General features: G+C 65.2%; 840 protein-coding genes, 7 tRNA genes, 1 other RNA gene and 3 pseudogenes (1 of these 851 only partly in view). 433 read left to right on the top strand and 418 right to left on the bottom strand.

Features of this window, described 5'->3' with window-relative positions; all coding sequences use genetic code 11:
- Window positions 1-259: the beginning of a LysR family transcriptional regulator gene (locus AC1D09_RS04255; RefSeq protein ID WP_477664802.1), read on the bottom strand. The gene continues 674 nt to the left of window position 1, outside the view; only the first 259 of its 933 coding nucleotides appear in the window; its start codon is at window positions 257-259; the stop codon falls past the left edge of the window.
- A 69-nt stretch (window positions 260-328) separates the two neighbouring features.
- Here AC1D09_RS04255 and xdhA point away from each other — a divergent pair, with 69 nt between their 5' ends.
- From xdhA to AC1D09_RS04240, 3 genes are read left to right on the top strand one after another with little or no spacing between them, the layout of a single operon-like run.
- Window positions 329-1,795, top strand: coding sequence for a xanthine dehydrogenase small subunit (xdhA, locus tag AC1D09_RS04250; protein ID WP_477700943.1), 1,467 nt, complete (start codon window positions 329-331; stop codon window positions 1,793-1,795).
- Complete coding sequence (gene xdhB / locus AC1D09_RS04245; protein ID WP_477663540.1) at window positions 1,792-4,260, top strand: xanthine dehydrogenase molybdopterin binding subunit; 2,469 nt, start codon at window positions 1,792-1,794, stop codon at window positions 4,258-4,260. Before xdhA ends, xdhB begins: the two co-directional genes overlap by 4 nt.
- A 49-nt stretch (window positions 4,261-4,309) precedes the next feature.
- Entirely contained in the window at window positions 4,310-4,729 is a 420-nt protein-coding gene (locus tag AC1D09_RS04240) for a hypothetical protein (RefSeq protein WP_477663541.1), read from the top strand.
- Window positions 4,730-4,849: 120 nt separating this feature from the next.
- Here the strand turns inward: AC1D09_RS04240 and AC1D09_RS04235 are convergent, their stop codons facing one another.
- Complete coding sequence (locus AC1D09_RS04235; RefSeq protein ID WP_477663542.1) at window positions 4,850-5,200, bottom strand: antibiotic biosynthesis monooxygenase; 351 nt, start codon at window positions 5,198-5,200, stop codon at window positions 4,850-4,852.
- Between the two features lie 104 nt (window positions 5,201-5,304).
- Here AC1D09_RS04235 and soxR point away from each other — a divergent pair, with 104 nt between their 5' ends.
- The gene (gene soxR, locus AC1D09_RS04230; protein ID WP_477663543.1) at window positions 5,305-5,778 is read left to right on the top strand and encodes a redox-sensitive transcriptional activator SoxR; all 474 of its coding nucleotides are present in this window, start codon (window positions 5,305-5,307) and stop codon (window positions 5,776-5,778) included.
- A 38-nt stretch (window positions 5,779-5,816) separates the two neighbouring features.
- Here the strand turns inward: soxR and AC1D09_RS04225 are convergent, their stop codons facing one another.
- Window positions 5,817-6,719: a LysR family transcriptional regulator gene (locus AC1D09_RS04225; protein WP_477663544.1), complete on the bottom strand. Its 903-nt coding sequence runs from the start codon at window positions 6,717-6,719 to the stop codon at window positions 5,817-5,819.
- 98 nt (window positions 6,720-6,817) lie between these two features.
- Between AC1D09_RS04225 and AC1D09_RS04220 the strand changes: the two genes are divergently transcribed.
- Genes AC1D09_RS04220 through AC1D09_RS04205 form a run of 4 tightly spaced genes read left to right on the top strand, consistent with a single transcriptional unit; the run spans window position 6,818 to window position 12,079 of the window.
- Window positions 6,818-8,983 carry a thiamine pyrophosphate-dependent enzyme gene (locus AC1D09_RS04220; protein WP_477663545.1) on the top strand — a complete coding sequence of 722 codons (2,166 nt, stop codon included), beginning with the start codon at window positions 6,818-6,820 and terminating at the stop codon, window positions 8,981-8,983.
- A 2-nt stretch (window positions 8,984-8,985) separates the two neighbouring features.
- On the top strand, window positions 8,986-10,605 hold the full coding sequence (locus AC1D09_RS04215) for an indolepyruvate oxidoreductase subunit beta family protein (RefSeq protein WP_477663546.1): 1,620 nt from the start codon (window positions 8,986-8,988) through the stop codon (window positions 10,603-10,605).
- 35 nt (window positions 10,606-10,640) lie between these two features.
- Window positions 10,641-11,651, top strand: coding sequence for a Bug family tripartite tricarboxylate transporter substrate binding protein (locus AC1D09_RS04210; protein ID WP_477700942.1), 1,011 nt, complete (start codon window positions 10,641-10,643; stop codon window positions 11,649-11,651).
- Window positions 11,652-11,659: 8 nt separating this feature from the next.
- On the top strand, window positions 11,660-12,079 hold the full coding sequence (locus AC1D09_RS04205; protein WP_477663548.1) for an acyl-CoA thioesterase: 420 nt from the start codon (window positions 11,660-11,662) through the stop codon (window positions 12,077-12,079).
- A gap of 32 nt (window positions 12,080-12,111) precedes the next feature.
- On the opposite strand, the gene AC1D09_RS04200 is transcribed toward AC1D09_RS04205, so the two are convergent.
- Window positions 12,112-13,374: an NRAMP family divalent metal transporter gene (locus AC1D09_RS04200; protein WP_477663549.1), complete on the bottom strand. Its 1,263-nt coding sequence runs from the start codon at window positions 13,372-13,374 to the stop codon at window positions 12,112-12,114.
- A gap of 325 nt (window positions 13,375-13,699) precedes the next feature.
- Between AC1D09_RS04200 and AC1D09_RS04195 the strand changes: the two genes are divergently transcribed.
- Genes AC1D09_RS04195 through AC1D09_RS04175 form a run of 5 tightly spaced genes read left to right on the top strand, consistent with a single transcriptional unit; the run spans window position 13,700 to window position 17,858 of the window.
- On the top strand, window positions 13,700-15,364 hold the full coding sequence (locus tag AC1D09_RS04195; RefSeq protein WP_477663592.1) for a cbb3-type cytochrome c oxidase subunit I: 1,665 nt from the start codon (window positions 13,700-13,702) through the stop codon (window positions 15,362-15,364).
- A complete protein-coding gene (locus tag AC1D09_RS04190) occupies window positions 15,354-15,956 on the top strand; it encodes a cbb3-type cytochrome c oxidase subunit II (protein ID WP_477663550.1) in 603 nt (200 codons plus the stop codon). Before AC1D09_RS04195 ends, AC1D09_RS04190 begins: the two co-directional genes overlap by 11 nt.
- A gap of 17 nt (window positions 15,957-15,973) precedes the next feature.
- A complete protein-coding gene (locus AC1D09_RS04185; protein WP_477663551.1) occupies window positions 15,974-16,582 on the top strand; it encodes a c-type cytochrome in 609 nt (202 codons plus the stop codon).
- An 8-nt stretch (window positions 16,583-16,590) separates the two neighbouring features.
- The gene (locus AC1D09_RS04180) at window positions 16,591-17,220 is read left to right on the top strand and encodes an SCO family protein (protein ID WP_477663552.1); all 630 of its coding nucleotides are present in this window, start codon (window positions 16,591-16,593) and stop codon (window positions 17,218-17,220) included.
- Entirely contained in the window at window positions 17,217-17,858 is a 642-nt protein-coding gene (locus AC1D09_RS04175) for a hypothetical protein (RefSeq protein ID WP_477663553.1), read from the top strand. Before AC1D09_RS04180 ends, AC1D09_RS04175 begins: the two co-directional genes overlap by 4 nt.
- A gap of 17 nt (window positions 17,859-17,875) precedes the next feature.
- Here the strand turns inward: AC1D09_RS04175 and AC1D09_RS04170 are convergent, their stop codons facing one another.
- Window positions 17,876-18,490, bottom strand: a complete 615-nt coding sequence (locus tag AC1D09_RS04170; RefSeq protein ID WP_477663554.1) for a helix-turn-helix domain-containing protein — start codon at window positions 18,488-18,490, stop codon at window positions 17,876-17,878.
- 76 nt (window positions 18,491-18,566) lie between these two features.
- Here AC1D09_RS04170 and AC1D09_RS04165 point away from each other — a divergent pair, with 76 nt between their 5' ends.
- The 3 genes from AC1D09_RS04165 to AC1D09_RS04155 are packed head-to-tail and all read left to right on the top strand — an operon-like array spanning window position 18,567 to window position 22,281.
- Entirely contained in the window at window positions 18,567-19,700 is a 1,134-nt protein-coding gene (locus tag AC1D09_RS04165) for an NAD(P)/FAD-dependent oxidoreductase (RefSeq protein WP_477663555.1), read from the top strand.
- Between the two features lie 53 nt (window positions 19,701-19,753).
- Window positions 19,754-20,752, top strand: coding sequence for a Bug family tripartite tricarboxylate transporter substrate binding protein (locus tag AC1D09_RS04160; RefSeq protein WP_477663556.1), 999 nt, complete (start codon window positions 19,754-19,756; stop codon window positions 20,750-20,752).
- 11 nt (window positions 20,753-20,763) lie between these two features.
- Window positions 20,764-22,281: an amidase gene (locus AC1D09_RS04155; RefSeq protein ID WP_477663557.1), complete on the top strand. Its 1,518-nt coding sequence runs from the start codon at window positions 20,764-20,766 to the stop codon at window positions 22,279-22,281.
- A 6-nt stretch (window positions 22,282-22,287) separates the two neighbouring features.
- Here the strand turns inward: AC1D09_RS04155 and AC1D09_RS04150 are convergent, their stop codons facing one another.
- Window positions 22,288-23,250, bottom strand: a complete 963-nt coding sequence (locus AC1D09_RS04150; protein WP_477663558.1) for a hypothetical protein — start codon at window positions 23,248-23,250, stop codon at window positions 22,288-22,290.
- A gap of 57 nt (window positions 23,251-23,307) precedes the next feature.
- Complete coding sequence (locus AC1D09_RS04145; RefSeq protein ID WP_477663559.1) at window positions 23,308-24,657, bottom strand: glycerate kinase type-2 family protein; 1,350 nt, start codon at window positions 24,655-24,657, stop codon at window positions 23,308-23,310.
- 135 nt (window positions 24,658-24,792) lie between these two features.
- Between AC1D09_RS04145 and AC1D09_RS04140 the strand changes: the two genes are divergently transcribed.
- The gene (locus AC1D09_RS04140) at window positions 24,793-25,125 is read left to right on the top strand and encodes a DMT family transporter (RefSeq protein ID WP_477663560.1); all 333 of its coding nucleotides are present in this window, start codon (window positions 24,793-24,795) and stop codon (window positions 25,123-25,125) included.
- Window positions 25,126-25,152: 27 nt separating this feature from the next.
- Here the strand turns inward: AC1D09_RS04140 and AC1D09_RS04135 are convergent, their stop codons facing one another.
- Both AC1D09_RS04135 and AC1D09_RS04130 read right to left on the bottom strand, forming a co-directional pair.
- A complete protein-coding gene (locus AC1D09_RS04135) occupies window positions 25,153-26,160 on the bottom strand; it encodes a Bug family tripartite tricarboxylate transporter substrate binding protein (RefSeq protein WP_477663561.1) in 1,008 nt (335 codons plus the stop codon).
- Window positions 26,161-26,190: 30 nt separating this feature from the next.
- Window positions 26,191-27,270, bottom strand: a complete 1,080-nt coding sequence (locus AC1D09_RS04130; RefSeq protein WP_477663562.1) for a tartrate dehydrogenase — start codon at window positions 27,268-27,270, stop codon at window positions 26,191-26,193.
- Window positions 27,271-27,362: 92 nt separating this feature from the next.
- On the opposite strand from AC1D09_RS04130, the gene AC1D09_RS04125 reads away from it, so the two are divergent.
- Entirely contained in the window at window positions 27,363-28,298 is a 936-nt protein-coding gene (locus AC1D09_RS04125) for a LysR family transcriptional regulator (RefSeq protein WP_477663563.1), read from the top strand.
- Between the two features lie 3 nt (window positions 28,299-28,301).
- Here the strand turns inward: AC1D09_RS04125 and AC1D09_RS04120 are convergent, their stop codons facing one another.
- A complete protein-coding gene (locus AC1D09_RS04120) occupies window positions 28,302-29,507 on the bottom strand; it encodes a urate hydroxylase PuuD (protein WP_477663564.1) in 1,206 nt (401 codons plus the stop codon).
- Window positions 29,508-29,651: 144 nt separating this feature from the next.
- The gene (gene xdhC, locus AC1D09_RS04115; RefSeq protein ID WP_477663565.1) at window positions 29,652-30,515 is read right to left on the bottom strand and encodes a xanthine dehydrogenase accessory protein XdhC; all 864 of its coding nucleotides are present in this window, start codon (window positions 30,513-30,515) and stop codon (window positions 29,652-29,654) included.
- Window positions 30,516-30,648: 133 nt separating this feature from the next.
- Here xdhC and AC1D09_RS04110 point away from each other — a divergent pair, with 133 nt between their 5' ends.
- On the top strand, window positions 30,649-31,185 hold the full coding sequence (locus tag AC1D09_RS04110; RefSeq protein WP_477663566.1) for a hypothetical protein: 537 nt from the start codon (window positions 30,649-30,651) through the stop codon (window positions 31,183-31,185).
- 233 nt (window positions 31,186-31,418) lie between these two features.
- On the opposite strand, the gene AC1D09_RS04105 is transcribed toward AC1D09_RS04110, so the two are convergent.
- Together AC1D09_RS04105 and uraH are read right to left on the bottom strand one after the other, a co-directional pair.
- Window positions 31,419-32,426: a tripartite tricarboxylate transporter substrate binding protein gene (locus tag AC1D09_RS04105; RefSeq protein WP_477663567.1), complete on the bottom strand. Its 1,008-nt coding sequence runs from the start codon at window positions 32,424-32,426 to the stop codon at window positions 31,419-31,421.
- 108 nt (window positions 32,427-32,534) lie between these two features.
- Window positions 32,535-32,888 (bottom strand): hydroxyisourate hydrolase, encoded by a 354-nt coding sequence (gene uraH / locus AC1D09_RS04100; protein WP_477663568.1) that lies wholly within the window; start codon window positions 32,886-32,888, stop codon window positions 32,535-32,537.
- A 70-nt stretch (window positions 32,889-32,958) separates the two neighbouring features.
- On the opposite strand from uraH, the gene AC1D09_RS04095 reads away from it, so the two are divergent.
- The 6 genes from AC1D09_RS04095 to AC1D09_RS04070 all read left to right on the top strand — a co-directional run bounded on the left by AC1D09_RS04095 (window position 32,959) and on the right by AC1D09_RS04070 (window position 39,857).
- Entirely contained in the window at window positions 32,959-33,618 is a 660-nt protein-coding gene (locus tag AC1D09_RS04095) for a GntR family transcriptional regulator (protein ID WP_477663569.1), read from the top strand.
- The gene (gene puuE, locus AC1D09_RS04090; RefSeq protein ID WP_477663570.1) at window positions 33,615-34,550 is read left to right on the top strand and encodes an allantoinase PuuE; all 936 of its coding nucleotides are present in this window, start codon (window positions 33,615-33,617) and stop codon (window positions 34,548-34,550) included. The genes AC1D09_RS04095 and puuE overlap by 4 nt, the downstream gene beginning before the upstream one ends.
- A 2-nt stretch (window positions 34,551-34,552) precedes the next feature.
- The gene (uraD, locus tag AC1D09_RS04085) at window positions 34,553-36,319 is read left to right on the top strand and encodes a 2-oxo-4-hydroxy-4-carboxy-5-ureidoimidazoline decarboxylase (protein WP_477663571.1); all 1,767 of its coding nucleotides are present in this window, start codon (window positions 34,553-34,555) and stop codon (window positions 36,317-36,319) included.
- Window positions 36,320-36,324: 5 nt separating this feature from the next.
- Window positions 36,325-37,578, top strand: a complete 1,254-nt coding sequence (locus AC1D09_RS04080; RefSeq protein WP_477700941.1) for a M20 family metallopeptidase — start codon at window positions 36,325-36,327, stop codon at window positions 37,576-37,578.
- A gap of 211 nt (window positions 37,579-37,789) precedes the next feature.
- On the top strand, window positions 37,790-39,109 hold the full coding sequence (locus tag AC1D09_RS04075; protein ID WP_477663573.1) for a C4-dicarboxylate transporter DctA: 1,320 nt from the start codon (window positions 37,790-37,792) through the stop codon (window positions 39,107-39,109).
- Between the two features lie 46 nt (window positions 39,110-39,155).
- On the top strand, window positions 39,156-39,857 hold the full coding sequence (locus AC1D09_RS04070) for a GntR family transcriptional regulator (protein ID WP_477663574.1): 702 nt from the start codon (window positions 39,156-39,158) through the stop codon (window positions 39,855-39,857).
- Between the two features lie 25 nt (window positions 39,858-39,882).
- On the opposite strand, the gene AC1D09_RS04065 is transcribed toward AC1D09_RS04070, so the two are convergent.
- Window positions 39,883-40,797 carry a LysR family transcriptional regulator gene (locus AC1D09_RS04065; protein WP_477663575.1) on the bottom strand — a complete coding sequence of 305 codons (915 nt, stop codon included), beginning with the start codon at window positions 40,795-40,797 and terminating at the stop codon, window positions 39,883-39,885.
- Window positions 40,798-40,930: 133 nt separating this feature from the next.
- Between AC1D09_RS04065 and gcl the strand changes: the two genes are divergently transcribed.
- Genes gcl through AC1D09_RS04050 form a run of 3 tightly spaced genes read left to right on the top strand, consistent with a single transcriptional unit; the run spans window position 40,931 to window position 44,449 of the window.
- On the top strand, window positions 40,931-42,724 hold the full coding sequence (gcl, locus tag AC1D09_RS04060; RefSeq protein WP_477663576.1) for a glyoxylate carboligase: 1,794 nt from the start codon (window positions 40,931-40,933) through the stop codon (window positions 42,722-42,724).
- Window positions 42,725-42,751: 27 nt separating this feature from the next.
- On the top strand, window positions 42,752-43,531 hold the full coding sequence (gene hyi, locus AC1D09_RS04055) for a hydroxypyruvate isomerase (RefSeq protein WP_477663577.1): 780 nt from the start codon (window positions 42,752-42,754) through the stop codon (window positions 43,529-43,531).
- A gap of 12 nt (window positions 43,532-43,543) precedes the next feature.
- The gene (locus tag AC1D09_RS04050) at window positions 43,544-44,449 is read left to right on the top strand and encodes a 2-hydroxy-3-oxopropionate reductase (protein WP_477663578.1); all 906 of its coding nucleotides are present in this window, start codon (window positions 43,544-43,546) and stop codon (window positions 44,447-44,449) included.
- A 39-nt stretch (window positions 44,450-44,488) separates the two neighbouring features.
- Here the strand turns inward: AC1D09_RS04050 and AC1D09_RS04045 are convergent, their stop codons facing one another.
- The 3 genes from AC1D09_RS04045 to AC1D09_RS04035 are packed head-to-tail and all read right to left on the bottom strand — an operon-like array spanning window position 44,489 to window position 47,325.
- Complete coding sequence (locus AC1D09_RS04045; protein WP_477663579.1) at window positions 44,489-45,361, bottom strand: phosphate/phosphite/phosphonate ABC transporter substrate-binding protein; 873 nt, start codon at window positions 45,359-45,361, stop codon at window positions 44,489-44,491.
- Window positions 45,358-46,437 (bottom strand): hypothetical protein, encoded by a 1,080-nt coding sequence (locus AC1D09_RS04040; RefSeq protein WP_477700940.1) that lies wholly within the window; start codon window positions 46,435-46,437, stop codon window positions 45,358-45,360. The genes AC1D09_RS04045 and AC1D09_RS04040 overlap by 4 nt, the downstream gene beginning before the upstream one ends.
- A gap of 3 nt (window positions 46,438-46,440) precedes the next feature.
- Complete coding sequence (locus AC1D09_RS04035; RefSeq protein ID WP_477663581.1) at window positions 46,441-47,325, bottom strand: phosphate/phosphite/phosphonate ABC transporter substrate-binding protein; 885 nt, start codon at window positions 47,323-47,325, stop codon at window positions 46,441-46,443.
- Between the two features lie 745 nt (window positions 47,326-48,070).
- Here AC1D09_RS04035 and AC1D09_RS04030 point away from each other — a divergent pair.
- From AC1D09_RS04030 to AC1D09_RS04020, 3 genes are read left to right on the top strand one after another with little or no spacing between them, the layout of a single operon-like run.
- Complete coding sequence (locus tag AC1D09_RS04030; RefSeq protein ID WP_477663593.1) at window positions 48,071-49,078, top strand: ABC transporter substrate-binding protein; 1,008 nt, start codon at window positions 48,071-48,073, stop codon at window positions 49,076-49,078.
- Between the two features lie 2 nt (window positions 49,079-49,080).
- Entirely contained in the window at window positions 49,081-49,905 is an 825-nt protein-coding gene (locus AC1D09_RS04025) for an ABC transporter ATP-binding protein (RefSeq protein ID WP_477663582.1), read from the top strand.
- Window positions 49,902-50,669 carry an ABC transporter permease gene (locus AC1D09_RS04020; protein ID WP_477663583.1) on the top strand — a complete coding sequence of 256 codons (768 nt, stop codon included), beginning with the start codon at window positions 49,902-49,904 and terminating at the stop codon, window positions 50,667-50,669. The genes AC1D09_RS04025 and AC1D09_RS04020 overlap by 4 nt, the downstream gene beginning before the upstream one ends.
- A 735-nt stretch (window positions 50,670-51,404) precedes the next feature.
- Here AC1D09_RS04020 and cphA read toward each other — a convergent pair.
- Window positions 51,405-53,999, bottom strand: coding sequence for a cyanophycin synthetase (gene cphA / locus AC1D09_RS04015; protein ID WP_477664335.1), 2,595 nt, complete (start codon window positions 53,997-53,999; stop codon window positions 51,405-51,407).
- Window positions 53,999-56,212 carry a cyanophycin synthetase gene (locus tag AC1D09_RS04010; protein ID WP_477664334.1) on the bottom strand — a complete coding sequence of 738 codons (2,214 nt, stop codon included), beginning with the start codon at window positions 56,210-56,212 and terminating at the stop codon, window positions 53,999-54,001. The genes cphA and AC1D09_RS04010 overlap by 1 nt, the downstream gene beginning before the upstream one ends.
- A 333-nt stretch (window positions 56,213-56,545) precedes the next feature.
- Here AC1D09_RS04010 and AC1D09_RS04005 point away from each other — a divergent pair, with 333 nt between their 5' ends.
- The 6 genes from AC1D09_RS04005 (at window position 56,546) to AC1D09_RS03980 (ending at window position 62,743) form a co-directional block, all read left to right on the top strand.
- Window positions 56,546-58,888: a cyanophycin metabolism-associated ABC transporter gene (locus tag AC1D09_RS04005; RefSeq protein ID WP_477700939.1), complete on the top strand. Its 2,343-nt coding sequence runs from the start codon at window positions 56,546-56,548 to the stop codon at window positions 58,886-58,888.
- Window positions 58,889-58,902: 14 nt separating this feature from the next.
- Window positions 58,903-59,388 carry a cyanophycin metabolism-associated DUF1854 family protein gene (locus tag AC1D09_RS04000; RefSeq protein ID WP_477664332.1) on the top strand — a complete coding sequence of 162 codons (486 nt, stop codon included), beginning with the start codon at window positions 58,903-58,905 and terminating at the stop codon, window positions 59,386-59,388.
- Window positions 59,389-60,090: 702 nt separating this feature from the next.
- A complete protein-coding gene (locus tag AC1D09_RS03995) occupies window positions 60,091-60,921 on the top strand; it encodes an urease accessory protein UreD (RefSeq protein ID WP_477664331.1) in 831 nt (276 codons plus the stop codon).
- A gap of 152 nt (window positions 60,922-61,073) precedes the next feature.
- Window positions 61,074-61,553, top strand: coding sequence for a VOC family protein (locus AC1D09_RS03990; RefSeq protein WP_477664330.1), 480 nt, complete (start codon window positions 61,074-61,076; stop codon window positions 61,551-61,553).
- Between the two features lie 220 nt (window positions 61,554-61,773).
- Window positions 61,774-62,262 carry a hypothetical protein gene (locus AC1D09_RS03985; RefSeq protein ID WP_477664329.1) on the top strand — a complete coding sequence of 163 codons (489 nt, stop codon included), beginning with the start codon at window positions 61,774-61,776 and terminating at the stop codon, window positions 62,260-62,262.
- Between the two features lie 139 nt (window positions 62,263-62,401).
- A complete protein-coding gene (locus AC1D09_RS03980) occupies window positions 62,402-62,743 on the top strand; it encodes a hypothetical protein (RefSeq protein WP_477664328.1) in 342 nt (113 codons plus the stop codon).
- Here the strand turns inward: AC1D09_RS03980 and alaC are convergent.
- The 8 genes from alaC to urtA form a co-directional block, all read right to left on the bottom strand.
- Window positions 62,740-63,948 (bottom strand): alanine transaminase, encoded by a 1,209-nt coding sequence (gene alaC / locus AC1D09_RS03975; protein ID WP_477664327.1) that lies wholly within the window; start codon window positions 63,946-63,948, stop codon window positions 62,740-62,742. The two genes, AC1D09_RS03980 and alaC, sit on opposite strands and share 4 nt — an antisense overlap.
- A gap of 244 nt (window positions 63,949-64,192) precedes the next feature.
- Window positions 64,193-64,603 (bottom strand): ribosomal maturation YjgA family protein, encoded by a 411-nt coding sequence (locus AC1D09_RS03970; RefSeq protein ID WP_477664326.1) that lies wholly within the window; start codon window positions 64,601-64,603, stop codon window positions 64,193-64,195.
- 24 nt (window positions 64,604-64,627) lie between these two features.
- Window positions 64,628-65,473 (bottom strand): DUF817 domain-containing protein, encoded by an 846-nt coding sequence (locus tag AC1D09_RS03965; protein WP_477664336.1) that lies wholly within the window; start codon window positions 65,471-65,473, stop codon window positions 64,628-64,630.
- 163 nt (window positions 65,474-65,636) lie between these two features.
- Entirely contained in the window at window positions 65,637-66,329 is a 693-nt protein-coding gene (gene urtE, locus AC1D09_RS03960) for an urea ABC transporter ATP-binding subunit UrtE (RefSeq protein ID WP_477664325.1), read from the bottom strand.
- Between the two features lie 9 nt (window positions 66,330-66,338).
- Entirely contained in the window at window positions 66,339-67,223 is an 885-nt protein-coding gene (urtD, locus tag AC1D09_RS03955) for an urea ABC transporter ATP-binding protein UrtD (protein WP_477664324.1), read from the bottom strand.
- A complete protein-coding gene (gene urtC / locus AC1D09_RS03950) occupies window positions 67,220-68,359 on the bottom strand; it encodes an urea ABC transporter permease subunit UrtC (protein WP_413325012.1) in 1,140 nt (379 codons plus the stop codon). The genes urtD and urtC overlap by 4 nt, the downstream gene beginning before the upstream one ends.
- A 2-nt stretch (window positions 68,360-68,361) precedes the next feature.
- Window positions 68,362-69,939: an urea ABC transporter permease subunit UrtB gene (gene urtB, locus AC1D09_RS03945; RefSeq protein ID WP_477664322.1), complete on the bottom strand. Its 1,578-nt coding sequence runs from the start codon at window positions 69,937-69,939 to the stop codon at window positions 68,362-68,364.
- 228 nt (window positions 69,940-70,167) lie between these two features.
- Entirely contained in the window at window positions 70,168-71,430 is a 1,263-nt protein-coding gene (gene urtA / locus AC1D09_RS03940) for an urea ABC transporter substrate-binding protein (protein ID WP_477664321.1), read from the bottom strand.
- A 38-nt stretch (window positions 71,431-71,468) separates the two neighbouring features.
- Here urtA and AC1D09_RS03935 point away from each other — a divergent pair, with 38 nt between their 5' ends.
- From AC1D09_RS03935 to AC1D09_RS03925, 3 genes are read left to right on the top strand one after another with little or no spacing between them, the layout of a single operon-like run.
- Window positions 71,469-71,663 carry a hypothetical protein gene (locus AC1D09_RS03935; protein ID WP_477700938.1) on the top strand — a complete coding sequence of 65 codons (195 nt, stop codon included), beginning with the start codon at window positions 71,469-71,471 and terminating at the stop codon, window positions 71,661-71,663.
- Between the two features lie 28 nt (window positions 71,664-71,691).
- Entirely contained in the window at window positions 71,692-72,492 is an 801-nt protein-coding gene (locus tag AC1D09_RS03930; RefSeq protein ID WP_477664320.1) for a hypothetical protein, read from the top strand.
- Window positions 72,493-72,551: 59 nt separating this feature from the next.
- On the top strand, window positions 72,552-73,778 hold the full coding sequence (locus AC1D09_RS03925; protein ID WP_477664319.1) for a hypothetical protein: 1,227 nt from the start codon (window positions 72,552-72,554) through the stop codon (window positions 73,776-73,778).
- A 13-nt stretch (window positions 73,779-73,791) separates the two neighbouring features.
- On the opposite strand, the gene AC1D09_RS03920 is transcribed toward AC1D09_RS03925, so the two are convergent.
- Both AC1D09_RS03920 and AC1D09_RS03915 read right to left on the bottom strand, forming a co-directional pair.
- The gene (locus AC1D09_RS03920) at window positions 73,792-74,088 is read right to left on the bottom strand and encodes a hypothetical protein (protein WP_477664318.1); all 297 of its coding nucleotides are present in this window, start codon (window positions 74,086-74,088) and stop codon (window positions 73,792-73,794) included.
- Between the two features lie 37 nt (window positions 74,089-74,125).
- Window positions 74,126-74,947, bottom strand: coding sequence for a type I restriction enzyme HsdR N-terminal domain-containing protein (locus tag AC1D09_RS03915; protein WP_477700937.1), 822 nt, complete (start codon window positions 74,945-74,947; stop codon window positions 74,126-74,128).
- Between the two features lie 258 nt (window positions 74,948-75,205).
- Here AC1D09_RS03915 and AC1D09_RS03910 point away from each other — a divergent pair, with 258 nt between their 5' ends.
- A complete protein-coding gene (locus AC1D09_RS03910; RefSeq protein WP_477664316.1) occupies window positions 75,206-75,904 on the top strand; it encodes a hypothetical protein in 699 nt (232 codons plus the stop codon).
- A gap of 79 nt (window positions 75,905-75,983) precedes the next feature.
- Here the strand turns inward: AC1D09_RS03910 and AC1D09_RS03905 are convergent, their stop codons facing one another.
- Window positions 75,984-76,859, bottom strand: a complete 876-nt coding sequence (locus AC1D09_RS03905) for a LysR substrate-binding domain-containing protein (protein WP_477664315.1) — start codon at window positions 76,857-76,859, stop codon at window positions 75,984-75,986.
- Window positions 76,860-77,024: 165 nt separating this feature from the next.
- Here AC1D09_RS03905 and AC1D09_RS03900 point away from each other — a divergent pair, with 165 nt between their 5' ends.
- The 6 genes from AC1D09_RS03900 to AC1D09_RS03875 all read left to right on the top strand — a co-directional run bounded on the left by AC1D09_RS03900 (window position 77,025) and on the right by AC1D09_RS03875 (window position 80,927).
- A complete protein-coding gene (locus AC1D09_RS03900; protein ID WP_477664314.1) occupies window positions 77,025-77,441 on the top strand; it encodes a nuclear transport factor 2 family protein in 417 nt (138 codons plus the stop codon).
- Between the two features lie 37 nt (window positions 77,442-77,478).
- A complete protein-coding gene (locus AC1D09_RS03895) occupies window positions 77,479-77,895 on the top strand; it encodes a YciI family protein (RefSeq protein WP_477664313.1) in 417 nt (138 codons plus the stop codon).
- A 52-nt stretch (window positions 77,896-77,947) separates the two neighbouring features.
- Entirely contained in the window at window positions 77,948-78,361 is a 414-nt protein-coding gene (locus AC1D09_RS03890) for a VOC family protein (protein ID WP_477664312.1), read from the top strand.
- A 114-nt stretch (window positions 78,362-78,475) separates the two neighbouring features.
- Window positions 78,476-79,405 carry an alpha/beta fold hydrolase gene (locus AC1D09_RS03885; RefSeq protein ID WP_477664311.1) on the top strand — a complete coding sequence of 310 codons (930 nt, stop codon included), beginning with the start codon at window positions 78,476-78,478 and terminating at the stop codon, window positions 79,403-79,405.
- A gap of 219 nt (window positions 79,406-79,624) precedes the next feature.
- Window positions 79,625-80,305 carry a glutathione S-transferase family protein gene (locus tag AC1D09_RS03880; protein ID WP_477664310.1) on the top strand — a complete coding sequence of 227 codons (681 nt, stop codon included), beginning with the start codon at window positions 79,625-79,627 and terminating at the stop codon, window positions 80,303-80,305.
- A gap of 139 nt (window positions 80,306-80,444) precedes the next feature.
- Complete coding sequence (locus AC1D09_RS03875) at window positions 80,445-80,927, top strand: GreA/GreB family elongation factor (RefSeq protein WP_477664309.1); 483 nt, start codon at window positions 80,445-80,447, stop codon at window positions 80,925-80,927.
- A gap of 122 nt (window positions 80,928-81,049) precedes the next feature.
- On the opposite strand, the gene AC1D09_RS03870 is transcribed toward AC1D09_RS03875, so the two are convergent.
- The 10 genes and pseudogenes from AC1D09_RS03870 to AC1D09_RS03825 all read right to left on the bottom strand — a co-directional run bounded on the left by AC1D09_RS03870 (window position 81,050) and on the right by AC1D09_RS03825 (window position 86,444).
- Window positions 81,050-81,310: a hypothetical protein gene (locus AC1D09_RS03870; RefSeq protein WP_477664308.1), complete on the bottom strand. Its 261-nt coding sequence runs from the start codon at window positions 81,308-81,310 to the stop codon at window positions 81,050-81,052.
- Between the two features lie 186 nt (window positions 81,311-81,496).
- A pseudogene (locus tag AC1D09_RS03865) lies at window positions 81,497-81,766 on the bottom strand (LysR substrate-binding domain-containing protein); the annotation flags it as partial.
- A complete protein-coding gene (locus AC1D09_RS03860) occupies window positions 81,756-82,100 on the bottom strand; it encodes a hypothetical protein (RefSeq protein ID WP_477664337.1) in 345 nt (114 codons plus the stop codon). The pseudogene AC1D09_RS03865 and the gene AC1D09_RS03860, both read right to left, overlap by 11 nt.
- A gap of 10 nt (window positions 82,101-82,110) precedes the next feature.
- On the bottom strand, window positions 82,111-82,752 hold the full coding sequence (locus tag AC1D09_RS03855; protein WP_477664307.1) for a hypothetical protein: 642 nt from the start codon (window positions 82,750-82,752) through the stop codon (window positions 82,111-82,113).
- A complete protein-coding gene (locus tag AC1D09_RS03850) occupies window positions 82,749-83,408 on the bottom strand; it encodes a hypothetical protein (protein WP_477664306.1) in 660 nt (219 codons plus the stop codon). The genes AC1D09_RS03855 and AC1D09_RS03850 overlap by 4 nt, the downstream gene beginning before the upstream one ends.
- Before the next feature lie 196 nt (window positions 83,409-83,604).
- Window positions 83,605-83,814: a hypothetical protein gene (locus AC1D09_RS03845; protein ID WP_477664305.1), complete on the bottom strand. Its 210-nt coding sequence runs from the start codon at window positions 83,812-83,814 to the stop codon at window positions 83,605-83,607.
- 105 nt (window positions 83,815-83,919) lie between these two features.
- Window positions 83,920-84,495 (bottom strand): hypothetical protein, encoded by a 576-nt coding sequence (locus AC1D09_RS03840; RefSeq protein ID WP_477664304.1) that lies wholly within the window; start codon window positions 84,493-84,495, stop codon window positions 83,920-83,922.
- Window positions 84,496-84,598: 103 nt separating this feature from the next.
- Entirely contained in the window at window positions 84,599-85,087 is a 489-nt protein-coding gene (locus AC1D09_RS03835; protein WP_477664303.1) for a hypothetical protein, read from the bottom strand.
- Window positions 85,088-85,228: 141 nt separating this feature from the next.
- On the bottom strand, window positions 85,229-85,660 hold the full coding sequence (locus AC1D09_RS03830; RefSeq protein WP_477664302.1) for a hypothetical protein: 432 nt from the start codon (window positions 85,658-85,660) through the stop codon (window positions 85,229-85,231).
- A 52-nt stretch (window positions 85,661-85,712) separates the two neighbouring features.
- Window positions 85,713-86,444, bottom strand: coding sequence for a hypothetical protein (locus AC1D09_RS03825; RefSeq protein WP_477664301.1), 732 nt, complete (start codon window positions 86,442-86,444; stop codon window positions 85,713-85,715).
- A 499-nt stretch (window positions 86,445-86,943) separates the two neighbouring features.
- On the opposite strand from AC1D09_RS03825, the gene AC1D09_RS03820 reads away from it, so the two are divergent.
- Window positions 86,944-88,281 carry a sensor histidine kinase gene (locus tag AC1D09_RS03820; RefSeq protein ID WP_477664300.1) on the top strand — a complete coding sequence of 446 codons (1,338 nt, stop codon included), beginning with the start codon at window positions 86,944-86,946 and terminating at the stop codon, window positions 88,279-88,281.
- A 799-nt stretch (window positions 88,282-89,080) separates the two neighbouring features.
- Complete coding sequence (locus tag AC1D09_RS03815; RefSeq protein WP_477662281.1) at window positions 89,081-90,091, top strand: lysylphosphatidylglycerol synthase domain-containing protein; 1,011 nt, start codon at window positions 89,081-89,083, stop codon at window positions 90,089-90,091.
- Between the two features lie 328 nt (window positions 90,092-90,419).
- Here the strand turns inward: AC1D09_RS03815 and AC1D09_RS03810 are convergent, their stop codons facing one another.
- Window positions 90,420-91,136 (bottom strand): glutathione S-transferase N-terminal domain-containing protein, encoded by a 717-nt coding sequence (locus AC1D09_RS03810; protein WP_477662282.1) that lies wholly within the window; start codon window positions 91,134-91,136, stop codon window positions 90,420-90,422.
- Between the two features lie 116 nt (window positions 91,137-91,252).
- Here AC1D09_RS03810 and AC1D09_RS03805 point away from each other — a divergent pair, with 116 nt between their 5' ends.
- The gene (locus AC1D09_RS03805) at window positions 91,253-91,474 is read left to right on the top strand and encodes a SlyX family protein (RefSeq protein ID WP_477662376.1); all 222 of its coding nucleotides are present in this window, start codon (window positions 91,253-91,255) and stop codon (window positions 91,472-91,474) included.
- Window positions 91,475-91,487: 13 nt separating this feature from the next.
- On the opposite strand, the gene AC1D09_RS03800 is transcribed toward AC1D09_RS03805, so the two are convergent.
- From AC1D09_RS03800 to AC1D09_RS03780, 5 genes are all read right to left on the bottom strand, one after another.
- Window positions 91,488-91,667, bottom strand: a complete 180-nt coding sequence (locus AC1D09_RS03800) for a hypothetical protein (RefSeq protein ID WP_477662283.1) — start codon at window positions 91,665-91,667, stop codon at window positions 91,488-91,490.
- Between the two features lie 587 nt (window positions 91,668-92,254).
- The gene (locus AC1D09_RS03795; protein WP_477662284.1) at window positions 92,255-92,398 is read right to left on the bottom strand and encodes a GFA family protein; all 144 of its coding nucleotides are present in this window, start codon (window positions 92,396-92,398) and stop codon (window positions 92,255-92,257) included.
- Window positions 92,399-92,427: 29 nt separating this feature from the next.
- Window positions 92,428-92,892, bottom strand: coding sequence for a hemerythrin domain-containing protein (locus tag AC1D09_RS03790; RefSeq protein WP_477662285.1), 465 nt, complete (start codon window positions 92,890-92,892; stop codon window positions 92,428-92,430).
- Window positions 92,893-93,047: 155 nt separating this feature from the next.
- A complete protein-coding gene (locus AC1D09_RS03785; RefSeq protein WP_477662286.1) occupies window positions 93,048-94,499 on the bottom strand; it encodes a DHA2 family efflux MFS transporter permease subunit in 1,452 nt (483 codons plus the stop codon).
- 57 nt (window positions 94,500-94,556) lie between these two features.
- Entirely contained in the window at window positions 94,557-95,354 is a 798-nt protein-coding gene (locus tag AC1D09_RS03780) for an SDR family NAD(P)-dependent oxidoreductase (RefSeq protein WP_477662287.1), read from the bottom strand.
- Window positions 95,355-95,461: 107 nt separating this feature from the next.
- Here AC1D09_RS03780 and AC1D09_RS03775 point away from each other — a divergent pair, with 107 nt between their 5' ends.
- The gene (locus tag AC1D09_RS03775; protein ID WP_477662288.1) at window positions 95,462-95,596 is read left to right on the top strand and encodes a hypothetical protein; all 135 of its coding nucleotides are present in this window, start codon (window positions 95,462-95,464) and stop codon (window positions 95,594-95,596) included.
- 8 nt (window positions 95,597-95,604) lie between these two features.
- On the opposite strand, the gene AC1D09_RS03770 is transcribed toward AC1D09_RS03775, so the two are convergent.
- From AC1D09_RS03770 to AC1D09_RS03755, 4 genes are read right to left on the bottom strand one after another with little or no spacing between them, the layout of a single operon-like run.
- Window positions 95,605-96,384 carry a DUF899 domain-containing protein gene (locus tag AC1D09_RS03770; RefSeq protein WP_477662289.1) on the bottom strand — a complete coding sequence of 260 codons (780 nt, stop codon included), beginning with the start codon at window positions 96,382-96,384 and terminating at the stop codon, window positions 95,605-95,607.
- A 31-nt stretch (window positions 96,385-96,415) separates the two neighbouring features.
- A complete protein-coding gene (locus AC1D09_RS03765) occupies window positions 96,416-96,793 on the bottom strand; it encodes a VOC family protein (protein ID WP_477662290.1) in 378 nt (125 codons plus the stop codon).
- A 48-nt stretch (window positions 96,794-96,841) separates the two neighbouring features.
- On the bottom strand, window positions 96,842-97,297 hold the full coding sequence (locus AC1D09_RS03760; protein ID WP_477662291.1) for an SRPBCC family protein: 456 nt from the start codon (window positions 97,295-97,297) through the stop codon (window positions 96,842-96,844).
- Window positions 97,189-97,647, bottom strand: coding sequence for an ArsR/SmtB family transcription factor (locus AC1D09_RS03755; RefSeq protein ID WP_477662292.1), 459 nt, complete (start codon window positions 97,645-97,647; stop codon window positions 97,189-97,191). The genes AC1D09_RS03760 and AC1D09_RS03755 overlap by 109 nt, the downstream gene beginning before the upstream one ends.
- 214 nt (window positions 97,648-97,861) lie before the next feature.
- On the opposite strand from AC1D09_RS03755, the gene AC1D09_RS03750 reads away from it, so the two are divergent.
- Window positions 97,862-98,263 (top strand): EF-hand domain-containing protein, encoded by a 402-nt coding sequence (locus tag AC1D09_RS03750; RefSeq protein ID WP_477662293.1) that lies wholly within the window; start codon window positions 97,862-97,864, stop codon window positions 98,261-98,263.
- Between the two features lie 75 nt (window positions 98,264-98,338).
- Here AC1D09_RS03750 and AC1D09_RS03745 read toward each other — a convergent pair whose 3' ends face one another.
- Window positions 98,339-99,895 (bottom strand): ABC transporter substrate-binding protein, encoded by a 1,557-nt coding sequence (locus AC1D09_RS03745; protein WP_477662294.1) that lies wholly within the window; start codon window positions 99,893-99,895, stop codon window positions 98,339-98,341.
- A gap of 234 nt (window positions 99,896-100,129) precedes the next feature.
- Here AC1D09_RS03745 and AC1D09_RS03740 point away from each other — a divergent pair, with 234 nt between their 5' ends.
- Both AC1D09_RS03740 and AC1D09_RS03735 read left to right on the top strand, forming a co-directional pair.
- A complete protein-coding gene (locus AC1D09_RS03740; RefSeq protein ID WP_477662295.1) occupies window positions 100,130-101,017 on the top strand; it encodes a helix-turn-helix domain-containing protein in 888 nt (295 codons plus the stop codon).
- Between the two features lie 31 nt (window positions 101,018-101,048).
- Window positions 101,049-101,504: a VOC family protein gene (locus tag AC1D09_RS03735; protein WP_477662296.1), complete on the top strand. Its 456-nt coding sequence runs from the start codon at window positions 101,049-101,051 to the stop codon at window positions 101,502-101,504.
- 6 nt (window positions 101,505-101,510) lie between these two features.
- Here AC1D09_RS03735 and AC1D09_RS03730 read toward each other — a convergent pair whose 3' ends face one another.
- Window positions 101,511-106,682, bottom strand: coding sequence for a PAS domain S-box protein (locus tag AC1D09_RS03730; protein WP_477662297.1), 5,172 nt, complete (start codon window positions 106,680-106,682; stop codon window positions 101,511-101,513).
- 366 nt (window positions 106,683-107,048) lie between these two features.
- Complete coding sequence (locus AC1D09_RS03725; protein WP_477700936.1) at window positions 107,049-107,987, bottom strand: rhodanese-like domain-containing protein; 939 nt, start codon at window positions 107,985-107,987, stop codon at window positions 107,049-107,051.
- Between the two features lie 149 nt (window positions 107,988-108,136).
- Between AC1D09_RS03725 and AC1D09_RS03720 the strand changes: the two genes are divergently transcribed.
- The gene (locus AC1D09_RS03720; RefSeq protein ID WP_477700935.1) at window positions 108,137-110,473 is read left to right on the top strand and encodes an ATP-dependent DNA helicase; all 2,337 of its coding nucleotides are present in this window, start codon (window positions 108,137-108,139) and stop codon (window positions 110,471-110,473) included.
- A 320-nt stretch (window positions 110,474-110,793) separates the two neighbouring features.
- On the opposite strand, the gene AC1D09_RS03715 is transcribed toward AC1D09_RS03720, so the two are convergent.
- From AC1D09_RS03715 to AC1D09_RS03695, 5 genes are all read right to left on the bottom strand, one after another.
- Window positions 110,794-111,501 (bottom strand): hypothetical protein, encoded by a 708-nt coding sequence (locus AC1D09_RS03715; RefSeq protein WP_477662300.1) that lies wholly within the window; start codon window positions 111,499-111,501, stop codon window positions 110,794-110,796.
- 365 nt (window positions 111,502-111,866) lie between these two features.
- A complete protein-coding gene (locus tag AC1D09_RS03710) occupies window positions 111,867-112,682 on the bottom strand; it encodes a hypothetical protein (RefSeq protein ID WP_477662301.1) in 816 nt (271 codons plus the stop codon).
- A 97-nt stretch (window positions 112,683-112,779) separates the two neighbouring features.
- Entirely contained in the window at window positions 112,780-113,001 is a 222-nt protein-coding gene (locus AC1D09_RS03705; RefSeq protein WP_477662302.1) for a hypothetical protein, read from the bottom strand.
- A 221-nt stretch (window positions 113,002-113,222) separates the two neighbouring features.
- Complete coding sequence (locus AC1D09_RS03700) at window positions 113,223-113,396, bottom strand: hypothetical protein (RefSeq protein ID WP_477662303.1); 174 nt, start codon at window positions 113,394-113,396, stop codon at window positions 113,223-113,225.
- On the bottom strand, window positions 113,393-113,752 hold the full coding sequence (locus AC1D09_RS03695) for a hypothetical protein (RefSeq protein ID WP_074576691.1): 360 nt from the start codon (window positions 113,750-113,752) through the stop codon (window positions 113,393-113,395). The genes AC1D09_RS03700 and AC1D09_RS03695 overlap by 4 nt, the downstream gene beginning before the upstream one ends.
- A gap of 398 nt (window positions 113,753-114,150) precedes the next feature.
- On the opposite strand from AC1D09_RS03695, the gene AC1D09_RS03690 reads away from it, so the two are divergent.
- Both AC1D09_RS03690 and AC1D09_RS03685 read left to right on the top strand, forming a co-directional pair.
- Window positions 114,151-114,768 carry a DUF502 domain-containing protein gene (locus AC1D09_RS03690; protein ID WP_477662304.1) on the top strand — a complete coding sequence of 206 codons (618 nt, stop codon included), beginning with the start codon at window positions 114,151-114,153 and terminating at the stop codon, window positions 114,766-114,768.
- Between the two features lie 138 nt (window positions 114,769-114,906).
- On the top strand, window positions 114,907-116,262 hold the full coding sequence (locus tag AC1D09_RS03685; protein ID WP_477662305.1) for a dicarboxylate/amino acid:cation symporter: 1,356 nt from the start codon (window positions 114,907-114,909) through the stop codon (window positions 116,260-116,262).
- An 81-nt stretch (window positions 116,263-116,343) separates the two neighbouring features.
- Here the strand turns inward: AC1D09_RS03685 and infA (AC1D09_RS03680) are convergent, their stop codons facing one another.
- The 4 genes from infA (AC1D09_RS03680) to AC1D09_RS03665 form a co-directional block, all read right to left on the bottom strand.
- Complete coding sequence (gene infA, locus AC1D09_RS03680; RefSeq protein ID WP_007874777.1) at window positions 116,344-116,601, bottom strand: translation initiation factor IF-1; 258 nt, start codon at window positions 116,599-116,601, stop codon at window positions 116,344-116,346.
- Window positions 116,602-116,663: 62 nt separating this feature from the next.
- Complete coding sequence (locus AC1D09_RS03675; protein ID WP_074576687.1) at window positions 116,664-116,900, bottom strand: hypothetical protein; 237 nt, start codon at window positions 116,898-116,900, stop codon at window positions 116,664-116,666.
- 356 nt (window positions 116,901-117,256) lie between these two features.
- Window positions 117,257-118,318 (bottom strand): response regulator, encoded by a 1,062-nt coding sequence (locus AC1D09_RS03670; RefSeq protein WP_477662306.1) that lies wholly within the window; start codon window positions 118,316-118,318, stop codon window positions 117,257-117,259.
- Window positions 118,302-121,832: a hybrid sensor histidine kinase/response regulator gene (locus tag AC1D09_RS03665; protein ID WP_477662307.1), complete on the bottom strand. Its 3,531-nt coding sequence runs from the start codon at window positions 121,830-121,832 to the stop codon at window positions 118,302-118,304. The genes AC1D09_RS03670 and AC1D09_RS03665 overlap by 17 nt, the downstream gene beginning before the upstream one ends.
- A gap of 170 nt (window positions 121,833-122,002) precedes the next feature.
- Here AC1D09_RS03665 and AC1D09_RS03660 point away from each other — a divergent pair, with 170 nt between their 5' ends.
- Genes AC1D09_RS03660 through ureG form a run of 7 tightly spaced genes read left to right on the top strand, consistent with a single transcriptional unit; the run spans window position 122,003 to window position 127,120 of the window.
- Entirely contained in the window at window positions 122,003-122,305 is a 303-nt protein-coding gene (locus AC1D09_RS03660; protein ID WP_007874763.1) for an urease subunit gamma, read from the top strand.
- A 36-nt stretch (window positions 122,306-122,341) separates the two neighbouring features.
- A complete protein-coding gene (locus AC1D09_RS03655; protein WP_477662308.1) occupies window positions 122,342-122,959 on the top strand; it encodes a HupE/UreJ family protein in 618 nt (205 codons plus the stop codon).
- A gap of 9 nt (window positions 122,960-122,968) precedes the next feature.
- A complete protein-coding gene (locus AC1D09_RS03650) occupies window positions 122,969-123,274 on the top strand; it encodes an urease subunit beta (RefSeq protein WP_477662309.1) in 306 nt (101 codons plus the stop codon).
- Entirely contained in the window at window positions 123,274-124,992 is a 1,719-nt protein-coding gene (gene ureC / locus AC1D09_RS03645; protein WP_477662310.1) for an urease subunit alpha, read from the top strand. The genes AC1D09_RS03650 and ureC overlap by 1 nt, the downstream gene beginning before the upstream one ends.
- Before the next feature lie 32 nt (window positions 124,993-125,024).
- Complete coding sequence (gene ureE / locus AC1D09_RS03640; protein ID WP_477662311.1) at window positions 125,025-125,684, top strand: urease accessory protein UreE; 660 nt, start codon at window positions 125,025-125,027, stop codon at window positions 125,682-125,684.
- A gap of 7 nt (window positions 125,685-125,691) precedes the next feature.
- Window positions 125,692-126,408, top strand: a complete 717-nt coding sequence (locus AC1D09_RS03635) for an urease accessory protein UreF (protein WP_477662312.1) — start codon at window positions 125,692-125,694, stop codon at window positions 126,406-126,408.
- A 40-nt stretch (window positions 126,409-126,448) separates the two neighbouring features.
- Window positions 126,449-127,120, top strand: a complete 672-nt coding sequence (gene ureG, locus AC1D09_RS03630) for an urease accessory protein UreG (RefSeq protein ID WP_477662313.1) — start codon at window positions 126,449-126,451, stop codon at window positions 127,118-127,120.
- Between the two features lie 57 nt (window positions 127,121-127,177).
- Here ureG and AC1D09_RS03625 read toward each other — a convergent pair whose 3' ends face one another.
- Together AC1D09_RS03625 and AC1D09_RS03620 are read right to left on the bottom strand one after the other, a co-directional pair.
- Window positions 127,178-127,486 carry a hypothetical protein gene (locus AC1D09_RS03625; protein ID WP_007874756.1) on the bottom strand — a complete coding sequence of 103 codons (309 nt, stop codon included), beginning with the start codon at window positions 127,484-127,486 and terminating at the stop codon, window positions 127,178-127,180.
- Between the two features lie 440 nt (window positions 127,487-127,926).
- A tRNA-Ser gene (locus AC1D09_RS03620) sits at window positions 127,927-128,016 on the bottom strand.
- Between the two features lie 293 nt (window positions 128,017-128,309).
- Here AC1D09_RS03620 and AC1D09_RS03615 point away from each other — a divergent pair.
- Window positions 128,310-128,660, top strand: a complete 351-nt coding sequence (locus tag AC1D09_RS03615) for a lysozyme inhibitor LprI family protein (RefSeq protein WP_477662314.1) — start codon at window positions 128,310-128,312, stop codon at window positions 128,658-128,660.
- On the opposite strand, the gene AC1D09_RS03610 is transcribed toward AC1D09_RS03615, so the two are convergent.
- Window positions 128,637-128,831, bottom strand: a complete 195-nt coding sequence (locus AC1D09_RS03610) for a hypothetical protein (protein ID WP_477662315.1) — start codon at window positions 128,829-128,831, stop codon at window positions 128,637-128,639. The two genes, AC1D09_RS03615 and AC1D09_RS03610, sit on opposite strands and share 24 nt — an antisense overlap.
- Before the next feature lie 111 nt (window positions 128,832-128,942).
- Between AC1D09_RS03610 and AC1D09_RS03605 the strand changes: the two genes are divergently transcribed.
- Window positions 128,943-129,254 (top strand): I78 family peptidase inhibitor, encoded by a 312-nt coding sequence (locus AC1D09_RS03605; protein ID WP_477662316.1) that lies wholly within the window; start codon window positions 128,943-128,945, stop codon window positions 129,252-129,254.
- Between the two features lie 27 nt (window positions 129,255-129,281).
- Here AC1D09_RS03605 and AC1D09_RS03600 read toward each other — a convergent pair whose 3' ends face one another.
- From AC1D09_RS03600 to AC1D09_RS03575, 6 genes are all read right to left on the bottom strand, one after another.
- Window positions 129,282-129,494 carry a hypothetical protein gene (locus tag AC1D09_RS03600; protein WP_007874753.1) on the bottom strand — a complete coding sequence of 71 codons (213 nt, stop codon included), beginning with the start codon at window positions 129,492-129,494 and terminating at the stop codon, window positions 129,282-129,284.
- Between the two features lie 17 nt (window positions 129,495-129,511).
- Window positions 129,512-130,702: a radical SAM family heme chaperone HemW gene (hemW, locus tag AC1D09_RS03595; RefSeq protein WP_477700934.1), complete on the bottom strand. Its 1,191-nt coding sequence runs from the start codon at window positions 130,700-130,702 to the stop codon at window positions 129,512-129,514.
- Between the two features lie 8 nt (window positions 130,703-130,710).
- Window positions 130,711-131,331, bottom strand: coding sequence for an RdgB/HAM1 family non-canonical purine NTP pyrophosphatase (gene rdgB / locus AC1D09_RS03590; protein ID WP_477662318.1), 621 nt, complete (start codon window positions 131,329-131,331; stop codon window positions 130,711-130,713).
- Window positions 131,332-131,345: 14 nt separating this feature from the next.
- On the bottom strand, window positions 131,346-132,074 hold the full coding sequence (gene rph / locus AC1D09_RS03585; protein WP_477662319.1) for a ribonuclease PH: 729 nt from the start codon (window positions 132,072-132,074) through the stop codon (window positions 131,346-131,348).
- A gap of 99 nt (window positions 132,075-132,173) precedes the next feature.
- Window positions 132,174-133,076 (bottom strand): PP2C family protein-serine/threonine phosphatase, encoded by a 903-nt coding sequence (locus AC1D09_RS03580; RefSeq protein ID WP_007874749.1) that lies wholly within the window; start codon window positions 133,074-133,076, stop codon window positions 132,174-132,176.
- Window positions 133,073-134,080: a serine/threonine protein kinase gene (locus AC1D09_RS03575; RefSeq protein WP_007874747.1), complete on the bottom strand. Its 1,008-nt coding sequence runs from the start codon at window positions 134,078-134,080 to the stop codon at window positions 133,073-133,075. Before AC1D09_RS03575 ends, AC1D09_RS03580 begins: the two co-directional genes overlap by 4 nt.
- Before the next feature lie 77 nt (window positions 134,081-134,157).
- Here AC1D09_RS03575 and AC1D09_RS03570 point away from each other — a divergent pair, with 77 nt between their 5' ends.
- The 4 genes from AC1D09_RS03570 to AC1D09_RS03555 all read left to right on the top strand — a co-directional run bounded on the left by AC1D09_RS03570 (window position 134,158) and on the right by AC1D09_RS03555 (window position 138,344).
- On the top strand, window positions 134,158-135,075 hold the full coding sequence (locus AC1D09_RS03570) for a YicC/YloC family endoribonuclease (RefSeq protein WP_477662320.1): 918 nt from the start codon (window positions 134,158-134,160) through the stop codon (window positions 135,073-135,075).
- A gap of 47 nt (window positions 135,076-135,122) precedes the next feature.
- A complete protein-coding gene (gene gmk, locus AC1D09_RS03565) occupies window positions 135,123-135,743 on the top strand; it encodes a guanylate kinase (RefSeq protein ID WP_074576638.1) in 621 nt (206 codons plus the stop codon).
- A 41-nt stretch (window positions 135,744-135,784) separates the two neighbouring features.
- A complete protein-coding gene (gene rpoZ, locus AC1D09_RS03560) occupies window positions 135,785-135,988 on the top strand; it encodes a DNA-directed RNA polymerase subunit omega (protein WP_007874743.1) in 204 nt (67 codons plus the stop codon).
- A gap of 109 nt (window positions 135,989-136,097) precedes the next feature.
- Window positions 136,098-138,344, top strand: a complete 2,247-nt coding sequence (locus tag AC1D09_RS03555; protein ID WP_036840818.1) for a RelA/SpoT family protein — start codon at window positions 136,098-136,100, stop codon at window positions 138,342-138,344.
- Between the two features lie 18 nt (window positions 138,345-138,362).
- Here the strand turns inward: AC1D09_RS03555 and greB are convergent, their stop codons facing one another.
- From greB to hrcA, 5 genes are all read right to left on the bottom strand, one after another.
- Window positions 138,363-138,932, bottom strand: coding sequence for a transcription elongation factor GreB (greB, locus tag AC1D09_RS03550; protein WP_477662321.1), 570 nt, complete (start codon window positions 138,930-138,932; stop codon window positions 138,363-138,365).
- Between the two features lie 44 nt (window positions 138,933-138,976).
- A complete protein-coding gene (locus tag AC1D09_RS03545) occupies window positions 138,977-139,228 on the bottom strand; it encodes a hypothetical protein (RefSeq protein ID WP_477662322.1) in 252 nt (83 codons plus the stop codon).
- A gap of 158 nt (window positions 139,229-139,386) precedes the next feature.
- A tRNA-Arg gene (locus tag AC1D09_RS03540) sits at window positions 139,387-139,463 on the bottom strand.
- Window positions 139,464-139,490: 27 nt separating this feature from the next.
- Window positions 139,491-139,567: transfer RNA gene (locus AC1D09_RS03535), tRNA-Ile, on the bottom strand.
- Between the two features lie 45 nt (window positions 139,568-139,612).
- Entirely contained in the window at window positions 139,613-140,632 is a 1,020-nt protein-coding gene (gene hrcA, locus AC1D09_RS03530; RefSeq protein ID WP_477662323.1) for a heat-inducible transcriptional repressor HrcA, read from the bottom strand.
- A gap of 48 nt (window positions 140,633-140,680) precedes the next feature.
- On the opposite strand from hrcA, the gene AC1D09_RS03525 reads away from it, so the two are divergent.
- Genes AC1D09_RS03525 through rapZ form a run of 3 tightly spaced genes read left to right on the top strand, consistent with a single transcriptional unit; the run spans window position 140,681 to window position 144,084 of the window.
- Window positions 140,681-141,556, top strand: coding sequence for an NAD kinase (locus AC1D09_RS03525; RefSeq protein ID WP_477662324.1), 876 nt, complete (start codon window positions 140,681-140,683; stop codon window positions 141,554-141,556).
- A gap of 18 nt (window positions 141,557-141,574) precedes the next feature.
- The gene (recN, locus tag AC1D09_RS03520; protein ID WP_477662325.1) at window positions 141,575-143,218 is read left to right on the top strand and encodes a DNA repair protein RecN; all 1,644 of its coding nucleotides are present in this window, start codon (window positions 141,575-141,577) and stop codon (window positions 143,216-143,218) included.
- Entirely contained in the window at window positions 143,218-144,084 is an 867-nt protein-coding gene (rapZ, locus tag AC1D09_RS03515; RefSeq protein WP_477662326.1) for an RNase adapter RapZ, read from the top strand. The genes recN and rapZ overlap by 1 nt, the downstream gene beginning before the upstream one ends.
- 5 nt (window positions 144,085-144,089) lie before the next feature.
- Here the strand turns inward: rapZ and mutY are convergent, their stop codons facing one another.
- The 3 genes from mutY to mutM all read right to left on the bottom strand — a co-directional run bounded on the left by mutY (window position 144,090) and on the right by mutM (window position 148,025).
- Window positions 144,090-145,148: an A/G-specific adenine glycosylase gene (gene mutY, locus AC1D09_RS03510; RefSeq protein ID WP_477662327.1), complete on the bottom strand. Its 1,059-nt coding sequence runs from the start codon at window positions 145,146-145,148 to the stop codon at window positions 144,090-144,092.
- 3 nt (window positions 145,149-145,151) lie between these two features.
- Window positions 145,152-147,131, bottom strand: a complete 1,980-nt coding sequence (locus AC1D09_RS03505) for a dynamin family protein (protein ID WP_477662328.1) — start codon at window positions 147,129-147,131, stop codon at window positions 145,152-145,154.
- 78 nt (window positions 147,132-147,209) lie between these two features.
- Window positions 147,210-148,025 (bottom strand): bifunctional DNA-formamidopyrimidine glycosylase/DNA-(apurinic or apyrimidinic site) lyase, encoded by an 816-nt coding sequence (gene mutM / locus AC1D09_RS03500; RefSeq protein WP_477662329.1) that lies wholly within the window; start codon window positions 148,023-148,025, stop codon window positions 147,210-147,212.
- A 131-nt stretch (window positions 148,026-148,156) separates the two neighbouring features.
- Here mutM and AC1D09_RS03495 point away from each other — a divergent pair, with 131 nt between their 5' ends.
- From AC1D09_RS03495 to pth, 7 genes are all read left to right on the top strand, one after another.
- Complete coding sequence (locus tag AC1D09_RS03495; RefSeq protein WP_477662330.1) at window positions 148,157-149,938, top strand: tetratricopeptide repeat protein; 1,782 nt, start codon at window positions 148,157-148,159, stop codon at window positions 149,936-149,938.
- Window positions 149,939-149,953: 15 nt separating this feature from the next.
- A complete protein-coding gene (locus AC1D09_RS03490) occupies window positions 149,954-150,475 on the top strand; it encodes a lipoprotein insertase outer membrane protein LolB (RefSeq protein ID WP_477662331.1) in 522 nt (173 codons plus the stop codon).
- Between the two features lie 33 nt (window positions 150,476-150,508).
- Window positions 150,509-151,417 (top strand): 4-(cytidine 5'-diphospho)-2-C-methyl-D-erythritol kinase, encoded by a 909-nt coding sequence (locus tag AC1D09_RS03485; protein ID WP_477662332.1) that lies wholly within the window; start codon window positions 150,509-150,511, stop codon window positions 151,415-151,417.
- A gap of 85 nt (window positions 151,418-151,502) precedes the next feature.
- A tRNA-Gln gene (locus AC1D09_RS03480) sits at window positions 151,503-151,579 on the top strand.
- Window positions 151,580-151,811: 232 nt separating this feature from the next.
- A complete protein-coding gene (locus AC1D09_RS03475; RefSeq protein ID WP_007862847.1) occupies window positions 151,812-152,786 on the top strand; it encodes a ribose-phosphate pyrophosphokinase in 975 nt (324 codons plus the stop codon).
- 129 nt (window positions 152,787-152,915) lie between these two features.
- Entirely contained in the window at window positions 152,916-153,611 is a 696-nt protein-coding gene (locus tag AC1D09_RS03470; RefSeq protein WP_092132828.1) for a 50S ribosomal protein L25/general stress protein Ctc, read from the top strand.
- A gap of 233 nt (window positions 153,612-153,844) precedes the next feature.
- Entirely contained in the window at window positions 153,845-154,468 is a 624-nt protein-coding gene (pth, locus tag AC1D09_RS03465; RefSeq protein ID WP_477662333.1) for an aminoacyl-tRNA hydrolase, read from the top strand.
- Between the two features lie 25 nt (window positions 154,469-154,493).
- Here the strand turns inward: pth and AC1D09_RS03460 are convergent, their stop codons facing one another.
- The 5 genes from AC1D09_RS03460 to AC1D09_RS03440 form a co-directional block, all read right to left on the bottom strand.
- Window positions 154,494-154,763, bottom strand: a complete 270-nt coding sequence (locus tag AC1D09_RS03460; RefSeq protein WP_074576597.1) for a YfhL family 4Fe-4S dicluster ferredoxin — start codon at window positions 154,761-154,763, stop codon at window positions 154,494-154,496.
- A gap of 1 nt (window position 154,764) precedes the next feature.
- Complete coding sequence (gene coaD / locus AC1D09_RS03455; protein ID WP_477662335.1) at window positions 154,765-155,265, bottom strand: pantetheine-phosphate adenylyltransferase; 501 nt, start codon at window positions 155,263-155,265, stop codon at window positions 154,765-154,767.
- Window positions 155,266-155,345: 80 nt separating this feature from the next.
- A complete protein-coding gene (rsmD, locus tag AC1D09_RS03450) occupies window positions 155,346-155,993 on the bottom strand; it encodes a 16S rRNA (guanine(966)-N(2))-methyltransferase RsmD (RefSeq protein ID WP_477662336.1) in 648 nt (215 codons plus the stop codon).
- Window positions 155,990-157,354 (bottom strand): M16 family metallopeptidase, encoded by a 1,365-nt coding sequence (locus tag AC1D09_RS03445; protein WP_477662337.1) that lies wholly within the window; start codon window positions 157,352-157,354, stop codon window positions 155,990-155,992. The genes rsmD and AC1D09_RS03445 overlap by 4 nt, the downstream gene beginning before the upstream one ends.
- Window positions 157,355-157,374: 20 nt before the next feature.
- A complete protein-coding gene (locus AC1D09_RS03440; RefSeq protein ID WP_477662338.1) occupies window positions 157,375-158,877 on the bottom strand; it encodes a M16 family metallopeptidase in 1,503 nt (500 codons plus the stop codon).
- A 73-nt stretch (window positions 158,878-158,950) separates the two neighbouring features.
- Between AC1D09_RS03440 and ftsY the strand changes: the two genes are divergently transcribed.
- Entirely contained in the window at window positions 158,951-160,054 is a 1,104-nt protein-coding gene (gene ftsY, locus AC1D09_RS03435) for a signal recognition particle-docking protein FtsY (RefSeq protein ID WP_477662339.1), read from the top strand.
- Between the two features lie 9 nt (window positions 160,055-160,063).
- On the opposite strand, the gene AC1D09_RS03430 is transcribed toward ftsY, so the two are convergent.
- The 3 genes from AC1D09_RS03430 to AC1D09_RS03420 are packed head-to-tail and all read right to left on the bottom strand — an operon-like array spanning window position 160,064 to window position 162,730.
- Complete coding sequence (locus AC1D09_RS03430; RefSeq protein ID WP_477662340.1) at window positions 160,064-161,086, bottom strand: YeiH family protein; 1,023 nt, start codon at window positions 161,084-161,086, stop codon at window positions 160,064-160,066.
- 49 nt (window positions 161,087-161,135) lie between these two features.
- Window positions 161,136-161,927, bottom strand: a complete 792-nt coding sequence (locus AC1D09_RS03425) for an inositol monophosphatase family protein (RefSeq protein WP_477662341.1) — start codon at window positions 161,925-161,927, stop codon at window positions 161,136-161,138.
- A 2-nt stretch (window positions 161,928-161,929) separates the two neighbouring features.
- Window positions 161,930-162,730: a GntR family transcriptional regulator gene (locus tag AC1D09_RS03420; protein WP_477662342.1), complete on the bottom strand. Its 801-nt coding sequence runs from the start codon at window positions 162,728-162,730 to the stop codon at window positions 161,930-161,932.
- Window positions 162,731-162,842: 112 nt separating this feature from the next.
- Between AC1D09_RS03420 and AC1D09_RS03415 the strand changes: the two genes are divergently transcribed.
- The 7 genes from AC1D09_RS03415 to AC1D09_RS03385 all read left to right on the top strand — a co-directional run bounded on the left by AC1D09_RS03415 (window position 162,843) and on the right by AC1D09_RS03385 (window position 168,317).
- Entirely contained in the window at window positions 162,843-163,124 is a 282-nt protein-coding gene (locus AC1D09_RS03415) for a UxaA family hydrolase (protein WP_007862870.1), read from the top strand.
- Window positions 163,125-163,235: 111 nt separating this feature from the next.
- Complete coding sequence (locus AC1D09_RS03410) at window positions 163,236-164,411, top strand: UxaA family hydrolase (protein WP_007862871.1); 1,176 nt, start codon at window positions 163,236-163,238, stop codon at window positions 164,409-164,411.
- A gap of 12 nt (window positions 164,412-164,423) precedes the next feature.
- Window positions 164,424-165,350 (top strand): hydroxyacid dehydrogenase, encoded by a 927-nt coding sequence (locus AC1D09_RS03405; protein WP_477662343.1) that lies wholly within the window; start codon window positions 164,424-164,426, stop codon window positions 165,348-165,350.
- Complete coding sequence (locus AC1D09_RS03400; protein WP_477662344.1) at window positions 165,350-166,375, top strand: Ldh family oxidoreductase; 1,026 nt, start codon at window positions 165,350-165,352, stop codon at window positions 166,373-166,375. Before AC1D09_RS03405 ends, AC1D09_RS03400 begins: the two co-directional genes overlap by 1 nt.
- A 21-nt stretch (window positions 166,376-166,396) precedes the next feature.
- A complete protein-coding gene (locus AC1D09_RS03395) occupies window positions 166,397-167,371 on the top strand; it encodes a Bug family tripartite tricarboxylate transporter substrate binding protein (protein WP_074576576.1) in 975 nt (324 codons plus the stop codon).
- Window positions 167,372-167,471: 100 nt separating this feature from the next.
- A complete protein-coding gene (locus AC1D09_RS03390) occupies window positions 167,472-167,954 on the top strand; it encodes an Mpo1 family 2-hydroxy fatty acid dioxygenase (RefSeq protein ID WP_477662345.1) in 483 nt (160 codons plus the stop codon).
- 69 nt (window positions 167,955-168,023) lie between these two features.
- Window positions 168,024-168,317 (top strand): hypothetical protein, encoded by a 294-nt coding sequence (locus AC1D09_RS03385; RefSeq protein WP_477700933.1) that lies wholly within the window; start codon window positions 168,024-168,026, stop codon window positions 168,315-168,317.
- Window positions 168,318-168,327: 10 nt separating this feature from the next.
- Here the strand turns inward: AC1D09_RS03385 and AC1D09_RS03380 are convergent, their stop codons facing one another.
- The 3 genes from AC1D09_RS03380 to AC1D09_RS03370 are packed head-to-tail and all read right to left on the bottom strand — an operon-like array spanning window position 168,328 to window position 170,959.
- Window positions 168,328-169,263 (bottom strand): NAD(P)-dependent oxidoreductase, encoded by a 936-nt coding sequence (locus AC1D09_RS03380; protein ID WP_477662347.1) that lies wholly within the window; start codon window positions 169,261-169,263, stop codon window positions 168,328-168,330.
- Window positions 169,260-169,943, bottom strand: coding sequence for an RraA family protein (locus AC1D09_RS03375; RefSeq protein ID WP_477662348.1), 684 nt, complete (start codon window positions 169,941-169,943; stop codon window positions 169,260-169,262). Before AC1D09_RS03375 ends, AC1D09_RS03380 begins: the two co-directional genes overlap by 4 nt.
- A 44-nt stretch (window positions 169,944-169,987) precedes the next feature.
- The gene (locus AC1D09_RS03370) at window positions 169,988-170,959 is read right to left on the bottom strand and encodes a Bug family tripartite tricarboxylate transporter substrate binding protein (RefSeq protein WP_477662349.1); all 972 of its coding nucleotides are present in this window, start codon (window positions 170,957-170,959) and stop codon (window positions 169,988-169,990) included.
- A 95-nt stretch (window positions 170,960-171,054) separates the two neighbouring features.
- Here AC1D09_RS03370 and AC1D09_RS03365 point away from each other — a divergent pair, with 95 nt between their 5' ends.
- The 3 genes from AC1D09_RS03365 (at window position 171,055) to AC1D09_RS03355 (ending at window position 175,021) form a co-directional block, all read left to right on the top strand.
- Window positions 171,055-171,828, top strand: a complete 774-nt coding sequence (locus tag AC1D09_RS03365; protein WP_477662350.1) for an IclR family transcriptional regulator — start codon at window positions 171,055-171,057, stop codon at window positions 171,826-171,828.
- Between the two features lie 220 nt (window positions 171,829-172,048).
- The gene (gene rpoH / locus AC1D09_RS03360) at window positions 172,049-173,011 is read left to right on the top strand and encodes an RNA polymerase sigma factor RpoH (protein ID WP_007862907.1); all 963 of its coding nucleotides are present in this window, start codon (window positions 172,049-172,051) and stop codon (window positions 173,009-173,011) included.
- Window positions 173,012-173,338: 327 nt separating this feature from the next.
- Complete coding sequence (locus tag AC1D09_RS03355) at window positions 173,339-175,021, top strand: 7TM diverse intracellular signaling domain-containing protein (protein ID WP_477700932.1); 1,683 nt, start codon at window positions 173,339-173,341, stop codon at window positions 175,019-175,021.
- Between the two features lie 9 nt (window positions 175,022-175,030).
- Here the strand turns inward: AC1D09_RS03355 and AC1D09_RS03350 are convergent, their stop codons facing one another.
- The 5 genes from AC1D09_RS03350 to AC1D09_RS03330 all read right to left on the bottom strand — a co-directional run bounded on the left by AC1D09_RS03350 (window position 175,031) and on the right by AC1D09_RS03330 (window position 179,247).
- On the bottom strand, window positions 175,031-175,663 hold the full coding sequence (locus AC1D09_RS03350; RefSeq protein ID WP_477662352.1) for an SCO family protein: 633 nt from the start codon (window positions 175,661-175,663) through the stop codon (window positions 175,031-175,033).
- Between the two features lie 7 nt (window positions 175,664-175,670).
- Entirely contained in the window at window positions 175,671-176,591 is a 921-nt protein-coding gene (gene cyoE / locus AC1D09_RS03345) for a heme o synthase (protein ID WP_477662353.1), read from the bottom strand.
- Between the two features lie 17 nt (window positions 176,592-176,608).
- The gene (locus tag AC1D09_RS03340; RefSeq protein ID WP_477662354.1) at window positions 176,609-177,733 is read right to left on the bottom strand and encodes a COX15/CtaA family protein; all 1,125 of its coding nucleotides are present in this window, start codon (window positions 177,731-177,733) and stop codon (window positions 176,609-176,611) included.
- A 39-nt stretch (window positions 177,734-177,772) separates the two neighbouring features.
- Complete coding sequence (locus tag AC1D09_RS03335; RefSeq protein ID WP_477662377.1) at window positions 177,773-178,405, bottom strand: hypothetical protein; 633 nt, start codon at window positions 178,403-178,405, stop codon at window positions 177,773-177,775.
- Window positions 178,406-178,485: 80 nt separating this feature from the next.
- Window positions 178,486-179,247 (bottom strand): SURF1 family protein, encoded by a 762-nt coding sequence (locus tag AC1D09_RS03330; RefSeq protein WP_477662355.1) that lies wholly within the window; start codon window positions 179,245-179,247, stop codon window positions 178,486-178,488.
- A gap of 18 nt (window positions 179,248-179,265) precedes the next feature.
- Here AC1D09_RS03330 and AC1D09_RS03325 point away from each other — a divergent pair, with 18 nt between their 5' ends.
- Entirely contained in the window at window positions 179,266-179,499 is a 234-nt protein-coding gene (locus AC1D09_RS03325; protein ID WP_477662356.1) for a twin transmembrane helix small protein, read from the top strand.
- A gap of 352 nt (window positions 179,500-179,851) precedes the next feature.
- Here the strand turns inward: AC1D09_RS03325 and AC1D09_RS03320 are convergent, their stop codons facing one another.
- The 8 genes from AC1D09_RS03320 to AC1D09_RS03285 form a co-directional block, all read right to left on the bottom strand.
- Window positions 179,852-180,769, bottom strand: a complete 918-nt coding sequence (locus AC1D09_RS03320; RefSeq protein ID WP_413325275.1) for a cytochrome c oxidase subunit 3 — start codon at window positions 180,767-180,769, stop codon at window positions 179,852-179,854.
- A 75-nt stretch (window positions 180,770-180,844) separates the two neighbouring features.
- Window positions 180,845-181,060, bottom strand: a complete 216-nt coding sequence (locus AC1D09_RS03315; RefSeq protein ID WP_074576540.1) for a DUF2970 domain-containing protein — start codon at window positions 181,058-181,060, stop codon at window positions 180,845-180,847.
- A complete protein-coding gene (locus AC1D09_RS03310; RefSeq protein ID WP_477662357.1) occupies window positions 181,057-181,668 on the bottom strand; it encodes a cytochrome c oxidase assembly protein in 612 nt (203 codons plus the stop codon). The genes AC1D09_RS03315 and AC1D09_RS03310 overlap by 4 nt, the downstream gene beginning before the upstream one ends.
- 41 nt (window positions 181,669-181,709) lie before the next feature.
- A complete protein-coding gene (locus tag AC1D09_RS03305) occupies window positions 181,710-181,823 on the bottom strand; it encodes a cytochrome oxidase small assembly protein (protein ID WP_217631815.1) in 114 nt (37 codons plus the stop codon).
- Between the two features lie 26 nt (window positions 181,824-181,849).
- On the bottom strand, window positions 181,850-183,484 hold the full coding sequence (ctaD, locus tag AC1D09_RS03300; protein ID WP_477700931.1) for a cytochrome c oxidase subunit I: 1,635 nt from the start codon (window positions 183,482-183,484) through the stop codon (window positions 181,850-181,852).
- A gap of 91 nt (window positions 183,485-183,575) precedes the next feature.
- Window positions 183,576-184,751, bottom strand: coding sequence for a cytochrome c oxidase subunit II (coxB, locus tag AC1D09_RS03295; RefSeq protein ID WP_477662378.1), 1,176 nt, complete (start codon window positions 184,749-184,751; stop codon window positions 183,576-183,578).
- Window positions 184,752-184,888: 137 nt separating this feature from the next.
- The gene (locus tag AC1D09_RS03290; RefSeq protein WP_083336811.1) at window positions 184,889-185,389 is read right to left on the bottom strand and encodes a DUF2244 domain-containing protein; all 501 of its coding nucleotides are present in this window, start codon (window positions 185,387-185,389) and stop codon (window positions 184,889-184,891) included.
- 176 nt (window positions 185,390-185,565) lie between these two features.
- Window positions 185,566-186,468: a methyltransferase domain-containing protein gene (locus AC1D09_RS03285; protein ID WP_477662379.1), complete on the bottom strand. Its 903-nt coding sequence runs from the start codon at window positions 186,466-186,468 to the stop codon at window positions 185,566-185,568.
- Window positions 186,469-186,518: 50 nt separating this feature from the next.
- Between AC1D09_RS03285 and AC1D09_RS03280 the strand changes: the two genes are divergently transcribed.
- From AC1D09_RS03280 to AC1D09_RS03270, 3 genes are all read left to right on the top strand, one after another.
- Window positions 186,519-187,307: a ComF family protein gene (locus tag AC1D09_RS03280; protein ID WP_477662359.1), complete on the top strand. Its 789-nt coding sequence runs from the start codon at window positions 186,519-186,521 to the stop codon at window positions 187,305-187,307.
- Window positions 187,308-187,338: 31 nt separating this feature from the next.
- Window positions 187,339-187,815 carry a tRNA (cytidine(34)-2'-O)-methyltransferase gene (locus AC1D09_RS03275; protein WP_477662360.1) on the top strand — a complete coding sequence of 159 codons (477 nt, stop codon included), beginning with the start codon at window positions 187,339-187,341 and terminating at the stop codon, window positions 187,813-187,815.
- Between the two features lie 177 nt (window positions 187,816-187,992).
- Window positions 187,993-188,313 (top strand): hypothetical protein, encoded by a 321-nt coding sequence (locus tag AC1D09_RS03270; protein ID WP_477662361.1) that lies wholly within the window; start codon window positions 187,993-187,995, stop codon window positions 188,311-188,313.
- A gap of 21 nt (window positions 188,314-188,334) precedes the next feature.
- On the opposite strand, the gene AC1D09_RS03265 is transcribed toward AC1D09_RS03270, so the two are convergent.
- Together AC1D09_RS03265 and AC1D09_RS03260 are read right to left on the bottom strand one after the other, a co-directional pair.
- Window positions 188,335-188,790, bottom strand: coding sequence for a MaoC family dehydratase (locus tag AC1D09_RS03265; RefSeq protein WP_477662362.1), 456 nt, complete (start codon window positions 188,788-188,790; stop codon window positions 188,335-188,337).
- 63 nt (window positions 188,791-188,853) lie between these two features.
- Complete coding sequence (locus tag AC1D09_RS03260; RefSeq protein ID WP_477700930.1) at window positions 188,854-189,471, bottom strand: nucleotide-binding protein; 618 nt, start codon at window positions 189,469-189,471, stop codon at window positions 188,854-188,856.
- Between the two features lie 47 nt (window positions 189,472-189,518).
- Here AC1D09_RS03260 and kefF point away from each other — a divergent pair, with 47 nt between their 5' ends.
- Window positions 189,519-190,223 carry a glutathione-regulated potassium-efflux system oxidoreductase KefF gene (gene kefF / locus AC1D09_RS03255; RefSeq protein ID WP_477662364.1) on the top strand — a complete coding sequence of 235 codons (705 nt, stop codon included), beginning with the start codon at window positions 189,519-189,521 and terminating at the stop codon, window positions 190,221-190,223.
- Entirely contained in the window at window positions 190,223-192,073 is a 1,851-nt protein-coding gene (kefC, locus tag AC1D09_RS03250; RefSeq protein ID WP_477662365.1) for a glutathione-regulated potassium-efflux system protein KefC, read from the top strand. The genes kefF and kefC overlap by 1 nt, the downstream gene beginning before the upstream one ends.
- Before the next feature lie 39 nt (window positions 192,074-192,112).
- Here kefC and AC1D09_RS03245 read toward each other — a convergent pair whose 3' ends face one another.
- From AC1D09_RS03245 to AC1D09_RS03220, 6 genes are all read right to left on the bottom strand, one after another.
- The gene (locus AC1D09_RS03245; RefSeq protein ID WP_477700929.1) at window positions 192,113-194,413 is read right to left on the bottom strand and encodes a serine/threonine-protein kinase; all 2,301 of its coding nucleotides are present in this window, start codon (window positions 194,411-194,413) and stop codon (window positions 192,113-192,115) included.
- Window positions 194,414-194,612: 199 nt separating this feature from the next.
- Complete coding sequence (locus AC1D09_RS03240) at window positions 194,613-195,503, bottom strand: adenylate/guanylate cyclase domain-containing protein (RefSeq protein ID WP_477662367.1); 891 nt, start codon at window positions 195,501-195,503, stop codon at window positions 194,613-194,615.
- Between the two features lie 164 nt (window positions 195,504-195,667).
- Window positions 195,668-196,423, bottom strand: a complete 756-nt coding sequence (locus AC1D09_RS03235; RefSeq protein ID WP_477662368.1) for a sulfite exporter TauE/SafE family protein — start codon at window positions 196,421-196,423, stop codon at window positions 195,668-195,670.
- A gap of 106 nt (window positions 196,424-196,529) precedes the next feature.
- A complete protein-coding gene (gene pcaF / locus AC1D09_RS03230) occupies window positions 196,530-197,732 on the bottom strand; it encodes a 3-oxoadipyl-CoA thiolase (RefSeq protein WP_477662369.1) in 1,203 nt (400 codons plus the stop codon).
- A 34-nt stretch (window positions 197,733-197,766) separates the two neighbouring features.
- Window positions 197,767-198,414, bottom strand: coding sequence for a 3-oxoacid CoA-transferase subunit B (locus AC1D09_RS03225; protein WP_477662370.1), 648 nt, complete (start codon window positions 198,412-198,414; stop codon window positions 197,767-197,769).
- Complete coding sequence (locus tag AC1D09_RS03220) at window positions 198,411-199,127, bottom strand: 3-oxoacid CoA-transferase subunit A (RefSeq protein ID WP_477662371.1); 717 nt, start codon at window positions 199,125-199,127, stop codon at window positions 198,411-198,413. Before AC1D09_RS03220 ends, AC1D09_RS03225 begins: the two co-directional genes overlap by 4 nt.
- 113 nt (window positions 199,128-199,240) lie before the next feature.
- Here AC1D09_RS03220 and AC1D09_RS03215 point away from each other — a divergent pair, with 113 nt between their 5' ends.
- Entirely contained in the window at window positions 199,241-200,044 is an 804-nt protein-coding gene (locus AC1D09_RS03215; protein WP_477662372.1) for an IclR family transcriptional regulator, read from the top strand.
- 6 nt (window positions 200,045-200,050) lie between these two features.
- On the opposite strand, the gene AC1D09_RS03210 is transcribed toward AC1D09_RS03215, so the two are convergent.
- Window positions 200,051-200,272: a hypothetical protein gene (locus AC1D09_RS03210; protein WP_074576503.1), complete on the bottom strand. Its 222-nt coding sequence runs from the start codon at window positions 200,270-200,272 to the stop codon at window positions 200,051-200,053.
- A 191-nt stretch (window positions 200,273-200,463) separates the two neighbouring features.
- On the opposite strand from AC1D09_RS03210, the gene AC1D09_RS03205 reads away from it, so the two are divergent.
- A complete protein-coding gene (locus AC1D09_RS03205) occupies window positions 200,464-200,898 on the top strand; it encodes a DUF1841 family protein (RefSeq protein ID WP_092131785.1) in 435 nt (144 codons plus the stop codon).
- 55 nt (window positions 200,899-200,953) lie between these two features.
- On the opposite strand, the gene AC1D09_RS03200 is transcribed toward AC1D09_RS03205, so the two are convergent.
- Window positions 200,954-201,607: a c-type cytochrome gene (locus AC1D09_RS03200; protein WP_074576499.1), complete on the bottom strand. Its 654-nt coding sequence runs from the start codon at window positions 201,605-201,607 to the stop codon at window positions 200,954-200,956.
- 136 nt (window positions 201,608-201,743) lie between these two features.
- On the opposite strand from AC1D09_RS03200, the gene AC1D09_RS03195 reads away from it, so the two are divergent.
- The 7 genes from AC1D09_RS03195 to AC1D09_RS03165 all read left to right on the top strand — a co-directional run bounded on the left by AC1D09_RS03195 (window position 201,744) and on the right by AC1D09_RS03165 (window position 210,750).
- On the top strand, window positions 201,744-202,598 hold the full coding sequence (locus tag AC1D09_RS03195; protein ID WP_007863108.1) for an AAA family ATPase: 855 nt from the start codon (window positions 201,744-201,746) through the stop codon (window positions 202,596-202,598).
- Window positions 202,599-202,614: 16 nt separating this feature from the next.
- Window positions 202,615-202,842: a hypothetical protein gene (locus AC1D09_RS03190; protein WP_413325310.1), complete on the top strand. Its 228-nt coding sequence runs from the start codon at window positions 202,615-202,617 to the stop codon at window positions 202,840-202,842.
- A gap of 2 nt (window positions 202,843-202,844) precedes the next feature.
- Window positions 202,845-203,432 (top strand): GNAT family N-acetyltransferase, encoded by a 588-nt coding sequence (locus AC1D09_RS03185; RefSeq protein WP_477662373.1) that lies wholly within the window; start codon window positions 202,845-202,847, stop codon window positions 203,430-203,432.
- A 19-nt stretch (window positions 203,433-203,451) separates the two neighbouring features.
- Window positions 203,452-204,666 (top strand): vWA domain-containing protein, encoded by a 1,215-nt coding sequence (locus AC1D09_RS03180; protein ID WP_074576492.1) that lies wholly within the window; start codon window positions 203,452-203,454, stop codon window positions 204,664-204,666.
- Window positions 204,667-204,786: 120 nt separating this feature from the next.
- On the top strand, window positions 204,787-206,715 hold the full coding sequence (locus AC1D09_RS03175) for an autotransporter assembly complex protein TamA (RefSeq protein ID WP_477662374.1): 1,929 nt from the start codon (window positions 204,787-204,789) through the stop codon (window positions 206,713-206,715).
- Window positions 206,715-210,608, top strand: a complete 3,894-nt coding sequence (locus tag AC1D09_RS03170) for a translocation/assembly module TamB domain-containing protein (protein WP_477700928.1) — start codon at window positions 206,715-206,717, stop codon at window positions 210,606-210,608. The genes AC1D09_RS03175 and AC1D09_RS03170 overlap by 1 nt, the downstream gene beginning before the upstream one ends.
- 67 nt (window positions 210,609-210,675) lie before the next feature.
- A tRNA-Arg gene (locus AC1D09_RS03165) sits at window positions 210,676-210,750 on the top strand.
- 472 nt (window positions 210,751-211,222) lie between these two features.
- Here the strand turns inward: AC1D09_RS03165 and AC1D09_RS03160 are convergent.
- The 3 genes from AC1D09_RS03160 to AC1D09_RS03150 all read right to left on the bottom strand — a co-directional run bounded on the left by AC1D09_RS03160 (window position 211,223) and on the right by AC1D09_RS03150 (window position 212,906).
- Window positions 211,223-211,915: a hypothetical protein gene (locus AC1D09_RS03160; protein ID WP_477664419.1), complete on the bottom strand. Its 693-nt coding sequence runs from the start codon at window positions 211,913-211,915 to the stop codon at window positions 211,223-211,225.
- 83 nt (window positions 211,916-211,998) lie between these two features.
- Window positions 211,999-212,316: a hypothetical protein gene (locus AC1D09_RS03155; RefSeq protein WP_477664418.1), complete on the bottom strand. Its 318-nt coding sequence runs from the start codon at window positions 212,314-212,316 to the stop codon at window positions 211,999-212,001.
- Between the two features lie 80 nt (window positions 212,317-212,396).
- A complete protein-coding gene (locus AC1D09_RS03150) occupies window positions 212,397-212,906 on the bottom strand; it encodes an ankyrin repeat domain-containing protein (RefSeq protein ID WP_477664417.1) in 510 nt (169 codons plus the stop codon).
- A gap of 467 nt (window positions 212,907-213,373) precedes the next feature.
- Here AC1D09_RS03150 and AC1D09_RS03145 point away from each other — a divergent pair, with 467 nt between their 5' ends.
- The 25 genes from AC1D09_RS03145 to AC1D09_RS03025 all read left to right on the top strand — a co-directional run bounded on the left by AC1D09_RS03145 (window position 213,374) and on the right by AC1D09_RS03025 (window position 242,984).
- Entirely contained in the window at window positions 213,374-214,633 is a 1,260-nt protein-coding gene (locus tag AC1D09_RS03145; protein WP_477700927.1) for a sarcosine oxidase subunit beta family protein, read from the top strand.
- A 1-nt stretch (window position 214,634) separates the two neighbouring features.
- Window positions 214,635-214,943: a sarcosine oxidase subunit delta gene (locus AC1D09_RS03140; protein ID WP_413325329.1), complete on the top strand. Its 309-nt coding sequence runs from the start codon at window positions 214,635-214,637 to the stop codon at window positions 214,941-214,943.
- Window positions 214,940-217,936 (top strand): sarcosine oxidase subunit alpha family protein, encoded by a 2,997-nt coding sequence (locus AC1D09_RS03135; protein WP_477664415.1) that lies wholly within the window; start codon window positions 214,940-214,942, stop codon window positions 217,934-217,936. Before AC1D09_RS03140 ends, AC1D09_RS03135 begins: the two co-directional genes overlap by 4 nt.
- A complete protein-coding gene (locus AC1D09_RS03130; RefSeq protein ID WP_477664414.1) occupies window positions 217,929-218,582 on the top strand; it encodes a sarcosine oxidase subunit gamma in 654 nt (217 codons plus the stop codon). Before AC1D09_RS03135 ends, AC1D09_RS03130 begins: the two co-directional genes overlap by 8 nt.
- A gap of 12 nt (window positions 218,583-218,594) precedes the next feature.
- Window positions 218,595-219,869: a serine hydroxymethyltransferase gene (glyA, locus tag AC1D09_RS03125; RefSeq protein WP_477664413.1), complete on the top strand. Its 1,275-nt coding sequence runs from the start codon at window positions 218,595-218,597 to the stop codon at window positions 219,867-219,869.
- Between the two features lie 12 nt (window positions 219,870-219,881).
- Window positions 219,882-220,853, top strand: coding sequence for a dipeptidase (locus AC1D09_RS03120; RefSeq protein ID WP_477664412.1), 972 nt, complete (start codon window positions 219,882-219,884; stop codon window positions 220,851-220,853).
- An 86-nt stretch (window positions 220,854-220,939) separates the two neighbouring features.
- The gene (locus AC1D09_RS03115) at window positions 220,940-221,821 is read left to right on the top strand and encodes a glycine betaine ABC transporter substrate-binding protein (RefSeq protein WP_083336825.1); all 882 of its coding nucleotides are present in this window, start codon (window positions 220,940-220,942) and stop codon (window positions 221,819-221,821) included.
- Window positions 221,822-222,002: 181 nt separating this feature from the next.
- The gene (locus AC1D09_RS03110; protein ID WP_413325340.1) at window positions 222,003-222,536 is read left to right on the top strand and encodes a DUF5943 domain-containing protein; all 534 of its coding nucleotides are present in this window, start codon (window positions 222,003-222,005) and stop codon (window positions 222,534-222,536) included.
- Between the two features lie 9 nt (window positions 222,537-222,545).
- Window positions 222,546-224,606, top strand: coding sequence for an oxidoreductase (locus tag AC1D09_RS03105; protein ID WP_477664411.1), 2,061 nt, complete (start codon window positions 222,546-222,548; stop codon window positions 224,604-224,606).
- A 1-nt stretch (window position 224,607) separates the two neighbouring features.
- Window positions 224,608-226,491 (top strand): (Fe-S)-binding protein, encoded by a 1,884-nt coding sequence (locus AC1D09_RS03100; RefSeq protein ID WP_477664410.1) that lies wholly within the window; start codon window positions 224,608-224,610, stop codon window positions 226,489-226,491.
- Window positions 226,488-227,600, top strand: coding sequence for an electron transfer flavoprotein subunit alpha/FixB family protein (locus AC1D09_RS03095; protein WP_477664409.1), 1,113 nt, complete (start codon window positions 226,488-226,490; stop codon window positions 227,598-227,600). The genes AC1D09_RS03100 and AC1D09_RS03095 overlap by 4 nt, the downstream gene beginning before the upstream one ends.
- Window positions 227,597-228,364, top strand: a complete 768-nt coding sequence (locus tag AC1D09_RS03090; protein WP_477664408.1) for an electron transfer flavoprotein subunit beta/FixA family protein — start codon at window positions 227,597-227,599, stop codon at window positions 228,362-228,364. The genes AC1D09_RS03095 and AC1D09_RS03090 overlap by 4 nt, the downstream gene beginning before the upstream one ends.
- Window positions 228,365-228,377: 13 nt before the next feature.
- A complete protein-coding gene (locus AC1D09_RS03085) occupies window positions 228,378-229,634 on the top strand; it encodes an aromatic ring-hydroxylating oxygenase subunit alpha (protein ID WP_413325350.1) in 1,257 nt (418 codons plus the stop codon).
- A gap of 57 nt (window positions 229,635-229,691) precedes the next feature.
- Window positions 229,692-230,795 (top strand): FAD-binding oxidoreductase, encoded by a 1,104-nt coding sequence (locus tag AC1D09_RS03080; RefSeq protein ID WP_477664407.1) that lies wholly within the window; start codon window positions 229,692-229,694, stop codon window positions 230,793-230,795.
- A gap of 208 nt (window positions 230,796-231,003) precedes the next feature.
- On the top strand, window positions 231,004-232,041 hold the full coding sequence (locus tag AC1D09_RS03075) for a quaternary amine ABC transporter ATP-binding protein (RefSeq protein WP_477664406.1): 1,038 nt from the start codon (window positions 231,004-231,006) through the stop codon (window positions 232,039-232,041).
- Window positions 232,034-232,906, top strand: a complete 873-nt coding sequence (locus tag AC1D09_RS03070; RefSeq protein WP_477664405.1) for an ABC transporter permease — start codon at window positions 232,034-232,036, stop codon at window positions 232,904-232,906. Before AC1D09_RS03075 ends, AC1D09_RS03070 begins: the two co-directional genes overlap by 8 nt.
- Window positions 232,907-232,914: 8 nt before the next feature.
- A complete protein-coding gene (locus AC1D09_RS03065; RefSeq protein WP_477664404.1) occupies window positions 232,915-233,997 on the top strand; it encodes a GlxA family transcriptional regulator in 1,083 nt (360 codons plus the stop codon).
- Window positions 233,998-234,232: 235 nt separating this feature from the next.
- Window positions 234,233-235,435: a formaldehyde dehydrogenase, glutathione-independent gene (gene fdhA, locus AC1D09_RS03060; protein ID WP_477664403.1), complete on the top strand. Its 1,203-nt coding sequence runs from the start codon at window positions 234,233-234,235 to the stop codon at window positions 235,433-235,435.
- Between the two features lie 96 nt (window positions 235,436-235,531).
- Window positions 235,532-236,392 (top strand): formyltetrahydrofolate deformylase, encoded by an 861-nt coding sequence (purU, locus tag AC1D09_RS03055; RefSeq protein ID WP_477664402.1) that lies wholly within the window; start codon window positions 235,532-235,534, stop codon window positions 236,390-236,392.
- A gap of 103 nt (window positions 236,393-236,495) precedes the next feature.
- The gene (locus tag AC1D09_RS03050) at window positions 236,496-237,887 is read left to right on the top strand and encodes an L-serine ammonia-lyase (protein ID WP_477664401.1); all 1,392 of its coding nucleotides are present in this window, start codon (window positions 236,496-236,498) and stop codon (window positions 237,885-237,887) included.
- Window positions 237,888-237,901: 14 nt separating this feature from the next.
- The gene (locus AC1D09_RS03045; RefSeq protein ID WP_477664400.1) at window positions 237,902-238,324 is read left to right on the top strand and encodes a dihydroneopterin aldolase; all 423 of its coding nucleotides are present in this window, start codon (window positions 237,902-237,904) and stop codon (window positions 238,322-238,324) included.
- A 194-nt stretch (window positions 238,325-238,518) separates the two neighbouring features.
- On the top strand, window positions 238,519-239,298 hold the full coding sequence (locus AC1D09_RS03040; protein WP_477664399.1) for a substrate-binding periplasmic protein: 780 nt from the start codon (window positions 238,519-238,521) through the stop codon (window positions 239,296-239,298).
- A 332-nt stretch (window positions 239,299-239,630) separates the two neighbouring features.
- On the top strand, window positions 239,631-241,685 hold the full coding sequence (locus tag AC1D09_RS03035; protein ID WP_477664398.1) for a hypothetical protein: 2,055 nt from the start codon (window positions 239,631-239,633) through the stop codon (window positions 241,683-241,685).
- A 46-nt stretch (window positions 241,686-241,731) separates the two neighbouring features.
- Window positions 241,732-242,364, top strand: a complete 633-nt coding sequence (locus AC1D09_RS03030; protein ID WP_477700926.1) for a hypothetical protein — start codon at window positions 241,732-241,734, stop codon at window positions 242,362-242,364.
- 158 nt (window positions 242,365-242,522) lie between these two features.
- Window positions 242,523-242,984, top strand: a complete 462-nt coding sequence (locus tag AC1D09_RS03025; RefSeq protein ID WP_477661333.1) for a hypothetical protein — start codon at window positions 242,523-242,525, stop codon at window positions 242,982-242,984.
- A gap of 411 nt (window positions 242,985-243,395) precedes the next feature.
- Here the strand turns inward: AC1D09_RS03025 and phnD are convergent, their stop codons facing one another.
- The 3 genes from phnD to AC1D09_RS03010 all read right to left on the bottom strand — a co-directional run bounded on the left by phnD (window position 243,396) and on the right by AC1D09_RS03010 (window position 246,624).
- The gene (phnD, locus tag AC1D09_RS03020; protein ID WP_477661334.1) at window positions 243,396-244,406 is read right to left on the bottom strand and encodes a phosphate/phosphite/phosphonate ABC transporter substrate-binding protein; all 1,011 of its coding nucleotides are present in this window, start codon (window positions 244,404-244,406) and stop codon (window positions 243,396-243,398) included.
- An 87-nt stretch (window positions 244,407-244,493) separates the two neighbouring features.
- Window positions 244,494-245,570, bottom strand: coding sequence for an HAD family hydrolase (locus AC1D09_RS03015; protein ID WP_477661335.1), 1,077 nt, complete (start codon window positions 245,568-245,570; stop codon window positions 244,494-244,496).
- An 82-nt stretch (window positions 245,571-245,652) separates the two neighbouring features.
- On the bottom strand, window positions 245,653-246,624 hold the full coding sequence (locus AC1D09_RS03010; RefSeq protein WP_477661336.1) for a choline ABC transporter substrate-binding protein: 972 nt from the start codon (window positions 246,622-246,624) through the stop codon (window positions 245,653-245,655).
- 253 nt (window positions 246,625-246,877) lie between these two features.
- On the opposite strand from AC1D09_RS03010, the gene AC1D09_RS03005 reads away from it, so the two are divergent.
- From AC1D09_RS03005 to betA, 3 genes are all read left to right on the top strand, one after another.
- Window positions 246,878-247,912 (top strand): GlxA family transcriptional regulator, encoded by a 1,035-nt coding sequence (locus AC1D09_RS03005; RefSeq protein WP_477661337.1) that lies wholly within the window; start codon window positions 246,878-246,880, stop codon window positions 247,910-247,912.
- Window positions 247,913-248,093: 181 nt separating this feature from the next.
- Window positions 248,094-249,557: a betaine-aldehyde dehydrogenase gene (gene betB / locus AC1D09_RS03000; protein WP_477661338.1), complete on the top strand. Its 1,464-nt coding sequence runs from the start codon at window positions 248,094-248,096 to the stop codon at window positions 249,555-249,557.
- 45 nt (window positions 249,558-249,602) lie between these two features.
- Window positions 249,603-251,261 carry a choline dehydrogenase gene (gene betA / locus AC1D09_RS02995; RefSeq protein ID WP_477700925.1) on the top strand — a complete coding sequence of 553 codons (1,659 nt, stop codon included), beginning with the start codon at window positions 249,603-249,605 and terminating at the stop codon, window positions 251,259-251,261.
- 25 nt (window positions 251,262-251,286) lie between these two features.
- Here the strand turns inward: betA and AC1D09_RS02990 are convergent, their stop codons facing one another.
- Both AC1D09_RS02990 and AC1D09_RS02985 read right to left on the bottom strand, forming a co-directional pair.
- Window positions 251,287-252,711, bottom strand: a complete 1,425-nt coding sequence (locus AC1D09_RS02990; RefSeq protein WP_477661340.1) for an N-acyl-D-amino-acid deacylase family protein — start codon at window positions 252,709-252,711, stop codon at window positions 251,287-251,289.
- A gap of 6 nt (window positions 252,712-252,717) precedes the next feature.
- Window positions 252,718-253,698, bottom strand: coding sequence for a Bug family tripartite tricarboxylate transporter substrate binding protein (locus AC1D09_RS02985; protein ID WP_477661341.1), 981 nt, complete (start codon window positions 253,696-253,698; stop codon window positions 252,718-252,720).
- A 106-nt stretch (window positions 253,699-253,804) separates the two neighbouring features.
- Between AC1D09_RS02985 and AC1D09_RS02980 the strand changes: the two genes are divergently transcribed.
- The 3 genes from AC1D09_RS02980 (at window position 253,805) to AC1D09_RS02970 (ending at window position 257,079) form a co-directional block, all read left to right on the top strand.
- A complete protein-coding gene (locus AC1D09_RS02980) occupies window positions 253,805-254,713 on the top strand; it encodes a LysR substrate-binding domain-containing protein (protein ID WP_477700924.1) in 909 nt (302 codons plus the stop codon).
- 65 nt (window positions 254,714-254,778) lie between these two features.
- Complete coding sequence (locus tag AC1D09_RS02975; RefSeq protein ID WP_477700923.1) at window positions 254,779-255,831, top strand: DMT family transporter; 1,053 nt, start codon at window positions 254,779-254,781, stop codon at window positions 255,829-255,831.
- Between the two features lie 24 nt (window positions 255,832-255,855).
- Window positions 255,856-257,079 (top strand): MFS transporter, encoded by a 1,224-nt coding sequence (locus tag AC1D09_RS02970; RefSeq protein ID WP_477700922.1) that lies wholly within the window; start codon window positions 255,856-255,858, stop codon window positions 257,077-257,079.
- A 44-nt stretch (window positions 257,080-257,123) separates the two neighbouring features.
- Here AC1D09_RS02970 and AC1D09_RS02965 read toward each other — a convergent pair whose 3' ends face one another.
- Entirely contained in the window at window positions 257,124-257,510 is a 387-nt protein-coding gene (locus AC1D09_RS02965; RefSeq protein WP_477661345.1) for a YkvA family protein, read from the bottom strand.
- A 279-nt stretch (window positions 257,511-257,789) separates the two neighbouring features.
- Here AC1D09_RS02965 and AC1D09_RS02960 point away from each other — a divergent pair, with 279 nt between their 5' ends.
- Together AC1D09_RS02960 and AC1D09_RS02955 are read left to right on the top strand one after the other, a co-directional pair.
- Window positions 257,790-258,131 carry a helix-turn-helix domain-containing protein gene (locus AC1D09_RS02960; RefSeq protein WP_477661346.1) on the top strand — a complete coding sequence of 114 codons (342 nt, stop codon included), beginning with the start codon at window positions 257,790-257,792 and terminating at the stop codon, window positions 258,129-258,131.
- Window positions 258,132-258,186: 55 nt separating this feature from the next.
- The gene (locus AC1D09_RS02955; RefSeq protein ID WP_477661347.1) at window positions 258,187-259,530 is read left to right on the top strand and encodes a type II toxin-antitoxin system HipA family toxin; all 1,344 of its coding nucleotides are present in this window, start codon (window positions 258,187-258,189) and stop codon (window positions 259,528-259,530) included.
- Window positions 259,531-259,545: 15 nt separating this feature from the next.
- Here the strand turns inward: AC1D09_RS02955 and AC1D09_RS02950 are convergent, their stop codons facing one another.
- Together AC1D09_RS02950 and AC1D09_RS02945 are read right to left on the bottom strand one after the other, a co-directional pair.
- Entirely contained in the window at window positions 259,546-263,691 is a 4,146-nt protein-coding gene (locus AC1D09_RS02950; RefSeq protein WP_477661348.1) for an OmpA family protein, read from the bottom strand.
- Entirely contained in the window at window positions 263,688-271,295 is a 7,608-nt protein-coding gene (locus AC1D09_RS02945) for a DUF7933 domain-containing protein (RefSeq protein WP_477700921.1), read from the bottom strand. Before AC1D09_RS02945 ends, AC1D09_RS02950 begins: the two co-directional genes overlap by 4 nt.
- Window positions 271,296-271,643: 348 nt before the next feature.
- On the opposite strand from AC1D09_RS02945, the gene AC1D09_RS02940 reads away from it, so the two are divergent.
- The 3 genes from AC1D09_RS02940 (at window position 271,644) to AC1D09_RS02930 (ending at window position 276,030) form a co-directional block, all read left to right on the top strand.
- Window positions 271,644-272,351 (top strand): response regulator transcription factor, encoded by a 708-nt coding sequence (locus tag AC1D09_RS02940; RefSeq protein ID WP_477661350.1) that lies wholly within the window; start codon window positions 271,644-271,646, stop codon window positions 272,349-272,351.
- Between the two features lie 73 nt (window positions 272,352-272,424).
- Window positions 272,425-274,086 (top strand): FecR family protein, encoded by a 1,662-nt coding sequence (locus AC1D09_RS02935; RefSeq protein ID WP_477661351.1) that lies wholly within the window; start codon window positions 272,425-272,427, stop codon window positions 274,084-274,086.
- Window positions 274,087-274,092: 6 nt separating this feature from the next.
- Window positions 274,093-276,030 carry a CHASE2 domain-containing protein gene (locus AC1D09_RS02930; RefSeq protein ID WP_477700920.1) on the top strand — a complete coding sequence of 646 codons (1,938 nt, stop codon included), beginning with the start codon at window positions 274,093-274,095 and terminating at the stop codon, window positions 276,028-276,030.
- A gap of 15 nt (window positions 276,031-276,045) precedes the next feature.
- On the opposite strand, the gene AC1D09_RS02925 is transcribed toward AC1D09_RS02930, so the two are convergent.
- The 12 genes from AC1D09_RS02925 to hutC all read right to left on the bottom strand — a co-directional run bounded on the left by AC1D09_RS02925 (window position 276,046) and on the right by hutC (window position 287,056).
- Window positions 276,046-276,990 carry a M14 family metallopeptidase gene (locus AC1D09_RS02925; protein ID WP_477661353.1) on the bottom strand — a complete coding sequence of 315 codons (945 nt, stop codon included), beginning with the start codon at window positions 276,988-276,990 and terminating at the stop codon, window positions 276,046-276,048.
- Window positions 276,990-278,015 (bottom strand): Bug family tripartite tricarboxylate transporter substrate binding protein, encoded by a 1,026-nt coding sequence (locus AC1D09_RS02920; RefSeq protein WP_477661354.1) that lies wholly within the window; start codon window positions 278,013-278,015, stop codon window positions 276,990-276,992. Before AC1D09_RS02920 ends, AC1D09_RS02925 begins: the two co-directional genes overlap by 1 nt.
- An 87-nt stretch (window positions 278,016-278,102) precedes the next feature.
- Window positions 278,103-278,996 (bottom strand): LysR family transcriptional regulator, encoded by an 894-nt coding sequence (locus AC1D09_RS02915; protein WP_477661355.1) that lies wholly within the window; start codon window positions 278,994-278,996, stop codon window positions 278,103-278,105.
- Between the two features lie 123 nt (window positions 278,997-279,119).
- Window positions 279,120-280,508 (bottom strand): formimidoylglutamate deiminase, encoded by a 1,389-nt coding sequence (locus AC1D09_RS02910; RefSeq protein ID WP_477661356.1) that lies wholly within the window; start codon window positions 280,506-280,508, stop codon window positions 279,120-279,122.
- A gap of 6 nt (window positions 280,509-280,514) precedes the next feature.
- Window positions 280,515-281,336: an N-formylglutamate deformylase gene (gene hutG, locus AC1D09_RS02905; RefSeq protein ID WP_477661357.1), complete on the bottom strand. Its 822-nt coding sequence runs from the start codon at window positions 281,334-281,336 to the stop codon at window positions 280,515-280,517.
- A 51-nt stretch (window positions 281,337-281,387) separates the two neighbouring features.
- Entirely contained in the window at window positions 281,388-282,182 is a 795-nt protein-coding gene (locus AC1D09_RS02900; RefSeq protein WP_477661358.1) for an amino acid ABC transporter ATP-binding protein, read from the bottom strand.
- Window positions 282,179-282,847 carry an amino acid ABC transporter permease gene (locus AC1D09_RS02895; protein WP_074576377.1) on the bottom strand — a complete coding sequence of 223 codons (669 nt, stop codon included), beginning with the start codon at window positions 282,845-282,847 and terminating at the stop codon, window positions 282,179-282,181. The genes AC1D09_RS02900 and AC1D09_RS02895 overlap by 4 nt, the downstream gene beginning before the upstream one ends.
- A gap of 17 nt (window positions 282,848-282,864) precedes the next feature.
- Entirely contained in the window at window positions 282,865-283,614 is a 750-nt protein-coding gene (locus tag AC1D09_RS02890) for a transporter substrate-binding domain-containing protein (RefSeq protein ID WP_477661359.1), read from the bottom strand.
- Between the two features lie 59 nt (window positions 283,615-283,673).
- Entirely contained in the window at window positions 283,674-284,408 is a 735-nt protein-coding gene (locus tag AC1D09_RS02885) for an IclR family transcriptional regulator (protein ID WP_477661360.1), read from the bottom strand.
- Between the two features lie 172 nt (window positions 284,409-284,580).
- Window positions 284,581-285,795 (bottom strand): imidazolonepropionase, encoded by a 1,215-nt coding sequence (gene hutI / locus AC1D09_RS02880; RefSeq protein WP_477661361.1) that lies wholly within the window; start codon window positions 285,793-285,795, stop codon window positions 284,581-284,583.
- The gene (locus AC1D09_RS02875; RefSeq protein WP_477661362.1) at window positions 285,792-286,349 is read right to left on the bottom strand and encodes a HutD/Ves family protein; all 558 of its coding nucleotides are present in this window, start codon (window positions 286,347-286,349) and stop codon (window positions 285,792-285,794) included. Before AC1D09_RS02875 ends, hutI begins: the two co-directional genes overlap by 4 nt.
- A complete protein-coding gene (hutC, locus tag AC1D09_RS02870) occupies window positions 286,346-287,056 on the bottom strand; it encodes a histidine utilization repressor (protein ID WP_477661363.1) in 711 nt (236 codons plus the stop codon). Before hutC ends, AC1D09_RS02875 begins: the two co-directional genes overlap by 4 nt.
- A 197-nt stretch (window positions 287,057-287,253) precedes the next feature.
- Between hutC and hutU the strand changes: the two genes are divergently transcribed.
- Genes hutU through AC1D09_RS02830 form a run of 8 tightly spaced genes read left to right on the top strand, consistent with a single transcriptional unit; the run spans window position 287,254 to window position 295,975 of the window.
- Window positions 287,254-288,960, top strand: coding sequence for a urocanate hydratase (gene hutU / locus AC1D09_RS02865; protein WP_477661364.1), 1,707 nt, complete (start codon window positions 287,254-287,256; stop codon window positions 288,958-288,960).
- Between the two features lie 6 nt (window positions 288,961-288,966).
- Entirely contained in the window at window positions 288,967-289,980 is a 1,014-nt protein-coding gene (locus tag AC1D09_RS02860; protein WP_477661365.1) for an ornithine cyclodeaminase family protein, read from the top strand.
- Window positions 289,981-289,990: 10 nt separating this feature from the next.
- On the top strand, window positions 289,991-290,821 hold the full coding sequence (locus AC1D09_RS02855; protein ID WP_477661366.1) for a phosphate/phosphite/phosphonate ABC transporter substrate-binding protein: 831 nt from the start codon (window positions 289,991-289,993) through the stop codon (window positions 290,819-290,821).
- Window positions 290,821-291,789 (top strand): Bug family tripartite tricarboxylate transporter substrate binding protein, encoded by a 969-nt coding sequence (locus AC1D09_RS02850; RefSeq protein WP_477661367.1) that lies wholly within the window; start codon window positions 290,821-290,823, stop codon window positions 291,787-291,789. The genes AC1D09_RS02855 and AC1D09_RS02850 overlap by 1 nt, the downstream gene beginning before the upstream one ends.
- A 38-nt stretch (window positions 291,790-291,827) precedes the next feature.
- Window positions 291,828-293,372 carry a histidine ammonia-lyase gene (gene hutH, locus AC1D09_RS02845; protein WP_477661368.1) on the top strand — a complete coding sequence of 515 codons (1,545 nt, stop codon included), beginning with the start codon at window positions 291,828-291,830 and terminating at the stop codon, window positions 293,370-293,372.
- A 51-nt stretch (window positions 293,373-293,423) separates the two neighbouring features.
- Window positions 293,424-294,380 carry an ABC transporter substrate-binding protein gene (locus AC1D09_RS02840; RefSeq protein WP_477661369.1) on the top strand — a complete coding sequence of 319 codons (957 nt, stop codon included), beginning with the start codon at window positions 293,424-293,426 and terminating at the stop codon, window positions 294,378-294,380.
- A 12-nt stretch (window positions 294,381-294,392) separates the two neighbouring features.
- A complete protein-coding gene (locus AC1D09_RS02835) occupies window positions 294,393-295,172 on the top strand; it encodes an ABC transporter permease (protein WP_477661370.1) in 780 nt (259 codons plus the stop codon).
- Window positions 295,169-295,975: an ABC transporter ATP-binding protein gene (locus AC1D09_RS02830; RefSeq protein WP_477661371.1), complete on the top strand. Its 807-nt coding sequence runs from the start codon at window positions 295,169-295,171 to the stop codon at window positions 295,973-295,975. The genes AC1D09_RS02835 and AC1D09_RS02830 overlap by 4 nt, the downstream gene beginning before the upstream one ends.
- Before the next feature lie 9 nt (window positions 295,976-295,984).
- On the opposite strand, the gene AC1D09_RS02825 is transcribed toward AC1D09_RS02830, so the two are convergent.
- Window positions 295,985-296,947 carry a YeiH family protein gene (locus AC1D09_RS02825; RefSeq protein ID WP_413325675.1) on the bottom strand — a complete coding sequence of 321 codons (963 nt, stop codon included), beginning with the start codon at window positions 296,945-296,947 and terminating at the stop codon, window positions 295,985-295,987.
- 323 nt (window positions 296,948-297,270) lie between these two features.
- Here AC1D09_RS02825 and AC1D09_RS02820 point away from each other — a divergent pair, with 323 nt between their 5' ends.
- From AC1D09_RS02820 to AC1D09_RS02800, 5 genes are read left to right on the top strand one after another with little or no spacing between them, the layout of a single operon-like run.
- A complete protein-coding gene (locus tag AC1D09_RS02820; RefSeq protein WP_413325455.1) occupies window positions 297,271-298,152 on the top strand; it encodes a glycine betaine ABC transporter substrate-binding protein in 882 nt (293 codons plus the stop codon).
- A gap of 60 nt (window positions 298,153-298,212) precedes the next feature.
- Complete coding sequence (locus AC1D09_RS02815; protein ID WP_477661372.1) at window positions 298,213-299,733, top strand: HAL/PAL/TAL family ammonia-lyase; 1,521 nt, start codon at window positions 298,213-298,215, stop codon at window positions 299,731-299,733.
- Window positions 299,730-300,353: an ABC transporter permease gene (locus AC1D09_RS02810; protein ID WP_477661373.1), complete on the top strand. Its 624-nt coding sequence runs from the start codon at window positions 299,730-299,732 to the stop codon at window positions 300,351-300,353. Before AC1D09_RS02815 ends, AC1D09_RS02810 begins: the two co-directional genes overlap by 4 nt.
- A 16-nt stretch (window positions 300,354-300,369) precedes the next feature.
- Window positions 300,370-301,011 (top strand): ABC transporter permease, encoded by a 642-nt coding sequence (locus AC1D09_RS02805; RefSeq protein WP_477661374.1) that lies wholly within the window; start codon window positions 300,370-300,372, stop codon window positions 301,009-301,011.
- A complete protein-coding gene (locus AC1D09_RS02800; RefSeq protein WP_477661375.1) occupies window positions 301,008-301,958 on the top strand; it encodes an ABC transporter ATP-binding protein in 951 nt (316 codons plus the stop codon). The genes AC1D09_RS02805 and AC1D09_RS02800 overlap by 4 nt, the downstream gene beginning before the upstream one ends.
- Here AC1D09_RS02800 and AC1D09_RS02795 read toward each other — a convergent pair.
- The 3 genes from AC1D09_RS02795 to AC1D09_RS02785 all read right to left on the bottom strand — a co-directional run bounded on the left by AC1D09_RS02795 (window position 301,955) and on the right by AC1D09_RS02785 (window position 304,438).
- On the bottom strand, window positions 301,955-303,346 hold the full coding sequence (locus AC1D09_RS02795) for an MFS transporter (protein ID WP_477661376.1): 1,392 nt from the start codon (window positions 303,344-303,346) through the stop codon (window positions 301,955-301,957). The genes AC1D09_RS02800 and AC1D09_RS02795 overlap by 4 nt on opposite strands.
- 237 nt (window positions 303,347-303,583) lie before the next feature.
- Window positions 303,584-304,156 carry a hypothetical protein gene (locus tag AC1D09_RS02790; RefSeq protein WP_477661377.1) on the bottom strand — a complete coding sequence of 191 codons (573 nt, stop codon included), beginning with the start codon at window positions 304,154-304,156 and terminating at the stop codon, window positions 303,584-303,586.
- Between the two features lie 60 nt (window positions 304,157-304,216).
- Complete coding sequence (locus AC1D09_RS02785) at window positions 304,217-304,438, bottom strand: CsbD family protein (protein WP_413325469.1); 222 nt, start codon at window positions 304,436-304,438, stop codon at window positions 304,217-304,219.
- Between the two features lie 211 nt (window positions 304,439-304,649).
- Here AC1D09_RS02785 and AC1D09_RS02780 point away from each other — a divergent pair, with 211 nt between their 5' ends.
- On the top strand, window positions 304,650-305,066 hold the full coding sequence (locus tag AC1D09_RS02780; RefSeq protein ID WP_074576328.1) for a MarR family winged helix-turn-helix transcriptional regulator: 417 nt from the start codon (window positions 304,650-304,652) through the stop codon (window positions 305,064-305,066).
- A 79-nt stretch (window positions 305,067-305,145) separates the two neighbouring features.
- Window positions 305,146-305,544 carry a tautomerase family protein gene (locus AC1D09_RS02775; RefSeq protein WP_413325471.1) on the top strand — a complete coding sequence of 133 codons (399 nt, stop codon included), beginning with the start codon at window positions 305,146-305,148 and terminating at the stop codon, window positions 305,542-305,544.
- A 6-nt stretch (window positions 305,545-305,550) separates the two neighbouring features.
- Here the strand turns inward: AC1D09_RS02775 and AC1D09_RS02770 are convergent, their stop codons facing one another.
- Window positions 305,551-307,185 (bottom strand): ABC transporter permease, encoded by a 1,635-nt coding sequence (locus AC1D09_RS02770; RefSeq protein ID WP_477661378.1) that lies wholly within the window; start codon window positions 307,183-307,185, stop codon window positions 305,551-305,553.
- 119 nt (window positions 307,186-307,304) lie between these two features.
- On the opposite strand from AC1D09_RS02770, the gene AC1D09_RS02765 reads away from it, so the two are divergent.
- Window positions 307,305-308,378 carry an ABC transporter ATP-binding protein gene (locus AC1D09_RS02765; protein ID WP_477661379.1) on the top strand — a complete coding sequence of 358 codons (1,074 nt, stop codon included), beginning with the start codon at window positions 307,305-307,307 and terminating at the stop codon, window positions 308,376-308,378.
- Here the strand turns inward: AC1D09_RS02765 and AC1D09_RS02760 are convergent.
- The 6 genes from AC1D09_RS02760 to AC1D09_RS02735 all read right to left on the bottom strand — a co-directional run bounded on the left by AC1D09_RS02760 (window position 308,375) and on the right by AC1D09_RS02735 (window position 313,252).
- Window positions 308,375-309,115 (bottom strand): lysophospholipid acyltransferase family protein, encoded by a 741-nt coding sequence (locus AC1D09_RS02760; protein ID WP_477661380.1) that lies wholly within the window; start codon window positions 309,113-309,115, stop codon window positions 308,375-308,377. The two genes, AC1D09_RS02765 and AC1D09_RS02760, sit on opposite strands and share 4 nt — an antisense overlap.
- A gap of 15 nt (window positions 309,116-309,130) precedes the next feature.
- Window positions 309,131-310,429: a dihydroorotase gene (locus tag AC1D09_RS02755; RefSeq protein WP_477661381.1), complete on the bottom strand. Its 1,299-nt coding sequence runs from the start codon at window positions 310,427-310,429 to the stop codon at window positions 309,131-309,133.
- Between the two features lie 15 nt (window positions 310,430-310,444).
- Window positions 310,445-311,407, bottom strand: a complete 963-nt coding sequence (locus tag AC1D09_RS02750) for an aspartate carbamoyltransferase catalytic subunit (protein WP_477661382.1) — start codon at window positions 311,405-311,407, stop codon at window positions 310,445-310,447.
- 60 nt (window positions 311,408-311,467) lie between these two features.
- Window positions 311,468-311,980 carry a bifunctional pyr operon transcriptional regulator/uracil phosphoribosyltransferase PyrR gene (gene pyrR, locus AC1D09_RS02745; RefSeq protein ID WP_477661383.1) on the bottom strand — a complete coding sequence of 171 codons (513 nt, stop codon included), beginning with the start codon at window positions 311,978-311,980 and terminating at the stop codon, window positions 311,468-311,470.
- On the bottom strand, window positions 311,977-312,378 hold the full coding sequence (ruvX, locus tag AC1D09_RS02740; RefSeq protein WP_477661384.1) for a Holliday junction resolvase RuvX: 402 nt from the start codon (window positions 312,376-312,378) through the stop codon (window positions 311,977-311,979). Before ruvX ends, pyrR begins: the two co-directional genes overlap by 4 nt.
- Before the next feature lie 286 nt (window positions 312,379-312,664).
- A complete protein-coding gene (locus AC1D09_RS02735; protein WP_007864998.1) occupies window positions 312,665-313,252 on the bottom strand; it encodes a YqgE/AlgH family protein in 588 nt (195 codons plus the stop codon).
- 66 nt (window positions 313,253-313,318) lie between these two features.
- Here AC1D09_RS02735 and AC1D09_RS02730 point away from each other — a divergent pair, with 66 nt between their 5' ends.
- Window positions 313,319-314,791 carry a cryptochrome/photolyase family protein gene (locus AC1D09_RS02730; RefSeq protein ID WP_477661385.1) on the top strand — a complete coding sequence of 491 codons (1,473 nt, stop codon included), beginning with the start codon at window positions 313,319-313,321 and terminating at the stop codon, window positions 314,789-314,791.
- A gap of 42 nt (window positions 314,792-314,833) precedes the next feature.
- Here AC1D09_RS02730 and AC1D09_RS02725 read toward each other — a convergent pair whose 3' ends face one another.
- The 6 genes from AC1D09_RS02725 to AC1D09_RS02700 form a co-directional block, all read right to left on the bottom strand.
- Window positions 314,834-321,049 carry a hybrid sensor histidine kinase/response regulator gene (locus AC1D09_RS02725; protein ID WP_477700919.1) on the bottom strand — a complete coding sequence of 2,072 codons (6,216 nt, stop codon included), beginning with the start codon at window positions 321,047-321,049 and terminating at the stop codon, window positions 314,834-314,836.
- 78 nt (window positions 321,050-321,127) lie between these two features.
- Complete coding sequence (locus AC1D09_RS02720) at window positions 321,128-323,419, bottom strand: methyl-accepting chemotaxis protein (protein WP_477661387.1); 2,292 nt, start codon at window positions 323,417-323,419, stop codon at window positions 321,128-321,130.
- Window positions 323,420-323,449: 30 nt separating this feature from the next.
- A complete protein-coding gene (locus AC1D09_RS02715; protein ID WP_007864988.1) occupies window positions 323,450-323,980 on the bottom strand; it encodes a chemotaxis protein CheW in 531 nt (176 codons plus the stop codon).
- 21 nt (window positions 323,981-324,001) lie between these two features.
- On the bottom strand, window positions 324,002-324,367 hold the full coding sequence (locus AC1D09_RS02710) for a response regulator transcription factor (protein WP_007864987.1): 366 nt from the start codon (window positions 324,365-324,367) through the stop codon (window positions 324,002-324,004).
- Complete coding sequence (locus tag AC1D09_RS02705) at window positions 324,367-324,765, bottom strand: response regulator (protein WP_007864980.1); 399 nt, start codon at window positions 324,763-324,765, stop codon at window positions 324,367-324,369. Before AC1D09_RS02705 ends, AC1D09_RS02710 begins: the two co-directional genes overlap by 1 nt.
- A gap of 76 nt (window positions 324,766-324,841) precedes the next feature.
- On the bottom strand, window positions 324,842-325,015 hold the full coding sequence (locus AC1D09_RS02700) for a rubredoxin (protein ID WP_074576308.1): 174 nt from the start codon (window positions 325,013-325,015) through the stop codon (window positions 324,842-324,844).
- An 82-nt stretch (window positions 325,016-325,097) separates the two neighbouring features.
- On the opposite strand from AC1D09_RS02700, the gene thiD reads away from it, so the two are divergent.
- The 3 genes from thiD to AC1D09_RS02685 are packed head-to-tail and all read left to right on the top strand — an operon-like array spanning window position 325,098 to window position 328,623.
- Window positions 325,098-326,069 carry a bifunctional hydroxymethylpyrimidine kinase/phosphomethylpyrimidine kinase gene (gene thiD / locus AC1D09_RS02695; protein ID WP_074576306.1) on the top strand — a complete coding sequence of 324 codons (972 nt, stop codon included), beginning with the start codon at window positions 325,098-325,100 and terminating at the stop codon, window positions 326,067-326,069.
- Window positions 326,050-327,381 carry a glutamate-1-semialdehyde 2,1-aminomutase gene (gene hemL / locus AC1D09_RS02690; protein WP_477661389.1) on the top strand — a complete coding sequence of 444 codons (1,332 nt, stop codon included), beginning with the start codon at window positions 326,050-326,052 and terminating at the stop codon, window positions 327,379-327,381. Before thiD ends, hemL begins: the two co-directional genes overlap by 20 nt.
- Window positions 327,382-327,420: 39 nt before the next feature.
- The gene (locus AC1D09_RS02685) at window positions 327,421-328,623 is read left to right on the top strand and encodes a hypothetical protein (RefSeq protein WP_477661390.1); all 1,203 of its coding nucleotides are present in this window, start codon (window positions 327,421-327,423) and stop codon (window positions 328,621-328,623) included.
- A 33-nt stretch (window positions 328,624-328,656) separates the two neighbouring features.
- Here AC1D09_RS02685 and purH read toward each other — a convergent pair whose 3' ends face one another.
- The 3 genes from purH to dusB all read right to left on the bottom strand — a co-directional run bounded on the left by purH (window position 328,657) and on the right by dusB (window position 331,623).
- Window positions 328,657-330,240, bottom strand: coding sequence for a bifunctional phosphoribosylaminoimidazolecarboxamide formyltransferase/IMP cyclohydrolase (purH, locus tag AC1D09_RS02680; protein ID WP_477661391.1), 1,584 nt, complete (start codon window positions 330,238-330,240; stop codon window positions 328,657-328,659).
- Window positions 330,241-330,301: 61 nt separating this feature from the next.
- The gene (locus tag AC1D09_RS02675; RefSeq protein WP_007864972.1) at window positions 330,302-330,538 is read right to left on the bottom strand and encodes a Fis family transcriptional regulator; all 237 of its coding nucleotides are present in this window, start codon (window positions 330,536-330,538) and stop codon (window positions 330,302-330,304) included.
- Window positions 330,535-331,623 carry a tRNA dihydrouridine synthase DusB gene (dusB, locus tag AC1D09_RS02670; protein ID WP_477661392.1) on the bottom strand — a complete coding sequence of 363 codons (1,089 nt, stop codon included), beginning with the start codon at window positions 331,621-331,623 and terminating at the stop codon, window positions 330,535-330,537. Before dusB ends, AC1D09_RS02675 begins: the two co-directional genes overlap by 4 nt.
- A 142-nt stretch (window positions 331,624-331,765) precedes the next feature.
- On the opposite strand from dusB, the gene AC1D09_RS02665 reads away from it, so the two are divergent.
- Window positions 331,766-332,248 (top strand): YqaA family protein, encoded by a 483-nt coding sequence (locus AC1D09_RS02665; RefSeq protein ID WP_477661393.1) that lies wholly within the window; start codon window positions 331,766-331,768, stop codon window positions 332,246-332,248.
- A gap of 1 nt (window position 332,249) precedes the next feature.
- On the opposite strand, the gene AC1D09_RS02660 is transcribed toward AC1D09_RS02665, so the two are convergent.
- The 3 genes from AC1D09_RS02660 to ychF all read right to left on the bottom strand — a co-directional run bounded on the left by AC1D09_RS02660 (window position 332,250) and on the right by ychF (window position 334,653).
- Window positions 332,250-332,987, bottom strand: coding sequence for an rRNA pseudouridine synthase (locus AC1D09_RS02660; RefSeq protein WP_477661394.1), 738 nt, complete (start codon window positions 332,985-332,987; stop codon window positions 332,250-332,252).
- Window positions 332,988-333,019: 32 nt separating this feature from the next.
- Window positions 333,020-333,376, bottom strand: coding sequence for a RidA family protein (locus AC1D09_RS02655; RefSeq protein WP_074576817.1), 357 nt, complete (start codon window positions 333,374-333,376; stop codon window positions 333,020-333,022).
- Window positions 333,377-333,561: 185 nt separating this feature from the next.
- On the bottom strand, window positions 333,562-334,653 hold the full coding sequence (ychF, locus tag AC1D09_RS02650) for a redox-regulated ATPase YchF (RefSeq protein WP_074576293.1): 1,092 nt from the start codon (window positions 334,651-334,653) through the stop codon (window positions 333,562-333,564).
- Between ychF and AC1D09_RS02645 the strand changes: the two genes are divergently transcribed.
- Window positions 334,652-336,580, top strand: a complete 1,929-nt coding sequence (locus AC1D09_RS02645; RefSeq protein WP_477700918.1) for a sensor domain-containing diguanylate cyclase — start codon at window positions 334,652-334,654, stop codon at window positions 336,578-336,580. The two genes, ychF and AC1D09_RS02645, sit on opposite strands and share 2 nt — an antisense overlap.
- Here the strand turns inward: AC1D09_RS02645 and AC1D09_RS02640 are convergent.
- Window positions 336,565-337,449, bottom strand: a complete 885-nt coding sequence (locus AC1D09_RS02640; protein ID WP_477661468.1) for an MOSC domain-containing protein — start codon at window positions 337,447-337,449, stop codon at window positions 336,565-336,567. The genes AC1D09_RS02645 and AC1D09_RS02640 overlap by 16 nt on opposite strands.
- A gap of 123 nt (window positions 337,450-337,572) precedes the next feature.
- On the opposite strand from AC1D09_RS02640, the gene AC1D09_RS02635 reads away from it, so the two are divergent.
- From AC1D09_RS02635 to AC1D09_RS02625, 3 genes are read left to right on the top strand one after another with little or no spacing between them, the layout of a single operon-like run.
- Window positions 337,573-338,691 (top strand): FAD-dependent monooxygenase, encoded by a 1,119-nt coding sequence (locus tag AC1D09_RS02635; RefSeq protein ID WP_477661396.1) that lies wholly within the window; start codon window positions 337,573-337,575, stop codon window positions 338,689-338,691.
- Window positions 338,692-338,748: 57 nt separating this feature from the next.
- Window positions 338,749-339,468 carry a DsbC family protein gene (locus tag AC1D09_RS02630; protein WP_477661397.1) on the top strand — a complete coding sequence of 240 codons (720 nt, stop codon included), beginning with the start codon at window positions 338,749-338,751 and terminating at the stop codon, window positions 339,466-339,468.
- A gap of 38 nt (window positions 339,469-339,506) precedes the next feature.
- Window positions 339,507-341,321 carry a M61 family metallopeptidase gene (locus AC1D09_RS02625; protein WP_477661469.1) on the top strand — a complete coding sequence of 605 codons (1,815 nt, stop codon included), beginning with the start codon at window positions 339,507-339,509 and terminating at the stop codon, window positions 341,319-341,321.
- A 1-nt stretch (window position 341,322) separates the two neighbouring features.
- On the opposite strand, the gene AC1D09_RS02620 is transcribed toward AC1D09_RS02625, so the two are convergent.
- Window positions 341,323-342,135 (bottom strand): enoyl-CoA hydratase-related protein, encoded by an 813-nt coding sequence (locus AC1D09_RS02620; RefSeq protein ID WP_477661398.1) that lies wholly within the window; start codon window positions 342,133-342,135, stop codon window positions 341,323-341,325.
- A 111-nt stretch (window positions 342,136-342,246) separates the two neighbouring features.
- Between AC1D09_RS02620 and AC1D09_RS02615 the strand changes: the two genes are divergently transcribed.
- From AC1D09_RS02615 to mdoH, 9 genes are all read left to right on the top strand, one after another.
- Entirely contained in the window at window positions 342,247-343,035 is a 789-nt protein-coding gene (locus tag AC1D09_RS02615) for an enoyl-CoA hydratase (protein WP_477661399.1), read from the top strand.
- Between the two features lie 139 nt (window positions 343,036-343,174).
- A tRNA-Met gene (locus AC1D09_RS02610) sits at window positions 343,175-343,251 on the top strand.
- A 139-nt stretch (window positions 343,252-343,390) separates the two neighbouring features.
- On the top strand, window positions 343,391-343,879 hold the full coding sequence (locus AC1D09_RS02605) for a hypothetical protein (protein WP_477661400.1): 489 nt from the start codon (window positions 343,391-343,393) through the stop codon (window positions 343,877-343,879).
- A gap of 108 nt (window positions 343,880-343,987) precedes the next feature.
- Window positions 343,988-345,331, top strand: coding sequence for a tRNA (N6-isopentenyl adenosine(37)-C2)-methylthiotransferase MiaB (gene miaB, locus AC1D09_RS02600; RefSeq protein WP_477661401.1), 1,344 nt, complete (start codon window positions 343,988-343,990; stop codon window positions 345,329-345,331).
- Between the two features lie 29 nt (window positions 345,332-345,360).
- Window positions 345,361-346,782 carry a sensor histidine kinase gene (locus AC1D09_RS02595; protein ID WP_477661470.1) on the top strand — a complete coding sequence of 474 codons (1,422 nt, stop codon included), beginning with the start codon at window positions 345,361-345,363 and terminating at the stop codon, window positions 346,780-346,782.
- Entirely contained in the window at window positions 346,766-347,443 is a 678-nt protein-coding gene (locus AC1D09_RS02590) for a hypothetical protein (protein WP_477661402.1), read from the top strand. Before AC1D09_RS02595 ends, AC1D09_RS02590 begins: the two co-directional genes overlap by 17 nt.
- The gene (locus AC1D09_RS02585) at window positions 347,440-348,825 is read left to right on the top strand and encodes a sigma 54-interacting transcriptional regulator (protein WP_477661403.1); all 1,386 of its coding nucleotides are present in this window, start codon (window positions 347,440-347,442) and stop codon (window positions 348,823-348,825) included. Before AC1D09_RS02590 ends, AC1D09_RS02585 begins: the two co-directional genes overlap by 4 nt.
- A gap of 228 nt (window positions 348,826-349,053) precedes the next feature.
- The gene (locus tag AC1D09_RS02580) at window positions 349,054-349,410 is read left to right on the top strand and encodes a glucan biosynthesis protein (protein ID WP_477661404.1); all 357 of its coding nucleotides are present in this window, start codon (window positions 349,054-349,056) and stop codon (window positions 349,408-349,410) included.
- A 7-nt stretch (window positions 349,411-349,417) separates the two neighbouring features.
- Complete coding sequence (mdoH, locus tag AC1D09_RS02575) at window positions 349,418-351,418, top strand: glucans biosynthesis glucosyltransferase MdoH (protein ID WP_477661405.1); 2,001 nt, start codon at window positions 349,418-349,420, stop codon at window positions 351,416-351,418.
- A 59-nt stretch (window positions 351,419-351,477) separates the two neighbouring features.
- Here mdoH and ffh read toward each other — a convergent pair whose 3' ends face one another.
- Window positions 351,478-352,836, bottom strand: a complete 1,359-nt coding sequence (gene ffh, locus AC1D09_RS02570; RefSeq protein WP_413325546.1) for a signal recognition particle protein — start codon at window positions 352,834-352,836, stop codon at window positions 351,478-351,480.
- A 113-nt stretch (window positions 352,837-352,949) separates the two neighbouring features.
- On the opposite strand from ffh, the gene AC1D09_RS02565 reads away from it, so the two are divergent.
- The 9 genes from AC1D09_RS02565 (at window position 352,950) to AC1D09_RS02525 (ending at window position 363,580) form a co-directional block, all read left to right on the top strand.
- Complete coding sequence (locus tag AC1D09_RS02565) at window positions 352,950-353,750, top strand: cytochrome C assembly family protein (RefSeq protein WP_477661406.1); 801 nt, start codon at window positions 352,950-352,952, stop codon at window positions 353,748-353,750.
- Window positions 353,747-353,989 (top strand): PP0621 family protein, encoded by a 243-nt coding sequence (locus tag AC1D09_RS02560; protein ID WP_477661407.1) that lies wholly within the window; start codon window positions 353,747-353,749, stop codon window positions 353,987-353,989. The genes AC1D09_RS02565 and AC1D09_RS02560 overlap by 4 nt, the downstream gene beginning before the upstream one ends.
- Window positions 353,990-355,708, top strand: a complete 1,719-nt coding sequence (locus AC1D09_RS02555; RefSeq protein WP_477661408.1) for a sensor histidine kinase — start codon at window positions 353,990-353,992, stop codon at window positions 355,706-355,708. It begins immediately after the preceding gene.
- 4 nt (window positions 355,709-355,712) lie between these two features.
- Window positions 355,713-357,170 (top strand): sigma-54-dependent transcriptional regulator, encoded by a 1,458-nt coding sequence (locus AC1D09_RS02550; RefSeq protein WP_477700917.1) that lies wholly within the window; start codon window positions 355,713-355,715, stop codon window positions 357,168-357,170.
- Entirely contained in the window at window positions 357,157-357,756 is a 600-nt protein-coding gene (gene ampD / locus AC1D09_RS02545; RefSeq protein WP_477661410.1) for a 1,6-anhydro-N-acetylmuramyl-L-alanine amidase AmpD, read from the top strand. Before AC1D09_RS02550 ends, ampD begins: the two co-directional genes overlap by 14 nt.
- 443 nt (window positions 357,757-358,199) lie before the next feature.
- Complete coding sequence (locus AC1D09_RS02540) at window positions 358,200-361,109, top strand: ribonucleoside-diphosphate reductase subunit alpha (protein WP_477661411.1); 2,910 nt, start codon at window positions 358,200-358,202, stop codon at window positions 361,107-361,109.
- A 133-nt stretch (window positions 361,110-361,242) separates the two neighbouring features.
- A complete protein-coding gene (locus tag AC1D09_RS02535) occupies window positions 361,243-362,469 on the top strand; it encodes a ribonucleotide-diphosphate reductase subunit beta (protein WP_477661412.1) in 1,227 nt (408 codons plus the stop codon).
- Between the two features lie 196 nt (window positions 362,470-362,665).
- Complete coding sequence (locus tag AC1D09_RS02530; protein WP_036837576.1) at window positions 362,666-363,139, top strand: histone H1-like DNA-binding protein; 474 nt, start codon at window positions 362,666-362,668, stop codon at window positions 363,137-363,139.
- Between the two features lie 54 nt (window positions 363,140-363,193).
- A complete protein-coding gene (locus AC1D09_RS02525) occupies window positions 363,194-363,580 on the top strand; it encodes a DUF167 domain-containing protein (RefSeq protein ID WP_477661413.1) in 387 nt (128 codons plus the stop codon).
- A 10-nt stretch (window positions 363,581-363,590) separates the two neighbouring features.
- Here AC1D09_RS02525 and AC1D09_RS02520 read toward each other — a convergent pair whose 3' ends face one another.
- The 7 genes from AC1D09_RS02520 to AC1D09_RS02490 form a co-directional block, all read right to left on the bottom strand.
- Entirely contained in the window at window positions 363,591-364,493 is a 903-nt protein-coding gene (locus AC1D09_RS02520) for a carbohydrate kinase family protein (protein ID WP_477661414.1), read from the bottom strand.
- A 19-nt stretch (window positions 364,494-364,512) separates the two neighbouring features.
- Window positions 364,513-365,607: a zinc-ribbon and DUF3426 domain-containing protein gene (locus tag AC1D09_RS02515; RefSeq protein WP_477700988.1), complete on the bottom strand. Its 1,095-nt coding sequence runs from the start codon at window positions 365,605-365,607 to the stop codon at window positions 364,513-364,515.
- Between the two features lie 75 nt (window positions 365,608-365,682).
- The gene (gene prmA, locus AC1D09_RS02510; RefSeq protein ID WP_477661471.1) at window positions 365,683-366,567 is read right to left on the bottom strand and encodes a 50S ribosomal protein L11 methyltransferase; all 885 of its coding nucleotides are present in this window, start codon (window positions 366,565-366,567) and stop codon (window positions 365,683-365,685) included.
- A 24-nt stretch (window positions 366,568-366,591) separates the two neighbouring features.
- Window positions 366,592-367,941, bottom strand: a complete 1,350-nt coding sequence (gene accC / locus AC1D09_RS02505) for an acetyl-CoA carboxylase biotin carboxylase subunit (protein WP_074576243.1) — start codon at window positions 367,939-367,941, stop codon at window positions 366,592-366,594.
- A gap of 42 nt (window positions 367,942-367,983) precedes the next feature.
- On the bottom strand, window positions 367,984-368,439 hold the full coding sequence (accB, locus tag AC1D09_RS02500; RefSeq protein WP_477661417.1) for an acetyl-CoA carboxylase biotin carboxyl carrier protein: 456 nt from the start codon (window positions 368,437-368,439) through the stop codon (window positions 367,984-367,986).
- Window positions 368,440-368,774: 335 nt separating this feature from the next.
- Entirely contained in the window at window positions 368,775-369,332 is a 558-nt protein-coding gene (locus AC1D09_RS02495; protein ID WP_477661418.1) for a TlpA disulfide reductase family protein, read from the bottom strand.
- Window positions 369,329-369,940, bottom strand: a complete 612-nt coding sequence (locus AC1D09_RS02490; protein ID WP_477661419.1) for a hypothetical protein — start codon at window positions 369,938-369,940, stop codon at window positions 369,329-369,331. Before AC1D09_RS02490 ends, AC1D09_RS02495 begins: the two co-directional genes overlap by 4 nt.
- 163 nt (window positions 369,941-370,103) lie before the next feature.
- Here AC1D09_RS02490 and mpl point away from each other — a divergent pair, with 163 nt between their 5' ends.
- Window positions 370,104-371,531: a UDP-N-acetylmuramate:L-alanyl-gamma-D-glutamyl-meso-diaminopimelate ligase gene (mpl, locus tag AC1D09_RS02485; protein WP_477661420.1), complete on the top strand. Its 1,428-nt coding sequence runs from the start codon at window positions 370,104-370,106 to the stop codon at window positions 371,529-371,531.
- A 30-nt stretch (window positions 371,532-371,561) separates the two neighbouring features.
- Here mpl and AC1D09_RS02480 read toward each other — a convergent pair whose 3' ends face one another.
- The 5 genes from AC1D09_RS02480 to rodA form a co-directional block, all read right to left on the bottom strand.
- Window positions 371,562-371,873 (bottom strand): hypothetical protein, encoded by a 312-nt coding sequence (locus AC1D09_RS02480; protein WP_477661421.1) that lies wholly within the window; start codon window positions 371,871-371,873, stop codon window positions 371,562-371,564.
- 92 nt (window positions 371,874-371,965) lie between these two features.
- Window positions 371,966-373,090 (bottom strand): 3-deoxy-7-phosphoheptulonate synthase, encoded by a 1,125-nt coding sequence (locus tag AC1D09_RS02475; protein ID WP_477661422.1) that lies wholly within the window; start codon window positions 373,088-373,090, stop codon window positions 371,966-371,968.
- Between the two features lie 258 nt (window positions 373,091-373,348).
- A complete protein-coding gene (gene tldD, locus AC1D09_RS02470; RefSeq protein WP_477661423.1) occupies window positions 373,349-374,872 on the bottom strand; it encodes a metalloprotease TldD in 1,524 nt (507 codons plus the stop codon).
- A gap of 83 nt (window positions 374,873-374,955) precedes the next feature.
- Window positions 374,956-375,837, bottom strand: a complete 882-nt coding sequence (locus AC1D09_RS02465; protein WP_477661424.1) for an NAD(P)-dependent oxidoreductase — start codon at window positions 375,835-375,837, stop codon at window positions 374,956-374,958.
- A 10-nt stretch (window positions 375,838-375,847) separates the two neighbouring features.
- Window positions 375,848-377,002 carry a rod shape-determining protein RodA gene (gene rodA, locus AC1D09_RS02460; protein WP_477661425.1) on the bottom strand — a complete coding sequence of 385 codons (1,155 nt, stop codon included), beginning with the start codon at window positions 377,000-377,002 and terminating at the stop codon, window positions 375,848-375,850.
- 69 nt (window positions 377,003-377,071) lie between these two features.
- Here rodA and AC1D09_RS02455 point away from each other — a divergent pair, with 69 nt between their 5' ends.
- The 8 genes from AC1D09_RS02455 to ruvC all read left to right on the top strand — a co-directional run bounded on the left by AC1D09_RS02455 (window position 377,072) and on the right by ruvC (window position 384,472).
- The gene (locus AC1D09_RS02455) at window positions 377,072-377,668 is read left to right on the top strand and encodes a YqiA/YcfP family alpha/beta fold hydrolase (protein WP_477661426.1); all 597 of its coding nucleotides are present in this window, start codon (window positions 377,072-377,074) and stop codon (window positions 377,666-377,668) included.
- Window positions 377,669-377,734: 66 nt separating this feature from the next.
- A complete protein-coding gene (locus tag AC1D09_RS02450; RefSeq protein ID WP_477661427.1) occupies window positions 377,735-379,795 on the top strand; it encodes a ribonuclease catalytic domain-containing protein in 2,061 nt (686 codons plus the stop codon).
- Window positions 379,796-379,833: 38 nt separating this feature from the next.
- On the top strand, window positions 379,834-380,682 hold the full coding sequence (locus tag AC1D09_RS02445; RefSeq protein WP_477700916.1) for a TonB family protein: 849 nt from the start codon (window positions 379,834-379,836) through the stop codon (window positions 380,680-380,682).
- A 6-nt stretch (window positions 380,683-380,688) separates the two neighbouring features.
- Window positions 380,689-381,528: a shikimate dehydrogenase gene (aroE, locus tag AC1D09_RS02440; protein WP_477661429.1), complete on the top strand. Its 840-nt coding sequence runs from the start codon at window positions 380,689-380,691 to the stop codon at window positions 381,526-381,528.
- Complete coding sequence (locus AC1D09_RS02435; RefSeq protein WP_477661430.1) at window positions 381,525-382,274, top strand: transglycosylase domain-containing protein; 750 nt, start codon at window positions 381,525-381,527, stop codon at window positions 382,272-382,274. Before aroE ends, AC1D09_RS02435 begins: the two co-directional genes overlap by 4 nt.
- Window positions 382,275-382,296: 22 nt before the next feature.
- Window positions 382,297-382,929: a lysophospholipid acyltransferase family protein gene (locus AC1D09_RS02430; protein ID WP_477661431.1), complete on the top strand. Its 633-nt coding sequence runs from the start codon at window positions 382,297-382,299 to the stop codon at window positions 382,927-382,929.
- Entirely contained in the window at window positions 382,929-383,909 is a 981-nt protein-coding gene (locus tag AC1D09_RS02425; RefSeq protein ID WP_477661432.1) for a phosphatidate cytidylyltransferase, read from the top strand. Before AC1D09_RS02430 ends, AC1D09_RS02425 begins: the two co-directional genes overlap by 1 nt.
- A 14-nt stretch (window positions 383,910-383,923) precedes the next feature.
- Complete coding sequence (ruvC, locus tag AC1D09_RS02420; RefSeq protein ID WP_477661433.1) at window positions 383,924-384,472, top strand: crossover junction endodeoxyribonuclease RuvC; 549 nt, start codon at window positions 383,924-383,926, stop codon at window positions 384,470-384,472.
- A 9-nt stretch (window positions 384,473-384,481) separates the two neighbouring features.
- Here the strand turns inward: ruvC and AC1D09_RS02415 are convergent, their stop codons facing one another.
- From AC1D09_RS02415 to AC1D09_RS02315, 21 genes are all read right to left on the bottom strand, one after another.
- On the bottom strand, window positions 384,482-384,658 hold the full coding sequence (locus tag AC1D09_RS02415) for a hypothetical protein (protein WP_007864810.1): 177 nt from the start codon (window positions 384,656-384,658) through the stop codon (window positions 384,482-384,484).
- Window positions 384,659-384,682: 24 nt separating this feature from the next.
- Window positions 384,683-385,606, bottom strand: coding sequence for a UDP-3-O-acyl-N-acetylglucosamine deacetylase (gene lpxC, locus AC1D09_RS02410; RefSeq protein WP_007864807.1), 924 nt, complete (start codon window positions 385,604-385,606; stop codon window positions 384,683-384,685).
- 243 nt (window positions 385,607-385,849) lie between these two features.
- Complete coding sequence (gene ftsZ, locus AC1D09_RS02405; protein WP_477661434.1) at window positions 385,850-387,079, bottom strand: cell division protein FtsZ; 1,230 nt, start codon at window positions 387,077-387,079, stop codon at window positions 385,850-385,852.
- Window positions 387,080-387,228: 149 nt separating this feature from the next.
- Window positions 387,229-388,458 carry a cell division protein FtsA gene (gene ftsA, locus AC1D09_RS02400; RefSeq protein ID WP_007864797.1) on the bottom strand — a complete coding sequence of 410 codons (1,230 nt, stop codon included), beginning with the start codon at window positions 388,456-388,458 and terminating at the stop codon, window positions 387,229-387,231.
- A 4-nt stretch (window positions 388,459-388,462) separates the two neighbouring features.
- Window positions 388,463-389,248 (bottom strand): cell division protein FtsQ/DivIB, encoded by a 786-nt coding sequence (locus AC1D09_RS02395; RefSeq protein ID WP_477661435.1) that lies wholly within the window; start codon window positions 389,246-389,248, stop codon window positions 388,463-388,465.
- 14 nt (window positions 389,249-389,262) lie between these two features.
- A complete protein-coding gene (locus tag AC1D09_RS02390; RefSeq protein WP_477661436.1) occupies window positions 389,263-390,240 on the bottom strand; it encodes a D-alanine--D-alanine ligase in 978 nt (325 codons plus the stop codon).
- Window positions 390,237-391,646, bottom strand: coding sequence for a UDP-N-acetylmuramate--L-alanine ligase (gene murC, locus AC1D09_RS02385; RefSeq protein WP_477661437.1), 1,410 nt, complete (start codon window positions 391,644-391,646; stop codon window positions 390,237-390,239). Before murC ends, AC1D09_RS02390 begins: the two co-directional genes overlap by 4 nt.
- Window positions 391,643-392,725: an undecaprenyldiphospho-muramoylpentapeptide beta-N-acetylglucosaminyltransferase gene (gene murG, locus AC1D09_RS02380; protein WP_477661438.1), complete on the bottom strand. Its 1,083-nt coding sequence runs from the start codon at window positions 392,723-392,725 to the stop codon at window positions 391,643-391,645. The genes murC and murG overlap by 4 nt, the downstream gene beginning before the upstream one ends.
- Complete coding sequence (ftsW, locus tag AC1D09_RS02375) at window positions 392,722-393,990, bottom strand: putative lipid II flippase FtsW (protein ID WP_074576195.1); 1,269 nt, start codon at window positions 393,988-393,990, stop codon at window positions 392,722-392,724. The genes murG and ftsW overlap by 4 nt, the downstream gene beginning before the upstream one ends.
- Complete coding sequence (gene murD, locus AC1D09_RS02370) at window positions 393,987-395,807, bottom strand: UDP-N-acetylmuramoyl-L-alanine--D-glutamate ligase (RefSeq protein ID WP_477661439.1); 1,821 nt, start codon at window positions 395,805-395,807, stop codon at window positions 393,987-393,989. The genes ftsW and murD overlap by 4 nt, the downstream gene beginning before the upstream one ends.
- A gap of 6 nt (window positions 395,808-395,813) precedes the next feature.
- On the bottom strand, window positions 395,814-396,992 hold the full coding sequence (gene mraY / locus AC1D09_RS02365) for a phospho-N-acetylmuramoyl-pentapeptide-transferase (RefSeq protein ID WP_074576190.1): 1,179 nt from the start codon (window positions 396,990-396,992) through the stop codon (window positions 395,814-395,816).
- Complete coding sequence (locus AC1D09_RS02360) at window positions 396,982-398,382, bottom strand: UDP-N-acetylmuramoyl-tripeptide--D-alanyl-D-alanine ligase (protein ID WP_477661440.1); 1,401 nt, start codon at window positions 398,380-398,382, stop codon at window positions 396,982-396,984. The genes mraY and AC1D09_RS02360 overlap by 11 nt, the downstream gene beginning before the upstream one ends.
- Complete coding sequence (locus AC1D09_RS02355) at window positions 398,379-399,872, bottom strand: UDP-N-acetylmuramoyl-L-alanyl-D-glutamate--2,6-diaminopimelate ligase (protein ID WP_477700915.1); 1,494 nt, start codon at window positions 399,870-399,872, stop codon at window positions 398,379-398,381. Before AC1D09_RS02355 ends, AC1D09_RS02360 begins: the two co-directional genes overlap by 4 nt.
- Window positions 399,869-401,602, bottom strand: coding sequence for a peptidoglycan D,D-transpeptidase FtsI family protein (locus AC1D09_RS02350; RefSeq protein WP_477661442.1), 1,734 nt, complete (start codon window positions 401,600-401,602; stop codon window positions 399,869-399,871). Before AC1D09_RS02350 ends, AC1D09_RS02355 begins: the two co-directional genes overlap by 4 nt.
- Window positions 401,599-401,916 carry a cell division protein FtsL gene (gene ftsL, locus AC1D09_RS02345; RefSeq protein WP_477661443.1) on the bottom strand — a complete coding sequence of 106 codons (318 nt, stop codon included), beginning with the start codon at window positions 401,914-401,916 and terminating at the stop codon, window positions 401,599-401,601. The genes AC1D09_RS02350 and ftsL overlap by 4 nt, the downstream gene beginning before the upstream one ends.
- 16 nt (window positions 401,917-401,932) lie before the next feature.
- Window positions 401,933-402,850: a 16S rRNA (cytosine(1402)-N(4))-methyltransferase RsmH gene (gene rsmH, locus AC1D09_RS02340; RefSeq protein WP_477661444.1), complete on the bottom strand. Its 918-nt coding sequence runs from the start codon at window positions 402,848-402,850 to the stop codon at window positions 401,933-401,935.
- Window positions 402,851-402,859: 9 nt separating this feature from the next.
- Entirely contained in the window at window positions 402,860-403,288 is a 429-nt protein-coding gene (gene mraZ, locus AC1D09_RS02335) for a division/cell wall cluster transcriptional repressor MraZ (RefSeq protein ID WP_074576178.1), read from the bottom strand.
- 433 nt (window positions 403,289-403,721) lie between these two features.
- Window positions 403,722-405,593, bottom strand: a complete 1,872-nt coding sequence (locus tag AC1D09_RS02330) for an STAS domain-containing protein (protein ID WP_477661445.1) — start codon at window positions 405,591-405,593, stop codon at window positions 403,722-403,724.
- A 39-nt stretch (window positions 405,594-405,632) separates the two neighbouring features.
- The gene (dksA, locus tag AC1D09_RS02325; RefSeq protein WP_477661446.1) at window positions 405,633-406,682 is read right to left on the bottom strand and encodes an RNA polymerase-binding protein DksA; all 1,050 of its coding nucleotides are present in this window, start codon (window positions 406,680-406,682) and stop codon (window positions 405,633-405,635) included.
- A gap of 345 nt (window positions 406,683-407,027) precedes the next feature.
- A complete protein-coding gene (locus tag AC1D09_RS02320; protein WP_477661447.1) occupies window positions 407,028-408,095 on the bottom strand; it encodes a CobW family GTP-binding protein in 1,068 nt (355 codons plus the stop codon).
- 146 nt (window positions 408,096-408,241) lie between these two features.
- Entirely contained in the window at window positions 408,242-409,432 is a 1,191-nt protein-coding gene (locus tag AC1D09_RS02315) for a class I SAM-dependent rRNA methyltransferase (protein WP_477661448.1), read from the bottom strand.
- A gap of 234 nt (window positions 409,433-409,666) precedes the next feature.
- Between AC1D09_RS02315 and AC1D09_RS02310 the strand changes: the two genes are divergently transcribed.
- Complete coding sequence (locus AC1D09_RS02310) at window positions 409,667-411,397, top strand: sensor domain-containing diguanylate cyclase (protein WP_477700914.1); 1,731 nt, start codon at window positions 409,667-409,669, stop codon at window positions 411,395-411,397.
- A 9-nt stretch (window positions 411,398-411,406) separates the two neighbouring features.
- Here the strand turns inward: AC1D09_RS02310 and AC1D09_RS02305 are convergent, their stop codons facing one another.
- From AC1D09_RS02305 to dapF, 3 genes are all read right to left on the bottom strand, one after another.
- Window positions 411,407-412,483 carry a tyrosine recombinase XerC gene (locus tag AC1D09_RS02305; RefSeq protein WP_477661450.1) on the bottom strand — a complete coding sequence of 359 codons (1,077 nt, stop codon included), beginning with the start codon at window positions 412,481-412,483 and terminating at the stop codon, window positions 411,407-411,409.
- Window positions 412,484-412,494: 11 nt separating this feature from the next.
- Complete coding sequence (locus tag AC1D09_RS02300; protein ID WP_074576166.1) at window positions 412,495-413,190, bottom strand: DUF484 family protein; 696 nt, start codon at window positions 413,188-413,190, stop codon at window positions 412,495-412,497.
- Between the two features lie 82 nt (window positions 413,191-413,272).
- Window positions 413,273-414,151, bottom strand: coding sequence for a diaminopimelate epimerase (dapF, locus tag AC1D09_RS02295; RefSeq protein ID WP_477661451.1), 879 nt, complete (start codon window positions 414,149-414,151; stop codon window positions 413,273-413,275).
- Between the two features lie 78 nt (window positions 414,152-414,229).
- On the opposite strand from dapF, the gene AC1D09_RS02290 reads away from it, so the two are divergent.
- The 3 genes from AC1D09_RS02290 (at window position 414,230) to AC1D09_RS02280 (ending at window position 417,473) form a co-directional block, all read left to right on the top strand.
- The gene (locus AC1D09_RS02290; RefSeq protein WP_477661452.1) at window positions 414,230-415,882 is read left to right on the top strand and encodes an MBL fold metallo-hydrolase; all 1,653 of its coding nucleotides are present in this window, start codon (window positions 414,230-414,232) and stop codon (window positions 415,880-415,882) included.
- Window positions 415,883-416,057: 175 nt separating this feature from the next.
- A complete protein-coding gene (locus AC1D09_RS02285) occupies window positions 416,058-416,924 on the top strand; it encodes a basic amino acid ABC transporter substrate-binding protein (protein WP_074576160.1) in 867 nt (288 codons plus the stop codon).
- A 48-nt stretch (window positions 416,925-416,972) separates the two neighbouring features.
- Window positions 416,973-417,473, top strand: coding sequence for a DUF2127 domain-containing protein (locus tag AC1D09_RS02280; protein ID WP_477661453.1), 501 nt, complete (start codon window positions 416,973-416,975; stop codon window positions 417,471-417,473).
- On the opposite strand, the gene rnpB is transcribed toward AC1D09_RS02280, so the two are convergent.
- Window positions 417,468-417,808, bottom strand: an RNA gene (gene rnpB / locus AC1D09_RS02275) — RNase P RNA component class A. The genes AC1D09_RS02280 and rnpB overlap by 6 nt on opposite strands.
- Window positions 417,809-417,892: 84 nt before the next feature.
- Here rnpB and AC1D09_RS02270 point away from each other — a divergent pair.
- From AC1D09_RS02270 to AC1D09_RS02260, 3 genes are read left to right on the top strand one after another with little or no spacing between them, the layout of a single operon-like run.
- A complete protein-coding gene (locus AC1D09_RS02270) occupies window positions 417,893-419,563 on the top strand; it encodes an NAD(P)/FAD-dependent oxidoreductase (protein ID WP_477661454.1) in 1,671 nt (556 codons plus the stop codon).
- A complete protein-coding gene (locus tag AC1D09_RS02265; protein ID WP_477661455.1) occupies window positions 419,560-420,186 on the top strand; it encodes a flavin reductase family protein in 627 nt (208 codons plus the stop codon). The genes AC1D09_RS02270 and AC1D09_RS02265 overlap by 4 nt, the downstream gene beginning before the upstream one ends.
- Window positions 420,187-420,227: 41 nt before the next feature.
- Entirely contained in the window at window positions 420,228-420,920 is a 693-nt protein-coding gene (locus AC1D09_RS02260; protein ID WP_477661456.1) for a ProQ/FINO family protein, read from the top strand.
- A 7-nt stretch (window positions 420,921-420,927) separates the two neighbouring features.
- Here AC1D09_RS02260 and lepB read toward each other — a convergent pair whose 3' ends face one another.
- From lepB to AC1D09_RS02205, 11 genes are all read right to left on the bottom strand, one after another.
- Window positions 420,928-421,596 (bottom strand): signal peptidase I, encoded by a 669-nt coding sequence (lepB, locus tag AC1D09_RS02255; RefSeq protein ID WP_477661457.1) that lies wholly within the window; start codon window positions 421,594-421,596, stop codon window positions 420,928-420,930.
- A 60-nt stretch (window positions 421,597-421,656) separates the two neighbouring features.
- Window positions 421,657-422,532 carry a protease HtpX gene (gene htpX, locus AC1D09_RS02250; RefSeq protein ID WP_074576146.1) on the bottom strand — a complete coding sequence of 292 codons (876 nt, stop codon included), beginning with the start codon at window positions 422,530-422,532 and terminating at the stop codon, window positions 421,657-421,659.
- Between the two features lie 118 nt (window positions 422,533-422,650).
- Window positions 422,651-423,397: a DUF3025 domain-containing protein gene (locus tag AC1D09_RS02245; protein WP_477661458.1), complete on the bottom strand. Its 747-nt coding sequence runs from the start codon at window positions 423,395-423,397 to the stop codon at window positions 422,651-422,653.
- 31 nt (window positions 423,398-423,428) lie between these two features.
- On the bottom strand, window positions 423,429-424,493 hold the full coding sequence (gene pyrC / locus AC1D09_RS02240) for a dihydroorotase (RefSeq protein ID WP_477661459.1): 1,065 nt from the start codon (window positions 424,491-424,493) through the stop codon (window positions 423,429-423,431).
- Window positions 424,494-424,632: 139 nt separating this feature from the next.
- On the bottom strand, window positions 424,633-425,370 hold the full coding sequence (locus AC1D09_RS02235) for an amino acid ABC transporter ATP-binding protein (protein ID WP_074576141.1): 738 nt from the start codon (window positions 425,368-425,370) through the stop codon (window positions 424,633-424,635).
- A gap of 52 nt (window positions 425,371-425,422) precedes the next feature.
- Complete coding sequence (locus AC1D09_RS02230; protein ID WP_007864719.1) at window positions 425,423-426,109, bottom strand: amino acid ABC transporter permease; 687 nt, start codon at window positions 426,107-426,109, stop codon at window positions 425,423-425,425.
- A gap of 1 nt (window position 426,110) precedes the next feature.
- Window positions 426,111-426,833, bottom strand: coding sequence for an amino acid ABC transporter permease (locus AC1D09_RS02225; RefSeq protein WP_477661460.1), 723 nt, complete (start codon window positions 426,831-426,833; stop codon window positions 426,111-426,113).
- A 107-nt stretch (window positions 426,834-426,940) separates the two neighbouring features.
- Entirely contained in the window at window positions 426,941-427,831 is an 891-nt protein-coding gene (locus AC1D09_RS02220; protein ID WP_413330902.1) for a transporter substrate-binding domain-containing protein, read from the bottom strand.
- A gap of 226 nt (window positions 427,832-428,057) precedes the next feature.
- Window positions 428,058-429,515, bottom strand: coding sequence for an aspartate ammonia-lyase (locus AC1D09_RS02215; protein ID WP_477661461.1), 1,458 nt, complete (start codon window positions 429,513-429,515; stop codon window positions 428,058-428,060).
- A 131-nt stretch (window positions 429,516-429,646) separates the two neighbouring features.
- The gene (locus AC1D09_RS02210; RefSeq protein WP_477661462.1) at window positions 429,647-430,609 is read right to left on the bottom strand and encodes a LysR substrate-binding domain-containing protein; all 963 of its coding nucleotides are present in this window, start codon (window positions 430,607-430,609) and stop codon (window positions 429,647-429,649) included.
- A gap of 278 nt (window positions 430,610-430,887) precedes the next feature.
- Complete coding sequence (locus AC1D09_RS02205; RefSeq protein WP_477661463.1) at window positions 430,888-432,735, bottom strand: ABCB family ABC transporter ATP-binding protein/permease; 1,848 nt, start codon at window positions 432,733-432,735, stop codon at window positions 430,888-430,890.
- Window positions 432,736-432,789: 54 nt separating this feature from the next.
- Here AC1D09_RS02205 and AC1D09_RS02200 point away from each other — a divergent pair, with 54 nt between their 5' ends.
- On the top strand, window positions 432,790-433,227 hold the full coding sequence (locus tag AC1D09_RS02200; RefSeq protein ID WP_477661464.1) for an acyl-CoA thioesterase: 438 nt from the start codon (window positions 432,790-432,792) through the stop codon (window positions 433,225-433,227).
- Between the two features lie 3 nt (window positions 433,228-433,230).
- Here AC1D09_RS02200 and AC1D09_RS02195 read toward each other — a convergent pair whose 3' ends face one another.
- Genes AC1D09_RS02195 through AC1D09_RS02185 form a run of 3 tightly spaced genes read right to left on the bottom strand, consistent with a single transcriptional unit; the run spans window position 433,231 to window position 435,781 of the window.
- Window positions 433,231-434,028 carry a crotonase/enoyl-CoA hydratase family protein gene (locus AC1D09_RS02195; RefSeq protein ID WP_477661465.1) on the bottom strand — a complete coding sequence of 266 codons (798 nt, stop codon included), beginning with the start codon at window positions 434,026-434,028 and terminating at the stop codon, window positions 433,231-433,233.
- Window positions 434,025-434,399: an AtuA-related protein gene (locus AC1D09_RS02190; RefSeq protein WP_477661466.1), complete on the bottom strand. Its 375-nt coding sequence runs from the start codon at window positions 434,397-434,399 to the stop codon at window positions 434,025-434,027. Before AC1D09_RS02190 ends, AC1D09_RS02195 begins: the two co-directional genes overlap by 4 nt.
- A complete protein-coding gene (locus tag AC1D09_RS02185) occupies window positions 434,396-435,781 on the bottom strand; it encodes an acyclic terpene utilization AtuA family protein (protein ID WP_477700913.1) in 1,386 nt (461 codons plus the stop codon). The genes AC1D09_RS02190 and AC1D09_RS02185 overlap by 4 nt, the downstream gene beginning before the upstream one ends.
- A gap of 105 nt (window positions 435,782-435,886) precedes the next feature.
- Between AC1D09_RS02185 and AC1D09_RS02180 the strand changes: the two genes are divergently transcribed.
- The 7 genes from AC1D09_RS02180 to AC1D09_RS02150 all read left to right on the top strand — a co-directional run bounded on the left by AC1D09_RS02180 (window position 435,887) and on the right by AC1D09_RS02150 (window position 443,400).
- Complete coding sequence (locus tag AC1D09_RS02180; RefSeq protein ID WP_477664747.1) at window positions 435,887-436,762, top strand: branched-chain amino acid ABC transporter permease; 876 nt, start codon at window positions 435,887-435,889, stop codon at window positions 436,760-436,762.
- Window positions 436,763-436,768: 6 nt separating this feature from the next.
- Window positions 436,769-437,845, top strand: a complete 1,077-nt coding sequence (locus AC1D09_RS02175; RefSeq protein ID WP_477664746.1) for a branched-chain amino acid ABC transporter permease — start codon at window positions 436,769-436,771, stop codon at window positions 437,843-437,845.
- A gap of 82 nt (window positions 437,846-437,927) precedes the next feature.
- Window positions 437,928-438,725 (top strand): ABC transporter ATP-binding protein, encoded by a 798-nt coding sequence (locus AC1D09_RS02170; protein ID WP_477664745.1) that lies wholly within the window; start codon window positions 437,928-437,930, stop codon window positions 438,723-438,725.
- Entirely contained in the window at window positions 438,722-439,519 is a 798-nt protein-coding gene (locus tag AC1D09_RS02165; RefSeq protein WP_074576124.1) for an ABC transporter ATP-binding protein, read from the top strand. The genes AC1D09_RS02170 and AC1D09_RS02165 overlap by 4 nt, the downstream gene beginning before the upstream one ends.
- Window positions 439,520-439,646: 127 nt before the next feature.
- Window positions 439,647-441,500, top strand: a complete 1,854-nt coding sequence (locus AC1D09_RS02160) for an AMP-dependent synthetase/ligase (protein ID WP_477664744.1) — start codon at window positions 439,647-439,649, stop codon at window positions 441,498-441,500.
- Window positions 441,501-441,536: 36 nt separating this feature from the next.
- The gene (locus tag AC1D09_RS02155) at window positions 441,537-442,712 is read left to right on the top strand and encodes an ABC transporter substrate-binding protein (RefSeq protein ID WP_477664743.1); all 1,176 of its coding nucleotides are present in this window, start codon (window positions 441,537-441,539) and stop codon (window positions 442,710-442,712) included.
- 103 nt (window positions 442,713-442,815) lie between these two features.
- Window positions 442,816-443,400 (top strand): YdeI/OmpD-associated family protein, encoded by a 585-nt coding sequence (locus tag AC1D09_RS02150; RefSeq protein WP_477664742.1) that lies wholly within the window; start codon window positions 442,816-442,818, stop codon window positions 443,398-443,400.
- 53 nt (window positions 443,401-443,453) lie between these two features.
- Here AC1D09_RS02150 and AC1D09_RS02145 read toward each other — a convergent pair whose 3' ends face one another.
- A complete protein-coding gene (locus AC1D09_RS02145) occupies window positions 443,454-443,897 on the bottom strand; it encodes a hemerythrin domain-containing protein (protein ID WP_477664741.1) in 444 nt (147 codons plus the stop codon).
- 91 nt (window positions 443,898-443,988) lie between these two features.
- On the opposite strand from AC1D09_RS02145, the gene AC1D09_RS02140 reads away from it, so the two are divergent.
- Complete coding sequence (locus AC1D09_RS02140) at window positions 443,989-444,945, top strand: complex I NDUFA9 subunit family protein (protein ID WP_477664740.1); 957 nt, start codon at window positions 443,989-443,991, stop codon at window positions 444,943-444,945.
- On the opposite strand, the gene AC1D09_RS02135 is transcribed toward AC1D09_RS02140, so the two are convergent.
- Window positions 444,942-445,634, bottom strand: coding sequence for a TylF/MycF/NovP-related O-methyltransferase (locus AC1D09_RS02135; RefSeq protein WP_477700912.1), 693 nt, complete (start codon window positions 445,632-445,634; stop codon window positions 444,942-444,944). The two genes, AC1D09_RS02140 and AC1D09_RS02135, sit on opposite strands and share 4 nt — an antisense overlap.
- 389 nt (window positions 445,635-446,023) lie before the next feature.
- On the opposite strand from AC1D09_RS02135, the gene AC1D09_RS02130 reads away from it, so the two are divergent.
- The 6 genes from AC1D09_RS02130 (at window position 446,024) to otsA (ending at window position 452,717) form a co-directional block, all read left to right on the top strand.
- Window positions 446,024-446,707: a glutathione S-transferase family protein gene (locus tag AC1D09_RS02130; RefSeq protein ID WP_477700911.1), complete on the top strand. Its 684-nt coding sequence runs from the start codon at window positions 446,024-446,026 to the stop codon at window positions 446,705-446,707.
- A gap of 13 nt (window positions 446,708-446,720) precedes the next feature.
- Entirely contained in the window at window positions 446,721-447,026 is a 306-nt protein-coding gene (locus tag AC1D09_RS02125) for an NIPSNAP family protein (RefSeq protein ID WP_477664737.1), read from the top strand.
- Window positions 447,027-447,073: 47 nt separating this feature from the next.
- Entirely contained in the window at window positions 447,074-448,369 is a 1,296-nt protein-coding gene (locus AC1D09_RS02120) for a multifunctional CCA addition/repair protein (protein WP_477700910.1), read from the top strand.
- A 55-nt stretch (window positions 448,370-448,424) separates the two neighbouring features.
- A complete protein-coding gene (otsB, locus tag AC1D09_RS02115) occupies window positions 448,425-449,252 on the top strand; it encodes a trehalose-phosphatase (protein ID WP_477664735.1) in 828 nt (275 codons plus the stop codon).
- A complete protein-coding gene (locus AC1D09_RS02110) occupies window positions 449,249-451,108 on the top strand; it encodes a glycoside hydrolase family 15 protein (protein WP_477664734.1) in 1,860 nt (619 codons plus the stop codon). Before otsB ends, AC1D09_RS02110 begins: the two co-directional genes overlap by 4 nt.
- A 226-nt stretch (window positions 451,109-451,334) precedes the next feature.
- Complete coding sequence (otsA, locus tag AC1D09_RS02105) at window positions 451,335-452,717, top strand: alpha,alpha-trehalose-phosphate synthase (UDP-forming) (RefSeq protein ID WP_477664733.1); 1,383 nt, start codon at window positions 451,335-451,337, stop codon at window positions 452,715-452,717.
- A gap of 726 nt (window positions 452,718-453,443) precedes the next feature.
- Here the strand turns inward: otsA and AC1D09_RS02100 are convergent.
- The 8 genes from AC1D09_RS02100 to cadR all read right to left on the bottom strand — a co-directional run bounded on the left by AC1D09_RS02100 (window position 453,444) and on the right by cadR (window position 462,076).
- Window positions 453,444-453,935 carry a thioesterase family protein gene (locus tag AC1D09_RS02100; RefSeq protein ID WP_477663274.1) on the bottom strand — a complete coding sequence of 164 codons (492 nt, stop codon included), beginning with the start codon at window positions 453,933-453,935 and terminating at the stop codon, window positions 453,444-453,446.
- Window positions 453,932-455,107, bottom strand: coding sequence for an acyl-CoA dehydrogenase family protein (locus tag AC1D09_RS02095; protein ID WP_477663273.1), 1,176 nt, complete (start codon window positions 455,105-455,107; stop codon window positions 453,932-453,934). Before AC1D09_RS02095 ends, AC1D09_RS02100 begins: the two co-directional genes overlap by 4 nt.
- The gene (locus AC1D09_RS02090; protein ID WP_477663276.1) at window positions 455,104-457,038 is read right to left on the bottom strand and encodes an acetyl/propionyl/methylcrotonyl-CoA carboxylase subunit alpha; all 1,935 of its coding nucleotides are present in this window, start codon (window positions 457,036-457,038) and stop codon (window positions 455,104-455,106) included. The genes AC1D09_RS02095 and AC1D09_RS02090 overlap by 4 nt, the downstream gene beginning before the upstream one ends.
- A 25-nt stretch (window positions 457,039-457,063) precedes the next feature.
- Window positions 457,064-458,242 (bottom strand): acyl-CoA dehydrogenase family protein, encoded by a 1,179-nt coding sequence (locus AC1D09_RS02085; protein WP_477663272.1) that lies wholly within the window; start codon window positions 458,240-458,242, stop codon window positions 457,064-457,066.
- Between the two features lie 33 nt (window positions 458,243-458,275).
- Window positions 458,276-459,889: an acyl-CoA carboxylase subunit beta gene (locus tag AC1D09_RS02080; RefSeq protein ID WP_477663271.1), complete on the bottom strand. Its 1,614-nt coding sequence runs from the start codon at window positions 459,887-459,889 to the stop codon at window positions 458,276-458,278.
- Entirely contained in the window at window positions 459,886-460,770 is an 885-nt protein-coding gene (locus tag AC1D09_RS02075) for an SDR family oxidoreductase (protein ID WP_477663270.1), read from the bottom strand. Before AC1D09_RS02075 ends, AC1D09_RS02080 begins: the two co-directional genes overlap by 4 nt.
- A complete protein-coding gene (locus AC1D09_RS02070; protein WP_477663269.1) occupies window positions 460,767-461,492 on the bottom strand; it encodes a TetR/AcrR family transcriptional regulator in 726 nt (241 codons plus the stop codon). Before AC1D09_RS02070 ends, AC1D09_RS02075 begins: the two co-directional genes overlap by 4 nt.
- A 74-nt stretch (window positions 461,493-461,566) precedes the next feature.
- Complete coding sequence (gene cadR / locus AC1D09_RS02065; protein WP_477663268.1) at window positions 461,567-462,076, bottom strand: Cd(II)/Pb(II)-responsive transcriptional regulator; 510 nt, start codon at window positions 462,074-462,076, stop codon at window positions 461,567-461,569.
- A 79-nt stretch (window positions 462,077-462,155) separates the two neighbouring features.
- Here cadR and AC1D09_RS02060 point away from each other — a divergent pair, with 79 nt between their 5' ends.
- Window positions 462,156-464,396, top strand: a complete 2,241-nt coding sequence (locus AC1D09_RS02060) for a heavy metal translocating P-type ATPase (RefSeq protein ID WP_477663267.1) — start codon at window positions 462,156-462,158, stop codon at window positions 464,394-464,396.
- A 99-nt stretch (window positions 464,397-464,495) separates the two neighbouring features.
- On the opposite strand, the gene AC1D09_RS02055 is transcribed toward AC1D09_RS02060, so the two are convergent.
- The 7 genes from AC1D09_RS02055 to AC1D09_RS02025 are packed head-to-tail and all read right to left on the bottom strand — an operon-like array spanning window position 464,496 to window position 471,209.
- Entirely contained in the window at window positions 464,496-465,560 is a 1,065-nt protein-coding gene (locus AC1D09_RS02055; protein WP_477663266.1) for an ABC transporter substrate-binding protein, read from the bottom strand.
- 33 nt (window positions 465,561-465,593) lie between these two features.
- On the bottom strand, window positions 465,594-466,751 hold the full coding sequence (locus tag AC1D09_RS02050; protein WP_477663265.1) for an NAD(P)/FAD-dependent oxidoreductase: 1,158 nt from the start codon (window positions 466,749-466,751) through the stop codon (window positions 465,594-465,596).
- Window positions 466,748-468,130 (bottom strand): FAD/NAD(P)-dependent oxidoreductase, encoded by a 1,383-nt coding sequence (locus tag AC1D09_RS02045; protein WP_477663264.1) that lies wholly within the window; start codon window positions 468,128-468,130, stop codon window positions 466,748-466,750. Before AC1D09_RS02045 ends, AC1D09_RS02050 begins: the two co-directional genes overlap by 4 nt.
- A complete protein-coding gene (locus AC1D09_RS02040) occupies window positions 468,127-468,459 on the bottom strand; it encodes a (2Fe-2S)-binding protein (protein ID WP_477663263.1) in 333 nt (110 codons plus the stop codon). Before AC1D09_RS02040 ends, AC1D09_RS02045 begins: the two co-directional genes overlap by 4 nt.
- Complete coding sequence (locus AC1D09_RS02035; protein WP_477663262.1) at window positions 468,456-469,250, bottom strand: ABC transporter permease; 795 nt, start codon at window positions 469,248-469,250, stop codon at window positions 468,456-468,458. Before AC1D09_RS02035 ends, AC1D09_RS02040 begins: the two co-directional genes overlap by 4 nt.
- Window positions 469,251-469,260: 10 nt before the next feature.
- The gene (locus AC1D09_RS02030) at window positions 469,261-470,142 is read right to left on the bottom strand and encodes an ABC transporter permease (protein WP_477663261.1); all 882 of its coding nucleotides are present in this window, start codon (window positions 470,140-470,142) and stop codon (window positions 469,261-469,263) included.
- On the bottom strand, window positions 470,139-471,209 hold the full coding sequence (locus tag AC1D09_RS02025; RefSeq protein ID WP_477663260.1) for an ABC transporter ATP-binding protein: 1,071 nt from the start codon (window positions 471,207-471,209) through the stop codon (window positions 470,139-470,141). Before AC1D09_RS02025 ends, AC1D09_RS02030 begins: the two co-directional genes overlap by 4 nt.
- 208 nt (window positions 471,210-471,417) lie before the next feature.
- Here AC1D09_RS02025 and AC1D09_RS02020 point away from each other — a divergent pair, with 208 nt between their 5' ends.
- Both AC1D09_RS02020 and AC1D09_RS02015 read left to right on the top strand, forming a co-directional pair.
- On the top strand, window positions 471,418-472,239 hold the full coding sequence (locus AC1D09_RS02020; RefSeq protein WP_477663259.1) for an IclR family transcriptional regulator: 822 nt from the start codon (window positions 471,418-471,420) through the stop codon (window positions 472,237-472,239).
- A gap of 53 nt (window positions 472,240-472,292) precedes the next feature.
- Entirely contained in the window at window positions 472,293-472,577 is a 285-nt protein-coding gene (locus AC1D09_RS02015) for a hypothetical protein (RefSeq protein ID WP_477663258.1), read from the top strand.
- Between the two features lie 39 nt (window positions 472,578-472,616).
- Here the strand turns inward: AC1D09_RS02015 and AC1D09_RS02010 are convergent, their stop codons facing one another.
- On the bottom strand, window positions 472,617-473,513 hold the full coding sequence (locus AC1D09_RS02010) for a LysR family transcriptional regulator (RefSeq protein WP_477663257.1): 897 nt from the start codon (window positions 473,511-473,513) through the stop codon (window positions 472,617-472,619).
- 99 nt (window positions 473,514-473,612) lie between these two features.
- Between AC1D09_RS02010 and AC1D09_RS02005 the strand changes: the two genes are divergently transcribed.
- Genes AC1D09_RS02005 through amaB form a run of 3 tightly spaced genes read left to right on the top strand, consistent with a single transcriptional unit; the run spans window position 473,613 to window position 477,406 of the window.
- Window positions 473,613-474,641 (top strand): 2-oxoadipate dioxygenase/decarboxylase family protein, encoded by a 1,029-nt coding sequence (locus AC1D09_RS02005; RefSeq protein ID WP_477663256.1) that lies wholly within the window; start codon window positions 473,613-473,615, stop codon window positions 474,639-474,641.
- Complete coding sequence (locus tag AC1D09_RS02000; RefSeq protein WP_477663255.1) at window positions 474,638-475,864, top strand: aminotransferase-like domain-containing protein; 1,227 nt, start codon at window positions 474,638-474,640, stop codon at window positions 475,862-475,864. Before AC1D09_RS02005 ends, AC1D09_RS02000 begins: the two co-directional genes overlap by 4 nt.
- A gap of 30 nt (window positions 475,865-475,894) precedes the next feature.
- Complete coding sequence (gene amaB, locus AC1D09_RS01995) at window positions 475,895-477,406, top strand: L-piperidine-6-carboxylate dehydrogenase (protein ID WP_477663254.1); 1,512 nt, start codon at window positions 475,895-475,897, stop codon at window positions 477,404-477,406.
- Window positions 477,407-477,413: 7 nt separating this feature from the next.
- Here amaB and hpaI read toward each other — a convergent pair whose 3' ends face one another.
- The 5 genes from hpaI to AC1D09_RS01970 form a co-directional block, all read right to left on the bottom strand.
- On the bottom strand, window positions 477,414-478,217 hold the full coding sequence (gene hpaI, locus AC1D09_RS01990) for a 4-hydroxy-2-oxoheptanedioate aldolase (RefSeq protein ID WP_477663253.1): 804 nt from the start codon (window positions 478,215-478,217) through the stop codon (window positions 477,414-477,416).
- A 46-nt stretch (window positions 478,218-478,263) separates the two neighbouring features.
- Window positions 478,264-479,223 carry an NAD(P)-dependent oxidoreductase gene (locus AC1D09_RS01985; RefSeq protein WP_477663252.1) on the bottom strand — a complete coding sequence of 320 codons (960 nt, stop codon included), beginning with the start codon at window positions 479,221-479,223 and terminating at the stop codon, window positions 478,264-478,266.
- Between the two features lie 4 nt (window positions 479,224-479,227).
- The gene (locus AC1D09_RS01980) at window positions 479,228-480,229 is read right to left on the bottom strand and encodes a Bug family tripartite tricarboxylate transporter substrate binding protein (RefSeq protein WP_477663251.1); all 1,002 of its coding nucleotides are present in this window, start codon (window positions 480,227-480,229) and stop codon (window positions 479,228-479,230) included.
- A 156-nt stretch (window positions 480,230-480,385) separates the two neighbouring features.
- Window positions 480,386-481,945: a UxaA family hydrolase gene (locus AC1D09_RS01975; RefSeq protein ID WP_477663250.1), complete on the bottom strand. Its 1,560-nt coding sequence runs from the start codon at window positions 481,943-481,945 to the stop codon at window positions 480,386-480,388.
- A gap of 29 nt (window positions 481,946-481,974) precedes the next feature.
- A complete protein-coding gene (locus tag AC1D09_RS01970) occupies window positions 481,975-482,991 on the bottom strand; it encodes a tripartite tricarboxylate transporter substrate binding protein (RefSeq protein WP_477663249.1) in 1,017 nt (338 codons plus the stop codon).
- 156 nt (window positions 482,992-483,147) lie between these two features.
- Here AC1D09_RS01970 and AC1D09_RS01965 point away from each other — a divergent pair, with 156 nt between their 5' ends.
- Complete coding sequence (locus AC1D09_RS01965; protein ID WP_477663248.1) at window positions 483,148-484,164, top strand: LysR substrate-binding domain-containing protein; 1,017 nt, start codon at window positions 483,148-483,150, stop codon at window positions 484,162-484,164.
- Window positions 484,165-484,256: 92 nt separating this feature from the next.
- Here AC1D09_RS01965 and AC1D09_RS01960 read toward each other — a convergent pair whose 3' ends face one another.
- The 13 genes from AC1D09_RS01960 to AC1D09_RS01900 all read right to left on the bottom strand — a co-directional run bounded on the left by AC1D09_RS01960 (window position 484,257) and on the right by AC1D09_RS01900 (window position 497,607).
- Entirely contained in the window at window positions 484,257-485,039 is a 783-nt protein-coding gene (locus tag AC1D09_RS01960) for an enoyl-CoA hydratase (protein ID WP_477663247.1), read from the bottom strand.
- Between the two features lie 27 nt (window positions 485,040-485,066).
- Window positions 485,067-485,891 (bottom strand): acyl-CoA thioesterase, encoded by an 825-nt coding sequence (locus tag AC1D09_RS01955; protein WP_477663246.1) that lies wholly within the window; start codon window positions 485,889-485,891, stop codon window positions 485,067-485,069.
- Window positions 485,892-485,919: 28 nt separating this feature from the next.
- On the bottom strand, window positions 485,920-486,798 hold the full coding sequence (locus tag AC1D09_RS01950) for an alpha/beta hydrolase family protein (RefSeq protein WP_477663245.1): 879 nt from the start codon (window positions 486,796-486,798) through the stop codon (window positions 485,920-485,922).
- Window positions 486,799-486,988: 190 nt separating this feature from the next.
- Window positions 486,989-488,188: an acetyl-CoA C-acyltransferase gene (locus tag AC1D09_RS01945; protein ID WP_477663244.1), complete on the bottom strand. Its 1,200-nt coding sequence runs from the start codon at window positions 488,186-488,188 to the stop codon at window positions 486,989-486,991.
- Between the two features lie 23 nt (window positions 488,189-488,211).
- Window positions 488,212-488,718 carry a DUF4442 domain-containing protein gene (locus tag AC1D09_RS01940; RefSeq protein WP_477663243.1) on the bottom strand — a complete coding sequence of 169 codons (507 nt, stop codon included), beginning with the start codon at window positions 488,716-488,718 and terminating at the stop codon, window positions 488,212-488,214.
- Window positions 488,718-491,132 carry a 3-hydroxyacyl-CoA dehydrogenase/enoyl-CoA hydratase family protein gene (locus AC1D09_RS01935; RefSeq protein ID WP_477663242.1) on the bottom strand — a complete coding sequence of 805 codons (2,415 nt, stop codon included), beginning with the start codon at window positions 491,130-491,132 and terminating at the stop codon, window positions 488,718-488,720. Before AC1D09_RS01935 ends, AC1D09_RS01940 begins: the two co-directional genes overlap by 1 nt.
- Window positions 491,133-491,134: 2 nt before the next feature.
- Entirely contained in the window at window positions 491,135-492,019 is an 885-nt protein-coding gene (locus tag AC1D09_RS01930; RefSeq protein WP_477663241.1) for an alpha/beta hydrolase, read from the bottom strand.
- Between the two features lie 24 nt (window positions 492,020-492,043).
- Window positions 492,044-492,478 carry a DUF2147 domain-containing protein gene (locus AC1D09_RS01925; protein ID WP_477663240.1) on the bottom strand — a complete coding sequence of 145 codons (435 nt, stop codon included), beginning with the start codon at window positions 492,476-492,478 and terminating at the stop codon, window positions 492,044-492,046.
- A gap of 29 nt (window positions 492,479-492,507) precedes the next feature.
- On the bottom strand, window positions 492,508-494,304 hold the full coding sequence (locus AC1D09_RS01920) for an acyl-CoA dehydrogenase C-terminal domain-containing protein (RefSeq protein ID WP_477663239.1): 1,797 nt from the start codon (window positions 494,302-494,304) through the stop codon (window positions 492,508-492,510).
- Between the two features lie 20 nt (window positions 494,305-494,324).
- The gene (locus tag AC1D09_RS01915) at window positions 494,325-495,059 is read right to left on the bottom strand and encodes a TetR/AcrR family transcriptional regulator (protein ID WP_477663238.1); all 735 of its coding nucleotides are present in this window, start codon (window positions 495,057-495,059) and stop codon (window positions 494,325-494,327) included.
- A gap of 184 nt (window positions 495,060-495,243) precedes the next feature.
- Entirely contained in the window at window positions 495,244-496,098 is an 855-nt protein-coding gene (locus tag AC1D09_RS01910) for a fumarylacetoacetate hydrolase family protein (protein ID WP_477663237.1), read from the bottom strand.
- Window positions 496,099-496,129: 31 nt separating this feature from the next.
- Window positions 496,130-496,876 (bottom strand): SDR family NAD(P)-dependent oxidoreductase, encoded by a 747-nt coding sequence (locus AC1D09_RS01905; protein ID WP_477663236.1) that lies wholly within the window; start codon window positions 496,874-496,876, stop codon window positions 496,130-496,132.
- On the bottom strand, window positions 496,873-497,607 hold the full coding sequence (locus AC1D09_RS01900; RefSeq protein WP_477663235.1) for an SDR family oxidoreductase: 735 nt from the start codon (window positions 497,605-497,607) through the stop codon (window positions 496,873-496,875). Before AC1D09_RS01900 ends, AC1D09_RS01905 begins: the two co-directional genes overlap by 4 nt.
- 136 nt (window positions 497,608-497,743) lie before the next feature.
- Here AC1D09_RS01900 and AC1D09_RS01895 point away from each other — a divergent pair, with 136 nt between their 5' ends.
- From AC1D09_RS01895 to AC1D09_RS01865, 7 genes are all read left to right on the top strand, one after another.
- The gene (locus AC1D09_RS01895) at window positions 497,744-498,484 is read left to right on the top strand and encodes a FadR/GntR family transcriptional regulator (RefSeq protein WP_477663234.1); all 741 of its coding nucleotides are present in this window, start codon (window positions 497,744-497,746) and stop codon (window positions 498,482-498,484) included.
- A gap of 73 nt (window positions 498,485-498,557) precedes the next feature.
- Window positions 498,558-499,523 (top strand): tripartite tricarboxylate transporter substrate binding protein, encoded by a 966-nt coding sequence (locus AC1D09_RS01890; RefSeq protein ID WP_477663233.1) that lies wholly within the window; start codon window positions 498,558-498,560, stop codon window positions 499,521-499,523.
- An 82-nt stretch (window positions 499,524-499,605) separates the two neighbouring features.
- Window positions 499,606-500,610 (top strand): sialic acid TRAP transporter substrate-binding protein SiaP, encoded by a 1,005-nt coding sequence (locus AC1D09_RS01885; RefSeq protein ID WP_477663232.1) that lies wholly within the window; start codon window positions 499,606-499,608, stop codon window positions 500,608-500,610.
- 157 nt (window positions 500,611-500,767) lie between these two features.
- Window positions 500,768-501,322, top strand: coding sequence for a TRAP transporter small permease (locus tag AC1D09_RS01880; RefSeq protein WP_477663231.1), 555 nt, complete (start codon window positions 500,768-500,770; stop codon window positions 501,320-501,322).
- A 22-nt stretch (window positions 501,323-501,344) separates the two neighbouring features.
- Window positions 501,345-502,739, top strand: coding sequence for a TRAP transporter large permease (locus AC1D09_RS01875; protein ID WP_477663230.1), 1,395 nt, complete (start codon window positions 501,345-501,347; stop codon window positions 502,737-502,739).
- A 50-nt stretch (window positions 502,740-502,789) separates the two neighbouring features.
- Window positions 502,790-504,325, top strand: a complete 1,536-nt coding sequence (locus AC1D09_RS01870; RefSeq protein ID WP_477663229.1) for a UxaA family hydrolase — start codon at window positions 502,790-502,792, stop codon at window positions 504,323-504,325.
- A gap of 25 nt (window positions 504,326-504,350) precedes the next feature.
- Window positions 504,351-505,406, top strand: coding sequence for a malate/lactate/ureidoglycolate dehydrogenase (locus tag AC1D09_RS01865; protein WP_477663228.1), 1,056 nt, complete (start codon window positions 504,351-504,353; stop codon window positions 505,404-505,406).
- Here the strand turns inward: AC1D09_RS01865 and AC1D09_RS01860 are convergent.
- Together AC1D09_RS01860 and AC1D09_RS01855 are read right to left on the bottom strand one after the other, a co-directional pair.
- Window positions 505,403-506,158: an SDR family NAD(P)-dependent oxidoreductase gene (locus AC1D09_RS01860; RefSeq protein ID WP_477663227.1), complete on the bottom strand. Its 756-nt coding sequence runs from the start codon at window positions 506,156-506,158 to the stop codon at window positions 505,403-505,405. The genes AC1D09_RS01865 and AC1D09_RS01860 overlap by 4 nt on opposite strands.
- Window positions 506,159-506,161: 3 nt before the next feature.
- On the bottom strand, window positions 506,162-507,604 hold the full coding sequence (locus tag AC1D09_RS01855; RefSeq protein ID WP_477663226.1) for a mannitol dehydrogenase family protein: 1,443 nt from the start codon (window positions 507,602-507,604) through the stop codon (window positions 506,162-506,164).
- Window positions 507,605-507,732: 128 nt separating this feature from the next.
- On the opposite strand from AC1D09_RS01855, the gene AC1D09_RS01850 reads away from it, so the two are divergent.
- The 7 genes from AC1D09_RS01850 (at window position 507,733) to manD (ending at window position 513,730) form a co-directional block, all read left to right on the top strand.
- Window positions 507,733-508,473 carry a FadR/GntR family transcriptional regulator gene (locus tag AC1D09_RS01850; RefSeq protein WP_477663225.1) on the top strand — a complete coding sequence of 247 codons (741 nt, stop codon included), beginning with the start codon at window positions 507,733-507,735 and terminating at the stop codon, window positions 508,471-508,473.
- Between the two features lie 57 nt (window positions 508,474-508,530).
- Window positions 508,531-509,367: a substrate-binding periplasmic protein gene (locus AC1D09_RS01845; RefSeq protein WP_477663224.1), complete on the top strand. Its 837-nt coding sequence runs from the start codon at window positions 508,531-508,533 to the stop codon at window positions 509,365-509,367.
- Window positions 509,368-509,428: 61 nt separating this feature from the next.
- Window positions 509,429-510,277 carry a transporter substrate-binding domain-containing protein gene (locus AC1D09_RS01840; RefSeq protein WP_477663223.1) on the top strand — a complete coding sequence of 283 codons (849 nt, stop codon included), beginning with the start codon at window positions 509,429-509,431 and terminating at the stop codon, window positions 510,275-510,277.
- 79 nt (window positions 510,278-510,356) lie between these two features.
- Entirely contained in the window at window positions 510,357-511,022 is a 666-nt protein-coding gene (locus AC1D09_RS01835; protein ID WP_477663222.1) for an amino acid ABC transporter permease, read from the top strand.
- Entirely contained in the window at window positions 511,019-511,678 is a 660-nt protein-coding gene (locus AC1D09_RS01830) for an amino acid ABC transporter permease (protein WP_477663221.1), read from the top strand. The genes AC1D09_RS01835 and AC1D09_RS01830 overlap by 4 nt, the downstream gene beginning before the upstream one ends.
- A complete protein-coding gene (locus AC1D09_RS01825) occupies window positions 511,675-512,469 on the top strand; it encodes an amino acid ABC transporter ATP-binding protein (protein ID WP_477663220.1) in 795 nt (264 codons plus the stop codon). The genes AC1D09_RS01830 and AC1D09_RS01825 overlap by 4 nt, the downstream gene beginning before the upstream one ends.
- A gap of 49 nt (window positions 512,470-512,518) precedes the next feature.
- Window positions 512,519-513,730: a D-mannonate dehydratase ManD gene (gene manD, locus AC1D09_RS01820; RefSeq protein WP_477663219.1), complete on the top strand. Its 1,212-nt coding sequence runs from the start codon at window positions 512,519-512,521 to the stop codon at window positions 513,728-513,730.
- A gap of 195 nt (window positions 513,731-513,925) precedes the next feature.
- Here the strand turns inward: manD and slmA are convergent, their stop codons facing one another.
- The 9 genes from slmA to AC1D09_RS01775 form a co-directional block, all read right to left on the bottom strand.
- Window positions 513,926-514,576, bottom strand: a complete 651-nt coding sequence (slmA, locus tag AC1D09_RS01815; protein WP_477663218.1) for a nucleoid occlusion factor SlmA — start codon at window positions 514,574-514,576, stop codon at window positions 513,926-513,928.
- Between the two features lie 162 nt (window positions 514,577-514,738).
- The gene (locus AC1D09_RS01810) at window positions 514,739-516,178 is read right to left on the bottom strand and encodes an ATP-binding protein (RefSeq protein ID WP_477663275.1); all 1,440 of its coding nucleotides are present in this window, start codon (window positions 516,176-516,178) and stop codon (window positions 514,739-514,741) included.
- A 107-nt stretch (window positions 516,179-516,285) separates the two neighbouring features.
- Window positions 516,286-516,987 carry a response regulator gene (locus tag AC1D09_RS01805; protein WP_074575994.1) on the bottom strand — a complete coding sequence of 234 codons (702 nt, stop codon included), beginning with the start codon at window positions 516,985-516,987 and terminating at the stop codon, window positions 516,286-516,288.
- 117 nt (window positions 516,988-517,104) lie between these two features.
- Window positions 517,105-518,001 (bottom strand): acetylglutamate kinase, encoded by an 897-nt coding sequence (gene argB / locus AC1D09_RS01800; protein ID WP_074576764.1) that lies wholly within the window; start codon window positions 517,999-518,001, stop codon window positions 517,105-517,107.
- Window positions 518,002-518,091: 90 nt separating this feature from the next.
- The gene (locus tag AC1D09_RS01795; RefSeq protein ID WP_477663217.1) at window positions 518,092-518,880 is read right to left on the bottom strand and encodes an NAD-dependent epimerase/dehydratase family protein; all 789 of its coding nucleotides are present in this window, start codon (window positions 518,878-518,880) and stop codon (window positions 518,092-518,094) included.
- A gap of 101 nt (window positions 518,881-518,981) precedes the next feature.
- A complete protein-coding gene (locus tag AC1D09_RS01790; RefSeq protein WP_477663216.1) occupies window positions 518,982-520,874 on the bottom strand; it encodes an NAD-dependent epimerase/dehydratase family protein in 1,893 nt (630 codons plus the stop codon).
- Window positions 520,871-521,326 (bottom strand): serine O-acetyltransferase, encoded by a 456-nt coding sequence (locus AC1D09_RS01785; protein ID WP_477700909.1) that lies wholly within the window; start codon window positions 521,324-521,326, stop codon window positions 520,871-520,873. Before AC1D09_RS01785 ends, AC1D09_RS01790 begins: the two co-directional genes overlap by 4 nt.
- 98 nt (window positions 521,327-521,424) lie before the next feature.
- Window positions 521,425-522,876 (bottom strand): MATE family efflux transporter, encoded by a 1,452-nt coding sequence (locus tag AC1D09_RS01780; protein WP_477663214.1) that lies wholly within the window; start codon window positions 522,874-522,876, stop codon window positions 521,425-521,427.
- Window positions 522,877-522,891: 15 nt separating this feature from the next.
- On the bottom strand, window positions 522,892-524,145 hold the full coding sequence (locus AC1D09_RS01775; protein ID WP_477700908.1) for a hypothetical protein: 1,254 nt from the start codon (window positions 524,143-524,145) through the stop codon (window positions 522,892-522,894).
- A gap of 515 nt (window positions 524,146-524,660) precedes the next feature.
- On the opposite strand from AC1D09_RS01775, the gene tviB reads away from it, so the two are divergent.
- The 42 genes from tviB to AC1D09_RS01565 all read left to right on the top strand — a co-directional run bounded on the left by tviB (window position 524,661) and on the right by AC1D09_RS01565 (window position 571,675).
- On the top strand, window positions 524,661-525,953 hold the full coding sequence (gene tviB, locus AC1D09_RS01770; RefSeq protein ID WP_477663594.1) for a Vi polysaccharide biosynthesis UDP-N-acetylglucosamine C-6 dehydrogenase TviB: 1,293 nt from the start codon (window positions 524,661-524,663) through the stop codon (window positions 525,951-525,953).
- A gap of 1 nt (window position 525,954) precedes the next feature.
- Window positions 525,955-527,016: an NAD-dependent epimerase/dehydratase family protein gene (locus tag AC1D09_RS01765; protein ID WP_477663595.1), complete on the top strand. Its 1,062-nt coding sequence runs from the start codon at window positions 525,955-525,957 to the stop codon at window positions 527,014-527,016.
- 30 nt (window positions 527,017-527,046) lie between these two features.
- Window positions 527,047-527,877, top strand: coding sequence for an ABC transporter permease (locus AC1D09_RS01760; RefSeq protein WP_477663596.1), 831 nt, complete (start codon window positions 527,047-527,049; stop codon window positions 527,875-527,877).
- Between the two features lie 7 nt (window positions 527,878-527,884).
- A complete protein-coding gene (locus AC1D09_RS01755) occupies window positions 527,885-529,108 on the top strand; it encodes an ABC transporter ATP-binding protein (protein WP_477663597.1) in 1,224 nt (407 codons plus the stop codon).
- On the top strand, window positions 529,102-529,743 hold the full coding sequence (locus AC1D09_RS01750; RefSeq protein WP_477663598.1) for an acyltransferase: 642 nt from the start codon (window positions 529,102-529,104) through the stop codon (window positions 529,741-529,743). The genes AC1D09_RS01755 and AC1D09_RS01750 overlap by 7 nt, the downstream gene beginning before the upstream one ends.
- 56 nt (window positions 529,744-529,799) lie before the next feature.
- A complete protein-coding gene (locus tag AC1D09_RS01745; RefSeq protein ID WP_477663599.1) occupies window positions 529,800-530,615 on the top strand; it encodes a hypothetical protein in 816 nt (271 codons plus the stop codon).
- The gene (locus AC1D09_RS01740; protein WP_477663600.1) at window positions 530,608-532,398 is read left to right on the top strand and encodes a hypothetical protein; all 1,791 of its coding nucleotides are present in this window, start codon (window positions 530,608-530,610) and stop codon (window positions 532,396-532,398) included. Before AC1D09_RS01745 ends, AC1D09_RS01740 begins: the two co-directional genes overlap by 8 nt.
- A complete protein-coding gene (locus AC1D09_RS01735) occupies window positions 532,395-533,684 on the top strand; it encodes a hypothetical protein (protein WP_477663601.1) in 1,290 nt (429 codons plus the stop codon). Before AC1D09_RS01740 ends, AC1D09_RS01735 begins: the two co-directional genes overlap by 4 nt.
- 195 nt (window positions 533,685-533,879) lie before the next feature.
- Window positions 533,880-534,692, top strand: coding sequence for an acyltransferase family protein (locus AC1D09_RS01730; RefSeq protein WP_477700907.1), 813 nt, complete (start codon window positions 533,880-533,882; stop codon window positions 534,690-534,692).
- Window positions 534,693-535,250: 558 nt separating this feature from the next.
- The gene (locus tag AC1D09_RS01725; protein WP_477700906.1) at window positions 535,251-536,150 is read left to right on the top strand and encodes a phytanoyl-CoA dioxygenase family protein; all 900 of its coding nucleotides are present in this window, start codon (window positions 535,251-535,253) and stop codon (window positions 536,148-536,150) included.
- Between the two features lie 10 nt (window positions 536,151-536,160).
- Complete coding sequence (locus AC1D09_RS01720; RefSeq protein WP_477663604.1) at window positions 536,161-536,886, top strand: methyltransferase domain-containing protein; 726 nt, start codon at window positions 536,161-536,163, stop codon at window positions 536,884-536,886.
- A 5-nt stretch (window positions 536,887-536,891) separates the two neighbouring features.
- Window positions 536,892-538,442 carry a glycosyltransferase family protein gene (locus AC1D09_RS01715; RefSeq protein WP_477700905.1) on the top strand — a complete coding sequence of 517 codons (1,551 nt, stop codon included), beginning with the start codon at window positions 536,892-536,894 and terminating at the stop codon, window positions 538,440-538,442.
- Window positions 538,439-539,968 (top strand): capsular polysaccharide export protein, LipB/KpsS family, encoded by a 1,530-nt coding sequence (locus AC1D09_RS01710; protein WP_477663606.1) that lies wholly within the window; start codon window positions 538,439-538,441, stop codon window positions 539,966-539,968. The genes AC1D09_RS01715 and AC1D09_RS01710 overlap by 4 nt, the downstream gene beginning before the upstream one ends.
- A complete protein-coding gene (locus tag AC1D09_RS01705; protein WP_477663607.1) occupies window positions 539,965-541,395 on the top strand; it encodes a hypothetical protein in 1,431 nt (476 codons plus the stop codon). The genes AC1D09_RS01710 and AC1D09_RS01705 overlap by 4 nt, the downstream gene beginning before the upstream one ends.
- Window positions 541,396-541,405: 10 nt before the next feature.
- Window positions 541,406-542,719: a hypothetical protein gene (locus AC1D09_RS01700; RefSeq protein ID WP_477663608.1), complete on the top strand. Its 1,314-nt coding sequence runs from the start codon at window positions 541,406-541,408 to the stop codon at window positions 542,717-542,719.
- The gene (locus tag AC1D09_RS01695) at window positions 542,716-543,726 is read left to right on the top strand and encodes an N-acetylneuraminate synthase family protein (protein WP_477663609.1); all 1,011 of its coding nucleotides are present in this window, start codon (window positions 542,716-542,718) and stop codon (window positions 543,724-543,726) included. The genes AC1D09_RS01700 and AC1D09_RS01695 overlap by 4 nt, the downstream gene beginning before the upstream one ends.
- A 45-nt stretch (window positions 543,727-543,771) precedes the next feature.
- On the top strand, window positions 543,772-544,458 hold the full coding sequence (locus tag AC1D09_RS01690) for a glycosyltransferase (protein WP_477663610.1): 687 nt from the start codon (window positions 543,772-543,774) through the stop codon (window positions 544,456-544,458).
- 7 nt (window positions 544,459-544,465) lie between these two features.
- A complete protein-coding gene (gene neuC / locus AC1D09_RS01685; protein ID WP_477663611.1) occupies window positions 544,466-545,617 on the top strand; it encodes a UDP-N-acetylglucosamine 2-epimerase in 1,152 nt (383 codons plus the stop codon).
- A 29-nt stretch (window positions 545,618-545,646) separates the two neighbouring features.
- Complete coding sequence (locus AC1D09_RS01680) at window positions 545,647-546,675, top strand: class I SAM-dependent methyltransferase (RefSeq protein WP_477663612.1); 1,029 nt, start codon at window positions 545,647-545,649, stop codon at window positions 546,673-546,675.
- A gap of 67 nt (window positions 546,676-546,742) precedes the next feature.
- Entirely contained in the window at window positions 546,743-547,474 is a 732-nt protein-coding gene (locus tag AC1D09_RS01675) for an acylneuraminate cytidylyltransferase family protein (RefSeq protein WP_477663613.1), read from the top strand.
- Window positions 547,471-548,967, top strand: coding sequence for a flippase (locus tag AC1D09_RS01670; RefSeq protein WP_477663614.1), 1,497 nt, complete (start codon window positions 547,471-547,473; stop codon window positions 548,965-548,967). The genes AC1D09_RS01675 and AC1D09_RS01670 overlap by 4 nt, the downstream gene beginning before the upstream one ends.
- On the top strand, window positions 548,964-549,893 hold the full coding sequence (locus tag AC1D09_RS01665; protein WP_477663615.1) for a glycosyltransferase: 930 nt from the start codon (window positions 548,964-548,966) through the stop codon (window positions 549,891-549,893). The genes AC1D09_RS01670 and AC1D09_RS01665 overlap by 4 nt, the downstream gene beginning before the upstream one ends.
- A gap of 43 nt (window positions 549,894-549,936) precedes the next feature.
- Window positions 549,937-551,292: a hypothetical protein gene (locus tag AC1D09_RS01660; RefSeq protein WP_477663616.1), complete on the top strand. Its 1,356-nt coding sequence runs from the start codon at window positions 549,937-549,939 to the stop codon at window positions 551,290-551,292.
- The gene (locus tag AC1D09_RS01655; RefSeq protein ID WP_477663617.1) at window positions 551,289-552,710 is read left to right on the top strand and encodes a hypothetical protein; all 1,422 of its coding nucleotides are present in this window, start codon (window positions 551,289-551,291) and stop codon (window positions 552,708-552,710) included. The genes AC1D09_RS01660 and AC1D09_RS01655 overlap by 4 nt, the downstream gene beginning before the upstream one ends.
- Window positions 552,707-553,654 (top strand): NAD-dependent epimerase/dehydratase family protein, encoded by a 948-nt coding sequence (locus AC1D09_RS01650; RefSeq protein ID WP_477663618.1) that lies wholly within the window; start codon window positions 552,707-552,709, stop codon window positions 553,652-553,654. Before AC1D09_RS01655 ends, AC1D09_RS01650 begins: the two co-directional genes overlap by 4 nt.
- Window positions 553,651-554,799 carry a glycosyltransferase gene (locus AC1D09_RS01645; RefSeq protein WP_477663619.1) on the top strand — a complete coding sequence of 383 codons (1,149 nt, stop codon included), beginning with the start codon at window positions 553,651-553,653 and terminating at the stop codon, window positions 554,797-554,799. The genes AC1D09_RS01650 and AC1D09_RS01645 overlap by 4 nt, the downstream gene beginning before the upstream one ends.
- Entirely contained in the window at window positions 554,796-556,016 is a 1,221-nt protein-coding gene (locus AC1D09_RS01640) for a glycosyltransferase family 4 protein (RefSeq protein WP_477663620.1), read from the top strand. The genes AC1D09_RS01645 and AC1D09_RS01640 overlap by 4 nt, the downstream gene beginning before the upstream one ends.
- Window positions 556,017-556,261: 245 nt before the next feature.
- The gene (locus AC1D09_RS01635) at window positions 556,262-557,134 is read left to right on the top strand and encodes a dTDP-4-dehydrorhamnose reductase family protein (protein WP_477663621.1); all 873 of its coding nucleotides are present in this window, start codon (window positions 556,262-556,264) and stop codon (window positions 557,132-557,134) included.
- A complete protein-coding gene (locus tag AC1D09_RS01630) occupies window positions 557,127-558,137 on the top strand; it encodes a polysaccharide biosynthesis protein (RefSeq protein WP_477663622.1) in 1,011 nt (336 codons plus the stop codon). Before AC1D09_RS01635 ends, AC1D09_RS01630 begins: the two co-directional genes overlap by 8 nt.
- On the top strand, window positions 558,130-559,254 hold the full coding sequence (gene wecB, locus AC1D09_RS01625) for a non-hydrolyzing UDP-N-acetylglucosamine 2-epimerase (RefSeq protein ID WP_477663623.1): 1,125 nt from the start codon (window positions 558,130-558,132) through the stop codon (window positions 559,252-559,254). Before AC1D09_RS01630 ends, wecB begins: the two co-directional genes overlap by 8 nt.
- Before the next feature lie 81 nt (window positions 559,255-559,335).
- Window positions 559,336-560,655, top strand: coding sequence for an N-acetyl sugar amidotransferase (locus AC1D09_RS01620; protein WP_477663624.1), 1,320 nt, complete (start codon window positions 559,336-559,338; stop codon window positions 560,653-560,655).
- Window positions 560,648-561,415 (top strand): imidazole glycerol phosphate synthase subunit HisF, encoded by a 768-nt coding sequence (gene hisF, locus AC1D09_RS01615; protein ID WP_477663625.1) that lies wholly within the window; start codon window positions 560,648-560,650, stop codon window positions 561,413-561,415. Before AC1D09_RS01620 ends, hisF begins: the two co-directional genes overlap by 8 nt.
- Window positions 561,412-562,059, top strand: a complete 648-nt coding sequence (gene hisH / locus AC1D09_RS01610) for an imidazole glycerol phosphate synthase subunit HisH (protein ID WP_477663626.1) — start codon at window positions 561,412-561,414, stop codon at window positions 562,057-562,059. Before hisF ends, hisH begins: the two co-directional genes overlap by 4 nt.
- A gap of 1 nt (window position 562,060) precedes the next feature.
- On the top strand, window positions 562,061-563,110 hold the full coding sequence (locus AC1D09_RS01605; RefSeq protein ID WP_477700904.1) for a Gfo/Idh/MocA family protein: 1,050 nt from the start codon (window positions 562,061-562,063) through the stop codon (window positions 563,108-563,110).
- Window positions 563,070-563,825 carry an acylneuraminate cytidylyltransferase family protein gene (locus tag AC1D09_RS01600; protein WP_477663628.1) on the top strand — a complete coding sequence of 252 codons (756 nt, stop codon included), beginning with the start codon at window positions 563,070-563,072 and terminating at the stop codon, window positions 563,823-563,825. Before AC1D09_RS01605 ends, AC1D09_RS01600 begins: the two co-directional genes overlap by 41 nt.
- A 3-nt stretch (window positions 563,826-563,828) precedes the next feature.
- A complete protein-coding gene (locus AC1D09_RS01595) occupies window positions 563,829-564,647 on the top strand; it encodes an SDR family oxidoreductase (protein WP_477663629.1) in 819 nt (272 codons plus the stop codon).
- The gene (neuB, locus tag AC1D09_RS01590) at window positions 564,641-565,690 is read left to right on the top strand and encodes an N-acetylneuraminate synthase (RefSeq protein ID WP_477700903.1); all 1,050 of its coding nucleotides are present in this window, start codon (window positions 564,641-564,643) and stop codon (window positions 565,688-565,690) included. Before AC1D09_RS01595 ends, neuB begins: the two co-directional genes overlap by 7 nt.
- Window positions 565,687-566,820 (top strand): UDP-N-acetylglucosamine 2-epimerase, encoded by a 1,134-nt coding sequence (gene neuC / locus AC1D09_RS01585; RefSeq protein ID WP_477663631.1) that lies wholly within the window; start codon window positions 565,687-565,689, stop codon window positions 566,818-566,820. Before neuB ends, neuC (AC1D09_RS01585) begins: the two co-directional genes overlap by 4 nt.
- On the top strand, window positions 566,810-567,442 hold the full coding sequence (locus tag AC1D09_RS01580) for a NeuD/PglB/VioB family sugar acetyltransferase (RefSeq protein ID WP_477663632.1): 633 nt from the start codon (window positions 566,810-566,812) through the stop codon (window positions 567,440-567,442). The genes neuC (AC1D09_RS01585) and AC1D09_RS01580 overlap by 11 nt, the downstream gene beginning before the upstream one ends.
- A 1-nt stretch (window position 567,443) precedes the next feature.
- The gene (locus tag AC1D09_RS01575; RefSeq protein ID WP_477663633.1) at window positions 567,444-568,910 is read left to right on the top strand and encodes an aminotransferase class I/II-fold pyridoxal phosphate-dependent enzyme; all 1,467 of its coding nucleotides are present in this window, start codon (window positions 567,444-567,446) and stop codon (window positions 568,908-568,910) included.
- Window positions 568,911-569,128: 218 nt separating this feature from the next.
- Window positions 569,129-569,689, top strand: coding sequence for a sugar transferase (locus AC1D09_RS01570; RefSeq protein WP_477663634.1), 561 nt, complete (start codon window positions 569,129-569,131; stop codon window positions 569,687-569,689).
- 30 nt (window positions 569,690-569,719) lie between these two features.
- Window positions 569,720-571,675 carry a polysaccharide biosynthesis protein gene (locus AC1D09_RS01565; protein WP_477663635.1) on the top strand — a complete coding sequence of 652 codons (1,956 nt, stop codon included), beginning with the start codon at window positions 569,720-569,722 and terminating at the stop codon, window positions 571,673-571,675.
- Between the two features lie 18 nt (window positions 571,676-571,693).
- On the opposite strand, the gene rfbC is transcribed toward AC1D09_RS01565, so the two are convergent.
- From rfbC to AC1D09_RS01540, 5 genes are all read right to left on the bottom strand, one after another.
- The gene (gene rfbC, locus AC1D09_RS01560; RefSeq protein WP_477663636.1) at window positions 571,694-572,242 is read right to left on the bottom strand and encodes a dTDP-4-dehydrorhamnose 3,5-epimerase; all 549 of its coding nucleotides are present in this window, start codon (window positions 572,240-572,242) and stop codon (window positions 571,694-571,696) included.
- Window positions 572,239-573,126: a glucose-1-phosphate thymidylyltransferase RfbA gene (rfbA, locus tag AC1D09_RS01555; protein ID WP_477663637.1), complete on the bottom strand. Its 888-nt coding sequence runs from the start codon at window positions 573,124-573,126 to the stop codon at window positions 572,239-572,241. The genes rfbC and rfbA overlap by 4 nt, the downstream gene beginning before the upstream one ends.
- Window positions 573,127-573,136: 10 nt before the next feature.
- Entirely contained in the window at window positions 573,137-574,033 is an 897-nt protein-coding gene (rfbD, locus tag AC1D09_RS01550; RefSeq protein ID WP_477663638.1) for a dTDP-4-dehydrorhamnose reductase, read from the bottom strand.
- Window positions 574,034-574,041: 8 nt separating this feature from the next.
- Window positions 574,042-575,103: a dTDP-glucose 4,6-dehydratase gene (rfbB, locus tag AC1D09_RS01545; protein WP_477663639.1), complete on the bottom strand. Its 1,062-nt coding sequence runs from the start codon at window positions 575,101-575,103 to the stop codon at window positions 574,042-574,044.
- Between the two features lie 108 nt (window positions 575,104-575,211).
- Window positions 575,212-577,197 (bottom strand): SDR family oxidoreductase, encoded by a 1,986-nt coding sequence (locus AC1D09_RS01540; protein ID WP_477663640.1) that lies wholly within the window; start codon window positions 577,195-577,197, stop codon window positions 575,212-575,214.
- Between the two features lie 214 nt (window positions 577,198-577,411).
- Here AC1D09_RS01540 and AC1D09_RS01535 point away from each other — a divergent pair, with 214 nt between their 5' ends.
- The 4 genes from AC1D09_RS01535 to AC1D09_RS01520 all read left to right on the top strand — a co-directional run bounded on the left by AC1D09_RS01535 (window position 577,412) and on the right by AC1D09_RS01520 (window position 580,988).
- Entirely contained in the window at window positions 577,412-577,909 is a 498-nt protein-coding gene (locus AC1D09_RS01535; protein ID WP_074575938.1) for a phasin family protein, read from the top strand.
- A gap of 222 nt (window positions 577,910-578,131) precedes the next feature.
- Window positions 578,132-579,394, top strand: a complete 1,263-nt coding sequence (locus AC1D09_RS01530; protein WP_477663641.1) for a patatin-like phospholipase family protein — start codon at window positions 578,132-578,134, stop codon at window positions 579,392-579,394.
- A 102-nt stretch (window positions 579,395-579,496) separates the two neighbouring features.
- Window positions 579,497-580,156 (top strand): TetR/AcrR family transcriptional regulator, encoded by a 660-nt coding sequence (locus AC1D09_RS01525; RefSeq protein WP_477663642.1) that lies wholly within the window; start codon window positions 579,497-579,499, stop codon window positions 580,154-580,156.
- Between the two features lie 58 nt (window positions 580,157-580,214).
- Entirely contained in the window at window positions 580,215-580,988 is a 774-nt protein-coding gene (locus AC1D09_RS01520) for a tetratricopeptide repeat protein (protein WP_413328987.1), read from the top strand.
- Between the two features lie 726 nt (window positions 580,989-581,714).
- On the opposite strand, the gene AC1D09_RS01515 is transcribed toward AC1D09_RS01520, so the two are convergent.
- The 4 genes from AC1D09_RS01515 to AC1D09_RS01500 form a co-directional block, all read right to left on the bottom strand.
- Window positions 581,715-582,374 carry an HAD family hydrolase gene (locus tag AC1D09_RS01515; RefSeq protein ID WP_477664477.1) on the bottom strand — a complete coding sequence of 220 codons (660 nt, stop codon included), beginning with the start codon at window positions 582,372-582,374 and terminating at the stop codon, window positions 581,715-581,717.
- The gene (locus tag AC1D09_RS01510; RefSeq protein WP_477664476.1) at window positions 582,362-583,918 is read right to left on the bottom strand and encodes an ArnT family glycosyltransferase; all 1,557 of its coding nucleotides are present in this window, start codon (window positions 583,916-583,918) and stop codon (window positions 582,362-582,364) included. Before AC1D09_RS01510 ends, AC1D09_RS01515 begins: the two co-directional genes overlap by 13 nt.
- A 61-nt stretch (window positions 583,919-583,979) precedes the next feature.
- Entirely contained in the window at window positions 583,980-584,933 is a 954-nt protein-coding gene (locus tag AC1D09_RS01505) for a lysylphosphatidylglycerol synthase transmembrane domain-containing protein (RefSeq protein WP_477664475.1), read from the bottom strand.
- Window positions 584,930-585,796 (bottom strand): decaprenyl-phosphate phosphoribosyltransferase, encoded by an 867-nt coding sequence (locus tag AC1D09_RS01500; RefSeq protein ID WP_477664474.1) that lies wholly within the window; start codon window positions 585,794-585,796, stop codon window positions 584,930-584,932. The genes AC1D09_RS01505 and AC1D09_RS01500 overlap by 4 nt, the downstream gene beginning before the upstream one ends.
- 98 nt (window positions 585,797-585,894) lie before the next feature.
- Between AC1D09_RS01500 and argE the strand changes: the two genes are divergently transcribed.
- Complete coding sequence (gene argE, locus AC1D09_RS01495; protein WP_477664473.1) at window positions 585,895-587,106, top strand: acetylornithine deacetylase; 1,212 nt, start codon at window positions 585,895-585,897, stop codon at window positions 587,104-587,106.
- Window positions 587,107-587,121: 15 nt separating this feature from the next.
- On the opposite strand, the gene AC1D09_RS01490 is transcribed toward argE, so the two are convergent.
- Together AC1D09_RS01490 and AC1D09_RS01485 are read right to left on the bottom strand one after the other, a co-directional pair.
- Entirely contained in the window at window positions 587,122-587,913 is a 792-nt protein-coding gene (locus tag AC1D09_RS01490; protein WP_477664472.1) for a substrate-binding domain-containing protein, read from the bottom strand.
- Between the two features lie 79 nt (window positions 587,914-587,992).
- Window positions 587,993-588,955 (bottom strand): tripartite tricarboxylate transporter substrate binding protein, encoded by a 963-nt coding sequence (locus AC1D09_RS01485; protein WP_477664471.1) that lies wholly within the window; start codon window positions 588,953-588,955, stop codon window positions 587,993-587,995.
- Window positions 588,956-589,041: 86 nt separating this feature from the next.
- Between AC1D09_RS01485 and AC1D09_RS01480 the strand changes: the two genes are divergently transcribed.
- A complete protein-coding gene (locus AC1D09_RS01480) occupies window positions 589,042-589,935 on the top strand; it encodes a LysR family transcriptional regulator (RefSeq protein ID WP_477664470.1) in 894 nt (297 codons plus the stop codon).
- Window positions 589,936-590,028: 93 nt separating this feature from the next.
- Here AC1D09_RS01480 and AC1D09_RS01475 read toward each other — a convergent pair whose 3' ends face one another.
- Entirely contained in the window at window positions 590,029-591,159 is a 1,131-nt protein-coding gene (locus AC1D09_RS01475) for an ABC transporter substrate-binding protein (protein WP_477664469.1), read from the bottom strand.
- A gap of 161 nt (window positions 591,160-591,320) precedes the next feature.
- Complete coding sequence (locus AC1D09_RS01470; protein ID WP_477664468.1) at window positions 591,321-592,475, bottom strand: ABC transporter substrate-binding protein; 1,155 nt, start codon at window positions 592,473-592,475, stop codon at window positions 591,321-591,323.
- Between the two features lie 49 nt (window positions 592,476-592,524).
- On the opposite strand from AC1D09_RS01470, the gene AC1D09_RS01465 reads away from it, so the two are divergent.
- Genes AC1D09_RS01465 through AC1D09_RS01430 form a run of 8 tightly spaced genes read left to right on the top strand, consistent with a single transcriptional unit; the run spans window position 592,525 to window position 600,714 of the window.
- Window positions 592,525-594,654 (top strand): molybdopterin-containing oxidoreductase family protein, encoded by a 2,130-nt coding sequence (locus AC1D09_RS01465; protein ID WP_477664467.1) that lies wholly within the window; start codon window positions 592,525-592,527, stop codon window positions 594,652-594,654.
- Window positions 594,655-594,662: 8 nt separating this feature from the next.
- Window positions 594,663-595,778 (top strand): aminopeptidase, encoded by a 1,116-nt coding sequence (locus AC1D09_RS01460; protein WP_477664466.1) that lies wholly within the window; start codon window positions 594,663-594,665, stop codon window positions 595,776-595,778.
- Window positions 595,771-596,103, top strand: coding sequence for a polyhydroxyalkanoic acid system family protein (locus AC1D09_RS01455; RefSeq protein WP_477664465.1), 333 nt, complete (start codon window positions 595,771-595,773; stop codon window positions 596,101-596,103). Before AC1D09_RS01460 ends, AC1D09_RS01455 begins: the two co-directional genes overlap by 8 nt.
- A gap of 19 nt (window positions 596,104-596,122) precedes the next feature.
- Window positions 596,123-597,088 carry a LysR family transcriptional regulator gene (locus AC1D09_RS01450; protein WP_477664464.1) on the top strand — a complete coding sequence of 322 codons (966 nt, stop codon included), beginning with the start codon at window positions 596,123-596,125 and terminating at the stop codon, window positions 597,086-597,088.
- A 36-nt stretch (window positions 597,089-597,124) separates the two neighbouring features.
- Window positions 597,125-598,366, top strand: coding sequence for a CaiB/BaiF CoA transferase family protein (locus AC1D09_RS01445; protein WP_477664463.1), 1,242 nt, complete (start codon window positions 597,125-597,127; stop codon window positions 598,364-598,366).
- Window positions 598,363-599,313, top strand: coding sequence for a hydroxymethylglutaryl-CoA lyase (locus AC1D09_RS01440; protein ID WP_477664462.1), 951 nt, complete (start codon window positions 598,363-598,365; stop codon window positions 599,311-599,313). The genes AC1D09_RS01445 and AC1D09_RS01440 overlap by 4 nt, the downstream gene beginning before the upstream one ends.
- On the top strand, window positions 599,310-599,702 hold the full coding sequence (locus tag AC1D09_RS01435; protein ID WP_477664461.1) for a VOC family protein: 393 nt from the start codon (window positions 599,310-599,312) through the stop codon (window positions 599,700-599,702). The genes AC1D09_RS01440 and AC1D09_RS01435 overlap by 4 nt, the downstream gene beginning before the upstream one ends.
- A gap of 37 nt (window positions 599,703-599,739) precedes the next feature.
- On the top strand, window positions 599,740-600,714 hold the full coding sequence (locus AC1D09_RS01430) for a Bug family tripartite tricarboxylate transporter substrate binding protein (RefSeq protein ID WP_477664460.1): 975 nt from the start codon (window positions 599,740-599,742) through the stop codon (window positions 600,712-600,714).
- 89 nt (window positions 600,715-600,803) lie between these two features.
- Here AC1D09_RS01430 and AC1D09_RS01425 read toward each other — a convergent pair whose 3' ends face one another.
- Window positions 600,804-601,058, bottom strand: coding sequence for an acyl-CoA-binding protein (locus tag AC1D09_RS01425; protein ID WP_477664459.1), 255 nt, complete (start codon window positions 601,056-601,058; stop codon window positions 600,804-600,806).
- Window positions 601,059-601,201: 143 nt separating this feature from the next.
- On the opposite strand from AC1D09_RS01425, the gene AC1D09_RS01420 reads away from it, so the two are divergent.
- Together AC1D09_RS01420 and AC1D09_RS01415 are read left to right on the top strand one after the other, a co-directional pair.
- Window positions 601,202-602,731, top strand: a complete 1,530-nt coding sequence (locus tag AC1D09_RS01420) for a wax ester/triacylglycerol synthase family O-acyltransferase (RefSeq protein ID WP_477664458.1) — start codon at window positions 601,202-601,204, stop codon at window positions 602,729-602,731.
- 130 nt (window positions 602,732-602,861) lie between these two features.
- The gene (locus AC1D09_RS01415; RefSeq protein ID WP_477664457.1) at window positions 602,862-603,728 is read left to right on the top strand and encodes a HEAT repeat domain-containing protein; all 867 of its coding nucleotides are present in this window, start codon (window positions 602,862-602,864) and stop codon (window positions 603,726-603,728) included.
- Window positions 603,729-603,744: 16 nt separating this feature from the next.
- Here the strand turns inward: AC1D09_RS01415 and AC1D09_RS01410 are convergent, their stop codons facing one another.
- Both AC1D09_RS01410 and AC1D09_RS01405 read right to left on the bottom strand, forming a co-directional pair.
- Complete coding sequence (locus tag AC1D09_RS01410; protein WP_477664456.1) at window positions 603,745-604,512, bottom strand: type III pantothenate kinase; 768 nt, start codon at window positions 604,510-604,512, stop codon at window positions 603,745-603,747.
- Between the two features lie 83 nt (window positions 604,513-604,595).
- Window positions 604,596-605,264 (bottom strand): helix-turn-helix transcriptional regulator, encoded by a 669-nt coding sequence (locus AC1D09_RS01405; protein WP_074575918.1) that lies wholly within the window; start codon window positions 605,262-605,264, stop codon window positions 604,596-604,598.
- A 90-nt stretch (window positions 605,265-605,354) separates the two neighbouring features.
- Here AC1D09_RS01405 and AC1D09_RS01400 point away from each other — a divergent pair, with 90 nt between their 5' ends.
- Together AC1D09_RS01400 and AC1D09_RS01395 are read left to right on the top strand one after the other, a co-directional pair.
- Window positions 605,355-606,656 (top strand): sensor histidine kinase, encoded by a 1,302-nt coding sequence (locus AC1D09_RS01400; protein WP_477664455.1) that lies wholly within the window; start codon window positions 605,355-605,357, stop codon window positions 606,654-606,656.
- Window positions 606,657-606,722: 66 nt separating this feature from the next.
- Window positions 606,723-607,709, top strand: coding sequence for a response regulator (locus AC1D09_RS01395; protein WP_477664454.1), 987 nt, complete (start codon window positions 606,723-606,725; stop codon window positions 607,707-607,709).
- Here the strand turns inward: AC1D09_RS01395 and cqsA are convergent, their stop codons facing one another.
- Complete coding sequence (gene cqsA / locus AC1D09_RS01390; protein WP_477664453.1) at window positions 607,710-608,963, bottom strand: alpha-hydroxyketone-type quorum-sensing autoinducer synthase; 1,254 nt, start codon at window positions 608,961-608,963, stop codon at window positions 607,710-607,712.
- Window positions 608,964-609,189: 226 nt separating this feature from the next.
- Entirely contained in the window at window positions 609,190-609,633 is a 444-nt protein-coding gene (locus AC1D09_RS01385; protein ID WP_477664452.1) for a rhodanese-like domain-containing protein, read from the bottom strand.
- Between the two features lie 155 nt (window positions 609,634-609,788).
- Here AC1D09_RS01385 and AC1D09_RS01380 point away from each other — a divergent pair, with 155 nt between their 5' ends.
- The 5 genes from AC1D09_RS01380 (at window position 609,789) to icmF (ending at window position 618,142) form a co-directional block, all read left to right on the top strand.
- Window positions 609,789-610,712: a PPK2 family polyphosphate kinase gene (locus AC1D09_RS01380; protein ID WP_477664451.1), complete on the top strand. Its 924-nt coding sequence runs from the start codon at window positions 609,789-609,791 to the stop codon at window positions 610,710-610,712.
- 178 nt (window positions 610,713-610,890) lie between these two features.
- The gene (locus AC1D09_RS01375; RefSeq protein WP_477664450.1) at window positions 610,891-612,000 is read left to right on the top strand and encodes a TRAP transporter substrate-binding protein; all 1,110 of its coding nucleotides are present in this window, start codon (window positions 610,891-610,893) and stop codon (window positions 611,998-612,000) included.
- A 95-nt stretch (window positions 612,001-612,095) separates the two neighbouring features.
- Complete coding sequence (locus AC1D09_RS01370; RefSeq protein ID WP_477664449.1) at window positions 612,096-612,722, top strand: TRAP transporter small permease subunit; 627 nt, start codon at window positions 612,096-612,098, stop codon at window positions 612,720-612,722.
- A 3-nt stretch (window positions 612,723-612,725) separates the two neighbouring features.
- A complete protein-coding gene (locus AC1D09_RS01365; RefSeq protein ID WP_477700902.1) occupies window positions 612,726-614,669 on the top strand; it encodes a TRAP transporter large permease in 1,944 nt (647 codons plus the stop codon).
- Window positions 614,670-614,818: 149 nt separating this feature from the next.
- The gene (gene icmF, locus AC1D09_RS01360; RefSeq protein ID WP_477664697.1) at window positions 614,819-618,142 is read left to right on the top strand and encodes a fused isobutyryl-CoA mutase/GTPase IcmF; all 3,324 of its coding nucleotides are present in this window, start codon (window positions 614,819-614,821) and stop codon (window positions 618,140-618,142) included.
- Window positions 618,143-618,155: 13 nt separating this feature from the next.
- Here the strand turns inward: icmF and AC1D09_RS01355 are convergent, their stop codons facing one another.
- On the bottom strand, window positions 618,156-619,064 hold the full coding sequence (locus AC1D09_RS01355) for a hypothetical protein (RefSeq protein WP_477664696.1): 909 nt from the start codon (window positions 619,062-619,064) through the stop codon (window positions 618,156-618,158).
- 19 nt (window positions 619,065-619,083) lie between these two features.
- Window positions 619,084-619,389: a beta-barrel domain-containing protein gene (locus AC1D09_RS01350; RefSeq protein WP_477700901.1), complete on the bottom strand. Its 306-nt coding sequence runs from the start codon at window positions 619,387-619,389 to the stop codon at window positions 619,084-619,086.
- Between the two features lie 24 nt (window positions 619,390-619,413).
- Here AC1D09_RS01350 and AC1D09_RS01345 point away from each other — a divergent pair, with 24 nt between their 5' ends.
- On the top strand, window positions 619,414-619,983 hold the full coding sequence (locus AC1D09_RS01345) for a hypothetical protein (protein ID WP_477664694.1): 570 nt from the start codon (window positions 619,414-619,416) through the stop codon (window positions 619,981-619,983).
- Window positions 619,913-620,503, top strand: a pseudogene (locus AC1D09_RS01340) (PrpF domain-containing protein); the annotation flags it as partial. The gene AC1D09_RS01345 and the pseudogene AC1D09_RS01340, both read left to right, overlap by 71 nt.
- A gap of 91 nt (window positions 620,504-620,594) precedes the next feature.
- Here the strand turns inward: AC1D09_RS01340 and AC1D09_RS01335 are convergent.
- The 7 genes from AC1D09_RS01335 to speB form a co-directional block, all read right to left on the bottom strand.
- Window positions 620,595-621,539 carry a 2-hydroxyacid dehydrogenase gene (locus AC1D09_RS01335; protein ID WP_477664693.1) on the bottom strand — a complete coding sequence of 315 codons (945 nt, stop codon included), beginning with the start codon at window positions 621,537-621,539 and terminating at the stop codon, window positions 620,595-620,597.
- Between the two features lie 12 nt (window positions 621,540-621,551).
- Window positions 621,552-622,307: a class II aldolase/adducin family protein gene (locus tag AC1D09_RS01330; RefSeq protein ID WP_477664692.1), complete on the bottom strand. Its 756-nt coding sequence runs from the start codon at window positions 622,305-622,307 to the stop codon at window positions 621,552-621,554.
- Window position 622,308: 1 nt separating this feature from the next.
- A complete protein-coding gene (locus AC1D09_RS01325; RefSeq protein WP_477664691.1) occupies window positions 622,309-623,838 on the bottom strand; it encodes an amino acid ABC transporter permease/ATP-binding protein in 1,530 nt (509 codons plus the stop codon).
- 210 nt (window positions 623,839-624,048) lie between these two features.
- Window positions 624,049-624,858 (bottom strand): transporter substrate-binding domain-containing protein, encoded by an 810-nt coding sequence (locus AC1D09_RS01320; protein WP_477664690.1) that lies wholly within the window; start codon window positions 624,856-624,858, stop codon window positions 624,049-624,051.
- Between the two features lie 50 nt (window positions 624,859-624,908).
- On the bottom strand, window positions 624,909-625,973 hold the full coding sequence (locus tag AC1D09_RS01315; protein ID WP_477664689.1) for an isopenicillin N synthase family dioxygenase: 1,065 nt from the start codon (window positions 625,971-625,973) through the stop codon (window positions 624,909-624,911).
- Window positions 625,954-626,853: a sugar phosphate isomerase/epimerase family protein gene (locus AC1D09_RS01310; protein WP_477664688.1), complete on the bottom strand. Its 900-nt coding sequence runs from the start codon at window positions 626,851-626,853 to the stop codon at window positions 625,954-625,956. The genes AC1D09_RS01315 and AC1D09_RS01310 overlap by 20 nt, the downstream gene beginning before the upstream one ends.
- Before the next feature lie 13 nt (window positions 626,854-626,866).
- On the bottom strand, window positions 626,867-627,820 hold the full coding sequence (speB, locus tag AC1D09_RS01305; RefSeq protein ID WP_477664687.1) for an agmatinase: 954 nt from the start codon (window positions 627,818-627,820) through the stop codon (window positions 626,867-626,869).
- A 133-nt stretch (window positions 627,821-627,953) separates the two neighbouring features.
- Here speB and AC1D09_RS01300 point away from each other — a divergent pair, with 133 nt between their 5' ends.
- The 3 genes from AC1D09_RS01300 to AC1D09_RS01290 all read left to right on the top strand — a co-directional run bounded on the left by AC1D09_RS01300 (window position 627,954) and on the right by AC1D09_RS01290 (window position 630,156).
- The gene (locus AC1D09_RS01300; RefSeq protein WP_477664686.1) at window positions 627,954-628,832 is read left to right on the top strand and encodes a LysR family transcriptional regulator; all 879 of its coding nucleotides are present in this window, start codon (window positions 627,954-627,956) and stop codon (window positions 628,830-628,832) included.
- 135 nt (window positions 628,833-628,967) lie between these two features.
- The gene (locus AC1D09_RS01295) at window positions 628,968-629,309 is read left to right on the top strand and encodes a hypothetical protein (RefSeq protein WP_477664685.1); all 342 of its coding nucleotides are present in this window, start codon (window positions 628,968-628,970) and stop codon (window positions 629,307-629,309) included.
- Between the two features lie 112 nt (window positions 629,310-629,421).
- The gene (locus AC1D09_RS01290) at window positions 629,422-630,156 is read left to right on the top strand and encodes an ABC transporter substrate-binding protein (protein WP_477664684.1); all 735 of its coding nucleotides are present in this window, start codon (window positions 629,422-629,424) and stop codon (window positions 630,154-630,156) included.
- On the opposite strand, the gene AC1D09_RS01285 is transcribed toward AC1D09_RS01290, so the two are convergent.
- From AC1D09_RS01285 to AC1D09_RS01265, 5 genes are all read right to left on the bottom strand, one after another.
- The gene (locus AC1D09_RS01285; protein WP_477664699.1) at window positions 630,153-632,582 is read right to left on the bottom strand and encodes a glycoside hydrolase family 31 protein; all 2,430 of its coding nucleotides are present in this window, start codon (window positions 632,580-632,582) and stop codon (window positions 630,153-630,155) included. The genes AC1D09_RS01290 and AC1D09_RS01285 overlap by 4 nt on opposite strands.
- 32 nt (window positions 632,583-632,614) lie before the next feature.
- Window positions 632,615-633,616, bottom strand: a complete 1,002-nt coding sequence (locus AC1D09_RS01280) for an ABC transporter ATP-binding protein (protein ID WP_477664683.1) — start codon at window positions 633,614-633,616, stop codon at window positions 632,615-632,617.
- Between the two features lie 15 nt (window positions 633,617-633,631).
- Window positions 633,632-634,687 (bottom strand): carbohydrate ABC transporter permease, encoded by a 1,056-nt coding sequence (locus AC1D09_RS01275; protein WP_477664682.1) that lies wholly within the window; start codon window positions 634,685-634,687, stop codon window positions 633,632-633,634.
- A gap of 21 nt (window positions 634,688-634,708) precedes the next feature.
- Complete coding sequence (locus AC1D09_RS01270; protein ID WP_477661617.1) at window positions 634,709-635,698, bottom strand: carbohydrate ABC transporter permease; 990 nt, start codon at window positions 635,696-635,698, stop codon at window positions 634,709-634,711.
- Window positions 635,699-635,843: 145 nt separating this feature from the next.
- Window positions 635,844-637,139, bottom strand: coding sequence for an ABC transporter substrate-binding protein (locus AC1D09_RS01265; RefSeq protein ID WP_477661616.1), 1,296 nt, complete (start codon window positions 637,137-637,139; stop codon window positions 635,844-635,846).
- A gap of 397 nt (window positions 637,140-637,536) precedes the next feature.
- Here AC1D09_RS01265 and AC1D09_RS01260 point away from each other — a divergent pair, with 397 nt between their 5' ends.
- Window positions 637,537-638,565: a LacI family DNA-binding transcriptional regulator gene (locus AC1D09_RS01260; RefSeq protein ID WP_477661615.1), complete on the top strand. Its 1,029-nt coding sequence runs from the start codon at window positions 637,537-637,539 to the stop codon at window positions 638,563-638,565.
- A gap of 26 nt (window positions 638,566-638,591) precedes the next feature.
- On the opposite strand, the gene AC1D09_RS01255 is transcribed toward AC1D09_RS01260, so the two are convergent.
- From AC1D09_RS01255 to AC1D09_RS01220, 8 genes are all read right to left on the bottom strand, one after another.
- The gene (locus AC1D09_RS01255; RefSeq protein WP_477661614.1) at window positions 638,592-639,614 is read right to left on the bottom strand and encodes a hypothetical protein; all 1,023 of its coding nucleotides are present in this window, start codon (window positions 639,612-639,614) and stop codon (window positions 638,592-638,594) included.
- On the bottom strand, window positions 639,611-640,612 hold the full coding sequence (locus AC1D09_RS01250; protein ID WP_477700900.1) for a hypothetical protein: 1,002 nt from the start codon (window positions 640,610-640,612) through the stop codon (window positions 639,611-639,613). Before AC1D09_RS01250 ends, AC1D09_RS01255 begins: the two co-directional genes overlap by 4 nt.
- A gap of 192 nt (window positions 640,613-640,804) precedes the next feature.
- On the bottom strand, window positions 640,805-640,966 hold the full coding sequence (locus AC1D09_RS01245) for a hypothetical protein (RefSeq protein WP_007863796.1): 162 nt from the start codon (window positions 640,964-640,966) through the stop codon (window positions 640,805-640,807).
- Window positions 640,967-641,040: 74 nt separating this feature from the next.
- Entirely contained in the window at window positions 641,041-641,874 is an 834-nt protein-coding gene (locus AC1D09_RS01240) for an amidohydrolase family protein (RefSeq protein ID WP_477661612.1), read from the bottom strand.
- A gap of 3 nt (window positions 641,875-641,877) precedes the next feature.
- Window positions 641,878-642,906, bottom strand: a complete 1,029-nt coding sequence (locus AC1D09_RS01235; protein ID WP_477661611.1) for a tripartite tricarboxylate transporter substrate binding protein — start codon at window positions 642,904-642,906, stop codon at window positions 641,878-641,880.
- A 56-nt stretch (window positions 642,907-642,962) separates the two neighbouring features.
- On the bottom strand, window positions 642,963-643,703 hold the full coding sequence (locus AC1D09_RS01230) for a GntR family transcriptional regulator (RefSeq protein WP_477661610.1): 741 nt from the start codon (window positions 643,701-643,703) through the stop codon (window positions 642,963-642,965).
- Between the two features lie 152 nt (window positions 643,704-643,855).
- The gene (locus tag AC1D09_RS01225; protein WP_477661609.1) at window positions 643,856-644,818 is read right to left on the bottom strand and encodes a Bug family tripartite tricarboxylate transporter substrate binding protein; all 963 of its coding nucleotides are present in this window, start codon (window positions 644,816-644,818) and stop codon (window positions 643,856-643,858) included.
- A gap of 193 nt (window positions 644,819-645,011) precedes the next feature.
- Complete coding sequence (locus AC1D09_RS01220; protein ID WP_477661608.1) at window positions 645,012-645,602, bottom strand: TetR/AcrR family transcriptional regulator; 591 nt, start codon at window positions 645,600-645,602, stop codon at window positions 645,012-645,014.
- A gap of 102 nt (window positions 645,603-645,704) precedes the next feature.
- Between AC1D09_RS01220 and AC1D09_RS01215 the strand changes: the two genes are divergently transcribed.
- Window positions 645,705-646,214, top strand: coding sequence for a DinB family protein (locus AC1D09_RS01215; RefSeq protein WP_477661607.1), 510 nt, complete (start codon window positions 645,705-645,707; stop codon window positions 646,212-646,214).
- 32 nt (window positions 646,215-646,246) lie between these two features.
- Here the strand turns inward: AC1D09_RS01215 and AC1D09_RS01210 are convergent, their stop codons facing one another.
- Window positions 646,247-647,080, bottom strand: a complete 834-nt coding sequence (locus AC1D09_RS01210) for an aldo/keto reductase (RefSeq protein ID WP_477661606.1) — start codon at window positions 647,078-647,080, stop codon at window positions 646,247-646,249.
- A 144-nt stretch (window positions 647,081-647,224) separates the two neighbouring features.
- Between AC1D09_RS01210 and AC1D09_RS01205 the strand changes: the two genes are divergently transcribed.
- Window positions 647,225-647,536 (top strand): cupin domain-containing protein, encoded by a 312-nt coding sequence (locus tag AC1D09_RS01205; RefSeq protein WP_074575890.1) that lies wholly within the window; start codon window positions 647,225-647,227, stop codon window positions 647,534-647,536.
- 127 nt (window positions 647,537-647,663) lie between these two features.
- Here AC1D09_RS01205 and AC1D09_RS01200 read toward each other — a convergent pair whose 3' ends face one another.
- The gene (locus tag AC1D09_RS01200) at window positions 647,664-648,746 is read right to left on the bottom strand and encodes a DUF6352 family protein (protein ID WP_477661605.1); all 1,083 of its coding nucleotides are present in this window, start codon (window positions 648,744-648,746) and stop codon (window positions 647,664-647,666) included.
- Window positions 648,747-648,962: 216 nt separating this feature from the next.
- Between AC1D09_RS01200 and AC1D09_RS01195 the strand changes: the two genes are divergently transcribed.
- From AC1D09_RS01195 to AC1D09_RS01170, 6 genes are all read left to right on the top strand, one after another.
- Window positions 648,963-651,257 (top strand): DUF6600 domain-containing protein, encoded by a 2,295-nt coding sequence (locus AC1D09_RS01195; protein ID WP_477661604.1) that lies wholly within the window; start codon window positions 648,963-648,965, stop codon window positions 651,255-651,257.
- A 314-nt stretch (window positions 651,258-651,571) separates the two neighbouring features.
- A complete protein-coding gene (locus AC1D09_RS01190; RefSeq protein ID WP_074575888.1) occupies window positions 651,572-652,345 on the top strand; it encodes an ABC transporter ATP-binding protein in 774 nt (257 codons plus the stop codon).
- Window positions 652,346-653,050, top strand: coding sequence for an ABC transporter ATP-binding protein (locus tag AC1D09_RS01185; RefSeq protein ID WP_477661603.1), 705 nt, complete (start codon window positions 652,346-652,348; stop codon window positions 653,048-653,050).
- A 68-nt stretch (window positions 653,051-653,118) separates the two neighbouring features.
- The gene (locus tag AC1D09_RS01180) at window positions 653,119-654,312 is read left to right on the top strand and encodes an ABC transporter substrate-binding protein (protein ID WP_477661602.1); all 1,194 of its coding nucleotides are present in this window, start codon (window positions 653,119-653,121) and stop codon (window positions 654,310-654,312) included.
- A 154-nt stretch (window positions 654,313-654,466) separates the two neighbouring features.
- Window positions 654,467-655,351 (top strand): branched-chain amino acid ABC transporter permease, encoded by an 885-nt coding sequence (locus AC1D09_RS01175; protein WP_477661601.1) that lies wholly within the window; start codon window positions 654,467-654,469, stop codon window positions 655,349-655,351.
- 2 nt (window positions 655,352-655,353) lie between these two features.
- Window positions 655,354-656,334: a branched-chain amino acid ABC transporter permease gene (locus AC1D09_RS01170; RefSeq protein ID WP_477661600.1), complete on the top strand. Its 981-nt coding sequence runs from the start codon at window positions 655,354-655,356 to the stop codon at window positions 656,332-656,334.
- Window positions 656,335-656,407: 73 nt separating this feature from the next.
- Here the strand turns inward: AC1D09_RS01170 and AC1D09_RS01165 are convergent, their stop codons facing one another.
- Both AC1D09_RS01165 and AC1D09_RS01160 read right to left on the bottom strand, forming a co-directional pair.
- The gene (locus tag AC1D09_RS01165; RefSeq protein WP_477661599.1) at window positions 656,408-657,274 is read right to left on the bottom strand and encodes a transglutaminase-like domain-containing protein; all 867 of its coding nucleotides are present in this window, start codon (window positions 657,272-657,274) and stop codon (window positions 656,408-656,410) included.
- 185 nt (window positions 657,275-657,459) lie between these two features.
- Window positions 657,460-658,473, bottom strand: coding sequence for a GlxA family transcriptional regulator (locus tag AC1D09_RS01160; protein ID WP_477661598.1), 1,014 nt, complete (start codon window positions 658,471-658,473; stop codon window positions 657,460-657,462).
- 103 nt (window positions 658,474-658,576) lie between these two features.
- Between AC1D09_RS01160 and AC1D09_RS01155 the strand changes: the two are divergent.
- A pseudogene (locus AC1D09_RS01155) lies at window positions 658,577-659,059 on the top strand (cysteine hydrolase family protein); the annotation flags it as partial.
- A 342-nt stretch (window positions 659,060-659,401) separates the two neighbouring features.
- On the opposite strand, the gene dbpA reads toward AC1D09_RS01155, so the two are convergent.
- The 4 genes from dbpA to AC1D09_RS01135 all read right to left on the bottom strand — a co-directional run bounded on the left by dbpA (window position 659,402) and on the right by AC1D09_RS01135 (window position 664,831).
- Entirely contained in the window at window positions 659,402-660,832 is a 1,431-nt protein-coding gene (gene dbpA / locus AC1D09_RS01150; RefSeq protein ID WP_477661597.1) for an ATP-dependent RNA helicase DbpA, read from the bottom strand.
- A 34-nt stretch (window positions 660,833-660,866) separates the two neighbouring features.
- Window positions 660,867-662,768 (bottom strand): CocE/NonD family hydrolase, encoded by a 1,902-nt coding sequence (locus tag AC1D09_RS01145; protein WP_477661596.1) that lies wholly within the window; start codon window positions 662,766-662,768, stop codon window positions 660,867-660,869.
- Window positions 662,769-662,783: 15 nt separating this feature from the next.
- On the bottom strand, window positions 662,784-663,755 hold the full coding sequence (locus AC1D09_RS01140) for a Bug family tripartite tricarboxylate transporter substrate binding protein (protein WP_477661595.1): 972 nt from the start codon (window positions 663,753-663,755) through the stop codon (window positions 662,784-662,786).
- Window positions 663,756-663,823: 68 nt separating this feature from the next.
- Window positions 663,824-664,831 (bottom strand): porin, encoded by a 1,008-nt coding sequence (locus tag AC1D09_RS01135; RefSeq protein WP_477661594.1) that lies wholly within the window; start codon window positions 664,829-664,831, stop codon window positions 663,824-663,826.
- 187 nt (window positions 664,832-665,018) lie between these two features.
- Here AC1D09_RS01135 and AC1D09_RS01130 point away from each other — a divergent pair, with 187 nt between their 5' ends.
- The gene (locus AC1D09_RS01130) at window positions 665,019-665,939 is read left to right on the top strand and encodes a LysR family transcriptional regulator (RefSeq protein ID WP_477661593.1); all 921 of its coding nucleotides are present in this window, start codon (window positions 665,019-665,021) and stop codon (window positions 665,937-665,939) included.
- A 10-nt stretch (window positions 665,940-665,949) separates the two neighbouring features.
- Here AC1D09_RS01130 and AC1D09_RS01125 read toward each other — a convergent pair whose 3' ends face one another.
- Complete coding sequence (locus tag AC1D09_RS01125; protein WP_477661592.1) at window positions 665,950-666,735, bottom strand: crotonase/enoyl-CoA hydratase family protein; 786 nt, start codon at window positions 666,733-666,735, stop codon at window positions 665,950-665,952.
- Window positions 666,729-667,001: a DUF2917 domain-containing protein gene (locus AC1D09_RS01120; RefSeq protein WP_477661591.1), complete on the bottom strand. Its 273-nt coding sequence runs from the start codon at window positions 666,999-667,001 to the stop codon at window positions 666,729-666,731. Before AC1D09_RS01120 ends, AC1D09_RS01125 begins: the two co-directional genes overlap by 7 nt.
- Window positions 667,002-667,105: 104 nt before the next feature.
- On the opposite strand from AC1D09_RS01120, the gene AC1D09_RS01115 reads away from it, so the two are divergent.
- Entirely contained in the window at window positions 667,106-668,026 is a 921-nt protein-coding gene (locus AC1D09_RS01115) for a LysR substrate-binding domain-containing protein (protein ID WP_477661590.1), read from the top strand.
- Here AC1D09_RS01115 and AC1D09_RS01110 read toward each other — a convergent pair.
- Window positions 668,023-668,991 (bottom strand): pyridoxamine 5'-phosphate oxidase family protein, encoded by a 969-nt coding sequence (locus AC1D09_RS01110; protein ID WP_477661589.1) that lies wholly within the window; start codon window positions 668,989-668,991, stop codon window positions 668,023-668,025. The genes AC1D09_RS01115 and AC1D09_RS01110 overlap by 4 nt on opposite strands.
- Window positions 668,988-669,641, bottom strand: coding sequence for a glutathione S-transferase family protein (locus AC1D09_RS01105; protein WP_477661588.1), 654 nt, complete (start codon window positions 669,639-669,641; stop codon window positions 668,988-668,990). Before AC1D09_RS01105 ends, AC1D09_RS01110 begins: the two co-directional genes overlap by 4 nt.
- Window positions 669,642-669,780: 139 nt before the next feature.
- On the opposite strand from AC1D09_RS01105, the gene AC1D09_RS01100 reads away from it, so the two are divergent.
- Both AC1D09_RS01100 and gorA read left to right on the top strand, forming a co-directional pair.
- On the top strand, window positions 669,781-670,671 hold the full coding sequence (locus AC1D09_RS01100; protein WP_477661587.1) for a LysR family transcriptional regulator: 891 nt from the start codon (window positions 669,781-669,783) through the stop codon (window positions 670,669-670,671).
- A gap of 53 nt (window positions 670,672-670,724) precedes the next feature.
- Window positions 670,725-672,095 (top strand): glutathione-disulfide reductase, encoded by a 1,371-nt coding sequence (gene gorA / locus AC1D09_RS01095; protein WP_477661586.1) that lies wholly within the window; start codon window positions 670,725-670,727, stop codon window positions 672,093-672,095.
- Here the strand turns inward: gorA and AC1D09_RS01090 are convergent.
- Window positions 672,092-673,093, bottom strand: coding sequence for an FHA domain-containing protein (locus AC1D09_RS01090; protein ID WP_477661585.1), 1,002 nt, complete (start codon window positions 673,091-673,093; stop codon window positions 672,092-672,094). The two genes, gorA and AC1D09_RS01090, sit on opposite strands and share 4 nt — an antisense overlap.
- A complete protein-coding gene (locus tag AC1D09_RS01085) occupies window positions 673,090-674,367 on the bottom strand; it encodes a S1 family peptidase (protein WP_477661584.1) in 1,278 nt (425 codons plus the stop codon). Before AC1D09_RS01085 ends, AC1D09_RS01090 begins: the two co-directional genes overlap by 4 nt.
- Before the next feature lie 177 nt (window positions 674,368-674,544).
- On the opposite strand from AC1D09_RS01085, the gene AC1D09_RS01080 reads away from it, so the two are divergent.
- On the top strand, window positions 674,545-676,044 hold the full coding sequence (locus AC1D09_RS01080; protein WP_477661583.1) for an AMP nucleosidase: 1,500 nt from the start codon (window positions 674,545-674,547) through the stop codon (window positions 676,042-676,044).
- A gap of 6 nt (window positions 676,045-676,050) precedes the next feature.
- Here AC1D09_RS01080 and AC1D09_RS01075 read toward each other — a convergent pair whose 3' ends face one another.
- Together AC1D09_RS01075 and AC1D09_RS01070 are read right to left on the bottom strand one after the other, a co-directional pair.
- Window positions 676,051-676,710: a hypothetical protein gene (locus AC1D09_RS01075; protein WP_477661582.1), complete on the bottom strand. Its 660-nt coding sequence runs from the start codon at window positions 676,708-676,710 to the stop codon at window positions 676,051-676,053.
- Between the two features lie 11 nt (window positions 676,711-676,721).
- Entirely contained in the window at window positions 676,722-677,603 is an 882-nt protein-coding gene (locus AC1D09_RS01070) for a hypothetical protein (RefSeq protein WP_477661581.1), read from the bottom strand.
- A 164-nt stretch (window positions 677,604-677,767) separates the two neighbouring features.
- On the opposite strand from AC1D09_RS01070, the gene ddpX reads away from it, so the two are divergent.
- On the top strand, window positions 677,768-678,340 hold the full coding sequence (gene ddpX / locus AC1D09_RS01065) for a D-alanyl-D-alanine dipeptidase (protein ID WP_477661580.1): 573 nt from the start codon (window positions 677,768-677,770) through the stop codon (window positions 678,338-678,340).
- Window positions 678,341-678,358: 18 nt separating this feature from the next.
- Complete coding sequence (locus tag AC1D09_RS01060) at window positions 678,359-678,850, top strand: hypothetical protein (protein ID WP_477661579.1); 492 nt, start codon at window positions 678,359-678,361, stop codon at window positions 678,848-678,850.
- Between the two features lie 77 nt (window positions 678,851-678,927).
- On the opposite strand, the gene AC1D09_RS01055 is transcribed toward AC1D09_RS01060, so the two are convergent.
- Together AC1D09_RS01055 and purT are read right to left on the bottom strand one after the other, a co-directional pair.
- Window positions 678,928-680,031 carry a mechanosensitive ion channel family protein gene (locus AC1D09_RS01055; protein ID WP_477661578.1) on the bottom strand — a complete coding sequence of 368 codons (1,104 nt, stop codon included), beginning with the start codon at window positions 680,029-680,031 and terminating at the stop codon, window positions 678,928-678,930.
- A gap of 13 nt (window positions 680,032-680,044) precedes the next feature.
- Window positions 680,045-681,250 (bottom strand): formate-dependent phosphoribosylglycinamide formyltransferase, encoded by a 1,206-nt coding sequence (purT, locus tag AC1D09_RS01050; RefSeq protein ID WP_477661577.1) that lies wholly within the window; start codon window positions 681,248-681,250, stop codon window positions 680,045-680,047.
- A gap of 231 nt (window positions 681,251-681,481) precedes the next feature.
- Here purT and AC1D09_RS01045 point away from each other — a divergent pair, with 231 nt between their 5' ends.
- On the top strand, window positions 681,482-682,297 hold the full coding sequence (locus AC1D09_RS01045; protein ID WP_477661576.1) for a siderophore-interacting protein: 816 nt from the start codon (window positions 681,482-681,484) through the stop codon (window positions 682,295-682,297).
- Between the two features lie 6 nt (window positions 682,298-682,303).
- On the opposite strand, the gene AC1D09_RS01040 is transcribed toward AC1D09_RS01045, so the two are convergent.
- From AC1D09_RS01040 to pcaH, 3 genes are all read right to left on the bottom strand, one after another.
- Entirely contained in the window at window positions 682,304-682,687 is a 384-nt protein-coding gene (locus tag AC1D09_RS01040; RefSeq protein ID WP_477661575.1) for a VOC family protein, read from the bottom strand.
- 83 nt (window positions 682,688-682,770) lie between these two features.
- Entirely contained in the window at window positions 682,771-683,361 is a 591-nt protein-coding gene (pcaG, locus tag AC1D09_RS01035) for a protocatechuate 3,4-dioxygenase subunit alpha (protein ID WP_477661574.1), read from the bottom strand.
- A gap of 18 nt (window positions 683,362-683,379) precedes the next feature.
- Window positions 683,380-684,093, bottom strand: a complete 714-nt coding sequence (gene pcaH / locus AC1D09_RS01030) for a protocatechuate 3,4-dioxygenase subunit beta (protein WP_477661573.1) — start codon at window positions 684,091-684,093, stop codon at window positions 683,380-683,382.
- 154 nt (window positions 684,094-684,247) lie between these two features.
- On the opposite strand from pcaH, the gene pcaQ reads away from it, so the two are divergent.
- Entirely contained in the window at window positions 684,248-685,192 is a 945-nt protein-coding gene (pcaQ, locus tag AC1D09_RS01025; RefSeq protein ID WP_477661572.1) for a pca operon transcription factor PcaQ, read from the top strand.
- Window positions 685,193-685,194: 2 nt separating this feature from the next.
- Here the strand turns inward: pcaQ and AC1D09_RS01020 are convergent, their stop codons facing one another.
- The gene (locus AC1D09_RS01020; protein WP_477661571.1) at window positions 685,195-686,124 is read right to left on the bottom strand and encodes a class I SAM-dependent methyltransferase; all 930 of its coding nucleotides are present in this window, start codon (window positions 686,122-686,124) and stop codon (window positions 685,195-685,197) included.
- A 276-nt stretch (window positions 686,125-686,400) separates the two neighbouring features.
- On the opposite strand from AC1D09_RS01020, the gene AC1D09_RS01015 reads away from it, so the two are divergent.
- The 5 genes from AC1D09_RS01015 to AC1D09_RS00995 all read left to right on the top strand — a co-directional run bounded on the left by AC1D09_RS01015 (window position 686,401) and on the right by AC1D09_RS00995 (window position 690,224).
- On the top strand, window positions 686,401-686,805 hold the full coding sequence (locus AC1D09_RS01015; protein ID WP_477661570.1) for an RNA recognition motif domain-containing protein: 405 nt from the start codon (window positions 686,401-686,403) through the stop codon (window positions 686,803-686,805).
- Between the two features lie 171 nt (window positions 686,806-686,976).
- Window positions 686,977-687,426 carry a MarR family winged helix-turn-helix transcriptional regulator gene (locus AC1D09_RS01010; RefSeq protein ID WP_477661569.1) on the top strand — a complete coding sequence of 150 codons (450 nt, stop codon included), beginning with the start codon at window positions 686,977-686,979 and terminating at the stop codon, window positions 687,424-687,426.
- 65 nt (window positions 687,427-687,491) lie between these two features.
- Window positions 687,492-687,908 carry an organic hydroperoxide resistance protein gene (locus AC1D09_RS01005; protein WP_007865659.1) on the top strand — a complete coding sequence of 139 codons (417 nt, stop codon included), beginning with the start codon at window positions 687,492-687,494 and terminating at the stop codon, window positions 687,906-687,908.
- A gap of 88 nt (window positions 687,909-687,996) precedes the next feature.
- The gene (locus tag AC1D09_RS01000) at window positions 687,997-689,094 is read left to right on the top strand and encodes a DUF2855 family protein (protein WP_477661568.1); all 1,098 of its coding nucleotides are present in this window, start codon (window positions 687,997-687,999) and stop codon (window positions 689,092-689,094) included.
- Window positions 689,095-689,153: 59 nt separating this feature from the next.
- Window positions 689,154-690,224, top strand: coding sequence for a serine/threonine protein kinase (locus AC1D09_RS00995; RefSeq protein ID WP_477661567.1), 1,071 nt, complete (start codon window positions 689,154-689,156; stop codon window positions 690,222-690,224).
- Window positions 690,225-690,246: 22 nt separating this feature from the next.
- Here AC1D09_RS00995 and htpG read toward each other — a convergent pair whose 3' ends face one another.
- On the bottom strand, window positions 690,247-692,127 hold the full coding sequence (htpG, locus tag AC1D09_RS00990) for a molecular chaperone HtpG (RefSeq protein ID WP_477661621.1): 1,881 nt from the start codon (window positions 692,125-692,127) through the stop codon (window positions 690,247-690,249).
- A gap of 275 nt (window positions 692,128-692,402) precedes the next feature.
- Here htpG and AC1D09_RS00985 point away from each other — a divergent pair, with 275 nt between their 5' ends.
- The 7 genes from AC1D09_RS00985 (at window position 692,403) to AC1D09_RS00955 (ending at window position 699,239) form a co-directional block, all read left to right on the top strand.
- Window positions 692,403-692,855, top strand: a complete 453-nt coding sequence (locus AC1D09_RS00985; RefSeq protein WP_477661566.1) for a spore coat protein U domain-containing protein — start codon at window positions 692,403-692,405, stop codon at window positions 692,853-692,855.
- 28 nt (window positions 692,856-692,883) lie between these two features.
- A complete protein-coding gene (locus tag AC1D09_RS00980; RefSeq protein ID WP_477700899.1) occupies window positions 692,884-693,465 on the top strand; it encodes a hypothetical protein in 582 nt (193 codons plus the stop codon).
- Between the two features lie 2 nt (window positions 693,466-693,467).
- On the top strand, window positions 693,468-694,199 hold the full coding sequence (locus AC1D09_RS00975) for a fimbrial biogenesis chaperone (RefSeq protein ID WP_477661564.1): 732 nt from the start codon (window positions 693,468-693,470) through the stop codon (window positions 694,197-694,199).
- A gap of 99 nt (window positions 694,200-694,298) precedes the next feature.
- Window positions 694,299-696,614 (top strand): fimbria/pilus outer membrane usher protein, encoded by a 2,316-nt coding sequence (locus tag AC1D09_RS00970; protein WP_477700898.1) that lies wholly within the window; start codon window positions 694,299-694,301, stop codon window positions 696,612-696,614.
- 5 nt (window positions 696,615-696,619) lie between these two features.
- Entirely contained in the window at window positions 696,620-697,486 is an 867-nt protein-coding gene (locus AC1D09_RS00965; protein ID WP_477661620.1) for a spore coat protein U domain-containing protein, read from the top strand.
- Window positions 697,487-697,692: 206 nt separating this feature from the next.
- Window positions 697,693-698,592 (top strand): spore coat protein U domain-containing protein, encoded by a 900-nt coding sequence (locus AC1D09_RS00960; RefSeq protein WP_477661562.1) that lies wholly within the window; start codon window positions 697,693-697,695, stop codon window positions 698,590-698,592.
- 275 nt (window positions 698,593-698,867) lie between these two features.
- On the top strand, window positions 698,868-699,239 hold the full coding sequence (locus AC1D09_RS00955) for a hypothetical protein (protein ID WP_477661561.1): 372 nt from the start codon (window positions 698,868-698,870) through the stop codon (window positions 699,237-699,239).
- Window positions 699,240-699,287: 48 nt separating this feature from the next.
- Here AC1D09_RS00955 and AC1D09_RS00950 read toward each other — a convergent pair whose 3' ends face one another.
- From AC1D09_RS00950 to AC1D09_RS00900, 11 genes are all read right to left on the bottom strand, one after another.
- Window positions 699,288-700,634: an esterase/lipase family protein gene (locus tag AC1D09_RS00950; protein WP_477661560.1), complete on the bottom strand. Its 1,347-nt coding sequence runs from the start codon at window positions 700,632-700,634 to the stop codon at window positions 699,288-699,290.
- Between the two features lie 53 nt (window positions 700,635-700,687).
- Window positions 700,688-701,926, bottom strand: coding sequence for a serine hydrolase domain-containing protein (locus AC1D09_RS00945; protein ID WP_477700897.1), 1,239 nt, complete (start codon window positions 701,924-701,926; stop codon window positions 700,688-700,690).
- Window positions 701,927-702,022: 96 nt separating this feature from the next.
- A complete protein-coding gene (locus AC1D09_RS00940) occupies window positions 702,023-702,496 on the bottom strand; it encodes a response regulator (protein ID WP_477661558.1) in 474 nt (157 codons plus the stop codon).
- 110 nt (window positions 702,497-702,606) lie between these two features.
- Window positions 702,607-703,452, bottom strand: coding sequence for a pseudouridine synthase (locus AC1D09_RS00935; protein ID WP_477661557.1), 846 nt, complete (start codon window positions 703,450-703,452; stop codon window positions 702,607-702,609).
- A 56-nt stretch (window positions 703,453-703,508) separates the two neighbouring features.
- Complete coding sequence (kdpE, locus tag AC1D09_RS00930) at window positions 703,509-704,213, bottom strand: two-component system response regulator KdpE (protein WP_477661556.1); 705 nt, start codon at window positions 704,211-704,213, stop codon at window positions 703,509-703,511.
- A 7-nt stretch (window positions 704,214-704,220) separates the two neighbouring features.
- Window positions 704,221-706,938, bottom strand: coding sequence for a DUF4118 domain-containing protein (locus AC1D09_RS00925; RefSeq protein ID WP_477661555.1), 2,718 nt, complete (start codon window positions 706,936-706,938; stop codon window positions 704,221-704,223).
- A 23-nt stretch (window positions 706,939-706,961) separates the two neighbouring features.
- Window positions 706,962-707,534: a potassium-transporting ATPase subunit KdpC gene (gene kdpC / locus AC1D09_RS00920; RefSeq protein WP_477661554.1), complete on the bottom strand. Its 573-nt coding sequence runs from the start codon at window positions 707,532-707,534 to the stop codon at window positions 706,962-706,964.
- A gap of 9 nt (window positions 707,535-707,543) precedes the next feature.
- Window positions 707,544-709,631, bottom strand: a complete 2,088-nt coding sequence (gene kdpB, locus AC1D09_RS00915) for a potassium-transporting ATPase subunit KdpB (RefSeq protein WP_477661553.1) — start codon at window positions 709,629-709,631, stop codon at window positions 707,544-707,546.
- Between the two features lie 23 nt (window positions 709,632-709,654).
- Window positions 709,655-711,454, bottom strand: a complete 1,800-nt coding sequence (gene kdpA / locus AC1D09_RS00910) for a potassium-transporting ATPase subunit KdpA (protein WP_477661552.1) — start codon at window positions 711,452-711,454, stop codon at window positions 709,655-709,657.
- On the bottom strand, window positions 711,454-711,552 hold the full coding sequence (locus AC1D09_RS00905) for a potassium-transporting ATPase subunit F (RefSeq protein WP_413329491.1): 99 nt from the start codon (window positions 711,550-711,552) through the stop codon (window positions 711,454-711,456). Before AC1D09_RS00905 ends, kdpA begins: the two co-directional genes overlap by 1 nt.
- A 238-nt stretch (window positions 711,553-711,790) precedes the next feature.
- Window positions 711,791-712,585, bottom strand: coding sequence for a sulfite exporter TauE/SafE family protein (locus tag AC1D09_RS00900; RefSeq protein ID WP_477661551.1), 795 nt, complete (start codon window positions 712,583-712,585; stop codon window positions 711,791-711,793).
- A gap of 110 nt (window positions 712,586-712,695) precedes the next feature.
- Here AC1D09_RS00900 and AC1D09_RS00895 point away from each other — a divergent pair, with 110 nt between their 5' ends.
- Genes AC1D09_RS00895 through AC1D09_RS00885 form a run of 3 tightly spaced genes read left to right on the top strand, consistent with a single transcriptional unit; the run spans window position 712,696 to window position 714,874 of the window.
- The gene (locus tag AC1D09_RS00895; protein ID WP_477661619.1) at window positions 712,696-713,604 is read left to right on the top strand and encodes a LysR substrate-binding domain-containing protein; all 909 of its coding nucleotides are present in this window, start codon (window positions 712,696-712,698) and stop codon (window positions 713,602-713,604) included.
- Window positions 713,601-714,227 (top strand): pyridoxamine 5'-phosphate oxidase family protein, encoded by a 627-nt coding sequence (locus tag AC1D09_RS00890; RefSeq protein ID WP_477661550.1) that lies wholly within the window; start codon window positions 713,601-713,603, stop codon window positions 714,225-714,227. Before AC1D09_RS00895 ends, AC1D09_RS00890 begins: the two co-directional genes overlap by 4 nt.
- Window positions 714,227-714,874, top strand: a complete 648-nt coding sequence (locus AC1D09_RS00885; RefSeq protein ID WP_477661549.1) for an HD domain-containing protein — start codon at window positions 714,227-714,229, stop codon at window positions 714,872-714,874. Before AC1D09_RS00890 ends, AC1D09_RS00885 begins: the two co-directional genes overlap by 1 nt.
- 15 nt (window positions 714,875-714,889) lie before the next feature.
- Here the strand turns inward: AC1D09_RS00885 and AC1D09_RS00880 are convergent, their stop codons facing one another.
- Window positions 714,890-715,642 (bottom strand): Crp/Fnr family transcriptional regulator, encoded by a 753-nt coding sequence (locus AC1D09_RS00880; protein WP_477661548.1) that lies wholly within the window; start codon window positions 715,640-715,642, stop codon window positions 714,890-714,892.
- A 178-nt stretch (window positions 715,643-715,820) separates the two neighbouring features.
- On the opposite strand from AC1D09_RS00880, the gene AC1D09_RS00875 reads away from it, so the two are divergent.
- From AC1D09_RS00875 to AC1D09_RS00830, 10 genes are all read left to right on the top strand, one after another.
- Window positions 715,821-717,005: an ABC transporter substrate-binding protein gene (locus tag AC1D09_RS00875; RefSeq protein ID WP_477661547.1), complete on the top strand. Its 1,185-nt coding sequence runs from the start codon at window positions 715,821-715,823 to the stop codon at window positions 717,003-717,005.
- A 143-nt stretch (window positions 717,006-717,148) separates the two neighbouring features.
- Window positions 717,149-719,095, top strand: coding sequence for an AMP-dependent synthetase/ligase (locus AC1D09_RS00870; protein WP_477661546.1), 1,947 nt, complete (start codon window positions 717,149-717,151; stop codon window positions 719,093-719,095).
- Window positions 719,096-719,225: 130 nt separating this feature from the next.
- Window positions 719,226-720,008 (top strand): ABC transporter ATP-binding protein, encoded by a 783-nt coding sequence (locus AC1D09_RS00865; RefSeq protein ID WP_477661545.1) that lies wholly within the window; start codon window positions 719,226-719,228, stop codon window positions 720,006-720,008.
- A 78-nt stretch (window positions 720,009-720,086) separates the two neighbouring features.
- Complete coding sequence (locus AC1D09_RS00860; protein WP_477661544.1) at window positions 720,087-721,016, top strand: branched-chain amino acid ABC transporter permease; 930 nt, start codon at window positions 720,087-720,089, stop codon at window positions 721,014-721,016.
- Window positions 721,017-721,041: 25 nt separating this feature from the next.
- Complete coding sequence (locus tag AC1D09_RS00855; protein WP_007872989.1) at window positions 721,042-722,118, top strand: branched-chain amino acid ABC transporter permease; 1,077 nt, start codon at window positions 721,042-721,044, stop codon at window positions 722,116-722,118.
- Window positions 722,119-722,244: 126 nt separating this feature from the next.
- Complete coding sequence (locus tag AC1D09_RS00850; RefSeq protein ID WP_477661543.1) at window positions 722,245-723,579, top strand: ABC transporter substrate-binding protein; 1,335 nt, start codon at window positions 722,245-722,247, stop codon at window positions 723,577-723,579.
- Between the two features lie 150 nt (window positions 723,580-723,729).
- A complete protein-coding gene (locus AC1D09_RS00845; protein ID WP_477661542.1) occupies window positions 723,730-724,539 on the top strand; it encodes an ABC transporter ATP-binding protein in 810 nt (269 codons plus the stop codon).
- 122 nt (window positions 724,540-724,661) lie between these two features.
- Entirely contained in the window at window positions 724,662-725,915 is a 1,254-nt protein-coding gene (locus AC1D09_RS00840; RefSeq protein WP_477661541.1) for a phenylacetate--CoA ligase family protein, read from the top strand.
- Between the two features lie 314 nt (window positions 725,916-726,229).
- The gene (locus AC1D09_RS00835; protein ID WP_477661540.1) at window positions 726,230-727,225 is read left to right on the top strand and encodes a tripartite tricarboxylate transporter substrate-binding protein; all 996 of its coding nucleotides are present in this window, start codon (window positions 726,230-726,232) and stop codon (window positions 727,223-727,225) included.
- A gap of 235 nt (window positions 727,226-727,460) precedes the next feature.
- Window positions 727,461-728,414, top strand: coding sequence for a Bug family tripartite tricarboxylate transporter substrate binding protein (locus AC1D09_RS00830; protein WP_477661618.1), 954 nt, complete (start codon window positions 727,461-727,463; stop codon window positions 728,412-728,414).
- A gap of 139 nt (window positions 728,415-728,553) precedes the next feature.
- On the opposite strand, the gene AC1D09_RS00825 is transcribed toward AC1D09_RS00830, so the two are convergent.
- Both AC1D09_RS00825 and AC1D09_RS00820 read right to left on the bottom strand, forming a co-directional pair.
- Window positions 728,554-729,516: a lysozyme inhibitor LprI family protein gene (locus tag AC1D09_RS00825; RefSeq protein ID WP_477661539.1), complete on the bottom strand. Its 963-nt coding sequence runs from the start codon at window positions 729,514-729,516 to the stop codon at window positions 728,554-728,556.
- Between the two features lie 49 nt (window positions 729,517-729,565).
- Window positions 729,566-729,802 carry an RDD family protein gene (locus AC1D09_RS00820; RefSeq protein ID WP_477661538.1) on the bottom strand — a complete coding sequence of 79 codons (237 nt, stop codon included), beginning with the start codon at window positions 729,800-729,802 and terminating at the stop codon, window positions 729,566-729,568.
- 325 nt (window positions 729,803-730,127) lie between these two features.
- Here AC1D09_RS00820 and AC1D09_RS00815 point away from each other — a divergent pair, with 325 nt between their 5' ends.
- The gene (locus AC1D09_RS00815) at window positions 730,128-731,627 is read left to right on the top strand and encodes a tetratricopeptide repeat protein (RefSeq protein WP_477700896.1); all 1,500 of its coding nucleotides are present in this window, start codon (window positions 730,128-730,130) and stop codon (window positions 731,625-731,627) included.
- A 96-nt stretch (window positions 731,628-731,723) separates the two neighbouring features.
- Here AC1D09_RS00815 and AC1D09_RS00810 read toward each other — a convergent pair whose 3' ends face one another.
- A complete protein-coding gene (locus AC1D09_RS00810; RefSeq protein WP_074579319.1) occupies window positions 731,724-732,026 on the bottom strand; it encodes a DUF1840 domain-containing protein in 303 nt (100 codons plus the stop codon).
- 145 nt (window positions 732,027-732,171) lie between these two features.
- Here AC1D09_RS00810 and AC1D09_RS00805 point away from each other — a divergent pair, with 145 nt between their 5' ends.
- From AC1D09_RS00805 to AC1D09_RS00770, 8 genes are all read left to right on the top strand, one after another.
- Entirely contained in the window at window positions 732,172-732,918 is a 747-nt protein-coding gene (locus AC1D09_RS00805) for a 2OG-Fe dioxygenase family protein (protein WP_477661536.1), read from the top strand.
- A 126-nt stretch (window positions 732,919-733,044) separates the two neighbouring features.
- Window positions 733,045-735,369: a bifunctional salicylyl-CoA 5-hydroxylase/oxidoreductase gene (locus AC1D09_RS00800; RefSeq protein ID WP_477661535.1), complete on the top strand. Its 2,325-nt coding sequence runs from the start codon at window positions 733,045-733,047 to the stop codon at window positions 735,367-735,369.
- A gap of 33 nt (window positions 735,370-735,402) precedes the next feature.
- Window positions 735,403-735,888 (top strand): MarR family winged helix-turn-helix transcriptional regulator, encoded by a 486-nt coding sequence (locus AC1D09_RS00795; RefSeq protein WP_477661534.1) that lies wholly within the window; start codon window positions 735,403-735,405, stop codon window positions 735,886-735,888.
- On the top strand, window positions 735,885-736,739 hold the full coding sequence (locus AC1D09_RS00790; protein ID WP_477661533.1) for an enoyl-CoA hydratase family protein: 855 nt from the start codon (window positions 735,885-735,887) through the stop codon (window positions 736,737-736,739). Before AC1D09_RS00795 ends, AC1D09_RS00790 begins: the two co-directional genes overlap by 4 nt.
- Window positions 736,740-736,763: 24 nt before the next feature.
- Window positions 736,764-737,945: an acyl-CoA dehydrogenase family protein gene (locus AC1D09_RS00785; RefSeq protein ID WP_477661532.1), complete on the top strand. Its 1,182-nt coding sequence runs from the start codon at window positions 736,764-736,766 to the stop codon at window positions 737,943-737,945.
- Window positions 737,942-739,606: a benzoate-CoA ligase family protein gene (locus AC1D09_RS00780; RefSeq protein ID WP_477661531.1), complete on the top strand. Its 1,665-nt coding sequence runs from the start codon at window positions 737,942-737,944 to the stop codon at window positions 739,604-739,606. Before AC1D09_RS00785 ends, AC1D09_RS00780 begins: the two co-directional genes overlap by 4 nt.
- Window positions 739,603-740,052, top strand: a complete 450-nt coding sequence (locus AC1D09_RS00775) for an acyl-CoA thioesterase (RefSeq protein WP_477661530.1) — start codon at window positions 739,603-739,605, stop codon at window positions 740,050-740,052. Before AC1D09_RS00780 ends, AC1D09_RS00775 begins: the two co-directional genes overlap by 4 nt.
- Window positions 740,027-740,422 (top strand): RidA family protein, encoded by a 396-nt coding sequence (locus tag AC1D09_RS00770; RefSeq protein WP_074579335.1) that lies wholly within the window; start codon window positions 740,027-740,029, stop codon window positions 740,420-740,422. Before AC1D09_RS00775 ends, AC1D09_RS00770 begins: the two co-directional genes overlap by 26 nt.
- Before the next feature lie 80 nt (window positions 740,423-740,502).
- Here the strand turns inward: AC1D09_RS00770 and AC1D09_RS00765 are convergent.
- From AC1D09_RS00765 to AC1D09_RS00640, 26 genes are all read right to left on the bottom strand, one after another.
- Window positions 740,503-740,579: transfer RNA gene (locus AC1D09_RS00765), tRNA-Met, on the bottom strand.
- 18 nt (window positions 740,580-740,597) lie between these two features.
- A complete protein-coding gene (rplQ, locus tag AC1D09_RS00760; protein ID WP_007869297.1) occupies window positions 740,598-740,999 on the bottom strand; it encodes a 50S ribosomal protein L17 in 402 nt (133 codons plus the stop codon).
- A gap of 92 nt (window positions 741,000-741,091) precedes the next feature.
- A complete protein-coding gene (locus AC1D09_RS00755; protein WP_007869294.1) occupies window positions 741,092-742,081 on the bottom strand; it encodes a DNA-directed RNA polymerase subunit alpha in 990 nt (329 codons plus the stop codon).
- A 94-nt stretch (window positions 742,082-742,175) separates the two neighbouring features.
- The gene (gene rpsD / locus AC1D09_RS00750) at window positions 742,176-742,799 is read right to left on the bottom strand and encodes a 30S ribosomal protein S4 (protein ID WP_007869291.1); all 624 of its coding nucleotides are present in this window, start codon (window positions 742,797-742,799) and stop codon (window positions 742,176-742,178) included.
- A 132-nt stretch (window positions 742,800-742,931) separates the two neighbouring features.
- On the bottom strand, window positions 742,932-743,336 hold the full coding sequence (gene rpsK, locus AC1D09_RS00745; protein ID WP_007869288.1) for a 30S ribosomal protein S11: 405 nt from the start codon (window positions 743,334-743,336) through the stop codon (window positions 742,932-742,934).
- A gap of 13 nt (window positions 743,337-743,349) precedes the next feature.
- Window positions 743,350-743,715: a 30S ribosomal protein S13 gene (rpsM, locus tag AC1D09_RS00740; protein WP_074579313.1), complete on the bottom strand. Its 366-nt coding sequence runs from the start codon at window positions 743,713-743,715 to the stop codon at window positions 743,350-743,352.
- A gap of 24 nt (window positions 743,716-743,739) precedes the next feature.
- Window positions 743,740-743,853 carry a 50S ribosomal protein L36 gene (gene rpmJ, locus AC1D09_RS00735; RefSeq protein WP_028820150.1) on the bottom strand — a complete coding sequence of 38 codons (114 nt, stop codon included), beginning with the start codon at window positions 743,851-743,853 and terminating at the stop codon, window positions 743,740-743,742.
- 30 nt (window positions 743,854-743,883) lie between these two features.
- Entirely contained in the window at window positions 743,884-744,102 is a 219-nt protein-coding gene (gene infA, locus AC1D09_RS00730) for a translation initiation factor IF-1 (RefSeq protein ID WP_007869286.1), read from the bottom strand.
- Between the two features lie 18 nt (window positions 744,103-744,120).
- Entirely contained in the window at window positions 744,121-745,440 is a 1,320-nt protein-coding gene (secY, locus tag AC1D09_RS00725; protein WP_477661527.1) for a preprotein translocase subunit SecY, read from the bottom strand.
- Window positions 745,441-745,460: 20 nt separating this feature from the next.
- Window positions 745,461-745,892 (bottom strand): 50S ribosomal protein L15, encoded by a 432-nt coding sequence (rplO, locus tag AC1D09_RS00720; protein ID WP_007869279.1) that lies wholly within the window; start codon window positions 745,890-745,892, stop codon window positions 745,461-745,463.
- Window positions 745,893-745,905: 13 nt separating this feature from the next.
- Window positions 745,906-746,088, bottom strand: coding sequence for a 50S ribosomal protein L30 (gene rpmD / locus AC1D09_RS00715; RefSeq protein ID WP_007869277.1), 183 nt, complete (start codon window positions 746,086-746,088; stop codon window positions 745,906-745,908).
- Window positions 746,089-746,100: 12 nt separating this feature from the next.
- The gene (rpsE, locus tag AC1D09_RS00710; RefSeq protein ID WP_036838811.1) at window positions 746,101-746,619 is read right to left on the bottom strand and encodes a 30S ribosomal protein S5; all 519 of its coding nucleotides are present in this window, start codon (window positions 746,617-746,619) and stop codon (window positions 746,101-746,103) included.
- Between the two features lie 17 nt (window positions 746,620-746,636).
- Window positions 746,637-747,002: a 50S ribosomal protein L18 gene (rplR, locus tag AC1D09_RS00705; RefSeq protein WP_007869273.1), complete on the bottom strand. Its 366-nt coding sequence runs from the start codon at window positions 747,000-747,002 to the stop codon at window positions 746,637-746,639.
- Between the two features lie 11 nt (window positions 747,003-747,013).
- Window positions 747,014-747,547 carry a 50S ribosomal protein L6 gene (rplF, locus tag AC1D09_RS00700; RefSeq protein WP_007869269.1) on the bottom strand — a complete coding sequence of 178 codons (534 nt, stop codon included), beginning with the start codon at window positions 747,545-747,547 and terminating at the stop codon, window positions 747,014-747,016.
- A gap of 24 nt (window positions 747,548-747,571) precedes the next feature.
- Window positions 747,572-747,967, bottom strand: a complete 396-nt coding sequence (rpsH, locus tag AC1D09_RS00695) for a 30S ribosomal protein S8 (RefSeq protein ID WP_477661526.1) — start codon at window positions 747,965-747,967, stop codon at window positions 747,572-747,574.
- 18 nt (window positions 747,968-747,985) lie between these two features.
- Window positions 747,986-748,291: a 30S ribosomal protein S14 gene (rpsN, locus tag AC1D09_RS00690; protein WP_007869264.1), complete on the bottom strand. Its 306-nt coding sequence runs from the start codon at window positions 748,289-748,291 to the stop codon at window positions 747,986-747,988.
- A gap of 8 nt (window positions 748,292-748,299) precedes the next feature.
- Window positions 748,300-748,875, bottom strand: a complete 576-nt coding sequence (rplE, locus tag AC1D09_RS00685) for a 50S ribosomal protein L5 (protein WP_413326983.1) — start codon at window positions 748,873-748,875, stop codon at window positions 748,300-748,302.
- Window position 748,876: 1 nt separating this feature from the next.
- Window positions 748,877-749,197, bottom strand: a complete 321-nt coding sequence (rplX, locus tag AC1D09_RS00680) for a 50S ribosomal protein L24 (protein WP_007869250.1) — start codon at window positions 749,195-749,197, stop codon at window positions 748,877-748,879.
- A 9-nt stretch (window positions 749,198-749,206) separates the two neighbouring features.
- Entirely contained in the window at window positions 749,207-749,575 is a 369-nt protein-coding gene (gene rplN / locus AC1D09_RS00675; RefSeq protein ID WP_007869247.1) for a 50S ribosomal protein L14, read from the bottom strand.
- A gap of 352 nt (window positions 749,576-749,927) precedes the next feature.
- Window positions 749,928-751,517, bottom strand: coding sequence for a glycerol-3-phosphate dehydrogenase/oxidase (locus AC1D09_RS00670; RefSeq protein WP_477661525.1), 1,590 nt, complete (start codon window positions 751,515-751,517; stop codon window positions 749,928-749,930).
- A 136-nt stretch (window positions 751,518-751,653) separates the two neighbouring features.
- On the bottom strand, window positions 751,654-753,384 hold the full coding sequence (locus tag AC1D09_RS00665; RefSeq protein ID WP_413326977.1) for an ABC transporter substrate-binding protein: 1,731 nt from the start codon (window positions 753,382-753,384) through the stop codon (window positions 751,654-751,656).
- 108 nt (window positions 753,385-753,492) lie between these two features.
- Window positions 753,493-753,801: a DUF2160 domain-containing protein gene (locus AC1D09_RS00660; protein ID WP_477661524.1), complete on the bottom strand. Its 309-nt coding sequence runs from the start codon at window positions 753,799-753,801 to the stop codon at window positions 753,493-753,495.
- Between the two features lie 13 nt (window positions 753,802-753,814).
- Window positions 753,815-754,627 (bottom strand): carbohydrate ABC transporter permease, encoded by an 813-nt coding sequence (locus AC1D09_RS00655; RefSeq protein WP_074579302.1) that lies wholly within the window; start codon window positions 754,625-754,627, stop codon window positions 753,815-753,817.
- The gene (locus AC1D09_RS00650) at window positions 754,624-755,514 is read right to left on the bottom strand and encodes a carbohydrate ABC transporter permease (RefSeq protein WP_477661523.1); all 891 of its coding nucleotides are present in this window, start codon (window positions 755,512-755,514) and stop codon (window positions 754,624-754,626) included. The genes AC1D09_RS00655 and AC1D09_RS00650 overlap by 4 nt, the downstream gene beginning before the upstream one ends.
- Complete coding sequence (locus tag AC1D09_RS00645) at window positions 755,511-756,590, bottom strand: ABC transporter ATP-binding protein (protein ID WP_477661522.1); 1,080 nt, start codon at window positions 756,588-756,590, stop codon at window positions 755,511-755,513. The genes AC1D09_RS00650 and AC1D09_RS00645 overlap by 4 nt, the downstream gene beginning before the upstream one ends.
- Complete coding sequence (locus tag AC1D09_RS00640) at window positions 756,577-757,662, bottom strand: ABC transporter ATP-binding protein (protein ID WP_477661521.1); 1,086 nt, start codon at window positions 757,660-757,662, stop codon at window positions 756,577-756,579. Before AC1D09_RS00640 ends, AC1D09_RS00645 begins: the two co-directional genes overlap by 14 nt.
- A 300-nt stretch (window positions 757,663-757,962) precedes the next feature.
- Here AC1D09_RS00640 and AC1D09_RS00635 point away from each other — a divergent pair, with 300 nt between their 5' ends.
- From AC1D09_RS00635 to AC1D09_RS00615, 5 genes are all read left to right on the top strand, one after another.
- Complete coding sequence (locus tag AC1D09_RS00635; protein WP_477661520.1) at window positions 757,963-758,730, top strand: DeoR/GlpR family DNA-binding transcription regulator; 768 nt, start codon at window positions 757,963-757,965, stop codon at window positions 758,728-758,730.
- Window positions 758,731-758,766: 36 nt separating this feature from the next.
- On the top strand, window positions 758,767-760,260 hold the full coding sequence (gene glpK / locus AC1D09_RS00630) for a glycerol kinase GlpK (protein ID WP_477661519.1): 1,494 nt from the start codon (window positions 758,767-758,769) through the stop codon (window positions 760,258-760,260).
- Window positions 760,261-760,315: 55 nt separating this feature from the next.
- Window positions 760,316-761,488, top strand: a complete 1,173-nt coding sequence (locus AC1D09_RS00625; RefSeq protein ID WP_477661518.1) for an esterase-like activity of phytase family protein — start codon at window positions 760,316-760,318, stop codon at window positions 761,486-761,488.
- 6 nt (window positions 761,489-761,494) lie between these two features.
- Window positions 761,495-762,331: a pyrroline-5-carboxylate reductase gene (gene proC, locus AC1D09_RS00620; protein WP_477661517.1), complete on the top strand. Its 837-nt coding sequence runs from the start codon at window positions 761,495-761,497 to the stop codon at window positions 762,329-762,331.
- A 130-nt stretch (window positions 762,332-762,461) separates the two neighbouring features.
- Entirely contained in the window at window positions 762,462-762,680 is a 219-nt protein-coding gene (locus AC1D09_RS00615) for a hypothetical protein (protein ID WP_477661516.1), read from the top strand.
- Between the two features lie 72 nt (window positions 762,681-762,752).
- Here the strand turns inward: AC1D09_RS00615 and ubiA are convergent, their stop codons facing one another.
- The 4 genes from ubiA to recG all read right to left on the bottom strand — a co-directional run bounded on the left by ubiA (window position 762,753) and on the right by recG (window position 767,394).
- Window positions 762,753-763,646: a 4-hydroxybenzoate octaprenyltransferase gene (gene ubiA, locus AC1D09_RS00610; RefSeq protein ID WP_477661515.1), complete on the bottom strand. Its 894-nt coding sequence runs from the start codon at window positions 763,644-763,646 to the stop codon at window positions 762,753-762,755.
- The gene (locus AC1D09_RS00605; RefSeq protein WP_074579285.1) at window positions 763,603-764,115 is read right to left on the bottom strand and encodes a Dps family protein; all 513 of its coding nucleotides are present in this window, start codon (window positions 764,113-764,115) and stop codon (window positions 763,603-763,605) included. The genes ubiA and AC1D09_RS00605 overlap by 44 nt, the downstream gene beginning before the upstream one ends.
- Before the next feature lie 93 nt (window positions 764,116-764,208).
- Window positions 764,209-765,207, bottom strand: coding sequence for a LysR substrate-binding domain-containing protein (locus AC1D09_RS00600; protein WP_477661514.1), 999 nt, complete (start codon window positions 765,205-765,207; stop codon window positions 764,209-764,211).
- A 42-nt stretch (window positions 765,208-765,249) separates the two neighbouring features.
- Entirely contained in the window at window positions 765,250-767,394 is a 2,145-nt protein-coding gene (gene recG / locus AC1D09_RS00595; protein WP_477661513.1) for an ATP-dependent DNA helicase RecG, read from the bottom strand.
- Between the two features lie 17 nt (window positions 767,395-767,411).
- On the opposite strand from recG, the gene queA reads away from it, so the two are divergent.
- Genes queA through AC1D09_RS00565 form a run of 6 tightly spaced genes read left to right on the top strand, consistent with a single transcriptional unit; the run spans window position 767,412 to window position 774,067 of the window.
- A complete protein-coding gene (queA, locus tag AC1D09_RS00590; RefSeq protein ID WP_477661512.1) occupies window positions 767,412-768,473 on the top strand; it encodes a tRNA preQ1(34) S-adenosylmethionine ribosyltransferase-isomerase QueA in 1,062 nt (353 codons plus the stop codon).
- Between the two features lie 52 nt (window positions 768,474-768,525).
- Window positions 768,526-769,689 carry a tRNA guanosine(34) transglycosylase Tgt gene (gene tgt / locus AC1D09_RS00585; RefSeq protein ID WP_477661511.1) on the top strand — a complete coding sequence of 388 codons (1,164 nt, stop codon included), beginning with the start codon at window positions 768,526-768,528 and terminating at the stop codon, window positions 769,687-769,689.
- Window positions 769,689-770,933: a glycosyltransferase family 9 protein gene (locus AC1D09_RS00580; RefSeq protein WP_477661510.1), complete on the top strand. Its 1,245-nt coding sequence runs from the start codon at window positions 769,689-769,691 to the stop codon at window positions 770,931-770,933. The genes tgt and AC1D09_RS00580 overlap by 1 nt, the downstream gene beginning before the upstream one ends.
- A 14-nt stretch (window positions 770,934-770,947) precedes the next feature.
- On the top strand, window positions 770,948-771,481 hold the full coding sequence (locus tag AC1D09_RS00575; RefSeq protein ID WP_477661509.1) for a GtrA family protein: 534 nt from the start codon (window positions 770,948-770,950) through the stop codon (window positions 771,479-771,481).
- Complete coding sequence (locus AC1D09_RS00570) at window positions 771,468-773,231, top strand: ArnT family glycosyltransferase (RefSeq protein WP_477661508.1); 1,764 nt, start codon at window positions 771,468-771,470, stop codon at window positions 773,229-773,231. The genes AC1D09_RS00575 and AC1D09_RS00570 overlap by 14 nt, the downstream gene beginning before the upstream one ends.
- 47 nt (window positions 773,232-773,278) lie before the next feature.
- A complete protein-coding gene (locus tag AC1D09_RS00565) occupies window positions 773,279-774,067 on the top strand; it encodes a C40 family peptidase (RefSeq protein WP_477661507.1) in 789 nt (262 codons plus the stop codon).
- Window positions 774,068-774,085: 18 nt separating this feature from the next.
- Here the strand turns inward: AC1D09_RS00565 and AC1D09_RS00560 are convergent, their stop codons facing one another.
- Window positions 774,086-774,577 carry a hypothetical protein gene (locus AC1D09_RS00560; RefSeq protein WP_477661506.1) on the bottom strand — a complete coding sequence of 164 codons (492 nt, stop codon included), beginning with the start codon at window positions 774,575-774,577 and terminating at the stop codon, window positions 774,086-774,088.
- A 236-nt stretch (window positions 774,578-774,813) separates the two neighbouring features.
- Here AC1D09_RS00560 and AC1D09_RS00555 point away from each other — a divergent pair, with 236 nt between their 5' ends.
- The gene (locus tag AC1D09_RS00555) at window positions 774,814-775,815 is read left to right on the top strand and encodes an aldo/keto reductase (RefSeq protein WP_477661505.1); all 1,002 of its coding nucleotides are present in this window, start codon (window positions 774,814-774,816) and stop codon (window positions 775,813-775,815) included.
- A gap of 94 nt (window positions 775,816-775,909) precedes the next feature.
- Here the strand turns inward: AC1D09_RS00555 and AC1D09_RS00550 are convergent, their stop codons facing one another.
- From AC1D09_RS00550 to AC1D09_RS00520, 7 genes are all read right to left on the bottom strand, one after another.
- Window positions 775,910-777,256 carry a hypothetical protein gene (locus tag AC1D09_RS00550; protein WP_477661504.1) on the bottom strand — a complete coding sequence of 449 codons (1,347 nt, stop codon included), beginning with the start codon at window positions 777,254-777,256 and terminating at the stop codon, window positions 775,910-775,912.
- Between the two features lie 122 nt (window positions 777,257-777,378).
- Complete coding sequence (locus AC1D09_RS00545; RefSeq protein ID WP_477661503.1) at window positions 777,379-778,440, bottom strand: serine endopeptidase; 1,062 nt, start codon at window positions 778,438-778,440, stop codon at window positions 777,379-777,381.
- Between the two features lie 37 nt (window positions 778,441-778,477).
- The gene (locus tag AC1D09_RS00540) at window positions 778,478-779,287 is read right to left on the bottom strand and encodes a DUF2145 domain-containing protein (RefSeq protein ID WP_477661502.1); all 810 of its coding nucleotides are present in this window, start codon (window positions 779,285-779,287) and stop codon (window positions 778,478-778,480) included.
- A 14-nt stretch (window positions 779,288-779,301) separates the two neighbouring features.
- Window positions 779,302-779,757 (bottom strand): hypothetical protein, encoded by a 456-nt coding sequence (locus AC1D09_RS00535; RefSeq protein ID WP_477700895.1) that lies wholly within the window; start codon window positions 779,755-779,757, stop codon window positions 779,302-779,304.
- Window positions 779,758-779,782: 25 nt separating this feature from the next.
- Window positions 779,783-780,247, bottom strand: coding sequence for a YiaA/YiaB family inner membrane protein (locus tag AC1D09_RS00530; protein ID WP_477661500.1), 465 nt, complete (start codon window positions 780,245-780,247; stop codon window positions 779,783-779,785).
- Window positions 780,248-780,370: 123 nt separating this feature from the next.
- Window positions 780,371-782,320 carry an MFS transporter gene (locus tag AC1D09_RS00525; RefSeq protein ID WP_477661499.1) on the bottom strand — a complete coding sequence of 650 codons (1,950 nt, stop codon included), beginning with the start codon at window positions 782,318-782,320 and terminating at the stop codon, window positions 780,371-780,373.
- Window positions 782,317-783,228, bottom strand: a complete 912-nt coding sequence (locus AC1D09_RS00520; RefSeq protein ID WP_477661498.1) for a hypothetical protein — start codon at window positions 783,226-783,228, stop codon at window positions 782,317-782,319. The genes AC1D09_RS00525 and AC1D09_RS00520 overlap by 4 nt, the downstream gene beginning before the upstream one ends.
- 120 nt (window positions 783,229-783,348) lie before the next feature.
- Here AC1D09_RS00520 and AC1D09_RS00515 point away from each other — a divergent pair, with 120 nt between their 5' ends.
- Both AC1D09_RS00515 and AC1D09_RS00510 read left to right on the top strand, forming a co-directional pair.
- A complete protein-coding gene (locus AC1D09_RS00515; RefSeq protein WP_477700894.1) occupies window positions 783,349-784,080 on the top strand; it encodes a helix-turn-helix domain-containing protein in 732 nt (243 codons plus the stop codon).
- 222 nt (window positions 784,081-784,302) lie between these two features.
- Window positions 784,303-785,460, top strand: a complete 1,158-nt coding sequence (locus AC1D09_RS00510) for a hypothetical protein (RefSeq protein ID WP_477661496.1) — start codon at window positions 784,303-784,305, stop codon at window positions 785,458-785,460.
- Here the strand turns inward: AC1D09_RS00510 and AC1D09_RS00505 are convergent.
- Both AC1D09_RS00505 and AC1D09_RS00500 read right to left on the bottom strand, forming a co-directional pair.
- Window positions 785,457-786,749, bottom strand: a complete 1,293-nt coding sequence (locus tag AC1D09_RS00505; protein WP_477661495.1) for an FIST signal transduction protein — start codon at window positions 786,747-786,749, stop codon at window positions 785,457-785,459. The two genes, AC1D09_RS00510 and AC1D09_RS00505, sit on opposite strands and share 4 nt — an antisense overlap.
- A gap of 54 nt (window positions 786,750-786,803) precedes the next feature.
- Complete coding sequence (locus AC1D09_RS00500; RefSeq protein WP_477661494.1) at window positions 786,804-787,652, bottom strand: PhaM family polyhydroxyalkanoate granule multifunctional regulatory protein; 849 nt, start codon at window positions 787,650-787,652, stop codon at window positions 786,804-786,806.
- Window positions 787,653-787,807: 155 nt separating this feature from the next.
- Between AC1D09_RS00500 and AC1D09_RS00495 the strand changes: the two genes are divergently transcribed.
- Window positions 787,808-788,413, top strand: a complete 606-nt coding sequence (locus tag AC1D09_RS00495) for a MarC family protein (protein WP_074579245.1) — start codon at window positions 787,808-787,810, stop codon at window positions 788,411-788,413.
- Window positions 788,410-789,585, top strand: a complete 1,176-nt coding sequence (locus AC1D09_RS00490; RefSeq protein WP_477661493.1) for a toxin-antitoxin system YwqK family antitoxin — start codon at window positions 788,410-788,412, stop codon at window positions 789,583-789,585. Before AC1D09_RS00495 ends, AC1D09_RS00490 begins: the two co-directional genes overlap by 4 nt.
- Before the next feature lie 17 nt (window positions 789,586-789,602).
- Here the strand turns inward: AC1D09_RS00490 and AC1D09_RS00485 are convergent, their stop codons facing one another.
- Window positions 789,603-790,586, bottom strand: coding sequence for a fumarylacetoacetate hydrolase family protein (locus tag AC1D09_RS00485; protein WP_477661492.1), 984 nt, complete (start codon window positions 790,584-790,586; stop codon window positions 789,603-789,605).
- A gap of 141 nt (window positions 790,587-790,727) precedes the next feature.
- Here AC1D09_RS00485 and AC1D09_RS00480 point away from each other — a divergent pair, with 141 nt between their 5' ends.
- From AC1D09_RS00480 to AC1D09_RS00470, 3 genes are all read left to right on the top strand, one after another.
- The gene (locus tag AC1D09_RS00480) at window positions 790,728-791,579 is read left to right on the top strand and encodes an IclR family transcriptional regulator (protein ID WP_477661491.1); all 852 of its coding nucleotides are present in this window, start codon (window positions 790,728-790,730) and stop codon (window positions 791,577-791,579) included.
- Window positions 791,576-792,643, top strand: coding sequence for a DUF3108 domain-containing protein (locus AC1D09_RS00475; RefSeq protein ID WP_477661490.1), 1,068 nt, complete (start codon window positions 791,576-791,578; stop codon window positions 792,641-792,643). Before AC1D09_RS00480 ends, AC1D09_RS00475 begins: the two co-directional genes overlap by 4 nt.
- 179 nt (window positions 792,644-792,822) lie before the next feature.
- Window positions 792,823-793,104 carry a BTH_I0359 family protein gene (locus tag AC1D09_RS00470; protein WP_477661489.1) on the top strand — a complete coding sequence of 94 codons (282 nt, stop codon included), beginning with the start codon at window positions 792,823-792,825 and terminating at the stop codon, window positions 793,102-793,104.
- Between the two features lie 12 nt (window positions 793,105-793,116).
- Here AC1D09_RS00470 and AC1D09_RS00465 read toward each other — a convergent pair whose 3' ends face one another.
- Window positions 793,117-794,229, bottom strand: a complete 1,113-nt coding sequence (locus AC1D09_RS00465; protein WP_477661488.1) for an AbrB family transcriptional regulator — start codon at window positions 794,227-794,229, stop codon at window positions 793,117-793,119.
- A 50-nt stretch (window positions 794,230-794,279) separates the two neighbouring features.
- Here AC1D09_RS00465 and AC1D09_RS00460 point away from each other — a divergent pair, with 50 nt between their 5' ends.
- Window positions 794,280-795,140 (top strand): ChaN family lipoprotein, encoded by an 861-nt coding sequence (locus AC1D09_RS00460; protein WP_477661487.1) that lies wholly within the window; start codon window positions 794,280-794,282, stop codon window positions 795,138-795,140.
- A gap of 27 nt (window positions 795,141-795,167) precedes the next feature.
- Here AC1D09_RS00460 and aptA read toward each other — a convergent pair whose 3' ends face one another.
- Window positions 795,168-796,508 carry an omega-aminotransferase AptA gene (gene aptA, locus AC1D09_RS00455; RefSeq protein ID WP_477661486.1) on the bottom strand — a complete coding sequence of 447 codons (1,341 nt, stop codon included), beginning with the start codon at window positions 796,506-796,508 and terminating at the stop codon, window positions 795,168-795,170.
- Window positions 796,509-796,597: 89 nt separating this feature from the next.
- On the opposite strand from aptA, the gene purU (AC1D09_RS00450) reads away from it, so the two are divergent.
- The 10 genes from purU (AC1D09_RS00450) (at window position 796,598) to AC1D09_RS00405 (ending at window position 806,809) form a co-directional block, all read left to right on the top strand.
- Complete coding sequence (purU, locus tag AC1D09_RS00450) at window positions 796,598-797,446, top strand: formyltetrahydrofolate deformylase (protein WP_477661485.1); 849 nt, start codon at window positions 796,598-796,600, stop codon at window positions 797,444-797,446.
- Window positions 797,447-797,464: 18 nt separating this feature from the next.
- Window positions 797,465-798,574 carry a tetratricopeptide repeat protein gene (locus AC1D09_RS00445; protein WP_477661484.1) on the top strand — a complete coding sequence of 370 codons (1,110 nt, stop codon included), beginning with the start codon at window positions 797,465-797,467 and terminating at the stop codon, window positions 798,572-798,574.
- 11 nt (window positions 798,575-798,585) lie between these two features.
- A complete protein-coding gene (locus AC1D09_RS00440) occupies window positions 798,586-799,476 on the top strand; it encodes a LysR substrate-binding domain-containing protein (RefSeq protein ID WP_477661483.1) in 891 nt (296 codons plus the stop codon).
- A 282-nt stretch (window positions 799,477-799,758) separates the two neighbouring features.
- Entirely contained in the window at window positions 799,759-800,541 is a 783-nt protein-coding gene (locus AC1D09_RS00435; RefSeq protein WP_477661482.1) for a carbonic anhydrase family protein, read from the top strand.
- Window positions 800,542-800,734: 193 nt separating this feature from the next.
- Window positions 800,735-801,403, top strand: coding sequence for a DUF2846 domain-containing protein (locus tag AC1D09_RS00430; protein WP_477661481.1), 669 nt, complete (start codon window positions 800,735-800,737; stop codon window positions 801,401-801,403).
- Between the two features lie 39 nt (window positions 801,404-801,442).
- Window positions 801,443-802,657, top strand: a complete 1,215-nt coding sequence (locus AC1D09_RS00425; RefSeq protein WP_477700893.1) for a S1C family serine protease — start codon at window positions 801,443-801,445, stop codon at window positions 802,655-802,657.
- A 192-nt stretch (window positions 802,658-802,849) separates the two neighbouring features.
- The gene (locus AC1D09_RS00420; protein ID WP_477661479.1) at window positions 802,850-804,352 is read left to right on the top strand and encodes an FAD-linked oxidase C-terminal domain-containing protein; all 1,503 of its coding nucleotides are present in this window, start codon (window positions 802,850-802,852) and stop codon (window positions 804,350-804,352) included.
- A gap of 191 nt (window positions 804,353-804,543) precedes the next feature.
- Complete coding sequence (locus tag AC1D09_RS00415) at window positions 804,544-805,707, top strand: serine hydrolase domain-containing protein (RefSeq protein WP_477661478.1); 1,164 nt, start codon at window positions 804,544-804,546, stop codon at window positions 805,705-805,707.
- A gap of 12 nt (window positions 805,708-805,719) precedes the next feature.
- Complete coding sequence (locus AC1D09_RS00410; RefSeq protein WP_477661477.1) at window positions 805,720-806,091, top strand: CidA/LrgA family protein; 372 nt, start codon at window positions 805,720-805,722, stop codon at window positions 806,089-806,091.
- Window positions 806,084-806,809 (top strand): LrgB family protein, encoded by a 726-nt coding sequence (locus AC1D09_RS00405; protein ID WP_477661476.1) that lies wholly within the window; start codon window positions 806,084-806,086, stop codon window positions 806,807-806,809. Before AC1D09_RS00410 ends, AC1D09_RS00405 begins: the two co-directional genes overlap by 8 nt.
- 106 nt (window positions 806,810-806,915) lie before the next feature.
- Here AC1D09_RS00405 and AC1D09_RS00400 read toward each other — a convergent pair whose 3' ends face one another.
- Window positions 806,916-807,467 (bottom strand): bactofilin family protein, encoded by a 552-nt coding sequence (locus AC1D09_RS00400; protein ID WP_074579217.1) that lies wholly within the window; start codon window positions 807,465-807,467, stop codon window positions 806,916-806,918.
- A gap of 132 nt (window positions 807,468-807,599) precedes the next feature.
- Between AC1D09_RS00400 and AC1D09_RS00395 the strand changes: the two genes are divergently transcribed.
- From AC1D09_RS00395 to AC1D09_RS00365, 7 genes are all read left to right on the top strand, one after another.
- Window positions 807,600-808,190, top strand: coding sequence for a methylated-DNA--[protein]-cysteine S-methyltransferase (locus AC1D09_RS00395; RefSeq protein WP_477661475.1), 591 nt, complete (start codon window positions 807,600-807,602; stop codon window positions 808,188-808,190).
- Window positions 808,191-808,222: 32 nt separating this feature from the next.
- Window positions 808,223-808,933 (top strand): glutathione S-transferase family protein, encoded by a 711-nt coding sequence (locus AC1D09_RS00390; RefSeq protein WP_477661474.1) that lies wholly within the window; start codon window positions 808,223-808,225, stop codon window positions 808,931-808,933.
- 130 nt (window positions 808,934-809,063) lie between these two features.
- Window positions 809,064-811,172, top strand: coding sequence for an elongation factor G (gene fusA / locus AC1D09_RS00385; RefSeq protein WP_477661473.1), 2,109 nt, complete (start codon window positions 809,064-809,066; stop codon window positions 811,170-811,172).
- A 113-nt stretch (window positions 811,173-811,285) separates the two neighbouring features.
- On the top strand, window positions 811,286-811,651 hold the full coding sequence (locus AC1D09_RS00380) for an SPW repeat protein (protein ID WP_477661472.1): 366 nt from the start codon (window positions 811,286-811,288) through the stop codon (window positions 811,649-811,651).
- Between the two features lie 725 nt (window positions 811,652-812,376).
- On the top strand, window positions 812,377-813,624 hold the full coding sequence (locus tag AC1D09_RS00375) for a benzoate/H(+) symporter BenE family transporter (protein WP_477662855.1): 1,248 nt from the start codon (window positions 812,377-812,379) through the stop codon (window positions 813,622-813,624).
- Complete coding sequence (gene gshB, locus AC1D09_RS00370; RefSeq protein ID WP_477662856.1) at window positions 813,621-814,577, top strand: glutathione synthase; 957 nt, start codon at window positions 813,621-813,623, stop codon at window positions 814,575-814,577. The genes AC1D09_RS00375 and gshB overlap by 4 nt, the downstream gene beginning before the upstream one ends.
- Before the next feature lie 52 nt (window positions 814,578-814,629).
- The gene (locus AC1D09_RS00365; protein WP_477662857.1) at window positions 814,630-815,262 is read left to right on the top strand and encodes a histidine phosphatase family protein; all 633 of its coding nucleotides are present in this window, start codon (window positions 814,630-814,632) and stop codon (window positions 815,260-815,262) included.
- Between the two features lie 18 nt (window positions 815,263-815,280).
- Here AC1D09_RS00365 and AC1D09_RS00360 read toward each other — a convergent pair whose 3' ends face one another.
- The 4 genes from AC1D09_RS00360 to AC1D09_RS00345 form a co-directional block, all read right to left on the bottom strand.
- Complete coding sequence (locus AC1D09_RS00360) at window positions 815,281-816,075, bottom strand: class II glutamine amidotransferase (protein ID WP_477700892.1); 795 nt, start codon at window positions 816,073-816,075, stop codon at window positions 815,281-815,283.
- A 2-nt stretch (window positions 816,076-816,077) separates the two neighbouring features.
- On the bottom strand, window positions 816,078-817,556 hold the full coding sequence (locus tag AC1D09_RS00355; RefSeq protein WP_477662859.1) for an MFS transporter: 1,479 nt from the start codon (window positions 817,554-817,556) through the stop codon (window positions 816,078-816,080).
- Between the two features lie 16 nt (window positions 817,557-817,572).
- Window positions 817,573-817,764, bottom strand: a complete 192-nt coding sequence (locus AC1D09_RS00350) for a 4-oxalocrotonate tautomerase (protein WP_092132274.1) — start codon at window positions 817,762-817,764, stop codon at window positions 817,573-817,575.
- Window positions 817,765-817,976: 212 nt separating this feature from the next.
- Window positions 817,977-818,615, bottom strand: coding sequence for a hypothetical protein (locus AC1D09_RS00345; RefSeq protein ID WP_477662860.1), 639 nt, complete (start codon window positions 818,613-818,615; stop codon window positions 817,977-817,979).
- Window positions 818,616-818,875: 260 nt separating this feature from the next.
- Between AC1D09_RS00345 and AC1D09_RS00340 the strand changes: the two genes are divergently transcribed.
- Both AC1D09_RS00340 and AC1D09_RS00335 read left to right on the top strand, forming a co-directional pair.
- On the top strand, window positions 818,876-820,213 hold the full coding sequence (locus AC1D09_RS00340) for a zinc-binding metallopeptidase family protein (protein ID WP_477662861.1): 1,338 nt from the start codon (window positions 818,876-818,878) through the stop codon (window positions 820,211-820,213).
- Window positions 820,214-820,254: 41 nt separating this feature from the next.
- Entirely contained in the window at window positions 820,255-820,590 is a 336-nt protein-coding gene (locus AC1D09_RS00335; protein WP_477662862.1) for a hypothetical protein, read from the top strand.
- A 17-nt stretch (window positions 820,591-820,607) separates the two neighbouring features.
- On the opposite strand, the gene AC1D09_RS00330 is transcribed toward AC1D09_RS00335, so the two are convergent.
- The 3 genes from AC1D09_RS00330 to AC1D09_RS00320 all read right to left on the bottom strand — a co-directional run bounded on the left by AC1D09_RS00330 (window position 820,608) and on the right by AC1D09_RS00320 (window position 824,027).
- The gene (locus AC1D09_RS00330; protein ID WP_477662863.1) at window positions 820,608-820,886 is read right to left on the bottom strand and encodes a hypothetical protein; all 279 of its coding nucleotides are present in this window, start codon (window positions 820,884-820,886) and stop codon (window positions 820,608-820,610) included.
- A 26-nt stretch (window positions 820,887-820,912) separates the two neighbouring features.
- Window positions 820,913-821,350: an OsmC family protein gene (locus tag AC1D09_RS00325; protein ID WP_477662864.1), complete on the bottom strand. Its 438-nt coding sequence runs from the start codon at window positions 821,348-821,350 to the stop codon at window positions 820,913-820,915.
- Between the two features lie 115 nt (window positions 821,351-821,465).
- Window positions 821,466-824,027 (bottom strand): DUF1631 family protein, encoded by a 2,562-nt coding sequence (locus AC1D09_RS00320; RefSeq protein WP_477662865.1) that lies wholly within the window; start codon window positions 824,025-824,027, stop codon window positions 821,466-821,468.
- Between the two features lie 324 nt (window positions 824,028-824,351).
- On the opposite strand from AC1D09_RS00320, the gene AC1D09_RS00315 reads away from it, so the two are divergent.
- The gene (locus tag AC1D09_RS00315) at window positions 824,352-824,903 is read left to right on the top strand and encodes a hypothetical protein (RefSeq protein WP_477662866.1); all 552 of its coding nucleotides are present in this window, start codon (window positions 824,352-824,354) and stop codon (window positions 824,901-824,903) included.
- On the opposite strand, the gene AC1D09_RS00310 is transcribed toward AC1D09_RS00315, so the two are convergent.
- From AC1D09_RS00310 to AC1D09_RS00255, 12 genes are all read right to left on the bottom strand, one after another.
- On the bottom strand, window positions 824,900-827,140 hold the full coding sequence (locus AC1D09_RS00310; RefSeq protein ID WP_477700891.1) for a malate synthase G: 2,241 nt from the start codon (window positions 827,138-827,140) through the stop codon (window positions 824,900-824,902). The genes AC1D09_RS00315 and AC1D09_RS00310 overlap by 4 nt on opposite strands.
- Window positions 827,141-827,189: 49 nt before the next feature.
- Entirely contained in the window at window positions 827,190-827,897 is a 708-nt protein-coding gene (locus AC1D09_RS00305) for a haloacid dehalogenase type II (RefSeq protein ID WP_477662868.1), read from the bottom strand.
- A 149-nt stretch (window positions 827,898-828,046) separates the two neighbouring features.
- Window positions 828,047-828,976, bottom strand: coding sequence for a dihydrodipicolinate synthase family protein (locus tag AC1D09_RS00300; RefSeq protein ID WP_477662869.1), 930 nt, complete (start codon window positions 828,974-828,976; stop codon window positions 828,047-828,049).
- 52 nt (window positions 828,977-829,028) lie between these two features.
- A complete protein-coding gene (locus tag AC1D09_RS00295) occupies window positions 829,029-830,765 on the bottom strand; it encodes an IlvD/Edd family dehydratase (RefSeq protein ID WP_477700890.1) in 1,737 nt (578 codons plus the stop codon).
- Window positions 830,766-830,784: 19 nt separating this feature from the next.
- Window positions 830,785-831,819, bottom strand: a complete 1,035-nt coding sequence (gene yjfF, locus AC1D09_RS00290; RefSeq protein WP_477662871.1) for a galactofuranose ABC transporter, permease protein YjfF — start codon at window positions 831,817-831,819, stop codon at window positions 830,785-830,787.
- Window positions 831,816-832,859, bottom strand: a complete 1,044-nt coding sequence (locus AC1D09_RS00285) for an ABC transporter permease (protein ID WP_477662872.1) — start codon at window positions 832,857-832,859, stop codon at window positions 831,816-831,818. The genes yjfF and AC1D09_RS00285 overlap by 4 nt, the downstream gene beginning before the upstream one ends.
- Entirely contained in the window at window positions 832,852-834,390 is a 1,539-nt protein-coding gene (locus AC1D09_RS00280) for a sugar ABC transporter ATP-binding protein (protein ID WP_477662873.1), read from the bottom strand. Before AC1D09_RS00280 ends, AC1D09_RS00285 begins: the two co-directional genes overlap by 8 nt.
- A 55-nt stretch (window positions 834,391-834,445) precedes the next feature.
- Window positions 834,446-835,663, bottom strand: coding sequence for a multiple monosaccharide ABC transporter permease (gene mmsB, locus AC1D09_RS00275; protein WP_477662874.1), 1,218 nt, complete (start codon window positions 835,661-835,663; stop codon window positions 834,446-834,448).
- A gap of 1 nt (window position 835,664) precedes the next feature.
- The gene (gene mmsA / locus AC1D09_RS00270) at window positions 835,665-837,170 is read right to left on the bottom strand and encodes a multiple monosaccharide ABC transporter ATP-binding protein (protein ID WP_477662937.1); all 1,506 of its coding nucleotides are present in this window, start codon (window positions 837,168-837,170) and stop codon (window positions 835,665-835,667) included.
- 118 nt (window positions 837,171-837,288) lie between these two features.
- A complete protein-coding gene (gene chvE, locus AC1D09_RS00265; protein ID WP_477662875.1) occupies window positions 837,289-838,359 on the bottom strand; it encodes a multiple monosaccharide ABC transporter substrate-binding protein in 1,071 nt (356 codons plus the stop codon).
- Window positions 838,360-838,422: 63 nt separating this feature from the next.
- Window positions 838,423-839,388, bottom strand: a complete 966-nt coding sequence (locus AC1D09_RS00260) for an ABC transporter substrate-binding protein (RefSeq protein WP_074580101.1) — start codon at window positions 839,386-839,388, stop codon at window positions 838,423-838,425.
- A gap of 54 nt (window positions 839,389-839,442) precedes the next feature.
- On the bottom strand, window positions 839,443-840,894 hold the full coding sequence (locus AC1D09_RS00255; protein ID WP_477662876.1) for an aldehyde dehydrogenase family protein: 1,452 nt from the start codon (window positions 840,892-840,894) through the stop codon (window positions 839,443-839,445).
- A gap of 107 nt (window positions 840,895-841,001) precedes the next feature.
- Here AC1D09_RS00255 and AC1D09_RS00250 point away from each other — a divergent pair, with 107 nt between their 5' ends.
- Window positions 841,002-841,967, top strand: coding sequence for a LysR substrate-binding domain-containing protein (locus AC1D09_RS00250; protein WP_477662877.1), 966 nt, complete (start codon window positions 841,002-841,004; stop codon window positions 841,965-841,967).
- Between the two features lie 3 nt (window positions 841,968-841,970).
- On the opposite strand, the gene AC1D09_RS00245 is transcribed toward AC1D09_RS00250, so the two are convergent.
- Window positions 841,971-842,756, bottom strand: coding sequence for an SDR family NAD(P)-dependent oxidoreductase (locus AC1D09_RS00245; RefSeq protein WP_477662878.1), 786 nt, complete (start codon window positions 842,754-842,756; stop codon window positions 841,971-841,973).
- Between the two features lie 176 nt (window positions 842,757-842,932).
- Between AC1D09_RS00245 and AC1D09_RS00240 the strand changes: the two genes are divergently transcribed.
- Both AC1D09_RS00240 and AC1D09_RS00235 read left to right on the top strand, forming a co-directional pair.
- Window positions 842,933-843,844 carry an SMP-30/gluconolactonase/LRE family protein gene (locus tag AC1D09_RS00240; RefSeq protein WP_477662938.1) on the top strand — a complete coding sequence of 304 codons (912 nt, stop codon included), beginning with the start codon at window positions 842,933-842,935 and terminating at the stop codon, window positions 843,842-843,844.
- A gap of 68 nt (window positions 843,845-843,912) precedes the next feature.
- Window positions 843,913-844,839 carry an aldose 1-epimerase gene (locus tag AC1D09_RS00235; RefSeq protein ID WP_477662879.1) on the top strand — a complete coding sequence of 309 codons (927 nt, stop codon included), beginning with the start codon at window positions 843,913-843,915 and terminating at the stop codon, window positions 844,837-844,839.
- A 31-nt stretch (window positions 844,840-844,870) separates the two neighbouring features.
- On the opposite strand, the gene AC1D09_RS00230 is transcribed toward AC1D09_RS00235, so the two are convergent.
- Window positions 844,871-845,599, bottom strand: coding sequence for an IclR family transcriptional regulator (locus tag AC1D09_RS00230; protein WP_477662880.1), 729 nt, complete (start codon window positions 845,597-845,599; stop codon window positions 844,871-844,873).
- Between the two features lie 98 nt (window positions 845,600-845,697).
- Here AC1D09_RS00230 and AC1D09_RS00225 point away from each other — a divergent pair, with 98 nt between their 5' ends.
- The 7 genes from AC1D09_RS00225 to AC1D09_RS00195 all read left to right on the top strand — a co-directional run bounded on the left by AC1D09_RS00225 (window position 845,698) and on the right by AC1D09_RS00195 (window position 852,355).
- Window positions 845,698-846,663 (top strand): hydroxymethylglutaryl-CoA lyase, encoded by a 966-nt coding sequence (locus AC1D09_RS00225; RefSeq protein WP_477662881.1) that lies wholly within the window; start codon window positions 845,698-845,700, stop codon window positions 846,661-846,663.
- On the top strand, window positions 846,656-847,876 hold the full coding sequence (locus AC1D09_RS00220; protein ID WP_477662882.1) for a CaiB/BaiF CoA transferase family protein: 1,221 nt from the start codon (window positions 846,656-846,658) through the stop codon (window positions 847,874-847,876). Before AC1D09_RS00225 ends, AC1D09_RS00220 begins: the two co-directional genes overlap by 8 nt.
- Before the next feature lie 41 nt (window positions 847,877-847,917).
- Entirely contained in the window at window positions 847,918-848,898 is a 981-nt protein-coding gene (locus AC1D09_RS00215) for a Bug family tripartite tricarboxylate transporter substrate binding protein (protein WP_477662883.1), read from the top strand.
- A gap of 70 nt (window positions 848,899-848,968) precedes the next feature.
- Window positions 848,969-849,940 (top strand): Bug family tripartite tricarboxylate transporter substrate binding protein, encoded by a 972-nt coding sequence (locus AC1D09_RS00210; protein ID WP_477662884.1) that lies wholly within the window; start codon window positions 848,969-848,971, stop codon window positions 849,938-849,940.
- Between the two features lie 11 nt (window positions 849,941-849,951).
- The gene (locus tag AC1D09_RS00205; RefSeq protein WP_477662885.1) at window positions 849,952-850,881 is read left to right on the top strand and encodes an SMP-30/gluconolactonase/LRE family protein; all 930 of its coding nucleotides are present in this window, start codon (window positions 849,952-849,954) and stop codon (window positions 850,879-850,881) included.
- A gap of 61 nt (window positions 850,882-850,942) precedes the next feature.
- Window positions 850,943-851,875, top strand: a complete 933-nt coding sequence (locus AC1D09_RS00200) for a LysR family transcriptional regulator (RefSeq protein ID WP_477662886.1) — start codon at window positions 850,943-850,945, stop codon at window positions 851,873-851,875.
- A 30-nt stretch (window positions 851,876-851,905) separates the two neighbouring features.
- The gene (locus AC1D09_RS00195; RefSeq protein WP_007872710.1) at window positions 851,906-852,355 is read left to right on the top strand and encodes a DUF2214 family protein; all 450 of its coding nucleotides are present in this window, start codon (window positions 851,906-851,908) and stop codon (window positions 852,353-852,355) included.
- Here the strand turns inward: AC1D09_RS00195 and AC1D09_RS00190 are convergent.
- Window positions 852,352-852,984: a LysE/ArgO family amino acid transporter gene (locus tag AC1D09_RS00190; RefSeq protein WP_477662887.1), complete on the bottom strand. Its 633-nt coding sequence runs from the start codon at window positions 852,982-852,984 to the stop codon at window positions 852,352-852,354. The genes AC1D09_RS00195 and AC1D09_RS00190 overlap by 4 nt on opposite strands.
- Before the next feature lie 120 nt (window positions 852,985-853,104).
- On the opposite strand from AC1D09_RS00190, the gene AC1D09_RS00185 reads away from it, so the two are divergent.
- Window positions 853,105-854,028, top strand: a complete 924-nt coding sequence (locus AC1D09_RS00185) for an HTH-type transcriptional regulator ArgP (RefSeq protein WP_477662888.1) — start codon at window positions 853,105-853,107, stop codon at window positions 854,026-854,028.
- Window positions 854,029-854,099: 71 nt separating this feature from the next.
- Here AC1D09_RS00185 and AC1D09_RS00180 read toward each other — a convergent pair whose 3' ends face one another.
- Window positions 854,100-854,390: a PsiF family protein gene (locus AC1D09_RS00180; protein WP_477662889.1), complete on the bottom strand. Its 291-nt coding sequence runs from the start codon at window positions 854,388-854,390 to the stop codon at window positions 854,100-854,102.
- Between the two features lie 134 nt (window positions 854,391-854,524).
- Between AC1D09_RS00180 and argS the strand changes: the two genes are divergently transcribed.
- From argS to AC1D09_RS00140, 8 genes are all read left to right on the top strand, one after another.
- Window positions 854,525-856,210 (top strand): arginine--tRNA ligase, encoded by a 1,686-nt coding sequence (gene argS, locus AC1D09_RS00175; RefSeq protein WP_477662890.1) that lies wholly within the window; start codon window positions 854,525-854,527, stop codon window positions 856,208-856,210.
- Between the two features lie 54 nt (window positions 856,211-856,264).
- Entirely contained in the window at window positions 856,265-856,900 is a 636-nt protein-coding gene (locus tag AC1D09_RS00170) for an SPOR domain-containing protein (protein ID WP_477662891.1), read from the top strand.
- Between the two features lie 127 nt (window positions 856,901-857,027).
- Window positions 857,028-857,687: a thiol:disulfide interchange protein DsbA/DsbL gene (locus tag AC1D09_RS00165; protein ID WP_477662892.1), complete on the top strand. Its 660-nt coding sequence runs from the start codon at window positions 857,028-857,030 to the stop codon at window positions 857,685-857,687.
- Between the two features lie 159 nt (window positions 857,688-857,846).
- Complete coding sequence (gene lptA / locus AC1D09_RS00160) at window positions 857,847-858,476, top strand: lipopolysaccharide transport periplasmic protein LptA (RefSeq protein WP_477662893.1); 630 nt, start codon at window positions 857,847-857,849, stop codon at window positions 858,474-858,476.
- Window positions 858,477-858,491: 15 nt separating this feature from the next.
- A complete protein-coding gene (gene lptB, locus AC1D09_RS00155) occupies window positions 858,492-859,274 on the top strand; it encodes an LPS export ABC transporter ATP-binding protein (protein ID WP_007872691.1) in 783 nt (260 codons plus the stop codon).
- Window positions 859,275-859,409: 135 nt separating this feature from the next.
- Window positions 859,410-860,948: an RNA polymerase factor sigma-54 gene (locus AC1D09_RS00150; RefSeq protein ID WP_477662894.1), complete on the top strand. Its 1,539-nt coding sequence runs from the start codon at window positions 859,410-859,412 to the stop codon at window positions 860,946-860,948.
- An 8-nt stretch (window positions 860,949-860,956) separates the two neighbouring features.
- Window positions 860,957-862,354, top strand: coding sequence for a THUMP domain-containing class I SAM-dependent RNA methyltransferase (locus AC1D09_RS00145; protein WP_477662895.1), 1,398 nt, complete (start codon window positions 860,957-860,959; stop codon window positions 862,352-862,354).
- A gap of 5 nt (window positions 862,355-862,359) precedes the next feature.
- Window positions 862,360-862,776, top strand: coding sequence for a putative toxin-antitoxin system toxin component, PIN family (locus AC1D09_RS00140; protein WP_477662939.1), 417 nt, complete (start codon window positions 862,360-862,362; stop codon window positions 862,774-862,776).
- Window positions 862,777-862,791: 15 nt separating this feature from the next.
- On the opposite strand, the gene AC1D09_RS00135 is transcribed toward AC1D09_RS00140, so the two are convergent.
- The gene (locus AC1D09_RS00135) at window positions 862,792-864,519 is read right to left on the bottom strand and encodes an FMN-binding glutamate synthase family protein (protein WP_477662896.1); all 1,728 of its coding nucleotides are present in this window, start codon (window positions 864,517-864,519) and stop codon (window positions 862,792-862,794) included.
- Between the two features lie 95 nt (window positions 864,520-864,614).
- Here AC1D09_RS00135 and AC1D09_RS00130 point away from each other — a divergent pair, with 95 nt between their 5' ends.
- Complete coding sequence (locus AC1D09_RS00130) at window positions 864,615-865,445, top strand: YecA/YgfB family protein (RefSeq protein WP_477662897.1); 831 nt, start codon at window positions 864,615-864,617, stop codon at window positions 865,443-865,445.
- A gap of 16 nt (window positions 865,446-865,461) precedes the next feature.
- On the opposite strand, the gene AC1D09_RS00125 is transcribed toward AC1D09_RS00130, so the two are convergent.
- The 7 genes from AC1D09_RS00125 to AC1D09_RS00095 all read right to left on the bottom strand — a co-directional run bounded on the left by AC1D09_RS00125 (window position 865,462) and on the right by AC1D09_RS00095 (window position 873,517).
- Complete coding sequence (locus AC1D09_RS00125) at window positions 865,462-866,223, bottom strand: 5'-methylthioadenosine/adenosylhomocysteine nucleosidase (protein ID WP_477662898.1); 762 nt, start codon at window positions 866,221-866,223, stop codon at window positions 865,462-865,464.
- 96 nt (window positions 866,224-866,319) lie between these two features.
- Window positions 866,320-868,008 (bottom strand): long-chain-fatty-acid--CoA ligase, encoded by a 1,689-nt coding sequence (locus AC1D09_RS00120; protein ID WP_477662899.1) that lies wholly within the window; start codon window positions 868,006-868,008, stop codon window positions 866,320-866,322.
- A gap of 164 nt (window positions 868,009-868,172) precedes the next feature.
- Window positions 868,173-869,597: an NAD(P)(+) transhydrogenase (Re/Si-specific) subunit beta gene (locus tag AC1D09_RS00115; RefSeq protein WP_477662900.1), complete on the bottom strand. Its 1,425-nt coding sequence runs from the start codon at window positions 869,595-869,597 to the stop codon at window positions 868,173-868,175.
- A complete protein-coding gene (locus AC1D09_RS00110) occupies window positions 869,594-869,920 on the bottom strand; it encodes an NAD(P) transhydrogenase subunit alpha part 2 (RefSeq protein ID WP_074580127.1) in 327 nt (108 codons plus the stop codon). Before AC1D09_RS00110 ends, AC1D09_RS00115 begins: the two co-directional genes overlap by 4 nt.
- A 6-nt stretch (window positions 869,921-869,926) precedes the next feature.
- Window positions 869,927-870,637: a hypothetical protein gene (locus AC1D09_RS00105; protein WP_477662901.1), complete on the bottom strand. Its 711-nt coding sequence runs from the start codon at window positions 870,635-870,637 to the stop codon at window positions 869,927-869,929.
- Window positions 870,634-871,749: a Re/Si-specific NAD(P)(+) transhydrogenase subunit alpha gene (locus tag AC1D09_RS00100; RefSeq protein WP_477662902.1), complete on the bottom strand. Its 1,116-nt coding sequence runs from the start codon at window positions 871,747-871,749 to the stop codon at window positions 870,634-870,636. Before AC1D09_RS00100 ends, AC1D09_RS00105 begins: the two co-directional genes overlap by 4 nt.
- A gap of 235 nt (window positions 871,750-871,984) precedes the next feature.
- The gene (locus tag AC1D09_RS00095) at window positions 871,985-873,517 is read right to left on the bottom strand and encodes a CoA-acylating methylmalonate-semialdehyde dehydrogenase (protein WP_477662903.1); all 1,533 of its coding nucleotides are present in this window, start codon (window positions 873,515-873,517) and stop codon (window positions 871,985-871,987) included.
- Between the two features lie 162 nt (window positions 873,518-873,679).
- Here AC1D09_RS00095 and AC1D09_RS00090 point away from each other — a divergent pair, with 162 nt between their 5' ends.
- Both AC1D09_RS00090 and AC1D09_RS00085 read left to right on the top strand, forming a co-directional pair.
- Complete coding sequence (locus AC1D09_RS00090; protein WP_477662904.1) at window positions 873,680-874,705, top strand: LysR family transcriptional regulator; 1,026 nt, start codon at window positions 873,680-873,682, stop codon at window positions 874,703-874,705.
- Entirely contained in the window at window positions 874,702-875,226 is a 525-nt protein-coding gene (locus AC1D09_RS00085) for an NUDIX hydrolase (RefSeq protein WP_477662905.1), read from the top strand. Before AC1D09_RS00090 ends, AC1D09_RS00085 begins: the two co-directional genes overlap by 4 nt.
- Here AC1D09_RS00085 and AC1D09_RS00080 read toward each other — a convergent pair.
- Window positions 875,220-876,767, bottom strand: a complete 1,548-nt coding sequence (locus AC1D09_RS00080; protein ID WP_477662940.1) for an OpgD/OpgG family glucan biosynthesis protein — start codon at window positions 876,765-876,767, stop codon at window positions 875,220-875,222. The two genes, AC1D09_RS00085 and AC1D09_RS00080, sit on opposite strands and share 7 nt — an antisense overlap.
- A 261-nt stretch (window positions 876,768-877,028) precedes the next feature.
- Here AC1D09_RS00080 and mnmA point away from each other — a divergent pair, with 261 nt between their 5' ends.
- Window positions 877,029-878,267, top strand: a complete 1,239-nt coding sequence (mnmA, locus tag AC1D09_RS00075) for a tRNA 2-thiouridine(34) synthase MnmA (RefSeq protein WP_477662906.1) — start codon at window positions 877,029-877,031, stop codon at window positions 878,265-878,267.
- Here mnmA and AC1D09_RS00070 read toward each other — a convergent pair.
- Window positions 878,246-879,661 (bottom strand): MipA/OmpV family protein, encoded by a 1,416-nt coding sequence (locus tag AC1D09_RS00070; protein WP_477662907.1) that lies wholly within the window; start codon window positions 879,659-879,661, stop codon window positions 878,246-878,248. The two genes, mnmA and AC1D09_RS00070, sit on opposite strands and share 22 nt — an antisense overlap.
- Before the next feature lie 216 nt (window positions 879,662-879,877).
- On the opposite strand from AC1D09_RS00070, the gene AC1D09_RS00065 reads away from it, so the two are divergent.
- Genes AC1D09_RS00065 through AC1D09_RS00055 form a run of 3 tightly spaced genes read left to right on the top strand, consistent with a single transcriptional unit; the run spans window position 879,878 to window position 882,481 of the window.
- Complete coding sequence (locus tag AC1D09_RS00065; protein WP_477662908.1) at window positions 879,878-880,153, top strand: DUF4242 domain-containing protein; 276 nt, start codon at window positions 879,878-879,880, stop codon at window positions 880,151-880,153.
- Window positions 880,154-880,162: 9 nt separating this feature from the next.
- A complete protein-coding gene (locus tag AC1D09_RS00060; RefSeq protein WP_477662909.1) occupies window positions 880,163-881,989 on the top strand; it encodes an AfsR/SARP family transcriptional regulator in 1,827 nt (608 codons plus the stop codon).
- Between the two features lie 30 nt (window positions 881,990-882,019).
- Window positions 882,020-882,481, top strand: a complete 462-nt coding sequence (locus AC1D09_RS00055; protein ID WP_477662910.1) for a DUF2917 domain-containing protein — start codon at window positions 882,020-882,022, stop codon at window positions 882,479-882,481.
- A gap of 3 nt (window positions 882,482-882,484) precedes the next feature.
- On the opposite strand, the gene AC1D09_RS00050 is transcribed toward AC1D09_RS00055, so the two are convergent.
- On the bottom strand, window positions 882,485-883,444 hold the full coding sequence (locus AC1D09_RS00050; protein WP_477662911.1) for a LysR family transcriptional regulator: 960 nt from the start codon (window positions 883,442-883,444) through the stop codon (window positions 882,485-882,487).
- A 75-nt stretch (window positions 883,445-883,519) separates the two neighbouring features.
- On the opposite strand from AC1D09_RS00050, the gene AC1D09_RS00045 reads away from it, so the two are divergent.
- The 5 genes from AC1D09_RS00045 to AC1D09_RS00025 all read left to right on the top strand — a co-directional run bounded on the left by AC1D09_RS00045 (window position 883,520) and on the right by AC1D09_RS00025 (window position 887,347).
- Window positions 883,520-884,158 carry a DsbA family protein gene (locus AC1D09_RS00045; RefSeq protein ID WP_477662912.1) on the top strand — a complete coding sequence of 213 codons (639 nt, stop codon included), beginning with the start codon at window positions 883,520-883,522 and terminating at the stop codon, window positions 884,156-884,158.
- Window positions 884,159-884,221: 63 nt separating this feature from the next.
- Window positions 884,222-885,121 carry an MBL fold metallo-hydrolase gene (locus AC1D09_RS00040; protein WP_477662913.1) on the top strand — a complete coding sequence of 300 codons (900 nt, stop codon included), beginning with the start codon at window positions 884,222-884,224 and terminating at the stop codon, window positions 885,119-885,121.
- A gap of 4 nt (window positions 885,122-885,125) precedes the next feature.
- Complete coding sequence (locus tag AC1D09_RS00035; protein WP_477662914.1) at window positions 885,126-885,521, top strand: nuclear transport factor 2 family protein; 396 nt, start codon at window positions 885,126-885,128, stop codon at window positions 885,519-885,521.
- Between the two features lie 212 nt (window positions 885,522-885,733).
- The gene (locus AC1D09_RS00030; protein WP_477662915.1) at window positions 885,734-886,642 is read left to right on the top strand and encodes a helix-turn-helix domain-containing protein; all 909 of its coding nucleotides are present in this window, start codon (window positions 885,734-885,736) and stop codon (window positions 886,640-886,642) included.
- A 141-nt stretch (window positions 886,643-886,783) separates the two neighbouring features.
- Window positions 886,784-887,347, top strand: a complete 564-nt coding sequence (locus tag AC1D09_RS00025; RefSeq protein WP_477662916.1) for a DUF4124 domain-containing protein — start codon at window positions 886,784-886,786, stop codon at window positions 887,345-887,347.
- A gap of 157 nt (window positions 887,348-887,504) precedes the next feature.
- Here AC1D09_RS00025 and ssb read toward each other — a convergent pair whose 3' ends face one another.
- A complete protein-coding gene (gene ssb / locus AC1D09_RS00020; protein WP_074580455.1) occupies window positions 887,505-888,005 on the bottom strand; it encodes a single-stranded DNA-binding protein in 501 nt (166 codons plus the stop codon).
- Window positions 888,006-888,059: 54 nt separating this feature from the next.
- Window positions 888,060-889,292, bottom strand: a complete 1,233-nt coding sequence (locus tag AC1D09_RS00015; RefSeq protein ID WP_477662917.1) for an MFS transporter — start codon at window positions 889,290-889,292, stop codon at window positions 888,060-888,062.
- A gap of 200 nt (window positions 889,293-889,492) precedes the next feature.
- On the opposite strand from AC1D09_RS00015, the gene uvrA reads away from it, so the two are divergent.
- Window positions 889,493-892,561, top strand: coding sequence for an excinuclease ABC subunit UvrA (gene uvrA / locus AC1D09_RS00010; RefSeq protein WP_477700889.1), 3,069 nt, complete (start codon window positions 889,493-889,495; stop codon window positions 892,559-892,561).
- A 75-nt stretch (window positions 892,562-892,636) separates the two neighbouring features.
- On the top strand, window positions 892,637-893,563 hold the full coding sequence (locus tag AC1D09_RS00005) for a DMT family transporter (RefSeq protein WP_477662919.1): 927 nt from the start codon (window positions 892,637-892,639) through the stop codon (window positions 893,561-893,563).
- The last annotated feature ends 647 nt before the right edge of the window (window positions 893,564-894,210 follow it).

Raw genomic sequence — 894,210 nt, 5'->3', positions numbered from 1 at the left:
GCATGCCGGCCGCGCGCAAAATGCTGGCCGAGGGCTCGATCATGCGCAGGCCGGCATCGGTGGGCACCATGCCCGCGCCCGAGCGCACCAGGATGGGGTCGCCGGCCAGCACCCGCAGGCGCTTGAGCGCCGCGCTGACGGCGGGCTGGTACATACCCAGTCGGATGGCGGCGCGTGATACGCTGCGTTCAGTAAGCACGGTGTTCAAGACCCTGATGAGATGGAGGTCTATCTTGTCGAAAAGCGCCTGGTCTTTCATACCTTTTCACCCATGCGCTTGATATGGGCTTTGATATGCCGGGCACGGCGCGAGTGTTTAACCTGAAGCATGGCTGTTCCACTTTCTTCCAGACCCATCCGCTTCATCAGGCGGGGCGAGGTTGTTTCCGTCAGCAATGTACCACCCAGCCGCACCCTGCTGGACTTGCTGCGCGAGGACCTGGCCTGCACCGGCACCAAGGAAGGCTGCGGCGAAGGCGACTGCGGCGCCTGCACCGTGGTGCTGGGCGAGGCGGCCGGCGGGCAGGTCCAGTACCGCGCCATCAACAGCTGCATACGGCTGGCGCATTCAATTGACGGTTTGGCCTTGTGGACTGTGGAGGACCTGGCGCAAGACGGTGCCTTGCATCCGGCGCAACAGGCCATGGTGAATGAACACGGCTCCCAATGCGGCTTCTGCACCCCCGGTTTTGTCATGAGCCTGTTCGGCATGTACCAGAACCATGTCTGCAAGGGCGAGCCCATCAGCCGCGAGCTCGCGCAGGAAGAACTCTCGGGCAATCTCTGCCGCTGCACCGGCTACCGGCCCATCCTGGATGCCGCCCAGGCCATGGCCACGCTGCCGCCCGTGAAGGTTGATGAAACCGCGCTGCTGCGCAAGCTCCAGTCCCTGCGCTCGGAGCCCGGCGTGGCCGAAACAGCCTACCTGGCCCCGCGCACCCTGGCCGTCCTGCTGCAGGCCCGCGCCGACCGGCCCGGCGCCCAGCTGGTCGCCGGCTGCACCGACGTCGGCCTCTGGGTCACCAAGATGCATAGGGAATTCGGCCAGGTGATCGATGTCACCAAGGTGGAAGAGCTGCGGCGTGTTGAACACTACCCGCATCACATCGCCCTGGGCGCGGCCGTGACGCTGGCCGACGCCTATGCGGCGCTGGTGAAGGACCGCCCGCAGCTGCACAACTTCGCGGCCCGCTTTGCCGGCCTGCCGGTGCGCAACTCGGGCACCCTGGGCGGCAATGTCGCCAACGGTTCACCCATCGGCGACTCCATGCCCTTGCTCATCGCCTTGAACGCGAACGTCGTGCTGATGAGCGTGCGCGGCCACCGCGAGATGCCGCTGGAGAAGCTCTACACCGGCTACCGCAAGCATGTGATGGCCCCGGATGAGGTGCTGGCCTGGATCAAGGTGCCCAGGCCGCAGCCCGGGGAAGCGATGAAGGTCTACAAAATCTCCAAACGCTACGACGACGACATCTCCGCCGTCTGCCTGGCGATCAATTTGCAAATTGAAAATGGCAAGGTCATCGCCGCCTCAATTGGCGCGGGCGGCGTCGCCGCCACGCCCGTGCGCGCGGTGCAGACCGAGGCCGCGCTCCAAGGCCAGCCCTGGAGCCAGGCCACCGTGCGCCAGGCCATGGCCGCCTTGCGCGCCGAGTTCTCGCCCATCTCCGACATGCGGGCCTCGGCCGCCTACCGCAGCGAGGTGCTGGGCAATTTGCTGCAGCGCTACTGGCTCGAAAGCCAGGGCCTGCAGCAGATCAACCTGGCCTCCTTCCGGCTGGAGGAGGCCGCATGAATGCCAAGGACATGTCCGTAAGCCGCGACGTGGTAGCCGACCCCGGGGTGCGCGCGGCCAATGCGCGTGCCGACAGCATGCCGCCCGCCGACCCACCCCAAAAGCAGTCGCTGGCTCGCCAGCCCGCCGGCGCGCGCGCGGCCGGCCGCTCCACGCCGCATGAAAGCGCGCGCGCGCAGGTGGCCGGCGCCGCCACCTATGTCGACGACATTCCCGAGCTGCGCGGCACGCTGCATGCCGCACCCATCTTGTCGACGGTGGCGCACGGCAAGCTGCTGGGTGTGGACACCACCATCGCCCTGGCTATGCCCGGTGTGCGCGACGTGATCCTCGCGCGCGACATTCCCGGCGACCCCGTACTGGGCAATTTTTCGCACGACGAACCGGTGTTCGCGCAAGATACCGTGCAGCACATAGGCCAGGTCATAGGCGTGGTGGTGGCCGACACCGTGATGCAGGCGCGCCGCGCCGCGCGCAAGGTGGTGTGCCATATAGAACCCTTGCCGGCACTGCTCAAAGTGCAGGATGCGCTCAAGGCCCAAAGTTATGTGCTGCCGCCGGTATTCGTGAAACGCGGCGATGCGGCCGCCGCCCTCAAGAAAGCCGCGCACAGGCTAAAGGGCACACTGGAAGTCGGCGGCCAGGAACACTTCTACCTCGAGGGCCAGTTGGCCTATGTCGTGCCGCAGGAGCAACAGCAATGGCTGGTGTATTCCAGCACCCAGCACCCCGGCGAGATCCAGCACTGGGTCTCGCATGCGCTGGGCATTGCCAATCATGCGGTGCGTGTGGAGTGCAGGCGCATGGGCGGCGGCTTTGGCGGCAAGGAAACCCAATCGGGCCAGATGGCCGTCTGGGCCGCGATTGCCGCCCACAAGCTAAACGGCCCCGTCAAGCTGCGGCTGGACCGCGACGACGACTTTATGGTCACCGGCAAGCGCCATCCCTTTGCCTACGAATACGAGGTGGGTTTTGACGACAGCGGCCGGCTCACCGGCCTCAAGCTCATGATGGCCGTGAACTGCGGCTTCAGCGCCGATCTTTCAGGCCCGGTGGCCGACCGCGCGGTCTTCCACGCCGACAACGCCTATTTCCTCGAAGACGTGGAGATCGCCTCTTACCGCTGCAAGACCAACACCCAAAGCAACACCGCCTTCCGCGGCTTCGGCGGCCCGCAGGGCATGATCGTCATCGAAACCATCATGGGCGACATCGCGCGCAGCCTGGGCCTGGACCCGCTGGACGTGCGCAGGCGCAACTTATACAGCGACGAAGTCGTCGCAGCGGCGAACGTGACCGCGCCGGAACGGCGCCGCGATACCACGCACTACCAGATGAAGGTCGAGGACAACATCCTCGAACCGCTGCTGGCCAAGCTGGAACAGACCTCGCACTACCGCCAGCGCCGCCAGGCCATCGCTGCCTGGAATGCCAAAAGCGAAGTCATCCAGCGCGGCATCGCCCTCACCCCCGTCAAATTCGGCATCTCCTTCACCGCCACGCTCTTCAATCAGGCCGGCGCGCTGGTGCATGTCTATACCGACGGCAGCGTGCAGGTCAATCACGGCGGCACCGAAATGGGCCAGGGCCTGAACACCAAGGTCGCGCAAATCGTGGCCGACGAACTCGGCGTGCCCCTGGCCCAGGTGCTGGCCACGGCCAGCGACACCAGCAAGGTCCCCAACGCCTCGGCCACCGCCGCCTCGGCCGGCACCGACCTCAATGCGCGCGCCGCGCAGTACGCGGCCCGCAATGTGCGCGACAACCTCGCGCAGTTCGTCGCCGGCTTGGACCGATGCGGCGCGGGTGCCGTGCAATTTGAAAACGGCGAGATCATCACGCCGGCAGGCGCGCGGCCCTTCACCGGGGTCGTGAAACTGGCTTACGCCAACCGCATACAGCTGTGGAGCGACGGTTTTTACCGCACGCCCAAAATCCACTACGACAAGGCCACGCTGACCGGTCGGCCTTTCTATTACTTCGCTTACGGCGCGGCCTGCACCGAGGTCGCCATCGACACGCTGACCGGCGAAAGCCGGGTTCTCAAGGTCGACATCCTGCACGACGTGGGCACCAGCATCAACCCGGCCATAGACATAGGCCAGATCGAAGGCGGTTTTATCCAGGGCATGGGCTGGCTCACGACCGAACAACTGGTGTGGAACGACAAAGGCCTGCTCACCACCCACGCACCCAGCACCTACAAAATCCCCGCGACCGGCGACGTGCCCGAACACTTCAAGATAGCCTTGTGGCCCGAAGCCAACCGCGAAGACAACGTCTTCGGCAGCAAGGCCGTGGGTGAACCGCCGCTGATGCTGGCGATCAGTGTGTATGAGGCGATGCGGGATGCGGTGGGGGCCGTGAAGCCAAGGGATCAGCTTGTGGTGATGGATGCGCCGGCTACGGCGGAAAATGTGCTGAAGGCCATCGGCTATGGCAACTCGACAAAATTATCGACGTAAGCTCATGCTCCTGGACAGATCAAAATCAAGTCGTGCAAGAGAGTAACGCATGTGGCAATCCGCTCTATTGTTATGCGTTCTGGGGTTCACCATTTCAGGCGCAGAGGCGCAAGGCTCTCCCTCCCTCTGCTGGGTTCGTAGCACCTCGCTGTCCGACACAGGCGAAGCAGTCGTGAAATTCGATCCGGCTGCGCGTGGGTTTATGGGCATCACGTCCCCCGGCGTCCAACAACCGGATACGACCTTCTACCTGGTACCCGAAAGCGGCAACAAGAACGGGAGCAACTCTACCGTGCGTATCCCAAAAGACAAGGAAGCCTGGCTGCGCCAGGGCCACGAAGGCTGTGAGTTTCGATGGGCCCAGGAAGGCGCAAGCTCAGGCATACGCATCAGTGCGACCAGTTCCTACGTCCCCCAAGGAGCCGCGCCAACGACTGCGCACGCATTTGTTCCTTTCTCGAAAAAATGACCGTGCCTGGGTTCATCGGCGCGCCGTTGCCAGCGCTTCGCCCAGGCCTGGCTAAGCACAGCGGTAGCCTGCGGCGCCACAGCTGCAGCAGCGTTTTACCGCCTGATCCGAGAGAGAAAATCAAGCCTCCCGATACATCCCCGAATCGCCGCGAACACCCAGCTTTTTCCTGAATGCCTGGATGTCAAAGCCCTCGCTCGCGAGCCGCTTTTGCATCACGGCCTGGGCGGCGGCTACCGCATCGGCATTGGCCCATTCCACCACCGTCACCACATCGAACTCGCTGCTGTCGCCGGTCTGGGTCAGCACATGTTTTTGCAGGCAGCCCGGTTGCTCGCCCAGCATGCGCTGGACCTGGTGGATGCGCTCGACAAACGCGGAGATAGACTGCGAGGGCACGACAAATTTGTCGACGCGGAACACGGAGGCAGAGGCAGAAGAGGAAGCGGGGCTGGATGAATCGCTGGACATGGAAACAACTCCTTTTTGAAATAAGCGGGCCGGGTTGGCTCGCAAAAGCAGCAGTCTGGAACCTCAAGTAAAGTTGAGGTCAAGCACTTTTTTCAAGGAAAGCCATGGGCACGGAACTCGAACAGGCCGGCATCTTCCCCACGCTCTCGGTCGGCGACATGGCGCGCCGCAGCGGCGTGGCGGTGTCAACCCTGCATTTTTATGAAACCAAGGGGCTGATCAGCAGCACCCGCACCGAAGGCAACCAGCGCCGTTATGCGCGCGAGATGCTGCGCCGTGTGGCTTTTGTGCGTGTGGCGCAGCGGGTGGGCATTGCGCTGGCCGACATCGAGGCGGCCCTGTCCAGCCTGCCCGCGAAGGCCGCGCCCAGCCGCGCGGACTGGGAACGCCTGTCGGCCGCCTGGCGCGCCGACCTCGATGAACGCATGGCGCAGCTCAAAAAGCTGCGCGACACGCTGGACGACTGCATAGGCTGCGGCTGCCTCTCGATCGACAAATGCCGGCTGCGCAACCCGTATGACAAGCTGGGCGAACAGGGTGCGGGGCCGCAGCGCTTGTGGGTGAAGCTAAAGGCCTAAAGAACTAAAGGCCGCAGACTGAGCCGCCCCGCGCCGGCTCAGCTTTCGGAGAACAGCGCCACGATGGTCTGCCGCATCCACCGGTTGCCGGGATCCGACTCAAACCGTTTGCTCCAGTGCAGCGACACCGTGAAGTCGCGCAGGGGGAACGGCGGCTCGATGATCTCGTAGTTGTCCGTTGCCGCGAATATCCTGGCGATGTTGCGCGGCATGACCACCGCGAGGTCGGTGGCCTTGACGATGGAGGGCAGCACCATGAAGTGTTCCGTCGTCAGGCGCAGCCGGTCTTCGAGCTGCAGCATCTGCAGGATGCGCAGCGTGTCGGAGTGGGTGCGCACCGCCACAAACTCCAGCTGGCGCAGGGCGTCCAGCAGCGCCTGGCCGCCGCGCCGCGTGCCGGCAAAGGGGTGGCCCGCGCGCAGCAGCACCACATAACGGTCCTTGAGCAGCTGCACGCGCTGGGTGTCCTTGACCGTGGGCAGGAAGCCAAAGGCAAAGTCGATGCGTCCGCTGTCCAGCGAGGCGGCAATCTCGCCGCGGGCCACGGGTGAGGTCTCTATGCGCACGCCGGGTGCCTGCCGGCGCAGCGCCACCATCAGGTCCGGCAGGAAGCGGCCCTCGCCGATATCACTCATGTGGATACGGAACACCTTGCGTGACTGCAAGGGCTCAAACTGCGCCGATTCATTGAGCGCCTGCTCCAGCGTGGCCAGCGCGCTGCGCACCGCGTCGGCCAGCCGGTCGGCCTTGGGCGTGGGCTGCACGCCGCCGCCGGCGCGCACGAACAGCGGGTCCTTGATCAGCAGCCGCAGGCGCGTCAGGCCCTGGCTGGCGGCGGGCTGCGTCAGGTCCAGCAGCTCGGCCGCGCGGCTGACGTTACGGGTGCGGTAGACCGCGTCGAACAGCCTCAGCAGGTTCAGGTCTATGTCTTTGATATGCATTAAATGAATACTAGATAGTTTTCTTATTTTATTGATGAATGGTTTCCCGGGGCCCAAACTCCAGGCTTCCCACGACAACAAGGCATAAGGAGACACGCGTGGAAGTTTCATTCAGCAAGGAGATCGAGTCGCTGCGCATGGGTGCGGGCGAGACCTTCCGCGGCGAGGGCATTCTCGCGATCACCAAGGCGCTGCTGCAGTCCGGCGTGGCCTATGTGGGCGGCTACCAGGGCGCGCCGGTCTCGCACCTGCTGGACGTCATGGTGCAGGCCAAGCCTTATATGGACGAGCTGGGCGTGCATGTGGAGGCCTGCTCCAACGAGGCCTCGGCCGCGGCCATGCTGGGCGCCTCCATCCACTACCCGCTGCGCGGCGCGGTGACCTGGAAGTCCATCGTCGGCACCAACGTCGCCGCCGACGCGCTGTCCAACCTTTCCTCGCCCGGCGTGCTGGGCGGCGCGCTCATCGTGGTCGGTGAAGACTACGGCGAAGGCGCCAGCGTGATCCAGGAGCGCAGCCATGCCTATGCGCTGAAGTCCTCGATGTGCCTGCTGGACCCTCGCCCGGACCTGGAAAAAATGGTGGAGATGGTGGAGCACGGCTTTCGCCTGTCGGAAGCCTCGAACATGCCGGCCATCCTGGAGCTGCGCATACGCGCCTGCCACGTGCGCGGCAGCTTTGCCTGCAAGGACAACCGCCCGCCCGCGATATCGACCCGGCAGCTGATGGCGGAACCCGCCGCCTTCGACTACGCAAAGCTGGCCCACCCGCCTGTCACCTTCCGGCATGAAAAACTCAAAACCCATGAGCGCATCCCGGCCGCCCGCCGCTACATCGTGGAGCAGCGGCTCAACGAACTGATGGACGGCCCCCGCAAAAACCTCGGCCTCATCGTGCAGGGCGGCATCTACAACACGCTGGTCCGGTCGCTGCAGCAGTTCGGCCTGTGCGATGCCTTCGGCCAAACCGGTATTCCCATCCTGGTGCTCAACGTCACCTACCCGCTGGTGCCCGAGCAGGTGGCGGAATTCGCGCTGGGCAAAGATGCGGTGCTGGTGGTCGAGGAAGGCCAACCCGAGTACATCGAGCAGGAGATTGCCACCTTTTTGCGCCGGCGCGACATCAGCACGCGTTTGCACGGCAAGGACATGCTGCCCTCGGGCGGTGAATATTCGGTGGAGGTTGTGGCCGCCGGCCTGGCGGCGTTTGTCGCGCGCTACGCCCCCGACGTGGACACCGCAGCGGCCGCCGGCTGGCTGCAAGGCAATGCCGGTCGCCGCGAGGCCGTGGGCCGGCAGATCGAGGCGCAGCTGAACCAGCCCCTGCCGGCGCGCCCGCCCGGCTTTTGCATAGGCTGCCCGGAGCGGCCGGTGTTTTCCGCGCTCAAGCTCGCGCAGCAGGACGTGGGGCCGGTGCACATCGCGGCTGACATCGGCTGCCATGCTTTCGGCACTTTTGCGCCCTTTTCTTTCGGCCACTCCATCCTGGGCTACGGCATGAGCCTGGCCAGCCGCGCCGGCGTGTCGCCGATGATGGCGCGGCGCACGCTGTCCATCATGGGGGACGGCGGCTTCTGGCACAACGGCCTGCTGACCGGCGTGCAGTCGGCGCTGTTCAACGGCGACGACGCGGTGCTGCTGATCTTCAAGAACGGCTACACCTCGGCCACCGGCACGCAGGACATCATCTCCACGCCGGACATGGACGCCAAGTTCAACGCGGCCGACAAGCTGCAAAGCCTGACCGGCACCAACACCACCATCGAAAAAACCCTGCAGGGCCTGGGCGTCCAATGGCTGCGCACGGTGCACACCTACCACGTCGAGGAAATGCGCCAGACGCTCAACGAGGCCTTCACCACCGACTTCAACGGCCTGAAAGTCATCATCGCCGAGGGCGAATGCCAGCTCGAGCGCCAGCGCCGCATCAAGCCCTGGCTGGCCGGCCTGCTCAAGAAGGGCAAGCGTGTGGTGCGCGTGAAGTACGGCGTGGACGAAGACGTCTGCAACGGCGACCACGCCTGCATCCGGCTCTCGGGCTGCCCGACGCTGACGCTGAAAGACAACCCCGACCCGCTCAAGGTGGACCCGGTGGCCACGGTGATCGACGGCTGCGTCGGCTGCGGCCTGTGCGGCGCCAATGCGCATGCGGCCACCCTGTGCCCCTCGTTTTACCGGGCTGAAGTCATCCAGAACCCCAAGTGGCACGAACGCCTGCTGGACGGCGTGCGCGCCGTGCTGGTGCGAGCCATGCAGACAGCATGACCATGAATCACCAAAAACCCATCACCCTGCTGATCTGCGCCCTGGGCGGCGAAGGCGGCGGCGTGCTGACCGAATGGCTGGTCGACATCGCGCAGGCCAGCGGCTACGCGGCGCAAAGCACCTCCATCCCCGGCGTGGCGCAGCGCACCGGCGCCACCACCTATTACCTGGAGGTGTTTCCGGTGCCGCTGGCCGAGCTGCAAGGCAGGCGCCCGGTGTTCAGCCTCAACCCCGTGCCGGGCGCGCTCGACGGGCTGGTGTCATCCGAGTTGCTGGAAACCGCGCGCCAGGTCGGCAACGGCATGAGCTCGCCGCAGCGCACCCTGGTCATCACTTCCAGCAGCCGCACGCTGACCACGGCCGAACGTGTGGTGCCCGGCGACGGCCGCACCGCGGACGCGCCGCTGCTGCAGGCCATTGCGGCGCAAAGCCGGGCCAGCCAGGTGCTGGACATGGGCCGGATCGCCAAGGACTGCGGCACGGTGGTCAGCGCCGTGATGCTGGGCGCGATTGCCGGCAGCGGCCTGCTGCCCTTTGCGCGCAAGGCCTATGAAACCGTGATCCGCCACGGCGGCAAAGGCGCCGAGGCCAGCCTGCGCGGCTTTGATCGCGCGTTCACGCAAATCAATACCCAACAGGCGCAGACCGCGCTGGTCTCCAGTCTGCTGCCGGGACAGCAGCCCGAACAGCCGCTGCAGGCATCCCCCGGCAATGGGCTGGAAGCCGACCTGGCCCGCCTCTTTCCGCAGCCGGTGCATGAGATGCTGGCCCTGGGCCATGCACGCATGCTGGAGTACCAGGACCGAGGCTACGCCGACCTCTATGTGCGGCGCTTGCGGCAGGTGCTGGCAGCCGAACAGCTGGCCGACCCCGCCGCCGCGAATAGCTACGCCACCACGCGCGAGATGGCGCGCTGGCTGGCGCTGTGGATGGCGTTTGACGACATCGTGCGCGTGGCCGACCTGAAAAGCAGCGCCGGCCGCTGGCGGCGCGTCAGCGGCGAGGCCGGGGCGGGCGCGGCCGACCTGCTGCGGGTCTACGACCACTTCAAGCCCGGCGCGGCGGAGTTCGCCGCCTTGCTGCCCCGGGGCCTGGCGGCGCGCGTGACCCGCTGGGACCGCTCGCGCGTGGCCAGGGGCAAAGCGCCTTGGGCCATGCCCCTGAAGGTGGGCACGCATTCCGTCCTCGGCATGCTGTCGCTGCGCCTGCTGGCCGGCCTGAAATGGCTGCGCGTGCGCGGCAGCCGTTTTGCCGAAGAGCAGGCATTGATAGAGCAATGGCTGGCGGGTGTCGTGGAAGGCACCCGCCAACACTGGCAGCTGGGCCACGAGATCGCGCTGTGCGGCCGCCTGATCAAGGGCTACGGCAGCACCAACGAGCGCGGCAAGGACAACCTCATGCATGTGCTGGAACACCTGGCCGCCGGTGCGCCCTTTGCCTCGCACGACTTGCGTGCCGCCGCCATTGCCCAGGCGCGCGCCGCGGCCCTGGAGGACGAAGCCGGCAAGGCGCTGGACCAGGCGTTGGCGCAGCATGGCGCGCCGGCCCGCCCCGTCAAGGCGCAACCGATCCGGTGGGTGGACAACCCGCACCGCAAATCTCGCGCCGCCAAGGCGATTTGAAGCACCCCCGTTCAAACTAAAAAAGGAGACACCCCATGAAACTTCCCTTCCCACCCGGCCTGCGCGCATTACCCATGCTGGCGCTGGCCGCCGGCAGCATATGGTTTCCCGCCGTCCAGGCGCAAACCGCCTCAGCGCCGGCCGCGCATGCGTGGCCGGCCAAACCGGTCCGCCTCATCGTCAACTTCCCGCCGGGCGGCGCTGCCGACCAGCTGGCGCGCGCCATCGGCGTGCCGCTGGCCGATGTCCTGGGCCAGCCGGTGGTCATCGAAAACCGCGCGGGCGCCAACGGCAATATAGGCGGCGAGGTGGTCGCCAAAGCCCCGGCCGACGGCTACACGCTGCTGATGAGTTCGGGCGGCATGGTCTCCGTCAATCCGCACCTTTACCCCAAGATGGCGTTCGACCCGGCCAAGGACCTCACGCCCGTGGCAGCCGCGGCGCGCGTGCTGGTGTTTCTGGAGGTCAAGCCGGCGCTTCCGGCCAACAACATCAAGGAGTTCCTGGCCTACCTCAAGGCAAATCCCGGCAAGCTGTCTTTCGGTTCGCCGGGCAACGGCAGCTCGCCCCATCTCGCGGCCGAAATGATGAAAGCCCAGGCCAACCTCTACGCCGTGCATGTCCCCTACCGCGGCGCGGCCCCGGCCATGCAGGACCTGCTGGGCGGGCAGCTCGATTTCATGTTCGATCCGGGCATAGGCCTGCAGCATGTGAAAGCCGGCAAGCTCAAGCTGCTGGCCGTGGGCAGCGCCAAACGTTCGCCTCTCTTCCCCGACGTGCCCACGCTCGAGGAGGCCGGCCTCAAGGGTTTTGATGCCGACACCTGGTTCGGCTTCTACGCACCGGCCGGCACGCCGGCCGAGGTGGTCAACCGGCTGAACCGCGAGATCAACAAAATCCTCGGCACCCAGGCGGTTCGCGACCGCATCTCGGCGATTGGCGGTGTGCCGGCGCCCATGTCGCCGGCGGATTTCGGCAGCCGGGCCGCCATCGACGGCACGCGCTTCGGCGCTTTGATCCGGGCACGCAATATAAAAGGCGACTAGATCCACACATGAGCAAACAGATCACCCACACCGTGCGCGTGGAGTTTGGCGACTGCGATCCCGCCGGCATTGTGTGGTTTCCCAACTTCTTTCGCTGGATAGACGCCGCCTCGCGCCACTTTTTTGTGCAATGCGGCGTGCCCTCGTGGCAGGAAACCGAAAAAACGCTGGGCGTGATAGGCACGCCGCTGGTGGACACGCGTTCGCGTTTTGTCTGCGCCGCCACCTACGGCGACACGCTGGCCGTCCACACCAGCATTGCCGAATGGAGGAACAAAAGTTTTGTGCAGCGTTACCGCGTGATGCGCGCTGAACAGCTGGTCATGGAATGCGAGGAGGTGCGGATTTTCGCCGCGCGGCGCGAGGATGGCGCCGCCGGCATACGGGCTGTGCCGATACCGCCGGAAATCAGGAGCCTCTGCGGCTGACAACGGATGCCCGCACCGGTCCGCATTGCGCTCTAAAGCATCTGCAAAATCACATCCCGGAACATCATCAGCACCGCAAAGCCCATCACCACCACGCCGCCCCAGCCGAACCAGGTGGTCTTCAAGCCCGAGGTGAACTTGCCCATCACCGATTTGCGGCCGGCCAGCAGCATCAGGCCGGCCATGATGGGCACGGCCACCACGCCGTTGATCACGGCGCTCCAGTACAACGCTTTCATCGGGTCTATGCTGGTGAAGTCCATGCCGGTGCCGACCACCGTGGCGATGACGATGATGGCGTAAAAGCGCTTGGCCTCGTACCAGTGGCGCTCCAGGCCCTCGGGCCAGCCGAAGGCTTCGGCCACCGCGTAGGCGGCCGACGAGGCCAGCACCGGCACGGCCAGCAGGCCGGTGGCGATGATGCCGCCGGCAAACAGCGCAAAGGCAAAGTCGCCGGCCAGCGGCCGCAAGGCCTGCGCCGCCTGCGCGGCCGAGGTGACGTCGTGGATGCCGGCCGCATACAGCACCGCCCCACCGAGCACCATGATGAAGAAGGCGATGGCGTTGGAGAAAAACATGCCGATGTAGGTGTCGCGCTTGACGCGGCGCAGGTCGCGGCGCACTTCCTTTTCCGATCCAGGGCCGCCGCCCTTCAGGCGCAGCTCTTCGACTTCCTGCGAGGCCTGCCAGAAAAACAGGTAGGGCGAGATCGTGGTGCCCAGCAGCGCGACGATCATCATCCAGTAGCCCGAGGTCCATTGCAGCTTGGGAATCACCAGGTCGTGCAGCACCTGGGCCCACTGCACCTGCACCAGGAACACGGCGATCACATAGGCGAACAGGAACAGCGTCAGCCACTTGAGGATGGGCGCGAGCTTGCGGTAGGGCACAAAAACCTGCAGCAGCACCGTGATGACGCCGAAAGCCACCGCATGGAAGTGGTCGCCGCCGCCCACGGCCAGTTGCAGCGCCTCGCCCATGGCGGCGATGTCGGCCGCGATGTTGATGGTGTTGGCGACCACCAGCAAAAACACCATGGCCATCAGAAAGGCCCGCGGCGTGTGCTCCCTCAGGTTGGCCGCCACGCCCTTGCCGGTGACCCGCCCTATGCGAGCGCTCACCAACTGGATGGCGATCATGAAGGGCAGCGATAAAAACACCGTCCAGAGCAGCCCGGTGCCGAACTGCGCCCCCGCCTGCGTGTAAGTGGCGATGCCGGATGGGTCGTCGTCGGCGGCGCCGGTGACAACGCCGGGCCCGACATGGCGCAGGAAGGAGGGGATGCGGTTCAACATGCGGGCGAGGCTAACACGGCTTCATGAGGCGAAACTTAATTCGTACAAAAAACTCAGGCGCGCGCCCATGCCCGCCGCATCGAACGCAAAAAAGCTACAAAATTCATAGCAGACAGCGCATTCCCGGCTTTGCAGGCTGGCCTGCGAGGAGCCAAAGGCGTAGGATGGGCGCTCCGCACGCGGCCACTGCCGGCCTCGGCCCAAGGGCCCAAAAAAGGCTGTCGCCAGGCGCAAGCTTCCCTTCAACACACATAGCGGAGGAATGATTCATGACAGTTTCCCCCCGGAACAGCGGGCAGGCGGCACAGACAGAAGGGGCCGCATGATGGACAGCGCCGTCTTCAGCCTGCTGGGCGCCTTCCTGCTCTCCATCATCGGCCTGTTCGTATTCATCTGGTCGCTGCGCAAGGGGCTGCTGGTGGAGAACCCGACCGCCGCCTCGGTGATCTTCGCGCACGGCGAAGTCGGCCAGGTGGACGACCCGGCCCTGCAGGGCGCCGCCCAGGCGTCCATGCAGCAGGCGGCGAAGGAAGGCGGCCTCCAGCCGCACGCTGCGGACGCCGCCGAGCTGCTCGACCGCATCAGCTCCGACCGCTCCACCGCCTTCCCGGTGTTCATGTTCATCACCTTTGCCTGCATGTGGCTGGTGGTGGGCTCGGCGGCGGGTTTGATCTCGTCCATCAAGCTGCACGAACCCGACTGGCTCACCGACTATGCCTGGCTGACCTTCGGCCGCATACGCACGGTGCACCTGACCGGCGTGCTCTACGGCTGGATCACCAATGCCGCGCTGGGGATGATCGTGTGGCTGCTGCCGCGCCTGCTGCGCACCCGGCTGTACGGCGCCATCTGGGTCATGCTGGGCGGCGCGCTCATCAACATGGGCATCGCCGGCGGCATAGGCGCCATCGCCACCGGCTGGAACGACGGCATGGAATACCTGGAAATTCCGTGGCAGATCGCGATCTTCATGTTCGCCGGCTTTGCGCTGGTGATCCTGCCGGTGCTGTACACGCTGGTCAACCGCAAGGTTTCACACCTCTACGTCAGCGTCTGGTACATGACAGCGGCGCTGCTGTGGATCGCGCTGCTCTTCCTGGTCGGCAAGATGCCCGGTGTGCACACCGGGGTGCAGCAGGCCACCACCAACTGGTGGTACGGCCACAACGTGCTGGGCCTGTGGTTCACGCCGGTCAGCGTGGGCGCCATCTATTACTTCCTGCCCAAGGTCATAGGCCGGCCGATACGCTCCTACAACCTCTCGCTGCTCGGCTTCTGGACGCTGGCGTTTTTCTACGGGCAGGTGGGCGGCCACCACCTCATAGGCGGGCCGGTGCCGGGCTGGCTGATCACGCTGTCCATCGTGCAAAGCGTCATGATGGTGATTCCGGTGATCGCCTTCAGCATCAACATGGGCGCCACGCTGCGGGGGCGCATGCACCTGGCGCGCTATTCGCCCACGCTGCGCTTCATGATGTTCGGCGGGCTGATGTACCTGGCGTCCTCGCTGCAGGGCTCGCTGGAGGCGCTGCGCAGCGTCAACCAGATTACCCACTTCACCCATTTCACGGTGGCCCACGCCCACCTGGGCGCCTATGCCTTCGTCACCATGGTGCTGTTCGGCGCCATCTATTTCATGATGCCCCGGGTGCTGAACTGGGAGTGGCCCTATCCCAAACTGATCACCCTGCATTTCTGGCTGGCGGCCGTGGGGGCGATGATTTATTTCATCGGGCTCACCATAGGCGGCTGGCTCCAGGGTGTGGCCATGCTGGACGCCGCGCGGCCCTTTATGGCTTCGGTGGAGGTCACCCTGCCCTACCTCCAGTGGCGGTCCGTGGGAGGCAGCCTGATGGTGCTCAGCCACCTGGTGTTCGTCGGCCATTTCCTGGCCATGGCGCTGCGCTTCGGGCCGGGCCGCGCGGGCGCCGCCCTGTTCTGGCCCAACGAGCCGCAAAGCACGGAACTGGGGGCTGCACATGGAAAATGAAGTCAAGCTGGCCTCCGGCGCCATGGTGGCGCTGGGCATTGCCACGGCGGCCCTGGTCGTCATGCCCTATATGCAGGTGCGCGACATCAAGCCGCCGCCGCAGCTCAAGGGCTACACCAGCGCGCAGCTGCGCGGGCGCGAGGTCTATATCGCCAACGGCTGCGTGTACTGCCACAGCCAGCAGCCACGCGACCGCAATTTCGGCCCCGATGCGGAGCGCGGCTGGGGCCGGGCCTCGGTGCCCGGCGATTATTTCTACGACAAGCCGCACCTGCTGGGCAGCATGCGCACCGGTCCCGACCTGTTCAACATCGGGGTGCGCCAGCCCAGCAAGGACTGGCACCTGGGCCACCTGTACCAGCCGCGCGCCTATGTGCCCGGCTCCATCATGCCGTCCTACCCCTACCTCTTCGTCGTCAAGGACGCCAAAGACGCGGAAAGCGAAGGCGAGACGCCGCTGGCCCTGCCGCCCGCCTATGGGCCCAACGTGGGCCAGGTGGTGGTGCCCACGCCCCAGGCGCTGGACCTGGTCAAGTACCTGCAGGGCCTGAACCACACCTACCCGGTGCTGCCGCCCGCCCCCAAGCCCTGACCCCACAAGGTAACGCCATGCAGAACGACAAGACTTCCGAGAGCCGGGCACAGGAGCGCGAACAGGCCGAACCCTCCGAAAAAAGCCAGCCCATTCCACTGCTCTTCCTGGTCGGGGCGGCGGCATTGGTGCTGTGGGGTGCGGGCTACATCGCGCTGTCCGGCTCATTCGGCCGCGCCGACCTCGGCGACAAACGCACCCTGGCCGACCTGTCCGGCCCGGCCGCCCCCGCCGCGGGCGCATCCGCCAACGGCAAACAGCTGTTCACCGCCAACTGCGCGGCCTGCCACCAGGCCAGCGGCAAAGGGCTGCCGGGGGTGTTCCCGCCGCTGGACGGCTCCGAATGGGTGGCCGGCGATGAGCGCACCGTGGCCAACATCCTGCTGCATGGCGTCACGGGCGAGATCAGCGTCATGGGCAACAGCTTCAAGGGCGCCATGCCGGCCTTCCCGCAACTCAGTGACGCCGAGCTGGCCGCGGTGGCCAGCTATATCCGCTCCGAATGGTCCAACAAGGCGGGCGCCATCAAGCCTGAACTGTTCGAAGCCGAACGCAAGGTCGGCACGCGCACCACGCCCTTTAACGGCGGCGCCGAGCTCAAGACGCTGGCGGGCAAAGCCTCCTGAGCTTTCCCATGTTTCGCACCGCCTTGCTGAGCGCCATGCTGGCCCTGGGGGCTTATGCCGCCGCCGCGTGGCTGACGCACGATTTCCAGGTCTGGACCGCCGAGGGCGCGCGCCGGCTAGAGGTCGCCTTGCAACCGGTACCCAGCCCGGCGGTCGAAGTCGACGGGCCCGGCATAGGCCCGCAGGCGCTGTCGCAATATCTGGCGGACGGGCAGTCCGTCACCCTGGTGGATTTTGTCTACACACGATGCCAGACCGTCTGCCTCGCGATGGGCAGCAGTTTCCAGCAACTGCAGCGCGCGCTGCGGGAGGGCGGCGGCAAGGTCAAGCTGCTGTCGATCAGCTTCGACGGCAGCCAAGACACACCCGGCGTGCTGCAGGCCTATGCGGCGCGCTTGAGCGCCGACCCCGCGCTATGGCGTTTTGCGCGCATGCCGGACCCACGGGCCACCCAGCGCCTGCTGGCGGATTTCCAGGTCGTGGTGGTGCCCGACGGGCGCGGCGATTTTGAGCACAACGCGGCACTGCTGGTCGTCGACCAGAAAGGCCGGCTGGTTCGCATCTTTGACTATGCCGAGCAGCAGCTCGCGCTGGACTATGCGCGGCACCTCGCGGGCGCCGCCGCGCCGTTGCCATGAAGTCCGTGAAGGTGCCGGCCGCCCCTTCACGCGGCACCCAGGCAATGATGGCCGCCGCCCTGCTGTGCCTGCTGGCCTGGCCCGGTGCGCGGCACGGCCTGGAAGCCAGCATGACGCTTCACATGCTGGTGCAATACCCTTTGCTGGCGCTGGCCGGCTACCTGCTCTGTGCGGCGTTGCCGCGCCGCTGGACGGCGCGCCTGCACTTGTGGAATGCCCACGGCATCAGCGGCCTGTTCGCCGCCGCGCTGGTACTTGCGATCTTGATGATTCCCCGCGTGCTGGACCTGGCGCTGGTCGACAGCCGAATCGAAACCCTCAAATACCTGGCCCTGCTGGCCTGCGGCGCCGCGATCCGCCTGTCATGGCGGCCGGCGGGCCTGCTGGTGCAGGGATTCTTCCTGGGCAATGTGCTGCCCATGATGGCGGTGGTGGGCAATCTGTATGAGACTTCGCCGCTGCGCGTCTGCAACGCCTACCTGCTGGACGACCAGGCGCGGCTGGGGCAGATGCTGGTGTGGATGGCGGCGGCGATTGCCGCGGCATGGTTTGCCTGGCTGGTGCGCGCCTTGATGCAGAGAGACGCCGCGGCCCTGCCCGGCGATGCCGCCGCGGCGACCGACCCCACAGCGCACTGAGTCTTGCGCGAGCGCGGCTACTCGCTCATTACCACCAGTATCCGCGCATCGGCGCGGCCCAGCGAGGTATAGATGTGGCCGACGCCGCTGTTGAAATAAGCCGATTCATGGCGCCCGACTTCGACGATTTCACCGGTTTCAAACTCGATGCGCACCCGGCCTGAAAGCACCGTGACAAACTCCTGCCCGGGATGGCGGATGAAGTCGGGGAACTGTTCCCGCTGCCGCGCCATGACGCGGCCCAGCACGGGCGTCATGCGTTTTCCCGGAAAGCCGTTGGCCAGCGCGCGGTAGTCGTAGTGGCCCGAGCTATAGGTCGCCTCCCCGCCTGCTTCAGACCACACCACGACGGGTGCCGCAGCCCCCGCCGGCGCTGCACCACGCGCGTCTATCAGTTGCCCCACGTCGAGCGCCAGCGCCCGGGCCACGGCGGCCAGCTTTTCATAGCTGACCGATATCTGGCCCAGCTCCATCTTGGACAAGGTGGACAGCGCCACGCCGGAATGGCCGGACAAGTCCTTGAGCGTCAGCCGCCGGGCCTTGCGGTGCCCGCGCAGGCTCAAACCGAGTTGCACACGGTCGGCCTCGGGGGCGGCGGCGGGGGCGCGGGCGCGGGCGGAGCGTGCGGGCATGGTGTTTTCCCTTTGTTTGGGCTAAATCGGGTAAATCGGCTGGACAGGCACGATTCTCGCATGTGAGAATTCTCAAATGCGAGAATTTGACATACTGATCGTCGGCGCCGGCATTGCGGGCGCCTCCCTGGCCTGGCGCCTGGCCGGCTTGCGCAGCGTCGCGCTGCTCGAGCGCGAGTCCCAGCCGGGCTACCACTCCACAGGCCGCTCGGCCGCCATGTTCATGGAAACCTACGGGCCGCCCATGGTGCGGGCGCTCACACGCGCCAGCCGGGCCTTCTACGAGCGGCCGCCCGAGGGCTTTGCCCCGGACCTGATGCAGCCGCGCGGCGTGCTCTACCTGGCCACGCACGGCCAGGAACAGGAGCTGGCGAACACCCGCAAGGAATTGCTGACGAACTGTCCCGGCCTGCAGACGCTGGACGCCCGCACCACGCTGGCCCATGTGCCCTGTTTGCGGCCCGATCTGGTGCACGGCGCGCTCTACGACGCCGGCGCGCAGGACATGGATGTGCACGCCCTGCACCAGGGTTTTCTGCGCGGCTTTCGCCAGAAGGCGGGGGCAGACGGCGAACTGCGCACCAGCGCCGGCGTGACGCGAGCCGTGCATGACGGCCGCTGCTGGACCGTGGAGCTCAGCGACGGCCAAACCCTGCGCGCCCGCACCGTGGTGAATGCCGCGGGTGCATGGGCTGATGAGCTGGCCGCCGTGTTCGGCGTGCGGCCCATAGGCCTGGTGCCGCACCGGCGCAGTGCCTTCACCTTCAAGGGCCCCGAGGGCGTGGACGCTTCGCACTGGCCGGCCGTGGTCGGTGTCGATGAAAGTTATTACTTCAAGCCCGACGCGGGCCAGTTGCTGGGCTCGCCCGCCAATGCGGACCCCACGGTGCCGCACGACGTGGTGCCCGAGGAGCTGGACATCGCCATGGGCATACACCAGATTGAAAGCGTCACCACCCTGACCATACGCCGGCCCGCGAGCACCTGGGCCGGCCTGCGCTCCTTTGTGCCCGATGGCGAGATGGTGATAGGCCATGACGACGCCAGCCCCGGCTTTTTCTGGCTCGCGGCGCAAGGCGGCTACGGCATCCAGAGCGCGGCGGGCGCGAGCGCGCTGGCCGATGCGCTGCTGCGTGAGGCCGCGCTGCCCGAAGAACTGTTGCGGCAGGGCCTGGAGGCCCGCGCACTGTCGCCCGCCCGCCTGCGATGACCTTGACACCACCCCCGTCCCACTCTCGACCGAAACTTCAAAAGAGGCCTACCATGGATCACATGTCATTCAATGCACTGCGCCGCGCACTGATCGCCAGCGGCATCGTCTTCTGCGGGCTGGCAGCCGTGGGCGGGCCCGCCCAGGCCGCGGACTTTCCGGAGCGGCCCGTGACACTGGTCGCGCCCTTCCCGGCCGGCGGCGCAGCCGACGTGCTGGCGCGCATCCTGGGCAAGGCCCTGGGCGACCAGCTGGGCCAGCCCGTGGTGGTCGAAAACAAGCCGGGCGCCGGCACCGCCATAGGCGCGGCCGCGGTGGCAAGCGCCAAGCCCGACGGCTACACGCTGCTGGTGAGTTCCAACTCCACCTTCACGCTGAACCCTGCCCTGCAGCCCAAGCTGTCCTACGACCCGGCCAAGGGCTTTGAGGCCATCGGCCTGGTGGGCTCGGTGGCGCTGGCGATGCTGGTGAACCCTTCGGTCACCGCCACCGACGTGCACCAGTTTGTGGCCGCCGCCAAGGCCAACCCGGACAAATACCTGTACGGCAGCTTCGGCAACGGCACCAGTTCCAATTTCGCCGGTGCGATGTTCAACACGGCCACGGGCCTGAAGATGACGCATGTGCCTTACAAGGGTTCCGGCCCGCTGATGACCGACCTGATGGGCGGGCAGATCCCGGTGTCTTTTGACACCGTGGTCGCGGCCTCGCAGCAGCTCAAGTCCGGCAAGATCCGTGTGCTGGCCGTGGCCATGAACAAGCGCTCGGCCCTGCTGCCGAATGTGCCGACCATGGCCGAAGCCGGCTACCCCGCAGTCGACATGAACGCCTGGCTGGCCGTGGTGGTGCCCAAGGGTGTGCCGGCACCCGTCAAGGCGCGCCTCGAAAAAGCCCTGTCCACGGTCATGGCCAACCCTGAGATCATCGACAAGCTCAAGGGGGCCGGTTTTGAACCCGGCTACACCGCGGTTCCCGACTGGTCCGGCATGGTCACCGCCGAGATCGCGCGCATGAAGACGCTGGCCGAACGTTCGCAAATCAAAACCGACTGAACAAACACACCATGCCCTCCACGCTGCCAGACCTCTCCGCCATAGAACTCCGCCGCCTGATCGCCAGCCGCCAGGTGTCGCCGGTGGAGTTGATGGACGCCTGCATCAGCCGCATCGAAAACCTCAACCCGGCCATCAACGCGATCTGCGCGACCGACTTCACGCGCGCGCGCGAAGCCGCGCGCGAGGCCGAGGCGCAGGTGATGCGCGGCGGCCCGTTGGGGCCTTTGCACGGGCTGCCGCTGGGCGTGAAGGACCTGCAGGACACCGCGGGCCTGCTGACCACCTACGGCAACGTGGGGCTGCGCGGCAATGTGCCGACCAAGGACAATGCCCTCGTGGCCAAGCTGCGCGCGGCCGGCGCCATCGTCACGGCCAAGACCAATGTGCCCGACATGGGCGCGGGCGCCAACACCCGCAACCCGGTCTGGGGCGCGACCGGCAACCCCTTTAACCCCGCGCTCAATGCGGGCGGCTCCTCGGGCGGCTCGGCGGCGGCGCTGGCGGCCGGCATGCTGCCTATCTGCACCGGCTCGGACACCGGCGGCTCGCTGCGCATACCGGCCTCGCTCTGCGGTGTGGTCGGCCTGCGGCCCTCGCCGGGGCTGGTGGCCAATGACGCACGCCCGCTGGGCTGGTCGGTCATTTCGGTGTTGGGGCCCATGGGCCGCAATGTGGCAGACACGGCGCTGCTGATGTCCGCCAGCGTGGGGGCCGATGCGCGCGACCCGCTGTCCTACCCGGTGGATGCCTCCGCCTTCTGGCCGCTCAAGCCGGTGGACCTGTCCACACTGCGCATAGGCACCACGGAAGATTTCGGCATGTGCATCGTGGACCCGGAGATACGCCGCGTGTTCCGCCAGCGCGTGGAAGCCGTACGGCCGCTGGTGGCCAGCTGCGAACCGGTGGACCTGCAGCTGGGCGACGCCGACCGCGCCTTCGACACGCTGCGCGCCGAGAGTTTTGTCGCGGCCTTTGCCGACACCTACCGCAAGGCCCCGGAAACGCTGGGGCCGAATGTGCGCGACAACATGGAGATCGCCGCAGCCATCACGCTGGCCGACCGCGCCTGGGCGCACCTGGAGCAGACGCGCATCTCGCGCCGCTTTGCCAAAGCCTTCGAGCAGTACGACCTGATCCTGGCGCCGGTCACGCCGGTCACGCCCTTCCCCTGGACCGAACTGTTCGCCGGCCATATTGACGGCCAGGCCATGCGCAACTACTACCACTGGCTGGGCCTGACCTATGTGGTGACGCTGGCCACCAACCCGGCGCTGGCCCTGCCCTGCGGCAAGGACGAACACGGCATGCCCTTCGGCCTGCAGGTCATAGGGCGGCTGCATGGCGACGCGCAGTTGCTGGCCGCAAGCCAGGCGCTGGAACAGGTGTTTGCGGGCAGCGACAACCTGCGCAGGCCTGTGCCCGACCTCCAGGCCTTGCAGGCGGCCCGGCCTGAGCTCAAGTCCATCGTGACGCATCCGCCTGAAACGGCGGGCGTCCAGGGTGGAGGCGGCCTGACGGCGGTCTGATGCCGCTTACACGGCGCGGTTCAGGTCCACGTCCAGGCCCGCGCGCTTCATCTCACGCGCCAGCAACAGCTGCCACAAGCCCCCCTCGTCGACCGTCATGCTGGTCGCGCCCTTGAGGACATCCGGCAGAGTGTCGTCTCCGGACAGCAGGCAGGCAATGCGGCTGCGGCCTAGCGCGGCCAGCATGAAGCCTATGGCCAGCATGGCCGCGGGCGAATCAGGTTTGTTGCCCGGCAGGAGCAGCACAAACCCTAAATTGCGCAGCCCCTCAAGCTGGTCGATGGAAACGGCGTCGAGTACCGCCGCCTCCAGGCCCAGCCGCTCCACGAACTCGCACGCATCGCCCACGGCATCACCGCCCAGGCCCAGGATGGCCACACGGGTGCCGGGCGCCGTGGCGGAAGAGGGAGAAGGGAATTCGGTCTTGGACATGGGAATCCTCTCTGGAGTGGAAGATGAAAGCGCGGGGGCTGGTGCAGGGGGACGCTCAGGCTCAGGGGGTGCTGCTGCGGGTTCAGGCGGTGCCGGTGGCGGCGGTAGTGCCGATACCGGGGCCGCCTCCACAACCGGGGCCGCCTCCGGCGCGGCGCTGACCGAACCCTCAAGGCGCTCGGTCAGCAGTTTTTTGGCTTCAGTCACGCGAACCGTGGCGAGGTCGACGCCTTCCTTGACTTTTTGCTGGCGTTCGTCGTCCGAGAAGCGGTCACCAAAGGTTTTATCCAGCAGGAAATCCTGAATCGCAACGGCGAACTGCCGGTACTCGGGCGTGCCCGCACCAAAGCTGTCGGCCAAGGTGGTGTTGATTTTCTTTTGCAGTGACTCCACGCTCGAATCCCAGTCCGTTTGCGTCACCGATACCTTGAAGGCCCGCAGTATCTTGAGCTGCCGGTTGATCTTTTCGATCGCGCTCTCGATCGCCGCTTTGTCGCGGGCGTCAAGGGATGACGGTGTATTTTTGCCGTTGGACATGCAGACTCCTCATGCGAACCAGCCCACACTGTAACGTCCCTGCTTACATGCGTTTGGTTACAACACCAGCAGTGCCCGGAAGTCGTTGACGTTGGTGTGCGTAGGGCCGGTGATCACCAGCCCGCCCAGCGGCTCGAAATAGCCATAGGCGTCGTTGCGGTCCAGGTACTGGTCTATCTTCATCCCTTTGGCCAGCGCGCGCTGCAAGGTGTCGGGCGCCACAAAGGCGCCGGCATTGTCTTCCACGCCGTCTATGCCGTCGGTATCGGCCGCCAGCGCATACACACCGGGCTGGCCCTGCAAAGCCAGCGCCAGGCCCAGGCAGAACTCGCCGGCGCGCCCGCCCCGGCCGCGCGGCGTGCCTTCGGGCTGCTTGCGGACGGTGACCGTGGTCTCGCCGCCGCTCAAAATCACGCAGGGCCTGCTGAAGGGCTGGCCCTTGTGCGCCACGGCGCGCGCCAGCGCCGCATGCACCTTGCCGACCTCGCGCGATTCGCCTTCCATCTCGTCGCTCAGGATGTAGGCCTGCAAGCCGGCCGCGCGCGCCGCGGCGGCGGCGGCTTCCAGCGACTGCTGGGGCGTGGCGATCATGTGCACCTCATGGCCGGTGAAGACGGCGTCGCCGGGCTTGGGGGTTTCCAGCGCGCCCTGCTCGAGCAGGCTCATGATGGCGCCCGGCACTTCAATGCCGTAGCGCTGCAAAATCGCCACCGCCTCGGCGCAGCTGGTCGCGTCGGGCACCGTGGGGCCGCTGGCGATGATGGACGGGTCGTCGCCCGGCACGTCGCTGATGGTGAGGGTCACGACGCGCGCCGGCGCGCAGGCCGCGGCCAGGCGCCCGCCCTTGATGCGCGAGAGGTGCTTGCGCACGCAGTTCATCTCGGAAATATTCGCGCCGCTGTTGAGCAGCGCCTTGTTGATGCGCTGCTTGTCTTCCAGCGTCAGGCCCTCGGCCGGCAGGGTCAGCAGGGCCGAGCCGCCGCCCGAGATCAGGCACAGCACCAGGTCGTTTTCGGTCAGGCCCTGCACCATGGCCAGGATGCGCTGGGCGGCCGCCAGGCCGGCGGCGTCAGGCACCGGGTGCGCGGCCTCGACGATCTCTATGCGCTGCTTCAGGCCTTCGGGCCGCGGCGGGATGTGGTGGTAGCGCGTGACGACCAGGCCTTCGAGCGGCGCGTCAGCCGGCCACAAGGCCTCGACCGCCTGCGCCATGGAGCCGCCGGCCTTGCCCGCGCCTATCACGATGGTGCGGCCGCCGCTGGCTTGGGTGGGCGGCTGGGGCAGGTAGCGCGCGGTGTTCTCCAGCGGCAGCGCGCGCGTGACGGCGGCGCGGTACAGGTGCTCGAGGAACTCGCGCGGCTGGCGGGCGGCGTCGGGAATCGTGTGGGGTGTCTTGGCTGCGGTCATTGAAATGTCTCCACCCTCGATTGTGCCGTGGTAACCGGGCAGTAACCCGGCAAACCCACGGGGTTTGGGGGATAGGGCCAAAACACGCGCTGCCTAGAATGACCCTTCCTCTTCCAAAGCAGAAAGCAGACACGCATGAACGCCTATCTGGCCCTGGGCATTGCCATCGTTGCCGAAGTCATCGCCACCACGGCGCTCAAGTCCAGCGAGAGCTTCACCCGGCTGGTGCCTTCGCTGATCAGCATCGCGGGCTACGGCGTGGCGCTGTACCTGCTCACGGTCACCATGAAGTCCATCCCCACCGGCGTGACCTATGCGATCTGGTCCGGCCTGGGCATTGTGCTGATCAGCATCGCTGGCTTTTTTGTCCATCAGCAGAAGATAGACCTCTGGGGCATGGTGGGCATGGCGCTGATCATCGCGGGGGTGGTGGTGCTCAACCTGTTCTCGAAATCAACCACGGCGTGACGAGGGCCGGCACCACGGCCGGGCGCTCTACTCAATCGCGACTTTGGCGTCTTTCACCAGCTTCGCGAACCGTTCGGTGTCTTCCGCGATCTGCCGCGCCATCTGTTCGGGCGTATTGCCCACGGGCTCGGCGCCTATGTCGTCCATCTTCTTGCGAAACTCCGGCGAGTTGACGATCCTGGCCAGTTCAGTGCTCAGGCGCGCCACGATGTCCCTGGGCGTGGCCGCCGGCGCCAGCACGCCGAACCAGGTGCCGAGGTTAAAACCCTTCAGGCCGGCTTCGTCCAGCGTGGGCACATCGGGCAAGGCCGCAGACCGTTTGTTTGTCGTCACGGCCAGCGCGCGCAGCTTGCCCGCCTTGATGTGCGGCAGCACCGGCGTGATGGTGTCAAAGGACATGGTGATCTGCCCGCCCAGCAAATCGGTGGTGAGCGGCCCGCTGCCCTTGTAAGGCACGTGCAGCATCTGCACGCCGCCCATGCTTTCAAACTGCGCTCCTATGAGGTGCTGGCCCGTGCCGTTGCCGTTGGAGCCGTAGGTCAGCTTGCCGGGCTCCGCCTTGGCCAGCGCCAGCAGATCTTTCACATTCTTCGCCGGGACGGCCGGGTTCACCACCAGCACATTGGGCACCAGCGCCACAGTGCTGACGGGCGCGAAATCCTTCTGGAAGTCATAAGGCAGTTTTTTGTACACGCTGGTGGCGATGGTGTGGTGCACCGCGCCCATCAGCAAGGTGTAGCCGTCGGGTTTGGACTTGGCCACAAAATCCGCGCCCAGCGTCGCGCCGGCGCCGGGCCGGCTTTCCACCACCACCGGCTGGCCCAGGCTTTTCGACAGCTCCTGGCCCACGGCGCGTGCCAGCACGTCCGTCGTGCCGCCCGCCGGGAAAGGCACGATGAGGCTGATGGGCCGCGCGGGCCAGGCCTGCGCAAAAGCCGGGGCGCCCGTCAAGCTCGTTGCCGCCAAGGCACCCAGGGCCAGCGCGTGGGCCAGCCTTAAAAAATGCCCGCCGCGTCCTTGTTCTTGTGATCGCATGTCTTGTCTCCTTGTGTCTGTTTTCTGGAATCAGGCTGCCGCGGCCACGGCAAAGCAGCTGCAGACCGCCTTGGTGACCTGCGCCGTGGTGGCCTGGCCGCCCAGGTCGCGCGTGTGCAGGGAGGCGTTGGCCGTCACCGATTCGATGGCCTGCATCAGCTGGCCGGCGACGGCGTGCTCGCCCAGGTGCTCGAGCAGCATCACGCAGCTCCAGAAGGTGCCGACCGGGTTGGCCAGGCCCTTGCCCATGATGTCGAAGGCCGAGCCGTGGATGGGCTCGAACATGCTGGGGTAGCGGCGTTCGGGGTCGATATTGCCGGTGGGCGCGATGCCCAGGCTGCCGGCCAGCGCGGCGGCCAGGTCGCTCAGGATGTCAGCGTGCAGGTTGGTCGCGACCACGGTGTCCAGCGAGGCCGGGCGGTTCACCATGCGGGCCGTGCAGGCGTCGACCAGCTCCTTGTCCCAGCTGACGTCGGGGAACTCCTTGCTGATTTGCAGCGCAATTTCGTCCCACATCACCATGGCGTGGCGCTGGGCGTTGGACTTGGTGACCACCGTGAGCAGCTTGCGCGGCCGCGACTGCGCCAGCCTGAAGGCGTAGCGCATGATGCGCTCGACACCGGCGCGCGTCATCATGGAGACATCGGTCGCCACCTCGATCGGGTGGCCCTGGTGGGCGCGCCCGCCCACGCCCGCGTACTCGCCTTCGGAGTTTTCGCGCACGATGACCCAGTTGAGCTGCTCGGGCGCGCAGCGCTTGAGCGGCGCGTCTATGCCCGGCAGTATGCGCGTGGGCCGCACATTGGCGTACTGGTCAAAGCCCTGGCAGATCTTCAGGCGCAGGCCCCACAGCGTGATGTGGTCGGGGATGTGCGGGTCGCCGGCCGAGCCGAACAGGATGGCGTCCTTGTCGCGCAGCTCGTCCAGCCCCTTGTCGGGCATCATGACGCCGTGCTCGCGGTACCAGTCACCGCCCCAGCCATAGGACGTGAATTCGAAGCGGAAATTGGTTTGCGTGGCGGCCAGGGCCTGCAGCACCTGCTGGCCGGCCGGAATGACCTCCTTGCCGATGCCGTCGCCGGGGATGCAGGCGATCTTGTAAGTCTTCATGGGATTCCTCGGGTTGTGAGGCGTCCAATGTAGCGATTGGCGGGGACAACAAAATCTCGTAAAGTGAGGCCATTGTTAACTTCAAGTTACGAATGACTCCGTCCAACCCCGCCCCTTCCGAGATGGCTTTTTTCAGCCTGCTGGCGCGCTACGGCAGCCTGTCGGCCACGGCCCGCGAGCTGGGCGTCAGCACGGCGGCGGTCAGCAAGCGGCTGGCGCAGATGGAGGCCAGGCTGGGCGTGCAGCTGCTCAACCGCACGACGCGGCGCGCCAGCCTCACGCAGGAAGGCGAGATTTACCTCACGCACGCGCGCCGCATCCTGGCCGACATCGACGACATGGAGCAGCAGGTCTCCAGCGCCGTGGCGGCGCCCAAGGGCCTGCTGCGCGTGAACGCCACCCTGGGCTTTGGCCGCAGCCACGTGGCGCCGCTGATCTCGCGTTTTGTCAAAGCCCATCCCGAGATGGAGGTGCAGCTGCAGCTCACGGTCAACCCGCCGCCGCTGACCGAGGACGCCTTTGATGTCTGCATACGCTTTGGCGAGCCGCCCGACGCGCGTGTGGTGGCGCGTTTGATCGCGCCGAACCGCCGCCTGCTCTGCGCCTCACCGGCCTACCTGGCGCGCCACGGCAAGCCCAAGGTGCCGCACGACCTCGCGCGGCACAACTGCATAGGCATACGCCAGGGCGACGAGGCCTACGGCATCTGGCGCCTGGCATCGGGCAAACACACGCAAGCCGTCAAGGTGCACGGAAACCTCAGCACCAGCGACGGCGAGATCGCGGTGAACTGGGCGCTGGACGGCCACGGCATCCTGATGCGCGCCGAATGGGACATCGCCAAATACCTGCGCAGCGGCAGGCTGGTGCAGGTGCTGGAGAACTACCGCACGCCGGCGGCCGACATCCATGCGGTCTACCCGGCCCGCCACCAGCATTCGGCCCGGGTCAAGGCTTTTGTGGATTTCCTGGCGCGGCATTTCGAGAAGCCGTCGACACGGGCCGCGGGGCTTGCGACCGACTGGTAAGCGCTACTCTGTTTTGGCGCCGGCGTCGAACCAGCTTTTGATCACCTGCCGCTCCGCCTCGGTGATACCGGTCGCATTGTTCATGGGCATGAGCCGCGTGACCACAGCCTGCTGGTAGACCTGCGTCGCGTGCAGCTTGAGGGCCGCGGGCGAATCCAGGCGCACATTCTTCATCTGCACCTGCTCGCCGTGGCACTGGTAGCAGCGCTGCGCCAATATGGTTTGCACCTGGCCGTAGCCTGTTGCCGGCGGGGTGGCGGAAGCCGCAGCCACGGCGGTAGGCGCCGGCTTCATCCAGACAATGACACCCAGGATGACGGCCACACCGGCCAGCGCATAGGCCAGCGGATGCCGGTTGCGGCCCAGCTTGTAGCCGTGGCGCAGCACAAAAAACTGGCGTATCGCCGCGCCAGCCAGCATCATCAAAATCAGCACCAGCCAGTTCTGCGGATGGCTCCAGGTGAAGCTGTAGTGATTGCTCAGCATGGCGAACAGCACCGGCAGCGTGAAGTAGGTGTTGTGCACGCTGCGCTGCTTGCCGCGCTGGCCGTGCACCGGGTCCACAGGCTCGCCGGCCTTGATCGCGGCCACCACCTTGCGCTGGCCGGGGATGATCCAGAAAAACACATTGGCGCTCATGGCCGTGGCCATCATGGCGCCCACCAGCAAAAAGGCCGCGCGCCCGGCAAACCAATGGCAGGCCAGCCAGGAGGCGATGCAGACCAGCACCGCAACCAGCGCGCCGACGATGGCGTCCCCGTTCTTCCGCCCTCCGAACAGCTGGCAGATGCCGTCGTAGAGCATCCAGAACACCACAAAGAATGACAGCGCCACGGCCGCGGCCGCGCCGGGCGACCAGTTCATCAGCGATTTGTCGACCAGGTAGGTGCCTGCATGCCAGAGGTAGGACACCGTGAACAGCGCAAAGCCCGACAGCCAGGTGCTGTAGCTTTCCCAGTAGAACCAGTGCAGGTGGGCCGGCAGCTGCGGCGGCCTGACGGCGAATTTGACGGGGTGGTAAAAACCGCCGCCGTGCACGGCCCAGAGTTCGCCGCTCACGCCCTGCTTCTTCAAGTCCTCATCCACGGGCGGCGTGAGACTGCTGTCGAGGAAGACAAAATAAAACGAGGAACCGACCCAGGCGATGGCGGTGATGACGTGGACCCAGCGCAGCAGCAGGTTGGCCCAGTCGAGAAGGTAGTTTTCCATAGCGCTCAACTTGTGCAAGGCTGCTCACCACTGCGGGCGCTGTAAGCAGAAAACGGGTCACGAACAAGAGAAAGCTTGCGGCTTGGCCACCTGCTTTCCCGGCTCCGCTGCGACCTGGTGGTGCAAGTTTATCGGCTTTGACGCTCAGCGCAAAGCCTTCGCGGCCTTCTCCCGGTTTGCATCGATGGTCTGCAGCAACTGGGCAGCGACAGCAACGGCGATCACCTCGGGCTCCTTGCCCGTGATGCCCGGAACACCTATGGGGCAAGTGACATGCGCGAGCTCGGCCGGCGTGAAGCCTCTGGCCTCCAGCCGGTGGCGAAAGGCCGCCCATTTGCTCTTGCTGCCTATCAAGCCTATGTAGGGCAAATCGCCCTGCTCACGCTGGCGCTTCAGGCAGGCGGCCAGCACATCCAGGTCTTCGGCATGGCTGAAGCTCATGATCAGCACACGTGATTGCGGCGCCAGGCCCGGCACGGCGGCCTGCACCGGATCGGAATGTTCGCAGCTCACGCGCGGCGGCACGCTGTCCGGAAATATGCCGTCGCGGCTGTCTACCCAGCTCAGCTCAAACGGCAAAGGCGCGAGCACCCGCGCCAGCGCGTGCCCCACATGGCCGCCGCCGAACAGCGCCACCGGCGTAAGCCGCGGCGAACCCAGCCGTAACGCCAGCGCCGCCGCATCACCGGCCTGCACCGGCTCAAAGCGCAGTTGCACCACACCGCCGCAGCACTGGCCCAGCGAAGGGCCCAGCGCCACGCGCACCAGCGCCCCGGCATCCGCCGGGCTACCGCCGCCGAGCAGCGCGCGGGCCCGGGCTATGGCCTCGTATTCCAGGTGGCCGCCGCCTATGGTGCCCACGATGTCGTCGGCGAACACCGCCATCCAGGTGCCGGCCTCGCGCGGGACCGAGCCCTGGGTTTGGGCCACCTGCACCAGCACCGCCGGCGACGAAGCCAGGCGGGCCAGCAGGGACTCCAGTAACAAACCGGTGTTGCGGGAAACCATTGGTGACGTGTTTGCGCTGTAAGCGGATGGAATAGTGGGCTAAATTAGACCTTAGCACCACCCGGGCAGCGCGCGCTTCGCGCGCATGATGACGGGTATACACAAAATCCCATGAACCGCCGAAAGGCAAACCATGACAAGACCCGAAATGCCTTCTTCTTCCTCCACCGCCCCGCGCCGCTTCTGGCTGGTGGCCCTGCTGTCCGGCGTTGCGGCCGCCGTGGTCAGCGCCTGCAAGACGGCCCCCGAGGCCACGCCCGCCGGCCCAGCCGCGGCACCCGACTCACCGGTCATCGGGCCTATTGCGGGCCCGAAAGGCTCCGCCAGAAGCTCAGGGGCGACCACACCGCGCGCTTACCGGGAAGACGGCGCCACGCACATTTACGGCCTCAATCACGAGCGCGTCTACAAAGGCCGCATGCCGCCGCTGCTGTATGCGGTGGGCGTGCTCAATGTGGAAATCGACCGCAGCGGCCGCGTGACCCATATGGACTGGATGCGCGCCCCGCGCCACGCCCCCGAAGTGATGGCGGAAATCACCAAAATGATCCAGGAAGCTTCGCCCTTCCCGGCGCCCACCCGCATGGGCAAGGTGGTCTATACCGATACCTGGCTGTGGCACAAGAGCGGGAAATTCCAGCTGGACACGCTTACCGAAGGACAGGATTAGGGCCCCCACGGTCGTTCACTTCGTGTAGCTCCCGAGGCCTTGCAGGCCGCGGCTCGCGAGACGCTTCGCCTCTGTCGCCCGTCCAAGCCTGCGCAGGCAGGCTTGGAGCCGCGGGCTCCAGCCCCTCGGGGCCGCCCGCCTGCGGCCCGGCAAAGCCGGTTCCGCGGCTCATGCTGGCCTTGGGCGGCTCGCTTCGCATCGCCTTTTGGGGCTCTCCGTTTCAGGCGCGTCCCTTATTCAATCTGCAGATTTTGCGTCTTCACGACATTGCGCCAGGCGCGGTAGTCAGCCTCAATGAAGTGCCCCAGCAGCGCAGGTGAGCCGGGTGCGGCTTCGACGGCGTCGGCCTTGAAGCGGGTGACCACCTCGGGCATGACCACCACCTTGTTGATGGCGGCGTTGAGGGTGTTGACGATGGCCGGCGGGGTGCCGGTGGGGGCCATGAGCGCAAAGTAGTTGACCACGTCGATGCCGGGCAGGCCGGCTTCGGCCATGCTGGGCACGTCAGGCAGGGCGCTGGAGCGCTTGGCGCTGGTCACGGCCAGCGGCTTGACGCTGCCGTTCTTGATGAAGGGCAGCAGCGCCGGGATGGTGCCGGTGACAAGGTGGATCTGCCCGCCAATCATGTCCATGGTGGCGGGCGCCACGCCGCGGTAGGGGATGTGGGTGATGAAGGTACCGGTGCGGGCCTTGAGCAGCTCCAGCACCAGGTGGTTGACGCCGCCCGCGCCGGCTGAACCGTAATTGAGCGCGCCCGGCTTTTGCCTGGCCAGGCTCACCAGTTCCTTCATGTTGTTGGCCGGCAGCTTGGTGTTGGCGGCCCAGACCAGCGGGCCGCTGGCGATCATGCCGACCGGCGTGAAGTGGCGCAGCGGGTCGTAGTTGGCGCTGGGCAGCGAAGCCGCCACGGTAGTAAAGGGCGAGGCCACCAGCAGCAGGGTGTAGCCGTCGGCCGGTGACTGCGCCACAAACTGCGTGCCTATCGCGCCCGAAGCACCGGCGCGGTTGTCGACCACAAAGGTGGCGTTCAGCACCTCACCGAGTTTTTGCGCCACCAGCCGCGCCATCGCGTCGGTGCCGGCGCCGGGCGCGAAGGGCACCACGATTTTGACCGGGCGGTCCGGGTAAACGCCGGAAGGGCCTTGCGCCATGGCGGCGGGAAGCGCCAGGCTGGCGGCGGTGCCTGCGGACAGCAGCAGGGCTTGGCGGCGGCTCAGGGCGCCCATTGGCTTGACATTCATGGGGGAAGGGGAAGAAGTGACCAAAACCGTTGATTGTCGCCGCGCCCCATGACGCGGGGATGACACGGCGGCGACCGTGTTTTCCCTGAGGGCGCCGCCGGGGCCCGCTCAGCTCCCGCGGTAAGTCGAGTAGCTCCAGGGACTGACCAGCAGGGGCACGTGGTAATGGCTGCCGGTGTCGGCCACGCCAAAGTCCAGGCTGACCTGGTCCAGGAAGGCCGGCTCGGGCAACACCACGCCGCGCGCCTTGAAATAGGCCGCGACCTCGAACACCAGGCGGTAGGTGCCGGCTTTCAGGCTGGCGTTGTCATAAAGCGGCCCGTCCGGGTTGCGGCCGTCGGCGTTCAGGCTGAAGGCTTTTACCAGCGCGGCCTGCCCGCCCTGCGTGGTGAACAGCGACACCTTCATGCCGCCCGCCGGCACGCCGTGCATGGTGTCCAGTACATGTGTGCTCAAGCCCATGGCAGTCCCTTTGTGATTTCGGTTTACCAAAAGTGTATACAGTTTTTGAATATGCGGCTATCATGGCCCGATGGAATCATCCACCACCCACGCCATCGTCGAGGCGCTGACCAAGGCCATTGTGGAGCACAGGCTGCACCCGGGCACCAAGCTGGCGGAGCAAAAACTCGCCGACCATTTCGGCGTTTCGCGCACGCTGGTGCGGCAGGCGCTGTTCCAGCTGTCGAAAAACCGGCTGATACGCCTGGAGCCGGCGCGCGGCGCCTTTGTGGCCGCGCCCTCGGCGATGGAGGCGCGCCAGGTGTTCGCGGTGCGCCGCATGCTGGAAGCCGAAATGACGCGCGCCTTTGTGCGCGAGGTCACGCCCGCCAAGATCAAGGCGCTCAAGGAGCACGTGGCGCGCGAGAAATCCGCGCTGGACGACGTGCCCGGCCGCACCGAGCTGCTGGGCGACTTCCATGTGCGCATGGCCGAACTCATGGGCAACGAGGTGCTGGCGCAGATGCTGGGCGAGCTGATCTCGCGCTGCGCGCTGATCACGCTGATGTACCAGACGGCCACCGCCGCCGAACACTCCAACGACGAGCACGCCGAAATCGTCAAGGCCCTGGCCGCCCGGGACGAGGCGCTGGCCGTGCGCCTCATGAACGAACACCTGCTGCACGTCGAGGAAAACCTGGCCTTCGACCGCAAGGTACCGACCAACGATATTTCGATGGCGCTGTCATGAACTCAAAATACCCACGGGATTTGATTGGCTACGGCCGCAACCCACCGCATGCCAACTGGCCCGGCCAAGCCCGCATCGCCGTGCAGTTCGTGCTCAATTATGAAGAAGGCGGCGAGAACTCGGTGCTGCACGGCGACGCCGGCTCCGAGCAGTTTTTGTCCGAAATGGCCAACCCGCCCAGCTACGCCGACCGCCACCTGAGCATGGAAGGCATTTACGAATACGGATCGCGCGTGGGCGTGTGGCGCATCCTGCGCGAGTTTGAAAAGCGCGGCTTGCCGCTGACCGTCTTCGGCGTCGGCATGGCCTTGCAGCGCCACCCCGAGGTCGCCGCGGCCTTCACCGAACTGGGCCACGAAATCGCCTGCCACGGCTGGCGCTGGATCAATTACCAGCAGATCGACGAAGCCACCGAGCGCGAACACATGCGCCTGGGCCTGGACGCGATTGAAAAACTCACCGGTACACGCCCGCTGGGCTGGTACACCGGCCGCGACAGCCCCAATACGCGCCGGCTGGTGGCCGACGACGGACGGCTTGAATACGACAGCGACCACTACGGCGACGACCTGCCCTTCTGGACCGAGGTCACACGCACCGACGGCGCCGTCGTGCCGCGGCTGGTCGTGCCCTACACGCTGGACACCAACGACATGCGCTTTGCCCTGCCCCAGGGTTTTGCGCAGGCCGAGGACTTTTTCATCTACCTGCGCGACAGCTTTGACGCGCTGTATGCCGAAGGCGACGCGTCGCCCAAAATGCTCAGCATAGGCATGCACTGCCGGCTGCTGGGCCGGCCCGGCCGCATCGTGGCGCTGCAGCGTTTCCTGGACCATGTGCAAAAACACGACCGCGTCTGGGTCTGTCGCCGCATAGACATCGCCCGCCACTGGCGGGCCACCCACCCCTACATGCCCCGGCAGGAAAGCTGAACATGGCCATCCCCCTTGAACAGGTCAACACCGCGCCGCGCGAGCAGGCGCTGCAACTGCTGGACGGGCTTTACGAGCACTCCCCCTGGGTAGCCGAAAAAGCGCTGGACGCCCGCCCCTTCCGCTCGCTGGCGCATCTCAAGCACGCGATGGCCCAGGTGCTGCGGGGCGCCGGCAAGGACGCGCAGGTCAAACTCATACAGGCCCACCCCGAGCTTGCCGGCAAGGCCATGGTGAGCAAATCCCTCACTGCGGAGTCGACCAACGAGCAAGGCAAGGCCGGCCTCACGGATTGCACGCCCGAAGAATTCGCCACGCTGCAAAAGCTCAATGCCGACTACAACGCGAAATTCGGCTTCCCCTTCATCCTCGCGGTGCGCGGCCCGCGCGGCACCGGACTGAGCCGCCAGCAGATCATCGAGACCTTCGCGCGCCGCCTGCTCAACCACCCCGATTTCGAGCTGCAGGAAAACCTGCGCAACATCCACCGCGTGGTGGAACTCAGGCTCAACGACAAGTTCGCGGCCACGCCCGCGCTGGGCAACGATGTCTGGGACTGGCACGAAGCCCTGTCGCAGTACAGCGACCCGGGCTACCTTGAAAAAGGCCAGCTCACGGTGACCTACCTGACCGACGCACACCGCGCCTGCGCGGCCTACATCAGCAGCACCATGCGCGACTGCGGCTTTGACGAGGTCGGCATTGATGCCGTGGGCAATGTGGTGGGTGTTTACAAGGCCTCGGCGCCGGGTGCCAAGACCCTGCTGACCGGCAGCCACTACGACACCGTGCGCAACGGCGGCAAGTACGACGGCCGGCTCGGCATCTTCGCGCCCATGGCCTGCGTGCGCGAGCTGCACCGCCAGGGCAAGCGCCTGCCCTTCAACATCGAGGTCGTGGGCTTTGCCGAAGAGGAAGGCCAGCGCTACAAGGCCACCTTCCTGGGCTCGGGCGCACTGATAGGCGACTTCAAGCCCGAGTGGCTGGAGCAGAAGGACGCCGACGGCATCACCATGCGCGAGGCCATGCATCAAGCCGGCCTGAAGCCCGAGGACATCCCCCTTATCAAGCGCGACGCCGGCAATTACCTGGGTTTTGTCGAAGTGCACATCGAGCAGGGCCCGGTGCTCAACGAGCTGGACCTGCCGCTGGGCATCGTGACTTCGATCAATGGCAATGTGCGCTACCTCTGCGAAATCAGCGGCATGGCCAGCCACGCCGGCACCACGCCCATGAACCGCCGCCGCGACGCGGCCGCAGCCGCCGCCGAGCTGCTGCTGTATGTGGAGCGCCGCGCGGCGCAGGACGGCGACTCCGTCGGCACCGTGGGCATGCTGCAGGTGCCCAGCGGCTCCATCAACGTGGTGCCGGGGCGCTGCCTGTTTTCGCTGGACATGCGCGCGCCCGTCGATGCGCAGCGCGACGCGCTGGTGGCCGACGTGCTGGCCGAACTCAAGGCGATTTGCGAACGCCGCGGCGTGCATTTCACGACCGAGCTGACCGAACGCGCCGCCGCCGCGCCCAGCGCGCCGGCCTGGCAGCAGCGCTGGGAGCGCGCGGTCGACTCGCTGGGCGTGCCGCTGCATGCCATGCCCAGCGGCGCCGGCCACGACGCCATGAAGCTGCACAAGGTGATGCCGCAGGCCATGCTGTTTGTGCGCGGCCAGAACTCCGGCATCAGCCACAACCCGCTGGAAAGCAGCACCAGCGACGACATCGAGCTTGCGATCCAGGCTTTCACCCATCTGCTCACCCATCTCGCCCCCTGACCACCATGACCTTTTCCACAGACTACGCAAAGCTCGACAGCTGGATAGATGCCCACTTCGACGAGGAAACCGCATTCCTGCAGCAGCTCATACGCGTGCCCACCGACACGCCGCCGGGCAACAACGCGCCGCATGCCGAGCGCACCGCCGAACTCATCAAGGCCTTCGGCTTCGAAGCCGAAAAGCACCCCGTGCCCGAAGCCGAAGTGCGCGGCTATGGCATGGAGTCCATCACAAACCTGATCGTGCGGCGCAAATATGGCGGTAGCGGCGAAGGAAAGGGTGAGGGAAAAACCATTGCCTTGAACGCCCACGGGGACGTGGTGCCGCCCGGCGAGGGCTGGACCAAAGACCCCTACGGCGGCGAAATCGTGGACGGCAAGATCTACGGCCGCGCCTCCGCCGTCAGCAAATGCGATTTCGCCAGCTTCACCTTCGCGGTGCGCGCGCTTGAGGCGCTGGGCGCGCCGCTCAAGGGCGCTATCGAACTGCACTTCACCTACGACGAGGAATTCGGCGGCGAGATGGGCCCGGGCTGGCTGCTCAAACAAGGCCTGACAAAACCCGACCTGCTGATCGCGGCCGGCTTCTCTTATGAAGTCGTCACCGCCCACAACGGCTGCCTGCAGATGGAAGTCACGGTGCACGGCAAGATGGCGCATGCCGCGATTCCCGACACCGGCGTCGATGCGCTGCAGGGCGCGGTGCACATCCTGAATGCCCTCTATGCGCAGAACGCGCTTTACCAGCAGGTCACGTCCAGGGTCGAGGGCATCAAGCACCCCTACCTCAACGTGGGCCGCATCGAAGGCGGCACCAATACCAATGTGGTGCCCGGCAAGGTGACGTTCAAGCTGGACCGCCGCATGATCCCCGAAGAGAACCCGGCCGAGGTCGAAGCCAACATCCGCCAGGTGATCGCCGACGCTGCGGCTGAACGCAAGGGCATCACGGTGGACATCAAGCGCCTGCTGCTGGCCAACTCCATGCGGCCGCTGCCCGGCAACCAGCCGCTGGTCGAGGCCATCCAGAAGCACGGCGAGGCGCTGTTCGGCCAGAAAATCCCGGCCATGGGCACACCGCTGTACACCGACGTGCGCCTTTATGCCGAAGCCGGCATTCCCGGCGTGATCTACGGCGCCGGCCCGCGCACCGTGCTCGAATCGCATGCCAAGCGCGCCGACGAGCGCCTGGAGCTCGAAGACCTGCGCCGCGCCACCAAGGTGATCGCGCGCACGCTGCGCGACCTGCTGGCCTGAGCCAGGCCGCCCCGCCCCCATCAAACACCCGCCACGGCGGGTGTTTTGCTTTGCGGCACCCGCGCGAACGGTTGCGTCAGTGTTGACCGAATCAGCTGGAATCGCCCGGGATAACCCTGTGGTAGCGCCAAAACTACTTGTCTACATTTCTTGTATGCAAGTCTTGCCCGCAAGAACTTGCTACCCCGCAACGACTCTTCCGGAGACTGCCATGCCCAAGTTTTTCCGCTCACTGTTTGGCCAGGTGATCCTGGCCCTCATCGTCGGCGTGCTCGTCGGCTTTATCTGGCCGGAGACGGCCGTCAAGCTCAAACCGCTGGGCGACGGCTTTATCAAGCTGATCAAGATGCTGATTCCCATGATCGTCTTCTGCGTTGTCGTGCACGGCATCGCGGGCGCGGGCGACCTGCGGCGCGTCGGCCGCGTCGGCGTCAAGTCGCTGATCTACTTCGAGGTGGTGACCACCATCGCCCTGGTGATAGGCCTGGTGCTGGCCTTTGTGTTCCAGCCCGGCGCCGGCATGAATGTGGACCCCAAGCTGCTGGACCCCAAGGCCATGGGCGCCTATGTCGAAAACGCCGGCAAGCTCACCGGCGGCGGCACGGTGGAGTTCCTCATGAAGCTGATCCCCACCACTGCGGTCAGCGCCTTCGTCAACGGCGACGTGCTGCAGGTCTTGCTGTTCTCGGTGCTGTTCGGCTGCGCGCTGGCCATGCTGGGCGACAGGGGCCAGAAGGTGGTCGGCCTGGTCGACGACCTGGCCCACGTGCTGTTCAAGACCATGGGCATCATCATCAAGCTCGCGCCGCTGGGCGTGCTGGGCGCCATCGCTTTCACCGTCGGCAAGTACGGCATAGGCTCGCTCAAGCAGCTGGGCATGCTGGTGGTGCTGTTCTACGGCGCGGTGATCATCTTCGTGGCCGTGGTGCTGGGCACCATCATGCGGCTGTCGGGCTTCAGCCTGCTCAAGCTGCTCAAGTACCTGCGCGAGGAACTGATGGTGGTGTTTGCCACCACCTCGTCGGACAGCGTGCTGCCGCAGATCATGGCCAAGCTCAAGCGCATGGGCATACGCGATTCCACCGTCGGCCTGGTGATTCCCACGGGCTACTCCTTCAACCTCGACGCCTTCTCGATCTACATCACGCTGGCGGCCGTTTTCATCGCCCAGGCCACCAACACGCCCATCTCCATGGCCGACCTGCTGACCATCCTGGCGATCTCGCTGGTCACCTCCAAGGGCGCGCACGGCGTGCCCGGCTCGGCCATCGTGGTGCTGGCCGCCACGCTGCAGGCGATTCCCGCGATCCCGGCCATAGGCCTGGTGCTGGTGCTGTCGGTGGACTGGTTCATGGGCATCGCCCGGGCCCTGGGCAACCTGATCGGCAACTGCGTGGCCACCGTCGCGGTGGCGGCCTGGGAAGGCGACATAGACCGCGAACGCGCCCATGCGGTGCTCGACGGCCGCTATGTGCCGCCCACCGAGGACGACATGGACATCGAAGTCGGCGCCGTCCCGGCCAAGGCTTGACAAACCGCCACCCGCGCTGAACCCCAGCCGCTACACTCGCAGCACCATGAGCAGCAGCCAGGTCCAGATCGCCCAGCAGGTCGTCGAGTCCATACTCGCGCAGAAACTCTCGCCCGGCGAACGCCTGGGAGAGCAGGAGCTGGCCGAGCTCTTCGGCGTCAGCCGCACCCTGGTGCGCGAAGCGCTGATGCAGCTGCAGGCGCGCGGCTTTGTGGAGGTGCGCACGCGCAAGGGCTGGTATGTGGTCGAACCTTCGGTCGAGGAAGCGCGCGACGCCTTCTCGGCCCGGCGCATCATCGAGGGCGGCATTCTTCGCGAGGCCGGGCGGCCGCTGCAATCGGTGCTGCACAGGCTGCGTGATCACATTGCCCAGGAAGAGCAGGCCATCGAAGAGGCCGACGCCGCCACCCGGGCCTTTTTGCTGGCCGACTTCCACGTCTGCCTGGCCGAATGCCTGGGCCAGCGCCTGCTGTGCGACGTGCTGCGCGACCTGACCGCACGCACCACGCTGGCCGCCTCGCTCTACCAGTCCAAACATGACGCGGGCCAGTCCTGCGCCGAGCACGCGGCCATCGTGGCCGCGCTGGAGCAAGGCCAGCTGGAGTCGGCCCGTGAACTGATGCTCGCGCACATCGGCAGCGTCGAAGCCGCGCTGGGCTCGTCGGCACCCGATACCGCGGCCGGCGGCGAGCGCCTGCGCGCGGCGCTCACGCAGCTGGCGCGGCCGCCGTTGCGCAAGGCCGGCTAAAGGGCCAAAGCCACCTCAGGCCCTCTCAGGCCTTGGGCAGGGTCTCCCACCAGCGCTCGCCGAAGCGCCCCTGCAGGAAAGCCACAAAGGCCTGGACCTTGCCCGGCAGCAGCTTGGGCGAAGGGAACACCGCATGGATTTCCTGCTCGGGCAGGGCATGGTCCTTGAGCACTTCCACGATATGGCCCGAGGCCAGTGAATCGCCCGCCACATAACGCGGCAGCGCCGCGATGCCCAGGCCGCCGCGCGCCGCCGCCAGCACCGCCGAGAGGTTGTTTGAATGCAGGCGGCCGGTCACCGGCACCGTCACCGGCTCGCCTTTGGGCGTGAACAGCCGCCAGACGTCGTCGCCCTGCACGCTGCTGTAGACCAGCGCGTTGTGGCCGCTGAGATCGGCCGGCTTTTTCGGCGTGCCCGACTTCTTGAGGTAAGCCGGCGAGGCCACCAGCACCCAGGGGTTCATGCCCAGGAAGCGCGCGCCCAGCGTGGAATCGGCCAGCTTGCCCATGCGCACCGCCACGTCTATGCCCTGGGCCACCAGGTCCACATAACGGTCCTCAAAACTCAGGTCCAGCTGCACCTGCTTGTGCCTGGCCATGAACTCCAGCGCCAGCGGCACGATGACGCGGCGGCCGAAGGCCACCGAAGTGCCTATGCGCAGCAGGCCCTGGGCCTGCGTCTGGCGCAGCCGCGCCACGCTGTCGGCCTCTTCCACCTCGCGCACGATGGATTTGCATTTCTCGTAGTACAGCGCGCCCGACTCGGTAAGGCTGACGCCGCGCGTGTTGCGGTTGAGCAGCCGCACCTTCAGGCGCGCCTCGGTGGCCGCCACCTGCTTGGTCACCGTGGGCTGGGTGGTGGCGAATTCGCGCGCCGCTTTCGAGAAGCTGCCGGTCTCCACCACACGCACAAACATGTGCATTGCCTGCAATCTGTCCATGCTTTCATCATAGTGAGTTATCGGTGAATCCCGGGGCCGTTTATTCCTGGATGGAATAGCTTTTATGGCGGCCCGCCGCCTTCCGCGCGGCGCCATGCCTGCCTACAGTCGGCTCCATCCAAGGAGTTCAAGCATGGCAAAAATGACAGCCATCCAGGCCGCGGTCTGGGTGATGGAAAAAGAAGGCGTGACCCAGGCCTTCGGCATTCCCGGCGCGGCGATCAACCCGCTGTACGCGGCCTTGCGCAAGCAGGGAACCATCAGCCACATCCTGGCGCGCCACGTCGAAGGCGCCTCGCACATGGCCGAGGGCTACACCCGCGCCTGCCCCGGCAACATCGGCGTGTGCATAGGCACCTCGGGCCCGGCCGGCACCGACATGATCACCGGCCTTTACTCGGCGCAGGCCGACTCGATTCCCATCCTCTGCATCACCGGCCAGGCGCCGCGCGCGCGGCTGTACAAGGAAGACTTCCAGGCGGTCGACATCGAATCGATCTCCAAGCCCGTGACCAAGTGGAGCGTGACGGTGCGCGAACCCGCCCAGGTGCCGCGCGCCTTCCAGCAGGCCTTTCACCTGATGCGCTCGGGCCGGCCAGGGCCGGTGCTGATAGACCTGCCCTTTGACGTGCAGATGGGCGAGATCGAGTTCGACCCGGACACCTATTCGCCGCTGCCGGTCTACAAACCCTGCGCCACCCGCGCCCAGGTTGAAAAAGCGCTGGCCATGCTCAATGAAGCCGCCAGGCCGCTGATCGTGGCCGGCGGCGGTGTCATCAACGCCGACGCCTCGCCCCTGCTGGTGCAACTGGCCGAGATCACCGGCGTGCCCGTCATTCCCACCCTGATGGGCTGGGGCGCGATTCCCGACAGCCACCCGCTGATGGCCGGCATGTGCGGCCTGCAGACCAGCCACCGCTACGGCAACGCCACCCTGCTGGCCTCCGACTTCGTGCTGGGCATGGGCAACCGCTGGGCGAACCGCCACACCGGCTCGGTCGAGGTCTACACCCGGGGCCGCAAGTTCGTGCACGTGGACATAGAGCCCACGCAGATAGGCCGCGTCTTCGCACCCGACTACGGCATCGTCTCCGACGCCAAGCTGGCGCTCGAGCTCTTCGTGCAAGTGGCCGGCGAGATGAAGGCCGACGGCCGGCTCAAGGACCGCGGCCCATGGGCGGCCGAATGCCGGGAGCGCAAGCGCACCCTGCTGCGCAAGACCAATTTCGACAGCGTGCCCATGAAACCGCAGCGCGTCTACCAGTGCATGAACAATGCCTTCGGCGACGACGCCTGCTATGTCAGCACCATAGGCCTGTCGCAGATCGCCGCCGCGCAGTTCCTGCATGTGCACAAGCCGCGCCACTGGATCAACTGCGGCCAGGCCGGCCCGCTGGGCTGGACGGTGCCGGCCGCGCTGGGCGTGCGCGCCGCCGACCCCACGCGCAAGATCGTCGCGCTGTCGGGTGACTACGACTTCCAGTTCATGGTCGAGGAACTGGCCGTGGGCGCGCAGTTCAAGCTGCCCTACCTGCACATCGTGGTCAACAACTCCTACCTCGGGCTGATACGCCAGGCCCAGCGCGGCTTCGAGATGGACTACTGCGTGCAGCTGGGTTTTGACAACATCAACACGCCTGAAGAGGAAACGGCCGTCAGGGGCTACGGCGTGGACCACCTCAAGGTGGCCGAGGGCCTGGGCTGCAAGGCCTTGCGTGTGCTCAGGCAGGAGGAATTCGCGCCCGCCGTGCGCCAGGCCGAGGCCTGGATGAAGGAGTTCCAGGTGCCCGTGGTCATCGAGGTGATCCTGGAGCGCGTGACCAACATCGCCATGGGCACCGAGATCGACAACATCAACGAGTTCGAGGAACTCGCCCTGAAAAAATCCGACGCGCCCACCGCGATTGACTGCGCGCTGCTTGACTGAACCCGACCCGACCGAAAGATGACCCTTATGCCGAAATTCGCCGCCAACCTGAGCATGCTGTTCACCGAGCTCCCCTTCATGGAGCGCTTCGCGGCCGCCCGCGCCGCCGGCTTCGACGCCGTGGAATACCTGTTCCCCTATGCCTATCCCAAGCAGGCGCTGGCCGCCGCGCTCAGGGACAACGGCCTGACGCAAGTGCTGCACAACCTGCCGGCCGGCGACTGGGAAGCCGGCGAACGCGGCATCGCCTGCCACCCGGGCCGCGAGGCCGAATTCCGCGAAGGCCTGGCCCGCGCCATCGGCTACGCCACCGCGCTGGACTGCAAACAGCTCAACTGCCTGGCGGGCAAGCTGCCCGCCGGCGTGGCGCGGGAAGAGGCCCACGCCACCCTGGTCGCCAACCTGCGCCACGCGGCCGCCGCGCTCAAGCGGGCCGGCATACGCCTGCTGGTGGAGCCCATCAACCACTACGACATCCCCGGCTTCTTCCTGACCCGCACCGACGAGGCGCTGGCCATCGCCGACGAAGTCGGCTCGGACAACCTGTTTGTGCAGTACGACATCTACCATGCGCAGCGCATGGAGGGCGAGCTCGCCGCCACGCTCAGCAAACACCTGGGCCGCATAGGCCACATCCAGCTGGCCGACAACCCGGGCCGCCACGAACCCGGCACCGGCGAGATCAACTACCGCTGGCTGCTGCGCCACATCGACGCCATCGGCTACAGCGGTGCCATAGGCTGCGAATACCAACCGCAAACCACCACGGCCGCGGGCCTGGGCTGGCGCAGCGGGCTCACAGCATAAAGGCAGGCCGTCATGATCAAGTCAGGACTCAAACTCGGCTTCATAGGCCTGGGCATCATGGGCGCACCCATGGCCGGCCATTTGCTCAAGGCCGGCCACATGCTGTTCGTCAACACCCGCGGCACGGTGCCCGAGGCGCTGGCGGGCGGCGGCGCCACCCTCTGCACCACGGCCCAGGGCGTGGCCGAGCGGGCCGACATCATCTTCATCATGGTGCCCGACACGCCCGACGTAGAGGCCGTGCTCTTCGGCGAGCTGGGCGTGGCGGCCGGCCTCAAGGCCTCGGGCCGAGGCAAGGTGGTAGTCGACTGCAGCTCCATAGACCCCATCGCCACGCGCGGCTTCGCGGAAAAAATCCAGGCCTTGGGCGGCGACTACCTGGACGCGCCGGTCTCGGGCGGCGAGGTCGGCGCCAAGGCCGCCAGCCTGAGCATCATGGTGGGCGGCGAAGAGCAGGCTTTTGAACGCGTCAGGCCGCTGCTCGCGCTGATGGGCAAGAACGTCACGCGCGTAGGCGGCGCCGGCGACGGCCAGGTCTGCAAGGTGGCCAACCAGATCATCGTGGCGCTCAACATCGCCGCCGTCGGCGAGGCCCTGGTGTTCGCCTCCCGGGCCGGCGCCGACCCGGCCAAGGTGCGCGAAGCGCTGATGGGCGGCTTCGCGGCCTCGCGCATTCTTGAAGTGCATGGCGAGCGCATGATCAAACGCAGCTTCGCGCCGGGTTTTCGCATCGCGCTGCACCAGAAGGACTTGAACCTCGCGCTGCAGGGCGCGCGGGCCCTGGGCGTGGCGCTGCCGCAAACGGCCAATGCCGCGCAGCTGATGCAGTCCTGCGCGGCGCTGGGCCATGCACAGGCCGATCATTCAGCCCTGGTGCTGGCCCTGGAGGCCATGGCGAGGCATCCGGTCGCGCCCTGAATGTGCCCTGAACGCTCCTAGAGCCCGCGCCGATTCACCTCACTCGTGGGTGTAGTCCAGCAGGGCCAGGTATTCCTTGCGGTCGGCCTTGACCCACTGCTTGACGCCTATCTCCGACAGAATGCCGGCCGACTGGCTGTTCATGGCCAGCAGCGACTCCGTCAGCTTGCTGACCATGTCGGCCGGCACGCCGGGAGCGGCCAGCACCGACCAGTTCACCACAGGCTGGGTTTCCCCGATGATGCGGCCGCCGCCTTCCTGCCATTTCTTCGCCAGGGTCGGGTTGACCGCGCCCACTTCGGCAAGGCCTGCCGCCACCTGGGCCGAGACGGAATCCTGGTAGCGCGTGTAGGAAATATAGGGCTCGCGCACATTCATGCGGCGGATCTCGGCGCGCGCGACCGCCACCGTGGCGGAAGACTCATCGGGCATCAGGATTTTTTTGCCGCTGAGCTGGCCGATGCTGGTGATCGGCGAATTGTTGTTCACGATAAAGGCCGCCTTGTAAGGCTCGGGCCGGCGCACCAGGGGCTGGTAGCCCCCGTCGCGAACCAGCTTGGACAGCTGGTTGACGGATTTCCCGAAAATCATCAGCGGCTTTTGGTCCGACGATGCCTGCCGCACGAAATTCTGGATATCGATGACGGGATCGACCACCACCTGCTTGCTGCGGATCTGCCCGCCCAGGTAATCGGCCCAGCCGCGGTAGCGCAGGGCCAGCATGGAAATGCTGAGGTCCGCCGTGACCGCCTCGTTGATCAGCAGCCGCCAGCGCTCCGCGCCACCGGCCTGCTGCTGGCTCCAGCTGATCGAGGGAAAGCCCTGCCAGGCCACGGCAGCCGCGGCGGCGCCCACCACGCCGCGAAGAACCGCGCGGCGACCGGTTACGTGTGACAGCAATGCAGTATTCATTTGATCACCTTCAAAGGGTTGATAGCGGATTGCACGGTCTTCTTTGCTGCCTCGTCCTCCCATTGCCTGGCAGCGGTCAGGCTTGCCTTGAATGCCAGCGCACTCTCAAGCAGCCACTTCTTGTTGTCTTCGGACAGGGCGTAGCTCAACCTGAACTCGTCCATGGGCATGCGGTCCTCCCGCACGGCCTTGATCAAGCGGTCCACTTCGGCCGCGGCATGCGCGGGCGTCGACAGCAGCACCAGGCGGCTCATCTTGTCGGGGTTGTTGGGCACATGGCAGTTCACGCACTGCGACTCGCGCATCTGCGCCGCCAGGTCCCGGTAGCGCTTGTCCACGCTGCCCAGATAGGGGTTTTCCGGCCGGTACAGGCCGTCGAACAGGGTCACCGCCGGCTGGGTGTGGCCTTTTTCGTCGGTCCACAGCCAGGGGCCCTGGTATTTCTCATGCTGCACCGCCACCACCGGCTGCAGCAGCGGTGTGGGCGCCACGTCGGTGAACTGCGCCACCTTGATGGTCGCCGTCTCGGGGCTCATCCACAGCATCATGCTGCGGGCGTTCTCGTACATGGCCCACTTGGCCTCGTCGTGCCAGAACGGGTAGGGAAACTGGCCCGGCGCCAGGCGGTTGCGAAAAGCCGCTTCCAGCCGCACCAGGAACATCTTCTCGTCGGCCACCCATTCCACGGTATGCCGGCCGTTGAACATGAAGAGCGGCGCATACATGCCGGTCCAGGCGTCCGGCGCGAACTGCGTGAGGTTGGTCTGGCGCAGCGTGGCATTCTCTTTTTTGTTCTGCCGGCCCCACAGCATGATGGGCGCCACATGCGCGCGCAACTGGCTGGGGCCGAACAGGGCTTGCCGGCACTGGTTGTAGGCGCCGACATCGCCGGCCGGCGCCAGGGGGCAGTTGCTCGCGAGTTCCGCGGCGATTTCCGCCGCGGCCCGCTCGATGTTGGGCGGCACGGCCCTTTTGTCCTGGGCTTGTGCGCCGCAGGAAAGCGCGAGCACGGCGGCCAGCAACCCGGTTCGCCATGTCGACAACGAAAACTGACCCGTTCGAAGCAACACGTTCATTTTTTACTCCCTCGTGTAGTCCAACAAATCCAGGTAATCCTTTCTTTCGGCTTTGGCCCAGGCCTTCACGCCCATCGATGCCAGCACGGCGGCGCTTTCGGGACTGGCGGCCAGCAGCGCATCGCGCAGCTGCTGCACCGTGTCCGCGGCCACGCCGGGGCCGGCCAGAATCGACCAGTTCACCACCGGCTGCGTTTCAGCCACCACGCGCCCGCCGTCTTCCACCCACTTTTTGGCGATGGTGGGGTTGACCACGCCAATCTGGCCCATTCCGGATTTCACGAACTGCGCGACTTCCTCCTGGAAGCGCACATGCGTCACCCGGATCTGGCTGAGTTTTTGCCGCCGCAGTTCCGCCAGGGCCACCGCGCTGGTGGCCGCGAACTCGTCGGGCATGATGACCTTTGAATCGGCCGCATCCGTGAGGGTTTTGATCGGGGAGTCCTTGGCCACGATAAAGGCCGCCTTGTAGGGATCTGCGCGCCGCACCACCGGCTGGTAGCCGTTGTCGCGCACCAGCTTGGCCAGCTGGTTGACGGACTTGCCGAAGACGAACTCGGGCTTGCTGGCGCCCTGGGCCACCGCCATGAAGCGCTTGATGTCGACCATGGGCTCCACCACGATGGGCCGGCCCTTGAGCTGGGCGGTGATGAAATCGGCGACCGGCCGGTAGCGGTTGGTCAGCACAAAGGAGTTGGTATCGCCTCCCACGGCTTCATTGATCAGAAAGCGCCAGTTGCCTCCTCCCGCTCCCGTGGCCGCCGGTTTTTTGCCGGCTGCCGCGGCCTGGGCCCAGGCACTGCCTGCTGCCCCCATCCCCCCTGTCAGGACCCCCAGGCCCAGGATAGACAACATCTGGCGGCGCAGCAGCGAAAAAGGCGTTTTCATGAAATCCCTGTCTGAATACATCGTTGTTAGATCGCTTCAGCCGCCGCCCCAAGGCTTTGCAAAGGCTTGGGAAGCAGTGCGGCCTTGCGGCTTAATCCCTCTCACACAATGGCACTCTATGGACGGGCCGCGAAAATAGTCAAAGACTGCCTGGGGGTGCTTTCCTGTCAGGACTGACAGGTAAAAGCGGGTGGAGCCCACGCATGCAATCCCGCCGGCCCCGATCAAACGTAAACAGCTGTAACGACAGCTGTCATCCCCGGGGCCCCCTATCCCCCGACGGACAGCTTTCTTTTTTTTAAGCAGCCAAGGCTGCACCCCCGAGACCGCGTAGCGGCAGCAGGATCATTGAAGCGGAGATCCGGCAAGTGCATGCGCCAAAAATATGACAAATATGACAAGCGCAATCACCCAATTCCATTCGGTGAGAAATTACAAGCTGCGAGCATTGACAGCAGTCGAAGGGCATATCTGTTGCGCTTTAGCCAACGCGCGCCGCCAGCTTGCCAAGCCCGCCGGTCCGGAAGACAACAGCGGGCTCCTCGCGTCAAGCCGAAAGTTCTACTCCGCAGGCACGGCAGGCACTGTTTTTGCTGTATCGTTTTGGGGTTTGCCTTGCTTCACGGCCGCAGCCTCTTCCATGGAATCCGCCTGCCGCCCCTTTCGCTCCTCTTTTCGCCACCCCTATAAGAAATTTCCCGATATGAAAAACCGCGCTTTTGCCCTCCCCCGCCTGGCCGCCCTGATGACCGGGGCGGTACTTGCCCTGACGGCCCTGGGCGCGCAGGCGCAGAACACCCCCATCAAATTCCAGCTCGACTGGCGTTTTGAAGGCCCTTCCGCGCTCTTCCTCACGCCGGTGGCCAAGGGCTACTTCAAGGCCAACAAGCTGGACGTCACGGTGGACGCCGGCAACGGCTCCGGCGGCGCGGTCACGCGTGTGGCTTCTGGCACTTACGACATGGGTTTTGCCGACCTGGCCTCGGTCATGGAGTTCCACGCCAACAACCCCGACGCGCCCAACAAGCCGGTGGCGGTGATGATGGTCTACAACAACACGCCGGCCTCGGTGATGGCGCTCAAGAAGTCGGGCATCAAGACACCGGCCGACCTCAACGGCAAAAAAATGGGCGCGCCGGTGTTCGACGCCGGCCGCCGCGCCTTCCCGGTGTTTGCCAAGGCCAACAAGGTCACCGGCTTCCAGTGGGTCACCATGGACCCGCCGCTGCGCGAAACCATGCTGGCGCGCGGCGAGGTGGATGCCATCACCGGTTTTACCTTCACCTCGCTGCTCAATCTCGAGGCGCGCGGCGTCAAGGCCGAGGATGTGGTGGTGCTGCCCTATGCCGACTTCGGCGTGAAGCACTACGGCAACGTGGTGATCGCCTCGCCCAAGCTCATCAAGGAGCACCCGGAGGCCGTCAAGGCCTTCCTGCAGGCCTTCACCAAAGGCGTGAAAGACGTGGTGGCCGACCCGGCCGCCGCGATTGAATTCGTCAAGGCGCGCGACGGCATCATCAACGTGCCGCTGGAAGTGCGCCGCCTGCGCCTGGCCATAGACACCGTGGTCAACAGCCCCGACGCGCGCGCCGAAGGCTTCGGCCAGGTAAAAGCCCCGCGCCTCACGCTGATGGCCTCGCAGGTGTCCGACGCCTTCGGCACCAAGACCCGCGTTGACCCTGCGCTGGTGTGGAACGGCAGCTTCCTGCCTACGGCGGCTGAACTCAATGTATTGCCGGTGCCCAAGAAATAAGCATGTCCCTGGCTACAGTCGACTCCCATCACTTCGTTGATTTCAGCGACGTCTGGCTTGCGTATAACGACGAGCTGCTCGCACGCAAACAATTTTCCGTCGAGGCCATAGACCTGCAGGTGCGGCAAGGCGAATTCATCGCCATCGTCGGCCCTTCGGGCTGCGGCAAGTCCACTTTCATGAAACTGGCCACGGGCCTGAAGATGCCCTCCTCCGGCCGCATCCTGATCGACGGCCGGCCCGTGACCGGGCCGCTCAAAATTTCAGGCATGGCCTTCCAGGCACCCTCGCTGCTGCCCTGGCGCACCACGGTCGGCAATGTGCTGCTGCCGCTGGAGATCGTTGAACCCTATCGCAGCCAGTTCAAGGCCAGGCGCAAGGAGTTCGAGGAACGCGCGCGCCGCCTGCTGCAAAAGGTGGGCCTCGCCGGTTATGAAGACAAATTCCCCTGGCAGCTCTCGGGCGGCATGCAGCAACGCGCCAGCATTTGCCGTGCGCTGATCCACGAACCCAAGATGCTGCTGCTCGACGAACCCTTCGGCGCGCTGGACGCCTTCACGCGCGAGGAACTCTGGTGCATCTTGCGCGACCTCTGGACCGAGCAGCGCTTTAACGTGATCCTGGTCACGCATGATTTGCGCGAGTCGGTGTTTTTGGCCGACACGGTGTACGTGATGAGCAAAAGCCCGGGCCGTTTTGTCGTCAGGCGCGAAATCGACCTGCCGCGCCCGCGCGACCTGGAAGTCACTTACACCAGTCAATTCAGCGACATCGTGCACGAGCTGCGCGGCCACATAGGCGCGGTGCGCGGCGGGGCCGCGCCATGACCCTGAACAACAAACAGCTGGAACGCTGGGCGCCCTGGGCGCTGCTGGCGGCCGTGGTCTTGCTGTGGCAGCTGGTGTGCAGCATCTTCACGGTGCCTGAATTCATTTTTCCCGCGCCACTCGCGATTGCCCAGGCCATGGCCGAGTTCGCTACGCCGATCGCCGAAGCCGCCTGGAAAACCTTCTGGGTCACCCTGGTCGGTTTTGGCCTGTCCATCATCGTCGGCGTGCTGCTGGGTTTTCTGGTCGGCTCCTCGCGCCTGGCCTATGCGGCGGTGTACCCGCTGCTGGTGGCTTTCAACGCCGTGCCCAAGGCCGCGATTGTCCCCATCCTGATTGTCTGGTTCGGCATAGGCATAGGCCCCGGCATCCTGACGGCCTTCCTGATCTCGTTCTTCCCCATCACCGTCAACATGGCCACGGGCCTGGCCACACTCGAGCCCGAACTCGAGGACGTGCTGCGCGTGCTGGGCGCCAAGCGCTGGGACGTACTCGTCAAGGTCGGCCTGCCGCGCTCCATGCCCTACTTCTTTGCCTCGCTCAAGGTTTCCATCACCTTGGCCTTTGTCGGCACCGTGCTGGCCGAGATGACGGCTGGCGACTCAGGCATTGGCTACCTGATGCAGAGTGCCGGTTCGCAGCAGCGGCTGGCCTTGGCGTTTGCCGGGTTGGTGGTGATTGGGGCGATGGCGATGGCGATGTATGAGTTGTTTAGTTATGTTGAGAAACATACAACTGGGTGGGCTCATAGAGGTTCTCATTAACGCCCGGTCTTGTCTGGGCAATGCGCTCTTTGCATAGGCCTGCTGGCCGGGGTTGCCCGGCGGCAACTCACTTTTATCGAAACCCGCAAAGCGGGTTTTCTTTTGTTCGCCAAAAGGCGCGCTACGCGCGCGGGGTTTGCTCACTTCGCGCAGCGAAGTTACGCAAACACCAAAAGTAAGCAAAAGAAAGGCGACCCTGGTGTCTGCGTCCCTCCGCTGCGCTACGGGCAACCTGCGGTGCTCGGTTCAGGCGGGGTCTCGCTAAACTCGCTACGTTTCACTTCGCTCAGACAACGCGATCCCTGATCCGCCTGAACCTCCGCTCCTCGGCGCATACACAAGGGGGTGGGAGAAAAATACCAATACAAAAAAACAAGGACACGCCATGGCGTGTCCTTGTTTGTATTTGTCTTCTTTGTCTTTCGGTATTTGGTTCCCGCTCCCGATTGCCCCGTCCTGGCTGGGCCGAGGAGCGCAGACGTAGGCGGATCAGGGATCGCGCTTGTTTGAGCCGAAGGCGAGTTTGCGCGAGACCCCGCCGTAGTCGAGCACCGCAGGTTGCCCGCAGCGCAGCGGAGGGACCCAGACTGCGGGTCGCCTTTTCTTTGCCTACTTTCTTTTGGCGAAGCAAAAGAAAGTAGGTCGCCCGCCGGGGCGAGACCCGGCCAGCAGCTCACAGCAGAGGAAAGAGGAGGATGAAGAGGAAGAGCGCGAAGGCCGGAGCAAGCCCCGGCCTCAGTGCGCTACTTTTTCCTTGGCTTCCCTGACCCGAGCAGCCAAATGCTCAAGCGCTTCCTGCACCTGGTCCACCAGCACCAGGCAAAGATCGCCCGGTGACAGCCGCTCAAGCGCGGTGTCTATCGCCAGGAACTCACCACGTATCTCGTCGATGCGCCGGGTGCGGACGGCACCTTCCAGCCCCTGGCGCAGCAGAGCCATGACTTCGCCGTCGGCGCGGCCGCGCTGGGCGGCGTCCTGGTAGAGGATGACGTCGTCGAAGGCGCTGCCCAGGATGATGGTCTGGTCGCGGATGTCGCTGTCGCGGCGGTCGCCGGCGCCGCTGATGACGACGCTGCGGCGCTGGCCCGGCGTGGCGGGCATGGCGTCGACGGCGGCGACCAGGGCGCGCATGGCGTCCGGGTTGTGGCCGTAGTCGGCGATCACGGTGGCGCCCTTGTAGTCCATGACGTTGAAGCGGCCGGGGGCGTTGTGCGCGTCGTTGACGAAGCTGGCCAGGCCGCTCTTGATGGTGTCCCAGTTCAGGCCCGCGCCCCAGGCAGCGGCGACGGCCGCCATGACGTTCTCGACCTGGAAGCTGATGCTGCCGCCGCGCGTGACGGGCACACCCTGCAGCGGGATGCGCTCGACCCAGGCGCCTTCGGCGGCGACCAGCATGGGGCCGTCGATGTAGACGGTGCGTTTGCCCTGGGCACGGTGCGTGGCCATGAGCGGGTGGTGGCGGTCGGCCGCGAAGAAGATGATCTTGCCGGGGCAGGTGGCGGCCATGTCGGCGACGATGGGGTCGGCGGCATTGAGCACGGCATAGCCGGTGTTCGCGACGTTCTGCACGATGACGCGCTTGAGCACGGCCAGGTCTTCGACGGTGGTGATGTAGTTCAGGCCCAGGTGGTCGCCGCTGCCGATGTTGGTGACGACGGCAACCTGGCAGCGGTCAAAGCCCAGGCCTTCGCGCAGCACGCCGCCGCGCGCGATCTCGAACACCGCCGCGTCGACGTCGGGGTGCATGAGCACGTTGCGCGCGCTCTTGGGGCCGCTGCAGTCGCCGCTGTCGGTCTGCCGGCCGTTGATGTAGACGCCGTCGGTATTCGTCATGCCGGTGCGCAGGCCCTCTGCGGCCATCAGGTGGGCGATCAGGCGCGTGGTGGTGGTCTTGCCGTTGGTGCCGGTCACGGCAACGATCGGGATGCGGCCGTTGTCACCGGGAGGGAAGAGTTCGTCGACCATGGCCACGCCGACGGCGCGGCCCTTGCCGTAGGAGGGCGACAGGTGCATGCGCAAGCCGGGCGCGGCGTTGACTTCAACGACGCCGCCGTTTTGCGATTCCAGCGGGCGCAGCATGCTTTCGCAGACCACGTCGACGCCGCAGATGTGCAGGCCCACCATTTGCGCGGCGGCCACGGCGCGCGCGGCAACCGAGGGGTGCACGTCGTCGGTGACGTCGGTGGCGGTGCCGCCGGTGCTGAGGTTGGCGTTGTTGCGCAGGATGACGCGCCTGCCCTTGGCGGGAATCGATTCGGGCGTGAGCTCCTGCACTTCCAGGCGCGCGACGGCGATGTCGTCAAAGCGGATTTTGGTCAGCGAGGTGGCATGGCCTTCGCCGCGCCGCGGGTCCTGGTTGACGATGTCGACGAGTTCGCGCACGGTGTGCAGGCCGTCGCCCACCACCTGCGGCGGCTCGCGCCGCGAGGCGGCGACCAGCTTGTTGCCGACCACCAGCAGGCGGAAGTCGCTGCCGGGCAAAAATTTCTCGACCATGACCTCGCCGTGTTCGGCGGCGGCCTTGTAGGCGACCTCCAGGTGTTCGCGCGTGGTGATGTTGACGGTCACGCCCTTTCCCTGGTTGCCGTCCTGCGGCTTGACGACCACCGGCAGGCCGACCTGCCGGGCCGCGGCCCAGGCGTCGTCGACGTCGGTCACGGGCCGGCCCAGCGGCACGGGCACGCCAGCGGCGCGCAGCAGCTTTTTGGTGAGGTCCTTGTCCTGGGCGATGGATTCGGCCACCGCGCTGGTGGAATCGACCTCGGCGGCCTGGATGCGGCGCTGCTTGGCGCCCCAGCCGAATTGCACCATGCTGCCCTTGGTGAGGCGGCGATACGGAATGCCGCGCGCGACGGCGGCGTCGACAATCGCGCCGGTGCTGGGGCCCAGGCGCTCGTCTTCGTCGAGGTCGCGCAGCTGGGCGATGGCGGCTTCGAGGTCGAAGGCGGTGTCGCGCAGGGCCGCGTGGATCAGGGCCTGGGCCAGCTCAACGGCCAGGCGGCCGACGGCTTCCTCGCTGTATTCGACGACGACCTGGTAGGTGCCGGCTTCAACCGTGGCGGCCGTGTGGCTGAAGGTGATGGGGCAGCCCGCGGCGGTTTGCAGCGCCAGCGCGGCGGCTTCAAGCACATGGGCCAGCGAGACGGGGCCGGCGTGGCCGGTCTGGCGCAGCGCGCCCATGCCGGGAAACAGCGCGCGCACGCGCGGCTCGAAACCGGCCAGGCCGGAGATGTTGCATTCAACGGCGCCGCAGGCCACGATGGCTTCAAGCGCGGTGTGGCGGCTCCAGAGGTTGGGGCCGCGCAGGGCCCGGATGCGGGACACTTCCATTATTCGGCACTCCCGGCGGTTTTAGGGGTGGTTTCAAAGGCTTCCATGCCGGCGCCTATCAGGTTGAGCGGAATACCGAGGGCCCAGGCGGCGCCCACGGCCGCCAGCAGGGCCTCTTCGGTCAGGCCGCGGCGCTCGCGCCAGGCGCCCAGCTTGCCCAGGCCGGGCAAAAAGGCCTCGCTGGCGCCGGTGGCCAGCACCACCTGGTCCTGCCGCACATACAGCGCGCGGCCGCCCTGGGCGCAATGCGAGGCGATGGCCGCGGCCTTGGGGTCGGTGCTGTAGAAAATCACTTCGCCGTCGCAAAGCTCGGCCATCTCGGCAATGCGCGGGTCGCCGGCGTTGAGCACGGCGGCGCCGCTGGGCAGCACCACGTCGACCTGCGAGCGCATGACCTTGAACATCTGCTCGTCTTCGGTGATGTCGAACTCGGCCAGGCCCTGGGCGCCGCCCAGGTCGGTGACCACGCCGACCTGGCATTTGTCGTAAGGCAGGCCGGTGCGCAGGATGGTGTCGGCGCCGTTTTCAAACACGGCGGCCTGCACCGCGCGGTTGATCAAGAGGCGCTGGCCGGCTTCCCAGTTGGCGCAGTCGGAGGCGTCCACGCAGCGCTGGTCCAGGAAGAGGCCGGCCTGGCAGGCCAGGCCGGTGTGCCGGCCCGACAGGTGCAGCAGCCAGGCCACCAGCCGCGCGACGCGGTAGTTGCCGGCGGAGCCGGCGATGCCGACGATGGGGATGCGGCCGTCGTTGGGGTTGTCGCTGTCGGAAGAGTGCGGGAACAGGTGGTCGCAGATGGCGCGGCCCACCGGGCGCGGCGCGCCTTCGGCGGGCTTGAGGTGCATCAGGAGGCCCGGGCCGGCGTTGACTTCGACAATCGCGCCGCCCTGCTCGTGCAGCGGGCGCGAGATGTCCTGCGCGACCACGTCGACGCCGGCGATGTCCAGGCCCACCACGCGCGCGGCCAGCGAGACGATGTGGTCGACCTCGGGGTGGACGGCATCGGTGCAGTCCAGCGCCACATTGCCGTTGCGCTGTATCAGCACCTCGCGGCCGGCGGCCGGCACGGCATCGGGCGCCAGGCCCTGGCGCTGCAGGTCGAGGATGACGGCGCCGTCTTCGGCGGTGTTGATGCGGCCCAGCGGGAAGTCCTCGCCCACGCCGCGGCGCGGGTCGGTGTTGAGCTGGGCGTCGACGAGCTGCGACACCGTGGAGCTGCCGTCGCCGGTCACCCAGGCGGCTTCGCCGCGCGCGGCGGCGACGACGCGGCCGCCGACGACCAGCAGGCGGTGCTCATGGCCGCGCACAAAGCGCTCGACCATGACCTCGCTGCCATGGCGGGCGGCCACCGCGAAGGCGGCCTCGATCTCGGCGCGGGTTTTGAGGTCCAGCGAGACGCCGCGGCCGTGGTTGCCGTCGGAGGGCTTGATGACCACCGGCAGGCCAATGCCCTCGGCCGCTTCCCAGGCCTCTTCGGCCGTGGCGACGATTTCGCCCTCGGGCACGGGCACGCCGCAGGTGGCCAGCAGGCTTTTGGTGAGATCCTTGTCGTGGGCGATGCCCTCGGCGATGGCACTGGTCAGGTCGGTTTCGGCCGTCCAGATGCGGCGCTGGCTGGCGCCGTAGCCCAGTTGCACCAGGTTGCCCTCGTTCAGGCGGATGTGGGGGATGCGGCGGTCGGTGGCGGCGGCCACGATGGACGCGGTGCTGGGGCCGAGGTAGCAGTCGTCGACCTTGTCGCGTATCGCGTCGACGGCGGCCTGCACATCGGCGGGGCCGTAGGGCGTGGCGTTGATGGCCGCCATCAGCAGGCGGTGGCCCTCGGCCAGCGCGGTGCGGGCGACCTGCTCGTCGCGCGCGCGGAACACCATGCGGTAGACGCCGCGCTGCGAGGTGCTGCGCGTCTGGCCGAAGCCTGTGGGCATGTCGGCCAGGTTGAGCAGCTCGATCACCACGTGCTCCAGCACATGGCCGGACCAGGTGCCTTCGCGCAGGCGCTGGATGAAGCCGCCGCGCTCGCCCACGCCGCAGTGGTGCTCGAGCAGGGCCGGCAGCAGCGCGACCAGGCGGTCGTTGAAGCCCGGCAGCTCGTTGGAGGGGAAGTCCTCGAGTTTGCCGAGGTCCAGCCAGACCTCAAGCACGGCCCGGTAAGTCCAGATGTTGGGTCCGCGCAAGTAGTTGATGCGCAGCAGCTTGATGTCGTCCTGAGGGCTCATGGTTCGCAGCATGGTCGGCCAGGCAGGGCGGCCGCACCCGTCGGTGCAAAGCGGCGGTCCTGGCCGATGAATTTCAGTGTGAGGCCGGTGAAGGCCCCTGTGGATCCCTGTATGTCTCGTTATGTGCGTTGTGTCTTTGTTCTTATCGCGAACGAGCCTGGCTGGGGGTGGGGGCCGGCAGCCGGTTTCGCCATTTTCGGGGATTGAGGGTCAAATTTGTCGTTCCAGGCCGCATTCGGCGAAAATCCCCTGTTCGGGTTCCCCACGCGCGAAGACAAAACCTGCGAAAACCCAGCCGCGCCAGATGCGGGACGCCAAGAATTCACCAACACAATGCAACACAAACACCCGGCAGACGACTCCAGCCTAACCGACCCCGCCTTGGCGGGGCTTCGCTCACAACTTGCAACCCAGGAAAACGTTCTGTGTACGCTTACGGTTGACCTGGACAGTCAACTTCGTTTCGCCCCCGGCCTGCTGGCCCTGACGGACCGCCGCCTGCTGGCCCGCGGCCCCGGCGGTAAATGGGCGTCCTGGCCCACGGTGGACGCCACCGGCAAGGGCCTGGCCGGCCTGTCGCTGCGCCATTTCGACCATGCCGGCGTGGGCACGCTGGAGCTGCACCAGGGCGGCACCCGCCTGGCCGGCTGGCGCTTTACCCTGGGCGCCAATGTGCAGGCGCTGCGCCTGGTGCGGCTGTTCGTCCAGCAGCAGGCCGCCCAGGGCCTGGCCGAGCCCCCCCCGGCCGACGAGGCGGCCCTGTGCCCCGAATGCGACCTGCCGCTGCCGCCCGACAGCGAGGAATGCCCGGCCTGCGCCCGCGAGCTGCACACGCCGCCCTCCACCTGGGTGCTGCTGCGCCTCTGGCGCTTTGCCCACCCCTACCGCCACCAGCTGCTGGCCGGGTTTCTACTGACGCTGGCCTCCACGGCCGCCACGCTGGTGCCGCCCTACCTGACCATCCCGCTGATGGACGACGTGCTGATCCCCTTCCAGAACGGCCAGCAGATAGAGCCCTGGAAGGTCGGCGCCCTGCTGGGCGGCCTGCTGGGCGCGGCGCTGCTGGGCTGGGCGCTGAACTGGGCGCGCACCTATCTGCTGGCCCTGGTGTCCGAGCGCATAGGCGCCGACCTGCGCACCGCCACCTTCGACCACCTGCTGGAGCTCTCGCTGGACTACTTCGGCGGCAAGCGCACCGGCGACCTGATGTCGCGCATAGGCTCGGAAACCGACCGCATCTGCGTGTTTTTGTCGCTGCACGCGCTGGATTTCGCCACCGACGTGCTGATGATCGTGATGACCGCGGTCATCCTGTTTTCCATCAACCCCTGGCTGGCGGTGGTGACCCTGCTGCCGCTGCCCTTCATAGGCTGGATGATCCACGTGGTGCGCGACAAGCTGCGCACCGGTTTTGAAAAGATAGACCGCGTCTGGTCGGACGTGACCAATGTGCTGGCCGACACCATTCCCGGCATCCGCGTGGTGAAAGCCTTTGCCCAGGAAAAGCGCGAAGCCCAGCGTTTTCGCGAGGTCAACCAGCACAACCTGGCCGTCAACGACAAGCTCAACAAGACCTGGTCGCTGTTCACGCCCACGGTCTCGCTGCTGACCGAAGTGGGCCTGCTGGTGGTGTGGGCATTCGGCATCTGGCTGGTGTCCCGGCAGCAGATCACGGTCGGTGTGCTGACGGCGTTTATCGCCTACATAGGCCGCTTCTACGGCCGGCTCGACTCCATGAGCCGCATCGTCTCGGTCACGCAAAAGGCCGCGGCCGGCGCCAAACGCATCTTCGACATCCTGGACCATGTCTCCAACGTACCCGAGACCGCCAACCCGGTGAAGACCGGCGTGCTCGAGGGCCGCATCGACATGAAGAACCTGGGCTTTCGCTACGGCAACCGCTCGGTGATCCGCGGGCTGGACCTGCAGATACGGCCCGGCGAGATGATAGGCCTGGTGGGCCACAGCGGCTCCGGCAAAAGCACGCTGGTCAACCTGATCTGCCGCTTTTACGACGTGAGCGACGGCACCATCCAGGTCGACGGCACCGACATACGCCGCTTCGGCGTGGCCGACTACCGCCGCCACATCGGCCTGGTGCTGCAGGAGCCCTTCCTCTTCTTCGGCACGATTGCCGAGAACATCGCCTACGGCAAGCCCGGCGCCACGCGCGCCGAGATCGTCGCGGCCGCGCGCGCCGCCCATGCGCATGAATTCATCCTGCGCCTGCCGCAGGGTTACGACTCGCTGGTCGGCGAACGCGGCCAGGGCCTGTCGGGCGGCGAGCGCCAGCGCATCTCGATTGCGCGCGCGCTGCTGATAGACCCGCGCATCCTGATCCTCGACGAGGCCACGTCCTCGGTCGACACCGAGACCGAAAAAGAAATCCAGCGCGCCCTGGACAACCTGGTGCAGGGCCGCACCACGATTGCGATTGCCCACCGCCTGTCGACGCTGCGCAAGGCCGACCGCCTGGTCGTGATGGACCGCGGCCAGGTGGTCGAAGTCGGCCCGCACGACGAACTCATGGCCCAACAGGGCGCGTACTGGCGGCTGTATGAAGCCCAGGCGCGCCAGGTCGACAACGAAGAGGGCGGCCTGGAAGCCGAAGAGCGCCGCATCGCCGTGGCCACCTCGCAGATCGCCCATGCGGCCCAGCACGTCAACAACGCATAAGCCAGGAAATCGCCATGACTGATTCCACGACCCCGGGCTCATCCCTGCCGCTGGCGCGCGACGCCTCCGGCCGCCTGGTCTTTATCGACGCGGCCGGCCATCCCCATACCGGCGTGGTGCCGGTGCGCGCCTTCCCGATTGCCGCACCCGACGAAGGCATCTCGCTGGTCAACACCGAGGGCCACGAAGTTGCCTGGGTAGACAGCCTGCGGGCCGTGGCGCCGGCGGCGCGCGCGCTGCTCGAGGAAGAACTCGCGCTGCGCGATTTTGTGCCCGAGATCACGCGGCTCAAAAGCGTCTCCAGCTTCGGCACACCCAGCGTCTGGACGGTCGAGACCGACCGGGGCGAGACTTCGTTCATCCTCAAAGGTGAGGAGGACATACGGCGGCTGGCGCGGACCGGGCTTTTGATTGCCGGCAGCCAGGGGGTGCAGTACAGTGTCCGCGACATGACGGCTTTGGATCGCGCGTCACGCCGGCTACTGGAGAGGTTTCTTTAGCCGGGTCTTGCTCCGGCGGGTGCGCTTCAGTTCTCTTATCTCCCCGGTTCTCTTGCAGAGTGCGCTGGCCGGGGGTTGCCCGGCGGCAAGTAACTTTCTTTTGCTTCGCCAAAAGAAAGTCACCAAAGAAAAGGCGACCCGCAGTCTGGGTCCCTCCGCTGCGCTACGGGCAACCTGCGCTGCTCGACTGCGGAGGGGGTCTGGCTAAACTCGCTACGCTGCGCTTCGCTCAGACAACGCCAGCCCTGATCCCTCCTCCGTCTGCGCTGCTCGGCCCAGCCAGGACGGGGCAATCGGAATCGGGAGCCGAATACTGAAATACCACGAAGACAAATGCAAACAAGGACACGCCATGGCGTGTCCTTGTGGTTTTCGGTATTGGTATTTTTGTCTCCACCCCTTGTGTATGCGCCGAGGAGCGGAGGTTCAGGCGGATCAGGGATCGCGTTGTTTGAGCGAAGCGAGTTTAGCGAGACCCCGCCTGAACCGAGCACCGCAGGTTGCCCGTAGCGAAGCGAAGGGACGCAGACACCAGGGTCGCCTTTTCTTTGCTTACTTTCTTTTGGCGAAGCAAAAGAAAGTGAGTTGCCGCCGGGCAACCCCGGCCAGCAGGAGTCAGAGGGGAGGGCCCCGTCGGAGCAAGACCGGCCAACCCCTTCAACAGGGGGGAAACGGGGGCAAGCCCCAGTTAAACTCCTCCCCATGACCTGGACCGCGACCCTCGCACTCGACTACACCCACCAGGCCGGCAAAACCCTTGCCCATTTCCGCCACAGCGGGCCGCTGCGCATCCTGCAAAGCCTGTACCCCGAAGGCGACACCATCTGCCACAACGTCATCGTGCACCCGCCCGGCGGGCTGGTGGGCGGCGACACGCTGGAGCTGGCCTTTAGCGCCGCGGCCGGCTCGCATGGCCTCATCACCACGCCGGGGGCCACGCGTTTTTACCGCTCCACCGGCGAGCCCGCGCTGCAAAACACCGCACTCACGCTCGAGGCCGGCGCGCGCATGGAATGGCTGCCGCTGGAGGCCATCTGCTACAGCGGCTGCCTGGCCGAGAACCGGCTCACGATGGCGCTGGCGCCCGGCGCCGAGCTGATGGGCTGGGACGTCACCGCATTGGGCCTGCCGGCTGCCGGCCAGCCCTTTGAGGGCGGCAGCTTTCGCCAGCACATCGAAGTGCCCGGCGTCTGGCTGGAGCGCGCGCGCCTGGACGCGAGCGACAAGCTGCTGATGGACAGCCCCGTGGGCCTGGCCGGCCGGCGCTGCATGGCCACCTTATTTTTTGTGGCGGGCAGCAAGCTGGAGCGCGCCCGCCGCGAGCTCGCGCTGGACTGCGCGCGCGAAATCCTGCAGGCCCATTCGCTGGCGTCCAGCGCCGGCGCCACCAGTCCCGATGCGCAGGTCGTCGTGCTGCGCGTGCTCTCGCCCGTGGTCGAGCCCGCCATGGCGCTGCTCAGGCAGGTCTGGCAGGCCTGGCGCAAGGAGCTGTGGCAGTTGGCGCCGTCCACGCCGCGCATCTGGTCCATGTAAAGCGCCGTGCTGCGAATGGCGGCATAGGCGCGCACCTACAAGCGCATCAGCCCCCTCCGGCAGGCCGGGGCCTGGTAATACCTGGTAATAGCTACCATGGGGCCTGTCATTGCAAGGCTTCGCTTCACCACCCACGTCTCAGGAGACACGCCATGATCCCCAAGAACACCATCTGCCTCTGGTACGACGGCGCCGCGCTGGAGGCCGCGACCTTTTATGCCAAAACCTTCCCCGACAGCAAGGTCGGCGCCATCATGCGTGCGCCGGGCGACTACCCCGACGGCAAGCAGGGCGACATCCTGACGGTCGAGTTCACCGTCGCCGGCATCCCCTGCATGGGGCTCAACGGCGGCCCGCTTTTCAAGCACAGCGAAGCCTTCTCCTTTGTGATCGCGACCGAGGACCAGGCCGAAACCGACCGCCTGTGGAACGCCGTCGTCGGCAACGGCGGCCAGGAAAGCGAGTGCGGCTGGTGCAAGGACCGCTGGGGCCTGTCATGGCAGATCACCCCGCGCGTCCTGCTCGAAACGGTCTCCGGCCCGGACCGCGCGGCGGCCAAGCGCGCCTTCGACGCGATGATGACCATGAAAAAAATCGACGTCGCCGCGATAGAGGCGGCACGGCGGGGCTGATGCCGGCCGCGATGGCCGGCACGCCGCTCCCGCGGCACGTCACCCTCTGTATGTGAATCCAGTGTTCCGGCGGGCCTGCCGGGCCCATGAAAGACCCGTCCTACATGGGAACGGCCATAGCGCACGGGCGGCCCGCAGCTTTTCCTTTCACGCCGCGGCGCGCCACCGGCCCAGACTGCCTTCATCGACATCCGTCGAGTTCGAAGAAGGAGTTTTGACCATGACCGCATCCCCGTATTTCCGCCTTGCCCAAAGCGCAGCGGCCTTCGGCCTTGCCGCCCTGCTGTCGCTGGGCGCCTCGGCGCAAATCGCCTCCGGCACCACCGGCATCGATGCTTCCGGCGACGCCCGCAGCGAGATGAACGCCTGCCTCACCGGGCGCACGCAACAGGACCGTGAAACCTGCATGACCGAAGTGCGCAACGCCAACGCCGCCAAGCGTGCCGGCAAGGTCGACAACGCCAGCAACAACTTCCAGGCCAACGCCCTCAAGCGCTGCGACATCTTCAAGGGTGAAGATTTAATCGCCTGCCAGGCCCGCATCGTGGGCTACGGCAAGACAGAAGGCAGCGTCGCCGGCGGCGGCGCGATCCGCCAGGTGGAAACCGTGGTCGTTCCGGCCGACGCCACCAATGTGCGCGTACAGCCGCAGACCTCGTCCGAAAATATTGTGGTGATCCCGGGGCCTGCCGCCGCGCCATCGCAATAACAGTTGCCACTCGCTCCGCCGCGGTTTGATGAAAACCCCGGATGAAGCAGAAGCAAAGGTGGGCCGCAACGCGGCCCACTTCTTTTTTCATGACACGCGGCAACTTCGCCTTCCCCGACGCCCTCCACGAAAGCCCTCCATGCCCGACTCCTCACACACCTCCCCGGAAAAACCCCAGCTGGCGCGCGCGCTCGAGAAAAACGACGCGGTCCAGGACGCAGTGGAACAATCGGCCCAGGAACTCTTCGTGATCAACAACGTCCTGGAACAAGAGATCCCGGCCTCCGTCAAGACAGGCGACGTCGCCACGGCCCTGGTCAGGACCGCGGAACTGGAACACAAGATCCAGGAGTCGGCCGAAGAACTGGCCCACGTCAACGAGTTGCTGCAAAAAGAGATTTCGGAGCGCGCCGAGGTGGAGCAAAAGCTGCACACCGCCGAAACCCAAATCGCGAAAAACAGCCAGGCCGGCGGCCACTAGCCTTTCAGCACGCCGTCGGCCTTGAACATGGCCTTGATGCCGCGCACCGCCTGGCGTATGCGGGCCTCGTTCTCGATCAGCGCAAAGCGCACATGGTCGTCGCCGTGGTCGCCAAAGCCGATGCCCGGCGACACACACACCTTGGCTTTGTCGAGCAGCTGTTTGGCGAACTCCAGTGAGCCCAGCTTGCGATAGGCCTCGGGAATACGCGCCCAGATGTACATCGAGGCCTTGGGGCAGTCCACCGGCCAGCCGGCTTCGGTCAGGCCCTTGTAGAGCACGTCGCGCCTGGCCTGGTACTGGGCCGCGATGTCTTTCACGCATTGCTGGTCGCCTTCGAGTGCCGCGATGGCCGCCACCTGCAGCGGCGTGAAGGTGCCGTAGTCGTGGTAGCTCTTGATGCGCGCCAGCGCCGCCACCAGGTCGGGGTTGCCGACCATAAAGCCCACACGCCAGCCCGCCATGTTGTAGCTCTTGGACAGCGTGAAGAACTCCACCGCAATGTCCTTGGCGCCCGGCACCTGCATGATGGACGGCGCCTTCCAGCCGTCGAACACGATGTCGGCATAGGCCAGGTCGTGCACCACAAAGATGTCGTGCTTGCGCGCCAGCGCGATCACTTTTTCAAAAAATGCCAGCTCCACGCATTGCGCGGTCGGGTTCGACGGGAAACCCAGCACCATCATCTTGGGCTTGGGGTAGCTGCCGCGTATGGCTTTTTCGAGTTCGGCAAAAAAGTCGGTGTCCGGCGTCAGCGGCACCGAGCGTATGTCGGCTCCGGCGATCACCGCGCCGTAGATGTGGATGGGGTAGCTGGGGTCGGGCACCAGCACGGTGTCGCCGCGGTCCAGCGTGGCCAGCATCAAATGGGCCAGGCCTTCCTTGGAGCCTATGGTCACGATGGCCTCGCTGTCCGGGTCTATCGCCACCTGGTAACGGCTCTGGTACCAGTGGGCAATCGCGCGCCGCAGCCGCGGAATGCCCTTGCTGGCCGAGTAGCCGTGGGTGTCGGGCCGCTGCGCGACCTCGACCAGCTTGGCCACGATGTGCGCCGGCGTGGCGCCATCGGGGTTGCCCATGCTCATGTCGATGATGTCCTCGCCGCGCCTGCGCGCCGCGAGTTTGAGCTCGGCCGTGATGTTGAAAACGTAGGGGGGAAGGCGGTCAATGCGCGCAAAGCGGCGCTTGCCTGGGGAAGCGGACATAGGAATGACTTTCACGTAAGCGCCCGGAACCGTCCGAGCGACGTGGCCGGCAATGGGGCCGGCCCGAAAGCATCCTAACCGAAAAGCTGCTCAAAAACTCTCCTGGCGTCGTTGCGCCACCTTGCCGTGCTGGAGCACTGTCTGCGGCGACGCGCCTAGCCAGGACCGCTTCGCTGAGTTTTTGAGCAGCTTTTCGCTAGATAGCAACCAGGTGTTGTTGCGCCGCCATGCCTGGCCGGGGCATTTACGCCTGCTGCCCCCGCGAGAGGGAAAGGAAAAAACGCAGCCGCGCAAGAAACGATTCAAGACCCAGCACCAGCAGAAACCCGACTGCATAAGCCAGCACATCCATCCAGTCGGCCACCGAACCCAGCACAATCCTCAGCACCCGGTTCTCGACATGCCAGCCGTTCACGGCCGCCACATACTGGCCAAGCTCGACCCCGCAACCCACGGCAAACGCCAGCAGCGCAAGACTTAAGGTGTTGGCCTTGAGCACGGTCTTTAACAAAAAGTACACCCACACCACCGCCAGCACGTCGCCGACAAAACCGCGCAGCCAGCGGTGCTGCGACCACACGGTCGCGATCAGCACTTCAATGATGAAAATAAAGACGGCCCACAGCGCCGCCTCGCGGTCAAAACGCAGCTTCATGCGCGGAACCTCGTCTCACCCGCCTCAGTCCGGCACATGGATGCGCGCTTTCACATGCTTGAGGTTGGCCACGATGGTGAAAGTCATCACCACCAGCAGCGACCAGGAACTCCATTTGCCCACATGCACGAGGGACCAGGCGCCCAGCTGGTTGGGGTAGTGCCAGAGACTGAAGAAGGTGCTGATGTTCTCCGCCACCCAGATAAAAAACCCGATCAGCAAAAAGCCCAGCAGCAAGGGCATGCTGCGGTCCCGGTCATAAGGCCGGAAGATCACCGAAGACCTCGCGTACAAACCGGCCAGGCAGGCCGCGATGTACCAGCGGTAGTCGCCCCAGTAATGGTGGGTGAAAAAATTGGCGTAAACCAGCACCGCCATCACCACCGCCATCCAGTACGGCGGGTGATGCCGGATCCGCAGGTCAAACAAACGCCAGGCCTGGATGATGTAGCTGCCGACCGCCGCATACATAAACCCCGAAAACAGCGGCACACCGAACAGCTTGGTATAGGCAAAGTCCGGGTAGCTCCAGGACTGGATAGCCCCCGAGGTCTTGAAGACCTCCAGCGCAAAGCCCACCACGTGAAACAGGCAGATGGCTTTCAGCTCGTCCAGCGTTTCCAGTTTGGCCAGCACCATCCAGCCCTGGATCAGCAGCGCGATCACCAGCAGCAGGTCATAGCGCGGAATACCGGCCACCCCGGCCCGCGGCACCAGGAACACCGCCGCAAAGAACAGCCCGGCAAACAGGCAGGCCCTGGCCTCCTTCAAGCCAAAGCAGCCGAACTCCACCAGAAAGCGGCGAAACCCCGACAGGCCTTCATGCGATTTTTCCCGGATCAGCCAGTTGTCCAAGGCCAGCAAAGCCATCGGCATCTACCTTTTTATTTCTTGATTGATTGCCACAGCCGGCTTGTTGCGCCCCTGGGCTGTGACCCCCTCGCGGTCGCCAGCCGGCGACCGATGTGATTCTGGCACACAGAAAAAAGCCCGGACGAACCGGGCTTCGACACGGGGCGATGCGGCCTGCCAGTTAGATCGCCACCAGCTGCCGCACGCCGTTGGCTTCCATGTCCTTGCCCTGCCCGCGCGCAATAAACTCGCCGCGCTCCATCACCAGGTAGTCGTCGGCCAGTTCCTGCGCGAAGTCGTAGTACTGCTCCACCAGCAGGATGGCCATGTCGCCGCGGTCGGCCAGCATGCGTATCACCCGGCCTATGTCCTTGATGATGCTGGGCTGTATGCCCTCGGTCGGTTCGTCCAGGATCAAAAGCTTGGGCTTGGCCGCCAGCGCACGCGCAATCGCGAGCTGCTGCTGCTGCCCGCCCGAGAGGTCGCCGCCGCGGCGGCTCAGCATCTGCTTGAGCACCGGAAACAGCTCATACAGCTCGGCCGGGATCGGCGTCGCCGCACTCTTGTAGGCCAGGCCCATGCGCAGGTTCTCTTCCACCGTCAGGCGCGCAAAAATTTCGCGGCCTTGCGGCACAAAGCCTATGCCTGCTCTTGCCCGTTCATACGGTGTGCTGGATTGAATCTGTTTGCCGTCGAATTCAATCGTGCCGGTCTTGATGGGCACCAGGCCCATCAGCGATTTGAGCAGCGTGGTTTTGCCCACGCCGTTGCGGCCCAGCAGCACTGTGACCTTGCCCAGGTGGGCGTCCAGGCTCACATCGCGCAGGATGTGGGAGCCGCCGTAGTATTGGTTGATGTTTTTGACGTTCAGCATGGTGTGTCCTCAACGTCCGAGGTAGACCTCTATAACCCGCTCATCCGCCTGCACCTGGTCAAGAGTCCCTTGCGCCAAAACCGAGCCATCACAGAGCACGGTCACGATTTCAGAGATGGTCTTGATAAAACTCATATCGTGCTCCACTACCATCAGGGAGTGCTGGCCCTTGAGCTTGAGGAACAGCTCCGCCGTCCGCGCCGTTTCCTCGTCGGTCATGCCGGCGACCGGCTCGTCCAGCAGCAGCAGCTTGGGGTCCTGCATCAGCAGCATGCCGATTTCCAGCCACTGCTTTTGCCCGTGGCTCAGGTTGCCGGCCAGGCGGCCCACGCTGTCGGCCAGGTGGATCGTCACCAGGATTTCGGCCAGGCGGTCGCTTTGGGCCGAGTCCAGCCTGAAGAACATCGAGTGCTTCACGCCCTTGTTGGTCTTTAAGGCCAGCTCCAGGTTTTCAAAGACGGTGAGCTGCTCGAACACTGTCGGCTTCTGGAACTTGCGGCCTATGCCCAGCTGGGCGATCTCGGCTTCCTTGTGGCGCAGCAAATCGATCGTGCTGCCAAAAAACACCGTGCCCTCATCGGGCCGGGTCTTGCCGGTGATGATGTCCATCATCGTCGTCTTGCCGGCGCCGTTGGGGCCAATGATGCAGCGCAGCTCGCCGGGCGCGATGTCCAGGCTCAGCTTGTTGATGGCCTTGAAGCCGTCAAAACTCACGCTCACATCTTCGAGGTACAGGATACGGCCGTGGGTGACGTCGACCTCGCCCGTAGGGTGGGCCACACGGCTGCCGCTGGCGCTGCGGCCGCCCGATTCGGTATTGGTTTTGCCGGCATTCAGCGCGGCCAGGCGCTCTTCCACACGGCGCGCGCCTTGTTCAAGCAGGTCGGGTGTCATTTCGCACCTCCCTTGCGCAGCTTCTTCACCAGGCCCACCACCCCATCGGGCAGGAACAGCGTGACGCTGATAAACAGCAGGCCCAGAAAGTAGAGCCAGAACTCGGGATAAGCCACGGTCAGCCAGCTCTTGGCGCCGTTGACGATAAAAGCACCGACGATCGGGCCTATCAGGCTGGCACGCCCGCCAACCGCCGCCCAGATGGCGATTTCAATCGAGTTGGCCGGGCTCATCTCACTCGGGTTGATGATGCCGACCTGCGGCACGTACAGCGCACCGGCCACGCCGCACATCACGGCCGAGATCACCCAGATCGTGAGCTTGTAGCCCAGCGGGTTGTAGCCTGAGAACATCACACGCGTTTCCGCATCGCGTATGGCCTGCAGCACCCGGCCGAACTTGCTGCCCACCAGCCATTTGGCGAACAAAAAGAAGCCCAGCAGCGTGAGGCCCGTCAGCACAAACAGCGTCATGCGCATCGAAGGCGTGGCCAGCGGGATGTTCAAAATGCGCTTGAAATCGGTAAAACCGTTGTTGCCGCCAAAACCTGTCTCGTTGCGAAAGAACAGCAGCATGGCCGCAAAGGTCATGGCCTGGGTGATGATGGAAAAATACACGCCCTTGATGCGCGAGCGGAACGCAAAAAACCCAAACACAAAAGCCACCAGCCCAGGCACCGCCACAATCAAAATCAAGGTCGCCACAAAGCTGTCGCTCAAGGCCCAGTGCCAGGGCAGCGCCTTCCAGTCCAGGAAAACCATAAAGTCCGGCAAGTCGCTTTTGTAATTGCCGTCGCGGCCAATCTGGCGCATCAAATACATGCCCATGGTGTAGCCGCCCAGCGCAAAGAACACGCCATGGCCCAGCGACAGGATGCCGGTGTAGCCCCAGATCAAGTCCATGGCCAGCGCGCAGATGGCGTAACACATGATCTTGCCCAGCAGCGCCACCGCATAGGTGCTCATGTGGAACATGCTGCCTTCGGGCACCCAGAGATTGAGCACGGGCGCGATGGCGCAGACGGCGATCAGCGCCATCATGAAGGCGCTCCAGCCGCCGCGCGTCAGCAGCGGGCCTTTGGCGGGAAGTTGCACGCGGGAGGCCGCGGTGTTGGGGGTTGCCATGGGGGTGCTCATGATCAGGCTTCCGCGCTACGGCCCTTCATCGCAAAGATGCCCTGGGGCCGCTTCTGGATGAAGATGATGATGAAAACCAGCACGGCGATCTTGGCCAGCACGGCGCCCGTCCAGCCTTCGAGGAATTTGTTCAGGATGCCCAGGCCCAGCGCGGCATACACGGTGCCGGCCAGCTGGCCCACGCCGCCCAGCACCACCACCATGAAGGAGTCCACGATATAACCCTGGCCCAGGTCGGGTCCCACATTGCCCACCTGGCTCAGCGCGCAGCCGGCCAGGCCCGCGATGCCGGAGCCCAGCGCGAAAGCGTAGGTATCGACACGCGCGGTGTTCACGCCCATGCACGAGGCGATAGGCCGGTTCTGCGTGACGCCGCGCACAAACAGGCCCAGGCGCGTGCGGCTGATCAGCCAGGCCACGCCCAGCAGCACCGCAACGGCAAACACAATGATGATGAGCCGGTTGTAAGGCAGCGAAAGATTGCCCAGCACCTGCACGCCGCCGCTCATCCACACCGGGTTTTCCACACCGACGTTTTGCGCGCCGAAGATGGAGCGCACCAGCTGCTGCAGCATCAAGCTGATACCCCAGGTGGCCAGCAAAGTCTCCAGCGGCCGGCCGTAGAGGAAGCGAATCACCCCGCGCTCCAGCGCCGCGCCCATGAGCGCCGAAGCCATAAAGGCCACGGGCACCGCCGCCAGCAGGTACCAGTCAAACAGGCCCGGAAAGTACTTCTGGAACACACCCTGCACCACATAGGTGGCATAAGCGCCAATCATCATGAGCTCGCCATGGGCCATGTTGATCACGCCCATCAGGCCGTAAGTGATGGCCAAGCCCAGCGCCACCAGCAGCAAGATGCTGCCCAGGCTGATGCCGCTGAAAATCGCGCCCAGCTTGTTGCCCCATTCCAGCGAAGCCTCGACCTTGGCCAGCGCCGCCTGCAGCGCCACCTTGACGTCGGCATCGGCCTCGGTGCCCAGGCGTTCTATCAGCACGGTCTTGGTATTGGGGTTTTTGCTGCCGGCCAGCTGCGCGGCCGCGGCCAGGCGCTTGGCCTTGTCGCTGCTGCCCAGCAGGATGGCCGAGCGCATCAGTTCCAGCTGATTTTTCAGCTCAGGCACCGTCTCTGCCGCATAGGCTTTTTCAATCAGCGGCAGGCGGGCTTCGTCGTTGTCACCGCCCAGGGTCTTGATCGCATCGCGCCGCTGCTTTTCGTCTTTGGAGAACAGCTTCAAGGCCGCCAGCGCATTGTCAATCTCGCTGCGCATCAAATTGGGATTGATCACATCCTCGGCATCGGCCGGCAGCGGCGTCTCGGCGCCCGTGACCGGGTCATACGCCTTGTCGTCCTTCACGACAAACACCTTGTCGCCCTTGGTCTTCACCGCATCGTCAGACAGCGCCTGGATAAAGGCCGCCGTCTTGTCGTCCGCGACGGCCGCGGCCTTGGCCAGAGCCTCCACCCGCGCCTCGGTCTCGCCAATGGCCATGCCCTTGACCTCCTCAGCGGTCAAGGCATGGGCGTGGGCGGCTGTCAGGAGCGTGAGTATTGAGAAAAGTAGGTGGCGTAGCAGCATGTGGAAAGAACCTGTAGCTTGGGCGCGTGGACCGGATTTGTGAGTCGGTCTGGTGCCCAGGCTGCAGCTTCCTTGGGGTGTGGAGGCCGGTTGGCCCCATCCCAACCTTCCCCCAGCGGGGGAAGGAGCAAGAAAGAAGAAAAGAAACACTGAGGGGCCTTCATCCCCTCCCCCGCTGGGGGAGGGTTAGGGTGGGGGCCAACCGGCCCTCACCCACCCCACAGCCTCTTACTTCTTCACAGGCTCGTCGGGCTTGGATGCATTGCCTTCAATATAGGGAGACCATGGCTTGGCCTTCACAGGACCAGGCGTCTTCCACACCACATTGAACTGGCCGTCGGCCTTGATCTCGCCGATAAACACCGACTTGTGCAGGTGGTGGTTCTTCTCGTCCATCTTGCTCACGATGCCGGAAGGCGCGTTGAAGGTCTGGCCGGCCATGGCGGCGATCACCTTGTCGGTATCGGTGGACTTGGCCTTTTCAACGGCCTGCTTCCACATATTGATGCCGATGTAGGTGGCTTCCATCGGGTCGTTGGTCAGAGGCTTGTCGGAGCCCGGGAGCTTCTTGGCCTTGGCGTAAGCAGACCACTTCTTGATGAACTCGGTATTGGCCGGGCTCTTGATGGACTGGAAGTAGTTCCAGGCGGCCAGGTGGCCGACCAGGGGCTTGGTGTCCACGCCGCGCAGCTCTTCTTCACCGACCGAGAAGGCCACCACGGGCACGTCCTTGGCCTTGAGGCCGGCATTGCCCAGCTCTTTGTAGAAAGGCACATTCGAGTCGCCGTTGATGGTGGACACCACGGCCGTCTTGCCGCCTTGCGAGAATTTCTTCACGTCGGCCACGATGGTCTGGTAGTCGCTGTGGCCAAACGGGGTGTATTTCTCGTCGATGTCCTTGTCGGCCACGCCCTTGCTCTTCAAGTAAGCGCGCAGGATCTTGTTGGTGGTACGGGGATACACATAATCGGTACCCAGCAGCACCCAGCGCTTGGCACCGCCGCCAGCCTTGCTCATGAGGTAATCAACCGCGGGAATCGCCTGCTGGTTGGGCGCCGCACCCGTGTAGAACACGTTCTTGGACAGCTCTTCACCCTCGTACTGCACGGGGTAGAACAGCAGGCCGTTCATTTCTTCGACAACCGGCAGCACCGACTTGCGCGACACCGAGGTCCAGCAGCCGAAAATCACGGCCACTTTGTCCTGGCCCAGCAGCTGTTTGGTTTTTTCAGCAAAGAGGGGCCAGTTGGAGGCCGGGTCTACCACCACGGGCTCGAGCTTTTTGCCCATCACGCCGCCCTTGGCATTGATTTCTTCAATCGCCATCAGCACCGTGTCTTTGAGCGTGGTTTCCGAAATCGCCATGGTGCCCGACAGGCTGTGCAGCACGCCGACCTTGATCGTGTCCTGGGCAAAAGCGGGCACGGCGCCCAGGGCGGCCAGTGCGACGGCGGCGGTCATCGCCTTGAGGGTAAATCGACGTTCTTGCATGGTGGGATCCTCTCCGGTAGTAGATAGGTATGGGGTCTATGAATCGCGTTTCGCTGCGCAAAAGCCAGGAAAAACAAGGCTTTGGCGCAACGATGAGTGGATTCTGGGGACCGGAGGGGGATTGGGGAATACGCCGGGTGGCGTATGTGGGGTGGGCGATATGCTTTGGGGATTCGGCCTGCGGGCCGGCATTTTTCACCTCTTTTTTGCCGGAATTCCTGAGCGCCACCTGACCCGCCGCACACTACTATTTGCCCAGCCATGCTCTTTCGCCTGCATTTACTGCCATGCCTGCTCCTTGCGTTCACCTGCTGCACCGCGCGGGCGGCTGACGTGATGGAGCAAGCCCAACTGAAAGTGTTCTTCGTAGACGTCTACCTCTCCACAGCGGCAGATAGCTGCGCGCAGAAATACCCGGAGCTTCGTCAGCAACTGCTTGCGGCCCAGCAGGCCTTCCATCAACGCTTGCTACCCGACATTGAACGCGGAAGGGAAGCTGGCCGCGCGCTTGTCGCGCCGAGCGGAAAAGACGTTGACCAGATGGCTCAACGGATTGCGGACCAAAACCTGGCAACGTCCTTCCTGACAACGCCAAGCTCCGGCATTCAGCGCTTGTGTGAAGACCTGCTTGGCAAGGGGAAAAGCCCCATGCAGTGGTCCATCGATGACTTTCTTCGACAGGATTTCGAGTCGCTCAAGATGGAAGTCGGAAATCGTCAAGGCCTGCCCTGCGATTTCATCCCCATGTCGTTCGAGGATCTCGCCCGTCGTTTTCTCGAACTCCGGGGCCTGCCGCCCGATACGCTGGAACTTGCAAGCTTGAATCTGCGTCTGCAGCTTGGCGATTTGAAGAAGAAAGCCTCCAACTGCCTGGCAGTTCAAGCGCGAGCCGCGGAATACCGGGTTGCCCCCGACAAGGAACTGGGGACGGTTGCAGAGCTGCTCGGCTCAATGGAGGCTGTACTTATGCCAGCCTGGGATAGCCGTGCGAAGACGGTGGAGAGCACGACCACCGTGGGTAAGAAAGTTGAGGGATTTCTGGCTACGCGAGCGCAAAAATAAAACCGGCCGATCGGCGTTAAGGCTGCTCACCACAACAGGCGGAAGAAAGAGGGGCAACCGTGCCAGATCCAAACAATGAATCCGTAGCCGCCAGATGCAGCGCCAATATAGAAGCGCTCAAGAAGTCTGCGACCTTCGCCATGTCCTTGGGAGCGAAGGAGCTATTCCACACCAACTTTCTGGCCTTCCTTCTTGAATCGGAGGATCCGGAACTTGAGCAATTGCGCCGCGGCTTGCGCGTTGCCCTGAAATTTCCTGTCGAAGGCGACGAACTCTCCACATGTGCAGTCTGGCGGGAGAAAAAACATATGGACCTGATATTGGTCCCACTTTTGCGCGCTCCTGATGAGGCCACTGACCTTGTTCTGAACAACAAACGCGCGCACATCGTCGAAGCAAAGTTAAAGAGCATTCCGACCAGCGAGCAACTCCGCCGCTACGACACGGCCGTGGACGAGGGGTTTAAGTTGACGCTCGAAAGCGAAACGCCGTCAAAAACAGTATGGCTTGGCCCTGAAAACAAGAAGAAGGAACCTGACCAGGTCATCACCAAGACACTGCTGTCCACCTCCGATCATGTGGTCCAGCCCGGTTGGGAACCGGCAACCTGGGCCAAGGTATCCGCAGCGATCGCGACAAACCTGCCTCTGAATGACCCGTCCGAATTGACCACCATCCTGCGCGACTACAGCAAGTCCTTGGGGCAATTGGTCGCGGTGGTGACCGCAGCATCAACCAGGGCGGAAGAGCTTCTGGAAACCAACGCCCCTTTTGCGCAACTCCTGAGTGAGTCCGGAGCCCTCCAATTTTCCCGAATCCGCCTCAAGGACCTTGTGTCCAAGGTCATGTACGACACATGGCTGAAGGATGAGATTAAGAAGTTAAAAGATAAGAAATCGCTGTACGAAACCTACGTCGTCTATACAAACAGCAGTCCCGGAATTGGGTTGGAGCGTGAAATTCCGACAAGCAACAAAGACAACCCGCTGCGTATCGGTGTACAAGTTCAGGGCACCGAATTTCGTCACTATCTTGCTGCGGTAGATGACACATCCAATCTCCAGGTCATCGCGAAATCAGAGCCGCTATGGACAGAATGGCTGCACACGTCAACATCGCTGGGAAGTTTGGAAGGCAGGCGGAACCCGAGACCAGGCGATGCGACGGACCTTCGCGCCTACAACAAGAAGCGGTTTGTCTTTATGCTCCCATCTCGCTCTCCTCTAGCTGACGTTGTTGAGGCTCACAGAAATCTTTCAACCGTACACGAAATGGCGAAACAGTGAGATGTTCGGATATTTAAAACCCGAGAGCAGTTCGCAGGGTGTGCGGATACTGACAACCATACTGGACATGAGTCCGGTTCAGGAGCTCAATCACCAGCAGCTTGTCAGTTATCGCCGATAGCTTGCTGTGCATATAGAGATGCCCTCCGACGCTATCGGCAGTGCCGTTAGCCTGAAATACATAGACCGAGGAAGTCTCCTCCCACACGCCGTCCAGCGCCACGATATCAATCTGCTCTTTAAGAGAGTCATAGCGGTCTTGATATGTATCGTCGTAAGCAATTCTGAAGCTGACCAAAAAATTAGCCATGCTATGCCTCCGTAGGGGGTTTAAACCGTTAGTGAATCTACGTTTCTATCGCGGGTGAGACAATCTCGGAGATTCCAGAGAGCTTGCCTAACTGTTCTGCAATTGCTCTTTTTTCGCTCACTTTTGCCAGCTTGTTTGCGACTTTCCTGATCTTGGCCTGCGTATCTTTAGCCCTATCACCCTCGATAACTTCGCGTTTGAGAATTTCATTGCAAAGCATTTCAAGAATATGTTCTTGATCGACTTTAAGTTCAGGGAACAATCGTCGCATCTCCCGGCGTATGACTCCAACCACGGACTCCGATAAGACAATCTGAGCCACCACAAATTTGTTGAGGATTTGGGTGTGCTGGTGGTACACATCCATGGCATCCGTTGTGATGCCCTCGCGACATAGCAGGAATAGCTTCTTGCAGTCGTCTTCATTCTTGAGATTGATGTCGGGTACCTTGAAGGAAGAAATTTCTTCAAAGTCGATAGGCTGAGCGAACTTGATGCGATAGAGACGCCAGTCAATCGCGTTGGTTAGGACAACCCACTCAATGCCTTGGTGCGCGCCGTAGTTAACCGCCTGGCGAAGATGCGATTCATTCAGCTCGGTGCCCGCAGCCTTCACTTCAATTAGGTAGTTGATCTTGCCCTCGATCTTCACGGCCAGATCGCAGTACGTTCCGCGTATCTGGTGCTCACTCGTAAGCTCCTGATACTTGTCGAATCCGAATACGTCGGCGAGCATGTCCTTGACTAAGGTCACTGTGTCCGCCTCGGAAACATCACGCGCTCTGTGTGAAATGCCAATTGCCTGGAAGCCTTTCAGCGTTGCAGAGAAACGATCCAACACCTTCTTTGAAATCTTCATCCCATGCCCCTTTGGTTTACCTGTTACAGACTGTAGTGAGCGAAGAGACTTCTGAGAAGGAGCTCTTGGATGGGTAAACCCTGAGTACTCTGGCTATTGCTTAAAGTTTATCTTTTACGCCTCCTACAAATAGATGATGTTGAGCCGCTCCGTAACGGCGACGCTGGTTTCGGGCGCGTGGGCTAGACTTCGGAAATCGGCCATAGGCTGCCGCTCAAAGTCCCTCGCGCAAACTAAAAACCCGATATTGCCTTCACCATGAGCCCAGACGACACCCTGATTTTCTTCAGCGATTCCGCATCTCGTGCGGAAAAAGGTATCGAAGTCGCGCGGTCCTCCAGCAACCCGCAACTGCTGGCGCTAAACGTCCGCCAGCTATTCAAGAATCGACTCATTTCTGGACTGATTCAATGGCGACTAGGTCGAAATCCTATAGCCCAGCTCGCGGCCGCAATTGACGTAGTGGAGGCCAACCGTTCCGAATTGAACAGCCCCGCATACGCAATACCTTTCGCACGAGCAGCGCTCGTTGCATTCCTGATCGGACGGGAGTTCAAGCAACCAGTCCGAGAGGATAGTGAATTTTCCGACGAGGACAAATTGGACTTCGAGCTCGCTCGTGCAACCCCTATCAGTGGGATCAGCGCATCAGCAGACCGCGCGATAAATAAGTTGAACCATCGTGATCGGACGAAGCTCGTTGCCGAAAGCTACCGCGTTTACTTTGAGATCGCCACAAACTCTACGGGCGACTCAATACCAACGATCGTGCAGCGAGCGGAATCGAACTATGAGCGCCGTGCGCGCGACGAATATTTCCAAGGCGGAGACCAAATCGAAGGTGGCGGGCGGGACAACGGCCTCGTCGTAGACTTCCGTTTAGCAGTAGCGCTTCTCAAGGCCGGCATCCCCGCAAGGTCAATCCATGCTTGGACGTGGGGACGAACCAGCCTGTAAGGCACGCATCGCTAAACAGGGCGCCATCTCCGTCAGGCGGGAATCGGCCAGAACCGGTGCAGCCCAGCCAAAAAATCCCTCACCCCCGCAACACACCCAACATCCACTCCTCAAACAACCGAATACTCCTCTGCTCCCGCCGCTGAGGCGGATAAGTCAAAAAGTAGCCATTCCCGCTGTCGACCTCAATGTCAAAGGGCTTGACCACCTTGCCCGAGGCAATGAGGTCGGTAAACAAGGCAGCATCAGCAATCGCGACGCCCAGCCCGCGCTCGGCGCTCTGCACGCACATATCCACCGTGTCAAACAGCTGCTCGCGCGCGCCCTGCAGGTCCTGCACGCCGGCGCCGCGCAACCATGCCTGCCATTCGTGGCGGCTGGCCGTGGCATGTAAAAGGGTTGTGTTGGCCAGGTCGGCCGGCTCGCGCAGGCTGGCGGCCAGCTGCGGTGCGCACAGGGGCACCAGGCGCTCGCGCATCAGCGGCACCTCGACCAGCTGGGGCCAGCCGCCCTTGCCGTGGGCAATGATGACGTCGGCATCGGTGTTGCTGAAATCGGGCGCATCGGTCCAGTGGGTGGCCACGCGGATCTCCAGCCCTGGCAGCGCGGCCTGCAGCGCCGGCAGGCGCGGCAGAAACCACCTGACGGCCATGGTGGGCGGAAACTGGACTCTGAGCACATCTGCTGCGCCGCGCCGCACGCGCGCGCTGGCTTGGGCCAGGGTTTCCATCGCTTGGCGCACGGGCGCCAGCAGTTGCTGGCCTTCGGCGGTAAGCGTGAGGCCGCGGGCCACGCGCACAAACAGCGGGCAGCCGTAATACTCCTCCAGCAGTTGGACTTGCCGGCTTACCGCGCCCTGTGTCAGGTTGAGCCGGGTGGCCGCGCCTGTGAAGCTGCCGCAATCGGCGGCGGCCAGAAAGGCCTGCAGGGCATAGAGGGGCGGCAAGGCGGGCATGCGCGCAGTTTATCGTGGCGGCCCAGTGGCGACATGGTGGCGGCAGCCATGCGCGCCGCACATGGCTGACCCCAAAATCTTTCGATGGTGCTGCGGCGCGGGCGCTCCTACGATGGCGCCCTGTTTGTTCATTCATTCACTCATTCCAACAAGTCGTCCCCCACCATGGTCATCAGTTCGAACGCAATCGCCTATATCGACACCATCCACAACTACCTGGCCCTGCTGGCCGCGGGGGATGTGCGGGGCATTGTGTCGCTGTTCAGCCCGCGGGGGATGGTGAACTCGCCCTTTCTGGGTGTGCAGCCGGCGGGCGAGTTTTTTGACCAGCTCAAGGCGGCCACGCGGCGCAGCGTGCTGGAGGATGCCGAGGTGTTTGTGAGCGCGGCCGGCTCGCGCCGGGCTTCGGTCGCATTCACCTACCTGTGGGAGCTGGCCGACGGATCGCAGCTGAGCTTTCGCTGTGTCGACATTTTTGATTTTGACGAGCAGGGCCTCATAGCCAGCATGACCATCATCTACGACACGGCGCCCATACGCGCGGAAGTGGGCGACAAGTACCGCCGCGCGCAAACCCATTGATTCACCCACCCCCCAACCACCCAGCAGGAGAAGCCACATGAAATTTATGGTCCTGGTCAAAGCCACCGCCGACAGCGAAGCCGGCGTCATGCCCAGCGAGCAGTTGCTCGCGGAGATGGGCCAATACAACGAAGAGCTCGTCAAGGCGGGCATCATGCAGGCCGGTGAAGGCCTGCACCCGAGTGCCAAGGGCGCCCGCGTGCGCTTTTCTGGCAAGAACCGCACGGTGATTGACGGGCCGTTCAGCGAAACCAAGGAGCTGGTGGCCGGCTTCTGGATCTGGGAGTGCGAATCACTGCAGGAGGCGATAGCCTGGGTCAAGCGCTGCCCAAACCCGATGCCGGGCGATTCGGAACTCGAGATCCGGCAGGTCTTCACAGCGGACGACTTCGGCGATGCCTTCACGCCGGAGCTGCGCGAGCAGGAAGAACGGCTTCGCGCGCAGATTTCCTGATCCCCCCTGATTCACGCCTGATTCATTCACCCTAACCCCAAGGAGAGCCACCATGCCCAAGATGATTTTTGTGAACCTGCCCGTGAAGGACCTTGCCGCCGCGATACGTTTTTACAAGGCGATCGGCTGCGAGCAGAACATGCAGTTCAGCAACGAGCAGGCCGCGATGATGGTCTGGTCGGAGGCGATCAGCTTCATGCTGCTGACGCACGAGTACTTCGGGACCTTTACCGCCAAACGCATCGCCGACGCGCAGCAGAGCTGCGAAGTGCTGCTGGCCCTGTCGCGCGACAGCCGCGAAGAGGTGGACGCCATCACCCAGGCCGCGGCGGCCACCGGCGGCAAGGCCGACGTTCGCCCACCCCAGGACATGGGTTTTATGTATTCGCGCGCCTTCCAGGACCCGGACGGCCATGTATTCGAGCCGGTGTGGATGGACATGGCGGCGGCGCAAGCCGCTGCGTAGGCAAATACGTAGCCGGACTTTGTCGAATTCTCCGGGCCCGTTCGTCGTGCTTGTGTAAGCCACACGAACGGCCTTAGGGGCCAGTTCCTTATTTGTTTAACCAAGGAGAAATCGATGACGTTCCTGCGCACCCTTTTTGTACCGCTGCTGAGCGCCGCGGTAGCCCTTGCCACCCTCCTCCCTGTCGCGTCTCACGCCCAGGAAAGCAAGCCCGTCAAAAGCGGCTACCTCAGCGTCAACGGCGTCAACTACCACTACCAGGTGCACGGCAAGGGCGAGCCACTGCTGTTGCTGCATGGCGGCCTGGGCCAGTTCGAGATGTTCGGCCCGGTGCTGGCCGGGCTGGTGAAGACCCGCCAGGTGATAGGCGTGGACCTGTATGGGCACGGCCGCACGGCGCTGACCGACAGGCCCGTGAGCCTCATCGACATGGGCGAGGACATGGCGCAGATCATCCAGCAGCTGGGTTACGGCCAGGTGGATGTGATGGGCTATTCCATGGGCGGGGGTGTGGGCTTTCGCCTGGCGGTGCAACACCCCGAGCGCGTGCGGCGCCTGGTGCTGGTGTCGGCCGGCTATGCGCAGGACGGCTTCTTCCCGGAAATGCTGCCCATGCAGGCGCAGGTCGGCGCGGCCATGGCCGACATGATGAAGGAAACGCCCATGTACAAGTCTTATGTGGCGGTGGCGCCGCGCCCGCAGGATTTCCCCAGGCTGCTGGACCAGATGGGCGCCATGATGCGCAAGCCCTATGACTATTCAGAAGATGTCAAAAAACTCGCGATGCCGGTGATGCTGGTGTATGGCGACAGCGATATGTACCGCCCCGAGCACATCGTGAAGTTTTACCAGCTGCTGGGCGGCGGGCTGAAGGACGCGGGCTGGGGCCGCGAGAACATGGCGAAGAACCGGCTGGCGATATTGCCGGGGTACACACACTACGACCTGTTCCTGGCGCCCGCCCTTGTGCCTACGGTGCTGCCTTTCCTGGATGGGAAGAGCAATACGGCCAGCTGGGCGCAGCAGGTCAATGAGCGCAAGTAGCGACTAACCGGTGCGCCCCTCCTTCCCCCGCTGGGGGAAGCTTGGGATGGGGGCCTGCAGCGCTTGAGGCATAGTCGGCTTTAGATCGCAGGCCGAGAGCCCCCATCCCCGCCTTCCCCCAGCGGGGGAAGGAGCAAGAAAACTCGCAGGGGCGGCACAGCTTGTCGGTCACAACAAGCCCCGCCCCTCAACCAAACACCCAGCCGGGGAAACACCGCCATGATCCCAACGACAACCATCCCCACCCTCACCGCCTTTGAACGCTCGCCCGACCGCGGCCGGGGCCTGGCGCGCGACATGCGCGTGCGCTGGGCGCTGGAGGAAGTGGGCCAGGCTTACGAAGTGCGTTTGCTGTCTTTCGCGGAGATGAAGCAGCCCGCGCATCTGGCGCTGCACCCTTTCGGGCAGATCCCGACCTATGAAGAAGGCGGGCTTGCGCTGTTCGAATCGGGCGCCATCATCCTCCACATCGCGGAGCGCCATGCGGGCCTGTTGCCCGAGGATGCCAATGCCCGCGCCCGCGCAATTGCCTGGATGTTTGCCGCACTCAACACGGTGGAGCCGCCGATTGTGGAGCGCTCCATGGCCTTTATCTTCGAGCAGGACAAGCCCTGGTATGCGGAGCGCCAGCCCATGCTGGAGGAGCGCGTGCACGCGCGGCTGGGCGAGCTATCAAAGCACCTGGGTGATGCCGACTGTAATGCCGACTGGCTGGACGGCGATTTCAGCGCGGGCGACCTGCTGATGGTAACGGTGCTGCGCAGGCTGGAGAGCTCGGGCCTGCTGGATCAATACCCGACGCTGTCGGCCTATATCGCGCGGGCTGTGGCGCGGCCGGCTTACCGGCGGGCTTTTGCGGCGCAGCTGGCGGTGTTTACGGGTTCGTCAGCGGGCGGCTGACGAGATCGTGCAACCATGAGCGCTACATAATTCAACGCGTAGCTGAAGTTAAGCTGCAGCCGACAGAAGCGTCCAAGGCTGCTGGAGCCCTTCATAATCAAGACCTGCCCCCGCTTTTTCGAGATGCCCACCTTTCATCATGGATAAATTCTTGCTGCAGCAGCAGGTGCTGGAACGGCTCGCCGAAGACCTGCTGCAAGCCGAACAGGCAATGCGGGTGGCCCATGAAACGGCGACTCACGAAGAAAATATCGCCGAAAACAAATACGACACATTGGGACTCGAAGCCGCATACCTGGCCACCGGCCAAGCTCGGCGCGCCGAAGGCATCCGCCAGGCGATAACCAATTGGCGCCAATTCCGCCCGCGACCCTACGACTCCAGCAAAGGTATACAGCTCGGCGCGCTGGTCTGCCTGGTCGATTCCGACGACAAGCAGCAACAGCTCTTTCTCGGGCCGGATGGGGGCAGCATGAAGTTGGTCAGCGGCGCTCAGCTCGTTCAGGTCATCAGCAGCGAAGCCCCTTTGGGCAGGGCCATGCTGGGCAAATGCGAGGGAGACGAGGTGTGGATACAGGTCGCTCCAATCCGACAGCAGTTTGAGGTGCTGCGGGTTCATTGAGCCGCAAGCAAGCCCACTCCGAATTTCGACACGCAACGTGTGATCGATATTGAACGTCGCCACTGTCGCCGTAATACCTTTTTGAAATACCAGTCCGTTAGGGATACCCCTGGCGTTGCCTACTAACTTGAATGCGGACTGTGAATGCAACACACCCACGTATTCGCTTGCATATAAAAATACGCCTCCCAGCCCTTAGCGCAGGAAATGGGTGGCTCGCCGAGGGCCACGGTGCAGAACGGTGGGATCTTTTCCGCCGCGGGTTTGACGGCTTCTTTCTTGCCTTCCGTTTTAGGGGCGGCGATGGCCGGCGTCGTGGTTAACAGCGCGGCCAATGTGAGGGCAAGGGCGGTGGGCACGCGATGCAGGGTTTTGTGCGACATATTTTCTCCAAGGGTGAAGGGAAAACGGCAGTTTTGATCCGGTGGTAATCTGGACGAGCCAGTGGGCTAAATGTAGGCCAGCCAGGGCGTAAAAAAACCCTCCGATTAGGGGAGGGTTTGCTTAACATCACAAAGACCTTGGTGTTATCAATGGGTTTTATGAGACAGCAAGCTTGATTCAGCACATCACCGGATGTACGCAGCCAACTCATCCGGGCTTCCTTCGGGGAAAGCCTCTTTGAGAAAGTTCAGGAAGGCGGACACCCGGGCGCTCAGCAGGCGGCGCGAGGGATAGAGCGCCCACAGCGCAACCTCCGGCCCCGAGACGTCCCCCCATTGCACCAGCGTTCCGGCGGCCAGGTCGGGGATGACCAGCGACAGGGAGAGGCGCGCCGCACCGACATTCGCACGGACCGCGTCGCGAACCATGAACAGCGATGCCAGGCTAAGGACGGGCTGGACCGTCAGGCGCTTCTTCTTTCCCTTCTCCGTAAATTCCCAGACATCCGTCTGTTCGCCGATTGCGCCGCCCCGTTCCCCAACGCACCTCACGGTCACGCAGATTGACTCTCAGAACGATGGGGCCGTCCATCTCACGGCCATTGCGGAGATTCTGAAAGACGGCGACCCAATGGATCCGTATCTTGCCTTCTGTTTCTGAATAGAAGTCATCGGGCGCTACGTGCAGTAACTCGCCCTCCAGCCCATTAGAACGGGCAAAACTCACGGCAAGGCTTGCAACCTCTTTTAAGGCTTCCTGGGATGAAAGGCGGCGGATGGGGTCTTGCATCTGAAATTGATCAGTCGGCCTTAGGCGGAATGCAAGCTTCTAACGTAAAGGATGGATCGACTTTTTCCTCCGCCATTTGGCGAGTCGAATCGATTTTTGCAATCTCGACCGAACAGGTCGCTGGCTCATACCTGCTATACGAACTTTGGCCATGAAGTTTCATTGCATACGATCCATTTGCAGCAGGAACAAATGAAGCTGCCTGACCACAAAACGCACCATCAACGTGAACCATCGCTACAAAGTAAAAGCGTTCGCCTGCTGGAATCCAAAACCCCTCGCTATTCAAATCGGAGACAAGCGGATTCCGATGACTCACGGTCAATACTTTGCGCAGGCCGGGAAATTCTTTCCCGCAAGTTGCGGGTCCCGTCGTCGCTGACACGGTGGCTGCCCCCGCCACAATTTTTTCGGTGGTTACCACCGGCTTGACGAAGGCTCTTGCCAATCCTGAGGGCGGTTGCTGGTATAGGGGAATCGGAGTGCAGCCGCCTAACAGGAAAGCAATCCCGGGAAGCATTATCTTTATTGAATTGAACATTCTCGTATCCGTAGAAGTATGGTTCGAATGATTCTGGAAATGCATAAATTGGATTCTGGATGTCCGCTTCTGGCCGATAGCAACCTTTTTAGCTATTTTTCTAGAACTCATTGCCCGACGCTTTGCTTCTGTTCAGCCAAAGCGCGAAGCACCGCTTCATCGCTTATTTCGGTTCTGGGCATCAAGGCGGGTGTGCTGCTTGTCTCCTTGCTGTCCGCATACGCCATGAGGCCTCCCACAATTCCGCCGGCGACACCGGCCGCGCCTGGACTGATGCGTACGGGCTGACTCACGATAGTCTGGGCCAAAAGGCCGGATTCGGCCGTGCCCGTCCCGGAGCTTCCCGAAGCCGGTGGCTTATTTTGCAAGTCTTCGAGCGCACTGGCGAAAGTTGAATACTCAATCGGCGCGGACTTGCCGTAGATGTACAGCTGCGGCTTGGTCCCCGGAGCCTTGGGCACCCAGATACCTCCTGGGTATGCGCGAAATTTATCTCCAAACTGGAAAACTACTGGCGCGCCCACGCCGCGAAAGTAGGTGCCAACTGTATTCTCCTGGTCCGACGTGTAGACGCCCGGCTTGGCCCCGAATGCCTGCTTCCCATTGGGAGTCGTCGCGCTGTAGGCTGCGCCCAGCGTGACGGAGACCGGACTGGAAACCTTTGCGAGGTTTTCCCAGGCGCCTTCCGCGCTTGCAGATCCACAGAACATGTAGAGCGCAATAGCGAGCCCCGCGAAGGGCGATGAATATGAAAAATTCGGCACCATGAATGTTCCTGTAGGTTTTAGGGCGGCATGACTTCCAGCCCGACGGTTGTGCCCTGGCAGCTGTGGCAGCTGTGACAGGAGCGATTCCAGAGTGGTCATTCGAGGGGACGCTCAATCGGCGGTTTTCGGCTTGCCAAAGGCAGGTGCTCAAGAGGAAACGGCAGCACGGCTGAGATACCGACCGCATTCATGGCATCTACCAGGCTTCGATACTTTTAAGCAAAGCACCACGCGCGCCCCAATCCTCGGTTTCGTCCTCAAGGCTAAGGCCCGGGCTTAAGAAACTCGGATCTTCGCTGCCAATCATGGTGGCTGTGTAGTCCCAGTCATGGTGGAAGACGGTCTCGAAAGCGCCCACAAACTCCGCAAGAGCTTGTTGCAATGAGGATGTTGGTCGATCGTTCATGGGGTCTCCGCTACTGGCCGATGGCTGTCATCGTAACTGTTGACTGAAGCAGGCTCAAAGCAGCCTCTACTCTCCCGATCTAATCAGCGAGTTGCCGTCGCAAATTCAATCGACGGAAATGCGCACATGCGTGATGCAAGCGCGATCTGGCGCGTAGAACTTCGCATTGACATCGCGCCCCTGTTGGATGGGGCACGCCATTCCGTGCGGCCCGGGCGTACGCACCACAAGTGTGTTCGGCGCGGTATACGGCTCCGACTTCCCGCATGAAGCGTGCGCCGCTGCCTCGGCCAGGGAGACGCAGCCTCCGCCTTCCGCGATGGCGACGGTCAAGGAGGTCCGCCAGCCGCCATCGACAGGAATGCTGTAGAGGTAGGTCTCCCCACCCATCAGGGATGGCCCTTTTGCCAGCCGCGTCATCCGCGAGGAATAGCTGGCACTGCCAAGCTCGCGCTGCGGCTGCAGAACCATGCCGAGCTTGCGACTGAGCGAGGGATAGAGCGGACTTTCCTGCAAATCGGTCGCGGTGATGGTTAGCAAGCGGCGGGTGAGCTCCTTGCCCGAGACATTCTCCTGCGCATGGGGAATAAGCGGCGGGAAAGCGACGAGCGCTACGCACGCGATGCTAAACATCGTGAGCCTGTTTTTAGGCCGCGAGCGCTTGCTTGTTGCATCTTTCATCACATCCCTCCAGATCAAATCAAAGTCCCATCCATCCGCAACCAGTGTCAGCTTCCGGCCGAGTCCGTCACGATTGCCTTGGTGCAGGCACCTGCCTGGAAAATCATTGTGGCGGCCCGCGACGCATGGTCGCGATGTGTCCCGCAAATGATCCCTCCAAGTCCCATTGCGGCAAGCTGCTCATCTCACCGTATTTATTGCAATTGGCGCGGAACGTGGCCGCTCCCCCCGCCGCCAGTGCGCGTCTCTGGTTTGTTTTAAACGTGAGATTCCGGTTGTGCACATCGAGCTTGTATTGGGCACCCAGAACAGGGTGCTCCAGAATTTGGGTCCTGTGGCGCTCAACTTCCTCTAAAAGCGCCAGATGCCTGGTGCGCCAGGATTGGTAGTGCTTTTCAATTTCTTCCTGGGTCTCCGGAAACTCTTCCGAACATATGTCAGCGATGTCGCGAACGGCATCGATGACGCCAAAAATGACGCCCAGGTCACGGTAATACTGGCCGGTGGACCGGGGCCCCTGTTGCGCGGACAGATTGCCGTGCATGGCCAGCGCGGACAAGGCCATGCAGGCAAGTGCGATTATTTTTCTCATGATCCTCCTCCAATACTTGTGCCATCTTTCATTCCGCCCCGGGCTTGCGACCGATGCGGCGCCGACATATCAAGACAAACGCGGAGGCCAGCAAGGGACCCGACAGCGTGAGCATGACGATGGGCACCTCTCCCAATGGCGTCATTGATCCCCTCGGACTCGGAGGCAGGAGCTCTCCCCATACTCGGAATCAGTGAGTTGGACCTGCATGTATTGCCTGTACAGAAAAACCGTTGCGCTACTCAGGAGAATAGAAGACACAAAAAGGAGCACAACTGTTCTTGCGTACTGCCTGTAGCCAGTCGATGCAAACCAGGCCGCGACCAAAGGAAGGGCAACAAACAGATTACCCGCAAAGAAGAGCTTGATCGGGAAGTAGAACCACGGAGTGGGGTCTGCAACCGCGTAGAAGGTATTGCGTCCGGGAATCAACAGTTGGTTAAAAACCGCCAAGAGGATTTCTTTGTCAAAAAAGACAAGTGTTCCTCCGGCCAGGCAGGAAGTCGCAGCGATTGCGAAGACAAGCGTGAGGGGTAGTTGCGGGATCCCTTCCGGGTTTGCAGTTTGGAGCATAGAACCTTTCAGGCGGATCTGCGACTTGAAACAGGGCTGGCGCACTTCACATTCACGGCCGCCAAATCCCAAGCTCCCCATTGGGCTCCACCGAGGTCAGCAGCATCTGCCCGCGCCAGTCAACCAGAACCAGCTTGTATTGCGTGTACAGGCGGGTGAAGGCGGCGGTCAGGACACGTTCGTCGCCACCGCGCTCCACCATGGCCGCCAGCGAAGTGATGGTGGACCCATCGGCAACGCCGTAGAGAAACACGGAGCCGGCCAGCCGGATGGTGAAGCCGCCCTTGACCTGGCCTAAAGTGGCCGAGGTGGTGGTGAGAATCGGCGCCGGCGCAATAGTCCCTTGAAGCATGGCAGCGACTTCTTTGGGGCCTGGCGTGCCGGCAAGGGGTGTGCCCGCCATACGCCGGGCGTAGATGTTCTTCCAGCCCTGCGGAACCCGGTTTTGCTGCTCGAATGCCCTGAACTCTTTGAGCCGCGCCTGGAGCTCCGGCAGGCGGGCCGCGGGAAAGAACTCAATCTGGCGCCATTCGTCCTCGTGGAATTGCGGTGCGCCTGCAGAAGACTGCGCCGTGGGCGCTTCAAACTGCAGCTTGTCCGCCGCGATGGTGGCCATGGTGAAGCCGATGTTGCGGGGGTCCAGGGTGGTCACCGGCGGTGCGGCCATGGCGGCATGGCCGAGGCCGAGGACACAGAGGCCGGCGAGGAACAGGTTTTTAAGTTGCATGGTTTGGCCTTGATTCTGCCCGCATGGCAATGCCCGCTTCGGGTCGATAGCCGACATCTTAGTCAGGAGGCTCGAAACCCATTTAGTCCAGTCTCGAGCCGCTCTGCCGTCGCTGCCCCGCCTGGAATAACAACTGGCTTGTTTCCCGGGGCACAGCGATGAATAAAAAGGTATGCGTTCCACCCCCGCAAGCAGCGCCCAACGACAACCAAAGACGGCTCGCCCAAGCCCGCCAACACTGGCAAGATCGGCCTGGGGCCGGAGGGAGTCGCACGCCGGGCACGCACAAGGCAAAACTTCCGCGCCCCGGCTGCCGTTAAGCCTTTAAACAGCCGCACCGCGGCCAATTCACCAAACCCCGCAAAGAATGTCTGCATGCAGACCTTCCCGGCGCGAAAGCATGGTGGATTTCCCTAAGCTGGCTACGTAGGATCCCCATCCTTCCCTCTGATATGGTTGTTGTTATCGTCATCGTGTTCCCGCTTACGGAAAAAACCCTTTCTTCTTCTTTCTCCATGACGCCCATGCCGCCAGCCGCCACCGGAAGCGCCCACCGATGAGCCCACGCGAGTCCTGGGTCAACACACAACTGGCCCACGCCTTTATGCGGCATGCGCAGCCCACGCTGCATACGGCGGTGCTGGCGATCATGGCGACGGTGGCGATGCTGTACCGGCATGTGGACCCGCTGGACCTTGGGGTATGGGCGGTGGCGGCAAGCTCCATGACCTTGCTGCGTTATGCCATCCTGCACGCCTACCGCACGCGCCTGGCGGAGGCCGACGGGGTGGCGCTGCGGGAGTTCATGTCGCTGCACAGCTGGGCCTGGCCCTTGAGCGCGGTGGTCTGGGGCGCGCTGATGTTTGTGGTCTACCACCGGGCGCCCGTGGAGGAACAACTGATCTGCATGCTGATGCTGTCGGGCCTCGCGGCGACGGCGGTGTCTTCGTCGCCGCCGTGTTTGCGCACTTTCTCGGCGTACTGCAACGGCCTGGGCGCCTCGGTGCTGGCGGCCTTTGTCTGGCGCATGGACTTTAGGGGCGGCGTGCCCGCCGCGCTGGACACCGGCGCCGAAATGGCGGTGGTGCTGGTGTTCCTGGCGGTGGCGCATGTGACGGGCCGGCGCATGTTCCGGGCCCGGCACATCAGCCTGGAGCGGCAGTTCGACCGCCAGGAGCTGATCAAGGCGCTGGAGGAACGAAAACGCGCGGTGGCGGACGCGGAGGCGGTGCGCACGCGTTTTATCGCGAGCGCCGCGCATGAGCTGCGCCGGCCTGTGCATTCGCTGGGCCTGTATGCCGACTGGCTGACGCTGGAGCCGGAGTTCGCGACGCAGATCGCGCGCAAGATCGCCGATTCGACACGCAAGATCGACGACCTGTTTGATTCGCTGTTCAGCCTCGCGGGGCTGGACCCGGCTTCGCTGACGGTGCACACGCAGCCGGTGGATTTGGCCGCGCTGATCCACACGGTGGCCGAAGAGCATATGCCGCTGGCACGCGAAAAAGGCCTGCGCCTGCGCACAAGGGCGGCCTCGGGGCAGGCGCTGTCGGACCCGGTGCTGCTGGCGCGGCTGGTGGGCAGCCTGCTGTCGAACGCCCTGCGCAACACGCACGGCGGCGGCGTGCTGCTGGCGGCCAGGCCGCGCCGCGGCCAGTGGCGCATAGAACTCTGGGACACGGGCGCGGGCATCGCGCACGAACGCCAGCAAACTTTCCCGCAAGGCATTCCGCAACAAGGCACGGCCGAGGGCTTCGGGCTGGAACTGGCGGCGATCTACCGCCTGAGCCAGCTGCTGGGGCATCCGGTGGGGATGGCGGACCGGCAGGGGCGGGGGAGTGTTTTTTGGGTTGAGTTGGCTCGATATGAAGCTGGCCCGCTGGGCCGGGGGTGATGCCGGGTCTTGCTCCGGCGGTGCGCCCCTCCTCCCCCTTCCTTCTCTCTTCGTCTTCCTGTTCTCTCTGCTGAGGGTGGCTGGCCGGGTCTCGCCCCGGCGGGCGACCTACTTTCTTTTGCTTCGCCAAAAGAGAAGTAGGCAAAGAAAAGGCGACCCTGGTGTCTGCGTCCCTTCGCTTCGCTACGGGCAGCCTGCGGTGCTCGGTTCAGGCGGGGTCTCGCTAAACTCGCTACGCTGCGCTTCGCTCAGACAACGCGATCCCTTATCCGCCTGAACCTGCGCTCCTCGGCGCATCCACAAGGGGGTGGGAGAAAAATACCGAATACCTGAAGAAACAAGGACACGCCATGGCGTGTCCTTGTTTGTATTGGAGTTCGATATTGGTATTTGGTATTTCGGACTTCCCCGTCCTGGCTGGGCCGAGCAGCGCAGACGGAGGAGGGATAAGGGCTGGCGTTGTCTGAGCGAAGCGCAGCGTAGCGAGTTTAGCCAGACCCCCTCCGCAGTCGAGCAGCGCAGGTTGCCCGTAGCGCAGCGAAGGGACCCAGACTGCGGGTCGCCTTTTCTTTGGTGACTTTCTTTTGGCGAAGCAAAAGAAAGTTACTTGCCGCCGGGCAACCCCGGCCAGCCAGCCTCAGCAGAGAAACCAGAAAGACGAAGAGAGGAGAAGGAGAGAAGGGGGAGAGCGCGTCCGCCGGAGCAAGACCCGGCCCCCACCCCGTCGGTCTGCGCCTACAGAAAGCAGCGCCGCCGTGGTCTGGGCGCGGCAGGCGGTCAAAGGCAAGATGCAGCCATCATGGCCAGCACCGCGGCGCCCGCTTGCGCCGATACCAATCCCGGTACCAGCCCGTCTCCCGCCGCCGCGGCATCACTGTGGCCGCGCGTGCGGCGCTGGGTGTTTCCGGCGCTGGGGATATTGGTGCTGGGCCTGCTGGTGTCGCATGCGCACAAGGTGGACTGGGTCGGTGCCTGGCAGGCGCTGTGGCGTTATTCGCCCTGGCTGCTGCTGGGCGTGCTGGGCCTGGCCACGGCCAGCCATGCACTCTATGGCTGTTTTGACCTGATAGGCCGGCGCCACACGCGCCACATCTTGCCGCGCCTGCAGACCTGGGCGATCGCGGTAACGAGTTATGCCTTTAATCTGAACCTGGGCTCGCTGGTGGGCGGCGTGGCGCTGCGCGCGCGCCTGTACACCCGCGCGGGGCTGGACGAAGCAACCATCGCGCAAATCGTGGGCCTGAGCCTGGCGACCAACTGGCTGGGCTACGGCCTGGTGGCCGGCAGCCTGTTCGCCGCGGGCCTGATCGCCCCGCCCAGCCAGGCCCACATAGGCGCAACGGCATTGCGCGGACTGGGCGCGGCCATGGTATTGCTGGCCCTGGCCTATGTGGCGGCCTGCAAGTTTGCGCACGGACGCGAGTGGCGTGTGCGCGGCAAGCGGCTGACCCTGCCCTCGCCCGGCCTGGCGCTGGTGCAACTGCTGCTGTCCGCCACCAACTGGGCGCTGATGGGCGCGGCCATGTACGCGCTGCTGGGCGGCCAGGTGGAGTACGGCAAGGTGCTGGGAGTTCTGATGGCGGCCTCCATCGTGGGAGTGATCATGCCGATCCCGGGAGGCCTGGGGGTGCTGGAGGCGGTGTATCTGGCGCTGTTGTCGGGCAGTGTGAAGCAGGGCACTCTCATGGGAGCCGTATTGGCGTACAGGGCGCTGTACTACCTTTTGCCCTTGGCTGGGGGCTTGCTGTTGTATGTGTTGCTGGAGAAATATGCAGCCAGCCATGCAGGGGCCGCACCCGCTGCCGAATGAAAGCTTTTTTGTGGTTTCTGTATTTGGCTGTTGGTATTCCTATCCCCCCCTTGTGTATGCGCCGAGGAGCGCAGGGCCAGACGGATCAGGGCTGGCGTTGTCTGAGCGAAGCGCAGCGTAGCGAGTTTAGCCAGACCCCGGCTGGACCGAGCACCGCAGGTTGCCCGCAGCGAAGCGGAGGGACGCAGACACCAGGGTCGCCTTTTCTTTGCTTATTTTCTTTTGGCGAAGCAAAAGAAAGTGAGTTGCCGCCGGGCAACCCCGGCCAGCCGCCCTCCATAGAGGAAAGAGAGGTAAGAGAACGCACCCGCCGGAGCAAGACCCGGCATCAGCTCCGTTTGGGAATAGCCAACCCCTTCACCACCGCCGGCCGCACCACAAAAACCTCCAACACCCGCTTGACATTCGGAAAGCTGGCGAACTCCACCAGATCGCCGGCTTCATAAAACCCCACCAGATTCCTCACCCACGGGAAGATGGCGATATCGGCAATCGTGTACTCATCGCCCATGATCCAGGCCCGGCCTTCGAGGCGCTGCTCGAGCACGCCGAGCAGGCGTTTCGATTCGGCGACATAGCGGTCGCGCGGCCGCTTGTCTTCATAGGCCTTGCCGGCGAATTTATGGAAGAAGCCGAGCTGGCCGAACATGGGGCCTATGCCACCCATCTGGAACATCAGCCACTGGAGGGTTTCATAGCGGCCTGCGGCGTCCTGGGGGATGAACTTGCCGGTTTTTTCGGCCAGGTAGAGCAGGATGGCGCCGGACTCGAACAGCGGAAGCGGCTGGCCGCCGGGACCTTTGGGGTCGATGATGGCGGGGATCTTGTTGTTGGGGTTGAGCGAGAGAAAGGCCGGCGACATCTGGTCGTTGGTGTCGAAGCTCACCAGGTGCGGCTCGTACCCCAGGCCGGTCTCCTCGAGCATGATGGAGACCTTGACGCCGTTGGGCGTGGGCAGCGAGTACAGCTGGATTTGCTCAGGGTGCTGGGCGGGCCATTTCTGGGTGATGGGGAAGTCTTGGGGGAAGGCTTTGGATGGGGTCATGGTGTGTGTGCGGCAGGAAATAAACGACAGCCGCCAAGCGTAGCCCAAGCCGGGCAAACGCGCAGGGCGCCGGTTATTTCCCCGGCCCGGGCGGCCTGATGGTGTCCAATAGCGGCATGGAAGCCGAGAACCACACCGACAGCCGCCTGACCGAACTCGAGATCAAGGCCAGCTTTGCCGAAGACCTGCTGGAGCAGCTCGACAAAATCATCGTGCGCCAGCAGCAGCAAATCGACGCCCTGCTGCGCGAGGTGGCCGAACTCAAGGCCGCGCCTGTGCGTGACGGCGACATCACGACGGCACGCAGCCTGCGCGACGACTTGCCGCCGCATTTCTGAGCGCGCCCCCCCGCTACCAGAGGTTTTTGCCGTCTATCACGGCAACAGGCGCCTCGGCCGCGTCGAAATCATCGAACAGCCGCGCATTGACACCTATTCGGCGGGTGCTGCCGTCCCAGCTGCCGTCCATCTCGAAGGCCGGGCTGTCCGAGTAGGTGGAAACACCGCACTCGGCGCAGAAGTGGTGGTCCACCAGCTAGGGCCTATTAACGCTATTTATGCAAATGCGAATGGGGTGAAAACAGCCCCAATCAAGGCGCGCGACGACGCCCAGACCGGGCGTCTGCGCTAGGAGCGCAACGCGGAGTGGGGCTGTTTTCGCCCCATTCCCTCCGGGTTGCGATCAAAAAGGCCTTGCGCGGCGTTGCAAAGCCTTGACGGGGTTCGCCCCGCCTGCGTTTTGCGCCTTGCTCAAGGCCTTTTTGACTCGCAACGCATCTTGCATAAATAGCGTTAACAGGCCCTAGTCTGCCAGCGGTAGACCGCGTCGGCGTCCTTGGGTGTGGTGACGTGGAATTGTTCGGGTGTGTAAGAACCTGTTCACGGCCTAAACGGGGCCGCGCAAGCACCTTTTCGGGATGGGATGCAAGGCGCGGTGCGACGCCCATAGCCCAGCTATGGGCTAACGCCGCAACGCCGCAGACCGCCCGAAAAGGCGCTTGCCCTCCGGGTTGGGGTGAAATCGGGCGATTGAACCACCCAGGCCCTTGCATGGGCATTAGCCCATGCGGCGTGCCCGGTCGGCCCACTCATCCCGATTGCACCCCAACGCGGCCCCGTTTAGGCCGTGAACAGGTTCTCAGCCAGCAGCGCGCCGCGCTTGCTGCAGAACGAGCAAGTGCAGCGCGTGAGCTGGGCCGGCATTTCGCCGTCTATGCGAAAGGCGTTTTTGCCGCAATGGCAGCTTCCGGTGATGGTGGCCATGGGCCGTCTCCTGCCGTGAACCGGGCGCCTCAGGCGGCGGCCATGAGTTCCTGTTTGCGGGCGCTGATCTGCGCGCCCAGCTCGGTCATGTCCAGCCGGGTGGCGCGGGCCTTGGGGAAGATTTCGTTCTGCTCTTCCTTGACGTGGTGCTTGACGTATTCGGACATGACCTTGATCTTGGCATCAAACATTTCGCCGTCGGGCTCCAGGCCCTCGACCTGGGCGATCAGGTCCTTGAGGGTGGCGTGCTCGACGCTGGCCTCGGGAATCAGCTCATGGTCCTTGAGGGCGGCCTTGACGGCGGGGTAGAAAATTTCTTCCTCGACCTGCGCATGCACCGTGAGCTCCTTGCAGATCTGGGTGACCAGTTCCTTCTTTTTGGCGGGGGAGCGGCTTTTTTCGTACTGTTCAAAAAGCTCGCTGACCAGCTTGTGGTCGGCCCTGAGCATGGCGGTGGCTTCCTTGTGCACGGGTGTGGCCTTGGTGGTGGGCATGGTATTTCCTTTAATGGGGTGGTGCGGATGGGTCGCAACCCGGGGCGGGCTGTTACGCGATTCTTGGGAAGCGACCGCCGCCTCGGGGTAGGCCAAGCTTGCCAGCGCATGTAGGAAACCGCGCGCCACGGCGACGGCGGCCTTGGCCCTGCGGCCTAGCCCGGCGAATTGGCGGGCGAGGGTTCGCCGGCACCGCCCGGGGCCGCGCCGGGCCTGAGCAGCACGGCGCCCAGCACGGCGGCCACGGCCGCGAAGACCGCACCGATCACAAAGGCCAGCTGGTAGCCGCCGTTGAGCGCCGCGGTCGCGTCCAGCCCGGCACCGCCCAGCGAGGTGGTGCGCGCGGCCGCGAGGCTGGCCAGCACGGCCAGGCCCAGGGCGCCGCCCATCATGAAGGAGGTGTTGACCACGCCGGAGGCAATACCCGATTCGCTGGGGTCCACATCGCTCATGGCGGCCAGCAGCACGGGGTTGAAGGCCATGCCGGCCCCCAGGCCCAGCAGCAGCATGCCGGGCAGCACGTCGAGCGCGAAGCTGCCGGCCACGGGCGCGCGCGCGAACAGGGCCAGGCCCACGGCGGCCAGAAGCAGGCCGGCGGCCAGCGGCGCGCGTATGCCGAAGCGCATGACGATCTTGGCCGACAGGCCCAGCGAGAAGGCGGCCATGATGAGGTTGGCCGGCAAAAAGCCCAGGCCGACCTGCATAGCGCTGTAGCCCAGCACCAGCTGCATGTAGAGCGCCGAGATAAAAAACCAGGCGAACATGGCGGCCGCCCAGAGCACGCCCACGACATTGGCGGTGGCGACGTTGCGCAGGCGGAACAGGCCCAGCGGCATCAGCGGCGTCTGCACTTTGGATTCAATCGCCAGGAAGACGGCCATGAGCACCGCGGCCGCGCCCAGCAAGCCCAAAGTCTGGCCAGAGAGCCAGCCGGCCTCGTTGCCGTTGACGATGCCGTAGACGGCCAGCATCAGCGAACTCGTGACGGTGACGGCGCCGCTCACGTCAAGCCTGGCGCCGGTGGCCTGGCCCTTGCCGCCGGGCAGCAGCAAGAGGCACAGCGCGAAGACCGCGCCGCCTATGGGCAGGTTGACCAGAAAGATCCAGTGCCAGCTCAGCGCGTCGGTGAGCACGCCGCCCAGCAACACGCCTATGCTGCCCCCGCCGGCGCAGACAAAACCGTAGACGCCCATGGCCTTGGCGCGCTCGGCCGGCTCGATGAAGAGATTCATGATCAGCGAGAGCGAAATCGCCGACACCACAGCGCCGCCCAGGCCCTGCACCGCGCGCGCGACGATGAGCAGCGCCTGCGAGTTGGCGAGGCCGCAGGCCAGCGAGGCCAGGGTGAAGAGGCTGAGCCCCGCGAGGAAGAGCCGGCGGTGGCCGTACAAGTCACCGAGCCGGCCGCCCAGCAGCAAGAAGCCGCCGAAGGTCAGCATGTAGGCATTGACCACCCAGACCAGCGAGGTCTCGGTGAAATGCAGGTCGGTGCGTATGGAAGGCAGGGCCACGTTGACGATGGTGGTGTCGAGCACGATCATCAGCACCCCGAGGCACAGCACCATCAGGGCCCACCATCGCTTGCGGCTGTCCATGTGTTGTCTCATTTGCGCTTTCTCCTCTGCTTGAATGAATGCCTTACGTCAAAGTCACATCAATCCAGATCAATCCAGCACCGTGCCGCTGGTCAGGTTCACGACGGTGCCCGTCATCGCGCCGGCAGCCGCCGAGGCCATGAACACCGCCGTATCGGCCACCTGCGCCAGGGTGGGCAGGCGCTGCGTCAGCGTGCCCGCGGCGGCGCCGGCCAGCCAGTCGTCCATCGCCATGCCGGCGCTGCGGGCGTTGGACCTGAACACCTCGCCGGTGTAAGAGCCCATCTCCACCGCTTCGGGGATGGCGTGCGGCCTGAGACAGATGACGCGTATGCCGCCGGGCGCGAGCTCGGCGGCAAGCAGGCGCGAAAACCATTCCGTGGCCGCGGATGTTACGCCATTGCCGATAAAGCCGCTGCCCGTCATTTTGGCGCCGGGGGTGGACAGGGTGAGGATGACACCCGACTTGTGGCGGGCCATGTGCCGGGCCACGGCCTGGGCGGTGATGAAGTAGCTGCGCAGGTAGGCGTTGACGGGCAGCGCGAAGTCTTCCAGCGCGAGCTGGGCAAAAGGCGTGCCCTGCACATGCGGGATGCCGACGGCGTTGAGCGCGATGTCGATGCGGCCGGCGCGGGCCGCCACGGTGTCGGCATGGCGGTGCACGGCCTGCTCGTCAAGCGCGTCCAGCGGCGTGACCTCGGCCGCGCCGCCCGCCGCCGCGATGTCGCGCGCGACGGCTTCCAGCCGGGCCGGTGTGCGCCCGGCCAGGAACACATGGGCGCCCTCGCGCGCAAACGCGCGGGCGGTGGCACCCCCGATGGCACCGCCGGCGCCGTAAATGACCGCGACCTTGTCCTTGAGCTGCATGGGTCCTCCTTGTCTGTGATGGTCAATTGCTATTAATTTGGCAGCACCTCACAGGCATGCCTAATGGGCTGCAGCCCTTTCTCTCTTGATGGTATTTTGGATTGCCGATGGACCGGACGGTTGCCGGTGCGGTGCTGAGCTACGGCCTGACCGATACCGACCTGCGCTACGAGGACAACAGCAACGCGCGCTTTCGCGTCAAGCTCAAGGGGCCGTCGGCTTTCCTCAAGGTGCGTTTCTAGAGGGCCCTTCATGCAACGGGAGCCTCGGCGTGGCAACAGGCCGGGGCGGCCTGCGCCGTGGGCTCAGCCGCGCCGTATTTGTCGTGGTGGCGCACCCAGGCCATGGGAAAGGGCAGGCCGTCTTCGTCGCGTCCCTTGGGCGTGAGGTCCATGTAGTGGTAGCTGCCCACCAGGGCGTCCGCGCCGCGGGCGTAGCTTGAATAGGTGTGGAAAACGTTGCCCTGGCCGTCGCGCGCGAAGACGCTGAAGCCGTGCAGGTCCTCCATGCCGCCGACGTCTTCCATGCGGTAGTTGTAGGCTACCTTTGCGCCCGCGAGTGCTTCGGGCGTGAAGGAGACGCGGTAGTCGTAGTTGAAATCGCCGCCAAAGGATGACACCCACTTGAAGCGCCAACCCATGCGCCGCTTGAAGGCGGCAAGTTTGGCCTGCGGCGCGCGCGAGACCACGGCCAGCGTGATGCCGCGCGCGGCCAGGTGCGGCAGGGTGGCGTCGATGTGGTCCGCCAGAAACGAGCAGCTGGGGCAGCCCTCTTCCCAGTCCGGGCCGAACATGAAGTGGTAGACGATGAGCTGGCTGCGCCCGTCAAACAGCCCGGCCAGGCTTTCGCTACCGTTGGCGCCGTCGAACACATAGGGCTTGTCGACCGGCACCCAGGGTAGGCGGCGGCGCTCGGCGCTCACCAGGTCGCGCTGGGCGGTGAGTTCTTTTTCGCGGGCCAGCAGCAGGCGGCGGGCGGCGAGCCATTCCTCTCGGGACACGATGGCGTGCATGGCGGTGGGGGTGTTCATGGGCGGGACTCCATGGGAGGGATGGGAGGAATCAGCGGTTGAGGATGTGCAGGATGTTGCCGTCCGGGTCCTTGAACCAGGCGCCCTTGAAGTCACCGGCCACATGGGCATCGCCCTGCAGCGTCATGCCGGGCAGGTCGTAGTGCTCAAACACCACGCCCTTGGCCTTGAGTGCGTTCATGATGCCGTCGAACTCGTCACCCACGCTCCAGGTGCAGGCGGTGGCCTGGTTGGTGCCCGCGAACTGCGAGACATAAACCACGACGGTGGCGGTGCCGCTCTGGTAAGTGAGCACGCCCTCTTCGCTGCCTTGCAGCGGCGTGAGGGCCAGCTTGCCCTCATAAAACTTGCGGGCGGCGGCCAAGTCCTTGACGGCGATGGTGGGCATGGCGTTTCGGTTGGCGAGCATGGTGGACTCCTTTCTGGGTGATGCGCTCCAGGCGGCGGACGGCGCGGACTATGCAGCGGGGAAGAGCTTGTCGAGTTTGAGGAAGGCGCCGGCCCAGCCCTGGTTGTGGCTGTCGCGTGCGGCCTGGTCGAAGAATTTTTCGTGCACAAACACGAGTTCGGTGCCGCCGCCCGAGGGCCGCAGCGTGACAGTGACCCGCGACACACGTTCGGGCGTGCTCTGCCAGCCCCAGTCGAACACCAGCTTGTGGGGCGGCTCCACCTCCAGGTAGGTGCCGGCCACGTTGTGGGTCTCCTGGCCCGGCACGCCGAAGCGGATGTGATAACGCCCGCCCACGCGCACGTCCATCTCGGCCAAGGTCACCACGCCGGCCGGGTCGGGGCCGAACCACTGCGCTAGCGCTTGCGGGTCGGTCCACGCGCGCCAGACTTTTTCGCAGCTGGCGGGGTAGTGCCGGGTGAAGTGGACGGAGGCCGGCTTGCCTTGCGTTGCGCTGCTTTCCATGGCGGGTTCAACTCCTCTTGGTGGTACAGGTAGCGGCCCAGCGCGTCCAGGCGCTCGGACCAGAATTTCTCGTAACGGGACAGCCACATGGCGGCCTCCTGCATGGGCTCGGGCGACAGGGCCAGGTTGACGACACGCCCGTCCTTGGCGCGGGTCACCAGGCCGGCGTCCTCGAGCACGCGCAGGTGCTTCATGAAGCCGGGCAAGGACATGCCGTGCGGCTGGGCCAGCTCGCCGACGGAGAGATGGCCGCGCTCCAGGTCTTGCAGCACCTTGCGGCGCGTCGGGTCCGCCAGCGCGGCGAACACGGCGTTCAGGGCCTCATCGGCATTGTCTTTATACTTAACCATTTGGCTTAGTATTGAGCAAGCGGCCACCGCCTGTCAACCGGGGCCCGGAACAAAGATGTTTTTTTGTGTGATCGCACCCGCCGCCGGCCTGCAAAGAAGTGTGTCCCCGGTGCACGCTCAGGTAAAGCGGCGCAACACCCTGCAAGAACACTGGTATTGAGGGCGGGGGTAGCATCCAATGATGACCATGACCTATCACTCACAGAGGAAGCCCATGAAGCAGCCCACGGCAAAGACCCTCCCCATCCTCCGCGCGCCTTCCAGCCCGGCCCGCCCCCGCATGGTGATGCTGGGGTCTTTGCTGGCCCTGGCCGCCGCGGCCGCCCTGCTGGCCGCGCAGGCCCAGGCCCAGACGGCGGAGCCGGCGGCAGCGGCCTCCGCGCCTGCCGCGGCCCCCGCTGCCGCGCCGGCACCCGCGGTCGCCAAGTACGATCCCAAGGACCTGGAGCGCGCCTTCAAGTTCATGGACAAGAACGGCGACGGCAAGGTCAGCCGCGACGAGGCCTCGAACTTTCGCGGCGTCTCGAAACACTTTGACGAGGCCGACCTCAACAAGGACAACTTTCTCTCGCGCGAAGAATTCGACAACGCGATGAACCAGAGCCGGCAACCCTGAGGAATTCCTCGCCCATGAAAAAAGCCGTGCGGTTTGCAGCCGCACGGCTTTTGTTTTTCTGAACGCTGGTTGCGATCAGTTCTTGAGCTTCACGTTCCAGAAGAAGGGCCAGAGCGCAGGCTGGTAGTTTTCGAGCTTGGTGGACTTGGCCGACAGGCTGTTGAATTTGCCGATGTCGATGTAGGGCACTTCGTCGTACACCAGCTGCTGCACCTTGCCCCACAGCGGCCCGCGCTTGGCGGGAAGCGGGATGTGGTTGAACTCGAGCAGCGCGGCCTGTTTGGCCGGGGTGTTCCACCAGCCCGGCGCGCCGTCGCCGAGTTGCGGCGGCGAGAGCATGGGTTCGGGCAAGAGGCCTGAGTGCGTGACGTAGATGTCCCACGCGGAGGAGTCGTTGCGGCGCTGAACCAGGGTGGACCAGTCGACCACGGTGAGCTCGGCCTTGATGCCGGCGCGCTTGAGCTGCTCGGCCATGACCACGGCCATGTTGTAGTGGAAGTCGTACTGGCGGCTGGTGAGGATGCGCACGGTCTCGCCCTTGTAGCCGGCGGCTTCGGCCAGGCCCTTGGCCTTGGCGGGATCACGCTGGTTGTAGCTCTCGCTGCCGGCGGCGGAGTAATACGGCGAGCCCTGCGGGAAGTGGTTGGCCTCGGCCGTGAAGAAGCGCGTGTCGCCGAAACCGGCGGCCATCATTTCGCCGGGGCCTATGGCGGTCTGTATCGCCTGGCGCATGCCCTTGTTGGCGTTGATGCCCTCGCGGGTATTGAACACCAGGTACGGGAAACCGAAGGCCGGCGTGATCACCGGCGCGGCGCGGCCGCCGGATTTTTCGAGGCGGGCCAGCGCATCTATGGGCAGCAGGTCGGCGAAGTGGAACTGGCCGGACAAGGCGCCTTCCACGCGCGTGCCGGGCGTGGGCACGGGGATGAAACGCAGCTCCTCGATGAAGGCCTCGCGCTTGCCGCCGTAGCCGTTGGCCGGCTCCTTGCGCGCGCTGTAGCCGTCAAAGCGCGTGAGCACCACGAACTGGTCGGTGCGGCGCTCCTTGAACTTGTAGGGGCCCGTGCCTATGAAATTGCGCAGCGGAATCTGCACGGCCTCCTTGGCCATGATGGCGGCCATGCCGCTGGGAAGGGCCAGCTGCGCGAGCAGCGGCGCGTAAGGCCCCCTGAGCGTCAACTCCACCGTGAGCGGGCCGGCGGCCTTCAAATCGACGATTTCCTTGCCCACGGCCTTGCCGCGCGGCGCCTCCTTGATCCAGCGCTTGAGGCTGACGACCACGTCCTCGGCGTCGAGCGCGCGGCCCGAGTGCAGCTTCACGCCCTTGCGCAGCGTGATGGTGACGACCTTGCCGTCGGCCGAGAAACGCGGCATGCCGTCGGCCAGCATGGGCACGACATTCCATTTGGCGTCAAAGGTGTAGAGCGGCTCGTACACGTGCTGCATGATGGTGCCGACCAGGTCGGTGGTGGCCTGCATGGGATCCAGCGAGGGCGGCTCCCCCACCATGGCCAGGTTGGCCACGGAGGCCGGCGCCTGCGCCAGGGCGGGCGCGGCGCCCTGCAGGGCGGCCATCAGGCCAAAAACCAGGGCCGGCAGTAGCCGGCGCGTATGTAGGCGATGGTTAACCATAAAGCACTCCTAGATGAAAGTAATTTTCAGAATCCGTAGGATATTTGGCTAAATGTGACTTTATGTAAGTGAATACCCTGGGTGGTGTGCACTTATTCTGAAATTAAATTTCTCATCCAAGGTAAATAAGGCCTGCGGACCGGAAAGCCCGCAGGCCGGGCCGCCGCATGCCCGGCGGCATGGCGCAAGGGCCTGCCAGGGCCTAGACTGAAGGCCAACCATCGCTTCCAAGCCATGCAACGCGCACCTCATCCCCTGCTGGCCAACTTCGTCAAGACCGCGTGGGCCAGCCTGCCCGCCGCTGCCCAGGTGCAGCCGGCGCCGGCGCGTGAGCATGTGCTGCCTACCGGCCTGATGCACCTGGTGTTCCGCCTCTCGGGGCCGGGCGTGCGCATCTTCGACCACGCCGCGGACGGCAAGGGCCGGCCGCTGGGCCAGGCCCTGGTGGGCGGGCCGCGCGCGGGCTTTTATGCCAAGGAGGTGGGCGCGCCCTCGCATTCGGTGGGTGTGCAGTTGCTGCCCGGCGCGGCGCAGGCGCTGCTGGGCCTGCCGGCCGATGAGCTGGCCGGGCACCATGTGAGCCTGGAAGACCTCTGGGGAAACCATGCGGAGCTGGCGCGCGAGCAACTGCTGGCGGCCGCCACGCCGCAGCAGGCCTTGCGCCGCCTGGAGGCCCTGCTGCTGCGGCGCCTGCGCGCCGGCCCGGCGCAGCCGGCGCACCCGCTGGTCACGCAGGCCTTGCGGCAGTTCGAGGCGGGCATGGGCGTGGAGGATGCGGTGGCCCGCAGCGGCTATAGCCATCGGCAGTTCATACGCCTGTTTTCACAGGCCGTGGGCCTGGGGCCCAAGCTGTATTGCCGGCTGCGGCGCTTCCAGAAAGCCCTGCCGCTGCTGCAGGGCCCGCTGGGCCTGGCCGGCGTGGCGATGGAGGCCGGCTACAGCGACCAGCCGCATTTCAACCGCGAGTTCCGCGAATTCGCCGGACTCACGCCCGAGCAGTACCGGCTGGCGCGGCCCGTGTCGGCCAACCATGTGCTGGTGCCCAGGTCTTGCGCGTCCGTCTCATCCCCTTCACGGCCGCATGTCAATTTTGTTCAAGACCGCGGGGCCGCCGGCCTCTAGACTGGCCGTATTCCCTTTTTCAGGAGGCCGCATGGCGATTCACGAACTGTTTGCGTATATCCACGTCAAGGATGCTGAAAAAGCCTTGACGTTCTACACCTCGGTGTTTGGGGTGGCCGAAAAATTCCGCCTGACCGAACCCAGCGGACGCGTAGGCCACGCCGAGCTGGAGTTCGGCGGCACCACGCTGATGCTGTCGGACGAGTTCCCGGAATGCGGCACGGGCGCGCCCGCGAAGGGTACGCCGGTGAGTGTGACCCTGCACTTGCATGTCGACGATTGCGATGCGGTGATTGCACGGGCGCTGCAAGCCGGCGCGACGCTGGAGATGGCCACGCAGGACCAGTTTTACGGCGAGCGCTCGGGCAGTTTTCGCGACCCCTTCGGCCACCGCTGGAGCGTGGGCCACAGCATTGAGACGCTGACGCCCGAGGAGATGCAGCGCCGCTACACCGCGCTGCTGGAATCGGAATCGCCCGGCGCCTAGGCGGCGCTACTCGAGTTCTATTTCAGGCGGGCGCGCCAGGCCCAGCACCCGCCTCAGGGTGGCCAGCAGTTCCTCGTTGGAGGTCTTGGCCTTGACCAGCACAGCGGTGGCGCGCGCGGCCTGAGCCCGGGTGGCTTCCATCGCGGAGAACACCACCACGGGCGGCGGCGACTCCAGCGCCTCGATGTCGGTGAGCAGGTCCCAGCCCGAGCCTTCCTTGAGGTTGATGTCCAGCAGGACCAGGTCGAAGGGCTGGCTCTCCAGCCGCGCGCGGGCTTCCTGCAGGGTTGCCGCGAAGACGAAGGTCGCGAAGTCCTGCGCGATGGTGGCCGCGATGCGCTGGATGTCGGGATCGTCCTCGACGTGCAGGATGACGGGCTTGTTTTCGGCCGCGCCCTCGATGGCGCGGCGCACGCCCAGCACCAGCAGGTTTTCGTCTATGGGTTTTTCCAGCCAGTCCGAGACGGTCAGGGCCTGGTCGTTGAACTGCACCTTGCCTTCGCCGGCCCAGGCCGAGATGACGACCACCGGCACGTCGCGCGTGAGCAGCCGCCCGCGCAGCTGGCGTATCAGCGCGATGCCGTCCTGGCCGGGCAGCTTGAGGTCGACCGTGATGGCGTCGTAGTGCCGCCGCCCCAACTGGGCCAGTGCCTCCTCGGCGCTGTAGACCGGGTCGGAATCGAAGCCGCCCTTGTCCAGCATCATGCCGATCAGGCGGGAGATGTCGTGGTCGTCCTCGCAGACCAGCACGCAGGGCCTGTCGCCGGTCATCTCCACCGGGCGCGTGGGTGGCGGCTCCACCCATTCCGGCAGTTCGAAGTAGAAGGTGGTGCCTTCGTTGGTATGGGTTTCAAAGCCTATGCTGCCGCCCAGGCGCTCGATGATGGCCCGTGAAATGTTCAGGCCCAGCCCGGTGCCGCCCTTCTGGCGCGTGTCGGAGGAATCGGCCTGGGAAAATTTCTGGAAGATGCGCTTGCGGAACTCCTCGGGAATGCCGGGCCCGTGGTCGCGCACCTCGACGCGCACGCCCCCGCTCGCGCTGCGCCCCACATGGATTTCCACCACGCCGTCGGACGGGGAAAACTTCATCGCGTTGGACAGCAGGTTGGTGACGACCTGCATCAGGCGGTCGCCGTCGGCCCTGACCATCAGTTCCTCGTCGGGGAACTGCAGGCTCAGGCTCACGTTCTTGGCGGCGCCGTAGCCCTCGTTGGCGGCCAGCGCCTGCTCGAGCAGGGGCTTGAGTTCTATCACCTGCAGGTCCAGGGTCATCTTGCCGGACTCTATCTTCTCGATGTCCAGGATGTCGTTGATGAGCCGGATCAGGCGCTCGCAGTTGCTCTTGGCGATGCCCACCAGGGTCTTGACGGCCTCGGGCAGCTGGCCGGCGACACCGCCGGAGATCAGGCCCAGCGAGCCGCGTATCGAGGTGAGCGGCGTGCGCAGCTCGTGGCTGACCGTGGAGACGAATTCGCTCTTCATGCGGTCTATGCGCTTGAGCTCGGTAACGTCGTTGGCCAGGGTGTAAAAGCCGATCACCTTGCCCTCGTCCCTGCCTTCGCCGTAGCGCGGGAAGTAGTTGACCACGTAGTCGCGCGTTCCGCCGCGCGCGGTTTTCTGCGCGCGCTCGTAGACCACCGGGTAGCCCTGCAGCACCTCCTCAACCCGGGGCCTGATCAGCGCGTACATCTCCTCGCCCACAATTTCCCGTATGGTCTTGCCTTCGAGCTGCGCACTCGTCATGCCGAAGACTTCCTCGTAGGCGCGGTTGTGAAAACGCAGGTACTGGTCGGCGTCGGCGTAGGTGATCCAGGCCGGTATGGTGTCGGTGATTTCACGCAGTTGCGCTTCGCTGGTGCGCAGCGCCTCGGTGACGCGGCGCATCTCGGTGGTGTCGCGGCCGGTGCCGCGGTAGCCGGTGAATTTGCCATTGGCATCGAATTTGGGCACACCGCTGATGCTGAAGTAGCGAGTCCGGCCCTTGGAGTCGCGCCGCGTGGTTTCAATATCGCGGAAAACCTCGTGCCGCTGCACCACGCCTTTGTAGTGGGCCCACCCCTCGTCGCTCATCTGGATGTAGTTGAGCTCCCAGGGGGTCTTGCCATAGGCTGATTTCTGGACGCCCGAAGCGTTGGGGGCCTCGCCGGATACCTCGACAAAACGGAAGTTCTCGTCCTGCTCCCAGAACCAGTCGGAGGACAGCTCGGTGAGCGCGCGGAAGCGCTCCTCGCTTTCGCGCAGCACCTGTTCGGTCTGCTTGCGCTCGGTGATGTCCTGGATCTGCGCGATGAAGCGCAGCGGTTTGCGGTCCTCGTCGCGCACCAGGGAGCAGCTCATATAACCCCAGACGATGTGGCCGTCCTTGTGGATGTAGCGCTTTTCCGTGTGGAAGGATTCGATCTCGCCGGCCAGCGCGCGCTGGCGCTGCTTCAAGTCCCATTCGATGTCATCGGGGTGGGTCAGGTCGTGGATGGTGCGCGCCAGCATCTCGGCCTCGGAATAACCGAGCATCTGGCAGAAGGCAGTGTTGACCTTGAGGCGGCGCGAGTCTATGCCTATCAGCGTCATGCCGATCGCGGCATGCTCAAACGCGTTGCTGAACTGCTGGTCGTTGAGCATGAAGGCGTCGTTGTCGCTGCTCAGGGGCGCGCTGCTGGGCACCTCCAGCGTCGAGAAGCCCGATTCGTGCTCTGTTTCGGCGGCCTGGGCGCCCTGAGTCCCCCGCCCGTCCTGCCCGAGGCCGGTCTGGTCGCCGCCCAGCGAGAAATAAAAGGTGCTGCCTTCGCCGACCACCGACTGCGCCCAGATCTTGCCGCCGTGCCGGTCGATGATGCGCTTGGCCGTGGCCAGGCCTATGCCGCTGCCGGCGAATTCCTCGGGCGAGTGCAGGCGCTCGAAGTTTCCGAACAGCTTGTCGACGTAAGCCATGTCGAAGCCGGCGCCCGTGTCCTTCACGAAGAACACCGGCTGCCCGTCCTTGTCGCGCTGGCGCCCGATCTCGATTTCGACGCGCTCCTTCTTGGCGCTGAACTTCCAGGCGTTGGCGATCAGCTGCTCCAGCACCTGGCCCAGCATGGCCTGGTCGCCGCGCGCCGCCATGCCGGGCTCGATCGCGATGCGCGCCTCGCGCCCGGCCTCGGCGTCCTTGAGCCGCTTGGCCACGCGCAGCGCCTCGGCGCTGATGTCCACCGTGTCCCAGACCATGCTGGTGCGCGACAGGCGGGTGAGGGCCAGCAGCCCGTCGGTGAGCTCGCCCATGCGCCGCACGCTGCTGCGTATGCGCTCGAGGAAATGCAGGGCGCGCTCGCCGGCGGCCGGCGGCATGTGTTTTTCCATCAGCGCGCAAAAGCCGTCTATGGTGCTCAGCGGCGTGCGCAGGTCGTGCGCCACGGAATAGGAGAAGGCCTCCATCTCCTTGTTGGCGGCCTCGAGCTGCGCCGTCCTGCGCAGCACGCGGTTTTCCAGGTCGACATTGAGCCGCACGATTTCCACCTCGGCCTGCTTGCGTTTGGTGATGTCGGAAATGGAAGTGACAAAGCCGATGGGCTTGTCGCTCTTGCCGTCAAAGAGAGGCTGCACGTTAATGAGGCCCCAGAAGGTGCTGCCGTCGGGCCTGCGGTAACGCTGCACGACATTGCTCTGCGCCTGCCCGCTGCTGACGGCGCGCACGCTGGCCCATTCAACTTCGGGCATGTGGGTGCCGTCCTCGCGCAAGCGCTCCCAATCCGGCGCCGCCGAGGTCTGGCCCTTCATCTGCGCCATGGTCTTGCCGAAAATGCGTTCCGCGCTGGGGTTGCAGTCGATGATTTTGCCTTCGGCGTCACGCAGCATCACGCCTTCGGCAAGCGCCCCGACCACCGCCCGGAAACGCGCGTTGCTCGTGCGCAGCGCGGTTTCGGTCTGCTTGCGTTCGGTGATGTCGCTTCCCACGCCGCGGTAACCTTCAAAGGCTCCGTTGTCACCAAACACCGGCTCTCCGCTGACGCTGCGGTAAATGACACCGCCATCCGCCTTGGTCAGCTGGTACTCAAAATTGCGAAACGGCAAATGCGCCTGCAAGGCGGCCTTGTGCTCCTCCCACGTGCCGACAAGCGGCGCGGAGTTGGGCAGGTCCCATCGGCACAGCCCTTCCCCGATGACCTGGGTTCCCAGGGCAAAGCGCTGCGGATCGTTGGAGACAAAGACGTTGCGGAAGTTTTTGTCCTGTTCCCAGTACCAGTCGGACGAGAGCTGAGTGAGGCTTCTGAACCGCGCCTGGCTACTACGCAGGCGGTCCTCGGCGGCCAGGCGCTCGGTGATGTCCTCGGCCGTGATCAGGATGTGGGTGACCCTGCCGCCGCCGTCCTTGAGCGGCAGCTTGCGCATGTGCACGCGTATCCTGCCGCGGTCCCGCGTCATGATGACCCGGTCGGGGAAGTCCTGCATGACGCCGGTGTTCGCCACCTCCACGTCGGAGACATTGATGCGGTCCGCGTGGTCCTGCGGCCAGAGGTCGTGCACGGTGCGGCCCATGGCGTCCTCGCGCCGTATGCCGTAGAGGCTTTCGGCGGCCTTGTTCCAGGCCACGATGCGCAGGCCGTCCTGCACCGACTTCAGGTGCACGGCGACCGGCATGTTGTCGACGACGTCGTCGAGGAAGCGCGCGGCCTTGCGCTCTTTTTCCTCGATGCGCCTGGCCACCGTGGTGTCCCGCGTGATGCCGCGGTAACCGGCGAACTCCTGCTGCTTGTTGAACACCGGCACGCCGCTGGCGGAAAAATAGTGGGCCACGCCGTCGTCCAGCACGCGGATGTACTCGAAATCGCGGAAGGCCTGGCGCGCCTCCAGCACCGCGCGGTGGTGATCCCAGGACATGCTCAAGGGGTAAGCGCCCTCCAGCTCCCAGCGCTGCTTGCCGATGGCGCTGCTGAGGTCCGGGTCCGCACTGCTCCTGCCCGCGCTGCCCACGCTGCGCTCGGCGGCAAAGGCGGTGAAACGGAAATCGGCGTCCTGCTCCCAGTACCAGTCCGCTGAAATGGACGCCAGGCTGCGCAGGCTGTCCACGTCGTCCTGCAGCACCTCGGCGGCGCGGCGCTGCTCGGCAAGTTCCTGCGCCAGGGCCTTGTTGGCCTCAGCCAGCGCCAGTGCCTCGGCCTGCAGGCGTTCGTTGGCCTGGGCCAGGGTTTCGTCCCGCTTCACGGCCTTGCCCCGGTGAACGGGCCCACCAACGCGTTGCCGGTCCCTCCCGCCGCGCCATGCGGGCGGTGGGCTGCGGTCAATTCGCCTGGCGAAGAGGGCTTCATGCGCTGCTGTTTACTTTCTTGGCAAAGGCGAGGTGCCTTCATGCATTTTGCACGGCGTTTGCGAAACCGAGTGTGCTGCGCCGCTGGAAAATCCGCCATAGGACAACACCCTGTCTTCTTTTGGGTGCGGCAGTCATCGGCACATGCCAGATTTGAAAACTTAAGACCTCTTTTTTGGTGAGCCGGCTGAAACGGCCTGGGCACAAGAGCTTAGCGCCACCCTCCCCCGCAAGGCAAAGGTACTTTTACACATTCATCCCATTCACACGGCATGCGGGTACTCCAGCGACAGCCCGGCCGCCTGCCAGGCGTCTATGCCGCCATGCAGCGGCCGCACGTTCTTGAAGCCCGCCGCCATCAGTCGCCTGGCCACCTGGGCGGCCGAGGCATCGTTGGGACAGGCGCAGTACACCACCACCGGCACGTCGTGCGGCAGGTCCAGCGTGGCCATCTTGCGGTCCGGGTCCGACCACAGCAGGGCACCCGGGATGATGCCGCCCGCGCCGCGGCTCAGTTCGGTGCGCACGTCGAGGATCACGGCCGGCTGCTCGCCGCGCGTGAGCTGCAGCAGCTCCTGCGGGGTGATGCGCGCCATGCGCAGCTGGCGGTAAAAGCGCTGGCGCTGCCACCATTTGTGCGCCAGGAAGAGCGCGAAGGCGGCCAGCAGCACCATCAGGCCTATGCGGCCCATCTGCTCGAAGACGGCCAGCACGTCGGCCACCGCGTCATGGAACAGCATGCCTATGGCCAGCCCCACGCCGGCATACAAGGCCGCGCCTATCGCATCAAAGAACAGGAAGCGCCCGAAAGGCACGCCGGTGCGCCCCGCCAGCGCGGTGGCCAGCGAGGCGAAACCCGGAATGAACTTGGCCAGCACCAGCGACCTGGCGCCCCAGCGCGTGAAGATGGACTCGGTCTGCCGCACGCAGGAATCGGGCGACAGCGAAATCCGGCACAAGGTCTTGAGCACGCGGCTGCCGTATCGCTGGCCGGCCCAGTACCAGAGGCAATCGGCGATCAGGCAGGCCAGCACGGCCGTCGCGAGCAGGCCGCCGGCCGAATACCGGCCGCCATAGCTCAAGGCGCCGGTGAGTATCAGCACCGGGTAGGCCGGCACCGGCAGGCCGAGCTGCTCCAGCACGATGTTGAGGAAAACGGCAGCCAGGCCGTACTGCTCCAGCCACACAACAATTTGGTCCATGGGCGCCAATGTAGACGGCTGCGGCGCATCGGTAAATGGAGGGCGCGGTAATGTTCTGTTTCCACAGGGGGAACAATCTCCGCGAGGAGGCGGCTGCGCTACCATGAAGCCCTGCCCCCCATTCCCGACTTCCAGAGAGCGCACCCCGATTGAAATACCTTGTGGCCGTCAGGGCCCTGTGCGAGTTCACCGCCAAGCATGGCGACCTGGACCTACGCTTTACCCCCTCGCCTTCGGCCCAGGAAGGCATGGCCGGCCATGCGCTGGTCGCGTCGCGCCGTGGGGAAAGCTACCAGTCGGAAGTCAGCCTGGAGGGCGACTACAAGTCGCTGACCGTGCGCGGCCGCGCCGACGGCTACGACCCCGAGCAGAACCAGCTCGAAGAGGTCAAGACCTACCGGGGCGACCTGCATGCCATGGCCGACAACCGCCGCCACCTGCACTGGGCACAGCTGAAGGTCTACGGCTGGCTGCTGTGCCAGGACAGGAAGTTGCCCGACATCAACCTCAGCCTGGTCTATTTCGACGTGGCCAGCACGCAGGAAACGCCGCTGACCGAGCACTTCACGGCGGCCGCGCTCAAGGACTATTTTGAAGCGCAGTGCGAACGCTTCCTGGCCTGGGCCGAGCAGGAACTGGCGCACCGCCAGGCGCGCGATGCGGCGCTGACGGCGCTGGCGTTTCCGCACCCCACCTTCCGGCCCGGCCAGCGCGAACTGGCCGAGGCCGTCTACAAGACCGCGCAGGCCGGCAGCTGCCTGATGGCGCAGGCGCCCACGGGCATAGGCAAGACCATAGGCACGGTGTTCCCGCTGCTCAAGGCAGTGCCCAAAAAGCAGCTCGACAAATTGTTTTTCCTGGCCGCGAAAACCCCGGGCCGCAGGCTGGCGCTGGACGCGCTGGACCGCATCAAGGGCAGCACCCAGGCCCTGCCGCTGCGCGTGCTGGAACTGGTGGCGCGCGACAAGGCCTGCGAACACCCGGGCAAGGCCTGCCACGGCGATGCCTGCCCGCTGGCCAAGGGTTTTTACGACCGCCTGCCACAGGCGCGCAGCGCCGCCGTGAAGCACGCCGCCACGCACGGCCCGCTGGACAAGGCCGCGCTGCGCGAACTGGCGCTGGCCCACCATGTGTGCCCCTACTACCTGAGCCAGGAGCTGGTGACCTGGTCGGACGTGGTGGTGGGTGACTACAACTATTACTTCGACACCAGCGCGCTGCTGCACGGCCAGGCCCAGGGCAACCAGTGGCGCGTGGCGGTGCTGGTGGACGAGGCGCACAACCTGGTGGAACGCGCGCGGAAAATGTATTCGGCCACGCTGAGCCAGGCGCAGCTGCAGCAGGTGCACGCCGGCGCGCCGCGCGCCGTGCGCGGCGCGCTGGAGCGGCTCAACCGCGGCCTGCAGGAGCTGCAGCAGGCGCAAAGCGAGCCCTACGAGGTTCATGCCGAGCTGCCCGCGCCCTTCCTCAAGACCCTGGGCCAGGCCCTGACCCAGGTCACCGACTTCCTGCTGGCCAACCCGACGCGCATGGACGGCGAGCTGCAGGACTTTTATTTCGAGGCCCTGCATTTCTCGCGCATGGCCGAGGCCTTTGGCGAGCATTCGCTGTTTGACGTGACGCTGCAAACCGATACCGGGCCGGGCGCATTCGGCCAGGCGCTGGGCCAGCCGCTGGTGCTGCTCAATATCCGCAACGTCGTGCCCGCGCCCTTTCTGGCGCCACGCTTTGCGGCCGCGCAGTCGGCGGCGCTGTTTTCGGCCACGCTGAGCCCGCAGAACTACTACGCCGACACGCTGGGCCTGCCGGCCGGCACGGTGTGGACCGAGGTGGAGTCACCCTTTCTGGCCGAACAGCTGCAGGTCTCGGTGGTCAGCGACGTCTCCACGCGCCTGCAGCACCGGGGCGATTCGCTCTCGCCCATCATCGACCTGATGGCGCGGCAGTACGAGGACCGGCCCGGCAACTACCTGGCGTTCCTGAGCAGCTACGACTACCTGCAGCAACTCCTGGCGCTGTTCCGCCAGCGCTATCCGCAGATTCCGGTATGGGAGCAGACGCGCGGCATGGAGGAAGCCGCGCGCGACGCCTTCCTCGCGCGCTTCACGCCGGCCTCGCAAGGCATAGGTTTTGCCGTGCTGGGCGGCTCTTTCGCCGAGGGCATAGACCTGCCGGGTGAGCGCCTGATAGGCGCTTTTATCGCCACCCTGGGCCTGCCCCAGGTCAATGCGGTGAACGAGCAGATCCGCGAGCGCATGGGCGCCAACTTCGGCGCGGCCCAGAGTTATGACTACACCTACCTCTACCCCGGCCTGCAGAAAGTGGTGCAGGCGGCCGGCCGGGTGATACGCACGACCTCCGACCGCGGCGTCGTCTACCTCATAGACGACCGCTTTACCCGGCCCGAAATACAAAGCCTGCTGCCGGGCTGGTGGAAAGTGGCGCGCCTGCGCGCGCGGCGCAGGGAAGCCGCCGACGCGCTGTAAACAAAAAGCCCGCATTCGCGGGCTTTTTGTTGGAGCGGCCCTGAGGCCGCCTTGCGGGCCTAAAACACGCCCAGCAACATGAGGATCAGGATCACGCTGAGGGGGACACCCAGTAGCCAGGCAATGATGGGCATTTGTTTCTCCTAAAAAGTGGTCAGGGTTGAAGAGACAAATCCAATGTAGGCGGCGGGCCGCGCGCCCCATGCCAGCCTCCAGGCCCGCTGCAAGTAGGGCATGGCTGACGCGCGTGTAGTTGTGCAGGCAGCTGCTTGCAGGCCGGGGCCGTACCCAGGCAGTCAGGGGCTGCGGCCCGGGAAGGACTAGCGCTGGCTTAGCTGCAGCGCGCCCAGCATGCTGGCCAGCGGCTGGGTTTCGGGCAGCACGTAGACGATGCCGCGGCTTTTTCCGAGGACGGGGCCGACCACGGTTTCGTAAAAGCGGACCGGCACCACCACACAACCCATGGAGATGCGGTTGTCGTCGGGCGTTTCCGAGGCCAGGCGCTCGGCGCGGCGCTCGGCCGGTGGCGCGGGGCGCAGGCGATGTATGGCGAGCTTGGCCGCGTAGTCGATCCAGACAATGGCCTCGCCCTGCAGGTTGTGGCCGGGCTCGGAGACAAAGCGGCCGGCCGGTGTGGTGCGTTCATCCTCGCGCAGGCTGGCCACGCTGCGCTGCGCCATGCCGGGCACGCCGTGGTCGCCGGGCGCCAGGCCGGTCAGCGCGGGCGATGTGCCGCGCAGCTGCCCGCCCGCCTCGAACACAAAAATGCGCCCGCCTTTTTTGTCGACGATCACAAAAGGCAGGCCTTCGTTGTCGTGCGCCTGCACCACCCAGCGCAAGGCCTGGCGTGCATCGGAAGAGGCCGAGACCAGCACCATGCCGGCATCGGGACTTGCGGCCGGCGCTGCGGCACTGTCGGTGTAGGGGGCCAGCGGCGCGGCGACGGAAAACAAGGGCGCGGCGGCAAGAACGGCGAGGGCCGCCGTGCGGGCGATTTTTGCTGCGTGTTTCCTGCCTGCGAACAACATCCGGGGTCCTGTGCGTGGCACCAAAAAGTGCGCGAACGCACATCCAAAAAAACGGGGTCACTGTGTGTGGAGCGCACCCCGGCGCGGTTGCACCATGTTAACGATGCAAGCAATTGTGCTCAACGGAGAAACCCTGAACTGCCTCGGATACTCGCTATGACTTGTATAGCAATGAATCCTTTTGAAATGCCGAAGCGAAGCGGTTTTAGCAGACCAACGGAAGCACCCGCGGGGGCATGTAACAGTCGCCGGAGGCGGCATTTTTTGGCGCGGCAGATGCCTGCGCGCAACACCGGGCGGGACACCGCGCTGGTGCCCGTTACAAGTTACAAATCAGGAGAGAGAGAATTGGCCGAACGGAAACCTCAGCCGGCGGGCACCGTGCCCTGCTTCACCGCGAGTTCATGCGCCGCCGGAAACACCTCGGCCAGCGGCTTGACTTCGGGCAGCACATAGACCACGCCGTAACTCGCGTTGAAGGCGGGCTTGAGCACGTTTTCATAAAACTCCACCGGCATGTTGATGCAGCCGTAGGAGATGCGGTTGTCCTCGGTGGTCGGCGAGGCGAGGCGCTCGAGCCGGCGCTCCTTGGGCTCCAGCGTGCGCACGCGGTGCATGGAGACGGCCGCGTCGTAGTCGACCCAGACCACGTCCTCGCCCGTGGCGTTGCGCCCGGGTTCGGCGACGAAACGGCCCGCGGGCGTGGTGCGCTCCTGCGGCTGCACCTGGGCGATGGGCCGCCCGCCTATGCCGTCCACCGAGTCGTCGCCGCGCGCGGCGCCTATCAGCACCGGCGTGGCGCTGCGCAGCTTGCCGGAGGGCTCGAAGACAAACACCTTGGTGTTGATCTTGTCGAGGATCACAAAAAAGAGTTTGCGGTTGTCGCCGGAGCTGACCACCCAGTTGGCGACTTCGCGCGCTTCGTTCGAAGCCTCCTCGCCGCCGAAATCCGCCGTGCGCGGCGTCATGGGCGTGGGTGCCGTGGCTTGAAGGCCGGCGGCCGCCGGCGGGGCCACGGGATGGGGCCGGAAAAGCGGCAGGACCAGCACCGCGATGGCGGCGCCCCAGAGAACGCCCTGCTTGATGCCGTCAAGAATATCGGAATGCCGCGTGTCCACCAGCGCCGGGGTCGGTCCTTCAGCAGCGGGCCGCTGCTGAACATCAGGCGGGGAGGCGGCCATGGACAGGAATCAAAAAATACTGCGCCCCACATAAAACGCTCCGGGCCGCCGAGGCGATCCGGAGCGATTTCATGCGCAGATGCATGAGTGGCCTGGCTTAGTTGCGGTCAGCTTGTGCGGGACGCTCGGTCGGGGTGACGGCCATGTCCGTGCCGCTCGACGGCGAGGTGCTGGGGCTGGTGCTGCCCTGGTTCTGCAGGGTCTGGTCTGCCGGCGTGGCGGGCGTGGTGGTGCTGGTGTCCTGGGCATAAGCCAGGCCAATGGCGCCAACCACTGCGGCTGCGGCAACGGCGGAAGCCAGGGTTTTCGATGCTCTCATGGTGTACTCCTAAGGTCATGCCCATCACAGGCAATCGGGTTGGTAAATCGCCGGCCGTATTGCCGACTGGGTTCAATTTACGGTAGGGAGCGGAGCCTTTTTCGTCGGCCTGGTACAGCGCGCCATGTAGGACAAGCGAGGTCACAAAATGCTACGCGCCTCACAGGCGCATGCAGGATGGCACATGCGGGAACAGCTGCTTACCCCTGCAGCGCTCGCCGCTATTCGATGGGGTTGTTGCCGTGCAGGCCGTGTTCGGCCTTGATTGCGAGCTGGAGTTTTTCAAGCTCGTCGATGAGCTGGTCTATCTTCGCGAAATCCTTGACCGGGGCCGCCTGCAAGGCCTGCAGCCGGGCGCGCAGGTCCGCGTAGTCGGCCTCCAGGTCGCGCTTCATGCCGGCACCGGGCCGGGCTTGAAGCCGTTGACGGAGCCGCGCTTGTCGCTGCCGCCTTCGGCGGCCTTGGCTGCGGGCGCGACGAAGAGCTCGGCCTGCAAGTCTTCCTCGCTGCGCGGCCCGTATTGAAGGTCGGGGCCGACCAGGCGCTGCAGTTCGCCGTAGCCGGTGGCCAGGGCCGTGTCATAGGCCGCGAAGGTGATGTCGGAGCAGGAGATCGATTCAAACACCCGCGGGTCTTCGCGGCTTTCAAGAATGCGCCAGCAGAATTCGCCGGGGGCGGGCTCCTCGACGGTGAGGGCCAAAGAACGAAGAGGGACTTTGAGTTGTGCGTTGACCAATGTGGAGTGGCTCATGAAACAGGAATCCTCAAAAATATCCGGGCAGGCCGGACGTGGCCTTGCAGACGCAGCTTGGAGCGCCGCAAAAAAATATCAAGGGGTGCAAACGTAACTTTCGGCGCAGGGGCCGAAGGCCGCTGAAACGGCCGGCGCCGCAGGCATGAATCAAGCACAAGGGCAAAGGCGTGCCGGCCCGTGTCCGGTGTCGTCTCTGCAGCTGCGTGGGCGTTCATATCAGGTGTTCGCAATGACGCCAGTTTAAGCATGGAAATATGACAAGCTGCGGTGATTAGTACCCGAAAAACGTAGGAAAAGGCCGACAGGCGCCCAGCGGGCCGAGCGTCAACTGAAATGGTTATATTGCAGAGCATGGCCGGCCCCGCATCGTGCGTGCCGGCATACACCCAAAATCCATGAAAAGCCTTTACAAATATTTCTTTCGCGGCCTCATCACCATCCTGCCGGTAGCCCTGACGGTCTACCTGCTCTACATCTTCCTGGCCTGGATGGAGACCGCGGCGCTGTGGATTCTGCGGCCGCTGATCGGCAGCTTTTACATCCCGGGCCTGGGCCTGGTGTTCGGCGTGCTCAGCATCCTGGTGATCGGCTACCTGGTGTCCAAGCGGAGCGTGCGCAAGCTGCTGTCTTTCGCGGAAATGCCTTTCACCAATCTGCCGGTCGTCAAAAGCATTTACTCCTCGCTCAAAAGCTTCGCCGACTACTTTTCGCCTTCGGGCAAGCAGGGCGAGCAAAGCGTGGTGATACTGCGCATGCCCGGCCACGCGATGGAAATCGTGGGCCTGATCACGCGCCGCAGCTTCGCCGACCTGGGGCCAGGCTTCCTGCCCGGCGATCGCGTGGCGGTCTACCTGCCCATGGGTTACATGATAGGCGGCTACACGGTGTTCGTGCCGGCCGACTGGGTGCAGCCCATAGACATGTCGGTGGAGGAAGCCATGCGCTCCTCGCTGATCGCCTGGATGGCGCGCCCGCCGGCCACGGGCGGCGGCAGCGGCACGCCGGCCGGCTGAGTTTTCAGGCCGCGCAGCGGCTGGGTAAAGGGCCGCGTAAAGGTTTGTGATCTGTGGTTTCCCACATGGACAAATCGTGTGGCGGGGCTATATTTGGTGACCCGACCACCACTGCGCGCAGCCTGACGCGTCCCGGCCATGACAACAACGACAACAGAGACAACCAAGCGCAAGCCGCCCCTCTACAAATCGCTCTATTTCCAGGTGATCTGCGCGGTCATCGCCGGCGTGCTGCTGGGGCATTTTTACCCCGATGCCGGCAAGCTCATGAAGCCGCTGGGCGACGGCTTTATCAAGCTCATCAAGATGATGATCGCGCCCATCATCTTCTGCACCGTCGTGATCGGCATCGCCGGCATGGAGGACATGAAGAAGGTCGGCAAGACCGGCGGCCTGGCGCTGCTTTACTTTGAGATCGTCAGCACCTTCGCGCTGATCATAGGCCTGGTGCTGGTCAATGTGTTCAAGCCGGGCCAGGGCATGAATGTCGACGTGTCCACGCTGGACACCAAGGCCATTGCCGCCTATACCGGCCCCGGCAAGATGGTCGGCACCACCGACTTCATCATGAACATCATCCCGTCCACCGTGGTGGACGCCTTCGCCAAAGGCGAGATTTTGCAGGTGCTGCTGATCGCGGTGATGTTCGGCTTCGCGCTGCACCGTTTCGGCGGGCGCGGCACGCTGGTGTTCGACTTCGTCGAAAAAACCTCGCACGTGCTGTTCACCATCGTCGGTTTCATCATGAAGGTGGCGCCCATAGGCGCGTTCGGCGCCATGGCCTTCACCATAGGCGCTTACGGCGTGGACAGCCTGGTGTCGCTGGGCAAGCTGATGGCCGCCTTCTACGCGACCTGCCTGATCTTCATCTTTGTGGTACTGGGCGCCATCGCGCGCGTGCACGGCTTCAGCATCTGGAAGTTCATCAAGTACATCAAGGAAGAGCTGCTGATCGTGCTGGGCACCTCCTCGTCCGAATCGGTGCTGCCGCGCATGATGGAAAAGATGGAGAACCTGGGCGCGAAAAAGACCACCGTGGGCCTGGTGATTCCGACCGGCTACTCCTTCAACCTGGACGGCACGTCCATCTACCTCACGATGGCGGCGGTGTTCATCGCGCAGGCCACCAACACGCCCATGACGCTCACACAGGAGCTCACGCTGCTGGCGGTGCTGCTGCTGACCTCCAAGGGTGCGGCCGGCATCACGGGCAGCGGCTTCATCGTGCTGGCCGCCACGCTGTCGGCCGTGGGCACCGTGCCCGTGGCGGGGCTGGCGCTGATCCTGGGCATAGACCGTTTCATGTCGGAGGCGCGTGCGCTGACCAACCTGATAGGCAACGGCGTGGCCACCATCGTGGTCGCCAAATGGACGAATGACCTGGACACCGACAGGCTCAAGGCCGGGCTCAACAACGAGAGCTGGGTCGAGGCCCAGGAGCCCGAGGTGCTGATCAACAGGAAGACCGAGCACATGGCGGCCGGCCGCCACTGAAAACACACCGCAAATGACAAAGCCCGGCAGGCGGAGATTCCTCTCCACCTGCCGGGCTTTGTGTTTTTTGCGAAGGCCGGTTTAGCGGGCCTGGCGCGGCGCCGGGCCCGGGCCGCGGCCTGCGATGTGGCGGAAGGTGATCCGGCCCTTGCTCAGGTCGTAGGGCGAGAGCTCCAGCGACACCTGGTCGCCGGCCAGGATGCGGATATGGTTTTTGCGCATCTTGCCCGAGGTGTAAGCCACAAGCTTGTGGCCGTTCTCGAGCGTGACGCGAAAGCGCGAATCCGGCAACACTTCGTCGACCAGCCCATGCATTTCAATCAGTTCTTCTTTGGCCATGATGTAACTCCTAGGGAATTGAAAAAGTTGTCCGTGATATCTGTTGTCAGGGCTGGCAAGGCTTATGCGCAGGCCGGCGTTGAGCGCTCGTGGATCCAGCGCAGGGCGTGTTCCGTCGCGTATTGCACGGCCGAGGCCGCGCTGTCGAAGAGGCCGCTGAAGCGCAGCACGCGGTCGTGCGTGGCGCTGCCGCGGCCGGAGCGGATGGAAACCGATGCAGCGTAGCCTTCGCCTTGCTGCTTGGCCAGTGGTGAGACAAGGTACTTGCCCACCGCGATTTTGGTGTGATCTACGTTCATAAAAAAGTCCGTGCCGGGTTATGTGTCCCGGCTTGATAAATAAGGAGAATCGGCTTGCGAGCAAGCCGGCGGGTGTTCGGTGTCCACCCGCCTGGCCCTTGTCAGGGGCTGGGCTGGTTGAGCCATGCGTGGGCACTGTCGGGAAGAGTGCTCGCCGGAAAAACGGAACAGTGCTGAGAGGGTTCAGGGCTGTATGGGCACTGAAAACACTGTGGATTCGGGCTCTGGGAAGCGCCGCTATTGAGAAGGAAACCTGTTGGGAAAAGGTCTCGATGTAAAAAGCTGATGCTTTACCGAAGCTGCTATTGTAACCGCCCGGCGCAAATCGCGCCTTTCGCCCTGTTGGACCGGGTTTCTCAGCCCTCAAACTGCGGGTGCAATTGTCGGATCTTGTTCATGGCCATGCCCGCGGCGGCGGTGCGGGTTTCCACGCCCAGCTTGGCGTAGACCCGTTCCAGGTGCTTCTTCACGGTGGCCGGGCTGGAGCCCAGGATGTCGCCGATGTCGCGGTTGGTCTTGCCCTTGACCACCCAGTACAGCACCTCGGCCTCGCGGGCCGTGAGCTTGAAGCTCAGGCTCATGGCCTCGACCACCGCATCGTCGGAGATCTCGCGCATCACGATCAGCCAGTCGCCCCGGCCGGCGGCGTCGCCGCTTTCGCCTCCGTCGCCGGTCTGCTGGTGCAGCCGGAAGGTCAGCCGGCGCGGGCCCATTTCCACCGCCAGGCGCGGCGGCTCGACCTGGCGCTCGGCGTCCGCGAGGTGGCTGCGCAACCAGGCCAGCACCGGCTCGGGCGTTTGCGGCGCCGAGGTGCCGTAGTAGCGCATCAAAAGCTCGCGCGCCAGCGGCGTCTGCCAGATCAGCCGGCCGTCGGCCGCGCCGCCCATGCGCACCGCGATGCTGGCATAACCGAAGGCGTCCAGCGCATTGCGCGCCTGGCCGGCCTGGCGCGCCTCCTGGCGGGCACGGCGCGCGCCCTGCAGGTGCACGCCCATGCGCGCCATGACTTCCTTGGGCTTGATGGGCTTGTTCACGTAGTCGACGCCGCCGGCCTCCAGCGCGGCCACCAGGTGCTCGGTTTCGGTCAGGCCGGTCATGAAGATGATGGGGATGTGGGCGGTCTCGGCCATGGCCTTCAGGCGCTTGGCGACTTCAAAGCCGTCCATGCCGGGCATCATCGCGTCCAGCAGCACGATGTCGGGCCGGGCCTGCAGCGCGCGCTGCAGCGCGGCCTCGCCGCTGGTGGCCACCAGCACGGTGTAGCCCGACTCATCGAGCGCGTCGTGCAGCACCGAGAGGTTGTCGGGCACGTCGTCCACGATGAGCACGACGTCGCTGTTGGCCCGGTCCAGCGTGTGGTCCAGGCTGCGGTTGAGCCGGTTCAGTGTGGTGGGGGAATCTTCAAGCACGCTGCTCATGGCTGGCCTCCTGGTTGGCGAGCTGGCGGCCCATGGCCTCGAACTGGAACTGCCGCGCCAGCACGCGCATGTCTTCGACGAATGCGGTGGTGGCGGGCTGCTGCCGCTCTATCTCCGCCAGCATGTTCATGATGCCGCGGTAAAAACCGAGGCTGACCACCTCCTGCAGCGCGGCCAGTTGCGGGGCGTGCGGCAGCACGCGCCGCGGCGACGCGGCCGCGGGCACAAGCTCCTCAGCCGGCTCGTCATAACGCCAGGTGAGCGACAGGCGCCGCTCCAGCCAGGCGATCAGCTCGGTGTGGCGCACGGGCTTCAAGATGAAGTCTTCGGGAAGAATGCCCGCGTCGTTTTCCATGCCTTTGTCAAAGGCATTGGCCGAGACGACGGCCAGGTGTATGCCCTCATGGCCGGAGCCGCGCACGCGGCGCAGCGTCTCCCAGCCGTCTATGCCCGGCATGGCCAGGTCCATGAAGATCACGTCGGGCTGGTAGCCGGCGGCCAGCAGGTCCAGGCAGTCGTGGCCGCTGGCGGCGGTGCGCAGCTCAAAGCCCATGGGCTGCAGCAGCTGCACCAGCAGTTCGCGGTCGGGCTCTTCGTTGTCGACCACCAGCAGCTTGCGGCGCGCGCCCTCATAGCCGCGCGGCCGGCGCCGCGCCGGCACGGCGGCGGCCTCTTTGGCGGCACCCGCCGGCAGGTGCACCTCGGGCAGGAACAGCCGTATGCGGAAGATGGAACCCTGGCCCGGCGTGCTGACCACCGTCATCTCACCGCCCATCAGGTCGGTCAGCATCTTGGCAATCGTCAGGCCCAGGCCGGCGCCCGGCGTGCCTTCGGCGCTCTGGCCGGCCGCGGTGCCGCGCGCGAAGGGCTCAAAGATGCGCGCGAGTTCCGCCTCGCGCATGCCGGGGCCAGTGTCCTCGATGTCGATGTAGGCCATCTCGCGCGCATGGCGCAGCCGGAAAGTCACCTGCCCCTGCACCGTGAACTTGATGGCATTGCCCAGCAGGTTGATAAGGATCTGGCGCACGCGTTTTTCGTCGGCGCGCACCAGCTCGGGCAGGTTGCCGCTGGCCTCGAAGTGAAAGGCCAGGCCCTTGGCCGCGGCCTGCAGCTCGAACATGCCGGCCATCTCGTGCACACAATCGGCGAAATGCATGGGCTTGACGTTGAGCGTGAGTTTGCCCGCCTCGATGCGGGCGATGTCCAGCGTGCCTTCGATCAGCGACAGCAGGTGCTCGCCGCCGCGCTTGATGACGCTGACGGCCTGCTTGCGGTGCGGCGGTATCGCGCTGTCCTCGCCCATGAGCTGCGCATAGCCCAGGATGCTGTTGAGCGGCGTGCGCAGCTCGTGGCTGATGGCGCTGATGTAGCGGCTCTTGGCCTGGTTGGCCTGGTCGGCATGGTGGCGCGCCTCCTCGGCCACGCGCTTGGCCTGCTGCAGCGCCTCGTCGGTCTGGCGGTGCGACTCGATCTCGCGCATCAGCAAATGCGTCTGGCGGTTCGATTCCTCCTGCGCCACCTGGCGGCTCTTGTGCGCCAGCACCAGCCACCAGGCGACCAGGCCGGCGATCACCAACAGCGCCATATAGGCCTTCAGAAAGCCCGACTTCAGGGCCGGCTCCGAGGGCGTGAAGTCCGACAGCGCGCTGATTTCCTGGTGGTAAAGCAGGCCGAACACGCTGGCCAGCAGCGGCACGATGATCAGCATCAGCAGCAGGAAGTGGCCCAGGCCGGTGTCCAGGTACGGCCAGGCGCGGCGCGGCAACAACCAGCGCAGCGCGCCCGACCATTGCGCCGAGAGGCTGGCGTGCGGCTTGCACAGGTCGCCGCAGCGCGCATCCAGCGTGCAGCACAGTGAGCAGATGGGACCCTGGTAGGCCGGGCAGTGGGCCATGTCCGGGCCCTCGTAGGCGCGCTCGCAAATCACGCATTGCTGCAAGGCATAAGGTTTGTAGGCGCCCTCACCGGCCGCCACGGCCGGCCCACGCGCGATGTAGTAACGGCCCTTGGTGGCCCAGGCGATCAGCGGCGCCGCCACAAAGGCCGTTCCCATGGCGATCACCGCCGAGAAGGCCTGCGCCATCTCGCCGTACATCCCCAGGTGCGCCGTGATGGACAGCGCCGAGGCCAGGGCCATGGCGCCCACGCCGACCGGGTTGATGTCGTAGAGGTGGGCGCGCTTGAACTCTATGCCCGGCGGGCTCAGGCCCAGCGGCTTGTTGATGACCAGGTCGGCCACCACGGCCATGACCCAGGCGATGGCGATGTTGGAGTACAGGCCCAGCACGTCGCCCAGCGCCTGGAAGACGTTCATCTCCATCAGCATGAAGGCGATCAGCGTGTTGAACACCACCCAGACCACGCGGCCCGGATGGCTGTGCGTGATGCGCGAGAAAAAATTCGACCAGGCCAACGAACCGGCATAGGCGTTGGTGACGTTGATCTTGAGCTGCGACACGACCACGAAGAGCGCGGTGGCGGCCACGGCCATGCCGTAGTGCGGGAACACGTATTCATAGGCCGCCAGGTACATCTGGTTGGGGTCCACCGCGCGGTCCAGCGGCACCATATTGCTAATCGCCAGGTAGGCCAGGAAGGCCCCGCCCAGCATCTTCACCACGCCCAGAAAGACCCAGCCCGGCCCGCCGGCCAGCACGCCGCCCCACCAGCGCCAGCGCCTGGCCGGCGTCTGCACCGGCATGAAGCGCAAATAGTCGGCCTGCTCGCCCATCTGGGTGATCAGCGCGATGCCTACGGTCAATGCAGCACCAAACAGGTGCAAATCAAACTCACCACCCACGCCCTTCTCACCGCCATAGTGCAGCACGCCCGAAAAAGCACCAGGATCGCGCAGCAGCACAAACACAAAGGGCACGACCAGCATGACCAGCCACAGGGGTTGGGTCCAGACCTGCAGGCGCGAGATCACGGACACGCCGTGGGTGACCAGCGGGATCACCACCAGCGCGCAGACCAGATAGCCCCAACTGGGCGGAATGCCCAGGGCCAGGTCCAGCGCGTAGGCCATGACGGCCGCCTCCAGCGCAAAAAAGATAAAGGTAAAGGAGGCGTAGATCAGCGAGGTCAGCGTCGAGCCTATGTAGCCGAAGCCGGCGCCGCGCGTCAGCAGATCCATGTCCACGCCGTAGCGCGCCGCGTAAATGCTGATGGGCAGGCCGGCCAGGAAGATGATGAGGCCGGTGGCGACGATGGCCCAGAAGGCATTGGTAAAGCCGTACTTGACCAGCAAGGTGGCGCCCACCGCCTCGAGGATCAGAAAGGAGGCCGCGCCAAAGGCGGTGTTGGCGACCCGCCATTCCGACCACTTGCGAAAGCGCTGCGGCGTAAAGCGCAGCGCGTAGTCTTCCATGGTTTCGCTGGCGACCCAGCTGTTGTAGTCGCGCCTGACCTTGATGATGCGCTGCAGCGGCGCTGCTTCGCCGCCCGCCATGGGCGCGGCCGCTGCCGCTTCGGGCGGCAGGGGCGGCTGCAGGGGCGTGAGCGGGGCGTCCATGGGAGGGGCAGATGCGCCGGGCGCGTAGTGATTGAGCGTCTTCAGGTGCATGTTCTGTGCCATGCGACCCGCCGGCCCGCCCCAGGCTGGACCGTGGACGGCGTCTTATGGCACCATTCTTGCACCCCGGCAAGCATCCCCAAGCCGGCAGCCTGCCCTGAGAGAGCCCCATGGAATTGACGCCCCGCGAAAAAGACAAGCTGCTTATTTTTACGGCTGCCCTGCTGGCCGAAAGGCGCCGCGCCCGCGGCCTGAAGCTCAATTACCCCGAGTCCGTGGCGCTGATCAGCGCCGCCGTCATGGAAGGCGCGCGCGACGGCAAGTCCGTCGCCCAGCTCATGAGCGAGGGCCGCACCGTGCTGACCCGCGCCGACGTGATGGACGGCATTCCCGAGCTGATCCCCGACATCCAGGTCGAAGCGACCTTTCCCGACGGCACCAAGCTGGTCACCGTGCACCAGCCCATTGTCTGAACGCCGCCCACAACATCCACCCCACAGGAGATTGCCGTGAGTTTTTTTGCCCTGCCCTCGCCCCGCGCATTGCGCGCCTTGCTGGCCCTGGCGGCCGCGCTGCCCGCGGCGGCCTTCGCGCACACCGGCGTGGACGGCCACGCGCACCTGGATTTTTTCACCGGCTTTCTGCACCCGCTGACCGGCATGGACCATCTGGCGGCCATGGTGGCCGTGGGCCTGTGGAGCGCGCTGGCCGCGCGCCGCGCCGGCCCTGAACTGCTGTGGGGCCCGCTGGGCTTTGCCGGCATGCTGCTGGCGGGTGCGCTGCTGGGCCTGCAGGGTGTGCAGATCCCGGCGGTCGAGCCCATGATCGCGGCCTCGCTGCTGGTCACCGGCCTGCTGGTCGCCACGCGCTGGCATGTGCCCGGCATCGCGGCCGCGCTCATCGTCGGCGTGTTCGCCGTCTTTCACGGCCTGGCCCACGGTTATGAACTGGCCGGGGCGCCCAGCGCCTGGGCCACCCTCTCGGGCATGCTGGCCGCCACCGTGCTGCTGCACCTGGCGGGCCTGGGCGCCGGCTGGGCGCTGCGCAGCGCCAACGCCTGGCTGCCGCGCGCAGCCGGCGCAGTCGTCGCCGTCTTCGGCGTGACCCTGCTGGCCCAGCTGGCCTGAAGGCGCGCCATGATTCCCGGCGAACTCATCACCGACGGCCCCGACCATGTGCTCAACGCGGGTCGGCGCACGCTGACCGTGGTTGTGCAGAACACGGCCGACCGGCCCATACAGGTCGGCTCGCATTACCACTTCGCCGAAACCAACGGCGCGCTCGGCTTTGACCGCGACGCGGCGCGCGGCATGCGGCTGAACATCGCCTCGGGCACGGCCGTGCGTTTTGAGCCGGGCCAGCAGCGCACGGTGGAACTCGTGGAATTCGCGGGCGACCGCACGGTTTACGGCTTTCGCGGCCTCGTACAAGGAAAGCTCTGATGGCAACGATTGGACGCCGCGCCTACGCGGAAATGTTCGGCCCCACGGTCGGTGACCGCCTGCGCCTGGCCGATACCGAGCTGCTGGTCGAAGTCGAGGCCGACTACACCTTGCGCGCCGGCAGCTACGGCGAGGAAGTCAAGTTCGGCGGCGGCAAGACGATACGCGACGGCATGGCCCAGTCGCAAAAGACGCGGGCCGAAGGCGCCATGGACTGCGTGATGACGAATGCGCTCATCATCGACCACTGGGGCATCGTCAAGGCCGACATAGGCCTCAAGGGCGGGCGCATCGCCGCCATCGGCAAGGCCGGCAACCCCGACACCCAGCCCGGCGTCGACATGATCATAGGCCCGGGCACCGAGATCATCAGCTGCGAAGGCATGATAGTCACCGCCGGCGGCATCGATTCGCACATCCACTTCATCTGCCCGCAGCAGATCGAGGAGGCGCTGACCTCGGGCATCACCACCATGCTGGGCGGCGGCACGGGCCCTGCCACCGGCACCTTCGCCACCACCTGCACACCCGGCCCCTGGAACATCGAGCGCATGCTGCAGGCGGCCGACGCCTTCCCGATGAACCTGGGCTTTCTCGGCAAGGGCAATGCCAGCCTGCCCGCCGCGCTGCACGAGCAGATCAACGCCGGCGTGATTGGCCTGAAGCTGCACGAGGACTGGGGCACCACGCCCGCAGCCATCAGCAACTGCCTGGACGTGGCCGAAGCCACCGACACGCAAGTGGCCATCCACAGCGACACGCTCAACGAGTCGGGCTTCGTCGAGAACACGATTGCCGCGACCAAGGGCCGAAGCCTGTGCGCCTTCCACACCGAGGGCGCGGGCGGCGGCCATGCGCCCGACATCCTGCGCGTGGTGGGCGAGGAGAACTTCCTGCCCTCCTCCACCAACCCGACCATGCCCTACACCGTCAACACACTCGACGAACACGTCGACATGCTGATGGTGTGCCACCACCTGGACGCCGGCATCGCCGAGGACCTGGCTTTTGCCGAGAGCCGCATCCGCAAGGAAACCATCGCCGCCGAAGACGTGCTGCACGACCTGGGCGCGATCAGCATGTTCAGCTCCGACAGCCAGGCCATGGGCCGCGTCGGCGAGGTCATCATCCGCACCTGGCAGACCGCGCACAAGATGAAGCTGCAGCGCGGCAAGCTGCCCGGCGACAGCGAGCGCCACGACAACTTCCGCGCCAAGCGCTACATCAGCAAATACACCATCAACCCGGCGATCGCCCACGGCATCTCGCACGAGGTCGGCTCGGTCGAGCTGGGCAAGTGGGCCGACCTGGTGGTCTGGAAACCGGCCTTTTTCGGCATCAAGCCCTCAGTCATCCTCAAGGGCGGCTTTATCGCCATGGCGGCCATGGGCGACCCGAACGCCTCCATCCCCACGCCGCAGCCGGTGCATTACCGCCCGCAGTTCGGCGCCTTCGGCGGCGCCATCGCCAGGGGCTCCCTGACCTTTGTCTCGCAGGCCGGGCTGAATGCCGGCGTCAAGGAGCGCTTCGGCCTGGCCAAGACCCTGAGCGCGGTGAAGAACGTGCGCGGCGTGCGCAAGCAGCACATGGTCCACAATGCCTACCTGCCCAGGATGGAAGTTGATGCCCAGACCTACCTGGTGCGCGCCGACGGCCAGCTGCTGGGCTGCGAGCCGGCGACCAGCCTGCCGATGACGCAGCGGTATTTCCTGTTTTAAGTCTTGTTCCCAATCTTTGCTGTGAAGGCCTCATGCTTCAGGTTTCCAAAGTGATTTCTCAGGGCGCGGGCCTGGCCCCCGTGCTCGTCAAACGCGCCGCCACCGTCGAGCTCGACTGGGACGTGCGCCAGAAAAGCCGCTTTGACGCGACCGACTCGCAGGGCCGCCAGCTGGGCGTGTTCCTGCCGCGCGGCACGCTGGTGCGCGGCGGCGATGTGCTCCTGGCCGAGGACGGCTCCATGGTCAGGGTGATTGCCGCGCCGCAGCCGGTGCTGCGCATCACGGCCTGTGCCTCGCACGGCTCGCCTTTTGACCTGACGCGCGCGGCCTACCACCTGGGCAACCGGCACGTGCCGATAGAGCTCAAGCCCGACCACCTCAAGATAGAACCCGACCACGTGCTGGCCGACATGCTGCGCGCCATGCACCTGATCGTGAATGAGGCTGAAGAAGCCTTTGAACCCGAGGGCGGCGCCTACAGCTCTGCCGGCCATGGGCATGGGCACGACCATGGCCATGGCCACGGTGAACAGCAGCACAGCCAAGAAGCTGTTGCCGCGGCCGCCGCGCCGGCACCCCATGTGCACGGGCCAGGCTGCAACCATGGCCATGATGACCACGACCATGACCACGCGCATGGGGCCAAACCCGTGGCCGTCCAGGTCCACAAGCACAAACCCCATAGCCACTAGGCTTGCCGTGGACGCGCCCGCACCGCCCGCAGCCCCTACGGAACAGCTTGCGGCGTCCAGCCTGCTGCAGCTGATCTGGCTGGCCTCGCCCGCCTTGCCGGTGGGCGGCTTCTCGTATTCAGAAGGCCTGGAAGCTGCTGTCGAATGCGGCGAGGTCACGACGGAAAGCCAGGCCGCAAGCTGGCTCAGCGACCAGCTCCATTTGGCCCTGGCCCGCGGCGACCTGGCGGTGATTGCCCAGGCCATTCCAGCCTGGCGCGAAGGCAGGCTGGCGCGCATCGCAGGCCTGAATGCCTGGCTGCTGCAAACCCGCGAGACCAGCGAGCTGCGCGCCCAAACCGAACAAATGGGCCGCTCGCTGCTCGAATGGCTGCGCAACCATGAAGGGGCCAGCGCCACGCACATCGACGCCTGCGCCGCGCTGCAGCCGACCTACCCCGTGACCTTTGCGCTGGCGGCCTCACAGACCGAAGCCGGCGTGCGCGACTGCCTGCTGGCCTACGCTTTTGGCTGGGCCGAGAACATGATGCAGGCCGCGATCAAGTCCGTGCCCCTGGGCCAAAGCGCCGGCCAGCGCATACTGGCCAGGCTGAGCCGCGACATACCGCCCGCCGTGGAAGCGGCGCTGCGCCTGCCGGACAGCGAGCGCCAGGCTTTTTCCCCCATGCTGGCGATTTTGTCGGCCCGCCACGAAACCCAGTATTCACGGCTGTTCCGCTCCTGAGCCGATTGACACCGCCTATCTTCTTTTTCAAGGTATTCCCATGAGCTTGCACCATATCGCCAACCGCCGCAAAAAACTTCCGCCCCTGCGCGTGGGCATAGGCGGGCCGGTAGGTTCCGGCAAGACCACGCTGCTCGAAATGCTGTGCAAGGCCATGAAGGCCAAGTACGACCTGGTCGCGATCACCAACGACATTTACACCAAGGAAGACCAGCGCCTGCTGACCGTGAGCGGCGCGCTGGCGGCCGAACGCATCATGGGCGTGGAGACCGGCGGCTGCCCGCACACCGCGATTCGCGAGGACGCCTCCATCAACCTGGAGGCCATAGACCGCATGCTGGTGGATTTTCCCGATGCCGACGTCGTGTTCGTTGAATCCGGCGGCGACAACCTGGCCGCCACCTTCAGCCCCGAATTGAGCGATTTGACGATTTATGTGATCGACGTGGCGGCTGGCGAGAAGATTCCGCGCAAGGGCGGCCCCGGTATCACAAAAAGCGACTTGTTTGTGATCAACAAGACCGACCTGGCGCCTTATGTGGGCGCAGATCTCGAGGTCATGAAAAAAGACACCATCCGCATGCGCACCACGGCCAAGGGTTTGAAACCATTTGTAATGACAAACCTTAAAACCCAGGCCGGCCTGGCCGAGGTGATCAGCTTTATCGAAACCCGGGGCATGTTGCAGCAAAACCAGGCCGAAACCGCTTGAAGCGGGGGCGGCCGCCGCGGTGCCACCGGGGCGGCTTGAAGGCTCACGCCAGCGAACTCAGGTGTGGAATTCGCTGGGATGCACGGTTTCGTACATCTTGCCCTCGTGGAAAAACACCACCATCCAGTTGCCGAACTTTTGCGACGGATGAGAGGGAATGACCTCGTTGAGCGCCAGCGTGATCGACTCCTTGACCGGAAGCGCCACCTCCCGGACCTCGGGCGATACCGCATCGACGCTGATCAACATGAAAGTGCCCTTGTCCTGCATATCGACCCGCGGAAAGGACCAGCGGGCTCCGGTTGCCTTGACAAAAGCGGTAGCCACCTTCTCGGCGACTTCGGGGTGGAAAGCAGGAACTGTCATAGGATTTAGGGCGTCCTTCTACGCTGTAACGGAATGTTTCTATGATGGCCCTGCCCACGCTTCTCGTCACTGCCCTGAAAAAGGTTTTCAGAATTGGGCGGGAATAGTTCCAGGAAATAATTCCGTTTTTTCGGGTCTGTTTGTTGCATTGGAAACATAAGGCGTACTTTGCCCGTCCCAAGCGCTATTTGGTGAGGCTTTTTGGTTGCAAATCGTCCGTCGGACGCAGTCCTGCAAAAAAACCACGCAAATGAGGCGAAAGCGCCCGAAATGTCCCCACAAGCCACCAGGCCCCGGCAAAGACAGCCGCCGCGCGGGCCGTGAGCCTTGTTATCGAATCAGGGAATGTCTGCGCACCAGGGCTGCGGTTGCAGCCCCGAGAGGCCGAGTCGGCATGTGCGATTGGGGTGGCGTTAAAGCCGGTGCCACTTATTTGAAAGTGGCGGAAGCGGTGAGATTCGAACTCACGGAGGACTTGCATCCTCGGCAGTTTTCAAGACTGCTGCATTCAACCGCTCTGCCACGCTTCCGAGTCGGGTAGTTTAACCGCATCGTTATGGGCCACTGCACTAGGCCCACCTCTCAGCTACGGGCCGCTTCAGTTTTTCCACGACCATGGACGTCATTGCTGCCCCGACCGATCCGATGGCCAAACCTCCTCGGCATACACTCAGACGCGTCACATTCATTGACGCCCCCGCATCAACCAAATAACTTCATTGGACGCGAAATGTATAACTACATGAGGCTCTCAAAGTTCGTCACAGTGTTTGCTCTATGCGCATGTTCGGCAGTGCAGGCGGGAGTGGAGTCCTGTACAGACATGCTTGTCGGAACACCAGGCTCGGTTGAAGCGCGGGCGTGCTTTGCACGGGAATTGGCCGCGTTGAATGTTCAGATGACCACGGTTGTGAAAGCCATCGCACGCGAGGCTGAGTCGGGGCGCACCGCATTTAACGCGAAGGACCTTGCCGATTCCCAGACCAAATGGAAGCAGCACGTTGACAGCACCTGCTGGCTTGACGCCGCCGGCGCGGGCAACTCGGACGCGGTGCTTGACCACTGCGTATCGGTTTACACCCTTCAGAGGCTTGGACAACTCAAGAACCTACGCGCCGGCCTGGACGGCAAGCCGGCACTGTGGCCCATGTCAAATCTCGATCACGCGAAGTAAAACGCCCAGATCCTCAATAGGCGCAAGGGCAAGGGAGAGAACAATCGCTGAGGAGAAATTAGCGGGTCGTCGTTTGGCTCGTTCATGACGGCACTCGGAGCCTGCATCCTTGTGATACTTCAGCTCTTTGCCGGCGCATTTGGCGTAGCTTCCTGTTGGGGTGGCGGCCATGCCGCCTTGCCATCTCTGTTCATACTCAGCTAAGGAGCACACCCTTGCAAGTTTTGACAAACCAATCGCGCGGCATCGGCTCCAGCCGCTATCTTTCGAAAGAACTTCATCATGCGTCTGCCAATACTTGCGGCTTTTGCCGCCACCACCTTTCTGCTGCTATCTGCCTGCGGCAGCAGCCCCGCCACCGGCCAGTCCGCCGATCCCGCCCCCGTCTCAACCCGCTGCAACGCCGCCCCGGCCCAGTTCGCTGTGGGCCGCAATGCGGATGCCGCGCTTGAAAATGAGGCGCGCACACGCGCCGGCGCGAAGGCGGTGCGGGTGCTCAGGCCCAACCAGGTCGTGACCATGGAGTTCAGCGCCGAGCGGCTCAACCTCACGGTCGATGACGCGGGCCGTGTGACGCGGGTCAGCTGCGGTTGATGGGCCCCGCGCAACCGATGCGCTGAATCAGCGCTTGCCTTTGGCGGCTTGCTGAAGCTGCCGTTTGCGCTTGGCCTTGTTGAGGGATTCGGGTTCGGGCGGGCGGTTGCGCAGTGCCTGGGCTTCGCGCTCCTCGGCCGCCTTCTTGCGCTTCTTGTCGCGGAAATGCACAAAGAGCCGGCCCAGGCCGAAACTGATGGCGCAGCTGACAACCAGGAAGATAAGGGCGGGAGTTTCCATGCGATTCGGGCCTTGCGTTAGCCGGCCAGGAACAGTGACTGCAGGTCGTTCAAAAAATCAAAGCCGCGCTCGGTGGGCTTGACGCGCGCAAAGTCGCGTTCTATCAGCCCCTTGCGCTCGGCTTCTTCGAGGCCCTGCTGGATGGCGGTGATGGGCAGGCCGGTTTTTTCGGTGAAGTCCTGCAGCTTGAAGCCCTCGCGCAAGCGCAGCGCATTGAGCATGAACTCAAACGGCAGGTCGGCACGGCTGACTTCGGTCTCTTGCGTGACGGCTTCGCCGGCCAGGGCTTTTTCCATGTAGAGCCTGGGTTCGCGAAAGCGCACCTGGCGCACCACGCGATGCGCAAAACTGAGCTTGCTGTGGGCGCCCGCACCTATACCCAGATAGTCGCCGAACTGCCAGTAGTTGAGGTTGTGAAAGCATGGGTGGCCGGCCTTGGCATAGGCCGAGACTTCATAGCGCCGCAGGCCCGCGGCCTCGGTCAGCTCGGTGATTTTGTCGAGCATGGCGTAGGCCGTGTCTTCCTCGGGCACCACGGGCGGGAATTTCGCGAAGTAGGTGTTGGGCTCTATCGTGAGGTGGTAGATGGAGATATGGGGCGGCTGCAGGGCCAGGGCCTGGCGCATGTCGCGCTCCAGGCTTTCCATGGTCTGGCCGGGCAGCGCGTACATGATGTCGAGGTTGAAGGTGTCAAAGGCCTGCGCGGCCTCCTCGACCGCGGCGATGGCCTGGGCCCGGTCGTGCACGCGGCCCAGGGCCTTGAGGTGCTGGTCGTCAAAGCTTTGCACCCCGACGGACAGGCGCGTGACGCCGGCGGCGCGAAAGGCCCTGAAGCGGTCTTTCTCGAAGGTGCCGGGATTGGCTTCAAGCGTGATTTCGCAATCGGCTTCGAGCCTCAAGCGCGCGCGTATGTCGCCCAGCAGCCGGTCTATGGCCTGCGGCGAAAACAGGCTGGGCGTGCCGCCGCCTATGAAGATGCTGTGCACGGTGCGGCCCCAGACCAGGGGCAGCGCGGCCTCGAGGTCGGCAATGACCGCGTCTATATAGCGCTGCTCGGGCATTTCGCCCACCGCTTCGTGCGAATTGAAGTCGCAATAGGGGCACTTGCGTATGCACCAGGGCAGATGCACGTAGAGCGACAGCGGCGGCAGCGCGGCCAGCTGCAGCGTGCCGCTGCGCATGTAGTGCTGGATGTCTTGCTGCGCCATGGCGGGCCTCAGGATGTGGGTAACCACTGCTCGCGCATGAGTTCGATCATGCGGCGCGCGGCCTTGCCTCTATGGCTGTTGGCGTTCTTGACCTCAACGGGCAACTGCGCAAAGGTTTTGCCGAACTCGGGGATGAACATCACGGGGTCGAAGCCGAAACCGTTGTCACCCACGGGTGCCGGCGCGATCTGCCCGGCGACGCGGCCGGAGGCGATCAGCGGCTCGGGGTCTTTGTCGGAGCGAACGGCCACCAGCGTGCTGACCAGCGCGGCGCGGCGCTGGGCGGGTTGGACCAGGTGGGCCATCTGCTCAAGCAAGGCCTTGACGTTGTTGTCGTCGCCCTTGGTGTAGCCGAAGCGCGTGGCGTAAAAAGCGGTGTCGACGCCCGGCAGCCCGCCGAAGGCGTCGACGCACAGGCCCGCGTCGTCGGCCAGCGCGGGCAGGCCGCTCAAGCGGGAAGCCTGGCGGGCCTTGGCGAGGGCATTTTCGACAAAGGTGCGAAACGGCTCTTCGGCCTCGGGCAGGCCCAGCTCGGCCTGGCTCACGAGTTCCAGCCCCAGGGGCGCGAACATGGCCTTGAGCTCGGCGAGCTTGCCGGGGTTGTTGGAGGCCAGTACGATTTTTTTCATGGGCGGCGGGCGAATCAACCGGCCAGCGCCTGCTTTTGCAGGCCCACCAGCTCGGTGATGCCTTTTTCGGCGAGCACCAGCAGCGCGTCCATTTCCTTGCGCGAGAAGGCCGCTCCTTCGGCCGTGCCCTGCACTTCGACGTAATTGCCGGCGCCGGTCATGACGACGTTCATGTCGGTGTCGCAGGCGGAGTCTTCGGTGTATTCGAGGTCCAGCAGCGGCGTGCCCTGCACGATGCCGACCGAGATGGCGGCGACGTGGTCGATGATGGGGCTTTGCGTGAGCTTGCCGCCGGCGATCAGGGTGTTGACCGCATCCTGCGCGGCGACAAAGGCGCCGGTGATGCTGGCGGTGCGGGTACCGCCGTCAGCCTGGATGACGTCGCAGTCCAGGTGGATGGTGCGCTCACCGAGTTTCTTCAAGTCAAATACCGAACGCATGGAGCGGCCTATCAGGCGCTGGATTTCCTGCGTGCGGCCGCTTTGTTTGCCGCGGGCGGCTTCGCGGTCGCTGCGGGTGTGGGTGGCGCGGGGCAGCATGCCGTATTCGGCGGTGACCCAGCCTTCGCCGCTGCCTTTTTTGTGGCCGGGGACTTTTTCCTCGACGGAGGCGGTGCACAGCACCTTGGTGCCGCCGAACTCGATCAGCACCGAGCCTTCGGCGTAAGCGGTGTAGTGGCGGGTGATGCGCACGCTGCGCAGGGCATCGGCGGCGCGCGCGCCGCTTCGTTCAAACTGGCTCATGGGAATGGCTTTCTGGCAAAAACGCCGGGGGATCAGCGAAGTGAAAAAACAGGGAAAAAGCGGGATGGCCGGCCGGCACCTGAAAAAAGGCCGCCGGTATCAGGCTTTTCTGGCGGCCGAGCGGCGTATGGCTTCGTTGATCTCGGCGATGGAGCGCTCTATGGTGGCCTCGTCGAGGTCGTCGACCACCGAGTCGAGCACGCCGGCCTGGATGGTGGAGGCGAACACGCCGTCCATGATGCTGTCGGTGGAAACGCCGCGGGTGGACTCGAAGGCGTCGGGGGTTTCCCACTCCATGGCCAGCACGGTGACGTTGTCGCTGTGCTCGCCGCCGGTGCGCAGGGCGTTCTCGACCAGGTCGGGCACCGCGTCGGACACGCCCTTGCTGGCCAGCTGGCGCACGATCTCGGCGTCGCTGAGGCTGCCCCAGAGGCCGTCGGAGCACAGCAGCAGCTTGTCGCCCTGCTGCAGAGTGACGGGGCCGGCGACGTCGAAGACGGGCTTGGTCGGCGAGCCCAGGCAGGTGAAGAGGATGTTGCGGTTGATGCGCTCGAGCTTGATGACGCCGGCGCTTTGCTGCTCAAGGTAGGAATGGTCGCGTGTGCGCGTGAGCAGTTCGCCGTCGCGCACGACGTACAGGCGCGAATCGCCGCAGTGCACCCAGGTGGCGCCCGTGCCCTGCAGGATGGCGGCCACCAGTGTGGTGCGCGGCGTGTCCAGCATGCCTTTTTCGCTGGCGTAGCGGATGATCTGGTGGTGCGCCGCCATCAGGGCGGTGGAGAGGAATTCGGTGGTGTCCTCAATGACGGGGCGCGCTTCCTTCTGGTAGAGCGCCGAGATGGTCTGCAGGGCGAGCTGGGCCGCCACCTCGCCTTCAGGATGGCCGCCCATGCCGTCGGCCAGCACGAAAAGGCCCGATTCGCGCGTGTAGCAATAGCCCATGCGGTCTTCGTTCTTTTCGCGCCCGCCTTTGCGGCTGACCTGAAAGACTGAGAATTTCATTTGAATTTGGTCGCGTAGCCGGTGGCCTTGCGCGCGGATTTTTTGGTGTCGGACACCATGTTGTCAAACTGCAGGCGAACCTTTTCGCTGACGGTGAGCTTGGTGTAGCGGCGCTCGCCTTCCCGGCTCAGCTCTTTTTGCAGGGCGAAGACCGACTGGGGCCGTGACAGCGGATCGAGGGACATGCACCACTCTACAACCTCAATGAGGTTATCGGAATAGACGCCGCGCAGCCGGGACAGGGCAAGCGACAGACGGTCTTTTTCAAGGCGCTGGGGCGCGTCGTTGGGCGGGTAGCCCTGCATGGTGGCGTAAATGCAGGCGCCAATCGCGTAAATATCGGTCCAGGGGCCCATGGAGGAGTCGCGGCGGTACATCTCGGGCGCGGCGAAGCCGGGCGTGTACATGGGACGGATGAAGTTGCCTTCCTTGCTCAGCACCTCGCGGGCGGCGCCGAAATCGATCATGACGGCGCGGTTGTCGTCGGTGATGAAGATGTTGGCGGGCTTGATGTCCAGGTGCAGCATCTTGTGCTGGTGCACGATGCGAAGGCCGCGCAGGATCTCGTCGAACAGCGAGCGTATGGTCGATTCGCGAAAGACCTTCTGCTTTTTGAGCTCGCGGGCCGTGATGATGAAGTCCTGCAGGGTGCCGCCCTCCAGGTAGTTCATCACCATGTAGACGGTTTCGTTCTCGCGGAAGAAGTTCAGCACGCTGACCACGGAACCGTGCGAAATCTGGGCGAGGGAGCGGCCTTCTTCAAAAAAGCTCTTGAGGCCGAGGCGGTACAGCGAGAGTTTTTCGGGCTGGACCTGGGGAAGCAGCTCGCCCGGCGAGCGGCTGGCCAGGGAAGACGGCAGGTATTCCTTGATGGCGACCTGCTGGCCCTCGTTGTCGACGGCCAAGTAAACTACCCCGAAGCCCCCGGCCGAAAGCTTTCGCACAACACGATAGCCACCAATCACGGTGTCGGGCGGCAATGGTGCAGGCTTGACCTTTGACATAATTTGGGGTTGCCCAGACATGACAATGTCAACCTGGGTCTTGTTTCTCTCTCTAGTCTAGTAAAGCGTATCTAAAAATGTCAGTTTACAGCATGACGGGTTATGCGACCGTGCAATCAAGCATGGCGCAATCCGCCCCGGAAACTGAATCGGGCCCGGACGCCAGCTCCCGTCTGGGCGTCGAAATACGCTCCGTCAACAGCCGCTTCCTGGATCTGGCTTTCCGCCTGCCCGATGAGCTGCGGCAGGCCGAACCGGCGCTGCGCGAACTGCTGACCGGCAAACTCAAGCGCGGCAAGGTCGAGGTGCGGGTTTCGCTGGAAAGCGCCTCGTCGGGCAACCTGCGCGCGCCCTCCTCGGCCACCTTGCAGCGCCTGGGCTCGCTGGAGGACAGCATCAAGTCCTGGCTGCCGCAGGCCGGGGCGTTGAGCGTCGCAGATATTCTCAGAATTGCGACGAATGAAGACAAAAAACCACACGACTACAGCGAAGGGCTGCTCAAGCTGGCCAAAAAAGCCCTGAAAGAGCTGATGGCCGCCCGTGAACGCGAGGGTGCCCGCCTGGCCGAGATGCTGCTGGACCGCACCGCGCAGCTGCGCGCGCTGGCCGCGCTGGCGGTGCCCATGGTGCCCAAGCTGGTGGAGCAGCAGAAAAACCGCTTCCTGGAGCGCTGGAAAGAGGCCATGGCCCTGTCGGACGGCAGCACCTTGCCGGAAATCGCCCAGGACCGGGCCCTGACCGAGGCCACGGCCTTCGCCATACGCATAGACGTGGCCGAAGAAATCACCCGGCTGTCGTCGCACCTCGACGAAATCGACCGCCTGCTGGCCAGCGGCGGCGAGCTCGGCAAGCGCCTGGATTTCCTGATCCAGGAGCTGCACCGCGAAGCCAATACACTGGGTTCCAAATCCGCGTCGCTGGAGCTGACCCGTATTTCGGTGGACATGAAGGTGCTGATCGAGCAGATCCGCGAGCAGGTCCAGAACATCGAATAGCCCCCGGCCACCCCCTCATATATATAAGCACTCACCGCCCCGAACGCATGGACTATCCCGGAAACCTATTTGTCGTGGCCGCCCCCAGCGGGGCGGGCAAATCCAGCCTGGTCAAGGCCTTGATGGAACTGGATTCAGGTATCCAGCCCTCGGTGTCGCACACCACCCGCCCACCGCGCGGCCAGGAAAAACACGGCAGGGAGTACTTTTTCCTGTCACCCGAGGAATTCGACGGCATGGTGGCGCGCGACGCCTTCCTGGAATGGGCCCATGTGCACGGCCACCGCTACGGCACCTCGCGCCAGACCATTGAAGAGCGGGTGGCCCACGGCGCCGACGTGATCCTGGAAATCGACTTCCAGGGTGCCATCAACATCAAGCGGATTTTTTCCAATGCGGTGCTGATCTTCATCCTGCCGCCCAGCTGGGAAGAATTGCGCTCCCGCCTGCAGCGGCGCGGCGAGGACAGCCCTGAGGTCATCGAATTGCGGCTCAAGAATGCCGCCCTGGAGATGGCCCAGGCCCGGGAATTCGACTTCGTTATAATCAACGAGTTGTTTGAGCGGGCGGTTTTCGACCTGAAAACCATTGTGCATGCCCAGAGGCTCAAGTTTTCGGCCCAGCGGCGCGCCCGTGCCGAGACCTTCCAGGCCCTTCAAATTCCCTGATTTCAGCGCTTTTTCCCTTATCGATCACACCGGAGATCACCATGGCCCGCATTACCGTCGAAGATTGCCTCGAGAAAATCCCGAACCGCTTCCAGCTGGTGCTGGCCGCCACCTACCGCGCGCGCATGCTCAGCCAGGGCCATGCCCCCAAGATCGAAAGCAAGAACAAGCCCGGCGTGACCGCCCTGCGCGAAATCGCCGAAGGCAAGATCGGCCTGGAAATGCTGAAAAAAGTCCCCACCTGAGACACCATTCAGCTTCGCAAAAAGCACCGAATATCGGTGCTTTTTTCATTTTCAGGTCGTTAAAGTCCATTTTTTTCACGTTTTTTTCATGCCGCGATACATTTAAGGCATGAGCGCCATGCTTTCGCCTGTTGTTGCCAGCAAATCGACCCCGGCCGCCGCCAATGCCGCGGCCGCGAGTTTTGCCGCGCTCACGGCCAGGCTGGACTATATGAGCGCCGCCGACATCGACAATGTCCGCCGCGCCTACCGTTTTGCCGACGAGGCCCACCTGGGCCAGTTGCGCAACAGCGGCGAGCCCTACATCACCCATCCGATCGCCGTGGCGCAGCAGTGCGCCGAATGGAAGCTCGATGCGCAGGCCCTGATGGCGGCCCTGCTGCACGATGCGATTGAAGACTGCGGCGTCACCAAACCCGAGTTGATAGACCGCTTCGGCGCCCCGGTGGCCGAGCTGGTGGACGGGCTGACCAAGCTCGAAAAGCTGGAATTCAACACCCGCGAGGAAAACCAGGCCGAGTCCTTTCGCAAGATGCTGCTGGCCATGGCGCGCGACGTCCGGGTCATCCTGATCAAGCTGGCCGACCGCACCCACAACATGCGCACGCTGGGCGACGTGCCGCGCGCCAAGTGGACGCGCATCTCGCGTGAAACCCTGGACATCTACGCACCCATCGCCCACCGCTTGGGCCTGAACACGACCTACCGCGAACTGCAGGACCTCTCCTTCCAGCACCTGCACCCCTGGCGCTACGCCACCCTGACCAAGGCCCTGCAAAAGGCGCGCGGCCGCCGCCGCGACGTGATCAAGCGGGTGCAGGGCGAGGTCGAATCGGCCTTTTCCAATGCACAGGTGCCGGTGGTCATCTCGGGGCGCGAAAAGACGCTGTACTCCATCTACCGCAAGATGGACGAAAAACACCTGTCCTTCGCCCAGGTCACCGACCTCTACGGCTTTCGCGTGATCGTGAAGGACCTGACCGCCTGCTACACGGCCATGGGCGTGCTGCACCAGCTCTACAAGCCGCTGCCCGGCAAGTTCAAGGACTACATCGCGATTCCCAAGATCAACGGCTACCAGTCGCTGCACACAACGCTGGTCGGCCCTTTCGGCACCAACATCGAGTTCCAGATGCGCACCGAGGCCATGCATGTAGTGGCCGAGTCCGGCGTGGCGGCTCACTGGCTCTACAAGGCCACCGACCCGGACAGCGATGCCTCGCAGCGCCTGGGCACGCAGTGGCTGCAGTCGCTGCTCGATATCCAGCAGGAAACGCGCGATGCCGCCGAGTTCTGGGACCACGTCAAGATCGACCTGTTCCCCGAGGCGGTGTATGTGTTCACGCCGAAAAGCCAGATCATGGCCATGCCGCGCGGCGCCACCATCGTCGACTTCGCCTACGCCATCCACAGCGACGTGGGCCACCGCGCCGTGGCCGCCAAGGTCAACGGCGAGCAGGTGCCGCTGCGCTCCGAGCTGCACAACGGCGACGTGATCGAGATCATCACGGCCTCGGTTTCCAGCCCGAATCCGGGCTGGCTGGGCTTTGTGCGCACGGGCAAGGCGCGTTCCAAGATTCGCCACCACCTCAAGACCATGGCGCTGTCGGAGTCGCAGGACCTGGGCGAAAAAATGCTGGCCCAGGCGCTACGCGCCGAGGGCATAGAGCGCGAGCGCCTGCCCGAGGACGACGAGGCCCACCACGCCACCTGGGAAAAAATCCTGCGTTTTACCGGCAACCGCTCGCGCGCCGACCTGCTGACCGACATCGGCCTGGGCAAACGGATCGCCAGCATGGTCGCCAAGCGCATCGTGACCCTGCTGGCCGAGACCGGCGAAAAACCCAATGCGCTCTTGATGAGCCGCGAGCGCTACACCGCCCACGAGTCGGTGTCGCAAGGCGGCCTGGTGATAGACGGCAGCGAAGGCGCCTCGGTGCAGTTCGCGCCCTGCTGCCGGCCCATCCCGGGCGACGGCATCGTCGGCTACCTGGGCCGCGGCGAGGGCCTGGTGATACACACCGACGACTGCGCCGTCGCCAAGCGCCTGCAGCACCGCGACAGTGAGCGCTTCATCGCGGTCGACTGGTCGGACGAACCGGTGCGCACTTTTGAGACCAACCTGCTGGTGACGGTGTCCAACGGCAAGGGCGTGCTGGCCAGGGTGGCGGCCGCGCTGGCCAGCGCCGAAGCCGACATCACCCACGTCGACATGGAGCAGGAACCTTCGCACGACGCGACCGACCTGCGCTTTGGCGTGGCGGTGCGCGACCGCGTCCACCTGGCCTCGGCCTTGCGCAGCGTCAAGCGCACGCCCTCAGTCCTGAGGGTTCAGCGCGCCAAATCAACCGGTTAGAACGGCTCTTAGGGGCAGTTAGCCGGCCATGCGCCCATCGGGCGCCGGGTAGTCCACCTTGAGCACTTCCAGCGTCTGCACGCCTTGTGGCGTCACCAGGCTGACCTCATCGCCCACGCGCGACTTGAGCAGCGCCCTGGCTACGGGCGATATCCAGCTGATCTGCCCCAGGGCGCTGTTGGCCTCGTCGATCCCGAGTATGGTCACGACGCGCTCGACGCCCTCGTCATCGGCATAGGTCACGGTGGCACCGAAGAAGGCCTGGTCGCTGCCGTGGTGGATGGAGGGATTGCTGACTTCCGCGATTTCCAGCCTTTTTGTCAGGAAGCGGATGCGCCTGTCGATTTCGCGCAGGCGCTTTTTGCCGTAGTGGTAGTCGCCGTTCTCCGAGCGGTCGCCGTTGCTGGCGGCCCAGTGAACAATCTCGACCATCTTGGGTCGCTCGTTGTCTATCAGGTCCAGCAACTCGCCGCGCAGGCGCTCGTAGCCCTGCGGCGTGATGTAGTTTTTGCCCCCGCCGGGCAGGGGCGCGAGCGCGGGCTCGTCGTCCTCGGGCTCGTCGGTTTCTTTGGTAAAGGCTTTGTTCATGCTCCGGCCACCTTAGCATTCATGGCCGCCAGCCGCGAATGCCCCTAAAAATCTTCCATCCTCAGGACCAGGGGATTGTCAGGCGTGTAGCTCGTGCCCGCCACGACGAGGTCGGCGGCCCGGGCATGGATCATCTCGGCATCCAGCTCATAGGCTTTTTTCAGGGAGTCTCCCGGCGCGGCGCCGAAAAATTCCTGCATCACCTCGCGTGAAATTTTCACGGGAATCGCCTGGCCCGCATGCGAAATCCCAAAACTGAGCCACTCGCCGTGGTCCTCGACCTTCAGTGCTTCCATGTCTCTCCTCCGGAATGAGCATCCAGAATAGCGGAGCACCCGCCGGCCGTACAGCCCATACGGCGCCGCCCGGCCCCAGGAAAACCACTAAACCCCAGGCAGAAAGAAAAATAGCCTAGAGGGGTGAGCCTCTAAGCTATTGAAATCACTAATGAAAGTGGTGCGGCTGGCAGGAATTGAACCCACGACCCCTTGGTTCGTAGCCAAGTACTCTATCCAACTGAGCTACAGCCGCTAAGCCTCAAATTATAGCTTATTTAAATGGTAGGGCGTGAGTGACTTGAACACTCGACCAAAGGATTATGAGTCCTCTGCTCTAACCAACTGAGCTAACGCCCCACACAAGAGGGAGATTGTAAGGGCGTCCGGGGCCGGTTCCCGGGCCTACTTGCTGTGGCTGAGGGCGGTGCTGACCAGTTTGGAGGTGATATCGACAATCTGGATCATTTTTTCGTAGGGCATGCGCATGGGGCCTATGACGCCCAGCGTGCCCACGACCTGGCCGTCGACCTCATAGGGCGCTGTCACCACCGACAGCTCCTGGTAGGGAACGACCTGGCTTTCGCCGCCTATGTAGATGCGAACGCCTTCGGCGCGGCTGGACACGTCGAGCAGGCGCATCAGCTGCGCTTTTTGCTCGAAGAGGTCGAACAGCTTGCGCAGGTTGCCCATGTCGCCGGAGAAATCGCTGACGGCCAGCAGGTTGCGTTCGCCGGAGATCACGACCTCGTCGCGCGATTCGATGGCCTCGGAACTGACCTTGACCGCGGCCTGCATCAGGGTGGCGATCTCGCCGCGCAGCGCCTCGACTTCGTTTTTCAGGCGCTCGCGCACTTCCTCGATGGCCATGCCGGCGTAGTGCGAATTGAGGAAATTGGCCGCCTCCACGAGCTGCGACTGGGTGTAGTCGGCTTCGGTGAAGATGACCCGGTTCTGCACGTCGCCGTCGGGCGACACGATGATCACCAGGAAGCGTTTTTCCGACAGGCGCAAAAACTCGATATGGCGAAACACCGAGGTCCGGCGCGGCGCCATGACCACGCCGACGAACTGCGACAGGCTGGACAGCATGTGCGCCGCGTTGCTGAGCACCTTCTGCGGCTGGTCGGGCGCGAGCCGGGGCGCACCTATCTGGCCGGCGGCGGGGAACGGGTCGCGCTGCGTGGTCAGCATGGTGTCGACGAAGAGGCGGTAGCCGCGCGCCGTGGGAATACGGCCGGCCGAGGTGTGCGGGCTGACGATCAGGCCGAGCTCCTCAAGGTCGCTCATGACATTGCGGATGGTGGCGGGAGACAGCTCCAGACCCGAGGCCTTGGACAGCGTGCGCGAACCCACCGGTTGCCCGTCGGCAATGTAGCGCTCCACCAGCGCCTTGAGAAGCAACCGCGCACGATCATCAAGCATGCCGACATTCTACGAAGCCTGGGCCGGATGTTGTGATGTAATTTGCCGATGAAGTCGCAATTCCGCCATGTCGCCCTGATCGGCAAGTACCACGCGCAAGGTTCCCGGTCGGCGCTGGAGGATATCGCGCATTTCCTGGGCACCCAGGGCTGCGAGGTGGCGATAGAGCAGGACACCGCCAGCAACACCGGCCTCACGCAATTCCCGACGCTGGACGCGGCCGGCATAGGCGCCCAGTGCGACCTGGCCCTGGTGGTCGGCGGCGACGGCACCATGCTGGGCATAGGCCGGCTGCTGGCGCAGTTCGGCATCCCGCTGGTGGGCATCAACCAGGGCCGGCTCGGCTTCATCACGGACATCGCCTTTGAGGGCTACCAGGCCACGCTGATCCCCATGCTGCGCGGCGAGTACGAGGAAGACCGCCGCTGGATGATGCAGGCCAAGGTGGTGCGCGACGGCCGCTGCGTCTTCAGCGCCACCGCCATGAACGACGTGGTGGTCAACCGCGGGGCGACCGCCGGCATGGTGGAGCTTCGCGTGGAGGTGGACGGCCGCTTCGTGGCCAACCAGCGCGCCGACGGCCTGATCATCGCCTCGCCCACCGGCTCCACGGCCTATGCGCTGTCGGCCGGCGGCCCGCTGCTGCACCCCTCGATTGCCGGCTGGGTGTTGGCGCCGATTGCGCCGCACACCCTGTCGAACCGGCCCATCGTGCTGTCAGACTCGGGCGAGATCACGATTGAAATCGTCGCCGGCCGGGACGCCAGCGCCAATTTCGACATGCAGTCGCTGGCCAGCCTGCTGCACGGCGACCGCATCACCGTCAGGCGTTCGGAGCACCAGATGCGTTTTCTCCATCCCAAGGGCTGGAGCTACTTTGACACCTTGCGCAAAAAACTCCACTGGAATGAAGGCGGGGCCTGACCGGCCCGTATCCACCTTATGAGCCTCAAAAGCATCTCGCTTCGCGATTTTGTCATCGTCCACGAACTCGAACTGGACCTGTCCGGCGGATTCACGGTGCTCACCGGTGAAACCGGCGCCGGCAAATCCATCCTGATCGACGCGCTGCAACTGGCGCTGGGCGCGCGCGCCGATGCCGGCGTGGTGCGCGAAGGCGCGACGCGCTGCGAGATCAGCGCCGAATTCGACAGCCCCCACAGCCTGGCCCCCTGGCTGGAACAGGCCGGCTTCGACGGCGGCGACACCCTGCTGCTGCGCCGCACGGTAGACGCGCAGGGCAAAAGCCGCGCCTGGATCAACGGCAGCGCGGCCACCGCCACCCAGCTCAAGGAGATCGCCGACCAGCTGGTCGACATCCACGGCCAGCATGCCTGGCAAAGCCTGACGCGCCCCGACGCGGTGCGCGGCCTGCTGGACTCTTATGCGGACGTTTCCACGGACGAACTCTCGCGCCGCTGGCAGCAGTGGCGCCTGGCGCAAAAGATCTTGGTGGAAGCGCGCGACGCCCAGGACAGCCTGCAGCGTGAACGCGAGCGCCTGGCCTGGCAGATCGGCGAAGTGGACAAGCTCGCGCCCGGCGCCGAGGAGTGGGATGAACTCAATGCCCAGCACGGGCGCCTGTCGAATGCCCAGGCCCTGCGCGATGCGGTGCAGACCGCCGTCGACGCCCTGCAGGAGTCCGACGACAACGCCAACGCGCTGCTGGGCCGCGCGATCACCGCACTGCATAACCAGGAACACATAGAGCCCGAATTCAAGGCCATGATCGAGGTCCTGAACGGCGCGCTGGCGCAGATGGAAGACACCGTGCACTCGCTCAACGGCTATGCCCGCCATGCCGAACTCGAGCCGCAGCGCCTGGCCGAACTGGACGAGCGGCTGTCGCTGTGGGTCAGCCTGGCGCGCCGCTACAAACGCACGCCGGCCGAGCTGCCGGAATTGCTGGCCTCCTGGCAGGCCGAGCTGCAAAAACTCAATGCCGCGGCCGACCTGGCCCAGCTGGAAAAGAACGAGGCCCAGGCCAAGGCCGCCTACCTCGAGGAAGCCGGCCAGGTGTCCAAGGCCCGCGGCAAGGCCGCGCCCAAACTCGCCAAGGCCATCACCCAGGCCATGCAGGGGCTGGGCATGCAGGGCGGCAAATTCGACGTGGCGCTGGCCAAACTGGAGCAACCCGCCCAGCACGGCCTCGAACAGGCCGAGTTCCTGGTGGCCGGCCACGCCGGCAGCACGCCGCGCCCGGTCGGCAAGGTGGCCTCGGGCGGCGAGCTGTCGCGCATCGCGCTGGCCATTGCCGTCACCACCAGCCAGCTCGGGCAGGCCGAAACCCTGATTTTTGACGAGGTGGATTCGGGCGTGGGCGGCGCCGTCGCCGAAACCGTGGGCCGCCTGATGAAGCAGCTGGGCAAGGACCGCCAGGTCATGGCCGTCACCCATTTGCCCCAGGTGGCGGCCTGCGCCGACCAGCACCTGGTGGTGGCCAAGCGCGCCGAAAACGGCGTCACCCTGAGCGCCGTGGACCATGTCAACGGCGAACAGCGCGTGGCCGAAATCGCCCGCATGCTGGGCGGCGAGCGCCTCTCCGGCACCACGCTGGCCCATGCCAAGGAAATGCTGGGGCAGTGATGGCGGCGCTGGAAATGGTCCTCATCACCGGCATGTCGGGCTCGGGTAAATCCGTGGCCCTGCATGCGCTGGAGGACGCCGGTTATTACTGCGTCGACAACCTGCCCCCGGAACTGCTCACGCCCTTCGTCGCGCTGGAGCAGCAGCACGGCGCGCAAAAGGTGGCGATTGCCATGGACGTGCGCAGCGCCACCTCGCTGCCGCTGGTGCCCCAGCAGCTGCGCCAGCTGCGCGAATCCGGCGTGGTGGTGCAGTCGCTGTTCCTGGACGCCAACACCGAAACCCTGGTGCGCCGATTTTCGGAGACGCGCCGGCTGCATCCGCTGTCGCGCATAGACGCCTCCGACCAGCACCGCGCGCTGGTGGACGCCATCGAACTGGAGCGCGAGCTGCTCGGTGAAATGCGCGAGCAGGCCCATGTGCTGGACACCAGCATGATCCGGTCGTCGCAGCTGCAGGGTTACGTGAAATCGCTGATCTCCGCACCCATCACGCAGCTGACGCTGGTGTTTGAATCCTTCGCGTTCAAGCGCGGCGTGCCGCTGGACGCCGACTATGTGTTCGACGTGCGCATGCTGCCCAACCCGCACTATGAGTCAGGCCTGCGCGAGCTGACGGGACGGGACCAGCCGGTGGCGGACTACCTCAGGGGGCATGCCGAAGTCGGTGAAATGTTCAGCCACATCGAGCAATTCCTCAAGCACTGGCTGAATGCGCTGGTACGCGACCACCGCAGCTATGTGACGGTTGCCATAGGCTGCACCGGCGGCCAGCACCGCTCGGTCTACCTGGTTGAAGAACTGGCGGTGACCTTCAGCCCGCACTGGCGCACGCTGAAGCGGCACCGCGAACTGGACGCCGGCTAGGGGCGTCAGGCGTCCTGCGCGAGCAGCTTGCGTATGGGCGCGGGCAGGCCCAGGCCGGGCCAGGCATCGGGGCTGAACCAGGCGCCCGGCCGCTCCTCCGACACCATGGCCTTGGGCAGGGCCTGGCCGGCGCCAAAGCCCGCCACCCACGGCGACAAATACAAATCCTTGTGGGTCAGCACATGGACAAACTGCGGTAGCGGGTCGAGCCGGGATTGCAGCGAAGCCGGCAGCACCGCCTTGAGTTCGTCATCGCTGTCGAACACCGGCAGGCAATACAACCCGCCCCAGACACCCCGACCCGGGCGCCTTTCAAGCCAGACGGAACCGTCGGGCCGCTGCGCCCACAGCAGGCTCAGACCCTGGGCGCTGCGCTTGAGCTTGCGGGTCTTGACGGGGTATTTTCCGGGCTCACCCTCGGCAAAACCGCGGCACAGCTTCTGGACGGGGCACAGCAGGCACTGCGGCTGGCGCCCGGCGCAGATCGACGCGCCCAGATCCATCAGCCCCTGGGTGTAGCGCGGCATGGCTTCGGAAAGGTTTCGCTTGGGCAGCAGCTCCGTCGCCAGGTTCCACAGCGCTTTTTCATTGGCGCTTTGGGCCAGGTCGGCGGAAAAACCCAGCACCCGCGTGAGCACCCGCTTGACGTTGCCGTCCAGGATGGCGACACGCTCGCCGAAACAGAAGGAGGCAATCGCGGCCGCTGTCGAACGGCCTATGCCGGGCAGGGTCTGGAGCTGCTCCGCCGTGCCCGGAAATTGCCCGCCGTGCAGGGCCACCACGTCTTTTGCGCAGCGGTGCAGGTTGCGCGCGCGGCTGTAATAGCCCAGCCCGCTCCACAGGCCCAGTACTTCATCTTCGCTCGCGGCGGCCAATTGGGCGACCGTGGGGAAGCGCTGCAGGAATCGCGCGTAGTAATCGAGCACGGTCGCGACCTGGGTCTGCTGCAGCATGATTTCGGACAGCCATACGCGATAGGGATCGCGCGTGTTCTGCCAGGGCAGGCTGTTGCGCCCGTGAGTGCTTTGCCAGCGGACGATTTCCGCGGAAAAACCAGCAGGCAAGGCTCAGGCTGCCTCGGGCAGGGCCGCATTCCTGGCGGCCGCGGCGGCGCCCTGCGCCTTGTCCTGCGCCGAGGGGCCGCCCATCAGGTGCGCGGTCAGCTCGGTGAGCTTGGTGTCCAGCTCATTGAGCACGCCTTCCTGCTCGTCGATCTCGGCGATGCGCTCGTCCAGGCCCGATGCGGCCTGCTGGATGCGCTCAATCGCCTCCAGCCTGCGCCCGAAATTGCGGCGCCGCTCGCGCAGCTGGGCGTCCAGCTGTGACGCCGCCGATTTGTTCCAGAGCTCGACCTCGCCCAGCGCGGTTTCATAAACCACGCGCAGGCGCGTGGCCAGCGCGCGCACCAGGCGCTCGGAAAAGTCCGCTTGCGACAGCTTGATCACATTGCCGAGCCCGAGATACTGCAGATGGCTGCGCTCTATCTGCTCGAGGTCGTGTTCGTAGCGGATCAGCTCCGGCTCCTTGGGCGCCTGCAGCGAAAAGCTGAATTCGGAATTGAGCTGGCGAAAGGACGCGGTCAGCATGGACTGGATTTCGCCGCTCAGAACCTGGGACTTCTGCAGGCCCTCGCGCAGGCGCGAGAAGGTCTGCCCATAGGCTTTTTTGACGCCCAGCTTGATGCCCGGCTGTTTCAGCGCGTTCGTGAGCTCGGCCAGTTCAGCCTTGAGGGTAGGCGTGCTGAGCAGGTTGAACAGGTCGCGCAGCATCTTGAGGTGCACCGAGCGCACCGCGTGAATCTTGGAGCCGCTGGTGTCGAACTCGGCCTGCTCCTGCTCGATGCGGCTGCGCATGTGCTTGATCACCGACACGTTTTTGCCGCGCAGGCCGCGCAGCTCGATCATCTGCTCGGCCAGGTCGCGCCGGCGTATGTGCATGGCACGGCCGGCCTCCGTCCTGAGCTCGCCGATGCCGGCGGCCACCGCCGAGCGCAGGATTTTCTGGCGCTGCCCCATCACGCCCTGGCCCAGCGCCGCTTCAAGCGCCGGCAGGTGGCTGGCCTCCAGCAAGGCCTTGTCGCGGGTCACCTTGGCCACCAGGCCCTTCTGGGCCGAGACGGGAATGACCTGGGACTCGGGCAGGCCGAGGATTTCGGCCGAGGTCGCGCGTTGCCGGTCGATCTGCGCCTTGACCTGCTCAGGCGTGCTCAGCGCATCCCAGAGCGTGTCTATCTTGTTGAGCACCACCAGGCGGGCGTCGCTGCCTTCGCCCTCGGTGATCAGGTGCTCGCGCCAGATCGACAGGTCGGATTTGGTGACACCGGTGTCTGCTGCCAGGATGAACACCACGGCATGCGCCTGGGGAATCAGGCTCACGGTCAGTTCGGGTTCGGCGCCTATGGCGTTCAGGCCGGGGGTGTCGAGGATCACCAGGCCCTGCTTGAGCAGCGGATGCGCGATATTGATGAGCGCGTGGCGCCACTTGGGCACTTCGATCAGGCCGTCGGAGCCGGCCAGAGGGTTGTCGTCAGGGCTGTTGTCGTGCCAGAAGCCGAGCGCGCGCGCCTCGTCCTTGGTGACGTGCCGCACTTCGGCGACTTTTTCCAGTGCCTGGGCCAATTGCGCGGGGTCGTTGACGTCCAGGTCCAGCCGGGTCCACTTCTCGGGCGCCGAGCGCCATTCCATCAGCGCCTGTTTTTGCAGCCGCGTCTCTATGGGCAGCAGGCGCAGGCAGGGCGGCACGTCCGCGTCGTAACCGAGTTCGGTCGGGCACATGGTGGTGCGGCCGGCGCTTGCCGGCATGATGCGGCGGCCGTAGCCGGCGAAAAAGATCGCATTGATCAGTTCGGACTTGCCGCGCGAGAATTCCGCCACAAAAGCCACCATCACCTTGTCGGAACGCACCTGCGACTCCAGCCGCTGCAGGCGCTCCTCGACGGCAGCGTCGAGCAGGTCATGGTCTTTCATCCACTCAGCAAGCAGCTTCAGGCGAAGCGCAAATTCGCGCCGCCACTGGCCATGCTGGTCAAATTGTTCGTTAAAAGACATCGGTCTTCCGTTAAGTGTGGTCGGTCAATATAGCATCGCAGCCCCGAAAGGCCTATTGGCGCGACTACGGACCCAGGTTCAAGGTTTCTGGCAGGTCGCGCAATAAAAAGTGGAACGCTGGCCCTGGCGCATGCTTTTAATGGGCGCTGCGCAGACCCGGCAAGGCTGGCCGGCCCGGTCGTAAACCATGGCCTCCAGCTGGAAATAGCCCGATTCGCCCCAGGCATTCGAGAAGTCCCGCAAGGTACTGCCGCCCTTTGTAACAGCCTGCGCCAGCACCTGGCGTATGGCCGCGTGGAGCAACGCCGCGCGCGGCTTGCTGATGCGGCTGGCCCGCGTGGTGGGGCGTATGCCCGCCAGGAACAAGGCCTCCGAAGCGTAAATATTGCCGACGCCCACCACCGCCTCCCCGCCCAGCAGCAGCTGTTTGATGGGCGTCTGCCGCAGTTTGAGCGCCTGGTGAAAGCCGGCCGCGTCGAAAGCCTCGCTGAGCGGCTCCACGCCCAGGCGGCCCAGCAGCTTTTGGGCGGCCGGGGAATTTTCATCGCTGGCATAGACCACTGCACCAAAACGGCGCGGATCGTTAAGCCTCAGGGTTCCCAGGCTGGTGACCATCTCGAAGTGGTCGTGCTTGCCCGGCGCGGGAAAGCCGGTGCCAAAACTCACACTGCCGGACATGCCCAGGTGAATCAGCAGCAGGCCGTCGCTCAGGTCCACCAGCAGGTATTTGCCGCGCCGGCGAACCGCCAGCACCTGCCGGCCCACAAGCTGGCGCGGCTGGCAGCCAAGCGGCCAGCGCAGGGGTTTACCCATTTCGACGCGCTCTATGCACGCGCCCGCAATGCGGTCCGCAAAGCTCAGGCGGGTGACTTCGACTTCCGGCAGTTCAGGCATAGGTTTTGCAGCTGGGGGCGCCGGTCCGCAGGCGCAAGGTAATTGACAGCAACGCGGGGCCGGCACAAAAGCTTTCATGACAGCCGGGTAAAGCGGGAGCGCCGCGAGGGAGCATCAATTATCATGGTTCGATGAAGAAAAAAACTGGCCTTGCCGGCCTTGCCCTCAGCGGCCTGTGGTTTGTCGTCCCCTTGGCGCTGGCGCAGACCGACGACCCTGTGTCCGCGGCCCCCGCCACGCTGGGCGAGGCCAAGGCAGTGCAGGAGGCCGCACCGTCTTCCCTTCTGGACAGCGCGTTGTTCTACCAGTTGCTGGTCGGCGAAATGACCCTGCAGGACGGCGAGCCCGCCGCGGGTTTCGCCCTCATGCTGGACGCTGCCCGCAAAACCGGCGACGCGCAGCTTTACCAGCGCGCCACCGACATCGCCCTGCAGTCGCGCTCGGGCGACGCGGCCCTGCAATCGGCCCGCGCCTGGAAGCAGGACCAGCCGACCTCGCGCGAGGCCAACCGCTACGTCCTGCAGATCCTGGTGGCGCTCAACCGGATCGCCGACACGGTGGAGCCGCTGCAAACCGAAATCAAGCTGGCCCCGGATGTGGAACGGCCCGCCGTCCTGAGCGCGGTGCCGCGCGTCTATGCCCGCGTGGCGGACAAAAAACTGGCCAGCACCGTGGTGGAAGAAGCGCTTGCCGACTACCTGGGCACACCCGCCACCGCCGGCGCTGCCTGGACGGCGGTGGGCCGCATGCGCCTGGCCGCGGGGGACACCAACGGCGCGCTGGCCGCTGCCAGGCGAGGCCAGGCCGCCGCGCCGCGTGCCGAAGGCCCGGCCCTGGTGGCGCTCGAGTTGATGGACCCCAAGATGCCCGAAGCCGAAGGCGTGGTGCGCGGCTATTTCGAAGGCAACCCCAAGGCCCTGCCTGAAATCAGGATGGGTTATGCCCGCGCCCTGCTGGATGCCCAGCGTTATGCCGAGGCCTCCGCCCAGTTGCAAATCGTGACGCGCGACAAACCCGACATGCCCGAGGGCTGGCTGGTGCTCGGTTCCCTGCAACTGCAGGACAACCAGCTGGCGCAGGCGCAAAGCTCGCTCGAGCGCTACGTCGGCCTGGCTCAGCAGCAGACCTCCGAGGGCGAACGCAACCGCGGCCTGGCGCAGGCCTATTTGTCACTCTCGCAACTGGCGGAAAAACGCAAGGACTACGCTGCGGCGGAAAGCTGGCTCGCCAAGATCGACAATCCCTCCGACCTGGCGCTGGCGCAGACCCGGCGCGCGTCCATCCTGGCCAGCCAGGGCAAGCTCGAAGAAGGCCGCCAACTGATTCGCAAGCTGCCCGAGCGCAATGCGGCCGAGGCCAGGGTCAAGCTCAACGCCGAAGTGTCCCTGTTGCGCGAATTCAAGCAGTACCAGCTGGCCCACGAGGTGCTGGCGCAGGCCCTGGCCAAGACGCCAGACGAAACCGAGCTGCTCTACGACCAGGCCATGATGGCCGAAAAGCTGGGCAAGCTCGACGAAATGGAAAGCCTGCTGCGCAAGGTCATCCAGCTCAAGCCGGACTACCACCACGCCTACAACGCCCTGGGCTATTCGCTCGCCGATCGCAGCGTGCGGCTGCCCGAGGCGCGCGACTTGATCCGCAAGGCGCTGGAATTCGCCCCCTCCGACCCGTTTATCGGCGACAGCCTGGGCTGGGTGGAATTTCGCATGGGCAACAACGCCGAAGCCGTGAAGATCTTCGAGGCGGCCTACAAGGCCAAACCCGACGCCGAGATCGCGGCGCATTTCGGCGAAGTGCTATGGGCCATGGGCCAGCGCGACCGCGCCATCTCCATCTGGAAGGAAGGCCGGCTGCTCAACCCCGAGAACGAAACACTGCTAGAGACGCTCAAGCGCCTGCGCGTGAAGCTGTAATCCGGAACCCCGACCTTGCCGTCCACCCTCCCTACGCGCCGGCTCCGGCTGTTCCTTGTTTTTGCGGGCTTTTTCACGGCACTTTTTCTGGCCGGCTGCGCGCAAACGCCCCGGGCCACGGCCCAGGACGGGCTCAGGAACGAATTCTGGACCGGCCGCATCAGCCTGCAGGTACAAAGCGAGCCGGCACAGTCTTTTTCAGCCAGCTTCGAGCTCAGGGGCGGGGCCGAACACGGTGAGCTTTCGCTGGTCAGCCCCCTGGGCAATGTGCTGGGCGTGCTGCGCTGGGCGCCCGGCGAGGCGCTGCTGGATTCGGGCAATGGCAAGGTCCAGCGCTTTGCCTCCGTTGACGAGCTGATGGCCCAGGCCACGGGCGCGGCCGTGCCGCTGGGCGCGCTGTTTGCCTGGCTGCGGGGTGACAATGCCGCCGCCAGCGGCTGGTCGGCCGACCTCTCTCGCTACCAGGACGGCCGCATTTCGGCCAAAAGATCCCAGCCAATGCCGCAGGCCGACCTGCGTGTCGTGCTCGACCAGTAGCCACCGCGCCCTTGCACCGGCTTTTGTGTTTTTATGACTTCAAGCGTTTCCATGCCACCGCTCAAGGCCCTCTATGACGTGCCGGCGCCCGCCAAGCTCAACCTTTTTTTGCACATCACCGGCCGCAGGCCCGACGGCTACCACCTGCTGCAGTCTGTTTTCATGCTGATCGACTGGTGCGACACCCTGCACCTTGAACTGCGCACCGACGGCCGGATCAGCCGCGAGGATCTGGAAACCGACGGCCAGGCGGCAGAGGCCCTGCCCGCGGACGACCTGGCGGTGCGCGCCGCCAGGGCGCTGCAAGCCGCCTGCGGCACCTCGCTGGGCGTGCATATCGGCCTGCAAAAGCGAATTCCCTCGCAGGCCGGCATGGGCGGTGGCTCCTCGGATGCGGCCAGCTGCCTGCTGGCGCTGCAGCGGCTGTGGGGCGTGCGCCTGCCGCCCCAGGAACTGCAAGCCCTGGCCCTGTCGCTGGGCGCCGACGTGCCTTTTTTCCTCTCGGGCGGCCATGCCTGGGTGGAGGGCATAGGCGAAAAAATCACCCCGCTGGCCCTGCCGCCAGCCCATTTCCTGGTGGTCAAGCCGGCCGCCGGACTGCCCACCCAAGGTATTTTCAGCGCCCCGGGGCTCAAACGCGACACAGAAACTGCTACAATCCAAGGCTTTGCTGCAAATGCTGAAGGCCAGTTGAAATCCTTTGATTTCGGATTCGGCCGCAACGACTTGCAGCCGGTAGCGCAGGAGATGTGCCCGCAGATAGGCCAATCGCTCGATTGGCTCAAAAGCAGACATCTTCAAGGGCGCATGACCGGCTCCGGAAGTGCTGTATTTGCGCAACTGCCGCACGAAGCAGATTTGCCGGATACCTCAGGATTGCCCGAGGGCTGGAAAGTCCGCAAATGCGGTAATTTGGAAGCGCATCCCCTGGCCGGTTGGTAAAATAACCGCTCTCGAAATGTGTTTCCAAGCGACCATAAATGAATAAGTTATAGGTCTGTTGTTGGCAACAACAACTGTCCTGTGTAGGGGTGTCGCCAAGCTGGTTAAGGCACCGGATTTTGATTCCGGCATTCGCAGGTTCGAATCCTTCCACCCCTGCCAAATTTAAGACTGTGGGCCACAGCCCCGGTGTTGCGGACCCGCCCGGAGCGGGACCGCGTGACTCCTGACAGACCCGCATGATGTGTATCGGCGGGTCTGTGTGTTTTTGGAAACACGCCAGGCAAGCGGCGCTCACTGCCAAGCCCCTCTTGCAACGTGTTGTCCCCGTGCGTATTTTGCTTCGATCAGAAATTTCAGCCACGTTCAAGTCCTTGTAGCAGCTGGGCCCCACATGCAAACGCACCACCCCGATTTCATGGTTTTTACCGGCAATGCCAATCCGAGCATGGCCTCCGAGATTGCCCAGAACCTGGGTATTTCGCTGGGCGCGGCCCACGTGGGGCGTTTTTCGGATGGTGAAGTCACCGTCGAGATCCAGCAAAACGTGCGGGCCCGCGATGTGTTCGTGGTGCAGTCGACCTGCGCGCCGACCAACGACAACCTGATGGAATTGCTGATCATGGTCGACGCGCTGAAGCGGGCTTCGGCCGAGCGCATCGCCGCGGTGATCCCGTATTTCGGCTATGCGCGGCAAGACCGCCGCCCGCGTTCGGCGCGTGTGCCCATCACGGCCAAGGTGGTGGCCAACATGCTGCAGGCCGTGGGCGTGTCGCGTGTCCTGACGATGGACCTGCATGCCGACCAGATACAGGGCTTCTTCGACATTCCGGTCGACAACATTTATGCGTCGCCGGTGCTGCTGGGCGATTTGCGGCAGAAAAACTACGCCGACCTGATGGTCGTCTCGCCCGACGTGGGCGGCGTGGTGCGCGCCCGGGCGCTGGCCAAGCAGCTGGGCTGCGACATGGCCATCATCGACAAACGCCGCCCCAAGGCGAACGTGTCGGAAGTGATGCACGTGATCGGCGACATCGAAGGCCGCAACTGCGTGATCATGGACGACATGATCGACACGGCCGGCACGCTGGTCAAGGCGGCCGAGGTGCTCAAGGAGCGCGGCGCCAAGAAGGTTTACGCCTATTGCACGCACCCGATTTTTTCGGGCCCGGCCATAGACCGCATCGCCAAGGGCGACGCGCTCGATGAAGTGGTGATCACCAACACCATTCCGCTGAGCCCGAACGCCGAAGGCTGCAAGAAGATTCGCCAGCTCTCCGTGGCGCCGTTGATCGCTGAGACCATACAGCGCATCGCCAAGGGAGAGTCGGTCATGAGTTTGTTTTCGGACCAGGACAACCTGTTCTGATCTGAAACAAAAAGCGGCTGCCTTACCCGCGAACCCCGAAGTCCAGGGACTTCACCGGTTCATCGGCTCGAGGCAGCTTTTTAAAGCAGAACGAGACTGGTCGCGGTCCGTTCTTTATTGGAGTTGATTATGAAATTCGTCGCTTTTGAGCGCGCAAAGCAGGGCACGGGTGCGAGCCGCCGTCTCCGCATCACGGGCCGCACGCCCGGTATCGTCTATGGTGGCACCGGTGAACCCACGCTGATCGAAATCGATCACAACGCGCTGTTCCACGCCATCAAGAAAGAAGCATTCCATGCTTCCATCCTCGAGATGGAACTGGCCGGCAAAGAACACAAAGTTCTGCTGCGCGACCTGCAAATGCACCCCTACAAGCAGCAGATCCTGCACATCGACTTCCAGCGCGTGGAAGCCAAGACCAAGATGACCGTCAAAGTGCCCGTGCACTACAGCGGTGAAGAAGAGTCTCCAGCCGTCAAGACTGAGAACTGCCTGGTCAACCACGTGATCACCGAATTGACCGTGTCTTGCTTCCCGGCCGACATCCCCGAATTCATCGCCGTCGACCTGAAGGGCCTGAAGAAGGGTTCGCCGCTGCACATCAAGGACATCACGCTGCCAAAGGGCGTGAAGTTTGTCGCCAAGGGCCAGGACAACCCGGTTCTGGTGTCGGTGTCCGCAGTGTCCGAAGAAGCCGAGGCCGATGCCGCAGCAGCCGCTGCCGCCGCCGCACCGGTGGACCCGAAAGCCGCCAAGGCCGCTGCAGCCAAGGAAGCCAAAGCCGGCGCCAAGGCTGACGCCGCCAAGCCTGCCGCCAAGAAGTAATCCACTTCGCGCGCAGGCCTGAAAAGGCCCACGGCCCTTGTCCTCTCGCGGGACAAGGGCCGTTTTTCTTTGCCAGTCTTACCCCGAACGGAAACTTCCAGAAATTCAATTCTAGGGATGCAGGGCAAGGCGCACGGCGCACAGGACACCGGGATGCACTCCAGTGCATGAGGATTCCGAGCACCGTGCAACGCGGCCATGCGCCCTAGAATTGGATTTATGGAAATTTCCGAATGATCAAATTATTTGTCGGCCTGGGCAACCCCGGCCCTGAATACGAGGCCACGCGCCACAACGCCGGCTTCTGGTGGATAGACGCCCTCTCGCGCGAGCTCAAGGCGCCGCTCAGCCTGGACAAAAGCTACCACGGCCAGGTGGCCCGCATCACGGTGAACGGCCAGAACGTCTGGCTGCTCAAGCCGCTGACCTTTATGAATGTGTCGGGAAAATCGGTGGCGGCGCTGGCCCGTTTCTTCAAGGTCGCGCCCGAAGAGGTGCTGGTGGCGCACGACGAGATGGACATCGTGCCCGGCCAGGTCAAGCTCAAGTTCGGCGGCAGCCACGCCGGCCACAACGGCCTGCGCGACATCCATGCGCAGCTGGGCACGCCCGACTACTGGCGCCTGCGCATAGGCGTGGGCCACCCGGGCGTCAAGGCCGAAGTGGTCAACTGGGTGCTGAAAAAGCCCTCGGCCGAACACCGCATCGCCATTGAGGACTGCATCGCGCGCAGCCTCAAGGCCGTGCCGGAGCTGCTCAAGGGCGAGATGGAAAAGGCCACGATGATGATCCACACCAGCACGCCGCCGCGGCCCAAGCCGCCACGCAAACCCGTCGAGCCCGCCGCCGAAGACTGAGGGTCAATCCCCTGCCCTTACCGGCCTAGCGAGCCGTGATGATGGGAATGACGGCCTGCAGGCGCTGGTATTTTTCCCACAGGGTTTCCCGCGTTTCGATGTGTTGCGGGTTGATGGGAATGCAGGCCACGGGGCAGACCTGCACGCACTGCGGCTCGTCGAAATGGCCCACGCATTCGGTGCATTTGTGCGGGTCGATCTCGTAGATTTCCTTGCCCAGGTAGATCGCCTGGTTGGGGCATTCGGGCTCGCAGACGTCGCAGTTGATGCACTCGTCGGTGATCATCAAGGCCATGTCAGCCCCCTTTTGCCGATCGGTGCGCCGCCGCCAGGGCCGCCGCCACCGCCGGGCTCACCATCTGCGCGACGTCGCCGCCCAGCTTGCTGATCTCGCGCACCAGCGTGCTGCTGATGCATTGCAGGGACGCATCGGGCAGCAAAAACACGGTTTCCACTTCCGGCCGCAGCTTGCGGTTCATGGCCGCCATTTGCGCTTCGTAGTCAAAGTCGGTGATGTTGCGTATGCCGCGCACCACGGCCGAGGCCTTTTGCGCGGCGCAAAAATCCATGATCAGGCCGTCAAAGGGCAGCACGCTCACGCCAGCAATGCCTTCGGTCGCGGCCTTCACCTGGGCCACGCGCTGCTCCAGCGTGAACAGGGTTTTTTTGTGGTGGGCCACGGCCACGGCGATGACGACCTGGTCAAACAGCCCCGCGGCGCGGCGCACCACGTCATCATGGCCCAGTGTGAAGGGGTCAAACGTGCCGGAATAGACAGCAATGCGGGGGGTGGCCATGGCTGGAATTATGCCCGCCCCGCCGCCGAAACCTGCCTCTAGGCCCTTGTAACCACGAGGCAGGCAAGGCTGAGGCCTTCTCAGGCCGCCAGGGCGCCCAATCCCGCCAGCAAATGGAAATGCACGGCGCCAGCCTTGCCGCTGCGGTGCACCTGCAGGCCCAGGGACTGCAGTTCCTCGTCGCTCCAGGGCTTGGGCGCCTCCAGGTACACCAGTCCGGTCGGGCCTATGGCCCGCGCGGCGGCCTGCAGCGCGGATTCGAAAAGCGTGGATTCAAAGGGAGGGTCCAGCAGCACCAGCTGCAGACTGCCCGGGGCGACCCGCTTGAGCGCGCTGAGCCCATCGCCGCGCTCGATGCGGCACATATCGGCCTTGAGCCTGGCCTGCACCGCCTTGAGCTGCAGCGCCAGAGCCGGGTCCTGCTCGCACAGCAGCACGTCGGCCGCGCCGCGCGAGGCGGCCTCAAAGCCCAGCGCGCCGGTGCCGGCGAACACGTCCATGCAGCGCCAGCCCGTCAGGTCCTGGCCCAGCCAGTTGAACAGCGTTTCGCGCACACGATCGGGCGTGGGACGCAGGCCAGGCTTGCTGGGCACCGGCAGCTTGCTGCGTTTGTACAAGCCGCCGATGATGCGGATTTCGCCGGGGGGCACGGTCTTGCGGCCCACCACCTTGCCGCCTTTGGGTTTTGCCCCGGCGGTTTTGGCGGGGGTGGATGCGGTGTATTTCATGGCGCGGCGCCCAGGATCAAGGTCACCATTTTCTCGGGCTGCAGCTTGCGCGCGAAGGCCGCCTTGATGTCGGCCACCGTCACCTTGTCCACTTGCTGCGTCCAGGTGTCCAGATAATCGAGCGGCAGGCCGTTCCAGGCAATGCTGGCGATGTTGTCCAGCAGCTTGCGGTTGCTGTCGATGCGCAGCGCAAAGCCGCCTACCAGGTTGTCCTTGGCGTCCTTCAGTTCAGCCTCGGTGGGGCCCTTGGCGACAAAGTCCTTGACCACCTCACGCACCAGCGCCACCGCCTGGCCGGCCTGGTCGGGCCGCGTCTGCAGGCCCACGGTGAAGCTGCCGGCATGCAGGCCGGGCGAGAAATAGCTGTAGACGCCGTAAGTCAGCCCCCGCTTTTCACGCACTTCCCGCGTCAGGCGCGAGGCAAAACCACCGCCGCCCAGGATGTAGTTGCCCACGGTCAGCGCGAAATAATCGGGGTCGTCGCGCTTGAAGCCGGGCTGGCCCATCAGCACGTGGGCCTGCGCCGAATCAAAGGGAATGCGTTTTTCCTCGGCCTGGGCCAGCGGCGCCACCTCGGGCACCTGCGGCATGGGTGGCAGGCTGGCGCACGGCACCTGCGGCAGGCGCGACAGCAGGCGCGCCGCGATCGCATCGGCCTGCGCGCGCGTCACCGCGCCCACCATGCTGATGCGCGCGCGGCAGGCCACCACGCCGGCGCTGTAGAAAGCGCGCATGTCGGCGATGCTGATGCGCGCCAGCGTGGCTTCGGTCACCTCATAGCCGTAGGGATGCGTGCCGTACACCGCCTTCGCGTAGGCGCGGGCAATGATGCTGCCGGGCCGGGTGTAGGACTCTTTGAGCGATGCCACCATGCGCTCGCGTTCACGCTGCCAGATGGCGCCGGGAAAGGACGGCTGCGCGATCTGGCGAGCCGCGAGCGCCACGGCCTTGTCGAGCAGTTCGGGATCGGTCAGGGAGCGCAGCGAAAAACCCAGGCGCTCCCCCGTGGCGCTGACGCCGAACTGCGCGCCCAGGTCGGCCCAGGCCTCGCTGAGCGCATTCTCGTCCATGGCGGGTTCGCCGTTTTTGGCTTCCAGGCCTTTGTCCAGCATGGTCATGGTCATGCTCGCCAGGCCCGCCTGGGCGGCCGGGTCGCGCCGGGTGCCGGCGTCAAAATCGACCTGCACGTCGAGCATGGCGATGGCCGGGCTTTCGACCAGGTACACCTGCGCGCCGCCGGGCTGCGTCCACTGCTGGATGGGGATGGCCGCGCCGGCCGTTGCCTGCAGGCACAGGCCAATAAAGCCGGCAACCCAGTGGGTAAGAGAGCGCTTGGCCCTGTATTTCATGGCGATGGTCATGGGGATTCGGTTTATCGGGTTCAGGAGCCGTCGCCATGGCGAATGGGGAGCGCCGGCTTTCGGGGTTTGCGATTGGGGTCCGCGGGCTGGGGCAGCAAGGTGACCAGCGTCATCTGGTCGTCGCCGAAATATTTGGCCGCCACCGCCTGCACTTCGGCGGCCGTCACGCGGCGCAGGCCGGCGATCACGCGTTCGCTGCCGTCCAGCGGCAGGCCCTGTATCCAGTTGGAGCCCAGCTCGCGCGCCTGGCTGAACACGGAGTCGAGCTTGTAAATCTCGCCGGCCACCCACTGGGTCTTGACGCGCTTGAGTTCCGCTTCGCTCACGCCTTCGCGCGCCACCAGGGCAACTTCCCGGCGCAAAGCCTCGGCCACCTGCTGCGTGGTCTTGCCGTCCGCGGGAACGCCGTCCAGTACAAACAGCTGCGGCCCGCGACCCATCAGGCCGTTGGAAGCCCCGGCGCCGTCGGACAGCCGGTTGTCGCCCTGCCCCAGGGCGCGCTCCAGGCGCGCGCCGCCATAGCCGTCAAGCACCGCGGCCAGCACGGTCAAGGCCAGCGCGTCGCGGCTGCCCGCCGCCGTCGGCGAGGCCGGTGCGCCGGCGGCCGGGTCCATGAGATCGGCTGGCTCCAGCTTGGGCACCTTGAAGGACATGCTCACGTAAGCCTGGCTGGCCGGGGCCTTGTAATCCAGGCGGCGCGGGCCGTCCTGCTCAGGCTCGGTGCGGGGCTTGCGCTCGGGCACAGGCCGCGCGGGGATGCCGCCGTAGTATTTCTCGGCGAGTTTCCTGACCTGGGCGACTTCCACGTCACCCGCCACCACCACGGCCGCATTGGCCGGCACATACCAGCGCCGGTAGAAATCACGCACGTCGGCCGGCGTCATGGCGTCCAGGTCGCTCATCCAGCCGACGACGGAGCGCCGGTAAGGCGAGGCCAGGAAGGTCACGGCCGTGCCCTGCTCGTGGAGCATGGCGCGCGGCGAATCCTCGGTGCGCAGGCGGCGCTCCTCCTTGACCACCTCGATCTCGCGTTTGAATTCCTCGTCAGGCCACTGCATGTGGGCAAAGCGGTCGGCCTCCAGCCGCATCACCTCCTCCAGCTTGCCGGCCGGAATCTGCTGGTGATAGCCGGTGTAGTCGCGGGTGGTGAAGGCATTGTCGCGCCCGCCCAGCGCGGCAACCCGCTTGGCAAAATCACCGGGCTTTACCGTGGCTGTGCCCTTGAACATCATGTGTTCCAGCGCATGGGCCACGCCCGAGGTGCCGTCCACTTCGTCCATGGAGCCTACCCGCACCCACAGCATGTGGGCCGCCGTGGGCGCGCGGTGGTCGGGTTTGACAATCACCGTGAGGCCGTTGGCCAGCGTGAACTTCTCCACCACCGGCGCCGGGGCGGGTGCCTGGGCGAAAGCGGCGGCTCCCAGGCACAAGGCCAGCAGGGCGGCCGGGGCGCGGGGAAGGCGGAAAACGGGGCGGGAAAGGGGTACTGGCTGCGTCAAAAGGGCTTGTCTGGGGTGTTTCATAGAATAGATGGGTGGCGCCGCACGTTGCCCCGCAACGGTGCAACAGCCCACTAGGACTCCGCAAGCATACCCAATGTTCAGTTTTTTCAAGAAAAAATCCCCCCCTCCCGCCGCCGTGCCTTCCACGGCGTCGCCCGCGCCGGCGGCAGACGCCGTTCCCGCGCCGGCGCCCGCCGGGGGTGGATTGATAGGCAGCGCGCTGGTCACCCCCATCGCCATGCCGGCACCCGGCGCCGTCCCGCCGGAACGCGAGCGCTGGCTCAGCAAGCTGCAGGCCGGCCTGCGCAAGACCGGCTCCAGCATTTCAACGGTGTTCACCGGCAGCCGCATCGACGACGCGCTTTACGAAGACCTTGAAACCGCGCTGCTGATGGCCGACGCGGGCACCAAGGCCACCGAACACCTGCTGGCCGACGTCAAGCGCCGCGTACGCGAAGGCGGCATGACGCATCCCGTGGCCGTCAAGAACGCGCTGGTGGACGCCATCGCGCAATTGCTCAAGCCGCTGGAGCAGCCGCTGGTGATAGGCCAGTACCAGCCCACCGTGATCATGGTCACCGGCGTGAACGGCGCCGGCAAAACCACCTCCATCGGCAAGCTCACACGCCACCTGGCCACCGAGGGTGCCTCGGTGCTGCTCGCGGCGGCCGACACCTTTCGCGCGGCGGCGCGCGAGCAGCTCAGCGTCTGGGCCGACCGCAACACCGTCGAGATCGTGAGCCAGGAAGGGGGCGACCCGGCTGCCGTGAGCTTTGACGCCGTGAGCGCCGGCAAGGCGCGCGGCAAGGATGTGGTGCTGGTCGATACCGCCGGCCGCCTGCCCACGCAGCTGCACCTCATGGAAGAGCTGCGCAAGATCAAGCGCGTGGTGCAAAAGGCGGAGGCCACGGCCCCGCACGAAGTATTGCTGGTGATCGACGGCAACACCGGGCAAAACGCCCTGGCCCAGGTCAAGGCCTTTGACGACACTTTGCAACTGACCGGCCTTATCGTGACCAAGCTGGATGGCACGGCCAAGGGTGGCGTGCTGGCGGCCATTGCGCTGTGGGCCCGCGAACGCGCGCTGGCCTCGCCGGCGCTGCGCCCCGTGTCGGTGTATTTCATCGGCGTGGGCGAGCAGCTCGAAGACCTGGAAACCTTTAACGCACGCGAATTCGCGCAGGCCCTGCTGGGTTAGGCGCTTTCCTCAGGCGCCGCCCAGGCGCAACAGCAGCACCGCGGCCACCACAAAGGCCACGATAAACACGGTCTCGGTGACCAGCATGGCCACCGGCTTCCAGCCCAGCTTGAGCAGGTCCTCAAAACTGGTCTTGACACCCGCGGCAGCAATGGCAGTGACCAGCATCCAGCGCGAGGCATCGCCGGCCAGCTGAACCAGCGGCGGGCTGATGAGGCCGGCACTGGCCAGCATCACCAGCACGACAAAGGCCAGCAGAAAGCCGGGCACCAGCGGCACCTCGGTTTCCGGCACCTTCACGGCCGGATGCTTGCGGTACATCACGGCCACCGCCAGCACCACCGGCATCAGCATCATGACGCGGAACAGTTTGACCACCGTCGCCGTGTCGCCGGCCTGCGGCCCCAGCATCATGCCGGCCGCCACCACCTGCGCCACATCATGGATGGAGCCGCCCAGCACGATGCCGGCCTGCCCCGGCAGCAGGCCTATGGCCTGCAGGCTGAAGGGATAGACCACCATGGCCAGCGTCGACAGCACCGTGACGCCCACGACGGCCAGCAGCGTGAAGCGCTCGTTCTCTTTGGTTTGCGGCAGCACCGAAGACACCGCCAGCGCCGCCGACGCCCCGCAAATGGCCACGGCGCTGCCCGAGAGCAGGCCTTCGTCGCGCGAACACTTGAGCCAGCGCGCCAGCAGCACGCCCAGCCCTATCGTGAGCAACACCGCCAGCACGATGACCGCCGCGGTTCCCAGGCCCAACTGGGCCACCTGCGAAAAAGTGATGCGCGCGCCCAGCAGCGCCACGCCGACACGCAGCACCACACGCCCGCAAAAACCTATGCCCTTGGCCGCCTGCGGATGGCTGCTCAGAAAGTGAAAGGCCAGGCCTATCAGCAGCGCGTACAGCAGTTGCGGCCCGCCGTAATGCTCGGACACAAAGGTGGCCGCCAGTGCGATCACCATGCACACCAGCACACCCGGGAAATACGTGCTCAAGGAAGCCAGCTGCAAGCGCCATGTGTGAATCATCGGAACCCAATAAAAATGTCAAAAAAAGTGGTGGAGTGAGGCCCCCGCCTCATGAGCGCTTGTCATGGGGCTTGAGTACGCCCTCGAGCAGGGCGGCGCCTGCCGGGCTACCGGCTACCAGCATCCGGCTCTCCAGCAGCGGCAAGCCGTCCATCGCCTGCATCACGGCGCCGGCTTCGCGCAGCAGCACGGCGCCTGCCGCCGCGTCCCAGGCGCCCATGCCGCGCTCCCAGAAGGCGTCTACCCTGCCGGCCGCCACATAGGCCAGCTCCAGCGCCATCGCGCCGCTGCGGCGCACCTGGCCGAAGGTTTTCAACACGCGGCCGAATTCGGCAAGGTAGTCGTCCATGAAGGGCGCGCCGGGTTTGGGGAACACCGTAGCGACCAGGCACTGGCCCGGCAGGCGCGGGCCGGCGCAGGCGATGGGCCGCCCGTTCAGCCGGGCGCCCAGCCCAGTCGCGGCCGTGAAGACCTCATCGCGCGAAGGATCAACGATTACGCCCAGCACCGGCTCCCGGCCCACGCAGAGGGCGATAGCCACCGCGTACTGCGGGTAGCCGCGCGCGAAGTTCGCCGTGCCGTCTATCGGGTCCACCAGCCAGGTGGGGCCGTCCGTCAACTCGCCGCCGCCCTCCTCGCCGACAAAGCGGCCCTGCGGCAGCGCATGCTGCAGGGCTTCCTGCAGGTCCTCCTCCACTTCGCGGTCAAAGCGCGTGACCCAATCGCCGGGCGCTTTCTGGCTCACGTCGGCCGGTTTCAGGCCGGCCTGGGCTTGCTGGATGCGGGCGGCCGCTTCCATGCCGGCCAGCCTGGCCTTCTCCAGTAAAAAAACAAGGTCCATGCTCAAGCTCTCTTGGACAGCACACTGACGTAGTCGTGCGCCTGAGTGTTGATGGTCGACACGCGATACTCCACCGGCTTGTCGCCAAAGGTCAGCGCCAGCCGGTGCACCTCCATCACCGGCGCGCCGGCCGCCACGCCCAACACGCGGGCCGTGGTTTTGTCGGCCGCCGCCGCGCGCGCGCGCTCCTGCGCGCGCAGCACGGTGATGCCGAAGTCGGTCTGGTACAGCGCGTAAATCGTGCTGGGCCTTTCGACAAAACGCTTTTCGGTGAGATTGCGAAACAGCGCTGCCGAAATCGCCAGCCTGTCGTGCATCACCACGCGGCCGCGCAGCGCGAGCCGGTTCTCGGCCCTGAACACCGGCTCGCCGGCCTTGATGCGCAAGGCGCCGGCCTCGGCTTCCGTCGCCCGCTCGCGCGCGAAGGCGATGCAATCGATTTCGGGGTAGTCGCGCTCGCGCGCCTCATCGTCGTCGCCGAAATTCCAGCGCGGCTCCACATGGAAAAACTGGAACATGAAACGGGCATCGGTGTGCGGCGCCACAAACGTGCCCTTGCCTTGGCGGCGCAGTAGCACGTGCTCGTGCACCAGTTCGTCCACCGCATGGCGCAAGGTGCCCACACTGACCTGCAGGCCGGTGGCGATTTCAGCCTCGCTGGGCAGGGGTTTACCCGGACCGTAGTGGCCGGCTTCAATGAGTTTTTGCAGCTCGCGCTTGACCTGGCGGTACAGCGGCATGGTGTCCCCGCCCGCCAGCGGGCGCAGGGAGGTGGGTCTGGTTTTCGCGTTCACGGCGCCCATTGAAACACCGATGGGCGGGTCGTACAAGTCATATATATGAGTGAATTGACAAGGTGCGGGCCCTCCATAAAACTGGCGGCTCGATTCAACCCAGCCCCTTGATGGAGAACCCATGATTCATTTTGTATTGCATGACGCCAAAGACACCGTGGCCGTCGTGGTGGTGGAAGGTGTAAAGGCCGGAACCGCCATGACCGGCTGGATCATGGACGAGGACCGCATGATCAATGTGCAGGCCCAGCAGGACATCCCCATTGGCCACAAGGTGGCGCTCAAGGACATGGCCGTCGGCGATACGGTGCTCAAGTACGGCATCGACATGGGCAAGGTCGTCGCCAACATCAAGGCGGGCCAGCATGCGCACGTCCATAACATCAAAACAAAGAGGTGGTAACCCCCCGAAGCGGCCTGCGGCCGCCTCCCCCTAAGGGGGCATCGCCTGTGGCCTGGCAAAGCCAGATCCACGTCGATTGCTGGAACAAACAATTCATCTAGGAACATATCCATGTCAGTCATTAACAAAGACACCACATTTCTGGGCTATCGCCGCGAGAACGGCCGCGTCGGCGTGCGCAACCACGTCATCATCCTGCCGCTGGACGACCTGTCGAACGCGGCGGCCGAGGCCGTGGCCCACAACATCAAGGGCTGCATGGCGATCCCGCATCCCTACGGCCGGCTTCAGTTCGGCGCCGACCTGGAGCTGCACTTTCGCACGCTGATAGGCGCGGGCTGCAACCCCAACGTCGCGGCCGTGGTGGTGATAGGCATTGAAGACGGCTGGACCAAAAAAGTCGTCGACGGCATCGCCACCACCGGCAAACCGGTGGTCGGCTTCGGCATCGAGGGCCACGGCGACCACGAGACCATCATGAAGGCCTCCAGGGCGGCGCGTGAGTATGTGCAGTGGGCCAGCGAAAAGCAGCGCGAGGTCTGCGGCATCTCCGAACTCTGGGTCTCCACCAAATGCGGCGAGTCCGACACCACCTCGGGTTGCGGCGCCAATCCCACGGTGGGCAACGCTTTTGACAAGCTGCACCCGCTGGGCAACTACCTGTGCTTCGGCGAAACCTCGGAAATCACCGGCGGCGAAAAAATCGTGGCCGACCGCTGCGCCAACGACGCGGTGCGCGAGCGCTTCATGTTCATGTTCAACCGCTACCAGGACATGATCAACCGCCACAAGACCAGCGACCTGTCCGACTCGCAGCCCACCAAGGGCAACATCGCCGGGGGCCTGACGACCATCGAGGAAAAAGCCCTGGGCAATATCCAGAAGATAGGCAAGGTCTGCACGGTGGACGGCGTCATCGACAAGGCCGAGATGCCCACGCACCCAGGCCTGTGGTTCATGGATTCGTCCAGCGCCGCCGCCGAAATGGTGACCTTGTGCGCCGCCTCCGGTTACGCCGTGCACTTCTTCCCCACGGGCCAGGGCAACGTGATCGGCAACGCCATCGTCCCGGTGATCAAGATCTGCTCCAACCCGCGCACCGTGCGCCTGATGAGCGAGCACATTGACGTGGACACCTCGGGCCTGCTGCAGCGCGAGATCACGCTGGACCAGGCCGGCGACAAGCTGCTGGAGAACATGCTGCGCACGGCCAACGGCCGCCTGACCGCGGCCGAAGCCCTGGGCCACCGCGAGTTCGTGCTGACGCGTCTCTTCGAATCAGCCTAGAGCGGAGGACGCATGGCGCGCATAGTCATCTGTGAATTCATGGACGAGCGCGCCGTGGCGCGGCTTGCGGCGGCGCATGAGGTGCTCTACGACCCGCAGCTGGTGGGCGATGCGGCCCGCCTGCGGGCCGAGGCGGCGACGGCCGACGTGCTGGTCGTGCGCAACCTGACCCAGGTGCGCGGCGAACTGCTGGCCGCGCTCACGCGCTGCAAGGTGGTGGGCCGGCTGGGCGTGGGCCTGGACAACATCGATGTCCCGGCCTGCGAAGCCCGGGGCATCAAGGTCATCCCGGCCACCGGCGCCAATGCGCTCAGCGTGGCCGAATACGTGATCGCCAGCACCATGCTGCTGCTGCGCGGCGCCTTTGCCTCCAGCGCGGCGGTGGCCGCCGGCCAGTGGCCGCGCGCGGCGCTGGGCAACGGGCGCGAGACCGCCGGGCAAACGCTGGGCATCATAGGCTTCGGCTCCATAGGCCAGACCACGGCGCGCCTGGCGCGGGGCCTGGGCATGCAAGTGATCGCTTACGACGCCATGCTGGCGCCCGATGCGCCGGTCTTCGCGCAGGCCGGCGTGCGCTACGCCGCGCTCGATGAGCTCATCGCCGGCGCGGACGCCGTCACGCTGCATGTGCCGTTGGTGGACTCCACACGCGGCCTGTTCAACGCCGAGCGCATTGCCCGCATGAAAAAGGGCGCCGTGCTGGTCAACACCTCGCGCGGGCATATCGTGGACCTGGCAGCCGTGGCCGCAGCCCTCAGGGACGGCCGGCTGGGCGGCGCGGCCATCGATGTCTTCGATGTGGAGCCCCTGCCCGCGACGGCGTCGCTGCAGGATTGCCCCAACTTGGTGCTGACCCCGCATATTTCGGGCGTCAGCACACAATCGAATGAACGTGTATCGTTCATGGTCGCAGAAAAAGTTCTGGAGAGTCTGAGCTGATGGCCCATTTGTCCCTTGAAGAAGCCACCCGCCTCGGCGCGCAGGCCCTGCGCTGCGCGGGCGCGTCCGAAGAAATGGCGCTGAGCACCGCGAAGGCGCTGGTCCGCGCGGACGCGCAAGGCCTGGCCTCGCATGGCCTGAGCCGCGTGCCGCAATACGCCACCCACCTGAGCAACGGCCGCGCCGACGGCCAGGCCGTGCCCGTGGTGGCGCGGAAAAAAGGCGCGACGGTGCTGGTCGATGCCGGGCAAGGCCTGGCCTTTCCGGCCTGCGACCTGGCGATTGCCACGGCCATCACGACAGCGCGCGAGATGGGCGTGTGTTTTGTGGGCATCACCAACAGCCACCACTGCGGCGTATTGATAGACCATCTGCGCGCCGCGGCCGATGCCGGCCTTGTGGGCCTGGGTTTTGCCAACGCGCCGGCGGCCATGCCGGCGGCCGGCGGCAAACACCCGGTGTTCGGCACCAATCCCCTGGCCGCGATCTTTCCGCGCCGTGATGCCGACCCGCTGATGGTCGACCTCTCGCTCAGTGAGGTCGCGCGCGGCAAGGTCATGCTGGCCGCCAAGGAAGGCAAGCCGATTCCGCTGGGCTGGGCGCTGGACACCGAAGGCCGGCCCACCACCGACGCGCAGGCGGCACTCGAAGGCTCCATGCTGCCGCTGGGCGCGGTGAGCAGCCCCAAGGGCTCCATGCTGGCGCTGGTCGTGGAGCTGCTTGTCACCGCCGTGATAGGCGCGCGCTTTTCTTTTGAGGCATCCTCCTTTTTTGTCGATGAAGGCAACCAGCCGCGCATAGGCCAGGCCTTTATCCTGATAGACCCGGGCGCCCTGGCCGGCGCCGACAGCTACTTCGAGCGCATGGAAACCCTGATCGCCGAAATGCTGCAGGACGACGGCGTGCGCCTGGCCGGCGCGCGGCGCATCGCGCTCGAAGCCAAGGCACAGCAGGCGGGAATCACCATCCCCGACGCGCTCAAGTTTCAATTGGATCAGTTAGTCAGTGAGGGATCAGTTGTTTAGTTAAAACTCAAGGAGATTGGCATGAAGCGTCGTGACATCGTATTGGCATCAGCAGGTGCAGCCCTGACGGGCGTTCCGGGCCTGGGGCTGGCCCAGCAGACCTTTCCCAAACCGGGCAGCACCATCAAGTATGTGGTTCCGTTTACGCCCGGCGGCCTGACCGACATGATGGCCCGCACGGTTGCCCAAAAGCTCTCCGAAGCGTGGAAGACCTCCGTGATTGTCGAAAACAAGGCCGGCGGAAACGCGCAGATTGGCGCGGAACAGGTCGCCAAATCAGCGCCCGACGGCAATACGGTGCTCGCCATCACGTTGACGCATGCCGCTAACGTTTCTCTCTATCCCAACGCGCCCTACAGCTTGACCAAGGATTTGCGTCCCGTCGCCCTGCTGGCCAATTCGCCGATGCTGGTGGTTGTCCCCACCGCCAGCCCGATCAAGGACTTCAAGGACCTGATGGCGGTGTCCAAAACCAAGCAACTGAGCGCGGGCTCGAGCGGCAACGGCACACCGGCGCACCTGACCATGGCTTTGTTCAACGAACTGAACAAAACGAAGATGATCCATGTACCCTACCGTGGTGGCGCGCCATCGATGGTCGACCTGATTGGCGGCCAGCTGGACGTGGTCTTTTCCAACTATCCAGAATCGATCGCTCACGTCAAAGGCGGCAAGCTGCGCGCGATCGCCATCTGCAGCCTGGGCCGGCACCCGGGAGTTCCCGATGTTCCCACCGCCCTGGAAGCGGGCATGCCTGGCCTCTTTGTCGAAAACTGGACAGGCGCCATGCTCCCGGCCAAGACACCGGATGACATCGTGGACAAATTCTCGCGCGAGATGATCAAGATCATGTACAGCGCCGAAGTGGAAGAGCGCGCCAAGCAGCAAGGCTTTCGTGTCTCGCAAAAGGGCTCAGACGAGTTCGGCCGCTTCCTGAAAAGCGAAATAGACCGCTGGAGCCGGATTATCAAGACCGCGAAAATCACGCCCACCTGATGTCGCCCGGGCGCCGTGCCCGGCTTTGTAAAACACCGCGGCTGTATTAAAGTGGAAGAAAAAGGCGCTGATTGCGCCTTTTTTCCCAAAGGAGACAGACATGGACAACACGGCGGACACACACGACACCCCCAACACTGCCGGCGCACCGGCCGAAGCCCGCAAAGTCGACCAGTTGCTCGCGCATTACGGCGAAAGCCACCAGAACCCGCGCAACGAGCTGATTCACTTCATCGCCATTCCCCTCATCATGCTGAGCCTGGTCGGCATGCTGTTTGCGCTGCATCCCTATGTGGCCTATGCCTTTGTCGCGGCCAGCATGGTGTACTACGCCCGTCTGTCGGCGGTGTTCTTCATGACCATGGCGGTTTGGTCGGTGCTGTTCCTGGGCTTGGTGTTCGCCATGGGGCCGCTGGTACTGCCGCTCAGCATCGCCATTTTTGTGGGCGCCTGGATCTTGCAATTCATAGGCCACAAGATAGAAGGCAAAAAGCCCTCGTTTTTCGAAGACATCCAGTACCTCTGGGTCGGCCCGCTGTTCGTGCTGAGCAAGCTGTTCGGCAAGCTGGGCATACGCTGGTGATGCATCCAGCTTGAAAAAGCGCCTTTCGCCTCCATGTGGGAGGTTTAAACCTTTTCACAGGTGTTTCGCTTGATCAGCAAAATTCTGCGTTTTTTCCTCAAACTGGTGCTGGGCCTGTTTGCGGCGGTGTTTGCCCTCAGCCTGCTGGCGGCCGCGCTGATCGTCGTGGTGCTGAGCCTGCTGAAGTCCCTGGTCACCGGCCGCAAGCCGGCACCGGCCATGGTGTTTGGCCGCTTCCAGCGCTACTCGCCGCAGGGCATGTGGCCGGGCGGCGCAGGCCGTGAGGCCGGCAACACGGCGCGCACCGACGATGTCGTGGATGTCGAAGTACGCGAAGTGCGTAACGACAAGCGCCTGCCTTAAATCCCTGCCGTCAAGGCGCGCTGGGCTTTTGCCGCAGCACCGCCAGCGTGTTGTTCGCGGCGGCGACGCCCATGTTGACGTAAGCATCGCTGGTGACGCCGCCTATGTGCGGGCTCAGGATGAAACCGGGCTGATGGTGGAAGATGTGCGGCGCCGTCATGGGCTCCACCGCAAAACTGTCGAGCGCGGCCATGCCGACCTGGCCCGACTGCACGGCCGCCAGCAGCGCGGGCTCGTCAATCAGGCCGCCGCGCGCGGTGTTCACCACGATCACGCCTTTTTTGCACTGTGCCAGCGTGTTCGCGTTCAGCAACTGCTTGTTGTCGGCCGTCAGCGGACAGTGCAGGGAAATGGCATCGGACTCGCGCCAGAGCGTGTCCAGGTCAACGGGCTGAATATAGGCCGGCAGGTTTTTGGCAAAAGGATCAAACCCCAGAATGCGCATGCCCATGGCGTCGCACATCTTCGCGAAGCGTAGGCCTATGGCACCCAGGCCGATCAGGCCTATGCTGCGCCCGCCCAGCTCTACGCTCTTGTGCGTGGCCTTGTCCCAGTGGCCCGCGTGCATGCGGCTGTTGAGCTGGACCACCGACTTGGCGCAGGCCAGCAACAGGGCCAGCGCCTGCTCGGCCACCGCGGCCGCGTTGGCGCCCACGGCGGCGGTGACTTCAATGCCGCGCGCGGCGGCCGCCGCCTTGTCAATGGTGTCCGTGCCGCTGCCATGTTTGGAGATGACTTTCAGGGCCGGCGCGGCATCTATGACCTCGGGCGTGATGCTGCTGTAACGCACGATGATGGCCACCGGGTTGTGGCGCTGGCACAGGGCCACCAGGTCGGCCACCTGCGGCGCCCTGCCGGCGTAGACCACCTCAAAGTCCTCGAGCAAGGCCAGCGCCTGGGGGGCCAGGTCGGCGGCGGTGACCAGGATGGCGGGCTTGGCGCTCACAGGCTTTCCCCTGCCTGCAGCACGCCGGCGGCCACCAATGAATCATTCAGCCAGGGCGCGCTGGTTTTGCCTTCCTTGATCTGGGCAATACGCTTGGCCTCGGCCACCACCTTGTGCGCCGCCAGCGGCAGCAGCGATTCAATCTTTTCGCGCTCGACCACGACCACGCCGTCGCCGTCGCCGCAAATGAAGTCGCCGGGATTGACCGTTACACCGCCCACCGACACCGGATGGCCGATGCGGCCGCCCGCCTGCTTGGTCGGGCCGTTGGGATTGGTGCCGACCGAGAACACCGGGTAGTCCATCTCGTCGATCTCCAGGCTGTCGCGCACCGCGCCGTCGATCACCACAGCGGCCAGTCCCAGCTGCCGGCATGCCGTCATCATGATGGTGCCCATGAGCGCGCTGGTCTGGTCGCCTTTGCCGTCAATCACCAGCACATCGCCCGGCCGGGCCAGCGCCATGGCGGCATGGATCATGAGGTTGTCGCCCGGGCGGACCTCGACGGTGAAAGCCGTGCCGGCGAACTTCATGCGCGGGCGCAGGGCCTTGATGCGGCCGTGCAGCGCGCCGCGCCGGCCCGCCACATCGGCCAGGATGGCGGGCTGGTATTGCGCGGCCTGCGCGACGATGTCGGCGGATACGCGGTCGAAGTTTTTAATGATGTTGCGCTGGTTCATGGACGTGTTCAATAAGGAAGTGTTGGAAAACTTGCCTGGCGTTCTCAATCCAGCTTGGCGCCGGACTCTTTGACGACTGGTGCCCAGCGCGTGATTTCGGCCTTGATCAGCGCGCCCAACTGTTCAGGTGTTCCACCCAGCACGGCGGCGCCCTGGTCACCGAGTTTTTTCTTGACGTCGGCGGTTTGCAGCGCCTTGTTGAGTTCGGTGTTCAGGCGCAGCACGATGTCTTTGGGCACGGCCGCGGGCGCCACCACGCCGAACCAGGTCACAGCCTCGAAACCCCGGTAGCCCGACTCGGCCACCGTCGGCACCTGCGGCAGGTCGTCCACGCGCTTGAGGGACGTGACGGCGATGGCGCGCATCTTGCCGTTCTTGATGTGGCCCAGCAGCGTGGGCACCGATGACATATACAGCTGCACCTGGCCGCCTATGACGTCGGTCGCCGCCTGGGCCATGCCTTTGTAGGGCACGTGGATGAATTTGACCCCCGCCGTCTTCTGCAACAACTCGCTGGCCAGGTGGGCCACGGTGCCGTTGCCGGGGGATGCGAAGTTGAGGGACCCTGGTTTGGCCTTGCTGGCATTGACCACGTCGGCCAGCGTTTTGTAGGGTGAATCGGCGGCCACCACCAGCACCAGCGGCGCACTGGCCACCAGGCCGACCGGCGCCAGGTCCTTGACCGGGTCATAGGGCATCTTGCTGTAAAGCGCGGGGTTGATGGCCAGGTTGCTGGTTTGCCCCAGCGCCAGCGTGTAACCGTCGGGGGCCGCCTTGGCCGCGGTGTCCACACCCAGGTTGCCGCCGCTGCCCGGCCTGTTGTCGATCACAAAAGTCCAGCCCAGCGTGGTGGACAGCTTTTGGGCCACCTCCCGCGCAATGATGTCCGTGCCCCCGCCAGCCGGGAAAGGCACGACCAGGCGTATCGGTTTGTTGGGGTAGGCCTGCTGGGCCAGTGCGGGTATCGCCAGCATGGCAAGCAAGGCAGCCAGCAAGCTGCGGCGCAGAAAAATCATGAAATGTCTCCGTTGTTATGAACTCGCCCGCAAATTGTCATGCAGCGTTCCGTTTGTTAAAATACAGTTTCATCTGTCGCAACAAGGTTCATGTCATGAGCGCATCCCCGCCCAACACCCCTGGCCCGGCCGCAGAAGAAGAATCCACGGGTGTCAGCGCCGTCACCCGCGCGCTGCGGCTGCTGGAGGCCTTCGGCACCAGCGATGCCCAGCTGACCCTGGCCGAGTTGAGCCGCCGCACCGGCATGCACAAGACCACGGCGCTGCGCATCGCCCGCACGCTGGCGACGGACCATTACCTGGTGCAGAAGGAAGACGGCAGCTGGCGGCTGGGCCGGGCCGCCGGCTGGCTGGGCGCCTGCTACCAGGCGACCTTCAACGTGCATGAAGTGGTGGAACCCGTGCTGCGGGAACTCACCATAGAAACCGGCGAAAGCGCCTCGTTTTATGTGCGCGAAGGCAACCAGCGCACTTGCCTGGCCCGGGTTGACGGGCCGCGCACCATTCGCCACCACGTGCGTGTCGGCATCGGGCTGCCGCTGGACCTGGGCGCGCCGGGCCGGGTGATCCTGGCTTTTTCGGGTGAGCCCGGCGAGCCCTACGAAACGATCCGCCAGCGCGGCTACCACCTGTCGCTGGGCGAACGTGAGCCGGAGGTGTCCAGCGTGTCGGCGCCGGTGTTCAGCATGGGATGGCGGCTGCTGGGCTCGGTCTGTATTTCAGGGCCGACCTCGCGCCTGACGGAGCCGCGCCTGAAAGAGCTGGCCCAAACCGTGATCCGGGCGGCCAACCAGCTGTCCTATGCGCTGGCGGGAAGCCGCAAACCCGGTCCCGGGACGGCAGGGACCCCGGCCGCGTGGCATCCCTAGGATTGTTTGCTGCATCTGGCCCATCTGGTAATTGGAAGAATTACCCGCATTTACATCCCGGAAACCAAAGCGCCCGAACCAAACCCCGGGCATCGTGCTCATACTGGGGACCAAGGGTTTTCACTTATTAGCCTTGCGCTATCCGAGTCATTGAACCTATTGCTTAGCACTCTCTCTAACAGAGTGCTAATATTTAGCACTAGAGAAAAGGAGTTCTGCAGTGTCATATGCTCTTTCCCCCCAATCGCTGACCGCTGCCGTGGCCGTGCCCCAATCGGGCGCCGTCGCAGCCGTCAACCCTTGGTCGCTGGTTCCCCCACTGGGCAACCTGGACGCTTACATTTCCGCCGTCAATCGCCTGCCCATGCTCACCCTGGAGCAGGAGCAGGAATACGCCAAAAACCTCAAGGAAAACAACGATCTGGACTCGGCCGGTAAGTTGGTGCTCTCTCACTTGCGCCTGGTGGTGTCGATTTCGCGCAAATACCTGGGCTACGGCCTGCCGCACGGCGACCTGATCCAGGAAGGCAATATCGGCCTGATGAAGGCCGTCAAGCGCTTCGACCCGGACCAGAATGTGCGCCTGGTGAGCTATGCCATGCACTGGATCAAAGCCGAGATCCATGAGTACATCCTGAAGAACTGGCGCATGGTCAAGGTCGCCACGACCAAGGCCCAGCGCAAGCTGTTTTTCAACCTGCGCTCCATGAAGCAGGGTTTCAAGGACGACGCCGACGTGGCGACGCACCGCGACACGCTGACCGAAGGCCAGATCGACTCCATGGCCAAGACGCTGAACGTCAAGCGCGAGGAAGTCATAGAGATGGAGCAGCGCATGTCGGGCGGCGACGTGCTGCTGGACCCCAGTCCCGGTGATGACGGCGAGGACGCTTTCGGCCCCATCGCCTACCTGGCCGACGCGACGCAGGAGCCGACCGCGCTGATGGAATCGCGCCAGCGCGACAACCTGGCTTCGGACGGCATCACGGCCGCGCTGGAAGAACTGGATCCGCGCGCCCGCCGCATCGTGGAAGAGCGCTGGCTCAAGGTGAACGACGACGGTTCGGGCGGCATGACGCTGCACGACCTGGCCGCCGAGTACAAGGTCAGCGCCGAACGGATCCGCCAGATCGAAGTGGCGGCCATGAAGAAAATGAAGAAGGTGCTGGCCGCTTACGCCTAAAGCGCTTTCACCCACCGCGTTCTTCGCAAAGCCCGCAGCGTCAAAACTGCGGGCTTTTTTGTGGGCGCGTGTTGCCTGAAAACACTTTCGGCGCTCTCAATACGGCCTGCAGCGTGATTTGCTGCACTAAATTGCAGTTGCTCGCACGCACCAACGCAAATTTAAAACGCAATTTGTTACGCATAGTCGCACAATGAATTTGTGCTGATCCTTAACGCGCTTTCAGGCCTGCCAAGGCGTGTTCAGCGGTTCATGCGCGCCCTCTTCCCTGTTTTCTCCGTGGGTTGTTTCCGGGGAATGTTGGCGGCGTACCTGCTGGGTGCGGCCATGCCGGGATGGGCGCAGCCAGGCGCCGACGCGCGGCTGCCGGTGCTTCAGCTCAACGCGCCCGACGGCCAGATCGAACTGGCCGAACACAGCCAGTTCTGGATCGACGTGACCGGCAAGGCCGTGCTGGAACAGATGGAAGCCTGGGAGTACGACCTGCCGTTTGCGATGCGGCCGGCCGGCCACACCGCCATGCTGGAGGGCAAGGTGATGTGGGTACGCTTTAACGCCATGCAGCCCGACCTGTCGCAGCGCTGGGCGCTGGAAGTGAGCAGCGCCGGCGTGGACCGCGTGAGCCTGCATTACCGCGACGCCGCCGGGAACTGGGTCGAACAAAAGGCGGGCGACAAAATCCCGGTGAACCAGTGGCCGCGCCCCGACCGCTTTCCGGTCTTCGACCTGGACAGCGAGCAGACGCGGCCGGTCACCTATTTCATACGCATAGAGCAGGCGCGCAGGCCGTTTTCAGCGCCTCTTTACATCTACAAGCACCCTGCCCTGCTGGCGCAGCGCATGCAGGAGCAGTTTCTGCTGGGCGCCTACTTCGGCCTGGCGCTGCTGATGGCCCTGGTGGCCGCCGCCTATGCCGTGGCATTCAGGGACAGGAGTTTCGCCGCCTATGCCGTTTACATCGGCGCGCTGGCGGCGGCGCAGGCCGCGTTGCTGGGCATAGGCGGGCAATACCTCTGGCCGGACTGGCCGACCTGGAACGATCTTTCGGCCTTTTTGCTGCCGGTACTGGCAACCTGCAGCGGCCTCTGGTTTGCCCGTGTAGTAACCCGTCCGCGGCAATTCTCGGCGGTGCTGGACTGGCTGTCGCTCAGGCTGATCACCGTGCTGGCGCTGCTGACGCTGCTGGACACAGCGCTGCCGACACGCGCGGGCTTTATCGCCGTCACGGCCCTGATCGTCGCGGCCTTGGTGCTGATCTGCGTCATGGTGTTCATCGCCTGGCGAGGCGGCGAGCCCACCATGCGCTGGATCGCGCTGGGCTTTGTGCCGGTCGCGGTCGCGGTGCCCTTTCCCATACTGCGCGACCTGGGCCTGATCCCGATCAGCTTCCTCACCCAGTATGGCCTCACCCTGGGCGCGGCGCTGGAAACACCGCTGCTGTTTTACGGCCTGTTGCGGCGGGGCGCGCAGCGCCGCGAAGCCCGGGCGCGCGCCGCGGCGCTGGCGCAAACCGAGCCGCTCACCGGCCTGAGCAACCTGCACACCTTCGAGGCGCGGCTGCAGGAGGCCTTGCTGCGCTCCAGCCGCTACGGGCACCGCAGCGCGCTGCTGATGATTGAGCTCTCCAACCACGGCTGGTTCGCCAGGGAGCACGGGCGGCAGATTGCCGACTACGCGCTGGTGCTGGCAGGTTCCTGCCTGCGCAAACTCGCGCGCGACATCGACATCGCCGCGCGCGTCGGCGACAGCGAGTTTGCCTTGTTGATAGAAGGGCCGGTGACCGCCGCGCAGGCCGTGGCCGCGGCCACCCAGCTGGTGGCGCGCGCGCTGCAGCCATCCGATTTACTGCCCGTGGGCTCGCACCTGAAGCTGCACGTCGCGATCGCCATGGTGCCGGACGCGCAGTGCGGCGCGCAGCCGGACGCCGCGCTGCATGTGGCTTACATGCTCAAGTCCCTGCGCGAGATGCCGGCCAACACGCGCAAGTCCATCAAGACGGTGAATTTTTAACCGGGCTGCTCAGGAGTTCTTCAGCAGCAGGCGGATGTCGGACGCCAGCATTTCCGCGCCGCCGCCATAACGGTTGTACAGGCGTATGCGGCCCTTGCCGTCAAAGACATAGCTGCCCGCGGAGTGGTCCATGGTGTAGCTGCCGGGGGTCTTGCCGTCGACCTTTTTGTAATAGACCTTGAAGTCCTTGGCGACTTCCGGCAACTGGGCCATGGTGGGGCGCAGTGCCAGGAAGCCCGGGTCGAAGTTGCCCATATAGGCCTTGAGCAGCTCGGGCGTGTCGCGCTCGGGGTCGACGGTGATGAAGATGGCCTGCAGCTTGTCGCCGTCGGGGCCCAGCAGCTTCTTGACCTGGGCCAGCTCGGCCATGGAGGTCGGGCAGACGTCGGGGCACTGCGTGAAACCGAAGAAGACCACGACCACCTTGCCGGGGAAATCCTTGAGCGTGCGCACCTGGCCGTTGTGGTCGGCCAGCGTGAAGCCCTGCGCATAGTCGGCGCCGGTCAGGTCTATGCTTTTGAACTGCGGCTTGTCGGGCGCGCAGGCCGCCAGCAGGCAGGCCGTGGCCGCGAGCGCGGCGGCGCCGGCCAGGGTTCGAATCGCGCCGCGGCGCGTGGGCGGCAAGGTGTTGGGGGTTTTCATGCGGGGTTCAGACAAGGTAGTGGTCCAGCAGCAGTGCCGCGAACAAGGCCGAAAGATGAATCAGCGAAAAGCGGAATGTCTTGCGCGCCAGCGCATCGGAATAGTTGCGCCACAGGCGCCAGCCGTACCAGCTAAAGCCCATGCTCAGCGCCACGGCGGCCACCAGGTAAAGCCAGCCGCTCATCTTGAAGATGAAAGGCATCAGGCAGGCCGGAAACAGCACCAGCGTGTACAAAAATACCTGCAGGCGCGTGAAGGCGTTGCCGTGGGTGACGGGCAGCATGGGCAGGCCGGACTTGCGGTAATCCTCGACGCGGTACAGCGCCAGCGCCCAGAAATGCGGCGGCGTCCAGAGGAAGATGATCAGGAAGAGGATCAGCGCCTCGGGGCCGACCGAGCCCGTCATCGCGGCCCAGCCCAGCACCGGCGGCATGGCGCCCGAGGCACCGCCGATCACGATGTTCTGCGGCGTCATGGGCTTGAGGATCACGGTGTAGACCACCGCATAGCCGATGAAGGTGGCAAAGGTCAGCCACATGGTGAGCGGGTTCACCCACACGTACAGGATCCAGGAGCCCAGCGCGCACAGCGCGGCCGAAAAGGCCAGCGTGAGCGGGTTGCTGAGCTCGCCCTTGGCCGTGGGACGCCAGGCGGTGCGGCGCATGCGCGCGTCGATATGCTGCTCGACCAGGCAGTTAAAGGCCGCGGCGGCCCCGGCAACCAGCCAGATGCCGGCGCAGGCGATGAGCGCGAGCCTGACGTCGGGCCAGGTGGGAACGCCGGGAACGGCCAGCACCATGCCGATCAGCGCGCAGAACACAATGAGCTGCACCACACGCGGCTTGGTCAGCGCATAGAACTGCGCGAACTTCGACGGAACGTGGGGCGCGGCGGAAGCCGGGGCGGCGGACGGGGTACTGGGGTTCATGGGGAGTCGCTAGACCTTCAATTTTGACGCATGTGGCGCCGGGGCTCGCCGCGGCCGGAAAAGACCACGCCGCCGAGCACAATGACCAGGGCCGCGGCGCCACCGGTGTGCATGACGGCGGCCAGCAAAGGCCAGCCCAGCACGGCGTTGCTGATGCCGGTCACGGCCTGCAGCACGATGAGCCCGGCCAGCCAGCGCGCGGGCGCGCGAAACGCCGGCAGGCGGTGCAGAAAGAAAGCCAGCACGAGGAACACGGCAAACACCAGGTAGGCCGTGAGGCGGTGCACATAGTGGATGGCCGTGAGCGCCTGGAAGCTGATGTTGGCGCCGTCATGGCCCGCGCCCAGCTCGCGCCACAGCGTGAAACCCTGGCGAAAGTCCATGGCCGGCCACAGCGAGTTCTGGCAGCCCGGAAAGTCCGTGCAAGCCAGCACCGCGTAATTGGTGCTGACCCAGCCGCCCAGGGCGATCTGCAGCCACAGCAAGGCAAACGCGGCCAGCGCGGCCAGGCGCAGGCCCTTGCCCAAACCCTGGGCCGGCGGCGCCTGCAGCCCGGCATAACGCAGCGATTGCGCGCGCAGCAAAGCCAGCAGCACCAGGCCGCCCAGCAAATGCAGGGTGACGATGGCGGGGAACAATTTCATGGTGACGGTGAGCGCACCGAAAGCGCCTTGCAAACACACCCACACCAAGGTGACAGTGGGCCACCAGGGCGAGACGGCTATGCGCTTGCGCTCCAGCCAGCTGGTCACCGTGAGCGTGAGGATCAGCACACCGACGCCCGTCGCGAGATAGCGGTGGACCATCTCGATCCAGGCTTTCGAATGCGTGACCGGCCCGGTCGGCATCGCGGTCTGCGCGGCCTCGATATGCATTTGCGCGCCCACCGGGCTCGCGCTGCCGTAGCAGCCCGGCCAGTCGGGGCAACCGAGGCCCGAATCGGTGAGCCGGGTGAAGGCGCCGAAGATCACCAGATCAAAAGTGAGGAACAGCGTGACCAGCGTCAGCACGCGCAGGCGCTGCGCCACCGGCGCGTTCTTGTTGTGCGCCCAGACCCAGGCCAGCGGCCCGAGCGCGACCACCAGGCCCATGATCATCAGGCGCAGGGCGGGGCTCAGGTCGTAAAGGGCGGTACTGGACATGGTGTGATGTGAGACAGGCGTTAAGCCGGCTTCGCCGGTTTAACGACCCTCCTTGTCCCAGCTGCTCGAGGCGCGCAGCAGGCGCTCCAGGTCGCGCTTGGCCTTGGCCGCGGCGGCGGTATCCATGTCGGCCGGGAAACGCATCATCAAATTGCCGATGGGGTCGACCAGGTAGAGGTGGTCTTCCAGGCGCTTGCCGGCGGCGGGCTCCAGCCACTGCGCCAGTTCGGCCGGTGCCACGCGCAGCACGGCCGAGGAGGCCAGTGCCGGCAGCAGCGCATCGCGCACGGGCGCGTCGTCGGCGACCAGCCAGACGCGGTCCACGCGCTCTTTTTCCTTGCCCAGCGACTCGCGCAGCTGGCGCTGGAAATACAGGTTCTGTTCGCAGCGCGCATCACAGGCGCCGCCGGCCACGCTGATCAGCAGCCACTGGTTCTTGAGCGCCGTCAGCGTGCCGGTGCGGCCGTCAAGCGCGCGCGTGGCCAGCGGCGGCAGCGGACGCTGCGGGTCTATCAGTTCGCCGAAATTGCGGCGGCCTTCAGGCCGGACCACGTAGTAGGTGAAATAGGAGGCGACCACCGGGGCGGCGCACACCAGCAGCACGGCCAGCATCTTCCAGCGGCCGGCGACGGTGTTCGGCTCGCGCGTGCTGGACTGGTCCAGCACGGGCATGGTGTGCACGGTCAGGCCCAGGGGCTGGTCCTGTGAGGCGGGCACAGTGGCAGAGTTGGGGGAGGTGTCAGGCGTAGTGGTCACGGCAGTTGATCGCGGCTTGTTGGGCGGCGTGAGTGGATACGGGCACGGAAAGGAAGAACCAGCTGAAACCAGCCATAAAGAATGCTCACCAGGGCGCACAGGCCGAACCACTGGAAGGCATAACCGTAGTGCTTGTCGACGCCGAGATTCGGGGCAGCCCATTCGCGCAGAAGGCCTTCGCTGGCCGCGCCGGTCTGCAGCAGGGAAACCTCCAGCAGCGGCAGGCCGGTTTGCGCCCGGTAGGCCGGCAAGTCAAGATTTTGCCGTATCCGGCCGGTCTCTATGCCCTGGAACTCATAAAGTTTGGAAGGTGGCAAGGCGATACGGCCCTCCACGGTGACGCTGCCGGTGGGCGTCGCCACCTGCGGCAGGCGCGTGCGGTCGGCGAAATCGCGCGGCACCCAGCCGCGCTGGACCACGATGGCCTGGGCGCTGCCTTCCAGCACCAGCGGCGTGAGCACCACAAAACCGGTCTTGCCGGCCATGGGCCGGTTGTCGAGGTAGACCGTGTGTTCCGGCCGCCAGTTGCCCTTGAGCACGGCCGGCCGGTGTATCTCATCCGCCATGTTCGGGACCGCGAGCAGCGCGCGCGCATCGAGCGCGGGCAGGCGGCCCTTGGACTCGACGGCGGCCTGCAGGGCTTCCTTCTGCGCGGCACGGCGCAGCTGCCACTGCCCCAGCGAGAAGGTGGTGCCGGCCACCAGCACGGCGGCCGCGGTCAGCAGCCAGAAGCGCGGGGAATGCAAAGCCGGTGTCATGCGCCGATAATCCTGTTCATGAACTACCTCGTTGCACTGGCGTTTATCGCCATCCTGGCCAGCCTGGCTTCCGCGCTTTTTTTCATGCTCAGGGGCAGCAGCGGCGACAACAAGGACGGCAAGCGCAAAGCCAGCAATATGGCGCGCGCGCTGGCCTTCCGTATCGGGTTCTCTGTGCTGCTGTTCATCTGCATTCTGATTGCGTGGAAGCTCGGTTACATACAGCCCACCGGTATTCCCGCGGGCAAATAAACGTCACGCCAGGTGGCGAAATAAAGAACAAAGGCCGCATCAAGCGGCCTTTGGTTGAGCGGCCTGGGCCGCGATTGGTTCCAAAGAACCTGTTCACGACCTAAACGGGGCCGCGTTGGGGTGCAATCGGGATGAGTGGGCCGACCGGGAACGCCGCATGGGCTAATGCCCATGCAAGGGCTCGGGTGGCTCAATCGCCCGATTTCACCCCAACCCGGAGGGCAAGTGCCTTCTCGGGCGGTCTGCGGCGTTGCGGCGCTAGCCCATAGGTGAACTATGGGCGTCGCACCGCGCCTTGCATCCCATCCCGAGAAGGTACTTGCGCGGCCCCGTTTAGGCCGCGAACAGGTTCTTACAGCCAGTACACCAGGATGTACAGGCCCAGCCAAACGACGTCCACAAAGTGCCAGTACCAGGCGGCGCCTTCAAAGCCGAAGTGCTTTTCAGGCGTGAAATGGCCTTTTTGCAGGCGCAGCGTGATGAACAGCAGCATCAGCATGCCGACGAACACGTGAAAGCCGTGGAAACCCGTGAGCATGAAGAAGGTCGAGCCGTACACGCCGGACGACAGCTTCAGGTTCATCTCATGGTAGGCATGGAAGTACTCATAGCCCTGCACGAACAGGAAGACCACGCCGAGCAGAACCGTGGCCCACATAAAGGCGATGGTGCGGGCGCGCTTGCCTTCGATCAGCGCATGGTGGGCGATGGTGATGGTGACGCCGGAGCTCAGCAGCAGCGCGGTGTTGACCGTCGGCAGGGAGCCCATGATGCTGGCCCAGATGCCGCCGCCAATGGCCAGCGGCTTCATGGCGGTGAATGGCTCGATGATGTCAGCGGGGGAAGCGGTCACGCCGGCGGCCAGGCTGGGCCAGACGGCCTTGAAGTCGGGCCAGAGCAGCGCGTTGTCCAGGCTGCCCAGCGCGGGCAGCGAGTGCGCGCGGGCCCACCACAGGGCGGTGAAGAAGGCGCCGAAGAACATCACTTCCGAGAAGATGAACCAGCTCATGCTCCAGCGGAAGGACATGTCGATCTTGCGGCCGTACATGCCGCCTTCGCTTTCGGCGATGGACTGGCTGAACCAGCGGTACAGCGTCGTCAGCCACCAGATCATGCCGAAGGCCACCGACCATTTGCCCCAGTCGTGGCCGTTGATCCATTGGCTGGCACCGAGAATGACAAAAAACAGGCCGATAGACGCCATCACCGGATGGCTCGATGGGCTGGGAACGAAATAGTGGGGGGTAGACCCGTGGGTTGCTGATGACATCGCTGGACTCCTGTTTTTCTCTCGAATTTCCAATAATCTTTTAATTCACACCGTGATGCGCTGGCGGATGCGGCCTCAGCGCGCGACCATCCACTTCGCCAGCAGCACCAGGACTGCGACAAATACCACCACGGCGATCAGCCCGACCACAATGATGTGGAGGGGGTTCAAATTTTTCACGTCTTCCTCGTAATCGCCGCGCGCGCGCAGCCCCACGAAAGACCAGGCCACGGCCTTGACCGTGCGCCAGAAGGAAGGTTTTTTGGCGGGTGCGGCGGCCATGCTGCTCATGCGCCTGCCTGTTTTTCAGGTACCGCGGCGGCCGTCGTCGCCTTGGGCGTGGCCGGTGCGGCCGGCGTCTTGCCGCCGACTTCAAAAAAAGTATAGGACAGCGTGATGGTGCTCACGTCTTTCGACAGCTTCGGGTCGATGACAAAGGCCACCGGCCACTGCTTTTTCTCGCCGGGCGCCAGGGTGTACTGGCTGAAGCAGAAGCATTCCAGCTTGTTGAAGTGGGCGCCGGCCTGCGCGGGCGCGTAGCTGGGAATGGCCTGGGCTGACATGGTCCGGTTCTGCACGTTCTGGAATTCGTACATCACCGTGGTCAGCTCGCCGGGATGCACCTGCAGCGTGTTTGTCGCGGGCTTGAATTGCCAGGGGCCGCGCGAATTCGCGTCGAACTCGACGGTGATGGTGCGGCTGAAGTCCACCTGGGTATTGGCCGGCAGGCTGGAAGTCGCCCCGGGAATCTGACGGTCGGACAGGGCCAGCACGTTGATGCCGGTCATCTCGCAAATCGCCTTGTAAAGCGGCACCAGCGCATAACCGAAGGCGAACATGCCGAGCACGATCACGCCCAGCTTGCCCATCATCTTGAAGTTTTCGCGCTTGAGCCGCATCACAGTGGTATCGCTTTGAGCCTGGTGCCGGACGGACCGGTTCAGTGCGCCAGGAAAATCATCTTGGCCATGAAGCCCAGAAAAAAGACCAACGCGACCGAGGCCAGTATCAGGGCCAGCCTCAGGTTGCTTTTCTTTTGCTCAGGTGTCGTCATGGCGGTTGACCGATTAGGAGTTTGAATCAGCCGATCACGCGGGTTGCCGAGGCATCCAGCTTGGGCGGGGTTTCATAGGTGTGGAAAGGCGCGGGGGACGGGACTTCCCACTCCAGGCCTTCGGCGCCCTTGCCGCCTTCGTCGACCCAGGGGTTCTGCTTGGCCGGTGCGCCCTTGCCGCGCATCGTGGGCACCACGATGAACAGGAAGAAATAAAGCTGCGCGAAGCCGAAGAAGAAGGCGCCCACGCTGGCCACGGCATTGAAGTCGGCGAACTGCATGGGGTAGTCGGCATAACGGCGCGGCATGCCGGCCAGGCCCAGGAAGTGCATTGGGAAGAAGGTCACGTTGAAGGAAATCAGCGACCACCAGAAGTGGATCTTGCCGCGGGTTTCGTTGTACATCACGCCGGTCCATTTGGGCGACCAGTAGTAGTAGCCGGCAAACAGCGCGTAGAGCGAACCGGCCACCAGCACGTAGTGGAAGTGGGCCACCACGTAATACGTGTCCTGCAGCTGGATATCGATCGGCGCGACCGACAGAATCACGCCCGTCAGGCCGCCGATGGTGAACACGAAGATGAAGCCCACCGCGAACAGCATGGGGGTTTCAAAGGTCATGGAACCGCGCCACATGGTGGCGATCCAGTTGAACACCTTCACGCCCGTGGGCACGGCGATCAGCATGGTGGAGTACATGAAGAACAGCTGGCCCGTGACCGGCATGCCGGTGGTGAACATGTGGTGCGCCCACACGACGAAGCTCAGGATGGCGATGGAGCCGGTCGCGTACACCATGGAGGCGTAGCCGAACAGGCGCTTGCGCGAGAAGGCCGGAATGATCTGGCTGATGATGCCGAAAGCCGGCAAGATCATGATGTAGACCTCGGGGTGGCCGAAGAACCAGAAGATGTGCTGGTACATCACCGGGTCGCCGCCGCCGGCGGGGTTGAAGAAGCTGGTGCCGAAGTGACGGTCGGTCAGAGTCATGGTGATGGCGCCTGCCAGCACGGGCATCACGGCGATCAGCAGGTAGGCGGTGATCAGCCAGGTCCAGCAGAACATCGGCATCTTCATCAGCGTCATGCCGGGAGCGCGCATGTTCAGGATGGTCACGATGATGTTGATCGAGCCCATGATGGACGAGGCGCCCAGGATGTGCATCGCGAAAATACCGGCGTCCATGGACGGGCCCATTTGCAGCGTGAGCGGCGCGTAGAGCGTCCAGCCCGCGGCAGGCGCGCCGCCGGGCATGAAGAAGGAGCCGGCCAGCATGATGCCGGCGGGGATCATCAGCCAGAAGCTGAAGTTATTCATGCGGGCGAAAGCCATGTCGGCCGCGCCGATCTGCAGCGGAATCATCCAGTTCGCGAAGCCCACGAAGGCAGGCATGATGGCGCCGAACACCATGATCAGGCCGTGCATGGTGGTGAGCTGGTTGAACAGTTCGGGGTTGACCAGTTGCAGGCCGGGCTGGAACAGCTCGGCGCGGATCAGCAAGGCCAGCACGCCGCCGAACATCAACATGAAGAAACTGAACAGCAGGTAGAGCGTTCCGATGTCTTTATGGTTGGTCGCGAAGACCCAACGGCGCCAGCCCACCGGGGCGTGGTCGTGGTGGTCGTCGTGCGCGTGGTCGTGATGGTCTAGAACTGCACTCATCTTGGCTTCCTTTGGTGGCTTTGGCCTGTAGCTTTATCTTGGCGGCCGGCGCGCAAGGCGCCGGCGGATTCTGGTCGTGGGGCGGATCGGCTTACTTGCGGGCGGCCTGCACTTCGGCGGGCTGGACGATCTGGCCGGTCTGGTTGGACCAGTTGTTCTTGGTGTAGCTGATAACAGCCGCGAGATCGGTGTCGCTCAAAGCCTTCCACGACGGCATCGCGCCACCGGCGGCACCGTTGAGCACGGTGGCAATCTGTTTCTTGTGGTCGGCGTCGAGCACGATGGCCGAGCCGTCCAGGGGCTTGATCGGGCCGGCGCCCTTGCCGTTGGGCTGGTGGCAGGCGGCGCAGTTGGCGGCATAAACCTTTTCGCCGCGGGCCTTCAGGTCGACGAGGGTCCAGACCTTGGTCGGGTCATCGGCCTTGGCGGCGGCTTCCTTGGCCTTGACGGCGACCCAGGCGCTGTAGTCGGCGGCGGAGACGACCTTCACGTGGATGGGCATGTAGGCGTGTTCCTTGCCGCAGAGCTCCTGGCACTGGCCGTAGTAGTCGCCCGGCTTTTCGGCACGGAACCAGGTGTCGCGCACAAAACCGGGAATCGCATCCTGCTTGATGCCGAAGGCCGGCACCGCGAAGGCGTGGATCACGTCGCTGGCGGTGGTGATGATGCGGATTTTCTTGTTGACGGGAACAACCAGCGGGTTGTCGACCTTGAGCAGGTAGTTGTCGGGCGCCTCGCCGGCCTTGGGGCCGCCGTTGTCGGACATTTCGCGGTGGGTGTTGTCGAGCGTGGAGACAAAGCCTATGCCTTCGCCTTCGCCCTTGATGTAGTCATAGCCCCATTTCCACTGGATGCCGGTGGCCTTGATGGTCAGGTCGGCGCCGGTGGTGTCCTTCTGGGCGACCAGCACCTTGGTGGCGGGCAGCGCCATGCCGATCACGATGAGAAAGGGAACGATGGTCCAGGCGATTTCCACGGCGGTGGACTCATGGAAGTTGGCCGCTTTGTGGCCCACCGACTTGCGGTGCTTCAGGATGGAATAAAACATCACGCCGAACACCGCCACGAAGATCACGAGGCAGATGGCCATCATGAACCAGTGCAGCCACTGCTGTTCTTCGGCGATCTTGGTCACGGCCGGGTGCAGGTTCAGCTGGTTGACGGCGGGGCCGCCCTGAAGGTCATTGACGGCGTAAGCGGCGGTGCTGACCCAGGCGGCCGCAGATACCAGAATTGCGCCTGCATGCTGCATGCCAAGCCGTGTCATTTTGCTCATGGTGTTGCTTACGTTCATCGTGATCACTTTTTCTGCTTCAATTACCGACCAAATTAACCGGCTGATTATAAAGTTAGCGGCGGGTCCCCCCGCCGCACCTGAACTGACGCGAGACTTTCAGCGCCTCTTCAACCGCCCCGCAACGCCATCCGTATCTCGCGGGCCAGCGCGGGACGCAGCTCGGGCCGCACATGCCGCCCCACTTGCACCGACCGCCCCTGCCCCGACACTTCAATCAGCGAACCATCCCCATCCTTGGGTTCGATGCGCACCCATTCGCGGTTGAACTCCGCGCGCTCGGTGCGCCCCGCCGTTTCAAGCTCCACCACCAGCTGCCCGCCTTCGAGGACGATTTTTTCACCATCCCCCGCATGGCGGGCATACACCACAAAGGCCGCGCCCACCGCCAGCAATTCAGCCCAGGCAAAAGGCATCACCATGGTGGCGCCCTGGGCCCAGAAGAATGCCGCAATCCCCAGCGAAACGCCGCACAGCGACACGTAAAGCCACCCGAGCTGGGCCGGGGTGAGTGAACAGTGACGCTTGAGAAGCCACAGCACAGCATCGTGGCTGTGGGTACCCTGAGCGGGCGAGGTGGCAAAACGAAACGCTGGCGTTGGCTGCAGCATGCGGCAACCCCTCAAAAAAACAGCGGTCCATGCCGGGCACGGGCCGCGCGAGGCTTGGGAACATCCCCAAAATCTGTGTTGAATTGTAGCCGGTTTGCCCTGCCGTCCCCCTGAAAAAGCCCCCAAATCAGCCCTCGCGGCGGGCCGGATGGGCGCCCGCGCAACAGCCCCAGCGCTCAAGCGCCGGGCCGCCCGCCCTGCAGCATGCTGCGCATGTCGGCCACCGACACCGCGCTGAGCGCGCTGACCTTGACCTTGGGCGGCGCCTTCAGCGCGTGGCCGTAGATGACCTCAAAGGTCAGGGACAAACGCCCATCCTCGCCCTTGACGAGGTGGCGGGCCAGCGCCTCCTCCAGCCTGGCCTTCCAGGCACGCCCGCGCAGCGCGGGAAAACGCGCGGGGTGGAAGTTGCGGCCCAGCTCGGCCAGGTCCTGCAGCAGGCGCGCGGGCGTCGCATAGGTCAGCGTGATGCGCTCCATGTCCATCACCGGTTCGGCAAAACCGGTCTGTACCAGCATGTCGCCCCAATCGTGCATGTCGGTCAGCTCGTGGCCCGCGGGCGGCCAGCCCAGCTGCGCGTAGACCTCGCGCAGCTCCTTCGCGGTGTCCGGGCCCAGGCATGAAAACATCAGGAAGCCGTTGACCTTGAGCGCCTCGCGCCATTGCGCCAGCAAGGCCTGCGGGTCGGCCGATTCATGCAGCGCCATATTGGCCCACAGCATGTCGGCGCTGCCGGGCGGCGGCGCTTCAAAACGCACCGGGGCGGCCGTCCATCGCCGCGGCGTCCACCATGGCTGCACGAGGCCCTTCATCGCCTCGCGCGTGCGCTGCGGATTGTTCTCAAGCACAAAGGCCGTGGCGCCCGGGTAGGTCTTGGCCAGCTGCGCATGGGCCTGCAGCCCGCCGCGCAGCGCGCCCCAGTGCACCCAGCTCTGGGGCTGCAGCTTGATCCATTGCAGGCGGTCCATCATGCGGCGCGCCACTTCCTCATGCAGCCAGGGCGAGGCCAGGGGCGCGCTGCGCTCCCAGCGGCTGACGGCGATCGGGTCCAGCGTGGGCGGGCGCTCGGTGGGGGTCATGGAAGAAGGCAAGGCGTCTCGCTCAAAAGGTAGGCGAGTATATTGGCACGGTGTTCACACGCCTGCTTGCTCCTTCCGCATTCCTGCCCCGCTGGAGCGGCTTTGCTCGCGGCTTCAACACGGGAATCGCCAGCCAGTGCGCGGTCTGCCGCGGCTGGCCCGCACGCCAGGTGTGCGAGCCCTGCGTGGCCCGCTTCGCGCAAGCACAGGCGCGCTGCACCCGCTGCGCGCTGGCCTTGCCGGCCGACCTTTCCATGGGCTTGCGAGCCGGCCCGACCTTGTGCGGCGCCTGCGCCGTCGAGCCGCCGCCGCTGGACCGCGCCTTCGCCGGCGTTGATTACGCCTACCCCTGGTCCACGCTGGTCGCCGGCTACAAATTCGGCGAGCGGCACGGCTGGGCCGGCTTTTTTGCGGGCCTGCTGCTGCAGTCGCCTGGCCTGGCACACGTGTTGGCCGAACTGGGGCCCGAGGACTGGCTGCTGCCGATACCGCTGTCGGCCCAGCGCCTGCAGGCACGCGGCTTCAACCAGGCCTGGGAGCTGTGCGCGGCGCTGGCCCGGCAGACGCAGACCGCCGCCCGTACCGACGCCCAGCTGCTGCTGCGCGTGCGGCACACCCGCCCGCAAAGCCAGCTCAAGCGCCAGGAGCGGCTGGCCAACGTCAGGGGCGCCTTCCAGGTCGACCCGCTGCGCGCAGCGGAACTGCGAGGCCGGCGCGTGCTGCTGGTCGACGACGTGATGACCAGCGGTGCCTCGATGTACACCGCTGCCCAGGCTTTGCGCGATGCGGGCGCCGCGCATATCACCGCTGTGGTGTTTGCCAGAACCGCCCCCGCCTAGAATCCCCGGCTCCGCCTTACCGCTCTCCCGCATGTTCAATATCGTCCTGGTCGAACCCGAAATCCCGCCCAACACCGGCAATGTGATCCGGCTGGCGGCCAATACCGGCTGCCGGCTGCACCTGGTGGAGCCGCTGGGCTTTTCCATGGACGACAAACACATGCGCCGCGCCGGCCTGGACTACCACGAGTACGCGCAGCTGCTGCGCCATGCCAGCTGGCAGGCCCTGCTCGAAAGTGAGCAACCACCCGCAGACCGCCTGTTTGCCATGACCACCCGAGGGTCGGCCAGCCTGTATGAGACGCGCTTCCTGCCCGGCGACTGGCTGGTGTTTGGCGCGGAAACCCGCGGCCTGGCGCCCGAACTGCGGGAATCGTTCGCCCCGGGCCAGCGCCTGAAACTGCCCATGCGGCCCGGCCAGCGCAGCCTGAACCTGTCCAACAGCGTGGCCGTCACGGTGTTCGAGGCCTGGCGGCAAAACGGTTTTGGCGGCGCGGCGCAAGGCTGACGAAGGGCTGACGGCCTGACGCTGGCCAACCTGGGCCCGGCCCAAATTCCTTGCCAGAAACTAGGTAAAAACCCTATTATTCGTCCCTCAAACTTAAGCGAGCGGATGCCGATACCCGGCCATCCCAGCCTTACCCCTTCCCCATCGCCCAGTTCACAAGACTGGCAGGAGCCTTCTGTGAACACGGTTATCCAGCGTATTCTGGGCCTTGCGGCGCCCGCTTTTTCCGACTCGGGGCGGCCAGTCAACCGCGTGCCGGTGGAACAGATCCGCGAAAGCCTGCTGGCCTTGCTGCACGACTGCCGCGACATGCGCACCCAGCGGCTTATCTACAAAGTCAATGTTGCCAAGACGCCGGCCGAGCTGTGGCTGCTGCGCAGCGACCTGCACCAGTGCATCGCCCAGACGCACAGCCAGAGCGAGGCGGCAGAACGCATCAACAGCCTGATCGAGGTGTTTGAAGGCTGGCTGCCGGCTGGCCAGCTGCTGCGCATCTAGGCGCCCGAACTCCCCGACCGCTCAGGGATAGCGCCGCACCAGCGACTCGGCCACGCACACTGGCTTGGGCGAGCCCTCGCGCTCCACCGTCACTTCCCAGTTCATCTGCATGCCGGCGTTGTCTATCGCCTCGGCCGCCAGCAGCTTCATGCGCGCCCGCAGGCGGCTGCCCACCGGCACCGGCGCGGTAAAGCGCACCTTGTTGAGCCCGTAGTTCACGCCCATGCGCGAGCCGGTGATGTCAAAGGAGGACTCAAAAAAGCGCGGCAGCAGCGACAAGGTCAAAAAGCCGTGCGCGATAGGCCCGCCAAAGGGCCCGGCGGCGGCTTTTTCCACGTCGACGTGTATCCACTGGTGGTCGCCCGTGGCTTCGGCAAACAGGTTGACCTGCTGCTGGGTGATGGTGATCCAGTCGCTGACGGCGACTTCCTGGCCGGTGCAGGCGGCCAGCTCGGCCAATGTTGCGAAGATTCTCATGCCGCCACTGTAGCGGCCCGGCCGCCCGCCCCTTGTCGGCTCAGCGACAAGCGACAACGACTCTCAGCGCTCCAGCCACTCGCAGATGCCCTTCCACTGCTCCATGTCTTTTTCGACCCGGCTGGGCGCCACGTCGAACAGGGTCAGGCCGCGGGCCGCCAGGTGGATGTAGTTCTGCGTGTCGCGCAAATAGCCCAGCACCGGCAGCCCCAGGCCTTCGACGAAGCCGCGCAGCTTGTCGGCGGCGATGGTGCGCGCATCCACGCGCATGCCGACAATGCCGACCTGCATCTTGCCGGCATGTTTGTGTTCGGCGAGCTGGTCCAGGAAAGTGCGCGTGGCAAAGATGTCGAAGACGCTGGGCTGCAGCGGCACGATGACCTTGTCGGCCAGCTTGAGCACGTCGTTGAAGCGCCAGCCGTGCAGGCCGCCGGGGGTGTCCAGCACCACATGCGTCGTGCCCCTGGGCGGCTTGACGATCAGGTCGGCGTTGACGTCCCAGGTGGCGATCTGCCGGGCGGCCGGCGGGCGCAGGCCCAGCCACAGCCGCGAAGACTGCTGCCGGTCGGCATCCCCCAGCATGACCGTATGGCCCTGGCTGGCGAAAAATCCGGCAACGTTGGTGGCCAGCGTCGTCTTGCCGACGCCCCCCTTCGGATTGGCGATCACAACCACGGGCATGCGAATCTCCTTGTTATGGAAGCTTGCTTTTCCGCTATGGTAACGGCATGGACAGCCTTATCACAACCACTGACAAACCCACGGGCGGCGCGGCCAACACTGACATTTATGTCATTGCGGCCCATCCGGCCTGGCGCGAATCGCGGGTCAACCGCCCCTTGATGGAGGCCGCGCAGGCCCTGCCGCGGGTGCAGGTGCAAGACCTTTATTCAAGTTATCCCGACTACGCCATCGACGTTCCCAAGGAGCAGGCCGCCCTGGAACGCGCGCAGCTGGTGGTGCTGCTGCACCCCATCCAGTGGTATTCCATGCCCCCGCTGCAAAAGCTCTGGCTCGACGAAGTGTTCAGCTACGGCTGGGCTTACGGCGAAGGCGAGGCCGGCGATGAAGGCGGCCGGGGCCGGGCGCTGCAGGGCAAGGACTTGTGGCTGGTCGCCACCACGGGCGGCCCCGAGGCCTCCTACCACCCGCAAGGCTACAACCGCTATTTTTTCGATGCCTTCCTGCCGCCCTATGAACAAAGCGCGGCCCTGTGCGGCATGCGCTTTTTGCCGCCGCTGGTGCTGCACGGCGCCCACAGCGTAGGCCGGCAGGCCGTGGCCGAGCACATCGCCACCTTCAGCCAGCGCCTGCAAAGCTATCCCGACTGGCCCGAGCTCGAAGACCTGGAGCAATGCGCCGCCTGCGTCGTGCCCATGAGGGACCGGCTGGTCGAACATTCAGCGGCGGCCAATGCCGGGGGAACTGCCTGATGGAGCACGCGCCCACCTGGCTGGTCAACAGCTTTATCTATTTAGCGGCTGCCGTCATCTCGGTGCCCCTGGCCAAAAAACTCGGCCTGGGCTCCATCATCGGCTACCTGGCCGCCGGCATTGCCATAGGCCCCTGGGGCCTGGGCCTGGTCACCAATGTGCAGGACATCCTGCATTTCGCCGAGTTCGGCGTGGTGCTGATGCTGTTCCTGATCGGCCTGGAGCTGGAGCCCAAGCGCCTGTGGAATTTGCGCCGGCCCATCTTCGGCTGGGGCAGCGCGCAGGTGCTGGGCTGCGCCGCCCTGCTGACCGGCGCGGCCATGGCCTTCGGCGTGGGCTGGCAGACGGCGCTGGTCGCCGGCCTGGGCCTGGCGCTGTCGTCCACCGCGATCGCGCTGCAGGCCATGGGCGAGCGCCACCTGCTGCCGACCTCGAGCGGGCAGGCGGGCTTTTCCATCCTGTTGTTCCAGGACGTGGCGGCCATTCCCATCCTGGCGCTGCTGCCGCTGCTGGGCGCCATGGCCGGCGACAGCGAAGCCGCCAGCCACAGCGGCCGGGCACTGGAGGCGCTGAAAATCGTCGGCGCGATCGCCGCCATCATCCTGGGCGGCCGCCTGCTGTTGCGCCCGCTGCTGCGCTGGATCGCCAACAGCGGCACGCCCGAGATCTTCACGGCCGCCTCGCTGCTGCTGGTGGTCAGCATCGCCGCGCTGATGCAGTTCGTGGGCCTGTCCATGGCACTGGGCGCCTTCCTCGCCGGTGTGCTGCTGGCGGAAAGCGAATACCGGCGCGAACTGGAGACCGACATCGAGCCCTTCAAGGGCCTGCTGCTTGGCCTGTTTTTCATCGCCGTGGGCATGAGCATCGATTTCGGCGTGCTGTGGCGCTCGCCCGGCCTCATGGCCGTCATCCTGGTGGGTTTTCTGGGCCTGAAGCTCGCCGTGATCTACGGGCTGGCCAGGCTCATGAAGCTGCCCTTCCAGGAGCGCCCGGTGTTCGCGGTGCTGCTGGCGCAGGGCGGCGAATTCGCCTTCGTGGTGTTCCAGGCAGCCGCCGGGGCCCAGGTGTTTTCCGCCGAAACCGCCTCGCTGCTGATAGGCGCGGTGGCGCTGTCCATGCTGCTGAGCCCGCTGCTGCTGGTGGCCGTGGACAAGCTCTGGGTGCCGCGCTACGCCAATTGCAACCTGCCGCAGCTGGAGGAAATCTCCGAGCAGCAGGAAGCGCCCATCATCATCGCCGGCTTCGGCCGCTACGGCCAGATCGTCGGCCGCATGCTGCTGGCCCAGGGTGTCCAGGCCACGGTGCTGGACCACGACGCCGAGATGATAGAAACCGTGCGGGCATTCGGCTACCGCGTCTTCTACGGCGACGCGACGCGCCTGGACCTGCTGCGCACCGCCGGCGCGGCCACCGCCAAGATCCTGGTGCTGTCAGTGGACGACATGGAGCAGTCGCTCAAGATCGTCGACATCGCGCGCGAGAACTTCCCGCAGATGCAGATCGTGGCCCGCGCGCGCGACGTCACGCACTGGAACGCGCTGCGCGACCGCGGCGTGATGCTGGTCGAACGCGAGGTTTTCGAGTCCAGCCTGCGCAGCGCGCGCAGCGTGCTGGAACTGCTGGGCCAGCCGCCGCACGAGGCGCGCCAGGCCGCCATGCGTTTTCGCCGGCACAACCTCGAGCTGTTCGAGCGCATGTACCCGCACCGCAAGGACCGCACCAAGGTCATCGCCGTGGCCACGCAGGGCCGGCTGCAGCTTGAGGAGCAACTGGCCCAGGAACGCCAGCAGCAGGCGCAGCGCCGGCCCGCCGGCTGGTACGGCCAGCAGCAATCACCGGACGAAGAATAAACTGGAGGACGCCCGCCCTTTGCGGGCCGACGCCGCGGCTCAGCGCCTGAGCTGTTCGGCCTCGCGCCGGCGCTGCTCCATCGCGCGGCGGTCCACGCAGACCGGGTGGTTGGTGAAGGCCGGCTTGGCGCACTGCTCATTCATGCAGATCTGGAAGCCGATCAGCACGCGGTCTTCACAGGCCTGGCGCGGATTGCCGGCATTCGCGGATGGCGCCGGTGCCGGGGCATGATCGGCTGCCGCGGGCACGGCGGTGCTGCCGCCGGGTTTGGCCTGCGCCGCCTGCTGTTTGGCCAGACGCTCTTTCTCGAGGGCGGCCTTTTTGGCCGCGATGGCCTGCGCCGCCGCGGCCTTGGAGGCCGGAGACAGCGGCGCAGCCGCCGTCGATGCCGCCGCAGCCGGTGCGGATGCCGCGGCCGCCGCGGGCTGGGCCTGCGCGGCTTGTACCGCCGGCTGGGGAGCGGCCGGCGTCGCGGGCTTCGCCTGGCCGGCATCGGCCGCCAGGGCGGCCGGCTGGGCCGCCGCCAGTGCCGGCGCCTTCGGTTTCGAGAGTTGCCTGACGCCTACGCCCAGGATGACCAAAGCCACCAGGGCGACCCCGCCCCACACCAGGTAAGGAGGAGAGGCTGCGGACGCCTTCGCGGGCGCGCCCGGCTCGGCGCTGCGGCGCTTGCGCGAGGACTCCGGCTTGGCCTCGGGCACGGCGGCGCTCGCGGCTGTGACGGGCACTGCCTCGGCCTTGGCTTTTGCCTCGGCGGCCTCGAACTGGACCGTCACCGGGCCGGCATCGCTGAACACGGTTTCAGGCCATTCAGAGGGCTCGCTCTGCGGCTGCGGCTGCTGCTGCGGCACAACCGGTGCCGGTGGCACGGCCATGACCGGTGCGCCCAGTCGCGTGGCATCCGGGTCGTCGGCCGCGGGGGCGGCCGGCAAGGGCGGGGGGACCACCGGCGCCTGCGCCGCGGCTTCCTCGAGCGCCTTCCAGGCCAGGTCGGTCGCCGAGCCGGGATTTGTCACCCCTGGATTTGTCGCCCCGGGACTGCTCACCCCAGGATTGGTCACAGCGGGACGAGCGATCCCGGGGTTGGTGATCCCGGGGTTGGTGATCCCGGGGTTGGTCACACCGGGATTGGTCGCCCCCGGATGGGTCGCACCGGCGGCCGTGTCCTGGCCGGCCGGGCGCGGAACGATCAGTGTGCCGGTGCCCAGGCGCCTGCCGATGTCGGAATCCTCCCCACCCGGCACGCCCATTTTCTTGAGGCGGCGGCGGGCCAGGTCGGCATAGATGCCGGACGGGAACCTGGCGAGAAAGCCCTGGATGTCCTCGACGTCCATGGACTCCTTGATCTCTTTCCAGTAAACCAGCTCGAGCTCCTGCGTCACCATGGGGATGTCGGCGCTGGTGCCCGACTGCAGGCCGACCAGGGCTTCGCCGGCCAGCAGCGTGGAGGTCCAGGTCGAGTTGCTGCCCGGCCCCACCGGAATGGCCGGCGGCTGCACCGTGGTATCGGCCGCTTCGCGGGCCGCGGCCTGCAGCGCCGCGAGGAAGTCCTGCGCGCTGGCGTAACGCTGGTCGCGCGACTTGGCCAGGGCCTTGGCCACCACCGCGTCGATCGCGGCGGGCAGCATGAGGTTGAAGCTGCTGGGCGGCACGGGCGTGTGGCCCACGATCTGCTGGATGGTCGCGAAATCGGTGTCGCCGTCAAAAGGCCGCTTGCCCGTGAGCAGCTGGTACAGCACGATGCCGGCGGCGAACAGGTCGGCCCGGGCGTCAATCGGGCGGCCCTGCACCTGCTCGGGCGACATGTATTTGAGCGTGCCCACCATGGAGCCCTGCGTGCGCGTGGCCTCGCCCGAATCCTGGATGCGCGCCACGCCGAAGTCGGTCAGCTTGACCCGCCCGCTGGTCTCTATCAGCAAGTTGGCCGGCTTGATGTCGCGGTGCACGATGCTTTGCCGGTGCGCGTACTCCAGCGCAGACAGCAGGTCGCCCATGATGCCCAGGGTCTGCTCCAGCGTGTAGAGGTTGCCCTTGTCCAGGTGGTGCTTGAGGTCGTCGCCGTCAACGAACTCCATGACCAGGAAGGCGATGTCGCCGTCGCGGTCGGAGTCGTAGACGCTGACGATGTGCGGGTGCTGCAGGCGCGCGGCGGAGCGGGCCTCCGTGCGAAAGCGCACCTCGTATTCGGCGGCGGCCTCCTCGGAGAGGTTTTCCACCTTGATGGTCTTGATGGCGACGCGCCGGTCCAGGTTGGGGTCGCGCCCCTCGTACACCAGCCCCATCGCACCCTTGCCGAGGACGTTGATCAGATCGTATCGGCCAAGCTTCTTGAGACTCATGAGGAGGTGGAATTGGGCGAGATGGGCTGAAGAGGCAAAAAAGGCGGGATGGCCTGCGGGCTACCCAGCGGCCCGGCTACGTCTTGAAACAAAAATCGATTCTAGCCTGCATCGCCAGGCGGACAAGCCTTCGGAAAGCGTAACTTTTCCCGATGCGCCGCGCCTGTTGCGGCCCGCATACGCGGCCATGGGCAGGTTCTCAGCTGCGGATGGCAAACGCGACCAGCGGCGCGTTCTCGTCCGTGCGGTCGCAGCCCGGCACGATGTGGCCGCTGCCCACCAGGTAGCACTCGGTGCGGCGCAGCACCACGGCTTCGCTCTGGTTGCCCAGGTACACCCAGGTACCGTAGCTGGAGGCGTCGGTCAGCACGAATTGCCCGCCGCGCCACTCCAGCGTGGCATGCATGCGCGAGACCCGCGGGTCGTTCAGGTTCAGCGCGGCATCGGCGCCCCGGCCCAGCGCCAGCTTGCTGCTTTTGGCGTCCAGCCTCAGGGTCTGCCCGGCAAAACTCAGCTCGAGGAAAGCCTGGCTGGGCGAGGCGAACATGGAGCGGCCCGCCATGGTGGCGTCCTCGTCGCGCCCGGCCATCCATTCGACGCGGTAGACATGGCTGGCTTCGGCCCGGCCGCGCAGGTACATGGGCCCCATGCTGCGCAGGGCCGACCTTTGCACCGGCAACAGCGCGGTCCAGACGTTTTCGGTGGTGAGGATTTGCGCGGCGCCGGCCAGGTCGGCCAGGCGGGCGGCGGAATTCACGGTGTCGCCGAAGCAGTCGCCGTCGATCTCGACCACTTCGCCCGACTCGATACCCATCTGCATCTGCACCGGCGCGCCGCTGCCGCCGGGCTTGATGGGTTTTTCCTGCAGGCGCTTCTGGATGCTGATGCAGGCCGAGAGCGCGTCGCCCTCGTTGGGAAAGACCACGAACAGGCCGTCGCCCAGCAGCTTGACGACCCGGCCCTGGTGCTGCTCGAAGACCTGGCTGAGCACGCCTATGAGCTGCGTCACGAAACGCGACGCGGTCTCATCGCCCAGCCGTTCAAACATGCTGGTGCTGCCCACAAGATCGGCGAAAACAACAGTGGTCATGAAGGGGAGGTCAAACGCAATGTAAGCATATTGTTCTCATCCACGTGATTCTCACAGAAATTCGCGAAACGCAGGCCGGTAAAACTCCGGGTGCCCGCCCAAAACCCCACGCAGGCCAGGGGCCGTTCTGGACGCGAGTGGCGAATCGCGCTAGGGGCGAGTGCTCAGTGGAAGCCGTCCCAGAGCAACTTGCAGCCTGTCAGCAGCATGCCCAGATAGAGCAAACGGTAGAACAGCACCGGGCTGATGCTGCGCGCCATGCGCACGCCCATCCACACACCCAGCGGCGCCAGCGGCAGCAGGGCCAGCGAGGTCGCCATGTTGCGCAGGTCCAGCAGTCCCAGCCAGGCGTAGGGAATCCACTTGGAGAGGTTGATGACAAAAAAGAAGGCCGCCATGGTGGCGGTGAACTTCACCGGGGAGAGGCGCATGGGGATCACATAGGCGCTCAGCGGCGGCCCGCCGGCATGCGACACAAAGCTGGTGAAGCCCGAGGTCACCGTCAGGATCGCGCCCAGCCAGCGCGGCGGCGGCGGGCTGTCGGGCCGGGGCGGGAACAAGAGGCGCTGCGCCAAAAACAACAAGGTGAATATTCCCACCAGGGCTGCGACGACCTTGGCGTCCAGCAGTTTGAACAGCAAGGCCCCCACCAGCGTACCCAGCAGGCCGAAGGGAACCAGGAACTTCAGGAACTTGAAATCAAAGTCGCGGCGAAAGGCCGCCAGCCCCAGCAAGTCCATCAGCAGCAGCACCGGCATCAGGATGGCGGCGGCCTGCGGCACCGTGACGGCCAGCGCCATCACCGGCACCGCCAGCGAACCAAAGCCCGCGCCGAAGCCGCTCTTGCTGACGCCCAGCATCAGCACGGCGGGAATCGCCACGGCGTAGAAAAAAGGGTCGGTGATCAGCGGGAAGCTCACGGCATGTCTTTCGGTTTACCCAGGCCGTGGCGTGCAGGCGCAAGGAAAGAAAGGCGCCATGTTATCCGCCGGCCGGAAATCCGGCAGCAGCGCCTCATGCCGCCGCTCAGACGCGCTCGAGGATGACCGCGATGCCCTGCCCCACGCCTATGCACATGGTGGCCAGCGCATAACGCCCGCCGCTTTTATGCAGCTGGTTGACCGCCGTGGTGGCCAGCCGCGCGCCCGATGCGCCCAGCGGGTGGCCCAGCGCGATGGCGCCGCCATTGGGGTTGACGCGCGGGTCGTCGTCCCGCACGCCCAGCAGACGCAGCACGGCCAGGCCTTGCGCGGCAAAGGCTTCGTTCAGCTCGATCACGTCCATCTGCGCCATCGTGAGGCCGGTGAGCGCCAGCACTTTCTGCGTGGCGGGCGCAGGGCCTATGCCCATGATGCGCGGCGCGACGCCGGCAGTTGCCATGCCAACCACTCGCGCCTTCGGCGTGAGGCCATTCTTCGCGGCGGTGGCCTCATCGGCCAGCAGCAGCGCGCAGGCGCCGTCGTTCACGCCGCTGGCGTTACCGGCGGTCACCGTGCCGTCGGGCCGCACCACGCCCTTGAGCTTGGCCAGCGCCTCGAGCGAGGTCTCACGCGGGTGCTCGTCCTTGCCCACCACGATGGGGTCGCCCTTTTTCTGGGCAATCGTCACCGGCGTGATTTCGGCGTCGAAGTAGCCGGCCTTTTGCGCGGCCACGGCTTTGAGCTGGCTGGCCAGCGCCATCTTGTCCTGGTCTTCGCGGCTGATCTTGTAGTCGGTCGCCACGTTTTCGGCGGTTTCGGGCATGGCGTCGACGCCGTATTTTTCCTTCATCAGCTTGTTGATGAAGCGCCAGCCAATCGTCGTGTCGTAAACCGCGTTCGCGCGGCTGAAGGCGCTTTCGGCTTTGGGCATCACAAAGGGCGCGCGGCTCATGCTTTCCACGCCGCCGGCAATCATCAAGCTGGCCTCGCCCGACTTGATGGCGCGCGCGGCCGTGCCCAGCGCGTCCAGGCCGGAGCCGCACAGGCGGTTGATGGTGGCGCCCGGCACATCCATGGGCAGGCCGGCCAGCAAGGCTGCCATGCGCGCCACGTCGCGGTTGTCCTCGCCGGCCTGGTTGGCGCAGCCGTAGATCACATCGGTCACGGCCTGCCAGTCGACCTTGGGGTTGCGCGCCATCAGCGCCTTGAGCGGGATCGCGCCCAGGTCGTCGGTGCGCACGCTGCTGAGCGCGCCGCCGTAGCGGCCAAAGGGTGTGCGTATCGCGTCGCAGATAAAAGCTTGGGTCATGGTGTGTCTTTTCGAAGAGGGTGGAATTCAGGCGTCAAGCGGCGATCGGCAGGCCGACCAGTTTTTCAAGCTCGGCATGCGTGAGGCCGTCGACGGTGTCTATGAGCTTCAGGCCCTGCGGTGTGCATTCGAGTGTCGCCAGGTCTGAATACACGCGCTTGACGCAGCCTATGCCGGTCAGCGGGTAGGTGCATTGGCTCACCAGCTTGCTGGCGCCCTGCTTGGTCAACAAGTCCATCATGACCCAGGTCTGCCGCGCGCCTATGGCCAGGTCCATGGCGCCGCCCACGGCCGGAATCGCGCCGGGCTCGCCGGTGCTCCAGTTGGCCAGGTCGCCCGTGGCCGAAACCTGGAAGGCGCCCAGCACGCAGATGTCGAGGTGGCCGCCGCGCATCATCGCGAAGCTGTCGGCGTGGTGGAAAAAGGCGCCGCCCTTGAGCAGCGTCACCGGCTGCTTGCCGGCGTTGATCAGGTCGTAGTCTTCCTGGCCCTCGGCGGGCGCCGGCCCCATGCCCAGGATGCCGTTCTCGCTTTGCAGGATGACCTCGCGGCCGGCCGGCAAATGGTTGGCCACCAGCGTGGGCTGGCCTATGCCGAGATTCACGACGGCCCCGTCAAAAATATCCTGCGCGACGCGGGCGGCGAGCTGGTCCTTGCTGCGGCGTTGGTAAGTCATGGTCATGCCGCTTTCTTGAAACCGCCGGCCTGGGTGGCCGTGCGTTGAATCTTCACGATGTGGTGGACAAAGATACCCGGCGTCACGATGGTCTCGGGATCCAGCTCGCCAAGCTCGACGATCTCATGCACGGTGGCAACGGTTTTTTTCGCCGCCGTCGCCATCACCGGGCCGAAGTTGCGCGCTGCCATGCGGTAGGTCAGGTTGCCCCAGCGGTCGCCGCGCTCGGCCTTGATCAGCGCCACATCGCCGTGTATGGGCATCTCGAGCACATACTGCCGGCCGTTGATTTCGCGGGTTTCCTTGGCGCTGCCGTCGGCATTGCGCGCCAGCTCGGTGCCGTAGCCCGTGGGGCAGAAGAAGGCGCCTATGCCGGCGCCCGCCGCGCGAATGCGCTCGGCCAGGTTGCCCTGGGGCACCAGTTCGAGTTCCAGCTTGCCGCTGCGGTACAGGCCGTCAAACACCTGGCTGTCGGCCTGGCGCGGGAAGCTGCAGATGATCTTGCGCACGCGCCCGGCCTTGAGCAGCGCGGCCAGGCCGACTTCGGCATTGCCCGCGTTGTTGTTCACCACCGTGAGGTCTTTGGCGCCCTGCGCTATCAGGCCGTCGATCAGCTCATTGGGAATGCCCGCGGTGCCGAAGCCGCCTATCAGCACCGTGGCGCCGTCTTTCACGTCCGCCAGCGCGTCGGCGACGGAAGCGGCAATCTTGTTGATCATTCAATCGTCTCCAGGAACGGCGGCCAGGCCAATGAAGCATCGGCCAGCGCCAAAATATTGTTCGACATTAGAACAAGAGTTCGTATAATGAATTTTAGGAGATTTCGCCCACCATGGCAAACGCCGCATCCACGCCCACCACAGCCCACAAGCCGGGCGACGGCTATGTGCAGTCCTTCGCGCGCGGGCTGGAGGTCATACGCTCCTTCAGCGCCGACGCGCCGCGCCAGACGCTGACCGAAGTCGCCGGGCGCAGCGGCCTGAGCCGCGCGGGCGCGCGCCGCATCTTGCTGACGCTGGAAACACTGGGTTATGTCAGCAGCGACGGCAAGCTTTTCAGCCTCACGCCGCGCATCCTGGACCTGGGCTTTGCCTATCTGTCGTCCATGCCGATCTGGAACCTGGCCGAACCGGTGATGGAAGCGCTGGTCGCCGAGGTCAAGGAATCCTGCTCGGCCGCCGTGCTGGACGGCACGGACATCGTCTACGTGCTGCGCGTGCCCACACACAAGATCATGAGCATCAGCCTGGGCGTGGGCTCACGCCTGCCGGCTTTCTGCACCTCCATGGGCCGCATGCTGCTGTCGGCCCTGCCCGAGGCCGAACTCATGAAGTGCCTGCAGGCCTCCACGCTGGAGGCGCGCACAAAATACACCGTGACCGACGTGAAGGAACTCGCGGCCAAAATCTCCCAGGTGCGCAAGCAGGGCTGGTCGCTGGTCAACCAGGAACTCGAGGAAGGTTTGGTGTCCATGGCGGCGCCCATTACCAACCGCGCCGGCCAGACCGTGGCCGCCCTCAATATCAGCGGCCAGGCCAACCGCACCAGCGCCAAGGCCATGCAGGAGACCATGCTGCCGCAGCTGCTCGAAGCGGCCCAGGCGATCTCGCGCCTGCTAAGCGTTCAGCGCAGTTGAGGCGGGTCAGGACTTCTTGAAGCCAACGACCAGGACGACAGCACCCAGAACAATGGCACCCAGGCTCAGCCACTGCGGAATATTGACCGACTCTTTTTCTTTCACGGTCAGCTGTATCGGGCCTATCTTGGCGGCGGTGGTGTCCTTGGTGAAGCTGAAGCCGCCGGTGAAAAAGCCGGCCAGGCCCAAAACAATCAGGACGATGCCTGTGATGCGTGCTGCGTTCATGGTGTCGATCTCCTCGCCGGGCTGTGAATGGTGGGAGTGGCCCCGCCCCGGAACTGCGCCACTCGCTGGTAGCAGCGTAGGCAGGGACGCGCAAACTGTCTGTAGGACGCAGCCCGCGGCCCCTGTGGCCCAAGCGCTGAAAACAGGCACACGCCGGCAGTGGAAAACCCCTGCGTGATACGCTTTCGCCCATGTTCACGCCCTCGCAAGCCGACGTCCGGCGCTTCTTCTGTTCCGTCTATGCCAAGGCCCGCGCCGGCCAGCCCATGGAGGCGATTGAGACCATCGCCAGCCAGTGGATCGAAGAGCACCCCGAATACCACGCGGATTTCGCCGACGCCGATGCCGCACTCGAAAAAATGTACGACGTGGAAGCCGGCAAGACCAACCCGTTCCTGCACCTGTCCATGCACCTGTCCATCAGCGAGCAATGCTCCATAGACCAGCCGCGCGGCATACGCCAGGCCGTGGAACTGCTGACGGCCAGGCGCAACTCCCTGCATGACGCCCACCACGAAACCATGGACTGCCTGGGGCAGATGGTCTGGGAAAGCCAGCGCGCGGGGCGCCCGCCTGACGGTGCGGCCTATATCGATTGCGTGCAACGCAGGGCCACTAAAGACTAGACAATAAAAAAAGCCGCCTGGTGAAGCGGCTTTTTTGTGTGCGGGAGACTCCGGCTTAGCGGAATTTCTTCTGCGGAATGGTCTTCAGATCGCCGTCCACAGAGGCCAGGTAGTTGGCCAGCTGCTTGAGTTCGGCATTGGTGTACTGCTTGGCCATGCCGGCCATGATGGCGTTGCCGCGGCCGACCTTGGGGTTGTTTTCGGTCTTGTAGGCCTTGAGCGCCACGAACAGGTAGTCGGCGTGCTGGCCGCCGATCTTGGGGTAAGCCGGGTCAATCGGTTTGCTGAAGTTGTCGCCGTGGCAGGAGGCGCAATTGGCCTTGGCCAGCAGGGCCTTGACTTCGGTGCTGGGTTCCTTGGCGGCCTTGGCCGGCTCGCCCGCGCCGTCGGCGCTGTAGTGGGCGGCAAGGTCGGCGATGTCCTGGTCGGTCAGGGAGTCGGCGATGGCGCGCATCGTCGGGTGCTTGCGTTCGCCTTTTTTGTATTCATTGAGCGCGGCGGTGATGTATTTGGCGCCCTGGCCGGAAATCATGGGCACCTTGTAGACCTCGGGGAAAGAGGCCTGGTAGCCCTTGATGCCGTGGCAACCTATGCACATGGCATTCTTGGTTTCGCCGGCCTTGGCGTCGCCCTTGATCTCCTGGGCCAGGCTGGCAGCCGTCGCACAAGAGACAGCAACGGCGAATATCGTGGTGAACAGCTTATTCATTTTGCGCGCACAATCAGGTGGGGATTCATCGTATAAAACAACCCTGGATTATATCTGGGCCCGCCGCGGCCAGGCACCTGTTGCCGGCCAGGCCCCGCAAAAGCCCGCTCCACCATCACCTCCCTGACCCAAGAACATGAAATTTCAAGGCTCAAAAAACTACGTCGCTACCCAGGACCTGATGCTCGCCGTCAACGCCGCCGCCGCCCTGAAAAAGCCGCTGCTGGTCAAGGGCGAGCCCGGCACCGGCAAGACCATGCTGGCCGAGGAAGTGGCCCAGTCCCTGGGCCTGCCGCTGTTGCAATGGCACATCAAGTCCACCACCAAGGCGCAGCAGGGCCTCTATGAATACGACGCGGTGTCGCGCCTGCGCGACTCACAGCTGTCCACGGTGGACGGCGGCGAGAAGGTCAAGGACATCCACAACTACATCGTCAAGGGCGTGCTCTGGCAGGCCTTCACCTCGGAAACGCCGGTGGCGCTGCTGATCGACGAGATCGACAAGGCCGACATCGAATTCCCCAACGACCTGCTGCGTGAAATCGACCGCATGGAGTTCTATGTGTATGAAACACGCGAACTCATCAAGGCCAGGCACCGCCCGCTGGTGTTCATCACCTCCAACAACGAGAAAGAGCTGCCTGACGCGTTTTTGCGCCGCTGCTTTTTCCACTACATCAAGTTCCCCGACGCCGACACCATGAAGCAGATCGTGGACGTGCACTTCCCGGATCTCAAGAAGGAACTGCTGACGGCCGCGATGAAAACGTTTTACGACGTGCGCAACCTGCCCGGCCTCAAGAAGAAGCCCTCGACCAGCGAACTGCTGGACTGGCTCAAGCTGCTGGTCGCCGAGGACATCCCGCTGGACGCCCTGCAAAGCAAGGACGACAAGGTCGCCGTGCCGCCGCTGGTGGGCGCGCTGCTCAAGAACGAGCAGGACGTGACCCTGTTCGAGAAGCTGGTTTTCATGCAGCGCAACAACCGCTGAAGCACAGGGCCGATTCATGAACCAAAAATCCCTGCTGCTCGAAGGCCTGTCCGACGCGGTCGGTTTTGTTGGCGGCGCCTTGCTGGGCTTCTGGGCCGGCCGCCTGCTGGGCCTGGATATTTTTGCGGACGGCTACGGCAATGCCGCCATAGGCGGCATCGTGCTGGTGGGCCTGGGCGGCGGCCTGGGCCTGCAGCTGGCCAGGCGCTGGAGGAAGCGGCAAAAACCCGAAGGAGAAAACTGAGCATGGCTTTTGTCGAACCCGTGACACTGCAGGCGCGCGGCGTGCGCCTGGTGCCCCTCGCGCTGGAACACGAAGCCGGCCTGAAGGCCGCGGCCGCCGACGGCGAGCTCTGGAAGCTGCGCATCACCTCCGTGCCCGAGCCGCATGAAACCCGTGGCTACATCGAAACCGCCCTGGCCACAGAAAACCGCTTCGCCTTCGCGGTGACCGATGCGGCCAGCGGCGAGGTGCTGGGCTCCACGAGTTACCACGACATCGTGCCCAACCTCAAGCGCGTCGAGATCGGCTACACCTGGTACGCCGCGCGCTGCCAGCGCACCCATGTCAACACCACCTGCAAGCTCTTGATGCTCACCCATGCCTTCGAAACCCTGGGCTGCAACATCGTGGGCTGGCGCACCGACAACTTCAACCACGCCTCGCAGCGCGCCATCGAACGCCTGGGCGCGCGCAAGGACGGCGTGCTGCGCGGCCATGCGCTGCGCCGCGACGGCACCATACGCGACACCGTGATGTACAGCCTGGCCGCCGGCGAATGGCCAGAGGTCAAGGCACAACTGCTCTATTTACTGGACAAACCTCGAGCCTGAAGCGCACCAGGAGTTCTCCATGCTCATCGATTTTTTCTACACCCTGCGCTCGGCCAAGCTGCCGGTCTCCGTCAAGGAATACCTGATGCTGCTGGAAGCGCTGGAGGCCGGCGTGGTCGGGCCCAACAGCGACAAGCTCGAGGGGCAACAAGGTGAAGGCGCCTGGAAGATAGACGACTTCTATTACCTGAGCCGCACCGTGCTCGTGAAGGACGAAAAAAACTACGACAAATTCGACCGCGCCTTCGCCGCCTACTTCAAGGGCGTCGAGATGCTGGCCGACTTCACGAAAGACATCCCGCTCGAATGGCTGCGCAAAAACCTGGAGCTTGAGCTGAGCCCCGAGGAAAAGGCCAAGATCGAAAAAATGGGCTGGGACGAGCTCATGGAAACGCTCAAAAAGCGTTTTGAAGAGCAGAAAGAGCGCCACGAAGGCGGCAGCAAATGGATAGGCACGGGCGGCACCTCGCCCTTCGGCGCCAACGGCTTCAACCCGCAAGGCATACGCATAGGCCAGGAAAAAAGCCGCAACAAGAGCGCGGTGAAAGTCTGGGACCAGCGCGCCTACAAGGACTACGACGACACCCAGGAGCTGGGCACGCGCAACATCAAGGTCGCGCTGCGCCGGCTGCGCAAGTTCGCGCGCCAGGGCAATGCCGAGGAGCTGGACCTGGACGACACCATACGCTCCACCGCGGCCAATGCCGGCTGGCTGGACATCAAGATGGTGCCCGAGCGCCACAACAACGTGAAAGTGCTGCTGCTGATGGACGTGGGCGGCACCATGGACGAGCACATACACCGCGTCGAGGAAATGTTCTCGGCCGTGAAGGCCGAGTTCAAGCACCTGGAGTTTTATTACTTCCACAACTGCGTCTACGACTTCATGTGGAAGAACAACCGCCGCCGCTTCAGCGAAAAATTCCCGACCTGGGACATCATCCGCAAGTACAACAAGGACTACAAACTCATCTTCGTCGGCGACGCGACCATGAGCCCTTATGAAATCCTGCAGCCCGGCGGCAGTGTGGAATACAACAACGAGGAAGCCGGCGCCGAATGGATGCAGCGCCTGACCAACGCCTTCCCCAAGTTCGCCTGGATCAACCCCGAACCGCAAGGCGTCTGGCAATACCGGCAAAGCATTGGCGTGATCCAGCAGCTGGTCAACCAGCGCATGTACCCGCTGACCATCAAAGGGCTTGAGGAAGCCATGCGCATGCTCTCCAAATAAGAGACCGCCTCCTACGCTTGGGCACGGGAGCGCTCAAGTAAACTGCCTCCGTGACCCACCCCAGTACCCGTACCCACAGTACCCACTGCGCACGGACGGCCACCCCGGCAGGACTGAGCAATGCCTAGCGCCGGTTTCATCCCTGCTTTCGCCCTCTTTGCGATCCTGCTGGCGCCCTCGGCCGGCGCGCAGACGGCTGCGCCCCTGGACAACAGCACAACGCCGCCTTCCGGCGTCACGCAGACCGCGCCCGCCCCGCCACCGCCGCCTGCAAAGGTCTCGCCCGGGTCCACGCCGGAGGGCGCGACAGGGCCCACCAGCGCCCAGCCCGAGGTCACGGCCTTCGACATCACGGTGCGCGCGCCCCAGCCCCTCAAGGACCTGCTCGACAAACACCTGGAGCTGCAGCGCTACCGCGCGGTGACCGACCTCGACGAGGCCGAACTCGCGCGCCTCATCGTGCTGGCCGAGCGCAATGTGCGCAACCTGGCCGGCACGCTGGGCTACTTCAGCCCCAGCATCCACATCACGCGCGAAGGCGCGGCCGGCCAGAAGCCGACCATTGTGGTCGCCGTGGAGCCCGGCCAAGCCACCACCGTGGGCGGGGTCGCCATCGATTTCGCGGGCGACATCGCCGACTCCCCCGACCCGGCCGCCAAAGCCCAGCGCGCCGGGATAGAGCGCGACTGGCGCCTGCCCGCGGGCCAGCGCTTCACCCAGGACGCCTGGGACGGCGCCAAGACGCAAGCCCTGCGCGAGCTGGTGGCGCGACGCTACCCGGCCGGCAAGCTGTCCGACAGCCTCGCCGACGTGGATGCACCCACCAACAGCGCGGCGCTCAGCCTCAAGCTCGACTCCGGCCCACTCTACCGCCTGGGCCCGCTGCAGGTCAGCGGCGTGGAGCGCTACGACCCGGTGCTGGTGCCGCGCCTGGCGCGCCTGACCCCGGGCACGCCTTATGACCAGAACCAGCTGAACGAAGCGCAGCTGCGCCTGGCCTCCAGCGGCTACTTCGATTCGGCCTATATCTTTGTCGACCCCGAAAGCGACCCGAACGCCGCGCCCGTGCAGGTGCAGGTGCGCGAAGCCAGGCTGCAAAAAGTCATCCTGGGCGTGGGTGTGACCACCGACAGCGGCCCGCGCGCCTCCGTCGAGCACACCCACCAGCGCGTGCCGGGCACCAACTGGCGCGCCGTCACCAAGCTGCAGCTTGAAAAGAAGGCACCCTTTGCGCAGACCGAATGGACCTCCATTCCCGACGAATCCAACTGGCGCTGGGTGGCACTGGCGCGCACCGAGCGCGTCGACGACGACGACCTGGTCACGCGCTCCAGCCGCCTGCGCTTTGGCCGCACCCAGGCCGGCGATCGCATAGACCGCAATATGTATGTGCAGTACGACAGGGCCAGCGTCAGCGGCAGCGGCCAGCTCAACAGCAGCGCCGCCGACATCGGCGACGGCTCGGCCGTGTCGGTCAACTATGTCTGGACCGGCCGCTATTTCGACAGCCTGCCCTTCCCGAACAAGGGCTACGGCCTGGGCTTTGAACTCGGCGGCGGCAGCACCATGGGCACGCAGCACCTGCCCTTCACACGCGCCGTGGGCCGCTGGCTGGGCATTGTGCCGCTGGAGCGCGGCCGCATCGCGATGCGCGCCGAAGGCGGCGCCGTGATCGCCAAGGACTCGGCCCGCATTCCCGGCACCCTGCTGTTTCGCACCGGCGGCGACACCACCGTGCGCGGCTACGGCTACCGCGACATCGGCATCAAGCTGGACAACGGCGTCACAGGGCCGGGCCGCTACATGGCCGTGGGCAGCGTCGAATACCAGCGCCCCCTGCTGCGGGACGGCCGGCCCAGCGAGTGGGAGAACACTTTTTTCATCGACGCGGGCGCCGTCGCCGACAACCCCAAGGACATGAAACCCTCCGTCGGCATAGGCACGGGCATGCGCTGGCGAAGCCCCATAGGCCCGCTGCAGATGGATGTGGCCTATGGCGTCAAAGCCAAGCAGCTGCGCCTGCACGTCAGCGTGGGATTTGTTTTCTGATGGACGCCTCCACCACGCCCACCAAATCCGTTCGCCCTCCGCGGCGCTGGCTGCGCGCCACGGCCTGGGCCGCGGGCAGCGTCGTCGCACTGGCCGTGGCCGCGACGGGCGGCGCCTGGTGGTGGGCCGGCACCGACGGCTCGCTGGCCACCGCACTCGGCTGGATCGCGCGCTCGCAGCCGCTGAGCGCCGAAGGTGTCACAGGCTCGCTGCGCGCCGGCGGCCGCATTGAGCAACTCGTCTGGCAACAAAACGGCCTGCGTGTGGACCTGCGCGAACTCACGCTGGCCTGGCAGCCCTGGTCGCTGCTGCAGGGCACACTCCAGGTCAACCGCCTGGCAGCCGCCAGCGTGCGGGTCGACGACCAGCGGCCGCCCTCCACCGAGCCCTCGGTGCCGCCCTCGGCACTCGGGCTGCCGCTGCCGGTGCTGCTCGAAGGCTTTTCTGTCGGGCAATTCCAATGGCATGGCGGCGCGGATTTTTCCGCGTCGGGCATACGCGGAAACTATGCCTTCAACGGCTTTTCGCACCAGCTTGAACTGCTGGGCGCGCAGGTCGCGCAAGGCCGTTACAGCGGCAAGGCCACGCTCGCCGCGCACGGCAAGCTGCAGCTTGATGCGAGCCTCAACGGCGCGCTTGACGCAGCCCTGCCCGGAGGCAAGGCCAGGGTGCCGCTGGCCTTCAAGGCCACAGCCAAGGGCCCGCTCACCGAGCTGCTGCTCAAGGCCGAGCTGCAAATGCAAAACGCCGCCGCGCAAAAAAACCAGCCGCGACCCCAGGCCAACGCCACGGCCAGTGTCATGACCTGGGCCGCGCAGCCGCTGCCGCAGGCCGATGCGACATTTCGCGACCTTGACGTCGCCGCCTTCTGGCCCGACGGCCCGCAAACCCAGCTCACAGGCAGTGCCGGCGTGCGGCCGGCGGACAGCGCTCCGGTGTCATCCGTTTCCGCATGGGGGCTGCAACTACAGCTCGCCAACAGCCAGCCCGGCCCCTGGGACCAGCACAAGCTGCCGCTGGAACGCCTCGAGGCCCAGGGTGAATGGCGCGGCGGCGCGGCCCTGGTGCGCACGCTCAAGGCCAGGCTGGGCGGCGGCGAGCTGCTGGCCAACGGCGAATGGGCCGATGCACCAGCGGGGGCGGCTACAGCCAAAACCCCCGCCTGGAAAATGCAGGCCAGCCTGCAACAGGTCAACCCCGCCCTCTTGCACAGCCAGCTCGCCCCGCTGCCGCTGGACGGCAAAGCCCAGGCCCACAGCCAAGGCACCGCCATTGCGTTTGAGGCCAACCTGCAGGCGGCGCGCAACGATGCGGCAAGCGCGAAGAACAACCCCCTGGGCGCGCTGCGCCTGCGCGACGCCAGCGCCAGCGGCAGCTGGAATGGCGAACAGGCCGGCGGCACCTTGCTGCTCTCGGCCCTGCGTGTACGCAGCGACGATGCCGAACTGAACGGAAACCTTGAGGCCCAACCCGCAGCCCAAGGCGGCAAAGGCAAGCTCACACTCAGCACGCCCGGGCTGGACGCCCAGGTGCAAGGCGAGCTGCGCCCCGCGAGCGGCAAAGGCGAATTGAGCCTGCGCGGCCGCGACATGGCACAAGCCCTGCGCTGGCTGCAAAAGCTGCCCGGCATGCCAGACGCGCTGAAATCCGCCGCGGCCACCGGCAGCGCCGAGCTGCAGGCGAGCTGGCAAGGCGGCTGGCAGGACCCGGACTTGCAGGCGCGGCTGGAACTGCCCTCCCTCGACTGGCGCATGGCCGCGGCGGATACCGAGGCCTTCAAGGTCCGCGCCTTGCAAGCCACACTCTCGGGCCGCCTGAGCCAGGCCCAGCTCAACACCCAGGGCCGCCTGGAAGCCGGCACGCGCCGCTACACATTACAGCTCGCGGCCCAGGGCGGGCGCGGCGGTGCGGCGCGCAGCACGCCGCTGGCCGAATCACCCTGGCAAGGCCTGCTGCAGCAACTGAGCCTCGGCGTGCAGGATCCCGCGCTCGGCACAGGAGCCTGGCAGCTCAGGACGCGCGGCGCCGTTCCGCTCAAATGGACACCGGCACGCGCCGGCGGCGCGTTTGAAAGCGGCGCCGGCGAGGCGCTACTGATCGCGCCGGCCTCCGGCAACACGACACCCTCGCAAGCCACACTGGCCTGGCAGCCGCTGCGCTGGCGGCCGGGCCGCGAACTCGTCACCGCCGGCAAGCTCAGCGGCCTGCCCCTGGCCTGGATAGAACTGTTCGCCGGCCCGCAAATGGCCGGCGCCGGCCTGGGCGGCACCCTGCTGCTGGACGGCGACTGGGACGCCACGCTGGGCGACAGCCTGCGCCTCAAGGCCAGCCTCGCGCGCAGCAGCGGCGACATCACCGTGCAGGCCGAAACCGCGCAAGGCACCTCGGCGCGCGTCGCGGCCGGCGTCAAGGAAGCGCGGCTCTCGCTGGCCAGCGAAGGCGAGGCCGTCAGCCTGGCGCTGCGCTGGGACAGCGAACGCGCGGGCACCGCCGACGGCCAACTGCGCACACGCCTGGCGCGCGCGCCCGCCGCGGCCGGCGGCGGCTGGCTCTGGCCCGCGGATGCGCCCCTGGCCGGCCAGTTGCGCGCCCAGCTGCCGCGCATAGGCGTGTGGTCGGTGCTCGCGCCGCCCGGCTGGCGGCTGCGCGGCTCGCTGGGCGCCGACGTCGCCATCAGCGGCACACGCGCCGCGCCGCAACTGGCCGGCGACCTGCAGGCCGACGACCTGGCCTTGCGCTCGGTGGTCGACGGCATTGAATTCGGCAACGGCCGGCTGCGCGCCAAACTCGACGGCACGCGCATGCGCATCAACGAGTTCACGCTGCAGGGCGCGGGCGACAAGGGCACGGGCGGTATTCTCACGGCGCAGGGCGAAGCCGGCTGGGTCGACGGCAAACCGCAGGTTCAGCTCAGCGCCAAAATTGAACGCCTGCGCGCCAGCATACGCACAGATCGGCAGATCACCGTCTCCGGCGAGATACAGGCCGGCCTCAAGGGCCAGCAGAGCGAGCTCACCGGCAAGCTGCTGGTCGACCAGGCCCGCATCATCCTGCCCGACGAAGGCACGCCGCAGCTCGGCGACGACGTGGTGGTGCGCAGCACACGCGGCGCGGCGGCCGGCCAGAAGGCCCCCGCGCAGACCAGCGCCGACACCACAGACCGCGACGCAAGGCCCGTGAAGCTGGCCGTGGAGCTGGACCTGGGCCGCGACTTCCGCATCCAGGGCAAGGGCATAGACACGCGGGTGCGCGGCACCCTGGCCCTGAGCGGCGACAACCTGCGCGAGCCCCGGCTCAACGGCACCATCAACACCGCAGGCGGCCAGTACCGCGCCTACGGCCAGCGCCTGGACGTGGAGCAAGGCATGCTGCGCTTTACCGGCGCCATCGACAACCCCACGCTCGACATCCTGGCGATACGCCCCAACCTCACCCAGCGCGTGGGTGTGCAGATCACCGGCACCGCCTTGCTGCCACGCGTGCGCCTGTATGCCCAGCCCGAACTGCCCGACGCCGAAAAACTCTCCTGGCTGGTGGTGGGCCGCTCCTCCGCATCCGGCGGCGCCGAAGCCGCCATGCTGCAGCAGGCCGCGCTGGCCCTGCTGGGCAGCAAAGGCGGAGGCGGCATGTCGGGCGGCCTGGCAGCCTCGCTGGGCCTTGATGAGCTGTCTTACCGCGGTGCATCCAGCAACACCGACGGCAGCACCACCGAAAGCGCCCTGACCCTGGGCAAGCGCTTTTCCCGCAATTTTTATGCGGCCTACGAACGCACCATCTCGGGCGCGCTGGGCACTCTGTACGTGTTCTACGACCTGTCGCAACGCTTCACCGTGCGCGCCCAGGCCGGTCAGCAAAGCGCGGTGGATTTGATCTTCACCGTGCCTTACGACTAAGGCCGGTTCCGGTGGCCCGGAACTGGCGCCCGCCACCGAATACAATCACGGCTTCTCCCCGAGAAGTGCCGCCATAGTTCAATGGATAGAACGAGTGCCTCCTAAGCGCTAGATACAGGTTCGATTCCTGTTGGTGGTACCAAACCCTCAGCTTGGTCTTCCTCCCCTTGCTCGGGTCAGACTTCAGCGGAAGTCAAAACCCGGACCACAACCCTCGCGGCGAAGCCGCTTCCTGTAGTTGTGGGTCCGTGTGGAGCAACCAGTTAAAGCGGTTCATGCGAAAAACCCTGTGATTGAGCCAACGGCGCATACCAGCGCAAGAATGGTCCATAGCAAAACCGCCTGACTTAGATCTCCTAGGCCGTGGCGAGAATTCCAATTCTTTCGCCTTTCCTGCTCCTGCGCAAGGGCACACCGTCGACACTTTGCTCCAGACCTTTTGCTGTGACTGAATAAGGCACTTCTACTGCCCGGACTGCTATTTTCCATGCATCGTAGGCAAGCCATGCGAAGACTAAGGCGGCCGATAGGAGGAGCCAATTCATATGAGCTTTTAACGTTCGACATAAGGGGCGGCCTGCGGTTTGCCGCAGGACGTCCCTTTGATGGAGGGGTTAGGCAACGATTTCTTTGTAGCGGCCGAAGAGGATTCGATCAAAGTGGCCCCCTGTGATTTTGCTTGACTCGCACACTCCTTCAATCAGCTCTGTTTCAAGTGCCTTGTATTTTGGCTTGTTTGCTGCAAGGTCACTCGGCAGCTGCGCACCGAGGTGCACCAGAACTCCAATCAACCGTGTGTCGAATGCAATGGCGCGCTTGACAATGCCAAGCCCGATAAGAAGATCGCGAGCGCCTTTGTTTTTTACATACGAGAGATCGTCTGCTACCGCAGCGATGCGCCAGGCCTCATGCGGAATGGTTGCGACTTTTTGGAAGTATATTTTTGGCCCCTCATACGAGGCGAGTACCGAGAAGTTGTAGCTGGCAGCTGTGCTCTTCTTGCACTTTGTGATGTCTTCGGCAGCATAACGAACGCCTGCCTCTCGAAGTAATCGGTGTATCTCATGTAGACGCTGCTTTGCCTCCATTGCCACGAGACTTGCATACCAGCCATCTCTATCAGGTAGCGCTGCCTTAACTGCATCACCAGACGCTGCGCTGCCGACCACGGCAATCTGACCGAGTACAGATGCCCAGAGTTCTCCGTCTCCCATGGCTTTCCAATTGTCTGGTATTGGAGCCGGCACAACGTCTTTGTACTTTTCGACGATGGCATTCAGTTTCTTGATGACGGCGGAGGTGAGCATGGGTTTTCGGAGCTGTCTAACGTGAGAATTCACCGGACTGCGCGGCTTTTCGCGCAGCTCCGGTGGAATGAAAGGTTACGCGATTAGCCCGATGCAAACTGCGTTCCTTTTGGCCATTCGCCATTAGCATGAAATTCCTTGAGCACTTTCCATGCAGCCTTTTCAAACCTGTTGCCCGAATCATCGCCGGCCATTGGGAAAAGAAGCTCCGCACCGAGAGTTGACTTGTTGACGCGAAAGAGACCCCGGCATTCGCCAGCGAGCATGTAGCGGCTTTCGTAGCGAGGGTCTTTGCACCACAGATCCGCAACAAAAAAATAGTCGACAAATTGTTCAGTCTCTTTGTCTTTGAATATACCGATGGACTGTGCATCGACTCGTATATCTTCAGCTAGCTTCATATCTTGCGGCATAACGTTGGAGGTAAGCGGACCCGATGCAGGCGACAGCCTGCAGTAGAGGGTCCGCCTTGACTGACCTGTTAGGCAGCATTTTCCAAGGACCGCAGATAGTCAGCAATGGCGGTTTGTCCTCTCTCGATCGCAAACCGAAGGGCGTCCATATTAGTCATACGCGAGCCGCTGTACTTGATGCCTTTGTCGATCCCGCGTTCAACAAGGAGTTTCACGATGTCAATGCGCCCGCCATAGATGGCGCTGAACAATGGATTGCGCTCCGGCTCCGACGTATCCAGTATCGCACCAGACTCAAGCAGCTTGACCACTATGTGAATGTGCCCCCCGCCTGCAGCTACGTTGATAGCAGAGCCTCCGAACGTTCCTCCTCTCGCATTTGAGTCGAGACCGATCGATAGTAAGTACTCCGTGACTCGCCACGAGCCGGCTGACGCTGAGACGTGAAGCCAGGTGCCAAATGGAGTTTGCATATGGAGCGCCGAAGGCCGCTCTTGAAAAAGTCGCACAACCTGATCCACCGCGTCGACTCGACACGCTGAGAACACCGCATTGTTAAACCGCTGATCTTCGTCCATGCAGCCTAACGTAATGTATACCGCAGGGTCTGCGACATAACATCGCCCATGCGGTACAACCTGGCCACTGAAAACCCGGCCAAGTGCTTGTGATTAAAAGACTTATTGTCCATTTCGAGTTTCGCTCAGGTCGATAAAAAAAGGACCAAACCCCGCAAACCGATTCTAGGCGGACAGCGTGGTTGCCGCCTCCTCACTATGAACGAGCATAGGCCGTCGAATTCCGTCGAATCCTGTTTTCGTGCGAATACATGAACTGCCTCCTGGTAATCCAGGTTTTTGTCCGCCCCCCAGCGCAATTCAGCCCTCCCGGCCCGGCAATCCGTCGGCCTGGCCCGGTACCCCCGAAGATAAGCAAACCGACATCATGTCGGATTTGAGCAAGTGTGCGTCTGCCGGGCGCAAGTTCGCGCGACAGGGAAATCCAACAATGAGCGCAGATTCATTGGACCTCCCCACAAGCGACTATGCGCGGCCAAAACTACTCTCTCTGGAGCCTGCTCAAGCATGGCTTCAAAAACCACCAGACCTGGGAACCCGCCTGGGAACGGGTGGCCCTGAAGCCGTCCTACGACGTGGTGATCGTCGGCGGCGGCGGGCATGGCCTGGCTACCGCCTACTACCTGGCCAAAAACCATCCCCAGGTCGGGCGCATCGCAGTGCTGGAAAAGGGCTACCTGGGCGGCGGCAACACCGCGCGCAACACCACCATCGTGCGCTCCAACTACCTGTGGGACGAGTCGGCTGCCATTTATGAGCATTCGCTCAAGCTCTGGGAAGGCCTGACCGAGGACCTGAACTTCAATGTGATGTTCAGCCAGCGCGGCGTGTTCAACCTGGGCCACACCCTGCAGGACATGCGCGACATCGAGCGCCGGGTCAACGCCAATGCGCTGCAAGGCATAGACGCCCATGTGCTGAACGCGCGGGAGGTGAAAGAAAAGATTCCCCAGCTCGATTGCAGCCGCAGCCGCCGCTACCCGGTGCTGGGCGCCAGCTGGCAGCCGCGCGCCGGCATCGCCCACCACGATGCCGTGGCGCGCGGTTTTGCCCGCGCCGCCAGCCGGCTGGGCGTGGACCTGATCGAGGGCTGCGAAGTCACCGGCATGGATATTTCCGGCGGCAAGATCCGCGGCCTGCAAACCAACCTGGGCATGGTGAAAACCGAGCGCGTGGGCTGCGTGGCCGCCGGCCATTCATCGGTGCTGGCCAAAATGGCCGGCCTGCGCATGCCACTCGAAAGCCACCCGCTGCAGGCCTTTGTGTCTGAATCGATGCAGCGCGTGATCGACACCGTGATCATGTCCAACGCGGTCCACGGCTACCTGAGCCAGTCCGATAAAGGCGAGCTGGTGATAGGCGCCGGCATCGACAGCTACCTGGGCTACGGCCAGCGCGGCAGCCCGCATGTGATCGAGCACACGGCCGCCGCCATCATCGAGCTGTTTCCCCAGTTCTCCCGCGTGCGCATGAACCGCCAATGGGGCGGCATTGTGGATGTGACGCCCGACGCCTGCCCGATCATCTCCAAGACCGCGGTAGAGGGCCTGTTCTTCAACTGCGGATGGGGCACCGGCGGCTTCAAGGCCACGCCGGGTTCGGGCCATGTCTTTGCCGACATGCTGGCCCAGGGCGAGCCCAATGCGCTCGCCAGATCCTTCTCCGTGGACCGCTTCCACACCGGCCACCTCATCGACGAACACGGCGCCGCAGGCGTCGCCCACTGATATGTTTTTATTGCACTGCCCCCACTGCGGCGAAACGCGGGACGAAGAAGAGTTCAGCAACGCCGGTGAAGCCTATATTCCCCGCCCGCTCCAGCCCGAGGCTGTGGACGACGCCACCTGGGGCGACTATGTGTTCATGCGCAGGAACACCAAGGGCTGGTTCTGGGAGCAATGGCAGCACACCGCGGCCTGCCGCAAGGTATTTGCCGTGAAACGCAACACCGCCACCTATGAAATCGCCGGCACCTGGACCCTGGCCGAAGGCAAGGCCTTGTTTCTGGCCGACATGGCCAAGGAGCAAACCCAATGAGCGGCACCCGGGTTCCCCAGGCCGGCACGCGCATCGACAGCACGCGCACGGTCAACTTCACGTTTGACGGCCGCGACTACAGCGGCCACCCCGGCGACACGCTGGCTTCCGCCCTGCTGGCCCATGGCGTGCGCCGCATGGCGCGCAGCTTCAAGTACGGCCGTCCCCGCGGCATCATAGGCGCGGGCGCGGAAGAGCCGAACGCGCTGGTGCAACTGGGCACGGGTGCGCTGACCACGCCCAACGTCAAGGCCACCCAGGCCGAGCTTTACGAGGGCCTGAGCGCCCGCTCCACCTCGGGCTGGCCCTCGCTGGACTTCGACCTGAAGTCGGTGCTGGGCCAGGGCTCGCGCTTCATGCCGGCCGGTTTTTACAGCAAGACCTTCAAGTGGCCGCAAAAGCTCTGGCCGCTGTATGAAACCGTGATCCGCAAGTTCGCCGGCTTCGGCGACGCACCGGCCGAACCCGATCCCGAGGACTACGACCACCTGCACCACCATGTGGACGTGCTGGTCGTCGGCGGCGGCGCCTGCGGCCTGCTGGCCGCGCTGCAAGCCGGCCGCGCCGGGCTCAAGACCCTGCTGCTGGACGAGCAGAACGAACTCGGCGGCTGGCTGCTGTCCGACCCCAACGCGCAGATCGACGGCCGCAGCAGCGAGGCCTACATCCGCTCGGTGCAGGCCGCCCTGGCCGAGATGCCGCATGTGACGGTCCTGGTGCGTACCACCGCCTTCGGCATGTATGAGCAGAACCTGGTGCAGGCCGTGGAGCTGCTGCAGGACCACATCGCGCCCGGGCAGCGCCAGGCCCACCTGCCGCGCCACCGCATGCACAAGATCCGCGCCCACCAGGTGGTCCTGGCCACAGGCGCCATCGAGCGCCCCCTGGTGTTCGGCAACAACGACCTGCCGGGCGTGATGACGGTTTCCGCCGGCCAGACCTTTTTGCACCGCTACGGCGTGCGTGTCGGCCAGCGCGTGGTGATCTGCGGCACCAGCGACCTGATCCACGACTGCGCCGAAAGCCTGGCCAAGGCCGGCGCCCAGGTCACCGTGGCCGACGTGCGCCACAGCGCGGTGGCGCGCAACAGCAGCTACACGGTGATGGCCGGCCACTGCATTGCCGAAGCCACCGGTGGCGGCGAAGTCAAGGGCGTCAGGCTCGTGCCCCTGCATCCCACGCGCGACGAAGCGACCGGCGCCGGCAGCTTCATGGCCTGCGACGTGGTGCTGAGCTCCGGCGGCCTGTCGCCCACGGTGCACCTGTTTTGCCACGACGGCAGCCGCCCGCAGTGGGACGAGTCCCTCGCGGCCTTTGTGGCGCCGCACACGGGGCGCAAAGGTGTTGCCTGCGCCGGTTCGGTCACCGGCGCTTTCGAGCTGGCCGACGCACTGGCGCAAACCACCCAGGCGATGCAGAAGGTGCTGGCCGCCTGCGGCAAGACCGAAACCTTGCCGGTTCCGTCCTGCCCCCAGCCCCGGCGCCTGCAGCCACGTCCCATGTTCCGCCTGCCCGACGGCAAGGCCGAAGGCGCGGGCGCCAAGGCTTTTGTCGACTACCAGAACGACGTCAGCGCCGCCGACATCGAACTGGCGGTGCGCGAAAACTACCACTCGATCGAGCATGTCAAGCGCTACACCGCGCTGGGCTTCGGCACCGACCAGGGCAAGCTGTCCAACGTCAACGGCTTTGTCATCACGGCCCGTGCGCTCAAGCGCCCTGTGAGCGAGGTCGGCACCACCACCTACCGCCCGGCCTACACGCCGGTCAGCCTGGGCGCCCTGGCCGGCACCATGTCCGGCGAGCTGTTCGACCCGAATCGCTACGGTGCCATCCATGCCTCGCATGTGGCGCGCGGCGCGGCGCTGGAGCCGGTCGGCCAATGGCAGCGGCCCTGGTACTTTGCCAAGCCCGGTGAAGACCTGCATGCCGCGGTCGCCCGCGAATGCCTGGCCGCCCGCAACGGCGTGGCGGTGATGGACGCCTCCACCCTGGGCAAGATCCAGATCGACGGCCCGGACGCGCGCGAATTCCTGAACCGCATCTACGCCAATGCCTGGACCCAGCTGGCCGTCGGCAAATGCCGCTACGGCTTGATGCTGGACGAAAACGGCATGGTGATGGACGACGGCGTGACCGCCTGCATCGAGCAAAACCAGTTCTACATGACCACCACCACCGGCGGCGCGGCCCGGGTGCTGAACTGGCTGGAGCGCTGGCACCAGACCGAATGGCCGGAACTCAAGGTCTGGATGACTTCGGTGACCGACCATTGGTCCACCATCGCCCTGGTCGGGCCCAAATCACGCGCGGTGCTGGCCAAGCTCTGCGCCGACATCGACCTCTCGCCCGACAGTTTCAAGTTCATGGACTGGCGCGCGGGCACGGTGCACGGCCTGCCTGTGCGCGTGTTCCGCATCAGCTTCTCGGGCGAGCTGTCTTATGAGCTCAACGTCGAGTCCGGCTACGGCCGCGCGCTGTGGGAGGCGGTGATGGCCGCCGGCGCCGAGTTCGACATCACGCCTTACGGCACCGAAACCATGCACGTGCTGCGCGCCGAAAAGGGTTTCATCATCGTCGGCCAGGATACCGACGGCTCCATGAGCCCGATGGACCTGGACATGGCCTGGGCCGTCGGCATGAAAAAGCCCTTCAGCTTCCTGGGCAAGCGCTCGCTGTCGCGCAGCGACACGGCCCGCGAAGGCCGCAAGCAGCTGGTGGGGCTGTTGCCCGAAGACCCGGCCAGCGTGCTGGTGGAAGGCGCGCAAATCATGGAAAGCCCCACCGCCGGCGCAAGCAACCAGATGCTGGGCCATGTGACTTCCAGCTACCACAGCGCCTTCCTGGGCCGCTCCATCGCCATGGCCGTGGTCGCCGGCGGCCTGCAGCGCAAGGAGCAGACCCTGTATGTGCACGCCCACGGCAAGGTCACGCCCGCCAAGGTCAGCGGCAGCGTGTTCGTGGACCTGAAAGGCGACCGCCAAAATGTTTAACCCCCCCAACGTCATGCTGGAATCCCCCCTGCACGCCTTCGGCCTGCCCGCCCGCGCGGCGGCGCCCGCCCAAGAAAACCGCGTGACCATGAGCGAGCTGCCCCACCTGGGCTATATCGTGCTGCGCGGCAAGGCCGACGACACCGCCTTCATGCAAGGCGTGGCCGGCGTGCTGGGCCAGGCCTTGCCGACCCGGCCGATGTCGGTCGTGGCCACCACTGCCGGCGCGGTGCTGTGGGTCTCGCCCGACGAATGGCTGCTGGCCTGCAAGCGCTCGGCCCGCGATGCCCTGCTGGCCGCGCTGGCCGCTGCGCTGCAGGGCGTGTTCGCCCAGGTGGTGGACAACAGCGGCGGCCTGACGGCGCTGCGCATCAGCGGCCCCGACCACCTGCTGCTGCTGCGCCAGCTCGGCCCCTATGACTACGAAAGCCTGGCCGTGGGCCGCTGCGCCAGCACCGTGGCCTCCAAGACCGGCTTCACCGTGGTGCGCACCGATACCGAGGGTGTGGTCCTGGTGTTCCGCCGCAGCTTCGCCGACTACACCTGGCGCCTGCTGGAGCGCACCGCCAAACCTTACCGCCTGTGCATCACCAGCCCGGCGCACTGCGCCGACCCGATATTCACCCCCTTGTTAGAAATCGTTTGAAAGAGCGTCCCCATGCAAACTGAAGCTTTCTTTTCCACAGGCGTGGCGCAGGCCGACCCGGCCGTCAGCCTGGCCATGGACCACGAACTGCAGCGCCAGCGCGAGCAGATCGAGCTGATCGCCTCGGAAAACATCGTCTCCCAGGCCGTGCTGCAAGCCCAGGGCTCGGTGCTGACCAACAAATACGCCGAAGGCTATCCCGGCAAGCGCTACTACGGCGGCTGCGAACACGTGGACGTGGTCGAGGCCCTGGCGATTGAACGCCTGTGCAAGCTGTTCGGCTGCGAGTTCGCCAATGTGCAGCCCCACTCCGGCGCGCAGGCCAACACGGCGGTGATGCTGGCGCTGGTGCAGCCCGGCGACACGGTGCTGGGCATGTCGCTGTCGGCCGGCGGCCACCTCACGCACGGCGCCAAGCCGGCGCTCTCGGGCAAGTGGTTCAAGGCCGTGCAGTACGGCGTGCGCCGCGCCGATTCGCTGATCGACTATGACGAGGTCGAAGCCCTGGCCCTGGAGCACAAGCCCAAACTCATCATCGCGGGATTTTCCGCCTACCCGCGCACCATCGACTGGGCACGCTTTCGCGCGATTGCCGACAAGGTCGGCGCCTTCCTGATGGTGGACATGGCCCATGTCGCTGGCCTGGTCGCCACCGGCGTCTACCCCAGCCCGGTGCCGCACGCCCACGTGACGACCTCCACCACCCACAAAACCCTGCGCGGCCCGCGCGGCGGCGTGGTGCTGACCAACGACGCGGAGATCGCCAAGAAGATCAACTCCTCCGTCTTCCCCGGCTCGCAAGGCGGGCCGCTGATGCACGTCATCGCCGCCAAGGCCGTGGCCTTTGGCGAAGCGCTGCAACCGGGCTTCAAGGCCTACACACAGCAGGTCGTGGCCAACGCCAAAGCTTTGGGTGCAGTGCTCAAGGCCGGCGGCCTGGACCTGGTGACCGGCGGCACCGACAACCACCTGCTGCTGGTCGACCTGCGCCCCCTGGGCCTCAAAGGCAATACCACCGAGGTGGCGCTGGAGCGCGCCGGCATCACCTGCAACAAGAACGGCATTCCCTTCGACGACGAGAAACCGACCATCACCTCCGGCATACGCGTCGGCACGGCCGCGGGCACCACGCGCGGCTTCGGCGTGGCCGAGTTTGAAGAAGTCGGCCGGCTGATGCTGGAAGTCTTCAACAGCCTGAAGACCCACCCCGCCGGCGACGCCTCCGTAGAAGCCTCGGTCTATGCCCGCGTCAAAGCATTGACCACCCGTTTCCCTCTGTACGCCTAAAGGACAAACGCCATGAGCACGCTGCACCAAGACTCCCTCATCATCGATGGCCTGATCATCTCCAAGTGGAGCCGTGAGGTGTTCGAGGACATGAAAAAAGGCGGCCTCAGCGCCGCCAACTGCACCGTCTCGGTGTGGGACGACTTCAAGAGCACGGTGCACAACATCGCCGAGATGAAGAAGTCCATCCGCGAAAACAGCGACCTGCTGTCGCTGGTGCGCACCACGGCCGACATCGAGCAAGCCAAAAAAGACGGCAAGACCGGCATCATCCTGGGCTTCCAGAACGCCCACGCCTTTGAAGACCAGCTCGGCTATATCGAAGCCTTTGCCGACATGGGTGTGCGCGTGGTCCAGCTTTGCTACAACACGCAGAACCTGATCGGCACCGGCTGCTACGAGCGCGACGGCGGCCTCTCCGGTTACGGTCGCGAAGTCATCGGCGAGATGAACCGCGTCGGCATCATGGTGGACTTGTCACACGTAGGCGCCAAGACTTCGGAAGAAGCCATCCTCGAATCCAAGAAGCCCGTGACCTACAGCCACTGCCTGCCTGCCGGCCTGAAGGAACACCCGCGCAACAAGAGCGACGAGCAGCTCAAATTCATCGCCGACCGCGGCGGCTTTATCGGCGTGACCATGTTTCCTCCCTTTCTCAAGCGCGGCCCCGATGCCACGGTGGAGGACTACGTCGAAGCCTTGGACTATGTGATCAACATCGTGGGCGAAGACTGCGTAGGCGTGGGAACGGACCACACCCAGGGTTATGGCAAGGAATTCTTCGACATGCTGACCCACGACAAGGGGCAGTTCCGCCGCCTCACCAATTTCGGCACCGTGCAAAACCCGCTGGGCATACGCACCATCGGCGAAATGCCAAACCTGACAGCCGCCATGGAACGCGCGGGCTGGCCGGTGGCCAAGATCACAAAGGTCATGGGGCGCAACTGGCTCCGTGTTTTTGGTGAGGTGTGGGGCGTGTAGTTCACACTCCCGACAAGGTTAGGGTTGTTCTTGCTTTCTTTGCTTTCTTTGCCTTCTTCCAATCAATCAGGAGTGTTCGTACCATGATGAAACCGCAAAAAAATATTTCCCTCGGCCAGCGCCGCAAATTCCTGGCGCAGACCCTCGGTGCCTCGGCCCTGGCCGCCACGGGCATGGGCGCCTTTGCCCAGGCCAAGCCCACGATCAAGATCGGTTTTGTCGACGGCTGGTCCGACAGCGTGGCCACCACCAACCTTGCCGCGGCCATCATCCGCAGCAAGCTGGGCTACCCGGTTGAGCTGGTGCCGCTGGCGGCGGGCATCATGTGGCAAGGCGTGGCGCGCGGCGACCTGGACATGACGCTGTCGGCCTGGCTGCCGGTGACGCACGAAGCCTACTTGACCAGCTTCAAGGACAAGGTCCAGATCCTGGGCGCCAACTACCCCGGCGCCAAGATCGGCCTGATCGTGCCCGACTACGTCAAGGCCACCAGCCTGACCGACCTCAACAACTTCCGCGCCGATTTTGACAACCGCATTGTGGGCATAGACGCCGGCGCGGGTGTCATGCGCAAGACCGAAGAAGCCATCAAGGCCTACGGCCTGGACATGCGCCTGCTGCCCAGCTCCGGGCCGGCCATGGCCGCCGAACTCGACCGCTCCTACCGCGCCAACAAATCCATCGCCGTCACCGGCTGGATTCCGCACTGGATGTTCGCCAAGTACAAGCTGCGCTTCCTGGCCGACCCGAAAAACATCTACGGTGCTGAAGAGCACGTGGACAGCGTCATCAACCCGGCGCTGAACACCAAGGCGCCGGCTGTCGTGGCTTTCCTGAAGAAATTCTCGTGGAAGCCGGAAGAGATCGGCGCCGTGATGCTGGCCGTCGAAGGCGGCTCCAAGGCGGACGCGGCAGCCGAGAAGTGGATGAACGACAACGCCGCGCGTGTTTCAAGCTGGCTCGGCTAAAGCGCCGCAAACACCGGGCGCAGATAGCGGCCCGGTGGTCCCAGCCGGCCTGGGACCACCGGCCGCCATCGGATCGGGGGTGAAGCCTTCCCCTGCCCCGTGGTTTGACCTTTGCTTTCCGCCAGACACAAACAGGCCGTGTTCCAGGCCGTGTTCCGACATCCATAACGAGACTCCCAAGATGAACCCGCAACTCCCCATTGAAGTCGATGCACAGACCGGTATCTGGACCACCGACGGCCTGCCGATGATTTATGTGCCGCGGCACTTCTTTGTCAACAATCATGTCGAAACCGAGGCCGTGGTGGGCCGGGAGGTCTATGCGCCCGCGCTCTACAAGGCGGGGCATCGCTCGGCCTATTTCTGGTGCCAGAAAGAGGCGGCCACGCACGGGCTGTCCGGCATGGCGGTTTACGAGCACTACCTCAAGCGCCTGTCGCAACGCGGCTGGGGCCTGTTTTCCTTCATCGAATCGGACGCCGCCACCGGCCGCGCAAAGATCAAGCTCGAGCACTCGGTGTTCGTGCTCGCGCAAGGCATTGCCGGCGTGCCGGTGAACCACAGCAAGGTCTGCTACCTCTTCGCCGGCTGGTTCTCGGGCGCGATGGACTGGGTGCTGGAGACCAGCGGCTCGGCCGTGCGCACCACCAGCGCCGAAACCCAGTGCGCGGCCGAGGGCCACAGCCACTGCGTGTTCACCGTCAGCCCCCTCTAGAGATCCGCCATGCGCTACCCGCATTTGTTTGAGCCCATCCGCCTGAACCAGGTCCTGCTGCGCAACCGCATCGTCAGTACCGCGCATGCCGAGGTGTACGCCGAAGGCGGCAACCCGACCGAGCGCTACATCCGGTATTACGAGGAAAAAGCCAAGGGCGGCGTGGGCCTGGCGATTTGCGGCGGCTCCAGCCCGGTGTCGCGCGACAGCCCCTGGTCCTGGTGGAGTTCCGTCAACCTGGCGAAGAACTCGGTCATCGAGCCCCTGGCCAAGCTGGCCGAGACCATGCACAAGCACGGCGCCAAGCTGATGATCCAGGCCACCCACATGGGCAGGCGCAATGCCTGGCACGGCTTCGACTGGCCGCACCTGGTCAGCCCCTCGGGCATACGCGAGCCGGTGCACCGCGGCAACGCCAAGACCATAGAGATCGAAGAGATTCGCCGCATCGTGGCCGACTACGGCCGGGCCGCCAAACGCGTGAAGGACGCGGGCCTGGACGGCATCGAAATTTCCGCCGCGCACCAGCAGCTGGTCGACCAGTTCTGGAGCCCGCGCGTGAACCACCGCACCGACGAGTACGGCGGCAGCCTGGAAAACCGCCTGCGCTTCGGCATGGAAGTGCTGCAGGCCGTGCGCGAGCAGGTCGGCGCCGATTTCTGTGTCGGCATGCGCATGTGCGGCGACGAATTCCATGAAGACGGCATCAGCCACGAGATGGCCAAGGAGATTGCCCAGGCCATGTCGGAAAGCGGCCTGATCGACTTCCTGAGCGTGGTCGGCTCCGGCGCGGATACCCACAACACCCTGGTCAACTGCATGCCGCCCATGGCGCTGCCGCCCGAGCCCTTTGTGCACCTGGCCGCCGGCATCAAGTCGGTGTCCAAGGTGCCGGTCATGCACGCGCAAAGCATTCGCGACGCCTCGCAGGCCGAACGCATCCTGGCCACCGGCATGGTCGACATGGTGGGCATGACCCGCGCGCAGATCGCCGACCCGCACATGGTCATCAAGATCCGCGACGGCCGGGAAGACCAGATCAAACAATGCGTGGGCGCCAACTACTGCATAGACCGCCAGTACAACGGCCTGGACGTGCTGTGCATCCAGAACGCCGCCACCAGCCGCGAAGAAACCATGCCGCACACCATTGAAAAAACCACGGGTGTCCGCCGCAAGGTGGTGGTGGTCGGCGCCGGCCCGGCCGGCCTGGAAGCCGCGCGCGTGGCCCGCGAGCGCGGCCACGAGGTGGTACTGTTCGAGAAGAATACCGTCGTCGGCGGCCAGGTGAACCTGGCGGCCAAGCCGCCCAAGCGCGAGCAGATGGCCGGCATCATCCGCTGGTTCGACATGGAAACCCAGCGCCTGGGCGTGCAGCGCCGCCTGGGCGTGGCGGCCGACATGGCGATGATCCTGGCCGAGCAGCCCGACATCGTGGTGCTGGCCACCGGCGGCACACCGCACATGGGACAAACGCCCGCCTGGGGCGCGGACCAGGGCCTGTGCGTGAGCAGCTGGGACATCCTGTCGGGCGCGGTCGCGCCGGGCGAGAACGTCCTGGTGTACGACAGCATCAGCACCCATGCGGGCACCGGCGCGGCCGACTTCATCGCCGCGCGCGGCAAGCTGGTGGAGATCGTGACGCCCGACGTCAAGGTCGCCGACGACGTGGGCGGCACCACCTTCCCGATCTTCTACCGCCAGCTGTACGCCAGCGGCGTGATCCAGACGCCCAACTTCTGGCTGGAGCGTGTCTACCGCGAAGACGACAAACTGATCGCCGTGCTGAAGAACGAATACACCGAAGCGCTGGAAGAGCGCGCGGTGGACCAGGTGGTCATCGAAAACGGCATCCTGCCCAATGACGGCCTGTACTGGCAGCTCAAGCCGCTGTCGCTCAACAAGGGACAGACCGACATCGAGGCCCTGTACGACGCGCAGCCGCAACCCGGCTTGAGCCAGGCCACCGGCAAGGGGGACTTCCTGCTCTACCGCGTCGGCGACTGCGTCTCCATGCACAACATCCACGCCGCGATTTACGACTCGCTGCGCCTGTGCAAGGACTTTTGAAATGCTCCCCCAGCTTGTAAGCACCGTGTTCTGGCTGGCCGTCCTGGCCCTGGCCTGGGGCATGGGCAGGCGCGCGCTCATCTGGAAAACCGGCCGGCAGGCCAGCGCGGACCTGCGCGGGCTGTTGCAAATACCCAAGCGCTACTTTGTGGACTTGCACGACGTGGTGGCTCGCGAGCCCTTTGTGGCCCGCGCCCATGTCGGCGTGGCCGGCGGCGCCATCCTGGCCCTGACGCTGGTCGCGCTGAACTACGGCCTGGGCCTGTACTTGCGGGTACTGGACGCGGCGCTGCTGCTGGCCGGGCTGATGATGCTCGCCGGTGCCATCGCCATGGCTTCGCGCCGCCGCAACGCACCGGCGCGCCTGTCCAAAGGCCCATGGAGCCGCCTGCCCTATTCGCTGATGCTGTTCGCGGCCGCCGTGGCCCTGGTCGGTGCAGTGGCCTTCACCGGCACCGCCCTCGCGCCCTGGCTGGCCGGCGTGGTCAGCCTGGCCTTCGCCGCCGGCGCGGCGGAACTCGCCCTTGGTATAGGCCTGGGCGGCCCGATGAAACATGCGGTCGCCGGCCTGTTGCACCTGGGCCTGCATCCGCGGCCCGAGCGTTTTGGTGACAAACGTTTCGCCACCGCCCTCAAACCGCTGCGCCTCACCGCGGACGACATGGGCGTGGGCAAGCCCGCCGACTTCGCCTGGAACAAGCTGCTGTCCTTCGATGCCTGCGTGCAGTGCGGCAAATGCGAAGCCGCCTGCCCGGCCTTCGCGGCGGGCCAGCCGCTGAACCCGAAGAAGCTGATCCAGGACCTGGTCGTCGGCATGAGCACCAAAACCGACGCCGCTTATGCGGGCAGCCCTTATCCAGGCCAGCCCATAGGCCAGCACGGCGGGGCGCCCGGCCTGCCCATCGTGAACGGCTTGATCAACAGCGAGACGCTCTGGTCCTGCACCACCTGCCGGGCCTGCGTGCAGGAATGCCCCATGCTGATCGAACATGTGGACGCCATCGTCGACATGCGCCGCCACATGGCCCTGGTGGACGGCGTGGTGCCGAACAAGGGCATGGAAGTGCTGGAGCAGCTGCGCGACACCGACACCGCCGGCGGTTTCCCGCTCAGCGCCCGGCACCACTGGGCGGCCGACCTGAATGTGCCGGTGCTCGACGCCGGCGGCCGGACCGACTGGCTGGTGCTGGTGGGCGAAGGCGGCTTTGACATGCGCTACCAGCGCACCCTGCGCGCCTTCATCAAAACCCTGCAAAAAGCCGGCCTGCAGATCGCCCTGCTGGGCGCGGCGGAAACCGATTGCGGCGACCTGGCGCGCCGCCTGGGCGACGAGCATGGCTTCCAGCGCCTGTCGCGCCAGCTCATCGCCACGCTGAAGGCACGGGGCTTCCAGCACATCGTGACACCCGACCCGCATATCTTCCATTCGCTGAAAAACGAGTACCCGGCCATGGGCGGTGACTTCGACGTCTGGCACCACACCCAGCTGCTGGCCCGGCTGCTGGCCGAGGGCAAGCTCCAGCCCACGCGCGCCGGCAGCGTGGAGGCCGTGACCTACCACGATCCCTGCTACCTGGGCCGCTACGGCCGCGAAGTGGACGCGCCGCGCGCCGTGCTCAAGGGCATAGGCATCAAGGTCGTCGAGATGGAACGCAACCGCGAACGCGGCCGCTGCTGCGGCGGCGGGGGCGGCGCGCCCTTCACCGACATTCCCGGCACCACCCGCATTCCCGATATCCGCATCGCCGACGCCAAGCTTGCCGGCGCAGGCGTGGTGGCCGTGGCCTGCCCCAACTGCACCGCCATGCTCGAAGGCGTGGTCGGGCCGCGGCCCGAAGTGCTCGATGTGGCCGAACTGCTGGCCCATGCATTGGAGGTCGCATGAGCACCGCACACACCTCCCCGGGTTCAGTGCGCCGCGTGGACCCGCGCCGGCCCGCCATCATCACGCCCGCGCGCTTGCGCCGCATTGTGCTGGGCAGCAGCGAGGGCGAACGCATCAGCACAAACCGCCTCGATGCGCCGGTGGCCAAGGCCGCGCGCAGCGTCGGCCCCTTTCACCGCGCCACCATGGTGGTGGCCCGCGCGGAGCGCGGCGCGCTGGGCGACGCGGCACGCCAGGCGGTTGCGGCGGCGGCGATCCTGGCCTCGGCCGATACCGAAGTCATCCTCGCGGTGCTGGGGCCTTGCCATGACGATGTGGCCGCGCTGGGCGCGGACCGCTTGCTGGTGGCCGAAGATTTTGAGGCGAACCGCTACCAGCCCGCGGCCTGCGTGCAATGGCTGCAAGGCCTGCAGGCCGCCTGGGCGCCCCAACACTGGCTGTTTGCCGACACCGGCTTTGACGGCCAGCTGGGCCGGCGCTTTGCCGTCCAGGCCGGGCTGGGCCTGGCCTGCAGCGTGGTCGAGCTGGGGGCGGACAGCCTGCGCGTGCCCGCCGGCGCCGGCCAGGACTGGCTGCGCCCGCATGCCCAGGTCATGCTGCTGGCCAAGGGCGTGGCCAGCACCAAACTGCCTTTTGTCGGGCTCGGCGTGCGCGAACCTGCGCAGCCTGTGCCGGCTATTTCCGAGAACGGCATCGAGGACCTCGGTGTGCAGGCCGGGGACCCGAAAACGCTGGCGCTCGAGGAAGCCGACTTCATCCTGGCCGCGGGCAACGGCGTCACCGACCTGCCGCTGTTCCATTCGCTGGCGCTGGAAGTGGGCGCCGCCGTCGGCGCCTCGCGCGTCGCGGTGGACGACGGCCGCTTTGCGCGTGCCCAGCAAATCGGCGCCACGGGCAAAACCGTGTCCGCTTCCGCTTACCTGGCGCTGGGGATTTCAGGCGCGGTGCAGCACCTGCAAGGCATCAAGGATTGCCGCCACGTCATTGCGGTGAACCTCGACGCCTCAGCGCCCATCGCGCGCCGCGCCGACCTGACCGTGGTGGAAGACAGCGCGGCCCTGATGCGCGCGCTGCTGGAACTGGTGCGCCAACACAAGGAGGCCGCATGAGCGACATCACCGTACTCGTGGCAGCCCGCCACCATGCGGTCAGCGGCCGGCCCGTGCGCAGCCGCGCCGATGCGGCCGCTGCCGCCCTGGCCTTGGGCATGTCGGGCGCCGTGCGGCTGCTGACGGCAGGCCCGCTGCCCGATGCGGTCGCCCGCGATTACCTGGCCCTGGGCGCGCCGCTGCTGGAAGTCCTGGAATGCGGCGAAGACGCCGACATCGCGGCACGCCTGCTGCCGGCCTTGCGCGATGTGCCCTGGGTATTGGCGGGAACCCGCTCCGAAGCCGAACACGGCACCGGCGTTTTGCCGTATGCCCTGGCGGCCGCGCTGCAGCGCCCCGTGGTCGCCGATGTGCTGGGCATACAAGCCGAAGGTTCCGCCTGGATCGTGACCCAGGCCCTGCCCAAGGGTGCGCGGCGCCGCCTGCGCGTGCAGGCACCGGCCGTGCTGGTGGTCAGCGCCGCGGCATCACCCACATTGCGCCATTCGCTGGCGGACGCCATGGCGGGGCGCATCGTGCGCAAGCCGCTTCAGGCGACCAAGCCCGCATCCGCATCCCCATCAGCCCCCGTGGGCCAGCGGGTTGCCGGCAGCAAGCGCCGCAAGCTGCTGGAAGCGCGCACCCAGCAAAGCGGCCACGCTCGCATGCTGGGCGCGATCGAATCGCCCTCGACGGGCGGCGCCGTGCTGCAAGCAGGCGACCCGCACACCAAGGCGCAGGCGGTACTGGACTACCTGCGCACCCATTCTCTTGTTCATTTTTGACGAAACGCCCACTATGACAAAGACCCTTTCCGCGCAAACCCTGCTGACCCGTGAGTTGCTGGCCCGCCGCCGCCCAGGCTACAGCCTGGAGGCGCCGTTCTACCTCAGCGACACGGTGCTGCAGGCCGACATGGAGCACATCTTCGGCAAGCACTGGATCTTCGTCGCCGTCGAGCCGCAGATCGCCGAAGCCGGCGACTACATCACCGTGGACTTCGACAAGAACTCCATCCTGATCGTGCGCGACGACGACATGCAGGTGCGGGCCTTCCACAATGTCTGCCGCCACCGCGGCTCGCGCCTGTGCGCCAGCCGGCAAGGCGTGGTCGGCAACATCGTCTGCCCCTACCACCAATGGACTTACGACCTGACCGGCAAGCTGATCCACGCCAAGCACATGGGCGATGACTTCGACGCCTCGGGCCTGGGCCTCAAGCCGGTGCATGTGCGCAGCCTGGCAGGTTTGATCTTTATCTGCCTGGCCGAAAACCCGCCCGAAGACTTCGAGCAGATGGTGGCGGAGATGACGCCTTACCTGGCGCCCCACCAGCTGAGCCAGTGCAAGGTGGCGGCCCAGGTCGACATCGTGGAAGACTGCAACTGGAAGCTCACCATGGAAAACAACCGGGAGTGCTACCACTGCATGAGCAACCACCCCGAGCTGACCATCTCCCTGTACGAGTACGGATTCGGCTACAAACCGGACGAGCACAACGCCGCCGGGCAGCAACAGTTCCAGGACATCATGGACGCCAGCCACAAACGCTGGGAAGCCATGGGCCTGCCCTCGGCGGAGATCGACACCCTGGACGACAGGGTGACGGGCTTTCGCACCCAGCGCCTGCCGATAGACCGCTCCGGCCAGTCGCAAACCATGAACGCCGAGGTCGCCTCCAAAAAACTGCTGGCCGACTTTGTCGACCCGGCGCTGGGCGGCCTGTCGTTCTGGACCCAGCCCAACTCCTGGCACCACTTCATGAGCGACCACATCGTCAGCTTCTCGGTGCTGCCGATCTCCGCCACCAAAACCCTGGTCCGCACCACCTGGTGCGTGCACAAGGATGCGGTGGAGGGTGTGGACTACACCGTGGAAAACCTGACCGCCGTGTGGAATGCCACCAATGCCCAGGACCGCCGCCTGGTGGAGGAGTCGCAAATCGGCATCGCCACCGGCGCCTACCAGCCCGGGCCGTATTCACCGTACACCGAAGGCCTGGTCGAAAAATTCTGCAACTGGTATGTGAACCGCCTCAGTGCCCTGACCCGGTAGATCCCGGTAGATCCCGGTAAACACCCGACTACATTCCCAGCGTTCTGGCCCATCCCCATGTCCACCTCTCTTCACGCTCCTGACTTCGCGGCGCCCGCCTCCCCGCCCTGGTCTTCCGACCGGGACGAAACCCTGCGCTGCGTCCAGGTGCGCCAGGAAACGCACGACGTCAAAACCTTTGTGCTGGCAGCGGAAGGGCCGCGCAGTTTTCGCTACCTGCCGGGCCAGTTCATCACGCTGGAGCTGGACATCGCGGGCAGCAAAATCAACCGCTGCTACACGCTGTCCAGCACGCCCACCCGCCCCGACCTGGTGAGCATCACCGTCAAGCGCGTGCCGGGCGGGACCGTGTCCAACTGGCTGCACGACAACTTGCGCGCCGGCATGACGCTGGGCGTGATCGGGCCCTCCGGGGAGTTCAGCTGCTTCAAGGCGCCGGCACAGCGTTACCTGTTCCTCTCGGGCGGCAGCGGCATCACACCCCTGATGTCCATGACCCGCGCGCTGCACGACCTGGGCAGCGATGCCGACATCGTGTTCGCGCATTGCGCGCGCAGCCCCGTGGACGTGCTGTTCCCCGAAGAGTTGACCCTGATGGCGCGCAACATGGCGCAGCTGCGGCTGGCCACGGTGTGCGAACAGCACACGCCGGGCAGCGCCTATGCCGGGCATATCGGTCGCATGGACGCGGCGCGGCTGGCCCACATCGCGCCCGACTTCCTGCAGCGCGACGTCTACACCTGCGGCCCTGCGCCTTTCATGGCGGCGGTGCGCCAGCTGCTGGCGGCAGCGGGCTACGACATGCGGCGCTACCGCGAAGAGAGTTTTTCGTTTGCCGACCAGGCGCAGCCCGAGGCGCAAGCGCAGGCGCAGGGCGACGGCGATGGCGACGCCACAGCCACACACAGCATCCAGCTGCAGAAGATGGGCCAATCTTTTTCGTGCCGCGCCGACCAGACCATTTTGCAGGCGGCCACGGCCGCGGGCCTGCGCCTGCCGTCCTCCTGCAGCAGCGGTATCTGCGGCACCTGCAAAACCAAAAAAATCTCCGGCCAGGTCGAGATGAAACACGCCGGCGGCATTCGCCCGCGCGAGATCGACCAGGGCTGGATCCTGCCTTGCTGCAGCAAACCCGTGAGTGATGTCGCACTGGATCGGTGAGCTCAAAAACGTGCATGCACCGAATCAAGAATCGCTTTGAACACCCATTGGAAGTTATGCAAATTTTTTTGGCGTTTAACGGCAGAAATCGAGGCCCTCCATGGACAAACCCTATAGCTTGAAACCCCTGCGCCCGACAAAATCGTGGCACGCTGCTTGCTCATAAAAAGAACCGAAACATGCAGCGAAATTTCCCCGGAGACATACGATGACAAAACCCAAGATCAGCGTCCGAAATCTTTACAAGATTTTCGGAAGCAATATTTCAGAAGCCGTGAAGTTGCTGGGGGAAGGCCTGAGCAAGGACGAAGTGTTTGCCAGGACCGGGCATGTCGTCGGCGTCAACAAAGTCAGCTTCGACGTCATGCCGGGCGAGATTTACGTGCTCATGGGTTTGTCGGGCTCGGGCAAGTCCACCCTGATCCGGCTCATCAACCGCCTGGTCGAGCCGTCTTCAGGCTCCATCAACATCGACGGCGAAGACATCACCGCCCTGCCGCAGTGCGACCTGGTCAAGTGGCGGCGCAAGCGGGTGGCCATGGTGTTCCAGTCCTTCGCGCTCATGCCGCACCGCAACGTGCTGGACAACGCCGCCTTCGGCCTCGAAATGGCGGGTACGCCACGCAAGGCGCGCGAGGACCGGGCCATGCAGGTGCTGGCCCAGGTGGGCTTGCAGACCTACGCGGCGAAGTACCCTTCGCAGCTGTCGGGCGGCATGCAGCAGCGCGTGGGGCTGGCGCGCGCCCTGGCGGTGGACCCCGACATCCTGCTGATGGATGAAGCCTTCTCGGCGCTGGACCCGCTCAAGCGCGTCGAGATGCAAGGCCTGATGCTGGACTTGCAGCGCGAACAGCAGCGCACGGTGCTGTTCGTCTCGCACGACCTCGAAGAAGCCCTGCGCATAGGCACCCGCATCGCCATCATGGAAGGCGGCAACCTGGTGCAGGAAGGCACGCCCCACCAGATCATCACCCAGCCGGCCAACGACTATGTGCGGCGCTTTTTCGAAGGCGTGGACACCTCGCGCTACCTGACCGCGGCCGACCTGCTGGACCCCGGCCTGAACGGCCACTCCTACAACGGCGGGCCGCGCCTGCCGTCCCACACCACCTTGCCCGAAGCCATGAAGATTGTGCTGGGCATGGACCAACCGGTGGGCGTGTTCGACGCCACCGACCAATTACTGGGCTGCATCTCCGCGCGCAGCCTGCTCGTCCGAATGGCTCAAGAGGCCCGCCATGTCTAATCTGCTTTCTCAAATCACCCAGGCCTCGCATGACGTGCTGCCCCTGGGCAAGTGGGTCAACGCCGGGGTGAAACACCTGCTGGACAACGGCGCCGCCGTCTTCGACTCGATAGGCGTGGTGGTCGAACAATTCGCCACGTGGGTCGAGATGGGCATGCTGGCCCTGCCCTTCTGGCTGGTCATCCTGGTGGCCACGGCCGTGGGCGTGCGCCGGCTGGGCTGGAAGTTCGGGGCCTTTGTGGCGCTGTCCCTGGCGCTGATCGTGGTCACCGGTTTCTGGCTGCAAACCATGGTCACCCTGGCGCTCACGCTCTCGGCCACCCTGATCAGCCTGTTTTTCGGGATACCGCTGGGCATCTGGTGCGCGCGCGCGCCGCGTGTGAACGCCTCGATACGGCCCATGCTGGACTTCATGCAGACCATGCCCGCCTTTGTCTACCTGATCCCCGCCGCCATGCTGTTCGGCCTGGGCCGGGTGCCGGGCATCATCGCCACCGTGATCTTCGCCATGCCGCCGGTGGTGCGCCTGACCAGCCTGGGCATACGCCAGGTGAGCTCAGAACAGGTCGAAGCGGGCAACGCTTTCGGCTGCACCTCCACCCAGCTGCTGTTCAAGGTGCAGCTCCCGATTGCCCTGCCGACCATCATGGCCGGCGTCAACCAGACTATCATGATGGCGCTGTCCATGGTCATCATCGCCTCCATGGTGGGGGCGGGCGGCCTGGGCAACGACGTACTCGCCAGCATCCAGCGGCTGGACATCGGCCTGGGGTTCGAGAGCGGGCTGGCGGTGGTGTTGCTGGCCATCATCCTCGACCGCCTCACCGAGAGTTTTGGCGTGGCCCGCGAGAGTAGCGACAGCTAGGAGTACCCATGCCACGCGTTCCGGTTGAACCTCCCCCGCCCACAGCCGCAGCTGCCGGCGCCGGTGAGGGCAAGCCTAAAAAAGACGGCACCCATGTCGGCTTCATCCTGCTGCACGACTATTCGATGATCGCCTTTGCCAACGCCGTGGAAACGCTGCGCATGGCCAACTACATCAGCCGCCGGCCCCTGTACCGGTGGACCGTGGTGAACCCCGAACAAGCCAGCGCGGTGGCCAGCAACGGCCTGGCGCTGGCGACGACCGGGGAGCTGGCCGAGCTGGCCGGCTGCGACATGATTTTTGTCTGCGGCGGCGTCAACATCCGCAGCGTCACGAACGATGGTGTGCGCCAGCTGCTGCGCCGCTGCGCCGCCGGCGGCGCGGTCATGGGCGCGCTGTGCACGGGCTCTTTTGCCCTGGCCAGCGCCGGGCTGCTGGACGGCTACCGCTGCGCCATCCATTGGGAAAACCTGGCCGCCATCAGCGAGGAGTTTCCCAAGGTGCGCTTCGCGCCCGAGGTCTTCATCCTCGACCGCGACCGCATGACCTGCTCGGGCGGCACGGCCCCCTTGCACCTGATGCTGCACCTGATCCGCGGCGCCCACGGCGCCAAGCTGGTGATGGACATCTCCGAACAATTCATCGTGGAGCGGCTGCGCGCCAGCAACGACCGCCAGCGCATCCCGCAGCCCGAATGCATAGGCCCCGGCTACCAGCATCTGACGGAGGCCGCCGAAATCATGGCGGCCAACATTGAAGACCCCCTGCCCCTGGCCGAGCTGGCCGGCGCCGTCGGGCTTTCGTTGCGCCAGCTCGAGCGCCTGTTCCACCGCTACTTCAGCATCAACCCGGCGCAGTACTACATGAACCTGCGGCTGCGCCGCGCGCAGGAACTGCTGACGCACAGCAGCCACCCCATCATGCAGGTCACCGTGGCCTGCGGCTTCCAGTCGTCCTCGCATTTCTGCAAGGCCTACCGCAGCCTGTTCGGGCATGCGCCCAGCGAGGAGCGCCGCGGCAAGGTGGGCGAGAGCGAAGCGCGCGCCAGGGCCTCGCGCAAGCGCGTGGTGCCCCTCAAACGCGCCGCCTGAAGCGCGCGCCAGCGGCCACGCGCCTGCCGCTGCGGGACAACTCCGCGTCGCTCCCAGCAAAGTTGCGCAGCCTCAACCTGTAAAAGTGCAGTGGTGCCGTAGCACCGCGCGATTTCACGTTGACAAGGAACGGGGCATGAAGCTGCAAGCAAGGACGCCCTCCTGCCTTTGAGATGCGACGCGCCGGATGCGGCAGCCGGGCAAGCCAGTCCATACCAACACAAGGAGACCCAGAATGTCAGCTAATCGCGGTGTCGTCTACCTGCGCCAGGGCCAGGTTGAAGTCCAGTCCATCCCCTTTCCCAAACTGCTCAACCCGCTGGGCGGCAAGGCCGAACACGGCGTGATCCTGAAGGTGCTCACCACCAACATCTGCGGCTCCGACCAGCACATGGTGCGCGGCCGCACCACCGCGCCGGCCGGCCTGGTGCTGGGCCATGAGATCACGGGCGAGGTGCTCGAAGTCGGCCGCGACGTCGAAACGCTGCAGCGCGGCGACATCGTGTCGGTGCCCTTCAATGTGGCCTGCGGGCGCTGCCGTACCTGCAAGGAGCAGCACACCGGCGTGTGCCTCAGCGTGAATCCCTCGCGCGCGGGCGGCGCCTACGGCTACGTCGACATGGGCGGCTGGATAGGCGGTCAAGCCGAGTACGTGATGGTGCCCTATGCGGACTTCAATTTGCTGAAGTTCCCCGACCGCGCGCAGGCCGTCGAAAAAATTCGCGACCTGACTTGCCTGTCCGACATCCTGCCCACCGGCTACCACGGTGCGGTGACGGCGGGTGTCGGCCCGGGCAGCACGGTGTATGTGGCCGGTGCCGGCCCGGTCGGCCTGGCCGCCGCCGCATCGGCGCGATTGCTGGGGGCCGCCGTCGTCATCGTCGGGGACATCAACCCGTCTCGCCTCGAGCATGCGCGCAAGGTCGGTTTCGAGACCGTCGACCTGTCCAAGGATGCCGCCCTGGGCGAGCAGATCGCGCAGATCCTGGGCACGCCGGAAGTCGACTGCGCCGTCGATGCGGTGGGCTTTGAGGCGCGCGGCCACGGCCATGCGGGCTCGCAGACGGAAGCCCCGGCCGCGGTGCTCAATTCGCTGATGGAAGTCACGCGCGCGGCGGGCAAGATCGGCATTCCGGGCCTGTATGTCACCGAGGATCCCGGTGGCGTCGACAAGGCCGCCAAGACCGGCTCGCTCAGCCTTCGCCTGGGCCTGGGCTGGGCCAAATCGCACAGCTTCTTCACCGGCCAGACACCCGTCATGAAATACAACCGCGCGCTGATGCAGGCCATTTTGTGGGACCGCATCAAGATCGCCGATGTGGTGGGCGTGCAGGTGATTTCGCTGGACGAGGCGCCCTCGGGTTATGCCGCCTTCGATGCCGGTGCGCCGAAAAAATTCGTCATCGACCCGCACCAGCAACTGAAGAAAGCGGCCTGATGTTCACGGCGCCGGGGCAAGGCCCCGGTGCCGTGAATCCCGCCCTTCAGCCATATAGCCAGCCACAAACATCCTCTTGCCAACTTTCCCGCGCCCATGACCCCGGATACCAACACCCATTTCTGCCTGAACCTGGCCTGCGGCAGCGCCCAGGGCCAGGTCGCGGCCATCTCCGCCTTGTTAAACGAGCATGGGGCCTATATCGAGCAGTTTTCGGTGTTTGACGACCACACGACCGAGCGCTTTTTTGTGCGCAGCGTTTTCAGCCTGCGCAGCCCGGTGGAAGTGCTGCGCGGCGCCTTCGCCGAGCTGGCAAAGGGTTTCCCGCAAGCGCAGTGGCAGCTGCACGACCTGGCGCAGCCCACCCGCGTGCTGGTCATGGTGTCCAAGTTCGACCACTGCCTGCGCGAGCTGATTGCGCAGTGGCGGCGCGGTGAACTGAAGATGGACATCGTGGGCATCGCCTCCAACCATGCCGACCTGGCGCCCCTGGCCGAGGCCGAGGGCCTGCCCTTTCACCACCTGCCGATCAGCGCCGAAACCAAACCCGCGCAGGAAGAAAAACTGCGCCGGCTGATCGCCGACACCGGCGCCGAATTTGTGGTGCTGGCCCGCTACATGCAGGTCCTGTCGGAAGACTTGTGCCGGGAGCTGCACGGCCGGGTCATCAATATCCACCATTCCTTCCTGCCCGGCTTCAAGGGCGGCAAGCCCTACCAGCAGGCCCACGACCGCGGCGTCAAGCTGATAGGCGCGACCGCCCACTTCGCCACCACCGACCTGGACGAGGGCCCCATCATCGAGCAGTCGGTCGAGCGTGTGGACCACGCCGATACGCCCCAGCACCTGTCGCAGGCGGGCCGCCTGGTGGAAAGCCTGGTGCTGTCGCGGGCCCTGCGTTTTGTGCTGGACCGGCGGGTGTTCATCAACGGCATGAAAACCGTGGTGCTGCGTTAGGGCACTAAGGCACTAAGGCACACTGGCCCCACGCGGACGAATTGATTCATCCATTCCCTCTATTTTTTACCAAGGCGCGCAGCGCCAGACAAGATCCCCCACCATGGCTGTCAGTGTTTTTGATATTTTCAAGATTGGCATAGGCCCGAGCAGCTCGCACACCGTGGGCCCCATGCGGGCGGCCCATTTGTTCACCGAGCGCCTGGCGCATCAGGGCCTGCTGGCCTCCTGCGCGCGCGTGGAGGTCAAGCTCTACGGCTCCCTGGGCTCCACCGGCAAAGGCCACGGCACCGACAAGGCCGTGCTGCTGGGGCTGCAGGGGCATGACCCGGAAAACGTCGACGTGGAAGCCATTCCGGCGATGCTGGAGGCGATTCGCAGCACGGGCCAGCTGCAGCTGGGGGGCCGGCACCCGGTGGCCTTCCGCGAGAAAGATCACCTGGCGTTTTACCGCCGCGAGACCCTGCCCTTTCACCCCAACGGCATGCGTTGCATCGCGTATGACGCCGCGGGGGAGGAGCTGCTCAATCGCTGCTATTACTCGGTGGGCGGCGGTTTTGTGGTCAGCGATGAAGTGGCGGCCGACGGCAGCAAGCAGAAAGTGCTGGCACCCGACGTCACCGTGCTGCCCTACCCTTTCCACAGCGGCGACGAGCTGATGCAGCAATGCAAAAGCGCCGGCATCTCGATTGCCGAGCTCATGCGCCGCAATGAACGCCATTGGCGCAGCGATGCCGAGATCGACGCCGGCCTGCACAGGATCTGGGACGTGATGCAAGCCTGCGTGGAGCGCGGCTGCCGCACCCAGGGCGTCTTGCCCGGCGGCTTCAAGATCAAGCGCCGCGCCGCCGAGCTGCACCAGCGGCTGCGCTCCAACCCGGAGGCTTCGCTGCGCGACCCGCTGCAGGTGCTGGACTGGGTCAACCTCTATGCCCTGGCGGTGAACGAAGAGAACGCCGCGGGCGGCCGCGTCGTCACCGCGCCCACCAACGGCGCGGCGGGCATCGTGCCGGCCGTGCTGCACTACTACACGCGCTTTGTCGCCACGGCCACGCCCGGCGGCGTGATCGACTTCCTGCTGACCGCCGCCGCCATCGGCATGCTGTACAAGGAAAACGCCTCCATCTCGGGCGCCGAAGTGGGTTGCCAGGGCGAGGTCGGCGTGGCCTGCTCCATGGCGGCGGCGGCCTTGTGCGCCGTCATGGGCGGCACACCCGAGCAGGTCGAAAACGCGGCCGAAATCGGCATGGAGCACCACCTGGGGCTGACCTGCGACCCGGTCGGCGGGCTGGTCCAGATCCCCTGCATCGAACGCAACGCCATTGCCTCGGTCAAGGCCATCAACGCGGCCCGCATGGCCTTGCACGGCGACGGCACCCACCATGTGAGCCTGGACAAGGTCATCAAGACCATGCGCGAAACCGGCGCCGACATGATGACCAAGTACAAGGAGACCGCGCGCGGCGGGCTGGCGGTCAATATTGTTGAATGCTAGTGTTTGAGAAAAGCATGGGTGAACCGTCGATGGCGCCGCGCTCCCGATGGACGGCCCGTGTCGAGTCGCTGGAGACCCGGCTGCGCGTCGGTGTGTACGCGCATGAGCATGAACTCCAGCCGATTCTGGTGAGCCTGCGCATCAGCGGGCTGGCGGAGGCACATCCCTCCAGCCTGGCGCAATGCTTTGACTACGAGCCGATCTGCCGCTGGATGCTCGATGAGTGGCCGCTCAGCGCGCACACGCCTTTGCTCGAAACACGCCTCAACGAATTGGTGAGCCGCGTGTTTGCCGACAGCCGGATCACCGATGTCTGGGTGGGCTTGTACAAGACGCAAGCCATTCCCCAGGCCAGTCGTGTGGGGCTGGAGCGCGACATCACGCGGCTTCAATTCGAGGAACAGCAGCGCCTGCTGGCCCTGTTGGCCCGGGCTTAGCTGCACACACCCCCCATCAGTCGCCGCAGGTGCCATCACGCCGGCACGCTTCTTCTCTTTCCGCATCGCTGTCGGATCCGGACAAATCCGCGTCCACTTCATACCACCGCCCCTGCCGGGGTCGCCCAACAATGGGCGCAGGCTCATTATTTGTGGTCTTTTGTTTTCACAAAACTTGCAGTCAAGGAGATCGTATGAAAGTTATTTCGTATGTTTTGACGCTGGCCGCCATGGCCGCACTGAGCTGCCAGGCCCAGACGAGTTCTGCCACCGCCCCCGGCGCACCCACCGCCAAAGTGATGCGCCTGGCCACGCTTGAATGGCCGCCCTACAACGGCCAGCTGCTGCCGCAGGACGGGCTCTCGACCCGGGTTGCCACCGTGGTGGCAAAGAGCGCCGGCTACCGCTTGATGAGCGCCTCCTCGGATTGGGCCACCACCGTGGAAAGGGGCGAGAAAGATCCCAATTACGAGGGCTACTTTCCCGTCTACTTCAACACCAAGCGGGAGCAAGCCTGCCACCTGTCCCAATCCATAGGCACCAGCCTGCTGGGCGTGGCGACATTAAAAGGCGCGCCCATCACCTGGACCACCATCTCTGACCTTGAACCCTACAAGCTCGGTGTGGTGGAAGGCTATGTGAACGGCGAAGCCTTCGACAACGCGATCAAGGAAAAACGCCAGGCCGTCGAAGCCGGCGCCAGCGACGCGCAGAACGTGAAAAAGCTCAGGGAAGGCAAGATACGCGGCATCGTCATCGACAAGAACGTGCTGAACTACACCCTGTCACGCCTGGGTGGCGCAGAGCAGGTGGTCTTCAACCCCAGGCCCATCGCGCAGCTGACCCTCCATGTCTGCTTCAAGCGCAGCCCCGCGGGACTGGAGATGCGCGATGCATTTGATGCGGCCCTCAAGAAGCTGGACCCGGCGCAGCTGGAAGCGGAGTACTTTCGGACTTTTCCGTTGATACGGTAACGAGGTCTATATGTTCTAAGAGCTCTTGCAATGCCTCACCGTGGAACCCCATGAAGCAAAATTAGCGGCGAATCCGGCGGCACCGTAGCCGACGTCATCAATGGCAGGCTGTTGCTTTTTACTGCATCCGGGGCGTAAAGTGGGTCAACGAACACCTATGCAAGAGGGGGAGACCAATGCAGCTGCAGTCCGCTGAGTTCCGGCCATCGGCGGTAGCCCGCCATGCGCAGGTTGTCCCCAGTTTCATCCTACCCGCCCTATCTCGCACTTTAGAGTGCTGGGCAGGCACGGTGTCACCAGGCGAGTTGGTACGCTGGGAGCGACTAGGCGACTTGGCCGAGTCCGCCCGGCGTGATCTGCGCAATGCCGTCATAAAGCGCCTACGACCGAAGTCCGACTGGCTATGGGCGCAGACCCTCGGCGTCCGGCTGTCCAATGGCTGGCAGGACCGCTTGACGGCAACCGACACCCGTGGCATCGAGACCGTATTGACCAGATATCCTGACAGGCCCTTCGAGCAACTCACACTCGGGGAGTTTCGGCAGACTTTCCACGCCCCTCTCGAGCGGCAGCTGGCAGTGCTGGCACGACTCGAAGCCTTGTACTGGATTCCGCCGTCACGGCCCGCAAAACGGCCGCGAGTCTTAGCGGCGCCGCAATCTGCGGCGCCTGTACCGTTAAGCGAGCTACAGATCCTGGCAGACCGTGTGCTTGCCCTGCCTTGGCTCATCAAGGTAACGCCGCAGGATCTCCGATTTGGTTATAGCGGACCCGGCACCTTACCCGAGTGGATTCGCGAGCAGCTGCTTGAGAAGATGGTGCCTTCTTACACTGCAAGCTACCTTCAGAAACTCGACGATGCGGCCAAGATGTCAGCGGCCGAAGAGGCGCTCGCTTTGACGATGGCCGCTGGCGAGGAATGTCTTCCGCGGATGAACCCGGAAGCCGCCGAGCGCTGGCCAAGAATGTTCTTGGCTCGGCACATCTCATCGGAAGGTGCCGGCAAAACGCTTCTCGAGGTCGGTGAGGCGAACGGGCTGACGCGAGAGCGTGTCCGGCAAATCTGCGAGGCCTTCGAAGATGTTTTTCAGCGGTCTGAGGCCGTCACGCCGTCGCTGGACCGAGCCTTTGCAGCAATCGCCCGTATCGTGCCCTGCGGAGTTGACGAAATCAATCAGCAGTTGGCTCGTTTTATCGGGGAAGGGGCCGGCGTCGAGTGCCTGATTCCGTGGGCGAAGACTTTGGGCCAGGGGCACATCGGCGTTCAGTGCCACCGTGTGCACAGACGACTACGCGGCCGGATTGTGGACACCACTGTTGTCGAGCGGGAGGACACCGCACCGTGGGTGAAACCACTCATCAATCACGTCAGCCGGGACACCTCGATGTTCGGCTGTACCAACATCATCAGGATAGCCGGCCTACTCGCACTCAAGGAAGGCGTGGCACCTGGCCAGGAAGCTATTGAGGCTGTTTTGGAAGGAAGCGCCGTTTTCCGCTGGTTAGACAAGGAGACTGGATGGTTCACCTTAGGCGACACAGACGGGTGCTCCGTTGCCAACCGTGTTCGAAAAATCATGGCCGTTGCTCAGGACCACGTAGGCGCTGATGAGATCGCGGGCGCATTAGCAAGCGACGACATGCTCATATACCGTGAAACGCAGAGCCTGGGGCTCGCCATTCCCCCAGTGCACGTACTCCGTGAGCTGTTTCTTACCTGGCCTTGGCTAAAAGTGGTCCAGAAGGGCCGGTTCACGGCGCGTGAAGGCTTCGACCGCGTAGATGTTCTGGGGGAGGCAGAGAAGCTGACAGTTCGGGTCATCGAGCAACATGACGGCGTCGCCTGCCGGTTTGAACTGCGCGAGGCGATTGAAGAACAACTGCACCTCACGAATGTGGCTGTGAGCGCGATGCTGGGCAGTTCGCCCATCGTCGCCCGCCTGGAACACGGGTTGTACCGACTTATAGGTCGACGAGTTGGAGATACGGCAGTGAACGCAGCGAGGACCCGTATGCGGATGAAGACTGCCCAGCACACAGCCCAACACTTCCCAGACGCCAAGTCGAACGAGTTCATATTCCGTGTCACTGATGCCTCCCTGAGAAATGAGCAGTACAACGTGCCCACCCGCTTCCAAGTACAGTTTGGCGGCCAGCGTGTTGCGGTACAAGGCCTCATCGGCCAGCGGCTAGGTGAGGCACGAATCTCCCGGTCGGGTGCGTTGAGTGGACTTAATCGCCTTTTCACACCAATGCCAGGAGACTGGTTCCGCGTTGCCGTGATTGCTGAAGGCCTGCAGGTCGAACTGCTGCCAGGCGACCTACCGAGAGCGACGAAATCCGTCCCGTCGGCAATTCACACAATGACGCGGCTCCCACCGCCTTAGCCCTTCAATATGTTGCTGTGTTGGCAATGTGTGAGATATTGCACATATGAAGCACAACATCTACGCAGTTGTAGTATTTCTCACGCTAGCAGCGGCCTTTGCATTCAATATGCCCTCGAACTCGGGTGAATGGGCCTCCTGGGTCCAGGCCGTCGGTTCGGTTGCTGCGATTTTTGGCGTGATTTGGCTCGCTAGAGCTGATCAGCGTCGCATAGAAGATGAGCGTCTAATCCTCGCGGAGGTGACARCTGCCAACATCGTTTATCCGCTAGGTGCACTTAAGGGCTGTATGGGTGCACTCGCTACTGCCATGAGCAAGGATGCTATTGATCAATCGGAGTTTGCTACCAGAAGAAAGGACATCGAAAACCTGTATTTGCCCGATATCGAGCAGATCTCCAAATTGATTGCTATCGGCGGTGATGTATCCATAGATATTTCCCACGTCGTCATGACCGCCAGGCTTGCAGAAAGCCTTTGTGAACGATGCTCGCGGACTGCGATGTCGGTGGAGCAACGCAAAGCGCAGGGGAAAGAACTGGCAAAACTAGTCAGTGACGTACCAACACGAATTGACAACGCGCGAGAGAAACTTCTTAAGTTCCTCGTCGAAAGGGGTCATACCGTCGTCAAAAAAGATATCGGTATTGAAGAGCCGCCTGCTGCACCGGGCAGTTAGCGATATTGACCCGCCTTGGCGTTCACAGACGGCTAGAGCCGAGCATTACACCGGCTCAAAAATGGACCTAAGAGCACGGGTATGAAGCATGTCGAAACCTAGCCTCCCACTTGTTTTTTCTGCTTTCATCTATATCGTTCATTCATGGAGGCAAAGCTATGGGAAAAATTGAAGATCATGCTCGGCTGGTTGAACTAGAGGTCATGGCGCAGGCGATTGCAAAAGCATGGAGCGAGAAAATGATCAACGGAAAGGTAGCTTGTCCTCAGTGCGGCGACCCCGACCAGTACATGGTGCCTTCCGACGGCTTCGCCTGCGAGAAGTGCGACTATGAAGTCTCGGACGAGAGCGAGATATTTGACCTTCTTGACCAAAACATGGTTCGCGGCACGAAGGATGATCTTGATTCGGACACCCCCGCCAACTGCGATGAGTGCCAGGGCTACCACACAGTTTGCGAGTACGAGGGCGGATACCTCTGTACCAACTGCTTCGCCTACTTTAATTCAGTTGGTCAATGCCAGTGGTGCAACGATCCCATGACAGGTGACACCGAAGATACCTATGTCACTGGCTGCGAGCATTGCGAGGGATATGCCGGGCATCATGCGGACGACTGACCACTTGAGTCGAGTCGGAATTCCGCGCCGAGCAGTTGATGTGACAGCAGTTATGCGACCTATCCTTCGACTAGATGATGGCCGGCCTGCTGCGCTCCAAGTACTGAGCGACACGTGGAGCGCAGTCCCAACGGCGTTTTGGTGCACATATAGTTATGCAACGGAGGCCGATCTATTCAATCGTCACATGTGACCGGCAGGTGCACGGAAATTTCCACCCTCGACTCGAAACCGCGCTCTTTCAGCCGCAATGCTGGCCTGAACTCTTGCGCCATCGCGCTGAACGTCCAGTTCGGCTTTCTTGGCGTAGGCGGCGCTTCCGCTTCAGGTACTGTGCAACAAGGATGCGCGCAAGATCGCGGCAGGCCAAGCAGCCGGCCCACCGCTGAAATTCAGATTTCCCAGCCCCGGCTATTGACTCTCAATCCGCGTGGAATTGAGCAGCGTGTCCAGCCGGGCGGCCCGCTGGGTCAGCTGCTGTAGCGTTGCGCTGAAATCGCCGCCGTCCTGGGGGCTGCCCATTGCCTTGGTCAGCGCCTGGAACAATGACAGGTCGGCCACGGGCCGCAACTGGTAGTTCGACGAAGCCTTGAACGCCGACAGGTCATACATATTCTTCAGCGTGGCCCTTTCGGCCTCGTCGCGGCCGTAGGCCAGGAAGAACTTCCGGATGCGTTGCTGCGTTGCCGCCGGCAGGTCCTTGCGGTACAGGATGGGGTCGTTGGGAATCAGCGGGGACTCCCAGATCACTTTCACGCGCGCCATCTTGTCCGGGAACTCCACCTTGTAGCGCAGCATGTCTGCGGTGTTGTTGGTCGCCAGGTCCACCTGGCCGTCGGCTACCGCGAGAAAATTGTCGCGGTGGCTGGTGCGGTTGATCTTCTTGAAGTGTTTCTCGGGATCGATCTTGTTCTTGGCGAACACATAGTAGTTCGGCGCCAGGAAACCCGAAATCGACTCCTTGTTGCCGGCCCCCAGCGTGTAGCTGCCCGGGCGGCCTATTACCTCCGCCAGGGTCTGGGGCGCGGCGTCCTTGCGGGCCAGCAAGACCGAGCTGTAGCCGCGCGTTCCATCCAGCCCGACCATCTGCGCAAACACCAGCGCCTGGTCGGCTTCCACCAGTTCGATCGCCAGCTTGTTGTTGACCCAGGCCACCTGCACTTGCCCATTCTTCAGGGCACCGGAAATTTCAGCGAAGTCTTTCGACGCCAGAACCTGCACCGGCCGCTGCATCTCTTTGGCCAGCGCGTCGGTGAAAGGCTTCCAGTTCTCCACCATCTTCTCCACGGTATCGCCCGTGACGATGAGCCCCAGCGTCAAAGGCGCCGGGCTGTTGGCCGCGTGAACGGGGAACAGCCCCATCCCGGCCACGAAGGTCATGCACAAGGCCGCGCACAGGGCGCGCCGGACCCGGGAGGGCATCCCGGGGCAAAGACGATCAGGGTTCATTGAACACCTCCTGGCGGATGGACGGACGGGTGGGCGGGCAAACGAGCGGGTGGGGCCGGCTTACTTGTTGCCGGCAGGCAGCGGGTGAATGTCTTCCGGCTTGACGACAATCCAGTTCTTGTCGGCCGTGACCGGCAAGCCCAGCTCCTTCTGGCGCGCCGCGTTTTTAGTCCACATGTCGGTGATCTGCGTCATGTATTTGGCTTTGCGATTGACCCAGATGCGCACGCCGCCACGATCGATGTCCGTCCCGTGGAACAGCATGTAGCCGTCGCTGGTCGGTGTGTCGCCCGCGACCAGGATGGGTTTTTTCCACTGGTCGATGTAGGTCAGGATGGCCGCATACTTGCCCGCCATCCAGGTGTTGGGCGTCCACAGGTAGGGATGCATTTGCAGATCCATGTTTTTGGCGGGATCGTATTTCCCTTTCTGGATTTGCAGGCGGGACGAGGTGAGTTCCTGGGTCTTGCGGTCTTTCAGCATGGTCGCCACGCCGATCACGTTTTGCGGCTTGACGTTGTAGCCGTACCGGGGGTCGGACGCCACCATGCGCACCAGCTCTTCATGCGCGGCGGTCATGATGTAAACCTCGATGCCGTTTTCCATCAAATGGTTCATCAGTTCGCGCTGGCCCTGGTAGATGCGCGGCGGCTGGATGTCTATGGTCTTGACCACGTCGCCTTCGTAGTAGGTCGCCGGAATCGGTTTGCCGTAAGCCATCAATTCATCGACGAAGCCTTTCAACTCCTTGAGCGTGTAGCCCGAGAAAATTTGCGCCACCCAGGGGTAGCACACCATGTCGTCGATTTCGCAGAGCCGGTAGTAATAGCTGTTCAGGCTTTCCTTGTTGCCGTTGACATCCTTGAACGGGATCAGCTTGAGCGAAGGGTCCATGTTCTCGCGCGTCAGCAGGCCTTTCATTTCCATGTAAGGCAGGAGGGACTCTTCCAGGTCGAAGTTGTAGCTCGTGTTGTCCATATCGAACACGGCGTACTCCCCTTTGTTCGCATGGGTCTTGACCAGGGCATTGAGCTTGGCCGCGGCATCGGCGGGCCAGTGTTTCAATTCGACGGCTGAACAACCGAAAGCGACACCGGCCAGCAGCAGGCCGGACAACAGCTTTTTAACCAAATTCATACAAACCTCCAGAGTTTTTTTGACGAGACTTCCAACAACTTCAGACAACTTTCCAATAACTTTCTCTTCGATGGTGATGCGCTCAAAGACCCAGGTGCTTGCTGACCGCCGCCAGCCCATCCTTGCCGTCAAAGGTGCTGACATCGGCCAGCCACTTCTTGAGCACATCCGGGTTCTTCTTCAACCAATCGCGGGCCGCGTCGTTCGGCTTGACCTTGTTGGTGATGGGCACCATCACCTGGTTTTCCAGGTCGGTCGTGAATTGCAGGTTGCCGATCAGCCTGGCCGCGTTGGGGCAGCGCGCCTGGTAATCGGGGGTGGTGGCGGTGTACACCTTGGCTTCGCCGAAGTTCGGGCCGAACACGGTGTCGCCGCCTTCCAGGTATTTCATCTTGAGCTGCACATTCATCGGATGCGGCTCCCAGCCCAGGAACACGATCCATTTTTTCAGGCGCGACGCGCGCTGTATTTCGGACAGCATGCCGGCTTCGCTCGACTCGACCAGCTTGAAATCCTTCAGGCCGAATTCGTTCTTGTCGATCATGCGCTGGATCAGGAGGTTGCCGTCATTGCCGGCTTCGATGCCGTAGATCTTTCCATCGAGCTCTTTGCGAAATTTCGCGATGTCGGCAAAGGTCTTCAAGCCGCCTTCAAACGCGGTGCTGTTGGCGGCCAGCGTGTATTTGGCGCCGGCCAGGTTGGGCTGGTCCAGCACCTTGACCTGGCCCGCCTTGACGAAGGGCTCGATCATGGGCGTCATGCTCGGATTCCAGTAGCCCAGAAAAACGTCGATCTGTTTGCTCTTGATGCCCGCGAAGGTGATCGGCACCGAAGCCAGCGTCGTCTTCGGCTGGTAGCCCAGGCCTTCCAGGACCACCGATGCCAGCCCCGTGGTGGCGGCGATGTCGCTCCAGCCGACATCACCGAAACGCACGGTGCGGCAGCTTTCCGCCTCTTTGGCGCCAGCCGGCGATTTGCTTTGTGCGCTTGCGGGGCCGGCGCAAAGGGTGAGGGCAAGAACCGCAAGCGGGCCGAGTATGTGCAGAGACCTCATGTCACGTTTTCCTGGTTGGATAGCGCATTTACAGGGACTGAAACAGGCCTGCCCACCGCATGCTTTTCTTGCCGTTCCCGCCGCAAGGCGAGTGGTGCATGCCGGTCAGCAGTGCTCTTCCGTTGACGAACTATAGGTTTAGGAAAACGGCCGATATTGACGTAATACGACTAACATATGTCGTATTACGTCAACCGGCTAACAGCTGCCCCAAATACCTTATAGGCTGTTTGTCAACGCATGGCGGGTCTCTATGAAGGAAGAAAACCGGGAGCGCACTTCGCCCAAAGCCACACCCGCGGCGCGCAGGGTCGGCTTGCTGCTGATCCCGCAGTTTTCCAACCTGGGCCTGGCCCTGGTGATGGAACCGCTGGTGCTGGCCAACTGGCTGATGCAGCGCAAGCTGTTCGAATGGACCACGCTTTCGGTCGACGGCGCCCCGGTGATAGGGACACACGGCATGCAGGTGCCGGTGGATGCTGAGTTGTCCGATGACATGGAGTTCTCCGCGGTTTTTGTCATCGCCAGCTTCGAGGCCAAGAAGTATGCAAAGAACCGCAAGATCAAAAACTGGCTGAGGCGGCAGGCGGCCTTCGGCGCGGAACTCGCGGGCATAGAGACCGGCGCCGAAATCATGGCAGCCGCTGGTTTGCTCGATGGCTATAGCGCGGCGATTCATTGGGACAACCTGGAAGGCTTCCAGGAGCTGTACCCGAGCGTCAATGCGAAGGACCAGTTTTACACCATAGAAAGACGCCGCCTGACCTGTGCGGGCGCCACGTCGACGCTGGACATGATGCTGCAGTGGATAGGCGAGCGCGAAGGCGCCGACCTGGCGCACGAGGTTTCGCAGCACATGCAGTACACGCAGGTCCGATACCCGACGGACTCCTTGCTGAGCAGCGCCAACAAGCGCCCCGGCGAAGGCAGCAGGCATGTGCAAGCCGCGATCAATCTCATGCAGGAAACCGTGGGAGAGCCCGTGCCCTGCGACGAGATCGCAACCCGGGTCGGACTGTCGCGGCGCCAGCTGGAGCGCCTGTTCCAGCACTACACGTCGCTGCCGCCCCTGAAGTACTACATCAACCTGCGGTTGGCGCGCGCGCACAAGCTGCTGCAGCAAACCGACATGAGCGTGGCGCAAGTGGCTGTCGGCGCCGGCTATTCGTCGCTGGAACATTTCTCGCGCGTCTACCGGGACAAGTTCGGCTGCCCGCCCAGGGCGGACCGGCTGCAGTCCGTGCAGGCGCCGGTGATGCGGCGCGCCGTTTCACCGGCGCGCAAATAAGCTTCCCAGCGCTGCACACCGCTTGACGGATTTGATGGAGCCCCGAAATTTGCGCCATCGCGTGGTCGTAATACATCAAGAGCGCCGGGCACCCTGAACCTATAGTGAGCCGTCAAGGCAATCGGAGGCCATCGAAGGTCATCGACGATTGCACGGCGAAACATCGGAACAAGGTGAGCTCGTGACGACCCCCACACTACGCAACTACATAGGCGGTGCTTACCAGGCCAGCACCGCTTCGGAAACACTGGAAAACCTGAATCCGGCCACGGGCCAGGTCCTGTGCCGCGTCGAGCTGGCGCTTGCGCCGGAACTCGAGCGTGCGATCGAGGCGGCACAAGCCGGGCAGGCCACATGGTCGGCGATGAGCGGCGCGGAGCGCGGCCGCATCCTGTACCGGGCGGCGCAGCTGCTGCGCGCACGCAACCGCGAACTGGCCGAACTGGAGGTGGCGGATTGCGGCAAGCCGATCCAGGAAGCCGAAGTGGTCGATGTCGCCAGCGGCGCCGATTGCATTGAGTACTTTGCCGGCCTGGCGCCGACGATTCACGGCCACCATTACGGACTCAAGAACGCTTTTGCGTACACGCGGCGCGAACCCCTGGGCATTTGCGTCGGCATAGGCGCCTGGAACTATCCCTTGCAGATCGCCTGCTGGAAATCGGCGCCGGCCCTGGCCTGCGGCAATGCCATGATTTTCAAGCCTTCCGAATTGACGCCGCGCAGCGCCGCCAAGCTCGCGGAAATCTACACCGAGGCCGGTGTGCCGGACGGCGTGTTCAATGTGCTGCAGGGCGACGGCCGCACCGGCCGGCTGCTGGTGTCGCACCCGGCGGTGGCCAAGGTGTCGCTCACGGGTTCGGTGGGCACCGGCAAAGCCGTCATGGCGGAAGCCGCGAAAACCCTGAAGCGCGCGACCATGGAGCTGGGCGGAAAATCGGCGCTGCTGGTGTTCCCCGATGCCGACCTGAGGCAGGCGGTGTCCGCCGCGATGCTCGGCAATTTTTATACGCAGGGCGAGGTCTGCACCAACTGCACGCGCGTCTTTGTGCATGAGGACATCCACGATGCGTTTCTGGAACAGCTTGAGGCGCGCACCCGGAAACTGCGCATCGGCGACCCGATGGACCCGGCGACGCAGGTCGGCGCGCTGATTTCTCGCCCGCATATGCAGCGCGTGCTCGACTACATCGACAAAGGCATCGCCGAAGGCGCGCGGCTGGTCGCCGGGGGCAAGCAGCTCAAGACCGGCGCACTGGCCGAGGGAAATTTTGTTGAACCGACCATTTTTGCCGATTGCCGGGACGACATGAGCATCGTGCGTGAAGAGATTTTCGGTCCCGTGATGTCGGTGCTGCGATTCAGTGATGAGGCGGAAGCGGTGGCGCGCGCCAACGATACGCGCTTCGGCCTGGCGGCCGGCGTGTTCACCGGCGACCTGGCGCGCGGACACCGGGTAGCAGCGCAATTGCAGGCGGGCGTCTGCTGGATCAACAACTACAACATCACGCCCATCGAGATGCCCTTTGGCGGTATCCGCGAGTCGGGAATAGGCCATGAAAACAGCATGGTGACGATTGACTATTACACGCAGCTGAAGAGCGTGTACGTCGAACTGGGCGAAGTGGCTTGCCCTTATGAATAGAACTTCGCGGCAAGCCGACTCCCGATCAGGAACTCCGGAATTCACATGACACAAGAACAATACGATTACATCATCGTCGGCGCCGGCTCAGCCGGTTGCGTCCTGGCCAACCGCCTGGGCGAGGACGAAGGCGCGCGCGTCCTGCTGCTGGAAGCCGGCCCGGCGGACCACAGCATCTTCATCCATATGCCGTCGGCCTTCGCTTATCCGCTGGCCAACGACAAGTACAACTGGTTCTATGACACCGAACCGGAACCTTTCATGAACCAGCGCCGCATGCACTGCCCGCGCGGCCGCGTGCTCGGCGGCTCGTCGTCGATCAACGGCATGGTCTATATCCGCGGGCATGCGTTTGACTATGACGCCTGGGCCGGCATGCCCGGGCTGGCGCAATGGTCTTACGCGCACTGCCTGCCCTACTTCAAGAAATCCGAAACCCGGCTGAAAGGCGGCGACGCCTACCGGGGCAACGAGGGGCCCTTGTATGTCTCCACCGCTGCCTGCAGGAACCCGCTCTATCGCGCCTTCATCGAGGCAGGGCAACAAGCCGGCTACCCCTACACCGAGGACATGAACGGCTACCAGCAGGAAGGCCTCGGGCCTATGGACATGACGGTCTACAAGGGCCGCCGCTGGAGCACGGCGCAGGCCTACCTGCGCCCGGCGGCCAGGCGCGGCAACCTGCGTGTGGTGACGCGCGCGCGCGTCACGCGGGTCCTGTTCGAGGGCACACGCGCGACCGGCGTCGAATACGCGCAAGGCTCGCGCCTGCATCAGGCAGCTGCGGCGCGTGAGGTGATCCTGTCCGGCGGCGCGATCAATTCGCCGCAGCTTCTGATGCTGTCCGGCATCGGCAAGGCGGAGGAACTGCGCGCCCTGGGCATCCAGCCGCGGGTCGACCTCCCGGGTGTCGGCCAAAACCTGCAAGACCATCTCGAGGTCTACGTGCAGTACGCCAGCAAGCAGCCGATCACCCTGTACAGCGCGATGAACCCGCTGGCCAAACTGAAGATCGGCGTGCAATGGCTGTTCGCCGGAAAAGGCCTTGGCGCGACCAATCATTTCGAATCCGGCGGTTTTATCCGCAGCGCGGCGGGGGTGGTGCATCCGGACCTGCAATACCATTTTTTGCCGATGGCGGTCAGCTACGACGGCAGCGCGCCGGCCACACAGCACGGCTTTCAGGCACATGTCGGGCCGATGCGCGCGACCAGCCGCGGCCATATCACGTTGCGCTCGGCGGATCCCAAAGCGCATCCGCGCATCCTGTTCAACTACATGCAGACCGAGCAGGACCGCAAGGAAATGCGCGCGGGTGTGCGCCTGACGCGCGAGATATTTTCCCAAGCGGCCTTCGAGCCTTTCCGCAATGGCGAAATCTCGCCCGGCGCCAAGGTCCAGACCGATGCCGAGATCGACGCCTTCATCCGCGAAAAAGCCGAAAGCGCTTTTCATCCGTCCTGCAGTTGCCGCATGGGGACCGATCCGATGGCGGTGGTGGACGGCGCCGGCCGCGTGCACGGCATCCAGAACCTGCGCGTGGTGGACGCCTCCATCATGCCCAATGTCGTCAGCGGCAACCTGAATGCGCCGACCATCATGATCGCGGAAAAAATCGCGGACCTGATCCGAGGCAGGTCACCGTTGCCGGCGCAGGCGGCGCCGGTCTATGTGGCGGCAAACCACGCGACCCACCAGCGTTGAGCACGCCTGGCCGGCGCAAGCCGCCTCATCTGCGCAGCACCCGCCCGGCATCCACGCTGACGCTGTGGCCATCGCGGCAGGCGAGCCGGCCATTGACAAAGACGGCGTCAATTCCCGAACTGACTTCGGTGGGGCTTTCGTAGCTGGCGTTGGCGGTGACGCGGTGTTCGTCAAAAATGACGATGTCCGCGTGATTTCCGGGTGCCAGGACTCCCCGGCCGTCGAGGCCGAAACGCCTTGCGCTGAGTCCCGTCATTTTGTGGATGGCAAGCTCGAGCGGAAACAGCTTTCTCTCGCGCACGTAGTGCCCCAGCACGCGCGGAAAAGTCCCCCACAGGCGCGGATGCGGACGCACGTCATGCGCCAGGCCGTCCGAGCCGACCATGGCCATCGGATGGCTGAGGATGCGGCCGACGTCCTCCTCGCTCATCGCGAAGTAGATGGCCCCGGCCGGCTGCAAGGCCCGCGCCACCTCTTCCTCGCTTTGGCCTCTCTCGCGCGCAAGTTCTTTGAGGGAGCGGCCCGCAACCCCGGGCTCGGGCTGCGACCAGGTCACCAGCACGTCGCTGGACTGCTTGACGCGGGACGGCAGCAGCATGGTGGACGAGGCGTTGTAGGGATAGCAGTCAAAGCAGACCGGCTGCCCGCGCGCCGCCTGCTCCAGCATGGCCAGTGTCTGCACGGAGCGGCCGTGGTTGGCCGTGCCGACCAGCTTGTGGTGGGAAATGACGGTGCCCACGCCCAGTTCCCGGCCTATGTGCAGGGCCTCGCGCAGCGCCTCGTCGATGGCGTCGCCCTCATCGCGGATGTGCATGGCCACGATACCGCCGGCCGCTTTGAGATGCGCGCCCACGGCGATCACCTCTTCGGCCGTGGCGGCTTTCGCAGGCGGGTAGTACAAGCCGGTCGACAGGCCGATGGCGCCCGCGGCCAGTGCGTGGGCGAGTTCCGCCGCCATAGCGGCCGATTCCCCGGCGGTGGCCGGCCTTCCGAGGTCCGCCATGTGCTTGACGCGCAGCGTGGAATGGCCGACAAGGCAAGCGACATTGACGGCCAGGGGAGACCGGTCCAGCGCATCCAGGTAGGCCGCAAAATCCGGGTAGATCCAGCCGTCCGTTCCCAGGATATCCAGTGGCGGCGGTGGATGGCGGGTCTCCAGCGGGGCCAGGCTGACGCCGCAGTTGCCCGACACCACCGTCGTCACGCCCTGCGACAGCTTGGGGTGGGCGCCCGCGGCGGGCAAAAGCAGCAAGCGGTCATCGTGGGTGTGCACGTCGATGAAACCCGGCGCGACAATCCGCCCGTGCGCGCCGACGCGTTCGCCCGCCCGCGCGCCCGACAGGTCGCCGATGGAGAGAATTTTCCCGCGGGATACCCCGAGGTCGGCGCGCACCCGGGGGGCGCCCGTGCCGTCGATGAGCTCGCCGCCTTCAATGATGAGATCGAACATGTCCGCTCAATCCACCTGGACACCGGCGCGCTTGACGACCTCCGTCCACATCCGCGTCTCCCGCAGGGCGCGGTCAAACAGGCGGTCGGGCGAGCCTATGGTCGTCTCGAAGGAAATGGCGGCATAACGCTCGTTGACCGCGGCATTGCCCAGCACCTTGTTGATTTCGCCGTTGAGCCGCAGCACGATGTCGCGCGAGGTGCCGGCCGGCGCGACAATGCCGCCCCAGGCCGTCGTTTCATAGCCCTTGACGAATTCCCCAATGGTCGGCACCTCGGGAAACAGCGGGCTGCGCGCCCGCCCTGAAACGCCCAGAGCCTTGATGCGCCCATTCTTGATGTGCGGCGCGATGGACGACAGGTTGTCGAACATCAGGTCGACCTGGCCGCCCATCAGGTCCTGGATGGCCTGCGGGCTGCCGCGGTAAGGCACGTGGGTCATGAAGGTGCTGGTCATGCTCTTGAACAGCTCACCGCCCAGGTGGCCGGTGGTGCCGTTGCCGGGAGAGGCCATGCTGAGTTTGCCCGGCCTGGACCTGGCCAGCGCGATCAGCTCGGCCACATTCTTCACGCCCAGGTCATTCCTGACGACGAGCGCGTTCTGGACATACCCGAGCAGCGCCACGGGAACCAGCTGTTTTTCCGGGTCGTAGGGCAGTTTGGAGAAAAGCGATTTGTTGATCGCCAGCGTACCCACGTTGCCGTATCCCAGCGTGTAGCCGTCCGGCGCGGCGCGCACGATCTCCTGCATGCCGATGTTGCCGCTGGCGCCGGGCTTGTTGTCGATCACAAAAGGCTGTCCCAGGGCCTTCATCAACTCGGCGGTCAGGATGCGGCAGATGTTGTCGGGCGAGCCACCGGCGGCGGACGGAACAATCAGGCGAATGGGCCGGTCGGGCCAGGCGGCGCGCGCCAGCAGCGGCGCCGAGGCCATCGCCGCGGCCCCCAGTTTGAGGAGGGTTCGCCGCTTTGTCTGGTATTCGGTCATGGAGGTCACCTTGGGGTTCAGCAATGAGGAAACCGAATGATGCGTGGACAAACCTTTGGCTACAAACGACAATTTCTGCGTCTTCCATGTTTTTTTCTCATGCACCATGATGCTGCGCGCGCCCTCCACCATGTCCCTGGTATGCCTTGAGGCCAGCGCGCGCCTGCGCTCCTTCACCGCGGCCGCGCAGGAGCTGCACCTGACGCAAGGCGCGGTCAGCCGCCAGATCATGGCGCTTGAAAGCCGTCTTGACGTCAAGCTGTTCGTGCGGCGGCGGGATGCCGTCATCCTGACCGAAGCCGGCCGTTATTACCTGGACGAAGTCAGCGGCATTCTCCAGCGCCTTGAACGCGCGACGGCCAACGTAATGGCGCTCAAGGGGCGCGGGGGTTCGCTGGCACTGTCGGTAGGCGCGTCGCTGGGGAGCTATTGGCTGATTCCGCGCCTGCCGGACTTCACGCGCGCGCACGGCGAGATCACCCTGAATTTCGCGACCCGCGTGGGGTCGGTGGATTTCAAGAGCATGGCGGTGGATGCCTCGCTCGAATTCGGCGACGGAAAACGCGCCGGCCTGCACAACGATTTTGTTTTGCCCCTGGCGATGGCGCCGTATGCCGCCCCGGCATGGATCGCCAAAAATGGGAAATCGCTGACGTCCCGCACACCGAGGTCCGCGCTGGTGCACCACACCACCGTGCTGGACGCGTGGCAAAAATGGTTCGCCCATGCGGGCATCCAGATCAGCACCGGGCAAGACGGACCGCGCTACGAGTTGATGTCCATGGCCCTGAATGCCGCGGTGGCGGGCCTGGGTGCGGTGCTGCTGCCCGACTTCATGGCCAGCGACGCGCTGGCGACCGGCCGTTTACGCCGGCTGTCGAAGAAACAATGGGTTTCTCCCCGTGGCTACTACCTGGTGTATCCCGAGGAATCATCCAGGCTCGAAGCGCTCACGGTGTTCCGCGCCTGGCTGCTGGCGCAGGCAACAGCCGGGAGCGGTGGTGCTGACTTGTAAAACCGGCACCCAAACACTCGCGTAATATGGACAAGGCAAGCGCCCCTGGACCCCAAAAGAACGCCATGAACCCACTGTCCCAACCCGGCGTGCTGGCCACCCTCCTCGCGGCAACCCTGTTCGGCGCGGGCACGCCGCTGGCCAAGCTTTTGCTGGCGCAGGCCAGCCCCTGGCTGCTGGCGGCTTTGCTTTACCTGGGTTCGGGTGTTGGTTTGTTTTTGCTGCGGCGGCTGCGCCGGTCACCGCCTGTGCGCATGCCTCGCGCGGAATGGAAGTGGCTGGCCGGCGCCGTGATTGCGGGCGGCATGGTGGGCCCGGTCCTGCTGATGCTGGGGCTTTCGGGCATGCCGGCTTCGGGCGCTTCGCTGCTGCTGAATGCGGAAGGCGTATTGACCGCCCTGATCGCCTGGTTTGTTTTCAAGGAGAACTTTGACCGCCGCATCGCGCTGGGCATGCTGGCCATTGTGGCGGGCGGTGTGGTTCTTTCCTGGCCCGGTGAGGCGCGCTTTGGCGAGTTGTGGCCGGCCCTGGCCGTGGTGGGCGCCTGCCTGGCCTGGGGTGTGGACAACAACCTGACGCGCAAGGTGTCTCTGTCCGACGCTTCGTTCATCGCCATGGCCAAGGGCCTGGTGGCCGGTGCCACCAACCTGGTGCTGGCGTTGTCCCTAGGCGCTGCGTGGCCCGCGCTACCCGTGGTGCTGGCGGCGGCGCTGCTGGGGTTTGCGAGCTATGGCGCCAGCCTGGCGCTGTTTGTGCTCGGCTTGCGCCACCTCGGGACGGCGCGCACGGGCGCGTATTTTTCGATCGCGCCCTTTGTGGGCGCGGCCCTGGCGATTGCCGTCCTTGGCGAGCCCATCACCCCCTCTTTGCTCGTCGCGGCCTTGCTGATGGCCTGGGGCGTCTGGCTGCACCTGACCGAGAGCCACCAGCATTCGCACACCCATGAGCCGCTTGAGCACAGCCACGAACATGCGCACGGCCTGGGGGACGAGCACCACGACCATGCGCACGAAGCACCGGTGGCGCCCTGCACGCGCCACGCGCACGCGCACAAACACCTGCCGATCTCCCACAGCCATGCGCATTTCCCCGATGCCCATCACCGGCATTCGCATTAAGCGGCCTTGCGGACGCCAACGGCCGTGTTGAAATTCCAGCTCACAAGCCTGGATCGCCTGATTGCCGCCAAAGCGATACGGGGATTCGGCGACGGCTTTGTGAGCCTGTTGCTGCCGGTCTATTTGCTCAGCCTTGGCTTGACGCCCTTCCAGGTCGGGCTGATCGCGACCACGACCTTGCTGGGCTCCGGCATCCTGACCCTGCTGGTCGGCACGCATGCGGCGCACTACGACCACCGGCCCTTGCTGCTGGCCGCTTCGGCCTTGATGGTTTTCACGGGCCTGGGCGTGGCGTCGCTCAGCAGCTTCTGGCCGCTGATGCTGGTGGCCCTGGTGGGCACGCTGAATCCCTCGGGCGGCGATGTCAGCGTGTTTATGCCGGTGGAGCATGCGATGCTCGCGAACCATGTGGACGGCCCGTCCCGCACGGCGGTCTTTGCGCGCTACAGCCTGACGGGGACTTTGTGCGCGGCCTTCGGCTCGCTGGCGGCGGCCCTGCCCGCGCTGCTGGCGCCCACGGCGGGCATCACCCCACAAACCGCCATCCAGGGCATGTTCATCCTTTATGCCTTGCTGGCGCTGCTGATGGCCGCGCTGTACCGCGGCCTGCCGGCGCGGCCCGCGGCAGAGGCCCCGGCGCCCAAGTCCGCCCTGGGCCCTTCAAAAAAGCGGGTCTACCTGCTGGCCACGCTGTTCAGCCTGGATGCCTTTGGCGGCGGCTTTGTGGTGCAGTCGCTGGTGGCGCTGTGGCTGTACCAGCGCTTCGGCCTGTCGGTTGAGGTGGCCGGGACCATCTTCTTCTGGGCCGGCCTGCTGACCGCGTTTTCTTACCTTGTGGCGGCGCATATCGCCAGCCGCATCGGGCTGGTGAAGACCATGGTCTACACCCACCTGCCGTCCAGCCTGTGCCTGATCGCCATTCCTTTTTGCACGGAGCTCAGCCATGCCGTCGTCCTGTTGCTGGTCAGGAGCGCGCTGTCGCAGATGGATGTGCCCACGCGCAGCTCTTATGTGATGGCCATCGTGACGCCGCAGGAGCGGGCCGCCGCGGCCAGCGTGACCTCTGTGCCGCGCAGCCTGGCCGCGGCTGCCAGCCCCGCGCTGGCCGGCTACCTGCTGGGGGTCTCCACCTTCGGCTGGCCGCTGATGGTCGGCGGCGCATTAAAGATCATTTACGACATCCTGCTCCTGGCCATGTTCAGCCGGGTGCGGCCGCCCGAGGAAGTTTCCGGCGAGGAGCGCCGCTGAGCGTTCGCGGCCGAGGAGCCCGGGCGAAGCGGCGGCTCAAGACGTCAAGGCGCCAGCCAGACCCACAGGCCCCAGGCGGCGCAAATCCACACAAGGACCACCAATCCAGCGCCCCATAAGCTGCGCGGCCTGGCGCCTTCATTGGCCAGCCAGGCCTCGGCTTGCCGCCGGCAATCGGCGATGACCTCGGCAGGTGTCAAGGAGATGGCCAGCCAGATCAGGCCCGGCAGCAGGAGCAGGTCGTCCAGGTAGCCCAGCACCGGAATGAAGTCCGGGATCAGGTCTATGGGGCTCAGGGCATACGCCACGACAAAAAGACCCAGCGCCTTGGCATACCAGGGTGTGCGGGGATGTTGGCAGGCAAACCACAGCGTGACCCCGTCGCGCTTGAGCTTTCCGGCCCAGGCTCGCAAGGATTCCGACCATCTCATACGGGTCCTTCAAAAAATGCCTGGCCTGAGGCCGGGACCCCAGTATGCGGGATGGGCTATGGCCAGAGCGTCGACGACCATCGGGTGCGGCCCCACCCTCGCTCCGGACACCGCACAGCTCCATCAAGCCAATCACGCCGCATTTTGGAAAAAGATCGTTAAATCAATCATTAACTGAATAAAGCTTGATTTACCGAGCATAAGTTGACTGTGAATTTGTAGGCAGATAAAATGTTCGTTAAATCGATCTTTATAGTGATATTGAATGATTTAACGAACATGAAAGTACAACAGTCCGCAGTCCTCCGTCCACAGCTCGCGCAAGAGACGGCCCACCTCGGGCATCTTCTTGCGCGCCTGCGCCAGGCGCGCAAGGTCAAACAGGCCGATGCGGCGCTGCGCGCGGGCTTCTCGCGCAATACCGCCTACCGCCTGGAAAAGGGCGACCCGGGCCTGGCGATTGGGCAGGTGCTTCGCTACCTCGACGCCATCGCGCCCGGCACCACGCTGGCAGGTTTGTTGACGCAGGCCGACCCCGCGCTGGCCGCCCTGCAGGCCCGCGAATCGACAAAACGCGTTCGCGACCTGAGCGCGGCCGAGCTCAAGGACCTGGATTTCTGAACCCAGGCCCGCACCGGCAGCGCCTTTCATCTTCTTTATCCAGAGCAGAATTTTTATGGCGGCCAAAGACCTGAAGCTGATGACCTTCGCCTACCTGGGCGAAGCCTGGGCGCCTTGCGGGCAGCTCACGATGACCGAGCAGGGTTCCGATCTCCTGGCATCGCGCTTTGCCTACGGCCTGAAGTATCTGGCCCGTGGCGATGCCCTGGAGGTGGACCCGGTCAGCCTGGCCATCCGCGGGCCGGAGCCCGTCAAGGGCAAGCTACTGCTGCCGGTCAGCAATCTGGTGAGTTTCGGCGGCATACGCGACGCCGCGCCGGATTCCTGGGGGCGCCGGGTGATCGAGGCCAAGCTCAAGGTGCCCGCGAACAGCCTGGCCGAGTCGCAGTACCTGCTGCATGCGGGCAGCGAACGGGTAGGCGCGCTGGACATCCGCTCCGGCATGGCTGATGGGCCCACGAGCGCCGCCGGCGGCGTTCACGCGCTCGGCTACCTGATGGAGGCCGCGGAGCGCATCGAGGCGGGAGAGGACGTTCCCGCCAGGCTTGAACACATTTTTGAAGCCGGGACGGCACTCGGCGGTGCCCGGCCCAAAGCGTCTGTGCGTGATGAGGGCGGCGCCCTTTGGCTCGCGAAGTTCCAAAGCAAACATGACGCCTTCGACATCCCCGCGGTCGAATGTGCTTCGCTGGAGCTCGCGCGGGAGGCCGGCTTGAACGTGCCCCCCGTGGCCACGCGCCTTCTGGGCGGCCGCCGCATCATGATGATCCGGCGTTTCGACCGCTACTGGCTGGCACACGGAACACTGCCCACCGCCGCAACGGACTTGCTGCTGCCACCCGCCGACGGCCTGACCGAGCGCCGCATGGGTTTTGTGAGCGGCCTGACCCTGGTCGGATGTGACGAGACCGAGTCGCGAACAAAGTCCTACGCCGACCTGGCCGCCGCCGTGCGCCGGTATTGCCATCCGGACGTGATCCGCGCGGACAACGAAGAACTCTTCAAGCGCATGGTGTTCAACATCCTCGCCAGCAACGACGACGACCACCTGCGCAACCACGGCTTCCTGTGGGATCCCCGCCTGCCCGGCTGGCGGCTCAGTCCCCTGTACGACGTGCTGCCCCGGCCGAGCCACGCGACCGAGCGCCTTCTTCACCTGGGAGTCGGGCCCCAGGGTCGCCTCGCGACACTCGACAACGCGCTGGGCGGGCATCCGGCGTTCTCCTTGAGCCAGGCCCGCGCTTGCGACTTGATCGATGAGGTCTGGCGCGTCGTGCGGGAGTGGAAGGTGTCGTTCGCACGCTCAGGCGTTCCGGCAGACGACATGGCCAGGATCGCACCCGCGTTCAGGCACCTGGACGACATCAGCACGGCGGACACACGCAAGCTATTGCCTTGACGCGCCGCCCCACCCTCAATACGCCGCCAGCACGTTCAAGAACCACCCCCTGCTGCGGTAAGACAAGTCAGTCAGGTCGTCCGAGTACTTGGTGAAGTTGTAGCCCACACCCACTTTGACGCCCTTGCCGAGGTGCCGGTACACAGCCAGCAGCGCGCCGGCTTTGGCGTCTTGCGCTTCGGTGGCGCGCAGGTTGCGCAGCTCTACCATTGCGTCCCACTCCTTGACCAGGTGCAGGTCGGCGCGCAGGATCAGCAGGTCGGCGCGGCTGGAGAACCATTCGCCGCCGGCCACCGGGGACTTGAGCTCGCCGATGCGGAAGGCGTATTTGCCGCCTACCGACAGCCAGGGCTTGACGTCGTAAATCGTGTCGACCGAGAAGACCTGGCTGCGCTGCGCGTAGTCGGCGGCCTGGCCCGAGGGCGTGAGCTGGCCGGCGGTGGGCACGTTGTTGAGGTTGGTGTACTTGAACAAGGTGTTCCAGCGGTCATTGTCGACGGGGCGATACGCGCTGCCGAGCACAAACTCATGGTAGTTGCCGTCCACAAACGCGCCCTGGCTGTTGCTGGAGCGCGAGACGTTGAGCTTGCCGAGCAGGCGCCACGCCGGGTCCACCTGCAGGCCCACGGTGTTGCGCATCAGCCAGGTCGTGCGTTCGCCCGAGAGATTGCCTTTGTCGTGGCGCCACTCGATGTTGCCGCCGTATTTGAGGCCGTCTTTTTTGTAGCCGACCGAGCCGCCCAGCGCGCGGCGCTTGAGGTCACCGGCCAGCGGGTCGGACACGGTGCCGAACTCGACCTTGGCGCCAAAGTTCCAGCGGTCGTTGGGCGACCAGTCGGTGCCGAAGGCTTGCGTGAGGCTTTGCGGGCCCGCGCCGTTGACGGAGCGGCCTTCGCCGAAGACGCGCAGCTGGTCGGAGACGCGGGTGCTGGCGCCGGAGACCAGCGTGCCCTGGCGGCCGCGCCAGGCGACGTCGGGGCTTTCGGTTTCCACGGTATAGGCCAGGTAGGCATTGCTGCGGTCGGAGATGCGGTAGTCGGCGCCCAGCTTGCCGCCCACGCCCATGCTGCCATTGGAGGCTTCGCCGCTGAGCTTGACGCGCTCGCTGACCTGCAGCGCGCCGCCCAGGCCGACGCGGTTGTTGGGGTCGCGCGTGTCGTCGCGCTCCAGCGTGCCCTGCACGTAACCGTAGGCTTCCCAGTTTTCTTTTTCGCCGGGCTTGCCGCCTTCGCGGTCGGGGCGGTAGTCGGCGCGCAGCTGCGCATCGGTGCGGGAGCCGGTTTGCGAGAGCAAGGCGCTGGCATTGGGCGTGACCTTGGAGCGGTCGTCGGCGCGCACGCCGGCCGCGACTTCCCATTCGCTGCTGAGCGTCTGGCGCACGGCGAGCTCGGCGTTCTGGCTGTCCTGCAGGTCGCCCTCGCGCCTGTCGGCCTTGAGCAGCACGCGGGTGCCGGCGGCGACTTCGACGTCGGCCGACATGCCGGCCTGCTTGACGGCCTCGCCGCTGATGCCGATCTGACCGGGGGCGGAGTAGCCGCGGTCGCGGTTCTGAGCGTAAGCCGTGACCTTGCCCTTCATGCTGTCGGTCACCTCGGCCAGGTCCACCGAAGCTTCCAGGCGCTCGGCGCCGGCCGACTGGATGCCGCCGTTGTTCAGGGTGTTAAAGCCGAAGCCGCCGTCAATCGAGGTCTGCGCGCCGTTGCCCGGGCCCTTGGAGCGGGCCGCCTCGAACTTGAGCCAGGTGCCGGGTTTGTAGCGCAAGGTGCCGTCCACGCCCTTGAGCGTCTGGCTGGAGCCGGTCTCGCCCTGGTGGTAGGTGCTGGCGCCGAGCTGGACGTGGTCGTTCAGCCATTGGCTCGCGCGCAGGCCGGTCGAGAGGTTGTTGATGGCGGTGACGCCGGGCGCGAACTCGTAGGTCGTGACCAGGTAGACCGGCTGGCCGCCGACCGCCGAGGTCATGATCAGGCCCGCGCCGCCGCCGGTGGCGGACAGCGGCGACTGCAGCAGGATGCGGCCCTGCAGGTAGTTGATCTCGTAGTCCTGCGTGGGCGCAAGCTCGCGGCGCTCTATCACCATGCCGGAGTCCTTGTCGCGCACCTCTATCCAGACGCGCTCCGAGCCCTGGGTGATGTCCAGGTGGCGCAGGTAATAAATCGAGCCGCCGGTGCCGCGGAACTCCTCGCGCGAAGCCAGGGTGCCGGGGTCGGCCGCGAAGGCGTCGATCTGGGTTTGTTTCTCGCCGTAGGCCGTGGCCTCTTCCGAGCGGTAGCGCAGCTGTGCGCCGTAGAGGCCGCGCGAATACTGCATCAGCTCGGTGCCGCTCCAGGAGGTCTGGAAGTTGCCCCACATGATGTGCGAATCACCTTTTTGCAGCTTGACAAAAAACTTGCCCTGCGTGGGCGCGTCGTCCACCGTGGTGCTGTCGTCGCCGTAGACCGGGTAGTACAGGTTGGGGTCTATGCTGCGCAGCAAATACTTGGGGTCCTTGCTCGAAAAGTTGGAGAACAAGTCCTCGATGGGGCCTTCGCGCGTGTCGGCCGAGGCCGTGAGCAGCCACTCGCCCTTGATCTTGCCCTTGAGGTAAAACGCGGCGCGGCCGTCGACGTAGACCTTGTCTTCATAGTGGCTCAGGTCGCCGGTCACGAGCTTGGCGGGACCCGAGACATTGTTCTTGCCGACCGTCAGGTCGCCGAGCGCCAGGTAAAACCAGTCGTCGGCCGCGATGTTGAGGTTCCGGCGGAAGGTGCTGGCGCGGCCGTCGGCTTCCTTGAGCGTCACTTCGACCGACTGCGGGCCGGCCGGCATGATCTGCTTCATCGCGAACTTGCCTTGCGCGTCTATGGGCAGCTCCAGGCCCAGGGCTTCTATGCGCTGGCCGGGTTTAAGGTTTGTGCCGTTGACCGTGACCGTGCCGCCGCTGACCGGGATGTTGCGCAGGGCCAGGCTGTTCTCGCCATAACCCGTGAGGCGCTCGCGCTCCAGTTTGTCCTGGTCTTCATTGGCCGGCATGGCGCGCGCCAGCAGGTTCAGCTGCTTGAGGCTGGTTTCGTCAAAGCGGCCCTGCGCGTCGTAGACACGCAGCAGGTAAAACACCTGGTCGCCCGCGGTGTTGGCAGGCACCGTCCAGCGAGTCGCACCCGTCCAGCTGACGGGCACGATCTCAAACGGCTGCTCCTGGGTCTTTTGCCCAGGGCGGAAGAGGCGCAGCTCGGCCTTTTTGATCCACGGAATGTAGTTGGACCAGGCGCGGAACTCCACGGCCTCGCCCTTGACGGCCGTGGAGGGCGTGGCCCAGGCGTTCATCAGCGGCACGGCGGCCAGGCTGTCGTAGCGCACCTGGATGTCGGCCCGCTCGAGCGCGACGTCGGCGCAGCGCTGGCCGTCGGCCTCGTTGGGGATCTCGGCGGTGTTGATGGGCTCGCCGTCTATGGTGATGCGGAAAGGCACGGTCGACTGGCCGACCGATTGCGGCGTGCAGGGTGCCAGCGGAGCGGGCACGACCACAGGCGCCGCTGCCGGCGCCGCGGGCTGGAACCACACACGCAGCTCCACGCGGCGGTTGCGGCTCATGCCTTCGGGGGTCGCGTTGGACGCCAGCGGTTTGTTCTCGCCCTCGCCCTGTATGGAATAGCTGATGGCGGGGTTGCTCAGCAGCTGCTTGAGGTAGGCGGCCACGGCCAGCGCGCGCGCTTCAGACAGGCCCTGGTTGTCCTTGAAGATGCGTTTGGTGTCCGGCGCCAGGCGCTGGTTGTCGGTGTGGCCGACCACGGCAATGCGCATGCCGGCGGAGGCCGCGCCCTTGCTGCGGATTTCGCCGGCCAGCGATTCAATCGCGGCTTTGGCCGAAGGCGTGAGTTCAGCCTTGCCCGAGACAAACAGGCTGAGGCCGCCGGCTTCCTGGAGTGCCTTGTCGACTGAGGCAACCGCCTTGGGCGTCTGCGCCGCGCGGGCCTTCATGCCGGCCGCTTCTTCGCGTGTCACGCCCGAGGGCATGGGGTAGGCGATGTCGGGCTGCACTTCCGTCGGCGGTGGCGGCACGCTGAACAGGTCGATACGGCCGTTGTCGATTCGTTTGCCGCTGACTTCGGTCGCGGTCCAGGCCGGGGAGCCGGCGCAAAGCAGGCCGGCGGCGACGGCTATCGCATGTGTACGGAAATTCATTTCGCCGTCTCCAGCTCGGTTTCAATCATCAAGGGGTGCAGGGGTTCGCTGTCGGCGGCCTCATTCCCGTCGCTCTCTTTCTTCTTGCGCCTGGCCTTCCACAAGTCCTGTATTCGCTCGCTGATGGCGGCCACGCGTTTTTCGGCGAGGCCGGCCGCCTCTGCGCCGCGGCGGTAGGCGATGCGCAGCACGGAGGGCCGCGCGGCAAGCTGCTCGGGCAGCTTTTGCAGGGTGGCCAGATAGGCGGGCTGCAGTTCGGTGCCGTCGCCGTTGCCGGTGAAGGCCTCGCCCGAGAGCTCAAGCCGGACCACGCGGTGCACGGTGGCGCCGAAGTTGAGCTTGACCATCTTGCCGCGCGTGACGCGCACGTCGCGTGGGTTCTCGGTGGTCAGGCGATAACCGGAAGGCAGGGTGCGCTCATCCACCTTCATCACGAAGTTGGAGCCGCGGTCGGCATTCGGGATGGCCGCGCAGGCCACGTGGAAACGCCCGTCGTGGTCGCTGGTGACCAGCAGGCCGCGCGCCGTGGCGATGCGCACGTTGGCGATGCCGGGCTCGTCCTGGTCCTGGTAGCCGTTGGCGTTCTTGTCGTCGAAGACCTTGCCGATGATGTCGGAGCAGTCAAAGGTCGGGTCCGGCACCACACGCACGGCGGCCGTGGCGGTGTTGGAGACCTGCGCATTGACCAGGGCGTTGCGGGCCGCGACCTGGTTGATGTAAGTACCTTCGGACACACCGGTGCCGACCACCAGCAGCATGCGCCAGGTCTTGCGTTCACCGGCGGCGAACACCTGGTTGGCCCAGGTCAGGTTGCGGCCGCTGATGGTGGGCTCCAGCGCCGCGCCGTTGAGCGAGGCCGAGCCGGTGCGGTAACGGAAGCCCGCGGGGATCAGGTCCACCACGCTGATGTTGCCGAGCACGGCGTTCAGCGTGTTGGTGGCCGTGATGGTGTAGGGCACCAGGTCGCCGCGCACCACGTTGACCAGCGGCGTGCTTTTGGTCATCACGATGGCGCCGCCCAGAATCGGGTCCAGCGGGATGTGGTTGTTCAGCACATTGGCCGAGCCGGGAATCGCGGCAAAAGTAAACGTGAAGAAGTACTGCGTGGTGGCCGCGCCGCCCGCCAGGGCCAGCGTGCTGGTGGGGCAGGCCGCGGGGTTGTGCAGCGGCACGCCGGTGCCGGGCGCGAAGTTGCTGTTCTGCACCAGCGCCGGGTCCGGGCTGGGCGGGGCCAGGCCCACACCCAGAGTGGCCGTGCAGGCCGGGATCATGGCCGAGGGGCCCGGCAGGTAGCCGGCCGGCGAGGTCACGGTCAGCGTGTACAGGGTGCCGCCCACGGGTGCGCCGCCCAGCAGCAGGAACTGGTAGGCGCCGTCCGCGCCGGTGGTCTGCGTGAGGCTGCCGCCGATCACGTCGGCCGCCGTGAGGCCGGGCGCGGAGAGGGTCACCACGGCACCCGGCACGGGTTGCCGCGTCACAGCGTCGTAGACCACACCGCTGGGGTCCAGCGGCAGGCTTTGCGCCAGCGTGGTGGTGCCGGCGGCCAGGGTCAGGCCCTGCAGCGTGCCGTCGGTGTTGTTGGCGCCGGCGGGGTTCGAGTTCGCATTGACCGCGCCGTTGGTATAGGGCAAGCCCACTTCATTCGGGACCGGGCGGCCGTAGATGCGCCCGCTGGTCGGTTCGCGGAAACGGATCTGGTAGCCCGAGCCGGGCGCCACGCTCGGGAAGGCATAGGCGCCGCTCGCGTCGGAGGTGGTGGTGCCGACGACCACGCCGCCCAGCGTGAGCTCCACGATCCAGCCGGGCACCAGCGGCTCGCCGGGGTCCTTGATGCGGTCGTGGTTGAGGTCGCGCCACACCGTGCCGCGCACCGCGGCCACGTCGGAGATCACCGTGGGGTCGGTGGCGGTGTTGTTGCCGTTGAAGCCGGCGGGTTCATTGCCGCCGGAAACCACGGCCGTGTTCACCAGCACCTGGCCGGACAGGCCGGCGGCCACCGCCACGCGCACCGTGAAGACCGGCGCCGTGCCGCCCGCGGCGATCACGCTGTTGGTGGTGCAAGTCACCGTGGTGACGGCGCTGCTGCAGGACCAGGTGGCACCGCCGGCGACGGCGGCCACCGTCATGCCCGCAGGCAGGGTGTCGACCACCGTGATGGTGCCGGAGGTCGCGACCGTGCCGACGTTGGAGACGGTGATGGTGTAGAAGCCGGTGCTCGAGCCCTGCGCGAAGCTGACCGGCGAGTGGCTCTTGGCAATCGCCAGGTCGGGCGCGGCGCCGGGGATCTCGGCGAAATTGTTGTCGGCCGACACGGCGTTGGCGCTGGCCAGCGGAATCGCCGAGATGGACGAGACCGGGTTGGCCGGCAGGGTCGCCACGCCGCCGGTGCTGCCGGGGATGGTCTGGCCGTTGGTCGTGCCGGTTGCCTGCGGCAGCGGCTGCGTGACGGTGTAGTTGCCCTGGGCCAGGCCGGTGAAGCTGTAGCGCCCGTCGGCCGCCGTGGTGGTGGTCTTGGAGACGGCCAGGCCGTTGATGTCTGTGCCGGTCAGGTTGATGGTCTGCCCGCCTATGCCGTGGTCGCTGCCGTTGACCGCGCCGTTGTTGTCGTAATCCAGGAAAACCCGGCCGGAAATCGTTCCGCCGTTGGGCACTTCGGCGAAGTTGTTGCCGCTGGAGCTCGTGTTGGGCGGCAGCACGATGCTGCTGATGCGGCTCGGTGTGACGGCCGGCGTGGTGGCCGTGCCCGGCGTGCCGCCGTTGGGCACCGCGCCCGGGGTGGTGATGCCGTTGGAGGTGCCGGCAGGCTGGGTGGGTTCCACCACGGTGTAGGTGCCGGGCAGCAGACCGGCGAAGCTGTAGCCGCCCGCGGCGTCGGTGACCGTGGTTGCCATCAGCGCATTGGTGCCGGCATCGCGCAGCTCAACGGTCACGCCGGACAGCGGGTCGTCCGCGCCGTCCTGCACACCGTTGTTGTTGACGTCCTTGAAGACCTTGCCGCTGATGGACGAAGGCACGACTTCCGCGAAGTTGTTGCCGGCCGAACCCGAGATCTCGCCGCCCGCACCGTTGCCGTTGAGCGTGATGTTGGTGATCTGGCTGCTGCTGATGGTCGGGTTGGAGGCGGTGCCGGCCGTGCCGGTGCTGCCGTTGATGCCGCTGATGGTGCCGGCCGTGGTGATGCCGTTGGTGGTGCCCGAGGGCTGCGTGGGCTGGCACACCGAGTAGCTGCCGGCCGCCAGGGACGAGAACAGGTAGTTGCCCAGCGCGTCGGTCGTGCCGGTCGTCACCAGGGCGCCGCTGCAGTTCGCGCCGCTGCGCAGTTCAATGTTCACGCCGGCGATCGGCGTGTCGGTGCCGTTCTGGAAGGTGCCGTTGGGCGTGGGGTTGTTGTCCTTGAAGACCTTGCCCGAGATATAGCCCAGGGTGCTGATGGTCAGCGGCGCGTTGGCGGGCGACTGGTTGCTGCCCAGGTTGGTCTGCAGCGCGCCGGCCGGAATGTTGTTGGTGTGCACGCCGGCGGTGAGGCCGGTCACATTGACGTCAATCGTGCAGCCGCCCGCGGGAACGGTGCCGCCGCTGTTCAGGCGCACGCTGGTGGCATTGGCCGCGGCCACCACGGTGCCGCCGCAGGTGGTCGCCATGGCGGGCGTGGCGGTCAGCTGGATCTGGCCGGGCGCGGTGGGCAGCACGTCGTCGAAGTTCGCGCTCAGCGTCATCGCGCTGCTGTTGCTGTTGCCCAGGACGATGCTCAGGCGCGACACGCCGCCCGGCGGGATCACGGCCGGCGTGAACTGCTTGCCGACGGTGGGCGGGGTGGAGACGATCAGCTGCGCGCTGGTGGGCTCCTCGTTGCTCACGCCTTCATTGGTCGTGATGCTGGCGGTGGGAACGGTGTTGGTGTAAACGCCCGAGATGTTGCTGAGCACGTTGACCGTGACCGTGCAGGAGCCCGCGGCCGCCAGCGTCGCGCCGGTCAGGCGCACGCTGGTCGCCGAGGCGGCCGCGACGACGGTGCCGCCCGCGCAGGTGGTGGCCGCCGCCGGCGTGGGCGCGACCACCAGGCCCGCGGGCAAGGTGTCGGTCAGCACCAGGCCGGTCAGGGCCGTGTTGTTGGGGTTGTCAAAACGCAGGGTCAGCACGGCCGGCGCGCCGGGTGCCTTGCTGTCGGAACCGGTGGTGAAGCCGACCGGGTTGCCCGCGTCCAGCGTGCGGGCGCTGAAGGCCTTGTGCACGACGACCGGCGATTTGGCGCGCAGCGTGTCGCTGGTGGGCTGGGTGTTGGACAGCGGGTTGCCGCCGGCGCTGGCGGTCAGCGCGTTGGTGGGAATGGTGTTGACGTAGTCGCCCTGGGCCGCGGCCAGCACGTCGATCTCGGCCTGGCAGCTCGCCGGCACGTTGCCGGACGCGGCGGGAATGGTGCCGCCGGACACCTGCACGCTGTTGACGGTCGAGGACACGGTCGCGCCCTGGCAGGTCGTCGTCGGGTTGGCGCCGCTGGGCACGGTCACGCCGGCCGGCAGGGTGTCGGTCACGGCCAGCGCGCTGACGGGCTGCGACAGCGGGTTGTAAAAGGTGATGCGCAGGCGCGAACGCTGGCCGGGCTTGACCACATTGGGCGTGAACTGCTTGACCAGGCCGATGTTGGTGCTGATGGCCAGGCTGGTGGTGGCCGGGTTGTTGTTGCTGAGGTTCTGGTCGGTCGTGATGGCGCCGGCCGGAATGGTGTTGGTGTTGCCGCCGGTCACGGTGGAGGTCACGTTGACGCTGAGCTGGCAGCTGGCGTTGGCCGCGAGCGCGGCGCCGGCCAGGCTGACCTGGCGGGTGTTCGCCACCGCGCTCACCACACCACCTGGGCAGGTGGTGCTGGGCGCGGGGTTGGGTGTGAGTACCCAGCCGTTGTTGGTGCCGCCTGCCGTGCCGCCCACGGTGAAGTAGTCGGTGAAGCTCAGGTTGGTGACAGCCTGCGAGCCGTTGGCGATGTTGATGGTCAGGCGGCTGACCTCGCCCGGAAAGGTCAGCGAGCTGATGGAGGTGGCCTTGCTGATGGCGATCCCGTTGGGCGGGGTGAACAGCAAGGTGGCGCTGACCGGGGCGACGTTGCGCACACCGCCGTCGGCCAGGATGGAGTCGGGCGGGATGGTGTTGACCCAGTTGGCCGCGCCGGTGGCCACTACGTCGAACAGCAAGGCGCAGTTGCCGCTGCCGGCAACGCTGGCGCCCGTCATGGAAATGCTGCTGGCGCCGGCAGCGCCCGTGATGGAGGTCGCGCCGGCGCAAGTGGTATGCGCATTGGTCGGGCTGGCCAGCACCATGCCGGCCGGCAGCGGGTCGGTCACGCTGACATTGGTCAGGGCCAGCGCGCTGGTGTTGAGCAACTGCACCGTGACGGTGGAGCGGCCGCCCGTGGACACGCTGGCCGGGTTGAAGCTCTTGCTGGCGCTCAGGGCCGAGGTGTAGGTCAGCGTCGCCGTGTTGGTGGTCACGGGGGTGAGCGTTTGGGTCGTGCCGTTGCCGAAGGTCTGCGTGCCGCCCACGGTGGCGGTGTTGGGGTAGACGCCGGCCGGGCCGACCACGTCGACCTGCAGCACGCAGCTGCCATCGGCGCCCAGGCCGTTGCCGGCGCGCGCGGGCACGGTGCCGCCGTTCAGGCCCACCGAGGTGGCGCCGGCGACCGCGGTGATGACCGGGCTGCCGCAGGTGCTGGCCGCGTTGGCCGGGTTGGCGATACGCAGCTGCCCGCCGCCGCTGTTGGCCAGCTGCAGCGTGTCGGAGATCGACACGTTGGTCAGCGGGTTCGCCGACTTGTTCGTCAGCGTGATGGTCATGCGGACGATGGTGCCTTCGGCGAAAGTGCTGACGCCGGGGGACGATTGCGCGAAGGCCTTGCTGGCCGCCATCACGGCGGCGTTGGTCGTCACGCTGGTCGAGTTGGAAGCGCCGCCGTTGCAGGTCGCGCCGGCGTTGTAGCAGACGCCGCCCGCTGCGATGGTGTTGGCAGAGGAAGCCACCGCCGTGCTGGAGGCCATGGCCCACATCGTGATCACGCAGGCGCCGGGCACGCTGGGGCTGGCGCGGGCCGGCAGGGTGTCGACCGTGAGCACCGCCGTGCTGCTGCCGACGGCGCTCGCTGAATTGACGTTGCCGCAGGCCGCGGTGACGGTCGGCGTGTAGTTGATGCCGCCAATGGTGCCGGTCAGAAAAGTTTGGCCGTTGCTGAAGTTGTCGGTGACCGTGACGTTGTTGATCGCGGCCGCGCCGTAGTTCTGCACCGTGACCTGGTACTGGATGGGGTTGCCGGGCGCGACCGGGCTGGCCGGCAGCGCCGACTTGAGCACGCGCAGGTCGTCGGCCACCAGGATGGTGGCCGAGGCGCTCTGGCTCTTGATGGCCGCGTTGCCGACATCGACCGCGCCTTGCGGGATGTTGTTGGTGTAGGTCACCGGAACGCCGGAGGCCTGCACAAAGCCGTCGTAGTTGACGGTGACCGTGCAGCTGCCGTTGGCGGGAATGGTGCCGCCGGTGAGTCGAACGCCCTTGTTGCTGTTGATGGCGGCGGCCGCGCCGCCGGCGCAGCTGGTGGAGGCCGAAGTCACGTTCAGGCCGGTCGCCGGGTTGACGCCGCCCAGGCCGTCGATGGGGCTGTCGTCGAAAGTTGTGACGGTGAGCGGCGTGTTGCCGCTGTTGGTCAGCGTGATGGTCAGGCTGCCGGAGGAGCCGCTGGACAGCGAGCTGCCGGAGAAAGCCTTGGCCACGCTGAGCGGCGACCTGACGGTGATGTTGGCCTGCGCATTGGCCTGCGCGGGAATGCCCAGCGAATTGCTGAAGTCGCTGCTGCGGTTGATCAGGTTGCTCTGGGCGTTGGTGGTGTACTGGCCGTTGGTCTGCGACGCTTCCACCGCGACCACAAAGCTGCAGCTGCCGTTGGCGGGAATGTCGCCGGTGCCGGTCACGCTGGTGGCGCCGGCCAGCGGGGCCGGGTTGAAGGCGGGCGCGGGCCCGCTGGTGCAGCTGGCGCTGGCGCCGGGCACGGCCGCGACGCTGATGATGGCGCTGCCGCCCAGCTGCGGGAAGTTGTCGGTGATGCTGAAGCCTTCGATGGCCACCGGGTTCGGGTTGGTCAGCGTGATGGTGAGCGAGGTGGTCGCGCCGCCCAGCACCAGGGTGGAACTGCCGAAGGCCTTGGAGATTTGCGGCTGCTGCAGCGCGCGGATGTTGAAGGTCTGCGAGACGTCGCCGCTGTTGCTGCCGGCGCTGCTGGTCACCGCGCCGTTGAGGATCTGGTAAGCGTAAGAGGTCGCGTTGCCGGTCGAGCTGCCGGCGGTGACCGGGATGTCGATCACGCACTGGCCGTCGATGCCGCCGGCGGCGGCCGGAATGCCGCCGCCCGTGAGGCTCAGCGCTTGCGTTCCCAGCGCCGCGGTGAACGCGCCGCCGCAGCCGTTGGTGGCTGCGCCCGCCACCTTCAGGCCGTTGGGCAAAAGGCCCGGCAGGCTGTTGCTGAAGGCCACGTTGGTGGCGGGAACCGGGTCGCTGTTGGACAGCGCAATGCGCAAAGTGGCGATTTCACCCGGGTAAATGCCCTGTGCCGGGATGATGGCCGTCACCGAGGCTGTCAGGGCAAAAGCGGCCGCCGGCAGCAGCCCCAGACCGAGCAGAACGGACGCCGGGCGGACCAGGGAAACCGGGTTCGGCAGCTTGCATACAAGTTTCGCGCAGCGTCGGAAATGTTCGAGCATAGTTGTGACAGGAAGTAAAAGGTACTAGCGCGGCGGATCATATGGGGCCTCCCGGAAACAAAGGGTAAATCCTTGTTTACACTTACTAATTACCAACAGTCGAGGGGTGCAGGGGGTGGTCAGGCAGTTGTCAGACCACTAAACTCGGTTCGCCGAAGACGGCACAATATGTAACTACAGGTAACAAGCCTGTCCGACCCGATCCCCTGAACCCGTATGCCCCACACTTCCGCCCCCCGAATTGCCTACCTGGAGGACGAGCCCGAAACCGCTGAAGCCGTGTGTGGATGGATCAAGGAAGCCGGCCTGGAGGTGGACCTGTTCGATCGCGGCGCCGACTGCGCGCGGGCCGTGGAGAGGGGGCAGTACGCGGCCTGCCTGCTGGACTGGCTGGTGCCAGACATGTCCGGGCCCGAGGTGCTGGCGCGGCTGCGGCTGCAGCTCAAGGAGGCCTGCCCGCCGGTGATTTTTCTGACGGCGCGCGACAGCGAGGACGACGTGGTGCAGATGCTGTCGGCCGGCGCGGTCGACTACCTGGTCAAGCCGGTGTCCCGGCCCATCCTGCTGGCACGGCTCAATGTGGTGCTGCACCGCTCAGGCCTGAAACAGGAAACCCGGCGCAACGCCTGGGGAGGGCTGGAAGTGGATTTCGCCAACCGCCAGTTCTTTGTGGAAGGCCGGCGCGTGGAACTGACCGAGCTGGAAACCGATTTCGCGCTCTACCTGCTGCAAAACGTGGGACGGCTGCTGACGCGCGCCCATTTGCTGTCGACGGTCTGGGGGCACAACACCGATGTGGAGTCGCGCAAGGTGGACGTGCAGGCCAGCGCGCTGCGCAGAAAACTCAAGCTGTCTCCCGAATCGGGCTGGCGCCTGGTCTCGGTCTACGGCCAGGGCTACCGGCTTGAGTGGCTGCATGAGTGACCACTCACCGTTTTCTTGTTCACCCGGGCCGGCGTGGCAAGCCGCCAAGCCTGCACGTTCTGGAAAATCCCCCATGTACAAACGCATAGCCGCCGCCGGCCTCCTGTCGCTGGGCCTCGCCGCGCTGGCCCAGACCCCGCCCGCGGCCGGCCTGCCCGAGAAGGCCTCCGCCGTGCCGGCCTGGCTGTACAGCGTGCGCCCCGGGGACACGCTGATCAGCCTGGGCCAGCGCCACCTGATAGACCCGCAGCGCTGGGACGTGGTGCAAAAGCTCAACCGGATCGCCGACCCGCACCGCATCCCGCCCGGCACGGTGCTGCGCATTCCGGCCTCCATGCTGCGCAGCAGCCCCGGCCAGGCCCTGCTGAAAACCGTGCACGGCAGCGTGCGCTGGCGCGAAGCCGAGGGAAGCTGGAAAACCGCCGCCACGGGCCAGACCCTGCCCGTGGGCGCCGAACTCAGGACCGAGGCCCTGGCCAGCGCCACGCTGGAGCTGGCCAACGGCACGCAGCTGCGTGTGCACCCGGGCTCGACGCTGGTGCTGGACACCCTGAGCCTGTATGCCAACGGCCTGATGGCCGACACGCGGGTGCGCCTGCTGCAGGGCCAGACCGAAATCACCGACAACCCGGGACGGCGCACACAGCAAAACCTGCGCGTGCTCACGCCCAGCGCCCAGGCGGTGGTGCGCGGCACGGTGTTCCGCGTCGGGGTGGAGGACGGCCAGACGCGCGAGGAAACCCTGGAAGGCTCGGTTGGCGTGGACGCCACCGGCAAAACCGTGGTCGTGGGGCCGGGCTTCGGCACGCTGGCGCGCGCCGGCGAGGCGCCCATGCCGCCGCGCGCCCTGCCCGCCGCGCCCAATGTGTCTACCCTGCCGGCCCGCCTGGAGCAATTGCCGCTGCGCTTTTCACTGCCGCCCGCGCGCGCCGAACAAGGCGGCGTGCTCTGGGGCCAGGTGTCGCAGGACAGCAGCTTTGACGCCATCCACGCCGAAAGGACCTCGCAGTCCGGTGTGCTGAGTTTTGCCGACCTGCCCAACGGCCGCTATATCCTGCGCGTGCGGTCCCTGGATGCGTTGGGCCTGCAGGGCCTGGAAGCACGCCACAGCTTTACCGTGGCGGCGCGCCCCTTCGCGCCCGCGCTGCAGGCGCCGGGCCGGTCGGCCACGGTGCGCTCGCCGCGCCCCACCCTGCGCTGGACCCGTGCCGTCGACGCCGCCCGCTACCGGGTGCAGGCCTCCACGTCGGAGAACTTCGCGCAAGTGCTGCTGGACCAGCCGGTGGCGCAGACCGAGTGGCTGCCCGCGGACGACCTGCCCGAGGGCAAGCTGCACTGGCGCGTCGCCAGCATCACGGCCCAGGGTGAGCAGGGGCCGTGGTCGGCCGCATCGCCCTTTAGCTACAAGCCCGCGCCGGGCCAGCCCGACCTGGGCCAGGCCGCGCTGCGCTACGAAGCCGACGCGCTGCTGCTGGAGCTGCCCGCGCCGCCGCAAGACCACCACTACCGGGTCTCGGTGTCGGCCACGGCCGGCATGGCGCCCGAGGACCAGCAGCAGAACTCTTCCGATGGCAAGGTCCGCCTGCCCCGCCCCTCGGGCGGCGCGCAGTACCTCGGCGTGCGCCTGGTCGACAACCAGGACGGCACCGCGGGCCCGCCCATGCTGCAGAAGATAGACGTGCCCTCGCGCCATCCTTATATGTGGATGCTGGGCCTGCCCTTGCTGCTGCTCTAGGCCGCCATGCAAGACCAGCGCCCGCCCCGCAGCGCGCACAGCCTGCGTGAATTCCTGGGCATGGGCTTGCTGCTGGCCGCGCTGGCCGTGGGCGTGAGCGCCAGCGGCTGGCTCGCGCGCCTGGACTATTTTCTGTTCGACCTGTCGCAGCGCCTGGGCACGCAGCCCGCGCCGACCGGCGTGGTGATCGCGGCCATAGACCAGGCCAGCTTGCAGGAGCTGGGCCGCTGGCCCTGGCCGCGCCGCGTCCACGCCGATTTGCTGCAGCAGATCTGCCGGGCCTCGCCCAAAGCCGTGGCGGTGGACATTGCCTTCAACGAGATCGGCGACGACCCGGCCGGCAACCAGGCCCTGGCCAAGGCCTTGCGCGCCTGCGGCAATGTGTCGCTGCCCGTGGTGATGGAAAGCGCCCGCCAGGGCGGCCAGTTGCTGGAGTCGCCGCCCATCCCGCTGCTGGCGCGCTCGGCGGCCGGCTTGGGACGCGTGAGTGTGCGCCTGGACGAGGACGGCGTGGCGCGCGGCGTTGACCTCTGGGAAGGCGTGGGCAGCGCCGACTGGCCCTTGCTGGCGCAGACCGCGCTGCAGATCAGCGGCTGGCAACCCCCGGACGGCGCGGCCCCGCCGCAGCCCGGCGATACGGCGCGGCTTGTCACCGACGAGGCGCCCACGCTGCTGCGGCGCGAGCCCCGGCTGCTGCGTTTCGCCGGGCCGCCCGGCACCATCCCCAGCGTCTCGGCGGCCGAGCTCATGCGGCCCGGCGCGCCGGCCCAGGCGCTGCGCGGCAAGATTGTGTTTGTGGGCGCCACGGCGGCCGGCATGGGCGACATCCTGTCCACGCCGGTCACCACGCATGGCGCCGCCATGCCGGGCGTGGAAGTGCTGGCCAATGTGTTGCTGAACCTGCGCGATGAGCGTTTTATCGTGCCGCTGGGCAGGGCCTGGACGCTGGCGCTGAGCGCCCTGCTGGCGCTGGTGCCGCTGCTGTGGGGGACGCGCTTCATGCCGCTGCCGGGCCTGCTGGCCAACGCGGCCTGGCTGGCCGTGCTGGCCGGGCTGGCCCTGGCCCTGCCCCTGGTGTCCGGCATCTGGTTCGCGCCCTCGGGCGCCCTGGTCGCCGCGATCGCAGCCTACCCTTTGTGGAGCTGGCGCCGCCTTGAAGTCGCCAGGCGCTACCTGGACTGGCAACTCCATCAGCTGACGGGCGCGCCCGCGGACAGCCCGTTTTACCGGCTCAGGTTCGAGCAGCGCATCGACTATGTGAAACAGGCGCAGCAGCGCTTTCACGACCTGCACAAGGAACGCGAGGAGACTTTGGCCTTCCTGTCGCACGACATCCGCGTGCCCCTGGCCGCGGCCGTGCAGCAGCTGGGCGGCGGAACGCTGGACGAGACGAACCAGCACCGGCTATTCCAGCAGCTTCGCCGCGCGCACAAACTCGCGCAATCGTTTTTGTCGCTGGCCCGCGTGCAAAGCCTGGAGCAAAAAGACCTGCGCGAGATCGACCTCGGCAGCGTCGCGCACCAGGCCGTCGACGCGGTCTATGAATCGGCCCAGACCCGATCGGTGCGCCTGCTGCGCCACATCCCCGACGAGCCGGTGTGGATACGCGGCGACTTCCACTTGCTGGAGCGCGCACTGGACAACCTGCTGCACAACGCCCTGCGCTTCTCGCCGGCGGGCGCCACCGTCACCTTGGCGCTGACCCTCAAAGGCGGGCAGGCCGAGCTGTCGGTGGCCGACCAGGGGCCGGGCGTCAGCGCGGAAATGCTGCCCCATTTGTTTGAACGCTTCAGCACGCAGAAAGCCACGCAGCGCCCCGCTCACGGCACCGGCCTGGGCCTGTACTTTGTGCACAACGTGGCGGAGCGCCACGGCGGCCAGGCGGGTTATGAAGCGCTGGCGCCTGCCGGGGCGCGTTTGTGGATACGGCTTCCGCTGCTGTAGCCGAGCGCTGTCGGCTCAGGCCCGCCGGCCCAGCCGCACCGTGGTGACACCAGGGCGCAATTGCCGCAGCGAAGGCATGACCAGCACACAATCGTCATAAGGCGTGGTCACCTCGCGGCCCGCATCGGTCGCGATCACCGTGCCGGCCCTGGCAATCACTTCGCCGCCGCTGTAGCTGTCGCTGAAACGGAAATCCATGGATGCGGCGACCACGCGGTCCGTCACCACCACGGGCGCGGGCGGTTCCCGGTCAGGCAATAACCAGCCCATGGGCGCCTCGCTGCGTGCCAGCGCGCCGGCTTGCACCAGGAAACGCATCAAGGTGTCGCGCGCGGCGCTGACGGCGCGCGGGTCCCAGTGCTGGCCGGCTTCGAGCAGCAGCGCGATGCGCTCGCCGTGCGCGTCCGAAAACTCACCATAGTCGCGCATGCGCACGCCATCGGCATGGCCGCTGTCGACCACCACCTGCGACGCGGTGCGCAGGGCCTGGGCAAAGGCGATGTTGCGCGCCAGCGTGCCGGTGACCAGCAAGGGCACGCAGGGCTCGTGCATGGAGTGCAGGTCCAGCAAATGCGTGGCGCGGTCCACAAAAGGCCGCAGCTGGCGCGCGCGGTCCAGCTCGGCGCTGCGGCGCGGGCCGTCCAGCGTTTCGGCTGCCCAGACACGGTTGAAATCTTCATCGGCAAAACGCGAGTCATCGGGCCGCGCGGCATCGAAGCGTTCAAACGCGGCGACATTGCAAAACGCCAGCGTGACCCGGCCGCGCGCCGGCCGCCAGCCGGCGGCCAGCAGTTCGGCCAGCGCGATGGCGCCCGAGTATTCATTGCCGTGCACCAGGGCCGTCACCAGGATCTCGGGGCCGGATGCCGCGCCGCTGCGCTCATGCACATGGTCGACACCGGTGTTCGAGGCCGACCAGCGCGCCAGGTTGGGCGCCAGGGTATTGACCGGATGGTGCATCAGCTCGCCGCCCCGGTGCTGACGGCCTTGTTGACCACGGCGCGCACGCGCTGGGTTTCGGCGCGCACAAAGGCCGTGAGCGCCTGCGGCGTGCCGCCTTCGTTGGAAATGCCGGCCTTCTGCAGTTTTTGCCAGACGGCTTCGTCACGCAGGATCTCGTTGAGTTCGCGGTTGAGCCGCACGACCATGGGCGCGGGCAGCTTGGCCGGGCCGAAGAGGCCGAACCAGACGTTCATGTCATAGCCCTTGAGCCTGGGGTTCTCGGCCAGCGCGGGAATTTGCGGCGCGGCGCGCGAGCGTGTGGGCGTGGTGACGCCCAGCGGAACCATCTTGCCGGACTCGATGTGCGGCAGCGCCGAGGACAGCACCGAGACGCTGAACTCGATGTTGCCGCCCAGCAGGTCCTGCAGCTGCTGGCCCGCGCCGCGGTAGGGCACGTGGCGAAACGTGGTGCCGGCCATCAGGTTGATGAGCTCGCCCGACACGTGCAGCGGCGTGCCTATGCCCGAGGACGCAAAACTCAGCTGGTTGCGTTCGCGTTTGGACTTGGCGATGGCTTCTTCCATGGTCTTGACGCCGGTCTGGGTGTTGGTCACAAACACCATGGGCGTGACGCCTATCAGCCCCACCGGCGCCAGGTCGGTTTCGCCGTTGTACTTGATGGCGGCGTTGTAAAGCCTGGCGATGGACACCTCGCTGCCCGAGCCCAGCAGCAGCGTGTAGCCGTCGGGATTGGCGCTCACGACTTTCTGCGCGCCTATGGTGCCGCCGGCGCCGCCCATGTTCTCGATGACGACGGGCGTGCCCAGGCGCTTGGACAGCGGCTCGGCGATGATGCGCGCGACCAGGTCCACGCTGCCGCCGGCGGGGTAGCCCACCACCAGCGAGATCGGTTTGGCCGCGGGCCAGGCCTGGGCTTGCGCAGTGGAAAGCGCCGAAAAGGCGAGCAGCGCCAGCAAAGCCGACGCGGCCCCGCGCAAAGCGCGGGCCAGGGGAAATGGAAGGACGGGGGAATGTGTGGGCATGGCTGTCTCCTTGTGGGTGGAGGCAGTCTAGGAACCGGCGCCCGGCAAGCGCATGCGCATCACGCATGGGCGCATGCGTATGTCTGTTCAGGCGCTGGAGGCCGTCCAGATTTTTTGCACCAGCTCATTGCGCGGGCTGCGGTTGCGGTAAAGCCGTATCTCGAAGCGCACGGCAATGCCCTGCGGGTCGGCGGCCACCAGCCGGCCGCCGCGCAAATCATCGCCCACCAGGCCGCGCGGCAGCCAGGCCAGGCCCACGCCCTGCAGGGCCTGCTCATGCAGGGATTCGGCGAAGTCGGACTCGGTCACCGTGTGCAGAAAGAGTTCGCGCGCATCGCGGCTCAGCCCGTCCTGCAGGATCTGGCTCAGCGCCAGCGTGGGCGCGTAACCGAGCACGCGCGCCGGCTCGCGCGCGCTGCCGGGCAAGGCATGCAGCGCCCGGCCGTCGGGGCGCGGCGCGCTCACGGCCACGAGTTCGTCGGTGCCCAGGGTCTGTCCCTCGAAGGCCTGGCCGTCCAGCAGCATGGGCAGGCGCGGGTGCGTGAAGGACAGCAGGAAGTCGGCCGCGCCCTGCTCCAGCGCGGTCGCGCCTTCGTGGATGGAGCCCGTGAGTATGCGCAGGCGGAACTCGCCGGCGCCGCGCTTGACGCGCGCCAGCCAGCCGGGCACGGCGGTGCGCGACAAGGTGCGGCCGGTGGCCAGCGTGACCCAGTCCAGGCCGCCCTGCGCGTGCTGTATGCGGGCACGCACATCATTGAGACCCATCACGACGCGGCGCGCCACGGGCAACAGCTCCTCCCCGGCGGCCGTGAGCGCCAGCGGCACGACGGCACGGTTGACCAGGTCGGCACCGGCCCAGAGTTCCAGCGCGCGCACGCGGCGCGAGAACTGCGGCTGGGTCACATGGCGCAGCTCGGCCGCACGCGAAAAGCTGCGCTCGCGTGCCAGGGCAATGAAGTCTTCCAGCCATTTGTGGTCCATGGCAGCACCTTGTTGGGGAGATCAGGCGATGGTATCGCCTGCCGGGACACCCCTGCGGGGATTGGCCGTAGCTTTGTCGAATTCGCGTTTTATACGGCCAATTGATACGGCCAATAAATCAGCTCAGTCCGTCCACAGCTCCCGCATGGCACGCACGAAGGACTGCGCACGCTCCGGCGAAGGCGCGGCGACGCGCTGGCCGGCCACAAACACCTCGCCAAACGCCGCGCCCGGACTGGAGAACACCAGCGCGTCCAGCAGGTGGCCGGCCGGCACACCCAGCAGCGCGGGGGATTCCAGGTCCAGCGTGACGAAGTCGGCGCGATGGCCGGGTGCCAGGCCGGCTTGCATCTGGCCTGTGGCCGGCAAGCCCCCTGCAAGCGCGGCTTCAAACAAGCCGGCGGCACTGCTTTCGCTGCCCAGAACGCGCGCGGCGATATTGCGCTGGCGCAGCGTGAGGCGCTGGGAATATTCGAGCAGGCGCAGCTCTTCGGGCCAGCTGCGCGTGACGTGGCTGTCGGAGCCTATGGACCACTTGCCGCCCGCGGCGGCATAGGCCGGCAGGTCGAACACGCCGTCGCCCAGGTTGGCCTCGGTCGCGGGACAGATCACGATGGCCGCACCCTTGCCCTGCACGCCCTGCAGTTCGGCCGGCGTCGCATGGGTGGCATGCACCAGGTTCCAGCGGGCGTCGACTTCGGCATTGTTCAGCAGCCATTCAATCGGGCGCTGGCCGGTGTGCGCGATGCAGTCCTCGACCTCCTGGGTCTGCTCGGCGATGTGGATGTGCACCGGCAGGCCGGCTTGCTTGGCCGCGGCTGTGAGCTCCTTCAAGGCGGCCGGCTCGGCGGCGCGCAGCGAATGCACAGCCACGCCGACATGGATGCGCGCATCGCCTTGTGTTTGGCGCCGCACCTGCTCGACGACGCGCATCACACTCTCGGGTGTCGACGAGAAACGGCGCTGGTCTTCGCGCAGGCCCGCGGCCTTGAAGCCCGAGCGCATGTAGAGCGTGGGCAGCAGGGTCAGGCCTATGCCGGTGCGCTGCGCCGCGCGCACCAGGGCCAGCGACATCTCGGCCGGGTCGGCATAGGCCGCGCCACTCACATCGTTGTGCAGGTAGTGAAAGTCGCAAACCTCGGTGTAGCCGCCGGCCAGCAGCTCGGCATAGAGCTGGCCGGCAATTGCCTCGAGCTGGTCCGGCGTGATGCGGTTGGCCGCGCTGTACATGCGGTCGCGCCAGCTCCAGAAATCGTCGGAGGCATGGGCGCCCGCACTGCGGCGCTCGGTCAGGCCCGCCATGGCGCGCTGGAAGGCATGGCTGTGCGCATTGACCAGGCCGGGCAGCACCGGGCCGCCCAAACGTGTGGCGCCTTCCCGTTGCTGCGCCGTGGCGCCGGGCTGCACGCTGTGCCAGCTGCCATTGGCGGCTACCGTGAGCAGGACGTCCTTGGCCCACGCCCCCTGCACCCAGGCCTGGGGCGCGAAAAATGTTTTGGTATCGCTGCGCATGGCGGTTCAGGTGTACAGGTGGAGGGCGGCGTGCAGCGCGCCGGTCACCATCATCTTCAACAAGGGCTGCACCTGCCACGCCAGGGCTTCGTCATAAGCATAGGGCGGCACTTCCTGCATGTACAGGCTCTGGCACATCTCCAGCTGCACGGCATGCACGTCCTCGGCAGGCCGGCCGTAGTGGCGCGTGATGTAGCCGCCCTTGAAGCGGCCGTTGACGGCGAGGCTGATGTGAGGCGCGGCATCGCAGGCCTGCACCACCGCGTCGGTGATGGCCTCGTGCGCGCTGGCCCCGCCGGCCGTGCCGATGTTGAGGTCGGGAAGCTTGCCTTCGAACAGCCAGGGAATGTGCGAACGTATGCTGTGCGCGTCCCACAGCAGGGCAAAGCCGTGCTGCGCCTTCAGGCGCGCGAGTTCGGCGGCCAGCGCCGCATGATAAGGCTGCCAATAAGTTTCGCGCCGCCGCGCGCGCTCTTCGGGCCCGGGCTCATGGCCGGGCTTGTAAAGCGGCGCGCCGCTGAAAAAGCGCGTGGGGCACAGCTCGGTGTTGGACGCGCCCGGGTACATGGGTGCATCGTCGGGCGGACGGTTCAGGTCTATCACGTAGCGCGAGTAACGGGGCCGCAAAACGCTGGCGCCCGCAATGGGCAGGCACTTATAGAGCCGGTGCAGGTGCCAGTCGGTGTCTTCGACGCCCAGCGCCTCTTGCGTGTAGCCGGCCTTCAGCTCGGCCGGGATCTCCGTGCCTACGTGCGGCATGCTGACCAGCAGCGGCAGCGTGCCGCGCTGGAGGCTGAACACTTCGCTGTCGTCGCTGAAGTCACTCATGATATTCCCTGAAAAAAATGGGGCGCGAAAGCCCGGAAGATGGCGGCCCGGTCAGTTGCGGGACAACACGGCCTGCAGGAAGTCACGCGTGCGGGCCTGCGTGGGCCTGGTAAAAATGATATCGGGCGGCCCGGCTTCAATCAAGGCGCCGCCGTCCATCACCACCACGACGTCGGCGACCTCGCGCGCGAAATCCATTTCATGGGTCACGACCATCATGGTCATGCCTTCGCTCGCCAGCAGCTTCATGACCTGCAGTACTTCGCCGACCAGCTCGGGATCCAGCGCGGAGGTGGGCTCGTCAAACAGCATCAGCTGGGGCTGCATGGCCAGCGCGCGGGCAATCGCCACCCGCTGCTTCTGCCCGCCCGACAGGCTGGCCGGCATGGCATGGGCCTTTTGCCGCAGGCCCACCTTGTCGAGCAGGGCCAGGGCTTCGGCTTCGGTTTGCTGCCTGGACAAGCCGCGCACCTTGCGCGGGCCGACGGTGATGTTGTCGATGACCGACAGGTGCGGAAACAGGTTGAAGGACTGGAACACCATGCCGACGTCTTCGCGCAAATGGTTCAGCGCCTGGTCGTCCAGCATGCGGCCGGCGTCGGCCAGCAGGCTGCCGCAGATTTCAACCCGGCCGCTGTCGGGTTTCTCCAGCCCGTTGCAGCAGCGTAAAAACGTGCTCTTGCCGGAGCCGCTGGGGCCTATGACCACCACCACCTGCGAAGGCTGGACGTCAAAATCAATGCCGTGCAGCACCACGTGCTCGCCGAAGGACTTGCGCAGTCCCCGGATGTTGACGATGGGTTTACCGGCGGCCGGTGTGCCGTTGACGGGTTGCGGCATGTTCATTGCACCATGCCTCCGGCGCGCAGCCGCTGCTCGATGCGGCGCAGCGCGAGCGTCGTCAGGCCGGTCAATACAAAATACATGACGGCAATCACAAGATAGACCTCCAGTGAACGGTAGGAAACGCTGATGATTTTCTGTCCCTCATGCATCAGCTCATGGATGGTCAGCAGCGACACCAGCGCGGAGTTCTTGATCAGCGCGATGAACTCGTTGCCCAGTGGCGGGATCATGCGCACCAGGGCCTGCGGCAAGATGATGTTGCGCATGGCCGTGCCGTAAGACATGCCGATGGAGCGCGCGGCCTCCATCTGGCCCTTGTCGATGGACTGGATAGCGCCGCGCACGATCTCCGACACATAGGCGCCGGAATAAATGCCCAGGCCGATCACGCCGCAGACAAAGGCCGGCAGCATGATGCCGAACTGCGGCAAGCCGAAAAACAGGATGAAGAGCTGCACCAGCAGCGGCGTGCCGCGTATGGCCGCCACGTAGCCGGTGCACAGCGCGTAGACCACGCGCCGGGCCGGGTTGAGGCGCCCTATCCCCACCAGCAAACCCATGATGCAGCCGAGCACCAGGGCCACCGCGGTGATTTCCACGGTCACCAGCGCGCCCGAAAGAAGGCTGCGCCATCCCGCGAAAGCCGGGGAGAAATCGAGTTCCATCCGATGCGCTCCCGGTCTTATTTAGCGGCGGTGGTGTTGCTGAACCACTTCTTCACGATCTGCGCATAGGTGCCGTCGGCCTTGAGCTTGGCCAGTGCGCCGTTGACGGCCTTGGTCAGCTCGGGCGTGTCCTTGCGCAGCGCCATGCCGTACTCTTCGGTGGTGAGCTGCTGCTCCAGCACGCGCTGGCCGCCGCGGGTGCGCACATACTGGAAGGCGGCCGGCTTGCCGGTCACGGCCGCGTCGGCGCGGCCTATGTCGACCAGGTTGAACATCTCCTGGTTTTTCTCGACTTCCACCAGTTGCACCTGCGGGTAGTTGGAGGCCAGGTAGCTCACGGACTTGGTTCCGACCTGCACGGTCACCTTCTTGCCGTTCAGGTCGGCCAGCGTCTTGATGGCGGTATTGCCCTCTTTCACCATGGCCACCAGGCCGCCCGCATAGTAGGAGTCGGTGAAGTCCACGACCTTTTTGCGCTCGTCGGTGATGTAGATGGCCGACACCGCCATGTCAAAGCGCTTGGAGACCAGCCCGGGAATCAGGCCCTTGAAATCGATATCGACCCATTCGACACGTTTGTTCAAGGTCTTGGCAACGGCCTCCACCAGTTCGATGTCAAAGCCGGTGCGTTTGCCGCCTTCGACGAACTCCATGGGCGGGAAGGTGGCATCGGTCCCGACGCGAAGCACGTCCTGCGCGTGCGCGCCCAGGGTAGCCAGTCCGAGGACGGCAAAGCAGGAAGCAAGGAATTGGCGGCGAAAGTTCATGGGGTTTTCTCCAGGGGGTTAAGTCAATTCGACGGTTCAGGGACTCGGCTGCCGGGCTGTCAGCTGCTCAAGCTTCGGGAAATGCGGGCGGCGGTCACCACCGCCATCTGGATCAGGGGCGGGTGTTTGCCTTCAATGCGCACGCTGGGCGCCATCAGGGTCAGGGCGCCTACGGCTTGCTGCCCCAGGGCGAACAGCGGCGCGCTCACGCCCCAGACACCGGCATCCACCTCGCTGTCACTGACGGCAAAACCGGCCTTGCGGATTTCGGCCAGTTCAGCCAGCAATTCAGGGCTTTGGCGATCGGGGCCGAGCGCGGCGCTCAGTGCCGCGGCCGGCATGTGGGCCATCAGGCATTTCGCCGAAGCGCCTTTTTCCAGAGGCACACTGCGGCCTTTTTCAAAGGAGCAGCGCAAGGCCTGCCGGCTCTCGACCATGTCGATACACACGGCCTGGCCGTTGACCGCGACAACCAGGCCGACGCTTTCCTGTGACTGCTGCGCCAGCGCCAGCATTTCCTGGCGCGCCTGTTGGGCCAGATGGGAGGCCATGTCATAACCCAGGGCCAGTTGCAGGCTCAGGGGGCCGGGCGCATAACGGCCGTCCGTTTCAAGCACAAAGCCCCAGCGCTTGAGCGAATTGAGCTGGCGGTACAGCGTGCTCTGGCTCAAGCCCGTCCTGCCCAGCAGCTCCACCGCCGTCATGGGGCGGCCCTGCTGCGCCAGTGTGGCCAGCACCACCAGCGCGCGGTCCACGGCGGAAGGGGCGGAAACAGCGGGAGCATCGGGCGACATCGCGTCAGTATCCGGTTCTTGCCTGTACGCGCAAAGCACTATTTCTCATTGGCTGGGAATGCCTGTTTCTTTTTTGGCGTCCGGCAGGCGGGCGCCGCGCCATGGCCACCCGCTCAGGCGCCGGCGCGTGACGGTCCACATGCCGGCGCGGTGCACCGGCGTATGGCAACACTCATAGCAACCGGCCTTTGAAGACGGTCTGCAGGCGCGGGTTGGCGCCCAGGGCATAACTGAGTTCGGCCGGCCGCTGCACGCCCCACAGCACAAAGTCGGCCCGTTTGCCGGCCGCCAGCTGGCCGCGGTCGTGCAGGCCCAGGGCCGCCGCCGCATGGCGCGTGACGCCGGCCAGCGCCTCTTCGGGCGTGAGGCGAAACAGTGTGCAAGCCATGTTGAGCATCAGCAGCAAGGAGGTGCAGGGCGAGCTGCCCGGGTTGCAGTCGGTGGAAATCGCCATGGGCACGCGCTGCTCGCGCAGCAGGGCCACGGGCGGCAATCTGGTTTCGCGCAAAAAGTAGAACGCGCCGGGCAGCAGCACCGCCACCGTGCCGGCCGCCGCCATGGCTTGCGCGCCTTCGGGCGAGAGCCACTCAAGGTGGTCGCAGCTGAGCGCGCCATAACGCGCCGCGAGTTGCGCGCCGCCGCTGTCGCTGAGCTGTTCGGCATGCAGTTTGACCGGGATGTTCAGGGCCTTGGCCGCGGCGAAGACACGTTCGGTCTGCGCGGGGCTGAAGGCGATACGTTCGCAAAAGGCATCGACCGCATCGACCAGGCCCTCGGCCTGCAGCAGCGGCAACATCTCGAGCACGGCATCGACGTAGGCGTCGGTGCGGCCGGCGAATTCGGCGGGCACGGCATGCGCGCCCAGAAAGGTGGTGCGTATGTCCACCGCATGGGCCTGCCCCAGCGCGCGCGCGACCGAGAGCGTCTTGCGCTCATGCTCCAGCGCCAGGCCGTAGCCGGACTTGATCTCCAGCGTGGTCACGCCTTCGGCGATAAGCTGGTTGAGCCTGGGCGCGCTTTGTGCCTGCAACTGCTGCGCGCTGGCGGCGCGCGTGGCCTTGACAGTGGAGGCGATGCCGCCGCCGGCACGGGCGATTTCTTCGTAACTGACCCCGTTCAGGCGCAATTCGAATTCATAGGCACGGTCGCCGCCATAGACCAGGTGGGTGTGGCAATCGATCAGGCCGGGCGTCATCAGCGCCCCGCCCGCGTCATGCCGCACCGTGCAGCGCGCCAGCAAATCGGCCGGCACATCCGCGCGCGGGCCTATCCAGGCGATGGACTCGCCTTCCACCACCAGCGCGGCGTCCTCGATCAAGCCATAGGGCTGGTCGGCGCCGGCCTGCAGCGTGGCGGCATTGCAATGTGTCCAGAGTTGCAGGCTCATGTGGGAATCTCCATCCAGAGGGCTGGCCCTGCAACACGCACGGCAGCGCTGGCCGCCACCGTGCGCCAGGCCAGGCTGGCGGGGGCCAGCTGCAGCGTTTCCTCATCAAACAGCACGGTGGCGGCCGAGCTGTGGGCATAAACGGCGATGGTGGTGCCGGCATGCAGGGTTTCGGCAAACCGCCCTTCAACACGCCGCATGCGCGAGGGCTTTGGGCCCCTGCGCACCATGAGGTTGAAGTCGCGCGTCTTGCCGTCTATCAACTCACAGCCCGTCGCCGCGCCGCCGTCAAAGAACAAAGGCGCATCGGCGGTGGTCACACGGTGCGGCACACCCGCCACGTCCAGTTGCACACCCGCGCCTTCGAGTACCGCGAACCAGCGCTCTATGCCCTCGAACCTGGAAAAGGGGCCGCTTGCGTCCACGTCGGCCACCGACATGCGCCAGGCCCAGTCGCTGGCGTCGGGCCACATGGCGAGTTCGCGCGTGACGCCGCCGCCATTGCGCCAGGGCGTGGCGGGGATGTCGGCCAACTGCACAATATTCCAGCTCATGCTTGAAACTTCCCGGCAAAGCTGTAGCGCGAGCCCGGGTAGACCAGGCGCGCCACGCTGGCGATGTTGGCGCCGCTCACGGTGCGCCGCATCATGGCCAGGCAGGCCTCGCCCTGCTTGATTTCGAGGTGTTTGGCTTCCAGCGCGGAGGGCAGGCAGGCTTCTATCGAATAGCTGGCCTCGGTCAGCGGGGCCTCGGCCAGCAGGTGGTGCGTGGGCGAGGTTTCGCTGAAATCGGTCTCCAGGTAGCGAGGCGCCGCGGCCGGGTTGACGTAGCGGTCCTCGTACTGGATAGGCACGCCGTTTTCAAGGTGGATCAGGATGGTGTGGAACACCCGCCCGCCCGGCCTGAGGCCCAGGGTGCGCGCCAGGTCGGCGCTGGCTTTTTCGGATTCGGCCAGCAGCACGCGCGAGGTGTGCACATGGCCGCGCTCGGCCACTTCCTCGTGGATGTCACGAATGGTAAGCGTGGAGGAAATACGGTGCAGCTCGGCGACAAAAGTGCCGGATCCCTGGATGCGCGTGACCAGGCCCTCGCCCATGAGCTCGCGCAGCGCGCGGTTCACCGTCATGCGGCTCACGCCGAACTGCTCCATCAGCACGGCTTCGCTGGGCACCGGGTCGCCGGGCTTCCAGGTGCCGGCGCTGATGCGCTTTTTGATGAATGCCTTGACTTGGCCGTAAGCGGGCAGGGGTGTGGTGGCCATGGTTCAGCGCAATGTTCGCGGGTGTAAGAAAAAAACATTGTCACGCAAAAAGCCGCCGGGCAGGCCTTGCGCGCACAAACTGTAGCTTACGCCAGTTGACACAAGTTGTATAGACAACTACGATTTATACCAGTCGCTTATCCCGCCATGTTTTGAACACGCCCGAATTTTTTTGTTTTTATTTCCGGAGCAGCCCCATGTCCGACCTTTCCCAAACCCCGTTTCTCGACAGCAAGGCCCGCCCCGTGCGGGCGCCCCGCGGCAGCACGCTGAGCTGCGCCAACTGGCAGATCGAGGCGGCCTACCGCATGATCCAGAACAACCTGGACCCGGAAGTCGCCGAAAACCCCGACGAACTCGTGGTCTACGGCGGCATCGGCAAGGCCGCGCGCAGCTGGCCGGCCTTTGACGCCATCCTCGACTCCCTGCGCAAGCTCAAGGCCGATGAAACCCTGCTGGTGCAGTCGGGCAAGCCGGTGGGCGTGTTCCGCACCCACCCGGGCGCGCCGCGCGTGCTGATCGCCAATTCCAACCTGGTGCCCAAGTGGGCGACCTGGGAACACTTCAACGAGCTGGACCGCGCCGGCCTCATGATGTACGGCCAGATGACGGCCGGCAGCTGGATCTACATAGGCACCCAGGGCATCGTGCAGGGCACGTACGAAACCTTTGTGGAAGCGGGCCGCCAGCATTACAACGGCGACCTCGCGGGCCGCTGGGTGCTGACCGCCGGCCTGGGCGGCATGGGCGGCGCGCAGCCGCTGGCCGCCACCTTTGCCGGCGCCTGCTCGCTCAACATCGAATGCCAGCAGTCCAGCATCGACTTCCGCCTGCGCACCCGCTACGTCGACAAGCAGGCCAAGGATCTTGACGAAGCGCTGGAGATGATCAAGCACCACACCGCGCGCAAGGAGGCGGTCTCCATCGCGCTGTGCGGCAATGCGGCCGAGATCGTTCCCGAACTCGCCAAACGCGCCAAGGCCGGCGGCATACGCCCCGACATCGTGACCGACCAGACCTCGGCCCACGACATCATCAACGGCTACCTGCCGGCCGGCTGGACGGTCGCGCAATGGAAGGCCGCGCAAAAAGACCCGGCCCAGCATGCGGCGCTGACGCAGGCGGCCGGCGAGTCCTGCGCGGTGCACGTCAAGGCCATGCTGGCTTTCCATGAGATGGGCATTCCCACGGTGGACTACGGCAACAACCTGCGCCAGGTCGCCAAAGACTTCGGCGTGGCCCAGGCTTTTGACTACCCCGGTTTTGTGCCGGCCTATATCCGCCCGCTGTTCTGCCGCGGCGTCGGCCCCTTCCGCTGGGTGGCGCTTTCGGGCGACCCGGAAGACATCAAGAAGACCGACGCGAAGATGAAAGAGCTCTTCCCGGCCAACAAACACCTGCACCGCTGGCTGGACATGGCCGAAGAGCGCATCGCTTTCCAGGGCCTGCCGGCGCGCATCTGCTGGATAGGCCTGGGCGAGCGCCACCTCGCGGGCCTGGCTTTTAACGAGATGGTCAAAAGCGGCGAGCTCAAGGGCCCCATCGTGATAGGCCGCGACCACCTGGACAGCGGCTCCGTCGCCTCGCCGAACCGCGAGACCGAAGCCATGAAGGACGGCAGCGATGCGGTGAGCGACTGGCCGCTGCTCAATGCCCTGCTCAACACCGCCAGCGGCGCGACCTGGGTCAGCCTGCACCATGGCGGCGGCGTCGGCATGGGCTATTCGCAGCATTCGGGCGTGGTCATCGTCTGCGACGGAACGGCCGAGGCCTCTGAAAAGCTGAGCCGTGTGCTGTTCAACGACCCGGCGACCGGCGTGATGCGTCATGCCGATGCGGGCTACGACATCGCCAAGCAAAGCGCCAAAGACAACGGGCTGAACCTGCCCATGATGGGAAGCTGAACCGATATGTCCGACAGCACCGCCGAGATCCATCTCACCTATCTGAACCATCCCGACGTCCAGGCCCTGGCCCTGACCGATGCCGAGATCATCGCCGCCGTCGAGCAGGCCCTGCATGCGCAAGGCAACAAGCAGACGACCATAGAGCCGCGCATGCACCTGGTGCCGGAGAAAGACTACCCCGGCCATTTCAATGTGCTGCGCGGCTATATACGCCCGCTGGGCCTGGCCGGCGTGAAGGTGGTAGGCGATTTTTACAAGAACTATGAAATCGGCCTGCCCTCGGAGCTGGCCGTGCTCAACCTGTTCGACCCCAAGAACGGCTCGCCGATCGCCATCATCGATGCCTCGGACATCACCGACATGCGCACCGGCGCCATCACCGCGCTGGGCGCCAAACACCTGGCGCGCAAGAACTCCAAAATCCTGGGCCACATAGGCGCGCGCGGCACCTCCTACTGGAACGTGCGCCTGCTCGACTCGATTTACAACTTCGACGAGATCCGCGTGCATTCGCGCCGGCCGGAAAGCCGCAATGCCTTCGCCGCCAGACTCGAAAAAGACCTGGGCAAAAAAATCACCGTGACCGAGGACTGGGAGTCCTGCGTGCGCGGCGCCGACATCGTGGTCGAGGCCTCGCGCCTGGAAAAACCGACGCCCATGCTCAAGACCGAGTGGATCAAAAAAGGCGCTTGTGTGATTCCCTACGGCACCATGAGCGCGGTCGAGCTTTCGCTAACCGACATCATGGACAAGATGGTGATGGACGACTGGGGCCAGGCCAAGGCCGGGCCGCTGGGCGCGCTGCGCGCCCATGTGGACGCCGGCAAGCTGTCGGAGGCCACGCTGCATGCCGAACTCGGCCAGATCGTCGCGGGTCTTAAGCCCGGGCGCGAAAGCGATGACGAGACCAATCTGTTCTGGCACCGGGGCCTCTCGCTGTCGGACATCGCACTGGGCGCCTTCATGCTGGAAAAAGCCAAGCGCATGGGCCTGGGGCAAAAGCTGCGCTTCCGCTAAAGGAGCCGGCATGGTGCACGCCGTGAAATCCACGCAGGCTCTGGTCGCCAATGCCCGCATGTACTCGGCCACGCCGGCGGTCAAGGCCGACTGGAAGGCCTTGCTGGCCTGGGTGCTGGCGCACGCCGGCCTGCCCTGGGACCTGATCGACTACGACGCGCCGGCACCGCTCTCGGTGCTGTGGGCGCGCGGCGACCTGGGCCTGGCCATGATGTGCGGCCTGCCCTTTGCGCAGCGCGGCGAGCGGCCCACGCTGGTGGCCGCGCCGATTCCTTCGCCGGCGCGCTACGGCGGCAGGCCGGTGTACTTCACGGACATCGTGGTGCGCGCCGATGCGTCCTACCGCCAGCTCGAAGACACTTTCGGCGGCGTGATCGGCTACACCCTGGCCGATTCCATGTCGGGCGGCGTGGCGCTGCGCCACCACCTCGCTCCTTACCGCCAGGCCAAGGGTTCGCGCCTGTACCGCCAAGCCGTGGGCGAACTCATCAATGCGCGCGGCGTGATCGCGGCGCTGGCCGAAGGCCGCATAGACGCCGGCCCGCTGGACAGCTATTACCACGACCTGCTCAAGGCGCATGACCCGGCTTTCGCAGCGCAGGTGCGCACGCTTGCCAGCACGGCGGCCTTGCCGATTCCGCCGCTGGTGGCCACCGCCGATTTGCCGGCTGAAACACTGCAAGCCTTGCGCGCCGCCTTGCTGGCCAGCGCCACGGCGGCCGAGCTCGCGCCGCTGATGCAGCGCCTGCTGCTCGCGGGTTTTGCGTTTCCCGACCCGGACGACTACACGCCGCTGGCGGCTATGGACGGCGGGCCCGCGCCCGCGCTGGATGAGATCTGATGCCGCTGTTCACACGATCCGCATTTCTGGCCTTGCTGATGGCCGTTGCATCCTTTGGCGCCGCGGCACAGACTTACCCCTCCAAGCCGCTGCATGTCATCGCACCGTTTCCGCCCGGCGGCCCGGTCGACGCGCTGGGCCGCGTGCTGGCGCAAGGCCTCTCGGAAGCCATGGGCCAGCCGGCCGTGGTCGAGAACAAGGTGGGCGCCGCCGGCAATATCGGCATAGACCAAGCTGCCAAGGCCACGCCCGACGGCTACACCCTGGCCATAGTCCCTTTGGGCAATATCGCGGTCAACCCGGCGCTCTACCCCAACCTGCCCTACAAGGCCACCGACCTCGCGCCCGTCACCATGCTGGCCACGGTGGACAACGTGCTGGTGGTCAACAGCGCCGTGCCGGCACGCTCGCTCAAGGAGCTGCTCGCGCTGGCCGCGCAAAAACCCGGCGGCATCAGCTTTGCCTCGCCGGGCGCCGGCAGCCAGGCCCACCTGGCCGGGGAGCTGCTGGCGCTGAACGGCGGCGTACAGCTGCTGCATGTGCCCTACAAAGGCATAGGCCCGGCGCTCAATGATTTGCTGGGCGGCCAGGTCACCATGATGTTCGCGCAAATGTCCTCGGTGCTGCCGCACATCAAGAGCGGCAAGCTGCGCGCGCTCGGCGTCGCCAGCCTCAAGCGATCACCCGTGATGCCGGAGACACCGACGATTGCCGAGCAGGGCCTGCCGCGCTTTGAGGCCGTGTCCTGGTATGCGCTCATGGTGCCGGCCGGCACACCGCGCGCCGTCATCGACAAACTCAATGCGGAAACCGGCAAGCTCTTCGCAACGCCCGCGCTCAAGGAAAAACTGGCCGCGCTGGGCATGGATGCCGCACCCGGCAAGCCCGCCGAGCTGGCCGCCGCGATCCAGGCCGACACCCAGCGCTGGACCGAGGTGATACGGCAGAAAAACATCAAGCCCGAATAAGCGCGCCTCCCCCTCTCATTTTTTACCTTGGCAACACCATGACCCTCACCATCCAACCCGGCCGGCTGACCCTGGCCCAGCTGCGCGACATCCACACCCAGCCACAGACGCTCGCGATCGACCCTTCCGCCACGGCCGGCATACGCGCCAGCGCGGCCCTGGTGCAAAAAGCCGCGCATGGTGGCGATGCCGTCTACGGCGTGAACACCGGCTTCGGCAAGCTGGCCAACCAGCGCATCGCGCAGGCCGATCTGGAGACCCTGCAACTCAACCTGCTGCGCTCGCATGCCGTGGGTGTGGGTGAGCCCATGCCCGAGCGCGTGGTGCGCCTGGTGCTGCTGCTCAAGGCCGCGAGCCTGGCGCGTGGATTCTCGGGCGTGCGTGAGGTCGTCATCGACATGCTGATGGCGCTTTACAACAAGGGCCTGACACCTGTGATCCCCTGCCAGGGTTCGGTGGGTGCGTCCGGCGACCTCGCGCCACTGGCTCATCTCTGCCTGCCGCTGATTGGCGAAGGCGAAGTCTTCTACAAGGGCAAGCGGATTGCTGCCGCCGATGCGCTCAAGCAAGCCGCCATCACGCCGGTCAAGCTCTCGGCCAAGGAAGGCCTGGCGCTGATCAACGGCACGCAGGTCTCGACCGCGCTGGCGCTGGATGCGCTGCTGGCAACCGACCGGCTGTTTGAAGCGGCCGTGATCTCGGGCGCGGTCACGCTGGATGCCGCGCGCGGCAGCGACGGCCCCTTTGACCCGCGCATCCACGCGGTGCGCGGCCAGCCGGGCCAGATTGCCTGCGCCGCCGCTTACCGCGCCATCATGGTGGGCAGCGAGATACGCCGCTCGCACCTCGAAGGCGACGACCGTGTGCAGGACCCGTATTGCCTGCGCTGCCAGCCGCAGGTCATGGGCGCCTGCCTGGACCAGATGCGCTACGCCACCGAGGTGCTGATGCGCGAAGCCAATGCGGTGACCGATAACCCGCTGGTGTTTGCCGAGGACGAGACGCTTCTGTCCGGTGGCAACTTCCATGCGGAGCCCGTGGCGCTGGCCTGCGATGCGCTGGCCGTGGCGATCGCCGAAATCGGTGCCATCACCGAGCGCCGCATCGCCATGCTGGTGGACACCGTGGCCTCGCGCCTGCCGGCCTTTCTCACGCCCGAGCCCGGCCTCAATTCCGGCTTCATGATCGTGCACGTCACTGCCGCCGCGCTGGCCTCCGAAAACAAGTCGCTGGCCCACCCGGCCAGCGTGGACAGCCTGCCCACCTCGGCCAACCAGGAAGACCATGTGAGCATGGCCACCTTCGCGGCGCGCCGGCTGCAGCCCATGCTGCGCAACACCGAATACATCGTGGCGATTGAACTGCTGGCCGCGGCGCAGGGCATTGAATTTTTGCGCCCGCTGAAAAGCTCCGCCGTGCTCGAAGGCGTGCTGCAGCTGGTGCGCCAGGTCTCGCCGGCCATGATGCATGACCGCAGCCTGGCGCCCGACATCGAAAGCGTGCACCAATTGGTGGCGGGCGGGCGCATAGGCCTGGCCGGAGAGGCGCAAATCACCGAGTTAACCGCCTTGCGGCTGGCATGAAGCCTGCATACATTAGCGATACCTACACCGCTATCTAACAGGAGCCTTTTCATGAAGCAACAGCTTGCCCTTTCACTGATCGCCGCCGCAACCACCCTGGCCATGGGCGCCGCCCATGCACAGGAAACCAAGGTCGCCATCGGCATTTCGGGCTGGACGGGTTTCGCCCCGCTGACCCTGGCCAAGGAAGCCGGCATCTTCAAGAAGAACGGGCTGGATGTGTCCATCAAGAAGATCCCGCAAAAAGACCGGCACCTCGCGATTGCCTCGGGCGACGTGCAGTGCGCCGCGACCACGGTGGAAACCTGGGTGGTGTGGAACGCCAACGGCGTGGCCACCACGCAGATCTTCCAGCTCGACAAAAGCTACGGCGCCGATGGCATGGTGGTGAAACCCGCCATCGCCAAGATCAGCGACCTCAAGGGCAAGACCGTGGCCGCCAGCGCGCCCGGCACCTCGCCTTACTTCGCCCTGGCCTGGATGCTCAAGAAAAACGGCATGAGCACCAAGGATGTGAAGGTCGTCAACCTGGAGCCGCAGGCCGCGGCCAACGCCATGATCGCCGGCACCGACGGCATTGATGCCGCGATGACCTACGAGCCCTACCTGGGCGCGGTGCGCGCCAAGCCCGAAGCCGGCAAGATACTCGCCACCACACTCGACTACCCCATGGTGATGGACACCTTTGGCTGCACGCCCAAGTTCCTGAGCGAAAACCCCAAGGCCGCCAAGGCCCTGGCCGACAGCTACTTCGACGCCGTCGAGATGATCCAGAAAGAGCCCAAGAAAAGCTTCGAGATCATGGGCGCCGACGTGAAGCAGAGCGGCGAAGCCTTTGAGGCCTCTTCCAAATACCTGCGCTGGCAGGACCGCGCCGCCAACCAGAAGTTCTTTGCCGGCGAACACGCCGCCTTCAGCAAGGAAGCCGCCGAACTGCTGATGGAAGCGGGCATCATCAAGTCGTTGCCCGATATGGGCAAGCTGGCCGACACGCGATTCCTGAAATAAGCACGCGTACGCATGCGGCCCCTGCAACCCGTCTCCCCCGGCGCGCGCATCGCGCTGGGTGTGAGTTTTTTCGTTTTGTTCTTTGCCGTGTGGGCCGCCTTCACGCTGGGCGGCTATGTCTCCAAGACATTCCTGGCCGACCCCATCACCATGGTGAGGTCGGGCTACGAGCTGCTGGTGAACCAGGGTTTCATCAAGGACATAGGCATGACGGTCTGGCGCGTGCTGGGCGGTTTTGCGATTGCCGCACTGCTGGCCGTGCCGCTGGGCGTGATGATGGGCGCCTACAAACCGGTCGAGGCTTTTTTTGAACCCTTTGTGAGTTTTGCACGCTACCTGCCGGCGTCGGCTTTCATTCCGCTGCTGATCCTCTGGGCCGGCATTGGCGAGGCGCAAAAACTCTCGGTGATTTTTATCGGCTCCTTCTTCCAGCTGGTGCTGATGATTGCCGTGAGCGTGGGCAACACGCGGCGCGACCTGGTGGAGGCGGCCTACACCCTGGGCGCGGCCGACCGCGGCATCGTGGTGCGCGTGCTGCTGCCCAGCGCCGCGCCCGAAATCGCCGAAACCCTGCGCATGGTGCTGGGCTGGGCCTGGACTTATGTGATCGTCGCGGAGCTGATTGGCGCATCGAGCGGCATAGGCCACATGATCACCGATAGCCAGGCACTGCTGGCGACCGACCAGATCATCTTCGGCATCATCGTGATCGGTGTCTTCGGCCTGGTGACCGACCTGGCATTTAAAGCGCTCAATCGCAAACTCTTTCCGTGGGCACAGCTAGGCCGATGACTTCTTCCACACCGATACTGACCGTCACCCAGCTGTCGAAAACCTTCGCGGCCAGCAAGGGCCCGGGTACCGTGGCGTTGCAAGCAACGGACCTGAGCGTCGCCGAGAACGACTTCATCACCATCCTGGGCCCCTCGGGCTGCGGCAAGTCCACCCTGCTGCGCATGGTGGCCGGGCTGGACACGCCCAGCAGCGGCAGCATTGTGCTGGACGGCAAACCCATCACCGGCCCGGGCGCCGACCGTGGCATGGTGTTCCAGAGCTATACGCTGTTTCCCTGGCTCAGCATTTTGCAAAACGTCTGCTTCGGCCTGCGTGAAAAAGGCCTGGCGCTGGATGCGCAGATGGACATCGCCCACCAGTTCATCAAAAAGGTGGGGCTACAGGGTTTTGAGAACCATTTCCCCAAGCAGCTCTCGGGCGGCATGCAGCAGCGCACCGCGCTGGCACGGGCCCTGGCCAACAACCCGCGCATCCTGCTGATGGATGAGCCCTTTGGCGCGCTGGACCACCAGACACGCGAGCTGATGCAGGAGCTGCTGCAGGGCATCTGGGAGGCCGAACAGAAAACCGTGCTGTTTGTGACGCACGATATCGACGAAGCCATCTTCATGGGCAGCCGCGTGGTGGTGATGAGCGCGCGGCCCGGCCGCATCAAGTGCGACGTCGCCGTGCCGCTGGCGCATCCGCGCCACTACTCGGTCAAGACCACGCCGGTGTTCACCGAACTCAAGGCACGGCTCACCGAAGAAATCCGCGTCGAAGTGCACCGTGCGGCGGGCCTGCAGGCGCCGGACGCCTGAGGCGAGTTTTTAGAGCCCGAGCCGCAACGCCATTACCGCGCCCAGTACCAGCGCGGCGATAAAAATCGTCTCGCCCACCAGCATGGCCACGGGCTGCCAGCCCAGCTTCATGAGGTCTTCAAAACTGGTCTTGATGCCGGCCGCCGCGATGGCAGTGACCAGCAGCCAGCGCGAGGTGTCGCTGGCGGCCCGCGTCATGGCCGGCGTGAAAGCGCCTATGGTGGCCAGCAGCACCAGCACGATGAAGGCCAGCAGGAAACCGGGAACCAGCGGCACTTCTTCGTCCACCGCCTTGGCGTCGGGGTGCTTGCGGTAGCTGATGGCGATCAGCAGCACGATGGGCATCAGCAGCATCACGCGAAACAGCTTGACCACGGTGGCCGTGTCGCCAACCTCGGGGCCCAGCATCATGCCGGCCGCCACCACCTGCGCCACGTCGTGGATGGTGCCGCCCAGGAAGATGCCGCCCTGCGCGGGCGCCAGGCCTATGAGCTTCAAGGCAAAGGGGTACAGAATCATGCTCAGGGTGGAGAGCACCGTGACGCCGACCACGGCCAGCAGGGTGAAGCGCTCGTTCTCCTTGGTCTGCGGCAGCACTGAAGAAATCGCCAGCGCGGCGGAGGCGCCGCAGATGGCGACGGCGCCGCCCGAGAGCACGCCCTGCTCGCGCGGGCGCTTCAGCCATTTCGCCAGCAGCAGGCCGAAGGCGATGGTCAGCGCCACCGCCGCCACGATGACCAGCGCCGTTTCCACGCCCAGCTTGGCCACCTGCGTCAGCGTGATGCGCGCGCCCAGCAGGGCCACGCCGACGCGCAGCAGGGTGCGGCCGCAAAAATCCACACCCGTCTTGACCTTGGGGTTGCTGTTGAGAAAGTGGAAGGCCAGGCCTATCAGCAAGGCATACAGCAGCTGGGGCCCACCGTAATGCTCGGACAGAAAGGTCGCCGCCAGCGCGATGACCACACACACCATGGCGCCAGGCACGCTGGCTTTCAGAAGGGAGACGGAAGGAAGAAAGGACACTGGGGATGGAGCCGGGGCTGAGACCGGGAATGGGGCAAAAAAATGCCGGTGGCAGGGCTTCCGGCTGTTGTCTGGCTTATGCGGGAAACGGCTATCACCGGGTGATTTTCCGTCTTGCACGCACTATTTCCATATGCTACTATTATTAGGTTGTATATACAAGTTGAGGTGCTAATGGCACCAGAATGGCGTGCTTTTCAGGCACGGGATGTGCATGCAACAGGCCAGAAGATTCCTTGTTTCAGTTCGCCGCAACCTATCCGGAGACCTCCATGAAGATCAGCAAACTTTTGGCCTTGTCCGCGTTCGCGATGGCCGCCTTCGCGCCGCTCGCCTCCCACGCCCAGCAGGCCGTGCGCGTCGGCTCGAAGAACTTTACCGAGCAGTTCGTGCTGGCCGAAATCTATGCACAGGCGCTGGACGCCGCGGGCATCAAGACCGAGAAAAAACTCAACCTGGGCGGCACGCTGATCGCCCAGAAGGCGATGGAAGAAAAGCAGATCGACTTCTACCCTGAATACACCGGCACCATGCTGCTGGCCGTGCTCAAGCAGGAGCCCATGACGGACGCCAAAGCCGTGTACGACAAGGTCAAGGACGCCTATGCCAAGATGGGCTTCGTGGTACTGAACCAGTCCAACCTGAACAACGGCTATGTGATGGTGGTGCGCGCCGACACCGCGCAAAAACTCAAGCTTGAAACCCTGTCCGACCTGGCCAAGGCCGCCAAGGACCTGAAGGTCGGCGCCGGCCCCGAGTTCCGCGACCGCAAGGACGGCCTGCCGGGCCTGAAGGCCAAATACGACATGGTCTTCGGTGAAGACCTTCAGATGGCCATCGGCCTGCGCTACCAGGCACTCAAGAACGACCAGATCCAGGTCGTCAACGGCTACTCCACGGACGGCATGATCAGCGCGATGAAACTCAAGCGCCTGCGCGACGACAAGAGCCTGTGGCCGCCCTACTTCGTCGTGCCGGTGATCCGCAAGGAAGTGCTGGACGCCAACCCCAAGATAGGCGAAGTGTTGAACCGCGTGAGCGCCCTGCTCGACGAATCCTCCATGGCCCAGATGAATTACCAGGTCGACGGCGAGAAACTCGAACCCAAGGACGTGGCGCGCGACTTCCTGAAATCCAAGGGACTGGTCAAGTAAGCCTGCCGGCTCCCACACGCCCGCACCATTTCCTCGCATCACCGTGAAAGCTTGCACGCCATGACAGTAGCGGTCGGGGAACAATGGCTGGGTATTGCCGACCTGGTGCGCGTGGCGCGCAGCGGCGAGCCCGTGTCGCTGGCGCCCCAGGCGCGCGAACGTGTCGTCGCGGCGCGCGAACTGGTGATGCGCCTGGCTAGCTCGGGCCAGGCGATTTACGGCCTCAATTCCGCGCTGGGCGCCAATACCGGTGCCGTGCTGGCCGAAGGCGACCTCGAGGACTACCAGCGCCGCGCCGTGCGCGCCCGGGCCGTGGCCGTGGGACCGGCCTATGACAAGACTTCCGTGCGCGCGATGCAGTTCGCGCGCATCGCTGGCCTCTCACGCGGCGGCTCGGGTATCTCGCCGGCGGTGCTGGACGCCTGCATCAACTTGCTGAATTTCCAGGTGCATCCTGTGGTGCCGCGCTTCGGCTCCATAGGCGTGGCCGACCTGCCCCAGCTTTCGCACCTGGCCTTGCCGCTGTTCGGCGAAGGCCAGGCCGAGGTTCGCGGTGAAATCCTGGACGGCGCCGCCGCGCTGGAACGCGCGGGCCTGCAGCCCGTGACCCTCGGCGCCAAGGACGGCCTGGCGCTGATCAGCTCCAACGCGGCGACCACGGCACGCGCCGCGCTCGTGCTGCATGACGCCCAGGTGGCGCTGGACGCCTGGCTGGCTACCGTGACGCTCGGGTATGAAGGTTTCAGGGCCAACCTGTCGCCGCTGCACCCCGGAGCCGTGGCGGCTCGCCCCGCCGCCGGCCAGGTCGAGGTGGCGCGCCAGTTGCGCGAGCTGCTGAAGGGCAGTGCGCTGCTGGAGCCGGATGCCGCGCGCCGCGTGCAGGACCCGGTGTCCATGCGCGTGGTACCGCAGGTGCATGGTGCCGCGCGCGACATGGTGGACGCGGCCTGCGCGCAGGTGGAGATCGAACTCAATAGCGCGGCTGACAGCCCCCTGGTGCTCACCGAACAGGGTGTGATGCTGTCCAACGGCAACTTCCACGTGCCGGCGCTGGCACTGGCGTTGGACGCCTCGGCGATCGCTCTGGCGCAGGCGGCCAGCATGTCGGTCTCGCGCAGCCAGCGTTTCATGTCACCGGCGCTGACCGGCCTGCCGCTGCAGCTCACGCGCCACGGCCCTTCCCATTCGGGCTTTGCGACAGTGCAAAAAACCCTGACCGCGCTCTGGGCCGAGGTGCGGCTGCGCGCCAACCCGGGCTCGCTTGATTACCTGCCGGTGTCCGAAGCGCTGGAAGACCATGCCTGCATGGCGCTGGGCGTGGCGGAAAAACTCGGTGAGCTGGTGGAGCGCCTGCACTACCTGATCGCCATCGAGTTGCTGGTCGCGGCCCAGGCGGTGGACCTGCGCGAACTCAAGCCCGCCCAGATGGGCGAAGGCACACGGCGCACCTTTGAGCAGGTCCGCAAGCTGGTTCCCATGCTGGACGAAGACCGCCCGCTGGGCCCGGACATAGACCGCATTCGGAGCGCCGTCGCCGCAGGCGTGTTCGGCCCCGAAAGCGCCAAGGCAGCGGGCGCATGAACTGGTTTCTGCGCAACTGGCCCGACGTGCTGCACTCGCTATGGGAGCACGTCGCGATCTCGCTGACGGCCCTGGCCATCGCTTTTGCCATTTCGCTGGTGATCGGCATCGTGGCCGCTCGGCGTGAAAAGCTCTACGGCACGGTGATGACGGTCTCAGGTTTTCTGTACACGATTCCGACGCTGGCTTTCCTGGCCTTCCTGATTCCCGTGGTGGGCCTCGGCCGCGCCAACGCCATCATCACCATGGTGGCCTTTTCGCTGATGATCCTGATCCGCAGCGTGGCCACCGGCATACGCGAGGTGCCGGCCGACATCATCGACGCGGCGCGCGGCATGGGCATGAACAAGGCGCAGATCATGCGGCGCATAGAGCTGCCGCTGGCCCTGCCGCTGATCGTGGCCGGCCTGCGCGTCTCGGCCGTGACCGTGATCAGCGTGACGGTGGTGGCCGCCTACGTGAACGCGGGCGGGCTGGGCGCGCTGATCTTCAACGGCATCGCGAGCGACCACCCGGCCAAGATCTGGACCGGCGCGTTGACGGTCTGCCTGCTCTCCGTCATCGTTGACCTGAGCCTGGCCATGCTTGAGCGTCGGCTCAAAAACCGGCGCGCAGCCTGAACACCAAGAGGCCCCGATGCTTGCCGACGCCTGGAACTATGTCCTGTCCCATCCCGCGCAGTTTTACCGCGCACTGGGGGTGCACGTCGCGCTGTCGGCGTCGGCGCTGCTGATCGCCGCGCTGGTCTGCATTCCGGCCGGCATCGCCGTCGCGCGCAAACACGGCCTGTCGCTGGCCGTGGTGAACGCCGCCAATGTGGGGCGCACCCTGCCCTCCCTGGCCGTGCTGGCGCTGGTGATGCCGATACTGGGCACCGGCTTCGCGCCGGCGCTGTTCGCGCTGACGTTGATCGCCTTGCCGCCCATCGTGACGCACACCATTGTCGGCATGCGCGGCGTGGATGCGGACGCGGTGGACGCCGCCATCGGCATGGGCATGACGCGCGCCGCGCTGCTGTGGCGAGTCGAACTGCCCATGGCCATGCCGGTGATCTTTGCCGGCCTGCGTACGGCGGCCGTCCAAATCATTTCCGGCGCCGTGCTGGCGGCCTTTATTGGCGGCGGCGGGCTGGGCGACTTCATCACCGCCGGCATCGCGATGATGGCCGTTCCCCAGCTGCTGGTAGGCGCCATCCCGGTGGCGTTGCTGGCGCTGGGCACCGATTTTCTTTTTGGCGCGCTGCAGCGCCGCATGACTCCGCAAGGGCTTCGCGCATGATCACACTGGACCGCCTCACCAAGTCCTTCGGCGGCAGCGCCCAGTCGGCCGTCGACGGGCTGTCGCTGACCGTCAACACCGGCGAAATCTGCGTGCTGATTGGCCCATCCGGTTGCGGCAAGACCACGACCATGCGCATGATCAACCGCATGGTCGAGCCCGACTCGGGCCGCATCGAGGTCGGTGGGCGCGACGTCACCAAGATAGACGCGGTGGAACTGCGCCGCTCCATAGGCTACGTGATCCAGCAGGTGGGCCTGTTCCCGCACATGACTTTGGCCGAGAACGTGGCCACGGTGCCCCGGATGCTGGGCTGGGACTCCGCCCGCATCGCCAGGCGTGTGGACGAGCTGCTGGCGCTGGTCCATATGGACCCGGCGATTTACCGCAACCGTTTTCCGCGCGAGCTCTCGGGCGGGCAGAAGCAGCGCGTGGGCGTGGCGCGGGCGCTGGCGGCGGACCCACCGGTGATGCTGATGGACGAACCCTTCGGCGCCATAGACCCGATCACGCGCGCGCGCCTGCAGGACGAGTTTTTGCGCATACTGCGCGAGCTCGGCAAGACCATTGTGTTTGTCACGCATGACATTGACGAGGCCATTCGCATGGGCTCGCGCATTGCGATTTTGCGCAACGGCAAGGTGGTGCAGTACGACACGCCGGAGCGCATCCTCTCGCACCCGGCCGATGCCTTTGTCGAAGCCTTTGTGGGCGGTGACCGCTCGCTCAAGCGGCTGGCCCTGCTGACGGCCGGCCCCTATGTGGAAAGCGGCACGCCCGCCGCGGGCGCACCGCGCCTGCCGGCCGCCACGCCGCTGCGCGATGCCCTGTCGGCCATGCTGGATGCCGGCGCGAATGAGGCCGCGATTGTGGGCGACCAGGGCCAGCCCCTGGGGCGCGTCACGCTGCAAACCATTCAGCAGGCAGCCGCGGTCGCGCGCACTTAAACCTGACGCATTCTGAGGCCGCTGCAAACGCCGGCCAGCGCCGCGAAGCCGGCCGCCAGCCACAGCGCCACAAAGGAGCCATGGCCGCCCTGCGGGTCGAACATTGCAAAAATCATTGCCAGCAGGACCGCGCCCAGGGTCTGGCCGGTCAGGCGCGCCGTGCCCAGCATGCCGCTGGCGCCGCCGCTGCGGTGCGGTGGCGCCGAGGTGATGATGGTGTGGTTGTTGGGTGACTGGAACAGGGCGTAGCCCACGCCGCACAGCGCCATGCGCCAGACGATGTCGAGCTGTGACGGATGCGGCGGCAGCACCGCCAGCAGGGCCAGCCCCAGCGCCAGCAAAGCCATTCCCAGGCTGCCCAGCAGGCCGCCCGAATAGCGGCCTATCAGCCGCCCCACCACCGGCGACGTCGCCACAATGGCCAGCGGCCAGGCCGTGAGCAGCAGGCCGGCCTGCAAATGGCTGAAACCGTAGTTGCCCAGCAGCAGGAAAGGCAGGCTCACATAGGCCAAGGTCTGCGCGCAGAAAGCGCCAATCGAGGTGCCCATGGACAGCGCGAACACGGGAATGCGCAGCAAATCCAGCGGGAACAGCGGCAGGGGTTGGGCCAGCTGGCGCCGCACATAGATCACGCCGACCGCAATGCCGGCGGCCAGCTCGGCCAGCGGCAGCCACAGCGAAGCGGCGGGCGCGCCGCCCGGCACGGCCTCGACGCGCACGCCCAGGCCGTCTACGCCAAGGAACACGAGGCCGAACATCAGTGCATTGAGCAGCACGTCGAGCGGGAAAAGCCGCCCTTCGGACCTGGACAGGTTCTGCGGCAGGGCCTTGCGGCCCAGCCACACCGACAGCAGGCCGAAAGGCACGTTGAGCGCGAACAGCCAGGGCCAGGAAGCCACCGAAAGAATGCCCGCCGCGATCGAAGGCCCGGCCACCGAGGCCGTGGCCACCACCAGCGAATTGATCGCGATGCCGCGGCCCAGCAGGTGCTTGGGATAGATGAGGCGCACCAGCGCCGTGTTCACGCTCATGAGGCCTGCCGCGCCCAGGCCCTGCAGCACGCGAGCCAGCGCCAGCGTGGTCAGCGAATCGGCCATGGCGCAGGCGGCCGAGGCCAGCGTGAATACCGACAGGCCCACCAGATAGACGCGGCGGTAACCGACGATGTCGCCCAGCGAGGCCAGGGGCAGGAGCAATGCCAGCGTGGCGACCTGGTAGGCGTTGATGACCCAGATGGATTGCGCGGGTGTGGCGTGGAGCTCGCGCGTGATGTCGGGGAGCGCCAGGTTGACGATGGTGCCGTCAAGCACCGCCATGACGATGCCGAGAATGATGACCAGCAGCGCAGGCAATCGCTGGCCCGCGGGCAAACCATCCTGAACAAGCATTGAGGCCTTTGGTAGAGGGCGGGCGGCAAAGGGAACCCCCGGCCGCCGCGGAGCGCCTATTCTAGGAGCGCGGCCGAAAGCGGGACGGGGGCAGCGCCCTTGTCCCAGCGCCATGCTTGGGAAAGCCGCGGGCCTGGGCATCAAGGCGCGCCAGATGCGACAAATCCCGGCCTGCGGGGCAGGGCCGGGATTTGTCTGAGGGGCATGCCCCGCGAGTGCAGCTGACGCGGCCCCGGATTACTTCATGCCGTACTTGGCCTTGGCGTCATTCTGGCAGCCGTCTTTGGCCGCACCGGTCAGTGCGTCGCAACGCTCCTTGGCCGCCTTGTATTCGGCCTCGCGTTTTTCGGAGTTGGCCTCCTTGCGGGTGTCGGCCATTTTTTCGCTCTTGTCCTTGCTGGTATCCGCCGAGGTCTTCACCACCTTGGCGTCTTCCTTGGCTTTCACATGGGCGGCTTTGGCGTCCTTGATGCAGACGTCCTTGGCGTTGCCCTTCTGGTCGTCGCATTTTTCCTTGGCCGTGTCGTAAGCGGCATCGGCCTTGGCGAAGGCGACTTTTTCGGTGTTGCGCGGGCTGGGCTTGTACTGGGCTTCGAGTTCAGCCTTGGCGACCTTCTCAACGCCCTTGGCTTCCGAGACGCAGATGTCCTTGGCGTTGTCCTTCAGCGTGCCGCATTTGTCGCGGCTGGCCTTGTAGTCGGCCGAGATGCGGTCTTCCTGGGCCTTGTACTCTTGCTTGGTCAGCGCCATGGCGTTGCCGGCGAAAGCGCAGGACATCACGGCGGTCAGTATCAGCAGTCTGGTATTCATGGGTAGCTCCTTGGGATGGTGTGAATCGTTATGGTGGTTTCGGGTAAGGGGGAAGGCGGCTCAGTAGCGCTCGAAGAAGTCCGTCGGGTTGCGGTCTTTCCAGACGGCAACCTGCTTTTCGGCCTCCTCCTTGCTGATGCCGTGGCGCTCCTGGATCTTGCCGAGCAGCTGTTCGCGCTTGCCGGCGATCACCTCAAGGTCGTCATCGGTCAGCTTGCCCCACTGTTCCTTGACCTTGCCCTTGAACTGGCGCCAATTGCCTTGTATGCGTTCCTGGTTCATGGCTTTCTCCTCGAAAGGGTTGACGAATTCGCCCGGAATCCGCAAGCACGCTTGCAGGCAACGGGCGGCATGGATTCACCTTAGGAGTTATCCCGTCCGGCCGCCGTAGGCCCGCGTATTCGATGGGCGTAGGTTCATGCTTACAGCCCTGTTGCGGCGGTGGGTTTGCATGTAGTTGCATAGCTAATTAATTTCTGCTACGATGACTTCCATGTTTGACCACTGCCTTTATTTCAATACCACCGCGCTGGCCCGCCTGGTCGACAAGGAGTGGACGCTGGCCTTCAAGCCTTTCGGTGTCACGCCCTCCCAGGGTTTCATGCTGCGCCTGGTGCTCAAGCAGCCCGGCATGCCGCAGCACGAGATCGCCGACGAACTGACGATCTCGCGCCCCACGGCCACGCGCCTTCTCGACGGCCTGCAGGCGCTGGGCCTGGTGGAGCGCAGGAGCCTGGAATCCGACGGCCGCCACTGGGCGGTGTTTCCCACGGCGCAGGCCGAGGCCATGCATGCCGGCATCAACAAGGCCAGCGGCGAGGTGACGCGCCGCATCCAGCAACAGATCGGAAAGGAGAACTTCGATGAAACCGTAGCCCGCGTCAGGAGCGTGTCTTCAGCGCTCAAATAAACCGTCCCATCACGTTTCTTTTTTTTGCCCAAATAGTTGCATAGCTAACTAATTATTTTTAACCCACCGGAGAAATCACATGCCCATCCTCAACGTCAAAGTCAGCCAGCCCGCCAGCCCCCAACTGACGAACGCCATCGCCGAAACCCTGCTGGAGCTGACCACCCGCATCCTGCGCAAGAAACGCGAACTCACCGCCATCGCCATCGACTTCGTGCCGCCCGAGCACTGGATCGTGGGCGGCAGCACGCTGGCCAGCCAGGGCAAGAACAGTTTTTATTTCGACATCAAGGTGGTGGACGGCACCAACACCAAGGACGAGAAAGCGCAGTACGTGGCCGAGGCCTTTGCCGCCTTCAGCAAGCTGCTGGGCAATGTGCACGAGGAAAGCTACATCTACGTGCACGACGTGCGCGCGGAGGCCTACGGCTTTGGCGGCCTCACGCAGGAATACCGCTACATCAAGGCCAAGGCCTGAGTCCGCTCATTGTTTGGAGCGCAGCGTGCGGCTCAGCAGCGCGACGGGCAGCAGGCCCACCAGCACCAGGGCCAGTGCGGGCAAGGCGGCTTCGCCCAGGCGCTCGTCGCGCGCAAGCTGGTAGGTGACCACCGCCAAGGTATCGCTGTTGAAGGGCCGCAGCACCAGCGTGGCGGGCAGCTCCTTCATGACGTCGACAAACACCAGCAGGCCGGCCGCCGCGACCGAGCGCTTGAGCAGCGGCCAATGCACGCGCGCGAGTATGCCCAGGCCGGGCGTGCCCAGCATGCGCGCGCTGTCGTCAAAACTCGCGGGAATGCGCGAATAGCCGCTTTGCAGGCTTTGCAAGGCCACGGCACTGAAGCGCACCAGGTAGGCCCAGACAATGCCCAGCACGGTGGCCGTGACCCAATAGCCCACGCCGGTTTGCGGCGCGGCCGCCTGCAGCCAGCCCACGGGCAGCAGCAGGCCTACCACGATGACCGCGCCGGGCACCGCATAACCGAGGCTGGCCAGTTGCAGCGCCGCGCGCGCCAGCACATGCGGCTTGCGGCGCACCGCAAAGGCCAGGCCGAAGGCCAGGCCCGTGGCCAGCAGCGCACTCAGGCCCGCGAGCCAGACGCTGTTGAGGGCCCAGCCGAAGAATTTGTCCCACAGCAGGTTGTCCCAACCCAGGATGAGCGGGCGCAGCATGAAGAGCACGGGCAGCACAAAACCCAGCGCAATCGGCACGGCGCACACCAGCCAGGCCGACAGGGCGCGCCCGCCCTGCAGTTGCACCGGCGCCGCGTCCTGCGCGCCGGCGCGCGCGCCGCGGCCGGTGGCAAAACGCATGCGCTTTTGCGCGCCATGCTCCACCCACAGCAGCAGCGCGACAAAAAACAGCAGCACCGTGGCCAGCTGGGCGGCGGCGATACGGTTGTCCATGGACAGCCAGGCCTTGTAGATGCCGGCGGTAAAGGTCTGGATGCCGAAATAACTGGAGACACCAAAGTCGGCCAGGGTTTCCATCAGCGCCAGCGCAACGCCGGCGGCCACGGCTGGCCGCGCCAGCGGCAAGGCCACACCGCGAATGCGGCGCGACAGCGGCGCGCCCAGCAGCCGGGCCGCTTCCATCAGGTGCACGGCGCGCTCGGACAAGGCGGTACGCGCCAGCAGGTAGACGTAAGGGTAAAGCGCCACGGTGAACACCAGCACCGCGCCACCCAGGCTGCGCACTTCGGGCAGCAGCCGGCCCTGCAGGCCGAAAGACGCGCGCAGCCAGGATTGCAGCGGGCCGGCGTATTGCAGGAAGTCGGTGTACGCGTAGGCCAGCACATAGGCCGGCATGGCCAGCGGCAACAGCAGCGCCCATTCAAACACCTTGCGCCCCGGAAACTCGAACAGCGTCACCGCGCTGGCCGTTGCCATGCCCACCAGCGCCACGCCCAGGGCCACGCTGAGGCACAGCAGCAGGGAGGTGGCGGTGTAGTCGGGCAGCACCGTCTGCAGCATCTGGACCAGGATGGATTGCGCCTGCGCATCGAACTGCAGCCAGGACAGCCCCACGGCCACCACCGGCAGCGTGAGCAGGGCCACCAGCAGGAAAAGCACGGCGGAAGGCACGACGGAAGGAATGGCGGAAAAAAAGCGGCGCAGCATGGGGACCCGGAAAAAGGCCTCTGCAGAAAGAGGCCTGGCCTCCGGCTGCTTGCGCCGTGGTATTGCAGCGGTCACTGCAAATGAGAATTGTAAGCATCCAGGGCCCTACAATCGAGCCCATGTTTCTGGATATCTCCCAGCTGGGCGTGCACTATGCCGGCCGTTCAAAACCCGCGGTCGACGGCGTGTCCTTCAGCCTCCAGGCGGGGGAGATCGGTGTCCTGATCGGCCCCTCGGGCTGCGGCAAAACCACCCTGCTGCGGGCCGTCGCGGGCCTGGAGCGTGCCAATGCCGGCAGCATCACGCTGGCCCGGCAGCTGGTCAGCAGTGCTGGCGTCCATGTGCCGGCCGAATCGCGCCGCATCGGTATGGTGTTCCAGGACTACGCCCTGTTTCCGCACCTTGACGCGGCCCACAACGTGGCTTTCGGCCTCACCCACCTGCCGGCCGCCCAGCGCCAGCAGCGCGCCGGCGAGGTGCTGGAGCTCGTCGGCCTGGGCAATGTGCACAAGCGTTACCCGCATGAGCTCTCGGGCGGCCAGCAGCAGCGTGTGGCGCTGGCGCGGGCCCTGGCGCCGCAGCCGCGTTTGCTGCTGCTGGATGAGCCTTTTTCCAACCTGGACGTGGACCTGCGCGAGCGCCTGGCGCACGAGGTGCGCGGCATCCTCAAGGCCGCCGGGGCGACAGCGCTGTTCGTCACGCACGACCAGCTCGAGGCCTTCGCCATCGGCGACCGCATAGGCGTGATGCACCAGGGCAGCCTGCACCAGTGGGACGACGCTTATGCGCTGTACCACCGCCCCGCCACCCGCTTTGTGGCCGACTTCATAGGCCACGGCGTGTTCGCGCAGGCCCATATCGAGCAGCGCGGCGAGGACGTGGTCGTGCACACCGCGCTCGGCGACCTCACGGACATGCTGGAATGCCCCTTGCCGGGCGCTTATGCCGACGGCCTGTGCGACGTTCTGCTACGGGCCGACGACATCGTGCATGACGACAACGCGCCGGTCAAAGCGCAGATCCTGCGCAAGGCCTTTCGCGGCTCGGAATTTTTGTACACCCTCAAGCTGCAGACAGGCGAGACGGTGATGGCGCATGTGCCTTCACACCACAACCACGCAATCGGCGAATGGATAGGCATACGCGCCGAGGTCGACCATGTGGTGACCTTTCCGCGGGAAGAAAACGTCTAAGCCTGCTGCCGCAGAAGCTCTATGTCTTCGCGCAAGCTCTGCGCCCAGGCACGCCGGGTCTGCCCCTGCGGCGGCTGCGGTTCGCCGAAAACCACCACAGCCTTGATCGGCGGCGCCGTGAGCGTGCGCCAGATCGAGCCCGCCAGGGTTTCGTCGTCCACATAGCTGGGCGCAAAACTGACGGCGCCGCTGGCCGCGTCGATGAATTTCAGCGCGAGCGGCTGCACCGGCACCGAGGCTTCAATGGCCGCCTGGATCAGGTTGGCATGAAAGTGCTTGAGTGTGATGCCGTCACCCGTCGTGCCTTCGGGAAACACCGCCAGGATGTCGCCTGCCTGCAGGCGCTCGGCCATCTGCGTGACCACCCGGTGCGCGTCCCGGCGCGACTCGCGCTCTATGTACAGCGAGCCGGCGCCGTCGGACAGGGTGCGCACAAAAGGCCAGCTCCGCACATCCGACTTGGAGACAAAACGGCAGTGGCGCGAGGCATGCATCACCAGGATGTCCAGCCATGAAATATGGTTGGCCACCAGCAGCACCGGGCCGCCGGCGGGTGGCTTGCCCTTGACCACCAGTTCGATGCCGACGATGCGCAGCATGGCCCCGGCCCACACCTGCACACGAGCCTCCCGGTCGGCCTGCTCCAGCTTGGGAAACACGGTCTTGATCGTCCAGAAGCCTTGCACCGCGTGCCCAGTGGCGCGCAGCAGGGTCCAGCAGAACCTAAGCCATCTCATGGGCTTGCGCGTGCTTCAGTGCGAGGCTTCATAGGCGAGCTGCCCGCCCACCACCGTCCAGCGCACGCGCACCGGCATCTGGTGGCCGCTGAAGGGCGTGTGCTTGCCCTGGCTGCGCAGCGCGGCCGGCTCGACGGTCCATTCGCCCTTGGGGTCGAACACACAGATGTCGGCCACACCACCCTTGACGAGACGGCCCGAGCTGCCCTGCAAGGTGCCCAGCGCGTCGCCCAGCACGCGCGCGGGCTCGCTGGTCAGCACCGCCAGCGCGCGGACCAGGCCGGCCTGGCTGTCGGTGCCCCACTTGCAGGCCAGGCCCAGCAGCAGCTCCAACCCGGTGGCGCCGGGCTCGGCCTCTGCGAAAGGCAGGGTCTTGGCGTCTTCATCGACCGGCGTGTGGTCGGACACCAGCGCGTCTATGGTGCCGTCGGCCAGGCCCTGGCGTATGGCGTCGCGGTCGCGCTGCTGGCGCAGCGGCGGGTCCAGCCGCATGCGGCTGTCGAAGTAGCCGATGTCCACGTCGGTCAGGTGCAGGCTGTTGATGCTGACATCGCAGGTGACAGCCAGTCCTTCGGCCTTGGCCTTGGCGACCAGCGCCACGCCCGCCGCGCTGCTGATGCGGCACAGGTGCACGCGCGCGCCGGTGGCACGCATCAGTTCAAAAATCGTGTGCAGCGCGATCGTCTCGGCCGCGACGGACACGCCGCTCAGGCCCAGGCGCGTGGCCAGCGCGCCGCTGGCGGCCACGCCCTGGCCCAGGTAGAGCTCCTGCGGCCGCAGCCACACGGTGTAGCCGAAGGTGGCGGCGTATTGCAGCGCGCGCATCATGACCTGGGTGTTGGCCAGCGGCACCTCGGCCTGGCTGAAGCCCACGCAGCCGGCCTCGGTCAGCTCGACCATCTCGGTCAGCGTCTCGCCCTTGAGCGCGCGGGTCAAAGCGCCCAGCGGGAACACGCGCGACTGGTGCAGCTTCTCGGCGCGGAACTTGAGCATCTCCACCAGGCCGGGCTCGTCGAGCACCGGGTCGGTGTCGGGCGGGCAGACCAGGCTGGTCACACCGCCGGCCACAGCCGCGGCCAGTTCGCTTTCGAGCATGCCTTCATGCTCATGGCCGGGCTCGCGCAAACGGGCCGAAAGATCAACCAGGCCGGGAGCCACGATGCAGCCCGTGGCGTCAATCGTCTTGTTGGGCGCGAAATCGGCGGGCGTGCTTTTGAGCGAGACGATGCGGCCCGCGGCAATCGCCACGTCGCAGGTTTCGTCGAAGTTCGAGCCTGGGTCGATGACGCGGCCGTTCTTGATGAGTATCTTCATTCTTTTTTTCTCCGCTCAGGCTTCGTTTCCGGCGACTATGCTCATGACCGCCATGCGGACCGCGATGCCGAAAGTCACTTGCGGCAGGATCACGCTCTGCGTGCCGTCGACCACGGCCGAGTCGATCTCCACGCCGCGGTTGATGGGTCCGGGGTGCATCACGATGGCATCGGGTTTGGCCAGCAGCAGCTTCTCGGGGGTCAGGCCGAAGCTCTTGAAAAACTCCTGGCTGCTGGGCAGCAGCGCGCCCGACATACGTTCGTTCTGCAGGCGCAGCATGATGATCACGTCGGCGCCCTTGATGCCTTCTTCGAGCGTGTTGCAGACGCGCACGCCCATCTGCGCCATGTCGGCCGGCACCAGGGTCTTGGGGCCGACCACACGCACCTCGGGGCAGCCCAGCGTGGTCAGCGCGTGGATGTCGGAGCGCGCCACGCGCGAGTGCAGCACGTCGCCGACGATGGCGACCGTGAGCTTGCTGAAGTCCTTTTTGTAGTGCCGTATGGTGTACATGTCCAGCAGGCCCTGCGTGGGATGCGCGTGGCGGCCGTCGCCGGCGTTGATCACGTGCACATGCGGGGCCACATGCTGGGCGATCAGGTAGGGCGCGCCCGATTCGCTGTGGCGCACCACGAAGAGGTCGGCCGCCATGGCGCTCAGGTTGGCGATGGTGTCCAGCAGCGACTCGCCCTTGGAGGCCGAGGAGCGCGCGATGTCCAGGTTGATCACGTCGGCCGACAGCCGCGTCGCGGCGATCTCGAAGGTGGTGCGGGTGCGCGTGGAGTTTTCAAAGAACAGGTTGAAAACGCTCTTGCCGCGCAGCAGCGGAACCTTTTTGACCTCGCGGTTGTTGACGCTGACGAAGTTGGCGGCGGTGTCGAGGATTTGCGTCAGCGTGGCCTTGGGCAGGCCTTCGATGGACAGCAGGTGGATCAGCTCGCCGTTTTTATTGAGTTGCGGGTTTCGTCGGTACAGCACGGTGTGGACTCCTCTTGTTCTCTTATGGGTCTCGTATTTTTGGATGGCTTTTTGATGGGACTAGGCCTGGTGATCCTGCACCTGGAAGCTGAACTTGCCGTCTTCGGCGCGCGCCAGCTCCAGCGACTGCGAGGCCGGCAGGGCCACCCGCGCCACCGCGAGGTCGGGCTGCACCGGCAGCTCGCGCCCGCCGCGGTCCACCAGCACCACCAGCTTGACGCTGGCGGGGCGGCCGTAGTCGAACAGCTCGTTGAGCACCGCCCTGATGGTTCGGCCCGTGTAGAGCACGTCGTCGACCACGACCAGGTGGGCACCGTTGACGTCGAAGGGCAGCAGGGTCTGCCCGCTGGAGGCCAGGCCGCGCTGCGAAAAATCGTCGCGGTGCATGGAGGACGACAGGATGCCGGCCTCGCCGGCCAGACCCAGGTCTTTTTGCAGGCGCTGCGCCAGCCAGGCGCCGCCCGAGGCCACGCCGACCAGCATGGGCGGCTGGGGATACGATGCCAGCTGCTGGCGCATGCCGCGCAGCAGGTCGCTGTACAGCGCCTCGGCGTCCAGTGTCAGGCTGCTCATGGAAGACTCCTTAAAAATTGCTCGAGGATGATGCAGGCCGAAGCCGCGTCGGCGTCATGCGCACCGCCGGCCAGGGCCTCGGTGGTGCTGTAGCGCTCGTCGACCTCGAAGACCTGCAGGCCGAAGCGGCCGCGAAGCTGGCGGGCGAATTTCTGCGCGCGCACGGTATTTTCGTGGCTGGCGCCATCGGGATGAAAGGGAATGCCGACCACCAGCGCATCGGGCTGCCATTCCTTGATGCGCGCCTCAACCGCCTTGAGGCGGGCGTCGCTGCCCTCGGCCGCGATGGTCGCCTGCGGCGAGGCGGTGCGCGTGAGCACATTGCCGGTCGCCACGCCGGTACGCTTGAGACCGAAGTCGAAAGCCAGAAAGGTTTGGAGGTTAGGGCCTATTGCCATTGGAATCACCCCCGCGTGGCACCCGGAAAAGGTCGCAATCTAGGCGCAAAACGAAGCCGGGGTAGGCCCCCCGGTGAGGCTTTGCAACGACGAGTGCGGCCTTTTCCGGGTGCCACCCGCAGGGCTGGGGCTACAAGGGGCGCCCCGCGTTGTTGCAGCCCTTGGCCGGGGGACGACCCCGGCCGGCGGGCTGCGCCTAGCGCTGCACCCCTTGCAGCCCCAGCGCGGGGGTGATTCCAATGGCAATAGGCCCTAGTCGCCTGGGAGGAAGGCATGGCCGCCAGGCTCATGCGTGGCCGGCCTCGGGAGAGAGCATCCAGCTCTGCAGGCCCAGCAGCATCAGCGCCTTGTCGTAGCGCTGCTCAACGGGTGTGTCGAAGATCACGCCGACGTCGGCGGCGACGGTAAGCCAGCTGTTGTCAGAAATCTCGGATTCGAGCTGGCCTTCGCCCCAGGCCGAATAACCGAGTGAGACAAACACCCGGCGCGGGCCGGCGCCCGTGGACAGCGCCTCCAGCACGTCCTTGGAGGTGGTCATTTCAAGGCCGCCGGGAATCGTCATGGTCGAGGCATAGACCGACTCATTGCCGGGCATCATGGATTCGTGGAGCACAAAACCGCGCTCGGTCTGGACCGGGCCGCCCTGGAATACCGGGGCCTGCGTGAGGTCGTCGCGGCGCAGCGGCAGCTCGACCTTGTCGAACAGGTTTTTGAGGTTGATGTCGCTGGGCTTGTTGATGACCAGCCCCAGCGCGCCGCGGTCGCTGTGTTCGCACATGTAAACCACGCTCTTGGCAAACGCTTCGTCATCCATCCCCGGCATGGCGATGAGGAAGTGGTGCGTGAGGTTGATCGATGCGGAATCCGTGGCCATACGTGGATTTTACGCGCATGGAAGGCCGCGGCGGATACCTGGGGGCGCTTTCGCTACCATCCCATCATGCAAAAGAAATACCGCGCCGGCCTGATGTGGTTCAGGCGCGACCTGCGCGCCCAGGACAACGCCGCGCTGCACCACGCGCTGAAAGCTTGTAAGCAGGTGTTTTGTGTTTTTGTGTTTGACCGGGACATCCTGGAGGCCCTGCCCCGCGCCGACCGCCGCGTGGAGTTCATACGCGGATCCGTGCTGAGCCTGGACGGCCAGTTGCAGCGGCTGGGTGCGGCACACGGCAATCCGCAGGCGGGCCTCATCGTGGTGCATGGGCAGGCCGGCGAGGCCGTGCCCCGGCTGGCCGCCGAACTGGCGGTCGATGCGGTTTTTGCCAACCATGACGATGAACCCCAGTCCCTGGCGCGCGACGCCACGGTGCAGGCCGCGCTGGAAGGCCGGGGCGTGGCCTTTCACAGCTTCAAGGACCATGTCATCTTTGAGCGCCAGGAAGTCTTGACGCTGGCGGGCAAGCCCTACACCGTGTTCACACCCTACAAAAACGCCTGGCTCAAGAAGGTGGACGATTTTTACCTCAAGCCCTACTCTGTGGAGCGCTACGGCGCGGCGCTGGCGGCTGTGCCGGCGAGCAGGCGCGCCATACCCTCGCTGGCCGAACTCGGCTTTGAAAAAACCAACCTGTCCGCACTCAAGATAGCCACCGGCAGCGAAGGCGGAGAGCGGCTTTTTGAGGCGTTCAAAGGCCGCATGGCGAACTACAAGGCGGCACGCGACTTTCCGGCCGTCAAGGGCCCCAGCTACCTGGGCGTGCACCTGCGTTTTGGCACGCTGTCCATTCGGCAGATGGCCGCAGCGGCCCTGAGCCCCGAACATAGGGGCGGCGAAGGCGCGGCCACCTGGCTCAGCGAATTGATCTGGCGGGAGTTTTACGCGCAGATCCTCAGCAACTTCCCGCATGCGGTGCACGGCGCGTTCAAGCCCGAATACGACGCGATCGAGTGGGAAAGTGGTGCCAAGGCCGATTCGCTGTTCCTGGCCTGGTGCGAGGGCCGAACCGGCTATCCGCTGGTCGACGCCGCGATGGCGCAAATCAACCAGACCGGTTATATGCACAACCGCCTGCGCATGGTGACGGCGAGTTTCCTGGTGAAGGACCTGGGCATCGACTGGCGCCGGGGCGAGCGCTACTTCGCCGAAAAACTCAATGATTTCGACCTCTCGGCCAACAACGGCGGCTGGCAGTGGGCAGCCAGCACGGGCTGCGATGCGCAGCCCTATTTCCGTATCTTCAACCCGGTCAGCCAGAGCGAGAAATTCGATGCCGACGGCAGCTTCATCCGCCGCTATGTGCCGGCGCTGGCCAGGCTGCCCGCCTCCGCCATCCACAGCCCCTGGCTGGCCACACCGCTGGAGCTGGCAGCCGCTGGCGTGGTGATGGGCAAGGACTACCCCTGGCCCATCGTGCAGCACGACGAAGCCCGGGCGCTGACGCTGCAGCGTTATGCGGTGGTGAAAAAAGCCTAAGAACCTGTTCTCGCCGCTCTCACGCGGAGAGCGGCTGCAGGATCAGGCGGAGATCGCGGTCTCGGCGGCGCAGTAGTGCCGCACCAGGCTCATCAGTTCTTCTTCCGAGAACGGCTTGCCCAGGTAGTGGTCGACGCCGAGTTCCTTGGCATGTTCGCGGTGCTTTTCAGCGATGCGCGAAGTGATCATGATGATGGGCAGGTTGTTCAGGCGTACGTCGCCGCGGATGTTGCGCGCCAGGTCGAAGCCGTCCATGCGCGGCATTTCGATGTCCGACAGCACCACCGCCGGCCGCTCTTCCTGCAGGCGTTCAAGCGCTTGCAGGCCGTCGGCCGCCAGGGTGACGCGGTAGCCTTCACGCTGCAGCAGGCGCTGCGTGACGCGGCGAACCGTGATGGAATCGTCGACCACCAGAATCAGCGGAATCTGCGGTGCGGCAGGCATGGCGGCCGGTGCTTTCGCGACGCTGCCGGTGCCCGCGGCGGCGCTTGCCGCCGTGGCGCCCGATCCTTCGAGCATGTGCGGCTCGGCGCGGTCTGTGCTCCAGGCGCGGGCCTGCTGGCCGTACACCGAAGCCAGCGCCACCGGGTTGTAGATCAGCACCACCGCGCCGGAGGCCAGCACGGACATGCCGGCCAGGCCGGGCAGGCGCGACAGCTGCGGCCCGAGGTTCTTCACCACAACTTCCTGGTTGCCCAGAACTTCATCGACGTGCAGCGCGATACGCTGCGCGGCGCTTCGGAAAACCACGACAGGCGTGGTCTTGCCCTGGACTTCGCCGCTGTGCTGCGAAGCCTGCAGCAGCGCGCCCGACCAGAAGAAAGGCATGGTTTCGCCGGCGATCTCCAGCGCGCCGGTGTTGTAGGCCTGTTGCAACTCCTTGGCGGAGGCGCGGCGCACGGTTTCCACCACGTTGGCGGGCACGCCCACCGAGAGGTTGCCGGCGCGGATCATCACCACCTGCGTCACGGCCGTGGTCAGCGGCAGCACCAGCTTGAAGTGGGTGCCTTTGCCGGCCACGGTGGAGGTTTCAATCCGGCCGCCCAGCGCGTTGACCTCGGAGCGGACCACGTCCATGCCGATGCCGCGGCCGGCCAGTTCGGTCACCTGGGCCGCGGTGGAGAAACCGGGCATAAAAATCAGGTTGGCGGCGTCGCTGTCTTCAATGGCCTGGTCCGGCGCGATCATGCCGAGGCTGACGGCTTTTTCACGGATGCGGTGCAGGTTCAGGCCGGCGCCGTCATCGCTGAAATCGACCGACACGTCATTGCCTTCCTGGCGCAGGTGGACGGTGATCACACCGACCGGGTCCTTGCCGGCGCTGGTGCGAACCTCGGTGCTTTCAATGCCGTGGGCCACGCAGTTACGCAGCAGGTGTTCGAAGGCGGGCGTCATGCGGTCCAGCATGCCGCGGTCCATTTCGATGGTGCCGCCCAGCAGGTCCAGCTTCACCTGTTTGCCGGTTTCCTTGGAGGCCTGGCGCACCACGCGGTACAGGCGCTCGGAGATGCCTTCAAACTCCACCATGCGCGTGCGCAGCAGGTCGCGCTGCAGCTCACGGGTCTGGCGGGCCTGGGCGATCAAGTCGTCCTCGGTGGCTTCCACCGTGCGCTGCAAGGTGCGCTGCACGGTTGCCACGTCGTTCACGGATTCGGCCATCATGCGCGTCAGTTCCTGCACGCGCGTGAAACGGTCGAACTCGAGCGGGTCGAACCCGGCCTGGGCTTCTTTGGCCTGTGCCAGGCGCGACTGCATCTGGGTTTCGGCCTGCAGTTCGATGTCACGCAGCTGCTGGCGCAAGCGGTTCAAGTTACCGCTCATGTCGTTGAGCGAACCGCGCAGCTGGCTGAGCTCGGCCTCCAGGCGCGAGCGCGTGATCATGACCTCGCCGGCCTGGTTGACCATGCGGTCCAGCAGCTGGGAGCGCACGCGTATCGAGGCGTTGGCCGCTTGCCGCAAGGGCTGCATGGCCATGGCCTGCGGCGCCGGCACGGAGAGCTTGCGGGAACCGCCAGCGGCAGGAGCAGCAGCCGGCGCGGGGCTGTCCGCAGCCGCCTCGGGAGCGTCGGGCGTTGCGTCGGCTTGCGCCGGTGCGGAGACGGGCTCGGGCTGCGCGGCGGCGAGGGGGGCCAGCTGCACGGGCGCGGCGGCGGCCGCCGCATCGGCGTTGCGCAGCGCCTCGAACGCGGCTTCCATCGCGTCAAAACGGTTGATCAGGGCGTCGAACTCCGCCGAGGCCGCGGCGTCGGAGCCGAGGAACTCGATTTCGGATTCAATCCGGTGCGCCATTTCACCGAGGCGCAGGGCGCCGGCAAGCCGGGCGCTGCCCTTGAGCGTGTGAAGCGCGCGCAGCACCTCCATGCGCGCACCCTGGTTGTCGGGCCGCGCGGACCACTGCCGCAGCGCGCCACCCAGCTGGGGCATGAGCTCGGCGCCTTCTTCCTCAAAAATCGGGAACAGGTCGGGGTCGATGGCATCGACGGCGTCGATTTCCTCGTCCTCTTCGTCCTCGAAGTTCTGGGCCGTGGGCGCCGGCGTGGCCAAGCGCACCGGTGGGGTGACGGCCACGGGGGGAGCTACAAACGCGACAGGCGGCGGCACAGGCGCGGCCTGCACGGGCGCTGGTGCCGGTGCTGGAACCTCGATAAGCGGCGCTTCCTCGACGACCTGCATCACTACCGGTTCGGGCTCGGGTTCCGGCAACGGCTCGGGTTCCACGGCCGGCTCCTGCGGCAGGACGGACTCGGATTCGAAATCGTACTCAGAGAAGTCGGTGCCTGGCGGCAGGACCGAGTCGGAGAAATCAAGCTGCTTGAGGCGATCAAGAACGCCGGCGTCCGGCTCCTTGAGGAAACCGGCGGCAAACTGGTGCAGCAGCCGGCGAATATCTTCCGCCGCATCCACAAACACCTGGCCATACTTGGCGGCGCCATTGCGGTGATGCGCGCGGGATTGCTGCAAGGCCTGTTCCAGCGCGCGGGCCATTTCGGACAGGGCGTCGAACCCGACCGTGGCGGAGCTGCCGGCCAGGGAGTGCGCCAGGGCCACGGTGGAATCGCTGACGGGCTGGTTGCGCTCCAGCGACCATTCGGCCACTTCCGTGACCAGCCGGCGCGACCACTCGTCGGCCTCGTTGAGGTAGACGTTGTAGAGCGGGATGCTGATGCGCAAAGCGCCTATGACCTTGACCTGCTCATCGCCGCCCTCGGCCGACATCGCGCTGTCGGTGGCTTCGACGCGGTCCAGGGCATCAAGCGCTTCGACCTGCGGCAGGCTGGGAGCGGGCTCGCTCACGGCGGCTTGCGGCGGCGTAACCGGGAAATCGAAGTTCAGGTCGTCGGCCAGCTCGACTTTGGCGGGCTCGGCCGCTTCGGCGTGGAAGTGTTTCTCAAAATCCGCGTCGGACAGTTCGATATCTTCGACCCCGTTCAGTTCGAGCGCCGCTCCGGCGTCGGCTGCCGCAACGGGCTCCGCGGCGGCGGGGGCTGCCGGAACGCCGGCATCCACGGAAATCGCCGACAAGCTGTCGAAATCGATGCCCGCAATCTCCATCTCGGCCGCAGGCGCGTTTACCGGTTCAGCAGGCTTGGCCGGCGCGGCGGCATCGCCGAACACCAGGTCAAAGTCCAGGTCACCGGCGGGTGCGGCTGCTTCGGCGGTCGCCGGGCCGGCGGCCTCGGGCGCGCCGGCATCCAGTTCGAAGTCGGGCAGGGAAAAGGCTTCGGGGGCAGCCGGTTCAGCGGCGGGAGCTGCGACAGGCGCGGCAGCGGCCGCCCTGGCGCCCAGCACCAGCGGTACGTAGCGGCCTTCGGTGCGCATGGCATCGGCGCTGGCGCGGAAGACCGATGCGGACCAGGCGCCGTCCTTGTTGGCGGCGATGTCGGCGATCCAGTCGGCGAAACCGCTCATGGCCTCGCCGGACAGGGCCCTGAACTCGTCGGTGGTGGCCTTCTGGTCGGCCAGCCAGGTGTTGAGCATCTGCTCCAGCGACCAGGCGGCTTCGCCGAACTCGTTGAGCCCCACCATGCGCGAGCTGCCCTTGAGGGTGTGGAAAGCGCGCCGCAGCACAGTGAGCTGCGAAACATCGGCCGGATCGGAGGCCAGCGCGGCCAGGGCTTCCCGGCCGTTGCCTATCACCTCGCGCGCTTCCTCCAGGAAGATGTCGCGCAGGTCGTCTTCTTCAAAATCGTCGGACTCGGCCGCGGGTTCAGGCGCGGCCGGTGCCGGGGCCACGGTGAACGCCAGCGTCGTGAGTGCGGTGGCGGCGGCATCTGCATCACTTGCGGACACGGCCACGGCGGCCTCGCGGGCGGTTTGCGCCAGGGCCGGCTGTTCGGCCAGCGCCGCATGGGTCGCCAACGTGTCGAGCTTGATGGTAAGGCTGGCATCGGCTTCGCCCTGGCCGGCGTCCTGCACCACGGCAATGACTTCCTGGGACAGCATGTCGCTGTTGACGGTGACGGCCGAAGCGGCGCTCGCCGCATTCTGCGCACGTCCCATGAGCGGCCGGAGCTCGCCTTTCTGGTCGTCGTAGACAAACAGCTTCTTTGCCAGCGCGGGCTGGTAGTTCAGCATGTCGATCAGAAAGCTCAGGGCGCCCAGGTTGTTGCCCAGGTGCTCAAACGTGCCGGCGGCGCGCGCCTGCTGTTCGTCGATTTCGGTGACCAGCATCTGCTCGACGCTGTCGCGCATGCGCAGCACCGCGTGCGAGGCCTGGTCCAGGCCCAGCACGGACAGCACGCCGCGCATCTGCGACAGCTGCCCGGGAACCGCCTGCAGCGTCACCTTGTCCTGCGGATTGCGGAAGAACACGTCCAGCGATTTTTCGAGCTCGCCGAGGGAAACGCGCAATTCACCGACCACGCTGCCCATGGTCTGCTTGTCGCTGACGCGGCGGTACAGCTCTTCCATCCAGCCTTCCAGCGGCTGGGGTTGCCCGCCGGCCCGCACGCCCTCCAGGCGCTCCGCGAGATTGGCCGTGCGCACCGCCAGTTGCGGGTCGTTGGGGTCCAGGTCGTCAAACGCGGCCTCCAGGTACAGCACCGAGGTGGCCACTTCCATGGCCAGTTCAATGCCGGGGGCCTGGCCCGAGCGCACCACGGTCTCGACGGCCTTGCTCAGCGCCTGCGCCAGCGGCTCGCTGGGCGGATGGAGCTTGAGCAGGGAGTCGGTCACCAGGCTGAACTGGTCGCTGACCAACTTGAACTTGTTGGCATCGCCGGCGGACAGCGCCGACCAGGTTTCCTTGGCCGAGGTGATGCGCTTGCGCGCCTGGGCCAGCAGGGCCGGATCGAACCGCCCGAACTGGACGAGTTCGTAGTCGACAGGCTTGAAGCGGTTCAGGCCGTAGGCCGAGCGCACCGCCGACAGCACCGGCGTATCGCTGGCGCGCGCGGAGACCGCCTGCGAGCAGAAAAACAGCAAATCCTGCGCCAGGCGCTCGGAGACGGAGGTGTCGCCTTTGGCCAGCGAGGCGTACTGCATCAGGACGCGCGAAGCGGCGCGCTTGACGTACAGGTCCGAGCCGAGCAAGTCGTTGGCGACCGCTTCAAAGTAAGCCGCGGCTATCTTCCAGAAGATGCGGGGCTGGCGGTCGGCCTGCCGGGCCGCGAATCCCAGGCTGAGTTCCTTGAGGCTTTTGGCGGCTTGCGGCGCCTTGCCCTTCATGATCTGCAGCACCGACTGGTCCAGCACGGCGCGCGCGCTGTCGTCGTAGTTGCGCGGCTCGCTGGCGGCCGCCAGTTCGGGCTCCAGCCAGCGCCATTCGAAAGGCCAGAGGTCCGCGGGATGGATGCGGTCGGCGCGCAGCAATTCCTGCACGTCGCGGTATTGGGGGAACAGGGACACGGACGAGATCGGCTTGTCGGCCAGCACACCCTCGAGGTATTCGGTCAGGGCAAAGCTGGCCCGTTCGATCTTGCCGGCGGCTTCCTGGTTGCATTGCTCGGGCTGTTGCACGAACTTCTGCACCGCCGCTTCCATCGCGCGCAGCACCAGCGCGGGACCGGCCAGGCCCACCATCTCGAGCGCGCCCACCGCCTGGTGCAGCTGCTGGCGGGCAATCCGCAGCTGGCTGGCGTCCACCGCCGCGAGGTCGGAGCCGCGAGCGGCTTCGGCATCCCGCACGAAACGCTTGAGCGCCTTGGCAGCGCCATCGAGCGACTTGCGAAGTTCGTCAAGCACCCATGCGAGAGGGCCTAGGTCGTTGACGGCAAGATCGAGCTCGGCAGCGGTTGAGTTCGGGACGTTGGATTGCATAAATAGCGGGCCGGTTCTGGAATCGGTGTCAGAGGCTAAGGCGGCGGTCAGCGCATGACGGGCAAACAGGCATCAGCATCAGGCGATCTTGAATCGGGACACCGACTGGCGCAGCTCTTCAGCCATGCGGGAAAGATCGCGCACCTGCTGCGCCGTGGAACGGGTACCTTCTCCGGTTTGCTCCGTCACCGCGAAAATGTGCTGGATGTTGCCGGCCACCACGTTGGCCGAAGCGGCTTCGCGGGAGGCGGAGTTGGAAATCTGCTCAATCAGGTCGGCGAGGCGGCGTGACACCTGGTCAATCTCGGTCAGCGCGGTACCCGCGTTATCGGACAGTTTGGCCCCTTCCACCACACCCTGCGTGGAGCGTTCCATAGCGGCCACGGCATCCTGGGTGTCGGTCTGAATGGCTTTCACCAGGGCCGAAATCTGGCGCGTGGCGTCCGCGGAGCGTTCAGCCAGTCGCTGCACTTCTTCCGCAACCACCGAGAAGCCTCGTCCGGCTTCACCGGCTGACGCCGCCTGGATGGCCGCGTTCAGCGCCAGCACGTTGGTCTGTTCGGTAATGTCCGAGATCAGCTCGGTAATTTCACCAATCTCCTGGGACGATTCGCCCAGCCGTTTGATCCGTTTGGAGGTTTCCTGGATCTGGTCGCGGATGGAGTTCATACCGCCGATGGCGTTCTGCACGGCCTGCAGGCCGGATTCTGCGGCGGTCAGCGATTGGCGCGCCACCTGGGAAGATTCCTGCGCCTGCGTGGACACTTCATTGATTCGGGACGCCATGTCGAGCACCGACTGGCCGGTTTCGCGAATCTCGCGCAGCTGTTCGGTGGACGCCGCCAGCAGTTCGGTGGAAGTGCTTTCCACCTGGGCCGTCGTTTGCGCCACGCGTGTTGCCGTGTTCTGCACGTTACCCACCAGCTGTCGCAACTCTTCCACCGTGTAGTTCACCGAGTCGGCGATAGCGCCGGTGATGTCCTCGGTCACGGTTGCTTCCTGCGTCAAATCGCCTTCAGCCACTGTCTGCAACTCATTCATCAAACGCAAAATGGCGGCCTGGTTGGCGTCGTTGACGCGCTTGGCGTCCTGCTCCTGCCCTTTCGCTTCCTGCCGCTGGGTTTCAGCAACGGCCTGGCGCTGCTTGCTGTCCTCCACCTGCAGTTTGGCCAGTCCCGCGGCGCACAGCAGTGCAAAGACGGCGGCGACCACCAGGGTCGTCAGGGCGGTGGCGCCCAGGCCGGTCTGGGAGGACAGCTTGCTCTGCAGGTCTTCCAGGCCCCGGCGCAGCGGCTCACTGTCGGCAATGATGGAGGATTGCGCTTCACGGGCGGACACCAGGCCCTGCAAGTTGCCCAGAATGGCGCCGGCCTGCACACGCGTCTGCTCGTAGAGCGCCATCAGGGCCTCGAGGCGTTCGCGGGTTTGCGGATCCTTGGAGCCGGCCAGTCGCAGTTCGGGACTGCCTTCCTGCAGGCCCTGGGCGATTTCCTTGAAGGAGTTCAAGTCCTTACCCAACAGGAACACGGCTTCGGGGCTCACACCCTCCATGGTCAAGAACTCGTTGGCGGATTTACCGATACGCTGGGTCAACATCACCAGCTGGCCGGAGGCGGAAATTTCGGCAGGCGCCGCATTCTGCTGGAGCTTGAGCGAGGACACGGTTTCGGCGATTTCCAGCAGGTCCGAGGACTGGCGGTTAATCGTGCGCAGAGCGTTACCCACCTGGGTCAGGATGTTTTGCTGTCCCATCACGGTTTTGGCGTTCTTTTCGGCGCGCTCCATGAAGGGGGTGACTTTTTCGACGTCGGGCTGCAGGTCTTCGCTCACCGGCGCCAGGCGCAGGCTGTCTTCACCGGCCTTCAGGCCGCGCACGGTTTTGGCCAGCACGTCGGAGCTTTCGCGCACGTCGGGGAAGGCCTGGGCGCTACCCACCAGCGCCTGCGACACCGATTTCGCCAGACGCTGCGACTGCATCAGGGACTGGCCGGTTGCCGCCACCTGCTGAGCCACTTTGTCCGCCTGGTTCAGCGCCAGGAAGGTCACCGTACCCAGCACCGCTACCGACACCGCCAGGAAAAACACCAGAATCCGCTGGTGCTGGCCCATGGTCTTGCGGCCCAGCAGGGGCAGGCTCAGGAGCTCGGGATTGGCGACGGACGCCGATTCCTCGGCGCTCGCGATGCGGCTGGAGCCAAACGCATCATCATTGCCGTCCGCCTGCCGCACCGTGGCGGTCTGCAGGGAGGCCTCATCCATGGCGCCGGTCGCCAGGGGGTCCGGCGTGCCGACGGAAGCCATGTCCATGCTGTCCTCGGGCTGGACGGACTTTGTTTTAAACAGCTTCTGGATATTTTCAATTACAGACATGGTGAGCCTTCCGGGGAGAAACAGTGTGCGCTATGCGCCTATCGTCAAAAAATGCGCTTGCTGTGCAAGCAACTGAAGGTTGATTTCCTGCCAGGTCGCGCCGTTAAGGTCGACGTACTGGTTGCCAAAGAAATCGGGCGCGTCGGGCGCTTTTTCGGAGAAATCGCTGAAGGCGTCCTGGTTGCGCAGCCCGGAGAGCTTGTCGATCAGCAGCGCGCAGTTGACTTCCAGCGCGCTGTTGAGCGCCACAAGGCGGGAGTCGGTGCGCGCGAGTTCATTTTTGGGGGGAGGTGCCTGGCCGCTCACGTAGCTGGCGAGGTCCACCACGCCGAACAGGCCGCCCCGCAGATTGGCAACGCCGGCGAACCAGTTTTGCGTGTACGGAACAGGCTGCGTGTTGACCCAGGGGAAAATTTCACCGGACTGGCTCAGGGGAAACAGGTATTTTTTTCCGCCCGCTTCCACGGCCAGCCAGGACGCGGCAACGCCTTGCGTACGCGCAATCTGCAACCTGTCGGCCAGCCGGGTTTGTAGTTCTCTAAGGGCTTGTCTGTTCGCCATGCTTTGGTTTTACGCCGTAAATCAGCCGAGGGCCTTGATCTTGGCCATCAGCTCATCCGCATCCACCGGTTTGGTGATGTAGTCGCGGGCGCCCTGGCGCATGCCCCAGACCCGGTCGGTTTCCTGGTTCTTGCTGGTGCACATCATGATGGGGATATCGGAGTACAGCGGATCGCGCGTGATGGCACGCGTGAGCTGGAAGCCGTTCTGGCCCGGCATCACCACATCCATGAGGATCAGCTCGGGTTTGTCTTCTGCGAGGCGCCGGAACGCATCTTCCGCATTTTCAGCAGTTTTGACCGTGAAACCGTTCTTGACCAGCAGATCGGTCAGAAACATCAATTCGGTTTTGGAGTCGTCAACTACCAGTATTTTCTTGATTGCCATCACACTACTCCTTGTTTGGCGCTGCCCAGTTCCTGAACGGTCTGCAGCAGCTGATCTTTGGTAAAAGGCTTGGTCAGGTAGTCTTGAGAGCCCACCATGCGACCGCGCGCCTTGTCGAAAACGCCGTCCTTGGAGGACAGCATCACAATGGGAACGTTGGAAAACTTCACATTGCGCTTGATAATCGCACAGGTTTGATAGCCGTCGAGGCGGGGCATCAAGATGTCGCAGAAGATCAGGTGGGGCTCATAGTCGTTGACCTTGGAAAGGGCATCAAACCCATCTTCGGCCAACAGCACTTCATGCCCGCCCTGCTTCAGGAATATCTCGGCGCTACGCCGGATGGTGTTGCTGTCATCGATGACCAAAACCTTCAGTCCGGAACTGGGAATGCTCACTGCCTATGCTCCTCATGTTGCAGGCACCGGCGGCTGGCGCCGGTCTGCGATTGTCCAGGCTGGTATCCGGACATTTTTAGATCTGAACCATTTCAAAGTCTTCCTTGCGCGCGCCGCATTCGGGGCAGGTCCAGTTCATGGGCACTTGGGCCCATGGCGTCCCGGGAGCAATGCCATGTTCGGGCGCGCCGGCAGCTTCGTCGTAAATCCAGCCACAAATTAAACACATCCACGTCGTTGATTGAGTCACAGCTTAAGTTGCCTTCGAATAGAATGCAACAATTGTATCGAGGCGGCGTTGCTTATTCGCGTACAAGGCAAAATCGCAGCCTATGGCAAACCCCAAAACACCTCAACTGGACAGCCGACAGCTCCAAATCGAGGACACCGACGCATCACCGGCCTGCGTCATGACATTCAATGCCAACGACCCCAGCGGAGCCGGCGGGCTGACGGCGGATATCGCCTCCATCACCTCGGCCGGCGCGCATGCGCTGGCGGTTGTAACAGGCGCCTATGTGCGCGATACGGCCGAAATCTTCGACCACTTCGCCTTCGACGAAGAAGCTGTAACAGACCAGGCCCGCTCGGCGCTGGAAGACATGCCGGTGTCGGCCATCAAGGTCGGCTTTGTCGGCAGCCCCGAAAACATCTCCACCATCGCCGAAATCGCCTCGGATTATGCCGATGTGCCGCTGATTGCCTACATGCCCAACCTCTCCTGGTGGGAAGAAAGCGAAATCGACAGCTATTTGGACGCCTTTCGCGAGCTGATGCTGCCGCAAACCACGGTGTTGGTCGGCAACCACAGCAGCCTGTGGCGCTGGCTGCTGCCCGACTGGCCGGGCGAGCGCAATCCCACGGCCCGCGACATCGCCAAAGCCGCCGCCGACCTCGGCGTGCCCTATACCCTGGTCACCGGCGTTCCCATGCCCGACCAGTTCATCGATAACGTGCTGGCCACGCCGCAGGCGGTGCTTTACAGCGAAAAATTCGAGCGCTTCGAGGCCGTGTTCGCCGGCGCCGGCGACACCCTGTCCGCCGCGCTCTCGGCCCTGCTGGCTAACGGCCACGACCTGCAGGCGGCCACCGCCGAAGCCCTGACCTTCCTGGACCACAGCCTGGACGCCGGTTTTCACCCCGGCATGGGCAATATCGTGCCGGACCGCCTGTTCTGGGCGCAGGCCGACGTTGACCCCGAAGACGACGAATCCGGGGAGGAAGCGGGCGACGCCAATGACGACGTCGAGCTGACGTCCAAACCCTCTCTTGACCTGCCCCCCAATGGAACCACCAAACACTAAGCCCGCAACCCCCCAGGCAGCCTCCCGAAACGACGCCCTCTTTGAACGCGCCAAAAAGCTGATCCCCGGCGGGGTCAATTCCCCGGTCCGGGCCTTCAAGGCCGTGGGCGGCACGCCGCGCTTCGTGCAGCGCGCGCAGGGCGCCTACTTCTGGGATGCCGACGGCAAACGCTACATCGACTACATCGGTTCCTGGGGTCCCATGATCCTGGGCCACGGCCACCCGGCGGTGCTCGAGGCCGTGCAAAAAGCCGCGCTGGAGGGCTTTTCCTATGGCGCGCCCACCGAACGCGAGGTCGAGCTGGCCGAAGAAATCGTGCGGCTCGTGCCTTCGCTCGAAATGGTGCGGCTGGTCAGCTCGGGCACGGAAGCCGCCATGAGCGCCATCCGCCTGGCGCGCGGCGCCACCGGGCGCAGCAAGATCATCAAGTTCGAGGGCTGCTACCACGGCCATGCCGACGCCCTGCTGGTCAAGGCCGGCTCGGGCCTGGCCACCTTCGGCAACCCGACCAGCGCCGGCGTGCCGCCCGAAGTGGTGCAGCACACCCTGGTGCTCGAATACAACCACCTGGCCCAGCTTGAAGAAGCCTTTGCCCTGCACGGCAAGGACATCGCCTGCCTGATGATTGAACCCATCGCCGGCAACATGAACTTCGTGCGCGCCAGCCTGCCTTTCATGAAGCGCTGCCGCGAGCTGTGCACGCAGCACGGCGCGCTGCTGGTGTTCGACGAAGTCATGACCGGTTTTCGCGTGGCCCTGGGCGGCGCGCAAAGCGTCTACGCCCGCGGCATCCCCGGCTTCAAGCCCGACATGACGGTCATGGGCAAGGTCATAGGCGGCGGCATGCCGCTGGCCGCCTTTGGCGGCACCCGCGCCGTGATGGAGCAACTGGCTCCTCTGGGCCCGGTCTATCAGGCCGGGACCCTTTCAGGCAACCCGGTCGCCACTGCCTGCGGCCTGGCAACCCTGCGCGAAATCGCCAAGCCCGGTTTTTACGAAGCACTCAGCGAACGCACCCGCACCCTGGTCGCCGGCCTCACCCAAGCGGCCGCCAAGGCCGGCGTGCCGTTTTGCGGCGACAGCGAAGGCGGCATGTTCGGCTTTTTCCTGATGGGGCAATTGCCGCAGAACTACGCCACGGTGATGACCACCGATGGGCCGTCGTTCAACCGCTTCTTCCATGCGATGCTGGAGAGCGGGGTTTATTACGCGCCCGCGCTGTATGAAGCGGGTTTCGTCAGCTCGGCGCACACGGCGGCGGATATCGACGCCACGGTGGATGCCGCGGCGAAGTTCTTTGCCGGGAACTGAAAAAGGCGAGAGCTGTCAGCCAAGAGAAAAAAGCTATTCATGGCTTTTGAAGTTGACAATTGCCCACCCGGTGGGCCCACGGAGCTGGTTGCGGAACACCAGTGTTTAGTCGATCTTCTGCAGCGCCATCCGCACTGGGGATGCCTTGACTATCTGAACCAGCGCTTCATTGACAGAGCGCGCGGTGCGGCGCTGTACTACATCCAGGGATTCGGGATGGGGCACGGCCGAACATTTGCGCTTGTTCAAGACAAACAGATTGTCCGCTTCGATGTGACACGTGCCATGCGCGCGTCCGATTCAACCCAACAGACAATTGACATCACGACACTGACCATTCCGGAACAGCTTGATGCAAAACGCTCCGACATACAGAGCCTGATCAAAGATGCTCTGGTTGCCTACAACCAGGAAAAGCCATTCGCATTTTGGTATCTCGGAAAAACCGGCGTCAATTTTGAGAAAGCTCGCTGGATCCTCATTCCCCAACGGTACTCCAAACTCTACTGGCGGGAAAAAGCCACGACGTGGTGGGCCAAGCAAAAGCCCAAGCTTGCAAGACTGCGCGATTTTCTAACAAGCCCGCTGATTGCCCTGGTCGCGCTGGGCGGGCTCCTGGCGCGGGCATGGATGGAAGCAAACGTTCCTGTTTGGGCGCTTATCCTGTCAGGCACATGGCTTTGTTGGCGATTGAACCGGTACGACGGTGATTATGTTTTCAGGTTCTGGTTTATCGGGCAGGCAAGGTTCAAGAACGCCTTGCTGGCGTCTTCCCTTGTAATGCAACGAATCATGGAGCCCGTGCCGCTCAAAGCCATGGCGGTGGAGGTTCATTTCGCGCCGGACCATTTAAGAAGCTGCACAGTCAAAGTGGGGAACACCACTGTTTTCCCGGTTCCCTTTCTCTCCATCGGCGCGTACGACCTCGCGGACTTGCTGGCGCCTGGGTTCACAGACGCCCTACGCGCAAAGAATGGCGGCGCGATCAATGCCAAGGATATGGAAAGCGCGTTCCCTTGCCTGCAGCGCAAATGGCTCTTGCCCCGGCAAACCGTCACATGGCAAGTGCCTCTGTTGAACGATTACCCCCCGAAAGACCCGGGACCTGAGATCAACGCCATCGTCACCATTTCAAGGCTCGTCTCCGGCGAGTCGAAGCACGGTCCAAGAGTCTATTGTTTGCCTGTCACGACAAACATGTTCTCAAGGGCTCGCGAGAGGTTCAAGAGCAGCGGGCATTGACGACTTCATTGCCGCATCGCAGCAATGAGGATTTCAGTGCCGGAAGTGCCTGACTCCAGTCAACACCATCACCACCTCGCGCTCATTGGCGGCGGCAATGACCTCATCATCCCGCATGCTGCCGCCGGGCTGGATCACACAGGTCGCGCCGGCGTCCACCACCACGTCCAGGCCGTCGCGGAAGGGGAAAAAGGCGTCGCTCGCGACCGCCGAGCCCTGCAGGGTCAGGCCGCCATTGGCGGCTTTGATGGAGGCGATGCGGGCCGAGTCGATGCGGCTCATCTGGCCGGCGCCCACGCCTAACGTCATGCCGTCGGCGCAGAACACGATGGCGTTGGACTTGACGTACTTGGCGACCTTCCAGGCAAACAGCATGTCGTGCAGCTGTTCCTGCGTGGGCTGCAGCTTGCTGACGACCTTGAGGTCGCCTATGGCCAGTTCGTGGTTGTCGGCGGTCTGCATCAGCAGGCCCGAGCCCACGCGCTTGACGTCCATCAGGTTGCGGCCCTGTTTCCAGGCGGTGTCGCCGCCGGGCGGCAGGTCTATCTGCAGGATGCGCACATTGACCTTGCTCTTGAAGACTTCCAGCGCTTCCGGGCTGAAGGCGGGCGCCATCAGCACTTCGACAAACTGTTTGGAGATCTGCTGCGCGGCGCGCTCGTCGAGCGGGCAATTGAGGGCGATGATGCCGCCGAAGGCCGAGGTCGGGTCTGTCTTGAAGGCCTTGCTGTAGGCCTCCAGGCCGTCCTTGCCCACGGCCACGCCGCAGGGGTTGGCGTGCTTGACGATCACGCAGGCGGCGCCGTCCTTGATGAGGTCGAAGCTCTTGACGCATTCCCAGGCGGCATCGGCGTCGGCAATATTGTTGTACGAGAGCTCCTTGCCCTGCAGCTGTTTGGCCGTGACCAGCGAGCCGGGCGCGGGATACAGGTCGCGGTACAGCGCCGCCTGCTGGTGCGAGTTTTCACCGTAGCGCAGATCCTGCACCTTGATGAAGCGGCCGTTGGCCTGGCCGGGAAACATGCCGTGGCTGCCGTCGGCCTGGATGCCGGAGAGGTAGTCGCTGATGGCGCCGTCGTACTGGCTGATGCGGTTGAAGGCGGCCACCGAGAGGGCGAACTTGGTCTTGTCGCTGAGCTTGCCGCCGGCTTTCAGTTCGGCGAGCACGCCCGCATACTGCGAGGCGTCGGTCAGCACGCCGACGTCCTTCCAGTTCTTGGCGGCGGAGCGCACCATGGCCGGGCCGCCGATGTCGATGTTCTCGATCGCGTCTTCCAGCGTACAGCCGGGCTTGGCCACGGTGGACTCAAAGGGGTAGAGGTTGACCACCAGCAGGTCTATGGTGTCTATGCCGTGGGTTGCCAGCGCCGCCATGTGTTCGGGCACATCGCGCCGGGCCAGCAGGCCGCCGTGGATCTTGGGGTGCAAGGTCTTGACGCGGCCGTCCAGCATTTCCGGAAAGCCGGTGTGGTCGGCGACTTCGGTCACCGGCAGGCCGGCGTCGGCCAGCAGCTTGGCCGTGCCGCCTGTGGACAGCAGCTTGATGCCCAGGGCGTGCAGCGCCTGCGCGAATTCGAGGATGCCGGTTTTGTCGGAAACGGAAATCAGTGCGTTCATGGTGGTGTTCTCAAAAGGGAGCCGGTTCGAAAGCCCGGAAAGGTCCGGGCGGCGGGAATTGTTATTTGATGAGCTTGTGCTCGACCAGCTTCTTGCGCAGGGTGTTGCGGTTCAGGCCCAGCCATTCGGCGGCGCGCGACTGGTTTTGTTCGGCGTGCTGCATGACGACCTCCAGCAGGGGCTTTTCCACCACCTTGACCATCATGTCGTACATGCCGTCGGGCTCGGTGCCGCGCAGGTCCTTGAAATAGCCTTCCAGACTGGTGCGTACGCACTCTTCGATGTGTTTCTTGCTCATGCAGCAGCTTCTTCCTGATTTTTATCTTTGTTCGCCCGTGCCTGCCCTGGCACGCCCTCTTCAACATCTTCGCCGGCCCCGGCAGTAGCGGCCGGGATACGGTCCATCTGCGTGCCCAGGCCCTCAAAAAAACCACTGACCGCGCGCAGCTGGGCCTCGCAGTCTTCCAGCAAATTCATGCGCGCGCGAAAGGCCTCGCCGCCGGGCAAGGACTTCACGTACCAGCCGATGTGCTTGCGCGCGGTGCGCACGCCGGTGAACTCACCGTACAAATCGTAGTGGTCGCGCAAATGGTCGACCAGCAGGCGCTCCACTTCGGCCACCAAAGGCGGCGCAAGATGCGTGCCTGTGGCCAGGAAATGCGCCACCTCGCGGAAAATCCAGGGCCGGCCCTGGGCCGCGCGGCCAATCATCACGGCATCGGCGCCGGTGCGGGCCAGCACGTCGCGGGCTTTCTCGGGGCTGTTGATGTCGCCGTTGGCCACCACTGGAATGCGCAGCGCGGCCTTCACGGCGGCAATGGTGTCGTATTCGGCCGCGCCCTTGTATCCCTGCTCGCGCGTGCGGCCGTGCACGGTGACCATTTGCACACCGGCGTTCTCGGCGGCGCGGGCAATCGCCAGCGCGTTTTTTTCGGCCTGGCACCAACCGGTGCGCATCTTGAGCGTGACCGGGACCCCTTGCGGCGCGCATGCGGCGACCACGGCCTCCACGATCTGCAGCGCCAGGGTTTCGTCCTGCATCAAGGCCGAGCCGGCCCACTTGTTGCAGACTTTTTTGGCCGGGCAACCCATGTTGATGTCGATGATCTGCGCGCCGCGGTCTATGTTGTAGGCGGCAGCTTCAGCCATCATCTGCGCGTCGGTGCCGGCGATCTGCACGGCGATGGGAGCGGCCTCGCCTTCATGGTTGGCGCGGCGCGAGGTCTTCAGGCTGTCCCACAGGTCCTTGCGCGAGGTCACCATCTCGCTGACGGCGTAGCCCGCGCCCAGCTTCTTGCTGAGCTGGCGGAACGGCCGGTCCGTCACGCCGGCCATGGGCGCGACAAACAGGTTGTTTGCCAAAGCGTAGGGGCCGATGTTCATGGGATGAGGGACTGGGGCTTGCTGAAAAAGGAGGCACGATTGTACCTGCCCAAAATTTCAGCAATTGAAATTTCCGCGCGGACTTGTAAGTGTCTTCCCGACAAGCCGGGGCGTTCAGCTCTGCCTATACTCGAATGCATATATGGAAGCCTGGATTCACCGCCTGATAGAAATTTTGGCCTTGCCCGAGTACGGCCTGAGCACGGTCTTCGTGGTGTCTTTCATTTCAGCCACGCTGCTGCCGCTCGGTTCGGAGCCCGTGGTCTTCGGGCTCGTCAAACTCAATCCCGCCATGTTCTGGCCGGCGGTGCTGGTCGCCACTGCGGGCAACACGCTGGGCGGCGCGCTTGACTGGTGGATGGGCTACGGCGCCCACAAGGTGGTGGACAAGTACCAACATTCCTCGCACCACGGCCGCGCGATACGCTGGCTGGAGAAGCTGGGGCCGAAGGCCTGCCTGCTGGCCTGGCTGCCGGTGGTGGGCGACCCGCTGTGCGCGGTCGCGGGCTGGCTCAAATTTCCGTTCTGGCCTTGCCTGGCTTACATGGCGGTTGGAAAATTCGCGCGCTACTTGCTAATGACAGGCAGCCTGATCTGGGCGTTTCCGGGCGTGGTGACCGGATAAATCAGAAGCGCTCGTGCGCAAGCAAATAGCGCCACTGGCCGGGCTGCAATTGGCTCATCGCCACACGGCCTATGCGCAGCCGCTTCATGCCTTGCACCGTGAGGCCCACGCTTTCGCACATATAGGCGATCTGCCCCGGCACTTCGCCCTTGAGGGCAAAACGCAAGCGGGTTTCGCTTTGCCAGCTGACCTTGGCCGGTGGCAGCAGCGCGCCCTTGTAGGTGAAGCCGTGGTCCACGCGGTTGAGCCGCTCCAGGCCGCCGGGCTTGATATCGCCGGCGACATCGACGACGACTTCATGCTCCATCACACGGGCGTCTTCGCGCAGCTTGCGCGTCACGCGCCAGTCCTGCGTCAGCACCACCAGCCCGCTGGCCGGCGTGGCCAGCGGCGTCACCAGTTCCACCGACGAGAAATGTTTTTTGAGCGGACGGATGCCGGAACTGTCGCCGGGTGATTGCGTGGCAGGCGATAGCAAGGCAGCCAGGGAGGCCGCACTGCCGTCCTGCCCGGCCTCATAGCCCGCGGGTTTGTGCAGCAGCAAGGTCACGGGTGCCAGCGCCAGCAGGCTGGCGTCCTTGGCCAGCACAATCTGCTGGTCGAGCACGCGGAACTGCGGCTCCTCAACGATGACGCCGTCGACGCTGACCCAGCCGCCCTCGATGTACTGCTCGGCCTCGCGGCGCGAGCAGGACAGCATTTCGGCCAGGCGCTTGGCGAGGCGAACGGGTTCTGTCATCGCGGCGATGCCGTCATGGCGTGAAGGGGAAATCAGCCCTGCGCCGCCACCACACCGATTTCCACGTGGTACTTGGCCGCCGCCAGGCGCGGGCTCATGACCGTGGCGCGCGCCGGCGTGGCGCCCGGCACCACCCAGGCTTCCCAGGCGCGGTTCATGTCACCGAAGCTGTCCATGTCGGTCAGCCAGATGGTGGCGCTCAGCAGGCGCGACTTGTCGCTGCCGGCGGCCGCCAGCAGGCGGTCGATATTGGCGAGGATGCTGCGGGTCTGTTCGTAGACGCCGGGGCCGGCGTCATCACCGGCCACCTGGCCCGCGAGGTAAACGGTTTTGTTGTGGATGACGGCCTGGGACATGCGGGGGCCGGTTTCGATGCGTTGGATGGACATGGTGTTCTCTTTCAAAGCGAGTGTTTAACGGGACGGCTTGTTCAACAAGCCGGGGACGGCGCCGCCGGGCGCCCGATTTCAAACAGCCCTGGCGCGGGCCGTCTTGTGCATTGTGGCGCGACTTGCATCGCGCCGCCGGCCATGGGGCCTTATGCGCTGCCGGCGCACGCCGGCAGCCTCGCCGCTCAGCTGCTGAACAGGAAGTTCATCACGTCGCCGTCCTTGACGACGTATTCCTTGCCTTCGCTGCGCATCTTGCCGGCGTCCTTGGCGCCCTGCTCACCCTTGTAGGCAATGTAGTCGGCAAACGCGATGGTCTGGGCGCGGATATAGCCTTTCTCAAAATCGGTGTGGATCACGCCGGCCGCCTGCGGGCCGGTGTCGCCGACATGGATGGTCCAGGCGCGCACTTCCTTGACGCCCGCGGTGAAGTAGGTCTGCAGGCCCAGCAGCTTGTAGGCCGCCAGGATCAGGCGGTTCAGGCCCGGCTCGTCCTGGCCGATCTCGGCGAGGAACATTTTTTTGTCTTCCTCTTCCATGTCGGCCATTTCGGCCTCCATCTTGGCGCAGATCGCCACCACGGGCGCTTTCTGGGCTTCGGCGTAGGCTTTCAGGCGGTCCAGCAGCGGGTTGTTGTCAAAGCCGTCTTCGGCCACATTGGCCACAAACATGGCGGGCTTGGCGGTGATCAGGAAGAACTGCTTGAGCAGCGGCAGCTCTTCCTTGCTGAAGTCCAGGGTGCGCACCGGCTTGCCCTCGTTGAGAGCGGCCTGGCATTTTTCGAGAATGACGACCAGCTTGGCCGACTCCTTGTCGCCCGAGCGCGCGACCTTGGTCACGCGCTGCAGAGCTTTTTCGACGGCAGCCAGGTCGGCCAGGCACAACTCGGTCTGGATGACTTCGATGTCGGAGATCGGGTCCACCTTGCCCGCCACATGGATGACGTTGTCGTCTTCAAAGCAGCGCACCACATTGATGGTGGCATCGGTTTCCCGGATGTGGGCCAGGAATTTGTTGCCCAGGCCTTCGCCCGTGCTGGCGCCCGCCACCAGGCCGGCGATGTCCACAAACTCGACGATGGCCGGAACAATGCGTTCGGGCTTGACGATCTCCGCCAATTGGGCCAACCTCGGATCGGGCACTTCCACAATGCCGACATTCGGCTCTATGGTGCAAAAAGGGTAGTTCTCGGCCGCGATCCCCGCTTTGGTCAACGCGTTGAAAAGGGTGGATTTTCCGACGTTAGGCAAGCCTACAATGCCGCACTTCAAACTCATGAGAAACCTTCAAAAACAGGCTGAGAAGTGTATTCGATGCGCGTTCGGCCAGGGTTGGGGTGTTTTACGGCAGGCCTTCGCCACCCTTTTGCTGGGCGGGTCTTTGCTGCTGCAGGCCGGGCCGGCGCAGGCCCAGCCGGTCATGGCCCTGAACGACGCGAACCCGGTCATGGACGCGCGCACCAGCGGCCTCATGTGGATAGATGCCAGCGGCCAGGCCAGCATTGAACAAGTCGCCGGCGGGGGCAAGGCGGGCGCGGCCTTCGTGCCGCCGGCCGCGGACACCATTCATTCGCTGGGCCCACAGGCGGCGCTGTGGCTGCATTACCGCTTTGCCCGGTCTTCCGGCTCGCACCAGGACTGGCTGCTGGCCTTTCCCCTGCCCTTGCTGGACCTGGCGACCGTATACCAGCGTGCGAGCGCAACGGGCGGCTGGACTTCCCAGGCCGCCGGCGACACCCTGGCGGTCTCCAGCTGGCCCGAGCCCGGCCGCTACGGGCAGTTCGAGCTCAACCTGCCGAACGACGGCGTGTACGACGTCTACGTGCGCATACAGCACCAGACGGAAGTCAGCATCCCGGTCCAGGTCAGCACGCGCAGCAGCCTGGCGCAGCGGCTGCAGCTGGAATACCTGGCCATAGGCGTGGTATTCGGCGCGCTGGTACTGCTGATCGTCGCCTGCGTCGTCCAAAGCTGGGTCTACCGCGACAAGGCCTACGGCTGGTATGCCGTTTACGCATCCATCATGGCGCTGGTGGTGGCGGCCTGGACCGGTGTGGCCGGCCATTTGCTGTGGAGCAACTTCAGCGCCTGGAACAACATGGCACAGGGCTGCCTGGCCATCCTGGGCGGCGGCTCGGCGCTGCTGGTGGTGCATCACCTGTGCGGCGCGGGTTCGCGCCACAGGTGGTTTGAGCGCCTGGCCTACTGGACCGGCGCGGCCGGCGTGCCGCTGGCCCTGGTCTATCTCGTTCTGGAGCGCGGGCTGGGCGTACGCCTCATCAGCGCCTACCTGGTGGCGGTGGTGGTCATGGGGATCAGCCGCGCCTTCATGACGTGGCGGCGCCAGGACGTCGTCGGCTTCTGGGTGCTGGCGGCCTTTGTCCCGCTGGGGCTGGTGACGCTCATGACCGTCACCAGCATCCTCGGGCTGTTTTCGGTGTCGTGGCTGTCCCAATACGGCTTGATGGCGGCGCTGGCGATTGAAGTGCCCCTGCTGCTGGTGGCGCTGAACATGCGTTCGCGCGAACGCCACGCGGTGGAAGCGCGCGAGCAGGCCATGTCCAGCCAGGACGCGCTCACCGGCCTGCTGGCCGCCCACCTTTTCCACGACCGCTTCAAGCAGGTGGTGGGCCGGGCACAGCGCCACAAGGAGCCGGCCGCGGTGGTCTACATCGAACTGGTCAACTACCGCTACATCAAGAAGACCTGGGGCACGGCCGTGGCCGAGCAGAGCCTGCTGCGCAGCGTCATCAAGTTGCGCCGCATCCTGCGCGACGTCAACACGGTGGGGCGCATCGACGAAGCCCGCTTCGGCCTGATCCTCGAAGGCGTTTCATCGCGCGCGCCCGTCACCGACCTGGCGGCTCGCCTGATCGCCGCCGGCCTGATGCCGCTCAAGGGCCTGAAACCGGAGGTGGTGCTGCAGTTCCATGTCGCTGGCGTGCTCTTTAGCGAGCGCCTGGGCAGCCATGAAGAAATTTCCGCGGCCCTGGCCGACCTGCTGCACAGCATGGCCGCGCGTACCCGCCGGCCCATCCGGTTTCTGGAGCCGGAATCGACACATCCCATGCCGCTGGCGACCGACTCAGGCTTTGACGGCGCCGATTCCGGGCCGCAAGCGCCCGCAGCAGCCCCCGACACGCCCCATGCAGCCCACGCAGCCCATGCGCCGCTGCGGGCGGTCAAAAGTCACTCAAACCGGTAGCTGGCGCCCACGGCCTGGCCCACCTTGAGCTGGTGGTCAATGCCGGCCAGCACAATGGCGTTCATGCCGAAGGTCAGCGCGCCGTTGACGCGCGGGTCCTGCCGGTAGGTCTGCAGCATGTCGCCCACCTCGGGGCTGCTGGTCGCCGTGGCCGGGTCGATATTGGGAATCGGGCAGCGCGGGCAGGGCTTGACGGGCTTGAGCTGCGCCGGGCCCTGCTCCGTCGCGATCTGCAGCAGGTCGACGCGGTCCTCGTCATGCGGCGCCAGGCCTTGGTCGCCGGCCGCGTCGCCCAGCACGATGTTGGGACGAAAGCGCTCCATGCCCACGGCGGCCGCACCCGCGGCAACAAGCTTTTCATTGAACTGCGCGAGCGAGGCCTCGCTGAGCACCAGCAGCGAATAGCCGTCGCTGAACTGGTTGAGCGCCTCCAGGCCGCCGGTCCACTCGGTGTTGCAGACCCGCTTGTGTTCGGGATCGAAACGCACCAGGCGCGCCGTGCGGCCCAGGAAGTCGCTGAACCACTGGGCGGCGATGGGGCCCATGTCGTAGGCCTGGACCTCGTCCTTCCAGACCGTCACGCGCACCGGCTCCTCGACCTGGTCCAGGGCGATATGCAGGGCCAGCATGCCGGGCGCGCGCAGCACCATGTCGTGGTACCTGAGCTGCGGCTTGATCAGCGCCATGCGCGGCAGTTCGCGCTGCGTGAGGAAATGCCCTTTGTCGTCCACCACCATCCAGGCGCGGTCGAATTCCAGCCCGGTCTCGGTCAGCAAGGCCTCCTGCACCTGGACACCGGCGCAGGATTTGACCGGATACACATAGAGGCGCGAGATCACCGCGTTCAGGTCAAAAGCGGCATCGGCCATGGCGGGGCTTGCCGGTGTGTCGTTCAATGCGTGGCTCACGTCGTCAAATCCTTGTGAATGCGGGAAAGGAGGGAAAAGGGCTGGCCCGGAACGCCGATTTTGCCCTGCCTTCTAAAATGGGGCATGTCCAAGACTTTTGATGTCTGTATCCGCGGCGACGGCGTGGTAGGCCGCACGCTGGCCCTGCTGCTGGCGCGTGAGCGTTTGCGCGTTGCGCTGGTCGCCCGTCCTGAAAAAGCCGCGGGAGCGCAGCCCGCCGATGTACGCGCCTACGCCCTGAACAGCGCCTCGCGCGGCGTGCTGGAAGCCTTGCGCGCCTGGCCCGAGGCAGCCTTTGCCACGCCGGTGCTGGAAATGCAGGTCTGGGGCGACGACGGCGGCAAGCTCGATTTCACCGCGCGCAGCGTGGGCCAGGACGCGCTGGCCTGGATTGTGGACGTCCCGGCGCTGGAGCAGCAACTGGTGCAGGCGGTGCGCTACCAGCCGCAGATTGAAACCGTGGCCGAACCGGCCAAAGCCGCGCTGCAGGTCATCTGCGAAGGCCAGAAAAGCGCCAGCCGCGACGAATTCGGCCGGCTGCGGCCGGTCAACTGGACGGTCAAACCCTATCCGCAAAAAGCCATTGCCGCCCGGCTGGAGCTGGACATCCCCCACGGCGGCGTGGCACGCCAGTGGTTCGCCGGCGGCGATATCCTGGCTTTGCTGCCCTTATCCGGCGACCAGGGGAACTTGGCGGCGCTGGTGTGGTCAGTCCCTGTGGAGCGCGCCGGCGCGCTGGAAAAACTGTCGCCTGAAGAATTCTGCAAGGCCCTGGAGGCCGTGTGCGGCCAGGAAGCTGGCAAGCTTCGGCTGACCAGCGAGCGGGCCAGCTGGCCGCTGTCGCTGTCAAGTGCAGGGCATTGGGTAGGTCCGGGCTGGGCGCTGGCCGGCGATGCGGCGCACACGGTGCACCCGCTGGCGGGCCAGGGCCTGAACCTGGGCCTGGCCGACGCGGCCTGCCTGGCCGGTGTGCTGGCGCAGCGTGAGTACTGGCGCGGGCTGGGTGACGAAAAACTGCTGCGCCGCTATGAAAGGGCCCGCAAGGCCGACGTCGCGGCCATGGGCGCGGTGACCGATGGTTTGCACGGGCTTTTTGCGCAGACCGACGGGCGCTGGCAGGCTTTGCGCAATTGGGGTATGAAGGGCTTTGAACGCAGCGGTTTCCTGAAAAACTGGCTGACGCGGCAGGCTGCGGGTTTGTGAGTTATTGAATTTTGTGAAACAGGCCGGCCGAAAAATGCCGACACACCGGGAATGACCATGAGAATTCTGAAAACCATCACCGTCCTGGGCCTGCTGGCCTGCGGCTTGGGCTCCGCATTGGCGCAGGAAGCCGCGATCCGCAAAAACCTGGCGGAAAGAATGCCCGCCTTCGCCAAGATCGATGAAATCAGCAAGACGCCCATCAACGGCCTCTACGAAGTCCGGATCAACGACAGCGATATTTTTTACACCGACGCCGAGGGCAACTTCCTGATCCAGGGCAACCTCATCGACGTGCGGGCCAAACGCAACCTGACCGAAGAGCGCGTGGAAAAACTCAGCGCCATCGACTTTGCCGCCCTGCCCATCAAGGATGCCTTCACCATCGTGCGCGGCAACGGCAAGCGCAAGCTGGCGGTGTTTGAAGACCCCAACTGCGGTTATTGCAAACGTTTCGAGCGCGACCTGCAAAAGGTCAACGACGTCACCGTTTACATGTTTCTTTTTCCCATCCTGAGCCCGGACTCCACCGACAAGGCCAAAAACGTCTGGTGCGCCAAGGACCAGGGCAAGGCCTGGGTTGACCTGATGGTGCGCGACCAGCCGGTCGCCAAGGGCAGCTGCGACACCTCCGTGCTGGAGCGCAACCTGGCCCTGGGCAGGAAACACAAAATCACCGGCACGCCCACGCTGTTTTTTGAGGACGGTTCGCGCGTCCCCGGCGCCATCAACGCGCAGCAGGTCGAGCAGCAACTGGCCGCCGCCAAGACCCGCTAAGACCGGCGGGCCCGGACCTGGGGTATTCTGTGCACAAGATGCCAGGCCCCACACGAAATACCCGCCCCCCCGTTCACTACCGCGTCGAAATCGGCGACCTTCACGCCCATCTCTTTCGCGTCACCCTCACCATCGCCCAGCCCGATGCACTGCAGCGGGTTTCCTTGCCCGTCTGGATTCCCGGCAGCTACCTGGTGCGGGAATTCTCCAAAAATCTGCAAAAACTCGAGGCCCGGCAGGCCGGCAACACGCCGCTACCGGTGGAGCAGCTCGACAAATGCAGCTGGCAAGTTCAATGCTCGCCCGCCAAGCCGCTGGTGCTGCGCTACGAGGTGTATGCCAACGACAACTCGGTGCGCACCGCCTGGCTGGATGCGAACCGCGGTTTTTTCAACGGCACCAGCCTGTGCCTGAGGGTGCAGGGCCGGGAAAAGGCCGAACACCTGCTGGAGGTCCCGGCGCCCAAGTCACTCAAAGGCTGGTCGCTGGCCACCGGCCTGGCGCCGCGCGACACCAACAAACAGGGCTTTGGCAGCTATGCGGCGGCCGACTACGACGAGCTGGTCGATTGCCCGGTGGAAATGGGTGCCTTCTGGAGCGGCAGCTTCACGGCGCGCGGCGTGCCGCACCGCGTGGTGGTGGCGGGCGCCACGGCGAGTTTCGACGGCGCCAGGTTGCTGGCCGACACGCAGAAAATCTGCGAAACCGAAATCCGCTTCTGGCATGGCGCCAAAAAAGCGCCCTTCCGCCATTACCTGTTCATGCTCAATGCCGTCGACGACGGCTACGGCGGACTGGAGCACCGCAACTCCACCGCGCTGATCTGCAAGCGCCAGGACCTGCCGCGTGTGGGCGAGGCGCGCAGCACCGAGGGCTACACCACGCTGCGCGGCCTGATCAGCCACGAGTACTTCCACACCTGGAACGTCAAGCGCCTGCGTCCCGCGGAATTTGAAAGCTACGACTACACCGGGGAAAACTACACCCGGATGCTGTGGTTTTTCGAGGGCTTCACCAGCTACTACGACGACCTCTTCCTGCGCCGCGCAGGCCTGCTGGACAACGCCGGCTACTTGAAGCTGCTCAACAAGACCATCAACCAGGTCATGCAGACCCCGGGCCGGCTGGTGCAGTCGGTGGCCGAGGCCAGCTTCGACGCCTGGGTGAAGTACTACCGGCAGGATGAAAACACGCCCAACGCCACGGTGAGCTACTACACCAAGGGCTCATTGGTGGCGCTGTGCTTTGACCTCACGCTGCGCGCCGAGGCCAGGGAACACCGGCGCGCCAAGGCCGGCACGCTGGACGACGTGATGCGCGCCCTCTGGCTGCGCTGCGGGGCCGGCCCCATGCGCGAGGCCGATTTCGCGGAAGAACTCGCGGCGGCCGGGCACAGGCCGTACGCGGCGGAACTCGCCCGCTGGGTCCACGGGCGCGACGAGCTGCCGCTCAAGGCGCTGCTGCAGCAGCACGGCGTAGCGGTGCTGGAAGAGCCCGCACAGCTGGCCCACCGGCTGGGCCTGCGCGTGGGCGAAAGCCAGGGTGTGGTGCAGGTCAAGACGGTGCTGCGCGGCGGTGCGGCTGAGCGGGCCGGCTTTGCGGCCGGCGATGAATGGCTGGGGCTGGAACCCGCCACCAAGGCCGCGGCGCGGGGCATGGACGGCGGCTGGCGCATGAGCCGGCTCGACGACCTCACGCACTACGCCGGCGACGCCAAAAAAGTCATTGCCCTGGTGTCGCGCGACAAGCGCCTGATGCGGCTGGAGCTGGCCATGCCGCCGGCGCTGACCACCTGGCGCCTGGCGGTGCAGGACGCGGCGCTGATGGACCAGTGGCTGGGGCCCAAGGCCTGATCTATTCGCCTTTGAAAACCGCGGGCCGCTTTTCCAGGAAAGCGGCCACGCCCTCAAAATAATCGTGTGTGCGGCCCAGGGCCGACTGCATGTCGCGCTCCGCATCCAGCTGCTGGTGCAGGGTGCGCGTAAGGCCCTCGCGCATCAGCTGCCGGGTTGCCACCAGGGCCCGCGTCGGCAGCGCGGCCAGCCGCTGCGCCAGGGCCGTGGCGGCGGCCAGCGCGTCGTCCGCCACTTCCCAGACCAGCCCCCATTCCTTGGCCTGCGCCGCCGGCAGCTTATCGCCCGTGAGCGCCAGGCCCATGGCCCGGGCCAGCCCCAGCTTTTGCGCTAGCAGCCAGCTGCTGCCCGCATCGGGCACCAGGCCTATCTTGCTGAAAGCCTGGATAAAGCTGGCGCCGGGGGCGGCCACCGCCATGTCGCAAGTCATGGCCAGCGAAGCGCCCGCCCCCGCGGCCACGCCGTTCACGGCCGCCACCGTGGGCACGCGCAGCCCCAGCAGCCGGCGCGCCGTGGGGTTGAAGGCCTGGTCGATCAGCGGGCCCGGGTCGGCGCGTTCGACCAGGCTGGGGCCGGGCGCGAAATCAAATTCCGACAGGTCGGCGCCCGCGCAAAAGCCGCGGCCGGCACCGGTGACCACCAGCGCGCGCACTTGCGTGTCGGCCTCGGCCCGGTCCAGCGCGGCCCAGAGCTCGCGGTGCATTTGCCGCGTAAAACTGTTGAGCGCCTGCGGGCGGTTCAGCGTGACGACGGCCACGGCGCCTTGCGTGGCATACAGAACAACGGGGTCGGCGGTGGAAGCGATATCGGTCATGGCGGGGCTCTCCTGCCTCGAATCTAGCACCCGCGGCGGGGCGGGCAGGGTCCCGGCTCATGGCATCATTGCCCCAGCATTTTTCCGTATTCCCGGCAAAGGACCTCTTTCATGACCTACGAAACCATTGAAACCCGCACCGAAGGCCCGGACGGCCGCAAGGTCGCCATCGTCACGCTGAACCGGCCCAAGCAGCTCAACGCCCTGAACGACCAGCTGATGGACGAACTGGGCCAGGCGCTCAAGGGCTTTGACGCCGACGAGGGCATAGGCTGCATCATCCTGACCGGCAGCGAAAAGGCTTTTGCGGCCGGCGCCGACATAGGCGCCATGGCCACTTACACCTTTGCCGACGTCTACAACAAGGACTACATCAGCCGCAACTGGGAGCAGATCCGCAGCGTGCGCAAGCCGGTGATCGCGGCCGTCAGCGGCTTCGCCCTGGGCGGCGGCTGCGAGCTGGCCATGATGTGCGACTTCATCATCGCCGCCGACAACGCGCGCTTCGGCCAGCCCGAGATCAAGCTGGGCATCATCCCGGGCGCCGGCGGCACGCAGCGCCTGCCGCGCGCGGTGGGCAAGTCCAAGGCCATGGACCTGGCCCTGACCGGCCGCATGATGGACGCCCAGGAGGCCGAGCGTTCGGGCCTGGTGAGCCGCGTGGTGCCGCTGGACAAGCTGATGGACGAGGCCCTGGGCGCCGCCCTCATGATCTGCGGCTTCGGCCAGACCAGCCTCATGGCCGCCAAGGAGGCCGTCAACCGCGCCTTTGAAAGCGGCCTCAGCGACGGCGTGATGTTCGAGCGCCGCCTGTTCCACGCGCTGTTTTCGACCGAAGACCAGAAAGAAGGCATGGACGCCTTTGTGAACAAGCGCAAGCCGGTTTTTAAACACAAGTGAGCACCAACCAGTAGGGGCCGCGGGACTGGCTTTGCCAGACCGCAGGCGCCGCCCCCTCGAGGGGGGAACAAGCTACACGCAGTGAGCTTGGACGGGGGTGGATTTATACCCTCAGTTTTGGCTATAATATGAGGCTGTCGGTCGTATAGCTCAGTTGGTTAGAGCGCAGCATTCATAATGCTGATGTCGGTGGTTCAAGTCCACCTACGACCACCAAGAATACTTTCAAAGCCCCAGAGGGTCCCCTCCCCTGGGGCTTTGTTCTTTGTGTTCTTGGCCTTTGCGGGTCTTTTGTGGCGCGCTTCGGCCGTTCTTTGCTATCCTTTTGATATTCAACAGCCTCTGGACACATACCATGAACCGCTGCAACTTCCGTCCGACTCCCTTCCTCCTGGCACTGGCCGTCTCTGCCGCCCTGCCCGCCCTGGCCCAAACCGACCAGAGCCCCCAGGCCGTCCAGGCCACGTCTTCCACCGAAGCCGTCAAACCCAACGTCAGGCAGTTCCCCGCCAAGGCCGTACGCGGCGAAATGGTGGTGCTGGCGCCACCGGTGATTTCCATCGACGGCAAGCGGGAACGGCTCTCGGTGGGCGCGCGCATACGCGACACCAACAACCACTTCACGCTGTCCGCGCCCTTGCTGAACAAGCCCTTGCTGGTGAACTATGTGCGCGACAACACCGGCCTGGTGCATGAAGTCTGGATCCTCAACGCGGAAGAGGCCAAGGAAAAGCGGCCGGGCGGCACCGCCACGCTGTTCAACTTCACGACCGACAGCGCCAGCAAGGCGCCGGCGGACAACGGCAAGACGCCGTACGACCAGCTGCCCGCCTACAAGCGCTGAGTTCCCCGCCCGGGCATTCGCCGTTTCCACGGCATTTCCCCCTTCTTCACGGGGCCCGGGCCCCCTCCCCCTTTAACGGCGAATCCTACGGCCCAGCGCCAGCAGATCATGAGTAAAAAAGTCTTTATCAAAACCTTTGGTTGCCAGATGAACGAGTACGACTCGGACAAGATGTCCGACGTGCTGCACGCGGCCGAGGGCTACGAGCCCACGCAGGACATGGAGCAGGCCGACCTGATTTTGTTCAACACCTGTTCGGTGCGCGAAAAGGCGCAGGAAAAGGTCTTCAGCGACCTGGGCCGCGTCAAGCACCTGAAGGAAAAAGGCGTGCTGATCGGTGTGGGTGGTTGCGTGGCCAGCCAGGAAGGCGCGGCCATCATCCAGCGCGCGCCCTACGTCGACGTGGTCTTCGGCCCGCAAACCCTGCACCGCCTGCCGCAAATGCTGGCCAGCCGGGCCCGCTTGGGCAAGCCGCAGGTCGACATCAGCTTCCCCGAGATCGAAAAATTCGACCACCTGCCGCCGGCGCGCGTCGAGGGCGCCAGCGCCTTTGTGAGCATCATGGAAGGCTGCTCCAAATACTGCAGCTACTGCGTGGTGCCCTACACCCGCGGCGAAGAGGTGTCGCGGCCTTTTGAGGACGTGCTGGTGGAGGTCGCCGGCCTGGCCGACCAGGGCGTCAAGGAAGTCACCCTGCTCGGGCAAAACGTCAACGCCTACCGAGGTCCCATGGGCGGCACCGCCGAGATCGCCGATTTCGCGACGCTGCTTGAATACGTGTCCGACATCCCGGGAATCGAGCGCATCCGCTACGTGACCAGCCATCCCAACGAGTTCACGCAAAGCCTGATCGACGCCTACGCCAGGCTGCCCAAGCTGGTGAACCACCTGCACCTGCCGGTGCAGCACGGCTCCGACCGCATCCTGATGGCGATGAAGCGCGGCTACACCGCCATGGAATACAAGAGCACGGTGCGCAAGCTGCGCGCCATCCGCCCCGACCTGGCCATGAGCAGCGACTTCATCGTCGGCTTTCCCGGCGAAACCGAGGACGACTTCAACAAGCTCATGAAGCTGATCGACGAGATCGGCTACGACACCTCCTTCAGCTTCATCTACAGCCCGCGCCCCGGCACGCCCGCCGCCGCGCTGCACGACGACACGCCGCACGAGGTCAAGCTGCGGCGGCTGCAGCACCTGCAGGCCACCCTCGACGACAGCGTGCGCGCCATCAGCGCCAGCCGCCAGGGCACGGTGCAGCGCATTCTGGTCGAAGGCGCCTCACGCAAGGACCCGACCGAACTGATGGGCCGCACGGAATGCAACCGCGTGGTCAACTTCAAGGGCCAGCCGCGGCTGATCGGCCAGATGGTCGACATCACCATCACCCAGGCCACGCAGCGTTCGCTGCGCGGCGAAGTCCTGACGCGGGACGTCCCCGTGGCGGCCTGAAGCCGTCCTTGCTCCACTACCCGACGCGCATGCTGCAGCGATTTTCGTTCCGGCAACTGCTGGTCATCGCTTTCCTGCTGATTGCCGCGCTGCTGGGCGCCGCCTCGCTGCGGGCGCTGTTCACCCTGGAAGAGCTTTCGCTGCAAAGCCGCGACAATGCCGCCCGGGCGCTGGACCTCAGCCGCGCCGCGCAATCGCTCAGCGAGCGCAGCGTCTCCATGGAGCGCACTTCGCGGCAGTCGGTGGTGCTCGACGACCGGGTGCTCAGGGAGCGTTTTGCCGAAGAACTGAAGGAAGCCGGCGACATCCTGGCGGTGCTGGCGCGCGAGGACATCCCCGCCGTCAGGGCCCGGCAATGGCGCGCCCACCTGCAGACGATTGCCGGCCTGCTGACCGGCCCGTCCGACACCGCGCTGGACCGCGAGCGCCAGCTGGCGCAGGAGTTCCGTGAACTGGAGGGCATCAACGCCGCCATCGCGGTGCAGGTGCAGCAAGCCATCCAGCAGCGCAACAAATCACTGGAAGGCAAGCTGGAGGCCAGCCGGCAGCGCCTGACGCAGCAGGTGACCTGGGCCATCGTGCTGGCGGTCGCCATGGCCCTGGCTTTCGGTGTGTGGTTCACGCTGCCGCTGCGCCGCCTGGAAAACGCCATCGTGGGCCTGGGCGAAAACCGGCTCGGCCAGGTGATCGCCATCCAGGGCCCGGCCGACCTGGCGCTGGTCGGGCAGCGGCTGAACTGGCTGCGCCTGCGGCTGGTCGAGCTGGACGCCGACAAGTCGCGCTTTCTGCGCCACATCTCGCACGAGCTCAAGACGCCGCTGGCCTCGCTGCGCGAAGGCGTATCGCTGCTGGAAGACGGCGTGGCCGGCGCGCTGAGCAACGACCAGCGCGAGATCGCGCAAATCCTGAAGCACAACACAGGCGTCCTGCAAAGCCAGATCGAGGACCTGCTGCGCTTTAACACCGCGGCCTTCGAAGCGCGCCAGCTGCACCGGCAAAGCGTGGACCTGCTGCAGCTCACGGAAGAACAGGTCTATGCCCAGCGCCTGCAGTGGCGCGCGCGCGAGCTGACGGTCACCGTCGTGGGCGAGCCGCTGGTGATGGAAATAGACGCCGAAAAAATCGGCACCGCGCTGGCCAACCTGCTGTCCAACGCCATCCGCTACTCGCCGGCCAAAGGCATGATCCGGCTGGAGCTGAGCGCGATGCGGGGTTTTGTGCGCATCGACGTACACGACCAGGGCGTGGGCGTGGCGATGGCCGACCGGGAACGGATTTTCGAGCCCTTTTACCGCGGTGAACGCCAGCCGGCCGACGTGGTCCGCGGCAGCGGTATCGGCCTCTCAATCGTGCATGAATACATTGCCGCACACGGCGGAAGCATCACCCTGATGCCGGACCAGCCTGGTGCACACTTCAGAATAGAGCTTCCCCATGTTTCCAAGCAGTGATTTCTCCCCTTCCGCGCTGGCCGCCCGCCTCCCCGGCTGGCTGCCGGCCCTGATGGCATCGGCCTTACTCGCCGCGTGCGGCAGCGGCGGCCGCGCCCCTGAGCGCGGCGCCGACACCGCGGCCGTCCAGCCCACCCGGGCCGCGGCCTCCGCCGCCGACACCGCGCGCGCCGGCGCCGGCCAAAGCACGCCGCTTCCCGAAGCGGTGGTGTTTGCCAGCGGCATGACGCTGCGCATGCTGGCCTACGCCGAACGCGTGCGCGTCATGCCGCCGGCCGAACTCGGCCAGGAAGCCAGCCGGCTTGGCGACGCCGCCAGCCCCGAAGCCCAGCTGCAGCTCTCGCTGGTGCTGAGCCAGCTGCGCCAGCTGCCTGAGCTGATACGCGCCCAGGAACTGCTTGCGCGCGTGCTCGGCAATGCCGACGCCCAGGCGCTGCACCCGCTGGCCCGCCTGCTGGCGTCGCGCTACAGCGAGCAGCGCCGGCTCGAGGAACAGCTGGAAAAGCAGAACCAGCAACTGCGCGACGTGCAGCGCCGGCTGGACCAGACCAACGAACGGCTGGAAGCGCTCAAGGCGATTGAACGCAGCCTCACCAGCCGCCCGCCCGCGGCGCCGGCCTCGGCGCCCGCCGCCGGCAAGCCTCGCCCCGCTACGCCATGAACGACATCGGCAGCGCCATTTCGCCCCACCTGCTCGTCGTGGACGACGATGCGGACATGCTGCGCCTGCTCACCATGCGGCTCACCGCGGCGGGCTACCGCGTCACGGCCGCCACCTCGGCCGAAGCGGCCCTGACCCAGCTCCACATCGAGCGGCCGCAACTGGTGCTCAGCGACGTGCGCCTGCCCGGCAAGGACGGCCTGGCGCTGTTCGACGAAATCCGCCGGCAGCATCCGTCGCTGCCGGTGATCCTGCTGACCGCGCACGGCACGATTCCCGACGCGGTGGAGGCCACCGAGCGCGGCGTGTTCACCTACCTCACCAAGCCCTTTGACGGCAAGGGCCTGCTCGACAAGATCGCCCAGGCGCTGGCCTTGAGCGCCCCCGCCAGCCCGGCCAAACGCGGCAGCCCCGAAGCCTGGCAGAGCCAGATCATCAGCCGCTCCAGCCGCATGGCCGAGGCCCTGGCCGAGGCGCGCATGGTGGCGCAGTCTGACGCCAGCGTGCTGCTGCGCGGCGAGAGCGGCACCGGCAAGGAACTGCTGGCCCAGGCCATCCACCAGGCCGGCCCGCGCGCCAGCAAGCCCTTTGTCGCGGTGAACTGCGGCGCCATCCCCGAAGCCCTGCTCGAATCCGAGCTCTTCGGCCACGTCAAGGGCGCCTTCACCGACGCGGTGGCCAACCACAAGGGCCTGTTCCAGGCGGCGGACGGCGGCACCTTGCTGCTTGACGAAATCGGTGACATGCCGCCTGCCCTGCAGATCAAGCTGCTGCGCGTGCTGCAGGAACGCGTGGTGCGGCCGCTGGGCTCCAGCCAGTCGATTCCGGTGGACGTGCGCATCATCTCGGCCACCCACCGCGACCTGGACGCCGCCATGGCCGAGGGCCAGTTTCGCGCCGATCTCTATTACCGGCTCAACGTCGTCACGCTGACCCTGCCGCCGCTGTCGGAGCGCCGCGAGGACATTCCCCTGCTGGCCAACCACTTCCTGCTCAAGCTGGCCGCCAAATACGACAAGCGCCTGAGCGGCTTCGCACCCGAAGCCCTCAAGGCACTGAGCACGGCCGCCTGGCCGGGCAATGTGCGGCAGCTCTACAACGTGGTGGAGCAGGTCTGCGCGCTGTCGACCACGCCGCTGGTGCCGCTGGCGCTGGTGCAGCGGGCCCTGCGCTCACCCAGCGTGCAGGTGCTCACGTTTGCCGAAGCCAGGCAGCGTTTCGAGCGCGACTACCTGGTAGGCCTGCTCAAGCTGACCGACGGCAACGTGGCGGACGCGGCCCGATTGGCGGACCGCAACCGCACCGAGTTTTACCGGCTGATGCAAAAACACGGCCTCACGCCGGGCCACTTCAAGGCCGAGAATTCCGGCCCGGCAAGCTGAGCCTGTCGCAGCTCGCTGCGCGCCGTCGCTGGGCAGCGACACCCGTAAGCCCTTGATTTAAAACAAGTTAACCGAACCACCTCCGGAAGTTGTCGCTCACTGGCGACAAAAATGGCGATTCCGGGCGCTTTTGAGTCGGATTACATCTTGTTAAATGAGGTATCACACTCAAGCTGTTGATTTAAAACAGCTTTTCCAAACTGGCACAGGGTTTGCCCTAGTCATGGCATGCCAGCCTTTTTTCAGTCTCTCCAAAGCGGTTTCCCGGCCCTGCGCCTGGCCCGCCTGGCGGCCGGCGCCAGCCTTGCGGCGCTGCTGCTGGCGGCGGCGCAAGCGCAGGCTTTTGGCCTGGACGATGTGGCCGCAATGGCCCGCCAGCGCTCGTTAACGCCCTGGCGCGAAGCCTCCCACGCCGTGCCCGCCGAACTGGCCAGGATGGCCTACGACAACTACCGGGACATCCGCTTCAACGCCGCCAACACGCTGTGGCGCGCCGACAAACGGCCTTATGAGGCGAGCTTTTTCCGCGTCGACCGGCATGGCGATTCGGTACGCATTCACGAAATCACGACAACCACACCGTAAGCGAAACATGGACCAACCTGATCACACCCTGATACCGTCCGGCGCGCGCAGCCTGCTGCGCGAGGAACGTCATCCGAATTCGGTCACGGCGCCGCCGCTGAACCGCGGCTCCATGGTGCCGCGCCCCTGGCGCGGTTTCTGGAACAGCATGGCGACCGCGCTGTTGCTGCCCTTGATGTCCATGTTCAAGGCCGGCGACCCGGCGGCCTTGCGCCCCTTGCCCGCCGCGCGGCCCGAGCCCTGGCAGCGCGCGGCCAGGCGCCGCCGCGCGGTGTTCCTGCTGCTGACGCTGGTCAGCACGGTGCTGGCGACCAGCATCTTTGCCGACATGCAGCCCGACTACGACAACGCCTGGCTGCAATATGGCCAGATCAGCCTGTTTGCGCTGCTCTCGGCCTGGGTGGTGACCGGCTTCATGACCGCGATGATGGGTTTTTACGTCACTCTCTTCGGCGACAGGCACGCGCTGTCGGCGAAAAAAGTCCAGCACTACCCGCTGGATGCGTCCACGCGCACCGCCATCATCATGCCCATCTGCAATGAGGACGTGCGCACCGTGTTCGCCGGCCTGCGCGCCACCTGCGAGTCGGTGGCCATGACAGGCCACGTGCGGAGCTTCGACGTGTTCGTGCTGTCCGACAGCAACAACCCGGACATCATCCAGGCCGAGCGCGCCGCCTGGGAAGACCTGCGCGCCCAGCTGGCCGGCCACCCCGACCAGCCGCAGATCGAGGTCTATTACCGCCTGCGCAAGCGCCGCACCGACCGCAAGGCCGGCAACGTGGCCGACTTCTGCCGCCGCTGGGGCAAGGACTACCGCTACATGGTGGTGCTGGATGCCGACAGCGTGATGAGCGGCGACTGCCTGGTCTCCATGGTCAAGCTGATGGAAGCCAACCCCAGGGCCGGCATCATCCAGACCGCCACCCAGGCCATAGGCCATGTGACCCTGCATGCGCGCGCGCAGCAGTTCGCCTCGCGCGTGACGGGGCGCCTGTTCACCTTGGGCATGCAGTTCTGGCAGATGGGCGAGTCGCACTACTGGGGCCACAACGCCATCATCCGCATAGAACCCTTCATGAAACACTGCGCGCTGGCCCACATCCCGGGCACGGGCGGCATGGCCGGCAGCATCATGTCGCACGATTTTGTCGAAGCCGCGCTGATGCGCCGCGCCGGCTACCACGTCTGGCTGGTGGGCGACCTGGTCGGCAGCTATGAACAGCAGCCGCCCGACCTGCTGGCCGAGCTGCAGCGCGACCGCCGCTGGTGCCAAGGCAACCTGCAGAACTCGCGCCTGATCGCCGAGCCGGGCATACACCCGGTGCACCGCTCCATGTTCGGCACCGGCGCCATGGCCTACCTGTCGGCGCCGCTGTGGCTGTGCTTCCTGACCCTGGGCACCGCGCTGTGGCTGTCGGGCTCGCCCATGATCGCCGACTGGACCCTGCTGCCGGGTGAGCTGATGTCGCTGTGGGCCTGGACGCTGTGCATGCTGTTCCTGCCGCGCATCCTGGGCATCGCCGCCGTGCTGATCAACCGCCAGCAGCAGTCCTACGGCGGCACCGCCAGCCTGCTGCGCAGCGCGCTGCTGGAAACCCTGATCGCCCTGCTGCAGGCCCCCATCCGCATGCTGGCGCACTCGCTGTTCGTGGTGGTGGCGCTGACGGGCCTGAAGCTCGAATGGAAATCGCCCCCGCGCGAAGCGGCCGCCGTGCCCTGGCGCCATGCGCTGGCGCAGCTGGCACCCATGTCGGGCGTGATCGCGCTGCTGGCCGTCGGCATCGCCGTGATCGACGCGCGCGCGCTGGTCTGGCTGATCCCGGTGGGCCTGCCGCTGCTGCTGTCCATCCCGATGACGGTGCTCACCAGCAAGGTCGGCGTGGGCACGGCCCTGCGCGCGCAAAACTACCTGCTGATTCCGGAAGAGACCCGCTCCCCCGCGGTGCTGCGCCGCGCCTGGCTGCATGCCAGCCGGCTGGCCCAGCCGCGGCTGAAGGCGGCCTGAAATTCCCTTCCCAAATAAAAAGCCGCTTGATCAAGCGGCTTTTTTATGGTCCCGGTTTTTCAGAACTTGGGCATGCCTTTCATGCCACCCATGCGCTTCATCATCTTCATCATGCCGCTGCCCTTCATCTTCTTCATCATGCCCTGCATCTGCTCGAACTCGTTGAGCAGCCGGTTGACTTCCTGAACGTGCACGCCGGAGCCGGCCGCGATACGGCGCTTGCGCGTGGCCTTGATGAGTTCGGGCTTGCGTCGCTCCAGCGGCGTCATGCTCTGGATGATGCCTTCCTTGCGCTTGATGTCCCTCTCGGCCTTGTCCATGTCGACCTGGCCGGCCTTGGCGGTCATCTGCGCCGGCAGCTTGTCCAGCAGGCTGGACAGGCCGCCCATGTTCTTCATCTGCTGCAGCTGGCCCAGGAAGTCGTTGAGGTCAAAACCGTCGCCCGACTTGATCTTGGCGGCCAGCTTTTGCGCCGCCGCCACGTCCACGCCGGCGGCGACCTGCTCGACCAGCGCCACGATGTCGCCCATGCCCAGGATGCGTCCCGCATGGCGCTCGGCGTCGAACACCTCCAGGCCGTCGATCTTCTCGCTGGTGCCTGAAAACTTGATGGGCGCGCCGGTGATCTGCCGCACGCTGAGCGCCGCGCCGCCGCGCGAATCGCCGTCGGTCTTGGTCAGGATGATGCCGGTCAGCGGCAGCGCCTCCTTGAAGGCCTTGGCGGTATTGACCGCGTCCTGGCCCTGCATGGCGTCGACAACGAACAGGGTTTCGACCGGGTTCAGGATGGCGTGCAGTTCCTTGATTTCGGCCATCAGGGCTTCGTCAATGGCGAGCCGGCCGGCCGTGTCGACCAGCAGCACGTCAAAGAAGTGCTTGCGGGCGTAGTCGATGGCCGCGCGGGCGATGTCGGCCGGCTTCTGCTCGGGCGTGCTGGGAAACCATTCGGCGCCGGCCTGTTTGGTGACCGTCTTGAGCTGTTCGATGGCCGCTGGCCGGTAAACGTCGCCCGAGACCGTCAGGACTTTTTTCTTGCGCTTTTCGATCAGGTGCTTGGCCAGCTTGGCGGTGGTGGTCGTTTTACCCGCGCCCTGCAGGCCGGCCATCAGGATGACCGCCGGCGGCTGCGCCGCCAGGTTGATATCGCTCACGCCCTCGCCCATGGTGGCGGCGAGTTCCTTGTTGACGATACCGACCAGCGCCTGGCCCGGCGAGAGCGAACCCATCACTTCCTGGCCCAGCGCCTTTTCCTTGACCCGGGCGATGAAGTCGCGCACCACCGGCAGGGCCACGTCGGCCTCCAGCAGCGCCATGCGCACTTCGCGCAGCATGTCCTGCACATTGGATTCGGTGATGCGGGCCTGGCCTCGCATTTCCTTGACGAGGCGGGATAACTTGTCGGTGAGGGCTGAGGCCATGGGGAGGCGCCACGGGCGTGGGGCGGTTAGGTGGGAAAGGAAAGGCTGCCAAAAGCTGCCAAGAGGCCGGCGGGTAAAGCCGCCGGGAAAGCAGTAAAGGCTAAACTCTAGCCATGATTTTAGCTTTGAGCGACTGGTGGGGTCTTGCGGCGGCGGCAGGCGCCGCTGTCGCCTATGCCGTCCTGGCGCTGGCCGCGCCGCGCCTGGGTGCCGCCTCCGTACGCGGCCTGCTGCTGGCCGCCTGGCTGCTGCACGCGCTGGCGCTGGCTGACGGCCTGCTGGGCGAGCCGCCCCGTTTCGGCTTTGCGCCCGCGCTGTCCATGACCGTCTGGCTGGTGCTCACGGTGTACGCGATCGAAAGCCGCCTGTTTCCGCAGCTACATGCGCACTGGGCACTGGCGGGCCTGGGCAGCGTGGCGGTCATCCTGGCGGCCGTTTTCCCCGGCACCACCTACCATGCCATCGCATCGCCCTGGCTGCCGCTGCACTGGGCCCTGGGCATTGCGTCCTATGGGCTGTTTGCCGCGGCAGTCGTGCACGGCTGGCTCATGACGCGCTCGGAGCGCTCCATCCGGCTGGCCGCGCAAACCGACGCCGGCGTGCCGCTGATGACGCTGGAGCGCCTGACCTTTCGCTTCGTCGAAGCCGGCTTTGTGCTGCTGTCGGCCACGCTGTTCGTGGGCTGGCTGTTCGCCGAAACGCTTTACGGGCCGGGCCTGGCCTGGAAGTGGAACCACAAGACCGTGTTCTCGGTGCTGGCCTGGCTGACCTTTGCCGGCCTGCTGATCGGCCGGGCGCGCCTGGGCTGGCGCGGCCGCAAGGCGGTGCACGTGTTGTACCTGGGCTCCGGCCTGCTGCTGCTGGGCTATGCCGGTTCGCGCTTTGTGCTTGAAGTCATCCTGAGGCGGGCATGAAATACCTGCTGGTCATGGGCCTGGTGCTGGTGGTGTTCTGGATCTGGCGGCACAACCGTGAAACAGAACGAGGCGAGGCCGCGCCGGCCCGCCAGCCGGCCCCGCAAAAACCAGGGCCCGCCATCACTGAAATCGTCGCCTGCGAGGTTTGCGGCGTGCATTTACCGAAAACCGAAGCGCTGATCGGCAGCAAAGGCATTTACTGCAGCGATGCGCACCGGCGCCAGGCCGGAGGCTAGATGAGCACGCCGTCCCATTGGTTTGAAACCGGCGGCGACAAGGGCTCAGGCAGCTGGGAAATCACGTCCGGGCCCGGCTCCTTCGGCCGCCTCTGGCATGTTTTCATGACAGCGCGCGTCGCCATCGCCGCCGTGCTGGTCGTCCTTCAGGCCTTCATCTACGTACTGGGCAACACCACCAGCCACTGGTCCATCGCGACCTGTATCACCTACCTGTGCGCGACCCTGGCCGTGCGGGTCTGGTCGCGGCCGCGGCCGCCCGGCAGCACCTTTGACGCGCAGTGGGTGCTGACCATAGGCGTGGACGTCGTCGCCTTCTCGGCGCTGAACTTCCTGCAGTCAGGCGGCATCAATTACACCCCGCTGTTCGCACTGCCGGTGCTGCTGTCCTCCATCCTCGGCCCCATCCTGCTGGCCTTCGGGACCGCCTCGAGCGTGACGCTGCTGCTGCTGGCCGATGCCTGGTGGAACTCGCTACAAGGACCGGGCGACTCCAACGCGCGTTTCCTGCAGGCGGGCTTGAGCAGCTCCGGCTTCTTCCTTGTCGCGCTGCTTGCCAACCACCTGGCCCTGCGCCTGGCCAGGGAAGAGCAATTGGCCAAACGCAGCCAGTCGGCCGCGCGCATGCAAACCCAGGTGAATGAACTGGTCATTGAAGCCCTGGCCGACGGCGTGCTGGTGGTCGACGTCAACGGCATCGTGCGCTCGGCCAACCCGGCTTCGCGCCGCCTGCTGGCGGCCGGCGACGCGGTGCGCAGCGCCCCCTTCATCCTGGCCACGGAAGCCGCCTGGCAACCCCTTGCCGAACTGACGCACCGCACCTTCGCGGCGCAATCACCGCAGGAAGAGGACATCAGCCTGGGCAATGCGGGCGGCAACACCCGGCGGCTGCATGTGCGCACGCGGCTGGCCGCATCGCCGAACGGCACGCATGAGAGCCTGTGCGTGATGTTCCTGGAAGACCTGCGCGAAATGGAAGCGCGGGTGCGAACCGAAAAAATGGCGGCCATGGGCCGCATGTCGGCCGCGGTGGCCCATGAAATCCGCAACCCGCTGGCCGCCATTTCGCAAGCCAACGCACTGCTCGAGGAGGACTTGCAGGACGCGGGGCAGCGCCAGCTCACCGCCATGGTCAGGCAAAACGCGCAGCGGCTGGCGCGCATCGTCGACGAGGTGCTGAATATCTCGCGGGCCCAGGCGCAGCTGCCTTCACCGCAAACCACCACGCTGCCGCTGGATGACACCGTCCAGAAAATCACCTCCGACTGGGCGGGGCAGACCGCGGCCGCCGCGCGCACGCGCGTCACGACGGCCTCGGACAACGCCGTCGTGGTTTTTGAACCCGAGCATTTGCGTCGCCTGATGATCAACCTGCTGGACAATGCCTTGCGCTATGCCAGCAATTGCGCCGGCGCGATCGAAGTCGCGACCTTGAACGTGGCGCCGGGGCAGGCGCGCCTGTCCGTCTGGAGTGACGGCCAGCCGCTGGAGCAGACCGTGCAGACCCACCTGTTCGAGCCTTTTTTCTCATCGGAAAGCCGCTCCAGCGGGCTGGGCCTGTATATCTGCCGCGAGCTGTGCGAACGCTATGGCGCCATGATCGGCTACCAGCGCGTGTTGCGCGAAGGCACCGACGGCAACGAATTTTTCGTCATGTTCAGGCCCTCCACGCAATCCCCGAACACGCCCTCGCCTTCTTTTGCCACAATGCCCAGCTGACACCATGAGCATGCAAGCCCCCGTTCCCCAGCAAGCCCGCATCCTCGTCATCGACGACGAGCCGGACCTGCGCACCCTCTATGAGCTGACCCTGCTCAGGGAGGGTTACCGGGTGGAAGCCGCCGGCGATCTGCTGCAGGCCCGCCAGCAGCTCAGCGAAAACCGCTTTGACGCGGTCATCACCGACATGCGCCTGCCGGACGGCCTGGGCCTGGAGCTGCTGCGCGACATGGTGAGCCAGCAGCGCAGCGAGCGCTGCGTGGTCATCACCGCGCACGGCTCCGCCGAAAACGCGGTCGAGGCCCTGAAGGCCGGCGCCTTTGACTACCTCACCAAGCCGGTCGACCTCAAACAGTTCCGCAGCGTGGTGGCGTCGGCCGTGCAGGGTGCCAAACATCCGGCGCCGGCCGCCGAAAAAACCCAGCGCGGCACGCCAGACTCGGGCATCGCCCCTTTGTCGCTGCCCCTGCCGATGGCCGCCGAGACCCCGCTGATCCTGCAGAAGCTGGTCGGCGAATCAGCCGTCATGCGCGCCGTCAAGTCGCGCATCGTCAAGGTGGCCGGCAGCATGGCGCCCGTGCTGATCCAGGGCGAGTCGGGCACCGGCAAGGAACTGGTCGCGCGCGCCGTGCACGGCTGCAGCCACCGCTCGGCAGGCCCGTTTGTGGCTGTCAACTGCAGCGCCATCCCGGAAAACCTCCTGGAAGCGGAGTTCTTCGGCGCGCGCAAGGGCGCTTACACCGGCTCGGCCCAGGACCGGCAGGGCTACTTCCAGGCGGCCAAAGGCGGGACCCTGTTCCTCGACGAAATCGGCGACCTGCCGCTGGCCATGCAATCCAAGCTCTTGCGGGCCATCCAGGAGCGCACCGTGCGCCCGCTGGGCTCGGCGCAGGAGGACCCGGTGGACGTGCGCATCGTCAGCGCCACCCACAAGGACCTGGTGGCCGAAGTCCAGGCGGGGACTTTCCGCCAGGACCTGTATTACCGGCTCAATGTGATCGAGATCCACGTGCCGGCCCTGCGCGAGCGCCGCGAAGACCTGCCGGACCTGTGCAAGGCCTTGCTTGCAAGGATCTGCCAGGAGTCGGGCTTCCCCGTACCCGAGCTGACCGAGTCCGTGCTGGGCCAGTTGCGCGCCCTGCCCTTCAACGGCAACGTTCGCGAGCTTGAAAACACCCTGCACCGGGCGGTGGCGCTGGGCGACGGCAGCGAGCTGCATTTCGATGCGCCAGCCGAAGAGCAAGTCGCCGTTCCGGAAAACCTGCAGGATTACCTGGATCGGCAGGAGCGCAGCATCCTCACGAAAGTGCTGCTGGAAAACGGATTCAACCGCACCGCGGCGGCCGCCAGGCTGGGCCTGAGCCTGCGCCAGATCCGCTACCGCATCGCCCGCCTCAATATCGTCACGCCGGGCAGCGAAGACCCCGCCGATGGACTCGACGCCGCCGATGACCCCGCCTGAAAGCCGGGACGGCGCTCCGCAACCCTTGTGGCGGGATGGCTGGTACCGCTATGCACGCGCGCTGGCATCGCCCAATTTCGGCCCGCGGCCGGAAGGCGCGCAGATCGACCTCGTGGTGATTCACTCCATCAGCCTGCCGCCCGGCGAATTCGGCAACGGCAACGTGCAGCGGCTCTTTACCAACCAGCTCGACTGGGAAGCCCACGCTTACTTCCAGGGCATACGCGGCCTGCAGGTGTCGTCGCACTTCTTCATTGCCCGCACCGGCGCCCTGTGGCAGTTTGTCGGCTGCGGCGACCGCGCCTGGCATGCCGGGGAATCAAAGTACCGCGGACGCGGCAACTGCAACGACGACTCCATCGGCATTGAACTCGAAGGCCTGGAGGGCGGCGTTTTCGAAGCGCCGCAGTACGAGACCCTGGCCGGGCTGTGCGCCGCGCTACTCGAGGCCTATCCCATCGCCCACATCGCGGGGCATGAACACATCGCGCCGGGCCGCAAGCAGGACCCCGGTGCGGGTTTCGACTGGCCCTTGCTGCAAGACTCGCTGGCCTTGCCGGCTAGGTACTTTCCCGAAACTGTTTGAGCGGCGCGCGGCACAAAACCACACCAGTGTGGTGCGCTTTGCCGCGGAAAATTTTCCGTTATTTTTACCGCGCTAACATGGGCTTGTGTTGGCAGGCCAAAGCCCGCGACAAGGCGCGCCGCAGCGTCGCACAATGCCCGCAGGCCTGATGAAATCAGGCTTTGCGCGGGATGAGCGGCACGAATACAAAGGCCTTAGGCGAGGGGTCCGAAGTGGAATGAAAAAGCCACAAAACGTAACGGTCCATAAACTCGGCGGTACACTACCTGTAGTGGCTTGTATTCCCCCAATACCCTAGGTATAGTGCCTAAGCCCTAATTCAAGATTGATGTAATTCGGGCCCCGGCGGTGAGAAATTGGTTCATGTTTTTGAACCGCTCCCGCCAAACGGATTGCCCGCAACAGCACATCAGCCAGTCATAAAACAAAGCAAAGAGGAAGTCATGCAAACAGCACAACACGCAGTGCCCGCAACACCCGGTCTGGCCGCCGGCAACCCGGCAGCCAGCGAACCCAACACCCAGTCCAATCCGCTTGCCCACTACCAGATCATCCGCCGCAACGGCGGCGTGGTGCCGTTTGAGCCCAACAAGATCGCCGTGGCCATGATGAAAGCCTTCCTGGCCGTTCACGGAACGCAGGGCGCGGCCTCGGCCAGCGTGCGCGAAACGGTCGACGGCCTGACCCAGGCGGTGATCCGCGCGCTGATGCGCTCGCGCCCGGGCGGCGGCACCTTTCATATAGAAGACGTGCAGGACCAGGTCGAGCTCGGCCTGATGCGCGGCGGCCACCACGAGATCGCCCGCGCCTATGTGCTGTACCGCGAAAAACGCACGCAGGAGCGCGCACGCCAGCCCCAGACCCAGGCGCCTGCGGCCCCCCTGATCCACGTGACCGACCGCGGCAACCGCGTTGCCCTGGACATCCGCAACCTGCAGGCTCTGATCGAAGCGTCCTGCGCCAACCTGGGCGCCGACGTCAAGCCCGACCCCATCGTCGCGGAAACCATGCGCAACCTCTACGATGGCGTTCCCATCGACGAGGTCTACAAGGCCTCCATCCTGGCGGCGCGCACCCTGATTGAAAAAGACCCCGACTACACCTACGCCACCGCGCGCCTGCTGATGCACACCATCCGCCGCGAAGTGCTGGGCGAGGAAGTCACCCAGGCGGACATGGCGATCCGCTATGCCGAATATTTCCCGCAGTTCATCGCCAAGGGCGTGCAGAACGAGCTGCTCGACGAAAAACTACAGCAGTTCGACCTAGCCCGACTGGGCGCCGCGCTCAAGCCCGAACGCGACCTGAAGTTCGACTACCTCGGCCTGCAGACCCTGTTTGACCGCTATTTCCTGCACGTGCGCAAGCAGCGCATCGAGTTGCCCCAGGCTTTCTTCATGCGCGTGGCCATGGGCCTGTCGCTCAACGAAATCGACCGCGAAGAGCGCGCCATCGAGTTCTACGAAATCCTGTCGTCCTTCGACTTCATGTCGAGCACGCCCACCCTGTTCAACGCCGGCACCCTGCGCTCGCAGCTGTCGTCCTGCTACCTGACCACGGTCGCCGACGACCTGGGCGGCATCTACGATGCCATCAAGGAAAACGCCCTGCTGTCCAAATTCGCCGGCGGCCTGGGCAACGACTGGACGCCCGTGCGCGCCCTGGGCGCCCATATCAAGGGCACCAACGGCGAATCGCAGGGCGTAGTGCCTTTCCTGAAAGTCGTCAACGACACGGCGGTCGCCGTCAACCAGGGCGGCAAGCGCAAGGGCGCCGTCTGCGCCTACCTGGAAACCTGGCACCTGGACATCGAAGAGTTCCTGGAACTGCGCAAGAACACCGGCGACGACCGCCGCCGCACGCACGACATGAACACCGCCAACTGGATTCCCGACCTGTTCATGCGCCGCGTGATGGAAAAAGGCAGCTGGACCCTGTTCTCGCCGTCCGACACGCCCGACCTGCACGACAAGTTCGGCAAGGATTTCGAGAAGATCTACACCGCCTACGAGGCCAAGGCCGAGCGCGGCGAGATCAAGCCCTCCCGCAAGGTGCAGGCCACCGACATGTGGCGCAAGATGCTGTCCATGCTGTTTGAAACCGGCCATCCCTGGATCACCTTCAAGGACGCCTGCAACGTGCGCTCGCCGCAGCAGCACGCCGGCGTCGTGCACTCCTCCAACCTGTGCACCGAGATCACGCTCAACACCAGCGACACCGAAACCGCCGTCTGCAACCTCGGCTCCGTCAACCTGGTCCAGCACCTGAAGGACGGCGCGGTCGACCACGAGAAGCTCAAGAAGACCATCACCACGGCCATGCGCATGCTGGACAACGTGATCGATATCAATTACTACGCCGTCAAGAAGGCCCGCGACTCCAACATGCGCCACCGCCCCGTGGGCCTGGGCATCATGGGCTTCCAGGACTGCCTGTATGAGCTGCGCGTGCCTTACGCCTCCCAGGAAGCCGTCGAGTTCGCCGACAAGTCCATGGAAGCCGTCTGCTACCACGCCTACTGGGCCTCCACCGAGCTGGCCAAAGAGCGCGGCAAGTACGCCAGCTACAAGGGCTCGCTCTGGGACAAGGGCGTGCTGCCGCTGGACACGCTGGACATGCTGGCTGAGCAGCGCGGCGGCTATGTCGAGATCGACCGTTCCGCCACGCTGGACTGGGAAGCCCTGCGCAAGAAGATCGCCAAGGACGGCATGCGCAACTCCAACTGCGTCGCCATTGCCCCGACCGCCACCATCTCCAACATCATCGGCGTGGATGCCTGCATCGAGCCCTGCTTCGGCAACCTCTCGGTCAAGTCCAACCTGTCCGGCGAATTCACGGTCATCAACCACTACCTGGTGCGCGACCTCAAGCGCCTGAACCTGTGGGACGACGTGATGGTGGTGGACCTCAAGCACTTTGACGGCTCCCTGCGCCCCATCGACCGTGTGCCCCAGGACGTCAAGGCGCTGTACGCCACGGCCTTCGAAATCGAGACCTCCTGGATCGTCGAGGCGGCGGCGCGCCGCCAGAAATGGATAGACCAGGCGCAGTCGCTCAATATCTATATGGCGGGCGCCTCGGGCAAGAAGCTGGACGACACCTACAAGCTGGCCTGGTTGCGCGGCCTCAAGACCACTTACTACCTGCGCACCCAGAGTGCGACGCACGCCGAGAAATCGACCGTGACCGCGGGCAAGATGAACTCGGTGTCATCCGGCTCCGCGCCCGCGAGCAGCGGCATGAGCGCGCTCGAAGCGGCGGCCGCCGCGGCGCAGGCGCAGATGAATGCAACGCCCGCCACCGACATCAAGTTCTGCGCGATCGATGACCCGGGATGCGAGGCCTGCCAATAAAAAAACACCGGATCGCGCGGCCACCCGGCCGCACGATTCGATGTATATGAGCAACACAATTTTGTAGCGATGTGAATGAACACTTTTCATTTTGTATCGCTGCTTTCATAATCCCACAGTATTGGAAACCTCTATGTTGACCTGGGACGAAGAAGTCAAACCATCGTTGCAAACACCTCAGAACAGCGGCTCGCCCGAAGGCCGCTCGATGGAACTTCCGCCTCTTTCTTTTAACGCCGCCGAGCAACCCCAGGCGCAAGTGCGCATGCTCAACGACGGCGCCTTCGCACCTGCGCAAGCTGCGGCCCCTTCGGCTCCCGTCTCCGCCGAACCCGCCAAGGCGCAGCGCGTCAAAGCCTCCGACAAGCGCATCATCAACGGCCAGACCGACGTCAACCAGCTGGTGCCCTTCAAATACAAATGGGCCTGGGAAAAATACCTCGCCACCTGCGCCAACCACTGGATGCCGCAGGAAGTGAACATGACGCGCGACATCGCGCTCTGGAAAGACCCGAACGGCCTGACCGAGGACGAACGCCGCCTGGTCAAGCGCAACCTGGGTTTCTTCGTGACCGCCGACTCGCTGGCCGCCAACAACATCGTGCTGGGCACCTACCGCCACATCACGGCACCCGAGTGCCGCCAGTTCCTGCTGCGCCAGGCTTTCGAGGAAGCCATCCACACCCATGCCTACCAGTACATCACTGAGTCGCTGGGCCTGGACGAAAGCGAGATCTTCAACGCCTACAACGAAGTCCAGTCCATCAAGGACAAGGACCAGTTCCTGATCCCTTTCATTGAAGTCATCTCCAACCCGCACTTCAAGACCGGCACGCCCGAGGCCGACCAGACCCTGCTCAAGTCGCTGATCGTCTTCGCCTGCCTGATGGAGGGCCTCTTCTTCTACGTCGGCTTCACGCAGATCCTCGCCCTGGGCCGCCAGAACAAGATGACCGGCGCCGCCGAGCAGTACCAGTACATCCTGCGCGACGAGTCCATGCACTGCAATTTCGGCATCGACCTGATCAACCAGCTCAAGCTGGAGAACCCGCACCTCTGGACGGCGGAGTTCAAGGCCGAGATCAAGGCCCTGTTCATGAAGGCCGTCGAACTGGAATACCGCTACGCCGAGGACACCATGCCGCGCGGCGTGCTCGGCCTGAACGCCTCCATGTTCAAGGGCTACCTGCGCTACATCGCCAATCGCCGCGCCACGCAGATCGGACTTGAAACTCTCTTCCCCAACGAGGAGAATCCATTCCCGTGGATGAGCGAAATGATCGACCTGAAAAAAGAACGCAACTTCTTTGAAACCCGCGTGATCGAGTACCAGTCCGGTGGTGCCCTTTCCTGGGATTGATTGAACAAGACGCGCAACACAAGCCGACAATGATTTCTAGAATTGCAACGACCAACGACGACACCGCAGAGTGCGCGCTGGGCTTTGCTCCTGTGTTCGCGGCGCTGGGACCGGTTTATCCGGGGCCCAACGCCGTGAATCGCTTTACGTACTCCAACCGTGAAGTGCTCTTTGCAACGTGATCAAGGAGAAAACTATGGCAACTGCGAAAAAAACTGCGGCTAAAAAAGCTGCTCCGAAGAAGGCTCCTGCTAAAAAGGCAGCAGCTAAGAAGGCTCCTGCTAAAAAAGTAGCAGCGAAAAAAGCTCCGGCTAAAAAAGCTCCAGCGAAAAAAGTAGCGGCCAAGAAGCCAGCTGCGAAAAAATCGCCAGCGAAAAAGCCAGCAGCCAAGAAGGTAGCGGCCAAGAAGCCAGCGGCGAAGAAAGCCGCAGCGAAAAAGCCAGCAGCCAAGAAGGCCGCGAAAAAGGTAGCGAAGAAACCAGCGGCCAAGAAAGCCGCTGCGAAGAAGCCTGCCGCCAAGAAAGCAGCGAAAAAGCCCGCTGCGAAGAAAGCCGCGAAAAAACCTGCTGCCAAAGCTGCGAAAGCACCCGCTGCAGCGGCTGCCCCTGCGGCTCAGACTACTCTGAACCCGCAAGCTGCCTGGCCGTTTCCGACCGCCAGCAAGCCGTAAGCAGTAAGGTAATTCTGCTTAGAGCCCGATATCGAAAGATGTCGGGCTTTTTTCATGCCCGCCCCGCTCCCCACGCCCGCCATCATCCCGCCCATGCCACTGCCTGAGCTTGCCTTTCTGCGGATGGAAAAGAACGGCGACGTGCTGGTCGATGTGCACGTGGTGCCGAATGCCGCCAAAACCCAGGTCGTGGGCCTGCACGGCGAAGCCGGCCAGCTCGCGCTGCGCCTGCGGCTGCAGGCGCCGCCGGTGGACGGCAAGGCCAACCAGGCACTCGTGAAATGGCTGGCCGGCTGCCTCGGTGTGCCGCAGCAGGCGGTCACGCTGGCGCGCGGGGAGAGCTCCAGGCGCAAGCAGCTGCGCGTGAATGCCGCGGCGGCCGGCCGCGCCGCCTGGGATGAGCTGGTGAAAGCGGCGGGCCAGGACGGCCCACCCGCCTGAGGGGCGCTCTTTAAGCCGAGATTTGTTCGGCCGACAGTGTGTAGTTCTGGCCGCCGCGCGTCGCGATCTTGAGCGCGCCGACCCGGTTGCCCAGCGCGGCGCAGCGCGCCAGCGGCCAGCCTTGTTCCAGGCCGAACAGCAGCGCCCCGCGAAAGGCGTCGCCGCAGCCGGTCGGGTCCACCACAGCCTCGGCCTTCACGGGCGGCACCAGGGTTTTTTCGCCGTCTATCCAGACTTCGCAGCCTTCGGCGCCCAAGGTCACCACCAGGCCCTGCACGCGCCGCGACAATTCGGCGCAGGACAGGCCGGTGCGGTCGCAGAGCATTTTGGCTTCGTAGTCGTTGACCGTCACCCAGGTCGCCAGCTCGACGAAATGCGCGAGTTCCTTGCCGTCAAACATGGGCAGGCCCTGGCCCGGGTCGAACACAAAGGGGATGCCGGCGGCCTTGAACTGCTCGGCATGCTGCAGCATGGCATCGCGGCCGTCGGGCGAAATGATGCCCAGCTTGATGTCGCCGCGCGCCGCGATGCGGGTCACATGGGCCTGCATCATCGCGCCGGGATGGAAAGCCGTGATCTGGTTGTTGTCGCGGTCGGTCATGATCATGGCCTGCGCGGTGTAGGTGCCCTCGACCTGGCGCACGAACTCGGTGCTGATGCCCAGCGTCTTCATGCGATCCACATACTCGGCGCCGTCGCTGCCGACCGTCGCCATGGGCAGGGCCGTGCCGCCCAGCTGCCGCAGGCTGTAGGCGATGTTGCCGGCGCAGCCGCCGAATTCGCGGCGCAGCGCCGGCACCAGGAAGGACACATTGAGGATGTGCAGCTGGTCGGGCAGGATCTGCTCGGAAAAGCGCCCCTCGAAAGTCATGATGGTGTCAAACGCCAGGGAGCCACAGATAACAGCGGACATTGATTTTTTCTCGTTTCAATCAGGGATAAAAAGCCAGGACACGGTAGCCCGCCACCCGCAGGGGCGCGGCCGCGGAAGCGGAAGAAGATGAGGAGGAAGGGGGTGACCCGCCGGCCGCATCCCCCGAGACCTTCATGATGACCAGCCCCGCCAGCTCGGACTGGGCCGCCAGCGTCGCGGCCTTGGCGCCGAACTGGGCCGGCGCCAGGACGCGGCGCACCACGGCCTGGTCCTGGGTGTCGGTCAGGGTCACCTCCAGCGAGGGCATTTCCAGCGTCGCCACGCCGGTGTTCTTGAGGGTGAAGCTCAGGCGGTAGGCGTCGGGCGCGATGCGGTTGAAGGTGGAGCTGTCGATCACCAGCGCCTCGATATGGCGAGGCGGGCGGATTTCACAACGCAGCGGGCCGCACAAGGCCTGCAGCGCCGGAAGCAGCCGGGGCTCCAGCGCGGCCAGCATGTCCCTCTGCTGGACGGCCCACTGGGCCACCAGCGCGGCCAGCAGCAGCAGGGACAGCAGGGACAGCGACAGGCGCGTCAGCGGTTTTCGCCAGAAGGCCTTGCGCCGCGCATCCCGCACAAAGGACACATCGTGCTCCATCGGCCGCCCCGGCATGCCGGAATCCACGTCCGAATAGGCGAAGCTGGAATCGTCCTCGACGGCCTGGCGAACCATGGCCGGCTGGCGCGGCAAGGGTAGCTCGGCAGGCAGCGATTCGGCGGGCAGCTCCAGCGGATCGAGCTGGCGTTCCTGCTGCGCCTGCTTCCAGCGCACGGGGTCGAAGTCGGCGGCGCTGTCCTGGGCGTCGTCCCAGCCGGGGCTGGACGGCCGCAGCGGCATCCTGTCGGCAAACGAGCGGGCCGGCGCCCATTCCTGCCGGGACGGCTCCACCGGCGGGTCCGCAGCGGGCAGGCTTTGGGGCTCGGTGGGGCGGTCGAATTCCGGCGGGGGCTCTGGGGCGGCGGCCAGCGTGGCCGTTGCCAGGGGTGCAGGCGCGGTCAGCGCGGACATATCGCGCGGCAGCAGATGGGCCGACGCATCGAACACTTCAGCGCAATGGCCGCATCGCACCCAGCCTTGTGAGACTTTGAGTTGGTCGGTCACGACTTTGAACATCGTGCCGCATGCGGGACAGCGCGTAATCAGGCTCATTTAGCGCTGTATTGTAGGGGCCGCGCCCCGCGGGACGGCCTAGAAGCCGGCGGTCATCAGGATCCAGCCCTCTTGCGCATCGTGCACCTTGAGCTGGCAATAGGGGGCGTAGGCCTGCTTGAGCTCGTCGGCCTGGCGCTCCAGGATGCCGGCGAGCACCAGGTGCCCGCCTTTCTCGACATGGGAACACAGCAAGGGCGCCAGCACCTTGAGCGGCGTGGCCAGGATGTTGGCCAGCACGGTGCGGTACTGGCCGGACGCAGTCTCGGGCAGGCCGGCCTTGAGCGCCACATGGTTGGCCTCGGCATTGGCCAGCGTCGATTCGACCGCGGCCGGGTCGATGTCCACGGCGTCGATGTCGGCCGCGCCGAACTTGGCCGCACCGATGGCCAGGATGCCGGAGCCGCAGCCGTAGTCCAGCACACGGCCCAGGTCTTGCCCGCTACGGCCTGCGATCCAGCGCAGGCACATGCGGGTGGTCGGGTGCGTGCCCGTGCCGAAAGCCAGGCCCGGGTCCAGGCGAATCACCTGTTTGGCCTCGGCCGGCGGCTCGTGCCAGGTCGGTACGATCCAGAATTCGGGTGTGATGTCCACGGGCGAGAACTGCGACTGGGTCAGGCGCACCCAGTCCTGCTCGGGTACGGGCTGGACAGCGACGACGCGGCAACCCGTGAAAAAGTCCTGTGCCGCCAGCACATGGGCCGCGTCACGCGCCAGGGCTTCGGTGGCAAACAGCGACACGATGCGTGAGCGTTCCCAGCCCGCCTTGGGCGGCGGCATGTCGGGCTCGCCGAACAAGGCCTGCTCCGCCGGCGTCTGCGCGTCGGCATCTTCCACCGAAACGCTGAGCGCGTCGAGCGCGTCCAGCGCCTCGCTGAGCGTCTCAACCTCGTCGACGGGCGCCAGCAGGATCAGTTCAAACATGCTCATCGCGCGCCCCGGCAGCGGTCACCGTTCACGTTTGGACAGCCACTCTTCCAGGTAGTGGATGTTGGTGCCGCCGTCCATGAACTTGGCGTCCACCATCAGTTCGCGGTGCAGCGGGATGTTGGTGTTGATGCCTTCGACCACGGTCTCGGCCAGCGCCGTGCTCATGCGGGCCAGGGCCTGCTCGCGCGTGTCGCCGTGGACGATGATCTTGCCGATCATGGAGTCGTAGTTGGGCGGCACGAAGTAATTGGCGTAAATGTGGGAGTCCACCCGCACGCCCGGCCCGCCCGGCGTGTGCCAGGTCGTGATGCGGCCCGGCGAGGGAATGAACTTGTAGGGGTCTTCCGCGTTGATGCGGCATTCGATGGAATGGCCCTTGAGTTCGATGTCGCGCTGGGCGAAGGGCAGTTTTTCACCGGCCGCCACCATGATCTGGGTGCGCACGATGTCCACGCCGGTGATCCACTCGGTGACGGGGTGCTCCACCTGCACGCGGGTGTTCATCTCGATGAAATAGAACTCGCCGTTTTCGTAGAGAAACTCGAAAGTGCCCGCGCCGCGGTAGCCTATCTTCTTGACGGCCGCGACGCAGCGCTCGCCGATGCGCTCGATCAGCTTGCGCGGAATGCCGGGCGCCGGCGCCTCTTCCATGACTTTCTGGTGGCGCCGCTGCATGGAGCAGTCGCGCTCGCCCAGCCAGACCGCGTTCTTGTGCTGGTCGGCCAGGATCTGGATTTCGATGTGCCGCGGGTTCTGCAGGAATTTCTCCATGTAGACCTCGGGATTGCCGAAAGCCGCCCCGGCCTCGGCCTTGGTGGTCTGCACCGCATGCAGCAGGGCCGCCTCGGTGTGCACCACGCGCATGCCGCGCCCGCCGCCGCCGCCGGCCGCCTTGATGATGACGGGGTAGCCGATCTGCTTGGCGGTGCGCTTGATCAGGACCGGGTCGTCAGGCAGGGCGCCTTCCGAGCCGGGCACGCAGGGCACGCCGGCCTTGATCATGGTCTGCTTGGCCGACACCTTGTCGCCCATGATGCGGATGGATTCGGGCGAAGGGCCTATGAACTTGAAGCCGCTTTTCTCGACCCGCTCGGCAAAATCGGCGTTTTCGCTCAGGAAGCCGTAGCCGGGGTGTATGGCTTCGGCGTCCGTCACCTCGGCCGCCGAGATGATGGCCGGCATGTTGAGGTAGCTGTCCTTGGAGGGCGCCGGGCCTATGCAGACCGACTCGTCCGCCAGCTTGATGTATTTCGCTTCGCGGTCGGCCTCGGAATAGACCATCACGGCCTTCACGCCGAGTTCGCGGCAGGCGCGCTGGATGCGCAAAGCGATCTCCCCGCGGTTGGCGATCAGAATTTTTTTGAACATGCGTCGGTAAGCCTGGTTTGAAAAGGAGGCGCTGCGCCCCGCTTATTCAATGATGAAGAGGGGTTGGCCGTATTCGACAGCCTGGCCGTTTTCCGAAAGAATCTTGGTGACCGTGCCCGACTTGTCGGCTTCGATCTCGTTGAGGATCTTCATGGCCTCGATGATGCAGATGGTCTCACCTTCCTTGACCACGCTGCCGATTTCCACAAAGGGCTTGGCGCCGGGGCTGGCCGAGCGGTAGAAAGTGCCCACCATGGGCGACTTGACGGCATGGCCGGCCGGGGCGGTGGGCGCCGCCTCAGGGGCCGGAGCAGCCGGGGCGCCGGCGGCCGGGGCCGCCGCGGGAGCTGCTACCATGGCAACCGGCTGCTGCATCACGACGGGAGCGCCGCTGGATTTGACGATGCGTACCTTGCCCTCGGCTTCGGTGATTTCCAGTTCGGAGACGTTGGACTCCGAGACGAGGTCGATCAGGGTTTTGAGTTTTCTTAAATCCATGGGTTCTCTCCAACGACGGTAGATGCTGGCGCGGGATCTCGGCGCAGCTTTTGACTGAAAGGCCGGAAACAGGGCACACGGGGTGCGGCCACCGATCTTCCTTCTTTTTTCACTTACTTTCTGCTTTTACGCTTTAAAGCGCTTATCAGTTAACTACTGCGGGGAGGAGCCAGGCGGCTTTCCCCGGGAAAGCGCAGAGTGTACATCAAGCCGGAGGCCATTCCAAACCGTCTGGCGGTTGGCCTCGATTTCCCTAAATCCCCTTCAGACAATGCTGTTAGAAGCGTATTGCCGCAGGTTGGCCGGGTTTTCGTGCAAAACCCCGCATGGGCCTCTTAGACCAGCTTGGCCCACTGCGCGAGGTCTTCAGGCAGGACCTTGCCGATCTTGCGGTGCAGCAACTCTCCCGAGGCACTGAACACCGCCGTGAAGGGCAGGCTGCCGGCGAGGTTGCCCAGCGATTTGCTGAGCTCAGTCCCGCCAAGGCCGGCCATACCCACCGGAAAATGCAGGGGCTTGGTTTGCAGCCAGGTCCGTACCGCAGTGGGCTGATCGACGGCCAAACCCACTATTTGCAGGTTTTTATCGCGATTTTCCTGGTAGAAATAATCCAATAAAGGCAATTCCTCGACACAGGGCGGGCACCAGGTGGCCCAGAAATTGACCAGCAGGAGCTTGCCGCGAAAGCTGCTCATGGACAGGTTCTTGCCGTCCGGGGTGTCAAAACTGAGGCGCCAGAAGGCGTCGGAGGCACTGCCAGCCGCGCCTACCACCCCTGTTTCAGCCGGTCCGGGCGCGACCTGGTGCGGCTGGAACTTCCACCAGGCGACGCTGGCGCCGGCCAGCCCGGCTACGGCGGCCGCCGCGCCATAAAGCATGTTTCTGCGATTCACGTGTCTGAAGCTCCAGCTTGGGGTATTAACAATTTTTGCACGGCGGCGATATCGCCCCGGGGCGTGCGGCCCTTGGTATCGGGCCTCAAGGCGCCGCGCAGGTCGTCATGGTCGTAGACCATCAGGTGCACGCCCACGGTTTCATTCAAAGGTTTGCACACACTTCGCAAACTGAGCGCTTCCACGCTGTCGCCGGTAAAACCGGTCACGGTGCGCGGCTCGTAGTCCACATTGTGCTCAATCAGCGCGATTTCGGCCGATTTGGGGTCATCGCAGAAAAGCTGGATATAGATGTCGGACAGCCGCGTGGCCGTGCCGTGCCAGACCGCGCCGCCCAGATGGGGCCGGAACTGCGCCAGCCGCTCCATCCAGACCAGGGCCAGCTCGCGCAAGGCGGCCAGCTCGGCCGGCTGGGTGTCGGCGCAGAACAGCGCAATGTATTCGCGCACCGCGTCTTCGAGCTCGTCGTTGCCGGGCAGCTCGGTGCGGGCCGGCAGCGCCAGCTGTTTGACGGCGCGGCGCTTGGCGGGGCCGTATTCCAGCCCTTCCTCGACCACCAGCGCGGCGGCCGTGGCGGCAATTTCGGATTTGAGGGTGTGTGGGGTCAAGGTCGGCAGGCCCGGGAGCCAGAAGGGAGAAGAGAAGAAAAGAGCGGCGAAGCGATTGTGCCCCGGTTAGGTTCCCGATGTGGCCCAAAGTTCAGCGCCTGGCGCGGCCGGCCACCCTGGCGGGGCCGGGCCCGCGAAACCCGGCCTCCTAGAATACAGCCCCATGCACATACATATTCTGGGAATCTGCGGCACTTTCATGGGTGGCCTGGCCGCCCTGGCGCGGGAGGCGGGACACAAAGTCACGGGCTGCGACACGGGCGTTTACCCGCCCATGAGCGACCAGCTACGCGGCCTGGGCATCGAACTGATCGAGGGCTACGGCGCCGACCAGATGGCTTTCGAGCCCGATGTGTTCGTGGTCGGCAACGTGATCTCGCGCGCCCGGCTGGCCGACGGGACGCCCAAATACCCGCTCATGGAAGCCATCTTGAACAGCGGCAAGCCCTATACCAGCGGCCCGCAGTGGCTGTCGGGCCATGTGCTGCACCATCCCACCCACCACGCGACCGGACCGCGCCACGTGCTGGCCGTGGCCGGCACGCACGGCAAAACCACCACCACAGCCATGCTGGCCTGGATCCTGGAGCATGCCGGGCTGAAGCCGGGTTTCCTGGTCGGCGGCGTGCCGCTCAATTTCGGCGTCTCGGCCCGCCTGGGCGAGGGCAACACCTTTGTGATCGAGGCCGACGAATACGACACGGCGTTTTTCGACAAGCGCAGCAAGTTTGTGCACTACCGGCCGCGCACCGCCGTGCTGAACAACCTCGAGTTCGACCATGCCGACATCTTTGACGACCTGGCGGCCATAGAGCGGCAGTTCCACCACCTGGTGCGCACCGTGCCCTCGCAGGGCCGGGTGGTCGTCAATGCCGCCGAGGCTAGCCTGCAGCGCGTGCTGGCCCAGGGTTGCTGGAGTGAGCAGCTACTCTTTGGCAACGGCCTGCTGAACAAAGCCGGGTTTACCGCCCATGGCGAGCCGCATGACTTTCATGTGCTCAAGGCCGGCGAGGCCGTGGCCCATGTGAAGTGGGGCATCAGCGGCGTGCACAACCAGCTCAACGCCCTGGCGGCCATCGCGGCGGCCGAGCACGTGGGTGTGGCGCCCGAGGCCGCAGCGCGGGCGCTGGCGGAATTCCAGAACGTCAAGCGGCGCATGGAAGTGCGCGGCGTGATCCCGCGCAAGGGCGGCGACATCACGGTGTACGACGATTTCGCCCATCACCCCACGGCCATCCACACCACGGTGGACGGCCTGCGCCGCCAGCTGCAAAGCGCCGGCCGGGGCGGCGAACGCATACTCGCCATCTTCGAGCCGCGCAGCAACACCATGAAGCTGGGCGCCATGACGGCCCAGCTGCCCTGGAGCCTGGAGCAGGCCGACCTGGCCTTCTGCCACGCGGGCGGGCTGGACTGGGACGCGCGCGCCGCCTTGGCGCCCATGGGCGAGCGCGCCCAGGTCGCCGGCACCATTGACCAGCTGCTGGACCAGGTCAAGGCGGCGGCCCGGCCCGGCGACCACCTGCTGTGCATGAGCAACGGGGGCTTTGGCGGGATTCACGCCAAATTGCTGGCGGCGCTCAAGGCCTGACTTTGCCCAGAACGCCTGGGGCCCCACTAATTAATAGGTGATGCTCAGCGTCGCCACGTCGATGTGAACCACCGGCTTGGCCAGCGCCGCGCTGGCCGCGCGGGCAAACTCCTGCGCCCATTTGGCCTCGGCGAATTTCGCCGGCCCGGCGGCCTGGGCCACCACCACGACCTTGTCGGCGGTCAGCAGTTTGCCCGTCGGCCGCAGCGGCTCGCAGCCCATTTGCGTGAACTGGTCGTCCAGCCACCAACGCGCCACGTCGTGCGGCATGGGCTGCACTTCGTTGAGGTCCAGCCGCACGGGCGGGCCGTCCTTGAAGCTCACGGTGACTTCGCTGCGCATGATGTGCTCCTGGTCAGGCGCCCATGGTCGGCGACTTGCGGGTAGCGCGGCTATTCGCACAAACCCGCAAGCGGCCGATAGCGTTTATTCGCTTATTTATTGGCGCGGCGCTTGAGCACGGCGGCCGACAGGATTTCCAGCACGTCCGTCGAATCGTTCCAGCCCAGGCAGGCGTCGGTGATGCTCTTGCCGTAGTCCAGCGCTTTTGCGTCGTCCTTGCCGGGGGTGAATTTCTGCGCGCCGGCGTTCAGGTGGCTCTCCACCATCAGGCCGAACACATGGCGCGAACCGCCGGCCACCTGGCCCGCGATGTCGCGCGCCACTTCGACCTGCTTTTCGTGCTGCTTGGAACTGTTGGCGTGGCTGCAGTCCACCATCAGCGTGGCCGGCAGCTTGGAGGCTTCCAGTTCCTTGCAGGCCGCCGCGACGCTGGCCGCGTCGTAATTGGGGGTCTTGCCGCCGCGCAGGATCACATGGCAGTCCTTGTTGCCGTTGGTCTGCACGATCGCGACCTGGCCGTTTTTGTGCACCGACAGGAAATGGTGGCCGCGCGCCGCCGCCTGGATGGCGTCGGTGGCGATGCGGATATTGCCGTCGGTGCCGTTCTTGAAGCCTATGGGCGCCGACAGGCCCGAGGCCAGTTCGCGGTGCACCTGGCTTTCGGTGGTGCGCGCGCCTATCGCGCCCCAGGAGATCAGGTCGCCGATGTACTGGGGCGAGATCACGTCCAGGAATTCGCTGCCCGCCGGCAGGCCCAGGCGGTTGATGTCGATCAGCAGCTGGCGCGCAATGCGCAGGCCTTCGTCGATGCGGAAGGTTTCATCGAGGTAAGGGTCGTTGATCAGGCCCTTCCAGCCCACCGTGGTACGCGGCTTTTCGAAGTAGACGCGCATCACGATTTCCAGCGTGCCTTCGTATTTCTTGCGCTGCTCGACCAGCTTGCGGGCGTACTCCAGCGCCGCCGCGGGATCGTGGATGGAGCAGGGGCCGATGACCACCAGCAGGCGGTCGTCCTTGCCCTGGATGATGTTGTGGATGCCCTTGCGGGTCTTGCTGATCAGCGTCTCGACGGCGGTGCCGCGGATGGGGAAGAAGCGGATGAGATGCTCGGGAGGGGGTAGCACGGTGATGTCCTTGATGCGTTCGTCGTCGGTCTGGCTGGTCTTTTCGACGGTCGCATACCAGTTGTCGCTGGCGGAGGTGGCTTTGGCATTCATCGCAATCTTCCTTTTCTAGGGTGTCAGGTGTCAGTCGGGCAATTCAGGTTTCGGTACAAACATTCAGCAAACAAATCGGGCAAAAAAAAACCGCCGGGAGCCGGCGGTTTTTGGAGATTCGGTGCGTTTTATCGGGTCACGCCTTGATCTCTCTACCGCCGAAAGCGCTGGAGAACCAAAAGTAAGCAAAATAAAACTTGCCGAAATTCATAAGCTGGAATGTAGCACAGGTCCGCGAAAGCCCCGAAAACGGCCGGTTCAGGCCGTTCCGCCCACCGTCAGACCGTCGATGCGCAGGGTCGGCTGGCCGACGCCGACCGGCACGCTCTGGCCTTCCTTGCCGCAGGTACCGACGCCGCTGTCCAGGGCCATGTCGTTGCCCATCATGGTGACGCGGGTCAACGCGTCGGGGCCGTTGCCGACAATCGTCGCGCCCTTGACGGGATACAAAATCTTGCCGTTTTCGACCCAGAAGGCCTCGCTGGCCGAGAACACAAACTTGCCCGAGGTGATGTCGACCTGGCCGCCACCGAAGTTGGTGGCGTACAGGCCCTTCTTGATGCTGGCCACGATTTCCTCTGGCTGCTTGTCGCCGCCCAGCATGTAAGTGTTGGTCATGCGCGGCATGGGCACGTGGGCGTAGCTCTCGCGCCGCCCGTTGCCGGTGGGCTTGACCTTCATCAGGCGGGCGTTCAGCGAATCCTGGATGTAGCCCTTCAAGATGCCGTCCTCGATCAGGACGTTGCGCTGGCTGGCGTTGCCCTCGTCGTCGACGTTGAGCGAACCGCGGCGGTCGGCAATCGTGCCGTCATCCAGCACCGTGACTCCCTTGGCCGCCACACGCTGGCCTATGCGCCCGGAAAAGGCACTGGAGCCCTTGCGGTTGAAGTCGCCCTCCAGGCCGTGGCCTATGGCTTCGTGCAGCAGGATGCCGGGCCAGCCCGAACCCAGCACCACCGTCATCTCGCCGGCCGGCGCGGGGCGCGCGTCGAGGTTGGTCAGGGCGGCTTTTACCGCGTCATTGACGTATTCGGCGACCTGCGCATCGTCAAAATAGGCCAGGCCAAAACGGCCGCCGCCGCCGCCCGAGCCGACTTCGCGCCGGCCCTTCTGCTCGGCGATCACCGTCACGCTCAGGCGCACCAGCGGGCGCACGTCGGCGGCCAGCGTGCCGTCGGCGCGCGCCACCATGACCACGTCGTATTCGCTGGCGAGGCCCGCCATGACCTGCACGATGCGCGGATCCTTGGCCTTGGCGAGTTTTTCGACCTTTTCCAGCAGCTGGACCTTGGCGATGCTGTCCAGCGTGGCGATCGGGTCCAGCCCCTGGTAGAGCGAGCGGCTGCCGGCGATGCGGCCGGCCGGCGTCTTGACGCGGGCGCTTTTGCCGCCGGCGGCAATGCTGCGCACCGTGCGCGCCGCGTCCAGCAGCGAGGCTTCGGAAATGTCGTCGGAATAGGCAAAAGCGGTTTTCTCGCCGCTGACGGCACGCACGCCCACGCCCTGGTCGATGCTGAAGGAGCCGGTTTTCACGATGCCCTCTTCCAGGCTCCAGCCTTCACTGCGGGTGTACTGGAAATACAGGTCGGCGTCGTCCGCGCCATGGGAGGTGATTTCACCGAGCGCGCGGCCCAGGTGCGCCTGCGTGAGGCCGAAGGGCGCCAGCAACAGTTTCTGCGCGATCTCCAGCCGCCCCGAGGTCGACTCCACCGTAGGCCGGGCGGCCGAAGAGACCGTGGACTTGTTGGGGGCGGAGGCGGTGGTGGAGCGAAGTGAGGTCATGCGGCCATTGTAGGCAGTCTGCCTGTGGGCCGGGGGCGGCGGGGTTTTGCCCGCAGGCAAGGGAAAACCGGGCGAAAACCCGCTCAGCCGCCCTTGCCGCCCAGGTGCTTGAACAGCGCGGCATCGTCCTCGGCCGCCAGCCCGGCCCGGTGGGCCTCGGCAAAGACCCGGCTGGCGCGCTCGCCCAGCGGGCCTTCGAAGCCGGCCGCGCGGGCCGCCGCCATGGCCAGCCGCGTGTCTTTTTCAAGCAGCGTCACATGCGCGCGCGGCGCGTAGTCGCCGGCAATCGCGCGGCGCATGCGGTCCGAGCCTATCCAGCTCTGCCCGCTGGACTGCTCGATCACGTCCAGGGTTTTCGCCAGGTCCAGCCCCAGGCTCCCGGCCAGCGCCAGCGCCTCGGCCGCGCCCACCAGGTTGATGCCCGCCAGCAGGTTGTTGACCAGCTTGGTGCGGGCGCCGTCGCCGGGTTTTTCGCTGATGTGGAACACCTTGGCCGACAGGTCCCGCAGCAAGCCGGCCTGCCGGGCATACACCTCGCCGGTGCAGGCCAGCATCAGGCTCATGGAGCCGTCGCGCGCGCGGGCCGGGCCGCCCGACATGGGGGCGTCCAGCGTGTGCACGCCGCATTCGGCCAGCCGGGCGGCGAAGAATTCGACGTCCTGCGGAGAAATCGTGGGGCACAGCATCACGGCATGGCCGGGCCGCAGCACGCGGCCCAGGCCTTGCACGCCAAACAGCACCTCTTCGGTTTGCGCCGCGTCGACCACGCAGACGATAAAAGCCTGTGACTCCGCCGCGGCATCCGCGGGGCTGGCAATGGCCGTGGCACCCAGTTGCACCATGGCCGCGGCCTTGGCCGCATCGATGTCACAAACCTGGACATCCCAGCCTTTGGCCAGCAGGTTGGCCGCCATGCCGCCGCCCATATTGCCCACGCCGATCACGGTCACCCTGCGGGCGTTCACGCGGGCGGCCTCAGGTCTGCACCAGGCGCTTGGCCTTGGCAATGGACATCAGCATGCCTATGGCCAGGCCCAGGGTGACCATGGCGGTGCCGCCGTAGCTGATAAAGGGCAGGGGCACGCCCACCACCGGCAGGATGCCACTGACCATGCCCATGTTGACGAAGGCATAGGTGAAAAAGATCATGGTCAGCGCCCCCGCCAGCAGGCGCGCGAACAGGGTCGAAGCCTCCAGCGCGATGGCCAGCCCGCGCAGGATCAGGAAGATAAAACCAGCGATCAGCAGCAGGTTGCCCAGCAAGCCGAACTCCTCGGAATAGGCGGCGAAGATGAAGTCGGTGGTGCGCTCGGGAATGAACTCCAGGTGGGTTTGCGTGCCGGCCATGAAGCCCTTGCCGGTGATGCCGCCCGAACCGATCGCGATCATGCCCTGGATGATGTGAAAGCCCTTGCCCAGCGGGTCGCGCGACGGGTCTAGCAGGGTGCAGATGCGCTGCTGCTGGTAGTCGTGCAGTATGGGCCAGCGCACGCCGTCGGCGCAGATCTGCGGCTCAAACCAGACCACCAGGAACACGCCGACCAGGCCCAGCAGCACCGGCGGCAGGATCAGCTTCCAGCTCAGGCCCGCGAAAAAGATCACCGCCAGGCCGGCCGCCAGCACCAGCAGCGAGGTGCCCAGGTCGGGTTGCTTCATGATCAGGCCCACCGGCATGGCCAGCAGCAGCACGGCGGCCACGAAGTCCAGGGGCCGCAGTTGGCCCTCGCGCTTCTGGAACCACCAGGCCAGCATCAGCGGCATGGCGATCTTGAGGATTTCGCTGGGCTGAATCACCACGCCCACATTGAGCCAGCGCCTGGCGCCTTTTTTGGTCACACCGAACACCGCGACCGCCACCAGCAGGGTCACCCCCACGATGTAGAGCGGCACGGCAAAGGCCATCAGGCGCTGCGGCGGCACCTGTGCCACCACAAACATGATGGCCCCGGCGATCAGCATGTTGCGGCCGTGGTCGACAAAGCGGCTGCCGTGGTCATAGCCCGAGGAATACATGATCAAGAGGCCCGCGCAAGCCAGCAGGAAGACGGCAAACGCCAGCAGGCCGTCAAAGCCCTGCAGCAGGGGCAAAGTTCGCTGGTAAAGAGAGGGTTTGTCGAAAACGGCAGCCATGCCGGGGATTATCCGCCAGGGCCCGCGGCCCGGAGCCAAAGACCGTGGGCGCCCGTCTACCATGGCGGCATGCGCACCACCCACCTGCTCTACCTGCACGGCTTTCGCTCTTCGCCGCAGTCCATGAAGGCCCAGAAAATGGCGGCCATCGTGCGGCAGCGCCATCCCGCCGTCCACTGGTGGTGTCCGCAGCTGCCGCCTTCACCCGAGGCCGCGCTACGCGGGGTCATGGATGAAATCGCCGGCTGGCCACGGCAAGCCGGCTACCAGAGCCTGGCCGTGGTCGGCTCCTCACTGGGCGGTTTTTATGCCACCGCCGTGGCCGAACGCATGGGCTGCAAAGCCGTGCTGCTCAACCCGGCCGTGGAGCCGGCGCGCGACCTGGCCCGCTACATCGGCGAGCAAACCGCCTGGCACGACCCGGTCCAGCACTTTTTCTTCGAGCCGCGTTTTGTCGATGAACTCAAAGCCCAGCACGCCGGGCCGCTGAAAACGCCTGAAAACTACCTGGCCATCATCGCCAAGGGCGACGAGGTGCTGGACTGGCGTGAAATGGCGGCCCGCTATGCGGGCAGCCGGCTGCGCATCCTCGACGGTGGCGACCATGCGCTGAGCGACTTCGACACGCATGTGCCCGAAATCCTGGATTTCCTCGCCCTGGCCTGAAACTGCCCCTGGACGGGGCTGATTACACTAGCCCCAAGTCATCAAAGACACCAAAGGGATCCCGTTTTGTTTGTATTGTTTGAAGAAGCCGGCAAGTTTCTGGCCGGCCGCATTTTGTCCGAGAGCGACGCCTCGCTGCAGGTGGAGCTCGACTCGGGCAAGCGCGTCAAGGTCAAGGGCGTCAACGCCCTGCTGAAATTCGAGAAACCCTCACCCGCCGAGCTCATCGCCGCCGGGCAAAAACTGAGCGCCGACATCGAGCTGGACCTGGCCTGGGAATTCGCCGGCGAAGGCGAATTCGGCTTTGCCGACCTGGCCCGCGACTACTTCAGCGCCGACGGCAAACCCGCCACGCTGGAGCAGCAGGCCGCCGCGCTGTTCCGCCTTTACGATGCGCCGCACTACTTCCGCCGCGCCGGCAAGGGCCGCTTCAAGAAGGCGCCCGCCGACATCCTGCAGCAGGCGCTGGCCGCCATCGAGAAGAAAAAACAGGTGGCGGCGCAAATCACTGCCTGGGCCGAGGAACTGGGCCGCGGCGAATGCCCGGCGCCGGTGCGCGAGCAGCTCTACAAAATCCTGTTCAAGCCCGACAAAAACAGCGCCGAGTACAAGGCCGTGGTCGAGGCTTCGCGCGCCACGCACACCGCGCCGCTGGACCTGTTGCAGAAGGCCGGCGCCATCGCCTCGCCCTACCAGTTCCACTGGAAACGTTTCCTGTTCGAGAACTTTCCCAAGGGCACGGGCTTTCCTGCGCTGCAGGCGCCCGAAGTCAAGGACGAGCTGCCCCTGGCCGACGTCAAGGCCTTTTCCATCGACGACTCGGCCACCACCGAGATCGACGACGCGCTGTCGGTAGAGGGCCTGGGCAGCGGCACCGTCACCCTGGGCATACACATCGCCGCGCCGGGCCTGGCCGTGCTGCCCGGCAGCCCCATCGACGCGGTGGGCCGCGCGCGGCTGTCCACCGTCTACATGCCGGGCTACAAGCTGACCATGCTGCCCGACGAAATCGTCAAAAGCTACACGCTGCAGGAAGGCCGCAACTGCCCGGCCCTGTCGCTCTACCTCACGCTCGATGAAGCCACACTGGAGATCAAGGAAAGCGTCACGCGGCTGGAACAGGTGCCCATTGTCAGCAACCTGCGCCATGACATGCTGGACAGCACCTTCACCGAAGCCTTTTTTGAAACGGCGCAAAGCAGCCCGCCCACCGGCGTGCAGTGGGGCGTGGAGCTGACCTTTCTGCACCGGCTGGCCAAACACCTGAAGGCGCAGCGTGAAATCGTGCGCGGCAAGCCCGAGAACTTCAACCGGCCCGATTACAACTTCCGCCTGGACAACCCCACGGGCGGCGAACCCCAAGGCAACGAAACCGTCAGCATCAGCACACGCCAGCGCGGCGCGCCGCTGGATTTGATCGTGGCCGAGGCCATGATCCTGGCCAACAGCACCTGGGGCCAGTGGCTGGCCGAGCACGGCGTGCCCGGCATCTACCGCAGCCAGGCCAGCCTCGCGCCCGGCGTGAAGGTGCGCATGGGCACCAAGGCCTTGCCGCATGCGGGCATAGGCGTCAAGAGTTATGCCTGGAGCACCTCGCCGCTGCGCCGCTACACCGACCTGGTCAACCAGTGGCAGATCATCGCCTGCGCGCGCCACGGCCGCACGGCCGCGCTGGCCGCGCCCTTCAAGCCCAAGGACGCCGAGCTGTTTTCCATCATCTCGGGCTTTGACGCAGCCTACAGCGCCTACAACGGCTTCCAGGCCGGCATAGAGCGCTACTGGACACTCAAATACCTGCAGCAAAACGGCATCACCGAGCTGGTGGCCACCGCCTTCAAGGACAACCTGGTGCGCGCCGATGAGTTGCCGCTGGTGCTCGCGGCCGTGGGCGCGCAGGGCTTGCCGCGCGGCGCGAAAGTGCGCGTGCGGCTGGGCGAGATCGACGAGATCACGCTGGACGTGTCGGGCACGGTCACCGAGCGGCTGGACGTGGAACTTGACGAATCGCCCGACCCGCTCGGTGAGGACGACGGCGAGACCGAGATGGCCGCCGGCCCGATCTCCATCGCGGTCGATGTCAATGAGCCACAAACCGACGCCGCCGCCGCGGCTCCGGTGGCGGGTTGACACCGGATTTCGCGCATAAACCCCGATAATCTCTTTCTGTGAAGAACCCAAGCACACTGCAAATTGCCCTGGGCGTGTCCATCGCCGTGCACGCGGTGCTGCTGACGGTGCGTTTTGTCGACCCCGAGCGCTTTAACCGCGTGTTCCAGGACACCCCGCTGGAAGTGATCCTGGTCAACGCCAAGTCCAATGAAAAGCCCGACTTCGCCAAGGCGATCGCGCAGGCCTCGCTGGCCGGCGGCGGCGAGGCCGAAAAAGGCCGGGCCACCTCGCCCCTGCCGCCTTCGGCCCTGATGGAACTCGGCGACGCCACCGAAGACGCGCAGCGCAAGGTCGAGTCGCTGCAGGAGCAGCAAACCCAGCTGCTGGCGCAGATCAAAAAGCAGCTGGCCTCCATGCCGCCGCCCGACCTGACCCAACCCGCCAACAGCCCGGCCCAGGCCGAGCGCGAGGAAAAACGCAAGGCCCTGGTCAAGATCCTGGCTGAGATCGAACGCCGCATCAACGAAGAAAACGCGCGACCCAAAAAGCGCTACATCAGCCCGGCCACGCGAGAAGAGGTCTACGCCGTCTATTACGATGAGCTGCGCCGCAAGATCGAGGACAAGGGCACCGTCAACTTCCCCGAGCAGGCCGGCAAAAAACTGTACGGCGAGCTCACCATGATCGTCACCGTGAACTTCGACGGCACCGTGCTGGACACGGAAGTGGTGCAGACCTCTGGCAACCTGACATTGGACCGGCGCGCCCAAAGCATTGTGCGCGGCACCGGACCCTTCGGCCGCTTCAACGACGCCATGCGCCGCAAGGCCGACCAGATCGTCGTGGTGTCACGCTTCAAGTTCACGCGCGACGACACGCTGGAAACCAAACTCACAAGCCGCTAGGTTCCCATGGATCAGTACTACGTCCTGGGCAACCCGATCGCTCACAGCAAGTCGCCGCTGATCCACGCCCGCTTTGCCGAGCTGACCGGGCAGTCCCTGCGCTACGAGCGCCTGCTGGTGCCGCTGGAATCCTTCGCGGCCACCCTGGCACAGCTGCAGCGGGACGGCGTCAAGGGCTGCAACGTCACCGTGCCCTTCAAGCTTGATGCTTTTCAGGCCGCCACCACGCGCAGCGACAGGGCGCAGCTTGCGCAGGCCGCCAACACTTTGCTGCTGCAGGGCGGCGCCGTCCATGCCGACAACACCGACGGCGTGGGCCTGGTCAACGATATCCAGAACAACGCCGGCGTTTCGCTGGCCGGGCGCGACGTGCTGCTGATAGGCGCGGGCGGCGCGGGCGCCGGTGCACTGGCGCCGCTGCTGGCGGCCGCGCCGCGCCGGCTGGTGCTGGTCAACCGCACACGGGCCAAGGCCGATGCGCTGGTCCAGCGTCACCAGGCGCATGCGTCCCTGCAGCCCCTGCTGCAGGCCACCGAGCTGCTGGCCCAGGACCTGGAAGGCCTCCAAGGCGCGTTCGACGTGGTCATCAACGCCAGCGCCAGCAGCCTGGCGGGCGACGGCGTGCCGGTCGCCGCCGATGTGCTCAAACGCGGCGCGCTGGCCTGCGACATGATGTACGGCCCCGCGGCCGCCAGCTTCATGGCCTGGGCCCGCGACAACGGCGCCGTGCCACGCGACGGCCTGGGCATGCTGGTCGAGCAGGCCGCCGAGGCCTTCGAGCTGTGGCGCGGGGTACGCCCGCCTTCGGCGCAGGTGCTGCGGGAAATACGGGCATCGCTGGCATGAAGGCGCTGTTCAGGCTGATCGGGCTGGGCCTGCTGGCCGGCCTGGCCTTGCAGCTTTTTTTTGTGGCGCGCATCGCCTTGATGGCCGTAGTGGACCCGGAGTCCACCGCCTTCCAGCGCTCCGAGGCCTACCTGGTCGCGCGCAATACCGGCACCCTGAAATGGCGCCAGCAATGGGTGCCCTATAGCGAGCTGCCCGACAGCCTCAAGCGCGCGGTCATCGCCTCCGAAGACGCCAGCTTTGCCGAGCACGACGGCGTGGACATGGAGGCGCTGGAAAAAGCCTGGGACAAAAACGCCAAGGCCGAACAGCGCGCCGCGCAGTCGGCCAGCCGGCTGGCACCCGCCAGGGCGGCGGCCGCGCCGGCCAAACCCGTGAAGATCGTGGGCGGCTCCACCATCACGCAGCAACTGGCCAAAAACCTGTTTTTGTCGGGCGAGCGCACGCTGCTGCGCAAGGGCCAGGAACTGGTGCTGACCTTGCTGCTGGAAGCGCTGCTGGGCAAGGAGCGCATCCTGGAGATCTACCTCAACAGCGTGGAATGGGGCGAAGGCGTTTTCGGCGCCGAGGCGGCCGCCCAGCACTATTACCGCAAGCCCGCGGCCAGGCTGAGCGCCTACGAGGCCGCGCGCCTGGCCGTGATGCTGCCGCGGCCCAAGTACTTTGAGACCCGGCCCAACTCAGGCTACCTGGCCTCGCGGGCCGGCACCATCGTCGCCCGCATGGGCGGCGTGGAACTGCCTTGAGGCACCCCAAAGCAAGCAGCCCATGAACGACAAGCTTTCTCCCCTGCTCGCCAAGCTCATGGGCCTGTTCCTGCTGGGCCTGATCCGCACGCTGACCGGCGCGCAGGCACGCTGGCAAGGCTGCCCGCCCAAGGCCGAGCAGCGCATCTATTTCGCCAACCACCAGAGCCACGCCGACCTGGTGCTGATGTGGGCGGCCCTGCCCGAAGAACTGCGCAGCATCACGCGGCCTATCGCGGCCAAGGACTACTGGACCAAAACTCCGTTCAAGAAGTGGATCACCACGGCGGTGTTCAACGCGATTTATGTGGACCGCGCCAAGACCGGCGACCAGGACCCGCTGGAGCCGCTGGTGGAGGCGCTGACCCACGGCGACTCCATCATCCTGTTCCCGGAAGGCACGCGCGGCAACCACGAGGAGCCGCAAAAATTCAAGGCCGGCCTCTACAACCTGGCGCTCAAGTTCCCGGGCGTGGTGCTGGTGCCGGCCTGGATCAACAACGTGCAGCGCGTCATGCCCAAGGGCGAGGTCGTGCCGGTGCCCATCCTGTGCTCGGTCACCTTCGGCGCGCCGATTGCCCTGGGCGCCGGTGAGGACCGCGGCGAATTCCTGGCCCGCGCGCGCCAGGCGGTGATGGACCTGCGGGATTCCTGATGAATACCTTTCTGCGCAACCTCTCGCCCTCGCAGCAGGTCGGCCTGCTGTTCGTGCTGGTCTTCGGCATCCTGACCGCCATCAGCGTGGCCGCCTTCGTGATGTCGCTCAAGGACACGCACGAGGACGACCTGCACACCCAGAAGCTCAAGGAGTTCAACGGCGTCCTGCGCACTTCCTGGCTGATGTCCACGGTGTTCTGGATAGGCTGGACGCTGGGTGAAACCGTGGCCACCGTGCTGTTCGGGCTGGTCGCGTTTTTCGCGCTGCGCGAGTTCATCACGCTCTCGCCCACGCGCCAGGGCGACCACCGCAGCCTGGTGCTGGCCTTCTTTGTGGTGCTGCCGGTGCAGTTCGCACTCGTGATCACGCGGCGCTTCGACCTGGTCACCGTGTTCATCCCCGTCTACGTCTTCCTGGCGATTCCGGTGGTCAGCGCGCTGGCCGACGACCCGCAGCGCTTCCTGGAGCGCAACGCCAAGCTGCAATGGGGCATCATGGTCTGCGTCTACGGCATCAGCCACGTGCCGGCCCTGATGCTGCTGAAATTTCCCAACTATGAAGGCAAGAACGCCTTCCTGGTGTTCTTCCTGGTGTTCGTGGTGCAAAGCTGCATGATCGTGGAGTACCTGGTCGGCCGCAGACTGCAGCGCCCGCCCAGCGCGCCCAATGTGAGCAAGAGCTTCAACTGGACCAGCTGGCTGATCGCCGTGGTGGCGGCCAGCCTGCTGGGCGGCCTGCTCGCGGGCCTCACGCCCTTCAAGCCCGCGCAGGCCGTGGCCATGGCCTTTATCGCCTGCGTATCGGGCTCGCTGGGCCACCTCGTGATGAAGGCCCTCAAGCGCGACCGCGGCATTCCCAACTGGGGCAAACGCGGCGTGGGCGTGACCGGGGCCAGCGGCCTGCTGGACCGGGTCGACGCGCTGTGCTTCGGCGCGCCCATCTTCTTCCATTCGGTCCGCTGGTATTTCGGCCTCTAGGCCGGGCAATTGCCATGCGCATCCTAGGCATAGACCCAGGCCTTCAGACCTCCGGCTTCGGCGTGGTCGACGTGGACGGCCCGCATCTTCGCTATGTGGCCAGCGGCACCATCAAGACCACGCACCTGGAGCGCGCCGACCTGCCTGGCCGGCTCAAGGTGCTGTTCGAGGGCGTGTGTGAGGTGGTGGAGCGCTACAAGCCCGACGCGGCCTCGGTTGAAATCATCTTTGTCAACGTCAACCCGCAAGCCACCCTGCTGCTGGGCCAGGCGCGCGGCGCCTGCATCACCGCGCTGGTCTCGCGCGAATTGTCGGTGGCCGAATACACCGCCTTGCAGCTCAAGAAGGCCGTGGCCGGCTACGGCAAGGCCGGCAAGGCCGAGGTGCAGGAAATGGTCATGCGCCTGCTCAAGCTGCCTTCGCTGCCCGGCAAGGATGCGGCCGATGCGCTGGGCCTGGCCATCACCCATGCCCACGTGGGCAGCGCCATGGCGCGGCTGGCCCAGGCCGGCGGCACGGGCGCGAAGATGACGGGGAATTACCGCGGCGGGCGCAGCCGCTGAGGGGCTACGCTACGCGATGCGCTCAAGCACCAGCACCGCGAAAAAACCGAAGGCGGCAATCAGCGTCCACTTGAGGATGATGAGGCCAAAGCGCTTGTAGCGCGCCTGCCCGGTGCCCGCGTAAAACATGAAGGCCACCACGGCGGCCAGCAAAAACAGCAGGATGAGCCAGCGGAACAGCAGCATGAGCGGCCCTTGGCAGTGCCGCGCCTACCAGGCGCGCGCCAGTGTGGCGAAACCCCGGGGCGCTTTTTTCTCGTCTTCAAAGGTGACGACTTCGTAGGCGTCCTTGTGCGCCAGCAGCTCGCGCAGCAGCTTGTTGTTCATCGCATGGCCGGAGCGAAACGCGCTGTAGGCGGCCAGCAGCGGCTTGCCCAGCAGGTAGAGGTCGCCCATGGCGTCGAGGATCTTGTGCTTCACGAACTCGTCGTTGTAGCGCAGGCCGTCGCTGTTGAGCACCTTGTAGTCGTCCATCACGATGGCGTTGTCCAGCCCGCCGCCCAGGGCCAGGCCGTTGGCGCGCATCATCTCCACGTCCTTGGTGAAACCGAAGGTGCGGGCCCGCGCGATATCGCGCGAGTAGGCGCCCGAGCCCATGTCGAACTCCACGCGCTGGCCGGTGGAGTCCACCGCCGGGTGGTCAAAATCAATTTCAAAGCTGAGCTTGTAGCCTTCATAAGGCGACAGGCGCGCCCACTTGGTGCTGGCGCCCTCGCCTTCGCGCACTTCCACAGGCTTGATCACACGGATAAAACGCTTGGGCGCGGCCTGCAGCTCGATGCCGGCCGACTGCAGCAAAAACACAAAGGACGAGGCCGAGCCGTCCAGGATGGGCACTTCCTCGGCCGTGATGTCGACGTAGAGGTTGTCAATGCCCAGGCCCGCGCAGGCCGACATCAAATGCTCCACCGTATGTACCTTGGCGCTGCCGCTGGAGATGGTGGACGCCAGCCGCGTGTCCGTCACCGATTGCGCCGAAATCGCGATGTCCACCGGCTGCGGCAGATCCACACGGCGAAACACAATGCCCGTATCCGGCGCAGCGGGGCGCAAGGTCAATTCCACCCGCTGCCCGCTGTGCAGGCCCACGCCCACGGCTTTGGTCAGGGATTTAAGGGTTCTTTGGGCAAGCATTGGTGTATTTTAATTTGCGCAAGGCCATTTCGGGCGTAGGGGATAGCAATGCCGGGCATAGGCACAGTGCATTGGCCACGGCTCAGTGACCTCAGCGAAGCGCGCCCGGCCCACTACCCAAACGAGACTAATCGAATGGAAAGCGTAGCGAGCGGCCCGAGGTTGCGCTGAGGAGCGGAGCCGTACCCAGGTACGGCGAGCACCGCAAGCGCAAGATCGGTCCGCGCAGTAGCTTTACATCGATTAGTCGGCTTGTTTGCGGAGGAAGGCCGGGATCTCGAAGTCGTCCATGCCTCCCGAAGCAAGTGCATCCACCTTGGCCGCCGCCTGCGTCCGATTCGTACGCCACACGCTAGGCACAGCCATATTTCCGTAATCCGGCTGGGCCGCACCCGTGGCCATCTGCGGCGCGCCGGTAGCACCGGCCGCCGTGTTCAGCGTGGGCACGTTGAAAGGCACGTTGTCGGTGCCGGTGCGCAGCACCTGCAGCGGCGGCGCATGGCGGCGCATGCCCTGGCGCGACAGGCCCGTCGCGACCACGGTCACGCGGATCTCGTCGCCCAGCTCGTCGTCATAAGCCGTGCCGTAGATCACGTGCGCATCGGGCGAGGCGTAAGCGCGGATGGTGTTCATCGCGAGCTTGGATTCGCTCAGCTTGAGCGAACCCTTGGCCGCAGAGATCAGCACCAGCACGCCCTTGGCGCCCGACAGGTCAATGCCTTCGAGCAGCGGGCAGGCCACGGCCTGCTCGGCGGCGATGCGCGCGCGGTCAGGGCCGTTGGCCTTGGCCGTGCCCATCATGGCCTTGCCGGGCTCGCCCATCACGGTGCGCACGTCCTCGAAGTCGACGTTCACATGGCCGGGCACATTGATGATTTCGGCAATGCCGCCCACGGCGTTTTTGAGCACGTCGTTGGCATGCGCGAAAGCCTCGTCCTGCGTCACGTCGTCGCCCAGCACTTCGAGCAGCTTCTCATTGAGCACCACGATCAGCGAGTCGACGTTGGCCTCGAGCTCGGCCAGGCCCAGGTCGGCATTCGTCATGCGGCGGCCGCCTTCGAACTCGAAAGGCTTGGTCACCACGCCGACCGTCAGGATGCCCATCTCCTTGGCGATGCGCGCGATCACCGGCGCGGCACCGGTGCCCGTGCCGCCGCCCATGCCGGCGGTGATGAACAGCATGTGCGCGCCGTCGATCGCGCTGCGGATGTCGTCCGCCGCCACTTCGGCCGCGTCGCGGCCCTTGTCGGGCTTGCTGCCCGCGCCCAGGCCGCTGCTGCCCAGCTGGATGGTCTTGTGCGCGCTGCCGCGGCTGAGCGCCTGCGCGTCCGTGTTGGCGCAGATGAATTCGACGCCTTGCACGCCGCATTCGATCATGTGCCCGACGGCATTGCCGCCGCCGCCGCCCACACCGATCACCTTGATCTGTGTGCCCTGGTTGAATTCTTCGATTTCAATCATTTCGATGCTCATTGGGAGCCTCCTAATCAATAAACTGCAGTTGCCAATAATTGGAAATTTGTATTTATGGTTGACACGGCTGTCTCACGCAGGGGGATCCGCCCCGCCCGAATGCATGCAACGCGAGGGCCTGCCGATAAAAGTGGAATAGGTTTTCATGGTCAGAAGTTCCCCACAAACCAGTCTTTGACGCGGCCGAAGGCGTTGTGCACGCTGCCCGCCTTTTGCGACACCTTGTAGCCCCGCATGCGGGCCAGCCGGGCCTCTTCGAGCAGGCCCATGACGGTGGAGGCCCGCGCCTGCGCCACCATGTCCGACAGCGCGCTGGAGTAGCGCGGTATGCCGCGACGCACCGGCTTGAGGAAAATGTCCTCGCCGAGCTCCACCATGCCGGGCATGACGGCGCTGCCGCCGGTGATGACGATGCCGGAAGACAGCACCTCTTCATAGCCCGACTCGCGTATCACCTGCTGGACCAGCGAGAAAATCTCCTCGATGCGCGGCTCGATGACGCCGGCCAGCGCCTGCTTGCTCAGCATGCGCGGGCCGCGGTCGCCCAGGCCCGGGACTTCCACCTGGGTGTCCGGGTCGGCCAGCAGCTGTTTGGCGTAGCCGCTTTCCACCTTGATGTCCTCGGCGTCCTTGGTGGGCGTGCGCAGCGCCATGGCGATGTCGCTCGTGATCAGGTCGCCGGCGATCGGGATCACCGCGGTGTGCCGGATGGCGCCGCCGGTGAAAATCGCGACGTCGGTGGTGCCCGCGCCTATGTCGACCAGCGCGACGCCGAGCTCCTGCTCATCCTGCGTGAGCACCGCCAGGCTGGAGGCCAGCGGGTTGAGCATCAGCTGGTCCACTTCCAGGCCGCAGCGCCGCACACATTTGATGATGTTCTCGGCCGCGCTCTGCGCGCCGGTCACGATGTGCACCTTGGCCTCCAGGCGTATGCCGCTCATGCCTATGGGTTCGCGCACGTCCTGGCCGTCGATGACGAACTCCTGCGGCTCGACCAGCAGCAGGCGCTGGTCGGTCGAGATGTTGATGGCCTTGGCCGTCTCGATCACGCGCGCCACGTCGGCCTGGGTGACTTCCTTGTCCTTGACCGCCACCATACCGCTGGAGTTGATGCCGCGTATGTGGCTGCCGGTGATGCCGGTATAGACACGGGCGATCTTGCAGTCGGCCATCAGCTCGGCCTCCTTCAAGGCCTGCTGGATGCTCTGCACCGTGGCGTCGATGTTGACCACCACGCCGCGCTTCAAGCCGTTGCTGGACGCGATGCCCAGGCCCGCGAGTTTGAGCTCGCCGCCCGGCATGACCTCGGCCACCACGGCCATGACCTTGCTGGTGCCGATGTCCAGCCCAACCACCAGATCCTTGTATTCCTTGGCCATATGTTTACCTTTTTTTCTTTCCGTCTTCTTTGTCGGCGGGGTTGCCCGTGGTCACCCCCCTGAGCCTGATCGCATAACCGTTGGCGTAACGCAGGTCGGCGGACTCCAGGTCCCTTCCGTAGCGCGACGACACCTGCGTCACCGTGGCGATAAAGCGGCGCGTGCGCGCCTCGATTTCCGGCAGCGAGCCGTGGCCGAGTTCGATCACGGCGCCGCTGTCGAGCTGCGCACGCCAGCCGCCCTGGCCGCTGAGCTGCAGTTGCTCCAGCGTGGCGTCCGTCTCGTCGAACAAGGGCCCCAGCGTCTGGTAGGCCTGCAGCACCAAGGGCGCCTGTCCGGGCGGGCCGTTCAGCAACGGCAGGTCTTCCGACTCCACGTCGCCCTGGTTGGCTTCGAACACCTCGCCAAAATTGTTGACCAGCCGCGCGTCACCTTCGGCGCCCCAAAAGGCCACCGGCTTGTGTTCCTGCAGCACCACCTTGAGGCGGTTCGGGAATTCGCGCTGCACCAGCGCCCGCCGTACCCAGGGCACGGACTCGAACACCGCGCGCGTGGCGGCCAGGTCCACCGTGAAAAAGTTGCCGGCCAGCCGCGGCGCCACGTTGGCGCGCAGCGTGACCGCGTTGTTGTGCATCAGATCGCCCTGCACACGGATCGCGCTCAGGCTGAACAGCGACTGGCGCAGCACCCAGGCGACGCCCAGCGCCACGACCATGGCGGCAAACGCCAGGCCCAGGACCACCGAGAAGGTGTTCATGAGCTTGACGTCCAGCGGCATGGCGGTGGGCATAGGCGTTCTGCGCTTCAAGTGGCGCCTCCCCCCTGTTTCTGGTGGTCCAGCGTGGCGGTCTTGAGCACCTCGACGCACAGGTCTTCGTAAGAAATGCCGGCCGCGCGCGCGGACATGGGCACCAGCGAGTGGCCGGTCATGCCGGGCGAGGTGTTGATCTCCAGCAGGTAGGGCTTGCGCGTGGCCTTGTCTATCATCACGTCGGCACGCGCCCAGCCGCGGCAATTGAGGATGCGGAAAGCATCCAGCACCAGCTGCTGGATGACGGCCTCTTCACCCTCGGGAAGCCCGCAGGGCACCAGGTACTGCGTGGTGTCGGTGAAATACTTGTTCTGGTAGTCGTAGTTGCCGTCCGGCGCGACGATGCGTATCACCGGCAGCGCATGCGCGCCGGCGCCGGTGCCCAGTACCGGGCAGGTCACTTCGTCGCCGCTGATGAACTGCTCGCACAGCACGTCGGCATCGAGTTTTTCGGCCTGGGCCACGGCCTCGGCCATGCCTTCGCGGCGGGTGACCTTGGTCAGGCCTATGGAAGAACCCTCGCGCGCGGGTTTGACGATGAGCGGCAGCCCCAGCGCATCGGGCACGGCGGCGATATCGGCCGCGCCGTAAGCGCCGCGGCGCAGCAGACGGTACTGGGGCGTCGGCAAGCCCTCGGAAATCATCACGCGCTTGGTCATGACCTTGTCGATGGCCATGCTGGAGGCCATGACGCCCGAGCCGGTGTAGGGAATGCCCAGCAGTTCCAGCGCGCCCTGTACCGTGCCGTCTTCGCCGAAGCGGCCGTGCAGGGCGATGAAGCAGCGTTCAAAGCCTTCTTTTTTGAGCTCGGCGAGGTCGCGCTCCGCCGGATCGAAGGCATGGGCGTCCACGCCGCGCGAGCGCAGCGCCTTGAGCACGCCGCTGCCCGACATCAGCGAGACCTCGCGTTCGGCCGACTGGCCGCCCATGAGGACGGCGACCTTGCCGAAATTGGGGGAGTTCTGTTTCATGCCCGCGTTCCTTCCAGCATCTCGGCCACCCTGGCGGGCACCTGGCCTATGGAGCCGGCGCCCATGCACATCACGACGTCCCCGCCCAGGGCGTTGTCCACAATCGCCTGCGGCATGGCCTCGATCTCGTCCACAAAGACGGGCTCGACCTTGCCGGCTACGCGCAGCGCGCGCGCCAGCGAACGGCCGTCGGCCGCGACGATGGGCGGCTCGCCGGCGGCATACACCTCGGACAGCAGCACGGCGTCGGCTTGGCCTATGACCTTGACGAAATCCTCAAAACAGTCGCGCGTGCGCGTGTAGCGGTGCGGCTGGAAGGCCAGCACCAGGCGGCGGCCCGGAAAGGCGCCGCGCGCGGCGGCCAGCGTCGCGGCCATTTCCACCGGGTGGTGGCCGTAGTCCTCGATCACGGTGAACTGCCCGCCGCCTTTGGCCGGCATGTCGCCGTAGCTCTGGAAGCGCCGGCCCACGCCGCGAAAATCCGCCAGCGCTTTTTGCACCGCCGCGTCGGGCACATTGAGCTCGACCGCGATGGCAATCGCCGACAGCGCGTTGAGCACGTTGTGTTCGCCCGCCAGGTTGAGCACCACCTCCAGGTCGGGCAGGGTGACGCCGTTGCGCCGCTGCGCCGTGAAATGCATTTGCGCGCCCACGGGCCGCACGTTGACGGCGCGCACCTGCGCGTCCTCGCCGAAGCCGTAGCTGGTGATGGGGCAGGAGACCTGCGGCACGATGTCGCGCACGGCCGGGTCGTCGGTGCACAGGATGGCCGTGCCGTAAAACGGCATGCGGTGCAGGAAGTCGACAAAAGCCTTTTTGAGGTTGCCGAAGTCGTGGCCGTAGGTCTCCATGTGGTCGGCGTCGATGTTGGTGACGACGGCCATTACCGGCAGCAGATTCAGGAAGGAGGCGTCGGACTCGTCGGCCTCGACCACGATGTAGTCGCCCGAGCCTAGCTTGGCGTTGGCGCCCGCGCTGTTCAGGCGCCCGCCGATCACAAAGGTCGGGTCCAGGCCGCCTTCGGCCAGCACGCTGGCCACCAGGCTGGTGGTGGTGGTCTTGCCGTGCGTGCCCGCGATGGCGATGCCTTGCTTGAGGCGCATCAGCTCGGCCAGCATCAGCGCGCGCGGCACCACGGGAATGCGTTTTTCACGCGCCGCCAGCACCTCGGGGTTGTCGGGCTGCACCGCGGTGGAGGTCACCACCGCGTCGACCATGGCGAGGTTGCCCGCGGCATGGCCGACAAAGGTTTTGATGCCGAGTTTTGCCAGGCGCTGCAAGGTGGCGCTGTCCGACAGGTCGGAGCCGGAGATGGCGTAACCGAGGTTGTGTAGCACCTCGGCAATGCCGGACATGCCCGCGCCGCCCAGGCCGATGAAGTGGATGTTCTTGATAGCGTGTTTCATTTCGCCAGCTCCTCGCAGGCGGCCACTACGCGGTCGGTGGCATCGGTTTTTTGCATGGTCTTGGCCTGAAGGGCGCGTTCCAGAAGGGTGTAGCGCCCAGTGGTTTTGAGGATGTTGGCCAGCTTCTCCGGCGTGAGGTCACGCTGCTGGATCAGCCAGCCGCCGCCCTGATCCACCAGGAATTTGGCGTTGGCGGTCTGGTGGTCGTCAACGGCTGCCGGGAAAGGCACAAAGATCGCGGCCGCGCCCACGGCCGCGATCTCGGTCACCGTGCTGGCGCCGGCGCGGCAGATGATGAGGTCGGCATCGGCAAAAGCCTGCGCGGTGTCTTCAATAAAGGGCGTGAGTTCGGCCTGCACGCCGGCGGCCGCGTAATTGGCGCGCAACTCGTCGATCTGCTGGGCGCCGCTCTGGTGCGTGACCTGCGGGCGCTCACCGGCGGGAATCAGCGCCAGTGCCTTGGGCACGAGTTCATTGAGGCCGCGCGCGCCCAGGCTGCCGCCCACCACCAGCAGCTTGAGCGGGCCGCCCCGGTCGGTGAAACGCTGGACCGGGCCGGGCTGGCGCGTGAAGGCCGGCCGCAGCGGGTTGCCTATCCATTCGCCCTTGCGGAACACATTCGGGAAAGCCGTGAAGACGCGGTCGGCCACGCCGGCCAGCACCTTGTTGACCATGCCGGCGACCGAGTTCTGCTCATGCAGCACCAGCGGCTTGCCCAGCAACACGCTCATCATGCCGGCCGGGAAGCTGATGTAGCCGCCCAGGCCCACCACCACGTCGGGCTTGACCCGGCGCACCACCTGTATGCTTTGCCAGAAGGCCTTGAGCAGGCGCAGCGGCAGCAACACCAGCGTCGCCGGCCCTTTGCCGCGCACGCCGGAAAAATCGATGTGCTCGAACGCGAAGCCGCGCGGCGGCACCAGCTGGCTCTCCATGCTGGGCCGGCTTGCGCTGCCCAGGCCGCCCAGCCAGTGCACGCGCCAGCCGCGCTCGCGCAGGGCCTCGGCCACGGCCAGGCCCGGGAAGATGTGGCCGCCGGTTCCGCCGGCCATCACAAGAGCGCAGTGTTGCTTGCTCATGCGCGGCCTCCCCTCATGAGGGTGCGATTCTCGTAGTCAATCCTCAGCACCACCGCCAGCGCCACCAGGTTCATCAAAATGGCCGAACCGCCGTAACTCATCAAGGGCAGCGTCAAGCCCTTGGTCGGCAAGGCGCCCAGGTTCACGCCGATGTTGATAAAGGTCTGGAAACCCATCCAGATGCCCACGCCCTGCGCCACCAGGCCGGCGAAGAGGCGATCCAGCGCGATCGACTGGCGGCCTATGTGCATGATGCGGCGCGTCATCCACATGAAGAGGCCTATCACCGCCAGCACGCCGAGCAGGCCGAACTCCTCGCCGATGACGGCCATCAGGAAGTCGGTGTGGGCCTCGGGCAGCCAGTGCAGCTTTTCAATGCTGCCGCCCAGGCCCACGCCGAAGATCTCGCCGCGGCCGAAGGCGATCAGCGAGTGGGAGAGCTGGTAACCCTTGCCCATGGAATATTTATCACTCCAGGGATCGAGGTAGGCAAAAATCCGCTCGCGCCGCCATTCGCTGAGCATCACCATCAGGCTGAAGGCCACCACCACCACGGCCGCGATGACAAAAAACATGCGCGCATTGACGCCGCCCAGGAAGAGGATGCCCATGGCGATGACGGAGATCACCATGAAGGCGCCCATGTCGGGCTCGGCCAGCAGCAACAGGCCGACGATGGCGATGGCAATCGCCATGGGCATGACGGCGCGGAAGAAGCGCTCCTTGACTTCCATCTTGCGCACCATGTAGTCGGCCGCATAAAGCAGCACCGCGAACTTCGCGAGTTCCGAGGGCTGGAAATTCATGATGCCCAGCGAGATCCAGCGGCGGGCGCCGTTGACGCCCTTGCCGATGAAGGGCACCAGCACCAGGATCAGCAGCAGCAGGGAGACCACGAACAGCCAGGGCGCGAGCTTCTCCCAGGTCGCCAGCGGCACCTGGAAGGCCAGCACGGCGGCGATGAAGGCAACGACCAGCGACAGCATGTGGCGCACCACAAAATGGGTGTGGGCATAACGCGCGAACTTGGGGTTGTCGGGCATGGCCACGGAGGCCGAATACACCATGACCAGGCCCCACATCAGCAGGGCCACCGTGACCCAGAGCAGCGCCTGGTCAAAGCCGGCCATGCGCACGGGCGGCGCCGCCAGCGTGCGCGACAGGCTCTGCCCGCCCAGGCGCACCGGCAGCACGTCGGCCGCGGCCTTGCCGAAGCCGGAGAACCAGCCCGAAAACCGGCCGGAAAGGCGCGCGGCAGCCGTCACAGCACCTCCCCCTGGTCGCGGGCCAGCGCCTGCACCGCATCGCAAAAGACGCGCGCGCGGTGCTCGTAGTTGTCAAACATGTCGAAGCTGGCGCAGGCCGGCGACATCAGCACGGCGTCGCCGGTCTGGGCCTGCTGCGCCGCCAGGGTGACGGCCTCCTCCATCGACGCGGCATCGAACGTCGGGATGTTGCGCGGCAGGACGTCCTTGATCAGGGGCGCGTCGCGCCCTATCAGCACCACGGCGCGCACATGGCGCTGCACCGGGTCGGCCAGCGGCGAGAAATCCTGCCCCTTGCCTTCGCCGCCCAGGATAAGCACCAGCTTGCGTTCCAGGCCCAGCCCCGTGAGCGCCGCCACGGTGGCACCCACATTGGTGCCCTTGCTGTCGTCGAAGTACTCGACATCCTTGACCACGGCCACCGACTCCACGCGATGCGGCTCGCCGCGGTATTCGCGCAAGCCGTGCAGCATGGGCGCCAGGGTGCAGCCCGCGGCCACGGCCAGGCCCAGTGCCGCCAGGGCGTTGGTGGCGTTGTGCCGCCCGCGTATGCGCAGGGCCTCGATGGGCATCAGTCGCTGCACGTGCAGCTCCACCTCTTCGTCCTTGCGGCGCTTGATGGTTTCGTCGGCTTCGGCGGCACGTACCAGCCAGGTCATGCCGTTGACGGTCTCAATGCCGTAGTCGCCGGGGCGTTGCGGCTCGCCCGCGCCGAAGGTGGCATGGGGGCGTAGCTGCGGCGCTTTCAGGCGCACCTTGACGGGCGGCGGCAGCATGGCCATCACGCGCGGGTCGTCACGGTTGAGCAGCATGAAGGTGCTGTTGCCGAACACCTTGGCCTTGGCCGCGACGTAAGCATCCATGTCGCCGTGCCAGTCGAGGTGGTCCTGCGTGATATTGAGCACCACGGCGGCCGTGGGCTCGAAGCCCTGCACGTCGGCCAGCTGGAAACTGGACAGCTCTAGCACCCAGACCTGCGGCAGGGTTTGCGCATCCATGTGGGCCGACAGCGTGTCCAGCAGCGTCGGGCCTATATTGCCCGCCACGGCCACGGTCTTGCCGGCGCGCTGCACCAGCTGGCCCAGCAGCGAGGTCACGGTGGTCTTGCCGTTGGTGCCGGTGATGGCCAGCACCGCCGGCCGGTAACCCGGCTCGGGCTCAACCTGGGCCAATGCCAGCAGGGCGGGCAGCGCCGATTCTTCGCCGGCTTCATCGGGAGCCGGAACGGCATCCGCGGCAAGCGCCATGCTGGCTTCATGCGTGTCGCCCGAAACCTCGGCTGCCAGGGCGGCCTCGCCTTCAGGCTCATCCGCTACATCAGGAGCCTCAACCGGCGGGGCACTTTCGCCAACCGCCTCGGCCGCTTCGGGCATGGCAGCCACATCGGCTGCATCAGGCGAGGGAGCCTCGGCTGGCACCTCGGGGGATGCAGGCGATTCGGCGGGCGCTTCGGCCGCTTCGGCGGCCGGCGGCTCGCGCAAATCCGCCAAGGCCCGCGCGAACAAATCCAGCTCGCCGCCCACGGGCAGGCCCATGGCGCGCGCGGCATCGGCCACGGGGGCGATGGTCGCGGGCGCCAGCCCGGGCGAGCGGTAGACGGCGCGCACGGCCGTGCCCTGCACGAGTTCCGGCGTAAAGGCGCCGCCGACAAAAGCGACGCCCGGCAATTCCTCGCGCAGCGTGGCCAGCAAGGGCGGCGCTTCGCGCGTGTCGGCGACCGTCACATGCGCCCCATGGCGCGCGCACCAGCGCGCCATGGCCAGGCCGGACGCGCCCAGCCCCAGGATCAATACGGTTTGGTCTTGTAAATGCCGCATGCCTGTTTACCTGAGCTTCAAGGTGGAAAGGCCTATGAGGCACAGCAGCATGGTGATGATCCAGAAACGGACCACCACCTGGGTTTCTTTCCAGCCGCTTTTCTCGAAGTGATGGTGCAGCGGCGCCATCTTGAGGATGCGCCGGCCTTCGCCGTAGCGCTTCTTGGTGTACTTGAACCAGGTCACCTGCATCATCACGGAGAGCGCCTCCACGACGAAGATGCCACCCATGATGGCCAGCACGATTTCCTGGCGCACGATGACGGCAATGGTGCCCAGCGCGGCGCCCAGGGCCAGCGCGCCCACGTCGCCCATGAAGACCTGGGCCGGGTGCGTGTTGAACCACAGGAAGGCCAGGCCGGCGCCCGCCATGGCCGAGCAGAAGATCAGCAGTTCGCCGGAGCCGGGGATGTGCGGGAAGAACAGGTATTTGGAATAAACCGAGCTGCCGGTGACATAGGCGAACACGCCCAGCGCCGAGCCCACCATGACCACCGGCATGATGGCCAGGCCGTCCAGGCCGTCGGTCAGGTTGACGGCATTGCTGGAGCCCACGATCACCAGGTAGGTCAGGATCACAAAACCGAAAACGCCCAGCGGATAGCTGATTTCCTTGACAAAGGGCACCAGCAGGCCGGCCTTGGGGGGCAGGTTCACGTCAAAGCCCGACTGCACCCAGCTGAAGAACAGTTCGAGCACGCGCAGGTTGGAGCTCTCGGAAATGCTGAACACCAGGTACAGCGCAGCGACCAGGCCGATCAGGGACTGCCACAGGTATTTCTCGCGCGAGCGCATGCCTTCCGGGTCCTTGAGCACGACCTTGCGCCAGTCGTCCGCCCAGCCGATGGCGCCAAAACCCAGCGTGACGATGAGCACGATCCAGACAAAGCGGTTGGACAGGTCGAACCACAACAATGTGGAAATGCCTATGGCCAGCAGGATCAGCACACCGCCCATGGTGGGCGTGCCGCTTTTGCTCAGATGCGTCTGCATGGCGTACTGGCGTATGGGCTGGCCGATCTTGAGCGAAATCAGGCGCCGGATCACAAAGGGACCGGCGAGCAGGCCTATCAGCAGCGCCGTGAGCGCGGCCATGACGGCGCGGAAGGTCAGGTACTGGAACACCCGGAAGAACCCGAACTCGGGCGAAATCGACTGAAGCCATTGGGCCAGGCTAAGCAGCATGGGGCCCTCCCTTGTTTTGGTAATGTGTTTGATCTGCGTGGGCCGTGATGGCCTGGACCACACGCTCCATCTTCATGAAGCGCGAGCCCTTGACCAGCACGCTGCCGGTGTGGGGCAACTCAGCCAGCACGGCGGCGGCGAGTTCATCCATGCCGGCAAAAACCTGCGCGCCGCCGAAAGCGGCCGCGGCCTGCTTCGACTGCTCGCCCAGGGTGAAGAGTTTTTCAATGCCCAGCGCGCGCGCATGGCGCCCGGCTTCGTCGTGGAACTGCGGCCCCTGGTCGCCGACCTCGCCCATGTCGCCCATCACCATCAGGCGCGGGCCGGGCAGCTCGGCCAGGACTTCCAGCGCAGCGTGCATGGAATCGGGATTGGCGTTGTAGCTGTCGTCGACCAGCGTCAGCACCCGGCCCGGCAGGGCCACGGCAATCGCGCGCGAGCGGCCCTTGACCGGCACAAAGGCCGAGAGCCCCGCGCAGATGGCGGCCAGCGGCACACCGGCCGCCAGTGCGCAGGCCGTGGCGGCCAGCGCGTTCTTGACGTTGTGCCGGCCGGCGATGTGCAGCGAAAATTCCGCCGCGCCGGCCGGCGTGGCGGCGGCCACCTTCCAGCAGCCGTTTTCCCATTGCGCGCTGCCGGTGACGTCGGCCGGGCCCGAGAGCGCGAAGCTCAGCACCTTGCGCTGGCCCACGAGTTCGCGCCACAGCGGGGTGTAATCGTCGTCCGCCGGGAAGACCGCCGTGCCGGCCGCATCCAGCGACTGGAACACCGAGCCGTTTTCGCGCGCCACCGCTTCCACCGTGGCCATGAATTCCAGGTGTTCGCGCTGCGCGTTGTTGACCAGCGCGACGGTGGGCTTGCTGAGTTCGGCCAGGTAGGCGATCTCGCCGGGGTGGTTCATGCCGAGCTCGACCACGCCCGCCTCGTGCGCGGCAGTCAGGCGCAGCAGCGTGAGCGGCACGCCGATGTCGTTGTTAAGGTTGCCTTCGGTAGCGAAGGCCTTGTCGGCTTTCCAGGCACGCAGGATGGCCGCGATCATTTGCGTGACGGTGGTCTTGCCGTTGCTGCCGGTGACCGCCACCAGCGGCAGGCGGAACTGCGAGCGCCAGCCGGCCGCCAGTTGCCCCAGCGCCAGGCGCGTGTCGGCCACTTCAAGCCCGGGCAAGCCGGCCTGCGCCAGCCCATGGTGGGCGATGGCCGCGACAGCGCCTTGCGCCTTGGCCTGGGCGAGGAAGTCATGCGCGTCAAAACGTTCGCCCTTGAGCGCCACAAACAGGTCGCCGGCCTGCAGGCTGCGCGTATCGGTGTTGACGCGCAAGGCCTGCACGCCGGCATCGCCCACCAGCCGGGCACCGGGCAGCCAATCCAGGGCTTGCTGCAGGCGCATCATGGCCGGCCCCCTTGCGGCGCCGCGGCCAGGGCATCGAGCGCCGCCTGCGCATGTTCGCGGTCGGAGAATGGCAGCTTGGCGCCGCCGATTTCCTGGAAACTTTCGTGGCCTTTGCCCGCCAGCAGCACCACGTCGTCGGGACCGGCCAGGCTCAAGGCGTGCTTGATGGCTGCCGCCCGGTCGGCCTGCACATGCACGGCGTCGCGGTGGCTCAGGCCCAGCAGCACCTGGCAGATGATGGCCAGCGGGTTCTCGCTGCGCGGGTTGTCACTGGTGACCACCACCTGGTCGGCATTTTTTTCGGCCACGGCCGCCATCAGCGGGCGCTTGGTGGCATCGCGGTTGCCGCCGCAGCCGAACACGCACCAGAGCTGGCCGCCGCGGCGCGCCGCCGCCGGCCGCAGCGCCAGCAGCACTTTCTCGAGCGCGTCGGGCGTGTGGGCGTAATCGATGACCACAAGCGGCCGGCCTGGTACGGCCAGGGTCTCGGTGCGGCCGGGCACCGGCAGCAGGTCGGTGCAGGCCTTCACCGCGTCGGCCAGCGGCACCCCCATGGCGCGCAAGGCACCCAGCACGCCCAGCAGGTTGGACACGTTGTACTGGCCCACCAGCCGCGTGGCCAGCCTGTGGCTTTCGGCGCCCTCGGCCACTTCAAAGCTCAGGCCGTCGCTGCCGTGCGTTATCTTGCGCGCCTGCAGGCGGGCCGGCTCCGTGCAGGAGACGGTCCAGAGATCCAGGCCGCTGCCGGCCAGGGAATCCTTGAGTTCATCGCCCTTGGCGTCGTCGATGTTGATGACCGCCGCCTTCAGGCCGGGCCAGCCGAACAGCGCGGCCTTGGCCTCCCAATAGGCCTCCATGGAGGCGTGGTAGTCGAGGTGGTCCTGCGTGAAATTGGTGAAAATGGCGACCTCGATGGCGGTCGCGTCCAGGCGATGCTCCACCACACCTATGGAGGAGGCCTCCAGCGCGCAGGCAGCAAAACCCTGGTCGGCGAAACGCCGCAATTCCTGCTGCAGCAGCACCGGGTCGGGCGTGGTCAGGCCGTTGGAAACCATGGCGCCGGGCTCGCCCGTGCCCAGCGTGCCGATAAGGCCGCATTTGCGCCCCAGGCGGCCCTGGGCCTGCGCCAGCCACCAGGCGGTGGAGGTCTTGCCGTTGGTGCCGGTGACGGCGCAAATGCGCAGCTGACGGCTGGGCTCATTGAAATAAGCCGCGGCGATGGGACCGGTGGCGGCCTTGAGGCCGGCATATTCCGCGACCTTGGCGTCCTGGAAGCCGTAGGCCGCTGCACCCTCCTGCTCGACCAGGCAGGCAGCGGCGCCCGCTTCCAGCGCGGCGCCCACGAATTTTCGCCCGTCGGTGGCGGCGCCGGGCCAGGCGATAAAACCGTCGCCCCGGGCCAGCTTGCGGCTGTCTGTGCGCAGGCTGCCGCTCACGCGCTCGCGCAGCCAGCCGGCGGCCTGCTCAGGGGTGTGGAGCTGCGTGCTCAAAACGACTCCTCCACGGCCTGGGTGGTGATTTGCGGCTTGACGCTCATGTCGGGCTGCACGCCCATCATGCGCAGGGTCTGCTGCACGACCTCGCTGAAAACAGGCGCGGCGGCCACGCCGCCGAAGTAGTTGCCGTCGCTGGGCTCGTCGATCATCACGCCGACGATGATGCGCGGGGCCTCTATGGGCGCCATGCCGGTGAACCAGGCGCGGTATTTGTTGGTGGCATAACCTTTGCCGACTTGCTTGTGCGCGGTTCCCGACTTGCCGCCCACCGAATAGCCCACGGTTTGCGCCAGCGGGCCGGTGCCGCCGGGGGCGGCGGCCATCTGCAGCATGCGGCGAACGGCATGCGCATTCGCCGCAGAAAACACCTGCACGCCCACCGCGGGCTCGCTGCTCTTGAGCATGGTGACGGGAATGATCTGGCCGTCGTGCGCGAACGCGGTGTAAGAGTGCGCCATCTGGAACAGCGAGGCCGACAGCCCGTAGCCGTAGGCCATGGTCGCCTGCTCGACAGGACGCCAGGTTTTCCAGGGCCGCACACGCCCCGTGACCGCGCCGGGGAACTGGATCTGCGGTTTTTGTCCGTAACCCAGCGCCATATAGGTTTCCCACATTTCCTGCGGGCTCATCTTCTGGGCGATCTTCAGCGCCCCGACGTTGCTGGATTTCTGGATGACGCCCTCCACCGTCAGCGTCCCGTAGTTGTGGGTGTCGCTGATGGTGAAGCCGCCCAGGTTGTAGCGGCCGGGACCGGTTTCGATGATGGTTTGCGGCTTGATGCGCCCGGCTTCCAGCGCCATGGCCACCGTGATCGGTTTCATCGTGGAGCCGGGTTCGAAGGTGTCGGTGAGGGCCCGGTTGCGCAATTGCTCGCCGGTCAGGTTTTTCCGCCTGTCGGGCACGTAACTGGGATAGTTCACCAGCGCCAGCACCTCGCCGGTGGTGGAGTCCAGCACCACGACACTGCCGGCCTTGGCCTTGCGCGCGATGACCGCGTCGCGCAGCTTCTGGTAGGCGAAGAACTGCACCTTGCTGTCTATGCTGAGCTGGATGTCCTTGCCTTCGACGGGAGGCATCTGCTCGCCGACGTCCTCCACGACACGGCCCAGGCGGTCCTTGATCACGCGGCGCGAACCGGCCTTGCCCGCCAGGTCCTTGTTGAAGGCCAGCTCAATGCCTTCCTGGCCGCGGTCCTCGACGTTGGTAAAGCCCACCACGTGGGCCGTGGTTTCACCTTCGGGATACTGGCGCTTGTATTCCTTGCGCTGGTAAATGCCCTTGATGCCGATGGCGTGGATTTTTTGCGCCACCGGTTCGTCGACCTGGCGCTTGAGCCAGACAAAGGTCTTGTCCTCGTCGCCCAGCTTCTTGTTGACGTCCGCCAGCGGCATTTCCAGCAGCGTGGCGAGCTCGGCAAGCTGCGCCTTGCTGGCCTGGACGTCTTCGGGAATGGCCCAGATGCTGGAGGCCGGCACGCTGGACGCGAGGATCAGGCCGTTGCGGTCCAGGATGCGGCCGCGGTTGGCGGGCAGCTCCAGCGTGCGGGCAAAACGCACTTCACCCTGTTTCTGGAAGAACTCATTGCCGAAAATCTGGATGTAGGCCGCCCGGCCGGCCAGCCCGGCAAAGGCCAGCGCGATGCCGGCCACGATGAACTTGCTGCGCCAGACCGGTGTCTTGCTGGCCAGCAGGGGGCTGGACGAATAAAGCACGCTGCGGCTCATGGCTTGGTGCCTTCCGCTGCGGAGGCCGCCACGGCCGCAGCGGCCGGGGCGTCCTTGTAGGTCACGTACTGGGTGATGGCCGGCGTCACCGTGCGCATCTGCAGGCGCTCCTTGGCCAGCTTCTCGACCTTCAGGGGCGTGGCCTGGGCGCGCTTTTCCACCTGCAGGCGTTCGTTGTCCATTTCGATTTTCCGCGCCTCGGCCGTCGCCTTTTCAAGCTCGACATACAGGCGGCGCGACTCGTACTGGGTGCGCACGAGATACAGCGCGCTGGCCAGCACGGCAAGGAGCAGCACGAGGTTCAGCCTGGCCATGACTGTGCTCCGGCTTTCATGCGGCCACCTCGGTGCGTTCGGCAACGCGCATCACCGCGCTGCGCGAACGCGGGTTGCCTTCCACCTCTTGCTCGCTGGGCTTGGTGCGGCCCAGGGCCTTGAGCTGCATGGCCTTGGGTTCGGCGAAAGGCGCGCGGCGGTCGAACACCTCGCGCGAATGCGCGGCGATGAACTGTTTGACGATGCGGTCTTCGAGCGAATGAAAACTGATCACCACCAGACGGCCTCCCGGTCGGAGAACTTTCAGCGACGCGGCTAGCGCCTGTTGCAGCTCTTCAAGCTCGGCGTTGATGAAAATCCGAAGAGCCTGAAATGTGCGCGTTGCAGGGTCCTTGCCCGGCTCGCGGGTTTTGACCGCGCCAGCCACGACTTCGGCCAGCTCAGCGGTGGTTCGAAGAGGGCCCCGTTCCTGTCGGCGACGATCAATCGCCTTTGCAATCTGTTGAGCAAACCGTTCTTCGCCATATTCACGAATCACCTCCGCCATGGTTTCTATGGATGCATCCGCCAGCCACTCGGCCACGCTCTGGCCACGCGTGGTGTCCATGCGCATGTCCAGCGGCCCCTCCTGCCGAAACGAAAATCCGCGCTCCGGGTTGTCGATCTGCGGCGAGCTCACGCCCAGGTCCATCAGCACGCCGTCCGCGCTGGCGGCGGGCAACTGGCCCAGTTGCATGAAACCCTCGTGGCGGATGGAAAAGCGCGGGTCGGTGATGGTCTGCGCCTCGGCGATGGCGTCGAGGTCTTTGTCGAAGGCGGTGAGCCGCCCTTGGGGCGAGAGTTGCGACAGCAACAGCCGTGAATGGCCGCCGCGCCCGAAGGTCGCGTCGACGTAGTGGCCGTCCGGGTTGACAAGAAGCGCCGCTATGGCTTCGTTCAACAGGACGGTACGGTGTATCCATGTGCCGTTCACCGTCTTCTTTCAGAACGAAAAGTCTCTGAAGACATCGGGCATTTCGCCCTTCATCTGCTCGGCTTCCTGGGCCGCGTAGGTGGCGGCATCCCAGAGCTCGAAGTAGCTGCCCATGCCCAGCAGCACCGTATCCTTGCTGATGCCCGCCGCCGCGCGCAGTTCGGGCGACACCAGCACGCGGCCGGTGGCGTCCATGTCCACGTCCATGGCGTTGCCGAGAAAGATGCGCTTCCACCACTGTGCCTGCATCGGCAGCGAGGCGATACGCTCTCGGAATTTTTCCCACTCGTTGCGAGGGAAAATCATCAGGCAGCCGTGCGGATGTTTGGTGATGGTGAGCTGACCGGAAGCGGTGGCGCTCAGCACGTCACGATGCCGGGTCGGCACGGAGAGCCGACCCTTGGTATCGAGAGCTAACGATGAGGCGCCTTGAAACACTGCTACAAACCTTTGGAAAACACTTTTCACCACTAAATTGCACTTCTTCCCACTTTAGCAGGAAACCATTTGCAAACAAGGGATTTGAAACAAATTTTTTCAATGAAATCAAGGACTTAGAAGCTTCTTTGGATGCGAAGTCAAAATCAAAAAGTGTTCTAAATTAAGCACTTAGCCGATGCAATGAAAGTATTGCTTTAAGGCAGGAGTCCCCAGGCGGAGACAGCGGTGCGCAAAGCGGGACTATTTCCCTTTTTCGCGGCCATATAGCGCGCGACAGCCGCGGGCAAGCGCGAAAAAACACGGCGCGAGGCGCGCCATCAGGAGTGAAAGAGGGAAAGCCCGGGCAGCGCCAGGCTCACTGCGGGTGATTCGGGCCGTCAAAGCCGGTTGAACAGCCCCTGCGCGGGACTGCAGACAGAGTGGGACGGCGTCAGTCGACGCGGACCATGACCCTGGCGTGCTCGGTGATGCCGATCACATTGAAGAAAGCGGCCACGAGGCGGTTGACATCGGAAAACTGCACGGCGCGGTTCTCGGCTTCGCGGGCCGACACCCAGTTCAGCAGCGTCCCCGCCGCGGAAAAATCAACGCGGATCAGCTTGGAGCAGGAGATCAGCATCATGTCCGCGCCCATCAGCTTGGCCTCGAGCTTGTCGAGCACCGCGATCGCGTCGCCCTGCACCTGGCCGGACAACTCCACCGACAGCAGGTTGCTCATCTGCGAACTCGGCGCATCCATCTGAGTGTCGCCCTCGATGGCGCTGAGGCTGGAAGGCACCGAATCGCGGTAGACGTCGCCGATGATGGCCTGGCCGCTCAAAACGCCGCCCTGGGCGTCTATGGGCTTGTATTCGCAGCGTGCGCTGTCCCAGGCCGGCGGGGAGACTTCATAGGTGACGCAGAAGTCGAGCGCCGCGAGTTCGAAGTCGTCGGGCCGGTGCGTGACACGCAGCGCCTCCATGCGCAAAAGCCACCAAGCCTGGACCGTGTCGCGGCTGCCCGAGGGCGTGGCGTCCTGCAGCACCTTCTGCAGCTGCGCATCGCCCATGAAGCGCAGCTGGACGGGCTGGGCCGCCCAGCTGCTGAAAACCTTGTACAGCGGCTCCACCGCGGCAGCCTCGATGGTCTTGAGGTTTTTCCAGTCCAGCCGCCACGGCATGGGCGCCTTGGCCATGGCCGCCTTGAGCGTGGCCACCGTCTGTATGCCCAGTGTGGAAGGGCATACCCAGTCGGCGGCGGGGCCGTTGCTGGACTTGCCGCCTGCCGGTTCGGTGAGCTTTTTCACCATGTCGGGCATGGAAAACCACTGCGGCGCCGACCGGTCAAAACGCTCGACGAACTGGATGGCGGCTGTTTCGAACTTGTCTTGCTGGGCCGTCGCGCGGTACAGGTCGAACAGCGTCAGCCAGGTATCGGCATGGCCGGCGCGCGAACCGTTCGGGGCCAGGATTTCGAGCAGTCCGGCTTCGGCCCCGGCGTCGTCGCCATTGGCAAAGCGGATGGCCGCCTCTTCGAGTTCGGCGTCATGCTCGACCCCTTCATCGACATCGACGGCGCTGAATTTGGAATGCGAAAAACCGGAGCTGCCGTCGTCGCTGCGGGCGCTGATACCCGCCAGCCCACCGGGCAAGCCAACGGGCGCGGGAGGAGCGGCGGGGGCAGGAGCGGGGCTTGGGGCGGGCGGCCTGGCCGCTGGCGCACCGCCGGCACGCGCTTCCGCAAGCGCGATGGACAAGGAATCGGGCGCGGTGGGCGAAGCGTCCAGCGGCGCGGCTTCCGTCGGCTCGGGTTTTTTAAAGCCCGGGGTTTGCAGGCCCGCCGGGGCCGTGGCCCGATAAGCGGTCGGCAAGGCGTTGTCCAGCAGCGGCGCCTGCACCGAGGGGTTCCTGGCGCCCGTGGGCGAGGCATGCGGAGGAGTGCTGTCTGGAATCCCGCCATTCTTGGTTTTCCACCACTGCATGGACATCTGCGCTTCGATCTCGTCGATCTTCTTGAGCGTGGTGGCCCTGTCGTCCGGCTTGGACGGCATGCTGCTCTGAAAGAAGGAAGGCCGCCCGGTCGGATCCTGGCCCACGCCCACCATGGCCTCGCGCTTGCGCATCTTGCGCAGCATGTCGAATTCGCGTTTGCGCACGAAATCGTTCTGCCGCTTGCGCTCTATCATCTCCTTGAGCAGCTGCTTGCTCATGGCATCGTCCCGGTCCGTGGCCGCCGCGTCCAGGTCGGCCCAGTTCGTGGCCGGATTCCGGACGAACTTCACCATCTTGGACAGCAGGCCTGAAGCGGTATCTTCTTTGGACATGGTCGGACGACTAAAAATACTTCTATTGGTAGCCTGGCGTCAATCGCCAAACATCTTTTGCTTGAGTTCCCGGCGCTGCTGGGCTTCCAGGGACAGATTCGCCGTGGGGCGGGCGATCAGCCGGCCCACCCCGATGGGCTCGCCGGTCTCGTCACAGTAGCCATAGTCGCCGGAGTCGATGCGGGCGATGGATTGCTCGATTTTCTTGAGCAGCTTGCGCTCGCGGTCGCGGGTGCGCAATTCAAGGGCATGCTCTTCCTCGATGGTGGCGCGGTCGGCCGGGTCGGGCACCACGACGGTGTCTTCACGCAGGTGCTCGGTGGTTTCGCCGGCGCTGTTGTGGATGTCCTGCTTGAGCACCGACAGCTTGTGGCGGAAGAAGGCCAGCTGCTTTTCGTTCATGTACTCGGAGTCGGGCATGGCCTTGACTTCGTCGTCCGTCAGCTGCTCGGCGGATTTGGTCTTCCAGTTGTTGGCAAGCTTGGGGTCTTTTTTGGCCGCCGCCTGGGGTGGCGGCGCGATCACGCGTTCGGTCATTGTGGAGTAACTGGCTTTGGCTGCGTCGGGCGCATGGGTTGGCACCATGGGTGCGGGAGGGGGTGATTGGGTGGCAACCCGGGCCGAGCTGCGCCGCCCGGGTTTCAGGGGAGGCGGGGCCATGAGCCCGGACACCGCGGGAGCGGGAGCCGGCGCCGGCACGGGGGCAACCACGGCTGGCTTGGCCGCGGGTTTGGCGGCGGCTTTCACCACAGGGGGTTTGGCTACCGGTTTTGCGGCGGGTTTCGGTGTGGTTTTGAGCACTGGCTTTGCGGGTTTGGCGACGGCCTTGGCCTTGGAAGGCACAGGCTTGGCAGCGGTTTTCTTGGCGGCTGCGGCAGGTTTTTTGGGGGCTGCAGCCTTGGGCACCGGCTTGACGGCCTTCTTCGCGGCGGGTTTGGGCGCCGGCTTGGCTTTGGCGACAGGCTTGGCAACTTTTTTCACGGCCTTGGCGGCTGCTTTGGGCGCCGGCTTGGCTTTCACGGCTGTCTTGGCGGCCGGTTTGGCTGCAGCCTTGGCGGGTGTCTTGGTCTTCTTCGCTGGGGCTTTCACAATGTGTCTCCTCTGGAAAGCAGCCTTGGAACGGCCCTGAGGCCTCTAGGGCGGCTTCCTGGCCAGACTGCCGCAGTGCGGCAGTCCAACCCTAGCTGTAGCCAGATTTCCTGGTTTGTCTGCCGCCAGCCAGTCCTGAAAACCGCTAAATCGCGGCCCTCAACCCGCTTTTTAACCGGTTTTGTACCTGATTGGCCTCCCGATTCGATTTTTCGGGTATTTTGGTCGGCGCGCGATTGTAGCGGCTCGCCAGCGGCCTGTGACACCCAAAAAACAAATCGTTGGAGAATCGAGACAAACATGAAGCCCTCCGCCTTTTATTAGGCTACAGGCGGACAGCCTACCTCAAACCAGGCACTGCTCCAGGCCCTGCACAAAAATATCTTTGGGCAGGTCGATGCCGATGAACACCATCTTGCTGTTTTTCTTCTCGCCCTCGGCCCAGGCGGGCCCCAGGTCGCTGCCCATGAGCTGGTGCACGCCCTGGAAGATCACCTTGCGGTCGGTGCCCTCCATGTTCAGCACGCCCTTGTAGCGCAGCATGCGCGGGCCGTAGATATTGACCACCGCGCCCAGGAAATCCTCGAGCTTGGCCGGGCTGAAGGCCTTGTCCGAGCGGAAGACAAAACTCTTGACGTCGTCGTCATGGTGGTGATGGTGGCCGTGGCCCTCATGCCCGTCATGGGCATGGGAGGGGTGGTCGCAATGCTCGCCGTGTTCATGGTCGTGGTCGTGGTCGTGGCCGGCGTGCTCGTCTTCCTTGAGGAAATCGGGGTCTATGTCCAGCTTGGCGTTGAGGTTGAAGCCGCGCAGGTCGAACACGTCCTTGATCGCCACCTCGCCGAAATGCACCGCGGTCTGCGGGGCGCGCGGGTTCATGTGCTTGAGCCTGTGCATCAGCGCGTCGACTTCCTCCTTGGCGACCAGGTCCGATTTGCTGATGAAGATCTGGTCGGCGAAACCGACCTGGCGGCGGGCCTCCTGGCGGTCGTTGAGCTGGCCGGCGGCGTGCTTGGCGTCCACCAGGGTCAGGATGGAGTCCAGCAGGTACTGCTCGGCGACTTCCTCGTCCATAAAAAAGGTCTGCGCCACCGGGCCGGGGTCGGCCAGGCCCGTGGTTTCTATCACCACGCGGTCGAAGTCGAGCAGCCCCTTGCGCTTCTTGGCGGCCAGCAGTTGCAGCGTCTCCCGCAAGTCTTCGCGGATGGAGCAGCAGATGCAGCCGTTGTTCATCTGGATGATGTTTTCCGTGGTGTCGTTGACCAGGATGTCGTTGTCGATGTTTTCCTCGCCGAATTCATTCTCGATGACGGCGATCTTCTGGCCGTGCGCCTCGGTCAGCACGCGCTTGAGCAGCGTGGTCTTGCCGGAGCCCAGAAAGCCGGTGAGTATGGTGACGGGGATCAAGCTCATGGTGTCTACCTAAAACGGAAGGTTGCGGGAAGGCGGGCGGGCCGCGAAAACCCAAGCTGGGGAGTTTAGCGGTGGCTTCAAGCCCTTCACAGGGGCGCGGCGAATACCACCTCGGCTAACAGTTACTTTACAGAGGCTGTCAAGCCCTAGCCAGCCGCCCGTTTCACCAGCACCAGCCCCTTGAGGTATTCGCCCTCCGGGAAGGCCACCGTCATGGGGTGGTCGGGCGCGCCGCCCATGCGCTCCGAAATAAAGGCATCCACGCCGGCGTCCGTGCCCGCCGAGGCCACGATCTTGTGGAACAGGTCGGCGCTGATGCCACCCGAGCACGAATAGGTGAACAGCACGCCGCCCGGCGACAGGATGGACAGCGCCAGGCGGTTGATGTCCTTGTAGGCGCGTGCGGCGCGTTCGGCGTGCGTCACAGTGGGCGCGAACTTGGGCGGGTCCAGCACGATGGCGTCGAAGGTCCGGCCCTCCTTCTGGTACTGGCGCAGCGAGGCGTTCACGTCGGCGTCGAGCAAGGTGGTGCGGCCGGCGTCAAAGCCGTTGAGCGCCACATTGGCCCGGGCCCGCTCAATCGCCGGGGCTGACGAATCAATGGAAGTGACGTGCCCGGCGCCGCCGGCCAGCGCGGCCACGGTGAAGCCGCCGGTGTAGCAGTAGCAGTTGAGCACCTGGCCGAACTGCAGCCGGCGCGTATAGGCGGCGAACTTCTGCCGGCTGTCGCGCTGGTCCAGGTAAAAACCGGTTTTATGGCCTTCGGCGATGTCCAGGCTGAGTTTCCAGCCATGCTCGCTGATGGTGATGCCGGTTTCGCCCGAGCCCTTCAGCCAGCCGGTGACTTCCGGCAGGCCCTCCAGCGCGCGGGAACTCGCGTCGGAACGCTCATAGAGGCGGGTCAGCCCGGTCTGCGCCAGCAACGCGTCGACGATCACGCTTTTCCACTTTTCCGCGCCGCAACTGGAAAACTGGGCCACCAGGGTGTCGCCGTAGCGGTCCACCACCAGGCCCGGCAGGCCGTCGGATTCGCCATGGACCAGGCGCAGGCCGTCGCTCTGGATGTCGAAGCGCTCCCTGGCCTTCAGGGCCTGGGCAATGCGAGCCGCGAAAAACGCCGCGTCTATGCGCTGGGCCTCGTCAAAACTCCAGACCCGCGCGCGGATCTTGGAGGCCGGGCTGAAGGCCGCCCAGCCCAGGAACTGGCCGGCGTGGCTTTCCACCCGCACCGTTTCACCGGCATCGCCGCCGCCCTTGGCGATGGCGCCGTCAAAAATCCAGGGGTGGCGCCGCAGCAGGGAGCGCTCCTTGCCATCGCGCAATCGAAGTGTTTTCATGGTGCTATTGTCGCGGCAGGCTATACAAGCCCTGTGCGACCGCGCCATCCCTCGCACAAACAGCCGCCGAAACAACTCTCTAAACTCGTGGCGGTCGTTTTCCGGAAAGTTTGCGACAATCGTAAATTAATGATTTTTGATTACTTTTTTCTGCAACTCAAGAAAACCAGGCCATTTACGGGCGCTGTGGTTCGCAGGCCCGCGGCCCTACGCACCCTGTTGCTGGGCCTGGCAATGAGCCTGCTGATGGGTTCGCTGCTGGCGCTCACCAGCCTGGACGCCCGCTCGCGCACGGTGCTGGACCTGGACGCCCAGGTACAGCCGGTGGCGCTGCAGGACTGGGGCGACTACTGGATAGACAGCACGGGCAAGTTCACGCCCGAGCAGGTCGCCGCCGCGCCCGACATCCCCTGGAAGCCGACGCGCGCCGACGCGATCTACCCGGTCACCAGCGGTTCCTCGATGTGGGTGCGCTTCAACGTGCCGCCCGCGCCCGACAGCGAGCGCTGGTACCTCGAGGTGCCCTACCCGTCCATAGACCGCGCGTCGCTGTATACGCTGGACGGCGCCGGCCAGTGGAACGAGCAGCGCGCCGGCGACTTGGTGGCGGTCAACAAATGGCCGGTGCCGCACCGCCACCCGCTGCTGCCCATCGCGCTGTCGGCTGAAACCCCCTCCAATTACCTGCTGCGCCTGGAAAACGGCCACGCCTTCAGCGCCCCGCTGCAGTTCATCAGCGAAGGCCGGCTCAGCTACTCCGAGCAGCGTGTCTCGCTGATCCTGGGCATTTTCTTCGGCCTGGCCGGCTTGGCCGCGCTGATTTCCGCGCTGGGCGCCGTGTCGCTGCGCGACACCGCCTATGGCTTTTATGCCTTGTGCGTGACCCTGCTGGCGCTGACCCAGGCCACCGTCACCGGCATCGCCGGCCTGCACCTGTGGCCGGCCTGGCCCGGCTGGAGCGACGTCGCGACCTCGGTGCTGCCCATGCTGACGGTCTCGGCCACGCTGCTTTTCATATCGGCGGCCGTGGCCCTGCCTGAACGCTCGCCGCGCCTGCACTGGCTGATGGTGGGCCAGGCCGCGCTGGGCGCGCTGGTGGCGGTGCTGCTGGCGCTGCTGCCGGCCGCCTCCCGCATGGACGTGTTCATCCCCATCATGCTGATCCTGCAGTTCAGCGGCATGCTGGTCATGGGCTGGGCCTGGCGGCGCGGCGACCGCTTCGCGCCCTGGCTGATGCTGGCCTATGTGCCCGTGCTGGTCGCCGCCGGCTGGACCATGGCGCGCAACGCCGAGCTGGTGCCCATAGGCTTTCTGACCCAGCACGGCATGCAGCTGGGCGTGGCGCTGCACCTGCCCATCGTCATGCTGGTGCTGATGCTGCGCAGCCAGCAGCGCCGCGAAAACATACGCCGCATCCAAGGCCTGGACCGGGTCGACCCGGCCACCGGCCTGATCAACGGCCATGTGTTCGCCGAACGCCTGATCCGCATGATCGCGCGCTCCGAGCGGCTGCGCCACCAGAGCGCGGTGATGATCATCGACCTGGTCAACACCGAGCAGATCCAGCGCGACTTCGGGCGCAAGGCGGCCGAGGAACTGCCGCTGCGCGTGGCCGAGCGGCTGTTGTCCACCGCGCGCGAAATCGACAGCGCCGCGCGGCTGTCCGAGCGACGCTTCGGCATGCTGGTGGAAGGCCCGTTCAACGCCGAAGACGCCGGCACGCTGGGCCCGCGCATCGTGGCGCGCTGCCTGATGCCTTACAAGGGCCTGCATGTGGACTGCGTGGCGCAGGTGCACGTGGCCTATGCGCTGGTGCCCTACCAGGGCTCCAATGCGCAGGGCCTGCTGACGCAGCTTGAAGAGCGCCTGGCCGCCGCGCCCGCCGAGGGCAAGCGCGCGGTGTTCATGCTCGGGGAGCCGCAGCCCCTGCGGCCGGTGCGGCGCGACCGGCCCAAGGCGGCCTGAACGGCCCGCTCAGGTTTTGCCCTTGGCCGGGCTCGCGGCTTTTTGGGCCGCTGTCGGGGCATGGCCGGCTTCAACAGGCAGCGCCGGCGCCGGCATGCCCGTGCCGGCCTTGGACACCGCCCGCGGATGCGCCGCGTCATACACCTTGGCCAGGTGCTGGAAATCCAGCCGCGTGTAGACCTGCGTGGTCGTGATGTTGGCGTGGCCCAGCAATTCCTGCACCGCGCGCAGGTCGCCGCTGGATTGCAGTACGTGGCTGGCGAAGGAATGGCGCAGCATGTGCGGGTGCACCGGCGTGGCCAGCCCGGCCTTCAGCGAGCGCTGCTTCAGGCGCACGCGTATGTGCTGCGGCGTCAGGCGCGTCCCGCGCTGGTTGATGAACAGGGCGTGGTCCTCGCGCGCCCAGCCGGCGCGCGCCGTCAGCCACTGCCGCAGCACCTGCAAGGCCGCATGGCCCACCGGCACGCTGCGCCGCTTGGAACCCTTGCCGAGCACATGTGCCTCGGCCGCATCCAGGTCTACCCAGCCGCGCGCCTGGGCACTGGCCTGCACATCCAGCCCCACAAGCTCGGCGATGCGCAGCCCGCAGCCGTAGAGCAGCTCGGTGATGCACTGGTCACGCAGCGCCAGCATCGGGTCGCCTTGGGCAGCGTCGGCGTTGTAGGCGGCCAGCTGCACCGCCTCGTCCACGCTCAGCGCCTTGGGCAGGGGCTTGGCGGCCTTGGGGGCGCGCACGTCCTGCACCGGATTGCCCTTGATCAGACCCTCGCGGCCCAGCCAGGTATAAAAACCGCGCCAGCCCGAGAGGATGAGCGCGATGCCGCGGCCGCTGCGCCCGGCGCCGTGCATTTGCGCCACCCAGCGCCGCATATGGATGTTTTGCACCTCGGTCAGCACCACGCCGGCCTGGCGCGCGTTGGCCTCGAGTTTTTGCAGGTCCAGGGCGTAGAGCTCCACGGTGCGCGAGGCCAGGCGCTTTTCCACGCGCACATGCTCAAGGTAGCGCTCGACCAGCGGGTGTGAGGGCGGCACCGGGCCGCCGGCTTCGGACGCAATGTCCGGCGCGGGAGAGGGTGCCTGCGCCATGGCCGTGGTGTTTATTCGGCGGCCGCCGGCTGGGGCCGAAGCCGCGTCAGCGCCGCGCTGGCGAGTTCGCCCAGGCGCTCGAGGAAGTCGGTGCCCATGCCGCTGTGAAAGCGCTCGGGGTCGGGCGAGGCCAGCACCAGCAGGCCGGACGCATCCGCACCCGGCGCGGCGCGCAGCGGAATCATCGCCATCGACAGTGCCACCGCGGGCTCAGGCAGCCAGCCCGCGGCCTCAAAGCCCGAATTGACGCCGCAATAAGGCGCGCCCAGCGAGGAAGCAAAGGCCTTGGCATCCTCGCTCACGCCGGTGGCGAAACTTTCGTCCGAAAAAATGCCGTTCACGTCCCAGACCTTGATCGCGGCCTGCGGGATCAGGAACTCGGTGGTGATGCCCTCGACCACCGCGCCCGGCAGGTCGCGCGCCTGCGCGGCCTGCAGCAGCTTGCGCGTCCAGCGCTGCATCTTGTCGGCGATGCCGACGTTGTCCTGGCCGTGGCGGATCATCTCGACCATGCGTGTTTCCAGGCCCTTGATTTTTTCACGCAGCATCAGCGCCTGGCGCTCCTGCAGGCTGACGGCGCGGTTGCCGTGGCCGCTGGACAGCTGCACCGAAGCCAGCAACTCGGCATGGCGCTCGAAGAAATCGGGCGTGTTGGCCAGGAAATTGGCGATGTCGTCTTCGGTGATGGGATGTTCGGTTGGATTCATGTCGGGGATTGTCCTCAGTTTTGTGGCGAACGCAAAGGCGCAGGGTGCCCGCGTTACATCCGCTTTCGTGGAAAGACCGTTTTCAGACTCCGTCGGGAATGTCGATCTCGGACTCGAACACCGTGGTCGCCGGCCCCGTCATCATGACAGGCGCATCGAGCTTGCCCGGCCATTCGATGGTCAGCTGGCCGCCCCGCGTCATGACATCCACTTTCGCGTCCAGCAGACCCCAGCGTATGCCCGCCACCACGGCCGCACAGGCGCCCGTGCCGCAGGCCAGCGTCTCACCCACGCCGCGCTCAAACACCCGAAGGCGAATCTGCCCGCGCGAGACCACCTGCATAAAGCCGGCGTTCACGCGGCGCGGAAAGCGTGCATGGTTCTCGATCAGCGGGCCGGTCTGCAGCACCGGCGCGGTATCGACCTCATCCACCAGTTGCACCGCGTGCGGGTTGCCCATGGACAGCGCGCCTATGAAAAGCGGCGCCGCCTGCGCCTGCCCCGGCAATGCCAGCGGCCATTTCTCCCATGAACCTTGCGCCACGGGCGCCAGGCCGGCAGCGTCAAACGGGACGCGCACCGGCTCAAACACCGGCGCTCCCATGTCGACCGTGACGCGCCCATCGGCCTGCATACGCGGCTCGATGATGCCGCTCAGGGTCTTGACCCTCACGACGTCCTTGCTCGTCAGCCCCTGCTCGCGCACAAAACGCACAAAGCAGCGCGCGCCGTTGCCGCACTGCTCCACCTCGCCGCCGTCGGCGTTGTGGATCACATACTCGAAATCAATGCCTTCCGCGGGCGAAGGCCGCACCGTCAGGATCTGGTCGGCGCCCACGCCGAAATGGCGGTCGGCCAGGAAACGGTACTGGGCGGTGCTCAGGCCCAGCGGGCCCCGGGTTTCGTCGAGCATGACGAAATCGTTGCCCGCGCCTTGCATTTTGGTGAATCGGATTCGCATTCTCCAGATTATCTGTGCTTCTCTACCGGGAGCACCCCGCCACAGCAAGAACCACCTCCAAAAGCCATAATCCAAACCATGCCCCGCCCCTCTCAACAACTCCACCCCCACCGCGACCCCGCCCCGCTGCGCCCGGCCGCAACGGTCCTGCTGCTGCGCGACACGCCCCAGGGCATCGAGGTGCTGATGACGCGCCGCTCCATGACGGCCAGCTTCGCGCCGGGCGCCTATGTCTTCCCCGGCGGCGGTATTGATGCGGCGGACGCGCAGGCGCACGCCCAGTCGACGCGGCGGGCCACGCAAAGCGATCTGCACCTGACCCAGGCCATCGCGGCGATACGGGAAAGTTTTGAGGAACTGGGCGTGCTGCTGGCGCGCCATGCGGATGGCAGCCATGCCAGCACGGCGGACATCGCGGCCCTGGACCGCAAGGCGCCGTTTACGGCGCAATGCCGCGAGCGCGGCCTCACGCTGGCGGGTGACGAGGTGTTTGTGCTGGCGCACTGGATCACCGACCGCGACTTGCCGCGGCGTTTTGACGTGCCTTTTCTGGTGGCGCGCATGCCCGAGGGCCAGAGCCCGGTGGCCGACGAGGCCGAGCAGTTCGAGCCGGTCTGGGTGCGGCCGGCCGAGGCGCTGGCGCGGCACGCGGCGGGCGACTTTTTCATCATCTTTCCCACCATACGCACGCTGGAGAAGCTGCAGCACCATGCCGACGTCGACGCCGTGCTGGCCGCCTGCGCGTCTGAAATCCCGCTCTGGACCTCCTGCCCGCGCGCCGGCCTGCTGGCGGGCAAGGAAGCGCGCTATATGGAACACGAAGCGCCCTATGGCGAACTCGCGCTGACCTGCCCCGACGGGCAGATCGTGCACGCGCTGGACTGGCAAAGCGCGCAGCCGGTGGCGCTGCTGCGCAATGTGAGCCGCCTGACCGCCCCCAACCCGGGGGTGATGACCGGGCCGGGCACCAACAGCTACCTTGTCGGCGACCCAGGCAGCGGCTACATCGTGATCGACCCGGGCCCGGCCGACCACGAACACCTGCAGCGCCTCTGGCAGGCGGCCGGCGGCGATATCCGCATGATTGTCTGCACGCACTCGCACCCCGACCATTCCCCCGGGGCCAAACCGCTGCAGGCCTTGTGCCGCACGGCCCCGCCCATCCTGGGCCTGCCTTCGGCGCCCACCGCGCGCAGCGCCAGCGCCTTCACGCCGGACAGGGCGCTGCAACACCGGGAACGCCTCACGCTCTCAGGAAAAGGGCCGGACGGTGAAACAACCACCCACACGCTGAAAGCGCTGCATACGCCCGGCCATGCGGCCAACCATGTCTGCCTGGTGCTGGAGGAAGACGGCCTGCTGTTCAGCGGCGACCACATCCTCAACGGCAGCACCACCGTGATCGACCCGCCGGACGGCGACATGAACGCCTACCTCGAGTCGCTGGATGCGCTCAGCGCGGCCTGCGACGAACACCGGATTGAATTCATCGCCCCGGCGCACGGTTATGTGATCGGCGCGGCCAAAACCGCGATTGCCCAGCTCAAGGCGCACCGCCTCAAGCGCGAGGCCAAGATCATCGGCGTGATGCGGGCCCGGCCGGACGGCACGATGGACGACTGGGTCGCGGCCGCCTACGACGACGTGGACCCGCGCATCTGGCCGGTGGCCAAACGCTCGCTGCTCGCGCACGTGGAGCGCATTGAGGCGCAGGGCTTTGCCAATCTGTAGGTGTAGGCTGCGCGACCGCTCCCGCAAGCCTGCCAGTCGCCTCAGGCACACCAATTGCTTGGCTTTTGGCGGTCACGGTTTATACTTTTTTTCTCATACCTGCCGGGAACCGGGCCACCAGCCCGTCTTTCCGCGGGATTTGAACTCACATATTTCAACACTCAGCGAGGTTTTCATGTCTTCCATCTCGACCCGACATTTCCTTCAAAGCGCCGGCATTTTGCTGGCCGGCCTGGTCCTGGCAGCCTGCGGCAAGCAGGAACCCCCAGCGCCCGCCGCCGGCGCATCGGCGCCCGCAGCCTCCGCGCCCGCGCCGGCTGCCAAGGTCTACCTGGTGGGCACCGACGCCGCCTACGCACCCTTTGAATCGCAGAACGAAAAAGGCGAGATCGTCGGTTTCGACATCGAGGTCGTCAAGGCCGTGGCGCAAAAAGCCGGTATCGAAGTGAAATTCGTGAACACGCCGTGGGAAGGCATCTTCAACACCCTCGCCCAGGGCGACCGCGACCTGCTGGTGTCGTCCATCACCATCACGGCCGAGCGCAAGCAGACCATGGATTTTTCAACGCCCTACTTCGACGCGCAGCAACTGATCGCCGTGAAGAAGGATTCGAAGATCGCCAAGTTCAACGACCTGAAAAAACTCAAGGTCGGCGTGCAGAACGGCACCACGGGCGATGAAGTGGTGTCCAAGCTGCAAGGCAAGGACAGCGCCAACATCAAGCGTTTTGAATCGACGCCGCTGGCGCTGAAAGAACTCGAAGCCGGCGGCGTGGACGCCGTGGTGGCCGACAACGGCGTGGTGGTGCACTACGTCAACAACAACAGCGGCGCGAACTTCAAGACCATCAGCGATGCCAGCTTCGCCGCCGAGCAGTACGGCCTGGCCGTCAAGAAGGGCAATACCGAACTGCTGGAAAAACTCAACAAGGGCCTGGCCGACATCAAGACCGACGGCACCTACGACAAGATCTACACCCAGTACTTCGGCGCACCTGCCGCGGCAGCCGCCAAGGCCCCCGCGTCCGCCGCCTCGAAATAAGGCCACTCGCCTCAGGCGCCGCCGGTTTTACCCCTGCGCGGCGCCTGCATGACTCCCGGCAATACGATCCCGCCGTCCGGCCGCAGGCGCGCCCTGCGCGCCATTGCCGTTTTTGAGGCCGCCAAGGGCCTGGCCGCGCTGGCGGCCGGCATAGGCCTGCTGGAGCTGCTGCACCACGACATCCACCGGCTGGCTGTCGCACTGCTATGGCGCTTTCACCTCGACCCGGCGCTGCCCTACCCCACCCTGCTGCTGCACTACGCCGACCTGTTGAGTGCGATCAACCTGCGCACGCTCGCGCCGGTGGCGCTGGCGTATATCGCCGTGCGCTTCCTGGAAGCCTGGGGACTGTGGAAGGAAAAGACCTGGGCCGAATGGCTGGGCGCGCTGTCGGGCGCGCTTTACATCCCGCTCGAAGTGGCCCACCTGGCGCACCGGCCCGGCGCCATCAACGCCGGCGTGCTGCTGCTCAATGTGGGCGTTGTGGGTTTCCTGGCGTTCCAGCTCTGGATGCGCCGAGGCCGCCAAGGCCGTGCAAATAAAGTGTGAAGCCCGCCGATAAGCCGGATTCTGTGCACCGGACCCCCTTGGAGAAAGCCCGGCGTGACCGCCATTAATCTGGGCCGGGGGTCGCCCCCGCGGCTCAATGCTACCTACCCGCCAGCTCTGCGGAACCACATCAACGCTGGCCTACTTGGTATTGCTGCGCGTAGAGATTGCCCGTTTCACCCGGCCTGGGGTTACCCCAAGGCCGACTCGTCTCTGTTGCTCTGATCCTCACCTCACGGTGGAGAGGTGTTACCTCCTACGCTGTCCTGTGCAGTCCGGACGTTCCTCCAGTGCCTGGTTTCCCAGATTGCACCAGCGGCGGCCTGGCGTGCTTCACGGGGCCTATTATCCGCCAGCAAGACGCCATGGCGTGGCGCCCTTTAAAATGCGGGCTGCTTGATCAACACGAGCCCCTTGCCATGATTCGCCTGACCGAACTCAAACTTCCGCTGGACCACGCGGAAGATGCCCTGCCCACCCTGGTGGCCCAGACCCTGGGCGTCGCCGCGGCCGCCCTGCAGAACATCCACATCCACAAACGCAGCTTCGACGCCCGCAAGGCGGACCTGCTCAAGGTCTACATCGTCGACGTCACGCTGGCCGACGCCGCCCAGGAAAGCGCGCTGCTGGCAAAGTTTGCCGGCAACCCGCACATCCTGCCCACACCCGACATGGCCTACCGCACCGTGGGCCAGGCGCCCGCCGGCCTGCCGCTGCGCCCCGTTGTCGTCGGTTTCGGCCCCTGCGGCATGTTCGCGGCGCTGCTGCTGGCGCAAATGGGTTTCAAGCCCATCGTGCTGGAGCGCGGCAAGACGGTGCGCCAGCGCACCCGCGACACCTGGGGCCTGTGGCGCAAGAACGTGCTCAACCCGGAGTCCAACGTGCAGTTTGGTGAAGGCGGCGCCGGCACTTTTTCCGACGGCAAGCTCTACAGCCAGATCAAGGATCCGCGCCACCTGGGCCGCAAGGTGATGAACGAATTTGTCAAGGCCGGCGCGCCGGCCGACATCCTGTTCGAGGCGCATCCGCACATAGGTACCTTCAAGCTGGTGAAGGTGGTCGAAAACATGCGCGCGCAAATCGTCGCGCTGGGCGGCGAGATCCGTTTCGAGCAGCGCGTGACCGACGTGCTGATCGAGGACGGACCCGAGGGCAAACAGCTGCGCGGCCTCACGGTGCTGGACCAGGCCACGGGCCAGAGCCACGAAATGCGCGCCGACCAGGTGGTGATGGCGCTGGGCCACAGCTCGCGCGACACCTTCGCCATGCTGTATGCGCGCGGCGTGTACATCGAGGCCAAGCCCTTTTCCATCGGCTTTCGGGTGGAACACCCGCAGGGCATCATCGACCGCGCGCGCTGGGGCCGCCATGCCGGCCACCCTTCGCTGGGCGCGGCCGAATACAAGCTGGTGCACCACGCGAGCAACGGCCGATCGGTCTACAGCTTTTGCATGTGCCCGGGCGGCACGGTGGTGGCGGCCACTTCAGAGCCCGGCCGCGTGGTGACCAACGGCATGAGCCAGTACTCGCGCAACGAGCGCAACGCCAATGCCGGCATCGTGGTCGGCATAGACCCGCGCGACTACCCCGGCTTTGAGGCAGGCGACGCGCTGGCCGGCATCGCGCTGCAGCGCCGGCTCGAGTCGCACGCCTTTGTGCTGGGTGGCGGCGACTACCGCGCCCCCGGGCAGCTGGTCGGCGACTTCCTGGCCGGCCGCCCTTCGACCGCGCTGGGCAGCATCACGCCGTCTTACAAGCCGGGCGTGACCCTGGGCGACCTGTCGTCGGCACTGCCCGACTATGCGATTGCCGCCATGCGCGAAGCTTTTCCGGTGTTCGGCAAAAAGATCAAGGGCTTTGACACCCATGACGCGGTGCTGACCGGCGTGGAAACACGCACCTCCTCACCGATACGCATCAGCCGCGGCGACGACCTGCAAAGCATCAACGTGCGCGGCCTTTACCCGGCCGGCGAAGGCGCCAGCTACGCGGGTGGCATCCTGTCAGCCGGCGTGGACGGCATCAAGGTCGCCGAGGCGCTGGCGCGCAATGTGCTGCTGGATGCCGAGCGGCAGCGGGTGGCTGCATGACGGTCGTCGACGGCTTTCACTATTACGAGCCGGCCAAAGGCCACGGCCTGCCGCACGACCCCTTTAACGCCATGGTGGGGCCGCGGCCCATAGGCTGGATTTCCTCGCGCGATGCCAAGGGCCGGCTCAACCTGGCGCCCTACAGTTTTTTCAACGCCTTCAACTACACGCCGCCCATCATCGGTTTTGCCAGCATTGGCGCCAAGGACAGCCTGCGCAACATCCGCGAAACCGGCGAATTCGGCTGGAACCTGGCGACCCGGCCGCTGGCCGAGGCCATGAACCAGTCCTGCGCGATGGTGCCGCCCGAAGTCAATGAATTTGAACTGGCCGGCCTCACGCCCACAGCCTCGCAGCGCATCGCCGCGCCGCGCGTGCTGGAAAGCCCGGTGTCCTTCGAGTGCAAGCTGACCCAGATTTTGCAGCTGCAGGGCGCCGACGGCGTGCCTGTGCCCACCTGGCTGGTCCTGGGCGAAGTCGTGGGCGTGTACATTGCAAGGCAGCTGCTCAAGGACGGCATTTACGACACGGCGGCCGCCCAGCCCATTCTTCGCGGCGGCGGGCCGGCCGATTATTTCGCCGTCACCCCCGACAACCTCTTTCGCATGTTCAGGCCGCGCTAGCGGCCTGAACACCCGGCATTCCACCTTTTCATCCCACACACATGACCGACACCACCACACCCACCCCGCGCGCCAAGCGCCCCCGCAGCCAGCAGCAGCGCTCCCGGCCCGCCGCCTCGCCGCCGCAGCGCACGCGCGAAGTCCACCCGGTGCTGGAAAAGCTGTTCGAGCTCTATCCGAAAATGTTCGGCGCACAGTTCCTGCCGCTCAAGCTGGGCGCCTTCCAGGACCTGCTCGCCGAGAACCCGGACGCCTTCAAGCGCGACGAGCTGAAAATCGCGCTGGGCTTGCACGCGCGCTCCACCCGCTACCTCGAGTGCGTGGCGGCCGGCCTTCCGCGCCACAACCTGCAGGGTGAGCCCGTGGAGCCGGTGGCGCCCGAACATGTGCACCATGCCATCATGGAAGTGTTCCGGCGCCGCCAGGCGCGCTCCAAAGATGATTTGCGCCCCAAGGTGCGCGCCCGCCTGGTCGCCGCCATCGAGGCCTCGGGCCTGAGCCGCGAGGAATACGCCGAGCGCACCCGCACCCAGGATGAGGCCGCCAATGCGCTGCTCGATGAGGCCTTTGCCGAATTAGCGGTGCAGACGGCGAAACGTGAAGCGCTGATGCGCGCCTTCGAGGCCAGCGGCAAAACCGTGGAGCAGTTTGCCGAGATGTACGGCATGAACCCGGCCGACGTCGCCCAGGCCGTGGAGCGCACGCGGCGGGCCGGCGCGGCCCAGCCTCAATAAGGCCCGGTCAATACAGCGAGCGGCCGAAACGCTCGAAGCGGGGCTGCCACTTTTCAAGAATGTCGGCCGACACCAGGATGCGTTCGGCCCGGCCTATCAGCAGCTGGCGCGGCACCAGGCCTATGTAGCGCGAGTCGGCGCTGTTGTCGCGGTTGTCGCCCAGCATCAGGAACTGGTCGGGGGGAATGGTGATCGGGCCCCAGTCGTCCTTGGCTTTCACGCCGGCCAGCCACTGGATTTCATGCTGGCCCTGGGCCGTGGTCTCTTTGAGGTGCGTGGCCACCAGCACACCCACCGGGCCGGCCGGCTCCAGCGCCGTGTCCAGCGCCTCATAGCGCGCCGCCTGGCCGTTGATGATGAGCACCTTGGCGCGCATTTCCACGACGTCGCCCGGCACGGCGACCAGGCGCTTGATCAGGCGCACACCGTCCACCGGCGAGGAAAAGGTGACGACGTCGCCGCGCTTCGGGTCGGCGGTGCGCGCCAGCACCGTGTCGGTCAGCGGGATCTTGACGTTGTAGGCCAGCCGGTTGACGAAGACCACGTCGCCTTCGAGCAGGTTGGGCCGCATGGAGCCCGAGGGAATCGGGTTCCAGTCCGCGATCGCGGTGCGAAACAGCCCGAACAACAACAGCAACACCAGAAAACTGCGGTTCTGCCTGAGCCAGCTTTTCATGCTTTCACTCCTGTGAAGAAAAAAAGGGCGCCCTGTGCGGGGCGCCCTTTGACGTGATGTTCAAGCCTGGCTGTTTTGCAAGGCCGCGATGCGCTCTTCGATCGGCGGGTGCGTGGCAAACAGCTTGCCTATGCTGCCGGTGATGCCCATGGCCGCCACGGCCTTGGGCAGCTCGCCGGGCTGCATGCCGCCCAGGCGGGCCAGGGCGTTCATCATGGGCTGGCGCCGGCCCATCAGCTGCGCGGCGCCGGCATCGGCGCGGAACTCGCGCTGGCGCGAAAACCAGGCCACGACGATGGCCGCGGCAAAGCCCAGCACGATGTCCAGCACGATGGTGCTGACGTAGTAGCCGATACCGGGGCCGGAGTTGTTGTCGCTGCCGCGGCGCAAAAAGCTGTCGACGGCGTAGCCGATCACGCGCGAGAGGAAAACCACAAAGGTGTTCATCACACCCTGGATCAGGGTCATGGTGACCATATCGCCGTTGGCGACGTGGGCGATCTCGTGGCCCAGCACGGCTTCGATTTCTTCCTTGGTCATGCCTTGCAGCAGCCCGGTGGACACGGCCACCAGCGAGGAGTTCTTGAAGGCGCCGGTGGCAAAGGCGTTGGGTTCGCCCTCAAAAATGCCGACTTCGGGCATGCCGATCTGGGCCTTCTCGGCCAGCTTGCGCACGGTCTCGACGATCCAGGCTTCATCGGCGTTCTGCGGCTCGTTGATCAGGCGCACGCCGGCGCTCCATTTGGCGACCGGCTTGCTGATCAGCAGCGAGATGATGGCGCCGCCAAAGCCCATGACCAGCGCGAAGCCGAGCAGCGCCGTCAGGTTCAGGCCGTTGGCCGTGAGGTAGCGGTTCACGCCCAGCAGGCTGGCGACGATGCCCAGCACCGCCACGACGGCGATATTGGTCAGGACAAACAGGAAAATACGTTTCATGGGTTCTCCGTGGGGTCGGTAAAAAAGCCCGCCTTGCGCAGGATATGAGGGCCCGCGGGCCCGGTTCAAGCGGCGCCCGCGCCTAAGTCGCTGATTTTTATCTGTTATTTATGACAGCCTATGACGGCCGCGGTGGGCGGAATACAAGGGAGTCATCATAAAAGGAAAAGTTCTCGTTCTCGGGCCACCAGCCGGGCACGCCCAGCACCGGCAAGGGCACAAAAGGCTTGGCGGCCAGCCTGGCCGCGCTGAGGTCAGCCGCCACCCAGGCGTCCAGCTCGGCGAGGGTGCCCAGGGGCGGCTGCGCCAGGTAGACGTGGGCGGTGATGGCTTTGCGGGGAGTGAGCAGCTTTTCAAGCAGCGCGTGGCCGAACAGCACCAGCCTGGCCTGCAGCCACAGCGCCCTGTGGGTGATGAAAAGGCTGTGCCAGTCGCGGGCGAGCAGCGCGTCCCACAGCGGCTGCGGCGCCGACAGGAAGGCGGCGTTTTCGTCGAACACCGTGAGGGCGTCGCGCACCGGGCCGCGCACGGCCGCAATGCCCGCGGCATCGATCTCGGCGGCCTGCAGCTGGTTGAGTTTGCGTTTGGTGTCCGGAAAGCGCATCCAGCACAGGCCGTTGAAAAAATCGTGCGCGCCCTCGCGCGTCGGGCACAGCCGGGTCCTGGCGATAAAGCTCTCGTAGGCCTCGCCGGAAGGCAGGCTGCACTGGGGCGCGAAACATACAGGCGCCGGCTGCACCGCATTAAGCGCCTGGTGCAGCGCAACGCCCGCGGTGACCGCGCAGGCCGCGCGCTGGCCGGGTTCACGCCAGGCCTGCAACCAGGGCCGTTCCCAGTCGATAGGGGGCAGCGGCGGGCTTGCCATGGTGCTCAGGTCCTGACAGCTTGGCGGTCCATCATGCCCGCATCGGGGCATCCAGCTTCCAGGGCAGGCTTTCGCCCGAGCGCAGGGGCTTGAGTTCGGCCTCGCCGAAGGCATAGCTTTCGGGCGGATGCCAGCTTTCCTTCCTGAGGGTGATGCTGCCAGTATTGCGCGGCAGGCCGTAGAAGTCGGCGCCATTGAAACTCGCGAAGGCCTCGAGCTTGTCCAGCGCGCCGGCCGCATCGAAAGCCTCGGCGTACAGCTCCATCGCGGCATGGGCGGTGTAGCAGCCCGCGCAACCGGTGGCGTGCTCCTTCAGGTGGGCCGGGTGCGGCGCGCTGTCGGTGCCCAGGAAGAAGCGCGGGTTGCCGCTGGTGGCGGCCTCGACCAGCGCCAGGCGGTGGGTTTCGCGCTTGAGCACCGGCAGGCAGTAGTAGTGGGGGCGTATGCCGCCCGTGAAGATCGCGTTGCGGTTGTAGAGCAGGTGGTGGGCCGTGACGGTCGCCCCCGTGAACTTGCCCGCATCGCGCACATAATGCGCCGCTTCCCGGGTGGTGATGTGCTCGAACACGATCTTGAGTTCGGGGAAATCGCGGCGCAGCGGAATCAGCTGGGTGTCTATGAACACGGCCTCGCGGTCGAACAGGTCGATGTCGGATGAAGTCACCTCGCCGTGCACCAGCAGCAGCATGCCGGCTTTTTGCATGGCTTCCAGCGTTTTATAGGTCTTGCGCAAGTCGGTCACGCCGGCGTCGCTGTTGGTGGTGGCACCGGCCGGGTAGAGCTTGGCCGCAACCACGCCAGCGTCCCTGGCGCGGGCAATTTCCTCGGGCGGCAGGTTGTCGGTGAGGTACAGCGTCATCAGCGGCTCGAACTTCACACCGGCTGGCACGGCCGCCTGAATGCGCTCGCGGTAGGCCGCGGCCTGGGCCGCGGTGGTCACCGGCGGGCGCAGATTGGGCATGATGATGGCGCGGCCGAATTGCGCGGCAGTGTGCGGCACCACGGTCAGCAAGGCCTCGCCGTCGCGCACATGCAGGTGCCAGTCGTCGGGGCGGGTCAGGGTCAGGGTGGAAACGGGGGTACGGGCGGAGGTCATGGCCTGAATTGTCGCACCGCCCGGGGCCGCCAAAGCCGGTACGACTCGCCATGAAAAAAGCCCCGCATGCGGGGCTTTTTTGGTTTTTTCTTCTTTTTTGGCAGTTGCGGTGATCTTTCAGCGCGCCCCGTACTTTTTTTCAGTGGGACAGGATCTTGTTGAGGAAGTCCTTGGTGCGCGCCTTGCGGTTTTCAGGATGGTTGAAGAACTCGTCCTTGGAGCAGTCTTCCAGGATCTTGCCGCCCACGTCCATAAAAATCACGCGGCTGCCGACCTTGCGGGCAAAACCCATTTCGTGGGTCACCACCATCATGGTCATGCCTTCGACGGCCAGGCCCATCATGCAATCCAGCACCTCGCCGACCATTTCGGGGTCCAGTGCGGAAGTGGGTTCGTCAAACAGCATGGCGATAGGGTCCATGCTGAGCGCGCGGGCGATCGCCACGCGCTGCTGCTGGCCGCCCGAGAGCTGGCCGGGGAATTTGTCCTTGTGCGCCATCAGGCCCACGCGGTCAAGGTACTTGAGGCCGTGTTTTTTGGCCTCGTCGACCTTGCGGCCCAGCACCTTGACCTGCGCCAGCGTCAGGTTTTCCGTGACGCTCAGGTGCGGGAACAGCTCGAAGTTCTGGAACACCATGCCGACGCGGCTGCGCAGCTTGGGCAGGTCGGTCTTGGGATCGTGCACGGCCTTGCCGTCGACGAAGATCTGGCCCTTCTGGAAGGGTTCCAGCGCGTTGATGGTCTTGATCAGGGTGGACTTGCCTGAACCCGAAGGCCCGCAGACCACAACCACTTCACCCTTTTTGATGCTGGTGGTGCAGCTGTTGAGGACCTGCACGTCGCCATACCATTTGGAAACTTCTTTCAACTCAATCATGTTCTTCTCCGGTGTGCTCTTTGAGATTTGCGTGTCTTGACGAAGCGCGCTCTCAGCGAATGATGGCGATTCTGCTGTTCAGGCGCTTGACCATATAGGACAGCCCGAAGCAGATCACGAAATAAATCACGGCGGCCAGCAGGTAGGCCTCTTCAGGACGGCCGTAGATCTTGCCGGCGGTGCTGAAGCCCTTGAGCAGGTCGTAAGCGCCGATCGCGTAAACCAGCGAGGTGTCCTGGAACAGGATGATGGTCTGCGTCAGCAGGATGGGCACCATGTTGCGGAAAGCCTGCGGCAAGATGATCAGCTTCATGTTCTGCGCATAGGTCATGCCCAGGGCGCGCCCGGCGTTGACCTGGCCGCGCGAGATGGACTGTATGCCCGCGCGCATGATTTCGCTGAAATAAGCGGCCTCGAAAGCGACGAAGGTGATGATGGCCGAGATTTCGGCGCGATAGTTGCTGCCGCCGGGAATCAGACTGTAAAACGACGCCGGTACCAACAGGAAGAACCACAGGATCACCATGACCAGCGGAATCGAGCGCATGCCGTTGACGTAAAAGGTCGCGGGGATGGTCAGAAATTTTTTGCCGGAAAGGCGCATCAGGGCCAGCACGGTACCGAAGATGATGCCGCCTATGGTGGCGATCACGGTCAATTCAATGCTGAAAATAAAGCCCTTGACGACGAACTGGGAGATCATGTCCCAGTTCAGGAAGCTCATGTCGAGTCCAAGCATGTCAGTGACCTCCGCCCGTTGAGCCGGCGACGACGAAGCCCGGGATTTGCACCCGCTTCTCGACAAAGGCCATGACCCGGTTGACCGCGAAGGCCGAGACGGCGTACAGCGCCGTCACCGCCAGGTAGATTTCAATGCCGCGCGAGGTCTCTTCCTGCGCCTGCATGGCGAACATGGTGAGCTCCGCGATGGACACCGCGAAAGCCACGGAGGAATTCTTCAAAAGGTTCATCGACTCGCTGGTGAGCGGCGGAATGATGATGCGAAAAGCCATGGGCAGGATTACGTAGCGGTAGGTCTGCAGGGTCGTGAAACCCATGGCCATGCCGGCGTAACGCTGGCCGCGCGGCAGCGCCTGCACGCCGGCCCTGACCTGCTCGGCAATACGCGCCGAAGTGAAAAAGCCCAGGGCAAACACCACCAGGATGAAGCTGGGTAGCTCCTTCATGGCGGGGAAAATCTTGGGAACCACGAAGTACCAGATGAAAATCTGGACCAGCAGGGGAACGTTGCGGAACAGCTCGACCCAGGCATTGGCGAAACGCACAAGCCAGGGGCTGCTCGGCAAGGTGCGCAGCGTGCCGATGATCGCGCCAAACAGCATGGCGATCACCCAGGATGCGCCGGCGACGGACAGTGTCCAGCCCCAGGCATCAAACATCCACTGCAGGTAGGTTCGACCGCTACCGTCATCATTCAAAAATACCTGCCAATCCCAAGTCATCACGGCTCCAGCAAATGGTTGTTGTGTTGTTTTCCCTACGACGGTAAACGGGAAACCCCGCCAGTGCAAGGCGACCGGCGGGGTTGTTTCAATTTACCTGGCCAGAATTACTTCTGTGCGTATTCTTCCATGGGCTTGTCGTTCGGGTTGTCCCAAGCCGCCTTGGTGCTGGCGCTCAGGGCCAGGCCGACCTTGGTGTTCTTCGGAGGAATCGGCGACAGGAACCACTTGGTCCACAGCTTGTTCATTTCACCCGACTTGATCATGCCCTTGACGGTGTCGTCGGCCAGGCGCTTGAGCAGAGGGTCGTCCTTGCGGATCATGATGGCGATGGGCTCAACGCTCAGCACTTCACCGACGATCTTGAAGTCCGAAGGCTTCTTGGCGGTGGCGATGTTGCCGGCCAGGATGGATCCGTCCATCACGAAGGCATCGGCGCGGCCCGACTCGAGCAGCAGGAAGCTGTCGGAGTGGTCCTTGCCGAAAATTTCCTTGAACTCGACGCCGGTGGCGCGCTTGTTCTTGCGCAGCGTCTGCACGGAGGTGGTGCCGGTGGTGGTCGCCACGGTCTTGCCGCTCAGCTGGGCCACCGAGGTGATGCCGGAATTGGCCTTCACGGCGATGCGGACTTCCTCGACGAAGGTGGTCACGACGAAAGCCACGTCTTTCTGGCGGGTCGCGTTGTTGGTGGTGGAGCCGCACTCGATGTCGACCGTGCCGTTCTGCACGAGGGGGATGCGGTTCTGCGAGGTCACGGGCTGGTATTTGACTTCCAGCTTGCGTTCGGCGGCCTTCTCAAGGTTGGCCAGGATGCGCTGGCAGATCTCGACGTGGTAGCCGGTGTATTTGCCGTCACCCAGGGTATAGGACAGCGCGCCCGAAGAATCGCGAACGCCCATAGTGACAACGCCGGAAGCCTTGACTTTGGCAAGGGTGTCGGCAAATGCGGCGCCGGTGGCGAGCAAGGCGACGGACAGAGCGACAAGCTTGAGTTTCATGGAATCTCCTGTAATGAATGAAACGGTTAGCGAACTATTCTAGAGAGATGGTACCCGGGACTGGCCTAGGTTTACCCGGCCTCTCACACGGGGGAAAGCGGACTGCGCGGGCGGTGCTTGGCGGCAAACCCGCGCGAAGCGGCGATTCCCGGGTTTTTCCAAAGTGGTGCGCGCATAAGAAGTCCGGAACTATACGGCAGATACAAGCAGTCTTTGTGCCAGCCCCTCAGGCGACCAGCGGAAGGGGTTGCGTGAGCTTGTCGGGCACCAGCAGGGCTTCGACCTCGGCCTGCGTCATGATGCCCAGCGACTCCGCGATCTCGGCAATCGGCGCGCCGGTGGCGATGGCCGTCTTGGCGATGAGCGCGGCCTTTTCGTAGCCGATGATGGGGTTGAGCGCCGTGACCAGGGTCACCGATTCGCGCACGCGTTTGGCCAGCAGTTCGCGGTTGGCCTCTATGCCGGCCACGCAATGGGTCTGCAGCGTGAGGCAGGCCTGGCTCAGGTGTTCGATGCTCTTGAAAAGGCTCCATCCCATGATGGGCTCAAAGGCGTTGAGCTGCAGCTGGCCGGCCTCGGAGGCCATGGTCACGGTCATGTCGTTGCCTATCACTTCAAAGGCAACCTGGTTCATGACCTCGGGGATCACCGGGTTGACCTTGCCGGGCATGATGGACGAGCCCGCCTGGCGCGGCGGCAGCCGGATGTCGCCGAAGCCGGCCTGCGGACCGCTGGAGAGCAGGCGCAAGTCGTTGCAGATCTTGCTGAGCTTGGTGGCCACGCGCTTGAGCACGCCGGAAAGCTGCACGAAGGCGCCCGTGTCCTGCGTGGCCTCGATCAGGTTGGCGGCTTTTTCGACCGGCACGCCGCACTCTTCGGCGAGATGGCGGCAGACGATGTCGGCGTAGCCGGCCGGCGCGTTGATGCCGGTGCCTATGGCGGTGGCGCCCAGGTTGATTTCCTGGATCAGCGCGCGCGCTTCGCGCAGGCGGGCCTCGTCCTCGCCGATCATCACCGCATAGGTGAGGAATTCCTGGCCCAGCGTCATGGGCACGGCATCCTGCAATTGGGTGCGGCCGATTTTGAGCACGTCCCGGAACTCATGCGCCTTGGCCTCGAAGCCGCCGCGCAGGACGGCCATGGAGGCCAGCAGGCGCTCGATGGCAAACCACAGGGCGATGCGCACCGCCGTGGGGTAGACGTCATTGGTGCTTTGCGAGGCATTGACGTGGTCGTTGGGGTGCAGCACGTCGTAGCGGCCCTTTTCCACACCCAACTTTTCGAGCGCGAGGTTGGCGATGACCTCGTTGGCGTTCATGTTGGTGGACGTGCCGGCGCCGCCCTGGATCACGTCGACCACGAACTGGTCGTGGTACTGGCCGGCAATGAGCTTTTCACAAGCGCTCATGATGGCGGCGGCCCGCCTGGCGTCCAGCGTGCCCAGTTGCTGGTTGGTGCGCGCCGCGGCCTTCTTGACAAAGCCCAGCGCGCGTATCAGGTCGGGCATGGCCGAGATGCGGGTGCCGGAGATCGGGAAATTTTCGACCGCGCGGGCCGTGTGCACGCCCCAGTACGCGCTTACGGGGATCTGCTTTTCACCGAGGAAGTCGTGCTCGGTGCGCGTGGCCGCCGCGGGAGTGGGAGCGGGCTCGGCAAGCGGGGTGAGGGAGGAGTCTGGGGGCACGGGCAACCATCAAATTTTGAACGTCACGAACTGTAAATTTGCGGGTCTCAAAACACCAATGCTGTTTCAACGATCTTCCATGCATTTTTCTTATAACCACCTAGGGTTACTACTAGTGTATGTATCCAATGCTATCGGGCGACCGGTCCGGCGCCCCCTCGCGATGCGGCTTTTTCCCGGCTGCTGGTTTGCGCCTGCAGGTAGCTCCACAAGGCCTGGGCGTGGCTTTTGGCGGATTCCCGGGAGGTCGGCCGCTCGCGGTAAACGCGCACGTCCATGGTCATTTCGAGGTTGCCGCCGGCGCTCACGAGTTTTTTGGCCCGCAGCTCCTTTTTGACGGCGCTGAGCGGCAAAAACGCGATGCCGTGGCCTTCCAGGGCCATGGCCTTGAGGCCCTCGGCCATGTCGGTCTCATAGACGCGGTCCAGGTGGATGGCCGTGCTGGACTGCTTGAGCAGCATGTCCACCATGCGGCCCAGGTAGGCGCCGGGCGCATAACCCAGGTAAGGCAGCGGTTGGCCGGCGCGCCCCGGCAGGCTGTACTCGGGGTCGCCCGAGGCGGTGGCCCGCACAAAGGGCGCCAGCACTTCCTGGCCCAGCGACACCATCTCATAGCGGTCCGGGTCCAGCTGGAAGGGCTGGGAATCATGGTGGTAGGCGATCAGCAGGTCGCAGCTGCCTTCGACCAGGCGCAGCACCGCGTCGTGCACATTGAGCGCGATCAGCCGGCTCTTGATGGGGCCGAATTTCTCGCGCAGGCTGCTGACCCAGGCCGGAAAAAAGGTGAAAGCCAACGTGTGCGGCACGGCGAACTCGATGACGTCCTGCCCGGCCGAGGTGTGGCCGCGCAGCATGGCGCGGGTGGATTGCAGGCCCTGCAGCATTTCCAGCGACTGGCTGTACAGGGTTTCGCCGGCCGGCGTCAAGCGCGTGGGATAAGAGCTTCGATCCACCAGGTCGGTGCCGGCCCAGGCTTCCAGCGCCTGGATGCGCCGTGAAAACGCCGGCTGGGTGACGTGGCGCAGTTGGGCAGAGCGGCTGAAACTGCGGGTTTCAGCCAGACTGACGAAATCTTCCAGCCATTTGGTTTCCATAGACCTAAAGACCGCGGTTGGACGCGCCCGGGCGGGTCGTCATGGCGCGCGCCGGCAAAACGGGGCGCGGGCGTTCAAAGTCACTGGCGTGAAGGCTCATGCAGGCTCCAAAAGGCAAACCAAGCGGTCAACATCGGCCGCCGGGTCCTCCGATTATGCGAGCCCGTGAGGCATTTAGGCCTACGGGGAATCCCATGGCCGGGCGATGGAGCCGCATTCGCCGCAAATACCCGGCGCGAAATGTCCTCAGAAATACAAACCCGCTCGCGGCGCGCCGCTCAGGCCTCGGAAGAACTCTGCTGCAACGCCCACATGCGCGCATAAGCGCCTTCGGTTTCGAGCAGCTGCGCGTGCGTGCCGCGCTCGACGATGCGCCCGCCGTCCATCACCAGGATTTCATGCGCGTCGACCACGGTGGAAAGCCGGTGTGCGATCACCAGCGTGGTCTTGTTCTGCGCGGCGGCGCGCAGCTCGGTCTGGATGGCGCGCTCGTTGGCCGAGTCCAGCGCCGAGGTAGCCTCGTCAAAAATCACCACCGGCGGGTTTTTCAGCAGGGTGCGGGCAATGGCCACGCGCTGCTTCTCGCCGCCCGAAAGCTTGAGCCCGCGCTCGCCCACCATGGTCCGGTAGCCCAGCGGCGTGGAGGCGATGAAGCCGTGGATGCGCGCCGCGCGCGCGGCCTCCTCCACTTCTTCGTGGGTGGCGCCCGGCTTGCCGTAGGCGATGTTGTATTCCACCGTGTCGTTGAACAGCACCGTGTCCTGCGGGACTATGCCTATCGCCTGGCGCACGCTGGACTGCGTCACCTGCTTGATGTCCTGGCCGGCGATGGTGATGCGGCCCTGCTGCACGTCGTAGAAGCGGTAAAGCAGCCGCGCCAGCGTGGACTTGCCGGCGCCCGAGGAGCCCACCACCGCCACGGTCTTGCCCGGCGGGATCTCAAAACTCACGTTGTGCAGGATGGGGCGCGCCGGGTCGTAGGCGAAGTTCACGTTCTCAAAGCGCACCGCCGGCGAACCCTCGATGGCGATGGGCCGGGCGTTCGGCAGGTCGGCGATTTCGCGCTCTTTTTCCATCAGCACGAACATCTTGTCGAGGTCGGTCAGGCTTTGCTTGATCTCGCGGTAGATCACACCCAGGAAGCCCAGCGGGATGTAGAGCTGGATCATGAAGGCATTGACCATGACCAGGTCGCCCAGCGTCATGCGGCCGTCGACCACGCCTTGCGTGGCGCGCCACAGCATGGCGACCAGCCCGATGGCGATGATCAGCTGCTGCCCGGCGTTGAGCAGGCTCAGGGTGTTCTGGCTCTTGATGGCGGCGCGCCGGTAGCGCAGCAGGTTTTCGTCGTAGCGGGCGGCCTCGAACTCCTCGTTGTTGAAATACTTGACGGTTTCGTAGTTGAGCAGCGAGTCGATGGCGCGGCTGTGGGCCGACGAATCGAGCTCGTTCATGGTCTTGCGGAACTGCGTGCGCCATTCGGTCACCGTGACGGTGAAGAAGATATAGAACACCAGCGCGATGCCGGTGATGGCGGCGAACCAGACGTCGAACTTGACGGCCAGCAGGCTCAGCACCAGCGTCACCTCGATCAGCGTCGGGATGATGCTGTAAAGCGAGTATGAAATCAGCGAATGCACGCCGCGCGTGCCGCGCTCGATGTCGCGCGTCATGCCGCCGGTCTGCCGCTCCAGGTGAAAGCGCAGGCTGAGCGCGTGCAGATGGCGAAACACCTCCAGCGAGATCCGCCGCGCCGCGCCTTCGGTGGCCTTGGCGAACACCAGCTCGCGCAATTCGGTGAACAGCGTGGTCGACAGGCGCAGCAGGCCGTAAGCCAGCAGCAGCGCCACCGGTACCACCAGCACGGCCTGCACGTCGCCGGGCTTGAAGCTCATGGTGTCGACCAGGTTTTTCAGCAGCAGCGGCACACCCACGTTGGCCAGCTTGGCGCCCACCATGAAGCTCAGCGCCGCCAGCACCCGCCATTTGTAGTCCCAGAGGTAGGGAAACAGCCGTTTGAGGGTGTCCCAGTCGGACCGCCGGGGCACCGGCGCCTTGCCGTCGCCGGCCGTCGCGGCCACGGGCAGGGCAAGGGAAGAATCGGCGGCGGAAGCTCGGGAGCGCATAGGGGACAATCGTGAATGTTGTTGTAATAACTTTTGACTTTTTAGATTGTGCCTATGTCTACCGAATCAAGCACCCATACGGACATTCACGCCGAGGACGCCCTGAACGTCCAGTTGCCCACCGACAAGGAGCTGGTGCTCAAGGTCATCCCCATGCCGGCCGACTGCAACGCCAACGGCGACATCTTCGGCGGCTGGGTCATGGCCCAGGTCGATCTGGCCGGCTCCGTCGTGCCGGCACGCCATGTCGACGGCCGGCTGGCCACGGTGGCGGTCAACCAGTTCATCTTCAAGCAGCCGGTGCGTGTGGGCGACATCCTGTCGTTTTTCTCCAGCCTCACCCGCATAGGCACCACTTCCATCACGGTGCAGGTCGAGGTCTATGCCGAGCGCTTCCGGGCCCAGGGCCGCTACATCAAGGTCACCGAGGCCAGCCTGACCTATGTGGCGATTGATGACTTCGGGAGGCCCCGAAAAATCGCCAAGGATTGAGGCTTATTCAAACTCCCCGTGCCGCCCCTGCCCCGCGGCAAAACGGGCGGCGCCGGCAAAAGCATCGGGCAGGCGCCGCTTGCCGCGCTCCCACTCCTGGTGCAGGGCCTCCTCCAGTGGCAGGTCCCACTGCCTGCAGGCACTCAGGCGGTCGGCCCGCATCGTGGCCTGCGGAAAGCCGCTGAGCTGCTGCGCCAGCGCCAGCGCGGCATCGCGCGCACCGCCTGTGGGCACGACGCGGTTGGCCAAGCCCATTTGCAAAGCCTCGGCCGCCTCCACCTTGCGCCCGGTCAGGATCAGATCCATCGCATGGCCCATGCCGACAAGGCGCGGCAGGCGCACCGTGCCGCCGTCTATCAGCGGCACGCCGAAGCGGCGGCAATAGACGCCGAAGTAGGCGTCCTCCTCCATCACGCGCATGTCGCACCACAGCGCCAGCTCCATGCCGCCGGCCACCGCCGCGCCGCTGACGGCGGCAATCACCGGCTTGGACAACAACAGGCGCGACGGGCCCATGGGCGCCAGCGGCTTGTTGTCGCCGGGCGAAAAATCGAGCTGCCCCAGCACCTGGCCGGCGCCCGCCTGCCCGGCCAGGCGCGCGCCGGCCTGCAGGTCCCAGCCCGCGCAGAAATGGCCGTGGGCGCCGTGGAACACCGCCACGCGCGCTTCCTCATCCTCGTCAAAGGCGATGAAAGCCTCGTGCAGCGCGCGCGCCGTTTCGGCATCCACCGCGTTGCGCACCTCGGGCCGGTCCAGCGTGACCACGGTAACCGGCCCTTCCTTTGATATATGAATGCTCATGGCGCCTCCGGCCACCAGCCCACGCGCGGCGCGGCGCAGGCTTCGGCGAATTCGGCGGCGCTAACCTCGATCTCCATGCGCAGCAAGGCCGCCGCCATGGCCTTGCCGAGGTTGTCCATGCGCAGGTTGCGCGCCCCGCCGCCCTGCAGCGCGCCCTGAAGCACAAGTTTGAGCGCCAGGATGTTGGGCAGGGCCCAGCACTGCACCGTGCCGGGCAGCCAGGGTGCGAAATGCGCCTGCACGCGCTCGGCCGTGACTTCGCGCGCGATCAGGCGGTAGCCCGCCTCATTCCAGGCAAAGAGCCCAAAATCCACCCAGTCGGCCTTGTCGCCGCTGCGTGCATGCGCGAGTTTGACAAGCTGCACTTTCATGCGGACAGCAGCTCCACACGGACCGCCGCCTCGACCGCCTCGCGGTCCATCAGCGCGGGCCAGATGCCGAGCAGCTCGCTGCTGTTGCTCAGCCCGTGAAAGCCGCAGGTATAGGCCGGCCCGCTCAGTGCCATCCACGGAAACAGCCGGCCGAATCCGTCGGCGACCGTTTTGTCCGGCGTGCGTACCACCAGGCGCACCCAGACTTCGTTGAGCTCGGCCAGCGCCTCGGGCGCGGGCAGCGGCGCCAGCGGCCCGTGGGCGGAGTTGAGCCCCGGATATTCGACGAAAAGCTCGTCATGCGCCATGCGCCTGTCGGCCAGCTGGGCCTTCACCATGGCGACGGCCGCCTGTGCCTTGTCCCAGGCATCGGGCCAGCTGAAACCCCAGGTCACCTCGGCCTTGTAGCCCTCGCGAAAGCCGCCCACCAGCTTGAGCTGGGCCGGCCGCGGATGGCCGCGCGCGCCCGTCATGCGCACCCTGTCCTCACCCAGGTCCTCCAGCTTCAACGCCGTCAGGTCCAGCACCACGTCGGGCGACATGTAGCGTGTCGGGTCGTGAACCTCATAAAGAAGCTGCTGGCGCACGGTGTCGAAGTTGATGCGCCCGCCCGTGCCCGGCGCCTTGGTGATCAGCGCCGAGCCGTCCTCGCCGACCTCGGCGATGGGGTAGCCGATGTGGGCCAGGTCGGGAATCGACTTCCATGCGCCCTGGCTGCCGAAGTTGCCGCCGCTGCCCTGGCCCGAACATTCGAGCAAATGCCCGACCGCCAGCCCCTGGGCCAGGCGGTCCAGCTCGGGCTGCGTGGCGGCGTCCTCAAGCTTCCAGCCGAACTCATGCACCAGCGGCGCGAGAAACAGCGCCGCGTCGGCCACGCGGCCGGTGACCACGATGTCGGCGCCCTGCTGCAGCGCCGACACGATGGGCCGCGCGCCCAGGTAGGCGTTGGCAAACACCATGCGCTCGCGCACCGTCTCAAAAGGCTGCGCATTGAACATATGCGGCGGCGCCAGCGCCGCCAGCCGCGGCAGGACTTCATCGCCGGTGACCACCGCGATGCGCGCCTTCCAGCCTTTGGCTGTGAACGCCGCGCGCAGGGCCGCCGCCGCGCCGGCCGGGTTCAGGCCGCCGGCATTGCAGATGAATTTGACGCCGCGCACCTGCATCAAGGGCCACAGCCTCACCAGCATGGGGACCACGTCGCGCGCATAACCCAGCGCCGCGTCGCGCTGCCGGTCTTTCTGCAGGATGGCCAGCGTCAGTTCCGCGAGATGGTCGCTCGCGATGTAATGCACGCCGCCGCGCTCTATGCTCGCGGCCACGGGTTCCCACGCATCGCCGTAGAAACCCAGGCCCGCGCCGATTCGGACATTTGCTGGCATGCCTTGATTACGCTTGATCGCCAATGCGACACGTATTCGGAACAACCCCTAGCGACAGAGCTTTAGGTGACAGCTATAACCAAAGCTCATTACGGGGGACGCGATTTGCAACTTCTGCAGCTGATCATCAGCGGCATCGCCCAAGGCTGTATCTACGGGCTGATCGCGCTGGGCTTTGTATTGATCTACAAGGCCACCGAGACGGTCAGTTTTGCGCAGGGCGAGCTGATGATGCTGGGCGCTTTCGCGGGCCTGGCCTGCATGAGCCTGCTGGGGTTTCCCTTCTGGCTCGCGGTGCTCAGCGCGATCGCCGGCATGGCGCTGTTCGGCATGCTGCTGGAGCGCCTCGTGATACGCCCCATCCTCGGCCAGCCAGCTTTTTCCATCGTCATGCTGACCATAGGCGTGGGCTACACCGCTCGCGGCCTGATCACCATGATCCCCGGCATAGGCACCGAAACCTATGTGCTGCCCGTGCCCTACAAGGACCAGATCTGGAGCGCCGGTGCGCTGGTCATCAACGTCGAGCAGGTCGCCATCATCGCCAGCACCGCGGTGCTGTGCCTGGCGCTGTTCGCGCTCTTCAAGTACAGCAAGCTGGGCATCGCCATGCAGGCCTCTTCGCAAAACCAGCTGGCCGCCTACTACATGGGCATTCCCGTCAAGCGGCTCAACGGCCTGGTCTGGGGCCTGGCCTCGGCCGTGGCGGCGATTGCCGGCCTGCTGCTGGCGCCCATCACCTTTGTGCACGCCAACATGGGCTTTATCGGGCTCAAGGCCTTTCCGGCCGCGGTGGTCGGCGGTTTCGGCAGCCTGCCGGGCGCCATCGTCGGCGGCCTGGTCATAGGCCTGGTGGAATCGCTCTCGGGCTTTTACCTGCCGGACGGCTTCAAGGACGTCGCCGCCTATGTGGTGGTGCTCATCATGCTGATGGTCAAGCCCAGCGGCCTGTTCGGCGAAAAACTGCGCAAGAAAGTCTGACCCGTCATGCGCTTCATTTTTAAAACCGACTATGCGCAGGACATCAAGCTTGCCAAGCACCCGGGCCATGTGTTCTGGTACGGCGCGCTCATGCTGGCGCTGCTGGCCGCGCCCTGGCTGGTTGCCGAGTACTGGCTCGCGCAGCTGACCTTTGTGATGATTTACGCCATCGCCGGCCTGGGCCTGATGCTGCTGGCGGGTTTCACCGGCTTGTTCTCGCTGGGCCATGCGGCCTTCCTGGGCGTGGGCGCCTATACCCAGGCCGTGCTGACCAACGCGGGCCTGCCCTTTCCCATCGCGCTGGCCTGCGCCGCCGGCCTCTCGGCCGCCGTGGGCCTGGTCGTGGGCTTGCCGGCGCTGCGCGTCAAGGGCATCTACCTGGGCATGGCCACACTGTCCTTCGGCTTCATCGTCGAAGAGGTGTTCGCGCGCTGGGAAAGCGTGACGGGCGGCAATGCCGGCATCCACATCAAGGTGCCCGACATGTTCGGCTGGAAGCTCGCCAGCGGCGAGTCCTTTTATTTCCTCTGCCTCCTGATCACCGTAGCCGCCACGCTGGCCATCCTCAACCTGCTGCGCTCGCCCACGGGCCGGGCCTTTGTGGCGATACGCGATTCCGAAATCTCGGCGCAAAGCATGGGCATACACCTGGCGCGCTACAAGACCCTGTCCTTTGCGCTGTCGGCGGCGCTGGCCGGCATTGCCGGCGCGCTGTATGCGCACAAGCTGCAGTTCATCTCGCCCGACCAGTTCAACATCCTGCAGTCCATAGACCTGCTGCTCATGATCGTCATAGGCGGCGTGGGCTCGGTGCACGGCGCCTTCCTGGGCGCCATCTTCCTGATTTCCATGCCGCAGGTGATCGCCCTCAGCAAGGACCACCTGCCCGCCGCCATAGGCCAGGCGCCCGGCCTGCAGGCGGCCGTTTACGGCGTGGTGCTGATCGCCTTTGTGCTGTTCGAGCCGCTGGGACTTTACGGCCGCTGGCTCAAGGTGCGCACCTACTTCCAGCTGTTTCCTTTCTACCGCAAGGGCTTGTTCAAGCGGCAGAAATCCTTCCAGAAGTCGGACCGCCTGAAATGACCCCCACGCTTGTCACTTCGTGTACTACGCAGCCCCCCGAGGGGGCCCTCGCGACTTGGGGCGGCCCAGCGTCGCTCAATCTATGAGCACGACACTCCTCTCCGCCCAAAACCTCAGCGTGCGCTTTGGCGGCGTGCTGGCCGTCAACAAGGTGAGCTTTGACGTGAAAGAAGGCGAGGTCTTCACGCTGATAGGCCCCAACGGCGCGGGCAAGACCACGGTGTTCAACCTGATCAGCCGCATCTACACGCCGACCAGCGGCGAGATCGAATACCGCGGCGAAAAACTCACGGCCCAGCCGCCGCACAAAATCGCCGCGCTGGGCATCGCGCGTACCTTCCAGAACATCGAGCTGTTCGAGCACGCGACCGTGCTGCACAACCTGCTGATAGGCCGGCACACGCACCGCCAGACCGGCCTGCTGCATGACCTCTTTTTCACCGCCAAGGCGCGCGAGGCCGAACTGCAGGCGCGCGAAAAAGCCGAGCAGGTGATCGACTTCCTCGATTTGCAGCACCACCGCGATGCCATGGTGGCGGGCCTGCCTTATGGCGTGCGCAAGGTGGTGGAGCTGGCACGCGCGCTGTGCACCGAACCGCGGCTGCTGCTGCTCGACGAGCCCTCATCGGGCCTCAACGTGGAGGAAACCGGCGACATGGCTTTCTGGATACAGGACATCCAGCACGAGCTGGGCATCACGGTGCTGATGGTCGAGCACGACATGTCGCTGGTCTCGCGCGTCTCCGACCGTGTGCTGGCCATGAACCAGGGCGAGGTGCTGGCCGTGGGCACGCCGCGCGAGGTGCAGACCGACCCCGGCGTGATCGAGGCTTACCTGGGTTCGGTCGACGAAGTGTCTTCCCTGAGGAGAACAGCATGAGCGCGGTCCCGCCGCCCGTCAGCGACCAGCCGGTCCTCAAGCTGCTCAACGTCGAGAGCGCCTACGGCCCGATCAAGGCCATACGCGGCGTGAGCCTGCAGGTGCGGCGCAGCGAGATCGCCACCGTGCTGGGCTCCAACGGTGCGGGCAAGTCCACCATCCTTAAAACCATCTCGGGCATCCTTGACCCGCGCAAGGGCTCCATCGACTTCAAGGGCCAGGACATCACGGCGCAGGACCCGGCTTTCATCGTGCAGCAGGGCCTGAGCCATGTGCCCGAGGGCCGCGAGGTGTTCCCCCTGCTCAGCGTGCGCGACAACCTGCTGATGGGCGCCTACACCCGCAAGGACCGCGACGGTGTGGCGCTGGACATGGAAGCGGTCTACGGCTACTTTCCCATCCTCAGGGAGCGCGCGCTGCAGGACGCCGGCCTGCTCTCGGGCGGCCAGCAGCAGATGCTGGCGATCTCGCGCGCGCTGATGGCCTCGCCCGATTTGATCCTGCTCGACGAGCCCAGCCTGGGCCTGTCGCCCAAGCTCACCAAGGAGATCTTCGAGATCGTGGTGCGCATCAACCGCGAGCGCGGCACCACCATCCTGCTGGTCGAGCAGAACGCCAACATGGCGCTCAACGCCTCCGACTACGGCTATGTGCTCGAGAACGGCCGCATCGTGATGGAAGACACCTGCGCCCGCCTGCGAGAGAAGGACGACATCAAGGAGTTCTACCTCGGCATGAAGGAAGACGGGGTACGCGGGGAACGACGCTGGAAAAAGAAGAAAACCTGGCGATGATTACGACGCCCCCCCTAGCGGCCTTCGGCCGCCTCCCCCCACTGGGGGACGATGCTGGCGGCCCGGCAAAGCCGGTTCCGCGGCATCCTTGCACGCACTCAGTTGGGTCGCGGCAATGGAGGTTTGAATGAGCAACCTTTGGGATTTGAGCCATATCCAGCCCGAATATGACATCGTCATGCCGGGCGAGACGATCCCCGCGATTTTCTGGAACGCAGTGGAGCAGCGCGGCCCCAAGACCTGGATGCGGCAGAAAAAGCTGGGCATCTGGCGCAGCTGGAGCTGGACGCAGACCGGCGACGCCGTGCGCGAGATCGCGGCCGGCCTTCTGAGCCTGGGCTTTGCGCGCGGCGAGTGCGCCTCCATCCTCTCCAACACCGTGGTCGACTGGGTGCTGGCCGACCTCGCCGTGCTGAGCTGTGGCGGCGTCTGCAGCGGCATCTACCCGACCGACGCGGCTTCCCAGGTGCATTACCTCTGCGAGGACTCGCGCAGCACACTGCTGTTTGTCGAAGACGACGAGCAGCTCGACAAGGCGCTCGAAGTGCGGCCACAGCTGCCGCTGCTGCGCCAGGTGATCGTGTTCGACATGGAGGGCCTGCGCGAGCTGAACGACCCGGGCGTGATGAGCCTGGACGCGCTGCGCGCGCTGGGCCGCGCCTACCTGGCCGCGCACCCCGATGCGGTGGAAGAACGCGCCGCCGAGTGCCAGCCGGAAGACCTCGCCATCCTGGTCTATACCTCGGGCACCACCGGCAAGCCCAAGGGCGCCATGCACAGCCAGCGCGGCCTGGTGTTTACCGCGCGCGGCTACAACACGCTGGTGGCGCAGGACGAGAACGACGAACGCATGTGCTTTCTGCCGCTGTGCCACATCGCCGAGCGCATGGGTGGCGAGTATTTTTCGCTGTATGCGGGCGCCAAACTCAACTTCGTCGAGAACCCCGAGACCATTCCCGAGAACGTGCGCGAGATCGCGCCCACGGTGTTCACCGCCGTCCCCCGGGTGTGGGAAAAGTTTTATTCCGGCGTGATGATCGCACTCAAGGAAGCCAGCTGGCTGCAGCAGGCCGCTTACGCCTGGAGCATAGGCGTGGGCATGCGCATCACCGACACCGTGCTGGCGGGCAAGACCGTCGGCGCCGGGCTCAAGCTCCAATTCACGCTGGCGCGCTGGCTGGCGCTCAACAACACGCGAAAGCTGATCGGCATACACCGCGCGCGCTTTTGCGTGACGGGCGCGGCGCCGATTTCACCCGACCTGGTCAGGTGGTACATGGCGCTTGGCGTGCCCATGCTGGAGGTCTGGGGCATGACGGAAACCTGCGGCGCCGCCAGCGGCGTGCCGGCCAGCCGCATGAAGCCCGGCTCCATAGGCCCGGCGGCCGGCTACAACGAGATGCGCCTGGACCCGGCTACCGGCGAGATCCTGGTGCGCGGCGCCAACATCTTCATGGGCTACCTGAACCAGCCCGGAAAAACCGCCGAAACCCTGGATGCGGAGGGCTGGCTGCACACCGGCGACGTCGGCGTGGTGGACGAGGACGGCTATTTCAGGATCACCGACCGCATGAAGGACATCATCATCACGGCCGGCGGCAAGAACGTGACACCCAGCGAGCTTGAGAACGAGCTCAAGTTTTCGCCCTATGTCACCGACGCGGTGGTCATAGGCGACAAGCGGCCCTACCTCACCTGCATCATCATGATCGACCAGGAAAACGTCGAGAAATTCGCCCAGGATGCGGACATACCCTTCAGTAATTACGCCAGCTTGACGCGGGCGGTCGAAGTGCAAGAATTGATCCAGTCGGAGATCGACCGGGTCAACAAGAAGTTTGCGCGGGTCGAGCAGATCAAGAAATTTTTCCTGCTCGACACGCAGCTCACGGCGGAGGACGAAGAACTCACGCCGACCATGAAGCTCAAGCGCAAGCTCGTAGAACAAAAATACGCCCCGCACATCGAGGCCATGTATTGAGCACCGAGTGGATAAAAAACCTTTAAGGAGACAACCATGAAGCTGAAGTCAATCGCCGCCCTTTCCGCGCTGGCCTGCGCCGCCGCCCTGTCCGCGTCGCCGGCGCTGGCGCAAAGCCAGGGCGTGAGCAAAACCGAAATCACGCTGGGTTCCATCCAGGACCTGTCGGGGCCGCTGGCGGGCTTCGGCAAGCAGATACGCAACGGCATGACCTTGCGCGTGGACGAGCTCAACGAACAGGGCGGCATCAACGGCCGCAAGATCAAGCTCATCGTCGAAGACTCGGGCTACGACCCCAAGAAGGCGGTGCTGGCCGCGCAGAAGCTGGTGAACCAGGACAAGATCTTCGCCATGGTGGGCCACCTGGGCACGGCGCAAAACCTGGCGGCCATGCCGGTGCAGTTCGAGAAAAACGTCATCAACTTCTTCCCGGTGACGGCCGCCCGCGAGATGTACGAGCCCTTCCACAAGCTCAAGTATTCGTTTGCCGCCACCTACTACGACCAGATGAAGGCCGCCGTGCCCAAGCTGGTCAAGGAAAAGAACGCCAAGAAGGTCTGCTCCATGTACCAGGACGACGAGTTCGGCCTGGAAGTGCAGCGCGGCGCCGACGACGGCCTCAAGACCCTGGGCATGACCATGGTCGAGAAAACCTCCTTCAAGCGCGGCGCCACCGATTTTTCGTCGCAGGTCGCCAAGCTCAAGGCTTCCGAATGCGACCTGGTGGTGCTGGGCACCATCATCCGCGAAACCATAGGCGGCATAGGCACGGCGCGCAAGCTGGGCTACAACCCGGTCTTCCTGGGCTCCAGCGCCGCCTACACCGACCTGATCCACAAGCTGGGCGGCAAGGCCATGGACGGGCTCTACGCGACCATGACGGTGCAAAACCCCTACCTGGACGAGGCCTCGCAGCCGATACGCTTCTGGGCCAACAAGTACAAGACCGCCTTCAATGAAGACCCCACGGTGTTCTCGGTCTACGGCTACACGGTGGTCGACAGCTTTATCCGCGCCTCGCAAAAAGCCGGTGCCAACCTGAGCACCGACAGCTTCATCAAGGCCATGGACACCATGGTGATCCCGGCCGACATCTTCGGCAGCGCCGAAGGCAAGTTCGGCCCGCAAAAACGCCTGGGCAACAACCAGTCGCGCCTGTCCCTGCTGCAGGACGGGCGCTGGAAAGTGGTGTCGGACTACATCACGCATTAAGCGCCGTGACCGGCCTTCGCGGCCTCGCGCAAAACCGCCTTCAGGCGGTTTTTTCATGGACCCTGGGCTTGCCGCCGTGCGCACGCGTCACGCACAATGCCGCATGCCCGCCTCACCCGACACCCTCGCCACACTCCACTGCAAAACCACCAAAAGCTGGGAAACCTGGCTGGCCAGGCACCATGCCAGCAGCCCCGGCGTCTGGCTGCAGATCGCCAAAAAGGATTCGGGCATCGCCTCCACCACGCATGCCGAGGCGCTGGAGGCCGCGCTCTGCCAGGGCTGGATAGACGGCCAGCGCAACGCGATGGACGCCCAGTTCTTCCTGCAGAAATTCACGCCCCGCCGCGCGCGCAGCACCTGGTCCAAGATCAATTGCGACAAGGCCATGGCACTGATCGCGTCGGGCCGCATGCAGCCCGCGGGCCTGGCCGAAGTCGAACGCGCCAAGGCCGACGGCCGCTGGGACGCGGCCTATGACGCGCAGAGCAAGATCACCGTGCCCGAGGACCTGGCGGCCCTGCTGGCGAAAAAGCCCAAGGCCAGGGCGTTTTTTGAATCCCTGGACTCGCGCAACCGCTTCGCCATCCTGTTCAGGCTGCAGACCGCCAAAAAAGCCGAGACGCGCGAACGCCGGCTCGCGCTGTTTTTCGCCATGCTGCAGCGTGGTGAAAAAATCCATCCCTGAAAACGGCCGAAGCGGCAGCGCCGCAAGGGACGCGGCCTGCGTGCCATATCGCTTCAGCCCTTGGTGCGCTGCGAGACAAATTCGCCTTCGTAGCCCTTGGCCAGCGACAGCTTTTCGGCCTCGCTGAGCACCTTGCCCGCGAGCTGGAAGATGCCCTGCTCCTCATCCTCGAGATGATGGTGGATCTTGTGGTGCAGTTCCCTGGCCGTGGCCAGCCAGGCCGGCGAGCTGAAGTCGGTGCTCTCCAGCGTTTCCACCAGCTTGTCCATCTGGTGGTGTTCCGCGATGCCGTGCCGTGAAGGTTCCTGAGTCATGTCGTGCGCGATCAGGGGAACATAAAAAAACCGCTCCTCGGCCGCCGCATGCGCCGCCAGTTCGCGCTTGAGTTCCTTGAACAGGGATTTCCGGTCCTGGCTGTCGCCTTGTGTCTTCACCAGGTGGTCGGCCAGGGTGCGCTGGGTGTCATGGCTGGTTCGCAGTGCTTCAAAGATATTCATCGGCAAAGTATGCGGAGCCGGCCGTCCCGGGCGTGTAGGCCAAGACCGGATTTCAGCGCAAGGCAAGGCAAAAGCGCTAAATTAGGGGCCTATGAACAAAATCCTTCTTCTGGGCGGCACCGGCTTTGTCGGACGCCATGTGTGCGAAAAGCTCGCGCGGCTGCAATGCCGCGTCACCGTGGTCACGCGCCGGCAGGATAAGGCCCGCCACCTGCAGATGCTGCCACTGGTCGACGTGGTCGAAGCCGACGCCCACGACAGCAGCTCGCTGGCGCCGCTGCTGGCCGGCCACGATGCCGTTGTCAACCTGGTCGCCATCCTGCACGGCTCGCAGGCCGCCTTCGACAAGGCGCATGTGCAGCTGCCGCTGGAACTGGCCCGCGCCTGCGAGGCCAGCGGCCTGCGGCGCATTGTCCACATCAGCGCGCTTGGCGCCTCGCCCGGCTCGCCGTCCATGTACCAGCGCAGCAAGGCGCGCGGCGAGGCCGTGATGCTGAGCACCGGCCTGGACGTGACCGTGCTGCGGCCCAGCGTGATCTTCGGCGCCGAAGACAAATTCCTCAACACCTTCGCGCGGCTGCAGCAGGTATTCCCCATGATCCCGCTGGCCGCCGCCGATGCGCGCTTCCAGCCCGTCTGGGTGGAGGACGTGGCGGACGCCATCGTGCACTGCCTGCGGGATGCCGACACCGTGGGGCAGATTTACGAAGTCTGCGGGCCGGAGGTGTTCACGCTGCGGCAGCTCGTGAAGCTGGCGGGCCGCTACGCCGGCGTCAACGGCGGCAAGGGCCGGCCCGTGATCGCGCTGCCCGCGCCGCTGGCCCGGCTGCAGGCCGGCCTCATGGAACTAGCCCCCGGCGAACCCATGCTGAGCCGGGACAACCTCGATGCCATGGCCAGCGACAACGTGGCCACCGGCAAGCTGCCCGGCCTGCAGGCGCTGGGCATACACCCGGCGTCGCTGGACGCCATCGGGCCTTCTTACCTCGGCGAGCAGGGCCTGCGCAGCGGGCTGACGGCCAAGCGCAAGACGGCGGGCCGGTTCTAGCGTTTGATGACCAGCCCCTGCCCCGTGGGCAGCGGCATCACGCGGTACCGCCGTTCATCGAACCAGGCATCCTCGGCGATCTTCTGCCCGCGGTAGGCGCCGGCCCATTCGTAGTCGTCGAGGATCAGGATGCCGCCCGGGACCATACGGTCAAACAGCTGCTCCAGGGCCGCAATCTCGGCGGTCGCCTGGTTCAGATCGATGTGCAGGTAGGCGATTCGTTCCGGGCAACCTGTCGCAAACACCTCGGGGATTTTTCCCATCATGACCTGGACCTGGGGGTAGGGCATGAACTTCTCGCAGACTCGCGCATACAGGCCTTCGCCGTGCTCCGGCATGGCATGGTTGGCCATGCTGCCGTCATGCTCAAAGAGGTCGTAGCACCAGAAGGTTTTCGGGAATGCCGGGCCACCGAGGTAGTCGACCACTGTTTTGACCCCCACCCCGGTGTAGGCGCCGCACTCGACGAAATCCCCCTCGAGCTGCACGCAATGGTAGGCCGCGCAGGCCAGCACGTAGCGCCGCCACACGATGGCTTTGTCGGAGTCGCTCTCGATGTTGTCCTTCCAGGCCTCCAGAAACGGGCCGTCATCGAACATGGACAGGTTGCGCACCCAGGTCAACAGGTTGTCGGCAAAGAAATAGCCGCCCTCCAGCTTTTTGGTCACCGACTTCATGCTCTCGGTCACCGCGCGACCGTCGGTCGTGCCCCAAAAAACGGGGAAAAAGAAGCTGGGCACCTTGCTTTTCTCGGGTGCCGAAAGCTTGGGAAGAAAGGGAAGTACCCCCGAAACGGCCGGCTTCGAGGAAGCACCCCGGCGGCCGCCTCGGAACAAGCCACCCAGCAGCGCCCGCAGTACATCACCCAGAATCATGGCCCAACCTTTTTTTACCGCCGCTGCGGCTGCCGGCGATGTTGATAGTGGGCCCACTGTAGCGCTATTTGGCGGGCTTTCACCCCGCGCCAGGCGCGGGCAGCATCAATTTTCCATTTTTTTTGCATCAATGGCGCGCTGGCGGGGTTGTAGCATCAAAAGTCGTTTCATTTTGGCCTTCATCACCAGCAGACGGGGATTCCATGCTCAAGCTTTACATCGGCAATAAAAACTACTCCTCCTGGTCCATGCGCCCCTGGGTGCTGCTCAAGCAGGCCGGCATTCCCTTTGAAGAAATCAAGCTGCGCTTCGACTCCTTCGACGCCAACTCGAGCTTCAAGGAAAAAATCGGCGGCGTGAACCCGGCCGGCCGCGTGCCGGCGCTGGACGACGACGGTTTTGTGGTCTGGGACACGCTGGCCATCGCCGAATACCTGGCCGAGCGCTTTCCCGAGAAAAAACTCTGGCCGCAGGAGGCCAAGGCCCGCGCGCGGGCGCGCAGCATCTGCGCCGAGATGCACAGCGGCTTCAGCGCGCTGCGTTCGGCCTGCCCCATGAACATCGAGGCCGACCTGTCCGACATGGGCCAGCTGATCTGGCGCGACAAATCGGCCGTGCGCGCCGACGTTCAGCGCATCGTCGAGATGTGGACCGAGCTGCTGGAGCAGCACAAGGGGCCGATGCTGTTTGGCGAGTTCAGCATTGCCGATGCCTTCTTCGCACCTGTCTGCATGCGCCTGAGCCGCTATGCCCTCCCCGTTCCGCCGGCCATTGGCGCCTACATCCAGCGTGTCAGCGCGCTGCCCGGCGTCAAGGCCTGGATAGACGACGCGCTCGCCGAGAACGATTTCCGCGAATTTGAAGAGCCTTACCGCGTCAAGCGCTGAAGCCGGAGCTCCCATGGTCACGATTTACCTGCGCTACGTGCTCAACACCGCAAAACTCAAGGAGTTCGAGCACTACGGCAAACTGTGGATTCCACTGGTCGAAAAATTCGGCGGCAAGCACCACGGCTACTTCATGCCCAGCGAAGGCGCCAACAACATCGCGCTGGCTCTGTTCACCTTCGACAGCCTGGCGGCCTATGAGAGCTACCGCCAGCGTTCGTTTGCGGACCAGGAATGCCTGGCTGCCTTCAAGTACGCCGAAACCACAGGCTGCATCGTCAGCTACGAGCGCAGCTTCTTCCGGCCGGTGTTTTCCTGAAGGCAAGGGCCGGCTTCGATCCAGCCACTAGCCGCTAAACTGGCTTCATGGAAATATTCATGGTCGGCGGCGCGGTGCGCGATGCCTTGCTGGGCCTGCCGGTGCAGGACCACGACTGGGTGGTCGTGGGCGCCACGCCCGAGGAACTGGCGGCCCAGGGCTACCTGCCCGTCGGCAAGGACTTTCCGGTCTTCCTGCACCCCGAGACCCGCGAGGAATACGCGCTGGCCCGCACCGAGCGCAAGACAGCGCGTGGCTACCGCGGCTTTGCGGTGCATGCCGAGCCTGACGTGACGCTGGAGCAGGACCTGGCGCGGCGCGACCTGACCATCAATGCCATCGCCGCCCCGGCCCTCGGCGACGACACGCCCGGCCGCTTCGAGCCCGACTTTGCCGCGCTGATAGACCCCTTCGGCGGGCAAAAAGACCTGCAGGCCAAAGTCCTGCGCCATGTCACCGGCGCCTTCCGCGAAGACCCGGTGCGCATTTTGCGGCTGGCTCGCTTCGCCGCCCGCTTCTCCGACTTTTCGGTGGCGCCTGAAACCCTGGCGTTGATGCGGGACATGGTGGCCGAGGGCGAGGTCGATGCGCTGGTGCCCGAACGCGTGTGGCAGGAGCTCGCGCGCGGGCTGATGGAGGACAAGCCCTCGCGCATGTTCGAGGTGCTGCGCGACAGCGGTGCGCTCGAAAAACTGCTGCCCGAGGTGGCACGCCTCTGGGGCGTGCCCCAGCCCGCCGCCCATCACCCCGAGGTCGACACCGGCGTCCACCTGATGATGGTGCTGGACATGTCGGCGCAGCTCCAGGCGCCCCTGGCCGCGCGCTTTGCCTGCCTGTGCCACGACCTGGGCAAGGGCACGACGCCGGCCGACGTGCTGCCGCGCCACATCGGTCATGAAGAGCGCAGCGCACGCCTGTTGAAAGGCGTGTGCGAACGCCTGCGCGTTCCGGTGGACTGCCGCGAGATTGCCGACGTGGTGGCGCGCGAGCACGGCAATGTGCACCGCAGCGAAAGCCTGGGCGCCGCAGCCCTGGTGCGGCTGCTGGAGCGCTGCGATGCGTTTCGCAAGCCCCAGCGCTTCGCCGACATCCTGCTGGCCTGCGAATGCGATGCGCGCGGACGCCTGGGCCTGCACGATTCGCCCTACCCGCAGCGCCCGCGCCTGCTGGCGGCCCTGGCCGCGGCCCAGGCGGTGCAAACGCAGCCGCTGGCGCAAGCGGCGCAGGCCGCGGGGCACGGCGGCAAGCAGATTGGCGAGGTCATCCACAGGTCGCGCGTCAAAGCGGTGCAAGACAGCCTGGCCGGCACCGCGACACAGCAGCCACCAGCCCCCGGAAGCTGAAAAAGCGAAGCCGGCCTACAGCGATTTGACAGGGGCCCTGCTAAGGTGAATGGCGATGCAGTTATCACCTTCCCCATCGCCGGCCCCGCCTTCATCGTGTTCGGCGCCTCCCGGGCAGCTGCCGGCCATAGGCGCGCGGACCGCCCTCTTCCTGGACTTTGACGGAACACTGGCCGACCTGGCGCCCGAACCCGACGCGGTCCAGCTGGTGTCAGGCGTGATCCCGGCCCTGCTCAGGCTGTCGGGCCAGCTGGGCGGCGCCCTGGCGATTGTGTCGGGCCGCAGGCTGGCCGACCTGGATGGCTTTCTTGCGCCCCTGCAGCTACCGCTGGCCAGCGAGCATGGCGCGCAGCGCCGCGACATACAAGGCCGGATCGTCAGCCTCGCGGAGCCCGACCTGAGCGAACTCGCGCGCAGCGCCGCCGAATTCGCAGCCCAGCACGACGGGCTGCGCATTGAAATCAAGCAGGCCGCCGTCGCACTGCACTACCGCCATGCGCCCGAGCTGGAATCGCTGTGCCTGCGGGTCATGCAGGAAGCCGCCGACCGCACACCCGGCGTCGAGTTGCTGTGCGGCAAGTATGTGTTTGAAGTCAAACCGGCCAATGTCAGCAAGGGATTGGCGATCAAGGCCTTCATGCGCGAGTCCCCGTTCTCCGGCCGCCTGCCGCTGTTCGCCGGCGACGACACCACCGACGAAGCCGGCTTTGCCGCCGTGCAGTCGCTGGGCGGTGAAGGCATCAAGGTCGGCGAAGGCGCGACCGTGGCGCGCCACCGCTGCGCATCGCCCGACGCGCTGCGCGAATGGCTGCACGCGGCCTTTGGCGGCAGGTCGTTGGAAACTGATGATGCGCCGGCCGCCATGCCGGGAGGCCGCCCATGAACGTCGCCGCCGATTCCCTGCACTTCACATCACCCGCCAAGCCCTCCCTGGCCATGGGCGTGATCGGCAACTGCGGCTTCAGCGCCCTGATTGACGCGCGCGGGCGCATCGTCTGGTGCTGCCTGCCGCGCTTTGACAGCGACCCGGTCTTCAACGCGCTGCTCGAACCCCAGCCGGAGCAAGGCGAAACCACCATGCCCGGCATCCAGGACTCGCAGTCCAGCGCCTTCGCCATCGAGATCGAGGACTTCGCCGAAGCCAGGCAGTGGTATGAACCCAATACCGCCGTGCTGCGCACCCAGCTCTTCGACAAGCGCGGCCAGGGCATAGAGATCACCGACTTTGCGCCGCGGTTTTTCAGCCGCTCGCGCTTTTTCAGGCCCATGACGCTGGTGCGCCGGGTCAAGCCCATCAACGGCGCACCGCGCATACGCGTGGCGCTGGACATCCGTTTCGACTGGGGCCGGCGCAAGCCGCTGGTCACCCAGGGCAGCAACCACCTGCGCTACGTGGGCGATGAACTTACGCTGCGCCTGAACACCGATGCCTCGCTTTCGCACCTGCTGTCAAAACAGCCTTTTGTGCTGACGCGCGAGCACAATTTCCTGCTGGGCGCCGACGAATCGCTGACCGACGGCATTGCCGACACCGCGCGCCTGTTTGAGCAGGAGACCATTTCCTACTGGAAGAAATGGAGCCAGCGCCTGCACATTCCGCTGGAGTGGCAAGAGGCCGTGATACGCGCGGCCATCACGCTCAAGCTCTCGCTGTTTGAGGACACCGGCGCCATCGTCGCCGCCATGACCACCAGCATTCCCGAGGCGCCCGGCAGCCAGCGCAACTGGGACTACCGCTACTGCTGGCTGCGCGATGCTTTTTTTGTGGTGCGCGCGCTCAACAGCCTCTCGGAAGTCGGCACCATGGAGGACTACCTGCGCTGGCTCAGCAATGTGGTGGTGCAGTCCAAGGGCGGGCATATCCAGCCGCTCTACGGCATAGGCCTGGAGCGCGAGCTGCCCGAATCCATCATGGTGCACCTGGGCGGCTACCGCGGCATGGGCCCGGTGCGCGTCGGCAACCAGGCGCAGGAGCACTTCCAGCATGACGTCTACGGCAATGTGGTGCTGGGCGCGGCCCAGTCCTTCCACGACCACCGCCTGCTGCACCGCGCGGGCCTTGCCGAGTTCAAGCGGCTGGAGGACGTCGGCGAGCAGGCCGTGCGCAACTACGACAAGCCCGATGCCGGCATGTGGGAGTTGCGCACGCGCGCGCGCATCCACACTTCCTCGGCCCTGATGTGCTGGGCCGCCTGCGACCGGCTGGCCAAGATCGCGCTGGTGCTCAAGCAGCCGGAGCGCGCCGCCTACTGGCAGGGCCATGCCTCGGTCATGCAGGAACGCATACTGCGCGAGGCCTGGAGCGAGGAACGCCAGTCTTTTGCCGAAAGCTTCGGCGGGCGCGACCTGGACGCCAGCGTGCTGCTGATGATCGAGGTCGGTTTTATCGACCCGAAAGACCCGCGCTTCATCGCCACGGTGGACGCGCTGGAAACCCATTTGTGCGACGGCCCTTATATGCGCCGCTACGAGGCGCCCGACGACTTCGGCAAACCCGAAACCGCCTTCAACATCTGCACCTTCTGGCGCATAGACGCGCTGGCCCGCATAGGCCGCAAGGAGCAGGCCCGCGAAATCTTCAACACCATGCTGGCCGCGCGCAACCATGTGGGCCTGCTGTCGGAAGACACCCATCCCCTGACCGGCGAGATGTGGGGTAATTTTCCGCAGACTTATTCGATGGTTGGCATCATTAACGCGGCAGTGAGATTGTCCACACCCTGGGAATCCCAGGTATGAAGATGAACACCCCCGCCGGATGCTCACTTCGTGTAGCACCTCCCCCCCTTGCAGGGGGCCGGCGCCTGCGGCCCGGCAAAGCCGGTTCCGCGGCCCCTGCTGGGTTATTGGCTAACCCCCGTCGGCGGCTCACTTCGTGTAGCCCCTTCCCCCCTTCCAGGGGGCGGCGCCTGCGGCCCGGCGAAGCCGGTTCCGCGGCCCCTGCTTGTGGTGAAGGTTGCGTTTCATGAGCCGTTTGGTGGTCGTCTCGAACCGCGTGGCAGATCCGCGCAAAGCCGCCGCCGGCGGCCTGGCCGTCGCGCTGGGCGATGCGCTGAGCGCCACGGGGGGGCTCTGGTTCGGCTGGAGCGGCAACGTCGTCGAAGGCGGCGCGCCGGGGGAAGGCGAGCTGCATGTGCAGCAGGCCGGCAACGTCAAACTTGCCACGGTGGATTTGTCGGCCGAGGACCATGCCGGTTATTACCTGGGCTACAGCAACGGCGTGCTCTGGCCGGTGTTCCATTACCGGCTGGACCTGGCGCGTTTCGACACGGGTTTTATCGAGGCCTACCGCCGCGTGAACCGGCTGTTCGCGCACAAGCTGATGCCCCTGCTCAAGCCCGACGACATCATCTGGATCCACGACTACCACCTGATCCCCATGGCCGCCGAGCTGCGCGCCATGGGCTGCAACAACCGCATCGGTTTTTTCCTGCACATCCCGCTGCCGCCGCAGCAGATCCTGGCCGCCATTCCCCAGCACGAGTGGCTGATGCGCGCGCTGTTCGCCTACGACCTGGTGGGCTTCCAGAGCGAGAACGACCTGCTGCACTTCTCGCGTTATGTGCAGGCCGAGGCCGGCGCCGTGGCACTGGGCGGCAACCGCTTCAGGGCCTTTCACCGCACGGTGCGCGCGGGCGCCTTTCCCATAGGCATAGACGTGGACGAATTCGCCGCGCTCACGCATGCGCAGGACGCGCGCGACATGTACGAGCGCATGAAAGAGGAGTATTCACGCCGCAAGCTGCTGCTGGGCGTGGAGCGGCTCGACTATTCCAAGGGCCTGCCGCAACGCCTGAAAGCCTTTGAAGCCCTGCTGACGAAGTACCCGGAAAACATCCGCAGCGCCACCCTGATCCAGATCGCCGCCCCCAGCCGCGAAGACATGGGCACCTACACCGATCTGCTGCAGGAACTCGAAAGCCTGTGCGGCGCCACCAACGGCAATTTTGGCGAGCTCGACTGGATGCCGATACGCTACATCCACCGCAACGTGGCGCGCAAACGCCTGCCGGGCTTGTACCGCGTGGCCAGGGTCGCGCTGGTCACGCCGCTGCGCGACGGCATGAACCTGGTAGCCAAGGAATTCATCGCCGCCCAGGACCCGGCCGACCCGGGCGTGCTGGTGCTCTCGCGCTTCGCGGGCTCGGCCGAGCAGCTAGAGGACGCGCTGCTGGTGAATCCCTATGACATCGACGGCACGGCCGACACCATACAACGCGCGCTTCAGATGCCGCTGGAGGAACGCCAGGCGCGGCACCAGAAACTGCTCAAGAACATCCGTGAGCATGATGTGCATTGGTGGCGGAGGGAGTTTTTGAATGCGTTAGGTTTTGAGGGGCCGGCTTAGTTGATGCCGGGGTTTGAGCCGGGTCTTGCTCCGGCGGGCGCGCTCTCCCTCTTCTCTCCTTCTCCTCTCTTCGTCTTTCTGCCCGCTCTGCTGAGGGCGGCTGGCCGGGACTCGCCCCGGCGGGCGAGGTACTTTTCTTTGCTTCGCCAAAGAAAAGTACCCAAAAGAAAGGCGACCCGCAGTCTGGGTCCCCTACGCTTCGCTACGGGGCAACCTGCGGTGCTCGACTACGGCGGGGTCTCGCGCAAACTCGCCTTCGGCTCAGACAAGCGCGATCCCTGATCCGCCTACGTCTGCGCTCCTCGGCCCAGCCAGGACGGGGCAATCGGGTACGGGAACCGAATACCGAAATACCAAGAAGATAAATACAAACAAGGACACGCCGTGGCGTGTCCTTGTTGTTTTCGGTATTGGTATTTTTCTCCCACCCCTTGTGGATGCGCCGAGGAGCGCAGGGCCAGACGGATCAGGGCTGGCGTTGTCTGAGCGAAGCGCAGCGTAGCGAGTTTAGCCAGACCCCGGCTGGACCGAGCACCGCAGGTTGCCCGCAGCGAAGCGGAGGGACGCAGCAACCAGGGTCGCCTTTTCTTTTGCTTACTTTTCTTTTGGCGAAGCAAAAGAAAAGTGAGTTGCCGCCGGGCAACCCCCGGCCAGCAGGTCCGAGCAGAGGGCGGTGAAGGAAGAAAGGTGGGGAGGGGGAGGCGCACCCGCCGGAGCAAGACCCGGCTAAGAAACGATATAGGCCCCGGCGCCAGTCGAAAACAGCTTGCCGTCGGCCCCCAGAAACTCCATGCGCGTGCTCGCCACGCGCGATCCCAGCCGCATCACCTCAGCCCGCAGTTCAAAGTACTCGCTGATCCCCGGCCGCAGGTAGTCGATGCGCAAATCAATCGTCCCCAGCTTGGCAAAGCGATGCAGCCGCTGCAGCGGCGGCTCGTCCATGTGGCGCGCGCCTATGGCCGCCATCACGGCCAGCCCGCCCATGGCGTCCAGCCCGGCGCTGATCACGCCGCCGTGGATGCGGTTGTGGGCGTAGTGGCCTATCAGTTCGTTGCGCATGTCTATGCGGGCGCTCACCCTTTCGGCCGTCACGGAAGTGATCCTGAGTCCCAGCAGCTTGTTAAAAACGATTTTTTCCTCGAACAGGTCTTTCAGGCCGGCGACGAACTCCGGCTCGAACTCAATCGCGCCTGCGGGGGTGGGCTGTGTTTTGCTCATAGTCCCCATTGTCGTGCAGCGAGGTCCTTCATGATGTCCTCGGCGCCGCCGCCTATCATCATGACCTTGACCTCGCGGTAAATGCGTTCGCTTTTGGTGCCGCGCATATAACCCATGCCGCCCAGGATCTGCACCGCCTGGTCGGCGCAGAACTGCATGGTTTGTGTGGCGTGGTTCTTCAAGAGGCAGACCTGGGCCACCCAGTCAGGGTTGCCTGAGACCTCATCACCCGCATCGGCGCGCAGCGCCAGCGCGTCGGCCCAGGCGCGGGTGGAAGCGATGCGCATCTGCATGTCCACCAGCTTGTGGCGCACCGCCTGGCGCTCAACCAGGGCCGCGCCAAAAGTCTTGCGCTGGCGCGCCCAGTCCAGGGCCTCGTCATAACAAGCCTCAGCAAAACCCAGCGCGGCCACGGCCAGCGCCAGGCGCTCCCCGTTGAAGTTGCCCATGACCATGCGAAAGCCCGCGCCTTCCTCGCCGATCAGGTAGCGGGCCGGCACACGCACATTGTCAAAACGCAGCTGCGCCGTGTCCGAACACCACCAGCCCATTTTTTGCAAAAGGCTGCGCGACAGGCCCGCCGCATCGCCCGGCACCACCAGCAGGGAAATGCCGGCGGGGCCTTTGGCCTCACCGGTGCGCACGGCCACGGTCAGGAAGTCGGCGCGCACGCCCGAGGTGATAAAAACTTTTTCGCCTTCGATCACATAGTCACCGCCGTCGCGCCGCGCCGTGGTGCGCAGCGCGGCCACATCCGAGCCGCCGCCGGGTTCGGTAATCGCCAGGGCGGCGATTTTTTCGCCGCACAACACAGGTGTGATGATTTCCTGCTGCAGCGCCGGGCTGCCATGGCGAAGCACGGGCGGCAAGGCAATGTTGTGGGAGAACAGGCCGGCCATGACACCGCCGCTGCCGCCATAACGGCACAGCGCCAGCGTGACCGCATTGCGCAGCCGCCAGGAGGCCGGTGTGCCGCCCAGCGCCTCGGGATAGCCCAGGCCCAGCAATCCCAGGCCGGCCGCCCGCGTGTAAAGCGCGCGCGGAAACTCGCCGGCTTCGTCCCATGCCGCGGCATGCGGCGCGATCTCGCGTTCTGCAAAGCGCCGCACGGTGTCGGCCATGGCGGCGACAGCCTCATCATCTTCGCCATGGACGGCGTAAGGCGCGCTCATGCCTCAAACCTCAGCAAGACCTGGCCGGTCGCGGCCTGCTGGCCGGCCTCCACCATCACGGCCGCCAGCACCGCGTCATGCGGGGCGTTGATCGCGTGTTCAAGTTTCATGGACTCGATCACCAGCAAGGTGTCACCGCGCCGCACGGCCTGGCCGGATGCGGCATGCACCGTGATGACCTTGCCGTTAAAGGGCGCGCGCAGCTCCTGCAAGGCTGCCGCGCCGCCCGGGGCTGCGGTGTCAAAGCTCGCATCTTCCAGGAGCAGGTCGACACCGTCCGCCTGCACGTGCCAGCGCCTGGCGGCCTGTTCCACGGCGCCCTGAAGGCGCACGGCCGCCACGCGCTGCTGCGTTTGGCCCATACGCACCGTGGCTGCGTCGCCAGGCTCCATCGCCAGCGCCAGCTGCAGCATCCGGCCGCCGGCCTCGACTTCCAGGCGCCCCCGGCCCTGCTCGCGCACGCGCAGGTCCAGCAGCTCGCCGCGATGCCGCAGCCTGAGCGGTTTGGGAAAAGGGCAAGGCAAATCGGAGGCCGTCCCGTGGAAAAGCGCCGCCAGCCCCAGCGGCACCATCGCCTTCGCCTGTTCCTTTTGCAGCGCTTCCCGCAATCCGGCGCCCTGCTCGGCCAAAAAAGGAATCAGCGCATCGCCGGCACCAAACACCGGATGCTCCAGGCAGCGAGCCAGAAAGGCCCGGTTGGTCGGCAGGCCCAGCACTTCGGTGCGGCCCAGCGCCGCCACAAGCTTGTCCACGGCCTCACCCCGCGTCGCGGCATGCGCCACCAGCTTGCCCAGCATGGAGTCATAGTGCGGCGGCACCACCAGACCGTCAAACAGTGCATGGTCAAAGCGGATGCCGCCCGGCTCGCGAAAGCGCTGGACCACCCCGGTGTGGGGCCTGAAGTCCTCATCCTCGGCGCACAGGCGCACTTCAACGGCATGGCCGGTAAATACCACCTCGTCCTGCGCGAGCGGCAAGGCTTCGCCCTGCGCCACACGCAACTGCCACTCGACCAGGTCCAGCCCGGTCACCGCCTCGGTCACGGGATGCTCCACCTGCAGGCGCGTGTTCATTTCCATCAGGAAGAACTCCGAGCCCTCAACCAGAAACTCCACCGTCCCGGCGCCCACATAACCTGCCGCCTGGGCCAGCGCCACAGCAGCGCCGCACATGCGCGCGCGCAGGGCCGCGTCGACGGCGGGGCTTGGCGTTTCCTCAATGAGTTTCTGGTGGCGCCGCTGCACCGAGCAATCGCGCTCGCCCAGGTGGATGCAGCGGCCGTGTGCGTCGGCAAACACCTGCACCTCGACATGGCGGGGGTTCAGCAAGGCTTTTTCGATCAACAGCTCTTCACTGCCGAAAGCCGACGCGGCCTCCGAGCGCGCGCTGTGCAAAGCCGCTCGCAAGTCCCCGGCGGCCTCCACCAGCCGCATGCCGCGCCCGCCGCCGCCCGCCACGGCTTTGACCATGACGGGATAGCCTATGCGGCCCGCCTCAGCCTCAAAACGCGCGTCGGACTGGTCCGCCCCCTGGTAGCCCGGGAGGCAGGGAACACCTTGCGCCTGCGCCAGCTGCTTGGCGGCCGACTTGCTGCCCAGTTGCCGGATCGCGGCCGGCGGCGGCCCCACCCAGGTCAGCCCCGCCGCGACCACCGCTTCGGCAAAGGCCGCGTTCTCGCTGAGAAAACCGTAGCCGGGATGAACCGCGTCGGTGCCGCCGGCCTGCGCCGCGGCGATGAGTTTGTCGATGCGCAAATAGGTATCGACCGAGCTGTCACCGCCCAACGCACAGGCCGTACCGGCCTCGCGCACATGCAGGGCGCCGGCATCGGGGTCCGAATACACGGCCACCGTCCGCATGCCCATGGCGTGGGCAGTGCGCAGGATGCGGCGGGCAATCTCGCCGCGGTTGGCGACCAGCAGGGTCCTGATGCTTTTTGTCATGCGGCCGCCCGTTTCAGGCGGGTTTCTTGCCGGACTTGGCCACGCCCATGATCCTGGCGATGATGCCCATCATGACTTCGTCGGCGCCGCCGCCTATGGAAGCCAGCCGGCCGTCGCGGAACATGCGCGCCACCTTGTTCTCCCAGGTGTAGCCCATGCCGCCCCAGAACTGCAAACAGGTGTCGGGCACCAGGCGGTTGAGCCGCCCAGCCTTGAGTTTGGCCATGGAGGCGAGCTCGGTCACATCCTGGCCCTGCACATAGAGCTCACAGGCGCGGTAAGTCATGGCGCGCAGGCTTTCGACCTCGGTCTTCATCTCGGCCAACTTGAACTGCACCCATTGCTGGTCTGCCAGCGCGGCGCCGAAGAGCTTGCGCTCATGCGCCCACTCCACCGTCCATTCAATGCAGTTGGAGAGCGACTGGATGCAGCTGGCCGCGCACCAGAGGCGCTCTTCCTGGAACTGCATCATCTGGTAGACAAAACCCGAACCTTCGTTGCCTATCAGGTAACGCTGCGGCACGCGCACTTCGTCAAAGTAGATCAGACCGGTGTCGGACGAATTCATGCCGATCTTCTTGATCTTCTTCGCCGCTTCAATGCCTTTGCGCAGCTTGCCGTTCTCGCGCATGGGCACCATCACCAGGCTTTTGTTCTTGTGCGCGGGGCCCTCGCCGGTATTGACCAGCATGCACATCCAGTCGGCCTGCAGGCTGTTGGTGATCCACATCTTCTGGCCGCTGATCACATAGTCGCCGCCGTCCTTGCGCACCTGGCTTTTGATGGAGGCCACGTCGCTGCCCGCGCCGGGCTCGCTCACACCTATGCAGCCCACGGTGTCGCCGGCAATCGCGGGCGCCAGGAACTCGCGCTTGAGCTCGTCACTGCCGAAGCGCGCCAGCGCCGGCGTGCACATGTCGGTCTGCACGCCTATGGCCATGGGAACGCCGCCGCAGTCTATATGGCCCAGCGCTTCGGCCATGGCCATGCCGTAGGAGTAATCCAGGCCGGCACCGCCAAACGCCTCGGGTTTGGTCAAGCCCAGCAGGCCCAGGTTTCCGAGTTTCTTGAAAACCTCGTGCGCGGGAAATATCTCGGCCGCCTCCCATTCATCGACATGCGGATTGATCTCGGCATCTATAAAGCGCTTGAGGGTTTTCTGGATTTCCAGGTGTTCGTGGCTGTATTGCATTTTTTGTCTCCGTCTTTTTTTGTTTCGCGCGGCCTACATGCGCGCCACGCCGAACTGCATGGGCCTGGGTTGCCGCGCCTCGGCCCGGGCGCAGATGTCCAGGCATTGCGCCAGCACGGCGCGCGTGTCGCGCGGGTCTATCACGCCGTCGTCCAGCACCAGGCCCGAGGTGTAGAACACATCGGCCTGGGCCTCGAACATGGCGACGATCTTGTCGTACTGGGCCTGCGACTGGGCCGGGTCGGGCGCGATGCCTTTGCGCGCCATCGCCGCCTCGCCCACGATCTGCATGGTGCGCGCGGCCTGCTCGCCGCCCATCACGGCCGTTTTGGCGCTGGGCCAGCTGAAGAGAAAACGCGGCGCGTAGCCACGGCCGCACATGCCGTAGTTGCCCGCGCCGAAGGACGCGCCGCACTGGAGGGTGATCTGCGGCACCGTGGCGTTGGTGACCGCCTGGATCATCTTGGAGCCGTGCTTGATCATGCCGGCCTGCTCGCTTTCCTTGCCCACCATATAGCCCGTGGTGTTCTGCAGGTAGAGGATGGGGTGGCCCAGCTGGCACATCAGCTGGATGAAATGGGCGGCCTTGTTGGCACCGGCCACGTCGATGGGGCCGTTGTTGCTGAGGATGCCGACGGCATGCCCGTTGATGGACGCCTGCACGCAGACCGTGGCCGCGCCGTAAAGCGCCTTGAAGGGCAAAAAATCCGAACCGTCGACCAGCCGCGCGATCACTTCGTGCATGTCCAGCGGCTGGCGCAGGTCGTCGGGTACCAGGCCCAGCAATTCTTCAGCCGGGTACAGCGGGTCTGGCGCCCTGTCCCTGGCGGCGGCCTGCGCCCATCCGGTGCGTGCCACGACTTCGCGCGCCAGGCCCAGCGCCTCGCGATCGTCTTCAGCCAGTTGCTCGCCCAGGCCGGACACGGCGCTGTGCATCAGCGCGCCGCCCAGTTCCTCTTCCGTCGCCACTTCGCCTGTGGCCGCCATCAGCAGCGGTGGGCCGGCCAGGAAGGCGCGCGAACGGTTGCGCACCATGATGACCACGTCGCTCAGGCCCGGCATGTAGGCGCCGCCGGCCGTACCCGAGCCGTGCTGCACAGTGATGACGGGAATGCCGGCCGCCGACAGGCGCGCCAGGTTGCGAAACAGCGCACCGCCCTGCACAAAACCCTCGACCCGGTAGCGCATGAGGTTGGCGCCCGCGCTTTCCACCAGATGGACAAAGGGCAGCTTGCCCTGCAAGGCGATCTCCTGCACGCGCAGGATTTTTTCCAGGCCCATGGCCTGCACCGCACCGGCCTCTATGCCCGAGTCGCTGGCCACCACCATGCAGCGCACGCCGCTGACAAACCCTATGCCGGCCACCACACCGCCGCCCGGCACCGACTGCACCGCGTCCTTGTTGTCCTGCAGATAGCCCGCGAGCGAACACAGCGGCAGCCAGGGCGCGCCGGCGTCCAGCAGCAGCGCCACGCGCTCGCGCGGCAAGAGCTGGCCGCGCTTGTCGAAGGCGGGCCGCGACGTGGCCGAAGCGACGGCGCTGCGTTCTTCGAGCGCGCGCAGCGCCGCGATGCGCGCCAGCATGGCCTCACGCCGCCGCAAGGCCTGCGGCGACTGCGCATTCCACGCCGACTGGAACAGCGTCATGGCTGAAAGACTTTCGGCGTTTCGGCCAGGTGAAAGCCGTCAAAGGGCTTGACGGCATCGCGCTGAAGCGCCTGGGCATCGGGCCGCTGCATGGGCCAGCCCATGCGCACCTGCGGCCTGGCGCCGTCCACGCGCAGCGTTGTGCCGCTGATGAAATTCGCGGCCTTGCTGAGTAAAAACACCACGGCAGCCGAGGTTTCGCTTTCGGTGCCAAAGCGGCCCAGCGGCACGGTGTTTCGCATCTCGCGCAGCATGGGGCCAGCCTCGGGCGGGTAGTGGTCCATGCCGCTGGAAGCGATATAACCCGGTGCCACCGCATTCACGCGCACCCCGCTTTTGGCCCATTCGGCCGCCGCGGTTTCGGTGAAGCTCACCATGCCGGCGCGCGCCGCGCCGCTGTGGCCCATGCTGGGCATGGAGCCCCACATGTCGGCCACGATGTTGACGATGCTGCCGCCCTTGTCCTGCATGGCCTGCAGGTAACACTCGCGCGCCATCAGGAAGCCGCCCGTGAGGTTGGTGTTGATGACGGCCTCCCAGCCCTTGGCGCTGATGGCTTCCAGCGGCGTGATGTACTGGCCGCCGGCATTGTTGACCAGGCCGTCGATACGGCCCTGGGCCACCACGATGGCGGTGATGGTGGTCTTGACGGCTTCTTCCTGGCGTATGTCGCAGGGGTGAAAGCTGACCCGCCCGCCCTGCGCCACGATTTCGCCGGCGACGGCGTGCAGCTTGTCGATCTTGCGGCCTATCAGCACCACATGCGCGCCCAGCGCGGCAAGTTCGTGCGCGATGCAGCGGCCTATGCCCGAACCGCCGCCGGTGACGACGATGACCTGGCCGGCAAACAGGCCAGGCCGGAAAACGGATTGGTAGCTCATGCCAAAGCCTTTGAGGATTTTCCCTGCGCGGGAGCGTGGATAAAAAGCGCCATGGCCGCGTCGGTGAGGTCGTCCAGCGTGGCGGACTGCCTGGCGTCAAACCACTGCACCGACCAGTTGAGCGCGCCGAACATCAAGAGGCGCGCCAGCTTCACCGGGCCCTTGAGCTGCCCCGCCCGGGCCAGCGCCTGCAGCACGGGCTCCCAGACGGCTTCATAGTCGCCTTGCAGCTTGGTCAGCACGGCGCGCTGGCGGGCCGTGATGGAACGCGATTCATAGAGCATCACCGGGATGAAATCGCTGCCGGGGCCCAGCAGCACACCGAAGTGGTTGCGCACCAGCAGCCGCAGCAGCGCCGGCGCATCGCCATCGGGCAGCCCGGCCGATTGCAGCGCCTGGGCCTGGCGCTGCAGGGCTGAGCGCATGCCCTCCTCCATCACCGCATGGAGCAGCGCGCCCTTGCTTTTGAAATGGTAGAAGGGCGAACCGCTGTGCATGCCGACGGCGGCCGCGATGTCGCGCGTGCTGGTGGCGTCAAAGCCTTTTTTGCGGAACAGCCGGGCGGCGGCCGTGATGAGTTCGAGCCGGCGATTGCCGTCGTCGCGTTCGTCCAGGGTTTTGCGTGGGCGGCCGCGCGGGCGTTTTTCAGCGGCGGCAGCGGGCGTTTTTGAAGGGCGAGGGGCGCGTGCGGCGGTACGCGAACGCGCGGCGGGTTTGTCCATGAGGATGGACCATAGCAAAATCCGCTATTTTTAGCAAGCAAGCGCTTTGTAAAAATACCGCAGGCCGGCCCGGCTCACCTGTGTGAACCGCCCGCCTTGCCGCCGGCGGGCGCGCCCACCTGCGGGTGCGCGCCGTGGATGTGCGCCGCAGGGCCGCGTTCGGCCGGCGCGCGGTTCCGGCTTTGCTGCAGCGCGGCTTTTTCCAGGCCGCTGAGGATGCCGCAGTCGCCGGCGGCCTGGCCGCTGGCGCATTGCTCACGCAGCAGCTTGAGGTCTTTTTCCAGCGCCTTGAGCTCGCGTATGCGCGTGGCGACGTGGTGGATGTGCTCATCAAGCAAGGTGTTGACGTCGGTGCAGCTGCCGGCCGGTGCGTCCTTGAAGTTCAGCAGCGTGCGGATCTCGGCCAGCGTCATGTCCAGCGAGCGGCAGTGACGTATGAAGGCCAGGCGCTGCAGATGGCTTTCGTCGTAAATGCGGTAGTTCGAGCCGGTGCGCGCCGCTTCGGGCAGCAAGCCCTCGCGCTCGTAGTAGCGTATGGTTTCCGTCTGGGTTTGCGCGGTTTTGGCCAGTTCCCCGATTTTCATGGCGACCTCCTTCAATACCGTCCCACACGGCGTCAGGGTCACTTGACTCTAAGGCCGCTACAGGGTTTCCAATTAAGCCATGAAATCTGAAAAACACCTTGTTTCCACCCTGGATGCCCCTACCGGCGACTGCTGCGGCGGCACCCATGCCGCACATGCCCCGGCGCCCATGGCGGCCGGTGCCGCGGGCCGGCTATTTCGCATCGCCACCATGGACTGCAGCGCCGAGGAATCAGACATACGCCGCGCACTGGAGCCCATCGCCGGCATACGCTCGCTGGGCTTCCAGCTGGGCGCGCGCACACTGCGCATAGACGCCGGCGAAGAAGCCTATGCACCTGCCCTGGACGCGATCCGCAAAGCGGGCTTTGACCCGCAGCCGGCCCAGTCCACCGCCTCGCAAACGGGTAGCCATGAAGGCCATGACCACGGCCATGCGCACAGCCATGGCAGCCCCTTTGGCGGCGCGACCCGCCTGGTCGCGGCCCTGGTATTGGCCGCGGGCGCCGAGGCCTTGTCCTTTTTCGCCCCGGACCTGCTGGCCTGGAAAATCGCCGGCATGGCGGTGGCCGCCCTGGCCATTGCCCTGGCCGGCCTGGACACCTACAAAAAAGGCTTGGCCGCCCTGCTGCGCGGCAAGCTCAACATCAACGCGCTGATGTCAGTGGCCGTCACCGGTGCCTTCCTGATAGGGCAATGGCCGGAAGCCGCGATGGTGATGGCGCTCTATGCCATTGCCGAGCTGATCGAAGCACGCGCGGTGGACCGCGCCCGCAACGCCATCAAGGGCCTGCTGGACATGGCGCCCGAAGAGGCGCTGATGCAAAGCGAGGACGGCACGTGGACTGTCACGCCGGTGGCCGCCGTGCCATTGCAGGCAGTGCTGCGCATACGCCCTGGCGAGCGTGTGCCGCTGGACGGCGTGGTCACCCAGGGCAGCAGCGCCGTCAACCAAGCCCCCATCACCGGCGAAAGCATTCCCGTCGACAAGGATATCGGCGACGCGGTGTTTGCCGGCACCATCAATGAAACCGGCGAAATCAGCATCCGCGTCACCGCGGCGGCCGGCAACACCACGCTGGCGCGCATCATCCATGCCGTCGAGCAGGCCCAGGGCAGCCGCGCGCCCACGCAACGTTTTGTCGATCGCTTTGCAGCCGTTTACACACCCGCGGTGTTTGCCATCGCCGTCGCGGTTGCCCTGCTGATGCCGTTGCTCGCGGGCATCAACTGGCAGGAGTCGCTTTACAAGGCACTCGTGCTGCTGGTGATTGCCTGCCCCTGCGCGCTGGTGATTTCCACGCCGGTCACCGTCGTGAGCGGCCTGTCGGCCGCCGCGCGGCGCGGCATCCTGGTCAAGGGCGGCACCTATCTTGAGCAGGCGCGCCTGCTCAGGGCCGTCGCACTCGACAAGACCGGCACCATCACCGAAGGCAAACCACAGCTGGTGAACTGGCGCGCCTGGGGCAGCGCCGGCCCCGCGAACCTCACGCAGCTGGCCGCCGGCATGGCCGCGCGCTCCGACCACCCGGTGTCCAAAGCCATCGCGGCCGGTTTGAACAGCGAAGCCGCCGATGTGCAGGACTTCAAGGCCTTGCCGGGGCGCGGCACCTCGGGCGCAGCCGGCGGCCGGCGCCTGGTGCTGGGCAACCACCGGCTGATCCATGAAATGGGTTTGTGCGGCGCGGAGCTGGAAGCCGAACTGGCCCGCCACGAACAGCAGGGCCGCACCGTCACCCTGCTGGCCGACGAGAGCCGCGTGCTGGCCTTGTTCGCGGTGGCCGACACCCTCAAGGAAAGCTCGCGCCAGGCGATTGCCGAGCTCAAGGCGCTGGGCGTCACGCCCGTGATGCTGACCGGCGACAACAGCGCCACGGCACGCGCGATTGCAGCCCAGGCCGGCATCGAAGACGCCCGCGGCGACCTGCTGCCCGAAGCCAAGCTCGAGGCGATTCGCGAGATGCAGCAGCGCTACGGCGCCACCGGCATGGCGGGCGACGGCATCAACGACGCGCCCGCGCTGGCCCAGGCCGACATCGGCTTTGCCATGGGCGGGGCCGGCGCCGACACCGCCATGGAAGCGGCCGACGTGGTCATCATGAACGACAAGCTGGAGCGCGTGGCCGAAACCGTGCGCCTGTCGCAGCGCACGCACGCCATCCTGTGGCAGAACATCAGCCTGGCGCTGGGCATCAAAAGTATCTTCCTGGTCCTGGCCGTGTTCGGCACGGCCACCATGTGGATGGCAGTGTTCGCCGATATGGGCGCCAGCCTGCTGGTGGTGGGCAACGGCTTGCGGCTGCTGCGCCGGCGGGCTTAAAGAAGAAATAAAGAAAGAAGGGCCCAAAGAAAAACCCGGAGCGGCATGCCGCTCCGGGTTTTTCTTCACCTGTGAAACAGGCGGGTCCGGGCTGAAAGCTTAGCGCTCGACCGTCTTGTTCCAGCGCGCGTTCCAGGCCGGGCGGTTTTCATTGATCGCGTCCCAGTCCACCGTGGTCGCGGTCTTCATGTACTCGTTCATCTGCGCCACCAGCGCGCCGGCCTTGCCGCCGGCCTTGGTCTTGGGGTTGGACGGGATCTGGTCGCCGAACTCCAGCGCGGCGGCCTGGGCTTCGGGCGACAGCAGGTACTGAGCCAGCTTGTGGGCCAGCGCCGGTTCGCTGTTCTTGGCGATCACACATTCACCGACGGTCAGCACGGCCGAGCCTTCCTTGGGCTGCACGTATTCCACGGGCAGGCCCTTGTCCTTGAGCACGCCGACCGCGGTGGGCGTGAGCGGGAACATCGCGGCTTCGCCGGTCTGCACCATTTCGGCGAGCTTGGCCGAGCTCGGGATGTACTCCAGCACATTCGGGCCAATGGTGGTGGGCCAGGCCTTGAAGCCGGGCTCCACGTTCTTGTCGTTGCCCCCCTGGATGCGGTTGAACAGCAGGAAGCCGTGCAGGCCGAAGGTCGACGAGGACAGCGACTGGAACACCACCTTGCCCTTGTACTTGGGGTTGGCCATGTCCATCCACGAGGTGGGCGGCGCCCAGCCTTTTTCGCTGAACATCTTCTTGTTGTAGGCGATGCCGGTCATGCCGATGTTGACGCCGGCGGCCATGTCGCCCTTGAAGCGCGCGGTCGGGAACAGGTCGTTCAGCGCCGGGCTGGCCTGCATTTTTTCGCACAAGCCCATGCCGATGGCGCGGTACATGATGCCGTCGTCCAGGAACATCACGTGCATCTGCGGGTTGTCCTTGTTGGCCTGGGCCTTGGCCAGGATGTCCGAGGAGGTGCCGGGCACGACCACGACCTTGACGTTGTTGGCTTTCTCGAAGGCGCCGAAAACATGCTCGGTATAGGTTTTTTCCATGGTGCCGCCGTTCATGCCTATGTACAGCGTCTTGGTCTGGGCCATGGCGTTGCCGCCGGCCAGGCCGGCAAGAACGGCAAGCGACACGGCGGTGGCGCGGGCGGTCGGGAATCGCGGGAAGATGTTCATGGAAAACTCCTGGTAGCGTGGGTGAAGAAAAAACTAGACAACAGTGAAAGAGGCAGGCCCGGTGGTTGCCGCACGCGGGCTGGCGGAAAAACGTTGAATCGAAAAAGCGTCTATCGGCGTGGCGCTGCGGCCTTCGCAGACCAGGTCGGCCAGCACCGCACCAACCCCCGGCCCCAGCTGGAAGCCGCCGCCGGCAAAACCGAATGCATGAATCAGGCCCGGTGTGGTGGCGCTGGGGCCCAGCACCGGCAGGCGGTCCGGCAGGTAGCCTTCGGTGCCGCTCCAGGTGCGGATGATGTGGGCGTTCTTCAGCGCCGGCAGCAGCTCGACGGTCTGCTGCATCAGGCCGGCCAGGCCGCTGCGCTGCACGCGGGCGCGCTGGTCGTCCAGCGCATAACCCCGGCCGCCGCCTATGACGCAGTTGCCGCGCGCCACCTGGCGGGCGTAGACGCCGCCGCCTTCCACGCCCAGGCTCAGGTCCATGAAGACGGGCAGCGGCTCAGTCACCGCCATCTCGGGGTGGCCGGACTCCATGGGCACGGTCTCGCCGAATTGCGCGGCGATGCGGTCCGCCCAGGCGCCGGCGCAGTTGAGCAGATGTTTGGCGCGCACTTCCAGCGCATCGCCCGAGCGCAGCACAAAAACCTCCCCGTCGCGCGCGATCTCGTCCACACGGGTCTGCTCGCGGATGTGGGCGCCCAGCCTGTGCGCGGCCAGCGCGAAGGCCGGCGACACCAGGCGCGGGTTGGCCTGGCCGTCGCCCGGGCACAGCGAGGCGCCGACGGCGGCCCGGCCCAGCCAGGGGCAGCGCTCACGCAAGGCGCGCGTGGACAGCATGCGCAAATCCATGCCGAATTCCTGGGTGCGCTCGCGGTAGCTTTCCAGCGAAGCCAGATCGGCCTCGCTGCGTGCGATCTTCAGGTGGCCGGACTGGATGTATTCGCCGTCCGTGCCTATCAGTTCGGGCAGGCGCGCCCACAGGCCTTGCGCGCGCTGCGACAGCGGCAGCTGGCTGGCCGGCCGGCCCTGGCGGCGCACGCCGCCGTAGTTCACGCCGCTGGAGCGCGAGCCGCAAAGGTCGCGCTCGAGCAGCACCACCGTAAAACCCATGCGGCGCAAGAACAGCGCGGCCGACGCACCCATGATGCCGCCGCCCACAATCGCCACGTCAGCCGTGATGCGCTCCATCATGCGGCCTCCTGCCGGGGCGCCGGCGCGGCCATGGCCGAAAACGGCAAGGGCTTGATCGGTGACTGGCCGCGCAGGCGGCCCACGGCACCTGGCTGTGCGGCGCAAGCCTGCGCAAGAATCTCGGCGGCCGCGACACCACAGCTGCGGCCCTGGCAGCGGCCCATGCCGACGCGCGTCAGCGCCTTGAGGCGGTTCATCTCGCGCGCGCCGGTATCGGCCACGCAGCGGCGCAATTGCCCCGCCGTGATTTCCTCGCAGCGGCACACCACCAGCTCATTGGGCGCGGCCGCGGCCCAGCCGTCCGGAAAAGGAAAGGCGCGCTCCAGCCCCCGGCGAAACGCGGCGACGCGCGCCAGGCGCTGCTCCAGCCACAAGGCGCGCGAGTTGTCCATGAGCTGCCCGGTATCGGCCAGCAGGGCCAGCGCCGCGCGCTCGCCAGCCCACTCGGCCGCATCGGCGCCCATGATGCCGGCGCCGTCGCCGGCCAGGTAAACGCCGGCCACGCTGGAACGCCCGGCCGCATCGCGCTCGGGCAGCGCGCCGCGCTGCAGGTCGTCATAGGCAAAGCGGCAGCCCAGCAGGTCGGCCAGCTGTGTCTCCGAGCGCAGCGCGTAGCCAAAGCCCACGGCGTCGCAGGCGATGCGGTGCTCGCGGCCGGCCTTGCGCCAATGCATGGCCTGCACGCGCTCGCCGCCCTCGGCAGCGGCCAGCTCCACGCCCTGGTGCACCGCAATGCCGTGTGCGCGCAGCCAGCCCAGGTAATACAGGCCCTTGGCCAGCAGCGCCGGCTGGCGCAGCATGGCGGGCACGGCGGCGGCCTTGTCCGCGAAGCTTGCGGTATCGAGTACCGCCGCGACCTTGGCACCGGCCTTGGCATATTGGTAGGCGATCAGGTACAGCAGCGGTCCGGTGCCGGCAAAGACCACGCGCGAGCCGATGGCGCAGCCCTGGAACTTGAGCGCCACCTGCGCGGCGCCCAGCGTGTAGACACCGGGCAGCGTCCAGCCCGGAAAGGGCAGCACGCGGTCCGTCGCGCCGGTGGCGACGATGAGATGGCTATAGGGCAAGGTGCTCATCGCGCCCTGGTGCAACAGGTCCAGCTTGCCGCCTTCGGCGCTCCAGACCAGGGTGTCGGGCCGGTAGTCGACCTTGTCCAGGATGGCCGCCATCGCGCCGTGCAGCGCATGGGCGCGCCCGGCCTCAAAACCATAAAGCGCCTCTTTGGGCCGCGTGAACCCCTCGGGCGGCTGGCGGTAAATCTGCCCGCCCCAGCGCGGTGCTTCGTCCACCACCACCGGCCGCAGGCCGTGCGCCACCAGGGCCTGGGCCGCGCGCACGCCGGCCGGGCCGGCACCCACAATGACAGGCCGCACGCTCATGCCAGCCCCTCCGCGCCGGTCACCAGCCGCATGCCTTCTTCGATGAAGGTGCCGCAGGCGCGCAGGCGCTTGCCCGACTCGGTGGCGACCCAGCAGTCCTGGCAGGCGCCCATCAGGCAAAAGCCGGCGCGCGGCTCACCGCTGAATTCACTGAAACGCAGCCGCGCGCTGTGCGTGAGCACCGCCGTCAGCACCGTGTCGCCGGCCAGCGCCGTGAGCGGCTGGCCGTTGAGCACAAAGCCCACGGGCTTGCGGCCGCCTTCGGCCACGCGCTGCAGCAATGCCCTGGATTTCCCGGCCGCACCGGGGGTTTCGTCGGATGGCGTCATTTGTGTCCCACCAGAATCTTGTCAAGGCCATAGATGCGGTCCAGCACCAGCATGGCCACCGCGGTCAGCGCCACCATGAGCGCGGAGACCGCCGCCATCAGCGGGTCTATGGACTCGGTCGCGTACATATACATGCGCACCGGAAGCGTCACGGTGGAAGGCGCGGTGACGAAGATGGACATGGTCACCTCGTCAAAGCTGTTGATAAAGGCCAGCAGCCAGCCGCCGGTGACGCCGGGCAAAATCATGGGCAGCGTGACGCGGGTGAACACCGTGGCCTGGCTCGCGCCCAGCGAGAGGGCCGCCTGCTCGGCGCTGCGGTCGCTGCCCTCCACCGAGGCCAGCACCAGGCGCAGCACATAGGGCGTGATGATGACCACGTGCGCGAGCGCCAGCCAGAAGAAGCTGCCGGTCGCGCCTATCAGCGAGAAGGTGCGCAGCAGCGCCACACCCAGCACCAGGTGCGGAATGATGAGCGGCGAGAGGAACAGGCCGTTGAGGAAATCGCGGCCGGGGAAAGTATGGCGCGCGATCGCCAGCCCGGCCGGCACGGCCAGCACGGTCGCCAGCGTGGCCGAAATCCAGGCCAGCCAGAGGCTGTTCTTGAAGGACTGCACAAAGTCCGAATGCGCGAACACCGCGCGGAACCAGCGCAGGGAAAACTCCGTGGTCGGGATGGCCAGCGTGTTGCCCGGCGTGAAAGCCACCACGCAGACGATGACCAGCGGCGCCAGCATGAAGGCGATGACCAGCGCATTGAAGAGCAGCGCGAGGGGACCGTTTTTGGACATGGCGCGCTCCTTATCCGAGTGATTTTTTGTAGGAGCGCTCGAGCACGCGGTTGTAGCTCAGCATGATGGCCAGGTTGGCCAGCAGCAGGGTCAGCGCGATCGCCGCGCCCAGCGGCCAGTTGAGTTCGTGCAGGTATTCGTCATAGACCACGGTGGCCACCATCTTCAGGCGCCGCCCGCCCAGCAGGCCCGGAATCGCGAAGGCGCTGGCGCTCAGGCCGAAAACGATCAGGCTGCCCGAGAGCACGCCCGGCAGCACCTGCGGAAAGATGATGCGGCGCAAGGTGGTGAAGTGCGAGGCCTGCAGCGACAGCGCCGCGTCTTCCACGCCCGGGTCCAGCTTTTGCAGCGAGGTCCACACCGGGATCACCATAAAAGGCAGCATCACGTGCACCAGCGCGATGACCACGGCCCCTTCGGTGTAAAGGATGCGCATGGACGGCAGGCCGACGGCGCGCATGAGCTGGTTGACCACGCCCTCGGGGCCCAGCAGCATGCTCCAGCCGAAGGCACGCACCACCACCGAGACCAGCAGCGGCGCCAGCACCACCAGCAGCAAAATCGAGCGCCAGGGGCTGCGCATGCGGCTCAGCACATAGGCCTCGGGCGCGCCCACCAGAACGCAGATCAGCGTGGTCAGCGCCGAAATCCACAGCGTGCGCCAGAAGATGCCGTGGTAATAGTCGTCCGTCAGCACGGCGGCGTAATGCGCCAGCGTGAAGCTGTTCTTGACGCCGGTGGCGTGGTCGAAGACCTGGAAGGACAGCACCGCCGTGAGCGCCAGCGGCACCAGCAGCAGGCAGGCGAACAGCGTGAAAGCCGGCGCCGACAGCAGCCAGGGCGCGCGCGAGGCGCTTGCCCGGGGCGCAGCAGCCGCGGCGGCGCCGCTCATGCCGGCACCCCTTGCGCGCCGGGCAGCAGGCGCACCTGTTGCGCGGCCCAGTCCAGGCCCACGTTGGCGCCCTCTTCGGCCGGCGCAGTGCCGTCGTTGGGGCAGACCACCGCAAGCTGGCCGGCCGCGGTGGACACCTGGTAGAGCCACTGGCTGCCCAGGAAGAAGCGCTCCTTGACCGTGCCGCCTATGCGGCCCTGGGCCTCGTGCACCAGGCGGATTTTTTCGGGGCGCAGGCTCAGCACCACCGCATCGCCCTGCGACACGCCGGCGGCCTCGACTTCGACCGGCACATTGCCGCCCACATTCACCGTGGTCCAGGGGCCGGTGGCCGCTACGCGGCCTTCGAGCAAATTGGCCTTGCCGACAAAGTTCGAGATAAAGCGGGTCTGCGGGTGTTCATAGAGCCGGTGCGGCTGGTCGATCTGCGTGACGCGGCCGGCTTCCATGACGACCACACGGTCGCTGATGGACATGGCCTCGGTCTGGTCGTGCGTGACCATGATGGTGGTGGTGCCGACCTTGCGCTGGATCTGCCGCAGCTCGAACTGCATTTCCTCGCGCAGCTTGGCGTCCAGGTTGGACAGCGGCTCGTCGAGCAGCAACACGGGCGGCTGAATCACCAGGGCGCGCGCCAAGGCCACGCGCTGGCGCTGCCCGCCCGAAAGCTCGCGCGGGTAGCGATGAGCGTGCCCCTCCAGGTGCACCAGGGCCAGCGCGGCCTTCACGCGTTCGGTGCGCTCTTCCTTGGGAACCCGCCGCATCTCCAGGCCGAAGCTCACGTTGTCGTACACGCTCATGTGCGGGAACAGCGCATAACTCTGGAACACGATGCCCAGGCCGCGCGAATTGGGTTTGGCATGGGTGATGTCGCGGCCGTCCAGCGTGACCTGGCCGGACGTGACCTCGCAAAAGCCCGCGATCATCTGCAAGGTGGTGGTCTTGCCGCAGCCCGAGGGGCCCAGCAGCGAGACGAATTCGCCCTTGTCCACCGACAGGTTCATGTCGGCCACGGCACGCGTCGCGCCATAGGACTTGTTCACATTCGCCAGGGTCAAAAAGGACATGGGGAGCACCTCTGCAACAAGGGGGTGGCCAGCGCCGCACGTACCAAACGACGTACAAAACGGTGACACCTTGATGACTTCATGCTAGGGCATGTACGAAAAAATCGTCAATAGGTTATTCCGTATAGAGATATCTTTATTTGATTTATTCCGTTTAACGGAATTTATATACACTTGAGCCAATACGGATTCCGCCAAAGGAGAGGCTGTGAAAGACGAAGACAATAGCTCCAGCAGCGTGCAGCGCGCCTTTTCCATCATTCGCGCGCTGGCGGCGACCCAGGCCAAGGGCGGGCGCATCACCCACATCGCCAAGTCCACGGGCCTGACCCAGGCCACCACCCACCGCATCCTGCAAAGCCTGGTGGCCGAGCGTGTGGTGGAGCAGGAAGCCGGCTCCAAGCTCTACCGTTTGAGCATCGAATTTTTTGCGCTGGCCGCCCAGGCCGGCAACGCCATGGACCTGCGCGGCCTGTGCCGGCCGTCCATGCTGCGCCTGTGCGCCAGCCTGGGCGACACCATCTTTTTGCTGGTGCGCAGCGGCTTTGACGCGGTCTGCCTGGACCGCAGCGAGGGGCCCTTCCCGATACGCTCTTTCACCGGCGACATAGGCGGGCGTGTGGCCCTGGGCATGGGCCAGGGCAGCCTGGCCATCCTGGCCTTTCTGCCCGAAACCGAACGCGAGGAAGTGATCCGCTACAACCTGCCGCGCGTGCGCGAGTTCGGCGTGTATGACGAGGTCTACCTGCGCACCGAGATCGAGCGCGTGCGCGAGCTCGGCTACGCCGGGCGCAACACCAACCTGCTGGACGGCATGGCCGGCGTCGGCGTGCCGGTGCTGGACCGCGACGGCCGCGCCGTCGCCGCGCTCAGCGTGGGCACGATTTCCTCGCGCCTGAGCCCGGACCGCCTGCCCACGGTGGTGGAGTTGCTCAAGCGCGAGGCCACGGCCATAGGCGCGCAGATCAATCCGTTTGACAGCACCTTGCGGCGGCCCGCGCAGAGTTTGGCCCCGGCCGACAAGGCCTGAGACACTCTTGACGTTGCAATCCTTCTCCACGCCACTAAGAATGAAAAGGCCTCATGGATAACGACAACAAACTCGCCAAGAAGCAACGTGCGATCCTTTCAGTCAAAGAATGGGCAGTCTTCAAGCTGGGGCTTGCGGCGATCTCGTTTTGCCTGGCCTGGGCGGAATGGCTCACACCTTCCGTTCCGCCCTTTATGGGTAAATGGGCCTGGACACAAACCTGGACTTTCGAGGTGATGGGGCCGCGTGGACTTGTCGGGATCTGGATGGCCCTGGGAACGCTGCTGCTGATGCTCGGCCTCGTGCAGTTATGGACATCGGGAAAGAAAGCCGATTAAAGACCGGCCCAGGCACGCGGCGACCTGCTCGCCGTTCGTTCACTTCAACGAAGCCGATTGCTCGCGCAGCCATTCTCGCAACTGCACCAAGGGCCGCCAGCTGGTCTTTTGCGAAGGCCAGACCAGGTAGTAGGCGAAGTCCGAACTCAGCGAGAGCTCAAAGGGCACGGCCAGCGTGCCGTCGGCGATGTCGTCGGCCACCAGGAAGCGCGGCAGCACGGCCAGGCCCAGGCCGGCCTTGACGGCCTGCGCGATCATGGAGAACAGCTCGTACTTGGGGCCGGCACCGGCGCCCTGCGCGTCGTCAATGCCGGCCAGCTGGAACCAGTCGCGCCAGGCGTGCGGGCGCGTGCTCTGGTGGATCAGGGTGAAATTGAGCACGTCGGCCGGCTCGCGCAGCCGGCGCTCCTTGATCAATGCCGGGCTGCAGACCACCACGCTGTCCTCGCCCATCAGGTATTCCGATTCCGTGCCCGGCCAGTCGGGCCGGCCGTAGTGGATTGCGGCGTCCAGCCCCGTCAATGAAAAGTCGAAGGGCTGCAAGCGCGTGGCCAGGTTCAAGGTCACATGCGGATGCGCCTTCAGGAAGGACGGCATGCGCGGGATCAGCCACTTGGTCGCAAAAGTGGGCACCACGCCCAGCTCCAGCGTGCCGCCCTCGCCTTTGGACGAGACCAGGTCCAGCATCGCGGCTTCCAGCGCATCCAGCGCCGGGCTGACCCGCGCCAGCAGCGAGCGGCCGGCGTCGGTCAATTCCAGCTGGCGCGGCAGGCGGCGGAACAGGCTCACGTCCAGTTCCTGCTCCAGTCCCAGGATCTGGTGGCTGACCGCGCTCTGGCTGACCGACAGGTCTTGCGCCGCCAGGGTAAAGCTGCCGCGGTGGGCGGCTGCCTCAAAGGCCAGCAGGGCCTGGGTGGAGGGGATTTTTCGGCGCATGACATGAATATATCTCATGCATCCATCGAAATTGATCCTTTGTGCGCATGGTTGAAACTGCCGAAAATCCGGCTTTCACCCGCCATAAATACGCCTGACATGACCCTCCTCCAGAAGCTGCTCGCCGCCTGCCTTCCGCCCGAAGCCGTTCAAGCCATCCATGAACAGATGTACGTCCATCCCGGCCTGCAGCAAGCCGCGACGGGCAGCGTAAGCCGCGCGGAGCTGGCCCAGGCGCTGAATATGGCGCTGTTCCACGGCCTGGTGCAGCGGGTGCCGGCCGGGCAGGACTACATCGCCAGCGACGTGCTGGGCCAACAGCGCAAGGTGGTGTTCGACCACGGCGCGCTGCGCACCGTGCGCTGGCCCAGCGGCGCCCTGCCGGCCGGCGAGGCGGCCTTCACGCGCGTGCTGCGCCCGCTGGGTTTTGAGCTGCAGGGCACCTACCCGCTGCCGCGCCTGAAGATGACGGGCCGCGCCTACAGCCACCGCGATTTCCCCGAAGAGATCGCGCAGTTTTTTGTCTCCGAGCTGCATCCCGAGCAGTTCTCCGCGCCCTTCCAGTCCGCCGTCACGCGCGTGCTGTCGACCTCGCGCGACCCGCTGGACCCGCAGGACATTGCCGACCTGGAGCAGCTCACGCGCGACGGCGTGCTGCCGCTGGCGCAGGCGCTGCGCCTGCTGCCGCAGCTGCTGCAATGCTTTGACCGCCAGCACGGCGTGTTCGCGATGGACGACTACGAACTGCTGCTGGCCGAATCCGCCGAGATGGCCTGGATTTCCACCGAGGGCAATGCCTTCAACCACGCGACCGACCGCGTGGACGACGTGGACGCGGTGGCGGCACGCCAGCGCGCGCTGGGCCGGCCCATCAAGGACAAGGTCGAAGTCTCCGCCAGCGGCCGCGTGCGCCAGACGGCCTTTCGCGCCGCGGGCGTGCAGCGCGACTTCATCACGCCCGAAGGCCGCGTCTGGCGCGAAGTGCCCGGCTCGTTTTATGAATTCATCACGCGCGATACCTTACACACGGCCGGCGCGGCCAACGACCCGGTGCAGCCGCGCCTGGACCTGGCTTTTGACGCCGGCAATGCCACCGGCATTTTTGGCATGACGGCCGCCCGCGCATGACCGCCGCGCGCGGGCCGCTGCGCCCGCTCTACGCGCAGGCCAGCGGCTCGCCGATACGCGCCATGCTGGCGCTGGCCGGCCGTGAGGGCATGGTGTCGCTGGCCGGCGGCCACCCCGACCCGGCGCTGCTGCCGGCCGAGTGGCTGCGCGAATCGCTGCTGGAAGTAGCGGGCACGCTGCAAGGGCGCAGCCTGCAATACGGCGCGACCGAAGGCCTGCCCGCGCTGCGCGAAGCCAGCGCGGCGCTGCTGCAGGGACGCGGCCTCACGGCGCAAACGGAGGACGTGCTGATCACCAGCGGCTCGCAGCAGGCCATAGACCTGCTCGCGCGCGTGCTGGTCGAGCCCGGCGAAGGCGTGGCCGTGGAATCCTTTAACTATCCCGCCGCACTGCAGGCTTTTCGCTTCGCGGGCGCGCGCCTCGTGGAAGTGCCGACCGATGCGCAAGGCATGGACGTCGAAAAGCTCGAAGCCCTGCTGCGGGCCGAAAGCCCGCGCGTGCTGTATGTGGTTCCCAACTTCGCCAATCCGACCGGCGCCGTGATGCCGCTGGCGCGCCGCCTGCGCCTGCTGGAACTGGCCGCGCAATACGGCGTGACGCTGCTCGAGGACGATCCCTACGGAGAACTCTGGTTTGGCGCGGCGCCGCCGCCCTCACTCGCGCAACTGAACCAGCAGGCCGGCTCGCCCGCGCAGGTCGCTTACATGACCAGCTACTCCAAGGTGGTCGCCCCGGCCCTGCGCCTGGGTGTGCTGCTTGCGCCGACCGACATCGCGCGCGGCGTGGTGCTGGCCAAACAGGCGGCCGATGTGCACAGCGGATCGCTGGAGCAATTGACCTTGGCGCTCATGCTGGCTTCCGGACGCCTGGCATCGCACCTGGACATGCTGCGCCCGGCGTATGCCGCGAAAGGCGATACGCTGGACCAGGCCTTGCGCACGCATTGCGGCGGCTTGCTTGAATTTGACAAGCCGCAAGGCGGCATGTTCATATGGGCAAAGCTGCCCGCGAGCATGCCCTTGCTGTCCACCCAGGCCTGGGTGGACTTCGGCCTCGCCAACCAGGTGCTGGTGGTGCCGGGCGCGGCCTTCAGCATCAGCGGCGCCGCACAGCCCTGGCTGCGCCTGAGTTTTGCCAACCCCGCGCACCAGGCGCTGCGGCAGGGCGCCGAACGCCTGGGCCGCGGCCTGCGCGAGCTTGCCGCCAAAGCCGCGAACAACTGATTTCAAGACACACCAAGAAAGGACTTCATCATGAGTCACGCCAACGACGTTTCATCCCTCTTCAAAGCCCTGGGCCTCGCCGCTGAACTGAACAGCAAGGCGGCCTCGGCCATCACCGTGGCCACACCCATAGACGGCAGCCAGCTGGCCCGCGTGGCCGTGCACAGCGCCGCCGAGGTGGACAGCGCGCTCAACACCGCCCAGCAGCGTTTTCTCGAATGGCGCAACGTGCCCGCGCCCAAGCGCGGCGAGCTGGTGCGCGCCTTCGGCGAAACCGTGCGCCGCCACAAGGCCGAGCTGGGCCAGCTGATCTCGCTGGAAACCGGCAAGATCCTGCAGGAAGGCCTGGGCGAGGTGCAGGAGGTCATAGACATCTGCGAATTCGCGGTGGGCCTGTCGCGCCAGCTGTACGGCCTGACGATTGCCAGCGAGCGCCCCGACCACAAGCTGCTGGAAACCTGGCACCCCGTGGGCGTGGTCGGCATCATCTCGGCCTTTAACTTCCCGATGGCGGTATTCGCCTGGAATGCCGCGCTGGCCCTGGTCTGCGGCAACACCCTGGCCTGGAAACCTTCGGAAAAAACCCCGCTGTCGGCCATCGCGCTCAACGGCCTGCTGCTGCAGACGGCCAAAGACCTGGGCCTGGCCACCGAAGGCCTGAGCGAGTTGCTGATAGGCGAACGCGCCACCGGCGAGTCGCTGGTGAATCACCCGCACGTCAAGCTGGTCAGCGCCACCGGCTCCACCGCCATGGGCAAAAACGTGGCCATCACCTGCGCGGGCCTGTTCAAGCGCTCGCTGCTGGAACTGGGCGGCAACAACGCGGCCATCGTCGCCCCTTCGGCCAACCTGGAACTCGTGGTGCGCGGCGCAGCCTTCGCGGCCGCCGGCACCGCCGGCCAGCGCTGCACCAGCTTGCGCCGCCTCATCGTGCACCGCTCCATCTACCCGGAACTGGTCAAACGCCTGGTCGCCGTGTTTGAACGCCTGCCCATAGGCAACCCGCTCAAAGACGGCACGCTGGTCGGCCCGCTGATAGACGGCCGCGCGTTCGACGCCATGCAGTCTGCCCTGGCCGAAGCCAAAACGCTGGGCGCCCAGGTGCACTTCGGCGACAAGCAGCCCGGCGAGGGCACGGCCCACTATGTGCGCCCTGCGATTGTGGAACTGAAAGAGCAGGCCGGCCCCATGCTGCACGAGACCTTCGCGCCCATCCTCTACGTCGTGCCTTACGACAGCTTTGAGGACGCGATCGCGATGAACAACGCGGTGGCGCACGGCCTGTCATCGGCCGTCTTCACGCAGGACCTGCGCGAGGCCGAGCTCTTCACCTCGGCGCGCGGCTCGGACTGCGGCATCGCCAACGTCAACATAGGCACCAGCGGCGCCGAGATAGGCGGCGCCTTCGGCGGCGAGAAAGAAACCGGCGGCGGCCGCGAGTCGGGATCCGATTCGTGGAAGGCCTATATGCGCCGCGCGACGAATACCGTCAACTACGGCTCAAGCCTGCCGCTGGCCCAGGGCATACGCTTTGATATTTGATATCTAGTCAGTAGGCCGCGCCGGGCGCGGCCGGCTGCACGGCGCCGGATGGCACAAGGTCCGAAGCCAGGCGCCTGGCGGCGTTGGCATAGACCAGGACGTCGACGCCGACGGCCACAAACGTGCAGCCCAGCGCGAGATAACGCCTGGCCAGCGCCGGGTCCGAGGTCAGTGTGCCCGCCGCCTTGCCCGAAGCGATGATGATTTTCATGGCACCCTCGATCGCAGCCTGCACCTCGGGGTGGCCAGGCTTGCCGCGGTGGCCCATGGAGGCGGCCAGGTCGGCCGGTCCTATAAAAACGCCGTCCACGCCCTCCACCGCGCAAATCGCCTCCAGGTTGCCCAGGGCTGTCACGGTTTCCGCCTGCACCAGCAGGCAGACTTCGTCGTCCGCTGCGTCGAGGTAATCGGTGCGCGCGCTCCAGCGCGAAGCACGCCCCACGGCGCTGCCGACGCCGCGGATGCCCAGCGGCGGATAGCGTGTGGCGCTGACCATGGCGCGCGCCTGCTCGGCCGTGTCGACCATGGGAATCAGCAGGTTGTGTGCGCCTATGTCCAGCAATTGCTTGATCAGTGGCACCTCGCCGGCCACCGCGCGCACCACGGGCTGCGCGCGGTAGGGCGCCACGGCCTGCAGCGAAGCCAGTGTGCTGCGCACATCGTTGGGGGCATGTTCGCCGTCGATCAACAGCCAGTCGAAGCCGGCCGTGGCGCTGACCTCGGCGAGGTAGGGATCGGCCATGGAAAGCCACAGACCCACCTGGGGCCGGCGGGCAGCGAGAGCGGTTTTGAAGGGATTGTTGGCGGGCATGGAAGTGTCAGGTCGGGTCGGGAAATAAAGGAGCGGCCGGACCGGCTCAAGCCGCCACGAGGTGATGGGCGGGCAAGGTGCCGGTGGCCAGGTAATCCACGATGTTACGCGCGGTGATGTTCGCCACCTGCAGGGCCGCGTCGCGGGTGACGCCCGCGACATGCGGCGTGAGCAGCACATTGGGCAACGCCAGTAGCGGGTGGCCGGCCGGCAGCGGCTCGGTGTCAAAGGTATCCAGCCCGGCACCCTCCAGCTGGCCGGACTGCAAGGCCTCCAGCAGCGCCGCTTCGTCCACGACGGGGCCGCGCGCCGTATTGATGAGCAGGCCGCCGCGCCGCATGAGCGACAGCTCGCGCCGGCCTATCAGGCCGCGTGTGCGTTCGGTCAGCGGGCAGTGCAGGCTCAGGATGTCGACCTGTGCCAGAAAGCGGTCCAGGTCGGGCTCTGTGGCATGGCTGTCCGCCTGCCCATGGGGGCGCAACACCAGCACCCGGGCGCCCAGCGCGGCGGCAAGCCGCGCCGTGCTGCGGCCTATGCTGCCGTAGCCCACGATGCCAACCACGGCACCGCGGAAATCGCGCCCTTGCCAACTGCCGTCGGCCCAGCGACCGCCGCGCACCATGTTGTCGAGCAAAGGCAATTGCCGTGTGAGCGAGAGCATGAGCGCCAGCGCGTGCTCAGCCACGGCATCGGCATTCGCGGCGGGCGCCACGGCGACGGCGACGCCGCGTTGGCGGGCGGCGGCCAGGTCCACGCTGTCCACGCCCGCGCCGTTCTTGGCGACGATCTTCAGCGCCGGGGCGGCGGCCAGCACGCGCGCCGAAATGGGCTTGGAGCCCCGTAGCACCACAGCCTGCGCGCCTGTGGCCGCCAGCTGAGCCGCCAGTACGTCTTCAGTTACGGGATCGGGCAGAAAAGTGATCTGCCCGCCCGCGCCGCGCACGATGTCTTGCGCGGACGAGGCCCAGTGGGCAGCGGTGACGAGAACCTGGAAGTTGGAATCCATGGGCTCAGTCTATGCGGATGCCGCTGGCCGTAATGAGCTTGCCATAGCGGTCCCATTCGTCCTGGGTAAAGCGGGCCAGGTCTTGCGGCGCGCCGGGCTGGGTCCGCACGCCCAGGTTGCCGAATTTTTCCAGAACGTCGGGCTGCTTGAGCACGGCGACAAGCGTCGCGTTGAGGCGGCTGATGACTTCCTTGCTGGTCTTGGCGGGTGCGTACAGCGCATACCAGGCATTGACTTCAAAGCCGGGGTAGCCCGCCTCCGAAAAAGTGGGGACACCCGGCAGCTCGGGCAGGCGTGAGGGCGCCGCGACGGCCAGGGCCCGGACCTTGCCGCCCTTGATCAGCGGCGCGGCGCTGGTCAAGGTATCCAGGATCATGTCGAGCCGGCCGCCCAACAGGTCCATGGTGTGCGCGTTGCCGCCCTTGTAGGGCACATGGCTGATCTGGATATGCGCGCTCTGCTTGAACAGCTCGGCCGCCAGGTGCAGCGGCGAGCCGTTGCCGGCGGAACCATAGTTCAGCGTATTCGGCTGGCGCCGCGCGGCTTCGACCAGCGAGCGCAGGTCGGTGTAGGGCGACTCCTTGGCGACGATCAGCACCATGGGCACCACGCCTATGGTGCCCACGGGGGTGAAGTCGGCGATGGCGTCATAACCGGGCTTGGCATAGAGATGCGGGCTGACCGCGTGGCTCGCCAGCGAGCCCAGCACCAGCGTGTAGCCGTCGGGAGCGGCCTTGGCCGCCGCGGCGGTGCCGACGGTGGTGCCGGCACCGGGGCGGTTGTCGATGATGACCGGCTGCTTGAGGCTCTCGCCCATCTTTTGCCCCACCAGGCGTGCCACGGCATCGTTGGCACCGCCGGCGGGGTATGGCACCAGCAGGGTCAGCGGCTTGCTGGGATAGTCGCTTTGCGCGTGGGCCGCCGGGCTCAGCGCGCAGGCGGCCAGGGCCGCCAGCAGCAGCATGCGGCGGGCGATGCGCCGCACGGTGGGAGTAAGGCTTGGCATGGTCATTGTCTCCTTGTGTATTTTTCAAACGGTCTGGCGCTTCGAGGGCCTTTCAGGCGGATCGCCTCGGCCGGCCCTCCGGCCGCTTGCCATGTGCCGCCCGTCGGGCAGCCCCTGGCGGGATGCTTCAAGCGCAGTCGACAGCTGTTGCGCCGCTCAGCTGACGATGCCCAGGTGCCAGGGCACAAATTCGTGGTCGCCCAGGCCCAGCGCCTCGCTCTTGGTCGGCTCGCCCGAGGCGTGGCGCAGGATCTCCTCAAAAATCCGCCGGCCCATCTGCGCGACGTCGAGCTCGCCGTCCAGGATGGCGCCGCAGTTGATGTCCATGTCCTCCTCGAGGCGCTTGAACATGGCCGTGTTGCTGGCCAGCTTGATCGTGGGCGCCGGCTTGGAGCCGAACATGGAGCCCCGGCCGGTGGTAAAGCAGATCAGGTTGGCACCGCTGGCAATCTGGCCGGTCGAGGCCACCGGGTCGTAGCCGGGCGAGTCCATGAAGACAAAGCCGTTCTGGGTGATAGGCTCGGCATATTCATAGACCGCCTGCAGCGGCGTGGTGCCGCCCTTCATGGCCGAGCCCAGCGACTTCTCGAAAATATTGGCCAGCCCGCCGGCCTGGTTGCCGTGACCGACCACACCGTTGAACTGCGCGTTGTGGCCCGCCGTGTATTTTTCCCACCAGGCCAGCCGGTCCAGCAGCTTCTGCCCCACTTCGGGCGTGACGGCGCGGCGGGTGAGCATGTATTCGACGCCGTGGATTTCAGGGGTCTCCGACAGGATGGCGGTGCCGCCGTGGCGCACCAGGATGTCCATGGCCGCGCCCAGCGCCGGGTTGGCCGTGATGCCGGAAAAACCGTCCGAGCCGCCGCACTCCAGGCCTATCTTCAGGTGGCTCGCCGGCACAGGCTGGCGCCTGGCCGCATTCGCTTCAGGCAGCATCTCCAGAACGGCGGCGATACCGGCCTCTATCGTGGCGCGGGTGCCGCCGACCTCCTGCATCACCATCGTGCGCATCAGCTTGCTGGTCTCCAGGCCCTGCGACTCCACCAGCGACGACACCTGGTTGCGCTCGCAGCCCAGGCCGACGATCAGCACACCGGCCAGGTTGGGGTGGCGCGCATAGCCGGCCAGGGTGCGGCGCAGCACGTCGAAATGCTCGCTGGGGGACGACATGCCGCAGCCGCTGGTCTGCGCGAAGGCCGCCACGCCGTCCACATGGGGGAAGGCCGCCAGCCGCTCAGGCGTGAAGTGGGCCGCGATATTCTTGATGACGGTGGCCGAGCAATTGACCGAGGACAGGATGCCGATGAAATTACGGGTGCCGACGCGGCCGTCGGGGCGCACAAAACCCATGAAGCTGGCGCGCTCGGCCTGCGGCACATAGTCCACCGGCCGCACGTCCTGCCCGAAAGCGGGGTCGCGCTCAAAATCCACCAGCGCCATATTGTGCGAATGCACATAGTCGCCCGCCTCGATGTCGCGGGCGGCCACACCGATCACCGTGTCGTACTTCAGGATGCGCTCGCCCCGCGCGATGCGGCGGGCCGCGACCTTGTGCCCCGCCGGCACCTGCGCCCGCGCGCGCGCGCCGGCTTCCGGCAGTTCCTGGCCCAGCGACAGCGCGGTTTTGGCGACCAGCACGTTGTCGTTGGCGTGCAGGCGTATCAGCGGGCTGGCGGCGGGGGAGCCGGGGAAAGAAGCGGTCGTGGTGGTGGTCATGGTTTCTTTCGGCGCTCGGCGCCGGGCTTCTAGCTCTTCATCAATTCCTTGAGCTTGAGCTTGTCGATCAGGGTGGTTTCTTTCTGGTACATGGCGGCCACGTATTTTTCGTAATCGGGGCCGTCGAGATACAGCACGGGCGCATCTATCCTGTCGGCCACCTGCTTGAACTCGGGGCTGGCCACGGCCACGCGAAAGGCCTCGCGCAGCTTCATGGCCACGGTCGGGTCCAGGCCTTTGGGCGCGCCTATGCCGTTGGGCGCATCGACCACGACGTTGTAGCCCAACTCCTTGAGCGTGGGCGCGTCCTTGAAGCGCGAAGCGCGGCGTTCGCCCCAGGTGGCCAGCAGCCTGAGCTTGCCCGCCTCAACATGCGGCGCCCAGGAACTGGAATCGGCCAGCAGGTCCACATGCCCGCCGAGCACGGCCTGCAGGGCCTCGGCGCCGCCCTTGTAGGGGACATGGTTGAACTGGATGCCCGCGGCCAGCGCGAACTCTTCCATGCCCACGTGCGTGGCGCCGCCGACGCCCGCGTGGGCATAAGTCAGCTTGCCGGGGTTGGCCTTGGCAAAGGCGACGAGCTCCTGCAAGGACTTGAAGCGCGATTCCGCGGGGACGGCCATGCCGAAAGTCTGGCCCGAGGTGCGGGCCAGGTAGGTCAGGTCCTTGAGCGGGTCCAGCTGCAAGGTGCCCAGCTGCGAAAAGCGCGTGACGGAAATCGGGATCTGGCCGATGGTGTAGCCGTCGGGCTTGGCGGAGGCCATGGCCCGGGTACCGATCATGCCGGAAGCGCCCACCTTGTTTTCCACCGCGATGGCCTGGCCCAGCACGCGCGAAGCGACCTGGCACAGGGCGCGCATGGACTGGTCGGCGGTGCCGCCCGCGGGCCAGGGGCAGATGAAGGTGAGGGGCCGCTCGGGATAGCCCTGGGCTGCGGCGCCCAGGGGTTTGGCCAGCGCCGCGGCGCCGAGCGCGGCGCCGCCGACCAGCAGGCTGCGGCGCCTGGCGCTGAAGGGGAAAAGGGAATCCTGGGGAGAAATTGTCATGGGTTTGTCTGCCTCTGGGTGGATGCTGCGCGCGGTATGTGCGGCGGCGGTGGCTGCCGCTTTGCGCATTTCTTGTTCCCCGATTCTTGTCGGCTTCCTCATAACAATCTAATCGAATTTCAGAATCGCTTCATAGCCTTTCGGTTAACATGATTCATGACCCAGATAGACCGCGCCCTGCGTTCCAACATCAAGCTGCGCCATCTGCAGCTGCTGGTGGCGCTGGACCAGTTCCGCCACCTGGGCCGGACCGCCGAGTTCCTGTCGGTCAGCCAGCCCGCCGTCTCGAAAATGCTCTCCGAGGTCGAGAGCATGCTCGAGCTCACCCTGTTCGACCGCTCCACCCGAGGGACAGAACCGACCTCCAACGGCCAGGCGCTGATCCGGTTTGCCCGCTCGGTGCTGGCCGAATATGAGCGCACACGCGACGAGATTTCCGCGGTGGCCAGCGGCGCGGCCGGACGCACGCGTGTGGGCGCCATGGTGGTGGCCATGCCCGTTCTGCTGGCGGGCGCCGTCAAGCTGCTCAAGCAGCGTTCAACCCTGGCAACCGTGCTGGTCGAGGAAGGTGACCTGACGCGGCTGTTGCCGCGGCTGCGCATGGGCGAGCTGGACCTGTTCGTCGGCCGCCTGGAGCCAGGCTACGCCGCCCCCGACCTGGTGACGGAGGCGCTGTTCGACGAGCCCATGGTGGCCGTGGTCAAACACGGCCATGCGCTCATGCGCCAGAAAAAACCGGGCTGGAACGACCTGGCCGGCATGCCCTGTGTGCTGCCACCGCCCTGGGCATCGCTGCGCGTAAAGCTCGAACAGACTTTTTTTCGCCACGGCCTGAACCCGCCCAGCGACATCATCGAGACCTCGTCCTTCCTGGCGCTCAGCACCTTTGTGCAGCAGCGTGACGCGGCCGGATTCCTGGCGCGCTCGGTCGCCCTGCACTTCCAGCGGGAGGGTTTGTTCGACGTCCTGGCTATCGAGGTTCCGATCGAACTGCCGCCCATAGGGCTCATCACCGTGCGGGGCCGGCGCTTGACGCCCAGCAGCGAGCAGTTGATGGCCTGCCTGCGCCTGACCGCGGAGTCCATCCGGCAATCCGATCCGCGGGCCAAGGCTCGCGGGAACCGCAAACCGGTGCGGGTCCGTGTGACTCCTTCCCCCGCTGGGGGAAGGTAGGGATGGGGGCCTGCGGCGGATGATTCATCGCAGCCCCAAATAAGGCCGAGGCCCCCATCCCAGCCTTCCCCCAGCGGGGGAAGGAGCAAGATTCAGACTTCGCTGAAGTCCGGCTTGCGCTTGCCCAGGAAAGCCGAAAACGCCTCGCGCGCAGCCGGCTCACCCAGCATGCGGCCAAAACTCGCGCCTTCTTCGGCCATGCGCTCGGCCACCAGGGTGGCATTGCCCTTTTTCATGAGGCGCTTGGTTTCCATCAGCGCGCTCAGCGGCTTGGCGACCAGCTTTTGCGCCTGCCTTTGCGCCAGCGCATTGGCTTCGGTGGGCGGCACGATGCGGTTGATCAAGCCGATTTCGAGCGCGGTCTCCGCCATGAAGGGTTCGCCCAGCAATAGCGCCTCGGCCGCGCGCGGGTAACCCATGAGCTGGGGCACCAGCAGGCTGGACGCCGCCTCGGGGCACAGGCCCAGGTTCACAAAAGGCATGGAGAAAGCGGCATTGTCGCCCGCGTACACCAGGTCGCAATGCAGCAGCAGCGTGGTGCCTATGCCGACGGCCGGGCCGCACACCGAGGCCACCAGCGGCTTGGGAAAGCTGCTGATGCCGCGCAGGAAGCGGAACACCGGCGAGTCCTGCGTCGCGGGCGGCTTGTTCAGGAAGTCGGCAATGTCGTTGCCGGCCGAAAAAATCGTCTCATGGCCCTGGATCACCACGGCGCGCACCGCCGTGTCGTGGTTGGCGGCTTCCAGCGCGTCGGCCATGGCGCCGTACATGGCGGAGGTGATGGAGTTTTTCTTGTCCAGGCGGTTCAGCGTGATGGTCATCACGCCGGCGTCGACATGGCTCAGGATTTCGGGGATAGGGGTGGGAGTGTTCATGGTGTTTCCGTCAAGACCTCAAGTGTCTCATTCCTTGTAATAGACGACCTGCGTGCTGGTGGCCAGCAGCACGCCGGCTTCGCTCCACAGCTGCGCCGTCTGGTCGAAAAAGCCGTTGCGAAAGGCCTGGGCCTTGGCCTGGCCCAGCAAAAAGCCGTCGCCGCATTCGGCAAGCTGCCGGCTGTCCGCATGGAAGTAAGTCGTGATGGAGACCGTGCCGGCCGGCACGCGCGTGGCGCGGCGCAGCCAGACGCGCGGGTAGAACACATCGGACATGGCGGCCAGCGCCGGGAAATCCAGCGGGCGCGGCGGGTCGTCGCGCACCCACAACTGCGTGAGGCTGTCCACGCCGCTGCCGTCCCAGACCTGCGGAATCACGCCGCGCACCGGCCGCATGTCGTAGCGGTTGGTCCAGGCCGACGTGGCAAAACGCAAGCGGCCCGTCGCATCGGCCAGCGTCACCGCGGGCATGGGTGTGTCGTCAAGGCTCCAGGTTTCGCGGCGTACCGCCGTGACGGCCGTGGCCGTCATCACGGCGCCGGCGGCATCGCCGTCCTGCGACAGCTCTACCGTCCAGTGCTGGGTGGAGCGGTTGGTGCGCGCCGGCCTGGCCGTCACGCTGAAGGGCCCTTCGGCCATGGCCGCCGCATAGTTCACCGTCAGCGCCACCGGCTCGCCCAGCAAGGCCGGGTGCAGCAGGATGGCACGCAGGGCCGTGGCCGCCGTGGTGCCGCCGAAGGGCCCCACCATGTTCCAGTAGTCGGGGCTGCTGTGGCCCAGCCAGGTGTCCGGCCTGTCGGCGCCGGCGGCCGCCAGCCGCAACGCCTGGTCAAAAGAATGCATGCTTGTCATGCCCTCAAGTGTGCCCTGGCTTCGCGGCTCAGGCCGTCGTCCTGGCGACGCCGGCCATGCCTTCGATGATTTGCTGGGCGCGCGGCCACAGGCTGTTGTTGAATTGCTCGCGGAAGAATCCGAAATGGCCTATGCGCTTGACCTTCAGGTCCGCCGGCGCGATGCGCTCAAAGGTGCGCGGCGCGTTGGCATACAGGTTGATCAGGTTTTGTGTGCCGCGCCAGGTCATCAGTTCATCGTCGGCGATGGACAGCGCCGTGACCGGAAAGCTGACTTTGCCGTAACTCAGGCGCGCGCTTTCGCCCTCGGCGCCCACGCTGTACTGCGGGTTCAAACACCACTTGCGCCACTGCATCATCACGCCGGCCGGCAGGTCGCCGACCTTGCGCAGCGAGCGGCCCGGGAAATAGCCGAAAAGCCGCGTCGCCAGCGGCACCAGCACGTACCAGAAGTACAGAATCATGCGCCTGAGCTGGGGTGCGTTGTCGCGCCAGTAGCCGCTGCCCGCCGCGATGCTGACCATGCCGTCAATCTTGTGCTGGTTCTTGAGGAAGCCCGGCAGTTGCGCGCCCAGGCTGTGGCCCAAGAGGTAAAGCGGCGCATCGGGCAAGGCCGCCTTGGCGGCATCGACCACGGCCTCGTAGTCGCCGGCCCAGTCCAGCAGGTCGGCCTTGAAGCCGCGCAGGCTGCCACCGGCCGTGGCCGGCAGCGAGTCGCCCGAGCCGCGGTAGTCAAAGGTCGTGACCCGAAAACCCTGGCTGGACAGCCACTGCGCAAACGGCGCGTAGTAATGCTGCCGCACGCCCATGGCGCCGCCAATGACCACACTGGTGTGGGCGGCGAGCGTGACGTCATAAACCCGCAGCGAGAGCTGCGCGGTGCCGGTGGCCAGAGTCTGGATTTGCATCGATGTCTCCTGAAAGTATCAGCAATTACCGTCAACTAACTCGGCGCCACGCCCCCCGCAACAGCCTCAAGGGCGTAGCGAGCGGGATGCAGTGCGAGGCGCGGGTGCCCGAAGAAAACCGGAGCGACCTTCAGGGTCGTGAGGATTTTCTTTGGGCTGCAACAACGCAATGCGCCCGCGCAGTAGCCCCTCACACCCGCTCAAAAATTCCAGCGGCTCCCTGTCCCATCCCCACGCACATGGTCACCATGCCGTATCTCAGTTGATGCCTGTGCAAAGCATGAATCACGGTAGCCGCCCGGATCGCGCCCGTCGCGCCCAGCGGATGGCCCAGCGCAATCGCGCCGCCCATGCGGTTGACCTTGGCCGGGTCCAGCTTGAGCGTGTTGATCACGGCCAGCGACTGCGCGGCAAAGGCTTCGTTCAGCTCGATCCAGTCCATGTCGTCCTGCGTAAGGCCGGCATAACGCAGTGCGGCGGGAATCGCCTCAATCGGGCCAATGCCCATGATTTCAGGCGGCACGCCTTTGGCGGCGTAACTCACAAAACGCGCCAGCGGCTTGAGGCCGAACTGTTTGACGGCTTTTTCGCTGGCCAGCACCAGCGCGCCCGCGCCGTCGGAGGTCTGCGAGCTGTTGCCGGCGGTGACCGAACCGCGCGCGGCAAACACCGTCTTGAGCTTGGCCAGGCCTTCGAGCGAGGTGTCGGGGCGTGGACCCTCGTCCAGGCTCACGGTGCGGGTCTTGGCGACCACTTCACCAGTTTCCAGATTGGCCGTGCGGTCGGTCACTTCGACGGGCGTGATTTCATTGCTGAACTCGCCGGCCTGCTGGGCCTTGATGGCCTTGAGGTGCGATTCGAGCGCGAACTGGTCCTGCGCCTCGCGCGAGACCTTCCACTGCTGGGCCACCTTCTCGGCCGTCAGGCCCATGCCGTAGGCGATGCCGACGTTCTCATCGTTCATGAACATATTGGGCGACAGCGAAGGCGAGTTGCCCGACATGGGCACCATGCTCATGCTTTCGGTGCCGGCGGCAATCATCACGTCGGCTTCGCCCACGCGGATGCGGTCGGCCGCCATCTGGATGGCCGACAGGCCCGAGGCGCAGAAACGGTTGACGGTGATGCCGCCCACACTGGTCGGCAGGCCGGCCAGCACCGCGCCTATGCGCGCCACGTTCAAGCCCTGCGGGCCTTCGGGAATCGCGCAGCCGCAAATGATGTCTTCAATCGCTTTCGGGTCCAGCGAGGGCACTTGCGCGAGCGCGGCCTGCAGCGCCTTGACCAGCAGGTCGTCGGGCCGCGTGTTGCGGAAATAGCCCCTGTGCGAGCGCCCTATGGGCGTGCGCGTGGCGGCGACGATGTAGGCTTCCTGGACTTGTTTGGCCATGATGGTTTCCTTCAATTTCTCGGTTAACTTTTCCGCGGGCCGGAGGGAATCCAGGCCCAGACAAATTCGCATTCCACCGGGTTCACGCCGGCTTCATCGGTCACGATGACAGGCACCTTGACCTCACCCTTGTCGCTGGCCTGCATGGCCGCGCGCTGTTCGTCGCTCAGCGTGGCCACGGCGCGCAGGGCGCCGGTGGCGCGCTTTTTGAACGCCATCTTGAGTTCCTTGGCCAGCGGGATGCAGTCGTCGCGCACATTCATGCCCACCACCATGCCGGTGGCGGTTTCCGCCAGCAGGTTCATGGCCGAGGCGTGCACGCCGCCTATGTGGTTTTGCACCTTCTTCTCGTTCCTGATGCCGATCTCGACCCGGCCCGTGCCCATCTCGAGGAAGTCCAGGCCGGCGGTACCGGTGAACGGCACGGCGCGGCGCAGCACCACGCTGCGAAACCAGGGGCGGGCAAAAGCCGGCACTTCATCGAGCCGCTGCAGTTGCCGCGCCAGGCGGTTGGGTGATTGATCGTTCATCAGTTACGGACCGGTTTGCCGGTGCTCATCATTCCCATGATCCGCTCTTGCGTTTTCGGGTGTTCGAGCAAAGAGCAGAAAGCCTTGCGCTCCAGCGTCATCAAATACTCTTCCGTCACCAGGGTGCCGGCATCGACGTCGCCGCCGCAGACCACACCCGCGATCAGGCCGGCGATGTGGAAGTCATGGGCGCTGATAAAACCGCCGTCGCGCATATTGACCAGCTGGCCCTTGATGGTGGCCAGGCCGTTGCGGCCCACCACCGGGAACTGGCGTTTGTGCGGCGCGCGGTAGCCCGAGTTGAACAGCGCGCGCGCCTCGTTGAGCGCGACAAACAGCAATTCATCCTTGTTCGGCACGATCACGTCGCTGTCGAGCAGGTAGCCGATCTTGCGGCTTTCAATCGCGCTGGTGCCGACCTTGGCCATCGCGGCGGCCGTGAAGCCTTCGGTCAGGAAAGGCAGGATGTCCTTGTTGGTCGAAGTGCTGGCGTTTTCCGCGGCGCGGCGCGCGATGTAGGCCAGGCCGCCCGCGCCGGGCACCAGGCCCACGCCGACTTCCACCAGGCCGACGTAGCTTTCCATCGCGGCCACACGTTTGGCCGAGTGCACCGCCATTTCGCAGCCGCCGCCCAGCGCGATGCCGCGAATCGCCGACACCACGGGCACAGCCGCGTAGCGCAGCTTGAGCATCACGTTCTGCAGTTCGGCCTCGGCCCCTTCGATGGCCTTGGCCCCGCCCATCATGAAGGCCGGCAGCATGGCCTGCAGGTCGGCGCCGGCCGAGAACATCTCGTCGTTGGACCAGATGACCATGCCCTTGTAGCTTTTCTCGGCCAGGTCCACGCCCATGGCCAGGCCCTCGGCCACGTCGGGGCTGATGGCGTGCATCTTGGTCTTGATGCTGGCGATCAGCACATCATCGTTCGCACCGCCCAGCGTCCAGAGGCGTATCGCATCGTCTTCATGCAAGGTGGTGCCGGCGGTTTCGAACGCGGGCGCCTTCGAGCCCAGCACGTCCTCAGGGAAGAACTGGCGCTCGTACACCGGCAGCTTGCGGCGCGGGATGAATTTTTTGGCCGAGGCACTCCACGAGCCTTCCGCTGTGTGCACACCGCCGGCCTCGGCCACCGGGCCCTTGAACACCCACTCGGGCAGCGGCGCCGTGGACAGCGCCTTGCCGGCGTCAATGTCTTCCTGTATCCAGGTGGCGACCTGCTTCCAGCCGGCCTGCTGCCAGAGCTCAAACGGGCCCTGCTTGGAACCAAAGCCCCAGCGCATCGCGAAGTCGATGTCGCGCGCGGTTTCGGCAATGCTTTCGAGGTGCACTGCGGCGTAATGGAACTGGTCGCGCAGTATGGCCCAGAGGAAGCGCGCTTCGGCACCCTCTGCTTCGCGCAGCAGCTTCAGGCGTTCGCCCGCGGGCTTCTTGAGCATGCGGCCGACAACTTCATTGGCCTTGGCGCCGGCGGGCACGTACTCCATGCTCTCCGGGTCCAGGCGCAGGATGTCGCGGCCCTGTTTTTTGTAAAAGCCGGCGCCGGTCTTCTGGCCCAGGCTTTTGGATTCCAGCAGCTTGGCCAGCACGGGCGGCGTGCCGTAGATGTCCGAGAACGGGTCTTCGACCTTGCCGGGGCCCAGGTTGTCCTGCAGCGTCTTGATGACATGGGCCATGGTGTCCAGGCCCACCACGTCGGCGGTGCGGAAAGTGCCCGAGCTTGCGCGGCCCAGCTTCTTGCCGGTCAGGTCGTCGACCACATCGTAGGTGAGTTTGAAGGCTTCGGCTTCCTTGATGGTGGCCAGCATGCTGGCGATGCCCACGCGGTTGGCGATGAAGTTGGGGGTGTCGTGGGCGCGTATCACGCCCTTGCCCAGCGCGCTGGTGACAAAGGCTTCCAGGTCGTCCAGCACCTTGGGTTCGGTGGTCGGCGTGTTGATCAGTTCCACCAGCGTCATGTAGCGCGGCGGGTTGAAGAAGTGGATGCCGCAAAAACGCGGCTTGATGGATTGGGGCAGCGCCTCGCTGAGCTTGGTGATGGACAGGCCCGAGGTGTTGCTGGCGACGATGGCACCATCCGCGATGAAGGGCGCGATCTTGTGGTACAGGTCGGTCTTCCAGTCCATGCGCTCGGCAATCGCCTCGATGACGAGGTCGCATTCGCGCAGCAGTTCCATGTTTTCTTCGTAATTGGCCTGCTGGATCAGCGCCGCGTCCTCGGGCACGCCCAGCGGGGCCGGCTTGAGCTTTTTGAGGCCCTCGACCGCCTTGATGACGATGCCGTTCTTGGGGCCTTCCTTGGCGGGCAGGTCGAACAGGATCACCGGCACCTTGACGTTGACCAGGTGGGCGGCGATCTGCGCGCCCATGACGCCGGCGCCGAGCACGGCGACTTTTTTGACTTGGAATCGTGACATGGTTAAGACCTTGTTGGGGATGACTGGTTGAAAAATTCGAGCACCGCGCTCCAGTAGCGCTGCGGCTCGTCGCGCATGCCGTGGGTGTGCTCGGCCTTGTCGAGGATCACGCGCTGGATGCGCTCGGGCCTGGAGGCGGCCTGTTGCAGGGCGTCGCCGAAATGCACCGGCGTCCAGCGGTCGGCCCGGCTGTGGATCAGCAACACGTCCACGTCGCGCATATTGGCGAGGTGGTGCACGGGCCGCAGGCGCAGCTCGGCCTGCGGACTGATACGCCGGCTGATGTTGAGCACCGCGTGGGCAAAGGGGTAAGCTTTCCAGAAATCGGGCAGCGTGGGCGAGCAACCTTCAGCCACCACCTTGTCGTAGGGGAAATCCGCTTCGGCGATCGCGCTCAGCGTGTTCATCGCGCCGAAGGAGGCCGTCAGCGCATGCACCGGCAGGCCGGCAAACGCGCCGCGTGCCCAATTACCCACCGACAACGCATCGCCGGGAAAATCAAAATTGGTCGACGGGCTTTCGCCAAAGCCGTTGAAGTCGAAAGCCACCACATGAAAGCCGGCATCGAGCAGTGCCTGGGCATGGCCGTGGCGCAGCCAGAAACCCTTGCAGGCATAACCCATGGGATGGGCGCACACCACGACGCCGCGCGGAGGCAGCGGCGTGCGCGCCACGATGGCCTCGAGCCGGCTGCTGCTGCGGCTGGTGATGTGCACCCGCTCCCAGCCTTCCTGCGGCACATCGGCGGGCCAGCGCCAGGGTTTCATGAAGCGGCCGAAAAACGGCTTCTTGAGCAGGTAATGCCCATACCAGCGGCGCGCGGCGCGCGGGGTGCTTGCAGCGTCGCCAAAAGTCATGGACCGCAGGCGGGAAATTGCTTCACCCATGGCAGCCCCTCGCTTTTATGGCATTCATGGCAAACGCGTCCAGGTCTGGGTACGGCCGAAGGGACCGATGGACCCGCGCACTTCCATCTTTTTGCTGCCTTCAATCGGGGTCATCTTGAGGGAGTAGCTTTTTCCGCTGTCCGGATCCAGGATCTTGCCGCCTTCCCAGACGTCGCCGTCGGGCGACTTCCTGGCGCCGCGAATGATTTCCAGGCCCAGGCGTGGCTTGTCCTTGCGGTCATCGGTGCATTCGGTGCAAATGTCGTCGGGCTTGACGCCGGGGGACATGCGTTTTTCGACTTTGCCATTTAGCACACCGCCGGCTTCAGTGATACGGACCTCGAATTTGGGATCACCGGTTTTTTCGTCGAAGCCGCGCCACAAACCCACTGGCGTGTTCTGGGCCAAGGCCGGGATGGCCATCAGGCCCAGAACGATCATCAACAATTTTCTTTTCATGGTCTCTCCCGTCGATCTGTTCAAGAGGCTCAGGCCAGCGCTTCGTCGGTGTCCATCAGCGACTTGCTGCCGGCGCGCGCGGTGCGCATCAGCGTCGCGGTTTCGGGGAACAGCTTGGCGAAGTAAAAACGCGCGGTCTGCAGCTTGGCCACGTAGAACTTGTCGGTGTTGCCGGCGGCGATTTCGCGCAGCGCGGTCTGCGCCATCAGCGCCCAGAAGTAACCGAACACCAGGTGGCCGGCCACGCGCAGGTAGTCGACGGCGGCGGCACCCACTTCGTCGGGGTTCTGGAAGCCCTTGAAGCCCAGTTCGGTGGTGAACTTGGTCATCTGGTCGGCCAGGTAGGCCAGCGGGTTGATGAACTCGGCCATCTTCTCGTTGACACCTTCCTCGGCGATCAGCGCGGCGATCACCTTGCCGAACTTCTTCAGCGTGGCGCCGTTGTTGCCCAGGATCTTGCGGCCCAGCAGGTCCAGCGACTGGATGGTGTTGGTGCCTTCATAAATCATGTTGATGCGGTTGTCGCGCACAAACTGCTCCATGCCCCATTCCTTGATGAAGCCGTGGCCGCCGAAAACCTGCATGCAGGCATTGGTGGCAATGTGGCCGTTGTCGGTCAGGAAGGCTTTCACGATGGGCGTGAGCAGGGCGACGATCTCGCCGGAGTCCTTGCGCACCTTCTCGTCGGGATGGTGCAGTTCCTTGTCGAGCAGCAGCGTGCAGTAGATCGCCAGGGCCCGGCCGCCTTCGGCATAGGCCTTGGCGGTCAACAGCATCTTGCGCACATCGGGGTGCACGATGATGGGGTCGGCCGGCTTGTCCTTGGCCTTGACGCCGGACAGCGAACGCATCTGGATGCGGTCCTTGGCGTAGGCCAGCGCGTTCTGGTAAGCCACTTCGGTCAGGCCCAGCGACTGGTTACCCACGCCCAGGCGGGCGGCGTTCATCATCACAAACATCGCGGCCAGGCCCTTGTTGGGCGCGCCCACCATGGTGCCCACGGCGCCGTCCAGCACCATCTGCGCGGTGGCGTTGCCGTGGATGCCCATCTTGTGCTCCAGGCCACCGCAGTAGATGTCATTGCGCGAACCGATGGCGCCGTCCTTGCCGATGTTGAACTTGGGCACGGCGAACAGGCTGATGCCCTTGCTGCCCTGGGGCGCGTCCGGCAGGCGGGCCAGCACCAGGTGCACGATGTTGGCGGCCATGTCGTGTTCACCGGCGCTGATGAAGATCTTGTTGCCGGTCAGGCGATAGGTGCCGTCGGGCTGCGGCTCGGCCTTGGTGCGCAAGAGGCCCAGGTCGGTGCCGCAGTGCGGCTCGGTCAGGCACATGGTGCCTGTCCATTCGCCGCTGGTCAGCTTGGGCAGGTAGAGTTTTTTCTGCTCGTCGGTGCCGTGGGCATGCAGGGCTTCGTAGGCGCCGTGCGACAGACCCGGGTACATGGTCCAGGCCTGGTTGGCCGAGTTCAGCATTTCATACAGGCACTGGTTCACCACAAAAGGCAGGCCCTGGCCGCCGTATTCCGGGTCGCAGCTCAGCGCAGCCCAACCGCCTTCAACATACTTGGCATAGGCTTCCTTGAAACCCTTGGGCGGCGTGACTTCGTGGGTGGTCTTGTCGAGCTTGCAGCCCTCTTCGTCGCCGCTGATGTTCAGCGGGAAGGTCACTTCGGCGGCGAATTTGCCGGCTTCCTCGAGCACCGCGTTGATGGTGTCCGCATCGACCTCCGCATGCTTGGGGATGGCCTTGAATTCGTCGGTGACCTTGAGCACTTCGTGCATGACGAACTGCATGTCGCGCAAGGGTGGGTTGTACTGGGGCATGGTCGGTAGGTCCTTTAGCGTTAAACCGGTTTGGAAGGGGAGGCTTTGCCCGAAGCTTTTTTGGGCGAAGCGGTAGAAGGAGTGGAAGAAGCGGCCGTTGCGTCGCCGTAGCGGGCCAGGATGTTGGCAAAGCCCGTGTTGGCGCGGTCCATGGAGCCCGGCGTCTTCAGGAAGCGGGCCTCGTAATGCAGCGCCAGGATCAGGCCGTGGATTTCAAAAGCCATCTGGTGCTCGTCGGCGTCGGGGCGCAGATGGCCGGCTTCCTTGGCCTGCACCACCGCGCGGTACATGGCCGCCAGCCAGGTGCGCACCGAGCCGGCCAGCGCATCGCGCACCGGGCCCGGCCTGTCGTCAAACTCGACGGCGCCGCTGATGTAGAGGCAGCCTGAATCGATTTCCAGCGAGGTGCGCTTCATCCAGTTGTGGAACAGCGCCGCCAGGCGCGGCAGGCCGCGCGGCTGCTGCAAGGCCGGGAAGAAGACTTCTTCCTCGAAACGCACGTGGTACTCGCGGATCACCGAGATCTGCAATTCCTCGCGCGAGCCGAAATGGGCGAACACGCCGGACTTGCTCATGCGCATGACCTCGGCCAGCGCGCCTATGCTCAGGCCCTCCAGCCCGATCTGCGTGGCCAGGCCCAGGGCCGCATCCACAATGGCCGCCTTGGTCTGCTGGCCTTTTTGCTGGCTTTTGGCTACGGCGCTGCCCGCGACGGGGACGCGGGAGGCTTTGGCGGGAAGTTCTGTGACGGGCATGAGGTACTACAAAATAAAACGAACGGTCGTTCTATTTTGCAACACTTTGATGACCATGGGCAAGCCGGGGTTGTTGGGGCCCTGCTTATAGGGGCCCCGTACTAACCACGGCGCGGGTAAACCCTTGACTTGAAGTACCTTTCCCCAGGCCGGCCCGGAAGAGCCGCTGGGGTCAGGGGACTACTTATTTCGTGAGTTTGAAGGGGATCACGGTCTGGTGTTGCTCGCCCAGGCCTTCAATCCCCAGCGACATCGTGTCGCCCTTTTTCAGGAAAACCGGCGGCTTCATGCCCAGGCCCACGCCGGGCGGGGTGCCGGTGGTGATCACGTCGCCGGGCTCCAGGGTCATGAACTGGCTCACGTAGCTGATGATCTTGGCCACGCTGAAGATCATGGTTTTGGTAGAGCCGTTTTGCACGCGCTTGCCGTTGACTTCCAGCCACATGGACAACTTTTGCGGGTTCGGCACTTCGTCGCGCGTGACCAGCCAGGGGCCCAGGGGGCCGAAGGTGTCGCAGCCCTTGCCCTTGTCCCAGGTGCCGCCGCGCTCGATCTGGAATTCGCGTTCGCTGACGTCGTTGATGGTGCAGTAGCCGGCCACGTGGTTGAGCGCCTCTTTTTGCGAGACGTAACGCGCCTGCTTGCCGATGATCACGCCGAGCTCGACTTCCCAGTCGGTCTTGACCGAGTTCTTGGGCAGCATGATGGGATCGTTGGGGCCCTGGATGCAGCTGGTGGCCTTCATGAAGACGACGGGCTCGGCCGGAATCGGCAAGCCGGATTCGGCGGCGTGGTCGGCGTAGTTCAGGCCTATGGCGATGAATTTGCGCGTTCCGGTGATGGGGCTGCCGTAGCGCGGCGAGCCCTTGACCAGCGGCAGCTTGTCGGTCTTGAGTTTGGCCAGTTTGGCCAGCGCGGCGTCGCCGAGCTGGTCGGGGCCTATGTCCTTGATGACGCTGCTGAGGTCGCGCAGCTTGCCATTGGCATCGATGAGGCCGGGTTTTTCCTTGCCGGGGTTGCCATAACGAACGAGTTTCATGGTTTTTCCTTTGGATGAATCAGGTTAAAAGTTAATACGTTGAACGGCCGCCGGAGAGGTCAAACACCGCGCCTGTCGAAAAAGAACAATCCTCGGTGCACAGCCAGCTGACCATGGCCGCCACCTCATCGGGCGTGCCGAAGCGGCCCATGGGGATTTTCGAGAGCATGAACTGGATGAACTCGGGTGTCATCTGCTCAAAAATCGGGGTTTTCACCGCGGCCGGCGTCACGCAGTTGACGCGCACGCCGGTGTCGGCGAGCTCCTTGCCCAGCGATTTTGTCAGTGCGATCACCGCCGCCTTGCTGGCGCTGTAGGCGCTGGCATTGGGGTTGCCCTCCTTGCCGGCGACCGAGGCGATGTTGACGATGCGCCCGTAGTTGCGCGCGCGCATGTGCGGCAGGACTTCGCGGCAGCAGAAGAACAGGCCGTTGAGGTTGACCTGCTGCACCTGCATCCATAGCTCGGGCGGGTAGTCCCAGAGCTTGACGTTGGGGCCGGTGATGCCGGCCGAGTTGACCAGCGCGTCTATGACCGGATTGTGGGCGACCGTCTGTTTGACCGCCTCCACCACGCTCGCATGGCTGCCGACGTCAACCGCCACGGTGTGCACACCGGCGCCCAGGCCGGACTTCGCTTTTTCCAGCGCCTCGGGTTTGATATCCCACAAGGTGACGCTTGCGCCCGAGGCCAGCATGCGCTCTGCGATCGCAAAACCCAGGCCGACCGCGCCACCCGTGATCACCGCGTGCCGACCTTTCAGGTCGAGCTGGTTCATATGGTGATGCCGCCGTCGATGTTGTAGGCCTGGCCGGTCACAAAGGCGGATTCGTCGCTGGCCAGAAAGGTCACCAGCGGCGCGATTTCATGCGCCTGGGCCAGGCGTCCCAGCGGCTGGCGCGCGATAAAGGCCTTGCGCGCCTCCACCGGGTCGGCATTGGCGTTGATGCGGTCCTGCAGCGAGGGCGTGTCGACGGTGCCGGGGCAGATGGCGTTGCAGCGCACGCCGTCGGCCACAAAGTCCGCCGCCACGCTTTTGGTGAGGCCTATCACCGCGGCCTTGGTCGTGCCGTAGATAAAGCGGTTGGGCAGGCCCTTGATGCTGCCGCAGACGCTGGCCATGTTGATGATGCTGCCGCGTTTCTGGGCCTGCATTTTCGGCAGCACGGCCTGGATCATCCAGAACTGCGCGCGCACATTGAGCTGGAAGGCGAATTCCAGCTCTTCATCGGTGGCCTGCAGCGCCGTGCCGCCGTGCACAAAGCCCGCGCAGTTGAACAGCACGTCCAGCGCCGGCAGGCCGCCCACCAGCTTGTGGATGGCGGCCTTGTCGAGCACGTCCAGCGGCAGCGCGGTGATGTTAGCCACGCCTTTGTAGCTTTCCAGCAGCTTGGGGTTCAGGTCGGTGGCCCAGACCTGCGCACCTTCAGCCGCCAGCGCCAGCGCGCTGGCGCGCCCGATGCCCTGGCCGGCTGCGGTAATCAGTGCCTTCTTTCCTTCAAGTCTCATCAGTGCTCCTACAGGGTTTTGCCGGATGTTGTCCCGGGGGTTTCATGGGATTATCAATTGGTCTGACCACTTGTCCAATTCTGGCTTACCCTTAAGCCGCCCATTCTTCTCTTTACCCCCTTTCGCATCGCCTTCCATGCCCCTGCAGACCGTCGAACCGCAACGCCTGTACCGCCAGATCGCCGAGCAGCTGCGCACGCTGATCTCCGCCGGTGAGTGGGCCGTGGGCGCGCGCCTGCCGGCCGAGCGCGACCTGGCGCGCCAGCTGGGCGTGAGCCGGCCCTCGGTGCGCGAGGCGCTGATCGCGATGGAAGTCGAGGGCTGGGTCGAGGTGCGCACCGGCTCCGGCGTCTATGTGCTGGACCGCAGCGGCGCGCCCAGTACCGGCAACGGCCGGGCCGGCGAGATACCCCCCGACGAATGGGGCCCGCTGGAACTGATACGCGCGCGCCGCGTGGTGGAGGGCGAAGTCGCCGCCATGGCCGCCACCCAGGCCAAGCGCAAGCACATAGAGGCGATGGCCAAGGCCATCGCCAGCATGCAGGCCGACGCCGACCGGGGCGTGCTGCCGCTGGAAGGCGACCGGGCTTTCCACAGCGCCATCGTCGAGTCCTGCGGCAATGTGGTGCTGATCGAAACCGTACAGCGCTTCTGGGATTCGCGGCGCGGCCCGCTGTTCGAACGCCTGGGCGGCCATTTTGAAACCGTGGAATCCTGGCGATCGGCCATTGCGGAGCACCAGGCAATTTTTGAAGCCGTACGCGACCGCAACCCCGATGCCGCGCGCGCGGCCATGCATGAACACATGGACCATTCGCACAAACGCTTCAGCGTGAGCTGGCGCCGGACCAAGCACCAGAAGACCCCCAAAAAATAAGAAGAAGCATTCCCCCCCCGGAGATTTCCCTCAACCGCAACTTGGCACTACAACAAAAGAAAGCGAGACAAACATGAATTTCCTGACCCACACCAAGCGACTGGCCGCGGCGCTGCTGCTGTCCACGGGCCTGTGTGCCATCGCCACGGCCCAGCCCTACCCGAACAAGCCGATTGAAGTGATGGTGGCCTTCCAGCCCGGCGGCGGCACCGACTCGCTGGCGCGCGCCTATGCCGAAGCAGCCAAAAAATACACCACCCAGTCGCTGGTGGTCTACAACAAGCCCGGCGCCAGCGGCGCCATAGGCCTGGCCGATGTGGTGAACGCCAAGCCCGACGGCTACAAGATCGCCATGCTCTTCGTCGAGGTGACCATCCTCCCGCACATGGGCATCACCAAGATCACGCAGGACGACTTCATCCCGATCGCCCGACTCAATGCCGACCCGGCCGCCATCACGGTGCGCGCCGATTCGCCCTACAACACGATTGAGGATTTCCTCGCCGCCGCCAAAAAGACCGGCAGCGACGTGAAGGTCGGCAACGCCGGCAACGGCTCCATCTGGCACCTGGCCGCCGCCTCGCTCGAAGAAAAAACCGGCGCCAAGTTCAACCACATTCCCTTCCAGGGCGCGGGCCCCGCCGTGCTGGCCCTGCTGGGCGGCCATGTGGACGCCGTGGGCGTGAGCCCGGCCGAAGTCGCGGTGCACGTGGCCGCCGGCAAGCTCAAGATCCTGGGCGTGATGGCCGACCAGCGCGTCAAGGGCTTTGAGAACGTGCCCACGATGAAGGAACGCAAGATAGACCTGTCCATAGGCACCTGGCGCGGACTGGGCGTGGCCAAGGGCACGCCGCCGGAAGTGGTGGACTACATACGCGCCATGACCAAAAAGGCCGCCGACGAACCCATCATGAAAGAAGTCATGGACAAGCTCAACCTGGGTTATGCCTATGCCGACGGCCCCGCCTTCAAGGCGCAGATGGTGCGCGACAACGACACCTTCAAGCAACTGGTGACCAAGCTCAACCTGAAGAACTGAGGCAGCAGGCTTCACGGCCTGCGCGCTGGCGCGCACGGCCGGTTTTCCCTTTCATGCCAGCACACCCTTTGAGGAGACAACCATGAATACCTTCCACACCAAACGATTCGCCGTCAAAACCCTGGCCGCCTGCGCGCTGATGGCAGGCGCCCTGGGCTTTTCCGGCATGGCCTCGGCGCAAACGAAGCTGAAATGGGCGCACGTCTATGAAACTTCGGAGCCCTTCCACAAATGGTCGGTCTGGGCCGGTGACGAAATCAAGAAGCGCACCAACGGCAAGTACGAGATCCAGGTGTTCCCGGCTTCCACACTGGGCAAGGAGGCCGACATCAACCAGGGCCTGACCCTGGGCACGGTGGACATCATCCTCACGGGCGCGAGTTTTGCCGGCCGCACCTACCAGCCGCTGGCCATCGGTTACTTCCCCTTCATCTTCCGCGACGCCGAGCACCAGCTCAAGTTCGCCAAGAGCGACGTGTTCAAGGAGCTGGCCGCCGGCTACGACCAGAAAAGCGGCAACCACATCACCGCGCTCAATTATTACGGCGCGCGCCATGTGACCTCCAGCGCGGCCCGCCCCATCACCAAGCCTGAAGACATGAAAGGCCTGAAGATCCGCGTGCCCGACGCGCCGGCCTATATGGCTTTTCCCAAGGCGCTGGGCGCCAACCCGACGCCGATTGCCTTTGCCGAGGTCTACCTGGCGCTGCAAAACGGCACGGTGGACGCGCAGGAGAATCCGCTGCCGACCATAGAAGCCAAGAAGTTCTATGAGGTGCAAAAAAACATCTCGCTGACCGGCCATATCGTCGATTCGCTGCTGACCGTGGTCTCGGGCCAGCTCTGGGGCAAGCTCACCGCCGACGAGAAAAAGATCTTCAGCGACGTGATGCTGGAAGCCGCCGAAAAGACCGGCCGCGAGATCATCGCCTCCGAGGCCCGGCTGGTCGATGAGTTCAAAAAGAAGGGCAACAACGTGATCACGGTCGACAAGGACGCCTTCCGCGCGGCGGTGCTCAAGAGCACCACGCCTGCGGACCAGGGTTACCGCCAGGCAGACTACGACCGCATCATCAATCTGCGGTAGCCACCCGTAAAGCTACTGCGCGGCCAGATCTCGCGCCTGTGATGCTCGCCGTACGGAAGTACGGCTGCGCTTCTCGACGCGACCTCTGGCCGCTCGCTACGCTTTCCGGGTGACTACCGGCGCCCTGCTGCACAAAGAGAAAGATTAAGGAAACACGATGACCGAAAAAATCATCAGCGACGACGGGTCATTCCACACCGAGGACGAGGTGGTGGACCTGGCCACCACCACGACCGAGGGCTGGGTGGCCCTGGCATTTTTCTGGCTGCTGGGGGCCACGGTGCTGTACCAGTTCGTCACGCGTTATGTTTTCAACGACTCGGCCGCCTGGACCGAGGAGATCGCGCGTTACGAGCTGATCGCCGTGGTCTTCATAGGCGCGGCCATAGGCGTGGCCAAGAACAACCACATCCAGGTGGATTTTTTCTACCGCCACATGCCGGCAAAGATGGGCCGCGCCATGTCCACGCTGACGGACCTGCTGCGCATCGCCTTTTACGGCGCGGCGGTGTTCATGACCGGGCAGATGATGGCCAAGATCGGCAACCAGACCCGCATGACCATCGTGGACCTGCCCATGAACATCGTCTACGGCCTGTGCCTGCTGGGCTTTGCGGCCATGCTGGTCCGGTCACTGCAAGTGGCGCTGATCCATTACCGCCGCGGCTACAGCGTGCTGGAGCGCCCCGAATCCACCATGCAAGACCGCTGAACGCGACAGACCCCTCACCATCATGCTCAAAATATTTTTCCTGATCTTCATGGGCGCCGGCATCCCGGTCGCCGTCGCCATGGCGGGCGCCTCGCTGGTCTACATCCTGGTCACCGGCAACCTGCCGCCTTTTGTGGTGATACACCGCATGGTGTCGGGCATAGACAGCTTCCCCTTGCTGGCCGTGCCTTTCTTCATCCTGGCCGGCAACCTGATGAACAACGCCGGCATCACCACCCGCATCTACAACTTCGCGCTGGCGCTGGTGGGCTGGCTCAAGGGCGGCCTGGGCCACGTCAACGTGCTGGGCTCGGTGATCTTCGCCGGCATGAGCGGCACGGCGATCGCCGACGCGGCCGGCCTGGGCACCATCGAGATCAAGGCCATGAAGGAGCACGGCTACTCCTCGGAATTCGCGGTCGGCGTGACAGCCGCCTCGGCCACGCTGGGCCCCATCATCCCGCCCAGCCTGCCTTTTGTGATCTACGGAATGATGGCCAATGTGTCGATTGGCGCGCTGTTCCTGGCCGGCCTGCTGCCGGGCCTGTTGATGGCGGTGCTGATGATGCTGACGGTAGCCTACTTCGCCCACAAGAACAAATGGGGCGCCGACATCAAGTTCTCGGCCAGCCGGCTGGGCAAGGCCTTGATCGAGCTGGGTGTGGTGGCGGCCTGGCCGCTGGTGCTGTGGGCGCTGATCACCATGGCGGGCGCGCCCGCGCAAGCCACGGTGATTGCCGGGCTGGTCGCGTTGTTTGTGCTCGACAAGATTTTTAAATTCGAGGCCGTGCTGCCCATCATGACTCCGGTGCTGCTGATAGGCGGCATGACGACCGGCCTGTTCACGCCCACCGAAGGCGCGATCGCGGCCTGCGTCTGGGCCATGGTGCTGGGCTTCTTCTGGTACAAGGCGCTGAAGTTCAAGATGTTCGTCAAGGTCTGCCTGGACACGGTCGAGACCACCTCCACCGTGCTGTTCATCGTGGCGGCCGCGTCCATCTTCGGCTGGATGCTGACCGCCACCGGCGTGACCACCGCGATCGCCGCCTGGGTGCTGGGCTTTACCCAGAGCCCCTGGGTGTTTTTGCTGCTGGCCAACCTGCTGATGCTGTTTGTGGGCTGCTTCCTGGAGCCCACCGCCGCCATCACCATCCTGGTGCCCATCCTGCTGCCCATCACCGCGCAGCTGGGCATAGACCCTGTGCATTTCGGTCTGGTGATGGTGCTCAACCTCATGATCGGCCTGCTGCACCCGCCCATGGGCATGGTGCTGTTTGTGCTGGCGCGCGTGGCCAATCTTTCGGTGGAGCGCACCACCGTGGCCATATTGCCCTGGCTGGTGCCGCTGCTATTGAGCCTGGGCATCATCACCTACTTCCCCCGCTTGGTACTCTGGTTGCCGAAGATGTTTTACTGAATGCGATACAACCGGGGATACAACGCCCCATCACCTCCACGATGATTTCCATGACGACCACCACGCCCTTTATTCGCCTCCATCCCGCCGACGACGTCCTGATTGCCCGAGCCCAGCTGGTGGGCGGCACCCAGGTCGAAAACATCACCGTGCGCGGCCTGATCCCCTCCGGCCACAAGATCGCCACGCGCGCGCTGGCCGCGGGCGAGCCGGTGCGGCGCTACAACCAGATCATCGGTTTCGCGAGCAAGCCGATTGCGCCCGGCGAGCATGTGCACACGCACAACCTCGACATGGGGCCCGACAAAGGCGACTTCGCGCGCGACTACGCCTTCGGCGCCGACGTGAAGCCGGCGCCCGCCAGGCGCGAGGCGACCTTCATGGGCATCAAGCGGCCCGACGGCCGCGTGGCCACGCGCAATTACATCGGCATACTCTCCAGCGTCAACTGCTCGGCCACGGCGGCGCGCGCGATCGCCGACCATTTTTCGCGGCAGAACAACCCCTCGGCGCTGAAAGACTTTCCCAACGTCGACGGCGTGGTCGCGCTCACGCACGGCACGGGCTGCGGCATGGACTCCGACGGCCTGGGCCTGCAGATCCTGCAGCGCACGCTGACCGGTTATGCCACGCACCCCAACTTCGCGGGCGTGCTGGTGGTAGGCCTGGGCTGCGAGTCCAACCAGATCAACGCCTGGCTGGCCCACGGCAGCCTGCGCGAGGGTGAAACCCTGCGCGTCTTCAGCATCCAGGACACGGGCGGCACGGCCAAGACCGTGGCCAAGGGCATCGCCATGATCAAGGAGATGCTGCCGCAGGCCAACGCGGTGAAACGCGAACCCTGCAGCGCCGCCCACATCACCATAGGCCTGCAGTGCGGAGGCTCCGACGGCTATTCGGGCATCAGCGCCAACCCGGCGCTGGGCGCGGCGGTGGACCTGCTGGTGGCCCACGGCGGCACCGCCATCCTCAGCGAGACGCCCGAGATCTACGGCGCCGAGCATCTGCTCACGCGGCGCGCCGTGCGGCCCGAGATCGCCGAGAAGCTGATCTCGCGCATCAAGTGGTGGGAGCACTACACCGAGATCAACGATGGCGAGATGAACAACAACCCCTCGCCGGGCAACAAGGCCGGCGGGCTGACCACCATCCTCGAAAAATCGCTGGGCGCGGTGGCCAAAGGCGGCACCTCCAACCTCGAGGCGGTGTATGAATACGCCGAGCCCGTGAAAGACCACGGTTTTGTCTATATGGACACGCCGGGCTACGACCCGGTCAGCGCCACGGGCCAGGTGGCCGGCGGCGCCAACATCATCTGCTTTACCACCGGCCGCGGCTCGGCCTATGGCTGCGCGCCCTCGCCTTCGCTCAAGCTCGCCACCAACTCGGCGCTGTGGCAGCGGCAGGAAGAAGACATGGACATCAACTGCGGCGAAATCATCGACGGCGGCGTGTCGGTGCAGGAAATGGGGCAGCGCATCTTCGAGATGGTGCTGGCCACGGCCTCGGGCGAACCCAGCAAGAGCGAAAAACACGGCTACGGCCAGAACGAGTTCGTGCCCTGGCAAGTCGGCGCCGTGATGTAAACCTCACCCTCATCCCCCAAGGTCCATGCAAAAAAACATCCAAGCCCCAGCCCTGCGGGAGCACTGCGCCCGCATCCTCGCCGCGGCCGGCAGCTCGGCGCAAGAAGCCGACAAAGTCGCTTCCAACCTGGTCATGGCCAACCTCAGCGGCCACGACTCGCACGGCGTGGGCATGCTGCCGCGTTATGTGGATGCGGTGCTCGAAGGCGGGCTCACGCCCAATGCGCAGGTCAAGACCGTGCTGGACGCCGGCGCGCTGCTGAGCCTCAACGGCCAGCGCGGCTACGGCCAGGTGGTCGGCGAGCAGGCCATGCTGCTGGGCATGGCCCGCGCCAAAGAGCATGGCAGCTGCATCCTGGCGCTGGCCGAATCGCACCACCTCGGACGCATAGGCCATTTCGCCGAGATGGCGGTGGCCCAGGGCCTGGTGTCGCTGCATTTCGTCAACGTCATGACGCGGCCCGTGGTGGCGCCCTGGGGCGGTGCCGACGGCCGCTACGGCACGAATCCCTGCTGCATAGGGGTGCCGCTGAAGGACGCCCCGCCCTTTGTGTTGGACTTCGCCACCAGCCGCGTAGCCCAGGGCAAGATGCGCGTGGCGCACAACCAGGGCAAATCTGTCCAACCGGGTTTGCTGATTGACGAACACGGCCAGCCCACCACCGACCCCGGCGTGGTGGTGGTACCGCAAGCAAACGGTTTTTTTGGTGCGCTCATGCCCTTTGGCGAGCACAAGGGCTACGGCCTGGCGGTGGCGTGTGAACTGCTGGGCGGCGCGCTCACCGGCGGCGGCACCTGGCACCACCCCACTGTCAATACGCGTGCGGTCTACAACAGCATGCTCACCATCCTGATTGACCCCGGCAAACTGGGCACCCAGTCGGCCTTGGAAACCGAGGCGCTGGCTTTCGTCGAGTGGCTGCGCAAAAGCCCGCCGGCCGATGGCGAGCACGGCGTGCAGATTGCCGGCGAGCCCGAGCGCCGCGCGCGCGTGGAGCGCGAGCGTGACGGCATAGACATTGACGCCAGCACCTGGGAGGAAATTGTGGGTGCTGCTAACAAAGTAGGCCTGAACGTTTAATCGAACTGGAGGCCGCCGTTGAGGTCCAGCACCTCGCCGGTAATAAAGCCGCTCATGGGGTGGGCCAGAAACAGCACGCTGTGCGCCAGCTCCTCGAGCTCACAAAAGCGCCCCACCGGAATTTTTTGCCGCAGCTCGGCCTGCCGCTCGGCGCTGACCTGCTCGGTCAGCATCTGGGTTTTGACAAAAGTCGGAGCCAGCGCATTGCAGGTCACGCCGAAGGGCGCGTATTCACGCGCGAAGCTGAAGGTCAGGGAAGTAACGCCTCCCTTGCTGGCCGCGTAAGCGGGCAGCGGCGACAGGCCGCCGGTCTTCGCGCCAAAAGACGATATGTTGACGATGCGGCCGAAGCCGCGCGCCTTCATGCCCGGGGCGACGCGCTGGCTCACATAGAACACACCGTCCAGGTTGATCCTCAGTGTCTTGTGCCAGAGCTCGGGCGTGGTCTGCTCGCAATTGGCGTACTGCAAAAAGCCCGCGTTGTTGACGCAGACGTCGATGCGGTCGAAGTGTTTCTCAATGTCGTCGCAGGCCGATTGCACCTGGGCGTAGTCGCTCACGTCCATGACAAAACAGGCCAACCGGTCGCCGTAAGAGGCCAGCTCGCCGGCGACGGCTTCGGTGCGCAGGTCGGTGGCCGCGACGCGGTAGCCCGCGTCCAGCAATGCGCGCACGGTGGCCAGGCCCATGCCGGCGTTGGCGCCGGTCACAAGGGCGACCTGGTCTTGAATGGGGGGATGTTTGGGGATCATGGTTCAGGTGTTTCCGTGTTCAGTGTTGAGGTTGGTGGTATGCCCGGCCTTGAATTGGGCGAGCGCCGCGCCAAGGCCCAGGGCCTGGACGCGTTCCAGCCAGAAGCCCACGCGCGATGTCCAGCGCGGCTCGGCGGGCAAGGTGTCGCCCCAGATGGCTGGCTGCTGGAGCAAGGCGGCCACCGTGCCGGGCACATCGCCGCGGTGCTGTTGCGCGAGCATCTGCAGGCGCTCGCCGGCGGGGTCTGAAATCGCATAGGCCCGGCCCTGCTCGTCTTCGGCCAGCAGGTAACGCATCCAGACGGCCGCCCCGAAGGCCAGCGGCTCGACATCGGCGCCGGCGGCCAGCCGGGTCTGCAGCGTGGGCAGCCAGCGCAGCGGAATCTTCAGCGAGCTGTCCGAGGCGATCTGGTGTACCTTGTGGTACAGGTCCGGGTTGGCGAAGCGCGCGAGCAGCGCATCGCGGTAGGCCGGCAGGCCGGGGCGCTGCAGCTGCGGCATCACGGTGTCCGTCATCAGGTGGTGCACAAACCAGCGGATGTCAGCATTCGCCACGCAATCGGCCACCGTGGGCAAGCCCATGACGGCGCCCATCAATGCGATGGCGGTGTGGCTGCCGTTGAGCATGCGCAGCTTGGCTTCTTCAAACGGCCTGACGTCTTCCACCACCTGCACGCCCGCGGCCGCCAGGGCGGCGCCGTCGGCGGGGTCCACAAAGTGGCGCTCTATCACCCATTCCCAGAAGGCTTCGGTGCCCAGGGCGCAGGCATCGTCCAGGCCGGTCATGCGGGCGGCGTCATCACGGTGCTGCGCGGTGGCGGCGGGCACGATGCGGTCCACCATGCTGTCGGGAAAGGCGCACTGGCTTTCTATCCACTGCGCCAGCACGCTGTCCTGGGCCGCGGCCGTGTCCAGGCACAGCTGGCGCAGCTTGCCGCCGTTGCCGCTCAGGTTGTCGCAGGAAGCGATGGTCAGGCCACCCAGGCCGGCCGCATGGCGCGCGGCCAGGCCCGCCACAAGCTGCGCCGCGAGCGCGGGGCCATAGGCTTTTTCGGTCACCGTGAGCGTAAGCCAGCGCGTGGTGGGCGCGGCGATGGCGGCCGTCACATGCTCCGGCTCGCGCGCCGCGACGCAGGTGCCCAGGATCGAGCCGACCAGCTGCCAGCGCCGCCCCTCGGCACTGGCGATCTGCAGGGTGTAAAGCCCATCCTGGCGGGCCAGCGCGTCGGCCAGTCCGGTGCTGCGCATGGCCACGCCCAGCACGCCCCAGCGTGCATCGCCGGCTTGCAGCAGGGCGTCGAACACCACGGCCTGGTGGGCTCGGTGGAAGGCGCCCAGGCCCAGGTGCAGCACGCCGGGCGCCAGGGAGGCTCTTGGGTAGCCGGGGGGATGCAGGGAGGATGGAGCCGCTCGGTCGTCCAGAACGGTTTGGGAGAGTGCGCGCATGCCTGTGGTCTGCCGATGAAAGGACTTTATTGGACGATTGGACTGACCACTTATCCATAGTGGTAAACCACTATTGGCTATTTTGGGCGCCAAATTCGATAATTGGTCCAACCAATTTGGGATCCACCATGGCACTCCAACTCATCCAACCGGCCTCCCCCGACGACAGTTCAACGGCGCCCCGGGCGCTGTCCGACCGCTCTTACCAGCGCCTGGCCACGCAGTTGCTGGCGCTGATCGCCCAGGGCGAATTCAAGCTCGGCGAGCGGCTTCCGTCGGAGCGCGCGCTGGCCGAGCGTTTTGACGTGAGCCGTACCTCGGTGCGCGAAGCCATGATCGCGCTGGAACTGCAGGGCGTGGTGGAAGTACGCGGCGGCTCAGGCATTTATGTCACCCAGGTGCGCGGCAACGCGACCACCTCGCCCTTTATGTCAGAGACCGGCCCCGGCCCTTTTGAGCTGCTGCGCGCGCGCTGCCTGATCGAGTCGGAAATCGCCGCGGTCGCGGCGGAAACCCGCAAGGACGGCGACCTGGACCGCATCTTCACTGCCCTCAGCGACATGCGCGAGCACATCGACAACAAGGAAGAAAACGAGGCGGCCGACCAACTGTTCCACCTGCGCATCGCCGAATCCACCGGCAACAGCGTGCTGCTGCAGATGGTGAGCGCCATGTGGGCCCAGGCCAAGGGCCCGGTCTGGACCAAGATAGAACACCACTTCCACACGCCCGAGCTGCGCCTGGCCTCGCACGCCGATCACCAGCGCATCTTCAAGGCGCTGCTGGCGCGCGACCCGATTGCCGCGAGGGCTGCCATGCGCGCGCACCTGGAACGCGTCATTAGCGAATTCGCCCAAGCCTGGAGGTGAATGGTTCCACGCTTTTTTCCAGACAGTTCTTCCCCAAACAACACAACGAGAGACAAGATGAACACGCCCAAACTGAAACTCAAATCCACCCTGGCGGGCCTGGCGATGGGCCTGGCCAGCGCCGCGCTGTTCGCGCAGGCGCCGCCGGCGCCCGGCGCCAGCCCGCGCATAGACGCGATCAAAAAATCCGGCGAGCTGCGCGTGGGTGTTTTGCAAAACTCCCCCTGGCTGCTGGAGAACACCAGCGGCGGCCAGGCCTGGAGCGGCCCGGCCTGGACGTTGGCGACCGAATATGCGCGTCTCCTGAACGTCAAGCTGGTGCCAGTGGCGGTGTCGCATGAGACCAAGGTGCCGGTGCTGGCCGCCAACCAGGTCGACATGACCATCAGTCCGCTGGGCGAAACGCCGGAGCGGCTCAAGGTGGTGGACTTCGTGGTCTATTCGACCACCAGCGTCTGCATGTTCGGCCGCGCAGGCAACGACAAGCTGGCCAAGGTCAAGTCGGTGGACGACCTCAACAGCCCCGACATCACGATTGCCTACTTCACGGGCGGCGCCGAAGAGAACTGGGTCAAGGAACGTTTCCCCAAGGCCAGGTTCCGCGCCGTCGCCAGCTCGGGCGCGACCGCACCCGTGGAAGAAATCATGGCCAGGCGCGCCGATGCGGCACCCATCAACCGTGTGCCCTGGGTCAATCTGAACCAGAAGGTCAAGGGACTGACGGTGTTTCCTCAGGAAAACAACTGCCAGGGCAGCAAGGAAAAAGCCTCGCCCGTGGGCCTGGCCGTCGACAAAAACCAGCAAGCCTTCCTCGACTGGCTGCGCGCGGTGGAAAAAACGCTGGAACCCAAACTCGCGGCCGAAGAAAAGCGCGTGATCGAATCGCTCAAGTAAGCGCCAACGCCGCCCTCCATTCCCGGAATACCCACAAGACCCAAACAGAAAGAGACAAACCATGAACCGCTTCCGTTCTTCCCTGCGCCTGTGCCGCCATCTTGCGCTGGCCGCCGTTGCCGCCGGCATATCGGCCGCCGCCTTGGCCCAGACGCCGCCCGCGCCCGGCGCCAGCCAGCGCATTGATGCGATCCGCAAGGCCGGTGTGCTGCGTGTCGGTGTGGTCAACAACCCGCCCTGGCTGGCGCAGAACACCACCGGCGAGGGTGAGCCCTGGTCCGGCCCCTCCTGGCTGCTGGGCAAGGAGTTCGCCAAGCTGCTGGGCGTGAAGATCGTGCCTGTACCGGTCAGCCATGAAACCAAGGTGCCGGCGCTGATCGCCAACCAGATGGACATCATGATCGGCCCGCTGAACCAGAATGCCGAACGCGCCAAGATCATTGACTTTGTGACTTTCTCGAGCACCGGCGTGTGCATGTTCGGCCGCGCCGACAACCCGAAGTTCACCAATGCCAAGACGCTGGAAGACTTCAACAAGCCCGAGATCACCATGGCCTATTTCTCGGGCGCGGGAGAGGAGCCCCTGGTGCGCGAGCAATTCTCCAAGGCCAAGCTGCGCGGTGTGGCCAATTCAGGCTCGGTCGCGCCGATTGAGGAGGTGCTGGCCGGCCGCTCCGACGTGGCGCCGCTGAACCGCATGCTCTGGCCCAACATCAATAAAAAGGTCAAGGGCCTGGCGGTGTTCCCGAAAGAAAACAACTGCCAGGACAGCAAGATCTTCGAGATCAAGACCGGCATGGGCGTGAACAAGAACGAGCAGGTCTACCTGGACTGGCTGCGTGAGGTCGAAAAGCGCATGGAGCCGCAACTGCAGGCCGAAGAAGCGCGCATGACGCAGAACCTGAAGTAATCCGCCTCCTGTCACATCGCGGTCCGCTGCTTGGCCAGGCGGGCCGCGCCATCCCTATTTCACCCCGGACGGACCTTTCATGGACGTGGATTTTTCACCGATCATCGAGAACTGGCGTTTCTTCGCCGGCGGGCTGGGCATCACCGTGCTGCTCAGCGTGGTCAGCGCGGTGACCAGCATCCTGACCGGGCTGGTGATCGCGCTGCTGCGCCTGTACGGCCCGCGCTGGCTCAGCACCGTGCTGGTGTTTTACGTGGACACCATGCGCGCCATCCCCATCCTGGTGGTGCTGGTGTGGATTTACTTCGCGTTCCCGCTGCTGGCCGGCGTGACCTTTCCGCCCTTCTGGGCGGCGCTGGTGGGGTTGACGCTGCACATCGCGGCCTATGCCTCCGAGATCATCCGCGCCGGCATTGAATCGATACGCCCCGGGCAGACGCGCGCCGGCTTGGCGCTGGGCATGTCGCGCGCGCAGATCCTGCGCAAGATCATCCTGCCGCAGGCCACGATACGCATGCTGCCGGCCTTCGGCTCGGTGCTGACCATGGCGATCAAGGACACGGCCATCGCCACCGTGATCGCCGTGCCCGAGCTGATGCACCGCGCTGAAACCGTGGCCGGCCAGAGCTACCGGCCGGTCGAGGTGTTCACGGCCGTGATGGTGCTGTACTTCCTGGTGCTGTTCCCGGTGACCCGCGTCGTCGACCGCATGTACCAAAAACTCGCACACCTGGGGCGCTCATGAATTTCGACTGGAACGTCATCTGGACGCATCGCGGCGCGCTGTGGGACGGCGCGCTCATGACCGTGGGCCTGACGGTGCTGACCATGCTGCTGGCCGTGCCGGGCGGCATATTGCTGGCGCTGATGCGGCTGTCGTCCAACAAGCTGCTGGGCTCCGTCTCGCTGGCCTTTGTGGAGTTTTTCCGCAACCTGCCGCTGATCCTGGTGATCTACTGGGCCTTCTACGTGATGCCTATCGCCTTCGACGTGCAGTTCTCGGCGCTGACGACGGCGCTGGTCGCGCTGGTGCTCAACATCTCGGCCTACAACGCCGAGACCTTTCGCGCCGGCATCAACTCCATACGCAAGGGCCAGATGGAGGCGGCGCTGGCCATGGGCATGTCGCGCCGCCAGGCCATGTTCAAGGTGGTGATCCCGCAGGCGGCGCGCCGCATCCTGCCGGTGCTGGCCAGCACCTGGATCTCGCTGTTCAAGGACACCTCGCTGGTGTCGGTGATCGCCGTCAGCGAGCTGGCCTATACCTCCATGCAGATACGCGCCCAGACCTTCCGGGTGCTGGAAATGCTGACCGCCATGGCCGCGATTTACTGGCTGATGGGCTACCCCCAGGCAAAACTCGTGGACTGGATCCACAAAAAATACGGAGTCAAGGAATGACATCAGCTACCCGACAAGGCGGCGCCACCGCGGCGCGCAAGGGCGCGGAGCAGCCGCCCGTGCTGGTCTACGAGAACGTGCGCAAGCTCTACGGCGATTTTGTGGCGCTCAACGGCGTCTCGCTGCAAGTGAACAAGGGCGAGGTGATGTGTTTGATCGGACCATCCGGTTCGGGCAAGTCGACGCTGCTGCGCTGTACCAACGCGCTGGAAACCTTGAACGGCGGGCGCGTGCTGCTGGACGGCATCCCGCTGCCCACGCGGGAGACCGAGGTGCGCAAGGTGCGCCAGCGCATGGGCATGGTGTTCCAGAGTTTTGAGTTGTTCCCGCACAAGACGGCGCTGGACAACGTGGCCATGGGCCCCATCACCGTGCTGGGCATGAGCGAAGCCGACGCGCGCAAACGCGCCATGGCGCTGCTCGAGAAAGTGGGGCTGGAGTCCAAGGCCGGAAACTTCCCGGCCAACCTCTCGGGCGGCCAGCAACAGCGCGTGGCGATAGCCCGCGCGCTGGCCATGGAGCCTGAGGTGATGCTGTTCGACGAGCCGACCTCAGCGCTGGACCCGGAAACCGTGGGCGAGGTGCTCAATGTGATGAAAAAGCTGGCCCAGGAAGGCATGACCATGATCGTGGTCACGCACGAAATGAGTTTTGCGCAGCGCGTGGCGAACTGGGTGGTGGTGTTTGAAAACGGTGCCATCCTGGAAGAAGGCCCGCCCGCGCAGATTTTTGAGAACCCCACGGTGGCGCGCACGCGCGACTTCCTCGGCCACCTCGGCTGGAACGGCTGAAAGCCGCAGCCTCCCCGACTGTCATTCTTTTATTACCCCCTGACCTTTCATGAAAATCACCAACGCCCGCGTCATTGTCTGCAGCCCCGGCCGCAACTTCGTCACCCTCAAGATTGAAACCGACGAAGGCCTGAGCGGCATCGGCGACGCCACGCTCAACGGGCGCGAGCTGGCGGTCGTGAGCTACCTGACCGAACACGTCATTCCCTGCCTGATAGGCCGCGACGCGCACCAGATCGAGGACATCTGGCAATACCTCTACAAGGGCGCTTACTGGCGGCGCGGCCCGGTGACCATGAGCGCGATTGCCGCGGTGGACACCGCCCTCTGGGACATCAAGGCCAAGGCCGCCGGCCTGCCGCTGTACCAGTTGCTGGGCGGGCGCAGCCGCAACGGCGTGATGGTCTACGGCCATGCCAACGGCAGCGACATCGCCCACACGGTGGACGAGGTGCTGCGCTACAAGGAGATGGGCTACCAGGCGATACGCGCGCAAAGCGGCGTGCCGGGCCTGGAAAAAGTCTACGGCGTGGGCAAGGGCAGCATGTTTTACGAGCCGGCCGATGGCAACCTGCCCAGCGAGCACGACTGGAGCAGCGAAAAATACCTGCTTCACACACCCAAGCTGTTCGACGCGGTGCGCCAGGCCGTGGGGCCTGACATCCATCTGCTGCACGACGCGCACCATCGCCTGACGCCCATCGAAGCGGGCCGGCTGGGCAAGTCGCTGGAGCCTTTTCACCTGTTCTGGCTGGAGGACGCGACGCCGGCCGAAAACCAGGAGGCTTTCCGCCTGATACGCCAGCACACCACCACGCCGCTGGCCGTGGGCGAGATCTTCAACACTATCTGGGACTGCAAGGACCTGATCCAGAACCAGTTGATCGACTACATACGCGCCACCGTCGTGCACGCCGGCGGCATCACCCACCTGCGGCGCATCGCCGACTTCGCCTCCCTGCACCAGGTGCGCACCGGCTGCCACGGCGCGACCGATTTGTCACCGGTGTGCATGGGCGCGGCCCTGCACTTCGACACCTGGGTGCCCAACTTCGGCGTGCAGGAATACATGCGCCACACCGAGCAGACCGACGAGGTCTTCCCACACAGCTACCGCTTCGACAAGGGTTTTATGCACTGCGGCGAAACGCCGGGCCACGGCGTGGAAATCGACGAGAAGCTGGCCGCCAAATACCCCTACCAGCGCGCCTACCTGCCGGTGAACCGCTTGCAGCACGACGGCACGCTCTGGAACTGGTAGATAGGCCCCCCTGCTGGCGCTCACTTCGTGTAGCGCCCCCTCCCCTCAAGGGGACAGGCGCCTTGGGACCGGCAAAGCCGGATCCCGGCCCCTGCTGGGGAAGAATCGTCCCTATCGGACGCGCACTCCGTGTCGCGCCTTTTCCCCTTGCAGGGGACGGGCGCCTATGGCCCCCACTAGATAGGAGTCGTCTGTTTAGGCCAGGATTGTCGCCAGGCTGGCTTCTAGATGTTCCGATGGCAGGCGCTTGAAACCCGAGCGGGCAAAACGCTGCAAACGGCCGACCATAAAGGCCACGATGACCGAGGCACGTACCTGGGCGTCCACCGTGGGGGTGGCGGCGCCGCTGGCGGCTGCCGCGTCGCGCAGGCTTTGTTTGAGGCTGGATTCCAGTTTGTCGAAGAACTGGTTCATGCGTTCCTGCAGGCGCTCGTTTTCAAACACCAGGGCATCGCCGACCATGACGCGGGTCATGCCGGGGTTTTTCTCGGCGAACTGCAGCACCATGACCACCAGCTTGCGGGTGCGAATCGAGTGGTCGGGCTCGCGTTCGCCGATCTGGTTGATCAGGGTGAAGACGCTTTGCTCTATGAATTCGATCAGGCCTTCAAACATCTGGGCCTTGCTGGCGAAATGGCGGTAAAGCGCCGCTTCGCTGACTTCCAGCCTGGCCGCCAGGGCCGAGGTGGTGATGCGTTCGGCGCCCGGCTGCTCCAGCATGGTCGCCAGCGCCTGCAGGATCTGGACCCGGCGCTCCCCCGGTTTGGGGCGCTTGCGCACCGCAGGCTCGGCGGAGGCTGGCGTGCCCTGGGGGCTCAGTTCGGATTCAGGCGCAAGGTCGGACATAGGCGATCGAGTGGAGAATGTTTCAAAAAACCGGATATCGTTGCAATTCATTCTCGCACAGGGAAGTGACGGTTCAGGGCTTGAACAGCCCGGGTTTTAACGCGTGAGGCGTAGCTACAACGTTCTGTTTCATAACAGCGAGCGCTCACTGTGGCGGGCGGACTACAAACTCAGGCGCACCCGCAATCCGCGCGGTCCCGAGGCCTCTGTGCCGCCGTCGCCCAGCTCCAGCTGCGAATGGTGGACGCGGGCAATTTCGCTGGCGATGGCCAGGCCCAGGCCGTTGCCCTCGCCTTCCGTGCCCTGGACCCGGTAAAAGCGCTGCAAGGCCTTGGCGCGCTCATCGGGCGCAATGCCCGGGCCGTCGTCCTCGACCTCCAGGAACACGCCCCAGCGCGGATGCTCGGGGTCGCCGCCGGCGTCCGGCGGCGGCGAGCCGGCGCTGAGGCCGCAGCGCAGGGTGACAGTGCCGCCGGCCGGCGTGTACTTGACGGCGTTGTCGACCAGGTTGCCCAGCAGTTCGCGCAGCAGCCATTCATAACCCGTGGTCTGGGCGGGCTCGGCCTCCAGCCCCAGGTCTATGCCCTTGCGGGCGGCGGCGTCCAGGTGCAACGGCAGTATGGACTCACAAAGGTCCTTGAGGTCCACCCGCTGCATGGGCTGGGCGGCGGCGGCCGTGGCGTCGGCGCGCGACAGCGCCAGCAGCTGGTTGGCCAGCTGCGAAGTGCGCCGGGTCGCATTGCGCAGCTTGGTGATCTTCTCGGCCGACAGCGTGACGGCGCCGTCCGAACCCGCGGCCTGCGCCACCCGCGCCGCCTGGGCCCAGGCCTCGACCTGCGCCTGCAGCCCGGCCAGCGGCGTGCGCAGCTGGTGCGCGGCGTCGGCCACAAAACGGCGCTGGCCCTCGGCCTGGTCGTTGACCAGGCCGAACAGCCGGTTCAGCGCGCTGACCAGCGGCTGGACCTCGGCGGGCGTGGTCTGCGGGTCTATGGCGCTCAGGTCGCGCGGGCTGCGGCGCTCCACCGCGTCCTTGAGTTCGATCAGCGGCTTGAGCGCGCGCGTGACGGCCCAGTTGAGCGCAAAACCCGCGGCCATCACCAGGATGAGGTTGGGCAGTATGACCTTGAGCAGCACGGAGCGCACCCACTGCTGGCGCGGGTCTGAGCCGTCGGCCAGCTGCACGATCAACTCGCCCGCGGCCGTGTTGGCGCGCTGGGCCGCGATGCGGTAGGTCACGCCCTTGTGTTCGATGCTGTGGAACTCGGTCTCATGCGTGGCCGGCAGGAGTTCGGGGATCCATTCCTCCCCCGCCATGAATTCGCCCTGGACATCGGAAATCCGGAACCCGGCGAAGCCGATGCGGCCCTTGAGGAAGTCGTCCACGGGTGGCGCCAGCAATAGCAAGGGCTCACGCCCGCCGGGCGTGATGCCGGGCCCCACCACGGAATCGGCCAGCAAGGGGATCAGCCGCGCCAGCTGCTGGTCCTTTTGCAGCGCGACGTTGCCGGCGGTCTGGTAGTCGAAGTAAACGCTGACCAGCGCAAAAATCCCCAGCGGCACCAGCAGCAGCAAGAGCAGGCGGCGCTGCAGGCCGGACTTCATGGCCGGCGGCATCAGGCGGCTGCGGCCGGCTCGCGCGGCCAGGGCGGCCAGTCGGGCCTTGAGGCGGTCGGCCCAGGAACGGCCGGAAGCGTCCATGCGCGCGGCGCTTACTCGGCGCCCGCGCCGGGCAAGCCGGGCGCGGCTTCCGTCAGTTCCAGGCGGTAGCCAAAACCGCGGATGGAGCGCACGGCAATGCCGTGCGGCTCCAGCTTGCCGCGCAGGCGCGAGATATAGACCTCGATGGCGTTGGGCGTGATCTCCTTGTCCCAGCCGGTCATGGCCTGCAGGAGCTTGTCCTTGCTGGCCGGCTTGGGGGCGTTGATCAAGAGGTATTCCATCACCGTCCATTCGCGCGGGCCCAGCTCTATCAGCTGGCCGTTGGCGCGCGCCTCGCGGTTGGCGGTGTCGAGTTCCAGCGCGCCAAAGCTCAGGGTGGCGCTGGTGGCGGCCTGCGAGCGGCGCAGCAGCGCGCGCAGGCGCGCCAGCAGTTCGGGCAGCTCAAAGGGCTTGACCATGTAGTCGTCGGCGCCCAGGTCCAGGCCCTGGACCCGGTCCTGCAGGGCGTCGCGCGCGGTCAGGATCAGCACCGGCATGGCCAGGCCGCCGCGGCGCAGGCGCCGGGTCAGCTCCAGCCCGTCGATGCGCGGCAGGCCGATGTCGATGATGGCGGCGTCAAAGGTTTCGCCCTGCAGGACTTCCTCGGCCCGCTCGGCGCTGCCGACCCAGTCGACCGCATAACCGGCGTCGCTAAGCCCCAGCTTGATGCCGCTGGCCACCATCACGTCGTCTTCCACTAAAAGTAAACGCATTTCAAGGCCCTCAGCAATACGATGGGGTCTCCTACGAGTGCCAGCGCGGAACCGGCTTTGCCGGGCCGCAGGTGGCGCCCCCTCGGGGGGAGGCGCCGAAGGCGCTTCGGGGGGGTATCAATGACTTCGGATCATGGTGCCGTAGGCCTGGTCGGTCAGGATCTCCAGCAGCATGGCGTGCGGCACCCGGCCGTCGATGATGTGCACCGAGTTCACGCCGCTCTTGGCCGCATCCAGCGCGCCCTCGATCTTGGGCAGCATGCCGCCCGAGATCGTGCCGTCGGCGAACAGTTCGTCGATCTCGCGGGCGCTCAGGTCGGTGAGCAGCTCGCCGGCCTTGTTGAGCACGCCGGGCGTGTTGGTCAGCAGCACCAGCTTCTCGGCTTTGAGCACCGTGGCCAGCTTGCCGGCGACCACGTCGGCGTTGATGTTGTAGCTCTCGTTTTCCTCGCCGAAGCCTATAGGGCTGATCACCGGGATGAAAGCGTCGTCCTGCAGGGCCTTGACCACGCTGGGGTCAATGCTGACGATGTCGCCGACAAAACCGATGTCGTGCTCCTTGGAGGCGTCGTCCTTGTCCAGCATCTTGAGCTTTTGCGCGCGGATCAGGCCGCCGTCGCGCCCGGTCAGGCCCACGGCCTTGCCGCCGGCCTGGTTGATCAGGCCCACGATGTCCTGCTGCACCTGGCCGGCCAGCACCCATTCGACGACTTCCATGGTTTCCTCGTCGGTGACGCGCATGCCCTGGATGAAGTGGCCCTTTTTGCCCAGGCGGTTCAGCGCGGCCTCGATCTGCGGGCCGCCGCCGTGCACCACCACCGGGTTCATGCCCACCAGCTTGAGCAGCACCACGTCCTCGGCGAAGTCGGCTTGCAGGGCCGGGTCGGTCATGGCGTTGCCGCCGTATTTGATGACCAGGGTCTTGCCGTGGAACTTGCGGATGTAGGGCAGCGCCTGGGCCAGGATTTCGGCTTTGTCGCGCGGGCCGACGTGGGAGAGGTCAGGATCAGTCATGGAGGTGTCGCTCATGGCCAAAGGTCTAAAAAGGGAGGATGGCGCCATTGTGCAACATAGCCGGCGCCCCCACGGCACAGGGTGGCCGGGTCAGCGCAGCGTGGTCAGGTAGGCCGGATCGAAGCGGCCCGGGCGGTAGCCGAAGTCGCGCGTGGCGTCCTGGTGGTCGAACACCAGGTCGGCCTGCATGCGCAGCGCCATGTCGGCCGTCAGGTGCGAAAAGCGCGGATGCAGCCGCGCCAGCCGCACCGCGACACGGAAGGCCCAGATCGGGACGGGAATGAACACCGGCTTGCGGCCCAGGGTTTCAAAGATGCGCCGCACCATGTCGACATAGGCCAGGGTTTCGCCGCCGCTGAGGTTGTAGGCCTTGTTGAAACTGGCGGCCACGTCCAGGCTTTGCACGCAGGCCAGGGCCAGGTCGCGCGCATTCACAGGCTGGCGCCGGCCCAGGGCCTGGCCGAAACGCGGGAAAAAGCCGAAGCGGCGTACCAGGCGCGCGATGTCGGCCACGTTGCGGTCCCCGCCGGCGCCGCCGTAAATCAGCGTGGGCCGGAAAATCGTCCAGGCCATGCCCAGCCGCTCGCACTCGGCCGCCAGGTGCTCCTCGGCCGCGATCAGCTTGTTGACCACCTCCAGCTCATAAGGGCTGGCCGAGGCCAGCTTGGTGAAACGGCTGGTCGAGCTGAAGGCAATGACGCGCCGCACGCCGCGCGCGTGGAATTTTTCGAGCCAGCCCGGCAGCAGCCAGAGGCTTGCGGTGTGGATCAGGGCGCCGGCCTGGACCGGGGGCAGTTCCTGCGCGGGCGCGGCCAGGTCCGTCTTGAACCAGGCCAGGCCCGGTGCACGATCCTCCTCAGCCGGGGCTTGGCGTCCCAATGCCTGCACCTGAAGGCCTTGCTGCAGCAGCAAAGGAAGCAGCAGCGACCCGATAGTGCTGGTTCGTCCCGTCAAAAAAACGGCAGGCGGCGTTGTGTCTGTCATGTGCTGCCGTACCGATATTGCCGGGCGGTTTCTTTCAGCGCGTCGTCCACGTCCACGGGGGGGGCCCAGCCCAGGACCCGCTGTGTTTTCGAGATGTCCACCTGCAACGAATCACACAATCGCTGCATGACGGCCTCCTGGCCCGCCAGACGCGCAGCCCCCCTGAGTACCATGACCGGCACGGGAATCAGCTTGGCGGACTTGCCCAGCGCCACTCCGGTGCGGCGCAGCAGTCCCGAGATCGAAAGGTCCTCGCCATCACTGGCCAGAAAAACCTGGTTGGTGGCGGCTGGATGCTGCGCACAGACTGCAATCAGGTCCGTCAGGTTGCCCAAGGCCAAAAAACTGCGCCGGTTCGACAAAGCACCCAGCGGAAGGGGTAAGCCCTTGATCAGCCAACGCATCATGGAGTGGAAGTTGGCCTTCACGCCCGGCCCGTAAACCAGCACCGGCCGGATAATGACCACCTCCAGCCCGGTTTCAGCCGCAAGCGTCAACAAGCCCTGTTCGGCTTCAAGCTTGGAGATGCCGTAAGGATCGATAGGATGCGGCGCATCTTCTGCCGTAAAAGGCTGGCCCACCGGCGTCACCTCGCCATTGACCTTGATGGAGCTGATAAAGATAAAACGCCGCACGCCCGCGGCGGCGGCCTGGCGCGCGAGATTCAAGGTCAGGGCCACATTGGTCCGGCGAAATTCAGCAAGAGGGTCCGACGCGGTTTCGCGCATCAAATGAACACGTGCGGCAAGGTGAACAATGGTATCCACGCCATCCAGCGCACCCGACCAATCCGTATTCGCGTCAATTTCATCCATTGACAAGCACTCAAATTCGCCCTGCGAAACCGTGCGATGCGGATGCCGTACAACACCGCGCACGCGGTAGGCCCTTGACGCCAGGTCGGAACAAACGGCTCTCCCTATAAAACCGTTGGCGCCCGTCACCAGGACGGTCTTTCCCGCGCCCGCCGGAACGGCAGGCCGCGGCGTGCCCGTCTTCCCCGCCCGCACGCCACTTTCCGCGGCATTTTTTCCGGCCAGGCCAGCATCAGCCTTGCTGCTGAACACGCCACCCCACTTTCGCCAATAAAGCAAACCGGAGCGAACGGTCACCAGCCTCGATGCCCACGAGCGATGGGTGTCCCGCGCCCACTGGTGCACAACCTTGACGGAGGGAACATAGACGACCCCTGCCACCTGCAAAGTCCTGCGGCCTATGTCGGCGTCTTCGTAGTGCAGGAAATAATCCGGATCAAATCCCTTGATCCGCTGCAGCACGCTGGTCCGAAAGAACATGCAGGACCCCGTCGGGTACTCCACGCCAAAAATCGGTTTCTCATAGTCGCAATCCAGCATCTCAAATTCGGCAAGCGTCGGCCTGAACCACGATTGCAGCCATTTGGGGGAAAAACTGCGCAGAAACATGACGAGCAGGGTGGGATGGCGCTTGCACAGGTAGTGCCTCTCGCCGTCCTCGCCAAATACCGCCGGCGTCAACAGGCCGGTTTCGGGGTGGTCCTCCAGAAACCGCAATGCTTCCCGCAGCGCGTCGGGCGCCACGAACAGATCGGGGTTTACCACCAGGTGGTAGTCTGAACGGGCCGCTTCAATGACAAGGTTGTTGCCCCTGCCGTAGCCGATATTGCCGGGCGACAGCAGCAGGCTCACCGTCCAATCGGACATGGCGGCACGGCGTGCCTCAAGCCACTGGCCGAGATGCTCGTGCAGGGCGGCATCGCAGGAGTTGTCAACGAGGGTCAGCTCCAGAAGCAGTTCGCGATCCTGTTTGGCCACGCGAGCGGCTTCCTGCAAAGCGAGCAGTGTGCGTTCCAGCGTTGCCAGCTCCGGTTTGTAGATCACCAGTGAGGCGCTTAAAGAAAGGCGAGTCAATTTTTTTCCTGGACGTTTGCGGCTTCAGTGCGAAGAATGATTCTGGCGGGAACCCCGACCGCAACAGCATGGGGGGGAACGTCCTGCAGTACCACGGCATTGGCGCCGACTTTGGCGTGGTCGCCGACCGTGACGCGGCCGATCACTTTGGCCCCGGCGCCCAGAACCACGTCATTGCCTATGACTGGCCGCAGCGACACCGTGAACCCCTTGTCCGGCTCCGCCGTTCCCAGGGTCACCCCTTGCAGGATGGTGACATTGTCGCCAATCTTTTCGGCGCCCAGCACGGTACCCACGGTATGCGGCAAAAACAGCCCGCCGCCTATCTTGACCTGGGGGGATGATTCGATACCGAAGACGGCGACGTTTGCCATGGTGCACAGTTTGGCAAGCACGCCCAATCGCCGCTCAAAGAAAAACTCCGCCAGACGGATCAGGACCACGGGCGCCATGCGCGGGTTGAAGCAATTGGCGAGCAGCCTGAGGGTGGAAACCGGCCCGGCATGCCCCATGAATCGCTGGTAACGCTCGATATCCGCCCGTAGATTTTTCACAGCACCACCCTTTTGTAAGCGACCAGTGATGCGGCGGCCACCGCCGGGCCGGCAACCATGGCCAGCCATTGCCCAAGGGTCCAATCCGGCGCAGCCCCCGCACCCGTCAGCACCAGCATCAGCAGCGGAAGCGTTGCCACCAGCAAAAAGGGCCAGATATGCCTGCGCCGCATCAACGGATTTTTATATCCCGCATATTCCACCACAAACACCAGGTACAGAAAGTTCGGCAGCACGAAGGCCCACGCCAGCGCCGCCAGGGAAGAAAAGTTCACAAGCGCAACTTTGACAGTCGCAAGAAGGCCGAGGTTGAGTGCCAGGTCGGAGAGCAACAGGACGCGTGAATTCCTGGTGGCAAGAATCATGGTTCCATACACCCAGGAGATGCTGCGGAAAAGAACCGCGATCACCAGCACGACGAGGACCTGTCCCGACGGCTGGAACGCCGGGCTGTACAGCAGATTGATCAGCGGGCCTTTCAAAAGGACCATGCCATAACAAACCAGCACGCCGCCGGCCAAGACCAGATAGGCCGTTTTGAGCATGCAAGCCTTCTGGCTTTGCGCATCGGTGGCCCGGGTCAGCAGCGGAAGGTATATCGCGCTGCAGGCGGTCAGGAACAGCGTGGTGTAGTTGAAGGTCAATGTCCAGCCCGCATCGAACAGGCCGGCAAATGCCAGTCCGCGCGCCTCAATCACCCAGGACCGGATCAACAGCAATGCCAGGGTGGTGGAAAGCGCCGCTGCAAGGTTGGACAGCGCGAACCGGAGAAAGACACGGCTTTCGGCCTTGGCCAGCCGCGGCGCCGGCAATATGAGGGCGGGCCGGGGCAAACGCGAGACCCCGAACAGGCCCGCAAGACAGGTGATGCCGAAGCACACCACAAAAGACATGGACAGCACAAAAGGATCGGGCGGCAAGCGCCACCACCATGCGACCGCCAGCAGCATCACGAGCGCTGCGGGCCCGGCGATCTGCGCCAGGGCAAGATAGGGGTAGGAGCGATAGCCGTTGAGCACAGCCAGTGCATAAGTCCCGGCGACATTGAGCAGCACGGCCAGCGCAAGCCAGCGTACCGTCGCCACAAGCTCAGGCGCATTGGACGACAGGAAAAACTGGGTCAACACAGGCGCGGCGGCAAGTATTGCCATTACCACCATCACGCCGGATGCACCGACAAGGCGCGCCGCCGTCGCGCGAAATTGCCTGCGGGCTGCTTCTTCCGAACGCTCCGACAGTCCCTGAACGACGGAATTCGTGCCGCCAAACGTCGCGCCCACCGTGGCGGCTTGCGCCATCTGCCTGAGCTGCGAAAAAAGCCCGACGCCTTCCGGCCCCATCCACAGGGCAACGGCCTTGAAACTGAGCAGCCACAAAAAGGCCGAACCGAACACACCCGCCGTGCTGATCAGTATCCCGCCCCTAAGGTTTGCAGAGGGAGTGCTCATGGGGCCGCGCAAAACTCAGCCACGCTGCGACGGCACATGCAAACGCAAGCGTGTGAGCAACAAGCCCCAGAGAAAGTACGCAAAAATTCCCGGGTAAGGCTGCCTCAGCGTGACCTTGAAATTGCTGTCAACCAGCACCAAAAAGGCCACCAGCGCCGCAAGCCACCAGGTCTGGCCCGAAATGGATTTGCGCCGCCGCCAGACCAGGTGCGCGGTAAAGGCAATCAACCCGAACATCGGCAGGAGCGAAACCAGGCCGAAGCTGTACGTGAAATCGAGATACCAGTTGTGGGCGCTGGTCTTGACCGCGCGCGGCAGGGGCTCCACATGCCCGAACACCAGCGTGCGGGCGTTTTCGGTGATTCCGTTGCGAAACAGCGCCCAGTCGCCCAGGCGGTCCCGGATATTCACCGGCATCTTGCCCTCCACCAGCGTGTCGAACTTGCCCACGTACTGCCCGTTGTCGTCGGCAACGCTGGTGTTGGTTTTGGCAAGGCTGTAATACACGCCAACGGCCAGGACCGCCGCCACGATGCCCGCACCGAACACCACAAAACTGGTCAGGCGGGCCGTCCTGAGCCCCCACATTTTTTTGGAGAAAAACAGCAGCACAAAAGCGCTGTAAAGGCCCACGGTCAGGAAAGACGCGCTGGCGACGGCATACACCCCCATGACAACGGTCAGGCAGCGCAGCAAGGTCTTGTGGCGCTCCCAGAGGTGCACCACGGCCACGCAGAAGGCGGCGATGAAGATGACGGGCACAAACTGGAAATGCTGGTAAATGCTGAAGACATAGATGTGGTGCGTCAGCGTCAGCGTCTTCTGCCACCACCCAATGGCCAGTTGCACCGGGACCAGCAGAAGCAGCACCCACATAAAGGCCCGGGGAATCACATCCTCTTCATCACGCACCAGCTGGCCCAGCACCAGGCCCATGGTGGGCAGCAGGAACTGCGCCGCAAGCAGGGTCTTGCGCTTTTCAATGTCCAGGTTTTCCCCCGCGAACACCATGGACAACAGCATGGCCGCGGCGAGCACGGCGATAAAAACCGCCGCCGGCAAGGCCTGGCGGCGGTTCTGCGCAAGCGCGAGGATGCCGAAAACACAGGCGCCTATGGAGATCGGCAATGGCAAGGTGCTGAGCACGCCGCCGGAATCGACGACGTAGCGGGGGCTGTTGTAAATGCCGCCGGACAGCTGGATAAACAGCGGAAACAGGAGTGCCGCTCCGATCAGCCAAAGCGTTAAATTGCGGGTTCTGGGTTGCATGAGGTCTCTAGGGGGAGTTTCTGGCTCGGTCCGTTCGCTTCGCCCACGTCGCATCACATGTCGACGGCTGCGGCAAAGCCCGGATTGACGATTGTCGCGAGTATTTGGCTCGGCCAAATTGTGCCGCATCCGGGCACCCCCAAAATCCCGGCATGGCCGCATAAGCGAGCGCTTTTGCTGCGGCAGGCCGTTTTCCCCGGCAAACTGGCCGGGTTTTCCGCTTTTGCAAGCGAAATGCCGGATCGAAGCCAAATGCAGCTTAAACTTGGCGGCCGCCCTCCCGGGAACGCCGCCCGCCCCGCGAAACGGCATGCGGATGCCGCGTGGCACCCCATTCAGGACGCCGACGGGCCTTTCGACCCATTTTCAGCGAAGCAACGGCAAAAGCTAAACTGGCTGCCCAGGCGTCAAAATCCCCGACGGCCGGCACGGCAAAGCCGAGATAGAGCTATTAACAACGCGGACCGGAGTGGGCGGCAACGCCTCTTTCGAAAATCCGAAACAAGTCTTTTGATATGTCGCTGACTCACCCGAACACACTACCCGACATCCGGATCGCGATCATCGGCCTCGGCTATGTAGGCCTTCCGCTGGCGGTGGAGTTCGGAAAAAAAAGGGCCGTCATCGGCTTTGACATCAATGAAGCCCGGATCGCGGAGCTGAAATCGGGCCACGACCACACGCTGGAGACCGAGCCGCAAGAGCTCCAGGCCGCCAGCCACCTCACTTTTACCGCGAACGCGGCCGACCTTGCCGCGGCAAACTGCTTTATCGTCACGGTGCCCACGCCGATTGACGAACACAAGCGGCCGGACCTCACGCCGCTGGTGCGGGCCAGCGAACTGATCGGCAAGGTGCTCAAAGCCGGCGATATCGTCATTTACGAATCCACCGTCTATCCGGGCGCCACCGAAGAGGACTGCGTGCCGGTGCTCGAGAAATTTTCCGGCCTGGTTTTCAACCGGGATTTTTTCGCCGGCTACTCGCCCGAGCGGATCAACCCCGGTGACAAGCAGCATCGCCTGACCAATATCAAAAAAGTCACCTCCGGGTCGACCCCGGAAACCGCCGACCTGGTCGACCGCCTGTACAACGAAATCATCACAGCAGGAACGCACAAGGCGGCCAGCATCAAGGTCGCCGAGGCCGCAAAAGTCATCGAAAACACGCAGCGCGACCTCAACATCGCCCTGATCAACGAGCTGGCCATCATCTTCAACCGCATGGGCATAGACACCGAAGCGGTGTTGCAGGCGGCCGGCAGCAAATGGAATTTCCTGCCCTTCAGGCCCGGACTGGTGGGCGGCCACTGCATCGGGGTGGACCCGTATTACCTGACCCACAAGGCCCAGTCCATCGGCTACCACCCCGAAATCATCCTCGCGGGCAGGCGGCTCAACGACGGCATGGGCGCTTATGTGGTGGCCCAGCTCGTCAAGGCGATGACCAAGCGGCGCATCCACGTGGACGGCGCGAAAGTGCTGGTCATGGGCCTGACCTTCAAGGAAAACTGCCCCGACCTGCGCAACACCCGCGTGATCGACATGGTGGCCGAACTCAAGGACTACAACTGCGTGGTCGACATCTTTGACCCGTGGGCCGACGCGGACGAAGCCCGGCGGGAATACGGCATACCGCTCGTGGCGCAACCGAAGGCGGGCGCCTACGACGCCATCATCCTGGCCGTCGCCCATCACCAGTTCAAGGAAATGGGCGAAGCCGCCATACGGAAACTGGGCGCCGAAACCCATGTCCTGTATGACCTGAAATACCTTCTCCCCGCGCAGGCGTCGGACCTGCGGCTCTAACATGTCAAGCAGCAAGTACCAACAACTGCAGGCCCACCTCCCCGCCCACCCCGCCACCTGGCTGGTGACGGGGGTGGCCGGCTTCATCGGCAGCAACCTGCTGGAGCACCTCCTCAAGCTGGACCAGCGTGTCGTCGGCCTGGACAACTTCGCCACCGGCTACCAGCACAACCTGGACGCCGTGCAGGCCAGCGTCACGGCCGAGCAGTGGTCCAGGTTCAACTTCATCAAAGGCGACATCTGCGTGCTGGAGGATTGCCAGGCAGCCTGCGCCGGCGTGGACTACGTGCTGCACCAGGCGGCCCTGGGCAGCGTCCCGCGCAGCATCGACAACCCGATCGCCACCAACGCAACCAACATCAGCGGCTTCCTGAACATGCTGGTCGCCGGCCGGGACGCCAAGGTCAAGCGTTTTGTCTATGCCGCCAGCAGCTCGACGTACGGCGACCACCCGGCACTGCCCAAGGTCGAGGCCAACATCGGAAAGCCGCTGTCGCCCTATGCCGTCACCAAGTACGTCAACGAACTTTACGCCGCCGTTTTTGCCAAAACCTACGGTTTCAAGACCATAGGCCTGCGCTACTTCAACGTGTTCGGTCAACGGCAAAACCCGAACGGCGCTTACGCGGCGGTCATCCCCAAATGGACCGCATCCCTGTTGGCCGGCGAACCGGTGCTGATCAACGGCGACGGGGAAACCAGCCGCGATTTCTGCTTCATTGAAAATGCGGTGCAGGCGAACCTGCTGGCGGCCACCGCGGACAACCCCGATGCCAGCAATGAGGTCTACAACGTCGCGGTGGGCGACCAGACCACGCTCAACCAGCTGTACCGCTACCTGGTGACCTACTTGTCGCCGGACTTTCCCGCGGTGCGCAACGCCGCCCCGGTTTACCGGGACTTTCGTTCGGGCGATGTCAGGCACTCGCTGGCGGACATCAGCAAGGCCTCGCGGCTGCTGGGATACTCCCCGGCCTACCGGATCGAGGCCGGCCTGCAAAAAGCCACCGCGTGGTACGTGCGCAACCTGCAAGGCCAGGCGGCCGCCGCAGTTTCCCGTTAAACCCGCCACAAGACAGCCACAAGCCCGCACATGCATAAAGATCACACGACCGTTCTCATCACCAGCCGCAAAGGCTGGGGATTCCCGGATATCGGCGAGCTCTGGGGATTTCGCGAACTCATCTGGATACTGGTCACGCGCGACATCAAGATCCGCTACAAGCAGACCGCCATAGGCGTGCTGTGGGCCATTTTGCAACCGCTGCTGACCATGGTGGTGTTCACCGTCATCTTCGGCAAGCTGGGCGGCCTGCCGTCCGACAACCTGCCCTACCCGGTATTCGTCATGACGGCCCTGCTGCCCTGGCAGCTGTTTTCGAAGGCCTTGACGCAGGGCAGCACCAGCATGGTGACCATGGGCGGCATGATGGGGAAAATCTATTTCCCGCGGCTCATCGCACCCCTGTCGTCCATTCTCTCCGGCCTCGTCGACTTCGCCATTTCCTTCGGGATCCTGATCGCGCTGATGGTCTGGTACGGCGTCTATCCGGGCTGGGAGGTTTTGCTGGCGCCGGTTTTCATCCTGCTGGCGCTGGCCTCGGCCATGGCGGTTGCGCTGTGGCTGAGCGCCATCAACGCGAAATACCGCGACGTGCAGCAGGCCATGCCCTTTCTGACGCAGATCTGGATGTTCGTGACACCGGTGATCTACCCGACGTCGATGATCCCTGAAAACTGGAAGTGGCTATTCATGCTCAACCCGATGGTGAGCGTGATAGACGGCTTCAGGTGGTCCCTGCTGGGGGTCAAGCCCCCCGACATGCCCAGCCTGATCGTGTCCTCCCTTTCGATCGTGGTTCTGGCCATTGGCGGGCTGGTGTATTTCGCCCGCTTCGAAAAAGACTTTGTTGATCGGCTTTGAGATTCAGATGACTGCTCCGATACTGCGACTTGACGGCGTTGGCAAACAATACAGGCTGGGCGGCATGGCGCCCTACCAGACCCTGCGCGACAGCGTCGCCGGCCTTTTCTCGCGCAAGGGCGCGGCGGATGCGCAGGAAGACGACAAAGGCTTCTGGGCACTGCGCAACATCTCCTTTGAACTCAAGGAGGGGGAGGTGCTCGGCATCGTCGGCCGCAACGGCGCCGGCAAAAGCACGCTGCTCAAGCTGCTGAGCCGCATCACCACGCCCGACGAAGGTGAAATCAGGGTCCGCGGCCGTATCGGCTCACTGCTGGAAGTGGGGACCGGTTTCCACCCCGAGCTCACAGGCCGTGAAAACATCTACATGAACGGCGTGCTGCTGGGCATGACGCACCGCGAGGTCGGCCGCAAGTTCGACGAGATCGTCGCGTTCTCGGGCGTCGAGGAATTCCTGGACACCCCGGTCAAAAGATACTCCAGCGGCATGCGCGTGAGGCTCGGCTTCGCGGTGGCCGCGCACCTGGACCCGGAAATCCTGGTCATCGACGAAGTCCTCGCCGTGGGCGATGCCGAATTCCAGCGCAAATGCCTGGGAAGAATGAACACGGTCGCCTCCGAAGGGCGCACCGTGCTGTTCGTCAGCCACCAGATGGAGGCCATCCAGTCGCTTTGCACGCGGGCCATCTGGCTGGAGTCGGGCCGCATGAAGCTGGACGGACCCGCGTCGGAAGTGGTCTCCTCCTACCTGGCCTCGACCACGCAGGCCACCGTGTCGGGCATAGGCAGCAGGAAGGACCGTAGCGGCAAGGGCAATCTGCGCATCACGGACCTGACGATTGGCGACGATGCCGGCCGCCCGCCCTCCACGGGACGCCCGGCCAGCATCGTTTTTTCGATTGCCGCCAAAGAGCCGGTGAATGAAAAACTCGTGGCGCGCTTTTCGATCCGGGACAATATGGACCGCATCGTGGCCCTGCTGACCAACGAGTCCCCCGGCCAGGAGCTGGCATTCGAGGGAAGCACCGGCGAGGCCCGCTGCACCATCCCCAAGCTGGCCCTGATGTCCGGCGAATACACGGCCGACGTCTCGCTCTGGAGCAACGGCTACCTCGAAGACAAGGTCAACCAGGCCCTGGCTTTCACCGTCATGGCGGGCGACTACTTCGCCCACAAGACCTACCAGATCGGCTCATTCCACGTGGACCAGGACTGGAGCTCCAATTGCTGATACCCCGAAATTCCCGCCTCGGATTCTGGCTGCGGCGCATGCAATGGCTGTTCTGGCCCATGCGCGTGCCCCGCTGCGACGACAGCGTGCGCATCCACCCCACCGCCATCTTCACGGGTTTTCCTGAAAACGTGGAGTTCGGCCGCAACGTCATCATTGACGCCCACGCGATCATCCATTGCCACAAGAGCGGAAAAATCCGCATCGGCGACAGCTCCTACATCGGGCCCGGCGCCATGGTCCATACCGGTAAAAAGGGCGGCTTCGTCACGATCGGGCAAAACTGCACGGTGCAGGCCTATTCGCTGGTGCACGGCCACGGCGGCTGCGAAATCGGCAACGATGTCCGCATCGCCGGGCATACCGTCATCATCCCCGCCAACCACCGCTTTGAGGACACGACGGTCGCCATCCGGGAACAGGGCTTGACCAAGAGCGGGATCAAGATCGAGGATGACGTCTGGATGGGCGCGGGCTGCCGCATCCTGGACGGCGTCACAATCGGAAAAGGCTGCGTGCTGGGCGCGGGCACGGTGGTGCACAAGTCCCTGCCGCCCGGTTCGGTGGCGGTCGGCTCGCCCGCCCGCGTCGTCAGCAACCGCTTTGAATCGCAACCCGAGGCCGGCCAGGAATAGGGCAACTTGCCGCCGGCGCCGAATTTTCTCCACCCATTGACCCAGTGAGTGCTGTCATGAACCAAGAAATCAAAGACCATCTCTACGCCAATCTCGAAAAAGTGGCGATCGTCACCGACCCTTTCCCCTACTTCTACATGCGCGACGTGCTGCCCGCGCAGTACTACGAAACACTGATCGCGGCCCTGCCCCCCAACGAAAGCTACGACCGTTTTCCCGCGCCCTACGAATCGCGCCTGGGCCTGGACCTTTCCAGGAAAACCCTGGATAAATTCCCGGAAGGCGGCCGCGCGATCTGGCAGGAATTCGAAGCCTGGATCCACTCCCAGGAATTCCTGGACAGGATCACCGCCAAATTCCAGCCCTTCCTGGACGTCAACGCCGCCTACCGGAAAGAGCAGCTCAAGAAAGCGGCGATCGGGCCCTCCACGGTCCGCATCGAGCCCCGAAGCCTGTTGGTGCGCGACTACTCCAACTTCGCGATCTCGCCGCACACCGACTCGGGCAGCAAGACCATCGTGGGCGCGTTTTACCTGCCCAAGGATGAAGCCCAAAAGCCCTTCGGCACCAGTTTCTACCGGGCCCGCAACCCGGCTTTCACCGACTGGGACTCCGAACGCTTTGAGTACGCCGACTTCGAAGTCGCGTACACGGCCGAGTACGTGCCCAACTCCATGCTGTTTTTCATGAAGTGCGACCATTCCTTCCACGGCGTCGAGCAGCGCGAGTACTCCAACACCGGCCGCGACGTGCTGTTCTGGACGCCGGCGATCGCCGGAAAGCAGATCACCGACCAGCCGCTGTCCCTGCCCACCGAGCTGTTCGTGAAAAAAAGCGGCTTCCTCAACCAGGTCAAGAAACTCTTTGCCTGACACGGCCTTGCAGCAAGCCGTGGACCAGGCCGCCACCGTCGTTTTTTTCGACCGCGAGGACGTGCTGCTGGCGCCGCCCTTGCCGGCGGGCGCCGCGGCTGTGGCGCTGTCCCCTTCGGCGCTCTTCGCGGCACGTGAGGCGGGTATCGCGGTTCAGGGCACCATTGCCGCCTTTTCCCGCCAGGGACATGAAAAATGTGTCGCCGCGGCGGGCGCCGCACTGGCCGATTTTGACGGCGCCGCCGCTTCAGCCGCGCTGCCGCCTTCGGTGGCCCTGATGGCGAGGCAGTCCATCTGGGGACACGCCAGCCTCGTGCACCGGCTGCATGAAACCCTGCCGCCAGGGCCCTGGCGCGTCCGCAACCGCGCCGGCGCCTGGGTCGAGGCCGGGGACTGGGCCGCCCTTCACCAGGCCATGTTGCCCAGAATCTGGAGCTACGGCCAGGCCCATTTCATCGCGGGCGCCCGGCCGCCGTGGCCCGCGCTCTATGCGTTTTTAAGCGCAATCGCGGCCCGTATCACGGCCGGCCCCCGCGGGAAATGGGTGGCGGCCCCCACCCCCAAGCTCAAGAACGGCTTGCGCCAGGCGCTGAAGGACGAGGGCGCAAAAATAGCGGTGTTCCAGCCCACCAAAGGCTCATGGAGCGATTACGCCGATTTGTTCAGGGAGCTGCAAAACCAGGGCGCCGCGCGCACTTTCGCGATCCCGCCGCTGCACCGCGATGAAGCGCGCGTGCGGCAGGTTCTGGCAACACTCGAAGGCATGGGCCACACCCTCCGCGATGAGAAGGTCCGCTCGGCCTGGCGCCTTTACCAGCCGTATTTCGCACAGGTGGTCCCGGTCATGCTGGCCGTCATCACCGAAGGCGCCAGGCTGATGCGCATCCTCGCCGCGCCCAGCGCCACCAGCTATGAAGCCAATTCCTGGATCTCCGCCTCCCTGATGGACGCGGCGAAAAAAGCCGGCGCGGCCCGCGTCATCTTTAACCACAATTCCAACCCGCCTTCCGGCTCGCCGCCTGCCGCGGCGGTGCTCGATACCCTTTTCAGCCAGAGGACTTGCAACCGCCTGGTGGACGTGGCGGCGTTCTGGTCACCCGTGAGCGGCCAACGGGACCTGGGCGGCCTGGTGCGGAAATGCGATGTGCGCCTGGCCTACCCGGCCGCCCAAAACAGCCGCCAGCCCGGCCGGCCCCTGCGCATCCTGCATGCGGGCAACTACCAGAACTGGTCGGACTTTTTCCCATGGATCGCGGAAACCGCCGACGAATACATGGACGGCCTGTCGGCATTGGCCGATGCGGTGGAGCGGCTTGACGGCGTCGAGCTCACGATACGCGTCAGGCCCAAGCGCGAAGTCGACTCGCAAGTCGTCCTCTCCCGGCTGGGCCAGCGCCGCAATGTGGTGGTGTGCGGGGTTGAACAGGATTTTCTCGAGCAGCTCGCGGACAGCGACCTGCTGGTCGCCCATTTTTCCACCACGGTTGAACAGGCGCTGCAGATGGGCAAACACGTGCTGCTGTGGGGCAGCGCGGACCGCTATACCCAGTTCCCGGGCCAGGAGACCCCGCCCGCGCAAACATTGGACGACAGCGTTTACGCCGTCCGCGAGGCGGCTGCGCTTCCCGCCATGCTGGCGGGCCTTCGCGACGCCATGCGCGCCAGCGGCGACGGCGGGCGGCCAGCAGCGGCGTATGCTTTTGACGCGGCGACACCCGGGGTGGCGCAGCTTGCATCCTTCCTGATCAACCCAACAGCCCCGACCGAGGCGGTACACCCATGACCTTGCTATGGCTCCTGCCCATCCTCGCCGCCGTCTGCGGCATCCTGCTGGCCGCCGCCCTGCTGCGCCGCTGGCTGCCGCGCCTGCGCGCCGAATTCAGGCAGTTGCGCGCCGCCGCCCGTGCCGTGGAGGCCATGGCCATGGAGCGGGAGCTCGGCTACCAGTTGCAGATGGCGGGGCAAACGCCCGCTTTGCCCCAGGCGTCAGGAGCATCCCCCTTTGGCAAGGGCCGCTGGAGCGTGCTCGCCGGTGAGGGCGGCGGCCGCGGCTGGCCGGCGGATGCCTTTTACAAAGTGCGCGGCCTGGCCATGCACCGCGGCACCTTGCATGCGAGCCTGACCGGCCCCAAGGCCGACGGCCCCGGCGGCCAGGTCTGGCGCCTCTCCGATGAAACCTGCACACAGGTCGGCGGCGACCTGGCCGGATCCTGGCGTGCCGGCGACTCTTTTGTCGACCACCTGTTCAGCCTGGATGACAACACCCTGCTGGCCGCCGAAAAAACCGGCGTCTGGCGCCTGGCCGACGGCCAGTGGACGCACATCAGCGAAGGCCTGGCCCTGGGCGAGAAGTGCGGACCCTACAGCTTTGCATCCTGGAACGGCCGGGTCGTGATGGGCCAATGGGGTCATCCACGCGTCGCCCAGCTGGGGCCGGACAATCAATGGACTTACCTGCCCGACCCCGAAGGCGGCTGGGGCGCGGGGGTGCGCACGATTTACTGCCTGGTCGCCTTCAAGGGCGTGCTGTATGCGGGCACCGGCACCGGCAGGCTGACAGGCCCGGCCAGCGCGGTCTGGCGCTATGACGGGACATCCTGGGAAAAAGTCGGCGGCGCCGGCATCCGCGGCAGCTGGGCGCGCGAGGGCCTGCCTTTTGTGCTCAGCCTGGCCGTGTTCGGCGAGTGCCTGGTGGCCACGGTATCGCGCCCCGACAATACGCCCAAGGGTGCCTCCAGCGTGTGGGTGTTCGACGGCGACCGCTGGGGCCCCCTGGCAACAGGCGCAACACCGGCCTTGATGGCCGAGTCGCTCATCATGAACGACGCCATTGTCTACAAGGGCCGCCTGGTGGTGGCGACAGGACACGGTACACGCCGCCCCGCGCAAATCTGGATGCTGGACGGCGCGCAACACTGGCAAGCGGTGGGACCGACCGAACTGGGCAACCCCGGTTCCGGCGATGGAGGCTGGTGGGTTTACCGGCTGTGCACCGATGGCGAGAGGCTGTACGCATCGACCGCGGGGCACCGCGGGGCTGCGAAGGTTTTTTGTTTTGCTCCGGCGTGAGACGTAGAAATCAAGGTAACGCAGATCGCAGGTGCCGCCGCTGTAGAAATAGACAATGCCGTTAGAGCGTCAAGTCAGGCGCAAACGCTTTCCACGTGAAGGTGAGTGCTGGAGGTGTTAACGCACGTCTAACACTTGCTCTGTCTTAAGCTCCTTCTGGCCCGCCTGCAGAGGGATCAGCTACTATGTCGTCCCATGCTTGGCACCATCCGATTCCTGCTTGCTCTTGGCGTTGTGGCCTCCCACACACGGGGGTATCAATTCGATCTGTATCCAGATTCCGGAATCGTTGCCGTCTGTGCCTTCTTCGTGCTGTCTGGCTACCTCATGCCAGCCACGCTCGAGAAAAACTATAACGGCCAGGCGACCCCATATCTCATCAATCGGGGTCTGAGAATTTTCCCTATGTACTGGGTTGCGCTCGGCGTCGCGCTGGTGGTACTGCAATTGCTCCCCGCCTGGCGAGATGCCTATGATTTCGGCCTCCAGTCTGTACTACAAAACTTCATCCTTCTCGGGCTCAACCAGTGGCCAAACGACACTCTTTACATCGGCCCAGCCTGGACGCTGGATATTGAGCTGCAGTACTACCTCATGGTGCCGTTGCTAATGGCACTTCGCCCAAATCTTCGGTTGATCCTCATGGTGGTAATCGCGGGCGTCGGGGTGTACCTGCTTATTCACCCAACAGGCTTGCGGGCCGTTGACCGCTCATTTTTGCCCTGGTCTGTTTATTTCTTTTCCGGCATGCTGCTCTACATGAAGAAGCCCAAAGCGCGGTTCTTTGTCTCTGGGAGCCGTCTTGACAAAGAACTCGGCGAATTGGCTTACCCCTTGTTCATCTTCCACCCCATCGTCATTCAAGCATCCGGTCTTAAGCTGAGTTTCTGGCCATTGATGCTTTGCAACATGCTTCTTTCGGTGGGCGTTGCTTACGTCGCCCATGCCTTGCTGTCACCCACTGTGGCCAGGCTACGGCGGCGGACGGTAGCCCCAGTTGCGGCCTAAGTGTGTATTTCCACGCCACCGACTGAATGCCGTGTCGGATACCTGTGACGTTGTGCACCGTATTCCATTCGCCGAACGGCGCCGCGCGGATGTTGAACCGGCGATCCGCAGTGCCGTATGAAAAGAAGGTTGCGCGGCGTTGGCTCAGCACGGTAGTTCTGGCCGAACCCGACTACCAGTCCCCGCGCAAGCCGGGCATCACCTTCAGTGATCAGTCGTTTCGCGATATCGCAGAGCTGGCCAAGATTTGCAATGATGCAGGGACTGGGTCGCGGGCCTGCCTAGTGTGCAGGAAATTCCAAGCTCGCCTTGCAATGTGGGGTTGCCACCCAGGACCAGGCCGGCTCATGCTTTCGGCAAGAAGTAAGCACGGAGACTGGAAATGCATTCGCTATAGAGCTAAAGCCGCCCCTCTACGCCGGGTCGCCCGGGGAGGTAAATGAGGGATACTGGACGGCCTTTTGGGCCTCGGCTGTCCATCTAGACCCACGCCGCACGCTTTAAAATACACCTTCCCCTCCGACCACAGTCCCAGCGTTACCTGAAAGCCTGCCTGCGATGTTGAAATTCAATGTAGATAACGACAAGTTCTGGCGCGATGGCTACCTGATCCTCAAGAACATGTTTTCCGCCCAGGAGTTCGCCGCCATGCGGGAGGACGTGTTCGCCTCCCTCAAGGGCCGTGAAGAAGGCGGCGAAGCGGTGGTGGATGCGCTTGCCGATCGCCACCTGCAGCACTGGGTGTATGACGAGCGCTTTATCCAGGTGGCCAAAAAGCTTTTGGGCGGCGACAACCTGGCGTACTACGGAGACGGCGGTTACGCCGTCGTGGGCCATGGCTATACCCCCGGCAAGGACGTGGGGGGATGGCACAGGGACAACACGGACCGCTCCGACCTCGACGCCCCGGACTGGAAAAGCCGTTATTCCCTGGTGAGGTTCGGCCTTTACCTGCAGGACCATTCGTCGAGCTCGGGCGGCCTGATCGTCAGGCGTGACTCCCACAACCGGGTGCTTCGCGGCTGGAAAGCCCATTTGCATGACCGCTACCTGAACACCGGCATAGGCGACGCGGGGGTGTGGAGCATGCGCATCCAGCATGCAGGGCTGGGCCGCTGCATACGCGGTTTCCCGGGCCTGCCCCTGGGTCCTTACCTGCAGAACAAATTGCCCGAATTCATGCAGGCGCCGTTCCCGCCGGTCGAGAGGACCGGATTCTGGATTTCCTACGCGCTGGACGACCAGCACCTGCAGCGCCACTGTGAATACCTGCTGAACCGTTCCGAGCGGCTGGCCATGTGGGCCGAGGCCCGCTATTCGCCGGAAGTCATTGCGCATTGCAATGCCGCGGGCCTGAAGGTCATCGACATGCCGGCCCGGCTACGGGCGGCCATGGCCGCGGGCCAGCCGGTCGGCCAGCACAAACACCATTACCAATTGCCCTACGCGAAAGCCTGACCGGTCTCCCATGAACGATAACGATATTTCAGCCTCCCGCGCAAAGTACGCCCAATTGCACCAGGGCGCCGATGCCGTCGCGAGGTATGAGCGCAAACTCGGCAACCGGATCGATGTGCTGCGCGATGAAATCGAGGTACAGACGCTGGCGCCTTTGCTCAAGGGCACCCTGTTTGACTGCACCATCGGGATTGGCCGGCTGATCGGCAGGATGCCCGGGGTCACCCGCTACGACGGCATGGACCTGTCTGCCGAATTTGTGGAGCACGTGCGGCAAAAGTACCCCGCGTCGCATCTGCAGACCGGCGACCTGACGGCCGGCATCCCGGTGGAAACCGCCTCCTACGACAACGTGATGTGCCTGCGCAGCCTCTCGGGCATAGGCGGGCTGCCGAAAATCCTCCCGGACATGCTGCGCGTCGTGCGCCCCGGCGGGCTGATGGTGTTCGACTACGGCCGCAAACCGACCCTGACCATGGTCAAGGGTCAAAAAATGATTCTGGACGGCGATGACCTCGCCGCGGTGCTCAAGCAGCTGGACGCCTCCGTGGTCACCCGGGTTCGCCTGGATGCCGCGCTGACGCGGGCCAAGATTTACCTCAGGGTCTTCCGCTTTTTGACCGGCCCGCGCGGCGGCATGGTCTCTGACCAGATGCTGCTGAAAATCGAGCGGCTGACCGCCCCGCTGTTCTGGCAGCGCGAAATCATCGTGCTGCGCAAGCACGGCGCCCACTGACGTTCATGGCGCAGCAGCCTCCATCGCAAGCTGTTTTCGCGATCCTGGAGTACGGAGAGTTTCCCGAATTGCTCCGCATCGCGGAGGCCGGACGGAACGCCCTTGGCGCTCCGCCGCTGTTTTTTTTCGCCAAGCGCGGCTACCGCCGGCTGGCGGCCGACAGCGCCGAAGTGGTCGCTCGCGGCTTCCAGTGGATGGATGCGGACGGCCGTTTGCACGAGGCCGCCGCGCCTGCCGAGGCGCCTGTCGCGCCCGCCGGCACGGCCACGGTGGCCATAGCCGGCGCGCCCGCGCAATTGCCTGAAGGCAGGCCAGGCCGTTCCACGGCACGCTCGCTGCTGTCGGTGGGACTGGTCCCGCTGTTCGCGGCCGCCAGCTTCTTCGCGGACATGGCAAGCGCGGCCAGAAACCTGGCCCGGGAGCTCGCGAATTTTTGGCGCGATGGCCGCCGCTTTCGCCAGCGCTACCAGACGCTCTCGCGCATTCTTGAATCGCGCAAACCCTCGCTGCTGGTGGTGGGCCAGGATGGCGTGGGCAGCGACCTGTCCTTTTTGCTGATCGCAGCCGGCAAGCTGGGCATCCCCCGCCTGGTCGCGCCTTTCGCCATGTTTTCGCTGCAGGAAACCGCGGACTACGCCATGGCGCGGCCCGACCACGATGCGGCAAGGGGCGCGCTGAACCGCCTGGTGGCCAGGATGTACCCCCACTGGCTGCTGCGGCAGGATGGCCGCGAAGTGCTGCGGCTACCGGGCTACCGGGCGCTCGCGCTGGAAACCAGCGGACTGGTCCAGAGCATGCCCTGGACGCCCTTGTCGGAGCCTTCGGAGGCGGTGACCGCGGACTCAAAAGTCGCCGCCGACACCCTGGAACAGCTGGGGCTGGAGCGGTCGCGGCTGCACGTCATCGGCTCGCCGGTCCAGGACCTGCTGGCGCGCAAGCTCAATGCCCGCCGCGAGCTGCGCGAGCAGCTCGGCCAGGCCTACGGTTTCGATGCCGATAAACCGCTGCTCCTTTGCGGCTGGCCCGTCAACATGTTTGCCTGGCTGGGCGGCCGGCCGATTGCCTATGCCAGTTACGAGGAACTTGCGTCCTTCTGGGCCCAGGCGCTGAAGCAGGCGGCGGTGCGGCACGGTGTCAACGTCATCGTCAGCGTGCACCCCAAAACGCTGGATGAGGAATACCTGGCGCCCCGCGCCCAGGGGCTGGCCTGCCAGCGCGGCGGCGTTGAAGACCTGGTCGCCGCCTGCGACATGTTCACGACGCTCAACGGCTCATCCATCACCTCCTGGGCCATTGCCTGCGGCAAGCCGACCCTGCTGTTCGACTGCTTTTTGACGCGCTACCGTGATTTCCTGGAAGTGCCGGGCTGTATCAACGTGGAGTCGGGGCCGGACTTTTCAGCGGAGCTCCAGAGGATCTGCGGGGACACCGCGTGGCGTGAAAGCCTGGCGCAGAAAATGGCGGCTGTTTCCGCCGATTGGGGCCGGCTTGACGGCCAGGCCGGCGCCCGGCTGGAGAAGCTGCTGGCACAGATTGTTTCGCGAGGCCCCCTTTGAAGCGTGTTTTTTACATCGAGTGCGCCGGCGCCGTCTGGCGCTCCATCGCGGACCATTGCCGCCAGAAGGCAGCCTGGCAGCCCGTGCTCTGGACGGCGCCCGCCGACGACGGCCCGGCGGTTCTGGGCCTGGCCCCGCAGGCCGTGTTTATCGCCGGCCCCGATGCGGCGCTCGGCACGCCCGACCAGACCGCCGCCTGGCCCCTGCCCGCCCTGGACGCCGATTTGCTGGCCGCGCTCTCAAGCGCGGAAATCACGGCGCTGCACATGATGGACAGGATGGACATCGCCAGCGGCAAGGGTTTCACCCACGACCAGCGCCGCCGGCACTACTACCGCCTGCTTCGCTACTGGCTGGGCGCGCTGCAGGCCCTGAAGCCGGACTTGATTGTTTTCTCGATTTCACCCCACATTGTTTTTGACTATGTGCTGTTCGCGCTGGCCCGCCACCTGGGCATCGCGACTGTCATGTTCGAACGCCTGGGCATGCCGGGCTGGGTCTTCCCGATCGAAAGTTTCACGCAAGGCTCCGATGCCCTGCGTTCAGCGCTGAAGCAGCGTCCCGGCGCGGATGCCTCGGAACTGCCGGGGGACTTCCAGAAATGGTTTGTGAACTCGACCAAAGGCCAGGCCGACGTGCCGGCCAACTATAAGAAGAAGCTCGCCCGCTACGGCCTGCAGGGACGCGCGTCAACGCCCCCGCTGGGGCGGGCCATGTTCTATGAATTGCGGCGCGCGGTGAACCTGTGGCGCAAGTACGGCTTCGGCCCCATGCGCAACTCCTACATCCGGTCCGCGTCCTACCCGCACCAACGCGCCGGCTGGGGCGAAACACTGCTGGCCCGGCTGAGGGGCCTGCTCTTCAAGCGCCGCCTCATGCGGCGCTATGACGCGCTGTGCCGGCCCCTGGAACCCGAGCAGGACTACGTGTTCCTGGCACTGCACTACCAGCCGGAACGCGCCACGGTGCCCCTGGGCGGCGTGTTCGGCGACCAGACCCTGATCGTGGACATGCTGGCGAAAAACCTGCCCAAGGACTGGAAGCTCTATATCAAGGAACATCCCTGGCAGCTGCAGCCCTTCGGCTGGGGTGAAATGCAGCGCGCCGAGGAGTTCTACGACGCCATCGCCGGCTACCCGAATGTGGTGCTGGTGTCGCGCGACGTGGAGACCTCGGAGCTGGTTTCAGGCGCAAAAGCCGTCGCCACCGTCACCGGCAGCGTCGGCTGGGACGCCATGTGCAAAGGCATTCCCGTGTTGCTGTTTGGCGCGGCGTGGTACAGGGACGGCGCGGGTGTGCTGCCCATCGATTCCAGCGCATCACTGTCGCACGCCCTCCAGCGCATCGCGGCCGGCTGGAAGCCGCAGCTGGATGCCGTCGCGGCGCTTTGCCTGGCTTTCTCGCAAATCTGCCTGCAGGGCGTGCTGGAGCCGGAACTGGAACAGGCGGAGCATCTCGCGCACGACGATGCGGCGCAAGCGATGAGCGACGGCCTGATTGCCTTCGTGGAAGCGCGCCACCCATGAGCGCCGCGGGCACGCGTGTCTACCTGCTGTGCAGCCGCCGGCCGATAGTCGCGGAGTTCTGCCTGCTCGCGGAGAAGCTGTCGGCCCAGGGATACAAACCCGTTCTGGTGGTGCCCAACGGCCTCTGGCACCTGCTGCCCCGGCCTTTGCCGCCCGGCGCCGAATTGGTCGGCACGAATTCCCAAGCCTGGCGGCAGGCCGGCATGGTACCCCTGGCGATTTACGTCGCTTACGCCCTTGCGCGCAGGCTGGGGCGCCTGGCCAGGCAATCAGGCCTGCAACTGGCCGCGGATTTCCTGGACACCTCGGAGGCCATTGCCCGAGGCCGAAGCTTCGCCCGGCGCATCCTGAAGCTGGGCACCGAGGGTGCCGCGGTACTGACGGCCGACGACCGCGACATCCGGGTCGACCAAGGGGTGCTCTCCGAAGCGGCCCGCCTGGGCATGCGGACGCTGTCGGTGGCGTTCGGTAAATCCGACGTGGCCACCGATGCCTTCAGGCGTGCAGCCCCCGCCTACCAGCTTGCGAGTGGACCGTGGAAACGCCTGAAAGCCTCTATCGCGCGCAGCTACCCCCAGGGCGTTCGGTCGGATGAAAACGGGCGGCAGGTGCTGTTTTTCAGGCCCGGCGAATACCTGGCGCTGCGCCGCCACGGCCTTCTTTTTCCGGCGCCCTGGTCTTACGGCGGCGGGACAGCCGACAAAGTGAGCGCGACCGACGAAGCCGCCGCCGCGACGATGCGGCAGCTGGGCGTGCCCGCCGGCAAAATCGCCGTGACCGGGCAATGCAGCCATGACACCCTGTGGCGCGTGGGCCAGGATCGCCAGCGCATACGCGCGCAGCTGGACGAGAAGTACGGCTTTTCGCCTTCCCAGGCGCTGGTGCTGGTGGCCCTGCCCCCGCTCAGCGAGCACGGCTTGACCGACAACGAGCTCCAGCAAAACGAGACGGGTTTTCTGTTCGAAACCATGGCCAACCTGAATGGAAAAAACGTCCTGGTGTCCCTGCATCCCCGGCAGGAGCCGGCCAGTTACCAGGCCTTGGCCGCCCGCTTCGGCCTGACGATTGCCACCGAAGCCCTGCGCGAAATCCTGCCGGCCGCGCAATTGTTCGTGGCGTATTCCAGCACCATCTCATGGGCGCAGTTGTTAGGCATTCCTTCCGTCGCGCTTGAGTACTATGGCTTTGGATACACCCTGTTCGCGAACGAACCCGGTGTTGAGTCGGCCCTGACCCGTGAATCCCTCTATCCCTTGTGCGAGACCTGTTTGAAGGACGACAAGGCGCGCCAATCCATGGTGCAGGCCATGTCGCGAATGCCGGCACGCAGCCTTTTTGACGGAGAGGTCTGCACGCGCTTGATCCGCCTCATTGGGAGTGCCAAGGTGGTACCAGCCCATTCAGGCGCCGGCCTGAGCCATCCGTAAACAGGCTGACATGGCAAAGTGCGCCGTCCTCGTCTCCCGCCAGGCCATGCTCGAAGATGCCCGCGCCGTCATGGCCGCGGCCGTTCGCAATGCATGGCCTGAGCCGACGCTGGTCCTGGGAGGCGAACTCGCCGCCGGCGCCGGTTCCGAGGCGCTCCATGGCGGGCAGCCCGATCGCTCATACCGGCGGCGCAAAACCAGAAACCCGCTGCTGCGCATAGGCCTTCTGCGCAGCATCTTCACGCTGCTGGAAATCGCCCGGTGCCGCCGTGAAGTCGGCCGGCAGCTGGCGGCGCTGCGCCCCGATGTGCTGGTGGTTTTTGAAGACAGGGTGCTCCAGCCCGAGATGGTCTGGCTGGACGTGGCGGCCCGCCGCGGCATTCCGGCGCTGCTGGTCAGGTATGCCTCTTCCTCGGCCGAGAGCGATGCCTGGACCCGGCGCGGTAAAACCGCTTATTCCCTGGAGTCCGGGGTTCTGGCCTGGGCGCGTCGCTGCTTCGCGCATTTTTACCCCCGCCACGCACGGCAAACCCCCTGGGGCGGGCAGCTTTTTTATTCGCTGTGGGACAGCGCCGCCCTGGCGCTGGCAGGCATGGCCGATCTGCAGCCCTGGGTGGTGGGAGGCGGCAAGGTGGCCGCTGTGGCCGTCCAGGGCGAGGCGGACTTGCAGGAAGCCCTGTCGCTGTGCGACGCCGCGCCGCGCTTTCATGTCACGGGCCAGCCCTCCTGGGACGGCATGGCCGCCCGCCGCCTGCAGGCGCGCGCCGCGCAGGGCCTTGCCGCCGGCGGGCAGAAGCTGAAGCTGGTCTGTGCCCTGCCGCAATGGGGGGAGCACCTGCAGATGCCCTGGCCGCAGCACATGGCCAGGATCCAGTCCCTGTTTGAAATACTGCAGGCCACCCCATGTGAAGTTTCGCTGTCGCTGCATCCCAAGGCATCCCGGGAGGCCTATGAAAGCCTGGCGGCCCGGCACGGCCTGCGGATAGCCCCGCAGGCCTTGTCTACAATATTGCCGGAAGCGGATATTTTTGTGGCGTCGTGGTCTTCGACACTGCGCTGGTCGGCAATGCTGGGAATTGCCTCCGTGAACCTTGACTGGGCTGGCCAGAATTACGCACTTTTTTCCGCACTGCCCTCGTTGCGCCTGTCGCATGGCCCCTCGGATTTGCCGCCTATGCTGGCAGAACTCGTTCACACGGCACAAGAGCGCTCGGCCCTGGGTGCCCGGTTGCAGCAGGAGTCTCTGGTGTACGGGAAAATCGACGGACAAGCCGGGCAGCGGGTTTTCTCATTACTTTCAAATCTGACAAAAGGGCAGCCATGAGCAAAAAGGTATATGTAATCGCCGAGGTTGGCTCTGTCCATGATGGAAGTTTCGGCAATGCACAGCGCCTGATCGACGTGGCCGTCAGCTGCGGCGCCGACGCGGTCAAGTTCCAGACCCACCTCCCCGCGGCCGAAACCCTTCGCGATGCCCCCATGCCCTCCTATTTCAAGGGAGAGCCCCGCTTTGAGTACTTCGCCCGCACGGGCTTCAGCCTGGAGCAATGGAAAAAGCTCGCGCAGCACGCCGCGGCCGGCGGCATCGAATTCATGTCCTCCCCCTTTTCGGCGGAAGCCGTCGAGATGCTCGAAGACATAGGCATCAGCCGCTACAAGATTCCGTCGGGCGAAGTGTCCAACCTGCCCATGCTGGACGTCATCGCCAAAACCGGAAAACCGGTTTTCCTGTCTTCGGGCATGAGCTCCTGGGCTGAACTGGATGCCGCGGTGGCAACGATTCGCCGCCACCACAACAAGCTGTGGGTCATGCAGTGCACCTCTTCCTACCCCTGCCCGCCCGAGCACGTCGGCCTCAATGTGCTGGGCGAGATGAAGGCGCGCTGGGACGTGCCGGTCGGCTATTCCGACCACTCCATGGAAAACAATGCCTGCCTGGCCGCGGTGGCCCTGGGTGCCACCGTGGTGGAAAAACACCTCACCTTCAGCCGCGCGATGTACGGCTCGGATGCCAAGCACTCGGCGGAACCGGCGCAATTCACCTCGCTGGTCAAGGGCATACGCGAGATCACCGCCATGCTGGAGAACCCGGTGGACAAGAACGACTTGAGCGCCTTCCGCGAAATGAAAGAGATTTTCGAGAAAAGCGTGGTGTCGACCTGCCATATCGCGGCCGGAAGCGTGATCACCCTGGAGATGCTGGGTATCAAAAAGCCCGGCTCCGGCATCCCGGCCGCGCGCCTGAACGAGGTGGTCGGCAGCGTGGCCAAGGTGGACATCAAGAGCGACAGCCTGATCCGCGAAGCCGACCTGGTGGCGCGCCCGGCCTGAGCGCCCGGTGCGGCCTCCATCCCCTGCAAGAACAAGGAATACCGAATGATCCCGATTTTTATTGGATACGACCCCCGGGAAGCCGTTGCGTACCACGTGTGCAGCAACAGCATCGTGCGCCAGGTGTCGCAACCCGTGTCCTTGAATCCGCTGGCCCTGCGCAACCTGGGCTTTTATGTCGAGAAACACACCGACGGCAGCAACCACTTCATCTACAGCCGCTTCCTGGTCCCGCACCTGATGGAGCACCGCGGCTGGGCCATCTTCATGGACGGCGACATGCTGCTGCGCGACGACATCACCCGCCTGTGGGAGCTTCGCGACCCGACCAAGGCCGTGATGGTGGTCAAGCACGACTACAAGACCCGCATGACCGAGAAGTACCTGGGGTCGAAGAATGAAAACTATCCGCGCAAGAACTGGTCGAGCGTGGTGCTGTGGAATTGCGAGCACCCGGCCAACCGCGCCCTCACCCCGGAATTCGTGCAGGGCGCGACGGGTGCCCAGTTGCACCGCTTCACCTGGCTGGATGACGAGCTGATCGGCGAACTTCCCAAAGTCTGGAACTGGCTCCCCGATGAGTTCGGCGCCAATCCCGAGGCCAAGCTCCTTCATTTCACGCTGGGCACCCCCTGCTTCCACGAATTCGCCACCACGCCCATGGCGGACGAATGGCACAGGGAAAGAATGTTGATGGACTATTCACTTCAACGCGTTACCCCACAACCCTGAGTCAATCATGAAAAGAAAAATTTGTGTCGTTGTCGGCTCGCGGGCCAACTACAGCAGCATCAAGGCCGTCATGCGCGCGGTGGATGCGCACCCTGACCTCGAACTCCAGGTCGTCGCCGGGGCTTCCGCGCTTCTGGACCGCTATGGCGCGGTGGTCGACATCATGGAAAAAGACGGCTTCAAGATCGATGCCCGGTTGTTCATGCTCGTCGAGGGCGAAACGCCGGCCACCATGGCCAAGTCCACCGGGCTGGGGTTGATCGAGCTGCCGACCATCTTCGAGAGGCTGCAACCGGACGTGGTACTGACGGTCGGCGACCGTTTTGAAACCATGGCGACCACGCTGGCCGCGGCGTACATGAATATCCCGCTGGCGCACACCATGGGCGGCGAGGTGTCGGGCAACATCGACGAAAACATCCGCCACGCCATCACCAAGTTCGCGACCATTCACTTTCCCGCCTCCGAAGATGCCCGCAACCGCATCATCAAACTCGGGGAACAGCCGGACACCGTTCACAACGTCGGCTGCCCGCGTATGGACCTGGTGGCCGGCTTCCTGCGCAACGAAACCGAGGTCAGCAACCAGCTGCTGAGCGAAGGCGTCGGCAGCAGCTTTGACGTCAAGGGCGATTTCCTGCTGGTATCGCAGCATCCTGTCACCGGCGAATACGGCAGCGGCGAGCGGCAGGTCGCGGCGACGCTGGGCGCCTGCCTCGAGCTCGGCATGCAGACCCTGGTGCTGTGGCCCAACGCCGACGCCGGCTCCGAGGATGTCGCGCGCGGTATCCGCAAGTTCCGCGAGCAGCACCCGGACGCGCCATTCAGGTACGTGAAAAACCTCCCACCTGAAATCTACATGCCGCTCATGGCCCGCACGCGCTGCCTGATCGGGAACTCCTCGAGCGCCATCCGCGAAGGGGCGTTCATCGGGACACCCGCCGTCAACATCGGCTCGCGCCAGACGGCACGGGAGCGCGGGCAGAACGTGATCGACGCCGGCTACACCCAGGCCGAAATCCTGGCGGCCATCCGTGACCGCCTGAAGACGGGGCGTTTGCCCTCGAACCCCATTTATGGCGACGGCCATGCCGGGCCGCGCATCGCCGAGATTCTGGCGACCGCGACATTCAACATCAACAAAGTCATCACGTACTGAGCAGTACGGCAATGCAGAGGGAGCCGGTTATGCAAATGCTTGAGCAAGGCGCTGTCGCCGACGAGTCTTCGATCGCCGAAGGCGTGGAGCGCCTGAAGCCGTGGCGCTACGGCCACAGCAATGGCCGCAGCGCGCCCATCGAAGGGGATCCGAGCATCGCGGCCATCGAGCGGAATTTCGACTCGCGCGCGGAATTGACGGCGATGTTTGAATCGATCCTCGACGGGCGCAGCGCAAGCCAGCTGCGGGTGCTCGACATGGGCTGCCTGGAAGGCCACTACACGGCGCTCATCGCCGGGATGGGCTTCAAGGAAGTGGTCGGCATCGACATCAGCGACGAGCATTTGCGCCGGGCCGAGTTCCTGCTGGGCCAGTACCACGGCTTTAGCAACTACAAGCTGGTGCACTGCGCCGCCACCGACATCGAGGGAATCAGGGCGCTGGGAAAATTCGACATCATTCTTTGCCACGGCCTTTTGTACCACCTGAAAGACCCGCTGCTGGTGTTCGACATGTTCGAGGAACTGGCCGATCCCGCAAAGCCGCTGATTGTCTTGCTGAACACGCAGTTCAAGGGGGACTTCTTCAACCTGGTGACGCGTTCGCCGCTGGCCGAGCTTCAGGTGAAGTTCACCATGGATGCATCCAATTCGGTGGCCGCCAAATACCTGTATTCACCCAAGGACCAGTCCGTCTTCGAGCGCTTGTCCCTGCGCCTGAATCCGGCGGCGCTTCACGCGACGCTGCAGCAATATGGCTACCAGGAAGTCGCGTCGCTCGATACCCCGCGCGGCACGCGTTTCGGCTACTCAATGAACCTGATTTGCCGCAAAGCCCCGCGTGGCGACGCGCCTCGGGCCCTGTCCTGGCTGAGCACGGAAAAACTGCGCCCGGTGTCGGCCTCCGCCACAGCCTGGAGCGGCCGCTCGGTCGACGGGTTTCACTTCGACAAAAATTTCCTGATCCGCGCGTGGCTCGGCCTGGACTGGTTTTTCCGCAAGGCAATCCACGTCATCACGGTGCGCCAGAAAATACGCTACCGGGCCAAAATCCGGTGAAAACCCGCACCGGCCGGTGCCATCCACGCGAGCAGACAAGGACGATTGATTCGTTTCCCCCATGTCCATGAGCCCATTGCGCATCGCCGCCGTGATCCCGGCCCGGGGCGGGTCAAAAGGCATTCCCTATAAAAACCTCGCCGATCTCGGCGGGCGGCCGCTGATCGCCTGGACCATCGCCGCCGCGAAAGCCGCGCACGGACTGGATCGGGTCATCGTATCGACCGACGACGAGAAGATCGCGGCGGCCGCCGCGGAGCATGGCGCCGAGGTGCCCTTTCTGCGCCCGGCCGAGTTTTCCGGCGACAACGCGCCGGCGCTCGATGTGATCAGGCACGCGCTCCAGGCGCTCAGGGCGCGGGACGGCCAGCCCTACGATGCGATTGCCTACCTGCAGCCGACGTCCCCCTTTCGCAGCACCGCCCAGCTCACGGAAGCGATTGCCCTGTTCGCCCGGGAAAAACCCGACACCCTGGTGAGCGTGACGGCCGTTCCGCACAACATGGTGCCGGCATCCCTCATGCAGCCCCTGGGGCCGTCGGCGCCGCTGATGCTCCAGTCCCCGGCCGGGCAGAAACTGCGGCGCCAGGAAAAGGAAAAACTGTTCGCGCGAAACGGCCCGGCCATCCTGATTGTTTCGGCCGCCGACGCGCAATTGCACGGCCGGCTGTATGGGGAGCGTGTGCTGGGCTTTGAAATGGACCGCCTGTCATCGCTGGACATCGACGATCCGATCGACCTGGAGATGGCAAGGCACTTGCTTCCGCTGCTGCAACACCCATCCAGTCCCGCCCTGTGAGCAGTTCCCGCATGCTGACCAATACGGCCTGGAACCTGGCGGGGTTGGGCGTGCCCATTCTTGCGGCGGTCGTGGCCATGCCCTTGCTGATCAGCCAGCTGGGCGACGCGCGCTTCGGCATACTCGCGCTCGGCTGGATGGTCACCGGTTACTTCGCCCTGTTCGATTTCGGGGTCGGAAGGGCCACCACGCGCAGCATGGCGGCGCTGCGCGGGGCCGCGGCGGAGGGCGAACATGCCGCGGTCTTCTGGAATTCCCTCTATGCGCATGCCGTCCTGGCGGCGCTGGGGGGCCTGCTTTTTGCCGCCGCCGTGCCCTGGTTTGTCGACACCGCATTTGCCATCCCGCCGGTGCTGCGAAGCGAGGCTTACGCGGCCTTTTACTGGCTGGCGTTCTCGGTGCCGGCGCTGGTCCTGGCGTCGGCCCTGCGCGGCCCGCTGGAGGCGGAGCAGCGCTTTGACCTGGTCAATGCGGTGAAGATGCCGATCAGCGCGCTGAACTACCTGGCGCCCTTGCTGGCACTGCAATTCACGCAACGCATTGACGCCGTCATCGCCGTGATCGCCTTGTCGCGCTGGCTGGCGACGTTCGTCTACGCCGTGCTGTGCCGGCGGGCCGTCCGGCTGCGGCCGAGCCACCGGGCGCCGCGCCGGGGCACGATCACGGACTTGCTGAAGGACGGGGGTTGGCTGACCGTCACCAGCGTCGCCGTTCCGGCCATCATGATGCTGGACCGCGGCCTGATCGCGCGGCTGGTGTCCCTGGAAGCGGTCACCTACTATGTGGTGCCCTACGAAGTGGTCACGAAAATGTGGGTGCTCTCGGCCAGCCTGCTGGGGGCGGCCTACCCCCTGATGAGCGCCAGCAAGGGGCATGACCTGCACCGGCTTTGCGACCAGACCCTGCGCTGGCTGCTGGTCACGGCAACGCCGGCGACACTGGTGGCCGTCATATTCGCCGACGACCTGCTGCGCCTGTGGGTCGGCCCTCATATCGCGGCGCACGGCGCCCCGGTGATGCAGTGGCTGGCCGTCGGCGTCTGGGTCAACATCCTCGCGCAGGTCCCCCTGACCGCATTGCAGGCCTCGGGCCGCGCCAGCATCGTCGGCGGCATCCAGCTGCTCGAGCTGCCTGTTTATGCCGCGCTGGCCTGGTGCCTGATCCTGCGCTACGGCACCACGGGCGCCGCCGCGGCCTGGGCGATCAGGGCCGCGATCGAATGGCTGGCCCTGAGTTTTTCCCTGCACCGGACCGAGGCGCGCCCGGGCCGCTGGCCGGGCATCTCCGCGCTTCGCTTCTGCCTGCTCTGCGCAACGATAATTGCAAGCGGCCTGGCCGCCCGCGCAACGCCATTTGCCGTAAAGTGCCTGCTCGCCCTGGCCCTGGTCGCCGGCATGGCGGCCTGGCATTGGCGCTACCTGCTGACCGCCGAGGAACGCGGCAAGCTCCTGGGGCGTATCCGCGGCGCGCGGCCACACAATAACCAGCCATGAACAGCATGCCTCTTGTCTCCATCGTCGTGCCGGCCTACAACCACGCAGGCTATTTGAAGGAATGCATCGAGAGCGTCCTGGCCCAGGACTATCCGCAGGTGGAACTGATCGTGCTCGATGACGGTTCAACCGACGCGACGCCCGGCGTGCTGCGCGCTTACGGACAGCGCTTTCACTGGGAAAGCCAGGCCAACATGGGGCAATCGGCCACCCTCAACAAGGGCTGGGGCATGGCCCGGGGAGAGATCCTGGGCTACCTGAGCGCCGACGACGCCCTGCGGCCGCGGGCGGTATCCGAAGCCGTGGCCGTGCTCAATGCCAGGCCGGAGATCGTCGCGACCTACAGCGATTTCGACTTGATCGACGAGCAGTCGCGAGCCGTCAGGACCATCGCCGCGCGTGACTTCGACGCGCGGGACCTGGTGCTGGACCTGGTCTGCCAGCCCGGGCCCGGAGCCTTCTTCCGGCGTGACGCCTTCCTGCGGGCCGGGCCCTGGAATCCGGAATTGCGCCAGAATCCCGACCTGGATTTCTGGCTGAGGCTTTCCCTGGTCGGAAACTTCCTGAGGATACCCAAGGTACTGGCCGGGTTTCGTGTCCATGAAGGCTCCGCGACCTACCAGTCCACCAACGTCAGCAGGGCCGATGAACCCGTTTTGGTGACCCGCCGCTTCGTCGCCACCGCGGGCCTGCCTGACTGGATCGCCGCGGCAAGCCGTCGGGTCGTCGCAACAGGCTACATCGCCAGCGCGCAGTTGCATTTGCGCGCGGGCCGGCCCGTCATGGCCTTGCAGAGGATAGCTTGCGCCATGCGCGCGAGCATTGTGACGCTGCTCTCCGCACGCGCGGCGCATTTGTTGCTCAGCGCCGTGACAGGGCGGTTTTTCCACCGGGTCCGTTCCACCTGGGCGAGGTGGAGCGCATGATGCGCCGGCCCCCCAAACCCGTTTTTTCCGGCGGCGCCCCACGATGAAAATCACTGAAAGTTATCCCGGCCTGCTGTTTCTGCTGGTCCTCGCGGTTTACCTGCCGGGGCTGCTTGCCGCCGTGCGTCTTCCCAAGCTCGCGGCCATGCCCGTCGTGACCTTCACCTTCCTGGGGATGTTTCTTTTCACCGCGGCGGGAAGCTGGCAGGTCATGACGCAAACACACTATCTGCCTCGTTTGACAAGCGAGGGAGTCTGGATCTCCGTTGCCGCGGGCACGCTGGGAAGCGGCCAGTTCGTCGTCATGCTGCTGACGCAGGCCTTGTTGTTCTATGCGATAGCCGGCCCCTACGTCTACCTGAAGAGGGAGGTCGCGGTGGCGGCACCGGCGGCCGCGCCAGCGGACGAGGTGGTGCGGGCGCTTCTCGCGCTGGGAATGGTGATCGTCCTGTTCCTGTATTACCTCAAGGTCGGCCGGTTCTTGCTGTTTGACCTGCTCGCCGGCAAGATCAACCGGATCAACATCCTCGAGTTCCGGGCCCTGACTTACGGATTGAAGGAGTACCCCTTCTTTCGCCTGGGTTTCCTGGTCTTTCCCGCGCTGGTGGCGGCTTTGTCGATCGGCATCGCCTCCGCGCGGGGCCGCATGAAGTTTTCCGACCTCCTGTGGATCGCCGCCTGTCTCGTTCCGCCCTTGCTGCTGGCTGAAAAAGCGGCCATCCTGAACATGTCGGCCGTGCTGTTCATCGCCTACGGCATCCACCTGGGCCGGCATGGGCGCGCCCTGGGTTCCGCGCTGAACGGCAAAGCCCTTGCCGCCATTGCCCTGGCATTCGTGCCGACGGCGGCGACCTACTTCATTTACTTCAATACCGCGAGCGACAGCCTGCGCGAGATAGCCAGCCAGTTTCTTTTCCGGATAACAGGCGTCTATTCCCAGGCGCTGGCCGCCACCGTGGGATTCGTGGAGGCCCACGGCTACCTGCACGGGACAACACTGCCCAACCTCAAGGGGTTGCTCCCGCACGAGCGCTTCAACCTCGAGGCGGCGATGCAGCTTTTCCTCGGCGGCCTGGAGGTGAGTTCACAATCCGCGGTGGCGGGCGCCACACCCGTGCCTGCCACCGGCGAGGGTTATGTCAACTTCGGCTGGCCGGGCTTCGTGCTGTTCGGCGGCATCTCCTTCCTGTGCATGGTCCTGATACAGGAAGTGCTGTTGCGAATCCGCGCGGGCGCGACGGCCTGGGCACTCTCGGCCTGGTACGGCTATCTCGGCTTCACGCTTTTTACGACCAGCCTTTTCGCCACCTTCATTTCCTTGATCCACACCGTCGTCGCGGTGGGCGTCATTGCGCTATGGCATGTGGCCGGACGCGTTCTGGACCGCAAGCAGCCATGAGAAACGCCGGGACCGGAATCAACAGGAAGGTGCTGGTCGTGCTGCCTTCGCCGATCATGGCGCGCAATTTTCTGCGCACCGACATCCTGCGCCTCCTGGGCTCGGGCGAAGAGACCGAAATTACCGTGGTCTCACCGAACCCCGATGATCGCGAGCTGGTGGAAAAAAACGGGGCGACGTGGCATCCCTACTTTCATCCCCGGCGTTCAAAGATCGCCGGCGAGGAAGGGCTCCTGGCGCGGCTGTTGAGGGCGGGCCGCTACGCCCGCTACCTGGCAGGCCTCTTTCTGCACATGGGCCTGACCTACCGCATCAACACGCTATCGGGTTTTGAGGGATTCTCGGCGCGCCTGCGGCAATCCTTCGGCCTGCGCAAAACCTATCTGCGCGAAGGCCTGCCCATGTCCCGCGTGTTCGGCTTTCCTTTCCCGAAAAGCCTGCCGCTGTACCGCTTTCTCTACCGCTGCTACTACGGGCGCTGGCAGAGCTTCGGGCCGGTCGAGAACTTGATCGCGCAAGTCCAGCCCGACCTCATGATCCTGTCCATGGTGCAGACCCACATGGTCACGCCCTATGCCTTGGCGGCGCGCCATCTCAAGGTGAGGATACTGGGCATCAATGGAAGCTGGGACCAGCCCACCACCAAGGGGCCGGTGTGCCCCGGCATTGAACGCATCGTGGTCCAGAACGACATCGTGCGGGATGAGCTGGTTCGGTACCACCAGATCGCCCCCGGAAAAATAAAGCCCATAGGCTGGCTGCAGATGGACGCCTACTTCCACCAGTCGGAGGTGGCCCGCGAAGAAGTGCTGCGGCGCGCGGGCATACCCGCCGCGCACCGCTACATCCTGTTCGCGGCCAATGCGCCCAGGCTGGGCCTGCATGAGCCGGAAGTGTTCAAGCAGCTGGCCATGCAGGTCCAGGCGAACACATTCGGCGCGGACGTCACCCTCGTCTGCCGCTGCCACCCCCAGGACCGCGACTGGCGCGCGCGCTGGGGATGGGCCTTGGCCATGGAGCGGGTCGTGGTCGACCCGCCCGACCTCGGGCCTCTCGGCCATCTGGCCTCCATGGTCCGCCATGCGGGTGTGGTCATCGCATCGGCGGGGTCCATCAACCTGGACGCCGTGGCGCTGGACACACCGACCATAGGCCTGGCCTGGGAAGACCCGGGCCTGCCCTATTGGGACCGGCCGGCCCGCGCTTATGATCTTGAGCATTTGCGCGAATTGCGCCATGAATCGGGAATGATGTTTGCCCGCGACCTTGCTGAACTGCTTGCGGCCTGCGCACGCTATCTTGCCGACCGGGGGGCTGACGCCGAAGGAAGAGAGCGGCTCAGGCAGCGCTACCTGTACCGCCTCGATGGCGGCGCGGCGGCCCGCCTTGCCGGCGAGGTCAAGGAGATGCTGGCATGACACTTTTTGTGGTCACCGGGGCCAACGGTTTTATCGGCCGCCATCTGGTCGCCAGCCTGGTCTCGGACGGGGTGCGGGTCCGGGCCTTGACCCGCAAGCAGCCCGACGCCAAAGACAGGATTCCCGGCATCGAATGGGTTGTCGGCGACACGGCCGACCGCGAGACCTGGGAAAAGCTGGTGGAGAAGGACTGCATCGTGGTCAACCTCGCCTTCTCCAACACCCGGGCCGGCGCGGCCGCCGTGGACGCGACGGCCCAGATGATCGAAGTCTGCGCCAACGCCGGGATCGCCCACCTGATCCACTGCAGCACCGTGTCCGTTTACGGCCGGGCGGATGAAACCATCCTGACCGAAAACTCGCGCTGCACCCCGCTGGATGCCTACGGCCAGGTGAAGCTGCGCGTGGAGCAGGTGCTGGCCGACAAGGTCAGGGGAAGGTTCTCGGTCACCATCATCCGCCCCTCCGCGGTATTCGGGGAAGGCGGTGAAGCGCTGATCAAGCTGCTGGATGAGCTGCTCGAGGGAAGCCGGACCGTCAACTACCTGCGATCCTCCATGTTCGGCGGGCGCAAGACGCACCTTGTTCCCGTGGAAACCGTGGTCGCCGCGCTCAGGTTTATCGGCGCCAGGCCGGGACCGGACGGCATAGAAATGTTCATCGTGTCCGACGACGACGACCCCTTCAACAATTTCCGCGATGTCGAGCGGGTGCTCATGAATGAGCTGAAACTGCCGCCTTACCGCATCCCCCGCCTCCCGCTGCCCCGCATCCTGCTTGAGACATTGATGCGGATCATGGGCCGTGCGAACGTCAACACCCGCACCGAGTACCGCTGCGACAAGCTGTCCAACAGCGGATTCGTCAAGCCGGTGACGCTGAAAGCGGCGCTGCAACAATTCGCGGCGACGCACAAAGCCCTGCATGGCAACAACACGCCATGAGGGTCCTGAACGTCAACCACCTCCTGGATCCGGAAACGGGAGGAGGAACCGCCGAGCGGACTTTCCAGCTCAGCCGCTTTTTGCGCAAGGCGGGCGTCCAGACCAGCGTTCTGGCGCTCGACATCGGCCTGAGCCAGGCGCGGCGGGACACGCTTGAGGGCGTGAAGGTGGTGGCGCTGCCCTGCCTGAACCGGCGTTATTTTGTGCCGTGGACGTCACCGGGCGCCATCCACGCATTGGTCGCGGATGCGGACGTGGTTCATCTCTCGGGGCATTGGACCCTCTTGAATGCGTTCGTGCACAAGTCCTGCCGCCGGCAGGGCAAGCCCCTTGTTTTTTGCCCCGCCGGGGCGCTGACAAGCTTCGGCCGCTCCCTCAAGCTCAAGCGCGCCTACGATGCGTGGGTTGGCCGCGAACTGGCCCAGTCCGCGGCGGCCTGTGTGGCCATTACCGACCAGGAGCGCGCGGATTTCGCCGCATACGGAGTGGCACCCGGGCGGGTGACGGTGATTCCCAACGGCATCGATCCCGGGCAGTACACCGGCAACCCGGACGCGGAACGCCGGGTTCGCGAGCGCCTGGGGATCGGGGCGGCGCCCTATGTCCTGTTCCTGGGCAGGCTTAACGCGATCAAGGGGCCGGACCTGCTGCTCGAGGCATTTTCAAGGGTCGCGGGCCGCTTCCCCGAGTTCCACCTGGTCTTTGCCGGCCCGGATGGAGGATTGTTGGCTTCCTTGATGGAAAGCGCCGGGCAAAGCACCCTGAAAGACAGAATACATTTCCCCGGCTACCTGGCCGGGGCGGACAAGACGGCAGCCCTGAGGGCCGCGACGCTGATGGCAATTCCGTCGCGCCGTGAAGCCATGTCCATTGTTGTGCTTGAGGCCGGGATATGCGGCACGCCGACCTTGTTTACCGATGCCTGCGGCCTGGAGGGCATCGCGGCCGAGGGCGCCGGAACCATGGTGGGGCCCTCCGCGGAGGCGCTGGCCGCCGGGCTGGCGGCTTTGCTGGCCGACAAGGCCTCCATGCGCGCGGCGGCCGCTCGCCTGGAAGCCCTGGTGCGCGAAAAATACCTCTGGGACATGCAGGCGGCACGTTATGTGGCCTTGTATGAGCAAATCCTCGGCAAAGCGCGCGCATGAGGCTGCTCGTCATCAGCCAATACTTTTGGCCGGAAAACTTCAGGATCAACGATCTCGTTGAGGGATTGCTTGAGCGCTCGCACGAAGTCACCGTGCTCACAGGCCTTCCCAACTACCCTTCCGGCAAGCTGTCCCCGGGATTTGGCTTTGGCGGCCCGTACACGGGCCGGTTCGGCGGCGCGCAAGTCATCCGCGTTCCACTGGTACCCCGGGGCAATGGGCGCGCCGTCCGGCTGGTCCTCAACTACCTGTCGTTTGCCTTGACGGCCAGCCTGCTGGGCGGCTGGCGCTGCAAAGGGCCTTATGACGCCATTCTGGTTTTTGAGCCTTCGCCGGTGACGGTCGGCATACCGGCCCGCGTCATTTCAAGCTTAAAAGCCGCGCCCATCCTGTTTTGGGTTCAGGATTTGTGGCCCGAAAGCCTCTCCGCCACCGGAGCGGTCAAGTCGCCGCGGGCCCTGAACGCGGTCGCCGGCCTGGTGCGCTGGATTTACCGGGGCTGCGCGAAAGTACTCGTCCAATCCGAAGCCTTTGTGCAGCCGCTGCTGGACCTGGGCGTGGAGGCGGACAAAATCCGGTACTTTCCCAATAGCGCGGAGGCGATATACCAGGCACCGCCCGCCGGCCAGGCATGGACCGCCCCTGCCTTGCCCACCGGCTTTCGCGTCATGTTCGCGGGGAATATCGGAGCGGCGCAATCCATCGAAACCATGCTGGCGGCCGCGGAAATCCTGCGGGATCACGGGGATATCCACTGGATTGTCGTCGGGGACGGCCGCCTGGCGCCATGGCTCAAAGAGGAAGTGGCGCGGCGGGAACTCGGTGCCCGTATTCATCTGGTGGGGCACTTTCCGCTGGCCGCCATGCCGCAGTGGTTTGCACAGGCCGACCTGATGTTCGCAAGCCTGCGCCGGGACCCGGTCTTTGCCCTGACCATCCCCTCCAAAATCCAGTCCTACCTGGCGTGCGCCAAACCCATTGTCGCGGCCCTGGACGGCGAAGGCGCCCGTGTCGTCAATGTCTCCGGCGCAGGCGTGGCCGTGCCCGCCGAAGACGCCCGGGCACTTGCCGAGGCTGTGCTGAAAATCTATAAAATGGACCCTTCCGGACGCAAGGTATTAGGAGACAATGGCCGGAAGTACTACGAAAAGCACTTTGACCGTGAAAAGCTTCTTGACAAACTGGACGAGTGGCTTTCTGAAGTAACAAAGAAATGACTGCCGGCGTACGCGGCCGATCCGGGGTGGCCGGCGGCGGCGCACCATGTGGGCTTGGACCAAGCCACCGGGATCCATCTCTGAATTTCAGCTGAAAGCGTGCCGGAAGAAGCCGATCTTCAGGCGCGCGTTCAGTTCAAGGTGTAGTTAAACCCTCGTGGCGCCCCATTTGGATTCCCGTCTTACATGACAGAGCATATTCACCGCCCGCCTCATTTTTTGAAGCGGGAACACCCAATCAATCGATGAGCACAGTACTGATTCTTGGCGCAAGCGGAATGCTGGGTAGCGCCGCCTTGCGGGTTTTCGCAGAATCCGGCGCGCATCAGGTTGTCGGTGCCATCCGCTCCAATGCCAGCAAGGCCCTGTTCCCGCCGAACCTGCGCAAACACCTTGTGGTCGGGGGGGACGTTGAAAACCCCGACTCGCTGATCCAGCTGTTCCAGACCGTGCGGCCGCAGGTGGTGATCAACTGCATCGGCCTGATCAAACAGCTGTCGCATGCCGGTGATGCGCTCAGCGCCATTCCGGTCAACGCCCTGCTGCCGCACCGCATAGCGCGCCTGTGCGAGCTGGCGGGCGCGCGGCTGGTGCACGTCAGCACCGATTGCGTTTTTTCGGGAAAAAAAGGCGGCTACCTCGAGAGCGATGCGCCCGACGCGGAGGACTTGTACGGCCGCTCCAAGCTGCTGGGCGAGGTGGACTACCCGCACGCGATCACGTTGAGGACCTCCATCATCGGGCACGAGCTGGCCGGCGCCAACGGCCTGATCGGCTGGTTCCTGCAGCAGCAGGGCAGCTGCAAGGGCTATGACAAGGCGATTTTCTCTGGCCTGCCAACCGTGGAGCTGGCCCGCCTTGTCCGGGACGTCGTTCTGCCCAGGCCCGAGCTGCACGGCCTCTACCATGTGGCGTCGTCCCCCATCAACAAATATGAGCTCCTCACCATGGTTGCAGCCGCTTACGGAAAAAAAATCGAGATCACCCCGGACTCACGGCTGGTGATCGATCGTTCATTGAATGCGCAGCGTTTCAACGCGGCAACCGGCTACACCCCGCCGCCTTGGCCCGATCTCGTTGAGACCATGCACCGCTACGAGGTATCCCGCGATGTTTGACAACAAAGTCCTCTTGATCACGGGTGGAACCGGGTCCTTCGGCAATACGGTGCTCAAGCGCTTTCTCGCCACGGACGTGAAGGAAATCCGGGTCTTCAGCCGCGACGAAAAAAAGCAGGAGGACATGCGCATCGAGCTCGGCAACGACAAGGTGAAGTTCTACATCGGCGACGTGCGCTCATGCGAAAGCCTCACGCAGGCGATGGTCGGCGTTGACTATGTGTTTCACGCCGCGGCGCTCAAGCAGGTGCCCTCCTGCGAGTTTTACCCCATGGAGGCCGTGCGGACCAACGTGCTGGGCACCGAGAACGTCCTGAACGCCGCCATCGCCTCCGGTGTGAAACGGGTGGTGGTGCTGAGCACCGACAAGGCCGTGTATCCCATCAACGCGATGGGTATCTCCAAGGCCATGGCGGAAAAACTCATGGTGGCGCGCTCCCGCATGATTCCCGAATCGGGCCCGGTCATTTGCGCCACCCGCTACGGCAATGTGATGGCTTCGAGGGGTTCGGTCATCCCGCTGTTCGTGAACCAGCTCCGCGCCGGCCAGCCGCTGACCTTGACCGACCCGAAGATGACCCGCTTCCTGATGTCGCTCGAGGACTCCGTCGATCTCGTCCTGCATGCGTTTGAACACGCCCAGCAGGGCGACATCTTCATTCAGAAGTCCCCGGCCTCCACGGTCGCCGACCTGGCCCAGGCGCTGCAAGAGCTTTTCGGCCGCGAAGCGCCGGTGAACATCATCGGCACGCGCCACGGCGAAAAGCTCTACGAATCGCTGATTTCCAGAGAGGAAATGGCGAAGGCCGAAGACATGGGCCGCTATTACCGCATTCCGGCGGACAACCGCGACCTCAACTACAAGAAATATTTTGTCGAGGGAGAGCAAAACATCTCCGACCTGGACGACTACACCTCGCATAACACCGAGCGGCTTGACGTGCCGCAAATCAAATCGGTGCTGCTCAAGCTCAGCTACATCCAGGAGATGCTTGGTGCTTAAAGTCATGACGCTGGTCGGCACCCGGCCTGAACTGATCAAGATGAGCCGGGTCATCGCCGAGCTCGACAAGCAGGTCGCGCATGTCCTGGTGCATTCGGGGCAGAACTACGACTACGAGCTGAACCAGGTCTTTTTCGATGAGCTGGGCATCCGCAAGCCCGATCACTTTCTCGAGGCAAGCGGCGAGACGCCCGCGCAGATGATCTCGGAAATCATCGCCAAGGCGGACGCCGTCTTTGCCGCGGAGAAACCCGACGCGCTGCTTTTGTACGGCGACACCAACACCTGCCTTGCCGTGATCGCCGCCAAGCGCCGCAAGATCCCCGTGTTCCACATGGAGGCGGGCAACCGCTGTTTCGACCAGCGGGTGCCGGAAGAGCTCAATCGCAAGGTGCTCGACCACCTGAGCGACATCAACCTGGTGCTGACCGAGCACGCCCGCAGGTACCTGCTGGCGGAGGGCATCCGCCCGGAAACCATCATCAAGACCGGCTCCCACATGGAAGAGGTGCTGGCGCACTACATGCCCGGGATTCTGGCGTCCACCGTGCTGGCGCGCGAAAACCTCACGAAGAACCGGTTTTTCATCGTGAGCGCGCACCGCGAGGAGAACGTCGACACGGCGGAAAACCTCGTCGACTTTCTGGACACCCTGCATGCGCTCGCGGATGCCTACCAGTACCCGATCATCGTTTCCACCCATCCGCGTACGCGCAAGCGGCTTGAAGCCCTGGGCAAATCCCTGGATCATCCCCTGATCCGGTTTTCCAAGCCTTTCGGCCTGCTCGATTACATTCACCTGCAGATGGCGGCTTTCTGCGTCCTCTCGGACAGCGGAACCATCACCGAGGAAGCTTCCTTGCTGAATCTGCCGGCAATTACAATCCGGAACGCCCACGAGCGCCCCGAAGGCATGGACGAAGGCACCCTGGTCATGAGCGGCCTGAAGAAGGACCGCGTGCTGGACGCGATTCGTGTCGTGACGAACCAGCACGACCGCGAGAGCCGCGTGATGGCGGTGGTTCCCGACTATCAGGGTGGAGCGGTGTCCAAGCAGGTTGTCAGGATTGTGCTCAGCTATACCGACTATGTGAACCGGACGGTGTGGTCCCGGTGAACGCAAGCCCTTGGAACAGCCCCTCCGTCTGCGCCAGTAACGCAACGCAAGCAAGAATCAAATTTTCAAATTGAGAGAACCATGGAAAAAATTCCTTACCCCAAAGACATCGTCAAAGCGGACTTTACCGGCGAAGATGGTCACCTCAAGGCGAAATACGGGCTGCCCGAGGAGGTCGAGTTTTGCGTGAAATGCGTGATCTCCAACCAGCGGCCCAATTCGGCGGTCGAATACAGCCACACCAAGGATTCGAAGAAAAAAACCATTAACTTCGACGAGCATGGTGTTTGCGATGCATGCAACTTCGCCGAGAAAAAGAAGGCCACCATCGACTGGGAAGAGCGGGAACGCAACCTGATTGAGCTGTGCAATCGCCATCGCAGCACCGACGGCAGCTACGACTGCATCGTGCCGGGCTCGGGGGGCAAGGACAGTTTTTACGCCTCGCACATCCTGCGCACCAAATACGGCATGCACCCCCTGACGGTCACCTGGGCGCCGCACGTTTACACCGACTGGGGATGGAAGAACTTTCAAAGCTGGATCCACGCGGGCCATGACAACCTGCTGATGACGCCCAATGGCCGCGTGCACCGCCTGCTCACGCGCCTGGCGGTGGACAACCTGTTCCACCCTTTTCAGGCCTTCATGTTCGGCCAGAAGGCGCTTGCGCCGAAAATGGCATTGCTGCACAAGATTCCGCTGGTGTTCTACGGCGAAAACGAAGCCGAGTACGGCAACCCGATCGGCGATACCGAAACGGCCAAGCGCGACTGGTCTTACTTCACCGCGGCGGACCAGTCGAAAGTCAGCCTGGGCGGCGTCAGCGTGCCGGACTTGAAGCAACATTTCGGGGTGGAGCACCAGGACCTGCTGCCTTACCTGCCGGCCGACCCGAACCAGATCGAAGAGCAGAAGGTGGAAGTGCACTACCTGGGTTACTACCTTAAATGGCATCCCCAGAGCTGCTACTACTATGCGGTCGAGCACGGCGGCTTCGAAGCCTCCCCCGAGCGCACACCCGGCACCTACAGCAAATACAACAGCATCGACGATCGCATCGACGACTTCCACTATTACACGACCGGCGTGAAGTTCGGCCTGGGCCGCGCCACCTATGACGCCGCCCAGGAGATTCGCTCGGGCGACATCACGCGCGAGGAAGGGGTGGCGCTGGTCAAGCGCTTCGACCACGAATTCCCGGAGCGCTTTGCCGATGAAATATTCCGCTACCTCAGCATCCCGTCCAAGGAATTTGGGGAAGCCGCCAGCGCGATGTTCGAGCAGCCCGTGCTGGACAGGGAGTACTTCATGAAACTGGCGGACACCTTCCGCTCGCCCCACCTGTGGAAATGGGAAGACGGGCAGTGGAAACTACGGCACGCGGTGTGGCATGGGTAATGTACGCCTGATTCCCCGCCTGGATATCAAGGGCCCCAACCTGATCAAAGGGATCCGGCTGGAAGGCCTGCGGGTGATGGGCGACCCGCAGGAATTCGCCTTGCGTTACTACGAAGCCGGCGCCGACGAGCTCGTCTACATGGACATCGTGGCCAGCCTGTATGGGCGCAACAATCTCAGCGACATCATCCGCCGCGCCGCGGACCAGGTCTACATTCCGATCACGGTCGGCGGCGGCATCCGCTCCGTCGACGACGCCCGCCATATCCTGCGTTCGGGCGCCGACAAGGTCGCCATCAATACCGCCGCCGTGGCCGATCCCAGCCTGATCACCAAGGTCTCGCGCCGCTTCGGCTCGCAGGCCATGGTGCTTTCGATCGAGGCCAAGCTGACCGCCCCCGGCAAGTGGGAAGCCTATACCGACAACGGCCGTGAACGGACCGGCCTCGATGTCATCGAGTGGGCGCGCAAGGGCGTGGAACTCGGTGCCGGCGAGATTCTCCTGACCTCCGTGGACCGCGAAGGGACACGCAAAGGCTTCGAAGTCGACCTGATACGCCAGATCAGCCAGGCTGTTCCCATTCCCGTGATCGCCAGCGGCGGGATGGGAACGGTCGAGCACCTGATTGATGCGGCCAAATCGGGAGGAGCGGATGCGGTGGCCATGGCCGACGTGCTGCACTACAAGCGGCTGTCGCTGCCGGACATCCGCGCTGCGGCGCTGAAGGCGGGCCTGAACGTAAGGGACGTCCAAGCATGACCCCAAAGATCACCATCGCGGACTATGGCGTGGGCAATCTGCTCAATGTGGCCCGGGCATTCCAGCACTGCGGTGCCGACGTGCATATCACCGAAGACCCCAGTGAAATCGCCGGCGCGCAGCGCCTGGTGGTGCCGGGAGTCGGCGCGTTCGAGGACAGCATCAACGAACTGACGCGGCGCGGTTTCGCCGATGAAATCAAGCACTACGCCGGATCCGGCCGCCCCCTGTTCGGGATCTGTGTCGGCATGCAGATGCTGTTTGACGTGAGCGAGGAGTTCGGCGAGCACAAGGGGCTGGGCATACTGCCCGGCAGGGTCAAGGCCGTGCCCAACACCACAACGTCCGGCCAGATGCAACGCGTGCCCCATATCGGCTGGGGCCACCTGGTCCATCCCGAAACCGGCCGCAGCTGGCAAGGCACGTTTCTCGAGCCGTTCGAGGCCGCCCGCCCCGCCGTGTACTTTGTCCACTCATTTGCGGCCTACCCCGAGCAGGGCAGCGACCGGCTCGCCGACTGCCTGTACGGCGGACACCGCATTTGCGCGGCGGTCAAACGCGACAACATCGTCGCCACCCAATTTCATCCTGAGCGAAGCGGTGAAATCGGACTGGCGATGGTGCGCAGCTTTCTTGCCCTTTGATATGCCCGCGGCGCGCCCAGCCCTCGCCGGTGCTTGCGAAAAATACCTGATTGTCAGCCTTGGCAGCATAGGCCGGCGGCACCTGGCCAACTTGCGGCAGCTTTGCCCGCACGCCCAGATCGGTGTGCTGCGGCTGCACGCCACGGACAGCGGCAGCGCCGTGCCGGCAGGCGCCGATCACCAGTTTTTCTCCCTCCCGCAGGCCCTGGCATTCGCCCCCTCGGCGGCCATTGTCGCGGGGCCCGCTTCGACCCACCTCGATGTCGCGGCGGCGCTGGCGGCCGCCGGCATCGCCCTGCTGGTGGAAAAACCGATTGCGCACACCAGCGCGGGCCTGGCCTCCCTGCTGGCCACTTGCGCCCAGGCGGGCATACCGCTGATGGTCGGCTACAACCTGCGCTTCCTGCCCTCCCTGGTGGAATGCAAAAGGCTGCTGGATACCGGGGCCATCGGCCGGGTCCGCGGCGTGCGCGCGGAGGTCGGGCAATACCTTCCGGACTGGCGGCCGGGAACGCGTTACCAGGAAAATGTTTCCGCCCGGCGGGCGCTTGGCGGCGGCGCGCTGCTGGAGCTCAGCCACGAAATCGATTACCTGTACTGGATGTTCGGCATGCCGTCTCGCGTCAGCGCCCGCGGTGGCCGCTACAGCGAACTGGAAATCGACGTGGAGGACATGGTCGAGCTTTGCCTGGAATACGAGGACCCCGCCCGCCTGATCAATATCCACCTGGATTTCCTGCAGCGCTCGCCCTCCCGCAGCTGCAAGTTCATCGGCGACCAGGGGACCCTGGTCTGGAACGGCATCACCGACCGGATCGATGTATTTTCCGCCGAGGCGGGCGCCTGGCAACACATCGACGGCCACGCGCAAGCGGACCGCAACGGCATGTACCTCGCCGAACTGCGCCACTTCCTGGACTGCGCACACCGCCGGGAGCCGGCCCTGTGCGACGGCGCGCAGGGATATGATGTGCTGGCGATTGTGGAAGCAGCCAGGGCGTCCATGCAACATGGCGCGGCTGTACCTGTCCATGGATACACGGGAACCTGAATTGCGCACAATAGCCTTCATCTTCGCACGCGGCGGCTCCAAGGGTGTCCCCGGCAAGAACATCAAGATGCTCGACGGCAAACCGCTGCTCGCCCATTCGATCGCGGTCGCGCGATCATGCCCCGGCATAGAGACCGTGATCGTGTCCACCGACGACGCGGCGATTGCCGCCGTTGCCCGCGAGCACGGCGCCGAAGTGCCGTTCATCAGGCCGGCTGAACTGGCGGCCGATTCAAGCCCGGAATGGCTGGCCTGGCGCCATGCGATCGAATGGGTGCAAAAGGAAAGGGGCGCTTTCGACCTGTTCGTCAGCCTGCCGCCCACTTCGCCCTTTCGCAACCGGCAGGACGTTGAATCGTGCATCCACGCGCTGGCGGAAGATCCCGCGGCCGATATCGTGATCACGGTCAAGGATGCCGACCGCAGCCCTTATTTCAATATGGTCGCGCTCGACCCCGAAGGATATGCCGGCCTGGTGATCAAACCCCAGGCAAGCATTACCCGCAGGCAGGATGCGCCGGTGGTTTACGACATCACGACCGTCGCCTACGCCGCGAGGCCCTCATTCATCCTGAAGGCAAACGGGATTTTTGAAGGCCGCATCAAAACCGTGAAAGTGCCGCCTGAGCGGGCATTGGACATCGACACACCCTACGATTTCATGCTGGCAGAGGCCATTGCAAAAATCAGGGCCTCGCAAACCGGGAATGTTTAGACCATGGCAGCAGAAGAATCTCGCTCGATATCGACCCTGATGGACCTGTCGGGCCGCGTGGCCGTCATCACCGGCGGCGCGGGGCACCTCGGCGAAGCCGTGGCGTCCGCCTTGTCCGAGCTGGGCTGCTCGGTATGCCTGCTGGACCGCAATGCCGAGGCGCTGGAAAAAGCCGCGGGCCGGCTGCGCGCCAAATGGAACAGGCCCGTCGAACAGCTGCTGATCGACCTTGAATCAGAAGACGAGCGCAAAGACGTTTCGGCATGGGTGGCCCGGAAATTCGGACGCGCCGACATACTGGTCAACAACGCCGGTTTTGTGGGCGACAGCACATTGACCGGCTGGGTCGTGCCCTTCGAAGAGCAGGAGATCGGCACATGGCGCCGCGCGGTGGAGGTCAACCTCACCGCCGCATTCCATCTTTCGCAAGTGCTCTCCCCCTTGCTGAAAACCAGCGGCAAGGGCTCCATCATCAATGTGAGCTCCATCTACGGGGTTGTGGGGCCGGACCTGGCCCTGTACGAGGGAACCGCCATGGGCAACCCCGCGGCCTATGCCGCCAGCAAAGGCGGACTTGTCCAGATCACGCGCTGGCTTTCCACGGTGCTGGCCCCGGACATCCGGGTGAACTGCATCAGCCCCGGTGGAGTCGCGCGAAACCAGCCCGAAGCATTCCAGCAGCGTTATATCGAGCGAACGCCGATGCGCCGCATGGGCCGCGAAGAAGACTTCAAGGGAGCGGCCGCCTATTTCGCGAGCGACCTTTCGGCGTGGGTGACCGGGCAAAACCTGATGGTCGACGGCGGGTGGACAGCATGGTGAACATCGCCCCCCAGAAAACCTTCATCATTGCGGAAGCGGGCGTCAACCACAACGGCGACCCCAAACTGGCGATGGAGCTGGTGGACACGGCGGCGCGCTGCGGTGCGGACGCCGTCAAGTTCCAGAGCTTCTCGGCGGACAAGCTCGTCGCGCCCGGCGCCGAAAAGGCCGAGTACCAGAAACGGGAGACCGGGGACGGCGACCAGCATGCCATGCTGAAGGCGCTGGAGATGTCGGAGGAATTGCACCGCGGGCTTTTCTCGCGCTGTGCCGAGATGGGCATCGAATTCATGTCCACGCCTTTTGACGAGGCGGCGGCCGATTTCCTGCTGGCCTTGGGCATGCAGCGCATCAAGGTTCCCTCCGGGGAAATCACCAACGAGCCCTTCCTGGCTTTTCTGGCGGCCAAGGACGTGCCGCTGATTGTCTCCACCGGCATGGCGTCCATGGACGAAATCCGGCGTGTGGTCGAGGTGATTGAAGCCACGCGCAAGAGCAAGGGCTTCAGGCAACCCCTGGCGCAGGTGCTGACGATTCTGCACTGCACGTCCAACTACCCGGCCGAATGCAGCGATGTGAACCTGCGCGCCATGCAAAGCATCGCCCGCGATGTGGCGGTGCCGGTCGGCTATTCCGACCACACCCTCGGCCTGGCGGTGTCCACGGCGGCGGTGGCCATGGGTGCGACGGTCATTGAAAAACACTTCACGCTGGACCGTTCCATGCCCGGGCCCGACCACAAGGCATCGCTCTCGCCCGAAGAGCTCGGGCAACTGGTCAGGCAAATCCGTGATGTCGAGGCCGCCCTGGGTTCCCCGGTCAAACAGCCTACTGCCTCGGAGTTGCCGGTTCGCGCGCTGGTGCGGCGCAGCGTCACCGCGGCCAGGCCCATACGGGCCGGCCAGGCCATTACCGCGGAGGACCTTGTCTTGCTGCGGCCCGGCACAGGCATCCCACCGGGCGACCTTCCAAAGGTGCTCGGCAAGCAGGCCGCGCATGACATCGACGCGGGGGCCACGCTGGGCTGGCCGGACCTGCGATGAAACGCAAGGTTTGCTACATCACGGGCACCAGGGCCGACTTTGGCCTGATGCGCGGCACCCTGGCGACGCTGCGCGACTCGCAGGCCCTGGAACTGTCCATCGTCGTCACCGGCATGCATCTGTCGGACAAATACGGCAGCACGGCCGACGATATCAAAGCCGCGGGCCTGCCGGTCAATGCCGTAGTGGATGTCGACTTGGCGAGCGCGACCGGCGCCACCATGGCTCGAAACCTCGGGAAAATGGTGGCCGGCTTCGTCGATGCGTTCCTGGACATCAAACCGGACCTGGTCCTGGTTCTGGGCGACCGGGGTGAGATGCTTGCAGGCGCCATCTCGGCCGTGCACCTGAACATTCCCGTGGTGCATATTCACGGAGGCGAGCGGTCCGGCACCATCGACGAATCCATACGCCACGCGATTTCCAAGCTCTCGCACTTTCATTTCGTGTCGACCAGCGAATCGCGCGACCGGCTGGTGCGGATGGGGGAGCAGGCCGCCCATGTGTACCTGACCGGCGCACCGGGATTGGACGGCATAGAGGCACTGGCACTGCACAGCCGGGAAAAGCTGCTCCGGGATGCGGGGCTGGACCCGGCCCGGCCGGTTGCCTTGATGGTGTACCACCCCGTCGTGCAGGAAACGGAAAATGCCGGCGCCGGCACCACGGGGATCATCGACACCTTGCTGGCGCGCGGGCTCCAGCTGGTGGCCCTGAAGCCGAACTCGGACGCCGGCAGCGACCAGATTCGCGCCGCCCTCGACGCGCACGCGGCCCACGGCGACGTCCGGGTCGTGACGCATTTCCCCCGGGAACTGTTTGTTTCATGGATGGCCGCGGCGGACCTCATGGTAGGCAACTCGAGCGCGGGCATTATCGAGGCGGCCTCGTTCGGCACGCCCGTCGTCAACATCGGCTCACGGCAGAACCTGCGTGAACGCAACGCCAATGTCACGGATGTTGCCGTTGACCCGGCGGCCATAGGCAAAGCCGTGGAGCGGGCCCTGGCGCACGGCCGCTATGAGCGCCGCAACATTTACGGTGACGGCCGCAGCGTTGAACGCATCGCCCGGCTGATTGAGACCCTTCCACTCGACCCATCGGTGATGATGAAATCGAATGCCTACTAAATTGCTCTACCTGATAGGCGCCGGCGGGCACGCAAAGGTCGTGCTGGACGCGCTGCTGTCGTCCGATGCCCTGGCGTACGACGTCCGCGTGCGGGATGGCGCACAACAGCTGCAGGGGCAGCGGCTTCTGGGATACCCGATCGAGGTGCCGGCGGTCGCCGAGGAAATGCAAGGCCGGCCCTTTCACCTCGCCATCGGAAGCGGCCAGGCGCGCCGGCGGCTCTTCGCCGCCCTGCTCGACATCAAGGCGCTCCCGCTGTCCATCGTTCATCCGGCATCCAGCGTTTCGCGCTTCGCCCGTATCGGGGACGGCTCCTTCCTGGCCGCGCACTCCGTGGTCGCGGCGGCCGCCTCACTCGGGCACAGCGTTATCATCAACCACGGCGCGGTCGTGGACCACGACTGCGTGGTGGGCGACTTCTCGCATATCGCGCCCAACGCGGCGCTCAGCGGCGGCGTCGTGGTCGGCGCGGGCGTGTTGGTCGGCGCGGGCGCCAAAGTACTGCCGGGCCTGTCCATCGGCGACGGCGCGGTGGTCGGCGCGGGCGCGGTGGTCACCGCGAACATCAATGCGGGTGAAACATGGGTCGGAGTTCCGGCCCGGAATACGGCTAGGAGCTGAGGTGACGAATATCCAGAATGTGTCGATCACGCGTGATGCCAAGCTGCGTCAAGCCTTGTCAATCCTCGATCAGGCCGGCCTGGGCATACTGCTGCTGACCGACGGGAACGGCCTGTTTGAGCGAACCGTCACCGACGGCGACTTGCGCCGCCTGGTGCTTGCCGGCGCGCAACTGGAGGACACCATCGCCTCGCTGCCGTCCATCAAGTCGCAAGTCATCAATACGCGGGCCTCGAGGCGGGAGGCGCTCGACCTGATGAACCGCCATGCCATCAACCACCTCCCCGTGGTGGACGATTCCGGCAGGGTCGTCGAAATACTGGATCGCAAGGTGATCGACGAGCAGATCCTGCTTTCAACGCCCCACATGGGAAGCGCGGAAAGGGAGTTTGTCGAAGAAGCCTTCCGCACCAACTGGATTGCACCGCTGGGGCCCAATGTGGACGGGTTCGAGCAGGAACTGGCCGAGCTGGTCGGCGTCAAGTACGCGGCCGCGCTGTCCTCGGGAACTGCGGCGATTCATCTCGGCCTTATCCTGCTGGGGGTGCAAAAGGGCGACAAGGTCTTTTGCTCCACGCTGACTTTTTCGGCAAGCGCCAATCCCATTGTTTACCAGGGCGCCGAACCGGTCTTCATCGACTCCGATGAGGAGAGCTGGAACATGTCCCCGGCGGCGCTTGAAAGCGCCTTCCACACGGCCAAGCGCGAAGGCTGGATGCCCAAGGCGGTCATCGTGGTGAACCTGTACGGCCAAAGCGCCGACATGGACCGCCTGATCGACATCTGCAACGCGCACAACGTGCCCGTGCTCGAGGACGCGGCCGAATCGCTGGGCGCGCGCTACAAAGGCAGGGCCAGCGGCAGTTTCGGCAAGCTCGGCGTCTATTCATTCAACGGGAACAAGATCATCACCACCTCGGGTGGCGGCATGCTGGTCTCCGACGACAAGGAGCTCATCGCGAAGGCCCGCTTCCTGGCCACGCAGGCCCGCGACCCCGCGCCGCACTACCAGCACAGCCAGATCGGCTACAACTACCGCATGAGCAATATTCTTGCGGGCGTCGGGCGCGGGCAGCTCAAGGTGCTGGGTGAGCGCGTTGCGGCGCGCCGGGCGGTCTTCGAGGCCTACAAGAGCGCTTTTTCAGGCGTCTCCGAAATCCAGTGGATGCCGGAGCCGGAGTGGAGCTACTCGACCCACTGGTTGACCGCCTGTGTCATAGACCCCTCCGTCGGCATCAACAGCCAGGAACTCACCAAACGCCTGGCCGGGGAACTGATTGAAGCGCGCCCCCTGTGGAAACCCATGCACCTGCAGCCGGTTTTCGCCCATTGCCGCTACTTCCCGGAGCCGGAAAAATCGGTTTCGGACCGCCTGTTCGAGCACGGCATATGCCTGCCTTCAGGATCGAACATGAGTGAATCGCAGATTGCGCGCATCGTCGAGACGGTCCGAAAAATCCTGCGCTGAGCAAGAGGGGGGCTTGCCCTCGAAACGCACCCGGTGAAACAAGCATGGCGGCAGGGACTTTTCACCGATAATCCCTAGGCTGCTTCGCGAGCTGGTGCACGGCACCACGCCCGGTATCCGAGGCGCGAGGAGTATTTAACGCCCGAAGGCCCGCTGACGGGGGGATGAGCACTCATCGAAAAACGGCTTCGTGCAGAACTTTTTTTTGGATGTTTTTCTTGAAGCGAGTGTTTGACCTGGCGTTTGCCATATTTCTGGCTTGTATTCTGGCCTTGCCGATTCTGGCGGTGGCGGCCCTGGTTCGCCTGACATCGCCCGGCCCGGCCCTTTACTGGTCCGACCGTGTCGGTCGTCATAACAAGATCTTTCGGATGCCCAAGTTCCGCAGCATGCGCGTGGGCACGCCGGCCGTCGCCACGCATTTGCTGGCCGATCCACAAGCGCATTTAACGCCGATCGGGCCTTTTTTACGCAAAAGCAGCCTCGATGAGTTGCCCCAGCTGTGGAGCATTCTTACCGGCGACATGAGTTTCGTGGGGCCGAGGCCGGCGCTGTTCAACCAGGCCGACCTGATCGCCCTGCGCACGGCGCAAGGCATAGACGCGCTGGTGCCGGGGCTCACGGGCTGGGCGCAAATCAACGGCCGTGACGAGCTGCCGATACCTGAAAAAGTCGCGCTGGATGCCGAATACCTGCGTCGCCGGTCGCTGTGGCTCGATGTCCGCATCCTCTGGTTAACCGCCGTGAAAGTGCTTCGCCGCGAAGGTGTTTCGCACTGACGGTGCCATCCATGTTTTGAGTCAGATCCTATGATAAGAAATAAACTTCTGAGCCAGCCGCGGCGCGTCAAGCAGCTCGTTGTGCTATTGGCCGACGCGGTGATGGGTGTCGTGGCCGTATGGTGCGCCTACTCCCTGCGACTGGACACCTGGCACTGGCCCTACAGCGTTCACCAGTGGTGGCCGTATGCGCTGGCACCGGTTCTGGCGGCGCCGATTTTTTGGCGCAACGGCCTGTATCGGGCCGTGTTTCGCCACAGCGGTATGGCCGCCATGCGTGCCCTGGCCGTCGCTGTGCTGCTGTATGCCATCCTGTTCTTCGGCGTGCTGATCGTTGCGGGGTGGCCGGATGTCCCGCGCTCCATCGGACTCCTGCAGCCGCTGATCCTGGTTCTCATGGTGGGCGCAAGCCGCGCCGTCGCCCGGCAGTGGCTGAGCAGCCTTTCCGCCGGCCAGCGCCGCAGCATGCCGGTGAGCCATCTGCTGATCTATGGCGCGGGATCCGCCGGCGTTCAGATCGCCAATGCCATCGCCACTTCGCACGAATTCAAGCTGCTCGGGTTTGTGGATGACAGCCCTTCCTTGCAGGGACTGACCATCAACCGCGTTCCGGTTTATGCGCCGGCAAACCTGAGCGCCATAGTGAGTGCCCACGGCATCACCGACATATTGCTGGCCCTGCCATCCATCACCCGCACACGCCGCAACGAGATACTCAATGAGCTGCAGCCCCTGCCGGTGCACGTTCGCTCCCTTCCAGGCCTGACCGATCTGGCCCACGGCCGCGTGGCGCTGGCGGACATCAAGGATCTGGACGTTGAAGATTTGCTGGGACGGGATGCGGTGCCGCCGGATCGCGCCTTGCTGGCCCGCAACCTGCTCGGCAAGGTGGTGCTTGTCACGGGCGCGGCAGGCAGCATCGGCAGCGAGCTGTGCCGCCAGATCCTGCAGGAAAAGCCCGCCCGGCTGATTCTTGTCGAACACAGCGAGTTCGGGCTCTACAGCATCCACCAGGAGCTCCAGCACCTGTGCCAACGCATCGCGGACCGCGAGGGCGCCACCATAGAGCTGGCGCCCTTGCTGGCCAACGTCCGCGACTACGGCCGCATGCTCGAAATCTGCCGGGCCTACCAGCCGCATACCGTCTACCACGCGGCCGCCTACAAGCATGTGCCGCTCGTCGAACACAATCCCGCCGAAGGCGTCGCCAACAACGTGCTGGGCACGCTCAATGCGGCGCGCGCCGCGATAGAGACCGGCGTCAGCCACTTCGTCCTCGTATCCACCGACAAGGCCGTGCGGCCCACCAACGTCATGGGCGCCAGCAAACGCCTCGCCGAAATGGTGCTGCAAGCACTCTCGGCAACGCCGGCTCCGGGTTTCGGCCCCGGGGCCCCCGCCATCAGCAATCGCACGCGTTTTGCCATGGTCCGCTTCGGCAACGTGCTGGGCAGCAGCGGCAGCGTCGTGCCGCTGTTTCGGCGGCAGATTGAAGCCGGCGGCCCGATCACCCTGACGCACGCCGAGGTGACGCGCTATTTCATGACCATCCCGGAGGCCGCCCAGTTGGTGCTGCAGGCGGGCGCCATGGCCGAGGGCGGCGAGGTCTATGTGCTGGACATGGGCCAGCCGGTGCGCATCATCGACCTGGCCCGCCGCATGGTGAAGCTCTCGGGCTTCACGGTGCGCGACGAAAACCGCCCTGACGGCGACATCGCCATCGAGGTCACCGGTTTGCGTCCCGGTGAAAAACTGTATGAAGAGCTGCTGATCGGCGACAACCCCGTCGCAACGCTCCATCCCCGCATCCTGAAGGCGCATGAGGAGTTCGTGCCCTGGGCGGATTTCCGGGGAGACCTGGAGCTGCTCAAGCAGGCCGTGAAAGCCAACGATACCGCCACCTTGCGGACGCTGCTGCTCAAACACGTGAGCGGGTTCACGCCCGACGCCCAGGACAGCGACCTCGTCAGCCTGGCCAGCGTTTAAGAAGCTTCTGTCCGCGCGTCAGGGCGCGGACACCGCCGCCTTGAAAGCCAGCCCCGCGGCGTCCTTGCCCGAAAGCAAAGGGGAGCCGCCCTCCAAAGGCCAGGCGATCCCCAGCGTGGGGTCATTCCACACGATGCAGCGCTCCTGCTCGGGTGCGTAGTAGTCGGTTGTCTTGTATAAAAATTCCGCGCTGTCGCTCAACACCAGGAAGCCGTGCGCCAGGCCGGGCGGCACCCAGAGCTGACGGTGGTTCTCCTCGCTGAGCTCCAGGCCGAACCATTGGCCGAATGTCGGCGATGCCGGGCGGATATCGACAGCCACATCAAAGACCGCCCCCCTCACCACACGGACCAGCTTGCCTTGCGGCTGTCCGAGCTGGTAATGCAAGCCGCGCAGCACGTTTTTGGCCGACCGGCTGTGGTTGTCCTGGACAAAATTGAAATCGGTACCGGTCGCGGCATTGAACGCGCGCTGGTTGAAACTTTCCAGGAAAAAGCCCCGCGAGTCACCGAAAACCTTGGGCTCGATGATCAGCACATCGGCAATGGGCGTGGATGTGACTTTCATGAACGGCCGTTCTCTTTCAGGAGGTGCTGCAGGTACTGGCCGTAGCCGCTTTTTGCGAGCGGCTCCGCGAGTTTCTGCAGCTGGGCGTCATCAATAAACCCGTTGCGCCAGGAAATCTCCTCGGGGCAGGCGATCTTGAGCCCCTGGCGATGCTCGAGGGTCGCGATGAACTGGCTGGCGTCCAGCAGGCTGTCGTGGGTACCGGTGTCCAGCCAGGCATAGCCGCGCTGCATGATTTGCACCTTCAACTGGCCCTGTTCGAGGTAATGCTGGTTGACCGTGGTGATTTCAAGCTCGCCGCGGGCGCTGGGCTTGATCGCCTTGGCGATCTCCACGACCTGGGCATCATAAAAATACAGGCCCGTGACGGCGTAATTGCTTTTTGGCGCGGCCGGTTTTTCTTCAATGCTGCGAGCCCGTCCGGTGGCGTCAAACGCCACCACGCCGTAGCGCTCGGGATCCTTCACGTGATAGGCAAACACCGTCGCGCCCGACGTCTCGGCATCCGCTTCACCGAGCAGCCTGTGCAGGTCATGGCCGTAAAAAATGTTGTCCCCCAGCACCAGGGCGCTGGGCGCGCCGTCCAGGAATTTTTCCCCGATGATGAAGGCCTGGGCCAGCCCGTCGGGGCTGGGCTGCACGGCGTACTGAAGATTCATGCCCCACTGCGACCCATCCCCCAGAAGCTGCTGGAAGCGCGGCGTGTCCTGCGGCGTGCTGATGATCAGCACCTCGCGGATGCCTGCGATCATGAGCGTGCTGAGGGGGTAATACACCATGGGCTTGTCATACACCGGTAGCAGCTGTTTGCTGATGGCCAGTGTGGCCGGATGCAGGCGGGTGCCGGAGCCGCCGGCCAGGATGATGCCTTTGCGTTGAGTCATGTGGGTGTAATCAGGTAATTTCCGCCAGCATGCGGGCCACGCCTTGCTGCCATGCGGGAAGCCGCAGGCCAAAGGCACCGCGGAGTTTGCTGGTGTTCAAACGCGAATTATGCGGGCGTACGGCCGGCGTCGGGAAAGCCGATGTGGGGACAGGGTCCACGGCATCGGGTGACGCCCTGAGCGCCTTGCCGCCTTTCGCGGCGCATTCGAGGACAAAACGCGCATAACCGTGCCATGACGTCTCGCCCGCGGCCGCCACGTGGTAGGTGCCGGCAAATCCTGTGGCGGGGCCGGCCAGCGCACCGCGCAGCATGTGGGCCGTGACGTCGGCCAGCAGGTCGGCCCCAGTGGGCGCGCCGAACTGGTCGCTCACGACCGTCAGGCGATCGCGCTCCGCAGCCAGGCGCAGCATGGTTTTGGCGAAGTTGCCGCCCCGCGCCGCATAAACCCAGCTGGTGCGCAGAACCAGGTGCTGGGCACACCGGGCCGCGATGCGCTGCTCGCCTTCGAGCTTGGTGCGGCCGTAGACGCTGAGCGGGCCGGTCGGGTCGCCCTCTTCCCAGGGTTTGCTGCCGCTGCCGTCGAATACATAGTCGGTCGAGTAATGCAGCAGCCATGCGCCGGCTGCGCTGGCAGCCTCGGCCAGCACACCCGGGGCTTCGGCATTGATCACATGCGCGGTGGCGTTATCGCTTTCGGCCTTGTCGACGGCGGTGTAGGCGGCGGCATTGACGATGGCATCAGGCCGGACCTGGCGCACCGTCTCGCGTATGCCGTCCAGCCTGGCGAGGTCGCCGCAGAAATCCGTGCTGTGGCGGTCCAGCGCGACCAGCTCACCGAGCGGCGCCAGGCTGCGCTGCAATTCCCAGCCGACCTGGCCGTTCTTGCCGAAAAGCAGTATCTTCATGCGCGCGCTCAGGCCGCGGCCGCGTACTGGGCCTCGACCCAATCGCGGTAGGCGCCGCTTTGCACATGCGTGACCCACTCGGGGTTGTCCAGGTACCACTGCACGGTCTTGCGGATGCCGGTTTCAAAGGTCTCGGCGGGCTTCCAGCCCAGCTCCCGCATCATCTTGCTGGCATCGATCGCGTAGCGGCGGTCATGGCCGGGCCTGTCCTTGATGAAGGCGACCTGTTCGCGGTAGCTGCCGCCGGCGCGCGGGCGCAACTCGTCGAGCAGGGCGCACACCGCGTGGACGATGTCGATATTCGGCTTCTCGTTGTTGCCGCCTATGTTGTAGGTCTCGCCGGGTTTGCCGGCTTCGAGCACGCAGCGTATGCCGCTGCAGTGGTCCTTGACGTACAGCCAGTCGCGCACCTGCTGGCCGTCGCCGTAAACCGGCAGGGGCTTGCCGGCCAGGGCGTTGACGATCATCAGCGGGATCAGTTTTTCGGGGAAATGGTAGGGGCCGTAATTGTTGGAGCAATTGGTGGTGAGCACCGGCAGGCCGTAGGTGTGGTGGTAGGCCCGGGTCAGGTGGTCACTCGCCGCCTTGCTGGCTGAATAAGGGCTGTTCGGCTCGTAGCGGTTGGCCTCGCTGAAGGCGGGGTCGGCCGGCTGCAGCGAGCCGTACACCTCGTCCGTGGACACCTGCAGAAAGCGGAAGGCGGCTTTCTCGCCGGCCGGCAGCTCCGACCAGTAGCGGCGCGCGGCCTCCAGCAGGCGAAAAGTGCCGACGATGTTGGTCTGTATGAAGGCTTCCGGGTCCGAGATGGATCGGTCCACGTGCGACTCGGCCGCGAAATGCACGACGGCGCGCGGCTTGTGCCTGGCCAGCAGGTCCGCGACCAGGGTGCTGTCGCCGATGTCGCCCCGGACAAAAATATGCCGCGGGTCGCCCTTCAGGGGCGCCAGGGTTTCCATATTGCCGGCGTAAGTGAGCTTGTCCAGGTTGACGACCGGCTCGTCGCTGCCCGCCAGCCAGTCAAGAACAAAATTGGCGCCGATAAAACCGGCTCCCCCCGTAACCAAAATCATGAGCTCACCCTTCCTTGTGCCGCTGCAATGCGGCATCGGCTCATATTATGCCCCCGGCCTGCGGGCGGAAAGGCCGGAAAAGGCGGCCGGCGGCCGCAGCGGCCCCGGCTAGAAGTGGATGCCGCGCATCATCTGCTGCATGGCCACGGCCTCGGCGGACAGCTGCGGTTTGGCGCCCTTCTCACCCTTGGCGGCCGAGGAGTCGGGGAACATGCGGAAGCTGGTGTTCATGGCGATCTGCGCGATGCGCGGCACCAGCGCGTGCAGCAGCTGGCCGGTGATGCCCAGGCGCGTGGCGACACGCACCGGCTTGAAGATGCAGGCCTGCGCGATCATGTCGGCGGCTTCTTCCGGGGACAGCGTCGGCACGTTGTTGTACAGGTTGGTCGGCGCGATCATGGGCGTGCGCACCAGCGGCATGTTGATGGTGGTGAAGCTGATGCCGACGTCGGCGAACTCGCTCGAGGCGCAGCGCGTCCAGGCGTCCAGCGCGGCCTTGGAGGCCACATAGGCCGAAAAGCGCGGCGCGTTGGTCAGCACGCCGATGGAGCTGATGTTGACCACATGGCCCTTGCGCTTGGCCGCCATGCCGGGCAGCAGCCCCATGGTCACGCGCAGGCAGCCGAAGTAATTGAGCTGCATGGTGCGCTCGTAGTCGTGGAAGCGGTCGTAGCTGGCCTCGATCGCGCGGCGTATCGAGCGGCCGGCGTTGTTGATCAGGAAGTCGACGCCGCCGTGGTTGGCGATCAGCAGCTTGAGGAAGCGGTCGCAGTCGGCCATGTCGGCGATGTCGGCCGGGTAGGCCACGAACTGGTAGCCTTTGGCCTTGGCTTCCTTGCAGGCCTCGTCAAGCTTGTCCTGGTCGCGCCCGCAGATGATGGTGGTCGCGCCGGCTTCGGCGAACTTGTGCGCCGCGGCCAGGCCTATGCCGGAGGAGCCGCCGGTGACCAGCACCACCTTGCCGCCCACCGTGCCGCGCAGCGAGCGGTCTATGTGCAGGTCGGGGTCCAGGTGGCGCTCCCAGTAGTCCCACAGGCGCCAGGCGTAGTCCTTGAGGTTGGGGCACTCAATGCCGGCGCCCTTGAGCGCGGCCATGGTTTCGCGGCAGTCAAAACGCGTCGGGTAATTGACGAAAGTCAGCATGTCCTCGGGCAGGCCCAGGTCTGCCATCACCGCATTGCGCACGCGCCGCACCGGCGCCAGCGCCATCAGGCTCTTCTTGACGCCGCGCGGGATAAAGCCCAGCAGGGCGGCGTTCACGAACAGGTTCATCTTGGGCGCGTGGGCCGCGCGGCTGAAGATGTCCAGCACGTCGCCGACGCGGTAGCCCACCGGGTCCACCAGGTGGAAGCACTTCTTGGCGATGCCGGTCTTGTGGCTGATGTGGTCCAGCGCGTCGACGACGAAGTCGACGGGGACGATGTTGATGCGCCCGCCCTCCAGGCCCACGGCCGGCATCCAGGGCGGCAGCAGCTGGCGCATGCGCTGGATCAGCTTGAAGAAATAGTAGGGGCCGTCTATCTTGTCCATCTCGCCGGTAGTGCTGTCGCCGACCACCATGGCGGGACGAAACACCGTCCAGGGTACCTTGCATTCCTTGCGCACGATTTTTTCGCTCTCGTGCTTGGTCATGAAGTAGGGATGGTCGTAGTTCTCGGCCTCCTCGAACATGTCCTCGCGGAACACGCCTTCATAGAGGCCGGCCGCGGCGATGGAGCTCACATGGTGGAAGTGCCCGGCGTCTATGGCCTTGGCGAACTCCACCGCGCTGCGCGTGCCTTCGATGTTGACGGCGATCTGGCTTTGCTCATCGGCGCCCAGGTCATACACGGCGGCCAGGTGGTAAAAATGCCCGACCTGGCCCTTGAGCTTCTTGATGTCCTCGCTGCTGACGCCCAGCTTCTTGCTCGTCAGGTCGCCATGGATGGCGACAGCCCGCGCGGCGCCCACGCCCCAGTACTCCCGCAGCGCCGCGACCTTGCCGGCGCTTTCCTGGCGGATCAGGAAGTGGACGGTCGTGCCTTTTCGTTCCAGAAGTTTTTTGACCAGGCGTTTGCCGATGAAGCCTGTGGCCCCCGTGACGAAATAATGCATGTTGTGTTTTCTCCGCTGAACTGTCGATCAAAAAACTGATTCTTGCTTAAACCGCATGACTCCCTATTCAGCAGAAACCCGCGCTCAGCGGCGCGGGGCCTGCTTTTCCATAGAGCGGGGTACCTAAACACCGCCGCGGGGAAGGCTTATATTTTGCGGTCTATGCGGCATACTGTCCGCGCCAATCCACAACCCTCACCGTCTGGAGTCCATCATGGTCAAGAAACTGCAAAAAATGAGCGCCGACAAAAAATCCGGCCCCCAGCTCTCGGGCGCCGTCAAAGAGTCCGCGCAGCAAATCTGGCTGGCCGGCCTGGGCGCATTCTCCAAGGCGCAGGAAGAAGGCGGCAAGGTCTTTGAGACCCTGGTCAAGGAAGGCCTGTCCATCCAGCGCAAGACCCAGGCCGTCGCCGAGGAGAAGATCTCCGAAGCCACCAACAAGATGGCCACCATGGCCACCGACATCCAGTCCAAGGCCGGCCACCAGTGGGACAAACTCGAAAACATCTTCGAAGACCGCGTCGCCAAGGCCCTGAACAAGCTCGGCGTGCCTTCGGCCAAGGATGTGGACGCGCTGATCGCGCGCATTGACGAACTCAACCGCAATGTGCAAAAACTCAGCGGCAAGGCCCCCGCCGCCAAGAGCGCCGCAAAACCCGCCGCGAAAAAGGCCCCGGCCGCCAAGCGCCCGGCCGCGCGCAAGTCGGCCTAAGCACGGCGAGCTTCACCAAAAAGGGACATACCGTCCCTTTTTTTTCGCCTGTGCGCTTTGCTGCAAAGCAGCAAATATTCCCGGGGCCGCCGTCTACACTTTCTTCTCATGACTTCAGCCAAGCGTTCAAAAAGCAAGCCTTCCAGCAGCCAGCCGCGCATTGCCTTGGCACTGGCCGGCGGAGGTCGTCTAGCGGCTACGCAGCATGCCGACACGGGAAAAATGACAAAACGGGCCGCCACCGGGCCGCGCATTGCACTGGCACTGGCGGGTGGCGGCCCGTTGGGGGCCATTTACGAGATCGGCGCGCTTTGCGCCCTCGATGAATCCCTGCAGGGCATCTCCTTCACCGAACTGCACCATTACGTCGGCGTCTCGGCCGGCGGCTTTATCGCGGCGGGCCTGGCCAACGGCATGACGCCGCGCGAACTCTGCGCGGCCTTTATCGAAAACGACGACAAGGCCTCGGAGGTGTTCGACCCGGCCTGGCTGATGGTGCCCGCCTACGGCGAATTCCTGCGGCGCGGCATCACGCTGCCCGGCCTGGCCGCATCGGCCGCTTGGCGCGCCACCTTCGGGCGCAAGTCTTTCGTCCATGCGCTGGAAGCGCTGGGGCCGGCCTTGCCCACGGGCATTTTTGCCAACGACGAGGTCGACACGCAGCTCGAAAAACTGTTTTCCAAGCCTGGGCGCACCAATGACTTTCGCCAGCTCCGCACCCGCCTGACGCTGGTGGCGACCAACCTGGACAGCGGCGACGCCGCGCCCTTCGGCCGCCCCGGCTGGGACCATGTGCCGATTTCCAGGGCCGTGCAGGCCAGCTCAGCCCTGCCCGGCCTGTTCCCGCCGGTGGAGATCGACAACCATTACTACGTGGACGGCGCCCTCAAGAAGACCATGCACGCCGGCGTGGCCATGGACGAGGGCGTGGACCTGATGTTCTGCCTGAACCCGCTGGTGCCCTTCAACTCCACGCGCGCGCCCAGGCTGGCCATGGACCAGCGCGTCATGCGCCGAGGCCTGCCGCCCGAAAAACAGGCCATCCCACGCATCGTCAGCGGCGGCCTGCCCGCGGTCATGAGCCAGACTTTCCGCTCCATGATCCATTCGCGGCTGGAGCTGGGCATGAAGCACTATGAGCACGCTTACCCCGACACCGACATCGTGCTGCTGGAGCCCGACCACCGCGACGCCGAGATGTTCCTGGCCAATACCTTCAGCTACCGGCAGCGCCGCGAACTGGCCGAGCACGCCTACCAGAAGACCCGGCAGATGCTGCGCTCGCGCAAGACCACGCTGTCGGCCAAGCTCGCGCGGCACGGCGTGAGCCTGAACCTGGACGTGCTGGAGGACCCCAAGCGCCACCTGGTGGCCCCCAGGCCGGCCGCCACCCGCGTGGGCCGCGCCATCGCCTCGCTGGAGGAGGTGATGGAGGATTTAAGCCATGCGCTGCGATCGCCGTCCCGCACAGTGCTGGCCACGTAACCCAAAGGTTCTCCATGGGCGGACCCGGGTTTTGTGGACTTCCCTAGTTTCGCGCCGGCAGGCGCTGGGTTAGAGTTAAAGAACAATACAAGGTAGACAACTATGGCGAAAAAAGCGCCGCGCCGTACAGCAGAGCGGATCCTGGAGGTCACCCTGGACCTCTTCAACCGCTTTGGCGAGCCCAATGTGTCGACCACGCTGATCTCCGCCGAGCTCAACATCAGCCCCGGCAACCTCTACTACCACTATCCCGCCAAAGACGAGCTCATCAACTCGCTGTTCGACCGTTACGAAAAATCCCTGAGCGAGCTGCTCAATGCCAGCGACGGCGTGCGCGACGTGGAGGACGCCTGGTTCTTCATGCACACCCTGTTCGAGCTGATCTGGCAGTACCGCTTCCTGTACCGCGACCTCAACGACCTGCTCAGCAAGAACCGCCGGCTGGAGACCCACTTCCAGTGGGTGCTCAAGAACAAGACGCGCGCCGTCAAGGGCCTGCTCGACGGCATGAGCCGCGCCGGCGCCATGACCATCGATTCGCGCGAGGTCGAGGCCACGGCCACCAGCATGGTGGTGGTGCTCACCTACTGGCTCAGCTTCGAGTATGTGCGCGACCCTCGCAACGCGCTGGAGCCCGGCAACGCCCAGGCCGCGCTGCTGCGCGGCGCGCACCACGTGCTCAATTTGCTGATTCCCTACCTGGAGCAAAGCCAGCGCGCGCACCTGCAGGCCCTGGTCGGCGCTTACAGCAGCCCGGCTTGAGTTCCTTCAAACCGCCCTCATCCATAACACAACAATTTTTACCAAGGAGACAAGACACATGGCCAAATGGACTGCCTTTCCCCATGCCGGCGACTACGCATTCGATGCCGCCAGCCTGAAAAAGAGCTGGGCCCGCCTGCACCTGGGCGACTGCGAACCCCTGCCCAAGGACGCCGATGTGCTGCAGGCCTGGGTGCTGTTCCACAACGGTGAATTCCAGAAGGCGTCTGACGCGGGCCTCAAAGCCGGCGGCGACGGCATCACGGTGGCCAACAAGGCCGCCAGCATGTACGCCACCTACCTGGAAACCAAGGAAAAGGCCAAGCTGGACCTCTTCATGGAAGTCGCCGCCCGCGCCGAAGCCCAGCAAAAGGACGACCCGAAAAATGCCAATGCCTGGTACTGGCAGGCTTATGCGCTGGGCCGCTACAGCCAGGGCATCAGCGTGGCCAAGGCCCTGGCGCAAGGCCTGGGCACCAAGGTGAAAAACGCGCTGGAGCAAGCCATCAAGCTCTCGCCCAAACACGCCGACGCCCACATCGCGCTGGCCGCCTTCCACGCCGAGGTCATCGACAAGGTCGGCTCGCTGATAGGCGGCATGACCTACGGCGCCAAAAAGGACGTGGGCCTGTCGCTCTACAAGGACGCCCTGAAGCTGCACCCCGGCTCGGCCATCGGCATGATCGAATATGCCAACGGCATGGTCATGCTCGAAGGCGACAAGAAGATGAAGGAAGCCACCAGGCTTTATGAGCAGGCGGCGGCCAGCAAGCCGCTGGATGCGACGGAGAGGCTTGATGTGGAGATGGCGAAGGCGGAGTTGGAAGACTGAGCCGGGTCTTGCTCCGGCTGGGCGCGCTCTTCCTCCTCTTTCCTCCACTTAGTCCTGCTGGCCGGGTCTCGCCCCGGCGGGCGACTTACTTTCTTTTGCTTCGCCAAAAGAACGTAAGCAAAGAAAAGGCGACCCGCAGTCTGGGTCCCCTCCGCTGCGCTGCGGGGCAACCTGCGGTGCTCGAGCCAAGCGGGGTCTGGCTAAACTCGCTGCGTTTCACTCCGCTCAGACAACGCCAGCCCTGATCCGCTTGTCTCTGCGCTCCTCGGCCCAGCCAGGACGGGGCAATCGGGAACGGGGACAGAAGACAAAAACCCCAAGACAAATACAAACAAGGACACGCCATGGCGTGTCCTTGTGGTTTTCGGTATTGGTATTTTTCTCCCACCCCCTTGTGTATGCGCCGAGGAGCGCAGGTTCAGGCGGATAAGGGATCGCGTTGTTTGAGCGAAGCGAGTTTAGCGAGACCCCGCCTGAACCGAGCACCGCAGGTTGCCCCGGAGCGAAGCGCAGGGGACGCAAACACCAGGGTCGCCTTTTCTTTTGCTTACTTTTGGTGTTTGCGTAACTTCGCTGCGCGAAGTGAGCAAACCCCGCGCGCGTAGCGCGCCGTTTGGCGGACAAAAGAAAACCCGCTTTGCGGGTTTCGATAAAAGTGAGTAGCCGCCGGGCTACCCCCGGCCAACCGCCCTCGGCAGAGAACACAAGGACCAGAGCAGGAGCCGCTCACCCGCTCCAAGGCTCCCCCCGATACCACGCATGCCGCGCCAACCGCAGCATCGGTTTGTCGCCGGACGTATCCCCATAGGCATAGAGCGTCACCCCCTCCAGCCCGGCCGAGCCAAAGCGCCCGGCCGCCCACTCCCGTAGCCTGACAACCTTCTGCTCCCCATGGCAGTTGGGCGTCCGCATACGCCCCGTGAGGCGGCGGGCCTCGCCCTCGCCCGCCGTTTCCATTTCGGTGCAGAGCAACGCATCAAAGCCCAGCTGCCGCGCCACCTGCTTGAGGTAGATGTCGGGCGAGGCGCTGACCATCACGCAGCAGTGGCCGGCCTCGCGGTGCCGGGCCAGGTGTGCCATCGCATCCTCGCGCAGCTGGCCGGGGAAATCTTTTGCCAGCCATTGCGCGGTCCAGCCGTCGATCTCGGCAAGGCTACGGCCCGCCAGCGTGGCCTGCATGAGCTTGCCTTTGGCGACGTGGTTGGGCACGATGCGCAGCGCATAGCCGGCCAGCCAGGGCGAGCAGCGCAGCAGGGCCCACGCAAAACGCGGCCAGCCCAGGCCGCGCGCGAGGAAAACCGTGAAGGTGTCGCGCCGGGTCAGCGTGCCGTCGAAGTCAAAGGCGGCGACAACCGGGCCGGTGTCCTGGGCGCTTAGCTCGGGCATCGCACCTGGCCGCAATAGCGTTCGCAGAAAGGGCAGCCCGTCATGGGCAGCCATTTGGGAATATTGAAGTAGCGCTTGAACACCGTGCCCAGCACCCCTTCGCGATAAGCCTGGTAGTTAAAGCCCGTGCCTTCGAGGGCGTAAAAAGGCACGCCGTTTTGCTCGAAGCTGAGCACGCGCACCGAGGCGAAATAAGGCGCAAACTCCTCCAGGCGCGGTTTGTCGGCGAGGATGATGCGAATCGTCTTGCCCTGGTACAGCGAAAAATCGACCAGCATGTCGTCCTGGCGCGCATGGAACTTGCCGACACCGAAGACCGGCATGTACTGGCGCCGCTCAAAACCGAATATCGAGGCCGGTGTGTAGGCCTCGCCCATGAGCACCACGCCGGGCGCCGTGACCTGCTGGAGCATTTCGGCGGTCTTGTAGCTGCGGATGATTTGCGGATAAAGCTTGGTGCTGCGCCAGGTGTCCAGCGTGGTCATGTAAAGCCCCGCCACCACCAGCACATGCAGGCCGGCGAACGCGGCCAGCCCCTTGGCGCAGGCCTTGAGCTTGTCGGCCGGCAGGGCAAAGGCCAGGAAGGCAAACCCAAAGGGGTAAAACGACAGTACCCAGTGCAGGCCGATGATTTTTTTGGCCGACAGCAGCGCGAAGAACAGCAGCGGCACCACCACCAGGCAGGCCAGCAGGCGCTGCGAGCGCGCCGCGGCCAGCAGGGACTGGCGGTAGCGCACCGCCATCCACAGCGCGGCCGGCGTGACCAGGTAGGCCATCATGCCGATATAGGTCAGCGGCTTGCGCCACTCAAAATTGGCATCTTCATTGCGGTTGTACACATTGAACATGATGTTGGACCAGCCGTGCGACATGTTGTAGGCGATGTTGATCGCCGGCCCGGGCAAGGCGCACAACACCAGCAGGGCCAAACCGGCCAGGCGCTCGCGGCGGTACAGCACGAAGTACACGAGGTAGCTGAAGCCCAGCACCACCGAAAAATACTTGGACAAAAAGGCGCAGCCCAGGAAAACGCCGGACAGCGCATACAAACCCCAGGCGGCGCGGTCCATCAGGGCGCGGCGCTCGGCGCGCATCAGCGCGGCGACCGACAGCACCGACCAGAAGATCAGCGGCGTGTCGGTGGTGATCAGGGTGTTGAGCCAGTTCAGCGGCGCCAGCCAGAAAAACAGCACGGCCCAGGCGGCGCGCACCCGGTCCGCGCCCTTCAGCGCCCACCACAGTGCCGCGCCCAGCGCCAGCGGCAGCAGCACAATGGGCAGGCGTATGGACCAGAGGCTGTCGCCCAAGGTGGCGCGCATCAGCGCGATCAGCCAGCCCACCATGGGTGGGTGGTCCGAATAGCCCCAGTCGGGGTACACGCCCCACCAGTAGAAAAAGGCCTCGTCGCCGGTGACCGGGAAGCTCACGGAAATCCACAAGCGCAGCAGCAACGAGAGCAGGCCGGCGGCCAGCAGCCAGCGGCTCAGCGTGACGGGAAAGGCGGCTGAGGCGGCGGGGGTGGCGGAATCGTGGTTCTGGGACATGAAAGCTCAAAAAGGGGAGCGGCGCCGGCGGCAACGCGGCCGCGGGCAAGGCGGGAGCAGGCTAGCGGAAGCTGATTTCCTTGCGGATGGCCGCACTATAAAGCAAGGCCAGCACGCCTATGGCCACGGCCAGCCACAGCGTCAGCAGCCGCGCCAGCACGGTGACGGCCAGCGCCGCCGCGGGCGTCGCGCCATGCGCCACCAGCAGGCCCGTGAGCACGGCTTCGGTGCCGCCCAGGCCGGCGGGCAGCGCGGACAGGGCGCCGGCCACCATGGCGACGGCGTAAAAGCCCGTGGCCGTCAACAGCTCCAGTTGAACGCCCATGCCGCGGCAGACCAGCCAGACCGCGACACCCTGCGCCGCCCAGGCCGCCAGGGTCAGCCCCAGCCAAAGCCAGGGGCGCAGCGCCAGGCAGTGCCAGGCCTCCCGCAGCCAGGGCAGGCGCTCAAACAGCCGGTCGCGGTGTTTGAAGAGCAGGCCCAGCACCATCAACAACACCAGCGCCGCGGCCGCCAGCAGGCCACCGAGCAGCGTGGACGCGGCCTGCACCGCGGGATGCCGCAGCACCCAGCCGGCGGCCGGCAGGCACAGCAGCAGCAGGCACAGCAGGTCGGCCAGCCGTTCAGCGCCGAAGATGGCCAGGCTTTGCCCGGCGCCCAGGGGCTGGCGCGCCAGCATCAAGCCGCGCGCCGCCTCGCCGACATTGCCGGGCGTGGGGGTGAAGGCATAGCCCGCCAGGTAGAGGCGCAGGCCCTGCAGCCAGCCGAAATGGCGGCCGTAATGCGCCATCCAGAGCCGCCAGCGCAGGCCGCGCAGCAGGTAGTTGAGCAGGCACAGGCCGGCTGCCTGCGCGCCCGTCCAGGACCAGAGCAGCGCCAGCGAGGCTTTGGGGCTGTCGCCCCAGACCAGCAGCGCGGCCGCATAGGCCGTGGCCACCACGCCCAGCACCAGCAGCAGGCGCTTGAAGGGAAGGCCCGCCGCAACCGGCGCGGAAGAAGCGGGCGCGGGCTTCACAGCCAGCGGCTCAGGAAAATGGCCAGCCAGAGCGCGCCGGCCCCCAGTATCCAGGGGTCGCGCAGCATATCGCGCGCCACGTCTTCGCCGTGGCCGCGGTGCACCTGGTAGGTGTAGCGCAGCATGCCGAAGATCACCACCGGCACGGTGTAGAGCAGGCGCTCGCCGTGCTGCAGCTGCGCCTCGGGGCTGGTGGCGAACAGGCTGTAGGTGGTCAGCGTGGCGGTCATGGTCACGGCCATGAAGGTGTCCAGCAGGGCCGAGGGGTAGTGGGCCATCACCGCACGCTGGCTGGCCTCTTCATGGAAGCTTTCGGCCTTGCGCTTGGCAAAACCGAGGAACAGGGCCACAAAAATGCCGGTCAGCAGCAGCCAGCGCGAGGGCGGAATGCCGACGGCCACGGTGCCGGCCAGGAGGCGCAGCATGAAACCCGAGGCGATGATGGAGACGTCGACCACCGGCACCTGCTTGAGCCGCCATGAGTACGCCAGGTTGAGCAGCACATAGGCCGCCAGCAAAGCCAGCAAAGTGCGGTTGCCGGCCGCCAGCAGCAGGCCCGCCACCAGCAGCAGGCCGGCCAGCACCAGCGCCACGGGCACCGCCACCGCGCCGCTGGCCAGGGGCCGGTGGCGTTTGGTGGGGTGCAGGGCGTCGCTGGCGCGGTCATGCCAGTCGTTGATGATGTAAACCATGCTGGAGAGGCAGCAAAAAGCCGCAAAAGCATGGAAAACGCGCCAGTCCAGCGCCATGTCCTGCCAGTTCTGGCTGAACACCAGGCCGGCGAACACAAAAACGTTTTTCAGCCACTGGTGCGGCCGCATGAGGCGGACCAGGGCCAGCGGGAAAGAAGGGGAAGAGGGCATCGGAAAAGAGGGGTAACACCCCGGGACACCCCCGGGAAGAACGAGCTTGAAGCATAACTGAGCGCCGCCGATTCCCGAATACGGCCAAAATGGGGGCCATGGCTCTTGCACCCTCCCCCACCCTCGCCCCTTCCTCCCCCATCGCCCTGCCCGCCGTCTCGCCCCGCGCCCTGGAGCTGATCCAGGCCCTGGTGCGCATGAACACCGTCAGCGACAACAGCAACCTGGAACTGATCCATTTCGTGCGCGACGAGCTGGCCCGGCTGGGCGTGGCCAGCCGCATCACCACCAATGCCGGCAAGACCAAGGCCAACCTCTTCGCCACGCTGGGCGAAGGCAAGCCGGCCGGCATCATCCTGTCGGGCCATACCGACACCGTGCCCTGGGACGGCCAGGACTGGACGCTGGATCCGCTGTCGGCCGCCATCGAGGGCGGGCGGCTCTACGGGCGCGGCAGCTGCGACATGAAGGGCTTTATCGGCATGGCCCTGGCCCATGCCGGGGACTTCCTGAACAGCCAGGCGCCCTTTGCGCTGCACCTGGCGCTGAGCTACGACGAGGAAGTCGGCTGCCTGGGCGTGAGGGAGCTGATCGCCGACATGAAGGACGCCGGCATCGCGCCGCTGGCCTGCATCGTCGGCGAGCCGACCAACATGGTGCCGGCCACCGCGCACAAGGGCGTGTACCGCTACAAATGCTGCGTGCGCGGCAAAGAGGCGCACTCCTCGCTCACGCCGCAGTCGGTCAACGCCATCGAGATGGCGGCGCGCGTGGTCGGCAAGCTGCGCGACATGGCCGAGGGGTTTGAGGCCAGCGAGCCGCGCTACGAGGGTTTCGACGTGCCCTTCAGCACCGCCAGCGTCGGGCAGTTCCACGGCGGCATTGCCGACAACGTGGTGCCGCGCGACGCCGAGTTCCGCTATGAATTCCGCAACCTGCCCACGGCAGACGCGCATGCGATGCAAAAAGAGATTCTGGCCTATGCGCAGCGCGCCCAACCGGCGATGCAAAAAGTGGCGCCCGATGCGGGCTTCAGCTTCGAGACGATTTGTGAGGTGCCGGCCTTTCTGGGCTCGGCCGGCGACGACGTGACCCGGCTCGCGCAGCGCCTGGCCGGCACGCGGGAAACCACGCTGGTGGCCTTCGGCACCGAAGCGGGCATCTTCAAGGGCGCCGGCATTCCCACCGTGGTCTGCGGGCCCGGCAGCATCACCCAGGCGCACCAGCCCGACGAATTTGTGAGCCTGGAACAGCTGGCGCGCTGCCAGGACTTCATGAAAGGCCTGGTGAACACGCGCGAGCTGCGCTAGGCCTGTCTTTCAAGCTCAAGGCTTGGCGGCAACGGGCTCCATGCCAGTGCCGCGCACAATGAATGCGGCCGCCGGCGAAGCCAGGAAGCGGATCAGGTGTCGGGCCGCTTCGGGTTCCCTGGCGCCCGTCATGAGGCCCGCTGAAAAGAAGATGGTCTGCTGGACTTCATCGGGCAAGGGCCCCACAAAGTCCAGCTCCTTGAAGGGCAGCAATTCACTGACTTGCTGGAAGCCGATCTCGGCATCGCCCCGCGCCACCACCGTCCCAACCCGCTCACTGAAAATCTTGCGGGCCTTGTCCTTGATCTGGTCGGCCACGCCCAGGCGCTGAAAAAGCTCCGTCGACAGATAAGTGCCGCTGGCGCTCGCGGAATAGGCAATCGACTTCGCGTTCAGCAAGGTCTGGCGCAAGGCATCCACCGTGCTGATGTCCGGCTTGGGTGTGCCTTTGCGCACCGACATGCCGATCACGGAGCGCGCCAGATCGACGCGGCTGCCTGGAGTGACCTTGCCCTCCTTGACCAGCGTCTCCAGCCCGGCGTCGGCCAGGATCACGATGTCAAAGGTCTCGCCGCGCGCCAGCCGGCTGGGAATCGAGTCCGGCGCATTGCCAATGGAGGCGCCGTAGCTGGTGATGACCTTGTTCTGGCTGGCCTGCTCATAAAGGGGTATCAATTGCTGGTAGGCGGCGGTGAAGCCGCCCGAACTGATCACCCGGATATCGGCGGCCAGGGCATGGCCGGCAAGCAGCACGAGGCTGAAGGCGGCCAGGACGACGCGTCGTATCCGCTGGAATGTGAATGTCATGGCAAAGGTCTCCTTCTGTCGTTGGTTTGTCGGCACATGCGCCAGTGATGTAGCTGGATGCGTGGGTGGACCCGGGAATTCAGTCTTCCTTCATGTTGGCGGCCTTGGCGATCGGGCCGAGCCTGGCCTTCTCACCCGCCAGGAATTTGCTGAAGTCGGCGCGGCTGCCGTTGACCGGGTCTATGCCCTGCGGGATCAGGCGGGCGCGCAGTTCCGGGGACTTGAGCGCCGCATTGATCGCGCCATTCATTTTTTCCAGGATGTCTTCCGGCGTGCCGCGTGGGGCAAACACACCGGACCAGTGGCCGATGAACACATTGGGGTAGCCCTGCTCTTCGGCGGTCGGCAGATCCGGCAGTGCCGCAATGCGGCGGTTCCAGGTCGACGCGATGGCGCGCAGCTTGCCGCCCTTGACCTGCGGCAGGACCACCACGCTGGCTTCGGAGGTGGCGTCGACCTGCTTGCCGATCACGGCCACCATGCCCTCCGAGCCGCTCTTGTAGGGAATCACCTCAAGCTTCGCGCCGGACTTGAGCTTGAGCATCTCGGCGACGAAGTGCGGCGTGCTCCCGGTGCCGGCGGTTGAAAAGTTCAATCCGCGGCCCGTTTTTGCCGCGGCTAACAAGCCCTTGAGGTCCTTGATCGGCGAGTCGGCGGACACCACGATGACCGACGGGCTGACCGCCATCATGGCCACGGGCACCAGGTCTTCTTCCTTGTAGGGCATTTTGGTCTTGATCAGCGCATTGGTGATCACGCCGCCGGCAGGTGTCAGGAAGGTATAGCCATCGGGCAAGGCCTTGGCCACCAAGTCGGCGCCCAGCACCGAGCCCGCGCCCGGCTTGTTTTCCACAATGATGGGTTGGCCCAGTTGTTTCGACGCCGCCTCCGCCACGGCGCGGGCCACCAGATCGTTGGCGCCGCCTGGGCCGAAGGGCACGACGAAGCGGATGGGCCGGGACGGCCAGGTATCGGCCATTGCCGACAGTGCGGTGGCGGCCAGTGCAAGGGCCACGGCAAGACGGGGAAGTAGGTGTTTCATGGGCAACGGCAGCGTCGATTGAAGAGAAAGCGATGCTAGATGGGGCACAATCATTTGTACATTGCAACTTTCTGACCGATTAGTGCATGAAACGGATCAATTTCGGGCTGGACGAGCTCCAGGCTTTTGTGGCGGTCGCCGAAAAGGCCAGTTTCAGGGTGGCGGCAGAAGACCTGTCCATTTCTCCGCCGGCCCTCAGCCGCCGCATCGACAAGCTGGAGGCGACGCTCGGCAGCCGCCTGCTGGACCGCACCACCCGCCGCGTGTCCCTGACCAACGTGGGGCGGCAGTTCCTGGAGGAGGCGCGCGCCGCCCTCAACGGCCTCGAAGATGCCGTGCTCAGGCTGGCGGACAACGCCAGCTTGCGGCGCGGCCAGGTGACGGTTGCCTGCCTGCCGTCGGTGGCACACCACCTGCTGCCCGGCGTGCTCAAGCGCTTTGCCGACCGGTTTCCCAGCGTCCGGATCAAGGTGGTGGATGAGAGCGCCAATGCGGTGCTGACCAGCGTGCTGTCCGGCGATGCGGACTTCGGTGTGAATTTCGTGGGCGTGCAGGAGCCCGAGATCCGTTTTGAGGCCCTGCGGCAGGAAGACTACGTGCTGGTCATGCCGCGCGACCACCCCTGGGCGCTTCGTGAATCGATCACCTGGGAAGAGCTGGCTGATGAAAAGATGGTGGCTTTGTCGCGCCAAAGCGGCAACCGGCTGCTGCTGGACAGCGTCCTTTCAAGCCTGCGCCGGCCGCCCAGCGCCTTTTACGAAGTCAACCACGTGACGGGTGCACTCGCGCTGGTGGAAGCCGGGCTGGGGCTGGCGGCGCTGCCGGGCCTGTCATTGCCGCAAACACATGCCACGCTCAAGGGGGTTGCGCTGGTCGAGCCCGGCATCCACCGCCTGCTGGGGCTGATTGCGCGCAAAGACCGGCCTTTGCAGCCGGCTGCGGCCATGCTGTATGGGATGTTGAAAGAGCTGGCCAGATGAGAGCCGCTCACAATGCCCGCGCCCAAAAGAAAACGCCTGACAGAGTCAGGCGTTTTTCATGCGGGCCGCTGCGGGGCCGGGGAGTCAAATACTTCAGGTCCTCACGCGGCCGTCACCCGTCAGCATGGACAGCTCCACAAAGCTGGAGGCCACGTGATCCGTCGCCGAGAAGGTCACGGAGAAACCGCCCAGTGACTGGCTGCCCATACCCTCCAGGCCGGCGATCAGCGACTCGCGGCTGACCTTTGCGGCCCCGCCGCGCTTGAGCCCGTCCACAAAGACCTTGGCGGCCACATAACCCTCCATGCTGGAGAAATTGACCTGGGCATTGCCCGCCGTCTTGGCCGCATCGACGAACTCGCGCGCGATGAGGCGGGCCGTGTTGTAGGGCGAGGGCATGACCTGCGAGACCACCACGCCCGCGCCGTCCTTGCCGAGTTCGTCGGCCAGCGCCTGCGTGCCGACAAAGGACACGTTGTAAAAGGTGCCGCCGTAGCCGGCCTTGCGGGCCTCGCGGATAAAGGCCGCGCAGGCCTTGTAGGCGCCAATCTGCACCACCGCGTCGGGCCCGGCCGCGACCAGGGTCTTGACCGCGCCGGCCACATTCACCGTGTTGCGCTCCACCGTCGCCAGCGCCACCGGCTTGAGATTTTGCGCCGCCAGGGCCAGCGTGACGCCGTCCAGGCCGGCCTTGCCGTAGGCGTCGTTCTGGTAGAACACGGCGATTTTTTTCAGGCCCAGGCCGGTCAGCTGTTTGACGATGAGGCCGGTTTCGTCGTTGTACGAAGCGCGCACATGGAAGGCGTACTTGTTGAAGGGGTCGCGCAGCGCCATGGCGCCGGTGAAGGGGGCGAAAAACGGCATCTTGTCCTTGGTCGCCAGCGGCAGCGCGGCGATGCTGGTGGGCGTGCCTATGTAGCCGAACAGCGCGAACACGTCGTCGGCGATCAGCTTGCGGGTGTTTTCGGCGCAGCGCTCGGGCTCGTAGCCGTCGTCGAGATTGCGGATCTCAATGAGGCGCTTGCCGATGCCGCCCTGGGCGTTGACCTGGTCGAAATAGACCTTGGCACCCTGGTGGAACTGTATGCCCAGTTGCGCGGCCGGGCCGGTGAAGGCGGCGGACTGGCCCAGGATGATTTTGTCGGCCTGGGCATGGGCGACATTAAAGCCGGCCAGCGTGGAGGCGCCGGCCAGGATGGAAAATTTTCTGCGAGTGAGGTTCATCCCTCGATTCTCGCAACACAACTTACAGCCTGGTTACCCCCATTCGTAACAGTAGGAAAGCCTGTGCGATAGGTCACTACTTTGGGCTTACACGGAAGGCCGGCCGTCAGCAAATTGCCAGCTTTCCAAGGGAATAGCCCTATTCCCGGACCCGCCCGGCGCTATTCCCTGACCCGCCCCAACGCGTCGATCAGGCTGAGCTCGACCAGCTTGGAGCCCACGCGGTCGCCGTCGAAGTGGACACGAAAGCCGCCCAGGTTCAGGTCCTGCAGGCTGTCCAGCGCCTTGCGCAGCTTGGCCCGGGTCGGGTCCTTGCCGGCCCTGCGCAGGGCTTCGGTGTAAGTCCAGGCGGCGATATAGCCTTCCAGCATGTAGACATTGGACTTGCCGAGCTTGGCCGCCAGCGCATCGGCCTGCATTTCGCGCACCAGCACGCTTTTGGCGTTGTCCGACTTGGGCGTCACGCGCACCACCACCACGCCGGCACCGGCCGCGCCCAGCTGTTCGGCCAGCAGGCTTTCACCGGTGCTCGAAAAACCGTAGATAGGCCCGCGAAAGCCCTTGGCGCGCAGGTCGCGTATCGCATTGGCCGCGCCCGAGGCGTCGCTGATCACCAGCACCGATTCCGGTTTTTTGGCCAGCACCTGGTCCACGCTGGTGGCCACGCTGCCGCCCGAAAGCGCTGACTTGGCCACCAGGTTGGCACCCAGGCCGCCCATGGTGCGCTCGGCCGAATCCAGCGCCGCGAGCGACTCCGGGTCCTTGCCGTGCAGGATGGCCAGCTTGCGCATGCCCAGGGTCTCGGCGTGGCGCGTGATCATCGCGGCCTCTTCGGAATAGCCGGGCCGCACCGAATAGACATTCGGGTAGAGCGAGCCGCGCAGCTCGTCGGCGCCGGCCATGGGCGCGAACAGCAGGATGTCCGTGTCCTTGAGCAGCGGATTGACGGCGGTGACCTGCGGCGAGCCGTAGTAGCCGAATAAAGAGAACACCTTCTGGTCCAGCAGCTTCTTGGTGTTGGCCACCGTGGTGTCGGGGTTGCCCATGTCGTCCAGCGTGGTGAGCTCTATCTTGCGGCCGTTGACGCCGCCGCCCGCGTTGACCCGATCGAAATAAAGCCGCGCGCCCTGTGCGAAAGGCAGGGCCAGCGTGGCGCCGGGCCCGGTCATGGCCAGGGACTGGCCCAGGGTGACGGCGGTCTTGCTGACGCCGTCCTCGGCATTGACCCCTGCCGCGAGCAGGCCGGCCAGGGCCGCTACCATGGTGATTCTGGCGGCGGCGCGGAATGCCGGCATTCCGTTCATTGTTGTTGTCATGCTGTGTCTCCCCCGGGATGCGACGATCAAGCCAATATAAAGTTGAACCATGAGCAATACCATCAGCATCTCCCCTAGGACCGAGGCCAACCCTGACAACCGGCTGAAGCCGGGCGCCGTGCAGGTGCTGGGCGCCTGCCCGCACGACTGCCCCGACACCTGTTCGCTGCTGACCACGGTGGAGAACGGCATCGCCACCCGCGTGCAGGGCAACCCCGCGCATCCCCATACCGGCGGTGTGCTGTGCAACAAGGTTTCGCGCTACACCGAGCGCAGCTACCACCCCGAGCGCCTGCTGGGCCCGCTCAAGCGCAGCGGTCCCAAAGGCAGCGGGCAGTTCGAGCCGGTGAGTTGGGAGGCCGCGCTGGCCGACATCGCGGCGCGCCTCAAGGCCATCGCGGCGCGCGACCCCGAGGCCATCGTCCCCTACAGCTATGCCGGCACCATGGGCCAGGTGCAGGGCGAAAGCATGGCCGGGCGTTTCTTCAACCAGCTGGGCGCATCTTTCCTGGACCGCACCATCTGCTCCTCGGCCGGCGGCGAAGCCCTGGTGCAGACCCTGGGCGGCAAGGTCGGCATGCGGGTGGAGTTTTTCGCCGAATCCAAACTCATCATCATCTGGGGCAGCAACTCCATAGGCAGCAACCTGCATTTCTGGCGTTATGCGCAGCAGGCCAAGCGCGACGGCGCCAAACTCGTCTGCATAGACCCGCGCCGCAGCGAAACCGCCGAGAAATGCCATGAGCACATCGCGCTGCTGCCCGGCACCGACGCCGCGCTGGCGCTCGCGCTGATGCACGAACTCATCATCCACGACTGGCTGGACCACGACTACATCGCGCGCCACACCCTGGGCTGGGAAAGCCCGCAGGGCGGGCTGCGCGAACGTGCGCTGCAGTGGAGCCCCGAGCGCGCCGCCGCCGTCTGCGGCGTGCCGGCCGAGCAGATCCGATCGCTGGCCCGCGCCTGGGGTGAATGCATGGTGAACAGGCAACCGGCCGCCATACGCCTGAACTACGGCATGCAGCGCGTGCACGGCGGCGGCAACGCGGCCCGTGCCATCGCCTGCCTGCCCGCGCTCACGGGTGCCTGGCGGCACCGCGCCGGCGGCGTGCTGCTGAGCAGTTCGGGCCTGTTCCCGGTGGACAAGGCCGCGCTGCAGCGGCCCGAGCTGCTCAAGGGCCGGCAGCCGCGCACCATCAACATGAGCACCATAGGCAATGCGCTGCTGGCGCCTGCCTCGCCGCTGTTCGGCCCGAAGATCGAGGCCCTCATCGTCTACAACAGCAACCCGGTGGCGGTCGCCCCCGAGTCCGGCAAGGTGGTGCAGGGCTTTGCGCGCGAAGACCTGTTCACCGTGGTGCTCGAACACTTCCAGACCGACACCGCCGATTACGCCGACTACATCCTGCCGGCCACCACGCAGCTGGAGCACTGGGATGTGCACGGCGCCTACGGCCACACCGACGTGCTGCTGAACCGCCCGGCCATCGCGCCGCTGGGCCAGGCCAAACCCAACACCCAGATCTTTCGCGAGCTGGCGGCCCACATGGGATTTACCGATCCGTGTTTTTCCGACAGCGACGAGCAGTTGTGCCGCGCGGTGTTCGGCGACAAGGTCGACTTCCAGCAGCTGCTGGACAAGGGTTTTGCCACGCTGGACCTGCCAGACGCGCCCTTTGCCGAGGGCCGCTTCCCCACGGCCTCGGGCCGCTGCGAGTTTTTCAGCGCGCGGCTGGCGGCCGAAGGCGCCGACGGCCTGCCCGGCCATGTGCCCAACCATGAGGCGGCGGGCTCTTCCGCGCAGTTCCCGCTGGCCATGATCTCGCCGCCGGCGCGCAACTTCCTGAACTCCAGTTTCGTCAACGTCAAAAGCCTGCGCGACATCGAGGCCGAGCCGGTGCTGGAAATCCACGCCGACGATGCCGCTGCGCGCGGCATCACCACCGGCGCCATCGTCAAGGTGTTCAACCAGCGCGGCGAATACCGGGTCAAGGCCGAGGTCTCCGCGCGGGCCCGGCCCGGCGTGGTCAACGGCCTGGGCATCTGGTGGCGCAAGCTGGGCCTGGACGGCACCAACGTCAATGAACTCACCAGCCAGCAACTGACCGACATGGGCCGCGGCCCGGTGTTTTACGACTGCCTGGTGCAGGTGCAGCGCGAGGCGCAAGCCGCCTGAGCTTGCCCATGAAACGCGGCACGCTGAAGCGGACCCTGGCCGTGGCGCTGGCCGCGGCCCTGGGCCTGGCGGGCTGCGCCGACCTGGGCTACTACTGGCAGTCCGTCAGCGGCCATCTGCAGATGCTCAACGCGGCCCGGCCGGTGGACGAGTGGCTCAATGACACGCAGGCCTCCGGGCAGCTCAAAGACCGGCTGGCGCTGTCGCAGCGCATACGCAGCTTCGCCGTGAGCGAGCTCAAGCTGCCCGACAACCCCAGCTACCGGCGCTACGCCGACCTGCGCCGCAGCGCCGTGGTCTGGAACGTGGTGGCCGCGCCCGAGTTCTCGCTGACGCTCAAGACCTGGTGTTTCCCGGTCACGGGCTGCGTGGGCTACCGCGGCTACTTCAGCGAGGCCGAGGCGCGCGCCGAGGCCGACCGGCTGAAGGCGCAAGGACTGGAAACCAGCGTCTACGGCGTGCCCGCCTATTCCACGCTGGGCTGGATGAACTGGGCCGGCGGCGACCCGCTGCTCAACACCTTCATCGGCTACCCGGAAGGCGAACTCGCGCGACTGATCTTCCATGAACTCGCGCACCAGGTGGTCTACGCCAAAGACGACACCATGTTCAACGAGTCCTTCGCCACCGCCGTGGAGCGCATGGGCAGCCAGCGCTGGCTGGACAGCGAGGCCGCCCACGGCAACGATAAAGCCCGCCAGGATTACCTCCAGTTTGACGGCCGGCGCCGGCAGTTCCGCGCGCTGGCGCTGGCCACGCGGCTGGAACTGGCCGCAATCTACGAGCAGAAGCCGGCGACGGATGCCGACAAAGCCGTGCAGGCGGCCTCCAAAGCCCGGGCCTTCGCGCGCTTTCGCGAGGACTACGCCGCACTCAAGGCCTCCTGGGGCGGTTTCGCGGGCTACGACCCCTGGGCGGCGCGCGCCAACAACGCGGCTTTCGGCGCGCAGGCCGCCTATGATGAACTGGTGCCCGGCTTCGAGACACTGTTCGAGCGCGAGGGCCGCGACTGGCAACGGTTTTATGATGCGGTGAAAAGGCTGGCCGGCCTGCCCAAGGAAGAACGGCGCAAGGCGCTTAAGACGAACAACACGGACAACAACACGGAGACGATCAATGGCTGACATCCACATCCAGCGCGAACACAGCCTGGGCCTTGCCGAGGCACGCAAAATTGCCTTCAAGTGGGCCGAGCAGGTCGAAGAAAAGTTCGACATGGAATGCACCTACGAAGAGGGCAAGACCGAAGACCTCGTGAGCTTCACCCGCTCGGGCGTCAGCGGCACGCTGGTGGTCACCAAAGACAGCTTCGACCTGAACGCCAAGCTCGGCTTCCTGCTGGGCGCGTTCAAGGACAAGATCGAAGGCGAGATCGTGAAAAACCTGGACACGCTGATCGCGAAAAAGCCCGCTGCAAAAAAGGCGGCCGCCAAAAAGAAGGTCGCCTGAAAATCGAAGGGCGCGGCCCGTGAGCTACAACCTCGCCCGCTTCGACCTGGTGTCCGTGCGCCTGGCCGTGGCTTGCGCCCAGACCGGCAGCCTGACCGCGGCGGCGCGCGATTCGCACCTGGCGCTGGCCGCGGCCAGCCGGCGCATACGCGAACTCGAGGACGCCCTGGGCGAAGCCCTGTTCGAGCGCCACGCGCGCGGCCTGCTGCCCACGGCGGCCGGCCGCGTATTCGTCAAGCACGGCCTGACCCTGCTGCAGACCATGGAGCAGCTGGGCGGCGAGCTGGCCGACCTGAGGCGCGGCATCGCGCGCCACATACGCCTGTGCGCCAGCAGCGCCGCCATCAGCCAGTTCTTGCCACCGCTGCTCGCGCGCTACGGCGAGCTGCAACCGCAGGTGCACATAGACCTCGAAGAGCAGGTGTCCGAGGCCGTGGTGGCCACCCTGCGCGAAGGCCGGGCCGACGCGGCGGTGTTTGTCGAGGGGCCGGACACCACGGGGCTGGACACGCGCCTCTTTCGCGAGGACGAGCTGGTGCTGATACTGCCGGCCGGCCATGCGCTGGCGCGCAGCAAGGCGCCGCTGGCCTTTGCAGACACGCTCGACGAGGAATGGATCAGCCTGACGGCCGGTGCCGCCATGCTGCAAAAGCAGCAGCAGGCCGCGCTGGCCGCGAACCGGCCGCTGAAACTGCGCATGCAGGTGCGCAGCTTCGACGCGGTATGCCATATGGTGGCCTCGGGCCTGGGCGTGGCCGTGCTGCCCAAAGGTGCCACGCTGCCCCTCATCAAAAGCATGAAGCTGGGCTGGCGGCCGCTGGCCGATGCCTGGGCCAGGCGCCGCCTGCTCGCGGCCACCATGGCGGGCCAGCCCGACGCGGCCATCACGGCGCTGGTGGATTTCCTGGTGGCGCCTGTTGGGCCTGGGAGGTCGAAAGGCGCCCTGCCTTCGCAAAATGCGAAAGCCAGGGGCCCAAAGCGGTAATGGACGCGGCAGGCCCCGGGCGGCACACTGCCGGCCATGGCCTCCACTGAAACTTCCCCTCCCGCCCCCACCGCCGCCGGCCCGCTCGCCGGCCTCAAGGTACTGGAGCTGGGCCAGCTGATCGCCGGGCCCTTTGCCGCCAAGACACTGGCGGACTTCGGCGCCGACATCATCAAGATCGAAACCCCGGGCGCGGGCGACCCGCTGCGCAAATGGCGTTTGCTCAAGGATGGCACTTCCGTGTGGTGGCAGGTGCAGTCGCGCAACAAGCGCTCGGTGGCGCTGGACCTCAAAAGCCCCGAGGCGCAGGACATCGTGCGCCGGCTGGCGCTTGACGCCGACGTGCTGATCGAAAACTTCCGCCCCGGCGCCATGGAAGGCTGGGGCCTGGGCCCTGAAGAACTGCTGGCGCTGAACCCGCGCCTCATCATGCTGCGCATCAGCGGCTACGGCCAGACCGGCCCCTACCGCGACAAGCCGGGCTTCGGCGTGGTGGCCGAGGCCATGAGCGGCCTGCGCCACCTGACGGCCGAACCGGGCCGCGTGCCTGTGCGCGTCGGCGTGAGCATTGGCGACACGCTGGCCGCGCTGCACGGCGTGATCGGCATCCTGCTGGCCATGCAGGAGCGCCAGCGCTCCGGCAAGGGCCAGGTGATCGACGTGGCCCTCTACGAAGCGGTGTTCAACTGCATGGAAAGCCTGCTGCCCGAATACAGCGCGTTCGGCGCGGTGCGCGGTGCGGCCGGCAGCGCCCTGCCCGGCATCGCGCCCAGCAATGCCTACCTCTGCAAGGACGGGGGCTACGCGCTGGTGGCCGGTAACGGCGACAGCATTTTCAAGCGCCTCATGGCCACCATAGGCCGGGGCGACCTGGGCAGCGACCCGGCGCTGGCCGACAACGCCGGCCGTGTGGCGCGCGTGGAAGAAATCGACGCTGCCATAGGCCGGTGGACGGCAGGCCTCACGGTGGACGAGGTGCTGGCGGCGCTCGACAAGGTGTCGGTGCCCGCGGGCCGCATCTACACCGTGGCCGACATCGCGGCCGACCCGCACTACCAGGCGCGCGGCATGCTCGACGAAGTGCGCATGGACGACGGCAGCGTCCTGGCCGTACCCGGCATCGTGCCCAAGCTCTCGCGCACGCCGGGCGGCCACCGCCGCAATGCGCCGCAGGTGGGACAGGACACCGATGCGGTGCTGCGCGAAATGGGACTTTCTGCCGAGCAGATCCAGGCGCTCAAGGACAAGGGCATCGTGGCCGGGAAGGACGCAACATGAAAAAGCGCATCTTTTTTAACGAGGTTGCCACGCGCGATGGCTTCCAGATCGAACCCAACTTCATCGCGACCGACGACAAGGTCGCGCTGGTCGACGCGCTGAGCGGCTGCGGCTACGCCAAGATCGAGGTGACCTCTTTCACCTCGCCCAAGGCCATTCCCATGCTGCGCGACGCCGAGGAAGTGATGGGCCGCATACGCCGCGCGCCCGGCGTGGAATACACCGTGCTGGTGCCCAACCTGCGCGGGGCAGAACGCGCGCTGGAGTCGCGCGCCGACGAGCTCAACCTGGTGATGTCGGTCTCGGAAACCCACAACCTGGCCAATCTGCGCATGCCGCGCGAGAAAAGTTTTGCCGCGCTGTCCGACGTGATTCGCCACGTGGACGGCCGCACGCCCATCAATATCTCGCTCTCATGTTGTTTCGGCTGCCCCATGGAGGGCGAGGTGGCCGAGGAAGAGGTGCTGCGCTGGAGCGAGCGTTTTGCCGCTTTCGGCGCAGACCGCGTGCGCGGCCTCACGATTTGCGACACCACGGGCATGGCGCACCCGGCGCAAGTCAGCCGCATGGTCGAGGTGCTGCTGCAGCGTTTTGCCGGCCTGCAGCTGACGCTGCACTTTCACAACACGCGCGGCATGGGCCTGGCCAATGTGCTGGCCGCGGTGCAAGGCGGCATCACGCGCTTTGACGGCTCGCTGGGCGGCCTGGGCGGCTGCCCTTACGCGCCCGGCGCCAGCGGCAATATCAGCAGCGAGGACGCCATCCACATGCTGGACGCCATGGGCTACGACACCGGCATGGACATCTCACGGCTGCTGGAAGTGGCGCGGCAAATGCCGGCCATCGTCGGCCATGAAGTCCCCGGCCAGGTCGCCAAGGCCGGCCGCATCAGCGACCTGCATGCGCCGCCGCCCTATGTGGCGGAACTTCGGGAGGCATCCAGATGATCAGCCATCTCGACCACCTGGTGCTGACCACGTCGGACGAAGCGGCCTGCGTGGACTTCTACACCCGCGTGCTGGGCATGGCGCTGGAAACCTTCACCGGCGGCACGCCGCCCGTGGAGCGCAAGGCCTTTAAATTCGGCAGCCAGAAGATCAACCTGCACGTCAAGGGCCGTGAGTTCGAACCCAAGGCCCATTTGCCGGTGCCGGGTGCGCTGGACCTGTGTTTTCTGGCCGGCGTCCCCCTTGCCGAGGTGATCACCCGCCTTGAGCGCGAGCGCTGGCCAGTGATCGAAGGCCCCGTGCTGCGCACGGGCGCCACGCAAAAAATCCGCTCGGTCTATGTGCGCGATCCCGACCTCAATTTGATAGAGATTTCCGAACCTGCCTGAAAACGGCAAGCCTACAACTACGACTGGAGACAAGACCATGACTTTCATTTCCCGCAGGACACTGCTGACCGTCGCCGGGCTCAGCACCGCCGCCTGGCTGAATCCGGTGCGCGCGCAGCTCGCCGGCAAGCCCATCACGCTGGTGGTGCCCACGGCGGCCGGCGGCACCACCGACATCGCGGCGCGCATGCTGGCCGAACCGCTGGGCAAGATTTTGCAGACCTCGGTGGTGGTGGACAACCGCGGCGGCGGCAACGGCAACATCGCCGGCCAGCTGGTGGCGCGCGGCCCGGCCGACGGCAGCAGCCTGCTGGTGCAGTATTCGGGCTACCAGTGCATCACGCCGCTGATCCAGCCGGTGCCGGGTTTTGACCCGGCCACCAGCCTCAAGCCCCTGGGCCACCTGATCGACGCGCCGCAGCTGCTGGTGGTGCGCGGCAACTTCCCGGCCGACAACTTCGCGGACTTCCTCAAGTACGTCAAGGCCAACCCGGGCAAGGTCAACTACGCCTCCAGCGGCAACGGCTCGCTGCAGCACGTGACCACCGAGCTGCTCAAGGACCTGACCAAGACCTTTATGGTGCACATCCCCTACCGAGGCACCGGCCCGGCGCTGACCGACCTGCTGGCCGGCACGGTGGACTTCACCATCACCACGCCGCCGCCGCTGCTGCCGCACATACGCGCGGGCAAGCTCAAGGCGCTGATGGTGACCGGCCGCACACGCCTGGCCGCCCAGCCCAATGTGCCGACCGCCACCGAGGCCGGTGTGCCGCTGGTGGCCTCATCGTGGTTCGCGGTCTATGGGCCCACGGGCCTGTCCGCCGACCTGCAGGGCCGGCTCTCGCTGGCGATCAAGCAGGTGGTGGAATCGGAGAACTTCAAAAAGCGCGCCGAAGAGCAAGGCGCCAAGGCCGTGGTCATGAGCGGCGCCGAGCTGGCAGCCCTGGGTGACAGCGAACGCAAGATGTGGGGCCGCATTGTAAAGCTGGCCAATATCAAGGCAGACTGAAGCCGCCTACGGGCAACAAAAAAGCGGCACAGCCCCCACGCAGTTTGCGCCGGGGCTGTGCCGCTTTTTTCGTTCGAAACCGGAAGGCTTTAGCTCAGATCAGCAATCAGATCAATGTACTGCTGCATGGCATCGTCCTGCGAAGTGCCCTTAAGACTATTCCAGGCATCCCACTTGGCGCGCGCGACCATGTCGCCGAAGCCGGGTTTTTTGTCGGTGTTGTCGCCGCTGCTGCCTTGCTTGTAGAGCGCATAAATCTTCAGCAGCGTGGCGTTGTCAGGGCGCTCGCTGAGGTTTTTCGAATCGGCCATGGCTTTGTCGAATGCGGCTTTCAGGTCTGACATGAGGGATCTCCGTTTTTAGAAGTGGGTCACCAATGAGGTGCTTGGGGTAACTGCCCGGTATCTTAGCGAGGCCGTTCCCGCCAAAATAGGGAACTTACCCCATCCGGGGTGGATTCGCAGCAGTTTTGCATTTGGGAGTGTTCATGGTTACACGCGTTACCGCCCAGGCCGCCGGCCGGAAAGTGGCAAAAAACGTCCAGAAGAACGTCAAGCGGGCCGTCTCGGGAACCCTGGGCATTTCAGGGGAACGCATGAGCAAGGTCGACACGGCCTGGCTGCGCATGGACAACGATGCCAACCTCATGATGATCGTGGGCGTGTGGCAGCTGGCACCCGGCGTCAAGCACGCGGCGGTCTGCGAACGTATTGAAAACAGCCTGCTCAAGTACGACCGCTTCAAGCAGCGCGTAATGGAAGACGCGGCCGGCGCCACCTGGGTGATGGACCGCAATTTCGACCTGGCCAACCATGTGGTGGCCGAGAAACTGCCGAAATCGGCCAACCAGGAGCAGGCCCTGCAGGACCGTGTGGCCGAGCTGGCCACCCAGCGCCTGGACCCGAAACGCCCGCTGTGGCAGATCCACCTGATTGAGGACTACACCGGACCCGACGGCGTCAAGGGCAGCGCCATGATCGTGCGCATCCACCACTGCATCGCCGACGGCATCGCGCTGATTTCAGTGACCATGTCGCTGGTCGACGGCGGCGCGCCGCCGCCCGAGCGGCGCAAGAAGGCCGCCGCCGCGGGCCCGGAAGACTGGATCACCGATACCCTGCTCAAGCCCTTCACCGACATCACGGTCAAGGCGCTGGGTGCCGTGGGCGAAGGCGCGGCGCGTTCGCTGGGCATGCTGGGCGACCCGAAAAAAGGCATGGAGCAGGGCGTGAGCGGCTCTTTCGACATGGCCAAGGTGCTGTTCCAGCTGCTGTCCGACTCGGCCGCGCTGGCCCTGATGCCCGACGACTCCAAGACGCGGCTCAAGGGCAAGCCCGGCGGCGCCAAAAAAGTGGCCTGGTGCCAGCCGATTCCGCTGGACGAGGTCAAGGCCGTGGGCAAGGCGCTCAACTGCTCGATCAACGACGTGCTGCTCAGTTGCGTGGCCGGCGCCCTGGGCGAGTACCTGAAAACCTTTGGCGACGACGTGGCGGGCCAGGAAATCCGCGCCATGGTGCCGGTGAACCTGCGGCCCCTGGACCAGGCCCACAAGCTGGGCAACCGCTTCGGCCTGGTGCCGCTGGTGCTGCCCATAGGCATAGACAACCCGATCGAGCGCGTCTACGAGGTGCGCCGCCGCATGGCCGCGCTCAAGGGGAGCTACCAGCCGCTGCTGGCCTTCAGCCTGCTGGCGGTGGCAGGCCTGCTCATCAAGCCGGCGCAGGACATGATGCTCAACCTGTTCGCCAAAAAAACCACGGCGGTCATGACCAATGTGCCGGGCCCGCGCGAGAAGCTCAAGTTCTGCGGCTCCACGCTGGAACAAAGCATGTTCTGGGTGCCGCAGTCGGGCGACATGGGCCTGGGCGTTTCCATCCTGAGCTACGGCGGCGGCGTGCAGTTCGGCGTGATCACCGATAGCACGCTGTGCCCGGAGCCGCAGCGCATCATCGACGAGTTTGTGCCCGAGTTCGCCAAGCTTTCGATCGTGACGCTGATGCTGCCTTGGGGCGAGTAATATTCCGGGAGGCGGCGAGGGTCTGCGGTTCTCCGCTGCAAAACCTTCGCCACGGCCGCCGCGCCATTGCCGGAGATGCGGTCAGGGCCGGATTGCCATTTGAAATTCAATAACACCGAGGGAGAAGTACATGGGTTCGTCAGGTCGCGGCTTCAATCTGGCCATTTTTGCCTTCATCACCATTTTTACCTTGCCCTGCTGGGGACAGGCACCGGCCCCGGTTGAGCCGGCCAGCCCGCAACTGCTGGAGCATATTTATAAACAGATCGAGCAGCGTGAACGCCCCAGCCAGGTCTCGGGCTTCCCGGGCATATCGGCGGCGTCCAGTGCGGCGCTCGCTGCGATGGATTTCAGCACTACGCGCACCCAGCTGAGGAGACTTGGGCCCAAGGCGTATCCCCTGGCACCCCGCGTCGCGGATTTGCTGCTCAAGACCGAAAAAAACCAGTACGACCTGGCGTGGATACTGTTCGAGATGACTGTCCAGGAAGAGGACGTCCCAGCCACTGTCAACGGCGTTTTGGCCAGCTATCGGTCGGAATCAGGTGCCGGCAAGCTCGTCCAGCTCGCCAGGCTGGGCAAGATCCGGTCGGCCACGGTGGTGCCGGAGTTGCAGGCCGCCACAACGGATGCCTCTCCTCCTTCACGGCTCCTTGGCATCATCAGCCTGGGTTTCGCAGGCACTTCCTCACCCGACAAGGCCACCGGCACTTTGGCCAAAGCCCTGAGCGACACTGACAAGGTCAATCGCATGGCTGCAGCGAACTCCCTGAGATTGCTTGGCCCGCGCGCAGAAGCGGGCGCGCCTGCTCTCATCGAATACCTGAAAACCCGGGAGAACGTGTCCCTGGCGGCGGCTGCATTGAACCTGATGCCTATCGCCGCCGTCCGTCCGGCCAAAACCGAACTCGAAAACATACTGGGCGACGCCAGGCTGAGCGAATTCCAGAAAAGGGATGTGGCGAACCTGCTGGTGCGAATGGAAAACGAAAAATAGCAGAGGTCTGGGCGCTTTACGCCGCAAAGCGCCGCGAGGCAATCTCCAGCAGGCCGTCAAAAATCAGGCTGTCCACGAGTTCGAACTTCACCGACATGCTGGGCGCCATCTTCCAGCCCGCGCCGCCGGTCATGATGCACTCGGGCGTCTCGCCGCAGTGGCGCGTGATGTTTTCGACCATGCGCTGGACGGCGCCGGCAATCGCGAAGGTGCCGCCGCTGGTCAGCGCGTCGCTGGTGTTGGTGGGAAAGTCGCGCACCTCGCCGGTGGGCACATGCAGGCCGGCCGTGCCGGACTCGAGCGCGCGCAGCATGATGCCGTGGCCCGGCAGGATGATGCCGCCCAGAAATTTGCCGGAGGCGTCTATGGCCTCGACGGTGACCGCGGTGCCCACCATGACGACCACACAGGGCTTGTGCACGCCGCGCGCCAGCAGGCGGTGGCGCGCCCCAATGATGGCGACCCAGCGGTCGGCGCCCAGGCGGGCCGGGTGGTCGTAGCCGTTGCTCACGCCGGCCTCCTGCGGGCTGGAGACCACCCAGCGCGGCGCAACGTCCCAGAGTTCCATCTGCTCGGCCACACGCCGCTTGATGGCGTCGCCGGCGACGATGCAGCCCAGGGTGCGCGAAGGGATGGGCAGGCCGTTCCACTCCTCCTCCGCAAGCCTGTCGATGTTCTCCAGGAACACCGCCCCCTGTGCCAGCAGTTTGGCGCCGGCCGCGGGCGCCTCGTACTGGGCCCATTTCAGGCGGGTGTTACCCACATCAAGCGCTAGGAAGGTCATTTGGCGGATTATGAACAGGTTTGGCGCCGCGCCCCGGCCGGCGGCCTAGGGGTTTCCAGTAGGGCTCTGGGCGAAATACCCGCTCAAATGAGGCCGAACCAGCAGGCGCGCTGGATGGCGGCCAGCTTGTTGTCGACCCTGAGCTTGGTCATGGCATTGGAGAGGTGGAAATTGACGGTGCGCTCGCTGCAGGCCAGCAGCTCGCCGCTTTCACGCGCCGTCATGCCCTGGAAGGCCAGGCTCAGGCACTCGAGTTCGCGCGGGCTCAGCGGGCTGCGCGCCTCGGCCAGCGCGCGCTTGAGCAGCGGCCAGATGTTGAGCGCCGACCAGGCCAGCAGGGCCGCCTCGCTGCGGTCGTGCCACTGGCGCGGGCTGAACAGGTAGCACTCGAAGGCGCGGCCCACGGTGAGCGGAAAGGCGATGCGCACCACGCTTTGGTAGCCATGGGCCAGCCAGAGCCGGCGCCAGCGGCCCAGGCTCTCGAAAGCCGATTTGGAGATATCCTGCCAGGCCACCAGGGGCGCATCGGAGTCGCGCCAGGGAGCGCCGAAATCGCGGCTTTCGGCCAGGGCCTCGGCCGCCTCGAGCAGGCGCGGCGGGTGGATGGCCAGCACCAGCCGGTCCTCCTGGCCCGCAAAAGGGTCGGGGCCCAGCACCATCAGGGCCTCGACCGAAAATTCGCGCAGGGCGCACAGCCAGTCGCTGATGACGCCATCGAGGCTCACGCTGTCAAAGTTGGCAGGTAATAGCATTAGCTTGACGGAAAAAGAACCAGGACAATACAGTCACATGTCAAATGCATCATCAGTCAGGTTCCCTGTTGTGCTGGAGAGATCTTTAAAGTGAGGAGCGCCCGCTTCCACGCGTGGCTGGCGCAGCGCCCCTTGCTCCAGTGGCTGCGCGAGGAGCTGGTACTCGCCCCGCTGGAGCCCATTTTGCATCCATCGCCGCGGCGTCTGTGGTGGCTGGGACTTTCTTTTTTTTCGGGCAATGCCCTGTTCGCCTGGATCTGGTCGGCCTGGCTGCCCCAGCCCTATGAAAACCTGCCCCTGCGCGTGATGGCCAGCCTGCTGGGCTACAGCCTGATGACGCGGCGCGTGAACCACGACCCGAGCAGCCGCCTGGCGCAAAGGGTGTTCGGCCTGGTGTTCTGGGTGGAACTGCCGGTGCTGTTCAGCTGGATGTACCTGTGCAACAGCGGCAGCACGGTGTGGCTGGCCACCATGGCGGCCATGGTGCTGATCTACTACCACGTGACCGACTGGCGCCTGGCCACGCTGGGCACCATCACGGGGGGCCTGCTGGCCTTCGGGGCCTTCATGGCCATCGGGCCCGCGGTTCCCTTGCTGCCGCCGGAGCAGCGCGCCGTCCATGCCGTGGTCTTTGCCTTTGCCTGGTCGATCGCGCTGGTGCTCAACCTCTCTTCGGCCAACCTGCGGCGCGAGCAACTCTCCAGCACGCTGACCACCATAGGCATCATGGCCCATGAACTTCGCACACCGCTGTCGACGGCGGCCCTGCTGGGCGACGCGATCCAGCTGGAGGTGCAGCGCCAGCCCGACAACCCGCGCGCGCAGCAGCTGGACAAGCTGGCGCTGCGCCTGCACGCCCTGGTGCGCAACATGAACCACCAGATCGACACCCAGATTGCCAATGCCAAGCTGCTGCAGCTGCCGCGCTACACCGAGCGGGTATGGGCCAGCAAGGTGGTGCAGGACGTTGTGGTGGCCTATCCCTACCAGTCGAGCCGCCAGCGCGACTGTGTCAAGGTCATCATTCATGACGATTTCAGTTTCCGCTCTTCCGCCACCCAGTTTTCCCAGGTGCTGGACAACCTGATCAAGAACGCCCTGCACTCCCTGATGGCGGCCGACTCGAAATACCCGGCCGGCGCGCTGCGCATCGAGGTGGGCCATTCGCAGTATCGCGGCCGCATTATCGTGGCGGACGAGGGCATGGGCATAGACGCCGCCTTGCTGCCGCAGATTTTCAAGCCTTTTTTCTCCAGCAACCGCGGCACCGGCCACGGCCTGGGTTTGGCGTTTTGCCAGCAAGTGGTACAAAGTGCAGGCGGCAACATTCATGTGAAATCCGAGTTTGCCGTGGGCGCCGTTTTTACCATTGAACTGCCCATGGCGCCCTGATGCCCCTGAAAGCCTGTTTGCGACTTTGTACGACTGCTTTTGACAACCCACCCTAAAACGACAAACATGTCCTTTGCACTCTACCGCCGACCGGGAGGCGTGGTCTTTCTGGACGACGACCCGGACTATCTTGAAATGCTGGCCGAGGTCATGCCGCTGGACTGGTATGTGCGCCTGTTCCTGCGGCCCGTGGCCTGCATAGACCTGCTGCTCAAGGAGCCGGCGCGCTGGGAAGCCGACGCCTGGCGCCAGCAGGAAATCATCAACCGCTGGCGCGAGGGCGCGGCCCTGATCCCGCAAATCCTGCAGTACTGGCGCGAAGACGGCACGGCGCGCTTTGCGCTGACCCAGGTCTGCGTGGTCGACTACTCGATGCCGGCGATGAGCGGGCTGCGGGTGCTCAGCGAGCTGACGGGCTGGTCCGGCGCGCGCGTGCTGCTGACCGGGCGCGCCGACGAGCAGCTCGCCGTCTCGGCCTTCAACCGCGGGCTGATCGAGCAATTCATCCCCAAGCAGTCCCCCGAGATCCGGCTGCGCCTGACCGACGCCATCCAGGCGCTGCTGCGCCAGCCCGACGGGCGGCACCAGCAGACCTGGCGCTCCACGCTGTCGCGCGAGCAGCACGCCCTGCTGTGCGAGCCCACCATCGCCCAGGAACTCGAAAACCTGGCGCTGCGCCAGGGCTGGATAGAGCACGTGGTGATAGGTGCGCCTTTCGGCGTGCTGGCGCTGGACCGCAAGGGCAGCGCCAGCTGGCTGCAACTGGAGCCGGCGGCCAACCTGCGCGAACTCGCGGAGATCGCCGAGTCCCAGGGCTGGGACGCGGCCACCGTGCAGGATGTGGCCGCGGGCAGAAAACTCATAGACCTCGAACTGCAGCTGGCGCTGGGCGCCGGCCAGAAGCCGCAGCCGCGCCAGGCCTTCGCCATCGCCTCGGGCACGGCCGTGCTGCACGCCGCGCTGTTCAGCGTCGGCGAGGCCTTCAGCCCGGGCTTTATGACCAGCCACGAGCGCTTTATCGCCACCTCTGGCGAACGGCAGCTGCAAGACTAACTATGCCTCGGCCTGGCCGGCCCGGGCGCGCCGCGCGATCGGCCAGTCCCAGGGTTTGACGATGGGCGCGATCTCGCGGGCCACGGCCTCCACATGCTCCAGCTCCGACTCGGTCAGGCCGGCGTTCAGCGTCATGCGCATCATGGCGCGCTTGGCGCTGGTGGCCGGCGCGCAGAACATCGAGGAAAACACATTGCGCTCCTCCAGCCGGTCGCGCAGCACCATGGTGTCGCTTTCCGAGCCGACTTCCAGCGCGATGATCTGCTGGCTGCCCTGGTGAATGGGGTAGCCGAGCTCGCTCAGCGAGGCGCGCAGCCGGCGCGTGTTCGCGTGCAGGCGCTTGCGCGCGTCGTCGCTGCCCCGGATCAGCTCCAGCGTCGCGGCCAGGCCCGCGATCTCGTGCGGCAGCAGGCTGGAGCTGAAGATGTTGGGGAAACTCGAGCACAGGATGTAGTAGCGCATATGGGCCGGGGCGGTGAAAAAGCCGGCGCGGCCCGCGAAGGCCTTGGCCAGGCTGGCGGTGATGAAGTGCACCCGGTCCGTCAGGCCCAGTTCGGCGCACAGGCCCGCGCCCTGGGGGCCGTGCGTGCCCAGCGAGTGCGACTCGTCAACCAGCATCATGCAGCCGTGGGCCTCGGCCACGTCCACCATTTCCACCAGCGGGCTGACGGCGCCGGTGGTGCTGTAGACCGAATCCACCACCACGATGCCGGGACCGTTGCGCGCGATCATGCGCGCCAGGTGGGCCGGGTCGTTGTGGCGGAAGGCGAAGGCCGGCGCGCGCGCCGCGTGGGCGCCTTCCCACAGCGAGGCATGGGCCAGGGTGTCCAGGTAGACCGGTGTCTGCGCGTCGGCAATCGCCTGCAGCAGGCCGACGTTGGCCGCGTAGCCCGACTGGCAGATGAAACCGTCGTCCTTGCCGACCCAGGCGGCCAGGGCCGTCTCCAGGGCATGCGTGGGATGCTGGTTCAGGTGGAAGACGCCGGACTGCACCACGAACTCCTGCGCCTTGCGCAAGGACTCGACCTGAGCATGCACGATCTGCGGATGCCCCGTGATGCTCAGGTAGTCGTTGCCGTCCAGGCGTATGGCGTTGGAGTCGGGCGTGCGGCCATGGAGCATGAATTTCCCGCCCCATTGCTGGTCCCAGCGCGGCTTGAAGTCGCGCGCGATGCGCTGGCTCAGCTGGGCCCCCAGGGCGGGATTGATGGGTGCCTTGGCGGCAGGTGAAAGTTCGCGTTCGAGTACTTGCATGGGGAGCTCCGTTAGAAAGAGGAACCCCCATTGAAAGCGCTCAAACAAATTGATACGTGTTATCCCCTGTCAGAACTGACAGGGGTCACCCCCATACACCAATTTTCAGAAAAAGTAATGTGAACTATTCACTTCATTTTTTCCAAACTCTCACCTATTGCCTTACATGGCGAAGTTACAAAAGGTACGGCCACCCCGGGATTGCCGGGGATATTCCGGGCATTTTTTATCCCTGCTTCCACGGCAGGCCCTGCAAACGCCAGCCGCCCTTGTGGCCGCGCTGTCCCTGTTCGTCGGCCTCGCCCTCAAAGCCCTCCAGGATGTTGTAGGCCTCCAGGCCCAGCTCCGCCGCGCGCTTGGCGGCCGCCACCGAACGCACACCGCTGCGGCATAGCAGCACGGCCTTCTTGCCGGCGGGCACCGCCGCCTTCAGCCCCTCGTCAAAGCCCGCATTCATCGCCATGCCTGGCCATTGCTTCCAGGCCAGCGGCACGGCGCCGGGCACATAGCCCACCCATTCGCGCTCGGCATCGGTGCGCACGTCCACCAGCACGGCCTGGCCCGACTGCATCCATTCAAACGCCAGGCGCGCGGGGATGTCTCCGGCATAGCCGGCGGCCGGCCGGACTTGAAGCGGGGAGCCGGCGTTCGCTGCAGTGGAGCTGGTCATGTCATTGCCTGTCATATAAAAGAAGAGGAAAAAGCGGAAAAGTGAGAGCGTCCATGCAGTTTATTCCCGGGCCGCGGCCCGCGGCAACAGCAGGGAAAAAGCACGGCAGGCACAATCACAGCGGCAAGCCCGCCCACCGCTGACCGGAGACATCGATGCCGACCACCCGCACAGACCCGCCTCTTTTCCCCGACACCGCGGCCGGCAAGGCGGAGCTCAAGGCACTGGCCAGGCTGCTGGCCCGGTGGCAGCCACCGCCAACCGGCATGGACGGCCAGCCGCCCTCCGGCAAAAAATCCGGCAAACCCTGGGCGCTGGCCGACCTGGACCCGGCCGCCAAGCCCTTTTCCTGCGGCGACAAGCAGCGCGACAAGGCCCTGGTCGAGACCCTGGCGGCGGAACTCGACGAGTTGCAGAACCTGTTCTACGCCGACAAGCGCTTCAAGCTGCTGGTCATCCTGCAGGGCACCGACACCGCCGGCAAGGACGGCACCCTGCGCGGCGTGTTCGGCCGCATCAGCCCGCTGGGCGTGCATACCGTGAGCTGGCGCGCGCCCAATGAGGCCGAGCGCGCCCACGACTACCTGTGGCGCATCCACCAGCAGGTCCCGGCGGCCGGCGAGATCACCCTCTTCAACCGCAGCCACTATGAGGACGTGCTGGTGCCGCCCGTCAAGGGCTGGATCACGCCGGCGCAGACGGCCCAGCGCTACCGCCACATCAACGACTTCGAGCGCCTGCTTGCGCAGACCGGCACCGTGGTCCTCAAGTTCATGCTGCACATCGGCCGCAACGAGCAGCGTGAGCGCCTGCAGGCGCGGCTGGACGACCCGACCAAGCAGTGGAAGTTCAACCTCGACGACCTGGAGGCGCGCAAGCAGTGGAAGCAGTACCAGCAGGCTTACGAGGACCTGCTGCGAGCCACCAGCACGCCCTGGGCGCCGTGGACGGTGGTGCCCGCCGACTCCAAGACCCACCGCAACCTGATGATCGCCACCGTGGTCCGCGCCACCCTGGTGCAGCTGGGCCTGCGCTTTCCGCCCGGCGATCCCGCGCTCAAGGACGTGAAAGTCCGCTGAGATTGAAGCCTGCCGCGCGATTCCCGCCCGGACTGCAAAAACAGTTTCACCCGTATCGGGGGTAATCGAAGAGCCCTCCAGCCGTTGCGTTGGTGGAAACCCTCTTTGTAAGCCTTGGGCAAGGCGGAATGATGAGTGTTCTTAGTGTTCGTATGTTTTCCAACAACAGGAGACAGTCATGACCGAGAGCAAAAGCCCCCGCAGGCGCGGCCTGCTGAAAGGCGCCGCGATTGCCGCCGGCGCCCTGTCCGCCCCCATGGTCGCCATGGCGCAGACAACCTCCTTTCGCTTCCAGAGCACCTGGCCGGCCAAGGACATCTTCCACGAGTTTGCCAACGACTTCGCGAAAAAAGTCAACGACATGGCCGGCGGCCGCCTCAAGATAGAGGTGCTGCCCTCGGGCGCGGTCGTGCCGGCCTTCCAGCTGCTGGAAGCCGTGAACAAGGGCACGCTGGACGGCGGACATGGCGTGGTGGCCTACCACTACGGAAAAAATTCGGCGCTGGCCCTGTGGGGCTCCGGCCCCGGCTACGGCATGGACTCCAACATGGTGCTGGCCTGGCACAACTACGGCGGCGGCAAGGCCCTGCTCGAAGAAATCTACAAAGCCATCAACATGGACGTGGTGTCCTACCTCTACGGCCCCATGACCACCCAGCCGCTGGGCTGGTTCAAAAAACCCATTGCCAAGGCCGATGACCTCAAGGGCCTGAAGTACCGCACCGTGGGCCTGGCCGTGGACATGTTCACGCTGATGGGCGCCGCGGTCAACCCCCTGCCCGGCGGCGAAATCGTGCCGGCCCTGGACCGCGGCCTGATCGATGCGGCCGAGTTCAACAACGCCTCCTCAGACCGGGTCCTGGGTTTTCCGGACGTGGTGAAAAACTGCATGCTGCAGAGTTTTCACCAAAGCGGCGAGCAGTTCGAGATCCTGTTCAACAAGACCAAATACAACACCTTGCCGGCCGAACTCAAGGCCATCATCGACTATGCGGTGCAGGCGGCCAGTGCCGACATGAGCTGGAAGATGATAGACCGCAACTCCAGCGACTACATCGAGATGAAAAAGCAGGGGATCAAGTTCTACAAGACCTCGGACGCCGTGCTGCGCGCCCAGCTGGACGCCTGGGACAAGACCATCGCCAAGAAGGCCGGCGAGAACCCGCTGTTCCAGAAGGTGCTGGATTCGCAGAAGGCGTTCGCCCAGCGGGCCGTATCCTGGCACAACGACTATTCCGTCGACTTCAAGATGGCCTACAACCACTATTTCTCCGGCAAGAAAGCCTGACCGCCGGCGCTCGAGTTTGAGCCTGAAGCACAGCAGCCATCCGGTTCCACCTGGATGGCTGCTTTTCTTTGTCACCGCACGCCACCGGAACTGCCATGAACGTTCAACGTCTCCTGCACACCGCCGACGCCATCAGCACCTGGGTGGGCAAGGCTTTTGCCTGGCTCATCGTGGTGCTGATGCTGCTGGTCTGCGCCGAGGTCTTCAAGCGCTACGCGCTCAACGCGCCGACGGCCTGGATCTTCGATGCCAACAACATGCTCTACGGCACGCTGTTCATGATGGGCGGCGCCTACACCCTGGCCCATGACGGCCATGTGCGCGGGGACTTCCTGTACGGCAACATGAAGCCGCGCACCCAGGCCCTGCTGGACCTGGTGCTCTACGTCCTGTTCTTCCTGCCCGGCATCGCCGCGCTGACCTGGGCCGGCTGGACTTATTTCAACGACTCGTGGTCCATCCACGAGCAGACCTTCAACGCCGACCCGATCCCGCTTTACCCCTTCAAGTTCGTGATCCCGCTGGCCGGCGCCATCGTGCTGATGCAGGGAATCGCCGAGATGATCCGCTGCGTGGTCTGCCTCAGGACCGGCGCATGGACGCCCCGGCTCAAGGACGCCGAGGAAGCCGACGTGGTGGCCCAGCAACTGGCCGGCAGCGAATTCGTCGACGAGGACGCCAAGCGGCTTGCCATCGAAAAATCCAAGGGAATGAAGGGATAAATGATGAGCAATGCAGCACTCGGCATGACCATGCTCTGCCTCATCGTGGTCGTGATCATGCTGGGCTTTCCCACCGCCTTCACCCTGATGGGCCTGGGCATCATGTTCGGCTTCGTCGCCTTCTACGACCCGTCGGCGCACTGGCTGGACAACAAGATATTCGACCTCATGGTGCAGCGCGCCTTCGGGGCCATGACCAATGAGACCCTGTTGTCCATCCCGCTTTTTGTGCTGATGGGTTATGTGATGGAGCGCGGCGCGCTGGTGGACAAGATGTTCCACAGCGTGCAGCTGGCCTTTCGCAGCGTGCCGGGCTCGCTGGCCGTCACCACGCTGATCATCTGCACCTTCTGGGGCATCGCCAGCGGCCTGGTGGGCGCGGTCGTGGTGCTGATGGGCGTGATCGCCATGCGGCCCATGCTCAACGCCGGCTACGACACCCGGCTGGCGGCCGGCGTGATCACCGCCGGCGGCACACTGGGCATCCTGATCCCGCCCTCGGTGATGATCATCGTCTACGCCGCCGTCGCCGGCCAGTCGGTGGTCAAGCTGTACGCCGCCGCCATGTTTCCCGGCTTCTTCCTGGCCCTGCTCTACCTCGTCTACATCATCGTCTGGGTGTTGATCAATCCGAAGATCGCGCCCAAGCTGCCGCCCGAGCAGCAGCAGGTGCCGGTGCCGCCCTGGCTACACGCCGTTGCCGGCGCCTACTCGCGCCGCATGCTGCCCGCGCTGCTGGCCGCCACCGCCTCACCCGGCCGCGCCCTGAAGGCCGGCGTGGACGGCGTGAAGATCACGCGCGGCCTGCTGGCGCGCAGCCTGGGCCTGGCGCTGGTACCGCTGGCGCTGGCCGCCGTCACCCTGGGCGCCGTCTGGTGGTATGTGGTGATCCACTCCCAGGAAGACAACGTCGCCAGCGCCGCGGCGCAAGTCACCCAGCGGGCCCAGGCGCCCGCGGCGGCGGGCGCCGGCACCGGCCTGCAGGAAGCCCCCGGCGCCGAGGCGGTCCCCGCGCCGCCGTCCGCCAGCGGCGTGCAGGAACCGCCGGCCGAAACCAGCGGCCTGCAGGAGCTGTCGGCCCCGCCCGGCGCCGTCGGCGAACCGGCCGCCAGCCCCGCCAAGGACGAGCCCATGCAGCAGTTCGGCGACCCGGCGGCCGAAGGGCCGCGCACCGCCGCCGTTCCCGAGCTGTTCTTCACCGGCTTCTGGATCGCCTGCGCCATCACCTTGCTGCTGCTGGCCTGGTACTACTGGAAGTTCGACGCGGAGCAGTTCGAGATCCTGCGCCTGCTGGTCTCTTCCGTCATGCCGCTGGCCATACTCACCTTCGTCGTGCTGGCGGTGATCCTGTTCGGCATCACGACGGCCACCGAATCCGCGGCAGTCGGCGCGGCAGGCGCCTTCCTGATGGCCTGGCACGCCAAGACCCTGAACTTCCAGCGCATCAAGGAGGCGGTTTTCCTGACCGCCAAGACCACCTCCATGGTGTGCTGGCTGTTTGTCGGCTCGGCGCTGTTTTCGGCCGTGTTCGCCTTGCTGGGCGGGCAGGCCGTGATCGAGAGATGGGTGCTGTCGATGGAGCTCACGCCGCTGCAGTTCCTGCTGGTGTCGCAGGCCATCATCTTCATCCTCGGCTGGCCGCTCGAGTGGACCGAGATCATCGTGATCTTTGTGCCCATCTTCCTGCCGCTGCTGCAGCATTTCCAGATCGACCCCATCCTCTGGGGCGTGCTGGTCTTCGTCAACCTGCAGGCGGCCTTCCTGTCGCCACCCGTCGCGATGAGCGCCTTCTACCTCAAAGGCGTTTCGCCTTCGCACGTGACCCTGAACCAGATCTTCGCCGGCATGATGCCCTACATGCTGATCGTGATCCTGTGCATGGTCTTCATGTACATCTGGCCGGGCATGACGCTCTGGCTGCCCAAATTCCTGTACGGCGGCGGCTGAACGGCCGGTTCCGGCCCTGGGGGGGCCCCCAATTCCCCGCCCCGGGCGCGGGCGCTTGAACAGCCCCCGCTTACGGAGTAAGATTGACGTTTACGTAAACGTCAACTACAGTGGGCAGGGCAGCAATATGCCACCGCCCGGAGACAACCATGACCGACATGTCCGCTGAATACAAAGCGCTCGCCAGCTATCGCCCCACGCACAAGGTGCGCTTCATCACGGCGGCCAGCCTGTTCGACGGGCATGACGCGGCCATCAACATCATGCGGCGCATCCTGCAAAGCATGGGCGCCGAGGTCATCCACCTGGGCCACAACCGCAGCGTTGACGAAGTCGTCACGGCCGCCCTGCAGGAAGACGCCCAGGGCATCGCCATCAGCTCCTACCAGGGCGGGCATGTCGAATACTTCAAGTACATGGTCGACCTGCTCAAAAGCCGCGGCGGCGAGCACATCCAGGTTTTCGGCGGCGGCGGCGGCGTGATCGTGCCGCCCGAGATCCGCGAGCTGCATGCCTATGGCGTGACGCGCATCTACAGCCCCGAGGACGGCCAGAAGATGGGCCTGGCCGGCATGATCGGCGAGATGGTCATGCGCTGCGACAAGGACCTGACCGGCTTCGCGCCCAAGGACGTCAAGGCCATTGAAGGCCATGGCGAGATGAACTGGCGGGCCCTGGCCCAGCTGATCACTGCTTTGGAGAACGGCAAGGCAGATGCAGCACTCGTCGACACCGTCCGCAACCAGGCCGCCACCCGCAAGATTCCGGTGCTTGGTATCACCGGCACCGGCGGCGCCGGCAAGTCCTCGCTGACCGACGAACTGATACGCCGCCTGCGCCTGGACCAGAACGACAAGCTGCGCGTGGCCGTCATCAGCATCGACCCCTCGCGCCGCAAGAGCGGCGGCGCCCTGCTAGGCGACCGCATCCGCATGAACGCCATCAACCCGTGGACCGTGCCCGCAGCCGGGCAAAAGAACGCCGACAGCGGCCAGCGCGTCTTCATGCGCTCCCTGGCCACGCGCGACTTCGGCTCCGAAATCAGCCAGGCCTTGCCCGATGTGATTGCCGCCTGCAAATGCGCGGGCTTTGACCTCATCGTCGTCGAGACCTCGGGCATAGGCCAGGGCGATGCCGCCATCGTGCCGCATGTGGATGTGCCCATGTATGTGATGACGCCCGAGTTCGGCGCGGCCAGCCAGCTCGAAAAAATCGACATGCTGGACTTCGCCGAGTTCATCGCCATCAACAAGTTCGACCGCAAGGGCTCGCTCGATGCCTTGCGCGATGTCTCCAAGCAGGTGCAGCGCAACAAGGAAGCCTGGGGCACGCCGGCCGACAAGATGCCGGTCTTCGGCACCATGGCCGCGCGCTTTAACGACGACGGCGTGACCGCGCTGTACCAGGCGCTCAAGCCGCGCCTGGCCGCGCTGGGCCTGGCGCTCGAGGGCGGCGTGCTGCCCGCGGCCGGCGTGCGCCACAGCACCAACCAGACGCCGGTGGTGCCGGCCGCGCGCACGCGCTACCTGGCCGAGATCAGCGACACGGTGCGCGGCTACAAAAAGCGTGCCCGCGCCCAGGCCCAGCTGGCGCGCGAGGTGCAGCAGCTCAAGGCGGCCGCCGCCATGCTGAAAATCGACAAGCCTGACCGCGCACCGGCCGCCGAGGCCGCGCTGGACCTGGCCGGCCACCGCAAGGCCCGCATGGACGCCGACGCCCGCGCCCTGCTGGCCCAGTGGCCCGACATGCAGGCGGCCTATGCCGGCGACGAATACGTCGTGAAAATCCGCGACAAGGAAATCCGCACCGCGCTGACCACCAAGTCGCTCTCGGGCACCACCATACGCAAGGTGGCCCTGCCGCAGTACGAAGACCACGGCGAAATCCTCAAATGGCTGATGCTGGACAACGTGCCCGGCAGCTATCCCTATACCGCCGGCACCTTTGCCTTCAAGCGCGAGGGCGAGGACCCGACCCGCATGTTCGCCGGCGAGGGCGACCCCTTCCGCACCAACACCCGCTTCAAGCTGCTCAGCGAAGGCATGGCCGCCAAACGCCTGTCCACCGCCTTCGACTCGGTCACGCTCTACGGAAACGACCCGGCCCTGCGCCCCGACATTTACGGCAAGGTCGGCAACTCGGGCGTGTCCATCGCCACACTCGACGACATGAAGGTGCTGTACGACGGCTTTGACCTGTGCAACCCCTCGACCTCGGTCTCCATGACCATCAACGGCCCGGCGCCGACCATCCTCGCGATGTTCATGAACACGGCGATAGACCAGAATCTGGCCAAGTTCAAGAATGACAACGGCCGCGACCCAACCGCGACCGAAGCAGCCAAGATACGTGAATGGGTGCAGGAGAATGTGCGCGGTACCGTGCAGGCCGACATCCTGAAAGAAGACCAGGGCCAGAACACCTGCATCTTCTCCACCGAGTTCAGTCTGAAGGTCATGGGCGACATCGCCCAGTACTTTGTGCACAACCGGGTGCGCAACTTCTACAGCGTCTCCATCAGCGGCTACCACATCGCCGAAGCCGGCGCCAACCCCATCAGCCAGCTGGCCTTCACGCTGTCCAACGGTTTCACCTTTGTCGAAGCGTATCTCGCGCGCGGCATGCACATCGACGACTTCGCGCCCAACCTGAGCTTTTTCTTCAGCAACGGCATGGACCCGGAGTACACCGTGATGGGCCGCGTCGCGCGCCGCATCTGGGCCGTGGCCATGAAGGAAAAATACGGCGCCAACGAACGCAGCCAGAAGCTCAAATACCACATCCAGACCTCGGGCCGCAGCCTGCACGCGCAGGAAATCCAGTTCAACGACATACGCACCACGCTGCAGGCGCTGATCGCGATTTATGACAACTGCAACTCGCTGCACACCAACGCGTTCGACGAAGCCATCACCACACCCACCGAGGAATCGGTGCGCCGCGCCATGGCCATCCAGCTCATCATCAACCGCGAATGGGGCCTGGCCAAGAACGAAAACCCCTCGCAGGGCGCGTTCATCATCGAGGAGCTCACCGAACTGCTCGAGGAAGCGGTACTCAGCGAGTTCGAGCGCATCGCCGAGCGCGGCGGCGTGCTGGGCGCCATGGAAACCGGCTACCAGCGCGGCCGCATCCAGGACGAGTCCATGCACTACGAGATGCTCAAGCACACCGGCGAGCTGCCCATCATCGGCGTCAACACCTTCCGCAACCCGCACGGCGATGCGGTACAGGACAAGCTCGAACTGGCCCGCTCCACCGAGGAAGAAAAACAAAGCCAGCTCAAGCGCCTGGACGACTTCCACCACCGCCACGCCGCCGAATCACCGGCCATGCTCAAGCGCCTGCAGCAGGCCGTGATTGAAAATCTCAATGTCTTCGAGGTACTGATGGACGCCGTGCGCGTCTGCTCCCTGGGGCAGATCACCAATGCGCTGTTTGAGGTGGGTGGGCAGTACCGGCGGAATATGTAGGCTGGCCAGGACCTCAAGGCAACAATCGCCAGGCAGTAATTCGTGAAGTTTTGAGCTGATCACGCAATGCTTGCCGCCGTGCACGCGCGGAGTATGCGGGCAAATCCACGAGTTGTCCGATCTTGAAAAAACCTTTAGCCAATTTCGGGTCTTCATACTCGAGACCGAAGAATTCCTTCGCACCTCTCCGGTCGTAATAATCCCGCATGCGGGCCGCTAAACGGGTTTGGTCGCATGGTTCCGAGAACACCAGCCCGCAAGTTGCGTTGAATTCGTGCTGGGCGATGAAATGCCGGGGAATGCAATCCATGTCATTGGCGTCAACCAACTCCAAAAAATGGCGGCCGATGTGAATGTAGTGAAGATGCAAGTTCCCAAACGCCAACACGGGATCAAAATGACCCAACTCCTCCTCGGGAATTTTCGCCTTCAGGTTATATGCCGCAGGAAAGTGGTTGAAGTCCAGGTTGAAGATGTACTGGTCTTTGCCATCCAGCAGATCGGCCAGTTCGTATTCCAGCCAGTGAATGAGTAAATTTGTCTCATGGGCGGCCTGGAACCTCTCACGATCAAACTTCCCCTTGAAGAATTCAGGGAAGTTGATGTGCAGCCTGTTTAATTCTCCCTGCCAGTTCCGCCTGGTCAACGGTTCCAGGGGAAATCCCAGAAAAGTTGCGCTCTTCTTCAGCCTGGCCACCGCGGCCTGAATCTCCGGTTTTGTGGCAAAACCATGGCGATGGTTCACGTCTGTGCGCAGCAAGTAGCGACTATGCATCCTTGCGAGCTTCTCACACCATAGTGCCGCAGTTTTCGTGCTGTTGAGCTCGTACGTCAGCTGAGTCCCGCAAGAAAAAGTGAACTGAACCCGGCGCACTAAAAATCCCCGGCTCTTGGCTTGGTACTCAAACAGCGCTTCATTCAAACCCCGGGCCTCGCAATGATCAGCGCTCCCGTGCCGATTCCCTGAATGCCTTGGTCACAGGAGACAGCAAGTATTCGAGCACACTGCGCGTGCCCAGGTGAATCTCGGCCGAGACCTGCATGCCCGGCGCCAAACGATGCTTCGCACCGTCCGCCTCCAGGAACTGTCCCTTGAGGTCGATCATCGTCTTGTAGGTGAACCGGTCCACCCTCGCCTTCGCCTGGCCTTGCTGGCCGTCGTTTGCGCCTTGCTCGCTGGCGTCGGCGCTCACCTGCGCCACCTGACCCTGGATCATTCCGTACTTCTGGAAGGTGAAGGACGACACTTTCACTTTGGCGTTTTGGGATGGATGAATAAACCCGATACCCGCCGTGGCAACCATATAGCGGCAATTCGCGCTACCTTCGCCAACCACCGCCTGAAGAATGAAATGGCCGGCCGGGAAGGATCGCTCACACGCCTGCAGCCCGACAGTGTCGTGATGAGGCTTTTCGACGCCGCCGAGACCTATATGCAGCGGGGCCAGCCGCTCATCATCGTTGCCGGTAAAAACTACGGGTCGGGATCGTCACGGGACTGGGCCGCCAAGGGCGTTCGACTGATCGGCGTCAAGGTTGTGGTTTGCGAGAACTTCGAACGCATACACCGCACAAATCTTGTGGGCATGGGCGTACTGCCGCTTGAATTTCCCACTGGTGTGACGAGAAAGACCCTGGAGATTAACGGAACCGAAACATTCGACATCGAGGGAATTGAAGAGGCGTCTCCAGGCCCTGGCTCAGAGTTGACGCTGGTCATTCATCGCCTGGGAGGATCCGTCGCGCGCGTTCCCGTGGTGTGCAGGATAGATAGACATTCCCGGTGTCGGCACTGTAGAGGCAACCCTGATCAATGCCGGCAACCCCACCATCTTCATTGATGCCGCGACAGTGGGTTTAAAAGGCAATGAGTTGCAGGATGCAGTCAATTCGAACGCGGAATTCCTGGCCCGCTGCGAGGCCATCCGTGCTCATTGTGCGGTTCTCATGGGGCTGGCAAGCACCGCAGCAGAAGCGACCGAAAAGCGCTTCCATACACCCAAACTCGCTTTTGCGGCCAAGCCGTTGGACTACACATCATCGAATGGAAAGTTTGTTGCCGCGGCGGACATCGACATCCTGGTACGCATCATGTCCATGGGCAAGCTGCACCATGCAATGACGGGAACAGGTGCCGTAGCGATTGCTGTGGCCGGTGCCATTCCCGGAACACTTGTGAGCCGTCTTCTTCCTTCAGGTTCCAGCGCGGCCGTACGTTTCGGCCACCCCTCGGGTGCGCTCAGTGTCGGTGCGCTGGCTCAGGAGACACCTGATGGCTGGGTGGTGACCCAGGCTGTGATGAGCCGGAGTGCGCGCCGTCTGATGATGGGAGAAGTGCTCATTCCCCCGCCCCAGGCGTAGCACGGCACTTCGATGGCGCCGGTTAGCATCAGAGTAAAGCCATCATTGTCATTGCGGTTCTCCCAAACTCGCTTTTACAGATTACTCGCTGCTAATAACCCACACTACGGTCCACGGCATTTAGCACCGGCCGGCCGCTGCGCACGCGCTGCAGGTTGTCCAGGATCTGGCCAACGATGGCCGCCGGCTGCGCGGCCGAAGCCATGTGCGGCGTGACCACCACCCGTGGGTGCTTCCATAGCGGGTTCGATGCCGGCAACGGTTCCTGGGCAAATACATCGAGCACCGCACCGCGCAGATGGCCTTGGTCCAGCGCCTGCAGCAGGTCCTCGACCATCAAATGCTCGCCCCGGCCGCAATGCACCAGCGCCGCACCGGGTTTCATGGCCTGCAAGAACTCGCGGTTCAACAGCCCGCGGGTGGCGTCGGTCAGCGGCAGCAGGCAGACCAGCACATCGGGCTCGCGCAGGAAAGCCTTCAGCGTCTGCGGTCCCGCATAAGCAGTGACACCGTCGATGGCGTGCGCCGAGCGCGACCAGCCGCTGACGGCAAAACCCTGGGCCCGCAGCACCCGGGCCACGTGGCTGCCCAGTACACCCAGGCCCAGCAGGCCTACATGGGTTTGGCGGGCGGCTTTTTGTGCCGGCATCTTCCACAGGCGCTGCGCCTGCTGCTGCTGCGCCTGGTCCAGCGCCCGGTGGTAGTACAGCACGGCCCACAGCACGTACTCGGCCATGCCGGCGGCCAGGCCGGGGTCCACGATGCGGCAGACCGGCACCTCGGGACGCGGCTGGGCCGGGCCTAGAACATGGTCAACCCCGGCGGCAATCGACGAGGCCAGGCGCAGATTCGGCAGGCTGCGCATCAAACCGGCGGGCGGATACCAGCCGGCCACGGCCTCGACATCGGCGGGATCGGGCATGTCGGGCCACAGGCGTACCTGCAGGCCGGGCACGCAGCGCGCGGCCTCGTGCTGGAAGAGCGTGTGCAGGTCGCTCAGGTCATCGGTGGCACTACAGAGCAGCAGAGTCGGCATGCAGGTACAGGGTCAATCGCGGTAAGAGGGATCGATGCGGTCCAGCCGGCGCAGCCAGGCCTGCCAGAGGACCTGGCGCTCGTGCTCCACGCTCTGCAGTTGCTCGCAGGCGTGCTGGCTCAGCTGCGCGGGGATTGCGGTGACCGGGCCGGCGGTGGAGGCCATCTGGCTGGCCGCCATCTGGATCTCGCAGGCGCGGTTCAGGTAGAACATGATGCAGAACGCGTCGGCCACGGTACTACCCACCGACAACAGGCCATGGTGCCGCAGCAGCAAGGCAATGTTCGCGCCCAGCGACTGCTGGATGCGCTCGCGCTCGCCCAGGTCAAACGCCACGCCCTCGTAGGCATGCACGCCCACACGCTGGTAGAACTCGGCGCTGATCTGGTTCAGCTGCAGCAACCCGCCCTCGCAGGCCGCCACCGCCATGCCGGCCAGGGTGTGGGTGTGCAGCACGCAGTGCGCGTCGTCGCGCGCCATGTGCACGGCGCTGTGGATGGTGAAGCCGGCCACGTTGTAATCGGAGCCACCCGACACCACGCGGCCGCGCATGTCCACCACCAGCAGGTCGCTGGCGCGCACTTCCTCAAACAGCAGGCCGAAGGGGTTGATCAGGAAGCGGTCGTCTTGCGGCGCCGCGCCGTCCGCGCGCGGCAGCCGCACCGAGAAGTGGGTGTACAGCGTGTCGTCCCAGCCGAACAGTGCGGCCAGGCGATAAGCGGCCGCCAGGTCGCGGCGCAGAGTGGCTTCATCAGAGCTAGGGCTCATGTCAGGATTCCAATCCCATGAATCGACGCACGCGCTGCGTTGTACCATCCGGCGCGTCGGGTTGTTGTATCTGCCGCGGCGCGGCGTCGAGCTGGATCAGGCCGTTCTCCATGAACAGCACACGGTCGGAGATCGCCAGCGCGAAGTCCATTTCGTGGGTCACGATGACCATGGTCATGCCCTCTTGCGCCAGGTCCTGGATCACCTTCAGCACCTCGCCGACCAGTTCGGGGTCGAGGGCCGAGGTCGGCTCGTCGAACAGCATCACGTCGGGCGACATGGCCAGCGCACGGGCAATCGCCACGCGCTGCTGCTGGCCGCCGGACAGCTGGTGCGGGTATTTGTGCTGGTGCGCCAGCAGGCCCACCTTGTCAAGCAGCTGCTGGGCCCGGGCCTGGCGCTGCCCGGCATCCGCGGGCTGGCCGTGGTAGCACGGCGCCAGCAGCACGTTGCCCAGCACGCTCAGGTGCGGGAACAGGTTGAAGCTCTGGAAGGCCATGCCGATGCGGCGGATGCCCTTGCGCACCCGGCTGCTGTCCAGGGACTCGTGGGCGTGGATGTGGCTTTCGCCGAACAGGATGATCTCGCCCTGGTCGATCTTCTCCAGCGCGTTGATGGTGCGGATCAGCGAGGTTTTCCCCGAGCCGGACGGGCCGATGATGGAGATCACCTGGCCTGCGCCAACCTGCAAACTGACGCCCTTGAGCACCTGGTGCGCACCGTAGGCCTTGTGGATGTTGCGCAGCTCCAGCGCGGCCGGCTGGCCGGGCGCCGCAACCACCGGGCGTATCGCCGCCGGGCCGCCGAGACGGCTGCGCAGGCTGGCGCAGGTCGCATCGTCCAAAGTGGTGGGGCGGCGCAGCTGCAGGTCCAGGCGCTTTTCCAGCCAGCCCAGTAGCGTGCTGAATACGGTGACCAGCATCACGTAATACACCGCCACGCCCAGCAGGGTTTCCATCACCAGGAAATTTTGCGAATACAGCCGCAAGCCGGTCATCAGGAGCTCGGGCAGCGAAATCACCGAGACCAGCGAGGTCAGCTTGATGATGGTGACGAATTCGTTGATCAGCGTGGGCAGCGCAATGCGAAACGCCTGCGGCACCACGATCAGCCGCATCGCGCCAAAGCGACCCAGGGCCAACGCGCGGCCTGCCTCGCGCTGGCCGCGCGCCACCGACAGCAGGCCGCCGCGGTGAATTTCCGCCATGTAGGCCGCCTCGGTCAGCACCATGGCAACCAGGCCGGCAAAGAAGGGTTCGCCTATCACGCTGCGGCTTGCCGGAAATATCTGCGGCAGATTGAATACGAACACCACCACCACCAGCAAGGGCACGCTTCGGAACAACCAGATATAAACCCCCGCCAACGCACTGACCCAGCGGGTCGCAGAGATGCGCGCGCAGGCCAGGAAAAAACCCAGCACCAGGCCCAGCGTCCAGGCCAGTGAGCCCAGCTGCACCACGGTCACGCACGCCCGCCAGAAAACCTTCATGGAAAACAGCGAGAAAAAATACGACCAATCCAGTTCCATGCAAAGGCTCCAGGAGGCAAAACTATCGAAAAGGCGCGGCAGCGCCACGCCCTCGCGTGTTGACTTGCTTGACAACGGCTCCCCAGGCGCGGGCAGGCAGGATGCCCCCTCCCGCAGAAGCCGTGGAACCGGCTTCGCCGGGCCACGGGTATCGCTCCGTGCAAGAGGGCAGGCGAAAGATGCGCAGCACTGCAGCCTGGGGGTGAGACCTTACTTTGCCGCTATCGGCTCAAGGTCGTACTTCTTGACCAGGGCCGCGTACTCGCCGCTGGCTTTCACGGCAGCCAGGGCTTTCTCAAACGCCTGGTACAGGGCCGTGTTGCCCTTCTTCACGTAGATGCCCAGGGTTTGCGGATACACCAGGCCCGTCGAGCTGATGGCGATGCGGCCCTTGCTGCGCTCTGCAAGCATCTTCGCGGCGCCGGCAATCTCCAGCTGCGCCTGGACGTTCTTGGACAGCAGGGCTTGCGACACCTCGGGCGCGGTGGGGAACTCGCTCACCGCCACGGCGGGCTTGCCGTTCGGCACGCAGTATTCGGCGGACAGCTTTTTCAGCGCGGCAACCCAGCTGGTGCCCTGCTGCAAGCCCACTTTCAGGCCGCACAACTCCTGCTCGGTCTTGGGTGCGACGCCGCCGTCCTTGGCCACCATGATGGACGCGCCGGTGCGGGCATAGGCGATGGCATCGGCCTGGGCGGTGCGCTCCGGGGTGATGTACATGCCGGAGATCACCGTGTCGAACTGGCCGCTGCCCAGGCCGAGAATCAGGCTGGGAAACTTGGTGTCCACGAAGGCGGGCTTGGTCTTCATCTCGCGGCCCAGCATTTCGGCCATATCGGGGTCGAAGCCCACCACCTTGTCGCCTTGCCAGGATTCAAATGGAGGATAGGTGATCTCCATGCCGACCTTGATCTGGCCGGGCACGATGGTCTGGGCGAATGCGGCGGCCGGCAGCAAGGCCGCCAGTGCGACAGCCAGCAGGCGGCGGTTGAGGGACGCGGTACGGATGGTTTTCATCATGGTAGCTAACTCCTGGGGTGGGTGGACGAACAAGGGAAACGAAAAAGGGTTCAGGCGCCGGCCTGGGACTTCAGGTGGCCGAAGCTGTTCGGCTTCAGCGCGCCGTCGGGCAACGCAATCTCACCGGCCTGCAGCTTGCGTTTGAGGTAGGTGTAGGTCTGCTGGGCCTGTGAATACATGTGCTCGCCGATCGACAGCTCGCTGTAGCGGGTGGTCGCGGCGCCATTCGCAAACTGCGGCAGCGGCCGGATGCGGGTGTGGTAATCGCAGGCGAAGAACAGCGGGAAGGAATAGCGCTCATGCTGCACCTTGCGGACACGGTGCGAGGTGGCGGGGAACGCGCCGGCGGTCATCACTTCCAGCATGTCGCCGATGTTGATCACGAAAGCCTCTTCACCGTTTGGGCCGGCTTCGGCATACGGCGGCGCATCGATCCATGCGCCCTGGTCGTTCAGCACCTCCAGGCCCGGCTGGTCGGCCAGCAGCAGGGTGAAGCACTCGTAGTCGGTATGCGCGCCTATGCCGGGGGCGTCCACGGCCTCGGTGTCCACCGGGTAGTGGATCAGCCGCAACTTGGACGGCGGGCAGGTCACCAGGGCCTCGAACGCGTCTTCGGGCTGGCCCAGCGACAAGGCAAAACCACGGAACAGCTGGCGGCCGAGCGCGAACACGGCCGCGTAGTAGCCGGCCACGGCGGCTTTGAACCCGGGCAGGTCCGGCCACTTGTTGTTGCCGATCAGCGGTGTGCCGGCCAGTACCAGCGGGTGGTCATCCGGCGCCTCGAAGCCGATGTCAAACGCCTCCTTGTGGTCGGGCCGGCCTTTGGAATACACCTCTTCGCCCTCGGGCACATAGCCTTTATGGCCCCAGGATTCACCGATGTAGTAGCGCATCTTCCACTCCATCCGCTGCGCGAACAGGGTGCGGCTGGCCTGGCGCAGGCCGGCGATCAGCCCGGCATCGATGCCGTGGCCGACGACGTAGAAAAAGCCCACATCGCGGGCTGCCGCACCGAGTGCGTCGGCCACCGCCTGGCGTTGCGCCAGGCTGTCGCTAAAGAGGCCGCGGATGTTGATCACGGGCAAGGCCGTGAAATTACGTTGTCCGGGTTGCATGGTCAGGGTCCTGCCGTGGTGTGAGGTTGAGAGAGAGGTGGTGTTGCGACCAGCGTTCGAAATGCCGCCGTTCTTCCAGCGCCATCCAGCGATTCACCTGCCACAGGTCCGCCACCGGGCTGCGGGTGTAGGGCAGCAGATGCATGTAGCCGTCGGGGCCGAACTCGGGGGTCAGCGTGGTGGTGGCGTAGCCCTTGCGCAGCTGCAGCGCCCAGACCGACTCCCAGATGCGTTGGTGGAACGCCAGCTCGGCGGCGTATTCGGGCGCGGCCGGATCGGGCACCTGCGGGCCCTGGGCGTAGGCCACGCGGGCCTGAACATGGTGCACGCGCTCCAGGAACGGCGTCAGGTCGTCCAGCGGGTCGTCCAGCAGGCGCTCGCACACCACCACCCAGTGGCTGATGTCGGCCGTGTACTGCAGCTGCGGCAGCTGGCGAACGATGTCCAGCGTGACCCAGGGGCTGTACAGCGAGCTTGCGCGGTGGGTTTCAAAAGTGCAGGCGATGCCCGCGGCATCGGCCAGGGCCTGGGTCCGGCCCAGAAATTCCACCTGCGCCGCCAGCGGCCAGCGGTCGTTGCCGGCCAGCAGGTTGACGAAACGGGGAGCCAGTTCCGCCGCGGCATCGAAGGCCCGTGCCAGGTGCCGTAAATGCACCTGCGGCCCGTCTTGCTGGCGCGGAATCACATCGGCGCCGCTGAACACGGTGGCGATGTAGTCCAGCGCTTCGGCCTGCAGGCTGCCACGCAGCGCGCGCCGCGCCGGTGCATCCATCGGCAGGCGGGCTTCCAGGCCGGCGCAACCGGCTTCGCGCAGCTGGGCCACGCACGCGGCCATATCGCCTTGCGCACCCCAGGTAGAGCGGAATATCTTGAGTTCCATGGACAAAGAGCTGTTAGCGGTACGCCACGCCGGGCAGTACACACAGCATTTCGTAAAGCAAGTTCGCTGCCAGCTGGGAGGTATTGCCGCTGAGGTCATACGGCGGCGACACCTCGACCAGGTCACAGCCGACGATGTTCATGCCACGGCAGCCGCGCACGATTTCCAGCGCCTGGATGGCGGTCAGGCCGCCGACCTCGGGTGTACCGGTGCCGGGTGCCCAGGCGGGGTCTATGCCGTCGATGTCAAATGTGAGGTACACCGGCCTGTCGCCGATCTGGGCCCGCGCCTCGGCCATCAGCGGCGCCAGCGACTGGTACCAGCATTGCTCGGCCTGCACCAGGCGAAAGCCCTGGTCCACGCCCCACTGGAAGTCGCCGCTCGCATAGCCTTGCGCGCGCTGGCCGATCTGGACCACGCGGCCGCAGTCCAGCAAGCCCTCTTCCACCGCACGCCGGAAGGTGGTGCCGTGGGCGATTTTTTCACCGAACATGTCGTCGTTGGTGTCGGTATGGGCGTCCACATGCACCAGGGCCACGGGGCCGTGCTTGCGCGCGATGGCCCGCAGAATCGGCAGGGTGATGGTGTGGTCGCCGCCCAGGGTCATGGGCACCACCGGGTACTGCATCAGCCGGGTATAGCTGTCCTCGATGATGCGCACCGACTCCAGCAGGTTGTAGGTATTGATGGCCACGTCGCCGATGTCCGCCACGGCCAGGGAATCGAAGGGGGCGGCGCCCGTGGCCATGTTGTAGGGCCGGATCATCACGGACTCGGCCCGGATCTGGCGCGGCCCGAAGCGGGTGCCGGCGCGCAGCGAGGTACCAATGTCCAGGGGCACGCCGATAAAGGCCGCATCCAGGCCCTCGGCCGTCTCCATGGCGGGCAGCCGCATCATGGTGGCGCGGCCGGCAAACCGGGGCATCTCGTTGCCGCTTTGGGGTTGGTACAGAACTTTGGACACCATGCATCGGCCTTTTCATGTGGCAGCTCGCCTGCGTGCTGCGATGGGTCGAACTTTAGCCAGTCTGGGTTATGAAAAAATAGCAGTAACCAAATAATCAGTTTTAGAATTTCATAACTAAATACAAGGTTGTCCCATGGCACAAAGCGCTGACCTCAAGCTGTTGCGGATTTTTGCGGCCGTGGCCCGCCACCAGGGTTTTGCCCGGGCGCAGCAGGAGTTGAACCTCACCACCTCGGCCATCAGCACCTATATGGCCCAGCTGGAAAGTGATGTCGGCTTCTCGCTGTGCCGGCGCGGCCGTGGCGGCTTTGCGCTGACGGCCAAGGGTGAGCTGCTGCTGTCGGAAACCCTGCGCGTGCTGGGCGAACTGGACAGCTTTGAGCTCTACACCCGGTCGCTCAAGGGCGAGCTCGGCGGTACGCTGAAGATGGGCGTGCTCGACACCACGGTGACCGATGCCTCGCTGCCGCTGGCCCAGGCGATAGGGGTGTTTTCCGGCAAGTACCCGGGCATGCACCTGAGCCTGATGATCCGCAGCCCCTATGAGCTGCAGAAGGGCCTCCTCGACAACGAACTCGACATCGCCGTGGGCTTCTTCCCCGCCAAAGCCAATGGCCTCGTCTATCAGCCGCTCTACCGCGAGCAGCAATGGCTGTACTGCAGCGACCGGCATCCCTGCTTTACACAGAAGAAACTGCTGCCCGCGGTGGTTTCCGAACTCAACGTGGTGAGCCGCAGCTACTGGAGCCAGACCGAGCTGGGCCGGCATGGCTTCAAGCGCAGCGTGGCCACGGTGGAGAGCATGGAAGCCCAGCTGATCCTGATACTGTCGGGCGGTTACATCGGCTATCTGCCGGAGCACTATGCCCAGTCCTGGGTCGAGCAGGGCCGGCTGAAGGTGCTGCTGCCCGCCGAGTTTGGCTACCAGTCGCAGTTCTCTCTGGCCTTGCGCCGGGGCCGCAGCCGCGAACTGCCGCTGCAGGCCATGCGCGAGCTGCTGCAAAAGCTTTAGCTGCCTGCAGCGGTATATCGGCCCGATTGGACACGGCTTCGCCGGGCTCAAGGCCTCGATGCAAGACCCCTGGCGCGCTTTTGATGCAAAGATGGGGACAGACTTCAGCGCGAATCAACACCTATGCACAAAACCATGATTTCCATGATCGCCGCGTCCATCGCCGCTGCGGCGCTCCTGGCTTTCTGGATCAAGCGCGAGCACAAGCCGGAAGAGGCCATCGCCGCGACCCGAGCCTACATCGAAGGCGTGGACACCGCCCCCGGCTGGAAAGCCCGGCTGCGCGGCTGTATCAACCCGAGCTCGTTCACACCCTTCCAGACCTATGGCAACCGCCTTCGCCGCCTGGCGGGCAAGCAGGACCCGGACCCGCCAGAAGTCACCGTGGATTTTTTTGATTGCTCGGTTCGCTTCTACCTGCGCAAGCAGAGCTCAGGGGCCTGGCAGGTCTACAAGGTTCAGAGCCATGCGGGCTAGGGCCTGTGCCTTTTAATCCAGTCGACCTGCTGGCGTGCGGACACTCCTCCAGCACACGGCACAATCCGAAGAAAATCACCAACATCCTCGCCACCTGAAAAAGGAAACCTCGATGGCCACCAACGCCTCGCTTGCCAAGCTGTTCGCACCAACCGGAACGCTGCGCGCCTCCATCAACCTGGGCAACCCCATCCTGGCCAATGCTGACCCGGCCACGGGCGCGCCTTTCGGTGTGTCCATAGACCTGGCGAAAGCCTTTGCGCAGCGGCTGGGCGTGCCCCTGGAGCTGGTGGTGCTGGATACCGCGGCCAAGTCCGTGCAGGCGGTGAACGAGGAGCGTGCCGATTTCGGTTTTTTTGCGATCGACCCGGTGCGCGGCAAGGAGATCGCCTTCACCGCGCCCTATGTGCTGATCGAGGGCTGCTACCTGGTGCGCGAAGACTCACCGTTAAGCGCAAACGAAGAGGTGGACAACGCCGGCCGCCGCGTCGCGGTGGGCCTGGGCAGCGCTTACGACCTGTTCCTGACCCGGGAACTCAAGCACGCCGAAATCGTCAGGGCGCCAAGCTCACCGACCACAGTGGCCACTTTTGTGGAGCAGAACCTGGATGTCGCGGCCGGCGTCAAGCAACAGCTGGAAGCCGATGCCCGGCAGAGGGGTGGATTGCGTTTGCTGCCGGGCCACTTCATGGTGATACGGCAGGCCATGGGCGTGCCCAAGACGCGCGGCGAAGCGGCCGCCGATGCGCTGCGCGCTTTTGTCGAGCAAATGAAAGCCAGCGGTTTTGTGGCCGAGGCCCTGGCGCGCCATGGCATAGAAGGCGCCGCGGTCGCGCCACCGGGCTAGAGCTTTAGCGTCAGCCGCCGCCAGGCGCCTTCCAGTTGCTCCTGTGCGAGCGTTGCGCCGGCAAAGCTGAGCTTGCGTTGCTCGGCGGCGGGCAGCAACAAGACCAGGGTGTCCTGAGCCGGCGGCCGTTGGCCTTCGCGAGAGACCGTGACGTGCAGGCTTTGCGAGCCGGACTCAACACGCAAGCGCCACTGCCCATAAGCCCCGCTGCGCCAGGCCTGGCTATGGCCGTCGTCTTCAAAACAGCTGGCCTCAAAACTGCCCTCGCCTCGCTGCGGAAAGACCTGGAAGCCGCGCACATCCTGCGCGTTCGCGAAATGGACCTCGCCAAGGTTGAGCGGTATGGCGCAGCCTTCGCGCGCGAGCAAGGGGGGTGGACCGTCCAGCGGCGCCTCCAGCGTGATCGATTGGCCGGCATCAAAGCGCCGCGCCGTGTGCACTTCGTACCAGCCCCCGGTGCCTGGCAGCCACACGGGGCGCCGCGTCTGGCCGGGCTCGACCACCGAGGCCACCAGCAAGTTGGCGCCCAGCAGCATGTCGTCGTTTTCTTCCAGGCAGCGCGCGTCTTCGGGGAAGTCGTGGTAGGTCGGGCGGATGATGGGCTCGTAGGCGCTGTGGTAACGCCACACCAGGTCGTAAAGGTAGGGCATGAGCCGGTAGCGCAGGCCTATCAGCGCGCGCACCTGGGGCGTGGCCTCGGGGTACATCCAGGGTTCGTTGACGGTCTTGTCGTCGTTCCAGGAGTGGATGCTGAAGCGCGGCAAAAAGATGCCGTGCTGCACCCAGCGCAGCAGCAGCTCGGGCCCGGGCGCGGGTCCGGAGAAGCCGCCTATGTCATGCCCGGTGTTGGACACGCCCGACATCGCGAGACCCAGGCCCATGCGGATGTTGTAGCGCAGCGTCTCCCAGGCCGTGTAGTTGTCGCCCGACCAGGTCTGCACATAACGCTGCATGCCGGCGGCGCCTGAGCGCGACACCAGGTAGGGCCGCTCGGCGGGCGCGAACTCGGACTGCGCGGCGTGCGAGGCCTGCATCATCAGCAGGGTCTGCAGCGGACGCACCTCGCGCGCGGGCCGCGGCGCGCCAAAGCCGTGGGCCAGCGCCTTGTCGCTCCAGATCTCGTATTCGTTGTTGTCGTTCCAGGTGGCCGGAATGCCGTATTGCAGCAGCTGTTCGGTGACCTGTTTCTTCCACCAGGCAATCGTCTTGGGATTGGTGAAGTCGAGGTAGGCGCCGGTGCCGTCCCAGAACTGGATGGCGGTGGGCTGGCCGTCCGGGTCCTGCACCAGCAGGCCGGCCTGCCGGGCTTCCTCGAAGCGCGGGTGGTTGCCGAGCAGCGCGGGCTTGATGTTGGGCACCAGGCGCACGCCGCGGTCGAGGTAGCTCTGCACAAAGCGCGCGGGGTCGGGGAATTTGTCGCGGTTCCAGTGGAACACATAGCGCCCCCCGCCTATGGAGGTATAGCCCGAGGACAGGTGAAAGGAGTCGCAGGGAATGTCGTGTTCCTCGCAACGCTCGAGGAATTCGCCCATGCGCTCCTGCGCATTGGGCGCGTCGGTGTAGCTCATGGTCGAGCCCGAATAACCCAGCGCGTAGCGCGGCGGGAAGATGGGCCGGCCGGTGAGCCAGGTGTAGCGGCGCGTGATGGCGGCCGGGCCGTCGCCGGCGATGTAATACAGGTCGAGGTCGCCGTGGTCGGCCACGAAGTAGCGGTAGTGGCCGTGGTAGTTGTCCATCTCGCGGCCCATGTCGAAGCTGCAGTCGGACAAGGTGTCGTAAAACAGGCCGTAGCAAAGGCCCGCATCCTTCTCGCCGCCATCACCTGGTTTTCGCGTGATGTAGAAGGGGATGTGTTTGTACAGCGGGTCGGTGCTGCGCGCGCTGTAGCCCATGGGGTCCAGGTTGCACATGCGGTAGCGCTGGCCGGCGCGGTTGGCGTCGCCGGCGCGCTCGCCCAGGCCGAAGTAGGCCTCGCCGCGCTCGCGCTGCAAATAGTGGTAGACCTTCTCGTCCCACCAGCCGAAGTTGTAGCTCTGAGTCGGGCGGTCGGCGGCGCTGGCCTGCCAGCGGCCCTGGTGCCGGCTTTCCCAATTGCAGAAGAAGCCCTTGAGCGTGATGCTCAGGCGCACGGCGGCGGTGCTGATGCGCAGCTGCGTGCCGTACTGCTCAAGCTCGCACTCAAAGGCGGGCAACGAAAAGCCGCTCACGTCAAACCGGTCGCGGCCTTCGGCGGGCAGGTTCTCCAGGCCGGGCGCCACCGTCCAGCTGCGCGGCATTTGCAGTTGGCCTTGCGGCAGCAGCATCACGCGCACGATGTCTTCTTCAAGCACCCAGATGTGGGCCACGGCGGCGCCGTCGCTGCCCAGCACAAGGTGGTTACCGCTGCGGGATTGCAGGGCGAATACGGGGGGATGGTCCAGGCGCATGGCGGGCGTGTCGTGTGGGATGGGCATGGCGCTCACAGGCGCAGGCCGTTCTGGTCGAAATAATGCAGCTGCTCCGCGGGTGCGCTCACGCGCACGGTGTCGCCGCGCTTGATGCTTGTCTGGCCGCTCAGGATCAGCTCGAAAGGCGCGCCGTCCACCACCGTGCCGTGCAGGATGCTGGTGCTGCCCAGTTGCTCGACCTGCGACACCGCCAGTTGCAGCGGGCCGTCGTCCGCCAGTCGCGCGTGCTCGGGCCTGATGCCCACGGTCTGGGCGCCGGCCTTGGCGCCGGGCATTTCGGCCGCCGGCACGAAGTTCATGCGCGGGCTGCCGATAAAGCCGGCCACAAACTGGTTGCAGGGCCGGTTGTACAGTTCCAGCGGCGAGCCGACCTGCTCGATGCGGCCGGCGCGCAGCACCACGATCTTGTCGGCCATGGTCATGGCCTCGACCTGGTCGTGGGTCACATAAATCATGGTCGCGCCCAGGCGGGCGTGCAGGTCGCGGATTTCGGCGCGCATGGAGACGCGCAGCTCGGCATCAAGGTTGGACAGCGGCTCGTCAAACAAAAACAGCTTGGGCTCGCGCACGATGGAGCGGCCTATGGCCACGCGCTGGCGCTGGCCGCCGGAAAGCTGGGTCGGCTTGCGCTGCAGCAGCGGCGTGAGCTGCAGCAGGGCGGCGGCGGCGCTGACCTTGCTTTCGATGACTGGCTTGGCCACGCCCAGGTTCTCCAGGCCGAAGGCCATGTTGTCGTAAACGCTCATGTGCGGATATAGCGCATAGGACTGGAACACCATGGAGCAGCCGCGGTGGGCGGCGCTGACCTCGTTGACGCGCTGGCCGTCTATGCGGATGTCGCCGCTGCTGGCCGGCTCCAGCCCCGAGATGATGCGCAGCAGCGTGGATTTTCCGCAGCCCGAGGGGCCGACGAAGACCACAAATTCACCGTCGGAGACGGCCAGGTCCACACCATGGATGATGGTGGCTTTGTCGAAGGTTTTGACGACGTTGGCGAGTTCAAGAGTGGCCACGGGAGAGTCCTCGGTTTATTTGACGCCGGCGCTGGCAATGCCGGTCGCGATGTATTTCTGCAGGAAGGCAAAGACCAGGGTGATCGGAATCAGCGTGATCACGGTCATCGCCAGCAGGTAGTGCCACTGCGTGTTGAGTTCGCCCTGGAAGGCGTTGAGCGCGAGCTGCAGGGTGAAGTGCTCCGATTTGGACAGCACGATCAGCGGCCAGAGGAAATCGTTCCAGCGCCACATGAAGGAGAAGATGGCCAGCACTGCCATGGCCGGCGCGGCCAGCGGCAGGATGATCTTCCAGTAGATGCGCCATTCGCTGGCGTTGTCCATGCGCGCGGCCTCCAGCAGCTCGTCGGGAATGGTCAGCATGTACTGGCGCAGCAGGAACACGCCGGTGGGCGTGGCCACCGCGGGCAGGATCACGCCCCAGAGGTTGTTGAGCAGCTTGAGCTCCGAGATCACCAGGAAGGCCGGCACCAGGATGATGGTGGGCGGAATCATCAGCGTGGCGATGATCAGCACGAACACCGTTTTCTGCCCGGTGAACTGGTACTTGGACAGCGCAAAGGCCGCCATGGAGTTGAACAGCAGCGTGAGCAGGGTGGCCACCACGGTGATGAACACGCTGTTCCACAAATAGGTGCCGAAGGCGAACTTGCCGAAGATTTCGGTGTAGTTGCTGCCGGCGAATTTGAGTTCGTTGACCGGCTTGCGGTCGTTGATGTTGACGCGCAACTCGGTCTGCGGCGCCGCGGGGTCGACCATGGTGGCGACCAAGCCTATGCGCCGCACCTGGGCCAGCTCGCGGGTCTTGCCCTGCTCATCCTTAGCCTGATACAACGGCAGCGGTTTGTCGTAGCCGGCCACCACCACTTCCTTCTGGGTGTAGGGCAAAAAGGTGGGCGGGAACTGGCTCAGCGCGCTTTCGGTCTTGAAGGACGACATCACCAGCCAGAGCACCGGGCCGAACATCACGATCAGGCCGGCCAGCAGGTAGGCGTAGGAAACCCAGTCGGTCCAATGCAGGCTGGTGCCACCGTATTTATGGCCCTTGGTGCGGGTAAAGAAATTTGCCATGACCCTTGTCCTGTTCTCTGCTTATTTCTTTGTCTTGCCGGCTTCGCTGGCCTTGGACAGCCGCAGCTGCGCAAGCGTCAGGGCCATCAGGCCGGCGGCCAGGATCAGCGAGGCTGCTGCCGCCAGGCCGTAGAGGTGGATCTGCTCGGCAAAGCCGGTCTGGTAGATGTACTGCACGATGAAGGTGGTGGCCGAGCCCGGGCCGCCGCCGGTGAGCACAAAGACCTCGTCAAAGCTTTGCACCGCGCGGATCATCACCAGCACCAGCACCACGATCAGGTTGGGCATGAGCAGCGGCAGCGTGATGCGCCTGAGCACGCGCCAGGGCGGCGCGGCGTCCATCTCGGCGGCTTCATAGACATCCTTCGGAATGGCCTGCAGACCGGCCAGCAGGATCAGCGTGTAAAAACCCATGTGGGCCCAGATCGACACCACCACCACCCAGAAGAAGGCCCAGTGCCTGTCCAGCAGCCAGTCCATGGGCGAGCCGCCCATGGCCACCAGGCCCGCATTGAACACGCCCTGGCTTTGCAGCAGCCATTTCCAGATCAGCGCCACCACCACCGGCGACAACAACACCGGGTAGAAGAACACGCCACGCCAGAAACCGCGGCCTATGATTTTTCGGTTCAGCACCAGGGCCGTGGCCAGCGAAAAGAACACCATCAAGGCCACCTGGATCAGGCTGAACTTGACCGTGTTGGCAATGGATCGCCAGAAGATGTCGGTGCGGCAGGTCTGCAGGTCCGCATAGTCGCGGCATTCCAGCAGGATGGCGAAATTCTCCAGCCCGGTGAAGGGCCGCTGCGTGGGCAGCAGGTTCACCCCGCCGGTCACCGCATACACCAGGTTCACCACAATCGGCAAAAAGGTGAAGATGCTGATGATCACCAGGTTGGGCCCGACAAAAAGCCAGCCTATGCGCGATGCGCCCAGCCATTTCTGGCCCAGCCGGAAGACCGGCTCGAACAGGTTGAACAAAAAGCCCAGAAAGGCCGAAAAGATTGACATACCGACTCCGATCTACTGTCCCAAGGGCACTCGCTACGCCCCGGCCTTATGCCAGTGACAGCGCGGAACCGGCATTGCCGGGCCGCAGCTGTCGCCCCCCGCAAGGGGGGAGGCGCGCACGCAGTGCGCGCCACGGGGGTGTGCTCTACTTCTCGGCTTGTTTGACCGCCTCGGCCATGTCGGTGCCGATCTTGGTCACGGCTTCGTCCACGCTGATCTCCCCCACGATGGCCTGGGTGACGCGGGTCACGGTCGGCAGCATCAGGGCGCGGTTGTACTTGTAGCCTTGCAGCGCGTAGGCCGGGGCCGCGATGGTGCCGGTGCCGTTGGTAAAGACGGTGAGCGCCGCCTTGGCGGCCGGGCCCGCACTGGTGTACGCCAGGCCTCGCTTGGCCACCCCGGTGTGGGCTGGAATGGTATTGGTGCGCGATGCGAATTCAGCGACGTTGGCCTCCTGCGCCATGAAGTCCAGGAAACGGCCCACCTCTTTCGGGGACTTGGTGGTTTTCAGCGCCACCCAGGCCGCGCCGCCGGGCATGCCCGAGCAGGCGGCGGGACCGCAAGGGTTGGGCACGGCGACCCAGTCGAAGGCATTGCCGATTTCCTTTTGCATGCGGTTGATCTGCCAGGAACCCGACAGGATCATCACCACACGGCCGTTTTTGAATTCACCCACCGCATCGGCATAGCTGGAGCCGCCCGAGCCGCCCCAGACGTCCTTGAGCATGGTGCCGTCCTTGTGCCAGCCGACGAACTTGCCCACGGCGGTCTTGTAGCCCGCGTCAACCGTGAGGTTGCCCTTGGCGTCGAAGATCTTCGCGCCGTAGCTGACGGCGGGGCCCGCGAAGCGGTGGCCCGAGCGGTCCCAGGCCATGGCGGCCGGGGTCTGCGTGGCCTTGGCCACCTTGCGCGCCGCATCGGCCCACTCTTCCCAGGTGGCCTTGGGGCCGGGCATGGGCACCTTGGCCTGCTCGAACAAGGTCTTGTTGACGAAGGGGCCGGTCATGGTCATTTGCGACAGGAAACCGTAAATGCCCTTGTCGCCCGCCTTGTTGCGCATCCAGGGCAGGGTGCTGCCGAAGTTGTCTTCCCAGTACTTGCGGTCCTTCACATAGGCACTGATGTCGATGTAGTTCTTCGACAGGCCGCCGATCTCGGCGACACGCGCGATGTCGGGCCCCTGGCCGGCCGCGAGCTGCACCGGCAGCTGCTCAACCACGGTCTTGTAGGGCACCACGTCGAGGATCACCTTGGCGCCGGCGTTCTGGGCTTCATAACGCTTGATGAGGTCGGCCGTGACATCACATTCATTGCCGTCCTGGTAGCACATGACACGGATGTCGGCGAAAGCGCTGGTGGCCAGCGTGGCAACGGCGGCGCCCAGGAGGCCGGCGCGCATGGCGTGCCTGGCGAGGGAACGGAGCTGGAAGTTCATGGTCATGGTTGTCTCTTTCTGGAAAAAAAGAAGGTGGGCCGATCGGTCGTCGGCTTCAGGAATGCGCGTCGGCTGCCGGCGATGTGAAAACCATGTCGTCCTGTGCCGTGGGTTTGCGATTATTGGGAGCTTTGGAGTATTATGGCAAACGTTTGCCAACGCTTGGCAATCGTTTGCCATACTTGTCAGTCGCGGTTTTCTCGGTTATATGTTGTTGATGGCACGCACCGATCGCGCCGCCGGTCGGCCACCCGCCGTCGCCCCCTGTTTTCACACAATACGCCCCATCGATGCTTCGCTTTCCACTCGCCGGACTCCCGCCTCGCCATCCGCCTGTCCGGCCTTCGCGCCAACCTGACATTCGCTGCGGCGTCCAGACCCGGCAGGCCTGCCGCCCGCAGCGATGACCGACGACACCCCGCGCAGGCGCAAGGGCGTCGGCCCGGTTTCGCTGAGCGAAGTCGCCGTGCAAGCCGGCGTCTCCATCTCCACCGTCTCGCGCATCGTGAACGGCGAGACCCGGCGGGCCTCGCCGGAAACGCTGGCGCGCGTGCGCGAGGCGATCAAGACCGTGGGCTACCACCCGAACCAGCTGGGGCGCGCGCTACGCAGCCGTGAGAGCCGCCTGGTCGCGATGCTGGCCGCCAACCTCGACAACCCGGTGATGGCCACGCTGGCCGCCTCCACCGAGGCCGCGCTGCGCCAGGCCGGCTACACGATGATCCTGTGCGACACGCACGACCGGCCGGAGCTGCAGGACGACTATCTCAACGCCATGCGTTCGCAAGTCGTGCAGGGCTACGTGATGGTCGCGGCGCAGCCCAGTGACGGCCTGCGCGACTTCGTGGAGCGCGGTGCGCCCATGGTCTTCGTGAGCCGGCGCAGCCCGTTCGGCACCTGCGCCTTCGTGGGGCCGGACAACCTGGCGGCCGGCGCCGCCGCCGCAGACTATCTGCTCGACCGCGGCATCGACGCGCCGGCCGTGGTATTTCCGTCGCGCGGGTCGTCCACGACCCGGGAACGCGTGCAGGGCTTCTGCGAACGGGCCGTCGCCAGAGGCTTGTCGGCCGACCGGATCCGCCGGGTGGAGGCCCCGGGCATCTCGCACCTGGAAATCGGCTACGCCGCCGCGGCCCAGTTCGCGGCGCCCGGTACCTGGCCGCGTGGCGCGATGTGCATCAGCGACCAGGTCGCCTATGGGCTGCACCGCGTGGCCCGCGAGAGCGGGATCCGGGTGCCCGGCGACTGCGAGCTGGTCGGCATCGACGGCAACCCGATCAATGCCTGGCTCGCCCCGTGGCTCACCTCGGTCGAAATTCCGCACCAGGATTTCGGACCGGTCATCGTGGACCTGATGCTGAGCCTGTGGGGCGGTGCAGCGCCACGCGAACGCCTCATGCCGCACCGCATGGCGGCTGCGCTCGAGCGCTGAAACCGGCCAGGCCCGCGCCGGCTGCGTCACGCGCCGGGTTTAGGTCTTTTCCAGATCACGCCGTCCACCAGGTAGTGATGGAAATTCACGGTGAAATGCAGGATGAACACGGTGGGCAGGCCCAGCCAGACCAATTGCTGGCCGGCCACCGACAGCGCCTGGTACATCACGGCCCCCAGCACCAGGCATACGGCGAGATATTTGCCCGCGTTTTTCAAGGGCTTGACCAGGCGCTGAAGATCCTGGGTATCGATAGGCCCCTGCGCATTACGCCGGACATTTTGCAGCCAGACAAACAGCAGGTATTGCAGGTTGTGCCAGATATTGACCACCAGCCACCCCGACGTGATGTCCGTGACCCACAGGTAGGCCACGCTGATGACAAGCAGGTGCGATGCCACAAACAGGCTGTGTCCCACGTTAAGCCGCCCCGCCAGCGCAAGGCGTATCTGCCGATACGCCCACCATGCGGCGGCAAGGACCGCGACTATGCCTGTTGCGTCAGCCAGTGCGGCGTCAACGGCCGGAAGATAAATGGGGAACCCATAAAAAGACTCAGGGGCCGTTGCACACCGGTGCATCAAACCCCACAGGGGAAAGAGATAGATCAGGCTTTCCGACAAACGATCAGGGGCCGCCGCTTGCGGATCGGCCCTTCTGTACGCCCTTGAAATACCGAAGGACTGCCGGGTCACATGGTAGGTTTGGGCGATGAAATACACAGTGAACAGGCCACCCAGTTCATAGGCCAGCGCGACCATCGTGACCAGTACCAGCACGATGGGCGGCAAACCGAAGATCAGGAACCAGTGCTTTTTGATGTGAGCTTTGTCAAACCCGATCCGGGTATAGGTGGCAATGACGTGAGGGCTGGCGAACAACCAGATATCCACCAGCACCACCGCAACAAACATCGCCGGCGAGATCATGGCCAAAGCGCCCAGGACCAGCGCGATGCCTACTGTGCCGAAGAGGAACAGCCCGTCAAACCACGGCCCGTAGAGAAACGGGCCGCGACTGGCGAAGCCCATCGGCATGTACAGACTCATGTCGGAGGAGCTGGTGGTGGCCGCACAGAGCCCAGCGGAGCAGATTTTGGTGGCCGCATGAATTGGGTTCTAGGCCGAAGGTAGCGCTCCGTTGACACCCGGGTGTGCTCGTAGGCGCTGTCGAGGCCGGCCTCGAACCGCGAAGCCAGTGTCAGCCGGCTGGCCATGGCGGAGAGGCCCGCGGGCGGCAATGCTTGGTAAGGGTCATACACCGGCCTGATTTCGCAGGGGTAGCAAAAGCCATCGGCATCGAACTGGCTCTCGACCTGAATCGAATACACCACCCCGGCGGGTTTATCGCTGTCGACCGGAAATGAAAAGGCCAGAACGGAATCAGCCGCATCGGCGGCAGGATTGCTGTCACGCAGCAAAATGAATCCGGACTCCGTGAAGGCGCGGGCTACCTCCCGCTTCAGATCCGGCAGTTTGACCTTGACGTAGGAATTGTTGTAACCCGGACGATTACGCTCCCCGCTCCACATGGTTTTGTAATCAAACCCGTGCTGGGGATCGAGGTAATCCCGGGATTTGCTTTTGATTGACGCATACGCTTGGTCGATGTCAGGGTAGAGCCGGCTGCTGAGATCGTATTGGGCCATCCATGGCAGTTTCCCCATGTCCCTCTCGTTCAGTATTCGTCCCCTTCGCAAGAAGCAATTCATGCACTTGTTCTTGACAACGGTGCCGTCAACCTTGAATTCAAAAATCATGGTTCCGGATTTACCGTTCTTATCCATAGGATAGGAGAACTGGAAGACCGTGCTGTCATCCGCATCTTTTCTTTTAGCAAGCAGGGAAAAATTGAATTCGGAAAATGAATCAACCAGCATTTGATTCAAATGATCCGCCCTGATGTTGCGGTAGATCGCTATGGGAAATGCGTGCGGTACCCAGAGATCTATTGTTACGACGGGTTTTGCAACTGGCTGGCTGCTTGAAATGGAAAAACATCCAAGTCCCAGGATCAATGCCAGGCAAACTGCAATTCTGGACAACATTTTCGGTACCCCCCGTTGACGTTATTCATGGATTAAACATCATGGCCGTCTTCCATCAAGAGGAGTTTTTTATCTGGATTGGATACCGCATCGAACCCAATTCACTGAACGCCAGCCATTTGGACCATAAAAAAAGCGCCCCTCAGGGCGCTTTTTTTGGATGCAGCCTGTGGCCGCACCAGCAGAACCGGCTCAACCCTGATGGGGGCGCTTGCCAGGGTTCTTTTTGCTGCGGGTGTGCGAACCGCGCTCCAGGCTGATCTTCTGGCCGCGGCCGGTGGTGATGGTGTAGCCCTTGGGAGGGACTGGCTTTGGGGCGCAGATGTCGGCTTCGACTCTGATTTTCTTGGGCATGGAGAACTCCGGTTAAAAATGGCGTAGCCCGTGATTTTAAGCCACTCCGGGCTCCGGGCCGCCCCAGGGGGCGATCAGCCGTACAAGGCGGCCGGCGCCAGCTCCCGGGTGCACTGTTTCTGGACCGCCGTCAGCGCGCGCGACACGGGCTCCCAGGTGCTGGCATAGGCCGGCAGCGCATCGGGCGCGAAAGCGGTATGCGGCCAGTCGGAGCCCCAGACCAGGCGACGGCCGAACAGCGCCGCCATCCTGCGGATCACGTCATAAAGCGCCTCGTACGGCGCCTGCGCGCCCAGGCGGTACCAGCCCGAAAGCTTGACCCAGGCGTCCTGGGCCGTGAGCTGCTCCAGCGCGCGCCAGGCCGGGTGGCCGGGGGCAATCCCCGCATGCATGCCCGCGAGGTGGTCCAGCACCGCGGGCACCGGGTTGGCGGCATGCAAGGCGGCGATCGCCGGGAGGTCGTCGGGGGAGGCATACCACTGCACATGCCAGCCCAGGGCGCGCAGGCGCGGCGCCAGGGCCTGGAAGCTGTCCGCCGCGCCGCCCTGCGCCGCCTTCAGGCTGTCGCCGACGGGCGACACCAGGTTAAAGCGCACACCGCGCACGCCCAGCGCATGCATCGCAGCCAGCGCCGCGTCGTCCACCGAGGGCGGCAGCACCACCACGCCGCGGTGCCGCCCCCGGCCGGCGCGCAGCGCGTCGAGCAGCACGCTGTTGTCGGTGCCGTAGACGCTGGGCTGCACCAGCACCAGGTGGCCGAAGCCGTAGGCCTGGGCCAGTTGCTCAATGTCGGCCAGCGGCCGGTGCACAGGACGGTAATGGCCCGCGGCCACGGGCGCCTGGGCGTCGAACACATGGACATGGCTGTCCCAGCCGGGCGCCACCGGTGCTATCGCTGCATGCCGCATGTTTTATCCAGCGGTGATCTTGCGGTCTTTGATGATGCGGCCCCATTTGAGCTGCTGGGCCTTGAGAAAGGCCACGGTCAGCGCTTCGGGGCCGTCGGGGAAGACCTCACCGCTCAGGCTGCGGATGCGGCCCAGCACCTCGGGGTCGGCCATGGTCTTGCGGATGGCCGCGACCAGCGCGGCCTTGGACTTGGCGTCTATGCCGGCGGGCGCCAGCACCGGGTTCCATTCAAGCACCTCGTAGGCCGGCACGCCGGCTTCTTCCATGGTCGGCATGTCGGGCAGCGAGCGCGTGCGGCGCCGGCTGGTCACGGCCAGCGGGCGCAGCCGGCCCGACTGGATTTGCCCCAGCGACGAGGCCACGTTGGCGAAGAACAGCGGCACCTGGCCGGCCATCACGTCGTTCATGGCCGGGCCGCCGCCGCGGTACGGCACGTGCACCAGCTTGACGCCGGCCAGGTCCTCGAACAGCGCGCCGGCCAAATGCTGGGCCGAGCCGTTGCCCGAGGAGGCATAGGCGATCTGCCCGGGTTTGGCCTTGGCCAGGCGTATCAGGTCCTTGACGCTTTTGGCTTCAAAGCCGGGCGTGCAGACCAGCACATTGGGAAACTGCGCCAGCACGGCCAGCGGCGCGAAGGCCGTGTCGACGTCGTAAGGCAGCTTGGGATACAGCGCGGGATTGACCGCGAAGGACGAGGCATCGACCAGCAGTTGCGTGCCGTCGGGCGTGGCGCGCGCCACCTGGGTGGCGGCGATCTGGCCGCCGGCGCCGGGTTTGTTGTCCACCAGCACGGGCTGGCCCAGGAACTCCGCCAGGCGCGGCGCGATCAGGCGCGCCATCAGGTCGGCGCCGCCGCCCGCGGCATAAGACACGACCAGCGTGATCGGCTTGCCGCCGGCGATCTGGCCGGCCGCGCTGGCGGCAAAAGCCCAGGGTGCGGCGACGGCCGCGCCGGTGGCCTGCAGCATGAGGCGGCGCGAGCGGTTCAGCGGCCAGGCCGCGGTTGCGGGGTGATGGGGTTTGGCTGGCATGGTTTCTCCGGTTTCAGGGATGGTTCAGGGACGTGCAAGGACGTGCAAGCAGGTGTTCAGGTGATGGTGACGGTGTAGTGAAAGGCATGGGCATCGCCGCGCGTGTGGCGCACTTCCACGCAGCGGCCGGCCAGGTCGTAGGCGCTGCGCGTGACCAGCGCGCAGGGGTGGCCGGCCGACAGGGCCAGGTGCCTGGCCTGCGCCGCGGTCAGCACGCCGAAGGCAATTTCATCGACCGCACGGGCCACGTGCACGCCGCAGCGCTCGGCGAACATCGGGTAGAGCAAATCGCCCCAGGCGGCGGTATCGCCCTCGGCGAGCCCGGCGAACAAAGCCAGCGGCAGCCAGATTTCCTCATAAACACAGGGCTGGCCCGACAGCGAACGCACACGCTGCAGGCGCAGCGCGGTGTCGCCGCGCGCCAGGCCCAGGCGGCGCGCCACCTCGGCGGGCGCGAGCAGCAGCTGGCGCGACACGATGCGCGAGACCGGCACCTCGCCCGTGCCCTCGCCGAAGCGAAAGAAACGCATCATGGTGCCGCCCGTCAAGCCGGCGCGCACAAAAGTGCCGCGGCCGTGGATGCGTTCAATCAGGCCCTGGCCGGCCAGCAGTTCCAGCGCGCGGCGCAGTGTGCCCAGCGCCACGCCGTGCTCGGCGGCCAGGGTCTGCTCGGCCGGCAGCGCGCTGCCCGGCGGCCATTCGCCCGCCACCACGCGCGCTCGCAAGGCGGCGGCCAGCGCGGCATAGCGGCTTTGGCCCGGCTCGGCGGGCACCACGGTCAGGAGAGGTGCGCTCATGATTGATCTAGTCCTATAGATGACTAGATCATGTCATGCGCCTTGGCTTTCGCCTCCTAGGGTTTTCACGTAGCGATTGGGGCCTGCCCGAAAAAAAAGCGGCGCCCTGATGGACGCCGCCTTATGCAGGAAGCAAGCCTTGAAAAAAGCGCTTATTCGATGGTCGCGCCGGAAGCCTGCACGATGCTCTTCCATTTCACATAGTCGGTCTTGAGCAGGCTGGAGAACTGCTCGGGCGTCATGTTCTGCACCTCGGCGCCCTGGGCGTGGATGGCGGCCTTCATGTCGGCCGTGGCCAGCAGCTTGTTGACCTCGGCATTGACGGTGGCCACGATGTCCTTGGGCGTGCCGGCCGGCATGAAGAGGCCGTACCAGGTGCTGACGTCAAAGTCCTTGTAGCCCAGCTCGGCCACGGTGGGCACCTCGGGCAGCGAGGTGCTGCGGCGCGCCGAGGTGACGGCCAGCGGGCGCAGCTTGCCCGACTTGATCTGGGCGATGGCCGAGGGCAGCGAGGACACCATCAGGTCCACATTGCCGGCCAGCACGTCCATCATGGCCGGGTTGGAGCCCTTGTAGGGCACGTGGCGCAGCTTGATGTTGGCGGCGCTGTTGAAAATTTCGCCGGCCAGGTGGATGGTGGTGCCGTTGCCGGGCGAGCCGTAGGTGACGCTGTCGGGCGCGGCCTTGGCGGCAGCCACCACGTCGGCCAGGGTCTTGAAGCGCGACTGCACGCCCGTGACGATGACCACCGGCGTGTAGGCCACGTGGGCCACGGCCACGAGGTCCTTGGTCGGGTCGTAGCTCAGGTTTTTGTAGAGCCAGGGCGCGACGACCAGGTTGTCCTTCTGGCCCATGACCATGTCGTAGCCCGTGGGCGCGGCGCGCACGGCTTCGGCAATGCCTATGGTGCCGCCCGCGCCGCCGCGGTTGTCGGGAATCACCGTCCACTTGCTGGCCTCCGTGAGTTTGGTGGCCACCAGGCGCGACAGGATGTCGGTGCCGCCGCCGGGCGGGAAAGGCACGATCAGGCGGATGGGCTTGGTGGGATAACTCTGGGCCTGCGCGGCACAGAGCACGAACGCGAGGGCAAGAAAGGACAGGATTTTGCGAAGCATGGGGGAAGGTCTCCAGATGGGGCTTGCAAGCATAAGGCCAATGATGGGCGCCCCGCGTGCAGCCGGTTTTTGACCCTCGATTTTATTCGCCGACCTGTCTATACAAGGCCTGGATGGGCCGTGATCCGCGGGGGCCGGCCTCGCGGCCGGCGATGGGCCCGTGGCAATTCGCCGTTTCCAGTGCAACAGCGGCCTATGTCACATGACCTTGCGGGATCAGGTATGAGCGAATCATGGCCACGATTTCGCGCTTCAGCTCCGGTGATTTCAATGCCCCCCTGCGGGCAGCGTTGTGGATCACGCCTTCCACCGCCGAGGAAAGCACCTGCACCATGACCTCGGTCACCAAGCCCTCCCCGCGGCCGGACATGGCAACAATCGCTCGATAGCGCTCCAGGTACTCGGACTCGAACGCGCGATGCGCGGCTCCTCCGGCGTCGCCGGGCACCTCGTCCAGCAACACCCGATGGAGCGCCGGATGAAGACTGTGCGCCGCAACCATGCCGTCAACAAGATCATCAATCAGCTGGTCCAGCGACACGCCCTGCCCGGCCTTTCGCAGCACCCCCAGCACGTCGTCCAGGTGATGGCGCCGGATGGCATCTACCAACACCAGTTTGTCGGGGAAATATTGGTAAATGGAGCCAATGCTGACGCCGGCGACTTCGGCAACCTCATTCGTCGTGAAGCCGGCCCAGCCCCGGTCGGCCAGAACGCGAGCCCCGGCCCGAACGATGACCTCCACCGTAGCCCGGGAACGCGCTTGGCGCGGCTCTTTGCGCATCGATGACCGTGCCGCTGAAATGCGAGTAGACACGTGACCCCATTCCCATGAATATGTGTACATGGTACTCACATTTCTCGAACGACAAAGGACACCTTCAACATGAGCGCTATCGCATTGCTGCGGACCCTTTTTAGCTACCGCGCCTGGGCCAATGCCGAGTTCCTGGACAAGATGAAGGGCTTCGATGCCAAGCTGCATGCCGAAGACCAGCAGGCCGCCCTGCGGCTGCTCAACCACAACTACATCGTTGACCGGATATTCGCGGCGCATCTCGTCGGTGCTCCGCACAACTTTGCCGCAGACAACACGCCGGACACACCCACACTCGAAGACCTGCGCCAGGCGCTGACGGCTTCCGACCGCTGGTACCTGAACTACCTGGAAACCGCCACGCCTGAACTGTTGTCCGAATCCGTGCCCTTTGTGTTCACCGACGGGGACCAAGGGTGCATGTCGCGCGAGGAAATTCTGACCCACCTTGTCATCCATGGTGGCTACCATCGCGGCGAGATCGGACGCATCATGTCGCGGCTCGCAATCAGCATCCCATGGGACACCTTCGCGGTATACCTGCACCAGACCGACCCGTCGCGCCGGTTGAAGGCGTAAGACGAGCCGATCAAGCGGCGCAGCGCACTGGGCTAGATCATCTCCAGCGGAACCGGTTTTGTCGGCGGCAGGAACAGCGCGTCCAGTTCAGCCAGCTGACCGGCACTGAGCTCAATGCCGGCCGCCGCGACGTTCTCACGCAAGCGATCCGGGTGGCTGGTCTTGGGGATCGCGATCACGCCTTGCTGCGCCAGCAGCCAGGCCAGCGCAGCCTGGGAAGGCGTCATGCCGTGGTTTTTGGCGAAGCGGGCCAGGCCCGCATGGCGCAAGAGGCGCGCCTGCTCAATCGGTGAATAGGCCATTACCGGCACGCGGCGCTCGCGCAGCCAAGGCAGCAAGTCCCACTCGATGCCGCGCCGCGTGAGGTTGTAGAGCAGCTGGTTGGCCTGCACGCCCTGCCCACCCGGCAAAGCCCACAGCTCCTTCATATCCGCGATATCCAGGTTGCTGATGCCGTAGTGCCTGATCTTGCCGGCCTTTTGCAGCGCCATGAAAGCCTGCAGGGTTTCGGCCAGCGGCACCGAACCGCGCCAATGCAACAAATAGAGGTCAAGGCGGTCGGTGCGCAAGCGGCGCAGGCTGCGCTCGCAGGCCGCCACCATGCCGGCCTTCGACGCATTGTGCGGATAGACCTTGCTCACGACAAAGGCCTCATCGCGCCGGCCTTGCAGCGCTTCGCCGACCAGTTCCTCGGACAGGCCTTCGCCATACATTTCCGCAGTATCGACCAGCGTGCAGCCCAGGTCCAGGCCCAGCCGCAAGGTCGCAAGTTCATCAGCGCGCCGCGAGCGCGCATCGCCCATGTTCCAGGTGCCCATGCCGAGGGCGGGAACGGCTTCGCCACCGGGCAGCAATACGGTTTTCATGCGGTCATCTTAGCCCTCGGCCGCTCATGTCAGTGATGCGGATACGGAATCAATCCACACCGAAGAATTCATGTTTGCGGCGGCCCCGCGACGTAGCATGGCGTGGCTTTCATTGCGCCACGCGCTCACCTGTTGGAGACCCACATGAAGATCATTCGAAGCAAGGATTTCACCGCGACACGCGCCTGGGGCGCGATGACGGTGGCCAATATGCAGGGCATCACCACCCGGCTGCACTGGACCGACAAGCCCTACAAGTGGCACATCAACGAAGGCGAGGAAGTGTTTGCCGTGCTCGACGGCCGCGTCGAGATGCGCTACCGCGACAACTGCGGCCAATGCTCGGTGATGCTGGAAACCGGCGACATCTTTTTCGCGAGCGCCGGCACCGAGCATGTCGCCTCGCCGGTCGGTGAGGCCCGCGTATTGGTGGTGGAGGTGGAGGGCAGCGACTGAGAGCCGTTCACAAAACCCTCCTGGCGTTGTTGCGCCGCCTTGCCGTGCTGGTGCACTGTCTGCGGCGACGCGCCTAGCCAGGACCGCTTCGCTGGATTTTCTGAACGGCTCTTACCCCAGCACGCGATCAGGAGGCCGCGTCCGGCAGCGGCAGGTTGACCAGCAGGTTTTGCGGCTTGAGCCTGAGCACGCCGCCGGCGTCCATCGTCATTCCCAGGTAGACCGGCTTGCCCGCCACGTCGGCGCGCATCTCGCGCGGGTCGGCAAACTCCAGCCGGAACAGGCTGACCAGCCGCTGCAGGCGCGCCGGCTCCACCTCGCGGCCTTCATACAAATCATTGAGCAGCGCTGTGGCCCCGGCGTCCAGGCCCACATGCCAGCGCCAGGCTTCATCGTCCACCTTTTGCACTGGCCGAATGGAGACGGCCACGCCCAGCAAATGGGCAATCCATTTCTGCAGCACGGCGGCCAGCGCTTTCAGGCCCGAGTGCGCGCGCACCACGGTCAGCACCAGGCCGTGGCCCAGCTCATTGTTGAGCTCATGCGTGAGGTCCAGCAGAAAACGGTGGCCGCCCGCCCCTTCGGTCTCTTGCCAATAGGCGGCCGCATTGTCCTCAGCCAGCACCCGCAGTTCAATGGCGGGCACAGGCGCGCCGGCCTCGGCCAGGAAGCGGCCGAAGTCACCCACGCCGCCGGTGTCATGGAGCATGTCCAGCACCGCCAGGTCGCCGCTGAGCACCCGCCCGCCTTCGGTGCTGATGCGCTGCGGGCGAAACAGCATTTCGGCCGCGCGCACTTCATAGGCATCGGTGCAATCGTCCAGCAGGCTGCGCAGCATGGCCTGCACCATCAGGTCGATAAAGAGCGGCGGAACGTCCACGCGGCCCGTGCCGTCGCGCGGAAACAGGCCCAGGTAGTAGGCCTCCAGCGTGCCCGCGGCCAGCAGGCCGTCGCGAAAGCGCAGGAAATGCGCATAGTTGTCCCGCGCGTCGGCGTCCTCCAGCGCTTGCAGTTCGGCTGGCGCCACCGGCTTTGAAGGCGCAGCCGCCAGCGCGGCATGCAGGGCACGCTCGGCTTCGCAGGACTCCGGCACCAGGGCCAGTTCGGGCCGCGCGAGGAACAGCCGCAGGTAGTCGTCGGTGGGCTGCAGCCAGCCGCGCGGGCTGCGGCGCAATTGTTTGAAGCCGCTGGAAGGCCAGAAATCTTGCATGGGCGACATCGTCGCACATCGTTTCGGTGCCCGTGCCTTACATCCTGTTTCATCGCCCCCGCGAATGGCGCAATCTTTACCGCCTGTTAGCACTCCATCCATCTTCAGGCGCGTTGTCATGGGTATGGTGGTCCTCATAGGGCCACAGCCTCCATACGGACTATCCATCGGCCTCATCCGCGATGAGCCCGCAACGACAGGAAGAGAGCGTGCACCATGACCCGCACCGACATCGAACCATTGCGCGACGACACCGGCCATGATTTCCGGGGCTTTCGCTTTTCCGACCTCTACTGGTACCTCGTGCTGCTGGCGGTTGCCTTTGTGCTGGCGCTGCTGCAGCCCGTGGCCTGGGCCCAGCAGCCCGCGCCGCAGGCCGATGCGCTGGACCCGCCCGGCCGCGTGGCCCGGCTCAACCTGGCCGAAGGCGCCGTGAGTTTTGCGCCCGCCGACGCCAGCGATGCCTGGACACCCGCCGCGCTGAACCGCCCGCTGACCGCCGGCGACAGGCTGTGGACGGGCCCGCAGGCCCGCGCCGAACTCCATGCCGGCTCCACCGCCGTGCGCATGAACCACCAGACCAGCCTGGACCTGCTCGCGCTGGACGACAACACCACCCAGCTGCGCCTGGCCCAGGGCACGCTCAAGCTGCGCGTGCGCCAGCTGTTTGACGGCCAGCGCCTGGAAATCGACACACCCAACCTGGCTTTTGTGGTCTCGCAGCCCGGCGACTACCGCCTCGACGTGGACCCGGCCGGCAACACCACGCGCGTCATCGCGCAAACGGGCGGCGGCGTGATTTACGGCGACAACTCGGCCTCGGTCAACCTGGGTGCCGGCCAGCAGGCCAACTTCAGCGGCACGCAGCTGGTGCCGGCCGGGCCGGGCGCCTCGCGCCAGGATGACTTCGACCAATGGGCCGCGAACCGCGACCGGCTCGAGGACCAGTCGGTGTCCGCGCGTTATGTGCCGCGCGAAACCGTGGGCTACCAGCAGCTCGACAGCTACGGCAGCTGGAGCCAGGACCCGAGCTATGGCGCCATCTGGATACCGCGCGCCGTGCCCGTCAACTGGGCGCCCTACCGCATGGGCCACTGGGCCTGGGTCTCGCCCTGGGGTTGGACCTGGGTGGACGACGCGCCCTGGGGCTTCGCGCCCTTTCACTATGGCCGCTGGGCGCAGATAGGCCCGCGCTGGGCCTGGGTGCCGGGGCGTCTCGCGCCGCGCCCGGTATACGCGCCTGCGCTGGTCGCTTTTGTGGGCGGCAGCAGCGGTGGCGTGAGCTGGAACATCTCAGTAGGCGGCGCGCCGCGCCCCGGCGTGGGCTGGTTCCCGCTGGCGCCCGGCGAGGCCTTCCGCCCGGCCTACCGCGTGAGCCCACGCTACGTCACGCAGGTGAACAACAACATCGTGGTCAACAAGACCGTCAACGTGACCAACAACGTCACCAATGTGTACCGCTACCAGCGCCAGCCCGCCGCCGTGACGGCTGTCAGCCGCGAAGACTTCGAGCGCGGCCGGCCGGTACGCGTGCAGCAGGCGCTGAGCCGTGCCGACCTGGGCCGCGCGCAACTCGTGGCGGACCGCGGCGCGCTGCCGCAACGCCCCAACCCCGCGGAGCTTCGTGAACGGCAGCGCCCTGCAGCCGCCGTGCCGCCACCGGCAGTGGCCGCACGGCCCGTGCCCGTGGTCAGCAGCCGCGACGACAGGCGTGATGAGCGCCGTGATGGCCGGGACGGCCGCCGCGATGACAACAACCGCGATGAGCGGCGCGCCGGCCCCGCCGCGCCAGTCACCGCGGGAGCCGCACGTCCTGCACCCGCACCGGAACGCAGCCCCCCCGAAGCCAGCCAGCACGCGCAGCGCGAACTGCAACGCCAGCAACGAGAGCAGAAGGAACAGCTGCAGGCCCCCCAGCTGGAGCAGCAGCGCCGCTCGGGTGAAGAGCCCATAGGCCAGCGCGCACTGCGCGAGCAGGCCCAGCGCGACGCGCGGGCCCGCAACGAGGCGCAGGAACGCGCCCAGGCAGCCAATGCCGGCGCGCAAGCCCGCGCCGAGGCCGAGCGCCATGCCGCCGAACAGGCCCAGCGCAGCCAGCAGCAAGCCCAGCGCGAACAGCAGCGGCAGCAGAGAGAACAGCGGGAACAAAGGGAAAAGCTGCAAGCCCCCCAGCTGGAACAGCAGCGCCGCTCGGGTGAAGAAGCCATAGGCCAGCGCGCCCTGCGCGAACAGGCCCAGCGCGACCAGGAAAACGCGCGCCAGCAGCAGGCCGCGCAACGGCAGCAACAACAGCAGCAACAGCAACAACAGCTGCGCGCCCAGCAGGAGCAGCAACGCCAGCACCAGGCCCAAGCGCAGGCTCAAGCCCAGGAACAGCAACAGCGGCGGCAACAGCAATTGCAACAGCAACAGGCGCAGCGCGAAGCCGCCCAGGCCAGGGAGGCCACCGCCGACAAACCCACCCGCCAGGCGCGCGGCGAAGGAAACCCCAACCGAAACCGCGAGCAATAAAAAACGCAAAAGGCCAGTGGCAGGCAACGGTTTTTACCGGGATGCGGCACTCTTCCTCAAGCAGGGGCCGCGGAACCGGCTTTGCCGGGCCGCAGGCGCAGCGCCCCCTCGGGGGGCAGCGAACCACACGAAGTGGGGAGCGTGGGGGCTTTAGATCACGCAAAACTACCTAAGGGTCTGACCGGGTACCGCCTGCGGAGGTGGGTGGCTAGGATGACCAGCTGTGTTTCACGGGCCTATGCCCGCGGCTGCATACCCGCCGCGGCCGCCCTGGCGCCCCGTGATGTCCAACCCCTTACCTGCCGGAGAGCGATTTGTCCGTGGAGTTCATTCTCGAAACACGAGGGCTGACCAAGGAATTCAAGGGATTCGTGGCCGTCAACAACGTGGACCTCAAGGTCCAGCGCGGGCATATCCACGCGCTGATCGGGCCCAACGGCGCCGGCAAGACCACCTTCTTCAACCTGCTCACCAAATTCCTGACGCCCACGCGCGGCAGCATCGTCTACAACGGCAGCGACATCACCTTCGAGCAGCCCGCGCAGACCGCGCGGCGCGGCATCGTGCGCTCTTTCCAGATCTCGGCCGTGTTCCCGCACATGACGGTGCTGGAAAACGTGCGCGCGGCGCTGCAGCGCAACCTGGGTACCTCCTTCCATTTCTGGAAAGCCGAGGACAGCTTGTTCCACCTGCACGGCCGCGCCCGCGAGCTGCTGGCCGAGGTCGACCTCAGCGCTTTCGCCGACGAGCTGACCGTGAACCTGCCCTATGGCCGCAAGCGCGCGCTGGAACTCGCCACCACGCTGGCGCTGGAGCCCGAGCTGATGCTGCTGGACGAACCCACCCAGGGCATGGGCCACGAAGACGTGGACCGCGTGACGCAGCTGATCAAAAAAGTCTCGGCCGGCCGCACCATCCTGATGGTGGAGCACAACATGAACGTGGTGTCGTCGATTGCCGACCGCATCACCGTGCTGCAGCGCGGCGCCATCATCGCCGACGGCCCCTATGCCGAAGTGGCCAAAAACCCGCTGGTGATCGAAGCCTATATGGGCACGGCGAACACCGAACTGCAGGGAGCCCACTAGATGACCAAAGAGCTCCTCAAGATAGAAGACCTGCACGCCTGGTACGGCGAATCGCACATCCTGCACGGCGTGAACCTCACAGTCAACGAAGGCGAAGTGGTGACCCTGCTGGGCCGCAACGGCGCCGGGCGCACCACCACCATGCGAGCCATCGTCGGCATGACCGGCGCGCGCAAGGGTTCCATCAGGATCAACGGCGAGGAAGCCATCAAGCTCGCGCCGCACAAGGTGGCCCGGCTGGGCGTGGGCTACTGCCCCGAAGAGCGCGGCATTTTTGCCAGCCTCACGGCCGAGGAAAACCTGATGCTGCCGCCCACCATAGGCCCGGGCGGCATGAGCCTGGATGAGATCTACACGATGTTCCCCAACCTCAAGGAGCGCGCGGGCAGCCCCGGCACGCGGCTGTCGGGCGGTGAGCAGCAGATGCTGGCCGTCGCGCGCATCCTGCGCACCGGCGCGCGCCTCCTGCTGCTTGATGAAATCTCCGAAGGCCTGGCGCCCGTCATCGTGCAAAAACTCGCCGAGATGATCCTCACGCTCAAGGCCAAGGGCTACACCATCGTGCTGGTGGAGCAGAACTTCCGTTTCGCCGCGCCCCTGGCCGACCGCTTCTACGTCATGGAGCACGGCCGCATCGTCAAGCAGTTCGCCCAGGCCGAGCTGGCCGGCAACATGGGCATGCTGCAGGAATACCTCGGCGTCTGAGGCCGCCGCGCCTGCCCTTGTTAAATCCTTTCGATCCCCCGTTCACCCCATCCATCACAGGAGACACCATGAAACTCAAAACACTTGCTGCCGCGCTCGCCCTGGGCCTGACCGGCGCCGCCTTTGCGCAAAACACCGGCCCGATCAAGATCGGCATCATCACCGACATGTCCAGCCTGTACGCCGACATCGACGGCCCCGCCGGCGCCGAAATGCTCAGGTGGGCAGCGCAGGATTTCGGCGGCAAGGTGCTGAACCGCCCCATCGAGGTGCTGAGCGCCGACCACCAGAACAAGGCCGACGTCGCCTCGTCCAAGGCACGTGAGTGGATAGACAAGGACGGCCTGCAGATGCTGATAGGCGGCACCAATTCCGGCACGGCGCTGGCCATGTCCAAGGTCACCACCGAAAAGAAAAAGCCCTTCCTCGTCATCGGCGCCGGCTCGGCCCGCCTGACCAATGAGGACTGCTCGCCCTACACCGTCCACTACGCCTACGACACGGTCTCGCTGGCCAAGGTGGCCGGCTCCGCCCTGGTCAAGGCCGGCAACAAGAGCTGGTACTTCCTGACCGCCGACTATGCCTTCGGCTACTCGCTCGAAGGCGACGCCTCCAATGTGGTCAAGGCCAACGGCGGCACCGTCGCCGGCACCGTGCGCCACCCGCTGAACGCTTCCGACTTTTCGTCCTTCCTGCTGCAGGCGCAGTCTTCCAAGGCGCAGATCCTGGCCCTGGCCAATGCCGGCGGTGACTTCACCAACGCCATGAAGGCCGCCAAGGAATTCGGCATCGGCAAGACCATGAAGGTGGCCGGCCTGCTGGTGTTCATCAACGACGTGCACTCCCTGGGCCTGGCCAACACCGAAGGCCTGCAGCTGGCCGACAGCTGGTACTGGAACCAGGACGACGCCTCGCGCAAGTTCGCCAAGCGCTTCTTCGACAAATACAAACGCATGCCTTCGAGCCTGCAGGCCGCCGACTACTCGGCCACCATGAGCTACCTGAAGGCCGTGCAGGCCGCCGGCACCACCGACTCCGACAAGGTCATGAGCACGCTCAAGGGCATGAAGATCGATGACTTCTACAACAAGGGCCAGATCCGCGCCGACGGCCGCATGATCCACGACATGTATTTGTTCCAGGTCAAGGGCTCCAAGGAGTCCACCACGCCCTGGGACTACTACAAGACCGTGGCCAAGGTGCCGGGCGAGCAGGCCTTCACCACGGTGGCCGAATCCAAGTGCGCGGCCGTGAAGAAGTAATGGCGCAAGCCTTGAACTGACAAGAAAAGAGAAAACGGAGAAGAACGAGGGGTTTGGTCCAGCCGGTCATTTCGCAGAAATGACCGGCTGCTTCCTTCAAAGCCCCTACGGCTTTCGCCACGACTAACGGCAATCGGTGTCCTGACAGGTTCCCATGGAAATTTTCGGTATTCCCCTGCAAGCATTTATGGGCCAGCTGATGCTGGGCCTGGTCAATGGCGCCTTCTACGCCATGCTGAGCCTGGGGCTCGCGGTGATTTTCGGGCTGCTGGGCATCGTCAACTTCGCGCACGGCGCGCTTTACATGCTGGGCGCCTTCGCCGCCTGGATCATGCTGGACCAGTTCGGCATGAATTACTGGTTCGCGCTGGTGCTGGCGCCGCTGGTGGTCGGCATCCTCGGCGTGGTTATCGAACGGCTTTTCCTCAAACATCTGTACAAGCTGGACCCGCTCTACGGCCTGCTGCTGACCTTCGGCCTGGCCCTGGTGTTTGAAGGCGTGTTCCGTGAAATCTACGGCGTCTCGGGCCAGAACTACAACGTGCCCGACCTGCTGGCCGGCGCGATGGACCTGGGCTTTATGCGCCTGCCGATTTACCGCGCCTGGGTGGTGGCGGTCTCGCTGGTGGTCTGCCTGGGCACCTGGTTCCTGATCGAGCGCACCCGGCTGGGCGCCTACCTGCGCGCCGGCACCGAAAACGCACCGCTGGTGCAGGCCTTCGGCGTCAACGTGCCCATGATGGTGATGCTGACCTACGGCGCGGGCGCCGGGCTGGCGGCCCTGGCCGGCGTGCTGGCCGCGCCCATCATCCAGGTCAACCCGCTGATGGGCTCCAACCTGATCATCGTGGTCTTCGCCGTCGTCGTGATTGGCGGCATGGGCTCCATACTGGGCTCGGTCATCACCGGCTTGGGCCTGGGCATTGTCGAAGGACTGACCCGCGTGTTTTACCCCGAAGCCTCCAACATCGTGGTGTTCGTCATCATGGTCATCGTGCTGATGTTCCGGCCCGCCGGCCTCTTCGGGAAAGAAGTCTGAGCATGAGCGCCCTCTCCACCAAAGCCACCAACATGCTGCGCATCACCTACCTCGTCCTGCTGGCGCTTGCACTGGCCGCGCCTTCCCTGGGCCTGTATCCGGTGTTTGTGATGAAGCTGCTGTGCTTCGCGCTGTTCGCCTGCGCCTTCAACCTGCTGCTGGGTTTTACCGGCCTGCTGTCTTTCGGCCATGCGGCCTTCTTCGGTTCGGCCGCTTATGTCACCGGCTGGTTCATCAAGTCGCAAAACTGGACGCCCGAGCTGGCCCTGCTGGCCGGCGCGGTGGCGGCCGGGCTGATAGGCCTGCTGGTCGGCCTGGTGGCGATACGCCGCCAGGGCATTTATTTCGCGATGATCACGCTGGCGATTGCGCAGATGGTTTATTTCGTCTGCCTGCAGGCGAGTTTTACCGGCGGCGAAGACGGCCTGCAGGGCGTGCCGCGCGGCAAGCTCTTCGGCCTGTTGCCGCTCGAATCCGACATCAACCTCTATTACGTGGTGGTGGCGATTTTTGTGGCATGCTTTCTGTTCATCTCGCGCATCGTGCATTCGCCTTTCGGCCAGGTGCTCAAGATGATCCGCGAGAACGAGCCACGCGCCATCTCGCTGGGCTACAACGTGGACCGCTACAAGCTGCTGGCCTTTGTGCTGTCGGCCGCGCTGGCCGGTTTGGCCGGCTCGATGAAAACCCTGGTCATGGGTTTTGCCACGCTGTCCGACGTGCACTGGTCCATGTCGGGCGAGGTCATCCTGATGACGCTGCTGGGCGGTGTCGGCACCTTCTTCGGCCCGGTCATGGGCTCGGGCATCGTGATCGCGCTGCAAAACCTGCTGGCCGACAAGGTCGGCTCCTGGGTCACCGTCATCATCGGCGTGATCTTTGTGATCTGCGTGCTGGCCTTCCGCAAGGGCGTGATCGGCGAGCTGCAGGCCTTTCTGGAACGCCGCCGCAACGCCGCCAAGGCGGCATCGCAGCACACCTGAGCGGCACACGACCCACCCACAAAAGCGCGCAATGCCTGCGCGCTTTTTTAATTGGGCAGCCCGCTTCAGGCGATCAGGGCCCGTCGGTCGACAGCGCGTAGTTCACATGCTGGGGCAGCACCAGCTGGCCCAGGCTGTTGGGCACGGCCTCGATGCGGACCTGCGGCTGCGCCGCGCGCACGCTGCCGAAAATCGTGGCAAAGGCAATGTCGGCCGCGTCACGCCCCGTGGCAAAGCGCACAAAACCCATGGGAATCGCCGTGCCCGAGGGATCGAAGAGGTACCAGCGGTCGCCCAGGTAGACCTCCACATAGGCATGGAAATCCGGCGGGCCCAGCGCGGGGTCGGCCCCGTAGTCCATGCCGCTGGCCATGCGCGCCGGCAGGCTGGCCGCGCGGCACAGCGCGATCATCAAATGCGCGAAGTCGCGGCACACGCCCACCCGCTCTATCAGGGTGTCTATGGCCGAGGTCGTGCTGTTGCTGGTATTGCCCTGGAAACTCACATGCTGCTGCACCCAGTCGCAGATCGCCCGCGCCCGGCCGTAGCCCAGCGGCAGGTGGCCGAACTGGCTGTTGGCCAGGGTCAGCAGGCGGTCCGACTGGCAATAGCGGCTGGGATACAGATAAGGCAGCACCTCGCCGGGCAGGGCCAGCGGGCTCAGCTCGGGCAGCGAGCCCGGCTGCGCCTCGTAGTGAACCAAGTCCACCACCGCCGTATAGCTCAGCGTGAAGTGGCCGGGTTCGGCGTGCAGGCGCAGAAAGCGGCTTTGCGTGGCGGGGTCGGTATAGCTGCTGGTGGCCACCGGCTGGCTCAGGCCCAGCGATTCATGCATCACCAGCTGCCGCGGTGTGTAGGCGGCCTGGATGTTGAAGATGAAATCGCAGCCGGGTGCCATCACCTCGTAATCCAGCACGGCGGAAAATTCAAGCCTGACCATAGGGTGTCTTGTGCCTTGGAGATTGGCTCCGCAAAAGGAGCCGGTAGTTGCGCAGCAACGGGAACCCGCCACCATCGCTACCCATTAGGCGCGCAAAAAAGGCCGCTATTCGCGCCTGGCGATATTTGCCGGGAAACCCTGGCCGCCAAGGCCGACACCGCGGCGTCGCCCGCGCCTACAACACATCAGGCGGAGCGAAACTCGCGCCGGTAGGCCGAGGGCGAAGTCCCCAGCGTTGCCGCGAAATGCTGGCGCAGCGACACCGCCGAGCCAAAACCCGCATCGAGCGCGATCTGCTCCATGGAGCGGTCCGTCGATTCAAGCCGGCGCTGCGCCAGGCCCAGGCGCTGGCTGGTGAGCCACTGGCCCACCGTGGTGCCCGTGACCTGCCGGAAATGCCGCGTGAAGCTGCGCCGGCTCATCAGCGCACGCGACGCCAGGGCATCCAGGCTGTGCGGCTGGTCCAGGTTTTTCTGCACCCAGGCCAGGATGGCCGACAGCCGATGGCCCGCGCCCGTGGCCGGCAAGGGCTGCTCCACATACTGCGCCTGCCCGCCCTGGCGCTGCGGCGCCACCACCATGCGGCGCGCCACGCGGTTCGCCACCTCGGCGCCATAGTCCAGGCGCAACACATGCAGGCAGCAGTCTATGCCCGCCGCCGTGCCGGCCGAGGTCAGCACGTCACCGTCGTCCACATACAGCACATCGGGCTGCAGCCGCACCTGCGGATAGCGCGCGGCAAATTCACCAGCCAGCGCCCAGTGCGTGGTCGCCGGCCGGCCATCGAGCAGGCCGGCCTCGGCCAGCACAAACGCGCCCAGGCACAGGCCCACAATGCGCGCGCCGCGTTGGTGCGCGGCCTGCAAAGCCTTGAGCAAGGCCTCGGGCGGGCGCTCCATCGGGTCGCGCCAGGAGGGCACCACGATGGTCTGCGCCTTCGCGAGCGCAGCCAGGCCTTTTTGCACGCTGATGCCGAAGCCCGAGGTGGTGCTCAGGGTGCCCGGCTCTTCAGCGCAGACCACCAGCTTGAAGCGCGGCAGGTCGGCCCCCGAAAAATCGTTGCCGAACACCATGCAGGGCACCGACAGATGAAAAAGGCTGATGCCGTCGAACGCGACCACGGCCACACTGCCGTCCTGTTTTGCGGGCCTGGCAGGTTTGGCGGCTTTTTGGCGTGGTTTCAGGGTGCGTGGTGACATGGCCCGATTCTATCGAGTATTGGCATTTGGGCCACTGTCAGCAAATCGGGCGCCGGCCAACAATCCCTCCATCAACCACCGCTTTCAACACAGGAAACTTTTCATGACCGCAAGCAACACCCCCAAAGCCCCACGCCGCGCCCTCGTTGTCATTGACGTGCAAATGGAGTACTTCAACGGCGGCCTGCTGATCGAGTACCCGCCCGTGGCCCAGACATTACCCAACATAGGCCGCGCCATGGACGCCGCCCGCGCGGCCGGCATTCCGGTCGTCGTGGTGCAGCACAGCGAGTCCGCCGCCGCGCCGGTCTTCGCCAAGGGCTCCGCCACCTGGGCACTGCACGAAGCCGTGGCCAGCCGCCCGCGCGACCACTACATCGAAAAAGCCTGGCCCAGCGTCTACACCGGCACCGACTTTGCCGCCTGGCTGGAACAACACGGCATAGACACCCTGACCGTGGTCGGCTACATGACGCACAACTGCGACGCCTCGACCATCTTTGAAGCCACGCACCGCGGCCTGCACGTCGAGTTTTTGAGCGACGCCACCGGTGCCCTGCCCTACGCCAACGAAGCCGGCAGCGCCATCTTTCTTTGCAATCCATCAGTCGCTGGACTGTAAAGACATGCTGCCAAACACGCCAATAGTGTTTAAACATCCGCGCATACGCTTCCCTCATAGAGAGAATGGACACAAACTGCGGCGTGGACACAGACCCAGACGGGCGCGCGCCTGCCTGCGCAGCTCATGCTTGCGAGTGAAAAAAAAACAGGACTGAATACGGAGGGCGCGGATGTCCCTCGGAGATTTTTCGTTAGCGAAAATCAGGCGAAGCGAAAGCTCGCATCAGAGGCGCGGCAGGATGCCGGCATTCAAACGGACTCAGGAGAAAGGGCGTGCCACGCGAGTCGGTGAACGCCGCAGCCCTTAATCTTCCAGCAAGCGTACCTTCACGCTCTTGCCCTTGACCCGGCCGGTGGAGAGCTTGTTCAGCGCTTCATTCGCAATGCGGCGGTCCACCGCGACATAGGTCGAGAACTCATTGACGTTGATCTTGCCGACCTGCTCGCGCGTGAAGCCGGCCTCGCCGGTCAGCGCGCCCAGCACGTCGCCGGCGCGGATTTTTTCTTTTCGGCCACCGACGATCTGCAGGGTCACCATGGGCGGCAGCAGCGGCTCATTGCTGGCGGGCGTCAGCTCGGCCAGCTTGTGCCATTCTGATTCGGCTTTCTGCAGCACTTCGATTTTTCCGACGTGGCCCATCTCGTCCATGCTGGCCAGGCTGATGGCCCAGCCTTCTTCGTCGGCGCGGCCGGTGCGGCCTATGCGGTGGATGTGCACCTCGGCGTCGGGTGTGACGTCGACGTTGATGACCATCGCGAGTTGCGCGATGTCCAGGCCGCGCGCGGCGACGTCGGTGGCGACCAGCACCGAGCAGCTGCGGTTGGCGAACTGCACCAGCACCTGGTCGCGCTCGCGCTGCTCGAGTTCACCGAACAGGGCCAGCGCACTGAAACCCTGGTCTTTCAGATAGGCCACCAGGGCGCGGCACTGCGACTTGGTGTTGCAAAAGGCCAGCGTGCTGGCCGGGCGGAAGTGCCGCAGCACCTGCGCGACGGCGCCCAGGCGGGCTTCGTCATGGTCGCTGTCGGGCACCTGGTACCAGCGCTGCTGTATCTTGGTTTTTTCATGCTGGGCCTGGACCGTGATGGTTTGCGGCGCCTTCATGAACTGCTGGCTGAGCTTGGCGATGCCTTCGGGATAGGTGGCCGAGAACAGCAGGGTCTGCCGCTCCTTGGGGCATTGTTTGGCGACGGTGACGATGTCCTCAAAGAAACCCATGTCCAGCATGCGGTCGGCTTCGTCGAGCACCAGGGTGTTGAGCGCCTCGAGCGTGAGGTTGCCGCGCGCCAGGTGGTCCATGATGCGGCCGGGCGTGCCGACCACGATGTGGGCGCCGTTTTCCAGGCTGGCTGTCTGGTTGCGCAGCGGCACACCGCCGCACAGCACCACGACTTTGGTGTTTTCTTCGGCGCGCGCCAGGCGGCGGATTTCGGTGGCCACCTGGTCGGCCAGTTCGCGCGTGGGGCACAGCACCATGGCCTGCACCGCGAAGCGGCGCGCATTGAGGTTGGCCAGCAGCGGAATCGCAAAAGCGGCGGTCTTGCCGCTGCCGGTCTTCGCCTGGGCGATCAGGTCCTTGCCGAGCAGGGCCACCGGCAGGCTGGCCGCCTGGATAGGTGTCATGCTGAGGTAGCCCAGCTGCTGCAGGTTGGCCAGCATGGCGGGGTTCAGCGAAAGGCTCGCGAAATCAGTGTTTGCCGCGCCGGATGCGGGTGTCTTGGAAGGAATGCTCATGCACCGATTATCGGCGCATGGGTATTCAGGGCCTTCAGGCGCCGGTTTGCGCCACGATGGGCAGGAGCAGCTGCGAGGGGTATTTCGCCGACAGATGCACCCGGTTGACGGCTGACTGCCTGTGCTGCGCCTGGCCTTCGGGCTCGCCTGAGTTGGGGTTCACATCAAAGCGCGGGAAGTTGCTGCTGGAGATGTCGAGGCGGATGCGATGCCCTTTTTTGAACAAGTTGGAGGTGGGCATGGGCTCGATGGTGATCTCGGCCACCTCACCGGGCGCCAGCAGTTCGGGGTTTTCCCAAGACCGCCGGTAACGGCAGCGCAGGATGCCGTCGGTGAGGTTCATGGCATAACCCTGCGGGTAGTCGGCATTGGGCGGGTGCACATCGATCAGCTTGGCGGTGAAGTCGGTATCGGGCGCGCTCGAGGAAACCCACAGCCTGATGACAACGGGCCCCGTCACTTCGAGGTCGTCCTCGAGCACGGGGGTCTCAAACACCAGAATATCCGGCCTTGCCGCGAGCGGCAGGTAAGGCGGCTTCGCGCCGAAAATCCCGCTGTGCGTGCGCTGGTCGTAGGCACCGGCCGTCATCAGGGGCTCGCCTGAGGTGATGGAGCCGCCTATGGTCGGGACCGGGCAGGCCGGATCGAACTCAAACGCCATCGCGGCGTCCCGCAGCGGGGGCTGGGCTTGCAAGCTGCCGTCTTGCTGCAGGTAATAAGGCCGGAACTCGGTGCCGGGAACCGGCCAATCACCGGCCGTGCACCAGCGGCCGCCGTGGTCCAGCCGTCCGCTCGCGGTGCGGCGCCCCGAGCCACCGCCCATGCGGAAATAGCGCACCGCCGGATCATCCGCGACGTGATCGGCGCCCTCCGGCGCATCGCCCTTGAGCCAGCGGTCAAACCAGGCCAGCCGAAAAGCCAGGTGGTCCCGGGCGAGGTTTCCATCGAGCGTGGCTTGCGGGCCAAAGTCGACGTCCCCGGCGAAGGTGACGCTGCGCTCACCGTGGGTCCACGGCCCGAGCACCAGGCGCGCCATGCCCTTGGCGCGGCGCGAAATGCCGAGGTAGTTGTCCGTGGTGGTCTGCGCGTAGGGGTCCCACCAGCCGCACATCAGCAGAGTGGGGATGCCGTCAAAGCTGTCGTAGTGCCCCGCGGCGTATAGCTCCGGCTGGCGCCAGTAGGCGTCGAAGCGGCCGTGCTCCCATTGCTCGAACAGGTAGTTCTCATATTCGGGCACCCATTTCAGCGGTGAATGCCCGCGCTTCCAGGGCATGGCGGCGAACCAGGCGGCGATGTCCTCGGCAGCCAGTGCCGCCCGGATGACGGGGTCGCGCAGCGCGGGGCCGGTCCGCTGGGCATTGGTATAGGCCCAGGTCGCCTGCTTGAGTTCAAAGGCGCCGCCGTGGCGGATGCCGCCGCGATAGGCGTTGGCAAAGCCGCCGGCCTCCAGGAACATCGCCGCTAGGCCGGCCGGGCGCTGGCTCACCAGCGCGGTCTGTGTGTGCGCCGCATAGGACAGGCCCAGTGTGCCGATGCGGCCGTTGCACCAGGGCTGCGCGGCAACCCAGGCCAGCGTGTCATGGCCGTCGTTGGCCTCTCCCAGGTATTTGGTGAAGACCCCTTCCGACGCGAAGCGCCCCCGGCAGTCCTGCAAGACCACGGCATAGCCGCGGCGCGCGAACCTCGCCGCCACCTCGGCGCGGGAGACGGGGCGCGGATCGCGCGCCGTGCGCTCGCGGACGGTTTCGTTGGTTTTGCCGTAGGGCGTGCGCTCCACCAGCACCGGGAACGGCCCCGGCAGGGCCCGGCCATCGCAAGCCGGCAGGTACACGTCGGTCGCCAGCTGTATGCCGTCGCGCATCACTACCATGACATCGCTTTGGACAGCCACCTCATGCGCCAGGGCCGCTTGCGGCCTTTGCTTCAGATCGTTCATAGCGCGCCTTCCCGGTCAATCGATCTTGAGCTTGCGCTCGGCGATCAGCTGGGTCCAGCGCGCCGTGTCTTCCCGGATGTAACGGGCCAGGTCCTGCACGCTGCCGGGTGCCGGCTCGCTACCCTGCGCCACCAGTTGCCTGGCCACCTCGGGGTCGCGCAGCGCCCGCTGCAAGTCCGCGCTGACCTTGTCCACCAGCGCGGCCGGCGTGCGGGCCGGCGCAAACAGGCCATACCAGATGTCGTACTCAAAACCCGGCACGCCCGCTTCAGCCATGGTGGGAAGCCGCGGCAGCAAGGGGGAGCGCCTGGCGCTGGCCACAGCCAGGGCCGTGAGCTTGCCGGCACTGATCTGGTGGGCCACGCTGGGCACCGCATTGATGCCCAGTTGCACATGCCCGCCTACCAGCTCATTGACGGAAGGCGCAGCGCCTTTGTAGGGCACGTGGACCATCTCGGTCCCCGTCATCGCCAGGAACATTTCCATGGCCAGGTGGTTGGGGCCGCCCGTGCCGCTGGAGCTGTAATTCAGTTGCCCCGGCCTGCTTTTTGCCAGCGCGATGAGTTCCTTGACGGTTTTCACGCCGACCGAAGGATGGGTGGTCAGCACCGGGGTGTTGGTCAGCACCTTGCCCACGGGTGTGAAATCGCGGGAGGGGTTGTAGGGCAGTTTGCTGTTCAGGAGCGGCGTGGTCACGATGCCGGAGCCGGCGCCCAGCAACAAGGTGTAGCCGTCGGCAGGCGCCGCCGCTGCGGCCTGCATGCCCGGAACGCCGGCGCGGTTGTCGACAATGACGGGCTGGCCCCAGTACTCCGAGAGCTTGCGCGTGACCACACGCATGGCGTTGTCCGCCGCGGCCCCCGGTGGAAACGGGATGATGATGCGCACGGGCTTGTCGGGGTAGCCGGCGGCCCGGGCGGCACCGGCCGCGGCCAGTCCGGCGAAGGTGCAGAAAGCGGCGGTCAGCAGGAAGAGGCGTCTGCGCATGGAAGTATTCTCCGGGAGAAGGGATGTATGGTGCTGTCGGGGATGTCGGTGCTCATCAAGCCCCGGCATCAAAAATCGTGGCGGATGCCGGCGCCCACCGAGCGGATGGCGGCGCCGGCCTTGCTTGAGTCCACACCGTCGCGGTCATAAAAGGCCTGCAGTTCGGTGCGCTTGGACAGCGCGTAGGTGTAGGCCAGCTGCTGGCGCCTGCGAATGCCGTTCGGTGAAGCCTGCACATCCCTGCGCAACAGGTTCAGCACGAGGGCATGGGCACCCTGGCTGTATTTGGCGCCCGCGATCCAGTAATTCACATAGCGGCGTGTGAGCGCGGTGTTCTGGTATTTGTCCTGCCCGGCCAGCACATAGGGCTCCACCGCGCCGAAGGCGTAGCGCACACCGGCCTGCCACTTGCCCGAAAACTCGTTGGCCAGCAAGCCGGACGGACGCGTGTCTTTCCCGAACCCGATCCCGGCCTTGATCGGCCCGGCGGCGTAGTTGAGCCCCAGGTCCAGCGATTTGGAGCCATCCTCGACATCGGGCGTGGCGACCGCGCCGCGCAGGTAATAACGGGCCCGGACGTCAAAGCCCGACAGAGTGGGACTGGCGTATCCCACGGCATTGGAGGTGCGGTTGCGCGCGTTCAGCATGGACGTGCCGATGGCGGTGGCGCCGGCATCGTTCGCGGCGAAACTGGTGATGGCGGTCACCTGCGAATAAAGGGGCGAGCCGGTGGGGTTGGCGGAATCCAGGCGTCCCAGCGCCAGGGCGCCCCAGTCGCCGCGCAGCCCGACATAGCTGTTGCGATAGGCCGGAACGGTGGCGGCCCCGGTATCCGCGTCGATGCCCATCTCCATCCCGAACAAGGCCGCCAGGCCCCCGCCCAGGTCTTCGCTGCCGCGAATCCCCAGGCGCGACGCGTTGTCGCGCATTTCCGTCATTTCTCCCGCGGGAGCAGCCTTGGTGCTGTTGAGCGTCAGGCGTATCTGCCCATAAATGACGTTCTGGCCGGCCGCCGGCACAGCGGCCGCGGCGAGCAGGAGGCCGCCGAGAAGGATTGCGCACGCATGAAGGTTCATGAAAAAGGTCTCCCGTCGTTGGTTGGATGGATGGCAGAGGGCTGCTGCGACGGGATTCTGGTGCGCGGGTTCGGGGCCCGCAACGCTATGATGAATCCGCATTGGGCTATGCGATTCGCAAACAAGTGGCGGTGCGCCCGCAGCTGCAATAGCATGGCCCGGACAGCACGAACGGACGGCGGGCGACATGAATTTCAAGCAACTCGAAGTTTTCCAGGCGGTCATGGCCTCGGGCTCGACCACGGGCGCGGCGCAGCGGCTGGACTTGTCGCAGTCGGCAGTCAGCCGCCTGCTGGCCCAGTTTGAGGAAGACCTGGGCCTGCGCCTTTTTGTGCGTGAAAAGGGACGGCTGCTTCCCACGCGCGAAGCCCAGGCCCTGCTGCAGGACACCCAGGGGCTGGTCGACGCCGCACAATGCTTTCGCCGCCATACCGAACAGCTGCGCCTGGGCGGGTTCAATCGCCAGCTGCTGAAGGTCGCGGTGCCCGGCACCCTGTCCCAGCAGCTCATGCCGTCCGTGGTGGACAGCTTTGTGCGGCTGCATCCGGGCGTGGTGCTTGAGGTGCTGTCCGGTTCCTATTCGGACGCCGAACGGGCCGTGTTGAGCCGCGAGGCCGATATGGGGCTGGTCAGGCTGCCGGTGGAAATCGCCGGCCTCCAGGCAAAGGCCTGCCTCGAAGCGGAGGCCGTCTGCATCATGCCCCGGGGCCACCCTTTGGAGAAACTGGAAACCGTCGGCGTGCTGGACCTGGCCGATGTGTCGCTGGTCCTGCTGGGCCGCCAGCGGCTGATCCGCCACGAGATCGACATGGCGTTCCGGCAGGCTCGTGTGATGCCGCGCATAGGCGCCGAAGTGCACTCCGTGGGCGTGGCCTGCGCTTTCGTGGCGCAGGGCCTGGGGGTGTCCATCGTCAACGCGCTGTTGGCCAGCTATTGCCGCGACATGAATTTCAGCAGCCGCCCGTTTCGCCCCCGCATTGCCTACCAGCTGGGTATCGCCTCGCTGGAAAAGTCACCGCTGTCCGCGCTGGGGGAGGCGTTCTCGCGGCACCTGGTCGACGCCATCATGGCGGCGGTGCGGCCTGAAGACTGCACGCGCCGGATCTGAAAAAAGGGCTTCAGCGGTGGCAAAACACCGCCGGCCGCTTCTCCACGAACGCAGCCGTTCCCTCGCGCGCATCCCGCGAGGCCGCTGCAACCATGAACTGCGTGGCCTCCATCGCCAGGCCTTCGTCGATGGGGACATTGAGCCCGCGCGTGACGGCGCGCAGCGAGGCCGCCACGGCGACGGCGGAGTTCTCGGCGATGCGGTCGGCCATGCGCAAACAGGCCGGCAGCAGCTCGTGGGCCGGGACCACATGGTTGATGAGGCCTATGAGCAGGGCTTCTTCGGCGCTGATGGCGTCGCCGGTGAGGATCATTTCATTGGCGCGCTTGCGGCCTATGTGGCGCGGCAGGCGCTGTGTGCCGCCAAAGGGCGGCGGAAAGCCCAGGCGTATCTCGGGTTTGGCAAAGCTGGCGTGCTCGGCCGCGATGGCGATGCTGCAGGCCTCCATGGTTTCGCAGCCGCCGCCGAAGGCGATGCCGTTGACGGCCGCGATGATGGGCTTGGGGTAGTTTTCGACACGCCGTGTCATGGCCTGGCCGCGCATGACGAAATTCCGGTACGCGGTTTCGGGTGACGCAGCAATATCAGGTGCAAAGCCCGCAATATCAGCGCCGGCACTAAAAGCCTTGTCGCCCTGCCCCGTCAGCACCAGGCAGCGCACGCTGTCGTCGCGCTCCAGGGCGTTAAGCCTGTCCATGAGTTCGTCGATCAAGGCATAGCTCAGCGCGTTGAGTTTTTCGGGCCGGTTCAAGGTGAGCACTACATGCTGGCCGCGACGTTCGGTTTCTATCAGCATGCGGTCTCCGTGCCTTGGGGGGCGGGTGAAAAATCCAGCACGCCGCAACCGCGCGGCGCGCCCACAAAATAGGTGGCGGCTTGCGGCGTGACAAAGGACTGGCCGCTTTCCAGCACGATGTCGCTGTCGCGGCGGCCGGCCAGCGCATCGCTGGTGATCCAGAGGCAGCCGCCGGTGCAGGTCAGGACTTCGCCGCGCGGCAGGCGAAAGCGTTCCGGGACGGGCCCGAGCTTGAGCGGGGTTTGCGGGATTTGTGAGGCATGCATGGCGGACTCCTTGGAAAGTGTGGTTTGATTCTTCTTTGGAACCGGCCCCAGCGGCCGGATGGTTTGTCATCCGGGGTATTCCTCCTGCTCATACCGCTCATGCCATGCTGAACCCTTCTTCCTCCCACGCGCTGCGCGCCATGTCGCTGGACGCGATACGCGGTTTTGAATCGGCGGCACGGCACCTGAGCTTCACCGCCGCGGCCGAGGAGCTGTGCATCACGCAGTCGGCGGTCAGCAAGCAGGTCAAAAGCCTGGAGGACGCGCTGGGCGCGCCGCTGTTCCTGCGCGGCGGCAAAGGGCTGAGCCTCACGCCCCAGGGCCGGGAGCTCTATGAGGCGGCGCGCGCCGCGCTGTCGCAACTGGCCTCGGCCGTGGACCGCCTGCTGGCGGTGGACAGGGCCTCGGTGGCGGTCACCACCACGCCCTCTTTCGCCGCGCTGTGGCTGGCGCCCAAGCTGGCGAAATTCCAGCAGCGGGAGCCGGCCATCGACGTGCGGGTCGACGCCTCGGAAGCGCGTGTCAACCTCGAGCGTGAAGGCATGGACCTGGCCGTGCGGCTCTATCCGGTGCAGCCTGGTGACGAGAGCCCGCCGCTTCTGCAGGAGCAGGCCCTGCTGGTGGCGGCGCCGGCCGTCGCGGCGCGCATCCATTCGGCGGCCGATATCGCGCACATGCCGCTGCTGGTGTATTACGACCCGGCCACACGTTTCCCCTGGATGTCGTGGCCGGACTGGTATGAGCGCCTGGGCTTAAAACAATCTGCGCAGCAGCCCTGTTTGTATTTTTCGCAGTACGAGCATGTGCTGAACGCGGCCGTGCAGGGCGGCGGCATTGCCATAGGCCGCACACCGCTGGTGCTGCCGCTGCTGCGCGGCGGCCAGCTCACGGTGGTCCTGCCGGGCCAGACGGTGGACGGCCTGGGCTACCGCATCATCACCTCGGCCCACAGCGCGGACAGGCCGGCGGTGCAGAAATTCCGAGCCTGGCTGGAGCGCGAACTGGCGCTCGAAGCGATAGGCTAAGGTTGCCTGGTCCAGGTACCTGTGGCTTCCAGCACCGGCGACAGTTCCGCCTCGCCCCAGCGCAGCGGCAAGGAAGACTCCACCAGGCGCATGGACTGCACCTTGAAACGCATCAGGCGCTGCGCGCCGGCAAAAGCATCCACCTCAGGGCCGTCCCAGACGATGTCGGCCGTGACGGCCAGGTAGAGCAAATCGCCGGTGTCGAAATCGATGAACAGCAGGCCGGCGCGCGGGTTCACCACCAGGTTGCCCAGGGTGTTGAAAAAGTAGTTGCCGACAAAGTCCGGCACGGTCAGCGTGCCGTCGGCTTCCACGCGCACAAAGCCGGGCTTGCCGCCGCGGTGCGAGACGTCCACGCCGCCGGCGCGGCCGGCCCGCGTTTCGTCGCCCGCGTAGGCCGTGGCGATAAACAGGGTGTCGGCCTGCTCCATCATGCGGCGCGCTGCATCATGGAGTTGCGCCGAGTCGTGCACCACCGGCCCGGCCGTTGAGGCGGGCCGGTCCGCATAGACCGGCTCGCGCGCCTGGATGTATTTGGGGCAATTCCCGAAACTCTGGCTCAGCTCCACCGCAAAGCCCTCGGCATGGAGGCCGCGGACTATGCCGTTCATGCGGTTGCGCCTGCGTGTGTGCGGCTCTATCCCCAGCAGGCCTATCGCGGCGCCGTCGGCCAGCGTGGCTTGCAGAGGGTCGCCGGCCAGCGGCCGGGCCCGCACAGTCAGGTGGCGGGCATCAGGCGAATGGATAAAACCCGGAGGCTGGGCCAGCACCGAGGCCCAGGGCTGGCCGCCAGCGTCCACCGTGCCGGCAATGACAAAAGGCAGTTGCTCAAAAAACTCGCGGTGCTGGTCGGGCATGAAGTCGCGTATCACGCGCGGACCGATTTCTTCCATGCGCTCGCGCACGGCCGCACCGACGCGCGCTTGCGCCGCGCGCTCGCCTTCATGAAAAGCCGGGGCGTTCATGCGGCCAGTCCTATGGGCGTGCGCACCATGGGCACAAAACGCGGCAAGGCTTCTATGCGGGCCAGCCAGGCGCGCAGGCGCGGATAGGCCTCAAGCGAGACATTGCCCTCGGGCGCATGGGCCGCGTAGCTGTAGTTGGCGATGTCGGCCAGCGTGGGCGTGCTGCCCGCGAGGAACGCGGTCTGGCCCAGCTGCTGCTCCATCACCGCGAACAGCGCGTGCGCGCGCTCAATGGCTTCGGGGTTTTCCGGGCGCTTGAACAATTGCACGACGCGCGCGGCCGCCGGGCCGAAAGCCAGCTGGCCGGCCGCCACCGAGAACCAGCGCTGCACCGCCGCGGCGGCCAGCGGGTCGCGCGGCAGCCACTGCTCGGCATCCGGCGCGTAGCGCGCATTGAGGTAGACCAGGATGGCGTTGGAGTCGGCCAGCGTGACGTCGCCGTCCTGGATCACCGGCACCTGGCCGAAGGCATTCATGGCCAGGAAGGCCGGCGTCTTGTGCGCCTTGGCGGCCAGGTCGATTTCGATGCGCTCAAAAGGCAGGCCCAGCAGCGAGAGGAACAGCTCCACCCGGTGTGAATGGCCTGAAATGGCGAAACGGTAAAAGCGTATGGGCTGGGCAGGCGGGGCTTTGGCGGCGGGTGTGCTCATGGCGGACTTTCGGTGGGTTGCAATGAAGAATCTCTGTGATGGATTCTGTTTGAACCGATATCCTGAATAAATGGTTCGACCTGCATTTAACTAATCCACTAACTGGATTAATTGCCGCCACAGGCGTAGCATTCAGCCCATGGACAAACTCAAAGCCATGCAGGCCTTTATCCACATTGCCGAGCAAGGCAGCCTCACGGCCGCGGCCCAGGTCATGGAGTCCTCCTTGCCGGCCATGGTGCGCACGCTGGCGGGTTTTGAGGCGCAGCTGGGCGTGCGGCTTTTCAACCGCACGACACGGCGCATCTCGCTGACCGAGGAAGGCCGGCGCCACCTGGAGAGCTGCCGCCAGCTGCTGGCCGCGCTGGCCGATGCCGAGTCGGCGCTTTCGGCCGACGCGGCCGAACCCGCGGGCCAGCTGACCATCACCGCGCCCATGCTGTTCGGGCAAATGCATGTGGCGCCCGCCGTCACGCGTTTTGTGCAGCAGCACGAGAAGATGCGCTGCTCCATGGTGCTGCTGGACCGCGTGGTCAACCTGCTGGAAGAAGGCATAGACGTGGGCATACGCATAGGCGAACCCGAGGACTCCAGCCTGGTGGCGCAGCAAGTGGGCCAGATACGCCGCCTGGTGGTGGCCAGCCCGGCCTGGCTGCGCCGCCACGGCGTGCCCAAACACCCGAAAGACCTGCTCAAGGCCAACTGCGTGCGCGTGACCGACCATTCCCCCACATGGGGCCCGTTCATGGACCAGGGCAAGCCGCTGCGCCTGGCGGTCAGTGGTAATCTGGAGTTCAACCAGATCGCGCCGGCCGTGGCGGCCTGCGCGGCGGGTGCGGGTTTCGGCTCGTTCCTCTCTTACCAGGTGGCGCCGTTCCTGCAAACAAAGCAGCTGCGCACCGTGCTGGAGGAGTTCGAGCCGCCGCCCCGGCCCATCAACATTGTTTACCCGCACGCCCGGCTGCTGCCCATGCGCACCCGGGTGTTTATTGAGTGGATGAAACAGGAACTCAAGGAGTTCCAGCCTTGAGGGCCGGCATTCAGGCACCAGATAAGAGAAGACGATAAGAAGGAACACAGCGCATGCAGACATTTGACTTTGACCTCTTTGTGATCGGCGGCGGCAGCGGCGGCGTGCGCGCCGCGCGCATGTCGGCCCAGCGCGGCGCACGCGTGGGCCTGGCCGAGGTCGCGGCCATGGGCGGCACCTGCGTGAACGTGGGCTGCATCCCGAAAAAACTCTACAGCTACGCCGCGCACTACGGCGACAGCTTTGAGGAGTCGCACGGCTTCGGCTGGGTCGGCGAGAAGCCGGTGTTCGACTGGGACATTCTCAAGGCCAACCGCGCGCGCGAAATCTCGCGGCTCAATGGCGTGTATGTGCAGTTGCTCGAAAGCGCGGGCGTGAAGATCATCAAGGGCTGGGCGCGGCTGCTCGATGAACACACCATAGAAGTCGACGACCAGAAATTCACCGCCAGACACATCCTGGTCTCCACCGGCGGCACCGCCACCGTGCCGGCGCTGCCGGGCCGCGAGCATGTGCTGACCTCGGACCATATGTTCGACCTCAGCCCTTTTCCCAAACGCCTGATGGTGGTGGGCGGCGGCTACATCGCCTGCGAGTTCGCTTCCATCTTCAACGGCCTGGGCTCGGAAGTGACGCAGGTGCACCGCCGCGACATGCTGCTCACGGGTTTTGACGAGGATGTGCGCCGCTTTATCGCCGCCGAGATGGGCAAGACCGGCATCACGCTGCGGCTGGGCACCGAAGTGAGCGGCATCAGCAAGACCGATAGCGGCCTGCAGGTCGAGTTCAAGGGCGGCGGCGCGGGCCTGGAAGTGGACGCGGTGCTTTACGCCACGGGCCGCGTGCCGAATGCGAGCGGCATAGGCCTGGAAACCGCGGGCGTGGCGGTCAACGCGGCCGGCGCGATCCAGGTCAACGAGCACTACCAGACCTCCGTGCCCTCGATCTACGCGCTGGGCGACGTGACGGCGCGCCTGCAGCTCACGCCGGTGGCACTGGGCGAGGCCATGGTGGTGGTGGACCAGCTTTTCGGGCCGGCCGCGGGCAAGAAGCCGCGCAACATGAGTTATGAGTTCGTGCCGACCGCCGTCTTCACCCACCCCAACATCGGCACCGTCGGTTATTCAGAAGCCGACGCGCGCGCCAAATTCGGCAAGGTCACGGTGTTCCGCGCCGACTTCAAGGCGCTCAAGCACACGCTGAGCGGCAGCACCGAGCGCACGCTGATGAAGCTGCTGGTCGAGGACGCCACCGACCGCGTGGTGGGCCTGCACATGGTGGGCCCGGACGCCGGCGAGATCGTCCAGGGTTTTGCCGTGGCCATGAAGGCCGGCGCAACCAAGGCGGTTTTTGACAGCACCATCGGAATACATCCGACGGTGGCGGAGGAATTCGTCACCATGCGAGAGCCGGTGAAATCCTAGTCAGCATCCGGATCTTCTGGCGTGTCGGCATCCGGCTCACGATCCTTGAGGCGCTCATCCAGCCGCTTGCGGATAGACCCGGCCTCATCCAGAAACTGCGCCACCGGCACGGCAGGTGCCATGCGCAATGAGGGCGGGTACAGCGTGGACAGGTAAAGCTTGTTGGACAGGCGCTTGTTCTGCAGCCAGTTGCTGCCCAGCAAGGCCACCGTGGCCAGCACGGCGATGCCGGCCACCAGCGCGGCCAGGCCGCGGCGGCGCTGCGGCGCGATGACGGTGAGATGCACATAGATGCCGGCCGCGGCGCCCAGCAGCAGCATCAGGCCCTCAAAGCGCGCCAGGCTTTCGAGCGAGAACATAAAGGCCAGCAGGCCGGCCAGGGTGGACACCGCCTGTACCGCGAGCGAGCTGAAGCAGGCGATGCGCACATGGCGCCAGAACTGCAGGTGGCCGGTGAACAGCTTGGTGGCCAGCGCCCACAGGCCGGCCCAGACGCTGACCGCCAGGACCACCCCGCCCAGCACGCCGGGCAATTGCCGCGCGAGCTGCGAGGGCTCGGTCAGCGTGAGCCAGGACTGGCCCAGCACCAGGGCCAGCATGCCGGCCAGGGCCAGCAAGGTCCAGCCGGTGGTGCGCCAGGGGAAATGCGGCAACAACTCCTCGGCCGCCACCGGCGCCTCGGCCAGGCGCAGGCCCAGCTTGAGGCGGCCCAGGGCCAGCGCCTCGCCGGCCGGCCAGTCGAACTGCGCACCCTGGCCATGCCGGGCGCGGCCCAGGGTCACGCCGTTGACGCTGTCCAGCACCTGCACGCTGACGCCGCCCTCGGGCCTGCGGTCTATGCGCAAATGCTCGCCGGCCACGTGGCTGTCGTCCAGCACCAGGTCGGCCGTGAGCGCGCGCCCCACGGTGACAGGCCAGTGCCGCACCTCGAGGCGGGCGACCAGGGCGCCGGTTCGGTCGGTGGCCTGCAGCAGGCCCAGGATAGGGGTGGCGCTCATTTGGCGGCCTCCCACTTGAAGCCGGCGAGGTAATGCGCGACCAGCTTGAGGCCGTTCTCGAAACTCACGCCCTGCGCATCCATGCGGCCCTGCACGCCGCGCGTGGACTGGTTGACCGACATGGTCAGCACCGACACGTCGTAAAGGCCGGCCAGCTTGCGGTAGGCGCTCATGCAGACCACGGCGCGCATGGGCATGCCGCCGGTCTCGATAAAGCGTTCCGAGCATTCGGCCGGCGTGGCCTTGCGCGAGCCGCGCGTGGCGAAAAATTCATTGGCAAAGCTTTGCGAGTACATCGCGGAAAAGCGCAGGGGCCCGAGCTTGGGCGCGTTGTAGGCCTCGTAGCGCAGGCGTATGTAGCCGGTGTTGAAGTCGCCGGCGAACACGTGGCTGTCGATCTGGCAGTCGGTGCGCTCCAGGTCAAAAGCCTTGAAGTCGGGTTCGCGCCCGCGGCCCCAGCAGCGGGCCAGCGCGTCGTCGGGCACGGGCACGCTGTAGCCGCCGTGCTTTTGCGCGGTCAGCGGCTGGGCGGTGAAGCGCTTGGTCAACAGGGCCTGGTGCTCGCCGAGCTGGCGCGCGACCTCGGCATGCGCGGGTTTGGTGATGGGCTGGGCCGTGGTCGCCCTGGCCAGCAGGGCCTGGGCGAATTCGGCGGGAATCAAAAAGCTCAGCAGATCGCCGTCCAGCCGCTTGGAGACGTTGACGCCGACCACCTGGCCCGCGTCGTCAAGCGCGGGGCCGCCGCTCATGCCGGGATTGAGCGCGCCGCCGAAAAAGATGCGCGGGTAAAAACTGCGCTGCACCAGGCCGTTGTACGTGCCTTCGGTGACGGCAAAGCCTATATCCAGCGGGTTGCCCAGCGAATAGATGCGTTCGCCGCGCGCCAGCGGGCGATCGGCGCCGCGAAAGGCCAGCTGCGGCGTCGCGCCCGCGGCCGGCGCCTTCACGCGCAGCAGGGCCAGGTCGTTGCGCACGTCAAAGGCCAGCAGTTCGACCTCGGCCTCCTTGCCGTCCACCGGTACATAGACGCCGCGGTAGCGCTCTGGCTCCAGCGCGAGCTGGCTGGCCACGTGGAAGTTGGTGATGATCAGGCCGTTGGCCGAGACAAAAAAGCCCGAGCCCACGCTGGCCTGGGTGTTGGAGTTGCGCAGCAGGGTGCGAATCTGCACCAGCTTGTCGCGCGTGGTTTCATAGGCGCGCTGGGCGTCGCGGGAAATCTGGGCCGGCGCCGCGGCCGGCGCGGGGGCCTGGGCATGGGCGGCCTGAAGGCACAAGGCCCCCAGAAGAACGAGGGCGCCCCGCATCGCGCGCAACGGCCCAAAGAGTTGCCCAAAGGGCCTGGATGGATTCATCGACGCATTCTAGGGTCTGAAGATGAAGCACGGCTTCCGGGGAGTTGCCGCACAATGGCAACATACACAGTACACAGCAGAAAGACAGGCCCGCCCTTCATGCCCTATCTCCCTCCCTTTATCGCCCCCACCCGTTACAGCGACCCGGCCGCCGCGCTGGCCCAGGTCCGCGCGATTTACGACCAGCAGATCGCCCATTTGCGCGACGCGATGCAGCGTTACGTGGCCGGCGAAACCCTTCCCGGCCATGTGCGCGCCTGCTACCCCTTTGTGCGCATACACACCGACACGGTGGCGCGCGCCATCCTGGAGACGCCCGACATCGCGCAGTTGAGCTTCGGTTTTGTCGCCGGCCCCGGCCGCTTTGAAACCACGCTGACGCGGCCCGACCTCTTCGGCAACTACTACCTTGAGCAGTTCCGCCTCTTGATGCAGAACCACGACGTGGAGCTGGAAGTCGGCACCAGCGCGCAACCGATACCCATCCACTTCTCCTTCGCGGAGAACGACCACATCGAAGGCAGTATGACGGCGGCGCGCCGCATGCTGATGCGCGATGTCTTCGACTTACCCGACCTGAGCGCCATGGACGACGGCATCGCCAACGGCACTTACGAGCCCCTGCCCGGCGAACCGCAACCGCTGGCGCTGTTCACCGCGGCGCGCGTCGATTATTCGCTGCAGCGCCTGCGCCACTACACCGGCACCTCGCCGCACTGGTTCCAGAACTTCGTGCTGTTCACCAACTACCAGTTCTATATCGACGAGTTCGTGCGCCTGGGCCATGAAGCCATGGCCGACCCGGACAGCGAGTACATCGCCTTCATCGAGCCCGGCAACGTGGTGACCCGGCGCACCGGCCTGCCCGCCGCCGAGGGCGACGATCTCGGCGTGCCGCCGCCGCGCCTGCCGCAGATGCCGGGCTACCACCTGCTGCGCGCCGACCACAGCGGCATCACCATGGTCAACATCGGTGTGGGCCCTGCCAATGCCAAGAACATCACCGACCACATCGCGGTGCTGCGCCCGCACGCCTGGGTCATGCTGGGCCACTGCGCGGGCCTGCGCAACAGCCAGCAGCTGGGCGACTACGTGCTGGCCCACGGTTATGTGCGCGAAGACCACGTGCTGGACGAGGAGCTGCCTTTGTGGGTGCCTATCCCGGCGCTGGCCGAAATCCAGGTCGCGCTGGAAAAAGCCGTGGCCGACGTGACCCATGCGGTCGGGCCCGACCTCAAGCGCATCATGCGCACCGGCACCGTGGCCTCCACCGACAACCGCAACTGGGAACTGCTGCCCGGCAACCAGCCGCAGCGCCGCTTCAGCCAGAGCCGCGCGGTGGCGTTGGACATGGAAAGCGCGACCATCGCAGCCAACGGTTTTCGCTTTCGCGTGCCCTACGGCACCCTGCTGTGCGTGAGCGACAAGCCGCTGCACGGCGAGATCAAGCTGCCGGGCATGGCCAACCACTTCTACCGCGAGCGCGTGGACCAGCACCTGCGCATAGGCATACGCGCCATCGAGCTGCTGCGCGCCGAGGGCATCACGCAGCTGCACAGCCGCAAGCTGCGCAGTTTTTCGGAAGTGGCTTTCCAGTAAGCCGGCTCAGGGCGAGGCGGCGACGGACTTGCCCTCGCAGGCGCTGCGCAGGTCGGCGGCATAGGCCTTCAGCGCCTCGGCCATGCCGAGGTTCAGGGTCGCCATGTACTCGGCGTTGCCGTTGGCGAAGTTCATCTTGGTGCCGAAGCCGTGGTAGCGCTTTTTGACCTCGCCCGCGGGCGTGGGCACGGTGGCCTGCAGCATCACGTAGGAATGCATGTTCAGGCCTGAAGTCCAGGCCTGCGCCAGGCGCAGGGCGACTTCCGCCGAACGGTTCCCGGCCGCCGCCTCGCTCGCCTCGGTCTGCACGCCGGAGGCCTTGAGCGAGGGAAGCGCGCTGGTGGTCCACTTCAGGCCGTCGCCGCTGAGCAGCGACGCACCGCCCAGCGGCACTCCGGTCGCGCCGGGCATCATGAAAATCGAGCTCCCCACGGTTTCGGTGTTCAGGCGCAAATCCTCCACCTTGCGAACATGGATGCGGCAGCCGCGCGGATATTGAACCGGCGCGGGGGCTGCCTGGGTCGGCCTGCCGAAGCTGTTGGGGGCCGGCTCTTCAAACACCATGCTGAGGGCTTCGGTGTCGGTCAGCGCATGGGCCGCCGGCGGCAGGCCGCAGGCAAGGGCCACCAGGGCGGGGACGGCGCGGAGAAGGTGATGTGCGTTCATGGGAAATCCTTTTACTTCTGCACCGAGAACAGGATGCCGCCCTTGTCGCGCAGGACCACGCGGTCGCCCTCCCTGGCGACGAGGTCGCCGGCCAGGGGCACACGCGTGCCGCCCATGGCAAACGTGTACTGGGGCTTGGCATCGGCCTTGCGGGGCGCGGCAGACGTAGCGGACGTGGCTGGCGTGGCGGGCGCCGGCTGGTTGATATCCAGGCTGGCCATGCGCAGGGTCTGCAGCACGGCGCGCCGCATCATCTCGCGCACCGCGGCGGCTTCCGCGCCGGGCGCGGCGCCTGCCAGCGCGGCCGGTGCCGCCTCCTGGTAAATAAAGCTGCCGGCGTAGCTGCGCTCCGCCGCGCCGTCCTGCCACATCTGCGCATGGCTGCGGGTGGTCAGGGTGAGGGATTTCGGGTCCAGCGTGTAATAGACCAACAGGCGCATGAAAGCGCTGCCGCCTTTTGTCCTGGCGATGCGCGCGTCGAGGGCGCTCTTGGTCGGGATGCGGGCCAGCACTTCGGCGTTGCTCACCTTGAGTGCGAAGCCGGACGTGCCGTCGGCCAGCGCCGCCTTGCTCTCGCCGCGAAAGTCGATGTCGGCCAGGCGGTCCAGGAAAACGCCCATTTCGCCGCTCATCGCCTCCTGGCGGGACTTCTGCACCGACGCGTCAATGAGCGCGCCTATCAGGCCGCCGCCCAGGGCCGCGGAGACGTTGGGCGAATCGGCGCTGAAGATCACGGTTTCCTGCGGCATCAGCACCTGCACGTCGACATCGCGCACACGGTTGCGGTTTTCGGTGGTCAGCGCCTTGTTGAACATGGGCGCGCAGCCCTGCAACACGCCGCAAAAAGCCAGCAGCAGGCACGGGCGCAGCAGCGCCGACAAGGATGGACTCATGGGGGACGGCTCCTCGATAGTGCCCCCCTGCGGGGGTCGGTTGTTATGGATTTCGGGGCAGTATAAGTTGGCACCCCGGCTAAACTGTCCCAGGGCCAATAATCTTGTAGCACTTTTGTAGCAAGCCCACCACAAGTCCTTCCCTGTCACGATTGCGCCGCACCATGCCGCCTTCCAGTCCCCTCGTCCAGATCCGGGAAGCCACGCACGATGTCGTGATCGACATGATGTATGCACGGCCCGACAACTTCACCGGCCAGGTGATCTACGGCCACACACTCTGCTTTCTGCACCCCGAGGCCGAGGCCTGCCTGCGGCGCGCGGTGGCGGGCGCGCGCGCCTTTGGTTTCAAGCTCAAGATTTTTGACGCCTTCCGCCCGCATGAGGCGCAGGAAGCGCTCTGGGCGGTGCTGCCCGTGCCCGGTTATGTGGCCGACCCGGCCAAGGGCTCCAACCACACGCGCGGCGTGGCGGTGGACCTGACCCTGCTGGACGAGCAGGGCCATGAGCTGGACATGGGCACGCCGGTGGACACCATGACGGCGGCCTCGCACCACTTTTACCCCGACCTGCCGGCCGCCGTGCAGCTCAACCGCATGAAGCTGCTGACCATCATGCTGGAGGCCGGCTTTGTGCACCACCCCATGGAGTGGTGGCACTACCAGCTGCCCGAGGCCAAGGAGTTTGAGCTGGTCAGCAGCGCGGTGTTTGCCGGCTGCCTGGACGCCGCGGCCTGACGGACGGAGGAACGCCGGATGGGCTTTCTGGGGCAACAGGCAAAAGAGCAGCAGGATATCTCTGCGGAGCAGGACCGGTATCCACGGCAGCCTGGCGAGCGTAAAAAGCTGCGTCGCCGAGGGTTCGTCTGGCTGGTGATTGGCTGCACCGCGCTGGTATTGGTCGGGCTTTTCTTCCTGGGCGCTGGCTGGATAGGCTGGACCAGCGGCGAAGTCAGGATTCAGATGAAAGGGCAAGCTTCCTATGCGGCAAAGGAGCACGGCCTTCACGAACTGGATTTTTATCTCTACACATGGGGTGCCATGGTGGGGGGCGCCGTCGCCGCGTTGGCGGGACTGTTCGCGCTGGTATCTCTTCCCTTCCGCCCGGCAGTCGAACGCGACATTCTTCTGGAGGAACTGGGGCGACCGCCCGCGAGGTCAAGGGACTCGGAGGTGCCGGGATGGGCAGTTGTCATGGTGCTGGCTGGATTTTTTGCCACGCTGATCTGGATACTCCTTCGCCACTAGCACCATTGGCACCCCAGCGGCCCGCACTCAGGTCGTACGGATGGCCTGCGAATCCGGCATCGTGGAAGCCCGGGGCCTTAAACCTGCGGCGGCAGCTGCCCGGTCGGCTCCGCGCCCTGGGGGCCTTCAACGCCGCCGGTGACCTCGGCGCGCATCATAGGCAGGAACTGCGGGTACTCGCGCTGCAAAAAATCCACCAGGGCCTCGCGCACCTTGCAGCGCAAATCCCAGTTCAGGCCCGAGTTGCCCGAGGTCACCAGCACGCGCAGCTGCATGCTGCGCTCGCCGGCTTCCACCACCTGCAGCAGGCACAAACGCTTGTCCCATTCGGGCGCCGCCTCGCAGGCGCGGCGCGCGGCCTGGCGCAGCGGCTCCAGCGGCATGCGGTAGTCCACCCACAGGAAGACCGTGCCTATGATCTGCGCGCTGTTGCGCGTCCAGTTCTGGAAAGGGTTTTCGATGAACCACTGCAGCGGGATGACCATGCGCCGCTCGTCCCAGATCTTGAGCACCACATAGGTGCCGGTGATTTCCTCGACGCGGCCCCACTCGCCCTGCACGATAAGCACGTCGTCGATGCGCAGCGGCTGGGCCAGCGCCAGCTGCAGGCCGGCGATCAGGTTGCTGAACACCGGCCGGGCCGCGATACCGGCGACGATGCCGATCACGCCGGCCGAGGCCAGCAGGCTGGCGCCCAGCTGGCGCGCGCCCGGGAAGGTCATCAGCATCAGCGACAGTCCCGCCACCAGCACCATGAAGCCGGCGGTGCGCGCGAGCAGCCGCGTCTGGGTATGGATGCGGCGCGCATTGAGGTTGTCTTCGACCTCGACCGAATGCTGGCCGATCACGCCCTGGGCCACGCCGTCGATGGCGCGCAATGCCAGCCAGGTCAGGGTGGCCAGCAGCAGCAGGGCATTACCGTGGCGCACCTGGGAGATCAGCGGCAGCGCATCGGGCGCGGCCTGCCAGACGGCCTGCAGCGCGACCAGGGGCAGGGCGAAGCGTGTGGGCCGCCAGCTGCGGCGCGCCACCGCGCTGGAGATGGGCAGGTTACGGGTGAGGCGCCAGATCACCGCGGCGCCCACGCGGTGCACCACCAGGGCCAGCACCACGGCCACGACGGCCGAGATCAACACCCGCCAGGCGGAATCCTCCAGCAGGTGAAGATCGGCGAAATTCATCGCGAAGAGCTTCTCATCCGGCCTTGCGCGGGCGCACCAGCGCGGCCGCCGTCTTGGCGTTGATGCGCGCGGTTTCGACGTCGGCATCGAAGGCCAGCGCCACGCCCATGCGGCGTTTCACAAAACTCTCGGGCTTGCCGAAGAGGCGGATATCGGAATTGGGCACGCGCAGCGCCTCGGCCACGCCGTCGAAGACGATGCCCTGGGCATCGACGCCGCCGTAAATCACGGCGCTGGCGCCCGGGCTCTTGAGCGCGGTGTTGACCGGCAGGCCCAGGATGGCGCGCGCATGCAGTTCGAACTCGTTCTGCCACTGCGTGCACATCGTCACCATGCCGGTGTCGTGCGGGCGCGGGCTCACTTCGCTGAACCAGACGTCCTCGCCCTTGACGAACAGCTCGACGCCGAACAGGCCCTGGCCGCCCAGGTTGTCGGTCACGGCCTTGCAGATGTCGCGGCATTTTTGCAGCGCGGCCGGCCGCATGGGGTGCGGCTGCCAGCTTTCCACATAGTCGCCGCTGACCTGCACATGGCCTATGGGCTCACAAAAGTGGGTTTCCACCTTGCCGTCGGCGCCCAGGGCGCGCACGGTGAGCTGGGTGATCTCGTAGTCGAAGTCGATAAAACCCTCGACGATCACGCGGCCGTGGCTCACGCGGCCACCGGCCATGGCGTAGTCCCAGGCTTTTTTCACGTCGGCGGGGCCGGAAATCTTGCTCTGGCCCTTGCCTGAGGAGCTCATCACCGGCTTGACGACGCAGGGGTAGCCGGTGGTCGAATCAATCGCGGCCTGCAGCTCTTCCAGCGAATCGCAGAACACATAGGGGCTGGTCGGCAGGCCTAAAGTTTCGGCGGCCAGGCGGCGTATGCCTTCGCGGTCCATGGTCAGGCGCGCGGCGCGGGCCGTGGGGATCACGCGCACCGTGCCGGCGGCCTCGAGCTCTTCGAGCATGGCCGTGGCAATGGCCTCGATCTCGGGCACGACCAGGTCGGGTTTTTCCTTTTCGATCAGGGCCTTGAGCTGGGCCGGGTCGCTCATGGTGATGGTGCGCGCATGGTGGGCCACCTGCTGGCCCGGCGCGTTTTCATAACGGTCGGTGGCAATCGTCTCCACGCCCAGGCGCTGCAGCGCGATCAGCACCTCCTTGCCCAGCTCGCCGGAGCCGAGCAGCATGACTTTGGTGGCGTGGGGGGACAAGGGGGTTCCGAAAGTTGTCATAGATATAGGTATAGGTAAGCGCTGAGGGGGAAGTGGGGAAATGGCGGCCGCAGGAGCAAGCACCTGGGCCGCCTGGGCTTACTTTACTGCACCCATCCCGCCCGTTTGGGTAGGACGTCTGCTTGCTTAGCCCCTACCCAGCACCGGATATTGCCGTCAGATGATAATTATTCTCAACTAGAACACTTCCCCCAAGGCTGCGCATGAAGCGCAGCCCTTTTGAAAGACCTCATGTCCACCTTACCCGCTTCCGCTTCCCCATCCACTCCCGAGGCCGCACCCCGCAAACGCCGTCCGCCGCGCCGCGTGCAGGTCACCCGCGTGCAGACCTTGAGCCCGCTGATGCGCCGCATCACTTTGCAGGGCGCGGAGCTTGAAGGCTTTGAGGTCAACGACCCGGCCTGCTACATGAAGCTGATTTTTCCCGAGCCCGGCCAGGCCGAGCCCGAGCGCCCGCTGCCCGATGGCCCCAGGCCCAAGTCCATGCGCACTTACACGCCGCTGGCCGTGCGCGCGGACGCGCACGAAGTCGACGTCGACTTTGTGCTGCACGGCGACGGCCCCGCATCCACCTGGGCCGCGCAGGCACAGGTGGGACAGGTGTTGTTCCTGATGGGGCCGGGCCCGGGCTACAAACTCGCGCTGGACGCGCCGGTTCACCTGTTGATCGGTGACGACAGCGCCCTGCCCGCGTTTGAAACCATCCTGGCCGCCTTGCCCGCAAGCGCACAGGCGCAGGTGCTGGTCGAAGTGGTGGACGCTGGCGAAGAACGCCCGCTGCACAGCGCTGCAAAAGTGCAGACCCGCTGGGTGGCGCGCGGCGCCGACAACAGCAAGGCCGGCACCGCGCTGGAAGCCGCCTTGCGCCAGGCCGGCGCGCCCGCGGCCGACGTCCGCATTTACCTGGCCTGCGAAGCTGCGGCTATGCGGCGCCTACGCCAGTTGCTGATAGAAGAGCTCGGTGTGGAGCGCAGCCGCATTGTGGGTCGGGGCTACTGGAAGCTTGGCACCGTCAATCACCCGGACCACGATTACGGCGAGGATTAAGCCCCCTCATTGCCGTGCGTAGCTGACCGTCAGCATCTCCCACTGGTGCCCCTCAGGCTCGTTCCAGTAAACACCCTTGCCACCAAACTGCGTGTCGACCTGATGGTCCATGGGGCCGCGCACCGTGCTGCGGTAAGGAATGCCGGCCGCCTGGATGCGCGCCAGGATGGCGTCGAACTCCTGCGGGCTCACCCGAAAACAGAAGTGCTGGACGGGGAAGTCCTCGTCCGTGTCAATGAAATCCAGCGTCAGGCCTTCATTGACATAGACGGCGGAGAAAGGCCCCAGCGCCGTGGGCGCCCAGGGCACGCCCAGCAACTCCGCAAGCTGCCGGGCCGCGGCCACCTTGTCGCGGGCCGAAACGATGGAATGGTCGAGTTCAATGGTCATGCAGGCCTCCCGTTGGGGAAACTGCTTTTATAGACCTTTAACACCCGGCCCGTCACACGCGGGCGTCACAAGCCCCCACGCGCTCACAGGTCGAAAAACACCGTTTCCTTGTCACCCTGCATATGGATGTCAAAGCGGTACTGCGGCCCGGCGCCCGTCATTTCGCGCTTGGCGACCAGGGTGGCGCGCCGCGCGGCCGGCACGCTGGCCAGCACCGCGTCCTTGGCATTCGCCGCGGCTTCATCCTCAAAGTAGATGCGCGTAAAGGTGTGCACCAGCAAGCCGCGCATGGTCACGCAGACGTTGATGAAGGGCGCCTGCCCCGCCGCGGCCACGCCGGGCTTGACGGTGAAGAACTCGTAGTGGCTTTGCGGCAGGGTGCCGGTGCCGCAGCGGCCGAAGCCGGTGAAGCCGCGCGCTTCGGCATCCTCCACCGAGGTGATGGGCTGGCCGCTGCCGTCGGGCTGGGCGATCTCGACCATGGCGTCCATGATGGCGTTGCCGGCGCCGTCAAAGACCTGGCCGGTGATGCGTATGTGTTCGCCTTGGGCATTCGGCTGGGCCAGCACGGGCGTGAACAGGCTTTTGAGGTCGTAGCCGTACTGCGTGGGCGTGAGGCCGTAGGCGAAGAAGGGGCCGACGGTCTGGGAAGGGGTTTGTTTGAGCTGGCTCATGGGGTGTCTTTCCGCCGCTTATTCAAAACGCGTGGCCTTGGGGCCGCGCAGCACGATGTCGAACACATAACCGAGCGCGTAGTCGGGCTGGGTCACGTCCAGGCTGAATTTGGAGACCATCAGCTCGCGCACGCTGTCGGGCGCGCCCATGTACATGGGGTCGTAGCTCAGCAGCGGGTCGCCGGGGAAATACATCTGCGTGACCAGGCGGCTGGCGAAGTAGTCGCCGAACAGCGAGAAGTGGATATGCTGCGGCCGCCAGGCGTTGGGGTGGTTGCCCCAGGGATAGGCGCCTGGCTTGATGGTCTTGAAGCTGTAGCGGCCCTGGTCGTCGGTCATGCAGCGGCCGGCACCCAGGAAGTTGGGGTCCAGCGGCGCGTCGTGCTGGTCGACCTTGTGCACATAACGGCCGGCGGCGTTGGCCTGCCAGACTTCGACCAGGGTGTTGCGCACCGGCCGGCCGTCTTCGTCCGTCACCCTGCCGGTGACGATGATGCGCTCGCCCAGCGGGTCGCCGTTCATGACGGCGTTTTTGGTGAGGTCGTTGTCCAGCGGGCCGAACTGTTCTATGCCGTAGACCGGCGCGTTGAGCTGGGCCAGCGCCTGCTTGATAGGCACCAGGGGCTGCTTGGGGCCGCGCAGCAGTGTGGATTTGTAGCCGGGGTAGATATGCGGCGAATGGCTGGTCCAGTCGCGCGGGGCGAGAAAGCTGTTGTTCAGGTCGGGTTTCATGCTGGGTGTCTCCGTGGGTCAGATGGGCAGCCTGGACGCTTTTTGAGGCGAATTCCGGCGCTGGAATGACTTTAATCGCACTGAATGGTTATGTATATTGAGATTTTTTCGCTTTATCCATAACCAAATAGGCCGATGATGGTTAAATCACGCCATGGTCGATGAACGTATCAAGTACCGGCATTTGCAGTGCTTCCTGGCGGTGGCGCAGCACGGCAGCCTGCAAAAAGCGGCCGACGTGCTGGCCGTCACCCAGCCGGCCGTTTCCAAAACCCTGAAAGAGCTCGAAGACCTGCTGGCCGTGCGCCTGTTTGAGCGCGGACGCCGGGGCGCGGTGCCCACGCGTGAGGGCGAGGCTTTTTTGCGCCATGCCGGCGCCAGCGTGAGCGCGCTGCGCGAGGCCGTGGCCAGCGTGGCGCAGACGCGGCGCCAGGGCAATGCCGTGGTCGCGATCGGCGTGCTGCCCACGGTGGCGCCCTGGCTGCTGCCGCAACTGCTGCTGCGCCAGGATGCCGAAGCCGGGGAAGGCGCGCACACCAGCCTGCGCATACACACAGGCGCCAACCCCGAATTGCTGGCGCGCCTGCGGCAGCGCGAGCTGGACCTGGTCATAGGCCGCTTTGCCGAGCCGGCCCATATGCTGGGCCTGAGTTTTGAGCACCTGTATGCCGACCCGCTGGTGCTGGCGGTGCGGCCCGGCCACCCGCTGCTGGAACACGCCGCGCTGAAGGCCGACGTGCTGGCCGGCCTGCAGGCCTTCACGGTGGTACTGCCCACCCAGGGCACGGCGATCCGCCACACGGCGGACGGCTTTTTCCTCTCGCGCGGCCTGGCCCTGCCGGCGCGCACGATTGAAACGCTGTCGGTGTCGATCGCGCGCGGCTACACGCTGAAAAGCGATGCGGTCTGGGTCTCGCCGCTGGGCGCGGTGCGGCCCGAGCTGGACAGCGGTGCACTGCTGCAGTTGCCCGTCAGCATGGCGGGCACCGAGGAACTGGTGGGGCTCACGCTGCGCGCCGACATGGCGCCCACGCCGGCGCAGCAGGGGCTGATCGCGAATATCCGGCAATTGGCCGCGGAGCGACGCGGCCAGGCCTAGGCCTAGGCGGTCTCAGCCTGGACGGCAAAACGCGCCGTCAACTCGCCCAGGCCCAGCTCATCGAGCACCTCGCGCAAGCGCGCTTGCGCCGCGCGGGTCTTGCCGGCCTGGGGCTGGGCCGGGCGGCTGGCCAGAATCAACTCGTTCTTCATCGAGTGCTCCCAGCCCACGAGTTCGGTCACGGTGACCTGGTAGCCGTTGGCTTCGAGCTGCAGGCAGCGCAGCACATTGGTGATCTGGCTGCCGAATTCGCGCGTGTGCAGCGGGTGGCGCCAGAGTTCGGCCAGCGGGGTTTTGGCCAGTGACAGGGCCCGGCTTTTCTTGAGCACGCCGGCCACCTCGGCCTGGCAGCAGGGCACCAACACCATGTGGCGCGCGCCTTTGGCCAGGCCGAAAGCAATCGCGTCGTCGGTGGCGGTGTCGCAGGCATGCAGCGCGGTGACGATGTCGACGGCGGGCGGCAGCTGGTCCGAGGTGGTGGCCTCCTGCACCGTCAGATTCAGGAAGGACATGCGCGCAAAGCCCAGTCGCGCGGCCAGGCTGCGGGATTTTTCGACGAGTTCGGCGCGCGTTTCTATGCCGTAGACATGGCCGGCCACGGGCTCGCCCGCATGCGCCACGTTGAAGAACAGGTCGTACAGGATGAAACCCAGGTAGGACTTGCCGGCGCCGTGGTCGGCCAGGGTGAAGCCGGCTTTCTGCGCAGCGGCATCCTTGAGCAAAGGCTCTATGAACTGGTAGAGGTGGTAAACCTGCTTGAGCTTGCGCCGCGTGTCCTGGTTGAGCTTGCCCTCGCGCGTGAGGATGTGCAGTTCCTTGAGCAGCTCAATCGACTGCCCGGGGCGCAGCTCTTCAATGACCTGCGCGGCGGGCGCGGGCCTGGTATTGCCCTTGTGTGGTTTTGCGGCGCGCGCGCTGCTGGGGGTTTGCATGGCCCCGAGTTTAGTGGGAGGGCCTGGAGCCTGGCCCCAGCCGGTGCAAAGCCCTTTTCGTCACGCTCTCTTCCAGGGGGAAAGGGAGCAGAACCAGCGAAAGAAAAACTAAAAGAGGGCTTTTGGCACTTATGGGCGCATAATCGAGCAGTACGGGTTGCAAAACACCCGCACAAGTTGGTGATCGGTCAGTTTCGCGCGCTACGGCGTTACTTTTGAGTTTGTTGTGCTTTCGGGACCCCATCGCTTTGTTTTTATGTGTTTTTAGGAGTCCCCATGGGCAATAAACTTTACGTCGGCAATCTGCCATACACGGTCCGCGACGAAGACCTGCAACAATCTTTCGGCGCCTTCGGCTCCATTACCAGCGCCAAAGTCATGATGGAGCGCGACACCGGCCGCTCCAAGGGTTTTGGTTTCGTCGAAATGGGCAGCGATGCCGAAGCACAAGCCGCAATCGCCGGCATGAACGGCCAGTCCCTGGGCGGCCGTAGCATCACCGTGAACGAAGCCCGTCCGATGGAGGCACGTCCTCCCCGTACCGGCGGCTTCGGCGGCGGTGGTGGCGGTTACGGTGGTGGCGGCGATCGCTCCGGCGGTGGCGGCTACGGCGGCGGCGGTGGCGGCCGTTCCGGTGGCGGCGGCTACGGCGGTGGTGGTGGCGGCCGCGGCGGCTACTAAGCCCTGCGAACCCGCTGACTCAGCCCCGCGCTGAGCAAAGCCTGAAAGGCTTCAAAACTTCGGTTTTGAAGCCTTTTTCTTTTGGCGCATGCCCCGGTAGCTCGGAAGCCTGGAAACATCTCCCAACCAATTAACTTGCACACAATTTAATTGTGAGATACAATCCATTCCATGCCAAACAAAACCGACTCCGTGGACGCCATGCTGCAGCTGGACAACCAGCTGTGTTTTGCGCTGTATTCCACCTCGCTGGCCATGACCAAGCTCTACAAGCCCCTGCTCGAGGATCTGGGCCTGACCTACCCGCAATACCTCGCGATGCTGGTGCTGTGGGAGCAGGACGGCCTCACGGTGTCCGAGCTCGGCGAGCGGCTGTACCTCGATTCGGGCACGCTGACGCCTTTGCTCAAGCGCATGGAAACGGCCGGGCTGGTCTCGCGCCTGCGCGCCGTGCAGGATGAGCGCCGCGTGCACATCACATTGACGGCCGCTGGCCGCAAGCTCAAGGACAAGGCCGCGAAGATCCCGGGCTGCATCCTGAGCGCCACGCAGTGCTCGATTCCCGAACTGGTGTCGCTGACGCAGCAAGTCCAGTCTTTCCGCAAGCGCCTCACGGCCTGACCCCTTTTACTTTTCACCGATTTTTAACCCGCCCCTGACCGGGGTATTTTTCAAAGGAAGCCACCATGACCACGCTCGAAAAAGTTCTCTACACCGCCCACGCCCACACCACCGGCGGCCGTGACGGCAAGTCCAAGACCGACGACGGCCGCCTGGACGTCACCCTGAGCTCGCCCGGCACCTCGGGCACCGGCACCAACCCCGAGCAGCTGTTCGCGGCCGGCTACGCAGCCTGCTTCATCGGCGCCATGAAGGCCGTGGGCGGCATGAAGAAGATCGACGTCCCCGCCGACGTGTCGATTGACTCCAGCGTCGACCTGGGCAAGATCCCCAACGGCTACGGCATCGCCGTGCGCCTGGACGTGACCCTGCCCGGCATGGACCGCGCCGCCGCCCAGGCCCTGGTCGACGCAGCCCACCAGGTTTGCCCGTACTCCAACGCAACCCGCGGCAATATCGACGTGACGATTACCCTGAAGTAATCAAACGAACAGCAAGCTAGCGAGCTTGCTGTCACCAAGGCGGCCCGCCGGTGTTGAACCGGCGGGCCGTTTCATTTACGGTGCGGTGATGAACATCGCCACCTTCCAGGTCCGCAAGGACTCCCTTACCGAAACCCGCTGGCAAACCGCAGCCCCGCTTGCGCTGGCCCCCGGCCAGGTGCGGCTGGCCATCGAGTCCTTCGCACTCACGTCCAACAACATCACCTACGCGGCCTTTGGCGAGGCCATGAATTACTGGCAGTTCTTCCCGACCGGCGACGACGCATGGGGCTGCATCCCGGTCTGGGGTTTCGCCGTGGTGACGCAATCGCAGTGCGAGGGTGTCGCCGTGGGCGAGAAGTTTTACGGCTACTACCCCATGGGCAGCGAGCTGGTGGCGCAGCCCGCGCGCGTGACATCCGCGGGCTTTTTTGACGGCGCTGCTCACCGGCAGGCGCTGCCGGTGGTCTACAACCAGTACATGCGCTGCGCCACCGACCCGTTTTACGACGCCGCCACCGAGGATGTGCAGTCGCTGCTGCGGCCGCTGTTCATCACCTCCTTCCTGATCGACGATTTCCTGGCCGACAACGATTTTTTCGGCGGAGGCACCACCCTGCTGCTGTCCAGCGCATCGAGCAAGACCGCTTACGGCACGGCCTTCCAGCTCGCCAGGCGCGCGGGCCTGGCGGTCGTGGGCCTGACCTCGCCGGGCAATAGGGCTTTTTGTGAAAGTCTGGGCTGCTACAGCCGCGTGCTGGGCTACGAACAACTGGACAGCCTGGCCGCCGATACGCCCTGCATCTACGTCGATTTCGCGGGCAGCGCCCCCTTGCGCCAGCGCATCCACGACCGCTTCGGCCAGCTGCGCTACAACTGCTCCATAGGCGGCACCCATGTCGACGAACTCGCGGCCAAGGGCGGCAGCCGGGATTTGCCGGGTCCCAGGCCGGTGCTGTTTTTCGCGCCGGCCCAGGTCAAAAAGCGCGTCGCCGATTGGGGCGCGGAAGCCTTCGGCCGCAAGCTCGCGCAAGCCTGGCAGGACTTCACCGGGCAGGTGGGCAGCGCCCAGCCGCCCTGGCTCAGCCCCCAGCGGCATGCCGGCCGGGCGGCCGTGCAGACGGTGTACCAGGAGGTGCTCGCCGGCAAAGGCGACCCGCGCACCGGCCATATCCTGCGGCCCTAAGAACAGCCGTTTACACGCCCCCGCTGGCTGGGCCCGGCAACTGCGCCGACAATCGGTGCATGACCGAGAAAAGCCAAGCCCCCGCCAGCGCCGCGCTGCATGCGTACGAGACGCTGACCCCTGACCGCGTGCTGGACGCGCTGGCCAGCGTGGGCCTGCTGGGCGACGGCCGCCTGATGGCGCTGTCCAGCTACGAAAACCGGGTCTACCAGGTGCATCTCGAAAGCCCGGTCGGCGAAGCCGAGCTGGCGGGCGACGTGGTGGTCGCCAAGTTCTACCGGCCGGACCGCTGGAGCGACGCGCAAATCATCGAAGAGCACGCCTTCGCCGCCGAGCTGATGGCCGCCGAGATCCCGGTGGTCGGCCCGCTGCTGCTGGAAGGCGCCACGCTGCACCACTTCGGCGGCTTCAGCTTCAGCGTCTCGCCCAGCCGCGGCGGGCGCCGGCCCGAGCTCGACAACCTCGAGGTGCTGGAATGGATAGGCCGCTTCCTGGCGCGCATCCACACCGTGGGCAGCGCAAAACCCTTTGTCCATCGCCCCGCGCTCAACCTGCAGACCTTCGGCTTTGCCCCGCGCGACATCCTGCTGGGCGGCGATCATGGTGCGAAAGGCGCCCACGGCTACATCCCGCTGGACATGGAGTCGCGCTGGCGCAAGGCCTTTGACGAAGCCATGCTGGTGGCGCAAACCGTGTTCGAGAGCGTGGGCGACGTGCGCACCCTGCGCCTGCACGGCGACTGCCACCCCGGCAATATCTTGTGGACGCCCGAAGGCCTGCCGCTGGCGGGGCCGCATTTTGTCGACCTCGACGACGCCCGCAGCGGCCCGGCCGTGCAGGATTTGTGGATGCTGGTCTCCGGCGACCGGGCCCAGAGCACCCGGCAGCTGGGCGCGCTGGTCGACGGCTATGAGGAGTTCCGCGAATTCGACCGGCGCGAACTCGCGCTGATCGAGCCGCTGCGCACCCTGCGCCTGGTGCACTACAGCGCCTGGCTGGCGCAGCGCTGGCACGACCCCATCTTCCCCATCAACTTCCCGTGGTTCGGCTCCAGCGACTACTGGAAGGGCCAGGTCGACATGCTCGAAGAGCAGACCGAGGCCATGCAGGAAGCGCCGCTGGTCGTCTAGCCGGGAGACGGCGCGGCGACGCTCAGGCTAGCAGGGCATTGACCCGCCGCACATAGGCTGCCGGGTCGTTCGGCATGCCGCCTTCGGCCAGCAGGGCCTGGTCGAACAGGATGTGGGCGAGGTCGTCGAAGTGTTCGCCGCTTTCGAGCTTTTTGACCAGCGGATGCTGGGCGTTGACTTCCAGGATGGGCTTGACCTCGGGCACGGCCTGGCCGGCCTGTTTGAGCATACGGGCCAGCTGGGTCGACATGTCGCCGTCCTGCACCACCAGGCAGGCCGGTGAGTCGACCAGGCGCGTGGTGGCGCGCACGTCCTTGGCCTTGTCCTTGAGGGCTTCCTTGAGCTTGTCGAGGACGGGCTTGAACTGGGTCTGCGCCTCTTCGGCGGCCTTTTTCTCGTCCTCGTCCTGCAGCTTGCCCAGATCCACCGCGCCCTTGGCGACCGACTGCAGCGGCGTGCCGTCAAATTCGTGCAGGTAGTTCAGCGCCCACTCGTCGACGCGGTCGGCCATCAGCAGCACTTCTATGCCCTTTTTGCGGAAGATCTCGAGCTGCGGGCTGTTCTTCGCGGCGGCCAGCGTGTCGGCGGTGATGTAGTAGATCGCGTCCTGGCCTTCCTTCATGCGCGCCTTGTAGTCGGCAAAACCCACGCTCACCGTGTCGGTGGTCGAGGAGGCGAAGCGCAGCAGTTTGGCCAGGCGCTCGCGGTTCGCGAAATCCTCGCCCAGGCCTTCCTTGAGCACGGCGCCGAACTCGGCGTAAAAGGTCTTGAACTTTTCGGCATCGTTGGCGGCCAGGTCTTCGATCATGCCCAGCACGCGCTTGGTGCAGCCTTCGCGTATGGCCTTGACGGCGCGGCTTTCCTGCAGCAGTTCACGCGAGACGTTGAGCGGCAAGTCGGACGAGTCCACCACACCCTTGACGAAGCGCAGGTAGGTCGGCATCAGCGCCTGGGCGTCGTCCATGATGAAGACGCGTTTGACGTAGAGCTTCACGCCCGCGGCCTTGTCGCGGTTGAACATGTCCATGGGCGCCTTGGCCGGGATGAACAGCAGCTGCGTGTACTCGGTCGCGCCCTCCACGCGGTTGTGCGTGGTGGCCAGCGGCGCCTCGCTGTCGTAGCTGAGCTGGCGATAGAACTCGTCGTACTGGTCCTGGGTGATGTCCTTCTTGGCGCGCGTCCACAGGGCCGCGGCCTGGTTCACGGTTTCCCACTCGCCGGTCGTCACCATCTCGCCGGGCTGGTCGTTTTCGCCCTCTTTCCATTCCTCTTTCTGCATCAGGATGGGCAGCGAGATGTGGTCGGAGTATTTGTTGATGATGCCCTTGAGCTTCCAGGCATTGAGGTAGTCGAGCGAGTCCTCCTTGAGGTGCAGGATGATGCTGGTGCCGCGCCCGGCGCGCTCGATCTCGCTGACCTCGAACTCGCCGGTGCCGTCGCTGGCCCAGCGCACGCCCTGGCCCGCCGGCAAGCCCGCGCGGCGGCTTTCCACCGTGATCTTGTCCGCCACGATAAAACCCGAATAAAAGCCCACGCCGAACTGGCCTATCAGCTGCGCGTCGTTCTTCTGGTCGCCCGAGAGTTTGGCCATGAAGTCGCGCGTGCCGCTCTTGGCGATGGTGCCCAGGTTGTCGATGGCTTCCTGCTGTGACAGGCCTATGCCGTTGTCGGTGATGGTCAGCGTGCTCGCGGCCTTGTCGAAGCTCACGCGCACCTTGAGCTCGGCATCGTTCTCGTAGAGCGAAGCGTCGTTGAGCGCCTCGAAGCGCAGCTTGTCACAGGCATCCGACGCATTGGAAATCAGCTCGCGCAGGAATATCTCTGGGTTCGAGTACAGCGAGTGGGTGACCAGCTTGAGCAGCTGCGCCACCTCGGCCTGGAAGGAAAGGGTTTGTTTTTGCATGGTCTGGGTCATGGTTGTTTCAAATCTGTTACTAACTCGCTATTTGGACGGGAAATAACCACCCTTATTGGTGGTATTTACCTTTGTTACGTGTAATTCTTTTGGGTTCATTTACGAATAAATCCAATCTTTTCAACGATCTGACGTGATAAATTCCCCACTCCGGCGCTCTGTTACGGTTACAAATGTGCGTTTTTCTGAAATACCTAGTTACAGTTCACTCACCTTCACATTTTGTCCCCCCGTTAACTCGCTCACTCAACCGGAGACCCGTCATGAAAAAGCTTATTTTAGTAATCGCCCTCGGCCTTGCCGCTATCGCCGCCGTGCCCGCCCAGGCAGCCACGGCCACTGGACAGTTCGATGTCACCATCAACCTGACCAGCGCCTGCAAATACGTCAAGACCTCGGACGTGGTGTTCAACTACACCTCGTTCCAGGCCGGCGCCCAGGCACACACCACCGCCGGTGCGTTCACGATCCAGTGCACAAAAACCCTGCCTTACACCCTGGCGCTCGACTCCACCGCCGTAACCGACGATGCCGTTGACCTTGCCTACACCCTGGCACTGAGCGCAGCAGGCGGCACCGGCAACGGTAACACCCAGGCTTACACCGTGACCGGTTCCATGGCTGCTGGCCAGGCCGGCAAGTGCGCCACCGCCGGCGGCGCCTGCTCGAACACCGCAGCGACCAACAAAACCCGCACGCTGACGATCACGTACTAAACGGATCTTGACGTTCGCGGCCCCGATCATGGCAACACCGATGCGCTCGCTCGCAAAGCTGGCTCTCGGTGTGTCCCTGCTTTCGGCGAGCGTTTTCTGTTTTTCCGGTACCGCCGGCGGCCAGTTCGGCGTACAGATCCACCTGAACGGCGGCGACCCCGCCGGCAACGCCTGCACCAGCGCTACGGGCTCGGGCAGCGGCGGCGCCTCGGTGCAGGTCAGCTGCAACTCCAACGTCTTTGTCAATATCGCACAGGTCCGCAGCGTCAGCGCCCAGGGGAATTCTCTGAGCAACTCCCGGTTCATGCCCGGCTACCGCCCCACCCGCGACTCCCTGCTGCCCGATTACTGCCGCAGCGAGGCATCCCGCAACGACCCGGGTCCCCGCATGGCTTGCCGGCTGGATGACCAGCGCCAGGCCTCGGCCGGTGATGAAGCCGACGATGGCTGGGAATTTGAAAGCCGGCGCTACGCCATGGGCCCGGAAGCCGCCGAGATCGAAAAACAGGCCCGCTTGCGCTTTCAGGACATCCGGGGAACGCTCACGGCCGTGCGCCTGGCCCACGCTGGTAATCAGCCGAAATCTATCGAGATGCTGGTATCCTTCTAGGGATGAACGTCCCAAAGCGCCGAAGCAGCCTCGTCACCTATGCTCTCCTGCTGAGTCTGCTTGCGTCCTGGGGTCCCGCCACGGCCGGCGTGTTTTCCGTGACACCCGTGCGCCTTTACATGACGCCGCGCGATCGCGCCATCGCCGTCACCCTGACCAACGAAGCGGACACCGAGGTCGTCCTGCAAGCCGACATCAACACCTGGAGCCAGAAGCCGGACGGCACGGACGAACTGGTGCTGACGGAAGACCTGATCCTGGCGCCGCCCATCATCAAGCTCGCGCCCAAGGCACGGCAGGTGGTCCGCCTGGCCTTGCTCAAACCCGCCGATGCAAGCCGGCAGCTGACCTACCGCATGATCATCCGCGAGGTGCCGGAAGCCCTGCCCGCGTCCGGCATTCAGGTTCCCATCGCGCTGGCCCTGAGCATGCCGGTATTCATCACCCCGCCGGCGGCCAAGCGCGAGGTCAGTTGCACCAACCAGGCGGCAGACGCCAAGACCCTCACCCTGCAGTGCAGCAACACCGGCTCGGCCTACGCGCAAATACGGGAAGCCGTCGTGACGCGGGGCCCGCAGACGCTGGCCCGCTTTGAAGGCGGCAGCTACATCCTCCCGGGCGCCCGTAAAACCGTCAGCCTCAAAGGCGAGCAAGCCTTGACCGCAGGCCAGGCCCAGCTGGTGGTGACCTTTGACGACGGACAAAGCCTGACGACCAGTATCGCGCTGCCCTGACGGGCGCCCTATCCCATGAGGTGTAGACGGGCTCTACGAAAGCATCCCCTCGCAATAGGCATTGCCGTCCTCTGCTATGGCCTGCCGGCCCAGGCGCAGGTGGCGGCTTCCTCCAATGCGCCGCCCGCTGCCCGCGCCGCCAATGACCGCCTGCTTCCGCTGGAAGTCTTCATCAACAGCACCAAGGGCGGCGTCTGGACGCTGCTGGAGCGCAACGGCATTCTGTATGCGCCCGAGGACGCTTTCGAGGAATGGCGGCTGAACCGCCGCCCCAGCGCGCAGGACATTGATTTCCAGGGCCAGCGCTGGTATGCCCTCTCATCCATCCCGGGCTTCGAGGCGCGCCTGAATTTTGCCGAGCAGTCGGTCGACCTGGTGTTTTCCCCCTCGGCCTTCAATGCCGTGCGCCTAACGCAGGAGTCGGCCATGCGGCCTCCGCTGTCGCCGTCGATCCCGGCGTTCTTTGCCAACTACGACCTCAACTACCTCACCAGCCGCAACCGCGACTCTATCGGCGGCAACACCGTGGCCCGCGACCTGGGCGCCCTGACCGAATTCGGGTTCTCAGGGCAGTGGGGGCTGCTGACCAGCAGCTATGTGGGCCGCAACCTCGTGAGCCAGGACCCGACGCTCAAGGCCTCCTGGCGGCGGCTGGAAACCACCTATACGCGCAATTTCCTGGAGTCCAACAGCACCCTGCGCCTGGGCGACAGCAGCACGCGCACCGGCATCTCTGGGCGGTCGGTCTATTTCGGTGGCGTGCAGTTTGCGAAAAATTTCTCCCTGCAGCCCGGCTTCGTCACCCAGCCCATCCCGACCGTCACCGGGCTGTCGGCCGCTCCCAGCACCGTGGAGCTCTACGTCAACGACGCGTTGCGGCAGACCTCCAAGGTGCCTTCCGGCCCCTTCAGCATCGACAACTTCCCCGCCTTGACGGGCGCCGGCGAGGCGCGGGTGGTGGTGCGCGACATCCTGGGCCGCGAGACCGTCATCACCCAGTCCTTTTTCAGCAATGCCAACCTGCTGGAGGAAAACCTCAGCGACTGGAGCTTCGAGCTGGGCGCCATACGCAACCAGCTGGGCATCGAGAACGCCGACTACGGCCCGCGCTTTGTGTCGGGCCTGTGGCGCCAGGGCCTGACCAAAAGCATCACCGTCGAGGCCAACGGCGAATGGTCCCGGCCGCTGGCGCGCGTGGGCGCGGGCGCCAGCTATGAGCTGCCCTTCCAGATGCTGGGCCAGACCGCGGTCTCCTTCAGCCGCAGCGACACCGCCGGCCGCGGCCACAACTGGCTGGTCGGCATAGAGCGCACCGGCTTGCGCCACGGCGTCTCGCTGAGCGCCGAAGGCGCCTCGCGCGGCTACCGGCAACTGGGCATAGACACGGCAAACCCGATGCCGCGGCTGCAGACCACCGCCAGCTACAGTTACAGCACCGACAAGTTCGGGGCCTTCAACATCAGCTATGCGGGCTTTGACAACTATGACCTGGGCAAACTCGACACCCTCAGCGTCAACTACACCATGCGGCTCGGGCCGCACAGCGCGCTGACGCTCAGCGCCACACGGCTCAGCGGAATCTCCACCGGCACCTCGGTGGGCGCGACCCTGATCGTGCCGCTGGAAAACCGCGTCACGATTGCCTCAGGCGTCACCCGCCGCAGCGGCACCACCGAAAGTTACGTGAATGCCAGCCGGGCCCTGAGCGCAGAGACCGGCTGGGGCTGGCGCACGGCGCTGGGTTCGCGCGCCGACGGCGGCTACACCGAGGGCGGCGCCTACTACCAGGGCAGCAAAGGCCTGTTTTCAGCCGACGTCAGCGCGGGGCAGACCCAGCAGAACCTGCGCCTGGGCCTGATTGGGGGATTGGTGATGGCCGAAGGCCAGGCGTTCGCCACACGCCGGGTACAGGACAGTTTCGCCATTGTCGAAGTGCCGGGCTACGCCAATGTCGGCGTGGGCTTTCAGGGCAGCACGCTGACCCGCACCGACGAGAAGGGCATCGCGCTGCTGCCGCGCTTGCTGCCCTTCCAGCGCAACAGCGTGCGGCTGGACCCGACCGAACTGCCCATCAGCGCCGAGCTCGACTCCATCGAGCGTGAGGCCGTGCCGGCCCTGCGCGGCGCGGTCAAGATCAGCTTCCCCGTGCGCTCGGGCCGCGGCGCCCTGATACGCATCGTGCTTGACAATGGCGAGCCCGCGCCGGCCGGCGCCGAAATCGAGCTGGTCGGGGACAAGAAGGAATTTTTCGTCGCCCGGCGCGGCGAAGCCTTCGTCACCGGCCTGCAAACCACCAACAGCCTGCGCCTGAAATGGAATGGCGCGAGCTGCACCTTTAGCGTCGAGCTGCCGCCCGGCAGCCTCGAAGACATCACCCGCGTGGGCCCGGTCCACTGCCCAGGAGTCAAACCTTGAATCTCATGAAAACCTGGCGCCTTGGCGCCGCGGCGGCAGGCCTGTCCCTGCTGGGTGCGGCGCCGGCCATGGCCGCGCTGGTCTGCAACGCCACGGCGACACCCGTGCAGATGGTGTACTTTGAGAACGACCCCAACCCCACCGATGGCGCATGGACCGTGACCATCAATTGCTCGCGCGGCCCCGCGGACCCGACCACCTCGGCCTACACGCTGCGGGCAGACGACGGCTTCAACCCGGGCGCCGGAAGCAGCAACCAGGCGGTGAACGGCACCGGCACGGCCAACCAGATGGCCTACGACCTCTTCAGGACGGCGCCGGGCAACGGGGAATGGGGCTATACCAATGCCACGGACTTCGCGGGCACCATCAACTTCGGCACGGCCCTGACGGCCAGCGTCACGCACGTCTTTTACAGCCGCATCGCGGCCGGGCTCAACAAGAACGCCAAGCTCTTCACCGACACCGTGACCATGCGGCTGCGCTACGACAACGGGCCCGGCAATACGGACGTCTTTCCGACTTTCCCCGTGAGCATCAACAACCAGTCCGTCTGCCTTCTCAGCACGCCGCCCGGCAACATCCAGTTCAACTACACCTCGTTCCAGGTGGCCGCGGCCACGGCCAGCACGGCTTATGCCGTGCGCTGTACCCAGGGCGAAACCTATACCATGGCCCTGGACGCAACGACGGGAACCCTGCTCACGCTCACTTACACCCTGGCCTTGAGCACCCTCGCCGGGCAGACCGGGACGGGCTTTCCGCAGAATTTCACGATCAACGGCAGCATCCCGGGCGGCCAGTCCGGCACCTGCGGCATGGGCCAATGCACCAGCGCGCCACAGACACGAACCCTGACCATCACCTATTGAGCGGCCACCGCTTCACGGCCTCGCGCCCACACTTGGGCAGCGCATCAGCCCGCACAGTGTGACTTTTGTCACGAATTTGCAGCACCTGCGCTCTCGAAAACGGCGCAAAACAACACCATTCGCGATACTGCTACAAGACGTTACTATCACGGGATAACAGCCATCGCACTTGCACAGATCTGGGCGATGCAACGGAGTCGTCATCGATGAGTGTCTCTTACGTCATGCGCCTCGCCTTGGCCGCCCTGCTGTGCACCTGTGCACTGCAGGCCGAGGCTGCCATTACCTGCACGCTCACCACCACGTCGGTCAGCCTCAATTACACCAATGGGCAGGGGACCAATGCCAATGCCAGCGGCACCATCACCGTGAACTGCACGCGGCTGTCGACGGACCCGACCAGCACGACCTACTGGGTCAGCATTGACTACGGCAGCCGCACAGGCCTCACCCGCCGGGTTTTCCGCCATGGCGGAGGAACCATCAACGCCGACCGGCTCGATGTCAGCGTCTACAAGAATGGGACCACGACCGACTGGATCAATACCGGCACCGGGCGCGTGAACGGGACATTGAATTTCGGCGCCGCGCTGAGCGCCAGCGTGCCTTTGACCTACGACTTCCGGGTGGGCGCGGGGCAAACCGGCAACACCGCAGGGATCTTTGACGAGACCTTCATCACCAGCCTTCAGCTCACGACCGCCGGGGCCGTTGTCGCAACCGGGAGCTTTACGCCGACGGTCAGCATCACCGCCCAGTGCTTCGTGGGCCAGGTCGCTTCGGGCAACGCGGCGCCCGGCGCGATTTCACCTTCCACGCTGACCTTGAACTACACCTCTTTTGTGGCCACACCGCAGACCGCCACCATGAATTTCACGGTGGACTGCACGCGCGGCACCAGTTACACCCTGGCACTTTCGCCGACCTCGGGCACGCTGCTGGGCCTGAACTACACCCTGGCGCTCAGCAGCGCGGGTGCCACAGGCGATGGCTTCGCCCAGCCCTACACGGTCACAGGCAGCATCGCGGCCGACCAGGCAGGCACCTGTTCGACGGGCGCCTGCACGGCCACCCAGACCGGGGTCACGGTCACCATCACTTACTAGGTGGGGCGCCCGCCCGGGCCTCCATCAAGCCCACCGGCCGCCGCCCAGACGCGGCATTTTTGCCGCCTTTCGCTGCCGCAAAATTGATAAAACGCCTGTTTTATTGCCAAAACCCCTGCAAAAACTATTAATTTGAAGAAGAAATCAAATTAAGCCGGTGATTTGTGTGAAAAATCACAAATTAACAGTTTTATTGTTAATTTTACCAATTGCTTCAAATTATCAGATTCGCTAGCATGGACCGCAACAGCTCATCCTCTTGAAGGAGTTGCGCCATGAAGACCGTCAAATTTGCCTTTGTCCTTGCCCTGTCCATCCAGTCCCTGCTGGGGCTTCACGGCGCGGCCCAGGCGCAGACGGCTTCCGGCTCCTTTGACGTGACCATCGTGCTGCGCACTTTCAGTGAAGCCGTGACGGCAGACCATCGCTGCACCCATCGCGGGCAGCCCGACGGCAATGCCGGAACCCTGCGTATCAGCTGCCCGGCCACGGTGGACGTCAAGGCCATTGCCAGCGCTTCAGCCAGCAGAAGCGGCCAAACGCAACGCATGAACACCCTGCCCGATTCCGCCGGCAAACGCCTGGCCGTGGTGGCGGGCAAGCCCATGCATTCCCTGGAGCCGGTGGAACTGACGATTTCGTGGTGAGCACTCGCTAGCGGCACCCAGCTGCCCTGCGCTCGTCCGCAACAAAGGCTAGGAGGGCCGGCCACCCAGCCAGGACACCAGCTGCCGCGTCACCTCCGGCCGCCTCAGCAGCTCCAGGTGGTTCATGCCCTGCGCAATCCACTGGTTCTCGGGCGGAAAGGCCAGGCAGCGGTCCGGCTCCGCATGCAGGCCCAGCGCGCTGTCCAGCGACACCAGGCCGTCGCCGACCATCTTGCGCGCCAGCGCCTCCCGCACCGCCACCATGGCGCCCTTGCCGGGCGCCAGCGTGGTGGCCGCCACGGTGTAGCAGGCCACGCCGGCCGGCAAAGGCACGGGCTGGCGCGTGTCCGGCCTGCGCTCGAAGCGCGCCGCATCGTGCCAGTCGGCACGCAGCAGGTTGCCGTGGCGCAAATCGGTGATGCCGGCGCTGCGCAGCTGGCCGATCTTCGCGAAGGGTTTGGTCACGATGTTGCCGCCCAGCACGCCATCCACCCAGCTACCCAGGCGCTCCAGCGGCGCGCCGTGGTGCGGCGTTCCCAGGAACACCAGGGCCTTGAGCTGCGCCAGCCAGCTGTAGCCGGCCGCGGCCGCCTGGTGGCAAGCGCTGCGCGCGACCAGGCCGCCCATGCTGTGCGCCAGCAGCGTGATGTCCTCCACCGGCCGCGGCCAGGCTTTGGCCAGTTGCTGCAGCAGGCCGGCCAGTTGCTCGCCGTTGTCCGAGGTGTGCAGGCCGGTGTTGTAGTGCAAATAAAGCGGGGTGTAGCCCAGTTCGCGCGCCAGCTGTTCCCCGTGGCCACCGGCAGGCGCATCGCTGTTCCACTGCAGGTCGTTCATGCACAGGCCGTGCAGCATCACCAGCAGCTTGCCGCCCGCGCCCGGCAAGCGCCCGGCCAGCGCCTGCGGCTCCAGCAGCAGCGGCTGGCCCGCTGAGCGCAAACGCATGGGAATCACGAGCGGGTTGGCCGTCTCCAGCAGGCGGTCGCCGAGCACACCATTGAGCGCCGACAGCATGGCCTCGCGCTGCGGCGTCGAGGGGCGCTGGTCCGCCGGCACCGCGGCGCGCGACAGCAATGCGTTGGCCGCGCCGCCGGCCAGCCGCGTCACGCCTTTGATGCCGCCGTAGACCAGGCCGGTGATGCCCCGCGCGCGCACGCCGCTGCCGCCCGGCATGCGGTCTATGAACTTCGCGCCCAGCGGCCCGAAGGGCTTGGCGACGGCTTTGTAGACATTGCCCTGCACACTTTCGGCCAGGCCCGTGACGCCCAGGGTGGCCTGGGTGGCGAGCTGCGCCAGCCCCTGGATGTCGGAGACATGCAGCCAGGTGGGCAGCAGCCCGCCGGGGAAAGAAGGTGGCGCGGAAGCCGGCGCGCTGCCGGGCTGCTCGGGTGTAGACATGCCCGATTGTGGGGGCAGGGCCCCGCACGCACCAGCGAATGTTGCGGCGCGCTTTATTTGCAGAGGCTGAACAGCTCCGCCGGCGCGGCCGGCTCGACGATGCCGCCGCTGGGCGGCAGCACCGGCACGGGCTCGGGCGCGCCCGGGTTGAGCACATTGTGGATGCGCGCGGCCAGCACAAAACGCGGGTAGGCCGCGTCGCCAATGGTGTTGCTGCCGTTGGCCAGCAACACCACGTCATAGCCGCTGCCGTAGCTCGCGTTGGCCGCGGCGAAGCTGACCGTCTGCCCGGCCGCGCCGTAGCTGCCCGGCCCGCCCAGCGCCGCCAGCCCCATGCCTATGGGCGCGAACTTGCCGCCGCCCAGCGCGGCCGGCGTGCGCATGCGCGCCAGGCTGGCCGCCGAGACCACGGCGCCGCTCTTGAGCGCGCCGTTCCAGCGCACCATGTCCGAGGCGGTGGAGACCACGCCGCCGGTCGCGTCAAAACCCGAGTTGAGGTCGGGGCAGACGCGCCAGGCGTCGCCGGGCTTGACGCGGTAGTGGCCGACGGCGACGCCGGGCCGCGGCTGCGGGCCCAGCAGGTAGGAGGCCGACATGCCCGCGGGCTTGAACAGCAGCTGCGCGTAAGCCGCCTCCAGCGGCAGCCCGCTGGCGCGTTCGATCACGCGGCCCAGCACGACGTAGCCGGCATTCGAATAGTCGTAGGCCGTGCCCGGCGCGGCGAACAGGCCCGTCGCCTGCATGTTGGCGAACAGCCGCGCGCGGCTGAGGGGCGGTTCCTGCAGCACGGCCGGCATGCCGTCCAGCAGCAGGTCGTCGGGGTCTTTCTCGGCGCCGGGAATGCCGGCCACCATGCCCATGACCTGGGCAATCGTCGGGTCCGGCTGGTAACGCAGTTCGGGTATCCAGCGCGACAGCGGGTCCGCCAGCGAGAGCTTGCCCAGCTCCTGCAGCCTGAGCAGCGCGGCCGCCGTGAGCTGCTTGGTGACCGAGCCTATCTTCACCGGCGTGCTGGGCGTCATGGGCACACCGGCGCGCACATCGGCCGCGCCATAGCCGCGCGTGTACAGCACGGCGCCGCCCCTGCCGACCGCGAGCTGCAGGCCCGGCAAGGCGCCGGGCACGTATTCGGCGACCAGCGCGTCGATCTGCGCGGCCACGGCCGGCGTGATCGGAGGCGGCGCTTCGGTCTGGGCCTGCACGGCGCCGGCCGCCAGCGCCAGACTGCAGGCCGCCGCCACGCGGGCCAGCGAGTAAGTGAAGCTCCCCTCGGCAGGATGGTAAGCGCGCATCGGTGATCCCTCCATGGTTGTGGGCGCGAGCTTACTGTCTTTGCAGCCGGTTCCGCAACAGCTGCAGGGCGCCGCGCCGCCCGCCAAGCCTGCCGCTCAACCCCGTGACGGCGTCCTGTGCGGCGCCGGGGCGGCGACCGCCGCGCGCAGGCGCGACACCGCCAGGAGCTGGGCCTGCCGGTTTTCCGGCTCCGCTTCATGGGAGGTCTGTTCCGCGCAGTAGGCGAACAAGTCGTCCAGCTCGCTGGATTTGTCGAACACCGCGTCGGCGCCCAGATCCGCGGCACGGCGGCGGATTTCTTCCGTGGCGTAGTTGGTGAGCACCACCACCTTCTGGTAGGGCTCGCGCTTGCGGCAGCCCGCCAGCACACCCAGGCCGTTGCCTTCCTTGAGGAACAGGTCGACGATGGCCAGGTGCCACTCGCCGTCGTGCGAACTCAGCCACTGGCTGGCCTCGGCCTGGGTGGCCCCATGGCCCGTGACCTGGACAGCGGCGATTTCCTGGAGCGCCTCCATCAGGTTTTCCAGGACGATCTCGTTGTCTTCGACCAGGTAAGTAATCAGTGCCATGAAGCCCACTTTAGGCCGCTGCCGGGCAAACGCTGCCGTCCGTTGGCGCACGTCCGGGTAGGACAGGGCACTACCTGCCGACCCTGCGCCGCGCAAGGTTTAAGAGGCCCCTAGAAGTGCTCGTGCGGCGCCAGATAGCGCCACTGGCCCACCGGCAAATGCCCCAGGTTGACCCGGCCTATGCGCACGCGCTTGAGCCCGGTCACAAACAGCCCCACCTGCTCGCACATGCGGCGTATCTGGCGTTTTTTGCCCTCCTTGAGCACAAAACGCAGCTGCTCGGGGTTTTGCCAGGAGACCTGGGCCGGCCGCAGCGCCTGGCCGTCCAGGCTCAGGCCGTGGTTCAGCAGCGCCAGTTTCTCGGGCGGGAACAAGGCCTGCACATTGACGGTTTCCGGCCCGTAGCTGACCCGCACCAGGTACTCTTTTTCAATCTCGGAGTCTTCGCCTATCAGCTGGCGCGCCACGCGGCCGTCCTGCGTCAGCACCAAGAGGCCTATGGAGTCGATGTCCAGCCGGCCGGCCGGCGCCAGGCCGCGCAGTTGTTCATGGCCCCAGCGCATGCGACTGTTGCATTCGCGCCAGCGGTTTTGCGGCTGCACCAGCGCCACGGCCGGCTCATGGCCGTCCTCGGCCTGGCCGCTGACATAGCCGACCGGCTTGTTGATCAGGATGGTGACCTGCAGGCGCTGCTGCTGCTCGGCCTGGCGGTCGACCTCGATGCGCGCGTCCACGGCCACGGGCTGGCCCATCACGGCGGGCGCGCCGTTCACGCGCACCCAGCCGCGCGCGATCCAGTCGTCGGCCTCGCGGCGCGAGCACAGGCCCAGTTCGGCCATGCGCTTGTTCAGCCGCACGGTGGCCGCGGGCACGCCCGGCGCGGCGGCTTGTTTGGGGATGCGAACGGCGGCGCCCACGGGTTTGGGGCCGGCGCCGGGTTTGAGGGGGTTTTGCATTTGCTGGGTACTTTAGGGGCCGGCCTGGGCGGCCGGATCGCCGCTTATTGTCCCACTCAGCCCACCCAGAGCCGGTAACCCACCGCCGTTTCCGTCAGCAGGTGTTTGGGCTGGGCCGGGTCGGCCTCGAGCTTCTGGCGCAAATGGCCCATATAGATGCGTAAATAATGGTTTTGCCCCGCATGCGAGGGGCCCCAGACCTCGCGCAGCAGCTGCCGGTGCGTCAGCACCCGGCCGGCATGGCTGACCAGCACCGTGAGCAGGCGGTACTCGATGGGCGTCAGGTGCACCTCCACGCCCGCGCGCCGCACCAGGCGCGCCTGGCGGTCCACCTGCACGTCGCCGAAGCTGAACAGCGGCTCCTCGGGCGTGCCGTCGGCGCCGGCGCCGCGCGGTCGGCGCAGGTTGGCGCGCACCCGGGCCAGTAGCTCGCCCACGCCAAAAGGTTTGGTCAGGTAGTCGTCGGCCCCGGCATCCAGCGCGGCGATCTTGTCGGCCTCGTCGGTGCGCGCCGAAAGTACCACGATGGGCACGGCCGACCAGCCGCGCACGTCGCGAATCACCTCCAGGCCGTCGCCGTCGGGCAGGCCCAGGTCCAGCACCAGCAGGTCGGGCTTGCGCGTGCCGGCCTCGGTCAACCCGCGCTGGGCGGTGTCGGCCTCAAAGACCTGCCAGCCTTCGGCCTCCAGCGCCGCGCGCACAAAACGGCGTATCTGCGGCTCGTCTTCAATGACGACGGCGACGGGCAGGGGATGCGACATGGTGTGCTCAGGCGGTTTCGGGCAGGCCCTGGGGCGGCGGGCGCCGCGGCAAGGTGATGCTGAATTCTGCACCACCGCCGGCCGCCTGCGGCAGGCTCGTGGCCGCGATCTGCCCGCGGTGCGCCTGCACCACCGCCTGGCAAATCGCCAGGCCCAGGCCCACACCCGGCGTGGCCGACTCGGCTTCGCCGCGCGTGAATTTCTCGAACAGCTCCTGCTCACGGCCCTTGAGCGCCGCGGGCAGTCCCGGCCCATGGTCGCGCACCGTCAATAGCAAGGCCGTGTCCGTCACCTCCGCGCGAACCTCTATGGGCGGCTTGCCGTACTTGGCGGCGTTTTCCAGCAGGTTGACCAGCACGCGCTCCATCAGCGCCGCGTCAAACTCCACCAGCGGCAGGTCGGCCGGCAACGCCGTCACCACGGCCCGGCCGGCCAGCGCGTGCTGCGCCTGGCGTATCGCCGAGCCGACGATTTCCTCGACCGACTGCCAGTCGCTGCGCAGGTTCACCGCGCCGCTTTGCAGCCGCGCCATGTCCAGCAGGTTGTTGACCAGCGCGCTCAAGTGGCGCGCCTCGCCGGCAATCGCGCGCGCCGCCTGCGACTGTTCTTCACTGAGCGGCGGTGCCGTGCGCTGCAGGGAATCGGCCAGGCCTATCAGGGCGGTGAGCGGCGTGCGCACGTCGTGCGAGATCGCCGCGAGCAGCATGTTGCGCAGCTTTTCGGACTCCATCTGCACCACCGCCTGCTGGGCCACGTCCACGTAATGCACACGTTCCAGCGCGATCGCGACCTGGCGCGCCAGCGTTTCGAGCTGCTGCACCTGCTCGGGAATCAGCAGCCAGCGCGCCTGCGCGGGCTTGACGGCCAACACGCCGCGCACCCGCATCGGGGCCTTGAGCGGCAGGTAATGCCAGGCCTGGGCCGACAGCGTGGCGGTGGCAAGCCCGGCCGGCTGCTCGTTGCGAAACACCCAGTCGGCCACACTGGCGTCGAAGTCGGCCGGCGGCTTCGCGGGCGGCAGCAACTGGTCATGGCCGTCGGTCGCCAGCACCAGCGCCTGCCCGCCGAAGTTGCGCTGCGCGGCCGCTTCGCCGAGTTCCACGACCTGCTCGCTCAGCAAGGCCGCCGACAAGTCGCGCGTGAGCTCGAACAGCGACTGCGCGCGGCGCTCGCGGCTGGCCGCGATGCGCGCCTGGAAACGCAGGCCCGCCGTGAGCTGGCCGGTCAGCAGGCCCACCACCAGCATCACGCCGAAGGTCACCAGGTATTGCACGTCGCTGACGGCAAACGACAGGCGCGGCGCCACAAAAAAATAATCAAAGGCCGCGACGTTGAGGAAGGCCGCCAGCGCCGCCGGCCCGCGCCCGAACTTCAGCGCCACCAGCACCGTGCCCAGCAGGAAGAGCATCACGATGTTGGCCAGGTCAAAAAAATTCAGCAGGGGATGGGCCAGAACGGTGATGGCCGCGCTGGCGGCCGCCGCCCAGGCGTAACCGGCCAGCTTGCCGCGCCAGGCCGCGGCTTCGTCTTCCTCGGCCGAGCGCTGCACCGCGCGCGCCAGCCGCCGCGCGCTGTCGGCATGGCCCACCTCCACAATGTCCAGGGTGGGCGCCAGCACCGCCAGCCGGCGCGTCATGCTGGGGCCGCTCCACAGGGCGCGCCAGCCCGGCAGCTGCGGCCGCCCCACCACCAGCGTGGCGCAATTGAGCTGCTGCGCCTGCGCCACCAGCGCCGCGGCGGCATCGCCGCCCGTCAGCACCGCCGTGGCCGCGCCCAGCTCTTCGGCCAGCTGGATCACGGCCAGGATGCGGTCGCGGCTGGCGACCTCCAGCAGCTGCAGGCGCGGCGTTTCCACATACGCCGCATGCCAGCGCACATTGAGCTGGCCGGCCAGGCGCGCCGCCGTGCGCACCGTCTGCTCGGCGCCCTCGCGCGGCCCTATGCAGGCCAGGATGGCGCCTTCGGTGTTCCAGACCGGGGTGATGGATTTTTCGACGCGGTAGCTGCGCACGTCGTCTTCCACATGCTCGGCCGTGCGCCTGAGCGCGATCTCGCGCAGCGCGATCAAATTGCCCTTGCGGAAAAAATTCTGCGCCGCGCGCTCGGCCTGCTGCGGCATGTAGACCTTGCCGGCCTTGAGCCGCGCCATCAGCTCGTCGGGCGTGACGTCGACCAAAATGATTTCATCGGCGCCGTCCAGCACCGTGTCCGGCACGGTTTCATGCACGCGTATGCCGGTGATGGCGCCCACCGTGCCGTTGAGGCTTTCCAGGTGCTGCACATTGACGGCCGACCAGACGTCGATGCCGGCCTCCAGCAGCTCATGCACATCCTGCCAGCGCTTGGCGTGGCGCGAGCCCTCCACGTTGCTGTGCGCGAGCTCGTCGACCAGCAGCACCGCCGGCTTGCGCGCCAGCGCCGCGTCCAGGTCGAACTCTTTCAGCGTGCGCCCGCGGTAGGCCACTTCGCGCAAGGGCAGCTGTTCCAGCCCGGCCAGCAGCTCCAGGGTTTCGCTGCGGCCATGGGTTTCCACCACACCGACCAGCACATCGCGGCCGGCCTTGCGCTCGCGCTGCGCGGCGCTCAGCATGGCGTAGGTCTTGCCCACGCCGGCGCTGGCGCCGAAGTAAATGCGCAGGCGGCCCCGGCGCGCTTTTTCCTCCTCGCCGCGCAGGCGGTCCAGGAGCTCGTCGGGGTCGGGGCGGGAGTCGGGGAAGCTGGCCATGGTCAGTGCCTCATGGTATCGGCTTAGCGCAAAGCCTCCAGCGCCAGGTTCAGCCGCAGCACATGGACCTGGGGCTCGCCCAGAAAGCCCAGCAAAGGCTGCTCGGTGTGCTGCCCGACCAGGGCCCGCACTTTTTCCAGCGGCAGATTGCGCGCCTTGGCCACGCGGGCCGCCTGGTAAAGCGCCGCGGCCGGGCTGATGTGCGGGTCCAGCCCGCTGGCCGAGGCCGTGACCAGGTCCACCGGCACAGGGGCGCTGTTGCCGGGATCGGCCGCCTTGAGCGCTGCGATGCGGCCCTTGACGGCATCGACCAGCGCGGGATTGAGCGGTCCCTGGTTGGCGCCGCTGGAGGCTGCGGCGTTGTAGGGCATGGGGCCCGTGGCCGAGGGTCGGCCCCAGAAGTGGCCGGGGTCGCTGAAGTTCTGGCCTATCAGCGCGGAACCCACCGGCTTGCCATCACGAATGACAAGGCTGCCGCCGGCCTGTTTCGGAAACAGGGTCTGGGCCGTGCCAGTCACCACCAGCGGGTAGGCCACGCCGGTGGCCAGGGTCAGCACGGCAAACAGCACGAGTGCGGGACGAAGAATGTTTTTCATGGGTTTTCCTTAAACAAGATTCATGGCCACCAGCAGCAAGTCAATCGCCTTGATGCCGATAAAAGGCACAACCAGGCCGCCCAATCCGTAAATCAACAGGTTGCGGCGCAACAGCGTGGCGGCGCCCACAGCGCGGTACTTCACGCCCTTGAGCGCCAGCGGGATCAAAAACATGATGACCAGCGCGTTGAAGATCACCGCCGACAGGATCGCCGTCGAAGGGCTGCCCAGGCGCATCACATTGAGCGCGGCCAGCTGCGGGTAGGTGCTCACAAAAATCGCCGGGATGATGGCGAAATACTTGGCCACGTCGTTGGCAATCGAAAACGTGGTCAGCGAGCCGCGCGTCATCAGCAAGGCCTTGCCGGTTTCCACGATCTCCAGCAGCTTGGTGGGGTTGGAGTCCAGGTCCACCATGTTGCCGGCCTCCTTGGCGGCCTGGGTGCCGCTGTTCATGGCCACCGCCACGTCGGCCTGGGCCAGGGCCGGCGCGTCGTTGGTGCCGTCGCCGGTCATCGCCACCAGGCGGCCTTCGGCCTGGTACCCGCGTATCAGTTTCAGCTTGTCTTCGGGTGTGGCCTCGGCCAGGAAATCGTCGACACCGGCCTCGGCGGCGATCGCCGCGGCCGTGAGCTTGTTGTCGCCGGTGATCATCACCGTCTTGATGCCCATGCGGCGCAGCTCGCCGAAACGCTGCTTGATGCCGGCCTTGACGATGTCCTTGAGCTCCACAATACCCAGCACCATGGCGCCGTCGGCCACCGCCAGCGGCGTGCTGCCGCGGCGCGAGACTTCATCCGACGCGCGCATCACCTCGGCCGGCACGCTGCCGCCCAGCGCCTCCACATGTTTGCGTACCGCATCGACCGCGCCCTTGCGCAGCTGGCGCGTGCTGCCGTCGGGGCGCAACTGGTCCATGCCGCTCATGCGCGTTTGAGCGGTAAACGGAACCTCGTGGCTGTTGCCCGCCAGGGCTTCACTCGCACCCATGCGCTGGGCCAGCGCCACAATGCTGCGGCCCTCGGGCGTTTCGTCGGCCATGGAGGCCTGCATCGCGGCGGTGGCCAGTTTGGCGCCGGTCATGCCGGGCGCCGGCAAAAAACTCGATGCCTGGCGGTTGCCGTGGGTAATGGTGCCGGTCTTGTCCAGCAGCAGCACATCCACGTCGCCGGCGGCCTCCACCGCGCGGCCCGAGGTGGCGATCACATTGGCCTGCATCATGCGGCTCATGCCGGCCACGCCCACGGCCGACAGCAGGCCGCCTATGGTGGTGGGGATCAGGCAGACCAGCAAGGCCACCAGCGCGGTGATGCTGACCACGGTGCCCGAGCCCGCGGCCTGCACGCTGAACACCGAATAAGGCAGCAGCGTGACCGTGACCACCAGGAAGACGATGGTCAGCGCCACCAGCAGAATCGTCAGTGCGATCTCATTGGGCGTCTTCTGGCGTTTGGCACCCTCGACCATGCTGATCATGCGGTCCAGGAAGGACTCGCCGGGGTTGACCACAATGCGCACCACCAGCCAGTCGGACAGCACACGCGTGCCGCCGGTCACGGCCGAGAAGTCGCCGCCCGACTCGCGCACCACCGGCGCCGATTCGCCGGTGATGGCGCTTTCATCGACCGAGGCCACGCCTTCGATGACCTCGCCGTCCAGCGGAATCATGTCTCCGGCTTCGACCAGCACCACTGCGCCCTTGCGCAGGTTTTCGGCCTGCTCGGGCAGCCAGGCCGTGCCGTGGAAAACCTTGCTGCTGGTTTCCTTGAACTTCTTGGCCCAGGTGCTTTTCTTGAGGCTGCGCAAAGAGGCAGCCTGGGCTTTGCTGCGGCCTTCAGCCAGCGCCTCGGCGAAGTTGGCGAACAGCACGGTGAACCACAGCCAGATCGCCACGGCAAAGATAAAACCGGCCGGCGCCTCGCCCTGCCCCTGCAAGGCCTGCAGGCCCAGCAAGGTGGTCAGTATGCTGCCGATGTAGACGACAAACATCACGGGGTTGCGCCATTGCACGCGCGGGCTCAGCTTGGTGAAGGAGGCCGCGATGGCGGGTTTGAGCAGCGCGGGGTCCAGCAGCACAAAAGGTTTTTGGGTAGTCATATCGGTGTGTCTTTCGCGGCGGTTCAATGGGCGGGCCAGAGCATCAAATGCTCGACCACGGGGCCCAGCGCCAGGGCCGGCACGTAATTGAGCAGGCCCGCCAGCAACACGGTGCCTATCAGCAGCAGCACAAACAACGGGCCGTGCGTGGGCATGGTGCCGGCCGTGACCGGCAGGCGCTTCTTGGCGGCCAGCGCGCCGGCAATCGCCAGCACCGGCACGATGACGCCGAAGCGGCCCAGCCACATCACCACGCCCAGCAGCGTGTTGTAGAAGGGCGTGTTGGCCGACAGGCCCGCGAAGGCGCTGCCGTTGTTGTTGCCGGCCGAAGTCAGCGCGTAAAGGATTTCCGAAAAACCATGCGCGCCGGGATTCGCGATACCGGCCTTGCCGGCGCCGGCCAGCACCGCCACCGCCGTGCCGGCCAACACCAGGATGGGCGTGACCAGGATGACGATGGAAGTCAGCTTCATCTCGTGCGACTCGATCTTCTTGCCCAGGTATTCGGGCGTGCGGCCAATCATGAGGCCGGCGATGAACACCGCGAGGATGGCAAAAATCAGCATGCCGTAAAGCCCGGTGCCGACGCCGCCGAACACCACCTCGCCCAGCTGCATCATCACCATGGGCACCATGCCGCCCAGCGGCGTGAAGGAGTCGTGCATGGCATTGACCGCGCCGCACGACGCCGCCGTGGTGATGACGGCAAACAGGCTGGAGGCATTGATGCCGAAGCGGGTTTCCTTGCCTTCCATATTGCCGCCGGCCTGCAGCGCGCTGGCCGCCTGGTCCACGCCCAGGGGCGGCAGCAGCGGGTTGCCGGCCTGTTCGGCCGGGGTGATTGCCGCCACCGCGACCACAAAGATCAGCGTCATCGCGGCCAGCACGGCCCAGCCCTGGCGCGTATCGCCCACCGCGCGGCCAAAGGCAAAACACAGGGCCGCGGGAATCAGGAAGATGGACAGCATCTGGAAGAAGTTGCTCAGCGCCGTCGGGTTTTCATAGGGATGGGCCGAGTTGGCGTTGAAGAAGCCGCCGCCGTTGGTGCCCAGCATCTTGATGGCCTCCTGCGAGGCGACAGGGCCCATGGCCAGGGTCTGCTTGTCGGTCCTGGCGTCTTCCATGACGGGATTGCCCTTGTCGTCTTTCAGCGCCTGGCCGTCAGGGCCGTTTTTCGGCTGCTGGTAGCTGGTGACTTCGAGCGTGCTCACGTCCTTGTAAGCGTCAAAGTTCTGGATCACACCCTGCCCTACCAGGAAAATCGCGAACACCAGCGACAGCGGCAGCAGCAGCCAGGCCGTGACGCGTGTGATGTCCACCCAGAAATTGCCGATGGCGCCGGTGGCGCGCGCGGCAAAACCGCGAAACAGCGCAAAGACCACGGCAATACCGGTGGCGGCCGAGAAAAAATTCTGCACGGCCAGCACCAGCATCTGCGTGAGGTAGCTCATGGTCGACTCACCGGCATAACCCTGCCAGTTGGTGTTGGAGACAAAGCTGATGGCGGTGTTAAAGGCCGAGTCGGGCGAGATGGCGGCCATGCCGGCCGGGTTCAGCGGCAGCCCGGCCTGCAGGCGCTGCAGGGCATAGACAGCGACCACGCCCAGCGCATTAAAGGCCAGCAGCGCCAGCGCGTACTGCGACCATTTCATGTTGGTATCGGTCGAGGTGCCGGCCAGGCGGTACAACGGCGCTTCCACCCTGTGCATCCAGCCGGGCAGCCGGCCCGCATACAGGCGCGCCAGCCACAGGCCCAGCGGCCAGGCGGTGGCCAGCAGCGCGGCCAGGAAAAGGGCCAGCAGGCCCCAGCTTGAGGCGTTCATCAAAACTCCTCGGCGCAGATCAGCGCATACACGAGGTAGGTCAGCAGCAGGATGGCGCAGACGCCGCCAAAGCCGTACAAAACGTCAAGGGGGATCATGAGCGGCCCCCTTCGGGTTTTTCGAGCTTCTCAAAGCCCCAGACCAGCAGGACCGTCACACCCCAAAGGGCGGCGGCGCCAACCATAAACGCAAGATCCATGATCTTTCTCCAAACAACAACGATGGAGAAAGTGTCGGAGCCGGCGTGTAAAAACGGGGATGAAAGACGGGCGGCGGGTATAAAGAAAGCGTAAAAACCGGCCCCAAAACCGCGCCAGCGCCTGGGTCTGCAGGCCTTTAGCCTGCAAGCCAGCGTATGGCGCTGCCAATCACCATATAAAGGCCTATGGCCAGCAAGCCCGCAAAAAACAGGCGCTTGAAGGTTTTTTCATCCAGCCGGCCGCGCAGCACCTGGCCCGCCGCCATCCCCAGCAAGGCCGCGGGCAAGGCCACCAGCCAGCCCCAGCCGCCGGGCAGGGCAGCCGCCGAGAACGACCCTTCAAGCACCAGGCGCCCAAAAAGCGCGACCGTGGAAACGGTGAAGGACAGGCCCAGCGCCTGCACGAGTTCATCCTTCCTGAAAGCCAGGGCCTGCAGGTAAGGCACCGCCGGAAACACAAACACACCGGTGGCCGAAGTGATGGCGCCGGTGATCAGTCCAATGGCCAACGAAGAGACCCGCTCGCCGCGACGAGGCACGGCCAGCGGAACGGCCACCAGCCCCAGCACGGCATAGGCCATCAAGGCAGCCCCCAAGCCCGCCGATGCCGCATTGGCATTGAGGGTGACCAGGCTCACCGGCGCCCACAGCGTTCCGGCGACCACGCCCAGTTGCAGCGGCCAGAGGCGCCTGAGCAGCCGGCCCAGCGCGGCCCCGTCCCACATCTGCCAGGCATTCGTCAAAAACGAAGGCAGTATCAAAATTACCGCCGCCTGCGCGGGCGGCATCACGCCGGCCAGCAGGCCCATGGACAGCGTCGGCAAGCCCAGGCCGACCACGCCCTTGACCAGGCCGGCCAGCAAAAATACGGCAGCGACGATGGCGACCAGCAGGGTATCGGGCCCCATGCCCGCGAAATTGTGCAAGTTCATGAGGCCGATTCTGCGCAGCGACGCGCCCCGCGCTCAAGCGGTAATATGCGCTGGCAGCCTTAGCCATTTCCGAAGGCTCAACAGGCTCCCTCACTGCCATGCCCGCCAACATCCGCTTTGACTTGGTCGACCTCCGGCTGTTTCTGCATGTGGTCGACACCGGCAGCATCACGGCCGGCAGCAGGCTTTCGCACCTGGCGCTGGCTTCGGCCAGCGCGCGCATACGCGGCATGGAGGACGCCCTGGGCGTGCCGCTGCTGGATCGCCTGCGCGGCGGCGTCAAGCCGACCAAGGCCGGCCTCGCCGTGGCCCACCATGCGCGCCTGGTGCTGCAGCAGGTAGAGCGCATGCAGGGCGAAATCGCCGACTACGCGGGCGGCCTGGCGGGCCGGGTGCGCCTGCTGTCCAACACCGCCGCCATCACCGACTACCTGCCGCAGGCGCTTGCGGCCTTCCTCAATACCCATCCCGGCATCGACGTCGATCTTGAGGAGCGCCCCAGCCATGTGATCGTCTCGCAGCTGCTGGCCCAGGCGGCCGAGCTCGGCATCGTGGCCGACTCCGCCGACGTCTCCAGCCTGGAATCCAGGCCCTTCCGGCGCGACCGGCTGGTGCTGGTGGTGCCCGCACGCAGTGATTTCGGCCGCCGGCGGCAGGTCCTCTTTGAACAAGCCCTGGCCCATGACTTTGTCGGCTTGGGCGAGGACAGCGCGCTGCAGCAGCACCTGGCACTGCAGGCCGAACGCCTGGGGCTGCGCATGCGCACGCGCATACGGCTGCGCAGCTTTGAGGCCGTCTGCCGCATGGTGGAGGCCGGCGTCGGCGTGGCCGTGGTGCCGGCCGTCGCGGCCGAAGGCCATGCGGGCGCGGGCAAGCTGCGCGCGCTCAAGCTCTCCGACGCCTGGGCCGACCGGCAGCTGCTGATTTGCGCGCGCCGCTTTGAGCAGCTGTCGCTGCCGGCGGCCAGGCTGGTGGAAGCGCTGTGCGCACCCGCCCAAAGCGATAAAGTCAGGTCATGAACACCCAAGCCGACCCGCATACCATCACCAGCCTGCCGCAATTGGAAGCACTGTTCGGCACCGTCGGCGAAGCTTCCTTCAAGAAAGAAGTGGACTATTTGCACCCGGCCTACCAGGCGCTGATCCAGGCCTCGCCTTTCGCCGTGCTGGCCACCGCGGGGCCGGGCGGGCTCGATGCCTCGCCGCGCGGAGACCCGCCGGGCTTTGTCGCCATCCAGGACGACAAGACCCTGCTGCTGCCCGAGCGCCGCGGCAACAACCGCATCGACAGCCTGCGCAACCTGCTGATCGACTCTCGGGTGGCCTTGCTGTTCCTGGTGCCCGGCGTCGGCGAGACGCTGCGCGTGAACGGCCGCGCCCGCATCACGGTCGCGCCCGAGATGCTGCAGCGCTTTTCCATGGAGGGAAAGCCGCCGCACTGCGTGCTGGTGATCAGCGTGGAATCGGTGTTCTTCCAGTGCGCGCGGGCCCTGCAGCGCTCCAAGCTCTGGCAGGCCGCGCCGCCAAGCCGGCCCGATGTGCCCACGCCGGGCGCCATGCTGCAGGCGCTGACGGCGGCGGCCATCGACGGCGAAACATACGACCGCGAACTGCCCGCGCGGCAAAAGTCCACACTCTACTGATGGCACATCCCACGCCCGAATCCATGGACCTGCTGGCCCGCTCCTGGCGGCGCTGTACCAGCGCGCTCGTGCCGAGGACCATCACCGGCAGCGTGTTTGACGAATTGCTGGCGCGCTATTCGGAGCCGCACCGCCAGTACCACACGCTGCAGCACCTTGCGGAATGCCTTGCACATGTCGAGGCCGTCCGCCACCTGGCCGAACAACCGGGCGAAGTCGAGTTCGCGCTGTGGTTCCATGACGGTATTTACGACACACAGCGCCATGACAACGAGCGCCAAAGCGCCGACTGGGCACGCGCCGTATTGCAGGGCCATGGTGCGGTGCCGGCCGCCGTGCAGCGGGTGGACGAACTCATCATGGCCACCTGCCACAGCGCGCTGCCGGTAACGCCCGACGCGCAGCTGCTGGTGGATGTGGACCTGTCCATTCTGGGCGCCTTGCCCGCGCGTTTTGCCGAATATGAGGAGCAGATACGGCAGGAATATGCCTTTGTGCCCGAGGACCTCTTTCGCCAGAAACGCGGCGAGATTCTGCGCGCCTTCCTCGCCCGGCCAGCGATTTACAGCACACCGCATTTCCAGGCCGCGCTGGAAGCCCGCGCCCGGGGCAACCTGCGCCTGGCCATCGCCGGCCTCGGCGGCTAGGTCACCGGCCAGGCCTTAGCGGCCCGGGTTGGTGCGCGCGGCCAGGCCCTCATCTTTGGCCGCGAACACGCTGGAGCGCAGCGCCTCCAGGTCCAGCACGCGCAGGCCGCCGTATTCGATGCGGATAAAACCCTGGTCCTGCAGGGCGCTGAGCGCCTCGTTCACGCGCTGGCGCGACAGGCCCACCAGGTAGGCCATCTCCTGCTGCGTGATGCGCAGCATCTGGCCCACGCCCGGGTACAGCACCGGGTTGAACAGCGCGGCCAGGCTGCGCGCCACGCGGATGTCGGGGTTGTTCATGCGGTCGATTTCGCGCGCGGCGATGAACTGGCCCAGGCGCTCGTTGAGCTGGTTCATCACAAAGCGGTTGAAACCGATGGAGTGGTCCAGCAGCCAGTGGAAGGTGTCTATCGGCAAACCGGCCACCACACTTTTGCGCAGCGCCTGAATGTTGTAGCGGTAGGGCTCGCGCTTGAGCGCCGTGCCTTCGCCGAACCAGCCACCGGGCGGCAGGCCGGCAAATGTCATGGTCATGCCCTGGGCGTTGTCGCTGCTCATCTTGAGCAGGCCTTCCACCACGCCGAACCAGTAAGTCACCGGCCTGCTGACACGGCAGACATAGTCGCCCGGCGCGGCGTCACCGACCTGCAGCACCGCGACCGCGCGTGCGCGCTCATCCGGCAGCAGCAGGGGCAGCCAGGGAATGCCGCGCAGCTCGTCCGGCGTGGGCGCCCTGCGGCGCAGGTGAAGGGGTGACTCAGTGGCCATGCTCGCAATGTTCAAGCAAGAAAGCGGGTGGGTAGATCAGGGAAAGCCCGGGCGGGCGCAACCCTTGGATTGTCGTTGGGCAGACAGTTGGCCGCGCCTCCAAAGCATAGCATCGGCCTCGCGTAGACAGGCCGTCAAGAGCCCACCGCAATCCCATCACGACCAGGAGACACCCGCCATGACAAGCCTTTTCACCGCCTCAAAAGCCGGTTTACCGCCGCCCGCTGATCACCTGACACGCCGCCGCATGCTGGGCGCCCTCGCGGCTGTGCCGGCCGCCCTGTACGGTCCCGCGCACGCGCAAGACAGCAGCCCGGTGCGCATCGCGCAATCCATCGCACTGAGCGGGCCGCTGGGCGAGCTGGGCCAGGCCATGCACCAGGGCGCCAAGGCCTGCTTTGCCGGCATCAACGCCAGGGGCGGCGTGAACGGCCGGCCCATAGAGCTCACGGTGGCCGACGACGGCTACGACGTCAAGCGCGCGCTGGGCAACGTCAAGGGCTTTATCGACGACAAAAGCACATTCGCGCTCTTCAACTGCATGGGCACGCCCATGATAGAAGCCATGCTGCCGCAGGTGATCGATTCGGGCATGCCGTTTTTCGCGCCGTTTTCGGGCGCGCTATCGGCGCGGCCGGCCAACGCGCGCAACGTCTTCAACATACGCGCCAGCTATGCCGACGAGGCCGAACAGCTGGTGCAGCACCTGGCGACCATCGGCATACGGCGCATCGCCATCGTCTACCAGAACAACTCCTTCGGCAAGGAAGTCTTCGACGCCACCCAGCGCTCCATGGCCAAACACAAGCTGGAAGCGACCGCGACGGTCACCGTGGAAAACAACGCCTCGGACGCCGGCCCGGCAGCCGAAAAAATCGCGGCCTCCAACCCCGAAGCCGTGCTGGTGGGCCTGGCCGGCAAGCCGACCATCGATTTCGTGAAAGCCATACGCACGCAGCGCAAGGGGCTGTCGCTGTATGCGCTGTCCATCATGGGCGCGGCCGCCACGCTCAAGGCCATGGGCGAGGACGCCACCGGCATCGCGGTCTCGCAGGTGGTGCCGCTGCCGGGCAACACCGTGGTGCCCATGGTGCGTGAATTCCAGCAGGCCTGGAAGGCCGCCGGCGTGGCGCTGGAGCCTTCGCACCTGGCGCTGGAAGGCTATATCAATGCCCGCGTGTTCGCCGAAGCACTGCGCCGCGCCGGCAAAAACCCGACGCGCGCAGCCTTCATCGACAGCACCTGGAATTTGAAGCGCTACGACCTGGGCGGCTTTGAAGTGAGCTTCAGCGATTCGGCCCGCAACGCTTCGCGCTTCGTGGAACTGACCATGGTTTCGCGCGACGGGCGCTTTATCCGATAAACCGGCCGGACCCCGGGGACACCCCAGTAGGACTTACCCGGAAATTGTCGTCGTAATGACACCATAGCGTCAAAGCCGGTCCTACTATTCGCCCATACCAGCGGTTTTCCTGAAAAACCGCGCAAAACGGAGACAAGAAGCGAATGCAGACCACGTTCCCACGATTGCTGCTCAAACATGCGGCCGAGCGCCCCGGCGCCCCGGCCATGCGCGAAAAAGAGTACGGCATCTGGCAGGCGCACAGCTGGGCCGGCATGGCGCAGCTCGTGGAGCACATTGCCTGCGGCCTGCACCAGTTGGGCCTGCAACGCGGCGAGCACATGGTCATCATCGGCGCCAACCGGCCGCGCCTCTACGCCACCATGCTGGCCGCGCAGTCACTGGGCGCCATACCGATTCCGCTGTACCAGGACGCCGTGGGCGCCGAATGCATTTTCCCGGTCAACAATGCCGACGTGCGCTTTGCGCTGGTGGAAGACCAGGAGCAGGTCGACAAGCTGCTGGAGATACGCGGCCAGTGCCCGCAGCTGGCGCACATTGTTTACGACGACCCGCGCGGCCTGCGCAACTATGCCGAGGACGGCCTGCAGTCGCTGGACGCGCTGCTGGACGCGGGCCGCGGTTTTGCCGCCGGCCAGCCGGGCTTCTTCCAGGCCGAGGTCGAAAGAGCCCGCCCCGACGACGTGGCCGCGATGTTTTTCACCTCGGGCACCACGGGCAACCCCAAGGGCGTGGTCCACACCCACAACACCTTGCTGGACCGCGCCAAGGCCGGCGCCGATTTCGACAGGCTGACCTCAAGCGAGGAAGTGCTGGCCTACCTGCCGCCGGCCTGGGTCGGCCAGAACATCTTCAGCTACGCGCAGTGGCTGGCCTGCGGTTATGTGGTCAATTGCCCCGAAAGCGCGAGCACGGTGACGATTGACCTGAAAGAAGTCGGCCCGACCTACTACTTTGCGCCGCCGCGCATTTTTGAAGGCCTGCTGACCACGGTGATGATCCGCATGGAGGACGCGGGCCGCATCAAGCGCGGCATGTTCCATTACTTCATGGGCGTGGCCAAGCGCGCCGGCCCGGCGCTGATGGACGGCAAGCCCGTGGGCGCGCTGGACCGCGTGCTGTACGCGCTGGGCGGCCTGCTGGTCTACGGCCCGCTGCGCAACACCCTGGGCTTTTCGCGCGTGCGCGTGGCCTACACCGCCGGCGAGGCAATCGGCCCCGACCTCTTTACCTTTTACCGCTCCATCGGCATCAACCTCAAGCAGCTTTACGGCTCGACCGAGACCGCCGTGTTCGTCTGCCTGCAGCCCGACAACCAGGCGCGCGCCGACACCGTGGGCGTGCCCATCCAGGGCGTGCAGATCAAGGTGGCCGAGAACGGCGAGATCCTGGTGAAGTCGGCCGGCCTGCTCAAGGAATACTACAAAAACCCCACCGCCACCGCCGAGGTGCTGAACGCCGACGGCTGGTACCACACCAGCGACGCGGGCTTTATCGACGCCAGCGGCCACCTCAAGATCATCGACCGCGTGAAAGACGTGGGCCGCATCAAGGGCGGCGCCAACGACGGCGCCATGTTCGCGCCCAAGTATGTGGAGAACAAGCTCAAGTTCTTCCCGCACATCAAGGAAGCCGTGGCCTACGGCGACGGCCGCGAGAAAGTCTGCGTGATGCTCAACATCGACTTCGACGCCGTGGGCAACTGGGCCGAGCGCCGCAACCTGCCCTATGCCGGCTACACCGACCTGGCGCAAAAGCCCGAGGTCTACCAGCTCATCAAGGAATGCGTGGAAAAGGTCAACGCCGACCTCAGCGTGGATGCCCTGCTGGCCGGCTCGCAGATCAGCCGCTTCCTGGTGCTGCACAAGGAACTGGACGCCGACGACGGTGAACTCACGCGCACCAACAAGGTCAGGCGCGGTTTTATCGCCGAGAAATACCAGCCGCTGATCGACGCGCTCTACGGCGGCAAGGCCGAGCAGTTCATTGAAACCGTGGTGAAGTTTGAAGACGGCCGCAGCGGCAGCGTGAGCGCGACGCTCAAGATCAGCGACACCCAGACCTTTGAGCCAGTCAAGGCAGCAGCATGAACAACAAGTGGCAGCAAATTCCCCAAATACCAGCTCGAGCCGCGGAACCGGCTTTGCCGGGCCGCAGGCGGGCGGCCCCCTCGGGGGGCAGCGCAGTACACGCAGTGACAAGCGTGGGGGTCCACATCCCATGACCAAGAAAATCGGCGACGTCATCCTGGACGTCAAGAACATCTCCCTGAGCTTCGGCGGTGTGAAGGCGCTGTCGGATATTTCCTTCAATGTGAAGGAGCACGAGATACGCGCCATCATCGGCCCCAACGGCGCCGGCAAAAGCTCCATGCTCAACTGCATCAACGGCGTCTATGCGCCGCAGCAAGGCTCCATCACCTTTCGCGGCCAGACCTTCAAGCACATGAACAGCCACCAGGTGGCCGTGATGGGCGTGGCGCGCACCTTCCAGAACCTGGCGCTGTTCAAGGGCATGAGCGTGCTCGACAACATCATGTCGGGCCGCAACCTCAAGATCAAGAGCAACCTGCTGCTGCAGGCGCTGCGCATAGGCCCGGCCGAAAAAGAAGAAATCAGGCACCGCGAGGCGGTCGAAAAAATCATCGACTTCCTGGAGATCCAGGCCTACCGCAAGACGCCCGTAGGGCAGCTGCCCTACGGCCTGCAAAAACGTGTGGACCTGGGCCGCGCCCTGGCCATGGAGCCGCAGGTGCTGCTGCTCGACGAACCCATGGCCGGCATGAACGTCGAGGAAAAACAGGACATGTGCCGCTTTGTGCTCGACGTCAACGACGAGTTCGGCACCACCGTGGTCCTGATCGAGCACGACATGGGCGTGGTCATGGACATCTCCGACCGCGTGGTGGTGCTCGACTACGGCAAAAAAATCGGCGACGGCACCCCCGACGAAGTCCGCAACAACGAAGACGTGATCCGGGCCTACCTCGGAACCAGCCACTGACATGGATGAGAACACCAAGATGAAATCACAGCGCTTCCCCCAACCCACGATGTCCGCATCCAGCGAGGGAGGCCAGTGATGGGTTCGTTCCTGGAAACCATCATCGGCGGCCTGATGTCGGGCATGCTGTATTCGCTGGTCGCGCTGGGCTTTGTGCTGATCTACAAGGCCTCGGGCGTCTTTAATTTCGCGCAGGGCGCCATGGTGCTGTTCGCGGCGCTGGCCATGGCGCGCTTTTCCGAATGGATCCCGCAGTGGACCGGCCTGGACAGCAAATTCATCAACAACGCGCTGGCCTTCGCGGCCGCGCTGGCCATCATGGTGGTGGTCGCCTGGCTGATCGAAAAACTGGTGCTCGGGAAACTGGTGAACCAGGAAGGCGTCGCGCTGCTGATGGCGACCCTGGGCATTTCCTACTTCCTCGACGGCTTCGGCCAGACCATCTTCGGCTCCAGCATCTACAAGATCGACGTGGGCATGCCCAAGGACCCGATGTTCCTGCTTGACAGCGTCTTCCAGGGCGGCCTGCTGGTGAACCAGGAAGACCTGGTCGCCGCGCTGATCGCCACCGCCCTGGTGGCGGCGCTGGCCGCCTTCTTCCAGTACACCGGCACCGGCCGCGCACTGCGGGCCGTGGCCGACGACCACCAGGCCGCGCAGTCCATAGGCATACCGCTGAACCGCATCTGGGTCATCGTGTGGAGCGTCGCGGGTTTTGTGGCCCTGGTGTCCGGCGTGATCTGGGGCAGCAAGCTGGGCGTGCAGTTTTCGCTGTCGGTGCTGGCGCTCAAGGCGCTGCCGCTGGTGATCCTGGGCGGCCTGACCTCGGTGCCCGGCGCCATCGTGGGCGGCCTGATCCTGGGCGTGGGCGAAAAACTCGCCGAAGTGTTTATCGGGCCGTATGTGGGCGGCGGTATTGAAATCTGGTTTGCCTATGTCCTCGCACTGTGTGTCCTTCTGGTCCGGCCGCAAGGATTGTTTGGCGAGAAAATTATTGATCGTGTTTAAAGCCGCTTCTACCTAAAGAAAAATCATGTTCTACAGAGAAAACGGCCAATTCAAAACCAGCTACCGGTCCGACCAGCAGATCTTCCCCATCCTGCAGGACCGCATCGCCATAGGCCTGCTGCTGGCCTTTGCCTTTGTCGCCGTGCCCCTGCTGGCCAGCGACTATTTGTTCCGCGCCATCCTGATCCCTTTCCTGATCTTTTCGCTGGCGGCCGTCGGGGTCAACATCCTGGTGGGCTACTGCGGGCAGATCTCGCTGGGCTCGGGCGCCTTTATGGCGGTGGGCGCTTATGGCGCCTACAACTTTTTTGTGCGCATTCCCGGCATGCCGCTGATCCCCGCGCTGATCCTGGGCGGCCTGTGCGCCATGCTGTTCGGCATTTTGTTCGGCCTGCCCAGCCTGCGCGTCAAGGGCCTGTACCTGGCGGTGACCACGCTGGCCGCGCAATTCTTCAGCGACTGGATGTTCCTGCGCATCAAGTGGTTCACCATGGACACGCCCTCGGGTTCGGTGTCGGTGTCCAACCTGCAGGTCTTCGGCCTGCCGATTGAAAGCGCCGTCAGCAAATACCTGTTCTGCCTGGCCATCGTGGTGGTGATCACCCTGCTGGCCAAAAACCTGGTGCGCAGCGCCATAGGCCGCGAGTGGATGGCGATTCGCGACATGGACGTGGCCGCTGCGGTGATCGGCATACGCCCCATGTACGCCAAGCTCAGCGCCTTCGCGGTCAGCTCCTTCATCATCGGCATCGCCGGCGGCCTGTGGGCTTTTATCTACCTGGGCGCCTGGGAGCCGGCGGCCTTCTCGGTGGACTATTCCTTCCGCCTGCTGTTCATGGTGATCATCGGCGGCATGGGCGCCATCATGGGCAGCTTCTTCGGCGCGGCTTTTATCGTGGTGCTGCCGATTGTGCTGAGCCAGCTGCTGCCGGTGCTGGCGGGCTGGTTGGGTATCTCGATTTCCACCGCCGGCATCTCGCATGCGGAGCTGATGATTTTCGGCGGGCTGATTGTGTGGTTTTTGATCGTCGAGCCGCACGGCTTGGCCAAGCTGTGGGCCGTGGGCAAACAAAAACTCAGGCTATGGCCATTTCCCCACTAAGGCCTTGTGGTGCGCCGGCCCTAGGGTTAAGGATTACTCGAAATCACCGATGCGCGGTGGATGGTTAGGTCGTTTACTGAGGTGCCCCTTTTTTCGCGGTGTTTATAAATTTTCCAGGAGACAACAATGAAGATTCGTAATGTGATGTTGGCGGTGGCAATCCTCGCCACCGGCGCTTCGTCCCTTGTGACGACCAGCGCATTCGCCCAGGCCAAGGAGCAGTTCTTCCCGGTGCTGTCCTACCGCACCGGGCCTTACGCGCCCAACGGCGTGCCCTGGGCCAACGGCTATGTGGACTACCTCAAGCTGGTCAACGCGCGCGGCGGCATCAACGGCGTGAAGATCTCGTTCGAGGAATGCGAAACCGGCTACGACACCGCGCGCAGCGTGGAATGTTATGAACGCCTGAAGGGCAAGAACGGCGGCGCCACCCTGGTGCAGCCGCTGTCCACCGGCGCCACCTTCGCCATCACCGAAAAAGCCCCGGTCGACAAGATCCCGGTGGTGACCGTGGGTTACGGCCGCAGCGAAAGCGCCGACGGCTCCATCTTCAAATGGAACTTCCCGATCGCCGGCACCTACTGGGTCGCCGCCGACGCCATCCTGCAGGCCATCGCCAAGAAGGAAGGCGGCTTCGACAAGCTCAAAGGCAAGCGCATCGCGCTGGTCTACCACGACTCGCCCTTCGGCAAGGAGCCCATCCCGCTGATGCAGGAACGCGCCGCCATGCACGGCTTCACGCTGCAGCTGCTGCCCGTGACCGCGCCCGGCGTCGAGCAAAAAGCCACCTGGCTGCAGATCCGCCAGTCGCGCCCCGACTATGTGGCGCTCTGGGGCTGGGGCATCATGAACACCACCGCCATCAAGGAAGCGCAAGCCACCGGCTACCCGCGCGAGAAGATGTACGGCGTGTGGTGGGCCGGCGCCGAGCCTGACGTGAAAGACGTGGCCGAAGGCGCCAAGGGCTACAACGCCGTGACCATGCAGCACGGCGCCGAGCCCAACTCCAAGCTGGCCAAAGACATGCTGACCCTGGTGCACGGCAAAGGCCAGGGCACGGGCCCGAAAGAAGAAGTCGGCCAGGTGCTGTACATGCGCGGCGCCATGAGCGCCATGCTGGGCGTGGAAGGCCTGCGCGCCGCGCAGGAGCGCTTCGGCAAGGGAAAAATCATGACGGGTGAACAAGTCCGCTGGGGCCTGGAGAACCTGAACCTGACCCAGGCCAAGCTGGACGCACTCGGCTTTGCCGGCGTGATGCGGCCTATCAGCACCTCTTGCACCGACCACATGGGCTCGGCCTGGGCGCGCATCCACACCTGGGACGGCAAGGAGTGGAAGTTCACCTCCGACTGGCTGCAGGCCGATGAACAGGTGATCAAGCCCCTGGTCAAGAGCACCGCCGCCAAGTACGCCACCGAGAAAAAACTGACGGCGCGCACACCGGCCGACTGCCAGTCTTGAGCGGCGTAGCCGCTCAGCTGGCTTTGCCATGTACTGACGGCACCCACCCCAACCCCTCCCGCCAGGCGGGAGGGGCGCGGCTCTCGCGAGCCGCCAGCCTTGAGGGCTGATCGCCTTGCCGGCAGCCCTCAAGATTGGTCAGGAAAAAATATGGACACACCTAACATCGTTCTCAACGTCAACGGCATCGAGGTTATCTACAACCACGTGATCCTGGTGCTCAAGGGCGTCTCGCTGCAAGTGCCGCAGGGCCGCATCGTCGCCATCCTGGGCGGCAACGGCGCGGGCAAGACCACCACGCTGCGCGCGATTTCCAACCTGCTCAAGGGCGAGCGCGGCGAGGTCACCAAGGGCTCCATCGAGCTGCGCGGCGAGCGCATTGAAAACCTCTCGCCGGCCGACCTGGTCAAGCGCGGCGTGGTGCAGGTCATGGAAGGGCGGCACTGCTTTGCCCACCTGACCATCGAAGAAAACCTGCTGACCGGCGCCTACACCCGCGCCAGCAAGGCCGAAGTCGCGGCCAACCTCGAGAAGGTCTACAACTACTTTCCGCGCCTCAAGACCCGGCGCACGTCGCAGGCGGCCTATACCTCGGGCGGCGAGCAGCAGATGTGCGCCATTGGCCGCGCGCTGATGGCCAATCCCTCGATGGTGTTGCTCGACGAGCCCTCCATGGGCCTGGCGCCGCAAATCGTCGAGGAGGTCTTCAACATCGTGCAGGACCTGAACCAGAAAGAGAAGGTCACTTTTTTGCTGGCCGAGCAGAACACCAATATGGCGCTCAAGTACGCCGACTACGGCTACATCATGGAAAGCGGCCGCGTGGTGATGGACGGGGCGGCCGCCGACCTGGCCAACAACGAGGACGTGAAAGAGTTTTACCTCGGCGTGGGCGGCGGCGAGCGCAAGAGTTTTAAAGACGTGAAAAGTTATAAACGCCGCAAACGCTGGCTGGCATAGAGCCCCCACGCTCCGCCGCTGCGCGGGTCGCTGCCCCCCGAGGGGGTGCTGCGCCTGCGGCCCTTGCTGGCTTGAAGTCTTTGCAGCGCACTGAGGTATTGACAGGATTTGGACGATATCGAATGACAACACATTACGACACCCTGGAACACAGGCCGCATGCCGAGCGCGAAGCCGCCCAGTTCGCCACGCTGCCGCAGCAGGTCGCGCACGCGCAGTCCCATGCCCCGGCTTTTGCCGGCATTCTTAAAAACGTGGACGCCTCGGCCGTCACCTCGCGCGCCGCGCTGGCGCGCCTGCCGGTCACGCGCAAGTACGAGCTGCTGGCACTGCAACAGGCCTCGCGCGAAGCGGGCGGCGACCCATTCGGCGGTTTCAGTGCGCTGCGTTATGGCGCCGCCATGCCGCGCGTCTTCGCCAGCCCCGGCACGATTTACGAACCCGACAGCACACGCAAGGACTACTGGCGCATGGCACGGGCCCTGCACGCCGCGGGCTTCAGGGCCGGGCAGCTGGTGCACAACTGCTTCAGCTACCACTTCGTGCCGGCCGGCACCATGATGGAAAGCGGCGCCCATGCGCTGGGCTGCACCGTCTTCCCGGGCGGCACCGGGCAGACCGAGCAGCAGGTACAGGCCATGGCCGAGCTCAAGCCCGCCGGTTATGTCGGCACGCCCAGCTTCCTCAAGATCATTGTCGACAAGGCCGCCGAAATGAAGATCGGGCTGCCCAGCGTGACGCGCGCCATGGTCTCGGGCGAGGCCTGCCCGCCCAGCCTGCGCGACTGGTTCGCTGAACGCGGCATCGCTGCCTACCAGTGTTATGCCTCGGCCGACCTGGGCCTGATCGCCTATGAAACCGAGGCCCGCGAAGGCCTGGTGCTGGACGAAGGCGTGATTGTGGAAATCGTGCGCCCCGGCACCGGCGACCCGGTCGCCGAGGGCGAGGTCGGCGAACTGGTGGTCACCACGCTGAACCCCGACTACCCACTGGTCCGTTTCGGCACCGGCGACCTCTCAGCCGTGCTGCCCGGCAGTTGCCCCACCGGCCGCAGCAACACGCGCATCAAGGGCTGGATGGGCCGGGCCGACCAGACCGTCAAGGTGCGCGGCATGTTTGTGCATCCGGGCCAGGTCGCCGACATCGCCAGGCGTTTTCCCGAAGTGCTCAAGGCCAGGCTGGTGGTGAGCGGCGAGATGGCCAACGACAGCATGCACTTCCAGGCCGAGGCGGCTTCCATGCCCGAGGGGCTGGACCAGCGCATCAGCGAAGCGATACGCGACGTCACCAAGCTGCGCGGTACCGTGCAGTTGCTGGCGCCCGGCAGTCTCCCCAACGACGGCAAGGTTATTGAGGACGCACGAAGTTACAAGTAGAGCCCCCACGGTCGCTCACTGCGTGTAGCTTCCGAGGCCTTGCAGGCCGCGGCTCGCGAGACGCTTCGCCTCTGTCGCCCGTCCAAGCCTGCGCAGGCAGGCTTGGAGCCGCGGGCTCCAGCCCCTCGGGGGCGCTGCGCCTGCGGTCTGGCAAAGCCAGTCCCGCAGCCCCGGCTGGCCTGAACTCCCGAAGCCCGCCGTCTCTAACGCGTGTAAACCCTCTGCATGAACGGGATAGCCCTTACGTAGTTCCCGCGATGTTCGCGCGGTAAGGGGACCGTAAACTTGGCGCCTTCAGATACAAGGAGACGCTCATGAAACGCCTGTTAGTCCTCGCCGCCGCCGCAACGGCCATGTTTGCCGCCCATGCGCAAGCCCCCGCCTTCCCCGGCTCCAAGCCCATCAGCCTGGTGGTGCCTTTCGCCGCCGGCGGCCCGACCGACCGCGTCGCGCGCGACCTGGCCGAGGCCATGCGCAAGGCCATGGGCGGCAGCGCCAACTTCGTCGTGGAGAACGTCAACGGTGCCGGCGGCACCATCGGCGCGGCCAAGGTGGCACGCGCCACGCCCGACGGCCACACCCTGCTGGTCCACCACATCGGCATGGCTGCGGCGACAGGCCTGTACCGCAAGCTGCCTTACAAGGTGCCTGAAGATTTTGAGTTCCTGGGCATGATCAATGAAGTGCCCATGACCATCATCGGCAAGCCGCAGCTGCCCGCCAACAACTACCGCGACTTCGAGAACTACATACGCGCCAATTCCGGCAAGCTCAACATCGCCCACGCCGGCCTGGGTTCGGCCTCGCACCTGTGCGGCCTGATGTGGCAAGCGGCCATCAACGCCAAGGACGCGATGACCACCATCCCCTTCGGCGGCACCGCGCCGGCCATGAATGCGCTGGTCGGCGGCCAGGTCGACATGATGTGCGACCAGACCACCAACACCACCGGCCAGATCGAAGCCGGCCGCGTCAAGGCTTTTGCCGTGACCACCGCCAAGCCGCTGAGCAGCAACAAGCTGCTCAAGGACTACCCCACGCTGCAGGAAATGGGCCTCAAAGGCTTTGACCTGACCGTCTGGCACGGCATCTACGCACCCAAGGGCACGCCCCCGGCCGTGCTGACCCAGCTCAACAACGCCCTGAAGGTCGCACTCAAAGACCCCGACTTCATCAAGAAGCAGGAAGGCCTGGGCGCCGTGGTGGTCACCGACAACCGCGTCGAACCCGCCGCCCACAGGGCGTTTGTGGTCGGCCAGATCGCCAAGCTCAAGCCCGTGATCGAAGCCGCCGGCAAGTTTGCCGACTGATTGATTCCACGCTGACCTGATTGCCAAGCCGCCCGGTGAACGCCGGGCGGCTTTTTCTTTTTCAGGCGCCCGGGTTTAACCCCCTTGAAGCGCCTGCCCACGGACGTTATGTTCGTGTGGTCCCCGGCCGCGTGCCGGCCATCCCCTGGAGAGCCTCTTGAATTACAAACCACCTTTTCTTTCGCACCGCTATACAGGCCTGGTGGCCACCGCGATCGCCGCCCTCAGCACCTTTATGGCCACGCCCTCGGCCTGGGCGCAAACCGCGAACTGGCCCGCCAAGCCCGTGAAGATCGTCGTGCCCTTCGCGCCCGGCGGCACCACCGACATCCTGGCCCGCGCCATGGCGCCTGAACTCTCCAAGGCTTTCGGCCAGCCCTTTGTCGTCGAGAACCGCGCCGGCGCCGGCGGCAACATAGGCGCCGACATCGTCGCCAAATCCGCGCCCGACGGCTACACCCTGCTCATGGGCACCGTGGGCACCCACGGTATCAACAAGTCCCTCTACACAAAGATGGCCTTCGACCCGCAAAAAGACTTCGCGCCCATCACCCTGGTCGCGGGCGTGCCCAACGTCATGGTCGTCAACACCGAGAAAGCCAAGGCCGCCGGCATCAACAACGTGACCGACTTCATACGCGCGGCCAAGGCCAAGCCCGGCACCTTCAACATGGCCTCCAGCGGCAACGGCACCTCCATCCACCTGGCCGGCGAGCTGTTCAAGACCATGAGCGGCACCTATATGACCCACTTCCCCTACAGCGGCTCCGGCCCTGCGCTGCTCGCGCTGGTGGGCGGCGACATGGACGTCATGTTCGACAACCTGCCCTCTTCCATGGCCCTCATCAAGTCCGGCAAGCTCAAAGCATTAGCAGTAACCAGCTCAGAACGCTCAGCCGCCCTGCCGGACATTCCCACCATAGAACAAGCCGGCGGCCCGGCCCTGAAAGGCTACGACGCCAGCTCCTGGTTCGGCCTGCTGGCCCCCGCCGGCACACCGCCCGACATCGTCAACCGTATCCAGCAGGAAGCATCGAAGGCATTGGGCACGCCGGCGATGAAAGAGAAGTTGCTCGCGCAGGGCGCGATTCCTTCGGGCAATACGCCGGCACAGTTCACGGCGTTTATCAATGCCGAGCACAAGAAGTGGGCGCAGGTGGTGAAGGCTTCGGGGGCGAAGGTGGATTAGGGGGGTTAGGCCGCATGAGCATTTCCACTGCACCGCAGCCCAACGTCATGACTGGGGTTTGTGCGTAATCGCCCCACCAAGTTAGCCGGCCCCGAGAACGCAAGGGCTACGGCACGGCGGAACGGGTAGGCTGCGCAGTCTACTGATGCGCAAGATTCCAAAAGTGCCAAATGCGATTTTGATAGGCCGTCGTGATGCATTCGACCGATTTGCATTCATCTCTGACAGTCTTGCGCCAATGATTCTGATCTGAGTCCATGGCCGCCCCGAACTTTGCGCGCAATAGGCCCAAATCTTGAAGCACACGAAGCTCTAAGGCAGCAATGCCCGAATCACCGCAAATTTGCTTCTCAACCCAGGTCTTGGCACCAGAACACCAAGCCGGCATATCGGCGCTAGCAAAGGCAACTGGCTCGCCACCCTGGCGACGCAAAATCAACTTTCCTTTGGGACTGATGGAGGCCACGCCATCCACAACACCGACCCACCCATAGGCAACAAGAATCCTGTTAAAAACAGTGTCAAATGAGTCTGCACCCTGAAGCCTTGCGCTCCAGCGTTCGTTAAACGCGGTCACACCCACACGATAATTTCTCAGAGCGGAAAGATCCCTGAGCATTTCCGCGGACTGTGGAAGTCTTTGCTCAAAGTACAAAAACTGCCACGCCGCCAAATCCGCCTCGATCTGCCCCAATTTTTGATTGGCATCCTGAAGCGAGGTCGCCTGCTCATAAATTCTGACAGCCTGGTTCTCAACCCTGGCCAGCAAAAGGGGATCTGATTTGGATGATTCGTTGTACACACGAGCGTCAATACTGAAAGGCGGGAGCGCAGTGCTGGCAGGCATGTCAATGCGAATCTGGCCCGTACCGCTATCGACTGAAACACTTTGCCGGCCCGCGTAATACCAGGCGCCCAAAGCGGCAAGCCCCAGCGTAAGGCTGATAACCAGAAACCACTTCAAGAGCGACGGCGCGTGCACTTTCGATACAAGAGGGACTTTTTCAAGCATCACCTTTGAAACACCGTACATCACCAAAAAAAGTATTGCACCTGCAGAACCTGCAACGCTCACCGCCTTAAGCACTACTTGACTGTCCATTTATCGCTCTCCTGCAACGTTGCGAAAGATTTGACCGAAGGTATCCATACTAATCAGTCAAATCCAGTCGAGCCACCTTGGTAGAAGCCAGAAAGTCGCCTAGCCTGCGCCTTTGCTTCCCAAAAATGAAGACAGCGTCCAGGATGCTCAGCGCCATTAACGATGCGTTTCGAAGTACGGACTGCGAGTACTTGCACGGCTGGTTTGTACGGACGTCAACGACCGTTGGCAGCAAAATCATGTAGGTCCAGGCCAGCGCGAGCGCTTCCTGCAGAAACTTGTTCATGAATTTTTACGCATCCAGGCCGACAAAAATTCCGTGCCAGGTTTCGTGCGCCCCCGACAGGCGTTGGATTGGCCTCGCAAAACCACTTGAGCTCCCTGCGGTTTTTTCAGCAGTAACCATACGTGGGCTCAGCGAGTGTTTTCGGGCAGATTGTCCGCAGCCGGATACTCATTGTTTGATTCATGGAAATACGCGGGGAGGTGTTCTTCTCCCTTGCAGATAAACTCCCGAGCACAAAGGGAGGATGATTTTCATGATCAAAAAAACGGTGCGACAACGCGCCACTGACTTTTCAAGCGCCTGCATCCTGGCAGTCGCACTTCAGATGGCCCACCCACTCGTGTTTGCGCAAGCAAGCGCAGCGCCCAATGCTCAACTCGCGTCCCGCCTCGACCAGGTCAGCAAAATGCTCGCGGGCGCCGCATCCCGCGATGCCAATGCGGTGTGGGATGCCAAAACAGAGATTGAGGAGCTGCCCTACCCCGCGCGCGGAGACCGCAAGCTGGCGCGCCGGCTGAACACCACGGCGCTGGAGAAGTTCAAGGCCGACCAGATTCCCGATTCGATGGCCGACTTTGAGAAGGCGCGGCGGGCCGACCCGTCTGACCAGGAGATTGCCAACAACTACGGTTATGTGTTGTACCGCGCGGGCAAGCTGACGGAGGCGGAAGCGCAGCTGCGCTACACGCTCGCGCTGGCGCCGGCACGGGCTGCTGCCTGGGCCAATTTAGCCGAAGTGTTGGGCGCGCAAGGTCAGGCGCCGCGTGCGGCCGATGCCTTTGTGGTGTCGCACCGCTTTTCTCGCAACCCGGACACGACGCGCCAGTACATTGAAAAATTCGCCGCTTCGACGACAGACCCGGCGGGCCTGAAGCAGGGTGCGGCGCAGGCGCTTTCGCGTTTGTTCCCGGTTGCCAGCGCGAGCGGTGGTACTGCGGCAGCCGCCGCTGCTGCCGCGCAGCCGCTGGCCGGCACGGCGGCTGAGCGCAACGCTGCCGCGCAGACCGAGATGGCCGCGGCCGCCGGCGCTGCTGCAACAACTCCTGCGGCAGCAGCCGCTGTTCGCGCGCCGGTCGCTGGCGATGCGGCCAAGGCCGCGCCGGTGTCGCTGGCCGATCCTTTTGCGCGGTTGCTGTCGCAACTACCCAATCCTGAAGTCGCGGCGCTGTTCCAGGCGGCGGCCAAGGGTAACGCCGGCCCGCGCGAAGAGCTGCTGCGCCTTGCCAATGGCGGCAATGCGCGCGCGCAGCACGCCGTGGCGATGATTTACACCCAGGGTCGGGGTGTGGAGGTGAACCATGAGCTGGCCAACACCTGGTACCGCAAGTCGGCGGAGGCGGGTTTTGTGCTGGCCCAGGCCAACCTGGGCTGGAACCAGCTTCATGGCATCGGCATGGCCGCCGAGCCGGCACTGGCCCTTGACAACTACCGCCGTGCCGCAGAGCAGGGCCACCCTTATGCGATGAACAACCTGGCGGTGATGTATTACCGCGGCCAGGGTACGCGGCCGGACATCAAGGCATCGTTTGACTGGTTTGTGCGCGCGGCGGAAGCCGGCCTGGCGCGCGGCGCGCACAACGTGGCCTCGCAGCTTGAAAATGGCACGGGCCAGCCGGCTGACCCGCGCAAGGCTTTTGCCTATTACCTGTCGGCCGCGACGGCGGGTTTTGCGCAGTCGCAGTACAAAGTGGGCCACGCTTATGAATATGGATGGGGCGGAACGCAGGACAAGGCAGCCGCGACCGAGTGGTACAAAAAAGCGGCGCTGCAGGGCCTGGAGCCTGCCAAGGATGCCTTGAAGCGGCTGGGCGTGAGCGATTTCTAAGTCCTAAGGCGCCCCATTAAAAAAGCCCTGTCACCAGGGCTTTTTTTATTCCTACCTATATAAAGAGAGTCAGGCCGCCCCAGCGGCCGGGAGCGCCTACACCCCCCAAACCACCTCATGCCCCGCCTTGAGGTTGCGCTGCAGCATGTCAATAAAGGGCACGGCGCGCTGGCGCAGGCCCAGGCCGTCGCCGGGGACCACGCCGTCTTCGGCATTGGCGTCGTGAGCTTCCTCGTGCGCGATGGCTTCCTTCAGGGCGGCGATGGCGGCGGGCATCTGCTCGGGCAGGATGATGCCTTTGGGGGCGGGGTCTTTGCCGATGATTTCGAGGACCTTGCGGCCGTTGGCTTCGAGCATGATCACATCGCCGGCGTCTTTGGATTTGAATTTGTAAAGCATGGATGGCTCCTCAGGTTGTGCAGACAGACCATTATGGAAAGGTTTGAGCGGCCTGCGTGTAGGTAAGTTTCACCTTTTTAGCCGCCAAGGGGTTTCCGCCGGCGGGCGTCGGGTAGCCCGCCGGGCTCAAGCAAAATAGCAGCCTATGTTCAATATCGCCACTGTCCCCAAGTCGGCCCGCCAGGCGCTCAGCCAGGACGGCCTGAGCCTGCTGAACCCGGCCGAGCTGACGGCCACACTGGAGCTGGGCGATGCCTGGGCGCCGGCCTGGAATGCCCTGGTGCCCTCCTGGGACCGGTTGCCGCCCGACGCCCACCTGAAGGACGGCGGGCATTACCGCAAGCGCCGGCACTCGTGTTTTGTGCAGGAGCTTGCCACGGGCACGCTCACGCAGACGCCGCACCGCGCGCACTGGCAGCCGACCGACTACAACGCGCTGCACGGCGGTTTTGAGCGCTGGTTCGAGCCGGTGGAGCCTGCCGTGGCCTCGGCCGCGGCCTGGACGAACTTGATCGCCGGCCTGGGCCGGCTGTTTGCCCAGGTGCAGCCGGCCCCGCGCTGGCACATCGAGGCGCACCAGTTCCGCATCGACACGGCCGGCGGCGTGGGCCGGCCCACGCCCGAGGGCGCGCACCGCGACGGCGTGGACTTTGTGGTGGTGATGATGGTGGGCCGCCACGGCGTGAAGGGCGGCGAAACCCGGGTGTTTGACGCCAACGGCCCGCACGGCGTGCGTTTTGTGATGCGGGAGCCGCTCACGGCGCTGCTGCTGGACGATGCCCGGGTGATTCACGAGACCACGCCCATCCTGCCGGCCGACGACCAGCCCGGCCCCGGATTCCGCGACACGCTGGTGCTCACTTACCGCGCAGCGGCCTTCCAGTCTCCCTGAGGGCTGGCGCGCCGGGGCCAGGCGCCCCGGCAAACATCTGCTTTCCAACCGGCGGAAAACCCTGCTTGACGGATTTACTTTAAACCTAAACAATTAAGGCAAGATTAATCCAGAGAGTACGCTTTCATGCACATTCTTTGCCTGGGCGGTGGTCCCGCAGGTTTGTATTTCGCCCTGCTGATGAAGCTGCAGAACCCGGCCCACCAGGTGACGGTGGTCGAGCGCAATCGGCCTTTCGACACCTTCGGCTGGGGCGTGGTGCTGTCGGACCAGACCCTGGGCAACCTGCGCGCGGCCGACCCGGTCAGCGCGCAGCTGATAGGCGATGCCTTCAACCACTGGGATGACGTGGAGGTCTTCTTCAAGGGACGCTCGGTGCGCTCGGGCGGCCACGGCTTTTGCGGCATAGGCCGCAAGCGCCTGCTCAACATCCTGCAGGAGCGCTGCATGGCGCTGGGCGTGTCGCTGGTGTTTGAAACCGACGTGCAGGACGACCAGGCCATTGCGGCGCAGTACGGCGCCGACCTGGTGGTCGCCAGCGACGGCCTGAACAGCCGCATCCGCAACCGCTACGCGGACACCTTCAAGCCCGACGTGGAGCTGCGCGCCTGCCGTTTTGTCTGGCTGGGCACACGCAAGACCTTTGACGCCTTCACCTTCGCGTTTGAGCAGACTGAGCACGGCTGGTTTGCCGCGCATGCCTACAAGTTTGACGAGAACACCTCGACCTTTATCGTCGAGACGCCCGAGGCGGTATGGAAGGCGCACGGCCTGGACCAGATGAGCCAGGAGGACGGCATCGCCTTCTGCGAGCGCCTGTTCGCCAAATACCTGGACGGCAACGCGCTGATGAACAACGCCACCCATGTGCGCGGCTCGGCGATCTGGATACGTTTCCCGCGTGTGGTCTGCGAGCGCTGGGTGCATGAAGCCGCCATCAACGGCAAGCAGGTGCCCATCGTGCTGATGGGCGATGCGGCGCATACCGCGCATTTCTCCATCGGCAGCGGCACCAAGCTGGCGCTGGAAGACGCGATTGAGCTGAGCCACTGCTTCGCCCAGCACGGCGATGCCACGGCGGCGCTGCAGGCTTATGAAGCGCTGCGTTCCGTCGAGGTGCTGAAGATCCAGAACGCGGCGCGCAACTCCACCGAGTGGTTCGAGAACGTGGACCGCTACAGCGGCATGGAGGCCGAACAATTCTTTTATTCGCTGCTGACCCGCTCGCAGCGCATCAGCCATGAAAACCTGCGCGTGCGCGACGCGGCCTGGCTGCAAGGCTATGAGCAGTGGCTGGCCAAAAGCAATGCGCCGCATGCGCCGCCGCCCATGCTGCTGCCGCTCAAGGTGCGCGAGCTTTCACTGAAGAACCGCATCGTCGTGTCGCCCATGGCGACCTACAGCGCGGTGGACGGCATGCCGCAGGACTTTCACCTGGTGCACCTGGGCGCGCGCGCCCTGGGCGGCGCCGGCCTGGTGTTTGTGGAAATGACCTCGCCCTGCCCCGAAGGCCGCATCACGCCGGGCTGCCCGGGTTTGTGGAACGAGGCGCAGGCCAAGGGCTTCAAGCGCATTGTGGATTTTGTGCATGCCTCGGGCGCGGGCGCCAAGATCGGCATGCAGCTGGGCCACAGCGGGCCCAAGGGCTCGACCCAAGTGGGCTGGGAAGCGCCCGACGAGCCGCTGCCGGCTGGCAACTGGCCGCTGCTGGCAGCCAGTGCCGTGGCCTACGGCCCGAGCAACCAGCTGCCCCAGGCCATGACGCGTACCGACATGGACCGCGTGAAAGCTGAGTTTGTGCAGTCCACGCGTTACGCGGCCGAGGCCGGCTTTGACTGGCTGGAGCTGCATTGCGCGCACGGCTATTTGCTGTCGAGCTTTATCACGCCGCTGACCAACCAGCGCAGCGACGAATACGGCGGCAGCCTGGAAAACCGCTGCCGCTTCCCGTTGGAAGTCTTCGCCGCCATGCGCGCCGTGTGGCCGGCCCACCTGCCCATGAGCGTGCGCATCTCGGCGCACGACTGGGCGCCGGGCGGCAATACGGCCGACGACGCGGTGGCGATTGCGCGTCTGTTCAAGGCCGCGGGTTGCGACTTCATCGACGTGTCCTCCGGCCAGACCACGCGCGCGGCCAAACCGGTGTATGGCCGCATGTACCAGACGCCGTTTGCCGACCGCATACGCAACGAGGTGGGCATACAGACCATTGCCGTGGGCGCGATCTCGGAAGTCGACCACGTCAACAGCATCATCGCGGCCGGCCGCGCCGACCTGTGCGCGATTGCCCGCCCGCATCTGGCCGACCCGGCCTGGACGCTGCACGAAGCCGCCAAGCTGCAAAGCCGCCATGTGAACTGGCCCAAGCCTTACCTGAGCGGGCGCGACCAGCTGTACCGCGAAATCGCCAAGCAGCAGGCACTCGCGGCGCAGCCCGCGGCCGGCAAATAAAAAAACAAAAACCAATACATCAAGGAGACCCGCATGGACATGGAAGCACGAGGCCACAGCGAACACCCCGAGGCATTGCGCCTCTGGCTGCGCATGCTGACCTGCACGCAGCTGGTGGAAAAACAGGTGCGCACCCAGCTGCGCGAGCAGTTCGACACCACGCTGCCGCGCTTCGACCTGATGGCACAGCTCGAGCGCAGCCCCGAGGGCCTGAAGATGAACGAGCTGTCGCGCCGCATGATGGTGACGGGCGGCAACGTCACCGGCATCACCGACCAGCTGGTGGCCGAAGGCCTGGTGGAGCGCGTGGACGTGGAGGGCGACCGGCGCGCCTACCGCGTGCGCCTGACGACCCGCGGGCGCAAGCTGTTTGACGAAATGGCGGCCGAGCACGAGGCCTGGATCGTCTCGGCCTTTGAGGCCTTGTCGCCGCGCGAAGTCGAATCTCTGCACAAGCTGCTGGGCAAGGTCAAGCAGCACCACAACCAACTCGCCGACGCAAAACTGGAAACCCCATGAAACACTACATAGGCCTGGCCAACCCCATGCACGCGCATTTCGATGCGATGGCCCACTACCAGGCGGAGCATTTCGCGTATTCGTTCGAGGACGGCGTCGCAACGCTGACCCTGAACCGCCCCGAACGCAAAAACCCGCTGACCTTTGACTCCTACGCGGAGCTGCGCGATCTGTTCCGCACGCTGAACAGCGCGACCGACGTGAAAACGGTGGTCATCACCGGCGCGGGCGGCAATTTCTGCTCGGGCGGCGACGTGCACGAGATCATCGGGCCGCTCACCAAGATGAGCATGCCCGAGCTGCTGGAGTTCACGCGCATGACGGGCGACCTGATCAAGGCCATGCGCCTGTGCCCGCAGCCCATCATCGCGGCCATCGACGGCATCTGTGCCGGCGCGGGCGCCATGATGGCGCTGGCGGCCGACATGCGCCTGGGAACGGCCCAGGCCAAGACGGCGTTTTTGTTCACGCGCGTGGGCCTGGCCGGCGCCGACATGGGCGCCTGCGCGCTGCTGCCGCGCCTGATAGGCCAGGGCCGCGCCTCGGAGCTGCTGTTCACCGGCCGCGCCATGAGCGCGCAGGAAGGCCTGGCCTGGGGCTTTTTCAACGCGCTGCATGAGCCGCAAGAGCTGCTGGCCCAGGCGCAAAAACTGGCGCGCGAACTGGCCGAGGGCCCAACCTTCGCGCACGGCATGACCAAGACCATGCTGCACCAGGAATGGGCCATGACGCTGGACCAGGCCATAGAGGCCGAGGCGCAGGCCCAGGCCATCTGCATGCAGACCAAGGACTTCACGCGCGCCTACGAGGCCTTCGCGGCCAGACAGAAACCGGTGTTTCGCGGCGACTGAGCACAGCACAACAAGGATTCAGGCATGAAATCGAGCACCGCCCACCTGGCTTTGCCTTTTTTTGACGAGGTTCACCGCGAGCTGGGCCGGCGCCTGGCCGACTGGGCGCCCCAGCAGCAGGTCGACGAGAGCGACGACCGCAAGGCCTGCAAGGAATGGGTGGCGCTGCTGGGCGAGCAGGGCTGGCTGCGCTACTGCGTGCCGGCCGGCAAGGACGGCGCGCTGGGCGGCGCGCTGGAGAAACTGGACTCGCGTGCGCTGGTGATCCTGCGCGAGACCCTGGCCTTTCATTCGCCTTTGGCCGATTTTTCGTTCGCGATGCAGGGCCTGGGCAGCGGCGCCATCACGCTGGCGGGCACGCCGGCGCAGCAGGCGGCCTACCTGCCGCTGGTGGCCAGCGGCAAAAAAATCGCGGCCTTTGCCCTGAGCGAGCCCGACGCGGGCTCGGACGCCGGCGCCATGGCGACCTCGGCCACCGACACGGGCGAAGGCTGGACGCTGAACGGCAGCAAGACCTGGATCAGCAACGGCGGCATCGCGGATTTTTATGTGACCTTTGCCAAGACCGACCCGCAGGCCGGCACGCGCGGCATCACGGCCTTTATCGTCGATGCGGACAGCACGGGCCTGGACAGCAGCGAGCACATCGCCGTGATGGCGCCGCACCCGCTGGCCACGCTGAAGTTCGCGCACTGCAAGCTGCCGCTTGATGCGCAGCTGGGCGCGCTGCATGGCGGCTTCAAGCTGGCCATGCAGACGCTGGACATCTTCCGCGCCTCGGTGGCGGCCGCCGCGCTGGGCATGGCGCGCCGCGCGCTGGCCGAGGCGGTGCGCTTTTCGAAAGAACGAAAAATGTTCGGCCAGACCCTGGCCGACTTCCAGCTGACCCAAGCCAAGCTCGGTGAAATGGCGGCCTTGGTTGACGCGGCCGCGCTGCTGACCTACCGCGCCGCCTGGATGCGCGACGAAAGCGAACGCCTGGGCAGCGGCGCGCGCATCACCGCCGAGGCCGCCATGGCCAAGATGGCGGCCACCGAAAACGCGCAGAAAGTCATCGACATGGCGCTGCAAATGCACGGCGGCCTGGGCGTGAAGGTGGGCACCAAGGTGGAAAGCCTGTACCGCGACATACGCTCGCTGCGCATTTATGAAGGCGCGACCGAAGTGCAGCAACTCATTATTGGAAAGGCCCAATTGCAATCATGAGCACCTCCGTCTCCGACACTCTCGAAAGCCTTGCCGCGGCGCCCTCCGCCCCTTCCGCGCAGCCGGACCGTTTTGTGCACGAGCGCCTGCCGGCGCCCGAGCAGTTGCCGCGCATGGAATACGCGCTGCCCGAGCTGCGCATCCCGGCGCAGGCCAACCTGGTGCAGTCCCTGTTCGACAAGGCGATTCGCGAGGGCCGCGGCGACAAGCCGCTGCTGCGCTCGGACAAGATCACGCTGACATATACCGAAGCCCTGGAGCGCGTGAACCGCATCGCGCAGGTGCTGACCGAGGACTTCGGCCTCAAGCCCGGCAACCGCGTGCTGCTGCGCGGCGGCAATTCCATAGGCATGGCACTGGCCTGGCTGGGTGTGGTGCAGGCCGGGCTGGTGGCGGTGGCGACCATGCCGCTGCTGCGCGCCAAGGAGCTCGGCGAGATCGTCGAAAAAGCCCGGCCCGCGCTGGCCCTGTGCGACGCGACCCTGCTCGATGAGCTGCAGGCGGCCCAGGCGCCCAGCGCCGCGCTGCCCACCATCGTGCCTTTTAATGTGATGGATGCGCCGGGCTCGCTGGCCGTGCTGTCTGCGCAGAAGGACGGCCGGTTCAAGCCCTGCCCGGTATCGGCCGACGACATCGCGCTGATGGCTTTTACCTCGGGCACCACGGGCAAGCCCAAGGCCGCGGTGCACACGCACCGCGACGTGCTGGCCGCCTGCGAAGCCTGGCCGCGCCACGTGCTCAAGGCCAGGCCCGACGACATCGTGGTCGGTTCGCCACCGCTGGCTTTCACCTTCGGCCTGGGCGGCATGCTGATTTTCCCGATGTGGGCCGGCGCCTCGGTGTATTACCCCTCCATAGGCTACACGCCGGAGGCCATGGTCAAGCTGATCAAACAGGTGGGCGCCACCGTCTGCTACACCGCGCCCACGTTTTACCGGCAGATGGCACCCTTTGCCAGACAGCACGGCGTGCCCGGCCTGCGCCTGTGCGTGAGCGCCGGCGAAAGCCTGCCGGACGCCACGCGCCAGCTGTGGAAGGACGCCACCGGCATCGAAATGATTGACGGCATAGGCGCGACCGAGATGTTCCACATCTTTATCTCGGCGGCCGGCGCCGACGTGCGCCGCGGCGCCATCGGCAAGGTCGTGCCTGGTTATACCGCCAAGGTGGTGGATGACAGCGGCGCCGAGGTGCCGCGCGGCACCATAGGCAAGCTGGCCGTGGTCGGGCCCACGGGCTGCCGCTACCTCGAGGACGTGCGCCAGGGCAACTATGTGAAGAACGGCTGGAACTACCCGGGCGACGCCTTCATGCAGGACGCCGACGGTTATTTCTTCTACCAGGCGCGCGCCGACGACATGATCATCACCGCCGGCTACAACGTGGCCGGCCCCGAGGTGGAAGACGCGCTGCTCAAGCACCCGGCCGTGGCCGAGTGCGGCGTGGTGGGCCTGCCCGACGAGGAGCGCGGCATGGTCGTGAAGGCCTTTATCGTGCTCAAGCCTGGCGAAGCGGCCGGTGACGCCACGGCCAAGGCCTTGCAGGACCATGTGAAAGCGACGCTGGCGCCCTTTAAATATCCGCGCCAGGTCGAGTTCGTCGACAAGCTGCCGCGCACCGAAACCGGCAAGCTGCAACGCTTCAAGCTGCGCCAGCCATGAAATTCAGCGTTCCCAAGCGCGTGCGCTTTCACCACTGCGACCCGGCCGGTATTGTTTTTTACCCGCAATTTTTTTACCTGCTGCATGAGGTGCAGGAAGACTTCCTGGAACACATAGGCTTTCCCGAGCACAAACTGATCGCCAGCGGCGTCGGTGTGCCCATCGTCGACCTCAAGACCGAATTCCTGGGCATGTGTCGCAACGGCGACGCGCTCACCATCACGCTGGAGCTCACGCGCATAGGTGGGTCCAGCATAGGCATGCAGTACGAGATCCGCGGCGAGGCCGGCGACACCCGGCTCAAGGCCCACGGCGTGATCGTGTATTCCGAAGTTCCCAACGGCAAGCCCATGCGCATTCCCGATGCACTGCGCGAGGCTTTGCTGCCCTATTTAAAAACATCCCCTGGAGACCCGCCCCATGATCAAAAAAATTCAACCCCCTGACTGGGCCGAACCCAAGGGCTATGCCAACGGCATGCTCGCGCGCGGCGCACTGCTTTTTGTCGGCGGCCAGATCGGCTGGAACGCGAAACAGGAATTCGAGAGCGACGACTTCGTCGCGCAGACCAAACAGGCGCTGCAAAACATCGCGGCCGTGCTCAAAGCCGGCGGCGCCGGGCCCGAACACATGGTGCGCATGACCTGGTATGTGGTGGACCGCGTCGAGTACGTGGCCAGGCTCAAGGAACTGGGCGCCGCCTACCGAGAAGTCATGGGAAAAAACTTCCCGGCCATGACCTGCGTTGAAGTGGCGGGCCTCGTCGAGGACCGCGCGCAGGTGGAGATTGAAGTTACGGCGGTGGTGCCGGACTAAAGCTGAAGACCCTGTCGCGGCGCGCATGATGAATGCAAGCCGGAAAGCAAAACGCCTGCATGATGCAGGCGTTTTGGGTTTGGTTGCGCGGGCAAGATTTGAACTTACGACCTTTGGGTTATGAGCCCAACGAGCTACCAGGCTGCTCCACCGCGCGGTATATCTGTATTGTAGCTTACTCTGCCTTGGCCGCGTCAGCGGTAGTGTCTTCCGACACTTCAGGGCGGTCCACCAGTTCGACCAGGGCCATGGGCGCATTGTCGCCAACGCGGAAACCCATCTTCAGAATGCGGGTGTAGCCGCCGGGACGGGCCTTGTAGCGAGGGCCGATTTCAGCGAACAGCTTGACGACCATGTCACGGTCGCGCAGGCGGTCGAATGCCAGGCGCTTGTTGGCCAGGGTGGGTTCCTTGCCCAGGGTGATCATGGGCTCGACCACGCGGCGCAATTCCTTGGCCTTGGGCAGGGTGGTCTTGATGACTTCGTGCTGCAGCAGCGAGTTCATCATGTTGCGCAGCATGGCGAGGCGGTGCTCGCTGGTGCGGTTGAGTTTACGTAGTCCGTGTCCGTGGCGCATGATCAATTTCCTTTTTTAAAATCCGGACAGCCGTGTCAGGTACTGCCCGTGCGAGACCCCTTTGAGGCGGGTCTTGTGGGTTCAACAACTAATTAACGCTTGTCCAGGCCGGCGGGAGGCCAGCTTTCCAGGCGCATTCCGAGGGTGAGGCCACGGGAGGCCAGCACTTCCTTGATCTCATTGAGGGATTTACGTCCCAGATTGGGGGTCTTGAGCAGCTCGTTTTCAGTGCGCTGGATCAGGTCGCCAATGTAGTAAATGTTTTCGGCCTTGAGGCAGTTGGCCGAACGCACGGTGAGTTCGAGCTCGTCGACGGGGCGCAGCAGGATGGGGTCGAACTGCTGCGAGCTGCGCTGAACGGGCGCGTCGAACGCGGCCAGTTCATTGCCTTCGAGCTGCGCGAACACCGCGAGCTGTTCAACCAGGATCTTGGCCGAGGCACGGACTGCGTCTTCCGCGGTCACGGCGCCGTTGGTTTCGATTTCCAGCACGAGCTTGTCGAGGTCGGTGCGCTGCTCGACGCGGGCGCTTTCGACGGTGTAGCTCACGCGCTTGACGGGCGAGAACGAGGCGTCCAGCACGATGCGGCCGATGGATTTCGGCGACTCGTCGCCATAGCGGCGCTGGTTGCCGGGCACATAGCCGCGGCCGTTTTCAACCTTGATCTGCATGTCGATCTTGCCGCCGTGCGACAGGTTCACGATGACGTGTTCAGGGTTGATGATTTCCACGTCGTGCGGCGTCTGGATGTCGGCGGCGGTGACGGGGCCTTCGCCGTCCTTGCGCAGGCTCAGCGTGACTTCATCGCGGTTGTGGAGCTTGAACACCACGCCCTTGAGGTTCAACAGGATGTTGACGACGTCTTCCTGCACACCGTCGATGGACGAGTACTCGTGCAGGACACCCGCGATGGTGACTTCGGTGGCGGCGTGGCCGACCATGGACGACAACAGTACGCGGCGCAGTGCGTTGCCCAGCGTGTGGCCGTAGCCGCGCTCGAAGGGCTCCAGAGTCACCTTGGCGCGGTTGGCGCCAAGCTGCTCAACATTGATGGTTTTTGGTTTCAACAAATTGGTCTGCATGCAGTCTTCCTCTCAATACCCTCGGTTCGTTACACCGATAAGGCCGGCGAAGCACACCCTGGCGGCACGGTGCCCCGTGCCGCAGGAACGAAAATTAGCGTGAGTACAACTCGACGATCAACGATTCGTTGATGTCGGCGGCGAACTCATCGCGGTCAGGAACCTTCTTGAAGGTGCCTTCGCCCTTGTCGGCGTTCACATCGACCCAGGCGGGCAGGCCGACCTGTTTTGCGAGCTCGAGGGCTTCGGTGATGCGGGTCTGCTTCTTCGACTTTTCGCGCACGGCGATGACGTCGCCGGTCTTGACCATGTACGAAGGAATGTTGACCGTGCCGCCGTTGACCGTGATGGCCTTGTGCGACACCAGCTGGCGTGCTTCAGCGCGGGTCGAGCCGAAGCCCATGCGGTACACCACGTTGTCCAGGCGGCATTCCAGGATGAACAACAGGTTGGCGCCGGTGTTGCCCTTGCGGCGATCGGCTTCTTCGAAGTAGCGGCGGAATTGCTTCTCGAGCACGCCGTACATGCGCTTGACTTTTTGCTTTTCGCGCAGTTGCAGGCCGAAGTCGGAAGTACGGGTACCGGAGGTACGGCCGTGCTGGCCCGGCTTGGAGTCGAATTTGGCCTTGTCGCTGATGGCGCGGCGGGCGCTCTTCAGGAACAGGTCGGTGCCTTCACGGCGGGATAGTTTGGCCTTGGGGCCGAGATAACGTGCCACTTGAGTGTCCTTTTTTCATCTGCTGCATTTACATGCAGGAGCCGGAGGTCGTGACCTGCCGGCGGTGGGCTTGGTAAAAATGCCTGGTATCTGACGGGCTATAACGCCCGCCGGACAGCCAGGCACGGGGGATTAAATGCGGCGGCGCTTTTGCGGGCGGCAGCCGTTGTGCGGAACCGGGGTCACGTCGGCAATGGAATTGATCCGGATGCCCAGTGCGCCCAATGCGCGAACAGACGATTCACGGCCGGGACCAGGACCCTTGATTTCAACGTCAAGGTTCTTGATGCCCTGCTCAATGGCGGCGCGGCCGGCGACTTCCGAAGCGACCTGCGCTGCGAAAGGCGTGGATTTGCGCGAGCCCTTGAAGCCCTGGCCACCGGAGGAGGCCCAGGACAAGGCATTGCCCTGGCGATCCGTGATGGTGATGATCGTGTTGTTGAAAGAAGCGTGCACGTGGGCGATGCCATCGGCCACGTTCTTGCGAACTTTCTTGCGAACGCGCTGTGCGGCGTTATTGCTTGGTGATTTTGCCATGACGACCTCTCAATTATTTCTTCAAAGCTGCAGCGGCCTTGCGCGGACCCTTGCGGGTGCGGGCGTTGGTCCGGGTGCGCTGGCCGCGCATGGGCAGGCCACGACGGTGGCGGAAGCCGCGGTAGCAGCCGATGTCCATCAGGCGCTTGATGTTCATCGTGGTTTCACGACGCAAGTCACCTTCGATGGTGAACAGGGCGATCTGCTCACGGATTTTTTCCAGGTCGCCGTCGGTCAGGTCTTTGACCTTCTTGGCGTAGGCGATGTCGCATGCTTCGCAAATCTTGCGAGCGCGCGTGCGACCGATGCCAAAGATAGCAGTCAAGCCGATTTCGGCGTGCTGCTGCGGCGGAATATTGATACCAGCGATACGAGCCATGTTCGTCCTCTAAAACTCTTGAAATCAGCCTTGACGCTGTTTGTGGCGCGGGTCCGTGCAGATCACACGGACAACGCCCTTGCGACGGATAACCTTGCAGTTGCGGCAAATCTTCTTGACCGAAGCTGAAACTCTCATTTCTATTACTCCTAAACTTTCACTCTGTGCCTACTTGGCACGGAAAACAATGCGTGCCCGCGATAAATCGTAAGGCGTCAATTCAACCGTCACCTTGTCACCGGGAAGGATGCGGATGTAGTGCATACGCATTTTTCCCGAGATGTGCCCCAGTACTACATGTCCATTTTCAAGCTTCACCCTGAAAGTTGCATTGGGGAGGTTTTCTACAACCTCGCCTTGCATCTGGATCACATCGTCTTTAGACATATCCCATCAAATACCCAGTTAACCGCCCAGTGACGTCTTGAAGTTCGCCTTTTTAAGCAACGACTCATACTGTTGCGACATCATGTAGTTCTGCACCTGGGCCATGAAATCCATGGTCACCACGACAATAATCATCAACGACGTGCCGCCGAAATAGAAAGGCACGTTGTATTTCAAAATCAGAAACTCCGGCAGCAGACACACGAATGTGATGTACACCGCACCTGCCAACGTCAAGCGCACCAGGATTTTGTCAATGTAGCGGGCCGTCTGGTCACCAGGCCGGATGCCGGGAATGAAGGCGCCGCTCTTTTTCAGGTTGTCCGCCGTTTCACGGCTGTTGAACACCAGGGCCGTGTAGAAGAAGCAGAAAAACACAATCGCGCTGGCATACAGCATCACGTAGATCGGCTGGCCGGGTGTCAGCGTGCTGGCGATGTCTTTCAACCAGCTCATGCTGTCACCGGCGCTGAACCAGCCCACCACCGTCGCCGGCAACAGGATGATCGACGAGGCGAAGATCGGAGGGATCACGCCCGCCATGTTCAGCTTCAGCGGCAAGTGCGACGACTGGCCGCCGTAGACCTTGTTGCCCACCTGGCGCCGCGCGTAATTCACGAGAATCTTGCGCTGCCCGCGTTCAACGAACACCACGAAATAGGTCACCAGCACGACGACCAGGACAATGATGATCGCCACAATAATGCTCATGGCGCCGGTACGCACCAGCTCCAGCAAACCGCCCATCGCGTTCGGCAAACCGGCCGCGATACCCGCAAAGATCAGGATCGAGATACCGTTGCCCAGGCCGCGCTCGGTGATCTGCTCACCCAGCCACATCAGGAACATGGTGCCGGCCGTCAGGCTGAAAACCGCCGTCATGCGGAACCCGAAACCAGGCGCCAGCACCAGACCCGGCGAGCTTTCCAGTGCCACGGCAATGCCCATGGACTGGAACAACGCCAGGGCCAGCGTGCCGTAGCGCGTGTACTGGGTAATCTTGCGGCGGCCGCTTTCACCCTCTTTTTTCATCTGCTCGAACGTCGGAACGACGTAGGTCATCAGTTGCATGATGATCGAGGCCGAGATGTAGGGCATGATGCCCAGGGCAAACACGGTGAATCGCGACAGGGCACCACCCGAGAACATATTGAACAGGTTCAATATGCCGCCTTGCTGGCCCTTGAAAAGCTCTTTCAGCTGGCCAGGGTCTATCCCAGGCACCGGGATGTGCGCGCCAATGCGGTACACCACCAGGGCCAGCAGCAAAAACACAAGCCTGTTGCGCAGGTCACCGTACTTGCCGGTTTTCGCAATTTGAGCCGAGTTGGTTGCCACTGATTTGTCCAGTCAGGTATTTAAGCGATGGAGCCGCCGGCGGCTTCGATCACGGCCTTGGCAGCCGCCGTGGCGGAAATGCCGTTCAGCTTCACAGCCTTGGTCAGTTCGCCGGTCTTGATGACCTTGACGTTCTTGGCCAGCTGGCCCACCAGGCCGGCCGTCTTCAGCGCCAGCAGATCCACTTCGGCCAGGCCGAGCTGCTCCAGCGCGCCGAGGGTGACCTCTGCGTTGAACTTCAGCAGGTGCGACTTGAAGCCGCGCTTGGGCAGGCGACGCTGCATGGGCATTTGACCGCCCTCGAAGCCCACCTTGTGGTAGCCGCCCGCACGGGACTTCTGGCCCTTGTGGCCGCGACCCGACGTTTTGCCCAGGCCGGAGCCGATGCCGCGGCCGACACGGCGCTTGGCATGTTTGGCACCTTGGCCAGGCTTGATTCCGTTCAATTCCATGATGAGTCTCCGCTCAGACAATCTTGACCAGATAGCTGATCTTGTTGATCATGCCGCGCACTGCGGGCGTGTCCTGCAGTTCGCTGACGCTATTGACGCCACGCAGGCCCAGACCGCGCACGGTGGCGCGATGCGATTCCTTGGTGCCAATCGGGCTGCGAACCAGCTGGACTTTGAGTTTGGTTTCTTTGGTCATTTCAATGCCGCCTTAACCGAAGATTTCTTCGACAGACTTGCCACGCTTGGCCGCGATTTCCGAGGCGGTCGTGGAGTTGTTCAGTGCATCCATGGTGGCACGCACCATGTTGTAGGGATTGCTCGAACCATGGCTCTTGGCCACGATGTCGGTAATGCCCATGACTTCAAAAACAGCGCGCATCGGGCCGCCGGCAATGATGCCGGTACCCTTGGGAGCCGGCGCCATCATGACGCTGGCCGCACCGTGGTGGCCGAACACATTGTGGTGAAGGGTACCGTTCTTCAACGAGACCTTGGTCATGTTGCGGCGCGCTTCTTCCATGGCCTTTTGCACGGCTGCTGGCACTTCTTTCGACTTGCCCTTGCCCATGCCGACGCGGCCGTCACCGTCACCAACCACCGTGAGTGCGGCGAAACCGAGGATACGGCCGCCCTTCACGACTTTGGTCACGCGGTTGACCGCGATCATTTTTTCCTTCAGACCATCGTCTGGAGCGTCGTTGTTCGATTTTGCTTGAAACTTAGCCATACTTAATTCCAGTCTGCTTAGAACTGCAAACCAGCTTCGCGAGCCGCATCAGCCAGCGCTTTGACGCGGCCGTGGTACGCAAAACCGGCGCGATCAAACGCCACTTTTTCTACACCTGCTGCTTTTGCCTTCTCGGCAATGCGCTTGCCAATGGCTTGCGCGGCAGCAACGTTTCCGCCTTTACCCGAGGCGCCGATTTCCTTGCGCACTTCGACTTCCGCGGTGGAAGCGGCAGCCAGAACCTTGGTGCCGTCGCCAGAGATAACGCTGGCGTAGATGTGCAGATTGGTGCGGTTGACGGTCAGACGGGCAACGCCTTGCGTGGCAATGCGGATGCGGGTCTGGCGTGAACGACGAAGGCGCTGCTCTTTTTTGGTCAACATGATGCAGCTCCTTATTTCTTCTTGGTTTCTTTGATCGTGATTTTCTCATCCGCATAACGGATGCCCTTGCCCTTGTAAGGCTCGGGAGGACGGACGGCGCGCACTTCGGCGGCGATCTGTCCCACACGCTGGCGATCGGAACCCTTGATCACGACTTCGGTCGGGGTGGGCGTTTCGACCTTGATACCGGCCGGCATGTCCATCACCACCGGATGGGAGTAACCCACCGTCAGGTTCAGCTTGGCGCCTTGGGCCTGGGCTTTGTAACCCACGCCGATCAGGCTGAGCTTCTTCTCGAAGCCCTTGGTCACGCCCGTCACCATGTTGTTCACGAGCTGGCGCATCGTGCCGCTCATGGCGTTGGCTTCACGCGAGTCGTTGGCCGGCGCAAAGGTCAGCTTGCCGGCATCGTTCTTGATGGTGACAAGCGCGTTCTGGGCCAGCGCCAGGGTGCCGAGGGCGCCCTTGACGTTGATCTGGTCGTCTTTCATGGCCACGTCCACGCCCTGGGGGACGGAGACCGGCATTTTTCCTACACGAGACATTTCAGTTTCTCCTCAATGCCGCCGTTAGGCCACGTAGCAAAGCACTTCACCACCGATACCGGTAGCGCGGGCTTTACGATCGGTCATGACGCCTTTCGGGGTCGTGACAATTGCCACACCAAGGCCGTTCATGACCTGGGGGATGGCGCCATGGCCTTTGTAGACGCGGAGACCGGGGCGGCTGACGCGCTCGATGCGCTCAATCACGGGGCGGCCTGCGTAATACTTCAGGGCGATTTCCAGCTGGGACTTGCCGTCGTCGGTCTTGACGGAGAAGCCATCGATGTAGCCCTCATCCTTCAGTACCTGCGCGATGGCAACTTTGACTTTCGACGACGGCACCAGCACAACGGCTTTTTCAACCATTTGTGCATTGCGGATGCGGGTCAACATGTCGGCGATAGGATCACTCATGCTCATTTTGCGGTTCTCCTATGCTTACCAGCTTGCCTTGGTGATACCAGGGATATCACCAGCAAAAGCCAACTCGCGAATCTTGGCGCGAGCCAGGCCGAATTGACGGAACGTACCGCGCGGGCGACCCGTGATCTCGCAGCGGTTGCGCTGGCGAGTCGGGTTGGCGTTGCGGGGCAACTTTTGCAGCTCAAGGCGAGCCAGGGCGCGCTCTTCATCGGAGCGCTTGGCGTCGTTGGACGCAGCCTTGAGTTCAGCGTATTTTTTGGCGAACTTGGCGGCGAGTTTCTCGCGCTTCAGTTCACGTTGCAGTAAAGCTTGTTTTGCCATGTCCCGCCTCAGTTCTTGAACGGAAAACGGAAAGCGGTGAGGAGCGCCTTGCACTCTTCATCGGTCTTTGCCGTGGTGGTGATGCTGATATTGAGACCGCGCAGGGCGTCAACCTTGTCGTACTCGATCTCAGGGAAAATGATCTGCTCTTTCACGCCGATGTTGTAGTTTCCGCGGCCGTCGAAGGCCCGGCCGGAAATACCGCGGAAGTCGCGCACGCGGGGCAGAGCCACGGTGACAAAACGATCGAGGAACTCATACATCTTCACGCCGCGCAGGGTCACCATGCAGCCGATGGGCAGGTCTTCGCGGATCTTGAAACCGGCGATAGCCTTCTTGGCCTTGGTCACGACGGGCTTCTGGCCGGCGATCTTGGTCATGTCGCCGACGGCGTTGTCCATGACCTTCTTGTCGGCGACAGCCTCGCTCACGCCCATGTTGAGCGTGATCTTGGTGATGCGGGGAACCTGCATCGGCGAGGTGTAGCCGAATTTTTCAACCAGGCTGGGGGCGATTTTTTCGCGGTACTGGGTTTGCAGGCGGGCCTGCAAAGCAGCTTGTGCTGCGGGTGCGGTCTTTGCCATGTTATGCAACCTTGATTTCTTCGCCGCTGGACTTGAAGACGCGCACTTTCTTGCCGTCAGCCAGGAGCTTGATGCCAACGCGATCCGCCTTGCCGGTTGCGGCATTGAAGATTGCCACGTTCGACTGGTGAATCGGCATGCTTTTTTCGACGATGCCGCCGGTGGTGCCCTTCAGAGGGTTGGGCTTGGTGTGTTTTTTCACCAGGTTAATGCCCTCAACCACGACATGGCTGTCGTCTTTGCGCAGCGAAATCTTGCCGCGCTTGCCTTTGTCGCGACCGGCGATCACGATGATCTCGTCGCCCTTACGAATCTTGTTCATGGCGCGTCCTTACAGAACTTCAGGAGCCAGGGACACGATCTTCATGAACTTTTCAGTGCGCAGTTCGCGCGTCACTGGTCCGAAGATGCGGGTGCCGATAGGCTCCAGCTTGGCGTTAAGCAACACGGCTGCGTTGCCATCGAATTTGACGAGGGAGCCGTCACCGCGGCGGATGCCCTTGGCGGTGCGAACGACCACAGCGCTGTAAACCTCGCCTTTTTTGACGCGGCCACGCGGAGCGGCTTCTTTGATGCTCACCTTGATGACGTCACCAACGCTGGCGTACCGGCGCTTGGAGCCGCCCAGAACCTTGATGCACATCACGGACTTGGCACCCGTGTTGTCAGCAACATCGAGCTTGGATTGCGTTTGAATCATTTAAATGTGTTCCCAACTTGCACCGGAAGACAATCCCTTGAGATCGCCAGCCAATCAGTCTTGGGCCTGTCGTCCACACCACAAACCACTTGTGATGCTTCCGTTAGGCAGAATTCCTCGCCTTTTTAGAGCGAAGCCCACGATTATCACTGAATCGCCTGGCAGTGTCAACCGGCTGGTGTGAAAATATCCCAACAGCGCTTTTGCATGCGGGCCTGGCGGCCCAGGAACCGCAAAGCCGCGGCTGGAACCGGTGCCCCCGAGGGAGTGAATTTCAGGGATGAAATCTAGCCTGGCATCAATACCAGAAAGAAAAGTCCGCTATAAAAAGCGGAGCGATTCAGGGCAGTACTCAGTCGGGCAGGCTCAGGTATTGGCCGCAGAGCGCCAAAAATGCGTCGAGCTGCGGATCCACCCCGTTTTCCTGCTGCAGCAGGGCCGCCACTTCCGGCCCCAGGGTCCGGGCCAGCGCGGCGTCCAGGAACAGCAGCCGCGAACGCCGCGCCAGCACGTCTTCCACCGTGCGCGCATATTCATGGCGGGCGGCAAAGCGCACCATGGCCTCGGTCAGGCCGCCGCCCAGCTCGTGGCCGGCGCCCGGCAGGCTGTCCAGGGAAGCCGCCTCGCTGCCATATAGATGAGGGCCGGGGGCCTCGCTGATCTTATGACCCGAGTTGTGAGCGCCAACTAACTTCAAATGCGCGGTGGTGCTGGCGGCCCGCGCGGGCAGCAGGGCCGCGCCAAAACATTTGTCCAGCACGTCCTCCGCCATGGCGCGGTAAGTGGTCCATTTGCCGCCGGTCACCGTGACCAGGCCGCTTTTGCTGACCAGCACCGTGTGCTCGCGCGACAGGGCCTGGGTGCTGCCGGCATCCTCGTCCGGCGGCTTGACCAGCGGCCGCAGACCCACCCAAATGCTTTTGATGTCAGCCGGGCCCGGGGCGCGGCTCAGGTAACGCGCCGACTCGCGCAGGATGAAATCGACCTCTTCCCGGAAAGGCAGCGGCTCGCGGGCCAGGTCGTGGCGCGGCGTGTCGGTGGTGCCCAAAATGGTTTTGCCCAGCCAGGGCACGGCAAACAGCACCCGGCCGTCGGCCGTCTTGGGCACCAGCAGGGCATGGTCGGTGGGCAAAAACGAGCGGTCCACCACGATATGGACACCCTGGCTGGGCGCCACCATGGGCTTGGTGTCGCGGCCTATGGCCTGGCCGTCCTGCAGGCGCAGCTGGTCCACCCAGACGCCGGCCGCGTTCACCACGCAGCTCGCGCGGATCTCAAATGTGCGGCCGGTTTCCTGGTCGCGCGCATGCAGGCCGGCCAGCTTGCCGCCTTCATGGATCAGGCCGGTGGCCTCACAGTAATTGACCAGCAGCGCTCCCTGGCGCGCGGCTGTGCGGGCCAGCGCCAGCGCCAGCCGCGCGTCGTCGAACTGGCCGTCCCAGTACTTGACGCCGCCCTTGAGGTCGCGCGGCTGCACCGTCGGCAAATACGCCAGGGTTTCCTGGCGATTGAGGAATTCGGTCGCGCCCAGGCCGGCCTTGCCGGCCAGCGCGTCGTACATCTTGAGCCCTATGCCGTAGAACGGCGCCTCCCAGAATTTGTAGGAAGGCATGACAAAAGGCAGCGGCTGCGCCAGATGCGGTGCATTGGCCAGCAAGGTGGTGCGCTCCAGCAAGGCCTCGCGCACCAGTGAAATATTGCCCTGCGCGAGGTAGCGCACGCCGCCGTGCACCAGCTTGGTGGCGCGCGAGGAGGTGCCCTTGGCAAAGTCGTGCGACTCCACCAGCACCACGGAAAACCCGCGCGCGGCGGCGTCAAGCGCCACGCCCAGGCCGGTGGCGCCGCCGCCGATGATGGCGATGTCGTAGTGGCGAGGCGCGGCCAGGCTGTCCATCAAGTCCTGGCGCCGCGTGGCGGCAGCAGGTGCGAATTCAGTCGACATGGGCTTTGATTCCCGTTCCATACAAACCCATTTTTTTAAAGTGGCGACGAGCTTACCCCAGCGCCGTGGCGGCAAGCGCCGCCCTCATCCGCAAAAAAGGGCCGTGCGGCACCCAAGCGCCGCACGGCCCCGCGGTTTAACGCACCTTGCCGTCTTTCCAGGCCTGCAGCAACTTGTCGTAGTTGATGGTTTCGCCCTTGGGCTTTTCATTGGCCAGCTTGGCCCATGGCGCGCCCTTGTCGCTCAGCCATTTGGCCGGGTCGCTCTTGGGGTTGAGCTTGGGCGCGCAGTGGGCCATGCCGGCGCGCTCCAGGCGTCCCATCACCTGGTCCATCTCGTCGGCCAGGTTGTCCATCGCGCCTTGCGGCGTTTTTTCACCCGTCACAGCCTGCGCCACGTTCTTCCACCAGAGCTGCGCCAGCTTGGGGTAGTCGGGCACGTTGTTGCCGGTCGGCGTCCAGGCCACACGGGCCGGGCTGCGGTAGAACTCGATCAGGCCGCCGTAGTTGGCGGCGTTCTTGGTGAAGTACTCGTGGTGGATGTCGCTGTCGCGGATGAAGGTCAGGCCCACCACCGATTTTTTGGCCGAAACGGTCTTGGAGGTGATGAACTGCGCATACAGCCAGGCGGCGGCGACCTTGTTGGCATCATGGTCCTTGAAGAAGGTCCAGGAGCCCACGTCCTGGTAGCCGTTTTGCATGCCCTGCTTCCAGTAGGGGCCGTTGGGGCCGGGCGCCATGCGCCACTTCGGCGTGCCGTCGGCGTTCACGACCGGCAGGCCCTTCTTGGTCATGTCGGCGGTAAAGGCCGTGTACCAGAAGATCTGCTGGGCGATCTGACCCTGGGCCGGCACCGGGCCGGCCTCGCCGAAGGTCATGCCGCTGGCTTCCTTGGGTGCGTACTTCTTCATCCAGTCCACATACTTGGTCAGCGCGTACACCGCGGCCGGCGAATTGGTGGCGCCGCCGCGCGCCACCGAGGCGCCCACCGGCGTGCACTTGTCGGCCGCCACGCGGATACCCCACTCGTCCACCGGCATGCCGTTGGGAATGCCCTTGTCGGCGGTCCCGGCCATGGACAGCCAGGCGTCGGTAAAGCGCCAGCCCAGCGACGGATCCTTTTTGCCGTAGTCCATGTGGCCGTAAATGGGCTTGCCGTCTATGGTCTTCACGTCGTTGGTGAAGAACTCGGCGATGTCTTCATAGGCGCTCCAGTTCAGCGGCACGCCCAAGTCGTAGCCGTATTTGGCCTTGAACTTGTCCTGCAGGTCCTTGCGCGCGAACAGGTCGGCGCGGAACCAGTAAAGGTTGGCGAACTGCTGGTCGGGCAGCTGGTAGAGCTTGCCATCGGGCGCCGTCGTGAAGCTGGTGCCGATGAAGTCCTTGAGGTCCAGGCCCGGGTTGGTGTATTCCTTGCCCGCGCCGGCCATGTAGTCGGACAGCGCCAGGATCTTGCCGTAGCGGTAGTGGGTGCCTATCAGGTCGGAGTCGGAGATCCAGCCGTCGTAAATCGACTTGCCCGATTGCATGGAGGTCTGCAGTTTTTCAACCACGTCGCCTTCCTGGATGATGTCGTGCTTGACCTTGATACCGGTGATTTCCTCAAAGGCCTTGGCCAGCGTCTTGGATTCGTACTCGTGGGTGGTGATGGTCTCGGACACCACCGAGATTTCCTTCACGCCCTTGGCCTGCAGCTTCTTGGCCGCGTCGATGAACCACTTCATCTCCGCCTGCTGCTTGTCCTTGGACAGCGTGGAAGGCTGGAATTCGCTGTCGATCCATTTCTTCGCTTCGGCCTCGCCGGCCCAGCCGGGGCTGGCCATGGCACACACCGCGGCCACTGCCAGTGCCGTATAACGCATCTTCATGACTTGTCTCCTCATTGGTTCACTCCCCGTGGTTGAAGGCTTGTTCGGCTCCGGGGAATATGAGCCGGGTTCCTTTTTCTGCGCACTTCTTTTTTCCTCACGTCCTGCCTAGCCCTTGCGCATGATCCATGCGAGCAAGACCATGGACAGCACAAAACTGATCCAGATGGAGGGGTCCGCCTCCAGCCCCAGCCAGCCGGCCAGCTTGCCGCTGATGCCGACAAAAATCAGGTTCACATAGGCCGCGCTGAGCAGGCCTATGAACAATCGGTCGCCGCGCGTGGTTTCCAGCGGCAGGAAGCCGCGCCGCATCGTCGTCGGCGACTTGATCTCCCACACCGTCATGCCCACCAGCATCAGCACGATGCAGCTGAAAAAAACCGCCACCGGCGTCGTCCAGGCCATCCACTCAAACATCTGTCATCTCCTTCTAGACCCTGCCCATCGCGAAACCCTTCGCGATGTAGTTGCGCACAAACCAGATCACGATGGCGCCCGGGACTATGGTCAGCACGCCGGCCGCCGCCAGCGTGGCCCAGTCCATGCCCGAGGCCGACACCGTGCGCGTCATGGTCGCGACGATGGGCTTGGCGTTGACGCTGGTCAGCGTGCGCGCCAGCAGCAGCTCCACCCAGCTGAACATGAAGCAGAAAAACGCCGCCACGCCCACGCCGGCCTTGATCAGCGGCAGGAAGATGCGCGTGAAAAAGCGCGGGAAGGAATAACCGTCGATGTAGGCGGTCTCGTCGATCTCGCGCGGAATGCCGCTCATGAAGCCCTCCAGGATCCACACCGCCAGCGGCACGTTGAACAGCAGGTGGGCCAGCGCCACCGCGATGTGGGTGTCCATCAGGCCCACCGTGGTGTAGAGCTGGAAGAAGGGCAGCAAAAACACCGCGGGCGGGGTCATGCGGTTGGTCAGCAGCCAGAAGAACACATGCTTGTCGCCCAGGAAGCTGTAGCGCGAGAACGCATAGGCGGCCGGCAAGGCCACGGTGATGGAGATCACCGTGTTGATGGCGACGTAGATCAGGCTGTTGATGTAGCCCGAATACCAGGACGGATCGGTGAAGATGGTCTTGTAGTTGTCCCAGGTGAATTGCTGGGGAAAGAAGGAAAAGCTCGACAGGATCTCGCTGTTGGTCTTGAAGCTCATGTTGACCATCCAGTAGATGGGCAGCAGCGCGAACAGGATGTAGGCGATGAGGAACAGCGTGCGAGCCTGGAATTTCGGTGTGTTCATTCCACGCCCTCCTTCTCCTGCGTACCCACCCGCTGCATCCAGTTGTAGAGGATGAAGCACAGCAGCAGGATGATCAAAAAGTAAATCAGCGAGAAAGCCGCCGCCGGGCCCAGGTCGAACTGGCCGACGGCTTTTTGCGTGAGGTATTGCGACAGGAAGGTCGTGGCATTGCCCGGCCCGCCGCCCGTGAGCACAAAAGGCTCGGTGTAGATCATGAAGCTGTCCATGAAGCGCAGCAGCACGGCGATCATCAGCACGCCGCGCATTTTCGGCAGCTGTATGTAGCGGAACACCGCGAACTTGCTGGCGCCGTCTATGCGCGCGGCCTGGTAGTAGGCGTCGGGAATCGAGCGCAGGCCGGCGTAACCCAGCAAGGCCACCAGCGGCGTCCAGTGCCAGACATCCATCATCAGCACCGTGATCCAGGCGTGCGTGGCATTGCCGGTGTAGCTGTAGTCAAAGCCCACCTTCTGCAGCATCGCGCCCAGCAGGCCTATGTCGGCCCGGCCGTAGATCTGCCAGATGGTGCCGACCACATTCCAGGGGATCAGCAGCGACAGGGCGACCAGCACCAGCACCAGCGAGGCTTTCCAGCCCTGCGCCGGCATGGACAGCGCCAGCGCGATGCCCAGCGGGATCTCGACCGCCAGCACCGCCAGCGAGAACGTGAGCTGCCGCCACAGCGCCGCATGCAAATCCTCGTCACGCATGACGGACGCAAACCACTCGGTGCCGACAAACACGCGGCGCTCGGGCGAGATGATGTCCTGCACCGAATAGTTGACCACCGTCATCAGCGGCAGGATGGCGGAAAAGGCCACGCAGATGATGACCGGCAGCACCAGCAGCCAGGCCTTCTGGTTAACAGGCTTCGTCGTCGTGCTCATGCTTCCACCAGTTCATCGTTGAGGTACAGGCAGGTGTGCGTGCCCATGACCTGCAGCCAGATCTCTTCGCCGACCTGCGGTGCGCGTGAGGCGGGGTTCAGGCGGGCTTTCAGGGTGTGCTCGCCGATGCGCGCCGTCAGCATCCAGTGCGTGCCTATGTCCTGCACCAGCGTGACGGTAAAGGGCAGCGCCGCCGGGTCGCCGGGCGCGGTCTTCACCACATACTCGGGGCGCACGCCCAGCTTGAGCTCGCCGTCGGGCATGGCGCGCCCGGGCGGCAGCGCCAGCGGCCGGTCCGCGACGCGCAGCGCGCCGCCGGACACCGTGGCCGGCAGGAAGTTCATGCCGGGCGAGCCGATGAAGTGGCCGACAAAGGTATGGCGGGGCCGCTCGAACAGCGCGTCGGCCGAGCCGGTCTGCACCGCGCGGCCGCGCGTCATCACCACCACCTCTTCGGCAAAGGTCAGCGCCTCGACCTGGTCGTGCGTGACGTAGATCAGCGTGAGCTTGAGCTCGTGGTGGATCTGCTTGAGCTTGCGTCGCAGCTGCCATTTGAGGTGCGGGTCGATCACGGTGAGCGGCTCGTCGAACAGCACGGCCGACACGTCGGGCCGCACCAGGCCGCGGCCCAGCGAGATCTTCTGCTTGGCGTCCGCCGCCAGCCCGGCCGCGCGCTGGTTGAGCTGGCCGCTCATGTCCAGCATCTCGGCGATTTCGCCCACGCGTTTTTTGATCTGCTCTTCGGGCACCTTGCGGTTGCGCAGCGGAAAGGCCAGGTTCTCGGCCACCGTCATGGTGTCGTAGATCACCGGGAACTGGAAAACCTGCGCGATGTTGCGCTGCTGCGGCGTCGCGCGCGTCACGTCCACGCCGTCGAACTTGACGCTGCCCTGCGAGGGCACCAGCAGGCCGGACATGATGTTGAGCATGGTGGTTTTACCGCAGCCCGAGGGGCCCAGCAGCGCGTAGGCGCCGCCGTCGCGAAAGCTCATGTTCAGCGGCAGCAGCGCGTAGTCGCTATCCTCGCGCGGGTTGGGCCGGTAGGCATGGGCCAGGTCCAGGTCAATGCGCGCCATGCGACCTCCGTGGAGCCAAAAGCAACGCGCCTTCGGCGTCGAAAACATAAACCTGCGCCGGGTCCAGGTACAGGGTGACGGGCGCGCCCAGATCGAAGTAGTGCACACCCGTGAGCTGCGCCACCAGCTCGCCCACGGTCGTCGCCACGTGGACAAAGGTGTCGGAGCCCGAGATCTCGGCCAGCTCGACCTTGCCGAGCAGTGCCACGTCGCCTTCGCGGGCCGTGATACGCAGGGCGCTGCCGCGAATCCCTGCCGTGAAAGAGGCCAGGCGCTGCGCCGGCGCGTCCGGCAGTTTCAGCGCCAGCGCCGGGCCGCCCGTCAGCTGCAGGCCCTGGGCGGCGGGCAGCGCCGCGACCAGATTCATGGGCGGGTCGCTGAAGGCCCTTGCCACGCGCAGCGACTGCGGCGCGTGGAAAACCTCGGCCGTCGGGCCATACTGCAGCAGCTCGCCGCCGTCCATCACGGCGGTGTAGCCGCCCAGCAGCAGGGCTTCGCCGGGCTCGGTGGTGGCGTAAATGACCGTGGAGTCGCCCGCGGCGAAGAGCTGGGTCAGTTCCTCGCGCAATTCCTCGCGCAGCTTGTAGTCGAGGTTGACCAGCGGCTCGTCCAGCAGCATCAGCGGCGCGCCCTTGGCCAGCGCACGCGCCAGGGCCACGCGCTGCTGCTGCCCGCCCGAGAGTTCAGCCGGGTAGCGGTCCAGAAACATGTCGATGTGCAGGCGCTCGGCCAGGCCGCGCACCTTGCGCTCTATGTCTTTTTCGCCGCGCAGCTTGAGCGGCGAGGCGATGTTGTCGGCCACGCGCAGCGAGGGGTAGTTGATGAACTGCTGGTAGACCATGGCAACGTTGCGCTCGCGCACCGGCATGCCGGTCACGTCGGCCTGGTTGACCAGGACCTTGCCGTGCGTGGGGACGTCCAGGCCGGCCATGATGCGCATCAGGCTGGTCTTGCCGGCCTGCGTGGCGCCCAGCAAGACCGTGACTTCGCCGCTGCGCGGCGCCAGGCTCATGTCGTACAGCCATTGCTCGGCGCCGACCTTTTTGCTGATCTGGTCCAGGGACAGCTGCATCACGCCGCTCCCCCGCCCCGCTGGGGCCGGAACAGGTCGCCACACACCCCGGCCGGCGCCGGGACAGGCAAGAAATTTGAAACAGTCAACAAGAAAGCGTCTCCCGAGGATTTGCAGACGGAACTTGATAAGTTCGGTTTTTTTCTATTTTTCTTCCTTTCTGATTGTTTTATCTAATTGTTTTCCCTTATCTGTTTCCTTTTGTTTCGATATAAAGTTTCCCCAAGGCCATACAGCTGTCATTCTTAGGTCCTTTTAATTCCCCGATTTCCCCTTAGATCCCCCCAGACTTGGACCCGCGTGAACTCCAATCCCAGGCAAATCAAGCTTCTTGACGTGGTCCGCGCCCACGGCTCGGCCTCCGTCGAGCAGCTTGCCGACAAGCTCAACGTCACCCTGCAGACCGTCAGGCGGGACGTGCAGCGCCTGTCCGAAGCCGGCTTGCTGACGCGCTTTCACGGCGGCGTGCGGGTGCCCACGTCGACCATTGAAAACATCGCGCACCGCCAGCGCGAAAGCCTGAATGCCGAAGGCAAGGCGCGTATCGCCGAGGCTGTTGCCAGGCGCATCCCCAACGACTGCTCGCTGATCCTGAACATAGGCACCACCACCGAAGCCGTCGCCAAGGCCTTGCTGAACCACAAGGGACTGCGCGTCATCACCAACAACCTCAATGTGGCGGCCATCCTGTGCGGCAACACCGACTGCGAGGTCATCGTGGCCGGCGGCGTGGTGCGCGCGCGCGACCGCGGCATCGTGGGCGAGGCGGCGGTGGACTTCATGCGCCAGTTCCGCGTCGACATCGCCGTCATCGGCATTTCCGGCATAGAGCCCGACGGCTCGCTGCGCGACTTCGACTACCGCGAGGTCAAGGTCGCGCAGACCATCATCGAGCACGCCCGCGAGGTCTGGCTGGCCGCCGACAGCAGCAAATTCAACCGCCCGGCCATGGTCGAGCTGGCCAGGCTTTCACAGATTGACCGGCTGTTCACCGACATGCCGCCGCCCGAGCCCTTCCCGGCCCTGCTGGAGGAAGCGGACGTGAGCTGCGAAGTGGCCCATTCCTGAGCGCCGGGCAACAGCGGTTTTCATACACTCCAGCGCATGACCTACCTCCTTGCCCTCGACCAGGGAACCTCGAGTTCCCGCAGCATCGTGTTTGACGAACACGGCCACATCGTGGCCCTGGCGCAGCAGGAGCTGCCGCAGATCTACCCCCGGCCCGGCTGGGTCGAGCACGACTTGAATGAAATCTGGCGCACCCAGCTGGCCACGGCGCGCGAGGTGCTGGCCAAAGCGAACATCAAGGCCGGCGACATACGCGCGCTGGGCATCACCAACCAGCGCGAAACCACCGCCCTCTGGAACCGCAAGACCGGCCAGCCGGTGCACCACGCCATCGTCTGGCAGGACAGGCGCGCCGAAGCCACCTGCGCCGAACTGCGCGAGCAGGGCAAGGAAAAACTGATCCAGTCCAAAACCGGCCTGCTGGTTGATGCTTATTTTTCAGGCACCAAGCTCAAGTGGCTGCTCGACAACGTGCCCGGCGCGCGCGCGCAGGCCGAGCGCGGCGAACTGGCCTTCGGCACCATAGACAGCTGGCTGATGTGGCAGCTCACGGGCGGCGCGCTACACGCCACCGACGTCAGCAACGCCTCGCGCACCATGCTGTTCAATGTGCACAACAACCAGTGGGACACGGAACTGCTGGACCTGCTGGGCATCCCGGCCTCGCTGATGCCCCAGGTGCTGCCCTCCAGCGCGCATTACGGCGAGGTGCGGCCCGAGCTGCTGGGCCATGCGATTGCCATCGGCGGCGTCGCCGGCGACCAGCAAAGCGCCCTCTTCGGGCAGGCCTGCTTCAAGGCCGGCATGGCGAAAAACACCTACGGCACGGGCTGCTTCATGCTGATGCACACGGGCGGGCAGTTCCAGACTTCCCACAACGGGCTGCTGACCACCAGTGCGGCCCAGCCAAGCGCACAAACCCAGTTCGCCATCGAGGGCAGCGTGTTTGTGGGCGGCGCCGTGGTGCAATGGCTGCGCGACGGCCTGCATGCCATCAAGGGCAGCGCCGAAGTGCAGGCGCTGGCCGAAAGCGTGCCCGACTCGGGCGGCGTGATGATGGTGCCGGCCTTCACCGGCCTGGGCGCGCCCTACTGGAAACCCGACGCGCGCGGCACCATCACCGGGCTCACACGCGGCACCACCGTCGCCCACATCGCGCGCGCCGCGCTGGAAAGCATCGCCTACCAGAGCGCGGCCTTGCTGCAGGCCATGAGCCGCGACGCGGTCGGCGCCGGCGCCGCGCCCGTGGCCGAGCTGCGCGTGGACGGCGGCGCCTGCGTCAACGACCTGCTGATGCAGTTCCAGGCCGACCTGCTGGGCATCCCGGTGATACGCCCGGCCGTGATTGAAACCACCGCGCTGGGCGCCGCCTACCTGGCGGGGCTTTCCAGCGGCGTGTACCGCAGCACCGAAGAACTCTCGGGCATGTGGCGCGCCGAGCGCAAGTTTTTGCCCACCCTGGGCGCGGACCGGGCGGCCGAGCTGATGGCGCGCTGGGAGCAGGCGGTGCGGCAGACCGTGCTGCAGTGAACGCTGCCTGCGCCGCTGTCACATTTCCCACAGGGGCGGCCGCTAGACTGGCCGCATGAACACCCCCGCCACGTCTCTTTCGAAGCGCCGGCTCATCCTCGGCGCCGGCGCGGCCGCCGTGCTGGGCCTGGCCGGCTGCGCGGCACCGCCGTTGCCGCCCGCGGCGGGCCAGCCGCCCCGCGCACGCCTGCGCCTGATCGGCGAATCCCGTTTTGCGCACCGCCTGCAATTCCAGGGCAGCACCGTGGGCGGGCTGTCGGGCATGGACTACGACCCGGCCGGCGACCTCTATTACCTGATCAGCGACGACAGCTCCAGCATCAACCCGGCGCGCTTTTACACCGCGCGCATCGCGCTGGGCATGGACAGCCTGGGCGCGCCCGAGCTGCTGGGCGTGGCCACGCTGCGCCAGGCTGACGGTAGCCCCTATCCTTCGGCGCTGCGGGGCGGGCCGGTGCCCGACCCGGAAGCGATTCGCTGGCGCGCGGCCAGCAACACCCTGCTGTGGACCAGCGAAGGCCATGCGCCCAGCGGCACCGCGCCCTGGCTGCGCGAAGCGCGTCCCGACGGCGGCTTTGTGCGCGAATTCGCCCTGCCGGCGATGTTCAATTTCCAGGCCGGCGCGGGGCCGCGCGGCAACCTGACGCTCGAAGGCCTGGCGCTGGCGCCCGACGGCCGCACGGCCTGGATCGCCATGGAAAACGCCTTGCTGCAGGACGGCCCCGTGCCCAGCGTAGAGGCGCCGGGCGGCCCCTGCCGCTTCACCCAGATAGACCTGGCCAGCGGCAAGGCCCTGCGGCAGATTGCCTATGTACCCGACGCCATCCCGCGCGCGCCCGTGCCGCCCACCGCCTTTGCCGACAACGGCGTGGCGGAAATCCTGATGCTGGACGCCGAGCGCATGCTGGTGCTGGAGCGGGCCTACGTGACGGGCTCGGGCAATTCGCTGCGCCTTTACCTGATCGATACCCGCCAGGCCGGCGACACGCTGGAGCTTCCCACCCTGCGGCCGGGCGCTTACCGGCCGGCCGGCAAAACCCTGCTGGCGGATTTTTCGGCCTTTACCGGCCCTGGCGCCGGCCCGCGGCTCAAACAGCTGGACAATAGCGAGAGCATGAGCTGGGGCCCGGTGCTTCCCAACGGGCGCCGCAGCCTGATGTTCATCAGCGACGACAACTTCAGCCCCCGGCAAATCAGCCAGTGGCTGGCCTTTGAATTTTTGGACTGACAACGCATGACATCCACCTCCCGCGCAAACACCGAACACATCGCCTTCATAGGCGGCGGCAACATGGCCAGCGCCATCATCGGCGGCCTGCTCAAGCAGGGCCTGCCGGCCGGCCAGATCCAGGTGGTCGAGCCTTTCGCCGAGCAGCGCGCCAAGCTCGCGCAGCAATTCGGCATTCAGGTTCACGAAGGCCCGGGCGCCTGGCTGGCCGCCGCCGGCCTGGTCGTCTGGGCGGTCAAGCCGCAGGTCTTCAAGGATGCGGCCCTGCAAACGCGCTTTCACACCAAAACCGCCCTGCACCTGAGCGTGGCGGCCGGCGTGCGCTCCGGCAGCATTGCGCACTGGCTGGGCACCGAGCGCGTGGTGCGCGCCATGCCCAACACACCGGCGCTGGTCGGCAAGGGCATGACGGCGCTGTTCGCCCGCGAGGCCGCCACCGGCGCCGACAGGCAGGCGATCGAAAAAGTACTCAAGCCCACGGGCGACTACCTGTGGCTGGCCGAGGAAGCCCAGCTGGACGCGGTGACCGCGCTGTCCGGCTCAGGCCCGGCCTATGTGTTTTATTTCATCGAGGCCATGATCGAGGCCGGCACTGACATGGGCCTGCCCCTGGCGCAGGCGCGCCAGCTCGCGATCGGCACCTTTGTGGGCGCCTCCGCGCTGGCACAGGCCTCCGATGAGCCGCCGCAGGAGCTGCGCGCGCGGGTCACCTCCAAAGGCGGCACGACTTACGCTGCGCTGACATCGATGGAGCAGGACCGCGTCAAGATGCAGTTCATGCGCGCCATCCACGCCGCCCGGCAACGCGCCGCCGAGCTGGGCGACGAGTTCGGCGGCGCCTGAAAGACGCGTCAACCGCCCGGCGGCGGCAAACGTTGAACAGGAGCGTACGTGCAGCTTGTCTTGATCCACACCCTGTGGGACACCCCGGCAGCATCCGCGTTACAACTTTTCCCAACATCCGGAGCTTCACATGAACAAACTTCTGTCCACCCTCATCAGCGCAGCCGTCCTCGCCATGCCCCTGGCCGTGATTTCCACATCCGCATCGGCCCAGGCTCCCGCCGCAGCACCTGCAGCAGCCCCCGCTGCCGCGCCTGCCGCAGCACCCGCCCAAAAAGCAGCCCCCGCCACCAAGGCAAAGGCCAAGAAAGCCAAGCGCAAGGCAAAGGCCAAGAAGGCCGCCGTCTGACCAGCTCAGGCTGACGCAAAAAAGCCCGCTTCACGCGGGCTTTTTTATGGGCGCCTTCCGGGCCTTGCGCGGTCAGCGGCCCAGGTAAGACAGGGCGATGCCCGCAAAAACCGCAAAACCCAGCCAGTGGTTGAGGCGAAAGGCCTTGAAGCAGTCCTCGCGCCCGCGCTTGCGAATCAGCCAGCCATGCCACAAGGCCTGCAGCAGGGCTACGCCCATGGCGACCCAAAAAACGGGCGATTGGCGCACCATGTCCGGCAGGACCCAGGCCCAGACCACCAGGTAGGCGGCGTAGCACACCATCACCGCCGCCACGTCAAAACGGCCCAGCGTGATGGCCGAGGTTTTCATGCCTATCTTGAGGTCGTCGTCGCGGTCCACCATGGCGTATTCGGTGTCGTAAGCCACCACCCAGAACAGGTTGCCCAGCAGCAGCACCCAGGCCAGCAGCGGCACGCGCGACTGCACGGCGGCAAAAGCCATGGGAATGCCGAAACTGAAGGCCACGCCCAGCACGGCCTGCGGCATGGACACATAACGCTTGGCAAAAGGGTAGGCCAGCGCGATCGCCAGCGCCGCGAACGACCAGGCGATGGTGGCGGTATTGGTGGTGAGCACCAGGCCGAAGGCCAGCAGCGCGAGCACCGCGCCGACGATGAGCGCTTCGCGCACCGACAGCGCGCCGCTGGTGACCGGCCGCTGGGCCGTGCGTTTGACGTGGCGGTCAAAGTCCCGGTCGGCCACGTCGTTGACGCAGCAGCCCGCGCTGCGCATCAGGATGGTCCCCAGCGTGAACACCGCCACCAGGTGCCAGCCCGGAAAGCCGTGCGAAGCCACCCACAGCGCCGACAGCGTAGGCCACAGCAGCAGCAGCCAGCCCGCCGGGCGGTTCCAGCGGATCAGCTGAAGATAGAGGGCGAGCTTATTCTTCAAGCAGCGAGCGCAGCATCCACGCGGTCTGCTCATGCACCGTCAGGCGCTGGGTCAGCAAATCGGCCGTCGGTTCGTCATGGGCCTTGTCGGCCAGCGGGAACAGCTCGCGCGCGGTGCGCGCCACGGCTTCATGGCCCTGCACCAGGATGCGCACCATCTCGAGCGCCTTGGGCGGCAGCACCGGCACATCGGGAATCGACGCCAGCTTGCTGAACTGCGCATAAGAGCCCGGCGCGGGATGGCCCAGCGAGCGTATGCGTTCGGCGACGGGGTCGACCGCGGCCCAGAGTTCGGTGTACTGCGTCATGAACATCAGGTGCAGTGTATTGAACATGGGGCCCGTCACATTCCAGTGGAAGTTGTGGGTGGTGAGGTAAAGCGTGTAGGTGTCGGCCAGCAGGCGGCTCAGGCCCTTGGCGATGGCCGCGCGGTCTTTTTCGCTGATGCCGATGTTGATGGAGGGTGCGGCTTTTCCATTGGGTTTGGCGGAAGGCTTGGCCATTGGGTTTCCTTTTTTTGAAAATTCAGGGGCAACTTTAACGAAATCGGGATGGCGGCCGCAACAGCCGCCGTCAATGCGCGCCATAGGCGGGCTTCAAGACAGGCGGATGACGCCGGGCAGCTCGCAGGCGTAGATGGCGTTGCGCAGCGCGGCGATGGCTTCATAACGCGTGAAGCTGCGCCGCCAGGCCAGTACCACGCGCCGGCTCGGCACGTCGCCCTCGAAGGGCAGGTATTTGATGAACGAAGGTTGCTCTGCGGCCACCTTGCCGCGGGCCGGGGCGGTTTTTCCTTTCCCCGCCTTTTTGGCGGCGGCCTGCTCGGCCAGCGCTTCCTTGGGCACGCCCAAACGGGGTACCAGCGTAATGCCCATGCCGGCCGCCACCATGTGCTTGATGGTCTCCAGCGAGGAGCCCTCAAAGCTTTTGCTGATACCTTCGGCGCTGCTGGAAAAGCGCGCGAACTCGGGGCAGACCTCCAGCACATGGTCGCGAAAGCAGTGGCCGGTACCCAGCAGCAGCATGGTTTCCTTCTTGAGCTCCTCGGCCGTCACGCCGCCGCGCGCGGCCAGCGCATGCGCGCTGGGCACGGCCGCCATGAAGGGCTCGTCATAGAGCGGCGCGATCGCCAGGTTGGCGTCCGGGAAGGGCTCGGCCAGGATGGCGCAGTCGATTTCGCCGGTGCGCAGTTCCTCGAGCAGCTTGACGGTGAAATTCTCCTGCAGCATCAGCGGCATCTGCGGCGTCATCGCGATGGCCTGGCGCACCAGGTCGGGCAGCAGGTAAGGGCCTATGGTGTAAATGACGCCCAGGCGCAGCGGGCCGGACAGCGGGTCCTTGCCGCGCTTGGCGATTTCACGGATGTTGTCGGCCTGCTCGAGCACGCTCTGGGCCTGGCGCACGATCTCCTCGCCCAGCGGGGTGACCGTGATTTCATTGGCATTGCGCTCAAACAGCTTGACCTGCAACTCCTCTTCCAGCTTCTTGATGGCCACGCTGAGCGTGGGCTGGGAAACGTGGCAGGCATCGGCGCCCTTGCCGAAATGCTTTTCCCGGGCAACGGCGACGATGTATTTGAGTTCGGTCAGCGTCATGGGCTTATTGTCCTGCTTTTCTCGCCTGCCGTATCGCGGTGTTCAGGCCTTGAGGTACTCCGCCTTGCCGCCCAGCCAGCGCAGGATGTGCCGGTGCGCGAGTTCCGCATGCCGGTCCAGCATGGTGGGCGCCAGGCCGCGCGCCCAGGCCAGCAATTCCGTGTCGGTGGCGAGGTCGGCAAAACGCAGCAGCGGCGCGCCCGACTGCCGCGCGCCCAGGAATTCGCCCGGCCCGCGGATTTCCAGGTCGCGCCGGGCGATCTCGAAGCCGTCATTGGTCTGCGCCATGGCCTTGAGGCGCTCGCGCGCCATCTCGCCGAGCCGGGGCGCATCGCCGGTGGAATACAGCAGCACGCAGGCCGAAGCCGCCGCCCCGCGCCCGACCCGGCCGCGCAGCTGGTGCAGCTGGCTCAGGCCGAAACGCTCGGCGTGCTCTATCACCATCAGCGAGGCATTGGGCACGTCCACGCCCACCTCTATCACCGTGGTGCTGACCAGCACACCCATCTGCCCGCCGGTGAACAGCGCCATGACCGCCTTTTTTTCAGCCATCGGCATGCGCGAATGCAGCAGGCCGACCATCACGCCCGGCAAGGCCGCGCTCAAGGCTTCATGGGTCTGGGTCGCGTTGACGAGGTCGATGGACTCGCTTTCCTCGATCAGCGGGCAGACCCAGTAAATCTGGCGCCCCTCGGCGAGCTGGCCGCGTATGCGAGTGATCACCTCGTCGCGCCGTGCGTCGCTGACCACCTTGGTCACGATGGGCGTGCGGCCGGGCGGCAGCTCGTCGATGGTGGAGACGTCGAGGTCGGCGTAATAACTCATGGCCAGAGTGCGCGGAATCGGGGTGGCGGTCATCATGAGCAAATGAGGTTCTTCGCCGCCTTCAGTCATCTTGCTGCGCAGGGCCAGGCGCTGCGCCACGCCGAAGCGGTGCTGCTCGTCGATGATGGCCAGCGCCAGGTTCTTGAACTTCACCTTGTCCTGGATCACCGCATGCGTGCCCACCACCAGGCCGGCGTCGCCGCTTTCTATCATCGCCAGCATCTCGCGCCGCTCCTTGGCCTTCTGGCTACCGGTCAGCCAGGCGGTCTTGATGCCCAGGGGCTCCAGCCAGCCAATGAGCTTGCGGAAATGCTGCTCGGCCAGGATTTCGGTGGGCGCCATCAGCGCGCATTGCCAGCCCGCGTCCATGCAGCGGGCCGCGGCCAGCGCCGCCACCACGGTCTTGCCGGCGCCCACATCGCCCTGCAGCAGGCGGTGCATGGGGATGTTTTTCTTCAGGTCCGCCTCGATTTCGCCGCACACGCGCTGCTGGGCCGCGGTGAGCCGGAAGGGCAGGCGTTCCAGCAATTGTTCTTCCAGCGTGCATTGCGGGCCGCGCATGGCCGGGCCCGTGAGCGCCGGCGCGCGCATGGCCGCGCGTATGCGCCTGGCCTGCAGCTGCGACAGCTGCTGGGCCAGCAGCTCCTCGGCTTTCAGGCGCTGCCAGGCCGGGTGGCTGCGGTCTTCCAGCGTGGCCAGCGACACGTCAGGCGTCGGGTGGTGCAGGAACTGCAGCGCCTCGCGCAGGCTCCACAGGGCTTGCGGCAAGCCCTTGCCCAGCACTTCCTGGGGAAGTGTCTCGCGCAGGTCGGCGCGGAACAGCCCGCTGAGCACCGCCTTGCGCAAATAGTTCTGCGGCAGGCCGGCCACCGTGGGATAGACCGGCGTCAGCGCGCCCGGCAGCTCGCCTTCGGCCAGCCTGAAACTGGGGTGGATCATCTCGCGGCCGACAAAGCCTCCGCGTAGCTCGCCGCGCACGCGCACGCGCGCGCCCACGCTGAGCGTCTTCTGGTGGGCGGGGTAAAAATTGATGAAACGCAGCACGCAGGTGTCGCTGCCGTCGTCCACCGTCACGCGCAGCTGGCGGCGCGGCCGGAAGGCGACGTCGCTGTGCGTCACCACGCCCTCGATCTGCACCAGGTCGCCGTCGCGGGCGTCGGCCAGGCGCACGATGCGGGTTTCGTCCTCGTAGCGCAGGGGTAAATGCAGGGCCAGATCGATGTCGCGGCGCAGGCCCAGTTTTTCCAGGGCTTTTTGCGCCGGCGACTTGGCCGGGGCTTTTTCAGGCCTGGCCTGGGCCGCAGCCAGTTCCCCGGCCTCGGGCGGGGCGGTTTTGCGGGCGGGAGCACCGGGTGGCGACATGGGACAATTGTGCCTTCATGAAAACGCATTTCAGCCTAGGCGATTTTGATTTCGCACTGCCCGAAGAACTCATAGCCCAACACCCCGCCGCCCAGCGCAGCGCCTCGCGCCTGCTCGACGGGCGCGAAAGCCCGCCGGTGGACCGGCGTTTCACCGAACTCCCCGGCCTGCTGCAACCCGGCGACCTGCTGGTTTTCAACGACACCAAGGTGGTCAAGGCCCGCCTCTTCGGCCAGAAAGCCAGCGGCGGCAAGCTGGAGCTGCTGATAGAGCGGGTGCTCTCGCCCCATGCGGACCAGGGCCATGAAGTCGCCGCCCACATGAAGGTCAGCAAAAAACCGCTGCCGGGCGCGGTGCTGCAAATGGACGGCGGCTTCACCGCCACCTTGCTGGGCCGCTGGCCCGAGGACAGCGGGCCGCTGTACCGCTTTCGCCTGAGCAGCGACCCCTACGCGCTGATGGCGCAGCACGGCCATGTGCCGCTGCCGCCTTACATCACGCATACCGATTCCGCCGAGGACGAGCAGCGTTACCAGACGGTGTTCGCCAAAAACCCGGGCGCCGTGGCGGCGCCCACGGCCGCCCTGCATTTTGACGAGGCCGTGCTGGCCGAGCTGGAGGCGCGCGGCATCCGGCGGGCCAGCGTGACCCTGCATGTGGGCGCGGGCACCTTCCAGCCCGTCAAGGCCGAAAACATCGCCGAACACACCATGCACTTTGAGCGCTTTGAGGTGCCCCCGGCCACGCGCGAGGCCGTCGCCGCCTGCAAGGCGCGCAGCGGCCGCGTGGTGGCCGTGGGCACGACCACGGTGCGCGCGCTGGAGTCCTACGCCAAGTTCGGCCCCGAGTGCAATGACACCAACATCTTCATCACGCCGGGCTTCGAGTTCGCCGTGGTCGACCTGTTGCTGACCAACTTCCACCTGCCCAAAAGCACCTTGATGATGCTGGTCAGCGCGTTTTCGGGCTATGAGCACATCATGGCGCTGTACCGGCATGCGATCGCCCAGCGTTACCGCTTTTTCAGCTATGGCGACGCCATGCTGCTGGCGCGCAAAACCCCTCTGGCCCGCAACTGACGGGGCCTGAGGGCGCCTGAATCTCCCCGCGTACACCTGCGACAATCCCAAGATGCTCGAATTTGAAGTTCTGAAGACCGACGCGCCGGCCGGCGAAGGCGCCGGCGCCTATCTCGGCAGCTACGCCCGCCGCGGCAAGCTGACGCTCAACCACGGCGTGGTGCAAACCCCCATCTTCATGCCGGTCGGCACCTACGGCACGGTCAAGGGCGTGATGCCGCAATCGCTGCACGATATGGGTGCGCAAATCATCCTGGGCAACACCTTCCACCTCTGGATGCGGCCCGGCCTGGACGTGATGCAGCAATTCGGCGGCCTGCACAAGTTTGAAAGCTGGAACAAGCCGATACTGACCGACAGCGGCGGCTTCCAGGTCTGGTCGCTGGGCGAGATGCGCAAGATTTCCGAAGAGGGCGTGAAGTTCGCCTCGCCCGTCAACGGCGACAAGCTGTTCCTGACGCCCGAAATCTCCATGCAGATCCAGACCGTGCTCAACAGCGACATCGTGATGCAGTTCGACGAATGCACGCCTTACGACACCAAGGGCCACATCACCACCGAAAGCGAAGCGCGCCATTCCATGGAACTGAGCCTGCGCTGGGCCGGCCGCTGCATCGCCGAGTTCAACAAGCTGGAGAACCCCAACGCGCTGTTCGGCATCGTGCAGGGCGGCATGTTTGAAAACCTGCGCCAGGAATCGCTGGACGCGCTGGTCCAGCTGGACCTGCCGGGCTATGCCGTGGGCGGCGTCAGCGTGGGCGAGCCCAAGGAAGAGATGCAGCGCATCATGGCGCACACGCCGCACCGCCTGCCCGCCAAAAAGCCGCGCTACCTGATGGGCGTGGGCACACCCGAAGACCTGGTCGAGGGCGTGGCCGCCGGCGTCGACATGTTCGACTGCGTGATGCCCACGCGCAATGCGCGCAACGGCCATATGTTCACGCGCTTCGGCGACCTGAAGATACGCAACGCGCGCTACAAGACCGAAGACCAGCCGGTGGATGCGACCTGCAGCTGCTACACCTGCAAAAACTTCTCGCGCGCCTATATGCACCACCTGGACCGCTGCGGCGAAATGCTGGGCCCCATGCTGTCCAGCATCCACAACCTGCATTACTACCTCAACCTCATGCAGGAAGTGCGCGATGCGCTGGACGCCGGCCGCTTCGGCGAATTCAGCGCGCGGTTCCGTGCCGACAGGCAGCGGGGGGTGTAATGAACATCAACTTGCAACGCTGGATAGACCGCTGGGCAGGCATTCCGCTGTGCGCGGCCGTCTCCGCGGTGGACGCCGTGGCGCGGCGCTTTCGCAAGGACGGCAAGATTGACCAGGCGCCGCGCGCCATCGTGGTGATCTTGCTGTCGGAAATGGGCAGCCTGGTGCTGGCCCATGAGATGTTCGCGCAGCTCAAGCAACGCTACCCCGATGCGCCGCTGCATGCCCTGCTGTTCGGCAAGAACCGCGAGATTCTGGACCTCATGCAGGTGGTGGACCCGGCCAACGTGCATACGGTGGACGACAAGTCGCTGGGCGGCCTGCTGTCCAGCCTGTGGAAGGCGATCGGCGAGCTGCGCCGCGCGCATGTCGACGTGGCGATTGACTGCGAGCTGTTCTCGCGCATCAGCAGCCTGCTGTCGTACGCCAGCGGCGCGCGCATCCGCGTGGGCTTTCACCGCCACACGCAGGAAGGCCTGTACCGCGGCTCGCACATCAACCGGCCGGTGCCCTACAACCCCTACCACCACATCAGCGCGCAGTTCCTGACGCTGGCGCGAGCGATTGATTCGACCGCCGTGCCCAAGTCCAAGCTGCCGGCCAATCTGGCGGCGGCAAGCGGCAAAGCGCCGCCGCACGTGCAGCTGGACCCGGCGCTGGTGCCGGGCATTGAGGCCCGCCTGGCGCAGGACTTTCCCGCGATCGCCGGCAAGCCCCTGGTGCTGGTCTATCCGGGCGGCGGCATCCTGCCGATACGCGCCTGGCCGCTGGATTCCTACACCGCGCTGTGCCGGGGCCTGGTGGCCGACGGTTGCGCCGTGGCGGTGATAGGCCTGAAGGACGACCAGGCTCTGGCGCGGCAACTGGTGGCCGATGTGCAGGCCGCCTTTCCGGCCAACCCGACCAGCTCCGTCATAGACCTGACCGGCTACACGCGCTCGATCTCCGAGCTGCTGGCGCTGTTCCATGTGGCGCGCCTCTTGGTCACCAACGACGGCGGGCCTGGCCAGTTCGCGGCGCTCACGCCGATCTGGACGCTGATGCTGTTCGGCCCCGAGACACCGGGCCTGTATGCGCCGCTCACGCCGCAGTGCCATTCCTTTTACAGCCAGTGGCCCTGCTCGCCCTGCCTGACCGCCTACAACCACCGCTCATCCTATTGCGACGGCGACAACCAGTGCCTGAAGGTCATCGCACCGGACACCGTATTGGCCAAGGCGCGCGAGTGCCTGGCGGCGCCCTGAACCCATACCCCCTGATGTCCACACTCCGATCTTTTGCCGAGGCCGTGATCCGGCGCCTGCCCGCGCGCCTGCAGCCCATGGTGCGCTGGCGCTTCATCAAGTTCGGCGTGGTGGGTGCCAGCGGTACGGTGGTCAACCTCGCGGTGCTCTACCTCGCGCAGGAGTTTTTGTTCAACTGGATCGCGGACTTCCATGACCGGCTCAACTACTCCATCGCGCTGGCCATCACCGTCGCCACCATCAGCAACTTCTACTGGAACCGGCGCCTGACCTGGCGCGACCGCAAGCACGAAGTCCACCATTCGGCGCTGTTCCTCTTCTCCAAGTACGTGATGGCCGCCGGCCTGGCCATCGTGCTGCAGTCGCTGCTGACCAAATGGCTGGCCCTGTATATGCACTACCTGCTGGCCAATGTGCTGGCCATCGTACTGTCCAGCGTCTGCAATTTTGTGGCCAACGACCGCATGACTTTCCGCCGCCGCCGCGCCAAAATTGCAGCCGATGCCGCCGCGCACCCACCGCCCGCCGATGTCCATGACAAGCCCTGAGTCCCTGAAAACACGCTTTCCCGCCCACCGCATCTGGATAGGGCTGGCCCTGCTGGTCGCCCTGGGCTATTTGTTCGGCCTGGCCGGCGACCACATCCCGCGCAACGGCGACGAGCTGGTCTACGCTCACATCGCGCGGCTCACGGCGCAAACCGGCCACTGGCTGCCGCTGGTGAGTTCCTACGACTTCATGCGCAACACCAAGCCGCCGGTGCTGTTCTGGCAGGCCATGGTGGCCGGCGGCTGGGGTGAGCACTGGACGCTGCTCAACCTGCGCCTGCCCAGTATTGCCTATACCTGGGCCATCGCCCTGATGACAGCGCTGCTGGCCTGGAAGGTCGTCCACGGTGAAACCGCGCCGGCCGACCGCCGCCGCCACGCGCTGGCCATGGGCGCCATCGCCGCCATCGTCTACCTGTCCTTCTTCAGCACCTACCGCTACGGCCGGCCCTACCTGACGAGCGCACCCGAAACCTTCTGGCTGTTCGGCGTGTTGTTTGCGATTGCCTGGTCGCCCGCAAAGCTGCTGGCCTCGCGCTGGCAGTTTCCGCTGCTGGCGGGCATCGCCATCGGCATAGGCTGCCTTTACAAGTCTTTTGTCATGGTGGTGCCGGTGGGCTTTGCGCTGGCGCTGTGCTACCAGCTGCTGGGTGCGCGCAAGCCGGCCTGGGAAGTCTTGCGGCCCGGCATCGTCGGCGACGGCCTCAAGGTGGCGGCCATCTGCGCGCTGGCCCTGGCGATTTTCGGCCTGTGGTTTGCCATAGACCCGCAGCCGGGCGAGGTCTGGCGCGAATTCGTCGTCGGCGAGAACGCCGGCAAGATGAACTCGTCCAAAGGCTACTTCGCCATTGCCTTTAGCGGCAGCAGCGGCATCCTGACCATCCTGACGGGCTATTACTCCAACGCGCTGTTCCTGCTGCCTGTCGCGGTGGGCTGTACCTGGGCGGCATGGAAAGCCTGGCGCCAGCGCAAAGCCACGGGCCAGTCCATCAGCGATACCGAAAAAGCGCTGTGGATATGGCTGCTGGCCTTCGCACTGGTGTTCATGGTGCCCACGCAGCGCTCCACGCGTTACCTGATTCCCGCCATGCCGGCGCTGGCCGTGCTGATCGCGCTCTACTGGGAGCGCATCGCGCGGATCTGGTTCAGCCTGACCCTGGTGATCTGCCTCATAGGCGCGCTGGCCATGGGCCTGATCGGCTATGGCGGCGTGCGCGCCACGCAGGACACCTGGCTGTTCTCGCCGCTGTACTGGATCTTCCTGGCCGTGCTGGCCGCCGCCTGCATTGCGGGCATGGCCAAACCCCGATGGACCCGGCCCGTCGCCGCGCTCAGCAGTTTTGCGGTGCTGTTCGCGCTGGCCTGGGTCACCGCGCCCTTCAACGGCGACATGGGCCGCTTCCGCGCGGAAACCAATGCGCTGCTCAAAGGCCAGGCGGTATCGGTGCCCAGCAACTTCAATGGGCATTTCGAGCGCTACGAGTTCATCATCCCCGGCGCCAAAATCGTGCCCTACTTCGCCGCGCAACCGGTGGATTACCAGGACATGGACGCGCTCTTCAAGAACACGCGCTACGCCCTGGTGCAGCGCCGCCCCGGGGAAAAGCCCTGCGAGCCATGCCGCGTCATTGACGAGCGCTGGGACCTGCGTTCGCGCCAGGACGAAAAAGAAGGTACGCTGGGCGCCTTCAAGTCGCCGGAAACCTTCTGGTACGCCAAAGAGTACCTGGTCGAGCGGGCCGCGCCGTAATCCCTTGCGGCTCCACCCCTGCAAACAAACAACAACGAGGAAACACCATGCTCCGACTCACCCGATTTGCAGGGATGTTGGCCCTGGCGGCCATGCTGGGGCTGGGCGGCTGCGCCACGGCCATCAAGCCGCATGAAACCAGCGGCGCGCCTACATTGGGCTTCCAGAACATGGCGCTCAACCCGGGCAACGGGGGGGAACTGGTCAACGCCGACACGCTGCGCCCGGGCGACATCATCCTCACCGCCGAAAACGGGCTGAACTCGGTCGGCATACGCCTGATCACGCTGTCGCCCGTGAGCCATGCCGCGGTCTACATGGGCAACCGGCAGATCGCCGAAGCCGTGGGTTCGGGCATACGCATCCGCAGCGTGGACGCGATGCTGGAAGACGAAGCGACGGTGGTGGCCTTTCGCCACCCCGACCTCACGGCTGGGCAGGCCGTGAAGATCAACAGCTTTGTGGCCCGCCACGAAGGCCAGAAATACAACTACGTCGGTGTGATGCTGCAGGCCCCGTTCGCGCTGGAGCGGCGCATGTGCGAATTGCCGCTGGTGCCGTCCATGGTGCGCGACTTCTGCATACGCGGCATCGCGGCCGTGCAGCTGGGCCTGGGACGCAACGACCAGTTCTTCTGCTCGCAGTTCATCCTGGAGGCCTACCGCAGCGCCGGCCTGCCGCTCACCGACGCCGATCCGCGCCTGATCAACCCCGGCGACCTGCTGCACATGAGGGAGGGCGACGTGCCCTCCATCCGGATTCACAAGCCGCTGCAGTATGTGGGCCACCTCAAGGCGGCGCCGCAGGTCGCAGCGGCGGAGCAGTTCGGGCAGTAAGCCCGTTCCGCGCCAGGTTCAGCCGCCCACATGCATGGTGAACTCGGCGCCGTTGGACAGCCTGCACTGCCCGGTGCCCAGGGTGGACGAGTTCATCTGATAGCGGCAGCTGATGTAGTTGCCCCGGCTGCCCGAACCATTGGCCACGCCTTCACGCGTCGATGAACCCGCGATGCGCGTGGCCTCTCCGGTAAAGCTCTCGCCGTTGATGTTGGTGGTGAACGTCCCGCGCCCGTTCATGTCGTTGGTCACCACCGCCCCCACCATGCCGTAGGCACGGGCCATGTCGTTGGCCGGGTAGAGCCGCGCCGCAAAGGTCGTGCTGGCCGGGACAGCCGGCGTGACGTAGACCGTGGAAGTGACCGGCGGATGTGCAGGCTGCACCGGCACAACATAGCAGCCCGTCAGGGCCGTGGCGCCCAGCACCGCGGCGGCCAGAGCCGTGCGACGCGACAACCGTGAGAGGCGTGACAGGGGGAACAGGGAAGACAAGGAAGAAGCGATCTTCATAAATAACCCGAAGGCCCAAGCACATGCTTGTGGGCGCAGTGTGCGGGGGGGCGTTCAAAAGGTTGCATTTAAAGATACAAGATCATCTGATTTGTACGATAAGCATCAAATTCAGATACTTCACCGAAATTCCGGACGCCGGCCACCCGCGAAATAGCCGACCCACAGCGCAAGACAACAAGCTGAGGCAACATCAGGCCCTTCCCCTTTATTGTTTTTTTGCCGCAAAGATGACCATGCAATACCGCCGCCTTGGAAACAGCAACCTCAAAGTCTCCGTCCTGTGCCTGGGCACCATGATGTTCGGCAAGCAGACGCCTTTTGAAGAAGCGGCACGCATCGTGGCCTCGGCGCGCGAGCACGGCCTCAACTTCATAGACACCGCCGACGTCTACAACCAGGGCCAGTCCGAAAAAGACGTGGGCAAGCTGCTGGCCGGCCAGCGGCAGCACTGGGTGCTGGCCAGCAAGCTGGGCAATGCGGTCAGCGACAGCATCAATGAAAGCCATTACTCGCGCCGCTGGCTGGTGCAGCAGACCGACGCCATCCTCGCGCGGCTGCAGACCGACTACCTGGACATCCTCTACCTGCACCGCGACTACCACGAGGAAAACCTCGAGGAAGCGGTGCGCGCGCTGGGCGATTTGATACGCGCGGGCAAGCTGCGCAGCTTCGGCCTGTCCAACTTCCGCGGCTGGCGCATCGCCGAGGTGGTGCGCCTGTGCAAGGAACTGGGCGTGCCGCAACCCGCCGTGTGCCAGCCTTACTACAACCTGCTCAATCGCGGCCCGGAAGTCGAAATCCTGCCGGCCTGCGGCCACTACGGCCTGGGTGTGGTGCCCTACAGCCCGCTGGCGCGCGGCGTGCTCACCGGCAAATACCCGCCCGGCCAGCCGCCGGCCGAAGGCACGCGCGCCGGCAGCGGCGACAAACGCATCCTGGAAACCGAGTTTCGCGAAGAATCACTGCTGATCGCGCAGAAGATCAAGACCCGTTGCGAAGGCAAAGGCCAGGTTCCCGGCCAGTTCGCCGCAGCCTGGGTGCTGGCCAACCCGCTGGTCAGCTCGGTCATCGTCGGCCCGCGCACCCTGCCCCACCTGGAGGACGTCTACGGCGCGGTGGACCTGGTGCTGGACAAGGACGACGAAGCCTTTGTCAACGAACTGGTGGTGCCCGGCCACGCGTCCAGCCACGGCTATAACGACCCGGGCTATCCCTTCTTCGGCCGTCCAGTCTGACTGGCGATATACCCTTTCCACGGCCTTCGGTATGTCATCAATAACAACTTGCGCCGGCGAGACGAGGGTAACCCGCGCAACAGGCCCGGAGTGCCTAGTTCTGTTTCTGGAACAGCTCCAGCCGAGACTCGGTGGCGAGCTCCGCTTTACGCGCGGTCATGGCAATTTCATAACGAGTACCAGGCAGGGGCAGGCGCGGTGAAAAACTGAAGGAGAAGTTTCCTGCGCCGTCCGCCTGGACCCGCTCGGAAAGCACATCCTGCGCCACACCGAACAGACCGGCAACCGGTGCAATGGCATGGACCTTGACGTCGACCGTGGCGCCTGGCGCAGTCTTTCCGCGCACTGTGGTGGAATTGCCCTCCACAGCGGTATTGTTGGCATGGCTGGTGACCTGCAGCGGCACCGTGGTGAGGACGGCGGCAGCAGCCCCGCCCACGTCAAAGACCCAGACCTTGTTCATCGTATTGCCCACCAGGTCTTTGGCTGACACGTCCACCGTATAGCGTCCGGGCGGCAGGTCGCCGCGGTAGCTGAAGAACTGCGCTGTGATGTTGCTCTCGGCAGTCACGTTGCGGCCGGACAGCAGAATGCGAACACTCTTCGGGTCTACACCAACACCGCCCGCATCGTCAAAAGATGCCGACACCGAAGTGGCGGCGTTGCTCGCCACGACTTCGCCTTCACGAGGGGACAGGTTGCGCAGCACGGGTGCCTTGGCATCCATCGTCAAGGGCTGGGCCAGGGTGGAAGTGACAACCTTGTCGCCCATGCGCAGCCGGGCCACGATAGGCCGGGACGGCGCCAGGTTGTCGAGCCGCCGGACGGTGTAGTTGCCTTCATAGACGCCGGGGCGGGTTTCGCGCATGGCAACGTTGTCCATGACGCCGGGGATGTCAAAAGTAGCGGTCGCGCCAGGCATGCCATTGAGCATAAATCGTAGTTCGGCGCCTGGCTCTATCTTCTCGACAGGCGCCACGGCAAAGCGATCAATTTTCAGCACTGCGGGTGGCGGTCCTGCCACCACGGGCGGTGCTGCAGCGACCGGGTTACCCGAAAATCCGGCGGGAAAACTGTAGTCGGCAGCAGCGCTACGGTTGCGTACTTTGATGGTCGCACGGATCAGGCTGGTCTCGGCAATTCGGTCCTGGCGCCTGACGGTGTATTCGCCGCGGTAAACGCCCCGCGAAACTTCCTTGAGCGGAATGTTGCGCTGGACCCCGCGAATACGCAAGCTGGCTTGTCCGCGCGGTGTCGCTTCAACGGTGAATTCAAGGTCAGCACCCGAGCTCAAACCTCCATCGGAATTAACCTGCAGGGAGCGGACTTCGGGCATGGCAGCCTGGGCCATCACCGTGGCTGGCATCAGCGCGCCGACAGCGGCAACAACCGGCAAGAGAAAAAACAGCGATGCCACCTGATGACGAATATGTGTTTTCACGATGGAACCTTTTGTAAGTTAGATGACTGAATGTGCGCGCATCCACAGACTTCGTCTGTAGGCAAAGGGAGGCGCCCCGAGTAGTCATAGAACGTCCTGCGCCAGTCATGTTCTGCCCAAACTCAAGGTATGGCGGCGTCCTGCTGCGAACCAGCTGCGGTTGCACCGCAGGCATGGCAAAACTTCGCAAAAGCGCTCTTGCGCGTGGCGCATTGGAGGCAATGGTCAAACAGGCCTATGCCGCAGTGCGGGCAAAAATCGATCTCCGTGTTCTTGAGGTCCACGGCCCGCTCGCAGCCGGGGCACACGCTTTTTGACAGGCGCTTGAGTGCCGTGTCGTAGCTCAGTTCCTCGCGGCGCTGCGCATCGGGCAACTGCTCGGCCAGTTTCTGCTTTTCGAGGTAGCGGTTCAGCGCGACGATGGCCTGACGGCCGACCAGTGCCGTGACAACAATGCCCACGATGTAGCGCACATAGCCACCGTAGCTGGGCAGGTAGGGCACCAGCTCGACGAAGAAGGCGAACAGCGCAAAGAAGATAAAGCCCCAGACAAAAGGCCAGTAAGTGCTTTTGCGTTTTTTCGCGAACAGCCAGCCGGCCGCCGCCAGCAGCGGAAGCGTCAGGGCCAGGCGGTACAAAAACACGCGCAATTCCACACGCCGGTATTCGGCGTTGAGCTGCACTTGCGCGGCTTCTTCCATCTCGCGGAGCTTGCGGCGTTCGCGCGCGGCGCCCTGGCGCGCATCGAGCGCGGCCTGCTGCTGGGCCTCGACGGCCGCACCGGCCGCGCGCTCGCGCTCCTTGAGCGCATCCAGCGCCCGCGTGCGCGAGACCAGCTCCGGGTCCTGCTCGGCCAGCTGCGTGGCGTGCCGCGTGGACAGCCAGTTGTTAAAGGTTTCGCGCGCGGCCGCCGAATCAGCCTGGGCCGCCCGGCGCTTGAGCTGCGCCTGTTCCAGCGCGGCCTGGGCATCCTGCCCTGCGCGCTCGGCGGCCTTGATGGCATTGCGCAGCGCGGTGCTGGCGTTGGCATCCATGTAATCGTCGAGCGAGAGCTGTTTCTCGACCTTGGGGAGGTCACCCACCACGGTGCCGCCCAAGCCTATCAGGAAGCCGGCGAACACAAAAGCCACCAGCCAGAGGCCGCGGTGCATCCATTTTTCCGTCAATCGCAGGGTATTGGCCATGCTTGTCTCCAGTTTCCGAACATCACAAACGCATCACTCACAGCCCGACCACCACCATAGGCTTGCCGTCCGTCATGCGGGCCCGTTGCAGCCAGGCGAAGACCGAGTCCACCGTGACGGTTTCAATGCGGTCGGCAAAACGCTTGTCGTTGGGGTGGTCGTCGAACGCGACGTTCGCGGCCGTCATGCGGCCGCCCAGCCGGGTCAAAGGGCCCAGCTTGAGCACCGTGGGCTCGTAGCCCTTGAACTGCAGCCAGGCCTGCGCCTGCTCGCGCGTGGCCACGCCGGGCTCCGCGGCGGCAGCCATGGTTTCAATGGCCCACTGGTTGGACTGCTGGTATTTGCGGCCCCAGACATAACTGACGATGCTGTAGGGCTTGTGGTGCATGGCCGTGATCCGTGCCGGGTCCTGCAACAGCGCCAGCAGCTGCGCCTGGGCTTGCGGCGATGGCGCGACCCAGGCCGCTTCGAAGCGCCACAAGTCGTCAAGAAAGAACTCGCCCAGCCCCTGGCGGTAAATCGCCGAGTCGCTGGTGCCACAGCTGTTGAGCTTGTGCACCACGCGCCAGGTCATGCCACCCTGCCCGTCCGGTAACTGGTAGGCCAGGCCGAGGTGCGAATAGCGCAACCCGTATTTGCCGAGATCCTGGCCGGCCCGCGCCAGCAGCACGACTTTTTCGCCGCTGGCGTTGAGCGAAGCCAGGGTCTTTTCGGCGAGCACCATGGCCCGCTCCACGGTCTGGGGGGTGGTCTTGCGCGCTTCGCAGGAGCGCCCGGCATGGGCGGCAGGTGCCGCACCTAACGCGACGGCCAGCAGCAGCGGCAAAAGGGCTTTGAAGATTTTCATGGGATGGCTCCGGCTTATTGGGTCAGGCGTTCGTTGTGCAGCAAGGCGCGCCCCAGCGCATTGGGGATAAAGGCAATCGCCTCCCCGGCCGCCGACAGCACCACACCCGCGCCCACCACGCTGACGACCACGGCCGTCCCGGCCACCACGGACACGCCGGCCACACCCCGGCCCACCACCTCTATGCTGGCGCGGGCGCCGTCGGAGGCGCGCTCCAGCACATACAGCGTTCCGCGGGCCGTGCTCTCGACGGTCTTGACCACCAGCACAGTGCCCGCCGTGGACAACACCACCGGAATGGCCACGACGGAACCCGCGGCGGCACTGGCGCCGACCACCACGGAAGCCACCGGCAGGGCCGACACGGCGCTCAGGGCCGAGGCTTCCGACTGGGCTTGCGCGTTGAACGCGGCGCTTCCCGCCAGGGCGATGCAGACAGCGGACAGATAAGTGGCAAGTCGATTTTTCATGATGTTTCCTTGGTGTGTGCGGTGCTTATTCATTGGCCGCGTGGCTGCGGGCGGCACGGCCCATGCGGGCTTCGCTGAGGTCGGCTTCATGGCTGTCGCGCAAGGTCTTGGCCAAGGTGAAGCTGCAGGTGATCAGGTAGAGCCAGCTCACGCCCAGGAAAGCCTTGTAGGTTTCGTTGATCTCCATGCGCCACAGGCCCCAGCCGGTCAGCGACATGGCCAGGAAGAAGCCGCCCCACACCACCAGCCTGAACATGGGCGTGTCGGCCAGCTTGCCTTCGGCCCTGCTTTGCTGCTGGTCGCGCACATACTTGGCCAGCACAAAGGCCGCCGACAGGCAGAAGAAATAACCCATGACCATGAAAGCGCGGTCCAGGTCCCGGCCGGGCAGGTAGGACAAGCCCACGGCGCAGAGGAAAACAGCGATCAGGAAAGAAGCCCAGACCTGCAGTTGCCAGGGTTTGGAGTCACGGTGTATCAGCGTCTGCATAAAAAACCTTGCGGTTGTTGAGGTGCCGCTAATGTGCGGCCGCCTCACGCCAAAGTCATGCAGATAGCGATACAGTTTCCTTGAAATGGCCGACAAGCATCGAATTTCGATACTTTTTTCGCTTCAGGCTTCCAACAATGCGGCGACCCGCGCGCGCAAGGCCTCGGGCTGTACTTCGGCCGGCGTGAGCGCCGGCCCTGCGTTCAAGCCCACCCGGCTGAAAACCCCTCGCCGGAAAGGCCTGACCATGGCCGTGCCTTTTTCCACGCGGCTGAAGAACGATCCCCAGAGGTTGGTCAGCGCCATGGGCACGACCGGCACCTGCAGGCCGTCGCGCTCGGCGTTTTCCAGGATCTTCATGATGCCGCCCTTGAAAGCCTGGAGCTCGCCGTTCTTGGTGATGCCGCCCTCCGGGAAGATGGCCAGCAGGTCGCCATCGCGCAGCACCTTGGCAGCCGCTTCGAAGGCCGCTTCGTAGAGCGCCGGGTCTTCGGTGCGCGGCGCGATGGGGATGGCCTTGGCCAGGCGGAACAGCCAGCCCAGCACCGGCATTTTGAAGATGCGGTGGTCCATCACGAAGTAAATGGGGCGCGGGCTGGCCGCCATCAACAGCACCGGGTCGACAAAACTCACGTGGTTGCAGGTCAGCACGGCCGCGCCCTGCGCCGGGATGTTGTCGTCGCCGGTGATCTTGAAGCGGTAAACCAGGCGCGAGGAAATCAGCGCGATGAAGCGCAGCAGGTACTCGGGCACCAGCATGAAGATGTAGAAGGCCACCACCGCATTGGCCAAGCCCACGAACAGGAAGATCTGCGGGATGCTGAAGCCGGACTTGAGCAGGGCGCCGGCCAGGACGGCGCTGACGATCATGAACAGGGCGTTCAGAATGTTGTTGGCCGCGATGATGCGAGCCCGGTGCGTGGGCTGGCTGCGCAGCTGGATCAAGGCATACATAGGCACGCTGTACAGGCCCGCGAACAGGCTCAGCAGCGCGAGGTCAATCATCACGCGCCAGTGGGCATGCTGCGCCATGAATTCGCCCACGCTCATGATGGGCACGGCGGGCAGGCCGCGCGAGGCGAAATACAGGTCCACCGCGAACACGCTCATGCCGATGGCACCCACCGGCACCAGGCCGATTTCAACGTGGCGCTTGCTGAGCACCTCGCAGAGCAGCGAGCCGGTCGCGATGCCGACGGAGAACACCACCAGCAGCAGGGACGCCACCTGCTCGTTGCCGTGCAGCACTTCCTTGGCAAAGCTCGGGAACTGGCTCAGGAACACGGCGCCGAAAAACCACATCCAGCTGATGCCCAGCATGGAGCGGAACACCACCAGGTTGTCGCTGGCAAGTTTGAGGTTGCGCCAGGTTTCCGTCACCGGGTTCCAGTTGATCTTCAGGCCCGGGTCGGTCGCCGGCGTGAGCGGAATGAACTGCGACACCAGCCGGCCCACCAGGGCCAGGCCCACGCAGGCCATGGCCACATAGTCGGGCCCGACCTGCGGCACGGCCACCATCAGCCCGCCTACGACCTGGCCCAGCAGGATGGCCACAAACGTGCCCATCTCGACCATGCCGTTGCCGCCCGTGAGTTCACGCTCGTTAAGCGCCTGCGGCAGGTAGGCGAACTTGACCGGGCCGAAGATCGTGGAGTGCAGCCCCATCAGAAAGGTGCAGCCCAGCAGCACTGGCACCTGCACGTTGGCGTTGCCGCTCATAAAACCGACGGCCGCGATCAGCATGATCACGACTTCGAGGTTTTTGACGAAACGGATCACGCGCGTTTTTTCGAACTTGTCGGTGAGCTGGCCACTGGTGGCCGAGAACAGCAGGAAGGGCAGGATGAACAGCGCGCCTATGGCCAGCCCGGCCAGCGCCGGAGGCAGCCAGCTCACACTGAGCTGGTAGGTCACCATCACGGTGAAGGCGAACTTGAAGAGGTTGTCGTTGGCCGCGCCGGAAAACTGCGTCCAGAAAAAAGGCGCGAAGCGGCGCTGCTTGAGCAGCGCGAACTGGTTCGGGTGCCCCTGGACAGGCGGCGGCGACACCGGTATGGCCCTATCAACACTCATGCTTGACTCCTCGTTTCGGTGGTTGTGCGGCGGGCTGCGCGCCTAAGCGACGGACCCACTCTGTTTCTGGACGGTGCACTGGATTCTGCCTTGATTTCGCGCGCGGCCAGCAGGGCCGACACCACGGGCCAGGCGGCGCAGGCGGCCACCATGTGTTTGAGGCTGTGGCCCGACACCAGCTGGCCGGTCCATTCGTAGACTGCGTGGTCGCCCAGCTCCAGCAGCTTGGCCAGTGCATAGATGGCGATCACCAGACCCCAGCGCACCGGCAGTTCCCAGGCCTGCGCTGGACGCAGGCAGGCAAAGCCCAGGATCAGCGCCATGCCGCCTCCCTGCAAGACCGCCCAGGGCAGCACATTGCCGCCCAGCGACCAGGCGTAGACGGAAAGCGGCCCCAGCACCAGCACGGCCGTGGCAAGCGCCATGCCGGCGCGCGTGCTGACGGCCCGCATCGCCGCCAGGCCCATCAGCCCGGCAAAAGCCAGCACCATGCCGCCGCGGTCCCAGGCCAGGCCGGCGTCACCGGGCTGCAGGTGGTAGGCCGCGGACACCGCCGCCGTCGCCCACAGGCCGCCGAAAAAAAGCCCGGCCATGGCCGCCGCCGCGGCGCTGACGGCGCGCTCGCGGACAGCCCGCAGCAGCGCCCAGATACCCAGCATGCCCCATAGCGCGAAGGGCAGGTTGCTGATGACGTCCATCGCGTGCGGCAGCCAGCCCCAACTGCGCTGGTCGGCAAAGTCATGGTAGTGGGCGGGCTGGGCCACCGAAGGCCCCAGCAGCGCGGCCGCCAGCAACAGCAAGAAGACAGCAGCAAGGATGCATTCACGGCGCCAGGCCAGGGCAGCCGGGCGCGCGTGCCAGAGGAGCGGCTCAACCCGGCGGTGAAGAATGGAGGGGATGGTCTGCATGCGGAAAGCTCCTGTCTATATATGTGAGTGAGCCGCACTGTGGGGGCGGAAAGGGCCGCAAGCATCAAAATTCAGCGCGGTGGAGCCTCTTCAACCCCAAAGTACCGATAATCGATACCCATGAGCACCACCGCCGACCTCGTCACCGTCCTCAAAAAAGAACTCAAGGCCGCGCGCATGACTTATGCGGACCTGGCCGCCAAACTGGGCATGGCCGAATCCAGCGTCAAACGCATGCTGGCCAAGGGGGACATGCCGCTGTCGCGCATAGATGCGATCTGCCGCGCGCTCAAGCTGGACTTTGCCGACCTCGCCAGGCGCATCGCCGACACCCAGCCGCTGCTGGCCGAACTGACCGAGGCGCAGGAGAAAGCCGTGGTCGCCGATAAAAAGCTGCTGCTGACCGCGATTTGTGTGCTCTCGCAATGGACACTGGAGCAGATCACCAGCAGCTACCGGCTCTCGGAGGCCGAGTGCATCAAATACCTGGCGCAGCTGGACCGCATAGGCATCATCGAACTCAAGCCCCTGAACCGCTACCGGCTCAAACTCGCCAAGACCTTTCGCTGGCGCCCGCATGGGCCGGTGATGGATTACTTCCGTGAAAACGCCCTGCTCGACTATTTTTCAGGCGGCTTCGACGGCAACGGCGAGGGCCTGCTGCTGGTGCACGGCGCCATCAGCCGCGGCCTGGCACCCTCCTTCCTGGAGCGCATGCAGCGCGTGGCCCAGGATTTTGCCCAGCAGCACCAGACGGACCAGAAGCTGGGCGACAAGGACCGCGAGGGTTTTACGCTGCTGCTGGCCATGCGGAGCTGGGAGTTTGAGGCTTTCGCCGCATTGAGGAGGTAACACCCCCGTCCAGGTTCACTGCGTGTAGCCTGTTCCCCCTCAAGGGGGCGGCGCCTTGGGCCGGCGAAGCCGGACCCTTGGCCCCCGCTGGTTGGGTAGGCGTGACGTCAATTGCATGCAATTATATTAGTCAACTAATAAAATATCGCGTTTACTGGTAATATTCAGCCGTTTTAAGCCGAAAACACGAATTTTGTGCATGCAATTCTTAACGGAACCGCGATGACCCCAAGCTCCACCTACGTCGGCCTGCCCATCCCCGTGGCGGCCAACCTGACCGACACCAAATACTTTTTCCAGGCGCTGGACAATTTTTCACGCGTGATGGCGATACGCCCGGGGGACAGGGTGTTGATGTTGGCCGACCCGCTGCTGGATCCGCGGGTGATCGACGCGGTGATCGGCATCGCCAAATCGCGCGGCGCCGAGGTGCGCATCTACATGGAGCCCAGCACCCAGGTGACGGCGGTGCCGGAAGAAGTGCATGCCATGCTCCAGAAAGCCACTTTTGTGGTGTCGACCTGGTTCTGCTCCATCCTGGATCCGCTTTGCATCAAGCTGCGCCGCGCCGGCCAGCGCTGGGTCAAGATCACCTACTTTCGCAACCTCGATTTGCTGCACACGCCGCAGGCGCGCTTTCCGGTCGACCTGATCGGCGAGATCATCCGCGGCACAGCCGCCCGCTATCCGACCGAAGGCGGCTTCGACCTGCGCTTTACCGACCCGCGCGGCAGCGACTTCCGCATCAGCTTCACGCAGGAAATGCGCGCCAACCAGCTGGCCACCAACCGCTGGCGCGGCCAGATGACGGCCGAGGAGGACGGCTGTTATGTGCACTACCTGCCGACGCACGGCCCCAACCTCTGGGACCACAACTCGGTCAAAAACGACTTCAAGGCCGTGGTGCCCATGGCCGGCGTGCTGTACCCGCAGTGGGCCGTCGGTTTTGCCAAACCCTTTGAGGAAAAAATCGCCGTGCATTTTGAGGGCGACACGATTGCCGCGGTCGAGGGCATTTCGGAAGAGGCGGTGATCCTGCGCGAAATGCTGGTGGGCGGCCGCATGATCGAAGGCGGCGGCTGCGGCTTCAACCCCAAGGCGCCGCGCCACACGGTCTACCCGGCCGGCTCCAACGCGCCGGGCGCGCTGCACTTCGGCATAGACCTGGCCCAGCCCAGCGACTACATACGCCGCGTCATGCCCGACTGGGAAGAGCCGCCGGTGCACATGGACCTGATCACGCTGGATGCGACGGTGACCGCGGGCGGCAACACCTTGATCAAGGACGGTTTTTTGTGCGCACTGCGCGACCCGGCCGTGGTGGCGCTGGCCGCGCGTTACGGCGACCCTGTGGAGTTGCTGGAAGCGCAGGTGCTCTAAGCGGGCGCCGTAAATACGGTCAGCACGCCGGTGTAACCGTAGAGGTGATGGCGAGCGATTTCGCCGCCGGCAAAAAAACCCACCAGCGGCACATCGCCCAGCGCGCGGCGCACGATCTGCATCTCGGCGCTGGGCGCGCCGAAGTGCGGCCCGCCCCGGCCTGAGCAGCTCACATAAACCGCGCCGGCAATGCGCCGCGCGGCATGCGGTGCCGATTCGGCTTCCGATGCGCTCAGGGCGCTGGCGACTTCCAGCGTGACTTCCTCGGGCTCCAGCTCTTCGCGGATTTCAGCGCAAACGCGGATCAGGTCGGCGCGCGCGGCTTCCATATTGCGTTCGCAAAAGGCCAGCTTCATGCCCACGGCCGGCACCTCGGCAATCGCGATGCCCCGGCGCGACGGGTCCAGCCCTATCAGGTGGCGCACCCGCACCTCGGCACCAAACTGCCCCGCGCGCCGGCCCGCGGCATGGGCCGCGCCGTCATCGGGAATGTCGGCCGGCCGGCTCAGGCCGACCAGGGTGGTGCGCACCTTGGCCAGCGCCTCGCGCGGCTGGTCCAGCGACACGGCCAGGTCCGCCAGCATGACATCCAGCGCGGGCTTGCCGTCAAGCTCCGTCACCACATTGGACTCACAGGCGGTGATTTCATGGTCGGCCGACACCGGCCGGCAGCCCTGGGTGATGCGCGACATCAGCGCCGCGCCCCGGCCGAAAGCCACGCCGCTCAGGCCACCGCTGAACACGCCGCCGGCGGCCCCCTGCCCCTTGACGTTGCCATGCCCGCTGAGCGCGAACTGCACCGTGCCTGAGCGGCTGGACGCCAGGCCGCCGAACACATAACCGCTGTCGGTGCGCTCGGCCATTTCGGCGATCAGTTCGGCCACATCGGGCGTGCCAGCATCGGCGTGCACCAGCGCGGTATGCGCCTTGAAGCGGCCGCTGCTGGCCGGCGGCAGCGGCGACACGCCGGAAAACACCCGGTACTGGTCGTGCGGCAGCTCGCACAGCATCACCGTGAGGGCCGGCTCGTCGAAGTACTCGACATTGTTGGAGGCGATGCCCACGCCCACCGTGCCGCTCCAGTCGGTGATGTCGGGCAACTCGGCGCTCAGGTGGTCGAGGATGTCCTGCGCATGGGCCGCGTAATGGTCGGTGATGTAAAGCAACGCCAGCGTGGGCGACTTGGCGTAGCCGGGCAGCGCCTGGTAGGCGCGCAGCTGCGCCAGCACCAGGCCGGCCGCCATCTGCCATTGCGGATGGGTGGCGTGGCCGTAGGGGAAAAGCTTCATGGGGTCCTGGTGAAATTCAGTGGAGGTGGAAGTCGGGGGTGAATCCGGCGCGGTTCAGCGTGCGGTTTTGCGCGCAGCCGCCTTGCGCGCCGGCGCCTTGGCCCTGGTTTTGGCGGCGGGTTTGGCGGGCGCCTTGCCGGCGGCCGGCGTGGGCCATCCCTGGCTGCTGCGCAGCGCGGTGTTCATGGCCGCGCGCGCGCCGCCCGCCATGGTTTTGCCCGCCGTTTCGGCCATGTTGCGGGCCATGCCCGTGGCCATGCCGGTGGCGGTTTTCACCGCGTCCTTGGCCAGGCCCGCGGCCAGGTTCTTGGTCGTGTCCATCGCGGCTTTTTTGGCCGCATCCTTCATGGCGTCGGTCGCGATCGCCTGGAACTGCTGGGTCAGCGCGCCCCACCACTGCATGGGGTCGACCACCCCGGCCGGCGCGGCGGCGGCCTTGCCCGCGGCAGGGGTTTTGGCCTTTGCGGCGGGCTTGCCCGTCCCAAAACTCGAGGGAGGCACTTCCAGCCCCGAAAACGTCCTGGCCTTGTCGGCCACACGCTGCACGCCGCCGGCCACGCTGTCGGCGACCTTGAGCTTGAAGGCGTTGGCCACATCGCCCATGTTGAAGTTCATGCCCTTGAGCGTGGCCAGCGTCATCTTCTGCACTTCCAGCGCCTGGATGGTGGCCTTGAGCGCCGTGGCGTTCTGGTCCAGCCAGAACTGCACGGCCTTGAGCTCCTCGATGCGCTTGTCGAGCTCCTCGACGTTGAGCGTGGGCGCCACCCAGTTCCCGAGGTTGGGCAGCTGCGGGATGCTTTGCGTGGCGCTGCCGGCCGCCTGTTTGGCCAGGTTCTGCAGAAAATCAAAGCCGGGCACCAGCTTGCCGAAACCGGGGAAAGAAGGGTTGTCTGCGTCACTCATGAATGTGTCTCCTGGCATGTTGTGCATGATGGCATTGAAGGGCGGGGCGGCAGGGCATCCCGGCTCGCGCCCTTGTCTTCATTGTGCAGCGCCGTGGCGGGACGTCAACCGGTTTTTGGCCCTCGCCCGCGGGCACGGCCTGATAAGCTTGCGCCATGGCCTATACCTTCGCCTCCGCCACGGTGCTCCTGCTGCTGATCACCGACCCTTTCGGCAACATCCCGATTTTTGCCAATGCCCTCAAAGGCGTGGCGCCCGAACGGCGCATGTTCGTCATCCTGCGCGAGGTGCTGATCGCCTTTTTGCTGCTGCTGGCCTTCATGTTCGTCGGCGACGGGTTTCTGCGCCTGATGAACCTCAGCGACCTGTCGCTGCAGATCGCCGGCGCCGTCGTGATGTTTTTGATCGCGCTGCGCATGATTTTCCCCTCGGACCAGCCCGAGGCCGCGCCCCTGCTGGGCGAGCCGCTGATCGTGCCGCTGGCCATTCCCGCGCTGGCCGGCCCCTCGGCGCTGGCCACCGTGATGCTGCTGGTGTCGCAGGCGCCGGAGCGCCGGCTTGAATGGGTTGCCGCGCTCTGCGTCACCATGGCCGTCTGCGCCGTGGTGCTGGTGCTGTCCGAGCGCATACAGCGCGTGGCCGGCGACCGCGTCATGATGGCGTTCGAGCGGCTCATGGGCCTGATCCTGGTGGCGATTTCGGTCGAGATGTTCCTGCGCGGCATACGCCTGTTCATCACCCAGACCGGGGCCGCCGCATGAAAACATCCTTGCAACGCCTGGTCCTTCTTGCTGCGTGCGCACTGGCCTCGCCCTGGGCGCATGCCGTGCAGGACTGTGAAATCAACGGCGAAAGCGTCAACCCCAACAACGGAAACACCACCGCCGGCAAGACCGGCATCATGCGCTGCAAGGACCGGGACTCGGGCCAGCTGATGCGTGAGCAGGAACTGCAGGGCGGCAAGTTCATGGGCCTGGTGCGCTTCTACCAGAACGGCAAGCTGCAGCGCGAATACAGCGAAAACGAGCGCGGCAACCGGCACGGCCGCGCGCGCGAATTCGCAGCGGACGGCCAGGTGCTGCGCGACGCCGTGTACGACAACGGCACCGAGGCCGGCCTGGCGCGCAGCTTTCACGCCAATGGGCAACTGCGGCGCATTGTGTTTTACGGGCCGCGCGCGGGCGGCAGCGTCGAGCAGGCCTATGCCGAATTCAACGATCGCGGCCAGCTCCAGGCCTTGCGCTGCGGCGACAAGCCGCTGCTGGCGGCGCCGGCCGACGACACCCGCTGGTGCGGTTTTTCGGGCGGCGCCTCCAAGGTCGAACTGTTCGGCAGCAAGGGCGTGCTGAACGGCAGCAGCAGTTACCTGGCCGGAAAACGCATACGCCATGAAACACTGGGCGAGGGCGGCAAGCCCGATTACCTGGACGAGGTATCGGGCAGCACCCGCATTGAGCGCCATTTCAACAACGCCGGTGTCAAGCGGCGCGAAATCCAGTGGAAGCTGGACAGTGAAGCGCCCAGGAATTCGCTCAAGGAGCGGGAGCAAGAGTTTGCCGACAGCGGCACCCTGACACGCGACAGGAAATGGTCCGAAGGCAAACTGGTGAGCGACCAGTCTTATTACCTCAACGGCCAGCCGCGCAGCAAAACCGAATTCGGCGGCGATGGCGACAGCGCCTGGCTGCAAGCCACCGATTTTTTCGACAACGGGAAAATCGCCAGGACAGGCCGCTACAGCAATTCCAGCCGCTACCGGCAATTACCCCTGGGCACACACCAGCGCTTCAACGAGGCCGGAAAGCTGGTGGCCGAATCAAGCTACGACGACCGCGGCCGCATCACGCGCGAAAAAACCTGGGACAACGAAGGCAAATTGCTGAGCGACGATGCGGTCTTTGAAGACGGCTCGCGGAAAACTTACGCTAAATAGCCCTCACACAGGGTGGCTCAGACAGCCTCGACCACTTTTTGGTCGATGGCACCGAAGACCGATTGCCCATCCTTGCCCTTGGCCTCGATGCGAATCGTGTCGCCGTATTTCATGAACTCGGTCTTGGGCTTGCCGTCTTCTATGGTCTCAATCGCGCGTTTTTCGGCGATGCAGCTGTAGCCGTGGCTCCAGTCCTTGTTGCTGACGGTGCCCGAGCCCACGATGCTGCCGGCGCGCACATTGCGGGTCTTGCAGATGTGAGCAATCAGCTGGCCGAAGTGGAAGGTCATTTCGGGGCCGGCCTCGCACATGCCGACCTTGCGGCCGTTCCAGGTGCTTTGCAGGGTCAGGTGCAAACGGCCCTTGTCCCAGGCATCGCCCACCTCGTCGGGCGTCACCGCCACCGGGCTGAAGGCCGTGGCCGGCTTGCTCTGGAAGAAGCCAAAGCCCTTGGCCAGCTCGTTGGGGATCAGGTTGCGCAGCGAAACGTCATTGGCCAGCATCAGGAGGCGCACGCCTTCGAGCGCCTGGGCCGGCGTGGCGCCCATGGGCACGTCGCCCGTGATCACGGCGACCTCAGCCTCGAAGTCGATGCCGAAATCCTCGCTGGCCACCACCACGTCATCGCAGGGGCCTATGAAGTCGTCGCTGCCGCCCTGGTACATCAGCGGGTCGCTGTAAAAGCTTTCCGGCACTTCGGCGTTGCGGGCCTTGCGCACCAGCTCCACATGGTTGATGTAGGCCGAGCCGTCAGCCCACTGGTAGGCGCGCGGCAGCGGCGCCATGCAGCGCGAGGGCTCGAAGGGAAAGGCGTGGCGCGCCTTGCCGTTGTTCAGCGTTTCATAGAGGTCCTGCAGCTGCGGCGACATGAAGTTCCAGTCGTCCAGCACCTGCTGCAGTTTGCCCGCAATGCCGGTCGCATAATGGGCCGTGGAGAGATCGCGCGACACCACGACGAGCTGGCCGTCGCGTGAAGAGTCTTTGTAAGTGGCGAGTTTCATCGATATCCTGGTGGGTGGCTGCCGGCTTTCGCCGCAGGCCTTGATTGTGCCGTGTATGCCGCGGCCGGCGGTGGGGTCCGGACCCGCGTTACGATCCATGCATCCACAGCCCCACGGCAACCTGAAATTCTAGTCAAGCCCATGAAAGCAAGCCCCGGCGCCACCGCCCCCGCACGCCGCAGCACGGCGCCGCAGCGCGCGGGCATACAGTCGCTCGAGGTCGGGTTTGCCCTGCTGGAAGTGCTCTCCACCTCGCCCGGCGCCCTGATGCTGCGCGACCTGGCGGCGGCGGCCGGCATGAGCGCAGCCAAGGCCCACCGCTACCTGGTGAGCTTCCAGCGGCTGGGACTGGTGGTCCAGGACCCGGCCACCACGCTGTACGACCTGGGCCCGGCGGCGCTCAAGCTGGGGCTGGCTTCCCTTTCCAGGCTGGACAGCGTGAAACTGGCCCGGCAGCGCCTGCAGCCCCTGATGGCGCAGACCGGCCAGACCCTGGCCCTGGCCGTCTGGGGCAACCAGGGACCCACGCTGGTGCACTGGGAAGAATCGCCGCGGGCGGTGACGGTCAACCTGCGGCTGGGCGACGTGATGCCGCTGCTGTCTTCGGCCACCGGCCTGTGCTTTACCGCGTTTTCATCGCCGCGCCTGCTGGCCGCCGGCAAGCCGCAGGGCCGGCTGGCGCTGCTGGTCAAGGAGGAACTGGCACGCAACCAGAAGCTGGCGCGCCAGGACGTCCCCACCACCATGGCCGGCCTGGCCGAGGTGCTGGAGGACGTGCGCCGCCGCGGCATGGCGCGCGCCGTCAATACATTGCTGCCGGGCGTGGCCGGTTTTTGCGCCCCGGTCTTCGACGCCGACGGCCACCTGGCCCTGGGCATGGTGGCGCTGGGCTCGCTGGCCACCTTTGACGCCGACTGGGACGGCGTAGTGGCCCGGCCCCTGGCGGCGGCGGCCCGGCAACTTTCCCGCGACCTGGGCTTCAAAGCGGCATGAGCACGCTGGCCGCCTCTTCCTATCCCGCGCCGCCCCGGCGCGCGCTGGCCTTGCTGGCCGTGCTGGTGCTGATCGTGCACACGCTGGTGCTGACCTTTGTGCCGGCGCACTTCGGCCTGGGGCGGGACAGCGCGCCGCTGCCCGCGCGGCCCTTTGAGACGCGCAGCATTGCGCCGCCGCCACCGGCCCCGCAGCCCGAGGCCGCGCCCGCGAGGAAAACGCCGGTGGCGGCCAGGGCAGAACCCGCGCAGGAGGACAACGAGGCCGAGCCGGTCCGGGTGCCCAAGCAGCGGCCGGCCGACTACGTGCCCGATGCGCCCACGCCCTCAGACCTGCTCGCGGAAGCAGCCGCCAGGGCCGAAGCCCCCGCCGCGAGCGCATCCGAAGCGGCGCCCGCCATCCCCGCCGAGGCACCGGTGGCCGCCATGGCCTTGCCCGCCAGCATGGTGCTCGACTACAAAATGACTGGCAGCGCCAAGGGCTTGAACTACCACGCGAACGCCGAGCTGCGCTGGCAGAACAGCGGCGACGCCTACGACGTCCTGATGCGCGTCAGCGCCCTGTTCCTCGGTTCGCGCAGCATGGCCAGCACCGGACAGCTCAGCCCCGAGGGCCTGGCACCCGCGCGTTTTTCCGACAAATCCCGAACCGAAGTGGCCGCGCATTTTGAGCCCGAGAAAAACCAGATCAGCTTCAGCGCCAACACGCCCACGCTGCCCTGGGTCAAGGGCGCACAGGACCGGGTCAGCGTGTTCATGCAGCTGGGCGGCATGCTGGCGGGCAACCCGGCCGGCTTCCCGGCGGGGTCGACGATCTCGATCTATACCGTGGGCCCGCGCGATGCCGAAACCTGGACCTTCCTGGTGGAAGCCGAGGAAAAAATCTCCCTGCCCTTCGGCGAACTGGCCGCGGTCAAGCTCACGCGCCAGCCGCGGCGCGAATTCGACCAGAAGGTGGAGATCTGGTACGCGCCCTCGCTGGGTTATCTGCCCGTGCGCAACAAGATCACCCAGTCCAATGGGGATTTCATCGACCAGCAGCTTAGCGCCCTTAGCAAAGGTTGAGGGCCCCTTTATCCCGCGCTGGGCCGCGCTAAGCCGCGTTGCGAATGCCGCACGCTGGCGCCCGCTTTATGTGCGGTTTCACACGATGTCGCGCGTCTTTACCGAACACTTGCATACCGGATGGTGCGGACTCTTGAACTTGGCCTCATCGTAGCTATCTGACGAGAAAGGACTTCACCATGCACATGCTTTACGACTCCGACTCCTTTGCCGTGCTGCAGATTCACGCGAACGCGCCGGAAGAATCCGCGCCCGCTCCCGCCATTCCCCAGCTGGCCCGCCACGGCTTTGAAATCGTGGACAAGCGCTCGGGCAAAGAGGTCTACCTGGACGGCTCCTGGGCCGAAATGTTCCAGCAACGTTTGAGCGCATGGGCACAGAACACGCCCACGCAGGAAGAAATCGAAGACACGCTGGAAAGTTATAGCGGGCTGGCAAACACGCCCATGTCGATGCACTGAGCCCACGGTTGCTCATTCCGCCGGCGGGATTTCGGCTTGCGCTGCTGAGCGCTTCTCGTAGATCCACCGGTACATGGGTTCGGCCAGCAGCAGCACGGCCGCCAGCCTGGTGACGTGAAAGGCCGTGACCACCGGCACCCCCAGTTGCAGGACCTTGGCCGTGATGGCCATTTCGGCGATGCCGCCCGGTGAGGTGCCCAGCAGCAGCGTGGCCCAGTGCAGGCTGGTGAACTGCGCCAGCGACCACGCAAACCCCGCGCACAGCGCGATCATTCCCACCGTGGCCAGCGCCACCGAACCCAGCCAGCGCGGTGCCATGTGCACAAAGCCGCTGGTAAAACGCACACCCAGGCTGATGCCTATGACCAGCTGCGCGGCATTGGTCATCCACTGCGGCAGGGCTGAGAGCGTGAAACCAAAGGCCGTCAGCAGCAGCGACACCACCAAGGCACCTATAAACCAGGGGTTGGTGCGCTCCAGCTTGAGCATGACCCAGCAGCCTGCGCCGGTCAGCACGGCCAGCAGGGCCAAGCCCGGCCACTGCACCACGCGCGCGCCCGGCAGGGTGGCGTCCAGCCCGTGCAGGCCCGCCCACTGGAAACCGAAGGGAATGACCAGCGTGACCAGCAGCACGCGCAGGCTGTGCGCCGAGGCCACCAGGTCGGTCTGCGCGCCGTGGCGCTCGGCCATCAGCGTCATTTCCGAGGCCGCGCCTATGGGCGCGGCAAAGTAGGTTGTGATGCGAGAAAGCCCTTTGACCTGCAGCGGCCCCGGCCCATGGTGCACCCGGTAAAGCCAGGCCCCAAAAGCCAGCCCCAGGGCCAATGCCCAGACAATGTTCAGCGCAATCGCCCACCACAGGCCGGCGAGCAGGGTGACGACCTGCGGCGTGAAGTACAGCCCCAGCGCGCAGCCGATCACCCATTGCCCGGTGTTGCGCAGCGGCGTCCAGCTGGCCGTCGGGCCGCCCAGCATGGAGGCCACGGCGGTCGCCAGCAGCGGGCCAATCATCCACGGTAAAGGCGTGCGCAGCCAGACGCACAGGGAGGCGGCGGCCCAGGCCATGAGCAGCGTCAGGACAACGCGCACGGGAAAAGCGCGGGCAGGGAGCGAAAAGGACGGCATGGCTTAGGGCGTGGCCGACAAAAACCGGCTGGAGGCAGTAGTATCCATCGATGCCTTATTTTGCCGCCCCTCGTCCTTTGGCATGGCTGCTGTGCACCGCCGCGATGGCCCTGGCCGCCGGCTGCGCGGGCCGGCCCGAGGCGCCCATGCTGCAGGCGCCCGGCGGCGACAGCGCGCAAACCTCGGCTCGCCTGGAAGCCGTGCTTCCGGCGGAGATTCTTATCCTCGGCGAACAGCACGATGCGGCCGAACACCAGCAGATCCAGCAGCAGGTCGTCGCCCTGCTGGCGGCGCGCGGCACATTGGCCGCGCTGGCGCTGGAAATGGCCGATACCGGCGCCAGCACCTCGGCGCTCAAGCCCAGCGCCACCGAGCAGCAGGTGCGCAACGCCCTGGCCTGGAACGACAAGGGCTGGCCTTGGGCCGCCTACGGCCCCGCCGTGATGACGGCCGTGCGCGCCGGCGTGCCGGTGCTGGGCGCCAACCTGCCGCGTGCGCTGATGCCGGCCCGCATGGCCGACAGCCGGCTCGACCTGCAGTTGCCGGGCCCGGCCCTGAAGGCGCAGCAGCAATTGATGCGCAGCGGCCACTGCAACCTGCTGCCCGAGAGCCAGGTCACGCCCATGGCGCGCCTGCAGATCGCCAAGGACGTCACCATGGCCAATACCCTGGCCCAGGCCGCCTTGCCGGGAAAAACCGTGCTGCTGCTGGCCGGCAGCGGCCACGCGGACCGCCAGCTGGGCGTGCCGCAGCACCTGCCTGCCGATGTGAAGGCCAAAGCCGTCCGCCTGCGCGCCGGCGGCGCCGCGGCCAGTGACAAGGCAGAGGCTTTCGATGCGGTGTGGGAAACGCCCGCGCTGCCCGAAAAAGACTACTGCGCGGGACTGGACAAGCTAATGCCCAAGCCCTGAGCGCAGGCTTCAGCCGCGCCTGATGCTTCAGGCGTGTTTGCGGATCGCGTCGGCCACCACGTTGACGATACGGTCTATGTGCGCTTTCTCGACGATATAGGGCGGGCAGACCACGATGTTGTCGGCCGCCGGCCGCACCAGCACGCCGTGGTGAAAGCACTCCATGAAGACGTCATAAGCGCGCTTGCCGGGCGCGCCGGCCACGGGCGCCAGTTCCACCGCGCCGGCCAGGCCCAAGGCGCGGATGCCGATCACATTGGGCAGGCCCTTGAGGCCGCTGTGCATGGCATCGCCCAGCACCTTGCCCATTTGCCCGGCGCGCTCGTAGAGCTTTTCTTCCTTGAACAGGTTGAGCGTCGCGATCGCCGCCGCGCAGGCCACCGGGTGGCCCGAATAGGTGTAGCCGTGGAAAAACTCGATGGCATGCTCGGGCGCACCGCTGTTGGCGTTCATCATGCCGTCGTAAATGCGGTCCGAGCAGATCACGCCGCCCAGCGGGATCACGCCGTTGGTCACGCACTTGGCGAAATTCAGCATGTCGGGCACCACGCCGTAGTAGTCGGCGCCGAAGCCGGTGCCCAGGCGGCCGAAGCCGGTGATGACCTCATCAAAAATCAGCAGGATGCCGTGCTTGTCGCAGATCTCGCGCAGGCGCTTGAGGTAGCCCTTGGGCGGCAGATACCAGCCGGCGCTGCCGGCCACCGGCTCCACGATGACGGCGGCCACATTGCTGGGGTCGTGCAGCGGCAGGATGCGGTTTTCGAGTTCCAGCAGCAGGTCTTCTTCCCACACGGGTTCGGCGCCGTTGATATAGGCGTGCTTGACCGGGTCGTGGATGAAGCGCATGTGGTCCACGCGCGGCAGCAGGGCGGCGCCGTAGACCTTGCGGTTGGCCGGAATGCCGCCCACGCTCATGCCGCCAAAGCCGACGCCGTGGTAGCCCTTTTCACGGCCTATGAAGATGTTGCGGTGGCCTTCGCCGCGCGCGCGGTGGTAGGCCAGCGCGACCTTGAGCGAGGTGTCGGCCGCCTCCGAGCCCGAGTTGCAGAACAGCACCTTGTTGAGGTCGCCGGGCGCCATGCCCGCGATGACTTCGGCAGCCTTGAAGGCCTGGTCGTTGCTGGCCTGGAAGGCGGTCGCGTAGTCCAGCGTGTCCAGCTGCTTCTTGATGGCGTCGTTGATGGGTTTGCGGTTGTGGCCGGCGCCGACGCACCACAGGCTGGAGATCCCGTCTATGACCTGGCGGCCGTCGTGCGTGGTGAAGTGCATGCCGTCGGCGGCCACGAACACACGCGGGTCCTTCTTGAAGCTGCGGTTGGGCGTGAAAGGGAGCCAGTGGTGCTCCATGTTGAAGTCCTGATAGGCCATGGCGTGTTTCCTGCGTCTGAAAAGGGGGTGTTCCGGCATTCTGGCACTTCCGGGCGGGTACCGGCCTCACCTGCGACAATTCATCCCCTATGAATCACGCTTATATCCTCACCCTGTCCTGCCCGGACCGTATGGGCATTGTTCATGCCGTGTCCGGCTTCCTGCTGGACAACGGCGGCAATATCGAAGAAGCCGCGCAGTACAACGACCACGACACGGGCCTGTTTTTCATGCGGGTGCAGTTCGCCTGCGACAGGCTGAGCCATGAGGAGCTCTCCGGCCAGCTCAAGGCCTTTGCCCAGCCCTTCGGCATGAGCTGGAAGCTGCATGCCACCACCCAGCCCATGCGCACCGTCATCATGGTCAGCAAGGAAGGCCACTGCCTCAACGACCTGCTGTTTCGCTGCAAATCGGGCCTCTTGCCGGTCGACGTGCGCGCCATCGTCTCCAACCACCGCGAGTTCTACCAGCTGGCGGCCAGCTACAACATTCCTTTCCACCACATCCCCGTCACGGCGGCCACCAAGGCCCAGGCCGAGGCAAAGCAGCTGGAAATCATCGAGTCCGAAGGCGCCGAACTCGTGGTGCTGGCGCGCTACATGCAGGTGCTCTCCAACGAGCTGTGCCAGAAGCTCTCGGGCCGCGCCATCAACATCCACCACTCCTTCCTGCCCAGCTTCAAGGGCGCCAAGCCTTACTACCAGGCGCATGACCGCGGCGTGAAGCTGATAGGCGCGACCGCCCACTATGTGACGGCCGACCTCGACGAAGGCCCCATCATCGAGCAGGACGTGGCACGCGCCGACCACAGCAAGACCGTGGAAGACCTGACCGCCATGGGCCGCGACACCGAAAGCCAGGTGCTGGCCCGCGCCGTCAAATGGCACAGCGAGCATCGCGTGCTGCTCAACGGCCACAAGACCGTCATCTTCAAGTAAGCCCACAGCTCACGCCCCATGACAACGCGATTGCGGCGCCTCCTGTTCAGCAGCGTGCTGCTGTGCCTTTGCCTGGGCACGGCGCACGCCGACAAACTCGACGATGACTTGCAAACGGTTTGGGAAAGCTTGTGGGACGAGCGAGGCACGCCGTGGCAGCTGATGCGCTGGGAGCACCAGGTCCGGTATCGCATCTTTGGCGCCGACGCGCCCCGACACCGGGAACACATCATTCGCGCCCTGGAAGCCGCCGGCCAGGCAACGCGCTTGCGAATGATCAATGTTTCGGACGATGCCGATGGAGAAAAAACCGCCGCATTGCAGATTGAAGTGGCCGATGACAACGACCCAGGCCTGCCGGACCATCAAGCGTGCTTTATGCGCCCTCTCCAGTGGACGAATCGTATCTTCAGCAAAGTGCAGATCAGAATGCGATCCCGGTCCACATGGGGCTGCACCTTTCATGAAGTCATGCATGCCATGGGCATACCAGGCCATCCATCCGGCAAAACCGTCTTGAGCTATTTTCCCTACCGCCGCGACACCTTGATGGATCTGGACAAACTGATGCTGGCCGCGTGGTACTCCCCGGCAATGCCACGTGAGGCCACTCCCTTTGAGGCATTGGCGGTGCTCAGCGAAGCGGTGGCGCGGCAAGCCGATCTCGGCCTGCCGCCAGAGGACGCGCAAAAGAAGGCAGCGGCCTTTACCCTCGCCATCTTCAAGGAAATGGAAGCCTTCGCCTCGGGTCAAGGCGACATCCCCACCATCATCAAACGCTCAGGCAAAGCCAGCGGCACGCATATGGACACTGCCCGGCAGCAAATTGGCCTTTTTGTCGGCCGGGCCTACCTGCAGGGAACCATCGTTGCCAAAGACACGTCCCTGGCCGCGCAATGGTTCAAGCGAACGGCTGAGCAAGGGTATGCCCCTGCGCAGATCATGTGGGGCCTGACCCTGGCTCGCGGAACAGGCGTTGAGAGAGACCCGCAAGCTGCCTGTACGTGGTACACCCGGGCGGCTCCGTCGTACAGCACCATGAAAAAAACCGAGCTGCGCAGGCTTGAACTCACCCTGTGTCCCCCACGCATTGAGCCGGAGATCGCCCAGACCTCCCCGTCGCAATAGGAGGCTGAATCATGAGCAGAATCCCGCCCATTCAATGCCTTCTGACGTTTGAAGCGCTGGCACGCCTGCGCAGCGTGACGCAGGCGGCCGAGGAGTTGTGCGTCACGCCCAGCGCGGTCAGCCACCGGGTCAAGCAGCTCGAGCAGATCATTGGCACCAAGCTCTTCGGGCGCGCCGATTTTTCACTGACCACCGAAGGCAGCGAATACCTGGCCCATGTGCGCGAAGGCCTGGCCACCTTGCAGAAATTCCCGGGCGCGGCCGGCCAGAGCAGCGCGCCCGGCAAGCGCAAGCTGCGCCTGGCGGTCACGCCGACCTTTGCGCGCTCCATCCTGATTCCGCGCCTGCGCCAGTTCACCGACGCCTATCCCGAAATCGACCTGACCCTGCAGGTGTCGATTCCGCTGCTGGACGTGGTGGCCGAGGATGCCGACCTGATCGTGCGCTTCGGCACCGGCCGCTATGCGGACCTCGAACACGTCTGCCTGAGCAAGGACGAAGTCGCGCCGCTGGCCTCGCCCGCCTTTGTGCGCGAGCACGGCCCTTTTGAAGCGGCCGAAGACCTGGAGGGCGAAAGCCTGCTGCGTTCGCCGCTGGAGCCCTGGCGCACCTGGTTTGCCGCCCATAAACTCGATTGGCCCGAGCCCGCCGACGGCTCCCAGTTCAACGACATAGGTCTGATGTGCGACGCCGCCGCGGCCGGCATGGGCATCGCGCTGATACGCCTCAAGCTGGGCGCGCCCTGGCTGGAAAACGGCTCGCTGGTGCGCCTGGGCAGCAACGCGGTGTTTGCCGGCAATGTCCCCAGCCCGCATGCGCACTACCTGTGCTGGCGCACCGGCACCATGGATCGCTGGGAATGCGCCGCTTTTGCCGACTGGCTGCGGAAAAGCCTGGGCTAGCAGTACTAGGGCCCCCAAGCGCGTGAATGGGAACGCCTCTACCCGGCGTGCAAAGCCTTAACGAGCGCTCACCCTGCCGGGGCTTTGCATCCTGTTCAAGGCCTTTTTGACTTGTAGCGCATTTTGCGTACGCCGATAGCGTTAACGCATCCCATGCGTCCGACAAGTGGTTTTGCGCTCATACCGCCATCATGCCTATGATGGGCTGGCCGTGGCACCCTACGAGGACCCGGCCAGCGGCGCATGGTCAAAAAATCAACTTGTTCAACGAGGGGAATTCTCATGAGAAAAAATCAATTAGCCGCCGGTCTGGCCGGCATCCTGCTCTCCATGCTGGCCATTTCACCCCTGGCTCACGCCGAGGGCAAAGCGGCCGGCAAATCCGTCAAACCCGGCACCTTCTGCACCATCCAGGACGCCAAGGCCTGCCAGGACGCGGTCACGCCCGCGCAAATCCTGTCGCGCTTCAAGGCCGGCAATACGCGCTTTGTCTCGGGCAAGCCGCGCCACCAGAACTACCTCAAGGAAATGAAGGCCACGGCGGACGGCCAGTTCCCGCTGGCCAGCGTGGTGTCCTGCATAGACTCGCGCGCACCGGCCGAAATCGTGTTCGACCAGGGCATAGGCGACCTTTTCAATGCGCGCGTGGCCGGCAACATCGTCAACGAAGACATCCTGGGCAGCCTGGAATTCGCGCACAAGGTCGTGGGCGCCAAACTGCTGGTGGTGATGGGCCACACCAGTTGCGGCGCCATCAAGGGCGCGTGTGACGATGCCCAGTTGGGCAACCTGACCGGCCTGATCGGCAAGATCAAACCGGCCGCAAATCTGGTCTCCGCCGACGTCAAGGACCGCACCTCCAAAAACTACGCCTTTGTCGAGATGGTGGCCGAGAGCAATGTACGCCTCACGGTCGAGACCATCCGAGAAAAGAGCCCCATCCTGCGCGAGATGGAACAAAAGGGCGAGATCATGATCGTGGGCGCCATGTACGACGTGAAGACCGGCAAGGTGAAGTTCTACGACACGCCGGGCGCCAGCAAGGCACCGGGCACGAAGTCCTGAGAACCTCTTGAAGGGCTGAACGGGTTCCTGGCTCAGCGCCAGTTCACCGTCGCCTTGATGCTGCAGGCGCCCATCCCGCTGCCCGGCGCAGCCGGCATGGGCGGGGCGTTGGACCGCCTCAAGCTGAGGCACTTCACAGCCGTAACTGAATGTTAGACTCGCGCGATTCCAACAAATAAGCCGGGGGGAATTGATGCGGATTTTTCGACTGCTTGTCATTGCTGTCGCCATTTTTCTGACCGGCTGTGCGGCCACTGGCCCCCGTTATGCCGAAGTCGAGGCCAGCTTCCCTACCCTGCGCCCGGGTGACGGGCGTCTGGTGGTCTACCGCTCAGGCGGTCTCGGGCCGGTAGTCCAGCCGGACATCAAACTCAATGGCGAAGTTGTCGGCAAGTCTCAACCCGACGGTTTTTTCTTTGTTGACCGCGCGGCAGGCAAATACACGGTCAGTGCCCGCACTGAAATCGAGACGAGCCTGGACGTTGACCTGGAGGACGGTCGCACGACCTATGTGCAGACCGGCATCACGATGGGCCTCTTTGTGGGTCACCCCGTTTTCGGCCTTCAAAGCGAAAGCACGGCCGTAAAACACCTGCCTCACCTGGCTTATACCGGCGCAATTCCGCTCGCGCCCGGCGCACCGCGCGCCCTTGCCGCGAACAACACCACGGCGCGCAGCACCAATGAACGAACCCGCGCACCCAGTCCCGTGACGCTCGACGACCTCAACGGCCTGTTGCCAGTCGCACCGCGCCCCGGCGCCGTGAACGACACCGCAGGGCGCAGCACCCAAGAACGAAACCGCGCATCCGGCCCAGCGACGCTCGACGACCTGAGCGGCCTGTTACCTCCAGCACGATAAACCGAACGCTCAATAAGGCGCACAGTGATATTTCAGTTCATGCTTCGCGGCATAGGCCTGTTTCTGGTTGGCTGCAATGTTCTTGCCCAAAATGCAACACCGAGCGCGGAACAGCTCTTTGAGCGCCTGTCACCCAGTATCTGGGTCGTCAAGACCTTTGATGATGCGGGAAGGCCGATCGCTTCAGGCAGCGCGGTTGTCATTCGAGCCGGCTCGCTCATCACAAACTGCCATGTGCTGGCCAAGGCGCGCAAGGTTTCGGTGACACGCGACAACGTCGCTTACGGCGCCACCCTCGAACACGCAGACACCGCGCGCGACCTGTGCCAGCTCAAGGTGGCCAATTTCAACGCGCCGCCGGTCACCATAGCCTCCACGGAAACGCTGAAAATCGGCGCCCGGGTCTATGCCATCGGCAATCCACGCGGGCTGGAAATGACGATCAGCGATGGTCTTCTGTCCGGCATCCGCCGTGCCGACAACGATGAGTTCGTCGCGCTGCAAATCACGGTTCCCATTTCGCCGGGTTCCAGCGGCGGTGGCCTTTTCGACGCGCAAGGCCGTCTGATTGGCATCACCACCTTTATCTTGCGCGATGCGCAAAACCTGAATTTCGCCGTGCCGGCCGCCTGGATTGCCGAGGTACCCGCGCGCTCGGCGGCAGCGCTGGCTGCGCGCAGTGAGCGCAGCAAACCTACTGCGGCCACCCAGGCAGGAAATGCGCAAGTTTTCGAGTACCGGCTGCGTGATCGAACCACCGGATTGACACAGAACATCAGGTACCGGCTGGACCGCATGGATGGAGACCAACTGATCTTCAACCAGGGAAGCCGGGTGGAGCGGGCCGGCGGCGAGGTTGTCACGCTCACCAGCGCCATTGCCGGGGAGTATGAGTTAGCCATGCCGCCGGGCGGTTGGATCACCAAGACACCGGAACGCGGGCAGACATGGCAGCTTCAGTACGAAACCAAGATGCAAAACCAGCGAATCGGAATGAACGTCACGGCCCGCGCAACCGATGAATCGACCATGCGCATTGGCGAGCGCGAGTTTCGCATCATGCGGGTCGAATTCACCGGGTTTACAGAACGGGGAACTTTTGCCAAGACTAACGCGGTATACGCCGCCAATGCATGGTACGCGCCTGAACTTGGCCGCATAGTGCGATTTGATGCAAAAACGCGCGGCGGAAGCGGCACCAGTTTCTTTCTTGTCGACGAAGCTCTGGAACTGTTCGACATCCGCAAGGAGTGACCGAAAGCGAAATGCAGCGCATTGGCATGACGGGCCGCTGAAAAAGAAAAACCTTGGCCGAGAGGCTGAAAAAAACTGGTCCAGCAAGCGTTTTCACAAAACACCCTCATTTTCTTCACGCCGCCGACCCCAGCTTTGCATTAAAGTGCCTTCGTCACCGGCGAGAACCGGTTTTATCCCCGAAGGCCACCCATGAACGCACCCGCTGAAGCCTGGCAACAGCACCCGCTTGAACGCCGTGAACGCCAGGTCCAGGTGGTCGGCGCGCTGCAGGCCGTGCTGCCGGCCCACGCGCTGCTCTGGAACAACGAAGACACCACCCCTTACGAATGCGACGGCCTGACCGCCTACCGCCAGCGGCCGCTGGTGGTGGCCCTGCCTGAAACCTATGCGCAGGTGCAAGCCGTGCTCAGGGCCTGCCATGCGCTGGACGTGCCGGTGGTCGCGCGCGGCGCCGGCACCGGGCTTTCCGGCGGCGCCATGCCGCACAAGCTGGGTGTCACGCTCTCGCTGGCCAAATTCAACAAAATCCTCAAACTCGATGCCGCCAGCCGCACGGCCGTGGTGCAGGGCGGCGTGCGCAACCTTGCAATCTCCGAGGCGGCCGCGCCGCTGGGCCTGTATTACGCACCCGACCCTTCCAGCCAGATCGCCTGCACCATAGGCGGCAACGTCGCCGAGAACTCGGGCGGCGTGCACTGCCTCAAGTACGGCCTGACGGTGCACAACGTGCTCAAGGTCAAGGGCTTCACGATTGAAGGCGAGGAGGTCGAGTTCGGCGGCGAGGCGCTTGACGCCCCCGGCTTCGACCTGCTGAGCATCATCATCGGCAGCGAAGGCATGCTGGCCGTGACCACCGAAGTCACCGTGAAGCTGGTGCCCAAACCCCGGCTGGCGCGCTGCATCATGGCCAGCTTTGACGACCTGCGCAAGGCCGGCGACGCCGTGGCCGCGGTGATTGCCGCCGGCATCATCCCGGCCGGGCTGGAAATGATGGACAAGCCCATGACGGCTGCCGTGGAGGATTTTGTGCATGCCGGCTACGACCTCAGCGCCGAAGCGATCTTGCTGTGCGAAAGCGACGGCACGCCCGAGGAGGTCGAAGAAGAAGTCGGCCGCATGAGCGAGGTGCTGCGCCGCTGCGGCGCGACCGCCATCGCGGTGAGCCGCGACGAAGCCGAACGCCTGCGCTTCTGGAGCGGCCGCAAGAACGCCTTCCCGGCCTCGGGCCGCATCAGCCCCGACTACATGTGCATGGACTCCACGATCCCGCGCAAGCGCCTGGCCGACATCCTGCTCGCAATCGCCGGGATGGAAAAGAAGTACCAGTTGCGCTGCGCCAATGTGTTCCACGCGGGCGACGGCAATCTGCACCCCTTGATTTTGTTTGATGCCAACGACCCCGACCAGTTGCACCGCTGCGAACTCTTCGGCGCCGACATCCTGGAGACCAGCGTCGCCATGGGCGGCACGGTGACGGGCGAGCACGGCGTGGGCGTGGAAAAACTCAACTCCATGTGCGTGCAATTTTCGGCCGAGGAAAACGAGCAGATGTTCGGCGTCAAACGCGCCTTCGACAGCAAGGGCCTGCTCAACCCCGGCAAGGTGATCCCCACCTTGAACCGCTGCGCCGAGTACGGAAAAATGCTGGTGCGGGCCGGGCAGATCAAACATCCTGACTTGCCGCGGTTCTAAACAAAGGCCGGGGCACGGCCGGATCGGGATCACGTAGACTGCGCAAAAAAACCCGAGGCAAGGTCATGCACACAACACGGTCCAGCGGCGCCAGCACTTCCCTCACCACACCTGGACGGCTTCTTTGCGCCCTCGCAGGCGTCTTGCTCGCATGGCTTCCGCAATCGGGGCTCTGCCAACAAGGCTCTTCATTGCCCAACCTCGAGCCCTTCGACAAGGCCGTGCTGGAGGTCATGAAGAAACACGACATCCCCGGCGCCAGCCTGGCCGTGGCCAAGGACGGCAGGCTGCTGCTTGCCAAGGGCTATGGGTATGCCGACAAGGGCAAACAGGAGGCCATGACGCCGCAAACCCTCACCCGCATGGGCAGCATCAACAAGACCTTGACGGCGGTCATGGTGCTCAAGCTTGCGGAGGACGGGAAACTGAAGCTGGACGACGCGGTGCTGCCCCTGTTCGAGAAAGCAGGGATAACGTCCAAGCCGCCCGCCGACTCACGTGCCGGGGACATCCGCATACGCCACCTGCTGCAGCATTCGGGCGGGTTTGACCGGGAGCGCTCGGGTGACCCCTTCTTCCAGCCGCGGCTCAGGGAGATTGCCCGCCGGCAAGGCGCGTCGCCCGTCAGCTGCGACGCCATCATCCGCGATTCGCTGCAGGAGAAACTGGACTTCACGCCCGGCGAGCGCTTTGCCTATTCCAACACCGGCTATTGCATGCTGGGGAGAGTGGTGGAGATCGTCAGCGGCGAGTCCTATCGGGCTTTTAGCAGCCGGGAGTTTCTGCAGCCCGTCATCGGCAAAGGCTTTCAGGCCGCCAGCAGCACCGAAAGCCGGCCCGGCGAGACCAAGTACTACCCGTTTCCCGGCGAACCGCTGCAGCGCGGCGCGCCCGGCGTCTCGAATGCGAATGTGCCCAGCCCCTACGGTTCCTATTCGGTCGAAAACATGGACGCGCTGGGCGCATGGATCGCGACGCCGACGGAGGTCCTGAAATTTTTCCTGGCGATAGACGGCACACGGGGAAAGCGCCTGCTCAACGAGGAATCGTTGCGGGCCATGCGCAGCGAACCCGTACTGGCCAAGGAAGGCAATCCGCGCGCCTTCTACGGGGCGGGCATCCATGTGGTCAGAAGCGACAAGGGCGACAACTGGTGGCACACCGGCAGCCAGCCGGGCCTGCAAACCCTGGCGCTCAGGACCCGGCAAGGTTATGCCTGGGTGGTGGCTTTCAATTCCAGGCCCGAGCATGCCGAGCGCCGCGCCTTCTTCAAGGACATAGACCAGGCGCTGTGGGGCGCGGCCAATGCGGTCAAGGAATGGCCGCAAGGAGACCTGTTTGCCAACAACCCCTAAAGGCTTGACGCGATGACGGCGCTGCGCGGATTGGCCTGGTTACTGGTTTTTCAATCGATGGGGGAACTGCTGTCGCGCGGCTTTTCCCTGCCGTTTCCGGGGCCGGTGATAGGCATGGTTTTGCTGCTCTTGGCCCTGCGTTCAGAGCTGGTGCGAGGCCCTGTGTCAGTGTGCGCAGACTTTCTGCTCTCGCACCTTTCGTTACTCTTTGTGCCCGTCGGCGTGGGGGTCATGACCCATCTTTCGCTGGTCAGCCAGTATGGCGCGCGCATTTTGCTGGCCGTGGTGGTGTCGACTTTGGCGGGTTTGGCGGTCACCGTGCTGACGCTGCATTTGCTGCGGGACCGCGGCGAAGCGAAGCCGCAGGAGCCGCCGCATGCCTAAATTTGTCGAACTCTGGGTCTACCTGTCGGCCACACCGTTGTTCGGCCTGACGGCCACGCTGGTGGTGTATGTGCTGGCGCAGGCGGTGTATGCCCGCCTGGAGCAAGCGCCCTGGGCCAACCCGGTGCTCTGGACGGTAGTCTGCCTGGCCGGCGCACTGCTGGCCACCGGCGTGCCTTATCCCACCTACTTCGCGGGCGCGCAGTTCATCCATTTCCTGCTGGGCCCCGCGGTGGTGGCGCTGGCCTGGCCGCTGTGGCTGCGCCGCGAGGAGCTGCGGCGGCGCTGGGGCCGGCTCTTGTTGGCCGCGCTGGCCGGCGGCATCGCGGCCGGCGGCTCGGCGCTGCTGATGGGCTGGGCGCTGGGCCTGCCTTCGGAAGTGACTTTGTCGCTGGTCCCCAAATCGGTCACCGCGCCCGTGGCCATGGGCATTGCCGAAAAAATAGGCGGAATTCCGGCGCTGGCGGCCGTGTTCGCGGTGATCACCGGCCTGGTGGGCGCGCTCAGCGGCAAATACCTGTTTGACGCCCTTCGTATCCCGCGCGACGCTTCTGGTTGGGCCGCGCGCGGCTTCGCATTGGGCACGGTGTCACACGGATTGGGCGCGGCGCGCGCGCTCCAGGTCAACGCCGACGCGGGCGCCTACGCCGGACTCGCGCTGGGCCTTCAGGTGGTGTTGGCCTCCGCGCTGATACCGCTAGTCTTTCGCTTCCTGTAGGCAAACGCGAAGACGCCGCATCACCTTCCTGCCGCGAACGGCGGGGAAGTGATGTGGCTTGTTCGTTGGGGCGGCTGGACCGCGCCCTTTTTTTGCTTTAAGTCTCCTACACCGCCTGCAGTCCTGGTTTCACAGCGGCCGGCTTGGCAGCGGCCAGCGCGCCAAACAGGATCTCGCCCGAAAGCTGGCCGCCTTCTTCAATCACCAGCTTGCCGTAGCGGATGATGCCCGTGACCTTGCCGGTCGAGTAAATCACCAGCTTCTGGCGCACCGTGAGGTTGCCGTTGAACTCGCCGCGGATCTCCGCCACGTCGATTTCCGCCGAGCCCTTGAAGGCGCCCTGCTCGGAGATCTGGATCACGCGCGAATCCATGGTGGCTTCCACGAGGCCTTCGACGACCAGGGTGTCGCAGTCGGTGATCTCCACGCCCTTGAGCTTGATGTTGGGCCCCACCGTGAGCTTGCTGCCGCCTTCCTTGGTCGCGGTGGTGGAAGGCGAGGCTTCGTTCACGGCTTTGGCGGCATTGTTCTGCTGGCCGGACAGCGGGGCCGAATGCAGCGTGCTGGCGGAGCCGGTGTTGCTGTAGCCGTTTCCGGGGCTGTTGCGCAGGCCCGTCGGTGTCTCGTTTTCTCGCTTGCCAAAGAACGGTGTTGCCATGTGAGTTCCTTCAAAAAAGAAGGCATGGTACGTCTGCGAAAAATTAAAAGCTTGAGCAGCATGCAAGAGAGGTAACGAAATTAATTCTTACATTCCCCCTCAGATGTCCTGGGAACAGCCTACGCGTGTAGCATGTGGCGCACCATGATTGCCGACAGCGAACCTCACGGCTTCACGCTTTTTGCCACCGCCATAGGGCAGTGCGCGCTGGTGTGGAACGAACACGGCATCGCCGCCGTGCGCCTGCCCGAGCAAACCGAAGGCCGCATGCTGTCGCGACTGCACCGGCGATTCCCGCTGCTGGAGGCCGCCGCGCCGCCGCCCGCCATGCAGCAAGCCATAGACGCCATGGTGGCCCTGTTCGAAGGCCAGGCCCGCGACCTGCGCTTTTGCGCGCTGGACCTGCGCCACGAGACGCCCTTCCACCGGCGCGTTTATGCGGCCGCGCAGGACATCCCGCCGGGCAAGACCAAGACCTATGGCGAGATCGCCACCCTGCTGGGCGAGCCCGGTGCGTCGCGCGCCGTGGGCCAGGCGCTGGGCCACAACCCTTTTCCGGTCATCGTGCCCTGCCACCGCGTGCTGGCTTCGGGCGCGCGCTCGGGCGGCTTTTCGGCGCCCGGCGGCGTGTCGACCAAGCTGCGCATGCTGCTGATCGAGGGCGCCGAGATAGGCGGCGCGCCCGGCCTGTTTGACCGTGAGCCGCCGCCTTCCTCACATTGAATTTTTTGGCTTCATACGAAACACCCACACCCATGGCCTCCACACCCAATTCCGCATCGCCATCCCTACGCCTGTACTCGGCCCGCCTCAGCATGTTCGGCGCCAAGGTGCAGATCGCCGCCATCGAAAAAGGCATAAACCTGGAGGTCGTCATGGTGCCTTTCTCGCAGGCCCAAGGCTATTCGCCCAAAGACCCCGAGGTGGTGCGCATCAACCCCAAGAAGCAGGTGCCGGTGCTGGTGCACGGCGACGTGGAGGTCTTCGACTCGACGCAGATCCTGGAATACCTTGAAGACCTCAAGCCCGAGCCGGCACTGTGGCTCACCGGCATCCACAAGCGCGCACTGGCCCGCCAGCTGGAGCACCGCTCGGACGAGGTCTACTTTCCGCACGTCATCAAACTCATGGGCCTGCAGGACAGGCTGGACGACCCGCAGGCCGTCGCGGCGCTGCAGGGCGCGCGGGATTTTTACCGCTACCTCGAAGCGCTGCTGGGCGAGCAGGACTACATGCTCGGGGAGTTTTCCAATGCCGACATCGCCCTCTACATGGCCATGGTGTTCGGCGAGCGCATGAGCGCCCCTCTCACCGCCGAAACGCCGCGGCTGCTGGCCTGGCGGGGCAGGATGAGCGCGCGCGCCTCGGTGCGGCAGGTGCTGCGGCCTATGGCCGAATACCTGCTGCACGACGGCCATGGCCGGCCTCTGCCTGCCTTTATGGCGGCCATGCTGCACGGCGACTGAGTTTCAGGCCTGCCACCAGCATGGCTGCTGCAAATGAGCCATGCAAAAAGCGCCGCTTTGGCGCAAACTGGCGGGCCCGGCCACGCCAACAACTCCAAGACGCGCAGGCCGGGTCATAAAGGAGTTCAGCATGCCCCGCCATACCCCCATAGAGCGCTACCGCAATATCGGCATCAGCGCGCACATCGACGCCGGCAAGACCACCACGACCGAGCGCATCCTGTTTTACACCGGTGTGAACTACAAGATAGGCGAGGTGCATGAGGGCACGGCCACCATGGACTGGATGGAGCAGGAGCAGGAGCGCGGCATCACCATCACCTCGGCTGCGACCACGGCTTTCTGGAAAGGCATGGCGGGCAACTATCCCGAGCACCGCATCAACATCATCGACACACCGGGCCACGTGGACTTCACCATCGAGGTGGAGCGCTCCATGCGCGTGCTCGACGGCGCCGTCATGGTCTACGACGCCGTGGGCGGCGTGCAGCCGCAGTCGGAGACCGTCTGGCGCCAGGCCAACAAGTACAAGGTGCCGCGCCTGGCCTTCGTCAACAAGATGGACCGCGTGGGCGCCGATTTTTTCCGCGTGCAGCGCCAGATCAGCGAGCGCCTCAAGGGCGTGGCCGTGCCGGTGCAGATCCCGGTGGGCGCGGAAGAGCACTTCCAGGGCGTGGTGGACCTCGTCAAGATGAAGGCCATCATCTGGGACGACACCAGCCAGGGCGTGCACTTCGAGTACGGCGACATTCCGGCAGAGCTGCTGGAAACCGCCAATGAATGGCGCACCAAAATGATTGAGGCTGCCGCCGAGGCCAATGACGAGCTGCTCAACAAATACCTGGCGGGCGAGCCCCTGAGCGAGGATGAAATCAAACAAGGCCTGCGCCAGCGCACCATCGCCAACGAGATCGTGCCCATGCTCTGCGGCAGCGCCTTCAAGAACAAGGGCGTGCAGGCCATGCTGGACGCGGTGATCGACTACATGCCTTCGCCAGTGGACGTGCCCGCCATCCTGGGCCACACCGAGGATGACGTGGGCGAGGCCGAGCGCCACCCGAACGACGACGAGCCCTTCTCGGCGCTGGCCTTCAAGATCATGACCGACCCTTACGTCGGGCAGCTGATTTTCTTTCGCGTGTATTCGGGCGTGGTCAAAGCCGGCGATACGGTCTACAACCCCGTCAAGGGCAAGCGCGAGCGGCTGGGCCGCATCCTGCAAATGCACGCCAATGAACGCAACGAGGTCAAGGAAGTGCGCGCGGGCGACATCGCCGCGGCCGTGGGCTTGAAGGACGCGACCACCGGCGACACCCTGTGCGACCCGGCCCACGTGATCATCCTTGAGAAGATGGTGTTCCCCGAACCGGTGATCTCGCAGGCGGTGGAACCCAAGACCCAGGCCGACCAGGAAAAAATGGGCATCGCGCTGAACCGCCTGGCGCAGGAGGACCCGTCCTTCCGTGTGCACACCGACGAGGAGTCGGGCCAGACCATCATCTCGGGCATGGGCGAGCTGCACCTGGAAATTCTGGTGGACCGCATGAAGCGCGAGTTCAGCGTCGAGGCCAATGTCGGCAAGCCGCAGGTGGCTTACCGCGAAACCATCAGGCAGGCGGTGAACGACGTCGAGGGCAAGTTCATCAAGCAGTCGGGCGGGCGCGGCCAGTACGGCCACGCGGTCATCAACCTGGAGCCGCAGCCTTCAGGCAAGGGCTATGAGTTCGTCGACGCCATCAAGGGCGGCGTGATCCCGCGCGAGTACATTCCCGCCGTCAACAAGGGCATCCTGGAGACGCTCAAGGCCGGCGTGCTCGCGGGCTACCCGGTGGTCGACGTGAAGGCCACGCTGGTGTTCGGCTCCTACCATGACGTGGACTCCAACGAAAACGCCTTCCGCATGGCCGGCTCGCTGGCCTTCAAGGAAGCCATGCGCCGTGCCAAGCCGGTGCTACTGGAGCCGGTGATGGCGGTGGAGGTGGAAACACCCGAGGACTTCATGGGCAATGTGATGGGCGACCTCTCCTCGCGGCGCGGCATGGTGCAGGGCATGGAAGACATCGCGGGCGGCGGCGGCAAGCTGGTGCGCGCCGAGGTGCCGCTGTCGGAAATGTTCGGCTACTCCACCACCCTGCGCTCACTCACCCAGGGCCGCGCGACCTACACCATGGAATTCAAGCGTTATGCCGAAACCACGCCCGACGTGGCCGCGGCCATCATGCGCGGCAAGGGCGGTTGAGGAAGCGCCCGAAGCCGAAAGACATCTACGCCCTCAGGGTCTGTGGGCCTTCGTTGCGTATTTCTGCCGGAGTTCTACACTGAAATTCCCTTGGCTTCACTACGGAGGTTGTCATGGATACCCTCAATCGTTGGCAAGACAGGCTGGAGATTTTCGCGGGGCTCTGGCTGTGCATCGCGCCATGGGCGCTGGCGCTGCCCGCGGCGGCGGCATGGTGCTCGGTGGTCGTGGGCGTTGCCGTCATCGTCCTCGCATCGCAAGACCTTTTTCTTCCCAACCACATGGACGACTGGGCCAATGTCCTGCTGGGCATGGGCCTGATGATCTCGCCCTGGGTCTGGGGCTACAGCGGGCACGACAACGCCCTGCTCAATGCGCTGCTCATGGGCTTGCTGGTGGCACTGACCTCGGGCTGGGCCCTGGAGCGGGTGCTTTATGACAAGTTCAAGGTCTGGAGAGAACATCATCACGCGCATTGAGGCCGGGTCTTGCGCCGGCGGGCGCGGGCTCTTCTTCTGCTCTCTCTGCTGAGGGCTGCTGGCCGGGTCTCGCCCCGGCGGGCGACCTACTTTCTTTTGCTTCGCCAAAAGAAAGTAGGCAAAGAAAAGGCGACCCGCAGTCTGGGTCCCTCCGCTGCGCTTCGGGCAACCTGCGCTGCTCGACTGCGGAGGGGGTCTGGCTAAACTCGCTACGCTGCGCTTCGCTCAGACAACGCCAGCCCTTATCCCTCCTCCGTCTGCGCTGCTCGGCCCAGCCAGGACGGGGCAATCGGGAGCGGGGACAGAAGACAAAGAAACCAAGACAAATACGAACAAGGACACGCCATGGCGTGTCCTTGTTTCTTCGGGTATTCGGCTGTTTGGTATTCCTGTCCCCACCCCTTGTGGATGCGCCGAGGAGCGCAGGGCCAGACGGATCAGGGCAAAAACTTGTTTGAGCCGAAGGCGAGTTGTTTTTGACCCCGTCTGGACCGAGCACCGCAGGTTGCCCGTAGCGAAGCGTAGGGACGCAGCAACCAGGGTCGCCTTTCTTTTGCTTACTTTTCTTTGGCGAAGCAAAGAAAAGTGAGTTGCCGCCGGGCAACCCCGGCCAGCAAGCCTCAGCAGAGAAAGCAAAAAGACGAAGAGAGGAGACGGAGAGAAGGGGAAGAGCGCGTCCAGCCGGAGCAAGACCCGGCCCTCCAACCCCTGCCAAAATCCCCCAAATGCAATTCTTCAAAGACCTTAACCTCTCCGCCTTCACCGCCGGCTTTGTGGCCGTACTGGTCGGCTTCACCAGTTCGGTCGCCATCGTGTTCCAGGCCGCGCAGGCCTTCCATGCCACGCCGGCTGAAATCGCCTCGTGGATGTGGGCGCTGGGCATGGGCATGGGGCTGTGCTCGGTGATTCCCTCGCTGTGGCTCAAAAAGCCGGTGATGGTGGCCTGGTCCACGCCGGGTGCCGCGGTGCTGGCCACGGCCGGGCTGGCCGGCGGGTTTTCGATGGGGGAGGCGGTGGCGGCTTTTATGGTCAGCGCCGCGCTGATCACGCTATTCGGTATCACCGGCTGGTTTGAAAAAGCCATGAACCGGATTCCCGTGGCGATTGCGTCGGCGCTGCTGGCCGGCGTGCTGGCGCGTTTCGGCATCCAGGCTTTTTCGGCGGCGCAGACGGCCCTGCCGCTGGTGCTGCTGATGCTGGCCATCTATCTGCTCGGCAAACGCCTGTTGCCACGTTATGCCGTGGTGCTGACGCTGGTCGGCGCAGTGGTGTTTGTGGCCGCGCGCGGGCAGCTGGCCTGGTCGGAAATGGCATTTTCTTTCGCCATGCCGGTGTTCGTGATGCCGAAGTTCAGCTTCGCGGCCATCGTGAGCCTGGCGATTCCGCTGTTTGTGGTGACCATGGCCTCGCAAAACCTGCCGGGGGTGGCGGCCATTTACTCGGCGGGCTACGGGCCGGACAGCGCGGACGGCGGCATTCCGATCTCCAAAGTCATCACGCTGAGCGGCATTGCCACGCTGGTGCTGGCACCCTTCGGCGCCTTTGCGCTCAACCTGGGCGCCATCACGGCCGCCATCTGCATGGGCCGGGAAGCGCATGAGGACCCGGCCAGGCGCTACACGGCGGCGGTATCCTGCGGCGCAATGTACATCGTGATCGGCATTTTCGGCGCGGCCATCACCGGCCTGCTCACGGCCTTCCCCAAGGAGCTGGTGGTGGCCATCGCGGGGCTGGCGCTGCTGGGCTCCATAGGCAGCGGGCTGGCGGCGGCGGTGAAGGACGAATCGCACCGGGAAGCCGCACTTATCACGTTTCTTGTCACCTTGTCGGGCGTGGTAATAGCCGGTGTGGGTTCGGCCTTTTGGGGGGTGGTCGCGGGCGCGCTGGCGCTGTTTGTACAACAATACGGCCAGCAAGGCCGTGAATCCCTGTCCGCCCCGGCGCCGGACGCCCGAACCATTTCCAAACCATGAACCTTCTTTTTGTCGCCGATCCGCTTGAATCCTTCAAGATCTACAAGGACACCACCTTCGCGATGATGCGCGAGGCGCAAAAGCGCGGCCACCGCATCAGCGCCTGCCTGCCGGCCGACATGAACTGGCAGACCGGCGCCAAGGTCACGGCCCAGGTGCGCCACATCCGGCTGACAGGCGACGCCGACACCTGGTTCACGGCGGACGCGTCACGCCCCGATGGGCGCGAAGCCGTCGCCGGTTTTGACGCGGTGGTGATGCGCAAGGACCCGCCCTTCGACAGCGAGTATTTCTACAGCACCCACCTGCTGGAACAGGCCGAGCGCGAGGGCGCCAAGGTCTTCAACAAGCCGCGCGCGCTGCGCGACCATCCGGAAAAACTCGCCATCCTCGAATTCGCGCAATTCAGCGGCCCGACGCTGGTCACGCGCAGCGCGGCCGACATCAAACGTTTTCATGCCGAGCACAAGGACATCATCCTCAAGCCGCTGGACGGCATGGGCGGCATGGGCATCTTTCGTGTCAAGGAAGACGGCCTGAACCTGGGCAGCATCACCGAGACGCTGAACCGTGACGGCGCGCAAAGCGTGATGGTGCAGAAGTTCCTGCCCGAGATCGCCAAGGGCGACAAGCGCGTGCTGGTCATAGGCGGCAAGCCCGTGCCTTTCAGCCTGGCGCGCATCCCGCAAGGCAGCGAGGTGCGCGGCAACCTGGCGGCCGGCGGCCTGGGCGTGGCGCAGCCGCTGTCCAAACGCGACGTTGAAATCGCCGAGGCGCTGGGCCCGGTGCTGGCCGCGCGCGGCCTGCTGCTGGCCGGCGTCGACGTGATCGGCGACTACGTGACCGAGATCAACGTCACCAGCCCGACCTGTTTCCAGGAAATCCACGACCAGGCCGGCTTTGACGTGGCGGCCATGTTCATCGATGCGCTGGAGGCGGCGCTGAAGGCTTGACGCCGCCGGCGCGCCGGTTAAGCTGGCAGGCCCCATCCACGAGGCCTGAGCCATGAAACCCGCCCGCCGATTCCCTTCATTGCGCCGCGCGCTGCGCCCGCTCGCCCTGATCGCCTGCACCGCACTGCCGCTGCTGGCGCAGGCGGCCGAGCAAAAAATCATCTTTATCCGCCACGCGGAAAAACCCGACCAAGGCCTGGGCCAGCTCAACTGCCAGGGCCTGAACCGCGCGCTGGCGCTGCCGGCCGTGCTGCTGGGGAAATTCGGCAAACCGGATTTTGTGTTCGCGTCCGACCCGCACGAGAAAAAACCCGACGGCGGCCAGCTGTACAACTATGTGCGGCCTCTGCTGACCGTCGCGCCCACGGCCGTGCAGGCCGGCTTGCCGATCAACACCTCTTTCGGCTTCGAGGACATCAAGGGGCTGCAGCGGGAGCTGGCGGCGCCGCGCTACCAGAACGCGGTGGTGCTGGTCGCCTGGGAGCATAAAAAGCTCGAGGACATGGTCAAGGCCATGCTGGCGGGCATGGGCGGCCAGCCCGACGCCGTGCCGCACTGGAAGGGCAGCGACTTCGACAGCATTTATGTGCTGACCGTGCAGCGCGACGGGGGCAAGACCGTCGCGAGTTTTCGCCATGAGCAGCAGCAGCTTGATGGGCAGGCTGCGGCATGCCCCAAGCCCTAGTCCAAACCTTAGGAAAAGCTAGGCGGCCGCCAGCGCGCCGTCCTCAAACACCTTGAGTTCGCCCGGCGCGAAGGCCGTCCACTGCTCGTTCGTGGTCAGCGGCGCCGTGACGACCACGGCCACCTTGTCGGTGGGCCGGGTGTGCTCGGCGAAGTTCACGCTCACGTCTTCATCGCTCAGCGTGGCATGGGCAAAGGGATGCTTGCGCTCTACGTAATACAGGTTCGTGGAGGCATGGGCCCACAGCGCCTGGCCGTTGCTGAGCAAAAAGTTGAAAGTGCCGTGGCCGGCAACCTGCGCCGCAAGTTCGCGCAGCGTGATGCTGAGCTCCCGCACGCTGGGAACACCGGCGTGCGATTTGGCCATCTCCTGCATGATCCAGCAAAAGGCGCGCTCGCTGTCGGTGCTGCCCACGGGCCGGAAGCTGCCGTGCAGGCGCGGCGCAAAATCCTTCAGGTCGCCGTTGTGCGCGAACACCCAGTAGCGGCCCCAGAGCTCGCGCACAAAGGGGTGGCAGTTCTCCAGCGCCACGCGGCCTTGCGTGGCCTTGCGGATGTGCGAGATCACGTTGCGGCTTTTGATGGGGTAGCGGCTGATCAGCTCGGCCACCGGTGAACTGCTGGCCGGCTGGTGGTCGACGAAATGGCGCAGGCCCTTGTCGCTGGCGCCGGCCACGCTGTCGTCACCCTCAAAAAATGCGATGCCCCAGCCGTCGGCATGGTGGTCGGTATGGCCGCCGCGCTGCGCAAAGCCGCGAAAGCTGAAGGTCACGTCGGTGGGGGCGTTGCAGTTCATGCCCAGGAGTTGGCACATGGTCAGCCTGCTTTCTGTGGGTCGGTGGGAAGGCTGTTCACGGGCAGGCGGAGCTGCCAGGCCGCCACCATGGCCAGCAGGCACAGCGCGGCCAGCATCAAAAACGCTTCGTTGAAGGCTGCCAGCCGCGCCGGGCTGCTGGTGCTGTTGGCCAAAGAGTCGCCATGGGCGGCCAGCCGCCATTCGAGCACGATGCCGCACAGGCTCACGCCGATGGCGCCGCCCAGCATGCGCAAAAAGTTGATCGCGCTCGCCCCCTGCGAGATCAAATGCTCGTGCAGCGGCCGCAGCGACCCGAGGTTCAGCGAAGGCAGGATAAAGCCCAGGCCTATGCGGCCCAGCGTGGCCCAGGCCACCAGCATCCACAGGCCGGAGGCCAGGCTCACCGTGAGCATCAAGGCGAAGGAGGCGGCCAGCAGCGCCAGGCCCGTGCTGACCAGCAGCCAGGTCGGGTGCTTGTCGGCCAGGCGGCCCACGCCGGCAATCGTGGCGGCCAGCACCAGCCCGGCCGGCAGCAGTATGGTGCCCACATGCGAGGCCGAGAGCTTCAGGCCCAGCTGCAAATAGACCGGCAGCAGGTAGGTCGAGCCGAACAGGGCCGTGCCGTAAATAAAGGCGACGATGCTGCCCATGGCGAAAGGCCGGTAGCCGAAAAGCGCCAGGTTCATCAACGGTGCGCCGCCATTGGCGGCCAGGCGGCGCTGCCACCAGACAAAAGCCGCGAGCGCGGCCGCCGCGCCGCCAAGCAGGGCAAAAGCCTGAGCGCCGCCGCCCGCGCCATGCAGCTGGACCATGCCGTTGAGCAGGCACAGCGTGCCCAGCGCGCCCAGCAGCAGGCCGCGCCAGTCGATCATGGCCGTGTTGCGATTGGCCGCCACGCCGCCGGGCGCGGTGTCGGGCACATAGCGGTAGGCCATCCACAGCGAGACGAGGCACAGCGGGATGACCATGAAAAAAATCGAACGCCAGCCGAACAAATCCACCAGCACGCCGCCTATGCTGGGCCCGACCGCCGGCGCCAGCACCACGCCCATGCCGAAGAGGCCGCTGGCACGGCCCTGCTCGTGCGGGCCGAAGGCGCGCATGATGATGATGGCGGGAATCGGCTGCACCACGCCGGCCGCCAGGCCCTCGGCCACGCGCGCGCCCAGCACCAGGCTGAAATGGTTGGACAGGCCGCCGACGATGCCGCCGGCCATGAGCAGCAGCATGGTGCCCGCATAAGTGCGGCGGTAGCCGTAGCGCGCCAGCAGCCAGGGCGTGGTGAGCATGGAGACCGTCATGGCCACCATAAAACCCGAACTGACCCATTGCGCGCGCTCCTGCCCCAGCGTGAAGTGCTGGCTCATGTCGGGGATCGCCACGTTGACGATGGTCGACGACATGATGGAGGCCATCGTGCCTATCATGACCGACAGCAGGAGCAGCCAGCGGTAACGCGGGCCGTGGCGCGCCTGCAGGTCGGCGAGTGAAGCGGACATGCGGCTGGCCTGGTCTTTAATCCCTGGGTTCGGACCAGAGCTTGCCGCCGGTGGCCCAGTTCTCGCGCTTGATGTCAGTGATCAGGATGTCCACCGACTCGGGCTGGCCGCCCAGGATTTCAACGCTGACGCGGGTAATGGCTTCAACGAGCTTTTTCTTCTGCTCGATGGTGCGGCCTTCCATCATTTCGACGTGGTAAGTGGGCATGGTTTCCTCTGGAATGAAGTGCCTGCGGCGGGATTGCCGCGGGGCGTGTGAATACCCGATGATAAAAGCAAGCGCCGCGGGCGGTTTTGTCGGCCTGCGGGGACGGCGATGAAGTACGGGCGGTAACGTCGATTGCCGAGTCGACTGGGCCGATGACCTTTCATTTGGCCTGCGGACCGGCTGGTTGGCACAACGCCGACCCGACGGCAAGGTTATCGAACCCGATTGGGCCCCGCCTCTTCGAGCATCTTGGGCACGCCCAGCTGGTGGGCGCAGTGCACGACCGCCTCTCGAAGGGCCGCCTGCCAGGCGCTGCCGATACTGTCGCCGTAGAAGGTGGCCATCGCCTTGCAGGCGATGGGGCGACCCTGGTGGTCCAGGGTCAAATCGACGTAGAGCGGGAGAGGACCGTCGTGACTGACCATGGCGGGCACAGCTCGGGAAGCGATGAGACCGCCAATCAAGCCGCCGATGGCAAAGGGCGCGTATTCAGCACGGGTGGCGGGTCGGCCCAGCCGTTCGCCAACTGCGACGTTCAGAGCGGTCAACCGCAACTGCCCGCTGAGCTTTACCCGCAATTGCTCGTCCAGTTGTTCAGCCAACGCACCTCTGAGTGCTTCGATCGGCATCTGTTCAAAAGCGCTGTCTTCCAGCCGCTCGGCTTCGCCTTGGGGCGTGACGACCTTGCGTGCCAACTGGCCGGCGGGAGGGCGACCGTCGATCATGATCAATTCGGCGCTTCCAGGCGCATCGAGCGAGCCGGTGACGGTGTACGGTGCAGCGCCCATCACTGAAAAAGACCAAGCGGCACCGATTGCCGCGACGAGTATTCCGCGCGAATTCAACTTCATCGGGCCTCCCTGGCCATTGTGTCGCTGTAATTTAAGTCACTACGGGTGTTCGGCGGGCAGGCCCGCACACACGTCTGACACCCGATGATAAAAGCAAGCGGCCCGCGTTGTTTTGTCGGCCTGCACTGACAGCATGACAGGCGTTGCCGCCGGGCCCCGAAACGCCTTGCCGGCGATATCCTGTACCTTCGCCTTAGATTTCCCGTCGAGTGCTTGCGCTTTCCAGCTGTGCAGGCCCATAACCTATCCGGGCAAGCTACTTGTTTCTCACCACCTCCGCCCCTTCCACCGACCCCCCTCTTCCCCTGCTGGCGGGCCGCAACTACCGCTGCCAGTGCGGGCAGCCGGTATTCTTTCGCAACAGCAAATGCCTGGCCTGCAACACGCCGCTGGGCTATGACTGCGAGCGCGGCCTGCTGCTGCCCCTGATGCCGGGACCGCACAAAGGCAGCTGGCGCGAGTGGCAGGCGGGCGCCGCACCGGCCACGCCGCCGCCCGACGACACGCAGCCCCCCTCGCTGGATGAGATTCCCGGCCAGGAGTCCGCACCCGACGCCGCGCCAGCGCTGTCCGCCGAACCGGATGGCGAGGCCGGCGATGACGACGGTATCCCGACCTACAAACGCTGCCTCAACCTCTCCACCCCCGCCTCCTGCAACTGGCTTGTGGCCTGGCACGACCCCGCGGACATGTGCCGGGCCTGCCGGCTGAACCGCACGATTCCCGACCTGACGAACCCGGAACAGCCCGACAACGGCTACCTCTGGGGGCGCATAGAGCTGGCCAAGCGGCGGCTGGTGTCCTCGCTGATCCTGCTGGGACTGCCGGTGGCCTCGCGCATGAGCGAAGACCCGGAGCGCGGCCTGATGTTCGATTTCCTGCGCTCGCCCGTCAACGGGCCGCACATCATGACCGGGCACAACACCGGCCTGATCACGCTCAACATCGACGAGGCCGACGACGCCAAGCGCGAGGCGGTGCGCAAGGCCATGCGCGAGCCCTACCGCACCCTGCTGGGCCACTTGCGCCACGAGGTAGGCCACTATTACTGGGACCGGCTGGTGGCCGGCACGCCGTGGCTGGAGGGCTTTCACGAACTCTTCGGCGACGAAACGCAGGACTACGCGGCCGCCCTGCAGCGCAACTACGACGAAGGCCCGCCCTCCGACTGGCCGCAGCATTTCGTGAGCGCCTATGCCAGCACCCACCCCTGGGAAGACTGGGCCGAATGTTGGGCGCACTACATGCACATGCGTGACGCCATAGACACCGCGCTGAGCTTCGGCCTGAGCGTGGACCGCTTCGACCTCGAATTCACACCCTTCACGCTGGACGCGCTGTACCAGCCGGAGCATCCCGATGCGGCGCAGTTCCTGGCCTTCATCAACCACTGGACCCGGCTGACCACCATGCTCAACGAGATGTCGCGCAGCATGGGCCAGCCCGACTTTTATCCTTTTGTGCTGCCCCTGGACGCGGTGGGCAAGCTGCAATTCATCCACCTGCTGGTGGTCTCGGGCAGCTGGCGCGAGCCGGAGGCAAGCCAGGCGGGACAGGCGCAGACACAAGAGGCGCCGCAAGCGCAGCCGGCGGGGTAAACGCGGGCCGGGCGCGGCACGTGCGCTACAGTGGTGGCGCCATGCCGCGCCGCCCCAAAAGCCATCACTACAGCGTCTATGTGATCGAGCTCGCGCCCGAGGTCTGGGACCTGCCGCGCTTTCGCCGCGCCAACCCGGACTACCAGCTGGGCAAACCTTTTGTCTATGTGGGCATGACCGGGCTGGACCCGGATGTGCGCTTTGACAAGCACAAGGCCGGCATACAGTCCAACCGCTTCGCGCGCGATTTCGGCCTGCGCCTGCTGCCCCGGCTCTACGAGATGTACAACCCCATGCCCTACGATGCGGCGCGCGACATGGAGGTCGAGCTGGGCATCGCCCTGCGCGAGGCGGGCTACGGGGTCTGGCAGGCCTGAAGCCGGCCTGCCGGCGCTTATTCCAGCGCGCTCACGCGGACGCCGTGCTGGCCGGAGAACGCCAGCAGGATGCCGGCGATCTCGCCATCCTGCAGCGTGGTGGTCAGCTCCACGAGCTTGTTGCCGCCGCCTTTGTGGCTGTCGCTCACCGTCACGGTGGCCGCGGGGTCGCCCGCGGCGAACAGCTTTTGAAGCGACGGGCCCAACGAGGCCATCACGCCGTCGCGCTCGTCCTTGCCGGCGTTCGTACCTTCCTCGTACTGCACTTCAAATGAAAAATTGGTCTTGGGGCTCATGGGAATGTGCTCCAGTGCAAGGTCACTTATTTGAGCAGGGTGGCCGCAAGGGTGATTTCGGGCACGCTGGCCAGGGCTTTTGACAGCGGGCAGGCTTTCTTGGCCCCCTCGGCGATTTCCTGGAACTTGGCCTCGTCGATGCCGGGGATGCTGGCCTCCAGCGTCAGCGCGATGCGATCGATCAGAAAACCGTCGCCCTGAGGTACCAAGCGGACCTTGGCACGGGTGTCGGCCGAGGCGGTGGTAAAACCGGCCTTGTCGCAGGCAAAGGAAAACGCCATGGTGAAACAGGCCGCATGCGCAGCACCCAGCAACTCTTCCGGGTTGGTGCCGCTGCGGTCATCTTCGAACCGGCTGCCGAAGCCATAGGGATAACTCTTGAGCGCGCCGGTGTCGGTGCTGATGCGGCCCTGGCCTTTTTTGCCGGCGCCTTCCCAGTGAACGGAAGCATTTTTTTCAATCATGGAAGCCCCTTGAAGGTGAAAGCGAATTCACCAATGTGCGCGCCGGCGGCGAGCGCGGATGTCGGACAGCGCCGCGTGCGGCGCGCCGCGCGCTGCCTACAAGGGCTAGGGGGTGTTACGCGGTTTCCGGCTCGGCCTGGGTGGCCGGAGAAACGACTTCCGAGGCGACCGCGTCCAGTGCCTGTGCCACCACGCCCTGGCTGTCCACCGGCCTGAGCAGGCGTTCCCGGATCAGGCGTTCACAGCTGCGTTTGGTCATGGAGTGCGGCTGCCCACCATGGCTCACGAACATGAACAGCGTGCCCTTGGTGCTGGCCCAGATCAGCTGGGCGCGCAGCCAGCGGCGGCGCGAGTACAAATCGACCCAGTGGCCGGCCCGCAAGCTCATCAGCAGGCGCTCGGCTTCGCCCTGGGCCAGGGCCGGCGCGGCGTTGGGCGAAGCCTCCTGCTCGGCGAGCAGCTCGGCATGGGAGGAGTCGACCTCTTCCCCCACAGAGTCCGCGGTCTCCATGCCCGAGGATGTTGCGTGTTCTTCCTCCAGCGGCATGAGCTCGCCCGGCGCCGTCGGCAGCGTGTCTTCAAAGCCGGCGGCATCGAGTTCGTCGCGCGCCAGCCAGGGGTGGGCGGCCGCTTTGGCCAGGCGCTGCTCGGGCGTGGCCGGCAGCTCCTCGGGCTCCAGCGGCATGGCGCCCGACTCTTCGGCGTCGCGCTGGCTTTTGAGGCGGCGCAGCTTGAGCACCGGCCGGTGCAGCTTCATCAGGCCCTCAAAAAAGGGCTCGCTCTCGCGCGGATCCTGTCCCAGCAGTTCCAACCCTTCGTGCAGCTTGGCCAGCAGGCTGGGGATCATCTCGATCAGCTTGGCCGGCCGCTTGAGGGTGACTTCCCGCTTGACGCTCCAGAGCAGGTCGGGCACCACCGAGCCGAAGCCCATGGGGTCTATCTGGTTGCGCGTGTCGACGAGCTTGGCGTGGGCCATGGCCAGCGCCCAGGGGCCGAACAGGAAATCGAGCACCAGGCCGGGCACCTTGTCCAGGTCGGAGCGCGTGCTGAGCTCAAAGGCGATCTGGTCGGCCTGCGTCTGGCGCTCTTCGGCAAAACGCAGTGCCTGCAGCACGTTGTTGCGGTTTTCCGCCTCGAGCTGGTCCTGTTCGTCCCAGCCGTACTCCAGTTTGGCCAGCGCCATGCCGAAGGGCTGGGCGTCCTCAATCGTGAGGCTGTTGAGTTCGTTGAAGGCGCGGGTGACCGGTTCGAAGAAGGCTAGGAACTCGGGGCTGAATTCATCGTTGTACTTGAAGCTGCGCTGCGCCACCCGCTCCATGACGCGGCGCCCGGCATGGCCTTCATCGCTGAAAAAGCGCGGGTCCACCATGGCCAGCCGCAGCAGCGAAGGCTCCAGCGCCACGATGGCCTCGCGCACCGGCACCAGGAGGCGCGGGTCCTGCGCCACCTGGTTGACCAGCTTGCGCACCACCTCCAGGCCCAGCACCTGGCCGACCTGGCGGGCTTCCTTCTTGAGCTGGGTGCGCACGATGGCGCGCTCCCGGGGTTTGGCATACGAGCCCCAGACCTGGGGGCTGAGCTGGCTGCGCTCGTCGACCAGGCGCTGCGGCCGATCCACGGCCGGCATGCCCTCATAGTCAGACATGTAGCCGGGGCGTGACTCGGCCAGCGGCGCGGAACCGGAGTCTGGCGTGGCGTGGAGGGCGGCGAGCTCCTCCTCGACGGTCTCGTAATAAGAGGGCGCCAGGCCGTGGTGGGCATTGCTGCCGCCGTTGAACAAAAAGTCCTGGAACAGCTCGTCCCGGATCTCGTAGTTGGACAGGTCGGCGTATTGCGGCACCGGCTGGCCACCGCCCTCGCCAAATCCGCCTTCGCCGCCACCTCCACCGCCGCCGTTTGCGTCACCTTCGACAGCGCCGCCGGGGCCCGTCGGGCTGGAACCGTTTCCGCCGCGGCCGCGCCCGCGTCCGACGCTGGCCGGCGTGGGCAGCACGCGGTAGCTGGCGCCCTGGACGTTGGCGAGTTCGAGCTGGTTGACCAGCCGCTCATACAGCCGCTTGAGCTCACGGCCCAGCGGGTCGGCCATGTACTTGAGCCACAGCGAGACCACCGCCGGCTCGGCCTTGCTCGCCACCGCCATTTCGCGCAGGGTTTGCGCAAAGACTTCGGGGCGCAGCGGGTTGAGTTCGGGCCTCACATTGGGCAGGCCCTGCACCGTGCTGATCAGCTTGTTGAGTTCGGCCAGAACGTGGTCCACGGCCGGCAACACCTGCTGGAGCAGCCGGGAGGATTCAATCGCCTTGGAGACGTCCTGGTCGTCGACCAGCGAGAAGCTCGCATGGCTCAGGGCGGCGAAGGCGCTGGACGAGGCCGCGGCCGAAGCGGCCAGTTGCTCGCTTGAAGCTTCGGGGGCTCGCGCCGCCTGGGCCGCGGCGGCCACATTGGCCTTGAAATGGACCAGCAGGTCGGCGGGGTATTGCACGCTCCAGGCGGTCTTGTTTTTGAGCAGTTCGCGCCAGGCCGTGGCCAGTTCGTCGCGTTCGGCCACCTTCATGCTTTGGGTTTCGGCCACCTGCAGGCCCGCCACGGCATCTTCCACGCACTTTTCCAGAGCAGACCGCGCCGCTGTGGCCGCCGACTGGAGACAGGATTGAAGAACGTCAGGTTGCGAAGCCATCTGGAGCCAGGATTTCCGGAAATAAAAGGTGAGAGCGCTCAGCCAGCCAGCTTGCAACCATACGTGCCGGGGGCCAGACAGATGTCAAGGGTAAAGGCCAACCGTGTTTCCTTTGAGATGCTTGCAAAGTGTTTCATTTGGTTTCTCCTGTACACATACGATTTCTGCCGCGCTCTTGGGGCAACTCGGCGCAAGCTGCCGCTTAAATCCCCCGAACGCACGGCTGGAGGAGGGTTTTTTGTAAGATCGGCGCTTCTTTGTAAAGGTCGGTTCGGCGCAACACTTTCGGCGCCGCGGCGGCCCCAAACCTCCACGGAGCCTGTTTTGGCGTCATTTAGGCCTGTTTTCGCCGGTTTCCGGCTTCCCTGGCTGGCGGCCGGCGCGCTCTGGATGTGTGCCAGCGCCTGGTCCCACACCGTGCTGGACAACGCCGCCCTGCTGGGCATGAGCGCCGAACAGGTCACCGCCGCCCTGCCTGGCGCCCAGCCGGTGCGGTCCCCGCGGCGTTTGCCCTCGGGCGCGCTGGGCTCGCTGCGTGTGCCCGACGCGCTCTGCGAGGGCGCCCATTTCGAGCAGACCTTGTTTTTCGCGCACCAGAAGCTCGCGCAGGTGGACTTGGTGCTGCTCAACCCCGCCTCCGGCCCGGGCGCCGAAGAAGCGCTGGCCAAAGCCCAGGCGGCCTTGCTGCAGTCGCTGCGCGCGAAGCTGGGCCCGGAACTGGCCGCCTTCGGCGCCGTGCCGGGCGCCGCGGCCGACAGCGCATCATGGGCCGGTGCGGACGCCGAGGTGATGCTGTTCCGCTCGGGCAGGCCGGGCCATCCCAGCCTGCGCGTTGTCATCCGCCAGCGGCAGCTGGTGGATGCGGGCGAGCTTTAAGCTGTCCCGGCCTTCACCTTCAAGCGCCAGGCGTGCAGCAAGGGCTCGGTGTAGCCGCTGGGCTGCTCCAGGCCCTTGAAGACCAGGTCGCAGGCCGCCTTGTAGGCCGCCGAGCTGCCAAAGTGCCCGGCCATGGGCTGGTACAGCGGGTCGCCGGCGTTTTGCCTGTCGACGACGGCGGCCATGCGTTCAAAGGTTTCCGTCACCTGCGCCTTGCTCACCACACCGTGCAGCAGCCAGTTGGCCATGTGCTGGCTTGAGATGCGCAGCGTGGCGCGGTCTTCCATCAGGCCCACGTTGTGGATGTCGGGCACCTTGGAGCAGCCCACGCCCTGGTCTATCCAGCGCACCACGTAGCCGAGGATGCCCTGGGCGTTGTTGTCCAGCTCCTGCTGTTTGGCTTCGGCGCTCCAGGCCGGCGTGCGTGTCACGGGGATTTGCAGCAAGCCGTTAAGCAGCGCGTCGCGCTCCTTGTTGGCGTCCACCCTCTCCAGCTCTCTTTGCACCTTGCCGACCTTGACCTGGTGGTAGTGCAGCGCGTGCAGCGTGGCGCCCGTGGGGCTGGGCACCCAGGCGGTGTTGGCGCCGGCTTTGGGGTGGGCGATCTTCTGCTCCATCATGGCCTTCATGAGGTCGGGCATGGCCCACATGCCCTTGCCGATCTGCGCCTTGCCGCGCAGGCCGCAGGACAAGCCCACCAGCACGTTGTTTTTCTCATAGGCCGCGATCCAGGCGCTGGTCTTCATGTCGCCCTTGCGGATCATGGGGCCGGCATGCATGGCGGTATGCATCTCGTCGCCGGTGCGGTCCAGGAAGCCGGTGTTGATGAAGGCCACCCGGCTGGAAGCGGCGGCGATGCAGGCCTTGAGGTTGACGCTGGTGCGGCGCTCCTCGTCCATGATGCCGAGCTTGACGGTGCTGCCCGGCAGGCCCAGCATTTTTTCAACGCGGCTGAAGAGTTCGGCGGCAAACGCGACCTCGGCCGGGCCGTGCATCTTGGGCTTGACGATGTAGACCGAGCCTTTGCGCGAATTCTTGATGCCGGGCTTGCCCTTGCGCTTGAGGTCGTGGATGGCGATCGTGGTCGTGACCACGGCGTCCAGGATGCCCTCGGGGATTTCGCGCGTGGCGCCGTCCGCCCCGGTGTACAGCACCGCCGGGTTGGTCATCAGGTGGCCGACGTTGCGCACGAACATCAGCGAGCGGCCGTGCAAGGTGACGGGCTGGCCCTTGGGCGAGGTGTATTCGCGGTCCGGGTTCAGGCCGCGGGTGAAGGTCTTGCCGTCCTTGGTCACGCTTTCGGTCAGCGTGCCCTGCAAAATGCCGAGCCAGTTGCGGTAGGCCAGCACCTTGTCCTGCGCATCGACCACGGCGACCGAGTCCTCCAGGTCCAGAATCGTCGACAGCGCCGCTTCGACAACCAGGTCGCTCACGCCGGCCGCATCCGTGCGGCCTATGGGCGTGTCGCGGTCCATGCGGATGTCAAGGTGCAGGCCGTTGTGCTGCAGCAGCACCGACGTGGGCTCCGAGGCCTTGCCCTGGTAGCCCACGAACTGGCTGCTGTCCTTGAGCGTGGTGGTCTTCTCGCCCTTCTTGCCGTCCTTGAGCGTGACGACCAGCTCGCCGCCCCTGACCGCGTAGCCGGTCGAGTCGATGTGGGAGCCTTTTTTCAGCGGCACGGTACGGTCCAGCACGTAACGCGCGTATTCAATCACCTTGGCGCCGCGCACCGGGTTGTAGCCCTTGCCTTTTTCCGCGCCGTCGGTTTCGGCGATCACATCGGTGCCGTAGAGCGCGTCATAAAGGCTGCCCCAGCGCGCGTTGGCCGCGTTGAGCGCGTAGCGCGCGTTCAGGATGGGCACCACAAGCTGGGGGCCGGCCTGCAGCGCCAGCTCGTCGTCCACCTTGGCCGTCGTGATGCCGATTTTTTTGGGCTGCGGCACCAGGTAGCCGATCTTTTCCAGGAAGCCGCGGTAGGCCGCCATGTCGGCGATGGGGCCGGGGTTGGCCTTGTGCCAGGCGTCGAGTTCTGCTTGCAGGCGGTCGCGCTCGGCCAGCAGGGCGATGTTTTTCGGGGCCAGGTCGGCGACGATGCCGTCAAAGCCTTTCCAGAACGCGCTGCTGGCCACGCCGGTGCCGGGCAGCACATGGTCCTCGATGAAGCGGTAAAGCTCCGTCGCGACCTGCAGGCGGTAGCTGGCGGTGCGCGCGGTGTTGCTGGCGGAGTTGGTGCTCATGGTGTTGTCCCTTTTTTCAATAAACCAAGAATAAAACGTAAAACGGGTGTCAATGGAAAGGCAGCGCCAGCACGTCGCGCAGGCTGCTGCCGGTGTACACGGGTTGCGTGCCGAGCTCTTCAAACGGCAGCTGGTAGCGGTTGACCCACAGCGTGCGGTAGCCGTACCAGGTGGCGGCCAGCGCGTCCCAGCCGTTGCAGCTCACGAAAGCGATCTGCCTGGCCTCCAGCCCGGTGGCCTCAAGCCCCAGCGCATAGGCCTCGGGAGCGGTCTTGTATTTGCGGATACCGTCCACGCTGATCACATGGTCCAGCAGGCCCTCGAGCCCGGCGGAGCGCACGGCCACGCCCAGCATGGACGGGTCGCCGTTGGACAGGATGCCGGTGACCACGCCGCGCGCCTTCAGCGCCTGCAGGACCTCCCGGTTTTCCGGAAAGGCCGACAGGTGGCGGTACTGGTTCATGAGCTGGTCTTCCTGGCCCGGCCCCAGGTCCAGCCCCAGGCGCTTGCAGGCATAACGCAGGCCGGCGCGCGTGAGCTCCCAGAACGGCTGGTAGTGCGCGCCGCCGTTGCTGGTGGTCACCAGCCGCGTGTATTCAATCTGTTTGTCGCGCCACAGCAGGCCCAGCGCCTGGCCTTTTCCGGGGAACAGCTGCTCGGCCAGCAGGCCCACGCTGTAGACGTCGAATAGCGTGCCGTAGGCGTCGAACAGCACCGCGCGTAGCGCGGCGGGCGGATGGGAACGGGGCTTTTCCATGGCCCTCTACTGTATTTGATACAAGGACCGCGATTAATTAACGTGAAATCGCTTAATCCATGACATTTACAGCCGTAATTTCGCCAACAAGCCATTGGCCGGTAGCGACGGCGCAGGTCTGGACCTCGCACCCGGGGCGGCCCCGGCGCCTAGCGCCCCCAGCGCAGCACCAGCGGATCCAGCCGCCTGGCGGTGGCCAGCAGCCCGGCGCGCGTGTCCGGATGCATGGCCGGGAAAGGATGGCGCGGCGCCTCGCAGGCGATCACGCCGCCTTCCTTCATCAAGGCCTTGGCGGCCAGCAGCCCGGCCTGGCGGTTTTCGAAATTGATCAGGGGCAGCCACTGCTGGTACAGGGCGTAAGCCTTGTCGTGGTCGCCGGCGCGGTGCGCCTCGATGATGGGACGAATGCCGTCGGGGTAGCCGCCGCCGGTCATGGAGCCGGTCGCGCCGGCGTCGAGGTCGGGCAGCAGCGTGATGGCCTCCTCGCCGTCCCAAGGACCCTCCACCGCGCGGCCGCCCAGGCGGATCAGCTCGCGCAGTTTGGACGCCGCACCGGCGGTCTCGATCTTGAAATAGGCGACATGTTCGATCTCGCGGGCCATGCGCGCGAGGAAGCAGGCCGACAGCACGGTGCCGCTGGCGGGCGCATCCTGGATCATGATGGGGATGTTCACCGCATCCGACAGGCGCGCATAAAACTCGTAGATCTGCGGCTCGCTGACGCGAAAGGTGGCGCCGTGGTAGGGCGGCATGACCATCAGCATGGCGGCGCCCATGTCCTGCGCGCGGCGGCTGCGTTCGGCGCAGATCTTGGTGCCAAAGTGGGTGGTGGTCACGATCACCGGTACGCGCCCGGCCACATGTTCAAGGACGGTGCGGGTCAGGGTTTCGCGCTCTTCGTCCGACAGCACAAACTGCTCGGAGAAATTGGCCAGGATGCAGATGCCGTCGGAGCCGGCGTCGATCATGAAGTCGATGCAGCGCTTCTGGCTTTCCAGGTCCAGCTCACCGGTTTCGGTGAAGGTGGTGGGAGCGACGGGGAAGATGCCGCGGTAGCGCGGCTGGCGGGGCGTGGTCATAGAGGTAGGGAGTCAGGTTGGAGGAAGCTTCACGGGTTCGCAGACCGGCTGCCTAGTGGGAATGGCGGGGAACTTCGGAGCCGCGGCAGCCGACCAGGAAATCAAAATCGCAGCCCTCGTCGGCTTGCAGCACATGATCGACGTACAGGCGCTGGTAGCCGCCGCGCATGCCCGCGGCGGCCTTGCCCTGCAGCGCCGCAAGGCGTTCGGCGAGTTCGGCATCGCTGATGTCCAGGTGCAGGCGGCCCTGGTCGCAATCGAGTTCTATCCAGTCGCCGTCGCGCACGGCGGCCAGCGGCCCGCCGGCCGCGGCTTCGGGCGCCACGTGCAGCACCACGGTGCCGTAGGCGGTGCCGCTCATGCGCGCGTCGGAGATCCGCACCATGTCCTTGACGCCCTGGCGCAGCAGCTTGGGCGGCAGGCCCATGTTGCCGACCTCGGCCATGCCGGGGTAGCCCTTGGGACCGCAGTTTTTCATGACCATGACGCAGCTGGCGTCAATGTCGAGGTTTTCGTCGACGATGCGCTCCTTGTAGTGCTCCAGGTTCTCGAACACGACCGCGCGGCCGCGGTGCTTGAGCAGCTCCGGCGAAGCCGCGGAGGGTTTGAGCACCGCGCCGCGCGGCGCCAGGTTGCCGCGCAAGATGCAGATGCCGCCGTCGGCAATCAAGGGATTGTCGAGCGGGCGAATCACCTCGTCGTTGTACTGCGGGGCCTCGCGCACGTTGTCCCATAGAGCCCGGCCGTTGACGGTGAGTGCATTGGGGTGCGGCAGCAGGCCGTTCTCCCCCAGGCGGCGCAGCACGGCGGGCAGGCCGCCGGCGTAGTAAAACTCTTCCATCAGGAAACGGCCGGAAGGCTGCAGGTCGACCAGGGTGGGCGTGTTGCGGCCTATGCGCGTCCAGTCTTCCAGGTCCAGCTGCACGCCGATGCGGCCGGCGATGGCCTTGAGGTGAATCACCGCGTTGGTGGAGCCGCCTATGGCGGCGTTGACGCGGATCGCATTTTCGAAAGCTTCGCGCGTGAGGATTTTCGACAGCGTCAGCCCTTCGCGCGCCATCTCGACGGCGCGCGCGCCCGACATCTGCGCCAGCACGTAGCGGCGCGCATCGACCGCGGGAATCGCCGCGTTGTGCGGCAGGGAAGTGCCCAGCGCCTCGGCCATGCAGGCCATGGTGGAGGCCGTGCCCATGGTGTTGCAGGTGCCGGCGGAACGCGACATGCCGCCCTCGGCCGCCAGGAACTGGTGCAGCTGGATTTCGCCCGCCTTCAGCGACTCGTGCAGCTGCCACACCGCCGTGCCGGAGCCGATGTTTTTGCCTTCAAGCTTGCCGTTGAGCATGGGCCCGCCGGTCACCACAATGGCCGGGATGTCGCAGCTCGCCGCGCCCATCAGCAATGCGGGCGTGGTCTTGTCGCAACCGGTGAGCAGCACCACGGCATCAATCGGGTTGCCGCGAATCGCCTCTTCCACATCCATGCTGGCCAGGTTGCGCGTGAGCATGGCGGTGGGCCGCAGGTTGGACTCGCCGTTGGAGAACACCGGGAACTCCACCGGGAAGCCTCCCGCCTCCGAGATGCCGCGCTTCACATGCTCGGCGATCTTGCGGAAGTGCGCATTGCAGGGCGTGAGTTCCGACCAGGTGTTGCAGATGCCGATGATGGGCCGGCCGTCGAACTCGTGGTCGGGAATGCCCTGGTTCTTCATCCAGCTGCGGTACATAAAGCCGTTTTTGTCGGCCGAGCCGAACCATTCGGTGGAACGTAATTTTTTCTTGGTGCTTGTCATGGGGTGGTGTAGGGTCGTTTCAGGAAGAGGTGGGTGTGCGCTTCACCAGCAGCCGTTGCAGCAGGCAAAAAACAAACAGCAGGACGCCGACGACAATGCGCGTCCACCAGGAACTCAGGCTGCCGTCGAAAGAAATCAGGGTCTGGATGATGCCCAGCATCAACACGCCGAACAGGGTGCCGGCCACATAACCCACGCCGCCGCTGAGCAGGGTGCCGCCTATCACCACGGCGGCAATGGCGTCCAGCTCCAGGCCGGTGGCGTGCAGGCCGTAACCCGACAGCATGTAGAAAGTAAAAACCACGCCGGCCAGCGCCGAGCAGAAGCCGGAAAGCGTGTAAACCCCCACCAGCGTGCGGCGCACCGGCAAGCCCATCAGCAGCGCGGACTGCTCATTGCCGCCGACGGCATAGACGGTGCGGCCGAAAGGCGTGCAGTGCGCGATGAACACCGCCGCCAGCAGCACCGCGACTGCAATCAGGGCGCTGATCGAGAGCGAGGCGTCTTCCCACAGGGGAATGCGCAACTGCGAGACCTCCGAATAAAACTCGTTGGTGATGCTGATGGAGTCGACGCTGATCAGGTAGCACAGGCCGCGCGCCAGAAACATCCCGGCCAGCGTCACGATAAAGGGCTGCAGGCGAAAACGCTCAATCAGAAAACCCATGAAGGCGCCGAAGGCCGTGCCCATGAGCAGCACCAGGGGGATCACCGCGGCCGGGCTCCAGCCGTGGTGCTCCACCAGCGCGGCCGACACCATGGTGGTCAGCGCCACCACGGAACCGACGGACAGGTCTATGCCGCCCGAAAGAATCACAAAGGTCATGCCCACGGCGACGATGACCAGGAAGGCGTTGTCCACCAGCAGGTTGAGGAAGACCTGCGCCGAAAAAAAGCCGGTGTAGAGCACCGAGCCCAGGCTCGCCATGGCGACAAACAGCGAAATGGTGGCCGCCAGCGGCAGGTACTTGGGATTGAAGCGCGAAGCCGGCGCGGCCGGCAGCTGTGGCCGGGGCGCGATTTTTTCGATGGGTGCTTTCAGCGTCGCGCTCATGGCCGCATCCCCCGCACGGCCGGCCGCCGTACCCAGATGGCGACCTCGGCCCGGAACTCCGGCGACTGCAGCAGCATCACGGCAAACACCACCACGGCCTTGACCACCAGGTTGATCTCGGGCGGCACGCCCAGCGAATAAATGGCATAGGTCAGGGTCTGGATGATCAGCGCGCCTATCACGCTGCCCACCAGGCTGAAGCGCCCGCCGGTGAGCGCGGTGCCGCCCAGCGTGACCGCCAGGATGGCGTCAAGCTCGAGCAGCTGGCCCGCATTGTTGCCGTCGGCGCTTTTGACGTTGGAGCTGATCAGCAGGCCCGCAATGCCCGCGCACAGGCCGCAGAAAGCGTAGGCCGCGACGATCAGGCGCCGCGCCTGCACGCCGGCAACGCGCGCCGCGGTCGGGTTGATGCCCACGGCCTGGATGAACAGCCCGAGTGCGGTGCGCGTCACCGCCAGGTACAGCAGGACAAACACCGCCACCACGATAAACAGCGAGAAAGGCAGGCCCAGCAGGTAGCCGCTGCCCAGGAAGAAAAACGGCGCGTAATAAATGGTGATGATCTGCCCGCCGGTGATGAGCTGCGCGATGCCGCGGCCCGCCACCATGAGGATCAGCGTCGCGATGATGGGCTGCATGCCCACCCTGGCGACCAGCAGCCCGTTCCACAGCCCGCACAGCAGCGCGATGCCCAGCGCCGCCAGAATCGCCAGCGGCATCGGGAAGCGGCTCACGCCCGCCGCCACCGAGCCGCCTATCATCCAGGCGGCCAGCGCGGCGGCGATGGCCACCACGGCGCCCACGGAAATGTCGATGCCGCGGGTGGCGATCACCATGGTCATGCCCAGCGACACCAGCACCAGCGGCGCTGCGCGGTTGAGGATGTCCACCAGGCTGCCGTAGAGGTGGCCGTCGCGCCACTCGACGTGCAGAAAGCTGGCATTGAACACCGTGTTCACCACCAGCAGCAGGAGCAGCGTGAGCAGCGGCCAGGCCAGCCGGTGCCGCATGACACTGGGGGAGTGATTTTTTTCAAGCATGCTCGGCCGCAATCAGTTCATAGACGGCGTCTTCGCTGCTGCCCGCCGGCAGCTCGCCCACCTTGCGGCGGTCGCGCAGCACCACGATGCGGTGCGCCACACGAACCACCTCGCTCATTTCGGAGGAGATGAAGATCACGGCCATGCCGGCCTGCGCCAGGCGCAGGATCTGCTCCATGATTTCCTGCTTGGCGGCCACGTCGATGCCACGCGTCGGCTCGTCCAGGATCAAGAGGCGCGGCTCGGTCGCGAGCCAGCGCGCGATCATGGCTTTTTGCTGGTTGCCGCCCGACAGCAAGCCTATGGGCGTGTCCACACTCGCGGTCTTGATGCCCATGGCCTGGACAAAACGTTCGGCCAGCGCGGTCTGCTCGGCCCGCGACAAAAAGCGGCGCATGCCCATGCGGGCTTGCAGCGCCAGCGCGATGTTTTCGCGCAGCGACAGCTCGGCCACGATGCCGTCGGTCTTGCGCTCCTCGGGGCACAGGGCCAGGCCGTGGCGGATCGCGTCGGCGGGGCTGGAGAAAGCCACTGTCTCGCCGTCTATCCTGAGCACCCCGCGGTCCGGCGCCTCCAGCCCGAACAGCAGGCGCGCCAGCTCCGTGCGGCCCGCGCCCAGCAGGCCGGCAAGGCCCAGCACCTCGCCGGCACGCACGCGCAGGTCCACGGGCTGCAACTGGCCGCTTTGGCCCAGGCCTTCGGCCTGCAATAGCGCCGGCTGCGCGTCATCAAACGCAGACGTTGCCGGGGCGCTTGCGGATTGCGCGGCCAGCTCCCGGCCCAGCATGGCCGCGATCAATGCCTGCGGCCCCAGTTCGCCGGCCCGCCACTCCCCGACCCAGCCGCCGTTGCGCAGCACCGTGATGCGGTCGGACACCGCATAGACCTGGTTCAGGAAATGGGTCACAAAAACAATGGCCAGGCCCTCGCCGCGCAGGCGGCGCAAGACCTCAAAGAGTTTTTGCACTTCGTCGTCGTCAAGGCTGGAAGTGGGTTCGTCCAGGATCAGCACCTTGGCTTCGATGCTGATGGCGCGCGCGATGGCCACCAGCTGCTGCACCGCGACCGGGTAGCTGGACAGAAGGCGCGTGACGTCGATGTCCAGGCCGACGCGCGCGACGAGTTCGCGCGCGCGCCGGTTCAGCTCGGCCCAGGCGATGCCGTATCCCTGCGCAAAGCCGCGCCGCGGGTAGCGGCCCGCGAAAATGTTTTCCGCCACGGACAAGTTGGGGCAGAGATTGACTTCCTGGTAGACCGTGCTGATGCCCAGGCGCTGCGCGGCCAGGGGAGAAGCCGGCCACACCGGCTGGCCGGCCAGTTCCATCCGGCCGCCGCTGGCTTCCAGCACGCCGGTCAGGACCTTGATGAGCGTGGACTTGCCCGCGCCGTTTTGCCCCATCAGGGCATGGATTTCACCGGGATACAGGCGCAGGCGCACATCGCGCAGCGCATCGATGCCGGCAAACTGCTTGTGGATGCCCGAGAGCTCCAGCACGGGAGCGATATCGGCGGGGGTATCGGCCGGGGTCATGGGGCAAGCCCGGCGCCGTGCGCCGCGGTATTCGCCTTGGGGACGGCCGCAGGGTTCATGCCTTGTTTTTGTTATAGACGTCGACAAACACGGCGGCCAGCAGCACCACGCCCTTGATGACCTGCTGGTAGTCGATGCCGACGCCCAGGATGGACATGCCGTTGTTCATCACGCCCATCACGAACGCGCCTATCACCGCGCCCATGACTTTGCCGACGCCGCCCGAGGCCGATGCCCCGCCGATAAAGCAGGCGGCAATCACGTCGAGCTCAAAACCCAGGCCGGCCTTGGGCGTGGCGGTATTCAGGCGCGCGGCGAACACCAGCCCCGCCAGCGCCGCCAGCACGCCCATGTTGACGAAGGTGTAGAAAGACAGGCGCTCGGTCTTGATGCCCGAGAGCTTGGCCGCCTTTTCGTTGCCGCCCAGCGCATAGACACGCCGCCCTATGGTGGTGTGCCCGGTGATGAAGTGGAACAGGAAGATCAGCACGGCCATCACGATGAGCACATTGGGCAAGCCCTGGTAGGAAGCCAGCAGGTAGCTGAAATAAATCAGCAGCGCGGCGAACACCGCGGTTTTGACAAAGAAGAACATGGCGGGCTCGGCCTGGATGCCGTGCTTGATCTGGCGGGCCCGCGCGCGCAAGCCGGCGGCCGCCAGCACGGCGGCAAGGACCACGCCCAGCAGCAGTGACGTCATGCGCAGGCCCTCGCTGCTCAGCAGGTCCGGCATGAAGCCGGAGCTGAGCTTCTGGAAGGACTCGGGGAAGGGCCCCACCGACTGGCCCTGCAGCAGCGCCAGCGCAAGTCCCTTGAACACCAGCATGCCCGCCAGCGTGACGATAAAGGAGGGAATCCGGAAGAAGGCGACGAACCATCCCTGCACCGCGCCTATCAGCGCGCCGCAAGCCAGGCACAGCAGCGAGGCCGGCACGAAGTTCCAGTCGTACTGCACCATCAGCACGGCGGCCAATGCGCCTATGAAGCCGCAGACCGAGCCCACCGACAGGTCGATATGCCCCGCCACGATGACCAGCAGCATGCCCAGGGCCATGATGACGATGTAGCTGTTTTGCAGCACCAGGTTGGTCAGGTTGAGGGGCTGCATCAGCGTGCCCTCGGTCATGTACTGGAAGAAGGCCATGATGGCCACCAGCGTGACCAGCATGCCGTATTCGCGGAAGTTGTGCTTCAGGTAGTCCAGCGGTGATTTGTCGCCCGCGGACGCGGCTTTGGCCGGCGGCATGGTGGCGTTGGAGGATTCGTTCTTCATTTCAGCTTGCTTTCACGATCGCGCGCATGATTTTTTCCTGGGAGGCTTCGGCCGTCGGCATCTCGGCGATGAAGCGGCCTTCGTTCATGACGTAGATGCGATCCGTCATACCCAGCAGTTCCGGCATTTCCGAAGAAATGACGATGATGCATTTCCCCTCGGCCGCAAGCTGGGCCATCAGGGTGTAAATCTCGTACTTGGCGCCCACGTCGATGCCGCGCGTGGGCTCGTCGAGGATGAGCACCTCGGGGCTGGTGAACAGCCACTTCCCGAGCACCACCTTTTGCTGGTTCCCGCCCGAGAGGTTGAGGACTTTCTGGCCGACGCCGGAGCAGCGTATGCGCAGTTTTTCCCGGTAGCGCTGCGCCACCTGGTATTCGCTGCCGCTGTCGATCACGGTCGCGGTCGACACGCCCTTGAGATTGGCCAGCGACACATTGAACTGGATGTCTTCGTTCAGCACCAGCCCGTTGCCCTTGCGGTCCTCGGTCACATAAGCCAGGCCGTGGCGAACGGCTTTTTCCACCGTGCCGACGTCGATGGGCTTGCCGTTCAGCAGGACCTGGCCGCTGATACGGCGGCCCCACGATCGGCCGAAGATGCTCATGGCAAGCTCCGTGCGCCCCGCGCCCATCAGCCCGGCAATGCCGACGATTTCACCGCGCCGCACCTGCAGGCTCACGTCCTTGATGAATTTCCTGTCCGTGTGCAGCGGGTGGTAAACATTCCAGTCGCGCACCTCAAACACGGTTTCGCCGATTTCCGGCTGGCGCGGCGGGTAGCGGTCTGCCATCTCGCGGCCCACCATGCCGCGGATGACGCGGTCCTCGCTGACGGCCTCTTCGCGGCAGTCCAGCGTTTCCACGGTGCTGCCGTCGCGCAGGATAGTGATGGCGTCCGCCACGCGGGAGATCTCATTGAGCTTGTGCGAAATAAGGATGCAGGTGATGCCATGGCCCTTGAGTTCGAGCAACAGGTCGAGCAGCGCCTGGCTGTCGTTTTCGTTGAGGCTGGCCGTGGGCTCGTCGAGGATGAGCAGCTTGACCTGCCTGGACAGGGCCTTGGCGATTTCCACCAGCTGTTGCTTGCCCACGCCGATGTCCGTGATCAGCGTGGCGGGTGATTCCTTGAGGCCGACTTTTTTCAGCAGGGCCTGCGTCTTGCTGTGCGCGGCCATCCAGTCGATCACGCCGTGCTGCGCGGTCTCGTTGCCCAGGAAGATGTTCTCGGCGATGGACAGCAGCGGAACCAGGGCCAGTTCCTGGTGGATGATGATGACGCCCAGTTGCTCGCTGTCGTGGATGCCGAGGAAGCGGCGCTCCTGCCCTTCGTAGACGATGTCGCCGCTGTAAGAGCCATGCGGGTAGACACCGGAGAGGACCTTCATCAAGGTCGATTTTCCGGCGCCGTTCTCGCCGACGATGGCATGGATCTCACCGGCGCGCACGCGCAGGTTGACCTTGTTCAGCGCGACAACACCGGGGAAGGTCTTGCGGATGTCGCGCATCTCCAGAATCGTTTCCAATGCCTGTCCTTTGATGCAAGGTGATTGCCACCTCTTGGCGTTGACGGCCCCGCGCCTTGCGGCGTGGGGCCGTTTGTTCCGTTTTGTTTTCAGCGAATGCTTACTTGATCTGGGATTCTTTGTAGTAACCGCTGCCAATCAGCACCTGGTTCCAGTTCGACGCATCGACGGCCACGGGTTTGAGCAGATAGGAGGGCACCACTTTCACGCCGTTGTTGTAAGTCTTGGTGTCGTTGATCTCCGGCTGTTTGCCGGACAGCATGGCGTCCACCATGTTGGCCGTGACCTTGGCGAGTTCACGCGTGTCCTTGAAGATGGTCGAGTACTGCTCGCCTTTCAGGATGGACTTGACGGAAGCGATTTCTGCGTCCTGGCCGCTGACCACCGGGCAGGGCTGCTGCGCGGTGCAGTAACCCACGCCCTTCAGGGAGGACAGGATGCCGATGGACAGGCCGTCATACGGCGACAACACCGCGTGGACTTTTTCCTTGCCGTAGTAGGCCGACAGCAGGTTGTCCATGCGCGCCTGCGCCACCGCGCCGTCCCAGCGCAGGGTGCCCACCTTGTTCATACCCATCTGCTTGCTGCGCACCACCAGCTTGCCGCTGTCGATGTAGGGCTTTAGCACGCTCATGGCGCCGTCGTAGAAGAAGAAAGCGTTATTGTCGTCGGGCGAACCACCGAAAAGCTCAATGTTGAAGGGACCTTTGCCCTGCTTGAGGCCCAGCTTGTCGACGATGGTGGTGGCCTGCAGCACGCCGACCTGGAAGTTGTCGAAGGTGGCGTAGTAGTCCACGTTCTTCGAGCCCTTGATCAGGCGGTCGTAGGCAATGACCTTGATGCCTTTGTCGGCCGCGTTTTGCAGGGCCTTGGACAAGGTGGTGCCGTCGATGGAGGCGATCACCAGCACCTTCACGCCCTTGGTGATCATGTTCTCGATCTGGGCCAGCTGGTTCGGGATGTCGTCCTCGGCGTACTGCAGGTCGGTCTTGTAGCCGCGCTCCTTGAGCACCTTGACCATGTTGTCGCCGTCGGCGATCCAGCGGGCAGAGGACTTGGTCGGCATCGAGATGCCGATGCTGCCCTTGTCCTGCGCATGGGCCAGCGGTGCGATACCGACGGCGGCCAGGGCCAGGCTGGCCAGCAAAGTCTTCAGAAAAATACGCTTCATGAATTGTCTCCTTGTGTGTTGTCAGTGATTCTTGAGTATCCGCGCGCCCTTGCAGGCGCCCCATCAGTACTTACGCTTGGGAAATTCCGCGGCTGCCACTTCCATCGGAAAAATCCCTTCTTCAGTAACGATTCGTTTCTGGACCGGCTTGCCGGCCTTGATGTCTTTCACCGCGGCCATCAACTGGGGGCCCAGCAAGGGGCTGCATTCCACGGAGACGTTGAGCTTGCCGGCCATCATGGCCTCGAAGGCGCCCTTCACGGCGTCGATGGAGATGATGGTGATGTCCTTCGCCGGCTTCATGCCGGCCTCTTCGATCGCCTGGATCGCGCCTATCGCCATGTCGTCGTTGTGCGCGTACAGCACATTGATCTTCTTGCCCTCGGCCTTGAGGAAGGCTTCCATCACTTCCTTGCCCTTGGCCCGGGTGAAATCGCCTGTCTGCGAACGGATGATCTTGAACTTCGGGTCGGCCTTGATGATTTCCTCAAAACCTTTTTTGCGGTCTATGGCCGGCGCGGAACCGACGGTGCCCTGCAGCTCGACGATGTTGACCTGCCCGCTGCTTCCCTTCATTTTTTCCACCAGCCAGCGGCCCGCCTTGCGGCCTTCTTCCACAAAGTCGGAGCCCATGAAGGAGACATACAGCGAGGTGTCCTTCACGTTGACGGAGCGGTCGGTCAGCACGACCGGGATCTTCGCCGCCTTGGCTTCACGCAGCACGGTTTCCCAGCCCGACTCGACAACCGGCGAGAAGGCGATCACGTCCACCTTTTGCGCGATGAAGGAGCGGATGGCCTTGATCTGGTTTTCCTGTTTTTGCTGGGCATCCGAAAACTTGAGCTCGATGCCGGCGTCCTTGGCGGCCGATTTGATGGATTCGGTGTTGGCGGTGCGCCACTCGCTTTCCGCGCCCACCTGGCTGAAACCCAGCACGATGGCTTTTTGCGCCCATGCGGAAGCCGGCAGCAAACCGGCAAGGGGGGCGCAGGCGAGCGCTGCGGCGAGGGTACGGCGTTGGATCTTCATGTTGTCTCCTTTGGTTGAAATTAAACTGACAAGTCTCCCGTGATCCGAAGTGGTTCAGGCCAGCACGTAGCCGGTCTTGACCGTCGTGTAAAACTCCGCGGCGTAGCGGCCCTGCTCGCGCGGGCCGTAACTCGAACCCTTGCGCCCGCCGAAAGGCACGTGAAAGTCAACGCCCGCGGTCGGCAGGTTGACCATGGTCATGCCGACCTCGGCGTTGCGCTTGAAATGCGTGGCGTGCTTCAGGGATGTGGTGCAGATGCCCGCGCACAGGCCGAAGGGCGTGTCGTTGGCCAGGGCCAGCGCGTGTTCAAAATCATCGGCCTGCAGCACACAGGCGACCGGCCCGAAGATTTCTTCGCGCGCGATGCGGTGCTCCGGCTTGGCCAGGAAAAGCGCCGGGCTCATGTAGTGCCCCGGGGTGGCACGTTCGAGCAACTCGCCGCCCCAGACATGCTCGGCGCCCTCGTTGCGCCCTATCTCCAGGTAGGACTGGTTGTTGTCCAGCTGGCCCTGGTCGACCACGGGACCTATTTCGATGCCTTGCTCCAGCGCGTGGCCCACCTTGAGCGAGGCGACGCGGTGGCGCAGCCGGGCGACGAAGGCGTCGTGCACGGACGCCTCCACAATCAGGCGGCTCGAGGCGGTGCAGCGCTGGCCGGTCGAAAAATACGAGCCTTGCACCGCGCATTCGACGGCCTGGTCAAGATCGGCATCGGCCAGCACCACCAGCGGGTTTTTGCCGCCCATTTCAAGCTGCACCTTGGCGCGGCGCGCGGCCGCGGACTGCAGGATGCGCTCGCCGGTCGCCACCGAGCCCGTGAAACTCAGCGCATTGACCAGGGGATGGTCGACCAGCGCCTGCCCGACTTCCCGGCCGCTGCCCATGACCAGGTTGAACACGCCCGCGGGCAGCCCGCAGCGGCTGATGATTTCGGCCAGCGCCCAGGCGCAGGTGGCGACCAGCTCGGCCGGCTTGAAGACCACCGTGTTGCCGTAAGCCAATGCCGGCGCGATCTTCCAGGCGGGGATCGCCAGCGGAAAATTCCACGGCGCGATGATGCCCACCACGCCGACGGGTTCACGCGTCACGTCTACCTGGATGCCGGGCCGCACCGATGCCAGGGTCTCCCCCTGGACGCGCAGCGCCTCGCCCGCGAAAAACTTGAAGATCTGGCCGGCCCGCGCCGCTTCGCCCACGCCTTCGGGCAAGGTTTTGCCTTCTTCCCGCGCCAGCAGCATGCCCAGTTCGTCCTTGCGTGCCAGGATCTCGCTGCCTATCTGGTCGAGCACATCGGCGCGGCGCTGCGGGGTGCTGTGGCTCCAGTGCGGCAAAGCCTCGGAGGCCGCGCGGATCGCCACTTCGGTCTGGTTGCGGTCGGCACGCGCATACTCGCTCACCACTTCGCGGGTGTCCGAGGGGTTGCTGCTGATGCCCGTGGTGGTGCCGGTTTCCCAGCGCCCATTGATGTAATGCCGGGCGGTGTGCTGCAGTTCGCCGAATCTCATGAGAAGAGATGTTTTTTCATAACGACGCAGTCTAGAATCGATTTTGATATCAATCTAATCGTTTTTTTGACAAAATTGATATCGTTCTACGCATTCTGGAAAACCCGATGACCACCTACAACCACTGGTTCATACGCGCAAGGCTCAAAACCCGGCAATTGCTGTTGCTGGTCGCGCTGGCCGAGGAAGGCAATATCCACCGCGCGGCGCAGGTGCTCAGCATGACCCAGCCGGCGGCCTCCAAGCTGCTCAAGGACCTGGAAGACGTCCTGGAGGTGCCGCTGTTCGAGCGCCTGCCCCGCGGCATGCGGCCGACCTGGTATGGCGAAACCATGATCCGGCATGCGCGCATGGCGCTGGCCAGCCTGAACCAGGCGCATGACGAACTCACCGCGCTCAAGACCGGGCACTTCGGCCACGTCGCCGTCGGCGCGATCACCTCGCCGGGCCTGGCCTTGCTGCCCTCCGCGGTGGCCGTGGTCAAGCAGGAGCACCCCAGCCTGCGCATCTCGCTGGACATCGAAACCAGCCCGGTGCTGCTGGAGCGGCTGGAGCAGGGCAAGCTCGACATCCTGGTGGCGCGCCTTTTTGCCGAGCACGACAAAACCCATTTGCGTTATGAGCCCCTGGTCGAGGAGCCGGTGTGCGCCATGGCCAGGCCGGGCCATCCCTTGCTGGGGGTGTCGGGCCTGACCCTGCGCGACGTGGTGGCGGCCGCCTGGATCGTGCCGCCCGCGGGCAGCGTGCTGAGGCACCGCTTCGAGCTGATGTTCCAGGAGGACGGGCTCGCGCCGCCGATCAACGTGGTCGAGTCTTCGGCGCTGCTTTTCATCACGCGCATGCTGCAGCAAAGCGACATGGTGGCCGTGGTCGCGGCCGATGTGGCGCGGTATTACGCGGCGCACGGCCTCGTCGCGATGCTGCCGCTGGACATGCCCTGCCATATGGACGCCTTCGGCATCATCACCCGCACCGACCGGCTGCCTTCACCCGCCGCCAAGGTCATGATGAAGGCGCTGAAGGCGGCGAGCCTGACGCTCTATGGGCGCAGGCTGGAAGTGGACCTGGCCTGAAGCTCAAACCCAGCCGGCATCCACCTTGAACTCCTGCGCGGTGCACATGGCGGCGTCGTCGGAGGCCAGGAACAGCACCATGCGCGCGATGTCGTGGGGCAGCAGCTTGTCGGGCAGGCACTGGTTGCGCTCGAGTTCCTTTTCGCCTTCGGCATCCAGCCAGAGCTTGATCTGCCGCTCGGTCATGACCCAGCCCGGCGACACGGTGTTGACGCGGATGCGGTCGCGGCCCAGTGTTTTCGCCAGGCCGCGCGTCAGGCCGTTCACCGAAGACTTGGCGATGGCATAGCAGGGATAGCCGGCGCCCTTGCCCTGCCAGCCGGTGGAGCCCAGGTTGATGATGGAGCCGGCGCCCAGCCGCTGCATGCCAGGCACCACTGACTGGATCGCAAAAAAGGCGGGCCGCTCGTTGATCGCGATGCGCTCGTCGTAGTAGGCGGGCGTCACGGATTCCAGGCTGTGGCGGTCATCGCTGGCCACGTTGTTGACCAGCACCGAAAAATCGCCCAGCGCCTGCGCCGCCTCGGCAATCGCCGCTTGCAGCGCGGCCACATCCCGCACATCGCAAACGCGCCACCAGGGGCGGGCATGCCCGGCATCCGCCAATTGCTGGGCCAGCGCCTCGCTGGCGTCCTTCGCGACATCAATAAAGGCAACACGCGCGCCCTGCTGGGCAAATGCCGCCACGATGGCGGCGCCTATGCCGCTGCCGCCGCCGGTGACAAACACCGACCGGTTTTTCAGGCTGGGAAAGAGGGAGAGGGTGTCGCTCGCGGGAGCGGAACGCATGGAGGCAGGGCTCGAAATATTTGACATTGCAATTTATATATAGATTGATTTAAAAACAATAGATTTTCAACATCACTATGCATTGATATCATGCATCGCGTCAAGAGCCAAGGCGCCATGCACAGGCCCGCAACAGGGAGACATCAGTGGCATCGATTCAGGATACCCTCGCGGACATGCACAGGCCGCAGCCGGCCACACCGGCGCCCGGCACAGCGCATTGCGTGGACCCGGCGGGGGCCCTGCTGGGTGAAGGTACTTTGTGGTCGCCGCGCGAACAGGCCCTGTACTGGGTGGACATTCTGGGGCGCCGCCTGCACCGCCTTGACCCGGCCTCCGGCGAGCGCAAAAGCTGGTCTTTTGATGAGGAAATTTCCGCGCTGGCCGAACGGGCCCATGCGCCCGGCCTGATCGTCACCCTGCGGCGCGGCTTTGCGCTGTTTGACCCGGCTACGGGCGGCGAACCGCACTACCTGCACCAGCCGGAGCTTGCCTTGCCGGGCAATCGCTTTAATGACGGCAAGTGTGATGCGCAGGGCAGCTTCTGGGCGGGCACCATGGACTTTGATTGCGTGGTCCCCACCGGCGGGCTGTACCGCTACGACCCCGACGGCCGCTGCACCTGCCATGACCAGGGTTTTGCGGTGACCAACGGCCCGACCTGGTCGGCCGACGGGCGCTGCCTGTATTTCAACGACACGGTCAAGGGCCGCATCCATGCCTACGACTTCGACAGCGCGGCAGGGACCTTGTCGAACAAGCGGCTTTGGCTTGCCTTTGCGGCCGGCGATGGTGTGCCCGACGGCATGACCACCGACGCGGCAGGCCGCCTGTGGATCGCCCACTGGGGAGGGGCTTGCGTCAGCTGCCACGACCCGGTTACCGCCCAGGAGCTATGCCGTGTGCCGCTGCCCACCAGCCATGTGACCAACTGCGCCTTCGGCGGGCCGGACCTGCGCACACTGTTTATCAGCACGGCCCGCACCGGGCTCACGCCGGAGCAACTCGCCGCGCAGCCGCTGGCCGGCGGCCTGTTCGCGGTGGCCATGGACAGCCCGGGCGTGCCGGCCGGCCTGTTCGGCGGCTGATGCCGCGAACAAAGCAGATCTACCCACCTTCATCCGCATCCATCCGCCTTCACCGTGAAAGACTTTCGATGACCGATCCCGCACACCCTGTTGCCTGGCTGCGCCACGCCGGCCAGCGCTTGGGGCTGCTGCCCTCGCTGGGCGGCAGCGTGGCCGCCTGGCAGCTTGAGCGTCCGCAAGGGCCGCTGGATCTCTGGCGGCCTTGGGACGGCAAAACCGCAGACCTCTACCAGACCGCTTCGTTTGCCATGGTGCCGTGGTCCAACCGCATCAGCGGCGGCGGCTTCAAGCACGCGGGGCAGTTTCACGCGATGCGGCCCAATCGCAAGGGCGAGCCCTATCCCATCCATGGCGACGGCTGGCTGCAGCCCTGGGAGCTCTCGCAGCCCGCCGCCGACACGCTGGTGATGACACTGGTGTCGCACGGCTTCGACGGCAACCCGTATGACTATGAGGCCGTGCAGACCTTCCGGCTGGTTGAGGGCGGGCTGGACCAGCGGGTGCAGGTGCGCCACCTGGGCATTGCGCCGCTGCCCTATGGCCTGGGCGTGCATCCCTGGTTCCCGCGCACGCCGCAGACGCGGATCACCGCGCCTGTGCAAGGCCTCTGGCTCTGCGGTGACGACCCGCTGCCGGTGGCGCACACCACCGATTTTCCGGCGGGCTGGGACCTGAGCGGGGGCGCGCCGGCCAACGGCCCGCTCATCGACAACGGCTACACCGGCTGGGGCGGCAAGGCCAGCATCGCCTGGCCCGAACTGGGCCTGCAGGTCACGGCCGGCATGCCAGACTTTGAGCGCGACGGCGGCGCCGCGCGGCACTTCTGCCTGGTCTACCGGCCGCCGCAGGGGAGCGCCTTTTGTTTTGAGCCCATCACGCAGCCTATCGATGCCTTCCACCTGCCGGGCCAGCCCGGCCTGCGTGTGCTGGGGCCGGGGGAACAGTTTTCGCTCAAGATCCAGTGGCGCATCGAGCCCCTGGCCGCGCAGGGCTGAGCCGATGCAGCCCTAAGCCCCCTTAACCCGCTTAAAGCTGGCCCGTCAGGCGGCGGGCGGCCTCAAGCACCGGCTTGACATGGGCTTCGCTGTAACGGTTGGCCGGCATGGTCAGCGTCACCGCGCCCGCCAGTACGCCGTCGGCCCTGAACACCGGCGCTGAAATCCCGGCCACCTCGGCCAGCCGGTCGCCAACCGCCGTGTAGTAACCCTGTTCGCGAATCCTGGCGTAAAGCGGGTGGTCTTTTCGCCCGGCGGCTTTTGCCCTGTCGGTGTCGAAGGCGATCAGGATGCGGGCGCCCGTGCCGCGGTCGGCGGGCAGCAAGTCGCCGGCCCGGATGTGGTCGCGGATCGGCTGCGGCGAGTCCACCCGGTACAGGCACAGGCGGGCCTCGCCCTGGCGCACATGGTAGGCCGCGCTCTCGCCGGTGGCCGCGACCAGCTCGCGCAGCACCGGCAGCACCACGCGGTCCAGCGAAAACGAGGCGGCATACACCGCGTTGAGGCGCGCCACCTCGTTGCCCAGCCCGTAGTTGCCGTCGTCCAGGCGCTGCACCAGGCGCGCGTGCTCCAGCGAGGCCAGCAGGCGCAGCGTCGTGCTTTTGTACAGCTGCGTGCGGCTCGCGAGTTCCGCCAGGCTCAGCGAGGTGTCGCCCGCCCGGAAGGCCGACAGCAGGGTCAGGGCGCGGTCCACCGCCGCGGCGCCGCCAGGCGCGGCGTGGCTGTCGGCAAGGGATTCGATCTGGGCTTTGCGGGGCATACGCGGCTTTCAAGGCTTGGCGCGGCGCGCGGCTTGACAAGCCGGCGTTTAGCGTGGAATATTTCATTAGAGAGAACTATATTCCATCCTACAGAACTATGACCACGAATGCAAGCGCCTCCCGGGCATCCCGGCCGCCCCCCGAGGTGCTGATCAGCGAAGTCGGCCCGCGCGACGGCCTGCAGTCGGTCAAGGCCGTGATGCCGACGGCGCACAAGCTGCGCTGGATCAGCGCCCTCTACGAAGCCGGCCTGCGCGAGATCGAGGTCGCATCGTTTGTGCCGGCCAGGCTGCTGCCGCAGATGGCCGACGCGGCCGAGGTGGTGCGGCATGCCCTGACTTTGCCCGGCCTGACCGTCATGGCGCTGGTGCCCAATCTGCGCGGCGCGCAGGCGGCCCTGGCGGCCGGCGTGCACAAGCTTACCCTGCCGGTGTCGGCCAGCGCCGCGCATTCGCTGGCGAATGTGCGCAAGAGCCGCGAGGAGATGGTCGAAGAGGTGCGCGCCATCGCGGCGCTGCGGCGCGACACCGCGCCGCACGTCAAAGTCGAGGCCGGTATTTCCACCGCCTTCGGCTGCACGCTGCAGGGCGAGGTCGCCGAGGACGAGGTGATACGCCTGGCCGCGCAGTGCATTGCCGCGGGCGCCGACGAATCGGGCCTGTCGGACACCACGGGTTACGCCAACCCGGCGCAGGTCAGGCGCCTGTTCCGCCGGCTGCGCGCGGAAATCGGCGAACACGCCGGCGCGGCCCATATGCACAACACGCGCGGCCTGGGCCTGGCCAACTGCCTGGCCGCCTACGAGGAAGGCGTGCGCACCTTTGACTCGTCCCTGGGCGGCCTGGGCGGTTGCCCTTATGCGCCGGGTGCCTCGGGCAATGTGGTCACCGAGGACCTGGTCTTCATGTTCGAGGCCATGGGTGTTGCCACCGGCGTGGACCTCGCCAGGCTGATGGCCGCCCGGGAACCGCTGCGGGCCGGGCTGCCGGGCGAGGCGATTTACGGCATGACACCCGAGGCGGGTTTGCCCAAGGGCTTTGTGCAAGGAGCCGTCCATGTCTGATACCAGCGCGCCACCGAACGGGCCCGCCAGGGAACTGCCCTACGCGGGCCTGCGCGTCGTCGAATTCACCCACATGGTCATGGGGCCGACCTGCGGCATGCTGCTGGCCGACCTGGGGGCCGAGGTCATCAAGGTCGAGCCGATTGCCGGGGACAACACGCGCAAGCTGATCGGCTCGGGCGCGGGCTTTTTCCCCATGTTCAACCGCAACAAAAAAAGCCTTGCCGTGGACCTGCAGACGCCCGAAGGTCGCGAACTGGTGCTCAAGCTGGTCGCGACGGCCGACGTGGTCAGCGAAAACTTCAAGCCGGGCACCATGAAGAAGCTGGGCCTGGACTATGCCTCGCTCAGCAAGCTCAACGAGCGGCTGATCTACGTGAGCCACAAGGGTTTCCTGCCAGGCCCCTACGACCACCGCACGGCGCTCGATGAAGTGGTGCAGATGATGGGCGGCCTGGCCTATATGACGGGCCGCGCCGGCGACCCACTGCGCGCCGGCAGCAGCGTCAACGACATCATGGGCGGCATGTTCGGCGCGATAGGCGCGATGGCGGCGCTGGCCGCGCGCGAAAAAACCGGCAAGGGCCAGGAAGTGCAGGCCGCGCTGTTCGAGAACAACGTGTTCCTGGTGGCCCAGCACATGATGCAGTTCGCCGTCACCGGCCAGCCCGCCGCGCCCATGCCCAGCCGGATCTCGGCCTGGGCGGTGTACGACGTGTTCACGGTCAAGGACGGCGAGCAGATTTTCCTGGCCGTGGTCAGCGACACGCAGTGGGCGGTTTTCTGCGAGGCCTTCGGCCTGCAGGAGCTGCGGGCCGACCCGCGGCTGCAAAGCAACAACGACCGCGTGCGCGCGCGCGACTGGCTGATGCCGCTGCTGCGCTCGCAGCTGGCCGGGCACAGCGCCGCCGAGCTGGGCGCGGTGTTCGAAAAACACGCGCTGCCGTTTGCGCCCATCACGCGGCCGCAAGACCTGTTCGAGGACCCGCACCTCAAGGCCACCGGCGGCCTGGCGCCCATCACGCTGGCCGACGGCGAGCGCGCGGGGCAAACCACCTCCACCGTGCTGCTGCCGCTCACGCTGGGCGGGGAACGGCCGGGCGTGCGCATGAACCCGCCGCGGCTGGGCGAGCACACGCGGGAGCTGCTGCAGGAGCTCGGTTACTCAGGCGAGGCCATCGCGGCCTTGCAGGCCGGCGGCATCACGCGCTGAGCATTCCAGAACAAAACCACAGAACACCCACGGAGACAGACATGAACAACAAGCTGAAAGCGGTTTTGCTGGCGGCGGGCCTGGGCCTGGCCCAGCTCACGGCAGGGGCGCAAACCACCTGGCCCGCCAAGCCGATCCGCATCATCGTGCCCTTCCCGGCGGGCGGGCCGACCGACATCACGGCGCGCGTCCTGGGGCAGGCTATCGGCGAGTCGCTCAAGACGCCGGTGATTGTGGAAAACAAGGCGGGCGGCCACGGTTTCATTGGCGTGGGCGAGGCGGCCAAAGCGCCGGCGGACGGCTACACCCTGATGATGGCCAGCATAGGCACCATGGCCATCAACCCCAGGCTGCACGAGAAGATCCCCTACGACGCCAACAAGGATTTCGCGCCGGTATCCCTGGTGGTGACCGTGCCTATCGTGGTGGTGGCCAATCCGCGGGTGCTGCCGGTGGCGACCTTGCCGGAACTCGTGGAGCGGCTCAAGGCCAACCCCGGCAAGATCAATTTTGCGTCGGCCGGCAACGGCGGCTCCTCACACCTGGTGCCCGAGTACTTCAAGTACCGCACAGGCACTTTCATGACGCACATTCCCTACAAGGGCTCGGGCCCCGCCATCGGCGACGTGGTGGCCGGCCAGGTGCAGCTGATGTTTGACACTTTGCTGACCAGCACGCCCTTTGTGAAAAGCGGCAAGCTCAGGATGCTGGGCGTCACCACCGCGCAGCGCCTGCCGCAGTACCCCGATGTGCCCACGGTCGCGGAGGCGCTGAACATGAAGGACTTCGAGGCCTCGTCCTGGTATGCGCTCTATGCACCCGCCGGCACACCACCCGACATCGTCAAGCGCCTGTCCGCCGAGGTGGATGCGGCGCTCAAACAGCCGGCAGTGGCCAAACGCCTGACGGACCTGGGCGCCATACCCGCCGGAGGCACGCCGGAGAAACTGGCCGCGTTCCAGCGCCTCGAGCAGGACAAATGGGGCAAGGTGATCCAGCTTGCGCACGTCAAGCCGGACTGAGCCGGCCTCTTGAGCGGCCCGCCGGCCGGGCGGGCACCGCCGCACGACATCCACATCAACGGAGACACGCATGCACAAAAACCTGAAAACCATTTTGATCGCCGCGGGCCTGGGCCTGGCCCAGCTCACGGCGGGGGCGCAAACCGCCTGGCCCGAAAAGCCGGTGCGCATCATCGTGCCCTACGCGCCCGGCGGCACCACCGACTACGCGGCGCGGCAGATCGCGCAAAAACTCACCGAGCAGACCAAACAGTCCTTTTATGTCGAGAACAAGGCCGGCGCCAGCGGCACCATAGGCACGGACCTGGTGGCCAAGGCCGCGCCCGACGGCTACACCTTGCTGACCAACGACACCACCTATGCGATGCTGCCTTCGCTGTTCAACAAGCTGCCCTGGGACCATGCCAACGGCCTGGTGCCGGTGACCACCATCGCGCTGACGCCGGTGGTGCTGGTGGTGGGCGTCAACTCGCCCTACAAGACGCTGGCCGAGCTGCTGGCCTTCGCCCAGAAGAACCCGGGCAAACTCAATTTCGGCTCGGGCGGCCCCGGCAGTTCCACCCACCTGTCGGCCGAGCTGCTGAAGAAGGAAGGCAAGTTCTTCATGACGCACATCCCCTACAAAGGCGCCGGCGAGGCCATGCTGGCCGTAGTGTCTGGGCAGGTCGACGTGCTGGTCACCGCCAGCCCCACGGCGATCCCGCAGGTCAAGGGCGGCAAGCTGCGCGCGCTGGCCGTCACCGGCGACAAGCGCCTGTCCAGCCTGCCCGATGTGCCCACCTTCCGGGAAGCGGGCCTGCGCGGCTACACGGTCACCAACTGGTTCGGCCTGGTGGCACCCAGGGGCACGCCGCCCGAGCTGGTCGGCAAGCTGCAGGCGGAAGTCAAGAAAGCGCTGGCCGACCCGGCCCTGCGCGAACGCCTGGCGCAGCAGGGCGCGCAGCCCGGCGGCATGGCGCCGGCCGACTTTGCCGGTTTCATCAAGCAGGAAACCCTGATCTGGGGCACGGTGGCCAAACTCGCCGGCGTGAAGCCCGAATAAGGCCGCGCAGCATGTGGAACCTGTCCTTCACGCCGCCGCAAGTCATTGAAGCCCGGGTGCTGACCCGCCTGCCGGACAACCTGCGCCAGTCCCGGCCCACGGCCTGGGTGGACGCCAACAAGCCCGGCCATGTCATGGACAGCTTTCTCGAGGGCCCGGCCTTCGACCGCGCCGGCAACCTGTACCTGGCCGACATTCCCTACGGCCGCATCTTCCGCGTGAGCCCCGAGCTGCAATGGACGCAAATCGCGCAGTACGAGGGCTGGCCCAACGGCCTGGCCGTGCACCGCGACGGCAGCGTCTGGATCGCGGACTACCGGCGCGGCATCCTGAAACTGGACCCGGCCACGGGCCGCGTGGACACGGTTCTGGGCCACCGCAACAGCGAGTCCTTCAAGGGGGTGAACGACCTCACTTTCGACGCGCAGGGCCAGTGCTATTTCACCGACCAGGGGCAGACCGGCCTGCACGACCCCACGGGCCGCGTCTACCGGCTGCGCGAAAACGGCCAGCTTGACCTGCTGCTGGGCAACGCGCCCAGCCCCAACGGCATCGCGCTGAGTGCCGACGGCAAGCTGCTGTTTGTCGCCGTGACGCGCGGCAACGCGGTGTGGCGCGCGCCGCTGCTGCCCGACGGTTCCCTCTCAAAAATGGGCGCCTTCCAGACTTTTTTCGGCGCCAGCGGCCCCGACGGCATGGCGCTGGACGCCGAGGGCCGGCTGGTGGTCGCGCATGCCAGCCTGGGCGGCGCTTTTGTGCTCAATGCGCGCGGCGAAGTCACGCATTTTGTGCGCAGCCCCGTGGGCGCCACGGTCACCAATGTCGCTTTCCGGCCGGGCACGCGCGAGCTGCTCATGACGGAATCGCAGACCGGCAGCGTGCTGGCGGCGGAACTGCCCGCGCCAGGCCAGCTTTTGTATTCACACGACACTCCGGGGTGAACGGCGGAATAAGCGGAGATTCTCTGTTGATTACTGACATTCATGCGCATAATGAAGGCGCATGGACAAACTCAAACAGCTGGAATCCTTTGTCTCGGTGGTGGCGCGCGGCAGCCTGACGGCGGCCGCCAAATCCGAGGGCGTGGCGCCGGCCATCATGGGCCGGCGGCTGGACGCGCTGGAAGAGCGGCTGGGCGTGAAGCTGCTGGTGCGCACCACGCGGCGCATCGCGCTCACGCATGAAGGCAGTGCCTTCCTCGAAGACTGCCAGCGCCTGCTGGCCGACCTGGCCAATGCGGAGGCCAGCGTGTCGGCCGGCGGCGTCAAGGCCAGCGGCCATTTGCGCATCACGGCGCCGGCGGGTTTCGGGCGCCGGCACGTCGCGCCGCTGGTGACCCGCTTTCGCGAGCAGCATGCCGACGTGACGATTTCGCTGAACCTCAGCGACCGCGTGGTCGACCTGGCGGGCGAGGGCTTTGACTGTGCGGTGCGCGTGGGCGACCTGCCCGACTCCTCGCTGGTCAGCGTGCGCATGGCCGACAACCGGCGCCTGTGCGTGGCCACGCCGCGCTACCTCAAGACCCACGGCACGCCGCAGCACCCCAGCGAGCTGGCGCGCTTTGACTGCCTCACGCTGTCCAGCGATGCCTCGCAGACGCGGGGCTGGGCCTTCCAGGTGGGCGGCGAGCTGGTGCACCTCAAGCCGGGCGGGCCGCTCGACTGCTCCGACGGCCAGGTCCTGCACGACTGGTGCCTGGCCGACTGCGGCATTGCCTGGCGCAGCACCTGGGAGGTCGAATCGGAGATCGCCGCCGGGCGGCTGACGGCGGTGCTCGAAGACTTTGCCGCGCCGCCCAACGGCATTTACGCCGTGTTCCCGCAGCGCAAACATTTGCCGCTGCGGGTGCGGCTGTGGGTAGACTTCCTCAAACACCATTACAGCCAGCCCGAGTTCTGGCGCACCCCGTCGGCCTCCGCCGCCGCCAAGCCCTGACACCCCAACAAAGAAAAGAAGGACCCCGCGATGACGCTCGAAGCCCTGCTGGCTTATGCCCACCTGCTGGCGATTCTCACCATGGTGGTTTTTCTCGCGAGCGAGGCGGCGCTGTGCCGCGTCGAATGGCTGAATGCCGCCGTGGTCGAACGGCTGGGCAAGATAGACATGGTCTACGGCATCTCCGCGGGCCTGGTCTTGGCGACCGGCCTGGCGCGCGTGTTCCTGGGCAGCAAAGGCGCGGCCTGGTATGCGCACAATCCCCTGCTTTATTTAAAGCTGGCCATGTTCCTGGTGATTGGACTGATCTCCATCAAGCCGACGCTGATGTTTGTGCGCTGGCGGCGCGCGCTGCGCGCCAATGGCGCCCTGCCCGACGCGGTGGAGGTCAAGAAAGCGCGCCGGCTGGTGATGGTGCAGGCGCACATCCTGCCTTTTATTCCGCTGGTGGCCGTTTTCCTGGCGCGAGGCTTCGGCTAAAGAAGACCGCGCACCAGCCAGAAGGCCGTGCCCCACATCATCAGCGCCACCAGCAAGTCCATGGCGCGCCAGACGGCCGGTGAATTGAGCCTGCGGCCCACGCACCACAGCGCCACACCCAGGCCGGTGAACCACAGCAGCGAGCCGGTGATGGCGCCCAGGCCGAACACCGCGTTGTCGGGCTGCGCATAGGCCAGCGAGGCCGTGCCTATGACCACGGCCGTGTCCAGCCAGGCATGGGGATTGAGCCAGGACAGCGCCAGCGCCAGGCCCACCGCCTTGCGGCGCGAAATGAGCTCGGCTTCGGCCGGCGCACCGTCAGCCGCCTGCGGTGCCGGTTGCAAAAAGCGCCGCATCGCCTGGGCGCCATAGACCAGCAGCACCAGCGCGCCCGCACCGGTCATCGCGCCCAGCAGCTTGTCGGACAGTCCACCCAGCTGCGCCAGCCCCATCACACCGAGGGCGATCAGCGCCACGTCGGTCAACACACAGAGGGCGACCGTGAGCCACAGGTGCTGGCGCAGCAGGCCCATGCGTATGACATGGGCGTTCTGCGGGCCTATGGCCATGATCAGCGAGAGGCTCAGGACCATACCGGTCAGGAAGGCGGGGGCGGCAAGCGGGTTCATGGTGCTTCTTCAAAGGTTCAGGGGAGTCGGCTTGCACGCAGTGTCGGGCAAAGCCCATAATGCTTAAACAAAGTTAACTAAAACTTAGATTGATTAATTAATACTTGATTCATACCCACCATGCTCGACGCCCGACAACTCGATGCCCTGGCCGCCGTGATTGAGCACGGCAGCTTTGGCGAGGCCGCCAAAGCCCTGAGCCTGACGCTGGCCGCCGTCTCGCTGCGCATCAAGTCGCTGGAAGGCGAGCTGGGCCAGCGCCTGCTGGTGCGGGGCAAGCAGGTGCGCGCCACGCCGGCCGGCCAGGCCTTGCTGGGCCATGTGCGGCAGCTGCGGCTGATGGAGTCCGACCTGCTCGCGGGCCTGCAGGGCGGCGGCAAGGCCGGGCGCCTGCAAAGCCTGAGCGTGGCGGTGAATGCCGACTCCCTGAGCAGCTGGTTTTTGCCCGGCGTGGCGCCGGTGCTGCAGGGCCACGGCTTGCTGCTGGACGTGGTGGTGGACGACCAGGACCACACCCACGACGCGCTCAAGAGCGGCGACGTCACCGGCTGCGTGACCACGCTGGCCCAGGCCATGCGCGGCTGCGTGGCCGAACCCCTGGGCGTGATGCGTTACCGCTGCATGGCCTCGCCGGCGCTGCTCGCGCAGTGGAACGAGCCCACGACGGGCGGCCAGGCGGCGGGGCCGAACCGTCTGGCCCATCGCCTGCTGGCCAGCCCGGCCGTGATCTTCAACCGCAAGGACGCGCTGCAGGACACTTTCCTGGCCCAGCATTTCAAGCTCAAGGATGCGCTCTACCCGCGCCATTTCGTGCCCGCCGTCGATGCCTTCGAGCTCGCGCTGGAACTGGGCATGGGCTGGGGCATGGTGCCCGATATCCTGCTGGCCGCGCGCGCGCGCCGCCCGCCGCTGCAGGAGGTGTTGCCGGGTTGCGCGGTCGATGTGCGGCTTTACTGGCAGCACTGGGCGCGCGAACCGCTGGCGGCGCAGCGCCTCACGCAGGCCGTCAAACAGGCGGCGAAAGAGCAGTTACTGCAGGACTGACGCGGACAAAAAAAAAGCCTGCCGGGTTGTCCCCAGCAGGTTTTTTAGGGTTTGTGAGAAACGCAGCGGCTTTACTTGCTCAGGCACTCTTTCATGAAAGCCTTGCGTTCATCGCCTTTTTTGCCTTTGGCGTCGACGTTGCAGGTCTTCATCTTTTCTTGCTGCGTGGCCTTCTTGGCGCTCAGGCATTCCTTCATGAAGGCTTTGCGTTCGTCGCCCTTCTTGCCCTCGGCATCCTTGTTGCAGGCGCCCATCTTGGTTTGCTGCGCGGTCTTGGCGGGAGCGTCCTGGGCATGCGCCACGGGAGACAGGATCATGGTGGCGGCAAAAGCGAAGGCGGTCAGGGATAACAGCTTTTTCATGGTGGCTCCAATGGGTTGGGAATCGGGATTGAGTTCCGGCTGGAATTCCAACACATAACGCCGGGCCAGGCAAATTCGATGACCGGGCATGCGCGCGCGCCGGGCGGCGCATGGCTTAACCGTAAAATCAGCCCATGCTCTCGATTAAAAAAGACCTGCTCGCGGCCCTGGCCGCGGGCCTGGAAGAACTTTCCCCCGGCGCGGGCGACAAAGCCGCGTTTGAATCCCCCAAGGTGGCGGCCCACGGCGACTTTGCCTGCACGGCCGCGATGCAACTGGCCAAGCCGCTCAAGCTCAATCCGCGCCAGCTCGCCGAAAACCTGCGCGCCGTTTTGCTCAAGGCCCCGGCCTTCGAGCGCTGGGTGGACGCCATCGAGATCGCCGGCCCCGGCTTCATCAACATTCGCCTCAAGCCCGCCGCCAAGCAGGAAACCGTGCGCGAGGTGCTACAGGCCGGCGCCGCCTACGGCACGCAGGCCGCAGGCAGCGGACGGCGCATGATCGTCGAGTTCGTTTCCGCCAACCCGACCGGGCCGCTGCACGTGGGCCACGGCCGGCAGGCCGCGCTGGGCGACGCGATCTGCAACCTCTTCGCCACCCAGGGCGCGCAGGTCTGGCGCGAGTTCTATTACAACGACGCGGGCGTGCAGATCCAGACCCTGGCCGCCAGCACGCAGGCGCGCGCCAAGGGCCTCAAGCCCGGCGACGCCGGCTGGCCCGAATCGGCCTACAACGGCGACTACATCGCCGACATCGCGGCCGACTTCCTGGCGAAAAAGACGGTCAGCTCGGACGACCGCGAGTTCACCGCTTCCGGCGATGTGGAGGACATGGACTCGATACGCCAGTTCGCCGTGGCCTACTTGCGCCACGAGCAGGACCTGGACCTCAAGGCCTTCTCGGTGAAGTTCGACAACTATTACCTTGAGTCCAGCCTGTACAGCTCGGGCCGCGTCGACGCCACGGTGGCAAAACTGAAAGACGCCGGCAAGACCTATGAACAGGACGGCGCGCTGTGGCTGAAGTCGACCGATTACGGCGACGACAAAGACCGCGTGATGAAAAAGAGCGACGGCAGCTACACCTACTTCGTGCCCGACGTCGCCTACCACCTGGCCAAGTGGGAGCGCGGCTTCGGCAAGGCGATCAACATCCAGGGCATGGACCACCACGGCACCATCGCCCGCGTGCGCGCCGGGCTGCAGGCCGCCGGCGAGGGCATTCCCCAGGGCTATCCCGACTACGTGCTGCACACCATGGTGCGCGTCATGCGCAACGGCGAGGAGGTCAAGATCTCCAAGCGCGCCGGCAGCTACGTCACGCTGCGCGACCTGATCGAATGGACCAGCGCCGACGCCGTGCGTTTCTTTTTGCTCAGCCGCAAGCCCGACACCGAGTACATCTTCGACATCGACCTGGCGCTGGCCAAGAACAACGAAAACCCGGTGTACTACGTGCAGTATGCGCACGCGCGCATCTGCTCCATCCTCACCACCTGGGCCGAGCAGGGCGGCGACGAAGCCAGCCTGAAGTCCGCCGACCTCTCGGCGCTGGACAGCCCGCAGGCCCAGGCGCTGATGCTGCTGCTCGCCAAATACCCCGAGATGCTGGCCAACGCGGCCGCGGGCCTGGCGCCGCACGATGTGGCGTTTTACCTGCGCGAGCTGGCCGCCTGCTACCACAGCTACTACGATGCCGAACGCATCCTGGTCGATGACGAGGCCGTCAAGCGCGCCCGGCTGGCACTGGTCGCGGCGACCGCGCAGGTGTTGCACAATGGCCTGGCGGTGCTGGGCGTGAGCGCCCCGCGCAAAATGTAAGAACGCCGGTAGCACCCGGATTTTCAGGACAAGGCAATGAACGTGGGCAAGGGTATGAATACACAACGAGGCGGGACGCTGCTGGGTTTGATCATTGGCGCGCTGATAGGCCTGGGCGCCGCGCTGGCCGTGGCGGTCTATATCACCAAGGTGCCCGTGCCTTTCATGAACAAGAGCCAGGCGCGCAATCCCGACAGCGATGCCGCGGAAGCCAAGAAGAACAAGGACTGGAACCCGAACGCGCCACTGGCCGGCAAGAACCAGCCCAAGCCGCCGCCGGCCGCGGCCACCCCTGAAGTGAGCGGTGTTGCCGTTCCCGACCCCGCCGCACCCAAGGCCGCCGCCTCGGCGCCCGCCAAAACCGCCGCCGCCAAGCCCGCCCCCGCGGTCGACCCGCTGGGCGACCTGGCCAAGGCCAAGGTCGAAGGCCTGTCGTCCGGCCCCAGCGTGGATCCTTTCAGCTACTTCATCCAGGCCGGCGCCTTCCGCACGCCTGAAGACGCCGAACAGCAGCGCGCCAAGCTGCTGCTGCTGGGCATGCAGGCCAAGGTCACCGAGCGCGAGCAGGCCGGCCGTACCGTGTACCGCGTGCGCCTCGGGCCTTTCGACAAAAAGGAAGACGCCGACAAGGCCAAGGAGCGGCTGGACAACAATTCCATTGAAACGGCCCTGGTCCGCGTGCAGCGCTGACCCCCTGTTGCGGATAAGCTGAACTTTTCACGGGGCCGGTGTACAAACCCCAGTGCCCCGCAATACGAGGCCGCCGTCCGCAGGGGCGGCTTACCCACCCTTTCTGTCATACCAGGAGAAGAATCTGATGCAACGCCGTGAGTTTTCGTTTTCAGCCGCCTCGGCGGCCGTCGCCAGCCTGGGCGGCATCGCCCTTCCCACGCTGGCGCAAGCCCAGGCCAAGGCCCCCAAGGACGGCGCCGACTATGTGACGCTGGACAAGCCGGCGCCCACCGAGGTCCCCGCGGGCCAGGTCGAGGTGGTGGAGTTCTTCTGGTACAGCTGCCCGCATTGCAATGCCTTTGAGCCGACGCTCGAGGCCTGGATGAAGCAGGCGCCCAAGGATGTGACGGTGCGGCGCGTGCCGGTCGCCTTCCGCCCCGATTTCGAGCCCCAGCAGCGCCTTTTTTATGTGCTCGAGGCCATGGGCAAGGTCGAGGAACTCCACAAAAAGGTGTTTTACGCGATCCACGTGGAAAAGTTCGCGCTCAACACCGCCGACTCCATCGCCGCCTGGGCCGAAAAGCAAGGCCTGGACAAGGCCAAGTTCATCGAGATGTACAACTCCTTCACCGTCACCACCAAGGCCCGCAAGGCCACGCAGCTGCAGGACATCTACAAGGTCGACGGCGTGCCGGCGCTGGGCATTGCGGGGCGTTACTACACCTCGGCCACCCTGGCCCAAAGCATGGTCCGCGCGCTGCAGGTCACCGATTACCTGATCGCGCAGTCGCGCATCAAAAAGTAAGGCCGTAAGGCATCCGTCCAGGGCCGCAGCGGCCCACGCCGAAAAACCCGCCTCGTTCCAGGCGGGTTTTTTTATGCCCCTAATATTCACCCGTGCAAGCCATTCCCACAGCTTGCATGGCTACAATGGCCCAACCCAAAGCAGCAAGATTCGTGCCTTATGAAACACCCCCTTTATTTCCTCGTCCTGCCGGCCGCTTTGGCGCTGGGGGCGGCGTTTCCGGCCTGGGCCGAAAAAGCCGACCGGGACAAGCCCATGAACGCGGAGGCCGATGCCCTGCGTTATGACGACCTGAAGCAAACCAGCGTGTTCACCGGCAATGTGGTGATCACCAAGGGCACGACCATCGTGCGCGGCGCGCGGGTCGACGTGAGCCAGGACCCCGAGGGCTACCAGCAGGCGATCGCCATCGCGGCGCCCGGCAAGCTGGCCTTCTACCGCAAGAAACGCGACGGCGTCGACGAATACATCGAAGGCGAGGGCGAGCGCATCGAATACGACAGCCGCGCCGACCTGGTCAAATTCATCAAGCGCGCCGTGGTGCGCCGCTACAACGGCGCCACCCTGGTGGATGAAACCACGGGCGCCGTGATCGTCTACGACAACAACACCGACGTCTTCACCGTGGACGGCGGCGCGCAGAACAGCACCGCCGCCAACCCGAGCGGGCGCATACGCGCCATGCTGTCGCCGCGCGCCGCCGCATCGGCCCCGGGCGCCGCGCCCGCCCCCGCAGCCCCGCCCGCCGCCCTGCGCCCCAGCACCACGCTGGGCACCGAAAAGAAATAGAAAGAACCTGCACAGATGGATGTGGTGACTGACACTTCGGCGGCCAAGGCCGCAACCCCCAGCCGCCTGGTGGCGCAGGGGCTGCAAAAATCCTACGGCAGCCGCAAGGTCGTGCAGGACGTTTCGGTGGCCGTGCAAAAAGGCGAGGTCGTGGGCCTGCTGGGGCCCAACGGCGCCGGCAAGACGACCTCCTTCTACATGATCGTGGGCCTGGTGCGCGCCGACGCCGGCGAGATTTCCATCGACGGCCAGTCAGTCGAGCACATGCCGATTCACCTGCGCGCCCGCCTGGGCCTGAGTTACCTGCCGCAGGAAGCCTCGATTTTCCGCAAGCTCACGGTGGAAGAAAACGTGCGCGCCGTGCTTGAACTGCAGCTGGACGCGAACGGCAAGCCGCTGGGCCGCGCCGACATCGAGTCGCGGCTCGATGCCCTGCTGCAGGACCTGCGGGTGGACCATTTGCGCAATTCGCCGGCGCCGGCGCTGTCGGGCGGTGAACGCCGCCGCGTCGAGATCGCCCGCGCCCTGGCGACCCAGCCGCGCTTCATCCTGCTTGACGAACCCTTCGCTGGCATAGACCCGATCGCCGTGATCGAGATCCAGCGCATCATCGGCTTCCTGAAGTCGCGCGGCATCGGCGTGCTGATCACCGACCACAATGTGCGCGAAACGCTGGGCATCTGCGACCATGCCTACATCATCAGCGACGGCCACGTGCTGGCCCAGGGCACGCCGTCCGAGATCGTGAACAACGCCGATGTGCGCCGCGTCTATCTGGGCGAGCACTTCAAAATGTAAAGATGGCTCCCCCCCTTTGTCGCTCACTTCGTGTAGCTCCCTCCCCCCTCGAGGGGGCGGCGCCTGCGGCCTGGCAAAGCCAGATCCGCGGCCCCCGCTCGCACTTTTTCTGCGCTTCCTTCAAAGCTCCTTGACATGAAGCAGGGCCTCTCGCTCCGCGTCTCGCAGCATCTTGCGCTGACGCCCCAGCTGCAGCAGTCGATACGCCTGCTGCAGCTGTCCACGCTCGAGCTGAGCCAGGAAGTCGAGCAGATGCTCGACGAAAACCCGTTTCTCGAGGTGTCGGACGAAACCGCAGTGCGCGAGGAGTTCGGCCTGGAGCATGTCAACACGCCGGTCAGCCAGGACAGCCGCGAGTTTGAATCGGCCGCCGATGCAACGGCCGGCGGCGGCGCGGAAGACGCGGGCCTTTCAGCGGCCGGCGAGGCCGAGGTCAGCGCGGAACCCAAGCTCGAGGAAAGCTGGGAAGGCGACGGCACGGTGGAGACCACCCCCGACGACAGCGAATGGGGCAGCGATGCGCCTGCGCGCAAGAACAACAACGAGGAAAGCGAGGCCGAGGCCTCGGACCTCACGGGCGGCCATGAGTCGCTGCAAGACCATTTGCACCGCCAGTCGCTGGGCCTGCGCCTCTCAGAGGAAGACCGCGCGGCCCTGCATTTCCTGATCGAGTCGCTCAATGACGACGGTTACCTCGAAGACAGCCTGGCCTCGCTCGCGGCCGGCCTGGCCGGCGGCGACCTGGAACAGGCCGAGGACCTCGAGCAGCGTTTTGCCATGGCGCTCAAGCTGCTGCACCACATGGAGCCGGCCGGCGTGGGCGCGCGCAACCTGGCCGAATGCCTGGGCCTGCAGTTGCTCGACTGCAAGGACTGCGAGGAAACCCGCGCCGCCATTGCCGTGTGCAAGCATCCCATGGAGCTGCTGGCCAAACGCGACGTGAAGCGCCTGTCCTACCTGTGCGGGTTCACCGAAGCCGCCATCAAGGGCGCGATCGCCGTGATAGGCCGGCTGGACCCCAAACCCGGGCGCCGCTTCATCAACGTGGAACGCAACCTGATCGTGCCCGACGTCATCGTCGTGAAGTCGGGCCGGGGCTTCAAGGTCACGCTCAACGGCGACGTGATGCCGCGCCTGCGCGTGCACGACATCTACGCCAATGCCCTCAAGCAGCACAAGGGCCAGGACGGCCAGGCGCTGCAGCAACGCCTGCAGGAGGCGCGCTGGTTCATCAAGAACATCCAGCAGCGCTTTGACACCATACTGCGCGTGAGCAGCGCCATCGTCGAGCGGCAAAAGAGTTTCTTCACGCACGGCGAGCTCGCGATGCGCCCGCTGGTGCTGCGCGAAATCGCCGACGAACTGGGCCTGCACGAATCCACCATTTCACGCGTGACCACCGCCAAGTACATGGGCACGCCGTTCGGCACCTTTGAACTGAAGTATTTCTTCGGCTCCGCGCTGGGCACCGAAACCGGCGGCAACGCCTCGAGCACGGCGGTGCGCGCGCTGATCAAGCAGTTCGTCTCCTCCGAAAGCGCGAAAAAACCGCTCAGCGACAACCAGATTTCCGAGATGCTCAAGGAGCAGGGCATTGAATGTGCGCGCCGCACCGTGGCTAAATACCGTGAAGCCTTGCGCATCGCACCCGCAAATCTGCGTAAGTCTCTCTAAACCGCCTCATGAATCAACTCCAGTTATTTTTACCCTGCGCCGCGGGCGTCGAGGCCCTGCTGGCCGCCGAGGTGCAGCGCGTCACCGGCATCCAGGGCAAGGCCTGGCGCGCCGGCGTGCAATTGCAGGCCTCCTGGCGCGACGCGCTGCAGCTCAACCTGCACAGCCGCCTGGCGCAGCGTGTGCTCATCGAGCTGCAGCACAACCAGTACCGCGGCGAGCAGGACCTCTACAACGCCGCCGCCAACGTGGCCTGGGAGATCTGGTTCACGCCCAAACAGACCTTCAAGGTCGAGATCACCGCCCAGCACAGCCCGCTGACCAGCCTGAACTTCGCGGCGCTGAAGATCAAGGACGCGATCGCCGACCGCTTTCGCGCCAAGTTCGATGACGTGCGGCCCAGCGTCGACACGCGCTGGCCCGACGTGCGTGTCTATGTGCACCTGACGACGGACACCGTCACGATTTACATCGACACCTCGGGCGAGCCCCTCTTCAAGCGCGGCTGGCGCGAGGACAAGGGCGACGCGCCGCTGAAGGAAACCCTGGCCGCCGCGATGATTGCCGCCAGCGGCTGGGACCAGCTGTGCAAAACCGGTGTGCCGCTCTACGACCCCTGCTGCGGCTCGGGCACCATCGCCATCGAGGCCGCGCAGATCGCCTGCAACATCGCGCCCGGCATCAACCGGCGCTTTGCTTTCCAGAAGTATCTGCCCTTCCAGGGCCATGTGTGGGACGGCCTGCTGGACCAGGCCGAAGCCGCCATCACCGAGCCCACGGCACCGGTGTTCGGCAGTGACGTCTCTTTCCGCATGGTCGACTTCGCCGAGCGCAATGCCGAACGTGCCGGCGTGGCCAATGCGGTGGAATTCCGCGGCGGCGACGCGCTGCAGCGCATGCCGCCCGCGCCTTCGGGCGTGATGCTGGTGAACCCGCCTTATGGCGAGCGCATCGACGTCGCCGGTGTGGCCGGCATCACCGGCGTGCAAGGCCGCGACCAGCGCCGCCAGCAGGGCCGGGAAGTCCAGCACGACCACCGCAACCAGCCCATCGACGAGTTCGGCCAGCCCTTGGGGCCCGACAGCGGCGACACGCGTGAAGAGCCCGCTTTCGAGACCTCGCGCGACCGCTCGGCCAACCCGGGCCGTGAACAGGCGCAAAACGCCTGGGGCGAGGAAGCCGCCGACTTCTTTCCGCAGCTGGCCGCGCACTGGAAGAAAAATTACGCGGGCTGGACGGCCCACGTGCTGACGCCCGACCTCAAGCTGCCCGGCAAGATGCGCCTGAAGGAATCGCGCCGCGTGCCCATGTGGAACGGCCCCATCGAATGCCGGCTGTTTCGCTTCGACATGGTGGCCGGCTCCGCGCGCGGCAAGCCGGGCGCGGCGCGCGAGCCGGCGCCGTGACGGCAATGGCGCGCCAGCCCGTGGTGCTGGACACCAACATCGTCCTCGACCTGTTTGTCTTCAACGATGCGGCCGCGCAGCCGCTGAAGCAGGCGCTGCAAGCCGGCGAACTCGACTGGCTGGCCACTGCGCCCATGCGCGACGAACTCGCGCGTGTGCTGGCTTACCCGCAGATCGCGCCGCGCCTGGCGTTTTACCAGTTGAGCGCCGACGACGTGCTCGCGGCCTTTGACCGCCACGCCCGGCTGCTGGAGGCGGCGCCCAAGGCAAGCGTCACCTGCAGCGATGCCGACGACCAGAAATTCATAGACCTGGCGGTGGCGGCCAAAGCCCTGTTGTTAAGCAAGGACCAGGACGTGCTCTCCATGGCCAAACGGCTGGGCAGCCTCGGCGTCAAGGCGCAGAGCGCCCTGCGGGCTTAGCGGCAGCAGGCCTGTTCAGGCCGCCGCGACGCTGGCGCCCGAAACCGCAGCGCCGTCCGGCCCGGCCGGCGCCTGCATGGCGGCGCCATTGGCGCGAAAGCTGTGCGCGCTGGCCAGCGGCCAGTAGTAGCTGAACACGGTGTTCTGTTTTTCCAGCGAACCCAGCAGTGCGCCGGGCTCCACCCGCATGATGAGGTTGCTGAGCAGCCGCACCTCGGTGTCGGTCAGGCGGCGCACGATGTGGTGGGCGTTGACCTCTCGCGGGTGGCACAGGCCCGCGGCCTGCACCAGCTCCTGCAGCGCATGCAGCGTGCTGCGGTGGAAGTTGCGCACGCGCTCGGCCTTGTCGGGCACCACCAGGGCCTGCTGGCGCACCGGGTCCTGCGTGGTGACGCCGGTCGGGCACTTGCCGGTGTGGCAGCTTTGCGCCTGGATGCAGCCCAGCGCCATCATGAAGCCGCGCCCTGCGTTGCACCAGTCGGCGCCCAGCGCCATCAGCCGCACCATGTCGAAGGCGCTGACGACCTTGCCGGCCGCGCCTATGGAGATGCGGCTGCGCAGGTTCACGCCGATCAGCGTGTTGTGCACCAGCAGCAGGCCTTCCTGCAGCGGCGCGCCCACATGGTCGGTGAACTCCACCGGCGCAGCGCCCGTGCCGCCCTCGGCGCCGTCCACCACGATGAAGTCCGGCGTGATGCCGGTCTCCAGCATGGCCTTGACGATGGCGAACCACTCCCAGGGGTGGCCTATGCAAAACTTGAAGCCGGTCGGCTTGCCGCCCGAGAGCTTTCGCAGCCTGGCGATGAAATGCATCATTTCCACCGGGGTGGAAAACGCGCTGTGGCTGGAGGGCGAGATGCAGTCCTTGCCTTGCGGCACGCCGCGCGCGGCGGCGATCTCCGCGGTGACCTTGGGGCCGGGCAGTATGCCGCCGTGGCCGGGCTTGGCGCCCTGGCTCATCTTGATCTCGACCAGCTTGACCTGCGGGTCGCGCGCATTGGCGGCGAAACGCTCCTCGCTGAAGCTGCCGTCCTCGTTGCGGCAGCCGAAGTAGCCCGAGCCGATTTCCCAGATCAGGTCGCCGCCGTGCAGCCGGTGGTGCTGCGAGATCGAGCCTTCCCCCGTGTCATGCGCGAAGCCGCCCAGCTTGGCACCCTTGTTGAGCGCCATGATGGCGTTGGCCGAGAGCGAGCCGAAGCTCAGCGCCGAGATGTTGAAGACGCTGGCATGGTAGGGCTGGGTGCAGGGCTCGACCGAGGGCGAGGGATGCTCGGGCGAGCCGCCTATCCAGACGCGGAAGTCGTGCGAAGCCAGTTTGGTCGGCGACATCGAATGATTGACCCATTCATAACCCTGCGCGCCCACGTCGAGCTGCGTGCCGAAGGGCCGGTTGTCGGGCTCGCCCTTGGCGCGCTGGTAGACCAGCGTGCGCTGGGCACGCGAAAACGGCGTGGCCTCGCTGTCGCTTTCAATGAAGTACTGGCGCATCTCGGGCCGTATGAACTCGAACAGAAAGCGCATATGGCCTATGACCGGGTAGTTGCGCAACACCGCGTGCCGGGTTTGCCGCAAGTCGTGCACCCCCACGCCAACCAGCGCGATACACGCCAGCAGGGCCAGCAGGGTCAACCGGCCCACGCCGAAGACCGCCAGGCTGAGCAGCGCCAGCAGCACGCCCAGCGCGCACAAGGCCATGAAGGAGTAACGAACCGGGAACCGGGCATCCAGACGCTGGAGGAACATGGTGGCGCTTCCGTGGGGGAGGGGCAGAATAACCGCGATGCGGCAGATACACTTTGCATCATAAGAGCCTCGCGTGAGGCTCAGGACTGTTTTTCATGAAGCCCACCCCCAAATCCGCCATACCCTCAACGCCCGCGCCGGAGCCGGCTTTCCTTGAAGCCGAGGACTTTGACGCGCTCGACGCCATCCTCGACGACTTGCGCACCCGCTACGACGAGACGCCGCAGTGGGAGTTTTGCGAAGGTTTTATGGCCGCCGTGATCTGCTCGCGCCGGCCTATCGCCGCCGACGAATACCTGCCCGTGCTGCTGGCCGTGCCCGCCGAGGGCGAGGCGCCGGACCCGGAAGGCGGCTCCTTCGCGGACGATGGCCAACGTGAGCGCTTCCTCACGCTGTGGAACCAGCGCTGGCAGGAAGTCGCCGTCGCGCTGGATTCGGAAGTCGATTCGCTGGAAGACGACAACTGCTACCACCCCGAGGTGATGGACATACGCGGCGCCGTGGCCGAGATGGCGCCCGAGGAACGCGCGGCCTTCAAGCGCGAGGACCTTCCCGCATTTGCGCAGGTCTGGGCGCTGGGTTTTATGTTCGCGGTCGAAAGCTGGCCCGACGAATGGATGGCGCCGCGCGACAAGGACGCCGCCAAATGGCTGGACGGCGCGCTGCAAGCCGTGGTGGCCATGACCGAGGACGACACGGCCGCGCCCGAAGTTTCACCGCTGAGCGAAAACGGCGCGCCCAGCACCAGCATCGCCCGGCTCAATGCTTTTGGCGAGGCCATCTGGGCGGTGTACGACCTGCGCGAGCTGTGGAAGACGCTGGGGCCCAAAGTGGAGACGGTGCGCGCCCAGGCCACGCCGGGGCGCAATGACCTCTGCCACTGCGGCAGCGGGAAAAAATACAAGAAGTGCCACGGCGCGGGCTGAGGTTTCCCCGCTGCGGTCAAGGCTCCAGCGACAGCAGCAGCTTCTCCACAATCGCATGCGCGTAGCGGCTCGCCACTTCCTCGACAAAGCGCGGGAAATCCACATGCGCGCTGTCGTCCGCGCGGTCCGAGATGGTGCGCACGGCCGCAAAGGGTACACCGTAGTCGTGGCACACCTGCGCCACAGCCGCACCCTCCATCTCGACCGCGAGCACCTCATGGCCCGCGCCCGTGAGCGCGGCATGCAGGCCTCGCGACTCGCCGGCGCCTGAGACAAAACGGTCGCCGCTGGCGATCAGCCCCTGGTGCACGCGCGCGCCCGGGAAGGCCGCGCTGGCGCCGCCATCACCGAGCGCCGCCGAGGCCGCGCTGAACAGCAGTGCCGTGAGCGCCGCGTCGCCCTCAAAACGGCTGCGGCCGTACAGCGGCACCTCGTAGCGCGGAAACAGTGGCGAGGCATCGAAGTCGTGCTGCACAAAATCGCTGGCCACCACGACGTCGCCCACATTCACGCCGGCACCCAGGCCGCCGGCCACGCCGGTGAAGACCATGCGGCGCACGCCAAAGCGTTCGATCAGCGCGGTTGCCGTGGTGGCCGCCGCCACTTTGCCGATTTTCGACAAGGCCAGCACCACCGGCCGACCATGCAAGTCGCCCAGCCAGAAGTCGCGGCCGGCGTGCCTGACCTTGTGCGGCTGGTGCAGCAACTCCATGAGGCCTTGCTGCTCCTGCAACAGGGCGCTGAGGATGGCGATCGGGGCGGCGGAGGAAATCGGCATGAAGGGATTGTGCCCAGAAGGCATGGACGCAAAAAAGGGCGACTTGCGCCGCCCCTTAGAAAACCTTTGCAGGCTCTAAAACTGTTTACCGATAAGTTATTTTTTATCTCGCAGCTCGCGCCGCAGAATCTTGCCGACCGGTGTCTTGGGCAGCTCGGTGCGGAACTCCACCACCTTGGGCTGCTTGTAGCCGGTCAGGTTGGTCTTGCAGTATTCGCGCACCTGGGCTTCGGTGAGGTCCGGGTTTTTCTTGACGATCACCAGCTTGACGGCTTCGCCGGACTTGTCGTCGGCCACGCCCACGCAGGCGCATTCCATCACGCCGGCCAGCTTGGCCACCACGTCCTCGATCTCGTTGGGGTAGACGTTGAAGCCGCTCACCAGGATCATGTCCTTCTTGCGGTCGACGATCCTGAAGAAGCCGTTTTCATCCAGCACGCCGATGTCGCCAGACTTGAAGTAGCCGTCGGGCGTCATGACCTTGGCGGTTTCGTCGGGGCGCTGCCAGTAGCCGGCCATGACCTGCGGGCCCTTGATGGCGATCTCGCCGGGCTGGCCCTGCGGCACTTCGTTGCCGTCATCGTCGAGCAGCTTGAACCAGGTGCCGGGAATCGGCACACCTATGGTGCCGGTGAAGGCCTTGCTGTTGGTCGGGTTGCAGCTGGCCGAGGGCGAGGTCTCGGACAGGCCGTAGCCCTCGCAGATTGGGCAGCCGGTTTTTTCGAGCCACAGTTTGGCGACAGCGCTTTGCACGGCCATGCCGCCGCCCAGCGAGATCTTCAGGTGCGACCAGTCCACCGTATTGAAGTCCGGGTGGTTGGCCAGGCCGTTGAACAGCGTGTTGACGGCCGGGAAGCTGTTGACCTTGTGCTTGGAGAGTTCCTTGAGCACCGCGGGCAGGTCGCGCGGATTGGGGATCAGGATGTTCTTGCCGCCGGTGCGCATGCCCAGCATCATGTTCACGGTGAAGGCGAAGATGTGGTACAGCGGCAGCGCGCAGACATAGGTAGGCTGGTTGCCGGCCTGCATGCTGGCCATGGCCGGGCCGTTCCAGGCTTCGGACTGCAGCACGTTGGCGATCACATTGCGGTGCAGCAGCACCGCGCCCTTGGACACGCCGGTGGTGCCGCCGGTGTATTGCAGCACGGCCACGTCGTCGGGCTTGATGTCGGGGCGCTTGAGCGTCAGGCGCGTGCCCTGGGCCACGGCGTCATTGAAGCGCACGGCGCCCGGCAGGTTGAAAGCCGGCACCATCTTCTTGACGTTGCGCACCACGTAGTTGACCAGCGCGCCCTTGAGCATGCCCAGCTGGTCGCCCATGGCGCACAGCACCACGTGCTTGACCGGGGTGGCGGCGATGCACTGCTCCAGCGTGTTGGCGAAGTTCTCGATGATGACGATGGCCTTGGAACCCGAATCCTTGAGCTGGTGCTCGAGTTCGCGCGGCGTGTACAGCGGATTGACGTTGACCACCACATAACCTGCGCGCAGGATGGCCGCCACAGCCACGGGGTATTGCGGCACGTTGGGCATCATGATGGCGACGCGGTCGCCCTTGGTCAGGCCCAGGCTTTGCAGGTAGGCACCGAAGGCCAGCGAAAGGCTGTCGGTCTGGCCGAAAGTGACGTCCTTGCCCATGAAGCTGTAAGCGACGCGGCTGCCGTGCTTTTTGAAGCTTTCTTCCATCAAGGCCACCAGCGACGGGTACTGCGACGCGTCGATGTCGGTGGGAACGCCCGGCGGGTAGGCCTTGAGCCATGGGCGGTCAATGGTCGCTGCATTCATGTTTGTCTTCTCCATTACGTTTTGCTTACAGCCATGGATTCTCACGGCCTGCCCTCTTCGTGGCTATTGCGTTTTCCCTAGGAAACCCGGGAAATCAGAAGGGAAGCCCCTCTAAAGTGGATAGTCCCGCGGCGCACGGCCGCGGGCAAACTCCCAGTCCGCGCTTATTCGATGGCCTTGCCCATGTCCTCGATCACCTTTTTGGCATCGCCGAACACCATCATGGTTTTGTCCATGTAGAAGAGTTCGTTGTCCAGGCCCGCGTAGCCGGCCGCCATGGAGCGCTTGTTGACGATGACCGTCTTGGCCTTGTAGGCCTCCAGGATGGGCATGCCGTAGATGGGGCTGCCCTTGACGTGCGCGGCGGGGTTCACCACGTCGTTGGCGCCCAGGATGATGGCCACGTCGGCCTGGCCGAACTCGGCGTTGATGTCTTCCATTTCATGCACCTGGTCGTAGGGCACTTCGGCCTCGGCCAGCAGCACGTTCATGTGGCCCGGCATGCGGCCGGCCACCGGGTGGATGGCGTACTTGACGTTGACGCCCTTGTCGATGAGCTTTTGCGCCAGTTCCTTGACCGAATGCTGCGCGCGCGCCACCGCCAGGCCGTAGCCCGGCACGATGATCACGGTTTCGGCATTGCCCAGGATGAAGGCGGCGTCGTCGGCCGAGCCCGACTTGACGGGCCGCTGCTCCTTGGCGCCCGCGGCGGCCGCGCCGGCCTCGCCGCCGAAGCCGCCCAGGATCACGTTGAAGAAGGAGCGGTTCATCGCCTTGCACATGATGTACGAGAGGATGGCACCCGAGGAGCCGACCAGCGAGCCGGCGATGATCAGCATGGAGTTGTTCAGCGAAAAACCGATGCCGGCCGCGGCCCAGCCCGAGTAGCTGTTAAGCATGGACACCACCACCGGCATGTCGGCGCCGCCGATAGGGATGATGATGAGCACGCCCATCACGAAGCTCAGCGCCAGCATCGCGAAAAAGGCGGGCCAGCTGCCCGTGAACATGAACACCAGCCCCAGGCCTATGGTCAGCAGGCCCAGGACCAGGTTCAGCTTGTGCTGGCCGGCGAACTGCACCGGCGCACCCTGGAACAGGCGGAATTTGTAGGTGCCCGACAGTTTGCCGAAGGCGATCACCGAGCCGCTGAAGGTGATGGCGCCAATGGCGGCACCCAGGAACAGCTCCAGGCGGTTGCCGGTGGGAATGGCGCTGCCCTTGGCCGCAATGCCAAAGGCATAGGGCTCAGCCACGGCGGCCACGGCGATAAAGACCGCGGCCAGACCGATCATGCTGTGGAAGAAGGCCACCAGCTCGGGCATCTTGGTCATCTCGACCGTCTTGGCGCGCCAGGCGCCATAGCCCCCGCCGACCACCAGGCCCAGCAGGACATAGCCCATGCCCAGAGCCTTGCCGCCCGAGATCTCGACGATCAGCGCGGCCGTGGTCAGCGCGGCAATGGCCATGCCCACCATGCCGAACAGGTTGCCGCGTATCGAGCTGGTGGGATGCGACAGGCCCTTGAGCGCCTGAATAAAACAAACAGAGGCCACCAGGTACAGCAGCGTGACGAGGTTCATGCTCATTTGGCGGCTCCTTCAGCGGGCGCGGCGGCCTTCTTTTCTTTTTTGCGGAACATCTCCAGCATGCGGCGCGTCACCAGAAAGCCGCCGAAGATATTGACGGCCGCCAGCGCCACGGCCAGCACGCCCATGGTTTTGCCCAGCGGCGTTTCGGTCAGCGCGGCTGCGAGCATGGCGCCCACGATCACGATGGCCGAGATCGCGTTGGTCACCGCCATCAGCGGCGTGTGCAGGGCCGGCGTGACGGTCCACACCACGTGGTAGCCCACGTAGATGGCCAGTACAAAAATAATCAGGTTGATGATGGTGGGGGAAACTGCTTCCATGATCGCCTATTGAGAGGTTGATGAAGTAACACGGGGAGTGGCAAAGGCCAGGGGTGGGAGGGCCATGTTGCCGCTCATGGAGTAGACGCTGCCCTTGACGGCCGCGGCCAGCTGGCGCGCCCACACAAACTGGCCGGGTTTCAGGTACGCCGGAAGGCTTGAAGCTTCTTCGCCCTGCAAACCCAGAAAGCCCGGCACCACCAGCAGATTCACGTGCATGCTGGTGCCGCCGGAGCTGCCTACCGTCACGCCGATGGCTTGCAAGGCCGGCGGCACGGCCATGCCGCTGTTTTCCATGGCACTCAGCACCTCGGGCATGGCACGCTTGAGATAGAGCTCCGCCTTCAAAGGGATTGACGCGCGGATGCATTCGAGCGCATTGGGATCTTTCGTCAGGTTCAGGGCATGGACATTCTGGTTGCTCGTGCAGGTATTGACCCAGTTGACACGCAGCCCCCCGCCCTTCGACGAGTCCACATAAAGAATGGCCATCACGCGGCCGCCCGAGATGAAGGCAAACGAACGGGTTTCGGTAGGCAGCGCACCCCCCGTGCCATTGCCGTCCACTTTGTCTTGTCCGTCGCTGGTCGTCAGCGCTTTCCAGTTTCCCTCCGGCAGCTCGATGTTGGCCCTGCCCACCTTGACGGTTTCGGCATGCGCAGGCAATGCAGCCATTGCGGCTGCCAGCATCACCAGCGAAAGCAGCCTGCCGGTCATTTTTTCTTCACCTCGCCGCCCTGCGTCATCAGGCAGGCCGCGACGATGTCGTCTTCCAGGTCGACCTTGAGCTCACCCTCTTTGGTGATGATGAGCTTGAGGAAGTCGAGCAGGTTGCGCGCATAAAGCGCGCTGGCGTCGGCCGCGACCAGCGCCGGCACATTGGTTTCGCCGATCAAGGTCACACCGTGCTTGACCACGGTCTTGCCGGCTTCGGTCAGCGGGCAGTTGCCGCCCTGCGGCGCGGCCAGGTCGACGATCACGCTGCCGGGCTTCATGGCCTTGACCATCTCTTCGGTCACCAGCACCGGTGCCGCGCGACCCGGGATCAGTGCCGTGGTGATGACCACGTCGGCCTGCGCCACGCGTTTGGCGACCTCGGCCTTTTGCCGCTCCAGCCAGCTGGGCGGCATGGGCTTGGCATAACCGCCCACGCCGACGGCGGCTTCGCGCTCTTCGTCGGTTTCATAGGGCACGTCGATGAACTTGCCGCCCAGCGATTCGACCTGCTCCTTCACGCTGGGGCGCACGTCGCTGGCCTCAATCACCGCGCCCAGGCGCTTGGCCGTGGCGATGGCCTGCAGGCCGGCAACGCCGACGCCCAGGATCACCACGCGCGCGGCCTTGACCGTGCCGGCCGCCGTCATCAGCATGGGGAAAAAGCGCTGGTAGCGGTCGGCGGCCATCATCACGGCCTTGTAGCCGGCGATATTGGCCTGCGAGGACAGCACGTCCATGCTTTGCGCGCGGCTGGTGCGCGGCGCGGCTTCAAGGGCAAAGGCGGTCAGCTTGCCGGCGGCCAGGCGCTGCAGGCCGGCCGCATCGAAAGGATTGAGCATGCCGACCAGCACGCCGCCGGCTTTGGCCAAGCCCATTTCGCTGTCCAGCGGGCAGCGCACCTTGAGCACGATGTCGGCGCCGTAGGCGCCCGCCGCGTCGGTGATCTCGGCGCCGACGGCCGTGTAGGCCTCGTCGGGAACGCTGGCGGCGACGCCGGCGCCCGACTGCACACGGACGGTGTGCCCCTGGGCCTTGAGTTTTTTGGCCGTCTCGGGCGTGATGGCGACGCGTGTTTCTCCGGCCGTGATTTCGGCGGGTACCCCAATCAGCATGGGTCTCTCCTCAGTACGTTGGTATGGGCTTGGTGGACATCAGCCCGTGGATGGGCTTGTGCGTGATCTGTCTTCTGCGTGTCTGTATTTGTACCTGTCATGAAGCTTACATGAGATTTTTGCGATTTTTTGTCAGGGCAGTCTATAGTTTTTGCGTGACCGGGGGGCGCCCGAAAAAAAGCCCCGCCAGCCGCCATGCGGCCGACGGGGCTTTCTCAGCCTGTCTTGCCTTGGACTACTTGGCCGTTGGCATCACGAATTCGGCACCTTTGCCAATGCTTTCGGGCCAGCGCTGCATGATGGATTTCTGCTTGGTGTAAAAGCGCACGCCCTCTTCGCCATAGGCGTGCATATCGCCAAAGAGGCTCTTTTTCCAGCCGCCGAAGCCGTGCCAGGCCATGGGCACGGGAATGGGCACATTGATGCCGACCATGCCGACCTGGATGCGGCGGCTGAATTCGCGCGCCACATGGCCGTCGCGGGTAAAGCAGCTCACACCATTGCCGAACTCATGGGCGTTGATGAGCTCCACCGCCTCGGCGAAATCCTTCACGCGCACGCAGCCCAGCACCGGGCCGAAGATCTCTTCCTTGTAGATGCGCATGCCGGGCGTGACGTGGTCGAACAGCGTGCCGCCCATCCAGAAGCCCTTGTCGCAGCCGGCGCCGGCCTGCGCGCCCTTGAAGCCGCGGCCGTCAACCAGCAGCTTTGCGCCTTCCTTCACGCCGGTGTCTATATAGCCGGTGATGCGCTGGTGCGCGGCCGCGGTGACGATGGGGCCCATCTCAGCGTCGAGCTCCACGCCGTTCTTGACCACCAGCGTTTTGGCGCGCGCCTCCAGCATGGGCACCAGCTTGTCGGCCACATTGCCGACCAGCACCGCCACCGAGATCGCCATGCAGCGCTCGCCGGCCGAGCCGTAGCCCGCGCCTACCAGCGCGTCCACTGCCTGCTCGAGGTCGGCGTCGGGCATGACCACCATGTGGTTCTTCGCGCCGCCCAGGGCCTGCACGCGCTTGCCGTGGCGGGCGCCGGTTTCATAGATGTAGTTGGCAATCGGCGTGGAGCCGACAAAAGACACGGCCTTGACGTCCGGGTGCACCAGCAGCGCGTCGACCGCCTCCTTGTCGCCCTGTACCACGTTGAAGACGCCGTCGGGCAGGCCCGCCTGCTTGAGCAGGTCGGCCATGAACAGGCTGGGGCTGGGGTCTATGGGGCTGGGCTTGAGCACAAAACAGTTGCCGGCGGCAATCGCCACCGGGAACATCCACATTGGCACCATCACCGGGAAGTTGAAAGGCGTGATGCCGGCCACCACGCCCAGGGGCTGGCGCAGCGTCCAGTTGTCGATGCCGGTGCTGACCTGGTCGGTGAAATCGCCCTTGAGCAGCTGCGGGATGCCGCAGGCGAATTCCACGATATCGATGCCGCGCGAAACCTCGCCCTGCGCATCGGTGAAGACCTTGCCGTGCTCGGCGGTGATCATGTGGGCCAGCTTGTCCTTGTTCTGGTTGAGCAGCTCCAGGAACTTGAACAGCACGCGCGCGCGGCGCAGCGGCGGCGTGTCGGCCCAGGCCGGGAAGGCCGCCTGCGCGGACGCCACGGCGGCGTCGACCTCGGCCGTGCTGGCCAGCGCGACGTGGCCCGACACCGCGCCGGTCGCGGGGTTGAAGACCTCCTGGCTGCGGCCCGAGGTCGGTGCGGCGACGCGGCCGTTGAGGTAGTGGCCAATGGTGGCCTGGGGAGCGGCGGCGGGTGATAAAGACATGGGGAAATCCTCTGGAGGTGGCCTGGCGGCCGGCGGGAGCCCGAAAGGGGCGGCCTGCTGGCAGTCTAGGCCTGCAGGGCCGGATTGATAACTCCCTCATTTGTGATTACATTGTTCATATTCCTGAACAATCGAGGGCTGGGGCGATCCGGCGCCCGCACCATGTCTTCCGACCAGCTCTCCCCTCTTGTGGCCGACCTGCACCTGCTGACGGTGCTGGCGGCCACCCGCAGCTTCACCGAGACGGCGCGCCGCCTGGGCGTCTCCAAGGCTTCGGCCAGCATGCGCATCAGCGAGCTGGAGCGCGCCGCCGGCGTGATGTTGGTGCGGCGCACCACACGCTCGGTGGGCCTGACCGAAGCCGGCCAGCAGCTGGTCAACGGCATGCAGCCGGCCTTTGCCCGCATCAGCGAAAGCTATTCGGCCGTGAAAGACCTGGTGGGCACGCCGCGCGGGCTGATACGCGTGACGGCGCCGGTGGCACTGGGGCGCCAGCACCTGGCGCCCTGCGTGGCGGCCTTCCTCAAGCGCTTTCCCGAAATCCACATTGAGCTCGAGCTGACCGACCGCTTCGTGAACCTAGCCAACGAGGGCTTCGACCTGGCGATACGCCATACCAACACGCCGCCCGACACCCATGTGGCCTGGGTGCTGTGCGAAACGCGCTCCATCCTGCTGGCCAGCCCCGATTACCTGGCGCGGCGCGGCGTGCCCACCCAGCCCGCGGAACTCGCGGGCCACGACTGCCTGCTCTACCTGGGCAACCACAACACGGCCAGCTGGACCTTTATGCGCAACGGCAAACGCAAGTCGCGCGAGCAGGTCGGCGTCAGCATCAGCGGCACGCTCAAGGCCAACAACAGCGAGGTGCTGCGCGAAGCGCTGGTGGCCGGCCTGGGCATAGGGCTGCTGCCGGACTTCAGCGTGCCCCCGGGTGTCGGCCAGCAGGCGCCCCTGGTCCATGTGCTGCCCGACTGGCAGGTGCAGGGCTTCTTCGGCGAGCGTATCTATGCCCTGAGGCCCTGGTCGGCCCAGGTGCCCAAGGCCGTGCAGTGCTTTGTCGAGCACCTGCGCGAGAGTTTTGCCCGCGGCTTCGGCGCCGCGCAGCCGGCGCCGGCACAGCGACAAGCTGGCGAGGAAAAACACCCGGAAGCACTGTCACGCGCGCCACGGATAATCAAAGCATGAACAATCGATGGAAGCCCAGCGTCACGGTCGCTGCGGTCATAGAAAAAATAATCGACGGCGTCCCCAGGTTCCTGCTGGTGGAGGAGGAGACCCGGGACGGCCTCAAGCTCAACAACCCCGCCGGCCACCTGGACCCAGGCGAAAGCCCGGTTCAGGCTTGCGCCCGCGAAACGCTGGAGGAGGCCGCCTGGCACTTCAAGCCGACGGCCATCGTCGGCGTCTACCTGTCGCGCTTCGAGCGCGCCGTGCCCGGCCAGGACCAGCCGCTGGACATCACCTATTTGCGCTTCGCGTTTTGCGGCGAGCTCGGCGAGCACGTGCCCGGCCAGGCGCTGGACGAAGGCATTGTGCGCACCGTCTGGCTGACGGCCGACGAGATCCGGGCCAGCGTGCCCATGCACCGCAGCCCCCTGCTGCTGACCTGCCTGGAAGACTACCTGGCCGGCAAACGCTACCCGCTGGAGCTGGTGACCACGGATGCCAGCGTGCATGCACCCCTGGGCCAGGGCGGGGCTCAGTAAAAAATCCGCTGCGCCACGGGCGGCGGCGCCCACTGGTACAGCCAGGTTTCCGTCAAGGGCTGGCCGTCGACCTGCAAATGCATGCGCAGGTTGATGGGTGCCGTGCTCTCGCCCTCGGGGCGCAGGTCGAACATGGCGCGCCAGCCCTTGATGGCGTCCAGCGGCCGGGCCGAGGTCAATTCAAGCGTGCCGCGCGAGGCGGTGATCACGGCCTTGACCGGGGCCCCGGCTTTCAGCAGCGCAAGGTCGCCGCCCGCAAAATCAACCGCAAAGCGCCGTGAGTAGGCGGTGCGCTTTTGCCCGACCACGCCGCCCAGGCCGGTGCGTGTGGCCACGCAGCGCGCCAGCGGCCCTTGCGCGGCGGGCGGCTGGCCGCCCCAGTGCAGCCTGTAGGAAAACAGCAGTTCCTGCCCCGCCTGCGGCTTGTCCTTGGGGTTCCAGAAGGCCACGATGTTGTCAAAGGTTTCGTCCACGGTCGGGATCTCCACCAGCTGCACCGCGCCCGCGCCCCAGCCCGCCTTGGGCTCGACCCACAGGCTGGGGCGCTTTTCGTAGAACACGCCGTCGTCCTGGTAGTGGTCAAAGTTCCGGTCGCGCTGCATCAGGCCGAAACCGCGCGGGTTGTCGTCCTGGAAGGCGTTGAACTGCAGTTGCGCCGGGTTGGTCAAGGGGCGCCACAGCCATTCGCCCGTGCCGCTGTGCATGGCCAGGCCGTCGGTGTCGTGGATTTCGCCGCGCCAGTCCCAGCCCATGCGCCTGTCGTTTTCGCCGGTCTGGAACATGCTGGTGCACGGCGCGATGCCCAGGCGGTCTATGGTCTTGCGCGGGTACAGCGCCACGTCCAGGTCCATGATTTGCGTGTCGCCCGGCGTGATCACAAAGCGGTAGGCGCCGCTGACGCTCGGCGAGTCCAGCAGCGCGTAGACGGTCAGTGAAGCCGCGTTTGGGTCCGGTTTTTCGAGCCAGTAGCCGATGAAATCCGGAAACTCCTCCGGGAAGGTTTGCGCCGTGTCGACGGCCAGGCCCCGTGCCGACTGGCCGTACTGCCATTCGCCGCCCACCGCGCGAAAGTAGCTGGCGCCCAGGAAGGCCGCCACGTCGCGCACCGGGTCGGTGTGGAAATTGAGGCGAAAGCCGGCAAAACCGAGGTCGGCGGGCAGTTGCTCGCCCCGCACGCCGCTTTTCCCGTAGTCGAACATGGCCGGGTCATAGGCCAGTTCCTGGGCCTGGCCGTTGCTCACTTCGTGCATGCGCACCGGCGTCTTGAAATACAGGCCGAGGTGGAAAAATTTGGCCACAAACCGCAGCTTGTCATCGCCCCACAAGGCATGGTCGTCCCGAAAGCGGATGGCCTGGTGCTGGTCCCAGTTCAGGTCCGCAATACCGGACGGCAAGGCCACGGCCCGGCTCCGGTAGGGTTTGGCGGCCAGGTCGCGCGCCTGGCCCTTGAGCGCCGCGTAGTCGAAGGCCTGGGCCTTGCCCACGGGTTTGAGGCCCGCGGCCTGGGCCAGCGACGAAAGCCATGGCAGCCCGGCGGCCATGCCGGCAGCCGCGGCGGCACGACCGGTGCGGAAAAGAAATTGACGTCTTTGCAAAGTGGCAGCTCCTGCAAGAAAGGGCTTTCCATTGTGCTGGAAACATGCGCGGCGACGCGCCGCGGCCCTCGACATTAGTCCGAATGGCTCAGCAAACCCGGTGATTTTCCCCTGGCGGGCGCCCGCCTTTGGCCTACAGCCGTAGGGCCGGCAGGGCCGTAAGGCCCGAAGCCGGCGCAAAAGCCTTCGCCTTTTTACAATGGGGCCATGGGCAACCCGCAAATCAACACACACAGCCACGGCGGCAAGCGGCAACGCATCGTCGTCGGCCTGAGCGGCGGGGTGGACTCCGCGGTGACGGCGCACCTGCTCAAACAGCAGGGCCACGAGGTCATAGGCATCTTCATGAAGAACTGGGAAGATGACGACGACAGCGAGTATTGCTCGTCCAACATCGATTTTGTCGACGCCGCCGCGGTGGCCGACGTCATCGGCATAGAAATAGAACACGTCAATTTCGCGGCCGACTACAAGGACCGCGTGTTCGCCGAATTCCTGCGCGAATACCAGGCCGGCCGCACGCCCAACCCCGACATCCTGTGCAACGCCGAGATCAAGTTCAAGGCCTTCCTGGACCACGCCATGCGCCTGGGTGCCGAAAAAATCGCCACCGGCCACTATGCGAGAGTCCGCAGGAATGAAGCCACCGGCCTGCACGAACTGCTCAAGGGCCTGGACCCGGCCAAGGACCAGAGCTATTTCCTGCACCGCCTGAACCAGGCGCAGCTGTCAAAGACACTGTTCCCGGTGGGCGAGCTGCACAAGACCGAGGTTCGCCGCATCGCCGACGAGATCGGCCTGCCCAATGCGAAGAAAAAAGACTCGACCGGCATCTGCTTTATCGGCGAGCGCCCCTTCCGCGATTTCCTGAACCGCTACATCGCCAAGGCGCCCGGCCCGATCAAAAACGACAAGGGCCGCGTGCTCGGCGAACATGTGGGACTGTCCTTCTACACGCTGGGCCAGCGCCAGGGCCTGGGCATAGGCGGCGTCAAAGCCAGGGGCGCCGACCTCAAGGCCGCGCAGGCGCGCGGGCTGCGCGGCGTGGGCGAGCACGAACCCTGGTTTGTCGCGCGCAAGGACCTCGAGACGAACACGCTGTGGGTGGTGCAGGGCCATGACCATCCCTGGCTGCAATCGACGGTGCTGACGGCGCAGGACTGCAGCTGGGTGGCCGGCAGCGCGCCCGTGCCCGGCGCCATGGCCGCCAAGGCGCGCTACCGGCAGGCCGACGCGGCCTGCGAGCTGCGCCAGGTCTCCAGCGACAGCTGCGAGCTGGCCTTTGCCGATGCGCAGTGGGCGGTCACGCCCGGGCAGTCGGCCGTGCTTTACCAGGGCGAGGTCTGCCTGGGCGGCGGCGTGATCACCGCCAGCAATGTGCAGAACCAGCCCGCGGCCACGCCGCCCCACGCTGGCGCGGCGCGTCACAGCGCCGTTTCGACGTAGGTGTAGATGTAGTTGGAGCCGCCGTTGACGTTGCCCAGCAGGCGCGACGAGCCAAAAATGCCCGAGCGGTGCGACACGCCGAAGCCGATATAGGTTTCCTTGAGCGGCCGGTAGCCGATCAAATCACCCAGGCTCACGTCCAGGGTCGGGTCCAGGAAGTTGAGCATGCGCGAGGCCGGCTTGCCGTTGGCCGCCAGGCTGGAAGACTCGATGTAAGGGGCGCGTTGCGCCATCGACACCCCCACGCCCAGGCCCAGCCGGGTCTTCACGCGGCCGCTCCAGGGGAAGCCCGAGTACACGGCCTTCATGAACAGATCGAGCTGCACGCCGTTGGCCTGCAGGCCGCGCTCGTTGTGCTGCGTCAGGCCCACATAGCCGATGAAGTCCAGCGGCCAGCCGTTCACGTTGTTGAGGAAAGGCTTGCCGACCTGGATGCCGGTGATGCTGGTGGCATTGGTCTTGGCCGTCGACAGGCACTGCGCCGTGATGATCTTGGCCAGGTGGCAGCCGTCCTCGGTGGACTTGCCGTACAGCACCTTGAAGTAGGTGGGCGTGTCGTTCTCGGCCCATTCGCGCTTGTGGCCGCCGAAGTCGTAGGCCGCGCCCACATACACCGCGGGCAGCACGCTTTTTTGCACGATGGGGCTGTCCTTGACCTTGTTGCCCAGGAAGGTCGCCGACACGCCGGCCAGCAGGCGCCAGCGCTCCGTCAGGTCGTAAGAACCGTAAAGCCCCAGGGAAGTCTGCACACCCGCGCCCGGTGCATAGGCGGGACGGCTGGCCGTGGCCTCGCCGGCCTGCACCCCGTAGTAATAGTTGTTGAGCTTGGCATCGCGAAACGCCACCGTCAGGCTGGGGCGCAGCATCCAGGGGCCGGAGCGCCAGTCATAGGTGTAGCCCAGGCGAAATTCATTGCCCTTGTAGGTATTGCCAATGTCGTGCACCAGCTCGGCCTGCAGCGTGCCCCAGGGCTGGCGCCAGCGGTAGGCCAGGCCCAGGTCGATGGCGGAATCGCGTGCCGACATGCCGGCCAGGCTGGCCGGCAGGCGCTCGGTGGGAAAGCCTTCCAGGCGCTGCTCCACAAAAAGGTCCAGCCGCCGCTCGTCGCCGTTGAGCAGCTTCACGCCGCCGCGGTTGGCATGCAGGAACAGCCGCTCGCCTTCGTAAAGGTAGAGCGGCAGCAGGTCGTAGCGGCTGCCCGCGTCCTTGTAGGGCGAGCGCTCGACGCGCATCACCATGCCGAGCCCGGCGCTGCCCGTGGCCGGAAGAATGTCGGTAATCGGCTCGACGTTGCCGCCGGCCAGGGCAGTCGCGGCCGCGCACAGCCCGCCCAGCGCAAGGGCGAAACCGCGCAGGATGCCGCGCGGCAAAGAGAGCAAAGGGAGACGGTTCATCATTTTTTTAAAGGTGTTGGATGCCGGCCGTGCCCGGGCAGGCGTGGCAAACACCCTCGATGCTATCCACGAACAATGCATTTCCCCCGGCCGATTTGTAAGAAAACAGGCACAGATCGGATAGGCCGATGTCTTCATGCGGGGCTTTACCCTCACACGCCGGCTCACACGTACACTGCCTATCGTCGGGTCTCCATTCACTCAACGGAGACTGTTATGCCCAAATTCGTGATCGAACGTGCCATCCCCGGACTCGGCGCCCTCAAGCCAGCCGAGCTGCACTCCATTTCCCAGAAATCGTGCGGCGTGCTGCGCGAACTCGGCCCCGAGGTGCAGTGGGTGCAAAGCTACCTGACGGGAGGCAAGATGTACTGCGTCTACAACGCCGCCAGCGAGGAACTCGTGAGGGAACATGCGCGCAGGGGCGGCTTCCCGGCGGACTCCGTCGCGCGGGTCACCGGCGTCATAGACCCCACCACCGCCGAAGCCTGAGGCCCGCCCGTGGATCCGCAAGCCCCGAACGACATGCCGCCTTTGGGGCTTGCCATCCACCTGCTCGGCCCGCCGCGGGTGGAGCGGGACGGCAAACCCCTGCCGGCGCCGCGCGGCCACAAGGTCTGGGGCCTGCTGGCCTACCTGGTCCGCAGCGAGTCGCCGGTCAGCCGCAAGCAGCTGGCGGGGCTGCTGTTCGAGGATGCCGAAGACCCGCTGGCCGCCTTGCGCTGGAACCTCAGTGAACTGCGGCGCCTGCTGGACAGCGCGGATTTACGCGGTGACCTGCTGGCGCTTGCGCTGCCGCCCGCGACCTACCTCGACCTCGGGGCCGTGCTGTCGGGAAGCTGGGCGCAAGCCTTGTGCGTGCCCGGCCTGGACCGCGAGCTGCTCGAAGGCATGAATTTTTCAGGCAGCCCGGCCTTCGAGGTCTGGCTCGCCACGGAACGCCGCCACCTTCAGGCCGCCGCCGAGGCCGTGCTGCGTGAGGCCGCGCTGGCCCGCATGGCGGCAGGCGCCATGGCCGAAGCCGCCACACTGGCCGCCCGGTTGGTGCGCCACAACCCGCTGGACGAAAACTACCAGGCGCTGCTGGTGCGCAGCCTGGCCGCTTGCGGCGACGGTGTGGGCGCGGCGCGCCAGGCCGCCGCCTGCCGTGAATTGTTCCAGCGCGAACTCGGCGTGCAGCCGGGCGCCACACTGGATGCCGCCCTGCGCACCGCCACCGCGACGCCCACCGCGCGGCCGGCCACCGGGCGCGCCGCGGCACTGGCGCAGCTGGAGGCCGGGGAGGCCGCCATAGGCGCCGGAGCGCTCGACGCCGGCCTGCAATGCCTGCGCCGCGCCATCGTCGAGGCCGACGCTACCGGCGACACGGCGCTGCGCGCGCGTGCCCGCGTGGCCCTGGGCGGCGCGCTGGTGCATGCCGCCCGCGGCCGCGACGAGGAAGGCGCCACGGCGCTTCACGAAGCCCTGGAGGTGGGCCGGGACGCCTCGCCGGCAATCGCCGCAGCGGCTTGCCGCGAGCTCGGTTATGTCGAATTCCTGCGCGGCCGCTACGAGCGCACGCTGGCCTGGCTGCAGCGCGCCGCGCCGCTGGCAGGCAGCGACCGCGCGGAGCAGGCGCGCATCGCCACCGTGCACGGCAGCGCGCTCAGCGACACCGCGCACTACGCGGCCGCCATCAGCCTGCTGCACGAAGCCGAGGCGCTGGGCGCCGCGGCCGGCGACCCCAAACAGCTCGCCTATGCGCTGTCCATGCTGGGGCGCGCGCTGCTGCTGCACGGCGAGCTGGACGCCGCCGCCGACGCCCTGGACCGCTCGGTGGCCCTGGCCCAGCCGGGCTGGACCGCTTTTGTGCCCTGGCCGCAATCGCTGCGGGCCGAGGTCGACCTGCTGCGCGGCGACGTGGAGGCCGCCGCGAACCGTTTCGAGCATGCCTTTGCGCTCGGCTGCCAGATCGGCGACCCTTGCTGGGAAGGCATTGCCGGCCGCGGATTGGGGCGGGTGGCCATGGCGCGTGGCGAACCGCGGCGCGCGGCCGAAATCCTGGTCGACGCGCTGGCGCGCTGCGTGCGCCTGCCCGACGCCTACCTGTGGGGCAAGGGCTATGCGCTCGATGCGCTGTGCGGCGTCGCGGTGGCCGATGCCATGCCCCAGGCCTCGGCCTGGATCAACGAGCTGCAGGACCTGGCCGCGCGCAGCGGCATGCGCGAGCTCACGGTGCGCGCCTGCCTGCACCGCGGCGCGCTGGGCGACAGCGCGAGCACGGCCGCGGCCGGCTTGCTCGCCGGCCAGATCGACAACCCCGTGCTGCACGCCCTCGCCGGGCTTTGACAGCGGCGACGACACCCCAAGAGCTTGATGATGAAGACAAAACCCAAAGACGCCGTGTTTCGCGGTGGAACCCGGCGCCTGCTGCCAGGCCAGGCGCTGCGCCTGCCCCGGCGCGGCGGTGAATTGACGGTGCTGCGCGGCCGGCTCTGGCTCACGCGGGGCAAGGACCCCGGCGACCACTTCATCGCTGCCGGCCAACGCGTGCGCCTTGGCGACCACGAGAACGCGGTGATCGAGCCCGCGGAAAGCACGCGGGGCGTGAGCCTGCACTGGGAGCCCCGCCGCCCGGCCCTGGCCGGCGCCCTGCTGGCCCGGCCCTTGGGCGGCGCGGCCTTCCTGGCTTTTGTGGCGGCCCGCGGCTTCGCGGCGCTGGCGCGCCAGGCCGCAGCGGCTGCCAGGCGCGCGCGCGGCCATGGCGAAATTAGCGAGGTCCATGCCTTGTTCATCGCGCTGGAAGGCGGCCAGACGCGGAAGCCGGGCCGGCACTGCTGAAACTCAGCCTTCCTGAACCTCGCTGACGGCCTGCCCTTGCTGCGCCCTGTCCGCCAGCAGGTCGACAAAGGCGCGGACCTTGGCGGGACGAAAGCGCGCGGCCGGAAACACCGCGTGGATGCCGCCTGAAGGCAGCTGCCATTGCGGCAGGACCTCGATGAGACGGCCGGCCGCAAGGTCGCCGGCCACCGCATAGTCCGGCAGCACCGAGAGCCCCGCACCCTGGCATACGGCTTCGCGCACGGCCAGTGTGGCATCGAGAAAAATCGAGGCCTGCACAGTCACGGCCTCGCGCTTTATCTCGTTGAGCGAGAAATTCCAGCTGAGGTGCTCACGCAAGGCGGTATTGGCGACGAAAGGCAGCGTGGCGATGTCTTGCGGACGCGTGAGCCGCGCCACCTGTGCCTTCATGGCCGGCGGCGCCACCAGCAGTTGCCGGAAGGAGCCGATTTTTCGGGCCTGCAAGCTGGTTTCAGCCAGCCAGCCGACACGGATCGCCAGTTCGAAGTTGCCGGACATCAGGTCCATGGTCTGGTCACTCAGCACCGCATCGACCTTGCACGCGGGGTAGCGCCGGGTAAAGGCGGCGATGGCCGGCACCACGACACCCACGCCATAGTCGAAGGGAGCGGTGAGCCGCAGCATGCCGGAGGGCTCCGCCGAAGTCTCAGCCAGGTCGTCGAAAGCATTCCCGGCCTCGCGCAGGATCAGTGCGCAACGCAGGTAAAAGGCCTGGCCCAGTGCGGTGGGCTGCACCTTGCGCGTGGTGCGCACCAGCAGCGATGTGCGGAACTCGCGCTCCAGCCGGGCTACCTGCTGGCTGACCACGGCCTTGGTGATGCCCAGCCGATCCGCCGCCGCGGTGAAGGAGCCGGTTTCCACCACCGCCGCGAAGTAGGCCAGGCGCCTCAGGTTTCCCAGCCCTCCAAGGCTGCTGTCGTCGTGATTGTTTGCTTTAAACATACATTGTGTTTATCAGAGATGTCTTTAACAGTCAATTGATAGTGCCTACGATCACAGCCAGTGAGCCAACAAACCATGACCAAGACCCTGCATTACCTCTTCGACCCGCTGTGCGGCTGGTGCTACGGCGCCACGCCGGTGCTCTCCGCCTTGCTGGAAATCCCCGACGTCAGCGTCGAATTGCTGCCCACCGGCTTGTTCTCCGGCGCGGGCGCAAGGCCCATGGACAGCGAGTTCGCCGCCTACGCCTGGTCCAACGACCAGCGCATAGAGCGCCTGACCGGTCAGCGCTTCAGCGAGCAGTACCGGCAGCAGGTTCTCGGTGATCGCCAGCGGCTTTTCGACAGCGGCCCCGCTACGGTGGCGCTGACGGCCGTGTCATTGACCGCGCCGGCCAGGGAGCTCGAAGCCCTCAAGGCCATACAAAGTGCGCGTTATGTGGACGGCAAGGATGTGAGCTCCTTGGCCACACTGGCGGACGTTCTGCGCGGGCTGGGCCTTGAGCAGGCGGCAACCATGGTCATGCAGCCCGACGAAGCACTGCTCGCGGCGAACCGGGCCCGCACCGGCCGGGCACAGGCCCTGATGCGGGAGTTCGGCGCCCGCGGCGTGCCGACCCTGGTTGCCGAAGCCGGCGCGAAGCGCTGGATCGTGAATCACGCGGCCTTCTATTCCAACCCCCGTGCGCTGATCAGCGAGCTCGAAACGGCCTGAGCCGGGCCTGAATTGAAGCTCGTGCCAGCGAATCTTTTTTAGTTAACCGTGAGAAAGCGAACCATGACAACACGAAGAGAAACCCTCAAAACCGTAGCCGCCGCGGGTGTCGCGACGGCCATCTTAGGAGTGAAAAGCGCTATGGCTGCCAATACCAATCTGACCTGGAAACACTTTCCCGCCGGCGAGCATGGATTCTTCCGCGCCCCGGTCCTCATCTCCGGCGATCGCGAGGCCGTCTTGATCGATGGCGGCTTCACGCTTCCCGACGGCAAGGCGCTGGCCGATGCCATCAAGGCCACGGGCAAAAAGCTCACGACCATTTACATCAGCCAGAGCGATCCTGATTACTACTTCAGCCTCGCGCCCATCAAGGCGGCATTTCCCGATGCCAAGGTGATCGCCGCGCCGGCCACGATAGCGGCCATCAAGGGCAATGTGGAAAAGAAACTGGCGACCTGGGGCCCCCAGCTCAAGGAAAACGGCCCGCAGGCCCTGGCCGACATCGTGATGCCCGAAGCCTTCGACGGCCGGACCCTGACCCTGGAAGGCCAGGCCCTGGAGATCGTCGACGTCGACGGTCTTGCGAATCGCCGCTATATCTGGGTGCCTTCGCTGAACGCCATCTTCGGCGGCGTGCTGCTGTTCTCCGGCGTTCACGTATGGACCGCCGACACGCAGGGCGCGGAGGCCCGCGCCGCATGGGTGAAGGCACTTGACGCCATGGCCGCGCGCAAACCCGCCGTGGTCGTCCCCGGCCACATGGCTGTCACGGCGGCGGTGGACGCAAGCGCGATCCAATACACACGCGACTACCTCGTGGCTTTCGAGGAAGTGCTGGCCAAGTCCGCCGACAGCGGCGCCCTGATCGCGGCCATGACCCGGCGCTACCCGAACGCCGGCATGGGCGTGGCGCTGCAAATCGGCGCCAAAGTCGCCAAGGGCGAGATGAAGTGGGGTTGAGGCCATGATGTCGAACATCGACATCGTCCGCGCGCACTATGCCGCGTCGGCGCAGGGAAACATCGACGCAATGATGGCCCATGTGTCGCCCCAGGTGCGCTGGACCGAGATGGCGGGGTTTCCCTGCGCGGGCACCTGGGTCGGGCCGCAAGCGGTGGCCGAGAACGTCTTTGCCGTACTGGGCAGGGACTGGATCGGCTATCGCTTCGAACTGCAAAGCCTGATCGACGGCGGCGAGCACATCGTCGGGGTGGGAAGCTACCGCGGCACTTATCGCGCCACGGGAAAGGACCTGCAGGCCCGCGTCACCCACATCTGGCATCTGCAAAACGGCAAGATCGTGGCCTTCGAGCAGTTCACGGACACGCTGCTGGTCCGCCAGGCCATGGGCAGCAACTAAGAAAAAGAAAAAAAAGAAAAAGCCCGCCCTCCTCTCGGAGCGCGGGCCTTAGTCAAAAGACTGTTGATAGGGCAACCGATGTGCTTGTGCTGAACAAGCCGATCGAACCGGGTGCCACGCATTTGCGCGCCGGCATCGAGCACAGCCGCTAAAATTCCCACCGGAAGCAAAGGGCACCGGGAGGTTGATCGCCTCGTTGTTGAAGGCAAAACATGGCAATAAACCATCTTGAGGTGGATGACGGGGCAATACACCCCGGCACGCGCACCTCGCTATTCCTGCCTTCGCCCTTGCTCGCGGATTGCGTGTGCGCTTATGTGGTGCGCGACACCTTGGACGCCCAACTGAGTCCCCAACAAAGCTTCAGTCATTTACCGGTGTCTCCGCTGGTCAGCATGGTTTGGTTGATTCAAGGTGGAAGATCGTCAATACCTCTTGGCGATGGTGAATGGCCCGCGTCGTCAAGACGGGTTGTCTTGCGCGGCCCTCGCACGCAACCCACGGTTTGGCAAAGCCACGGCCCGGCCCTTGGATTTTCACTGACTATTTTTCCGGATGCATTTCACGCGCTGACACATTTGAATGTGACTGGTTTGCTTGACCAGGCCAGGAACCTGCAAACCGTACTTGGCAAAGACTGGCAGCAGATGGCGATTTCCGTCCTGCGGGCCGGCGAAGATCTGGAACGCATTCAGATCATTGAGGCCTTTTTAACGCCTCGCTGGACACCTGTGCGTGCGCCGCGGCCGGTGGCAACACCGCCGGATGGCCTGTCCTTGTTCAATGACTGGGTTGATGCGGTAGCACTGCGTTCATCCGCTTCAGGGCAAAGCACGCGCCAACGGGAGCGGCTCATCAAGGGGCAATTGGGACTTCCCATGCGTGCGATCCGTGGGCTGGTACGCATGGAGTCAACATTGACGCGGGGACACGGCTCCAACGCCTTTGGAGGCCCGTCTTTGGTGGACGTCGCCCATGCCATGGGATTCTCCGACCAGGCGCACTTGTGCCGGGAAGTGAAGCGCTACTCGGGCCTCAATCCAAGGGACCTGCAACGCGCCATTGAAACCCAGGAGTCCTATTGGCCTTACCGCTTGAGGCAGGCGCTGAAAGTGCGCTGACGGCTCTGGACCTTGTCCACAGGCCGCAATTTCTGTTGAGTCCAATTCCGCAATACGCGCCGCAAATGTCGTTTTGATTCAAGACCGCCTCCTCGCGCTTGCGTAACATCCAAGTCTTTTGTTTGCCCGGCTCGCCCCACCATGCGCTTGCAGATCAGTCCCAAACTTCTCGGCCTCAGTCTGGCCGTGCTGTCCGTTGCCTCTGTGAGCCACGCTCAGGGCGTCTACAAGTGGGTGGATGCACAGGGCAAAACCCACTACGACCAGCAGCCGCCCGCCAGCGATAAACCCAGTGAGGCGCTGAAGCTGCACAGCAACAGCAGCTTTGGCGGAGACAACAACGGCAAGGTACGCCCCACCGAATACAACGCCGACGGCACCAAAAAGATTCCCAAAGACGTGCAGGACTTTGCCAAGGGCATGGAAAAGGCCCTGGGAACCAAAGACAGCAAAGAGGTGCCGCTGGATTGCGCCAGCGCGGTCAGGAATGCACAGGAGCAGGCGGATACGGCGCTGGAAGTCAGTGCCAAGAACCTGAAAACCGGCTACATCACCCAGGCGGACTACGACAACAATGCCGCCAGGCTGCGTCGCGCCAAGGCAGAGACCAACCTGGCCAACTGCCAGTCCGCCACGGGCAAGGACCGCGCCTTCTACCAGTGCATGTCCAACGGCAACAACCACTTCATGGCTTGCATCAAGTAGGCAAGCAGTGGATTCTCCAAAAGCCTGGGGGAAATACATGCATGCCACGAAGCCTGACTCCCACGGGCTCGGTCCATGGGGCTCACTCCGGGTAAGAAAAAACCCACTCTTCTCTCGAAGAGTGGGTTTCAATCAACAGAACGCCTGATTTTCTGACTTAGAACGGAATGTCGTCATCCATGTCGTCAAAACCGCTGGCCTGCTTGGAGGCCGCCGGGGCCTGGCGTGGCGCGGCTGCCGCCGGCGCGCGCGCTGGGGCCGACTGGCGCGGGGCTTCGTAGCCGCCGCCACCGCCGTCGTCCCCACCGGGGCCGCCCATGCCCTGGCGGCTGCCCAGCATCTGCATCTGGTCGGCGCGGATTTCGGTGGTGTATTTTTCGATGCCGTCCTTGTCGGTCCACTTGCGCGTGCGCAGCGAACCTTCCACATAGACCTGCGAGCCCTTGCGCAGGTACTGGCCGACGATTTCGGCCAGGCGGCCGTTGAACACCACGCGGTGCCATTCGGTGGCTTCCTTCATTTCGCCGGTCTGCTTGTCTTTCCACCGGTCGGTGGTGGCGATGGTGACGTTGGCGACCTGGTCGCCGCTCGGGAAGCTGCGCATTTCGGGGTCGCGGCCCAAATTGCCGACGACGATGACTTTATTGACGGATGCCATGAGGGGTTCTCCTGAGCTGATCTACAGAGCGGGGCCCTGCTATTTATGAATAACTCACAGTTTAACTGGCCGGCCCGGCAAGGCTTCCTCGCCAGTGGCCGTAACGGCCGCATGGCGCCCGGGCGCCCGCATGGGCCAGGCCACTAGCAGCCAGGCCAGCATCAGGCCGCCGCACAGCATAAAAAGCCCCGCCGCGCCATGGGTTTTGGTGACCCAGCCGCCGATAGCGCCGCCGGCAAAAAAGCCCAGCGACTGCAGGGTGTTGTACACCCCCAGCGCCGCGCCGCGCGCATGGGCGGGCGCCACGCGGGAGGCCAGGCTGGGCTGGGTGGCTTCCAGCACATTAAAACCGCAGAAAAACAGGAACAGCAAGGCGGCCAGCAGGCCCAGGCCGTGCGGCCCCGGGCTTGAGGACACCGCCCACAGCAGGCCGAGCTGCACCACAAAAACCAGGCCCACAGCGCCCAGGAAGGCCGCGCGCAGGTAGCCGCGCCGCTCCAGCGGGAACAGCGTCATGCCCATCACCAGGAAGGACGCCAGCACCGCCGGCAGGTAGACCTGCCAGTGGCGGGCCTTGTCGAGGCCGGCTGCCACCAGCAGCGCCGGTATCGCCACCCACATGGCCAGCTGCACCGCATGCAGCACAAAAACGCCGAAGTCCAGCCGCAGCAGGGCTGGGTCCCTGAGGACTTCGAGCACGCTGCCGCGCGGGCGGTTCGCATGCTCCAACGGCTCGGGCGGCACCCACCACAGGACCACCGCGATGCCGCCCAAGGCCAGCGCGCCGGTCAGGGAAAACAGGCCGTACAGGCCGATGGAGGCCGCCAGCAGGGGCGCCACGAGCAGCGAGAGCGCGAACATCAGTGCGATGCTGCTGCCCACCAGCGCCATGGCCTTGGTGCGCACCTCGTCGCGCGTGGAGTCGGCCAGCAGCGCGGTGACGGCCGCCGAAATCGCGCCCGCGCCCTGCAGCGCGCGGCCGGCGACCAGCCAGTCCAGGTCGGGCGCCCAGGCCGCGACAAAGCTGCCCAGGGCAAATATCACCAGGCCGGAAATAATCACAGGTTTGCGGCCCCACCAGTCCGAGGCGATGCCGAAGGGAATCTGCAGCAGGCCCTGGGTCAGCCCGTAAACGCCCATGGCCAGGCCAACGCGCGCCGGGTCGTCGCCGCCCGGGTATCTGGCCGCTTCCAGCGCGAACACCGGCAGCACCAGGAACAGGCCCAGCATGCGCAGCGCAAAAATCGACGCCAGCGAGGCGCTGGCGCGGCGCTCGGTGGCGGTCATGGGGTAAGACGGGGGAGCGGAGGACTCGGACAAGGGATAAACAGGCAAAAAAGGCTCAAAACCGGACAAAAGACGGCCCAAATCGGGAACAAACCCGGAATTTGGCCGCCGTGGCGCGGCAAGCCAGGCCGTCCCCAAACGGCTATTGTGCTTGAAACGGTGCTTCGGTCTATGATGGAGAGTTTTGCGGCTGCCACATCTTGAACTCTCCCGACGACAGCAAATACCTCGCCTCCCAGGCCGCAGAAGGCCGTCACGTGGCTGAGCCCCCGGCCCGCTACCTGGCCCAGGCCCTGGCGGCGCAGCGCATCAGCATCCGCGGCGCGCGCACGCACAACCTCAAGAACATCGACCTGGACATCCCGCGCAACCAGCTGGTGGTCATCACCGGGCTGAGCGGATCCGGCAAGTCCAGCCTGGCCTTCGACACGCTGTACGCCGAAGGCCAGCGCCGTTACGTTGAAAGCCTGTCCACCTACGCGCGCCAGTTTTTGCAGTTGATGGACAAGCCCGACGTGGACATGATCGAGGGCCTGTCGCCCGCGATCTCCATCGAGCAGAAGGCCACCTCGCACAACCCGCGCTCCACCGTGGGCACGGTGACCGAGATCCACGACTACCTGCGCCTTTTGTTCGCGCGCGCCGGCACGCCGTTCTGCCCCATCCACGACCTGCCGCTGCAGGCGCAAAGCGTCAGCGAGATGGTCGACACGGTGCTGGCCCTGCCGGAAGACACCAAGCTGATGATCCTGGCGCCGGTGGCGCGCGACCGCAAGGGCGAGTTCGTGGACCTGTTCGCCGAAATGCAGTCCCAGGGTTATGTGCGCTTTCGCGTCGACGGCACGGCCTACGAGTTCGACGAGTTGCCCAAACTCAAGAAAACCGAGAAGCACAACATCGACGTGGTGATAGACCGCGTCAAGGTGCGGGCCGACCTGCAGCAGCGCCTGGCCGAAAGCTTCGAGGCCGCGCTGCGCCTGGCCGACGGCAAGGCCCTCGCGCTGGAGATGGACACCGGCAAGGAGCACCTGTTCAGCGCCAAGTTCTCCTGCCCGGTCTGCGACTACTCACTCAGCGAGATGGAGCCGCGGCTCTTTTCCTTCAATTCGCCGGTGGGCGCCTGCCCCACCTGCGACGGCCTGGGCCACATGGAGTTTTTCGACCCGGCGCGCGTGGTGGCCTTCCCTTCGCTCAGCCTGGCCAGCGGCGCCGTCAAGGGCTGGGACAGGCGCAACGGCTATTACTTCGCCATGCTGGAGAGCCTGGCCAAGCACTACAAGTTCAACATCGACACGGCCTTTGAGGAGCTGCCCGAGAACGTGCAGCAGGTCGTGCTGCACGGCTCGGGCGACGAGGAGATCAAGTTCAGCTACGTGATGGACTCGGGCAACTTCGCCGGCAAGAAGATCAGCAAGAAGCACCCCTTCGAAGGCGTGATCACCAACTTCGAGCGCCGCTACCGCGAAACCGACTCCGCCGCCGTGCGCGAGGAACTGGCCCGCTACCGCAGCGTGCAGCCTTGCCCCGAATGCGAAGGCACGCGGCTGCGCACCGAGGCGCGCCACGTCTACCTGGTCAGCGCGCCCGAAGGCGGCGCCCAGCCCGGGCGCAAGGCCATCTACGAGATCAGCCATGCGACGCTGCGCGAGAGTTTTGAGTACTTCAACGTCCTCAAGATGGAAGGCGCCAAGGCCGAGATCGCGGCCAAGGTGGTGCGCGAGATCGGCCTGCGCCTGAAATTCCTCAACGACGTGGGCCTCAACTACCTGAGCCTGGACCGCAGCGCCGAAACGCTGTCGGGCGGCGAATCGCAGCGCATACGCCTGGCCTCGCAGATAGGCTCGGGCCTGACCGGCGTGATGTATGTGCTGGACGAGCCCAGCATAGGCCTGCACCAGCGCGACAACGACAGGCTGATCGGCACGCTCAAGCATTTGCGCGACATCGGCAACAGCGTGCTGGTGGTCGAGCACGACGAGGACATGATTCGCGCGGCCGACCATGTCATCGACATGGGGCCGGGCGCCGGCATCCACGGCGGTCGCGTGATGGCCCAGGGCACGTTTGACGAAGTCAAGAACAACCCCGACTCGCTGACCGGCAAATACCTGGCGCAGACGCTGCAGATCGCCGTGCCCAAACACCGCACGCCCTGGCTGCCGACGGTGAAGGCGGTGGAAGCCGCCGAGAAGAAAAAAGCCTCGCGCTTTCCGCAAAGCCCGGCCGCCGAACGCCGCGCCGCGCGCGAAGCCGTGCACCAGGCCACGCTGGGCGACATGCAGGCGCTGCGTGTCATCAACGCCACCGGCCACAACCTCAAGGGCGTGAGCGTCGAGTTTCCGGTGGGCCTGCTGACCTGCGTGACCGGCGTCTCCGGCTCGGGCAAGTCCACGCTGGTCAACGACACGCTGTACGCCGCCGTGGCCCGCACGCTGTACCGCGCGCATGAAGAGCCCGCCGCGCACGAGTCCATCGAAGGCATAGAACATTTCGACAAGGTCATCAACGTCGACCAGTCGCCGATAGGCCGCACGCCGCGCAGCAACCCGGCCACCTACACCGGCCTCTTCACGCCGATACGCGAGCTGATGGCCGAGATGAACACCGCCCGCGAACGCGGCTACGGCGCGGGACGCTTTTCCTTCAACGTCGCCGGTGGCCGCTGCGAAGCCTGCCAGGGCGACGGCGTGGTCAAGGTCGAGATGCACTTTTTGCCCGACGTGTACGTGCCCTGCGACGTCTGCAAAGGCATGCGCTACAACCGCGAGACGCTGGAAGTCCAGTACAAGGGCAAAAACATCGCGCAGATCCTGGACCTCACGGTCGAGGTCGCGGCCGAGTTCTTCAAGGCCGTGCCCACCATCGCGCGCAAGCTGCAGACCTTGCTGGACGTGGGCCTGTCCTACATCAAGCTGGGCCAGGCCGCGACCACACTCTCGGGCGGCGAGGCGCAGCGCGTCAAGCTCGCGCTGGAACTGAGCAAGCGCGACACCGGGCGCACGCTGTACATCCTCGACGAGCCGACGACGGGCCTGCATTTTGCCGACATCGACCTGTTGCTCAAGGTGCTGCACCAGCTGCGCGACGCGGGCAACACGATTGTCGTGATCGAGCACAACCTGGACGTCATCAAGACGGCCGACTGGCTGGTCGACATGGGCCCCGAGGGGGGAGCCGGCGGCGGCACCGTGGTGGGCGTGGGCACGCCGGAAGACATCGCGGCGAACCCGGCCAGCCATACCGGCCGTTATCTCGCGCGCCTGCTCTAGGCTTTTTTGTTTGCCATGCCTGGGCGCCTGTAGCGCTCAGGCCGCGCCTTTTCTTTTTTTCAACGGATTCCGGTTTTGAACAGCTCCACCTTTTTCACCCAGCGCAAAATCGTTTTCCTGCTGGCCTCGCTGTGCTGCCTGCTCTGGGGCAGCGCCTACCCGGCGATCAAGAACGGCTATGTGCTGTTCCATATCACCGCCGACGACATTCCCTCCAAGCTGGTGTTCGCGGGCTGGCGTTTTCTTTTTGCCGGCCTGGTGCTGCTGGTGTTCGCCTTCATCGGCCGCAAGCCGGTGCTCCAGCTGGACCGCCGGACCTTCGGCCAGGTCGCCATCGTCGGCCTCACGCAGACCAGCCTGCAGTATGTGTTCTTCTACATCGGCCTGGCCTACGCCACCGGCGTGAAGAGCTCCATCATGAATGCGACCGGCACTTTTTTCAGCGTGCTGCTGGCGCACTACATCTACAAAAACGACAGGCTCAGCTTCAACAAGGTGCTGGGCTGCCTGGTGGGTTTTGCGGGCGTGATGGTGGTGAACTTCAGCGAAAGCCTGCTCAGCTTCGACTTCACGCTGCTCGGTGAAGGTTTTGTCGTGATCGCCGCCTTTGTGCTCTCGGCCGCCAGCATCTACGGCAAAAAAGTCTCGCAGCGCGTGGACTCGGTGGTGCTGACCGGCTGGCAACTGGCCATAGGCGGCCTGGCCCTGTTGCTGATCGGCTTTGCCACCGGTGGTTCGCTGACGGGCTTCACCCTCAAGTCCACCTTGCTGATGGTGTACCTGGTAGTGCTGTCATCGGCCGCGTTTTCCCTGTGGACGATTTTGCTGAAGTACAACCGCGTGAGCATGATCACCGTTTTTAATTTCATGGTGCCGATTTTTGGGACCATGCTGTCGGCGGTGTTCCTCGACGAGCGTTTCCTCGAGTGGAAAAACGGCCTGGCCCTGGTGCTGGTTTGTTATGGGATTTGGTTGGTGACGAAAGAAGAGAAGGGTGGTTGAGCCGGGTCTTGCTCCGGCGGGCGCGCTCTTCCTCTTCATCCTCCTCTTTCCTCTTCTTGGTTCAGCTGGCCGGGTCTCGCCCCGGCGGGCGAGGCACTTTTCTTTGCTTCGCCAAAGAAAAGTACCCAAAAGAAAGGCGACCCGCAGTCTGGGTCCCTACGCTTCGCTACGGGCAACCTGCGGTGCTCGAGCCAAGCGGGGTCCGGCTAAACTCGCCTTCGGCTCAGACAACGCCGGCCCTGATCCGCTTGTCTCTGCGCTCCTCGGCCCAGCCAGGACGGGGCAATCGGGATCGGGAACCGAATACCGAAATACCAAGAAGACAAATACAAACAAGGACTCGCCATAGCGAGTCCTTGTGGTTTTCTGTCTTGGTATTTTTTCTCCCCACCCTTTGTGTATGCGCCGAGGAGCGCAGGTTCAGGCGGATAAGGGATCGCGTTGTTTGAGCGAAGTGAAACGTAGCGAGTTTAGCGAGACCCCGGCTGAACCGAGCACCGCAGGTTGCCCGTAGCGAAGCGAAGGGACGCAGACACCAGGGTCGCCTTTTCTTTTGCTTACTTTTCTTTTGGCGAAGCAAAAGAAAAGTGAGTTGCCGCCGGGCAACCCCCGGCCAGCAGCTCTCAGCAAAGGGAGCAGGCGCGCAA

The sequence above is a fragment of the Polaromonas sp. P1_A2 genome, assembly GCF_056406895.1.
The sequence above is the reverse complement of the archived record's forward strand: the minus strand, read 5'-3'. Positions and strand labels throughout refer to the sequence as shown.

Excerpts from the sequence above, each read along its gene's own strand:
- xdhA (WP_477700943.1), top strand. The coding sequence starts at position 329 with ATGGCTGTTCCACTTTCTTCCAGACCCATCCGCTTCATCAGGCGGGGC.
- xdhB (WP_477663540.1), top strand. The coding sequence starts at position 1,792 with ATGAATGCCAAGGACATGTCCGTAAGCCGCGACGTGGTAGCCGACCCC.
- AC1D09_RS04240 (WP_477663541.1), top strand. The coding sequence starts at position 4,310 with ATGTGGCAATCCGCTCTATTGTTATGCGTTCTGGGGTTCACCATTTCA.
- AC1D09_RS04235 (WP_477663542.1), bottom strand. The coding sequence starts at position 5,200 with ATGTCCAGCGATTCATCCAGCCCCGCTTCCTCTTCTGCCTCTGCCTCC.
- soxR (WP_477663543.1), top strand. The coding sequence starts at position 5,305 with ATGGGCACGGAACTCGAACAGGCCGGCATCTTCCCCACGCTCTCGGTC.
- AC1D09_RS04225 (WP_477663544.1), bottom strand. The coding sequence starts at position 6,719 with ATGCATATCAAAGACATAGACCTGAACCTGCTGAGGCTGTTCGACGCG.
- AC1D09_RS04215 (WP_477663546.1), top strand. The coding sequence starts at position 8,986 with ATGAATCACCAAAAACCCATCACCCTGCTGATCTGCGCCCTGGGCGGC.
- AC1D09_RS04210 (WP_477700942.1), top strand. The coding sequence starts at position 10,641 with ATGAAACTTCCCTTCCCACCCGGCCTGCGCGCATTACCCATGCTGGCG.
- AC1D09_RS04205 (WP_477663548.1), top strand. The coding sequence starts at position 11,660 with ATGAGCAAACAGATCACCCACACCGTGCGCGTGGAGTTTGGCGACTGC.
- AC1D09_RS04200 (WP_477663549.1), bottom strand. The coding sequence starts at position 13,374 with ATGTTGAACCGCATCCCCTCCTTCCTGCGCCATGTCGGGCCCGGCGTT.
- AC1D09_RS04195 (WP_477663592.1), top strand. The coding sequence starts at position 13,700 with ATGGACAGCGCCGTCTTCAGCCTGCTGGGCGCCTTCCTGCTCTCCATC.
- AC1D09_RS04190 (WP_477663550.1), top strand. The coding sequence starts at position 15,354 with ATGGAAAATGAAGTCAAGCTGGCCTCCGGCGCCATGGTGGCGCTGGGC.
- AC1D09_RS04185 (WP_477663551.1), top strand. The coding sequence starts at position 15,974 with ATGCAGAACGACAAGACTTCCGAGAGCCGGGCACAGGAGCGCGAACAG.
- AC1D09_RS04180 (WP_477663552.1), top strand. The coding sequence starts at position 16,591 with ATGTTTCGCACCGCCTTGCTGAGCGCCATGCTGGCCCTGGGGGCTTAT.
- AC1D09_RS04175 (WP_477663553.1), top strand. The coding sequence starts at position 17,217 with ATGAAGTCCGTGAAGGTGCCGGCCGCCCCTTCACGCGGCACCCAGGCA.
- AC1D09_RS04170 (WP_477663554.1), bottom strand. The coding sequence starts at position 18,490 with ATGCCCGCACGCTCCGCCCGCGCCCGCGCCCCCGCCGCCGCCCCCGAG.
- AC1D09_RS04165 (WP_477663555.1), top strand. The coding sequence starts at position 18,567 with ATGCGAGAATTTGACATACTGATCGTCGGCGCCGGCATTGCGGGCGCC.
- AC1D09_RS04160 (WP_477663556.1), top strand. The coding sequence starts at position 19,754 with ATGGATCACATGTCATTCAATGCACTGCGCCGCGCACTGATCGCCAGC.
- AC1D09_RS04155 (WP_477663557.1), top strand. The coding sequence starts at position 20,764 with ATGCCCTCCACGCTGCCAGACCTCTCCGCCATAGAACTCCGCCGCCTG.
- AC1D09_RS04150 (WP_477663558.1), bottom strand. The coding sequence starts at position 23,250 with ATGTCCAACGGCAAAAATACACCGTCATCCCTTGACGCCCGCGACAAA.
- AC1D09_RS04145 (WP_477663559.1), bottom strand. The coding sequence starts at position 24,657 with ATGACCGCAGCCAAGACACCCCACACGATTCCCGACGCCGCCCGCCAG.
- AC1D09_RS04140 (WP_477663560.1), top strand. The coding sequence starts at position 24,793 with ATGAACGCCTATCTGGCCCTGGGCATTGCCATCGTTGCCGAAGTCATC.
- AC1D09_RS04135 (WP_477663561.1), bottom strand. The coding sequence starts at position 26,160 with ATGCGATCACAAGAACAAGGACGCGGCGGGCATTTTTTAAGGCTGGCC.
- AC1D09_RS04130 (WP_477663562.1), bottom strand. The coding sequence starts at position 27,270 with ATGAAGACTTACAAGATCGCCTGCATCCCCGGCGACGGCATCGGCAAG.
- AC1D09_RS04125 (WP_477663563.1), top strand. The coding sequence starts at position 27,363 with ATGACTCCGTCCAACCCCGCCCCTTCCGAGATGGCTTTTTTCAGCCTG.
- AC1D09_RS04120 (WP_477663564.1), bottom strand. The coding sequence starts at position 29,507 with ATGGAAAACTACCTTCTCGACTGGGCCAACCTGCTGCTGCGCTGGGTC.
- xdhC (WP_477663565.1), bottom strand. The coding sequence starts at position 30,515 with ATGGTTTCCCGCAACACCGGTTTGTTACTGGAGTCCCTGCTGGCCCGC.
- AC1D09_RS04110 (WP_477663566.1), top strand. The coding sequence starts at position 30,649 with ATGACAAGACCCGAAATGCCTTCTTCTTCCTCCACCGCCCCGCGCCGC.
- AC1D09_RS04105 (WP_477663567.1), bottom strand. The coding sequence starts at position 32,426 with ATGAATGTCAAGCCAATGGGCGCCCTGAGCCGCCGCCAAGCCCTGCTG.
- uraH (WP_477663568.1), bottom strand. The coding sequence starts at position 32,888 with ATGGGCTTGAGCACACATGTACTGGACACCATGCACGGCGTGCCGGCG.
- AC1D09_RS04095 (WP_477663569.1), top strand. The coding sequence starts at position 32,959 with ATGGAATCATCCACCACCCACGCCATCGTCGAGGCGCTGACCAAGGCC.
- puuE (WP_477663570.1), top strand. The coding sequence starts at position 33,615 with ATGAACTCAAAATACCCACGGGATTTGATTGGCTACGGCCGCAACCCA.
- uraD (WP_477663571.1), top strand. The coding sequence starts at position 34,553 with ATGGCCATCCCCCTTGAACAGGTCAACACCGCGCCGCGCGAGCAGGCG.
- AC1D09_RS04080 (WP_477700941.1), top strand. The coding sequence starts at position 36,325 with ATGACCTTTTCCACAGACTACGCAAAGCTCGACAGCTGGATAGATGCC.
- AC1D09_RS04075 (WP_477663573.1), top strand. The coding sequence starts at position 37,790 with ATGCCCAAGTTTTTCCGCTCACTGTTTGGCCAGGTGATCCTGGCCCTC.
- AC1D09_RS04070 (WP_477663574.1), top strand. The coding sequence starts at position 39,156 with ATGAGCAGCAGCCAGGTCCAGATCGCCCAGCAGGTCGTCGAGTCCATA.
- AC1D09_RS04065 (WP_477663575.1), bottom strand. The coding sequence starts at position 40,797 with ATGGACAGATTGCAGGCAATGCACATGTTTGTGCGTGTGGTGGAGACC.
- gcl (WP_477663576.1), top strand. The coding sequence starts at position 40,931 with ATGGCAAAAATGACAGCCATCCAGGCCGCGGTCTGGGTGATGGAAAAA.
- hyi (WP_477663577.1), top strand. The coding sequence starts at position 42,752 with ATGCCGAAATTCGCCGCCAACCTGAGCATGCTGTTCACCGAGCTCCCC.
- AC1D09_RS04050 (WP_477663578.1), top strand. The coding sequence starts at position 43,544 with ATGATCAAGTCAGGACTCAAACTCGGCTTCATAGGCCTGGGCATCATG.
- AC1D09_RS04045 (WP_477663579.1), bottom strand. The coding sequence starts at position 45,361 with ATGAATACTGCATTGCTGTCACACGTAACCGGTCGCCGCGCGGTTCTT.
- AC1D09_RS04040 (WP_477700940.1), bottom strand. The coding sequence starts at position 46,437 with ATGAACGTGTTGCTTCGAACGGGTCAGTTTTCGTTGTCGACATGGCGA.
- AC1D09_RS04035 (WP_477663581.1), bottom strand. The coding sequence starts at position 47,325 with ATGAAAACGCCTTTTTCGCTGCTGCGCCGCCAGATGTTGTCTATCCTG.
- AC1D09_RS04030 (WP_477663593.1), top strand. The coding sequence starts at position 48,071 with ATGACCGGGGCGGTACTTGCCCTGACGGCCCTGGGCGCGCAGGCGCAG.
- AC1D09_RS04025 (WP_477663582.1), top strand. The coding sequence starts at position 49,081 with ATGTCCCTGGCTACAGTCGACTCCCATCACTTCGTTGATTTCAGCGAC.
- AC1D09_RS04020 (WP_477663583.1), top strand. The coding sequence starts at position 49,902 with ATGACCCTGAACAACAAACAGCTGGAACGCTGGGCGCCCTGGGCGCTG.
- cphA (WP_477664335.1), bottom strand. The coding sequence starts at position 53,999 with ATGGAAGTGTCCCGCATCCGGGCCCTGCGCGGCCCCAACCTCTGGAGC.
- AC1D09_RS04010 (WP_477664334.1), bottom strand. The coding sequence starts at position 56,212 with ATGAGCCCTCAGGACGACATCAAGCTGCTGCGCATCAACTACTTGCGC.
- AC1D09_RS04005 (WP_477700939.1), top strand. The coding sequence starts at position 56,546 with ATGCAACACAAACACCCGGCAGACGACTCCAGCCTAACCGACCCCGCC.
- AC1D09_RS04000 (WP_477664332.1), top strand. The coding sequence starts at position 58,903 with ATGACTGATTCCACGACCCCGGGCTCATCCCTGCCGCTGGCGCGCGAC.
- AC1D09_RS03995 (WP_477664331.1), top strand. The coding sequence starts at position 60,091 with ATGACCTGGACCGCGACCCTCGCACTCGACTACACCCACCAGGCCGGC.
- AC1D09_RS03990 (WP_477664330.1), top strand. The coding sequence starts at position 61,074 with ATGATCCCCAAGAACACCATCTGCCTCTGGTACGACGGCGCCGCGCTG.
- AC1D09_RS03985 (WP_477664329.1), top strand. The coding sequence starts at position 61,774 with ATGACCGCATCCCCGTATTTCCGCCTTGCCCAAAGCGCAGCGGCCTTC.
- AC1D09_RS03980 (WP_477664328.1), top strand. The coding sequence starts at position 62,402 with ATGCCCGACTCCTCACACACCTCCCCGGAAAAACCCCAGCTGGCGCGC.
- alaC (WP_477664327.1), bottom strand. The coding sequence starts at position 63,948 with ATGTCCGCTTCCCCAGGCAAGCGCCGCTTTGCGCGCATTGACCGCCTT.
- AC1D09_RS03970 (WP_477664326.1), bottom strand. The coding sequence starts at position 64,603 with ATGAAGCTGCGTTTTGACCGCGAGGCGGCGCTGTGGGCCGTCTTTATT.
- AC1D09_RS03965 (WP_477664336.1), bottom strand. The coding sequence starts at position 65,473 with ATGGCTTTGCTGGCCTTGGACAACTGGCTGATCCGGGAAAAATCGCAT.
- urtE (WP_477664325.1), bottom strand. The coding sequence starts at position 66,329 with ATGCTGAACGTCAAAAACATCAACCAATACTACGGCGGCTCCCACATC.
- urtD (WP_477664324.1), bottom strand. The coding sequence starts at position 67,223 with ATGACACCCGACCTGCTTGAACAAGGCGCGCGCCGTGTGGAAGAGCGC.
- urtC (WP_413325012.1), bottom strand. The coding sequence starts at position 68,359 with ATGAGCACCCCCATGGCAACCCCCAACACCGCGGCCTCCCGCGTGCAA.
- urtB (WP_477664322.1), bottom strand. The coding sequence starts at position 69,939 with ATGCTGCTACGCCACCTACTTTTCTCAATACTCACGCTCCTGACAGCC.
- urtA (WP_477664321.1), bottom strand. The coding sequence starts at position 71,430 with ATGCAAGAACGTCGATTTACCCTCAAGGCGATGACCGCCGCCGTCGCA.
- AC1D09_RS03935 (WP_477700938.1), top strand. The coding sequence starts at position 71,469 with ATGAATCGCGTTTCGCTGCGCAAAAGCCAGGAAAAACAAGGCTTTGGC.
- AC1D09_RS03930 (WP_477664320.1), top strand. The coding sequence starts at position 71,692 with ATGCTCTTTCGCCTGCATTTACTGCCATGCCTGCTCCTTGCGTTCACC.
- AC1D09_RS03920 (WP_477664318.1), bottom strand. The coding sequence starts at position 74,088 with ATGGCTAATTTTTTGGTCAGCTTCAGAATTGCTTACGACGATACATAT.
- AC1D09_RS03915 (WP_477700937.1), bottom strand. The coding sequence starts at position 74,947 with ATGAAGATTTCAAAGAAGGTGTTGGATCGTTTCTCTGCAACGCTGAAA.
- AC1D09_RS03910 (WP_477664316.1), top strand. The coding sequence starts at position 75,206 with ATGAGCCCAGACGACACCCTGATTTTCTTCAGCGATTCCGCATCTCGT.
- AC1D09_RS03905 (WP_477664315.1), bottom strand. The coding sequence starts at position 76,859 with ATGCCCGCCTTGCCGCCCCTCTATGCCCTGCAGGCCTTTCTGGCCGCC.
- AC1D09_RS03900 (WP_477664314.1), top strand. The coding sequence starts at position 77,025 with ATGGTCATCAGTTCGAACGCAATCGCCTATATCGACACCATCCACAAC.
- AC1D09_RS03895 (WP_477664313.1), top strand. The coding sequence starts at position 77,479 with ATGAAATTTATGGTCCTGGTCAAAGCCACCGCCGACAGCGAAGCCGGC.
- AC1D09_RS03890 (WP_477664312.1), top strand. The coding sequence starts at position 77,948 with ATGCCCAAGATGATTTTTGTGAACCTGCCCGTGAAGGACCTTGCCGCC.
- AC1D09_RS03885 (WP_477664311.1), top strand. The coding sequence starts at position 78,476 with ATGACGTTCCTGCGCACCCTTTTTGTACCGCTGCTGAGCGCCGCGGTA.
- AC1D09_RS03880 (WP_477664310.1), top strand. The coding sequence starts at position 79,625 with ATGATCCCAACGACAACCATCCCCACCCTCACCGCCTTTGAACGCTCG.
- AC1D09_RS03875 (WP_477664309.1), top strand. The coding sequence starts at position 80,445 with ATGGATAAATTCTTGCTGCAGCAGCAGGTGCTGGAACGGCTCGCCGAA.
- AC1D09_RS03870 (WP_477664308.1), bottom strand. The coding sequence starts at position 81,310 with ATGTCGCACAAAACCCTGCATCGCGTGCCCACCGCCCTTGCCCTCACA.
- AC1D09_RS03860 (WP_477664337.1), bottom strand. The coding sequence starts at position 82,100 with ATGCAAGACCCCATCCGCCGCCTTTCATCCCAGGAAGCCTTAAAAGAG.
- AC1D09_RS03855 (WP_477664307.1), bottom strand. The coding sequence starts at position 82,752 with ATGAGTTCTAGAAAAATAGCTAAAAAGGTTGCTATCGGCCAGAAGCGG.
- AC1D09_RS03850 (WP_477664306.1), bottom strand. The coding sequence starts at position 83,408 with ATGGTGCCGAATTTTTCATATTCATCGCCCTTCGCGGGGCTCGCTATT.
- AC1D09_RS03845 (WP_477664305.1), bottom strand. The coding sequence starts at position 83,814 with ATGAACGATCGACCAACATCCTCATTGCAACAAGCTCTTGCGGAGTTT.
- AC1D09_RS03840 (WP_477664304.1), bottom strand. The coding sequence starts at position 84,495 with ATGAAAGATGCAACAAGCAAGCGCTCGCGGCCTAAAAACAGGCTCACG.
- AC1D09_RS03835 (WP_477664303.1), bottom strand. The coding sequence starts at position 85,087 with ATGAGAAAAATAATCGCACTTGCCTGCATGGCCTTGTCCGCGCTGGCC.
- AC1D09_RS03830 (WP_477664302.1), bottom strand. The coding sequence starts at position 85,660 with ATGCTCCAAACTGCAAACCCGGAAGGGATCCCGCAACTACCCCTCACG.
- AC1D09_RS03825 (WP_477664301.1), bottom strand. The coding sequence starts at position 86,444 with ATGTCGGCTATCGACCCGAAGCGGGCATTGCCATGCGGGCAGAATCAA.
- AC1D09_RS03820 (WP_477664300.1), top strand. The coding sequence starts at position 86,944 with ATGAGCCCACGCGAGTCCTGGGTCAACACACAACTGGCCCACGCCTTT.
- AC1D09_RS03815 (WP_477662281.1), top strand. The coding sequence starts at position 89,081 with ATGGCCAGCACCGCGGCGCCCGCTTGCGCCGATACCAATCCCGGTACC.
- AC1D09_RS03810 (WP_477662282.1), bottom strand. The coding sequence starts at position 91,136 with ATGACCCCATCCAAAGCCTTCCCCCAAGACTTCCCCATCACCCAGAAA.
- AC1D09_RS03805 (WP_477662376.1), top strand. The coding sequence starts at position 91,253 with ATGGAAGCCGAGAACCACACCGACAGCCGCCTGACCGAACTCGAGATC.
- AC1D09_RS03795 (WP_477662284.1), bottom strand. The coding sequence starts at position 92,398 with ATGGCCACCATCACCGGAAGCTGCCATTGCGGCAAAAACGCCTTTCGC.
- AC1D09_RS03790 (WP_477662285.1), bottom strand. The coding sequence starts at position 92,892 with ATGCCCACCACCAAGGCCACACCCGTGCACAAGGAAGCCACCGCCATG.
- AC1D09_RS03785 (WP_477662286.1), bottom strand. The coding sequence starts at position 94,499 with ATGAGACAACACATGGACAGCCGCAAGCGATGGTGGGCCCTGATGGTG.
- AC1D09_RS03780 (WP_477662287.1), bottom strand. The coding sequence starts at position 95,354 with ATGCAGCTCAAGGACAAGGTCGCGGTCATTTACGGCGCCGGCGGTGCC.
- AC1D09_RS03775 (WP_477662288.1), top strand. The coding sequence starts at position 95,462 with ATGGACCGGACGGTTGCCGGTGCGGTGCTGAGCTACGGCCTGACCGAT.
- AC1D09_RS03770 (WP_477662289.1), bottom strand. The coding sequence starts at position 96,384 with ATGAACACCCCCACCGCCATGCACGCCATCGTGTCCCGAGAGGAATGG.
- AC1D09_RS03765 (WP_477662290.1), bottom strand. The coding sequence starts at position 96,793 with ATGCTCGCCAACCGAAACGCCATGCCCACCATCGCCGTCAAGGACTTG.
- AC1D09_RS03760 (WP_477662291.1), bottom strand. The coding sequence starts at position 97,297 with ATGGAAAGCAGCGCAACGCAAGGCAAGCCGGCCTCCGTCCACTTCACC.
- AC1D09_RS03755 (WP_477662292.1), bottom strand. The coding sequence starts at position 97,647 with ATGGTTAAGTATAAAGACAATGCCGATGAGGCCCTGAACGCCGTGTTC.
- AC1D09_RS03750 (WP_477662293.1), top strand. The coding sequence starts at position 97,862 with ATGAAGCAGCCCACGGCAAAGACCCTCCCCATCCTCCGCGCGCCTTCC.
- AC1D09_RS03745 (WP_477662294.1), bottom strand. The coding sequence starts at position 99,895 with ATGGTTAACCATCGCCTACATACGCGCCGGCTACTGCCGGCCCTGGTT.
- AC1D09_RS03740 (WP_477662295.1), top strand. The coding sequence starts at position 100,130 with ATGCAACGCGCACCTCATCCCCTGCTGGCCAACTTCGTCAAGACCGCG.
- AC1D09_RS03735 (WP_477662296.1), top strand. The coding sequence starts at position 101,049 with ATGGCGATTCACGAACTGTTTGCGTATATCCACGTCAAGGATGCTGAA.
- AC1D09_RS03725 (WP_477700936.1), bottom strand. The coding sequence starts at position 107,987 with ATGGACCAAATTGTTGTGTGGCTGGAGCAGTACGGCCTGGCTGCCGTT.
- AC1D09_RS03715 (WP_477662300.1), bottom strand. The coding sequence starts at position 111,501 with ATGTTGTTCGCAGGCAGGAAACACGCAGCAAAAATCGCCCGCACGGCG.
- AC1D09_RS03710 (WP_477662301.1), bottom strand. The coding sequence starts at position 112,682 with ATGGCCGCCTCCCCGCCTGATGTTCAGCAGCGGCCCGCTGCTGAAGGA.
- AC1D09_RS03705 (WP_477662302.1), bottom strand. The coding sequence starts at position 113,001 with ATGAGAGCATCGAAAACCCTGGCTTCCGCCGTTGCCGCAGCCGCAGTG.
- AC1D09_RS03700 (WP_477662303.1), bottom strand. The coding sequence starts at position 113,396 with ATGAAGCGCGACCTGGAGGCCGACTACGCGGACCTGCGCGCCCGGCTG.
- AC1D09_RS03695 (WP_074576691.1), bottom strand. The coding sequence starts at position 113,752 with ATGAGCCACTCCACATTGGTCAACGCACAACTCAAAGTCCCTCTTCGT.
- AC1D09_RS03690 (WP_477662304.1), top strand. The coding sequence starts at position 114,151 with ATGAAAAGCCTTTACAAATATTTCTTTCGCGGCCTCATCACCATCCTG.
- AC1D09_RS03685 (WP_477662305.1), top strand. The coding sequence starts at position 114,907 with ATGACAACAACGACAACAGAGACAACCAAGCGCAAGCCGCCCCTCTAC.
- infA (WP_007874777.1), bottom strand. The coding sequence starts at position 116,601 with ATGGCCAAAGAAGAACTGATTGAAATGCATGGGCTGGTCGACGAAGTG.
- AC1D09_RS03675 (WP_074576687.1), bottom strand. The coding sequence starts at position 116,900 with ATGAACGTAGATCACACCAAAATCGCGGTGGGCAAGTACCTTGTCTCA.
- AC1D09_RS03670 (WP_477662306.1), bottom strand. The coding sequence starts at position 118,318 with ATGAGCAGCGTGCTTGAAGATTCCCCCACCACACTGAACCGGCTCAAC.
- AC1D09_RS03665 (WP_477662307.1), bottom strand. The coding sequence starts at position 121,832 with ATGGACGCCCCGCTCACGCCCCTGCAGCCGCCCCTGCCGCCCGAAGCG.
- AC1D09_RS03660 (WP_007874763.1), top strand. The coding sequence starts at position 122,003 with ATGGAATTGACGCCCCGCGAAAAAGACAAGCTGCTTATTTTTACGGCT.
- AC1D09_RS03650 (WP_477662309.1), top strand. The coding sequence starts at position 122,969 with ATGATTCCCGGCGAACTCATCACCGACGGCCCCGACCATGTGCTCAAC.
- ureC (WP_477662310.1), top strand. The coding sequence starts at position 123,274 with ATGGCAACGATTGGACGCCGCGCCTACGCGGAAATGTTCGGCCCCACG.
- ureE (WP_477662311.1), top strand. The coding sequence starts at position 125,025 with ATGCTTCAGGTTTCCAAAGTGATTTCTCAGGGCGCGGGCCTGGCCCCC.
- ureG (WP_477662313.1), top strand. The coding sequence starts at position 126,449 with ATGAGCTTGCACCATATCGCCAACCGCCGCAAAAAACTTCCGCCCCTG.
- AC1D09_RS03625 (WP_007874756.1), bottom strand. The coding sequence starts at position 127,486 with ATGACAGTTCCTGCTTTCCACCCCGAAGTCGCCGAGAAGGTGGCTACC.
- AC1D09_RS03615 (WP_477662314.1), top strand. The coding sequence starts at position 128,310 with ATGCTTGTCGGAACACCAGGCTCGGTTGAAGCGCGGGCGTGCTTTGCA.
- AC1D09_RS03610 (WP_477662315.1), bottom strand. The coding sequence starts at position 128,831 with ATGGCCGCCACCCCAACAGGAAGCTACGCCAAATGCGCCGGCAAAGAG.
- AC1D09_RS03605 (WP_477662316.1), top strand. The coding sequence starts at position 128,943 with ATGCGTCTGCCAATACTTGCGGCTTTTGCCGCCACCACCTTTCTGCTG.
- AC1D09_RS03600 (WP_007874753.1), bottom strand. The coding sequence starts at position 129,494 with ATGGAAACTCCCGCCCTTATCTTCCTGGTTGTCAGCTGCGCCATCAGT.
- hemW (WP_477700934.1), bottom strand. The coding sequence starts at position 130,702 with ATGGCGCAGCAAGACATCCAGCACTACATGCGCAGCGGCACGCTGCAG.
- rdgB (WP_477662318.1), bottom strand. The coding sequence starts at position 131,331 with ATGAAAAAAATCGTACTGGCCTCCAACAACCCCGGCAAGCTCGCCGAG.
- rph (WP_477662319.1), bottom strand. The coding sequence starts at position 132,074 with ATGAGCCAGTTTGAACGAAGCGGCGCGCGCGCCGCCGATGCCCTGCGC.
- AC1D09_RS03580 (WP_007874749.1), bottom strand. The coding sequence starts at position 133,076 with ATGAAATTCTCAGTCTTTCAGGTCAGCCGCAAAGGCGGGCGCGAAAAG.
- AC1D09_RS03575 (WP_007874747.1), bottom strand. The coding sequence starts at position 134,080 with ATGTCAAAGGTCAAGCCTGCACCATTGCCGCCCGACACCGTGATTGGT.
- AC1D09_RS03570 (WP_477662320.1), top strand. The coding sequence starts at position 134,158 with ATGTCAGTTTACAGCATGACGGGTTATGCGACCGTGCAATCAAGCATG.
- gmk (WP_074576638.1), top strand. The coding sequence starts at position 135,123 with ATGGACTATCCCGGAAACCTATTTGTCGTGGCCGCCCCCAGCGGGGCG.
- rpoZ (WP_007874743.1), top strand. The coding sequence starts at position 135,785 with ATGGCCCGCATTACCGTCGAAGATTGCCTCGAGAAAATCCCGAACCGC.
- AC1D09_RS03555 (WP_036840818.1), top strand. The coding sequence starts at position 136,098 with ATGAGCGCCATGCTTTCGCCTGTTGTTGCCAGCAAATCGACCCCGGCC.
- greB (WP_477662321.1), bottom strand. The coding sequence starts at position 138,932 with ATGAACAAAGCCTTTACCAAAGAAACCGACGAGCCCGAGGACGACGAG.
- AC1D09_RS03545 (WP_477662322.1), bottom strand. The coding sequence starts at position 139,228 with ATGGAAGCACTGAAGGTCGAGGACCACGGCGAGTGGCTCAGTTTTGGG.
- hrcA (WP_477662323.1), bottom strand. The coding sequence starts at position 140,632 with ATGCTTGATGATCGTGCGCGGTTGCTTCTCAAGGCGCTGGTGGAGCGC.
- AC1D09_RS03525 (WP_477662324.1), top strand. The coding sequence starts at position 140,681 with ATGAAGTCGCAATTCCGCCATGTCGCCCTGATCGGCAAGTACCACGCG.
- recN (WP_477662325.1), top strand. The coding sequence starts at position 141,575 with ATGAGCCTCAAAAGCATCTCGCTTCGCGATTTTGTCATCGTCCACGAA.
- rapZ (WP_477662326.1), top strand. The coding sequence starts at position 143,218 with ATGGCGGCGCTGGAAATGGTCCTCATCACCGGCATGTCGGGCTCGGGT.
- AC1D09_RS03505 (WP_477662328.1), bottom strand. The coding sequence starts at position 147,131 with ATGTCTTTTAACGAACAATTTGACCAGCATGGCCAGTGGCGGCGCGAA.
- mutM (WP_477662329.1), bottom strand. The coding sequence starts at position 148,025 with ATGCCTGAACTGCCGGAAGTCGAAGTCACCCGCCTGAGCTTTGCGGAC.
- AC1D09_RS03495 (WP_477662330.1), top strand. The coding sequence starts at position 148,157 with ATGAAGAAAAAAACTGGCCTTGCCGGCCTTGCCCTCAGCGGCCTGTGG.
- AC1D09_RS03485 (WP_477662332.1), top strand. The coding sequence starts at position 150,509 with ATGACTTCAAGCGTTTCCATGCCACCGCTCAAGGCCCTCTATGACGTG.
- AC1D09_RS03475 (WP_007862847.1), top strand. The coding sequence starts at position 151,812 with ATGCAAACGCACCACCCCGATTTCATGGTTTTTACCGGCAATGCCAAT.
- AC1D09_RS03470 (WP_092132828.1), top strand. The coding sequence starts at position 152,916 with ATGAAATTCGTCGCTTTTGAGCGCGCAAAGCAGGGCACGGGTGCGAGC.
- pth (WP_477662333.1), top strand. The coding sequence starts at position 153,845 with ATGATCAAATTATTTGTCGGCCTGGGCAACCCCGGCCCTGAATACGAG.
- AC1D09_RS03460 (WP_074576597.1), bottom strand. The coding sequence starts at position 154,763 with ATGGCCTTGATGATCACCGACGAGTGCATCAACTGCGACGTCTGCGAG.
- coaD (WP_477662335.1), bottom strand. The coding sequence starts at position 155,265 with ATGGCCACCCCCCGCATTGCTGTCTATTCCGGCACGTTTGACCCCTTC.
- rsmD (WP_477662336.1), bottom strand. The coding sequence starts at position 155,993 with ATGAAATACACCGCATCCACCCCCGCCAAAACCGCCGGGGCAAAACCC.
- AC1D09_RS03445 (WP_477662337.1), bottom strand. The coding sequence starts at position 157,354 with ATGACCATCGCCATGAAATACAGGGCCAAGCGCTCTCTTACCCACTGG.
- AC1D09_RS03440 (WP_477662338.1), bottom strand. The coding sequence starts at position 158,877 with ATGAAACACCCCAGACAAGCCCTTTTGACGCAGCCAGTACCCCTTTCC.
- ftsY (WP_477662339.1), top strand. The coding sequence starts at position 158,951 with ATGTTCAGTTTTTTCAAGAAAAAATCCCCCCCTCCCGCCGCCGTGCCT.
- AC1D09_RS03430 (WP_477662340.1), bottom strand. The coding sequence starts at position 161,086 with ATGATTCACACATGGCGCTTGCAGCTGGCTTCCTTGAGCACGTATTTC.
- AC1D09_RS03425 (WP_477662341.1), bottom strand. The coding sequence starts at position 161,927 with ATGGACCTTGTTTTTTTACTGGAGAAGGCCAGGCTGGCCGGCATGGAA.
- AC1D09_RS03420 (WP_477662342.1), bottom strand. The coding sequence starts at position 162,730 with ATGGGCGCCGTGAACGCGAAAACCAGACCCACCTCCCTGCGCCCGCTG.
- AC1D09_RS03415 (WP_007862870.1), top strand. The coding sequence starts at position 162,843 with ATGATTCATTTTGTATTGCATGACGCCAAAGACACCGTGGCCGTCGTG.
- AC1D09_RS03410 (WP_007862871.1), top strand. The coding sequence starts at position 163,236 with ATGTCAGTCATTAACAAAGACACCACATTTCTGGGCTATCGCCGCGAG.
- AC1D09_RS03405 (WP_477662343.1), top strand. The coding sequence starts at position 164,424 with ATGGCGCGCATAGTCATCTGTGAATTCATGGACGAGCGCGCCGTGGCG.
- AC1D09_RS03400 (WP_477662344.1), top strand. The coding sequence starts at position 165,350 with ATGGCCCATTTGTCCCTTGAAGAAGCCACCCGCCTCGGCGCGCAGGCC.
- AC1D09_RS03395 (WP_074576576.1), top strand. The coding sequence starts at position 166,397 with ATGAAGCGTCGTGACATCGTATTGGCATCAGCAGGTGCAGCCCTGACG.
- AC1D09_RS03390 (WP_477662345.1), top strand. The coding sequence starts at position 167,472 with ATGGACAACACGGCGGACACACACGACACCCCCAACACTGCCGGCGCA.
- AC1D09_RS03375 (WP_477662348.1), bottom strand. The coding sequence starts at position 169,943 with ATGAACCAGCGCAACATCATTAAAAACTTCGACCGCGTATCCGCCGAC.
- AC1D09_RS03370 (WP_477662349.1), bottom strand. The coding sequence starts at position 170,959 with ATGATTTTTCTGCGCCGCAGCTTGCTGGCTGCCTTGCTTGCCATGCTG.
- AC1D09_RS03365 (WP_477662350.1), top strand. The coding sequence starts at position 171,055 with ATGAGCGCATCCCCGCCCAACACCCCTGGCCCGGCCGCAGAAGAAGAA.
- AC1D09_RS03355 (WP_477700932.1), top strand. The coding sequence starts at position 173,339 with ATGCCGGGATGGGCGCAGCCAGGCGCCGACGCGCGGCTGCCGGTGCTT.
- AC1D09_RS03350 (WP_477662352.1), bottom strand. The coding sequence starts at position 175,663 with ATGAAAACCCCCAACACCTTGCCGCCCACGCGCCGCGGCGCGATTCGA.
- cyoE (WP_477662353.1), bottom strand. The coding sequence starts at position 176,591 with ATGAACCCCAGTACCCCGTCCGCCGCCCCGGCTTCCGCCGCGCCCCAC.
- AC1D09_RS03340 (WP_477662354.1), bottom strand. The coding sequence starts at position 177,733 with ATGTCCAGTACCGCCCTTTACGACCTGAGCCCCGCCCTGCGCCTGATG.
- AC1D09_RS03335 (WP_477662377.1), bottom strand. The coding sequence starts at position 178,405 with ATGCCCGTGCTGGACCAGTCCAGCACGCGCGAGCCGAACACCGTCGCC.
- AC1D09_RS03330 (WP_477662355.1), bottom strand. The coding sequence starts at position 179,247 with ATGACACCGGCTTTGCATTCCCCGCGCTTCTGGCTGCTGACCGCGGCC.
- AC1D09_RS03325 (WP_477662356.1), top strand. The coding sequence starts at position 179,266 with ATGAACTACCTCGTTGCACTGGCGTTTATCGCCATCCTGGCCAGCCTG.
- AC1D09_RS03320 (WP_413325275.1), bottom strand. The coding sequence starts at position 180,769 with ATGTCATCAGCAACCCACGGGTCTACCCCCCACTATTTCGTTCCCAGC.
- AC1D09_RS03315 (WP_074576540.1), bottom strand. The coding sequence starts at position 181,060 with ATGAGCAGCATGGCCGCCGCACCCGCCAAAAAACCTTCCTTCTGGCGC.
- AC1D09_RS03310 (WP_477662357.1), bottom strand. The coding sequence starts at position 181,668 with ATGCGGCTCAAGCGCGAAAACTTCAAGATGATGGGCAAGCTGGGCGTG.
- AC1D09_RS03305 (WP_217631815.1), bottom strand. The coding sequence starts at position 181,823 with ATGACGACACCTGAGCAAAAGAAAAGCAACCTGAGGCTGGCCCTGATA.
- ctaD (WP_477700931.1), bottom strand. The coding sequence starts at position 183,484 with ATGAGTGCAGTTCTAGACCATCACGACCACGCGCACGACGACCACCAC.
- coxB (WP_477662378.1), bottom strand. The coding sequence starts at position 184,751 with ATGACACGGCTTGGCATGCAGCATGCAGGCGCAATTCTGGTATCTGCG.
- AC1D09_RS03290 (WP_083336811.1), bottom strand. The coding sequence starts at position 185,389 with ATGCTGCAGCCAACGCCAGCGTTTCGTTTTGCCACCTCGCCCGCTCAG.
- AC1D09_RS03285 (WP_477662379.1), bottom strand. The coding sequence starts at position 186,468 with ATGACCCCCACCGAGCGCCCGCCCACGCTGGACCCGATCGCCGTCAGC.
- AC1D09_RS03275 (WP_477662360.1), top strand. The coding sequence starts at position 187,339 with ATGTTCAATATCGTCCTGGTCGAACCCGAAATCCCGCCCAACACCGGC.
- AC1D09_RS03265 (WP_477662362.1), bottom strand. The coding sequence starts at position 188,790 with ATGAGAATCTTCGCAACATTGGCCGAGCTGGCCGCCTGCACCGGCCAG.
- AC1D09_RS03260 (WP_477700930.1), bottom strand. The coding sequence starts at position 189,471 with ATGCCCGTGGTTGTGATCGCCAATCCGAAGGGGGGCGTCGGCAAGACG.
- kefF (WP_477662364.1), top strand. The coding sequence starts at position 189,519 with ATGGACAGCCTTATCACAACCACTGACAAACCCACGGGCGGCGCGGCC.
- kefC (WP_477662365.1), top strand. The coding sequence starts at position 190,223 with ATGGAGCACGCGCCCACCTGGCTGGTCAACAGCTTTATCTATTTAGCG.
- AC1D09_RS03245 (WP_477700929.1), bottom strand. The coding sequence starts at position 194,413 with ATGAGTCTCAAGAAGCTTGGCCGATACGATCTGATCAACGTCCTCGGC.
- AC1D09_RS03240 (WP_477662367.1), bottom strand. The coding sequence starts at position 195,503 with ATGACCACTGTTGTTTTCGCCGATCTTGTGGGCAGCACCAGCATGTTT.
- pcaF (WP_477662369.1), bottom strand. The coding sequence starts at position 197,732 with ATGACCCAAGCTTTTATCTGCGACGCGATACGCACACCCTTTGGCCGC.
- AC1D09_RS03225 (WP_477662370.1), bottom strand. The coding sequence starts at position 198,414 with ATGACCATGACTTACCAACGCCGCAGCAAGGACCAGCTCGCCGCCCGC.
- AC1D09_RS03220 (WP_477662371.1), bottom strand. The coding sequence starts at position 199,127 with ATGATCAACAAGATTGCCGCTTCCGTCGCCGACGCGCTGGCGGACGTG.
- AC1D09_RS03215 (WP_477662372.1), top strand. The coding sequence starts at position 199,241 with ATGGCAAACGCCGCATCCACGCCCACCACAGCCCACAAGCCGGGCGAC.
- AC1D09_RS03210 (WP_074576503.1), bottom strand. The coding sequence starts at position 200,272 with ATGAACGCAGCACGCATCACAGGCATCGTCCTGATTGTTTTGGGCCTG.
- AC1D09_RS03205 (WP_092131785.1), top strand. The coding sequence starts at position 200,464 with ATGTTCACGCCCTCGCAAGCCGACGTCCGGCGCTTCTTCTGTTCCGTC.
- AC1D09_RS03200 (WP_074576499.1), bottom strand. The coding sequence starts at position 201,607 with ATGAATAAGCTGTTCACCACGATATTCGCCGTTGCTGTCTCTTGTGCG.
- AC1D09_RS03195 (WP_007863108.1), top strand. The coding sequence starts at position 201,744 with ATGAAATTTCAAGGCTCAAAAAACTACGTCGCTACCCAGGACCTGATG.
- AC1D09_RS03190 (WP_413325310.1), top strand. The coding sequence starts at position 202,615 with ATGAACCAAAAATCCCTGCTGCTCGAAGGCCTGTCCGACGCGGTCGGT.
- AC1D09_RS03185 (WP_477662373.1), top strand. The coding sequence starts at position 202,845 with ATGGCTTTTGTCGAACCCGTGACACTGCAGGCGCGCGGCGTGCGCCTG.
- AC1D09_RS03180 (WP_074576492.1), top strand. The coding sequence starts at position 203,452 with ATGCTCATCGATTTTTTCTACACCCTGCGCTCGGCCAAGCTGCCGGTC.
- AC1D09_RS03175 (WP_477662374.1), top strand. The coding sequence starts at position 204,787 with ATGCCTAGCGCCGGTTTCATCCCTGCTTTCGCCCTCTTTGCGATCCTG.
- AC1D09_RS03170 (WP_477700928.1), top strand. The coding sequence starts at position 206,715 with ATGGACGCCTCCACCACGCCCACCAAATCCGTTCGCCCTCCGCGGCGC.
- AC1D09_RS03160 (WP_477664419.1), bottom strand. The coding sequence starts at position 211,915 with ATGCTCACCTCCGCCGTCATCAAGAAACTGAATGCCATCGTCGAAAAG.
- AC1D09_RS03155 (WP_477664418.1), bottom strand. The coding sequence starts at position 212,316 with ATGAAGCTAGCTGAAGATATACGAGTCGATGCACAGTCCATCGGTATA.
- AC1D09_RS03150 (WP_477664417.1), bottom strand. The coding sequence starts at position 212,906 with ATGGACGAAGATCAGCGGTTTAACAATGCGGTGTTCTCAGCGTGTCGA.
- AC1D09_RS03145 (WP_477700927.1), top strand. The coding sequence starts at position 213,374 with ATGCGCGGCCAAAACTACTCTCTCTGGAGCCTGCTCAAGCATGGCTTC.
- AC1D09_RS03140 (WP_413325329.1), top strand. The coding sequence starts at position 214,635 with ATGTTTTTATTGCACTGCCCCCACTGCGGCGAAACGCGGGACGAAGAA.
- AC1D09_RS03135 (WP_477664415.1), top strand. The coding sequence starts at position 214,940 with ATGAGCGGCACCCGGGTTCCCCAGGCCGGCACGCGCATCGACAGCACG.
- AC1D09_RS03130 (WP_477664414.1), top strand. The coding sequence starts at position 217,929 with ATGTTTAACCCCCCCAACGTCATGCTGGAATCCCCCCTGCACGCCTTC.
- glyA (WP_477664413.1), top strand. The coding sequence starts at position 218,595 with ATGCAAACTGAAGCTTTCTTTTCCACAGGCGTGGCGCAGGCCGACCCG.
- AC1D09_RS03120 (WP_477664412.1), top strand. The coding sequence starts at position 219,882 with ATGAGCACGCTGCACCAAGACTCCCTCATCATCGATGGCCTGATCATC.
- AC1D09_RS03115 (WP_083336825.1), top strand. The coding sequence starts at position 220,940 with ATGAAACCGCAAAAAAATATTTCCCTCGGCCAGCGCCGCAAATTCCTG.
- AC1D09_RS03110 (WP_413325340.1), top strand. The coding sequence starts at position 222,003 with ATGAACCCGCAACTCCCCATTGAAGTCGATGCACAGACCGGTATCTGG.
- AC1D09_RS03105 (WP_477664411.1), top strand. The coding sequence starts at position 222,546 with ATGCGCTACCCGCATTTGTTTGAGCCCATCCGCCTGAACCAGGTCCTG.
- AC1D09_RS03100 (WP_477664410.1), top strand. The coding sequence starts at position 224,608 with ATGCTCCCCCAGCTTGTAAGCACCGTGTTCTGGCTGGCCGTCCTGGCC.
- AC1D09_RS03095 (WP_477664409.1), top strand. The coding sequence starts at position 226,488 with ATGAGCACCGCACACACCTCCCCGGGTTCAGTGCGCCGCGTGGACCCG.
- AC1D09_RS03090 (WP_477664408.1), top strand. The coding sequence starts at position 227,597 with ATGAGCGACATCACCGTACTCGTGGCAGCCCGCCACCATGCGGTCAGC.
- AC1D09_RS03085 (WP_413325350.1), top strand. The coding sequence starts at position 228,378 with ATGACAAAGACCCTTTCCGCGCAAACCCTGCTGACCCGTGAGTTGCTG.
- AC1D09_RS03080 (WP_477664407.1), top strand. The coding sequence starts at position 229,692 with ATGTCCACCTCTCTTCACGCTCCTGACTTCGCGGCGCCCGCCTCCCCG.
- AC1D09_RS03075 (WP_477664406.1), top strand. The coding sequence starts at position 231,004 with ATGACAAAACCCAAGATCAGCGTCCGAAATCTTTACAAGATTTTCGGA.
- AC1D09_RS03070 (WP_477664405.1), top strand. The coding sequence starts at position 232,034 with ATGTCTAATCTGCTTTCTCAAATCACCCAGGCCTCGCATGACGTGCTG.
- AC1D09_RS03065 (WP_477664404.1), top strand. The coding sequence starts at position 232,915 with ATGCCACGCGTTCCGGTTGAACCTCCCCCGCCCACAGCCGCAGCTGCC.
- fdhA (WP_477664403.1), top strand. The coding sequence starts at position 234,233 with ATGTCAGCTAATCGCGGTGTCGTCTACCTGCGCCAGGGCCAGGTTGAA.
- purU (WP_477664402.1), top strand. The coding sequence starts at position 235,532 with ATGACCCCGGATACCAACACCCATTTCTGCCTGAACCTGGCCTGCGGC.
- AC1D09_RS03050 (WP_477664401.1), top strand. The coding sequence starts at position 236,496 with ATGGCTGTCAGTGTTTTTGATATTTTCAAGATTGGCATAGGCCCGAGC.
- AC1D09_RS03045 (WP_477664400.1), top strand. The coding sequence starts at position 237,902 with ATGGGTGAACCGTCGATGGCGCCGCGCTCCCGATGGACGGCCCGTGTC.
- AC1D09_RS03040 (WP_477664399.1), top strand. The coding sequence starts at position 238,519 with ATGAAAGTTATTTCGTATGTTTTGACGCTGGCCGCCATGGCCGCACTG.
- AC1D09_RS03025 (WP_477661333.1), top strand. The coding sequence starts at position 242,523 with ATGGGAAAAATTGAAGATCATGCTCGGCTGGTTGAACTAGAGGTCATG.
- phnD (WP_477661334.1), bottom strand. The coding sequence starts at position 244,406 with ATGCCCTCCCGGGTCCGGCGCGCCCTGTGCGCGGCCTTGTGCATGACC.
- AC1D09_RS03015 (WP_477661335.1), bottom strand. The coding sequence starts at position 245,570 with ATGAATTTGGTTAAAAAGCTGTTGTCCGGCCTGCTGCTGGCCGGTGTC.
- AC1D09_RS03010 (WP_477661336.1), bottom strand. The coding sequence starts at position 246,624 with ATGAGGTCTCTGCACATACTCGGCCCGCTTGCGGTTCTTGCCCTCACC.
- AC1D09_RS03005 (WP_477661337.1), top strand. The coding sequence starts at position 246,878 with ATGAAGGAAGAAAACCGGGAGCGCACTTCGCCCAAAGCCACACCCGCG.
- betA (WP_477700925.1), top strand. The coding sequence starts at position 249,603 with ATGACACAAGAACAATACGATTACATCATCGTCGGCGCCGGCTCAGCC.
- AC1D09_RS02990 (WP_477661340.1), bottom strand. The coding sequence starts at position 252,711 with ATGTTCGATCTCATCATTGAAGGCGGCGAGCTCATCGACGGCACGGGC.
- AC1D09_RS02985 (WP_477661341.1), bottom strand. The coding sequence starts at position 253,698 with ATGACCGAATACCAGACAAAGCGGCGAACCCTCCTCAAACTGGGGGCC.
- AC1D09_RS02980 (WP_477700924.1), top strand. The coding sequence starts at position 253,805 with ATGATGCTGCGCGCGCCCTCCACCATGTCCCTGGTATGCCTTGAGGCC.
- AC1D09_RS02975 (WP_477700923.1), top strand. The coding sequence starts at position 254,779 with ATGAACCCACTGTCCCAACCCGGCGTGCTGGCCACCCTCCTCGCGGCA.
- AC1D09_RS02965 (WP_477661345.1), bottom strand. The coding sequence starts at position 257,510 with ATGAGATGGTCGGAATCCTTGCGAGCCTGGGCCGGAAAGCTCAAGCGC.
- AC1D09_RS02960 (WP_477661346.1), top strand. The coding sequence starts at position 257,790 with ATGAAAGTACAACAGTCCGCAGTCCTCCGTCCACAGCTCGCGCAAGAG.
- AC1D09_RS02955 (WP_477661347.1), top strand. The coding sequence starts at position 258,187 with ATGGCGGCCAAAGACCTGAAGCTGATGACCTTCGCCTACCTGGGCGAA.
- AC1D09_RS02950 (WP_477661348.1), bottom strand. The coding sequence starts at position 263,691 with ATGAATTTCCGTACACATGCGATAGCCGTCGCCGCCGGCCTGCTTTGC.
- AC1D09_RS02940 (WP_477661350.1), top strand. The coding sequence starts at position 271,644 with ATGCCCCACACTTCCGCCCCCCGAATTGCCTACCTGGAGGACGAGCCC.
- AC1D09_RS02935 (WP_477661351.1), top strand. The coding sequence starts at position 272,425 with ATGTACAAACGCATAGCCGCCGCCGGCCTCCTGTCGCTGGGCCTCGCC.
- AC1D09_RS02930 (WP_477700920.1), top strand. The coding sequence starts at position 274,093 with ATGCAAGACCAGCGCCCGCCCCGCAGCGCGCACAGCCTGCGTGAATTC.
- AC1D09_RS02925 (WP_477661353.1), bottom strand. The coding sequence starts at position 276,990 with ATGCACCATCCGGTCAATACCCTGGCGCCCAACCTGGCGCGCTGGTCG.
- AC1D09_RS02920 (WP_477661354.1), bottom strand. The coding sequence starts at position 278,015 with ATGCCCACACATTCCCCCGTCCTTCCATTTCCCCTGGCCCGCGCTTTG.
- AC1D09_RS02915 (WP_477661355.1), bottom strand. The coding sequence starts at position 278,996 with ATGGACCACAAATGGCTGGAAGACTTCATTGCCCTGGCACGCGAGCGC.
- AC1D09_RS02910 (WP_477661356.1), bottom strand. The coding sequence starts at position 280,508 with ATGCGCAGCGATACCAAAACATTTTTCGCGCCCCAGGCCTGGGTGCAG.
- hutG (WP_477661357.1), bottom strand. The coding sequence starts at position 281,336 with ATGAGTGACTTCAGCGACGACAGCGAAGTGTTCAGCCTCCAGCGCGGC.
- AC1D09_RS02900 (WP_477661358.1), bottom strand. The coding sequence starts at position 282,182 with ATGAACATGCCGCAACCCGTCAACGGCACACCGGCCGCCGGTAAACCC.
- AC1D09_RS02895 (WP_074576377.1), bottom strand. The coding sequence starts at position 282,847 with ATGGAACTCGATTTCTCCCCGGCTTTCGCGGGATGGCGCAGCCTTCTT.
- AC1D09_RS02890 (WP_477661359.1), bottom strand. The coding sequence starts at position 283,614 with ATGAACTTTCGCCGCCAATTCCTTGCTTCCTGCTTTGCCGTCCTCGGA.
- AC1D09_RS02885 (WP_477661360.1), bottom strand. The coding sequence starts at position 284,408 with ATGTCGCCCGATGCTCCCGCTGTTTCCGCCCCTTCCGCCGTGGACCGC.
- hutI (WP_477661361.1), bottom strand. The coding sequence starts at position 285,795 with ATGAGCCTGCAACTCTGGACACATTGCAATGCCGCCACGCTGCAGGCC.
- AC1D09_RS02875 (WP_477661362.1), bottom strand. The coding sequence starts at position 286,349 with ATGAGCTGGAATATTGTGCAGTTGGCCGACATCCCCGCCACGCCCTGG.
- hutC (WP_477661363.1), bottom strand. The coding sequence starts at position 287,056 with ATGGCCACCACACCCCTGCCCGCTTACGGCCAAGTCAAGGCATTCATC.
- hutU (WP_477661364.1), top strand. The coding sequence starts at position 287,254 with ATGTCCGACCTTTCCCAAACCCCGTTTCTCGACAGCAAGGCCCGCCCC.
- AC1D09_RS02860 (WP_477661365.1), top strand. The coding sequence starts at position 288,967 with ATGTCCGACAGCACCGCCGAGATCCATCTCACCTATCTGAACCATCCC.
- AC1D09_RS02855 (WP_477661366.1), top strand. The coding sequence starts at position 289,991 with ATGGTGCACGCCGTGAAATCCACGCAGGCTCTGGTCGCCAATGCCCGC.
- AC1D09_RS02850 (WP_477661367.1), top strand. The coding sequence starts at position 290,821 with ATGCCGCTGTTCACACGATCCGCATTTCTGGCCTTGCTGATGGCCGTT.
- hutH (WP_477661368.1), top strand. The coding sequence starts at position 291,828 with ATGACCCTCACCATCCAACCCGGCCGGCTGACCCTGGCCCAGCTGCGC.
- AC1D09_RS02840 (WP_477661369.1), top strand. The coding sequence starts at position 293,424 with ATGAAGCAACAGCTTGCCCTTTCACTGATCGCCGCCGCAACCACCCTG.
- AC1D09_RS02835 (WP_477661370.1), top strand. The coding sequence starts at position 294,393 with ATGCGGCCCCTGCAACCCGTCTCCCCCGGCGCGCGCATCGCGCTGGGT.
- AC1D09_RS02830 (WP_477661371.1), top strand. The coding sequence starts at position 295,169 with ATGACTTCTTCCACACCGATACTGACCGTCACCCAGCTGTCGAAAACC.
- AC1D09_RS02825 (WP_413325675.1), bottom strand. The coding sequence starts at position 296,947 with ATGGTGTGTGTGGTCATCGCGCTGGCGGCGACCTTTCTGTCCGAGCAT.
- AC1D09_RS02820 (WP_413325455.1), top strand. The coding sequence starts at position 297,271 with ATGAAGATCAGCAAACTTTTGGCCTTGTCCGCGTTCGCGATGGCCGCC.
- AC1D09_RS02815 (WP_477661372.1), top strand. The coding sequence starts at position 298,213 with ATGACAGTAGCGGTCGGGGAACAATGGCTGGGTATTGCCGACCTGGTG.
- AC1D09_RS02810 (WP_477661373.1), top strand. The coding sequence starts at position 299,730 with ATGAACTGGTTTCTGCGCAACTGGCCCGACGTGCTGCACTCGCTATGG.
- AC1D09_RS02805 (WP_477661374.1), top strand. The coding sequence starts at position 300,370 with ATGCTTGCCGACGCCTGGAACTATGTCCTGTCCCATCCCGCGCAGTTT.
- AC1D09_RS02800 (WP_477661375.1), top strand. The coding sequence starts at position 301,008 with ATGATCACACTGGACCGCCTCACCAAGTCCTTCGGCGGCAGCGCCCAG.
- AC1D09_RS02795 (WP_477661376.1), bottom strand. The coding sequence starts at position 303,346 with ATGCTTGTTCAGGATGGTTTGCCCGCGGGCCAGCGATTGCCTGCGCTG.
- AC1D09_RS02790 (WP_477661377.1), bottom strand. The coding sequence starts at position 304,156 with ATGAATACCAGACTGCTGATACTGACCGCCGTGATGTCCTGCGCTTTC.
- AC1D09_RS02785 (WP_413325469.1), bottom strand. The coding sequence starts at position 304,438 with ATGAACCAGGAACGCATACAAGGCAATTGGCGCCAGTTCAAGGGCAAG.
- AC1D09_RS02780 (WP_074576328.1), top strand. The coding sequence starts at position 304,650 with ATGTTTGACCACTGCCTTTATTTCAATACCACCGCGCTGGCCCGCCTG.
- AC1D09_RS02775 (WP_413325471.1), top strand. The coding sequence starts at position 305,146 with ATGCCCATCCTCAACGTCAAAGTCAGCCAGCCCGCCAGCCCCCAACTG.
- AC1D09_RS02770 (WP_477661378.1), bottom strand. The coding sequence starts at position 307,185 with ATGCTGCGCCGCTTTTTTTCCGCCATTCCTTCCGTCGTGCCTTCCGCC.
- AC1D09_RS02765 (WP_477661379.1), top strand. The coding sequence starts at position 307,305 with ATGTTTCTGGATATCTCCCAGCTGGGCGTGCACTATGCCGGCCGTTCA.
- AC1D09_RS02760 (WP_477661380.1), bottom strand. The coding sequence starts at position 309,115 with ATGAGATGGCTTAGGTTCTGCTGGACCCTGCTGCGCGCCACTGGGCAC.
- AC1D09_RS02755 (WP_477661381.1), bottom strand. The coding sequence starts at position 310,429 with ATGAAGATACTCATCAAGAACGGCCGCGTCATCGACCCAGGCTCGAAC.
- pyrR (WP_477661383.1), bottom strand. The coding sequence starts at position 311,980 with ATGAGCAGCCTGACACTGGACGCCGAGGCGCTGTACAGCGACCTGCTG.
- ruvX (WP_477661384.1), bottom strand. The coding sequence starts at position 312,378 with ATGGCAATAGGCCCTAACCTCCAAACCTTTCTGGCTTTCGACTTCGGT.
- AC1D09_RS02735 (WP_007864998.1), bottom strand. The coding sequence starts at position 313,252 with ATGGCCACGGATTCCGCATCGATCAACCTCACGCACCACTTCCTCATC.
- AC1D09_RS02730 (WP_477661385.1), top strand. The coding sequence starts at position 313,319 with ATGCAAAAGAAATACCGCGCCGGCCTGATGTGGTTCAGGCGCGACCTG.
- AC1D09_RS02725 (WP_477700919.1), bottom strand. The coding sequence starts at position 321,049 with ATGCAATCCAACGTCCCGAACTCAACCGCTGCCGAGCTCGATCTTGCC.
- AC1D09_RS02720 (WP_477661387.1), bottom strand. The coding sequence starts at position 323,419 with ATGTCTGTAATTGAAAATATCCAGAAGCTGTTTAAAACAAAGTCCGTC.
- AC1D09_RS02715 (WP_007864988.1), bottom strand. The coding sequence starts at position 323,980 with ATGGCGAACAGACAAGCCCTTAGAGAACTACAAACCCGGCTGGCCGAC.
- AC1D09_RS02710 (WP_007864987.1), bottom strand. The coding sequence starts at position 324,367 with ATGGCAATCAAGAAAATACTGGTAGTTGACGACTCCAAAACCGAATTG.
- thiD (WP_074576306.1), top strand. The coding sequence starts at position 325,098 with ATGGCAAACCCCAAAACACCTCAACTGGACAGCCGACAGCTCCAAATC.
- hemL (WP_477661389.1), top strand. The coding sequence starts at position 326,050 with ATGGAACCACCAAACACTAAGCCCGCAACCCCCCAGGCAGCCTCCCGA.
- AC1D09_RS02685 (WP_477661390.1), top strand. The coding sequence starts at position 327,421 with ATGGCTTTTGAAGTTGACAATTGCCCACCCGGTGGGCCCACGGAGCTG.
- purH (WP_477661391.1), bottom strand. The coding sequence starts at position 330,240 with ATGAACGCACTGATTTCCGTTTCCGACAAAACCGGCATCCTCGAATTC.
- AC1D09_RS02675 (WP_007864972.1), bottom strand. The coding sequence starts at position 330,538 with ATGAGCAAGAAACACATCGAAGAGTGCGTACGCACCAGTCTGGAAGGC.
- dusB (WP_477661392.1), bottom strand. The coding sequence starts at position 331,623 with ATGAACATCGGCCCCTACGCTTTGGCAAACAACCTGTTTGTCGCGCCC.
- AC1D09_RS02665 (WP_477661393.1), top strand. The coding sequence starts at position 331,766 with ATGGAAGCCTGGATTCACCGCCTGATAGAAATTTTGGCCTTGCCCGAG.
- AC1D09_RS02660 (WP_477661394.1), bottom strand. The coding sequence starts at position 332,987 with ATGACAGAACCCGTTCGCCTCGCCAAGCGCCTGGCCGAAATGCTGTCC.
- AC1D09_RS02655 (WP_074576817.1), bottom strand. The coding sequence starts at position 333,376 with ATGTCCATCCAACGCATCGAAACCGGCCCCCGCATGTCCCAGGCCGTC.
- AC1D09_RS02645 (WP_477700918.1), top strand. The coding sequence starts at position 334,652 with ATGAGAAACCTTCAAAAACAGGCTGAGAAGTGTATTCGATGCGCGTTC.
- ychF (WP_074576293.1), bottom strand. The coding sequence starts at position 334,653 with ATGAGTTTGAAGTGCGGCATTGTAGGCTTGCCTAACGTCGGAAAATCC.
- AC1D09_RS02640 (WP_477661468.1), bottom strand. The coding sequence starts at position 337,449 with ATGGCCGATGCCGCTTTTGACCTGAACGCGGTGATCTCGCGCCTCTAT.
- AC1D09_RS02635 (WP_477661396.1), top strand. The coding sequence starts at position 337,573 with ATGTCCAAGACTTTTGATGTCTGTATCCGCGGCGACGGCGTGGTAGGC.
- AC1D09_RS02630 (WP_477661397.1), top strand. The coding sequence starts at position 338,749 with ATGAGAATTCTGAAAACCATCACCGTCCTGGGCCTGCTGGCCTGCGGC.
- AC1D09_RS02625 (WP_477661469.1), top strand. The coding sequence starts at position 339,507 with ATGCCAGGCCCCACACGAAATACCCGCCCCCCCGTTCACTACCGCGTC.
- AC1D09_RS02620 (WP_477661398.1), bottom strand. The coding sequence starts at position 342,135 with ATGACCGATATCGCTTCCACCGCCGACCCCGTTGTTCTGTATGCCACG.
- AC1D09_RS02615 (WP_477661399.1), top strand. The coding sequence starts at position 342,247 with ATGACCTACGAAACCATTGAAACCCGCACCGAAGGCCCGGACGGCCGC.
- AC1D09_RS02605 (WP_477661400.1), top strand. The coding sequence starts at position 343,391 with ATGAACCGCTGCAACTTCCGTCCGACTCCCTTCCTCCTGGCACTGGCC.
- miaB (WP_477661401.1), top strand. The coding sequence starts at position 343,988 with ATGAGTAAAAAAGTCTTTATCAAAACCTTTGGTTGCCAGATGAACGAG.
- AC1D09_RS02595 (WP_477661470.1), top strand. The coding sequence starts at position 345,361 with ATGCTGCAGCGATTTTCGTTCCGGCAACTGCTGGTCATCGCTTTCCTG.
- AC1D09_RS02590 (WP_477661402.1), top strand. The coding sequence starts at position 346,766 with ATGTTTCCAAGCAGTGATTTCTCCCCTTCCGCGCTGGCCGCCCGCCTC.
- AC1D09_RS02585 (WP_477661403.1), top strand. The coding sequence starts at position 347,440 with ATGAACGACATCGGCAGCGCCATTTCGCCCCACCTGCTCGTCGTGGAC.
- AC1D09_RS02580 (WP_477661404.1), top strand. The coding sequence starts at position 349,054 with ATGCCAGCCTTTTTTCAGTCTCTCCAAAGCGGTTTCCCGGCCCTGCGC.
- mdoH (WP_477661405.1), top strand. The coding sequence starts at position 349,418 with ATGGACCAACCTGATCACACCCTGATACCGTCCGGCGCGCGCAGCCTG.
- ffh (WP_413325546.1), bottom strand. The coding sequence starts at position 352,836 with ATGGCCTCAGCCCTCACCGACAAGTTATCCCGCCTCGTCAAGGAAATG.
- AC1D09_RS02565 (WP_477661406.1), top strand. The coding sequence starts at position 352,950 with ATGATTTTAGCTTTGAGCGACTGGTGGGGTCTTGCGGCGGCGGCAGGC.
- AC1D09_RS02560 (WP_477661407.1), top strand. The coding sequence starts at position 353,747 with ATGAAATACCTGCTGGTCATGGGCCTGGTGCTGGTGGTGTTCTGGATC.
- AC1D09_RS02555 (WP_477661408.1), top strand. The coding sequence starts at position 353,990 with ATGAGCACGCCGTCCCATTGGTTTGAAACCGGCGGCGACAAGGGCTCA.
- AC1D09_RS02550 (WP_477700917.1), top strand. The coding sequence starts at position 355,713 with ATGAGCATGCAAGCCCCCGTTCCCCAGCAAGCCCGCATCCTCGTCATC.
- ampD (WP_477661410.1), top strand. The coding sequence starts at position 357,157 with ATGACCCCGCCTGAAAGCCGGGACGGCGCTCCGCAACCCTTGTGGCGG.
- AC1D09_RS02540 (WP_477661411.1), top strand. The coding sequence starts at position 358,200 with ATGCAAACAGCACAACACGCAGTGCCCGCAACACCCGGTCTGGCCGCC.
- AC1D09_RS02535 (WP_477661412.1), top strand. The coding sequence starts at position 361,243 with ATGTTGACCTGGGACGAAGAAGTCAAACCATCGTTGCAAACACCTCAG.
- AC1D09_RS02530 (WP_036837576.1), top strand. The coding sequence starts at position 362,666 with ATGGCAACTGCGAAAAAAACTGCGGCTAAAAAAGCTGCTCCGAAGAAG.
- AC1D09_RS02525 (WP_477661413.1), top strand. The coding sequence starts at position 363,194 with ATGCCCGCCCCGCTCCCCACGCCCGCCATCATCCCGCCCATGCCACTG.
- AC1D09_RS02520 (WP_477661414.1), bottom strand. The coding sequence starts at position 364,493 with ATGTCCGCTGTTATCTGTGGCTCCCTGGCGTTTGACACCATCATGACT.
- AC1D09_RS02515 (WP_477700988.1), bottom strand. The coding sequence starts at position 365,607 with ATGTTCAAAGTCGTGACCGACCAACTCAAAGTCTCACAAGGCTGGGTG.
- prmA (WP_477661471.1), bottom strand. The coding sequence starts at position 366,567 with ATGTTTGAACTGATCCTGCTGGCGCCCGTCGACGAGGTTGAGACGCTC.
- accC (WP_074576243.1), bottom strand. The coding sequence starts at position 367,941 with ATGTTCAAAAAAATTCTGATCGCCAACCGCGGGGAGATCGCTTTGCGC.
- accB (WP_477661417.1), bottom strand. The coding sequence starts at position 368,439 with ATGGATTTAAGAAAACTCAAAACCCTGATCGACCTCGTCTCGGAGTCC.
- mpl (WP_477661420.1), top strand. The coding sequence starts at position 370,104 with ATGCACATACATATTCTGGGAATCTGCGGCACTTTCATGGGTGGCCTG.
- AC1D09_RS02480 (WP_477661421.1), bottom strand. The coding sequence starts at position 371,873 with ATGCGCAGCGAAGTCACCGTGAGCTTCAAGGACGGCCCGCCCGTGCGG.
- AC1D09_RS02475 (WP_477661422.1), bottom strand. The coding sequence starts at position 373,090 with ATGAATGCCAAAGCCACCTCCGCCAGCGACAACTGGTATGCGACCGTC.
- tldD (WP_477661423.1), bottom strand. The coding sequence starts at position 374,872 with ATGACCTCACTTCGCTCCACCACCGCCTCCGCCCCCAACAAGTCCACG.
- rodA (WP_477661425.1), bottom strand. The coding sequence starts at position 377,002 with ATGGCTGCCGTTTTCGACAAACCCTCTCTTTACCAGCGAACTTTGCCC.
- AC1D09_RS02455 (WP_477661426.1), top strand. The coding sequence starts at position 377,072 with ATGCGCACCACCCACCTGCTCTACCTGCACGGCTTTCGCTCTTCGCCG.
- aroE (WP_477661429.1), top strand. The coding sequence starts at position 380,689 with ATGGATCAGTACTACGTCCTGGGCAACCCGATCGCTCACAGCAAGTCG.
- AC1D09_RS02435 (WP_477661430.1), top strand. The coding sequence starts at position 381,525 with ATGAAGGCGCTGTTCAGGCTGATCGGGCTGGGCCTGCTGGCCGGCCTG.
- AC1D09_RS02430 (WP_477661431.1), top strand. The coding sequence starts at position 382,297 with ATGAACGACAAGCTTTCTCCCCTGCTCGCCAAGCTCATGGGCCTGTTC.
- AC1D09_RS02425 (WP_477661432.1), top strand. The coding sequence starts at position 382,929 with ATGAATACCTTTCTGCGCAACCTCTCGCCCTCGCAGCAGGTCGGCCTG.
- ruvC (WP_477661433.1), top strand. The coding sequence starts at position 383,924 with ATGCGCATCCTAGGCATAGACCCAGGCCTTCAGACCTCCGGCTTCGGC.
- AC1D09_RS02415 (WP_007864810.1), bottom strand. The coding sequence starts at position 384,658 with ATGCTGCTGTTCCGCTGGCTCATCCTGCTGTTTTTGCTGGCCGCCGTG.
- lpxC (WP_007864807.1), bottom strand. The coding sequence starts at position 385,606 with ATGCTTGCCCAAAGAACCCTTAAATCCCTGACCAAAGCCGTGGGCGTG.
- ftsZ (WP_477661434.1), bottom strand. The coding sequence starts at position 387,079 with ATGAGCATCGAAATGATTGAAATCGAAGAATTCAACCAGGGCACACAG.
- ftsA (WP_007864797.1), bottom strand. The coding sequence starts at position 388,458 with ATGGCCAAGGAATACAAGGATCTGGTGGTTGGGCTGGACATCGGCACC.
- AC1D09_RS02395 (WP_477661435.1), bottom strand. The coding sequence starts at position 389,248 with ATGCCCACCGCCATGCCGCTGGACGTCAAGCTCATGAACACCTTCTCG.
- AC1D09_RS02390 (WP_477661436.1), bottom strand. The coding sequence starts at position 390,240 with ATGAAACAGAACTCCCCCAATTTCGGCAAGGTCGCCGTCCTCATGGGC.
- murC (WP_477661437.1), bottom strand. The coding sequence starts at position 391,646 with ATGAAACACGCTATCAAGAACATCCACTTCATCGGCCTGGGCGGCGCG.
- murG (WP_477661438.1), bottom strand. The coding sequence starts at position 392,725 with ATGAGCAAGCAACACTGCGCTCTTGTGATGGCCGGCGGAACCGGCGGC.
- murD (WP_477661439.1), bottom strand. The coding sequence starts at position 395,807 with ATGCGGCATTTACAAGACCAAACCGTATTGATCCTGGGGCTGGGCGCG.
- mraY (WP_074576190.1), bottom strand. The coding sequence starts at position 396,992 with ATGCTGCTTAGCCTGGCCCAATGGCTTCAGTCGATTTCGCCCGAGTTC.
- AC1D09_RS02360 (WP_477661440.1), bottom strand. The coding sequence starts at position 398,382 with ATGATGCGCCTGCAGCAAGCCCTGGATTGGCTGCCCGGTGCCCGGCTG.
- AC1D09_RS02350 (WP_477661442.1), bottom strand. The coding sequence starts at position 401,602 with ATGAGCCGCAGCGTGCTTTATTCGTCCAGCCCCCTGCTGGCCAGCAAG.
- ftsL (WP_477661443.1), bottom strand. The coding sequence starts at position 401,916 with ATGGCCAGGCTGAACCTCGTGCTGCTCCTTGCCGTGCTGGCCAGCGCG.
- AC1D09_RS02330 (WP_477661445.1), bottom strand. The coding sequence starts at position 405,593 with ATGTCCAAAGAAGATACCGCTTCAGGCCTGCTGTCCAAGATGGTGAAG.
- AC1D09_RS02320 (WP_477661447.1), bottom strand. The coding sequence starts at position 408,095 with ATGAGCTTGATCCCCGTCACCATACTCACCGGCTTTCTGGGCTCCGGC.
- AC1D09_RS02315 (WP_477661448.1), bottom strand. The coding sequence starts at position 409,432 with ATGAAAACACTTCGATTGCGCGATGGCAAGGAGCGCTCCCTGCTGCGG.
- AC1D09_RS02310 (WP_477700914.1), top strand. The coding sequence starts at position 409,667 with ATGAGCCTGCTGATGGGTTCGCTGCTGGCGCTCACCAGCCTGGACGCC.
- AC1D09_RS02305 (WP_477661450.1), bottom strand. The coding sequence starts at position 412,483 with ATGGCGCAGGCACCCTCTCCCGCGCCGGACATTGCGTCCGAAGCCGGC.
- AC1D09_RS02300 (WP_074576166.1), bottom strand. The coding sequence starts at position 413,190 with ATGAATCCAACCGAACATCCCATCACCGAAGACGACATCGCCAATTTC.
- dapF (WP_477661451.1), bottom strand. The coding sequence starts at position 414,151 with ATGCGAATCCGATTCACCAAAATGCAAGGCGCGGGCAACGATTTCGTC.
- AC1D09_RS02290 (WP_477661452.1), top strand. The coding sequence starts at position 414,230 with ATGCCCCGCCCCTCTCAACAACTCCACCCCCACCGCGACCCCGCCCCG.
- AC1D09_RS02285 (WP_074576160.1), top strand. The coding sequence starts at position 416,058 with ATGTCTTCCATCTCGACCCGACATTTCCTTCAAAGCGCCGGCATTTTG.
- AC1D09_RS02280 (WP_477661453.1), top strand. The coding sequence starts at position 416,973 with ATGACTCCCGGCAATACGATCCCGCCGTCCGGCCGCAGGCGCGCCCTG.
- AC1D09_RS02270 (WP_477661454.1), top strand. The coding sequence starts at position 417,893 with ATGATTCGCCTGACCGAACTCAAACTTCCGCTGGACCACGCGGAAGAT.
- AC1D09_RS02265 (WP_477661455.1), top strand. The coding sequence starts at position 419,560 with ATGACGGTCGTCGACGGCTTTCACTATTACGAGCCGGCCAAAGGCCAC.
- AC1D09_RS02260 (WP_477661456.1), top strand. The coding sequence starts at position 420,228 with ATGACCGACACCACCACACCCACCCCGCGCGCCAAGCGCCCCCGCAGC.
- lepB (WP_477661457.1), bottom strand. The coding sequence starts at position 421,596 with ATGAAAAGCTGGCTCAGGCAGAACCGCAGTTTTCTGGTGTTGCTGTTG.
- htpX (WP_074576146.1), bottom strand. The coding sequence starts at position 422,532 with ATGAAACGTATTTTCCTGTTTGTCCTGACCAATATCGCCGTCGTGGCG.
- AC1D09_RS02245 (WP_477661458.1), bottom strand. The coding sequence starts at position 423,397 with ATGGCAAGCCCGCCGCTGCCCCCTATCGACTGGGAACGGCCCTGGTTG.
- pyrC (WP_477661459.1), bottom strand. The coding sequence starts at position 424,493 with ATGACCTCCGCCCGTACCCCCGTTTCCACCCTGACCCTGACCCGCCCC.
- AC1D09_RS02235 (WP_074576141.1), bottom strand. The coding sequence starts at position 425,370 with ATGATTGAGTTGAAAGAAGTTTCCAAATGGTATGGCGACGTGCAGGTC.
- AC1D09_RS02230 (WP_007864719.1), bottom strand. The coding sequence starts at position 426,109 with ATGCTTGGACTCGACATGAGCTTCCTGAACTGGGACATGATCTCCCAG.
- AC1D09_RS02225 (WP_477661460.1), bottom strand. The coding sequence starts at position 426,833 with ATGACTTGGGATTGGCAGGTATTTTTGAATGATGACGGTAGCGGTCGA.
- AC1D09_RS02220 (WP_413330902.1), bottom strand. The coding sequence starts at position 427,831 with ATGAAACTCAAGCTTGTCGCTCTGTCCGTCGCCTTGCTCGCCACCGGC.
- AC1D09_RS02210 (WP_477661462.1), bottom strand. The coding sequence starts at position 430,609 with ATGGAAACCAAATGGCTGGAAGATTTCGTCAGTCTGGCTGAAACCCGC.
- AC1D09_RS02205 (WP_477661463.1), bottom strand. The coding sequence starts at position 432,735 with ATGCGCTCCCGAGCTTCCGCCGCCGATTCTTCCCTTGCCCTGCCCGTG.
- AC1D09_RS02200 (WP_477661464.1), top strand. The coding sequence starts at position 432,790 with ATGTCTACCGAATCAAGCACCCATACGGACATTCACGCCGAGGACGCC.
- AC1D09_RS02195 (WP_477661465.1), bottom strand. The coding sequence starts at position 434,028 with ATGAGCATTCATATATCAAAGGAAGGGCCGGTTACCGTGGTCACGCTG.
- AC1D09_RS02190 (WP_477661466.1), bottom strand. The coding sequence starts at position 434,399 with ATGAAAGTGCAGCTTGTCAAACTCGCGCATGCACGCAGCGGCGACAAG.
- AC1D09_RS02185 (WP_477700913.1), bottom strand. The coding sequence starts at position 435,781 with ATGCCAGCAAATGTCCGAATCGGCGCGGGCCTGGGTTTCTACGGCGAT.
- AC1D09_RS02175 (WP_477664746.1), top strand. The coding sequence starts at position 436,769 with ATGCGCTTCATTTTTAAAACCGACTATGCGCAGGACATCAAGCTTGCC.
- AC1D09_RS02170 (WP_477664745.1), top strand. The coding sequence starts at position 437,928 with ATGAGCACGACACTCCTCTCCGCCCAAAACCTCAGCGTGCGCTTTGGC.
- AC1D09_RS02165 (WP_074576124.1), top strand. The coding sequence starts at position 438,722 with ATGAGCGCGGTCCCGCCGCCCGTCAGCGACCAGCCGGTCCTCAAGCTG.
- AC1D09_RS02160 (WP_477664744.1), top strand. The coding sequence starts at position 439,647 with ATGAGCAACCTTTGGGATTTGAGCCATATCCAGCCCGAATATGACATC.
- AC1D09_RS02155 (WP_477664743.1), top strand. The coding sequence starts at position 441,537 with ATGAAGCTGAAGTCAATCGCCGCCCTTTCCGCGCTGGCCTGCGCCGCC.
- AC1D09_RS02150 (WP_477664742.1), top strand. The coding sequence starts at position 442,816 with ATGCCCGCCTCACCCGACACCCTCGCCACACTCCACTGCAAAACCACC.
- AC1D09_RS02145 (WP_477664741.1), bottom strand. The coding sequence starts at position 443,897 with ATGAATATCTTTGAAGCACTGCGAACCAGCCATGACACCCAGCGCACC.
- AC1D09_RS02140 (WP_477664740.1), top strand. The coding sequence starts at position 443,989 with ATGAACAAAATCCTTCTTCTGGGCGGCACCGGCTTTGTCGGACGCCAT.
- AC1D09_RS02130 (WP_477700911.1), top strand. The coding sequence starts at position 446,024 with ATGCTCAAGCTTTACATCGGCAATAAAAACTACTCCTCCTGGTCCATG.
- AC1D09_RS02125 (WP_477664737.1), top strand. The coding sequence starts at position 446,721 with ATGGTCACGATTTACCTGCGCTACGTGCTCAACACCGCAAAACTCAAG.
- AC1D09_RS02120 (WP_477700910.1), top strand. The coding sequence starts at position 447,074 with ATGGAAATATTCATGGTCGGCGGCGCGGTGCGCGATGCCTTGCTGGGC.
- otsB (WP_477664735.1), top strand. The coding sequence starts at position 448,425 with ATGCAGTTATCACCTTCCCCATCGCCGGCCCCGCCTTCATCGTGTTCG.
- AC1D09_RS02110 (WP_477664734.1), top strand. The coding sequence starts at position 449,249 with ATGAACGTCGCCGCCGATTCCCTGCACTTCACATCACCCGCCAAGCCC.
- otsA (WP_477664733.1), top strand. The coding sequence starts at position 451,335 with ATGAGCCGTTTGGTGGTCGTCTCGAACCGCGTGGCAGATCCGCGCAAA.
- AC1D09_RS02100 (WP_477663274.1), bottom strand. The coding sequence starts at position 453,935 with ATGAGCAAAACACAGCCCACCCCCGCAGGCGCGATTGAGTTCGAGCCG.
- AC1D09_RS02095 (WP_477663273.1), bottom strand. The coding sequence starts at position 455,107 with ATGAGCGCGCCTTACGCCGTCCATGGCGAAGATGATGAGGCTGTCGCC.
- AC1D09_RS02085 (WP_477663272.1), bottom strand. The coding sequence starts at position 458,242 with ATGCAATACAGCCACGAACACCTGGAAATCCAGAAAACCCTCAAGCGC.
- AC1D09_RS02080 (WP_477663271.1), bottom strand. The coding sequence starts at position 459,889 with ATGACGCTGTTCCAGTCGGCGTGGAATGCGCAGTCGCCGCAGGCCTTG.
- AC1D09_RS02075 (WP_477663270.1), bottom strand. The coding sequence starts at position 460,770 with ATGAGCTACCAATCCGTTTTCCGGCCTGGCCTGTTTGCCGGCCAGGTC.
- AC1D09_RS02070 (WP_477663269.1), bottom strand. The coding sequence starts at position 461,492 with ATGGACAAACCCGCCGCGCGTTCGCGTACCGCCGCACGCGCCCCTCGC.
- cadR (WP_477663268.1), bottom strand. The coding sequence starts at position 462,076 with ATGAAAATCGGGGAACTGGCCAAAACCGCGCAAACCCAGACGGAAACC.
- AC1D09_RS02060 (WP_477663267.1), top strand. The coding sequence starts at position 462,156 with ATGAAATCTGAAAAACACCTTGTTTCCACCCTGGATGCCCCTACCGGC.
- AC1D09_RS02055 (WP_477663266.1), bottom strand. The coding sequence starts at position 465,560 with ATGAACATCTTCCCGCGATTCCCGACCGCCCGCGCCACCGCCGTGTCG.
- AC1D09_RS02050 (WP_477663265.1), bottom strand. The coding sequence starts at position 466,751 with ATGATGGAGCGCATCACGGCTGACGTGGCGATTGTGGGCGGCGGCATC.
- AC1D09_RS02045 (WP_477663264.1), bottom strand. The coding sequence starts at position 468,130 with ATGAGCGTGCGGCCTGTCATTGTGGGTGCCGGCCCGGCCGGCGTGCGC.
- AC1D09_RS02040 (WP_477663263.1), bottom strand. The coding sequence starts at position 468,459 with ATGACGCCATCCGACGAAACCCCCGGTGCGGCCGGGAAATCCAGGGCA.
- AC1D09_RS02035 (WP_477663262.1), bottom strand. The coding sequence starts at position 469,250 with ATGTCCAAAAACGGTCCCCTCGCGCTGCTCTTCAATGCGCTGGTCATC.
- AC1D09_RS02030 (WP_477663261.1), bottom strand. The coding sequence starts at position 470,142 with ATGAGCGGCGCCGCCGCGGCTGCTGCGCCCCGGGCAAGCGCCTCGCGC.
- AC1D09_RS02025 (WP_477663260.1), bottom strand. The coding sequence starts at position 471,209 with ATGTCCTTTTTGACCCTGGCGAATGTGAACAAGTCCTATGGCGCGACG.
- AC1D09_RS02015 (WP_477663258.1), top strand. The coding sequence starts at position 472,293 with ATGGATAACGACAACAAACTCGCCAAGAAGCAACGTGCGATCCTTTCA.
- AC1D09_RS02010 (WP_477663257.1), bottom strand. The coding sequence starts at position 473,513 with ATGCGCCGAAAAATCCCCTCCACCCAGGCCCTGCTGGCCTTTGAGGCA.
- AC1D09_RS02005 (WP_477663256.1), top strand. The coding sequence starts at position 473,613 with ATGACCCTCCTCCAGAAGCTGCTCGCCGCCTGCCTTCCGCCCGAAGCC.
- AC1D09_RS02000 (WP_477663255.1), top strand. The coding sequence starts at position 474,638 with ATGACCGCCGCGCGCGGGCCGCTGCGCCCGCTCTACGCGCAGGCCAGC.
- amaB (WP_477663254.1), top strand. The coding sequence starts at position 475,895 with ATGAGTCACGCCAACGACGTTTCATCCCTCTTCAAAGCCCTGGGCCTC.
- hpaI (WP_477663253.1), bottom strand. The coding sequence starts at position 478,217 with ATGCCCGCCAACAATCCCTTCAAAACCGCTCTCGCTGCCCGCCGGCCC.
- AC1D09_RS01985 (WP_477663252.1), bottom strand. The coding sequence starts at position 479,223 with ATGGATTCCAACTTCCAGGTTCTCGTCACCGCTGCCCACTGGGCCTCG.
- AC1D09_RS01980 (WP_477663251.1), bottom strand. The coding sequence starts at position 480,229 with ATGCCAAGCCTTACTCCCACCGTGCGGCGCATCGCCCGCCGCATGCTG.
- AC1D09_RS01975 (WP_477663250.1), bottom strand. The coding sequence starts at position 481,945 with ATGACCACCACCACGACCGCTTCTTTCCCCGGCTCCCCCGCCGCCAGC.
- AC1D09_RS01970 (WP_477663249.1), bottom strand. The coding sequence starts at position 482,991 with ATGACAATTTCTCCCCAGGATTCCCTTTTCCCCTTCAGCGCCAGGCGC.
- AC1D09_RS01965 (WP_477663248.1), top strand. The coding sequence starts at position 483,148 with ATGACCCAGATAGACCGCGCCCTGCGTTCCAACATCAAGCTGCGCCAT.
- AC1D09_RS01960 (WP_477663247.1), bottom strand. The coding sequence starts at position 485,039 with ATGAACACTCCCACCCCTATCCCCGAAATCCTGAGCCATGTCGACGCC.
- AC1D09_RS01955 (WP_477663246.1), bottom strand. The coding sequence starts at position 485,891 with ATGACAAGCATGCATTCTTTTGACCAGGCGTTGCGGCTGGCGGCCGCC.
- AC1D09_RS01950 (WP_477663245.1), bottom strand. The coding sequence starts at position 486,798 with ATGCAAATCCAGACTCTGGCCACCGGCACCGCGCAGCTCTCGCTGCGG.
- AC1D09_RS01945 (WP_477663244.1), bottom strand. The coding sequence starts at position 488,188 with ATGGCCAAACAAGTCCAGGAAGCCTACATCGTCGCCGCCACGCGCACG.
- AC1D09_RS01940 (WP_477663243.1), bottom strand. The coding sequence starts at position 488,718 with ATGAACGATCAATCACCCAACCGCCTGGCGCGGCAACTGCAGCGGCTC.
- AC1D09_RS01935 (WP_477663242.1), bottom strand. The coding sequence starts at position 491,132 with ATGTCACGATTCCAAGTCAAAAAAGTCGCCGTGCTCGGCGCCGGCGTC.
- AC1D09_RS01930 (WP_477663241.1), bottom strand. The coding sequence starts at position 492,019 with ATGGGTGAAGCAATTTCCCGCCTGCGGTCCATGACTTTTGGCGACGCT.
- AC1D09_RS01925 (WP_477663240.1), bottom strand. The coding sequence starts at position 492,478 with ATGAAAAGAAAATTGTTGATGATCGTTCTGGGCCTGATGGCCATCCCG.
- AC1D09_RS01920 (WP_477663239.1), bottom strand. The coding sequence starts at position 494,304 with ATGCCCCAGTACAACCCACCCTTGCGCGACATGCAGTTCGTCATGCAC.
- AC1D09_RS01915 (WP_477663238.1), bottom strand. The coding sequence starts at position 495,059 with ATGCCCGTCACAGAACTTCCCGCCAAAGCCTCCCGCGTCCCCGTCGCG.
- AC1D09_RS01910 (WP_477663237.1), bottom strand. The coding sequence starts at position 496,098 with ATGAAACTCGTTCGTTATGGCAACCCCGGCAAGGAAAAACCCGGCCTC.
- AC1D09_RS01905 (WP_477663236.1), bottom strand. The coding sequence starts at position 496,876 with ATGAACCAGCTCGACCTGAAAGGTCGGCACGCGGTGATCACGGGTGGC.
- AC1D09_RS01900 (WP_477663235.1), bottom strand. The coding sequence starts at position 497,607 with ATGAGACTTGAAGGAAAGAAGGCACTGATTACCGCAGCCGGCCAGGGC.
- AC1D09_RS01895 (WP_477663234.1), top strand. The coding sequence starts at position 497,744 with ATGCCCCTGCAGACCGTCGAACCGCAACGCCTGTACCGCCAGATCGCC.
- AC1D09_RS01890 (WP_477663233.1), top strand. The coding sequence starts at position 498,558 with ATGAATTTCCTGACCCACACCAAGCGACTGGCCGCGGCGCTGCTGCTG.
- AC1D09_RS01885 (WP_477663232.1), top strand. The coding sequence starts at position 499,606 with ATGAATACCTTCCACACCAAACGATTCGCCGTCAAAACCCTGGCCGCC.
- AC1D09_RS01880 (WP_477663231.1), top strand. The coding sequence starts at position 500,768 with ATGACCGAAAAAATCATCAGCGACGACGGGTCATTCCACACCGAGGAC.
- AC1D09_RS01875 (WP_477663230.1), top strand. The coding sequence starts at position 501,345 with ATGCTCAAAATATTTTTCCTGATCTTCATGGGCGCCGGCATCCCGGTC.
- AC1D09_RS01870 (WP_477663229.1), top strand. The coding sequence starts at position 502,790 with ATGACGACCACCACGCCCTTTATTCGCCTCCATCCCGCCGACGACGTC.
- AC1D09_RS01865 (WP_477663228.1), top strand. The coding sequence starts at position 504,351 with ATGCAAAAAAACATCCAAGCCCCAGCCCTGCGGGAGCACTGCGCCCGC.
- AC1D09_RS01860 (WP_477663227.1), bottom strand. The coding sequence starts at position 506,158 with ATGATCCCCAAACATCCCCCCATTCAAGACCAGGTCGCCCTTGTGACC.
- AC1D09_RS01855 (WP_477663226.1), bottom strand. The coding sequence starts at position 507,604 with ATGCGCGCACTCTCCCAAACCGTTCTGGACGACCGAGCGGCTCCATCC.
- AC1D09_RS01850 (WP_477663225.1), top strand. The coding sequence starts at position 507,733 with ATGGCACTCCAACTCATCCAACCGGCCTCCCCCGACGACAGTTCAACG.
- AC1D09_RS01845 (WP_477663224.1), top strand. The coding sequence starts at position 508,531 with ATGAACACGCCCAAACTGAAACTCAAATCCACCCTGGCGGGCCTGGCG.
- AC1D09_RS01840 (WP_477663223.1), top strand. The coding sequence starts at position 509,429 with ATGAACCGCTTCCGTTCTTCCCTGCGCCTGTGCCGCCATCTTGCGCTG.
- AC1D09_RS01835 (WP_477663222.1), top strand. The coding sequence starts at position 510,357 with ATGGACGTGGATTTTTCACCGATCATCGAGAACTGGCGTTTCTTCGCC.
- AC1D09_RS01830 (WP_477663221.1), top strand. The coding sequence starts at position 511,019 with ATGAATTTCGACTGGAACGTCATCTGGACGCATCGCGGCGCGCTGTGG.
- AC1D09_RS01825 (WP_477663220.1), top strand. The coding sequence starts at position 511,675 with ATGACATCAGCTACCCGACAAGGCGGCGCCACCGCGGCGCGCAAGGGC.
- manD (WP_477663219.1), top strand. The coding sequence starts at position 512,519 with ATGAAAATCACCAACGCCCGCGTCATTGTCTGCAGCCCCGGCCGCAAC.
- slmA (WP_477663218.1), bottom strand. The coding sequence starts at position 514,576 with ATGTCCGACCTTGCGCCTGAATCCGAACTGAGCCCCCAGGGCACGCCA.
- AC1D09_RS01810 (WP_477663275.1), bottom strand. The coding sequence starts at position 516,178 with ATGAAGTCCGGCCTGCAGCGCCGCCTGCTCTTGCTGCTGCTGGTGCCG.
- AC1D09_RS01805 (WP_074575994.1), bottom strand. The coding sequence starts at position 516,987 with ATGCGTTTACTTTTAGTGGAAGACGACGTGATGGTGGCCAGCGGCATC.
- argB (WP_074576764.1), bottom strand. The coding sequence starts at position 518,001 with ATGACTGATCCTGACCTCTCCCACGTCGGCCCGCGCGACAAAGCCGAA.
- AC1D09_RS01785 (WP_477700909.1), bottom strand. The coding sequence starts at position 521,326 with ATGGCGCCCGTGGTCCTGATCCGTCTGGCGGAGTTTTTCTTTGAGCGG.
- AC1D09_RS01780 (WP_477663214.1), bottom strand. The coding sequence starts at position 522,876 with ATGAGCACTCCCTCTGCAAACCTTAGGGGCGGGATACTGATCAGCACG.
- AC1D09_RS01775 (WP_477700908.1), bottom strand. The coding sequence starts at position 524,145 with ATGCAACCCAGAACCCGCAATTTAACGCTTTGGCTGATCGGAGCGGCA.
- tviB (WP_477663594.1), top strand. The coding sequence starts at position 524,661 with ATGTCGCTGACTCACCCGAACACACTACCCGACATCCGGATCGCGATC.
- AC1D09_RS01765 (WP_477663595.1), top strand. The coding sequence starts at position 525,955 with ATGTCAAGCAGCAAGTACCAACAACTGCAGGCCCACCTCCCCGCCCAC.
- AC1D09_RS01760 (WP_477663596.1), top strand. The coding sequence starts at position 527,047 with ATGCATAAAGATCACACGACCGTTCTCATCACCAGCCGCAAAGGCTGG.
- AC1D09_RS01755 (WP_477663597.1), top strand. The coding sequence starts at position 527,885 with ATGACTGCTCCGATACTGCGACTTGACGGCGTTGGCAAACAATACAGG.
- AC1D09_RS01745 (WP_477663599.1), top strand. The coding sequence starts at position 529,800 with ATGAACCAAGAAATCAAAGACCATCTCTACGCCAATCTCGAAAAAGTG.
- AC1D09_RS01735 (WP_477663601.1), top strand. The coding sequence starts at position 532,395 with ATGACCTTGCTATGGCTCCTGCCCATCCTCGCCGCCGTCTGCGGCATC.
- AC1D09_RS01730 (WP_477700907.1), top strand. The coding sequence starts at position 533,880 with ATGCTTGGCACCATCCGATTCCTGCTTGCTCTTGGCGTTGTGGCCTCC.
- AC1D09_RS01725 (WP_477700906.1), top strand. The coding sequence starts at position 535,251 with ATGTTGAAATTCAATGTAGATAACGACAAGTTCTGGCGCGATGGCTAC.
- AC1D09_RS01720 (WP_477663604.1), top strand. The coding sequence starts at position 536,161 with ATGAACGATAACGATATTTCAGCCTCCCGCGCAAAGTACGCCCAATTG.
- AC1D09_RS01715 (WP_477700905.1), top strand. The coding sequence starts at position 536,892 with ATGGCGCAGCAGCCTCCATCGCAAGCTGTTTTCGCGATCCTGGAGTAC.
- AC1D09_RS01705 (WP_477663607.1), top strand. The coding sequence starts at position 539,965 with ATGAGCGCCGCGGGCACGCGTGTCTACCTGCTGTGCAGCCGCCGGCCG.
- AC1D09_RS01700 (WP_477663608.1), top strand. The coding sequence starts at position 541,406 with ATGGCAAAGTGCGCCGTCCTCGTCTCCCGCCAGGCCATGCTCGAAGAT.
- AC1D09_RS01695 (WP_477663609.1), top strand. The coding sequence starts at position 542,716 with ATGAGCAAAAAGGTATATGTAATCGCCGAGGTTGGCTCTGTCCATGAT.
- AC1D09_RS01690 (WP_477663610.1), top strand. The coding sequence starts at position 543,772 with ATGATCCCGATTTTTATTGGATACGACCCCCGGGAAGCCGTTGCGTAC.
- neuC (WP_477663611.1), top strand. The coding sequence starts at position 544,466 with ATGAAAAGAAAAATTTGTGTCGTTGTCGGCTCGCGGGCCAACTACAGC.
- AC1D09_RS01680 (WP_477663612.1), top strand. The coding sequence starts at position 545,647 with ATGCAAATGCTTGAGCAAGGCGCTGTCGCCGACGAGTCTTCGATCGCC.
- AC1D09_RS01675 (WP_477663613.1), top strand. The coding sequence starts at position 546,743 with ATGAGCCCATTGCGCATCGCCGCCGTGATCCCGGCCCGGGGCGGGTCA.
- AC1D09_RS01665 (WP_477663615.1), top strand. The coding sequence starts at position 548,964 with ATGAACAGCATGCCTCTTGTCTCCATCGTCGTGCCGGCCTACAACCAC.
- AC1D09_RS01660 (WP_477663616.1), top strand. The coding sequence starts at position 549,937 with ATGAAAATCACTGAAAGTTATCCCGGCCTGCTGTTTCTGCTGGTCCTC.
- AC1D09_RS01655 (WP_477663617.1), top strand. The coding sequence starts at position 551,289 with ATGAGAAACGCCGGGACCGGAATCAACAGGAAGGTGCTGGTCGTGCTG.
- AC1D09_RS01650 (WP_477663618.1), top strand. The coding sequence starts at position 552,707 with ATGACACTTTTTGTGGTCACCGGGGCCAACGGTTTTATCGGCCGCCAT.
- AC1D09_RS01645 (WP_477663619.1), top strand. The coding sequence starts at position 553,651 with ATGAGGGTCCTGAACGTCAACCACCTCCTGGATCCGGAAACGGGAGGA.
- AC1D09_RS01640 (WP_477663620.1), top strand. The coding sequence starts at position 554,796 with ATGAGGCTGCTCGTCATCAGCCAATACTTTTGGCCGGAAAACTTCAGG.
- AC1D09_RS01635 (WP_477663621.1), top strand. The coding sequence starts at position 556,262 with ATGAGCACAGTACTGATTCTTGGCGCAAGCGGAATGCTGGGTAGCGCC.
- AC1D09_RS01630 (WP_477663622.1), top strand. The coding sequence starts at position 557,127 with ATGTTTGACAACAAAGTCCTCTTGATCACGGGTGGAACCGGGTCCTTC.
- AC1D09_RS01620 (WP_477663624.1), top strand. The coding sequence starts at position 559,336 with ATGGAAAAAATTCCTTACCCCAAAGACATCGTCAAAGCGGACTTTACC.
- hisF (WP_477663625.1), top strand. The coding sequence starts at position 560,648 with ATGGGTAATGTACGCCTGATTCCCCGCCTGGATATCAAGGGCCCCAAC.
- hisH (WP_477663626.1), top strand. The coding sequence starts at position 561,412 with ATGACCCCAAAGATCACCATCGCGGACTATGGCGTGGGCAATCTGCTC.
- AC1D09_RS01605 (WP_477700904.1), top strand. The coding sequence starts at position 562,061 with ATGCCCGCGGCGCGCCCAGCCCTCGCCGGTGCTTGCGAAAAATACCTG.
- AC1D09_RS01600 (WP_477663628.1), top strand. The coding sequence starts at position 563,070 with ATGGCGCGGCTGTACCTGTCCATGGATACACGGGAACCTGAATTGCGC.
- AC1D09_RS01595 (WP_477663629.1), top strand. The coding sequence starts at position 563,829 with ATGGCAGCAGAAGAATCTCGCTCGATATCGACCCTGATGGACCTGTCG.
- neuB (WP_477700903.1), top strand. The coding sequence starts at position 564,641 with ATGGTGAACATCGCCCCCCAGAAAACCTTCATCATTGCGGAAGCGGGC.
- neuC (WP_477663631.1), top strand. The coding sequence starts at position 565,687 with ATGAAACGCAAGGTTTGCTACATCACGGGCACCAGGGCCGACTTTGGC.
- AC1D09_RS01580 (WP_477663632.1), top strand. The coding sequence starts at position 566,810 with ATGCCTACTAAATTGCTCTACCTGATAGGCGCCGGCGGGCACGCAAAG.
- AC1D09_RS01565 (WP_477663635.1), top strand. The coding sequence starts at position 569,720 with ATGATAAGAAATAAACTTCTGAGCCAGCCGCGGCGCGTCAAGCAGCTC.
- rfbC (WP_477663636.1), bottom strand. The coding sequence starts at position 572,242 with ATGAAAGTCACATCCACGCCCATTGCCGATGTGCTGATCATCGAGCCC.
- rfbA (WP_477663637.1), bottom strand. The coding sequence starts at position 573,126 with ATGACTCAACGCAAAGGCATCATCCTGGCCGGCGGCTCCGGCACCCGC.
- rfbD (WP_477663638.1), bottom strand. The coding sequence starts at position 574,033 with ATGAAGATACTGCTTTTCGGCAAGAACGGCCAGGTCGGCTGGGAATTG.
- rfbB (WP_477663639.1), bottom strand. The coding sequence starts at position 575,103 with ATGATTTTGGTTACGGGGGGAGCCGGTTTTATCGGCGCCAATTTTGTT.
- AC1D09_RS01540 (WP_477663640.1), bottom strand. The coding sequence starts at position 577,197 with ATGCATTATTTCGTCACGGGGGCCACAGGCTTCATCGGCAAACGCCTG.
- AC1D09_RS01535 (WP_074575938.1), top strand. The coding sequence starts at position 577,412 with ATGGTCAAGAAACTGCAAAAAATGAGCGCCGACAAAAAATCCGGCCCC.
- AC1D09_RS01530 (WP_477663641.1), top strand. The coding sequence starts at position 578,132 with ATGACAAAACGGGCCGCCACCGGGCCGCGCATTGCACTGGCACTGGCG.
- AC1D09_RS01525 (WP_477663642.1), top strand. The coding sequence starts at position 579,497 with ATGGCGAAAAAAGCGCCGCGCCGTACAGCAGAGCGGATCCTGGAGGTC.
- AC1D09_RS01520 (WP_413328987.1), top strand. The coding sequence starts at position 580,215 with ATGGCCAAATGGACTGCCTTTCCCCATGCCGGCGACTACGCATTCGAT.
- AC1D09_RS01515 (WP_477664477.1), bottom strand. The coding sequence starts at position 582,374 with ATGCCCGAGCTAAGCGCCCAGGACACCGGCCCGGTTGTCGCCGCCTTT.
- AC1D09_RS01510 (WP_477664476.1), bottom strand. The coding sequence starts at position 583,918 with ATGTCCCAGAACCACGATTCCGCCACCCCCGCCGCCTCAGCCGCCTTT.
- AC1D09_RS01500 (WP_477664474.1), bottom strand. The coding sequence starts at position 585,796 with ATGCCCTCTTCCCCTTCTTTCCCGCTGGCCCTGGTCCGCCTCATGCGG.
- argE (WP_477664473.1), top strand. The coding sequence starts at position 585,895 with ATGGCTCTTGCACCCTCCCCCACCCTCGCCCCTTCCTCCCCCATCGCC.
- AC1D09_RS01490 (WP_477664472.1), bottom strand. The coding sequence starts at position 587,913 with ATGACATTCACATTCCAGCGGATACGACGCGTCGTCCTGGCCGCCTTC.
- AC1D09_RS01485 (WP_477664471.1), bottom strand. The coding sequence starts at position 588,955 with ATGAAACACCTACTTCCCCGTCTTGCCGTGGCCCTTGCACTGGCCGCC.
- AC1D09_RS01480 (WP_477664470.1), top strand. The coding sequence starts at position 589,042 with ATGAAACGGATCAATTTCGGGCTGGACGAGCTCCAGGCTTTTGTGGCG.
- AC1D09_RS01475 (WP_477664469.1), bottom strand. The coding sequence starts at position 591,159 with ATGAACCTCACTCGCAGAAAATTTTCCATCCTGGCCGGCGCCTCCACG.
- AC1D09_RS01470 (WP_477664468.1), bottom strand. The coding sequence starts at position 592,475 with ATGACAACAACAATGAACGGAATGCCGGCATTCCGCGCCGCCGCCAGA.
- AC1D09_RS01465 (WP_477664467.1), top strand. The coding sequence starts at position 592,525 with ATGAGCAATACCATCAGCATCTCCCCTAGGACCGAGGCCAACCCTGAC.
- AC1D09_RS01460 (WP_477664466.1), top strand. The coding sequence starts at position 594,663 with ATGAAACGCGGCACGCTGAAGCGGACCCTGGCCGTGGCGCTGGCCGCG.
- AC1D09_RS01455 (WP_477664465.1), top strand. The coding sequence starts at position 595,771 with ATGGCTGACATCCACATCCAGCGCGAACACAGCCTGGGCCTTGCCGAG.
- AC1D09_RS01445 (WP_477664463.1), top strand. The coding sequence starts at position 597,125 with ATGGCCTCCACTGAAACTTCCCCTCCCGCCCCCACCGCCGCCGGCCCG.
- AC1D09_RS01440 (WP_477664462.1), top strand. The coding sequence starts at position 598,363 with ATGAAAAAGCGCATCTTTTTTAACGAGGTTGCCACGCGCGATGGCTTC.
- AC1D09_RS01435 (WP_477664461.1), top strand. The coding sequence starts at position 599,310 with ATGATCAGCCATCTCGACCACCTGGTGCTGACCACGTCGGACGAAGCG.
- AC1D09_RS01430 (WP_477664460.1), top strand. The coding sequence starts at position 599,740 with ATGACTTTCATTTCCCGCAGGACACTGCTGACCGTCGCCGGGCTCAGC.
- AC1D09_RS01425 (WP_477664459.1), bottom strand. The coding sequence starts at position 601,058 with ATGTCAGACCTGAAAGCCGCATTCGACAAAGCCATGGCCGATTCGAAA.
- AC1D09_RS01420 (WP_477664458.1), top strand. The coding sequence starts at position 601,202 with ATGGTTACACGCGTTACCGCCCAGGCCGCCGGCCGGAAAGTGGCAAAA.
- AC1D09_RS01415 (WP_477664457.1), top strand. The coding sequence starts at position 602,862 with ATGGGTTCGTCAGGTCGCGGCTTCAATCTGGCCATTTTTGCCTTCATC.
- AC1D09_RS01410 (WP_477664456.1), bottom strand. The coding sequence starts at position 604,512 with ATGACCTTCCTAGCGCTTGATGTGGGTAACACCCGCCTGAAATGGGCC.
- AC1D09_RS01405 (WP_074575918.1), bottom strand. The coding sequence starts at position 605,264 with ATGCTATTACCTGCCAACTTTGACAGCGTGAGCCTCGATGGCGTCATC.
- AC1D09_RS01395 (WP_477664454.1), top strand. The coding sequence starts at position 606,723 with ATGTCCTTTGCACTCTACCGCCGACCGGGAGGCGTGGTCTTTCTGGAC.
- cqsA (WP_477664453.1), bottom strand. The coding sequence starts at position 608,963 with ATGCAAGTACTCGAACGCGAACTTTCACCTGCCGCCAAGGCACCCATC.
- AC1D09_RS01385 (WP_477664452.1), bottom strand. The coding sequence starts at position 609,633 with ATGACCAGCTCCACTGCAGCGAACGCCGGCTCCCCGCTTCAAGTCCGG.
- AC1D09_RS01380 (WP_477664451.1), top strand. The coding sequence starts at position 609,789 with ATGCCGACCACCCGCACAGACCCGCCTCTTTTCCCCGACACCGCGGCC.
- AC1D09_RS01375 (WP_477664450.1), top strand. The coding sequence starts at position 610,891 with ATGACCGAGAGCAAAAGCCCCCGCAGGCGCGGCCTGCTGAAAGGCGCC.
- AC1D09_RS01370 (WP_477664449.1), top strand. The coding sequence starts at position 612,096 with ATGAACGTTCAACGTCTCCTGCACACCGCCGACGCCATCAGCACCTGG.
- AC1D09_RS01365 (WP_477700902.1), top strand. The coding sequence starts at position 612,726 with ATGAGCAATGCAGCACTCGGCATGACCATGCTCTGCCTCATCGTGGTC.
- icmF (WP_477664697.1), top strand. The coding sequence starts at position 614,819 with ATGACCGACATGTCCGCTGAATACAAAGCGCTCGCCAGCTATCGCCCC.
- AC1D09_RS01345 (WP_477664694.1), top strand. The coding sequence starts at position 619,414 with ATGAATAAACCCGATACCCGCCGTGGCAACCATATAGCGGCAATTCGC.
- AC1D09_RS01335 (WP_477664693.1), bottom strand. The coding sequence starts at position 621,539 with ATGCCGACTCTGCTGCTCTGTAGTGCCACCGATGACCTGAGCGACCTG.
- AC1D09_RS01330 (WP_477664692.1), bottom strand. The coding sequence starts at position 622,307 with ATGAGCCCTAGCTCTGATGAAGCCACTCTGCGCCGCGACCTGGCGGCC.
- AC1D09_RS01325 (WP_477664691.1), bottom strand. The coding sequence starts at position 623,838 with ATGGAACTGGATTGGTCGTATTTTTTCTCGCTGTTTTCCATGAAGGTT.
- AC1D09_RS01320 (WP_477664690.1), bottom strand. The coding sequence starts at position 624,858 with ATGATGAAAACCATCCGTACCGCGTCCCTCAACCGCCGCCTGCTGGCT.
- AC1D09_RS01315 (WP_477664689.1), bottom strand. The coding sequence starts at position 625,973 with ATGCAACCCGGACAACGTAATTTCACGGCCTTGCCCGTGATCAACATC.
- AC1D09_RS01310 (WP_477664688.1), bottom strand. The coding sequence starts at position 626,853 with ATGGAACTCAAGATATTCCGCTCTACCTGGGGTGCGCAAGGCGATATG.
- speB (WP_477664687.1), bottom strand. The coding sequence starts at position 627,820 with ATGGTGTCCAAAGTTCTGTACCAACCCCAAAGCGGCAACGAGATGCCC.
- AC1D09_RS01300 (WP_477664686.1), top strand. The coding sequence starts at position 627,954 with ATGGCACAAAGCGCTGACCTCAAGCTGTTGCGGATTTTTGCGGCCGTG.
- AC1D09_RS01295 (WP_477664685.1), top strand. The coding sequence starts at position 628,968 with ATGATTTCCATGATCGCCGCGTCCATCGCCGCTGCGGCGCTCCTGGCT.
- AC1D09_RS01290 (WP_477664684.1), top strand. The coding sequence starts at position 629,422 with ATGGCCACCAACGCCTCGCTTGCCAAGCTGTTCGCACCAACCGGAACG.
- AC1D09_RS01285 (WP_477664699.1), bottom strand. The coding sequence starts at position 632,582 with ATGCGCCTGGACCATCCCCCCGTATTCGCCCTGCAATCCCGCAGCGGT.
- AC1D09_RS01275 (WP_477664682.1), bottom strand. The coding sequence starts at position 634,687 with ATGGCAAATTTCTTTACCCGCACCAAGGGCCATAAATACGGTGGCACC.
- AC1D09_RS01270 (WP_477661617.1), bottom strand. The coding sequence starts at position 635,698 with ATGTCAATCTTTTCGGCCTTTCTGGGCTTTTTGTTCAACCTGTTCGAG.
- AC1D09_RS01265 (WP_477661616.1), bottom strand. The coding sequence starts at position 637,139 with ATGACCATGAACTTCCAGCTCCGTTCCCTCGCCAGGCACGCCATGCGC.
- AC1D09_RS01260 (WP_477661615.1), top strand. The coding sequence starts at position 637,537 with ATGACCGACGACACCCCGCGCAGGCGCAAGGGCGTCGGCCCGGTTTCG.
- AC1D09_RS01255 (WP_477661614.1), bottom strand. The coding sequence starts at position 639,614 with ATGAGTCTGTACATGCCGATGGGCTTCGCCAGTCGCGGCCCGTTTCTC.
- AC1D09_RS01250 (WP_477700900.1), bottom strand. The coding sequence starts at position 640,612 with ATGTTGTCCAGAATTGCAGTTTGCCTGGCATTGATCCTGGGACTTGGA.
- AC1D09_RS01245 (WP_007863796.1), bottom strand. The coding sequence starts at position 640,966 with ATGCCCAAGAAAATCAGAGTCGAAGCCGACATCTGCGCCCCAAAGCCA.
- AC1D09_RS01240 (WP_477661612.1), bottom strand. The coding sequence starts at position 641,874 with ATGCGGCATGCAGCGATAGCACCGGTGGCGCCCGGCTGGGACAGCCAT.
- AC1D09_RS01235 (WP_477661611.1), bottom strand. The coding sequence starts at position 642,906 with ATGCCAGCCAAACCCCATCACCCCGCAACCGCGGCCTGGCCGCTGAAC.
- AC1D09_RS01230 (WP_477661610.1), bottom strand. The coding sequence starts at position 643,703 with ATGAGCGCACCTCTCCTGACCGTGGTGCCCGCCGAGCCGGGCCAAAGC.
- AC1D09_RS01225 (WP_477661609.1), bottom strand. The coding sequence starts at position 644,818 with ATGCTTCGCAAAATCCTGTCCTTTCTTGCCCTCGCGTTCGTGCTCTGT.
- AC1D09_RS01220 (WP_477661608.1), bottom strand. The coding sequence starts at position 645,602 with ATGCGCAAAGAGCCGCGCCAAGCGCGTTCCCGGGCTACGGTGGAGGTC.
- AC1D09_RS01215 (WP_477661607.1), top strand. The coding sequence starts at position 645,705 with ATGAGCGCTATCGCATTGCTGCGGACCCTTTTTAGCTACCGCGCCTGG.
- AC1D09_RS01210 (WP_477661606.1), bottom strand. The coding sequence starts at position 647,080 with ATGAAAACCGTATTGCTGCCCGGTGGCGAAGCCGTTCCCGCCCTCGGC.
- AC1D09_RS01205 (WP_074575890.1), top strand. The coding sequence starts at position 647,225 with ATGAAGATCATTCGAAGCAAGGATTTCACCGCGACACGCGCCTGGGGC.
- AC1D09_RS01200 (WP_477661605.1), bottom strand. The coding sequence starts at position 648,746 with ATGCAAGATTTCTGGCCTTCCAGCGGCTTCAAACAATTGCGCCGCAGC.
- AC1D09_RS01195 (WP_477661604.1), top strand. The coding sequence starts at position 648,963 with ATGACCCGCACCGACATCGAACCATTGCGCGACGACACCGGCCATGAT.
- AC1D09_RS01185 (WP_477661603.1), top strand. The coding sequence starts at position 652,346 with ATGACCAAAGAGCTCCTCAAGATAGAAGACCTGCACGCCTGGTACGGC.
- AC1D09_RS01180 (WP_477661602.1), top strand. The coding sequence starts at position 653,119 with ATGAAACTCAAAACACTTGCTGCCGCGCTCGCCCTGGGCCTGACCGGC.
- AC1D09_RS01175 (WP_477661601.1), top strand. The coding sequence starts at position 654,467 with ATGGAAATTTTCGGTATTCCCCTGCAAGCATTTATGGGCCAGCTGATG.
- AC1D09_RS01170 (WP_477661600.1), top strand. The coding sequence starts at position 655,354 with ATGAGCGCCCTCTCCACCAAAGCCACCAACATGCTGCGCATCACCTAC.
- AC1D09_RS01165 (WP_477661599.1), bottom strand. The coding sequence starts at position 657,274 with ATGGTCAGGCTTGAATTTTCCGCCGTGCTGGATTACGAGGTGATGGCA.
- AC1D09_RS01160 (WP_477661598.1), bottom strand. The coding sequence starts at position 658,473 with ATGTCACCACGCACCCTGAAACCACGCCAAAAAGCCGCCAAACCTGCC.
- dbpA (WP_477661597.1), bottom strand. The coding sequence starts at position 660,832 with ATGAGCATTCCTTCCAAGACACCCGCATCCGGCGCGGCAAACACTGAT.
- AC1D09_RS01145 (WP_477661596.1), bottom strand. The coding sequence starts at position 662,768 with ATGAACGATCTGAAGCAAAGGCCGCAAGCGGCCCTGGCGCATGAGGTG.
- AC1D09_RS01140 (WP_477661595.1), bottom strand. The coding sequence starts at position 663,755 with ATGCGCAGACGCCTCTTCCTGCTGACCGCCGCTTTCTGCACCTTCGCC.
- AC1D09_RS01135 (WP_477661594.1), bottom strand. The coding sequence starts at position 664,831 with ATGAACCTTCATGCGTGCGCAATCCTTCTCGGCGGCCTCCTGCTCGCC.
- AC1D09_RS01130 (WP_477661593.1), top strand. The coding sequence starts at position 665,019 with ATGAATTTCAAGCAACTCGAAGTTTTCCAGGCGGTCATGGCCTCGGGC.
- AC1D09_RS01125 (WP_477661592.1), bottom strand. The coding sequence starts at position 666,735 with ATGCTGATAGAAACCGAACGTCGCGGCCAGCATGTAGTGCTCACCTTG.
- AC1D09_RS01120 (WP_477661591.1), bottom strand. The coding sequence starts at position 667,001 with ATGCATGCCTCACAAATCCCGCAAACCCCGCTCAAGCTCGGGCCCGTC.
- AC1D09_RS01115 (WP_477661590.1), top strand. The coding sequence starts at position 667,106 with ATGCTGAACCCTTCTTCCTCCCACGCGCTGCGCGCCATGTCGCTGGAC.
- AC1D09_RS01110 (WP_477661589.1), bottom strand. The coding sequence starts at position 668,991 with ATGAACGCCCCGGCTTTTCATGAAGGCGAGCGCGCGGCGCAAGCGCGC.
- AC1D09_RS01105 (WP_477661588.1), bottom strand. The coding sequence starts at position 669,641 with ATGAGCACACCCGCCGCCAAAGCCCCGCCTGCCCAGCCCATACGCTTT.
- AC1D09_RS01100 (WP_477661587.1), top strand. The coding sequence starts at position 669,781 with ATGGACAAACTCAAAGCCATGCAGGCCTTTATCCACATTGCCGAGCAA.
- gorA (WP_477661586.1), top strand. The coding sequence starts at position 670,725 with ATGCAGACATTTGACTTTGACCTCTTTGTGATCGGCGGCGGCAGCGGC.
- AC1D09_RS01090 (WP_477661585.1), bottom strand. The coding sequence starts at position 673,093 with ATGAGCGCCACCCCTATCCTGGGCCTGCTGCAGGCCACCGACCGAACC.
- AC1D09_RS01080 (WP_477661583.1), top strand. The coding sequence starts at position 674,545 with ATGCCCTATCTCCCTCCCTTTATCGCCCCCACCCGTTACAGCGACCCG.
- AC1D09_RS01075 (WP_477661582.1), bottom strand. The coding sequence starts at position 676,710 with ATGAACGCACATCACCTTCTCCGCGCCGTCCCCGCCCTGGTGGCCCTT.
- AC1D09_RS01070 (WP_477661581.1), bottom strand. The coding sequence starts at position 677,603 with ATGAGTCCATCCTTGTCGGCGCTGCTGCGCCCGTGCCTGCTGCTGGCT.
- ddpX (WP_477661580.1), top strand. The coding sequence starts at position 677,768 with ATGCCGCCTTCCAGTCCCCTCGTCCAGATCCGGGAAGCCACGCACGAT.
- AC1D09_RS01060 (WP_477661579.1), top strand. The coding sequence starts at position 678,359 with ATGGGCTTTCTGGGGCAACAGGCAAAAGAGCAGCAGGATATCTCTGCG.
- AC1D09_RS01055 (WP_477661578.1), bottom strand. The coding sequence starts at position 680,031 with ATGAATTTCGCCGATCTTCACCTGCTGGAGGATTCCGCCTGGCGGGTG.
- purT (WP_477661577.1), bottom strand. The coding sequence starts at position 681,250 with ATGACAACTTTCGGAACCCCCTTGTCCCCCCACGCCACCAAAGTCATG.
- AC1D09_RS01045 (WP_477661576.1), top strand. The coding sequence starts at position 681,482 with ATGTCCACCTTACCCGCTTCCGCTTCCCCATCCACTCCCGAGGCCGCA.
- AC1D09_RS01040 (WP_477661575.1), bottom strand. The coding sequence starts at position 682,687 with ATGACCATTGAACTCGACCATTCCATCGTTTCGGCCCGCGACAAGGTG.
- pcaG (WP_477661574.1), bottom strand. The coding sequence starts at position 683,361 with ATGAGCCAGCTCAAACAAACCCCTTCCCAGACCGTCGGCCCCTTCTTC.
- pcaH (WP_477661573.1), bottom strand. The coding sequence starts at position 684,093 with ATGAAACCCGACCTGAACAACAGCTTTCTCGCCCCGCGCGACTGGACC.
- pcaQ (WP_477661572.1), top strand. The coding sequence starts at position 684,248 with ATGGTCGATGAACGTATCAAGTACCGGCATTTGCAGTGCTTCCTGGCG.
- AC1D09_RS01020 (WP_477661571.1), bottom strand. The coding sequence starts at position 686,124 with ATGCAAACCCCCAGCAGCGCGCGCGCCGCAAAACCACACAAGGGCAAT.
- AC1D09_RS01015 (WP_477661570.1), top strand. The coding sequence starts at position 686,401 with ATGGGCAATAAACTTTACGTCGGCAATCTGCCATACACGGTCCGCGAC.
- AC1D09_RS01010 (WP_477661569.1), top strand. The coding sequence starts at position 686,977 with ATGCCAAACAAAACCGACTCCGTGGACGCCATGCTGCAGCTGGACAAC.
- AC1D09_RS01005 (WP_007865659.1), top strand. The coding sequence starts at position 687,492 with ATGACCACGCTCGAAAAAGTTCTCTACACCGCCCACGCCCACACCACC.
- AC1D09_RS01000 (WP_477661568.1), top strand. The coding sequence starts at position 687,997 with ATGAACATCGCCACCTTCCAGGTCCGCAAGGACTCCCTTACCGAAACC.
- AC1D09_RS00995 (WP_477661567.1), top strand. The coding sequence starts at position 689,154 with ATGACCGAGAAAAGCCAAGCCCCCGCCAGCGCCGCGCTGCATGCGTAC.
- htpG (WP_477661621.1), bottom strand. The coding sequence starts at position 692,127 with ATGCAAAAACAAACCCTTTCCTTCCAGGCCGAGGTGGCGCAGCTGCTC.
- AC1D09_RS00985 (WP_477661566.1), top strand. The coding sequence starts at position 692,403 with ATGAAAAAGCTTATTTTAGTAATCGCCCTCGGCCTTGCCGCTATCGCC.
- AC1D09_RS00980 (WP_477700899.1), top strand. The coding sequence starts at position 692,884 with ATGGCAACACCGATGCGCTCGCTCGCAAAGCTGGCTCTCGGTGTGTCC.
- AC1D09_RS00975 (WP_477661564.1), top strand. The coding sequence starts at position 693,468 with ATGAACGTCCCAAAGCGCCGAAGCAGCCTCGTCACCTATGCTCTCCTG.
- AC1D09_RS00965 (WP_477661620.1), top strand. The coding sequence starts at position 696,620 with ATGAAAACCTGGCGCCTTGGCGCCGCGGCGGCAGGCCTGTCCCTGCTG.
- AC1D09_RS00960 (WP_477661562.1), top strand. The coding sequence starts at position 697,693 with ATGAGTGTCTCTTACGTCATGCGCCTCGCCTTGGCCGCCCTGCTGTGC.
- AC1D09_RS00955 (WP_477661561.1), top strand. The coding sequence starts at position 698,868 with ATGAAGACCGTCAAATTTGCCTTTGTCCTTGCCCTGTCCATCCAGTCC.
- AC1D09_RS00950 (WP_477661560.1), bottom strand. The coding sequence starts at position 700,634 with ATGTCTACACCCGAGCAGCCCGGCAGCGCGCCGGCTTCCGCGCCACCT.
- AC1D09_RS00945 (WP_477700897.1), bottom strand. The coding sequence starts at position 701,926 with ATGCGCGCTTACCATCCTGCCGAGGGGAGCTTCACTTACTCGCTGGCC.
- AC1D09_RS00940 (WP_477661558.1), bottom strand. The coding sequence starts at position 702,496 with ATGGCACTGATTACTTACCTGGTCGAAGACAACGAGATCGTCCTGGAA.
- AC1D09_RS00935 (WP_477661557.1), bottom strand. The coding sequence starts at position 703,452 with ATGCAAAACCCCCTCAAACCCGGCGCCGGCCCCAAACCCGTGGGCGCC.
- kdpE (WP_477661556.1), bottom strand. The coding sequence starts at position 704,213 with ATGTCGCATCCCCTGCCCGTCGCCGTCGTCATTGAAGACGAGCCGCAG.
- AC1D09_RS00925 (WP_477661555.1), bottom strand. The coding sequence starts at position 706,938 with ATGGCCAGCTTCCCCGACTCCCGCCCCGACCCCGACGAGCTCCTGGAC.
- kdpC (WP_477661554.1), bottom strand. The coding sequence starts at position 707,534 with ATGAAAAACATTCTTCGTCCCGCACTCGTGCTGTTTGCCGTGCTGACC.
- kdpB (WP_477661553.1), bottom strand. The coding sequence starts at position 709,631 with ATGACTACCCAAAAACCTTTTGTGCTGCTGGACCCCGCGCTGCTCAAA.
- kdpA (WP_477661552.1), bottom strand. The coding sequence starts at position 711,454 with ATGAACGCCTCAAGCTGGGGCCTGCTGGCCCTTTTCCTGGCCGCGCTG.
- AC1D09_RS00905 (WP_413329491.1), bottom strand. The coding sequence starts at position 711,552 with ATGATCCCCCTTGACGTTTTGTACGGCTTTGGCGGCGTCTGCGCCATC.
- AC1D09_RS00900 (WP_477661551.1), bottom strand. The coding sequence starts at position 712,585 with ATGAACTTGCACAATTTCGCGGGCATGGGGCCCGATACCCTGCTGGTC.
- AC1D09_RS00890 (WP_477661550.1), top strand. The coding sequence starts at position 713,601 with ATGAACACCCAAGCCGACCCGCATACCATCACCAGCCTGCCGCAATTG.
- AC1D09_RS00885 (WP_477661549.1), top strand. The coding sequence starts at position 714,227 with ATGGCACATCCCACGCCCGAATCCATGGACCTGCTGGCCCGCTCCTGG.
- AC1D09_RS00880 (WP_477661548.1), bottom strand. The coding sequence starts at position 715,642 with ATGGCCACTGAGTCACCCCTTCACCTGCGCCGCAGGGCGCCCACGCCG.
- AC1D09_RS00875 (WP_477661547.1), top strand. The coding sequence starts at position 715,821 with ATGACAAGCCTTTTCACCGCCTCAAAAGCCGGTTTACCGCCGCCCGCT.
- AC1D09_RS00870 (WP_477661546.1), top strand. The coding sequence starts at position 717,149 with ATGCAGACCACGTTCCCACGATTGCTGCTCAAACATGCGGCCGAGCGC.
- AC1D09_RS00865 (WP_477661545.1), top strand. The coding sequence starts at position 719,226 with ATGACCAAGAAAATCGGCGACGTCATCCTGGACGTCAAGAACATCTCC.
- AC1D09_RS00860 (WP_477661544.1), top strand. The coding sequence starts at position 720,087 with ATGGGTTCGTTCCTGGAAACCATCATCGGCGGCCTGATGTCGGGCATG.
- AC1D09_RS00855 (WP_007872989.1), top strand. The coding sequence starts at position 721,042 with ATGTTCTACAGAGAAAACGGCCAATTCAAAACCAGCTACCGGTCCGAC.
- AC1D09_RS00850 (WP_477661543.1), top strand. The coding sequence starts at position 722,245 with ATGAAGATTCGTAATGTGATGTTGGCGGTGGCAATCCTCGCCACCGGC.
- AC1D09_RS00845 (WP_477661542.1), top strand. The coding sequence starts at position 723,730 with ATGGACACACCTAACATCGTTCTCAACGTCAACGGCATCGAGGTTATC.
- AC1D09_RS00840 (WP_477661541.1), top strand. The coding sequence starts at position 724,662 with ATGACAACACATTACGACACCCTGGAACACAGGCCGCATGCCGAGCGC.
- AC1D09_RS00835 (WP_477661540.1), top strand. The coding sequence starts at position 726,230 with ATGAAACGCCTGTTAGTCCTCGCCGCCGCCGCAACGGCCATGTTTGCC.
- AC1D09_RS00830 (WP_477661618.1), top strand. The coding sequence starts at position 727,461 with ATGGCCACGCCCTCGGCCTGGGCGCAAACCGCGAACTGGCCCGCCAAG.
- AC1D09_RS00825 (WP_477661539.1), bottom strand. The coding sequence starts at position 729,516 with ATGGACAGTCAAGTAGTGCTTAAGGCGGTGAGCGTTGCAGGTTCTGCA.
- AC1D09_RS00820 (WP_477661538.1), bottom strand. The coding sequence starts at position 729,802 with ATGAACAAGTTTCTGCAGGAAGCGCTCGCGCTGGCCTGGACCTACATG.
- AC1D09_RS00815 (WP_477700896.1), top strand. The coding sequence starts at position 730,128 with ATGGCCCACCCACTCGTGTTTGCGCAAGCAAGCGCAGCGCCCAATGCT.
- AC1D09_RS00810 (WP_074579319.1), bottom strand. The coding sequence starts at position 732,026 with ATGCTTTACAAATTCAAATCCAAAGACGCCGGCGATGTGATCATGCTC.
- AC1D09_RS00805 (WP_477661536.1), top strand. The coding sequence starts at position 732,172 with ATGTTCAATATCGCCACTGTCCCCAAGTCGGCCCGCCAGGCGCTCAGC.
- AC1D09_RS00800 (WP_477661535.1), top strand. The coding sequence starts at position 733,045 with ATGCACATTCTTTGCCTGGGCGGTGGTCCCGCAGGTTTGTATTTCGCC.
- AC1D09_RS00795 (WP_477661534.1), top strand. The coding sequence starts at position 735,403 with ATGGACATGGAAGCACGAGGCCACAGCGAACACCCCGAGGCATTGCGC.
- AC1D09_RS00790 (WP_477661533.1), top strand. The coding sequence starts at position 735,885 with ATGAAACACTACATAGGCCTGGCCAACCCCATGCACGCGCATTTCGAT.
- AC1D09_RS00785 (WP_477661532.1), top strand. The coding sequence starts at position 736,764 with ATGAAATCGAGCACCGCCCACCTGGCTTTGCCTTTTTTTGACGAGGTT.
- AC1D09_RS00780 (WP_477661531.1), top strand. The coding sequence starts at position 737,942 with ATGAGCACCTCCGTCTCCGACACTCTCGAAAGCCTTGCCGCGGCGCCC.
- AC1D09_RS00775 (WP_477661530.1), top strand. The coding sequence starts at position 739,603 with ATGAAATTCAGCGTTCCCAAGCGCGTGCGCTTTCACCACTGCGACCCG.
- AC1D09_RS00770 (WP_074579335.1), top strand. The coding sequence starts at position 740,027 with ATGATCAAAAAAATTCAACCCCCTGACTGGGCCGAACCCAAGGGCTAT.
- rplQ (WP_007869297.1), bottom strand. The coding sequence starts at position 740,999 with ATGCGCCACGGACACGGACTACGTAAACTCAACCGCACCAGCGAGCAC.
- AC1D09_RS00755 (WP_007869294.1), bottom strand. The coding sequence starts at position 742,081 with ATGCAGACCAATTTGTTGAAACCAAAAACCATCAATGTTGAGCAGCTT.
- rpsK (WP_007869288.1), bottom strand. The coding sequence starts at position 743,336 with ATGGCAAAATCACCAAGCAATAACGCCGCACAGCGCGTTCGCAAGAAA.
- rpsM (WP_074579313.1), bottom strand. The coding sequence starts at position 743,715 with ATGGCTCGTATCGCTGGTATCAATATTCCGCCGCAGCAGCACGCCGAA.
- rpmJ (WP_028820150.1), bottom strand. The coding sequence starts at position 743,853 with ATGAGAGTTTCAGCTTCGGTCAAGAAGATTTGCCGCAACTGCAAGGTT.
- infA (WP_007869286.1), bottom strand. The coding sequence starts at position 744,102 with ATGTCTAAAGACGATGTGATCCAGATGCAAGGCGAGGTTGTAGAAAAC.
- rplO (WP_007869279.1), bottom strand. The coding sequence starts at position 745,892 with ATGGAATTGAACGGAATCAAGCCTGGCCAAGGTGCCAAACATGCCAAG.
- rpmD (WP_007869277.1), bottom strand. The coding sequence starts at position 746,088 with ATGACCAAAGAAACCAAACTCAAAGTCCAGCTGGTTCGCAGCCCGATT.
- rpsE (WP_036838811.1), bottom strand. The coding sequence starts at position 746,619 with ATGGCTAAGTTTCAAGCAAAATCGAACAACGACGCTCCAGACGATGGT.
- rplR (WP_007869273.1), bottom strand. The coding sequence starts at position 747,002 with ATGTTGACCAAAAAAGAGCAGCGCCTTCGTCGTTCACGCCAGACCCGC.
- rplF (WP_007869269.1), bottom strand. The coding sequence starts at position 747,547 with ATGTCTCGTGTAGGAAAAATGCCGGTCTCCGTCCCCCAGGGCGTGGAC.
- rpsH (WP_477661526.1), bottom strand. The coding sequence starts at position 747,967 with ATGAGCATGAGTGATCCTATCGCCGACATGTTGACCCGCATCCGCAAT.
- rpsN (WP_007869264.1), bottom strand. The coding sequence starts at position 748,291 with ATGGCAAAACAAGCTTTACTGCAACGTGAACTGAAGCGCGAGAAACTC.
- rplE (WP_413326983.1), bottom strand. The coding sequence starts at position 748,875 with ATGGCAAAGACCGCACCCGCAGCACAAGCTGCTTTGCAGGCCCGCCTG.
- rplX (WP_007869250.1), bottom strand. The coding sequence starts at position 749,197 with ATGAACAAGATTCGTAAGGGCGACGAGATCATCGTGATCGCCGGTCGC.
- rplN (WP_007869247.1), bottom strand. The coding sequence starts at position 749,575 with ATGATTCAAACGCAATCCAAGCTCGATGTTGCTGACAACACGGGTGCC.
- AC1D09_RS00670 (WP_477661525.1), bottom strand. The coding sequence starts at position 751,517 with ATGTCGACTGAATTCGCACCTGCTGCCGCCACGCGGCGCCAGGACTTG.
- AC1D09_RS00665 (WP_413326977.1), bottom strand. The coding sequence starts at position 753,384 with ATGAAGATGCGTTATACGGCACTGGCAGTGGCCGCGGTGTGTGCCATG.
- AC1D09_RS00660 (WP_477661524.1), bottom strand. The coding sequence starts at position 753,801 with ATGTTTGAGTGGATGGCCTGGACGACGCCGGTGGCGGTTTTTTTCAGC.
- AC1D09_RS00655 (WP_074579302.1), bottom strand. The coding sequence starts at position 754,627 with ATGAACACACCGAAATTCCAGGCTCGCACGCTGTTCCTCATCGCCTAC.
- AC1D09_RS00650 (WP_477661523.1), bottom strand. The coding sequence starts at position 755,514 with ATGAGCACGACGACGAAGCCTGTTAACCAGAAGGCCTGGCTGCTGGTG.
- AC1D09_RS00645 (WP_477661522.1), bottom strand. The coding sequence starts at position 756,590 with ATGGCGCGCATTGACCTGGACCTGGCCCATGCCTACCGGCCCAACCCG.
- AC1D09_RS00640 (WP_477661521.1), bottom strand. The coding sequence starts at position 757,662 with ATGCAGCTGTCCCTGGACCAGATCAGCAAAAAGGTCGGCGCCGAGCAA.
- glpK (WP_477661519.1), top strand. The coding sequence starts at position 758,767 with ATGACCTACCTCCTTGCCCTCGACCAGGGAACCTCGAGTTCCCGCAGC.
- AC1D09_RS00625 (WP_477661518.1), top strand. The coding sequence starts at position 760,316 with ATGAACACCCCCGCCACGTCTCTTTCGAAGCGCCGGCTCATCCTCGGC.
- proC (WP_477661517.1), top strand. The coding sequence starts at position 761,495 with ATGACATCCACCTCCCGCGCAAACACCGAACACATCGCCTTCATAGGC.
- AC1D09_RS00615 (WP_477661516.1), top strand. The coding sequence starts at position 762,462 with ATGAACAAACTTCTGTCCACCCTCATCAGCGCAGCCGTCCTCGCCATG.
- ubiA (WP_477661515.1), bottom strand. The coding sequence starts at position 763,646 with ATGAGCAGACCGCGTGGATGCTGCGCTCGCTGCTTGAAGAATAAGCTC.
- AC1D09_RS00605 (WP_074579285.1), bottom strand. The coding sequence starts at position 764,115 with ATGGCCAAGCCTTCCGCCAAACCCAATGGAAAAGCCGCACCCTCCATC.
- AC1D09_RS00600 (WP_477661514.1), bottom strand. The coding sequence starts at position 765,207 with ATGACGCTGACCGAACTCAAATACATCGTCGCCGTTGCCCGGGAAAAG.
- recG (WP_477661513.1), bottom strand. The coding sequence starts at position 767,394 with ATGTCGCCACCCGGTGCTCCCGCCCGCAAAACCGCCCCGCCCGAGGCC.
- queA (WP_477661512.1), top strand. The coding sequence starts at position 767,412 with ATGAAAACGCATTTCAGCCTAGGCGATTTTGATTTCGCACTGCCCGAA.
- tgt (WP_477661511.1), top strand. The coding sequence starts at position 768,526 with ATGCTCGAATTTGAAGTTCTGAAGACCGACGCGCCGGCCGGCGAAGGC.
- AC1D09_RS00580 (WP_477661510.1), top strand. The coding sequence starts at position 769,689 with ATGAACATCAACTTGCAACGCTGGATAGACCGCTGGGCAGGCATTCCG.
- AC1D09_RS00575 (WP_477661509.1), top strand. The coding sequence starts at position 770,948 with ATGTCCACACTCCGATCTTTTGCCGAGGCCGTGATCCGGCGCCTGCCC.
- AC1D09_RS00570 (WP_477661508.1), top strand. The coding sequence starts at position 771,468 with ATGACAAGCCCTGAGTCCCTGAAAACACGCTTTCCCGCCCACCGCATC.
- AC1D09_RS00565 (WP_477661507.1), top strand. The coding sequence starts at position 773,279 with ATGCTCCGACTCACCCGATTTGCAGGGATGTTGGCCCTGGCGGCCATG.
- AC1D09_RS00560 (WP_477661506.1), bottom strand. The coding sequence starts at position 774,577 with ATGAAGATCGCTTCTTCCTTGTCTTCCCTGTTCCCCCTGTCACGCCTC.
- AC1D09_RS00555 (WP_477661505.1), top strand. The coding sequence starts at position 774,814 with ATGCAATACCGCCGCCTTGGAAACAGCAACCTCAAAGTCTCCGTCCTG.
- AC1D09_RS00545 (WP_477661503.1), bottom strand. The coding sequence starts at position 778,440 with ATGGCCAATACCCTGCGATTGACGGAAAAATGGATGCACCGCGGCCTC.
- AC1D09_RS00540 (WP_477661502.1), bottom strand. The coding sequence starts at position 779,287 with ATGAAAATCTTCAAAGCCCTTTTGCCGCTGCTGCTGGCCGTCGCGTTA.
- AC1D09_RS00535 (WP_477700895.1), bottom strand. The coding sequence starts at position 779,757 with ATGAAAAATCGACTTGCCACTTATCTGTCCGCTGTCTGCATCGCCCTG.
- AC1D09_RS00530 (WP_477661500.1), bottom strand. The coding sequence starts at position 780,247 with ATGCAGACGCTGATACACCGTGACTCCAAACCCTGGCAACTGCAGGTC.
- AC1D09_RS00525 (WP_477661499.1), bottom strand. The coding sequence starts at position 782,320 with ATGAGTGTTGATAGGGCCATACCGGTGTCGCCGCCGCCTGTCCAGGGG.
- AC1D09_RS00520 (WP_477661498.1), bottom strand. The coding sequence starts at position 783,228 with ATGCAGACCATCCCCTCCATTCTTCACCGCCGGGTTGAGCCGCTCCTC.
- AC1D09_RS00515 (WP_477700894.1), top strand. The coding sequence starts at position 783,349 with ATGAGCACCACCGCCGACCTCGTCACCGTCCTCAAAAAAGAACTCAAG.
- AC1D09_RS00510 (WP_477661496.1), top strand. The coding sequence starts at position 784,303 with ATGACCCCAAGCTCCACCTACGTCGGCCTGCCCATCCCCGTGGCGGCC.
- AC1D09_RS00505 (WP_477661495.1), bottom strand. The coding sequence starts at position 786,749 with ATGAAGCTTTTCCCCTACGGCCACGCCACCCATCCGCAATGGCAGATG.
- AC1D09_RS00500 (WP_477661494.1), bottom strand. The coding sequence starts at position 787,652 with ATGAGTGACGCAGACAACCCTTCTTTCCCCGGTTTCGGCAAGCTGGTG.
- AC1D09_RS00495 (WP_074579245.1), top strand. The coding sequence starts at position 787,808 with ATGGCCTATACCTTCGCCTCCGCCACGGTGCTCCTGCTGCTGATCACC.
- AC1D09_RS00490 (WP_477661493.1), top strand. The coding sequence starts at position 788,410 with ATGAAAACATCCTTGCAACGCCTGGTCCTTCTTGCTGCGTGCGCACTG.
- AC1D09_RS00485 (WP_477661492.1), bottom strand. The coding sequence starts at position 790,586 with ATGAAACTCGCCACTTACAAAGACTCTTCACGCGACGGCCAGCTCGTC.
- AC1D09_RS00480 (WP_477661491.1), top strand. The coding sequence starts at position 790,728 with ATGAAAGCAAGCCCCGGCGCCACCGCCCCCGCACGCCGCAGCACGGCG.
- AC1D09_RS00475 (WP_477661490.1), top strand. The coding sequence starts at position 791,576 with ATGAGCACGCTGGCCGCCTCTTCCTATCCCGCGCCGCCCCGGCGCGCG.
- AC1D09_RS00470 (WP_477661489.1), top strand. The coding sequence starts at position 792,823 with ATGCACATGCTTTACGACTCCGACTCCTTTGCCGTGCTGCAGATTCAC.
- AC1D09_RS00465 (WP_477661488.1), bottom strand. The coding sequence starts at position 794,229 with ATGCCGTCCTTTTCGCTCCCTGCCCGCGCTTTTCCCGTGCGCGTTGTC.
- AC1D09_RS00460 (WP_477661487.1), top strand. The coding sequence starts at position 794,280 with ATGCCTTATTTTGCCGCCCCTCGTCCTTTGGCATGGCTGCTGTGCACC.
- aptA (WP_477661486.1), bottom strand. The coding sequence starts at position 796,508 with ATGGCCTATCAGGACTTCAACATGGAGCACCACTGGCTCCCTTTCACG.
- purU (WP_477661485.1), top strand. The coding sequence starts at position 796,598 with ATGAATCACGCTTATATCCTCACCCTGTCCTGCCCGGACCGTATGGGC.
- AC1D09_RS00445 (WP_477661484.1), top strand. The coding sequence starts at position 797,465 with ATGACAACGCGATTGCGGCGCCTCCTGTTCAGCAGCGTGCTGCTGTGC.
- AC1D09_RS00440 (WP_477661483.1), top strand. The coding sequence starts at position 798,586 with ATGAGCAGAATCCCGCCCATTCAATGCCTTCTGACGTTTGAAGCGCTG.
- AC1D09_RS00435 (WP_477661482.1), top strand. The coding sequence starts at position 799,759 with ATGAGAAAAAATCAATTAGCCGCCGGTCTGGCCGGCATCCTGCTCTCC.
- AC1D09_RS00430 (WP_477661481.1), top strand. The coding sequence starts at position 800,735 with ATGCGGATTTTTCGACTGCTTGTCATTGCTGTCGCCATTTTTCTGACC.
- AC1D09_RS00425 (WP_477700893.1), top strand. The coding sequence starts at position 801,443 with ATGCTTCGCGGCATAGGCCTGTTTCTGGTTGGCTGCAATGTTCTTGCC.
- AC1D09_RS00420 (WP_477661479.1), top strand. The coding sequence starts at position 802,850 with ATGAACGCACCCGCTGAAGCCTGGCAACAGCACCCGCTTGAACGCCGT.
- AC1D09_RS00410 (WP_477661477.1), top strand. The coding sequence starts at position 805,720 with ATGACGGCGCTGCGCGGATTGGCCTGGTTACTGGTTTTTCAATCGATG.
- AC1D09_RS00405 (WP_477661476.1), top strand. The coding sequence starts at position 806,084 with ATGCCTAAATTTGTCGAACTCTGGGTCTACCTGTCGGCCACACCGTTG.
- AC1D09_RS00400 (WP_074579217.1), bottom strand. The coding sequence starts at position 807,467 with ATGGCAACACCGTTCTTTGGCAAGCGAGAAAACGAGACACCGACGGGC.
- AC1D09_RS00395 (WP_477661475.1), top strand. The coding sequence starts at position 807,600 with ATGTGGCGCACCATGATTGCCGACAGCGAACCTCACGGCTTCACGCTT.
- AC1D09_RS00390 (WP_477661474.1), top strand. The coding sequence starts at position 808,223 with ATGGCCTCCACACCCAATTCCGCATCGCCATCCCTACGCCTGTACTCG.
- fusA (WP_477661473.1), top strand. The coding sequence starts at position 809,064 with ATGCCCCGCCATACCCCCATAGAGCGCTACCGCAATATCGGCATCAGC.
- AC1D09_RS00380 (WP_477661472.1), top strand. The coding sequence starts at position 811,286 with ATGGATACCCTCAATCGTTGGCAAGACAGGCTGGAGATTTTCGCGGGG.
- AC1D09_RS00375 (WP_477662855.1), top strand. The coding sequence starts at position 812,377 with ATGCAATTCTTCAAAGACCTTAACCTCTCCGCCTTCACCGCCGGCTTT.
- gshB (WP_477662856.1), top strand. The coding sequence starts at position 813,621 with ATGAACCTTCTTTTTGTCGCCGATCCGCTTGAATCCTTCAAGATCTAC.
- AC1D09_RS00365 (WP_477662857.1), top strand. The coding sequence starts at position 814,630 with ATGAAACCCGCCCGCCGATTCCCTTCATTGCGCCGCGCGCTGCGCCCG.
- AC1D09_RS00360 (WP_477700892.1), bottom strand. The coding sequence starts at position 816,075 with ATGTGCCAACTCCTGGGCATGAACTGCAACGCCCCCACCGACGTGACC.
- AC1D09_RS00355 (WP_477662859.1), bottom strand. The coding sequence starts at position 817,556 with ATGTCCGCTTCACTCGCCGACCTGCAGGCGCGCCACGGCCCGCGTTAC.
- AC1D09_RS00350 (WP_092132274.1), bottom strand. The coding sequence starts at position 817,764 with ATGCCCACTTACCACGTCGAAATGATGGAAGGCCGCACCATCGAGCAG.
- AC1D09_RS00345 (WP_477662860.1), bottom strand. The coding sequence starts at position 818,615 with ATGAAGTTGAATTCGCGCGGAATACTCGTCGCGGCAATCGGTGCCGCT.
- AC1D09_RS00335 (WP_477662862.1), top strand. The coding sequence starts at position 820,255 with ATGCCGCGCCGCCCCAAAAGCCATCACTACAGCGTCTATGTGATCGAG.
- AC1D09_RS00330 (WP_477662863.1), bottom strand. The coding sequence starts at position 820,886 with ATGAGCCCCAAGACCAATTTTTCATTTGAAGTGCAGTACGAGGAAGGT.
- AC1D09_RS00325 (WP_477662864.1), bottom strand. The coding sequence starts at position 821,350 with ATGATTGAAAAAAATGCTTCCGTTCACTGGGAAGGCGCCGGCAAAAAA.
- AC1D09_RS00320 (WP_477662865.1), bottom strand. The coding sequence starts at position 824,027 with ATGGCTTCGCAACCTGACGTTCTTCAATCCTGTCTCCAGTCGGCGGCC.
- AC1D09_RS00310 (WP_477700891.1), bottom strand. The coding sequence starts at position 827,140 with ATGAGCACCAACTCCGCCAGCAACACCGCGCGCACCGCCAGCTACCGC.
- AC1D09_RS00305 (WP_477662868.1), bottom strand. The coding sequence starts at position 827,897 with ATGGAAAAGCCCCGTTCCCATCCGCCCGCCGCGCTACGCGCGGTGCTG.
- AC1D09_RS00300 (WP_477662869.1), bottom strand. The coding sequence starts at position 828,976 with ATGACCACGCCCCGCCAGCCGCGCTACCGCGGCATCTTCCCCGTCGCT.
- AC1D09_RS00295 (WP_477700890.1), bottom strand. The coding sequence starts at position 830,765 with ATGACAAGCACCAAGAAAAAATTACGTTCCACCGAATGGTTCGGCTCG.
- yjfF (WP_477662871.1), bottom strand. The coding sequence starts at position 831,819 with ATGAGCGCGACGCTGAAAGCACCCATCGAAAAAATCGCGCCCCGGCCA.
- AC1D09_RS00285 (WP_477662872.1), bottom strand. The coding sequence starts at position 832,859 with ATGCTTGAAAAAAATCACTCCCCCAGTGTCATGCGGCACCGGCTGGCC.
- AC1D09_RS00280 (WP_477662873.1), bottom strand. The coding sequence starts at position 834,390 with ATGACCCCGGCCGATACCCCCGCCGATATCGCTCCCGTGCTGGAGCTC.
- mmsB (WP_477662874.1), bottom strand. The coding sequence starts at position 835,663 with ATGAAGAACGAATCCTCCAACGCCACCATGCCGCCGGCCAAAGCCGCG.
- mmsA (WP_477662937.1), bottom strand. The coding sequence starts at position 837,170 with ATGCGCGACATCCGCAAGACCTTCCCCGGTGTTGTCGCGCTGAACAAG.
- chvE (WP_477662875.1), bottom strand. The coding sequence starts at position 838,359 with ATGAAGCGTATTTTTCTGAAGACTTTGCTGGCCAGCCTGGCCCTGGCC.
- AC1D09_RS00260 (WP_074580101.1), bottom strand. The coding sequence starts at position 839,388 with ATGAAGATCCAACGCCGTACCCTCGCCGCAGCGCTCGCCTGCGCCCCC.
- AC1D09_RS00255 (WP_477662876.1), bottom strand. The coding sequence starts at position 840,894 with ATGAGATTCGGCGAACTGCAGCACACCGCCCGGCATTACATCAATGGG.
- AC1D09_RS00250 (WP_477662877.1), top strand. The coding sequence starts at position 841,002 with ATGACCACCTACAACCACTGGTTCATACGCGCAAGGCTCAAAACCCGG.
- AC1D09_RS00245 (WP_477662878.1), bottom strand. The coding sequence starts at position 842,756 with ATGCGTTCCGCTCCCGCGAGCGACACCCTCTCCCTCTTTCCCAGCCTG.
- AC1D09_RS00240 (WP_477662938.1), top strand. The coding sequence starts at position 842,933 with ATGCACAGGCCGCAGCCGGCCACACCGGCGCCCGGCACAGCGCATTGC.
- AC1D09_RS00235 (WP_477662879.1), top strand. The coding sequence starts at position 843,913 with ATGACCGATCCCGCACACCCTGTTGCCTGGCTGCGCCACGCCGGCCAG.
- AC1D09_RS00230 (WP_477662880.1), bottom strand. The coding sequence starts at position 845,599 with ATGCCCCGCAAAGCCCAGATCGAATCCCTTGCCGACAGCCACGCCGCG.
- AC1D09_RS00225 (WP_477662881.1), top strand. The coding sequence starts at position 845,698 with ATGACCACGAATGCAAGCGCCTCCCGGGCATCCCGGCCGCCCCCCGAG.
- AC1D09_RS00220 (WP_477662882.1), top strand. The coding sequence starts at position 846,656 with ATGTCTGATACCAGCGCGCCACCGAACGGGCCCGCCAGGGAACTGCCC.
- AC1D09_RS00215 (WP_477662883.1), top strand. The coding sequence starts at position 847,918 with ATGAACAACAAGCTGAAAGCGGTTTTGCTGGCGGCGGGCCTGGGCCTG.
- AC1D09_RS00210 (WP_477662884.1), top strand. The coding sequence starts at position 848,969 with ATGCACAAAAACCTGAAAACCATTTTGATCGCCGCGGGCCTGGGCCTG.
- AC1D09_RS00205 (WP_477662885.1), top strand. The coding sequence starts at position 849,952 with ATGTGGAACCTGTCCTTCACGCCGCCGCAAGTCATTGAAGCCCGGGTG.
- AC1D09_RS00200 (WP_477662886.1), top strand. The coding sequence starts at position 850,943 with ATGGACAAACTCAAACAGCTGGAATCCTTTGTCTCGGTGGTGGCGCGC.
- AC1D09_RS00195 (WP_007872710.1), top strand. The coding sequence starts at position 851,906 with ATGACGCTCGAAGCCCTGCTGGCTTATGCCCACCTGCTGGCGATTCTC.
- AC1D09_RS00190 (WP_477662887.1), bottom strand. The coding sequence starts at position 852,984 with ATGAACCCGCTTGCCGCCCCCGCCTTCCTGACCGGTATGGTCCTGAGC.
- AC1D09_RS00185 (WP_477662888.1), top strand. The coding sequence starts at position 853,105 with ATGCTCGACGCCCGACAACTCGATGCCCTGGCCGCCGTGATTGAGCAC.
- AC1D09_RS00180 (WP_477662889.1), bottom strand. The coding sequence starts at position 854,390 with ATGAAAAAGCTGTTATCCCTGACCGCCTTCGCTTTTGCCGCCACCATG.
- argS (WP_477662890.1), top strand. The coding sequence starts at position 854,525 with ATGCTCTCGATTAAAAAAGACCTGCTCGCGGCCCTGGCCGCGGGCCTG.
- AC1D09_RS00170 (WP_477662891.1), top strand. The coding sequence starts at position 856,265 with ATGAATACACAACGAGGCGGGACGCTGCTGGGTTTGATCATTGGCGCG.
- AC1D09_RS00165 (WP_477662892.1), top strand. The coding sequence starts at position 857,028 with ATGCAACGCCGTGAGTTTTCGTTTTCAGCCGCCTCGGCGGCCGTCGCC.
- lptA (WP_477662893.1), top strand. The coding sequence starts at position 857,847 with ATGAAACACCCCCTTTATTTCCTCGTCCTGCCGGCCGCTTTGGCGCTG.
- lptB (WP_007872691.1), top strand. The coding sequence starts at position 858,492 with ATGGATGTGGTGACTGACACTTCGGCGGCCAAGGCCGCAACCCCCAGC.
- AC1D09_RS00150 (WP_477662894.1), top strand. The coding sequence starts at position 859,410 with ATGAAGCAGGGCCTCTCGCTCCGCGTCTCGCAGCATCTTGCGCTGACG.
- AC1D09_RS00145 (WP_477662895.1), top strand. The coding sequence starts at position 860,957 with ATGAATCAACTCCAGTTATTTTTACCCTGCGCCGCGGGCGTCGAGGCC.
- AC1D09_RS00140 (WP_477662939.1), top strand. The coding sequence starts at position 862,360 with ATGGCGCGCCAGCCCGTGGTGCTGGACACCAACATCGTCCTCGACCTG.
- AC1D09_RS00135 (WP_477662896.1), bottom strand. The coding sequence starts at position 864,519 with ATGTTCCTCCAGCGTCTGGATGCCCGGTTCCCGGTTCGTTACTCCTTC.
- AC1D09_RS00130 (WP_477662897.1), top strand. The coding sequence starts at position 864,615 with ATGAAGCCCACCCCCAAATCCGCCATACCCTCAACGCCCGCGCCGGAG.
- AC1D09_RS00125 (WP_477662898.1), bottom strand. The coding sequence starts at position 866,223 with ATGCCGATTTCCTCCGCCGCCCCGATCGCCATCCTCAGCGCCCTGTTG.
- AC1D09_RS00120 (WP_477662899.1), bottom strand. The coding sequence starts at position 868,008 with ATGAATGCAGCGACCATTGACCGCCCATGGCTCAAGGCCTACCCGCCG.
- AC1D09_RS00115 (WP_477662900.1), bottom strand. The coding sequence starts at position 869,597 with ATGAGCATGAACCTCGTCACGCTGCTGTACCTGGTGGCCTCTGTTTGT.
- AC1D09_RS00110 (WP_074580127.1), bottom strand. The coding sequence starts at position 869,920 with ATGGAAGCAGTTTCCCCCACCATCATCAACCTGATTATTTTTGTACTG.
- AC1D09_RS00105 (WP_477662901.1), bottom strand. The coding sequence starts at position 870,637 with ATGACCGGCAGGCTGCTTTCGCTGGTGATGCTGGCAGCCGCAATGGCT.
- AC1D09_RS00100 (WP_477662902.1), bottom strand. The coding sequence starts at position 871,749 with ATGCTGATTGGGGTACCCGCCGAAATCACGGCCGGAGAAACACGCGTC.
- AC1D09_RS00095 (WP_477662903.1), bottom strand. The coding sequence starts at position 873,517 with ATGTCTTTATCACCCGCCGCCGCTCCCCAGGCCACCATTGGCCACTAC.
- AC1D09_RS00090 (WP_477662904.1), top strand. The coding sequence starts at position 873,680 with ATGTCTTCCGACCAGCTCTCCCCTCTTGTGGCCGACCTGCACCTGCTG.
- AC1D09_RS00085 (WP_477662905.1), top strand. The coding sequence starts at position 874,702 with ATGAACAATCGATGGAAGCCCAGCGTCACGGTCGCTGCGGTCATAGAA.
- AC1D09_RS00080 (WP_477662940.1), bottom strand. The coding sequence starts at position 876,767 with ATGGCCGCCGGGCTGCCATGGCTTTCGTCGCTGGCCCAGGCCGCGGGC.
- mnmA (WP_477662906.1), top strand. The coding sequence starts at position 877,029 with ATGGGCAACCCGCAAATCAACACACACAGCCACGGCGGCAAGCGGCAA.
- AC1D09_RS00070 (WP_477662907.1), bottom strand. The coding sequence starts at position 879,661 with ATGAACCGTCTCCCTTTGCTCTCTTTGCCGCGCGGCATCCTGCGCGGT.
- AC1D09_RS00065 (WP_477662908.1), top strand. The coding sequence starts at position 879,878 with ATGCCCAAATTCGTGATCGAACGTGCCATCCCCGGACTCGGCGCCCTC.
- AC1D09_RS00055 (WP_477662910.1), top strand. The coding sequence starts at position 882,020 with ATGAAGACAAAACCCAAAGACGCCGTGTTTCGCGGTGGAACCCGGCGC.
- AC1D09_RS00050 (WP_477662911.1), bottom strand. The coding sequence starts at position 883,444 with ATGTTTAAAGCAAACAATCACGACGACAGCAGCCTTGGAGGGCTGGGA.
- AC1D09_RS00045 (WP_477662912.1), top strand. The coding sequence starts at position 883,520 with ATGACCAAGACCCTGCATTACCTCTTCGACCCGCTGTGCGGCTGGTGC.
- AC1D09_RS00040 (WP_477662913.1), top strand. The coding sequence starts at position 884,222 with ATGACAACACGAAGAGAAACCCTCAAAACCGTAGCCGCCGCGGGTGTC.
- AC1D09_RS00035 (WP_477662914.1), top strand. The coding sequence starts at position 885,126 with ATGATGTCGAACATCGACATCGTCCGCGCGCACTATGCCGCGTCGGCG.
- AC1D09_RS00030 (WP_477662915.1), top strand. The coding sequence starts at position 885,734 with ATGGCAATAAACCATCTTGAGGTGGATGACGGGGCAATACACCCCGGC.
- AC1D09_RS00025 (WP_477662916.1), top strand. The coding sequence starts at position 886,784 with ATGCGCTTGCAGATCAGTCCCAAACTTCTCGGCCTCAGTCTGGCCGTG.
- ssb (WP_074580455.1), bottom strand. The coding sequence starts at position 888,005 with ATGGCATCCGTCAATAAAGTCATCGTCGTCGGCAATTTGGGCCGCGAC.
- AC1D09_RS00015 (WP_477662917.1), bottom strand. The coding sequence starts at position 889,292 with ATGACCGCCACCGAGCGCCGCGCCAGCGCCTCGCTGGCGTCGATTTTT.